General features: G+C 68.0%; 839 protein-coding genes, 10 tRNA genes, 1 other RNA gene and 8 pseudogenes (2 of these 858 only partly in view). 384 read left to right on the top strand and 474 right to left on the bottom strand.

What is annotated here, in order from left to right:
- Positions 1-675, bottom strand: partial view of a Bug family tripartite tricarboxylate transporter substrate binding protein gene (locus EV675_RS27640; RefSeq protein WP_130361827.1) — the 5' portion only. The gene continues 315 nt to the left of window position 1, outside the view; only the first 675 of its 990 coding nucleotides appear in the window; the start codon lies at positions 673-675; the stop codon falls past the left edge of the window.
- 185 nt (positions 676-860) lie between these two features.
- Between EV675_RS27640 and EV675_RS27635 the strand changes: the two genes are divergently transcribed.
- Positions 861-1,637: a helix-turn-helix domain-containing protein gene (locus EV675_RS27635; RefSeq protein WP_130361826.1), complete on the top strand. Its 777-nt coding sequence runs from the start codon at positions 861-863 to the stop codon at positions 1,635-1,637.
- Between the two features lie 128 nt (positions 1,638-1,765).
- The gene (locus tag EV675_RS27630) at positions 1,766-2,740 is read left to right on the top strand and encodes a fumarylacetoacetate hydrolase family protein (protein WP_242621618.1); all 975 of its coding nucleotides are present in this window, start codon (positions 1,766-1,768) and stop codon (positions 2,738-2,740) included.
- A gap of 5 nt (positions 2,741-2,745) precedes the next feature.
- Here the strand turns inward: EV675_RS27630 and EV675_RS27625 are convergent, their stop codons facing one another.
- The 6 genes from EV675_RS27625 to EV675_RS27600 form a co-directional block, all read right to left on the bottom strand.
- Positions 2,746-3,165: a cupin domain-containing protein gene (locus EV675_RS27625; protein WP_130361825.1), complete on the bottom strand. Its 420-nt coding sequence runs from the start codon at positions 3,163-3,165 to the stop codon at positions 2,746-2,748.
- Between the two features lie 114 nt (positions 3,166-3,279).
- The gene (locus tag EV675_RS27620; protein WP_130361824.1) at positions 3,280-4,101 is read right to left on the bottom strand and encodes an IclR family transcriptional regulator domain-containing protein; all 822 of its coding nucleotides are present in this window, start codon (positions 4,099-4,101) and stop codon (positions 3,280-3,282) included.
- A gap of 99 nt (positions 4,102-4,200) precedes the next feature.
- Positions 4,201-4,965, bottom strand: a complete 765-nt coding sequence (locus EV675_RS27615; RefSeq protein WP_130361823.1) for an enoyl-CoA hydratase/isomerase family protein — start codon at positions 4,963-4,965, stop codon at positions 4,201-4,203.
- A 26-nt stretch (positions 4,966-4,991) separates the two neighbouring features.
- On the bottom strand, positions 4,992-5,963 hold the full coding sequence (locus tag EV675_RS27610; protein WP_165404800.1) for a Bug family tripartite tricarboxylate transporter substrate binding protein: 972 nt from the start codon (positions 5,961-5,963) through the stop codon (positions 4,992-4,994).
- A 21-nt stretch (positions 5,964-5,984) separates the two neighbouring features.
- On the bottom strand, positions 5,985-6,896 hold the full coding sequence (locus EV675_RS27605; RefSeq protein WP_130361821.1) for an SMP-30/gluconolactonase/LRE family protein: 912 nt from the start codon (positions 6,894-6,896) through the stop codon (positions 5,985-5,987).
- A gap of 164 nt (positions 6,897-7,060) precedes the next feature.
- Positions 7,061-7,780 carry a class II aldolase/adducin family protein gene (locus tag EV675_RS27600; protein ID WP_130361820.1) on the bottom strand — a complete coding sequence of 240 codons (720 nt, stop codon included), beginning with the start codon at positions 7,778-7,780 and terminating at the stop codon, positions 7,061-7,063.
- A gap of 152 nt (positions 7,781-7,932) precedes the next feature.
- Here EV675_RS27600 and EV675_RS27595 point away from each other — a divergent pair, with 152 nt between their 5' ends.
- Positions 7,933-8,904: a Bug family tripartite tricarboxylate transporter substrate binding protein gene (locus EV675_RS27595; protein WP_165404799.1), complete on the top strand. Its 972-nt coding sequence runs from the start codon at positions 7,933-7,935 to the stop codon at positions 8,902-8,904.
- Positions 8,905-8,919: 15 nt separating this feature from the next.
- Here EV675_RS27595 and EV675_RS27590 read toward each other — a convergent pair whose 3' ends face one another.
- The gene (locus EV675_RS27590; RefSeq protein ID WP_130361818.1) at positions 8,920-9,846 is read right to left on the bottom strand and encodes a LysR family transcriptional regulator; all 927 of its coding nucleotides are present in this window, start codon (positions 9,844-9,846) and stop codon (positions 8,920-8,922) included.
- Positions 9,847-9,860: 14 nt separating this feature from the next.
- Positions 9,861-10,763: a LysR family transcriptional regulator gene (locus EV675_RS27585; RefSeq protein ID WP_130361817.1), complete on the bottom strand. Its 903-nt coding sequence runs from the start codon at positions 10,761-10,763 to the stop codon at positions 9,861-9,863.
- 118 nt (positions 10,764-10,881) lie between these two features.
- Here EV675_RS27585 and EV675_RS27580 point away from each other — a divergent pair, with 118 nt between their 5' ends.
- Together EV675_RS27580 and ycaC are read left to right on the top strand one after the other, a co-directional pair.
- Positions 10,882-11,745: a pirin family protein gene (locus tag EV675_RS27580; RefSeq protein ID WP_130361816.1), complete on the top strand. Its 864-nt coding sequence runs from the start codon at positions 10,882-10,884 to the stop codon at positions 11,743-11,745.
- A gap of 71 nt (positions 11,746-11,816) precedes the next feature.
- Entirely contained in the window at positions 11,817-12,443 is a 627-nt protein-coding gene (ycaC, locus tag EV675_RS27575) for an isochorismate family cysteine hydrolase YcaC (RefSeq protein ID WP_130361815.1), read from the top strand.
- Between the two features lie 36 nt (positions 12,444-12,479).
- On the opposite strand, the gene EV675_RS27570 is transcribed toward ycaC, so the two are convergent.
- The 10 genes from EV675_RS27570 to EV675_RS27525 form a co-directional block, all read right to left on the bottom strand.
- Positions 12,480-14,135 carry a tannase/feruloyl esterase family alpha/beta hydrolase gene (locus tag EV675_RS27570; RefSeq protein WP_130361814.1) on the bottom strand — a complete coding sequence of 552 codons (1,656 nt, stop codon included), beginning with the start codon at positions 14,133-14,135 and terminating at the stop codon, positions 12,480-12,482.
- A 175-nt stretch (positions 14,136-14,310) separates the two neighbouring features.
- A complete protein-coding gene (locus EV675_RS27565; protein WP_130361813.1) occupies positions 14,311-14,547 on the bottom strand; it encodes a hypothetical protein in 237 nt (78 codons plus the stop codon).
- 43 nt (positions 14,548-14,590) lie between these two features.
- Positions 14,591-15,106 (bottom strand): YbjN domain-containing protein, encoded by a 516-nt coding sequence (locus EV675_RS27560; RefSeq protein ID WP_130361812.1) that lies wholly within the window; start codon positions 15,104-15,106, stop codon positions 14,591-14,593.
- 25 nt (positions 15,107-15,131) lie between these two features.
- A complete protein-coding gene (locus EV675_RS27555; protein WP_130361811.1) occupies positions 15,132-16,064 on the bottom strand; it encodes a peptidylprolyl isomerase in 933 nt (310 codons plus the stop codon).
- A 135-nt stretch (positions 16,065-16,199) separates the two neighbouring features.
- A complete protein-coding gene (locus tag EV675_RS27550; protein WP_130361810.1) occupies positions 16,200-16,895 on the bottom strand; it encodes a hypothetical protein in 696 nt (231 codons plus the stop codon).
- Between the two features lie 10 nt (positions 16,896-16,905).
- A complete protein-coding gene (locus EV675_RS27545; RefSeq protein WP_130361809.1) occupies positions 16,906-18,741 on the bottom strand; it encodes a putative porin in 1,836 nt (611 codons plus the stop codon).
- Between the two features lie 50 nt (positions 18,742-18,791).
- Positions 18,792-19,508: an energy transducer TonB family protein gene (locus tag EV675_RS27540; RefSeq protein WP_242621617.1), complete on the bottom strand. Its 717-nt coding sequence runs from the start codon at positions 19,506-19,508 to the stop codon at positions 18,792-18,794.
- A 10-nt stretch (positions 19,509-19,518) separates the two neighbouring features.
- A complete protein-coding gene (locus EV675_RS27535; protein WP_124690101.1) occupies positions 19,519-19,929 on the bottom strand; it encodes an ExbD/TolR family protein in 411 nt (136 codons plus the stop codon).
- Positions 19,930-19,943: 14 nt separating this feature from the next.
- Complete coding sequence (locus EV675_RS27530) at positions 19,944-21,743, bottom strand: DUF2341 domain-containing protein (RefSeq protein WP_130361808.1); 1,800 nt, start codon at positions 21,741-21,743, stop codon at positions 19,944-19,946.
- 55 nt (positions 21,744-21,798) lie between these two features.
- Positions 21,799-23,430: a ShlB/FhaC/HecB family hemolysin secretion/activation protein gene (locus EV675_RS27525; protein ID WP_130361807.1), complete on the bottom strand. Its 1,632-nt coding sequence runs from the start codon at positions 23,428-23,430 to the stop codon at positions 21,799-21,801.
- 236 nt (positions 23,431-23,666) lie between these two features.
- Here EV675_RS27525 and EV675_RS27520 point away from each other — a divergent pair, with 236 nt between their 5' ends.
- Positions 23,667-24,032 carry a hypothetical protein gene (locus tag EV675_RS27520; RefSeq protein ID WP_130361806.1) on the top strand — a complete coding sequence of 122 codons (366 nt, stop codon included), beginning with the start codon at positions 23,667-23,669 and terminating at the stop codon, positions 24,030-24,032.
- A 63-nt stretch (positions 24,033-24,095) separates the two neighbouring features.
- Here EV675_RS27520 and EV675_RS27515 read toward each other — a convergent pair whose 3' ends face one another.
- From EV675_RS27515 to pssA, 9 genes are all read right to left on the bottom strand, one after another.
- Positions 24,096-37,556: a filamentous hemagglutinin family protein gene (locus EV675_RS27515; protein ID WP_130361805.1), complete on the bottom strand. Its 13,461-nt coding sequence runs from the start codon at positions 37,554-37,556 to the stop codon at positions 24,096-24,098.
- A gap of 209 nt (positions 37,557-37,765) precedes the next feature.
- Complete coding sequence (locus tag EV675_RS27510; protein WP_242621616.1) at positions 37,766-38,722, bottom strand: FecR family protein; 957 nt, start codon at positions 38,720-38,722, stop codon at positions 37,766-37,768.
- 57 nt (positions 38,723-38,779) lie between these two features.
- Entirely contained in the window at positions 38,780-39,388 is a 609-nt protein-coding gene (locus EV675_RS27505; protein WP_130361804.1) for an RNA polymerase sigma factor, read from the bottom strand.
- Complete coding sequence (locus tag EV675_RS27500; RefSeq protein WP_130361803.1) at positions 39,385-40,029, bottom strand: STN domain-containing protein; 645 nt, start codon at positions 40,027-40,029, stop codon at positions 39,385-39,387. Before EV675_RS27500 ends, EV675_RS27505 begins: the two co-directional genes overlap by 4 nt.
- A gap of 398 nt (positions 40,030-40,427) precedes the next feature.
- Positions 40,428-40,928 carry a YbaB/EbfC family DNA-binding protein gene (locus EV675_RS27495; RefSeq protein WP_242621615.1) on the bottom strand — a complete coding sequence of 167 codons (501 nt, stop codon included), beginning with the start codon at positions 40,926-40,928 and terminating at the stop codon, positions 40,428-40,430.
- 33 nt (positions 40,929-40,961) lie between these two features.
- Entirely contained in the window at positions 40,962-41,159 is a 198-nt protein-coding gene (locus tag EV675_RS27490) for a hypothetical protein (protein WP_130361802.1), read from the bottom strand.
- A gap of 159 nt (positions 41,160-41,318) precedes the next feature.
- Positions 41,319-41,849 (bottom strand): GNAT family N-acetyltransferase, encoded by a 531-nt coding sequence (locus EV675_RS27485; protein ID WP_130361801.1) that lies wholly within the window; start codon positions 41,847-41,849, stop codon positions 41,319-41,321.
- Positions 41,849-43,390: a 2-isopropylmalate synthase gene (locus EV675_RS27480; RefSeq protein ID WP_130361800.1), complete on the bottom strand. Its 1,542-nt coding sequence runs from the start codon at positions 43,388-43,390 to the stop codon at positions 41,849-41,851. The genes EV675_RS27485 and EV675_RS27480 overlap by 1 nt, the downstream gene beginning before the upstream one ends.
- A 103-nt stretch (positions 43,391-43,493) precedes the next feature.
- Complete coding sequence (gene pssA / locus EV675_RS27475) at positions 43,494-44,279, bottom strand: CDP-diacylglycerol--serine O-phosphatidyltransferase (RefSeq protein ID WP_165404798.1); 786 nt, start codon at positions 44,277-44,279, stop codon at positions 43,494-43,496.
- Between the two features lie 311 nt (positions 44,280-44,590).
- Between pssA and EV675_RS27470 the strand changes: the two genes are divergently transcribed.
- A complete protein-coding gene (locus EV675_RS27470; RefSeq protein WP_130361798.1) occupies positions 44,591-45,505 on the top strand; it encodes an alpha/beta hydrolase in 915 nt (304 codons plus the stop codon).
- A 4-nt stretch (positions 45,506-45,509) separates the two neighbouring features.
- Positions 45,510-46,478, top strand: coding sequence for a Bug family tripartite tricarboxylate transporter substrate binding protein (locus EV675_RS27465; protein ID WP_130361797.1), 969 nt, complete (start codon positions 45,510-45,512; stop codon positions 46,476-46,478).
- Positions 46,479-46,493: 15 nt separating this feature from the next.
- Here EV675_RS27465 and EV675_RS27460 read toward each other — a convergent pair whose 3' ends face one another.
- The 10 genes from EV675_RS27460 to EV675_RS27415 all read right to left on the bottom strand — a co-directional run bounded on the left by EV675_RS27460 (position 46,494) and on the right by EV675_RS27415 (position 56,445).
- Positions 46,494-47,327 (bottom strand): NAD(P)H-binding protein, encoded by an 834-nt coding sequence (locus EV675_RS27460; RefSeq protein ID WP_130361796.1) that lies wholly within the window; start codon positions 47,325-47,327, stop codon positions 46,494-46,496.
- Positions 47,328-47,334: 7 nt separating this feature from the next.
- Positions 47,335-48,870: an FAD-dependent monooxygenase gene (locus tag EV675_RS27455; RefSeq protein ID WP_165404797.1), complete on the bottom strand. Its 1,536-nt coding sequence runs from the start codon at positions 48,868-48,870 to the stop codon at positions 47,335-47,337.
- Positions 48,871-48,915: 45 nt separating this feature from the next.
- The gene (locus EV675_RS27450; RefSeq protein WP_165404796.1) at positions 48,916-49,749 is read right to left on the bottom strand and encodes an ABC transporter permease; all 834 of its coding nucleotides are present in this window, start codon (positions 49,747-49,749) and stop codon (positions 48,916-48,918) included.
- On the bottom strand, positions 49,742-50,569 hold the full coding sequence (locus EV675_RS27445) for an ABC transporter permease (RefSeq protein WP_130361793.1): 828 nt from the start codon (positions 50,567-50,569) through the stop codon (positions 49,742-49,744). Before EV675_RS27445 ends, EV675_RS27450 begins: the two co-directional genes overlap by 8 nt.
- A complete protein-coding gene (locus EV675_RS27440; protein ID WP_242621614.1) occupies positions 50,566-51,336 on the bottom strand; it encodes an ABC transporter ATP-binding protein in 771 nt (256 codons plus the stop codon). The genes EV675_RS27445 and EV675_RS27440 overlap by 4 nt, the downstream gene beginning before the upstream one ends.
- 157 nt (positions 51,337-51,493) lie before the next feature.
- On the bottom strand, positions 51,494-52,543 hold the full coding sequence (locus EV675_RS27435) for an ABC transporter substrate-binding protein (protein WP_130361791.1): 1,050 nt from the start codon (positions 52,541-52,543) through the stop codon (positions 51,494-51,496).
- A gap of 220 nt (positions 52,544-52,763) precedes the next feature.
- Entirely contained in the window at positions 52,764-53,978 is a 1,215-nt protein-coding gene (locus EV675_RS27430) for a MarR family transcriptional regulator (protein WP_130361790.1), read from the bottom strand.
- A 67-nt stretch (positions 53,979-54,045) separates the two neighbouring features.
- Positions 54,046-55,020 carry a Bug family tripartite tricarboxylate transporter substrate binding protein gene (locus tag EV675_RS27425; RefSeq protein WP_130361789.1) on the bottom strand — a complete coding sequence of 325 codons (975 nt, stop codon included), beginning with the start codon at positions 55,018-55,020 and terminating at the stop codon, positions 54,046-54,048.
- A 34-nt stretch (positions 55,021-55,054) separates the two neighbouring features.
- Complete coding sequence (locus tag EV675_RS27420; protein WP_130361788.1) at positions 55,055-55,846, bottom strand: alpha/beta fold hydrolase; 792 nt, start codon at positions 55,844-55,846, stop codon at positions 55,055-55,057.
- Complete coding sequence (locus EV675_RS27415; RefSeq protein WP_130361787.1) at positions 55,843-56,445, bottom strand: amino acid synthesis family protein; 603 nt, start codon at positions 56,443-56,445, stop codon at positions 55,843-55,845. Before EV675_RS27415 ends, EV675_RS27420 begins: the two co-directional genes overlap by 4 nt.
- A gap of 106 nt (positions 56,446-56,551) precedes the next feature.
- Here EV675_RS27415 and EV675_RS27410 point away from each other — a divergent pair, with 106 nt between their 5' ends.
- Positions 56,552-57,460, top strand: coding sequence for a LysR family transcriptional regulator (locus tag EV675_RS27410; RefSeq protein ID WP_242621613.1), 909 nt, complete (start codon positions 56,552-56,554; stop codon positions 57,458-57,460).
- A gap of 139 nt (positions 57,461-57,599) precedes the next feature.
- On the opposite strand, the gene ilvC is transcribed toward EV675_RS27410, so the two are convergent.
- The 3 genes from ilvC to EV675_RS27395 form a co-directional block, all read right to left on the bottom strand.
- Entirely contained in the window at positions 57,600-58,616 is a 1,017-nt protein-coding gene (gene ilvC, locus EV675_RS27405; protein WP_130361785.1) for a ketol-acid reductoisomerase, read from the bottom strand.
- 185 nt (positions 58,617-58,801) lie between these two features.
- Entirely contained in the window at positions 58,802-59,293 is a 492-nt protein-coding gene (gene ilvN / locus EV675_RS27400) for an acetolactate synthase small subunit (RefSeq protein WP_087841377.1), read from the bottom strand.
- A 9-nt stretch (positions 59,294-59,302) separates the two neighbouring features.
- Positions 59,303-61,024 (bottom strand): acetolactate synthase 3 catalytic subunit, encoded by a 1,722-nt coding sequence (locus tag EV675_RS27395; RefSeq protein WP_130361784.1) that lies wholly within the window; start codon positions 61,022-61,024, stop codon positions 59,303-59,305.
- A 458-nt stretch (positions 61,025-61,482) separates the two neighbouring features.
- Here EV675_RS27395 and EV675_RS27390 point away from each other — a divergent pair, with 458 nt between their 5' ends.
- From EV675_RS27390 to EV675_RS27370, 5 genes are all read left to right on the top strand, one after another.
- On the top strand, positions 61,483-61,920 hold the full coding sequence (locus EV675_RS27390; protein ID WP_130361783.1) for an RDD family protein: 438 nt from the start codon (positions 61,483-61,485) through the stop codon (positions 61,918-61,920).
- Between the two features lie 236 nt (positions 61,921-62,156).
- Entirely contained in the window at positions 62,157-64,409 is a 2,253-nt protein-coding gene (locus EV675_RS27385) for a TonB-dependent receptor (protein ID WP_165404795.1), read from the top strand.
- A gap of 305 nt (positions 64,410-64,714) precedes the next feature.
- Positions 64,715-65,476, top strand: a complete 762-nt coding sequence (locus tag EV675_RS27380; protein ID WP_130361970.1) for a tetratricopeptide repeat protein — start codon at positions 64,715-64,717, stop codon at positions 65,474-65,476.
- On the top strand, positions 65,473-66,396 hold the full coding sequence (locus EV675_RS30140) for an esterase/lipase family protein (protein ID WP_130361782.1): 924 nt from the start codon (positions 65,473-65,475) through the stop codon (positions 66,394-66,396). The genes EV675_RS27380 and EV675_RS30140 overlap by 4 nt, the downstream gene beginning before the upstream one ends.
- 77 nt (positions 66,397-66,473) lie before the next feature.
- Entirely contained in the window at positions 66,474-67,361 is an 888-nt protein-coding gene (locus EV675_RS27370; protein WP_242621612.1) for a UDP-2,3-diacylglucosamine diphosphatase, read from the top strand.
- A 19-nt stretch (positions 67,362-67,380) separates the two neighbouring features.
- Here EV675_RS27370 and EV675_RS27365 read toward each other — a convergent pair whose 3' ends face one another.
- Complete coding sequence (locus tag EV675_RS27365) at positions 67,381-67,599, bottom strand: hypothetical protein (RefSeq protein ID WP_130361780.1); 219 nt, start codon at positions 67,597-67,599, stop codon at positions 67,381-67,383.
- A gap of 186 nt (positions 67,600-67,785) precedes the next feature.
- Between EV675_RS27365 and EV675_RS27360 the strand changes: the two are divergent.
- From EV675_RS27360 to EV675_RS27350, 3 genes and pseudogenes are all read left to right on the top strand, one after another.
- Positions 67,786-68,013: pseudogene (locus EV675_RS27360) on the top strand (FeoA family protein); the annotation flags it as partial.
- Positions 68,014-68,034: 21 nt separating this feature from the next.
- Positions 68,035-69,882 (top strand): ferrous iron transport protein B, encoded by a 1,848-nt coding sequence (gene feoB / locus EV675_RS27355; RefSeq protein WP_130361779.1) that lies wholly within the window; start codon positions 68,035-68,037, stop codon positions 69,880-69,882.
- A 16-nt stretch (positions 69,883-69,898) separates the two neighbouring features.
- The gene (locus tag EV675_RS27350) at positions 69,899-70,177 is read left to right on the top strand and encodes a DUF6587 family protein (RefSeq protein WP_130361778.1); all 279 of its coding nucleotides are present in this window, start codon (positions 69,899-69,901) and stop codon (positions 70,175-70,177) included.
- Between the two features lie 20 nt (positions 70,178-70,197).
- Here EV675_RS27350 and EV675_RS27345 read toward each other — a convergent pair whose 3' ends face one another.
- From EV675_RS27345 to EV675_RS27315, 7 genes are all read right to left on the bottom strand, one after another.
- Positions 70,198-70,650 (bottom strand): MaoC family dehydratase, encoded by a 453-nt coding sequence (locus EV675_RS27345; RefSeq protein WP_130361777.1) that lies wholly within the window; start codon positions 70,648-70,650, stop codon positions 70,198-70,200.
- Between the two features lie 43 nt (positions 70,651-70,693).
- Positions 70,694-71,494 (bottom strand): enoyl-CoA hydratase/isomerase family protein, encoded by an 801-nt coding sequence (locus tag EV675_RS27340; RefSeq protein ID WP_130361776.1) that lies wholly within the window; start codon positions 71,492-71,494, stop codon positions 70,694-70,696.
- A gap of 20 nt (positions 71,495-71,514) precedes the next feature.
- Complete coding sequence (locus tag EV675_RS27335) at positions 71,515-72,300, bottom strand: enoyl-CoA hydratase-related protein (protein ID WP_130361775.1); 786 nt, start codon at positions 72,298-72,300, stop codon at positions 71,515-71,517.
- An 8-nt stretch (positions 72,301-72,308) separates the two neighbouring features.
- Positions 72,309-73,583: a benzoyl-CoA 2,3-epoxidase subunit BoxA gene (gene boxA / locus EV675_RS27330; RefSeq protein ID WP_130361774.1), complete on the bottom strand. Its 1,275-nt coding sequence runs from the start codon at positions 73,581-73,583 to the stop codon at positions 72,309-72,311.
- A gap of 13 nt (positions 73,584-73,596) precedes the next feature.
- Positions 73,597-75,024: a benzoyl-CoA 2,3-epoxidase subunit BoxB gene (gene boxB / locus EV675_RS27325; protein ID WP_130361773.1), complete on the bottom strand. Its 1,428-nt coding sequence runs from the start codon at positions 75,022-75,024 to the stop codon at positions 73,597-73,599.
- A 33-nt stretch (positions 75,025-75,057) separates the two neighbouring features.
- Complete coding sequence (gene boxC / locus EV675_RS27320) at positions 75,058-76,737, bottom strand: 2,3-epoxybenzoyl-CoA dihydrolase (RefSeq protein ID WP_130361772.1); 1,680 nt, start codon at positions 76,735-76,737, stop codon at positions 75,058-75,060.
- Between the two features lie 309 nt (positions 76,738-77,046).
- Positions 77,047-77,976, bottom strand: coding sequence for a helix-turn-helix transcriptional regulator (locus EV675_RS27315; RefSeq protein ID WP_130361771.1), 930 nt, complete (start codon positions 77,974-77,976; stop codon positions 77,047-77,049).
- Positions 77,977-78,147: 171 nt separating this feature from the next.
- Here EV675_RS27315 and EV675_RS27310 point away from each other — a divergent pair, with 171 nt between their 5' ends.
- The 9 genes from EV675_RS27310 to EV675_RS27270 all read left to right on the top strand — a co-directional run bounded on the left by EV675_RS27310 (position 78,148) and on the right by EV675_RS27270 (position 87,693).
- Positions 78,148-78,612, top strand: coding sequence for a 4-hydroxylaminobenzoate lyase (locus tag EV675_RS27310; RefSeq protein WP_130361770.1), 465 nt, complete (start codon positions 78,148-78,150; stop codon positions 78,610-78,612).
- A complete protein-coding gene (locus EV675_RS27305; protein WP_130361769.1) occupies positions 78,609-80,189 on the top strand; it encodes a 3,4-dehydroadipyl-CoA semialdehyde dehydrogenase in 1,581 nt (526 codons plus the stop codon). The genes EV675_RS27310 and EV675_RS27305 overlap by 4 nt, the downstream gene beginning before the upstream one ends.
- Positions 80,190-80,268: 79 nt before the next feature.
- Positions 80,269-81,858 carry a benzoate-CoA ligase family protein gene (locus tag EV675_RS27300; RefSeq protein WP_242621611.1) on the top strand — a complete coding sequence of 530 codons (1,590 nt, stop codon included), beginning with the start codon at positions 80,269-80,271 and terminating at the stop codon, positions 81,856-81,858.
- Positions 81,855-82,706 (top strand): alpha/beta fold hydrolase, encoded by an 852-nt coding sequence (locus EV675_RS27295; protein ID WP_423213249.1) that lies wholly within the window; start codon positions 81,855-81,857, stop codon positions 82,704-82,706. Before EV675_RS27300 ends, EV675_RS27295 begins: the two co-directional genes overlap by 4 nt.
- 118 nt (positions 82,707-82,824) lie before the next feature.
- Complete coding sequence (locus EV675_RS27290) at positions 82,825-84,006, top strand: ABC transporter substrate-binding protein (protein ID WP_130361767.1); 1,182 nt, start codon at positions 82,825-82,827, stop codon at positions 84,004-84,006.
- 267 nt (positions 84,007-84,273) lie between these two features.
- Positions 84,274-85,143 (top strand): branched-chain amino acid ABC transporter permease, encoded by an 870-nt coding sequence (locus tag EV675_RS27285; protein WP_130361766.1) that lies wholly within the window; start codon positions 84,274-84,276, stop codon positions 85,141-85,143.
- A 21-nt stretch (positions 85,144-85,164) separates the two neighbouring features.
- Entirely contained in the window at positions 85,165-86,211 is a 1,047-nt protein-coding gene (locus tag EV675_RS27280; protein ID WP_130361765.1) for a branched-chain amino acid ABC transporter permease, read from the top strand.
- Positions 86,208-86,954 carry an ABC transporter ATP-binding protein gene (locus EV675_RS27275; protein ID WP_130361764.1) on the top strand — a complete coding sequence of 249 codons (747 nt, stop codon included), beginning with the start codon at positions 86,208-86,210 and terminating at the stop codon, positions 86,952-86,954. The genes EV675_RS27280 and EV675_RS27275 overlap by 4 nt, the downstream gene beginning before the upstream one ends.
- Before the next feature lie 28 nt (positions 86,955-86,982).
- Positions 86,983-87,693 carry an ABC transporter ATP-binding protein gene (locus EV675_RS27270; protein ID WP_130361763.1) on the top strand — a complete coding sequence of 237 codons (711 nt, stop codon included), beginning with the start codon at positions 86,983-86,985 and terminating at the stop codon, positions 87,691-87,693.
- A 4-nt stretch (positions 87,694-87,697) separates the two neighbouring features.
- Here the strand turns inward: EV675_RS27270 and pncB are convergent, their stop codons facing one another.
- Together pncB and panB are read right to left on the bottom strand one after the other, a co-directional pair.
- The gene (gene pncB, locus EV675_RS27265; protein ID WP_130361762.1) at positions 87,698-88,897 is read right to left on the bottom strand and encodes a nicotinate phosphoribosyltransferase; all 1,200 of its coding nucleotides are present in this window, start codon (positions 88,895-88,897) and stop codon (positions 87,698-87,700) included.
- Between the two features lie 2 nt (positions 88,898-88,899).
- Positions 88,900-89,751, bottom strand: a complete 852-nt coding sequence (panB, locus tag EV675_RS27260; protein ID WP_130361761.1) for a 3-methyl-2-oxobutanoate hydroxymethyltransferase — start codon at positions 89,749-89,751, stop codon at positions 88,900-88,902.
- Positions 89,752-89,940: 189 nt separating this feature from the next.
- Between panB and fdxA the strand changes: the two genes are divergently transcribed.
- The 6 genes from fdxA (at position 89,941) to EV675_RS27230 (ending at position 94,346) form a co-directional block, all read left to right on the top strand.
- Entirely contained in the window at positions 89,941-90,264 is a 324-nt protein-coding gene (gene fdxA, locus EV675_RS27255; RefSeq protein ID WP_130361760.1) for a ferredoxin FdxA, read from the top strand.
- Positions 90,265-90,441: 177 nt separating this feature from the next.
- Complete coding sequence (locus EV675_RS27250; RefSeq protein WP_130361759.1) at positions 90,442-91,251, top strand: ferredoxin--NADP reductase; 810 nt, start codon at positions 90,442-90,444, stop codon at positions 91,249-91,251.
- A gap of 96 nt (positions 91,252-91,347) precedes the next feature.
- Positions 91,348-92,601, top strand: coding sequence for a polyhydroxyalkanoate depolymerase (locus tag EV675_RS27245; RefSeq protein ID WP_130361758.1), 1,254 nt, complete (start codon positions 91,348-91,350; stop codon positions 92,599-92,601).
- A gap of 13 nt (positions 92,602-92,614) precedes the next feature.
- Entirely contained in the window at positions 92,615-93,265 is a 651-nt protein-coding gene (rsxB, locus tag EV675_RS27240; RefSeq protein ID WP_242621610.1) for an electron transport complex subunit RsxB, read from the top strand.
- Positions 93,266-93,306: 41 nt separating this feature from the next.
- A complete protein-coding gene (nth, locus tag EV675_RS27235; RefSeq protein ID WP_130361756.1) occupies positions 93,307-93,948 on the top strand; it encodes an endonuclease III in 642 nt (213 codons plus the stop codon).
- A 107-nt stretch (positions 93,949-94,055) separates the two neighbouring features.
- Positions 94,056-94,346: a MatE family transporter gene (locus EV675_RS27230; RefSeq protein ID WP_130361755.1), complete on the top strand. Its 291-nt coding sequence runs from the start codon at positions 94,056-94,058 to the stop codon at positions 94,344-94,346.
- Positions 94,347-94,368: 22 nt separating this feature from the next.
- On the opposite strand, the gene EV675_RS27225 is transcribed toward EV675_RS27230, so the two are convergent.
- The 4 genes from EV675_RS27225 to EV675_RS27215 are packed head-to-tail and all read right to left on the bottom strand — an operon-like array spanning position 94,369 to position 97,021.
- Positions 94,369-94,986 carry a hypothetical protein gene (locus tag EV675_RS27225; protein ID WP_242621609.1) on the bottom strand — a complete coding sequence of 206 codons (618 nt, stop codon included), beginning with the start codon at positions 94,984-94,986 and terminating at the stop codon, positions 94,369-94,371.
- Positions 94,987-95,040: 54 nt separating this feature from the next.
- Complete coding sequence (locus EV675_RS30225) at positions 95,041-95,214, bottom strand: hypothetical protein (protein WP_161567855.1); 174 nt, start codon at positions 95,212-95,214, stop codon at positions 95,041-95,043.
- A gap of 49 nt (positions 95,215-95,263) precedes the next feature.
- On the bottom strand, positions 95,264-96,649 hold the full coding sequence (locus EV675_RS27220) for a sigma-54-dependent transcriptional regulator (RefSeq protein WP_130361754.1): 1,386 nt from the start codon (positions 96,647-96,649) through the stop codon (positions 95,264-95,266).
- A 51-nt stretch (positions 96,650-96,700) separates the two neighbouring features.
- Positions 96,701-97,021, bottom strand: a complete 321-nt coding sequence (locus EV675_RS27215; RefSeq protein ID WP_130361753.1) for an ElaB/YgaM/YqjD family protein — start codon at positions 97,019-97,021, stop codon at positions 96,701-96,703.
- 302 nt (positions 97,022-97,323) lie between these two features.
- Here EV675_RS27215 and EV675_RS27210 point away from each other — a divergent pair, with 302 nt between their 5' ends.
- Positions 97,324-98,385, top strand: coding sequence for a sigma-54 interaction domain-containing protein (locus EV675_RS27210; RefSeq protein WP_130361752.1), 1,062 nt, complete (start codon positions 97,324-97,326; stop codon positions 98,383-98,385).
- A gap of 62 nt (positions 98,386-98,447) precedes the next feature.
- Here EV675_RS27210 and EV675_RS27205 read toward each other — a convergent pair whose 3' ends face one another.
- Positions 98,448-99,839 (bottom strand): phospholipase D-like domain-containing protein, encoded by a 1,392-nt coding sequence (locus EV675_RS27205; RefSeq protein WP_130361751.1) that lies wholly within the window; start codon positions 99,837-99,839, stop codon positions 98,448-98,450.
- A gap of 219 nt (positions 99,840-100,058) precedes the next feature.
- Between EV675_RS27205 and EV675_RS27200 the strand changes: the two genes are divergently transcribed.
- Both EV675_RS27200 and EV675_RS27195 read left to right on the top strand, forming a co-directional pair.
- Positions 100,059-101,501 (top strand): RNA polymerase factor sigma-54, encoded by a 1,443-nt coding sequence (locus tag EV675_RS27200; RefSeq protein WP_278044784.1) that lies wholly within the window; start codon positions 100,059-100,061, stop codon positions 101,499-101,501.
- Positions 101,502-101,550: 49 nt separating this feature from the next.
- On the top strand, positions 101,551-103,506 hold the full coding sequence (locus EV675_RS27195) for an AsmA family protein (RefSeq protein ID WP_130361750.1): 1,956 nt from the start codon (positions 101,551-101,553) through the stop codon (positions 103,504-103,506).
- Positions 103,507-103,521: 15 nt separating this feature from the next.
- Here the strand turns inward: EV675_RS27195 and EV675_RS27190 are convergent, their stop codons facing one another.
- Genes EV675_RS27190 through egtD form a run of 3 tightly spaced genes read right to left on the bottom strand, consistent with a single transcriptional unit; the run spans position 103,522 to position 106,050 of the window.
- Positions 103,522-103,752 carry a hypothetical protein gene (locus tag EV675_RS27190; protein ID WP_130361749.1) on the bottom strand — a complete coding sequence of 77 codons (231 nt, stop codon included), beginning with the start codon at positions 103,750-103,752 and terminating at the stop codon, positions 103,522-103,524.
- 10 nt (positions 103,753-103,762) lie between these two features.
- Positions 103,763-105,034, bottom strand: coding sequence for an ergothioneine biosynthesis protein EgtB (gene egtB, locus EV675_RS27185; protein WP_130361748.1), 1,272 nt, complete (start codon positions 105,032-105,034; stop codon positions 103,763-103,765).
- Positions 105,031-106,050, bottom strand: coding sequence for an L-histidine N(alpha)-methyltransferase (gene egtD / locus EV675_RS27180; RefSeq protein WP_242621608.1), 1,020 nt, complete (start codon positions 106,048-106,050; stop codon positions 105,031-105,033). Before egtD ends, egtB begins: the two co-directional genes overlap by 4 nt.
- 294 nt (positions 106,051-106,344) lie before the next feature.
- Between egtD and EV675_RS27175 the strand changes: the two genes are divergently transcribed.
- The 9 genes from EV675_RS27175 to EV675_RS27135 all read left to right on the top strand — a co-directional run bounded on the left by EV675_RS27175 (position 106,345) and on the right by EV675_RS27135 (position 115,271).
- The gene (locus EV675_RS27175) at positions 106,345-106,956 is read left to right on the top strand and encodes an NAD(P)-dependent oxidoreductase (protein ID WP_130361747.1); all 612 of its coding nucleotides are present in this window, start codon (positions 106,345-106,347) and stop codon (positions 106,954-106,956) included.
- A 138-nt stretch (positions 106,957-107,094) separates the two neighbouring features.
- Positions 107,095-107,403 carry a hypothetical protein gene (locus EV675_RS27170; RefSeq protein WP_130361746.1) on the top strand — a complete coding sequence of 103 codons (309 nt, stop codon included), beginning with the start codon at positions 107,095-107,097 and terminating at the stop codon, positions 107,401-107,403.
- Positions 107,404-107,670: 267 nt separating this feature from the next.
- Positions 107,671-109,281, top strand: coding sequence for a thiol reductant ABC exporter subunit CydD (cydD, locus tag EV675_RS27165; protein ID WP_423213248.1), 1,611 nt, complete (start codon positions 107,671-107,673; stop codon positions 109,279-109,281).
- The gene (locus EV675_RS27160) at positions 109,278-110,963 is read left to right on the top strand and encodes an amino acid ABC transporter ATP-binding/permease protein (protein WP_130361744.1); all 1,686 of its coding nucleotides are present in this window, start codon (positions 109,278-109,280) and stop codon (positions 110,961-110,963) included. The genes cydD and EV675_RS27160 overlap by 4 nt, the downstream gene beginning before the upstream one ends.
- Positions 110,964-110,979: 16 nt before the next feature.
- Positions 110,980-112,569, top strand: coding sequence for a cytochrome ubiquinol oxidase subunit I (locus tag EV675_RS27155; protein ID WP_130361743.1), 1,590 nt, complete (start codon positions 110,980-110,982; stop codon positions 112,567-112,569).
- A 3-nt stretch (positions 112,570-112,572) separates the two neighbouring features.
- Entirely contained in the window at positions 112,573-113,727 is a 1,155-nt protein-coding gene (gene cydB, locus EV675_RS27150; protein ID WP_130361742.1) for a cytochrome d ubiquinol oxidase subunit II, read from the top strand.
- A 20-nt stretch (positions 113,728-113,747) separates the two neighbouring features.
- On the top strand, positions 113,748-113,843 hold the full coding sequence (cydX, locus tag EV675_RS27145) for a cytochrome bd-I oxidase subunit CydX (RefSeq protein ID WP_087841421.1): 96 nt from the start codon (positions 113,748-113,750) through the stop codon (positions 113,841-113,843).
- Between the two features lie 27 nt (positions 113,844-113,870).
- Entirely contained in the window at positions 113,871-114,473 is a 603-nt protein-coding gene (locus tag EV675_RS27140; RefSeq protein WP_130361741.1) for a class I SAM-dependent methyltransferase, read from the top strand.
- A 78-nt stretch (positions 114,474-114,551) separates the two neighbouring features.
- Positions 114,552-115,271 carry a GntR family transcriptional regulator gene (locus tag EV675_RS27135; protein ID WP_165404793.1) on the top strand — a complete coding sequence of 240 codons (720 nt, stop codon included), beginning with the start codon at positions 114,552-114,554 and terminating at the stop codon, positions 115,269-115,271.
- Here EV675_RS27135 and EV675_RS27130 read toward each other — a convergent pair.
- Genes EV675_RS27130 through EV675_RS27095 form a run of 8 tightly spaced genes read right to left on the bottom strand, consistent with a single transcriptional unit; the run spans position 115,253 to position 123,247 of the window.
- On the bottom strand, positions 115,253-116,407 hold the full coding sequence (locus EV675_RS27130; RefSeq protein ID WP_130361739.1) for an iron-containing alcohol dehydrogenase: 1,155 nt from the start codon (positions 116,405-116,407) through the stop codon (positions 115,253-115,255). The two genes, EV675_RS27135 and EV675_RS27130, sit on opposite strands and share 19 nt — an antisense overlap.
- 19 nt (positions 116,408-116,426) lie before the next feature.
- Positions 116,427-117,290: an isocitrate lyase/PEP mutase family protein gene (locus EV675_RS27125; protein ID WP_130361738.1), complete on the bottom strand. Its 864-nt coding sequence runs from the start codon at positions 117,288-117,290 to the stop codon at positions 116,427-116,429.
- A 34-nt stretch (positions 117,291-117,324) separates the two neighbouring features.
- Positions 117,325-117,930, bottom strand: coding sequence for a 3-isopropylmalate dehydratase small subunit (leuD, locus tag EV675_RS27120; RefSeq protein WP_130361737.1), 606 nt, complete (start codon positions 117,928-117,930; stop codon positions 117,325-117,327).
- A complete protein-coding gene (leuC, locus tag EV675_RS27115; RefSeq protein ID WP_130361736.1) occupies positions 117,927-119,330 on the bottom strand; it encodes a 3-isopropylmalate dehydratase large subunit in 1,404 nt (467 codons plus the stop codon). The genes leuD (EV675_RS27120) and leuC (EV675_RS27115) overlap by 4 nt, the downstream gene beginning before the upstream one ends.
- Positions 119,327-120,649 (bottom strand): histidinol dehydrogenase, encoded by a 1,323-nt coding sequence (hisD, locus tag EV675_RS27110; protein WP_130361735.1) that lies wholly within the window; start codon positions 120,647-120,649, stop codon positions 119,327-119,329. The genes leuC (EV675_RS27115) and hisD overlap by 4 nt, the downstream gene beginning before the upstream one ends.
- Before the next feature lie 18 nt (positions 120,650-120,667).
- A complete protein-coding gene (locus EV675_RS27105) occupies positions 120,668-121,408 on the bottom strand; it encodes a maleate cis-trans isomerase family protein (RefSeq protein ID WP_130361734.1) in 741 nt (246 codons plus the stop codon).
- Positions 121,409-121,418: 10 nt separating this feature from the next.
- Positions 121,419-122,033, bottom strand: coding sequence for an isochorismatase family protein (locus EV675_RS27100; protein ID WP_130361733.1), 615 nt, complete (start codon positions 122,031-122,033; stop codon positions 121,419-121,421).
- 17 nt (positions 122,034-122,050) lie between these two features.
- Positions 122,051-123,247, bottom strand: coding sequence for an FAD-dependent oxidoreductase (locus EV675_RS27095; protein ID WP_130361732.1), 1,197 nt, complete (start codon positions 123,245-123,247; stop codon positions 122,051-122,053).
- 286 nt (positions 123,248-123,533) lie between these two features.
- Here EV675_RS27095 and EV675_RS27090 point away from each other — a divergent pair, with 286 nt between their 5' ends.
- The 4 genes from EV675_RS27090 to EV675_RS27075 all read left to right on the top strand — a co-directional run bounded on the left by EV675_RS27090 (position 123,534) and on the right by EV675_RS27075 (position 127,172).
- Positions 123,534-124,508, top strand: a complete 975-nt coding sequence (locus EV675_RS27090) for a Bug family tripartite tricarboxylate transporter substrate binding protein (protein WP_130361731.1) — start codon at positions 123,534-123,536, stop codon at positions 124,506-124,508.
- 101 nt (positions 124,509-124,609) lie between these two features.
- Positions 124,610-125,590, top strand: coding sequence for a Bug family tripartite tricarboxylate transporter substrate binding protein (locus EV675_RS27085; RefSeq protein WP_130361730.1), 981 nt, complete (start codon positions 124,610-124,612; stop codon positions 125,588-125,590).
- 175 nt (positions 125,591-125,765) lie between these two features.
- Positions 125,766-125,975, top strand: a complete 210-nt coding sequence (locus tag EV675_RS27080) for a hypothetical protein (RefSeq protein ID WP_130361729.1) — start codon at positions 125,766-125,768, stop codon at positions 125,973-125,975.
- Between the two features lie 60 nt (positions 125,976-126,035).
- A complete protein-coding gene (locus EV675_RS27075) occupies positions 126,036-127,172 on the top strand; it encodes a PepSY-associated TM helix domain-containing protein (protein WP_130361728.1) in 1,137 nt (378 codons plus the stop codon).
- Between the two features lie 45 nt (positions 127,173-127,217).
- On the opposite strand, the gene icd is transcribed toward EV675_RS27075, so the two are convergent.
- On the bottom strand, positions 127,218-128,477 hold the full coding sequence (gene icd / locus EV675_RS27070; protein WP_130361727.1) for an NADP-dependent isocitrate dehydrogenase: 1,260 nt from the start codon (positions 128,475-128,477) through the stop codon (positions 127,218-127,220).
- A gap of 136 nt (positions 128,478-128,613) precedes the next feature.
- On the opposite strand from icd, the gene EV675_RS27065 reads away from it, so the two are divergent.
- The gene (locus tag EV675_RS27065; RefSeq protein ID WP_130361965.1) at positions 128,614-129,033 is read left to right on the top strand and encodes a DUF1841 family protein; all 420 of its coding nucleotides are present in this window, start codon (positions 128,614-128,616) and stop codon (positions 129,031-129,033) included.
- Between the two features lie 227 nt (positions 129,034-129,260).
- Here EV675_RS27065 and EV675_RS27060 read toward each other — a convergent pair whose 3' ends face one another.
- Both EV675_RS27060 and EV675_RS27055 read right to left on the bottom strand, forming a co-directional pair.
- Positions 129,261-129,629: a c-type cytochrome gene (locus EV675_RS27060; protein ID WP_130361726.1), complete on the bottom strand. Its 369-nt coding sequence runs from the start codon at positions 129,627-129,629 to the stop codon at positions 129,261-129,263.
- Positions 129,630-129,640: 11 nt separating this feature from the next.
- Positions 129,641-130,000: a c-type cytochrome gene (locus EV675_RS27055; protein WP_130361725.1), complete on the bottom strand. Its 360-nt coding sequence runs from the start codon at positions 129,998-130,000 to the stop codon at positions 129,641-129,643.
- 289 nt (positions 130,001-130,289) lie between these two features.
- On the opposite strand from EV675_RS27055, the gene EV675_RS27050 reads away from it, so the two are divergent.
- From EV675_RS27050 to EV675_RS27040, 3 genes are all read left to right on the top strand, one after another.
- Positions 130,290-131,153, top strand: coding sequence for an AAA family ATPase (locus EV675_RS27050; protein WP_130361724.1), 864 nt, complete (start codon positions 130,290-130,292; stop codon positions 131,151-131,153).
- A 117-nt stretch (positions 131,154-131,270) separates the two neighbouring features.
- Positions 131,271-132,443, top strand: a complete 1,173-nt coding sequence (locus EV675_RS27045; protein WP_130361723.1) for a vWA domain-containing protein — start codon at positions 131,271-131,273, stop codon at positions 132,441-132,443.
- Between the two features lie 76 nt (positions 132,444-132,519).
- Positions 132,520-135,303, top strand: a complete 2,784-nt coding sequence (locus tag EV675_RS27040) for a M16 family metallopeptidase (protein ID WP_130361722.1) — start codon at positions 132,520-132,522, stop codon at positions 135,301-135,303.
- On the opposite strand, the gene EV675_RS27035 is transcribed toward EV675_RS27040, so the two are convergent.
- From EV675_RS27035 to EV675_RS27015, 5 genes are all read right to left on the bottom strand, one after another.
- The gene (locus EV675_RS27035; RefSeq protein ID WP_130361721.1) at positions 135,293-135,886 is read right to left on the bottom strand and encodes a DUF2889 domain-containing protein; all 594 of its coding nucleotides are present in this window, start codon (positions 135,884-135,886) and stop codon (positions 135,293-135,295) included. The two genes, EV675_RS27040 and EV675_RS27035, sit on opposite strands and share 11 nt — an antisense overlap.
- Before the next feature lie 90 nt (positions 135,887-135,976).
- Positions 135,977-137,488: a tripartite tricarboxylate transporter permease gene (locus EV675_RS27030; protein WP_130361720.1), complete on the bottom strand. Its 1,512-nt coding sequence runs from the start codon at positions 137,486-137,488 to the stop codon at positions 135,977-135,979.
- Positions 137,489-137,498: 10 nt separating this feature from the next.
- Entirely contained in the window at positions 137,499-137,957 is a 459-nt protein-coding gene (locus EV675_RS27025; protein WP_130361719.1) for a tripartite tricarboxylate transporter TctB family protein, read from the bottom strand.
- Between the two features lie 55 nt (positions 137,958-138,012).
- Positions 138,013-139,017, bottom strand: a complete 1,005-nt coding sequence (locus tag EV675_RS27020; protein WP_130361718.1) for a Bug family tripartite tricarboxylate transporter substrate binding protein — start codon at positions 139,015-139,017, stop codon at positions 138,013-138,015.
- 17 nt (positions 139,018-139,034) lie between these two features.
- Complete coding sequence (locus EV675_RS27015; RefSeq protein WP_130361717.1) at positions 139,035-140,612, bottom strand: rhodanese-like domain-containing protein; 1,578 nt, start codon at positions 140,610-140,612, stop codon at positions 139,035-139,037.
- A gap of 165 nt (positions 140,613-140,777) precedes the next feature.
- Between EV675_RS27015 and EV675_RS27010 the strand changes: the two genes are divergently transcribed.
- Entirely contained in the window at positions 140,778-141,656 is an 879-nt protein-coding gene (locus EV675_RS27010; protein WP_130361716.1) for a LysR substrate-binding domain-containing protein, read from the top strand.
- On the opposite strand, the gene EV675_RS27005 is transcribed toward EV675_RS27010, so the two are convergent.
- Positions 141,653-142,573 (bottom strand): LysR family transcriptional regulator, encoded by a 921-nt coding sequence (locus EV675_RS27005; protein WP_130361715.1) that lies wholly within the window; start codon positions 142,571-142,573, stop codon positions 141,653-141,655. The two genes, EV675_RS27010 and EV675_RS27005, sit on opposite strands and share 4 nt — an antisense overlap.
- A 145-nt stretch (positions 142,574-142,718) precedes the next feature.
- On the opposite strand from EV675_RS27005, the gene EV675_RS27000 reads away from it, so the two are divergent.
- From EV675_RS27000 to EV675_RS26990, 3 genes are all read left to right on the top strand, one after another.
- Positions 142,719-143,510 carry a class II aldolase/adducin family protein gene (locus EV675_RS27000; protein WP_130361714.1) on the top strand — a complete coding sequence of 264 codons (792 nt, stop codon included), beginning with the start codon at positions 142,719-142,721 and terminating at the stop codon, positions 143,508-143,510.
- A 70-nt stretch (positions 143,511-143,580) separates the two neighbouring features.
- Positions 143,581-144,552, top strand: coding sequence for a Bug family tripartite tricarboxylate transporter substrate binding protein (locus EV675_RS26995; RefSeq protein WP_165404792.1), 972 nt, complete (start codon positions 143,581-143,583; stop codon positions 144,550-144,552).
- 4 nt (positions 144,553-144,556) lie between these two features.
- Positions 144,557-145,522: a D-2-hydroxyacid dehydrogenase gene (locus tag EV675_RS26990; protein WP_130361710.1), complete on the top strand. Its 966-nt coding sequence runs from the start codon at positions 144,557-144,559 to the stop codon at positions 145,520-145,522.
- 30 nt (positions 145,523-145,552) lie between these two features.
- On the opposite strand, the gene dnaJ is transcribed toward EV675_RS26990, so the two are convergent.
- The 6 genes from dnaJ to hrcA form a co-directional block, all read right to left on the bottom strand.
- Complete coding sequence (gene dnaJ / locus EV675_RS26985; protein WP_130361708.1) at positions 145,553-146,674, bottom strand: molecular chaperone DnaJ; 1,122 nt, start codon at positions 146,672-146,674, stop codon at positions 145,553-145,555.
- Between the two features lie 203 nt (positions 146,675-146,877).
- Entirely contained in the window at positions 146,878-148,821 is a 1,944-nt protein-coding gene (gene dnaK / locus EV675_RS26980) for a molecular chaperone DnaK (RefSeq protein ID WP_130361706.1), read from the bottom strand.
- A 105-nt stretch (positions 148,822-148,926) separates the two neighbouring features.
- Positions 148,927-149,493, bottom strand: coding sequence for a nucleotide exchange factor GrpE (grpE, locus tag EV675_RS26975; RefSeq protein ID WP_130361704.1), 567 nt, complete (start codon positions 149,491-149,493; stop codon positions 148,927-148,929).
- Positions 149,494-149,835: 342 nt separating this feature from the next.
- Positions 149,836-150,216, bottom strand: a complete 381-nt coding sequence (locus tag EV675_RS26970) for an RNA-binding S4 domain-containing protein (RefSeq protein WP_130361702.1) — start codon at positions 150,214-150,216, stop codon at positions 149,836-149,838.
- A 4-nt stretch (positions 150,217-150,220) separates the two neighbouring features.
- Positions 150,221-151,330, bottom strand: a complete 1,110-nt coding sequence (gene hemH, locus EV675_RS26965; RefSeq protein WP_130361700.1) for a ferrochelatase — start codon at positions 151,328-151,330, stop codon at positions 150,221-150,223.
- Between the two features lie 83 nt (positions 151,331-151,413).
- On the bottom strand, positions 151,414-152,418 hold the full coding sequence (gene hrcA / locus EV675_RS26960; protein WP_130361699.1) for a heat-inducible transcriptional repressor HrcA: 1,005 nt from the start codon (positions 152,416-152,418) through the stop codon (positions 151,414-151,416).
- 224 nt (positions 152,419-152,642) lie between these two features.
- Here hrcA and EV675_RS26955 point away from each other — a divergent pair, with 224 nt between their 5' ends.
- Positions 152,643-153,539 carry an NAD kinase gene (locus EV675_RS26955; RefSeq protein WP_130361697.1) on the top strand — a complete coding sequence of 299 codons (897 nt, stop codon included), beginning with the start codon at positions 152,643-152,645 and terminating at the stop codon, positions 153,537-153,539.
- Positions 153,540-153,572: 33 nt separating this feature from the next.
- Positions 153,573-155,216: a DNA repair protein RecN gene (recN, locus tag EV675_RS26950; RefSeq protein ID WP_130361695.1), complete on the top strand. Its 1,644-nt coding sequence runs from the start codon at positions 153,573-153,575 to the stop codon at positions 155,214-155,216.
- 28 nt (positions 155,217-155,244) lie between these two features.
- Here recN and fur read toward each other — a convergent pair whose 3' ends face one another.
- A complete protein-coding gene (fur, locus tag EV675_RS26945; RefSeq protein ID WP_087841463.1) occupies positions 155,245-155,664 on the bottom strand; it encodes a ferric iron uptake transcriptional regulator in 420 nt (139 codons plus the stop codon).
- A gap of 275 nt (positions 155,665-155,939) precedes the next feature.
- Between fur and EV675_RS26940 the strand changes: the two genes are divergently transcribed.
- Positions 155,940-156,551 carry an outer membrane protein assembly factor BamE gene (locus tag EV675_RS26940; RefSeq protein ID WP_423213247.1) on the top strand — a complete coding sequence of 204 codons (612 nt, stop codon included), beginning with the start codon at positions 155,940-155,942 and terminating at the stop codon, positions 156,549-156,551.
- 5 nt (positions 156,552-156,556) lie between these two features.
- Complete coding sequence (gene dapB / locus EV675_RS26935; protein ID WP_130361693.1) at positions 156,557-157,366, top strand: 4-hydroxy-tetrahydrodipicolinate reductase; 810 nt, start codon at positions 156,557-156,559, stop codon at positions 157,364-157,366.
- A gap of 127 nt (positions 157,367-157,493) precedes the next feature.
- On the opposite strand, the gene EV675_RS26930 is transcribed toward dapB, so the two are convergent.
- Positions 157,494-158,150: a CheB methylesterase domain-containing protein gene (locus EV675_RS26930; protein WP_130361691.1), complete on the bottom strand. Its 657-nt coding sequence runs from the start codon at positions 158,148-158,150 to the stop codon at positions 157,494-157,496.
- Positions 158,151-158,158: 8 nt separating this feature from the next.
- Positions 158,159-159,037, bottom strand: coding sequence for a CheR family methyltransferase (locus EV675_RS26925; RefSeq protein WP_341273605.1), 879 nt, complete (start codon positions 159,035-159,037; stop codon positions 158,159-158,161).
- 74 nt (positions 159,038-159,111) lie between these two features.
- Between EV675_RS26925 and EV675_RS26920 the strand changes: the two genes are divergently transcribed.
- Positions 159,112-160,734, top strand: a complete 1,623-nt coding sequence (locus EV675_RS26920) for a hybrid sensor histidine kinase/response regulator (protein ID WP_130361689.1) — start codon at positions 159,112-159,114, stop codon at positions 160,732-160,734.
- The gene (locus tag EV675_RS26915) at positions 160,731-161,363 is read left to right on the top strand and encodes a response regulator (RefSeq protein WP_130361687.1); all 633 of its coding nucleotides are present in this window, start codon (positions 160,731-160,733) and stop codon (positions 161,361-161,363) included. Before EV675_RS26920 ends, EV675_RS26915 begins: the two co-directional genes overlap by 4 nt.
- A gap of 240 nt (positions 161,364-161,603) precedes the next feature.
- Here the strand turns inward: EV675_RS26915 and EV675_RS26910 are convergent, their stop codons facing one another.
- From EV675_RS26910 to flgB, 12 genes are all read right to left on the bottom strand, one after another.
- Positions 161,604-162,512: an ATP-binding response regulator gene (locus EV675_RS26910; protein ID WP_130361685.1), complete on the bottom strand. Its 909-nt coding sequence runs from the start codon at positions 162,510-162,512 to the stop codon at positions 161,604-161,606.
- Between the two features lie 70 nt (positions 162,513-162,582).
- Positions 162,583-163,797 (bottom strand): flagellar hook-associated protein FlgL, encoded by a 1,215-nt coding sequence (gene flgL, locus EV675_RS26905; protein ID WP_130361683.1) that lies wholly within the window; start codon positions 163,795-163,797, stop codon positions 162,583-162,585.
- Between the two features lie 20 nt (positions 163,798-163,817).
- Complete coding sequence (gene flgK, locus EV675_RS26900) at positions 163,818-165,719, bottom strand: flagellar hook-associated protein FlgK (RefSeq protein WP_130361681.1); 1,902 nt, start codon at positions 165,717-165,719, stop codon at positions 163,818-163,820.
- Positions 165,720-165,845: 126 nt separating this feature from the next.
- Complete coding sequence (flgJ, locus tag EV675_RS26895) at positions 165,846-166,928, bottom strand: flagellar assembly peptidoglycan hydrolase FlgJ (protein WP_130361679.1); 1,083 nt, start codon at positions 166,926-166,928, stop codon at positions 165,846-165,848.
- Positions 166,928-168,049, bottom strand: a complete 1,122-nt coding sequence (locus EV675_RS26890) for a flagellar basal body P-ring protein FlgI (RefSeq protein ID WP_130361677.1) — start codon at positions 168,047-168,049, stop codon at positions 166,928-166,930. Before EV675_RS26890 ends, flgJ begins: the two co-directional genes overlap by 1 nt.
- An 11-nt stretch (positions 168,050-168,060) precedes the next feature.
- A complete protein-coding gene (locus tag EV675_RS26885) occupies positions 168,061-168,765 on the bottom strand; it encodes a flagellar basal body L-ring protein FlgH (protein ID WP_130361675.1) in 705 nt (234 codons plus the stop codon).
- A gap of 11 nt (positions 168,766-168,776) precedes the next feature.
- On the bottom strand, positions 168,777-169,559 hold the full coding sequence (gene flgG, locus EV675_RS26880; protein ID WP_130361673.1) for a flagellar basal-body rod protein FlgG: 783 nt from the start codon (positions 169,557-169,559) through the stop codon (positions 168,777-168,779).
- A gap of 70 nt (positions 169,560-169,629) precedes the next feature.
- Positions 169,630-170,373: a flagellar basal-body rod protein FlgF gene (flgF, locus tag EV675_RS26875; RefSeq protein ID WP_130361671.1), complete on the bottom strand. Its 744-nt coding sequence runs from the start codon at positions 170,371-170,373 to the stop codon at positions 169,630-169,632.
- On the bottom strand, positions 170,373-171,632 hold the full coding sequence (gene flgE, locus EV675_RS26870) for a flagellar hook protein FlgE (protein ID WP_130361669.1): 1,260 nt from the start codon (positions 171,630-171,632) through the stop codon (positions 170,373-170,375). Before flgE ends, flgF begins: the two co-directional genes overlap by 1 nt.
- A gap of 58 nt (positions 171,633-171,690) precedes the next feature.
- Positions 171,691-172,350, bottom strand: a complete 660-nt coding sequence (locus EV675_RS26865) for a flagellar hook assembly protein FlgD (protein WP_130361667.1) — start codon at positions 172,348-172,350, stop codon at positions 171,691-171,693.
- A gap of 52 nt (positions 172,351-172,402) precedes the next feature.
- Complete coding sequence (flgC, locus tag EV675_RS26860; RefSeq protein ID WP_130361665.1) at positions 172,403-172,813, bottom strand: flagellar basal body rod protein FlgC; 411 nt, start codon at positions 172,811-172,813, stop codon at positions 172,403-172,405.
- Positions 172,814-172,829: 16 nt separating this feature from the next.
- Positions 172,830-173,249 (bottom strand): flagellar basal body rod protein FlgB, encoded by a 420-nt coding sequence (gene flgB, locus EV675_RS26855; RefSeq protein ID WP_130361663.1) that lies wholly within the window; start codon positions 173,247-173,249, stop codon positions 172,830-172,832.
- Between the two features lie 178 nt (positions 173,250-173,427).
- Between flgB and flgA the strand changes: the two genes are divergently transcribed.
- The 3 genes from flgA to EV675_RS26840 all read left to right on the top strand — a co-directional run bounded on the left by flgA (position 173,428) and on the right by EV675_RS26840 (position 174,949).
- Entirely contained in the window at positions 173,428-174,147 is a 720-nt protein-coding gene (gene flgA / locus EV675_RS26850; protein WP_130361661.1) for a flagellar basal body P-ring formation chaperone FlgA, read from the top strand.
- 158 nt (positions 174,148-174,305) lie between these two features.
- Entirely contained in the window at positions 174,306-174,596 is a 291-nt protein-coding gene (flgM, locus tag EV675_RS26845) for a flagellar biosynthesis anti-sigma factor FlgM (protein ID WP_165404791.1), read from the top strand.
- Positions 174,593-174,949 carry a hypothetical protein gene (locus tag EV675_RS26840; protein WP_130361659.1) on the top strand — a complete coding sequence of 119 codons (357 nt, stop codon included), beginning with the start codon at positions 174,593-174,595 and terminating at the stop codon, positions 174,947-174,949. The genes flgM and EV675_RS26840 overlap by 4 nt, the downstream gene beginning before the upstream one ends.
- 19 nt (positions 174,950-174,968) lie before the next feature.
- Here the strand turns inward: EV675_RS26840 and EV675_RS26835 are convergent, their stop codons facing one another.
- The 12 genes from EV675_RS26835 to flhD all read right to left on the bottom strand — a co-directional run bounded on the left by EV675_RS26835 (position 174,969) and on the right by flhD (position 187,791).
- The gene (locus EV675_RS26835) at positions 174,969-175,691 is read right to left on the bottom strand and encodes an RNA polymerase sigma factor FliA (protein ID WP_130361657.1); all 723 of its coding nucleotides are present in this window, start codon (positions 175,689-175,691) and stop codon (positions 174,969-174,971) included.
- A gap of 48 nt (positions 175,692-175,739) precedes the next feature.
- The gene (gene flhF / locus EV675_RS26830; RefSeq protein WP_130361655.1) at positions 175,740-177,374 is read right to left on the bottom strand and encodes a flagellar biosynthesis GTPase FlhF; all 1,635 of its coding nucleotides are present in this window, start codon (positions 177,372-177,374) and stop codon (positions 175,740-175,742) included.
- Between the two features lie 37 nt (positions 177,375-177,411).
- Positions 177,412-179,499: a flagellar biosynthesis protein FlhA gene (gene flhA, locus EV675_RS26825; protein ID WP_130361653.1), complete on the bottom strand. Its 2,088-nt coding sequence runs from the start codon at positions 179,497-179,499 to the stop codon at positions 177,412-177,414.
- On the bottom strand, positions 179,496-180,665 hold the full coding sequence (flhB, locus tag EV675_RS26820) for a flagellar biosynthesis protein FlhB (protein ID WP_130361651.1): 1,170 nt from the start codon (positions 180,663-180,665) through the stop codon (positions 179,496-179,498). Before flhB ends, flhA begins: the two co-directional genes overlap by 4 nt.
- Positions 180,666-180,857: 192 nt before the next feature.
- Positions 180,858-182,684, bottom strand: coding sequence for a chemotaxis protein CheA (locus tag EV675_RS26815; RefSeq protein WP_130361649.1), 1,827 nt, complete (start codon positions 182,682-182,684; stop codon positions 180,858-180,860).
- A 12-nt stretch (positions 182,685-182,696) separates the two neighbouring features.
- A complete protein-coding gene (locus tag EV675_RS26810) occupies positions 182,697-183,449 on the bottom strand; it encodes a protein phosphatase CheZ (protein ID WP_130361647.1) in 753 nt (250 codons plus the stop codon).
- On the bottom strand, positions 183,450-183,845 hold the full coding sequence (gene cheY / locus EV675_RS26805; RefSeq protein ID WP_087841488.1) for a chemotaxis response regulator CheY: 396 nt from the start codon (positions 183,843-183,845) through the stop codon (positions 183,450-183,452). It lies immediately after the preceding gene.
- Positions 183,835-184,797 (bottom strand): chemotaxis protein, encoded by a 963-nt coding sequence (locus EV675_RS26800; protein WP_130361645.1) that lies wholly within the window; start codon positions 184,795-184,797, stop codon positions 183,835-183,837. Before EV675_RS26800 ends, cheY begins: the two co-directional genes overlap by 11 nt.
- 39 nt (positions 184,798-184,836) lie before the next feature.
- Entirely contained in the window at positions 184,837-185,745 is a 909-nt protein-coding gene (gene motB, locus EV675_RS26795) for a flagellar motor protein MotB (protein WP_130361644.1), read from the bottom strand.
- Between the two features lie 23 nt (positions 185,746-185,768).
- Entirely contained in the window at positions 185,769-186,629 is an 861-nt protein-coding gene (motA, locus tag EV675_RS26790) for a flagellar motor stator protein MotA (RefSeq protein WP_130361642.1), read from the bottom strand.
- A 253-nt stretch (positions 186,630-186,882) separates the two neighbouring features.
- A complete protein-coding gene (gene flhC / locus EV675_RS26785) occupies positions 186,883-187,440 on the bottom strand; it encodes a flagellar transcriptional regulator FlhC (protein WP_130361640.1) in 558 nt (185 codons plus the stop codon).
- Positions 187,441-187,476: 36 nt separating this feature from the next.
- Complete coding sequence (flhD, locus tag EV675_RS26780; protein WP_130361961.1) at positions 187,477-187,791, bottom strand: flagellar transcriptional regulator FlhD; 315 nt, start codon at positions 187,789-187,791, stop codon at positions 187,477-187,479.
- Between the two features lie 286 nt (positions 187,792-188,077).
- Here flhD and EV675_RS26775 point away from each other — a divergent pair, with 286 nt between their 5' ends.
- The 8 genes from EV675_RS26775 to EV675_RS26740 all read left to right on the top strand — a co-directional run bounded on the left by EV675_RS26775 (position 188,078) and on the right by EV675_RS26740 (position 195,510).
- The gene (locus EV675_RS26775; protein ID WP_130361638.1) at positions 188,078-189,238 is read left to right on the top strand and encodes a sensor histidine kinase; all 1,161 of its coding nucleotides are present in this window, start codon (positions 188,078-188,080) and stop codon (positions 189,236-189,238) included.
- A gap of 257 nt (positions 189,239-189,495) precedes the next feature.
- On the top strand, positions 189,496-190,911 hold the full coding sequence (locus tag EV675_RS26770) for a flagellin N-terminal helical domain-containing protein (protein ID WP_130361636.1): 1,416 nt from the start codon (positions 189,496-189,498) through the stop codon (positions 190,909-190,911).
- Positions 190,912-191,149: 238 nt separating this feature from the next.
- Entirely contained in the window at positions 191,150-191,512 is a 363-nt protein-coding gene (locus tag EV675_RS26765; RefSeq protein WP_130361634.1) for a flagellar protein FlaG, read from the top strand.
- 33 nt (positions 191,513-191,545) lie between these two features.
- Entirely contained in the window at positions 191,546-193,006 is a 1,461-nt protein-coding gene (gene fliD / locus EV675_RS26760) for a flagellar filament capping protein FliD (protein WP_130361632.1), read from the top strand.
- Positions 193,007-193,139: 133 nt separating this feature from the next.
- The gene (gene fliS, locus EV675_RS26755; RefSeq protein WP_165404790.1) at positions 193,140-193,547 is read left to right on the top strand and encodes a flagellar export chaperone FliS; all 408 of its coding nucleotides are present in this window, start codon (positions 193,140-193,142) and stop codon (positions 193,545-193,547) included.
- Positions 193,548-193,570: 23 nt separating this feature from the next.
- A complete protein-coding gene (locus EV675_RS26750; protein WP_165404789.1) occupies positions 193,571-193,891 on the top strand; it encodes a flagellar protein FliT in 321 nt (106 codons plus the stop codon).
- Positions 193,892-193,903: 12 nt separating this feature from the next.
- Positions 193,904-195,181, top strand: coding sequence for a flagellar hook-length control protein FliK (locus tag EV675_RS26745; protein WP_130361626.1), 1,278 nt, complete (start codon positions 193,904-193,906; stop codon positions 195,179-195,181).
- Complete coding sequence (locus EV675_RS26740) at positions 195,178-195,510, top strand: EscU/YscU/HrcU family type III secretion system export apparatus switch protein (protein WP_130361624.1); 333 nt, start codon at positions 195,178-195,180, stop codon at positions 195,508-195,510. The genes EV675_RS26745 and EV675_RS26740 overlap by 4 nt, the downstream gene beginning before the upstream one ends.
- 14 nt (positions 195,511-195,524) lie before the next feature.
- Here EV675_RS26740 and fliE read toward each other — a convergent pair whose 3' ends face one another.
- A complete protein-coding gene (gene fliE / locus EV675_RS26735; protein WP_130361622.1) occupies positions 195,525-195,878 on the bottom strand; it encodes a flagellar hook-basal body complex protein FliE in 354 nt (117 codons plus the stop codon).
- 200 nt (positions 195,879-196,078) lie between these two features.
- On the opposite strand from fliE, the gene fliF reads away from it, so the two are divergent.
- The 13 genes from fliF to fliR all read left to right on the top strand — a co-directional run bounded on the left by fliF (position 196,079) and on the right by fliR (position 207,082).
- Positions 196,079-197,731, top strand: coding sequence for a flagellar basal-body MS-ring/collar protein FliF (gene fliF, locus EV675_RS26730; protein WP_130361620.1), 1,653 nt, complete (start codon positions 196,079-196,081; stop codon positions 197,729-197,731).
- A gap of 153 nt (positions 197,732-197,884) precedes the next feature.
- Entirely contained in the window at positions 197,885-198,901 is a 1,017-nt protein-coding gene (gene fliG, locus EV675_RS26725; RefSeq protein WP_242621607.1) for a flagellar motor switch protein FliG, read from the top strand.
- The gene (locus tag EV675_RS30135; RefSeq protein WP_130361618.1) at positions 198,894-199,694 is read left to right on the top strand and encodes a flagellar assembly protein FliH; all 801 of its coding nucleotides are present in this window, start codon (positions 198,894-198,896) and stop codon (positions 199,692-199,694) included. Before fliG ends, EV675_RS30135 begins: the two co-directional genes overlap by 8 nt.
- Entirely contained in the window at positions 199,687-201,108 is a 1,422-nt protein-coding gene (gene fliI, locus EV675_RS26715) for a flagellar protein export ATPase FliI (protein ID WP_423213246.1), read from the top strand. The genes EV675_RS30135 and fliI overlap by 8 nt, the downstream gene beginning before the upstream one ends.
- A gap of 19 nt (positions 201,109-201,127) precedes the next feature.
- Positions 201,128-201,583, top strand: coding sequence for a flagellar export protein FliJ (gene fliJ, locus EV675_RS26710; RefSeq protein WP_130361614.1), 456 nt, complete (start codon positions 201,128-201,130; stop codon positions 201,581-201,583).
- Positions 201,580-202,740 (top strand): flagellar hook-length control protein FliK, encoded by a 1,161-nt coding sequence (locus EV675_RS26705; protein ID WP_130361612.1) that lies wholly within the window; start codon positions 201,580-201,582, stop codon positions 202,738-202,740. The genes fliJ and EV675_RS26705 overlap by 4 nt, the downstream gene beginning before the upstream one ends.
- A gap of 137 nt (positions 202,741-202,877) precedes the next feature.
- Positions 202,878-203,417 (top strand): flagellar basal body-associated FliL family protein, encoded by a 540-nt coding sequence (locus tag EV675_RS26700; protein WP_165404788.1) that lies wholly within the window; start codon positions 202,878-202,880, stop codon positions 203,415-203,417.
- Between the two features lie 59 nt (positions 203,418-203,476).
- A complete protein-coding gene (fliM, locus tag EV675_RS26695; RefSeq protein ID WP_130361608.1) occupies positions 203,477-204,487 on the top strand; it encodes a flagellar motor switch protein FliM in 1,011 nt (336 codons plus the stop codon).
- Positions 204,471-204,893 carry a flagellar motor switch protein FliN gene (gene fliN / locus EV675_RS26690; RefSeq protein WP_207222058.1) on the top strand — a complete coding sequence of 141 codons (423 nt, stop codon included), beginning with the start codon at positions 204,471-204,473 and terminating at the stop codon, positions 204,891-204,893. Before fliM ends, fliN begins: the two co-directional genes overlap by 17 nt.
- Positions 204,894-204,901: 8 nt before the next feature.
- Positions 204,902-205,237 (top strand): flagellar biosynthetic protein FliO, encoded by a 336-nt coding sequence (gene fliO / locus EV675_RS26685; protein ID WP_130361604.1) that lies wholly within the window; start codon positions 204,902-204,904, stop codon positions 205,235-205,237.
- Positions 205,234-205,980 carry a flagellar type III secretion system pore protein FliP gene (fliP, locus tag EV675_RS26680; RefSeq protein ID WP_130361602.1) on the top strand — a complete coding sequence of 249 codons (747 nt, stop codon included), beginning with the start codon at positions 205,234-205,236 and terminating at the stop codon, positions 205,978-205,980. Before fliO ends, fliP begins: the two co-directional genes overlap by 4 nt.
- A 43-nt stretch (positions 205,981-206,023) precedes the next feature.
- The gene (gene fliQ / locus EV675_RS26675) at positions 206,024-206,296 is read left to right on the top strand and encodes a flagellar biosynthesis protein FliQ (RefSeq protein ID WP_130361600.1); all 273 of its coding nucleotides are present in this window, start codon (positions 206,024-206,026) and stop codon (positions 206,294-206,296) included.
- Between the two features lie 12 nt (positions 206,297-206,308).
- Positions 206,309-207,082 (top strand): flagellar biosynthetic protein FliR, encoded by a 774-nt coding sequence (gene fliR, locus EV675_RS26670; protein WP_130361598.1) that lies wholly within the window; start codon positions 206,309-206,311, stop codon positions 207,080-207,082.
- A gap of 21 nt (positions 207,083-207,103) precedes the next feature.
- On the opposite strand, the gene EV675_RS30320 is transcribed toward fliR, so the two are convergent.
- The 6 genes and pseudogenes from EV675_RS30320 to EV675_RS26640 form a co-directional block, all read right to left on the bottom strand.
- Entirely contained in the window at positions 207,104-208,618 is a 1,515-nt protein-coding gene (locus EV675_RS30320; RefSeq protein ID WP_130361596.1) for a sensor histidine kinase, read from the bottom strand.
- Positions 208,602-209,279: a response regulator gene (locus EV675_RS26660; protein WP_130361594.1), complete on the bottom strand. Its 678-nt coding sequence runs from the start codon at positions 209,277-209,279 to the stop codon at positions 208,602-208,604. Before EV675_RS26660 ends, EV675_RS30320 begins: the two co-directional genes overlap by 17 nt.
- 96 nt (positions 209,280-209,375) lie before the next feature.
- The gene (locus EV675_RS26655) at positions 209,376-209,810 is read right to left on the bottom strand and encodes an ExbD/TolR family protein (protein ID WP_130361592.1); all 435 of its coding nucleotides are present in this window, start codon (positions 209,808-209,810) and stop codon (positions 209,376-209,378) included.
- A gap of 15 nt (positions 209,811-209,825) precedes the next feature.
- Positions 209,826-210,548, bottom strand: a pseudogene (locus tag EV675_RS26650) (MotA/TolQ/ExbB proton channel family protein); the annotation flags it as partial.
- A gap of 10 nt (positions 210,549-210,558) precedes the next feature.
- Complete coding sequence (locus tag EV675_RS26645) at positions 210,559-211,308, bottom strand: energy transducer TonB (protein ID WP_130361588.1); 750 nt, start codon at positions 211,306-211,308, stop codon at positions 210,559-210,561.
- 124 nt (positions 211,309-211,432) lie between these two features.
- On the bottom strand, positions 211,433-212,281 hold the full coding sequence (locus EV675_RS26640) for a universal stress protein (protein ID WP_130361586.1): 849 nt from the start codon (positions 212,279-212,281) through the stop codon (positions 211,433-211,435).
- A 441-nt stretch (positions 212,282-212,722) separates the two neighbouring features.
- Between EV675_RS26640 and EV675_RS26635 the strand changes: the two genes are divergently transcribed.
- A complete protein-coding gene (locus EV675_RS26635) occupies positions 212,723-212,983 on the top strand; it encodes a hypothetical protein (RefSeq protein ID WP_130361584.1) in 261 nt (86 codons plus the stop codon).
- 58 nt (positions 212,984-213,041) lie between these two features.
- Here EV675_RS26635 and EV675_RS26630 read toward each other — a convergent pair.
- The 4 genes from EV675_RS26630 to EV675_RS26615 all read right to left on the bottom strand — a co-directional run bounded on the left by EV675_RS26630 (position 213,042) and on the right by EV675_RS26615 (position 215,277).
- Positions 213,042-213,117 (bottom strand) — tRNA-Thr (locus tag EV675_RS26630).
- A 76-nt stretch (positions 213,118-213,193) separates the two neighbouring features.
- Positions 213,194-213,838: a maleylacetoacetate isomerase gene (maiA, locus tag EV675_RS26625; RefSeq protein WP_130361582.1), complete on the bottom strand. Its 645-nt coding sequence runs from the start codon at positions 213,836-213,838 to the stop codon at positions 213,194-213,196.
- A gap of 15 nt (positions 213,839-213,853) precedes the next feature.
- On the bottom strand, positions 213,854-214,804 hold the full coding sequence (gene ispH / locus EV675_RS26620; RefSeq protein WP_130361580.1) for a 4-hydroxy-3-methylbut-2-enyl diphosphate reductase: 951 nt from the start codon (positions 214,802-214,804) through the stop codon (positions 213,854-213,856).
- Positions 214,804-215,277, bottom strand: a complete 474-nt coding sequence (locus EV675_RS26615; protein ID WP_130361578.1) for an FKBP-type peptidyl-prolyl cis-trans isomerase — start codon at positions 215,275-215,277, stop codon at positions 214,804-214,806. Before EV675_RS26615 ends, ispH begins: the two co-directional genes overlap by 1 nt.
- Before the next feature lie 58 nt (positions 215,278-215,335).
- Between EV675_RS26615 and radC the strand changes: the two genes are divergently transcribed.
- Positions 215,336-216,028, top strand: a complete 693-nt coding sequence (gene radC, locus EV675_RS26610; RefSeq protein ID WP_130361576.1) for a RadC family protein — start codon at positions 215,336-215,338, stop codon at positions 216,026-216,028.
- Between the two features lie 3 nt (positions 216,029-216,031).
- Here radC and EV675_RS26605 read toward each other — a convergent pair whose 3' ends face one another.
- From EV675_RS26605 to EV675_RS26575, 7 genes are all read right to left on the bottom strand, one after another.
- Positions 216,032-217,051, bottom strand: coding sequence for an SMP-30/gluconolactonase/LRE family protein (locus EV675_RS26605; protein WP_130361574.1), 1,020 nt, complete (start codon positions 217,049-217,051; stop codon positions 216,032-216,034).
- An 8-nt stretch (positions 217,052-217,059) separates the two neighbouring features.
- Positions 217,060-218,022 carry a 3,5-dioxohexanoate:acetyl-CoA acetone transferase gene (kce, locus tag EV675_RS26600; protein WP_130361572.1) on the bottom strand — a complete coding sequence of 321 codons (963 nt, stop codon included), beginning with the start codon at positions 218,020-218,022 and terminating at the stop codon, positions 217,060-217,062.
- A gap of 13 nt (positions 218,023-218,035) precedes the next feature.
- Positions 218,036-218,812: a cyclase family protein gene (locus EV675_RS26595; RefSeq protein WP_130361570.1), complete on the bottom strand. Its 777-nt coding sequence runs from the start codon at positions 218,810-218,812 to the stop codon at positions 218,036-218,038.
- 15 nt (positions 218,813-218,827) lie between these two features.
- Positions 218,828-220,147, bottom strand: coding sequence for a TRAP transporter large permease (locus EV675_RS26590; RefSeq protein WP_242621606.1), 1,320 nt, complete (start codon positions 220,145-220,147; stop codon positions 218,828-218,830).
- A complete protein-coding gene (locus tag EV675_RS26585; RefSeq protein WP_130361568.1) occupies positions 220,144-220,716 on the bottom strand; it encodes a TRAP transporter small permease subunit in 573 nt (190 codons plus the stop codon). The genes EV675_RS26590 and EV675_RS26585 overlap by 4 nt, the downstream gene beginning before the upstream one ends.
- 20 nt (positions 220,717-220,736) lie before the next feature.
- Positions 220,737-221,792: a C4-dicarboxylate TRAP transporter substrate-binding protein gene (locus tag EV675_RS26580; RefSeq protein ID WP_130361566.1), complete on the bottom strand. Its 1,056-nt coding sequence runs from the start codon at positions 221,790-221,792 to the stop codon at positions 220,737-220,739.
- Between the two features lie 71 nt (positions 221,793-221,863).
- A complete protein-coding gene (locus tag EV675_RS26575; protein WP_130361564.1) occupies positions 221,864-222,562 on the bottom strand; it encodes a TetR/AcrR family transcriptional regulator in 699 nt (232 codons plus the stop codon).
- Positions 222,563-223,015: 453 nt separating this feature from the next.
- Here EV675_RS26575 and rpmB point away from each other — a divergent pair, with 453 nt between their 5' ends.
- Together rpmB and rpmG are read left to right on the top strand one after the other, a co-directional pair.
- Entirely contained in the window at positions 223,016-223,252 is a 237-nt protein-coding gene (gene rpmB, locus EV675_RS26570) for a 50S ribosomal protein L28 (protein ID WP_124690268.1), read from the top strand.
- A 24-nt stretch (positions 223,253-223,276) separates the two neighbouring features.
- Positions 223,277-223,447, top strand: coding sequence for a 50S ribosomal protein L33 (gene rpmG, locus EV675_RS26565; protein WP_087839581.1), 171 nt, complete (start codon positions 223,277-223,279; stop codon positions 223,445-223,447).
- Positions 223,448-223,535: 88 nt separating this feature from the next.
- On the opposite strand, the gene EV675_RS26560 is transcribed toward rpmG, so the two are convergent.
- From EV675_RS26560 to EV675_RS26540, 5 genes are read right to left on the bottom strand one after another with little or no spacing between them, the layout of a single operon-like run.
- Positions 223,536-224,351, bottom strand: a complete 816-nt coding sequence (locus EV675_RS26560) for an HpcH/HpaI aldolase/citrate lyase family protein (protein ID WP_130361562.1) — start codon at positions 224,349-224,351, stop codon at positions 223,536-223,538.
- Positions 224,348-225,559, bottom strand: a complete 1,212-nt coding sequence (locus EV675_RS26555; protein ID WP_130361560.1) for a CaiB/BaiF CoA transferase family protein — start codon at positions 225,557-225,559, stop codon at positions 224,348-224,350. The genes EV675_RS26560 and EV675_RS26555 overlap by 4 nt, the downstream gene beginning before the upstream one ends.
- Positions 225,556-226,941: an MmgE/PrpD family protein gene (locus EV675_RS26550; protein WP_130361558.1), complete on the bottom strand. Its 1,386-nt coding sequence runs from the start codon at positions 226,939-226,941 to the stop codon at positions 225,556-225,558. Before EV675_RS26550 ends, EV675_RS26555 begins: the two co-directional genes overlap by 4 nt.
- Before the next feature lie 9 nt (positions 226,942-226,950).
- The gene (locus EV675_RS26545) at positions 226,951-228,099 is read right to left on the bottom strand and encodes an acyl-CoA dehydrogenase family protein (RefSeq protein WP_130361556.1); all 1,149 of its coding nucleotides are present in this window, start codon (positions 228,097-228,099) and stop codon (positions 226,951-226,953) included.
- A gap of 51 nt (positions 228,100-228,150) precedes the next feature.
- Complete coding sequence (locus EV675_RS26540) at positions 228,151-228,993, bottom strand: HTD2 family dehydratase (protein ID WP_130361554.1); 843 nt, start codon at positions 228,991-228,993, stop codon at positions 228,151-228,153.
- A gap of 139 nt (positions 228,994-229,132) precedes the next feature.
- On the opposite strand from EV675_RS26540, the gene EV675_RS26535 reads away from it, so the two are divergent.
- Positions 229,133-230,041: a LysR family transcriptional regulator gene (locus EV675_RS26535; RefSeq protein WP_130361552.1), complete on the top strand. Its 909-nt coding sequence runs from the start codon at positions 229,133-229,135 to the stop codon at positions 230,039-230,041.
- 44 nt (positions 230,042-230,085) lie between these two features.
- Here EV675_RS26535 and EV675_RS26530 read toward each other — a convergent pair whose 3' ends face one another.
- Positions 230,086-232,227: a methyl-accepting chemotaxis protein gene (locus EV675_RS26530; RefSeq protein ID WP_207222056.1), complete on the bottom strand. Its 2,142-nt coding sequence runs from the start codon at positions 232,225-232,227 to the stop codon at positions 230,086-230,088.
- Positions 232,228-232,513: 286 nt separating this feature from the next.
- Here EV675_RS26530 and EV675_RS26525 point away from each other — a divergent pair, with 286 nt between their 5' ends.
- On the top strand, positions 232,514-233,944 hold the full coding sequence (locus EV675_RS26525; protein WP_130361550.1) for a DHA2 family efflux MFS transporter permease subunit: 1,431 nt from the start codon (positions 232,514-232,516) through the stop codon (positions 233,942-233,944).
- A gap of 66 nt (positions 233,945-234,010) precedes the next feature.
- Here EV675_RS26525 and EV675_RS26520 read toward each other — a convergent pair whose 3' ends face one another.
- The 7 genes from EV675_RS26520 to EV675_RS26490 all read right to left on the bottom strand — a co-directional run bounded on the left by EV675_RS26520 (position 234,011) and on the right by EV675_RS26490 (position 241,747).
- Positions 234,011-235,210, bottom strand: coding sequence for a DesA family fatty acid desaturase (locus EV675_RS26520; protein WP_130361548.1), 1,200 nt, complete (start codon positions 235,208-235,210; stop codon positions 234,011-234,013).
- Positions 235,211-235,480: 270 nt separating this feature from the next.
- On the bottom strand, positions 235,481-237,001 hold the full coding sequence (locus tag EV675_RS26515; protein WP_130361546.1) for an RsmB/NOP family class I SAM-dependent RNA methyltransferase: 1,521 nt from the start codon (positions 236,999-237,001) through the stop codon (positions 235,481-235,483).
- Positions 236,998-237,615, bottom strand: coding sequence for a phosphoribosylglycinamide formyltransferase (gene purN, locus EV675_RS26510; protein WP_242621605.1), 618 nt, complete (start codon positions 237,613-237,615; stop codon positions 236,998-237,000). The genes EV675_RS26515 and purN overlap by 4 nt, the downstream gene beginning before the upstream one ends.
- 68 nt (positions 237,616-237,683) lie before the next feature.
- Complete coding sequence (locus EV675_RS30340) at positions 237,684-237,938, bottom strand: hypothetical protein (RefSeq protein WP_479724761.1); 255 nt, start codon at positions 237,936-237,938, stop codon at positions 237,684-237,686.
- A gap of 6 nt (positions 237,939-237,944) precedes the next feature.
- A complete protein-coding gene (locus tag EV675_RS26500) occupies positions 237,945-239,318 on the bottom strand; it encodes an MmgE/PrpD family protein (protein WP_165404787.1) in 1,374 nt (457 codons plus the stop codon).
- Between the two features lie 13 nt (positions 239,319-239,331).
- Complete coding sequence (locus EV675_RS26495; protein WP_130361540.1) at positions 239,332-240,726, bottom strand: MmgE/PrpD family protein; 1,395 nt, start codon at positions 240,724-240,726, stop codon at positions 239,332-239,334.
- 43 nt (positions 240,727-240,769) lie between these two features.
- Positions 240,770-241,747 (bottom strand): Bug family tripartite tricarboxylate transporter substrate binding protein, encoded by a 978-nt coding sequence (locus tag EV675_RS26490; RefSeq protein WP_165404786.1) that lies wholly within the window; start codon positions 241,745-241,747, stop codon positions 240,770-240,772.
- Between the two features lie 182 nt (positions 241,748-241,929).
- On the opposite strand from EV675_RS26490, the gene EV675_RS26485 reads away from it, so the two are divergent.
- The 8 genes from EV675_RS26485 (at position 241,930) to EV675_RS26450 (ending at position 250,472) form a co-directional block, all read left to right on the top strand.
- Positions 241,930-242,880, top strand: coding sequence for a GntR family transcriptional regulator (locus tag EV675_RS26485; RefSeq protein ID WP_130361536.1), 951 nt, complete (start codon positions 241,930-241,932; stop codon positions 242,878-242,880).
- Positions 242,881-242,914: 34 nt separating this feature from the next.
- A complete protein-coding gene (locus EV675_RS26480) occupies positions 242,915-243,943 on the top strand; it encodes a bifunctional riboflavin kinase/FAD synthetase (RefSeq protein WP_242621603.1) in 1,029 nt (342 codons plus the stop codon).
- A 195-nt stretch (positions 243,944-244,138) separates the two neighbouring features.
- Entirely contained in the window at positions 244,139-246,955 is a 2,817-nt protein-coding gene (gene ileS / locus EV675_RS26475) for an isoleucine--tRNA ligase (RefSeq protein ID WP_130361534.1), read from the top strand.
- Entirely contained in the window at positions 246,955-247,461 is a 507-nt protein-coding gene (gene lspA, locus EV675_RS26470) for a signal peptidase II (protein ID WP_130361532.1), read from the top strand. The genes ileS and lspA overlap by 1 nt, the downstream gene beginning before the upstream one ends.
- 69 nt (positions 247,462-247,530) lie before the next feature.
- Complete coding sequence (gene coaBC / locus EV675_RS26465) at positions 247,531-248,721, top strand: bifunctional phosphopantothenoylcysteine decarboxylase/phosphopantothenate--cysteine ligase CoaBC (RefSeq protein ID WP_130361530.1); 1,191 nt, start codon at positions 247,531-247,533, stop codon at positions 248,719-248,721.
- A gap of 20 nt (positions 248,722-248,741) precedes the next feature.
- On the top strand, positions 248,742-249,299 hold the full coding sequence (locus EV675_RS26460; RefSeq protein ID WP_130361528.1) for a hypothetical protein: 558 nt from the start codon (positions 248,742-248,744) through the stop codon (positions 249,297-249,299).
- A complete protein-coding gene (gene dut / locus EV675_RS26455; RefSeq protein ID WP_124690302.1) occupies positions 249,296-249,745 on the top strand; it encodes a dUTP diphosphatase in 450 nt (149 codons plus the stop codon). The genes EV675_RS26460 and dut overlap by 4 nt, the downstream gene beginning before the upstream one ends.
- Positions 249,746-249,755: 10 nt before the next feature.
- Complete coding sequence (locus EV675_RS26450) at positions 249,756-250,472, top strand: GntR family transcriptional regulator (RefSeq protein ID WP_130361526.1); 717 nt, start codon at positions 249,756-249,758, stop codon at positions 250,470-250,472.
- Between the two features lie 13 nt (positions 250,473-250,485).
- Here the strand turns inward: EV675_RS26450 and EV675_RS26445 are convergent, their stop codons facing one another.
- The 6 genes from EV675_RS26445 to EV675_RS26420 all read right to left on the bottom strand — a co-directional run bounded on the left by EV675_RS26445 (position 250,486) and on the right by EV675_RS26420 (position 256,422).
- Positions 250,486-251,232: an SDR family NAD(P)-dependent oxidoreductase gene (locus EV675_RS26445; protein WP_130361524.1), complete on the bottom strand. Its 747-nt coding sequence runs from the start codon at positions 251,230-251,232 to the stop codon at positions 250,486-250,488.
- Between the two features lie 4 nt (positions 251,233-251,236).
- Complete coding sequence (locus EV675_RS26440; protein WP_130361522.1) at positions 251,237-252,211, bottom strand: Bug family tripartite tricarboxylate transporter substrate binding protein; 975 nt, start codon at positions 252,209-252,211, stop codon at positions 251,237-251,239.
- 80 nt (positions 252,212-252,291) lie between these two features.
- Positions 252,292-253,713 carry an MmgE/PrpD family protein gene (locus tag EV675_RS26435; RefSeq protein WP_130361520.1) on the bottom strand — a complete coding sequence of 474 codons (1,422 nt, stop codon included), beginning with the start codon at positions 253,711-253,713 and terminating at the stop codon, positions 252,292-252,294.
- A gap of 33 nt (positions 253,714-253,746) precedes the next feature.
- A complete protein-coding gene (locus EV675_RS26430) occupies positions 253,747-254,586 on the bottom strand; it encodes a fumarylacetoacetate hydrolase family protein (protein ID WP_130361518.1) in 840 nt (279 codons plus the stop codon).
- A gap of 19 nt (positions 254,587-254,605) precedes the next feature.
- Positions 254,606-255,088 carry an aromatic-ring-hydroxylating dioxygenase subunit beta gene (locus tag EV675_RS26425; protein ID WP_165404785.1) on the bottom strand — a complete coding sequence of 161 codons (483 nt, stop codon included), beginning with the start codon at positions 255,086-255,088 and terminating at the stop codon, positions 254,606-254,608.
- A 26-nt stretch (positions 255,089-255,114) separates the two neighbouring features.
- Entirely contained in the window at positions 255,115-256,422 is a 1,308-nt protein-coding gene (locus EV675_RS26420; RefSeq protein ID WP_130361514.1) for an aromatic ring-hydroxylating oxygenase subunit alpha, read from the bottom strand.
- A 131-nt stretch (positions 256,423-256,553) separates the two neighbouring features.
- On the opposite strand from EV675_RS26420, the gene EV675_RS26415 reads away from it, so the two are divergent.
- Positions 256,554-257,342 (top strand): HpcH/HpaI aldolase family protein, encoded by a 789-nt coding sequence (locus tag EV675_RS26415; protein WP_165404784.1) that lies wholly within the window; start codon positions 256,554-256,556, stop codon positions 257,340-257,342.
- A 108-nt stretch (positions 257,343-257,450) separates the two neighbouring features.
- A complete protein-coding gene (locus EV675_RS26410) occupies positions 257,451-258,050 on the top strand; it encodes a DUF2239 family protein (protein WP_130361510.1) in 600 nt (199 codons plus the stop codon).
- On the opposite strand, the gene EV675_RS26405 is transcribed toward EV675_RS26410, so the two are convergent.
- The 19 genes from EV675_RS26405 to clpS all read right to left on the bottom strand — a co-directional run bounded on the left by EV675_RS26405 (position 258,037) and on the right by clpS (position 281,525).
- The gene (locus EV675_RS26405) at positions 258,037-258,258 is read right to left on the bottom strand and encodes an acyl-CoA carboxylase biotin carboxyl carrier protein subunit (RefSeq protein WP_130361508.1); all 222 of its coding nucleotides are present in this window, start codon (positions 258,256-258,258) and stop codon (positions 258,037-258,039) included. The genes EV675_RS26410 and EV675_RS26405 overlap by 14 nt on opposite strands.
- A gap of 30 nt (positions 258,259-258,288) precedes the next feature.
- Positions 258,289-259,662: an acetyl-CoA carboxylase biotin carboxylase subunit gene (locus EV675_RS26400; RefSeq protein ID WP_130361506.1), complete on the bottom strand. Its 1,374-nt coding sequence runs from the start codon at positions 259,660-259,662 to the stop codon at positions 258,289-258,291.
- Positions 259,663-259,674: 12 nt separating this feature from the next.
- Entirely contained in the window at positions 259,675-260,913 is a 1,239-nt protein-coding gene (locus tag EV675_RS26395) for a CaiB/BaiF CoA transferase family protein (protein ID WP_130361504.1), read from the bottom strand.
- On the bottom strand, positions 260,910-261,932 hold the full coding sequence (locus tag EV675_RS26390; protein ID WP_165404783.1) for a tripartite tricarboxylate transporter substrate binding protein: 1,023 nt from the start codon (positions 261,930-261,932) through the stop codon (positions 260,910-260,912). The genes EV675_RS26395 and EV675_RS26390 overlap by 4 nt, the downstream gene beginning before the upstream one ends.
- A gap of 25 nt (positions 261,933-261,957) precedes the next feature.
- The gene (locus EV675_RS26385) at positions 261,958-262,728 is read right to left on the bottom strand and encodes a GntR family transcriptional regulator (protein WP_165404782.1); all 771 of its coding nucleotides are present in this window, start codon (positions 262,726-262,728) and stop codon (positions 261,958-261,960) included.
- Complete coding sequence (locus tag EV675_RS26380) at positions 262,725-264,290, bottom strand: acyl-CoA carboxylase subunit beta (protein WP_130361498.1); 1,566 nt, start codon at positions 264,288-264,290, stop codon at positions 262,725-262,727. The genes EV675_RS26385 and EV675_RS26380 overlap by 4 nt, the downstream gene beginning before the upstream one ends.
- Positions 264,291-264,409: 119 nt before the next feature.
- Complete coding sequence (locus tag EV675_RS26375; RefSeq protein ID WP_130361496.1) at positions 264,410-265,579, bottom strand: ABC transporter substrate-binding protein; 1,170 nt, start codon at positions 265,577-265,579, stop codon at positions 264,410-264,412.
- A gap of 104 nt (positions 265,580-265,683) precedes the next feature.
- Positions 265,684-266,904 (bottom strand): TolC family protein, encoded by a 1,221-nt coding sequence (locus EV675_RS26370; RefSeq protein ID WP_130361494.1) that lies wholly within the window; start codon positions 266,902-266,904, stop codon positions 265,684-265,686.
- On the bottom strand, positions 266,897-270,016 hold the full coding sequence (locus EV675_RS26365) for an efflux RND transporter permease subunit (RefSeq protein WP_130361492.1): 3,120 nt from the start codon (positions 270,014-270,016) through the stop codon (positions 266,897-266,899). The genes EV675_RS26370 and EV675_RS26365 overlap by 8 nt, the downstream gene beginning before the upstream one ends.
- A 9-nt stretch (positions 270,017-270,025) precedes the next feature.
- A complete protein-coding gene (locus EV675_RS26360) occupies positions 270,026-271,138 on the bottom strand; it encodes an efflux RND transporter periplasmic adaptor subunit (RefSeq protein ID WP_130361490.1) in 1,113 nt (370 codons plus the stop codon).
- 122 nt (positions 271,139-271,260) lie between these two features.
- Positions 271,261-272,685, bottom strand: coding sequence for a sensor histidine kinase (locus EV675_RS26355; protein WP_242621602.1), 1,425 nt, complete (start codon positions 272,683-272,685; stop codon positions 271,261-271,263).
- Positions 272,682-273,365, bottom strand: a complete 684-nt coding sequence (locus EV675_RS26350) for a response regulator transcription factor (RefSeq protein WP_130361488.1) — start codon at positions 273,363-273,365, stop codon at positions 272,682-272,684. The genes EV675_RS26355 and EV675_RS26350 overlap by 4 nt, the downstream gene beginning before the upstream one ends.
- A gap of 98 nt (positions 273,366-273,463) precedes the next feature.
- Positions 273,464-274,234 carry an ectoine/hydroxyectoine ABC transporter ATP-binding protein EhuA gene (gene ehuA / locus EV675_RS26345; protein WP_130361486.1) on the bottom strand — a complete coding sequence of 257 codons (771 nt, stop codon included), beginning with the start codon at positions 274,232-274,234 and terminating at the stop codon, positions 273,464-273,466.
- Between the two features lie 10 nt (positions 274,235-274,244).
- Positions 274,245-274,931 carry an ectoine/hydroxyectoine ABC transporter permease subunit EhuD gene (ehuD, locus tag EV675_RS26340; protein WP_130361484.1) on the bottom strand — a complete coding sequence of 229 codons (687 nt, stop codon included), beginning with the start codon at positions 274,929-274,931 and terminating at the stop codon, positions 274,245-274,247.
- Positions 274,928-275,581, bottom strand: coding sequence for an ectoine/hydroxyectoine ABC transporter permease subunit EhuC (gene ehuC / locus EV675_RS26335; RefSeq protein WP_130361482.1), 654 nt, complete (start codon positions 275,579-275,581; stop codon positions 274,928-274,930). Before ehuC ends, ehuD begins: the two co-directional genes overlap by 4 nt.
- Positions 275,578-276,492, bottom strand: coding sequence for an ectoine/hydroxyectoine ABC transporter substrate-binding protein EhuB (ehuB, locus tag EV675_RS26330; RefSeq protein WP_130361480.1), 915 nt, complete (start codon positions 276,490-276,492; stop codon positions 275,578-275,580). The genes ehuC and ehuB overlap by 4 nt, the downstream gene beginning before the upstream one ends.
- Positions 276,493-276,700: 208 nt before the next feature.
- Positions 276,701-278,329, bottom strand: a complete 1,629-nt coding sequence (locus tag EV675_RS26325; protein ID WP_130361478.1) for a DEAD/DEAH box helicase — start codon at positions 278,327-278,329, stop codon at positions 276,701-276,703.
- A 587-nt stretch (positions 278,330-278,916) separates the two neighbouring features.
- The gene (gene clpA, locus EV675_RS26320) at positions 278,917-281,208 is read right to left on the bottom strand and encodes an ATP-dependent Clp protease ATP-binding subunit ClpA (RefSeq protein ID WP_130361476.1); all 2,292 of its coding nucleotides are present in this window, start codon (positions 281,206-281,208) and stop codon (positions 278,917-278,919) included.
- Positions 281,205-281,525, bottom strand: coding sequence for an ATP-dependent Clp protease adapter ClpS (gene clpS, locus EV675_RS26315; RefSeq protein ID WP_124690329.1), 321 nt, complete (start codon positions 281,523-281,525; stop codon positions 281,205-281,207). Before clpS ends, clpA begins: the two co-directional genes overlap by 4 nt.
- Positions 281,526-281,772: 247 nt before the next feature.
- Between clpS and EV675_RS26310 the strand changes: the two genes are divergently transcribed.
- From EV675_RS26310 to EV675_RS26290, 5 genes are all read left to right on the top strand, one after another.
- A complete protein-coding gene (locus EV675_RS26310; RefSeq protein WP_124690330.1) occupies positions 281,773-282,006 on the top strand; it encodes a cold-shock protein in 234 nt (77 codons plus the stop codon).
- Positions 282,007-282,208: 202 nt separating this feature from the next.
- Positions 282,209-282,673, top strand: coding sequence for a DUF192 domain-containing protein (locus EV675_RS26305; protein ID WP_130361474.1), 465 nt, complete (start codon positions 282,209-282,211; stop codon positions 282,671-282,673).
- Between the two features lie 190 nt (positions 282,674-282,863).
- Positions 282,864-283,739: an intradiol ring-cleavage dioxygenase gene (locus tag EV675_RS26300; protein ID WP_130361472.1), complete on the top strand. Its 876-nt coding sequence runs from the start codon at positions 282,864-282,866 to the stop codon at positions 283,737-283,739.
- A gap of 20 nt (positions 283,740-283,759) precedes the next feature.
- A complete protein-coding gene (locus EV675_RS26295; RefSeq protein WP_130361470.1) occupies positions 283,760-284,356 on the top strand; it encodes a nuclear transport factor 2 family protein in 597 nt (198 codons plus the stop codon).
- Positions 284,357-284,430: 74 nt separating this feature from the next.
- Entirely contained in the window at positions 284,431-285,408 is a 978-nt protein-coding gene (locus EV675_RS26290; protein ID WP_130361468.1) for a Bug family tripartite tricarboxylate transporter substrate binding protein, read from the top strand.
- Positions 285,409-285,460: 52 nt separating this feature from the next.
- On the opposite strand, the gene EV675_RS26285 is transcribed toward EV675_RS26290, so the two are convergent.
- Positions 285,461-286,048 carry a malonic semialdehyde reductase gene (locus EV675_RS26285; protein WP_130361466.1) on the bottom strand — a complete coding sequence of 196 codons (588 nt, stop codon included), beginning with the start codon at positions 286,046-286,048 and terminating at the stop codon, positions 285,461-285,463.
- Between the two features lie 131 nt (positions 286,049-286,179).
- Between EV675_RS26285 and EV675_RS26280 the strand changes: the two genes are divergently transcribed.
- Together EV675_RS26280 and EV675_RS26275 are read left to right on the top strand one after the other, a co-directional pair.
- Positions 286,180-287,094 (top strand): LysR family transcriptional regulator, encoded by a 915-nt coding sequence (locus tag EV675_RS26280; protein ID WP_130361464.1) that lies wholly within the window; start codon positions 286,180-286,182, stop codon positions 287,092-287,094.
- Between the two features lie 128 nt (positions 287,095-287,222).
- On the top strand, positions 287,223-288,050 hold the full coding sequence (locus EV675_RS26275) for a dioxygenase family protein (RefSeq protein WP_207222055.1): 828 nt from the start codon (positions 287,223-287,225) through the stop codon (positions 288,048-288,050).
- A gap of 74 nt (positions 288,051-288,124) precedes the next feature.
- On the opposite strand, the gene pcaF is transcribed toward EV675_RS26275, so the two are convergent.
- The 9 genes from pcaF to xseA all read right to left on the bottom strand — a co-directional run bounded on the left by pcaF (position 288,125) and on the right by xseA (position 303,111).
- The gene (gene pcaF / locus EV675_RS26270; protein ID WP_130361462.1) at positions 288,125-289,330 is read right to left on the bottom strand and encodes a 3-oxoadipyl-CoA thiolase; all 1,206 of its coding nucleotides are present in this window, start codon (positions 289,328-289,330) and stop codon (positions 288,125-288,127) included.
- Between the two features lie 30 nt (positions 289,331-289,360).
- Positions 289,361-290,440: a maleylacetate reductase gene (locus EV675_RS26265; RefSeq protein ID WP_130361460.1), complete on the bottom strand. Its 1,080-nt coding sequence runs from the start codon at positions 290,438-290,440 to the stop codon at positions 289,361-289,363.
- Between the two features lie 4 nt (positions 290,441-290,444).
- The gene (locus tag EV675_RS26260) at positions 290,445-291,083 is read right to left on the bottom strand and encodes a 3-oxoacid CoA-transferase subunit B (protein ID WP_130361458.1); all 639 of its coding nucleotides are present in this window, start codon (positions 291,081-291,083) and stop codon (positions 290,445-290,447) included.
- 11 nt (positions 291,084-291,094) lie between these two features.
- Positions 291,095-291,784: a 3-oxoacid CoA-transferase subunit A gene (locus EV675_RS26255; protein ID WP_130361456.1), complete on the bottom strand. Its 690-nt coding sequence runs from the start codon at positions 291,782-291,784 to the stop codon at positions 291,095-291,097.
- A gap of 137 nt (positions 291,785-291,921) precedes the next feature.
- Positions 291,922-294,294, bottom strand: a complete 2,373-nt coding sequence (gene pbpC / locus EV675_RS26250; protein WP_130361954.1) for a penicillin-binding protein 1C — start codon at positions 294,292-294,294, stop codon at positions 291,922-291,924.
- Positions 294,291-299,420: an alpha-2-macroglobulin family protein gene (locus EV675_RS26245; RefSeq protein ID WP_130361454.1), complete on the bottom strand. Its 5,130-nt coding sequence runs from the start codon at positions 299,418-299,420 to the stop codon at positions 294,291-294,293. Before EV675_RS26245 ends, pbpC begins: the two co-directional genes overlap by 4 nt.
- A gap of 90 nt (positions 299,421-299,510) precedes the next feature.
- Positions 299,511-300,929, bottom strand: coding sequence for a chloride channel protein (locus EV675_RS26240; RefSeq protein ID WP_130361452.1), 1,419 nt, complete (start codon positions 300,927-300,929; stop codon positions 299,511-299,513).
- Between the two features lie 91 nt (positions 300,930-301,020).
- Positions 301,021-301,596, bottom strand: coding sequence for a superoxide dismutase (locus tag EV675_RS26235; protein WP_130361450.1), 576 nt, complete (start codon positions 301,594-301,596; stop codon positions 301,021-301,023).
- Between the two features lie 147 nt (positions 301,597-301,743).
- Positions 301,744-303,111 (bottom strand): exodeoxyribonuclease VII large subunit, encoded by a 1,368-nt coding sequence (xseA, locus tag EV675_RS26230; protein WP_130361448.1) that lies wholly within the window; start codon positions 303,109-303,111, stop codon positions 301,744-301,746.
- 291 nt (positions 303,112-303,402) lie between these two features.
- Here xseA and EV675_RS26225 point away from each other — a divergent pair, with 291 nt between their 5' ends.
- The 7 genes from EV675_RS26225 to EV675_RS26195 all read left to right on the top strand — a co-directional run bounded on the left by EV675_RS26225 (position 303,403) and on the right by EV675_RS26195 (position 309,577).
- Positions 303,403-304,002 (top strand): MotA/TolQ/ExbB proton channel family protein, encoded by a 600-nt coding sequence (locus EV675_RS26225; RefSeq protein WP_130361446.1) that lies wholly within the window; start codon positions 303,403-303,405, stop codon positions 304,000-304,002.
- 19 nt (positions 304,003-304,021) lie between these two features.
- Positions 304,022-304,450, top strand: a complete 429-nt coding sequence (locus EV675_RS26220) for an ExbD/TolR family protein (protein WP_130361444.1) — start codon at positions 304,022-304,024, stop codon at positions 304,448-304,450.
- Entirely contained in the window at positions 304,447-305,490 is a 1,044-nt protein-coding gene (lpxK, locus tag EV675_RS26215; RefSeq protein WP_130361442.1) for a tetraacyldisaccharide 4'-kinase, read from the top strand. Before EV675_RS26220 ends, lpxK begins: the two co-directional genes overlap by 4 nt.
- Positions 305,471-305,674: a Trm112 family protein gene (locus EV675_RS26210; protein WP_130361440.1), complete on the top strand. Its 204-nt coding sequence runs from the start codon at positions 305,471-305,473 to the stop codon at positions 305,672-305,674. Before lpxK ends, EV675_RS26210 begins: the two co-directional genes overlap by 20 nt.
- Positions 305,667-306,443, top strand: coding sequence for a 3-deoxy-manno-octulosonate cytidylyltransferase (gene kdsB, locus EV675_RS26205; protein WP_130361438.1), 777 nt, complete (start codon positions 305,667-305,669; stop codon positions 306,441-306,443). Before EV675_RS26210 ends, kdsB begins: the two co-directional genes overlap by 8 nt.
- Before the next feature lie 223 nt (positions 306,444-306,666).
- The gene (gene adk / locus EV675_RS26200; RefSeq protein ID WP_130361436.1) at positions 306,667-307,320 is read left to right on the top strand and encodes an adenylate kinase; all 654 of its coding nucleotides are present in this window, start codon (positions 306,667-306,669) and stop codon (positions 307,318-307,320) included.
- 181 nt (positions 307,321-307,501) lie between these two features.
- Positions 307,502-309,577 (top strand): sodium-translocating pyrophosphatase, encoded by a 2,076-nt coding sequence (locus EV675_RS26195; protein WP_130361434.1) that lies wholly within the window; start codon positions 307,502-307,504, stop codon positions 309,575-309,577.
- Positions 309,578-309,608: 31 nt separating this feature from the next.
- On the opposite strand, the gene EV675_RS26190 is transcribed toward EV675_RS26195, so the two are convergent.
- The 5 genes from EV675_RS26190 to murJ all read right to left on the bottom strand — a co-directional run bounded on the left by EV675_RS26190 (position 309,609) and on the right by murJ (position 315,330).
- Positions 309,609-310,517: a fumarylacetoacetate hydrolase family protein gene (locus EV675_RS26190; RefSeq protein ID WP_130361432.1), complete on the bottom strand. Its 909-nt coding sequence runs from the start codon at positions 310,515-310,517 to the stop codon at positions 309,609-309,611.
- 19 nt (positions 310,518-310,536) lie between these two features.
- On the bottom strand, positions 310,537-311,706 hold the full coding sequence (locus tag EV675_RS26185) for an enolase C-terminal domain-like protein (RefSeq protein ID WP_130361430.1): 1,170 nt from the start codon (positions 311,704-311,706) through the stop codon (positions 310,537-310,539).
- Positions 311,706-312,686: a Bug family tripartite tricarboxylate transporter substrate binding protein gene (locus tag EV675_RS26180; RefSeq protein WP_130361428.1), complete on the bottom strand. Its 981-nt coding sequence runs from the start codon at positions 312,684-312,686 to the stop codon at positions 311,706-311,708. Before EV675_RS26180 ends, EV675_RS26185 begins: the two co-directional genes overlap by 1 nt.
- 121 nt (positions 312,687-312,807) lie before the next feature.
- On the bottom strand, positions 312,808-313,731 hold the full coding sequence (locus EV675_RS26175) for an AraC family transcriptional regulator (protein WP_130361426.1): 924 nt from the start codon (positions 313,729-313,731) through the stop codon (positions 312,808-312,810).
- A 30-nt stretch (positions 313,732-313,761) separates the two neighbouring features.
- Entirely contained in the window at positions 313,762-315,330 is a 1,569-nt protein-coding gene (gene murJ, locus EV675_RS26170) for a murein biosynthesis integral membrane protein MurJ (RefSeq protein WP_130361424.1), read from the bottom strand.
- 188 nt (positions 315,331-315,518) lie between these two features.
- On the opposite strand from murJ, the gene rpsT reads away from it, so the two are divergent.
- A complete protein-coding gene (rpsT, locus tag EV675_RS26165; RefSeq protein ID WP_087780818.1) occupies positions 315,519-315,782 on the top strand; it encodes a 30S ribosomal protein S20 in 264 nt (87 codons plus the stop codon).
- Between the two features lie 137 nt (positions 315,783-315,919).
- On the opposite strand, the gene EV675_RS26160 is transcribed toward rpsT, so the two are convergent.
- The gene (locus EV675_RS26160; protein ID WP_130361422.1) at positions 315,920-316,243 is read right to left on the bottom strand and encodes a DUF3579 domain-containing protein; all 324 of its coding nucleotides are present in this window, start codon (positions 316,241-316,243) and stop codon (positions 315,920-315,922) included.
- Positions 316,244-316,697: 454 nt separating this feature from the next.
- On the opposite strand from EV675_RS26160, the gene argF reads away from it, so the two are divergent.
- The 3 genes from argF (at position 316,698) to EV675_RS26145 (ending at position 319,882) form a co-directional block, all read left to right on the top strand.
- On the top strand, positions 316,698-317,648 hold the full coding sequence (gene argF / locus EV675_RS26155) for an ornithine carbamoyltransferase (protein ID WP_130361420.1): 951 nt from the start codon (positions 316,698-316,700) through the stop codon (positions 317,646-317,648).
- 164 nt (positions 317,649-317,812) lie between these two features.
- Positions 317,813-319,039 (top strand): argininosuccinate synthase, encoded by a 1,227-nt coding sequence (locus EV675_RS26150; protein WP_130361418.1) that lies wholly within the window; start codon positions 317,813-317,815, stop codon positions 319,037-319,039.
- A gap of 99 nt (positions 319,040-319,138) precedes the next feature.
- Positions 319,139-319,882, top strand: a complete 744-nt coding sequence (locus EV675_RS26145; RefSeq protein WP_130361416.1) for a glutamine amidotransferase — start codon at positions 319,139-319,141, stop codon at positions 319,880-319,882.
- On the opposite strand, the gene murB is transcribed toward EV675_RS26145, so the two are convergent.
- Positions 319,879-320,934, bottom strand: coding sequence for a UDP-N-acetylmuramate dehydrogenase (gene murB / locus EV675_RS26140; protein WP_423213245.1), 1,056 nt, complete (start codon positions 320,932-320,934; stop codon positions 319,879-319,881). The genes EV675_RS26145 and murB overlap by 4 nt on opposite strands.
- A gap of 129 nt (positions 320,935-321,063) precedes the next feature.
- On the opposite strand from murB, the gene EV675_RS26135 reads away from it, so the two are divergent.
- Positions 321,064-321,549, top strand: coding sequence for a YajQ family cyclic di-GMP-binding protein (locus EV675_RS26135; RefSeq protein ID WP_124690365.1), 486 nt, complete (start codon positions 321,064-321,066; stop codon positions 321,547-321,549).
- A gap of 42 nt (positions 321,550-321,591) precedes the next feature.
- On the opposite strand, the gene EV675_RS26130 is transcribed toward EV675_RS26135, so the two are convergent.
- From EV675_RS26130 to EV675_RS26115, 4 genes are all read right to left on the bottom strand, one after another.
- Positions 321,592-321,810: a helix-turn-helix domain-containing protein gene (locus EV675_RS26130; RefSeq protein WP_233146180.1), complete on the bottom strand. Its 219-nt coding sequence runs from the start codon at positions 321,808-321,810 to the stop codon at positions 321,592-321,594.
- A 235-nt stretch (positions 321,811-322,045) separates the two neighbouring features.
- Positions 322,046-323,932 carry a 1-deoxy-D-xylulose-5-phosphate synthase gene (gene dxs / locus EV675_RS26125; protein WP_130361412.1) on the bottom strand — a complete coding sequence of 629 codons (1,887 nt, stop codon included), beginning with the start codon at positions 323,930-323,932 and terminating at the stop codon, positions 322,046-322,048.
- 16 nt (positions 323,933-323,948) lie between these two features.
- Positions 323,949-324,821, bottom strand: a complete 873-nt coding sequence (locus tag EV675_RS26120) for a polyprenyl synthetase family protein (protein ID WP_423213253.1) — start codon at positions 324,819-324,821, stop codon at positions 323,949-323,951.
- A gap of 37 nt (positions 324,822-324,858) precedes the next feature.
- Positions 324,859-325,113 (bottom strand): exodeoxyribonuclease VII small subunit, encoded by a 255-nt coding sequence (locus EV675_RS26115; RefSeq protein WP_124692427.1) that lies wholly within the window; start codon positions 325,111-325,113, stop codon positions 324,859-324,861.
- Positions 325,114-325,388: 275 nt separating this feature from the next.
- Here EV675_RS26115 and EV675_RS26110 point away from each other — a divergent pair, with 275 nt between their 5' ends.
- The 3 genes from EV675_RS26110 (at position 325,389) to EV675_RS26100 (ending at position 327,345) form a co-directional block, all read left to right on the top strand.
- Complete coding sequence (locus tag EV675_RS26110) at positions 325,389-326,555, top strand: aromatic ring-hydroxylating oxygenase subunit alpha (protein WP_130361408.1); 1,167 nt, start codon at positions 325,389-325,391, stop codon at positions 326,553-326,555.
- Between the two features lie 279 nt (positions 326,556-326,834).
- Positions 326,835-326,996, top strand: a complete 162-nt coding sequence (locus EV675_RS26105; RefSeq protein WP_087780828.1) for a DUF1328 domain-containing protein — start codon at positions 326,835-326,837, stop codon at positions 326,994-326,996.
- Between the two features lie 22 nt (positions 326,997-327,018).
- The gene (locus tag EV675_RS26100; RefSeq protein ID WP_130361406.1) at positions 327,019-327,345 is read left to right on the top strand and encodes a BON domain-containing protein; all 327 of its coding nucleotides are present in this window, start codon (positions 327,019-327,021) and stop codon (positions 327,343-327,345) included.
- A gap of 383 nt (positions 327,346-327,728) precedes the next feature.
- Here EV675_RS26100 and htpX read toward each other — a convergent pair whose 3' ends face one another.
- Positions 327,729-328,610: a protease HtpX gene (gene htpX, locus EV675_RS26095; protein ID WP_130361404.1), complete on the bottom strand. Its 882-nt coding sequence runs from the start codon at positions 328,608-328,610 to the stop codon at positions 327,729-327,731.
- Positions 328,611-328,887: 277 nt separating this feature from the next.
- On the opposite strand from htpX, the gene EV675_RS26090 reads away from it, so the two are divergent.
- The 5 genes from EV675_RS26090 (at position 328,888) to EV675_RS26070 (ending at position 334,691) form a co-directional block, all read left to right on the top strand.
- Positions 328,888-329,724, top strand: a complete 837-nt coding sequence (locus EV675_RS26090) for a DMT family transporter (protein ID WP_423213244.1) — start codon at positions 328,888-328,890, stop codon at positions 329,722-329,724.
- 83 nt (positions 329,725-329,807) lie between these two features.
- Entirely contained in the window at positions 329,808-330,809 is a 1,002-nt protein-coding gene (locus EV675_RS26085; RefSeq protein WP_130361400.1) for an LLM class flavin-dependent oxidoreductase, read from the top strand.
- A 36-nt stretch (positions 330,810-330,845) separates the two neighbouring features.
- Positions 330,846-331,628: a 3-hydroxybutyrate dehydrogenase gene (locus EV675_RS26080; protein ID WP_130361398.1), complete on the top strand. Its 783-nt coding sequence runs from the start codon at positions 330,846-330,848 to the stop codon at positions 331,626-331,628.
- A 205-nt stretch (positions 331,629-331,833) separates the two neighbouring features.
- A complete protein-coding gene (locus EV675_RS26075) occupies positions 331,834-333,003 on the top strand; it encodes a patatin-like phospholipase family protein (protein WP_130361396.1) in 1,170 nt (389 codons plus the stop codon).
- Between the two features lie 5 nt (positions 333,004-333,008).
- The gene (locus EV675_RS26070; protein WP_130361394.1) at positions 333,009-334,691 is read left to right on the top strand and encodes a Na/Pi cotransporter family protein; all 1,683 of its coding nucleotides are present in this window, start codon (positions 333,009-333,011) and stop codon (positions 334,689-334,691) included.
- A gap of 3 nt (positions 334,692-334,694) precedes the next feature.
- Here EV675_RS26070 and EV675_RS26065 read toward each other — a convergent pair whose 3' ends face one another.
- From EV675_RS26065 to EV675_RS26050, 4 genes are all read right to left on the bottom strand, one after another.
- Positions 334,695-335,552 carry a ZIP family metal transporter gene (locus EV675_RS26065; protein WP_130361392.1) on the bottom strand — a complete coding sequence of 286 codons (858 nt, stop codon included), beginning with the start codon at positions 335,550-335,552 and terminating at the stop codon, positions 334,695-334,697.
- A gap of 55 nt (positions 335,553-335,607) precedes the next feature.
- The gene (locus EV675_RS26060) at positions 335,608-336,156 is read right to left on the bottom strand and encodes a PIN domain-containing protein (protein ID WP_130361953.1); all 549 of its coding nucleotides are present in this window, start codon (positions 336,154-336,156) and stop codon (positions 335,608-335,610) included.
- Positions 336,157-336,230: 74 nt separating this feature from the next.
- Positions 336,231-337,106, bottom strand: a complete 876-nt coding sequence (locus EV675_RS26055) for a dienelactone hydrolase family protein (protein WP_130361390.1) — start codon at positions 337,104-337,106, stop codon at positions 336,231-336,233.
- 41 nt (positions 337,107-337,147) lie between these two features.
- Positions 337,148-338,140 (bottom strand): GGDEF domain-containing protein, encoded by a 993-nt coding sequence (locus EV675_RS26050; protein ID WP_130361388.1) that lies wholly within the window; start codon positions 338,138-338,140, stop codon positions 337,148-337,150.
- A 77-nt stretch (positions 338,141-338,217) separates the two neighbouring features.
- Here EV675_RS26050 and EV675_RS26045 point away from each other — a divergent pair, with 77 nt between their 5' ends.
- The 3 genes from EV675_RS26045 to EV675_RS26035 all read left to right on the top strand — a co-directional run bounded on the left by EV675_RS26045 (position 338,218) and on the right by EV675_RS26035 (position 339,752).
- The gene (locus tag EV675_RS26045; protein WP_207222054.1) at positions 338,218-338,658 is read left to right on the top strand and encodes a hypothetical protein; all 441 of its coding nucleotides are present in this window, start codon (positions 338,218-338,220) and stop codon (positions 338,656-338,658) included.
- Positions 338,659-338,722: 64 nt separating this feature from the next.
- Complete coding sequence (locus EV675_RS26040) at positions 338,723-339,193, top strand: hypothetical protein (protein WP_130361386.1); 471 nt, start codon at positions 338,723-338,725, stop codon at positions 339,191-339,193.
- 55 nt (positions 339,194-339,248) lie between these two features.
- The gene (locus EV675_RS26035; protein ID WP_130361384.1) at positions 339,249-339,752 is read left to right on the top strand and encodes a DUF6496 domain-containing protein; all 504 of its coding nucleotides are present in this window, start codon (positions 339,249-339,251) and stop codon (positions 339,750-339,752) included.
- Between the two features lie 5 nt (positions 339,753-339,757).
- Here the strand turns inward: EV675_RS26035 and EV675_RS26030 are convergent, their stop codons facing one another.
- Positions 339,758-340,072 carry a hypothetical protein gene (locus tag EV675_RS26030; protein ID WP_124690381.1) on the bottom strand — a complete coding sequence of 105 codons (315 nt, stop codon included), beginning with the start codon at positions 340,070-340,072 and terminating at the stop codon, positions 339,758-339,760.
- Positions 340,073-340,269: 197 nt separating this feature from the next.
- Between EV675_RS26030 and EV675_RS26025 the strand changes: the two genes are divergently transcribed.
- Positions 340,270-340,506 (top strand): hypothetical protein, encoded by a 237-nt coding sequence (locus tag EV675_RS26025; protein ID WP_087839677.1) that lies wholly within the window; start codon positions 340,270-340,272, stop codon positions 340,504-340,506.
- Positions 340,507-340,527: 21 nt separating this feature from the next.
- Here EV675_RS26025 and EV675_RS26020 read toward each other — a convergent pair whose 3' ends face one another.
- Entirely contained in the window at positions 340,528-341,019 is a 492-nt protein-coding gene (locus tag EV675_RS26020; RefSeq protein WP_130361382.1) for a CinA family protein, read from the bottom strand.
- 240 nt (positions 341,020-341,259) lie between these two features.
- Here EV675_RS26020 and EV675_RS30255 point away from each other — a divergent pair, with 240 nt between their 5' ends.
- Positions 341,260-341,514: a KGG domain-containing protein gene (locus EV675_RS30255; protein ID WP_124690384.1), complete on the top strand. Its 255-nt coding sequence runs from the start codon at positions 341,260-341,262 to the stop codon at positions 341,512-341,514.
- A 60-nt stretch (positions 341,515-341,574) separates the two neighbouring features.
- Here EV675_RS30255 and EV675_RS26010 read toward each other — a convergent pair whose 3' ends face one another.
- A complete protein-coding gene (locus tag EV675_RS26010) occupies positions 341,575-342,006 on the bottom strand; it encodes a CBS domain-containing protein (protein ID WP_130361380.1) in 432 nt (143 codons plus the stop codon).
- 158 nt (positions 342,007-342,164) lie between these two features.
- Between EV675_RS26010 and EV675_RS26005 the strand changes: the two genes are divergently transcribed.
- Together EV675_RS26005 and EV675_RS26000 are read left to right on the top strand one after the other, a co-directional pair.
- A complete protein-coding gene (locus EV675_RS26005; protein ID WP_130361378.1) occupies positions 342,165-342,452 on the top strand; it encodes a hypothetical protein in 288 nt (95 codons plus the stop codon).
- Positions 342,453-342,538: 86 nt separating this feature from the next.
- Positions 342,539-342,614 (top strand) — tRNA-His (locus tag EV675_RS26000).
- A 158-nt stretch (positions 342,615-342,772) separates the two neighbouring features.
- On the opposite strand, the gene EV675_RS25995 is transcribed toward EV675_RS26000, so the two are convergent.
- The 3 genes from EV675_RS25995 to EV675_RS25985 form a co-directional block, all read right to left on the bottom strand.
- On the bottom strand, positions 342,773-342,976 hold the full coding sequence (locus EV675_RS25995) for a cold-shock protein (RefSeq protein WP_124690387.1): 204 nt from the start codon (positions 342,974-342,976) through the stop codon (positions 342,773-342,775).
- Positions 342,977-343,577: 601 nt separating this feature from the next.
- A complete protein-coding gene (locus EV675_RS25990) occupies positions 343,578-343,763 on the bottom strand; it encodes a hypothetical protein (RefSeq protein ID WP_130361376.1) in 186 nt (61 codons plus the stop codon).
- 119 nt (positions 343,764-343,882) lie between these two features.
- Positions 343,883-344,143 (bottom strand): hypothetical protein, encoded by a 261-nt coding sequence (locus EV675_RS25985; RefSeq protein WP_130361374.1) that lies wholly within the window; start codon positions 344,141-344,143, stop codon positions 343,883-343,885.
- Positions 344,144-344,302: 159 nt separating this feature from the next.
- On the opposite strand from EV675_RS25985, the gene EV675_RS25980 reads away from it, so the two are divergent.
- Entirely contained in the window at positions 344,303-345,838 is a 1,536-nt protein-coding gene (locus EV675_RS25980; RefSeq protein WP_130361372.1) for an alpha-amylase family glycosyl hydrolase, read from the top strand.
- A gap of 3 nt (positions 345,839-345,841) precedes the next feature.
- Positions 345,842-347,464: an alpha-amylase family protein gene (locus EV675_RS25975; RefSeq protein WP_130361370.1), complete on the top strand. Its 1,623-nt coding sequence runs from the start codon at positions 345,842-345,844 to the stop codon at positions 347,462-347,464.
- 7 nt (positions 347,465-347,471) lie between these two features.
- Here EV675_RS25975 and EV675_RS25970 read toward each other — a convergent pair whose 3' ends face one another.
- Both EV675_RS25970 and EV675_RS25965 read right to left on the bottom strand, forming a co-directional pair.
- Positions 347,472-347,951, bottom strand: a complete 480-nt coding sequence (locus EV675_RS25970) for a DUF421 domain-containing protein (protein WP_130361368.1) — start codon at positions 347,949-347,951, stop codon at positions 347,472-347,474.
- An 83-nt stretch (positions 347,952-348,034) separates the two neighbouring features.
- Positions 348,035-348,111: transfer RNA gene (locus EV675_RS25965), tRNA-Arg, on the bottom strand.
- 134 nt (positions 348,112-348,245) lie between these two features.
- On the opposite strand from EV675_RS25965, the gene EV675_RS25960 reads away from it, so the two are divergent.
- Genes EV675_RS25960 through EV675_RS25940 form a run of 5 tightly spaced genes read left to right on the top strand, consistent with a single transcriptional unit; the run spans position 348,246 to position 352,843 of the window.
- Entirely contained in the window at positions 348,246-349,019 is a 774-nt protein-coding gene (locus EV675_RS25960; RefSeq protein WP_165404781.1) for an ABC transporter ATP-binding protein, read from the top strand.
- Entirely contained in the window at positions 349,016-349,729 is a 714-nt protein-coding gene (locus EV675_RS25955; protein WP_130361366.1) for an ABC transporter ATP-binding protein, read from the top strand. The genes EV675_RS25960 and EV675_RS25955 overlap by 4 nt, the downstream gene beginning before the upstream one ends.
- A 23-nt stretch (positions 349,730-349,752) precedes the next feature.
- A complete protein-coding gene (locus EV675_RS25950; protein ID WP_130361364.1) occupies positions 349,753-350,976 on the top strand; it encodes an ABC transporter substrate-binding protein in 1,224 nt (407 codons plus the stop codon).
- Positions 350,973-351,857 carry a branched-chain amino acid ABC transporter permease gene (locus tag EV675_RS25945; protein ID WP_130361950.1) on the top strand — a complete coding sequence of 295 codons (885 nt, stop codon included), beginning with the start codon at positions 350,973-350,975 and terminating at the stop codon, positions 351,855-351,857. Before EV675_RS25950 ends, EV675_RS25945 begins: the two co-directional genes overlap by 4 nt.
- On the top strand, positions 351,854-352,843 hold the full coding sequence (locus EV675_RS25940; RefSeq protein ID WP_130361362.1) for a branched-chain amino acid ABC transporter permease: 990 nt from the start codon (positions 351,854-351,856) through the stop codon (positions 352,841-352,843). Before EV675_RS25945 ends, EV675_RS25940 begins: the two co-directional genes overlap by 4 nt.
- 3 nt (positions 352,844-352,846) lie before the next feature.
- Here EV675_RS25940 and EV675_RS25935 read toward each other — a convergent pair whose 3' ends face one another.
- Positions 352,847-353,893, bottom strand: coding sequence for a DNA topoisomerase IB (locus EV675_RS25935; protein ID WP_130361360.1), 1,047 nt, complete (start codon positions 353,891-353,893; stop codon positions 352,847-352,849).
- A 193-nt stretch (positions 353,894-354,086) separates the two neighbouring features.
- On the opposite strand from EV675_RS25935, the gene EV675_RS25930 reads away from it, so the two are divergent.
- Positions 354,087-355,025 (top strand): SMP-30/gluconolactonase/LRE family protein, encoded by a 939-nt coding sequence (locus EV675_RS25930; protein WP_130361358.1) that lies wholly within the window; start codon positions 354,087-354,089, stop codon positions 355,023-355,025.
- Here EV675_RS25930 and EV675_RS25925 read toward each other — a convergent pair.
- Positions 355,022-355,906 (bottom strand): DMT family transporter, encoded by an 885-nt coding sequence (locus EV675_RS25925; protein WP_207222053.1) that lies wholly within the window; start codon positions 355,904-355,906, stop codon positions 355,022-355,024. The genes EV675_RS25930 and EV675_RS25925 overlap by 4 nt on opposite strands.
- Before the next feature lie 6 nt (positions 355,907-355,912).
- On the bottom strand, positions 355,913-357,418 hold the full coding sequence (locus tag EV675_RS25920) for an aldehyde dehydrogenase family protein (protein WP_130361356.1): 1,506 nt from the start codon (positions 357,416-357,418) through the stop codon (positions 355,913-355,915).
- A gap of 221 nt (positions 357,419-357,639) precedes the next feature.
- Here EV675_RS25920 and EV675_RS25915 point away from each other — a divergent pair.
- Positions 357,640-357,716, top strand: a tRNA-Pro gene (locus tag EV675_RS25915).
- Positions 357,717-357,871: 155 nt separating this feature from the next.
- Here EV675_RS25915 and EV675_RS25910 read toward each other — a convergent pair.
- The 7 genes and pseudogenes from EV675_RS25910 to metE (EV675_RS25880) form a co-directional block, all read right to left on the bottom strand.
- Positions 357,872-358,762 (bottom strand): LysR family transcriptional regulator, encoded by an 891-nt coding sequence (locus EV675_RS25910; RefSeq protein WP_130361948.1) that lies wholly within the window; start codon positions 358,760-358,762, stop codon positions 357,872-357,874.
- A gap of 150 nt (positions 358,763-358,912) precedes the next feature.
- The gene (locus EV675_RS25905) at positions 358,913-359,377 is read right to left on the bottom strand and encodes a nuclear transport factor 2 family protein (protein ID WP_130361354.1); all 465 of its coding nucleotides are present in this window, start codon (positions 359,375-359,377) and stop codon (positions 358,913-358,915) included.
- 46 nt (positions 359,378-359,423) lie between these two features.
- Positions 359,424-361,493, bottom strand: a complete 2,070-nt coding sequence (locus EV675_RS25900) for an FAD-binding oxidoreductase (protein ID WP_130361352.1) — start codon at positions 361,491-361,493, stop codon at positions 359,424-359,426.
- Between the two features lie 58 nt (positions 361,494-361,551).
- Positions 361,552-362,169 carry a glutathione S-transferase family protein gene (locus EV675_RS25895; RefSeq protein WP_130361350.1) on the bottom strand — a complete coding sequence of 206 codons (618 nt, stop codon included), beginning with the start codon at positions 362,167-362,169 and terminating at the stop codon, positions 361,552-361,554.
- A gap of 146 nt (positions 362,170-362,315) precedes the next feature.
- A pseudogene (locus EV675_RS30115) lies at positions 362,316-362,414 on the bottom strand (LysR family transcriptional regulator); the annotation flags it as partial.
- Between the two features lie 37 nt (positions 362,415-362,451).
- The gene (locus EV675_RS25885; RefSeq protein ID WP_130361947.1) at positions 362,452-363,567 is read right to left on the bottom strand and encodes a 5-methyltetrahydropteroyltriglutamate--homocysteine S-methyltransferase; all 1,116 of its coding nucleotides are present in this window, start codon (positions 363,565-363,567) and stop codon (positions 362,452-362,454) included.
- Between the two features lie 7 nt (positions 363,568-363,574).
- A complete protein-coding gene (metE, locus tag EV675_RS25880) occupies positions 363,575-365,869 on the bottom strand; it encodes a 5-methyltetrahydropteroyltriglutamate--homocysteine S-methyltransferase (protein ID WP_130361348.1) in 2,295 nt (764 codons plus the stop codon).
- 135 nt (positions 365,870-366,004) lie between these two features.
- Here metE (EV675_RS25880) and EV675_RS25875 point away from each other — a divergent pair, with 135 nt between their 5' ends.
- Both EV675_RS25875 and EV675_RS25870 read left to right on the top strand, forming a co-directional pair.
- Complete coding sequence (locus EV675_RS25875) at positions 366,005-366,913, top strand: LysR family transcriptional regulator (RefSeq protein WP_130361346.1); 909 nt, start codon at positions 366,005-366,007, stop codon at positions 366,911-366,913.
- Positions 366,914-366,980: 67 nt separating this feature from the next.
- Positions 366,981-368,924, top strand: coding sequence for a clostripain-related cysteine peptidase (locus tag EV675_RS25870; RefSeq protein ID WP_165404780.1), 1,944 nt, complete (start codon positions 366,981-366,983; stop codon positions 368,922-368,924).
- A 14-nt stretch (positions 368,925-368,938) separates the two neighbouring features.
- Here EV675_RS25870 and pstB read toward each other — a convergent pair whose 3' ends face one another.
- The 4 genes from pstB to pstS all read right to left on the bottom strand — a co-directional run bounded on the left by pstB (position 368,939) and on the right by pstS (position 372,783).
- Positions 368,939-369,715: a phosphate ABC transporter ATP-binding protein PstB gene (gene pstB / locus EV675_RS25865; RefSeq protein ID WP_124690425.1), complete on the bottom strand. Its 777-nt coding sequence runs from the start codon at positions 369,713-369,715 to the stop codon at positions 368,939-368,941.
- Positions 369,716-369,739: 24 nt separating this feature from the next.
- Positions 369,740-370,597, bottom strand: coding sequence for a phosphate ABC transporter permease PstA (gene pstA, locus EV675_RS25860; protein ID WP_242621601.1), 858 nt, complete (start codon positions 370,595-370,597; stop codon positions 369,740-369,742).
- Positions 370,598-370,606: 9 nt separating this feature from the next.
- Positions 370,607-371,632, bottom strand: a complete 1,026-nt coding sequence (pstC, locus tag EV675_RS25855) for a phosphate ABC transporter permease subunit PstC (protein WP_130361342.1) — start codon at positions 371,630-371,632, stop codon at positions 370,607-370,609.
- Between the two features lie 110 nt (positions 371,633-371,742).
- Positions 371,743-372,783: a phosphate ABC transporter substrate-binding protein PstS gene (gene pstS, locus EV675_RS25850; protein WP_130361340.1), complete on the bottom strand. Its 1,041-nt coding sequence runs from the start codon at positions 372,781-372,783 to the stop codon at positions 371,743-371,745.
- A gap of 143 nt (positions 372,784-372,926) precedes the next feature.
- On the opposite strand from pstS, the gene EV675_RS25845 reads away from it, so the two are divergent.
- The 5 genes from EV675_RS25845 (at position 372,927) to EV675_RS25825 (ending at position 379,409) form a co-directional block, all read left to right on the top strand.
- Positions 372,927-373,799 (top strand): helix-turn-helix transcriptional regulator, encoded by an 873-nt coding sequence (locus EV675_RS25845; protein ID WP_130361338.1) that lies wholly within the window; start codon positions 372,927-372,929, stop codon positions 373,797-373,799.
- Positions 373,800-373,993: 194 nt separating this feature from the next.
- On the top strand, positions 373,994-376,048 hold the full coding sequence (locus EV675_RS25840) for a TonB-dependent siderophore receptor (protein ID WP_130361945.1): 2,055 nt from the start codon (positions 373,994-373,996) through the stop codon (positions 376,046-376,048).
- A gap of 1 nt (position 376,049) precedes the next feature.
- Positions 376,050-377,729, top strand: a complete 1,680-nt coding sequence (locus EV675_RS25835; protein WP_130361336.1) for a PepSY domain-containing protein — start codon at positions 376,050-376,052, stop codon at positions 377,727-377,729.
- Positions 377,726-378,166 (top strand): cupin domain-containing protein, encoded by a 441-nt coding sequence (locus tag EV675_RS25830; RefSeq protein WP_130361334.1) that lies wholly within the window; start codon positions 377,726-377,728, stop codon positions 378,164-378,166. Before EV675_RS25835 ends, EV675_RS25830 begins: the two co-directional genes overlap by 4 nt.
- Before the next feature lie 61 nt (positions 378,167-378,227).
- On the top strand, positions 378,228-379,409 hold the full coding sequence (locus EV675_RS25825; protein WP_423213252.1) for a RhtX/FptX family siderophore transporter: 1,182 nt from the start codon (positions 378,228-378,230) through the stop codon (positions 379,407-379,409).
- On the opposite strand, the gene ppk1 is transcribed toward EV675_RS25825, so the two are convergent.
- Entirely contained in the window at positions 379,406-381,499 is a 2,094-nt protein-coding gene (gene ppk1, locus EV675_RS25820; RefSeq protein WP_130361330.1) for a polyphosphate kinase 1, read from the bottom strand. The genes EV675_RS25825 and ppk1 overlap by 4 nt on opposite strands.
- 136 nt (positions 381,500-381,635) lie before the next feature.
- Here ppk1 and ppx point away from each other — a divergent pair, with 136 nt between their 5' ends.
- Positions 381,636-383,126, top strand: coding sequence for an exopolyphosphatase (gene ppx, locus EV675_RS25815; protein WP_130361328.1), 1,491 nt, complete (start codon positions 381,636-381,638; stop codon positions 383,124-383,126).
- A gap of 140 nt (positions 383,127-383,266) precedes the next feature.
- Here the strand turns inward: ppx and EV675_RS25810 are convergent, their stop codons facing one another.
- From EV675_RS25810 to EV675_RS25785, 6 genes are all read right to left on the bottom strand, one after another.
- Positions 383,267-384,070: a GNAT family N-acetyltransferase gene (locus EV675_RS25810; RefSeq protein WP_130361326.1), complete on the bottom strand. Its 804-nt coding sequence runs from the start codon at positions 384,068-384,070 to the stop codon at positions 383,267-383,269.
- A 448-nt stretch (positions 384,071-384,518) separates the two neighbouring features.
- Entirely contained in the window at positions 384,519-384,971 is a 453-nt protein-coding gene (locus tag EV675_RS25805) for a SixA phosphatase family protein (RefSeq protein ID WP_130361944.1), read from the bottom strand.
- A gap of 88 nt (positions 384,972-385,059) precedes the next feature.
- Entirely contained in the window at positions 385,060-386,400 is a 1,341-nt protein-coding gene (gene glmM, locus EV675_RS25800; RefSeq protein ID WP_130361324.1) for a phosphoglucosamine mutase, read from the bottom strand.
- Between the two features lie 52 nt (positions 386,401-386,452).
- Complete coding sequence (folP, locus tag EV675_RS25795; RefSeq protein WP_130361322.1) at positions 386,453-387,319, bottom strand: dihydropteroate synthase; 867 nt, start codon at positions 387,317-387,319, stop codon at positions 386,453-386,455.
- A gap of 150 nt (positions 387,320-387,469) precedes the next feature.
- On the bottom strand, positions 387,470-389,356 hold the full coding sequence (gene ftsH / locus EV675_RS25790; RefSeq protein ID WP_130361320.1) for an ATP-dependent zinc metalloprotease FtsH: 1,887 nt from the start codon (positions 389,354-389,356) through the stop codon (positions 387,470-387,472).
- Positions 389,357-389,434: 78 nt separating this feature from the next.
- Positions 389,435-390,085 (bottom strand): RlmE family RNA methyltransferase, encoded by a 651-nt coding sequence (locus EV675_RS25785; RefSeq protein WP_124690438.1) that lies wholly within the window; start codon positions 390,083-390,085, stop codon positions 389,435-389,437.
- Between the two features lie 144 nt (positions 390,086-390,229).
- Here EV675_RS25785 and EV675_RS25780 point away from each other — a divergent pair, with 144 nt between their 5' ends.
- Positions 390,230-390,979, top strand: a complete 750-nt coding sequence (locus EV675_RS25780; protein WP_130361318.1) for a YhbY family RNA-binding protein — start codon at positions 390,230-390,232, stop codon at positions 390,977-390,979.
- Here EV675_RS25780 and EV675_RS25775 read toward each other — a convergent pair.
- The 4 genes from EV675_RS25775 to carA all read right to left on the bottom strand — a co-directional run bounded on the left by EV675_RS25775 (position 390,928) and on the right by carA (position 396,713).
- A complete protein-coding gene (locus EV675_RS25775; protein ID WP_242621634.1) occupies positions 390,928-391,353 on the bottom strand; it encodes a DUF4149 domain-containing protein in 426 nt (141 codons plus the stop codon). The genes EV675_RS25780 and EV675_RS25775 overlap by 52 nt on opposite strands.
- 230 nt (positions 391,354-391,583) lie before the next feature.
- Entirely contained in the window at positions 391,584-392,060 is a 477-nt protein-coding gene (gene greA / locus EV675_RS25770) for a transcription elongation factor GreA (RefSeq protein WP_130361314.1), read from the bottom strand.
- 256 nt (positions 392,061-392,316) lie between these two features.
- Positions 392,317-395,553 (bottom strand): carbamoyl-phosphate synthase large subunit, encoded by a 3,237-nt coding sequence (gene carB / locus EV675_RS25765; protein WP_130361312.1) that lies wholly within the window; start codon positions 395,551-395,553, stop codon positions 392,317-392,319.
- An 8-nt stretch (positions 395,554-395,561) separates the two neighbouring features.
- Positions 395,562-396,713 (bottom strand): glutamine-hydrolyzing carbamoyl-phosphate synthase small subunit, encoded by a 1,152-nt coding sequence (gene carA, locus EV675_RS25760; protein ID WP_130361310.1) that lies wholly within the window; start codon positions 396,711-396,713, stop codon positions 395,562-395,564.
- Between the two features lie 347 nt (positions 396,714-397,060).
- Between carA and tal the strand changes: the two genes are divergently transcribed.
- The 12 genes from tal (at position 397,061) to EV675_RS25705 (ending at position 411,361) form a co-directional block, all read left to right on the top strand.
- Positions 397,061-398,005: a transaldolase gene (gene tal / locus EV675_RS25755; RefSeq protein ID WP_130361308.1), complete on the top strand. Its 945-nt coding sequence runs from the start codon at positions 397,061-397,063 to the stop codon at positions 398,003-398,005.
- A gap of 128 nt (positions 398,006-398,133) precedes the next feature.
- Positions 398,134-399,522, top strand: coding sequence for a GumC family protein (locus EV675_RS25750; protein WP_165404779.1), 1,389 nt, complete (start codon positions 398,134-398,136; stop codon positions 399,520-399,522).
- The gene (locus EV675_RS25745) at positions 399,519-400,421 is read left to right on the top strand and encodes a polysaccharide biosynthesis tyrosine autokinase (protein WP_130361304.1); all 903 of its coding nucleotides are present in this window, start codon (positions 399,519-399,521) and stop codon (positions 400,419-400,421) included. Before EV675_RS25750 ends, EV675_RS25745 begins: the two co-directional genes overlap by 4 nt.
- 1 nt (position 400,422) lies before the next feature.
- Positions 400,423-401,715 (top strand): O-antigen ligase family protein, encoded by a 1,293-nt coding sequence (locus tag EV675_RS25740; RefSeq protein WP_130361302.1) that lies wholly within the window; start codon positions 400,423-400,425, stop codon positions 401,713-401,715.
- Entirely contained in the window at positions 401,715-404,057 is a 2,343-nt protein-coding gene (locus EV675_RS29800; RefSeq protein ID WP_165404778.1) for an alpha-amylase family protein, read from the top strand. Before EV675_RS25740 ends, EV675_RS29800 begins: the two co-directional genes overlap by 1 nt.
- Positions 404,054-405,097, top strand: coding sequence for an acyltransferase family protein (locus EV675_RS29795; RefSeq protein WP_165404777.1), 1,044 nt, complete (start codon positions 404,054-404,056; stop codon positions 405,095-405,097). Before EV675_RS29800 ends, EV675_RS29795 begins: the two co-directional genes overlap by 4 nt.
- Positions 405,090-406,013 carry a glycosyltransferase family 2 protein gene (locus EV675_RS25730; RefSeq protein ID WP_130361298.1) on the top strand — a complete coding sequence of 308 codons (924 nt, stop codon included), beginning with the start codon at positions 405,090-405,092 and terminating at the stop codon, positions 406,011-406,013. Before EV675_RS29795 ends, EV675_RS25730 begins: the two co-directional genes overlap by 8 nt.
- A gap of 10 nt (positions 406,014-406,023) precedes the next feature.
- On the top strand, positions 406,024-407,205 hold the full coding sequence (locus tag EV675_RS25725; RefSeq protein ID WP_242621600.1) for a glycosyltransferase family 2 protein: 1,182 nt from the start codon (positions 406,024-406,026) through the stop codon (positions 407,203-407,205).
- Positions 407,202-408,488 (top strand): lipopolysaccharide biosynthesis protein, encoded by a 1,287-nt coding sequence (locus EV675_RS25720; protein ID WP_207222052.1) that lies wholly within the window; start codon positions 407,202-407,204, stop codon positions 408,486-408,488. Before EV675_RS25725 ends, EV675_RS25720 begins: the two co-directional genes overlap by 4 nt.
- Positions 408,485-409,252: a polysaccharide deacetylase family protein gene (locus EV675_RS25715; RefSeq protein WP_341273603.1), complete on the top strand. Its 768-nt coding sequence runs from the start codon at positions 408,485-408,487 to the stop codon at positions 409,250-409,252. The genes EV675_RS25720 and EV675_RS25715 overlap by 4 nt, the downstream gene beginning before the upstream one ends.
- Positions 409,245-410,318, top strand: a complete 1,074-nt coding sequence (locus tag EV675_RS25710; protein ID WP_130361296.1) for an acyltransferase family protein — start codon at positions 409,245-409,247, stop codon at positions 410,316-410,318. The genes EV675_RS25715 and EV675_RS25710 overlap by 8 nt, the downstream gene beginning before the upstream one ends.
- 2 nt (positions 410,319-410,320) lie before the next feature.
- Positions 410,321-411,361 (top strand): acyltransferase family protein, encoded by a 1,041-nt coding sequence (locus EV675_RS25705; protein WP_130361294.1) that lies wholly within the window; start codon positions 410,321-410,323, stop codon positions 411,359-411,361.
- Here the strand turns inward: EV675_RS25705 and EV675_RS25700 are convergent.
- From EV675_RS25700 to EV675_RS25680, 5 genes are read right to left on the bottom strand one after another with little or no spacing between them, the layout of a single operon-like run.
- Entirely contained in the window at positions 411,348-412,361 is a 1,014-nt protein-coding gene (locus EV675_RS25700) for a capsular biosynthesis protein (protein ID WP_130361293.1), read from the bottom strand. The two genes, EV675_RS25705 and EV675_RS25700, sit on opposite strands and share 14 nt — an antisense overlap.
- Before the next feature lies 1 nt (position 412,362).
- Complete coding sequence (locus EV675_RS25695) at positions 412,363-413,331, bottom strand: NAD-dependent epimerase/dehydratase family protein (protein WP_130361291.1); 969 nt, start codon at positions 413,329-413,331, stop codon at positions 412,363-412,365.
- Positions 413,328-415,013 (bottom strand): FAD-dependent oxidoreductase, encoded by a 1,686-nt coding sequence (locus tag EV675_RS25690; RefSeq protein WP_130361289.1) that lies wholly within the window; start codon positions 415,011-415,013, stop codon positions 413,328-413,330. The genes EV675_RS25695 and EV675_RS25690 overlap by 4 nt, the downstream gene beginning before the upstream one ends.
- Before the next feature lie 25 nt (positions 415,014-415,038).
- Positions 415,039-416,511 (bottom strand): hypothetical protein, encoded by a 1,473-nt coding sequence (locus tag EV675_RS25685; RefSeq protein ID WP_130361287.1) that lies wholly within the window; start codon positions 416,509-416,511, stop codon positions 415,039-415,041.
- Positions 416,512-416,522: 11 nt separating this feature from the next.
- Entirely contained in the window at positions 416,523-417,404 is an 882-nt protein-coding gene (locus EV675_RS25680; RefSeq protein WP_165404776.1) for an SLBB domain-containing protein, read from the bottom strand.
- Between the two features lie 217 nt (positions 417,405-417,621).
- Between EV675_RS25680 and EV675_RS25675 the strand changes: the two genes are divergently transcribed.
- From EV675_RS25675 to EV675_RS25665, 3 genes are read left to right on the top strand one after another with little or no spacing between them, the layout of a single operon-like run.
- The gene (locus tag EV675_RS25675; protein WP_130361283.1) at positions 417,622-418,410 is read left to right on the top strand and encodes a WecB/TagA/CpsF family glycosyltransferase; all 789 of its coding nucleotides are present in this window, start codon (positions 417,622-417,624) and stop codon (positions 418,408-418,410) included.
- 11 nt (positions 418,411-418,421) lie between these two features.
- Positions 418,422-419,813, top strand: a complete 1,392-nt coding sequence (locus EV675_RS25670) for an undecaprenyl-phosphate glucose phosphotransferase (RefSeq protein WP_242621599.1) — start codon at positions 418,422-418,424, stop codon at positions 419,811-419,813.
- Between the two features lie 12 nt (positions 419,814-419,825).
- Positions 419,826-420,038, top strand: coding sequence for a SlyX family protein (locus tag EV675_RS25665; RefSeq protein WP_130361281.1), 213 nt, complete (start codon positions 419,826-419,828; stop codon positions 420,036-420,038).
- A gap of 15 nt (positions 420,039-420,053) precedes the next feature.
- Here the strand turns inward: EV675_RS25665 and recR are convergent, their stop codons facing one another.
- Genes recR through dnaX form a run of 3 tightly spaced genes read right to left on the bottom strand, consistent with a single transcriptional unit; the run spans position 420,054 to position 423,012 of the window.
- Positions 420,054-420,665 (bottom strand): recombination mediator RecR, encoded by a 612-nt coding sequence (recR, locus tag EV675_RS25660; protein WP_130361279.1) that lies wholly within the window; start codon positions 420,663-420,665, stop codon positions 420,054-420,056.
- Between the two features lie 11 nt (positions 420,666-420,676).
- On the bottom strand, positions 420,677-421,003 hold the full coding sequence (locus EV675_RS25655) for a YbaB/EbfC family nucleoid-associated protein (RefSeq protein WP_124690463.1): 327 nt from the start codon (positions 421,001-421,003) through the stop codon (positions 420,677-420,679).
- On the bottom strand, positions 421,000-423,012 hold the full coding sequence (gene dnaX / locus EV675_RS25650) for a DNA polymerase III subunit gamma/tau (protein WP_130361277.1): 2,013 nt from the start codon (positions 423,010-423,012) through the stop codon (positions 421,000-421,002). The genes EV675_RS25655 and dnaX overlap by 4 nt, the downstream gene beginning before the upstream one ends.
- Before the next feature lie 274 nt (positions 423,013-423,286).
- On the opposite strand from dnaX, the gene ffs reads away from it, so the two are divergent.
- The 6 genes from ffs to EV675_RS25620 all read left to right on the top strand — a co-directional run bounded on the left by ffs (position 423,287) and on the right by EV675_RS25620 (position 429,610).
- Positions 423,287-423,384: signal recognition particle sRNA small type (ffs, locus tag EV675_RS25645), an RNA gene on the top strand.
- Between the two features lie 321 nt (positions 423,385-423,705).
- Positions 423,706-424,032 carry a thioredoxin TrxA gene (trxA, locus tag EV675_RS25640; RefSeq protein WP_087840746.1) on the top strand — a complete coding sequence of 109 codons (327 nt, stop codon included), beginning with the start codon at positions 423,706-423,708 and terminating at the stop codon, positions 424,030-424,032.
- Between the two features lie 195 nt (positions 424,033-424,227).
- Positions 424,228-425,484: a transcription termination factor Rho gene (rho, locus tag EV675_RS25635; protein WP_087840747.1), complete on the top strand. Its 1,257-nt coding sequence runs from the start codon at positions 424,228-424,230 to the stop codon at positions 425,482-425,484.
- 411 nt (positions 425,485-425,895) lie between these two features.
- Positions 425,896-426,162 (top strand): type B 50S ribosomal protein L31, encoded by a 267-nt coding sequence (locus tag EV675_RS25630; protein WP_124690467.1) that lies wholly within the window; start codon positions 425,896-425,898, stop codon positions 426,160-426,162.
- A 218-nt stretch (positions 426,163-426,380) separates the two neighbouring features.
- Entirely contained in the window at positions 426,381-428,183 is a 1,803-nt protein-coding gene (locus EV675_RS25625) for an ArnT family glycosyltransferase (protein ID WP_130361275.1), read from the top strand.
- A complete protein-coding gene (locus EV675_RS25620; protein WP_130361273.1) occupies positions 428,180-429,610 on the top strand; it encodes an MATE family efflux transporter in 1,431 nt (476 codons plus the stop codon). Before EV675_RS25625 ends, EV675_RS25620 begins: the two co-directional genes overlap by 4 nt.
- On the opposite strand, the gene orn is transcribed toward EV675_RS25620, so the two are convergent.
- A complete protein-coding gene (orn, locus tag EV675_RS25615) occupies positions 429,607-430,152 on the bottom strand; it encodes an oligoribonuclease (protein ID WP_130361271.1) in 546 nt (181 codons plus the stop codon). The genes EV675_RS25620 and orn overlap by 4 nt on opposite strands.
- A 187-nt stretch (positions 430,153-430,339) precedes the next feature.
- On the opposite strand from orn, the gene EV675_RS25610 reads away from it, so the two are divergent.
- The 4 genes from EV675_RS25610 to EV675_RS25595 all read left to right on the top strand — a co-directional run bounded on the left by EV675_RS25610 (position 430,340) and on the right by EV675_RS25595 (position 433,773).
- Positions 430,340-431,602 carry a M48 family metallopeptidase gene (locus tag EV675_RS25610; RefSeq protein WP_130361940.1) on the top strand — a complete coding sequence of 421 codons (1,263 nt, stop codon included), beginning with the start codon at positions 430,340-430,342 and terminating at the stop codon, positions 431,600-431,602.
- Positions 431,599-431,943: a 4a-hydroxytetrahydrobiopterin dehydratase gene (locus EV675_RS25605; RefSeq protein WP_130361269.1), complete on the top strand. Its 345-nt coding sequence runs from the start codon at positions 431,599-431,601 to the stop codon at positions 431,941-431,943. The genes EV675_RS25610 and EV675_RS25605 overlap by 4 nt, the downstream gene beginning before the upstream one ends.
- Entirely contained in the window at positions 431,940-432,869 is a 930-nt protein-coding gene (rsgA, locus tag EV675_RS25600; RefSeq protein WP_130361267.1) for a ribosome small subunit-dependent GTPase A, read from the top strand. Before EV675_RS25605 ends, rsgA begins: the two co-directional genes overlap by 4 nt.
- 109 nt (positions 432,870-432,978) lie before the next feature.
- A complete protein-coding gene (locus tag EV675_RS25595; protein ID WP_165404774.1) occupies positions 432,979-433,773 on the top strand; it encodes an EAL domain-containing protein in 795 nt (264 codons plus the stop codon).
- A 4-nt stretch (positions 433,774-433,777) separates the two neighbouring features.
- Here EV675_RS25595 and EV675_RS25590 read toward each other — a convergent pair whose 3' ends face one another.
- The 8 genes from EV675_RS25590 to EV675_RS25560 all read right to left on the bottom strand — a co-directional run bounded on the left by EV675_RS25590 (position 433,778) and on the right by EV675_RS25560 (position 441,363).
- Complete coding sequence (locus EV675_RS25590; protein WP_130361263.1) at positions 433,778-434,338, bottom strand: ferritin-like domain-containing protein; 561 nt, start codon at positions 434,336-434,338, stop codon at positions 433,778-433,780.
- 68 nt (positions 434,339-434,406) lie between these two features.
- Entirely contained in the window at positions 434,407-436,482 is a 2,076-nt protein-coding gene (locus EV675_RS25585) for a TonB-dependent receptor domain-containing protein (protein ID WP_130361261.1), read from the bottom strand.
- A 155-nt stretch (positions 436,483-436,637) separates the two neighbouring features.
- Positions 436,638-436,802, bottom strand: coding sequence for a hypothetical protein (locus EV675_RS29790; protein WP_165404773.1), 165 nt, complete (start codon positions 436,800-436,802; stop codon positions 436,638-436,640).
- A gap of 16 nt (positions 436,803-436,818) precedes the next feature.
- Entirely contained in the window at positions 436,819-437,976 is a 1,158-nt protein-coding gene (locus tag EV675_RS25580) for a YeeE/YedE thiosulfate transporter family protein (protein ID WP_130361259.1), read from the bottom strand.
- Positions 437,977-437,997: 21 nt separating this feature from the next.
- A complete protein-coding gene (locus tag EV675_RS25575) occupies positions 437,998-438,948 on the bottom strand; it encodes a sulfurtransferase (protein ID WP_130361257.1) in 951 nt (316 codons plus the stop codon).
- A gap of 207 nt (positions 438,949-439,155) precedes the next feature.
- A complete protein-coding gene (locus EV675_RS25570) occupies positions 439,156-439,935 on the bottom strand; it encodes a 2-keto-4-pentenoate hydratase (protein ID WP_130361255.1) in 780 nt (259 codons plus the stop codon).
- Positions 439,932-440,753 carry a 2-keto-4-pentenoate hydratase gene (locus tag EV675_RS25565; protein ID WP_124690479.1) on the bottom strand — a complete coding sequence of 274 codons (822 nt, stop codon included), beginning with the start codon at positions 440,751-440,753 and terminating at the stop codon, positions 439,932-439,934. The genes EV675_RS25570 and EV675_RS25565 overlap by 4 nt, the downstream gene beginning before the upstream one ends.
- 103 nt (positions 440,754-440,856) lie before the next feature.
- Positions 440,857-441,363: a MarR family winged helix-turn-helix transcriptional regulator gene (locus EV675_RS25560; protein WP_130361253.1), complete on the bottom strand. Its 507-nt coding sequence runs from the start codon at positions 441,361-441,363 to the stop codon at positions 440,857-440,859.
- Between the two features lie 189 nt (positions 441,364-441,552).
- Between EV675_RS25560 and EV675_RS25555 the strand changes: the two genes are divergently transcribed.
- From EV675_RS25555 to EV675_RS25525, 7 genes are all read left to right on the top strand, one after another.
- Complete coding sequence (locus EV675_RS25555; protein WP_124690481.1) at positions 441,553-443,010, top strand: 2-hydroxymuconic semialdehyde dehydrogenase; 1,458 nt, start codon at positions 441,553-441,555, stop codon at positions 443,008-443,010.
- Between the two features lie 49 nt (positions 443,011-443,059).
- Positions 443,060-444,028, top strand: a complete 969-nt coding sequence (locus EV675_RS25550; RefSeq protein WP_130361251.1) for a LysR substrate-binding domain-containing protein — start codon at positions 443,060-443,062, stop codon at positions 444,026-444,028.
- A 188-nt stretch (positions 444,029-444,216) separates the two neighbouring features.
- Positions 444,217-444,753: a 3-hydroxyanthranilate 3,4-dioxygenase gene (locus EV675_RS25545; RefSeq protein WP_130361248.1), complete on the top strand. Its 537-nt coding sequence runs from the start codon at positions 444,217-444,219 to the stop codon at positions 444,751-444,753.
- Positions 444,750-445,646 carry an MBL fold metallo-hydrolase gene (locus tag EV675_RS25540; protein WP_130361246.1) on the top strand — a complete coding sequence of 299 codons (897 nt, stop codon included), beginning with the start codon at positions 444,750-444,752 and terminating at the stop codon, positions 445,644-445,646. The genes EV675_RS25545 and EV675_RS25540 overlap by 4 nt, the downstream gene beginning before the upstream one ends.
- A gap of 29 nt (positions 445,647-445,675) precedes the next feature.
- Positions 445,676-446,851, top strand: a complete 1,176-nt coding sequence (locus tag EV675_RS25535) for an ABC transporter substrate-binding protein (protein ID WP_130361244.1) — start codon at positions 445,676-445,678, stop codon at positions 446,849-446,851.
- A gap of 91 nt (positions 446,852-446,942) precedes the next feature.
- Entirely contained in the window at positions 446,943-448,109 is a 1,167-nt protein-coding gene (locus tag EV675_RS25530) for an ABC transporter substrate-binding protein (protein ID WP_130361242.1), read from the top strand.
- Positions 448,110-448,196: 87 nt separating this feature from the next.
- On the top strand, positions 448,197-449,141 hold the full coding sequence (locus EV675_RS25525) for a glycosyltransferase family 9 protein (protein ID WP_242621598.1): 945 nt from the start codon (positions 448,197-448,199) through the stop codon (positions 449,139-449,141).
- Here EV675_RS25525 and msbA read toward each other — a convergent pair.
- Positions 449,125-450,792: a lipid A export permease/ATP-binding protein MsbA gene (msbA, locus tag EV675_RS25520; protein WP_242621632.1), complete on the bottom strand. Its 1,668-nt coding sequence runs from the start codon at positions 450,790-450,792 to the stop codon at positions 449,125-449,127. The two genes, EV675_RS25525 and msbA, sit on opposite strands and share 17 nt — an antisense overlap.
- Positions 450,793-451,005: 213 nt before the next feature.
- Here msbA and EV675_RS25515 point away from each other — a divergent pair, with 213 nt between their 5' ends.
- The 4 genes from EV675_RS25515 to EV675_RS25500 are packed head-to-tail and all read left to right on the top strand — an operon-like array spanning position 451,006 to position 455,493.
- Positions 451,006-451,965, top strand: coding sequence for a glycosyltransferase family 9 protein (locus EV675_RS25515; protein WP_130361240.1), 960 nt, complete (start codon positions 451,006-451,008; stop codon positions 451,963-451,965).
- A gap of 5 nt (positions 451,966-451,970) precedes the next feature.
- Positions 451,971-453,119: a putative lipopolysaccharide heptosyltransferase III gene (rfaQ, locus tag EV675_RS25510; RefSeq protein WP_165404772.1), complete on the top strand. Its 1,149-nt coding sequence runs from the start codon at positions 451,971-451,973 to the stop codon at positions 453,117-453,119.
- Entirely contained in the window at positions 453,116-454,192 is a 1,077-nt protein-coding gene (locus EV675_RS25505; RefSeq protein WP_130361236.1) for a glycosyltransferase family 4 protein, read from the top strand. The genes rfaQ and EV675_RS25505 overlap by 4 nt, the downstream gene beginning before the upstream one ends.
- A complete protein-coding gene (locus EV675_RS25500; RefSeq protein ID WP_130361234.1) occupies positions 454,189-455,493 on the top strand; it encodes an O-antigen ligase family protein in 1,305 nt (434 codons plus the stop codon). The genes EV675_RS25505 and EV675_RS25500 overlap by 4 nt, the downstream gene beginning before the upstream one ends.
- A 3-nt stretch (positions 455,494-455,496) precedes the next feature.
- On the opposite strand, the gene dnaE is transcribed toward EV675_RS25500, so the two are convergent.
- The 4 genes from dnaE to EV675_RS25480 form a co-directional block, all read right to left on the bottom strand.
- Positions 455,497-458,988, bottom strand: a complete 3,492-nt coding sequence (gene dnaE, locus EV675_RS25495) for a DNA polymerase III subunit alpha (protein WP_130361232.1) — start codon at positions 458,986-458,988, stop codon at positions 455,497-455,499.
- A 69-nt stretch (positions 458,989-459,057) separates the two neighbouring features.
- Positions 459,058-460,029 carry a Bug family tripartite tricarboxylate transporter substrate binding protein gene (locus EV675_RS25490; protein WP_130361230.1) on the bottom strand — a complete coding sequence of 324 codons (972 nt, stop codon included), beginning with the start codon at positions 460,027-460,029 and terminating at the stop codon, positions 459,058-459,060.
- Between the two features lie 19 nt (positions 460,030-460,048).
- Positions 460,049-461,029: an alpha/beta hydrolase gene (locus EV675_RS25485; protein WP_130361228.1), complete on the bottom strand. Its 981-nt coding sequence runs from the start codon at positions 461,027-461,029 to the stop codon at positions 460,049-460,051.
- The gene (locus EV675_RS25480; protein WP_130361226.1) at positions 461,016-461,342 is read right to left on the bottom strand and encodes a hypothetical protein; all 327 of its coding nucleotides are present in this window, start codon (positions 461,340-461,342) and stop codon (positions 461,016-461,018) included. Before EV675_RS25480 ends, EV675_RS25485 begins: the two co-directional genes overlap by 14 nt.
- Before the next feature lie 84 nt (positions 461,343-461,426).
- Here EV675_RS25480 and EV675_RS25475 point away from each other — a divergent pair, with 84 nt between their 5' ends.
- Entirely contained in the window at positions 461,427-462,341 is a 915-nt protein-coding gene (locus EV675_RS25475) for a LysR family transcriptional regulator (protein WP_165404771.1), read from the top strand.
- Positions 462,342-462,354: 13 nt separating this feature from the next.
- On the opposite strand, the gene EV675_RS25470 is transcribed toward EV675_RS25475, so the two are convergent.
- Positions 462,355-462,819, bottom strand: a complete 465-nt coding sequence (locus EV675_RS25470; RefSeq protein ID WP_165404770.1) for a MarR family winged helix-turn-helix transcriptional regulator — start codon at positions 462,817-462,819, stop codon at positions 462,355-462,357.
- A 129-nt stretch (positions 462,820-462,948) separates the two neighbouring features.
- On the opposite strand from EV675_RS25470, the gene EV675_RS25465 reads away from it, so the two are divergent.
- Positions 462,949-464,103, top strand: a complete 1,155-nt coding sequence (locus EV675_RS25465; protein ID WP_242621597.1) for a M20 aminoacylase family protein — start codon at positions 462,949-462,951, stop codon at positions 464,101-464,103.
- Positions 464,104-464,130: 27 nt separating this feature from the next.
- Positions 464,131-465,108: a Bug family tripartite tricarboxylate transporter substrate binding protein gene (locus EV675_RS25460; protein WP_242621596.1), complete on the top strand. Its 978-nt coding sequence runs from the start codon at positions 464,131-464,133 to the stop codon at positions 465,106-465,108.
- 83 nt (positions 465,109-465,191) lie between these two features.
- Here the strand turns inward: EV675_RS25460 and EV675_RS25455 are convergent, their stop codons facing one another.
- The 10 genes from EV675_RS25455 to EV675_RS25410 all read right to left on the bottom strand — a co-directional run bounded on the left by EV675_RS25455 (position 465,192) and on the right by EV675_RS25410 (position 474,304).
- Complete coding sequence (locus EV675_RS25455) at positions 465,192-465,971, bottom strand: SDR family NAD(P)-dependent oxidoreductase (protein ID WP_130361220.1); 780 nt, start codon at positions 465,969-465,971, stop codon at positions 465,192-465,194.
- A 28-nt stretch (positions 465,972-465,999) separates the two neighbouring features.
- Positions 466,000-466,695, bottom strand: coding sequence for an ABC transporter ATP-binding protein (locus EV675_RS25450; RefSeq protein ID WP_130361218.1), 696 nt, complete (start codon positions 466,693-466,695; stop codon positions 466,000-466,002).
- A 15-nt stretch (positions 466,696-466,710) separates the two neighbouring features.
- On the bottom strand, positions 466,711-467,466 hold the full coding sequence (locus tag EV675_RS25445; RefSeq protein WP_130361216.1) for an ABC transporter ATP-binding protein: 756 nt from the start codon (positions 467,464-467,466) through the stop codon (positions 466,711-466,713).
- Positions 467,463-468,473 (bottom strand): branched-chain amino acid ABC transporter permease, encoded by a 1,011-nt coding sequence (locus EV675_RS25440; RefSeq protein WP_130361214.1) that lies wholly within the window; start codon positions 468,471-468,473, stop codon positions 467,463-467,465. Before EV675_RS25440 ends, EV675_RS25445 begins: the two co-directional genes overlap by 4 nt.
- A 122-nt stretch (positions 468,474-468,595) precedes the next feature.
- Complete coding sequence (locus EV675_RS25435; protein ID WP_130361212.1) at positions 468,596-469,510, bottom strand: branched-chain amino acid ABC transporter permease; 915 nt, start codon at positions 469,508-469,510, stop codon at positions 468,596-468,598.
- Between the two features lie 366 nt (positions 469,511-469,876).
- A complete protein-coding gene (locus tag EV675_RS25430; protein ID WP_130361937.1) occupies positions 469,877-471,037 on the bottom strand; it encodes an ABC transporter substrate-binding protein in 1,161 nt (386 codons plus the stop codon).
- A 38-nt stretch (positions 471,038-471,075) separates the two neighbouring features.
- Positions 471,076-471,267, bottom strand: coding sequence for a 2-hydroxymuconate tautomerase (locus EV675_RS25425; RefSeq protein ID WP_087840781.1), 192 nt, complete (start codon positions 471,265-471,267; stop codon positions 471,076-471,078).
- Positions 471,268-471,277: 10 nt separating this feature from the next.
- A complete protein-coding gene (locus tag EV675_RS25420; protein ID WP_130361210.1) occupies positions 471,278-472,732 on the bottom strand; it encodes a 2-hydroxymuconic semialdehyde dehydrogenase in 1,455 nt (484 codons plus the stop codon).
- 10 nt (positions 472,733-472,742) lie between these two features.
- Positions 472,743-473,444, bottom strand: coding sequence for a class II aldolase/adducin family protein (locus EV675_RS25415; RefSeq protein ID WP_207222051.1), 702 nt, complete (start codon positions 473,442-473,444; stop codon positions 472,743-472,745).
- Positions 473,441-474,304, bottom strand: coding sequence for a VOC family protein (locus EV675_RS25410; RefSeq protein WP_087840783.1), 864 nt, complete (start codon positions 474,302-474,304; stop codon positions 473,441-473,443). Before EV675_RS25410 ends, EV675_RS25415 begins: the two co-directional genes overlap by 4 nt.
- Positions 474,305-474,508: 204 nt before the next feature.
- Between EV675_RS25410 and EV675_RS25405 the strand changes: the two genes are divergently transcribed.
- Positions 474,509-475,240, top strand: a complete 732-nt coding sequence (locus EV675_RS25405; protein WP_242621595.1) for a GntR family transcriptional regulator — start codon at positions 474,509-474,511, stop codon at positions 475,238-475,240.
- Positions 475,241-475,638: 398 nt separating this feature from the next.
- Here the strand turns inward: EV675_RS25405 and EV675_RS25400 are convergent, their stop codons facing one another.
- The 12 genes from EV675_RS25400 to EV675_RS25345 form a co-directional block, all read right to left on the bottom strand.
- Positions 475,639-476,595, bottom strand: coding sequence for a PDR/VanB family oxidoreductase (locus tag EV675_RS25400; protein ID WP_130361208.1), 957 nt, complete (start codon positions 476,593-476,595; stop codon positions 475,639-475,641).
- 20 nt (positions 476,596-476,615) lie between these two features.
- A complete protein-coding gene (locus EV675_RS25395) occupies positions 476,616-477,035 on the bottom strand; it encodes a RidA family protein (protein WP_242621594.1) in 420 nt (139 codons plus the stop codon).
- Positions 477,032-478,051 carry an aromatic ring-hydroxylating oxygenase subunit alpha gene (locus tag EV675_RS25390; RefSeq protein ID WP_130361206.1) on the bottom strand — a complete coding sequence of 340 codons (1,020 nt, stop codon included), beginning with the start codon at positions 478,049-478,051 and terminating at the stop codon, positions 477,032-477,034. The genes EV675_RS25395 and EV675_RS25390 overlap by 4 nt, the downstream gene beginning before the upstream one ends.
- A gap of 10 nt (positions 478,052-478,061) precedes the next feature.
- Positions 478,062-478,289, bottom strand: a complete 228-nt coding sequence (locus EV675_RS25385) for a recombinase-like helix-turn-helix domain-containing protein (RefSeq protein ID WP_130361934.1) — start codon at positions 478,287-478,289, stop codon at positions 478,062-478,064.
- On the bottom strand, positions 478,289-478,591 hold the full coding sequence (locus EV675_RS25380; RefSeq protein WP_423213243.1) for a hypothetical protein: 303 nt from the start codon (positions 478,589-478,591) through the stop codon (positions 478,289-478,291). Before EV675_RS25380 ends, EV675_RS25385 begins: the two co-directional genes overlap by 1 nt.
- Before the next feature lie 30 nt (positions 478,592-478,621).
- Positions 478,622-479,581, bottom strand: a complete 960-nt coding sequence (locus tag EV675_RS25375) for a VOC family protein (protein ID WP_130361202.1) — start codon at positions 479,579-479,581, stop codon at positions 478,622-478,624.
- A gap of 14 nt (positions 479,582-479,595) precedes the next feature.
- Positions 479,596-481,074: an aldehyde dehydrogenase gene (locus EV675_RS25370; RefSeq protein ID WP_423213242.1), complete on the bottom strand. Its 1,479-nt coding sequence runs from the start codon at positions 481,072-481,074 to the stop codon at positions 479,596-479,598.
- Between the two features lie 3 nt (positions 481,075-481,077).
- Complete coding sequence (locus EV675_RS25365) at positions 481,078-482,757, bottom strand: thiamine pyrophosphate-binding protein (RefSeq protein WP_130361200.1); 1,680 nt, start codon at positions 482,755-482,757, stop codon at positions 481,078-481,080.
- On the bottom strand, positions 482,750-483,547 hold the full coding sequence (locus EV675_RS25360; RefSeq protein WP_130361198.1) for an SDR family oxidoreductase: 798 nt from the start codon (positions 483,545-483,547) through the stop codon (positions 482,750-482,752). Before EV675_RS25360 ends, EV675_RS25365 begins: the two co-directional genes overlap by 8 nt.
- Positions 483,547-484,389, bottom strand: a complete 843-nt coding sequence (locus EV675_RS25355) for an IclR family transcriptional regulator (protein WP_130361196.1) — start codon at positions 484,387-484,389, stop codon at positions 483,547-483,549. The genes EV675_RS25360 and EV675_RS25355 overlap by 1 nt, the downstream gene beginning before the upstream one ends.
- A gap of 147 nt (positions 484,390-484,536) precedes the next feature.
- Positions 484,537-484,854, bottom strand: coding sequence for a chaperone modulator CbpM (locus EV675_RS25350; protein ID WP_130361194.1), 318 nt, complete (start codon positions 484,852-484,854; stop codon positions 484,537-484,539).
- A 2-nt stretch (positions 484,855-484,856) separates the two neighbouring features.
- Entirely contained in the window at positions 484,857-485,786 is a 930-nt protein-coding gene (locus EV675_RS25345) for a DnaJ C-terminal domain-containing protein (protein ID WP_130361192.1), read from the bottom strand.
- Positions 485,787-485,993: 207 nt separating this feature from the next.
- On the opposite strand from EV675_RS25345, the gene gluQRS reads away from it, so the two are divergent.
- Positions 485,994-486,884, top strand: coding sequence for a tRNA glutamyl-Q(34) synthetase GluQRS (gluQRS, locus tag EV675_RS25340; RefSeq protein WP_130361190.1), 891 nt, complete (start codon positions 485,994-485,996; stop codon positions 486,882-486,884).
- A gap of 42 nt (positions 486,885-486,926) precedes the next feature.
- Here the strand turns inward: gluQRS and EV675_RS25335 are convergent, their stop codons facing one another.
- Positions 486,927-488,342 carry a DEAD/DEAH box helicase gene (locus EV675_RS25335; RefSeq protein WP_130361188.1) on the bottom strand — a complete coding sequence of 472 codons (1,416 nt, stop codon included), beginning with the start codon at positions 488,340-488,342 and terminating at the stop codon, positions 486,927-486,929.
- A gap of 182 nt (positions 488,343-488,524) precedes the next feature.
- Here EV675_RS25335 and EV675_RS25330 point away from each other — a divergent pair, with 182 nt between their 5' ends.
- Positions 488,525-489,259, top strand: a complete 735-nt coding sequence (locus tag EV675_RS25330) for a glycosyltransferase family 2 protein (RefSeq protein WP_130361186.1) — start codon at positions 488,525-488,527, stop codon at positions 489,257-489,259.
- Positions 489,260-489,284: 25 nt separating this feature from the next.
- A complete protein-coding gene (gene dinB, locus EV675_RS25325; protein ID WP_130361184.1) occupies positions 489,285-490,358 on the top strand; it encodes a DNA polymerase IV in 1,074 nt (357 codons plus the stop codon).
- Here the strand turns inward: dinB and EV675_RS25320 are convergent.
- The 10 genes from EV675_RS25320 to sugE all read right to left on the bottom strand — a co-directional run bounded on the left by EV675_RS25320 (position 490,328) and on the right by sugE (position 498,415).
- On the bottom strand, positions 490,328-490,534 hold the full coding sequence (locus tag EV675_RS25320) for a heavy-metal-associated domain-containing protein (protein ID WP_130361182.1): 207 nt from the start codon (positions 490,532-490,534) through the stop codon (positions 490,328-490,330). The two genes, dinB and EV675_RS25320, sit on opposite strands and share 31 nt — an antisense overlap.
- 56 nt (positions 490,535-490,590) lie before the next feature.
- Complete coding sequence (locus tag EV675_RS25315) at positions 490,591-491,817, bottom strand: TIGR03862 family flavoprotein (RefSeq protein ID WP_278044780.1); 1,227 nt, start codon at positions 491,815-491,817, stop codon at positions 490,591-490,593.
- Positions 491,814-492,644: an IclR family transcriptional regulator gene (locus tag EV675_RS25310; protein WP_130361180.1), complete on the bottom strand. Its 831-nt coding sequence runs from the start codon at positions 492,642-492,644 to the stop codon at positions 491,814-491,816. The genes EV675_RS25315 and EV675_RS25310 overlap by 4 nt, the downstream gene beginning before the upstream one ends.
- An 81-nt stretch (positions 492,645-492,725) precedes the next feature.
- Positions 492,726-493,499 (bottom strand): SDR family oxidoreductase, encoded by a 774-nt coding sequence (locus tag EV675_RS25305; protein ID WP_130361179.1) that lies wholly within the window; start codon positions 493,497-493,499, stop codon positions 492,726-492,728.
- Positions 493,500-493,517: 18 nt separating this feature from the next.
- Positions 493,518-494,366: an ABC transporter permease gene (locus EV675_RS25300; RefSeq protein WP_130361177.1), complete on the bottom strand. Its 849-nt coding sequence runs from the start codon at positions 494,364-494,366 to the stop codon at positions 493,518-493,520.
- Entirely contained in the window at positions 494,366-495,361 is a 996-nt protein-coding gene (locus EV675_RS25295; RefSeq protein ID WP_130361175.1) for an ABC transporter substrate-binding protein, read from the bottom strand. Before EV675_RS25295 ends, EV675_RS25300 begins: the two co-directional genes overlap by 1 nt.
- Positions 495,362-495,425: 64 nt before the next feature.
- Positions 495,426-496,211: an ABC transporter ATP-binding protein gene (locus EV675_RS25290; RefSeq protein WP_130361173.1), complete on the bottom strand. Its 786-nt coding sequence runs from the start codon at positions 496,209-496,211 to the stop codon at positions 495,426-495,428.
- A gap of 371 nt (positions 496,212-496,582) precedes the next feature.
- Positions 496,583-497,128 carry a GTP cyclohydrolase I FolE gene (gene folE / locus EV675_RS25285; protein WP_124690531.1) on the bottom strand — a complete coding sequence of 182 codons (546 nt, stop codon included), beginning with the start codon at positions 497,126-497,128 and terminating at the stop codon, positions 496,583-496,585.
- 149 nt (positions 497,129-497,277) lie between these two features.
- Positions 497,278-498,084, bottom strand: a complete 807-nt coding sequence (gene murI, locus EV675_RS25280) for a glutamate racemase (RefSeq protein ID WP_130361171.1) — start codon at positions 498,082-498,084, stop codon at positions 497,278-497,280.
- Positions 498,085-498,100: 16 nt separating this feature from the next.
- A complete protein-coding gene (gene sugE, locus EV675_RS25275; RefSeq protein ID WP_130361169.1) occupies positions 498,101-498,415 on the bottom strand; it encodes a quaternary ammonium compound efflux SMR transporter SugE in 315 nt (104 codons plus the stop codon).
- 319 nt (positions 498,416-498,734) lie between these two features.
- Here sugE and gdhA point away from each other — a divergent pair, with 319 nt between their 5' ends.
- Positions 498,735-500,078 carry an NADP-specific glutamate dehydrogenase gene (gene gdhA / locus EV675_RS25270; protein WP_207222050.1) on the top strand — a complete coding sequence of 448 codons (1,344 nt, stop codon included), beginning with the start codon at positions 498,735-498,737 and terminating at the stop codon, positions 500,076-500,078.
- A gap of 271 nt (positions 500,079-500,349) precedes the next feature.
- Here gdhA and EV675_RS25265 read toward each other — a convergent pair whose 3' ends face one another.
- Complete coding sequence (locus EV675_RS25265) at positions 500,350-501,480, bottom strand: AI-2E family transporter (protein ID WP_130361165.1); 1,131 nt, start codon at positions 501,478-501,480, stop codon at positions 500,350-500,352.
- 122 nt (positions 501,481-501,602) lie between these two features.
- On the opposite strand from EV675_RS25265, the gene EV675_RS25260 reads away from it, so the two are divergent.
- The 4 genes from EV675_RS25260 to EV675_RS25245 all read left to right on the top strand — a co-directional run bounded on the left by EV675_RS25260 (position 501,603) and on the right by EV675_RS25245 (position 506,170).
- Positions 501,603-502,601, top strand: a complete 999-nt coding sequence (locus tag EV675_RS25260; RefSeq protein WP_130361163.1) for an Lnb N-terminal periplasmic domain-containing protein — start codon at positions 501,603-501,605, stop codon at positions 502,599-502,601.
- A gap of 103 nt (positions 502,602-502,704) precedes the next feature.
- Positions 502,705-503,685, top strand: coding sequence for a tripartite tricarboxylate transporter substrate binding protein (locus EV675_RS25255; protein WP_130361161.1), 981 nt, complete (start codon positions 502,705-502,707; stop codon positions 503,683-503,685).
- 4 nt (positions 503,686-503,689) lie between these two features.
- Positions 503,690-505,093, top strand: a complete 1,404-nt coding sequence (locus tag EV675_RS25250) for an MmgE/PrpD family protein (RefSeq protein WP_130361159.1) — start codon at positions 503,690-503,692, stop codon at positions 505,091-505,093.
- A gap of 3 nt (positions 505,094-505,096) precedes the next feature.
- A complete protein-coding gene (locus tag EV675_RS25245; protein ID WP_130361157.1) occupies positions 505,097-506,170 on the top strand; it encodes a mandelate racemase/muconate lactonizing enzyme family protein in 1,074 nt (357 codons plus the stop codon).
- Here the strand turns inward: EV675_RS25245 and fusA are convergent.
- On the bottom strand, positions 506,167-508,278 hold the full coding sequence (gene fusA / locus EV675_RS25240) for an elongation factor G (protein WP_130361155.1): 2,112 nt from the start codon (positions 508,276-508,278) through the stop codon (positions 506,167-506,169). The two genes, EV675_RS25245 and fusA, sit on opposite strands and share 4 nt — an antisense overlap.
- A 219-nt stretch (positions 508,279-508,497) precedes the next feature.
- On the opposite strand from fusA, the gene prpF reads away from it, so the two are divergent.
- From prpF to EV675_RS25220, 4 genes are all read left to right on the top strand, one after another.
- Positions 508,498-509,664, top strand: coding sequence for a 2-methylaconitate cis-trans isomerase PrpF (gene prpF, locus EV675_RS25235; protein WP_130361153.1), 1,167 nt, complete (start codon positions 508,498-508,500; stop codon positions 509,662-509,664).
- 91 nt (positions 509,665-509,755) lie between these two features.
- The gene (locus tag EV675_RS25230; protein ID WP_130361151.1) at positions 509,756-510,709 is read left to right on the top strand and encodes a Bug family tripartite tricarboxylate transporter substrate binding protein; all 954 of its coding nucleotides are present in this window, start codon (positions 509,756-509,758) and stop codon (positions 510,707-510,709) included.
- 61 nt (positions 510,710-510,770) lie between these two features.
- Positions 510,771-511,253: a tripartite tricarboxylate transporter TctB family protein gene (locus tag EV675_RS25225; RefSeq protein ID WP_130361149.1), complete on the top strand. Its 483-nt coding sequence runs from the start codon at positions 510,771-510,773 to the stop codon at positions 511,251-511,253.
- A gap of 3 nt (positions 511,254-511,256) precedes the next feature.
- Positions 511,257-512,744 (top strand): tripartite tricarboxylate transporter permease, encoded by a 1,488-nt coding sequence (locus EV675_RS25220; protein WP_130361147.1) that lies wholly within the window; start codon positions 511,257-511,259, stop codon positions 512,742-512,744.
- A gap of 45 nt (positions 512,745-512,789) precedes the next feature.
- Here the strand turns inward: EV675_RS25220 and EV675_RS25215 are convergent, their stop codons facing one another.
- A complete protein-coding gene (locus tag EV675_RS25215) occupies positions 512,790-513,527 on the bottom strand; it encodes a DUF2238 domain-containing protein (RefSeq protein WP_165404769.1) in 738 nt (245 codons plus the stop codon).
- 162 nt (positions 513,528-513,689) lie between these two features.
- Between EV675_RS25215 and EV675_RS25210 the strand changes: the two genes are divergently transcribed.
- The 3 genes from EV675_RS25210 (at position 513,690) to EV675_RS25200 (ending at position 516,588) form a co-directional block, all read left to right on the top strand.
- Complete coding sequence (locus EV675_RS25210; protein ID WP_165404768.1) at positions 513,690-514,433, top strand: SRPBCC family protein; 744 nt, start codon at positions 513,690-513,692, stop codon at positions 514,431-514,433.
- A gap of 234 nt (positions 514,434-514,667) precedes the next feature.
- Complete coding sequence (locus tag EV675_RS25205) at positions 514,668-515,675, top strand: Bug family tripartite tricarboxylate transporter substrate binding protein (RefSeq protein WP_242621593.1); 1,008 nt, start codon at positions 514,668-514,670, stop codon at positions 515,673-515,675.
- Positions 515,676-515,724: 49 nt separating this feature from the next.
- A complete protein-coding gene (locus EV675_RS25200; RefSeq protein ID WP_130361143.1) occupies positions 515,725-516,588 on the top strand; it encodes an alpha/beta hydrolase in 864 nt (287 codons plus the stop codon).
- A gap of 1 nt (position 516,589) precedes the next feature.
- On the opposite strand, the gene EV675_RS25195 is transcribed toward EV675_RS25200, so the two are convergent.
- Genes EV675_RS25195 through EV675_RS25185 form a run of 3 tightly spaced genes read right to left on the bottom strand, consistent with a single transcriptional unit; the run spans position 516,590 to position 517,961 of the window.
- The gene (locus tag EV675_RS25195; protein WP_130361141.1) at positions 516,590-516,850 is read right to left on the bottom strand and encodes a hypothetical protein; all 261 of its coding nucleotides are present in this window, start codon (positions 516,848-516,850) and stop codon (positions 516,590-516,592) included.
- The gene (locus tag EV675_RS25190; protein WP_130361139.1) at positions 516,847-517,374 is read right to left on the bottom strand and encodes a chromate transporter; all 528 of its coding nucleotides are present in this window, start codon (positions 517,372-517,374) and stop codon (positions 516,847-516,849) included. Before EV675_RS25190 ends, EV675_RS25195 begins: the two co-directional genes overlap by 4 nt.
- Positions 517,371-517,961, bottom strand: coding sequence for a chromate transporter (locus tag EV675_RS25185; protein WP_130361137.1), 591 nt, complete (start codon positions 517,959-517,961; stop codon positions 517,371-517,373). Before EV675_RS25185 ends, EV675_RS25190 begins: the two co-directional genes overlap by 4 nt.
- A 144-nt stretch (positions 517,962-518,105) precedes the next feature.
- Here EV675_RS25185 and bla point away from each other — a divergent pair, with 144 nt between their 5' ends.
- From bla to EV675_RS25170, 3 genes are all read left to right on the top strand, one after another.
- Positions 518,106-519,020 (top strand): class A beta-lactamase, encoded by a 915-nt coding sequence (bla, locus tag EV675_RS25180; RefSeq protein WP_242621592.1) that lies wholly within the window; start codon positions 518,106-518,108, stop codon positions 519,018-519,020.
- An 81-nt stretch (positions 519,021-519,101) separates the two neighbouring features.
- Positions 519,102-520,070 carry a Bug family tripartite tricarboxylate transporter substrate binding protein gene (locus tag EV675_RS25175; protein ID WP_130361135.1) on the top strand — a complete coding sequence of 323 codons (969 nt, stop codon included), beginning with the start codon at positions 519,102-519,104 and terminating at the stop codon, positions 520,068-520,070.
- Between the two features lie 24 nt (positions 520,071-520,094).
- Positions 520,095-521,180, top strand: coding sequence for an ABC transporter substrate-binding protein (locus tag EV675_RS25170; protein WP_087840827.1), 1,086 nt, complete (start codon positions 520,095-520,097; stop codon positions 521,178-521,180).
- An 8-nt stretch (positions 521,181-521,188) separates the two neighbouring features.
- On the opposite strand, the gene EV675_RS25165 is transcribed toward EV675_RS25170, so the two are convergent.
- From EV675_RS25165 to EV675_RS25140, 6 genes are read right to left on the bottom strand one after another with little or no spacing between them, the layout of a single operon-like run.
- Positions 521,189-522,169, bottom strand: a complete 981-nt coding sequence (locus EV675_RS25165; protein ID WP_087840828.1) for a ketopantoate reductase family protein — start codon at positions 522,167-522,169, stop codon at positions 521,189-521,191.
- A 22-nt stretch (positions 522,170-522,191) separates the two neighbouring features.
- Complete coding sequence (locus EV675_RS25160; protein WP_130361133.1) at positions 522,192-523,709, bottom strand: tripartite tricarboxylate transporter permease; 1,518 nt, start codon at positions 523,707-523,709, stop codon at positions 522,192-522,194.
- Positions 523,710-523,721: 12 nt separating this feature from the next.
- Entirely contained in the window at positions 523,722-524,186 is a 465-nt protein-coding gene (locus EV675_RS25155; RefSeq protein ID WP_165404767.1) for a tripartite tricarboxylate transporter TctB family protein, read from the bottom strand.
- 51 nt (positions 524,187-524,237) lie between these two features.
- Complete coding sequence (locus EV675_RS25150) at positions 524,238-525,263, bottom strand: alpha-hydroxy acid oxidase (protein WP_130361129.1); 1,026 nt, start codon at positions 525,261-525,263, stop codon at positions 524,238-524,240.
- A gap of 10 nt (positions 525,264-525,273) precedes the next feature.
- Entirely contained in the window at positions 525,274-526,245 is a 972-nt protein-coding gene (locus EV675_RS25145; RefSeq protein ID WP_087840832.1) for a Bug family tripartite tricarboxylate transporter substrate binding protein, read from the bottom strand.
- Positions 526,246-526,278: 33 nt separating this feature from the next.
- Positions 526,279-527,085: a TauD/TfdA dioxygenase family protein gene (locus tag EV675_RS25140; protein ID WP_087840833.1), complete on the bottom strand. Its 807-nt coding sequence runs from the start codon at positions 527,083-527,085 to the stop codon at positions 526,279-526,281.
- A 235-nt stretch (positions 527,086-527,320) separates the two neighbouring features.
- Between EV675_RS25140 and EV675_RS25135 the strand changes: the two genes are divergently transcribed.
- The 6 genes and pseudogenes from EV675_RS25135 to EV675_RS30110 form a co-directional block, all read left to right on the top strand.
- Positions 527,321-528,724 (top strand): MFS transporter, encoded by a 1,404-nt coding sequence (locus EV675_RS25135; protein ID WP_130361127.1) that lies wholly within the window; start codon positions 527,321-527,323, stop codon positions 528,722-528,724.
- 55 nt (positions 528,725-528,779) lie between these two features.
- On the top strand, positions 528,780-529,532 hold the full coding sequence (locus EV675_RS25130; protein ID WP_130361125.1) for a GntR family transcriptional regulator: 753 nt from the start codon (positions 528,780-528,782) through the stop codon (positions 529,530-529,532).
- A gap of 28 nt (positions 529,533-529,560) precedes the next feature.
- The gene (locus tag EV675_RS25125; RefSeq protein ID WP_130361123.1) at positions 529,561-530,553 is read left to right on the top strand and encodes a Bug family tripartite tricarboxylate transporter substrate binding protein; all 993 of its coding nucleotides are present in this window, start codon (positions 529,561-529,563) and stop codon (positions 530,551-530,553) included.
- Positions 530,554-530,580: 27 nt separating this feature from the next.
- The gene (locus EV675_RS25120; RefSeq protein ID WP_130361121.1) at positions 530,581-531,282 is read left to right on the top strand and encodes a DUF1028 domain-containing protein; all 702 of its coding nucleotides are present in this window, start codon (positions 530,581-530,583) and stop codon (positions 531,280-531,282) included.
- A 118-nt stretch (positions 531,283-531,400) separates the two neighbouring features.
- Positions 531,401-533,314 (top strand): putative bifunctional diguanylate cyclase/phosphodiesterase, encoded by a 1,914-nt coding sequence (locus EV675_RS25115; protein ID WP_130361119.1) that lies wholly within the window; start codon positions 531,401-531,403, stop codon positions 533,312-533,314.
- A 1-nt stretch (position 533,315) separates the two neighbouring features.
- A pseudogene (locus EV675_RS30110) lies at positions 533,316-533,426 on the top strand (DUF4287 domain-containing protein); the annotation flags it as partial.
- Positions 533,427-533,855: 429 nt separating this feature from the next.
- Here the strand turns inward: EV675_RS30110 and EV675_RS25105 are convergent.
- A complete protein-coding gene (locus EV675_RS25105) occupies positions 533,856-534,152 on the bottom strand; it encodes a BrnA antitoxin family protein (protein ID WP_165404766.1) in 297 nt (98 codons plus the stop codon).
- A gap of 159 nt (positions 534,153-534,311) precedes the next feature.
- Between EV675_RS25105 and EV675_RS25100 the strand changes: the two are divergent.
- Positions 534,312-534,541, top strand: a pseudogene (locus EV675_RS25100) (tyrosine-type recombinase/integrase); the annotation flags it as partial.
- 16 nt (positions 534,542-534,557) lie between these two features.
- Here the strand turns inward: EV675_RS25100 and EV675_RS25095 are convergent.
- From EV675_RS25095 to prpB, 4 genes are all read right to left on the bottom strand, one after another.
- Positions 534,558-534,636 (bottom strand) — tRNA-Ile (locus tag EV675_RS25095).
- A gap of 46 nt (positions 534,637-534,682) precedes the next feature.
- Positions 534,683-536,134, bottom strand: coding sequence for a bifunctional 2-methylcitrate dehydratase/aconitate hydratase (locus EV675_RS25090; protein WP_130361115.1), 1,452 nt, complete (start codon positions 536,132-536,134; stop codon positions 534,683-534,685).
- Positions 536,135-536,273: 139 nt separating this feature from the next.
- Entirely contained in the window at positions 536,274-537,449 is a 1,176-nt protein-coding gene (prpC, locus tag EV675_RS25085) for a bifunctional 2-methylcitrate synthase/citrate synthase (RefSeq protein ID WP_130361113.1), read from the bottom strand.
- 157 nt (positions 537,450-537,606) lie between these two features.
- Positions 537,607-538,512 (bottom strand): methylisocitrate lyase, encoded by a 906-nt coding sequence (prpB, locus tag EV675_RS25080; protein ID WP_130361111.1) that lies wholly within the window; start codon positions 538,510-538,512, stop codon positions 537,607-537,609.
- 210 nt (positions 538,513-538,722) lie between these two features.
- Here prpB and prpR (EV675_RS25075) point away from each other — a divergent pair, with 210 nt between their 5' ends.
- The gene (gene prpR, locus EV675_RS25075; protein ID WP_130361109.1) at positions 538,723-540,702 is read left to right on the top strand and encodes a propionate catabolism operon regulatory protein PrpR; all 1,980 of its coding nucleotides are present in this window, start codon (positions 538,723-538,725) and stop codon (positions 540,700-540,702) included.
- On the opposite strand, the gene EV675_RS25070 is transcribed toward prpR (EV675_RS25075), so the two are convergent.
- Positions 540,699-541,892, bottom strand: coding sequence for an acyl-CoA dehydrogenase (locus EV675_RS25070; RefSeq protein WP_130361107.1), 1,194 nt, complete (start codon positions 541,890-541,892; stop codon positions 540,699-540,701). The two genes, prpR (EV675_RS25075) and EV675_RS25070, sit on opposite strands and share 4 nt — an antisense overlap.
- A gap of 167 nt (positions 541,893-542,059) precedes the next feature.
- Here EV675_RS25070 and EV675_RS25065 point away from each other — a divergent pair, with 167 nt between their 5' ends.
- Positions 542,060-543,007: a LysR family transcriptional regulator gene (locus EV675_RS25065; protein WP_130361105.1), complete on the top strand. Its 948-nt coding sequence runs from the start codon at positions 542,060-542,062 to the stop codon at positions 543,005-543,007.
- Here EV675_RS25065 and EV675_RS25060 read toward each other — a convergent pair.
- The 13 genes from EV675_RS25060 to rpsU all read right to left on the bottom strand — a co-directional run bounded on the left by EV675_RS25060 (position 542,997) and on the right by rpsU (position 557,705).
- Positions 542,997-543,689 (bottom strand): TetR/AcrR family transcriptional regulator, encoded by a 693-nt coding sequence (locus EV675_RS25060; RefSeq protein ID WP_165404765.1) that lies wholly within the window; start codon positions 543,687-543,689, stop codon positions 542,997-542,999. The genes EV675_RS25065 and EV675_RS25060 overlap by 11 nt on opposite strands.
- Before the next feature lie 37 nt (positions 543,690-543,726).
- A complete protein-coding gene (locus tag EV675_RS25055) occupies positions 543,727-544,635 on the bottom strand; it encodes an acetamidase/formamidase family protein (RefSeq protein WP_207222048.1) in 909 nt (302 codons plus the stop codon).
- A gap of 41 nt (positions 544,636-544,676) precedes the next feature.
- Entirely contained in the window at positions 544,677-545,672 is a 996-nt protein-coding gene (locus EV675_RS25050) for an ABC transporter ATP-binding protein (protein ID WP_130361099.1), read from the bottom strand.
- Positions 545,669-546,682, bottom strand: coding sequence for an ABC transporter ATP-binding protein (locus tag EV675_RS25045; RefSeq protein ID WP_130361097.1), 1,014 nt, complete (start codon positions 546,680-546,682; stop codon positions 545,669-545,671). Before EV675_RS25045 ends, EV675_RS25050 begins: the two co-directional genes overlap by 4 nt.
- Positions 546,675-547,529 carry an ABC transporter permease gene (locus tag EV675_RS25040; RefSeq protein WP_423213251.1) on the bottom strand — a complete coding sequence of 285 codons (855 nt, stop codon included), beginning with the start codon at positions 547,527-547,529 and terminating at the stop codon, positions 546,675-546,677. Before EV675_RS25040 ends, EV675_RS25045 begins: the two co-directional genes overlap by 8 nt.
- 65 nt (positions 547,530-547,594) lie before the next feature.
- Entirely contained in the window at positions 547,595-548,536 is a 942-nt protein-coding gene (locus tag EV675_RS25035; RefSeq protein WP_130361095.1) for an ABC transporter permease, read from the bottom strand.
- Positions 548,530-549,909 carry an amidase gene (locus tag EV675_RS25030; protein ID WP_207222047.1) on the bottom strand — a complete coding sequence of 460 codons (1,380 nt, stop codon included), beginning with the start codon at positions 549,907-549,909 and terminating at the stop codon, positions 548,530-548,532. Before EV675_RS25030 ends, EV675_RS25035 begins: the two co-directional genes overlap by 7 nt.
- Before the next feature lie 31 nt (positions 549,910-549,940).
- Positions 549,941-550,480 carry a cupin domain-containing protein gene (locus EV675_RS25025; protein ID WP_207222046.1) on the bottom strand — a complete coding sequence of 180 codons (540 nt, stop codon included), beginning with the start codon at positions 550,478-550,480 and terminating at the stop codon, positions 549,941-549,943.
- Between the two features lie 35 nt (positions 550,481-550,515).
- A complete protein-coding gene (locus EV675_RS25020; RefSeq protein WP_130361091.1) occupies positions 550,516-552,093 on the bottom strand; it encodes an ABC transporter substrate-binding protein in 1,578 nt (525 codons plus the stop codon).
- Between the two features lie 168 nt (positions 552,094-552,261).
- A complete protein-coding gene (gene rpoD / locus EV675_RS25015) occupies positions 552,262-554,619 on the bottom strand; it encodes an RNA polymerase sigma factor RpoD (RefSeq protein WP_242621591.1) in 2,358 nt (785 codons plus the stop codon).
- 190 nt (positions 554,620-554,809) lie between these two features.
- Positions 554,810-556,825, bottom strand: coding sequence for a DNA primase (gene dnaG / locus EV675_RS25010; protein ID WP_130361089.1), 2,016 nt, complete (start codon positions 556,823-556,825; stop codon positions 554,810-554,812).
- Between the two features lie 37 nt (positions 556,826-556,862).
- Positions 556,863-557,324, bottom strand: coding sequence for a GatB/YqeY domain-containing protein (locus EV675_RS25005; protein WP_130361087.1), 462 nt, complete (start codon positions 557,322-557,324; stop codon positions 556,863-556,865).
- A 168-nt stretch (positions 557,325-557,492) separates the two neighbouring features.
- Positions 557,493-557,705 carry a 30S ribosomal protein S21 gene (gene rpsU, locus EV675_RS25000; protein WP_087782307.1) on the bottom strand — a complete coding sequence of 71 codons (213 nt, stop codon included), beginning with the start codon at positions 557,703-557,705 and terminating at the stop codon, positions 557,493-557,495.
- 147 nt (positions 557,706-557,852) lie between these two features.
- Here rpsU and tsaD point away from each other — a divergent pair, with 147 nt between their 5' ends.
- Positions 557,853-558,872 (top strand): tRNA (adenosine(37)-N6)-threonylcarbamoyltransferase complex transferase subunit TsaD, encoded by a 1,020-nt coding sequence (gene tsaD / locus EV675_RS24995; protein ID WP_130361085.1) that lies wholly within the window; start codon positions 557,853-557,855, stop codon positions 558,870-558,872.
- 108 nt (positions 558,873-558,980) lie between these two features.
- Here tsaD and plsY read toward each other — a convergent pair whose 3' ends face one another.
- The 4 genes from plsY to EV675_RS24975 form a co-directional block, all read right to left on the bottom strand.
- Positions 558,981-559,613: a glycerol-3-phosphate 1-O-acyltransferase PlsY gene (plsY, locus tag EV675_RS24990; protein WP_130361083.1), complete on the bottom strand. Its 633-nt coding sequence runs from the start codon at positions 559,611-559,613 to the stop codon at positions 558,981-558,983.
- A 126-nt stretch (positions 559,614-559,739) separates the two neighbouring features.
- Complete coding sequence (ybaK, locus tag EV675_RS24985; protein ID WP_130361081.1) at positions 559,740-560,225, bottom strand: Cys-tRNA(Pro) deacylase; 486 nt, start codon at positions 560,223-560,225, stop codon at positions 559,740-559,742.
- A gap of 19 nt (positions 560,226-560,244) precedes the next feature.
- Positions 560,245-561,189 (bottom strand): site-specific tyrosine recombinase XerD, encoded by a 945-nt coding sequence (gene xerD / locus EV675_RS24980; protein ID WP_130361079.1) that lies wholly within the window; start codon positions 561,187-561,189, stop codon positions 560,245-560,247.
- Positions 561,186-561,902 (bottom strand): TetR/AcrR family transcriptional regulator, encoded by a 717-nt coding sequence (locus tag EV675_RS24975; protein WP_165404764.1) that lies wholly within the window; start codon positions 561,900-561,902, stop codon positions 561,186-561,188. The genes xerD and EV675_RS24975 overlap by 4 nt, the downstream gene beginning before the upstream one ends.
- A 91-nt stretch (positions 561,903-561,993) precedes the next feature.
- Between EV675_RS24975 and EV675_RS24970 the strand changes: the two genes are divergently transcribed.
- The gene (locus EV675_RS24970; RefSeq protein ID WP_207222045.1) at positions 561,994-562,473 is read left to right on the top strand and encodes a DUF2214 family protein; all 480 of its coding nucleotides are present in this window, start codon (positions 561,994-561,996) and stop codon (positions 562,471-562,473) included.
- A 351-nt stretch (positions 562,474-562,824) separates the two neighbouring features.
- On the opposite strand, the gene EV675_RS24965 is transcribed toward EV675_RS24970, so the two are convergent.
- Both EV675_RS24965 and queG read right to left on the bottom strand, forming a co-directional pair.
- Positions 562,825-563,814, bottom strand: coding sequence for a tripartite tricarboxylate transporter substrate binding protein BugE (locus EV675_RS24965; RefSeq protein ID WP_130361073.1), 990 nt, complete (start codon positions 563,812-563,814; stop codon positions 562,825-562,827).
- A gap of 169 nt (positions 563,815-563,983) precedes the next feature.
- Positions 563,984-565,099, bottom strand: coding sequence for a tRNA epoxyqueuosine(34) reductase QueG (gene queG, locus EV675_RS24960; RefSeq protein WP_130361071.1), 1,116 nt, complete (start codon positions 565,097-565,099; stop codon positions 563,984-563,986).
- A 22-nt stretch (positions 565,100-565,121) separates the two neighbouring features.
- Between queG and tsaE the strand changes: the two genes are divergently transcribed.
- The gene (tsaE, locus tag EV675_RS24955; RefSeq protein ID WP_242621590.1) at positions 565,122-565,622 is read left to right on the top strand and encodes a tRNA (adenosine(37)-N6)-threonylcarbamoyltransferase complex ATPase subunit type 1 TsaE; all 501 of its coding nucleotides are present in this window, start codon (positions 565,122-565,124) and stop codon (positions 565,620-565,622) included.
- A complete protein-coding gene (locus tag EV675_RS24950; protein ID WP_130361069.1) occupies positions 565,586-567,019 on the top strand; it encodes an N-acetylmuramoyl-L-alanine amidase in 1,434 nt (477 codons plus the stop codon). The genes tsaE and EV675_RS24950 overlap by 37 nt, the downstream gene beginning before the upstream one ends.
- A 214-nt stretch (positions 567,020-567,233) precedes the next feature.
- Here EV675_RS24950 and EV675_RS24945 read toward each other — a convergent pair whose 3' ends face one another.
- Positions 567,234-567,884, bottom strand: a complete 651-nt coding sequence (locus EV675_RS24945) for a VTT domain-containing protein (protein WP_130361067.1) — start codon at positions 567,882-567,884, stop codon at positions 567,234-567,236.
- 123 nt (positions 567,885-568,007) lie between these two features.
- Between EV675_RS24945 and mutL the strand changes: the two genes are divergently transcribed.
- The 3 genes from mutL (at position 568,008) to hisC (ending at position 572,088) form a co-directional block, all read left to right on the top strand.
- Positions 568,008-569,921 (top strand): DNA mismatch repair endonuclease MutL, encoded by a 1,914-nt coding sequence (mutL, locus tag EV675_RS24940; RefSeq protein ID WP_130361065.1) that lies wholly within the window; start codon positions 568,008-568,010, stop codon positions 569,919-569,921.
- A 13-nt stretch (positions 569,922-569,934) separates the two neighbouring features.
- Positions 569,935-570,909, top strand: a complete 975-nt coding sequence (gene miaA, locus EV675_RS24935; RefSeq protein WP_130361063.1) for a tRNA (adenosine(37)-N6)-dimethylallyltransferase MiaA — start codon at positions 569,935-569,937, stop codon at positions 570,907-570,909.
- A 114-nt stretch (positions 570,910-571,023) separates the two neighbouring features.
- Positions 571,024-572,088, top strand: a complete 1,065-nt coding sequence (gene hisC / locus EV675_RS24930; protein WP_130361061.1) for a histidinol-phosphate transaminase — start codon at positions 571,024-571,026, stop codon at positions 572,086-572,088.
- A gap of 186 nt (positions 572,089-572,274) precedes the next feature.
- Here the strand turns inward: hisC and purM are convergent, their stop codons facing one another.
- A complete protein-coding gene (gene purM, locus EV675_RS24925) occupies positions 572,275-573,324 on the bottom strand; it encodes a phosphoribosylformylglycinamidine cyclo-ligase (protein WP_130361059.1) in 1,050 nt (349 codons plus the stop codon).
- 247 nt (positions 573,325-573,571) lie between these two features.
- Here purM and hda point away from each other — a divergent pair, with 247 nt between their 5' ends.
- The 6 genes from hda (at position 573,572) to EV675_RS24895 (ending at position 579,874) form a co-directional block, all read left to right on the top strand.
- Complete coding sequence (gene hda / locus EV675_RS24920; RefSeq protein ID WP_130361057.1) at positions 573,572-574,294, top strand: DnaA regulatory inactivator Hda; 723 nt, start codon at positions 573,572-573,574, stop codon at positions 574,292-574,294.
- The gene (locus tag EV675_RS24915) at positions 574,291-574,983 is read left to right on the top strand and encodes an HAD family hydrolase (protein WP_130361055.1); all 693 of its coding nucleotides are present in this window, start codon (positions 574,291-574,293) and stop codon (positions 574,981-574,983) included. The genes hda and EV675_RS24915 overlap by 4 nt, the downstream gene beginning before the upstream one ends.
- A complete protein-coding gene (gene pcnB, locus EV675_RS24910; RefSeq protein ID WP_130361053.1) occupies positions 574,980-576,383 on the top strand; it encodes a polynucleotide adenylyltransferase PcnB in 1,404 nt (467 codons plus the stop codon). Before EV675_RS24915 ends, pcnB begins: the two co-directional genes overlap by 4 nt.
- Positions 576,380-576,868 carry a 2-amino-4-hydroxy-6-hydroxymethyldihydropteridine diphosphokinase gene (folK, locus tag EV675_RS24905; RefSeq protein ID WP_130361051.1) on the top strand — a complete coding sequence of 163 codons (489 nt, stop codon included), beginning with the start codon at positions 576,380-576,382 and terminating at the stop codon, positions 576,866-576,868. Before pcnB ends, folK begins: the two co-directional genes overlap by 4 nt.
- Positions 576,869-577,037: 169 nt before the next feature.
- Positions 577,038-579,188: a copper-transporting P-type ATPase gene (locus EV675_RS24900; protein WP_130361049.1), complete on the top strand. Its 2,151-nt coding sequence runs from the start codon at positions 577,038-577,040 to the stop codon at positions 579,186-579,188.
- 68 nt (positions 579,189-579,256) lie between these two features.
- Positions 579,257-579,874 (top strand): LON peptidase substrate-binding domain-containing protein, encoded by a 618-nt coding sequence (locus EV675_RS24895; protein ID WP_130361047.1) that lies wholly within the window; start codon positions 579,257-579,259, stop codon positions 579,872-579,874.
- Between the two features lie 3 nt (positions 579,875-579,877).
- Here EV675_RS24895 and EV675_RS24890 read toward each other — a convergent pair whose 3' ends face one another.
- From EV675_RS24890 to EV675_RS24860, 7 genes are all read right to left on the bottom strand, one after another.
- Entirely contained in the window at positions 579,878-580,495 is a 618-nt protein-coding gene (locus tag EV675_RS24890) for a GNAT family N-acetyltransferase (protein ID WP_130361045.1), read from the bottom strand.
- Positions 580,496-580,590: 95 nt separating this feature from the next.
- Positions 580,591-581,553: a D-2-hydroxyacid dehydrogenase family protein gene (locus EV675_RS24885; protein WP_130361043.1), complete on the bottom strand. Its 963-nt coding sequence runs from the start codon at positions 581,551-581,553 to the stop codon at positions 580,591-580,593.
- Complete coding sequence (locus EV675_RS24880; RefSeq protein WP_130361041.1) at positions 581,550-582,914, bottom strand: CapA family protein; 1,365 nt, start codon at positions 582,912-582,914, stop codon at positions 581,550-581,552. The genes EV675_RS24885 and EV675_RS24880 overlap by 4 nt, the downstream gene beginning before the upstream one ends.
- A gap of 12 nt (positions 582,915-582,926) precedes the next feature.
- Entirely contained in the window at positions 582,927-583,976 is a 1,050-nt protein-coding gene (locus tag EV675_RS24875) for a TauD/TfdA family dioxygenase (protein WP_130361039.1), read from the bottom strand.
- A 26-nt stretch (positions 583,977-584,002) separates the two neighbouring features.
- Positions 584,003-584,971 carry a Bug family tripartite tricarboxylate transporter substrate binding protein gene (locus tag EV675_RS24870; RefSeq protein ID WP_130361037.1) on the bottom strand — a complete coding sequence of 323 codons (969 nt, stop codon included), beginning with the start codon at positions 584,969-584,971 and terminating at the stop codon, positions 584,003-584,005.
- Positions 584,972-585,030: 59 nt separating this feature from the next.
- The gene (locus tag EV675_RS24865) at positions 585,031-586,104 is read right to left on the bottom strand and encodes an aminopeptidase P family N-terminal domain-containing protein (RefSeq protein ID WP_130361035.1); all 1,074 of its coding nucleotides are present in this window, start codon (positions 586,102-586,104) and stop codon (positions 585,031-585,033) included.
- A 26-nt stretch (positions 586,105-586,130) separates the two neighbouring features.
- The gene (locus EV675_RS24860) at positions 586,131-587,240 is read right to left on the bottom strand and encodes a M24 family metallopeptidase (protein WP_130361033.1); all 1,110 of its coding nucleotides are present in this window, start codon (positions 587,238-587,240) and stop codon (positions 586,131-586,133) included.
- Positions 587,241-587,402: 162 nt separating this feature from the next.
- Here EV675_RS24860 and EV675_RS24855 point away from each other — a divergent pair.
- Positions 587,403-588,290: pseudogene (locus EV675_RS24855) on the top strand (LysR family transcriptional regulator); the annotation flags it as partial.
- A gap of 40 nt (positions 588,291-588,330) precedes the next feature.
- Here the strand turns inward: EV675_RS24855 and EV675_RS30105 are convergent.
- From EV675_RS30105 to EV675_RS24810, 9 genes are all read right to left on the bottom strand, one after another.
- A complete protein-coding gene (locus EV675_RS30105; RefSeq protein ID WP_130361029.1) occupies positions 588,331-588,876 on the bottom strand; it encodes a DNA-deoxyinosine glycosylase in 546 nt (181 codons plus the stop codon).
- A complete protein-coding gene (locus EV675_RS24845; RefSeq protein WP_130361027.1) occupies positions 588,837-589,652 on the bottom strand; it encodes a class I SAM-dependent methyltransferase in 816 nt (271 codons plus the stop codon). The genes EV675_RS30105 and EV675_RS24845 overlap by 40 nt, the downstream gene beginning before the upstream one ends.
- Positions 589,649-591,553: a molecular chaperone HtpG gene (gene htpG / locus EV675_RS24840; RefSeq protein ID WP_130361025.1), complete on the bottom strand. Its 1,905-nt coding sequence runs from the start codon at positions 591,551-591,553 to the stop codon at positions 589,649-589,651. Before htpG ends, EV675_RS24845 begins: the two co-directional genes overlap by 4 nt.
- A gap of 376 nt (positions 591,554-591,929) precedes the next feature.
- Positions 591,930-592,505, bottom strand: a complete 576-nt coding sequence (locus tag EV675_RS24835) for an HNH endonuclease (RefSeq protein ID WP_423213241.1) — start codon at positions 592,503-592,505, stop codon at positions 591,930-591,932.
- A 235-nt stretch (positions 592,506-592,740) separates the two neighbouring features.
- Positions 592,741-593,829 carry an MBL fold metallo-hydrolase gene (locus tag EV675_RS24830; RefSeq protein WP_130361020.1) on the bottom strand — a complete coding sequence of 363 codons (1,089 nt, stop codon included), beginning with the start codon at positions 593,827-593,829 and terminating at the stop codon, positions 592,741-592,743.
- Between the two features lie 4 nt (positions 593,830-593,833).
- Entirely contained in the window at positions 593,834-596,143 is a 2,310-nt protein-coding gene (gene parC, locus EV675_RS24825; RefSeq protein ID WP_130361018.1) for a DNA topoisomerase IV subunit A, read from the bottom strand.
- A complete protein-coding gene (gene parE / locus EV675_RS24820; protein ID WP_242621588.1) occupies positions 596,143-598,101 on the bottom strand; it encodes a DNA topoisomerase IV subunit B in 1,959 nt (652 codons plus the stop codon). The genes parC and parE overlap by 1 nt, the downstream gene beginning before the upstream one ends.
- Positions 598,102-598,413: 312 nt before the next feature.
- Complete coding sequence (locus EV675_RS24815; protein WP_130361016.1) at positions 598,414-599,619, bottom strand: MFS transporter; 1,206 nt, start codon at positions 599,617-599,619, stop codon at positions 598,414-598,416.
- Positions 599,620-599,701: 82 nt separating this feature from the next.
- Positions 599,702-600,415, bottom strand: coding sequence for a GntR family transcriptional regulator (locus EV675_RS24810; protein WP_130361014.1), 714 nt, complete (start codon positions 600,413-600,415; stop codon positions 599,702-599,704).
- Positions 600,416-600,629: 214 nt separating this feature from the next.
- Here EV675_RS24810 and EV675_RS24805 point away from each other — a divergent pair, with 214 nt between their 5' ends.
- Together EV675_RS24805 and EV675_RS24800 are read left to right on the top strand one after the other, a co-directional pair.
- On the top strand, positions 600,630-601,538 hold the full coding sequence (locus tag EV675_RS24805) for a dihydrodipicolinate synthase family protein (RefSeq protein ID WP_130361012.1): 909 nt from the start codon (positions 600,630-600,632) through the stop codon (positions 601,536-601,538).
- A 60-nt stretch (positions 601,539-601,598) separates the two neighbouring features.
- On the top strand, positions 601,599-602,552 hold the full coding sequence (locus tag EV675_RS24800) for a tripartite tricarboxylate transporter substrate binding protein (protein ID WP_130361010.1): 954 nt from the start codon (positions 601,599-601,601) through the stop codon (positions 602,550-602,552).
- A 45-nt stretch (positions 602,553-602,597) separates the two neighbouring features.
- Here EV675_RS24800 and EV675_RS24795 read toward each other — a convergent pair whose 3' ends face one another.
- The 4 genes from EV675_RS24795 to EV675_RS24780 all read right to left on the bottom strand — a co-directional run bounded on the left by EV675_RS24795 (position 602,598) and on the right by EV675_RS24780 (position 606,681).
- The gene (locus EV675_RS24795) at positions 602,598-603,572 is read right to left on the bottom strand and encodes a Bug family tripartite tricarboxylate transporter substrate binding protein (RefSeq protein ID WP_130361008.1); all 975 of its coding nucleotides are present in this window, start codon (positions 603,570-603,572) and stop codon (positions 602,598-602,600) included.
- Between the two features lie 66 nt (positions 603,573-603,638).
- Positions 603,639-604,547, bottom strand: coding sequence for an HpcH/HpaI aldolase/citrate lyase family protein (locus tag EV675_RS24790; RefSeq protein WP_130361006.1), 909 nt, complete (start codon positions 604,545-604,547; stop codon positions 603,639-603,641).
- A 5-nt stretch (positions 604,548-604,552) separates the two neighbouring features.
- Positions 604,553-605,800 carry a CaiB/BaiF CoA transferase family protein gene (locus tag EV675_RS24785; protein ID WP_242621587.1) on the bottom strand — a complete coding sequence of 416 codons (1,248 nt, stop codon included), beginning with the start codon at positions 605,798-605,800 and terminating at the stop codon, positions 604,553-604,555.
- On the bottom strand, positions 605,797-606,681 hold the full coding sequence (locus EV675_RS24780) for an HTD2 family dehydratase (RefSeq protein WP_165404763.1): 885 nt from the start codon (positions 606,679-606,681) through the stop codon (positions 605,797-605,799). Before EV675_RS24780 ends, EV675_RS24785 begins: the two co-directional genes overlap by 4 nt.
- Positions 606,682-606,801: 120 nt before the next feature.
- On the opposite strand from EV675_RS24780, the gene EV675_RS24775 reads away from it, so the two are divergent.
- The 4 genes from EV675_RS24775 to EV675_RS24760 all read left to right on the top strand — a co-directional run bounded on the left by EV675_RS24775 (position 606,802) and on the right by EV675_RS24760 (position 610,643).
- A complete protein-coding gene (locus tag EV675_RS24775) occupies positions 606,802-607,737 on the top strand; it encodes a LysR substrate-binding domain-containing protein (RefSeq protein ID WP_130361002.1) in 936 nt (311 codons plus the stop codon).
- Between the two features lie 132 nt (positions 607,738-607,869).
- Positions 607,870-608,700, top strand: coding sequence for an IclR family transcriptional regulator (locus EV675_RS24770; RefSeq protein ID WP_130361000.1), 831 nt, complete (start codon positions 607,870-607,872; stop codon positions 608,698-608,700).
- Between the two features lie 43 nt (positions 608,701-608,743).
- Positions 608,744-609,733: a tripartite tricarboxylate transporter substrate binding protein gene (locus tag EV675_RS24765; protein ID WP_130360998.1), complete on the top strand. Its 990-nt coding sequence runs from the start codon at positions 608,744-608,746 to the stop codon at positions 609,731-609,733.
- Positions 609,734-609,758: 25 nt separating this feature from the next.
- Positions 609,759-610,643, top strand: a complete 885-nt coding sequence (locus EV675_RS24760) for a TauD/TfdA dioxygenase family protein (RefSeq protein ID WP_130360996.1) — start codon at positions 609,759-609,761, stop codon at positions 610,641-610,643.
- 11 nt (positions 610,644-610,654) lie between these two features.
- On the opposite strand, the gene EV675_RS24755 is transcribed toward EV675_RS24760, so the two are convergent.
- Genes EV675_RS24755 through EV675_RS24745 form a run of 3 tightly spaced genes read right to left on the bottom strand, consistent with a single transcriptional unit; the run spans position 610,655 to position 613,176 of the window.
- Positions 610,655-611,068 carry a cupin domain-containing protein gene (locus EV675_RS24755; protein WP_242621586.1) on the bottom strand — a complete coding sequence of 138 codons (414 nt, stop codon included), beginning with the start codon at positions 611,066-611,068 and terminating at the stop codon, positions 610,655-610,657.
- Between the two features lie 16 nt (positions 611,069-611,084).
- Complete coding sequence (locus EV675_RS24750; protein ID WP_130360992.1) at positions 611,085-612,056, bottom strand: Bug family tripartite tricarboxylate transporter substrate binding protein; 972 nt, start codon at positions 612,054-612,056, stop codon at positions 611,085-611,087.
- Positions 612,057-612,111: 55 nt separating this feature from the next.
- Positions 612,112-613,176, bottom strand: coding sequence for an Ldh family oxidoreductase (locus EV675_RS24745; RefSeq protein ID WP_130360990.1), 1,065 nt, complete (start codon positions 613,174-613,176; stop codon positions 612,112-612,114).
- Positions 613,177-613,290: 114 nt separating this feature from the next.
- Here EV675_RS24745 and EV675_RS24740 point away from each other — a divergent pair, with 114 nt between their 5' ends.
- On the top strand, positions 613,291-614,241 hold the full coding sequence (locus EV675_RS24740) for a LysR family transcriptional regulator (protein WP_130360988.1): 951 nt from the start codon (positions 613,291-613,293) through the stop codon (positions 614,239-614,241).
- Positions 614,242-614,274: 33 nt separating this feature from the next.
- Here EV675_RS24740 and EV675_RS24735 read toward each other — a convergent pair.
- A tRNA-Arg gene (locus tag EV675_RS24735) sits at positions 614,275-614,349 on the bottom strand.
- Between the two features lie 126 nt (positions 614,350-614,475).
- Between EV675_RS24735 and EV675_RS24730 the strand changes: the two genes are divergently transcribed.
- Positions 614,476-615,885 carry an amino acid permease gene (locus EV675_RS24730; RefSeq protein ID WP_130360986.1) on the top strand — a complete coding sequence of 470 codons (1,410 nt, stop codon included), beginning with the start codon at positions 614,476-614,478 and terminating at the stop codon, positions 615,883-615,885.
- Here EV675_RS24730 and EV675_RS24725 read toward each other — a convergent pair.
- A complete protein-coding gene (locus EV675_RS24725; RefSeq protein ID WP_130360984.1) occupies positions 615,872-618,178 on the bottom strand; it encodes a molybdopterin guanine dinucleotide-containing S/N-oxide reductase in 2,307 nt (768 codons plus the stop codon). The two genes, EV675_RS24730 and EV675_RS24725, sit on opposite strands and share 14 nt — an antisense overlap.
- Positions 618,179-618,194: 16 nt before the next feature.
- Positions 618,195-618,653, bottom strand: a complete 459-nt coding sequence (locus EV675_RS24720) for an Lrp/AsnC family transcriptional regulator (RefSeq protein WP_087781515.1) — start codon at positions 618,651-618,653, stop codon at positions 618,195-618,197.
- Between the two features lie 182 nt (positions 618,654-618,835).
- Between EV675_RS24720 and metC the strand changes: the two genes are divergently transcribed.
- The 7 genes from metC (at position 618,836) to EV675_RS24685 (ending at position 628,639) form a co-directional block, all read left to right on the top strand.
- Positions 618,836-620,035 (top strand): cystathionine beta-lyase, encoded by a 1,200-nt coding sequence (gene metC / locus EV675_RS24715; protein ID WP_130360982.1) that lies wholly within the window; start codon positions 618,836-618,838, stop codon positions 620,033-620,035.
- Positions 620,036-620,156: 121 nt separating this feature from the next.
- On the top strand, positions 620,157-621,092 hold the full coding sequence (locus EV675_RS24710; protein WP_130360980.1) for a 4-hydroxy-tetrahydrodipicolinate synthase family protein: 936 nt from the start codon (positions 620,157-620,159) through the stop codon (positions 621,090-621,092).
- 16 nt (positions 621,093-621,108) lie between these two features.
- A complete protein-coding gene (locus EV675_RS24705) occupies positions 621,109-621,888 on the top strand; it encodes an SDR family oxidoreductase (protein ID WP_130360978.1) in 780 nt (259 codons plus the stop codon).
- A gap of 196 nt (positions 621,889-622,084) precedes the next feature.
- Positions 622,085-623,089 (top strand): Bug family tripartite tricarboxylate transporter substrate binding protein, encoded by a 1,005-nt coding sequence (locus tag EV675_RS24700; protein ID WP_130360976.1) that lies wholly within the window; start codon positions 622,085-622,087, stop codon positions 623,087-623,089.
- Between the two features lie 12 nt (positions 623,090-623,101).
- On the top strand, positions 623,102-624,361 hold the full coding sequence (locus tag EV675_RS24695) for a D-amino acid dehydrogenase (RefSeq protein WP_130360974.1): 1,260 nt from the start codon (positions 623,102-623,104) through the stop codon (positions 624,359-624,361).
- Between the two features lie 86 nt (positions 624,362-624,447).
- Positions 624,448-626,622 carry a glycogen debranching protein GlgX gene (glgX, locus tag EV675_RS24690; RefSeq protein ID WP_130360972.1) on the top strand — a complete coding sequence of 725 codons (2,175 nt, stop codon included), beginning with the start codon at positions 624,448-624,450 and terminating at the stop codon, positions 626,620-626,622.
- A gap of 109 nt (positions 626,623-626,731) precedes the next feature.
- Positions 626,732-628,639: a sensor histidine kinase gene (locus tag EV675_RS24685; RefSeq protein WP_130360970.1), complete on the top strand. Its 1,908-nt coding sequence runs from the start codon at positions 626,732-626,734 to the stop codon at positions 628,637-628,639.
- A 60-nt stretch (positions 628,640-628,699) separates the two neighbouring features.
- Here the strand turns inward: EV675_RS24685 and EV675_RS24680 are convergent, their stop codons facing one another.
- The 4 genes from EV675_RS24680 to EV675_RS24665 are packed head-to-tail and all read right to left on the bottom strand — an operon-like array spanning position 628,700 to position 632,328.
- Positions 628,700-629,302: a 2-hydroxychromene-2-carboxylate isomerase gene (locus tag EV675_RS24680; protein ID WP_130360968.1), complete on the bottom strand. Its 603-nt coding sequence runs from the start codon at positions 629,300-629,302 to the stop codon at positions 628,700-628,702.
- A 31-nt stretch (positions 629,303-629,333) separates the two neighbouring features.
- Positions 629,334-630,299, bottom strand: coding sequence for a tripartite tricarboxylate transporter substrate-binding protein (locus tag EV675_RS24675; protein ID WP_130360966.1), 966 nt, complete (start codon positions 630,297-630,299; stop codon positions 629,334-629,336).
- Between the two features lie 28 nt (positions 630,300-630,327).
- Positions 630,328-631,593, bottom strand: coding sequence for a CaiB/BaiF CoA transferase family protein (locus EV675_RS24670; RefSeq protein ID WP_130360964.1), 1,266 nt, complete (start codon positions 631,591-631,593; stop codon positions 630,328-630,330).
- Positions 631,594-631,617: 24 nt separating this feature from the next.
- Entirely contained in the window at positions 631,618-632,328 is a 711-nt protein-coding gene (locus EV675_RS24665; RefSeq protein WP_130360962.1) for a glutathione S-transferase family protein, read from the bottom strand.
- 144 nt (positions 632,329-632,472) lie between these two features.
- Between EV675_RS24665 and EV675_RS24660 the strand changes: the two genes are divergently transcribed.
- Positions 632,473-633,450 carry a LysR substrate-binding domain-containing protein gene (locus EV675_RS24660; RefSeq protein WP_165404762.1) on the top strand — a complete coding sequence of 326 codons (978 nt, stop codon included), beginning with the start codon at positions 632,473-632,475 and terminating at the stop codon, positions 633,448-633,450.
- A gap of 91 nt (positions 633,451-633,541) precedes the next feature.
- Positions 633,542-634,801 carry a CaiB/BaiF CoA transferase family protein gene (locus tag EV675_RS24655; protein WP_165404761.1) on the top strand — a complete coding sequence of 420 codons (1,260 nt, stop codon included), beginning with the start codon at positions 633,542-633,544 and terminating at the stop codon, positions 634,799-634,801.
- 49 nt (positions 634,802-634,850) lie between these two features.
- On the opposite strand, the gene ppa is transcribed toward EV675_RS24655, so the two are convergent.
- The 5 genes from ppa to hemC all read right to left on the bottom strand — a co-directional run bounded on the left by ppa (position 634,851) and on the right by hemC (position 639,683).
- A complete protein-coding gene (gene ppa / locus EV675_RS24650) occupies positions 634,851-635,387 on the bottom strand; it encodes an inorganic diphosphatase (protein ID WP_087836923.1) in 537 nt (178 codons plus the stop codon).
- 70 nt (positions 635,388-635,457) lie between these two features.
- The gene (locus EV675_RS24645; protein WP_130360956.1) at positions 635,458-636,753 is read right to left on the bottom strand and encodes a heme biosynthesis HemY N-terminal domain-containing protein; all 1,296 of its coding nucleotides are present in this window, start codon (positions 636,751-636,753) and stop codon (positions 635,458-635,460) included.
- A gap of 3 nt (positions 636,754-636,756) precedes the next feature.
- Positions 636,757-637,917, bottom strand: coding sequence for a uroporphyrinogen-III C-methyltransferase (locus EV675_RS24640; protein ID WP_130360954.1), 1,161 nt, complete (start codon positions 637,915-637,917; stop codon positions 636,757-636,759).
- Complete coding sequence (locus tag EV675_RS24635; RefSeq protein ID WP_130360952.1) at positions 637,914-638,753, bottom strand: uroporphyrinogen-III synthase; 840 nt, start codon at positions 638,751-638,753, stop codon at positions 637,914-637,916. The genes EV675_RS24640 and EV675_RS24635 overlap by 4 nt, the downstream gene beginning before the upstream one ends.
- A gap of 6 nt (positions 638,754-638,759) precedes the next feature.
- Positions 638,760-639,683: a hydroxymethylbilane synthase gene (gene hemC, locus EV675_RS24630; protein WP_423213240.1), complete on the bottom strand. Its 924-nt coding sequence runs from the start codon at positions 639,681-639,683 to the stop codon at positions 638,760-638,762.
- Between the two features lie 199 nt (positions 639,684-639,882).
- Between hemC and ppc the strand changes: the two genes are divergently transcribed.
- The 4 genes from ppc (at position 639,883) to EV675_RS24610 (ending at position 645,969) form a co-directional block, all read left to right on the top strand.
- Positions 639,883-642,726: a phosphoenolpyruvate carboxylase gene (gene ppc, locus EV675_RS24625; protein WP_165404760.1), complete on the top strand. Its 2,844-nt coding sequence runs from the start codon at positions 639,883-639,885 to the stop codon at positions 642,724-642,726.
- 219 nt (positions 642,727-642,945) lie between these two features.
- The gene (locus tag EV675_RS24620; protein ID WP_130360946.1) at positions 642,946-644,085 is read left to right on the top strand and encodes an FAD-dependent monooxygenase; all 1,140 of its coding nucleotides are present in this window, start codon (positions 642,946-642,948) and stop codon (positions 644,083-644,085) included.
- A gap of 28 nt (positions 644,086-644,113) precedes the next feature.
- Positions 644,114-645,079: a tripartite tricarboxylate transporter substrate binding protein gene (locus tag EV675_RS24615; protein WP_130360944.1), complete on the top strand. Its 966-nt coding sequence runs from the start codon at positions 644,114-644,116 to the stop codon at positions 645,077-645,079.
- 50 nt (positions 645,080-645,129) lie between these two features.
- Complete coding sequence (locus EV675_RS24610) at positions 645,130-645,969, top strand: IclR family transcriptional regulator (protein ID WP_130360942.1); 840 nt, start codon at positions 645,130-645,132, stop codon at positions 645,967-645,969.
- A 194-nt stretch (positions 645,970-646,163) separates the two neighbouring features.
- On the opposite strand, the gene EV675_RS24605 is transcribed toward EV675_RS24610, so the two are convergent.
- Positions 646,164-647,327, bottom strand: a complete 1,164-nt coding sequence (locus EV675_RS24605) for an MFS transporter (protein WP_130361922.1) — start codon at positions 647,325-647,327, stop codon at positions 646,164-646,166.
- Positions 647,328-647,474: 147 nt separating this feature from the next.
- On the opposite strand from EV675_RS24605, the gene EV675_RS24600 reads away from it, so the two are divergent.
- On the top strand, positions 647,475-648,377 hold the full coding sequence (locus EV675_RS24600) for a LysR family transcriptional regulator (protein WP_130360940.1): 903 nt from the start codon (positions 647,475-647,477) through the stop codon (positions 648,375-648,377).
- Between the two features lie 70 nt (positions 648,378-648,447).
- On the opposite strand, the gene EV675_RS24595 is transcribed toward EV675_RS24600, so the two are convergent.
- From EV675_RS24595 to metE (EV675_RS24575), 5 genes are all read right to left on the bottom strand, one after another.
- Entirely contained in the window at positions 648,448-649,179 is a 732-nt protein-coding gene (locus tag EV675_RS24595; protein WP_130360938.1) for a TerC family protein, read from the bottom strand.
- A gap of 198 nt (positions 649,180-649,377) precedes the next feature.
- Complete coding sequence (locus EV675_RS24590; protein ID WP_130360936.1) at positions 649,378-650,082, bottom strand: TerC family protein; 705 nt, start codon at positions 650,080-650,082, stop codon at positions 649,378-649,380.
- Positions 650,083-650,141: 59 nt separating this feature from the next.
- Positions 650,142-651,023, bottom strand: a complete 882-nt coding sequence (sucD, locus tag EV675_RS24585; RefSeq protein WP_124690652.1) for a succinate--CoA ligase subunit alpha — start codon at positions 651,021-651,023, stop codon at positions 650,142-650,144.
- Positions 651,024-651,061: 38 nt separating this feature from the next.
- Positions 651,062-652,222 (bottom strand): ADP-forming succinate--CoA ligase subunit beta, encoded by a 1,161-nt coding sequence (sucC, locus tag EV675_RS24580; protein WP_130360934.1) that lies wholly within the window; start codon positions 652,220-652,222, stop codon positions 651,062-651,064.
- Positions 652,223-652,532: 310 nt separating this feature from the next.
- Entirely contained in the window at positions 652,533-654,851 is a 2,319-nt protein-coding gene (gene metE / locus EV675_RS24575) for a 5-methyltetrahydropteroyltriglutamate--homocysteine S-methyltransferase (protein WP_130360932.1), read from the bottom strand.
- A 117-nt stretch (positions 654,852-654,968) separates the two neighbouring features.
- Here metE (EV675_RS24575) and EV675_RS24570 point away from each other — a divergent pair, with 117 nt between their 5' ends.
- On the top strand, positions 654,969-655,913 hold the full coding sequence (locus EV675_RS24570; protein ID WP_130360930.1) for a LysR family transcriptional regulator: 945 nt from the start codon (positions 654,969-654,971) through the stop codon (positions 655,911-655,913).
- A 1-nt stretch (position 655,914) separates the two neighbouring features.
- On the opposite strand, the gene EV675_RS24565 is transcribed toward EV675_RS24570, so the two are convergent.
- From EV675_RS24565 to EV675_RS24530, 8 genes are all read right to left on the bottom strand, one after another.
- The gene (locus EV675_RS24565) at positions 655,915-657,540 is read right to left on the bottom strand and encodes a M30 family zinc metallopeptidase (RefSeq protein WP_165404759.1); all 1,626 of its coding nucleotides are present in this window, start codon (positions 657,538-657,540) and stop codon (positions 655,915-655,917) included.
- Positions 657,541-657,588: 48 nt separating this feature from the next.
- Positions 657,589-657,891, bottom strand: coding sequence for a hypothetical protein (locus EV675_RS24560; protein WP_130360926.1), 303 nt, complete (start codon positions 657,889-657,891; stop codon positions 657,589-657,591).
- A gap of 56 nt (positions 657,892-657,947) precedes the next feature.
- The gene (gene recX / locus EV675_RS24555; RefSeq protein WP_130360924.1) at positions 657,948-658,430 is read right to left on the bottom strand and encodes a recombination regulator RecX; all 483 of its coding nucleotides are present in this window, start codon (positions 658,428-658,430) and stop codon (positions 657,948-657,950) included.
- The gene (gene recA / locus EV675_RS24550; RefSeq protein WP_124690659.1) at positions 658,417-659,496 is read right to left on the bottom strand and encodes a recombinase RecA; all 1,080 of its coding nucleotides are present in this window, start codon (positions 659,494-659,496) and stop codon (positions 658,417-658,419) included. Before recA ends, recX begins: the two co-directional genes overlap by 14 nt.
- 129 nt (positions 659,497-659,625) lie before the next feature.
- The gene (locus EV675_RS24545) at positions 659,626-660,666 is read right to left on the bottom strand and encodes a hotdog family protein (RefSeq protein ID WP_130360922.1); all 1,041 of its coding nucleotides are present in this window, start codon (positions 660,664-660,666) and stop codon (positions 659,626-659,628) included.
- Positions 660,659-661,546, bottom strand: a complete 888-nt coding sequence (locus EV675_RS24540) for an HpcH/HpaI aldolase/citrate lyase family protein (RefSeq protein ID WP_165404758.1) — start codon at positions 661,544-661,546, stop codon at positions 660,659-660,661. Before EV675_RS24540 ends, EV675_RS24545 begins: the two co-directional genes overlap by 8 nt.
- 40 nt (positions 661,547-661,586) lie before the next feature.
- Positions 661,587-662,324, bottom strand: coding sequence for a GntR family transcriptional regulator (locus EV675_RS24535; RefSeq protein ID WP_130360918.1), 738 nt, complete (start codon positions 662,322-662,324; stop codon positions 661,587-661,589).
- Between the two features lie 11 nt (positions 662,325-662,335).
- Positions 662,336-663,529: a CaiB/BaiF CoA transferase family protein gene (locus EV675_RS24530; protein WP_130360916.1), complete on the bottom strand. Its 1,194-nt coding sequence runs from the start codon at positions 663,527-663,529 to the stop codon at positions 662,336-662,338.
- Positions 663,530-663,642: 113 nt separating this feature from the next.
- Here EV675_RS24530 and EV675_RS24525 point away from each other — a divergent pair, with 113 nt between their 5' ends.
- From EV675_RS24525 to EV675_RS24515, 3 genes are all read left to right on the top strand, one after another.
- The gene (locus EV675_RS24525; protein WP_130360914.1) at positions 663,643-664,620 is read left to right on the top strand and encodes a Bug family tripartite tricarboxylate transporter substrate binding protein; all 978 of its coding nucleotides are present in this window, start codon (positions 663,643-663,645) and stop codon (positions 664,618-664,620) included.
- 73 nt (positions 664,621-664,693) lie between these two features.
- The gene (locus EV675_RS24520; protein WP_130360912.1) at positions 664,694-665,383 is read left to right on the top strand and encodes a response regulator transcription factor; all 690 of its coding nucleotides are present in this window, start codon (positions 664,694-664,696) and stop codon (positions 665,381-665,383) included.
- A 15-nt stretch (positions 665,384-665,398) separates the two neighbouring features.
- Positions 665,399-666,841: a sensor histidine kinase gene (locus EV675_RS24515; protein WP_242621585.1), complete on the top strand. Its 1,443-nt coding sequence runs from the start codon at positions 665,399-665,401 to the stop codon at positions 666,839-666,841.
- Positions 666,842-666,854: 13 nt separating this feature from the next.
- Here the strand turns inward: EV675_RS24515 and EV675_RS24510 are convergent, their stop codons facing one another.
- The 3 genes from EV675_RS24510 to EV675_RS24500 are packed head-to-tail and all read right to left on the bottom strand — an operon-like array spanning position 666,855 to position 669,972.
- Positions 666,855-667,958 carry an aromatic ring-hydroxylating oxygenase subunit alpha gene (locus EV675_RS24510; RefSeq protein ID WP_130360909.1) on the bottom strand — a complete coding sequence of 368 codons (1,104 nt, stop codon included), beginning with the start codon at positions 667,956-667,958 and terminating at the stop codon, positions 666,855-666,857.
- Between the two features lie 34 nt (positions 667,959-667,992).
- Positions 667,993-668,970 (bottom strand): PDR/VanB family oxidoreductase, encoded by a 978-nt coding sequence (locus EV675_RS24505; RefSeq protein WP_130360907.1) that lies wholly within the window; start codon positions 668,968-668,970, stop codon positions 667,993-667,995.
- A gap of 21 nt (positions 668,971-668,991) precedes the next feature.
- Complete coding sequence (locus tag EV675_RS24500) at positions 668,992-669,972, bottom strand: Bug family tripartite tricarboxylate transporter substrate binding protein (protein ID WP_165404757.1); 981 nt, start codon at positions 669,970-669,972, stop codon at positions 668,992-668,994.
- 128 nt (positions 669,973-670,100) lie between these two features.
- On the opposite strand from EV675_RS24500, the gene EV675_RS24495 reads away from it, so the two are divergent.
- The 9 genes from EV675_RS24495 to EV675_RS24455 all read left to right on the top strand — a co-directional run bounded on the left by EV675_RS24495 (position 670,101) and on the right by EV675_RS24455 (position 678,295).
- Complete coding sequence (locus tag EV675_RS24495; protein ID WP_130360903.1) at positions 670,101-671,012, top strand: LysR family transcriptional regulator; 912 nt, start codon at positions 670,101-670,103, stop codon at positions 671,010-671,012.
- A gap of 149 nt (positions 671,013-671,161) precedes the next feature.
- Entirely contained in the window at positions 671,162-672,838 is a 1,677-nt protein-coding gene (locus EV675_RS24490) for an MFS transporter (protein WP_130360901.1), read from the top strand.
- 174 nt (positions 672,839-673,012) lie between these two features.
- Positions 673,013-673,774 (top strand): ABC transporter ATP-binding protein, encoded by a 762-nt coding sequence (locus EV675_RS24485; protein ID WP_130360899.1) that lies wholly within the window; start codon positions 673,013-673,015, stop codon positions 673,772-673,774.
- A gap of 14 nt (positions 673,775-673,788) precedes the next feature.
- Complete coding sequence (locus EV675_RS24480; protein WP_130360897.1) at positions 673,789-674,691, top strand: HlyD family secretion protein; 903 nt, start codon at positions 673,789-673,791, stop codon at positions 674,689-674,691.
- 9 nt (positions 674,692-674,700) lie between these two features.
- Positions 674,701-675,456: an MtnX-like HAD-IB family phosphatase gene (locus tag EV675_RS24475; protein ID WP_130360895.1), complete on the top strand. Its 756-nt coding sequence runs from the start codon at positions 674,701-674,703 to the stop codon at positions 675,454-675,456.
- A gap of 26 nt (positions 675,457-675,482) precedes the next feature.
- Entirely contained in the window at positions 675,483-676,325 is an 843-nt protein-coding gene (locus tag EV675_RS24470; protein WP_130360893.1) for an alpha/beta hydrolase, read from the top strand.
- On the top strand, positions 676,322-676,678 hold the full coding sequence (locus tag EV675_RS24465) for an EamA family transporter (protein WP_087837323.1): 357 nt from the start codon (positions 676,322-676,324) through the stop codon (positions 676,676-676,678). Before EV675_RS24470 ends, EV675_RS24465 begins: the two co-directional genes overlap by 4 nt.
- Complete coding sequence (locus EV675_RS24460) at positions 676,678-677,088, top strand: DMT family transporter (RefSeq protein WP_130360891.1); 411 nt, start codon at positions 676,678-676,680, stop codon at positions 677,086-677,088. The genes EV675_RS24465 and EV675_RS24460 overlap by 1 nt, the downstream gene beginning before the upstream one ends.
- Positions 677,075-678,295 (top strand): DegT/DnrJ/EryC1/StrS family aminotransferase, encoded by a 1,221-nt coding sequence (locus EV675_RS24455; protein ID WP_130360889.1) that lies wholly within the window; start codon positions 677,075-677,077, stop codon positions 678,293-678,295. Before EV675_RS24460 ends, EV675_RS24455 begins: the two co-directional genes overlap by 14 nt.
- Before the next feature lie 25 nt (positions 678,296-678,320).
- On the opposite strand, the gene EV675_RS24450 is transcribed toward EV675_RS24455, so the two are convergent.
- On the bottom strand, positions 678,321-678,788 hold the full coding sequence (locus EV675_RS24450) for a cyanophycin metabolism-associated DUF1854 family protein (protein ID WP_130360887.1): 468 nt from the start codon (positions 678,786-678,788) through the stop codon (positions 678,321-678,323).
- Positions 678,785-681,061: a cyanophycin metabolism-associated ABC transporter gene (locus tag EV675_RS24445; protein WP_130360885.1), complete on the bottom strand. Its 2,277-nt coding sequence runs from the start codon at positions 681,059-681,061 to the stop codon at positions 678,785-678,787. Before EV675_RS24445 ends, EV675_RS24450 begins: the two co-directional genes overlap by 4 nt.
- Positions 681,062-681,429: 368 nt before the next feature.
- Between EV675_RS24445 and EV675_RS24440 the strand changes: the two are divergent.
- Positions 681,430-683,565 (top strand): annotated as a pseudogene (locus tag EV675_RS24440) (cyanophycin synthetase); the annotation flags it as partial.
- Between the two features lie 64 nt (positions 683,566-683,629).
- On the top strand, positions 683,630-686,251 hold the full coding sequence (gene cphA / locus EV675_RS24435; RefSeq protein WP_130360881.1) for a cyanophycin synthetase: 2,622 nt from the start codon (positions 683,630-683,632) through the stop codon (positions 686,249-686,251).
- On the opposite strand, the gene EV675_RS24430 is transcribed toward cphA, so the two are convergent.
- The 3 genes from EV675_RS24430 to EV675_RS24420 form a co-directional block, all read right to left on the bottom strand.
- Complete coding sequence (locus EV675_RS24430) at positions 686,205-687,101, bottom strand: arginase family protein (protein ID WP_130360879.1); 897 nt, start codon at positions 687,099-687,101, stop codon at positions 686,205-686,207. The genes cphA and EV675_RS24430 overlap by 47 nt on opposite strands.
- Positions 687,077-688,036 carry a GNAT family N-acetyltransferase gene (locus tag EV675_RS24425; RefSeq protein WP_130360877.1) on the bottom strand — a complete coding sequence of 320 codons (960 nt, stop codon included), beginning with the start codon at positions 688,034-688,036 and terminating at the stop codon, positions 687,077-687,079. Before EV675_RS24425 ends, EV675_RS24430 begins: the two co-directional genes overlap by 25 nt.
- 136 nt (positions 688,037-688,172) lie before the next feature.
- Positions 688,173-689,549: an aspartate aminotransferase family protein gene (locus EV675_RS24420; protein ID WP_124690684.1), complete on the bottom strand. Its 1,377-nt coding sequence runs from the start codon at positions 689,547-689,549 to the stop codon at positions 688,173-688,175.
- 490 nt (positions 689,550-690,039) lie between these two features.
- On the opposite strand from EV675_RS24420, the gene EV675_RS24415 reads away from it, so the two are divergent.
- Both EV675_RS24415 and EV675_RS24410 read left to right on the top strand, forming a co-directional pair.
- Positions 690,040-691,395, top strand: a complete 1,356-nt coding sequence (locus EV675_RS24415) for a TolC family protein (RefSeq protein WP_165404756.1) — start codon at positions 690,040-690,042, stop codon at positions 691,393-691,395.
- 1 nt (position 691,396) lies between these two features.
- Positions 691,397-692,521 carry an ABC transporter permease gene (locus tag EV675_RS24410; protein WP_130360873.1) on the top strand — a complete coding sequence of 375 codons (1,125 nt, stop codon included), beginning with the start codon at positions 691,397-691,399 and terminating at the stop codon, positions 692,519-692,521.
- An 18-nt stretch (positions 692,522-692,539) separates the two neighbouring features.
- Here EV675_RS24410 and EV675_RS24405 read toward each other — a convergent pair whose 3' ends face one another.
- From EV675_RS24405 to EV675_RS24390, 4 genes are all read right to left on the bottom strand, one after another.
- On the bottom strand, positions 692,540-693,400 hold the full coding sequence (locus tag EV675_RS24405) for a spermidine synthase (RefSeq protein WP_242621583.1): 861 nt from the start codon (positions 693,398-693,400) through the stop codon (positions 692,540-692,542).
- A 36-nt stretch (positions 693,401-693,436) separates the two neighbouring features.
- On the bottom strand, positions 693,437-693,865 hold the full coding sequence (locus tag EV675_RS24400; protein ID WP_130360871.1) for an RcnB family protein: 429 nt from the start codon (positions 693,863-693,865) through the stop codon (positions 693,437-693,439).
- A gap of 233 nt (positions 693,866-694,098) precedes the next feature.
- Positions 694,099-695,100, bottom strand: a complete 1,002-nt coding sequence (locus EV675_RS24395; protein WP_165404755.1) for an aromatic ring-hydroxylating oxygenase subunit alpha — start codon at positions 695,098-695,100, stop codon at positions 694,099-694,101.
- Between the two features lie 34 nt (positions 695,101-695,134).
- Entirely contained in the window at positions 695,135-696,298 is a 1,164-nt protein-coding gene (locus tag EV675_RS24390) for an ABC transporter substrate-binding protein (RefSeq protein ID WP_130360867.1), read from the bottom strand.
- A 143-nt stretch (positions 696,299-696,441) separates the two neighbouring features.
- On the opposite strand from EV675_RS24390, the gene EV675_RS24385 reads away from it, so the two are divergent.
- The 5 genes from EV675_RS24385 (at position 696,442) to EV675_RS24365 (ending at position 700,900) form a co-directional block, all read left to right on the top strand.
- A complete protein-coding gene (locus EV675_RS24385; RefSeq protein WP_130360865.1) occupies positions 696,442-697,356 on the top strand; it encodes a LysR family transcriptional regulator in 915 nt (304 codons plus the stop codon).
- An 80-nt stretch (positions 697,357-697,436) separates the two neighbouring features.
- Positions 697,437-697,898 (top strand): MarR family winged helix-turn-helix transcriptional regulator, encoded by a 462-nt coding sequence (locus EV675_RS24380; RefSeq protein ID WP_130360863.1) that lies wholly within the window; start codon positions 697,437-697,439, stop codon positions 697,896-697,898.
- 156 nt (positions 697,899-698,054) lie between these two features.
- Complete coding sequence (locus tag EV675_RS24375) at positions 698,055-698,480, top strand: organic hydroperoxide resistance protein (protein WP_130360861.1); 426 nt, start codon at positions 698,055-698,057, stop codon at positions 698,478-698,480.
- 89 nt (positions 698,481-698,569) lie between these two features.
- Positions 698,570-700,375, top strand: coding sequence for an alkaline phosphatase D family protein (locus EV675_RS24370; RefSeq protein WP_130360859.1), 1,806 nt, complete (start codon positions 698,570-698,572; stop codon positions 700,373-700,375).
- A gap of 141 nt (positions 700,376-700,516) precedes the next feature.
- Positions 700,517-700,900, top strand: coding sequence for a WYL domain-containing protein (locus tag EV675_RS24365; RefSeq protein WP_130360857.1), 384 nt, complete (start codon positions 700,517-700,519; stop codon positions 700,898-700,900).
- Positions 700,901-700,921: 21 nt separating this feature from the next.
- On the opposite strand, the gene EV675_RS24360 is transcribed toward EV675_RS24365, so the two are convergent.
- Positions 700,922-703,165, bottom strand: coding sequence for a sulfatase-like hydrolase/transferase (locus EV675_RS24360; protein WP_130360855.1), 2,244 nt, complete (start codon positions 703,163-703,165; stop codon positions 700,922-700,924).
- 195 nt (positions 703,166-703,360) lie between these two features.
- Here EV675_RS24360 and EV675_RS24355 point away from each other — a divergent pair, with 195 nt between their 5' ends.
- Together EV675_RS24355 and EV675_RS24350 are read left to right on the top strand one after the other, a co-directional pair.
- The gene (locus EV675_RS24355; protein WP_130360853.1) at positions 703,361-704,029 is read left to right on the top strand and encodes a response regulator; all 669 of its coding nucleotides are present in this window, start codon (positions 703,361-703,363) and stop codon (positions 704,027-704,029) included.
- The gene (locus tag EV675_RS24350) at positions 704,029-705,867 is read left to right on the top strand and encodes a sensor histidine kinase (RefSeq protein WP_130360851.1); all 1,839 of its coding nucleotides are present in this window, start codon (positions 704,029-704,031) and stop codon (positions 705,865-705,867) included. The genes EV675_RS24355 and EV675_RS24350 overlap by 1 nt, the downstream gene beginning before the upstream one ends.
- Before the next feature lie 64 nt (positions 705,868-705,931).
- On the opposite strand, the gene EV675_RS24345 is transcribed toward EV675_RS24350, so the two are convergent.
- Positions 705,932-706,008 (bottom strand) — tRNA-Met (locus EV675_RS24345).
- Between the two features lie 390 nt (positions 706,009-706,398).
- Here EV675_RS24345 and miaB point away from each other — a divergent pair.
- The 11 genes from miaB (at position 706,399) to gloA (ending at position 717,687) form a co-directional block, all read left to right on the top strand.
- Positions 706,399-707,766: a tRNA (N6-isopentenyl adenosine(37)-C2)-methylthiotransferase MiaB gene (miaB, locus tag EV675_RS24340; RefSeq protein ID WP_242621582.1), complete on the top strand. Its 1,368-nt coding sequence runs from the start codon at positions 706,399-706,401 to the stop codon at positions 707,764-707,766.
- Entirely contained in the window at positions 707,763-708,782 is a 1,020-nt protein-coding gene (locus EV675_RS24335) for a PhoH family protein (protein WP_130360847.1), read from the top strand. The genes miaB and EV675_RS24335 overlap by 4 nt, the downstream gene beginning before the upstream one ends.
- A complete protein-coding gene (gene ybeY / locus EV675_RS24330) occupies positions 708,754-709,257 on the top strand; it encodes an rRNA maturation RNase YbeY (RefSeq protein WP_130360845.1) in 504 nt (167 codons plus the stop codon). The genes EV675_RS24335 and ybeY overlap by 29 nt, the downstream gene beginning before the upstream one ends.
- Positions 709,258-709,285: 28 nt before the next feature.
- The gene (locus EV675_RS24325) at positions 709,286-710,182 is read left to right on the top strand and encodes an HlyC/CorC family transporter (protein ID WP_130360843.1); all 897 of its coding nucleotides are present in this window, start codon (positions 709,286-709,288) and stop codon (positions 710,180-710,182) included.
- Positions 710,183-710,196: 14 nt separating this feature from the next.
- On the top strand, positions 710,197-711,825 hold the full coding sequence (gene lnt, locus EV675_RS24320) for an apolipoprotein N-acyltransferase (protein WP_130361919.1): 1,629 nt from the start codon (positions 710,197-710,199) through the stop codon (positions 711,823-711,825).
- A gap of 110 nt (positions 711,826-711,935) precedes the next feature.
- A complete protein-coding gene (glyQ, locus tag EV675_RS24315; RefSeq protein WP_130360841.1) occupies positions 711,936-712,835 on the top strand; it encodes a glycine--tRNA ligase subunit alpha in 900 nt (299 codons plus the stop codon).
- The gene (gene glyS, locus EV675_RS24310; RefSeq protein WP_130360839.1) at positions 712,836-714,968 is read left to right on the top strand and encodes a glycine--tRNA ligase subunit beta; all 2,133 of its coding nucleotides are present in this window, start codon (positions 712,836-712,838) and stop codon (positions 714,966-714,968) included. It abuts the gene before it with no gap.
- A gap of 1 nt (position 714,969) precedes the next feature.
- Positions 714,970-715,545, top strand: a complete 576-nt coding sequence (gene gmhB / locus EV675_RS24305; RefSeq protein ID WP_130360837.1) for a D-glycero-beta-D-manno-heptose 1,7-bisphosphate 7-phosphatase — start codon at positions 714,970-714,972, stop codon at positions 715,543-715,545.
- Positions 715,545-716,297, top strand: coding sequence for a lysophospholipid acyltransferase family protein (locus tag EV675_RS24300; RefSeq protein ID WP_130360835.1), 753 nt, complete (start codon positions 715,545-715,547; stop codon positions 716,295-716,297). The genes gmhB and EV675_RS24300 overlap by 1 nt, the downstream gene beginning before the upstream one ends.
- A 5-nt stretch (positions 716,298-716,302) precedes the next feature.
- Complete coding sequence (locus EV675_RS24295) at positions 716,303-717,238, top strand: M48 family metallopeptidase (protein WP_130360833.1); 936 nt, start codon at positions 716,303-716,305, stop codon at positions 717,236-717,238.
- Between the two features lie 53 nt (positions 717,239-717,291).
- Positions 717,292-717,687, top strand: a complete 396-nt coding sequence (gene gloA, locus EV675_RS24290) for a lactoylglutathione lyase (RefSeq protein ID WP_130360831.1) — start codon at positions 717,292-717,294, stop codon at positions 717,685-717,687.
- Between the two features lie 21 nt (positions 717,688-717,708).
- Here gloA and EV675_RS24285 read toward each other — a convergent pair whose 3' ends face one another.
- Positions 717,709-718,878, bottom strand: a complete 1,170-nt coding sequence (locus EV675_RS24285) for an FAD-dependent oxidoreductase (RefSeq protein ID WP_130360829.1) — start codon at positions 718,876-718,878, stop codon at positions 717,709-717,711.
- Between the two features lie 128 nt (positions 718,879-719,006).
- Between EV675_RS24285 and EV675_RS24280 the strand changes: the two genes are divergently transcribed.
- Together EV675_RS24280 and EV675_RS24275 are read left to right on the top strand one after the other, a co-directional pair.
- Positions 719,007-719,948, top strand: coding sequence for an AraC family transcriptional regulator (locus EV675_RS24280; protein WP_130360827.1), 942 nt, complete (start codon positions 719,007-719,009; stop codon positions 719,946-719,948).
- A gap of 126 nt (positions 719,949-720,074) precedes the next feature.
- The gene (locus tag EV675_RS24275) at positions 720,075-721,304 is read left to right on the top strand and encodes a nucleoside recognition domain-containing protein (protein ID WP_130360825.1); all 1,230 of its coding nucleotides are present in this window, start codon (positions 720,075-720,077) and stop codon (positions 721,302-721,304) included.
- Here EV675_RS24275 and EV675_RS24270 read toward each other — a convergent pair.
- Complete coding sequence (locus EV675_RS24270) at positions 721,286-722,212, bottom strand: LysR substrate-binding domain-containing protein (protein WP_130360823.1); 927 nt, start codon at positions 722,210-722,212, stop codon at positions 721,286-721,288. The genes EV675_RS24275 and EV675_RS24270 overlap by 19 nt on opposite strands.
- Positions 722,213-722,341: 129 nt before the next feature.
- On the opposite strand from EV675_RS24270, the gene EV675_RS24265 reads away from it, so the two are divergent.
- Together EV675_RS24265 and EV675_RS24260 are read left to right on the top strand one after the other, a co-directional pair.
- The gene (locus EV675_RS24265) at positions 722,342-723,202 is read left to right on the top strand and encodes a polysaccharide deacetylase family protein (protein WP_165404754.1); all 861 of its coding nucleotides are present in this window, start codon (positions 722,342-722,344) and stop codon (positions 723,200-723,202) included.
- A gap of 54 nt (positions 723,203-723,256) precedes the next feature.
- A complete protein-coding gene (locus tag EV675_RS24260; RefSeq protein WP_130360819.1) occupies positions 723,257-724,225 on the top strand; it encodes a Bug family tripartite tricarboxylate transporter substrate binding protein in 969 nt (322 codons plus the stop codon).
- A gap of 27 nt (positions 724,226-724,252) precedes the next feature.
- Here EV675_RS24260 and rsmA read toward each other — a convergent pair whose 3' ends face one another.
- From rsmA to EV675_RS24240, 4 genes are all read right to left on the bottom strand, one after another.
- Positions 724,253-725,032, bottom strand: coding sequence for a 16S rRNA (adenine(1518)-N(6)/adenine(1519)-N(6))-dimethyltransferase RsmA (gene rsmA, locus EV675_RS24255; RefSeq protein ID WP_130360817.1), 780 nt, complete (start codon positions 725,030-725,032; stop codon positions 724,253-724,255).
- Positions 725,029-726,030: a 4-hydroxythreonine-4-phosphate dehydrogenase PdxA gene (pdxA, locus tag EV675_RS24250; protein WP_130360815.1), complete on the bottom strand. Its 1,002-nt coding sequence runs from the start codon at positions 726,028-726,030 to the stop codon at positions 725,029-725,031. The genes rsmA and pdxA overlap by 4 nt, the downstream gene beginning before the upstream one ends.
- Positions 726,031-726,174: 144 nt before the next feature.
- On the bottom strand, positions 726,175-727,641 hold the full coding sequence (locus tag EV675_RS24245; RefSeq protein ID WP_165404753.1) for a peptidylprolyl isomerase: 1,467 nt from the start codon (positions 727,639-727,641) through the stop codon (positions 726,175-726,177).
- Between the two features lie 23 nt (positions 727,642-727,664).
- Positions 727,665-729,941 (bottom strand): LPS-assembly protein LptD, encoded by a 2,277-nt coding sequence (locus tag EV675_RS24240; RefSeq protein WP_130360811.1) that lies wholly within the window; start codon positions 729,939-729,941, stop codon positions 727,665-727,667.
- Between the two features lie 168 nt (positions 729,942-730,109).
- Between EV675_RS24240 and EV675_RS24235 the strand changes: the two genes are divergently transcribed.
- From EV675_RS24235 to EV675_RS24150, 19 genes are all read left to right on the top strand, one after another.
- Positions 730,110-731,189, top strand: a complete 1,080-nt coding sequence (locus EV675_RS24235; RefSeq protein ID WP_130360809.1) for an aminoglycoside phosphotransferase family protein — start codon at positions 730,110-730,112, stop codon at positions 731,187-731,189.
- Positions 731,189-731,866, top strand: a complete 678-nt coding sequence (gene murU / locus EV675_RS24230) for an N-acetylmuramate alpha-1-phosphate uridylyltransferase MurU (protein WP_130360807.1) — start codon at positions 731,189-731,191, stop codon at positions 731,864-731,866. The genes EV675_RS24235 and murU overlap by 1 nt, the downstream gene beginning before the upstream one ends.
- Before the next feature lie 33 nt (positions 731,867-731,899).
- Positions 731,900-733,249 carry an aminopeptidase P N-terminal domain-containing protein gene (locus EV675_RS24225; protein WP_130360805.1) on the top strand — a complete coding sequence of 450 codons (1,350 nt, stop codon included), beginning with the start codon at positions 731,900-731,902 and terminating at the stop codon, positions 733,247-733,249.
- A 7-nt stretch (positions 733,250-733,256) separates the two neighbouring features.
- Entirely contained in the window at positions 733,257-734,432 is a 1,176-nt protein-coding gene (locus EV675_RS24220; protein ID WP_130360803.1) for a UbiH/UbiF/VisC/COQ6 family ubiquinone biosynthesis hydroxylase, read from the top strand.
- A gap of 100 nt (positions 734,433-734,532) precedes the next feature.
- Positions 734,533-735,534, top strand: a complete 1,002-nt coding sequence (gene dusB, locus EV675_RS24215) for a tRNA dihydrouridine synthase DusB (RefSeq protein ID WP_130360801.1) — start codon at positions 734,533-734,535, stop codon at positions 735,532-735,534.
- Positions 735,535-735,557: 23 nt separating this feature from the next.
- Positions 735,558-735,794 carry a helix-turn-helix domain-containing protein gene (locus tag EV675_RS24210; RefSeq protein WP_087781600.1) on the top strand — a complete coding sequence of 79 codons (237 nt, stop codon included), beginning with the start codon at positions 735,558-735,560 and terminating at the stop codon, positions 735,792-735,794.
- Between the two features lie 61 nt (positions 735,795-735,855).
- Entirely contained in the window at positions 735,856-737,442 is a 1,587-nt protein-coding gene (gene purH / locus EV675_RS24205; protein WP_130360799.1) for a bifunctional phosphoribosylaminoimidazolecarboxamide formyltransferase/IMP cyclohydrolase, read from the top strand.
- A 102-nt stretch (positions 737,443-737,544) separates the two neighbouring features.
- Positions 737,545-738,093: a crossover junction endodeoxyribonuclease RuvC gene (gene ruvC / locus EV675_RS24200; RefSeq protein ID WP_130360797.1), complete on the top strand. Its 549-nt coding sequence runs from the start codon at positions 737,545-737,547 to the stop codon at positions 738,091-738,093.
- 30 nt (positions 738,094-738,123) lie between these two features.
- Positions 738,124-738,699 (top strand): Holliday junction branch migration protein RuvA, encoded by a 576-nt coding sequence (gene ruvA / locus EV675_RS24195; RefSeq protein WP_130360795.1) that lies wholly within the window; start codon positions 738,124-738,126, stop codon positions 738,697-738,699.
- A gap of 16 nt (positions 738,700-738,715) precedes the next feature.
- On the top strand, positions 738,716-739,363 hold the full coding sequence (locus EV675_RS24190) for a glutathione S-transferase family protein (protein ID WP_130360793.1): 648 nt from the start codon (positions 738,716-738,718) through the stop codon (positions 739,361-739,363).
- Between the two features lie 69 nt (positions 739,364-739,432).
- The gene (gene ruvB / locus EV675_RS24185; protein WP_130360791.1) at positions 739,433-740,503 is read left to right on the top strand and encodes a Holliday junction branch migration DNA helicase RuvB; all 1,071 of its coding nucleotides are present in this window, start codon (positions 739,433-739,435) and stop codon (positions 740,501-740,503) included.
- A 526-nt stretch (positions 740,504-741,029) separates the two neighbouring features.
- The gene (ybgC, locus tag EV675_RS29880; RefSeq protein ID WP_242621581.1) at positions 741,030-741,467 is read left to right on the top strand and encodes a tol-pal system-associated acyl-CoA thioesterase; all 438 of its coding nucleotides are present in this window, start codon (positions 741,030-741,032) and stop codon (positions 741,465-741,467) included.
- A gap of 51 nt (positions 741,468-741,518) precedes the next feature.
- Positions 741,519-742,196, top strand: coding sequence for a protein TolQ (gene tolQ, locus EV675_RS29875; RefSeq protein ID WP_124690732.1), 678 nt, complete (start codon positions 741,519-741,521; stop codon positions 742,194-742,196).
- Positions 742,196-742,642, top strand: coding sequence for a protein TolR (gene tolR, locus EV675_RS24175; protein ID WP_165404752.1), 447 nt, complete (start codon positions 742,196-742,198; stop codon positions 742,640-742,642). The genes tolQ and tolR overlap by 1 nt, the downstream gene beginning before the upstream one ends.
- A gap of 6 nt (positions 742,643-742,648) precedes the next feature.
- Positions 742,649-743,611 (top strand): cell envelope integrity protein TolA, encoded by a 963-nt coding sequence (tolA, locus tag EV675_RS24170; protein ID WP_130360789.1) that lies wholly within the window; start codon positions 742,649-742,651, stop codon positions 743,609-743,611.
- A complete protein-coding gene (gene tolB, locus EV675_RS24165) occupies positions 743,611-744,972 on the top strand; it encodes a Tol-Pal system beta propeller repeat protein TolB (RefSeq protein ID WP_130360787.1) in 1,362 nt (453 codons plus the stop codon). Before tolA ends, tolB begins: the two co-directional genes overlap by 1 nt.
- A 156-nt stretch (positions 744,973-745,128) precedes the next feature.
- A complete protein-coding gene (locus tag EV675_RS24160; protein ID WP_130360785.1) occupies positions 745,129-745,665 on the top strand; it encodes an OmpA family protein in 537 nt (178 codons plus the stop codon).
- Between the two features lie 12 nt (positions 745,666-745,677).
- Positions 745,678-746,451 (top strand): tol-pal system protein YbgF, encoded by a 774-nt coding sequence (ybgF, locus tag EV675_RS24155; protein ID WP_130360783.1) that lies wholly within the window; start codon positions 745,678-745,680, stop codon positions 746,449-746,451.
- 134 nt (positions 746,452-746,585) lie between these two features.
- Positions 746,586-746,662: transfer RNA gene (locus tag EV675_RS24150), tRNA-Lys, on the top strand.
- 80 nt (positions 746,663-746,742) lie between these two features.
- On the opposite strand, the gene EV675_RS24145 is transcribed toward EV675_RS24150, so the two are convergent.
- The 3 genes from EV675_RS24145 to EV675_RS24135 all read right to left on the bottom strand — a co-directional run bounded on the left by EV675_RS24145 (position 746,743) and on the right by EV675_RS24135 (position 749,674).
- Positions 746,743-747,033, bottom strand: a complete 291-nt coding sequence (locus EV675_RS24145; RefSeq protein ID WP_130360781.1) for a hypothetical protein — start codon at positions 747,031-747,033, stop codon at positions 746,743-746,745.
- Positions 747,034-747,288: 255 nt separating this feature from the next.
- On the bottom strand, positions 747,289-748,245 hold the full coding sequence (locus EV675_RS24140; protein ID WP_242621626.1) for a Bug family tripartite tricarboxylate transporter substrate binding protein: 957 nt from the start codon (positions 748,243-748,245) through the stop codon (positions 747,289-747,291).
- 184 nt (positions 748,246-748,429) lie between these two features.
- Positions 748,430-749,674: a LysR family transcriptional regulator gene (locus EV675_RS24135; RefSeq protein ID WP_165404751.1), complete on the bottom strand. Its 1,245-nt coding sequence runs from the start codon at positions 749,672-749,674 to the stop codon at positions 748,430-748,432.
- A 144-nt stretch (positions 749,675-749,818) separates the two neighbouring features.
- On the opposite strand from EV675_RS24135, the gene EV675_RS24130 reads away from it, so the two are divergent.
- Both EV675_RS24130 and EV675_RS24125 read left to right on the top strand, forming a co-directional pair.
- Positions 749,819-750,244, top strand: coding sequence for an OsmC family protein (locus EV675_RS24130; protein WP_130360775.1), 426 nt, complete (start codon positions 749,819-749,821; stop codon positions 750,242-750,244).
- 162 nt (positions 750,245-750,406) lie between these two features.
- Positions 750,407-752,155 (top strand): sensor domain-containing protein, encoded by a 1,749-nt coding sequence (locus tag EV675_RS24125; protein ID WP_165404750.1) that lies wholly within the window; start codon positions 750,407-750,409, stop codon positions 752,153-752,155.
- 9 nt (positions 752,156-752,164) lie between these two features.
- Here EV675_RS24125 and EV675_RS24120 read toward each other — a convergent pair whose 3' ends face one another.
- The 4 genes from EV675_RS24120 to EV675_RS24105 all read right to left on the bottom strand — a co-directional run bounded on the left by EV675_RS24120 (position 752,165) and on the right by EV675_RS24105 (position 756,324).
- Positions 752,165-753,034, bottom strand: a complete 870-nt coding sequence (locus EV675_RS24120) for a proteasome-type protease (protein WP_130360771.1) — start codon at positions 753,032-753,034, stop codon at positions 752,165-752,167.
- Between the two features lie 88 nt (positions 753,035-753,122).
- Positions 753,123-753,914: a transglutaminase family protein gene (locus EV675_RS24115; protein WP_130360769.1), complete on the bottom strand. Its 792-nt coding sequence runs from the start codon at positions 753,912-753,914 to the stop codon at positions 753,123-753,125.
- A gap of 11 nt (positions 753,915-753,925) precedes the next feature.
- Positions 753,926-754,879 carry an alpha-E domain-containing protein gene (locus tag EV675_RS24110; RefSeq protein ID WP_130360767.1) on the bottom strand — a complete coding sequence of 318 codons (954 nt, stop codon included), beginning with the start codon at positions 754,877-754,879 and terminating at the stop codon, positions 753,926-753,928.
- Complete coding sequence (locus EV675_RS24105; protein WP_130360765.1) at positions 754,873-756,324, bottom strand: circularly permuted type 2 ATP-grasp protein; 1,452 nt, start codon at positions 756,322-756,324, stop codon at positions 754,873-754,875. The genes EV675_RS24110 and EV675_RS24105 overlap by 7 nt, the downstream gene beginning before the upstream one ends.
- 332 nt (positions 756,325-756,656) lie before the next feature.
- On the opposite strand from EV675_RS24105, the gene gtdA reads away from it, so the two are divergent.
- Genes gtdA through maiA (EV675_RS24090) form a run of 3 tightly spaced genes read left to right on the top strand, consistent with a single transcriptional unit; the run spans position 756,657 to position 759,100 of the window.
- Positions 756,657-757,709: a gentisate 1,2-dioxygenase gene (gene gtdA / locus EV675_RS24100; RefSeq protein WP_130360763.1), complete on the top strand. Its 1,053-nt coding sequence runs from the start codon at positions 756,657-756,659 to the stop codon at positions 757,707-757,709.
- A gap of 37 nt (positions 757,710-757,746) precedes the next feature.
- On the top strand, positions 757,747-758,445 hold the full coding sequence (locus EV675_RS24095; protein WP_130360761.1) for a fumarylacetoacetate hydrolase family protein: 699 nt from the start codon (positions 757,747-757,749) through the stop codon (positions 758,443-758,445).
- A gap of 16 nt (positions 758,446-758,461) precedes the next feature.
- Positions 758,462-759,100, top strand: coding sequence for a maleylacetoacetate isomerase (gene maiA, locus EV675_RS24090; RefSeq protein WP_130360759.1), 639 nt, complete (start codon positions 758,462-758,464; stop codon positions 759,098-759,100).
- Between the two features lie 306 nt (positions 759,101-759,406).
- Here the strand turns inward: maiA (EV675_RS24090) and aptA are convergent, their stop codons facing one another.
- Positions 759,407-760,729, bottom strand: a complete 1,323-nt coding sequence (aptA, locus tag EV675_RS24085; protein WP_130360757.1) for an omega-aminotransferase AptA — start codon at positions 760,727-760,729, stop codon at positions 759,407-759,409.
- A 63-nt stretch (positions 760,730-760,792) separates the two neighbouring features.
- On the opposite strand from aptA, the gene EV675_RS24080 reads away from it, so the two are divergent.
- Positions 760,793-761,473, top strand: coding sequence for a Fe2+-dependent dioxygenase (locus tag EV675_RS24080; RefSeq protein WP_130360755.1), 681 nt, complete (start codon positions 760,793-760,795; stop codon positions 761,471-761,473).
- Positions 761,474-761,493: 20 nt separating this feature from the next.
- Complete coding sequence (locus EV675_RS24075; RefSeq protein ID WP_130360753.1) at positions 761,494-762,609, top strand: alpha-hydroxy acid oxidase; 1,116 nt, start codon at positions 761,494-761,496, stop codon at positions 762,607-762,609.
- 6 nt (positions 762,610-762,615) lie between these two features.
- On the opposite strand, the gene EV675_RS24070 is transcribed toward EV675_RS24075, so the two are convergent.
- The 10 genes from EV675_RS24070 to EV675_RS24025 all read right to left on the bottom strand — a co-directional run bounded on the left by EV675_RS24070 (position 762,616) and on the right by EV675_RS24025 (position 771,841).
- A complete protein-coding gene (locus EV675_RS24070) occupies positions 762,616-763,596 on the bottom strand; it encodes a tripartite tricarboxylate transporter substrate binding protein (protein WP_130360751.1) in 981 nt (326 codons plus the stop codon).
- A 208-nt stretch (positions 763,597-763,804) separates the two neighbouring features.
- Positions 763,805-765,007, bottom strand: a complete 1,203-nt coding sequence (fdhA, locus tag EV675_RS24065; RefSeq protein WP_130360749.1) for a formaldehyde dehydrogenase, glutathione-independent — start codon at positions 765,005-765,007, stop codon at positions 763,805-763,807.
- Between the two features lie 64 nt (positions 765,008-765,071).
- Positions 765,072-765,797 (bottom strand): alpha/beta fold hydrolase, encoded by a 726-nt coding sequence (locus tag EV675_RS24060; RefSeq protein ID WP_130361917.1) that lies wholly within the window; start codon positions 765,795-765,797, stop codon positions 765,072-765,074.
- A gap of 5 nt (positions 765,798-765,802) precedes the next feature.
- Complete coding sequence (locus tag EV675_RS24055) at positions 765,803-766,516, bottom strand: ABC transporter ATP-binding protein (protein ID WP_130360747.1); 714 nt, start codon at positions 766,514-766,516, stop codon at positions 765,803-765,805.
- Positions 766,509-767,267 carry an ABC transporter ATP-binding protein gene (locus tag EV675_RS24050; RefSeq protein WP_130360745.1) on the bottom strand — a complete coding sequence of 253 codons (759 nt, stop codon included), beginning with the start codon at positions 767,265-767,267 and terminating at the stop codon, positions 766,509-766,511. The genes EV675_RS24055 and EV675_RS24050 overlap by 8 nt, the downstream gene beginning before the upstream one ends.
- Positions 767,264-768,250 carry a branched-chain amino acid ABC transporter permease gene (locus EV675_RS24045; RefSeq protein WP_130360743.1) on the bottom strand — a complete coding sequence of 329 codons (987 nt, stop codon included), beginning with the start codon at positions 768,248-768,250 and terminating at the stop codon, positions 767,264-767,266. Before EV675_RS24045 ends, EV675_RS24050 begins: the two co-directional genes overlap by 4 nt.
- 2 nt (positions 768,251-768,252) lie before the next feature.
- Complete coding sequence (locus EV675_RS24040) at positions 768,253-769,122, bottom strand: branched-chain amino acid ABC transporter permease (RefSeq protein WP_130360741.1); 870 nt, start codon at positions 769,120-769,122, stop codon at positions 768,253-768,255.
- 63 nt (positions 769,123-769,185) lie between these two features.
- Positions 769,186-770,367 (bottom strand): ABC transporter substrate-binding protein, encoded by a 1,182-nt coding sequence (locus tag EV675_RS24035; RefSeq protein WP_130360739.1) that lies wholly within the window; start codon positions 770,365-770,367, stop codon positions 769,186-769,188.
- A 219-nt stretch (positions 770,368-770,586) separates the two neighbouring features.
- Positions 770,587-770,946 carry a protocatechuate 3,4-dioxygenase gene (locus EV675_RS24030; protein ID WP_130360737.1) on the bottom strand — a complete coding sequence of 120 codons (360 nt, stop codon included), beginning with the start codon at positions 770,944-770,946 and terminating at the stop codon, positions 770,587-770,589.
- Between the two features lie 10 nt (positions 770,947-770,956).
- A complete protein-coding gene (locus EV675_RS24025; RefSeq protein ID WP_087837751.1) occupies positions 770,957-771,841 on the bottom strand; it encodes a gallate dioxygenase in 885 nt (294 codons plus the stop codon).
- Positions 771,842-772,064: 223 nt separating this feature from the next.
- Between EV675_RS24025 and EV675_RS24020 the strand changes: the two genes are divergently transcribed.
- A complete protein-coding gene (locus EV675_RS24020) occupies positions 772,065-772,793 on the top strand; it encodes a GntR family transcriptional regulator (protein ID WP_130360735.1) in 729 nt (242 codons plus the stop codon).
- A 15-nt stretch (positions 772,794-772,808) separates the two neighbouring features.
- On the opposite strand, the gene EV675_RS24015 is transcribed toward EV675_RS24020, so the two are convergent.
- The gene (locus tag EV675_RS24015; RefSeq protein WP_130360733.1) at positions 772,809-773,915 is read right to left on the bottom strand and encodes an acyltransferase family protein; all 1,107 of its coding nucleotides are present in this window, start codon (positions 773,913-773,915) and stop codon (positions 772,809-772,811) included.
- A gap of 174 nt (positions 773,916-774,089) precedes the next feature.
- Here EV675_RS24015 and EV675_RS24010 point away from each other — a divergent pair, with 174 nt between their 5' ends.
- The 3 genes from EV675_RS24010 to EV675_RS24000 all read left to right on the top strand — a co-directional run bounded on the left by EV675_RS24010 (position 774,090) and on the right by EV675_RS24000 (position 777,425).
- Positions 774,090-774,857, top strand: a complete 768-nt coding sequence (locus EV675_RS24010) for an SDR family oxidoreductase (protein ID WP_130360731.1) — start codon at positions 774,090-774,092, stop codon at positions 774,855-774,857.
- A gap of 86 nt (positions 774,858-774,943) precedes the next feature.
- Positions 774,944-776,524, top strand: coding sequence for an alpha/beta fold hydrolase (locus tag EV675_RS24005; protein ID WP_130360729.1), 1,581 nt, complete (start codon positions 774,944-774,946; stop codon positions 776,522-776,524).
- A 193-nt stretch (positions 776,525-776,717) separates the two neighbouring features.
- Positions 776,718-777,425: a TerC family protein gene (locus EV675_RS24000; protein ID WP_130360727.1), complete on the top strand. Its 708-nt coding sequence runs from the start codon at positions 776,718-776,720 to the stop codon at positions 777,423-777,425.
- 31 nt (positions 777,426-777,456) lie between these two features.
- On the opposite strand, the gene EV675_RS23995 is transcribed toward EV675_RS24000, so the two are convergent.
- Entirely contained in the window at positions 777,457-778,368 is a 912-nt protein-coding gene (locus EV675_RS23995) for a bifunctional GNAT family N-acetyltransferase/nucleoside diphosphate kinase regulator (RefSeq protein WP_130360725.1), read from the bottom strand.
- 133 nt (positions 778,369-778,501) lie between these two features.
- A tRNA-Lys gene (locus EV675_RS23990) sits at positions 778,502-778,577 on the bottom strand.
- 107 nt (positions 778,578-778,684) lie between these two features.
- Between EV675_RS23990 and EV675_RS23985 the strand changes: the two genes are divergently transcribed.
- The 3 genes from EV675_RS23985 (at position 778,685) to EV675_RS23975 (ending at position 781,797) form a co-directional block, all read left to right on the top strand.
- Positions 778,685-780,976 (top strand): mechanosensitive ion channel domain-containing protein, encoded by a 2,292-nt coding sequence (locus EV675_RS23985; RefSeq protein ID WP_130360723.1) that lies wholly within the window; start codon positions 778,685-778,687, stop codon positions 780,974-780,976.
- 55 nt (positions 780,977-781,031) lie between these two features.
- Positions 781,032-781,259: a hypothetical protein gene (locus EV675_RS23980; protein WP_130360721.1), complete on the top strand. Its 228-nt coding sequence runs from the start codon at positions 781,032-781,034 to the stop codon at positions 781,257-781,259.
- A gap of 88 nt (positions 781,260-781,347) precedes the next feature.
- Positions 781,348-781,797 carry a ferritin-like domain-containing protein gene (locus EV675_RS23975; RefSeq protein WP_130360719.1) on the top strand — a complete coding sequence of 150 codons (450 nt, stop codon included), beginning with the start codon at positions 781,348-781,350 and terminating at the stop codon, positions 781,795-781,797.
- A 35-nt stretch (positions 781,798-781,832) separates the two neighbouring features.
- On the opposite strand, the gene EV675_RS23970 is transcribed toward EV675_RS23975, so the two are convergent.
- Together EV675_RS23970 and EV675_RS23965 are read right to left on the bottom strand one after the other, a co-directional pair.
- Positions 781,833-783,821 (bottom strand): hybrid sensor histidine kinase/response regulator, encoded by a 1,989-nt coding sequence (locus tag EV675_RS23970; RefSeq protein WP_165404749.1) that lies wholly within the window; start codon positions 783,819-783,821, stop codon positions 781,833-781,835.
- A gap of 53 nt (positions 783,822-783,874) precedes the next feature.
- Positions 783,875-784,069, bottom strand: a complete 195-nt coding sequence (locus tag EV675_RS23965) for a DUF1328 domain-containing protein (RefSeq protein WP_130360715.1) — start codon at positions 784,067-784,069, stop codon at positions 783,875-783,877.
- A gap of 270 nt (positions 784,070-784,339) precedes the next feature.
- Here EV675_RS23965 and EV675_RS23960 point away from each other — a divergent pair, with 270 nt between their 5' ends.
- Positions 784,340-785,779: a M20/M25/M40 family metallo-hydrolase gene (locus EV675_RS23960; protein ID WP_130360713.1), complete on the top strand. Its 1,440-nt coding sequence runs from the start codon at positions 784,340-784,342 to the stop codon at positions 785,777-785,779.
- On the opposite strand, the gene EV675_RS23955 is transcribed toward EV675_RS23960, so the two are convergent.
- The gene (locus tag EV675_RS23955; RefSeq protein WP_130360711.1) at positions 785,776-786,984 is read right to left on the bottom strand and encodes an MFS transporter; all 1,209 of its coding nucleotides are present in this window, start codon (positions 786,982-786,984) and stop codon (positions 785,776-785,778) included. The genes EV675_RS23960 and EV675_RS23955 overlap by 4 nt on opposite strands.
- Positions 786,974-788,440 carry a polyphosphate:AMP phosphotransferase gene (gene pap / locus EV675_RS23950; protein WP_130360709.1) on the bottom strand — a complete coding sequence of 489 codons (1,467 nt, stop codon included), beginning with the start codon at positions 788,438-788,440 and terminating at the stop codon, positions 786,974-786,976. Before pap ends, EV675_RS23955 begins: the two co-directional genes overlap by 11 nt.
- Positions 788,441-788,577: 137 nt before the next feature.
- Here pap and fumC point away from each other — a divergent pair, with 137 nt between their 5' ends.
- Positions 788,578-789,957, top strand: a complete 1,380-nt coding sequence (fumC, locus tag EV675_RS23945; RefSeq protein ID WP_130360707.1) for a class II fumarate hydratase — start codon at positions 788,578-788,580, stop codon at positions 789,955-789,957.
- 295 nt (positions 789,958-790,252) lie between these two features.
- Here the strand turns inward: fumC and EV675_RS23940 are convergent, their stop codons facing one another.
- The 3 genes from EV675_RS23940 to EV675_RS23930 form a co-directional block, all read right to left on the bottom strand.
- Entirely contained in the window at positions 790,253-791,653 is a 1,401-nt protein-coding gene (locus EV675_RS23940; RefSeq protein ID WP_341273606.1) for a DHA2 family efflux MFS transporter permease subunit, read from the bottom strand.
- 38 nt (positions 791,654-791,691) lie between these two features.
- Positions 791,692-792,129, bottom strand: a complete 438-nt coding sequence (locus EV675_RS23935) for a MarR family winged helix-turn-helix transcriptional regulator (RefSeq protein ID WP_130360703.1) — start codon at positions 792,127-792,129, stop codon at positions 791,692-791,694.
- Between the two features lie 116 nt (positions 792,130-792,245).
- Positions 792,246-793,034, bottom strand: coding sequence for an SDR family NAD(P)-dependent oxidoreductase (locus tag EV675_RS23930; RefSeq protein WP_242621580.1), 789 nt, complete (start codon positions 793,032-793,034; stop codon positions 792,246-792,248).
- An 86-nt stretch (positions 793,035-793,120) separates the two neighbouring features.
- Between EV675_RS23930 and EV675_RS23925 the strand changes: the two genes are divergently transcribed.
- Complete coding sequence (locus EV675_RS23925; protein WP_130360701.1) at positions 793,121-793,486, top strand: DOPA 4,5-dioxygenase family protein; 366 nt, start codon at positions 793,121-793,123, stop codon at positions 793,484-793,486.
- A 6-nt stretch (positions 793,487-793,492) separates the two neighbouring features.
- Here EV675_RS23925 and EV675_RS23920 read toward each other — a convergent pair whose 3' ends face one another.
- A complete protein-coding gene (locus EV675_RS23920; protein WP_130360699.1) occupies positions 793,493-794,503 on the bottom strand; it encodes an LLM class flavin-dependent oxidoreductase in 1,011 nt (336 codons plus the stop codon).
- A gap of 151 nt (positions 794,504-794,654) precedes the next feature.
- Between EV675_RS23920 and EV675_RS23915 the strand changes: the two genes are divergently transcribed.
- A complete protein-coding gene (locus tag EV675_RS23915) occupies positions 794,655-795,632 on the top strand; it encodes a Bug family tripartite tricarboxylate transporter substrate binding protein (protein WP_165404748.1) in 978 nt (325 codons plus the stop codon).
- A gap of 1 nt (position 795,633) precedes the next feature.
- Positions 795,634-796,605: pseudogene (locus EV675_RS30100) on the top strand (NAD/NADP octopine/nopaline dehydrogenase family protein); the annotation flags it as partial.
- 11 nt (positions 796,606-796,616) lie between these two features.
- Here the strand turns inward: EV675_RS30100 and EV675_RS23905 are convergent.
- A complete protein-coding gene (locus tag EV675_RS23905) occupies positions 796,617-797,630 on the bottom strand; it encodes a LysR family transcriptional regulator (protein WP_130360693.1) in 1,014 nt (337 codons plus the stop codon).
- 65 nt (positions 797,631-797,695) lie between these two features.
- Here EV675_RS23905 and EV675_RS23900 point away from each other — a divergent pair, with 65 nt between their 5' ends.
- The 3 genes from EV675_RS23900 to EV675_RS23890 all read left to right on the top strand — a co-directional run bounded on the left by EV675_RS23900 (position 797,696) and on the right by EV675_RS23890 (position 800,939).
- Complete coding sequence (locus EV675_RS23900) at positions 797,696-798,673, top strand: asparaginase (protein ID WP_130360691.1); 978 nt, start codon at positions 797,696-797,698, stop codon at positions 798,671-798,673.
- A gap of 165 nt (positions 798,674-798,838) precedes the next feature.
- Positions 798,839-799,822, top strand: a complete 984-nt coding sequence (locus EV675_RS23895) for a tripartite tricarboxylate transporter substrate binding protein (protein ID WP_130360689.1) — start codon at positions 798,839-798,841, stop codon at positions 799,820-799,822.
- A gap of 10 nt (positions 799,823-799,832) precedes the next feature.
- Positions 799,833-800,939: a mandelate racemase/muconate lactonizing enzyme family protein gene (locus tag EV675_RS23890; protein ID WP_130360687.1), complete on the top strand. Its 1,107-nt coding sequence runs from the start codon at positions 799,833-799,835 to the stop codon at positions 800,937-800,939.
- Here EV675_RS23890 and EV675_RS23885 read toward each other — a convergent pair.
- Entirely contained in the window at positions 800,836-801,795 is a 960-nt protein-coding gene (locus EV675_RS23885; RefSeq protein WP_207222041.1) for a LysR substrate-binding domain-containing protein, read from the bottom strand. The genes EV675_RS23890 and EV675_RS23885 overlap by 104 nt on opposite strands.
- A 132-nt stretch (positions 801,796-801,927) precedes the next feature.
- Here EV675_RS23885 and EV675_RS23880 point away from each other — a divergent pair, with 132 nt between their 5' ends.
- The 5 genes from EV675_RS23880 to EV675_RS23860 are packed head-to-tail and all read left to right on the top strand — an operon-like array spanning position 801,928 to position 806,611.
- Positions 801,928-803,136, top strand: coding sequence for an FAD-dependent oxidoreductase (locus EV675_RS23880; RefSeq protein ID WP_130360683.1), 1,209 nt, complete (start codon positions 801,928-801,930; stop codon positions 803,134-803,136).
- A gap of 49 nt (positions 803,137-803,185) precedes the next feature.
- The gene (locus EV675_RS23875) at positions 803,186-804,148 is read left to right on the top strand and encodes a Bug family tripartite tricarboxylate transporter substrate binding protein (protein WP_130360681.1); all 963 of its coding nucleotides are present in this window, start codon (positions 803,186-803,188) and stop codon (positions 804,146-804,148) included.
- A gap of 4 nt (positions 804,149-804,152) precedes the next feature.
- Complete coding sequence (locus tag EV675_RS23870) at positions 804,153-804,833, top strand: DUF2848 domain-containing protein (protein WP_130360679.1); 681 nt, start codon at positions 804,153-804,155, stop codon at positions 804,831-804,833.
- 25 nt (positions 804,834-804,858) lie between these two features.
- Positions 804,859-805,245 (top strand): cupin domain-containing protein, encoded by a 387-nt coding sequence (locus tag EV675_RS23865; protein WP_124690786.1) that lies wholly within the window; start codon positions 804,859-804,861, stop codon positions 805,243-805,245.
- Between the two features lie 13 nt (positions 805,246-805,258).
- Positions 805,259-806,611, top strand: a complete 1,353-nt coding sequence (locus EV675_RS23860; RefSeq protein WP_130360677.1) for an amidase — start codon at positions 805,259-805,261, stop codon at positions 806,609-806,611.
- A gap of 12 nt (positions 806,612-806,623) precedes the next feature.
- On the opposite strand, the gene EV675_RS23855 is transcribed toward EV675_RS23860, so the two are convergent.
- The 3 genes from EV675_RS23855 to EV675_RS23845 are packed head-to-tail and all read right to left on the bottom strand — an operon-like array spanning position 806,624 to position 809,410.
- Complete coding sequence (locus EV675_RS23855) at positions 806,624-807,784, bottom strand: mandelate racemase/muconate lactonizing enzyme family protein (protein ID WP_130360675.1); 1,161 nt, start codon at positions 807,782-807,784, stop codon at positions 806,624-806,626.
- A complete protein-coding gene (locus EV675_RS23850; protein WP_130360673.1) occupies positions 807,781-808,407 on the bottom strand; it encodes a DUF4286 family protein in 627 nt (208 codons plus the stop codon). The genes EV675_RS23855 and EV675_RS23850 overlap by 4 nt, the downstream gene beginning before the upstream one ends.
- 34 nt (positions 808,408-808,441) lie before the next feature.
- Positions 808,442-809,410, bottom strand: a complete 969-nt coding sequence (locus tag EV675_RS23845) for a Bug family tripartite tricarboxylate transporter substrate binding protein (protein ID WP_165404747.1) — start codon at positions 809,408-809,410, stop codon at positions 808,442-808,444.
- Between the two features lie 138 nt (positions 809,411-809,548).
- Here EV675_RS23845 and EV675_RS23840 point away from each other — a divergent pair, with 138 nt between their 5' ends.
- On the top strand, positions 809,549-810,475 hold the full coding sequence (locus tag EV675_RS23840; RefSeq protein WP_130360669.1) for a LysR family transcriptional regulator: 927 nt from the start codon (positions 809,549-809,551) through the stop codon (positions 810,473-810,475).
- Between the two features lie 9 nt (positions 810,476-810,484).
- On the opposite strand, the gene EV675_RS23835 is transcribed toward EV675_RS23840, so the two are convergent.
- The gene (locus EV675_RS23835) at positions 810,485-811,234 is read right to left on the bottom strand and encodes an enoyl-CoA hydratase/isomerase family protein (RefSeq protein ID WP_130360667.1); all 750 of its coding nucleotides are present in this window, start codon (positions 811,232-811,234) and stop codon (positions 810,485-810,487) included.
- A 133-nt stretch (positions 811,235-811,367) separates the two neighbouring features.
- On the opposite strand from EV675_RS23835, the gene EV675_RS23830 reads away from it, so the two are divergent.
- Together EV675_RS23830 and EV675_RS23825 are read left to right on the top strand one after the other, a co-directional pair.
- Complete coding sequence (locus EV675_RS23830) at positions 811,368-812,396, top strand: alcohol dehydrogenase catalytic domain-containing protein (RefSeq protein WP_130360665.1); 1,029 nt, start codon at positions 811,368-811,370, stop codon at positions 812,394-812,396.
- Positions 812,393-813,886: a class I adenylate-forming enzyme family protein gene (locus EV675_RS23825; RefSeq protein ID WP_130360663.1), complete on the top strand. Its 1,494-nt coding sequence runs from the start codon at positions 812,393-812,395 to the stop codon at positions 813,884-813,886. Before EV675_RS23830 ends, EV675_RS23825 begins: the two co-directional genes overlap by 4 nt.
- A 15-nt stretch (positions 813,887-813,901) precedes the next feature.
- Here the strand turns inward: EV675_RS23825 and EV675_RS23820 are convergent, their stop codons facing one another.
- Positions 813,902-814,873 (bottom strand): Bug family tripartite tricarboxylate transporter substrate binding protein, encoded by a 972-nt coding sequence (locus EV675_RS23820; RefSeq protein WP_130360661.1) that lies wholly within the window; start codon positions 814,871-814,873, stop codon positions 813,902-813,904.
- A 183-nt stretch (positions 814,874-815,056) separates the two neighbouring features.
- On the opposite strand from EV675_RS23820, the gene EV675_RS23815 reads away from it, so the two are divergent.
- The 5 genes from EV675_RS23815 (at position 815,057) to EV675_RS29785 (ending at position 820,670) form a co-directional block, all read left to right on the top strand.
- Positions 815,057-815,761, top strand: a complete 705-nt coding sequence (locus EV675_RS23815; RefSeq protein ID WP_165404746.1) for an IclR family transcriptional regulator — start codon at positions 815,057-815,059, stop codon at positions 815,759-815,761.
- Between the two features lie 53 nt (positions 815,762-815,814).
- Positions 815,815-816,567, top strand: coding sequence for a TSUP family transporter (locus EV675_RS23810; RefSeq protein WP_130360657.1), 753 nt, complete (start codon positions 815,815-815,817; stop codon positions 816,565-816,567).
- Between the two features lie 153 nt (positions 816,568-816,720).
- Positions 816,721-817,473, top strand: coding sequence for a hypothetical protein (locus EV675_RS23805; RefSeq protein WP_130360655.1), 753 nt, complete (start codon positions 816,721-816,723; stop codon positions 817,471-817,473).
- A 78-nt stretch (positions 817,474-817,551) separates the two neighbouring features.
- Positions 817,552-820,497 (top strand): EAL domain-containing protein, encoded by a 2,946-nt coding sequence (locus tag EV675_RS23800; RefSeq protein ID WP_130360653.1) that lies wholly within the window; start codon positions 817,552-817,554, stop codon positions 820,495-820,497.
- 17 nt (positions 820,498-820,514) lie between these two features.
- Positions 820,515-820,670, top strand: a complete 156-nt coding sequence (locus EV675_RS29785) for a hypothetical protein (RefSeq protein ID WP_165404745.1) — start codon at positions 820,515-820,517, stop codon at positions 820,668-820,670.
- Here the strand turns inward: EV675_RS29785 and prpR (EV675_RS23795) are convergent.
- Positions 820,660-822,606 carry a propionate catabolism operon regulatory protein PrpR gene (gene prpR, locus EV675_RS23795; RefSeq protein ID WP_130360651.1) on the bottom strand — a complete coding sequence of 649 codons (1,947 nt, stop codon included), beginning with the start codon at positions 822,604-822,606 and terminating at the stop codon, positions 820,660-820,662. The two genes, EV675_RS29785 and prpR (EV675_RS23795), sit on opposite strands and share 11 nt — an antisense overlap.
- Positions 822,607-822,751: 145 nt before the next feature.
- On the opposite strand from prpR (EV675_RS23795), the gene EV675_RS23790 reads away from it, so the two are divergent.
- The 6 genes from EV675_RS23790 to EV675_RS23765 all read left to right on the top strand — a co-directional run bounded on the left by EV675_RS23790 (position 822,752) and on the right by EV675_RS23765 (position 829,821).
- The gene (locus EV675_RS23790; RefSeq protein WP_130360649.1) at positions 822,752-823,897 is read left to right on the top strand and encodes a 2-methylaconitate cis-trans isomerase PrpF family protein; all 1,146 of its coding nucleotides are present in this window, start codon (positions 822,752-822,754) and stop codon (positions 823,895-823,897) included.
- 198 nt (positions 823,898-824,095) lie between these two features.
- A complete protein-coding gene (locus tag EV675_RS23785; RefSeq protein ID WP_130360647.1) occupies positions 824,096-825,106 on the top strand; it encodes a Bug family tripartite tricarboxylate transporter substrate binding protein in 1,011 nt (336 codons plus the stop codon).
- Between the two features lie 2 nt (positions 825,107-825,108).
- On the top strand, positions 825,109-826,200 hold the full coding sequence (locus EV675_RS23780; protein WP_130360645.1) for a 4-oxalomesaconate tautomerase: 1,092 nt from the start codon (positions 825,109-825,111) through the stop codon (positions 826,198-826,200).
- A gap of 191 nt (positions 826,201-826,391) precedes the next feature.
- Entirely contained in the window at positions 826,392-827,054 is a 663-nt protein-coding gene (locus tag EV675_RS23775) for a LuxR C-terminal-related transcriptional regulator (RefSeq protein ID WP_130360643.1), read from the top strand.
- Positions 826,967-828,883, top strand: a complete 1,917-nt coding sequence (locus tag EV675_RS23770; RefSeq protein WP_130360641.1) for a sensor histidine kinase — start codon at positions 826,967-826,969, stop codon at positions 828,881-828,883. The genes EV675_RS23775 and EV675_RS23770 overlap by 88 nt, the downstream gene beginning before the upstream one ends.
- 263 nt (positions 828,884-829,146) lie before the next feature.
- Complete coding sequence (locus EV675_RS23765; protein ID WP_130360639.1) at positions 829,147-829,821, top strand: ankyrin repeat domain-containing protein; 675 nt, start codon at positions 829,147-829,149, stop codon at positions 829,819-829,821.
- An 8-nt stretch (positions 829,822-829,829) separates the two neighbouring features.
- On the opposite strand, the gene EV675_RS23760 is transcribed toward EV675_RS23765, so the two are convergent.
- On the bottom strand, positions 829,830-830,828 hold the full coding sequence (locus EV675_RS23760; protein ID WP_130360637.1) for a LysR substrate-binding domain-containing protein: 999 nt from the start codon (positions 830,826-830,828) through the stop codon (positions 829,830-829,832).
- Positions 830,829-830,961: 133 nt separating this feature from the next.
- Between EV675_RS23760 and EV675_RS23755 the strand changes: the two genes are divergently transcribed.
- A complete protein-coding gene (locus tag EV675_RS23755) occupies positions 830,962-833,253 on the top strand; it encodes an NADP-dependent malic enzyme (protein ID WP_130360635.1) in 2,292 nt (763 codons plus the stop codon).
- Between the two features lie 25 nt (positions 833,254-833,278).
- Here the strand turns inward: EV675_RS23755 and EV675_RS23750 are convergent, their stop codons facing one another.
- Positions 833,279-834,493 carry an MFS transporter gene (locus EV675_RS23750; RefSeq protein WP_130360633.1) on the bottom strand — a complete coding sequence of 405 codons (1,215 nt, stop codon included), beginning with the start codon at positions 834,491-834,493 and terminating at the stop codon, positions 833,279-833,281.
- A gap of 99 nt (positions 834,494-834,592) precedes the next feature.
- Here EV675_RS23750 and EV675_RS23745 point away from each other — a divergent pair, with 99 nt between their 5' ends.
- Both EV675_RS23745 and EV675_RS23740 read left to right on the top strand, forming a co-directional pair.
- Positions 834,593-835,561 (top strand): AraC family transcriptional regulator, encoded by a 969-nt coding sequence (locus EV675_RS23745; protein WP_130360631.1) that lies wholly within the window; start codon positions 834,593-834,595, stop codon positions 835,559-835,561.
- A 231-nt stretch (positions 835,562-835,792) separates the two neighbouring features.
- Positions 835,793-838,288, top strand: coding sequence for a penicillin acylase family protein (locus EV675_RS23740; RefSeq protein ID WP_130360629.1), 2,496 nt, complete (start codon positions 835,793-835,795; stop codon positions 838,286-838,288).
- Positions 838,289-838,294: 6 nt separating this feature from the next.
- Here the strand turns inward: EV675_RS23740 and EV675_RS23735 are convergent, their stop codons facing one another.
- The 4 genes from EV675_RS23735 to EV675_RS23720 form a co-directional block, all read right to left on the bottom strand.
- On the bottom strand, positions 838,295-839,899 hold the full coding sequence (locus EV675_RS23735) for an MFS transporter (protein ID WP_130360627.1): 1,605 nt from the start codon (positions 839,897-839,899) through the stop codon (positions 838,295-838,297).
- Positions 839,900-839,911: 12 nt separating this feature from the next.
- On the bottom strand, positions 839,912-841,798 hold the full coding sequence (locus EV675_RS23730; protein WP_130360625.1) for an amidohydrolase: 1,887 nt from the start codon (positions 841,796-841,798) through the stop codon (positions 839,912-839,914).
- A 70-nt stretch (positions 841,799-841,868) separates the two neighbouring features.
- A complete protein-coding gene (locus EV675_RS23725; protein ID WP_130360623.1) occupies positions 841,869-842,549 on the bottom strand; it encodes a hydrolase in 681 nt (226 codons plus the stop codon).
- Between the two features lie 36 nt (positions 842,550-842,585).
- Positions 842,586-843,287: a pirin family protein gene (locus tag EV675_RS23720; protein WP_130360621.1), complete on the bottom strand. Its 702-nt coding sequence runs from the start codon at positions 843,285-843,287 to the stop codon at positions 842,586-842,588.
- A 130-nt stretch (positions 843,288-843,417) separates the two neighbouring features.
- On the opposite strand from EV675_RS23720, the gene EV675_RS23715 reads away from it, so the two are divergent.
- The 3 genes from EV675_RS23715 (at position 843,418) to EV675_RS23705 (ending at position 845,994) form a co-directional block, all read left to right on the top strand.
- Positions 843,418-844,338: a LysR family transcriptional regulator gene (locus EV675_RS23715; protein ID WP_130360619.1), complete on the top strand. Its 921-nt coding sequence runs from the start codon at positions 843,418-843,420 to the stop codon at positions 844,336-844,338.
- Between the two features lie 100 nt (positions 844,339-844,438).
- A complete protein-coding gene (locus EV675_RS23710; RefSeq protein ID WP_130360617.1) occupies positions 844,439-845,335 on the top strand; it encodes a hypothetical protein in 897 nt (298 codons plus the stop codon).
- 101 nt (positions 845,336-845,436) lie between these two features.
- Complete coding sequence (locus EV675_RS23705) at positions 845,437-845,994, top strand: hypothetical protein (protein WP_242621579.1); 558 nt, start codon at positions 845,437-845,439, stop codon at positions 845,992-845,994.
- Positions 845,995-846,012: 18 nt separating this feature from the next.
- Here EV675_RS23705 and EV675_RS23700 read toward each other — a convergent pair whose 3' ends face one another.
- The gene (locus EV675_RS23700) at positions 846,013-846,759 is read right to left on the bottom strand and encodes a hypothetical protein (RefSeq protein ID WP_130360615.1); all 747 of its coding nucleotides are present in this window, start codon (positions 846,757-846,759) and stop codon (positions 846,013-846,015) included.
- Between the two features lie 186 nt (positions 846,760-846,945).
- Here EV675_RS23700 and EV675_RS23695 point away from each other — a divergent pair, with 186 nt between their 5' ends.
- Positions 846,946-847,251: a hypothetical protein gene (locus EV675_RS23695; protein ID WP_130360614.1), complete on the top strand. Its 306-nt coding sequence runs from the start codon at positions 846,946-846,948 to the stop codon at positions 847,249-847,251.
- A 33-nt stretch (positions 847,252-847,284) separates the two neighbouring features.
- Here the strand turns inward: EV675_RS23695 and EV675_RS23690 are convergent, their stop codons facing one another.
- The 3 genes from EV675_RS23690 to EV675_RS23680 form a co-directional block, all read right to left on the bottom strand.
- Positions 847,285-847,971, bottom strand: a complete 687-nt coding sequence (locus EV675_RS23690) for a cohesin domain-containing protein (protein WP_130360612.1) — start codon at positions 847,969-847,971, stop codon at positions 847,285-847,287.
- A gap of 1 nt (position 847,972) precedes the next feature.
- Positions 847,973-850,282 (bottom strand): PKD domain-containing protein, encoded by a 2,310-nt coding sequence (locus EV675_RS23685; RefSeq protein WP_130360610.1) that lies wholly within the window; start codon positions 850,280-850,282, stop codon positions 847,973-847,975.
- A gap of 323 nt (positions 850,283-850,605) precedes the next feature.
- Complete coding sequence (locus EV675_RS23680; RefSeq protein ID WP_130360608.1) at positions 850,606-851,430, bottom strand: IclR family transcriptional regulator domain-containing protein; 825 nt, start codon at positions 851,428-851,430, stop codon at positions 850,606-850,608.
- A gap of 134 nt (positions 851,431-851,564) precedes the next feature.
- On the opposite strand from EV675_RS23680, the gene EV675_RS23675 reads away from it, so the two are divergent.
- The 3 genes from EV675_RS23675 (at position 851,565) to EV675_RS23665 (ending at position 854,935) form a co-directional block, all read left to right on the top strand.
- Entirely contained in the window at positions 851,565-852,980 is a 1,416-nt protein-coding gene (locus EV675_RS23675; protein ID WP_130360606.1) for a phenylacetate--CoA ligase family protein, read from the top strand.
- Positions 852,977-853,837, top strand: a complete 861-nt coding sequence (locus EV675_RS23670) for an amidohydrolase family protein (protein WP_130360604.1) — start codon at positions 852,977-852,979, stop codon at positions 853,835-853,837. Before EV675_RS23675 ends, EV675_RS23670 begins: the two co-directional genes overlap by 4 nt.
- Before the next feature lie 102 nt (positions 853,838-853,939).
- Positions 853,940-854,935 carry a Bug family tripartite tricarboxylate transporter substrate binding protein gene (locus EV675_RS23665; protein ID WP_242621578.1) on the top strand — a complete coding sequence of 332 codons (996 nt, stop codon included), beginning with the start codon at positions 853,940-853,942 and terminating at the stop codon, positions 854,933-854,935.
- 90 nt (positions 854,936-855,025) lie between these two features.
- Here the strand turns inward: EV675_RS23665 and EV675_RS23660 are convergent, their stop codons facing one another.
- The 9 genes from EV675_RS23660 to EV675_RS23620 form a co-directional block, all read right to left on the bottom strand.
- The gene (locus tag EV675_RS23660) at positions 855,026-855,685 is read right to left on the bottom strand and encodes an FABP family protein (RefSeq protein WP_130360602.1); all 660 of its coding nucleotides are present in this window, start codon (positions 855,683-855,685) and stop codon (positions 855,026-855,028) included.
- A gap of 93 nt (positions 855,686-855,778) precedes the next feature.
- Positions 855,779-856,318 carry a 3-isopropylmalate dehydratase small subunit gene (locus EV675_RS23655; protein WP_130360600.1) on the bottom strand — a complete coding sequence of 180 codons (540 nt, stop codon included), beginning with the start codon at positions 856,316-856,318 and terminating at the stop codon, positions 855,779-855,781.
- Positions 856,319-856,346: 28 nt separating this feature from the next.
- Positions 856,347-857,618, bottom strand: a complete 1,272-nt coding sequence (locus EV675_RS23650; RefSeq protein WP_165404744.1) for a 3-isopropylmalate dehydratase large subunit — start codon at positions 857,616-857,618, stop codon at positions 856,347-856,349.
- A gap of 17 nt (positions 857,619-857,635) precedes the next feature.
- Positions 857,636-858,367, bottom strand: a complete 732-nt coding sequence (locus EV675_RS23645; RefSeq protein ID WP_130360596.1) for an HpcH/HpaI aldolase family protein — start codon at positions 858,365-858,367, stop codon at positions 857,636-857,638.
- 16 nt (positions 858,368-858,383) lie between these two features.
- Positions 858,384-859,367, bottom strand: a complete 984-nt coding sequence (locus EV675_RS23640; RefSeq protein ID WP_165404743.1) for a Bug family tripartite tricarboxylate transporter substrate binding protein — start codon at positions 859,365-859,367, stop codon at positions 858,384-858,386.
- A 138-nt stretch (positions 859,368-859,505) separates the two neighbouring features.
- Positions 859,506-860,486 (bottom strand): LacI family DNA-binding transcriptional regulator, encoded by a 981-nt coding sequence (locus EV675_RS23635; RefSeq protein ID WP_165404742.1) that lies wholly within the window; start codon positions 860,484-860,486, stop codon positions 859,506-859,508.
- Positions 860,487-860,642: 156 nt separating this feature from the next.
- Complete coding sequence (locus EV675_RS23630; protein ID WP_130360590.1) at positions 860,643-861,623, bottom strand: Bug family tripartite tricarboxylate transporter substrate binding protein; 981 nt, start codon at positions 861,621-861,623, stop codon at positions 860,643-860,645.
- Positions 861,624-861,687: 64 nt separating this feature from the next.
- On the bottom strand, positions 861,688-862,827 hold the full coding sequence (locus EV675_RS23625) for an acyl-CoA dehydrogenase family protein (protein ID WP_130360588.1): 1,140 nt from the start codon (positions 862,825-862,827) through the stop codon (positions 861,688-861,690).
- A gap of 31 nt (positions 862,828-862,858) precedes the next feature.
- The gene (locus EV675_RS23620) at positions 862,859-863,305 is read right to left on the bottom strand and encodes a MaoC/PaaZ C-terminal domain-containing protein (RefSeq protein ID WP_130360586.1); all 447 of its coding nucleotides are present in this window, start codon (positions 863,303-863,305) and stop codon (positions 862,859-862,861) included.
- Positions 863,306-863,536: 231 nt separating this feature from the next.
- On the opposite strand from EV675_RS23620, the gene EV675_RS23615 reads away from it, so the two are divergent.
- A complete protein-coding gene (locus EV675_RS23615) occupies positions 863,537-864,346 on the top strand; it encodes an IclR family transcriptional regulator (RefSeq protein WP_130360584.1) in 810 nt (269 codons plus the stop codon).
- Positions 864,346-865,149, top strand: coding sequence for an IclR family transcriptional regulator (locus EV675_RS23610; protein WP_130360582.1), 804 nt, complete (start codon positions 864,346-864,348; stop codon positions 865,147-865,149). Before EV675_RS23615 ends, EV675_RS23610 begins: the two co-directional genes overlap by 1 nt.
- A gap of 10 nt (positions 865,150-865,159) precedes the next feature.
- On the opposite strand, the gene EV675_RS23605 is transcribed toward EV675_RS23610, so the two are convergent.
- Positions 865,160-866,113 (bottom strand): alpha/beta hydrolase, encoded by a 954-nt coding sequence (locus tag EV675_RS23605; RefSeq protein ID WP_130360580.1) that lies wholly within the window; start codon positions 866,111-866,113, stop codon positions 865,160-865,162.
- A 123-nt stretch (positions 866,114-866,236) separates the two neighbouring features.
- Here EV675_RS23605 and EV675_RS29780 point away from each other — a divergent pair, with 123 nt between their 5' ends.
- The 4 genes from EV675_RS29780 to EV675_RS29775 are packed head-to-tail and all read left to right on the top strand — an operon-like array spanning position 866,237 to position 869,905.
- Positions 866,237-866,665, top strand: a complete 429-nt coding sequence (locus tag EV675_RS29780; RefSeq protein WP_165404740.1) for a VOC family protein — start codon at positions 866,237-866,239, stop codon at positions 866,663-866,665.
- A gap of 10 nt (positions 866,666-866,675) precedes the next feature.
- A complete protein-coding gene (locus tag EV675_RS23595; RefSeq protein WP_124690834.1) occupies positions 866,676-867,227 on the top strand; it encodes a cupin domain-containing protein in 552 nt (183 codons plus the stop codon).
- A 30-nt stretch (positions 867,228-867,257) separates the two neighbouring features.
- Entirely contained in the window at positions 867,258-868,871 is a 1,614-nt protein-coding gene (locus EV675_RS23590) for a rhodanese-like domain-containing protein (protein WP_130360576.1), read from the top strand.
- Positions 868,872-868,912: 41 nt separating this feature from the next.
- A complete protein-coding gene (locus tag EV675_RS29775) occupies positions 868,913-869,905 on the top strand; it encodes a Bug family tripartite tricarboxylate transporter substrate binding protein (protein WP_165404739.1) in 993 nt (330 codons plus the stop codon).
- A 24-nt stretch (positions 869,906-869,929) separates the two neighbouring features.
- On the opposite strand, the gene EV675_RS23580 is transcribed toward EV675_RS29775, so the two are convergent.
- Both EV675_RS23580 and EV675_RS23575 read right to left on the bottom strand, forming a co-directional pair.
- Positions 869,930-870,673, bottom strand: a complete 744-nt coding sequence (locus tag EV675_RS23580) for an IclR family transcriptional regulator (protein WP_130360574.1) — start codon at positions 870,671-870,673, stop codon at positions 869,930-869,932.
- A 103-nt stretch (positions 870,674-870,776) separates the two neighbouring features.
- Positions 870,777-872,432: a YncE family protein gene (locus EV675_RS23575; RefSeq protein ID WP_130360572.1), complete on the bottom strand. Its 1,656-nt coding sequence runs from the start codon at positions 872,430-872,432 to the stop codon at positions 870,777-870,779.
- Between the two features lie 441 nt (positions 872,433-872,873).
- Between EV675_RS23575 and EV675_RS23570 the strand changes: the two genes are divergently transcribed.
- The 3 genes from EV675_RS23570 (at position 872,874) to EV675_RS23560 (ending at position 875,726) form a co-directional block, all read left to right on the top strand.
- The gene (locus EV675_RS23570; RefSeq protein WP_130360570.1) at positions 872,874-873,854 is read left to right on the top strand and encodes a tripartite tricarboxylate transporter substrate-binding protein; all 981 of its coding nucleotides are present in this window, start codon (positions 872,874-872,876) and stop codon (positions 873,852-873,854) included.
- A gap of 14 nt (positions 873,855-873,868) precedes the next feature.
- A complete protein-coding gene (locus EV675_RS23565; RefSeq protein ID WP_130360568.1) occupies positions 873,869-874,228 on the top strand; it encodes a cupredoxin domain-containing protein in 360 nt (119 codons plus the stop codon).
- Between the two features lie 61 nt (positions 874,229-874,289).
- Positions 874,290-875,726: a hypothetical protein gene (locus tag EV675_RS23560; RefSeq protein WP_130360566.1), complete on the top strand. Its 1,437-nt coding sequence runs from the start codon at positions 874,290-874,292 to the stop codon at positions 875,724-875,726.
- A gap of 9 nt (positions 875,727-875,735) precedes the next feature.
- On the opposite strand, the gene EV675_RS23555 is transcribed toward EV675_RS23560, so the two are convergent.
- Together EV675_RS23555 and EV675_RS23550 are read right to left on the bottom strand one after the other, a co-directional pair.
- Positions 875,736-876,215 (bottom strand): Cif family virulence factor, encoded by a 480-nt coding sequence (locus tag EV675_RS23555; protein WP_130360564.1) that lies wholly within the window; start codon positions 876,213-876,215, stop codon positions 875,736-875,738.
- A 4-nt stretch (positions 876,216-876,219) separates the two neighbouring features.
- On the bottom strand, positions 876,220-876,690 hold the full coding sequence (locus tag EV675_RS23550; protein ID WP_130360562.1) for a hypothetical protein: 471 nt from the start codon (positions 876,688-876,690) through the stop codon (positions 876,220-876,222).
- A gap of 269 nt (positions 876,691-876,959) precedes the next feature.
- Here EV675_RS23550 and EV675_RS23545 point away from each other — a divergent pair, with 269 nt between their 5' ends.
- The 3 genes from EV675_RS23545 to EV675_RS23535 all read left to right on the top strand — a co-directional run bounded on the left by EV675_RS23545 (position 876,960) and on the right by EV675_RS23535 (position 880,753).
- Positions 876,960-877,547 (top strand): hypothetical protein, encoded by a 588-nt coding sequence (locus tag EV675_RS23545; RefSeq protein WP_130360560.1) that lies wholly within the window; start codon positions 876,960-876,962, stop codon positions 877,545-877,547.
- A 58-nt stretch (positions 877,548-877,605) separates the two neighbouring features.
- On the top strand, positions 877,606-879,714 hold the full coding sequence (locus tag EV675_RS23540; RefSeq protein WP_130360558.1) for an LVIVD repeat-containing protein: 2,109 nt from the start codon (positions 877,606-877,608) through the stop codon (positions 879,712-879,714).
- A gap of 142 nt (positions 879,715-879,856) precedes the next feature.
- A complete protein-coding gene (locus EV675_RS23535; protein WP_130360556.1) occupies positions 879,857-880,753 on the top strand; it encodes a LysR family transcriptional regulator in 897 nt (298 codons plus the stop codon).
- A gap of 43 nt (positions 880,754-880,796) precedes the next feature.
- On the opposite strand, the gene EV675_RS23530 is transcribed toward EV675_RS23535, so the two are convergent.
- The 7 genes from EV675_RS23530 to EV675_RS23500 all read right to left on the bottom strand — a co-directional run bounded on the left by EV675_RS23530 (position 880,797) and on the right by EV675_RS23500 (position 887,190).
- Entirely contained in the window at positions 880,797-881,666 is an 870-nt protein-coding gene (locus EV675_RS23530; protein ID WP_130360554.1) for an alpha/beta fold hydrolase, read from the bottom strand.
- Between the two features lie 242 nt (positions 881,667-881,908).
- Positions 881,909-881,982, bottom strand: a tRNA-Gly gene (locus EV675_RS23525).
- 145 nt (positions 881,983-882,127) lie between these two features.
- Entirely contained in the window at positions 882,128-883,150 is a 1,023-nt protein-coding gene (locus EV675_RS23520) for an alpha/beta fold hydrolase (protein WP_130360552.1), read from the bottom strand.
- Entirely contained in the window at positions 883,147-884,214 is a 1,068-nt protein-coding gene (locus EV675_RS23515; RefSeq protein ID WP_130360550.1) for a 2,5-dihydroxypyridine 5,6-dioxygenase NicX family protein, read from the bottom strand. Before EV675_RS23515 ends, EV675_RS23520 begins: the two co-directional genes overlap by 4 nt.
- On the bottom strand, positions 884,201-884,866 hold the full coding sequence (locus EV675_RS23510; RefSeq protein ID WP_130360548.1) for an isochorismatase family protein: 666 nt from the start codon (positions 884,864-884,866) through the stop codon (positions 884,201-884,203). The genes EV675_RS23515 and EV675_RS23510 overlap by 14 nt, the downstream gene beginning before the upstream one ends.
- Positions 884,859-886,106 (bottom strand): FAD-dependent monooxygenase, encoded by a 1,248-nt coding sequence (locus tag EV675_RS23505; protein ID WP_130360546.1) that lies wholly within the window; start codon positions 886,104-886,106, stop codon positions 884,859-884,861. The genes EV675_RS23510 and EV675_RS23505 overlap by 8 nt, the downstream gene beginning before the upstream one ends.
- Before the next feature lie 64 nt (positions 886,107-886,170).
- Positions 886,171-887,190 (bottom strand): Bug family tripartite tricarboxylate transporter substrate binding protein, encoded by a 1,020-nt coding sequence (locus tag EV675_RS23500; RefSeq protein ID WP_130360544.1) that lies wholly within the window; start codon positions 887,188-887,190, stop codon positions 886,171-886,173.
- 115 nt (positions 887,191-887,305) lie between these two features.
- Here EV675_RS23500 and EV675_RS23495 point away from each other — a divergent pair, with 115 nt between their 5' ends.
- The 3 genes from EV675_RS23495 (at position 887,306) to EV675_RS23485 (ending at position 890,942) form a co-directional block, all read left to right on the top strand.
- A complete protein-coding gene (locus EV675_RS23495) occupies positions 887,306-888,217 on the top strand; it encodes a LysR family transcriptional regulator (protein WP_165404738.1) in 912 nt (303 codons plus the stop codon).
- A 34-nt stretch (positions 888,218-888,251) separates the two neighbouring features.
- Entirely contained in the window at positions 888,252-889,169 is a 918-nt protein-coding gene (gene rarD, locus EV675_RS23490) for an EamA family transporter RarD (protein WP_130360540.1), read from the top strand.
- 141 nt (positions 889,170-889,310) lie between these two features.
- Positions 889,311-890,942, top strand: coding sequence for a tannase/feruloyl esterase family alpha/beta hydrolase (locus EV675_RS23485; protein WP_130360538.1), 1,632 nt, complete (start codon positions 889,311-889,313; stop codon positions 890,940-890,942).
- 32 nt (positions 890,943-890,974) lie between these two features.
- On the opposite strand, the gene EV675_RS23480 is transcribed toward EV675_RS23485, so the two are convergent.
- The 6 genes from EV675_RS23480 to EV675_RS23455 all read right to left on the bottom strand — a co-directional run bounded on the left by EV675_RS23480 (position 890,975) and on the right by EV675_RS23455 (position 898,147).
- Positions 890,975-892,282, bottom strand: a complete 1,308-nt coding sequence (locus tag EV675_RS23480) for a purine-cytosine permease family protein (RefSeq protein WP_130360536.1) — start codon at positions 892,280-892,282, stop codon at positions 890,975-890,977.
- A 116-nt stretch (positions 892,283-892,398) separates the two neighbouring features.
- Positions 892,399-893,331, bottom strand: coding sequence for an electron transfer flavoprotein subunit alpha/FixB family protein (locus EV675_RS23475; protein ID WP_130360534.1), 933 nt, complete (start codon positions 893,329-893,331; stop codon positions 892,399-892,401).
- Between the two features lie 11 nt (positions 893,332-893,342).
- Positions 893,343-894,092, bottom strand: coding sequence for an electron transfer flavoprotein subunit beta/FixA family protein (locus tag EV675_RS23470; RefSeq protein WP_130360532.1), 750 nt, complete (start codon positions 894,090-894,092; stop codon positions 893,343-893,345).
- Complete coding sequence (gene hglS / locus EV675_RS23465) at positions 894,089-895,450, bottom strand: 2-oxoadipate dioxygenase/decarboxylase HglS (protein WP_130360530.1); 1,362 nt, start codon at positions 895,448-895,450, stop codon at positions 894,089-894,091. The genes EV675_RS23470 and hglS overlap by 4 nt, the downstream gene beginning before the upstream one ends.
- A 3-nt stretch (positions 895,451-895,453) precedes the next feature.
- Complete coding sequence (gene tcuA, locus EV675_RS23460; RefSeq protein ID WP_130360528.1) at positions 895,454-896,941, bottom strand: FAD-dependent tricarballylate dehydrogenase TcuA; 1,488 nt, start codon at positions 896,939-896,941, stop codon at positions 895,454-895,456.
- 33 nt (positions 896,942-896,974) lie between these two features.
- The gene (locus EV675_RS23455) at positions 896,975-898,147 is read right to left on the bottom strand and encodes an amidohydrolase family protein (RefSeq protein WP_130360526.1); all 1,173 of its coding nucleotides are present in this window, start codon (positions 898,145-898,147) and stop codon (positions 896,975-896,977) included.
- Between the two features lie 226 nt (positions 898,148-898,373).
- Here EV675_RS23455 and EV675_RS23450 point away from each other — a divergent pair, with 226 nt between their 5' ends.
- Together EV675_RS23450 and EV675_RS23445 are read left to right on the top strand one after the other, a co-directional pair.
- Positions 898,374-899,549 carry an amidohydrolase family protein gene (locus tag EV675_RS23450; protein ID WP_165404737.1) on the top strand — a complete coding sequence of 392 codons (1,176 nt, stop codon included), beginning with the start codon at positions 898,374-898,376 and terminating at the stop codon, positions 899,547-899,549.
- Between the two features lie 8 nt (positions 899,550-899,557).
- Positions 899,558-900,922 carry an MmgE/PrpD family protein gene (locus EV675_RS23445; RefSeq protein WP_130360522.1) on the top strand — a complete coding sequence of 455 codons (1,365 nt, stop codon included), beginning with the start codon at positions 899,558-899,560 and terminating at the stop codon, positions 900,920-900,922.
- On the opposite strand, the gene EV675_RS23440 is transcribed toward EV675_RS23445, so the two are convergent.
- The 10 genes from EV675_RS23440 to EV675_RS23395 form a co-directional block, all read right to left on the bottom strand.
- Positions 900,914-901,675, bottom strand: coding sequence for an IclR family transcriptional regulator (locus tag EV675_RS23440; protein ID WP_130360520.1), 762 nt, complete (start codon positions 901,673-901,675; stop codon positions 900,914-900,916). The two genes, EV675_RS23445 and EV675_RS23440, sit on opposite strands and share 9 nt — an antisense overlap.
- 89 nt (positions 901,676-901,764) lie before the next feature.
- The gene (locus EV675_RS23435) at positions 901,765-903,126 is read right to left on the bottom strand and encodes an MmgE/PrpD family protein (RefSeq protein ID WP_165404736.1); all 1,362 of its coding nucleotides are present in this window, start codon (positions 903,124-903,126) and stop codon (positions 901,765-901,767) included.
- Positions 903,123-903,758 carry a 3-isopropylmalate dehydratase small subunit gene (leuD, locus tag EV675_RS23430; protein WP_130360516.1) on the bottom strand — a complete coding sequence of 212 codons (636 nt, stop codon included), beginning with the start codon at positions 903,756-903,758 and terminating at the stop codon, positions 903,123-903,125. The genes EV675_RS23435 and leuD (EV675_RS23430) overlap by 4 nt, the downstream gene beginning before the upstream one ends.
- Before the next feature lie 10 nt (positions 903,759-903,768).
- The gene (gene leuC, locus EV675_RS23425; RefSeq protein ID WP_130360514.1) at positions 903,769-905,196 is read right to left on the bottom strand and encodes a 3-isopropylmalate dehydratase large subunit; all 1,428 of its coding nucleotides are present in this window, start codon (positions 905,194-905,196) and stop codon (positions 903,769-903,771) included.
- Between the two features lie 23 nt (positions 905,197-905,219).
- Entirely contained in the window at positions 905,220-906,200 is a 981-nt protein-coding gene (locus tag EV675_RS23420; RefSeq protein ID WP_165404735.1) for a Bug family tripartite tricarboxylate transporter substrate binding protein, read from the bottom strand.
- 39 nt (positions 906,201-906,239) lie between these two features.
- On the bottom strand, positions 906,240-907,007 hold the full coding sequence (locus EV675_RS23415) for an SDR family NAD(P)-dependent oxidoreductase (protein ID WP_130360510.1): 768 nt from the start codon (positions 907,005-907,007) through the stop codon (positions 906,240-906,242).
- Complete coding sequence (locus EV675_RS23410; protein ID WP_130360508.1) at positions 907,004-907,975, bottom strand: Bug family tripartite tricarboxylate transporter substrate binding protein; 972 nt, start codon at positions 907,973-907,975, stop codon at positions 907,004-907,006. The genes EV675_RS23415 and EV675_RS23410 overlap by 4 nt, the downstream gene beginning before the upstream one ends.
- On the bottom strand, positions 907,972-909,339 hold the full coding sequence (locus tag EV675_RS23405; protein ID WP_130360506.1) for an MmgE/PrpD family protein: 1,368 nt from the start codon (positions 909,337-909,339) through the stop codon (positions 907,972-907,974). The genes EV675_RS23410 and EV675_RS23405 overlap by 4 nt, the downstream gene beginning before the upstream one ends.
- Positions 909,340-909,370: 31 nt before the next feature.
- On the bottom strand, positions 909,371-910,759 hold the full coding sequence (locus EV675_RS23400) for an MmgE/PrpD family protein (RefSeq protein WP_130360504.1): 1,389 nt from the start codon (positions 910,757-910,759) through the stop codon (positions 909,371-909,373).
- An 18-nt stretch (positions 910,760-910,777) separates the two neighbouring features.
- Positions 910,778-912,379: a rhodanese-like domain-containing protein gene (locus EV675_RS23395; protein WP_130360502.1), complete on the bottom strand. Its 1,602-nt coding sequence runs from the start codon at positions 912,377-912,379 to the stop codon at positions 910,778-910,780.
- Positions 912,380-912,612: 233 nt separating this feature from the next.
- Between EV675_RS23395 and EV675_RS23390 the strand changes: the two genes are divergently transcribed.
- Complete coding sequence (locus tag EV675_RS23390; protein ID WP_165404734.1) at positions 912,613-913,578, top strand: tripartite tricarboxylate transporter substrate binding protein; 966 nt, start codon at positions 912,613-912,615, stop codon at positions 913,576-913,578.
- A 17-nt stretch (positions 913,579-913,595) separates the two neighbouring features.
- Here the strand turns inward: EV675_RS23390 and EV675_RS23385 are convergent, their stop codons facing one another.
- Together EV675_RS23385 and EV675_RS23380 are read right to left on the bottom strand one after the other, a co-directional pair.
- Positions 913,596-914,999, bottom strand: coding sequence for an FAD-binding oxidoreductase (locus tag EV675_RS23385; protein ID WP_130360498.1), 1,404 nt, complete (start codon positions 914,997-914,999; stop codon positions 913,596-913,598).
- 19 nt (positions 915,000-915,018) lie between these two features.
- Positions 915,019-915,705: the 3' portion of an ABC transporter permease gene (locus EV675_RS23380; protein WP_130360496.1), read on the bottom strand. The gene runs 78 nt beyond the window's last position; 687 of the gene's 765 nt are visible here — the last part of the coding sequence; its start codon lies off the right edge, out of view — the gene reads right to left on this strand; its stop codon occupies positions 915,019-915,021.

Below are 915,705 nucleotides of genomic sequence, written 5' to 3'. Positions count from 1 at the left end.
CAGCTTGCCGGCGCGCACGTGCGGCAGCAGCAGCGAGCTGCCGCCCGCGAACAATTGGGTCTCGCCCTGCAGCAGCGAGGTCACCGCCGGGCCGCCGCCCTTGTACGGCACGTGCAGCAGGTCGATGCCGACCGTGCTCGCCAGCGAGGCCAGGGCCAGGTGGTTGATGCTGCCTATGCCGCCCGAACCGTAGGTGATCTTGCCGGGATTCGCCCGCGCATGCGCGATCAGGTCCGACAGGCTGCGGAACGGCGACGAGGCGGGCACGGCAATCGCGGTGGTCGCATAGACCAGCATGCACACCGGCTCGAAGGAGGCCACCGGGTCGAACGGCAGTTGCTTGTACAGCGCGCCGGCCATCGCGTGCGTGGACACGCCGCCCATCTCCAGCGTGTAGCCGTCGGCGGGCGCGCGCGCGACGGCCGCCGCGCCTATCGTTCCGCCCGCCCCGGGAAGATTCTCGACCACGACGGGCTGGCCCGTGGACGGAAAGAGCTGCTTGCCCACCAGGCGCGCGAGGATGTCGGTGGTGCCGCCCGCCGCGAACGACGAAATCAGCCGCACCGGACGGCCCGGATAACCGGAGGCCGCGCCGGTGGCGGCGGCAACCGGGCGCAGCATCGAGCCGGCGGCAAGCGCCAGCATGGCGCGTCGGGATAAGGTGCAAGTCCCCATCGGGTCTCCTTCATTCTTCATGGTCGCGCCCCTCTGGGGGGGTCGCCGGGGCGCAGTATAGGAGCGCCCCCGGCCGCCGGCGCCACTCCGCGCGCGTGCATTCCGTGCCACGGAACGGGGCGATTCCAGGAAGCGCCGGCCCGGCGCTATGATCGGGGCGCCAGCACACGGAGGAAACGGCAGGCATGTCCGAAACCAACGCGATCGGGCCGGTAGTCCGGGCGCTGAACATCCTGCGGGCGCTGAACCACCAGCCGCAGAGTTCGCTCCAGTCCCTGCACCAGGCCACCGGACTGCCCAAGTCCACCATCCATCGCCTGCTGGCCACGCTCAAGAGCGAGGGCTACGTGCGCGCCGACGTGGTCAAGGGCACGTACACGCTGACCGAAAAGGTGCTGTGCCTGAGCGAAGGTTTTTCCGAACCCGAACTGGTGGTGGAAGTCGGCGCGCCCATCGTGCTCAAGCGCACGCGCGCCACGGGCCTGCCGCTGGCCCTGGGCACCCTGGACCGCGGCCACATCGTCGTGCGCTACAGCTCCATGCCCTACAGTCCCATCGGCTCCGAGCACACCACCGTCGGCCATGTCCACGATCTCGTGCATTCCGGCATGGGGCAGGCCTACCTGGCCTATTGCAGCCAGGCCGAGCGCGACCGGCTGCTGCAATGGATGCAGGCCTCGCTGCCCGACCCCGGCCTGTGGCCACCGCTGGAACAGGACATCCAGCATCAACTGGCGATCACCCGCCGGCGCGGCTATGGCCTGCGCAAGGGCCAGGGCCGCGGCTCCAGCACCACGCTGGCGGTGCCGCTGGCCCACGGCGAGCGCGTACTGGGCGTGCTGTCGCTGACCACCTTCGGCGCGCTGTTGACCCCGGAGCGCCTGCGCGAATGCGTGGGCCACCTGGACCGGACGCGCCAGGAAATCTGCGCCGCCGTGGGCGCGCGGCTGGCACAAGGCTGACGCGTTCCGTGTCACGGAAAGAAGCGGCGGCACGGTACCGGGCCGCCGCCGCGCGGACTTAAGCTGTCGTGCCGCGAGGCGGCCCGTGCGCCGCCCCGCTCCCACTCTCGTCAGGACTGGAGCCTCGCTTGAAACTCGCCAGCTACGCCACCTTCGACCGGCCCGACACCGCGCGCGTCGGATTCGTGATCTCCGACTCCGAACTGGTCGATGCCGAAACCGCATGCCGCCAATTCGCCCCCGACTTCCAGGGCCCCCTGGACATGCACCGGCTGATCGAAGCCGGCCCCGATTTCTGGGAACAACTCCGGCAGGTGCATGCCGCGCTGGACCAGGCCGGGCTGCCGCGCCTGCCCATGGACACGGTCCGCTTCCTTCCCGCCGTGCCGCGTCCCTCGAAGCTGTGCTGCCTGGCCCTGAACAACAGCGCCAACACCGACCGCATCGTCAAGGGCCCCAAGCACCCGGCGGTCTTCACCAAACCCTGGTCGGCGCTGGTCGGCCACGGCGAACCGATACGCCTGAAGCCCCACTACGGCCGCGTGCACCCGGAGCCCGAACTGGCGATCGTGATCGGCAAGCTGGCGCGCGACATCGACGCGGCCGACGCCTATGACCACGTCTTCGGCTACACCATCCACAACGACCTGACCTCGCCCACCATGCGCGACGAAGACAGCTTCCACTACCGCGCCATCCACCCGGCGCTGGAAGGCGAAGGCATCCGCTACGTCGAAAGCCATGTCTCGTACAGCGGCCGCTACAAGGGTTCGGACACGTTCTCCCCGCTGGGCCCGTGGATCGTCACCCGCGACGAGATCCCCAACCCGCACGCGCTGGACATCTCGTGCCACGTCCGCGAAGAACAGTACGCCAGCGACAACACGGCGAACCTCTTCCACAAGCTGCCCGAGGTCCTGGCCTTCGTCTCCAGCTACATGACGCTGGTGCCGGGCGACGTGGTGTCGATGGGCACGGCGCTGGCCTCGGGCGGCAAACCCGGCCGGGCGGTCCAGAACGCCGACCTGAACAAGATCGGCGGCCCCGTCAGCGTCACCGTGGCGGGGATAGGCAAGCTCAGCAATCCGGTGCAGGCGGGCTGACGCCCCTATTGCTGCGACAGCGGCAAGCCGCGGCTGCCGGCATAGAACACGATCAGCACCACGCCCTGGTCGCCGGTCACGCCGCGGTGGTATTCGCCCACCATTTCCGGCAGGACGTCGCCCTGCCTGAGCAGGCGCGTCTCGCCCGTTTCCTTTTTTTCGACCGTCAGTTCGCCCGACAGGACATAGGCCGCGTTCGGGATGGGATGGGTATGCCAGGGCAGCGCGCTGTGGGCGGGAATCGTGATCCGGAGCACGGTCAGCATCGGCGCGCCCGACGGGTAGGCCACGTAGGGGCGGCCGTCCCACGACGCGCCGCTCTCCATCAGCTTCTCGACCTGCACGCCGGGCGACTCCGCCGCCAGGCCCGCCCCCCCGGCCAGCGCCAATACCAGCGCGGCCAGTCCCCCCACGATCCGTTTCATGGCGAAGTCCCCTTGTCTTGTCTATTGTGCGGCGGCCCATGTGCCGTCCGGATCGCACGATACCATCGACGGCGGCGCCGGCGTAGCGCCGCGTGAACGCACCCGACTACCGGCTCAGAATCTCGGATCGCTCATCACGGAGTGGATCAGCGACGGGCTGCGTTCCAGCGCGAGGCTGATCTGGCGCGCCGTATCGCGCAGCCGCGGCAGGCGGGTCTTCACCAGTTCGTCCATGTCGACCCGCGCGATGTTGCTGGAACAGTTGACGGCGGCCACCGTGCGGCCGTTTCCATCCTTGACCGGCACCGCCACCGCCAGCACGCCGTACTCGAACTGGTCCTGGATCTGGGCATAGCCCCGCTCGCGCGTGGCATCCAGCGCCCGCGAGATCGCCTCGGGATCGCTATAGGTCTTGGACGTATAGGTGGGAAACGGTCCCGCCCGCAGGTATTCGCGCAGCGTCGGCTCACTCAGGCTTGCCAGCAGCACGTGGCCCAGCGACGTCGCGTAGGCCGGCGAACGGTAGCCCACGCCGGCGCGAAAGCCCTTGGTTTCCTTGCTCGGCGCGTGGGCGACATAAACCACGTCGCTCCCGTCCAGGACGGCCAGGGACGCCGAATCATGAAAAGCTTCGACGAGGTCCTGGAGAAAAGGCTGCGCCACCTGCCGCAGGTTCATCGACATCAGGAACGCGGACCCCAGGGCCAGGACCTTGGGCCGCAGGAGGAACCGACGCCCGTTCATGCCGACGAACCCCAACTCCTTCAACGTAAGCAGACAGCGGCGCGCCGTGGCCGGCGCCATGCCGGTCACGGCCGCGACCTCGCTCAGGTTCATTTCCGGGCGCTCCGCCGTGAATGCCTGGATCACCTCCAGCCCGCGGGCCAGCGCGGCGACGAAATCGCCCGAGTCCTTGATGGTCTTGCTGTCGTTCATGGGGATTGCATCGATCCGGGACACTGCACCGCGCGGATTTTACCCGGTGCGGATCGGCAGCTCCCGGCTCCGCCACTGTCCTTGCCATGAACTCCGCGGTCAGGCCACCGGCTCCTTCATCCTGGCCAGCCCCTCGAGCGCAAGGCCGTATCCCAGCACGTCATGCAGGCGCGCCTTGAGCTCCTGGTTCAGGCACACGCGGGTATAACGCCGCACCAGCCGGGGCTGCTTCAGCAGTTCGGCGGCAAGCTCCCGCGCCCGGGGCATCAGGCCAGCGGCCGGCAGCACCTCGTTCACCAGGCCCATCTCCAGCGCCTGCCGCGCGTCGATCTCCTGCCCGGTCAACAGGAAATAGTGGCCCCGCGCCCGTCCCATCAGCAGCGGCATGATCAGATGCATGCCGTCGCCCGGCACCATGCCTCCCCGGAAGTGAGCAGTGTCCTGGATCGTGGCGGTGTCGGATGCCAGCACGATGTCGCCCAGCAGCGGGATCTCGGCATGGCGCACGGCCGGTCCGTTGATGATGCTGATCACGGGCACGTCGATGTCGAGCAGGTTGATGAGCAGGTGCCGGCCTTCCCAATAGATCGGATCGTAGATGGTCGGCGTCATCGAGTTGCGATTGACGTGCCCCCCCGGCGCCACGGGCGGACCGCTGAAGGCATCGCCCGTTCCCGTCATGATCACGACCTCGTTCTCGCGGTCGCGCCCCACGTCCAGGAAAGCCTGCTCGAACTCCCGGTGCGATTGCAGGTTCCATTGAAGGGGTCCGCCCTGGTGGTGGAAATGCATCTCCAGCACGCCGGCCTCGCGGACCATTCTGATGGTCTCGAATTTGTTTGCGTAGTCGTTGAAATGGCTCACGGTTCATTCCTGCTGGTGAAAAGGCATCACAGCTTGATGCCGGCGGACTGGATGGACTGGCGCCAGCGTTCGGTATCGCCGCGCATGAGATCGCCGAACTCGGCCCGGCTGTCGCCTCCCGGTGTCAGCGCCTGGGGTAGAAGCACTTCCTCCACGAAATGCCGGTCGCCCAGCACGGCCCGCACGTCGGCGTGGATCTTGTCCAGGATATCGGCCGGCGTCCCGGCGCGGCCCGCCAGGCCAAACCAGACGTTGACGGCAAAGCCCGGCACCCCCGCCTCGGCAACGGTGGGCAGGTCCGGGCGCAGGGAGACGCGCTGCTGCGTGGCCACCGCGAGAATGCGGACCGTTCCGGCCTTCTCCTGCTGCTGGAATGCGCCCAGCGTGCCGATGTAGAGACCGATCTGCCCGCCTATCATGTCGGTGGTGACCTGTGCGGTTCCCTTGTAGGGAACGTGCAGCATGCGCGTCCCGCTAAGCTGCTGGAACTCTTCCATCGCAACGTGCGGATAGGATCCGGGGCCGAGCGATCCATACGGCGTATTCGGATGCGCCTTCAGGTAGGCCACCAGTTCCTTCACGTTGTGCACGGGCAGCTTGCTCGAAACGACCAGGATGGGGACCTGTCGCGCGACCACGGTGATGGGCGCGAAGTCCTTCAACGGGTCGTACGCCATGTCCGCATGCAGCGAAGGCAGGATGACGAACGGCGCGCTGTCCGACAACACCAGGGTATAGCCGTCGGACGGCGCCTTGGCGACCGCGGCCGCGCCTATCATGCCGGAGGCGCCGCCGCGGTTCTCGACGATCACGGGCTGGCCCCACCGGGTGCTCAGTTGCGAGGCGATGCTGCGCGCGACGGTGTCCGTGGCTCCGCCCGGCGTATAGGGCACGACGATGCGCACCGGCCGATCGGGGTAGCCCGGTGCGGCATGCGCGCCGGCCGCGCCGGCCAGCAGCGCGGCGCATGCCAGGCCGCGAACGATGGAAGTCTTCACGATGTCTCCTCCTTGGTGTCTTTATCCCAGGAACTCGGGCTCCGGCAATCCCTGCACGCCGGGCCTGACCGCCAGCACGTTGCCGGCCAGTGGTTGCTGCGCCAGCTCCTTTTCCTGCATGCGGCGCCTGGCGGTGGTGATGTAGAGGACGTCGAGGTCGGGACCGCCGAAACACAGGCTCGATACTCGGCGCACCGGCAGGTTGATGACCGTGTCGATGCGGCCGCGCGGGTCGTAGCGCGTCACGCACCAGCCATCCATGTTGGCGCTCCAGAAGCAGCCGTCGGCATCCACGGTGGAGCCATCGCAGATGCCCCGCCCCAGCGGAACGTCGGCGAAATGGCGGCGATTGTGGATGGTCCCGTCCACCGCGTCGTAGTCGAAGACATCGATCCGGCAGCTGAACGAATCGGTCATGTACATGAGGCGGTTGTCGGGGCTGAACGAGATGCCGTTGATGGCGGTGATGCCCTCCATGATCAGCGTCGTGCGCAGATCGGGATCGAGCCTGAACAGCCGTCCTCGCGGCGTATAGGCGGCAGCCTCGACCGTGCCTGACCAGAAGCGGCCATGCCGGTCGACCTTGCCATCGTTGAAGCGGTTGCCCGGACGCTCGGCGTCGGGCCGCGCGATCTCGGACAAGGCGCCGGTCTCGGGCGAAAAGAAATAGAAGCCCGAACGCATTCCCACGACCAGCCCTCCCTGCGCCCGCAGGCCGATGCTGCCGACCTCCTCGTGCATCTTCCAGCTCTGCTTGTCGCCGCTGGCGGGGTCCAGCCGGTGGATGAACTGCCCGATGCCGTCCACCCACCAGAGTTTCTGGTGCCGATGGTCCCAGACGATGGACTCGCCCAGGACGTCCTGCCCCGCGTCGGCGATCTCGACGACGGACCCGACCATGTCGATCGGCCGCGTTGTGCTGCGAACTGTCATGCCCCTTCCTTTTTTTCGCTAGACGAATTTTTTTTCGATTAACGAATAAATGGTGCGCGCGTCGGAAAAGGAAGTCAAGAAAAAAGGGGGAAGTCGTCCGCGGCGGGACAAAGGAGAAATCAGGAAGAAGCCGCCGCGCACGGGCGGCTTACCCGGCAAGCAGGTCAGGCGTCGATGTCGACTTCCTCGCACCACAGATCCCAGCACCGCTTGAGCTGGCCGCGGTTGGTCTCGGTGGCGAGGTCGGACTCGGTCTCGGACAGGTAGCGCACGCGGTCCGACACCCGCATCGCCCCCAGTTGCATGCCCGCGTTGACCTCGGCGTAGACCGCCCGGTAGATGGCTTCCTCCAGGCTGGTTCCCACCATGGTCGATCCATGGCCCACCATCAGCACCGCGCTGGCGGGCCCCAGGGTGTCGGCCAGGTGACGGCCCAGGTCGTGGTCGCGTATCAGCATGTCGGTCTCGCGGCCGGTGGCCTCGCGGATGTCGAACTTCGCGGTGCGCGTCAGGAACCCGGCCATGTGGAACATGGGTTTGACGGATACGTCGGTGGCGGCGATGGTGATCATGGCCGCCGAGTGGCTGTGGACCACGGCCTGGACGTCGGGGCGGGTGCGGTAGATCTCGCCGTGGATGAAGCGCTCCAGGTACAGGCGCCGGGTATCGCCACCCACCGGATTCGATTCCTCGTCCAGTTCGACGATGTCCGCTTCCTTGACGAGATTGGGCGCCCGGTTGCACGAGATCAGGTAGTGGCCCGCGATTTCGGGGTGCCGGCAACTGACGTGTCCGAAGCCGTCGACGATGCCTTTCAGGTAAAGGATGCGGTTGGCCCGCGCCAGGTTGCGGCGCGCCTCCAGCACGATTTCTTTCATGAGCATGCTCCCCGTTTTCCGCTCGTTGTATCGATTCCGTATTGTGCACCGGAAGATTGCATCAATTTTCTTGATCTTCGACATCAATCTGGCTGACCGACTTGACGGCTGGCCTGTGAAATACTCGGGTCCAAGAAGAGAACATCCGGAGGATACCCGTGACCCCTACTCCCCCCGCACGCGGGCTGGCCCTGATCGGCGGCGGCCTGGCGCTTTCGTTCGCCCTGGCCGCCACCGCGGCCGACTGGCCCACCCGGCCCATCACCTTCGTCGTGCCCTCGTCGCCCGGCGGCGGCACCGACATCTACGCCCGGCTGCTGGCCGAAGGCGTGGGCAAGGAGCTCAAGCAGACCGTCGTGGTCGAGAACAAGCCCGGCGCCAGCGGCAACATCGGCGCGGCGGCGGCCGCTCGCGCCACGCCCGACGGCTACACCTTCCTGGTCTCGGCCACGCCGGCGATCGCGGTCAACCCCTATCTGTACAAGAACCTGCCCTACGACGCCGAGAAAGACCTCGCGCCGGTGGCCCGCGGCGTGGACGCGCCCCTGGTCTACGTCGTGCCGCCCGGCTCGCGCTTCAAGACACTGGACGACCTGCTGGCCGCGGGCAAGAGCGAACCCGGCAAGCTGGCGTTCGGATCGGCCGGCCACGGCTCGCCCACCTTCCTGGGCGTGAAGGTCATGGAAGAGAAGACCGGCGCCGCGTTCACGCACGTGCCGTACAAGGGCATGGCGCCGACCATGCAGGACTTCCTGGGCGGACGCCTGGACTTCCTGCAGTCGGACGTCGCCTCGGTGCTTCCCCACATCAAGTCCGGCAAGGCCGTCCCGCTCGCCATCAGCAGCAAGTCGCCACTGTTCCCCAAGGTGCCGGTCTGGACCGACAAGGGCCTGCCCGACGTGCCGCAGTCCTTCAGCGTGATGGCGCCCGCGGGCACGCCCGACGCCGTCATCCAGAAAATGAGCCAGACCGTGGTCAAGGCCATGCAGGAGCCGTCGGTCAAGCAACGCCTGATCGAACAGGGCTACCTCCCGGTCTCGGACACGCCCGCCAGGTTCAGCCAGCAGTTGAAGGCCGAACGCGCGATGTGGAAGTCGCTGATCGAGCGCAACCACATCACGGTCGAATAAGCCCGTGGCCGGCGCTCAGCCCTGCGCGACGCGGGCGAGCGCCTTCCTCAGCCAGGTCGCGCCGGCATCCTTCCTGTGCCGGGAATGCCAGTGCTGGTGGACCACGTAGCTGGGCGACTCGAACGGCAGGTCCACCGCCATCAGCGGCGCGAAGCGCATCAGCGCGCGGCTCAGCCGGGCCGGCACGACGGCCACCAGATCGCTGTCGGCCAGCATGTGCTCGATGCCGGCGAAACTCGATTGTTCCAGGCGGATGTTGGGACGCGCGCCCAGCTTCTCGGCCGCATGATCTTCCCAGCGCTGCCGGTTGCGGCCGCGGCTGGCCACCGACAGGTGCGGCAGCCGCAGGAAATCGTCGACCGGCATACCGGCCCGCAGCGCCGGATGGCCGGCCCGCCCCAGGCAGACGTAGTGCTCGCGGTACAGCCGCTGCCGGATGACCGACTTGCCCATGGTAGGCACGTGTCCCAGCACCAGGTCCAGCGTGCCGGACTCCAGGTGCCACGGCGTCTCGGCCGTGATCTCGATCTGTTCCAGGCTGACGCCGGGCGCTTCGCCCGCCAGCAGCGAACGCACGCCCGGCATCAGCACATAGACGCCGATTTCGCTCATCGCCACCCGGAAGTGGCGGGTCGCCACGGCGGGGTCGAAGGCATCGCCCTCCAGCGCGCTGGCCTGGAGCAGTTGCTGGGCCTGCTTGAGTCCCGGGTAAATCGACTCGGCCTTGATGGTCGGGATCATGCCGACGGCGCTGCGCACGAACAGATCGTCCCCGTAGATCTCGCGCAGCCGGGCCAGCGCCATGCTGACGGTGGAAGGATTCATCCCCAGGCGCGCGGCCACGCGCGCGATGCTGGTGACCTCGTACAGAGCGGTGAATATGCTGATCTGGCGGTAGTCGGGAAAACTCCTGGCGTCCGCGCCCTTGCGATCATCGTCCATGGCCAGAGGGTGCCTCAATCTTCGTCCAGTTCCGCGAACCGGTCGGCCAGATGGTCGACCAGGGCCCGCACGGCGGGCAGCAGCCCGCGCCGCGATGCGAACACCGCATGGATGATCTCGCGCGGAGGCGCCCAGCCGGGGATGACGTGGACCAGTTCGCCGCTGACCAGTTCGTCGCGCACCATCATCGCCGGCAGCTGCACCACGCCCGCGCCCGCCACGGCGGCCGCGCGCAGCGCCGGCATGCCGCGCGTGATCAGCCGGGGATGATGGCGCACGGCGGCATGCGCGCCATCGGGCCCGATCAGGTTCCAGACATATTCCTGCTGCGGCACGCCCAGCGCCAGGCTGGGCAGGTCCGCCAGGTCGGCGGGCGCGCGCGGGGTGCCGTTCCTGAGCAGTTCCGGACAGGCCACGAGATATTGACCGCGATTCGCCAGCACACGCATGACCAGCCCGCTGTCCTCCAGCGGCGGCGGCCGCACGCGCAAGGCGATGTCCATGCCCTCTCCCACCACGTCCACCCGCCGGTTGGTTTCCTCCAGGTGGACTTCCACGCGGGGATAAGCGACCATGAAGCCGGCCACCATCTCGGCCACCCGCGCATCCAGCAGCGCCACCGGACACGCTAGGCGCACGATGCCGCGCGGCTCGGCATGCATCACCGCGATGGCGTCGTCGGCGGCCTCGGCCTCCACCAGCATGGCCTTGCAATGACCGTAGTAGGTCTGGCCGATCTCCGTCACCGCGAAGCGCCGCGTCGAGCGCTGGATGAGCCGGACCCCCAGGCGTTCCTCCAGCAGCGCGATGCGGCGGCTGAGCTTGGACTTGGGTATGCCCAGGGCGCGACCGGCCGGGGCGAAGCCGCCATGGTCCACCACCTGCACGTAGTAATAAAGGTCGTTGAGGTCCTGCATGACCATCGTTCCTTAAATAGAACGCTCCATGCGAATTCTGCCATCTACCGGGAATTTCGTCCCGTCCATATGATGTCTCCATCGACCGTTACCACGGTTCCCCTTCCAGGAGATCGGCATGAAGAAGATCCTCGGCGTCTATAGCGCTCCCCGGCCCCATTGGGTGGGCGACGGCTTTCCCGTGCGCTCGCTGTTCGGTTATGACGGCCTGGGCCGCCATCTCAGCCCCTTCCTGCTGCTGGACCATGCCGCGCCGACACCGTTTCCGCCCGCGGCTCGTCCGCGCGGCGTGGGCCGCCACCCGCACCGTGGGTTCGAGACCGTCACCGTCGTCTACCAGGGCGAGGTCGAGCATCGCGACTCCACCGGCGCCGGCGGCCTGATCGGCCCGGGCGACGTGCAGTGGATGACCGCGGCCGGCGGGATCCTGCACGAGGAATTCCACTCGCGCGCCTTCACCGAGCGCGGCGGCACCATAGAAATGGTGCAGTTGTGGGTGAACCTGCCCGCGCAGGACAAGATGGGCGAACCGGGCTACCAGACCCTGCTCGATGCGCAGATTCCCTCGGTCGAGCTGCCCGACGGCGCCGGCCGCGTGCGGGTGATCGCCGGGGAATACGGCGGCGGCAAGGGCCCGGCCCGGACCCATACGCCCATCGACATGTGGGACATCCGCCTGGCGCAGGGCGGCCACGCCCGCTTCGACGGCACGTCCGGCCACACGCTGGCGCTGGTCGTGCTGCGCGGAACGGTGTTGGTGAACGGCGAAACGCTGGCGCGCGAAGGACAACTCGTGCATTTCGAGCGCGACGGCACCGGTGTCACGCTGGAGGCCAACAATGACGCCGTCCTGCTGTGGCTGGCGGGCGAGCCCATCGACGAGCCGGTCGTGGGCTACGGTCCCTTCGTCATGAACACGCAGGCCGAGATCCAGCAAGCCATCGACGACTACAACGCCGGCCGCTTCGAACGGGCCGCCTGACCTTCCCCCGGAGGAAGCCCTTCCCGCTTCCCCGGGGATTCACGCAGTCCCATCCGACCAGGAGCATGACCATGAGCAAGCCCTACATCCGCCTCGACAAGAACGATGCCGCCGTATTGCTGGTGGACCACCAGACCGGCCTCTTGTCGCTGGTCCGCGACATCGATCCCGACAAGTTCAAGAACAACGTCCTGGCGCTGGCCGACATGGCCGAGTATTTCAAGCTGCCCACCATCCTGACCACCAGCTTCGAGAACGGCCCCAACGGCCCGCTGGTTCCCGAACTGAAGGCCCAGTTTCCCGACGCGCCCTACATCGCGCGCCCGGGCAACATCAACGCCTGGGACAACGAAGACTTCGTCAAGGCCGTCAAGGCCACGGGCAAGAAACAGCTCATCATCGCCGGCGTGGTCACCGAAGTGTGCGTGGCCTTCCCCGCCCTGTCGGCCATCGAGGAAGGTTTCGAGGTCTTCGTCATCTCCGACGCGTCGGGCACCTTCAACCCGCTCACCCGCGATGCCGCGTGGGACCGCATGTCGCGCGCCGGCGTGCAACTGATGACCTGGTTCGGCGCCGCCTGCGAACTGCACCGCGACTGGCGCAACGACGTGGAAGGGCTGGCCGCCTTGTTCTCCAACCACATCCCCGACTACCGCAACCTGATCACGAGCTACGACACGCTGACGGCGTCGAAGTAAGCGGATGGGCCGGGACACCCCGGCCCATCCCCCTTGCTACTCCGTCACGCACGCGAAGCTGGCCGCATCGCCGACCGGGCCTTCGCCCTTGTACTTCGGCCATCCCGGGAACCGGCACATCGGCCGCGTCCTGGCCGCGCCCGGATTGGCATCGATGGCGGTCAGCACGCCCGGCGCGGTGCCCTGCTCCACCCAGCCCGTCAGCGCTCCCAGCGCATCGTAGGTCGCGTTGAAAGGCCCGAAGCCATGGCCAAGCCCCGGCACCACGTAGAAACGCGCGAACCCATCGACCGTGGACTGGCCCTTGCCCGCCACCAGCTTGTTCCAATAGACGATGGAGTTGTGCGGCGTGATGAAATCATCGGCGGTGCCGTGGATCATGATCAGCTTGCCACCCTTCGCGATGAACGGTGCCAGGTCGATGTCGGACACGTCCATGATGCCGCCCACCTCCTTGATGCGCGTCTCGTAGGTCTTGGGATCGAGCGTCATGGGATCGAAGTTGACGTCGCGGGTGATGATGTACTTGGTCGTGGCCGCGCCGACCGAATACAGCAGCGCCTCCTTGCCCGACAGAGGATTGGCCGGCTGGGGAACGGTGCCATAGGATGACACGTTGAACAGCGCGCCTTCCAGTATCGGCCAGCGTTCGAACTGCGTCATGCCGGCGATTTCCACGCCCGGCTTGTAGGGCGAAGCAATTGTCTCCACGCCCGCTATCTGCGCATCGGACAGGCAGGTATCGCCCGTGTCCCCACCGCCCGCGCAGCGCAGCGTGGCACGCACGCCGGCGATGCCGAACGCCGCGTCGCAGCCGGCCACGTTGCTGATGACGCCGTCCTTCACGCCATCCAGCGGATCGCAGGCGGCGTAGACCGCGTCGGTCAGAAGCTTGACCTTGGCCGCGTTCATCCAGTTGGCGCCGCCGTTGCCGTACATGGCCCGCCCCGCGTTCAGGGAACCCAGGTGCAGCATGGTCACGTTGTAGGCCGGATAGTTCGACACCACGCCATCGTAGTCGCCTGGGTAGCGCGCCGCGGCGTCCAGCGCCTCGTGCCCGCCCTGCGAGGCGCCGATGAAATAGAAGCGCTCGGGCGCGGCGCCGTAGCGGACCTTGATCAGCGCCATCGCCACGTCGTGCGTCTTCTTGATGGACAACTGGCCGAAGTTCATCAGGGATTCGGCGTTCAGCGCGAACGAGGCGTCGAAGCCGGCGCTGGATTTGTGGCCGCCGTCGCTGCCCAGGGTCACGTAGCCCTGCGCCAGCGGCGCCTTGGAATCGGCCGGTTGCAGCGGATACTTGCCCAAGCCCGTCACCAGCGAGCCGTTGAACGCCCCGCCGCCCAGTTGCAGGGCGCGCTTATTCCAGGCCGTGGGAAGGTTCACCTGGAACTCCAGGTTGGGCGCGGCCGGATCGACCGGCATGACGATGCCGCGCACGGCGCAGTATTCGCCGTTGGCATTGCCCTCGGCATCGGCCTTGACCAGCGTGGCAGACTGCACCACGGCGCCCGAGGTCGGCTTGCCGATCTCGGACCTGGCGATCATCCTGCCGTTCAGGTCGCTGCACGACTGGGCGGCGGATAGCCCCGGTCCGGGGTCGGATGGGGTGGGCGCGGGGTCGTCGCTGCCGCCGCAGGCCGCCAGGGCGGCGAGGACGACAGCGGACAGCGGAACGTGAAGAATCTTCATGGATCTCCTCCGGGTGCGGGTTTCTTATCGTTCTCGCGCACCCTCCGGCCCGGACACGAGCCATGGCGCGCGTCCGGCAAAGATGCCTCATGTGATTAACAAAGTAAACAATCAAGTCACCTTACTTTGTATCAAGACCCGATTCGGGGAAGCGGGCTCGAGCGACCCGCTCCCGCTACTTCTTATCCGCCTGTCTGTAGGCGCGGCGAGCCGCCTGAATCTCCGCACCCGAAATCCCCAGCTCCGCCATGGACTCCACCAGCATGCGCAGCAGCCGTTCGCGCTGCCGGATGCGGACAGTCTCCACGCGGCGCGTCCGCTCGAGCTGGCGCGAGGTCGCGTTCAATCGCCGCTGGATGGCTTCCTGCACGGCGCCTTCGGCGTCATGGTGGACATCGACCGTCTCCTGCATGTGCTTCTCCCGTGTCACCAAGCAATCCGGCGGCGATGCGGCGTCAAGCCGCCGCGGCGGCCGGCTCGCTCTGGGCCGGCTGGCCTGCCTCGACCTGCTGCCCCTCTTCGGCGCGGAAATTGCGCAGGTAGAGGAAGAACTGCCCCATCATCTGCGTCCAGATCTGCGCCGCGACGACCAGGTGATTGGGCGACACGCCGCCGGCCGCCACCACGTCCATCTCCAGCACGACGAAATCGCCATGCTGGGAGACACGCGCGAAACGCTTGGTGCGGTGCCATTCGGTCAGCAGGCCGGCCGGCAGTTCGCCGCCCTGTACCCGCAGCGGGCAACTGAAGGTGAAATCGGCGTACTGGTCCTTGGCCTGGGCATTGCCCCAGAGCACCTGGAAACCGACGCCATGGCTGGCGCTGTGCAGGCGGACCACGCCATCCTGTTCGATCGGGGTCACGGCGCAGCCGGCGGCCTTGATGGCTTCGGCCACCTGATCGGCGCCGACGAAAGTCAGCACCTGGGCTGCGGCGTTTTCCACGGCGGCTTGGTTGTCGTTCTTGCTCATGTTCTGTCCTGATGATGAATGATGTTCAGTTGGCCTTGCTCATCGCGGCATCCAGCGCCGCGCTGTCGATCTTGACCGAGCCGGCCGGTGCCAGCCTGGCCATGTAGGCCTCGATCAACTCCTGCTTGCGCTGCTGCCGCAGCACCTGCTGCAGGCGCGGCTTGACCTCGTCCAGCGTCGCGGTGCGCGGTGCCTGCGATTCGAGCAGCTTGAGCACGTGTATGCCCGCCTGGGACTGGACGGGATCGCTCACCTGGCCGGGCTGCAGCCGGGAAACGGGCTCGCGCACCTCGGGCAGCAACTGCGCCAGGGGCAGGGTTCCAACGTCGCCGCCGCGCGCCGCCGAGCGCTCGTCCTGCGAATGCTTGCGCGCCATCTCGGCGAAATCGCCGCCGCGGGCCTGGGCCAGCAGCTCCTGCGCCTGCGCGCGGGCCTTGGCGACGGCCGCGCCGTCGTTGGCCGGCGCCGCCAGGAAAATCTGGGCCACGTGATAAGTGGCGGGAAGCTGGAAGCTCTCCTTGGCGCCCTCGTAGGCCGCGCGCATGTCGGCTTCCGAGGGATAGCCTTCGGGAAGCTGCGCCACTGAATCCAGGTACGAGGTGGCGACGATGCGATCCGTGACCTCGCGTACCGCCGCGTCCACGCGCGCCTTGATTTCGGCGCGCTTTTCCCAGCCCTTGCCCTGGGCTTCCTTGAGCAGCGCCTCGCTGGCCAGGCGTTGGCGCAGCCAGTTCTCCAGGCCGGCGCGATTGCCCTTGATGGCATCGCGCTCGGCGTCGGGCATGCCCCGCAGGAGTTGCTCGACCTCCTGCTGCTTGATCGAGACGCTGCCTACGCTGGCGACCGAAACGCCGCTGTCCGCGGCGTAAACCGGGGCTGCGACGCCCAGCCAGGCGGCGAGCAGGCCCGCAAGGACGGCCGGCATGGAATGCGTGGAGGGATTCTGTTTGAGCTTCATGACTTCAACTTCCTTTTCTGATCGTGACTGCTACCCGGTGATGACAGTGCCGCGGTGGCCGCTGTGGCGCCTATTGCAACCAAGCAATGTGACAAAACCACCTCGGCCGACGTCGAGCCCCGCATCACGCCCCGGCTACTGGGCCGCGGCGGACGCCGTGCCACGGGCATCGAACCGCCCTTCGTACAGCTTGTCGCCGAACTGCTGGGCCGCCTCGTCCAGCCTGACCCGCGCGGCGCCCGCGAACGGCTGGCGCGCGGACAGCACGGTGCCGACATCCATGGTTTCGTAGGCATGGAGGATCTCCTTGCCCACGGCATACAGCTGGGCGTTCTTCGCCTCGCACTGGCCGATGGCGGTGCGCTGCGTCGACGTCTCGGAGGCCAGCCGCTGCCGCTCGGCCTCCGACGCCCTGGCCATCTTCAGCAGTTCGTCGTAGGCGTTGCGGTACTGGGCAACCTGGGCGCCCGCCTTCTCCAGGGCAGCCTCGGCCTGTTCCTTGAGCTGCACGCTGTCGTCGCGGGCCTTCTTCCGCGACTCGCGTTCAGCCGCCAGTTGAGCCTTGACGCGCGACAGCTCCTCCTTCATCGCCGCCAGTTCGTCTGCCTTGGCCGGCGCCGCGGCGGGCCCCTGGCCGGCCTTGAGCGCCGCCAGTTCGTTCTGCGCCTGCTGGAGCTGGGAGGTCGTGATGCGCAGTTGGGCGCGCAGCCTCTCCTCCATGCTCTGTGCCTGCTGGGCCTGGACGCCGCCGACGGCGGCGAGCAGCAGCACCGCCGCGCAGGCGGCACGGCGCGCTGCGGCCGCCGACGGCACTATGGATGCGAAATGCACGTCGTTCTCCTTAGAAGCGGGCGTTGAACTCAACCTGCAGCATGTCGACGGAGAACGGCGTGCCGTAGACTTCCTTGGTCGACATCCAGCGGCCGGTGAACCAGGTGTTCTTGTCGATGGCGTACGAACCGCCCACGTAGTAGCCCTTGGCGTTCGTTCCCCCCAGATGGAAGGACGAATCGTTGTAGGCGTCGGGCAGGGCATCGGGCTCGATGCGCTTGTAGCCGGCCAGCAGGTTCCAGTCGCCCCGCGCCACGGGCGCGGGCTTACCGAACGTGACCTGCATCATGTAGGCGTTGGCGCCGCTCTTGAAGTCCGAACGACCGGTGCCGCCCGTGCCGCCGAAGTTGTTGACGATGCCGCCGCCCGAGCGGGTCCACATTTCGTCGGCGTCATAGGCCAGGTTGCGGATGTAGTTCGCGTCCAGCCTGAGTCCGTAGCCGCCGGCGACCTTGGTATCCCAGCGGAAATTCAGATCCAGCAGCTGGAACTTGGACGCCAGCCCGACGTACTGCGGCATCTTCGTGTTGGCGGGATCCAGCGGGTCGAGCGAGATATTGCGCAACAGCATCAGCGTGTTGCCCTTCTGCATGAAGGCGGGACGCGACCAGTCGGTGCTGCAATGGTCGGCGCCTGCATACAGAGCGCAAGGCTGCGACACCTTGCCGCTGATATTGCGGAAGTCGTAGTACGCCACCGCACCGCGCAGGCGGTTGTCCTCGTTCACCTTCCAGTTCGAGCCGATCTGCGCGCCGATCAGCCACTTGTTGTGGCTGCGCGCCTTGTCCTGGCTGGTGCCCGGGAAACTGTCCGACGAATACTCGAGCGGGATCAGGCCCAGGCTGCCGAACAGCGACACATCCGGATTCGCCGCGAACGGCCGCTCGGCCTTCACGGCCAGACCGTCGAAATTCAGGTCCGACGAGAACAGGGTGTCGGAAGAAAAGAAGGGATTGCCGAAACGGCCGCCCACCACGGTCAGCCAGTCGAGGGGCTTGTGCGCCAGATAGGCCTGGTCGAGCCAGACATTCTTCTTGCCCAGGCCGCCGCCCAGCGTCTGGGTGGTCGACACCGGGCTTTCGTCGCTGCCGGTGGCCAGTCTGACGCCCACTTCGGTGCGGTCCGAGAGGTCGGCATAGATGCCCAGCCGGGCGCGGGCGCGGAATACGTTCTTGCGGTTCTCGCGGGTGTTGATGGTGTTGGGCAGCGACAGATTGGTGTTGCCGTTGACGTCATAGCCGCTGCCACGGTTGATCGCGGCCCAGTCCACCTCGATGTTGCTGTTGCCGTCCGAGTAGAAGCGCGATTCGTTGCGCACGCGCATGTCGCCCTCGATGCGGATGCGCTTGGTCCACTGGGGCGTCTCGTTGGGAGCCGCCCAGCCCTCGGATTTGGCCTGGGCCATGACCTGGCCCTTGATCTCGTCGCGGATCTGGTCGCGCACGGTCTCTGGAATGTACGGGACGCGTACGTCGCCCGCTTCTGGGCGCAGCGCACCGCCGGCAGCGCCGGCCGTGGCGGCAGCGGCGGCGGTGGCCGCCTGGCGCTGCGCCTGCTGCGCGGCGAGCGCCTCGGTCTGGGCCTGCGCCAGCAGCGCCTCGCCCACGTCCTTGGTCAGGGCACCGCTCTGGATCAGGCCGCGGATCAGGCGCACCATCGCGCTTTCATTGGGCGCCGCGCTCTGCGCCTGGGCCGGAACGGCTCCCAGCAGCCCGACGATCGAGGCGACGGCGGCGGCGATGGCTCGGAGGCCGGGGCGGCTGCAGGCCGCTTGCGCGGCCGGCCGCCGCGCCCGGGTATGGCTGCCGCGGGTCGCGCGGCGATCGGATGCTGTCGATTGATTCATGAGCGAATTCACGGAATGGGGTGGAAACGGATAAAGCTGCTGCGGCGTGTTCATGACGGACGCTGCCCCTTGATGGTCAGCCGCATCGGATAGCGCATCGAGGCGGGGGGACGTTCATCGATCGCATCCGCGTCCCGCACCGCCGCCAGCACGGTCTTGTCGACTTCGGCGTCGCCGGTGCTCTGCACCAGTTGGGCCTTCGCCACGCGGCCGTCCGCGGTCAGCCAGAGATCGATGCGGATGTCCTGGAACGCCAGTTGACGGGTCCTCGCATCGCGCGCCAGCAGCCGCTGCAAGGCGCTCGAGTAGTACGAGGCATACGAGGAATTGCCCATTCCCCCGCGCCCCGCTCCCGAGGATCCGCCCCCGCGGCCGGCGGCCACGCCGAAGGCGTCCGAACCGGCCTGGGCGGCGCCATCGATGGTGACGGGATCGCCCAGGTCCTGCGACGGGCTAGGCGGCGCATCTTCCGGCGGCGCATCCAGCGGTTCGATAGGCGTGGGCTCGGGCTCGACGACTTCCGGCTTGATCTCGGGTTCAGGCTCGGGCAGTTTCTCCGGCTCGGGTGGCGGCGGAGGCGGCGGGGGCAGCATCAGCATCGGGGTTGCCGCCACCTCGCGCTTGGTACTGGCGGTATCCGCAAGCAGATACCACAGCAACCCGGCAAGAATGGCCGCCACGCCCAGCCCGATGACGAGCCCGCCCCAGCGCCGCCACAGGCGGCTGCCTGGCGAGGCCTGGCGGGCGACGGGATCACGACTGATCACATTGCTCTCCTCAGGCCGGCTTGCCCGTCACCAGGCCGACCTGGTTGAGCTCGATCCGGCGCAACAGGTCGAGCACCTCGACCACTTTCGCGTACTGGACCGAAGCGTCGCCGCGGACGATCACCGGAAAGTCCGGCGACAGCGCCTTTTCCGTGCGCAACCGCTCTTCCAGTTCGGGCAGCGTGACCGGATAGGCATCCAGGAACACCTGGCCGGCGTTGTCGATGGTGATGGCCTTGGTCTTGGGTTTTTCCAGGGGGACCGAGGCGCTCGCCTTGGGCAGGTCCACGCGGATGCCGGGGATGCTGGCGTTGCTGGTCAGGATGAAGATGACCAGCACCACCAGCAGCACGTCGACGAAGGGCGTGATGTTGATGCCGTTGGCACGCTTCTTGGTGCCGAACTTGGCTGCGGTTGCCATGATCGCCCGCTCCGTCAAGCGCGCTGCAAGGCCGGGCGGACCTGGCGGCCCGCGCCCTGCTCTTCGGCCAGGCGCGTGGCGAACTCGTCCACGAACACGGCCATGTCGGCGCCGATGGCGTCCGAGCGCGAGGCCAGCCAGTTGTAGCCGAACAGCGCGGGGATCGCGACGCCCAGGCCGGCCGCGGTACACAACAGCGCAGCCGCCATGCCCGGCGCCACGGAGTTGATGTCGACCGCACCGGCCATGGCCGCGACCACGAACACCAGCATGATCCCGATCACGGTGCCGAACAGGCCCACGTAAGGCGCGCCTTCGATGGTGGTCGAGAGCCAGTTCATGCGCTTGGCCATGCGTTCGTTCTCGCGCACCATCACGCCGTCCATCGCGGCGCGGATGGCGCCGATGGTGGCATCCGACACCGCGTTGATGTCGTAGCCCCGTTCCTGGCGGCGGCGCATTTCCTCGATCGCCACTTCATACAGGCGCCACAGCGACGAATCCTGCTTGACCTCCTGCGGCACGCGATTGCTGCTGGCCAAGGCATCGAGCGGCGCGCCGGCCGACTCGCGGAAGAAGGCCATGAACGAGCCGTTGGCGCGCGACATGGCGCCGTAGCTGCGGCCCTTGCCGATCATGATGGCCCACGAGACCAGCATCATCAGGCCCAGGATGGCCACGACCACCCAGGCATCCAGCGGCATGGCGGCCAGGATGAAGCCGAAGTGGCTCTTGCCGGCCTGCTGCTCATCGGCGCCGAAGGCGGTCAGGCGCGAATCGGCACCTTGCGAGATCGCGTCGGCCAGGATCAGCGCGTCGGGACGGCCGACCTTGGACAGGCGCAACTCATCGATGGCGCCGGTGAACGCAGCCAGCGCCGGGGCGGAAGCCGCCTGGCCCGGCGTGGCGGGGCGAGCGATGTCGCCGCCGACCGCTGCGGAAGTGTTGAAGGCGGGCAGGCTGACGGCCACGGCCGCGGCCTGGCGGCCGGCGACGAACAGCGCGACGTTGCCGGCATCGGATTTGACGGCGATATGCGACCACTGGCCGGCCTGGATCGGCTGGCCGGGGGCGCTGCGCTGGCCATTGACCTGCACGAACGGCACGCCCTGGTTCACGCCCACGACGAACTCGCTGGCGCCGTCGCGGCGGACGTAAAGAGCCTGCTCGGCGCCGAGCTGGTCGGGACGCACCCAGGCGGAGAACGTGAAGGACGCGCCGGCCTGCAGCGACAGCGACGGCGAAGCGGGCAGCATCAGCGGCGCAACGCCTAGCTGGGCACCCTTGCCGATGACGGTGCCGTCGACGCTGACCACGGCGGTCTGCGCATGGTTGCCGTAGGCAGTGGTATCGCGCGCCGGCACATTGGCCTCGGCGAAGTGGTAGACCAGCGTGTAGTCCGGATCGAAAGTCAGCTGACCGTTGGCCGAGGCGGGTGCCTTGGGATTGCCGTAGTACATCCACAGCTGCTGCGCGGCGCCGGCCGAGACGTTGGGCACGTCGACCCAGATCAGCGCGATGCCCAGCAGGGGATCGAACTGCTCGATCTGGTGATTGAGCACGGTCTTGTCGTCGCCCGCGACGAAGCGCAGGTCGGAGCCGTTCTCGCCCACGCCTTCGAAGCTGAAGTTGCCGGTATGCAGGCGCACCAGCACGGGCGTGCGGCCGGCCTCGCCGCCCAGGGCGGCGCCCTGCGGCGTGGCGTCGATGGTGATGGGCTTGCGGTAGGCCCAGTCGGGCTGCCACCAGGCCTGCGCCAGGCCGGGCAGGACCGCGCTCAGCATCGTGAGCGCGAGAAGCAGAATGCGTCGCATGGAAAACTCTCCGAAATCTTTTCTGAAAGACATGAATGGAAGCGAGTGGCGATGATCAATAACTGGCGTTGATACTGAAGGTCACGCGCGGATCGTGCTTTTCCGTGCGGGGGCCGTCCCTGAGCGGATAGCCGAAGTCCAGCCGGCCCGATACGCGCTGGCCGATGCGGAAACTGGTTCCGACGCCCACCGAGGCCAGCGTGAAGCGCGACTGCTGCTCCGGCAGCGGATCCTGCAGGCGAAGCTGGGCGGCATCCAGGAACGCGTACGCGCGCCAGTTCTCGACCCAGGTTCCGGCCCACTGCAGGGGTTTGGTGCGCCACTCGACCGAACCGACCAGGCCGTAGTCGCCGGTGGATTCGGCCGACATGTAGCCGCGCACCGAGTTCATGCCGCCGGCGGCGATCTGCTCGCCCGATACCAGCGGCGAATCGGTCATCTGTCCGGCCAGCCTGAATCCCAGTTGGGATTCGCCGGCGAAGTTGTAGGTCGCGTTGACGTCGGCCTTCAGCGCCATGAATGCGGGCTTGGCCTTGTAGCGCTTGTAGTTGAATTCTTGCCAATTGCTGCCGTAGCCGAACAGGCTGCGGGTGCCGGTCACGAACGACATGCCCAGCGCGTACTGGCCCCGCTCGGTCTGGCGAAAGCCCGAATAAGACAGCGTGATCGGCGCGTACTTGAGCGGTACTTCGTCGCCGGTGGCGCCCAGGCGCAGTTGTTCCTTGTTGCTCTTGAAGTCGATGCCGGCGCTGAAGGCGTGCCACCAGTCGCCGGTGTTGGGAACGGTGTAGGTGGCCTTCAGCCCGATGGCATGTCCCTTGCCGAGCACCGAGGTGCCGCCCACGGTGGAGACGTTGCTATCCGAGACGTAGCCCGAAGCCTCGACGCTCCAGTTCGTACCGCGCAGCGGCGCGATGTACGAACCGGACCACACCTTGGTCTGGTCCAGGTCCTGCGGCGCGCCGAAGAAACTCAGCGACGCGCTATGCCCCATCTGCCACAGGTTGTCGTGGCCGATGGAGGCGGTGGCCCGCAACGATTTGGTATCCGGACTGCGGTCGTTGTTCAGGCCCGCGCTGGCGCGCCACGGACTGTTGTCCTCCACCTTCAGGTCCACGTCCATGGTCCCGGGCAGCTTGCCCTGCCGGACCAGGGGCATCACCTGCCGGCGGCCGGCCCGGTTCAACTCGGTCAGTTGGGCTTGTGCCTTGTTGAAATCGGGGACCTGGCCTTCCGTCAGCGCCGACACCTGGTCCCGCACCTCGAGCGGCGACGAATACTCGGCCCCCACCACCCGGACACGCCCCACCTTGGTCTCGGACACCTGCAGGTAGACGATGCCGCCCACGACCTGCTGTTCCGGCAGATCGACGTAGACGGACTGGTAGCCCTTGGCCTGGTAGGCGGACAACAACGCGTCGCGCGCGCCTTCCATGTCCTTGAGCGTACGGCCCGGTCCGAGGAAAGGCGTCACCGCCTTCTCGATGGATCGCACGTCCAGCACCGTATTGCCTCGCACGATGTACTCGTTGATGTCCACGTGGCGTTCCGCCCCGCTCGATGCGCCGGCCGGCGGCGCCGCTCCCGGCTCCTGGGCCAGCGTCATGCCATGCGCCCCCAGCGAGAGCGCCGCCACGCAAAGGGCCCGCCATGCCGCCGACGGCCCGTTCTTTCTCAGCTCATGCATGTGTCGAATTCGTTTCTCAAGTAGTAGCCTTCGCGGCATCCCCTCCCGGCGTCATGCCGGAAGCGGCACAGGGTCCGGGTCGTTCCTTTGCTTAGACGGACGGGGCGGCCCCGGACTGTCGTTTGTCATGAAAAGTTCACGAAAAAGATCGGCGCCCGGCAGCCTCCCGCGAACGACGCGGCGGCGAGGTAGAGGGAATCGATACCGGGTGCTAGGCTGGCGGCAAGGAGAACGCCATGAACCTGAACCGCACGCTGAACCTGTCCCTCGCCGCCCTCGCCTGCGCCCTCGCGGCGAGCGCCGCCGCGGCGGCCGCGCCCGACAAGGCCGAGCCATCCTGCTTCGATGTCGAGGTCAACGGCCAGCGCGCGCCTTCCTATGGATGCCTGACGCAGAAGCTGCAGCCCAAGCCCGCGCCGGGAAAGATGGAGGGCGGCCCCGGGCTCGCCTCCGAAGCCATCGTCCAGCGCGCCTCCAACCAACTGGGCCTGTTCAACCGCGCGGCCATGGCCAACCGGATGGGCAACACCTTCGGCACCTCGGTCTATCCGCAACGACCGCCCACCCCGCAATACGGCAGCCCGATCTTCGGCGCGCCCTGATACAAAAACGGCGCGCGGTCCGGAAAACCCGACCCGCGCGCCGCCCGGACACGGCGGTCTCGCTTACAAACCCAGCCGCGCCCGCTCCCGCGCCGTCAGCGCCGACGCATCCACCACCTTCACCAACCCCTCCGGCCGATAAGCCGAAGGTTCCACGGCACGCGGCGCCGCCGGTTCCTGCGACGCAGGCGCGGTCTCGTTGCCGAATCCCAGCACCCGCACGGTAAAGACCGATGGCAAGGCCTGGCGCGACGCCGCCCGCTCGCGCTGCATCACGTCCTGCGCCGCCGTTGCCGCCTGCGAAGCCGCCGCGCTGGCATTGCTCAGCGCCGCCACGTTCACCGCCGCCACGACCGGAATCCCCACCGCCTTGCCCTGCACCTGGATGTTCTCCGCGTTCACCACGCGCAGCGCCGCCAGGTTCACGTTGCCCGACACCCGGATCCCCGCTTCGCCCGCGTCGATCGTTCCCAAGGGCGCGATCAGGTCGATGTCGCCGGGAGGCACCTCCGGGATCGGGTTCAGCGTGGCGATGCCGGCGCCCGTGCTCGGCGCCTGCGGCGACAAGGTGACGTTGCCGACGCTGTCGTACGTGCGCCGCGAGGGCGTATAGACCACTGTCGTCTTGGAGCCCCTGCCGGCATTGATGTCGCCAGCGGCCGACCAACCCAGAATATTGCCGCCGAAGGTGGTGAAGACGCGGCTCTGCCCCATCAGGATGCTGCCGAGAGCGTAAATATTGATGTCGCCCTCTCCCTGCGTCATCACGCCCGAGCCCGGGCCCGGGTTGAAGCCGCCGTCGATGCCGACCAGCGTGCGCCCCCCCGGCGCCAAGATGCTGATGTCGCCGCCGAAGTTGGTATGGATGCCGGCATCGAGCACGTCGTAGAACGAAACGTTGTAGCCGGGGCTGCCCAGCGCCTCCCACTGCGCCTTGGTGATGTAGGTCGTGCCCGGCGTCGGACGCGCCTGGCCGACGGGGTTGTTTACATAGTCGGCGTTGTAGTAGAGCGCGCTGCTGAACATGGTCAGGTCGCCTTCGTACGTCAGTGCCCTGCCCTGCGCGTCCTGCTCGGGAAACAAGGTCGCGATGGCTTCACGGCCGCGCAGGTAGCTGCCGAAGCGCTTGCCGTCGGCATCGTTGTACTCGCGGCCGGACTCGCGCAACTCGGCATAATAGACATTGCGCAAGTAGGCGTGCCGCTGCTCCGGCGGCAGTGCATCGAAGAAGGCGCGCGCGTCTGTAGTCGCGGCATCGAAATGCAGGCCCAGGCCATTGGCGCCGCCGAAGCGGTCGCTCAGCCAGTTCACCAGGTGCAACTGGCTTTGCTGCTGGAACTCGCGCGCCAGCGAACGGTTGCTGGCGGTACGGCCCTGGGCCACCGCGGCGGCGCGCGCCGCATCCAGCTGCGTCTGCTGCTGCGCCAGGAAGTCTTGCGCGCCGGCCTCGTCGCCGGTGTAGCCGAACTCGCTTTGCAGCCATTGCGCGAGCGTAAGCTTGCCGCTGTAGACGATCAAGGCCTTGCCTGGCTGGTCAGCGAAGGGCCGTCCCGGATCGGCCTGGTTGGCCGGGTCCAGATAACGCCTGGCAAAGGCATCCCAGTACGCACCCTCGCCCATTCCCGCCGACACCGAGATACTGGCGCCGCCGCTGCGGCCGCCCGATGACTCGACACCGCCGAGCGGCCCCAGGCTCTTGATCTCGCCCTTGTTGCCCAGATAGACGTGGCGGCCGGCCGATACATCGAGCAGGCCCGGGCCGAGAATGTAGAAACTGCTGTTGCGCAGATCGCGGCCGGCTTGCACCACCGATATCTCGTCGACATAGGCATGAGCGATCAGGTTGCCGCGGGTCGAGGCGGTCGAGTCCAGGCGCCCTGCCGTGGGATCCTTCTGGCCCAGCGGCGTACCGGAATCCGCAATGTCGCGGCCGGCGCGTATCGCCACCGGACCCGACGCCTCGTAGCGCGACCCTGCCGAACCCGCCGGATAGCCCAGCAACACTTCCTGACCGACGCGCAGGCCGACGATATCGCCTTGCACCGCGTAATAGCGCGCCGGCTCCCGTCCCACGGCCGCCCCGGCGACGGTTGCCGTGCCGCCAAAGGTAAACAACGCGGCAGTATTCATGCGTCCCAAGTTTTGGCTCGCCAACCAATCGTGGTACAGCGCAGCTTCGGCCGACGCGTTGTGGACCAGTAGCGGATCGGTGCCGTACTGGCCGCCACCGGTTTGGGCCAGCATGCCGACAAAACCGGGACGAAACGGGCTGGCCATCCCCGACGGGTCGGCCGTAGAAGTCGAGAACACATAGCCTGCGCCATGAATCGAATCCTGCGCCAGCAGTTGAAGTTCGCCCTTGCCGGTGGCATCGACGAACTGTGCGCCGACCGGCGAAGGCGCCAGCACAGTGCCGTAGGCGTAGCGCATGATTCCGGTGGAAAAATGGCGCGCGCTGCTGGCGCTGGCGCCGTAGTACAGGCTGCCATTGGCGGCGGCCGCTCGCAGGACGGACGGGTAGAAAGAGCCGTCGCCGTTGGCCGACTGGTTGCGGCCCTTGCCGCCTCCGCGCACGTTTTCGTTGATATCCCTTTCGTCCCAGGTCGTGACGGGAGTCAGGTTGCCGCCTGCGCTGAACAGATCGATGGCGGTAGCCGGCGTCCACAGCGAGAACCAGGTCCAGCCGTTACCGGCGTAATCCGCGCCCTGGTAGGTGAAAGGGGTTGCATTGAGCAGCAGGGTCCGGCCGGGGTCGGCCGTACCGCCCAACACCAGATCGCCGCGCGTCTCGATGCGGACAGCGGAATCGCCCAACACCAGGATAGGCCCGCCGGTGGCTTGGCCGCCCCCGGCCGCGTACACGTCGCCCCGGCGGGAATCCATCTGATCCCGCCCGCCATAGCCGAGCTTCACTCCGCCGATGGCGCCGGCATCGATCATCGTGGCGCCGCGCAGATTGACGAAGGTACTGTTCAGGTCGTGCTCGTTGACCCGCAGTTCCGGATTCGGATTCAAGGTACCGCCCAGGCGCAGCGAGAGGTCGCCGCCGCCCGTCTGCACCAGTTCGCCGCTCGGCGTGATGCGACCGGTACTGGCCACGGCCAGATGCAGACCCTGGCTGCGCGGAGTATGGCGCGTCTCGTTCCAGGTCGCCTGAAGGCCGCGCGCATCGATCATGCCGGCATCGCCGCCGGCCTCCACGACCAGATTGCCGCCACCGAGCGTGCCGATGCCGGTGAAGCCCACCAGGAAAGGGGCATTGCCGAATAGCCTCGTACCGTAAGGATCGGTCTGGCCGGTGGCGCCACCCGCGACATAAGTGCCGAAGTTGATCCACCACGCCGTCGGCACCGCGTCGGCGCCCGCCTCGACGCTACCGGTACCCTGCCGCCACAGCCAGTTGCCAACCGCCGCGGTCGCGATCTGCTGGCGCGTGTTGTAGAAGGTATAGGCGTCAACGTCGCTGCGGTTCTCGTTGTTGCCGACCAGGTCGCCCTTGAGATCGCCGCCGGCACGCAACAACACATTACCGCCCTGCTCCGGGTACCAGGCCGCGTACAGGCTGTCGGCGCCGCCATCGACCAGCGCTTCGAAAATCGCCCCTTCGGGACGCAGCACCGTACCGTCGGTCAAACGGCCGCGCGCCTGGTTATAGCCGCTGCCCGGCGGCGCCGAGGAGGTGCCCGCCGTGTAGACGCCGTAGAGCGAGGTCATTTCGACATTCCCGCCGGAAACCAGGTCCAGGTCGCCGGTGCCGGTGCGCAACGCGCTGAACAATTGCTGCCGCGCCAGCTTGGGCACGAACTCCAGGTCCGGCGGCGTCCCGGCATCTACGACATGGACCACTTCACCATAGCCCCAGTCGTTGAGTTCGGTAACGCTCTCGGAAATGATCCAGTTGTCCTTGAGGTTCTGCACGTCGCTTGGGGTGATCGCCTGGCCTGGCGTCAGCACGATGCCGTACCACGCCGCGAGATCCGCGAAGAAGGCCTCGGCTTCTGGCGACGTGGCGGCCCCGTACGTGGCCGGCGTACCGGTGCCGGGAATCGGCGTGAGCACGTGTCCCATGCCGAAATGCGTGTCGGACAGGAGCAAGCGCGCCATGCTGTCCGGCAATGTCAGGCGTGCGTCGGCCGCCGTCGTGTCGGCGCCGGCCACCAGCCGGATGTCCCACGATTGCGAACCGGCCTCCAGCATCGGCGCCAGCGCCAAGGTGCGACCCTGGGTGCCGTCGGCCCCCTTGGGACGCAGGTCCACCATCTCCACGCCGCCCGGCAGCACCACGTCGGTTTCCGACGGCACGATGGCACCCTTGGCCAGCGCCAGCGGCCGGGCCAGCTTCATTGCCACCGGCAGCACAGCGCCCTTGGGCCATATCGTGGCTCCGATCTGCGCCTGCGCCGGCAGGCGGAAACCCGCGGCCAGCTGCATGCCGGCGTCCAGCGTCACCGGCGCTTGCAGTACGGTACCGGCCGCGTGCACCACGTTGCCCTGGCCATCGAGCACCGCCGCCCCCAGCACCGTGCCGGCCGGCAGCGTCAGGCTCTGCGCCAGCGGCATGGCGGCGGGCAGGAGCGTGCCGGCCGGCAAGGTCAGGCTCGATACCGGCAGGTCATAGTTCAGCGTGCGGCCACCGGCGAACTGGGTGCCGGCGTCCAGCGTCGCCATACCGCCGTGCGGGATGACGAGATCCCCGCCGAAAGGCATGCGTCCCGCGGGCAGCACCCAGCCATTGTCGTCTGCCGTCACCCCCAGCTTGCTCGTGTCGAAACCGTCGGTGATGCTGCCGAAGATCGCCAGGTCGCCCTGGGCGCGCAGCACCAGCGCGCCGGCTTCGCCAGAACCATGGACGGACGTCTTCTGCGTGCGCGGATTGACGCTGGCGTAGCGGTGGCCGGACAGGTCGATATCGCCGTCCACGTGCAGGTTGCCGTCGGGATTGACCGCCGCGTTGCTGACGATCTCCACGCCGGGACGCAGGCGGAACTCGCCGGCATGGGCGCGCAGGCCTGCAAGCTTGCCGTTCATCAGCGCGCTGTTGGCCAGCGCGTTGTCGATGAAGGCGAGGCTGTCGGCGTGCTTGCCGTCCAGGTAGGCCTGGTCGATGGTCTGGTAGCTTCGGCCGTCCACCGTGGTCTCGGTGCCGGCGGCCCCGTCGTCATAGGTGTGGAAGGCATTGACGGCGACGGACTTGGCGCCGGCGATCACGATGGCGCCGCTCGCGTCGATGTCGACGTCGTTGCCCCTGGCGCCGCCCAGGCGTGGGGCGTTCAACGCCACCGTGCCGTAATTCGCGCTCGCGCCGGCCACGCCCAGGTCCATGCGTACGCCATCGGCCAGCACCAGTCGGCCGCTGCCCGAGTCGATCTCGATGACGGCGCGGTTGGGCGCGTCGATCGCCTGCCCGTAGCTGTCCTTGCGCAGCACGCTTGCGCTGGCGTCCAGCACGGCGCTGCCAGCCAGCGTGACGCCGCGATTGGCGGCCAGGCGGATGCTGCCGGCCTGCTCGCCGCTGGCGTCGACCCGGCCCGTTACCGTCAGGCTGCCGTTATCGACCGAGACGTTGATCTCGCGGGCCTTGAGTTCGTCGCCGATGACCAGGTCGCCTTGTCTCAGCTGGAAGCTGCGGCCGCCGAAGACTTCGCCCTGGGTCAATCGTTCGTTCAGGCCGGCAAAATCCGCGATGCGCTGCGCGCGCACGTCGATGTAGCCTGCCGCGAACGGGACCCGGGTGCCACCCGCATCGTAGTGGCCGGCGCTGCCGCCCAGGACAGCGCCAGCGAGATCGGCCGTCCCTTCCAACGCCAGGACGGTCAGCTTGCCGGCACGATTGTTTTCGGCGGCCAGGTCTATCGTCGATCCGGCATGCTGGACGACGCTGCCTTGTCCGCTCGACAGTGTCACGTCGCCGCCCCAGCTGTATTTGCTGACGTCGAAGAAGTCGATCTGGCGGCCGGCCAGGTCCAGCTGCGCGCCTTCCGCCAGCGTCACGTCGCCCTGCGCCGACAGCTTGAGCTTGCCACTGGGCAGCAGCACCGCGGTGTCCAGCACGAGATGCGAGCCAGCGTCCAGCGCAAGCTCGGCGCCCAGGGCATCGGCCAAGGTGGCGTTGTCTGCCAGCGGCGCGGCGGCGCCTGCCGGGGCCGCGACCGTGATGGCGCCACCTGCCTTGATCCGGTTCACCGAACCGGCTTGGCCGGTCAGCAGCGGCGTGTTGAGGTTCAGGTCGCCGCCGCTGTAGGTCCATGCCTTGGCCGTGTCGTCCCAGGCGCCCCGGGATTGGTATACCGCCAGCGCGCCCTTGTGGTTGGCCGTGATGCGTTCGGCCGCGTTGAGATCCACGCTGGCAAAACCCAGCGCCAGGCGTTCGTGCGTGCCTACGGTATCGGGCTGGCTTCGGGGGCCGTAGCCGAACTCGATGACGTCCGCATCGATGACCAGTTTTCCGCTGCCGGTGCCGGCGCCGCCGGCGATGACATTGCCCGCCGGCGTGGTCGCGCCGTTCCAGACCAGGGTGCCGGTTTCGATGCGGGCGACGTCGCCCGCGCTGCCGTGGCCGTAGATGGCCGGCGTGCCCAGCACCAGCCGCTCCAGCGCCGACTTGCCGGTGGCCGGGTCGATGGTGCTCAGATCCACGCTGCCGTAGAAATTGACCGAATCGCCGGCGGTCAGAACGAGGTTTTCCAAGGCCGGCGCGCCGGTGCTGGTATCGCCCCGCAGCAGGCGGTCGAGCACGCCCTGGTTCAGCGTCAGGCCCGAGGGCAGAATCCCTACGGCCCCGGCCTGTGCCAGCGCGTCGGCGCTGCCGACGTTGATGCCGCCCATGGCCAGCACCAGGTTGCGGGTGCCATAGCGCACCGACTCGCCCAGCTCGAAGGACTTATTGGTGGCGGCGGTGATCGTGCCTTCCGAGTACAGCGCCGTTTCGCCGACGCAGCTCGCCCCCGCGGCGCAGGTGCCGACGTGCAGATAGCCCGCGCCGAGTACACCGGAAACGTCATCGGCAGTAGGCGAGGTCACGTCCAGCCAGCCGTTGGTCACCGCCAAGACCCCGGCCTGGCCCGGCATCAGCACATAACCGTCGTTCGAATCCCAGGGCGCCTTGCCCCGCCCCAACGTATTGATGCCCGCGCCCTGCTCGATGGTCAGGCCTTTGTTCTTGTCGTTGACCACCAGGAAGACCGATGCCGCTTCCAGCACGGCGCCCTGGCGCAGGATGAGCTCGCCGGTCGAGCCGTTGCCCAGGCCGACCTGCCAGGAATTCTGGGTCGACGAACCGCTGTCGTTCTGCACGGCGAACGTGGACACCGGCGAACCGCCGATGCTGATGCCGGCGGCGCCCAGGCCATTGAGCGTGCTGGCGTAGACCGAAGTGCCGTCGAAGCCTTCGGTGGGCGCAGCGCCATCGGCAAGGATCTCGATACGTCTGCCGTTCAGCGCCACGGTGCCGCCACGCCCGCCCGCGGCCGGGGTGAAGTCCGCCGAGCCGGCGGCGATATCCAGGCGGCTGCCCGGCGACAGGCCCAATTGCCGTGCATCGCGCTCCAGTTGCGGCCGGGGGGCGCCGTCGCGCGCTGCCCATTCCAGGCCGAACTGCGCGTAGCTGGTCTCGTTGTACTGCGCATAGCTGCGCAAGGTATCGGCCGGCGTCAGCACGGCCTGCGTGGTTTGCACATCGGCGATGCCGGTGTGCGCAATGCCCAGGCGCGCGGCCGTGGCGTAAGAGCCGTTGCGCATGGCGGTGCCGCTGCCGAAGGCTGCCTGGCTCGAAGCCAGTCCGTTCAATTCCACGCGAAAGGCACCCGGCAGCAGCGCATAGGTGGACGGCAACAGAGTATAGGTGCCCGCCGCCAGGCCCGGTACGCCGTCGCCCACCGTGATCTGGCGGCCTATCATCGGATCGCCCGCGCCCTTCTCGGCCGCGATCGGCACCACGGCGGGCTGCGCGCCAGGAACGATGGCGTAGACCGGATTGGTCGACAGTCCCGGCAGCACGAAGCCGTCGCCCGCCATCTGCACCAGCGGATGCAGGCGCGCATCGGTGGAACCTCCGCGCCCGGTCAGAAAGCCCGCTCCCTTCAGTTCGCCACCGCCGGACAAATCGATCCGCGCACCGTCCCGGACTTCGATGCTGTCCGCCGTCAGTTGCACATTGCCCAGGCCGCCGCCCAGCCCGGAGAACCAGGCTTCCACGCCGGCATAGTTGTAGGCCAGGCCGTCGACCGTGCCGCCGTAGGGCATGACCAGCCCTGCGGCGCTGACGGACGTCACACTGCCCGGGCGCAGCACGATCCTTCCCGGTTCCTGGTGATTCCCCGCGGCAACGCCAAGGTCCAGCATGCCCAGCGGCGCGCGAACCACGCCGCCCTGGTCGATGTTGGCCGACCGCAGGCGTAAGGTACCGAAGGCCGAGTACGGCGCCGGCGGCGCCGCGCCATCGCCGCTGCGCTCGATGCGCAGGCTGCGCCCGGGATCGTAGGTGATCTGATAGGTTCCCCACTGGTCGAAAATCCCTTTGCGTCCCGCGACCACGTCGACCACCGAGCCGGTGGCCGGATAGATCTGGCTGCCGGCCAGAACCAGGTCGCCTTCGGTCGTCAGGGAAGTACGGTCGCCGACCGTATGCTTGAGGAAGCGCAGATCGTCCTGGCTGCGCAGCTCCACCTGCTCGAAGCCGTGACGCGCAACCAGCGCCTTGCCGCTCTGCACCGAATAGCCATAGGCGCCGAACCGCACCCCGTTGATCACGTCCAGCACGCCGGCCTCCACGCGCAGCCGCGTGTCGTCCTGCAACGCAACCATGCCGCCTTGGTAGGAAGTGGGATCGTTCAGGAACGGTACGGTGTATTTGTCCCTGCCCAGGCGGGAAGTGCCCGCCAGGCGCACGTAAGGCGCAGCCAGGTTCACGCTGGCACCGACCGGCGCTCCCTCCGCCAGAACGATCGCGCGCGATGCCAGATGCAGGCTCTGACCCAGCGCAAGATCCACGCCATCGTCCAGGGAAAGCACGCCGTTGACCAGCATGGACAGGTTGCCGAAGCCACCCGCCTCGACGCGATCCGCGCCGAGACGGCCGTGGCCGTAAACCAGTCCCGGATCGGCCTGGCCCGGGCGCAGCCCGGCCTCCAGGCTCTCGGGCGCCTGCTCCTTCACCAATTGCAGTTCGCGATGCACCAGCACGCGATCGGCCGGATTGCCCGCATCCCGGTAGGCAGGCGCTTCCAGCGCCAGGGACAGCGTACCGCCAGCGGCGCCCGCGCCCCCCGCCGCGGCTTGCATATCGCCGTCGAGATACAGGCCGTTGAAGCTGGCCAGATGGATCACGCCGCCGCCGGAAGCCAGCAGGGTCTCGCCCAGCCCCGGCAGGTCCAGCTTCGCCGCGGCGCCCGAGGCGTCCAGGCGCGCGCCGGGCCGGATGACGATGAAATTGTCGATGGCATCGGCCTGGGTGGCGTAGGCCTGGTACTTGCCGCCGATTTCTATCCTGCCCCCGTCCAGCACCACGCCGTAACGGCGCCCCTGCGCATCCACCGCGGTCCGGGCAAGGCCCGCCACGTCGAGCACGGCCTTGCTCCCTATCCACACCGAACCGTCGTGGCCCGTCAGGTGGCCGACATCCTCGGTGCCAAACCCCAGGCCAGACACGCCGATGCGGCCGCCGGCGGCGCGCAGTTCGCCGTCGATATTGATCTGGCCGTTGCCCTTCAGGACGATGCTGCGTCCCGGATCGACTTCGATGCGAGCGCCCTCGCCAATGGCGAGGGTGGGTCTCTCGCCCCCTTCGACCATGCTGCGCGCGTTCCCCGCGGCCAGCACGAGATCCGCGCCACCGCGCTGCGTCAGTCGCCCCTTGCCGGCGTCCTCGGCGAACAACGGCGCAAGCCGCTGCTCCAGCGCCTCTTGCGGATCGGCGCCCGTGGCCACGCCGCGCGCCACGGAAAGATCGGCGTGCAGGATCGGCATCGTCGCGCGCAGATCGGCGCCTTCGGCCACGGCCAGGCCATCGCCGCCCGTTACCTCGTAACGCGAGAACCCCTGTTGGAAGCGCGCGGCGTCCAGATGCAGCAAAGACCCGACCGCCACCGCCTGCGGCAGGGACGAGCCCGCGCGGATCGTGGTGCCCGCGGCATAAGTCACCTCGCTGGCGGCGATGGTGCCGGCCTTGATCACGCCGGGAGTTGGCGCGATCGGGATGCCGTTCGGCAGGATGGCGGCATCCACGACATAGTCGATGGGAAAATTAACCGGACTCACCACCGACGTGATGACCGTGCCCGCCGGCAGCGTCGGCGGCGTGCTCCAGCTATAGCCGTCGACCGTCAGGAACTGGCCGTTGGAAAGCGTCACGCTGTAGCTGACGTTCTGGTTGGCCGCCTTCGGCAGCGTCCAGGCCGCGCCCAGCGTGACCCAGCTTGCCGGGTTGCCGGCAACGATCTGCGGCGCCCCGCCGATCGCCTCGCCCGGATTGGCGTGCGTGCGGACATAGTGATAATCCACCGGCAGCACCGCGCCTTCGGCGACGGTGAAGGCCTCGTCGGTAATCAGATCGACCAGCGAAGTCTCGCCCGCCTTCAGGACCCCGTCGCTGCCTGCGACCTGTCCGCCGACGACCACGGCATTGCCGGTTTGCAGGGTCAGCGTGCCGCCTCCCTTGACGCCGTGGCCGCGCAGCTCGCCTTCCAGCACGAGCCTGCCCTTGGCTCCTGCGGCCGCCGAGTAGGCGTCGGCAACCAGCGCGATGTCGCCGCCCTTGCCGCCGCGCAGGCTGTCGTCGGCCATGAGCGCCGCGCCCGACGAAACGTCGAGCAGCGCGCCCTCGCCCACCCGCACGTCGCCGCTGCTGCGCACGTCGATGCGGCCGCCGTTGACGAACGGCAGGCCGCCGATGCCGGCGCCGTCCTGCGGCAGATTGCTCCACAAACCGCGTGCGTCCAGCGTCACGCCATCGCCGATGGAAACGCGCGCCACGTAGCCCGCCGGCACGGCCGTCGTCAGCGGAAGCCGCTGCCAGCCCGTGCTGGCACTGACGTACCGGTCGACCATGTTGCCCAGGACAATGGCGCCACCGCGCGCCGTCAGGCCGGCATTGACATCGACCTGCGTCGCATGCAGGGCGATTTCTCCGCCCGGCGCGATCGCCACCGATGCGCCCACCTCGATGCCGCCCTTGGCGTAGACCCGCAGTCCGCCCAGTTCCAGCGCGTTGAGCCAGGCCGCCTCTAGCGCGATGTCGCCGCCCGTGCCGCCTATCTTGACCGAGTCGACCACCGCGCCCGGACTGTGGCGCAGGTCGCCGCTGCCGGCGTCGTAGACTGGCGTCCAGGTACCGATGACCAGCTCGCCGTTGCGCGCGGCGGCCGTCTGCGCCTGCCGGTAGCCGTCCAGGCCCGCCTCGCGCGCGCGTTGCTGCCGCTCGCCTTGATAAGTGCTGGTTTCGACGTCGCCCTGTAGCGTCGCCGCAGCCGTCGCCACCACCAGTCGGCCGCCGTCGCGGCCCACCGTATAGCCATTCTCCAGACGCCTCAGCGGCGCGATGATCGGGTTGTAGAAACTCTCTTTCGCCGTATCGCCCCAACGCGAGGCATCGGTCTCGAAACCCCGGTACAAGCCGGCATACAACAGGTCTCCCGGCGCCGTCGAGGCGTTGTACAGGCTGCCGTCCGAACCCTTGAGCCAGGTCTGGGCCACATAGCCTGTCTGCACGTCCAGCGCGCCGCCCGACAGATTGATCAGCGAACCCTGGCGCGTCAGCAGATTGCCGCCACTGAATTGCACGGTGCCGCCCTGCGCCGACCATTCGCCTATGCCGTGGCCGGTGATGCCAAGATAGCCGCCGACCTCCAGCAGGCCCCCCGCCGTGTACCAACGGTCCGTTTCGTAGCCGTTGGTGCCGGCCGGCACCAGGACCAGGTCGCGGCGATCGAGCCAGATATCGCTGTTGCGCAGCTTGTCGCCGTCGCGGTTGACCGAGGCGTCGCGCTGCTCGAAGCCCTGCACGTTGACCAGGACATTGTTCGCCTCCATCGCGATGCGCACGCCGACGTAACCGGAGACGTCGATCGCGGCGCCGTCCTTGACCTCGCTGGTGCCCGCGGCATCGACGTAGACCTGGCCGCTGGTGGCCAGGGTCAGGCTATCGCCTTCGAAGCGTACGTCGCCGCTGCTGGCGACCTGCACCAGCGACTGGTCGCGCCGGTGGGCGATGCCGTCGCCCGCCTTGTCGCTGTCCTGGACCAAGGTCTCGCGCTGCACGTCCAGCGCCGTCGAAGCGCTTGCATCGAGCACGATGGCGGTAACGCCACCCTCTTCCAGCCCGACCTGCGCGGTGTCGCCTCCGCTCGCCGTCAGGTGGATGGTGCCGCGCGTGTGCACCGAGGTCGTCGCCACCGCGACGCCACCCTGGCGCACGTCGTGGCCGGCCAGCGTGATGTCGCCGGTGGATGCCTGGATCAGGCCGGTGTTGCTCGCCAGGCCGCTGGCGCCACCGTCCAGGTGCCGCGTGCCGACCACGTTGCCGCGCGTGGTCGAGTTCTGGTTCGCATCGGTGCCCATGCCCTTCCTGATCACGAAGGCATCGCCGGCCGATAGAACCACCTGGCCGCCATCGGTCGTGATCTGGCCCGCGTTGTGCACCTCGCCGCCCAGAAGCAGCACATAGCCGCCGCCCTCGGTCACCGTCTGCGGAACGTGCGTGGCGATCCGCGCCCCCCGCTCCACCACCACCTGCCCCGTCGCCGCCCCATGGCTGTTGCCGCTAGCCGTCGTTTCCAGGTCATTGGCGAAGCTCGGGATGTACCCGCTGCCCTGCGCCTCGCTGTACAGCCCCTTCTTGAACTGGCTGTCGGTCATCCCCGCCGCGGCCGCCGCCAGGTTGCGCACGTTCACCTGGCTCGACCCGCTGAACACGATCCCGTTGCGGTTCACGATCATCACCGTTCCGGGCGCTTCGATCCGCCCCTGGATCTGGCTCGGACGCGCCTGCGGATCGTTCACCCGGTTCAACACCGACCAGCTCGCCTGCTGGTCGAACGCCACCGTCGTGTTCTTGCCGACGTTGAACGTCTCCCAGTTCAGGATCGCCTTGTCCGCCGTCTGTTCGATCGTGACCTTGGTCTGGCCGCCCGACACCGTCTGCACCGGATCCTTCGCATTGAGCCAGCCCGCCGTCAGGCTGTTGGCATCGACCTTCAGGCCGCCCTCGCCCAAACCATCGGGTACCGACGACCCACTCGCCTGCGCCGCCTCCCGCGCCGCCTTCTGCAGCGCCTGCTGCGCCGCGATCGCCTGCGCCGCCAGGTTCAGGTTGTTGATCGAGGTCTGCAGCTTCTGCCGCGCCGCCGCCGACTGCTGCTCGGGAGCCGTCAGCGACGAGGCCGGCAAGCCATTGGGCAAGCGCCCCGTCGCCGCCGCCGTGCCCTGCGCCGCTCCCTTGGCTGCGAACCATGCCGGACTGAACGCATGCTGCGCATGCGCCGGATCGGCGAATGCTCCCGTCAGTGCCAGCGCCGCGATCGCCGCCGCCATCGGCGTACGCCGCCATGCGGCACAACGCGCGGATCGGATTGAGAACGTCACACGGGACGAAGCGACAGGCTGGACGGGCACGGACATATCGGGTCGGATCCTAGACAGATGAATCAGCTCGGGCGCGCAAGCCGCGCACCCCTATGTCCGTATAGACGCCACCCGAAAAAAAGATGGAACAGAAACCCGCATGAATTTTTAGTGACAGGTCACCCCAGCATCACGACATTCGCCACGCGGCGGACGTGGGCGGCATAGAGCTGCTGGATGAGGGCGATGGCCTGGTCGGTATCCTGGATGGTGAAGCGGCCGCTGATGCGCTGGCGGGCCAGTTCGTCGCTCATCAGGATCACGCGGCCACTGCGATAGCGATTGATCTCGGCCACCGCATCGGTCAGCGGCGTATCGTGGAAGACGATGTATCCCTGGCGCCATCCCGACGGCACGGCCTGCCCGCCGTCCATGGCGGCAAGCGTCCGGCCGGCACCGTACGAAGCCGACTCGCCAGCGTTCAGGGTCAGGACGCCGTGGGCGTGGCGCACCTCGGCCCGGCCCTCGGTGCACAACACCCGGGTTTCCTCATGGGCCAGATGCCTGACCTCCACGCATCCCGCCGCGAGCTGGATACGGCCCGAGCCGGCCTGGATCTCGAGCGCGGCCTGGCCATCGCTGCGGATCTCGGCTTCGCCGGCGATCAGCTCGACCCGCAGGGGATCGGCCTGCCGCACCGAGACGCTGGTCTGGGTATTCAACAGCAGCTGTATGTGCGCGCTCAGGGCCACGCTGCGCTGCTCGCCCACGGCCGTGCGATAGTCCGCCCCCATCTCGGACCACGAAGGCCACAGGCCCAGAGGGGGATTCACCATGCCCACCACGCCCGCGGCCGCGGCGACTGTGGCGCCGACGAACCATCGGCGGCCCGGCGAGGCTGGCCGCGCGATCCGCGCCGCCGGGATCCGGCACCGGACCGTCTGCAGGACGTCGCCCATTTCGCGCCATTCCGCACTCGCCCGCCGCCACATCTGCGCATGCATGGCGCTTTGCGCGCACCAGCGGCGCAGGGCCTCGGCATCGGCGGTGGTCGGACGGCCGACGGCCAGCCGCCGCGCCCAGGCACGCGCCTGCTGCAACACGACGTCGACGCCGTCCGCGCCGGGATCGTTCATAGGGCCTCCTGCCGTCATGCCGTGGAGCCTGGTGTCCATGTTCGTTTTTCCTTCTTCTTATAGACGTTTGGAGACACGGATATGCGCACGCTTTTCTGCGAGATCTGACAATTTGTTGCCATCTCTGCCGCAACGGCCCGAAGCAGCCCCCACCTTTTCCTCCGCCGCCTCCATATGTCGCGCGCAGAATTCGTGCGCCGCCTGCAGCTCCCGGCTGATCAGCCGCGTAGATACCCCCCAGCGCTGGGCCAGCTCCTTCAGCGTCAGGCCATCGATCCGCGCGGCGTACAGTATGTCGCGCTGCCTGGCCGGCAAGGCGGCCAGCGCATCGGCCGCGCGCCCCAGATCGAAGCGGGCCTGCGCCACGCGCGGCGGACCGGGCGCGGGGTCCGCCAGTTCGTACAGGTCGGCCACTTCGTCGGCGCTCAGGTAACGCTGCGTGCCGCGCAGCTTGTCGATCGCGGCATTGACGGCGGTATGCAGCAGGTAGGCCTGGGGATGCCTGACCTCGTTCAAACCCTCCCGATCCGCCAGTTGTACATAGGCATCGTGCAGCGCATCGCTCGCCAGCTCCGCCGACCCCAGGCGCCTGACCAGCTGCGCCTTGAGCGTTTCGTAGCGTTCGGCAAAAAGCCGCTTCAGTTCGGCCAGGCCGCCGCTGGTCATGATGCGCAGGCCTTCAGGCGACCGGCCTGCTGCGTCACCAGCAGCACGATCGGCTGGTCCAGCGCCGGCGGCGGCTCGATTTCCAGCCGCGCCCCTTCCAGGCTGGCTTCGATGCGGGGCTCGAGTTCGGCATGCCCCTGGGCCGCGGCCTTGACCCGCCGCAGTTCGCCGGAGCCGCTGACGTAGGCACTGATGGCCAACCGGTACCGGCCGATCGACAGGCCGGCGTCGGCGCAAAGAATGCTGGTGGCCACGCGCTGCACCCGGCCGTAGAAAGCGGCATGAAGCGCGGCCCCATCTCTCCCCCTCGCCTCGGTTGACGTCGGTGGCTCGACCGGCACGATCACGAACGCCCCGGTCGAGGCGAACCTGGCCTGCATCCCGGTTCCCTGCAACAAGGCGGTCAAGGCGGCGTCGGGATCCAGGCTTCCATCGATGGCCGTCGACCGCAAGTGCGCAACCTGGCCGGCATCGTAAAGCACCGACCGCCCGGACGCCCGGCTATAGGCCTGCAACGCATCGTGCAAAGGCTGGCTGTCGATGACGAACGTGCTGGCGTCTCGTCCGGCTGTCGGCGCCGCAGCGGCGGGATTGACGAAGCCGCAGCAGAACGGCCCCAGGATCCAGGCAAGCAACATCATGCGCACACGGACGTGCAGGCGACGGGCTGACAGGCAGGCAACGGCTGGCAGGACATTCCACCCCAAACGCGGAAGTTCTTCAGGGGCCGCACGGCTGGACCGGACATGCGGCAAGGCCGCCGCATCGTAGCCGGCAGGCGTGACAACGGGATTACATCCGTTTCACCGCGCCGGCAGCTCCAGCGCCACGAATATCCTCGCTCCCCTGCGCTGCACCAGCAGCGCTGGCCGCCCCGTCCGCGTCCGTCACCGCTTCGGCCACTGCCGGGCCATAGGTCTTGACCAGCGCAGAGAAATCGGCGGCTGGCAGCCAGGTCGCTGTCGGCATGCCGGCACACGCCGACAGCGCCAGGACGGCGGCCAGCAGCGGTCCGGCAAGGCGAAGGCCGTCCCGCAGGCTAGCTCTTGGCCACAAAGCCCAGTTCCAGTTGCAGCACCATGGGCTGGCGCATGTCCTGCGGAGGCGGCTCGGACAACGGCTGCGCGGTCAGCAACGCGCGCAGGTCCTCATCCGCCTGGGGTTGACCGAGCGATGCGAACTCGAGCCGTTCGACCTTGCCTGCGCCATCCACCCAGACGCGCACGATGAGCGGCGGTGGCGGCGCGACTGGTCCTTCCTGCAGCATGCGTTCCTGCATCCAGGCATGCAGCCGCTGGACCGTCTCGCTGTCGGGATCGCTCAGCCAGGCCTGGAACTGGTTGCCGGTCATCTGCACGTAGCTGATCCAATGCTGCGGCACGGGCTGCGCGGGAACCTGGGCGGCGGCGGGATTGCCCGCCGCCGTGGACAACCCCACACCCAGGGCGCCGGCGGCGCGGACGATGCGCTGCCATGCGCGGGTGAACGGGCCGTCGCGCTGGGGCTGGGTGGATCGGGTCGAGGATGAAGTCTGTGCCATGGTTGAACATCGCGGAAAGATGAAGAAGCGGCATCAGCCGCACAGGATCCCGACGGCCAGCGTAGCGGCACGGACGGCCGGCGACTGGTTCGGAGCAGGCTGCGGCAGATCACTCTGGGAAAAGGAAACACCGTCGCCGCGCAGCACCGCGCTGCCGCTGGTTCCCGGCTTGACCCCCGAGACCAGCGCGGTGCATGCCGCCAAGGATGCCGCGCGATGGCGAGCCGCCATGCCCACGCGCCCCCGTCGTTGAAAAGTCAGCCGCACAAAGTGCCTCTGGGTGATTGCCGGAAGATGTCGGTCGTTCCGTTCCTTGCATCAAGACGGAAATCGGCCGGCAAAACCACCGGTTGTCACAAAAAATTCACGCGGCGCAGGGGGAGCGAAAGATCAGCGTTCCGCGCTCAGCAGGCGGCGCATGTAGCAGGCATCGGAGCCATAACCGTCGAGCAGGCCGGCATCCGTCGCTACCGGCTCGAACCCCAGCGCGACCCAGTAGGACCTGGCCGGCCCCAGCGATACCAGCGTCGCGCAGGCCAGACCGGACGTCCGCGCACAACGCAGGCCGGCGCTGACCAGGGCACGGCCCACGCCCTGGCCGGCGGCGGCGGGCGCCACCGCGCAATCGTGCACGAACCAGCTATGCGCCCCCGCGGGCAGGGCCCGCAGCGGGACATTGAGCTGCGGCGGCTCGCCCAGCGTCCAGGGATAGGACACCAGGTAGCCCAGCAGCCCGCCGTCGCCGCGCGCGATCCAGCAGGTGCGCGGCGACAGTTCGATGCGGTTCAGGAAAAAGCCCGCATCCTCGAGCAGATCGAGGCCGGCATAGGCCTGGGCCTGCACCACCAGCACGGCATCGACGTCGGCCGGCTGCATCGCCTCCACGGCGAAGCCGGCCGGCAAACGGGGAGAGACTGGCATCAGATCCCCTGCGCGTGCACCTTCTCCACAGGCGATTGCAGCTTGTTCAGCGCCGACAGATAGGCCTTGGCCGCCGCCACGACGATGTCGGGATCGGTGCCCACGCCATTGACGATGCGGCCGGAGCGGGACAGCCGCATGGTGACTTCGCCCTGCGACTCGGTGCCGGTGGTGATGGCGTTGACCGAAAACAGCAGCAGCTCGGCATCGCTGCGGACATGGCTTTCGATGGCGTGCACCGTGGCATCCACGGGCCCGTTGCCCTGCCCCTCGGCCACCACCTCCTTGCCGTTCTCCGAAAACACCACGCGGGCGTGCGGCCGTTCGCCCGTCTCGGAGCGCTGCGCCAGCGCGACGAACCGGTACGCGCCCTCGCCGGCCTCGCCCTGCTCGCCCGAGACCAGCGCGTGGATGTCTTCGTCGAAGATCTCGGACTTGCGGTCGGCCAGGTCCTTGAAGCGCGCGAAGGCCTCGTTCACCGCCTGCTCGGAATCGAGCTCGATGCCGAGTTCCTGCAAGCGCTGCTTGAACGCGTTGCGTCCCGACAGCTTGCCCAGCACGATCTTGTTGGCCGCCCAGCCGACGTCCTCGGCGCGCATGATCTCGTAGGTCTGGCGCGCCTTGAGCACGCCGTCCTGGTGGATGCCCGAGGCGTGCGCGAAGGCATTGGCGCCGACGATGGCCTTGTTCGGCTGCACGACGAAGCCCGTGATGCCCGACACCAGCCGCGAGGCCGGCATGATCTGCGTCGTGTCGATGCCCACGTCCAGGCCGAAGTAGTCCTTGCGGGTCTTCACCGCCATCACCACTTCTTCCAGCGAACAGTTGCCGGCACGCTCGCCCAGGGCGTTGATGGTGCACTCCACCTGGCGGGCGCCGCCTATCTTGATGCCGGCCAGCGAGTTGGCCACGGCCAGGCCCAGGTCGTCGTGGCAGTGGACCGACCAGACCGCCTTGTCGGAATTGGGAATGCGCTCGCGCAGGTTACGGATGAATTCGCCATATTGCTCGGGCACCGCGTAGCCGACGGTGTCGGCGACGTTGATGGTGGTGGCGCCTTCGGCGATCACCGCCTCCAGCACCCGGCACAGGAAATCCGGATCCGAGCGGCTGCCGTCCTCGGGCGAGAACTCGATGTTGTCCGTGTACTGGCGCGCGAAGCGCACCGCCAGCCGGGCCTGCTCGAAGACCTGGTCGGGCGTCATGCGCAGCTTCTTCTCCATGTGGAGCGCGCTGGTCGCGATGAAGGTGTGGATGCGCGCGCTGTTGGCGCCGCGCAGCGCCTCGCCCGCCCGCGAGATGTCGCGGTCGTTGGCGCGCGCCAGCGAACAGACGGTGGAATCCTTGATGGCCAGCGCGATGGCGCGGACCGATTCGAAATCGCCATTGCTGGCCGCGGCGAACCCCGCCTCGATGATGTCCACGCGCAGCTTCTCGAGCTGCTTGGCGATGCGGACCTTTTCCTCGTGCGTCATCGAGGCGCCGGGACTCTGCTCGCCGTCGCGCAGCGTGGTATCGAAAACGATCAGTTTGTCGCTCATGACTATCTCTCCTTCCAAGAGGGGATTTTACCCCCCCACAAAAAAGCGGCCCTGCTTCTCAAGCCGGGCCGCCTTTTTCCGCTTTTTTCCTCGGGAACGCCTGTCAGGACATGGAGGAAGGCCTTCTGCTCTTTTTCCATTTCATGCCCCACAGCACGTAGCCGGACAGGCCGTAGATCACGAACAGCGCGAACAGCACGATGGGAGGGTCGCTGGAGATGAAGACGAAAGCCAGCACGACCAGCAGGATGGTCCAGAACGGCACGCTGCGCCCCAGCGCGAAGGACTTGCCGCTGAAGAACGGCGCGTTCGACACCATGCTGACGCCCGCATAGACGGTCAGGCCGAAGGCCACCCAGGGCATCCACAGTTCGCGGATGGGCAGCTTGTTGTCGACCGCCAGCCAGACGAATCCCGCCACCAGCGCGGCGGCCGCGGGGCTGGGGAGCCCCTGGAAGAAGCGCTTGTCCACCACGCCGACGTTGATGTTGAAACGGGCCAGCCGCAATGCCGCGCCGGCCACGTAGATGAAGGCCGCCAGCCAGCCCCACCGCCCCAGGCCGGTCAGGATCCATTCATACATGACCAGGGCCGGCGCGACGCCGAACGAGGTCATGTCGGACAGCGAGTCGTACTGTTCGCCGAACGCCGATTGGGTATTGGTCAGGCGCGCGACGCGACCGTCCATGCCGTCGAGCACCATCGCGACGAAGATGGCGATGGCCGCCGCCTCGAAGCGGTCGTTCATGGCCTGCACGATGGCGTAGAAGCCGGCGAACAGGGCCGCCGTCGTGAATGCGTTGGGCAGCAGGTAGATGCCGCGGTGGCGATGCTCCAGATCTTTCACGACTGGGCTCCGCCGGAAGAGAGATGGTCGAGGTGCACCCACGTTGCAATGCCCCCCATGGGATAAGGAGAAAGAGTGGTTTTGAGCATGAGGTGAAGGTTAACCGATGCCGTGCCGGCAGGCCAATTTCCCGGAGCCGCCGCCGGAAGCGTGTGCCAAGACCAATTTCGACGAAAAAGCCCAAATGGTACATTTTCATCGCTCATTTCATAGACACATTGAAACTCCGTTTAATCCTGGATATCCCTGATTCTTCAGGCCATTTTCCGATTCCCTTTCTATTGACTTGCAAAACGCCGCGCTGCTAGATTGGTACAAAAATCAAAACCATAAATGTACCAATTGGAGACAGCATGCCCCACGTCGAATGGCAAGGCGGTACCGAGCACTGGACCACCAAGGGCGACATCCGCCTGTTCCTCTGGCAGAAACCGGCCGCCACGGACGTGCCGTTCGCCGGCACCATCCTTTTCGTACACGGTTCGTCCATGGCTTCGCAGCCCACCTTCGACCTGTCGGTTCCCGGCAGGCCGGACTCCTCCGTCATGGACTGGTTCGCCCGGCGGGGCTTCGACACCTGGTGCATGGACAACGAAGGCTACGGCCGTTCCGACAAGCACCGCCCGATCAATTTCGACATCGCCAACGGCGCCGACGACCTCGCCGCGGGATCGCAATACATCCTGGCGCACAACGGCGGCAGGCCGCTGTTCGTGTACGGCATCTCGTCGGGCGCGCTGAAGGCGGCGCTGTTCGCGCAGCGGCATCCCGAACGCGTCGCCCGCATCGCGCTCGATGCCTTCGTCTGGACCGGCGAAGGCAGCCCCACGCTTAAGGAGCGCGCCAAGAAGCTGCCCGAGTTCCTGGCCAGGACGCGCCGCCCCATCGATCGCGCCTTCGTCCACAGCATCTTCAACCGCGACCACCCAGGCACCGCCGACGACGCCACCGTCGAGGCCTTCGCCGACGCCATCCTGACCCTGGACGACTCCATGCCCACGGGCACCTACGTGGACATGTGCTCGAAACTGCCGCTGATCGACCCGCGGCGCCTGCGGGTACCGACCCTGGTCATGCGCGGCGAGTACGACGGCATCGCCAGCTTCGACGACCTGATGCGCTTCTTCGAACAGTTGCCCAACATGGACAAGCAGTTCACCGTCATGTCGGGCATCTCCCACGCCAGCTTCCAGCAGAAGAACTACCTGCGCGTCTATCACATCCTGCACGCTTTCCTCACGCTCCCTGAAGCCCGATACGGAGGTTGACTCCATGAAGCGCATCCACGGCATGGCATGGGCAGCGCCGCTGCTCGCATTTTCGCTGCACGCAGGGGCCGCCGAGACCTACCCGGAACGTCCGGTCAAGGTCATCGTTCCCTTCGAGCCCGGCGGTTTCACCGATGTCGTGGCGCGCGTCGTCACTCAACAGCTCAGCAGCGCGCTGGGCCAGTCCTTCATCGTCGAGAACAAGCCCGGCGCGGGGTCGACCATAGGCACGGACTTCGTGGCCAAGGCGGCTCCCGACGGCTACACCCTCGAGATCGTTTCGACCAACCACGTCACCAGCCACCGGCTGTACAAGAACCTGGATTACGACCCGATCAAGAGCTTCACGCCGATCGCCAAGCTGGCCGACAGCCCGTACGTGCTTTTCGTCAATACCAAGCTGCCTGTCCAATCGGTGCAGGAACTCATCGCGCTGTCCAGGTCGAACGGTGCCCACATCCGATACGCCTCATCCGGCAACGGCAGTACGCAGCACCTGATGGGGGCGCTGTTCCTGGCCAAGTCCGGGGCCAGGCTCGAACACGTTCCCTATCGCGGCAGCGGCGGCGCCATGAAGGACCTGGCGGCGGGTTTCGTGGAAACCAGCTTCGCCGCCGTGTCCAACGGGCTGCCGCACGTCAAGAGCGGCAAGATCAAAGCGCTGGGCGTCACCAGCACGCGCCGCAACGCCCAGTTGCCGGACGTGCCCAGCCTGGCGGAGGCTGGCGTCCCGGACTACGACGCGGTGGTATGGCTGGCGCTGCTGGGGCCGGCGGGGATGCCCAGGAACATCGTCTCGCGCCTGAACGAGGCGGTGCGCGCCGGACTGTCCAAGCCCGAGGCGCGCGAAGCCCTGGCCGGCGCGGGCGTGGACGTCGCGGTGTCCACGCCGGAGGAATTGGCGCAATACATGGCGCAGGAGAACACCATGTGGGGCGACGTCATCCGCGGCCTGGAGATACGGATCGATTGACGGCGCGGCTCGGGGCTAGGTGAACGCCGCCGCGTGGTCGCGCGCCCACTGCGCGAACGAGCGGGCCGGCCGGCCCGTCACCCGTTCGACCGCATCGGTGACCGCGGGCGCGGTCGCCACCGACTTCAGCGCATAGTCCAACAGGCGCTCGGCGACCTCGACCGGCGTGCCGGGCGGCCGCGCGGCCAGCGCCTGTTCGCGCGTCAGGGCCTCGAAGCGCAGCGGCTTGCCGATGGCGTCGGCAATCGCCTGGACCTGACCCGCCTGGGTGATCACGGCGGGGCCCGTCAGCGCATAGGCATGGCCCTCGTGGGCAGCATCGAGCAACGCCGCCACCGCCACCGCGGCCACGTCGTCCTCGTGGATGGGGTTGCGCTGCGCGTCGGGATACGCCGCTCGCACGACGCCTTCGCGGCGGATGGACCCGGCCCAGGCGCAGGCATTGGCAGCGAAGCTGTCCGGCCGCAGGAAGGTCCACCGCAGGCTCGCCTCGCGCACCGCAGCCTCGGCGGCGGCATGGCGCGCCGCGATCGGATTGATGCGCGGGTCGGCCTTCTGGGTGGCGGCCGAGGACAGCAGCACGACCCGCCGCACCCCGGCCTCGCGGGCCACTCGCGCGACCGACCGGGTGCCGGAGGCAGGCGTGAACAGGAACAGGCGGTCCACGCCCTTGAACGCCTGCTCCAGCCCTTCGGGCGCGGACAGGTCGCCCGCGCAGATTTCCACACCGGCGGGAAACCCAGCGACCGAGGGATCCCGCGCCAGGGCGCGCACGCGCTCGCCGGCCTGGACCAGGCGTCGCACCACGCACGCGCCGACGTTGCCGGTCGCGCCGGTTACCAGGATCATGGCGCGCTCAGCGGCACAGGACGGTACGCAGCGCGCGGCCGATGCCCGCGTTGTCCGCGCCGCGCCAGGCCACGACGCCGTCCGGACGCACCAGTACGGTCTGTCGCTCGCCCGCATGCAGCGGCACGGTGGACTTGACCGGATAGGCCTTCAGTTCGATGCCCAGTTCGCCAGCTGCCGCCCGGGCCGCCTCGGCTCCTCCCTGCACGGCCGTGAAGACCATGAACCACGGTCCCAGTAAATGACGCGGAGAGACCTTCCCGCCGTCAACGCCCTCCAGTTCGACATAAGGAACGCGCGCGCCCGGACGCCCCGAAGCCTGCGCGGGATGCTCGAAGCGCTGGTCCTCCGCCCCCGGTTCGGGTACCAGCGCGCCGTTGGGCGGGCAGACGTAGCCGAACAACAGCGTGGCATGGTCCAGCGGCGCGCCGATGCGTTCGGCCAGCGTATCGATGCGGCGGCGCTCGGCCAGGTTGGCGACCTGCCAGTTGCAGACCTCTTCCGCGTAGGGCTGGCGTTCGATCTCGTAGCTGTCCAGCAACGCGGGGCCGGCCTTGCCCTGGATGACCGCGGCCAGCTTCCAGCCCAGGTAGTAACCGTCCTGCACGGCGGTGTTGCCGCCCTGCCCGCCGGTGGGCGGCATCACGTGCGCGGCATCGCCGGTCAGCAGCACGCGGCCGGCGCGGAAGCGGTCGGCGATGCGGTGGCCGTAGTCGTAGCTGACGGTGCCGATGATCTCGAAATCCAGATCGGGAAGGCCGGTCATGATCTTGATGATCTCGCGCATGCCGGCCTCGTCGCGCCCGGGATCCGCGGACATGTTGGCGACCCATTCGTCCTTGTAGTCGGTGCTGACCAGCACGCCGGCGCCATCGGGCAGCGCGGGATTTTGCAGATAGTGGATAACCATGGCGTTGTCGCCGGCCCACTGGGCCAGGTCGGCCTTGAAGCGCACGGCGGTGACCGACTTGATGGCGCCCAGGCCGTGCGTGCCTATGCCCAGCCAGCCGGCGATGCTGCCGCGTATGCCGTCCGAGGCGATCACGTACCTGGCGCGCACCGCATAGGTCCGTTCGGCATCGAGATCGCACAGCGCCAGCTCCACGCCCTCGCCGTCCTGGGCCAGCGATTCGCAGCGGGTCTTGAAGCGCACCTGCGCCCCCAGTTCCAGCGCGCGGCGCAGCAGCGCCTCTTCGGCGCGCGCCTGGCTGGCCATGCCCGGGCGTTCAGGCGAAAACATGGAGAAGTCGGGACGATGCGCGACGTGGTCGTAGAGCACCTTGCCGGTCAGGCTTTCCGACACCACCGAGGTGATCGCCGGCTTGCCCGGCGGCATGGCCTTGTGGATGGCCTCGGCCAGCCCGGCCGTACGCAGCGCCTCCATGGTGACCGGGTTGGCGCCGCGCGCCTTCGGCAGGACGGAAGTTCCTTCGCGGCGCTCGACCACCAGCGCCTTGACGCCGTTCATGCCGAGGAAGACCGCGCTGGAGAGACCGGCCAGGCCGGCGCCGACGATCACGACGTCGATGTGTTCTGTACTCACGATGGACTCTTTTGAAAGGATGGGACGTGAAGAAAATGGTGACGATCAGAGAGAGGCGCCCTTCTCCCAGAACACCACGCGGCCGCGCAGCTTGACGATGATCCGGTCGCTGACGAATCCGATCGCGCCCAGCGTGGCGACCACCGCGAACGCCGACGCGGTATCGAAATACGAGGCCGAGCGCGCGATCAGGTAGCCCAGCCCCTGCGAATCGCCGATGAACTCGGTCACCGTCATCACGATCAGCATGATCGGCACCGCCACGCGCAGGCCGGTGAACACGAAGGGCAGCGCGCTGGGCACGATCACGTCGGCCAGCAGCCGCCAGCGACCGGCGCCGGTATTGCGCGCCAGCCACTCCATCTTCGGCGCGACGGCGCGGGCGCCGGCGTAGCAGTGCACGAAGATCGGAAAGAAGCACTCCAGCGCCACCTGGGCGATGCGCGAGCCCGCGCCCAGTCCCAGCAGCAGGATGATGACCGGGTACAGCGCCAGCTTGGGCACCGGGTAGCCGAAGGTGACGAACGGCCCCAGCGCGGCATCCACCACCCAGCTGCGCGCGGCCACGAAGCCCAGCAGGCCGGCCACCAGGAACGAGATCGCCAGCCCGGCGAAGCCGCGCGTCAGCGTGATGGCGGCGTGCTCAAGCAGTTCGCCGTCCTCCAGTAGCTGCATGAAACTCTGGCCGATGACCTCCAGGCCCGGCGTCAGGCGCGTGCCGTTGATCGTCGCGTAGAGCTGCCAGGCGCCCAGCACCGCGGCCAGGCCCAGCACCTTGAGCACGGGACTCGAGAGCAGGATCGCCGACACGCGGCTTGCAAACGCCCCCGGTACGGCTCCGGCAGCCGGGCGTGCCGCGCGGATGTCGATATCAGCCATGGCCGCCCCCTCCCGCATGGCGGCCACCGCCCAGGGCACGCGCCACCAGTTGCAGCACGGCGTTCGAGGCCACGCCGCACAGCGCGACCGCGACGATGCCCGCATACATGGCGCCGTACTCGCCGTCGCGGTACGCCGCCATCAGGCCCGCGCCCAGGCCGTTGGAATGCCCGACCACCTCGGTGGCGACCATCAGGACGAAGGAGATCATCAGGCTGATGCGCACGCCCACCAGCGCGCGCGGCATGGCCGCGGGCACCACCACCTGGAAGAAGGTGCGCAGCTTCGAGGCGCCGACGTTGCGCGCCACCCAGAGCAGCCGGGCGTTGATGCCCAGCGCGCCGTTCATCGCGTTCAGGTAGGACGGATAGAAGGCGCTGATGGCGATCACGAGGATGCGCGACGTGTCGGTAAAACCCAGCAGCACCGCGATGGCCGGAAACAGCGCGATCTTGGGAATGGGATGGGTGAACGACTGGGTGAGGTCGAACAGATCGCGGAACACCCGCGAGACGCCGGCCAGCAGGCCAAGCATGACGCCGATGGCGCTGCCGATGAAAAAACCGCTCAGGGCGCGGTAGAGGCTCGGCCCGGTCTGCGCGGCAAGGTCGCCGCTGCGGGCCAGTTCGAAGAACGCCTTGGCGATCTCGATAGGCCCGTAGATGTACGCGGGCAGGACGCCCGCCATCGCCAGCGCTTCCCACGCAGCCAGGACGAATACCGTGAACAGGCTCGATATCAGCCAGGTCTGTTCGCGCGAGCCCCCCAGGACGGATTGCCTGCGCATCAACTGCGCGGCCATGCTGCCCGACGTGCTCATCGTCCGGCCTCCGCCATCGCGGGCGCACTCCTGGCCGACTCGCGGCGCAGCACATCCCACAGATGCGAGCGGTATTCGAGGATGCGCGGATCGGACTTGGTTTCCGACGAACGCGGGCGCTCCAGCTCGATGGCGCGGTCCTCGACCACGCGGCCGGGCGAGGCTCCCATCACGACCACCCGGTCGCCCAGGAAAATGGCCTCGTTGATGTCGTGCGTGATGAAGACCACCGTCAGGCCCGAAGCCTGCCACAGCCGGGTCAGCTCTTCCTGCATGACCTCGCGCGTCTGCGCGTCGAGCGCGCCGAAAGGTTCGTCCATCAGCAGCACGCTGGGCTCCATCGCCAGCGTCCGGGCCAGCGCCGCGCGCTGGCGCATGCCCCCGGACAGTTCGCCGGGATAGGCGTTGCCGAAGCGCGCCAGGCCGACCCTGGCCAACAGTTCGTCGGCCCGCGCATGCGCCTGGCGCCTGGGCGTGCCGGCCACCAGCAGCGGCCAGGCCACGTTGGCCCGCACCGTGCGCCACGGGAACAGCATGGCCTCCTGGAAGACCATGCCGCGATCACGGCCAGGACCGGTAATGGGCCGGCCCTCGATCTCGACGCTGCCCTCGGTCGGAAACTCGAAGCCCCCCAGCATGTGCAGCAAGGTCGTCTTGCCGCAGCCGCTGGGGCCCAATATGGTCAGGAACTCGCCCTTGCGGACGGCCAGGTCCACCGCGCTCAGCGCGTTGACGACGTGCTTGCCGCGACGAAACGTCTTCGTCACCCTTTTGACTTCTAACAAGAGAACTCCTCGACACGAAAACCCCCGCATGCCCCCGAATCCGACCCAGGGCACAGCGGATCTGGCTTTGCCAGTCCGCCAGTGCCGCCCCCTTCGAGGGGGCCCGCGCAGCGGGTAGGGGGTGGGTCTACCTGGGGGCCTATTGCTTCATCAATGAATAACCCGGCATCACCAACTTGGCGGCGGGCTGAACCATGGCCGGCGGCAGGAAGCGGGAGGTCGCCATGTCCTTCATCGTGGCGTCGAACTCGGCCAGCGAAACCGAGCCGTCGGGACTGCGTCCGCCGTCGGCACCGGCCTTGGCCGAAAACGGCGTCACGTACTTGGCGGCGATCAGCTTCGGATAGGCCGCGTCCGGGTTGGCCGACCAGTTGGCCAGGGCCTGCTGGTAATCCTTGCGCCATGCGCAATAGGCCTGGGGATGAGCCTTGATGAACTTGGGCGAGAAGAAGATCAGCAGGCTGGGCTGGCTGGCGCCGCCGGTGGCCTGGAACGGCGTCATGATGGTTTCCACGCCGCCCGTGGACTTCGCCTTGAACAGGAACTGGCGGGCCAGCCAGGCCACGTCGATCTGGCCGTTGCGCAGGGCCTGCTCCTGCGCGGGCGGCGGCAGCGACACGAACGAGACGTCATTCGGCTTCATGCCGGCGCGCCGCAGCGCGCTCTTGACCCAGTATTCACTGATGGTATTCGGCCCGTAGTAGCCGACCTTCTTGCCCTTGAAATCCTTGATGTCGCGGATGCCGCCGCTGGACAGCGATGCGAACGCGCCTTCGTTGTCGGCCTCGTTGACCTGGACCAGCGAGGCGACCGCCCGCGCGTCGATGCCCACGTGCACCGCCGTCACCAGCGAGGGAAAGCTGATCGTGCCGGCGTCGATCTGACCGGCCTGGAAGGCCGTCATGCGGTCCGTGGACGTGAACTCCGTGACCTGCATGGTGTAGAACTTGCCGTTGCCGGGATAACTGGCCTGGTCCGCCCACAGCAGCGCCAACGGCTCCTCGCCGCCGCCGGTCGTGCCGTAGCGGATGGCGACCGGCGAGGACTTGGCCACGGACAGGTCCACCGCCGCGCAGGCGTCGCCTTCGGCGGCGAGCGCGGGCAACGCACCGGCCGACAGCGCCAGGATCAACGCTCCTCGCGCGGCGGTGATCGATAAAGGAAAAGCACCAAGGGATAAAGCCGGCATCGCAGGGCTCCTGGATCGAATGGAACGCAACAGGAGGCATTCTGCGATTTTTTATTTGATATAGTCAAACATAAAAGCGCTGGAGTTTTCCCTAACAGCACCTGCGGCCAGCCCTATGAATTCCGTTATTTCCCTTTAAATCAAGGACTTTACGAAACACAGCAAACCCTTAAGCCCCCCCACAATTAAATGAATAAGTCACACTTCAAGGGATGAACCGCTAGTCCACCAGCTGTCGGGCCCGGGCAATGAAGCCATCCAGGCGGGCATAGACGACGGCAAGCTCGCTTTCCGGCAAGTCCCCGACCACATGCCGATTGCGGGCCGCCGCCGCGTCCGCCAGGCGCCGGCGCATCTCCTCGCCTTCCCCGGTCAGCGTCAGCACGGTCTCTCGGCTGTCTTCCTCGCTGCGCCGGCGTTCGACGAATCCGCGCTCGACCAACCCGGACACCGTCCGGCTCATCTGCCCGGCATCCAGCATCGCGTGGTAGGCCAGCTCGCCAATGGAGACCGGCTCGAACGCCCCCAGCAGCGTGACCGCCAGCCATTCGACCTGCGAAAGCCCGTACTCCGCCTTGGCGAACTGCACCGCGCTGCGGGTCAGCACCCGGCTGAGCGCATTGACGCGCGGCGCCAGCAGACCGAAGCGATGGAACGAAAACTCCTTGAGATGGGACACGCCGCGGCCGCCGGTCGCCGGCTCAGCTCCGGACGCCTCGGCGCGCAGCCACAGGAACTCGCGCACCTCGTCGGGGGTCGGCCGACGCCCCGCCAGCGTGGGCAGCAGCCTTTCGTAATAACGCAGGCGGACCGCATGATCCCGGCGCGCCCCACCCTGAGCCGCCACCAGGCTGCGCCCGGCGAAACGCCCGAAGCGCCGCATCTCGCGCACCAGGAATTCCGCGATCCGCAGCAACTCGGGCTCATGGACCGCGTCGAAACCGGCAAACCGCAGCTCCGCGGCCCTGCGCGCTCCCCGCCCGCGCCGCTGCGCGCCTTCGCCGCCCAGCACCCGTGCCCGCTGGGCCTCGGAAAAATCCTCGAATGCGGACTCGAACACTTCCCACATTTCGAGCACCGATAGTACGAAACGGGCATCGTCCGGCGATGCCGACGAGGACACCGGACTGTACAGCCCGCCCATCTCCAGATCAGCGGCCCAGTGGTTGCCGGTGGCGAACCCCCGGCATACGGCATCCACCCGCTCCGCCGGCGCACCCAGGTGGCGGAACAGGTCGCCCATGAAGGCCATCAGGGTCTTCTCGCCGTCGCTGAAACGGGGACCGCCGGCAGACGCGCCCGCCAGGCCGCGCTCGATCAGCGCCCGGACCGCCTGCGCCCGCGATGCGCCCGCCATGTGCGCGTCGCGCCAGGCGTCGATGGCGGCCTCGGACGACTCGTCCAGGCGCATTTCGAATCGTTCGGTCTTGGCCATGCCGACTACCTCCGTAATTTGTACGGCATTCTACCGTATTTCTTACGGTAGCCGGCCCGACCGGAGCTCAGGCGGCGTCGATGCGCACCTTGCCCGACCGCACGAGCTCGGACACAGCCTTGACCTCGGCCAGCAGGCTTTTTTCAAGGTCCGCGGGCGCGCCGCCCACGGGAATGAAACCCTGCTCGATCAGTTTGCCGCGTACCTCCGCATCGGTCAGCGCTTGGTTGATCGCCCGGTTCAGGCCGCCTATCGCCGCCGCCGCGGTACCCGCCGCGACATACGTGCCGAAGGCGATCTCGGCCACGAAGTCCGGGATACCCGCCTCGGCCACGGTAGGCACGTCGGGCAGGCGATCCATCCGGTCGGCGCTGGTCACCGCCAGCGCGCGCAGGCGGCCGGACTTCACGTGCTGCTCGGCCGCCGCCACCGTCGCGAACACCAGCTGGATCTGGCCGCCCAGCAGGTCGGTCATCATGGGCCCCGTGCCGCGATACGGCACGTGCAGGATGTCGATGCCGGCCTGGGAACGGAAACGCTCCGTCGCCAGGTGCTGCGGCGTGGCGTTGCCGGGCGAACCGAAGGTCAGCGTGCCGGGCCTGCTCTTGGCCAACTGCACGAACTCGCCCAGCGTCTTCGCCGGCACGCCGGGATTGACCGCGACGAGATAAGGCGAACGCGCGATCATGCACACCGGCGAGAGCTCCGCGCCGATCTGCGACAGTGGGCGGCTGTAGTAGCGCACGGACGGCACCAGCCCCGAGAACAGCAGCGTATTGCCGTCGCGGTCGGACTTGGCCACGTACTCGGCGCCGACGATGCCACTGGCCCCGGGCTTGTTCTCGACCACGACCGGGCGCCCCAGCAGTTTTTCCAGCCGGTAGCCGATGGCCCGCCCTAGCACGTCCGTGCCGCCTCCGGGCGGGAACGGCACCACCACGTGCAGCGGGACGTTGCCGCCCGCGCCTTGCGCGTGCCCCTTCCCCAGGTAGGCCGAGGACGCCAGCGCGGCCATCGCGCCCAGCATGTGTCTGCGTTGCATGTCTTGTCTCCTTGCTTGGTATGGTGCGGGCCGCTCAGGCAGCCCGGCGCGTACCGCCGGGCCCCAGGAAGTCCCTGAGCGCCGCCGCGGCAGCCGTCACGCCCTCGACGGGCAACATGTGCTTCTGTCCCGGCACGATCCGCAGCGCGGCATGTGGAATGGACCGTGCCAATTCCTCGGCCATGCGGGGCGTGGACCCGGTGTCCTGGTCACCCGTCAATACCAGGACCGGACAGCGGATCTGCGGCGCCGCCTCGGGCAGAACGCCATCCACGCCGGCGAAGATGCGATACGCCGCCAGGAAATCCTCGCGCCGGTTGGCCAGCAGACGCCGCCGGATCGCGTCGACACGATTCGGCTCCGCCTCGATGAAGGCACGCGAGAACCAGCGTTCGACGGATGCCTGCGCGCCCGCCAGCGCGTCCCCGCCTTCGGCCTGCGCCAACCGCGTCCGCACCGCGTGGCGCTCGGCCTCGGTGCGGCGAAACACGGTGCTCATCAGCACCAGCTTCCCCACGTCGCCGGGATGGCGGGCGGCGAAACGTCCCGCCACCAGCCCGCCCATCGAATATCCCACCACGCAGGGCCGGCGCAAGCCCTCCGCGCGCAACACCTCGCCTAATTGCGCCACGTACCGGTCCAGATCGATCTCGCCGGCCAGCAAAGGCGTGTCGCCGTGCCCCAGCATGTCATAGCGGATCAGCTCGAACTCGCCGCCCAGCGCCTGGACCAGCTCATCCCACATGCCCAGGTCCAGGCCCACGCCGTGGATCAGCACGACGGACGCGCCCGAACCGCTGCGGACCACGCGGGCCGGCCAGGTCACGAAGCCTCCTTCCCGGCCGCATCCAGCCCCATCTCGCGCATGTCCTGGTAACGGTCGCCGATCCGGTGATGCGGCCGGCCACCCACGCTGGCGCCCAGCGCGACGACGACCTCGTCCGCCGCCGGCGCGTCGGCGATGGTCGCCTGTACCGTCAGGTAATGAGACCGCATCCCCTCATCGTTCTTGTGCATCATCGGCACGACGATGGGACACCCCATCGCGCCGCGCGAGTTGGTGAAGCTCAGGTAACTCGTGCCGCCCACCGCGTTCCGGTACTTGTTCCCGAACCGCAGCGTATGGATCAGCGCCGAGGCGTGCTCGACCTCGCCATCGGCGCCGACCACGGCGGCCTTGCCATAGCCTTCCACGCGATCGCCGGATCCCGTGTGCTTCAGGATTTCCCCGACCAGCAGATCGCCCAGCGGAGGCGCGATGCGCAGGATCTCCGGCCGCAGGTCCTCGGTGAATGGCTCTCCCGCCCACGGATTCTTCAGGACCGCGGCGCTCAGCACCATCAGCAGGGGCCGTCCGGCCTGCCTGCCCCCTTCCACCCGCGTTTCCTCGACGTACGAAACGACCTTGCGCACTTCCAGCGTCATGCGACCTCCTTCTTGTCCTGGGGGACATGGTCGCCACGGCTCCAGATTTTGCCAAGCCAAATTTGTGGAAATAAAATTCGGAAAACCTAAATTTCCGGGACCCGGCGTGGACCCCTTCAAAATCCAGCACCTGCGGCAGTTCGTGGCCGCGATCGACAGCGGCAGTTTCCTGGCGGCGGCCCAGGCCACCTTCCGCTCCCAGGCCGCTGTCTCCGCCGCCATGGACGATCTCCAGCGCCAGGTGGGCGCTCCCCTGTTCGAACCGGGCAAGCGGGCCCGCCCCACGCCGCTCGGCTGGAGCCTGCTGCCCCTGTTCCGCGAACTGCTGGCGATACACGACCGCGTCCGGCTGGAAGCCAACGAACTGGCTCAGGCGCGCCACGGCTCGGTGTCGCTGGCGGTCATGCCCTCGCTGGCGGACGAATGGCTGCCCGACATCCTGGACCGCTATACCCGCCAGTTCCCCCAGGTCCGGCTGCGCGCCATCGACATGCCCTCGCAGGCCGTGCGCCAACTGGTCCTGAGTGGCGAAGTCGACATCGGCATCGCCGGCCTCCTGGCCGACGAACCCCGGCTGGATTTCCTGCCCATCGCGCGCGATGAATTCGGCATCATCTGCCCGCCTTCGCATCGCCTGGCCGGACGGCGCAAGCCCGTGGACTGGAACGAACTCCAGGGCGAACGCCTGATCGCCAACGCCACCTTCGAAGCCCTGCGCCACCCCGACATCCCGCCCTGGGTAGCCGCGCCCGACATGACCGTCACCAACCGGACCTCGCTCATCGCCAGCGTCCGCTCGGGCCTGGGCATCACCATCCTCCCCACCCTTGCCCGCCCGGCACGCCGCCACAAACTGGCCTTCGTCCGCCTGCACCGCCCGGTCATCGCCCGCACCGTCGGCCTGGTCACCCGCCCCGGCCAAAGCCTCTCCCCCGCCGCCCGCCACATGCACGACCTGCTGGTCGACCTGATGCGCGAACTAGCCACCGACAAAGGCGGCCAACTGCTCCCCTGACCGGCAAACTGAACGCCCCAAAAGAAAAAGCCCCCACGAACATCCGTGGAGGCTCCAAACCCAGGGCACAGTGGATCCGGCTCCGCCGGTCCACCAGTGCCGCCCCCTGGGGGGCGCGCGTCAGCGCGTAGGGGGGGTTCTAGTTCTTGCTCTGATCGACCAGCTTGTTCTTGCGGATCCAGGGCATCATGTCGCGCAGCTTGCCGCCAACCACCTCGATGTCGTGCTCGGCGTTCAAGCGACGGCGCGACTTCAGCGTCGGGGCGCCGGCCATGTTCTCCAGCAGGAAGCTCTTGGCATATTCGCCGGTCTGGATGTCCTTCAGGACGGCGCGCATGGCGTTCTTGGTGTCCTCGTTCACGATGCGCGGACCGGTGACGTATTCGCCGTATTCCGCGTTGTTCGAGATCGAGTAGTTCATGTTCGCGATGCCGCCTTCGTAGATCAGGTCGACGATCAGCTTGAGCTCGTGCAGGCACTCGAAGTAGGCCATCTCGGGCGCGTAGCCGGCTTCCACCAGCGTCTCGAAGCCGGCCTTGATCAATTCGACGGTACCGCCGCACAGCACGGCTTGCTCGCCGAACAGGTCGGTTTCGGTTTCTTCGCGGAAGTTGGTCTCGATGATGCCGGCACGGCCGCCGCCGTTGGCCATGGCATACGACAGGGCGATGTCGCGGGCGGCGCCGGACTTGTCCTGGTGCACGGCCACCAGGTGGGGCACGCCGCCGCCCTGGGTGTACGTGCCGCGCACGGTATGGCCGGGGGCCTTGGGAGCGACCATGATGACGTCGATGTCTTCACGGGGCACGACGGCGCCGTAGTGGACGTTGAAGCCGTGGGCGAAGGCCAGCACGGCGCCCTTCTTCATGTTGGGGCCGACGTTCTCGGCGTAGACCTTGGCGATGTTCTCGTCGGGCAGCAGGATCATGACGACGTCGGCGTCCTTCACCGCGTCGTTCACTTCCTTGACCGTCAGGCCGGCATTGGCAGCCTTGTCCCACGAAGCGCCGCCCTTGCGCAGGCCGACCACGACCTTGACGCCGGAGTCGTTCAGGTTCTGGGCATGGGCATGGCCTTGCGAACCGTAGCCGATGATGGCGACGGTCTTGCCCTTGATCAGCGACAGATCACAATCTTTATCGTAGAAAACCTTCATGGATGCTCTCCAAGATTCAATTCAGAATCAGTTCAAATTCAATCAAAACACTTACCACCCCCACCTCAGCCCCTCGGGTGCCCCCGAGAGACCAAGGGCACAGCGGATCCGGCTCTGCCGGTCCGCCAGTGCCGCCCCCTGGGGGGCGCGCGTCAGCGCGTAGGGGGGGACTACAAATCAGGGGGTTAAATCTTCAATACCCGCTCGCCACGGCCCACGCCGCAGCTGCCGGTGCGCACCGTTTCAAGAATGCTGGCACGATCCAGCGCCTCGATGAAGGCGTCCAGCTTTCCCTTGTCGCCGGTCAATTCGACGGTGTAGCTCTTGTCGGTCACGTCGACGATATGGCCGCGGAAAATATCGACCATCCGCTTCATTTCCTCGCGTTCCTTGCCCACCGCGCGAACCTTGATCAGCATCAGTTCGCGTTCGATGTGCGGCGCCTCGGTCAGGTCCACCACCTTGACCACCTCGACCAGGCGGTTCAGGTGCTTGGTGATCTGCTCGATGACGTCGTCGGAGCCCGAGGTGACGATGGTCATGCGCGAAAGCGTGGCATCCTCGGTGGGGGCGACGGTCAGGGTCTCGATGTTGTAGCCGCGGGCCGAGAAAAGTCCGACCACCCGGGAAAGTGCGCCGGCTTCGTTCTCCAGGAGCACGGATATGGCATGTCTCATGTGCGCTCCTTAAAGGTCTTCGGAACCGAGCAGCATCTCGGTCAGGCCCTTGCCGGCCTTCACCATGGGCCACACGTTTTCCGTGCGGTCCGTGATGATGTCCAGGAACACCAGGCGTTTCTTGTGCGTGGTGAAGGCTTCGCGCAGCGCGCCCTCGACGTCGCGCGGGCTTTCGATGCGCATGCCGACGTGGCCGTAGGCCTCGACCAGCTTGACGAAGTCAGGCAGCGAGTCCATGTACGACTCGGCATAGCGCGAACCGTAGTCGATCTGCTGCCACTGGCGCACCATGCCCAGGTACCGGTTGTTCAGGCACAGGATCTTGGGGCTGAGATGGTACTGCTGGCAGGTCGACAGCTCCTGGATGTTCATCTGGATCGAGCCTTCGCCGGTGATGACGGCGATGTCGGCATCCGGATGCAGCATCTGCACGCCCATGGCGTACGGCAGGCCCACGCCCATCGTGCCCAGGCCACCGGAATTGACCCAGCGGCGCGGCTTGTTGAAGCGGTAGTACTGCGCGGCCCACATCTGGTGCTGGCCCACGTCCGAGGTCACGAAGGCTTCGCCGCGGGTGATCTCGCACAGCTTCTCGATCACGAACTGCGGCTTGATGACTTCGCTGGAGGACTTGTACTTCAGGCACTCGCGCTCGCGCCAGGCGCCGATCTGCTTCCACCATCCGGCGATCTGCTCGGGATTGCGCCTGGTTTCCTTGAGCGAGGCCTCGACCTGCGCCAGGAAGTCCAGCAGCACGTCCTTGACGTCGCCAACGATGGGCACGTCGACCTTCACGCGCTTGGAGATCGAAGACGGATCGATGTCGATGTGGACGATCTTGCGGGCGTTCTGCGCGAAATGCTTGGGATTGCCGATGACGCGGTCGTCGAAGCGGGCGCCGATGGCCACCAGCACGTCGCAGTGCTGCATCGCCATGTTGGCTTCGTAGGTGCCGTGCATGCCGGGCATGCCCACGAAGCGGCGGTCGTCCGCCGGGAACGCGCCCAGGCCCATCAGCGTGTTGGTGCAGGGCATGTCCAGCATCTGCACGAGCTTGGTCAGCTCGGGCGCGGCGTCGGACAGGATCACGCCGCCGCCGGTGTAGATCATGGGGCGCTCGGCCTGCAGCAGCAGCTGGACCGCCTTCTTGATCTGGCCCTGGTGTCCCTTCACGACGGGCGAGTAGGAACGCATCTTGATCTCGCCCGTGGGCGGGGTGTATTTCCCGCGAGCGATCGTGATGTCCTTGGGAATGTCGACCAGCACGGGGCCGGGACGGCCGGTGCGGGCGATGTAGAAGGCCTTGCGGATGACGTCCGCGAGGTCCTTGACGTCCTTGACCAGGAAGTTGTGCTTGACGCACGGCCGGGTGATGCCGACCGTGTCGGCTTCCTGGAAGGCATCCTGGCCGATGGCCGAGGTGGGCACCTGGCCGGTCAGCACCACCATGGGAATCGAGTCCATGTAGGCAGTGGCGATGCCGGTGACCGCGTTGGTCACGCCGGGACCGCTGGTGACCAGCGCCACGCCGACGCGGTTGGAGACGCGCGAATACGCGTCCGCGGCGTGCACGGCTGCCTGCTCGTGACGCACCAGGATGTGCTTGAATCTGTCTTGCTTGAAGATCTCGTCGTAGATGTACAAGACCGAGCCGCCCGGATAGCCGAACACATGTTCGACCCCTTCGTCGGCCAGGGCGCGCACGACGATCTCTGCGCCTGTGAGTTCCATTGGATTTTCGTCCATTCAAGTTCGCGCTGACGCCCCGGGCGGTACTGCCATCGGCAGGGAAACCAAACCTGCGCGGGCACCGGCAACATGCGGCGACGCTTCACGGTTCACGGAACCGTTCCACTCGCCCACCTTGCCGACCTCGCGCACGTTCACCGGAACGAGCACTGAAGGTTGAAACGGAAGGCCGGGACCGGACTGCCTTCGCCCTGAAGCAAAGGCCGCCACGACGCTTTTGGCGCGGGCCAGGCTTGGTTGACTGCACTGCATGGCGCGCAGGGGTGCCTGGCGCCAGATGAAGCTCTCTGCCGTTGGCTTTTGTAACGCTTTCGGCGAGCCCGCTAGGCTATCAGGAATGTTGCGGTGCGGTCAAGGCTCACCGCAGCGACTGGGACTTTCCCCCGGGTCGCCGCCGCGGGCGGGCGAAGCCGGCCGCGCTCGGGTTATCGTAGCGCCCCATGAACGACACCCCTTCCGCCTCCCCCGCCCCCCAGGCCGCGCCGGGCCGCTGGCGCCGGTTCGCCTGCATGATGTACGAAGCCATCCTGCTGTTCGGGGTGGTGTTCGTGGCCGACTACCTGTTCGACACCCTGACCCAGAGCCGGCACGCGCTCATGCTGCGGCACGAGCGCCAGGCGTGGCTGTTCTGCGTCATCGGCGTCTATTTCGTGCTCTGCTGGCGGCTGGGCGGACAGACCCTGCCGATGAAGACCTGGCACATCCGCCTGATCGACGCCGACGGCGGCCGCCCGCCGGTCTGGAAGGCCGTGCTGCGCTACGTCCTTGCCTGGCCCTTCACGCTGACCGGGCTGGGTTTCGTCTGGACCTTCTTCGACCGCGACCGCCAGTTCCCGCACGACCGCATCGTCGGCACCCGCCTCGTCTCCACCCGTTGACCCATCCCTCACCAGGCGCCGCAAATCCGGCGCCTGATGTTGCATTTTTCCCGAAATCCCCTGCCGGCCAGTCGATGTTCAGCTTTCTGTAAGCCGACGACGCCTATCTTCCCTGGTCATCGAAGAATGCGAATCATTCTTCGTTAGAGTTTCATCTCATTTCATCGAGGGTGGGGGCCAGGCACCCCGCCCCGCATTCATTACGGGCCTCGCGCCCAGCTTTGGGGGATTTCACGGTGACACCTACGAACCAGTTCAGATTCAATACCTTGGCGGCCGCCATCAGCGCGCTCACGTTCGTGCCGGCCGTCCAGGCCCAGACGCAGAACACCACCTCGGCCGACGCGCCCCGCACCAGCGGCCAGCTCGCGCCCATCACGGTGCGCGGCGAAGCCGAATCGGCGTACAAGGCCGACCAATCGGCCTCGCAGAAATTCACCGCGCCGCTGCTGGACACGCCCAAGAGCGTCACCGTCATCCCCCAGGAAATCATCGAGAACACGGCGTCCACCACCCTGACCGAAGCGCTGCGCCTGACACCCGGCATATCGTTCGGGGCCGGCGAAGGCGGCAACCCGCTGGGCGACCGGCCTTTCATCCGTGGCTACGACGCGCAATCGAGCACGTACGTCGACGGCATGCGCGATATCGGCGCCGTGACGCGTGAAGTCTTCAACCTCGAACAGATCGAAGTCATCAAGGGCCCGGACGGCGCCTACGGCGGCCGCGGCGGCGCGGGCGGCAGCATCAACCTGATCACCAAGACGCCCAAGGCCGAGAAGTTCACCAATGCGACGCTGGGCCTGGGCACGGACAACTACAAGCGCGCCACGGTCGACGGCAACTGGCTGCTGGGCGACAACATGGCCTTCCGCCTGAACGCGATGGCGCACGATGCCGACGTGGCGGGCCGCAACGGCGTGGACGTGTCCCGCTGGGGTATCGCCCCCTCGTTCACCTGGGGCCTGAATACGCCCACCCGCGTCACCCTCAGCTATTCGCACATCCAGACCGACGATACGCCGGACTCCGGCATCCCGTTCATGTACGGCAACAAGGTTCCGGCCGGCGTGACGGCGATCCGCCCCGTCACCGTCAACATGGACAATTTCTACGGCCTGAAAAGCGACTTCTACAAGACCCGCTCGGACGTCGCCACCGCCCGCGTCGAGCACGACATCAGCAGCAACCTCACGGTGCGCAATACGCTGCGCTACACGTCCGTGGACCAGCGCTATGTGTGGACCAACCCCGATGACAGCCAGGGCAACGTGAACGACGGCCGCGTCTGGCGCAACGCGAAATCCCGCACCGGAGGCGTGCACACCATCGCCAACCAGACCGAACTGTTCGGCAAGGCCAACCTGGGCGGCTACGAGCACAGCTTCAACACCGGCATCGAGATCTCGCGCGAGAAATCGGATACCGGTTCGTACACCGTGGCACGCACGCTGCCCGGCGGCACCGGCGCCACGACTTGCGCGGCAGGCGTCGGCGCGCCGTCCGGCTACAACTGCACCGACCTCTACAACCCCAATCCCAACGATCCGTGGAACGGCTCGACGGTCGAAGGCGAGCGCAACAACCACTTCAAGGCCACCACCTTCTCGGTCTACGGCTTCGACACCATCAAGCTGAGCGAGAAGTGGCTGACCAACCTCGGCGCGCGCGTGGACAACTACAAGACCGGCCTGGTCAGCCCGACCGCCGACGTGGGCCGCAGCGACACGCTGTTCAACTACCAGCTCGGCCTGATCTACAAGCCGGCCAGGAACGGCAGCGTCTACGTGTCGTACGGCACGTCGTCGACGCCTGCGAACTCCACCCTGGGCCAGGGCTCGGAATCCCAGGGCATCGTCCCGGGGCGTGGCGGCGTGGGCGTCAACGCCAAGGACATGGCTCCGGAAAAGAACCGTTCGCTGGAAGTCGGCACCAAGTGGAACGTGCTGGACAACCGCCTGGCGCTGTCCGGGGCGATCTTCCGTATCGACACCACGAACGCCCGCGTAACCCAGCCCGACGGCACCTACGCCATGGCCGGCAACCGCCGCATCAACGGCTTCGAAGTCGGCGCCTCGGGCAGCATCACCAAGGCCTGGCAAGTGTTCGGCGGCTACACGTTCCTGGACAGCGAAGTCCGCGACCTGGGCCGTGACACCGCGGCCGCCAGCGGCCAGGCGTTCCCCAACACGCCCAAGCACACGGCCACGCTGTGGACCACGTATGCCATCAACAGCGACTTCTCGATCGGCGGCGGCGTGTTCATCTCCAGCAAGCAGTACGGTTCGAACGCGGCGGTGCGCCGTTACATCCCCGGCTACACCCGCTTCGACGCGATGGCGGCCTATCGGATCAACCGCAACGTCAGCCTGCAGTTGAACCTGATGAACCTGACCGACAAGCGCTACTTCACCACGACCTACTCGACGCACTACGCGTCGGTCGGCGCCGGCCGCGCCGCGATCCTGAACCTCAATCTGAAGTATTGAAGGGAAGCCCCCCCTACGCGCTTCGCGCGCCCCCTCAAGGGGGCGGCACTGGCGGACCGGCAAAGCCGGATCCGCTGTGCCCTGGGGGACTACCGGACTGGCGGGGGGCGGCGATTCTGCGTGTCCTGGTTGGCCTGTGGGAGGTGCCTTGCGTAAGCAAGGCGCCTCTTTTCTTTTCCGCCCTACCCCGCTCCATGCGGGCCACGCTTCGCGATGCCGCAGGCCGTGCCCCCGGGACGCGGCCGTGTTTAGAACCCAAGTTCTTGATGCACAATTCCATGAGTCCCATCAACACCCTAAAAACCATGGAGCCCATCTCCCGACAGCAATTGAACGCCGCCACCGCCGACGACCTGGCCGAGATCCTGCGCGGCCCGCGCGAGCGCGCCGCGGCGTGGGTACGGGCCGCGGCCGAGGGGGGCGTCGTCGAGGCCCAGGCAGTGTTCGGACAGATGCTGCTGGACGGCCAGGGCCTGCCCGTCGACCGGGAACAGGCCGTGTACTGGTTCAAGCGCGCCGCCGACGCCAACCACGCCATGGCCATGAACATGCTCGGCCAATGCCACCACCACGGCTGGGGCGTGCCGGCCAACCTCGTGCTGGCGACCTACTGGTACCGGCTGGCCGCGCAACAGGGGCTGGACTGGGGCATGTACAACTACGCCACCGCCCTGGCCCTGGGCGAAGGCGTCGCCGCCGACCGGCCGCAGGCGCTGGCCTGGTTCGAAAAGGCCGCGGCCCTGGGCCATGCGAAATCGATCAACATCATCGGCGGCTTCCATGAGGACGGCTGGGAAGTCCCGGTCGACAAACAGCAGGCCTTCGAACACTACCGCCGCGCGGCCCAGGGCGGCGACTTCCGCGGGCAGTTCAACTATGCGCGCCTCTTGATCGAGCGCGGCGACGTCGATGCCGCGCTGCCCTGGCTCGACCGCCTGCCCGAGACCGCCACCCCGGCCTTCCTGGCCAAGGCCCGGGCCTTCCTGGAACAGGCAGCCGATGCGCGCGTGCGCGCCAAGGCCGCCGAACTGGCCGCACCCCCCGCCACGCGAGGTCCCGCCGCATGATGGCTTGGGCCATGCGCGGGTTCACGCTCGGCGTGGCGCTCCTGGTGGCGCTGACCTCCTGGGCCCTGTCGGCCTGGCTGCCCTGGCCCGGCGCATTGCTGGCAGCGCTCTTGCTGGCCGTCGTCATCCACGCGGCGGTCGTCGCCCTGGGCTTCGCGCTGGCCAGGCTGCTGACCGACCGCGGCGGCCCCGCCGGCCCGCCCGGCTGGCTGGCCGCCATGCCCAAGGAAATCTACCTTTCCCTGCGCAACATGTACCTCGACATCCCGTGGCGGCACCGCTGGCCCATACGCATGCCGGCCCGCGCGCGGGGCGCCGTGCTGCTGGTGCACGGCTACGGCTGCAACCGTGGCATCTGGCGCGACTTCGACACCTGGCTGGCCGCGCGGGGCTGGATCGTCGCCGCGCTGGATCTGGAGCCCCCTCGGGCCGACATAGACGGGTTCGGCGCGCAGGTGGCCGCCGAGGCCGCCGCCCTGGCGCTGCGCACGGGCCACCCGCGCGTGACCGTGATCGCCCACAGCATGGGCGGCCTGGCGACGCGGGCCGCGCTGCGCATGGCGCCCGGGGCGCCCATCGGCCACGTCATCACGCTGGGCACGCCGCACCGGGGCACCTGGCACGCGCGCTTCGGCCGTGGGGAATGCGCGGCCCAGATGCTGCCCGACAGCCCCTGGCTGTGCGACTTGCAGACCGCCGAGACCCCGGCCGTGGCCAGCCGGTGCATCTGCATCGCCTCGCACCACGACAACATCGTCTGCCCCGTCGATCGCGCCCTGCTGCCGGGCGCCGCGGCCAGCCTCGTGGTCGCCCGCGTGGGGCACATGGCCCTGGCGCACGACGCCGGCGTGCGGGCCTTCATCGAAGAACGCCTGGCGGCCCTGCACGCCCCGGAAGCGGTGGAAAGCGACGCGGCCTGACAACGGTCCGGCACCGTCACAAACACGTCATCGCGCCATGTTTCCATTCATTCCATGGAAACATCCTCCCGGCCAGCGTGACGACATCGCTCCCCACTCAATGGCGCACCATCTGGATCTCGGATCTGCATCTGGGAACCTCTGGCTGCAACGCCAGCCACCTGCTGGACTTCCTCAAGCACAACGAGGCCGAGACCCTTTACCTCGTCGGCGACATCATCGACGGCTGGCAACTACGCAAGAGCTGGACCTGGCCCCAGGCCCACAACGACGTGGTGCAGAAGGTGTTGCGCAAGGCGCGCAAGGGCACGCGCGTCGTCTTCATTCCGGGCAACCACGATGAGTTCGCCCGCCAGTTCATCGGCTACGCCTTCGGCGACATCCAGGTCCAGGAAGACGCGGTCCACGTCACGGCCGACGGCAAGCGCCTGTGGGTCACCCACGGCGACCAGTTCGACGGCGTGATCCAGCACAGCAAGTGGCTGGCCCACCTGGGCGATACGCTGTACACCTTCGCGCTCTGGCTGAACCTGCACTTCAACCGGATACGCCGCCGCATGGGGCTGCATTACTGGTCGCTGTCGCAGTACCTGAAGCACAAGGTGAAGAACGCGGTGTCCTTCATCACCAACTTCGAGGAAGTGCTGGTCAACGAGGCCAGGCGCCAGGGTTACGACGGCGTCGTGTGCGGCCACATCCACAAGCCGGAAATCCGGCACGTGGATGGGGTGTTGTATTGCAATGACGGGGACTGGGTGGAAAGCCTGTCGGCCCTGGTCGAGGACGAGCATGGGCAGTTGCAACTGGTGTACTGGACCCACCTGACCGACGCGGGCGAACCGGCGGCGGTCAAGTCCAAGCGGCGCCGGCCGCTGGAACTGCCCGCCCTGCCCTCGGCGCTGGCGCCCCGGCCGGCCCCCCAGCCGGCCCGCGAAAGCTCGCGGACCGAAACGGCCGACGTCTGATCCGCCCGGGGCGGGAGGATCAGCGCCGGCGTCCCAGCACGATCACCGCGGCGCCGACCACGATGGCGGCCACGCCGGCCCAGGTGGGAATGGGAACGGTCTTGCGCGTATCGGCCGTGGCTTCGACCGGCCCGACCTTGAGCAGCGTTTCCTCGGACGTATACGAAAAACTCTTGTATCCCAGCGCGACCGCGCCCAGCACGATCAGCAGCAGGCCGACGATGACGGATGCCTTCATATCTCCCCCTTCGGTGATGTGACGGCATCAAGATAACCGATGCCCGGCCCCCACGGTGGAGCGGCTAGCAATTCCTTACCTCTGGCACTGCCCTTGTCGATATGGCGGCTATTCGCCCCGCATCGGTGCAAAACTTTTATAATTAGTAATCGTTTTCATTTTCTTCTACCGAACGAGCCCATGGCTATCCGCCTCTCCGAGCTACCTTACGGCCATGACGCCGCCGTCAACGCCGTCGAAGACGCCGCCCCGGCGGACCCCATCGCCGTCCGCCTGCGCGACCTCGGATTCGTGGCGGGCGAACACGTGCGCATCGTGGCGCGCGGCCCCATCGGAGCCGACCCCCTGCTGATACAGATCGGTTTCACCCGCTTCGCCCTGCGCCGCTCCGAAGCCGCGCGGGTCCTGGTCGAACCGCTCGCTACCTGAATCCCGATGTCCACCACTACCTTGTCCAATCTGCGCGTTGCCCTGGTGGGCAACCCGAACTGCGGAAAGACCGCCCTGTTCAACCTGCTGACGGGCAGCCGCCAGAAGGTGGCCAACTATGCCGGCGTCACCGTCGAGCGCAAGGAGGGCCGGCTGGTCACGCCCTCGGGCCTGCAGGTCAGCGTGCTGGACCTTCCCGGCGCCTACAGCCTGCACGCCACGAGCCCGGACGAAGCCATCACCCGCGACGTCTGCATGGGCAACTTCGCCGGCGAACGCCGGCCGGACCTGCTGGTGGCCGTGGTGGACGCGACCAACCTGCGCCTGCACCTGCACTTCGTGCTGGAACTGCAGCGGCTGGGGCTGCCCATGGTCCTGGCGCTCAACATGGTGGACGCCGCCGCCAGGCGCGGCATCCGGATCGATCGCGACAAGCTCCAGCAGGCGCTGGGCATTCCCATCGTGGAAACCGTCGCGATCAAGCGCGACGGCGCGGCGCAGCTCCTGGCGCGCATCGACGGCGACATGCCCGCCGCGCCGCCGGCGCTGCCGGCCGATGCCGACCTGCACCAGGCGGTCAACGGGCTGCTGCGCGAGGCCGTGTCCATGCCGCGGCGCACCGCCGCCATCGACGACGCCATCGACCGCTGGGTCCTGCACCCCGTGCTGGGACTCGTCACGCTGGCCGTCGTCATGTTCCTGATGTTCCAGGCCGTGTTCTCGTGGGCCGAGCCGCTCATGGACCTGATCGAGACCTCGGTCTCGTCCCTGGGCGCCTGGGTGGGCGCAACGCTGCCCGAAGGCATGCTCAACAGCCTGCTGGTCGACGGCATCATCGCCGGCGCCGGCAGCGTGCTGGTGTTCCTGCCGCAGATCCTGTTCCTGTTCTTCTTCATCCTGCTGCTGGAAGAATCGGGCTACCTGCCGCGCGCCGCCTTCCTGCTGGACCGCATGATGGTGGGCGCCGGCCTGACCGGGCGCTCGTTCATCCCGCTGCTGTCGAGCTTCGCCTGCGCGATTCCCGGCATCATGGCCACGCGTACCATCCAGGATCCGCGCGACCGGCTGGCCACCATCCTGGTCGCGCCGCTGATGACCTGCTCGGCGCGCCTGCCCGTCTACACGCTGCTGATCGGCGCCTTCATTCCCAGCCGGACGGTGCTGGGCATCTTCAACCTGCAGGGCGTCACGCTGTTCGCGCTGTACGTGGCCGGGATCGTCAGCGCGCTGGCGGTATCCTGGGTCATGAAGCTGCTGCGCCGGGATACGACCGAACATTCGCTGCTGCTGGAACTGCCCTCCTACCGCATCCCCAACCTGCGCGACGTGGCCACCGGCCTGGTCGAGCGGGCACGCATCTTCCTGGCGCGCGTGGGCGGCATCATCATGGCGCTGACCGTGCTGATCTGGTTCCTGTCCAGCTTCCCCGGCCCGCCCGAGGGGGCCACCGGGCCGGCCATCGAGTACAGCTTCGCCGGCCGCATCGGGGAAGCCCTGCAGACCGTGTTCGCCCCCATCGGCTTCAACTGGCAGATCTCCATCGCGCTGATCCCCGGCCTGGCCGCGCGCGAAGTCGCAGTGGGCGCGCTGGCCACGGTGTACGCGCTGTCGGCCGCCGACGACGAGGCGGCCTCGACCATGCTGACGCCGCTGATCGCCGCCCAATGGCCGCTGGCGACCGCGTTCTCGCTGCTGGCCTGGTTCATCTTCGCGCCGCAGTGCCTGTCGACGCTGGCCGTGATCCGGCGCGAAACGAATTCCTGGAAGGTGGTCGCGCTGACCGCGGGCTACCTGTTCGGGCTGGCTTACATCGCATCCTTCATCACCTACCAGGTGACGAGGATGCTGACCTGACACCCGGGAGGCTTGCATGAGCGCCTATTCCCTGTTCGAGTTCACCCTGGTGGCCCTGATCGTGGCCGCCTGCGCCATCCGGGCCTTCGGCCGGTTCGCGCCCAAGACCCGCATGCGCATGCAATCCTGGCTGGCGCGCCGCATGGATCGCCCGGGCCAGGCCGCCTGGCTGCGAACGCTGGGCAGGAAACTGGGCGCCGCCGCGCCCGACGCGGGATGCGGCAGCGGCTGCGGGACGTGCGGAACCTGCGGTCCCGGCGAAACCAAGACCGTCCAGGTCCACGCAAGAAAATAGAACGGCAACGGGGCTGGCCGTCAGCTCCGCGCGGCCTCGGGCGTCAGGTCGAACAGGCTCGTGGCCGTCAATTCCAGGACCTCTTTCCCGTCCTGGTTCAGCAGGTGCCAGCGCCAGCGCAGCACGCCCAGCTCGGGCCGGCTACGCGAGGTCCGTACCTCCAGCACCTCGGCGCGCAAACGCAATTCGTCTCCCGACATGACCGGATGGGGCCAGCGCACCTGCTCCACGCCTGGCGACGCGAACGACTCGGAGTCGTGCAGCACCGCCCTGACGGCCAGTTCCATCGCGATGCCGCAGGTCTGCCATCCACTGGCGATCAGCGCGCCGAACCGCCCCTGGCCCGCGGCCTTGCCGTCCACGTGGAACCACTGCGGATCGTAGCTGCGCGCGAAGGCCAGCATCTCCGCTTCTTCGATCCGCCGGGGGCCGGCCTCGATGATCATGCCCGGGTGGAAATCGGCAAACCTCATTGCGTCGTTCTCCTTGTTGTTGACGCCCTGCTCCAGCCGCCGCTCATGCGCCGAAACGCGGCGGACGCTTCTCGGCCAAGGCCGCCAACCCTTCGCGCGCATCGGCCCCCGCGAACCCCATGATCTCCATCGCCAGGGAATGCTCGAAGGCCGGCCAGGCGGCGCGCAGCCAGTGGTTCAGGCTGCGCTTGGTCCAGGCCAGCGCGGTCGGGCTGCCCGCCGCGAGCTGCCCGGCGATGCCCCGCGCCGTGGGCAGCAGTTCGGCATCGTCCACGCACAGGCTGACCAGCCCGATGCGCTCGGCCGCCTCGCCGTCCAGGGGCGCGCAGGTCAGCAGATGGTACTTGGCCTTGGCCATGCCGCAAAGCAGCGGCCAGACGATGGCCGCATGGTCGCCCGCGGCCACGCCCAGCTTGGTATGGCCATCGATCAGCTTGGCCTTCCTGGCCGCGACCGACACGTCGGCCAGCAGGGCCAGCACCGCGCCCGCCCCCACCGCCGCGCCATTGATGGCGGACACCACCGGCAGGTCGCAGTCGATCATGCCCTGGACGATGTCGCGCGCTTCGCGCATGACGCGCAGCCGGTCGCCCTCGCGCTCCAGCATGCCCTGCACCAGGTCCATGTGGCCGCCGGCGCAGAAGCCCTTGCCCTCGCTGCGCACCAGGACACAGCGCACGCCCGGTTCGCGCGCCAGGCGCGGCCAGATGACGGCGAGTTCGGCATGGCCGTCGGCGCCCAGCGCCGGCATGCCGCCCGCCGGACCCAGCACGAGTTCGGCCACGCCATCGTCGCCGAGGTCGACGCGGAAATCCCGGGTATCCACCGGTAGGGAACGAGTCATCGCGGCTCTCCTGCGCAGGACTATTGACGGATCCAGGCCGCGGGCCGCTTGGCCAGAAAGGCGGCGAAGCCCTCGCGCGCCTCGTCGGTGCCGCGCACACGGCTGATCGTGCGGGCGGTCAACTCGCGCACTTCGGCAGTGACGGGGCCGGCTTCCAGCAGCCCGAACAGGGCCTTGATCTCGGCCAGCGCCTGCGGACCGTTGGCCAGCAATTCGGCCGCGATCGCCTCGACCGCGGCATCCAGGTCGGCGACGTCGACCACCTGCTGCACCATACCCATCTGCAGCGCCGCCTGCGCATCGATGCGCGAGGCGGTCAGCGCCAGGCGCAGCGCATGGCGCTTGCCCACGGCATTGACCAGATAGGGACTGATGACGGCGGGCAGGATGCCGAAGCGGGCCTCGCTGGCGGCGAACCGGGCATCGCTGCTGGCCACGGCCATGTCGCACGCGCAGGCCAGCCCCACCCCGCCGCCCAGCGCCACGCCGTGGACGCGGGCGATCGTCGGTTTGGGACAGGACGCGATGGCATCGAGCATGGCGGCGAAACGCCGCGCGTCCTCCAGGTTCCATTCCACGCTGGCCTGGCTGGCGCGCTGCATCCATTGCAGGTCCGCGCCCGCGCTGAAGGCCTTGCCCTCCCCCGAAAGCACGATCACCCGCGCGGCCTCGTCCCGGCCCAACTCGGCGAAGACCGTGGCCAGTTCTTCGATCATCCGTTCGTCGAAGGCGTTGAAGACCTCGGGCCGCGCCATGCGCACGTCGACCACGCCCGATTCGGTTCTGGTTATACGCAATGTTTCCATAGCGGCCATCAATAGGTTTCCAGGTGCAGGCGGCCTTCGCGCTTGAGCGAGCCCGAGATGGCCTCCCAGTTCAGTCCGGCCTGCAAGGCCACGTCGCGCAAGGCGATGACCACGCCCTCTTCCATGCTCTTGAGCCCGCAGACATAGAAGTGCGTATTGGCATCCTGCAACAACCCGGCCAGGTCGGCGGCGCGCTCGCGCATCAGGTCCTGGACATAGCGCTTGGGCGCGCCCGGCGCGCGCGAGAACGCCAGATTGATGTCGATGAAGTCCTTGGGAAGGCTCATCAGGGGACCGAAGTAAGGCAGCTCTTCCTTGGTGCGGGCGCCGAAGAACAGCATCAGCTTGCCGCTTTCGAACCGCCCCTTGCCGCGCAGCCGGCGCCGCCATTCGGTCATCGCCCGCATGGGCGCGCTGCCCGTTCCGGTACAGATCATGACGATGTGCGAGCGCGGATGATTGGGCATCAGGAACGAGGCGCCGAAGGGCCCGATGACCTGGACCTTGTCTCCGACCTTCAGGTCGCACACATAGTTCGAACAGAGGCCCTGCACCGGATTGCCCTGGTGGTCCGCCGTCACGCGCTTGACCGTCAACGAGACGTTGTTGTAGCCGGGCCGCTCGCCGTTGCGGGGGCTGGCGATGGAGTACTGGCGCGCATGGTGGGCCTTGCCCTGGGCATCGGCCCCGGGCGGCACGATGCCGATGGACTGGCCTTCCAGCACCGGAAATGGCAGCGAGCCGAAATCCAGCACGATGTGATGGGTCTCGTTCTGCGTGCCCGGCTCGTTGACGCGCACGTTGCCGACCACGGTAGCCGCGATCGGATTGCGCGGGCCATACAGGTTGGTATAGGCATGGGCGGCCGACCACGGCGGCGTGGTGGCGCCATAGGCGCCCGAATTGAACGCCGCCTCGTCGGCGCCGGAGGCGGCCGGCTGCGGCGCCGCGTCCTGGACGGCCTCTTCCTCGACCGCTTCGGCGCCCGCCGCCGCCAACTGGTCGGGGGTCAGTTCCCCGGGAAGCTCATCCCAGGTGAACTGGTCCTCGATGCTGTAGGCGGCGGATTTGGGAACGGAACGCCAGTTGTCGATCGCCCCCGTGGGGCAAGGCGGCACACAGGCCATGCAACCGTTGCACACGTCGGCCCGCACGACGTAGTTGTTGTCGTCGTGCGTGATGGCGTCGACGGGGCACGTCGCTTCGCAGGTGTTGCAGCGTATGCAGATTTCCGGGTCGATCAGGTGCTGCTTGATGACGACCGTCTGGACTGGCGTATCCATGATGAGGGCTTGCTCAGTTGAACCGGATGTACTCGAAATCCACCGGCTGGCGATTGATGCCCATGACCGGAGGCGCGATCCAGTTGGCGAACTTGCCGGGCTCGACCACGCGCCCCATCAGCGAGGCGACGAAGGCGCGATCTTCCGGCGTGGCCAGCCACTGGTCCTTCCTGGCGTCCCATTCGGCCTGCGACACGACCTGCCCCTCGGGCGAGATGCGCACACCCGACAGCGAACCGATCTGGCGGTTGAAGGCCTTGTGCGGCACGGTCAGCCGCACGGGCAGGCCGGCCTTCTCGATCACCTTGTTCCAGCGTCCCACGCCCGCCATCGAGTCCTTGATGTAGTCGTCGCGCAGGACTTCGTTCAAGCCGTTCAGCATGGGAACGTCCTTCTCGACCAGCTTGCCGTCGCGCACTTCCAGCACCTTGTAGTTCTCGTTGCGCAGCTTGTGGTCGTCGGTGCGCTTGCCTTCCTCGTAGCGCCCCTTCAGGCCGGAACTGTAGAAGGCCGCGGCGTTGGACGACTCGTCGGCGCCGAACAGGTCGATCGTCACGCTGTAGTGGAAATTCAGGTAGCGCTGGATGGTGCCGAAGTCGATCACGCCGGCCGCGCGGATGCGGGCGGGGTCATCGGTCTTGAGCTGGTTCATGACCTCGCAGGTGCGCTGGATCACGCGCGAGACGCCCGACTCGCCCACGAACATGTGGTGCGCTTCCTCGGTCAGCATGAACTTGGTCGTGCGGGCCAGCGGATCGAAGCCCGACTCGGCCAGCGCGCTGAGCTGGAACTTGCCGTCGCGGTCGGTGAAATACGTGAACATGAAGAAGGACAGCCAGTCCGGGGTGCGCTCGTTGAAGGCGCCCAGGATGCGGGGATTGTCCTGGTCGCCCGAGCGGCGGTCCAGCAGCGCCTCGGCCTCCTCGCGGCCGTCGCGGCCGAAGTAGCGGTGCAGCAGGTAGACCATGGCCCACAGGTGGCGGCCTTCCTCGACGTTGACCTGGAACAGGTTGCGCAGGTCGTACATGGACGGCGCGGTCAGGCCCAGGTGACGCTGCTGCTCGACCGAGGCCGGCTCGGTGTCGCCCTGCGTGACGATGATGCGGCGCAGGTTGGCGCGATGCTCGCCCGGCACGTCCTGCCACGCGGCCTCGCCCATGTGGTCGCCGAAGTGGATCTTGCGCTCCTTCTCGGCCGGGTTCAGGAAGATGCCCCAGCGGTAGTCCGGCATCTTCACGTGGCCGAACTGGGCCCACCCCTGCGGATCGACGCTGATGGCGGTGCGCAGGTAGACGTCGTAGTTCGTGCTTCCTTCCGGCCCCACGTCGCCCCACCAGCTCAGGAAGTTCGGCTGCCATTGCTCCAGCGCGCGCTGCAGCGTGCGGTCCTCCGACAGATTGACGTTGTTGGGAATCTTCTCGCTGTAGTTGATGCTGGACATGTCTCGACTCCGTTGGTCCGGACTGCGGGATGGTTACACTCGGTTCAGATCGAAGGCCGCTTTCTCGCCCTTGCCGTACACCTTCAGGGCACCCTTTTCCCCCACCGCGTTCGGCCGGTTGAAGATCCAGTTCTGCCATGCGCTCAGGCGGCCGAAGATCCGGGTTTCCATGGTTTCCTGGCTGGCGAAGCGCAGGTTGGCCTCCAGCCCGGTCAGCGCGTCCGGCGACATGGCGGCGCGCTCTTCGATGGCGATGCGGATCTCGTCGGCCCAGTCGATGTCGTCCGGCGCCGCGGTCACCAGGCCCAGGGCATGGGCGGCGTCCGCGTCCAGCGCCTGGCCGATCCGGGCACGCGCGGCGGCGAGCGGTTCGGCCTCTTCGTAGAACCGGCGGGCCAGGCGCGACTGGCCGTTGACCATCGGGTAAGTACCGAAATTCAGTTCCGACAGCGTCAGCTTCGGCGCGCGTCCGGGCTCGTCGGGCAGCGCCAGCATGTAGGCGCGGTCGGCGGCGAAGGCCAGTTCGGCCAGCGTGCCGGCAAAGCACGAGTCCGGCTCGATCAGCGCGAACAGCGAACGCGACGAGACGTCCAGCCGCGCCAGCGTGCGGCGCAGAAGGCCCGTGACCTCGCGCACGAACCAGTGGCCGGCGTGGCGCCGCAGGGTGGCATCGCAGGCCAGCACCCCGGCGGCATCGCCCTGGGTCTTGAGCAGCCAGGTGCCGATGTCCAGTTCGTTGGTGCGCATATGCAGGATGGCGTCATCCAGTTCGCGCGCCATCGCCATCGGCCACCATGCCGTGCCGGCCGCCACGATGCCGTCCACGTCCTCGGGCTGCGCGGTATCCGGCGCCTTCACGGTGAACACGGCGCTGCGGTTGGCGCGATCGATCCGCACGTCCACGTAGCGGTAGCGCAGCGCGTCGGCCTCTTCGGCGCGCTCGACGCGGACCAGGGCCACGCCCTGGGCGCCGGCCGGCCGGTCGCTCGCCTCGGCCAGGCGCTGCGCGCGCTCCTGCACCACTTGGGCGAACTGCGAGGGCTTGGGCGCACAGTCGACCAGCCGCCAGTCCACCGCGCGCTGGCCGCGCACGCCTTCGCTGGTCGTGCAGAAAATGTCCGCCAGATCATGGCGCACGTGGCGCTTGTCGGTAACGCGGGTCAGGCCGCCAGTGCCGGGCAGCACACCCAGCAGCGGCACCTCGGGCAGCGACACCGACGAGGACTTGTCGTCGATCAGCACCAGATCGTCGCAGGCCAGCGCCAGTTCATAGCCGCCGCCGGCGCAGGCGCCATTGATGGCGGCCAGGAACTTCAGCCCGGAATGGCGGCTGGAGTCCTCGATGCCGTTGCGGGTCTCGTTGGTGAACTTGCAGAAATTCACCTTCCAGGCATGGGTCGACAGCCCCAGCATGAAGATGTTGGCGCCGGAACAGAAGATCCGGTCCTTCAGGCTGGTGACCACCACCGTGCGCACTTCGGGATGCTCGAAGCGGATGCGGTTCAGGGCATCGTGCAGTTCGATGTCCACGCCCAGGTCATAGGAATTGAGCTTGAGCCGATACCCCGGCCGCAGCCCGCCATCCTCGGCGATATCCAGACCCAGCGTCGCCACCGGCCCCTCGAAACTCAGCTTCCAATGCCGGTATCGGGACGGATCCGTACGGTAGTCCACCTTTCCGGGAGCCTGATCGGCCTGAACGACATTGCTCATGACATCTCCTCGACGTTTATGCATCTTAGTGCATCAACTAGCAGTTGAATGAAAGATAGTTCATGCACCCAAGCGCGTCAAGCCTCCGCCAACTAGGATCAACCCTGACGAATCAGAACCCAAACCTCCCAAAATCCAGCCCCCGGCCCCAGGAAACCGCGGATCCGGCTCCGCCGGTCCGCCGGTTTCGCCCCTACGGGGCCCGGCGCCGGGCCGCCCCAAGGCGGGCCCCGGCCCCCTCGGGGGGCTGCCGCGTAGCGGCTGGGGGCTCACCACGCCGGGCGCGCGTCAGCGCGTAGGGGGGCCCTCCTACATACTCCAGTCCACCATCCCGGCCGCGTTGCGCACCAGCGAACGCAGGCCGGCGAACGCCTCTTCCAGCGAATGCCCGCTGGTGTTGTAGCGGGCGTCGGCCTTGGCATAGAACGCGGCCCGGCCAGCCAGGATGCGCTTGAGATCGTCCATGGCCTCGCGGCTGCCCGACATGGGGCGGAAGTCGCCCTGGGCCACGACCCGGCGCATGTGATCTTCGGGGTCGGCCTGCAGCCAGACCGTATAGCAATGCGACAACAGCAGGTTGAAGGTCGAGACGTCCGACACCAGGCCGCCCGGCGTGGCGATGACGACCTCGGGATGGATCTGCACCGTTTCCTCCAGCGCCCGCCGCTCGTAGCGGCGGTAAGCGTTGGCGCCGTACAGGGAATGGATCTCGACGATGCTGCAGCCGGCCACCTTTTCGATTTCCCGACTCAGTTCGATGAAGGTATAGCCCAGGTCATCGGCCAGCATCCGGCCCAGCGTGGACTTGCCCGCCCCCCGCAGCCCGACCAGGGCGATGCGGGACAGGCGGGAATGATTGTTCTCGCGCGAGCCGAACATTTCCGTCAACGTATTGCGGGCGCGATGCAGATCGGCCTCGGACCGCCCTTCGAGCAGCTCGCGGATCAGCAGCCATTCCGGACTGGTGGTGGTGACGTCGCCCAGGATCTCGGCCAGCGAGCACTGCAGCGCCTGGGAAACCTGCAGCAGGATCAGGATGGAGGCATTGCCCGTCCCCAGCTCCAGGTTGGCAAGATGCCGCTCCGAAATTCCGGCGGCCGAGGCCGTGGCCTTGCGGGTCAAGCCCCGGCGGGCCCGCAACGTCCGTATTCGTTCCCCCAGCGTCACCAGAAAAGGTTCCTTGGCCGGCGCGTCGTTGGCCGCGGCCTGCCCCGCTTCGGAAACCGCCTCTTCTTTCATCGGACCTCACCCGCAAGATGGTGCGCACCCCTGGGATTTACCCGCAGGATGCAGATTCTTTTTGACACGACCCAAGCAGGCCGCGTATTGTCTCGACACACAGACATGCACGATACTTCATGATCAAGCGTGTGGCGACATGAAGCCCAGTATGCCTGAGGAGACGAGTTCATGCGCGATTCATTTGAATCCCTGGTAAAGACGATAACGCAGTCCATAGCCGGACGCCCCGTGGACGCCGCGCTCGAGGACTACCTCAACCGCCGCCACGGCCCGGATTCGGACTGGTTCCGCGACATGACCCGCGCCTGTGAAGCCGGCGTGGACGAGGGCTGGCTGTGCAACCGCGAAGCCGGCGGCGTGCGCTACGGACGCGTGGTCAAGCCCGGCCCCGACTCCGCCGGCTTCTCGGTGGACGTGGTCGACATGACCGACCTGGCCGGCCCGCACCACGTCCATCCCAACGGCGAAATCGACATGGTCATGCCCCGGACGGCCGGCGCCCGCTTCGACGGCACGCCGGCGGGCTGGAAGGTCTACCCGCCCCGAAGCGCCCATCGCCCCACCGTCGCGGGCGGCCGCGCGCTGGTCCTGTACCTGCTGCCCGACGGCGCCATCGAGTTCACCAAACCATGACCGAACTGCTCCCCAACCATCTGGCGGGCCGCTGGCAAACCGGCGGCGGCCCCGGCACGCCGCTCCTCGATCCCGTGCTGGGCACGGAGCTGGTCCGCGTATCGAACGCGGGGCTGGACCTGGAGGCTGGCTATGCCTATGCCCGCGACGAAGGCGGCCCGGCGCTGCGCGCGCTGACCTACGCGCAGCGCGCCGGCCTGCTGTCGGCGATCGTGGACGTGCTCAAGGCCAACCGCGACCGCTATTTCGACATCGCGCTGGCCAACTCCGGCACCACGAAGCAGGACTCCGCGGTCGACATCGACGGCGCCATCTTCACGCTGGGCCAGTACGCCCGCTGGGGCGCGTCGCTGGGCGCCGCGCGCTGGCTGCCGGACGGCGAAACCGTCCCCCTGGCCAAGGACGGCGCATTCCTCAGCCGCCACGTGCAGGTACCGACGCGCGGCCTTGCCCTGTTCATCAACGCCTTCAATTTCCCCGCCTGGGGATTGTGGGAAAAAGCCGCCCCCGCGCTGCTCTCGGGCGTCCCGGTGGTGGCCAAGCCGGCCACCGCCACCGCGTGGCTGACGCTGGCGATGGTCGCCGACGTGATCGCCGCGGGCATCCTGCCGGCAGGCGCCCTGTCCGTCGTCTGCGGCAGCGCGCAAGGATTGTTGTCGCCCCTGCGGCCCTTCGACGTGGTGTCGTTCACCGGCTCGGCCGATACCGCCGCGGCCATCCGCTCGCACGACGCCGTCGTGCGCCGCTCGGTGCGCGTCAATATCGAGGCCGACAGCCTCAACAGCGCCCTGCTACTGCCCGATGCGCAGCCCGGCTCCGAAGCCTTCGACCTGCTGGTGCGCGAAGTGGTGCGCGAAATGACGGTCAAGTCGGGGCAGAAATGCACGGCCATCCGGCGCATATTCGTGCCCGCGTCCTGCTACGCGGCGGCCGGCGAGGCCATCGCCGCGAAGCTGTCCCGCATCACCGTGGGCAATCCGCGCAACGAAACGGTCCGCATGGGCGCGCTGGCCAGCCGCCAGCAATGGGAAAGCGTGCAGGCCGGCACCGCTGCCCTGCGCCGCCACGCCGACGTGCTGCACGACGGCTCGGCGGTCCCGCTGGTGGATGCCGATCCGTCCGTGGCGGCCTGTATCGGCCCCACGCTGCTGGGTGCCGCCCGCCGCGAGGCCGCCTGCATCGTGCACGACACCGAGGTATTCGGTCCGGTGGCCACGCTGCTGCCCTATGAAGGCCTGCCCGACGCGCTGGACCAGATACGCCTGGGACAGGGATCGCTGGTGGCCTCGCTCTACACCGCCGACGCCGCGCTGGCCGCCGATGCCGCCCTGGCGCTGGCCGACAGCCACGGACGCCTGCACGTCGTCACGCCCGAAACCGCCGCCGTCCATACGGGCCACGGCAACGTCATGCCCATGTCGCTGCACGGCGGCCCGGGCAGGGCCGGCGGGGGCGAGGAACTGGGCGGCCTGCGGGCGCTGGGCTTCTACCATCGCCGTGCGGCCATCCAGGCCGCCGGCGCCGTGACGGATAGCCTGGACGGCGCCGCGCCGCAGCGGAGCGCCCCGGGACATTGACACAGGACACCGCCGGCGCCAGGCCCGACCAGAGGCCGCCGGCGGTTTCGCGCCTTACCGCATGAACGAGGAGACCATCATGCATGCCGATCGCTCCGCCCCGCCGCCGGAATTCAATTTCGCCGGCCACCTGCTGGCCATCAATGCCGAACGCGCCGCCAAGACAGCGTACATCGACGATCGCGGCGCGCTGACCTACGGCGCGCTGGACGAGAAAGTACGCCGTGCCGCCAACGCCCTGCTGGGACTGGGCATCCGGCCCGAGGACCGCGTCCTGCTGCTGATGAACGACTGCACCGACTGGCCCGTCACCTTCCTGGGCGCGCTGTATGCGGGCATCGTGCCGGTGGCGGTCAACACGCTGCTGACGCCCGCGGACTACGCCTACATGCTGGAACACAGCCGCGCCCGCGCCGCGCTGGTCTCGCGCGCCCTGCTGCCCAAGCTTTCGGCCGCGCTCGGCGCGTGCCGGCACGGCGTGCGCCACGTCGTCGTCTCGCGCGACGGCTCGGATGCCGAGGTGGGTGGGACGCTGGACTTCGACGACTGGCTGGCCGGGCACGAACCGCTTGCCACCTCCGCGCCCACGCTGGCCGACGAACCCGCGTTCTGGCTGTATTCGTCCGGCTCCACCGGCAAGCCCAAGGGCACGGTGCACACCCACGGCAACCCCTACTGGACGGCTGAACTTTACGCCAAGCCCGTGCTGGGCATGCGCGAGGACGACATCGTGTTCTCGGCCGCCAAGCTGTTCTTCGCCTACGGCCTGGGCAATGCCCTGACCTTTCCGCTCAGCGTGGGCGCCTCGGTGGTCCTGATGGCCGAACGCCCCACGCCCGAGGCCTGTTTCGAGCGCCTGACCCGGCTGCGGCCGACCATCTTCTGCGGCGCGCCCACCGGCTATGCCGGCATGCTGGCCAGCGCCGCGCTGCCGCCGCGCGCCCAGGTCGCCCTGCGCCTGTGCTCGTCGGCCGGCGAGGCCCTGCCCCAGGACATAGGCGAACGCTTCACCTCGCATTTCGGCTGCGAGATCATCGACGGCATCGGCTCGACCGAGATGCTGCACATCTTCATTTCCAACCGGGCGGGCGACGTGCGCTACGGCACCACCGGCAAGCCGGTCGAGGGCTACGAGGTGGAACTGCGCGGCGAGGATGGCAAGCCGGTGGCCGCCGGCGAGATCGGCGACCTGTACATACGCGGCCCCAGCTCGGCGCTGATGTACTGGAACAACCGCGAGAAAAGCCGCGAAACCTTCCTGGGCGCCTGGACCAAAAGCGGCGACAAATACAGCTGCGACGCCGACGGCTACTACACCTACGCGGGCCGCAGCGACGATATGCTCAAGGTCAGCGGCCAGTACGTCTCGCCCTTCGAGGTCGAAGCCACCCTGGTGCAGCACCCGGCCGTGCTGGAAGCCGCCGTCATCGGCGTGGCCGATGCCGAAGGCCTGACCAAGACCAAGGCCTACGTGGTGCTCAAGCCCGGCCAGCAGGCCAGCGATGCGCTGGCGGCCGACCTGAAGGCATTCGTGAAGTCGCGCCTGGCGCCGCACAAGTATCCCCGCCAGATCGAATTCGTCGGCGACCTGCCCAAGACCGCCACCGGCAAGATCCAGCGCTTCCGCCTGCGCGAGCAGGAGGCCGCGTCGCAGGGAGCCCACGCATGAATTCGCGCGCGCCCCTGAATACCGCCCCACCCGGCATGGCCGAGGGACTGCCCGTGCGCTTCGCCGACGTCTCGTGGGACAGCATGCGGCACGACATCGAGTACGTGCTCGTTGCTCCCCAGCGCACCCGGCAGCCCCTGCTCGTGTTCCTGCACGAAGGCCTGGGATCGGTCACGATGTGGAAGGACTTCCCCTACGCGCTGTGCGAAGCCGCCGGCTGCCGCGGCCTGGTCCTGTCGCGCTGGGGCTATGGCCAGTCCAGCCCCCGCCCCGGACACGAGAAATGGCCGGTCGACTTCATGCACCGCCAGGCGCGCGATTTCCTGCCGGCCTTCTTCGAGGCGATCGGCCACGACACCCGGGCCGATCCGCCCTGGCTGTACGGCCACAGCGACGGCGGGTCGATCGCGCTGCTGCACGCGGCGGCCTGCCCCGGCCGCGTGGGCGGGCTGATCGTGGCCGCGCCCCACCTGTTCGTCGAGCCCGTCACGCTGGCCAGCATCCAGCAGGCGCGCGACGGCTACGTCACGACCGACCTGCGCAGCAAACTGGCGCGCTACCACGCCGACCCGGATTCGGCCTTCTGGGGCTGGAACGACGTCTGGCTGAACCCGGAATTCAAGCACTGGAACATCCAGGCGCTGCTGTCCGCCATACGCTGTCCGGTACTGGCGGTGCAGGGCCACGACGACGAGTACGGCTCCATGGCGCAGATAGACGGCATCGCCCAGGAGGTTCCCCAAGCCGAGCTGCTCAAGCTGGACGACTGCGGCCACTCGCCGCATCGCGACCAACCGGCCCGGCTGATCGAGGCAAGCGTGGCGTTCATGCGGCGCCACCGCACGTAGCACCCTGTCCGGCTTGCCGGACGCCCACGACGATGCGCATCCGCATGGCGCATCGGATTTTTCCACCAAGAACAGGGCCGCCGACCCCGCAGCATGGCCGCCCACCAGGAGACTCGCGATGAACGCTTCCAAACGCAAATTCACCGTCCTCGCCGCTGCCTTGATGGCCGCGTCGTGCCTGACGGTGCCCGCCGGCGCCCAGGCTCCCGCCAAGGTCAAGGTCGGCCTGATGCTGCCCTACACCGGGACCTACTCGGCCCTGGGCACCGCCATCGAGAACGGCTTCCGGCTGTACGTGCAGGAACAGGGCGGCAAGCTGGCCGGACGCGAGATCGAGTACTTCAAGGTGGACGACGAATCCGACCCGGCCAAGGGCTCGGACAACGCCAACAAGCTGGTCAAGCGCGACCAGGTCGACGTGCTGGTGGGCACCGTACATTCCGGCGTCGCGATGGCCATGGCCAAGGTCGCCAAGGACAACAAGACGCTGCTCATCATCCCCAATGCCGGCGCCGACGACGTCACGGGGCCGCTGTGCGCGCCCAACATCTTCCGCTCGTCGTTCAGCAACTGGCAGCCGGCCTACGCCATGGGGCTGGTCGCCGCCACCCAGCTCAAGCACAAGACCGCCGTCACCCTGAGCTGGAAGTACGCGGCGGGCGACGAGTCCACCAACGGCTTCAAGGAAGGCTTCGAATCCAAGGGCGGCAAGGTCGTCAAGCAATTGAACCTGCCCTTCCCCAACGTCGAGTTCCAGGCGCTGCTGACCGAGATCGCCGCACTCAAGCCGGACGCGGTCTATGTGTTCTTCGCGGGCGGCGGCGCGGTCAAGTTCGTCAAGGACTACGCGGCGGCGGGCTTGAAAGACAAGATTCCGCTGTACGGCGCCGGCTTCCTGACCGACGGCACGCTGGAGGCGCAGGGCGCCGCGGCCGACGGCCTGCTGACCACGCTGCACTACGCCGACGGCCTGACCCTGCCCAAGGACAAGGCCTTCCGCGCCGACTACGCCAAGACCTACAAGCTGCAGCCCGACGTCTATGCCGTACAGGGCTATGACGCCGCCCAGCTGCTGGCTGCCGGCCTGAAGGCCGCGGGCGGCGACATCAGCAAGCGCGACGCCGTCGTCAAGGGCATGGAACAGGCCAAGATCGACAGCCCGCGCGGCCCGTTCACGATGTCCAAGGCCCACAACCCGATTCAGGACATCTACCTGCGCAAGGTCGAGAACAAGACCAACCAACTAGTGAGCGTGGCGGTGAAGGCACTGGCCGATCCCGCCCGGGGCTGCAGGATGTAGCCCCCCCCTACGCGCTGACGCGCGCCCCCCAGGGGGCGATGCGGGTGGACCGGCAAAGCCGGATCCACCGCATCCTGGGTCTAGTACCGCTGTCTTGGGTTGTGGCGCTGGTGCTTCGCTGGCTGCCAGCGGTAGCATCAGCACAGCAACCAAGATACTTTTGCTAGACCCAGGAAACCGCGGATCTGGCTTTGCCAGTCCGCCAGTTTCGCCCCCTTGAGGGGGCGCCCGAAGGGCGTAGGGGGTGGGTTCTATACGGAGTGTGGGATGGATTTGACGACGTTTCTTATTCAGTGCCTGAACAGCGTGCAGTATGGGTTGCTGCTGTTCCTGATCGCCAGCGGGCTGACGCTGATCTTCGGGATCATGGGCGTGATCAACCTGGCGCATGGCAGTTTCTACATGATCGGCGCCTACATGGCGTTCTCGCTGTCGTCGCTGACCGGCAATTTCGTGCTGGCGCTGGTACTGGGCGTGGTGCTGGCGGTGGCGTTCGGGTATGTGCTGGAGTGGTGTTTCTTCAGTTTCCTGTATGAACGGGAACACCTGCAGCAGGTATTGATGACCTACGGGCTGATCCTGGTGTTCGAGGAAATGCGCAGCATCCTGGTGGGCGACGACGTCCATGGGGTGCCGGTGCCGGCCTGGCTGGAAGGCGGCATCGCCATCGGCAACGACATGACCTATCCGGTCTACCGGCTGTTCATCTCGGGCGTGTGCGTGCTGCTGGCCGTGGCGATGTACGTCGCGCTCAAGAAGACCCGGCTCGGCATGATGGTGCGCGCCGGGGCGACCAACCGCGAGATGGTGCAGTCGCTGGGCATCAACATCTCGCTGCTGTATCGCATCGTCTTCGCCGTGGGCGTGGCCATCGCGGTGCTGGCCGGCATGATCGCGGCGCCGGTGTCCTCGGTGTATCCGGGCATGGGCGGATCGGTGCTGATCATCTGTTTCGTGGTGGTGGTCATCGGCGGCATCGGCTCGATCAAGGGCGCGCTGGTCGCCTCGCTGCTGATCGGCTTCGTCGACACCTTCGGCAAGGTGTTCTGGCAACAGGCCGCCGGCGCGCTGATCTACGTGCTGATGGCCGCCATCCTGCTGTGGAAGCCCGAAGGCCTCTTCAAACAGGGCACTTGATTCCCCCTATTGGAACGTGGAATGAAAGCTTCTTCCCTTATTGCTTGGATCGTGGCGCTGGCGGTGCTGGCCTTGCTGCCGGTGCTGCCCGAGCCGATCGGCACGCCGTTCCACGTCGAGCTTGGCGCCAAGGTGCTGATCATGGCGATCTTCGCGCTGAGCCTGCAGTTGCTGGTGGGCTACACGGGGCTGGTCAGCCTGGGGCACGCGGCCTATTTCGGCGCGGCGGCGTACGCGGTGGCGATGTTCACGCCGCGCTACGAGGCCGGCAACGGCTGGCTGCTGCTGGTGGCGGCGGTGGGCTGCGCGGCCTTGCTGGCACTGGCGATCGGCCTCCTGGTGATGCGCACGCGCGGCATCTATTTCATCATGGTCACGCTGGCCTTCGGCCAACTGGTGTACTTCGTGTTCCACGACGTCGAGGCCTTCGGCGGCAGCGACGGAACCTACATCTACAACAAGCCGGCCTTCACACTGGCCGGCCGCAGCCTGGTCGACCTGGACCAGGCGCCGCAGTTCTACTGGTTCACGCTGGCGGGGCTGGCGCTGACGCTGGCCATGCTGGGCCTGGTGCTGCGTTCGCGCCTGGGCCACGCGCTGGTGGGCATCAAGCACAACGAACCGCGCATGCGGGCGGCCGGCTACAACACCCTTGCCTACAAGCTGGCCAGCTTCACCCTGGGCGGCGCGCTGGCGGGACTGGCGGGCTTCCTCTATGCCACGCAGCACGGCTACGTCAATCCGGAGCTGGTGTCCTGGCACCAGTCCGGCAACGCGCTGCTGATGATCATCCTGGGCGGGCTGGGCAGCCTGGCGGGCGCGGTGGTCGGCGCCTTCGCCTTCGTCCTGCTGGCCGAGTGGTTCCAGGATCTGACCAAGCACTGGCAGTTGCTGATGGGCGGCTTCATCATCCTGGCCGTCGCCTGGATGCCGCAGGGCCTGGCGGGCGGCTTCTCGCGCCTGCGCCTGCCGCGCCGCGGCCGCCCGCGGCCACTGACGCCGCCGGCCACGGCCGCCCGCGACGACACCTCCCCCACTCCCTCCCCGGCCACGGAACAGACGACATGACGGCAGTGCTCCAAGCCCAGGGCCTGAGCCGCCACTTCGGCGCGCTCAGGGCCATCGACAACGTTTCGCTGTCGCTCGCCCCCGACCGCATCCATGCCGTGATCGGCACCAACGGCGCGGGCAAGTCGACCCTCATCCACCTGCTGTCCGGCGAACTGCCGCCCACGGCCGGCCACGTCCGCCTGCATGGCCGCGACATCACCGGCTGGTCGCAGCCCCGCCGCGCGCAGGCCGGCATAGGCCGCAGCTACCAGCGCAACACCATCTTCCTGCCGCTGACGGTGCGCGAGAACTGCCGGCTGGCCGCGCAGGCGCGCACACAGCGCCCCTGGCAGTTCTGGCAATCCGCCCAGGGTTGCCGCGCCAGCGGCGAACGCGCCGACGAAGTCATGGAACGGGCGGGCCTGACCGCGGTGGCGGACATGACCGCCGCCAGCCTGTCGCACGGCCAGAAGCGCCAGCTGGAAGTGGCGATGTGCCTGGCGACCTCGCCCACCGTGCTGCTGCTGGACGAACCGCTGGCCGGCATGGGCGCGGAGGAATCCGAACGCATGCTGGAACTGCTGCGCCGGCTGCGGCAGGGCCATGCCATCCTGCTGGTCGAACACGACATGGACGCGGTGTTCGCGGTGGCGGACGACATCACCGTGATGGTCAACGGCAGTCCCATCGCCAGCGGCCTGCCGGCCGACGTGCGCAACAACCCGGACGTCCAGGAAGCCTACCTGGGCTCGGCCCACTGACCCCGGCGCCCGGAGAAAAGGAAGATAGATGGAAGCGCTCATCGACGCCAGCCAGGTGCACGCCTGGTACGGCAGCAGCCATATCCTGCACGGGGTGGATTTCCGCCTGGGACGCGGGGAAACCGTCGGACTGCTGGGACGCAACGGCATGGGGAAATCCACCCTGATCCGCACCCTGCTGGGCCACGTCAGACAACGCGACGGACGCATCTCGATAGGCGGGCGCGACCTGTCGCGCGGCAAACCCTACGAAGCCGCCAAGGCCGGCATCGCCTACGTGCCCGAGGGCCGGGGCATCTTCCCCAACCTGACCGTGAAGGAAAACCTGGTGATGGCGGCGCGGCGCGGCATCGACGGCCAGTCCGACTGGACACTGGAACGCGTGCTGGCCACCTTTCCCCGGCTGACCGAACGCATGGGCAACCTGGGCTGGCAGCTCTCGGGCGGCGAACAGCAGATGCTGTCCATCGGCCGCGCGCTGATGACCAACCCCAGCGCCGTCATCCTGGATGAAGCCACCGAAGGCCTGGCGCCGCTGATCGTGGCGGAGATCTGGCGGGTGATCGGCGACATCCGGCGCAGCGGCCTGGCCACCCTGGTGGTGGACCGCAACTACCGGATGGTCATGGCCAATTCCGACCGGCTGGTCGTGATGGAGAAAGGCCGCATGGTGCTGGAAGGCCAGGCCGGGGATCTCGCCCACCGGCCCGAGGCGCTCAGCCGCTACCTGGGGGTCTAGGCCCTCAGTCGTCGGCGGTCTCGCCCACCTGCTCGGGCGGGATCTCGAACACCTGCCGCAAATACGCCAGGTAGGCCTTGTCCTCGCACATGGTCTTCTCGGGCGTGTCGGACACCTTGGCCACCGGCTGGCCGTTGCACTTGACCATCTTCATGACCACCTGCAAGGGCTGGTAGCTCAGGTCGTTGGTCAGGTTGGTGCCGATGCCGAAGGCGGTGATACAGCGCCCCGCGAAATGCTTGGCCAGGCTGATCGCCAGCGGAAAGGTCAGGCCGTCCGAGAACACCAGTATCTTGGTGCGCGGGTCCACCCGGTTCTGCTTGTAGTGCTCCAGCAGGCGCTCGCCCCAGGTGAAGGGATCGCCCGAATCGTGCCGCGCGCCGTCGAACAGCTTGCAGAAATACATATCGAAGTCGCGCAGGAAGGCGCTCATGCCGTAGACGTCGGACAGCGCGATGCCCAGGTCGCCGCGGTATTCGCGCGCCCAGACCTCGAAGCCATAGATCTGCGAGTCGCGCAGGCGCGGCCCCAGGCCCTGGCAGGCCTGCAGGTATTCGTGCGCCATGGTGCCCAGCGGCGTCAGCCCGTGCTTCATCGCGAAGTACACGTTGCTGGTGCCCGAGAAGTTCTCCCGCATCTGGTCTTTCAGCGTGATGATGACTTCCTCGTGCCAGGCCTTGGAGAAACGGCGGCGGGTGCCATAGTCGGCGATGTGGAAGTCGCGCAGGGCGGGATCGCCGCGCACCAGTTCCACCTTGCTCATCAAACGCTGGCGGCCCTCGGCATAGGCCGGCACCAGGTGGTTGTTGCGGAAATAGACCTCGTTGACGATGGCCAGCACGGGGATCTCGAACAGGATGGTGTGGAGCCAGGGCCCCTGCACCGTGATGTCGAGTTCTCCGGGGGACTGCGACTTGGACACCGAGATGCAGCGCCTGGGCAGATGGAACAGCCGCAGGAAGTCGACGAAGTCGCTCTTGATGAAGCGCAGGCCGCCGAGGTAGTCCAGTTCCTCCTGGGTGAAGCGCAATTCGCACAGCGCATCGATTTCTTCGCGGATCTCGTCCACATAGGGATGCAAGTCTATCCCCGGGGTCCGGCACTTGTACTTGTACTCGACCTGCGCCGCCGGGAACTGATGCAGGACGACCTGCATCATCGTGAACTTGTAGAGGTCGGTATCCAGCAAAGACGTGATGATCATGGCTACGAACCGCTCTGGTTGCCGTAGGGGGTGCCGATGTTGCCGGCGGCCATGCCGTAGACGTGCTCCACGCCGGGGAAGGCGCCGGTCTCGACTTCCTGGGCATAGCGCCGGAAGGCCTGCAGGACCGCATCGCCGCCGGCGGGCGCCCCGACCATGTAGTTCTTGACGAACTTGGCGGGCGTGGCCGTCAGGCCCAGCATGTCGTGCAGGACCAGCACCTGGCCCGAGCACGCCACCGAGGCGCCGATGCCGATGGTGATCAGTTGCACCGCTTCGCACACCTGGCGGGCGACGGGATCGGGAACGGCCTCGATCACCATCATGGCGGCGCCGGCCGCCTCGACCGCGCGGGCATCGGCCACGATGCGGCGCGCCTCGGCGTCTTCCTTGCCCTGCACGCGATAGCCGCCCAGCGCATGCACGTGGGACGGCAGCAGACCGATGTGGCCGCAGACGGGAATGCCGCTGCGGGTCAGCAGTTCGATGGTGGGCGCCAGCTCGGCCCCGCCCTCGATCTTGACCATCTGCGCGCCCGCCTGCATCAGCGTCACGGCGTTGCGCAGGGCCTGCTGGGGACTTTCCTGGTAAGTGCCGAAGGGCATGTCGGCCAACAGGAAGGGGCGGCGGGTGCCGCGCGCCACGCAGGAGACGTGGTAGGCGATGTCCTGCAACAGCACGGGCAGCGTCGAATCCCTGCCCTGCACGAGCATGCCCAGCGTATCGCCCACCAGAATGCAATCGACCTGCGCATCCTCCATGACCTTGGCGAAACCGGCGTCGTAGCACGTCAGCATGGAAATCTTCCGCCCCGCGGCAAGCTTCTTGCGCAGGACGTTCAGGGTGGATCGCATCGTACGGTCTCCAGGGATGCCTGTTGTGTAACCGAAGAAAATAGCACAAGAGAGGACTTGCCCCCGCCCAGGACCGCCCTACCGCCCACTCCCATGGCCCTTCAAGGGGAATGGACAGCCGAACCGCGCGAGTCCGGTAAAATCACAGGCTGACCTGAACTTTTATCCAGCATCGTCCTGGAGCCGCCTATGACTCACGTCGTCACCGAGAACTGCATCAAGTGCAAATACACCGATTGCGTGGATGTCTGCCCGGTCGACTGCTTTCGCGAAGGCCCGAATTTCCTGGTGATCGACCCTGACGAGTGCATCGACTGCGCCGTCTGTATCCCCGAATGCCCGGCCAATGCCATCCTGGCCGAGGAAGACGTCCCCGCCAACCAGATGCATTTCATCCAGATCAACGCCGACCTGTCGCAAAGCTGGCCCAGCATCACCCGCACCAAGCCGCCCCTGCCCGACGCCGACGAGTGGAAGGACAAGGAAGGCAAGCTGGATCTGCTGGAAAAGTAACCCCCCCTACGCGCTACGCGCGCCCCCCCAGGGGGGCGGCACTGGCGGACCGGCAAAGCCGGATCCGCTGTGCCCTGGGGTACAACCAGGCTGGCGAAGCGCCGCGTTTCTTTGGCCCGTGGTCCGCAAGCCGTTGCGGGTACTCCTGCCAGCCGACGCTCAGGAATTGATGTATCGATGTCTGAAAAGAAGTACACCGTCGAGACGGTTACCTGGGTCAAGACCTGGGTGCCGCACAAGCTCTTCTCGTTCCGCACGACGCGTTCGCCCGGCTTTCGGTTCGTGCCGGGGCAGTTCGCGCGGCTGGGCGTCGAGCGGCCGGACCCGGATGCCGAGGACGGGTCGGGGCGCCGCATCGTCTGGCGGGCGTATTCGATCGTGTCGGCGCCCTACGACGATTTCCTGGAGTTCTTCTCCATCGTCGTGCCCGACGGCGAGTTCACCAGCGCGCTCGAGCACCTGCGCGAGGGCGACAAGCTCTATGTCGACAAGACCAATTTCGGTTTCCTGACCACGGCCGCCTTCCCCAGCGGCAAGGATCTGTGGATGCTGGCCTCGGGCACCGGCCTCGCTCCGTTCGTCTCCGTCCTGCAGGACCTGGAGGTCTGGGAGACCTACGACCACCTGATCGTGGTCCACAGCGTGCGCACGGCCGAGGAACTGGTCTACCGGGACACCATAGAAGGATTGCGCGAGCACGAGGTCTTCGGCGAATTCTGCCGGGAACAGCCGGGCAAGCTGATCTACCTGCCCTCGGTCACGCGCGAGCGGGTCGAGGGCGCCCTGGATGCCCGCATCACGACGCTCATCGCCAGCGGCGAACTGGAGCGCCGGGCCGGCGTCACGCTGGATCCGTCGCGTTCGCGCATCATGTTATGCGGCAACCCCGAAATGGTGTCTGATTTGCGCAAATTGCTGGCGGATCGCGGTTTCGGGGCCTCCCGCCGGGGTAAACCAGGCAATCTGGCCGTGGAAAACTATTGGTGACACCGAGCTGCGCGGCCGGCGCGACACACCGATTGTGCAATGCAATATAATCGGTTGACTGGTGAATCGATTGCCCACCCGTGGTCTGGAGCAAGGATGCTGTATCAACTGCATGAATGGCAGCGCGCCCTGTTGACGCCTTTTGCCCACTTCGCCGACGCCTCGGCGCAGCTGTTCTCGAACCCCTATAGCCCGCTTGCCTACACCCCGCTGTCGCGGCGGCTGGCGGCCGGCTACGAGCTGCTGTACCGGCTGGGCAAGGACTACGAAAAACCGGCCTGGGACCTGCCGACCACCACGCTCGACGGCGCCGAGGCCACCGTCACGGAACAGATCGCGGCCGCCCGGCCCTTCTGTAACCTGGTGCATTTCGTGCGCACCCCGGTGGCGCCGCGCAAGACCGCGGCGCGCCGCAAGCCCGACCCCACCGTGCTGCTGGTGGCGCCGCTGTCCGGCCACCATGCCACGCTGCTGCGCGACACCGTGCGCGCGCTGCTGCCCGAGCACGACGTCTACGTCACCGACTGGATCGACGCCCGCATGGTGCCGCAGTCGGCCGGCCCCTTCCACCTGGCCGACTACGTCGACTACATCCGTGACTTCATCCGCCAGCTGGGCCCTGACGTCCACGTGATCTCGGTGTGCCAGCCCACGGTGCCGGTGCTGGCCGCGGTCTCGCTGATGGCCTCGGACAACGACCCCAAGCTGCCGCGCAGCATGATCATGATGGGCGGCCCCATCGACCCGCGCAAATCACCCACGCAGGTCAACAACCTGGCCAAGACCAAACCCTACTCCTGGTTCGAGAACACCCTGATCCACCGCGTGCCGCCGCGCTTCCCCGGCTCGGGCCGCAAGGTCTACCCCGGCTTCCTGCAGCACGCCGGCTTCGTCAGCATGAACCCCGACCGTCACCTGAAGTCGCACTACGACTTCTACCTGGACCTGGTGCGCGGCGACGATGACGATGCCGAGGCGCATCGCCGCTTCTACGACGAATACAACGCGGTCCTGGACATGCCCGCCGAATACTACCTGGACACCATACGCACGGTGTTCCAGGATTTCGAACTGCCGCGCGGCGTCTGGAAGGTGAACGGCCAACTGGTCAAGCCCGCGGACATCCGGTCGGTGGCGCTGTTCACGATCGAAGGCGAGCTGGACGACATCTCGGGCTCGGGGCAGACCGAAGCCGCGCAGGATCTGTGCAGCGGCATCCCGGCGAACCGCAAGCGCCATTTCACCGCCCCGCGCTGCGGACACTACGGCATTTTTTCGGGACGGCGCTGGCGCGAGGTCATCTGTCCCCAGATCGCCGAGTTCATCCGCCAGCACCAGGACGCGGCTTGACGGGACGCCAGCCGTGAACCGGATCGACCTGGTCGATGCGCAACTGCCGCAGACCCAGTGCACCAAGTGCGGCTATGACGGCTGCCGGCCCTACGCCCAGGCGCTGGTCGACGACGAGGTGCCGATCAACCGCTGCCCCCCGGGCGGCGACGTCGGCATCGCCCGGCTGGCCACGGTGCTGGGCAAACCCGTCCTGCCCCTGGACGAGACACGCGGCCTGCATGTTCCCCTGCACGTGGCCCGTATCGACGAGCAGCACTGCATAGGCTGCACGCTGTGCATCCAGGCCTGCCCCGTGGATGCCATCGTGGGCGCCAACAAGGCCATGCACACCGTGCTGGCGGCCCTGTGCACGGGCTGCGACCTGTGCGTGGCGCCCTGTCCCGTCGATTGCATCAGCATGGAACCCGTCCAGCCGGCGCGCGCCTGGACCGACGACGATGCCGCCGCGGCCCGCTCGCGCCACCAGCGGCGCGCCACGCGCCTGGCCCGCGAAAGCCGCGAGGACCAGGAACGCCTGCGCGCGCGATCGGCCGTGCGGGAGCAGGACTCCCCGGCGCTGCCGGCCACGGCCACGGTCGCGGGCGCCGACGATGCCGCCGAACGCAAGCGTGCCATACTAGAGGCCGCCCTCGCCCGGGCTCGCTCGCGGCGCGCGCACTGACCCCGTCCCGTCATCACAACAACGGCCCGAGCCGTGTCCGCATGAACGCCGCCAAACGACTAGCGATCTTCGAGCGCCTGCGCGCCGCCAATCCCGCCCCCCAGACCGAACTCGAATACGGGTCGACCTTCCAGTTGCTGATCGCCGTCCTGCTGTCGGCGCAGGCCACCGACAAGTCGGTCAACCTGGCCACGCGCCGCTTCTTTCCCGAGCACGGCACGCCCGAGCGGCTGCTGGCACTGGGCGAGGAAGGACTCAGCCACTACATACGCACCATCGGCCTGTACAAGACCAAGGCCAAGAACGCGATCGCCACCTGTCGCATCCTGCTGGAACAGTACGGCGGCGAGGTGCCGGCCGACCGCGAGGCGCTGGAAGCCCTGCCGGGCGTGGGCCGCAAGACCGCCAACGTGGTGCTCAACACCGCGTTCCGGCAGGTGGCCATGGCGGTCGACACGCACATCTTCCGCGTCGCCAACCGCACCGGCATCGCGCCGGGCAAGACCGTCCGCCAGGTCGAGGACAAGCTGCTCAAGGTCGTGCCCAAGGAGTTCCTGCTGGACGCCCACCACTGGCTGATCCTGCATGGCCGCTACATCTGCGTGGCGCGCAAGCCCAAGTGCCCGCAGTGCGGCATCGCCGACCTGTGCGAGTACAAGGACAAGACGCCCGCCGCCGCCTAGCGCGGCCGGGACCTGCCGCCGGGTACGCGGTTTGCGTGCTGCGGACTTGAGCGGGGATGCCGCACGGCGCGACAATTCCCCTGCCAGGCTTGTGAAAGGAGCACGCCATGTCCAACATTACCTTGTCAGGCACGGACGAAAGCCTGCCTGAAGACAGCGGCAAGAGCGGCAAGCTCGGACCCAGCGATACCTCGGATTCCGGCAGCGACTTGGCCGGCCTGCCCGAGGACGAAGCCGGCACCGATTCGGGCAAGACGGGAGAACGGCTTTCCGTCGACCCCGACGAGGAAGAACGCACCGGCGCCGACGTGCTGCCGGACGAGGTGGTGGACGAGGAACGCCTGGCCCGCTCGCACCCCGGCGACGACGAGGACGACGCCACCCGCGCCCGCCGCTGAATCGCCCGGGTGCGGCGACGGCTCAGTGCTGCATGGCGCGGGACTCCCGCGCATCCATCGCATCCGACGGCCGGGCTTGCACCTTGTCGCTCAGGACAGGCGGCGCCACGGGGTCGAAATCCACCCAGTCGCCCTCGCGCCACCGGCCCTCGGCCTTTTCCACGTCCTTGCCGCCGCAGTCCCTGAGCACCAGGGCTGCGGCGGATTCGGTCGCGACGGTAACGTGGACGGCGGTCAGCACGCCGGCCCGCCGCATCCCCGTGCTGTGGCCGGCCCGATAGGCGCGCGTCGCGCTGCGGGTGGCCACCAGCGCGCCCCCCAGCGAACCGATGTAGGCGCCGACACCCACCGCGATGACCAGGGCCAGCACGGATCCGGCGGCATACAGCCAGACGATGGAACCGATCACGGCTCCCGCCAGGCCCAGCAAGGCGGCACCGGCTATCGCGCCGTGCTTGGTCTTGCGCGACCCGGGGTCGGCGGCCTGGTCGCCGCCCAGGGGATAGCGGTCATGCTGGCCGGCGGGGTTGACGAAGAAGATGGAGACGTCCTCCTGGGCGAAGCCGGCGGCGAACAGCTTGCGGCCGGCTTCCTCGGCCTCGGGAAAGGAGTCGAAACGGGCAGCGACGATGAGCGACACGGCAATCTCCTCGAATCACGAACGAGGTATTGCCAGCATGTAGCGTGCCGCGCCTCACTCGCCCGGCGGCGTGGGGGGCGGAGGCGGCAGTTCCGGGTCGATGGGATCGGGCTGCTGGGCCGGCGGGACCGGCGGATCCCCCACCGGCTGGTTGGGCGGATCGCCCACCGGCGGCGGGTCCTTGACGGGGGGATCGGGGGGAACCGAGTGCGCGTACAACCGGGACATGTCAGGGCTCCATGGCATTTTGCGCCTTTCGCGATAGCAGCAGGCGCGCTCAGGAAACCGGCACGTCCTGCATGTCCGCCTCGCGGGCGTTGTCTGCGGCGTAATCCTCCAGCCGGTTGTAGAGCGTCTTCAGGCTGATGCCCAACACTTCGGCCGCGTGCTTCTTGACGCCCCCGCAGTGCTGCAGGGTGGCGAAGATCAGCCGCCTGTCGGCCTCAGCAAGCGACGTACCCACGGGAATCGTGACGATGGGCTCGCTTTCCGCCTTGCCGGCCGGCGCCAGCTGGATGGGCGCCGCCACCGTGTCGATCAGGCCGCCGTCGGTCATGATGAAGGCACGGTGCACGTAGTTCTTCAGTTCCCGCACGTTGCCGGGCCAGGCATGCGAGGCCATGTCGGCCAGCATGGCGGGCGAGAAGGCCTTGGCCGACTTGTGGGTCTCGTTCAAGAGGTCGAGGAAGCTCTGGGCCAGGAGCTCGACGTCCTTGGACCGCTCCCGCAGCGGCGGCAGATGGATGGGGAAGACATTCAGGCGGTGGTACAGATCCTCGCGCAGCTTGCCCTCGGCCACCGCTTCCTGGGGATTGCGGTTGGTGGCGGCGATGATGCGGACGTCGCACTCGGTTTCCTGGTTGGTGCCGACGCGCATGAACAAGCCGGTCTCGAGCACGCGCAGCAGCTTGACCTGGAGCTCGATCGGCATCTCGGTGATCTCGTCCAGGAACAGCGTGCCGCCGTGCGAACGCTCGAAATAGCCCTTGTGCTGGCGCTCGGCGCCGGTAAAGCTGCCGCGCTCGTGCCCGAACATCTCGCTTTCGATCAGGTTCGGCGAAATGGCGCCGCAGTTCACCGCCAGGAAGGGCCGCTTGCGCCTCAGGCTCAGGTCGTGCAGCGTCTGCGCCGCCAGCTCCTTGCCGGTGCCGCTTTCGCCGATCAGCAGCACGGTGGCTTCGGTGGGCGCGACCTTGCCGATCTGGTCGTACAGGTCCTGCATGGCGGGCGAGCCGCCCAGCATGCGGCCGAAGCGGCCGAAGCGGCGCAGTTCGCCGCGCAGCGAACCGATTTCGGCCTTCAGGTCGCCCGCCCGCGGGATGCGGTCCAGGATGGCCTTGAGCCGCTGCATGTTGATCGGCTTGATGAGATAGTCGGCCGCGCCCAGGCGCAGGGCGTCCACCGCGCTTTCGACGCTGGCGTGCCCGGTGATCAGGATGACCTCGACGGGGATGGACGGATCCAGTTCCTTGAACAGGTCCATGCCGCTGCCGTCCGGCAGCTTCAGGTCGGTCAGGACGACGTCGGGACTCTGGCGCACGATCTGAATGCGGGCCTCCCGGAGGTCTCCCGCAACGGCGGTGGTGAACCCCTCGGCGCCGACGATTTCCGCCAGGGCTGCCCGGGTGTTCGGCTCGTCGTCCACGATCAGGACATGCGGCATGCAGTGTGGCTCCTCGATGCGATGATGATCGGAATGGCCGGACGAAGGCGGTTAGCGTCTGGGCGCGAGCAGGCCGATGACCACGCCCACCGCGATGGCGATGCCCACCGCCCGCCACGGATTGTCGTGCACGTAGGCATCGGTCTGGGCCGACGCCTGCCGGTAGGACTCGGCGGCGCCGCGGCGCACGTCGTGGTACAGGTCCTGGGCGCGATCCAGCTGGTCGCGCAGCCGCGCCCGCGCCGTGTCCAGTTCGTGCCCCGCCTGGCCCGCCGTGCTCCGCAGAAGCGCCTCGGCATCCTCGACCAGGCCCCGGACCTGCCCGATGGCGCCTTCCACGTCACGCAGTCCCGCAACCCGATGCTTGCCCATAGCTGCTCCTTGTTGATGTGCCGATCAAGGCAATTACGAAGAAAATGGCCGGCAGTCGCAACATTGCTTACTCCTTGTATAGACTGCCTCCCCCCTGGCCCAAGTGCAAGCAATAGGTAAGAATTACATGAAAACTTGTAAATTCCCCTGACCAGCGCGCGGGGCCTGCCACAGCCCGTTACCATCCCCCCGGCGGCCGGCTTCCGGCATGCGGGGCACCCTGCTTAGAATGAAGCTCCCGCCCCGCCTTGGGCACTCCCGCCCTCGGCCCACCCTGGAGATCCATGCGGAAGGAACAGGCAATGCGCCCTGACGAAGCCTTGGCACCGATAGTGGAAACCGATGCGCCCGACACGGCCGGCGGCCACGCGGCGCCGCTCGCGGCCGAACCCGTTTGCCCGGCTCTCCCGCCCCAGTACTACGGGCTGCTGTATGGCAGTTCCGGGCCCATGCGCGAGTTGTACCAGCAGATCGAAAAGGTGGCCCCCACCGCGCTGACGGTGCTGATCGTGGGCGAAAGCGGCACCGGCAAGGAACTGGTCGCGCGCACGCTGCACGAGAAGAGCCCGCGCGGCGGCGGCCCCTTCATCCCGGTCAACTGTGGCGCCATCCCCGGGACGCTGATCGAGGGCGAACTGTTCGGGCACGAAAAAGGCAGCTTCACCGGCGCCATCCAACAGCACGTGGGGTATTTCGAGCGCGCCGCCGGCGGCACCATTTTCCTGGACGAGATCACGGAAATGGCCCCGGAGATGCAGATCAAGCTGCTGCGCGTGCTCGAGACCTCCACCTTCCACCGCGTCGGGGGGACGGAACAGCTCTCCACCGACGTCCGGGTCATTGCCGCGACCAACCGCGATCCCCAGATGGCGGTCCAGGAAGGACGCTTCCGGGAAGACCTGTTGTACCGGCTGGCGGTGTTCCCGCTCCGGGTTCCGCCCCTGCGCGAACGGCCCGCCGACATCGATCTGCTGGCGCAGCGTTTCCTGGACCAGCTCAACGCGACCGAGAAGACCCGCAAGCGCTTCGCGCGGGGCACCCTGGACGGCCTGCGACAGTACCACTGGCCGGGCAACGTGCGGGAACTGAAGAACGCCGTGCACCGGGCATTCATCCTGGCCGACGACGAGGTCGAAGTGCAGAGCCCCGAGCCCGCGCCGCGCAACCGCCGGGTGGTCCGGCGCGAGGGCAGCCTGGAACTGGCGGTGGGCATCCCGCTGCCGGACGCCCAGCGCGAACTCATCCTCGCGACGCTGTCGCACTTCGGCGGCGACAAGCGGCAGACCGCCAGCACGCTGGGCATCAGCCTGAAGACGCTCTACAACCGGCTGGACGCCTACAAGCACGGCGGCGGCGACGCCTAGGACCTGTTCGCGCTAAAAGGAGCTCGCACAGGCCGGAAACAGGCCCTAGCGTCCGGCCGCCGCTACAGCCAGCGCTCCAGCAGGCGCGACATGAATTCCTTTAGCCTGTCCGACAGCGGCCGCTTCTTCCACTGTTCGAGCGCGACCGGGACGGACGCCTGCCGGTCGCGCTCGAACAGGGCCTCCATCTGGGAACCGAAATCGGCCCCCAGGATCACGGCATTGATCTCGTGGTTCAAGGTGAAGCTGCGCCAATCGAGATTGCTGGAGCCGGCCGTGGACCAGACGCCGTCCACCACGGCGGTCTTGGCGTGCAGCAGCACGTCCTTGCGTTCGTAGATCTTCACGCCGGCTTCGAGCAGTTCCTCGTAGTGGGAACGGCCGGCATGCAGCACGATCGAGAAATCGCTGAACCCCGGCAACAGCAGCGTCACGTCCACCCCGCGGCGGGCGGCGTCGGCCAGTGCCGCGATGAAGCCCGGATCGGGCACGAAGTAGGCCATGGTGATGTGCACCGACCGCTGCGAGCTGTTGATGGCCGACAGCAGCGTCAGGTAGATGGCATGGTTGTCGGTCGAACCGGGGCGGTTGACCAGGATGCGCACCACGTGCGGCCCGCGCTTGGGCTGTTGCGGCAGAAAATCGATATCGCCCAGCGGCGGCCCGCCCTGGCTGCGCCAGCCTTCCAGGAACACGCGCTCGACGTCGGGCACGGCGGGACCGCGGATGCTGATGTGCGTGTCCCGCCAGGGCGCGTCCTGCCGGCCCTCGGCCTCGTGGGCCCGGGCCGAACCTGCCACCGGACGGGACGCGTAGACGTCGCTCAGGTTGATCCCGCCGACGAAGGCGACCTCGCCATCCACCACCAGGATCTTGCGGTGGCTGCGCTCGTTGATGGACCAGTTGCCCCGGCTCTTGAGCGGATTGACGGGATTGAAGAAGACCACCTGGACACCCGCCTGCCGCATGCGGTCGAACAGATCGGGCGGCACGGACAAGGTGCCGATGTCGTCCACCATGACGGCCACGGCGACGCCTTGCGCGCGCTTGGCGATCAGCATCTCGGCCACGAGATTGCCGATCCGGTCGTCCTCGAAGATGTAGCTTTCCAGATGGATGAAGCGGCGCGCGGCGCCGATGGCTTCCTCCATCGCTCGATAAGTGCTGGGACCGTCGCCGAACAGCCGCACTTCGTTGCCGACGACCAGCGGCGCATCGGTCACCGCCTCCTCGACCTGCAGGTGCCGCGCCAGGAAATCGCCCGCCTGGCCCCGGGCGTCCAGTTGCTGGATGACGCGGCGGCTCTCGCGGTAGGTCAGCAGACCGGTTTCGCTGGAGATGCGGACCTTGCGCCGCGGCTCGGCGCCGCTGGCCGGATCGGGAAGCGGGTTGGCGCAGCGGCACAGCAGCACCGCGCACAGGCCGTACAGAAGAACGCGCAGGAAACTTCGCATGTTTTTCTCATTCTGTTACGAGACAGACCCGTTGCGTCGAACATAGCCCCTGTCCAGCCGGCGTTTGCACCGGTAAAACTTACCGAAGCGGCAAGAGCTGCACGCTATTTTCCACTGTCCCGCGCATCATGCCTACGGCTTCGCATTGGCACGAAGCTTGCACGTAGGGGGATTGCGACATTCAACGGCCGGCGGTCCGGCCAAGCATGGGAGACGGCATTGGTTCAAGCTACTTACGACATGCGCGTGCGGCAGCAACTGTCCTTGACGCCCAGGCTCCAGCAGTCCGTCAAGCTATTGCAGATGTCCGCGCTCGAGTTCACACAGGAGCTGCAGCAAGCCATCGCGAACAACCCCTTCCTGGAGGAAGACGACCAGGACGCCTCGGCCGCGGCACAGGCCGGCGAATCGATTCTTCCGGTGGACCGCAATGCCGCCAGCCCGGACGAGGCCGACGGCACACCCGAGCCTCCTCCTCCCGCGTTCGACCCGGAGCCCTACGGCGGCAGTTACGCCGGCACCCGGACCCGCGACGACGATGGCGAGGACCGGCCCGACATCGGGCAATGGACGCACAGTTCCATGGGGCTGCACGACTACCTCCACCAGCAGTTGTGCGGCTACCGGCTGGGAGACCGCGACCGGCTGCTGGCCGAGATCATCATCGAGGCGCTGGACGAGGACGGCTACCTGCGCCAGGACTTCGACGACCTGGCAGCCACGCTGTCCGTGCAGCCCGCGCCCACGCACGACGAATGGATGGTCGCGCTGACGCTGGTCCAGCACCTGGACTCGCCGGGGCTGGCCGCCCGCAGCCTGGGAGAATGCCTGCACCTGCAACTGGCGGCGCAGCGCGAAGCCACCCCCGGGCGCGCGCTGGCAATGGCAATCGCCGACCGCTACCTGGACCTGATGGCGCGCCGCGAGACGGCGGAGCTGCGCCGCCGGCTGGGCTGCAACGACGAGGAATTGGCGGTGGCCTGCCGGCTGATACGCAGCCTGACGCCACGGCCGGGGTTCGCCTTCTCGGAAGAAGGCACCGATCACATCGTGCCCGACGTGATCGTGCGCAAGATCCGCAACAAGTGGGTGATCTCCACCAACCCGGCGGTCATGCCCAAGGCCCGCCTGCACCAGGCCTACGCCAACCTGTTCCGCAAGGCGCGCTGCGACGACCGCGCGCCGCTGGCGCAGGAACTGCAGGAGGCGCGCTGGCTGATACGCAACGTCGAGCAGCGCTTCACCACCATCCAGCGCGTGGCCGAGGCCATCGTCGCGCACCAGCGCACCTTCTTCGACTACGGCGAGATCGCGCTCAAGCCGCTGGTGCTGCGCAAGGTGGCCGAGGAACTGGATCTGCACGAGTCCACGGTCTCGCGCGCGACGAACAACAAGTACATGGCCACGCCGCGCGGCGTGTTCGAGTTCAAGCATTTCTTCTCGCGCGAACTGGCCACCGAAACGGGCGGACGGTGTTCCGCCGCGGCCGTGCGCGCCCTGATCCGCGACATGATCGCCGCCGAGAACCGGCGCGACCCCCTGTCCGATGTCTCGCTGACCCGGATGCTGGCCGAACAGGGCGTGGTGGTAGCGCGCCGCACCGTCACCAAGTACCGCGACCTGATGAAGCTGCCGCCCGCGGAATTGCGCAAACAGCCCTGAGCCATTAAAACGCGGGGATGGGGCATTGCCCTTCCCGCGGAATCTGTCGATGCGAACAAAAAGAATTCTTGCCGCCGTCGTTGGAATCATCGTCCTTCTGGTTGCCGCCGCGCTGCTGACCGACTGGCGCTTCCTGCGGGGGCCGGTGGAACGGCTGGCCACCGAGAAGCTCGGACGGCAGGTGGTGCTCGAGGACTTCCGGATGCGGCTGCGGCCCGTCACCCGCATCCGGCTGCACGGACTGGCCGTGGACAACATTCCCGACGCCAGGCCCGAACGCATGCTGGAAGCCGAATCCATCGAGGTCCACGTCCGGCTGCTGCCCCTGCTGCGGCGGGCCGTCGTGCTGGACCTGCTGTCGGTGGACGGCGCCCAGGCGCACCTGGCCCGCGATGCCTCGGGCGCCAACAACTGGACCCTGGCCACGCAGGACGACGGCGGACCGCCCCCCGACGTGGTGCTGCGCGCGCTGTCCTTGAACCGCGTGAAGGTGAACTACGACGACCGCGTGCTGAAGGCCGATGCGCACCTGCAGGCCGACAGCATGGAGACGCCCGCCTCGGGGCCGGCCTACGGCATGAAGCTGGAATTCGGCGGCCGCTACCATGACGCCGCGTTCGGCGGCGTGGCGCGCACCGGCGGCATCCTGGCGCTGCGCGATTCGGGCACGCCCTTCCCCTTCTTCATCGACGCCAAGGGCGGCCCCACCCGCATCCGGGCCGAAGGCCTGGTGGGCGATCCGTTCGGCGACGCCACGGTGGACGTGGCGCTGGACATCGCCGGGCCCACCCTCTCCACGCTGTATCCGTACATCAACCTGCCCCTGCCCACCACCCCGCCCTACCGCATCAAGGGCCGCCTGAAGCGTGCCGGCATGAACTTCGACCTGTCGGGCATGGCTGGCACGATAGGCTCGACCGACATCTCCGGCGATGCCAGCTACGAGATGCGCGGCGACAAGCCCATGCTGCGTGCCAGGCTCAAGAGCCGCGTGCTGGACATGAAGGATCTGGGGCCGCTGATCGGCGTACGCGACGATGCGCCTGCGCAGAAGACGCAGGCCGCGCCGCGGCCCGCGGTCGACCGCCGCATCCTGCCCGATGCCGAATTCAGGCTGGAGCGGCTCAACGCCATCGATGCCGACGTCACGCTGGACGCGGGCGACGTGCGCGTGCGCGGTCCCTGGGCCTTCGACGACTTCTCCGCCCACCTCATCCTGCACGACGGCGTGCTCAAGCTGGTGCCGCTGAACTTCGGCTACGCGGGCGGCGAACTGCGCTCGGACATCACGCTGGACGCGCGCCAGCCGGTGATACGCACCGATGCCCGTATCGGCGTGCAGCGGGCGCGCCTGAACCGGCTGTTCCCCGACGTGAAACTGATGCAGAAAAGCGAGGGCACGCTGGGCGCCGACGTAAAGCTCAAGACGGCGGGCAATTCGATACGAGCCATGCTGGGGCGTGCCGACGGCACGGTGGGCATGGCCGTGACCGGCGGCGAAATCTCCAACCTGCTGGTCGAGGCCATCGGCCTGGACGCCTCCCAGGCGCTGGGCTTCCTGATCGGCGGGGACAAGGAAACACGGCTGCGCTGCGCGGTCGCCACCTTCGGGGTCAAGGACGGCATCGCCACCTCGCAGGCCCTGGTCATCGACACCGACGACACCCGCATCGACGGCCACGGCACCATAGACCTGCGCAACGAGCGCCTGGCGCTGCGCTTCGAACCCCGCCCCAAGGACAAGAGCATCCTCGTGGCGCGCTCGCCCATCGACATCGTCGGCACCTTCGGCGCGCCCGACTTCAAGATCGACAAGGCCTCGCTGTTCGCGCGCGCCGGCGCCTCCGTTGCACTGGCCTTCATCAATCCCCTGGCCGCTCTGATCCCGCTGATCGAAACCGGCCCGGGCACCGATGCCGACTGCCAGGGGCTGTTGTCGAACCTGCGCGAGGCGCGCCGCAACGCCGACGCGCCCGCCCCCAAAGGCAAGGGCAAGGCGCGCTGAGCGCGAGCGGGCGGATCAGTCCTCGTTGCGCGGCACGCTGGGCTCGCGCCGGCCGCCGCTGGAACGAAGATCGGTATCTTCCTGGCCCGACTGCACATCCTCGTAAGCCTGCTCGATCACCTTGCGCGGCGCGCTTTCCTGGCTGTCGTGCGATTCATCGTGCTCGTGGGGCAGCCGCGGCTCGCCCCTCCCCAGGTCGTCCTGGGTGCGGGTGCGCTCCGGCCGCCGCTTCTCGGGTTCCTTCATGCGAGGCTCCTCAGCGCGCCAGCCTCAGGCCGGCATACTGCCAGCGCGAACCCGGCGCGAAGAAATTGCGGTAGGTGTGGCGGATGTGGCTGCGCGGCGTGGCGCAGGACCCGCCCCGCAGCACCATCTGGTTGATCATGAATTTGCCGTTGTATTCCCCCACCGCGCCCGCGGCCGGGCGAAACCCCGGATACGGCAGGTAAGCGCTCTGCGTCCATTCCCAGACACCGCCCAGGAAACCGGGTGCGTCCGCGCGCAGCCGCGCCGGGTGCAGCAGCCCGGACTCGGCGAAATCCCCGTCGGCCGGCAGGCTGGCGCCCTCGGCCATGGCCTGCGCGGCGGCACGCTCCCATTCCTGCTCGGTCGGCAGCCGGGCGCCCGCCCAGCGGGCATAGGCATCGGCCTCGTAGTAGCTCAGGTGGCAGACGGGCTCGGCCGGATCCATGGGCAGCGGGCCGGCCGCCGTATGGCACGCCCATCGCCCGTCGTCCCGCATCCAGTACAGCGGCATGTCCCAACCGCCTCGCACGCGCGCATCCCAGCCGTCGGACAGCCACAGGTCCGGCCGGCCATAGCCGCCGTCCTCGATGAAAGCCAGGTACTCCGCATTCGAAACCGGGCGCTGCGCCAGCTCGAACGCCTCCACCCAGACGCGATGCCGGGGCGCCTCGTTGTCGAAGGCGAAACCGTCGCCCGCATGCCCCAGGTCCGCCAGCCCCGCGTCGTAGCGTCGGAACGCCGCCGGCCCGGGATCCGCCATCGCTTCCCCGGCCGGAGCCGGACGCCACCCGGGCAACAAGGGGTTGTGCCAGAAGTGATGCTTCAGGTCGGTCGCGATCAGTTCCTGGTGCTGCTGCTCGTGGTGCAGGCCCAGTTCGACCAGCGCCAGCGCCTGCGGCGGCGCGGCATCGTCCATCCATTCGAGCAGGCGTTCCAGCACCGACTGCTGGTAGGCCATGACCCGGTCCAGCGACGGACGCGAGAGCAGTCCCCGCTGCCCGCGCGGATGGCGCTCGCCCACGCCCACGTAGTAGGAGTTGAACAGCTCGCGGAAGGCCGGATCGAAGGGCCGGAACCCCGGCTGCCACGGCTCGAGCACGAAGGTCTCGAAGAACCATGCGACATGGCCGACGTGCCACTTGACCGGACTGGCCTCGGGCATGGACTGCAACATGCAGTCCTCGGGCGTCAGCCCGTCCAGCAGCGCCAGCGTGGCCGCGCGCACGCCCGCCGCCCGGCGGGCCAGCAACTCGGGAACGAACACATCGTCGCGCGCGTTCATCGCTGCGCCAGGAAAACGCCGAACCACGAACGCGGATCGGTCCACATGTCGCGTACCGAGAAACCCGCCCGCGCCAGCATGGCGTCGAACTGAGCCGGCGTGTACTTGTACGAATGCTCGGTCACGATGTCCTCGCCGGCCTCGAAGACCCGCTCCGACGATCCCCAGCGCACGCGCTGCCGCTGCCTGGCCCGCAACCGCATCTCGATACGGCCGTGGCCGTCGTCGAAACGCGACTCGTGATCGAATTCGGCGGGCTGGAAATCGCTGCCCAGCACACGGTTGCACACACGCAGCACGTTACGGTTGAATGCCGCCGTCACCCCCAGGTCATCGGCATAGGCGCGCTCCATCACGCGCCTGTCCTTGCGCAGATCGGCGCTGATCAGCAGGCTGCCGCGCGGGCCGGCCTGCCTGCCGATCGCGGCCATCAGCGCGACGGCCCGCTCGGGATCGAAGTTGCCGATGGACGATCCGGGGTAGAAGAACACCGGCGGATGTTCCTGGATGTCGGCCAGATGCCGGCTCAGATCCAGGTCCGCCGAAAAATCCGCTTCCACCGCCACGCAGTCGACCTGGGGAAACTTGCGCCCCAGCGCGGCCACTTCGTGCCGCAGGCAATCGGCGGCGATGTCCACGCCCAGGTACCGACAGGCGTCAACGTGGGCAAGCCAGGCGCGCGACTTCGCGCAATCCCCGCAGCCCAGATCGACCCATTGGAGGCGGCGCGGCAGGGCTCGGGCGATGGCGCCGCGATGGGCCTCGAAGATCGCCCGCTCGGTGCGCGTCGGGTAGTACTCCTCGAGTTCGCAAATGGCGTTGAACAGCACGCATCCCTGCGCGTCGTAAAGGAATTTCGGATCGATGTGGGCCTGGGCGGCCCGCAGGCCGGCAGCCAGTTCCGCCGCGCGATTGTCGAGCGGCGCGGTATCGGCGCGCCGCCCGGGGGACGGTGCGCCTTCCATCGAAAAGGCGGTGTCGTTCCCGGCCATCCTGTGCGCGGGACCTCGAAGCATGGTGGTCAATATGGGCTCCTTGGGACAGCGGCAGAGCGTCCTCCCCCCGGCCGTAGCAAGCGCGATGCCTGACCATGGCCGTCGGACATGGCCCCAATCTATACGCTCGTCGCTTCCCGGGGAACAGGAATGGATGTAACCCTTGCCTACGGCGCTGCAAAAGGGGCGGGATTCGACCGTAAACCGAAACAAACTATGGCGGCCACCCCAGTTTTTCCCTCATGGGCCAGCCACTAAGCTGATGACTGTCGGGACGGAACGCTTCCGTCCTCCCCCAATCATCGAGGAATTTCCATGAATATCGCCATCATCGGCGCCACCGGCAATGTCGGCAGCCGCCTCGTCAACGAAGCCCTGGCCCGCGGCCACCACGTCACCGCCATCGCCCGCCACGCCTCCAGGCTGGCCGCGCGCCCCGGACTGGACACGCTGGACATCGACCTGGCCGACGGCGCGAAGCTGGCCGGGGCCCTGCGCGGCAAGGACGCCGCCATCAGCAGCGTCCGCTTCGCCACGTCGCCCCTTGCCGCCGTCCTCGGCCCCGTCAGGCAGGCCGGCCTGCGGCGGCTGCTGGTGGTGGGCGGCGCGGGCAGCCTGGAAGTGGCCCCGGGCGCCGCCCTGGTGGACACGCCCACGTTCCCGGCCGAGTACAAGCCCGAGGCGCTGGCCGGCCGTGACTGGCTGAACGCCCTGCGCACGGAAAAGGATCTGGACTGGACCTTCCTGTCGCCTTCGGCGCTGTTCGTGCCGGGCGAGCGCACGGGCACGTTCCGCCTGGGCGGCGATACGCTGCTGACCGCGGCGGACGGCCGCAGCTGGATTTCCATGGAAGACTTCGCCATCGCGATGCTGGACGAAGTGGAAAAACCCGCGCATACGGGCCGGCGCTTCACCGTGGGCTACTGAGCGCGTCGCGGCCGGGCAACGCGTAACGTGATGCCTCTCCCAGGGGCGTTACATGTGGCGACGATTGCAACAACCCGCACAAACCGCCGGCCGGGAATCGCCCCTACAGTGAGGCCATCGCAGTCTCGGAGAATATGCATGAAACGGCTGGCAATGGCAGGGCTGCTGGGCGCGGCCCTCTTGGCCATCAGCGCGACGGCCCAGGCCCGCGTGAGCGTGTCCATAGGCATCGGCATACCCGGTGTCATCTATGGTCCGCCTCCCGTGTACATGGCCCCCGCGCCGGTGTATGTGCCGCCCCCCGTCATGGTGGTGCCGGGGCCGGTCGGCTACGTGCCCTATGATCCGTATTGGCGCGAACGCCGATGGGAACAGGAACGCCGCTGGGAGCGTCAGCAGCGCTACCGGGAAGAGCGCTACTACCGGCGCCACGGCTACCGCGACTGAACGACGGCCCCTTCCACGGGGCCGTTTCTTTTGCCGGCGACCATATCCGGGGGCGCGACCGAATGTCGCGAGTTGCGGCAGATCATTGTCATCTCCGGCCGAGCACTGATACCTTAGGCGTAGCCCCCAACGTACAACGGGAGTACGCCCCTGTCCCGCCCCGCCTCCGCGCGCTCCGGCGACGCGCTCCGCCCTTCCCCCGGCGACTGGCTGCAACTGGCCGGATCGCTGACGTGGCTGGTCCAGGCCGGCATCCTGGCCTCGGCGGTGCAGCGCATGGCGGCGGATCCCGGCGACGTGGCCGCTGGCCTGCTGGCCGCCGCCTGCTTCCTGCTCGCCGGCGTCCTGCGCGCGGCGTGCGATGCGTGGGGCGCGCGACTGAGCTTCCAGGTCGCGCGGCGCCGCCTGTCGGCACTGCGCGCCGCCGCCGTCGACGCGCTGGCGGACGGCTCCCCGCTGGACAAGCGGCGCCCCGCCGCGGGCCAGGCGGCCAGCGTCCTGGCCGAACAGGCCGATGCGGCGCAGCCCTATCTGGCCCGCTATCCCGCCATCCAGTTGAAGATGCTGGTCATGCCGCTGGCCATCCTGGCGGCCGTCGCGCCGCTGTCATGGATCGCGGCGCTGGTCCTGCTGGCCTCGGCCCCGCTGATCCCGGTTTTCATGGCGCTGGTGGGCTGGCGCGCCCAGCGCGCCAGCCAGGCCCACCTGGCGGAAATGGGCACGCTGAACGCCTTCCTGCTCGATCGACTGCGCGGACTGGCCACGCTGCGGGCGCTGGATGCCGTGGACGCCACCACCGGACGACTGGCATATGTTGCACAAACACTGCGTACGCGTACCATGGCGGTACTGCGCATCGCCTTCCTGTCCTCGGCGGTGCTGGAATTGTTTTCCGCCATCGGGGTCGCCATGGTCGCGGTCTACGTAGGATTCCACCTGCTGGGCACCCTGCCCTTCGGCACCTGGGGCGGTCCTCTCACCCTGGGCCAGGGGCTCTTCGTCCTGCTGCTGGCGCCCAGCTTCTTCGAGCCGCTGCGCGACCTCTCCACGGCCTGGCACGACCGGGCCGCGGGCCGGGCGGCGCTGGAGGCGCTGCGCGCGCTGTCCTCGGCGCCATCGAAGCTGGTGGGCGGCGCCGCACCCTTCCCGCCCGCCAGCGGCGCGCCCGCCCGCCGCCCGCCGCCCGCCGTCGAACTCGTCCAGCTACGCTTCGCCCACGCCGAAGCGGCGTCTCCGGTCGTCGACGGCATCGACCTGCGCGTGGCGCCCGGCGAACGGGTGGCCATCATGGGGCCGAGCGGCTCGGGCAAGTCGACGCTGCTGGCGCTGATCGCCGGCCTGGTGCCCGCCCGGTCCGGCGCCGTCGTCATCGACGGCGTGGCGCTGGATGACCACAGCGCGCCGCGCCTGCGCGCGCGCATGGCCTGGATAGGGCAGAAGCCGCACGTATTCGCCGGCACGCTGGGCGCCAATGTCGCCCTGGGCCGCCCGGACGTGGATGCCCGGGCCGTGGGCCGAGCCCTGGAGGCCGCGACCCTGGAACAACTGGCGGGACGCGAAGCAGGACGGCCGCTGGGCGAATCCGGCACCGGCCTGTCCGGCGGCGAATGCCTGCGCCTGGCGATGGCCAGGGCGGCCGCGGCGCCCGGCACCGACCTGTGGCTGGCCGACGAACCCACCGCGCATCTGGACGCAGCCACGGCCCGGGAACTCACCCGCCGGCTGCTGGCCCAGTCCGCGGGCAGGACCCTGATCGTCGCCACGCACGACCCCGAACTGGCCTCGCGCATGGACCGCGTGATCGACCTTGCCGCGCCGCGCGCGGCGCCGGCCGATACGGAAACGGTCCCGCTGGCGGCCGTGGGCGCGGCCTCATGAAAGCCTCCATCCACGCCGTGCTGCGGCTCTTCTTCGCCGACCGGCGCCGCCTGCTGTGGGGCGGCGTCGCGCTGGCCGCGCTGACGGTCTTCGCCGGCATGGGGCTGCTGGGCCTGTCCGGCTGGTTCATCACCGCCACCGCGCTGGCCGGGCTGGCCGCCGGCACCGCCCTTGCCTTCGACGTGTTCACGCCCGGCGCCGGCATACGGTTGCTGGCCCTGGTCCGCACCGCCGCCCGCTACGGCGAGCGGGTCGTCACCCACGACGCGGCGCTCGCGGTCATCGCCGCGCTGCGTCCCCGGCTGTTCGCGGGCTGGGCCCGGCCCGAGGCCGCGCGCCGGCTGCTGGCGCGGCCGGCCCGGCTGCTGTTCCGGCTGACCGCCGACGCCGACGCCCTGGACGTGCTGTACCTGCGCCTGCTGGTACCCGCCGGGGCCGCCTGTGCCGCCATCGCCCTGGTCGGCGTCATGCTGGGCGCGATCAGCCTGCCGCTGGGCCTGGGCATGGCCGGGTGGCTGCTGGCCACGGGCGCCGGCATCCTGGCCTGGACCGCGCGCCGCAGCCGCCGCGCCGCCTGTCGCCGCGCGTATGCGATCGAAGCCCTGCGCGCGCAGGCCATCGACCTGGTCTCGGGCCAGACCGAACTCGCCATGGCCGGCCGGCTGGCGGCGCAATGCCGGATACTGGCGCGGACCGAGCACCGGCTGGCCACCGCCGACGACGCCATCAACCGCGCCGACGCGCAAGGCGGTTTCCTGCAGGCCGTGGCGGGCACCGTGGCCCTGGCCGCCACGCTGGCCGCCTGTGTCCTGCTGGTGGCCGGCTCTGCCATCGGCGCGCCGGTGGCGGCGCTGGCCCTGCTGCTCGTGCTGGCCAGCGCCGAGCCGCTGACGCCGCTGCGGCGGGGAACCCTGGAGCTGGGCCGCACCCTCCTGGCCGTCCGCCGCCTGGCGCCACGGCTGGAGGCGCCGGAGTCGGGCCCGGCCCCCGCCGCCTCGGGCGACATCCTGCTCGAACATGCCAGCCTGCACCATGGCGACCGGCCCGGCCTGCATGCCCACGCGGCCCTGGAAGGCATCACCCTGGCGATCCGGCCCGGCGAACGCGTGGCCGTTGTCGGCCCCAGCGGCGCCGGCAAATCGACCCTGCTGGCGCTGGTGGCGGGCGAACGGCTGCCGTCCACCGGACGGGTCCTGGCCCCCGCCTCCTGTCTGCTGACCCAACGTACCGAACTGTTCCAGGACAGCGTGCGCGACAACCTGCGCCTGGCCCGCATCGATGCCGGCGATGACGCCTTGTGGGCCGCGCTGCGGGCCGCGGGCCTGGAGCAGACCATCGCCGCCCTGCCCGCCGGGCTGGACACGCGCCTGGGCGAAGGCGGCCTGGGCCTGTCCGCCGGCCAGGCCCGCAGGCTCGCGCTGGCGCGGCTGTTCCTGCGACCCACGCAATTGTGGCTGCTGGACGAACCGACGGAAGGACTGGACGCGCCGACCGCGCGCGACGTGGTCGCCCGGCTGGCCGGGCAGGCCCACGGCCGGACCCTGCTCATCGCCACCCACATCCGGCGGGAAGCCGCCCTGGCGGACCGCATCGTCGTGCTGGCCGCCGGCACCGTGGCCGCCGACCTGCGCCGCGGCACCCCCGCCTTCGAACATCGACTTCACACCCTGCGCCCGGACTGAGGAGGAAGCTGGCACCATGGACCTCGACATCGTTTCACTCTCGCGCCTGCAGTTCGCACTGACGGCGCTCTACCACTTCCTTTTCGTCCCGCTCACGCTGGGCCTGTCGGTCGTCATCGCCATCATGGAGACGGTCTACGTCATGACCGGGCGCAAGATCTGGCGCCAGATGACCAAGTTCTGGGGCACGCTGTTCGGCATCAATTTCGTGCTGGGCGTGGCCACCGGCCTGGTAATGGAGTTCCAGTTCGGCATGAACTGGAGCTACTACAGCCACTACGTGGGCGACATCTTCGGCGCGCCGCTGGCGCTGGAAGGCCTGATGGCCTTCTTCCTGGAGGCGACCTTCGTCGGCCTGTTCTTCTTCGGCTGGAACAAGCTGTCGCGCGTCGGACACCTGGTGGCGACCTGGTGCGTGGCGCTGGGCTCGAACTTCTCGGCGCTGTGGATCCTGATCGCCAACGGGTGGATGCAGAACCCCGTGGGCTCGGCCTTCAACCCCGAGACCATGCGCATGGAAGTCACCGATTTCTTCGCCGTGCTGACGAACCCGGTGGCGCAGGCCAAGTTCGTGCACACGGTATCGGCCGGCTACGTAACCGCATCGGTGTTCGTGCTGGGCGTGTCGGCCTGGTACCTGCTCAAGGGCCGGCACATCGACGTGGCCAAGCGCTCGATGACGGTGGCCGCCTCGTTCGGGCTGGCCTCGGCGCTGTCGGTGGTGGTGCTGGGCGACGAAAGCGGCTACCTGTCGACCGAGCACCAGAAGATGAAGCTGGCCGCCATCGAAGGCATGTGGGAAACCGAGCCCGCGCCCGCGCCCTTCACCATCGTCGGCATTCCCGACCAGCAGGCGCGCGAGACCCACTACGCCGTCCGCGTCCCGGCCGTCATGGGCCTGATCGGCACGCGCTCGCTCACCACCGAGATCCCCGGCATCACCACGCTGGTCGACCACGCGCGCGAGCGCATAGGCAGCGGCATCGTCGCCTTCGACGCCTTGCAGCGCATCCGCGCGGCGGGCAGCTCCGCCGCCATCGCGCCGGCCGACCGCGAGGCCTTCGAACAGCATGGCGCCGATCTGGGCTATGCCCTGCTGCTCAAGCGCTACCTGGACGACCCGCGCCAGGCCACGCCGCAGCAGATCGACCAGGCCGCCTGGGACACCGTGCCCATGGTCCTGCCGCTGTTCTGGTCGTTCCGCATCATGGTCGGCCTGGGCTTCTTCTTCATCCTGCTGACGGCGACGTTCTTCATCCTGTCGGCCCGCCGCCGGCTCGATGCGCACCGCTGGCTGCTGAAAGTGGCGGTGTTCGCCATCCCCCTGCCCTGGATCGCGGCCGAGATGGGCTGGATCGTCGCCGAGTTCGGCCGCCAGCCGTGGGTGATCGAGGGCGTGCTGCCCACCGCCGCGGCCGTCTCCGACCTGGGCGCGGGCACGGTGCTGATGACCATACTGGGCTTCACCGCACTCTACACCGTGCTGTTCATCGTCGAGATGGGCCTGATGCTGCGCGCCATCCGCAAGGGCGTGGAGCCCGACCCCGACCCGGAAGTGCGGCTCGTGGCCCCGCACCTGTCCCAACGCCTGACCGCCCAGGAGTAATCCATGATTCTGCACACACTCATCGACTACGACGTGCTGCGCCTGATCTGGTGGGCGCTGCTGGGCGTCCTGCTGATCGCCTTCGCGCTGACCGACGGCTTCGACCTGGGCACGGGCATGCTGCTGCCCTTCGTCGGCCGCACCGACGTCGAACGGCGCGTGGTCATCAACACCATCGGTCCGGTGTGGGAAGGCAACCAGGTCTGGCTGATCCTGGGCGGCGGCGCGATCTTCGCCGCCTGGCCGCCGCTGTACGCGGTGTCCTTCTCCAGCTTCTACCTGGCGATGTTCGCCATCCTGTTCGCGCTGATCCTGCGGCCGGTGGGCTTCAAGTACCGCAGCAAGCGCGAAAGCACGCGCTGGCGCACGGCCTGGGACTGGGCGCTGTTCGTCGGTGGCCTGGTGCCCTCGCTGATCCTGGGCGTGGCGGTGGGCAACGTGCTGCTGGGCGTGCCGTTCCGGCTCGACGGCGACCTGCGCATCTTCTACGACGGGACCTTCTTCGGACTGCTGTCCCCCTTCGCGCTGCTGTGCGGCCTGGTGTCGGTCACGATGCTGGCCACGCAGGGCGCGTGCTGGCTGGTCCTGAAGACGCGCGGCGACGTGGCCGAGCGCGCCCGCAGCTACGGCAGCGCGGCGGCGTTCCTGACCCTGCTGCTGTTCGCGCTGGGCGGCATCGCGCTGTGGGCCTGGGTGGACGGCTATCGCGTCACCAGCGCCATCGACACGCTGGGCCCGTCCAATCCGCTGCGCAAGACCGCCGAGATCGCCGCGGGCGCCTGGTTCGACAACTACGCGGCCCACCCGTGGCTGATGCTGGCGCCGGCCGCCGGCCTGGCCGGCTCGGCGCTGGCCCTGCTGCTGCTGCGGCTGCGCAGCGAGATCGGCGCGCTGCTGGCCAGCTCGCTGGCCATACTGGGCATCATCCTGTCCGTGGGGGTCTCGATCTTCCCGTTCCTGCTGCCCTCGTCCGCCGACCCGCGAGCCAGCCTGACGGTCTGGGATGCCTCGTCCAGCCACCTGACGCTGTTCATCATGCTGGTCGCATCGGGAATCTTCATCCCGCTCATCGTCGCCTACACGTCCTGGGTCTACCGGGTCCTGTGGGGCAAGGTCGACGAGGCGGCCGTGAAGGACCCCGGCAATCACGCCTACTGACGCACCTGGGAGAAACAAGCATGTGGTACTTTTCCTGGATACTGGGTTTGGGCCTGGCGGCGACCTTCGCCGTCCTGAACGCCATGTGGTACGAACTGAGGGAACAAGACGAGTAAGTCCCCCTATCGGAGATATCGAGCAGTATGAAGACCTGGGATCAACGCTTTTCCGAACCTGGCTACAAGTACGGAACCGCGCCCAACCGCTTCCTGGCCGAGCAGGAGCCACGCCTGCCGGCCGGTAGCCGGGTGCTGCTGCCCGGCGACGGCGAAGGCCGCAACAGCGTGTGGCTGGCAGAGCGCGGGCACCAGGTGCTGGCGGTCGACAATTCGCAGGTCGGGCTGGACAAGGCACTGGCCCTGGCCGCGAACCGCGGCGTCACCATCACCACGCTGAACGCGGACCTGGCGGCCTGGGCGCCGCCTCCCGCCACCTGTGCCGCGGTCGTCCTGATCTACGTCCACCTGCCCGGCAGCTTCCGCGCCGACGCCCACCGGCGCCTGGCGGGCGCGCTGGCGCCCGGCGGCTGGCTGGTCCTGGAGTCCTTCCATCCGCGCCAGTTGGGCTACCAGAGCGGCGGCCCGCGCGACGTCGACATGTTGAGCGACCTCGCCACGATACGCGCGGACTTCGCCGGCCTGCTCGAGGAAGTACAGGGCTGGGAAGGCGAGGTGGAACTGGACGAAGGGGAAGGACACCGCGGGCCGGCCTTCGTCACGCGCTACGTGGGCCGGCGCGCGACCTAGCCAGGCGGCATATCCGCTATAGTTGTCGCACCAAGCTTGGCTGCCGCGCGTATGCCCCCTACTTCGAAAACTTCGTCCGTGCCGACGCTCTCGTCCGATACGTACTCGCTGTCCTCCGACTTGACCACGCGGGCCTCGTCCGTCCAACAAGCCTACGCGTACGTGCGGGACGGCATCATCTCCGGCAGGTTTCCCGAAGGCGCGCGCATCACGGAGAAAGAAGTCTCGGAAGCGCTGGGATTGTCGCGCACGCCGGTGCGCGAAGGGCTCAGGCTGCTGGTGGCCGATGGCCTGCTGATCCTGCGCGCCAATGCGGGCGCCACCGTACGGACCTGGACCACCCAGGAGATCCGGGATCTCTACGCGGTGCGCATCCTGATCGAATCGGAACTGGCCGCCCTGGCCGCGACCCGCATGAGCCCGGCCACGCTGGCCGAACTGCACGAGATCCAGGACGAGATGGAATCACGCGGCCCGGACATCAGTGCCTCCAACCTGGATCGCATCGCCCCGCTGAACCGGAACTTCCACGCGCGCATCTCCGAATCCGCCGGCAACGCGCGGCTGCTGGCCATGCGCACCAAGGGCGTGGACATCAAGATCATTCTGCTGACGCGGCGCAGCTACGACCGCGCCCGCCTTGCGCGCACCTTCCAGCATCATCGGGAACTGATCGATGCCTTTACCTCACGCGACCCGGAATGGGCGCGCGCGGTCATGCACGGCCATTTGAGGTCGGCCCAGTTCGCGCTGCTCGAACGCTCCTCGCCCCCTACGGATCAGAACGCTGCTCGGTAAATGGCCAGGGCGTCGGCTTCCGACACCGGCCGTGGATTGTTGACCAGCAGCCGCTGCTGCTGCATGGCATCGCGCGCGAGCATGGCAAGGTCAACCCGCGCCACGCCGACTTCCCGCAAACGGCGAGGAATGCCCGTCGCACGCACCAGCTCTTCCATATGATGGATGAAGCCGTCGGCCGCCCCATCATCGGCACCCGCGCCCTCTCCCAGCGTCACGCGCGCCAGTTGCGCGTACATCGGCCGCGCGGCGGGAAGATTGAAGCGCAGCACGTGATTCAGAACCAGGGCATTCGATAATCCGTGCGGCACGTGGAAATGCCCACCCAGGGGATAGGCCAATGCATGCACCGCCGCGACAGGTGCGTTAGAGAATGCCTGCCCGGCCAACATGGCGCCGAGCAGCATGGCCTCGCGCGCGCCGAGATTCGAGGGCTCGCGGCAGGCAAGCAGCAGATGCTTCGACAGCAACTTCAGGGCGCGCGTGGCCAGCATGTCGGACAGCGGATTCTTCAATCGCGCCGACGTATAGGCCTCGATCGCATGCACCATGGCGTCTATGCCCGTCGCCGCCGTCGCGGCGATGGGCAGCGCCACCGTCAGCTCGGCATCCAGGATGGCCAGGTCCGCCATCAGCATCGGCGAAACGACTCCGCTCTTGCTGGTCTCGCCCGTCGTCACGATCGAGATCGCCGTCACTTCGGAACCCGTGCCCGCCGTGGTGGGCATCAGGACCAACGGCAGGCGCGGACCGGCCACCTTTCCTATGCCATACATCTCGGCCAGGGGCTGGGTCGAGCCGCAAAGCACAGCGATGAGCTTGGCCACGTCCATCGACGATCCACCGCCCAGGCCCAGCACGACCTGCGCCCTGGCTTCGCGGGCACGATCAGCCGCTTTCGCCACCACATGATCGGGCGGGTCCGCCACCACGTCGTCGATGACGGTGACCTCCCAGCCCTGGTCCCGCAAATCGGCCAGCGCGGGCGCCAGCAAACCGCTGGCGTGCAGAAAGCGGTCCGTGACCAGGCACAGGCGCACGGCGGTATGACGGGCCCGCAGCAACCGCCCCAGGCGACGCGCAGCGCCGCGTTCCACGATCAATTGCGGTACGGTGGAAAACTCGAACCTGTCCACGTTCGGACTCCCGACGGCGTCAGCGCGCCCAGCGCCTCTCGAAATCCCACACTTCCTTGAAGCCGATCAGTTCGCAGAACTCCCTGAAATCGGCCATGGGGATGTCGGGCGACAGGCTGGTGCCCGTCTCCTTGAGGTGACGCAGCGCCTTTTCCATCGCAGCGGCCGCGACCAGGCTGGTCATGGCCGGAAAGATCGCGAGCGAGAAGCCGATTTCCTTGAGCACGTGGGCCGGCAGGATCGGGGTCTTGCCGCCGTCGGCCATGTTGGCGATCATGGGCAGGTCGAAGGCTTGGCAAACGCGGCGCATTTCCTCTTCGCTCTGGGGGGCCTCGAAGAACAGGATATCGGCGCCGGCTCTTGCATAGGCTTCCATGCGGCGCATGGCGGCGTCCACCCCCAGGCTGGCGCGCGCATCGGTGCGGGCGATGATGAGGAAGTTCTCCTTGTCTTGCCGGGCATCGCAGGCGACCTTGATCTTGTCGACCATGTCCTCGATCGGCACGCAACGCTTGTTGGGCGTGTGGCCGCATTTTTTGGGAAACTCCTGGTCTTCCAGCTGGATGGCGGTGACGCCGGCTTCTTCGTAGCCGCGCACGGTGTGGTGCACATTGAGCAGGCCGCCATAGCCGGTGTCCGCGTCGGCGATCAATGCCGCCGAGGTGGTGCGCGCGATGGTTCGCATGCGGTCCACCATCTGGGTATAGGTGGCGATGCCGGCGTCCGGCAGGCCCAGGTTGGAGGCCGTGAGCCAATAGCCCGACCCGTAGACGATGTCGAAGCCGACCTTGGCAGTCATGATGGTGGCGATCATGTCCTGCACGCCCGGGATGACGATGAATTCGCCGCTGGAGAGTTTTTGTCTGAGAATCGGGTTGGCCATGCGGGTTCCACTAAGCGAAGAAAAAGAATTGAATTCAGTCCATGGACGCCAGCCAGGGCTGGTCGCGCTGGATGCGGGCTTCGTGGGCACGCAGCGCCGCGTCATGGCGCAAGGTGCGGTCCACCTCGTCCTCGGCGGAAAGCAGTTGTTCCGCATGGCCGTCGGCCAGTGCGATCGGGATCGCGCCGCCATCCGGGAGCGTCAGGCTACGCTGCGCCACCCGCAGGTGCAGGATGGGCTCGGTCAGCCCCGCCAACGCGCGCACCAGGCGCTGGTGGTCGGCCGGCGTCACCGTGGCGGGCAGCAGACCGTTCTTGACGCAGTTGTTGCGGAAGATGTCACCGAAGGAAAGCGCCACCACCGCCTGTACGCCATAGTCCGCCAGCGCCCAGACCGCATGTTCGCGCGACGATCCGCAGCCGAAGTTGGAAAGCGCTACCAGCACGCGGGGCGGCGCGGCCTGCTCCATGAAGGCCACCTCGGGCCGGCCTTCGGCCCGCCAGTCGGCGAACAGGTGCGCCCCCAGCCCCGTGCGGTGCACCGCGCGCAGGAAGCGGCCGGGAAACAGGGCATCCGTATCGATGTCGTCGCGCGCCAACAGGACGGCACGGCCATGGACTTCTGCTGTGACGGCTTTCATGCCAGGTACTCCCGAGGATCGGCCAGGCGGCCCCGGAGGGCTGATGCCGCGACCGCGGCGGGGCTCATCAGGTGAGTGCGCCCCCCCTGCCCCTGCCGGTTCTCGAAATTGCGGTTGGAGGTGGACGCGCAGCGCTGGCCCGGCATCAGGCTGTCGCCGTTCATGCCTATGCACATGGAACAGCCCGACTCGCGCCACTCGAATCCCGCGTCGACGAAAACCTGCGCCAGGCCTTCGGCCTCGGCCGCGCGCTTGACACTGGTCGAGCCCGGCACCACCAGCGCGCGCACGCCTGCGGCGACGCGGCGGCCGCGCGCCACCTGCGCAGCGGCGCGCAGGTCTTCCAGGCGACCGTTGGTGCACGAGCCGATGAAGGCCACGTCGATGGGCACCGAAGCGAGCGGCTGGCCGTGCTCAAGGCCCATATAGGCCAGGCTTTCCCGCAAGCGGTCGAGATCGGCGCCGTCCCTGGGCGCGGCACCGTCGCCCACGCGGCCCGAGAACGGGGCGCTGTCGGCCGGCCTGGTACCCCAGGTCACGAGCGGCGTGACCGCATTCGCGTCGAACTCGACATAACGGTCGTAGTCAGCCGTGTCATCGGTGCGCAGCGCGGCCCAGGCCTGCGCCGCCTGCTCGAAATGTTCGCGCGCCGCGCCCTGGACCCGCTCGCGCAGATAAGCCAGCGTAGTGGCATCTGGTGCGACCAGGCCGAAACGCGACCCGGCCTCGATGGTCATATTGCACAGCGTGAGCCGCGCCTCCATCGACAGCGCCCGCACCAGCGGTCCCAGGTATTCGATGCCATGGCCATTTCCGCCGCTGGTGCCGATGTGATGGATCAGGGCCAATGCCAGATCCTTGGCATAGACCCCCGCCGACAATTGCCCCGTCATCGAGACGCCCATCGTTTCCGGCTTGCGCATCCATAGGCTCTGGGTGCTCATGACATGGCCCACTTCCGAGGTGCCTATACCCCATGCTACCGCGCCCAGCGCGCCCAGCGTGGCGCTGTGCGAATCGCCGCAGACCACGGTGCTGCCCGGCAACACGTAGCCGAGCTCCGGTGCGATCACGTGCACGATGCCTTGCAGCGGATGGTCGAGGTCGAACAGGCGCATGCCCGTGCTCCGGGTATTGCGCCGCAGCGTGGCGATCTGCTCCCGGCTTTCCGCATTGGGAATGTTCGACAGCCGGTCGGCCGTGGTGGGCACGTTGTGATCCTGCACCGCGATGTGCCGCCGCGGCGAGCGCAGCGCGTGGCCGCCCTCGGCCATGCCTGCGAAGGCTTGCGGGCTGGACACCTCCTGCACCAGGTGCCGGTCGATGTAGATCAGGTCTTCGCCGGAATCATTGCGGGCGACCGTGTGTTCTGCCCAGATCTTGTCGAATAGAGTGGTCATGGCTGCGAGGCCGGCACGGGCTCGTACCACGGCAGTTCCGGCCGGTTGCCATAGCGGCGCACACGGATGTTGGCCTGCTCGCCATGTCCGGCGAAATTCTCCATGTGGCACAGGCGCGAGCAATATTCGCCGATCTCGGCGCTGGCCGCATCGGTCGTCACGCGCTGGAAGGTGCAGGTCTTCAGGAACTTGCCGACCCACAGGCCGCCGGTGTAACGCGCCGCCTTGTTGGTGGGCAGCGTGTGGTTGGTGCCGATCACCTTGTCGCCGAAGGCGACATTGGTGCGCGGCCCCAGGAACAGCGCGCCATAGTTGGTCATGTTTTGCAGGAACCAGTCCGGATCGCGGGTCATCACCTGCACGTGCTCCGAGGCCAGCTCATCCGCCTTCTGCAGCATTTCTTCCCGCGTATCGCAGACGATGACCTCGCCGAACTCCACCCACGAACGCGCCGCGACTTCGGCGGTAGGCAGGCGCTCGAGCTGCCGTTCCACTTCGGCCATGGTGGCGCGCGCCAGCGCTTCGCTGTCGGTCAGCAGCACGGCCGGCGAGGTCGGTCCATGTTCTGCCTGTCCAAGCAGGTCGACCGCGCAGATTTCGCCGTCCACCGAGTCGTCCGCGATGACCAGGGTTTCGGTGGGGCCGGCGAACAGGTCGATGCCCACGCGGCCGAACAGTTGGCGCTTGGCTTCCGCCACGAACATGTTGCCCGGGCCGACCAGCATGTCCACCGGCGCGATGGATGACGTGCCGACCGCCATCGCCACCACGGCCTGCACGCCGCCCAGCACCAGGATCTCGTCCGCGCCCGCCATATGCATGGCGGCGACGATGGCCGGATGCGGCTCGCCATGGAACGGTGGCGCGGTCGCCACCACCCGCTTCACGCCCGCCACCTTCGCTGTCAACACGCTCATGTGCGCCGATGCCAGCAGCGGATACTTGCCGCCGGGGATGTAGCAGCCGACCGCGTTGAGCGGAATGTGGCGGTGCCCCAGAAATACGCCGGGACGGGTTTCGACCTCCACGTCCAGCATGGATTCGCGCTGGATCCGGGCGAAGTTGCGCACTTGCGTTTGAGCGAAGCGGATATCGTCCAGCTCGCCGGACGACAGGCTCTTCATCGCCCGCTCGATGGCCGGCTGCGACAGGCGGAAGTCCTGCGGATCCCAGTTGTCGAATTTCTTGCTGTATGCGCGAACGGCTTCATCGCCGCGCGCTTCGATGTCGCGGATGATGCCCTCGACGGTATTGCGGACGGCGGCGTCGTCGTTGGCACGGGCCTGGACGTCACGGCCGCGCTTGAGATAGCGAATCATGAAATCTCCTGGCCTTGCTCAGTAATGCGACAACAAACGTCCCAGGCCCTGGACCTTGTCCTGGATGCCGCACTGGCGCAGCGCGTGCCAGTACGTGGCGGTATTGATCGCGATGATGGGCTTGTCCAGAAAGAGCTCGGCAGCGGCGGCCAGCCGGACCATGGACAGGTTGGTGCCGAGCTGCACGATGGCGTCGACGTCATCGCCATTGAGCTCGTTGATCGCGTCGCGGCACATCTGATCGGTGGTATGCGCGATCTGGACCGGGCTCGGACGGCGCAGGCAGATGTCGCGCACGACCGTGAAGCCGCAATCCTCGAAAAACTGCCGCGCCTCCGCGTTCGCCACGGGGTAGTAGGGAGAAAGAAAGGCAATCCTGCGCGCGCCGTAGGCATTCAACGCTGCCTCCAACGCGAACGAACCGCAGCTCACCTCCACCCCCACGTGTTCACGCATCTTATCCAGATACGCCTGCGCTCCTTTCTTGCCTCCCCAGAACATCACCGCCGACATGCCCATGATCAGATATTGCATCTCGCAGGTCTTGAGCACACTGGCCGCTTGCATGGTGTTGCCCGAGATCGACTCCATCATGTGCACGAAGCTTTCGTCGCTGTCGACCTTGAAGTCGGGAATCTCGATGCGGCTGTAGTGGTTGGTGACGCCCACCGGACGCATGTCGTCGAAATCCGGTTGCACGATGGTATTGGTCGACGGCCCAATCACGCCGAACTTCATCCGATAACCCAGGTGATCCATGGCTTGCTCCTCAAGAAAAAAGTGAAATCAGCTCGTCGCGATCCATAACGTCCGCATACTTCTGTCCCATGTCGAACAGGCTGGCCCGGTGCGGGCCCACCGCGCGGTCGCCCACGCAATCGGCCACCACCACGGTCAGGAAGTTGTGCTGCATGGCATCGAGCGCCGTGGCGCGCACGCAGCCGCTGGTGGTGCAGCCAACCACCACGGCGGTATCGACGCCCTTGCCGCGCAGCCAGTCGGCCAGGCCTGTCGCGAAAAAAGCCGAGGCGCCTTGCTTGCGCACGATGTATTCGCCGGAGATTGGCGCGAGCCCTGGGACGATCTGCGAACAATCGGCTGTTTCGGTGAACCGGGTCAGGCTCGGCGTCTTGCGGCAGAAGACGTTGTGGTCGCTGCCGTCCTCCGCATACACCATCCGCGCATGCGCCACTGGCCAGTTGCGCTCACGAAAGGCATGCAACAGGCCCTGCGTACGTTGCGCCGCCTCGCTAACGTGCGCGCCTCCGAGCAGCGCCGGATCGACGAAACCGTTGATGAAATCGACCAGCACCAGCCCGCACTGGCGTCCCACGCCGCTTTCGTGCCCCAGGCCCTGACGCTGGTAGATATCCAGCTCATCCATGTCATTCCCCCTTTGGGTCATGCAATTTCCGCCGCGCGCTCCAGCGCGTCGAACATCGAGGTCTTGCGGATATAGTCCAGCGACGCTGCCGGGTCGGTCGCGGTCGCGCGCAGCTCGTCGTGAATACGGGTGCGCGCGGTCTCGTCGCGCTCTTCGATCATCTTCTTGTTGCGCGCGGTGTTGGCGTTGATGTATTCGATCGCGACGGTGCGGCGCTGGCGCTCGTACAAATCGAGCAGTTCGATGGGCGCGCGCCCGGCCAGGACCTCGATCAGCTTGCCGGTCAGGTTGAAAGCGTCGTGCACGCCGCCATTCATGCCCATGCCGCCCAGCGGATTGTTGATGTGCGCGGCATCTCCCGCCAGCAGTACCCGTCCCTTGCGGAACTGCGCGGCCACGCGCTGGTGCACCTTGTACAGCGTGCGGTGGACGATCTGGTAGGGCTGCGGCTGGGGCAACAGGCCTTGCAGGCGTCGCTCGATGACGGCATCCGAGAGGACCTGCTCGTCGGACTCATGCTCGGGCGTGGGAAACAGCACGCGCCACAGCGATGGCACCTTGAGCAGCACGCACCATTCCTCCGGATCCGAGATGTAGTTCACCAGCGACAAGTTCTCGAAGTGCTGCTCGAACGGGAACTGCGTCGACACCACCAGGAAACGCTCGGGATAGGTGTAGCCCTCGAAATCGATACCGACGCTGTTGCGCACCGAGCTCCAGGCGCCGTCCGCGCCGATGAGAAAGTCGCCGCGGGCGGTCTCGGTGCCATCGGCCGTGCGCAATTGCACCGTAACGCCGCCTTCGTCCTGCCGCACCGACTCGACCGCGCAGCCGAACCGCACCCTGGCATTCGGATAGCTGGCCAGCTTCCTGACCAGTTCATCGTTGAGCTTCCATTGCTCACATTGCAACCGGAACGGGTACTTGGTGCTGCCGGTCAGCCGCGACAGATCGAACTCGGCGATCAATCCCTTGCGGCGATCACGCTGCTGGGTGTAGCGCGCCTTCAGGCCGGCCTCGACCAGGGGGTCGGCAATGCCATAGCGATCGAGCATATCGAGGGTGGGCGGATGAAAGGTCGAGGCGCGCAGGTCTTCCATCACGCTGGCATTGCGCTCGAACAACTCGACTTCGATCCCGGCATCGGCCAGCACCATGGCACTGACCAGGCCCACCGGGCCAGCCCCGGCCACCAGCACTCTAGCTTTGGACATCCTTTTTCTCACTTTGTACACAATCTTGGAAAAATTATGATCCAAAGGAAAGCACTAGTCCAGCCTTCAGTTCCTCTTATAACTTCCCCCTCCATGCACCAATGAAGCGCAAAGCCTCATAAACAAACGCCAAAATGGTGAATCCACGAATTTCATCAGGGTTTTCACCAGAACAATGAACCAATCGACAAAATAAGTATTAGGATTTGATTGTGTACAAAACAAGACATCCTCAGGATGCCGACGCGGCGGTTGCCGCCCTCTCGAACACAACCGAGGAACCACCATGCTTCGACCTCTTCTAGCCTCTTTGCACATCGTGGCCGCCGCCGCGATCCTTCCCGCAACGGCCAACGCGCAGCCCTACCCCAGCAAACCGGTCCGGATCATCGTTCCGGCTGCGGCCGGAGGCACTTCGGACATCGTTGCTCGGCTGCTTGCGATGAAGCTGCAAGAGTCCATGGGCAAGCCCTTCATCGTGGAATACAAGGCCGGCGCCGGCACCAACCTCGGCAGCGACTACGTGGCCAAGGCGGCACCGGACGGCTACACGCTGCTGCTCAATGGCATCTCGATGGCAACCAGCCAGGTGTTGTATCCGGACCTGCCGTATAACCCGCTGAAAGACCTGACGCCGATCATCGAAGCCGCGGCCATGTCCAACGTGATCACGGTCAACCCCCAGCTACCAGTCCACAGCCTGAAGGAACTGATAGCACTGGCAAAGAAGAACCCCGGCAAGTACAACTACGGCTCGCCCGGTTTCGGCAGCTCCGCCAGCCTGTCCGGCCAACTGCTCGAAATGAAGACAGGCGCCAAGCTGACGCACGTGGCCTACCAAGGCAACGCCCAGGCAACGAACGATCACCTGGCAGGATTGCTGGAAGTCGGCTTCGTCAACCTGCCCGTGGCCTTGCCGTTCGTGAAATCCGGCAAGCTGAGACCGCTGGCGGTCACGTCCGCGACCCGTTCGTCGCTGCTGCCCGATGTACCCACGGTGGCCGAGGCACTGAGCATCGACTATGAACTCACAGGCTGGTTCGGCCTGCTGGCCCCGGCCGGCACGCCCAACGACATCATCGCCACGCTGCACAAGGCTTCGGCCCAGGCACTGGCAGATCCTTCCTCGCGCGAGACGATCGTGAAGGCGGGCGCCGAGGTGGTTGGCGGATCGAGCGCAGACTTCGCGCGCACACTGCGCGCGGACACCGAGCGCCTGACGGAATTGGTGAAGCAATCAGGCGCATCCGCCAACAAATAAACCGCCCCGAGAAAACAGGATGCTCGAGCAGGGAACCGTGACCTGCCTCGCGCCGGGCATCCAACGGTGGACCGGCGGACAACGCCAGGAGAATACGTACCATGCGTAATACACGACTCAAGGCCTGCTGCTTCGCACTCATGGTCGCCATGTCTGGCGGCGCCCACGCGGCCCAACCGGAGAATGCCTACCCCACCCGACCGATCAGGATGATCATCGGCGGCGCAGCGGGGGGATCCTCGGACGTCTTTGCGCGCGCCATCGGCGACCACATGGCGTCGACACTCGGACAACCCATCATCGTCGAGTACAAGCCTGGAGCCGGCACGAACATCGGCACCGAATACGTCGTGCGCGCCAAGCCGGACGGCTACACCATCCTCATCAACGGCTTGCCCATCGTGGCCAACCCCCACCTTTTCCCGGACCTGGGCTTCAATCCCGCGACCGACCTGGTTCCGATCTCGGGGGTCGCCAAGATGACCAACGTCATCACGGTCAACGCATCGGTGCCGGTCAAATCGCTGCCCGAGCTGGTGGCCGAAGCCAGGAAATCGCCGGACCGGTTCGTGTACGGCTCGCCCGGCGAAGGCACCTCCAGCCACATCGCGGGCGAAATGCTGTCGGCCCGGACCGGCGCCCGATTCACCCACACCCCCTATCGCGGCAACGCCCAGGCCATGACCGACCTCCTGGGCGGCACGCTGCAGATGGGATTCGTCAACACCCCCGTGGCGGCCCCGTTCCTCAAGGAGGGCCGCCTGCGCGCGCTGGCTGTCACATCCAGGACCCGATCGCCGCTACTGCCCGACGTGCCGACCGTGGCCGAAGCGCTGAACCTGCCCGACTTCGACTTCAACGGCTGGTTTGGCCTGTTCGCGCCCAAGGGCACCCCGCCCGCGGTCATCGCCCGCCTCGAACAAGCCGTCGGCAAGGCGCTGGCCGATCCCAAGGTGGACAGGATCTTCATCGATGCCGGCGCCAGCGCCATGGACCCCGGCGCGGCCAGCTTCGCCAGATTCCTCACTGAGGAACGGAACAAGATCGATCCGCTGCTGGACAAGCGCGACAAGAACAAGTAACCGCCCGTCCGGCCGGAGGGCCATCCCCACACCGCCCTCCCACCCCGCTTCGCCCCTCCCGCCCCATCCCGGCGAAGCCTCCCCGCCCGGATTGCAATTGCGCCCCATCTGCGCGGTTTATTTTTTAAATAAAAATCATTATTATTCTTCTTTTTCCGGTTTCCATGGAGGACCGATGTCGACCCTGACACTCCGCATCTGGGCCTGGCCGCTCGCGCTTGGCATCCTCACCATCACCGGACTGCTCAGCGCCCTCGTGTCCGATACCTGGGGCGACGCTTGGTCCTGGGTCGGCCTGGGCGCGCCAGTCGCTGTCATGCTCTGGTTCGGATTGCGCCGCCATCCCGTCCGGGCTCGCGTCCATGGATCGCACCACCGCTCATGAACGTCCCGCCCCGCTTCGCCGACGCCAGCGGCGCCATAACCTCCACGAAGGACTGACCGCATGTCCACCCGCTCGCTCAAGACCTGGGCCTGGCTGCACAAATGGAGCAGCCTGGTCTGCACGGTGTTCATGCTGCTGCTGTGCCTGACTGGGCTGCCGCTGATCTTCCACCACGAAATCGGCCACCTGCTGGGCACCGAGGTCGAAGCGCCCGCCATGCAGAACGACGGCGCCCGGGTCAGCCTGGACCGCGTCCTGGAAGTCGCGCATGCGCGCTACCCCGAACGAGTCATCCAGTTCGCCTCGCAAGACGAGGATGACGAGCGCATCTGGTTCGTCACACTTACCCCCACGCCCGCCCCTACCGACGACTTCCGTTCCGTGGCAGTGGATGCGCGCACCGGCGAGATCCTGGCCGAGCCGCGCTTCGACGAAGGCTTCATGTATGTGATGCTCAAGCTGCACGTCGACCTGTTCGCTGGCCTGGCCGGCAAGCTGTTCCTGGGTTTCATGGGCCTGCTGCTGCTCATCGCCATTATCAGCGGCACCGTCCTGTACGGCCCCTTCACGAAAAAGCTGGACTTCGGCGAGATCCGCCGCCATCGCACCAAGCGCGTGAAATGGCTGGACCTGCACAATCTGCTGGGCATCGTGACTCTGGTCTGGGCCTTCGTCGTCGGCGGCACGGGCATGATAAACACCTGGGCCGACCTGATGATCAAGTATTGGCAATACGACCAGCTCAGCACCCTGCTCGCGCCCTACCAGGGCCAGCCCCTGACGCCAGCAGCCGAGCGGGCCTCGCTGCAGCGGTCCATGGAAGCCGCCAAGGCTGCCGCGCCCGGCACCCGCCTGTCGTTCATCGCCTTCCCCGGCACGGCGTTCTCCAGCCCCCACCACAACACCTTCTTCCTGGCCGGCAACGAACCACTCACCTCCAAGCTGCTGCAGCCGGTGCTGGTCGACGCCAAGACCGCCGAGGTCACCGCGACGCCCAGGCTGCCCTGGTACCTGACGGCGCTCCTGGTCTCGCAGCCCTTGCACTTCGGCGACTACGGCGGACTGCCCATGCAGATCATCTGGGCCCTGCTGGACATCGCGACCATCATCGTGCTTGGCAGCGGCCTGTACCTCTGGCTCAGGAAACGGCAACCCGCCACAACGGCACGGCGCAAGCAGGCCACGGTGTCGGCGTAATCCGCCCACCCGCGGAGCGCGACACGATGGTCGCGGGCTCGTCGCCTACATGTTGGCGATGACCGATTCCCCGAATCCCGAGCACGACACCTGGGTCGCGCCTTCCATCTGCCGCGCGAAATCGTAGGTCACGCGCTTGGATTCGATGGTGCGCTCCATGGCCGGCAGGATCAGGTCGGCCGCCTCGTGCCAGCCCATGTGCTGCAGCATCATGCGACCCGACAGGATCTCGGAGCTTGGATTGACGTAATCCTTGCCGGCGTACTTGGCGGACGTACCGTGGGTGGCCTCGAACACGGCCACCGAATCGCTCATGTTGGCGCCCGGGGCGATGCCGGCGCCTCCGACCTGGGCGGCCAGCGCCGACGACAGATAATCGCCGTTCAGGTTGGGCGTGGCGATCACGTCGAACTCGACAGGACGCAGCAGCATGGTCTGCGAGAACGCGTCGATCAGGCAGTCCTTGATCAGGATGTCCCGGCCGGTGCGCGGATTGCGGATGCGGCAGAACGGCCCCGCGTCGATGGTCTCGGCGGCGAATTCGCGGCGGGCGATCTCGTACCCCCAGTCGCGGAACGCGCCTTCGGTGTACTTCATGATGTTGCCCTTGTGCACCAGCGTGACCGAGCGGCGGTCATGGTCCAGGGCGTACTGGATGGCCTTGCGCACCAGGCGCTCGGTGCCCTCGCGCGATACCGGCTTGATGCCGATGCCGGAGGTGGCCGGGAAGCGCAGGTGCTTGGCGCCGAGCTTTTCCTCCAGCACCGTGATCAGTTCCACCGCCTCGGGCGAACCCGCGGCGTATTCGATCCCGGCGTAGATGTCCTCGGAGTTCTCGCGGAAGATGACCATGTTGGTCTTCTCGGGCTGCTTGAGCGGCGACGGCACGCCGCGCAGGTACTGGATGGGCCGCAGGCAGACGTACAGGTCCAGCGCCTGCCGCATCATCACGTTCAGCGACCGGAAGCCGCCCCCCGGCGGCGTGCCCAGCGGGCCCTTGATCGCGACGACGAACTCGCGCAACGCCGCCACGGTCTCGTCCGGCAGCCAGACGCCTTCGCCATATAGCGTGGTCGCCTTGCGCCCGGCGTAGATTTCCATCCAGTGGATGCGGCGGGCCTCGCCATAGGCCTTGGCCACGGCCGCGTCGATCACCTTGAGCGCCACCGGCGTGATGTCGCGCCCGGTACCGTCGCCCTCGATATATGCGACGACGGGCTGGTCGGGCACGTTGAGGGAGAAATCGGCGTTGACGGTGATGCGGCTGCCCTGGGCGGGCACCTGGATATGCTTGTAGGAAGACATGCGACGTTTCCGAACGATCGTTGAAGCAAGCCGCGTCGCGGCCCTGGCACATTCGGTGGATTATCCCGTATTCGGCCCGGCGGCGCACGCGGGCGGCGACGGGACAGCCCGGCGCGGCGGGTACAATCTCCGGATGATGTTCAACCCTACCCGAGACCAGGTCCGCCAGTTCTTCGCCGAGACCTGGCGCAAGCATCGCGCCGGCGAAGTCCTGACGCCGCTGGAAGCGACCGCGCTGGACTGGATCCTGGAACACCCCGAATACCACGGCGACCTCGAAAACCCCGAGGCCGCCCAGGCCGACTACAGCGTCGAGGCCGGCCGCACCAACCCCTTCCTGCACCTGTCCATGCACCTGGCGATCGCCGAGCAGCTGTCGATCGACCACCCCCCCGGCATCCGCGACGCCTACCAACGGCTCGCCCAGCGCAAGGGCGCCCACGACGCCGCGCACGAAATCATGGAATGCCTGGGCCGCGTCGTATGGGAAGCGCAGCGCCTGGGCACGCCGCTCGATACCGATGCCTACATCGACCTGATCAAAAAACGGGTGTAAGTCCCCAACGGAAAAACCCGACCCAACGCAAAAACGCGGCGCTCCGCACCGAGAGATCCTACGCAGACCTGGAATACTGTGGATCCGGCTCCGCCGGTCCACCCGCATCGCCCCTCGGGAGCCGGCGCCGGGCCGCCCCAAGGCGGGTCCCGGCCCCTTGGGGGCTGCCGCATAGCGGCTGGGGCCCCACTATTCTGGGCGCGCGTCAGCGCGTAGGGGGGACCCTACTACTTCCGTACAGCCAGGTTGCCCGGCAGGCTGGATAGGTAGGCCGCCACATCCTCGATGTCCTTGTCGGACAACTGGACGGCGAAAGCGCCCATGATGGGATTCTTGCGGATGTTGGCCGACGGCGCGGCGTTGGACTGGCCGCGGCGATAGGCCTTGAGCGCATGCGCGAGGTAGTCGGGATGCTGGCCCGCCAGCTGGGGATAGCTGGGATCGATGGAGGTCTTGGCATCGGCCCCGTGGCACGACGCACAGTTGATGCGATCGAATACCGCTTTGCCCGCGGCGATGTCGCCGGCGGCCTGGGCGGCCGACAGCGAGAGCAAGGCGCTGCCGACGAGGAAGGAAAGGCGCAGGGTGGTCTTCATGGTCGGACGGCTCACTTCAGGCTGGAGTAATAGGCGGCCAGATCGGCGATGTCCTGCTCGGACAGGCTCTTGGCGATGCCAACCATGGAAGGATGCGTCCGGGCGCCGCTGGCGTATTCCTTCAGCGCCGCCTCGATGTACTTGGCGTTCTGCCCAGCAATCATCGGCACGTGATAGACCTCGGGAAAGCTGGACTTGTAGCCCGGAATGCCATGGCAGCCTATGCACATGGAATTCTTGTCACGGGCGGCATCGGCATTGCCCGTGACGGTGGCCGGCGGGGCGGATTGGGCCGCGGCCGAGCCGACGACCGCACAGGCGGCCAGGGCGGCCAATACGGGCAGCGCCCGCTTCGTTATGCTCAACTTCATTAGAACGCTCTATCAGAATCAAGAGAAATCCCGATACCGGGCGGCGAAACGACTGAGCGGCAACGCCCGGCCCCCACAGGCCAACGAAGCGTCTCCGTTTTATCCCATCGGGAAACCGTATTGTTGTACTGAAGTCCGGTTTCCGTCTTTATTTAACCCCTAATGATACATCAGGAAGCGCCTTCGCCCGCCGCCCGCTTGCATGGACGGGCGCCGGCGCCCCCTGCCCGTCCGGACTTTTCTTATACTGGGTGCTTCGCCCCTGCGGGGCCCTACCGCCAGCCCGACCATGCCCCAGTCCGTCTCGCCGTCCGCCGCCCGCTTCCAGGGCACCGACACCTACGTCGCCACCGACGACCTGACGCTTGCCGTCAATGCCGCGCTCACGCTGGAGCGCCCACTGCTGATCAAGGGCGAACCCGGCACCGGCAAGACCATGCTGGCAGAGGAAGTGGCCCGGGCGCTGGGGCGGCCGCTGCTGCAATGGCACATCAAGTCCACCACCAAGGCGCACCAGGGACTGTACGAGTACGACGCGGTCTCGCGCCTGCGCGATTCGCAGTTGGGCGACGAGAAGGTGCGCGACATCACGAACTACATCGTGCGCGGGGTGCTGTGGCAGGCCTTCGCCTCGCCCGAGCCGGTGGTGCTGCTGATCGACGAGATCGACAAGGCCGACATCGAATTCCCCAACGACCTGCTGCGCGAGCTGGACCGCATGGAATTCCACGTGTACGAGACGCGGGAAACCGTGCGCGCCGTGCACCGGCCGCTGGTCATCATCACCTCCAACAACGAGAAGGACCTGCCCGACGCCTTCCTGCGGCGCTGCTTCTTCCACTACATCCGGTTTCCCGAGAAGGAGACCATGGAGCGCATCGTCGGGGTCCACTACCCCGGCCTGAAGAAGGAACTGCTGTCGGCGGCGCTGGACAGCTTCTTCCAGCTGCGCGAAACCCCGGGCCTGAAAAAGAAACCGTCCACGTCCGAGCTGCTGGACTGGCTCAAGGTCCTGCTGGCCGAAGACATCCCGCCTGAAGCCCTGAAAAGCAACGACCGCGAAGCCGCCGTACCCCCGCTGCACGGCGCGCTGCTGAAAAACGAACAAGACGTCCACCTGTTCGAACGCCTCGTCCTCATGGCCAGAAGATGAACCCACCCCCTACGCGCTTCGCGCGCCCCCTCAAGGGGGCGGCACTGGCGGACCGGCAAAGCCGGATCCGCTGTGCCCTGGATGGAAAGACACCGGCCTGGCGTCAAACATACAACCATGCTCATTGATTTCTTCTATCACCTGCGCAAGCACCAGTTGCCGGTCTCGATCAACGAGTACCTGACGCTGCTGGAGGCGCTGTCGCGCCGGGTGATCGCGCCTTCGGTGGACGAGTTCTATCTGCTGGCCCGGATGACGCTGGTGAAGGACGAGAGCCAGTTCGACCGCTACGACCGGGCTTTCGCCAGCTACTACAAGGGCATCGAGGCGGCCTTTCCGCCCGGCAAGGAGATCCCGGCCGAATGGCTGGTGCGGCGCTTCATGCGCGAGCTGTCGCCCGAGGACAAGGCCGCGATCGAGAAACTGGGCTGGGACAAGCTGATGGAACTGTTCCGCCAGCGGCTGGAGGAACAGAAGGAACGCCACGAGGGCGGCAGCAAGTGGATAGGCACGGGCGGCACCTCGCCTTTCGGCAGCGGCGGCTACCACCCCGAGGGCATCCGCATCGGCCAGGACAGCGCCGGCAACCACAGCGCGGTCAAGGCCTGGGACATGCGCAGCTTCCGCGACTACGACGACCAGGTGGAGCTGGGCACGCGCAACATCAAGGTGGCCCTGCGGCGGCTGCGCCGCTTCGCCCGCGAAGGCGCCGACCTGGAACTGGACCTGGACGACACGATACGCAGCACCGCGCGCAACGCGGGGCACCTGGACATCCGCATGGTGCCCGAGCGGCACAACACGGTGAAGGTGCTGATGATGCTGGACGTGGGCGGCACGATGGACAGCCACATCCAGCGGATCGAGGAATTGTTCTCGGCCGCGCGCAGCGAGTTCAAGCACCTGGAAGTCTATTATTTCCACAACTGCCTGTACGACTGGGTCTGGCAAAGCAATCGCCGCCGCCACGCCGAGCGCGCCCACACCTGGGACGTGCTGCGCAAGTACAACCCGGACTGGCGCCTGATCTTCGTCGGCGACGCCACCATGAGCCCCTACGAGATCCTGCAGCCGGGCGGTTCGGTGGAATACCACAACACCGAGGCCGGCGCGGTCTGGCTGCAGCGCATGGCCGCGGCCTTTCCCCGTTTCGCCTGGCTCAATCCCGAGCCGGAGGGCCTGTGGCCCTACCGCCAATCCACCGACATCATCCGGAAACTGATGCAGGGCCGCATGTATCCGGTCACGCTGAACGGCCTGGAACAGGCCATGCGGCTGCTGTCCAAGTAATACCCCGGGCCGCGCGGCGGGAACGTTGTCGCGGCCCGGCACTCCAATCCACTTCCTGAACGGTTCGAGTCCGCCCATGCCATCATCGCTCACCGCCAACCGCTCCGGTCTCCTGGGCCGGGCCTTCGCCTGCGTGGCCCTGTCCGCGGCCACCCTGCTGCCGCCGGCCACCCATGCCGCCCAGGCCCAGACGCAGGTAGCCGTCCCTGCCGGCGTGCAGAAGCTCACCTCGGTCGAAGGCATCAACGAATACCGGCTGAACAACGGCTTGCGCATCCTGCTTGCGCCCGACCAGTCCAAGCCGACCACCACCGTCAACATGACCTATCTCGTGGGCTCCCGCCAGGAGAACTACGGCGAGACCGGCATGGCGCACCTGCTGGAACACATGCTGTTCAAGGGCACGCCCACGATGCGCAACGCGCTGGCCGAGTTCTCGCGCCGCGGCCTGCAGGCCAACGGCAGCACCTGGACCGACCGCACGAACTATTTCGCCAGCTTCGCCGCCAACGAGGCCAACCTGGACTGGTACCTGGGCTGGCAGGCCGACGCCATGGTCAACTCGCTGATCGCGCGCAAGGACCTGGACTCGGAAATGACCGTGGTGCGCAACGAGATGGAAAGCGGCGAGAACAACCCGTTCCGCGTGCTGATGAGCAAGATGATGGCCACGGCCTACCAGTGGCACAACTACGGCAAGACCACCATAGGCGCGCGCTCGGACGTCGAGAACGTCGACATCGGCCGCCTGCAGGCCTTCTACCGCACTTACTACCAGCCGGACAACGCCGTGCTGATCGTCTCGGGCCAGTTCGACGAGGCCAAGACGCTGGCGGTCATCGCCCGCACCTTCGGCAAGATTCCCAAGCCCAAGCGCACCCTGCCGCGCCTGTACACCGAGGAACCGGTCCAGGACGGCGAGCGTAGCGTCACGCTGCGCCGCGCCGGCGGTTCGCCCATGGTCGCCGCCATGTACCACACGCCGCAGGGCGGCGCGGCCGATTCCGCTGCCATGGAAATGCTGGCCAGCATCCTGGGCGACGCGCCCTCGGGCCGGTTGTACAAGTCGCTGGTGGAAACCAAGCTGGCCGCCTCCACCTTCGGCTTCACCTTCGGCATGTACGATCCGGGCATGATCATGATGGGCGCCCAGCTGCAGCCCGGCGCCAGTCTGGATGCCGCGCGCGACAAGATGCTGGAGACCATCGAGTCCATCAAGGCGCAGCCGATCACCAGCGAAGAGCTGGAGCGCGCGCGCACCCGCTGGCTCAAGGACTGGGACATGGCCTACAGCGATCCGCAGAAGGTGGGCGTGTCGCTGTCCGAAAGCATTGCCCAGGGCGACTGGCGCCTGTTCTTCGTGACCCGCGACCGCGTCCGCGACCTGAAGCTGGCCGACGTGCAGCGCGTGGCGGAAAGCTACCTGCTGCAATCGAACCGCACGCTGGGCACCTACATCCCGACCGACGGCCCCCAGCGCGCGCCCGCGCCGCAGCCCCTGGACCTGCAGGCCGAGTTGAAGGGCTACAAGGGCGACACCGACTTCGTGCAGGCCGAGGCCTTCGACGCCACGCCGGCCAACATCGACGCTCGCACCCAGCGCAAGACGCTGGATCTGCCCAACGGGCCGGTCAAGCTGGCGCTGCTGCCCAAGTCGACCCGCGGCCACCTGGTCAACGCCCGCCTGGTGGTGCAGTTCGGCGATGCCGAGACGCTGCGCGGCCAGCGCGAGGTCTCGCGCGCCGTGGGCGCCCTGCTCGACAACGGCACCGCCACGATGACGCGCCAGCAGATCGAGGACCGCTTCGATGCCCTGCGGGCGGACGTCGGCTTCGGCGGCAGCGGCACCAGCGCGGTGGTCGACATCTCGACCACCCGCGACAACCTGCCCGCCACGCTGGAACTGGTGCTGGACGTGCTGCGCAACGCCAGCTTCCCCGAGGACCAGCTGGACGAATACCGCCGCCGCGGCCTGGCCTCGGTGCAAAGCGCCCGCCAGGAGCCCACGGCGGTCGCGCAGCAGACCCTGGCTCGGCACGACAATCCGTGGCCGGCCGACGACCTGCGCTACACCCCGAGCTTCGACGAACAGGAAGCCGCCTACAAGGCGCTGACGCGCGACGCGCTGGTGCAGTTCCATGACCGCTTCTACGGCGCGGGCCGCGTACGGCTGGCCGCCGTGGGCGACTTCGACCCCGCCGCGGTCGAGCAGTCCCTGAGCAAGGGCCTGCAAGGCTGGAAGCAGGCGCCGACCTATACCCGCGTGGACGACCCGTACCATGCGGTGCCGGCCAAGCGTTTCGACGTCTCGCTGCCCGACAAGGCCAACGCCTTCTACCTGTCGACCCTGCCGATCAAGCTGCAGGACACCGATGCGGACTATCCGGCGGCCATGCTGGCGAACTACCTGCTGGGCAGTTCCGAGACCTCGCGGCTGTGGATGCGGGTGCGCGAACGCGAAGGCCTGTCGTACAACGTGCGCAGCCAGCTGTCGGCCTCGTCCTACGAGCCCTCGGGCCAGTGGACGCTGTACGCCATCTACGCGCCCAGCAACCGGGCGCGGCTGGAGACGGCCATCAAGGAGGAATCCGAGCGCGTGCTGCGCGAGGGCTTCACCGCGGCGGAGGTCAAGGACGGCATCGATTCGCTGATGAACCTGCGCCACCTGGCCCGCGCGCAGGACCGGCGGCTGGTGGGAGCCTGGTCGGACTACCTGGACCTGGACCGCACCTTCGCCTTCGCGGCCGAATCCGACCGCAAGCTCAAAGCGCTGACCGCCGAACAGGTCAACGCGGCGCTGCGCAAGTACTTCAAGCCCGAAGACTTCAGCACCGCGGTGGCGGGGACGTTCAAACCGTAGTCCGCGTACCCTCGGGAGGCCCGTCGCCGTCGGGCCTCCCGGCCGCATGCCGCGGCCACAGCATTTTCACCACTTCCCGATCGCGGCCGTAGGCGAAACAGGAATCGATCTTCTCCCGCGCCCGCTCCTCGCCCATCAGCAGGGGCGTGTCGCGCTGCAATCCGCGTATGCCCTGCAAGGCCGTGGTGGCCATCGGCACCAGCATTTCCATCAAGTGGGTACAGCTGGCCGCGCCTCGCAACCGGTCCTTGACCATGGCCGTCCAGCCCCGGGCGATGCGCTCGCCGACCAGCACGCGCAGCGTGTCCGTGGCTTCCTTGCATAGCGGCCAGGGCGTCGAATCCGACGCCGCCACGATGTCCCGGATCACATACGCGTCGTCCACCGTCAGGCGTATCCACAGGTCGTGGAGCGCTTCTCCCGCGGGCAGCGGGTCGTCCGAACTCATGAGTTGGAAGGGAAAGGGCTTGCGGTCGACCAGCCGGGCTTCCACGTCGTACAGACCGTCTTCGCGGGCGTAGGTCTGCATGTCGATGACGCGGTGATGGACGGAGCGGCGGGCGGAGGGTTCCGGTAGAGGCATGATGGCAGGCTTCCTGGCTGGCGCCCAGCCATTGTAGAGGCACCGGCCCGCGCGATCGAATCGGCGGGCCCCGCCTCCATGCCAGCAACGCTAGGCTTGCGCCTCGGCCAGCACCACGGCCCGCTTGCGCCGGATGGCCGGCGCAAGCGCCAGCACGATCAGCAGCGCCGTGGCGATCAGCAGCCCCAGCGAGATGGGCCGCGTGACGAACACCGAGAAATCGCCGCGCGCCACCATGAGCGTGCGCCGGAAGCTCGTTTCCATCATCGGCCCCAGCACGAAGCCCAGCAGCAGCGGTACCGGCGAGATCGACAGCTTGCCGAACAGGTAGCCGGCCACGCCGAAGCCGGCGATCAGGAACACGTCCGCCACCGAGTTCTGGATCGAATAGACGCCAACGCAGCAGAACACCAGGATGGCCGGATACAGCAGGCGGTACGGCACCTTGAGCAGGCGCACCCACAGCCCGATCAGCGGCAGGTTCAGGACCACCAGGATCAGGTTGCCGATCCACATCGAGGCGATCAGTCCCCAGAACAGCGCGGGGTGGCTGGTCATGACCTGCGGCCCCGGCTGGATGTTGTGGATGGTCATCGCGCCCAGCATCAGCGCCATGACGGCGCTGCCGGGAACGCCCAGCGTCAGCAGCGGGATGAAGTTGGTCTGCGCGGCGGCGTTGTTGGCGGCCTCGGGCGCGGCGACGCCTTCGATGGCGCCATGCCCCATTTGCGCCGACCGCGCCGACAGCTTCTTCTCCAGCGTGTAGGCCGAGAAGGCGGAGATGGTCACGCCCGCGCCCGGCAGGATGCCGAGCGCCGACCCAAGCGCGGTGCCCCGGACGATGGAAGGCGCCATCCGCCGGACATCCTCCCGGGTGGGCATCAGGCTGGCGATGGGCGCCACGGCCGTCGTCCCGGTGGTCTTCTGCATCTCCAGGTTCGCCACGATCTCGGCCACGCCGAACAGGCCCATGGCCAGGCAGGTGAACTCGATGCCTTCCATCAGCTGTGGAATCTCGAAGGCCAGCCGCACCGTGCCGCTGTTCACGTCGGTCCCGACCAGACCGAGGATGATGCCGATGGCGATCATGCCCAGCGACACGTCCAGCGACTCGGAAGACAGCGCCACCGCGCCGACCAACCCCAGCAGCATGAGCGAGAAATACTCCGCCGGCCCGAACTTGAACGCCATCTCGGCCAGCGGCGCGGCGAACGCGGCCAGCAGCAGCACGCCGACGCAGCCGGCGAAGAAGGACGCGATGGCGGCGGTGGCGAGGGCCGGTCCCGCCCTGCCCTGCGTGGCCATGGCGTGGCCGTCTATCAGCGTGACGGCCGACGACGACTCGCCCGGCAGCTTCACCAGGATCGCGGTGGTCGACCCGCCGTATTGCGCGCCGTAGTAGATGCTGGCGAGCATGATGAGCGCCGACGTGGGCGGCAGCGCGTAGGTGATGGGCAGCAGCATCGCGATGGTCGGCACCGGCCCCAGGCCCGGCAGGACGCCGATCAGGGTGCCCAGCAGGCAGCCCGTGAAGGCATAGGCGAGGTTCTGCCATGAAAGCGCGGTGGCGAAGCCCAGCGCCAGATGGTCCAGCAATTCCATTCAGCGCTCCTCAGTCCAGGAAAGCGGGCCACAGGCTGAACGGCAACCCCAGCCCGTAGACGAACGCGCCGACGATCAGCGCCACCATCACGGCCGCGTTGGCCAGCGCGCCGCGCCACGTGAATTCATGGCTGGCGCGACTGGCGACGACGACCAGCGTGGCGATCGCCAGCACCAGTCCCAGGGGCTTGAGCATGACGCCGAACAGCACCACCGACCCGGTCATCCAGGACAGCGACTTGAAGTCCCAGCGCTCCAGCTTTTCCCGCGGCGCCCGCGCCGCGTACGCCCGCACGGTGATGGACAGGCCCAGAGCCGCAAGCAGGAGCCCCAGCCAGAACGGGAAATAGCCGGGCCCGATGCGCGCGGGCGTGCCCATGGGATAGCCCGAGGCGAGCAGCGCCGTACCGGCCCCGAGCAATAGATACAGCAGGCCCGTGGCCAGCCTTTTTTCACTACGCGGATACATGGTCCCCTCTTGGTCTTGTCGGTCGGTGCCGCGGGCACGATGGCCCGCGCCCCGGTTACTGCAGGGTGATGCGCGCGTCCTTGATGACCTTGGAATAGCGCTCCAGGTCCTGGCGCAGCGACTTGTCGAACTCGGCCGGCGTGCCGCCCGCGACGCCGTATCCCATGCTCTCGACCTGTGCCTTGATGTCGGGCTGGCGCAGGATCTCCATCACGTCGCGGTTGATCTTCTCGACCACGGCCGCAGGCGTCCTGGCCGGCGCCAGGATGCCCTGCCAGGACTCGACGTCGAAGCCGGGCACGCCGGATTCCGCCACGGTGGGCACGTCGGGCAGCGCGGCGGAACGGTAGGAGGTCGTGACGGCCAGCGGCACGAGACGTCCGGCCTTGATGAACTCGGTGACGGCTGCCATGGTGATCATGGTGGCGTCGATGTGCCCGCCCATGACGTCGACCGCGGCCGGACCGCCCCCGGGATAGGGAATGTAGTTGACGTCGATGCCGGTCTGCGCCTGGATCATCTCGTGCGCGATGTGGGCGATGCCGCCGCTGGTCGGCAGGCCCACCGTCACCTGGCCCGGAGACTTCTTCGCCAGCGCCAGGTATTGCTGGAAGGTCTTGACGCCCAGCGTGGGCCGGACCACCAGGATCTGCGGATTGGCGATGGCGCGCACCACGCCGGAAAAATCCTTGAGCGTATAGGGCGGCTTCTTGAGCAGCGCGGTGTTCAGCACCACGGCGTCGCTGTGCAGCAGCAGGGTATAGCCATCGGGCGCCGCCTTGGCCACCTGCGCCGCCCCGATCGAACCGCCGGCCCCGGTGACGTTCTCCACCACCACGGCCTGGCCCCACTTGGCATTCAATTTTTCCGCCAGCAGGCGGGCGATCTTGTCGGTGCTGCCGCCGGCCGATACCGGCACCACCATCCGGACCGTCTTGGCCGGGAACGCGCCCGCATCGGCCGCCTGCCCGGGGCCCGCCCAGGCCGCGGCCAACGCGGCGGCCAGAACCAGGCCGGACGTCGACGCCCTGTCACCCCGCTTCGTGTTCTTGGTCTTCATGCTTTCCTCCTCAGGTTTCATGGCGAGATGCGATATGCGCCCCGCTCTCTTGCGTCGAGTTGTCCGATCAGGCCCGTTTCCCAGGCGAGATAGCGCCGGGCGGCCTCCTTGTTGCCGTCGTGCCTGTCGTGGACGAAAAACAGAAAATCGATGCAGTCCGCATCGGCCGGCGTATCGGGCGTGGCCTCGATGGCCAGCCCCGCCTCCCGCCACCGCGCGACGGGCGCGACCAGCACGCGCGCGCCGGCGCGGATCTCGTCCGGCAGCTCGCTCGCGGCCAGCGCGGCCAATTCGGCGCTGGTCGCCACGAACACCAGCCCGCCCGCCTGCGCCTGGCCCGCCATGCGCGGCCGGATGGCCCAGCGCGCGCCCGCGATGTGCGCCTGGCGATAAGCCATGCTGGCGCGGACGTCCAGGATCTGCACCGCGCCCGCGGCCATCAGGCCGGCCAGTTCCGCGGGCTCGATCACCGGCAGGCCGGGCACGGCGGTGGCCGGCACCGGCGCCGGCAGCTCCGCGCGCGCCCGGGCCCATTCCTCCGCGGGCAGCACGTGGATCTCACGCCCCATCTGGGCCAGCCAGCTCGCCACCACCCGGGCGCGGATGCCGTCGTCGTCCGCCACCACCAGGCGGGCGCCCTTGACTCCCACGTACAGGTCCGTGCCCTGCAGGAGCTGTCCGCCCGGCGCGTGCTGCGCGCCGGGCAGCGTGCCGGCGGCGAACTCCTCGCCCGTGCGCACGTCCAGCAGGAAGGTGGTGCGGTCCTCCTGGCGCATCCAGCCGGCCAGCGTCGCCGCGTCGACGTCGCCGACGCCGTGCCGGCCGGCAAGTTCGCGTGCCTTGTCGCGTCGCGCCTGCAAGGCCGGCGCCGCCGCGTCCACCTGCGGATAGCGCCGGTCGTTGCCGTGCTCCAGCGCCAGGTCGTTCAGGTACCAGCCCTGCGTGCCGTTCTCCAGCGCGTAGACGGGATTCGGGATGCCGATGTTGATCAAGGTCTGCGCGCCGATGATGCTGCGAGTGCGGCCGGCGCAATTGACCACCACGGGCGTGGCGTCGTCCGGCACCAGCGCGTGGATGCGCAGCGCCAGCTCGCCGTTGGGGCAGCAGACCGCGCCCGGGATGTTCATCTTGCGGAACTCGTCCACCGGGCGGCCGTCCAGGACCACCACCGCCTCCCCCCGTGCCTGCATGGCGGCCAGTTCCTGCGCCTGGAGACGGGGCGTGTGATACGCATGCTCGACCAGTTCGCCGAAGGTCTTGGACGGCAGGTGCACGCCCTGGAACATCCCGTAGCCCTCCGCCTTCCAGGCTGCCACGCCGCCCCGCAGCACGTGCACCTGGCCGTAGCCCAGCGCTTCGAGCCGCGCGGCCGCGCGTTCGGCCACGCCATCGCCCTCGTCCAGCAGCACGACGGACACGCGCTTGCGCGGCACCAGGCGCTCGGCGTCCAGCTCCAGCCTGCTGTAGGGGACAGACACGACGAAGAAGGGATGCTCTTCGCCGTACTGCCCATGCTCTCGCACGTCCAGGAAGGCGATCTCGCCGCCTTCGTCCAGCCATTGTTTCGCTTGCCCTGCGGTGATGGTTTTGCTCATGGGAGGTATCTGTGGATGAAGCCGGTCGCCATCGCTTCCGGCCTGGAGTGACATCGATAAAACTATCGTGGAAACTTATAATTTCATTGGCCGATCCACAGTCTATGTAGCGGAACCTCCCAGCACAATTTAGAAATCGACCCCTAAAATATAAGAATCTCTTATATGAAGAATTTCGACCTGACACAGTTGCGCACCCTGGTGGCGATCGCGGAGCACGAGACCTACGTCGCGGCCGCCGAAAAGACGCACCGCACGCAGGCCGCGCTGACCCAGCAGATGCAACGCCTGGAAGCCCAGGCGGGCGTGCCGCTGTTCGAGAAGGCGGGACGCTACAGGCGCCTGACGGCGCACGGGCGCCGGCTGCTGGATTACGCCAAGCACATGATCGCCATCAACGACGAGGCCTGGCGGGCGCTGAAGGACCGCGAGCTGACGGGCTCGCTGCGCGTGGGCTCGCCGCAGGACGTGGCGGACAGCATCCTGCCGCCGCTGCTGGCGAACATCGCGCGCCTCTCCCCCAGGCTGCAGATGGAAATCCACGTGGGGCGCAGCCCGTTCCTGATGGAGTCGCTGCGCGTGGGCGAACTGGACCTGACGGTATCGACGCGCGAGGACCCGGCGCTGGAAGGCATGGTGCTGCGCACCTCGCCCACGGTCTGGTTGTGCGCGGCGGACTACGTCTTCGAACCCGGCAAGCCGGTGCCGCTGATCATCGCGGACGAACACAGCCTGTATCGCCGCATCGCGCTGACCGCGCTCGATTCGGCGCGGATGTCGTGGCGCACGGCCTACCTCGCGCCGCACATGATAGGGATCAAGGCGGCGATACGGGCCGGCCTGGGCGTCACCGCCCGTTCGGTGGAACTGCTGGGGCCCGACATGCGCGTGCTGGGCGAAAAGGACGGCCTGCCCCGGCTGCCCGACGTGAGCTACTACCTGTGGATGCGTCCGGATTCGCTGAACCCGGTGCTGCGCCAGGTCTACGACGGATTGAAGTCGACCTTGCGGCCGCTGGACCTGCGCGGCGGAAGCGGTGCCTAAAGAATGTCCATGCCCGCGAGTTCGTCGCGGGCGATTTCCACGAAGGCTTCGGCGGCGGGCGACAGGCTTCGTCCCCGTTTGTGCACCAGCGAAAAATCCATGGGTACCCGCGGGCCGACCAGCCGGCAGCGCGTCAGATTCTCGTAGTGCATGCGCCCCGCCAGCGCCGATGCCCAGATCGACACGCCCAGCCCGCTGGCCGCCATCCAGAATGCCGATGACAGGAAGTTGACCTCGTGCACGACGTTGAGCGCGATGCCGGCGCTGGCCGCGGCCGCCTCCATCCGGCCGCGCATGCCATAGGCCAGCCCCTGCCGCACGGCGATGACCGGCTCCTTCGCGAGTTCACGCCAACGCACCTGGCGGCGGCCCGCCAATGGATGGTCGGTCGCGCATACCAGGCACAGGTGGTCGCGCAGCAGCAGCCGGGACACCAGCAAGGCGTCCTCGCGCTCCGGTGTGCCGATGCCGAAATCCACGGGCTCGGACGATACCCTGGCCAGGAACTGGTCCGGCGCGCAATCGTCCAGCACCAGTTGCACGCCAGGATAGGCATCGCGAAAACGCCGCACCACGCCCGGCATCAGGACACTGCCCACGGTGGCGGTGACGGCCACGTGGACGCGGCCGATGCGGCGGTCGCCCAGGTCTTCCATCCGCGTACCGAGCCACGCCACGTCGCCCAGTATGCGCTCGGCCCTCTCGACGATTTCCTGGGCGGCCTGGGTCGGCACCAGCGACCGTGAGGTGCGGTCGAACAGCCGCAGGTTCAACGTGGACTCCATCTGCCTGAGCATGGTGCTGACGGCCGACTCGGTCACGGAAAGGCGGCTTGCGGCGGTCGCCAGCTTGCCGAGGCGGTAGACGGCGACGAAAGCCCGCAGTTGCCGCAGGCTCAACTGGGTCTCGATGCTCATTCAGATTTTTCTCAAGTTTCGAACAGAATGTTTTGATTGGCTTTGGCGTGGCCGGGCGATTCAATGTACGCAGGGCGGCGCCGCGAAACACTCTACCCCAAGCGCGCCCCATGCGCCTCACCATATTGAACACGCTCAGGAATTCATGCAGACCGATCCTTCCGCCTCTTCCCGTCCCGCATCGCGCACCGAAGAATGGCAGATGCGCGTGGACCTGGCCGCCTGTTACCGGCTCCATGCCCACTACGGGTGGACCGATCTCATCTACACGCACATCTCGGCGCGCGTGCCGGGTGCCGAGGAACATTTTCTGCTCAACCCCTTCGGGCTGATGTTCGATGAAGTCTGCGCTTCCAATCTCGTCAAGATCGACATCGACGGCAACGTCGTGGAACCCACGCAGCACCCCATCCATCGCGCCGGGTTCGTCATCCACAGCGCCGTCCACGCCGCGCGTCCGGATGCGCGCTGCGTCATCCATGCCCATACCCGGGCCGGCATGGCCGTATCGGCGATGAAGTGCGGGCTTCTGCCGCTGACCCAGCACGCCATGCTGTTCCACGGCAAAGTCGCCTACCACGACAGCGAGGGGCTGGCCAACCAGCTATCCGAACGCGAACGCCTGACCGCCGACCTGGGCGACAAGCCGGTCATGATATTGCGCAACCACGGCACGCTGGTGGCAGGAGCAAGCATCGGCCAGGCCTTCGCGATGATGTGGCACCTGGAAATGGCGATGCAGGCCCAGGTCGATGCGCTGGCCAGCGGCCAGGAACTGACCCTTCCCGACTCCGCCCTGGCCGACAGGATTTCCTCGGCCGGCTTCCGGCCTCCCGGCACGCTGCGCTCGGACGGCACCGTCAGCCCCCTGGGCAATCTCGAATGGCCCGCGCTTCTGCGCATGCTGGACCGCAAGGATCCGTCCTATCGCACTTGACCCGCCACCGGCGCAAGCCGGCCCCATGACAAGACGCAGCGCGGCAAGAGCCGCGCGCAAGGAGACAGGCATGTTCCATCGTTGCCGCAATCTGTTCGCCGGCATGGCCGCCGCGCTGGCCCTGGCGGCCGGACCCGCCCACGCGTATCCCGACAAGCCGATACGCATCATCATTCCCTACGCACCGGGAGGCGGCGCCGATGGCTTGTCGCGCCTGCTCGCCCAGCGCCTGGAAAAGACCCTGGGCCAGGCCGTGCTGGTGGAGTCGCGCGCCGGCGGCAACACCGTGATTGCCGCGCAGGCGGTCGCGCGGGCCGCCCCCGACGGCTACACGCTGCTGATGACCGGCGGGTCGACCATGTCCCTGATCCCGCTTACCAGCAAGCAGGTACCCTACGACGTCCGCGCCGACTTCGCCCCCATCGGCATGCTGTCCAAGGGACCGTACCTGCTGTGCGTATCGGCTGAACTCGGCGCCAATACGCTGGACGAGGTGCTCGCGATGGCGCGGGCCAGGCCTGGCGCGCTGTCGTACGCCTCCAATGCCATCGGCGGCTCCGCCCATCTCGGCATGGAACTGCTCGCCCAGCGGGCCGACGTGAAGCTCAACCACGTGCCCTACAAGGGCTTCGCGCCCGCCATCGCCGACGTGGTGTCGGGGCGCACGCCGCTGGCCATGCTGGACCAGGCCGCGTTGGGCGGATTCGGCAAGTCGGGCCGCATCAAGGTGCTGGCCGCCACGTCGCAGCAGCGTTCCAGCATGTATCCGGACGTGCCCACCCTGGCTGAACTGGGCTTCCCCGGCTATGAGCTGGAAACCTGGTTCGCGCTCTACGCCCCGGCGCGCACGCCGAACGCGATCATCGAAAAACTCGGCGGCGAGATCCGGACATGGCTCGCCACGCCGGAAGCCAGGCAGGCGCTGGCCGCGCTCGGCCAGGAAGCCGCGCCGTCCACCGCCGACGCCGTACGCGCCCGCATCGAAAGCGAACAGCGGTCCTACGGGCCGCTGATCTCGGCAGCCAAGATCAGCACGGACTGACACCATGCGGGCGACCTCGGCACTTGGGAAAGATTTCCGGCTGCTCATCGTCAATGCCGATGGCGAGCACTATGCGCGGGAGCTGGCGCGCAGCCTGCCCGATCTGGCTTTCGACTGGATCCGCCCGGACCAGCCGCTGACGGACTCGGCGCGGCAGGCCACCGCGCTGGCGTGTTTCGCGAGTGCGTTGAACAATGGCCTGCTGCGTGCCCTGCCCCGGCTGGAGTGGCTTCAGGCCTTGTCCTCCGGGGTCGATGGCATCGCCGACCACACCGACCTGCCGCCGGACGTGGCGTTGACGTCGGCGCACGGCATCCACGGCCCCGCGGTCTCGGAAATGGCGTTGACGATGATGCTCGCGCTGGCGCGCGATCTGCCCGCCATCCTGGCGGACCAGCGCGCACGCCATTGGCGGCGCCGACGCCAGCCGCTGCTGCACGGCAAGACGCTTGCCGTGCTGGGGACGGGCATGATCGCCAGCGAACTGGCAAGCAAATGCCAAGCACTGGGCATGCGTACGCTGGCGGTCTCGTCCAGCCCCCGGCCGGTGGCGGGCTTCGATCAGGTGCATGCGCGCGGCATGCTGCGCGACGTGGCCGCGCAGGCGGATTTCCTGGTGCTGCTGGCTCCCCTGACGCCATCGACCCAGGGGCTGGTGGATGCCGCCGTGCTGGCGGCGATGAAACCCGGCGCCTACCTCGTCAACCTGGCGCGCGCGGGTCTGTGCGATACCACGGCGCTGGTGGACGCCTTGCACGGCGACAGGCTGGCCGGCGCCGCCCTGGACGTGTTCGAACGCGAACCCTTGCCTGAAGACGACCCGCTGTGGTCGGTGCCGAAGCTGCTGATCACGCCGCACATAGGCGGCGAATCGGATCGTTATGCCGATCAGGTGCTGCCGCTGGTCGCCCACAACGTGCGGGCGTGGGCCAGCGGCGACCGGGCCGGCCTGCGCAACCGGGTGCGGTAAGGCACCCGATGCGCGGCGCCCGATCCGGTATCAGCTGAAGAACTCCTTCACCCGATCCGTCCACGACTTGCTCTGCGGCGAATGCTTGTCGCCGCCTTCGCTCAGCGAGGCCTCGAAGTCGCGCAGCATCTGTTTCTGCCTGTCGTTCAGGCGCACCGGGGTCTCGAGCACGACGTGGCAATAGAGGTCGCCCGGGTAGCTGGAGCGCACGCCTCGTATGCCCTTGCCGCGCAGGCGGAAGACCTTGCCCGACTGCGTGCCTTCGGGGATGCTGATCTCGCCGCGGCCGCCCAGCGTCGGCACTTCCAGGTCGCCGCCCAGCGCCGCCGTGGTGAAGGGAATGGTCAGTTCGCAGTGCAGGTCGTCGCCGTCGCGCTGGAAGATGCCGTGCTGCTTGATGTGGATCTCGACGTACAGGTCGCCGGAGGGGCCGCCGTTGACGCCGGGTTCGCCATTGCCGGACGAGCGGATGCGCATGCCGTCGTCGATGCCGGCGGGAATCTTGACCTGCAGGGTCTTGTTGCGGCGGACCTTGCCGACGCCGTCGCAGGCCGAGCAGGGCTCGGGGATGACCTTGCCGGTGCCGTGGCAGGTCGGGCAGGTCTGCTGGACGCTGAAGAAGCCCTGCTGCATGCGCACCGCGCCGGTGCCGCCGCAGGTGTGGCAGGTCTTGGGCTGGGTGCCGGGCTTGGCGCCGGAGCCGTGGCAGGTGTCGCAGTTGTCCCAGCTGGGAACGCGGATCTCGGTGTCGAAGCCGGTGGCGGCCTGCTCCAGCGTGATCTCCATGCTGTATTTCAGGTCGGCGCCGCGGTACATCTGGGCGCCGCCGCGCTGGCGGCCACCGCCGAAGATCTCGCCGAAGATGTCGCCGAACGCGTCGGCGAAGCCCCCCGCCCCGCCGCCCATGCCGCCCGCGGCCGCCGCGTCGACGCCGGCATGGCCGTAGCGGTCGTAGGCGTCGCGTTTCTCGGCTTCGCAGAGGATCTCGTAGGCGTACTTGACCTCTTTGAACTTCTCTTCCGCTTCCTTGGAGTCGGGGTTGCGGTCGGGGTGGTACTTCATGGCCAGCTTGCGGTAGGCCTTCTTGATTTCTTCCTCGGTGGCGGTGCGGGCAACGCCAAGGACTTCGTACAGATCGCGTTTGGTGGACATGGTTCTTTCTTCGGTGGCCTGTTTTCAGGGGGCCTAATATCTCTGGTGAATAGCGGTCGTGTGCTATTGACGGGTTTGGGTAGGCCCCCTCGCTTTGTGGAGCAGCCAGGGGGCCTACCCAAACCCTGCACCGGTGCCTGCGCCTGTGCAGTCAAGACGAAAACCGGAGCGGCCCACGTTGTAGGCCGCTCCGCGGGTACTGCTTACTTATCGTCGCGCTTGACTTCCTTGAAGTCGGCGTCAACCACGTTGTCGTCGGCCTTGGCGCCGCCGGCGTCACCGCCGGGGGCCGCACCCGCCGCGCCGGCGGCCTGGGCCTGGGCCTGCATGTCGGCGTACATCTTTTCGCCGAGCTTCTGCGAAGCCTTGGACAGGGCCTCGACCTTGGCGTCGATGGTTTCCTTGTCGCCTTCCTTCAGGACGTCCTCGAGGTCCTTGATGGCGGCCTCGATGGATTCCTTCTCGGACGCCTCGAGCTTGTCGCCGTACTCTTCCAGCGACTTGCGGGTGGCGTGCACCAGGGCGTCGGCCTGGTTGCGCGACTGCGCCAGCTCGGCCACGCGCTTGTCCTCGTCGGCGTTGGCCTCGGCGTCACGGACCATGCGTTCGACTTCGGCCTCGGTCAGGCCGGAGTTGGCCTTGATCGTGATCTTGTTTTCCTTGCCGGTGCCCTTGTCCTTGGCCGACACGTGCAGGATGCCGTTGGCGTCGATGTCGAAGGTGACCTCGATCTGCGGCGTGCCGCGCGGCGAAGGCGGGATGCCTTCGAGGTTGAATTCGCCCAGGCCCTTGTTGCCCGCGGCGATCTCACGCTCGCCCTGGAACACCTTGATGGTCACGGCCGGCTGGTTGTCGTCGGCGGTGGAGAACACCTGCGAGAACTTGGTCGGGATGGTGGTGTTCTTCTTGATCATCTTGGTCATGACGCCGCCCAGGGTCTCGATACCCAGGGACAGGGGAGTCACGTCCAGCAGCAGCACGTCCTTGCGGTCGCCCGACAGCACGGAGCCCTGGATGGCGGCGCCGGCGGCGACGGCCTCGTCCGGGTTCACGTCCTTGCGCGGATCCTTGCCGAAGAATTCCTTGACCTTCTCCTGCACCTTGGGCATGCGCGTCATGCCGCCGACCAGGATCACGTCGTCGATGTCCGAGACCTTGACGCCGGCATCCTTGATGGCGATGCGGCAGGGCTCGATCGTGCGGCTGATCAGGTCTTCGACCAGCGCTTCCAGCTTGGCGCGGGTGATCTTCAGGTTCAGGTGCTTGGGACCGGAGGCATCGGCCGTGATGTACGGCAGGTTGATCTCGGTCTGGGTGGCCGACGACAGTTCGATCTTGGCCTTTTCAGCGGCTTCCTTCAGGCGCTGCAGGGCCAGGACGTCCTTGGACAGGTCCACGCCCTGTTCCTTCTTGAACTCGCCGATGATGTAGTTGATCAGCACCTGGTCGAAGTCCTCGCCGCCCAGGAAGGTGTCGCCGTTGGTGGACAGCACCTCGAACTGCTTCTCGCCATCGACGTCGGCGATCTCGATGATGGACACGTCGAACGTGCCGCCGCCCAGGTCATATACGGCGATCTTGCGGTCGCCCTTTTCCGACTTGTCCAGGCCGAACGCCAGCGCGGCCGCGGTGGGCTCGTTGATGATGCGCTTGACGTCCAGGCCGGCGATGCGGCCGGCGTCCTTGGTGGCCTGGCGCTGGCTGTCGTTGAAGTAGGCCGGCACCGTGATCACGGCTTCGGTCACTTCCTCGCCCAGGTAGTCCTCGGCGGTCTTCTTCATCTTGCGCAGCACTTCGGCCGACACCTGCGGAGGCGCCAGCTTCTTGTCGCGCACCTGAACCCAGGCGTCGCCGTTGTCGGCCTTGACGATGGCATAGGGCATCAGGTCGATGTCCTTCTGCACCGCCTTTTCGTCGAACTTGCGGCCGATCAGGCGCTTGACGGCGTACAGGGTGTTCTTGGGGTTGGTGACCGCCTGGCGCTTGGCCGGCGCACCGACCAGGATCTCGCCGTCTTCCATGTAGGCGACGATCGAGGGGGTGGTGCGGGCGCCTTCGGCGTTTTCGATGATCTTGACCTGCGGGCCTTCCATCACTGCGACGCAGCTATTGGTAGTGCCCAGGTCGATGCCTATGATTTTGCCCATAATCCTTGTTCCTGAAAGAAATCAGAAAAATTCGCTTGATCAATAAATAGGTAGGAATTTCGTTATTTCAATGCCTGCGATAGCTTCTTTCGATCGCGGCGGGCCCTATTTGGCGGCCGCGACCGTTACCAGTGCCGGACGCAGTACTCGATCGACGATCATGTAACCCTTCTGCAGGGTCTGCAGGACCGTGTTGGCCGGCTCGTCCGACGGAACCGACGCAATGGCCTGGTGGTGGTGCGGATTGAATTTGTCGCCCGGAACCGGGGCGATCTCGACCAGTTTGTTGCGCTCGAAGGCGCCGACCAGTTGCTTGAGGGTGACGTCCACGCCTTCGCGCAGGCTGTCTATGGACTGGTTTTCCTGGGCCAGGGCGGCCTCCAGGCTGTCTTTCACCGGCAACAGGTTTTCCGCGAATGCCTCGATACCGAATTTCTGCGCCTTGGAGACTTCCTCCTGGGCGCGCCGGCGGACATTGTCCGCTTCGGCGCGGGCGCGCAGCATGGCATCGTAATTGTCCTTGGCCTCGGCCTGGGCCGCGGCCAGCTGGGCCTGCAGCGCGACGATGGGATCCTCGCTGCCCGCGGCCTCGGGCGTTTCCGCCGCCGGGTTCGGGTTCACGTTTTCGGGATCCAGATTGGGTTGGTCGCCAGGCTTGTGCTCAGCCGACATTGGTGCCTCCATGAAAAACCAAAATAAATCAGCGACTTGCTTGAACTCTATCTGCGAAATGGGGACTAAATCCGCGCTTTCAAGTATATCTCCCCCCCTACGCGCTGACGCGCGCCCCCCAGGGGGCGAAACCGGCGGACCGGCAAAGCCGGATCCGCGGTTTCCTGGGTCTAGGGAAACGATCTTGGACTGAAGCACGGTTGCTATCGCTGGCTGCCCGCGGTAGCAACCGTGCCACGACCCAAGATGGTCCCACTAGACCCAGGATGCGGTGGATCCGGCTTTGCCGGTCCACCCGCATCGCCCCCTGGGGGGGCGCGCGTCAGCGCGTAGGGGGGGTCCTCAATTGGGGGTCCTCAATCTGTCAATATTGCGGCGGTCTTGCTTGGTGGGGCGGCCTTTCAGGTTTGCGGCGGGGTCGGCGTTCTGGCGGCGCAGTTCGATGGCTTCCAGGCGGCGTTTGAGGCCTTGCTGGGTTTCGTCGTACAGGGTGCGCGCGAAAACGGCGGGGCCGCGCTGGGAAGACAGGGCGCGGACCAGGACCTCCCACTCCTGCTCGCCGGCGCGGATCAGCAGGATGTCGCCGGGGCGCACGGCGCGCGAAGGCTTGACCCGTTCGCCGGACACCTTCACCTGCCCTGCCTCGACCGCCTCCCGGGCCAACGTGCGGGTCTTGTAGAAGCGCGCCGCCCAGAGCCACTTATCGATACGTAGTTCTTCCATCCCGTTACTGGTCCGTGGCCGGCGTCGTGTCGTTTTTGCGTTGCAACAAGACGGCTGCGTGCGCCGCGTCGGCCGGCTGGCGGGCCACGGGGCGGGTGATCCAGCCTTGCATGTGGCGCTCGGCCAGGTTGGCCAGGGCCTTCATCCAGGCGGCGGAATCGTTCAGCGCGTCGATATAGCGTAGCTGCCGGCCCCCCGCCAGCAGGAATGCTTCCTTGCCCTGTACCGCGATCTCTTCCAGGGTTTCGATGCAGTCGGCGACGAAACCGGGGCAGAACACGTCCACGTCGGACACGCCGCTTTTGGCCAGTTCCTTGAGCCTGGGCTCAGTATACGGCTGGAGCCATTCGGCCGCGCCGAAGCGGCTCTGGAAGGTCACCTCGACCTGCTCGGCGTACAGGCTCAGCCGCTCGGCCAGCAGGCGGCCGGTTTCCAGGCATTGCTGGTGATACGGATCCCCCAGCGCGATGGAACGCTTGGGCAGGCCATGGAAGCTCAGCACCAGTTTCCGGCCCCGGCCCTTGTCGCGCCAGAAATCCAGGATGCGGACGGCCATCGCCTCGATATAGCCCGGGTCGGCGTGGAAATCGCGCACGTACCGGATCTCGGGCACGTTGCGCAGCCGCGCCAGGCAGGCGCCCACGGCGTCGGATACCGCGGCGGTCGTGCTGGCCGCGTACTGCGGATAGAGCGGCAGGACCAGGATGCGCTCGCAGCCGTTCTCGCGCAACGCGGCGATGCCCGCCTCGAGCGACGGATTGCCATAGCGCATGGCCAGCGCCACTTCCACGCCCAGCCCGCGGTCGGACAGTTCGCGCGACAGCCCCTCGGCCTGGCGGCGGCTCCAGGCCAGGAGCGGGGAGCCCTCGGACGTCCACACCGAGGCGTAGCGCGCCGCCGCGTCGCGGGGACGCAGCGTCAGGACCAGGCCATACAGGATGGGCAGCCAGACCAGGCGGGGAATCTCGACCACGCGGGGATCGGACAGGAACTCGGCCAGGTAGCGCCGCACGGCGGAGGCGGTGGGCGCGTCGGGCGTACCCAGGTTGACCAGCAGCAGGCCGGTGCGGGTGGGATGATGGGAGGACGGCGACGGCTCGGGAAGGAAGCGCATGCGTGGCGTTTTCCGGACTCAGGAATGACAGGGGAAACGGCGGCGGGCGGGAGGGCCGTCCGCCGCTGCCGGCGGACGCCGGCTCAATGGTGGCTCAGCGCGTTCGACAGCAGCCGCGCGGTGATGTCGACGATGGGAATCACCCGCTCGTACGACATCCGGGTGGGACCGATCACGCCCAGGGTCCCGACGACCTTGCCGTCCACCCCGTAGGGCGCCGTGATGACGCTGACCTCTTCCACCGGCACCAGCTGCGAGTCGCCGCCGATGTAGATCTGGACGCCATGCGCCCGGCTGGACACGTCCAGCAACTGCATCAGGTCGGTCTTCTTCTCGAACAGTTCGAACATCCGGCGCAGCTTGTCCATGTCGGCCGTGATGTCCGAGACGCCCAGCAGGTTCAATTCGCCCGAGATGACGACGCTGTCGTCCTCGGTGGCGGCCTCGGCGCTGGCGTCCACCGCCAGTTCCATCAGCCTGGAGATGTCCTGGCGCAACTGGCTGAGTTCCTGCTGGAGGATCTGGCGGACGTCTTCGAACGACTTGCCGCTGAAATGCTGGTTGAAGAAATTGGCCGCCTCGGTCAGTTCGGCCGAGGAATAGTCGCGCTGGACCATCAGCATGCGGTTCTGCACGTCGCCTTCGGGCGTCACGATGATCAGCAGCACCCGCGTGTCGGACAGCCGGATGAATTCGATCTGCCGGAACATCTGGCTGCGCTTGGGCGACATCACTACGCCGGCGAACTGGGTCAGCTTGGACAGCAGCGAGGCCGCGGCCGCGATGACGCGCTGGGGTTCCGCCGAAGGCAGCAGGGTCTGGATGTGGCTGGCCTCGGACACTTCGTAGGGCTGCACCGTCAGCAGGGAATCGACGAACATCCGGTAGCCCCGGGGAGTGGGGACGCGGCCGGCGGAAGTGTGGGGACTGTGGATCAGGCCATGGTCCTCGAGATCGGCCATGACGTTGCGTATCGTGGCCGGCGACAGGTCGAAGACCTTGGAGAGCGTGCGCGAACCGACAGGTTGTCCGTCTGTGATGTAACGCTCGATGAGAGCTTTCAACAATGTACGTGCGCGATCGTCCATAGCCAATTGTACCCCCCCTACGCGCTACGCGCGCCCCCCCAGGGGGGCGGCACTGGCGGACCGGCGGAGCCGGATCCGCGGTGCCCTGGCAACTACCGGGCTGCCAGGGGCCGGAGTTCTTTAGAGGAACGGCGTTCAAGGTGGGTGAACGGATTGGGTGTTGGGAATGGCAAAAAGGACCACATGGGGCCCCGTTGGGAGGTCTCCCCTCATATAATGCCTGCATGCATTTTCCCATCGTCGCCCTCGTCGGCAAATACCACGATACCGGCATCGCCGCGCCGTTGCGCGCGGTCGCGCAGATGCTGCGCGATGCCGGGCGCGAGGTCGTGTTCGAGAAGGACACCGCCACCAATATCGGCGTCCTGGACTACCCCGCGGCCACCGTCGAGGAGATCGGGCAGCGCGCGTCGCTGGCCATCGTCATGGGGGGCGACGGCACGATGCTTGGGGTGGCGCGGCAACTGGCGCCCTGGGACGTGCCCGTGGTGGGCATCAACCACGGCCGGCTGGGATTCATCACCGACGTCCCCATCGAAGACGCCTGCACCGCCATCGCCGGCATCCTCGACGGCCAGTTCGAGTCGGAAACCCGCACCCTGCTGTCCTGCAGCGTCATCCGGGGCGAGACCACGCTGGTATCGGCGCTGGCGCTGAACGACGTGGTGCTGAGCCGCGCCGGCCTGGGCGGCATGCTGGAAGTCACCGTGCAGGTGGACGGGCTGTACATGTCCAAGCAGCGCGCCGACGGCCTGATCATCGCCACGCCCACGGGGTCGACGGCCTATGCGCTGTCGGCCAACGGCCCCATCCTGCACCCGTCGCTGCGCGGGCTGGTGCTGGTGCCGGTGGCGCCGCAGGCGCTGTCCAACCGGCCGATCGCCATCCCGGACGACTGCACGATAGAAATCACCCTCACCCGCTCTCCCGGCGGCCGCGACGAAAGCGCCAGCGTGCACTTCGACATGCAGAGCTGGTCGTCGCTGCAGGAAGGCGACCGCGTCCTGGTGAAACGCGCCGAACATACCATCCGCTTCCTTCACCCGGCCGGATACAGTTATTTTTCCACCCTGCGGCGCAAGCTGCACTGGAATCAGATTTCCGGCACCGCGATCGACTAGCCTTTCCCCGCCCCTTTCACCGGCTCCATTCGTATGCTGCGCGCCCTGCACATCAACGATTTCGTGATCGTCGACCAGACCGAGGTCGAATTCGGCCCAGGCTTCACCGTCTTTTCCGGTGAAACGGGCGCCGGCAAGTCGATCCTGATCGACGCGCTGGCCCTGGCCCTGGGCGAACGCGCCGATGCCTCGGTGCTGCGGGAAGGCGCCAGCCGGGCCGAGGTCAGCGCGGTGTTCGACGTGCCACCGGCGCTGCTTGACTGGCTGGCCGAGCGCGAACTGGACACCGACAGCCTGGTACTGCGACGGGTCATCGACGCCCAGGGGCGCAGCCGCGGCTACATCAATGGCGTGCCCGCCACCCTGACCCAGCTGCGCGAACTGGGCGAACACCTGGTCGACATCCATGGCCAGCATGCGCACCAGAGCCTGCTCAAGACCGACTCCCAGCGCGACATGCTGGACGACCATGGCGATCACGGCGCGCTGCGGCGCGACGTGGCGCAGGCGTGGAAGGCCTGGCGCGAACTGGCGCGCAAGCTCGAGGCGGTGGAGCGCGACGCCGCTTCGCTGCAGCAGGAGCGCGAGCGCCTGCAATGGCAGGCCGACGAACTCGACCGGCTGGCGCTGAAGGACGGCGAATGGGACCATCTCCAGGCCGAACATGGCAGGCTGGCCCATGCCCAGTCGCTCATAGACGGCGCCAGCCAGACCATCGCCGCCCTGGAAGAGGACGATGACGCCGCCCATGCCCGCCTGGCCGCCGCCGCCCAGCGCATCGGCCAGCTGGCCGCGCACGACGCGGCGCTGGCACCGGTGTCCGAGGCGCTGGAATCGGCCCGCATCGCGCTGCAGGAAGCCGTCTCCGACCTGAACAGCTACCTGGGGCGCCTGGAACTCGATCCGCAGCGCCTGGGCGAAGTCGAAGGCCGCCTGCAGGCGGTATTCGACACCGCGCGCAAATTCCGCCTGCAACCCGAGGAACTGGTCGAACGCCACGCCATGCTGCTGGCGCAACTGGAAACCCTGAAGGAAGCCGAGGACGTCCAGGCCCTGCGCGCCAAGGTCGAGGCCGCCAAGACGGCCTACGACACCGCCGCCGGCAAGCTCGGCCGGGCCCGCAAGAAGGCGGCGGGCTCGCTGTCCAAGGCGGTGACCCAGGCCATGCAGACGCTGGCCATGGGCGGCGGGCGCTTCGAGGTCGCGGTCGAGCCGGCCGACCCCGGGGTCCACGGGTCCGAGGCCATCGAGTTCCGCGTCGCCGGCCACGCCGGCACCACGCCCCGCCCGCTGGCCAAGGTGGCTTCCGGGGGCGAACTGGCGCGGATCTCGCTGGCCCTGTCGGTCATCGCCAGCCGCGCCGCGCGGGTCCCGACCCTGATCTTCGACGAGGTCGACACGGGCATAGGCGGCGCGGTGGCCGAGGTCGTCGGCCGGCTGCTGCGCGAACTAGGAAGCCTGCATCAAGTATTGTGCGTCACCCACCTGCCCCAGGTGGCCGCCTGCGGCAACACGCACCTGCGGGTCGACAAGCGCCAGGAGAAAGGCGCGGCGATCTCCACGGTCAATCAGCTGGACAGGGGGGGACGGGTGGACGAGATCGCCCGGATGCTGGGCGGCATAGAGATCACCGCCACGACGCGCAAGCATGCGCGGGAAATGATAGGCAACAACTGAGGCGGGCCGCCGGCCCGCCCCTGCGGCCTCAGCGGCTCTTGGCGCAGTTCTGGCAGATGCCGTACAGCGACAGCGCGTGCCCGGTCAGCACGAAATTGTGGTCCTTGGCGATCTTCTGCTGGCGTTTCTCGATTTCCGCGTCGAAGAACTCCTCGACCTTGCCACAATTGGTGCAGACCAGGTGGTCGTGGTGGTCGCCCTCGTTCAGCTCGAACACGGCCTTGCCGCTGTCGAACTGGCTGCGGACCAGCAGCCCGGCCTGCTCGAACTGCGTCAGCACGCGATAGACGGTGGCCAGCCCGATCTCGACGCTTTCGCCGATCAGGGCCCGGTAGACGTCCTCGGCGCTCATGTGGCGCACTTCGGCCTTGCGAAAGACATCCAGGATCTTGAGCCGGGGGAAGGTCGCTTTCAGGCCTATACTTTTGAGTTCGCTTTGATCTGTCATGATGGTCCTTTCTGAAAGCGGTTTCGTGTGTCGGATCCCGCGAAACGGCAGGATCCGGCGTGGGTGCTGGATCTTCAGGCCCAGTCGGCCGTCGGGCGCGCTGCGCCCGCAAGGCGCGGCCCCGGCATGGCAGGCGGCGAAACGGCACGCCCCGGTGCACCCGTTGCCCGTCCCGCGGCAGCCGCCCGGCAGTGCCGGGAAAACTCCGGAAAAGCCCAGGCAATCCCCGAGGGCTTTATGATAACGGTTTCCCCAATCAAGACGAGTGCGGATCTGTGCCAAACGCTCTGATTTCCTTCATCCACGGCCACGCCGGCACCCTGCGGCGGCTGGCCCCGGCCGCGCTGCTGGGCCTGGCGGCATGCAGCTCGGTCAACAACTACGTCCCGAACTTCGTCAAGCCCTACCGGGCCGACGTCCAGCAGGGCAACTGGCTGACCCAGGAACAAGTGGAACTGCTGCGCCCCGGCATGACCCGCGAACAGGTGCGTTTCGCCCTGGGCAGCCCCACCCTGACCAGCATTTTCCATTCGGACCGCTGGGACTATCCGTACCTGTTCACGCCCGGCCACGGGCAGACCGAGGAACGGCGGTTCACCGTCTATTTCGCCAACGACCGGCTCGAGCGCTGGACCGGCGATGAACAGCCCGCCCGCCAGCCGTTCCAGCAGAAGGACACGCGCAAGGCCCTGGGCGCCGCCACGCAACCGGCCCAGCAGGCCCCGAACGCGGCGCCGTTGACGGTCGATGGCAATGCCTCCTCCCCCAGCCTGGATCCCGGCTCGGCCCCCGCCGTCGCCACGCCCGTCGCGCCGGTCGCTCCTCCCGCCACGGCGCCCTCGGGCGACGAGGCCCCCGCTCAACCCGCCACGAATACCAAGGAATGACCTCGATGCGTATCGCCATTGCCGGGGCGACCGGCCGCATGGGCCACATGCTGATCGAAGCCGTGCTCGCCGCCCCCGACCTGGAACTCGCCGTCGCGCTGGACCGCGCCGGCAGCCCCGCCATCGGCCACGATGCCGCCGAATTCCTGGGCAAGCAAAGCAAGGTCATGATCACCGACGATCTCGACGCCCTTGCGCAGGCCGACTGCCTGATCGACTTCACCCGCCCCGAAGCCACGCTGGCCCACCTGGAAGCCTGCCGGCGCCACGGCGTCAAGCTGGTGATCGGCACCACCGGCTTCGACGAGGCCGGCAAGGCCGCGATCGCGGCGGCCGCCGACAAGGTGGGCGTGGTCTTCGCCCCCAACATGAGCGTGGGCGTGAACGTCACCCTCAAGCTACTGGACATCGCCGCCCGCATCCTGAAGGAAGACTATGACGTGGAAGTGTTCGAGGTCCACCACAAGCACAAGGTGGATGCGCCCTCGGGCACCGCGCTGAAAATGGGCGAGACCGTGGCGCAGGCCTGGGGCAAGCCGCTGTCCGAGGTGGCCGAATGGGCCCGCCACGGCGACACCGGCGCCCGCAAGCACGGCACCATCGGCTTTTCCTCGGCCCGCGGCGGCGACGTGGTGGGCGACCACACCGTCTTCTTCTGCGGCCCGGGCGAGCGCATCGAAGTTACCCATCGGTCGAACAGCCGCGTCAACTACGCCGAAGGCAGCCTGCGCGCCGCCCGCTACCTGGCGGACAAGCCGGCCGGGTTGTATGACATGCAGGATGTGCTGAATCTGAGACCCGCCCCTACGCGCTGAAGGGAAGGCTCACCCCCTACGCCCTTCGGGCGCCCCCTCAAGGGGGCGGCGCTGGCGGACCGGCAAAGCCGGATCCGCGGCGCCCTGGCAACTGCTGGAACGGCCTCGTATGGGGCCGTTCTGTTTTTCAGGGGCCGTTGATGGCCTTGTTTTTGGCTTCTACGGCGATGATCAGGCGTTGGGCCATCTGGGGGAGCGGGACGATTTCGTGGACGGCGCCCAGGGCGATGGCTTCGCGGGGCATGCCGAAGACCACGCTCGATGCCTCGTCCTGGGCGAGGTTGTAGGCGCCTGCCTCGCGCAGCGCCAGCATGGCCCGCGCGCCGTCCTTGCCCATGCCGGTCAACATGATGGCCACGGTGCCTGCCCCGGCCGCGCGGGCGGCCGACAGGAACAGGACCTCGACCGAGGGACGGTGGCGGTTGACCGGTTCGCCCTCGGACAATTGCGCGTGGTAGCCCAGCAGCGGCAGCGGCCGCACCGACAGGTGGGCGTGGCCGGGGGCCACGTAGACGTGCCCCGGGTACAGCCGTTCGTTGTGCTCCGCTTCCTTCACGTGCAGCGGCGTGTGCTTGTCCAGGCGCTCGGCGAAGCTGCGCGTGAAGCCGGGCGGCATGTGCTGGGTGATGACGATGGGCGGCAGGTCGGCGGGCAGCGCCTCCAGCAGTTCGCGCAGCGCCTCGGTGCCGCCGGTGGACGCGCCGATGGCGACCAGCAGCCTGCGGTCGTACCGGGATGGCGGGGACGCGCGGCCGTCGGCGGGCCGGGATTGCTCGTCGTTCATGGATACGCTCAGCCCGGCTGCCTGGCGTAGACGGTGCGCCCCTGGAGCACGAAGCGCTGCTGCCCCTGGGAAAAACTCTCGGAATGGCCGACGAACAGCAGGGCCCCGGGCGGCATCAGCCCGGCCATGCGCTCGACGACCCGCAATTGCGTGGGCCGGTCGAAGTAGATCAGGACGTTGCGGCAGAACACCGCGTCGAGCGGCCCGCGCACCGGCCAGGCGGGGTCCAGCAGGTTCAACTGGCGGAAGTTCACCAGCGCCCTCAGTTCGGGCCGCACGCCGTACCGGCCTTCGGCCTCCTCGACGAAATAGCGGCGCGCCTGTTGGTCGGGCACCTTGGCCAACTGGTCGCGCCGGTACACGGCCTGCCGGGCCGTGGCCAGCACGTGGGTGTCCAGGTCGCTCGCCAGGATGCGCACCGGCGGCGCCAGGGTGCCGAACACCTCGGCGGCCGTGATGGCCAGGGTCCAAGCCTCTTCGCCCGTGGAAGCGGCGGCGCACCAGAGTTGCAGGGTCTGGCCCGGACGCTCGGCCGCCAGCCGCTTCAGGTGGGCGGCCAGGATCTGGAAATGGTGGTTCTCGCGGTAGAAATACGTCAGATTGGTGGTCAGCGCGTTGACGAAGTATTCCCATTCGGGCGCGCCGGCGCGCAGCCCCTCCAGGTAGGCGCTGAAGGACGGCCGGCCCGTGGCGCGCAGCCGCCGGGCCAGCCGGCTGTAGACCATGCTGCGCTTGGCGTCCGACAGCGAAATGCCGGTGTGCTGCCGCAACAAGGTCCGTATCCGGTCGAAATCCTGGCCGCTGAAGGCGAATTCGGTCCCGACGAGGGGGTCGGCCGTGCCCGGCATCGCGTCGGTCATGGCCAGGAGGCTGGTTCTGGATGTCACGCTCGGCCCTAAAGGAAAAGCCCCCACGCTATCATTGATGGGATTATCGGCAACAGTCACTGATTCATTAAGCAATGTTCAATCGCGGCCCCGTCTCCGTGCAGAACGCCAGCCCCGCATCGGCCGGGCTGCCTCGCTTCATGACGACGGCGCCCGGCCAGGCTTCGGCCGGACTGGGCGCCGACGCGCGCGAGGCTGCCCAGCTCGCCATCCTCTTCATCGAGGATTCGCTGGCCGATTTCACGTTGATGCGCGCCGTGCTGGTCGACGCGGGGCTGAATGTCACCGCCCAATGCGTCGACACGGAAGCCACCATGCGGCAGGCCCTGGCCGAACGCACGTGGGACGCCATCATCAGCGATCACTCCCTGCCCACCTTCAGCGGCCTGCGCGCGCTGAAGGTGGCCAAGGAAGTGGGTTTCCGCGGCCCCTTCCTGATCGTGTCGGGCGCCATCGGCGAAGAAACCGCGGTCGAGGCGATGCGGGCCGGCGCCGACGACTACGTGATGAAGAACAACATGCGCCGGCTCCCCCCCGCGCTGGAACGCGGCCTGCGCGAAGTGCAGACCCGCGACCAGCGGCAGCGGGCCGAGACGGCGCTGGCCTCGGCCCACGACCAGTTGAACGCCGTCTTCTCGGCCACGCCGGTCGCGCTGTTCGCCATCTCGCGCGAACGCACCGTCACCATGTGGAGCCCGGCCTGCGAAGACCTGACCGGACTGGGTTCGGCCGACACGCTGTCCCGTTCATTCGCCCTGCCCTCGCAGCCCGACACCTGGAAGCTGCTGACGCTGATCGCGCCCGCGCTGGACGGCACCGAAGTACGCGGCCTGCCGTTCAGCATAGAAACCAAGGGGGAAAACCGCGAACTGCTGGTGTCGGCCAGCCCGCTCAGCGGCTCTCCGCCTTCGGGCTGCGTGGTCGCGCTGTCCGACGTCACCCACCTGGCCCACGCGCAGGCCGAACTCAGCCGCTCCGAAAGCCAGTTGCGCGAACTCTCCCGCCACACCGAGCGCTTGCGGGAAAACGAACGGGCCGAACTCGCGCGCGAGATCCACGACGACCTGGGCGCCCTGGTCACGCGGATACGCGCCGACCTCGCGCTGGCCCGCCGCCGTTCCCGCGAAAAGGAAACGGCGCAACTGCTGGACGAAGCCGAACAGATGGTCGCCTCGCTGGGCGAGGCCATTTCCCGCATCGCCCGTGCCATGCGGCCGCCGGTGCTCGATTTCGGCATCGTCGCCGCGATCGAGTGGCAGGCGCGCGATTTCGCGCAGCACACGGGCATCACCGTCAACGTCCATACCAACCAGGACGACCTCGCGCTCGAACTGGAACAATCCATCGCCGTCTTCCGCATCTTCCAGGAAGCGCTGACCAACGTGTTCAAGCACGCGCAAGCCACGCGCGTGGACGTCGACCTCTTCGCCGACGACAGCACGCTCAGCCTGGAAGTCCGCGACAACGGCATCGGCCTGTCGTCCGATGCACTGCGCAAGCGCACCTCGTTCGGCCTGCGCGGCATGATGGAACGCGTCCACGGCCTGGGCGGCTGGATGGACATAGGCGGCTCGCCCCAGACGGGCACGCCGCCTTTCCGAGGAACCACACTCATGATTTCGATACCGTTGAATCCCCCCACCCTGTCCCTGCCGGGAGGCAAATCCCCCCACCACGAACCGGAGGATCAGGAATGATCCGTCTGGTGCTCGCCGACGATCACGCCATCGTGCGCTCGGGCCTGCGGCAGATCGCGCAGGCCGAGGAAGGCATCTCGGTGGTGGGAGAAGCGGCCGACTGCGGCGACCTGCTCGACGTGCTGCGCAAGACCGAGGCCGACGTCGTACTGATGGACATTTCCATGCCCGGCAAGAACGGGCTGGAAGGACTCAAGCAGGTGCGCGAGCGCTGGCCGCGCATCGCCGTGCTCATGCTCAGCATGTATCCCGAGGACCAATACGCGGTGCGCAGCGTCAAGGCCGGCGCCGCCGGCTACCTGCACAAGAACTCCCCGCCCGAAACCGTGATCGCGGCCATCCGGACCGTCGCGCGCGGCAAGAAATACATTACCCCCGAACTGGCCGAACAACTGGCCAGCCATCTGAGCCAGGGCGACGAACGCCCACCGCACGAACTGCTGTCCGACCGTGAATACCAGACCATGGTGATGATCGCCTCGGGCCGCACCCTGACCCAGATCGCCGAGGAAATCTCGCTATCGCCCAAGACCGTGTCGGTCTACCGCGCGCGCCTGCTCGAGAAGATGAAGCTCAAGAACAACGCCGAGCTGACCCACTACGCGCTGAAGCACAAACTGGTCGAGTAGAAGCGGAGCCCACCCCCTACGCCCTTCGGGCGCCCCCTCAAGGGGGCGATGCGGGTGGACCGGCGGAGCCGGATCCACCGCATCCTGGGTCTAGTGCCCGCTTCTTGGGTTGCGGCACCTGTGCTTCGCTGGCTGCCAGCGATAGCAACCGTGCTTCAGTCCAAGACTGTTTCCCTAGACCCAGGAAACCGCGGATCTGGCTCCGCCAGTCCGCCGGTTTCGCCCCCTGGGGGGCGCCCGTCAGGGCGTAGGGGGGGTCTCTATACTGCCGATGGCCTCCCGGCCGTTGTCGGTGTAGGTCAGGTCCTTGAAGGTCAGGGCGCGGGCCATGGCGATGCCTCGGCCGTGCATGTCGAAGGCGCGGTCGGGGGAGATTTCCAGGTAGGATCGCCAATCGAAGCCGGGACCCTGGTCCTTGACGCGGAAGCGGATGCGGTCGGGTTCGCGTTCGAAACTGACGCTGGCGATGCGGTCACGATACGGGGCCAGGGACAGCCGCCGCTGGATTTCCGCGGCCCATCGGCCTTCCATGCTCAGGCGCCCTTTGTCCACGAAGCCGACTTCCAGGTTGCCGTGCTCGACCGCGTTGACCATCAGCTCGGCCAGGCCGATCACCGCCACTTCGGGCGCGGGGCACAGCTTGGCCAGGAAGAACGCCAATTGACGGGCCTCGGCCAGGGATACGAAGCCGAAGTTGGCCTGCCGCATGTGGGCGAACACATCGTGCACGTCCGACAGGCGGCGGCGCAGGCCCTTCTGCCGCGCGCGGAATTCGATGGCCGCGCTGACGACCGCGATCAGCATGTCGTGTTCGTACGGCTTGGTCAGGTAGTAATAGGCGCCCCGGTGTATGCCCTCGAGCACGTCGGCCGGGCGCGAGGCGGCGGTCTGCATGATGACCGGAATGTCGGCCAGGCGGCGGTCCGCGCGTATCCGGGTCAGCAGTTCGATGCCGTCCAGCCCCGGCATCATCCGGTCGAGCACGATCAGGTCAAAGTCAGCGCCTGCTTCCTGCAACACGTCCCAGGCCTGGATACCGTCCTGCACGCACCGGAGCCGATAGCGTGGATCGGACAGGTGCTCGGAAATGATTTCCAGGTTGAGCGGCTCGTCGTCGACGACGAGGATGTTGAACGGTTCCTGCGACATGAAACATCCGGTGGGCCAGGTAAACGCGCCGGCGGCACCCTCGCATCCGTCCGCCGCCGGAACCGTCCTGTTACAGGTAGTTGAATATCGACATCCGGGCGATCTGCGTATAGGTCTGCTGCGCGGCCTGCACAGTGTACGTGCGTTTGGCCAGCTCGCCGGTCAATTCCGTCATGGTTTCCAGGTCCGACCCCACTACCCGCGAGAGCTCGCCGGTGATCTGTTCGCCGCGGGTTTCGCCCGCCGTGGTGGCCGCCTCGACCTCGGTCAGGCGGCTGCCGATGGACGAGCGCGCCTCGAGCAGCCGGTTCAGCGCCGAGTTCAGGTTCAGGTTGGCCTCGTACAGCGCGTTGGCGCGCGAAACGGACTCGGTCTCGGACGCGGGCTGCCCCAGGGCGGCGATGGCCTGGTCCAGCGTATCGAACACGCTTTGCGAGCGCGACGGGCCGAAACTCAGCTTGTCGCCTTCGGCGGGGCGGCCGCTGAAACCGATCTGCACGCCGGCGATGTCTATCGTCTGGCCGTCCTCGCCCAGGGTGCCGGTGCCGACCTCGGCCCCGTCCCTGTCCGAAACGGTATAGGCGCCGTCGGCGCCGAACTCGATGGTATACGGACCGTAGGCCGCCGCGGCCGACCAGGCCTGGCGGTCGGTGACCGTGCTGGAGGTAAGCGTGGCGCTGCCGGTGTTGCCGCTGGCGGCGCCGGCATCCAGTCCGTTGCGGCCAGTGGGGATGTCGCCGAACAGGTAGTTGCCGCTGAAACTGACGTCGATCACGCGGTTGGGCCCGATCTGGCTTTGGCGCACGCCGGCGTCGCCCTGGTAGACCACGCCGGAGGCGTTGCGCACGAAGGGCTGGCTGTCGCGCTTGTAGCCGGCGAAGACGTAGTTGCCGTTCTCGTCCTGGGTATTGGCCACGCTCATCAACTGATCGCGCAGCCCCTTGAGGTCGGCCAGGATGGATTGCCGGTTTTCCTCGTTCAACCCGCCCCCGCCCGCCTGCACGATGCGGGTCAGCGCCAGTTGCAGGGTGTTGCCGGCTTCCACCAGATAGTTCTCGGTGCCTTCGAGCAGGCCCTTGGCGTCCGCCTGGTTCTTCAGCATCTGTTCGTTGGCCTTGAGCGTGGCATCCAGCGCCACTTCGCGGCCGGCCGCGACCGGGTCGTCGGACGGGCTGAGCAGCTTGCGCTGGGCGGACAGCTGCTGCGAGACCTGCAGCAGCGCGCTCTGCTGGCTGTTGATGGCACGGATGCTGTTGTCGTAGAACTGGTTGGTGCTGACTCTCATGGCGGTCCGTAGGCGTATCGTTAATGGATGGCGGCGAGCAACTGGTCGAACAGCTCGGAAGACATGCCGAGCACCTTGCCGGCGGCCGCATAGGCCTGCTGGTAGCGCAGCAGGTTGGCCCCCTCTTCGTCCAGGTTCACGCCCGACAGCGACTGTTCGCTGGCCACCGCCTGGTCGAAAGCCGTCTGCTGCGCGGCCTTGCTGATGTTCAGCGAGGCTGCGCGCGTGCCGACCTGGGAAATGAGTCCCGCATAGGCATCGGTCAGCGTGCTGCCCCCGGCGATCCGGGTGGTCCCCAGTCCGGCCATGGCCAGAGCGTTGCGGTTGTCCCCCGCGGGAGCGCCTGGATCGGCCTTGACGGTGATGGTGTCCCCGGCGGCGGGGATGCCGGCCAGGTCGAAGGCCCAGCCGTTGTACGAAATGGCCTGCTGCGGCGGCTGCAAGGAGCCCGTCGACAGCACGGTGCCGTCCTCGCCCAGCAACTCGTAACCGGTGGCGGACGTGAAGCGGACGGTGACCGACGTCCCGTAGTCGGGGCTGGCCGACTCGGCCGAACGCAGCCGCGACGCCTGGGCCGTACCGGTGTTGGTGCCCGCCGTCTCCAGGCCCATGGGCGCGGCGGCGGCCAGCTTGCCAGGGTCGCCCAGCATCACTTCGACGCCGGCCGCGGCCTGGCTGGCGACTTTGATCGTGAACGTGTCGCCGTCTGCCAGGTCGCCGTCAGCCAGACCGATGGTCAGGCCGTCGACATTCTGCGGCAGGGACGAGAACGGCCCAAGCTCGGTACCGTCATCCAGGCGGGTCAGCACATATTCGCTGCCCACCCGCGTCAGCTGGTAATCGCTGCCGGTCAGCGAGCGCGTGTCGGCAATGCCCACCGCCAGCCGCGCATCGCCGGTGTTGCCCCGCTGGCCCACGGCCACGGGGTTGCCGATGCGGAACAGGGCCTGGCCCGGCTGCCCGTTGCTGTCCAGGCCGAATTGCTGCTGCTGGTTGTAGGCCGCCGCCATGGCGATGGCCAGGCGCCCCAGTTCGGACTGGGCCTGGGCCAGTTCGTTGTCACGGAATTGCAGCAGCGCGCCCAGCTGGCCGCCATCGATGTCGCTCTGGTTGAGCTGCATGGCATGGCTGCCGACGGTCAGCGACAGGCTGGTGCCGGTGGGCGAATTCGGGTCGCGGGTGTCGATCTTCAACTGCGAGGCCACCTGCTCCAGGACCAGCGGCTGGCCGTTGGCCAGGTAGACGTTGATGCTCGTGCCCTGGGTGCTGGTGGTGATGCCCGTCAGCTTGCCCAGTTCGCGAACCAGCACGTCGCGCTGGTCCAGCAGGGCGTTGGGCGCCTGCCCCTGGCTGGTGCCATAGGCGTCGCCGATCTTGGCGTTGTAGGCGGCAATGCTCTGCACCAGCTGGTTGATCTGCCCCACCGTGGCGCTGGCCTGGTTGTCGATGCCCTGGCTCAGGGTGGACAGGTCTTCGCTGACGGCGCGAAAGCGCGCCGCCGTCGACTGCGCCGCCGCCAGCGCGGCCTGCCGCGACGCGGTCTGGGCGGGATTCTGGCTGAAGCCGCCGATGGCGGTGTACAGCGCGTTCAGGCTCTGGTTGATGCCGGTATCCACCGAACCGAGGCGGTTGATCAGGCCGCTCATCTGGTCCGAATAGGTGGAAAGATAGCTGAGCGTCGATGCCGACTGGCTGGCCTGGCTGGACAGGAAGTCGCTGTAGGCGCGCTGGACCGTGACGACGTCCACGCCCTGCCCGAAATAGCCGGCGCCGCTGAAATTCGACAAGGCCGACTGCAGCACCACCTGCTGGCGCGAATACCCGGGCGTCCCCTGGTTGGAGATGTTGTTGGCGGTGACGGCCAGCCCGGCCTGGGCGGCGCGCAATCCGGTCAATGCGATGTTGGCGATGTTCGTGGTCATGGTTTCATGCGGACTGCCTGGCGTGCGCGGCGGCGCCTTGCACGGCTGATGTCTTTCTTAACGGACGCCGGCGCCCAAGCTTGAGCATGCCGGCGGCCTTACGCCCGGGCCGGAGCAAATCTGCCGCTAGACGACGACCTGCATGGCCCGCCGGATGGTGCTGCCCAGCTTTTCGGCGTACCTGGGGTCGGTCGCGTAGCCTGCCCGCTGCAGGCCCTGGGCGAACTGCTCGGCGTTGCCGGCCGATTGCAGCACCTTGGCATAACGGGGATTCGACGCCAGCAGGCGCGCGTAGTCCTCGAACGCCTGTTCGTAGGAGTCGTAGGCGCGGAACTCGGCGGTCACGCGCTCCGGCGCGCCGTTGCGATATTCGGTCGTGCGGGTGCGCACGGTGCGGCCGTCCCAGCCCGTCGCCTTGATCCCGAACAGGTTGTGGCTGGCTTCGCCCTGGGCGCCGCGGATCTCGCGCCGTCCCCAGCCCGACTCCAGGGCGGCCTGGCCCAGGATGTAGGCGGCCGGGATGCCCGTCGCGGCCTCCGCGCGCCGGGCCGCGGGCAGGAACTTGCCCAGGAACTCGGCGCGGACTTCTTCGGCGGATGCGGGCGCGGTACGCGCCTCGGCCGCGGGTTTGCTGGCCGCCGCGGGCGGCGCGTAGGCCGGCTGGGTGCCGAACCGGCCGTTCTGGATGCGGCGCGGCGGGGCCGCCCCTCCCGCCAGCGCCGCGGCGTCCATGCCGCCTATCATGCCGCTGGTGGCCGTCGAGGGCGTGCCGATGGTCCGGCCGCGCGCCAGCTCCAGCGTGGACATGGACAGCGGCAGCCCGGCACGGCGCAGGGACTCCGGCGACATCGTACTGCGGGTCAGCTGCTTCTCCAGCATGTCGGCCAGCCCCAGGCCGCTGCGCGCCGGCGCGGGGCCGCTGCCCGCATCCTGAACGCCGGCCAGCTTCTGCGCCATCTGCTGATCCAGCATCCCCCGCCAGGTCTGCGAGGCGGGGCTGTTCAGCGCCTGGGCCAGCGGGCCGTCGCCCGCCAGCGACGTCTGCCGCATCTGCGACAGCAGCATCTGGGCGAACTGCGCCTCGAACTGGCGGGCGGCCTGCCTGACGGTTCCCGCCTGGTCGCGCCGCGCCTGCAGCTTCAGGTCTTCCAGCGAACGGGCATCGATCGCCATGCCGCCCCGCTGCATCGCGCTGTCCATCTTGGTCATCAGATGATCTCCAGTTCGGCGGTCAACGCACCCGCGGTCTTGAGCGCCTGCAGGATGGAGATGAGGTCCTGCGGCGTGGCGCCGAGCAGGTTCAGCGCCTTGACCACCTCCGCCAGCTGGGCGCCGCCATCCAGGTGCACGATGGCGCCGCCGCCCTGCCTGATCTCGATGTCGGCGCGCTCGGTCACCACCGTCTGCCCGCCCGAGAAGGGCGCCGGCTGGCTGACCACCGGCGCCGCGCTGACCGTGACGCTCAGGTTGCCGTGCGCGACGGCCACCGGCGCCAGGCGCACGCTCTGGTTCATCACGACCGAGCCGGTGCGCGCATTGATGACCACCCGCGCCGGCGCGCGGCTGCCCACGACCTCCAGGTCCTCGATCTGCGCCATGAAGGCGACCCGGGCATCCGGGGACGAGGGCGCGCGCAGTTCGATCACGCGGCCGTCGAGCGCGGTCGCCGTGCCGGGGCCGATACGGCGGTTGATGGTCTCGACCATCGAACGCGCCGTCGAGAAATCGGCGGTGGTCAGCTCCAGCCTCAGCGCGCCATCGTCGGAAAACGGCGTCGGCACGTCCCGCTCCACCGTGGCGCCGGCCGGGATGCGGCCCGCGCTCAGGTGGTTGATCTGCGCGCGGCTGCCTGCCGCCGAGGCGCCCGCGCCCCCCACCGACACGCTGCCCTGCGCCATCGCATAGACCTGCCCGTCCAGCCCCTTGAGCGGCGTCAGCAGCAGCGTGCCGCCCCGCAGGGACTTGGCGTTGCCCATGGAGCTGACCGTCACGTCGACCTGCTGGCCCGGCTGCGAGAACGGCGGCAGCATGGTGGTCACCATCACCGCCGCCACGTTCTTGAGCTGGAGCCGCGTGCCGGGCGGCACGTTGATGCCCAGGTTGGACAGCATGGACATCAGCGACTGGGTCGTGAACGGCGTTTGCGTGGTCTGGTCGCCCGTGCCGTCCAGGCCCACGACCAGGCCGTAGCCCACCAGCTGGTTGTTGCGCACGCCCTGGACGTTGGCCAGGTCCTTGACCCGGGCGGCCTGGGCCGCCGGCGCGAGCAGCGCGCACAGCATCGCCACGGCCAGACGCAGGCAGGCGGCGAGGAACGGATGATGGTTCATGGTGCGCGCGCTCAGAACGGCAGGAACGAATAGAAGAAGCGCGACAGCCAGCCCACGGTCTGGGCCTCGTCGATCGCGCCCTGCCCCCGGTATTCGATGCGCGCGTCGGCGACCTGGGTCGAGCTGACCGAGTTGCCGCCGACGATGTGAGTCGGGTTGACCACGCCCGAGAAACGCACGCGCTCGGTCTCGCGGTTGGTGCCGATCTGCTTTTCGCCCGAGACGCGCATGTTGCCGTTGGCCAGCACCTCGACCACGGTCACGGTGATCGTGCCCGACAGGATGTTGCTGGCGCCGGTCTCGCCGCGGGCGTTGAAGCGGTTCTCGCTCTCGCCCTGCACGCCCAAGCCGCGCAGGATGCCGGAACCGGGCAGCTTGTTGATGGACGGGATCCCCACCGAGGCCGAGGCCGACCGCTGCGCCGACGTATTGTTGCGCTGGGACGAATTGATGTGTTCTTCCAGACGCACGACCAGTGTGTCGCCGATGTTGCGCGCCCGCACGTCCTCGAACAGCGGACGATAGCCGGGCGCGGCGCCGAATATGCCGCCGGTGGGCCGGCGGTTCGCGTTGTAGGCCACGGGATCCACCGGCCGGGCCGTGGTCGGTCCGTCGATGTCGACCTTGGGCGCGGCGCAGGCCGCCAGCCCCGCCAGGATCGTCATCCCGGCGATGGCCCTGGCGCCACGGACACGCGGCCTGAACGCTTGCTTCATCCCGGCCTTCCTCAGAGCTGCGAGATGCGCTGGAGCATCTGGTCGGCCGTGGTGATGGCGCGCGAGTTGATTTCGTACGCGCGCTGGGTCTGGATCATGCCGACCAGTTCCTCGACCACGTTGACGTTGGATGCCTCGACGTAGCCCTGGTTGATCAGCCCTGCCCCGTTCAAGCCGGGCACGTTGACCACGGGCACGCCCGAGGCGGCGGTCTCGCCGAACAGGTTCTGGCCCAGCGGCTGCAGGCCCGGCGGATTGATGAAGGTCGCCAGCTGCAGCTGGCCCAGCTGGACCGGCTGGGTCTGGCCCGCCACCGTCGCCGTCACCACGCCGTCCTGGCCGATGGCGACTTCCTTGACGCCTTCCGGTACCACGATGCCCGGATCGATGACCAGGCCGTTGTTGGTCACGAGCTGCCCCTGGCTGTCGATCTGGAAGCTGCCGTCGCGCGTATAGGCCAGCGTGCCGTCGGGCAATTGCACCTGGAAAAAGCCGGCGCCGTTGACCGACAGGTCGAAGCTGCTGCTGGTCTGCTGCAGGGCGCCCTGCGAATAGTTGCGAACCGTGGCCACGGGCCGCGAGCCCGTTCCCAGCGTAAGCCCCGCGGGTACCTGGTTTTGCTGCGTGGTCTGCGTGCCGGCCGGCCGCATGGTCTGGTAGAGCAGGTCCTCGAACACCGCGCGCGAACGCTTGTAGCCATTGGTGCTGACGTTGGCGAGGTTGTTCGAGATGACGTCCAGCTGGGTCTGCTGCGCATCCAGGCCGGTCTTCGCGATCCAGAGAGAACGCATCATGATGCTTGATCCTTATCGCGGCATGCGCCGCACTACGCAAGATTCCATCGCCGCGGGCCCGGGCCCGCGGTCAAGTCATGCTCAATATCTGGGTGGCCGACCGCTGGTTCTGGTCGGTGTTCTGCATGAGCTGTATCTGCACGTCGTAGTGACGCGCCGCGGCGATCATGCCCACCATGGTTTCCACGGCGTTCACGTTGCTGCCCTCGAGCATGCCGCCCGCCACGCGCACCCCGTCGGCCGCCGGCGCGATGCCGCCCTGGCGCAGGCGGAAAAGGCCGTCCGCGCCGCGCGCCAGCGTGTTCCCCGGCGGGTTCACCAGCTTGAGGTTGGCGATCTGCGCGGCCTGTACCCGGTCGACCTCGGGCACGGAGGAAATCGAACCGTCGGTATTGACCTGCACCTTGGTGTCGGGCGGAATCAGGATGGGCTCGCCGTTCGGGTCCAGCACCGGGCGCCCGGCCACGTCGACCAGCATGCCGTCCGCCGTGGTCTGGAAGCCGCCGGCGCGGGTGTAGGCCTCGCCGCCGTCCGCGCCACGCACGGCGAACCAGCCCTCGCCCTGGATCGCGACGTCCAGGTCGCGCCCGGTCGCCATCATCGCGCCGGCCGACATATCGGCGCCCGGCGTCGACTCGACCGCATAGGCGCGCGTGCGCAGGCCGGGACCGCCGACCACGGGCGCGGTACGCTGGGCCACGATCTCGGCGCGGAACCCGGGCGTCAGCGCGTTCGCCAGATTGTTGGTCTGCACGTCCTGGCGCCGCATCAGTTCGCGGGCGCCGGTCGCGGCAATGTAAAGGGCTCTGTCCATCAGCGCATGTTGACCAGGGTCTGCATCAGCGAGTCCTGCGTCTTGATCGTTTGCGCGTTGGCCTGGTAGACCCGCTGGGCGGTGATCATGTTCACCAGTTCGCCGGTCAGGTCGACGTTGGCATCTTCCAGCGCGCCCGAGGTCACGGTGCCGAAGTTGCTCGAACCCGGCACGCCGATGCGCGGACCGCCCGACAGGATCGTTTCCAGGAAGTTGTTGCTGCCCGCCGACACCAGCCCCTGCGGATTGACGAAGGACACCAGCGTGATCTGGCCCTGCGCCCGCGACTGCTGGTTGGAGTAGTTGGCCTTCAGGATGCCGTTCTCGTCGATCGTGAAGCTGGTCAGGCGGCCCGAGGTGTAGCCGTCCTGGCGCTGCAACTCGTTGCTGAACGCCTGGCCGGTCTGCGACGTGGACGCCATGTTGTAGTTGATGGTCAGCCCGGTCGCGCCCGTGCCCAGCGTCGCGGCATCGACGTCGATCTGGAATACGCCGTTGTTCGATGCGGCCAGGTCGATCTTGCCCGACGCGTCGAACACCAGCGGAGCGCCGTCCGGGGTCCCGTCGCCGTCGGTATCGGGGTTGGTCACCTTGCCGTTCAGCGCGGTATAGACCTCCCACTGGCCCGGTGCGCGCTTCACGTAGAACGTGGAAAGAGTGTGCGTGTTGCCCAACGAGTCGTAGACCGCGATGGAGGTGGCGTGGGTATAGGTATTGGAGTCGTCGGGGCTGAAGGGATGGGCGGTGCGATCGATCGCGTCGGTCCGGGAATCGAGCACCGCGCCCTGCGTCACCTCGGAGGTGCCGCGCGCCTCGATGGAGCTGACCGTGAGCCGTAGGGGCTGCGGCTGGGCGGTATTGATGTTGCCGTTCGCGTCGGCGACATAGCCCGTCAGGCGCAGGCCGTTGGCGTTGACCACATAGCCGTTGGCATCCAGATGGAACTGGCCGTTGCGCGAATAGACGATGGATCCGGCGTTGTCCATGCGGAAGAAGCCTTCTCCCGAGATGGCGACGTCGAACGGATTGGACGTGACCGAGATGGCGCCCTGGGTGAACATCTGCGTGACGGAATTGAGCTTGGTGCCGATACCGATGTTGTTGGAATAGGTGCCGAGCACCGTCGACGCGTAGACGTCGGCGAATTCGGCCCGCGCGGCCTTGAAGCCCACGGTGTTGGCGTTGGCGACGTTGTTGCCGATCACGTCGAGGTTCTTGCCGGCGGCGTTCAGGCCGCTCAATGCCTGTTGGAAGCTCATCGCAGGGTTCCTTGCACTATCTGTTTCGGTATCCGGGAAATCGGGGCGGGACGAGGCGCTACCAGACCTGGTAGACGTCGGACAGGTTCACGAGGTTGCCCTTGGCGTCGACCACCGTGGTCGAGCCCGAGGACGGCCGCACCGAGGTGATCTGGGTCACGGTCAGCGGCGGGGCCGCGCCCACCTTGGTGCCCTCTCCGACCTGCACTTCGAACTTGTAGTCGCCGTCGGGCAGCGTGTCGCCCTTCGCGTTCTTGCCGTCCCAGGTGAAGGTATGCACGCCGGCCTCGACGTCGGTCAGCTTCCTGCGCGCGATCTCGACACCGTCCGCGTTCTTGACCACCAGTTCGGCGCTTTCGACCGGGATGCTGAGCACATAGCCCCCCTCGGCCTTGCCGTCGGCCAGGGTGAGTCCGTCGCCCGACAACATGACCTTGCGGCCGATCAGCGACGCCGCCTGGGTGGCCTGCAGGCTGCCCATGCTGTAGCCCAGCCACTGCATGGTCGTGTTGAGCTGGCTGATGCCCGTGACGGTGCTGATCTGGGCGAGCTGCGAGGTCAGCTCGGCGTTGTCGAGCGGATTGAGCGGGTCCTGGTTGCGCATCTGCGCGGTCAGCATGGTCAGGAAGCGGTTGGACAGCTCCTCCGCGGATGACGCGGCCAGGGAACTGCCCGAGGCATTGGTGCCGGTATTGCTGTTGACGTTGGAAACGGCCATGCGGATTCCTTGCGAATGGGCGCCCGTTTCCGGGGCGGCCCGGCGTCTGGGCCTAGGTGCCCAGGGTCAGGGTCTTCTGCATCAAGGTCTTGGCGGTATTCATGACCTCGACGTTGGTCTGGTAGGCGCGCGAGGCGGCGATCATGTCGACCATTTCATCGACGACCTCGACGTTGGGCATGCTGATGTAGCCCTCGGCATCGGCCATGGGGTGCTTCGGATCGTAGATGCGCTTGGGCGGCGCGGGATCGGTCAGCACTTCGCGCACGCGCACGCCGTTGCCGCCGGCCACCGCTCCCGGCACGAGGTAGGACTCGAACACCACCTTGCGGCCGCGGTAGACCTGGCCGTCCGGCCCGCTCACGCTCTCGGCGTTGGCCAGATTGCTGGCCACCGCGCTCAGGCGCTGGCTGTTGGCGGTCAGCGCCGAACCGGCGATCTCGAATGCCTTGCTCATGGACATGGGGGTGCAGCCTCGTTCAGTTGTTCTGGATCGCGCGCTGGAGCGTCTGTATCTGCCCGTTCAGCATGCGCAGCGCGGCGTCGTAGCGCAGCGCGTTGTCGGCGAACCGCGTGCGCTCGAGGTCCGGATCGACGGTATTGCCGTCGATCGAGGCCTGCGCGGGCGTGCCGTACTTCAACGCCACCGGCAGGCCGTCCCCGGCGTCGCCCCGCAGATGCCGGGCATCCGTGGCCGACATCCGCAGCGGCGCCTGCGCGGCATCCGCAGCGGGCGTGCCCGTGGCGGCCCGCAGCGCGGCGCCGAAGTCGAAGTCCCGCGACTTGTAGTTGGGCGTCTCGGCATTGGCCAGGTTGGCCGCCAGGACTTCCTGGCGGCGGGCGCGCAGCTCCAGGGCTTGCGCGTTGAACATCAGTTCGTCGCCTATGCGGCTGATCACATGACCTCCTGTACTTGCGTGCGGGCGCCGGGCCTTTTCGCAGGCCTTGCCATTATTCGGATTCCCTGCCACGAACAAAGGCGGAGTAGGACCTCTTTTTCATCCTTGTTTTCACCTTCCTGGCGCCGGGGGCGCGATAGAGTGTCTCGTCCCCCGAGAACTCCAGGAAACCCGCTCCATGAAACGGTCCGGCCGCGCGACCGCCGCGACGCTCCTGCTGGCCGCCCTGGCACAACTGCCCGCCTGGGCGGATGCGCCCGCCGCCTCGCCGTCCAACGCCGACCTGCTCGAACGCGGCCGGCAATTGCTGGAAGCGCGCGCCGCCGCGGCGGCCGCCACGTTGGGCGGACGCGTGGACATCCACATCCAGGAGCAGGCCGCCGAACGCATCGCGCAGGCTCCCTGCGCACCCCAGGTTTTCCTGCCCGCCGGCGGCAGGCCCACCGGCAGGACCTCCATCGGCCTGCGCTGCGCGCACCAGCCCTGGCAGATCCGCATTCCGGCCGAGGTGGCGCTGCTCGTGGCCGTGCCCGTGCCCAGCCGCCCCCTGCCCGCGGGGACCGTGCTGCGCGAAAGCGACTGGTCGCTGGCCGAGGTCAACGTGGCCGCCTGGCCCCGGGGGGTCGCCACCGATCCGCGCCAGCTCGAAGGCTCGACCGTCACGCGGCCGCTCAAGGCGGGCGAACCCATCCCGCCCTCCGCCGTGCAGTCGCGCGCCCACCTGGGGTCGGGCGATCCCGTGCAGGTGGTGCTGAACGGCGCGGGATTCGTCATCAAGGCCACCGGCCGGATGCTGCACCCGGCCAGCCCGGGCCAGACGGCGCGCGTCCAGCTCGACTCGGGCCGCACGGTGGCGGGCATCCTGCGCGAAGACCGGGAAATCGAGGTCAACCTCTAGGATCGGCCGGCCGGATCGCCGCGCAGCACTTACATCCTGTAGCGCAATGGGCCCGCGCCGGGCGCGCCGATGCTAAAGTTCGGCACGCAGGCGCCGATAATTGCCTCATCTGCCGGGGTTGGCGCGACCACTCCACAGGGCAGCAAGATGGAGTCAACGTGAAGATCACGCAAAAGGGTCCCGATTCAATCAAGGTTTCCCGCCCCGCCCAGGGTGCGGAAGCCCGCCCCGCGACGCCCGCCCCGGCGCCCGCGGGCGGATCGGAACTCAGCCAGGTCCAGCTGTCGGCGCTGGCCACCAGCCAGTTGTCGGCGGGCGAAGCCCCCTTCAATGCCGAGAATGTCGAGCGCATCAAGCAGGCCATCCGCAACGGCGAATTCACCGTGAACGCCGAGGTCGTGGCCGACCGCCTGCTGGAAATCGAAAGCGGCCTGGCGCGCCAGTCATGACGCTCGAGGAATTTTCCCAGATCGTCGAACGCTGCAGCGCCGCCGGCAAGGCGCTGGCGCAGGCCGTTGCCTGCTCCGACACCCAGCGCATCGACGCCGCCACCCAGGACCTGAGCCTGCGCGTGCTGGACGTGCAGCGCGCGATCCCGGACGCCCTGCCCGGCCTGCAAGCGGCCCGGCCGGAAGTGCGGCAGGCCTGGCGCGAACGCCTGGCCGAAGCGGCGCATCCGCTGAAGATCGGCGTGGAACTGTCCACGCTCAATACGGTATCGGCCTCGGCCCGCTACGCGGCGCTGGCCCGCATCAGCGGCGCCGATCTGTCCTACTCCGCCTCCGGCCAGCTGTCGCGCTGAGCCGGCAGCGCGCCGGCGGCTAGCGCCCCCACTCCTTCAGGCGCGTGCGCAGGCGCGACACCGCCTGCGTATGCAACTGGCAAATCCGGGACTCAGTCACGCCCAGCACAGCGGCGATCTCCTTGAAGTTCATGTCCTGCTCGTAGTACATGCCCATCACCAGCTTCTCGCGCTCGGGCAGGCGCTCGATGCCATTGACCACGGCCTCGCGGAAACGGCGATCCGACAGCCTGGCCTGGGGGTCGCCCGCGCCATCGGCCGGCATGTGACGGTCCAGGTAGTCGTCGGCATCCTCGCTGCTGTCCAGGTCCTCGTAATGGAACAGTTGCACGCCCCGCGCATCGGCCAGCATCTGCTGGTACTCGCCCAGCTCCACCTCGAGTTCGGCCGCCATCTCGGCGTCGGAGGGAGAGCGGCCCAGCCTCTGCTCGCTGCGGTGCATGGCCGCCTCGATCTTGCGCTGGACCTGGCGGACGCTGCGCGGCAGCCAGTCGCCCCGCCGCAGTTCGTCCAGCATCGCACCGCGTATGCGCTGGGTGGCATAGGTCTCGAACTGCGCGCCCAACCCTTCCTCGAAGCGGCCGAGCGCATCCAGCAGGCCCAGCATGCCGGCCTGGATCAAGTCCTCGATCTGCACGCTGGCGGGCAGCCGCGCCACCATGTGGTGGGCCATGCGGCGCACCATGGGCACGTACTGTTCGACGTTCGTCTCGCGCGCCAGGGTTCCTTCACGCGTATACATTCATCTCTCGCGGGGAAAATTCGGGGCGGAAATACATGGGCCCCATGGTCAGGCCTGCGCCGGCTGCGACGGCGCGGGCTCCGCCGGCGGCACCGCGGCCTCGCACGCCCAGTCGAGCTCTTCGGCCTCCAGCGCGAACACCGGCGCATTGCGCACGCGCAGCGCCCGGTGCACCAGCAGCCGCGCATTGGCGACGTGGATGTCCTCGGGCACGCGCTGGCCATTGGTCATGTAGTGCAGCGGCACGCGATGGCGGATGGCCGCGTCCAGCACGCCGCCCAGGCGCACGGCCTCGTCCAGCTTGGACACCACCATGCCCGCCAGCCCGCCGGCCGAGTAGCCGTTCACGATGTCCTCGGCCTGCTCGGCGTGCGAACCGCCCGGCACCACCAGCAACCGCTTGACGCCTTCGCCGGAAATGGCCTGCAGGTGGCGCGCCATCTGTGTATCGCGCTGGCTCACGCCCGCCGTGTCGATCAGCACCAGCTTGCGGTCCGACATGCTGGCCAGCAGGACGTCGAGGTCGCTCGCACCCTTCGCGGCGTAGACCTCCACGCCGAGGATGCGGCCGAAGGTATGGAGCTGGTCGACCGCGCCGATGCGATTCTGGTCGGTCGAGATCAGTCCCAGCGCGCCGGCGCCGTACCTGACCACGCAATGGGCCGCGATCTTGGCGGTGGTGGTCGTCTTGCCCACGCCGGTGGGACCGACGATGGCATAGCGCCCGCCTTGCGCGACGATGCTGGCCTCGGCCTCGACGCAGGCCAGATTGCGGACCAGCACCTCGGCCAGCCACCGGTCGACCTCGTCCACCCCCTGCGTGGCCGGCAGGCGCGAGGCGACGCTGCGCGCCAGCTCCGGCGTGAAACCGCAATCGACCATGCGCCGCCACAGTTCGCGGCGCAGCGGGTGGCGCTGGGTGCTGTCGCGCCAGGCCATCGCGTCCATCTGATGCGCCAGCCAGTCGCGCATCGAACGCATCTCGCTGACGATGGGATCTGCCACCCGGCTCGCCAGCTCGGCGCGGTCCTGCTCGTCCAGCCGGGCCGTCACCGTCGGGGGGGCCGTCGGCTTGGCGGGCGCTGCCGGCCCGGCGGGCTTGGCCGGACGCTCGGCGGCCCCGCCCGCGCGCGGCGCCGCGCGCTTGTCCGCAGGCGGGCGGCTTGCGCCCAGGCGCAGCACGGGCTTGTCCGCGCCGCCGTCGGCGGCGGCCACCGCCATGGCGTGCGCCGGATCGGCATAGTCGCCGCCCGCGCGCACCAGATGCGAAATCTGGCCTTCCTGCAAACGCGGCCACTCGGCGCGCGGCGGCTCCGATGCCGCGGCTTCCGGCGGCACCTGGGCGGCCGGCGCCGCGCGCTCGGCCGTCTCGTCATGCAGCGCCAGCACGCGGGCCGCCGGCGACAGACGCACGGATTCGTCTTCCATGTCGTCCCACAGGGCCGGCCGGACCGCCGGCGCGTCCGGCGGAACGTCGGCGGACGGCGGGGAGGCGACGGCCGCATGGGCCACTTCGCCCACGACCTCGTCGGCCGCGGGCATGTCCTGCGCGCGGATGCCGACCACCTCGACCCCGGCCGTGGTGCGCCGGGTCGACACGATCATGGCATCGGCACCCAGCGCCTCGCGCATCATGCGCAGGCAATCCCGCGTGGAGGCAGCGATGAATTTGCGGAACTTCATGAGGCGGGCACCTGGAGGCTAGAAGGAATGGACATGCTCAACGCCCTCCCAGCGTCAACGCGACGCGGATCAGGCGGGACTCGGGAATCTCGGAATGCGCCAGCACCTTCAGGCGCGGCACGGAACGGCGGAAGAAGCGCGCCAGCGCCAAGCGCAGGCGGTCGGGCACGAGCAGCGCGGCGGGCTTGCCCACGGCATCCATCTTTTCGACCGCGGCGGCGGCTTCGCTCAGCAGGCGCTCGGCCAGGCCGGGTTCGATGGCGCCGATCTCGCCCGCCTTGGAGCTGATGGTCTGGAGTATGCGTTCCAGCTCGGGATCCAGCGCCAGCACGTCGACTTCGCCGTTGGCCCCGAAGATGCCCTGGGTGATGGCGCGCCCCAGCGCGACCCGCACGGCCCCCACCAGCTCGACGGGGTCCTGGGTATGGACGGCGTGCTCGGACAACGTCTCGACGATGGTGCCGAAGTCGCGGATGTGCACCCCTTCGTCCAGCAGGGATTGCAGGACCCGCTGCAGCGTGGCCATCGAGATCAGCTTGGGCACCAGGTCTTCCAGCAGCTTGGGCGTGCCGCGCGTGAAGTGGTCGCACAGCGCCTGCAGCTCGGCGCGGCCCAGCAGGTCCGCGGCATGGTTGTGCAGGAGATGGGAGAGATGGGTGGCGATGACGGTGCCGATGTCCACCACGGTATAGCCGGCCGCCTGCGCGGCCTCGCGCGCGGTGGCCTCGATCCACAGCGCCGGCAGCCCGAACGCCGGATCCCGCGTGGGCGAACCTGGGATCTCGCGCGTCACGCGGCCAGGGTTGATGGCCAGGAAACCGCCGGTCTGCACCTCGCCCTCGCCTATCGCCACGCCCTTGAGCGTGATGCGGTAGCCGCCGGGACGCAGTTCGAGGTTGTCGCGGATGTGCACCGCCGCCGGCAGGAAGCCGACGTCCTGGGCGAACTTCTTGCGCAGGGCCTTGATGCGTTTGAGCAGATCGCCGTCGCCGGTCTTGTCCACCAGCGGGATCAGCCGGTAGCCGACCTCCAGCCCCACCGTATCGACCTGGGTGACGTCGTCCCAGCTGGCCTCCTGCGCCTCGGCCGGCTCGTCCGCCACGGGCGGCGCGGCCGCCGTCTCGGCCTGGCGCCTGCGCAGCCGCGCCATGTGCCAGGACAACCCGCCCAGGCCCGCCGCCAGGGTCAGGAACGCCAGGTTCGGCATGCCCGGCACCAGGCCCAGCATGCCGATGATCGCGGCCGACAGGGCGATCGCCTGCGGCGTGCCGAGCAACTGCTTGCCCACCTCGGTGCCGATGTCCTCGCCCTCGCCCACCCGGGAGACGATCAGGCCGGCGGCGATGGACACCAGCAGCGCCGGCACCTGCGCGACCAGGCCATCGCCGATGGACAGCAGCACGTAGGCCCGTCCGGCTTCCGCGAAGCTCAGGTCGTGCTGGCCCACGCCGATCAGGAGTCCGCCGATGATGTTCACGAACAGGATCAGGATGCCGGCGATGGCGTCCCCGCGCACGAACTTCGAGGCGCCGTCCATCGCGCCGTAGAAATCGGCTTCCTGCGCCACGTCGGTACGGCGCTTGCGGGCGGTGGCCTCGTCGATCAGCCCGGCGTTCAGGTCGGCGTCGATCGCCATCTGCTTGCCCGGCATGGCGTCCAGCGTGAAGCGGGCCGAGACCTCCGCGATGCGGCCCGCGCCCTTGGTGACCACGACGAAGTTGATGATGACCAGCACCAGGAACACGACCACGCCCACGGCGAAGTTGCCGCCCACCAGGAACTGCCCGAAGGCCTCGATCACCTTGCCCGCGGCGTCCGGGCCGCTGTGGCCGTGCAGCAGCACCACGCGCGTGGACGCCACGTTCAGCGACAGGCGCAGCAGCGTGGTGACCAGGATCACGCTGGGAAAGACCGCGAAATCCAGCGGCCGCTTGGTGTAGGTGGCCACCATCAGCACCAGCAGCGAGATCGCGATGTTGAAGGTGAACAGCAGGTCCAGCATCAGGGGCGGCAGGGGCAGCAGCATCATGCCCAGCACGAGCAGGATGAAGGCCGGCATGCCCAGCTCGCGCAGCTGCGCCGAGTTGAACTCCAGCCCTCCCAGCTTGAGGCTGCGGCCGCTCATGCCCGGCCTCCGCGGCGCAGCGGCGCGTCATCCAGCGGATCCCAGCCCGCGGGGATCTCGACCGGCTGCAGCTCGGGCGGCGGCCCGGACACATAGTCCCGCAGTTGATAGACGTGGGCCAGCACCTGGGCCACGGCCCGGTACAGCGCCACCGGGACTTCCTGGTCGATGTCGGCGTGGCGGTACAGGGCCCGTGCCAGCCTGGGGCTCTCCAGCACGGCCACCTTGTGCTGTCCGGCCAGTTCGCGGATCCGGGCGGCGACCGCGTCCGTGCCCTTGGCCACCACGCGCGGCGCCCCCATCCGCTTGTCGTCGTACTTCAGCGCGACCGCGTAGTGGGTCGGGTTGGTCACCACCACGTCGGCCGTGGGCACCGACTGCATCATGCGCGAGCGGGCCCGGTCGCGCTGCAACTGGCGGATGCGCCCCTTCACATGGGGATCGCCCTCGGTTTCCTTGTTCTCCTGCTTGGCTTCCTCGAAGGTCATGCGCAGGTTCTTGTGATGGTTCCACCATTGCAGCGGCACGTCGGCCGCCGCGATCACGAACAGCGCGCCGGCCAGTACCAACGCATGGTTGGACAGCATCCCGCCCAGTTCGGCCAGGGCCTGCGGCGGCGACGGCAGGACCAGCGCCAGCCAGCCCTGGGTACCGTGCCAGACCAACAGGCCGGCGACGCCGCCCAGTACCAGGACCTTGAGGATGGATTTGCCCAGTTCGCCCAGCCCGGCCAGGGAAAAGATGCGGCCGAAGCCCTTGAGCGGCGACAGCCGGCTGAAATCGGGGCCCAGCGCCTTGCCCGACAACACCAGCCCGCCCAGCCCGATCGAACCCAGGATGCCCGCGGCCATGCCGGCGGCCAGGATCGGGGAGATCGCCAGCAGCGCATCGGCCAGGGCTTCGTTCAGCGACTTGAGCAGCATGGCGTCGTCGCGCGTGGTGGCGGCCGTGCCCGCCGCCGTGGCGAAGGCGGTCTTCATCCAGGTCATCGCGCGGTCGGCGATGCCCGCCCCCGCCAGGGCCAGCGCCGCCACGCAGGCGAAGGTCGCCACGGCGCCCGACAGGTCGCGCGAGCGCGCGACGCGCCCTTCCTCGCGGGCCTGGTCCAGCCGCCGCTGGGATGGCGCCAGGGTTTTTTCCTGGCCGCTTTCCTGGTTATCTGCCACGGTATTCCGGATATCGACGAACACCGGCGCGCTATCCACGCTCCGGCGACCTTACGCCGGCCAGGCGAACGCTCGCCGCCCCAGCCATGTAGGCGTATGGATTATCGCGAAGGCCTGCCCGGACAAAGCCCGAAACAGACACCGGAAAGAGCCGCTACTCCCGCCCGGGGCGGGCCTGCCGGCGCCTGGGGGTCAGAACACCCCTTCCAGCAGTTGTTTCATCTCCAGGACCAGCACCAGCGTACCGTCGCCGGACAGGGTGGCACCGGCCACGCCCTTGGGATGGATGCCCTCCAGCGGCTTGATCATGACCTCGTCCTGGCCGATGAAGCCGTCCACGCCCAGGACCAGCTGGCGTTCGCCGTAGGCCAGGACGACGGCCAGCGACGGCGGTTCCTCGCGCTGGCGTCCGAGCAGGACGGCCAGGTCGATGACGGGCAGTATCTCGCCGCGTATGGTCAGGGCCTGGTTGCTGCCCACCGTGTGCATTTCCTCCTGGCGCAGCGGGATGATCTCGCGCACCACGGACAGCGGAATGGCGTAGGGCTGGTCCACCAGCTTGAGCATCAGCACGGGCAGGATGGCCAGGGTCAGCGGCAGCGAGATCACGATGTGCGACCCCATGCCCGGCGCGGACTGGATGTCGATCTGCCCCTTGAGCTTCTCGATGTTGGTCTTGACCACGTCCATGCCGACGCCGCGCCCCGACAGGTCGCTGACTTCGCTGCGGGTGGAGAACCCAGGCAGGAAGATCAGTTGCAGGCAATGGGCGTTGTCCAGCACGGCGGCGTCTTCCGCGCTGATGACGCCCTTCTCGATGGCCTTGCGGCGGATGACGTCGGGGTCCATGCCGCGGCCGTCGTCCGACACTTCGATCACGATGGAGTCGCCCGTCTGTCGGGCCGACAGATGCACCGTGCCGCGCGCGGGCTTGCCGACCGAGCGGCGCTCGACCATGGTCTCGATGCCATGATCGACGGCGTTGCGGATCAGGTGCACCAGCGGATCGTTCAGTTCGTCCAGGATGGTCTTGTCGACCTCGGTCTCGCCGCCGGTGATGTTCAGTTCCACGTCCTTGCCCAATTGTCGGGCCAGGTCGCGCGCCAGGCGGGAGTATTTCTGGAACACCCGGCCGACCGGCTGCATGCGCGCCATCATGACGGCCGACTGCAGGTCGGAAACCAGCGTATCCAGCTGGCTGAAGACCGCGTCCAGCGTCTCGGCCGCCGCGTCGTCCCGGCGGCTGGCGCCCAGGAGCGCGTCGCGCAGGCAGGACAGGCGGTTCTTGGTCAGGCCGATCTCGCCCGACAGGTTCAGGATCTGGTCGAAGCGCGCCGTATCCACGCGTATCGTCGCGTCCTTGGCCACGGCCTGCGCGCCGCCCACGGGGGCCAGCATCTCGGGACGATAGGGCCGCGACGATGTGGGCGCGCCCGCTTCCTGGACCGGCGCCGCCTCGGCCTTCATCCCGGGCGGATCGCCGAACGCGGCGCGGTAGTAGCCCAGCCAGTCCGGCTCGCCGTCCGCCCGCGCGCCGGGCGCCGCGGCATGGGCCAGCACGTGCGAGGCCTCGGCCGCGGCGGCGGCCGGCAGGGAATCCGCCCGCAGCGCGCTGGTGTCGACCGCCTCGCCCTTGGCGGCGGCCTCCAGCGCGAGCAACAACCCGGCGGGCGCCGCCTCGGGCATCGCGCCGCGCTCCATTTCCGAGAACATGCGCCGTACTTCGCCGGTCGCCGCCAGGATCACGTCCATGATTTCCGGCGTGATGCGCAGCGAACCGCCGCGCAGCAGGTCCAGCAGGTTCTCGCCCCGATGGCACAGCTCCACCAGCGGCGTCGCCTCGAGGAACCCGGCTCCGCCCTTGACCGTATGGAAGCCGCGGAACACCTGATTGAGCAGGCCGGCGTCGTCGGGACGCTGTTCCAGTTCGACCAGGCCGATATCGACGTCGTCGAGCAGGTCTGAGGCCTCGGTCAGGAAGTCGGCAAGCAGGTCCTGCATGTCGGAGAAGGCTGACACTCGTTTACTCGCTCAAAAGCCCAGGCTTTCCAGCAGATCGTCGACCTGCGCCTGGTTGGCCACCACGTCGTCGCGGCTGGAGGCATCGATGACGGGACCGTTCATCCATTCGCTCTGCGCGGCATTGCGCTTGTCCGGCGGCGTGCTCTCGATCAGCAGCTTGACCAGTTCGTCCTCGAAGTCCTGGGCGAGCTTGAGCACTTTCTGGATGACCTGGCCGGTCAGGTCATGGAAATCCTGGGCCATCATGATGTCGGTCAGCAGCGCCTGGGTGGCGCGCGCGTCTTCCTGCGTGCGGTCCAGGAACGCGCTGGTGTCGGCCGCCACCTGCTTGAAGTCGTCGACGCTCAGCCGGCGCTCGTACAGTTCGCGCCACTGCCCGCTCAGGCGCACGCTTTCGCGCTCCACGCCATCCTGGATCTCCTGCCCCTTCTCGACGTTGGACAGGGCGCGCTCGGCGGCCTGGCCGGTCAGCCGGGCGATGTAGTCCAGGCGCTGGCGCGTGTCGGGCAGAGAATGGACGGCCTGCTCCACCTTCTGGTGGTAGCCCAGCTCGCGCAGGGCGTCGTGCAGTTGCCGGGTCAGCATGCCGACCCGCTGGTAGAACTCCGGCGACTGCTCGGACGCCGCCCCGACCCCGCTCTCGGTGGCCTGCACGGCCGGGGCCGCGTCGGCCGCCGGTTCGGCATCGAGCCGGGCCAGGGTTTCGGACGAAATCTGGTCGAACAACGCTTCGAGGTCTTCGGTATCGCCGGTATGGGCCATTTACGTGCTCCCGCTCATTTTCTGCACGATCTTGGTCAGCTTCTCTTCCAGCGTGGCCTTGGTGAAGGGCTTGACGATGTAGCCGTTCGCCCCGATCTGGGCCGCCAGCACGATGTCTTCCTTCTTGGCCTCGGCGGTCACCAGCAGAACGGGCAGCTTCTTGAGCTGGTCGTCGGCGCGGATCTCGCGCAGCAGCTCGAAGCCGTTCATGTTCGGCATGTTGATGTCGCTGACCACGAAATTGAACAGGCCGCTGCGCAGCTTGCTCAATGCGATCTGGCCGTCCTCGGCCTCGTCGGCGTTGTTGTAGCCGAGTTCCTTCAAGAGATTGCGGACGATGCGCCGCATCGTCGAAAAATCGTCGACGATAAGGAACTTCAAATCGTCAGGCTTCATTTGCTCCCTTTCTGGCCTTGATGTGTGTGAGTTGAGCGGCGATCATACTAGCCAGTTCGGAGGGGTGGAATTTTGCAACGTAGGCATCGACGCCCACCTGCTGTCCGAGCTTCTTGTTGGCCACCGACGACAGCGACGAATGCATCACGACGGGAATCTTCGCGAAGCGGGGATCCGACTTGATGTGGCGGGTCAGCACGTAGCCGTCCATCTCGGGCATCTCGGCGTCGACCAGGATCATCCCCAGCATCAGGTCCAGCGGCAGCTTCTCGGCCTCGGCCCGGGCCGCGATGCCCTTGAGCTTGTCCCAGGCATCCGCGCCGTTGGTGGCGTGCTGGTGCGGCAGCCCCATGCGGTCCAGCACTTCCGTGATCTTCTTGCGCGCCAGCGAGGAATCGTCGGCGAAGAACACGTTCGCCTTGATGTCGGCGTCGACCTGCTGGATCTCGGACGGGATCTTGTCCTCGCCGATGACCGAGGCCAGGATCTGCTCGACGTCCAGGATGGACACCAGCTTGCCGTCGGCCAGTTCGGTCAGCGCCGTCATGAACGAGGTGTTGTTCGAGGGCATGGACTGCGGCGACTTGACCTTGTCCCAGTCGATGCGCACGATGCGGTCCACGTCGGCCACCAGGAAGGCCTGCGTATGGCTGGAGAATTCGGTGATCAGCAGCTTGGTGCGGGGCGCGTCGATCTGCATGTTGATGGTGGTGGCCAGGTCGATGACGGGCAGGATCGCGCCGCGCAGCGAAATGATGCCCTCCACCCCGCGCGGCACGTTCGGCGTCCGGGTGATCGGAATCGTCTCGCAGACCTCGCGCACCTTGAACACGTTGATGCCGAAAACCTCGCTGCCGCCCAGCGAGAACAGCAGCAGCTCCATCTTGTTGGAACCGGCCAGCCGGGCCTTCTCGTCCACCATTTCCATCAACCGATTGTCACCGGCACCCATAGCATCCTCCATACCGGCCGGTCCAAGCCGGCCCAGTGATCATTGCGATTCGAGAGCGGACACCCGCAGCGGCGTCCTGTCGTTCAAGCTGCCGGGAATGGCAGGTACATCGACATAAACGCCGCCTTTCTTGAGAAATTCCTCGCTGCGCTTGTTCAGCACCACGATGCTGATGCGCCGGTTCTCGGCCGCCTTCACGTCGGCGCGGTTCAACGGCACGGAATCCGACAGCCCCACCACGCGCAGCGCCTTGCCCTCCTGCATGCCGGCGCTGATCATCTCGCGCCGCGCGGCATTGGCGCGGTCGGCGGACAGCTCCCAGTTGCTGTAGCCGCCATTGCCGCCGGCATAGGGCGCCGAATCCGTGTGGCCGGAAATCGAAATCTTGTTCTCGACCCCGTTCAACACGCCGACCAGCTCGTCCAGGATGACGCGGCTGTAGTCCTTCAGCGCGGTCTTGCCGGTATCGAACATGGGCCGGTTCTTCTCGTCCACGATCTGGATCCGCAGCCCTTCGTCGGTGAAGTCCAGCAGGATCTGGTCCTTGAACTGCGTCAGCGTGGGCTGCGTGAAGATCAGGCTCTCGAGTTCGGATTTCAGGCCTTCGAGCTTGCGGCGCTCACGGGCTTCCTGCTCCTCGTCGCTGGCGCGGCGCTGGGGCGTGATGCGGGGGCTCACGTGCTGGCCGCCCGTCAGCACGCTGACCGGATCGCCCGCCACGCTGCCCGACGTCACCGCCACGCGCAGCGGCGTGCGGAAGTATTCGGAAATGCCTTCCAGGTCCGCCTGGGCCGATGTCGTCAGCAGCCACATCAGCAGGAAGAAAGCCATCATGGCAGTGACGAAGTCGGCATAGGCGATCTTCCACATGCCGGCGCCATGGGGCTTGCCGGCCCGTTTGCGGGACCGCCTGATGATGATCGGCGCTGCGCCGTCCTTGCCTGCCATGATCGCGACTCCCTACCGTGCCGTCACGCGGCGGACTTGCCCCGCACCGTGTCTTCCAGCTCGCCGAACGTGGGACGCTCGGTCGAGAACAGCACCTTGCGGCCGAACTCCACGGCCAGCGCGGGCGCATAGCCGTTCAGGCTCGCCAGCAGGGCGACCTTGATGCATTCGAGCTGCTTGCTGCTTTCGCTTACCTTCTGCTCCAGCACCGAGGCCAGGGGCCCGACGATGCCGTAGGCAAGCAGGATGCCGACGAAGGTGCCGACCAGCGCCGCCCCGATCTTGGCGCCCAGCACGGCCGGCGGCTCGCCCACCGACCCCATCACGTTGACCACGCCCATGACCGCGGCGACGATACCGAAGGCCGGCAGCCCGTCGGCGATGCGCTGGATGGCGTGCGCCGGCACGCTGGCCTCCTGGTGATGGGTATCGATTTCCTGGTCCATCAGGGCTTCCAGCTCCAGCGGATTCAGGTTGCCGCTGACCATCAGCCGCAGGTAGTCGGTCACGAACTCGACCAGGTGTTCGTCGGCCACCAGCGCGGGGTATTTCTGGAACAGCGGGCTGTTGTGCGGTTCCTCGACGTCGGCTTCGATGGACATCAGGCCCTCGCGCCGCACGCGGTTCAGGATTTCGTACAGCAGCGCCAGCAGGTCGAGGTAGCGCTGCTTCGTGAAGCGCGAACCGTGCAGCGTGGTCGGCAGCGCCCGCAGCGTCGCCCGCACCACCTTGCTGGAGTTGCCGCACACGAACGCGCCGAAGGCCGCGCCGGCGATGATGATCAGCTCGAACGGCTGGAACAGCGCACCCAGCGAGCCGCCATGCATGGCATAGCCACCCAGCACGGACGCCCCAACGATGATGTAGCCGATGATGACAAGCATGTAGATGTCCCCCCCTACGCGCTTCGCGCGCCCCCCAGGGGGCGATGCGGGTGGACCGGCGGAGCCGGATCCACCGCATCCTGGGTCTGGGCAAAGGGCCTCGATGCGGAACATCGGGGGCCTTGCCGGGCCAGGAGCCTGGGGAACGACGTGCGTGGGGCAATCGGGCTTCGTTGGCACATTGCGCGAAGCCATGAACGGGTTTTCGACCGGCAAAAACAAAACTTGAGAGCGGAAGCTCTCGCGACTGGCATCAGCGGGGCGCCGCCTTGGCGACTTCCGCCGCGTTGGCCGTGCGCCGGGTCTTGCCGGCGCGGGACGGCATGTGGCAAAGCCCGCAAACGTACTGGTGGGCCAGCTCGAAGGTATGGGTGACGAATTCGCCGCCGCAACTGGTGCAGGCCGTCATGCCCAGCATGCCGGCGTCGAAGAACCGCGTCAGGCGCCAGGCCCGCGTGATCGACAGGACCTCGGGCAGGCCCAGCTGTCCGATCTGTTCCCGGTACAGGCGGTAGGCGCGGATCAGCGCCTCGACCGCCGTCGCGTCGTCCAGGCCCACCTGATGGCGGTGGATGTTCATGAACAGCGAGGCATGGATATTGGGCTGCCAGGTCATGAACCAGTCGGTGGAGAACGGCAGCATGCCCTTGGGCGGCGACTTCCCACGGATCTCGCGATACAGGCGCAACAGGCGCTCGCGCGACAGCTGCACCTCCGCCTCGAGCACCTGAAGCCGGGCATCGAGGCGGATCAATTCGGAAGCGATCTCGATCTGGCGCGCCTCGGACAGGACGCTCTTAGCGCGGACCATGTCGCCCCCGGATACTGCTGCAGGCCATGGCGCGGCTCAGGAGGCGGCCATCGCGGCGGTGCGTCCGGCCATCAGGATGGCGGCATGGATACGGGGGGAAACATCGTCGCGCTTGGGCGAGGACAGCAGGTTCCAGACCAGCGAATCGTCGAAGCGGAAGCGGGCGAGCAGCATGCTCGAGCCGGCGATCTTCAGCAACTGGGCCGTGGTCAGCGACGAAAGGATGTCGGCCACCTCGCTGGTGATGCCCAGGCGGTAGAGCGCCTCGCTGCGGTCGACGCGCAGCATCTGCTGGGCCAGCATCAGGTAGGTCAGGTTGGCATCGCGGATCTCTTCGCCCAGCCGGGACATGGGGGAAGATTCGGCCTGGGGAGCCGACACATCCACATCGACCACGTCGCAAACTTGAGTCATCGCGATTCCTTTCAGGGTAATCCCGCAGCCGGGATGTAAAAACAGCGCACCCCGAGCCAGTCTTTTTTTCTGGCGCAGGGACCAATTCAATATGTAAATTATTGGACACTTGTTACCAAAATGGCATCGGAAGCCCGCTGGATTTCGCGTCTGCTTAGGTAAACTCCGCGTGTAAGAATTTTTCTTACAAATTCTGTATCACTTGTTTCATTTAATCACGCAAATGCGAAATGCGATTCCACCAATCCATCAGGCAACGAGTCTGGCCGAAAACGACCATGCCCTGCTGGAGGCCGCGCTGGAATCGCTCCCCGTCGCCACCTGGGTCGTGGATCGGGACGGCCGGTACCGGTACGTCTCCCAGGCCTACGCCGACATGCTCGGCATCCCCCGGGCGGCGGACTGCCTGGGCAAGGCAATGGAAGAACTCATGCCCGCCTCGATCGCGCGCGTCCACGCGCTGCGCCACCGGCAATTGCTCGAGTCCCGCGCACGCAAGCGCTTCGAGCAGATCTGGACGGTAAACGGCGAGCCGCGCTGGTTCGAGATCCAGATGAGCTGCCTGTGCAACGACGAGGGCGAATCGGTCGCCGTCTCCGGCTACGCCCAGGACATCACGCAGCACATGGAACAGCAGGAGGCGGCGCGCCGCATCCAGAACGAACTCGAAAAGCGGGTGGCCCAGCGCACCCACCTGCTGAGCGTGATCAACGAGGAACTGGAAGCCTTCTCGTACTCCGTCTCCCACGACCTGCGCGCGCCGCTGCGGCAGATCGCGGGCTTCGCCGGGCTGCTCGAACGCGGGCTGGCCGGCCAGGCGGACGAGGCCGACTCCAAGCACCTGCGGCACATCGTGGACAACGCGCAGCGCATGGAGGACCTGATCGGCGACCTGCTGCAGCTCGCCCGCATCAACCAGAGCAGCCTGCTCAAGGCCAAGGTGGACCTGGCCGCCCTCGCGCGCGAGGTCCTGGCCAACCTGCGCCGCAGCCAGCCCGACCGCCAGGTCGAGGAAGAACTTCCCGCCTCGGCCCTGGCCGAATGCGATGCCGGACTGATGCGCATCGTGCTGGACAATCTGCTGGGCAACGCCTGGAAATTCACCGGCGGACGCGCCGAGGCGCACATCCGGTTCGGCAGCCTGCTGCGCGGCAGCAGCACCATCTATTTCGTGCGCGACAACGGCGCCGGCTTCGATGCGCAGAACGCCGAACGCATGTTCGGCGCCTTCCAGCGCTTCCATCGCGCCAGCGACTTTCCCGGCACGGGCATCGGCCTGGCCACCGTCCGCCGCATCATCAATCGCCACGGCGGACAGATCTGGGCCGAAAGCGCGCCCGGACAAGGCGCGACCTTCTACTTCACGCTGGAAACGCCGGCCTGAAGCCCGCCCCGGCGGCACCCAGAATCGGACCGACGCGGCGAAACTTTAGCGGTATTTTTTTCCATCCCGCCGCCTTCCCTTCCTAAAGTTTTCAAACCCCCGCCCCGTTAATTGCCTCAACGCGGCCACGCCGGCACTGCATGCAGCCTGCGATGGCCCTGGCGCAATTGCGGAAGGACCTCCAGCCGCGGATGCATCGTCGGGCCCCCAGGGCCCCTCCTGAAACACCATATGACTCACCCTCACGGAGATCAGTCATGGCACAAGTCATCAACACCAACATCGCTTCGCTGAACGCGCAGCGCAACCTGAACAGCTCGCAGAGCGCCGTCAACACCGCCCTGCAGCGCCTGTCGACCGGCCTGCGCATCAACAGCGCCAAGGACGACGCCGCCGGCCTGGCCATTTCCGAGCGCATGAGCACGCAGATCAACGGCCTGAACCAGGCCGTGCGCAACGCCAACGACGGCATCTCGCTGGCGCAGACCGCCGAAGGCGCGCTGAGCCAGATCGGCACCAACCTGCAGCGCATCCGCACGCTGGCCGTGCAGTCGTCCAACTCGACCAACTCGGCCGATGACCGCGCCTCGCTGCAGAAGGAAGTGGCCGAGCTGACCGCCGAAATCGACCGCGTCGCCCGCGACACCGACTTCAACGGCACCAAGCTGCTGGACGGCTCGTTCGCCGCCCAGAAGTTCCAGGTCGGCGCCAATGCCGGCCAGACCATCACCATCAGCAACATCGCCGACGCCAGGGCCTCGACGCTGGGCCAGTACAACGGCTTCAACGCGACCGACCTGTCGATCGGCACCGCCAGCGACACCGCCGCGGCGCAGACCGTCACCTTCGGCTCGGCCGGCACGTTCGACCTGGGCAGCATCGCCAACGACGCCAAGGCCATCGCCAACGCGCTGAACACCCAGGGCATCGCCGGCCTGAACGTCACCGCGAACGCCACGGAAGCCGTCGGCACGTCGACCGTCACGACCACGACCGCCGGCACCGCCAGCTTCACGCTGAACGGCCTGACGATCAACCTGACCGCCACCACCAACGCCGCGACCAACCGCGAAAACGCCCTGACCGCGATCAACGCGCAATCGGCCACCACCGGCGTGCGCGCCGTCGACACCGGCTCGGGCCTGAAGCTCGAAGCCGCCGACGGCCGCAACATCACGATCGGCGCCCTGACGCTGGGCACCGCCGTCGGCTCCACGCTGGCCGACTTCGGCCTGGACGCCGCCGGCACCACGGGCGCTTCGCTGAACGTCTCGTACAAGGCCCCCACGGGCGTGACCGGCTCGATCAGCAGCACCGGCGCCTTCGCCCTGACCGGCACCATCACCCAGACGGGCACCGCGCTGAACGCCATCGACATCTCGACCGTCGCCGGCGCCTCCAACGCCCTGTCCGCCCTGGACGCCGCCCTGTCCACCGTCAGCGACGCGCGCGCCTCGCTGGGTGCGATCCAGAACCGCTTCACCTCGGTCGTCTCCAGCCTGGAAACCACCTCGGAGAACCTGTCCTCGTCGCGCAGCCGCATCCAGGACGCCGACTTCGCCTCGGAAACCGCCGCGCTCACCCGCGGCCAGATCCTGCAGCAGGCCGGCACCGCGATGCTGGCGCAAGCCAACTCGCTGCCCAACAACGTGCTGACGCTGCTCCGCGGCTAAGCATTGCGGCATTTCCGCCGGATCCCCTCCGGCGCATCGTCCCCACCCCGCCTTGCGCCGGGGTGGGGACTTTTTTTGCCGCCGGGCCGCCCCAAGGCAAAAAAGCACCCCCTTGGGGGCAGCGCCGCCGCGTAGCGGCAAGCGTGGGGGCATTTTTTGCCAGGCCTTCCTGCTCAAGTTTCCCCTCCCTGGCCCGTTAATCCACGTATTGCCCCACCCCTACCGCCACGGAACCTTCATGAGCATCAACGCCATCGACACCGCCGCCGACCTGCGCAGCCTGCCGGCCGCCGCCGCGTCGGCCGCCCGGCCCATCGCGCCCGCTGGCTCGACCAACCTGCTCGATCCGTCGTTGCCGGCGACGGCCCAGGTGCCTGACGTCGGGGAGCTGCGGGCCGCGGTCGACGCATTCAACCGCTTCGTCCCGCTGGCGGCCCACAACCTGACGTTCAGCATCGATGACGACAGCGGCAAGGTCGTGGTCAAGGTGGTCGACGGCGACACCCAGGACGTGATCCGGCAGATCCCGTCCGAGGAAGCGCTGGCGCTCAGCCGCTCGCTGGACCAGATCAAGGGCGCCCTGTTCAGCCGCAAGGCCTGAACCCGCCCGCCAACCCGATACCAGGAATACTCCATGGCTAGCGTAGGATCCGCCCTTGGCGTGGGCTCCGGCCTCGAACTGTCCACCCTGCTGACCAACCTGATGGCGGCCGAGAAGGTGCCGCTCACCAAGCTGCAGGCCCAGGCCACCTCGGCCCAGACCAAGATCTCGGCCCTGGGCCAGCTCAAGAGCTCGCTGTCTTCGCTGCTGACGGCCGCCGCGGGCCTGACGCCGGAAAAATTCACCGGCCTGGTCGGCAGCTCGTCGGACTCGTCGGTCGCCTTCATCACGGCCGACAACAAGGCCGGCAAGATCAGCCACAAGCTCGACGTCACCTCGCTGGCCCAGGCCGAGAAAGCCGTCAGCGGCGCGCTGGCCAGCGATGCGCAATTGAACACCGGCACCCTGACCTTCACGCTGGGCAAGGTCGAGAACGGCAGCTTCGTTGCCGGCGAGGCCGAAGCCAAGTCCGTCGTCATCGACGCCAGCAACAACACGATGTCCGGGCTGCGGGACGCCATCAACAAGGCGGAAATGGGCGTCACGGCCTCGCTGGTCACCGACGGCACGGGGTCGCGGCTGGTGCTCACGTCCACCACCACCGGCGCGGCCAACGCCTTTCAGGTCACCAGCGCGGATTCGGGTACCGGCGGCACCCGCTCGCTGGACTTCTTCGACTATGACCCGGCCACCGCTCCGTCCTATTCCAGCGGCGGTTCGCCCACCGGCATGAGCCGGCTGCAGGCCGGCGCCGACGCGCAGTTCAAACTGGACGGCATGGAAGTCACCAGCGCCACCAATACCGTTACCTCGGTGCTCGACGGCGTCACGATCACGCTGCAGAAATCCGGCACCACGACCATCGCCACCAACCCGTCGCCCAGCGGCGGCGCGGCGGCACTGCAATCGCTGGTCACCGCGTACAACGCCTTCCTGAACGTGGCCTCGGCGCTGTCGGCCAACGCGCCCAGCGACACCCGGGGCAAGGCCGGCGCCACCGGGCCGCTGGCGGGCGATGGCCTGGTGCGCGACCTGACCGCGCGCATGCGCAATGAGGTCTTCTCGCCCATGCAGGGCGCCACCGGCCCTTATACGACGCTGGCCTCCCTGGGCGTGGGCTTCGACCAGGACGGCGCACTGACGCTGGACACCGACAAGTTCAACAAGGCCATGGCCGCCGATCCGGGCGCCGTATCCAGGCTGTTCACGCCCCAGCCTTTCGGCGAAGGCTCGCAAAGCCTGGTCGAGCGCTTCACCGCCCAACTATCGCCCTATACCGACAGCAAGGGCGTGATCGACAGCCGCACCGACGGCCTCAAGAGCACGATCAAGACGCTGGAGACCCAGCAGACCCAGATGAGCAATCGCCTGGAAGAGATCGAGGCGCGCTATCGCCGGCAGTTCACGGCGCTCGATTCGATGCTGACCCAGCTCAACAACACCGGCAGCTTCCTGACCCAGCAGATCGAGGCGCTGAAGAACCTCAACAAGTAACGCGACCGGCGCGCAAGGGGGAACTCCGCGGTTTTGCCGCGCCAATTCCCGCTTTAGGTCCATCGCGCCAGGCCGTTAAATCCGTCAGGGCTGCCGTGCACGCGGCAAGCCGCTACGCGTTCAGGAGTCGCACGTGTCGGGATTCGGAAATTTCGGGGCCAGGGCCTATGTCAGCGTCGGGGTGGAGACCGGGGTGTCCAGCTCCAGTCCGCATGCGCTGATCCTGATGCTGTACGACGGCGCGCTGGAATCGCTGCGCAAAGCCATCGGCTGCATCGAAGCCAACGACCCCCTGGGCAAGACCCGGGCGCTCAGCCGCGCCACGCGCATCCTCGATGAAGGACTGCGCGCCAGCCTGGACCACAAGGCTGGCGGCGACCTGGCCAATCAGCTGAACGCCTTGTACGACTACATGCTGCGGCGCACGATGCAGGCCGGCATCGACAACGATCCCGCCCCCATCATGGAAAGCGTTCGCCTGCTCGATGGGCTGCGCGAAGCCTGGGCGTCGATCCAGGCCGACAGCCAGGTTGCCGCCTGATGATGGCGGGCGAGGATACCGGCATGGCGCCCGACCCGGCGCTGTTGCCCGCGCTCTATGGACAGTTGGCCGAGATCAGCCGCACGATGCTGGCCGCGGCGCAACGGGGCGACTGGGATGCCGTCACGGCCAGCGAATCGGCCTGCGCCGAGCTCGTGGGACAATTGCGCCGCCGCCCCATCGAGACCTGCCCGCCTGCCGAGCGCGAAACCTGCATGCAACTGATACGCGAAATCCTTGCCAACGACGCCGCCACGCGCAACATTGCCGAACCGTGGATGCGGGAGCTGGAACAGATACTGCGGCCCCGGCGTCACGCCTTCGGCGCGCAGATGTACCGCTGAAGGGGCTGGCGCTTGGTAGCGGATACCCGCCAGACGCAGCCGGTCAGCGGCGTCTCCCCCACCCAAAGCTGGGAGCGCTATCGCGAGGATGCCCGCGAGGCGGTGCTGGCGCGGCTCTTGAACGTGTCCGGCGGCAACGCCGCGGGCGGCGCGCGCCCGCCCGGCGCGACGGGACTGCCGCACGGGCTGGTGCGGGCGACCGTACTCCAGGCCAACAGCGACACCGAAGCACTGGTCAACATCGCCGGCAAGCCCTACCTGATCAATACCCGCCAGGCACTGAGCCCGGGCGTAACCGTGGTGCTGCGGCTGCTGGACGACCGCACCTTCCTGCACGGCCAGGACGGCGGCCGCATCGGCGGCCCGCGCTCGCCGGGCGAAGGCGGCGGCCGCGGACAAGGGCCTCTTGCGCTCGCCACCGCCGATACCGAATCGGTCTCCCCGGACCAGGCCACGCGCGCCGTGCGCGGCGTCTCGCCGGTTCCCATGCCATCGCTGGCCGAGCTCAAGCTCGAGACCGGCGACACCAAGGTGATGCTGAGCGGCTCGGCCCGCCTGCTGCTCGCGCTGGTCGACGAGACGGGCGGCACGCAGCGCAGCGTGCCCCTGGACGCCCTGCGCATTCCGGCCGGCACGCCGCCGGACGAAGCCGCGCGCCAGATCCGGCAGGCAGTACAGCAATCCGGCCTGTTCTACGAAGCCCACCTGCAGGAGTGGCGCGAGGGGCGCCTGCCCATCGAGGCGCTGCGCGCCGAACCGCAGGCAGCGCTCTCGCCCGCGCCCCAGGCGCGCGACCAGGCTCCCCCGACCGGCTCCCCGGCACCCTCGGCCGACCCCGCCACGCCCGAACAAAACGCGGCCAAGGGCCTGCAGGCGGCCCTGGCCGCCATCCCGCCCGACGTGCGGCAGGTCGTGCACGACCAGATCGCCGCGCTGGCCAGCGGCCGCCTGTTCCTGCAGGGCGCCTGGGCGGAACAGCCCTTCACCCTGGAAATCCAGCCTGACGAAGGCAAGGGTGCCGACGCCGAACTGCCGCGAACCTGGCGCGTCCGCATCTCGATCCAGACACGCCACCTGGGCACCATGCAGGTGGACGTCGCGCTGGACGGCACCGACACCCGCATCGCCATCCAGCCCGACACCCGGACACTGCGCGGCCAGCGCCTGCGCGACCTGCAAGCCCGCCTGACCGCCGGCGGCCTGGACCTGCAACAGGCGCTCGATGGCCAGGGCCTGCGCATGTCCGACCTCAAGATCGCCACGGCGTCCCGCTCGCCGGCCCGCACATGACCCAGGTCCCCGCCGATCCGGCCGCCGACGACCCGCTCGATCCCAAGCGCATCCAGGCGGTGGCGCTGCGCTACGAAAAGGAACGCAAGACTCCCATCGTGGTGGCCAAGGGCAGCGGCGCGATCGCCGAGGAAATCCTGCGCCGCGCCAAGGAAGCCGGCGTGTTCGTGCACAGTTCGCGCGAACTGATCGATCTGCTGATGAAGGTGGACGTGGACGCCCGCATCCCGCCCTCGCTGTACGTGGCGGTGGCGGAGGTGCTGGCGTGGGTGTACAGGCAGGACGAGGAAGCCGGCGCCGCCGCGGGCGCCGATCCTGACGGACGCTAGGGGCCGGTTCCCGCTCAGACCTGCATGTTCATGACTTCGTTGTAGGCCGCGATCACGCGATTGCGCGCCTGCGCCAGCATCTGGAACGACAGGCTGGCCTTGTTCATGGCGATCATCGTGGTTTCCAGGCCGACTTCGGGATCGCCCTGCTGGTAGGCCTTCTGGACGGCGCTGGCCTCGGACTGGGCACGCTGCACGCCCTGGATCGCATCGACCAGCACGTTGGCGAACGAGGCCGGGGCCGCGCCGGCGGCCGCGCCACCACCCATCAGGGCATCGGGCCGCGACAGCATCTGCGCCGCGCGCGCCATGCCGGTCGAGCCGGCCTGCCCGGCCGAAGCGGCGATCACGTCCTGGATGCGGTCCATATGCGGTTTCCCATGGGCGATTCTGTGGAGCCTGGGATAGTAGCCGCGGCGGGAAGGAAGCAGACCGGGAAGTACCGGGGCAAAACCCGTCTATTCCTTCCTTCGTTGTGACATTCTGCATCAAATAATACAAGCCCTGGGAAATGGGACGCTCCGGCGCCCCTTCTTCTTGTTTGGTATTCAACGCCCCGCTTCACTACATGGCCGACGACACGCAGAACCAACCCGCCGCCGGGGCATCACGCGGTAACAAGCTCCTGCAGGCGTTCGGCAGGCTGCCCACGCGCCACCGGCTTGCCCTGTTGATCGGCATCCCCATGCTCATGGCCGTCGTGGTCGCCGCGCTGCTGTGGAGCCGCGACCCGGAGTACCGCGTCCTGTTCAGCGGCCTGTCCGACCAGGACGGCGGGACCATCGTCGCCGCGTTGCAACAGCAGAAAATCCCCTACCGGATCGCCGACGGTGGCAGCGTCATCCTGGTGCCGCCCGGCCAGGTCCACGAAGTGCGGCTGCGCCTGGCCTCGCAGGGGCTGCCCCGCGCCGGCAACGTCGGCTTCGAGCTGATGGACAACAGCCGCCTGGGCCTCACCCAGTTCCAGGAACAGGTGAACTACCAGCGCGCGCTGGAAGGCGAACTGGCCCGCTCCATCCAGAGCCTGGGCACCGTCAAGAGCGCGCGGGTCCACCTGGCCATTCCCAAGCCCAGCATCTTCATGCGCGAGCAGAACCGCCCCACCGCGTCGGTGCTGGTGCAGATGCTGCCCGGCCGGGTGCTGGAACGCGGCCAGGTCGCCGGCATCGTCCACCTGGTTTCCTCCTCCGTTCCCGAACTGGCGCCCGGCGCGGTCAGCGTGGTGGACCAGACCGGCACCCTGCTGTCGGCCAACGACACCGATCCGAACGGCCTGGATGCCACCCAGCTCGAATACCTGCGCACGCTGGAGCGCCAGTACACCCGCCGCATCTCCGAGCTGATCTCGCCCATCGTCGGCGCCCAGAACCTGCGCGCGCAGGTCGCCATCGACCTGGATTTCAGCCGGCACGAGCAGACCGACGAGATCTATCGCCCCAACGGCGCCTCGCCCGACCAGGCCGCCATCCGCAGCCGGCAAAGCTCGGAATCGCGCGAGCCGGCGCTGGGCATGGACGGCGGCGTGCCGGGCACGCTCAGCAACACGCCGCCCGGGGTCGCCATCGCCCCCACCACCGGCGGCGCCGCCACCAACCCGCCCGCGCCGGGCACGCAGGCCCAGCCCCCCGCGCAGAACGTGAAGCGGGCGGACACCACCAACTACGAGCTCGACAAGACCGTGCGCTACGTGCGCGAGCCCGTGGGCCGCATCAAGCGCCTGTCCGCCGCCGTGGTGGTCAACCACCGCACCAGCGTGGTCAAGGGCCAGCCGGTCAGCACACCGCTCGGCGATGCCGAACTGGCGCAGATCAAGGCGCTGGTCAACGAGGCCGTCGGCTTCGATGCGCAGCGCCGCGACTCGGTATCGGTCATCAGCATCCCGTTCAACGAAGCCGCCGCCGAAGCCGCCGCCGAGCCGGCGTTCTGGCAGCAGCCGGAGTTCGTCAACCTGGCACGCGACATAGGCGTGGCGCTGGTCCTTGCGCTGGCGGTGCTGTACCTGATCATCGGCGTGATCCGCCCCGCCATCAAGCAACTGACCGCGCCCCCGCCGCCGCCCGAGCCGGCCTTTACGGCCGCCAGCCCCGCGATGATGGCCGAGGCCCCTGCCGAAGCCGTCGAGGAACAGCCGGAAGACCCGCTGGAAAAGGTCCGCCGCTTCGCCCGGGAGAACCCGCAGGTCGTGGCCACGGTGATCCGACAGTGGGTGAACGATGTATAGCCCCCCCCTACGCGCTTCGCGCGCCCCCCAGGGGGCGATGCGGGTGGACCGGCGGAGCCGGATCCACCGCATCCTGGGTCTAGTACCCGTTTCTTGGATTGTTGCGTCGGTGCTGTCGCTGGCTGCCGGCGGGTACGACGAAGTGGTAAGCCGATGATGAACGTAGTCAATGCCGAACCCGACCAGGGGGTGGCCGATGGGGCCATCCTGTTGTTGTCGCTGGGAGAGGAAGAGGCGGCCGAGGTGCTGAAGTATCTGTCGCCGCGCGAGGTGCAGAAGCTGGGTACGGCGATGGCCGGGATGCAGGGGATCGCGCGCGAGGCCATGGACCAGGTGATCCAGCGCTTCGAGACGGACATCGGCGCGCACACGGGGCTCGGGGCCGATGCCGATGCCTATCTGCGCAGCGTGCTGACCAAGGCGCTGGGCGCGGACAAGGCGGGATTCCTGCTGGACCGCATTCTGCACACCGGCGACACCTCGGGCATCGAGAGCCTGAAGTGGATGGACCCGGCCAGCGTGGCCGAGCTGATCCGCCATGAGCACCCCCAGATCATCGCCTCGATCCTGGTGCACCTGGAGGCCGACCAGTCGGCCGCGGTGATCAACTACCTGACCGAGCGCGTGCGTGCCGACGTGCTGTTGCGCATCGCCACGCTGGACGGCATCCAGCCGGCCGCGCTGCGCGAGCTGAACGACGTGCTGCTGAAGATGCTCTCGGGCAACGAGCAGATCAAGCGCCGCAAGCTGGGCGGAGTCAAGACCGCGGCCGACATCCTCAACTACGTGGGCTCGTCGTCCGAGCACCAGATCCTGTCCATCGTCAAGCAGGTCGACACGGAACTGGCGCAGCGCATCATCGACGAGATGTTCACCTTCGAAAACCTGATCGACGCCGACGACCGCGGCATGCAGCTGCTGCTGCGCGAGGTCACGCCCGACTCGCTCATCCTCGCGCTCAAGGGCGCCAGCACCGAGCTGCGCGCCAAGGTGTTCCGCTGCATGCCGGCCCGCGCCGCGCAGCAGCTGCGCGAGGACCTGGATGTGCGCGGTCCGGTCAAGATCTCCGAGGTCGAGGCGCAGCAGAAGGAAATACTGAAGGTCGCGCGCCGGCTGACCGAGTCCGGCGACCTGGCCATCAACGGCATGGGCGAGGAACAGTATGTCTGAGCCGCTGCCGGGCGCCCGCCGCATCCTGCGCGCCGACGAAGGCCGCCACCTGCCCGTCTGGCGCCTGGACACCTTCGGCGAAGCATCCATGCAGGGCGAGACCCGGCGCCGGCCACAAACGCCGGAAGAAAAGCGCGCGATCGAAACGGCGCTGGCCGCCGCCCGGCAGGAGGCCGACCGCCGCGCCCGCGAGGAAACCGTGCGGCGCGAAACCGCGACGCCCGCCCCCGCCGCGGCCGAAGCGGCGCCGCTTCCCGCCGATCCGGTACCGGCCGTCGACCCGGCCGAGGTCGAGCGCATCAAGACGGCGGCCTTCGACGAAGGCTATGCGGCGGGCTACGACCACGGCAGCGCCGCGGCCCGGCGCGAGGCCGAGCAATTGCAGACGATGGCGCGCGCCGCCTCCGACGTGTTCGACCGCTTCGAGACCGGCCTGGCTCCCCGACTGCTGGAGCTGGCGGCCGAGATCGCGCGCCAGGTCATCCAGCGCGAATTGGCCCTGGACAACAACGTGATCCTGGCGGTGGTGCGCGACGCCTTCAACCAGCTCATCGGCGGAGAAACCGGCAAGCAACTGCTGCTGCACCCGTCCGACGTGCAACTGGTGCGCGCCCACCTGGGCGAGGAACTCGAACTGGGGCAGTGGAAGATCGTCGAGGATGCCGGCGTCCAGGCCGGCGGCTGCCGGATATCCACCCAGCAGTCCGATATCGACGCGACCCTGGGTACGCGCTGGAAGCGCACCCTGGCCACGCTGGGCCAGGACAGCCCCTGGAGCGACGAGCGTGCATGACGCCACCGCCAGCCTGGCCCGTTTCGTCGAAGGCTGCACCGCCCGCGTGCGCACGGCGGCGCCCGTGGCCGCGTCGGGCCGCCTGACGCGCGTGGCCGGCCTGGTCATGGAGGCCGTGGGCCTGAAGCTGCCGGTGGGCAGCACCTGCCGGATCATGCAGGCGCACGACCGCGCCGCCGAGGCCGAGGTGGTGGGCTTCAACGGCGAACGGCTGTTCCTGATGCCATCCAGCGAACTACATGGACTGACGGCGGGATCGCTGGTCATGCCGCTCGAGCCGCAGCGTCCGGCCCCCGCCTACCCACCGGCCGACGAAGCCGCCGGACAGAGCCTCCCAACCGAGGAAATCACCAAGCACCTGCCCGTCGGCGACGCACTGCTGGGGCGCGTGGTGGACGGCGCCGGGCGCCCGCTCGACCGGCTGGGCCCGATCACCTCCGCCCAGCGCGCACCGCTGGCCGCGCGGCCGGTCAATCCCATCGAGCGCCAACCCATCGAACGCCCCCTGGACGTGGGCGTGCGCGCCATCAACGCCATGCTGACGGTAGGGCGCGGACAGCGCATGGGCCTGTTCGCCGGCTCGGGCGTCGGCAAGAGCGTGCTGCTGGGCATGATGGCACGCTACACCGAGGCCGACGTGACCGTGGTGGGCCTGATCGGCGAACGCGGCCGCGAGGTCAAGGAATTCATCGACCACATTCTCGGCCCGGAAGGACTGGCGCGGTCGGTCGTGGTGGCGGCGCCCGCCGACGCCGCGCCGCTGATGCGCCTGCAGGGCGCGGCCTACGCCACGGTACTGGCCGAGCATTTCCGCGATCAGGGCAAGAACGTGCTGCTGATCATGGATTCGCTCACGCGCTACGCGATGGCGCAGCGGGAGATCGCGCTGGCCATCGGCGAGCCGCCCGCCACCAAGGGCTATCCGCCATCGGTGTTCGCCAAGCTGCCCGCGCTGGTCGAACGCGCGGGCAACGGCACGCACGGCGCCGGCTCGATCACCGCGTTCTACACGGTACTGACCGAAGGCGACGACCAGCAGGACCCGATCGCCGATTCGGCCCGCGCCATCCTGGACGGCCACATCGTACTCAACCGGGCGCTGGCCGACACCGGCCACTACCCCGCCATCGACATCGAACAATCGATCTCGCGGGCCATGCACAACATCGTCGATGCCCAACAGCAACGTCACGCGCGCACGCTGAAAAAGTTGTTCTCCCGCTATCAGCGCTCGCGCGATCTGATCCAGGTGGGCGCCTACGTGCCGGGCACCGACGCCGAACTCGACCAGGCCATCGCGGCGCACGCCACCATCGGCAATTTCCTGCAGCAGGACATGCAAGACCGTGCGCCCTATGCCGACAGCCTGACCCTGATGACCGCCATCGCCGAACATTTCGGCGCCGGCACCTGATCCGCCCCAAAGGTCCGCCATGACGTCCACCACCACGCTCGCCACGCTGATCGAACTTGCGGAAGGCCGCAAGAACAAGGCCGCCCAGGAGTTCGCCCAGGCCGCCGCGGCACACTCGCGCGCCCGCGAGCGCCTGGTGCTGATCGAGAACTACCGGTCGGATTACGAGTCGCGCATGCGCAACCAGACCGGCATCGGCCTGGACGGCACGCTGGTCGGCAACTACGCCCGCTTCATCCAGCAACTGAGCGAGGCCGTCGAACAGCAGTCGCAGGAGGTCGAACGCTGCGCGGGCCACATGCACTCGACCCGAGCGGCGTTCTTCGACGAGGAACGCAAGCTCAAGTCCCTGGAGATCCTGGCCCAGCGGGAAACCCAGCGCCAGCAATCGACCGAGGCCAGGCGCATGCAGAAGCAGATCGACGAATTCGCCAGCCGCCGGCATTTCGGCACCCCAACGGGATACGCGGTATGACCGCGCTTCCCGTCTCGTTCGCCCAGCCCCCGGCCGCGCCCCCGCCCGCTCCGGCCGGATCCGGCGACGGCGCGCCGGCCGACCTGCCCTTCGAGGACATGCTCGCGGCGGCGTCGCAAGTGCCGGAACCCGCCAGGACGGACACTCCGGCACAGACCGAAGCGGCGGATACCGATACCCCCAGCGGCCAGGACGACGCCGCCCCCACCATCGCGCCGGACCTGCCCTGGCTGTCGCAGTGGGCCGGCTACCTCGCGCCGCCCGCCATGGCGCCCGTGGTCGCGGCCCTTGCGCCGGAAGGCGCCGCCGATGCCATCAATGCCGTCAGTGCCGGCGATGCCCCGGCCCCGGCAGCCGTGCCGGCATCCGCGACGCAGGCCGATCCCGCCGCCCTGCCCTCCGCCGTGGCCGAACAGGATGCCGTCGCCCTGGCGACGAACCCGGCTGCCGGCGTGACCGCGCGCCCCGCCGCTGCGGCGCCCGCCGCCGGCACGGCCCCGGAGGCCGCCGGCCGGCGCGTGGATCGGACAGCTTCCGTACCTCGCGCCCAGCCACTGGCGTCCTCCCAGCCTGCCGCCGTGGAACCCGCCGCCTCCAAGGCATCCGATCCCGTCGCGGTGCTGCAGGCGTCCGCCACGGTGCCGGTCAACACCCCGCCGTCCCATCACACGCCGGCGCCATCGGTGCGCGGCGAACTGCCCACCGTGCCGGGCGCCCCGGTGCAACTGCACACCGGCGCCTTGCAGGACCGCATCGACACGGCCTTGCGCTGGATGGCCGCGGGTCCCCTGCAAACCGCGCAGCTGCGTGTCGATCCCGAGGCGCTGGGGCCCATCACGATCCACCTGCGGCTGGACGGCGACGCCGCCAGCGTGGTGTTCGGCAGCAACCACGAATCGACGCGCCAGGCGCTGGAGAACTCGCTGGCCGGCCTGAAGGACGTGTTGGCCGCCAACGGGCTGAGCCTGGGCCAGGCCTCGGTCGGCAGCGAACAGCAGAGCGGTTTCCTGGCCGCCCGGCAGTTCGCCGGACGCGAGGCACCGGCAAACCGCGCGCCGGCCGCCGGCGGCGACGCCACCAGCCTTGCCGCGAGCCCGGCCGCTCCCGCCGTGCGCGGCACCTCGACGGGCAACGGCATGGTCGACCTGTACGCATGAGGCCGCCGCGGGCCGGCCCGGCCGGCCAACCGCGGGATTTCCCCTGCTGTTCCACCGATCGTTGCCGATCCGCGTCTGGATAATGCAGTCTCGGGGCAGTTCGCTGCCCTTTCCCACCGACTCCGGAGATGTTGTTCATGGCCGAGGCCATAGTCCCTGTGAAACGTACCCGCACCTGGCTGTTCGTGCTGGGCGGACTCGTACTGCTGGTCGTGATCGCGGCCATGGCCGCGCTGCTGCTCGTCCACAACAAGCAATTGGCCAACTTCGAGACCTACAGCTATCCCGGATTGCAGGAAGACGACGACCCGACCCAACCCAGGCCCCCCGCGGCGCCTGCCCCCACCGCGTCCGCGAACCCGGGCAAGCGCGTCTTCACGCCGCTGGACCTGTTCACGGCCAACCTGGCCGAGCGCGACAACGACCGCTTCGCGCAGGTGGGAATCGTGATCGAGGTGGGAGACGCCAAGGCGGGCGCCGCCTTGAACGCGGTCGTTCCTCCCATCCGCAGCGACATCCTGCTGCTGCTGAGTTCCAAGACCGCCGACGAACTGCTCAGCCTGAAGGGCAAGCAGGCCCTGGCCACGCAGGTCGTCGACATCGCCCGGAAATACATTGCGCCGGAATTCCGTTCCAATGTTTACGCCGCGCATTTCTCCAGTTTCGTGATCCAGTAGGTCTCGTTGCGCCGTGACGCCGATGACGCCTTCCCACGACGCCGCCCGGAGCGCCCACGATGGCCGGTGAATTCCTGTCGCAAGACGAAGTCGACGCCCTGTTGCGGGGCGTCACGGGCGAGCACGACGAGCTGCCCAAGGAAGAAGAGCCGGCCGGCATACGTCCCTACAACCTGGCCAAGCAGGAGCGCATCGTGCGCGGCCGCATGCCGTCGCTCGAGATCATCCACGATCGCTTCGGCCGCCTGTTGCGCGTGGGGCTGTTCAACTTCCTGCGGCGCAACCCCGAGATCTCGGTCGGCCCGGTGCGGCTGGTCAAGTACAGCGAGTTCCTGCGCAACATCGTCGTCCCGACCAACCTGAACATCGTCTCGCTCAAGCCCCTGCGGGGCAATGCCCTGTTCATCTTCGAGCCGCGGCTGGTTTTCTCGGTCATCGACAACCTGTTCGGCGGCGACGGCCGCTATCACACCCGGGTCGAGGGACGCGACTTCACCGCCACCGAGCAGCGCATCATCCAGCGCATGCTGGCGGTGGTGCTGGACGAATACGCCAAGGCGTGGGCCGCCGTCCACCCCATGCACTTCGAATACCAGCGCGCCGAAATGCACACGCAGTTCGCCAACATCGCCACGCCGTCCGAGATCGTCGTCTGCTCGACGTTCTCGATCGAATTCGGCTCGTCCGGCGGCGACCTGCACATCTGTTTTCCGTACGCGTCGGTCGAGCCCATCCGCGATGCGCTGTACAGCCCCGTCCAGGGCGACCAGATGGAACCCGACAAGCGCTGGCTGCGCATGCTCTCCAAGCAGATCCAGCTGGCCGACGTCGAGATGGTGGTCAACCTGGCCCAGAGCGAACTGGTGTTGCGCGACCTGCTGAACATGCAGAAGGGCGACGTCATCCCGATCGACATCGCCCCCACGCTGCCCGCCTATGTGGACGGCGTGCCCATATTCGACTGCAAGATCGGCGTCAGCAACGGGCAGTACGCGATCCGCATCGGCAAGGTGCTGGCCACCCTGCAATCGGAAAACCAGTTAGGAGATGAGAATGGAAGCGGATCCTGAACACCTGCCCGAGCCGCCCGGCGCCACGGCCGACGACGACTGGGCCGCGGCGCTGGCCGAACAGTCGCAGGCCGGCGCGGCCGCGCGCCCCGCCGACGAACTGTTCGAGCAGTTCACCCCCGGCGAGGAAACGTCCAGGACGGTCAACGACATCGAGATCATCATGGACATCCCGGTCACCTTGACCGTGGAGCTGGGCCGCACCCGCATCCCCATCAAGCAGATCCTGCAACTGGCGCAGGGATCGGTGGTGGAACTCGACGGCCTGGCAGGCGAGCCCATGGACGTGATGGTCAACGGCTGCCTGATCGCCCAGGGCGAGGTGGTCGTGGTCAACGACAAATTCGGTATCCGGCTGACCGACATCGTCACGCCGTCCGAGCGGCTGCGCCGCCTCAACCGCTAGCCGCCCCGATGATTTCCCCCGGTTCCACCCTGCAGACCGTGCTGGCGCTGGCCGCCGTGCTGGCGCTGATCATGGCCTGCGCCTGGCTGCTGCGGCGCGTGCAGCGGCCCCAGGCCGGCGGCGCCAACCCGCTGCGGCTGCGCGGCCAGTTGATGGTCGGGCCGCGCGAACGCGTGGTCCTGGTCGAAGTGGCCGGCCAATGGATCGTTGCCGGCGTCTCGGCCGGCAGCGTCCGGCCGCTGGCCGTGCTGCCGCGCCCCGACGACGCGCCCCCGGCGGAATCCGCCGCGGCCGCCCCGCTGCCCGACTTTCGCACGCTCCTGGCCCGCTTCGGCAAGCAATGATGCGCGCGCCTCTGGTTTCCATCGCCCTGCTTTTGCTGCTGGCCGCCGGCGGCGTCCATGCGCAGGAAGCCGGCATCCCGGCCCTGACCAGCAGCCCCGGCCCGGGCGGCGGCACCACCTGGTCGCTGTCGCTGCAGACGCTGCTGGTGCTGTCGGCGCTGAGCTTCCTGCCCGCCGTATTGCTGATGATGACCAGCTTCACGCGCATCATCATCGTGCTCTCGCTGCTGCGCAGCGCGCTGGGCCTGCAGGGCTCGCCGCCCAACATGGTGCTGATCGGGCTGGCGCTGTTCATGACCCTGTTCATCATGACGCCCACGTTCGACAAGGTCTATACCGAGGCCTACCAGCCCTTCGACAGCAAGCAGATCGATTTCCGGGAAGCCGTGGACAAGGCCCAGGCGCCGATGAAGGATTTCATGCTCAGGCAGACCCGCGAGTCCGATCTGGCGCTGTTCATGCGCCTGGCCGGCACGCCGCCGGTATCCGAGGCGGCCCAGCTGCCGCTGCGCGTGGTGGTGCCCGCCTTCGTGACCAGCGAGCTGAAGACGGCGTTCCAGATCGGCTTCATGGTCTTCCTGCCCTTTCTGGTCATCGACCTGGTCGTATCCAGCGTGCTGATGTCCATGGGCATGATGATGCTGTCGCCGGTGCTTATCTCGCTGCCGTTCAAGCTCATGCTGTTCGTCCTGGCCGACGGCTGGAACCTGCTGATCGGCAGCCTGGTGGCCAGCTTCCGATGAACCTCCTTGCGCCGCGTTGCGCGCGCCTGACCAAGGGCCTCTCATGAACAGTACCGCCGGCATCCTGACCCTGGCGCAAGAGGCGGTGCAGATCGCCATCTACCTTGCCGCCCCGCTGCTGTTGTCGGCCCTGGTCGTGGGCCTGGTCATCAGCGTGCTGCAGGCCGCGACCCAGATCAACGAAATGACCCTGTCCTTCGTGCCCAAGCTGGTCGCCATCTTCGCCGCCGCACTGATCGCGGGCCCGTGGATGCTGTCGATGATGACCGACTACATCCGGCGGCTGTTCGAGAACATTCCCTTCATGCTCGGCTGAGCTGCGCCGTCCGTGCTCAGCTTCACCGACGCCGACATCCACGCCGCGATCGCGGCGCTGCTGTGGCCGTTCGTGCGCACCCTGGCGCTGGTGCAGACCGCGCCGATATTCGGACATCGCGCCGTACCCCAGCGGGTCAAGGTCGGCCTGGCGCTCCTGATCTCCGTCCTGGTCGCCCCTGCGGTGCCCGCCGCGCCGGTGGACGCGTTCTCCGGCACCGGCCTGCTGCTGCTCCTGCAGCAGATCATCGTGGGCGCGGCCATGGGCTTCGGCCTGCGCGCGGTCTTCGCCGCCTTCGAACTGGCGGGCGACCTGGTGGGATTGCAGATGGGCCTGGGCTTCGCGTCCTTCCTGGACCCGCAGCGCGGCGCGCCTTCGCCGCTGCTGGCCAACTTCCTGATGCTGTCGGCCATGCTTGCCTTCCTGGCCACCGACGGCCACCTGACGCTGCTGCTGACCCTGGGCGACAGCTTCCGCATCATTCCCGTTACGCCGCATCCGCTGGACAACCTGGACTGGATGCGGCTGGCCAACCTGGGCACCATCGTCTTCGCGGGCGGGCTGCAGATCGCGCTGCCGGTGCTGGCCGCGGTCCTGTCCATCAACATCGCGCTGGGCTTCGTCTCGCGCAGCGCGCCCCAGCTCAACATCTTCAACCTGGGTTTCGCGGTCACACTACTGGCGGGACTGCTGCTGCTGTGGCTGACCTTCAGCGTGCTGGCCGGCCCCATGGAACGCATCGTGGGCATCGCGGTGCCCTACTTCAAGACAGCCGTCATCCGCTGACGGCAACGGCCCTGTCCAGGCCTACCAGTCCGGCTGCCGAGGCTCGCTGCGCACCCGGCTCAGATGGGCGCCGATGCGCGGCCCGGGAAACACCAGGCTGATGCGGGTGCCCGCAAACTCGGGGCGGCTGCGCAGGTCCCAGTGCGCGCCGTGCGCCTCGGCGATCTCCTTGACGATGGCCAGCCCCAGCCCCGAGCCCCCTGCCTGGGAATTCTTCGCCCGGTAGAAGGCATCGAAGACCCGCGCCCTGTCCTCGGCCGCGATGCCGGGTCCGTCGTCCTCCACGACCAGGCTGGGCGGCGAATCGTTCACCCGCAGCACGATCTCGCCCGGCCCGCCGTGATAGCGGATGGCGTTGTCGATCAGGTTGCCCAGCAGTTGGTCGAGCAGCACCGCGTCGCCGTCGACCCAGACCGCTTCGTCGGGCGCGATCAACACGATCTCGACCTGCGCATGGCGCGCCGCCGGCACCCAGCGCGCGCCGCACTCGCGCGTCAATTCGGTCAGGTCGATGCGAGCAAAGGTATCGCGCGGACGCACGTTGGCGTCGATGCGCGCCAGCACCAGCAATTGCTCGCCGACCCGGATCATGCGGTCGGCGGCGGCCTTGATCCGTTCGGCGCGCTGGCGCACGTCGTCCGGCACCGGACGGGCCAGCATCAGTTCGGACTCCAGCTTGAGCCCGCTGAGCGGCGTGCGCAGCTGGTGCGCCGCATGGCCGATGAAGCGGCGCTGCGCGGCCACCGCCTCGTCCAGCCGGCCCAGCAGCGAATTCGTCTTGGCGATGAGCGGCGTCAGTTCGCTCGGCACGTCATCGCCGCCTATGGGCTGCAGGTCGTCGATGCTGCGGCTCTCGATCTCGTCCGACAGCTTGCTGACCGACTCCAGCCCCGAACGCACGGCGGTGACGATGACAAAGCCCAGCAGCGCGATCAGCAGCAACTGGCCCGCCACCAGCACCGACAGGATCTCCTCGATGAAACGGCTGCGGGTGTTCAGGGTCTCGGCCATCGCCACTTCGACCAGGTAGTCGTCGACGCTGAAGTCCAGCGCCACCGCGCGCACCGGCAGGCCTTCCACGAGCGAATCGTAGATCGTCGGCACGGCCTTGTTGATGCGGTCGAGCAGCGCGAGCGGCTCGACCTCGTCGTCCGCGGCGCTGTCCGGATCGTCCACCATCGGCGGCGAAGGCAGGACAGCCGTTCCCGCGATGATCTCGCCGTCGACGCTGATGCGGAAATAGGTCCGCTCGTCGGGATCGGTGGTCAGGAAACGGGTGGTGTTCCAGGCCGGGTCGAGTTGCGGCCCCTGGGGAGTCATGACGACCTGGCGCGCCAGCGCGCGGGTGGTGTCGATCAGCGCGCGGTCGTGGGATTGGGTATTGAGCTTGCGGGTCAGGACATAGGTGATGATGCTGTCCATCGTGGCCAGCAGCAGCACGGCGGGCAACAGCCGCACCAGCAGGTGCCAGGCCAGCGAGCGCCGGTGCAGGACCCGGGTCTGCGGAGCGGGCCGGGTCTCATTGCGCGACGGCATCGGACTCCAGCAGGTAGCCGAACCCGCGTACCGTCTGGATGCTGACCCCCGCCTTCTCGAGCCGCTTGCGCAGGCGGTAGACGTAGACCTCGACGGCGTTTTCGCTGAAATCGGCATCCCAGGCCGACAGCGAATTGACGATCTGCCGCTTGGTCACGACGCGGCCGGCACGCGCCATCAGCATCTCGAGCACGGACAGCTCGCGCACCGACAGCGCGACGCGTTCGCCGCTGACCCGCAGTTCGCGCCCTATCGTATCGAAACTCAGGGCGCCGACTTCCATGATCGGATTGACCTGGCCCGCGCGCCGCCGTATCTGGGCGCGCACCCGCGCCGCCAGCTCGGGCAGCTCGAAGGGCTTGGTGACGTAGTCGTCGGCGCCGGCATCCAGCCCCGCGACCCGGTCTTCCAGCGCGTCGCGCGCGGTCAGGATCAGGACCGGCACCGGATTTTCGTTGGCCCGCAGCCGCCGCAGCACCGTCAGGCCGTCTTCGCCCGGCAGGTTCAGGTCGAGCAGCACCAGGTCGTAGCCCTGGCTGGACAGCGCGGCCGAGGCGCGCTCGCCGCTGGAAACGAGATCGACGGCGTAGCCCTGGTCGCCCAGGAACTCGGCCAGGGCGCCCCCCAGGGTAGCGTCGTCTTCGATGACCAATACACGCATATGACAAAGCGCCGGCGAACCGGCGCAGCGAGAAAGGGGAAAGCCGCTAGGGTAAACCCAGGCGCCGCCGAAAGCTAGGGCCTGTTTCCCATTCCCCTACTTGGCCGCCGGCGGCGGCTCCGGCGTGCTGACGAAGCCGATGCGCTTCATGCCCGAGCGGGACGCGTCGGCCATGACCTGCGCCAGGATCTCGTAGCGGGTGTTCTTGTCCGCGCGCAGCTGCAGCTCGGGCTGCGGCGTGTCCTTGGACACGCTGGCGAAGCGGGCGGGAAGATCCTCCAGCGTCACCTCGGCGTCGTTCCAGAACACCTTGCCGCTGGCGTCGATCGCCAGGTCGATCTTGGCCGGGTCGGAATCGACCGGCGCCGAGGTCGCCTGCGGCACGTCGATGCGCACCGCATGGGACAGCAGCGGCGCCGTGATGATGAAGATGACCAGCAGCACCAGCATCACGTCGATGAGCGGCACCATGTTGATCTCGGATTGCGGCGCGCCCGCGCCGCGACCGCTGTTGAAACTGCCGAAAGCCATGGAAGACTCCTAGTCTTATTCGCCCGCCTTGGCCTTCAGCGCGCGCACGTTGCCGTCCGTGACGATCTGCTGGCCGGTGGTCAGGAACGCGAACAGGTCGTGGGCAAAGGCGTCCAGGCGCGCCAGCAGCACACGGTTGCTGCGCGTGAAGAAGTTGTAGGCCAGGACCGCGGGAATGGCGACCGCCAGGCCCAGCCCGGTCATGATCAGCGCCTCGCCCACCGGGCCGGCGATGCGGTCGATGGTGGCCGCGCCGCCCTGGCCGATGGAGACCAGCGCGTGGTAGACGCCCCACACCGTGCCGAACAGGCCGACGAAGGGGGCGGTCGAGCCCACCGATGCCAGCAGCGTCAGGCCGTTCTCGAGCTTGGCGGTTTCCTCGTCGATGACCTTGCGCATGGTGCGCGTGACGAAATCGGACTGCGAACCCGCCTCTTCCAGCTTGGCCGCGCCGAACTTCGCGTGATGCACGCGGGCGTACAGGGCGTGGCTGGTCAGGTGCGAGAACGGATCGTTGGCGCCGTGCGTGGTGATCTCGCGGTCCACGGCCTCGAGCGAGGTCGCGTTCCAGAAATGCTGCAGGAAGGTCTCGCCCTGCCGCCGCGAACGCATGTTCGCAATGGCCTTGACGACGATCAGGTACCAGGTCGCGAGCGACATCAGTACCAGGATGAAGAACAGCGCCTTGCCCAGACCGTCGGTCTGAGAGACGAAGTGCGCAAAGCCCAGGCTCGGGGTCTCGGTCATGTCAGTTCCTGAGAGTGAAATCGAACGGCACGATGGCGATCGCGGCGATCGCCATGCCGTTTTCGGTATACGGTTTGAAGCGGCCGCGCCGGGCGGCGTCCAGCGCCGCCTCGTCCAGCCGGTTGAATCCCGAGGACTTCTCCAGCGTCGCCTTGTCCACCAGCCCCCGGGTATTGATCAGCAGCCGCACCAGTACCTTGCCTTCCTCGCCCAGGCGCTTGGAGGTGCGCGGGTACTCCGGCATGGGCGGCGCCCCGAGGTACTCGATGCGGCCGACCAGCTTGGGCTCGTTGGAAACCGGCGCCTGCGGCGCGGCCGTACGGTCGGACGGCTCGGGCTTGCCGCTGGGCGGCTGCGACGTGGCCGGCGCGGGCGCGGGAGCGGGCGCCGGTTCCGGAGCGGGCTGCGACAAGGCGGTTTCGGAAGGGGGCGCCGGTTCGGGCGGCGGAGGAGCCGGCTTGGGGGGCGGCGGCTTGGGAACGGGCTTGGGGGTGGGTTTGGGAGGAACGGGTTTGGGTTCGGGCTTCGGGGCGGGAGGCGTGGGTGCGGGCGGCGCGGCGGCCACCTGGACCTGGGGCGCGATCTCGACGAACCGGACCTCGACCGTCTCGACCGGCTTGGCGACCTGCGGCTCGGATCTGGCCACCAGTATCGCGCCGACCACCGCCACATGCAGAAGCACCACCGCGGCGCCAGCGCCGACGCGCAGCCCGACGGGGGCCGGCGTATTCCAATGCAAGGTGGCACTCATTCGAATGAATCGCGTAGCTGACCGTGAAGATCGCTACGATATCACAAATGCGACTTATTCGCAGTTAGGTAACAACAACGAACAACGGCATGCCGGAACCAGGATCCCGGCATGCCACCCGGTTTCAGCGCTCCATCGTCCGCACGATCAGGGCATCGCAAGGCGTCAGGTAGATGAGCCGTTCCGCGACGCTGCCGATCGCGGTCCGCAGCAGCCCCGTCAGCCCATGCGTACCCACCACCAGCAGATCGGCCGGATGGCTGCGCACATAGCCCGGCACCACGCCTTCGGGCAGGCCGTGCTCCAGAACCAGCCGCGTGCCCGCCTGCCCCGCCCGGGACAGATTGTTGGCGATGAAGCCGTCGGCCAGGCGTTCGGCCGCGCGCCGCGCCGCCTCGACCTCCGCCAAGTCCGGATCGGCCTTCAGCGTGGGATAGGCGTGGAACAGCGTCATTTGCGCGCCGGGAAAGAACGCCCGCGCCGCGTTCATCGCCTGCCTGGCCCCCTCGGAGAAATCCGTGGCAGCGACGATGTGCTGGTAGGTACGATGCGGACGCTTCTTCACGATCAGGATGGGCAGCGACGACTCGCGCGCCAGCTTCTCGACCGTGGACCCGAGCAGCACCCGGCCCAGCGTCTCGTCGCGGGCCACGCCGGTCACGATCAGGTCGCATTGCCGGCCGCGGGCGGTGCGCTGGATCACCTCGACGGGATTGCCGGTCTCCAGCACCAGCTCCATCGGCACGTCCGCCTCGCCCACGATGTCCCGCAGGGCGCGCTCGGCCGTCTCCCTGTCCGCTTCGCGATTGCCGCGCGCCATCAGCCGCTCGACCAGCGGCGACTCCTCGATGACGTGAAGCACGACGAGCTTGCAACGCCTCTGGCGGGCGATCTCGAGCGCGCGGTCCAGGGCCCGGTCGCCGCGGGCGCTCAAATCGGTGGCAAGCAAGATGCTGCAAGTATCGGTACCCATGCTGGCATTCCATCATTGTTGGGGGAGAACCCATCGTGCCATGAAGCCGCCGGCGCAGGCCGGACGCGGTCGGCCGGGGCTTGACCTGGATCAACCCGAGGGCACGCCCACCGGCCGCGGCACGGTCCATTCAGGAGTCTGGAGAAGGAACCGGCCCTGAAATGAAACTCACGGTAACAAAATGTGGATATTATCCATCCTCACTCGAAATTCGGAATTTGAGAGGCAAATGGATCTTCTTTTCACGGCTTTGCTTGTCCTCATATGTGCTATATGCGTCACATTGGGCGTCCGGCACCGGCGCCGGGCGCGGCGCCTGGCGGAAATCGCACGGCGCGGAGGCATGCTTTGCCCGCGATGCCGGCGCTATGTGTCCCCCGGTTCCCTGGCCTGCCGACACTGCCTGACGCCCGCGCAGCCGGATGCATCCCGGCAGCGGACATGAGGCGCCCGCCCGGCGCCGACCGGATCGCGCCCGGATCCGGCGACTCCCCATCCCGGCGGGACGACCCGCTCCAGGACGTCTGGTCGGGCTGGACGGACGAGACGATGCCCGCCCTGTTCGCACATCTGTATCTGTTCCGCCTGGCCGCCCACATGGTCCTGTCGCCGGCGCAGCTTCGCGCCATCGCGGACAGGATGGGGCAATTGGCCCGCGACTTGCGGACCATGGACGAGGACGGCGAGGAATCTTCGCCGTGAAAGATGAAATGCAGGCGGCAAAGAAAAAGGGACAGCCCACGGGGCTGTCCCTTTTTGATGGTGCCGGCAATAGGAGTCGAACCTACGACCTTCGCATTACGAATGCGCTGCTCTACCAACTGAGCTATGCCGGCGTAACCTTGGCCAAAGCCCCTTAAGGCTTCAAGCTAGCCCGCTATTCTAGCAAAACTTTGCGCGCATATTCAAATCCTATTCCGCATCCGGCTGCGCGTCGGGGTGGGCTGCCTGGAATGCGGGCAGCGCGGCGCAATGATCGGCGATCCTCACCACCGTCGGCATTCCATCGAGGTTCGCCTTCAGGCGGCGGGCGTTGTAGACCTGCGGCACCAGGCACAGGTCGGCCAGCGTCGGCTGGTCGCCGTGGCAGCACAGTCCCGTCGCGGGCGAGCCGGCCAGCATGCGCTCGAGCGCGACCAGGCCGCCCTCCACCCAATGCCGGTACCATTCGTCGCGCCCCTGCTGGTCGATGCCCAAAGGGTTCTTCAGGTACTTCAGCACACGCAGGTTGTTCAGCGGATGGATGTCGCAGGCGATGTTCAACGCCAGCGCCCGCACGCGGGCGCGCTCGGCCGGCGTGGCCGGCAGCAGCGCCGGCTCGGGGCGCGTCTCTTCCAGGTATTCGATGATGGCCAGCGACTGGGTCAGCACGTGGCCGTCGTCCTCGAGCACCGGCACCAGGGCATCCGGACTCAGGCGGCGAAAGTCCGGCTGCAGTTGCTGGCCGCCGTCCTTGAGCAGGTGCACCGCGAGGTAGTCGTACGACAGCCCCTTCAGGCCCAGCGCGATGCGCACGCGATAAGCGGCGGAACTGCGGAAATAGCTGTAGAGACGCATAAAGGCTCCGTAGGACTACAGGCGGACGTTCCTGGACAGGCCCTTGGGCAGCGGGAAGGCGATGCCTTCCTCGGCGCCGGCCAGGGTGCGTACCGAGGCCGCTCCCAGTTCCTTCAGGCGGGCGATGACCTGCTGCACCAGCACATCGGGTGCCGAAGCACCCGCCGTGACGCCCACGCGCCGGCGCCCTTCCAGCCATGCCGGGTCGATGTCGCCCGCGCCGTCGATCAGATAGGCAGCCACGCCCTTGCGCTCGGCCACCTCGCGCAGGCGGTTGGAATTGGAGCTGTTGACGCTGCCCACCACCAGCACCAGGTCGCATTCGGGCGCCATGACCTTGACCGCGTCCTGGCGGTTCTGCGTGGCATAGCAGATATCGCTTTTCTTGGGCTCGGCGATGTTCGGAAACCGGGCCTTGAGCGCCGCCGCGACCTGCGCCGCGTCGTCCACCGACAGCGTAGTCTGGGTCACGTAGGCCAGCCTGTCCGGATCGGCCACGGCCAGCGCGGCCACATCCTCGACCGTCTCGACCAGGTACATGCCCGCTTCGGACTGCCCCAGCGTGCCCTCGACCTCGGGGTGCCCCTTGTGGCCGATCATGACGATCTCGTTGCCGGCGGCGCGCATCTTGGCCACCTCGACGTGGACCTTGGTCACCAGGGGACAGGTGGCGTCGTACACCTGCAGGCCGCGCTGCTCGGCCTCGTGGCGCACCGCCTTGGACACGCCGTGGGCCGAAAACACCACCGTCGAACCGGCCGGCGCCTCGTCCAGTTCCTGGATGAAGATGGCGCCCTTGGCGCGCAGGTCCTCGACCACATAGCGGTTGTGGACGATCTCGTGCCGCACGTAGATGGGCGCGCCGTAGATCTGCAAGGCGCGCTCGACGATCTCGATGGCCCGGTCGACCCCGGCGCAGAAGCCGCGCGGCTGGGCCAGGACCACTTCCATGGGCGCCTGCGCCATCACATCACTCCGAGTATGGACACATCCACCTTCAGCGCCGAACCGGCCAGCGGATGATTGAAATCGAACAGCGCGTAGTCGTCGCCCTGCTCCTTGAACACGCCCGAATACCGGCCGCCGTTGGGCGCGGCGAACTCGACCAGGTCGCCGGGCTCGAAGGTCTCGTCGCCCGCGTGCTCGCGCAGCATCGCCAGGGTCACGCGCTGGATCAGCTCGGGATTGCGGTCGCCGTAGGCCTGCGCGGGAGCGAGGGTGAAACTGAAGCTCTCGCCTTCGCCGTGGCCGACCAGCGCCGCCTCCATGCCCGGCGCCCACTGGCCCAGGCCCAGTTGCAGCGTGGCCGGGCGGCCGGTGAATGTATCGACGAAAACGCCGCCCGCGCCCTCGCCCGAGGCCAGCGAAATGCGGTAGTGCAGGGTTACGTAGGAGTCCTCACGGACAACGAGGGGCGTGGAGGGGGAAGATGCAGCCAAAGTGTGTCACCGTGTCGATGCTGTGCGCCAAAGAACCGATTTTACCCGTCCCGCCGCCATGCCGACCGCCCTTCCCACTCTCCAGGCCTCCCTGCCCCCCGAAGAACGCCCCCGCGAGCGCCTGCTGCGCCACGGCCCCACGGTGCTGACCGACGCCGAACTGCTGGCCGTGCTGCTGCGCACCGGCACGCACGGCTGCAACGCGCTCGAACTGGGCCGGCGCCTGCTGGCGCGATTCGGCGGCCTGCGCGGCCTGTTCGGCGCCTCGCGCGACGAACTGCGGGGCATGCCCGGCCTGGGGGAAGTCAAGGCCGCGCAACTGCAGGCCATCCTGGAACTCGCCCGGCGCGAGCTGGCCGAGGAAATCCACCGCGGCGACGCGCTTTCCCGCCCCGACCACGTGCGCCGCTACTGCGCCGCCACCCTGGCCCACCGCCGCATCGAATGCTGCATGGCGCTGTATCTGGACGCGCGCAACTGCCTCATCACCAGCGAAATCCTGTCCCAGGGCACCCTGTCCCAGGCCACCATCTACCCGCGCGAGATCGTCCGCGCCGCGCTGCGCCACCACGCCGCCTCGGTCATCCTGGCCCACAACCACCCATCGGGCAACGCCGAACCCAGCCAGGCCGACGAACACCTCACCCGCCACGTCCGCGCCGCGCTCGCGCTGGTCGACGTGCGCCTGCTCGATCACATCATCGTGGCGGGCGGGCAGACGACGTCGCTGGCGGAACGCGGGGTGATGTAGGCACTACCAGTGCGCCATGGGCAGCCCCGCCACGGGCGCACGGAAGTACGGAATCCGCTCCCCCCGCAGGCTGCCGATGTAAACCGTCCGCAGGTCCGCCCCCCCGAACGTCACGCTCGCGAACCACGGCGCGATCTTCCCGCCGCAGGCCAGCATCATCTCCGGCGTCGCCTCGCTCCGCTCGAACGCCGCCATCAACGCCTTCCCCGCGGCGCTGCCGCCATCGTCGTCCAGCACGATCCGCAGCTCCCCTTCCGGCGTGATCGCGAAGATCCGGTCCGTCATCACGTGCGTACCCCACAGGTTGCCGTGGGCATCGAACGCGATGCCGTCGATGAACGCGCCATGGTCGGCGGGGCCGAACACCTCGCGGCCCGACAGGCTGCCGTCCGGCGCCACCCGCAGGCGCGAGACGCGCCGCGCGCAGGTCTCGGCCACGTACAGCCACTCCTCGCGGGCGTCGAGCCGAATCTCGTTGGTGAAGTGGAAACCATCGGCCACGATGCGCAGCCGGCCGTGCTCGTACAGCGCGACGTAGCCGTCGGCCACCTTGGGATCCATGGCCTGCATCCAGTTCGTGATGCGGGTGGAAATGGTCAGCCACAGCCGGTCGCGGCTGTCGCGCAGCACGAAGTTGACCTTGCCGATGGGCTGGCCGTCCACGGTGTCGGCCAGCACGCGGCTGCGACCCTCGCGCGTCATCAGCTCCAGCCGGTCGGTGCCGAAATTGGAGATGACGATATCGCCGTTGCGCGCGAAGGCCAGGCCGTTGGGCAGCGTGCCCGCGACGAAGCGGGTGGCGTCGTCGGCGGCCTGGCGAAAATGCGTGTCGGCCTGCTGCGCGACCAGCCGCTGGCTGCCGTCGGGCCGGATGTGGACCACGCCGCCGCGCGCATCGGCGGCCCACAGCGAACCGTCGCGCTCGGCCAGGATGCATTCGGGGCGTTGCAGCCCCTGCCCCGCATAGGCGATGGCGGCCGGATCGACGACGAAGCCGTCCAGCGGATTGAAAGCGCCCGCCATGGCCGCGCTCAGAACCCGACCCGGTCCGCGCCCTTGAGCGCCAGCATGGCGCGGGCCTCGTCCGGCGTCGCGATCTCGTGCCCCATTTCCTCCAGGATGCGGCGCACCTTGGCGACCTGGTCGGCGTTCGACGCCGCCAGTTGGCCCTTGCCGATGTACAGGCTGTCCTCCAGCCCGACCCGCACGCTGCCGCCCAGCAAGGCAGCCTGGGTGGCGAAGTTCATCTGGTGGCGGCCGGCGGCCAGCACCGACCAGCGGTAGTCGTTGCCGAACAGCCGGTCGGCCGTGCGCTTCATGAACATCAGGTTATCCAGTTCGGCGCCGATGCCGCCCAGGATGCCGAAGATCATCTGGATGAAGAACGGCGGCTTGAGCAGCCCGCGGTCGACGAAGTGCGCGACGTTGTACAGGTGGCCGACGTCGTAGCACTCGTGCTCGAAGCGGGTGCCGTGCTCTTCGCCCAGCATCTTCAGGATGCGTTCGATGTCGCGGAAGGTGTTGCGGAAGATGAAGTCGTCGGTGTTGCGCAGGTAGCTCTCTTCCCAATCGAACTTCCACTGCTTGTAGCGATCGGCCATGGGGTAGATGCCGAAGTTCATCGAGCCCATGTTGAGCGAACACATCTCGGGTCTGGCCAGCAGCGGCGCGGCCAGGCGCTGCTCCACGGTCATGTTCAGGCCGCCGCCGGTGGTGACGTTGATGACGGCGTCGGTGGCTTCCTTGATCTTCGGCAGGAATTGCATGAACACCGCCGGATCGGGCGTGGGCCGGCCGTCCTTGGGATCGCGCGCGTGCAGGTGCAGGATGGCCGCGCCGGCCTGGGCCGCGGCGATGGACTGCTCGGCGATGTCCTCGGGGCGGTAGGGCAGCGCCTCGGACATGGTGGGCGTATGGATGCCGCCCGTGACCGCGCAGGTAATGATGATCTTGGGCGCGGCTTTCTTGGCGGGCTTGGCTTGGGTGTCGTTCATCACGGGCTCCGGTTCAGTCTTCGAAGATGGCCACGGCGCGGGTGAAACCGGCCGAGGCGCCACGGATCTTGTAGGGAAAGCACGAGACGGTGAATCCGTGCGGCGGCAGGCTTTCCAGGTTGCCGAGCTTTTCCAGGTGGCAATAGGCGCGGGCCATGCCGGCGCGGTGGCCTTCCCAGATCATGGCCGGATCCGGGCTCTCGGCGAAGCGCTTGGCCGTGTGCACGAAGGGCGCGTCCCAGCTCCAGCCGTCGGTGCCGGTCACGCGCACGCCGCGCTCGGTCAGGTACAGCGTGGCCTCCATGCCCATGCCGCAGCCGGCCGACACGTAGTCGGGCTGGCCGTAGCGCGCCCCGGCCGCCGTGTTCACCAGCACGATGTCGTAGGGTTCGAGCACGTGGCCGATGCGGGCCAGTTCGGCCTCGACTTCCTCGGGCGTGACCACGTGGCCGTCGGGCAGGTGGCGGAAATCCAGCTTCACGCCGCGGCTGAAGCACCACTCCAGCGGAACCTCGTCGATGGTGATGGCACGCTCGCCGCCATCCATGGTCGAGTGGAAGTGGTACGGCGCATCCAGGTGCGTGCCGTTGTGGGTCGAGACGTTCAGCCGCTCGATGGCCCATCCCTCGCCGCCCGGCAGGTCGGCCACGTCCAGCCCGGGAAAGAAGGACGCCATGTCGGCGGCGGTCGAACGATGGTCGAGATAGGCGATCTGCGGCAGGTGGCCGGGCGGATCGGAAGCAATGCGGTCGTCCAGGGCGACGGAAAGATCGACGAAACGTCGAGGCATGATGGGCTCCTTCGTTCAGCGTCCGAGCAGGCCGGTGGCCAGCCACGGAAATACCAGGATCAGGGCGAGCACCGCCAGCATGATGGCGGCGAACGGCAGGGCGCCGTGGAAGATCTCGCCCAGTTTCAACGTACGGTCGGGCGAGGTCCCCTTGATGACGTATACGGACAGCCCGAACGGCGGCGTCAGCAGGCCGACCTCGACGGCGATCACGGTGACGATGCCGAACCAGATGGGATCGATGCCGAAGGCCTTCATGATCGGATAGAACAGCGGCACCACGATCAAGAGGATGGACGAGCTGTCCAGGATGGTCCCCATCGCGACGATCAGCAGCACGTAGGCGATGATGATGCCCCAGTAGCCGATGTCGCTGGCCGCCAGCGCCGCGCTCAGGAACTCCGGCAGGCCGCTCAGCGACAGCATGCGCGAATACATGCTGGCCGCGATGATCAGGAAGCAGATGGCGGCGGTGACCTGGCCGGTGTCGGTCAATACCCGCCAGATGCGGCCGGGCGGCAGCGCGCGCCGGAACAGGCCGATCACGATCGCGCCCAGCGCGCCCACGGCCCCGGCTTCGGTGGGCGTGAAGAATCCGCCGTAGATGCCGCCCAGCACGAGGCCGATCAAAAGCACGATGGGCAGCGCCTTGCGCCCCATCGCGGCGGCGGACAGCGGCACGACGTCCTCGGAAATGCTGGAACCGGCGAAATCCGGGCGATTGCGGGCCAGCCAGTAGACGCCCAGGCCGAAGGCGATCGCCAGCACGATGCCCGGCACCACGCCGGCCAGGAACAGGTCCCCCACCGACTGCTCGGTCAGGATGCCGTACAGGATGAGCAGCAGGCTGGGCGGGATCAGCATGCCCAGCACCGAGCTGCCCGCCACGATGCCGTAGGCGAAGCGCTTGGTGTAGCCGTGCCGCAGCATCTCGGGCACGGCCACGCGCGTGAACACCGCCGCCGAGGCGATCGAGATGCCGGTGATGGCGGCGAAGATGGCGTTGGCGCCCACGGTGGCGATGCCCAGGCCGCCCTTGATGCGGCCCAGCATGCGGTTGGCGACGTCGAACGCGTCCCGCCCGATGTCGGCCTGCGACACGACGAAGCCCATCAGCACGAACAGCGGCACCACGCCGAAGATGTAGGAATCGATGGACTCGGTGGCGGCCAGGGCGAGCATGCGGCCGGTGATCAGGAAGCTGCCCTTGATCGCCAGCACGCCCAGGAAGGAACACACGGCCAGCGCGATGGCGACGTGCATGCCGGCGTAGATCAGCCCCACCATCCCGAACAGCGCCAGCGCGCCGATGACCAGATCGCTCATGATGGTCATGCCCCCGCCTGCACGGCCCGGCCGTGCGTCGTCGCGGCCGCGCACAGCGCGCGCACCGCCCTGGCCAGGAACTGCAGGCCCAGCGCCGCCGTCCCCACCAGCATGATCAGCCGCACCGGCCAGATCGGCGCGGTGAAATCGCCGATCGCGCCGACGAACAGATCGCGCGACCAGGCCCGCTCGAACAGCGGCGCGAGACCGTTGAACAGCACCGCGCAGAACGCGGCGCCGATCAGGCAGTACAGAGCCTCCAGCCCGGCCCGCCCGCGCGGCGGCAGCTTGTCCAGCAGCACCTCCGCCCGCGTCAGCCCGCCCAGCCGCAGCGAATGGGCGACCTGCAGGAAGACGATGGCGACGATGGACATGCTGACCATCTCGGGCACTCCCGAGATGGGATGGCCGAAGAAGGCGCGGCCGACGATGTCGGAGTTGATGGCGACCATCACGCCCACGATCAGCAGCGTGCCGATCGCGTTCAGGACCGCGGTGCAGGCATCCAGGACGCGCAGCAGCGGGTGGGTGGACGGCGGGAGGAAATCTCCCTCGCCGGCGGTGGGGACTTCAGACATGGATGACCTCGCCGCCCGGTTCAGTTCCGATCCCAGTCGCGCACCGGCTTGGCGCCGGCGGCCCGTACTTCCTTCATGTAGGCGTCCAGCACCTCCTTGGCCGGCAGCTTTTTCTTCTGCAACTCGGCGATCCAGCTCTTGGTCGGGTCCTCCAGCGCCTTGGCGTAGGCGCTCCGCAGGCTGGCCGATTCCGCATTGAGCTTGCCGCCCTTGGCGACCAGTTCGTCCAGCGCGGCGCGGGTGGCCTTGCGAAGGTCGTCGGTATAGGCCTTCTCGAACGCGTCGGCGCCCGCCTTCAAGGCCTTCTTCAAGGCTTCCGGCTGGGCGTCGTACCAGTCCTTGTTGGCCGCGATGCCGCCCGAGTACTGGGCGCCGTAGCCGATCTGGGTGATGTAGGGCGCGACCTCCTGGATCTTGGCCGGCAGGGCCGCGGTGGCGAAGGTGACCACGCCGTCGTAGAGACCGGTCTGCAGCGAGTTGTAGTACTCGGTCAGGTTGCCCGCGACGCCCACCGCGCCCGTGCCCTTCATCCAGTTGATCGACGTGCCCGGCGTGCCGATCTTGCGGCCCTTCAGATCGTCCAGGCTCTTGACCGGAAATTTCGTGAACAACAGGTAGTCGTCCAGCCCGAAGCCGCCGCCGATGTAGACGACGTCGTTCGCCTCCCAGGCCTTCATCATCGCCGGGATCTTGCGCTGCACGTCCTGCACCGCCCGGGTCACCAGGCCGGGATCGTCCGAGACGAAGGGCGTGTAGTAGGTGACGTTCTGCAGCGGCAGCTTGGCCGGCTCGAAGATCGTGGGCACCAGCGCGATGTCGGCCACGCCGTCCTGCGCCGCTTCCAGTTCCTCGCCCACCTTGGCCAGCGCGCCGCCGTACTGCTGCTTCCACTCGAGCCTGATGTCCGAACCTTCCAGCGCCTTGTTCACCGCCGGCACGAAGGACTCCTGCAGGTGCTTGACCCAGCGGAACACCGGCGGATGGCCGTTGACCAGCGTCACGGTGATGGTCTTGGCCTGTACCGCCATCGTGGCGGTGGCCAGCAAAGCCGCCAATGCGGCCGGCAGAATACGCATGCATGTCTCCTTGTCAGGGGGCCGGGCTCGTGGCGGCCCGGTTCTCTCGGTCGGGGCAGGACCCCGGGGAATCAGCCGGCTCCGGAACCGGAACGCGGGGGAAAGACGGGAGGACGGCCCGTGCCGCCGGCGGCGCGATCGGCCGCCAGCGCCTCGATGCCGGCGCTGATGAAAGGCACCAGGCGGGCCATGACGGCGTCGACGTCGCTGTCGTCGCAGGCGCCATCGGACAGGCGCCCCGCCCGGCCGGTGGCGGCCATCATGGTCATGCCCACGCCGATGGCGAACATGTAGGACCACACCGCGTCGTCCTGCCGCAACGGAGGCAGGACGCGGCGGAAGGCGTCGATGAAGCGGCGGGCGATCGCGTCGTAGTGGGCGCCGATCAGCGTGCGCGAGCGTTCGTCGTCGGCATTGGCGGTGGCGGCCAGCACGCGCGAGAACAGGTTGCCCGCGGGCCCCTCGTGGCCGAACTCCACGGTGGGCCGGAACAGGGCCTCGAGCAGGTCGCCCAGCGTGGGCCGCCCCTGCCCGTCCGGCCCGAACAACCGGTCCAGCGCGGCCGCGCGCACGGCGTTGATGGCGTCGGAGCGGCGCGCGAACATGGCCTCGTACAGCTTTTCCTTGGTGCCGAAGTGATAGTGCAGCAGCGCTTGGGCCACGCCGGCCTCGTTGGCGATCTGCCGCATGCTGGTGCCATCGAAGCCATGGGCGGCGAATACCCCTTCGGCGGCGTCGAGGATGGCGGTTCGGGCATTCTGGTCGGTCAAGGCGCGCTTCCTGGTAGGGATGCGCTAGCCTAGGCCCTGACTGATCGATCAGTCAACATAGGGTTAGCGAGGAGCCTGAGCGCGTCCCCGGTTGCCGGGTGTCGTAGAATCCCGGGGGCGGGCTCCGTGGGAAAACAAGCTGCGCCACAAACAACGGCTTGAAAAAACGCCGGCTTTCGTGCTATTCTTGCGAGCTTTACGGCGTTACCCTTGGTCCGCGAGAAAACTCGCCCCGGGAAATAGACGTTTCGAACCTGGTAAAACCCGGCTCGGGATGTTTGCAGCGCACGTTCTCAACGCATTCTGGCCATGCGCCGGGGTACCTTGAGAACCCGTGCGAACCGGGTCGGCATCCATCCTGCCAAGCCGCGCCAGAACTTCGGGGCACAGTCCGGCATAGCCGGCCCCCGGATCCGTCTCCCGAATTCACGAAATAGCAGAAGAGGTGTCGCCATGGCACGAGTATGTCAAGTAACCGGTAAGGGTCCGATCACGGGCAACAACGTTTCCCACGCCAACAACAAGACCAAGCGTCGCTTCCTGCCGAACCTGCAATCCCGCAGGTTCTGGGTCGAAAGCGAAAACCGCTGGGTCCGTCTGCGCGTCAGCACGAACGCCCTGCGCACCATCGACAAGAACGGCATCGAAGCCGTCCTGGCCGATCTGCGCGCTCGCGGCGAAGCCGTTTAACCACCGGATCCACAGGAGCACACCATGGCCGCCAAGGGTATTCGCGAAAAGATCAAGCTCGAGTCCACCGCCGGAACCGGGCATTTCTACACCACGACCAAGAACAAGCGCACCACCCCGGAAAAGATGCTGATCAAGAAGTTCGATCCGGTCGCGCGCAAGCACGTGGACTACAAGGAAACCAAGCTGAAGTAATCGGCTCGGTTCGCGCCGGCCCTGCCGGCGCCCAGGAAAAAACCCCGCTCAGGCGGGGTTTTTCTTTGCCCGCAGCGAACGCCCGCCGCTATGGCTCGCCCGCGGCCTCCATCGTCCGCCGGGCCCGTGCCAGCACCGGCGCGTCGACCATCTTTCCATCCAGCCGGAACGCCCCCCGCTGCCCTGCCGCCGCCAGGACAACGCGGCGAGCCCCCGCCAGTTCCGCTTCCGAAGGACTGAAGGCCTCGTTGATGGCGGCGACCTGCCTGGGGTGCACGCACAGCATGCCGCCCATGCCGGCGCCGCGTGCCCGCGCGGCTTCGGCGCGCAGGCCGTCGGTGTCGTCCAGTTGCGGATGCACGCCATCGAGCGGCGCGGGCAGGTCCGCGGCGCGCGCATGGAGCAGCATGCGATGCCGGACATCGTCCAGGACCGCGCGGCCAGCCACCGACACCGGATCCAGATCGAGATCCAGCGCGAAATCCAGGCTGCCGAACACCAGGCGCCCCACTCCCGGCGCACCGGCAATGGCCTCCAGCGCCAGCACGCCGCGCGCGCTTTCGATCAGCGGCCACACGGGCCGTGCGGCGGCTGCCGCGCGGGCCACGTCCGCCGCCGATTCCGCCTTGGGCAGCATCACCGCGGCCACCGCCGGGCTGGCGGCGCACAGCGCGATGTCCTCGTCGAACCAGGCTGTCCGGACCGCATTGATGCGCACCACCACCGCCCCGTCCGCGCAACCCCGCAGGGATGCCGCCACGGCCGCGCGCGCGGCATCCTTGGCGCCGGGCTCGACCGCGTCCTCCAGGTCCACGATGACGGCATCCGCGCCGCTGGCCAGCGCCTTGGGCAGCCGTTCGGGCCGGTCTCCCGGCACGAACAGGGCCGATCGCACGCGCGTCATGCGCCCACCGCCCCGGCGGCGCGCAAGGCCTGGACGTCGGCTTCGCCGTAGCCGAGTTCGGCCAGGATGGCCGCCGTGTGGGCGCCCAGCGCCGGCACGGGGTCCATGCGGGCGCCGTAGGCGCCGCCCGTGCCCGGTGGCAGCAGCGCGGGCAACGCGCCGGCGGGACTGTCGACGCGAGTCCAGCGCTGGCGGGCCGCCAATTGCGGGTGGGCCCAGACGCCGGCCATGTCGTTGACGCGCGCGTTGGCGATCTGGGCCTCGTCCAGCGCCGCCATGACCTGTCCGGTGGTCATGCCGGCGAAGACCTCCACGATGATGTCGCGCAGCGCGGCCCGGTTTTCGGTGCGCCGCGAGTTTGCGTCGAAACGGGGATCTCCGGCCAGTTCGGGCCGCGCCAGCACGCGCTCGCAGAACACGCGCCATTCGCGTTCGTTCTGCAGGCCGAGCATCACGGTGCCGCCATCGCCGGCGGGAAACGGACCGTAGGGATAGATGGTCGCGTGCGCGGCGCCCGAGCGCGGCGGCGGGGGCGCGCCGTCGAACGCGTAGTACATGGGGTAGCCCATCCACTCGACCATGCTTTCGAGCATGGAGACGTCGATGCGGCTGCCCTTGCCCGTCGTGGCCCGCAGCAGCAGCGCGGCCAGGATGTTGGAATAGGCGTACATGCCGGCGGCGATGTCGGCCACCGAGGCGCCGGCCTTGGACGGCTCGTCGGGCGTGCCCGTGACCGACAGGAAGCCGCCCTCGCTTTGTATCAGCAGGTCGTAGGCTTTCTTGTCCCGGTACGGGCCGCTGTCGCCATAGCCCGAAATGTCGCAGACGATCAGCCTGGGATGCCGCGCGTGCAGCGCCTCGAACGACAACCCCAGCCTGTCGGCCGCGCCGGGCGCCAGGTTCTGCACCAGCACGTCGACGTGCGGCAGCAGCCGCTCCAGCACCTCGCGCGCGCCCGCCTGCTTCAGATCCAGCGCCAGGCTTTCCTTCGAACGGTTGGTCCAGACGAAGTGGGACGACAGCCCTCGGACGCGTTCGTCGTAGCCGCGTGCGAAGTCGCCGGTCCCGGGACGCTCGATCTTGATCACGCGCGCGCCCAGGTCGGCCAGTTGCCGCGTGCAGAACGGCGCCGCGATGGCGTGCTCCAGGCTCAGCACGGTGACGCCGTCCAGCGGCCGCGGTGCGGTGGATGAAAGAAATGCGCTCATGCGGCCTCCGGCACAAAATCGGACAGGTCGCGCGCGTGCCGCAGGTTCCACAGACGGGGGATCCAGGCATCGATCTGCGCCGGCGTCGCGGCGCCGGAGAAGGCCGCCAGGCGCCGCAGCTTGGTTTCCAGCTCGGGACGCGACAAGGTGTTGTCCGGATCGCCCTTGGGACTATCGATGGCGGCCGCCAGGCGCCGGCCGTCGCGCGTCTCGACCTCGACCCGGCCCAGCCAGCGGGCGGGATAGGCGCGGTCGACCTCGTCGTCCAGCACCATGGTCGTGCGCCGGCGGATGTCCGCCACCGCCGGATCGGTCAGCGCATGGTCGCGGAATTCCTCCAGGCCGGCGCGGCCATGGACCGCGATCAGGCCCAGCACCGCCCCCATCGAGAACTTCGCCTGGTGCACGGTGCTGGGTTCGTCCACGTTGCCCAACACGTCGATGGCGGCGCGGTGCACCCGGGCGCGGATCGAAGCAATGTCGCCGTGGGCGATGCCTTCGGTACGCATCAGGTGCAACAGCGCATCGGCGGCCGGATGGGTGTGGCGGCACGAGGCGTGGAACTTGAATGATGTTTCCAGCGTGGCCCAGCGCTGGCCCAGGCGATCGCCCAGCCGACCCGGATCCGCGTCCGAGGACATGCCCGCCGCCATGCCCTGCCGGCCTTCGAGCACGCCGTTCGCGCCGGTCAGGCCATCCTGTGCCAGATAGGCGGCCAGGAGCCCATTCGCGGCCGCCTGCCCGGTATGGAGCTGCTTGGAATCGGCGGCCTCGCGCAGGAACTCCCACAGGCCCGAGGCCTGGGTTCCGGCCGACCCCAGCGTGTGCGCCAGCGTCCGCGCATCCTGCCCCAGCAGCTTGGCCACGCCCGCCGCGGCCGCCAGCGTGCCCACGGTGCCGGTCGTATGGAAGATGCGGTAATGCGACCGTCCCAGGAATTCGCCGATGCGCACGCCGGCCTCGTAGCCCGCCACCGCGGCCAGCAGCAGTTCGCTACCCGACTTGCCCAGGTCCTGCGCCGCGGCGAAGACGGCGGGAAACACCACGGTGGCCGGATGCAGCACCGAACTGTTGTGCAGGTCGTCCTGCTCGACCAGGTGCGAGGCCGCGCCGTTGACCAGGGCGGCGAAATGCGCCGACGTGGTGCGCCGGTTGGTCAGGATCGCGCAGCGCCCTTGCGCCGGCCCCATCGCGGCGGCATAGCGCTCGAACAGCGGCACCGGATGTCCGCCCTTCCCGGCCAGGGCCGACGCCACCCAGTCCAGGAACAGGTCTTCGGTCCGGTCCACCAATGGCGCTGGCAGGTCCTCGAAACGCAGCGCCGCCAGGAATTCGCACAGGGCGCCGGTGGCGCCGTTCCGCGCCAGGCTGGTCTTGTCCATGGAAACGCCTCAGAAGGAACGCGGCAGCCCAAGCAGATGCTCGGCCACGTAGGAAAGGATGAGGTTGGTCGAGATCGGCGCCACCTGATAGAGGCGCGTCTCGCGGAACTTGCGCTCGACGTCGTACTCGCAGGCGAAGCCGAAGCCACCGTGCGTCTGCAGGCACACGTTGGCCGCTTCCCAGGAAGCCTTGGCGGCCAGGTACTTGGCCATGTTGGCGCTGGCGCCCGCGTGCACGCCGCCGTCGTATTCGCGGCAGGCGCGCCAGCGCATCAGGTCCGCGGCCTCGACCTCGATGTGGGCCTCGGCGATGGGAAACTGCACGCCCTGGTTCTGCCCGATCGGACGGCCGAACACCTGCCGTTCGCCGGCGTAGCTGCGCGCACGCTCGATGAACCAGCGGCCGTCGCCGATGCATTCGGCGGCGATCAGCGTGCGCTCGGCGTTCAGCCCGTCCAGGATGTAGCGAAAGCCCTTGCCTTCCTCGCCGATCAGGCTGTCGACGGGCAGTTCCAGGTTGTCGAAGAACAGTTCGTTGGTCTCGTGGTTGACCATGTTGGCGATGGGACGCACCTCCATGCCGTGGCCGATCGCTTCGCGCAGGTCGACCAGGAAGATGGACATGCCCTCGGTTTTCCTGGCGACCTCGGCCAGGGGCGTGGTGCGGGCCAGCAGAATCATCAGATCGGAGTGCTGCACGCGCGAGATCCAGACCTTCTGCCCGTTGACCACATAGCGGTCGCCGCGCCGCACGGCGGTGGTCTTGATCCGGGTGGTGTCGGTGCCGGTGGTCGGCTCGGTCACCCCCATGGATTGCAGGCGCAGTTCGCCGCTGGCCAGGCGCGGCAGGAAATGATCCTTCTGCGCCTGCGACCCGTGGCGCACCAGCGTGAACAGGTTGTACATCTGTCCGTGCACCGTGCCCGAGTTGCCGCCGCAGCGGTTCACTTCCTCCAGGATCACCGAGGCCTCGGACAGCCCCAGGCCCGATCCGCCGTACTCGGCGGGGATCATCGCTCCCAGCCATCCGGCCTCGGTCAGCGCGCGCACGAACGCCTCGGGAAAGCCCCTGGCCTCGTCCACCCCGCGCCAGTAGGCCGCGTCATAGTGGGCGCACAGGGCGCGCACGCCCTGGCGGATGTCGTCGTACTCTTCCATGCCGTCTCCGATGGACAGGCGGCCTTCGCGCTCGCGCGCGGGCCGCGGTTGTTATCTCTGCACGCAGCGCAGTTCGCCACGCTGGATCGCGCCCTGCGCGTTGCCGGCCCATACCTGGGCCACGCCCGCGCCCGTCATCCGTCCCGCCGCCTCGAAGGGCGTGGGCGCGATCAGTGGCCGCACGCCCCGGTACGAGAAATGCGTCGGCCGCAGCGACGGGTGGGCGCGCACGAAGGCCCCCACCAGCAGCGTCGCGATCAGGGGGCCGTGCACCACCAGGCCGGCGTAGCCTTCCTCGGCGGTGGCATAGGGCCAGTCGTAGTGGATGCGGTGGCCGTTGAAGGTGACCGCCGAATACCGGAACAGCATGGTGGACGTAGGCACGACGGTTTCCGACCAGCCGGCCGGCGGCAAAGGCTCCGGGTCGGCCGTACGCGGAGGGGACGGTTCGCGGTAGACGATGTCCTGTTCTTCGCGCACGGCGACGCGGCCAAGCTGCCGATATTCGTGCTGTACGGTCACGAACAGCAGGGCGCCGGTGCGGCCGGCTTTTTCTTCCACCGACAGGATGGTCGAGGTACGGCGTGCGTCCTCGCCCACCACCAGCGGCTGGATGAACGCCAGCCTGCCGCCGGCCCACATGCGCTGCCGGCCTTCGGCCGGCGGCAGAAAGCCGCCGCGGGCAGGATGGCCATCGACGCCCAGCCCGCCGGCCTCGACAGGTTCCTGGAAATACGCCCAATGCCACAGTTCCGGCAGCTCGGCGCCCGGAGGCGGTACCGGCTGCCCCAGCGTGGCGCCGATGCGCCGGGCCAGGCCGTGGCTGATCTGGTCCGTCGAAGTTTCGGTGCGCCCTGCCCAATCTCCGGGCTCGGCGGGGGTCTCCCTGGTCACTGACGAGTCTCCTGTTCCTGCGTTGCAGGTCGCCAGCATGCGCGCGTCGCAGCCTTCTGTAAATTTGCGTTTTTTCGACCCCGTCTTCGAAAATACCGAAGACTCGCCGTAGAATGGGATCTTTCCGCCAAGCGCCGCCATGCACTTCGATCTGGCCGACCTGCGCCTTTTCATCCACGTTGCCGAAGGCCCCAGCCTGACCCAGGGCGCCCGCCGCGCCCATTTGTCGCTGGCGGCGGCCAGTACCCGCATCAAGACACTGGAAACCCAGCTGGAAGCGCGGCTTTTGTACCGCAACAGCCGCGGCGTGGAATTGACGCCGGCCGGCATCAGACTGCTGGAGCACGCCCGCGCGGTCATGCGCCAGGTCGATTTCCTGAAAAGCGAGTTCTCCGACGGCGGCGCCGGCTCGACCGGCCACATCCGCATCTACGCCAACACCACGGCGGTGACCGAGTTCATGCCAGAGATCCTGGCCCGCTTCCTGGCCGACCGGCCGGGCGTCACGGTCGATCTGCAGGAAAAGCTGACGCGGGACATCATCCGGGGCGTCATGGACGGCTCCACCGACCTGGGGATCACGGCCGGCCCCATCGTCGCTCCGGGCTTGCAGCGCTTGCACTTCAGCACCGACCGCCTGGCCCTGGCGGTACCGGTAGGCCACCCCCTGGCCGGGCGCAGGCAGGTGACGCTGGACGACACGCTGCAATTCCCCCACGTCAGCCTGCACGAGGGCAGCACCATGCTGAACTTCCTGCGCGAACAGGTGGAGAACCGCGGAACGACACTGGCATTGCGCATCCAGGTGTCCGGCTTCGAGGCCGTCTGCCGCATGGTGGAAGCGGGCGTGGGCATCGGCGTCCTTCCGGAATCGGCGGCTCGGCGGCACCAGCGGACCATGCGGCTGGAGATCGTCACGCTGGACGAACCGTGGGCGATACGCGAACGCGACATGCTGGTGCGCAAGCTGGAAGCCCTGCCCGCCTGCGTGCGTGCGCTGGTCGACGCCGTGCGCAGCCACGCCGCCACCCGGGCAGGGTCACGCTAGAAGGCGCCCCGCGCGGGAACCCGGCGCGCCGCGGCCTGCCGGCGTCACGCCGTCACTTTGAAAGCTCCCATCACTTTGTGCAGCTTGGCGGTCGAAAAACGCGTCTGTTCGGTCGAATGTCCCGCTTCTTCGATGGCCTGGCGCATGGCCTGCGCGGCCAGCCTCATGCGGTCGATCTGCTGGCCGCTCAACTGCGCCCTGTCGGCGATCTGGCCGATGGTGTCGAACATCCTGTCCATGACCCCGTCCATCTCGCCGCGGTCGGCAGCCGTTCCGGCGGCCAGGCGAAAGCCCTCCTCCATCTGCTCCAGTCCCGACTCCATCATCCGCACCGACTCCTTGGCTTCCTGCTGCACCTTGCTGATCATCGCGTCGATCTCGGCCGTCGCCTTGGCCGTGCCGTCTGCCAGCTTGCGCACCTCGTCGGCCACCACGGCAAAGCCACGGCCCGCCTCGCCCGCGCGAGCCGCCTCGATGGCGGCATTGAGCGACAGCAGATTGGTCTGGCGGGCGATGGCGGCGATCATGGTCACCACCCGGCCGATCTCGGTCGTACTGCTGTCGAGCTGCGCGATGCGGTCGGCCGACGCCCCCACCGACTCGCGGATCAGCCCCATGCGTGCCTGCAGGATATCGAACTGCTGCGCCGCCCGGGCACGTTCGACGCTGGCCACTTCCTGCATCGAACGTGCGTTCTGCGTCGCGGCGTCGATTTCCGCGCGCTGCTGCCCCAGCGATTCCAGCATGGCCTGCGTCGCCGCCACCATCTCGCGCGACGCCGCCGCGCTGCTGCGGCTTTTCTGCTGCAGGAACTCGTTGGAACGGCTGATTTCGTCGGTCGTGCTGACCACCCGGCCGATCGTATGGTCGAGGACGTCTATGAAGCTGTTGACCCACTTGGCCACCGTGGTGGTCTCGTCGACGCGGCCGTCCGGCACGGGCAAGCGCTGGCTGAGGTTGCCGCCCCCCTCGGCAATGGCGCGAATGACCGCGGTCGTGCCGCGGATGCGTTCGGACACCGGCCGGATGCCGTACCGATGAAAGACAACGGTGGCCGCCATCGCCCAGGCCGTCGCCGCCGCAACCGACCACATCGCCGGCAGCCGCGCACCGGCAAACTCCAGCGCCAGCACCACGGCCACCGTCGACATCATGGCCAGGCCATGCAGGCGCATCAGGCCGAATCCGATACTGCGATAGCGATAGACCTCTTCCAGATCGCCCTCGCACATCATGCCCCAGGTATCGGGCGAGCCCGCCAGCGTGAACGTCACGCCCTTGCCTATGACGGGCACATGCCGGTAGTCCGAATAGCCGGGATAGGTGACGAAGAGATTTTCACGGTTGCGTATGGTTTCGCGCACGCCCGGGTGCAGCTGTCCGGTCGCGGGGTCGGTGAACAACAACTCCAGCTCGGTGTGCTCGCGCACGCTGACCACGCCGAACGGCGTGCGCACGCCCTGCTTGAGATTGTCGCCATGGGAAAAGGTGGAATCCTCGAAGCGCGACCGCGAGAGCGCCGTACCCGGCCTGACCGCCGGATCGAAGCGCGATTCGACCATGAAGACGTAGTTGTCGCCGGACTCGCGAAAGACGTGCCCGGCTTCGCGCTGGATGAGATCGCCCAGCACGTCGTTCGGAACGCGGCCGCACAGGGAGCCCACGGCCACCCCGTTCTTCACGACGGGCTGGTAGAACATCAGCGTGACGGCATCATGGAAACGCGACGTGGACGGAGGAAGCGCCGCCGTGACGGGATCGATGTACGGGCCGTGCAGAAAAGGCTGCCGCAATCCGGCGGCAACGGCCTGCGGCGACAGATCCGCCGCGCCGATGCGCGAAGGCGCGGTCGAGGCCAGCAGCCGGCCATGGGCATCGATGACGAACAGCTCGGAAAAATCGGCGGCCATGGCCTGCCTTTCCGCCAGCCACCCCGGCGGCACTGACGGAAACCCGTGCACCAGTTGCCCGGCGGCGGCATCGAGCTGCGCCCACAAGTGGTCGGCCCAATTCTTCAGAATGGCGACACGTGTCTGCGCAATGCCTTCGAACCCCGCCTCGGTCGCCGCATAGCGGTCGCGATTGAGCCATGTGGACCATCCCATGGCGATCTTGCCCGTCTTGCCCCACCACGGCAGCCAGGATCGTTCGCTGCGGCTCAATGACATCCGTTCACTTTTCAGCATGATGGTTCTTCTCCTGGCTATGAAATGGGCAAGGGCCGGCGAGTGCGTCCACCCTCTCCCGTTGCGCACCACGCCAGGGCTCGCCGCCTCTCGATGAGGCGCACGCGCCTGGGACGCGTGCGTGGGAACAGGGTCGATGGACTCTCTGGTGCACTAGCAAGCGGCGGACCAGCGCCGCCCTGCCCGCGAAGGACTAAAATCGCCGGCTTGCGCGGCAGGAGCCGCGCCGCTGTTCCGCCGGCCCGCCGCGCGGGTACCCCACCCCTCACACAGAGACCACGGCTTCATGGGTCATGCCTCGTCCCGCCAGGGCAGCTACCGGATCATCGCGCTGATCGTCGCCAGCGCGTTCTTCATGGAGCAACTGGACTCCACCATCATCTCGACCGCGCTGCCTGCCATGGCGCAGTCGCTGGGCACCGCCCCGGTCCGCATGAACTTCGCCATGACCGCCTACCTGCTGAGCCTGGCGGCCTTCATTCCCATCAGCGGCAAGATCGCCGACCGCTTCGGCACGCGCAACACCTTCCGCGGCGCGATCATGCTGTTCGTCGTCAGCTCCGTGCTGTGCGGCCTGGCGCAGAACCTGCCGTGGCTGATCGGCGCTCGGCTGCTGCAAGGCGCCAGCGGCGCGATGATGGTGCCGGTGGGCCGGCTGGTGCTGCTGCGCACGGTGGAGAAATCCCAGTTGGTCTCGGCCATGTCCTGGGTGCTGTTTCCCGCGATGATCGGCCCCGCCGTCGGCCCCCTGATCGGCGGCTTCCTGACCACCTACCTGTCCTGGCACTGGATCTTCTTCATCAACGTGCCCATCGGGCTGGCCGGCATCGCGCTCGCCACCACCTACATCCCCGACATCCGCAGCGACGCGCCGCCCTCGTCGTTCGACTACGCGGGCTTCGTCCTGGCGGCCGCCACGCTGGCCTGCCTGATCGTCGGGCTGGAAGGACTGGGCCACGGCGGCCTGTCCCCGGCCGCGCTGCTCCTGCTGGCCGCCGCGGCGGCCTGCGCGCTGGCCTATGCCTGGCACAGCCGCCGGCATGCCGACCCGGTGCTGGACTTCAGCCTGATGCGCATCCCCACCTTTCGCGTGGCGATGCGCGGCGGCTTCCTGTATCGGGTGGCCTACGGCTCCTTTCCCTTTCTGATGCCGCTGATGCTGCAACTGGGCTTCGGCCTGTCGGCCGCCGAGAGCGGCGCCATCACCTTCGCCGGCGCCGTCGGCGGCCTGGTGATGAAGGCGATCTCGGTGCGCTTCCTGCGGGCCTTCGGCTACCGGAAGGTGATGATCTGGAACGGCCTGCTGTCGGCGATGCTGTTGGGCCTGTGCGGCGCGTTCCGGCCGGAGTGGCCGCTGGCGGCAATCTACCTGCTGCTGCTCCTGGGCGGCCTGGCGCGTTCGCTGCAGTTCAATGCCTACGGCACCATCGTCTACGCCGACGTGCCGCCACCCCGCATGAGCGCGGCCACCAGCCTGGCCAGCACCAACCAGCAGATGACGGCGGCCCTGGGCATCGGCCTGGCCGCGCTGGTGCTGGACACCTCCATGCATGCGCTGGGCCATGCGGCCGTGCAATTGACGGACTTCACCGTGGGCTTTGCCGCCATGGGCCTTCTGGGCGTGCTGGCCGTTACCCAATGCCGCGAACTGCCGGCCAACGCCGGCGCCGAGCTGAGCGGCCACGTGCGGAAAAACGGCAAGCCGGCCAGGGGTTGAGCCTCACGGTCCCACCAAAGAAAAAAGGAGCCGTGGCTCCTTTTTTCTTTTTGTCCGACCGGCCGCTCAGGTCGCGTAGCTGCGCAGCCTGGCCGAGAACTCTTCCAGCCGCGCGATGCCGCTTTGCTGAGCGCGGTTGCACCAGTCCTGCAGGTCGCGCAGCAGTTGCTCGCTGGAGGCGCTGGAGCGTTCCCAGATGGCGGCCAGTTCGCGCCGCATCTCGACCAGGATGGCCAGCGAACGATGGTCCGCCAGCAAAGTGTTCAGCGCGGAGCGGTGCGAATCGGTCAGCGACTCGTCGTCGGCACGGTGCAAGAGGGCCTTGGAGCGCCGCAGCAGCTTCCACTGCAGGTGCGACTCCTTGGCGGCCTTCAAGCGGGCGATCTCGTCGCGGCAGGCATGCTTGAGCAGGTCGGCATAGCGCGCCATGATCTCGTAGCGGTGCGTGATGACGGCCTGCAAGGTTTCCAGGTCGACCGGCTTGCCGTGCGCCAGCCGCACCTTGGGCGCGACCTTCTTGACCTTGGCCAGGCGCAGAATCTCCAGGGCCCGGATATAGCCCCAGCCGATGTCGAACTCGTACCACTTGGTGGAGAAGCGAGCCGACGACGCGTAGGCGTGGTGGTTGTTATGCAGTTCCTCGCCGCCGATGACGATGCCCCACGGGAAGACGTTGCGGCTGGCATCCGGGCTGGCGTAATTGCGATAGCCCCAGAAATGGCCGATGCCGTTGACCACGCCGGCTGCCCAGAAGGGGATCCAGATCATCTGCACCGCCCAGACGGTCAGGCCGATCGCGCCGAACAGCGCGACGTCGATCACCATCATCAGGCCCACGCCCTGCCAGCCGAAACGCGAATAGATGTTGCGCTCGACCCAGTCGTTGGGCGTGCCGTGGCCGAACTTCTCCAGCGTCTCGCGGTTGGTCGCCTCGTCGCGATACAGCTCGGCGCCCTGGAAGAACACCTTGCCGATGCCGTACACCATGGGCGAATGGGGATCCCCTTCACGCTCGCAGCGGGCGTGGTGCTTACGGTGGATCGCCACCCATTCCTTGGTGACCATGCCGGTGGTCAGCCACAGCCAGAAACGGAAGAAATGCGCGATGGCCGGATGCAGGTCCAGGCCGCGGTGCGCCTGGCTGCGGTGCAGGTAGATCGTGACGCCGAGAATGGTGATATGGGTGACTACCAGGGTGAAGGCGACGATCTGCCACCACGACGCGCCAAGCAGACCATCGGACAAAAACGAAAGCACAAAATCCATATCACCTCACAGGCAGGCCGGCGGCAGTGCCGGCGCGGGAGGCGCCTTGCGCCTCGAAGAAACAGAACCCATCGATCCTGGCCGCCGGTAGAGTCGGCGGGACCAAGGTCTTAGAAACCGGACGACGGTGGCGGTTCCCCAGGGGAAACCCGCGACCGGATGGCGGAAAAACCGGAATCCGGCCCTCTGCCATGCGCTCGACACGATAACGCGAATCTTGGGGCGGGACGACCCTTTTCAAAGAGGGGGATAACCCTAACCATAACAGGGTTATCGATCCCCTTCCCCAAGGTTCCCGGCCGATCCGGCCGCCTCGTCCCGGGCGGGCTCCTCGTCCGGGGCCTCGACTTCATCGTCCAAGCCGGCCGCCTGCGCATCCGGTTCGGGCAATTCGGCCTCGGCCGCGGCAACCTGGGCTACGGCCGGACCGTGGCGCCGTTGAAACACCGCGGCAAAGAAACCATCGGTCCCGTGCACGTCGGGCCGCAGCTTCAGATAAGGGCCGGGCAGCGACAGCGCACCGGCGCGATCGGCCAGCAATTCGGGGGCCGGCAGCAGTTCGAACTCGGGATGGGCCGCCAGGAAAGCCTCGACCTGCCCTTCGTTCTCGACCCGCAGGATGCTGCAGGTCGCATAGACCAGGCGGCCGCCAGGCGCCACGCAGCGCGCCGCCGACGCCAGGATGCTGCGCTGGAGCGCGCACAGGTCGGACACGCTTTCGGGATTCTGGCGCCATTTCAGGTCGGGATTGCGCCGCAGCGTCCCGGTCCCGCTGCACGGCGCGTCCACCAGCACCCGGTGCGCCTTGCGCGCCAGGCGCTTGACGCGGGCGTCGTTCTCGTTGGCGATCACCACCGGCACGACGTTGGACAGGCCGCTGCGCGCCAGGCGGGGCTTGAAACGCGCCAGCCGCGTGTGCGAGACGTCCAGGGCGTACAGCCGCCCGGTCGAACGCATCAGCGCTCCCAGCAGCAGGGTCTTGCCGCCGGCGCCGGCGCAGAAATCGATCACCATTTCCCCGCGCCGGGGCGCGACCAGCAACGCGAGCAACTGGCTGCCTTCGTCCTGGACCTCGATGCTGCCGTCCTCGAAGCGCCCCCACCGGGTCAGCGCCGGCCGGCCCTGCAGCCGGATGCCGAACGGCGAATACGGCGTCGGCTCGGCCATCTCGGAAGCCACGCCCGCCCGCAATTCGGCCAGGATGGTTTCGCGGTCGGCCTTCATCGGGTTGACGCGGATGTCCAGCGGCGCGGCGCGATTGAGCGCGGCCAGCAGGCTGTCGCTGTCCGGTTCGATGGCCAGCGCCTCGGACAGCCAGTCGGGAATGCTCAGGCGGATCTCGCGCGGCAGCGCCGCCTGGTCGATGGCGGACACGCGGCGCAGCCAGTCCGCTTCATCGGCGTCCAGGACAGGCAGTATCCCTTCCCGGCCCAGCGTGGACGCCAGGCCCAGGATAGCCAGGCGGCGCGTGGCGGCACCCCGGCCTCCCTCGGCCACGTGGCGGTAGCGCCGCAGGTGGCGCAGCACGTCGTAGACCGCTTCGGCCACCGTGCCGCGATCGCGCCCGCCCAGCTTGGGGTGGTCGCGGAACCAGCGGGACAGCACCTGGTCGGCCGGGCCGGACCACTGCAGGATCTCGCCCAGCGCGGAGCGCACCTGCTCGATGCGCTGCGCGACGGGATTGGCGCCCGCCGGGGCGGGGCGCCGCGCGCCGGGCCGGGCCTGCTGGCCGCCGGGACGCCGCGCGCCCTGCGCCGGCCGGGATGAAGAACCGGAACGTTCGGATGTCATGCCTCGTCTCCCCGCGAAACTGCCGACGCCAGGCCGAACGCGCGGTCGGCCACGCCGTCCACCGTGACCTTGCCGTCTTCCAGCGCCACCCGACCGTGCGCCAGCCAGGACGCCACGGCCGGATAGACCACGTGTTCCATGGACAGCACGCGCTCGGCCAGGGCGTCTTCTGTATCCCCCGCGCGCACCGGCACCACGCCCTGGGCGATCATGGGCCCATGATCCAGCACCGGCGTGACGAAATGCACGGTGCAGCCGTGGACCGGCACCCCTGCCTCCAGGGCCTGCCGGTGGGTGGCCAGGCCGGGAAACAGCGGCAGCAGCGACGGATGGATGTTGACCAGCCTGCCGGCATAATGCCGCACGAAATCGTCGGTGAGAATGCGCATGAAACCGGCCAGCAACACGTAGTCGGGTTCGAAGGCGTCGATCTCGCGCGCCAGCGCGGCGTCGAACGAGGGTCGGTCGGGATGGTCGCGATGGGGCACCACCCGTGTGGGGATGCCCAGCCCGGCGGCCCATTCGAGGCCGGAGGCCTGTTCGCGGTTGGCGATCACGGCGGCCACCTCGGCGGGCCAGCCTTGGTCGCGGCAGGCCTGCGTGATGGATTGCATGTTACTGCCGCGGCCGGAAATCAGGATGACGAAACGGCACCGGCGGGCCGGGGAAAAATGAGAGGCTTTCACCGGCGGATTGTATCATCGGGTCCGGCAGCGGCCGATCGCCTCTGAACCCGGCCGCAGGTCGCTCCCCGGAGAAAATAGCCATGCTGCACGAACTTCGCGTCTACCGCTGTATACCCGGCCGCCATGCGGATGTCGGCCGACGCTTCGAGCGATCCTGAATGGCTGGCGGCCAAGGCCGAGAGCGAAAAGAACGGCCCGATCGTCGCCTCCATGTCCAACCAGATCCTGGTGCCGACGGCGTTTTCCGCCATGCGCGGTTACGGCGCCAGCACACCGACGTCCTTCGCCTGCGGCAAGTCCCGTACCTGGTCGATCAACCGATCGGCCCCGGACTCCGTATAGCGCCGCGCCAGTTCGGCACGAACACGCATCACGTGGTCCTCTTGTGAATAGGGCCGCGACACCGAACCTTTCGGTGCCGCGACAAAACGGCTCACGCGCCGGCCGTCGCGCAAGGCCAAGGTCAGCCTCGCCCCGACCGATTCGGCGGTGCTGGCGCGCTCGGCCTCGTCGTCGATCATGCACTCGACCTTGGCGGCCAGCGCCATCACCACGGGATCTTCCAGGCCGGCCTCGAAATCGTCGACGTTCAGCGCATACACCTCGCTGCGGATCTGCTTGCGGATCGCCAGCGCCACGCTGAAGGGGGCGCTCATCTGCGCGCCTTGCAGGCTGGCGGGTGCGTTGCTGGTCAGCCTGCCCTGGATGACGCGCGGAATGCCCAGCGTGACAGCCTCGATGTCGCCGGCCGCCACATCGTGCTCGCGGCACAGGTCCACCGCCGCTTCGACCGCAGCCAGCACGCGGGCGCTGCATGCGTGCGGCTTGATCGATACCTCGGTCATCCGATAGAAAGAGCCGAGCCGGTCGTACAGCGGCGCGAAGTCGACTTGATCGGCATACGCGCGGGCAAAACCATCCTGCCCCTCCAGGATGTCCACCGGCCCCGAAAAACCCGCCTCGGCCAGCAAGGCGGCGTGCACGCCGGAGCGCGCTGCCTGGGCGGCATGGATGCGCTTGACCGTCGACCCCGAGTGGAAGAACTGCACCAGCCCGCCGCTGAACGACGCCGCCAACCCCATCGTCTGGGCGATGCGGCGCGCATCGCCGGGGAACAGCAAGGCCGCCGCCGCGACCGCGGAGCCGAATACGCCACAAGTGGCCGTGCTCTGGAAGCCTCGCTTGAAATGGCTGGGCTGGATGCACAGCGCGATGCGGATCATCGCCTCGTAGCCCGCGGCCACCGCCGCCAGCACCCGCTCGCCCGCCAGCCCTCGGCTCTGGCCGATGGCCAGAGCCGCCGAAAAGACGATGCAACCCGGGTGCAGCATCGCACCGACGTGGGTATCGTCGGCATCGATGCTGCCGGCATAGACCGTGTTCAGGAAAGCCGCGCTGGCTGGGTCCGTGCGCCCGTCGGAAAACAACAACGGCGCCGCGCCCGGGCCACCCGTCTGCATGACGTAATCGCGCGCCCACCGGCTCCAGGACATGCGCTCGCCCAACGAGGCGACACGCAGGTAATCGAGCACGAACTCGAACAGGGCCGACTGCGACGACGCCGGCAGGCGTTCGTAGGTCAGCGCGGCGGCGAATGATGCCAGTTCCAAGGTCGGGGTCGGATTTTCCATGCTTGCTCCGGATTCATCCACGCAACGAGAACAACGGCGCCACCGACGCCAGCCGCTCGGGATGGCGGGCCTGTTCCAGCCAGGCATCGACCGGGCCGGCGCCAAAGCGCGGCGCGGCGATGGCGGCAAACCGCTGCACGACTTCGTCGGCCGTGATGGGATTGCGCGGACAACCCTTCGGGTGTTCGACGAATTGCTCGACCCGGCTGCCGTCCTTCATCGTGATGGTGACGCGCGCCGGCACCGCCTCGGCCGTCGTCAATGCCTCGACCCTGGCATCGACCACGCATCGGGTACGGGCCGACAGGTCGCGGATGGCGGGGTCGTCCAGATATTGCTCGAAATCGTCGACCGACAGCGTCAACGGGCCTTCGCGCCCAGGCGCCAGCGCCACGGCCATCGCGGCGGCGAACGGCGTGCTCAGTTGCGCCTGCTGGTAGTCGACCGGCCGGTTGGCTGCCAGCTTGCTCATCATCGCGCCATGCACGCCCAGCTCCATCGAGGCCACCTGTTCGATCCGCACGCCGGCGCGCGCCAGCATCGCCGCGCCTTCGATCGCCGCCTGCATGCGCACGCTGCCGGCATGCGGCTTGAGCGAGACCCATTCCGTGGGGAAATGCCGGCCGAGGTCCTTGACCGCCGTGGACGGATCGAAGCGGTCGGAAAAAGCCCGTCCGAACCCCTGGCTGCCCTCGATGGCGTCGCGCGGACCGGTCAGTCCGGCCCGTGCCAGCAGCGCGGCCTCGATGCCGTTGGCGGCCGCCTTGCCGGCATGGAAGCGCTTGATGTCGGACCCCGACACGAAGAACTGCGACAGACCGCAGGCGAAGGTGGCGGCGATGCCCAGCGCATCGCGCAGGCGCTCGGCCGGCAACCGGAACAGGCGCGCGCAGGCGACGGCGGCGCCCAGCGCGCCGCAGGTGGGCGTGCCCTGGAAGCCGCGCAGCGAATGCTCGGGCTGGATCGACATGCCGACGCGGATGGCCACCTCGTAGCCGGCCAGCACCGCGGTCAGCAGCTCGCGGCCACTGGCGCCGGCGATCTCGGCGGCGGCCAGCGCCGCCGGCCAGATGCATACGCCGGGATGGATGATGGCGGCGACGTGGGAGTCGTCCCAGTCCAGCCCGCCGGCGGCCGTGCCGTTGATGAAGGCGGCGCGGCCGGCCTCGATGCGCCGGCCCGCGTACAACAGGCTGGCGCAGTCGGCGCCGGTGGCCGAACCGAAGGACTGCCCGACGGCGCGCGTCCAGGGCTTGTCGCTGCCCACCGCGGCCGCGCGGAACATATCGATCATCAGCACCGGCATGATGGCCTGGACGTGCGGCGGCACCGTCTCCCAGTCGAGCGCGGCGGCGAAGCGCGCCAGTTCGTCGGTAACGGCGATGGACGAGGATTGGGCTGGGTTCATGGCAAGGACTTCTGGCAGCAGGAGGGGAAGAAGGCTCGGAACGTCATTCGGGCGTGATCCCGGCGGCCTTGACCACCTGGCCCCAGCGATCGTAGTCGGCGCGCAGGTAGGCCGTCAGGTCGGCCGGCGTGCCGCTCAGCAGGTCCACCCCTTCCGCGTTGAAACGCTTGATGGCCTCGGGGCTGGTCAGGATCTTGGTCGCCGCGGCATTGAGCTTGTCGACAATTTCCTTGGGCAGGCCGGCCGGCCCCCACAGGCCCCACCACTGGTTGGCCTCGAAGCCCGGCAGGCCGGACTCGGCGATGGTCGGCAGCCCCGGCGCCAGCGGCGTCGGCTTCAGGCTGGTGATGGCCAGGCCGCGCAGCTTGCCCGACTTGACCATCGGCGCCACGCTGGCGTAGTTGGAAAACAGCACCGAGACCTGGCCCGCGGCGGTGTCGGCCACGGCCGGCGCCGCGCCCTTGTACGGCACGTGCAGCATCTTCACGCCCGCCTGCTGCATGAACATCTCGCCCATCAGGTGGCTAAGCGTGCCGACGCCGTTCGAGCCGAACGCGATCTTGCCCGGCGCGGCCTTGGCGGCGGCGATGACATCGCCGACCGTCTTGTAGGGCAGCGTGGCCGTCACCACCAGTTCGTTCGTGGCGTAGCCGACCAGCGAGATGGGCGTGAAACTGGTGAACGGATCGTATGGACGCTTGGCCGTCAGGTGCGGGTTGATCGACATCGTGCTGGACGATGTCAGCAGCAGGGTGTAGCCGTCGGGATTGGCCCGGGCCACATAGCTGGTGCCGATGGCGCCGCCGGCGCCCGCGCGGTTGTCGACGATGAAGGTCGCATCCAGCTCCTTGCCCAGTTCCTGGGCCATCAGGCGGATCACGACGTCGGCCGCGCCTCCCGGCGGGAACGGCGTCACCAGGCTGACAGGCCTGCTCGGGTAGGACTGCGCCTGGGCCGAAGCCCCGGCGCTCAGCGCGGCCGCGACGAACAGGGCCCGGATCGTACGTTGGATGGGTTTCATGGTGTGTCTCCTCATTTTTTCTGCCCCATGATTGCATATTTATGCATATAAATGCAATTAATGGATAGTCAGGGAAGAACGGAGTGACTGCGGAAAACCGCTAACATCGTGTCTGCGTGCTGGTTTCGCGGCGCGCAGCCTCTGCTTTTCCCCGACACGCTGATAGCCCCCCACTCCGGAACATGTCGACCGCCCAACGTCCGCGCAGCGAATCCCGCAAAGCCGTCGTCCCTGAACTGGCAGGCCGTATCCTCGCCCACGCCAACGCCCAGGCACTGCCTGCCGGTACCCACCTCACGGCCCAGTCGCTGGGAGACCATTTCGGCGTATCGCGCTGGACCGTCAGCCAGGCCCTGCAACTGCTGGCCGACAAGGGAGTACTGCGGCACGAGGCCAATCGCGGCTATTTCCTTTCCGATGCCGAACTGGCGGCGCCCGAACAACTGGGCCTGAGCACCCAGCCGGAACTGACCCGGGTCTACTTCCAGATCGCCGAAGACCGACTGCGTGGCCAGCTCAAGGACCACGTCACCGAGACCTACCTGCGCCAGACCTACCGCCTCACGCACCGGCAGCTGAGCGAGCTGCTGCGCAAGATCTCGCGCGAAGGCTGGGCGGAACGGCGCATCGGCTACGGCTGGACCTTCTCGCCCATCCTGCGCACACCCGAGGCGCTGGAGCAGACCTACAGCCTGCGGCTGGCGATCGAACCGGCCAGCCTGCTGGAACCGAGCTTTCACCTGAGCCCCGAGGCAGCCGCCCGGCTGCGCGAAGTGGAAGGCCAGATCCTGGCCGGCGGCGCCGACACCATGACCGCCGACGAGTTGTACGAACACGCGGTGAAATTCCACGAAACCCTGGCCGAAGCCTCGCAGAACCCGTTCTTCAGCGACGTGCTGCGACGGGTCAACAGGGTGCGCCGCCTCCTGGTATACCGCGCCATGGTCGACCGCCAGCGCTATTACCGCCAGGCGCGGGAGCACCTGCACATCCTCGATCTGGTCGAGGCCGGCCGCAACCGCGAGGCGGCCGACGCCATGCGCGACCACTTGCAGGGCGTGGTGGTCAACCTGCGCGGCACGCGGCCCGACGGCGACGCGCCTATAATCAGGAACCTGCCCCCGGGCAGCTAGAATTCGACTTCCCAGCTTCCGCTTTGCCACCGGCTTGAATCCGTCCGTCCCGCCCCTCCCGCCGTCCGCCCTGCGCATTTTCCGGGGCCTGCCGCCGCCTTCGCTGCGCCGCCCGTGCGCGCTGGCGATCGGCAATTTCGACGGCGTGCACCGCGGCCACCAGGCCATCCTGGCCCGCGTGCGCGAAGCTGCCCAGGCCAGGGGGCTCGTGCCGACGGTCATGACCTTCGAGCCCCATCCCCGCGAATTCTTCGCCGAACTGCACCAGCGCCCCGAACTGGCGCCCACCCGCATCGCCGGCTTGCGCGACGAACTGTGCGCGCTGGCCCGCTACGGCATGCAGCACGTGGTGGTGGAACGCTTCAATGAACGCCTGGCCTCGATGCCGGCCCAGGCCTTCATCGACCGGCTGCTGATCGAGGGCCTGCACGTGAAGTGGCTGCTGGTGGGCGACGACTTCCGCTTCGGCGCCCACCGCACCGGCGACATCGCCCTGCTGCGCGCCAGCGCAGCGCGCCACGGCTTCGAGGTCGAATCCATGGAGTCGGTCACCGACCAGGGCCAGCGCATTTCCAGTTCCGCCATCCGCACGGCGCTGGCGGTCGGCGACCTGGACCGCGCCGCCGAGCTGCTGGGCCACCCCTACAGCGTCAGCGGCCACGTCATCCACGGCCAGAAACTGGGCCGCACGCTGGGCTTTCCCACGCTGAACCTGCGCGTCTCGCGCCGCTGCCCGGCCCTGTCCGGCATCTTCGTGGTGCAGGTGCACGGACTGGCCCCCCAACCCTTGCCCGGCGTGGCCAGCCTGGGGGTGCGCCCCACGGTCGACGACAGCGGCCGGGTCCTGCTGGAAGTCCACGTGTTCGATTTCAGCGGCAACGCTTACGGTAAACTCGTACAGGTGGAATTCCTGAAAAAGCTGCGCGACGAAGAAAAATTCGTCGATCTGCCGACTCTGAAAGCGGCGATCGAGGACGACGCGCGCCAGGCCCGGGCCTATTTCGCGTCCAGCCACCTGGGCCAGGCCGATCTGGCCACTTCCGCGACCGATCGAATTAGTTAGGCCCCCCCCTACGCGCTGACGCGCGCCCCCCAGGGGGCGATGCGGGTGGACCGGCGGAGCCGGATCCACCGCATCCTGGAAACTGCCTTGGCTGGCGAAGAATTGAGTTCTTCCCGCCTTCCGTGGCCTACGATATTTGAATGTGAAGCTTGCCTGCCCCGCGGACGGGGCCGATGTGCAAAATCCTGTTTTTCCATGGACTACAAGAAAACTCTCAACCTTCCCGACACTCCGTTCCCCATGCGCGGCGATCTCGCCAAGCGCGAGCCCGGCTGGGTCGCGGCCTGGGAAGAGAAGCACCTGTACCAGGCCATCCGCGCGGCCAGCGCCGGACGGCCGCGTTTCGTGCTGCATGACGGTCCGCCCTACGCCAACGGCGACATCCACCTGGGGCACGCGGTCAACAAGATCCTGAAGGACATCATCGTCAAGAGCCGCACGCTGGCCGGCTTCGATGCGCCCTACGTGCCGGGCTGGGACTGCCACGGCATGCCCATCGAGATCCAGATCGAAAAGAAATACGGCAAGGGGCTGCCGGTGGCCGAGGTACAGGCCAAGGCGCGCGCCTACGCCACCGAGCAGATCGACCGGCAGCGCAAGGACTTCAAGCGCCTGGGCGTGCTGGGCGACTGGGACCACCCCTACCTGACCATGAACCCCCGCAACGAGGCCGACGAGCTGCGCGCGCTGGGCACCATCCTGGAAAAAGGCTTCGTCTTCCGCGGCCTCAAGCCCGTGAACTGGTGTTTCGACTGCGGCTCGGCGCTGGCCGAGGCCGAGGTCGAGTACGCCGATCGCACCGACCCCGCCATCGACGTGGCCTTCCCCTTCGCCGATCGCGCGGCGCTGGCCAAGGCCTTCGGGCTGCCCTCGATCGACGAGGAAGGCGCCGTCGTCATCTGGACCACCACGCCGTGGACCATCCCCTCCAACCAGGCGCTGAACGTCCACCCCGAGATCGACTACGCGCTGGTGCGCGTGAAGACGCCGCAGGCCTGGGGCACGCTGCTGATCCTCGCCCGCGAGCGCGTCGAGACCTGCCTGCAGGCCTGGGACCTGGAAGGCGAGATCGTCGCCACCTGCAAGGGCCTGGCGCTGGACCACATCGCCTTCCACCATCCGCTGGCCCGCAAGGATCCGGGCTACGACCGGCTCTCGCCCGTCTACCTGGGCGACTACGTGACCCTGGACACCGGTACCGGCATCGTGCACTCGGCGCCGGCCTACGGCATCGAGGACTTCATCTCCTGCAAGGGCAACGGCATGCCGGACGCTGACATCATCAGCCCGGTGATGGGCGATGGCCGCTATGCCTCGACGCTGCCGCTGTTCGGCGGCCTGACCATCTGGGACGCCAACCCGAAGATCGTCGCCGCGCTGGAGGAAGCCGGCACGCTGCTCAAGGTCGAGAAGCTGCGCCACAGCTACATGCACTGCTGGCGCCACAAGACCCCCATCATCTACCGCGCGACCAGCCAATGGTTCGCCGGCATGGACATCCTGCCCGCCGAAGGCGGCGGCACGCTGCGCGAACGCGCGCTGGAGGGCATAGAAGCGACCCGCTTTTACCCTTCCTGGGGCAAGGCGCGGCTGCACGCCATGATCGCCAACCGGCCCGACTGGACGCTGTCGCGCCAGCGCCAATGGGGCGTACCCATGGCCTTCTTCGTGCACAAGGAAACCGGCGAGCTGCACCCCCGCACGCCCGAACTGCTCGAACAGGTCGCGCAGCGCATCGAACAGGGCGGCATCGAAGCCTGGCAATCGCTGGACCCGCGCGAACTGCTGGGCGACGAGGCCGGCCTGTACGAGAAGAACCGCGACACGCTGGACGTCTGGTTCGACTCCGGCACGACCCACCAGACCGTGCTGCGCGGCTCGCATGCTGCCGACGGCGCCTGGCCCGCCGACCTGTACCTGGAAGGCTCGGACCAGCACCGCGGCTGGTTCCACTCGTCGCTGCTGACCAGTTGCATGCTGAACGGCACGCCACCCTACAAGGCCCTGCTCACCCACGGCTTCACCGTGGACGGACAGGGCCGCAAGATGAGCAAGTCGCTCGGCAACACGCTGGCGCCGCAGAAAATCTCCGACACGCTGGGCGCCGAGATCCTGCGCCTGTGGATCGCCAGCACCGACTACTCGGGCGAACTGTCGATCTCGGACGAGATCCTCAAGCGCGTGGTGGAATCGTATCGCCGCATCCGCAACACGCTGCGCTTCCTGCTGGCCAACCTGAGCGACTTCGACATCGCCACCCAGGCCGTGCCCGACGCCCGGATGTTCGAGATCGACCGCTACGCGCTGGCCATGACGGCCCGCCTGCAGGAAGAGATCACGGCGCTGTACGACCGCTATGAATTCCACCCGGCCACGGCGCGGCTGCAGACCTTCTGCTCCGAGGACCTGGGCGCGTTCTACCTCGACATCCTGAAGGACCGCCTCTACACCACCGCCCCCGGCAGCGTGGCCCGGCGGTCGGCGCAGACCGCGCTCTGGCACGTCACGCAGGCGCTGCTCAAGCTGATGGCGCCCATCCTCTCGTTCACCGCCGAGGAAGCCTGGGCGCTGGTCAAGCAGGGGTCGCTCACCATCTTCACGGAAACCTTCCATGCCGTGCCGGCCCAGCCGGACGCCGGAGCCCTGCTCGAGAAATGGGGCCGCCTGCGCCACCTGCGCGGAGAAGTCACCAGGAAGCTGGAGGAAGTCCGCGCGGCGGGCGGCATCGGCTCCTCGCTGCAGGCCGAGATCGACATCCACGCGCCGGCCTCCGACTACGCGCTGCTTGCCAGCCTGGGCGAAGACCTGCGCTTCGTGCTGATCGTCTCGCGCGTGGGCCTGCATGCCGCCGAGGGCGACCTGCGGATCGACGTCGCCCCGTCCGGCCACAAGAAGTGCGAGCGCTGCTGGCACTGGCGCGAGGACGTGGGCGTCGATCCCGAGCAGCCCGAGATCTGCGGCCGCTGCGTCGCCAATCTCGAGGGCACGGGCGAACCGCGCGAGTTCGCCTGATGGGCGCGCCCGCCCCGCGTTCCCGGCTGGCCGCCTGGCTGGCCATCGCCGCGCTCATCATCGTCGCCGACCAGGTCACCAAGGTCGCGGTGGACAAGCTGTTCGCCTACGGCGAGCGGCTGCCGCTGCTGCCGGTGCTGGACTTCACCCTGCTGTACAACCGCGGCGCGGCCTTCAGCTTCCTGGCCGGCGCCGACGGCTGGCAGCGCTGGTTCTTCACCATCCTGGCGCTGGGCGTGTCCGGCTTCATCGTCTGGATGCTGTCGCGCCATGGCCACCAGCGGTTGTTCTCGTGGGCGCTGACCCTGATCCTGGGCGGCGCCCTGGGCAACGTGATCGACCGCTTCATCCACGGCCACGTCATCGATTTCGTGCTGGTGCACTACGGCGACTGGTTCTTCCCCGCGTTCAACCTGGCCGATTCGGCCATCACGGTCGGCGCGGTGCTGCTGATCGTCGACGAAATCCGCAAGCCACGCAGCGGCGACACCCCTCCCGCGACCTGAGGCGCAGGGGCCGTGGCCCCTGGGCACGGGGTCTATAATCCCCTGATCCAACCTCTCCCCACCCCGCCCATGTCCGACCTCGCCAACAAGCGCCTCGTCCTCGGTATGACCGGCGGCATCGCCTGCTACAAGATCTGCGAGCTGGTGCGGCGCCTGACCGAGCGCGGCGCGACGGTGGACGTGGTCATGACCGAGGCCGCGACGCACTTCGTCACGCCGGTCACGATGCAGGCGCTGTCGGGCCGGCCGGTCTACGTGGACCAGTGGGATGCGCGCATGCCCAACAACATGGCGCACATCAACCTGACGCGGGGGGCGGACGCGGTCCTGATCGCGCCCGCCAGCACCGACTTCCTGGCCAAGCTGGCGCACGGCATGGCCGACGACCTGCTGACCACGCTATGCGTGGCCCGCGCCTGCCCGCTGCTGGTGGTGCCGGCGATGAACCGCGAGATGTGGGCCAATCCGGCCACCCAGCGCAACGCCGCGCAGCTGCGCGCGGACGGCGTCACGCTGCTGGGCCCGGCCGAAGGCGACCAGGCCTGCGGCGAGGTCGGTTCCGGCCGCATGCTGGAACCGCACGAAATCCTCGAAGACCTGATTGCCCACTTCCAGCCCAAGGTGCTGGCCGGCAGGCGGGTGCTGATCACGGCCGGCCCCACCTCCGAGCCCATCGACCCGGTGCGGGTCTTGACCAACGTGTCCTCGGGAAAGATGGGCTATGCCATCGCGCGCGCGGCGCGCGAGGCCGGCGCCGAGGTCACGCTGGTGTCCGGCCCCACCGCGCTGGCCGCGCCGCGCGGGGTGCGCCGGGTCGACGTGATGACCGCGCGCGACATGCTCGATGCCGTGATGGCGGGCGTGCCGGATGCCGACATCTTCGTGGCCGTCGCGGCGGTGGCGGACTGGCGGGTCAAGGAAGTCAGCGCCCGCAAGCTGAAGAAAACCGACGGCGCGCCGCCGGCGCTTGAATTCGTGCAGAACCCCGACATCCTGGGCACGGTGGCGGCCCTGCCGCGCCCGCCCTATTGCGTGGGCTTCGCCGCCGAGACCGAGGACCTGGCCTGCCACGCCACCGAGAAGCGCGCGCGCAAGCGCGTGCCGCTGCTGGTGGGCAACCTGGCCCAGGAAGTGCTGGGCCGCGACGACACCACCCTGGTACTGTACGACGATGCCGGCGAACATCCGCTGGCCCGCCTGTCCAAGCTCGCGGCCGCGCGACAGCTGGTGGCAGAAATCGGCCGGCGCGCCGGCTCGTGAACGATCCGAGGAGGACCGTCATGCCCTTCGACGCGGAACCCCCAAACGGCGACTACGCCGCCTATATCGACAAGATGGTCAACCGCGGCGCCGGCACGCCGGGTGAACAAGGCCTGCTCAAGACCGGCACGGGCGGCTTCCGCTCGGCGCTGCGGCTGCCGGGCTCGCAAAAGGACACGCGCAGCCCGGGCCAGCAATACACCGCCGGCACCGGCATCCCGTCCGCCCCCACCGCACCGTCGTCCCCCTCGGCCAACATGCCGGCCGGCGTCAGCGAGCCGGCCTCGCGCGCCACGCTGGCGGCCCAGGGCAACAGCGCGGTCAAGGGCACCATCCAGATCCTCCTGGGCGTGCTGTTCGGCGTACTGACCGTCAGCAGCATCGGCGCGGCGCTGATGGACCACGATCCGCTCGAACCCTTCAACATCGTCCGCACCATCATCCTGTTCGTCGTCGCGCGCTCGCTGTTCCGGCGCGGACGCCAGACGCTGCGTGGCGCGCAGGGCATCCCGGGCACGATGCTGCCACCCTTCGTGCCGCCCAACCGCAATCAACGTTCATCCCATCGCAACGCATGAAATCCGTAGACCTGAAGATCCTCGACGCGCGCATGCGCGACTACCTGCCCGCCTACGCCACCCCGGGCTCCGCCGGCCTGGACCTGCGCGCCTGCCTGGAAGCCCCGCAAACCATCCAGCCCGGCCAGACCGTGCTGGTGCCCACGGGCCTGGCCATCCACATCGCCGACCCCGGCTACGCCGCAATGATCCTGCCGCGCTCGGGCCTGGGCCACAAACACGGCATCGTGCTGGGCAACCTGGTGGGGCTGATCGATTCCGACTACCAGGGCCAGTTGATGGTGTCGACTTGGAACCGTGGGCAGGAAGCCTTCGTGCTCCAGCCCATGGAGCGCCTGGCCCAGATGATCATCGTGCCGGTGGCCCAGGTCAGCTTCAACGTGGTCGACGATTTCACGGAATCCGACCGCGGCGCGGGCGGGTTCGGAAGCACCGGCAAGCATTGATCGCGCGTCCATGGCGAAGACCGACAGCGAGGGCGCCGAGACCGATCTCGAAGCGGTGCGCATCTACGAGGCGCTGCGCAAACGCATTTTCCAGGGCGAGTTCCAGCCCGGCCATGAGCTGAACCAGGTCCATATTTCGCAGAAATATGGCGTCAGCCGCACGCCGGTGCGCGAAGCGCTGCGCATGCTCCAGGCCGACGGGCTGGCCGAGGCACGCTTCAAGTACCGGATGACGGTCACGCAACTCACGGCCGAGGAAGTCGACCAGATCTACGGACTGTGGATCGCCTGCCAGGCCATCGCCACCCAGGTTTCCATGGGGCGCCTGAGCCGGACCGAACTGGCCGCCTGCAAGAAGGTCGTGGACAGGATGTCGCGCCAGGACGACGAGCAGTCCAGCCACTGGCGCGACCTGCACCTGGATTTCCACCGCCGCCTGAACCGGCCCGCGGGCCGGATGTACATCGACAAGATGGACGAATACTGGCATCGGACCGAACGCGCGCGCTACTCGCTCGAACAGACATCGCCGTCGCTCTTCGCCGACGACCTGGGCGACCATGCGGGGCTGCTGCACGCCTACGAAACCGAAGACCTCCAGGCTGCGCAGCGTATCCAGACCCTGCAGCTCGTGCGCTCGGCCACGGCCTCGATCAAGCTGATCGACCCGGATTACGCACCGGTCTTCATGCAGAACGCGGTGGCGATCCTGCGCGTGCGCCTGTAGTCCCGGGCGGCGCTCAATCCATGAAGCGCCCGCCGGACATGTTCAGCGTTTCCCCCGTGATGTAGCCGGACAGACGCGAGGCCAGGAACAAGGCGGCCGCGGCGGCCTCTTGCGAGCGCCCCACGCGTCCGACGGGGATGCCCTTGAGTACGTGCTCAAGGTCTTCCCCGGTCTTGGTCACCTGGACGTCGAACAGCGCGGTGGCGATGGCATTGACCGTCACGCCCTGCGGCGCCAGTTCGGCCGCCAGCGAACGGCTGAACGCGATCAGGCCGCCCTTGGCCGCGGCATAGGGACTGACGCCCGGATGCGCGCCGGTCTTGCCCGACATCGAGCAGAACGACAGCAGGCGCCCGAAGCCGCGCCGCGCCATGCGGGCGGCGGCTTCGCGCAGCAACAGCACGGGCAGGACCAGTTCGTCGCGCGCGACCTGGGCGTACAGTACCGGATCGATGTCCAGCGCCTTGCCCACCGAGACCGGCGGCGACACGAAGATCAAGGCATCGAGCGGACCATGGGCGTCTTCCACCCGATCCAGGAAATCGCGGATGGCGGCCGGATCCGCATCGGCGGGCACGCGGTCGCCGGGCCTGTCCGCGCCGCCGCTTCCCGGCGCCAGGTAACCGGCATGGACCCGTGCCCCATGCGCCTCGAAGCCGTCGACCACCGCCGGCCCCACCCCGCCCTCCGCCCCCACCACGAGCACCGACATGCCGGTGACGTCGATCACCGTGGGAAACTGCTGAGCCCCTGCCTGCATCGCCTTACTCCTCCGCCTTGATGTGGTATTGCGCGATGACCTCGCCATAGCGCCGGAACTCCTTGCCGACGAACTCCCGCATCTCGGCGGTCGTGGACGGCCGCATCGTCAGGCCGAACTTGTCGAGCTGGCCGCGTACGGGCTCGTTACTGACGATCGTGTGGATGTCGCGGTACAGCTTCTCGGCGATCGGCGCGGGAACCCCGGTCGGCAGCATGAAGCCGTACCAGGCCTCGGTCGAGAAGTCCTTCACGCCCAGTTCGGCGAAGGAAGGGATCTCGGGCGCGTGGGAGTTGCGCTGCTCGGCCCCCACGCCCAGCGCCTTCAACTGGCCCGAGGCCAGATAGGGCTTGACGGTGTGGGTGGCGATGAAGAAGGCCTCGACCTGGCCGCCGATCAGGTCCGTCACGGCCGGGGCCGTGCCCTTGTACGGCACGTGCAGGAACTCCGTTCCCGTCTTCTGCTGCAATTGGGCGATGAAGATGTGCGAAGGCGAGCCTATGCCGGCGCTGGCGAACGCCACCTTGCCGCGGTTGGCCTTGGCGTAGTCCAGGAACTCCGTCAGCGTGTTGAAACGCGACTTGCCCGACACCACCAGCGTCATGTCGCCATAGCCGGCGATGACCAGCGGCTGCAGGTCGCGCATGGGCACGAAAGTATCGGACTTCATGAGGTGGGCGGTTACCGAAATGTTGCTGCCCATGACGCCGACGGTATAGCCGTCGGGCTGCGACTGGGCCAGGACCTGGGCCCCCACGTGGCCCGACGCCCCCAGGCGGTTCTCGACCACGACCGGGACCTTCCAGGCCTTGGTCAATTCTTCTCCGACCAGGCGGGCCAGGCGGTCAGGCCCCGTGCCCTGCGAAAAGGGCACGATGAACCGCACGGCCTTGCTGGGGAAGTCGTCGGCCAGTGCCGGGTATGAACTCGCGGCACAGCACAGGGCAAGCAGGAATTTCCAGACTGAACGGGTAAGCATGGCAAGGACCTCTCATAGAAGCTCTACACGGCACATCCACCGGCAGGCACGGCCTGCGCGGCATCCACAGGCGATGGCTTTCAGGCCATCGTCTCGTCCACCAGACTCCGCATGTCGACGCAGGCATCGAGATCCGCCACGGCGGCGATCAAGGCCTCGGCCCGCGCGGCCCGGCCCGTGCCCAGGTTCTCCTTGAATTTCTCGACCAGGGTGTCGAACGAGATCGGCACGCCGGCCGACCCGGGCGCGGCCTCGCGGCCACCGCTTTGGCGATTGCCGGCCTCGTCCTCGATCACCACTTCCGACAACAGGTTGGACGGCGAGGCCGACTCGGCCTGGACCACCTCGATGCGGCCGTCCAGCAGCCGGCGCAGTTCAGGCGATTCGCGCAGCGGCGCCTCGAAGCTGGCGGGACGGATGCCGCCCTGCACCAGGGCGGCCGCGACGATGTAAGGCAGGGAATGATCGGCGGCCTCGCGCGTGCGCGGCGCGAACGGATCGACGCGGATCTCGTACAGGTGGCGATACACCCCGGGATCGGCATGTACCGTCACCCTGGCGATCGCCTCCGGCGAGCGGCCCGCGTCCTGCCAGGCGGCACGCGCTCGCAGGGCCGACTGGATGGCGCTCTGTCCGCGCGATCCGACCGGCCAGCGCTTGAAGCTGCCGCGGGCGATGCCTTCGAAGCGCTCGATGCCCTGCAGGCGCCGCACGGCCTGCGCGGCCTCGTCGGTGGTGGCCTGCAGCTTGGCCAGATAGCCGAACTTCCCCTCGAAGGGACGTACCACGCCCTCCACGCCGCACCTGGCCAGATGGCAGGCGTAGATCGAATGCCGGACGCCGTCACCGCCGTTGAAGCGCTTCCACATGGTCAGCTCGCCATGCGCGTCGAATTCGGAGGACTCCGCTTCCAGCGACGGATAGTTCGCGTTCACGGTGATCGAGAAGGCCTGCCGGAACTGCGCATGATCGAGTCCCAGCATGTCGCCGATCGCGGCCGTGGCGCCCAGCGCGGTCAGACAGGGATAGTCCCAGCCGGCCCGGTCGGGATCGAAGTAGTCGCTCATGGCCACGATCATCTCGTAGCCCAGGCACAGGGCCCGCGCCACCTCCAGGCCACTCGCGCCGGCCGACTCCGCCACCGCGATCACGCCGGTCAGGATGTCGCTGGGATGCGCGCCGCCCAGGCGGCCAAGATAGAAATCGTTGAAATCGTAGGCGCGCAGCGGCGGGCTGTTGAGCAGGGCGGCATGTTCGATGCCCACGCGTTCGCCGGATCCCCACAGTCTGGCCCCGCCTTCGGACAACGGAAAGCAGGCGGCGAACCTGCGCGCGCGCTGGGCGGCCCGGTGGTCCAGCGCGCCCAGCACCACGCCGAACGAGTCCAGCACGACCTTCCTGACGGCGTCGCGGCAGGCGGCATCGATCTCGAAGCCGCGGGAGCGGATGCAGAACGCGGCCAGGTGATCAAGAAACGCATCGTTGGGAGAAACAGCGTGCATGCGGGATTCCTGTGGAGAAACGGTTGGGAGGGATCAGCGGGTGATGCGGTACTTCTGCGTACCCAGGCCGGCGATGCCCAGTTCGACCAGCTCGCCGCCTCGCAGGTAGCGCGGCGGCTTCATGCCCAGGCCGACGCCCGCCGGCGTGCCGGTAATGACGAGATCGCCCGGCTCCAGGGTCATGCATTGGCTCAGGTAGCTGACGATGGCCGGACACTTGAAGATCATCTGGCGGGTGTTGCTCTGCTGCACCCGCTCGCCGTCCACCGAGAGCCAGATGTCGAGCGCGTGCACGTCGGCGATCTCGTCATGGGTCACGAGATAGGGACCGATGGGGCAGAAACGGTCGAAGCTCTTGCCCTTGTCCCACTGGCCGCCGCGATCGAGCTGGAAGGCCCGGTCAGACAGGTCGTTCGCCAGCACGTAGCCGAAAATGCTGCCGGCCGCATCCAGCTCGGACACGTCGCGGCAAGGTTTGCCGATGACGATGCCCAGCTCGACTTCCCAATCCATCTTCTCGGCCTTCGCCGGCTTGGGCACGTCGTCGTACGGTCCGGACAGCGTCGACGGCGCCTTCATGAACACGACGGGCTCGGCCGGAATCGCCATGCCGGACTCCCTGGCATGGTCCACGTAGTTCAAGCCGATGGCGATGATCTTGCCCGGCCGTGCCAGCGGCGCCCCCAGGCGCGGTGTTCCGTCGACCCGGGGCAGGCGCCCGGCGTCGACCGCGCCCAGGCTGTCCTGCAGGCCGCGCGCCATGGCCCGGGCATCGATGTCCCGCAAGAGGCCCGACAAATCCCTCAACCCGCCCTGCCCGTCCAGCATGCCCGGCCGCTCGCACCCTTGCGCGCCGTACCTGACCAGCTTCATGTGCCGTACTCCCTGTGTATCAATAGATGAAGGCGAGATTGCCTTGCCAGCCCGCACGGTCGAGCAGATGGATGCGTTTCTCGTGAATCCGGAATCCCCCGTCGCGATGGCGCAGCAGATAGTCGACGCGGGCCGCGATGGCGTTCTTCTCTCCCAGGCCGACCTGGGTCCAGTCGCCGCCGCGCGTCTCGTGGATCAACTGGCTGCTCGACACGGACCAGAGGTCGCCGCGTTCGTCGGCCGCCACGTTGGAGACGAAGTGCAGCGTGCGCGACGGCGGCTGCTGGGCCGGAAACCAGTGGTTGACCAGGTGATACACGCGCTCCTCGCGGGCCATCCTGTCGTCGTTGACGATGGCCGCCTGCCGCCCCGGCCGCGCCTCGTCCACCAGGGGCACGATGTAGAAGCCGTCGTCGTCGAACAGGTTCAGCCAATCGTCGAACTTCCTGTCGTCCAGCAGCCGCGCCTCGCGATAAATGAACTGGGTGATGTCCTGCAACATTGCGCTTTCCATACTCGATTCCCGCCTCAAGCGTGCTTCGATGCCTGCCGCATCAGTTTTTCCCAGGCCCGCCACAGGGCGCGCTGGGGCGCTTCGCTGGACGGCAGGCCGCGGTAGTCGCCGCTGCCGGTCCTCTCGTCGCTGTCCATGCCGCGGTCGAACAGCAGCCACTCCACGCTGCTGGCGCGCAGGCCCTGCGTCACGCGAGCGAATATCTCGGTGTCGTCGGTCATGCCGAAACCCGACGGCCCATAGAACCGCTCCTGGCTGCGCAGCATGCCGGCGTTGAAGGCATCAGGCGCGCCCTCGATCTCGTACGGATAGATCAGCACCTCGGTCTCATCGACCGAGATAGGACGCCAGACCCGGATCTGCTGATGGATCATGCCCATGCTGGGAAATACCGTGGAGGTCGCCTTCGAGGTGATGCCCGCGAACGCCGCTTCGCCATGCGTGTCCAGCAGCCCGCGATACATGCGTCCGAATTCGCCATCGAGCAGGTAGCCCGGATCGGCCGCCGGCACCCGCGCGAAGCCATGCCCTTGCCGGCAGGACCAGGTCTCGCCGCGAAAGCGCTGCTCCCTCATCTCGCGCGAACTGCGTCCCTTGTGCACGCCGAAGTCGCCGGTGCTGTCGCCGTACTTGGCCTGCAGCTTCACGAAGGCGCCATGGGTATGCATGAAGTGATAGGCGTCGACGATGTTCTCGGTCTGCAGCTTCCAGTTGCCCTTGTATCGACAGACGTAGGGCTTGGAAGCGATGGCGATGCGGCCCACCGGCGAGAGATCGAGCTTGGCGTCGATGACGGCCTTGAGCTCGCCCAGGTAGGACACGAGCGGCTCGATGCCGGCGTCGAGCGACACGAACAGCAGACCGCGGTAGCTTTCCAGGCGCGGCACGCGCACCAGGCCTTCGGGCTCGATGAAGTTGGCGCCGTAGCCGCCCGGGTCGCCGCGCTCGGACACCAGGCGCGTCCGGCCCGCGAGGTCGAAGATCCAGCCGTGGTACGGACACCGCATTTCCTGCACGACACCCTGCGGCTCGCGCAACAGCGCCGCGCCGCGATGCATGCAGCGGTTGAAGAAGGCGCCGATCTTTCCTTCCTTGTCGCGGATCACGACGATGGGCTGGCGCCCGGCATGGGCCGTCTTGAAACTGCCGGCCGACGCAAACTCGGTCTCGTGTCCGACGTAGATCCAGGTCCGCTCGAAGATGTGCTTCATCTCCAGTTCGAAGACGTCTTCGTCCGTATACGCCTCGGTGCGGACCAGGAATTGCTGCCCGGGTATCTCGCGGACGTAGTCCCCAACATCGATCTCTGGTGTCCTGCTCATGCTTGCCTTTGACACTATCTCTGTCGTGAAAAAGTGGATACACTTTTAGTCTGTTGGCAGCCGGAATCTTTGTCAATCACTTTTCGTTCGAATCCACGCTCATGCGTGAAAACCCCCAACGGGAGGCAGTCATGTCCAAAGTCCTACGCCTGGCGATCGCCGAAAAGCGAGCCGTTTTCGGCGGATGGTGTGCTCTACCTTGCGCCTTCGGCGCGGAACTCCTGGCCGCGGGAGGACTGGACTACGTCTGCGTGGACCAGCAGCACGGCCTGATCGACTATGCCGACGTCACGCCCATGTTCACCGCCATCGAACGCGCCGGCGGCATCCCCGTGACGCGGGTGCCCGCCTCGACCGACTGGATGATCGCCAAGGCGCTGGACGCCGGTGCGCAGGCCGTGATCGTGCCGATGTGCGAGACGCCCGAGCAGGCGGCCGCCGCGGTCGCGGCCTGCCGCTACCCACCCACCGGCATCCGCTCCTACGGCCCCATCCGTTCGGCGCTGGTGCGGCAGGCGCGCGATACGGCCACGCTGGGCGACGAGCCCATGTGCTTCGTGATGATCGAAAGCCGCCGGGGACTGGACAACCTGGAAGCCATCGCCGCCACGCCGGGCCTGGACGGCATCTATGTCGGTCCCGCCGACCTTGCGCTGGGCCTGGGGCTGGAGCCCGACCTGGACAAGCCGGAGAAGGAACATGCCGACGCGGTCGCGGCCATTCTGGACGCCTGCCGCCGCCACGGGCGCGTGGCCGGCATCCAATGCTCGGGAGGCGCCTCGGGGCGCCGCTATGCCGACCAGGGATTCGGCTTCGTCACCATCGCCAAGGACAGCGCGCTGCTCCAGGCGGGCACGCGGCAGGAACTGGCGCGTGCCCGCGGCGACACGGCCAATCCCGCGGCATCGGGCTACACGTGAAGCAGTCGTTGCGGATCGCCGACATATCAATAAATTTACCCGGGTGTTATTGCAAATATATTTTTACCCGGGTAAATTAATACCACATCCTTTCTTGTGGTGAATGCCATGTCTGCCCTTACCTGCACCGCCTTCGACGGCCATCGCCTGCTGGCCAGCGGCCCGCTGCGCGACGTCGCGCTGGCCGTGCGGCGCGCCGCGCGCGCGCCGGACCACGCGTCGATTCTCATCTTCGACGACGCGACCGGAAAACCCTTCGACATCGACACGCGCGGTTCCGAGCGCGAAGTCCTGGCGCGCCTGCCCCCGACACCGCCCGCGGCCTGCGACGACGCCGTGGCCGCCGAAGAGCCCTCGGCGCCCCGGGGCAAGGGGCGGCCCAGGCTGGGCGTGGTCGCGCGCGAAGTCACGCTGCTGCCGCGCCACTGGGAATGGCTCAACGGCCAGCCCGGCGGCGCGTCGGTGGCGCTGCGCAAGCTGGTGGAGGAAGCCCGCCGCGCCCACGCTGGCCAGGAAGGCCAACGGCGCGCGCGCGACGCGGCCTACCATTTCATGTCCGCCATGGCAGGCGACCTGCCCGGTTTCGAAGAGGCCGCCCGCGCGCTGTTCGCGGGCGACGGCGAACGCTACGCGGCGCTGCTGCGCGACTGGCCGGCCGACGTGCGCGATTACGCGCTGCGTCTGGCGACGCAGACTACCCCTCGATGACGGCCACGACCTGGCCTTCCTCGACCGGGTCGCCTTCGCCCACGCGCAGCTCCAGTACCGTCCCGGCGGCGGGCGCCGGGATGGGAATTTCCATCTTCATGGACTCCACGATCAAGAGCGCCGCCTCCGCCTCCACGGCCGCCCCGACGGATACCTCCACCTTCCACACGGTGCCGGTGATCTCCGATTGCACTTCGATACGCGCCATGGCGCCCTCCCTTGTCTATGCCCGTCGGCCTTACGCGGCGTTCGCCGCGGCAGCCGTCTTCATGTCCCGCACGACCTCGGCCGCCAGGCCCGTGTCGATGTCCGCGTTGACGAACCGTTCGTTGCGCAGCAGCGCGAGCACGAACGGAATGTTGGTCTTGACCCCTTCGACCACCGTGGCGCGCAGGGCCTCTTCCAGCGCGGCCAGCGCCCGCGGGCGATCCTCGGCATGCACGATGAGCTTGGCGATCATGGGGTCGTAGTACGGCGTGACGCGGCTGCCCTGCGCATAGCCGGTCTCCACCCGTATGCCGGGGCCGGACGGCCACTCCAGCCTGGCCAGCGGCCCCGGCGAAGGCAGGAAACGCAGCGGATCCTCGGCATAGATGCGCGCCTCGATCGCATGGCCGTTCAGGCCGATCGAGGACGGCAGCACGGCATCCAGCCGCTCGCCCCAGGCCAGCCGCACCTGGGCCTGCACGAGGTCGATGCCGGTGACCGCTTCGGTCACCGCGTGCTCGACCTGCAGCCGCGTGTTCATCTCCAGGAAGTTGAAGCCGCCCGCGCCGTCGTACAAGGTCTCGACCGTGCCGATCACGTCGTAGCGCATGTCGGCCAGGATGCGGGTGACGCGATCGGCCGCGGCATCCAGCGCCGCGCGCGGCAGGCCGGGCGCCGACGCTTCTTCCACCACCTTCTGGTGGCGCCGCTGGACCGAACACTCGCGCTCGTACAGATGCCGCACGTTGCCGTGCCGGTCGGCCAGCACCTGGAACTCGATGTGCCGCGGCCGCTCGACCAGCCGCTCCAGGTAGAGATCGGCGCAGCCGAAGCTGCGCTGGGACAGCGAACGCGCCTGCGCGACGGCGGCCAGCAGTTGCGCGTCGTCGTGCGCGGCCAGCATCCCTATGCCGCCTCCGCCGCCGGCGGGCTTGACCAGTACCGGATAGCCGATGCGCCGCGCGGCCGCAAGGCTCGCCTCGTCATCATCGTCCAGCAGCCCCGAGCTGGGCCCCAGCGGCATGCCGCGCGCGGCCATCAGGTCGCGGGCCCGGGTCTTGTGTCCCATGGCCTCGATCCAGTCCGCTCCCGGCCCGATGAAGCCCGCTCCCTGCGCGGCCACGCGGCGCGCGAAGCCGGCGTTCTCGGCCAGGAACCCATAGCCGGGATGCAGGCCATCGGCCCTCGTCTCGGCCAGCACGGCAAGCAGCGCATCCTGGTTCAGATAACTGGCGCGTGCATCGGCCGGACCGATCGCGCGGGTCTCGTCGGCCCAAGCCAGGTAAGGCAGATCCCGGTCCGCCTCGGAATACACGGCAACGGTCCGGATGCCGAGCTGCTTGAGGGCGCGCAGCACGCGGGCCGCGACCGCGCCGCGGTTGGCCACCAGCACCTTATCGAACATGGCGCTCGCTCCTCATGCCGGCTCTGCGGGTTCGCCGCAGGCCACGATGCCGCGCTCGACCAGGGCGTCGATCTCGCGCGGCGACAGTTGCAGTTCGTCGGCCAGCACCTGCCGCGTATCCTGGCCCAGGTCCGGGCCGGTGTGCATGATCTGTCCGGGAGTGTCGCTCAGCCTGGGCACGATGCCGGGATGGTGCAGCGAGCCCAGTTCGGGATGCGGAATTTCCGGCAGCATGCCGCGCGCGGCGAACTGCGGATCCTCGAAGATGTCGGCCATCGTATAGACCCGCGACACCGGCACTTCCGCCTCGAGCAGCATGCGCTCGATCTCGCTGCCGTCGTGCTGCAGCGTCCATTCGCTGACCACGCTGTTGCAGTAGGGGATGTTCGATCCGCGCGCGCGGATCGAACTCATGCGCGGGTCCTCGATCAGGTCCGGCCGGCCCATGACCGCGATCAGCCGCTCGAAGGTGGGGTTGCTGTTGGCCGCGATCAGCACATAGCCGCCGTCGCGGGTGGGATACAGGCTGTTGGGCGCCATGTTGGGCAGGTTGGGCCCTACCCGCTTGGGAATCAGATTCAGAGTCTTGAACGCGGGCACGTAGACTTCCATCTGCGTGAACGCCGTCTCGTACAGCGCCACGTCCACCACCTGCCCCTTGCCCGTGCGGGTCCGGTTCAGCAGCGCCGACACCGTGCCGAACGCGGCATAGACCGCCGACAGATAATCGGTCGTGGCCACCGCCACGCGCGCCGGCGGCCGGTCGGGATCGCCGGTCAGGTGGCGCACGCCGGCCATGGCCTCGCAGATCGCGCCATAGCCGGGCCGCATCCGGTAGGGCCCGGTCTGGCCGTAGCCGCTGATGCGCACCATGACCAGGCCCGGGTTCTCGCGCGACAAGTCCTCGTAGCCCAGCCCCAGCCGCTCCATCACGCCGGGCCGGTAGTTCTCGACCAGCACGTCGGTCTTGGCCGCCAGCCGGCGCACCAGGTCCCGGCCCTCGTCGGTCTTCAGGTCGATCACCATCGCGCGCTTGTTGCGCAGGGCCGTGGCGGCGTACAGCGACACGTCGCCCACGTGCTTGCCCATGTTGCGCAGCGGATCGCCGCTGGGCGGTTCGATCTTGATGACGTCCGCGCCGAAGTCCGCCAGGATGCGTCCGCACGCGGGACCGGCGACCGTGGAGCAGATCTCGATCGCCTTGTAGCCGCTCAGCGGGCCGGTATGCCCGGTCAGCCTGGCATTGCTCATTTACCCGCCCCCAGCAGGCCCAGCTTGGCGACGATCTCGCGCATGCCCTGGTACTCCTCTTCGTAGAACCGCGCCGCGTCGCGGTGCCCCATGAAATTGGGCCGGCTCTGGTTGGTCTCGGCCAGTTGCTCCCACATCGGCGACTGGCTCATGCGCCGGCACATGTCTTCCCAGAACTGGATCTGGTCCTCGGAGATGCCCTTGGCGGCGACGATGCCCATGGCCGAGCTGAAGGTCGAATCGATGCCCTGCTCCTTCCACGTCGGCACGTCGGCGAACTGGCCGCCCAGCCGCTGACCGGCGCTGACCGCGAGCACGCGGATCTTGCCGGCCTTCTTCAGCGCGATGACGTTGGGCGTGGTCGCGGCCACCACGTCCAGATGGCCGCCCACCAGCGCCACCATGGACTCGGCCGAAGACTTGAACGGCGCCACCACCAGCTTGCGCACGTCCACGCCCGCCGCGCCCAGCGCCTTGGCCGTGCCGATGTGGATATGGTTGCCGATGCTGGTGGCCACGCCTATGCGCTGGCTGGCGGGATCCTTGCGCAGCCGCTCGGCCAGGTCGGCCGCGGACTGTATGGGCGACTCGGTGCGCACCGCCGCCACCACGAACTCGTCCTGAATCACGGCGATGGGGGTCAGGTCCCGATGGGGCAGGATATCCAGGTTGCCCGTCAGGTAGCTCGAGATGTAGCCATGGGAATTGATCGACAGGTAGTGCGGATCGGCCCGCCTCTGCAGCAGCACCTCGAAGGCGATCTTGCCGTTCGCGCCCGGCTTGTTGGTGACCAGGAAGGTCTTGCCGCCCGGCACGTGGCTCTCGTCGTAGAACTGCTTCATCGCGCGGCCGGTCTGGTCCAGCGCGCCGCCCGGCCCGGCCGGCACGACGAACTCCACGTTCTGGTCCGGCCGCCAGGCCGCCCACGCGGGCCGTGCCGCCGCACCCAGCAGCAATCCTCCCATGCCCGTCCCCAGCGCGACGATGGCGCGGCGGCGGCCCTGATAGATAGTCTCCATGCTTCCCTCCTGACGGGAATGTGTTCTACGCTGGCACTTCGGTCTCCAACAGACGGCGGATCTCCCGCCAGTTCTCTTCCAGGCGACTGGCGAAAAACTGTTCGGCGGCGTCGGCATCGCCGCGCCGGATGGCATCGATGGCGCCGCGCCACAGGACGATGGAACGGCGGCGCCGCTCCGGGGACTTCAGCCCCAGGCCGGTGTAACGCAGCATCTGCATGGACAGCGAGGCGATCAGCGGAAACAGGCGTTCATTGCCGCACAACGCCGCGCACAGCAGGGTCATCTGGGCCGCGGTCTCGCCGTAGCGGCGCGCGGCGGCCGGATCGTCGGTCGTCTCGCGCAGGGTGGCGAAGCCGATCTCCAGCAGTTCCAGCAAGCGTTCGGGACGGTGCCCGGCCGCCAGGCGTCCGACCAGCCGCACCAGGCTGGCGCGGACCTCGAACAGGTCCTTGATTTCCTTTTGCGCCAGGAAGGTGGCCCGGGCACCCCGCCTGGCGTGGATGCGCACCACGCCCTCGCGCTCGAGCAGGCGCATGGCCTCGCGCACCGGGCTGCGGCTGACGCCGAACTGCTGGCCGATCTCCTGTTCGCGTATCCATTCGCCCGGGGCGATGGCGTGCGAGATGATGCGGTCACCGACGCTGGCCGCGATCTGCTCGGGCAGCGTCAGCGTATTGGACGGCCCGGCGAACACCCACCAGAACGCGATGGGCGTGCCGCGGTCCTCCTCGAAGGCCTGCAGGAACGCCGCGGCGCGGCTGGTGTCCGGCGGCGCCGGCCGGGCCTGAGTCACGGGCGCACTCCCGCGCGCAGCTTGGGCCCCAGCGTGGTCCGCAGCCGGCCCTGCGCGGCGTCGATGAACTGACACAGGTAAGGCCGCGTCTCGCGCGGGTCGATCAGATCCTCCACCGCGAAGGCCTCGGCGGTGCGGAACGGCGAGGACAGCGCCCGCAACTCGGCCTCGATCTCGGCTTCGCGCGCGGCCGGATCGGCGGCGCCCTGAATGTCGGCGCGGTAGGCCGCCTTGACCCCTCCTTCGATGGGCAGCGAGCCCCAGCTGGCGGACGGCCAGGCGATCTTGAAATTCAACCCGGAACGGTCGATCACGCTGCCGCCCGCGACGCCGAAGCACTTGCGCACCAGCACCGTGTAGATCGGCACCGTGGCCTGCGCCAGCACGTAGCGCTGCTGGATGCCGAAGCGCATGATCGCCTCGGATTCGGACTCGACGCCGATCAAGAGGCCCGGCACGTCGACGAAGAAGATCAGCGGAATGTTGAAGGCATCGCACAGGTCGATGAAATGCGTCTGCTTGCGCGCCGCCTTCACGTCGACGATGCCGCCGAACATGGGGTTGTTCGCCACCACGCCCACGACCTTGCCGTTCATGCGCGCCAGCATCGTGATGACGGCCCGGCCGAAGCCCGGCTGGATCTCGAACTCCGACCCGCGGTCCACGACCATGCCCACCAGCTTCTTCATGTTGTAGGCCTGGCGCTCGGAACGGGGCACGATGTCGACCAGCGCGTCCTCGCAGCGGTCCACGGGATCGCCCGACATCAGCACGGGCGGCAGTTCCCAGGCGTTCTGCGGCATGTACGACAGGAAGCGCCGGATCTGCGCCAGGCAGGTCTCCTCGTCCGGCGCCACATTGTCTATGGTCCCGGCGGTGTCGGCGGCGATCTTGGCCCCGCCCAGGTCGTTCTTGTGCAGCTTGACGCCGAAGGCGCGCTCGACCACCGGCGGGCCGGCCGCGAATATCTGGCTGCTGTCGCGCACCATGACGGTCCAGTGGGCCAGCATGGCGCGCCCCGCCGGGCCGCCCGCCACCGTGCCCATGACCGCGCTCACCACGGGCACCATGCCCATCAGCGAGGCCGATCGCTCGAAACCGTCCTGGCCATAGCCCGGCGTGACCGAATAGCCCTTGCGCTTGACGGTGTTGACGGTGCCGCCGGTGCCATCGATCAGGTTGACCAGCGGAATGCGGTAGTGGAAGGCCAGATCCTCGACGAAGCCGCCCTGCCCGCCCTTGCGGCGGTCGCTGCCGAAGCCGGTGCCGGCGCGAATGGTGTAGTCCTCGCCCCCCACCGCCACGGGCCGGTCGGAGATGCGCCCCAGGCCCATGACATAGGGCGCGGGCTCGAAGCCGGCCAGCCTGCCTTCCGCGTAGACCGCCCGCCCCGCCAACTGCCCCACCTCCTGGAACGAACCGGCATCCAGCAGCTTGTCGATGCGCTCGCGCACCGTCAACTTGCCGGCCGCGTGCTGGCGCGCCACCGACGCCTCGCCGCCGCATGCCCGCGCCAGTTCCCGCCTGCGCCGGATCTCGTCCGCTTCCGCCCGCCAGCTCATGCCGTCTCCTCGGATCGGTGAATTTCAGCTCACTATAATTGCCTGCTTTATTATTGTCGACAATTTTATTGCGCAAGAAAAAAGGGGGCGAACTCGCTGTCCGCCCCCTTGTGCCGCGCCTACTTGCTCTTGCCTTCTCCCTCGTAGGCGAACTTGCCGTCGCGCACGATGCCCATGACGCGCGAGCGCTCGTCGAAGCCCTGGTGGTCGCTGGCCGAGATGTTCAGCACGCCGTTGGGCACGGTCAGGTTGGAGGTCGACTCGAGCGCGTCGCGCAGCGCCGCACGGAACGCCGGCGTGCCGGGCTTGGCGCCCTTCTTCAACGCGCGCCCCACGGCGTCGTCCAGCAGCATCCAGGCGCCCCAGGCGTCGCCCGCGAACTGGGTGACCGAGCCGGCGCCGAACTTGGCCTCGTACCGGTCAACGAACTCGGTGGCCACCTTCTTGACCGGATGCGAAGCAGGCAGGCCGTGCGCCACCACGCCGGGGCCGGTCGGGAACAGCGTGCCTTCCACCGCCTTGCCGCCCAGGCGCAGGAACTCGGGCGTGGCGATGCCGTGGGTCTGGTAGAGCTTGCCCCGGTAGCCGCGGTCCACCAGCGTTTTCTGCGGCAGCAGCGCCGGCGTGGACGAGGCGGCCACCAGGATGGCATCGGGCTTGGCCACCATCAGCTTGAGCACCTGCCCGGTCACCGAGGTGTCGGTACGGTTGTAGCGTTCGTTGGCGACGACCTTGATGCCGGCCTTCAGTGCCAGCGGCGAGAACTCGTTCCACCAGCTCTCGCCGTAGGAATCGTTGAAGCCGATGAAGCCGACCGTCTTCACGCCGGCGCGGGCCATGTGCCCGACGATGGCGCTGGCCATGAGCGAATCGTTCTGCGGCATCTTGAACGCCCATTTGCGCTTGGCGTCGGCATGGGGCTCGATGATGGAGGCGTTGGCCGCCAGGGCCACCATGGGCGTCTTGCTTTCGGCGATCACGTCCAGCACCGCCAGCGCGGCCGGCGTGGTGTTGGGGCCGACCAGGACGTCGATGCGCTGCTCGGACGTGAGCTTGCGCACGTTGGTGACGGTATTGGTGGGGTCGGATGCGTCGTCCAGGATGATGTAAGTGGCCTTCTGCCCGCCCAGCGTGGGCGGCCACATCATGACCACGTTCTTGGAGGGGATGCCGATCGCCGCCGCCGGGCCGGTGGTGGCGAGGTCGATGCCGACGGTGATGTCCGCTCGCGCGGCCGATGCCAGCGCCAGCCCGGCCAGCAGGAAGCCGCGCAATGACCATGATTTCATTTGAACCCCCGGAATGAGAACCGGCCGGAAAAAACCCACGCGGTGGGGCCGGCCATGTCCGCTAGTTTACGCCGCCGGGGGCCGGCGGGCGGGTCATTCCCGGGTCATTCGAGCAGGTCCGCCCCCAGTTCCCCCGAGGCGATGCGCACGTCCACCTCGGCCTGCATCACGGCCTCGAGCAGGTCCAGGTAGGTGTTCTTCTTCTCGGCCACGGCCTGGATCGCATCGACCAGGTCGAGGATGCTGCCCCGGCCCAGCGTGTAGGAATCCTGCGCCATCTGCCGCAGGCGCGGAATCATGGACAGGCCTTCCTTCTCGAAGCGGTCGGCCAGTTGCTGGCGGCGGCCGAGCTGTTCGGTGGCGCGGCGCAGCTCGCTTTCCGCGGCCACGACGATGGCGCGGCTGCGCAGGCGCATGCCGTCGGCCTCGGCGGCGGCGCGCGCGATGGGGCCCTGGTTGCGGTCGAACAGCGGAATGGCCACCGACACGCCGTACTCGGTGCTGCGGCCTTCGCTGTTGTTCAGCCGGCCGACCATGAAGGTGGGCGTGGGATAGGCCTGGCGCCGTTCGGCCTCCAGCTGCTTCTCGGCGTAGGCCTGCTGGGCCAGGGCCGCGCGCACCGAGGGCAGGCGGTTCTGCGCCTGCGGCCAGATGGCGTCGAAGTTCAGGGCGGTCCAGTGCGAGACGATGGAACCGGCCGCGCGCGGCCGCCACGCCGGCGCGCCGACGCTGGCCGCCACCCGGGCCGATGCCTGCAGCGTCTCGGCCTGGGCCTGGGCCAGCTGCGCGTCCAGCGAGGCGCGCTCCACCTCGAGCCGGGTCAGGTCGTAGCGGCTGCGGGCACCCGCCTGCACCTGGCCCTGCACGATGCGGAAGGCGCCTTCCAGGTCGTCCTTGGCGTCCAGCCAGCGCTTCTCGCGCTCCTGCGACACCAACAGCGACATGAAGTCCCGCGCCGCGTCCTGCAAGGCCTGGGCATAGACCAGGCGCAGTTGCGCCCGGGCCGCGTCGACCCCGCTCCGGGCGCTTTCGATGCGGGCGCCGCGCTGGCCGAAGATGGGAATGTCCTGCGAGATGGTGGTTTCCTTCTCGCCCCGCTTGTGGGTATAGCCCACGCTGGGGTTGGAGAAGGTCTGGGCCGTCATCAGGTCGGCCTCGGCCATCGCCACCTGCGTGCGCTCGGCCTGCAGCGCGGGGCTGGAGGTCTTGACCAGTTCCAGCAACTGGGGCAGCGACACCTCGGTGCCCAGCGCCGGGGGAAGATCGGCGGCCCGCGCCGCCGGCAGGCACAGCGCGACCAGCAGGATACCTAGATACTTACGCATGATCGTTGTCCAAAGTTGCCGCGTCGCGCTCCTCGGCGGTCAGCATGCGCCTGGGTCCCAGCCAGGCATACAGCACGGGCAGGACGAACAGCGCCACCAGCGGCAGTACCGCCATGCCCCCCACCACCACGGAGGCGAACGGACGCTGGGTCTCGCTGCCCACGCCGGTGGACAAGGCCATGGGCAAGAGGCCGATCAGGCCCAGCAGCGCCACCATCAGGATGGAGCGCATGCGCTCGGCGGCCCCCTCGATCAGCGCGGGCACCAGCGCCACGCCTTCGCGCCGCAGGTTCTCGACCGCGCTCAGGACCAGCAGGCCGGCCAGCGCCACCTGCCCCAGCAGGGCGATGAAGCCGATGGCCGCGCTGATGGACAGGTCGATGCCGGTCAGGTGCAGCGCGACGATGCCGCCTATCATCGCGAACGGCGCGGTCAGCAGGATGATGGATGCGCTGCGGGCGCTGCCCAGCGCGCTGAACAGCAGCACGAATACCACCAGCAGCGACAGCGGCACGACGATCTTCAGGCGGGCCGAGGCGCGCTGCTGGTTCTCCCACTGGCCGCCCCACTGGGCGATGTAACCCTCGGGCATCTTCACGTCCTTCTTGAAGGCGGCGATGGCCTCTTTCACGACCGAGCCCATGTCGCGCCCCTGGACGTTGAACTTCAGCGCCATGTAGCGGGCGTTGCCCTCGCGGAAGATCGAGGAATTGCCCACCTTGAAGCTGATGCTGGCCAGGGCGTGCAGCGGCACGTAGGTGCCGTCGGGCGCCGAGACCTGGATCTCGCGTATGCGCGCCTCGTCCATCCGGTCCACGTAGGGCAGGCGCACCCGCACGGGCACGCTGCGCTCGCCTTCCCAGGCGGTGGTGACCACCTTGCCGGCCAGCGCGGTCTCGACCGCGGTGTCGGCTACTTCCATGGAAATGCCATAGCGGGCCAGCGCGTCGCGGTTGAACTCGATGTGCAGCTGCGGTGCCGGCGCGTCGCGGTACAGGTCCAGGTCGACCACGCCGTCGATATGGCTGACGGCCTCCTTGGTCTGCTGCAGGATGCCCCGCATGGTCTCGATCTCGGTGCCGAACACCTTCAGCACCACGTGGCCGCGCGCGCCCGAGGTCGATTCCTCGACGCTGTCGCGGATGGGCTGGGCGAAGTTGAACTGCACGCCCGGGATGTCGGCCAGCGACTGGCGCATCTGGGCCACCAGTTCGTCCTTGGTCAGGTCCTTGCGCCACTGCGCGCGTTCCTTCAGGCGCACCAGCACCTTGGCGACGTTGATGGTCTCGTTGTCGGTGCCGTCCTCCGGCCGTCCCTGCTCGCTGGTGACGGAAATGGCCTCGGGCACTTCCTTGAGCCGCGTGCGGATGGTGCGCAGCAGTTCCTGCCCCTTCTCCAGCGAGATCGATGGCGGCATCTGCACCAGCACGTAGGCATCGCCTTCATCCAGCTCGGGCAGGAATTCGGTGCCCAGGTGCGAGCCGGCATACAAGGCCAGCAGCAGCGCCACGATGGCCACGGCGAACACGTTGCGCCGGTTGCGGCCGCTTTCCAGCACGCGCGCGATACAGCGGGAGTAAGCGTGGTGCATGCGCAGGAACACCGCCGGCTCGGGCGCCACCACGTCCTTCGGACGCAGCAGCAGCGCGCACAGCGCGGGCACCAGCGTCAGCGCGAACACCAGCGCGCCGACCAGCGCGAAGGTGTAGGTCATGGCCAACGGACGGAAGATGCGGCCCTCGATGCTTTCCAGCGAAAACACCGGGATCAGCGCCGCGATCACGATGGCCATCGCGAACAGCGTCGGCTTGGCCACCGACATGGCGGCCTCGATGATCAGCTCGAACATGTCGCGGCGCGAAGCGGGTTTTCGCAGCCTGGCCTTGTGGATGATGGCCTCGGTCAGCACCACCGCGCCGTCGACGATGATGCCGAAGTCGATCGCGCCCATGGAGATGAGGTTGGCCGGCATGCCCAGGAAATAGAGGCCGATGAACGCCACCAACAGCGACAAGGGAATGACTACCGCGACGATGAGCGAACCGCGCAGGCTGCGCAGGAACAGCCACAGCACGCCCACGATCAGCGTCGCGCCGAACAGCAGGTTGTGATAGACCGTGTGCAGCGTGTGGCCGACCAGGTGCGAACGGTCGTAGCTGGGTTCGATGCGCATGCCCGCGGGCAGCATGTGGGCGTTGATTTCGTCCACCTTGGCGTGCACCTGGTCCAGCACCTTGCTGGGATTCTCGTCGCGCTTGAGCAGCACGATGCCTTCGACGATGTCGTCCTCGTCGTTCATCCCCACCGAACCCTGGCGCGGCGTATACGACTGCACCACGCGGGCCACGTCCTTGACGCGGACCGGCGTGTTGTTGTGCACGTCCAGCACGATGGTCTCGATGTCGCGCGGCGTGCGCAACAGGCCGATGCCACGGATGATCAGCGACTGCTCGCCGCGGCGCAGCAGGCCGCCACCCACGTTCTGGTTGGACTTCGAGACGGCCTCGACCACCTGGTCCAGCGTCAGGTTGTGCGCCATCAGCTTGGCCGGATCCACCTCGATGTGGAATTCCTTGACGAAGCCGCCCATGCTGACCACGTCGGCCACGCCCTGGATCTGCTTGAGGACCCGGGCCACGGTCCATTCCTGCTCGGAACGCAGCTGGGCCAGCGTATGGCGATCGCTGTTGAGCCGGTAATAGAAGATCTTGCCCAGCGGCGTGTTGTCGGGCGCCATCTCGGGCGTGACGCCGTCGGGCAGGTCGGCCGACGGCAGCCGCTGGGTGACCTGCACCCGCGCATCGAAGCTCTTGGTCTTGTCGTCGAAGACCATGGTGATCATCGACAGCCCGAAATAGCTCTCGGACCGCAGCGACACCAGCCCGGGGGTGCCGTTCAGGGCCCGTTCGAGCGGGAACGTCACCTGCCGCTCGACCTCTTCCGGCGCCAGGCCGGGCGCGAGCGAGATGACGCCCACCTGGACGTTGGTGACGTCGGGATAGGCCTCGATGGCGGTGTTCAGGAAGGCGTAGACGCCGTAGATGGCGACGATCAGCGTCGCGGTCAACGCCACCAGGCGGCGGTGGACCACCAGCGCGATAAGTGAACGCATGGCGGATCCTTACAGCAGTTGGTTGGCGGCGCCGTCGAGCAGCAAGCCGCCCTTGGTGACCACCTTGTCGCCCGGCTGGATGCCCGACAACACGGGGATGTAGCCGTTGGACGGCTGGCCCAGCGACACGGTACGCGCCTCGAACACGTTGTCCGAGACCTGGATGAACACGATGGAGCGCTGGCCGTCCTTGATCAGCACCGAGGTGACCGGCACCGACAACCCCTCGGCGGCGCGGCTCTGGATGCCGGCCCGTGCCAGCATGCCGGCCCGCAGATTGGGATTGGAGTCGTCCAGCGTGATGAAGACCTGCCCGCGGCGGGTCTGGGCATTCAGGGCCGAACCCACGCGCGTGACCTTGCCCGTCAGGGGCCGGTCGAGCGATGCCACCACGACCTGCACCGGCGCCCCCTGGGCAATCGTGCTGAGGTCGCTTTCGAATACGTCGGCGTTGATCCACAGCGCGGTCGGGTCGCCCACGGTGAACAGCGATCCGGAATCGGGGCCCACCGACGCGCCGGGCGTGGTGTTGCGGTTGATGACCACGCCTGCGCGCGGCGCGCGCAGCAGCAGCGTGTCGCTGCCGCCGCCGCCCAGGAAGCTGGCCGCCCGCGACGCCACGTCGGCGTTGTGCCGGGCTTCCTGCAGCTTGGCCTCGGCCACCAGCAGCTCGGCCTCGATGCCTATGCCCTTCTCCATCATCAACTGCTGGCGCCTGGCTTCGGCCTGCGCCACCCGCAGTTCGACCTGCGCATTGGCATAGTCGGCGCGCACGCGCGAGGCGTCCGGGCTGGACAGCGTCGCCAGCGGCGTCCCGGCCTTGACCACGTCGCCCACCTGAGCCTGGACCTGGAGGATGCGGCCAGACGCCGGCGCCACCACCTCGGCCACCTGTTCCTCGCGGAACGCCACCCGGGCCGGGGCCCAGACCACGTGCACCGCGCCCTGGGTCCCCATTTCCTGGATTTCCATGTATTTGAGCGAAGCGGGCTTGACACGGACCTGGCCGGGCGCCAGCGGCGCGGCATTTTCGGTGGGGGCCGGCGGAACTTCCTGCTTGTCCGAGCATGCCGCCAGGGCAAGCAGACAGGTGACAGCGACAAAACGGGCAAAACGCGGCATGGGAACCCTTTGACGATTTTACGGCTCGGATCGGTCGTCGACGCTTCCCACGGCACAACGCACCCGAAATCCGGATCGCGTGATGTTAGCGACCGGCAAGCCGGGAAAGCATGGCCGAAACATTACCGTTTTGTCATGTTCCCCAGCCGGGGCAGCGTGATCCGGGCCACCAGTCCCGGAGCGGCATCGTCCAGGTCCAGCGACGCATTGTGGAGGCTGGCGATGGCCGTCACGCTGGCCAACCCGAGGCCATAGCCCGGCACGCGGCGATTCAGCCGAAAGAACCGGGTCCCCACCTTGGAACGCTCGATGGCCTGGATGCCCGGCCCATTGTCCTGCACCACCAGGGAAACCGTGTCGCTGCCTCGCCGCGTGCTGACCGTGACGCGGGCGGGACTGCCGGCATACTTGATCGCGTTGTCCAGCAGGTTGGCCACCGCGCTGGCCAGCAGGTCGCGGTCGCCCGCCGCCATGACGTCCTCGTCCATGCGCACGCGCAGCTCCACGCCCTTTTCCTCGGCCACCGGCTCGTACAACTCCACCACGTCGGCCACGATGTCATTCAGGGATACCGATTGGAAAGCCTGGCGCCGCGCGCCCGACTCCGCCTCGGCGATCTGCAGCAGCTTGTCGAAGACGATGGTGAGTTCCTCGATTTCGCGAATGGCGAAAGCCGTGGCCTGGGCCACCTGCGCCGGATCCGTGCCCGGACGGCTGGCCACCTCCAGCTTGGCGCGGATGCGCGACAGCGGCGTGCGCAGGTTGTGGGCGATGGTGTTGGAGACGTGCCGCACGCCGTCCATCAGGATCTCGATCCGGTCCAGCATCAGGTTGATGTCGTGGCTCAGGCGCGCGAACTCGTCGTCCTTGCCGGACACCGGAATGCGCTGCGTCAGGTCGCCGGCCTCGATCTGGGCGGCGGTGCGGCGGATCGCGCCGACCCGGCTCTCGAGCTGGTCGCGGAACACGATGGCGCCGATGATGGCCAGCAGCACCGAGACCACCGCTGCCGCCATCAACGCGTTGCCCACCAGTTGCTCGAGGTCCTTCTGGTCGCGCATGTCACGGCCGACCAGCAGGACGGAGCCGTCGGCCAGCAGTTCGGTGCGGAACCGGCTGTAGGAAATGCGCCCGTCCCGCAGCACCTGCTTTTCCACGATGCCGAAGGTGGGCTTGAGCAAATCGCGCGAAACGGCAATGTTGCCCGCCATCTTCTTGCCGGCGGCGGTGGCCAGCAGGTAGACCTCGGTGTCGGAGTTGACGCCGTCGGTCAAGGTCTCGGTGATGTCGTCGGCCAGCCGCTCCAGCCCGTAGGCCTCGAAATGGCTGGTCATCCGGTGGCTGGCCGACACCAGTTGCCGGTCGATGCGGTTCTGCAGCACGCCGATGGTCTGCACGTACAGCACCGACAGCAGCACCATCATGAACAGCACCACCGACACGCCATAGCCCAGCGCGAGCCGGAACGCGACCGACTGCCACAGGCGCCCGACGAAGGCCAGCGGTCCGGTCTGGCGACCGGGATAGTCGTCGTAGGCCGTGCTCAACGCGGCGCCGCCGAAATCATGTACCCCACCCCGCGCACGGTATGGATCAGGGGGGGCGCGAAGCCGTTGTCGATCTTGTTGCGCAGGCGGCTGATCTGCACGTCGATCACGTTGGTCTGCGGATCGAAGCGATAGTCCCAGACCGCCTCCAGCAGCATGGTGCGGGTCACGACCTGTTCCTGGTTCAACAACAGGTAGACCAGCAGGCGAAACTCGCGCGGCTGCAGCGTGATGGTCTTGCCGTCGCGCTCGACGGTGCGCTTGGTCAGATCGGCCCGCAGGTTGGCGATGCGCAGTTCGCGCACGTCGTCGCGCGCGCTGGCCCGGCGGTAGAGGGCCTCGACCCGGGCCGCCAGCTCGGAAAACGCGAACGGCTTGGTCAGGTAGTCGTCGCAGCCGCCGCGCAGCCCCCTGACGCGCTCGTCCAGCCCCGCCAGCGCGCTCAGGATCAGCACGGGCGTGGTCTTGCCTATGCCCCGCAGCGTGGTCAGGATGGACAGACCGTCCACGTCGTTGGGCAGCATGCGGTCCAGAATGATGACGTCCCAGGCCTCGGTCATGGCGCGATTGAGCCCGTCGGCGCTGTCACGGCAGGCCGCCACCTCGTGGCCGGCCTCCTTCAGGCCGTTGCAGATGTAGCGCGAAGTATCGACTTCGTCTTCGATGACCAGGCAACGCATGGCAGCTGACTATTCCAGATTGACAAGGATGCGGCCCGCATGAGCGGCGCCGGGCTCCCATAGTCTACCCTTCGTTGCCCCGGCCGGGGCCTGCAGTCTCAGGCCTCGATGACCGCCTCCAGGAACTGGCGCGTCCGCGCCTCGGCCGGCTGGCCGAACACCTGGGCGGACGGACCGTCCTCGACGATGCGGCCGCCTTCGAAGAACAGCGTCCGATCGGAACTGCACTCGGCGAACTTCATCTGGTGCGTCACGATGATCATCGTCATGGTGCGCCGCGCGGACAATTCCCGCATGATCTCCAGCACCCCGCCCACCAGTTCCGGGTCCAGCGCCGAGGTCACCTCGTCGAACAGCATGACCTCGGGCCGCATGGCCAGCGCGCGGGCGATGCCCACGCGCTGCTTCTGCCCCCCGGAAAGCTTGCCCGGATACTGGTCCAGCTTGTCCCCCAGCCCCACCATGTCCAGGTATTCGCGCGCCCGCTGCTCGGCCTCTTCCCGGCCCAGCCCCAGCACGTGCCGCGGCGCCTCGGCCACGTTGCGCAGCGCCGTCATGTGGGGAAACAGATTGAAGTGCTGGAACACCATGCCTATCCGGCCCCGCACCCTGCGCAGGTGGGCGGCGCGGGCCGGGACCTCCCGGCCGCCCCGCTGCTCGGTCCACATGGACTCGCCGTCGATCAGCACGCGGCCGGCATCGGGCCGCTCCAGCGTCATCAGCAGGCGCAGCAGGGTGGACTTGCCCGATCCGGACGGGCCGATCAGCGCGACCGTCTGGCCGGCCGGAATGTGCAGATCGATGCCGCGCAGCACCTCGACGTCGCCGTAGCGCTTGCTGATATTCTCCAACGTGACACTGGCGCTCATGCGTCCTCCTTCATGTCGTCGCCCCGGCCCGGCGCAGCCGCGCGCCCAGGCGCCTGACGCCCCAGGCCGCCGCCAGGCTCAGCGCCAGGAAAATCAGCCCCACCAGCGTGAGCGGCTCGGTATAACGGAACGTGGCCGAACCGGCGATCTTGCTGGCCTGGAGCAGTTCCACCACGGTAATGGCCGACAACAGCGGCGTGTCCTTGAACATGGCGACGAAGTAATTGCCCAGCGCCGGCACGATGGGCGGGATCGCCTGCGGCAGGATGACGTCCCGCAGCGTCCGCCAGCGCCCCAGGTTGAGCGCCAGCGCCGCCTCCCGCTGGCCGCGCGGCACGCTGTCCAGGCCGGCCCGGTACACCTCGGCGCAATAGGCGGCGTAATGCACCCCCAGCCCCAGCACGCCGGTGGTCAGCGGCGAGAACCGCACCCCCGTGACCGGCAGCACGTAGAACAGGAAGAACAGCTGCATCAGCAGCGGCGTGCTGCGCACGAACTCGATGACCAGCGCCGCGCCCCAGGCCAGGGGCCGTACCGGCGCCCGCCGCATCAGCGCCAGCACCAGCCCCAGCGTCACGGCCAGCACCATGCCCAGCAGCGTGGCCTGCACGGTGATCGCCAGGCCGTCCAGCAAGGTGGGCAGCACGGCGCGGGCGTAGGCCCAGTCGAACAAGGGCTGGCTGGCGGAAGCGGTCATGCCCGCTCCCGGTGGCGCGCGGCGCGCCGTTCCAGCAGCCGCATGCCGCCGTTCAGCACCTGGGCGGCGGCGAAGTACATCAGCAGCGCGATGCTGAACACCTCCACGGTGCGGAAGGTTTCGCTGCGCAGCAGTTGCGCGCTGAAGGTCAGGTCGGTGATGGTGATCAGCGACACCAGCGCCGTGTTCTTGAGCAGTTCGATCAGCAGGTTGCCCGCCGGCGGCAGCATCAGCGGCACGGCCTGGGGCACCAGGATGCGCCACAGCGTGGCCAGCGGCGTCATGTTCAGCGCGACCGCGGCCTCGGCCTGCCCCCTGGGCACGTTTGCGATCGCGCCGCGCACGACTTCCGCCCCGTAGGCGCCGGTGTGCAGGCCCAGCACCAGGATGCCTGCCCAGACCGCCGGCAGCCGCAGGCCCAGCAGCGGCAGCACGTAATACACCCAGAACAGCTGCACCAGCGCCGAGGTCCCGCGGAACACCTCCACGTAGCACGCCGCCGGCCACGACAGATAGGGCCGCCGCGACATGCGCCCCAGGCCGGCCAGCAGCGCCGCCGGCACGGCCAGCACCGCAGCGCCGGCCGTAAGCTGCAAGGTGACCCACAGGCCGCGCAGCAGCGGCGGCAACAGCTCCTGGAGGTCGATCATGACGGATCGGCGACCGGGGCGGGCGCCTGTCCGCACAATTGCGCCGCGCTGACATCGCCCGGCAGCTCGGCCCCGGTAAAGCCGAAAGGTTCGACCAGGCGCTGGTGCGCCGGCGTCCCGATGAATTGCGCCAGTTCGCGGTCGAAGGCCTCGCGCAGCGCCACGTCGCCCTTGCGGAAGCCGAACGCGCCGTATCCCCGCACCGCCTCGCCGTTCTCGGTGGGCTGGACGAAACGGGCGACCTTGTCGATCTGCCAGTCCGGTACCTTGGTCAATACATAGTTCAGGGTCAGGGCCGTTGCGGCATAGACATCCGCCCGCCCCGCCACCACGCCCTCGACCGCGCTGACCACGTCGGGAAACACCACGACCTGTGACGGCGGCACGCCCGCGCGCGCGGCATAGTCGTTCTGCACCGCCCCGACCACCACGCCCACGCGGGCCGCCGGATCGGCCGCCACGTCCGCATAGCCATGCAGTTCGCGGGGACTGTCCGTACGCTGGAGAAATCCGTCGCCCACGCCGTAGGTGGGATTGGAGAAGGCGATCTGATGGCACCGGTCGGGCAGCACGTACATGCCGGCGGCGATCATGTCGAAACGGCCGGCCAGGAGGCCCGGGATCAGCGCGCCGAACTCGGTCAGCACGCCCTCGACCTCGCCCACGCCCAGCCGCCCCAGGATCACGCGGGCGATCTCCGGGGCTTCGCCGGTCAACCTGCCCGCCCGGCTGTCCATGTAGGCGAACGGCGCTTCGTTCGCGTAGCCGATGCGCAGCCTGCCGGCCTGGACGGCGCGCTGCAGGCTGTCGGGCTGGGCCACGGCCCCGGTGGCGGCGTCGGCCGCTTCCGCCGGCGGCGCGATACCCGCCAACCCTACCGCCGTGCATATCGCAAGAAGAAAACGAATCATGAGCTGCCCGGGTAATGCCAAGGCAAATCATATCGCTTAATAATATTTCAGTTCAAATTAATTGAAGGCGAACGATTGAGGCGAGGATCGCTGGCGCGGACGTGAAAACGCCCCCGAGCGCGGTTTGGACCGCAGGTCGGGGGCGTCGGACCAGAGGGCGCGGGTGGCGCCCCCTGGATGCGGCGGCTGACCGCCGCGCGGGATGCCGTCAGGCGGCGCGGCGACGGGAGTCGAAGCGGCGCACGGGCGCGTCGCGGCGATCGCCTTCCGGACGGGCCGCACGGGGGCGGTCGGCCCAGGCCTGGGCCGGACGCTCGCGGCGATCGCCTTCGGGACGGCCGCCCTGGGGACGATCGCCCCAGGTGCGCTCGCCCTGCGGACGGTCGCCACGCGGCCGGGCGGCGTAGCCCTGGCCTTCGGGCGACCGCTCGCGGCGGTCGTCCTGGAAGCGCGGCTCGTACCGGCGCTCGCCGTAGCCCTGGCGTTCGCCCTGGGACGGCTCGCCGTGGCGGCGTTCGCCGCGCGGACGGTCGCCGAAAGCCGGACGCTCGTCGCGGTTGCGGTCGAAATGGCCGCGGCCTTCGTACTGCCGCTGGCCGCCTTCACGGTTCTGGTAGCCGCCACGGCCGCCCTGGCGCCAGCCCGGCTTGCCGCCGGGGCCGCCGCGGCGGGGACGGTCGGAACCGGGCCGCGGCGCGCGCTGCGGCTCCAGCCCGGGAATCACCTGGACCGGGATGCTCTGGTCCGTATAGCGCTCGATGGTGCGGATCTTGTGGCGCTCGCCATGCGCGGCCAGCGTGAACGCCAGGCCGTCGCGGCCCGCACGGCCGGTACGGCCGATGCGGTGCACGTAGTCCTCGGCCTGCATGGGCAGGTCGAAGTTGACGACGTGGCTGATGCCTTGCACGTCGATACCCCGCGCCGCCACGTCGGTGGCGACCAGGATCTGCACCCGGCCGCGCTGCATGTTGCCCAACGTACGGGTACGCTGGCGCTGGTTCATGTCGCCGTGCAGGGCTTCGGCGGCGAAGCCCTGGTCGGCCAGCGTGTCGGCCAGGTCGTCGGCCGCGCGCTTGGTCGAGGTGAAGACGATGGCCTGCTGGATGCTGGCGTCGCGCAGCAGGTGGTCCAGCAGGCGCATCTTGTGCTCCATGTCGTCCGCGTACAGCAGCGACTGGGTGATGTTGGCGTGCTTTTCCTTCTGGCTGGCGATCTCGATGCGCTGGGGATCGCGCATCATCTTGGCGGCCATGCGGGCCACCGAGCCGTCCAGCGTGGCCGAGAACAGCAGCGTCTGCCGGGTGGCGGGCGTGCGCGCCACAATGGCTTCGATGTCGTCGATGAAACCCATGTCCAGCATGCGGTCGGCCTCGTCCAGCACCAGCACCTCGACTTCGGACAGGTTCACCTTGCCGGACTGGACATGGTCCAGCAGGCGGCCCGGGGTCGCGACCAGCACGTCGACGCGGCGCGACAGCGCCTTCAACTGGGCGCCATAGGGCATGCCGCCCACGACCGTGGCCGTGCGCAGCCAGCCCAGCGCCTTGCCGTAGGTACGGGTGGCGTCCGAGACCTGCTGGGCCAGTTCGCGCGTGGGGGTCAGCACCAGTACGCGCACGCCGGGCGTGCGCAGCGGGGAGGCCTCGACCTGCTTGTTCAGCGCCGGCAGCATGAAGGCGGCGGTCTTGCCGCTGCCGGTCTGGGACGACACCATCAGGTCGTGCCCTTGCAGCGCCAGCGGGATCGCCCGGGCCTGGACCGGCGTGGGCTCGGCGAAGCCGGCTTCGGTCAGCGCACCGACGATGGCGGGGGCAAGACCGAGTTCAGTGAAAGACATATTCATTCCTTACGTTACGTATGGCGCAACGCAAGCCTTCCCTCGCGGGACGTTCCCCGGACGCGCAAAAACGCGGCCATGGCACCGCCCACGGGGGTGCCGGATTCATCGAGCCTGGAAAGCTGGCGCTACGCTGCGGAGACGGACACGGCCGCTCCGGACGGATCATCGGCGCCGACCGATATCACCGTGCGCGCAACGCAAAGGGAAAAACGAGGTCAGAGACGATGCAGTTTTCGGTCAACCCATCTGGTTACCGATCGTCTGCATGAAGGCCACGCCGGTGTCCGACAGGACGGTGACGTGATTTGTGCAGTACAGCAATAATACCCCAGATTTACCCTAATAGATACCCCCACCCTCCGCAAAACCACACACCCCACAAAAAATGCCCCCACGCTTGCCGCTACGCGGCGGCGCTGCCCCCCGAGGGGGCGCTTTTTTGCCTTGGAGCGGCCCGGCGGCAAAAAAACAGGCCGCCAACAACCGTCGACGGCCCAGACCTAGACCCAGGGCACAGCAGATCCGGCTCCGCCGGTCCGCCAGTGCCGCCCCCCGGGGGGCGCGCGAAGCGCGTACGGGGGGGCCTAATCAGCCAGTTCCACCTCCGGCTGCGGCGCCGCCTTCGGCGGCGTGTCGTCGAAGTTGAGCTTGATCTCGTCGTCGACCATGTCCACGGTCACCCTGCCTCCGCTGACCAGCTTGCCGAACAGCAGTTCGTCGGCCAGCGCGCGGCGGATGGTGTCCTGGATCAGGCGCTGCATGGGACGCGCGCCCATCAGCGGATCGAAGCCCTTCTTGCCCAGGTAGGCGCGCAGGGCATCGGTGAAGATGACCTCGACGCGCTTCTCGTGCAGTTGCTCTTCCAGCTGCATCAGGAACTTGTCGACCACGCGCAGGATGATCTCTTCGTTCAGGGCCTTGAACGAAATGGTCGAATCCAGGCGGTTGCGGAACTCGGGCGTGAACATGCGCTTGATTTCCGCCATCTCGTCGCCCTGCTCGCGCGCGCCGGAGAAACCGATCACGTTCTTCTGCAGGGTTTCGGCGCCGGCGTTGGTCGTCATGATGATGATGACGTTGCGGAAATCCGCCTTGCGGCCGTTGTTGTCCGTCAGCGTTCCGTGATCCATCACCTGCAGGAGGATGTTGAAGACCTCGGGGTGAGCCTTCTCGATCTCGTCCAGCAGCAGCACGCAGTGCGGCTTCTTGGTGATGGCCTCGGTCAAGAGGCCGCCCTGGTCGAAGCCCACGTATCCCGGCGGCGCGCCGATCAGGCGCGACACGGCGTGGCGCTCCATGTACTCGGACATGTCGAAGCGCAGCAGCTCGATGCCCAGGATGAAGGCCAGCTGTTTGGCCACTTCCGTCTTGCCGACGCCCGTGGGGCCGGAGAACAGGAAGGCGCCGATGGGCTTGTCGGGCTTGCCCAGCCCCGAGCGCGCCATCTTGATGGACGCGGACAGCGCATCGATGGCGGCATCCTGGCCGAACACCACGGCCTTCAGGTCGCGCTCGAGCGTGGCCAGCTTGCTGCGGTCGTCGCTGGAGACGGACTGCGGCGGGATCCGGGCGATCTTGGACACGATGTCCTCGATCTCGGCCTTGCCGATGACCTTCTTCTGCCGCGACTTGGGCAGGATGCGCTGGGCCGCGCCGGCCTCGTCGATGACGTCGATGGCCTTGTCGGGCAGGTGGCGGTCGTTGATGAACTTGGCCGACAGTTCGGCCGCCGCCGACAGCGCCGCCGACGAATACTTGACGCTGTGGTGGTCCTCGAACCGCTGCTTGAGGCCGCGCAGGATCTGCACGGTCTGCTCCACGCTGGGTTCGTTGACGTCGATCTTCTGGAAGCGCCGCGACAGCGCGTGATCCTTCTCGAAGATGCCGCGGTATTCGGTGTACGTGGTGGCGCCTATGCACTTCAACTGGCCCGAGGACAGGGCCGGCTTGAGCAGGTTAGAGGCGTCCAGCGTACCGCCCGACGCCGCGCCGGCGCCGATGAGCGTGTGGATCTCGTCGATGAACAGCACCGCCTTGGGGCTTTCCTTGAGCTGCTTGAGCACCGCCTTCAGGCGCTGCTCGAAGTCGCCGCGGTACTTGGTGCCCGCCAGCAGCGCGCCCATGTCCAGCGAATAGACGCAGGCGTCGGCCAGCACGTCGGGCACGGCGCCTTCGGTGATGCGCCAGGCCAGGCCCTCGGCGATGGCGGTCTTGCCCACGCCGGCCTCGCCCACCAGCAGCGGATTGTTCTTGCGGCGGCGGCACAGCACCTGGATGACCCGCTCGACCTCGCTGTCGCGGCCGATCAGGGGATCGATCTTGCCGGCCTTGGCGGCCACGTTCAGGTTCTGGGTGTACTGGTCCAGCGGCGACTGCTTAGCCTCGGCCTCGGCTTCCGCCTCGGGTTCCTTGGGCGTGCTGGAGGCTTCCAGCTGCGGCTGCTTGGTGATGCCGTGGGACATGAAGTTGACCACGTCCAGGCGGGTGATGCCCTGCTGGTGCAGGTAGTAGACCGCGTGGGAGTCCTTTTCGCCGAAGATGGCGACCAGCACGTTCGAGCCGGCCACTTCCTTCTTACCGTTGCCCGTGGACTGCACGTGCATGATCGCGCGCTGGATGACGCGCTGGAAACCCAGCGTGGGCTGGGTATCGGCCTCTTCCGTGCCCGGGATCACGGGCGTGTTGTCGTTGACGAAATTGCGCAGGTTGCGGCGCAGGTCGTCCAGGTTGGCGGCGCAAGCGCGCAGCACCTCGGCCGCCGACGGATTGTCGAGCAGCGAGAGCAGCAGGTGCTCTACCGTGATGAATTCGTGCCGAGCCTGACGGGCCTCGACGAACGCCATGTGAAGGCTAACTTCCAATTCTTGAGAAATCACGCTTCCTCCATGATGCACTGAAGCGGATGCTGGTTCTGCCGAGAGAAACGGCTTACCTGGTCGATCTTGGTCCTGGCGATGTCCCGCGGATAGACTCCGCAGACGCCGCGACCCTCGTGATGCACCTTGAGCATGATCTGGGTGGCCTGCTCGCGCCCCTTGCTGAAAAATTTCTCCAATACCAGCACAACGAACTCCATCGGCGTGAAATCATCGTTCAACAACACCACCGTGAACATTGGAGGTGGTTTGGTCTTCGACGGTTCCCGCTCAAGCAGCGTTGTCTGATCCGGTTGAGAATCGAACCCGGTGCCCATGCGCCTATTCTATCCACTTGAAAGTGCCCCGCAAGCCGTCAGCATACTCCTATATGCCCGGGCCATCCCGAGCTTGACGCAGCGTGACATCTTTCCCATTATTTGATGTCCGGGGCCTGATTTATCAAGCCCCGGCAGTAGCAAACCCACCAAAACTCGCACCTGCGAAGCGCGCAATCGTCTGCCTACGGCACCGGGGGAGCTCGCCTCGCATATGTTGTAACCGACTACAAGAAGGCATTACGTCATGTCCAGCGATATCAACGAAGGCAAGAGGGGTAGCGGCACCGTCAAATGGTTCAATGACGCCAAGGGCTTCGGGTTCATCACGCCCGACGATGGCGGCGACGACCTGTTCGCCCATTTCTCCTCCATCCAGATGAACGGCTTCAAGACCCTGAAAGAAGGCCAGAAGGTCACCTTCGAGGCCGCCCAGGGTCCCAAGGGCAAGCAGGCGCTGAACATCAGCGAAGCGGCCTGATCCGCGGCCCCGCCGCCTGAACCGCCCGCCGGCCCGCCAGAACCTTCCGCTCCGGCGGGCCCTGCATTCCGCCTCCAGCGCCGGCCCGACGCGCCTTTAACCTTGCCGTGGGCCAGGTCATGCTACCCTCGCCGGGAGCCTTCCCGCGGCGGCCCTGCCCCGCGGCGGTCCACCTGTACCCTTTTCGCTCCCTGCCGACGTCATGACCCGCATCCGCTCCCTCCTGCCGCGCCTGGCTGCCGGCGCAGGCGCCTGCCTTACCGCCGCCCTCCTGGCCCCGGCCGCCTCGGCCCAGCCCACGCTGCCCGTGCAAACGCTGCGGGCCGGCATGCACCTCATCCACGCCGAAGTCGCCAGCACGCCGCCCACTCGCGAGCGCGGGCTGATGTTCCGCGAAAAGCTGGGCCCCAACCAGGGCATGCTCTTCATTTTCGAGATGCCCGGCACCCAGTGCATGTGGATGCGCAATACGCTGATCCCGCTGTCGGTGGCCTTCATCGCCGATGACGGCACCATCGCCAACATTGAAGACATGGCGCCCAGGACGGAAGACAGCCACTGCGCGGCCCAGCCCGTGCGCTACGCGCTGGAAATGGAACGCGGCTGGTTCGCCAAACGCGGATTGAAGGCGGGCTCGCGCCTCGAAGGCATTCCCGGCGCCCGCTGAATCGCCGGCCACCTCTCCTTCCCCCCTTCTCCCGCGGCGCCTCTCCCGGCGCCACGTCACGCCAGCCTTGCGCCTGGCGTAAAACTCTTTTCCGATTTTTCCATTTCAATCGCTCCCGGCCGCGTCTACAGTAGCCGGCCTGAGCACGCCCACGGCCGGCGGAAGACACAAGCATCCAGGAGACCATGCCTTGCGCAATCTGAACGAAGACACCATCACCCAGGCCGTCCTGGCCCGGCACGCCCAGGCGCCCGACGCCCGCCTCAAGGAGATCATGACCAGCCTCGTGCAACACCTGCACGAATTCGCCCGCGAGGTGAAGCTGACGGAAGCGGAATGGGCCGCCGGCATCGAATTCCTGACCGCCACCGGGCACATCACCGACGACAAGCGCCAGGAGTTCATCCTGCTGTCCGACACGCTGGGCCTGTCGACGCTGGTGACGGCGATGAACCACCGCAAGCCGCCCGCCTGTACGGAAGCGACGGTCTTCGGCCCCTTCTTCGTCGAAGGCGCGCCCGAGTACGCGCTGGGCGAGGACATCGCCAACGGCGCCAAGGGCGATCCGTGCTTCGTGCGCGGCACCGTCCGGGGCGTGGACGGCGCGCCGGTGGGCGGCGCCGAAATGGAAGTCTGGCAGGCGGACGCCGAAGGCTTCTACGACGTGCAGAACCCCGACGACCCCACGCACCGGGGCCGGGGACGCATCCACTCGGCGCCCGACGGCAGCTTCCATTTCCGCTCCATCCTGGCCGAAGCCTATCCGATTCCCCACGACGGCCCGGTCGGCCGCATGCTGGCCGCGCTGGGCCGCCACCCGTGGCGGCCGGCCCACCTGCATTTCATGATACGGGCCGAGGGCTACGAAACACTGGTCACCCACGTGTTCCGCGACGGCGACCAATACCTGGATTCCGACGCGGTGTTCGGCGTGCGTTCGTCGCTGATCGCGCAATGGGTGCGGCACGAGCCCGGCCCCACGCCCGACGGCGGCACCAGCGCACGGCCCTTCTACACCCTGGACTTCGACTTCGTGCTGAACCCGGCATCCGGATCCGCCCCCTGATTTCCCTGACTGGAGGAGACATGTACGACCAAGAAAAACTCGCGATACGCGAACTGGTGGAGAACTGGGCGCTGTGGCGCGACGCGGGCGACTGGGAGCGCTTCGCCACCGTCTGGCACGAGGACGGCCGCATGAACGCCACCTGGTGCCAGGCGTCGGCCACCGAGTTCATCCGGCAGAGCCGGGAAGGCATGGAGCGCGGCGTCAACATCCTGCACTTCCTGGGCGGCACGACCATCGACCGCGAGGGCGACCGTGCCGTCGTCCAGACCAAGATGACCATTTCCCAGCGCGCCACCGTGGACGGCGTGCTGTGCGACGTGGTGTGCACCGGCCGCTTCTACGATTTCCTGGAGAAGCGCGGCGGCCGCTGGGGCATGGTCGAACGCCAGCCCATCTACGAAAAGGACAGGATGGACCCGGTGGACCCGGCCGCCCGCCCGGAACTGGATGCGGCGCTGCTGGCCCGCTTCCCCGAAGGCTATCGCCACCTGGCCTATCTGCAGGTCAAGATAGGCATGGACGTCAAGACCACCATGCCCGGCCTGCATGGCCAGGAAGTCCAGGCGCTGTACGCTCGCGGCAAGGCCTGGCTGGCGGGATCCGCGCGGCCCTGACGCCTCGCGGGCAAGCTTGCCGCCGCCCCTGCGGCGGCGGCAAACCACAATAAGAAGCACACAGGAGACTATCCATGTTCCATACCGACCCGAAACGGCCGGGCGCGCTGCTGTGCGCGCTCGCCATGACCCTGGCCCTGCCCGCGGCCGCCCAGGACTGGCCCAGCCGGCCCGTGCGCATGGTGGTGGGCTTCGCGCCCGGCGGCGGCACCGACATCATCGCCCGGATGGTGGCCCAGCCGCTGGCGGAAATCCTGGGCCAGCCCATCGTGGTGGAGAACAAGCCCGGCGCCGGCGGCACCCTGGCCGCGGGCACGGTGGCGCGCGCCGCCCCGGACGGCCACACGGTATTCGTCATGAACAACGGCCACGCGGTCTCGGCGGCCATCTACCGCAAACTGCCCTTCGATTCGGTCAAGGATTTCGCGCCGGTGTCCATGCTGTGCGCCCAGCCCCTGGTAGTGGCGGCCGGCAAGAGCTTCCCGGCCACCGACATCGCCGGCCTGGTGAAGCTGGCCAGGGCGCAGCCCGGCAAGCTGAACTACGCCAGCGTCGGCATCGGCAGCACCCAGCACTTCGCCGGCGAGCTGCTGCGCCAGGTCAGCGGCATCGACATCGTCCACGTCCCCTACAAGGGCACGCCGAACGCGGTCGCCGCCGTGCTGAGCGGCGAGGTGGAACTGCTGGTGGACGTGGCCTCGCCGCTGCTGGGGCACATACGCGCGGGGGAGCTCAAGCCCCTTGCGGTGACTTCGCCGCGGCGCTATGAAGGCCTGCCCCAGACGCCCACGGCGCTGGAATCGGGCGTGGCGGGCTATGACGTGACGACCTGGTATGGGCTGGCCTTCCCTGCCGGCACGCCCGCCGCCATCGTCGACAAGATGAACCAGGCGGTGCGCCGGGCGCTGGCCGACGAGAACTTCCGCAGGCAGGCGCTGGCGGCGGCCTGCCTGCCGGATGCCTCCACGCCTCAGGCGATGACCAGCCACGTCGGCGCCGAGATCGAGCGGTGGCGCACGGTCATGCAGAAGGCCGGCATCGAACAGCAATAGGCGCGATCCCGACGCCATCGGTCCCGGCTGCCGCCGGGACCGGACGGTGCGATCAAAGCAGCGTGGCGACCTGCTCGAAGGACAGGCGCGGCTGGCGGTCGAACAGCTTGGACGTGTCGCCGTAGCCCAGCGAGCAGATGAAGTTGGCGGTCAGGCGGCCGTCGGGGAAGAACTCGGCATTGACCTTGGCGATGTCGAAGCCGCTCATCGGGCCGCAATCCAGGCCGATGGCGCGGGCGGCGATGATGAAGTAGGCGCCCTGCAGCGTGCCGTTGCGGGCGGCGGTGGCGGCGGCCAGCGCCGCATTGCCCTCGAACATCTCCTTGGCGCCCTCGCGGAACCAGATCTGCGGCATGAACTCGTAGAAGCGCGTGTCGGTGGCGATGATGGCCGTGACCGGCGCGGCCTTGACCTTGTCCACGTTGCCCGGGCTGAGCGCGGGCACGAGCCTTTCCTTCGCTTGCTGCGTGCGCAGGAACACCACGCGCATCGGCTGGCAGTTCATCGAGGTCGGCCCCATTTTCGCAATGTCGTAGACTTGCTTGAGCTGCTCGTCGGACACGGGCTTGTCCAGCCAGCCGTTCTGCGTGCGGGCGGACGTGAACAACTGGTCCAGGGCTTCCTGCGAAATGATGGCCATGAAGAGCTCCGATTGGGCGCAATAGTCGTAAGGTTCGGCATTATAAGTGCGCAGGCCGGACGAAAAACACCGGTATAGCCCCGGCAAACGGAAATCACTTTTGCAATTCTGCTAATAATCGAGGGAGAAGCATGGACCGCTGGCGCGAACTGGAGCTGTTCGTCCACATCGCGGAACTCGGCAGCCTGACGCGCGCAGCCGAAGCCGCCGGCCTGTCGACCGCCGCCGCGAGCCGGCACCTGGCTACGCTGGAACAACGCCTGTCGGCCCGGCTGGTCGAACGCAACACCCGGCGCCTGTACCTGACCGAGGTCGGACAGGAGTTCTACCGGCGCAGCAAGAACATCCTGGGCGAGATGCAGGAGGCCGAGTCCGCCGTCAACGCCACGGTCCTGAACCCCGTGGGCGACCTGCGCGTCACCTCGTCGCTGTCATTCGCGATGCGCCATATCGCGCCGCTGCTGCCCGAGTACAACCGCCGCTTTCCCAACGTGAACGTCCACGTGATCACCGCCAACCGCTACTACGACCTGATCGACAACGGCATCGATCTGGCGGTACGCACGCGCGAATATGAATCCGACTCCAACCTGACCATCCGGCGGCTGGCCGAGACACGGCGCATCCTGGCCGCCTCGCCCGGCTACCTGCACCGCCACGGCACGCCGCGCACCATCGACGAGTTGGCCAGCCACCGGCTGCTGCTCTACACCTACTCCAACCGCTACGACGAACTGCGCTTCTCGCGCGCGGGCGAAGTCCGCGTGCTGCCGGTGAAGGGCGTGCTGGAAGCCAACGACGGCCAGGTGCTGTGCACCGCCGCGCGCGAAGGACTGGGCATCCTGGTCCAGCCCAAGTACATCATCTACGACGACATCGTGGCCGGACGGCTGGTACCGGTGCTGGACGACTGGGACCTGCCGCGCCTGACCATCAACCTGGCCTACCCGCACCGGCAGTACCTGCCGGCCAAGACACGCACGTTCATCGACTTCATGGTGGAACACTTCCGCAAGATGGACTTCGACCGCAAGTGGGCCAACTAGGGCCGGTTGCGTCTGCTTGCGAAACGCTCATGCCGCGGGCCGGCGCGCCGAAGTACCATAGCTGCGCCGCCGCGTGCGGCCTGCGCCCCTCCCCTACGCCCGCCACGGCGACCCGCGATGGACGACACATGACAGAACCGCAACCGGCGCCTGCCCCCACCGAACTGGAACGCGACCTGCTCCGGATGGCCCGCCTGCCGGCCCGCCGCCTCGCGCTGACCCGCATGCTGGGCGCGGGCGCCGCGGCGCTTGGCCTGCCGGGCCTGGCGCGCGCCGGCGATGCCGCGCCCCCGGGCGCCTGCATCGCCCTGCCCGAGGAAACCGCCGGCCCCTACCCGGCCAACGGCGGCGGCCCGGCCAGCAGCTCAGCCAACGTCCTGGCTTCGTCCGGCGTCGTACGCAGCGACCTGCGCGGCAGCTTCGGCGGCCCCACCGGCACGGCCCAGGGCGTACCGCTGCAATTGACGATCAGGCTGGTCGACGCCAGCGCCGGCTGCGCGCCGCTGCCCGGCCGGGCGGTCTATCTGTGGCATTGCACGCGCGACGGCGGCTATTCGCTGTACACCCGCGAACTGCGCGACGAGAACTTCCTGCGCGGCGTGCAGGTGGCCGACGCCCACGGCGAGGTCAGCTTCCAGACCATCTTCCCGGGCTGCTACCCCGGCCGCTATCCGCACCTGCACCTGGAGGTCTACCCCACCGCGGACGGCGCCCCGCGCCATGACCGCAAATACCTGACGTCCCAGCTGGCGCTGCCGCAGGACGCCTGCGGCGCGGTCTACGGCGAGGTCCGCGGCTACGAGTCCAGCCTGCATGCCTACGCGCGCATCAGCCTCGCGAAGGACGGAATCTTCAGCGACAACTCGCCGGCCGAAATCGCCGCGCAGACCGTCTCGATGAAAGGCAGTCCGGAGCAGGGCTACGTCGGCCGCGTGACCGTGGGCATGCTGGGCTGAAACGACGATGCCCCGGGGCTCGCGCCACGGGGCATCGATACCGGGCGCCGCCCGGGCGGCGCCGGTGCCCGGGATCAGACCCGTTCGAGAATGACGGCGATGCCCTGGCCCACGCCGATGCACATCGTGCACAGCGCGTAGCGGCCGCCGGTGCGGTGCAGTTGATTGACCGCCGTCGTGGCCAGCCGGGCGCCGCTGGCGCCCAGCGGATGGCCCAGCGCAATCGCGCCGCCGTTGGGATTAACGCGCGCATCGTCGTCGGCCAGGCCGAGGTCGCGCAACACCGCCAGGCCTTGCGCGGCGAAGGCTTCGTTCAGCTCGATCACGTCGATCTGGTCCAGGCTCAGGCCTGTCAGCGCCAGCACTTTGCGGGTGGCGGGGGCCGGGCCCATGCCCATGATGCGGGGCGGCACGCCGGCGGTGGCCATGCCCACCACGCGGGCGCGCGGCGTCAGGCCGTGGCGGCCCGCCTCGGCCTCGCTGGCCAGCAGCAGCGCGCAGGCGCCGTCGTTCACGCCCGAGGCATTGCCGGCGGTAACCGTGCCGTCGGGGCGGACCACGCCCTTCAGGCGGCCCAGCGCTTCCATGCTGGTCTCGCGCGGATGCTCGTCCTTGGTCACGACGACCGGGTCGCCCTTGCGTTGGGGAATCGTGACGGGGGTGATCTCGGCGTCGAAGACACCGGACTTCTGGGCCGCGGCGGCCTTGGCCTGGCTGGCCAGCGCCATGCGGTCCTGGGCCTCGCGCTCGATCTTGTAGTCGGTGGCGACGTTCTCGGCCGTCTCGGGCATGGAATCCACGCCGTACATCTGTTTCATCAGCTTGTTGACGAAGCGCCAGCCGATGGTGGTGTCATAGATCTGCGCGTTGCGCGAGAACGCCGTCTCGGCCTTGCCCATCACGAACGGGGCGCGGCTCATGCTCTCGACGCCGCCGGCCAGCATCAGGCCGGCCTCGCCCGACTTGATCGCGCGCGCGGCGGTGCCGACCGCGTCCAGGCCCGAGCCGCACAAGCGGTTGACGGTCGACCCCGGCAGTTCCAGCGGCAGGCCGGCCAGCAGCGAGGCCATGTGGGCGACGTTGCGGTTGTCCTCGCCGGCCTGGTTGGCGCAGCCGAAGATGATGTCGGTGACGGCGGCCCAGTCCAGGCGGGGGTTGCGTTCCATCAGGGCCTTGAGCGGGATCGCCGCGAGGTCGTCGGTGCGCACCGATGCCAGGGCGCCGCCGTAGCGGCCGATGGGGGTACGGATCGCGTCGCAGATGAAGGCGTGTGTAGTCATGTTCTGTCTCGAATGGGGGATAAAGCTGTTCTAGGGGTTGCGACTGACGTTGGTGACCGGGCGTACACCCGCCCAGGCGTTCTGCAATAGCGCGCGGATGGCCGAGCGCTCGATGGGACGCGGGTTCCAATAGGGATTGGACACCGCGATGTCGGCGGCACGATCCAGATCGGCCTCCGGCATGCCGAGATCCCGCAGGGCAACGGGGGCGCCGTTGTCGCGGGCAAGGTCGTGGAGCCCCGCCGCCGCGTCCTGGGTACCGATGGCGCGCGCGATGCGCGCCATGGCGTCCGGCACGGCCGGGGCGTTGTAGGCCATCGCATGCGGCAGCACGATGGTATGGCATTCGGCGTGCGGCAGGTTGAAGCTGCCGCCCAGCGTGTGGCAAAGCTTGTGGTGCAGGGCCATGCCGACGTTGCCCAGCACGGTGCCGCACAGCCAGGCGCCATACAGCGCCTGCGAGCGGGCCTCGATGTCGCCGGCCTGGCGCACGATGCCCGGCAGCGCGCGGGCGATGGCCGCCAGCCCTTGCTCGGCCATCAGCGACATGATGGGGTTGCTGTCCTGAGCGTACAGGCCCTCGGCGGCATGCGCCATGGCATTCATCGCGCTGGTGACCGACAGCCCCACCGGCAGTCCCGTCGACAGCTCGGGATCGTAGATCACGGTACGCGGCAGCACGCGCGCGTCCTTGCCCGTCTTTTTCAAACCGCCTTCGGTGATGCCGTAGATCGGCGTCATCTCGGAGCCGGCGTAGGTGGTGGGAATGGCCAGGATGGGCAGCCCGGACTCGAGCGCGATGGCCTTGCCCAGCCCCACCGTGGAGCCGCCGCCGATGGCGACGGCGCAGTCGGCGTCCAGCCGGCGCGCCTCGTCGCGCGCCTGGCGGGCGGCCTCGATGGGCACGTGCATGACCGCCCCGTCGAAGATGCCCGCCGCCTTCGCCCCCAGCAAGGCCGCAACGCGTTCGGCCAACTTGCGCTGGCCCGGCGTGGACAGCACCAGCGCCCGTTGCGCGCCCAGCAGCCCGATCTCCCGCTCCAGGTGCCGCAGGGCGCCCGCGCCGAACACCACGCGGGCGGCGTTGGCGTTGTAGACGAAGGCGTCCATGGGATCAGCCCTTGCGCAGCGGCACGCCGCACAGGCGCTGCAGTTCGTCGAACGACAGCCCGTCGACCACGTCGCTCGCGTAGACCCCTTCCTTGGTGATGTCGAACACGGCCAGGTCGGAATAGACGCGGCTGACGCAGCCGACGCCGGTCAGCGGATACGAGCAGCTTTCCACCAGCTTGCTGGAACCCGTCTTGGTCAGCAGGTCCATCATCACGAACACCTGCTTGGCGCCGATGGCCAGGTCCATCGCGCCGCCCACGGCGGGGATGGCGTCCGGCGCGCCGGTGTGCCAGTTCGCCAGGTCGCCCTTGACCGACACCTGGAAGGCCCCCAGCACGCAGATGTCCAGGTGGCCGCCGCGCATCATCGCGAAGGAATCGGCATGATGGAAATAGGCGGCGCCGGGCAGCGCGGTAACGGGCTGCTTGCCGGCGTTGATCAGGTCCCAGTCCTCGTGGCCCTTCTCGGGCGCGGGACCCATGCCCAGCAGGCCGTTCTCGGTATGCAGCAGGACCTCGCGATCGGCCGGCAGGTGGTTGGCCACCAGGGTGGGCAGGCCGATGCCCAGGTTCACGTAGGCGCCCTCGGGAATGTCGCGCGCCACGCGCTGGGCCATCTGGTCTCGATTCATCTTGTTCATGTGCGTGTTCCTCAGGCGGCCTGTTGGGCGCTGGCTTGGGCCCCGACGGCCACCACGCGCTTGACGAAAATGCCGGGCGTCACGACCGCCTCCGGATCGAGCTCGCCCAGTTCGACGGTTTCGTGCACCTGGGCGATGGCCATCCTGGCCGCGGTCGCCATGATGGGCCCGAAGTTGCGCGCGGTCTTGCGATAGGTCAGGTTGCCCCAGCGATCGCCCTTGTAGGCCGAGATCAGCGCCACGTCGCCGTGGATGGGGTATTCCAGCACGTAGTCGCGGCCGTTGATGTGCCGCGTCTCCTTGCCTTCGGCCAGCAGCGTGCCGAAACCGGTGGGCGTGTAGAAGGCGCCCACGCCCGCGCCGGCGGCGCGGATGCGCTCGGCCAGGTTGCCCTGGGGCACGAGTTCGAGTTCGATCTTCTTGGCGCGATAGAGCTCGTCGAACACGTAGGAGTCGGTCTGGCGCGGGAACGAGCAGATCACCTTGCGCACGCGCCCGGTCTGCAGCAGCGCCGCCAGGCCCGTGTAGCCGTTGCCGGCGTTGTTGTTCACCACCACGAGATCCTTGGCGCCCTGCTCGATCAGCCCGTCGATCAGCGCGTTGGGCAGGCCGGCCGTGCCGAACCCGCCTACCAATATGGTGGAGCCGTCCTTGACGCCGGCCAGCGCTTCGGCCACCGAAGCCACGATTTTGTTGATCATGTATGTCTCCGCACGATGCCTGGCGTCCGGGGGGACGCAGGTGGCGTACCTGATTGCAAAACGGAAAAGTTCTATACGCGAACTATTGTTCGAATATTAAACATCGATTATGCACGAGGGGCAAGAGGCCAGAGTCATCATAAGCCTCCCGCGCCGTCATTCCGAGCCTGTCCCGGCAGCCCGCGCACGGTGACGCGCACACTGTCGTAGCGGCCGCCCTCGTCCATGACGGTGACGGTATGCGCGCCGTTACGGGTGAAACGCAGCGAGACCGGACTGGCGCCATCGGTACGGCGGACCGGCTTGCCATCCAGCATCCACCACAGCGCGCCGTCGCCTCCCAGCACCCGCAGTTGCACGTCGATCCGGTCGCGCCCCGGCACCGGACGCAGGATCGCGCCCGTATCCAGGCCTTCGAGCCGCACGCCGGCGCCCGCGTGCGCGGCCGCCGCACATGCGGGATGCCAGCGCGCCGTCCCGGCTCCCGGCAGCATCCCCGCCTCCGCCCACGGCTGCAAGGCCAGCGGCCAGCGCGCGACCTGCCTGGGCGTGCCCGGCACGCGGCAGCCCGGGTCCGTGCGCATCCCCGAGCGGGGATCGAGCCAGATCGTCTCCACCAGCCCCCCCTGCGTTCCGCGATCGGGCAGCGTGGGCGGCACCGCGTCGTCCAGCGACCAGGCCTGGCGGCGTTGCAGGCACATGCCTTCGGGCGTGCTGTCGGCCCGCAGCCCCAGCGGCCAGCAGACGGACTGCGGGCGCACCGATGCGGGCGGCACGCGGGGAACGGGCGAGGCCGCCGGCAGCGCCGCCACCAGGTCCTGCAGCAGCGGCGCGGCGACGTTGGCGCCGAAGAATCCGGGATTGGGCGTGCCGTCGGGCCGGCCCACCCAGACACCCAGCGTCCAGGCATCGGTCACGCCCACGGCCCAGGCATCGCGAAAGCCGAAGCTCGTGCCGGTCTTCCAGGCCAGCCCCCGGCCGCCGGCATAGAACGGCCGGTCGGGCCGGCCGCCGCTCTCCAGGATGTCGCGCACGATGAAGGCCGCGCCCTCGCTCATGATGCGGGACTCGACGCGCGGCTCGTCGGCGGTCAGCCGCACGCGGCCGGCCATGCCGCCGCGGGCCAGCGCGCGATAGGCCCCCACCAGCTCTTCCAGCGTGGTGCCGGCCCCGCCCAGGATCAGGCTCAGGTTCGGGGCCGCGCCCGCCGGGATGCGCAGGCGCAGGCCGCCCGCGCGCAGCGCCGACGCGAAGCGCGCCGGGCCGATGCGATCGAGCAGGTCGACCGCGGGCACGTTGAGCGAACGCTGCAAGGCCTCGGACACGCTGACCGCACCCGAAAAGGACGCCTGGAAATTGCCCGGCCGGTAGCCGCCGAAGGTCTGCGGCGCATCGACCAGCAGGCTCTCGGAATGGATCATGCCCTCGTCCAGCGCCATCGCGTACAGGAAGGGCTTGAGCGTGGAACCCGGCGAGCGCACGCCTCGGACCATGTCCACATGCGCCGCCCGGCGGGCGTCGGAGAAATCGGCCGACCCCGCGTAGACGCGCGCCTCCAGGCTGTCGTTGTCCATCACCAGCACGGCCATGGACACCTTGGGCGGCAGCGTGTCCACACGGTCGAGCAACATGTCCTCGACGATGGACTGCCATTCGGCATCCAGGGTCGATCGGACCACGCGGCGGGAAGCGGCGGCCCCCTGCTGCGACCGCTGCCGCAGGCGTTCGGCGGCCAGCGGCGCCAGCCAGTGACCGCGCAGCGGCTGTGCGATCACGCGTTCGATGCGCGCATCCTCGGCCACCTCGGCGCTCCAGCGGCCGCGTTCGACCAGGCGGGCGAGCACCTTGTCGCGCGCGGCCCGGGCCGCCTCGGGCGCACGGTCGGGGCGCAGCCGGGACGGGGCCTGCGGCAACGCCGTCAGCAGCGCGGCCTCGGCATGGCTCAACTGGCGCGACGGTTTGCCCAGATAGGCGCGGCTGGCCATCTCCACGCCTTCCACGATGCCGCCCATGGGGGCGTGGTTCAGATACAGGGTCAGGATGTCGCGCTTGGACAGATGCCATTCCAGTTGCGCCGCCCGCGCCATCTGGCGCAGCTTGGCGCCCATGCTGCGCGGCGCGCCGCGCAGCGCCGGATCGATCATGCGCGCCACCTGCATGGTCAGGGTCGAACCGCCCGAGACGATGCGGCCCGAGCTCGCCCACTGCCAGGCGGCGCGCGCCATGGCGTAGGGATTGATGCCCCAGTGCCAGTGGAACCAGCGGTCCTCGTAGGTCAGCAGCGCCTGAAGATAGAGCGGGGACACATCCTCGGGCGAGACGGGGTAGCGCCAGATGCCGTCCTCGCTCGGATACGCGCGCAAGGGGCTGCCGTCGGCCGACGTGACCACCAGGCCGCCATCGGCCGGCCGGAAGGCCTGGGCCGGCAGCGGATGCGTCCGGTCCGCCACCCACAGCGCCCCCAGCCCGATGGCACCCGCCGCCGCCGCGGCGACCCAGCGCCGCCTCAGCGCGCGCCTCCGCGCGGGTCGTTGACCACCAACGGACCGGAAGACGCGCCCACCGCCCGGATCTCGGGACGGTACATGTCCTCGACCACCGGCGCCGGCACGACGAAGCGGCCCGGCGTGACCACCCGCACGCGGTAGAACACGGTGACCGGACCCTGTATGCCCACGGCCGCGACATAGCGGTCGTCGCGATACTCGCGATGCTTGATGCGCGTATCGTTCAGCGCCTCGGACACCTGCACGCCGCCGACCTTCCAGTCCGCCATGTCCGGCCCCTGGCTGAGGTTCATGTTCTCGACCTCGAACCCCGCCGGCACCCGGTCCACCACCAGCGCATCCTCGATGCGGCGGCTCGAGGCGACGTCCAGCTTGACGATCAGCATCTCGCCGGTCTGCAGCGGGCGCCCGTTCCAGGGCCGCCCGTCCGACTCGTACCAGCTGCGCGCGATCGTGACGCCCGAGGCGCTCGGCGCCTCGGCCTGGCGCGGGTAGCCCTGCACGTCCACCTCGACGAACAGCGGGTCGGCCTGCGTGTTGACGATGTCCACGCCGCCGGCCAACTGCGCCGCCGTGAAGCTGCGCGCCTCGGTGTCGCGCGAACTGAGCTGCTGCTCGCCCTGGGCCGTGCGCAGCGTCGCCGTCCATTGCGCCCCGGCCACGCCGCCCGCCGCCCGCGCGGCCAGGAACAGCGCCAGCTGCTCCTGGGTGGACAGGTAGCTGCGGCTGCCCAGGCGGCCGGCCACGTCGCCCAGCAGGGTCTCTCGCCGCGGATGGTCGATCTGGTGCTGCATCATCAGCGCATAGGACATCGCGTAGTCGCGCAGCGCCGAGCCGTAGTCGCCCAGCCACTCGCCGTAGCCGCCGTAGCGATTGGCGTCGATGCCGTAGCCGCGCGCCATCGCCTCGTCGAAGGCCGCGCGCGCGCGCGTCTCGTCGCCCATCAGTTTCAGGGCGATGCCCAGGTGCACCAGGGGCAGCGGCGAGCGCGAGCGGTCGCGATAGTTGTCGTACAGCACCCGCAGCGTGGACAGCGGCGCCTTCTGCTCGCGCGCCAGCACGTAGGCCGCGTTGGCCAGCTCGGCGAAGCGGCGGTGGCTGTCGCGCAGCAGGTTGTAGTCGTTGTCGCGCAGCCGCTGGCCGGAGCCGGCGGCAAGCTGGGCCAGCAGGTTCTGCGGCAGGCTGGGGAAGTTGGCGGACGATTGCTGCAACTGGGCCAGCAGCCAGTCGGAGGCGCGGCGCGACACCAGGTCGGGCACGTTGAAGCCGGCCGTGCGCGCATCCTGCAGGAAGCTGGCCACATAGGCCGACAGCCAGATCTCCTGGGCGCCGTCGCCCCACAGGGCGAAGCCGCCGCCGGCCTTCTGCATGCCGGCGATGCGGCCGACCGCGCCTTCGATCATGCGTTCGCGCTCGGCCCGCGTGCGTGGCGTCAGCCCCCAGGCGCGCGCCTCGTCCTCGCCGATGAACACGTGCGGATAGGCCGCGCTGGCGGTCTGCTCCAGGCACCCATAGGGATAGTCCAGCAGCCCCTGCACCAGGCGCTTCACGTTGAACGGCGGCTTGTTGGAAATCGCCACGCTGGCGCTGGCCGAATCCGGATACAGTTTGGCGATCCAGCTGGACTCCAGTTTCAGGCTCTCGCCCTGCCCCAGCCTGACGCGGCGCACGTCGCGCGTCGCCGCGACCGGCGGCTGGACCTGCAACAGCGACTCGCGCACGATGCGGATCGGATTCGCGCCGCCCTGGCCGTCGACCGTCAGCCGCAGCCGGCCCAGCCCGTAGGCGCCCGTGGCTTCGGCCACGAAGCGCAGGGTGGCGCGCTGCTGGTTGGCCAGGTTCACGCTTTGCGAACCGCCCCGTATCCGCACGGGGTCCAGGCCTTCCAGGTTCACCGTCAGCGTCTGCGGCGCGCCGCTCAGGTTGGTCACGTCCAGAGCGATCGCGGCCTCGTCGCCCGGGCTGATGAAGCGCGGCGTCGACAGTTCGGCCACCACCGGCGCGGCCACCACCATCTCGGCCTGCGCGTTGCCGAAGCGATCGGGCGTGAAGGCCGAGGCCATCAGGCGCAGCGTGCCGTTGAAATCGGGCAGGTCGAGCGGAATCTGCGCCTCGCCCTGCTCGTCCAGCCGCACCGGGCCGCTGAACAGGTCCACCAGCCGCACCTTCACCGGCATGCTGCGGGTATCGCGCATCGCGGCGTCCCCGCCCCATTTCAGCTTGCCCTGCGTACCCTCCATCTTCTCGATCAGCTTGCCGTACAGGTCCAGCAGCTCCGGCGCGTAGCGATGCTTGCCGAAGAAGAAGTCGAAGGGATCGGGCGTGGCGTAGCGCGTGATGTTCAGGATGCCCACGTCGACCGCGGACAGCGTCACGTACGCCTGCTGGCCCTGCCCCGCGTTGCCCACCTTGACCTTCACGGTGGTCCGTTTCTCGGGCAGCACCTTGGGCGGGGCGGCCAGTTCCACCGCCAGCCTGCGGTCGTCGCGGGACAGCGGCAGATAGACCAGGCCCAGCGCGCGCGCCGGCGTGACGCGATCGCCCTGGCTGCCGGGCCGGAACACGGTGACCGACACGTACAGGTCGTGGCGGCTCCAGTCCTTGCCGATGGGAATCTCGACCGTGGACCCCGAAGCCTTCACGCTGGTGCGCTGGCTCCACAGCATGGTGCCGCCCTCGACCGCGATCAGCGCCTCGCCGTCGTGGGGCGGCGTGATCGACAGCTTGACCGTCTCGCCCTCGCGCACCGGCGCGTGGTCCAGCTTGAGCTGCACCCGGTCCGGCCGGTTGCCCATTTCCTCGGCATCCTGCGCGCCCCAGCCCGCATAGAAGCGGTAGCGCAGCGTGTCGCCGCTTTCCGGATCGCTCAGCTCCAGCCGGTAGCGGCCCCACTTGACCGGCACGCCGAACTTCACGCGATCGGGCAGCGCCAGCACGCGCGACTCGACCAGTTCCTCGGTCTCGGTGAATCCGCTGTTCCAGCCGCGCTGGTCGTCGAAGCGCCAGTAGTACACCCGCTCCTCGCGGTACACGCGCAACTGCGCCTGCTTGAGCGGTACGACCTTGCCCTGCGGACCCGCGCGCACCGCCTCGAACTCGGCCATCGTCCCTTCGCGCGCGACATCGCGGTCGAACAGCGGACGCACGCCGATCAAGGCCGGCGCCGGCCAGACGCTGCGCTCGATGGAACGCACGACGGGACGGCCGCCCGACTCCAGCAGGCTGAAGCTGGCTTTCACCTTCATGGGCGAGGCGGTGCCGGACACGTCCACCGGCACGGCAACCGCCGCCGCGCCCTTGTCGTCCAGCGTGGTTTCGTCCAGATCGCGCCGCTGCTTGCGGTCGTCGTCGGCGAAATCGCCGAACAGGAAGCCCGGCCATTGCTGCGGCAGCGCATAGCGGTCGCGGTCGATGGATACCGTGCCCAGCAGCCGGTTGCCGGCCGCGGGCGCGCCGTACAGGTAGTCGCCCTGCACCTTCACGTTCAGGGGCCGGCCGGCCTCCAGCACGCCTTCGCGCGATTTCAGGTCCAGCTTCATGCGCTCGGGCAGGAACTCTTCCACCTGGAACTTCCACGAGGCATCGGCCGAGCGGGCCGCCGGGTCCAGGCGCGTCTCCAGCAGCCAGGTACCCGTCTGCGCGTCGGCCGGCAGCTCGATGGCCTGGCGGACATAGCCCGGCACCTGCGCATCGGGCCGCCACAAGGCGGTGCGCACGGTACGGCCGTCGGGCCGCTTCAGCGTGGCCGTGACCGGCGCGGCCTGCACCGCCCGTCCGTCGGCGTCCCGCGCCAGCACGGAAACGTCGAAGCGCTCGCCCGGCCGGTAGAGATCGCGGCCGGCATAGACGAACAGCTTGTTGTCGCGGGACGGATAGCCGCCCACGTCGAATTCGGACAAATCCAGCGCCGGCTCGGCCAGCGCCACCACCGACAGTTCCGCCCCCCGGCGCGCCATCAGGATGCGCGCGGCCTCGAAGCTGCCGGCGAACACGGCGCGCCCCTGCCCATCGGCCTTGGCGCGCCCCAGCGACTTCGCGTTCGCGTCCAGCAGCTCGAACTCGACGTCGTCCATCGCCTTGCCGCTCTTGAGCGAGGTCGCGAACGCGTCGAGCTGGCCGGCGTAGCGCCGCGTGTGCAGGCCGATGTCGCTGACGTAGAAATAGGTGACCTGGTATTCGTCGCGGAAACGGCCGGGCTGGCTCATCACGGCGACGTAGATGCCGGGGTCCTTCAGTTCCTTGATGCCCTCGACCGGCAGGAAGGTGACGTGGCGGCGATTGGCCTTGTCGTCGGTCAGGAAGCGGCCGGCGTAGACGCTGCGCGTCACGTCCTTCAGGCGATCCAGGTCCCAGCTTCCCACCGTGCCCTTCAGGCTGCGGTTGCCGCTGTAGCGCCACTCGTCGTCTTCGTCGTCATTGGCCTCCTCGGCATCCGGATCGGTCTTGGCGACGGGCCGGCGCACGCCCAGCACCTGCTCGAAGAACCGGGGGAACTGCGCCGGGTCGATGCGCAGGAACTGGACGTCGACCTCGGGCGTATTGACCGTGACCACCGGCAGCCCGCCGTTCTGGCCCGCGGGCAGCACCACGCCGCGGCTGGCGAAATAGAAGGACGGCGGCATGGCCTCGCTGGCCACTTCGCAGCCGAAGGCCTCTGGCAGCGCCTGCCCGCCCGCGCCCTTGACGGACTCGGGCACCGCGATCGCATAGCGGCGGTTCGGCTGGATGTAGGGGAAGTAGGCGACGCGCGGGTTGTCGCCCAGCGACCAGTCGCCCGCCACCGGCTTGCCTTCCGGCAGGGCCTGGCCGGGCTGCGGCTTGCCCAGGGTCTTGGCCGCCTCGTCATCGCCGGAAGCGGCGCCCAGGTCCACCACCTGCAGCAGCTTGCCCAGCGACTGGCGGCGATCGAGCGGCTGCGAGAACGTCACGGCCAGCGCCAGCGACTCGTCGAACAGGCGCGTCCGGCATTCGAGCAACGTGAAGGGATCGGCACTGCCGACCAGCTCGGAAGCGGGCGGCTCGCCCCCTCCGCCGCCGGACTGCTTGCCCGCCCACCATGCGCCGCCCACCGCCGCGGCCAGCAATACCACGCCCGCGGCCCAGGCGGCCGCCTTTTTCCTGTCTGCCATGAAATCCCCCGGACACGCCTTCGTGCGTGCTTTCCGTAGCGCTATTAGAGGGTGAGAGCCCGCCTATTGTGAAGCATGGACTTCACAAAATTACATTTGGGCACCACTTGGCGGCGCGGCGCTTGCCGGGCCGGCGGATGGCCGATGATGAGGGTGCATGACTTCCTTGTGAAAGCGCAGCGCCATCGCGTGGTAGAACGGCCGCGGGCAGAACTGCCGGGACACCAGCGACGCGATCAGCGTGGCCATCAGCAGGTGGAACATCAGGTCCTGGCTGCGCGTCATCTCCATGACGATCACGCTGGCCGTGATGGGCGCCTGGGTGGCCGCCGCCAGGAAAGCCGCCATCGACACCAGCGCCAGCGTGCGCGGATCGGCGGCGGGTCCGGCCAGTTGCACGATGTGTTCGCCCATGCCGGCGCCTATGGCCAGGGACGGCGTGAAGATGCCGCCGGGAATGCCGCACACGTACGAGGCCACGGTCGCCACCCACTTGGCGATCCCGAACCAGGCGCTCTCGACGGGATGGCCGTTCAGCAGGGCGGCGGTCTGTTCATAGCCGGTACCGTAGGTCGCGCCTCCCGTCAGGCAGCCCAGCACCGCCACGACCAGGCCGCACAGGAAGGCCACCCGCACCGGATGGCGCTGCAGCCAGGGACGCCAGCGCGCGGGGGCCAGCCCCGTCACGCCGCGCACCATCGTGGCGGCGAACAGGCCGCCCACGGCGCCGTTCAGCACGCCGCTGGCCAGGGTCCAGCCCCACGATCCCTGGACGAACCCGGCCGCCGCCGCGGCATGGAAGTAGGGATTGTTGCCGGCGATGGCCAGCGCGATGAAACCCGACGCCAACACGCCGGACAACGCCAGGCGGTTCCAGCGCACGGCGGCGCCCCGCCCCAGTTCCTCGATGGCGAACACCACGCCGGCCAGCGGCGTGTTGAATGCCGCGGCCAGGCCGCCGGCGGCGCCTGCGGCGATCAATTCGTTCGCCCGGAACTCCAGCTTGACGCCTATCCGCTCCTGCCAGAACCGGCCCCAGGCCAGCATGGCCGCCGCGCCCACCTGCACCGAGGGCCCTTCGCGCCCCACCGAAGCGCCGGCCAGCAGCGCCGCCGCGGTCAGTGGAATCTTCCAGAGCGCCTGCCGCAGCGACACCAGCCCCGAGGAGGCGATGGGCGCCGGGATGGCGGTGGCCGCGATGACCTGGGGAATGCCGCTGCCCCGCGCCATCGGCGCGAGCCGCAAGGTCAGCCAGCGCAGGCCCGCCATCGCCAGCGGGATGACCGCCAGCGCGGCCCACGGCGCGGCCGAGGTCCAGTGGCGATTCCACTCCAGCGCGATCTCGGCCAGCCAGGCGAACGCCAGCGACAGCAAGGCCACCACCGCCGCCCCGCACAGGACGAGCGCGTAGCGGAAGGTCTTGCGCGATACCCGCAGGACTTGCCGTCCCTTGCGCCGCACGGTGATGGAGGCCTGGTCGCGCCAGGGCACTGAGCGTCGAGCTTTCATGTAAAAACAATGAAAAACGCGCGCTGTGCATTCAAGCCTGAGCTTGCGACAGCGCGCGTCATGCGGCGGCCCCGCGGGGCCGCGGCGGGAATCAGCCCAGGTTCTTGGCCACGAATTCCCAGTTCACGATGCCCCAGAAGCTCTCGAGGTACTTCGGACGGGCATTGCGGTAGTCGATGTAGTAGGCGTGTTCCCAAACGTCACAGGTCAGCAGCGGCACGTCGCCGGTGGTGAGCGGGTTGCCCGCCGCGCCGGTGTTGACGATGTCGATCGAACCGTCGGCCTTCTTGACCAGCCAGGTCCAGCCCGAACCGAAGTTGGCGGCGGCCTGCTTGTTGAAGGTGTCCTTGAACGCGTCGAAGCTGCCCCACTTGGCATTGATGGCGTCGGCCAGCTTGCCGGCGGGCGGCGTGCTCTTGGGCGTCAGGCAGTTCCAGTAGAAGGAGTGGTTCCAGTGCTGGGCGGCGTTGTTGTAGATGCCGCCGGACGACTTCTTGACGATGTCCTCGAGCGAGGCGTTCTCGAATTCGGTGCCCTTGATGAGGTTGTTCAGATTGGTGACGTAGGTCTGGTGGTGCTTGCCGTGGTGGTACTCCAGCGTTTCCTTGGAGATGGTGGGGGCCAAGGCGTCCTGGGGATACGGCAATTGCGGAAGAGTATGTTCCATCTGAGCTCCTGCTTATGGTTGGGAGGTTTGCGGGGGCATTTTATCGGCAAGTATGCCGCTTGGCCCGGAAGTCCCCGCGTTACGCAAGGTTAACGCGCCGGGGCGACGCAGTCATGTCAGCCCTGGCGGCCGCGCGGATTCGGGCCGTCACACCAACCCGCGGTCGGCTTCGACCGCCGTCACCGAGGCCTGGGCCGCGCCCTCGGCGAAGCAAAGGTCGATCCGGGCGCCGGCCTGCAAGCTGCGTGCCTGACGCACGATGCCGCCCTGCTCGTCGCGCACGATGGCATAGCCGCGCGCCAGCGTCTGCTCGGGCCCGAGCGCGCGCAGGTGCGCGGCATGCGAGGCCAGTTGTTGTTGCAGCCGGGCGAGCCGGTACGACTGGCACTGCCGCACGCGCCGCGCCAGGTCGTCCACGCGCGCCGACAGCCGCGTGGGATCGGGCAACTGGGCGATCAGCCGCTGTCGCAACAGGCCGACCTCGGCCTCGCGGTCGCGCTGGGCGCCGGCCCACGCCGCCTCCAGCCCGCGCACCAGCGCGGCCAGCCGCTCCTGCTGCCGCGCCAGGCGTTCGCGCGGAGAGATCAGTTGCGCCGCCGCGCGGTCGAGCCGCTGCCCGGCCTGCTCGACACGGCGCCGCTGCGCCCGCCGCAGGTCCTGCGCCGCCTGGCGCAGGCGCGCCAGCCACTGCTCGCGCGGCAGGCCCGCCAACTCGGCGGCCGCCGTGGGCGTGGGCGCCCGCAGGTCGGCGGCGAAATCGGCGATGGTGAAGTCGGTCTCGTGGCCGACGCCGCTGATGACCGGAATCGCGCTGGCGACGATGGCCCGCGCCAGTCCTTCATGGTTGAACGCCCACAGGTCCTCGATGCTGCCGCCGCCCCGCACCAGCAGCAGGGTATCGACCTCGGCGCGCCGGTTCGCCAGCACGATGGCCTGCGCCAGCCTGGGGCCGGCCTCGTCCCCCTGGACCGGCGCCGGGTAGATCACCACCCTGGCGTGCGGCACCCGCCGCGCCAGCGCCGTCAGCACGTCGCGCAGCGCCGCCGCCTGCAGCGACGTGACGATGCCCAGCGCGCGCGGCACGGCCGCCGGCGTGCGCTTGCGGGCCGGATCGAACAAGCCTTCGGCCGACAGTTTTTCCTTCAGCCGCAGGAAGGCTTCGAACAGGTCGCCCTGGCCGGCCCGGCGCATGGCCTCGACCTGCAACTGGTAGTCGCCGCGCGGTTCGTACAGCGACACCCGGGCGCGGACCTCGATGCGGTCGCCTTCCCTGGGCGTGAAGCCCACCAGCATGGCGCGCCCGCGAAACATCACGCCGCGCGCGGCGGCGCCGCCGTCCTTGAGCGTGAAATACCAATGGCCGGAAGCCGCCGCGGTGAAGTTCGACACCTCGCCCCGCACCCATACCAGCGGAATGTTGCGCTCCAACAAGCCCGCCACCGCGCGGTTTAGCTGGGAGATAGTCAGTATCCCCCGCGAAAAATCGTCATGTGCGGACGCAAAACCAGAATTCATGAGGGTTTCCAGGCAAGAAGCTTTCCACAGGCTTGAAAACTATGGTTGTCAAGTAATTTCTCTGTCACAGACGGTGTAATTTTCTTATAAGCCATTGATTTGATTGATTTTTTGGCTTCACCAGCCACTGAATCAAAAGCGGGCATCCTAGCAAGAACCGCATATTTCGTGGCCCCGGGCCAAGTTACACACATAATTATCCACAGATTCTGTGGATACTTTCCGGATGGCGACTTGCCCTCGTCCGCCCACGCCCGTACATTCTCGCCTTCATCGAAAAGGAGAGGTTTCTTGCTCGCCATCGTCCGCGAGGCCGGCTGGCCCATCTGGCCGCTGATCGCCACTTCGTTCATCGCGCTGACGCTCATCGTCGAACGCCTGCTTGCCCTGCGCCGTAGCAGGATCGCCCCGCCCAGGTTGCTGGAAGACGTCCTGGCCCTGGTGCAGAAACGGCGCGTCACTCCCGAAATCGTGGCCCGACTGGAAGCCGATTCGCCGCTGGGCCGCATCCTGGCCACCGGGCTGCGCAACGCCCACCGCTCGCGCCCCGCGCTCAAGGATGCGCTCGAGCAATCGGGCGAGACCGTCGCGCACAACCTGAACCGCTACGTCGGCGCGATCGGCACCATCGCGGCGGTGGCGCCGCTGATGGGCCTGTTCGGCACCGTGGTCGGCATGATCGAGATCTTCGGCTCGTACGCGCCGGCCGGCAGCGACCCCGCGCAACTGGCGCACGGCATCTCGGTGGCACTGTACAACACGGGGCTGGGCATCTTCATCGCCATTCCCGCCATGATCTTCTACCGCTATTTCCGCGCCCGCATCAACGACAGCCTGCACGACCTGGAACGGGCCGCCACCCGCCTGGCCGACAGCCTGCAAGCCGAGTGATGCCGCCCGGCGCCCAGCCATGAACTTCCGCCGCCACCTCGAGACCGACGAACCCGACATCAACCTGATCCCGCTGATCGACGTCCTGCTGGTCATCCTGATCTTCCTGGCCGCCAGCACGTCCTTTTCGCGCTTCAGCCAGTTGTCCGTGCGCCTGCCCGACGCCACCGCCCAGTCCGCCGAAGCGGCCACGGGCCTGACCGTCACGGTCGCGGCCGACGGCCGCTACGCGCTCAACGGCAAGGCGCTGCCCGTCGCCGACGCCGACCAGTTGTCCGAGGCGCTGCGCAAGGCGGCGGCCGGGCGCGACGACCCCTCGCTGGTGATCGACGCGGACGCCGCAGCCACCCACCAGGCCGTGGTGCGGGCCATGGAGGCGGCGGGACGGGCCGGCATCTCGCGCATAGGATTCACCACGCAGGCCGCGCCCGCGGGATCGGGCAGATGAAGCCCGGCCCCGCCCTGCGCACCGTGCTGCAACGCCAGTGGCAGACGGGCGGATGGCTGTCGTGGCTGCTTGCTCCCCTGTCCCTGCTGGCCGCCCTGGCCGTCGCCGCCAAGCGCCTCGCCTACCGCGCGGGCTGGCGGCGGACCGAGCGCGTGGGCGTGCCGGTGGTCGTGGTCGGCAACGTCTATGTCGGCGGCACCGGCAAGACCCCCTTCATCGTGGCCGCGGCTCGCGCCCTGCGGGCACGCGGCCATCGTCCCGGCGTGATCAGCCGCGGCTACGGCGTGCGGGTCGGCCCCGCCGCCCGCGTGGGCTGCGGCCGGCTGGACCCCGCGGACTTCGGCGACGAACCGGCCCTGATCGCGCACCAGGCCGACGTCCCGGTGGCGGTCCATCCCCGCCGCGCCGACGCCGCCCGCGCGCTGCTGGCGGCGCATCCCCACGTGGACGTGATCCTGTCCGACGACGGCCTGCAGCACCTGGCGCTGGCCCGCGACGTGGAAATCGTGGTGCAGGACGAACGCGGCGTCGGCAACGGCCGGCTGCTGCCCGCCGGCCCGCTGCGCGAGCCGGCCTCGCGCCTGCGCGGCGTGGACGCGATCGTCACCAATCGCAGCGGCGGCGGGTCCGGCGCCGTGCCCTCCGCTCCGGCCGGCGTGCGCGCGGTGGACATGGATCTCGTCATCGACGGCGCCTGGCGCCTGGCCGACGGCAAGCGCCTGCCACTGGCGGAGCTGGGCTCGATGCCCCGCATCGCCGCCGTGGCGGGCATCGGCAACCCCGAGCGCTTCTTCGCCACGCTGCGCCGCGCCGGCATCCGGCTGGACACCACGCTGGGCCTGCCCGACCACTACGATTACGCCCACCCACCGTTCGCCGCGATCGAGGCCGATATCATCCTCGTCACCGACAAGGACGCCGTAAAATGTCCGGCGGTGGACGACCCGCGCGTGTGGGCCGTCACGGTTTCGGCGCATTTGTCCGACCCCGCGTTCTTCGATTGGCTGGAAACCCGACTCCATGGACATACGCCTGCTTGACATCCTGGTCTGCCCGCTCTGCAAGGGCCAGCTGCGCCACGACCGCGCCGCGCACCTGCTGGGCTGCCGCACCGACCGCCTGAGCTTTCCCATCCGCGACGGCATTCCGGTCATGCTCGAATCCGAGGCCCAGCCGTGGCAGGACGAGACCGAGGCCCCGGCCGCCGAGACGCCCCATGCCTGATCCGGCCGACTTCACCGCCATCATCCCGGCGCGCGCCGCTTCCACGCGCCTGCCCGGCAAGATGCTGGCGGACATCGGCGGCGTCCCCATGATCGTCCGCGTCGCGCGGCAGGCGCGGGCCAGCGGCGCATCGCGCATCCTGGTGGCGACCGACGACGCCGCCATCCGCGACGCGGTCCGCGCCCACGGCTTCGACAGCCTGATGACCCGCGCCGACCACCCGACCGGCACCGACCGGCTGGCCGAGGCCTGCGACGCGCTCGAACTCGACGACACGCAGATCGTGGTCAACATCCAGGGCGACGAACCCCTGATCGACCCGGCGCTGGTCGCCCACGTGGCCCAGACGCTGGACCGCCACAGCGCGGCCGCCATCGCCACCGCGGCGCATCCCATCGACACCGCCGACGAACTGTTCAACCCCAACTTCGTGAAGGTCGTCTGCGGCGCCGACGGCCATGCCCTGTATTTCTCGCGCGCGCCCATCCCCTGGGCCCGCGATGCGCTGGCCGGCGGCGAGCGCGTGTTCGCGCCCGGCCTGCCCGCCCTGCGCCACATCGGGCTCTACGCCTACCGCGTCGGCTTCCTGCGCCGCTTTCCCACGCTGCCCCAGGGCCGCCTGGAACGCTGGGAGTCGCTCGAGCAGTTGCGCGCGCTCGAGCACGGCTACGCCATCCAGGTCCACGTCACGCCGCAGGCCCCCGCGCCCGGCGTCGACACGGCCGCCGATCTCGAATTCGTGCGGCGGCTGGTGGAAGCCCAAGGCTGATTTGACCGGCGCCGCGCGCTTGAGGTAAGTTTGGGGGACTCGTGCCTGAAACACGCGGCCATAGGGGGGTCGGCATACCGACATCGACCGCATGCCGCAGCGCATCGGCTTTCATCACCATCCCGGCGACACGTTCGCGGCCTGGACCCTGATGGGCCGGGCCAGCGGTGTGTGCGCCGGTAACGCCGCAGGCCAAGAACACCAACTCAATCAGGAAGCATCAATGCGTCTAATCTTGCTCGGAGCGCCCGGCGCCGGCAAAGGCACCCAGGCCGCGTTCCTCAAGGACCGCTACGGCATTCCCCAGATTTCCACCGGCGACATGCTGCGGGCCGCGGTCAAGGCCGGCACGCCCCTGGGCATCGAAGCCAAGAAAGTCATGGACGTCGGCGGACTCGTCTCCGACGACATCATCATCGGCCTCGTCCAGGACAGGCTGAAGGAAGCGGACTGCGCCAACGGCTACCTGTTCGACGGATTCCCCCGCACGATTCCCCAGGCCGAGGCGCTGCGCTCGGCCGGCGTGTCGCTGGACTTCGTGGTCGAAGTGGACGTACCCGAGGAAGAGATCATCGAACGCATGAGCGGCCGCCGCGTGCACCTGGCCAGCGGCCGCACCTACCACCTGCGCTTCAATCCGCCCAAGAACGCCGGCGTCGACGACGTCACGGGCGAGCCGCTCGTCCAGCGCGACGACGACAAGGAAGAGACCGTGCGCAAGCGTCTCGAGGTCTATCGCCAGCAGACCCGGCCGCTGGTCGACTATTACTCGCAGTGGGCCGCCGAAGGCGATGCGAAGGCGCCCCGCTACCGCAAGATCTCCGGTGTAGGCTCCGTCGACGAGATCAAGACCCGCCTGTTCGATGCGTTGAGGTAGCCCCCCCTACGCGCTTACGCGCGCCCCCCAGGGGGCGAAACCTGCGGACTGGCGGAGCCAGATCCGCGGTTTCCTCGGTCTGGGTGAGGTTGGGGTTGGGTCGGGTGCGGTAACTGCTTCACTGTTTTTGTTTGCTCGGTAGTTTTTGAAACTTTCGTAGTTGAACAAAAGGAGGAGTTGCATGGCAACCGGTCTGTCATTCGCGCTCGTATGCGGCCTTCTGGCCGTCGCGTTCGGCGCGATTTCCACCTTCTGGATACTCAAGCAAGAAAGCGGGAACACCCGCATGGTGGAAATCGCGACGGCCGTGCAGCAGGGCGCTCAAGCCTATCTCGCCCGTCAGTACACGACCATCGCCATCGTCGGCGTGGTGCTGTTCATCGTCATCGGCCTCGTGCCCGGCCTGGGCTGGCCGTGCGCGCTGGGCTTCGCAGTGGGCGCCGTGCTTTCCGGCGCCGCGGGCTTCATAGGCATGAACGTCTCGGTGCGCGCCAACGTGCGTACCGCCCAGGCTGCCACGCGGGGCTTGAACGAAGCGCTGACCGTCGCTTTCCGCGGCGGCGCCATCACCGGCATGCTGGTGGTGGGCCTGGGGCTGACCGGCATTACCGTGCTGCTGTGGGTACTGCTGGGCACCAACCTGTCGGGCGCCGACGGCGCCGGACTGCACGAACAATTGCAGCCGCTGATCGGCCTGGCCTTCGGCTCCTCGCTGATTTCCATCTTCGCCCGGCTGGGCGGCGGCATCTTCACCAAGGGCGCCGACGTGGGCGCCGACCTGGTGGGCAAGGTCGAGGCCGGCATCCCCGAAGACGATCCGCGCAACCCCGCGGTCATCGCCGACAACGTCGGCGACAACGTGGGCGACTGCGCGGGCATGGCGGCGGACCTGTTCGAGACCTATGCCGTCACCATCGTCGCCACCATGCTGCTGGGGTCGCTGGTGATCGAGGTGGCGCCGCTGCAGGCGGTCATCTACCCGCTGGTCCTGGGCGGCTTCTCCATCATCGCATCCATCCTGGGCTGCATGGCGGTCAAGGCCAGCCCCGGCAAGCGCATCATGAGCGCGCTGTACCGCGGCCTCGCGGTGGCGGGCATCCTGGCGCTGGTGGCGTTCTACCCGCTGACGGCCTGGGTCTTCGCCGGCACCCCGCTGGACGACGGCAACAGCCTGGGCCGGCTCTACGGCTGCACGGTGGTGGGCCTGGTGCTGACCGGCCTGATCGTCTGGATCACCGAGTACTACACGGGCACCGAATACAAGCCGGTGCGCTACGTGGCGCAGGCCTCGACCACCGGACACGGCACCAACATCATCGCCGGCCTGGCGGTCTCGATGAAGTCCACCGCCGCGCCCGTGATCCTGGTCTGCCTGGCGATCTACGCCGCCTACACGCTGGCGGGCCTGTACGGCATCGCCGTCGCGGCCACCGCCATGCTGTCCATGGCGGGCATCATCGTCGCGCTGGACGCCTACGGCCCCATCACCGACAACGCCGGCGGCATCGCCGAAATGGCGCAGATGCCCGAATCGGTGCGCAACATCACCGATCCGCTGGACGCGGTGGGCAACACCACCAAGGCGGTCACCAAGGGCTATGCCATCGGCTCGGCCGGCCTGGCCGCGCTGGTGCTGTTCGCCGACTTCACCCACGCGCTCGACCACCTCGGCAAGAACGTCGACTTCTCGCTGGCCGAACCGGCCGTCATCATCGGCCTGTTCGTGGGCGGCCTCATCCCCTTCCTGTTCGCGGCGATGGCCATGGAGGCCGTGGGCCGCGCCGCGGGATCGGTGGTGGTCGAGGTCCGGCGCCAGTTCACCGAGATCCCCGGCATCATGGAAGGCACCGCCAAGCCCGAGTACGGCAAGGCCGTGGACATGCTGACCAAGGCGGCCATCAAGGAAATGATGGTGCCCTCGGCGCTGCCCGTGGTGGTGCCCATCGTGCTGGCCGTGATCATCGGCCTGCTGATGGGCGGCGAAGCGGCGCGCATGGCGGTGGGCGGCATGCTGATGGGCGCCATCGTGACCGGGCTGTTCGTCGCCATCTCCATGTGCACGGGCGGCGGCGCCTGGGACAACGCCAAGAAATACATCGAGGAAGGCCACCACGGCGGCAAGGGCTCCGAGGCCCACAAGGCCGCCGTTACCGGCGACACCGTGGGCGACCCCTACAAGGACACGGCCGGCCCCGCGGTGAACCCCCTGATCAAGATCGTCAACATCGTCGCACTGCTGCTGGTGCCGCTGCTCTAGCGGCCGGGCGCGGTGGCGGGTTCCGGGCCGCTCAGGACCGGACCGCCGCCAGCACCGTATTGCGCAGGCTTCCCACCTTCTCGATCTCGCACTCGACGACATCGCCCGGCCGCAGATAGCGGCCGTCGGCCACCCCGCAGCCCGCGGGCGTGCCGGTGGCGATGACGTCGCCCGGCCGCAGCGTCATCGCGCGCGAAATGTGCGCGACCAGCGCCGGGATCTTGAAGATCATCTGCTCGGTGGACGCATCCTGCCTGGTCTCGCCATTGACCCGACACGTGATGCGCAGCGGATACGGCCGGGGAATGTCCCGCGCCAGCGCGATGGCCGGCCCCAGCGGGCAGGAACGGTCCAGGCTCTTGCCCTGTATCCAGTTCTGGCCATAGCGGCCGGTCAGGGTGGGCGCCGCCTCGTTGGCCTGCAACTCGCGGTAGCTTACGTCGTTGCAGACGGTATAGCCCGCCACGTGGTCGTAGGCGTCCGCTTCGGCGATGTCGCGCCCTTCCCGGCCGATCACGACCGCCAGTTCCGCCTCGTAGTCCATCTTGCGCGAGAAATCGTGGCCGCCGATGGGGTCGCCGGGTGCCACCGCCGTGCCGGGCAGCTTGGTGAAGAAGAACGGCTGCTCGGGCGGCGTCAGCTTGCCCTCGGCGCCATGGTCGAAATAGTTGACGACGTGCGCGAGGATCTTCGATCCCGCTTCGATGGGCGCGAGCAGGCGCACCGAATCCAGCGCAACGACGGGACCGGACGCGGCCAGGCCGGCGGCCGCGTCGCGGGCCATGTCGCCCGCCGCCAGGAACAGCCGCAGGTCGTGGAACAGCGGCGCCATCCATTCGCGGCCCGCCGCGTGGGCGGCCAGCGCCAGGTCGACCACGCGATCGCCCTCGACCGCGCACACGTGCGCTCCGGCCACGGTGGCCATGCGTCCTATCTTCATCTTCACTCCTCGCTTGGTGTCAGAATCCCGCCATGTCCTTCATCACGGCGTACAGGCCGGGCTGGCGCTCGAAGCCTATGCCCGGCGACTGCGGCAGAGTGGCCTGCCCGTCGGCGATAGCGACCTCCTGGCCGAAGCCGCTGAAGATGCCGAACGTGTCCGGATAGGACTCGCATCCCCCCAGCCCCAGGCCGCCGACCAGGTGCAGGCACATCAGGTTGCCGCCGTGCGGATACATCGCGGAACGGGCGAAACCGTGCCGGCCGGCAACCGCCAGCACGTTCAGGTACTCGGTGATGCCGAAGGACAGCGGAGGATCGAGCTGGATGATGTCCCGGTCCGGACGAAAGCCCGCGTAGGACAGGAAGTGGTCCAGTTCCTTGCCGCAGGCCATGTTCTCGCCGGTGGCCAGGGGCCCCGCGTAGGCGCGGGCCAGGTCGGCATAGATGCCGTACTCCAGGAAATCGCAGGGCTCTTCGAACCAGCGCAGGCCGTAGGGCGCGATGGCCCGGGCATAGTCCAGCGCGGTATCGCGGCCGAACGCGCAGCTCGCATCCACGGCCAGGGCCCGGCCGTCGCCCATCTCGCTCAGCACGGCCTCGATGCGCCGGCAGTCCTCGGCCACCGACAGGCCGCCTATCTTCATCTTCACCATCCGGTAGCCGGCGTCGCGGTACCGGATCATCTCGTCCTTCAGGTCGCGCGCGGTCTGGCCCGGAAAATACCAGCCGCCGCCGACATACACCGGCGCGTGCGTGCGCGCCCGGCCGCCGCCATGGCGCTCGGCCAGCACGGCATGCAGCGGCTTGCCTTCGACCTTGGCCACCAGGTCCCACACGGCCACGTCCACCGTGCCCATGGGAATGGCGCGCTCGGCGTAGCCGCCGCGCCGCTCCCGCCGCTGCCCGCAGGCCAGGATCGCCGCGGGATCGAAATTCCGTCCCGAGGCGTCCAGCAGACTGTCGGGATCGGCGCCCAGGATGCGCGGCGCGATCCGGTCGCGGATCTGTTCGCCGCAGGCATAACGGCCGAAGGAGTTGAACGCGAACCCCACCAGCGGCCGTCCGTCGCGGATCACGTCCGACACCACGGCCACCACCGTGGCGGTCATCTGGCTGAAGTCGGAGCGGGCATTGGACAGGCGCGATTCCAGCGCGACCGTGCGTTCGAGGATCTTGACGATACGCATCAGTTCACCGTCGCGCCGGAAGCCTTCACCGCGGCGGCGAACTTGGCCATTTGCTCGCGCACGAAATCCACGCTGCGCGGATACGGCACGAGCGTGCGTTCGAACGAGCTCTCGGCCAGCTTGGCCTGCATGTCCGGGCCAGCCATGGCCTGCCCGATGGCGGCCACCAGCTTGTCGTGCACGGCGGCGGGCAGGCCCTTGGGCGCGGCCACCACCCACAGGGACACGGCATCGACGCCCGGATAGCCCGCCTCGGCGAAGGATGGCGTGTCGGGGAACAGCGGCGAGCGCTTGTCGCCGGTCACCGCGATCGGCGCCAGCACGCCGCTCTTGACCTGCTGCACGACCAGCGCCGGCAGGTTGAACATCATGTCGACCTGCCCGCCCAGCAGATCGGCGATCGCCGGCCCCGCCCCCTTGTAGGGCACGTGCAGCAGCTTGATGCCCGCGGCGGTCTTGAAGGTCTCGCCATGCAGGTGGACGACCGTGCCGGCGCCGGCGGACGCGAAGCTGAGCTGATCGGGCCGGGCCTTGGCCTCGGCCACGAGCTCCTGCACCGTGCGCGCCTTGAGGCGCTTGCTGTTGACCACCAGCACGCCGGTCGCGGTGGCGACCACCGACAGGAAATCGAAGTCCTTCAGGCTGTCGTACGGCAGGTTGGCGTACAGGCTGGGATTGATGGCGAAGGCGGTGTCCAGGAGACCGATGGTGTAGCCATCCGGCTGCGCCCGCGCCACCGTGGCCGTGCCTATCGTGCTGCCGGCGCCGCCCTGGTTCTCGACGAAGACCTGCTGGCCCAGCGCGGCGCCCAGCCGCTGCGCCAGTTGGCGGCCCAGCAGGTCGGTGCTGCCGCCCACCACATAGGGCACCACCATGCGGACCGCGCGAGACGGATAATCCGCATCGGCCGCGGTGGCGGCCCCCATCGCGCATGCCCACAGGCATGCGGCAAGTCCCAGCCGGCGTAACGGTCGATACATGGCGCCCTCCCTTTTCCGGTGGCGCGGACGGCGTGCCCCCGCACGTCCCGCGCATGCAGAAAAGTATAGGAAGCGCGGCCGCCGCCGGCCATGGACGGGATTGGCGACTATTTGGACAAAATCAGGACGCCTGCCAGGCCTCGGCCGGGTTCTCCCGGCCCGCGGCCTGGCCGCGATAGGCGCTGGGCGTCACGCCGCGCAACTGGCGGAAACGCCGGGCGAAATACGCCTCGTCGGGAAAGCCCACGCTGGCCGCGATCTCGGCGATCGGGCGCGACGATCCCGCCAGCATCCGGCACGCAAGGTCCATGCGCTGGTCGGCCAGGATCTCGGTGAAGGTCCGGCCGGTCTCCCGCTTGAGCAGGTGCGCCAGGTAGTGGGTCGACAGATAGGCGGCGGCCGCCGCGTCCGCCAGCGTGATGGGCTCGGCCAGGTGCTCGCGCATGAAGCGGCTCACGCGCGCCAGCGATGCCCGGCGGCTGCCCTGCAGCATCGAGGTCCGGGCCAGGGCCTGGAGATCGTCCTGATGCCGGCGGCACACCAGGCCGATCAGGCGGAACAGGTCGGCGCGGATGAACTCGGCGGCGTAGAAGCCGCCCCGGCCGTGCTCGGCCTGCATGCGCAGGCACAGGCGGCGCACCTCATCCAACTCGTCGGCGCCCAGCTCGAAATCCAGGTGCTCCTGGTACAGGAAAGGCGCGAGCTCGGGCATCTCGTCGATAGAGACGTCCTCCAGTTCCAGCAGGTCGATACGCGACTCCGGCCGCAGGAAATCGCGGCGGAAATTGATGACGAAGAACTCCGCCGGTTCGACGTGCCGGATGCAGTGCACGCGCAGCGGCATGATGAAACTGAGCGTGCCCGGCAGGATGGGCCGTACCGTCGCGCCCAGCACATGCTCGGTGCGGCCGGCCAGGTTCACATAGATCTGGAAATATTCGTGCTTGTGCAGCGGCGGCTGCCCGACCGAGGTGGCCTGATCGCGTATCCAGAACGCGGTGTGCGGAAGGAACTCGCTGGTGCGGTTGATGGGCGCGTCAGGCATCGCATCGGTGCTCCGGGTTGTCGGCGCTTCCTATTCTCTGGGCGGCGCCGTGCGGCGCCGGAAATCGCGCGGCCGGAAACCCAGCACGAACAGCACGCCGAAATAGACCACGGCGGCGCCGCCTATCACGCCCAGCAGCAGCGCCACCCGCAGCCAGGCGTGGGCCTGCAGGCCCAGCCAGTCCACGCGCTGATCGGCCAGCCACAGCGCCAGGCCCATGGCCGCCAGCGCCGCCGCCAACCTTGCCAGGAAGCCGCCCCAACCGGCCGCCGGCCGATAGACGCCGCGGCGGCGCAACCCGGTCAGCAGGGCCAGCGCGTTGATGCAGGCCCCCAGGCCGATGGACAGCGCCAGCCCGGCATGATGCAGCCACGGCACGAACACCAGGTTCAGGCACTGCGTGGCCACCAGCACCACCAGCGCGATCTTGACCGGCGTGCGGATATCTTGCCTGGCATAGAAGCCGGGCGCCAGGATTTTCACGGACAGGAGCCCGATCAGGCCCACCGCGTAGGCCACCACGGCCATCCGGGTCTGGGCGACGTCGGCGGCGGAGAAGGCGCCGTAGTGGAACAGCGTGCTGACCAGGGCCGTGGACATCAGCGCCATGCCCAGGCAGGCGGGCAGGCCCAGCAGCAGCGTCAGGCGCAGCCCCCAGTCCAGCAGCGCACTGTACTCCTCGGCGTGGCCGGCGGCATGCGCCTGCGACAGGCTGGGCAGCAATACGGTGCTGAGCGCGATGCCCAGCAGCGCGGTCGGAAACTCCATCAGCCGGTCGGCGAAGGACAGCCAGGTGACGCTGCCCGGCGCCAGCCAGGTCGCGATGTTGGTATTGATCAGCAACGACACCTGGGCCACCGAGACCCCCACGATGGCCGGCAGCATCTGCCGCAGGATGCGCCGCACGTAGGGATCCGCCCAGGCCGCGCGCAGCCCAAGCCCGATGCGGGGGCACAGGCCCAGCCGCGCCAGGGCGGCGAACTGCACCGCCAGTTGGGCCACGCCGCCGGCCATCACGCCCACCGCCAGGGCATAGAGCGGCACCTCCAGGTGCGGGGCGAGCCAGAGGCTGGCGGCGATCATGGACAGGTTCAGCAGCACAGGGGTGAAGGCCGGCACGCCGAAATGCCGCCAGGTGTTGAGCACGCCCGAGGCGAAGGCCACCAGCGACATGCACAGGATGTAGGGAAACATGACGCGGGTCATCCAGACCGCCGCCTGGAAATCGGCCGCGCGCTCCGCGCCCCGCAGCCCGCTGCCCATCGCGCTGACCACCCAGGGCGCGGCGATCACGCCCACGGCGGTCACGGCCATCAGCGCGAAGGTCAGCAGCGAGGCCACGTGGTCCAGCAGGCGGCGGGTGTCCTCGGGCGCATGGCGGTTGCGGGCCTCCCCCAGGATGGGCACGAAGGCCTGCGAGAACGCGCCCTCGGCGAACAGCCGGCGCAGCAGGTTGGGAATGCGGAAGGCCACCCAGAACGCGTCGGTCAGGCTGCCGGCGCCGAAGGCCCGGGCGATCAGCACGTCGCGCACGAGGCCGGTGATACGGGACAACAGGGTATAACTACTGATGGTGGCCGCGGCGCGCAGCAAATTCATGGGTGACCTTGTACGCGGGGCGCCGCGCGAGTATGGTTGCCTTGCTCGTGGTTTTGCGGGGACTCGGCCACGAAGCATTTGATTTTACGGCCATTTGGGGCTATAGTCTTTGGCTTTGCGAAGCTCCTGCCGCCGCGTATAGCACATATAGCAAGTCGTGACTTCGCCCTACCAGATACGGAATTTTCATGGCTAATACCGCCCAAGCACGCAAGCGCGCCCGCCAAGCAGTGGTCCGCAACAAGCACAACTCCAGCCTGCGTTCGATGCTGCGCACGTCGATCAAGCGCGTGCGCCAGGCCGTGGAAGCCGGCGACAAGGCCGCCGCCACGGAAGTGCTGCAGAAAGCCACCAGCGTCATCGACCGCGTCGCGGACAAGAAGATCATTCACAAGAACAAGGCCGCTCGCCACAAGAGCCGCCTGGCCGCCGCCGTCAAGGCCCTGGCCTGATCTGATTCCGCTGCGCGGCCCCGGTGCCGCGCGCGAGCAAGATGCCAGCTTGGCAGGATACCCTCCTGCCAAGCTGGCTTTTGTTCGTCCATACATCTCGTAATGCCCCCCACCGGGGCCCCGGCCTGACCGGCCCCTCAGGGCTGACGCGGCTTGCCCGGCGCATCCGGGATCAGGCAGGCCTCGACCGTGCGCAAATCGTTGTCGCGCGCGAAATCGTTCACGAACTGCCAGGCCAGGGGCTCGAGCGCCCGCAGCCGCTCGTCCACCACCACGCACTTGACGCCGTCGATGAAGGTGGGCACGACATAGGGGGAATAGGTGAAGGGGCTGGCCACGCTGCCCTTGGGCCGATAAGGCGACATGACGCCGGCCAGGCGTTCGGCCCAATCGCTGGGGCGGAACTTGCTGCCGCCGGAAGTGATACCCTGGATAATGAACTGCCTGACGCTTTCAGCCATCGTCGTTGTCTGCGGAAGGTGTCCGCGGTGAGGGGTCTCGTGAACCCGATGGATCTTGAGCCCGATCCGTTGCACACAGGCGTTGCATGTGCCGACCGGACCGCCCCGCGCAGCGGCGCGGGACTCGACGCGGGCCAGGCAAGACCCGATAGGGCCCGGCAGGGCTCGCGACGGGCGGGGTTACGCCCCGCCAGAGAAGCTCGGCATTGTAGCTTATCGCCCCACCCGGCCTCCAGCCGCACCCTGAACGGCGCGCAGGCGCGCGACACGATTTCCGCCACCCCACCGACCGCCCACGCCGCCGACGCGATCGCGCACCATCCCGAGGCTCCCGCCGCTTGTAACAATGCCTCGGGTATCATTGATCCTTTCCGCGAAACGAGCCGATGAGTCGATGGCCCGCGGCGCCACGGCGCCGCCCGCCGATTCGGCAACTCTCTGTCAGAGGCGTCGTATGAACGCAACTCCCCAGCAAAACTCGAAGACCACCCCTCCCCTGCGCCATTTCCTCCAGTTCAACGACTTCACGCGCGAGGAAATCGAATACCTGTTCAGCCGCGCGGCGCTGATCAAGCGCAAGTTCAAGAACTACGAGCCGCATTTCACCCTGAGCGACCGCACCCTCGCCATGGTGTTCGAGAAGGCCAGCACCCGCACCCGCGTGTCGTTCGAGGCCGGCATGTACCAGATGGGCGGCTCGGTCATCCACCTGACCACGGGCGACTCCCAGCTCGGCCGCTCCGAACCGGTCGAAGACTCGGCCCAGGTCATCTCCCGGATGGTCGACCTGATCATGATCCGTACCTTCGAACAGACCAAGATCGAGCGCTTCGCGGCCTACTCGCGCGTGCCCATCATCAACGGCCTGACCAACGAATTCCACCCCTGCCAGATCCTGGCCGACATCTTCACCTACATCGAGCACTGCGGCTCGATCCAGGGCAAGACCGTGGCCTGGGTGGGCGACTCCAACAACATGTGCAACACCTGGCTGCAGGCGGCCGAGCTGCTGGACTTCAATCTCCACGTCTCGACCCCGCCCGGCTACGAACTCGAGCCCGAACGCGCCGGCGTCATCGACGCCGAGCGGCTCAAGCAGTTCGCCGACCCCATGGAAGCCTGCAAGGGCGCCCACCTGGTCACCACCGACGTCTGGACCAGCATGGGCTTCGAAGCCGAGAACGAGGAACGCCGCGCCGCCTTCGCCGACTGGTGCGTCGACGGCGACATGATGGCCGTGGCCGACCCCGGCGCGGTCTTCATGCACTGCCTGCCCGCCCACCGTGGCGAGGAAGTCACCGCCGACGTCATCGACGGCCCGCAAAGCGTGGTCTGGGACGAAGCCGAGAACCGCATGCACGTCCAGAAGGCCCTGATGGAATTTCTGCTTCTAGGGCGCCTCTAGGGGGTGATACAATGACCGGTCGCCCTTGTGAGGCCGGGGGGCGATTGCACGATCCCGCGCATATGGCACGGAGCGCCCCTTGGGTGCGCCCCCATATCCGGTGACCTGACCGGCCAGAAAGCTGCACCGCCCAAGCGCGGGCCGTCCATGCCCTGGGAACATCAATGAGCGAAGTAAAGAAGGTCGTACTTGCCTACTCGGGCGGTCTTGACACATCCGTGATCCTGAAATGGCTTCAGGACACGTATCAGTGCGAAATCGTCACCTTCACCGCCGACATCGGCCAGGGTGAAGAACTCGAGCCGGCACGCGCCAAGGCCCTGAAGTTCGGCATCAAGCCGGAACACATCTACATCGACGACTTGCGCGAGGAATTCGTCCGCGACTTCGTCTTCCCGATGTTCCGCGCCAACACCATCTACGAAGGCGAGTACCTGCTGGGCACCTCCATCGCCCGCCCGCTGATCGCCAAGCGCCAGATCGAGATCGCGCGCGCGGTCAAGGCCGACGCCGTCTCCCACGGCGCCACCGGCAAGGGCAACGACCAGGTCCGCTTCGAGCTGGGCTACTACGCGCTGGAGCCGGGCATCAAGGTCGTCGCCCCGTGGCGCGAATGGGACCTGCTCTCGCGCGAGAAGCTGCTGGCCTACGCCGAAAAAGCCGGCATCCCCATCGAGATGAAGCACAAGCAGGGCGGCGCGCCCTACTCGATGGACGCCAACCTGCTGCACATCAGCTACGAAGGCCGCCACCTGGAAGACCCCAAGGCCGAAGCCGAGGAATCCATGTGGCGCTGGACCGTGGCCCCGGAAGCCGCGCCCGACACCCCCGAATATCTGGACGTCGAGTTCGAGCAGGGCGACATCGTCGCCCTGAACGGCAAGCGCATGACGCCCGCCGAAGTGCTGACCGAGCTGAACAAGCTGGGCGGCAAGCACGGCATCGGGCGCCTGGACCTGGTGGAAAACCGCTACGTCGGCATGAAGTCCCGCGGCTGCTACGAAACCCCGGGGGGCACGATCATGCTGCGCGCCCACCGCGCCATCGAATCCATCACGCTGGACCGCGAAGTCGCCCACCTCAAGGACGACCTGATGCCGCGCTACGCCAGCCTGATCTACAACGGCTACTGGTGGAGCCCCGAGCGCAAGGCGCTGCAGGTGCTGATCGACCATACCCAGCAGGCCGTGAACGGATGGGTGCGCCTGAAGCTGTACAAGGGCAACGTCTACACCATCGCCCGCGACTCGAAGAACACGCTGTTCGACCAGACCATCGCGACCTTCGACGACGACGGCGGCGCCTACGACCAGGCGGATGCCGGCGGCTTCATCAAGCTGAACGCCCTGCGCATGCGCATCGCGGAAAACGCCCGTCGCAAGCGCGGATGAGCCAACCGTCCGAACCCGTGCCTACCACCAGCCCGGAGACGGGCTGGCGTTGACCCGCCGTCGGCGGCCCTCGGGCCGCCGATTTGTTTTTCGAGCGCCATGAACGAGAACGCCCAACCGCCCCTGCTCATCATCCAGACCGGGCTCCCGCCCGAACCGGTGTCGAACCGGCACGGCACCTTCAGTTGCATGATCCGCGAAGCGGCCGGGCTGCGCGCCGGGGACATCGAGATCGTGGCCGTGCACCGGGGGGCCGAGCTGCGGCCGCCCTCGAGCTATCGGGCCGCGATCATCACCGGTTCACCCGCCATGGTCACCGACCTGGCCGACTGGAGCGAGCGCACGGCCGGCTGGATACGGCGGGCGGTGGACCTGGGCCTGCCCATCCTGGGCATCTGCTACGGACACCAGTTGCTGGCCCATGCGCTGGGCGGCCGGGTCGATTTTCATCCCCGCGGCCGTGAAGTGGGCACGCAAACCGTCGAACTGCTGCCCGCCGCCGGCGACGCTCCCCTGCTGGCGGGACTGCCCTCGCACTTTCCCGCGCACCTGATCCATCAACAGAGCGTGATGGAGGTGCCGGCCGGCGCCACCGTGCTGGCGCGCTCCGAGCACGACGCGCACCAGATCGTGCAATACGGCGATGGCGTGATCTCCAGCCAGTACCATCCGGAGTTCTGCCCCCGCATCATGGGGACCTACCTGACCCACTTCGGCCCCAGGCTGGGCGAGGAAGGCTTCGACGTCCAGGCGCTGAGCGCCCGCCTGCGGCCGGCACCCGAGGCCCGCGAACTGCTGCTGCGCTTCGTCCGGCAGCACGCCGCCTTGCGGGAAGCGGCCTAGGGATCGATGCCCGGCACCACGACCGGCTCGATCTCCAGCTCCAGACCGTAGCGTTCGCGCACGTCGCGCCGCACCGCCTGCGCCAGCGCCAGCACGTCGCCGGCTTGCGCGCCGCCATGATTGACCAGCACCAGCGCCTGGCGCTCGTGCACACCCACCGGTCCCATGCGGCGCCCCTTCCAGCCGCATTGGTCGATCAGCCAGCCGGCGGCCAGCTTGTAGCCGCCGTCCTCTTGCGGATAGGCCACCAGGCCGGGAAAGCGGGCATGCAGCTGCTCGTATTGCGCGGCCGGCACCACCGGATTCTTGAAAAAACTGCCGGCGTTGCCCAGCACGGCCGGGTCCGGCAGCTTGGCCCGCCGGATCGCGCAAACCGCCTCGTAGACATCGCGCGGGGTGGGCGAGCCTGCCAGGCCCTCGTGCCGCCGCAGATCGGGATAGTCCAGCACGGGTGCCCACCGCCGGGGCAAGCGCAGCCGCACGGCGGCGATGACCCAGCGCCCGGGCTCGCGCTTGAAGATGCTGTCCCGATAGGCGAAGGCGCATTGCGCCGCGTCCATCTCCGTCCAGGCGTCGCGCAGCAGGTCGTAGGCCGTCAGGCCCGCGAAGCGGTCGCGCAGTTCGACACCATAGGCACCTATGTTCTGGACCGGCGCCGCGCCGACGGTGCCGGGAATGAGCGCGAGGTTCTCCAGCCCGCCCCAGCCTTGCCCGACACAATAGGTAACGAAGTCGTGCCAGTTTTCGCCCGCCGCGGCTTCGACCACGCGGGACTCGTCGTCCTCGGCCAACAGCCGGATGCCGCGCAGCGCCATCCGCGCCACCAGGCCGCGCACCCGGGGCGGCAGGACCAGATTGCTTCCGCCGCCCAGCACCAGGAGCCCCGCGTCGCGGGAACGCGCCAGGCCGGCCAGCGCCGGCAGCTCGTCGCGGCTGCGCAGCGTGACGCAGGCCGGCGCCGAACTGACCAGCCCCAGGGTGTTGAGAGACGAAAGATCGCAGGCACCGGGCACGAGGCCCGCGCGAGCGCTGGAATCGGGAGCGACAGCCAATCTGGGCACCAGGCAGGACGAAAGACGAACTAGCGGGGCGGGACGGATTTCCCGCGGCCCCGCCATCTTACTTGACTACAATTCCTCTATTCCAAGACAGGCCGCAAGCCGCACGCAAGGAGCTCATTCATGCCTACATTCGATGTCGTCTGCAAACCCAACCTGGTCGAACTGCGCAATGCCGTCGAGCAGACCAACAAGGAAATCACCACCCGCTTCGACTTCAAGGGTTCGGATGCCCGCGTCGAACAGACCGACAAGGAACTGACGGCCTATGCCGACAGCGACTTCCAGTTGAACCAGGTGCGCGACGTGCTGCTGAACAAGATGACCAAGCGCAGCGTGGACGTGCGCTTCCTGGATCACGGCAAGGTCGAGAAGATGGGCGGCGACAAGGTCAAGCAGGTGCTGACGGTGCGCAATGGCGTGCCGCAGGACGCGGCCAAGAAGATCGTGGCCCTGATCAAGAACAGCAAGATGAAGGTCCAGTCCAGCATCCAGGGCGACACCGTGCGCGTGCAGGGCGCCAAGCGCGACGACCTGCAAAGCGCCATCGCGCTGCTGAAGAAGGACGTGACCGACCTGCCCCTGGGCTTCGAGAACTTCAGGGACTGAGCGGTCCTGCTCGCGGAACGGTCATGGCGGCCCCGCCGGGACTCAGAGCACGGGGCGTTTGAACAGCATGGCGGGGTCGAGTTCGAGCGCCTTGGCCAGCTTCTCGATGTTGTCGACCGAGATGTTGACGCGTGCCCGCTCGACCTGACTGACAAAGGTCCGGTCGAGATGGGCGGCAAACCCGAGCTGCTCCTGCGACATCTTCTGCGCGACCCGGAACGCTCGAACGTTGTAGCCGAGGATCTCGCGCAGCGTCGTCAAGGACGCCGACGGATTGGGGGATCTCAGAGGTGCGGGCATTGACGCATACTCCCCACGACAGCGCGTTATATCTACCGCTTTTACATCACTTTTACTGGACGCGATTGCAACGCTTCGCAAAGCGCTTCAGTAAAAGTAATTCTGCGCCTGTCGTGGTGCGGCACCTACGGGGCTAACCCTCGGTCATGCGTGGCGCGCCCGATACGGAAAGCGGGTGCTTCCCGCATTCGGGGGATCAACTCACCTGATCGGGAAAACGCCCGCGCACGGAAGCTTCGATGCCTGCCGCATCGAGCCCCAGGCCCGCCAGCAAGGCGGCCTGGTCGCCATGATCGATGAAGCGGTCGGGCAGGCCGAGCTGCATCACGGGCACGGTCACGCCGGCCTCGTTCAGCACTTCGCAGACGGCGCTGCCGGCGCCGCCCATGATGCTGCCCTCTTCCACCGTCACCAGCGCCGCGTGCCGCGCCGCCAGGTCGAGGATGAGTTCGCGGTCGATGGGCTTGACGAAGCGCATGTCCGCCACCGTGGCATCCAGCGCCAGGCCCGCCTGCAGTGCAGGAACGGCCAGCGTGCCGAACGCGAGGATCGCGACGCCGGCCTGGCCGCCGGACTGCGCGCGGCCGCTTTCGCGCCGCACGACGCCCTTGCCCAGCGGCACGGTATCGAGATTCGCGGCCGGCGCCGCTCCCCTGCCGGCGCCGCGCGGGTAGCGGACCGTGGCGGGTCCGGGATGCCGATAACAGGTCGACAGCAGCAGCCTGCATTCGGCCTCGTCCGAGGGCGTGGCCACCACCATGTTGGGGATGCAGCGCACGAAGGCGATGTCATAGTTGCCGGCGTGCGTGGCGCCATCGGCGCCCACGAGCCCGGCGCGATCGAGCGCGAAGGTCACGTCCAGATCCTGGAGCGCGACGTCGTGGATCAGTTGATCGTAGCCGCGCTGCAGGAAGGTGGAATAGATGGCCACCACCGGCTTGAGCCCTTCGCAGGCCAGGCCGCCCGCGAAGGTCACCGCGTGCTGCTCGGCGATGCCCACGTCGAAATAGCGCTCGGGAAAGCGCCGCTCGAATTCGACCAGGCCGCTGCCCTCGCGCATGGCGGGCGTGATGCCGATCAGGCGCGTGTCCTCGGCCGCCATGTCGCACAGCCAGTCGCCGAACACCTGGGTGAAGGTCTTCCTGGGCGGCGTGGACGGCTTGCTGATGCCCACCGCGGGATCGAACTTGCCCGGTCCGTGGTACAGGACGGGATCGGCCTCGGCCAGCTTGTATCCCTGCCCCTTGCGGGTGACGACGTGCAGGAAGCGCGGGCCGGACAGCTTGCGCATGTTCTGCAGCGTGGGGATCAGCGAATCGAGATCGTGTCCGTCGATGGGGCCGACATAGTTGAAGCCCAGTTCCTCGAACATCGTGGCGGGCGTGACCATGCCCTTGGCGTGCTCCTCGATGCGGCGCGCCAGCTCGAACACGGGCGGCACGTGCGACAGCACGGCCTTGCCCACGTTGCGCGCGGCGGCGTAGAACTTGCCCGACATCAGTCGCGCGAGGTAGCGGTTCAGCGCACCGACCGGCGGCGAGATCGACATGTCGTTGTCGTTCAGGATCACCAGCAGGTCCACGTCGGGCATGACGCCGCCGTTGTTCAGCGCCTCGAAGGCCATGCCGGCGGACATCGCGCCATCGCCGATCACGGCGATGTGCCTGCGGTCGATGCCGGCGTAGCGGGCCGCCGCCGCCATGCCCAGCGCGGCCGAGATGGAGGTGGACGAATGCGCGGTGCCGAAGGCGTCGTAGTCCGATTCGCTGCGGCGGGGAAAGCCCGAGATGCCGCCCTGCTGCCGCAGCGTGGCCATGCCGGCCCGCCGGCCCGTCAGGATCTTGTGCGGATAGGTCTGGTGCCCCACGTCCCAGACGATACGGTCGTCGGGCGTATCGAAGACGTAGTGCAGCGCCAGGGTCAGTTCGACCGTGCCCAGGTTGGACGACAGGTGGCCGCCGGTGCGGGACACCGACTCCAGCACGAAGGCGCGCAATTCATCGGCCAGCGCCGACAGTTGGCAGCGGTCCAGTTTCTTCAGGTCGGCCGGAGATTCGATGCGGTCGAGCATATCGGTGGGCATGTTTCGGTATCTCCGTTCAGCGGTCGCGCAGCACGATGAAATCGGCCAGCGCGGCCAGGCGCGCACCGCCCGCGCCCAGCGGAGCGATGGCCTCGTGCGCGGCCTGGCGCAGTTGTTCCGCCAGGGTCCGGGCCTCGTCCAGGCCCAGTATGGATACATAGGTGGGCTTGTCGGCGGCCGCGTCCTTGCCGGCCGTCTTGCCCAGGCGCGCCGAGTCGGCCGTGACGTCGAGGATGTCGTCGACCACCTGGAACGCCAGCCCCACGGCCTGCGCATAGCCGTCGAGCGCCGCGCGCTGGACCGAGCTCGCGCCCACCACGATGCCGCCCAGGGCGGCGCCGGCGCGCAGCAGCGCCCCGGTCTTGAGCCGGTGCATGGCTTCGAGTTCATCCCGGTTTAGCGGCTTGCCGACGCTGGCCAGGTCGATGGCCTGGCCACCCGCCATGCCCAGGCTGCCGGCCGCTGTCGACAGTACCTGCACCGCCTGCACGGTCAGGCCGGGGGCAATCGGCATGCCCGCCAGGGCTTCGAAGGCCAGGGCCTGCAGGGCATCGCCCACCAGCAGCGCCGTGGCCTGGCCGAACTCCACGTGCACGGTCGGGCGGCCGCGGCGCAGGACGTCGTCGTCCATGCACGGCATGTCGTCATGCACCAGGGAATAGGCGTGGATCAGTTCGACCGCGGCGGCGGCGGCGTCCAGCGCCACCTCGCTGCCGGCGCCGGATGCTGCGCAGGCCTCGCCCGCGGCATAGGTCAACATGGGGCGCACGCGCTTGCCCCCGCCCAGCACCGCATAGCGCATGGCGCCATGCAGCGTGCGCGGCTCGGTATCCTGGGCGGGCAACAAGCGCGCCAGCGCCTGTTCGGCGCGCACCCCGCACGCCGCCATCCAGGCGGAAAAATCTTCGCGACTGCCAGCCATCAAGTCAGTCCCCGGCCTCTTCGAAGGGACGCAGCAATTCTCCCTCGAGGACCCGGACCTGCTGCTCGGCGCGCGCCAGCCTGTCCTGGCAGACCCGCACGAGGTCGACGCCGCGCCGGTAGGCGGCCAGCGAGGACTCCAGCGGCATGGAGCCGTCCTCCATCATCGCCACCAGCGCCTCGAGCTCGCCCAGCGCGGCCTCGAAGTCCTGAGGCAGGGCCTGCGCGGGGGCGTCGCCCTGCGCATCGGGAACATTCACGGATTTGTCGGCCAATCAAGCCTCCTGGGTCTCGTCACGGCATCGAACCCGGAATTGTACGGGATGCCGGGAGTCCACCCCCGCCGCGTCCGGGGCCGGACCGGGGAGGTGGCGGGGACTTCCACGGCCGTCCGGGGTACAATAGCCGGCTTGATCGGGCAGATCATTTTCTTCGCGCCAGCACCATCTGCGAAGTCCAAACACCGCTCCAGGTCGCGTAAGGGGTGGTTTCGCAGCGAGGGGGACTGGCTTCACAACTCTCGCGGAGGGAAGTCATGACCGATATCGGTCGCGTGGCACACGTGGCGGCGAGCCGAGCGCAGCTCCCAGTCAGTGCCTATTTCGATGAAGCGCGCTTCGCGCGCGAAATGCAAAACATCTTTGGCCAGGCCCCGATGTACGTGGGCCACCAGAAAGGCGTCCCCGAAGTCGGGGACTACCGTACCCTGATACAGGAAAACGACGGCCGGGTGCTGGTGCGCAACCAGGGCGGCGTCGAACTGCTGTCCAACGTCTGCCGTCACCGGCAGGCGCTGATGCTGGGCAAGCACCCGGCCGGCGGCGAACGGCAGGCCGCGCATTGCAGCGGCAACCTGGGCCGCCCGGGCAACATCGTCTGCCCGCTGCACCGCTGGACCTACGACGCCCGCGGCAAGCTGATCGGCGCCCCGCTGTTCAGCGAAACGCCGGGTCTCGACCTGCAGCGCTTCGCGCTGCAGGAATGGAACGGCTCGCTGTTCGAGTCGCCCCGCGCCGGCGGCCGCCAGATCGCCACCGAGCTTGCCGCCCTGGACGGCAGGCCCGAGTTCGATTTCAGCGACTATGTCCTGGACCGGGTGCAGGTGCACCAGTGCAACTACAACTGGAAGACGTTCATCGAGGTCTACCTCGAGGACTACCACGTCGGTCCGTTCCACCCCGGCCTGGGCCGCTTCGTCACCTGCGACGATCTGAGCTGGGAATTCGGCGACTACTACAGCCTGCAGCGGGTGGGCGTGCACAACGCGCTGGCGCACCCCGGCTCGGGCGTCTACCAACGCTGGCACGATGCCCTGCTGGCCTACCGCAATGGCAGCGCGCCGGAATTCGGGGCGATCTGGGTCACGCATTTCCCGACCCACATGATCGAGCTGTATCCGCACACGCTGGTATTGTCGACGCTCTATCCCAAGAGCCCGCAGGAAACGGTCAATATCGTCGAGTTCTATTATCCCGAGGAAATCGTCCATTTCGAACGCGATTTTGTCGAGGCCCAGCAGGCAGCCTATATGGAAACCGCCGTCGAGGACGACGAGATCGCCGAACGCATGGACGCCGGCCGCAAGGCATTAATGCAACGCGGCGCCAACGAGGCCGGGCCCTACCAATCGCCCATGGAAGACGGCATGCAGCACTTCCATGAGTGGTACCGGCAGGCGATGGACGAGCCGGAAAATATGTAAAGACGTAACTTTTGTCTGACTGCCCATCAAAGCGCCCTTCACGGGCGCTTTTCTTTTTTTCAATCGCCGCAAGCCCCTGTCGCTCATGGCGCACTTGAAGGCGATCCCCACCGATCTGTAATAAATACACGGCAATTCGGCGGCATGCGCATCATTACAAATATACACACTGCCGCCTTGTCAACGCAGGGAGCGGCGCGTAGCTTTTAAAACGAAAGCCGGGCCCGGATGCATATAGGCCGGATTTTCGCCATAGCCAAAAAAAGACGGGAGAAAAGCATGCTGCATTATGCAGTCGTATTTTTCGTCATCGCCATCATCGCGGCGGTCCTGGGATTCGGCGGCATTGCCGCCGGTGCCGCGTCGATCGCGAAGATACTGTTCTTCATTTTCATCGTGCTTGCGGTCCTGTCGCTGCTGAGCGGCCTGTTCCGAAAATGATTCACGCCCAAGGAGAAAAATCATGAACGTTCGCACCCTGCTCGTCGCCGGCATCATCGGTACCGCCACGGTCATGGGCGGCTGCACGGCAACCCGCACCCAGCAATCCGCGGGCGAATACGCCAGCGACGCCGCCATCACCGCCAAGGTCAAGGCCGCCCTGGTCTCGGCCAAGGACGTCAGCGCCGTCGACGTCAACGTCGAAACCTTCCGCCGCACCGTCCAGCTCTCCGGCTTCGTCAACTCCCAAGCCGAAGCCGCCCGCGCCGTGGAAGTCGCCCGAGGCGTCGAAGGCGTCCAAAGCGTCCGCAACGACCTCCGGGTGAAGTCGTCCCCCCCTACGCGCTGACGCGCGCCCCCCAGGGGCGGCACTGGCGGACCGGAAGGGAAGCCCAACCCCACGCCCTTCGGGCGCCCCCCTCAAGGGGGCGATGCAGGTGGACCGGCAAAGCCGGATCCACCGCATCCTGGGGTACCAAACGGCTGGCGAGGACTGGCGTTTTTACCAGGTCTGCTGGATAGAAAACAAGAACGGCCTTGCATCGATTGCAAGGCCGTTCTCATTTCATCCATGCCGAAGACGAAGACCTAGGGCACCGCGGATCCGGCTTTGCCGGTCCGCCAGTGCCGCCCCTTGAGGGGGCGCCCGAAGGGCGTGGGGGTGGGCCTCCCTTCCGGTCCACCTGCATCGCCCCCTGGGGGGCGCCCGCAGGGCGTAGGGGGGGACCTCTACTACCCTTTTGCGTTCATCAGGGCGCGGATGCGCTGCTCGATGGGCGGGTGCGAGGCGAACAAGGCGCCGAAGCCCTTGCCGCCGCCGGCGATGCCGGAGGCCTCGAAACTCTTGGGCAGTTCGCCCGGCTCCATGCCGCCCAGGCGGGCCAGCGCGCGGATCATCGGTTCGCGCGAGCCCAGCAGGTAGGCCGAGCCGGCGTCGGCGCGGTATTCGCGCAGGCGCGAGAACCAGGCGACGATGATGGAGGCGACGATGCCGAACACGAGTTCACAGACGATGACGGTGGCGAAATAGCCGATCCCGCCGCCGCGTTCGTTCTTGAGCACCATCCGGTCGACCACGTAGCCGACGACGCGCGCCAGGAACACCACGAAGGTGTTGACCACACCCTGGATCAGGGTCAGCGTGACCATGTCGCCGTTGGCGATGTGGGCCACTTCGTGGCCCAGTACCGCGCTGACTTCTTCCTCGGTCATGCCTCGCAGCAGGCCGGTGGATACCGCGACCAGCGCGTCGTTCTTGAAGGCGCCGGTGGCGAAAGCATTGGGCTCGCCCTCGTAGATGGCGACCTCGGGACGGCCGATGCCGGCGCGGTCGGCCAACTGGTGCACGGTGTCGACCAGCCATTGCTCCTCGGCGCCGTTGGGCGCGTTGGGGTCGATGACCCGGGCGCCGGTGCTCCACTTGGCCATCGGCTTGCTCATCAGGAGCGAGATGATGGAACCGGTGAAACCGACGACGAGCGAGAAGATGGCCAGCGACTGGATGTCCAGGCCGTTCGCGGTCAGAAAACGGTTGACGCCGAGCAGACTCAGCGTCGCCGTCAGGACCAGCATGACGGCGACGTTGGTCGCCAGAAATAGCATGATGCGTTTCATGAGGGCAGGATGCTCCGAAAACCTTTGATGTTTTGTCCGGGGGTGGGTTTTCCCCTCGGCCACCGGGAACCGCCCCGCGCGGCGCCGAATGTGACGGCAACAGGCATCGGGAAGTTCCCTCCGGCCGCCGCAGAACGGCGAGAGGGACGATACCCGTTTCCCGGTTGGGGCTATATGGTAGCCGGGACGATGATTTCAAGGCGAATACTGGGGTTAACCCCAGAAGCTACAATCGAGGCCACCTCATCGCCGCCCGCCCTCCATGCAAGCCCTCTGGATGCTTTTCGCTTCGCTGATGTTCGCGATCATGGCCATGTTCGTGAAATTCGCCTCGGAAGAGGCCAGCCTGGGGCAGATCATCCTGTTCCGGGGGCTGCCCACGGCGGCGGGCATCCTGGCGTGGGCCTGGGCCACCCGGCGCGTCGTGATCCCGCCCACCTGGCGGCTGCACATCATGCGCAACGTCGCCGGCGTGGGGTCGATCTGGCTGTCGTTCTTCGCCATGGGCCGGCTGCCGCTGGCGACCGCGATCACCCTGAACTACACCTCGCCGCTGTTCATCGCCGGCTGGATGATCTGGCGCCAGCACGACCTGACCGACCGGCTGCGCACGCTGGCGGTCGTCATCGGTTTCATCGGCGTGATCGCGATCCTGCGCCCCACCCTGGATCACTCGCAATGGCTGGCGGCGCTGCTGGGCCTGGCCGCCGGCAGCCTGACGGCGATCGCCGTGATGCAGGTGCGCTCGCTGGGCCAGTCCGGCGAACCCGAATGGCGCATCGTGCTGTTCTTCGCGCTGTCGTCCTGCCTGACGGGCGGCGTCGCCACCTCGGTCACCGGCTGGCAGCCGCCCTCGCTCTATGGCTGGTTCACGCTGCTGGGCGTCGGCATCAGCGGGCTGCTGGGGCAGTTCGCGATGACGCGGGCGTTCAGCCGCGGCTCGGCCGCCCTGTCCTCGGTGCTCCAGTACAGCACCATCCCGTTCTCGGTGCTGCTCGGCTTCCTGTTCTGGGACGATCATCCCGACATGCTGGGCTGGGCCGGCATGGTGCTGATAGCGGCGGCGGGCCTGGTCTCGACCTGGCGCACGCTGGCGCTGGCCCGGCGGGCCTGAGCTTCCCCACGCCGGCCATGCTGGGTTGCAGCAAAACGCCGTCGGGTTCACACTTGATGCGTTAACGGCCGTCCCCTCCTCCCATGTCCCCGAAGCTGTCCGTCCTCGACCTGAGCCCCATTCCCGCCGGCTACACGCCCACCGACGCCCTGTCCAACAGCGTGGACCTCGCGCGCCAGGCCGAGGCCGCGGGCTATCATCGCTACTGGCTGGCGGAACACCACAACACCGGCATGCTGGCATGCTCGGCACCCGAACTGCTGATCTGCCGGATCGCCGGCGCCACCACCCGGCTGCGCGTGGGATCGGGCGGCATCATGCTGCCCAATCACAGCCCGCTGAAGGTGGCCGAGACCTTCCGCGTGCTGGAAGCGATGTTCCCGGGCCGGATCGACCTGGGCCTGGGACGCGCGCCCGGCACCGACCCCGTGACCGCCAGCGCGCTGCGCCGCGGCCATGCCGATGCCGACGAATTCCCGCAGCAACTGGCCGATCTGGTCGGCTACCTGAAGGACGTCATGCCGTCCGACCATCCCCATGCGCGGGTGCGCGCCACGCCCGTGGGCGTGCCCTGCCCGCCCATCTGGATACTCGGCTCCAGCCTGTTCGGCGCGCGCGTGGCCGCCGCCAACGGCTTCGGCTTCGCCTACGCCCACCATATCGTGCCCGAGAACGTCCATGCGGCGATGCGGCTCTATCGCGAGGAATTCCGCGCATCGCCGTTCGGCCACGAGCCGCGCGCCATCCTGGCGGTGTCGGCCGTCTGCGCGCCTGCCGCCGACGAAGCCGAGCGCCTGGCCTCCACCGCCGACCTCAGCATGATGCGCACGCGCAGCGGCCGCACCCGCACCCCGCTGCCCAGCGTCGAGGAAGCCCTGGCCTACGTCTACCAGCCCGATGAAGAGGCGCTGCGCCAGTACAACCGCACCCGCATCCACATCGGCACGCCCGAGGCGCTGGCCGGCTCGATCGGCGCGCTGGCCCGGGCCACGCAGGCCGACGAGGTCATGATCAACTCCCAGATCCACAGCCACGAGTACCGGGTCCGCAGCTACCAGTTGCTGGCCTCGGCGCTGCTGGCCTGACCGCTTCCCACCCACGCGCATACCAAGGGATACAACATGCAGCTTCATGGAAAAGTCGCTCTCGTCACCGGCGCGGCCAGCGGCATCGGCAAGGAAATCGCCGACACGCTGGCCGCGGCGGGCGCCGCCGTCGCCATCGCGGACATCAACCTGAAGGCCGCCCAGGCGGTGGTCGACGAACTCAAGCTCAAGGGCTGCCAGGCGATGGCGGTGGACTTCGACGTGACCGACGAAGCGGCGGTCGAGCGCGGCACCCAGCAGGTGGTCGACACGTTCGGCAGCGTGGACATCCTGGTGTCCAACGCCGGCATCCAGGTCGTCAATCCCATCGACCAGTTCGCGTACGCCGACTGGAAGAAGGTCATGGCCATCCACGTGGACGGCGCCTTCCTGACCACCAAGGCGGCCCTCAAGCACATGTACCGCGACGATCGCGGCGGCATCGTGATCTACACGGGGTCGGTGCATTCGCACGAGGCCTCGCCGCTGAAATCGGCCTACGTCACCGCCAAGCACGGCCTGCTCGGCCTGGCCCGCGTGCTGGCCAAGGAAGGCGCCAGGCACAACGTGCGCTCGCACGTGGTCTGCCCCGGCTTCGTGCGCACGCCGCTGGTGGAAAAGCAGATCCCCGAGCAGGCCCGCGAACTCGGCATCCCGGAAGACGAAGTGATCAAGAAGGTCATGCTGGGCAACACCGTGGACGGCGAATTCACCACCCTGCAGGACGTTGCGCAGACCGTGCTGTTCCTGGCCACCTTCCCCACGGCAGCCTTCACCGGACAATCGTTCGTCGTCAGCCACGGCTGGTATATGCACTAGAGATGGGAGCCCCCCCCTACGCGCTTACGCGCGCCCAGCATGGTGAGCCCCCAGCCGCTGCGCGGCAGCCCCCCGAGGGAGCCGGGGCCCGCCTTGGGACGGCCCGGCGCCGGACCCCGTCGGGCGGCACTGGCGGACCGGCGGAGCCGGATCCGCGGTGCCCTGGGTCCGGAGACATCCGCTACGTGCGCCATGGGTGACTGAAATGACTCGTTCCATCCAATCGCGGCGCGGCGAACTCGGCTACGACACCGTCGCGCTCGTCCTGCAGGGCGGCGGCGCGCTGGGCTCCTACCAGGGCGGCGTCTATGAAGGCCTGGCCGAGGCCGGGCTGCATCCGGACTGGATCGCCGGCATTTCGATCGGCGCGATCAACGCCGCCGTCATCGCCGGCAATCCGCCCGAGCGCCGGGTCGAACAATTGCAGCGGTTCTGGGACCACATCTGCCGTCCGCCGCTCTTGCCGCCCACGCCGGTCGACGCGCTGCGCGATGCGCTGGCCCATCTTCCCGGTCCGGCCGGCGCCGCGCTCAGCGCCTGGGAGGCCTGGCGCGCGGTGCTGGAAGGACAGAACGGCTTCTTCGTACCCAGGCAGGTGCCGTCATGGCCCATGCAGCACGACCCCGGCACCGCCAGCGTCTACGACAGCGCGCCGCTCAAGCGCACGCTGGAGGAGTTCGTCGACTTCGACCGGCTCAACAACGGCGGGACCCGCATCTCGGTGGGCGCCGTCAACGTCCGCACCGGCAACTTCGCCTATTTCGACAACACCGCCCGGGTGCTGACGGCGGACCACATCATGGCCTCGGCCGCCTTGCCGCCCGGCTTCGCGCCGGTCGAGATCGACGGCGAATACTACTGGGACGGCGGCGTCGTCTCGAACACGCCGCTCTACCAGATCCTGCAATCGAGTCCGCGCCGCTACTCGCTGGTCTTCCAGGTCGACCTGTGGAGCGCGCACGGCCAGTTGCCCGGCAACCTGAGCGAAGTGCCCATCCGCCAGAAGGACATCCAGTATTCCAGCCGCACGCGCCTGGTGACCGACTACATGCGCGAGGTGCAGGAGTATCGCGGCCTGCTGCGCGAGCTGCTCAAGCACATGCCGGCCGGGCACGGCCGCGAACCGTGGATGAAGCGGGCGCGCGAGCTGGCCAGCGACCGGCGCATCAACGTGCTGCACCTGATCTACCGCGGCGGGAAATGCGAGGCGCCCTACAAGGATTACCAGTTCGGCCGACTGGGCATGGAAGAACGCTGGAGCGGAGGCCTGGCCGACATACGGCGTACACTTGAACACCCGTCCTGGCTCGAGGTACCCAGCGCCGAACATCCGTTCGTCACGCACGACGTGCACCGGCCCCCGGACGGCCGCTGAACGTCATGAACGCCTATCTCACGCTCTTCGATATCGCCGGTTTCGTCGCCCTGCTGCTGTGGGGGGTGCACATGGTGCAGACCGGCATCCAGCGGGCCTTCGGTCCGCGCCTGCGCACCACCCTGGGCGTGGCGCTGGGCAATCGCGTGTATGCATTCTTCGCCGGCCTGGGCGTAACCGCCATCCTGCAAAGCAGCACGGCCACCGGCCTGATCGTGGCGGGCTTCGCCGCCAACGGCCTGGTGGGCCTGGTGCCCGCGCTGGCCGCCATGCTGGGCGCCAACGTCGGCACCACGCTCATCGTCCAGGTGCTGTCGTTCGACATCTCCCGCATCGCGCCCATCCTGGTGCTGGTCGGCGTGGCCATGTTCCGCCGCGGCAACGCCACCCACGTACGCGACCTGGGACGGGTCTTCATCGGCCTGGGCCTGCTGCTGCTGTCGTTGCACCTGCTGCTCGCGCAGCTCGAGCCCTACCGCGACCTGCCCGCCCTGCGCTCGGCGCTGGAGGCCCTGTCGGGCCAGCCCGGGCTGGCGATCCTGCTGGCCGCCGTGCTGGCCTGGGCCGCGCACTCCAGCGTGGCGATCGTGGTCCTGGTCATGTCCTTCTCGGCCCAGGGGCTGCTGCCCGTCGACGTCGCCTTCGCGCTGGTGCTGGGCGCCAACCTGGGGACGGCGATCAACCCGCTGCTGGAAGGCTCCGCCAAGGACGACCCGCAGGCCCGCCGGCTGCCCCTGGGCAACCTGCTGAACCGCGTGGTGGGGGTGCTGATCGGACTGGCCCTGCTGCATCACATCCATCCCTGGATGACGCAGTTGGCGGGCGACAACGCGCGCGCCGTGGCCAACTTCCACACGGTCTTCAACCTGGCGCTGGCGGCCCTCTTCCTGCCGCTGCTGACGCCCTACGCGGCGCTGCTGCGCCGCTGGCTGCCGGCCAACCCCGCCGCCGACCCGGGACAGCCCCTGTACCTGGACAGCGCCGCGCGCGACCTGCCCGTGGTCGCGCTCGGCAACGCGGCGCGGGAGTCGCTGCGCATGGCGGACACCCTGCAGACCATGCTGCATCACTCGCGCCAGGCGCTCGCCACCGGCGATCGCAAGCGCATCGCGGAAGCTCGGCGCCTGGACGACGTGCTCGACCGCCTGAACGGCGCGATCAAGACCTACGTCGCGGGCCTGGACGCCGACGAGATGACGCGCGAAGACCGGCGCCGGGCCGACGAGATCCTGACCTTCATCACCAATCTGGAACATGCGGGCGACGTCGTCGACAAGAACCTGCTGAACGACATCGGCAAGCTGACCAAGCGGGGGCTCGCCTTCTCGCCCGAGGGGCGGCGCGAACTGGACGACATGCACGGGCGGCTGGAAGCGAACCTGCGCCTGGCCGCCTCGCTGTTCGTGACGGCCGACGCCCGCGCCGCGCGGCTGCTGGCGGCCGAGAAGGAAACCTTCCGCGGCATGGAAGGCCAGGCCACGCAGACCCATTTCGAACGCCTGCGCAGCGGCCGGATCGACACCACGGAAACCAGCGCCCTGCACCTGGACGTCCTGCGCGACCTGCGCCGCATCAACAGCCATCTGGTGGCGTCGGCCGCCTATGCCGCGCCGGAGGTGCTGAGCGCGCCCGGCGGCACGCCCCCGATCGCGGCCGGCGCCCCGAAGGCCGCCGGCACGCCGGAATGACGCTCAGCGCGTGGACGCAGAAGGCGGGGAAGCGGGGTCGGAGGAAATGACCGCCTCGACCGCATGTCCGTTCGCCGGTCCATGGGCATGGCGATGGAACACGGAATTGACGGCATAGATCGCCAGCACGCCGGCCGCGATCAGCACGAATTGCGGCAGGCTCTCGCGCACCGTGGTGCGGCGCTGCATCTGCGGCATCAGGTCCGCCACCGCGATGTACAGGAAACTGCTGGCCGCCAGGGTCAGCACGTACGGCACCCACTGCCTGGAACCGGCCAGCAGGTAATATCCCACCAGGCCGCCGGCGATGGCCGTCATGCTGGACAGCACATTGAACAGCAGGGCCTTCTTGCGGGTGAAGCCGGCGTTGACCAAGACGATGAAATCGCCCAGTTCCTGCGGAATCTCGTGCGCGGCGATGGTCAGCGTGGTCAGCAGGCCCAGCATGGGGTCGGCCAGGAAAGCGGCGGCGATGACGATGCCGTCGCAGAAATTGTGCAGCCCGTCCCCCACCAGCACGGCCAGCCCGCCGCGCCCCGCCTCGTGGGCGTCGTGCCCCGGGGGATGCCCGTGGCCGTCGTGCTCGTGGTGATGGTTGTGGCGCAGGATCGCCAGCTTCTCGAGCATGAAGAATCCCAGCAGGCCCGCCAGCAGCAGCGCGAACAGCACGCGCGTGTCGGCCTCGGAATCGAACGCCTCGGGCAGCGTATGGAGCAGCGCCACCGACAGCATGACCCCGACCGAAAAGCTGATCATCTGGTGAAGAAAGCGGGCGAAATACCGGAAGGCCAGCCAGCCGGCAACGACCACCGACAGAACTCCGCTCGCCAGCGTGGCGAGCAGGATGTAAGTTAAGGTCACGGGATGCTCGTGAAACTCAGTTGCAGAAACAGAAGTATACGTAACTTCCGGAGTTTTACGAATCGATGTCGCCGGCCAGCAGCCGCGCCGTGCGGAACAGGCGTTCGCGCTTCAGAATGGCCGCCGGCGATTCCTCGCGGCCCAGGATCCGGGCATAGTCCGGCAGGCGCCGCAGCGCGGCCACGAGACCGGGCCGGTCCTGGTCCACCCAGGCCGCCAGTTGCCGGTCCGGATCCCGCACGGACACGTCCAGGCGGCGCAGCTCCGAACGGTTGAAATCCTTCAGGTTCCAGGTCAGCACGCACACCTCGGGACGCACCGCCGAGGCGCTGCGGGCACGGCTGGCCAGCCCCGCGGCGACCACGTGCCTGTCCTTGGGATCGCTGTAGTGCAGGCCCACTTCGTAGGCGGAGACATCGCCGGCGTCGGCCTCGGGGAAGCGGCGGCCCATGGCCGCCCACTCCGCCTCCAGCAGCGCCGGCGCGACCTCCCAGATGCGGGCCGCGTTGCGCCGCCATTCCACCCCGATGCGCTCGCTCCAGACCGGCCGGAACCAGCCGGACTGGGCCAGATCCAGAAACAGCGGTCGCAGGATGCTGGACATCAGCACGCAGGCATCCAGGACCAGCCACAGCGGCGGGTGGTCCGCCGCCGGCCGGGATATCGGGGGAACCGCGCTCACAGATGCCGCGCGAACCAGTCCCGGGCCAGCCGCCAGCCTTCCTTCGCATCGGCTTCGCGATAGCTTGGCCGGTAGTCTGCGTGGAATCCGTGGGGCGCATCGCGGAACAGCACGAAGCTCGACTCGCGGGCAGCCGGACCGCCCTTGGCCAGGGCGTCCTTCATCGCATTGATGGACGTCAGCGGAATGCCCGCATCCTGGCCGCCATAAAGCCCCAGCACCGGCGCCTTCACCTGCGCGGCCACGTCGACGGGGTTGAGCGGCTGCAAGGCCGTGGGATCGCCGACCAGCTTCCCGTACCAGGCCACGCCGGCCTTGACCGCGGGGTTGTGGGCCGCATACAGCCAGACGATGCGCCCGCCCCAGCAGAAGCCGGTCACGCCCACCCGCGAACGGCTGCCGCCATGGGCCGCGGCCCAGCGCGCGGTGGCGTCGAGATCGGCCAGGACCTGGTCGTCGGGCACCTTGCTGACCACTTCGGCGGCCAGCTTGGCGATCTCGGTGTACTTGGACGGATCGCCCTGGCGCGCGTACAGCTCGGGCGCGACCGCCAGGTAGCCGGCCTTGGCCCAGCGGCGGCAGACGTCGCGGATGTATTCGTGCACACCGAAGATTTCCTGCACCACCAGCACCACCGGCGCGTTCTTCCTGCCGGCCGGCGCCGCCCGGTAGGCGGGGATCTCGCCGTCGCGCACGGGTATCCTGACCTCGCCCGCGACCAGGCCGTTCGTGTCGGTGCGGACCACCGTCTGGGCCATGACAGGCCCCGCGGCCAGCGTGAAGCCGCCGGCCAGCGTGGTGGTAAGAAAGCCGCGCCGGTTCAGGCTGAGGGGCGGCAGGAGACTGTCGAATTCGGTACCCGGGCTATCCATGGAACCCTCCTTGGGGGCACGGCGGTTGACGAAGAAACGCTTCAGCCCGGCGGAGGTTCGACCGTGTTGCGGCCCCGTTCCTTGGCGCGCGCCAGGGCCGCCTGCGCCCTGGAAAGCGTCGCGTCAAAATCCCCTTGTGCCTGGACCACGCCGGCCGACAAGGTGATCTGCGTGCCCAGGCTGCCCCGCAGCGCGAACTGGCGTCCGCCGACGTGCAGGCGCAGGCGTTCGCACATGGCGACCGTCTCCGCCAGCGAAGCCGGAACGAGCGCGGCGAAGCGATCGCCGCCCACCCGCGCCAGCATGTCGAGCGACGGCAGCAGATTCCTTGTCAGATCGGCCAACTGGCGCAGGATAGCATCGCCCGCGGCGCGGCCCAACGCCTGATTCAGGCGGTCGAAACGGTCGATGTCGATCAGCGCCAGGCACAGCGATTCTCCGCCCTGCCCGGCGCGCGCCATCTCGGCGGGATAGGCCGTGGCCATCCACCGGCGGTTGTACAGTCCCGTGACGGCATCGTGGCTGGCCATGAAGTCGATGCCGGCGGCTGTCTCGCGCGGATCGTGGCGCAGGTTGGCGGCCCGCAGCCTGGCGCTGAGCATGTCCAGCGCGTTCAGCGCGATGCGCGGCACGGTCTCCATCACCGCGCGCAGCCGCGTCGCCTCCAGCGCCACCAGCCGCGCGGGCCATTGCACGGCCACGTACACGGTGCCGCCCTCGGGCCCGACCAGCGCATGCTCGCCCAGGCTGTCGCCGGGCACGAAGCGCGCCACCCGCTTCTGCAGGTCGGCGTCGAGGAAAGCGGCCAGTTGCCCCTCGACCAGCACATAGACATGGTGATTGGGCTCGCCCGGCTGCAGCAGGATCGCGCCATGGGCCAGATGGGTGGCGAAGGCGAATGCCCGGACCAGGCCGCGCTGCTCGGCCGTGCAGCCGGCGAACAGCGGCGAGCGGGCCAGGGCGTCCAGGTCCTCGGCGCTCAGGTCGCCGGGCGCGCCGTCGGGGGGGAGATGGGAGGGGATATGGCCGGTCATGCCCCGTTTATCGGCAGCGCCGCGGGCAAATTGAGTTCGCCCTACAGTTCCGCAGGCCCGCGTCCGATAAGGTGTTCATGAGCCCGCGAACCCTTCTTCTCCGTTCTTCCGCCATCCCGCCGGCCCGCCGCACGCTGCGCGCGGGATGCCGCCTGCTGGCCGCATGCGCCCTGCTGGCGGCGGCCGGCTGCGACTACCTGGGGCTGCAACCCGTCTCGCAGATCGAGGCCAGGAAGGATTCCGAAGGGCGCGCCATCGGCAGCGCCTGCCGCCAGGCGGGCCGGGCGTTGGAAGATTGCTACACGTTCAATCCGCACATGTCCAAGGCCGCCATCTTCACCGGCTGGAAGGAAATGAACGACTACATGCTGCAGAACAGCCTGACGGAAGTCCGCCCGGAGGTCGCGCCGGTGCTGCCCGCCGGCCGCGCCCGTACCAACGCCGCGCCCACCGGCACGTCCATGGCCAACCCGCCCGGCAAGCCGGCGGCCCGCGCGACCGTTTACACTACCCCCTGAGGCCGTCCCGACGCGGACGAGCGCCTTCCGGGAAACGCCGCGTTTCCCGCCCACAGGACATCCCATGTATCGCCGCTTGCCGCTTCTCGTCCTTGCGCTGGTCTCCCTGTACGCCTGCTCGAAATCCCCTCCGGACTCCCTCCCTGCCGCCGCGCCGGCGGCCTCGGCCGACGGCCCGCCCCGCTACGACGCCGAACTGGTCTACGTCGACTTCACCGCCCGCGACCCGCGCGCGCTGGAAAAATACCGCCAGGGCCCCTTCATCGTGACGGGACGCCTGCAGAAGGTCCACATCGTCGGTGCCGGCGAACTGCAACTCGATCTGAAGGCGGCCGATCCGGCCCATCCGGTGCGGGTCTGGCTGAAGTCCGACCCCGCCTGCGACGGCGGGCGCGACTGCCCGGAGCAAGTGGCGCTGGATACGCTGCCGCGCGGCTTCAAGGTCTACCTGGAATGCGAGCGCGCCACGCTGCAGGACGGCATGCCCACCGTGGCCGACTGCGTGCTGACCGGGGCGTCCGGACGCGCCAGCTAGGCGCGCCGTAGGCACGGGGGTTGCTGCACCCAGGCTTTCCGCAAGGAGAGCCATCATGCCGGAACGCAAGACCATCGAAAAAGCGAAGCAGGACAAGCGCCAGGGCAAGTCCGCATCGACCCAGGCCGGCGAATTCGTCAAGGAACAGATCCACCACGTGCGCGAAGGCCGGCACGGCGTCCGCTCGACCAAGCAGGCCATCGCCATCGGCCTGTCGGAAGCCCGCCGCTCCGGCGTGGACCTGCCCGCCCCCAAACCGGGCCGCGCCAGCGCGAAGACCCGGGCCAAGGCCGAACAGGACGTGCGCAAGGGCGACGAGGCCCCGCACAAGAAATCCGCCACGCGCTCACGCGCGACCAAGACCGCGCTGAAACGGGAAGGCAAGTCGGGAGCGTCGAAAAGCGCCCTGGCCGCTCATGCCAAGACGGCGGCCAAGCGCCGCAGCGCGGCGGACAGGTCGGCCGCGGCCAGGAAGGCGGCTCGCACCAAGGGCGCGGCCGGACGCTCGGCAGCCGCCAAGAAGGCCGCCCGTACCCGGGCAGCCAACCGGCACGCCTGAGCGGATCAGTGCAGCCGCGCCACCTTGCGGGCGATAACCTCGGCGCATTCGTCGCTGTCCGACGATTGGAACAATCGGTGGACGACGAATTCGGCGCCGGGGTCGACCCCCAGGGCTTCAGCGGCGGCGCGCCGCACTTCGGGGCTGGGGTTGCAGCAATAGACGCCGGCCTTTTCGGCCGCGGCCGCGGGTTCGGCGCCCAGGTTGGTCAGCCACTCACGATCTTCGTTGAGCGCGCACCAACGCGATTCGCCGGCCGGGTCAGTGGCCGCTACGACAAAACACACCAGCTTCTTACGATCAATCACCATTGTTGCCATGAATACGGCCCTCCAGCGTGCGCCCATCGTAGACCAACCGGGCCTCGATGTCAGCGCCACCATACTGGGATATCTACCTATCCCGAGGTTGGCGAAAACCCTTGTTGAAACACCCTGGGCAGGGAACCGTTAACATGCCGGTTGGACTCGATCCGAGCCTTGCAAATTCCCCAGAACAAGCCGTAGAAGGAGCCAACGTGACCGACCCTGAATTCATGAAGGGACAACTCACCGCCTTGCAGAACGTCGTGAGCATGCTGATTTCGGCCCATCCGAACGCCGAACAACTGCGCCAGGTGATGCAGGCCATCGCACAACAGGTGGAGCCCACGCTGAACGAGGCCCACCCCTCGTTCAAGAAAGGCTGGCAGAACGTCATCGCCACCCTGTGCCAGACCGAGGAAACCGGGTCCGACACGACCGGGCAACACTGATGCCGTGGCGGCCGCGCCATCTTAGGCGCGCGCCGCAAGGTCGGCATAATGCGGCAGGCGCTCCAGCGCATGCCGCGCCGCTTGCTCCCGGACGGCATTGCGTCCGCCCGCGTAGCGGCGCGTCTCGCTGTAGACCGTGATTTCTCCGCCCTGCCCGCGGAACACCCACGCATAGCACTGGGTGCCAGCCGCGACACCGTCGCCACCCCCGTCCGCCACGCCCGTATTGGCGATCGCCACATTGGCCCGGCTGCGCGCCAGCGCGCCCCGGCCCATGGCGCGCGCCACATGTTCGCTGGTCAGGTTGTAGTTGCGCAGGATCCGCTCGGGAACGCCCAGGGCATGCCGCTTCGCATCGGGCGAATACACCACGAAGGCGCAATCGAGCAAGGCGCCGGCCCCCTCCACGTCGGCCAGCATCGCCGCGATCAGGCCCGCCGTGCAGGATTCGGCGGTGACCAGCAGCAGCTTGCGCTCACGCATCGCGCGCGTAATCTCTTCCACGGTCCGCATGCGGGTCTCCCGTATTCCGACACCATGCTCCAGCACGCGCCGTACCCGGCGGGCCCCCAGCATGCCTGCGGCGGCCGCATGCATAAATCACCAGGACTGCGTGTAAATCCTGCCCGCCCCCACGACGCCCGGCCGGGCCAGGGCCAGATACCGCCGGACTGCCCAGCCCAAGCAGGCTGGCACGGGGATTGCGACCCCGCGGGCTCGTCAGCAGAACCATTCCCTATCTTGGAGAACTTCATGCCTACGCTTACGAGCCAGAAGCGCCCCCGGGGCTTTGCCGCCATGGATCCGCAGAAACAGCGGGCCATTTCCGCCGAGGGGGGGCGTGCCGCCCACCAGTCGGGTAACGCGCACGAATTCAATTCTGAGGAAGCCCGGGCCGCGGGCGCCCTGAGCCACGCTCACCGCCAGCGCCGCGCGGCGGAGTCGCAGGCCCAGGCCCAGAGCCCTTCCCGCGAGGAAGCGGTGCAGACGAGCCCCGGAAGCTCGTGATCCCCCCGGCCCCGGCCATCCGGCCGGGGCCATCCGGCCGGGGCCCCGCCAGGCATCGGCCTAACGAAACAACTCCCCCGACGCACGCGCGGGCTCCGAAATGCCCGCCAGCGCATCGTCCGTCCCCCCGGCCCGCGTAGCCAGGTCCCCAAGCGAGACGACCCCGACCAGTTCGTTGTTCGTGCCCAGGATGGGCAGGCGGCGTATCTGCTCGTCCCGCATCTTGGCCTTGACCGTCTCGGCATCCTCGTCGGCATAGCACCAGCTCACATGGGGCGTCATGGCCTCCCTCACCCGTGTCGAGACCGGCGCGCCAGCCGCGGTGCAGCGCACCGCGATGTCCCGGTCCGTCACGACGCCCACCAGCCGGCGGCCATCGCAAACGGGAACCGAGCCGATGTCCAGGTCGGCCATCAATTGCGCCGCGCGCTGGACGGGTTCGTCGGCCGACAGGAAGGCGACGTCGCGGGTCATGATTTCTGCGATCTGCATGGTTACTCTCCTGAAAAAAAACGCCGCGAATGCGGCGTATCCAGGGGCGAGCAACCCCCATTCCCGTGGCGGCCACGAGACCCTTGCGCGAGCCTCTTGATTTCGTCATGATTTTCGGCGGATACTGTATATACATACAGTAACGTGTGCGAAAAACCATGTATACCGTCACCCTGCAAGACTATCCCCAACTGCCCGAGGAACTGCGGCTCCAGGCCGAACGCCGCTACGCCCGTACGCTGGAAAAGGCGCTGGGCGGCACCGAAGGCCTCGCCGCCGCCTACAAGGCCTGGAGCTGGGCCGAGGAATCGCTGGACGAGATCTCGGAAGAGGACAGATCGCTGGCGCTGCGCTGGCAGCGCGCGGCCATCAAGGCGGCCCAGGAAGGCTTCGCGGCGCTGGGCGAAACCGACACGGCCTACTTCGAGGTCAGGCTGGAACGCTAGCGGCCGGGCCGATTCGCGTAATCGCCAGAAATTCGCTAGAATAGCGGTCTCGCTTGATCGGGCTTTCCGGTCAGGCGCTGCAAGTGGTGGCTGTAGCTCAGTTGGTAGAGTCCCGGATTGTGATTCCGGTTGTCGTGGGTTCGAGTCCCATCAGCCACCCCACCCCGCATTCAGCACCCGCGCCAGCCAAGGCGCGGCACCGATCCCCAGGCCAGGCGGCCTCCGGGGATTTTTTATTGCCTGCCGCCGGCCGGAGGCCTTCGCCCAAAACAAAACGCCCCTGCATGGCAGGGGCGTTTTGTCAGGCCGGGACGAACGGCTTACAGGATACGGATCTTGGAAGCCTGCGGGCCCTTCGGACCCTGCACGGCCTCAAAGCTCACCTTCTGGTTTTCATACAGCGTCTTGCGGCCTTCAGCCTGGATTTCCGAGAAGTGGGCGAACAAGTCCTTCCCCCCATCATCCGGCATGATGAACCCGTACCCCTTGTCGTCGTTGAACCATTTAACGATGCCTGTCGCCATGATGCATTTCCTTCTTTGAATATGTGCGTACCGCGATAATCACTTAACCGGGATCAAGAACGGGGCGTGCCCAAATGGAAAGCCGACTTGCCGACCCAACCGAGAGAACCCTAGCCTGACACCTCGAAAATGACTATGCGGCGCATCGTGCGCTTAGTCAACTCGTTTTCGTTTCGTTCGGATACAAGCATATTGCCGGGCATGGGGGGGCTTATATGAATTTTTCTTTACCCATATATCCCTGCGTAAATGCGGGGATATGACCCCTGCGCGCCGGATTCCCAGAAATAGCGCGGCACATCGGCAACAAAGTGGACAAAATCAACTAATTTTTCCAGGGTTAACGCGTAGATTTCACGAAATCAATCCCTCAAACCTATCGTTTTCCCGCATGAGGTAAATACCTACAGGAAAAATGTCCCCATCCATTTGCGGCCGAGAAAAATTTACAAGCGCCTCATCCAATAATTACATGCGAGGGCCTTCTCGATTATCCGCGACGTGGCCCGCCGACTGCGGAACAGGAATTGCGGATAAATCAAAGCGGCGTCACGCACCCACCGCCAAGCGGGCATTTGCGCCCTTGCCCGCATCCATATAATCAAGGAGTAGGCTCATGAATCAACAGAAGCAACCGTCCCCCGGCCAGCAGACGCAAGGCGGCCAGCGCCCCCAGAACCCGCAACAAGGCCAGCAGCAAGGCCAGCAGCGCGGTCAGGAACAACAGCAGCAGGAACAGCAGCAACGGCAACAGACCGGCCAGCAGCAAAAACCCGGGCAGCAGCAACAGAAATCCGGCCAGTAAGACACGCTCGGACCAAGCGTTCCGGCAGGCCAGGGTCCATGCCCTGGCCTGCGTCCTGGAAAACGGGGATGGGCAAGCGCCGGACGCATCCGGCCACGGCGCTACTTTCCTTTTTCGAGCTTGTCGATGTAGCGCCTGGCGGCTTTCTCGGCGTAGCGGTGGGCTTCGAACTCGGTGCCGAACACCTGGTCGTCGCCCAGGTGCTGGTCGGGAGGGATGGGGTGGTACTGCGACCCCGGGTCCAGCGATACCGTGGCGGTTCCCTCGAACAGCGACGTCATGCCGTCGCGGGGATGATTGACCGCACGCGCCACGGTGCGTATGTAATAACCCTTGTAGTGCTCTCCTGCGCCTTCCGACATAGAAGTCTCCTGCAGACGGTACACCCATGAGGCAATGCCACGGCGGAGAAAGTTCAACCGCCGTTCCCCGCCTAGCGTACCCACCTGGCTTGCGGATTTCCCTTGGGAATATCACTTGCTGGACCGCCCGCCCCGACAAGAACAAGGCCGGCAATCCGCATGAATGGCACACGCTCGGACGAAGCCTGGTGGAAGAACGCGGTGGTGTACCAGATCTATCCCCGCTCGTTCGCCGACGCCAATGGCGACGGCGTGGGGGATATTCCCGGCATGCTCGCCCACCTGGACCACGTGCGCGACCTGGGCGCCGATACCGTGTGGGTGTCGCCGATATTCCGCTCGCCCATGGCGGACGCGGGCTACGATATCAGCGACCATTGCGACGTCGACCCGCTGTTCGGCACGCTGGACGATGCGCAGCGGCTGATCGACGAGGCCCACGCACGGGGCCTGCGCGTGCTGCTGGACTTCGTGCCCAACCATACGTCCGACCGGCACCCCTGGTTCCTGGATGCGCGCTCGTCCCGGGCCAGCCCACGGCGCGACTGGTATATCTGGCGCGACGAACCCAACGATTGGCGGGCGGCGCTGGGCGCGGGCAGCGCCTGGACCTGGGACGAGCAGACCGGCCAGTACTACCTGCATTTCTTCCTGCCCCAGCAGCCCGATCTGAACTGGCGCAACCCCGAGGTGGTGGAAGCCATGCACGGCGTACTGCGCTTCTGGCTGGATCGCGGCGTCGATGGCTTTCGCATCGACGTGGCCCACTGCATCGGCAAGGACCCGACCTTCTCCGACCATCCGCGCTGCCTGGCCGGCGAACCGCTGGTGGACTTCAACGACCAGCCCTACAGCCACGAGGTACTGCGCGGCATACGCCGGCTGGTGGACAGCTATCCCGGCCAGCGCGTCCTGGTGGGCGAAGTCAACATCCGTTCGACCGCCAGCATCGTCCAGTACTACGGCGCCGGCGACGAACTGCACATGTCGTTCAACTTCCCGCCGCTGGACGCGCCCTGGGATCCGGTCGTCTTCCGCACCTGCATACGCGAGGTCGATGCCCTGCTGCGCCCGGCCGACGCCTGGCCGACCTGGGTGCTGTCCAACCATGACAACGTCCGCCATCGCACCCGCTACGACGGCTCGCTGCGCCGGGCGCGCGCGGCCGCGATCCTGCTGCTGTCGCTGCGCGGCACCCCGTTCCTGTTCCAGGGCGAGGAACTGGGCCTGGAAGATGCCCGCATCGATCCGCGGCGGCAGGTCGATCCGGGCGGACGGGACGGCTGCCGCGCGCCCCTTCCCTGGAAAGAGGCGCCGCCCCATGGCTGGACCGGCGCCACGCCCTGGCTGCCCTTCCCGCCGGATCCGGCGCGGCAGGCGGCTGAACGGCAATGGGCCGACCAGGGCTCCATCCTCCATCTCTATCGGCAGGCGCTGGCGCTGCGCCGGGCCAGTCCCGCGCTCAGGCTGGGCGACTGGGAAGAACTAGAATCCCCGCCCGAGGTCCTGGCCTTTCGCCGCCGCCGGAGCGACGACGTCCGCCTGGTGTGCGTGAACTTCGCCGCGCAGCCGCGGCGCTTCGCGCCACCGGGAAACTGGCGCATCGCGCTGTGCAGCGACGGCCAGGCGCCGGGCACCGCCTTCGGCGGGGAACTGGCCGGCGACCACGCCGTGATGCTCGAACCGGGGGACTGAGACATGGTGCCGCTGTGGTATCGAAACGCCATCATCTATCAGGTCGACCCCAGCCTGTTCCGCGACGCCAACGGCGACGGCCTGGGCGATCTGGCGGGCGTATCGGAAAGGCTGGAATACCTGCGCGGCCTGGGCGTCACCTGCCTGTGGCTGACGCCTTTCTATGCCTCGCCGATGCGCGACGGCGGCTACGACGTCACCGACCATCTGGCGGTCGACCCGCGCTTCGGCGCCCTGCCCGACTTCGTCGCGCTGATGGCCAAGGCCGAAGAACTGGGGCTGCGCGTGATCATCGACCTGGTGGTGCACCACACCTCCGACCGCCACCCCTGGTTCCAGGCCGCCCGCCGCGACCGTACCTCGCGCTACCGCGGCTACTACGTCTGGGCCGACACGCCCGAGCCCACCGACGAGAAACCGATCTTTCCCACCGTCGAGGACAGCGTCTGGACCTGGGACGAACAGGCCGGCCAATACTACAAGCACATTTTCTATTCGCACGAGCCGGACCTCGATCTCGGCAATCCCGAGGTGCGGCACGAAGTCGAACGCATCATGGACTTCTGGCTGCGGCTGGGCGTCTCGGGTTTCCGCGTGGACGCCGCCTCGCACATGATAGACAGCGCGCGCTCCCCCGACCCCACCGACGACGGCTTCTGGCTGCTGGACGACATGCGCCGCTTCGTCTCCCGCCGGCGCGCCGACGCCGTGCTGCTGGGAGAAGTGGACGTGCCTCCCTGCCACTACGTCGACTACTTCGGCAGGGGCGACCGGCTGACCCTGGTGCTCAACTTCTGGCTGAACAACTACCTTTACCTGGCGCTGGCGCGCGGCAAGGCAGAACCTCTGCTGCGGGCGCTGGCCGGACAGCCCGACCCGCCCGAAGGCGCGCAGTACGCGCTATGGCTGCGCAACCACGATGAACTGGACCTGGAGCGCCTGAGCGAGGACGAACGCCGGGAAGTCATGGACTGCTTCGCGCCCGATCCCGAGATGCGCATCTATCACCGCGGTATCCGGCGGCGGCTGCCCCCCATGCTGGGCGGTGACAAGCGGCGGCTGGCGCTGGTGCATGCGCTGCTGTTCTGCCTGCCGGGCACGCCCATCCTGCGCTATGGCGAGGAAATCGGCATGGGCGACGACTTGTCGCTGCCAGAACGGCTGGCGGTGCGCACGGCCATGCAATGGTCGGACGAACCCGGCGCGGGCTTTTCGGCCGCGCGTCCGGGACAACTGGCGGTGCCGCTGATCGACTCGGGGCCCTATGACTACCGGCACGTCAACGTCTACGCGCAATCGCTGGACGAGGACTCGCTGCTGACCCATACCGGCAAGATGATCCGTGCCCGGCTGGGCATGCGCGAGATAGGCGGCGGCCACTGCCGGCCCGCCGCCATCGAATGTCCGCAGGTGCTGGCGCTGCGGCACGAGCTGGACGGCGTGGCGGTGCTGACGCTGGCCAACCTCGGGCCGGAGGACGTGCAGTTCACCCTGCACGACGCCGACTGCCAGCACATGACCGACGTGATGGCCGACGGCCCCTACGACGCGCCCTCGGGCCACCCGGTCCGGCTGCGGCTGCGCGGCTACGGCTATCGCTGGCTGCGGCCGCGCATCGCGCTTTAGCGTGCCGCTATTTCCGCTTGATGACACTGACGTTGCCGTCGGCTTCCAGATACAGCGCTTTCACGTCTTCGATGCACTCGATGCCCTGCTGCCGGTACTTGGCCTCGAGTTCCTCGTCGGTGATCGATTGCCGCCGCATGTTGCCGCGCAGCTTCCTGCCGTTGCGTATCAACATGATCTTTTCCGGATCGACGAAGCGGCGCATCCACGGGAAATGGAAAGCCACGCGATCCAGGGCCATGTTCCAGGCCACCAGCGTACTCACCAACAGCGCCGCATCGCTCACGCTCTTGCCGTCGCCGGCCATGCCGTTCTGGGCCGCATCCGCCACGATCACGATCAGCAGGATGTCCGCGATGCCCATCGAGCCCACGTCGCGCCGGACGACGAAGCGGAACAACAGGAACAGCAGCCAGTACATGACCGTGCCGCGAACCAGGGTTTCCAGCGGCGGAATGGAAAAGGCGAAGATTCCGGACCAGTCCAAGGCGCATCCTCCGTAGCCACGACGGAAAGACGTTTCGCAAGAAGCGGACCTGGCGGGGGAAGGGAAACCAAAGGCGGGCAGGCTGGCGCGGCGGACAGGAATCGAACCCGTAACCCCAGGCTTAGAAGGCCTGTGCTCTATCCAATTGAGCTACCGCCGCCCCGAAGCGCGGAAGTTTACCACCATGCCGGCCGGCGGCCGCCCATCGGTTCCGGGCAAACACCTAGGCCCCCAAGAGAAGGATTTGCGACACAATGCAGCAGGCACATGCGACATAGCCTGATACGGGAAACCATGAGCGACCTCATCCTCGAAACCCGGGACCTCAGCAAGGCCTTCAAGGGATTCGTCGCGGTCAAGGATGTGAACCTGCGCGTGGCGCGCGGCAGCATCCATGCCCTCATCGGGCCCAACGGCGCCGGCAAGACCACCTGCTTCAACCTGCTCACGAAATTCCTGACGCCCACCTCCGGGCGCATCTTCTTCAACGGCACCGACATCACCCGCGAGGCGCCGGCCCAGGTCGCCCGGCGCGGGATCATCCGGTCGTTCCAGATCTCCGCCATCTTCCCGCACCTGACCGCCCTGGAAAACGTCCGCGTCGGACTGCAGCGGCGCGAAGGCGGGACCTTCCGGTTCTGGCGCAGCGTCTCGCTGCTGGACCGCCTGAATCCGCGCGCCATGGAACTGCTGGACGAAGTGGGACTGGCCGGATTCGCCGCCACCCCGGCGGTGCAACTGCCCTACGGACGCAAGCGCGCGCTGGAAATCGCCACCACGCTGGCCATGGAGCCCGAGCTGATGCTGCTGGACGAACCCACGCAGGGCATGGGCCACGAGGACGTGGACCGCGTCACGCAACTGATCAGGAAAGTCGGGGCGGGCCGCACCATCCTGATGGTGGAGCACAACATGAAGGTCGTGTCCTCCATCGCCAGCACCATCACGGTCCTAGCGCGCGGCATGGTGCTGGCCGAAGGCCCCTACGAAGCCGTGTCGCGCAACCCGGAAGTCATGCAGGCCTACATGGGCACGGTGGAAGGCGAGCTCCAGGGAGCCCACGCATGAACGGTCCGGCGCTGCAAATCCGGGACCTGCATGCCTGGTACGGGGAATCGCACATCCTGCACGGCGTGGACCTGGAGGTGGCGCGCGGCGAAGTCGTCACGCTGCTGGGCCGCAACGGCGCGGGCCGCACCACCACGCTGCGCGCCATCCTGGGCCTGACCGGCGCGCGCCGCGGCTCGGTGCGCATAGGCGGCGTGGAATCCATAGGCATGCCCACCCACCGCATCGCCCACCTGGGCGTGGGCTATTGCCCCGAGGAACGCGGCATCTTCGCCTCGCTGTCCTGCGAAGAAAACCTGATGCTGCCCCCTCCCCTGCGCGGCACCGGCGAGCGGGCCATGTCGGTCGAGGAAATCTACGAGATGTTCCCCAACCTGCGCGAACGCCGGCATTCCCCCGGCACGCGGCTGTCCGGCGGCGAACAGCAGATGCTGGCGGTGGCCCGGATACTGCGCACCGGCGCCGACCTCCTGCTGCTGGACGAGATCTCCGAAGGCCTGGCACCCGTCATCGTGCAGGCCCTGGCACGCATGATCCGGGCCCTGAAGGCCCGCAACTACACCATCGTCATGGTGGAACAGAACTTCCGCTTCGCCGCGCCGCTGGCCGACCGCTTCTATGTCATGGAACACGGCCGCGTGATCGAAGCCTTCGCATCGTCGGACCTGGCAGCCAAGCAGGACACCCTGCACGAACTGCTTGGCGTATGAGGAGTACCTCTTAGGAGACCCGCATGAAGAAGCAAGCCCTCGCAGCGGCCATCACGGCCGGTTTGGTTCTGGGATCCACCGCGCCGACGCAGGCGCAGGCGCCGAAGATTTCCGGCGACGTCATCAAGATAGGCTTCATCACCGACGGCTCTAGCGTCTATGCCGACATCGACGGCCCTGCGGGAGCCGACGCCATCCGCATGGCCGTGGCCGATGCCGGCGGCCAGATCAACGGCAAGAAGATCGAGGTCCTGTACGCCGACCACCAGAACAAGCCCGACATCGCCTCGGCCCGCGCCCGAGAATGGATAGACCAGCAGGGGCTGGACCTCCTGATAGGCGGCACCAATTCCTCGACCGCGCTGGCCATGGCCAAGGTCGCCACCGAGAAGAAGATTCCCTACGTCGTCATCGGCGCCGGCTCGTCGCGCCTGACCAACGAAGACTGCTCGCCCTACATCGTCCACTACGCCTACGACACCGTCGCGCTGGCGCGCGGCACCGGGTCGGCCGTGGTGGCGCAAGGCGGCAAGAGCTGGTTCTTCCTGACCGCCGACTACGCCTTCGGCCACTCGCTGGAATCCGATACCAGCGCGGTGGTCAAGGCCGCCGGCGGCACCGTGGTGGGTTCGATCCGACATCCCCTGGCGGCCTCGGACTTCTCGTCCTTCCTGTTGCAGGCCCAGGCATCCAAGGCACAGATACTGGGCATGGCGAACGCGGGGGGCGACTTCATCAACGCCACCAAGGCCGCGGCGGAATTCGGCGTCACCAAGACCATGAAGATCGCCGGCCTGCTGGTGTTCATCAACGACATCCACACGCTGGGGCTGGCCGCCACGCAGGGGCTCTACCTGACCGACGGCTGGTACTGGGACCAGAGCAACCAGTCGCGCGCCTGGGCCGCCAAGTTCGAACAGAAGCTCAAGCGCAAGCCCTCGTCGCTGCAGGCGGCCGACTACTCGGCCGCGTCCTTCTACCTGAAGGCGGTCAAGGCCACGGGCACCGACGATCCCGACACCATCATGAAGTGGTTCAAGTCGAACAAGATCAACGACATGTTCGCCCATGACGGCTACGTGCGGGCGGACGGCCGCATGATCTACGACATGTACCTGTTCCAGGTGAAGACGCCCAAGGAATCCAAGGGCCCCTGGGACTACTACAAGGTGGCGCAGAAGCTGCCCGGCGACAAGGTCTACACCACCCCCGCCGAGTCCAAGTGTCCGTTGCTGAAGAAGTCATGATGATCTTCGGCGTCCCGCTGCAGGCGATGCTCGGGCAGTTGCTGCTCGGGCTCGTCAACGGCTCCTTCTACGCGGTGCTGTCGCTGGGGCTGGCCGTCATCTTCGGCCTGCTCAACGTCATCAACTTCGCGCACGGGGCCTTGTACATGGTCGGCGCCTTCCTGGCCTGGCTGGGCCTGCAATACCTGGGGCTGGGCTACTGGTGGATGCTGGTCCTGGCCCCGCTGGCGGTCGCGCTGCTGGGCATCGTGATCGAACGCACGATGCTGCGCTGGCTGTACAAGCTCGACCACGTGTACAGCCTGCTGCTGACCTTCGGCCTGACGCTGCTGATCGAGGGGCTGTTCCGCAGCTTCTATGGAGTCTCGGGGCAGTCCTATCCGGTGCCTGATCTGCTGCAGGGCGCCACCAACCTGGGCTTCATGATACTGCCCAACTACCGCGCCTGGATCGTGCTGGCGTCGCTGGCGGTGTGCCTGGCGACCTGGTACGTGATCGAACGCACGCGCCTGGGCGCCTACCTGCGCGCGGGCACCGAGAACCCGCGGCTGGTGGAGGCCTTCGGCGTCAACGTCCCGCGCATGGTGACGCTGACCTACGCCTTCGGCGTGGCGCTGGCCGCCTTCGCCGGCGTGCTGGCCGCACCCGTGCAGCAGGTCTCGCCGCTGATGGGCTCGAACCTGATCATCGTCGTCTTCGCCGTGGTGGTCATCGGCGGCATGGGATCCATCATGGGCTCCATCCTGACCGGCCTGGGCCTGGGCGTGATCGAAGGCTTCACCAAGGTGTTCTATCCCGAGGCGTCGAACACCGTCGTCTTCGTGCTGATGGCCCTCGTGCTGCTCGCGCGGCCGGCCGGCCTGTTTGGAAAAGCCACATGAACCGACATCTCGCCGGCTGCCTGGCGCTGGCGCTGGGGCTGGGCGTGCTGCCCTACCTCGGCGTCTATCCCATCTTCGCGATGAAGCTGATGTGCTATGCGCTGTTCGCCTGCGCGTTCAACCTGCTGCTGGGCTACACCGGGCTGCTGTCGTTCGGGCACGCCGCCTTCCTGGGCAGCGCGGCCTACGCCACCGGCTATGCGCTCAAGACCTGGGGGTTGCCCACCGAGCTGGGCATCCTGTTCGGCGTGGCGGTCGCGGCGGCGATCGGGCTGGTCATGGGCGGGCTCGCCATCCGGCGCAGCGGCATCTATTTCGCGATGATCACGCTGGCCGTCGCGCAGATGCTGTACTTCTTCTACCTGCAGGCCCCTTTCACCGGTGGCGAGGACGGCCTGCAGGCCATTCCGCGCGGCACGCTGCTGGGCCACATCGACCTGGGCAACGACATGGCGCTGTACTACGTCGTGCTGGCTGTCTTCCTGTTCGGCGTCTTCCTGGTCTATCGCACCGTGCAATCGCCCTTCGGGCAGGTCCTGAAAGCCATACGCGAGAACGAGGCGCGCGCCACCTCGCTGGGCTACGACGTCAACCGCTACAAGCTGCTGGCCTTCGTGCTGTCCGCCGCGCTGACCGGGCTGGCGGGCGCGACGAAATCGGTGGTGTTCATCTCGGCCACGCTCAGCGACGTGGTCTGGCAGATGTCCGGCCTGGTCATCCTCATGACGCTGGTGGGCGGCATGGGCACCCTGACCGGCCCCATGGTGGGCGCGCTCATCATCGTGCTGGTCGAAAACAAGATAGGCGAATGGGGCACCGCGCTGGCGGACATGACCGGCATCGCGTGGTTCGGCAACCTGGGCGACGCCGTCACCATCGTCACGGGCCTGATCTTCGTCGTCTGCGTGCTGGCCTTCCGGCGCGGCATCGTCGGCGAACTGGGGGCCTGGCTGGAGCGGCGCCGCGCGCGGCCGGCCGGCTCCTAGGGTTCAACCCGGACCGTCCAGGAACGCCAGCAGCCGCCGCTCGGCCGCGCTCAGCCCGCGCGGGCCGGAGGCGGGCCACGTCGCCGGCAGTTCGCCGCGCAGATAGGTATCGACGATGGCCGGGTGGATGTAGCAGGCCCGGCACACCGCCGGCGTATTGGCCAACCGCTGCGCCACCGCCTTCACCACCTCGACCACCGCCTGCCGCGCGGCCGCGCCCTCTTCGCGCGGCATGCCCCGCAGCCACTCCAGCGCCAGCACCGATCCGGCCCAGGTGCGGTAATGCTTGGCCGTGAAATCCCCTCGTCCCGCCTCGCGCAAGTAGGCGTTCACGGCAGTCGAATCGATACCGCGCGGCTGGCCCGCCTCGTCCAGGTAGTGGAACAGGGTCTGGCCGGGTATCTCCATGCAGCGGCGCACCACCCGCGCCACCCTGCGGTCGGCGATGGTGACGTCGTGCTCGATCCCGCTCTTGCCGCGGAAACGCAGCCGCAGCCGCGTGCCCGACAGCGACGCGTGGCGCGGCCGCAGCGTGGTCAGGCCGAACGAGCGGTTCTGCCGGGCATAGGCACGGTTGCCCACCCGCACCAGCGTCGCTTCCAGCAGGCGCACCACCGCGGCCAGGACCTTTTCCTCGCCCAGTCCCGGCGCATCGAGCGCGCGCTGCACCCGGCGCCGGATGCGCGGCAGCGCGCGGCCGAACTGCGCCAGTTGCCCATACTTGTCGGCGTTGCGCACCACCTGCCAGTGCGGATGGTAGCGGTACTGCTTGCGGCCGCGCGCGTCGCGGCCGGTGGCCTGGATGTGCCCCGCGGGATCCGGGCATATCCAGACCTCGCCATAGGCCGGCGGTATGGCCAGCGCATCGATGCGGGCAATCTCCTTCGGGTCGCGGATGCGCGCGCCCCGCTGGTCCACGTACACGAACCGGCCACGGAACAGCTTGCGGCCATACCCCGGGCGGGTGTCGTCCACATAGACCAGTTCGGGCGCGGCGCAGTTGCCGGCCAGCGCGGCCACGGCGGAATCGGAGGCTTGGGTGAAGTCCATGGCGAGGGTCGAGCAGGCTTCGTGCCAGGAGCCCCGCGCGGGCGTTCCCCGGGCACGCCCCCGCCTGGAAATGAAAAATCTACTCGCCCGCGGCGCAGAAGCTGCCATCGCGGCGCACTGGCGGCGCGCGCCGCGATGGCCGACAATCGAAGCGTCCGGGCGCGCCCACCTGCGCCCCGCACCAGGAGGCACCATGTGGCAAGCATCGCAGCGCTATCCCGACCCCGCCGTCCGCGCGTTCGACCCTCGGTTCGAGCAATACCGGCTGCCCTCGGCCGCGGTCGAGCGCCTGGCCAGCGGCTGCCGCTGGAACGAAGGGCCGGTCTGGTTCGGCGACGGCCGCTACCTGCTGTGGAGCGACATCCCCAATGACCGCGTCATGCGCTGGGACGAGATCAGCGGCGCGGTCAGCGTCTTTCGCTCGCCGTCCGGCCATGCCAACGGCATGACCCGCGACCGGCAGGGCCGCCTGGTCACCTGCGAGCACAGCGGCCGCCGGGTGATCCGCACCGAACACGACGGCGCCGTCACCGTGCTGATGGACCGCCACGACGGCAAGCCGCTCAACTCCCCCAACGACGTCGTCGTCAAGTCCGACGGCACGGTCTGGTTCTCCGATCCGCCCTTCGGCATCGCCGGCTACTACCAGGGGCTGCCCGCCAGGCAGGAGTTGCCGTCCAACCTCTACCGGCTCGACCCCGCCACCGGCGTGGCCGAGGTCGTGGCCGGCGACATCGCCAGTCCCAACGGCCTGGCCTTCTCGCCCGACGAATCCGTGCTGTACGTGGTCGAGTCGCGCGCCAAGCCGCGCCGCATCCTGGCCTTCGACGTCGCCGCGGGCGGCGGGAAACTGTCCAACCGGCGCGCGGTGATCGACGCCGGACCGGGCACGCCCGACGGCCTGCGCGTGGACGTGGACGGCAACCTGTGGTGCGGCTGGGGCATGGGCAGCGACGAACTGGACGGCGTACGCGTGTTCGCGCCGGACGGCGAGGCCATCGGCCACATCGCGCTGCCGGAGCGCTGCGCCAATCTGTGCTTCGGCGGCCGGCACCGCAACCGTCTGTTCATGGCCGCCAGCACGTCCATCTACGCCCTGTACGTCAACACGCAGGGCGCGGCCGGCGGCTAGCGCCGGCGGTTCACCAGCACCAGGCCCGACACTACCAGCGCCACGGCCAGCAGGAACATCGGCCCGACCGGCTCATGCAGGATCAGCGCCGCGGCGGCCACGCCGAACAGCGGCGACATCGACGTGCCCGCCTGCAGCGTGCTGGCCGGATACAGCGTCAACAGCCGCAGCCAGAGCAGAAAGGTCGTGGCCGCGATCCACACCGTCTGATAGGTCAGCGCCAGCACCGGCGCCAGGTTCCATCCGCGCACCGACTCGCCGGTGGCCATGCCCGCGCCCAGCCCGATCACCGCCGACATCGCCAGTTGATACAGCAGCACCTTCTCGGGCGGCGCCGTGGCCAGGCGGGTCGCCTTGATGCCCAGCGTCGTCGCGGCCCAGAACACGGCCGCCCCGATGATCATCAGATCGCCCAGCCATGCTTGCGGCGACGTGGCCCCGCGCGGGACGCCCATCACGATGGCGGTTCCGCAGAAGGACAGGCCCAATCCCACCCACTGCGGCCAGCGCAGACGTTCCGACGGAAGCAGCCAGGTCGCCCCCAGCGCCACGAAGAACGGCGCCGTGTACAGAAACAGCGAGGTGCGGCTGGCATCGGTCCATTGCAGGCCCAGGTACAGCAACACGAACTCGCTGGAGAACAGCAGCCCCGAGAACAGGCCCGGCCACAGCGAACCGTCCCGCACGAACAGCTTGCCCCGCCCCGTGGCCAGGCAATAACACAACACCAGCAGCCCGGCCCCGGCCGAGCGTATGCCCATCTGCAGGAAAGGCGGGAAATCGGGCAGCGCGATCTTCACCGCGACCTGCTGCCCGCCCCAGCTCGCGCAAAGCAGCACGAGCATCGCGATGGCGGCGACATCCAGGGAACGTTTGGACACGGCGATCTAGCGATGCTGTTCCTGCGCGGTGGTCGCCACCAGCCGCACGGCGGCCAGATCGGCGCCCGTCAGCACGCCCCCGCGGCCGAGCAGACGGCCGTGTTCCCAATTCGACAAGCCCAGCTCCGGCTTGCCCAGCGCATACTGCCCGTCCACCCATCGCGTAAAGCCATCGCCCACGAACGGCGCATCGATGCGCTGCCGGAAACGCTGGTGCGCCCGCGGATCGCCGGCGATCAGGCTGGCCACGAAACGGGGGCTGTAGCGATTGAACAGCGCCACCGCCTGGTCCACCGACTCCACCACCACCAGCGACAGCTCCGGCGTCTCTTCCCATTCCCACTCCTGCCCCAGCCGCTCCTCGGGCAACGGGCTGGCATAGGGCTCGTCCACGTCGCCCTCGGCGCGCCGCACCAGGATACGGCGTTCGAACAGCTCCGCCGGCACGAAAGACTGCGCCGAAGGCGTGACATGCAGGCGCGGCGCCCCGGTCAGGGCAGCCCCCGCCTCGTCGATGGCGCGCAGAAAGCGCGGCATCAGGTCCGCCACCCGCTCGCGCACGATGCAGCACACGTTCAGCGTATTGCAGACCTTGCGGTCCAGCGAATGACGCACCGCGCGCTCGAAACGCTCGCCGTCCGCACTCGGGTCCGCCACCAGCCAGGCGCCGCCCGTGCCGTGCGCGCTGACCGGCACGCCGGCCTGCCGCGCCACGCTGCTCAATTGCATCACCGCCGTGCCCGATCCGCGCGCCACCGCCAGCGCCAGCCGGCTGTCGCTGAACATCGCCCAGCCCGCCGCGCGGTCCTCGACCTCCACCAGGCTGACCGCTCCCTGCGGCAACCCCGCCGCCTCCAGCGACGGCCGCAGCGCGTGGCGCAGCAGCGCGCTGGCCGTGCCCAGCGCATCGCTGCCTATGCGCAGCACGGCCGTATTGCCGCTGGCCAGCACGCCGCAGGCGTCCACCAGCACGTTCGGCCGGCCCTCGAACACGAAGGCCACCACGCCCAACGGCACCCGCAGCACATCCACCTGCCAGTCGCCATGGTCCACCCGGCCCAGCACCCGATCATCCTGCGCCGCCAGGCCCGGCCAGACCCGCAGCCCTTCGATCATCGCGGCGCGCATCTTGTCCGACACCCTGAGCCGCGTCGTCGAACGGCTCCGCTGCTGCGCGCGCCGCACGTCCTCCTCGTTGGCCGCCACCACCTGCGCCCAGACCTCGTCCCGTTCCAGCGCGCCGGCGAACGTCTCGTAGAACCGGTCCACCGCGCCCGGCTGCACCTGCGCCAGCGCCTCGAAAGCCTCGCGCGCCTCGCCCACCCGGGCGCGGACCACCTCGTCCACCTGCCCCGGAATCCGCAGCAGCGCCCCGCTTTCCTGCACCACCAGCAGCCGGTCGCCCGCCTGGAACGCGCGCGCCAGCTCCGCGTCCACGCGCGTATACCGATTGCCGCCGTAAGGAATCACCATCCCCGGTTCCAGGCGATCCAGGGTCCCTTGTTCGTTCATGAAGCTCTCCTTGGCCATTCTGCCGCCGCGCCCCATCCGACGGATGGACGCGGCCCGGCCGCATGGAAAGATATTACCCCGGCGCACCGGCCATTCCGGGGTGGTGGGCCTTGCTGCTGCCGATCCCGCTGGTCAACCTGGCGGCTTATTGGGTGTTTGCGTTCAAGAAATGGCCGGCGGGGCAGTAAGGGGGTCTGGCATCGGGTACAATGCGGGTCCGTCGGGGCGTAGCGCAGCCTGGTAGCGCATCTGCTTTGGGAGCAGAGGGTCGCGAGTTCGAATCCCGCCGCCCCGACCAATAAAATCAAAGGGTTAGCTTACTTCTGGTGAGCTAGCCCTTTTTCTTTGCTCGGCGTCTGGGACGAAATAGCGCAAGGTCCGAGCCCATGGCGGGGCGCATCGGCGCGACCATGCGCCAGCTGAATCGCCAAGGCCCTTGTCAGGTTTGAATGGTCAGTTAAAGAGCGGATTCTCTCGCAGGCGGGAAACCGCCAAGTCGACGAAAGCTCTCACTTTCGCAGGAGCCTGCCGGCCCTCTGGATACAGCACATGGATAGGTAGCGGAGGCTCTTCAAACTCGCTAAGCACAATCTGCAATGTGCCTTCAAGCAATGCGGGTCCAATCTGATAGAGAAGTACCCTGGTCAAACCCCGGCCCGCTTTGGCAGTTTCAATAGCCGCCTCATTGGTGTTGCATTGCAATGCGGCGTCAATGACGACTCTCTGACCCTCCGCGAAACGCCACTCTGGAGAGGACCACGCACTATTGGACGCAACAATGCGATGATTCTTCAGATCCCCGGGCGTGGCAGGTGCGCCACGGGAATCCAGGTATTCCGGTGATCCGCAGATAACTCGGCGCACTGAACCGACCGGAATAGCGGTGAACCCCGAGTCCGGCAGGTGGCCTATGCGAATAGCGACATCCATACCCTCATCTACGATATTCACGGGACGATCCAGGAAGAAAGTCCTCGCGCGCATGCTTGGGTAGGTATCGAGGTACTCCGTCACGATGGGCAGCACGTACATCTGCCCAAACATGGCGGAGGCCGTGATGGTCAAGGCTCCAGACGGTTCGGCGTAATGGCCCGCCGCGGCCGACTCGGCTTCGGCAATGTCGCTCAGGATTCGACGGCAATCATCCAGGTAACGACTGCCTGCCTCCGTCGTCTTGACGGACCGGGTAGTACGCACAAATAGACGGGCCCCAATCAATTCCTCCAGCGCCGCTATGGTTCGCGTAACCGACGGAGCGCTCATGTGCATGTGACGCGCGGTTTTGGCAAAACTCTCTGTTTCTGCAACCTTTACAAAAATACGCATCGCCAGCCAACGATCCATTCCTTGGTCCTTCCTCTCGTATTGGCGGATCATCATGAGAGTCTCCGGGATTATGCGTCATTTCGGAGCCCTTTTGCAGAGAGCAGCCTTGCTGCGACGATCTTGGCGGATTTGCTCCTCGCGAGCCGATGCAAGCGCTATCGCCCTTGTTCAGAATCCGAAATCACCAAGATTGGGATGATTGTCCGGCCGGCTTCCTAGCGGCCAGCGGAACTTGCGGTCAGCCTCGGCGATCGGATGCTCGTTGATGCTGGCATGGCGCGCCCGCATCAAACCGTCTTCCGCGAACTCCCAGTTCTCGTTGCCATAGGCGCGGAACCATTGACCACTATCGTCGCGGTATTCGTAGGCGTAACGAACGGCGATGCGGTTACCCGTAAATGCCCAGAGTTCCTTGATCAGGCGATAGTCCAGTTCGCGATTCCATTTGCGGGTCAGGAAGGCTTCGGCCTCCCCTCGGCTCGTAACGAATTCAGCGCGATTTCGCCAACGGGTATCTTCGGTGTAAGCCAACGCTACCTTGGCAGGATCGCGGCTGTTCCAGCCATTCTCCGCAAGGCGCACCTTTTCGATCGCGGTCTGTTCGGTAAAAGGGGGAAGGGGCGAACGAGACATGAGGACTCTCCTTGTCGGGTTGAAAAGCACCTGGCTCCGGGAATATTCAGAGTGCCAGCTGGATTCGATTCTCGCTTTCGCCCCGTTGAACTGCCGGAACAGCACAACAAATGAGAATCTCATCCTCGCCGACCTTGGCGGTTGGTTCCTTTACGTAAGTCACCGCACCTTTGATCAATCTGGTTCGGCACGTCCCGCAATTGCCTTCACGGCAACTGTATTCGGGCTCCAATCCGCGCGCCTCAGCAAGCTCCAGGAGCGTGCCGGACTCTGGTGTCCAGCGTGCCTCTTTCAGCGAGTTCGTGAACGCAATCGGCACGGATTTCGTGGCTGGCGACAAGCGGACAGGAATTACCGCATGGGAGGTGCCCGTGCGTTCCAACGACGCCGGTCCGAACGCCTCCGCATGGATTCTCTCATCGGCGACGCCGTAGTTCCGCAGGCCGTCGTAGACAGTCTGCGCGAACGACGGAGGGCCGCAGAGATAGAACTCGCAGTCGCCAAGAGCGAGAAAGCGGCGCAGAAGAGGCATGTCTAGACGACCGGGCGCCTCGTAATCGATACCTTCCTCGGCATCGGCAATATCGCTTAGCACACGGATGACTTTGACCGCGCCTTTTGCGGCGGCAACCAGCTCTGCAATCTCGTCATCAAACGCACGCTCCCGCTTTGAGCGCGCGGCATAAAACAGCGTGGCGGGCCGGATACTTTGTCTGCGCACCCCCTCATGGACAATGTGGCGCAGCATCGCAAGCATGGGCGTTATCCCGACGCCACCTGCCATCAGTACTGCCGGGCGACTCGTCCCCGCATCGAGCGTGAACCCCCCCGCTGGCGCCCGTACTTCGATCATGTCGCCCTCATGCAAGTGGTCGTGCAGGTACTGAGATACCAGGCCTTCGCGCTTGACGCTGATTCGGTAGTAGCCATCAGACGGTGCGGCCGACAATGTGTAGGTGCGAATGACCGGCTTATCCGATCCTGCGAGCTTGATGCGTATGGGCAGATACTGGCCCGCCAAATGCGGCAGAAGTCCCGCTCCATCGTCCGTCGACAAATGAAACGATCGGATCGACTCGCTTTCGTGCACGATTCGGCGCACTTTGAGGGCCCGCCACCGGTTTGCTGATTCTACCGCCCGCAACCGCGCGTCCGCTTGCCGCCAATCGCCCGTCATCAACGAACTCTCGGACCAGCCGCCATCCTGAAATTTCCAGCGCAGCGCCAGGCCACCATTTCTGCGCACGATCTTGTGCGGCCGGAATGTCCAAAGCCGCTCCGCGCCTTGAAATGCCGCGATTTCGGGAGAATCGAGGATGACCTCGGCCTGGCCGGTCATCTGGAGCATGTCGCCCGTCTCGAAATCGACGAATAGAAGTCCCGCCTTGCCGTTGAGCAGGATGTTGCCAAGGGTGGCGAAGAACAGATTGCCGTTGAAGTCCGGGATAGTGAGCGTCCCGTCCCGATCCACACGAACGAAGCCAGTCTTGCCCCCGCGATGAGAAACATCGACTTGACGGCGACCTTCGCGCTCGACGTAGGAAGCGACGAAAAAGGCGTCGGCCTTCTCGATCAGTGTCCGCGTCTCCGGGTCAATCGCAGCAAGCTCTTCGACCTGCACCGCGGCGGGCGTGCCCGGATCGCGGTCGAAAGCGAAGTCGCGAAGTTGTATGTAGCGCGGGCAGTTTCCAAAACTCTGATCGACTTCGACCCGGAACCCCTTATCGACGCGGCTTGAGAGCACACCGTTCATGCGATTGCGGCGGCGCGTGTGCATTTCGATACCCAACAGGCCGACCGGAGCCCCTTCGATCATCCCACGGCCCGCCGGATCCGTAGCATCCGGTCGGGTGGCGATATCGAGCGTCGTTCGCGTCGGCGAAGACATGAAGCCCGGCTTGCCTTCAAGAAAGGTCGCCCAGGCATCTCCCTTCGCGTCCACGCTGCCAAGCACGATAAACGGCAATTGAGCGTAGAAGTCGCGGTGTTGGTCGGGCATGAAATCCCGCACGACACGTTGGCCAACCGCTTCCATTCGTTCAGCCACGCCGACCTTCCCTTGGATGAATTTTTCACCCTCGTGCCAGGTAGGCAACTGAGTAGGTTTCTCGGCCATTCTCGCCTCTCAATTTGGGAGCAGAGCAGCGTCATAAGCGTCCGCTCTCAAGTCGCTATCACGCTTTGGCGGCCAGCCCGGCCGGGGTCAGGACGAAGGGGACAAAACCCGGCAATGCTTCAACGCGGCCGAGGAAACCCTTGACGGCGGTGTACGCCGAGAGATCGACATTCCCCTCCGGCGCGCGGGCGATGTAGCTATAGGCGGCGACATCGGCGATGGTCGGATGATCGGCGGCCAGCCATTCACGAGCGGCCAGGTGGCCCTCGAGTTTGGCGAGCAGCGCATGCGCGCGACCGATTACCTCTTCAGCGTTGTAGCCTGCGCCGAACACCGTGATCAGGCGAGCCGCCGCCGGCCCGTAGGCAATCTCGCCGGCAGCCACCGACAGCCAACGCTGGACGGCAGCCGCGCCACGTGCGTCTTCCGGCAACCAGCCGCTTGGGCCGGACTTTTTTGCGAGATAGACGAGGATGGCGTTCGAGTCCGAGATGACAACGCCGTCGTCATCCAGAACCGGCACTTGGCCGAACGAGTTGAGGGCAAGAAACTCGGGCTTCTTGTGTGCCCCCGACATGAGATCGACTTCGACCAGCTCGGCCTTCAAGCCAAGCAGCGATGCGAAAAGAACCACTCGATGGGAGTGGCCCGACATAGGGTGATGATAGATTTTCATGGTCCAGCTCCTGGGGTGGGTTATCGGAGCGGGACAATTCCCGATCCGGGCCGCCAGTGTGGAGCCGAACGATTTTTAGAGGAATAACCTCTGTGCACACTTCTTTATTGCACAGAACAGAATAATATTTCCTGTCGGGATTTGGATCAGTGGCCCGATCTCTCGCGCAAGGACTCAATGAAGCGTTGAGTCTTCGCGGGGAGCAAGCGTGTCTCCGTCATTGCATGTGCCGGCGGTGGCGTGCCGCCCGCCGGGCGCCAAACCGTGGGGGCAAGCCGTCTCCTACTCTTCGCCCCACACCTCGCGCGCCGTCTCCAGCACCAGCCTGAGCTTGTCCCGCTGGGCCGCCACGGCGATGTCGTTGCCATGCACCGTACTGGCGAAGCCACACTGCGGCGACAGCGCGAGCTGCTCCAGCGGCGCGTGGCGCGCCGCTTCGTCGATGCGGCGCTTCAAATCATCCTTGGACTCCAGTTCCCCGAACTTGGTGCTGACCAGGCCCAGCACCGCGACCTTGCCCTTGGGCAGGAAGCGCAACGGCCGGAAGTCGCCGCTGCGGTCGTCGTCGTATTCCAGGAAGTAGGCGTCGACGTTCATTTCGGCCAGCAAGGCCTCGGCCACTGGCTCGTAACCGCCGCTGGCGGCGAAGGTGCTCTTGAAGTTGCCCCGGCACAGGTGGATGGCCAGGACCATGCCTTCGGGCTTGTAGGCCGCCACCTTGTTGATGAACCGGGCGTAGCGGTGCGGCAGTTCGTCGGGGTCGTCGCCCCGGCCGGTGGCGGCGGCGCGCATGCGGGCGTCGCACAGGTAGGCCAGGTTGGTGTCGTCGAACTGTACGTAGCGGCAGCCGGCCGCCGCCAGCGATTTCAGTTCGTCGCCATAGGCGCGGGCGACGTCGTCGTAGAAGTCGGGCTCGAGCTCGGGATAATGCCGCGTGCTGATGCCGGCGCGGCCGCCGCGAAAATGCAGCATGGTGGGCGACGGGATCGCCACCTTGCCGACGCTGCCGGGTGCCAGCTGGCTGTGCAGGTATTCGAAGTCGGCGCGCTGGATGTCGGCCAGGTGGCGCACCTTGTCGACCACGCTGATGACGGGCGGCGCGAGTTCGGTCTTGCCGTCGGGCCGCTGCACCGCGACCGGCTCGCCGCTGGACACGCCGCCCAGCCGGCGCAGGAAGTCGACGTGGAAATAGGTCCGGCGGAACTCGCCATCGGTAATGCTTTTCAGGCCGACGTCTTCCTGGAATCTGACGATTTCGGCGATGGCGCGGTCTTCGACGCGCCGCAGTTCCTCGGCCGTGATCGCGCCCTGGGCATGGCGTTCGCGCGCCTCGATCAGGTAGGCGGGACGCAGGAAGCTGCCGACGTGGTCGGCGCGGAACGGGGGGTTCAGGGGCATCATGCTCTTACCTCGCTTCGCCGCGCAGCGTGCGGGCGGCGGCCACCATGTTGGTCAGCGCCGGGACGACCTCGGCCCACTGGCGGGTCTTCAGGCCGCAGTCGGGATTGACCCACAGGCGTTCGGCCGGCACGCGCTCGGCCGCCTTGCGCATCAGTTGCACGATGTGCTCCTGGGTCGGGATGTTGGGCGAGTGGATGTCGTAGACGCCCGGCCCGATTTCGTTCGGGTACTTGAAGTCGTCGAACGCATCCAGCAGTTCCATGTCGGAACGCGAGGTCTCGATGGTGATCACGTCCGCGTCCATGTCGGCGATGGCCTGGATGATGTCGTTGAATTCGGAATAACACATGTGGGTGTGGATCTGGGTCTCGTCGCGCACGCCGTTGGCGGTGATGCGGAAGGACTCCACGGCCCAGCCCAGGTATTCGCTCCATTGCGCGCGGCGCAGCGGCAGCCCTTCGCGCAGCGCGGCCTCGTCGATCTGGATCACGCTGATGCCGGCGCGCTCCAGGTCCAGGACTTCGGCGCGGATGGCCAGCGCGAGTTGGCGGCATGAGTCCGCGCGCGGCTGGTCGTCGCGCACGAAGGACCAGTTCAGGATGGTGACCGGTCCGGTCAGCATGCCCTTCATCGGCTTGTCGGTCAGCGACTGGGCGTACTTGATCCACTCGACGGTCATCGCTTGGGGGCGGCTGATGTCGCCGAACAGGATCGGCGGCTTCACGCAGCGGGATCCGTAGGACTGCACCCAGCCGAACTGGCTGAACACGTAGCCCTCGAGCTGTTCGCCGAAATATTCGACCATGTCGTTACGCTCGGCTTCGCCGTGCACCAGCACGTCCAGGCCCAGGGCCTCCTGCTCGCGCACGCTGCGGCCGATCTCGGCCCGCATCGCGGCCTGGTAGCCGGCCTCGTCCAGCGTGCCGGCCTTGTACTGGCTGCGCGCCTGGCGGATCTCGGCGGTCTGCGGAAACGAACCGATGGTGGTGGTCGGGAAGGCCGGCAGCTTCAGCAGCGCGGCCTGCCTGGCGGCCCGCTGGGCGTAGGCGTGCTGGCGGCGCCCCATGTCGGCGGTCAGGCGCGCGACGGCCTCCTTGACGGCCGGGTTATGCACGCGTGGCGACGCGCGCCGTGCCTCGATCGCGTCGCGATTGGCGTACAGCGCCGTCTGCGCGGCAATGCGCCCCTCGCGCAGCGCGACGGCCAGTACCTTCAGTTCGTCCAATTTCTGCAGCGCGAAGGCCAGCCACGGCTTGACCTCGGGATCCAGCTTCCGTTCGCTGTCCAGGTCCACCGGCACGTGCAGCAGCGAGCACGACGGCGCTATCCACAGGCGCTCGCCCAGTTGCGCGGCCACCGGCACCAGCCAGTCCAGCACGCCGTTCAGGTCGGTTTTCCAGATGTTGCGGCCGTTGATCACGCCCAGCGACACCACGCTATCGGCCGGCAGGCCGGCGATCAGCGGCTCGACTTCCGCGCGCGCGTTGACCGCGTCCAGATGCACGCCCTGCACCGGCAGCTCGCACACCAGCGGCAGGTTCTCCTGGAGCTGGCCGAAATACGTGGCCAGCAGCAACTTCGCCGGACCGCCGGCGAACGCGGCATAGGCGGTGCGGAAGGCTTCGCGCCAGGCGGAGGCCAGTTCGGTGACCAGCACCGGCTCGTCGATCTGCACCCATTCGGCCCCCTGGGCGGCCAGCGTCGCCAGCAGTTCGACATAGGCGGGCAAGAGACGCGGCAACAGCGCGAGCTTGTCCGAATCGTCCTTGGCCTTGCCCAGCCACAGGTAGGTGACGGGGCCGATGACGACCGGCTTGGCCTTGATGCCCTGCGCGCGGGCTTCGGCCAGTTGCTCGACGTAGCGCGAGGCGTCCAGCGTGAACGTCGTGTCGGCCGTGAACTCGGGGACGATGTAGTGGTAGTTCGTGTCGAACCACTTCGTCATTTCGCCGGCGGCGACGCCGCCGCAGCAGGCGGCGTGGGCGTCCGCGGATTCGGCAGAGCGGCCGCGCGCGACGCGGAAATAATTGTCCAGCGCATCGCCATGGAAACCCTGCACGCGCGCGGGCAGGTTGCCCAGCGTGAAGCTCATGTCCAGCACCTGGTCATAGAACGCGAAATCGCCCACCGGCGCCAGATCCAGATCCTTCTGGCTGGCCCAGTTCAACTGGCGCAGTTGCGCGCCGAGCGCCTTCAGTTCGTCGCGCGAGGCCTCGCCTTTCCAGTAGCGCTCGAGCCCGAACTTGAGCTCGCGCTTGGCGCCTATGCGCGGGAAACCGAGGTTGTGAGTGGTGACCATGTGACCTGCCATCCGATGAATGAGTACGCGAAACGACGCGGGAAGGCAGTCATGATAGGGACATTAATCAATGAAATAAAATGGCATTATTTCATTTATCCATTATATTTATTCATTCATTGCCGGTAAGGCCCCATGCTCGAACGCATACACCTCGTCATCATCCGGGAAGTCGACCGCCAGGGGTCGCTGACCGCCGCCGCGGGCACGCTGCATCTGACGCAGTCCGCGCTCAGCCACACCGTCAAGAAGATCGAGCAGCAGCTCGGCACGCCCATCTGGGACCGCGAAGGCCGCAGCCTGCGGCTGACCCAGGCCGGCCAGTACCTGCTGTCGCTGGCCGAGCGGCTGCTGCCGCAGTTCGAACACGCCGAGGCGCGCATGAAGCAGTACGCCGCGGGCGAACGCGGTACCCTGCGCATCGGCATGGAGTGCCACCCCTGCTACCAGTGGCTGCTCAAGGTGGTTTCGCCTTATCTGGCGCGCTGGCCCGACGTGGACGTGGACGTCAAGCAGCGCTTCCAGTTCGGCGGCATAGGCGCCCTGTTCGGCTACGACATCGACATACTCGTCACACCCGATCCGCTCAAGCGTCCCGGCCTGCGCTTCGATCCGGTGTTCGACTACGAACAGGTGCTGGTGGTGGCGGAAGACCATCCCTTCGCCGCGCAGCGCTACGTCAAGCCCGAACAGCTCGTGGACGAAACGCTGATCACCTATCCGGTCGAGACCGACCGCCTGGACATCTACAACCAGTTCCTGCGCCCCGCCGGCGTCGCGCCGCGCCGGCACAAGACCATAGAGACGACGGACATCATGCTGCAGATGGTGGCCAGCAACCGCGGCGTGGCGGCCTTGCCGCGCTGGCTGGCCGAGGAATACGCCGACCGCATGCCCGTGGCCAGCGTGAAGCTGGGCAAGGAAGGCATCGCCAAGCAGATATTCCTGGGCACGCGCGAGGCCGACGCGGGCATCGACTACCTGGCCTCGTTCGTGGACTATGCGCGGGCATCGATGGCACAGGCGCCACGCCCGAGACGCTGAGACCTCGCCGATTGCTTTGGATAGTGTTACAAAATGCTTCCAAAACAATCAACAAGAGGATCGTCGCATGCCCACCCCCGATTTCCCGGCTTTCCGCCTCTTCGCGGCCCGCCTGCGATCGACCTTCGCCATCGCGGCGCTGGCCCTGCTCGTCGTCAGTTGCGGGGGATCCGGCAGCCAGCCCGCCGCCAAGGCCGACGTCACCCTGCTCGTCTACATGATGGGCACCAATCTCGAAAGCGAGGACGGCTCGGGCACCAGCAACATCGACGAGATGCGGAGCGTCGCGCCCAGCGACCGGGTCAACGTCGTGCTGGCCACAGGCGCCGCCGACAAGGACGGCTGGCGCACCGTCCAGCGCAAGCGCGTGCGCGGCCAGCAGGTCGACGTGCTGGACGACCTGGGCAACGTGGACATGGGCAGCGCCCAGACCTTGCAGGACTTCGTGTCCTGGGGCATGAAGACCTACCCGGCCGAGCGGACCATGCTGGTTCTATGGGACCACGGCGGCGGCCCTAATCGCGGCATAGGGGCCGATCCCTTCACCCACAATTCCCTGTCGCTGGACGACATACGCGGCGCCATCGCCCCCGCCACGCAGGCCGCCGGACGCAAGCTCGCGCTGGTCGGCTTCGACGCCTGCCTGATGGGCTCGGTCGAGGTCGCCCAGGCGCTGGCCCCCTACGCCGACTACATGATCGGATCGCAGGAACTCGAACCCGGCGCCGGCCAGGACTGGGCCGCGCTGCTGTCGCACCTGACCCGCTCCCCCACCGACAGCACCGCGGCCTTCGGCCGCACCATCGTCGATGCCTTCATCGCCAAGCAGTTGAAGGACGACCCGGCCGCCGAAGCCACGCTGTCGCTGATCGACCTCGGCCGGATAGACGGCGTGGGCGCGGCGCTGGCCGACATCGCCGCCACGCTGAACGGACAACTGGCCGCCGATCCGGTGCAAACCTGGATCGACATCGCCGAGGCGCGCACCCGGGCCTTCATCTTCGGCTCCGTCCTCTTGTCGCCCGGACCGGCGGAGCTGGTCGACCTGCACATGTTCGACTGGGGCAGCCTCAGGCTGGCCGACGGACAGCGGGAGCGGCTGGCTCAGGCCCTGGAACAAGCGGTGGTCCACCAGAAACACACCGCGGCCTTCTCCAATCTCTCGGGCCTGACGTTCTACCTGCCGCAGCGCGTGGCCGAGACCGCGGCCGACACGCGCACCTACACCTCGCTGTCCTTCGTCTCCTCGACCCAGCGTGGCTTCATCCGGCAGCATTCCGACATCGGCCTCGACGACACCCGGCTGCCGCTGCCCACTCTGGGCGTCATCGACTGGCACGACGGCACCCCGCAGGCCCCGACCTCGGTCCAGGCACCGTTGAACGCCGTGGATCGCGCGCTGGTGGCCCAGGATTTCGCCGCGGTCCAGAACGCCGACGGATGGATCACCGCCCTCAAGCCCCTGACGGAAAGCACCGTCGACCGGCTCGTCGATACGTCCTTCATGCAGGGCTGGTTCCAGTTGGACGATACCGGCACACCGGTCTACTTCTCCGCGCTGCCGGATGGCATACGCTTCGCCATCGACTCCCCCGAGAACTTCCTGGTCCCCGTCACCCTGCGCAACGACACCCCCGACGACGATCTTCCCGACGGCGACCCGCGCCGCCTGCAACGAGGCTTGCTGATCGTGTCGGACGCGGCCGAACCCGGCGTGCTGCGCATCACCGGATTCCTGAACGCCCTGGGGAACAACTATTCCGCCGGCGTGGCGCGTCCGCAGGGCCTGCCCGACGAGGCCTCGGTGCAGCCACTCTGGCTGGCCCAGGACGAAAACAATCTCGGCCACTGGGCCGCACCGCAGGCCAGCGCGGCGGTGCCGTTCGTACCGGTCACCCACAACCAGCAGATATCCCGCGGCACTCGCGACCGCCTGCCCTCGGGCGCCCACGCCCGCATGGGCATCGTCGACGTGCGGGGCTGGATCAGCCTGGATACGCTGGTCTACTAGCCGGTGCGCAAGACTCAGCCGAAGCGGCCGGTGATGTAGTCTTCCGTCGCCTTCTTGGTCGGCTTGATGAAGATCTGGTCCGTCACGCCGAACTCGACCAGCTCGCCCAGGTACATGTAGGCGGTGTAGTCCGAACAGCGCGCCGCCTGCTGCATGTTGTGGGTGACGATGACCACCGTGTAGTCGTTCTTCAGTTCGGCGATCAGTTCCTCGATCTTGGCCGTGGAGATCGGATCCAGCGCCGAGCAGGGTTCGTCCAGCAGCAGGACCTCGGGCTTGATCGCGATGCCGCGCGCGATGCACAGGCGCTGCTGCTGCCCCCCCGACAGGCTGTGGCCGCTCTGGTGCAGCTTGTTCTTGGCCTCTTCCCACAGCGCGGCCTTGGTCAGCGCCCATTCCACGCGCTCGTCCATCTCGCCCTTGCTCAGGTTCTCGAACAGACGCACGCCGAAGGCGATGTTGTCGTAGATGCTCATCGGGAACGGCGTGGGCTTCTGGAACACCATACCGACCTTGGCGCGGATCAGCGAGATGTCCATCTTCGAGGTCAGCAGGTTCTCGCCGTCCATGTTGATCTGGCCTTCGGCGCGCTGTTCCGGATAGAGCTCGAACATGCGGTTGAAGGTGCGCAGCAGCGTCGACTTGCCGCAGCCCGACGGGCCGATGAAGGCCGTGACCTGCTTCTCGGGGATCTGCATGCTGACGTTGCGCAGGGCGTGGAATTTCCCGTAGTAGAAGTTCAGGTTCTTGACTTCCAGCTTGGGATTCGAAATGTTGGCGATGTTTTCCATGGCGTGTCCGGTTTGTCGCGGGCGTCAGGCGGCCTGTTTGCGGAACATGATGCGGGCAATGATGTTGATGGCCAGGACCAGCAGCGTGATCAGCGTCGCGCCGGCCCAGGCCAGGCGTTGCCAGTCGGCGAAGGGGCTCATCGCGAACTGGAAGATCGTGACGGGCAGGTTGGCCATGGGGGCGTTCATGTTGAACGACAGGAACTGGTTGTTCAGCGCGGTGAACAGCAGCGGCGCGGTCTCGCCGGCGATGCGGGCCACGGCCAGCAGGATGCCGGTGACGATGCCCGAGCGCGCGGCGCGATAGCACACCATGGTGATCATCTTCCAGTGCGGGCAGCCCAGCGCGATGCAGGCTTCGCGCAGGCTGTTGGGCACCAGCTTGAGCATGTCGTCGGTGGTGCGGACCACGACCGGGATCACGATCACGGCCAGGGCCAGCGTGCCCGCCCAGCCCGAGAAGTGCTGGATGCGCGCGACGAACACGGTGTAGATGAACAGGCCGATCACGATCGACGGCGCCGACAGCAGCACGTCGTTGATGAAGCGCGTGGCCGGGGCCAGCCAGCCGCGCTGGCCGTACTCGGCCAGGTAGGTGCCGGCCAGGATGCCGATGGGGGTGCCGATCAGCGTGCCCATGCCGGCCATCATGACGCTGCCCAGCAGCGCGTTGAGCAGGCCGCCGTTCTGCCCGGGGGGCGGCGTGATCTCGGTGAACAGCGCAGGCGAGATCGCCGCGGCGCCCTTGGACAGCAGGGTCAGGATGATCCAGAACAGCCAGAAGAGGCCGAACACCAGGGCGACCGCCGACAGGGTCAGCATGACCTTGTTGGTCAGCCGGCGGCGGCGGTAGACGGTGTTCTGCATGGTGATGACGGACATCGCGGCTCCTTAGGACCGGGCGCCTTCGCTCTTCGCCAGGCGCAGCAGCAGGAGCTTCGAGCAGGCGAGCACGACGGTGGTGATGAGGAAAAGGATCAGGCCCAGCTCGATCAGCGCCGACAGGTGCACGTCGTCGGAAGCCTCGGCGAATTCGTTGGCCAGGGACGAGGCGATCGAGTTGCCCGGCGCGAACAGCGAGCCGGACAGCCGGTAGGCGTTGCCGATGACGAAGGTGACGGCCATGGTCTCGCCCAGCGCGCGGCCCAGTCCCAGCATGATGCCGCCGACCACGCCGACCTTGGTGAACGGCAGCACCACGCGGGAGACGACCTCCCAGGTGGTCGCGCCCAGCCCGTAGGCCGATTCCTTCAGCATGGCGGGAACGAGCTCGAACACGTCACGCATCACGGCGGTGATGAAGGGAATGATCATCACGGCCAGGATGATGCCGGCGGTGAACACGCCTATGCCGAAGGCCGGACCCTGGAACAGGATGCCGGCGCCCGGGATGTTGCCCAGCGTGGCGATCAGGAAGGGCTGCACGTACTGCTTGAACAGCGGGGCGAAGATGAACAGGCCCCACATGCCGTAGATGATGGAGGGGATCGCCGCCAGCATCTCGATGGCGGTCCCGAGCGGCCGGCGCAGCCAGGTGGGCGACAGCTCGGTCAGGAACAGCGCGATGCCGAACGACACGGGCACCGCGATCAGCAGGGCGATGGCCGAGGTGACCAGCGTGCCGACGATGGGCACCAGCGCGCCGTATTCATTGTTGACCGGATCCCATTCCGAGGACCACAGGAACGAGATGCCGTATTTCTCGAGCGTGATCTGGCTGCCCACGACCAGCGACACCAGGATGGCGGCCAGCAGGCTCAGCACGGCAAAGGCGAAGAACCGGGTCAGGTTCTTGAACAACGCGTCCATGGCCGCGTTACGGTTTTTCTTCATCGGGGGCGTATTCCCGGTAGTAGTCGGCTCGGAGGAAGAATTTCCTCGAATCTCGCCCGAAATGTTATCAAGGACCGCGCTCATGGGAGTTTCCGGAAAGGGAGACAGGTCGACCCCGGGGGCCTGGAGACGCGAAAAACGGGGCGGACGACTCTGCCCGGCCCCGTTTCACGCCACTATGGCACCTCGGCGGATCAGTACAGCGATTTGCCGCTGGCGTCCTTGATGTCGGACTTCCACAGCGAGCGGATCTGCGTCGTCACCGCGTCGGGCAGCGCCACGTAGTCCAGCTCGGAAGCCGATTTCTTGCCGTTCTTGAAGGCCCAGTCGAAGAACTTCAGGACTTCGGCGCCTTGCGTCGGCTTGTCCTGGGCCTTGTGCATCAGGATGAAGGTGGCGCTGGTGATGGGCCAGCTCTTCTCGCCCGGCTCGTTGTTCAGGATCACGCCCATGCCCGGCGCGCTCTTCCAGTCGGCGTTCGCGGCGGCGGCGGCGAAGGCGGCCTCTTCCGGCTGGACGAACTTGCCGTCCTTGTTCTGGACCTGGCCGTGCGACAGCTTATTCTGCTTGGCGTAGGCGTATTCGACGTAGCCGATGGCGCCGGCGAACTGCTTGACGTAGTTGGCGACGCCTTCGTTGCCCTTGCCACCCTGGCCGGCGGGCCACTTGACGGCCTTGCCTTCACCCACGGTCGACTTCCAGTCGGCGGAAACCTTGGACAGGTAGTTGGTCCAGCCGAAGGTCGTGCCCGAACCGTCCGAACGGTGGACGACGATGATGTCGGCGGCGGGCAGGTTCACGCCGGGGTTCAGCTTGGCGATGGCCTCGTCGTTCCACTTCTTGACCTTGCCCAGGTAGATGTCGGCCAACAGCGCGCCGGTGAACTTCAGCTGGCCGGGCTGGATGCCTTGCAGGTTGACGACGGGAACGATGCCGCCGATCACGGCGGGGAACTGGACCAGGCCGTTCTTTTCCAGGTCGGCGCCGCTCATGGGATCATCCGAGGCGCCGAAATCCACGGTCTTGGCGATGATCTGCTTCTGGCCGCCGCCCGAACCGATGGACTGGTAGTTCACGGTGTTGCCCGTGGCGGCCTTGTAATCCGAGGCCCACTTGGCGTAGATGGGGTAAGGGAACGACGCGCCGGCACCGGTGATATCGGCGGCGTGCGCGGACAACGCGGCAACGCCCAGCACGACGCCCACCGAAACTTGCTTGAATACGAGTTTGAACATTTGCAGGTCCTCTGCTTTTGTGGGAGGTAAAGCTCACGACGGCGTCAGATTACGTAGCAAATATGACATGACCATGACAGCACACATGACGGTCATGGAGCGGGCATGTAAAATCAGGAACGATTCTCATTCAATATAAAGCCATGCCCGCTCCGGTGCCCGAACAGTGGCATGTCCCCGCCGTGACCGCCTCGCTGTCCATCAGCGGCGGTATCTTGCGCGCGGATCACGACCAGGCCATTACCGAGCAGAACGAAGCCGGCTTGAAGCTGGTCCTGCTGCTGGGCGGGGAACTGCGTTATTCGATGCAAAAACACCGGCAGGTGGGCCTGAAGGGTCCCGCCGTCCACCTCAGCCTGAGCCGCAGCCCCTTCACGGTCAGCCATGCCTTCCATGCCGCCTCGCCGCTGCGCTACGTGGCCGTGCGCATGCCCGAGCAAGCGCTGCAGGAAGGCCTGGACCTCGACATCGGCCGGCATGCCCGGCAGCGCAACGGCGCCGATGCCCCGTTCTTCCTCGACCGGCAGGCCAACCGGATCCTGCAGGCCCTGGGCCGGCAACTGCTGGCCTGCCCCCTGCGCGGCAACCTGCGCGACCTCTACCTGGCCGGCAAGGCCCTGGAATTGACCGCCACCGTGCTGGCCGGCCTGGAACTCGCGCCCGCCGCCGGGCCGGCCCAGGCCGATGCGCTCATGCTGTCGCCGCGCCAGCTCGACGCGCTGCACGAGGCCCGCGCCCGGCTGCTCGAACGGCTTGCCGAGCCGCCTGGCCTGGCAGCCCTGGGGCGCCAGGTCGGCCTGAACGTCACGACGCTTACGCGGGGGTTCCGGGCCGTGTTCGGCTGCAGCGTCTATCAATTCGTGCGCGACCAGCGCCTCGAGTTCGCCTATCGCATGCTGGCCGCCGGCCAGTGCACCGTGGCCCAGGCCGCCTTCGCCGCCGGCTACAGCGACTCGCACTTCTCCAAGGTTTTCCAGAAACGCTTCGGCATCGCGCCGCGCGGACTGCGCCGCTAGCCGCGGATACCCTCGATCGCCAGAGTGATACCGGCAATCGCCAATTCGCATCCGGCTCCCTCCCTAGAATTTATGAGATTGATTCTCAATTCATAAAAAGGGAGAGGGTCTTCGTGGATACCCGCAAGCCATTTCATTCCCGGCCGGGCGCATGGCGCCCCGGCCTGCCCCGCACCGCCCTGGCCACGGCCATCATGCTGCTGGGCGCGGGGGTCCATGCCCAGTCCGCGCCCGAGCCGCCGGCCAGCACGCTGCCCGCGGTCACCGTCACGGGCGGCGCGGATACGCCGTCGTCGCTGCTCAAGACGTCGCAGTCCGCCAAGGAAACGCCGCAATCGATCACCGTCATCGACCGCGAGCGCATGCAGCAACAGAACCTGCAGACGCTGGAAGAAGTGCTGCAGCAGGCGCCCGGCATCACTGTCCAGCCCTATCAGCAGCTCACCACGGGCTATTACGCCCGGGGCTTCAAGATCGATTCTTTCCAGCAGGACGGCGTGCCCGTGCTCATGGGCCAGACGGCCGGCGCGCCGGAGGACATGGGCATGTACGAACGGGTGGAGATCCTGCGCGGCGCCAATGGCCTGCTCCAGGGCACGGGCAACCCGGCCGCCACCGTCAACCTCGTGCCCAAGCGGGCGCCGCGGCAGTTCGGCGCGCGCGGCGCGCTGACCGCCGGCAGCTGGAACCGCTACCGCGCCGAGGCGGACGTGGGCGGCCCGGTGAACGAGAGCGGCAGCCTGCGCGCCAGGATGGTGGCCAGCCACGAGGACCGCGATTTCTTCTACGACGTGGCCGGCCAGAAATCCACCAACCTGTACGGCACGGCCGAACTCGACCTGGGCCCCGACACCGTGCTTTCCGTGGGCGTCCACCATCAGCGCATCCGTTCGATCACCAACATGGCCGGCGTGCCCTTCTACCGCGACGGCCGCGACATCGGCCTGCCGCGCTCGACCTACCTGGATGTCGCCTGGGACCGCTTCAACTGGGACAACACGCGGCTGTTCGCCGGCCTGGAGCATGCGTTCGCCAATGGCTGGACGGCCAGGCTCAACGTCAACCACCTGAGCGGCGACGCCGACCTGAAATATGCCGGCGCCAATGGCGCGGTCGACCCCGCGACGGGCGCCGGTCCGCGCCTGACGGGCGGCGCCTATGAGTTCGACAACCGCCAGACCAGCGCCGACGGGTATCTGAATGGCCCGTTCACGCTGTTCGGCCGACGGCACGAGGCGCTGATCGGGGTCAACCACCTGCGCACCCGCACCGAGCAGTTCTCGGCCAACTTCCTGACGCCGGTCGGCGTGCCGGTGGACGTCTGGAACTGGGATCCGCACAGCGTGCCCGAACCGGCGGTCGGCTCCTACACGTCGCGCGGACCGACGCGCATGGTCCAGTCTGGCCTCTACGCGATGGGCCGGTTCTCGCTGGCCGACCCCCTCAAGCTGATCCTGGGGGGACGGGTGAGCCGATGGAAACAGGACACCGCTTCGGCCAGTTCGCGCCTGAGCAGCGAGTTCACGCCCTATGGCGGCCTGGTGCTGGACATCTCCCCGCAGTGGGCGCTTTACGCCAGCTACGCGCAGGTCTTCCAGCCCCAGACGCAGACCACGTGGGAGGGCGGCATGCTCGACCCGGTGCAGGGCAGCAACCGCGAGGTCGGCATCAAGGGCGGCCTGCTGGACGGGCGGCTGGACACCAGCGTGGCACTCTTCGACATCCGGCAGCGCAACCGCGCACAGACCGACCCAGCGCATCCGTGCGCGGGCGCCGTCTGCTACTACATCGCCGGCGGCGAGGTCGAGAGCCGCGGGATCGAGGCGGAAGTCAACGGCCGGGTCATGCCGGGGCTGGACCTGTCGCTGGGCTATACCTACAACGCCACGGAGTACCTGAAGGACGCCCAGTCGCAGGGGCAGCCCTTCGCCCGTTTCACGCCCAAGCACATCTTCAGGCTGTGGGCGAACACCGTCCTGCCCGGGAACGACGGCCGCCTTAGCGCGGGCGCGGGCATCCAGGCGCAAAGCGCCTACACCGTGCAGTCCGGCGGCGTGACCCTGCGCCAGGGCGGCTATGCCCTGGCCAGCCTGCGGATCGGCTACCGCATCAACAAGCACATGAGCGCGGCGCTGCACGTCAACAACCTGTTCGACAGGCGCTACTACCAGAGCCTGTCCGGCACCAGCTGGAACAACCGCTACGGCGAACCCCGCAGCGTGGCGCTGACGCTGCGCATGGAGTACTAGGGTGCCGGCCCCGCGCTGGCCCCTGCGCACGGGCCTGGCCGTCCTGGCCGCGCCGGCGGCCGCCATCGGCCTGGCGATCGCCATCGCGCGCCGGGCGCCGCTGGGCGACGCGCTGGACCGGCTGTACGCCGGCATGTTCATCGGCGTGCTGGCGCAGTTGCTGATGCTGGGCGCCTGCCTGTTCCTGGGTGTGCGCACGGCCGTGCCCATGCGGCGCGCCGTGGCCGTCACCCACGCCTGGGCCGGCATGGTCGTGGGCCTCGTGCTGTTCGTGGTCTGCCTGACCGGCATGTTCGCCGTGCTCAAGCAGGAAATCCGCTACTGGGAAATGCCGTCCGGGCGCCAGGCCGCCACCGCGCGCCCCGACCTGGACGCCCTGCTGCATGCGGGCCAGGCCCGATTCGGCGACACCGCTTCCCTGACGATCCAGTTGCCGGACGGCCTGCGGCGCCATGCCATCGTGGCCCCCGCCGGCGGCAGGCCGGCCGCCGGCCAGGCCGCGCTGGCCCTGCGCGCCGGCGACGCCAGCCCCATGCCCGCCACCCATGGCGGCGCGGCGGACCTGCTGGTCACGCTGCACAACACCTTGCACGCGGGCTTTCCGGGGCGGGTGATCGTCAGCCTGTTCGGCTTCGCGCTGGCCTTCCTGGTCGCGGGCGGCGTGGCCAACCATCCCCGCCGGGCCCCCGGACTGCTGCGCCTGCGCATAGGCGCGGACGTCCGGACGCTGGCGCTCGACGCCCACAAGCTGCTGGGGCTCTGGCTCTCGCCGCTCCTGCTGCTGATCGCGGTAACGGGCATTTTCTCGGGCCTGGGCGCGCTGGCCACCGTCAACCTTGCGCCGCACGCCTTCCCCGACGACCCGCGCCGGGCCATGCAGGCGCTGATGGACAACGCGTCCTTCCCCGCGCAGGGGCAGCCCGCCGACATGCCCAGCCTGAACGCCCTGGTCGACCGCCACCGGCAGGCGCATCCCGGCTTCCAGGTGGAAAGCGTCGCCGTCCGGCATTGGGGCGATGCGCAGGCCTACGCCACCCTGCGCGGCCACGGCGCCGGCCAGTTGAGCACCGGCGTGTTCGAGCGCTTCCACTACCGCCTGCGCGACGGCGCGCTGCTGCGCCACGACAGCGCGGCGCAGCGCGGTCCCTGGACCCGGGCCTTCATCGCCATCCAGCCCCTGCACTTCGCGCAATACGGCGGCACGGCCAGCCGTTGGGTGCATGCGGCGGGGGGACTGGCCGCCGCGCTGCTGGCCGCCTCCGGCACCTGGCTCTGGCTGCGGCGGCGGGCCACGCCGGAGCACGCCCGGACCTGGCCGCGGCGGGCAACGCAAGGCGTCTGCCTGGGGCTGACGCTTGCGTGCTGCGCCCTTCTGGCGGCCACCAGCCTGACGCCGGACACCCTGCCGACCCGGCCGGCGCTGCAAGCGTGGGTCTTCTGGGGTGCCTGGCTGGCCTCGGCCGCCGCCTTCGCGTGGCCCGGGGACGGCGGCCGGCGCGCCATGGCCGCGCTGCGATCCGCCGGTGCGCTGCTCTGGCTGGCGGCCCTCGCCAGCCTGGCGCGCCAGTCCGGCCACCCGCTTGCCGCCGAGTGGCCGGCATTGGGCCTGAACCTCCTGCTGATCCTGGCGGGCGCGCTGCTGTGGCGGCTCGCCCGTTTTTCCCCTCGCCATCCATCATGACCCGACACAAACTCCCCGCCCCCACAGGCGACGCCTCGCGCCTGCCCCGGCTCTTCGCGTTGTCCTCCTCGCTGGCCATCCTCCAGGCCGACGCGACGGTCCGGCTGATGCCGTTCCAGCGCGACGGCCTGCCGCGGGCCGGCTGGATCATCGGCATCAAGCCCATCACCGACACCGCCTCGGTCCACGGCAATCACTGGGAACGGCATCCACGCGGCGACGAGATCCTGACGCTGCTGGAAGGATCGCTGCGCGTCGTCCTGGCCGCGGACGCGGGCGACGAACGCGAATTGAAAGTCGCCGCGGGCGAATCCCTCGTCGTTCCGCAAGGATGGTGGCACCGGCTGGAGGTGCGCCAGCCGGGCCTCCTGATGTTCGTCACCCCCGCCACCGACAGCGAGCACCGCCTGCACCGCCCCCATGACCTGGAAACCTGACATGCACTCTCTTTCCCCCACCCGGGCGACACGACGCGGCGCCACGCTGCTGCAATGGCCCATGATCGCCTGCCTGTACGCTTCCCAAGGCATCCCCTTCGGACTCGCGATGGAAGCGCTGCCGGCCATCCTGCGCGGCCAGGGCGCCAGTCTCGGCGCCCTGGCCTATCTGCCGTTGATCAGCCTGCCCTGGGTGCTGAAATGCGGCTGGGCCCCGATCGTGGACAACCACTGGTCGCCGCGCCTGGGGCGTCGGCGCAGCTGGATCCTGCCCATGCAGGCGCTGGTCCTGGCACTGCTGCTGGGCGTCATGGCGATCGGGGTCACGCAGGCCACCCTGCCCTATCTGCTCGCGCTGTCGGTGGCCGCGTCGCTGGCCAGCGCAACGCAGGACATCGCCACCGACGGCCTGGTCGCCGAACGGTTCGACACCCGCTCGCTGGGCACCGCCAACGCGGTCCAGGTCGCCGGCACCATGATCGGTTTTTTCTACGGCGGTCCGGTGTTCCTGATGGCCTACGCGCGCGTCGGCCAGACCGGCGCACTGCTGCTCCTGGCCCTGCCCATCGCGCTCAGCCTGGCGCTGGTCGCGGCCTGGCGCGAACCCGCCCCGCCGTCCGACCGGTGGCCGCGCCCGCAGCGGGCCAGCCTGTGGCGCTTCCTGCGTTCGGGCCGGCACGCCTGGGCGCTGATCGCCGCGGCCTTCCTGTCGGCCGTGACGGTGGTGGCCTGCCATGGGCTGTCCAAGCTGCTGCTGGTCGATGCCGGCTGGGCACTGGACGAGATCGGCCAGGTGGGCATGGCGGGCGGCGCCGTCACCATCGTTCTGGGGTGCGGCGGCGGCGCCTGGCTGGTGTCGCGGCTGGGTACCTGGCCGGTATTCTTCGCCGGCATCGCCTCGGCCGGCATCGCGGCCGCCGTCTGGACCGTGCTGGCCTGGACCTCGCCCGCGCTGCCCGGCCATGCGGTCTGGCTGGCGACGCTGCTGACCAGCTTCGGCGCCGGCAGCGCATCCGTCGCGATGATGACCGCCGCTATGCGCTTCGCCCACGCGCGCGACCAGGCCGGCACCGACATGACGGCCGTGCAGAGCATGCGCGACCTGGGCGAGATGGCCGCGTCCTCGTCGCTGATGGCCCTGGCCGCGCTGGCGGGCTATGGCGGCAGCTTCATCGTGGGTGTCGGGCTGGCGCTGGCCACGCTGGTGCTCACGCCCGCGCTGCTGCGGTCGCGTCGGACCTAGCCGGCGGTTTCGTCGGAACCGCCCAGCGCCTTCATCAGGTGCGCATGGAGATTGAACGGCCGGCGGCGCGACTTCACCCGCCCGTAGTCCCCCGAGGGCTGCTGCTGCCAGGCCAGTTGGTTGTCGCGCAGGGCGAAGGTGAAGGATTCGTCGATCACCCGCTTCTTCAAGGCCGGATCGAAGACGGGGAAAGCGACTTCGACGCGGCGGAAGAAGTTCCGGTCCATCCAGTCGGCCGAGGCCAGGTAGACCACCTCCTGGCCGCCGTTCAGGAAATAGAACACTCGCGAGTGCTCGAGGAAGCGGCCGACGATGGACCGCACGGTGATGTTGTCCGACAGCCCCGGGACCCCGGCGCGCAAGGTGCATACGCCGCGCACCACCAGGTCGATGCGCACGCCCGCGCGGCTGGCCTTGTACAGCTCCTCGATCACCGAGGGCTCGAGCAGCGAATTCATCTTGGCCATGATCCGCGCCGGCTTGCCCGCGCGCGCGTGGCGCGCCTCGCGGCGGACCAGCGCCACCATGGTTTCGTGCAGCGAGAACGGCGCCTGCAGCAGGCATTTCAGATGGCGGCGCGCGCCCAGTCCGGTCAGTTGCGAGAAGATCTGCTCCATGTCCTCGCACATGCGCGCGTCGGCGGTGAACAGGCCGAAATCGGTGTACAGGCGCGCCGTGCTGGGGTGGTAGTTGCCGGTGCCCAGGTGGCCGTAGCGGCGGATGCGGCCGCGTTCGTGGCGCAGCACCAGCGCCATCTTGGCGTGGGTCTTGTGGCCCACCACGCCGTAGACCACGTGCGCGCCCACTTCTTCCAGGCGCGCGGCCCAGTTGATGTTGGTCTGCTCGTCGAAACGGGCCATCAGCTCCACCACCACGGTCACTTCCTTGCCCGACCGCGCGGCCGCCAGCAGCAGGCGCATCAGTTCGGAGTCCTCGCCGGTGCGGTAGATGGTCTGCTTGATGGCGACCACGCTGGGGTCGGCCGCCGCCGCGGTCAGGAAATCGATGACGGGCTGGAACGACTGGTAGGGATGGTGCAGCAGCCGGTCCTGCGCGGCGATGGCCTTGAAGAGTTCGTCGGGCGTCAGGTTGCTGCGGTCGAACGGCGCCGGCAGCGCCGCCCGGAACGGCGGGAACTTCAGTTCCGGCCGGTTGATGCCGTTCACCAGCTGCATCAGCCGCGCCAGGTTGACCGGGCCGTCCACCCGGTAGGCGTCGGCCGGCGTGAGCGAGAACTCCTTGAGCAGGAAGCTCTCGAGTTCCGGCGGACTGGAGTCGGCCAGTTCCAGCCGGACACCGTCGCCGAAGTGCCGCTGGGTCAGTTCCCCTTGCAGGGCCTGGCGCAGGTTGGTGATTTCCTCGTCGTCGACGAACAGGTCGCTGTTGCGCGTCAGGCGCCACTGGTAGCAGCCGTCCACCGTCATGCCGGGGAACAGGTCGCCCACGAAGGCCTGCATGAACGAGGTCAGCATGACGTAGCCGTGCGGGTGGCCGGACAGCTCGGGAGGCATCTGGGTCAGGCGCGGCAAGGCGCGGGGCGCCTGCACGATGGCGATGGCGGCATTGCGGCCGAAGGCGTCGCGGCCCGACAGCTGGACGGCGAAGTTCAGGCTCTTGTTGAACACGCGCGGGAATGGATGCGCCGGATCGAGGCCGATGGGCGTCAGCAGCGGCATGACGTCCAGCCGGAACACCTCGTGCGCCCACGCCCGCTGCGCCGGCGTCCAGCTCTGCGCCATGTGCAGCACGATGCCCTCGGCCTGCAGGCGCGGCAGCACCTCGCGGTTCAGCAAGGCGTACTGGCGTTCGACCAGCGCATGCGCGGCCTCGGACACGCGCTGCACGACCTCGGCCGGGGTGCGGCCGTCCAGCCCGCGCGCGCCGGGATTCTGCCGCACCTGCTCGTGCAGGCTGGCCACGCGGATCTCGAAGAATTCGTCCAGGTTCGAGGCCACGATGCACAGGAAGCGCAGCCTCTCGAGCAAGGGTGTGCGGTCGTCCTCGGCCAGGGCCAGGACCCGTTCGTTGAACTTGAGCAAGGCAAGCTCGCGATTCAGGAACAGGTCTTTGGCAGGCAGTCTGGCAACCATGGGGGATCCGCAAAAATGGAGGGACGAAGCTGAGAGGGTTATTTTTGCGTCAAAATGATGACTACCTTATGACAGTGCAACCATTCTGTCATCGAAGCGCCTTATTCTTGCAGTTCGCCTCCCATCTTTCCATTCCATGAACCAATTGCTCGCCGCCGTCGATCTTGGCTCCAACAGTTTCCGTCTGGTCATCGGCCGCGTGGTCGACGAAGGCGGAACCGTCCAGATCTACCCGGTCGACAGGCTCAAGGAAACCGTGCGGCTGGCGGCGGGCCTGCGGGCCGACAAGACGCTGGACACCTCGACCACCGATTTCGCCCTGCAGGTGCTGCGCCGCTTCGGCGAACGCCTGCGCAGCTTCCATCCGGAACGCGTGCGGGCGGTGGCCACCAACACCTTTCGCGTGGCGCGCAACGTGGCCGAGTTCCTGCCCCTGGCCGAAGAAGCCCTGGGCTTTCCCATCGAGGTCATCGCCGGCCGCGAGGAGGCCCGCCTGATCTTCTCGGGCGTCTCGCATTCGCTGCCGCCCTCGCCGGCCAAGCGGCTGGTGGTGGACATCGGCGGCGGTTCGACCGAGTTCATCGTCGGCCGGCGCTTCGAGCCCGAGCTGATGGAATCGCTGTACATGGGGTGCGTGAGTTTCAGCCGCGCCTATTTTCCCGACGGCATCGTCGACGCCCATACGATGAAGCAGGCAGAAATGGCCGCCCGCCGCGAGATCGAGGTCATCGCCAAGCAGTATCGCAAGGCAGGATGGCAGGAAGCCTACGGCTCGTCGGGAACGAGCAAGGCGCTGGGCGCGATCCTGACCGAATCCGGCTTCTCGGAAGGCGGCATCACCCGGCGCGGCATGGACAAGCTCAAGGACCGGCTGATCAAGGCCGGCACCGTCGAACGCGCGCAACTGGCGGGCATCAAGCCGGACCGTACCTCGGTGCTGCCGGGCGGGCTGGCCATCATGAGCGCGGTCTTCGACGAACTCAACATAGAAGTGATGCGCACGGCCGACGGCGCGCTGCGCGTGGGCGTGCTGTACGACCTGGCCGGCCGCGACGCCTCGCTGGACAAGCGCGACGACACCGTGCGCCAGTTCATGAGCCGCTACAAGGTGGATCGCGCCCAGGCTGCGCGCGTGCGGCAGACGGCGCTGGAGCTGTTCAAGCAGCTGGTGCCCATCCCCGCCGACGAACACCAGGAATTGACCCGAGTGCTGGGCTGGGCCGCCGAACTGCACGAGATCGGCCTGTCCATCGCCCACAACACCTATCACCGGCACTCGGCCTACATCCTGGAACACGCCGACATGCCGGGTTTCTCGCGCCAGGACCAGGCGCTGCTCGCGCTCCTGGCGCTGGGCCACCAGGGCAAGCTGGCCAAGCTCCAGCACCTGGTCACCCACCACGAACAGTGGATCGCCATCCTGTGCCTGCGCCTGGCGGCCATCCTCTACCGGCGGCGCGAGGACATCACCGCGCCGCCCATCAAGGTGTCGGTCAAGGGGTCGTCCGTCATCGTCAAGACGGACGCGGCCTGGATGAGCGCCCATCCGTTGACCGACTTCACGCTGCGCGCCGAGGAATCAGAATGGCGCAAGGTGGGATTCACGTTCGAGCTGCTTGAGCTCTGAACGCAGGCGCCGGGTCAGCCGGCGCAGCACCCTCACCCCGGTGCGGCGCAGCCGCCGCGTCAACCGCAAGCGCCTGCGCCGCGTTCCCGACGGGCGCGGGAATGCCGCCGCCAGGCGGCGGCCAGGCGACGCCGCGGACCTCACGAACGCCTCGAGACCTGGGATTCCAGCCCGAAATGCCGGCGGTAGCGGTCGTCCAGCGCGTCGATGGACAGCAGCATGGGAAAGTCGGCCGTGTTGAAATCGGCATCCCAGGCCGGCTCGCCGCACACGCGGGCGCCCACTTTCAGGTAGCCCTTGATGAGCGGCGGCACGCGGGTCGGCAGGTTGCAGTCCAGGCGCTCGACGGGCAGCCGGTGCAGCGGCTGCACGCACAGGTCGCGGGCCTGCTCGATGTCGGCCGCCACCGAGCGGTACACCCCCGCCGCGGTCGCGCCGTCGTCGCGCAGGCTGACGCTGGCGCAGCCGAACACATAGCGTTTGCCGGTACGGCGCAGGAACTCGGCCAGCCCCGACCACAGCAGCATGATGACGGCGCCGCTGCGGTAGTCTCGATGGGTGCACGAACGGCCGAACTCGACCAGTTCGCTGCGGATGGCCCCCAGCCCGGACAGGTCGAACTCGGACTCGGAATAGTAGCCGCCGGCGTGGCGGGCCTGATCGGGCCCCAGGATGCGGTAGGTCCCCACGACCCGGCCGGTATCCAGTTCACGCACGATGAGATGTTCGCACCAGGCGTCGAACCGGTCCTCGTCGATGCCGTCGATGGCGGTCGGGAAGACGGCCCCCATGTCTTCGGTGAACACCTCGTAACGCAGGCGCTGGGCTTGCCGGACTTCTTCCCAGGAACGCGCCAACCCCACGACCAGGCCGGGGGTCTGGACACCGCCTTGAAGTTCGTCGGCCAGGCCGCGACGCGCTTCGATGCGGGTGAATTCGAGCATATGCACACTCCTTGACAGGTAAGTCGAGTGTCGGTGCTTAGCGTTTCACGTCATTGACAGAATAATGACGGTACCATGAATCAAACAATACCCGTGGGCCGCCGGAAACGCATGCTTACGAAAAGGCCCCCCCCTACGCCCTTCGGGCGCCCCCCAGGGGGCGAAACCGGCGGACCGGCAGGGAAGCCCACCCCCGAGCGGCCTTTGGCCGCTCCCCCTCAAGGGGGCGATGCGGGTGGACCGGCGGAGCCGGATCCACCGCATCCTGGGCCTAGTACCTGCTTCTTGGGGGCGGCACCGGTGCTATCGCTGGCTGCCAGCGGTAGCACCCTTGCTTCAGTCCAAGATACTTCCCCTAGACCCAGGAAACCGCGGATCCGGCTTTGCCGGTCCGCGGGTTTCGCCCCCTCGAGGGGGCGCCCGAAGGGCGTAGGGGGTGGGCTTCCCCCTAGACAAACTCGGGATTGATGACGGCGCGGATCACGACCTGGAAGTCTTCGTCGCGCTGGCGGCGGGCCAGCCACCACAGGCCGCCCTTCTTCAGGCTCCAGGGCAGGTCGTCGCCGGCCAGCAGGGTGCTGGCCACGCGGCCCAGCGTGGGCTGGTGGCCCACGACCAGGACCGAGCGCGGCGACAGGGGCCAGCCGGTGGCGGCCAGTACATGGGCCGGCGAGGCCTCGGGTGCCAATTCGGGCACGACGGTGTAGTCGCAGCCCAGCGCATCGGCGGTCTGGCGCGTGCGCACCGCGGGGCTGGCCATGACCATCAGGTCGGACGGAGCATGGGCCCGGAGCCACGCGGCGACGGCCTCGGCCTGCTTGTGCCCGCGCCGCGTCAGGGCGCGCTGCAGGTCGTTCGGGCCGTCCTCGGCCTCGGCGTGGCGCCAGAGAATCAGGTTCATGGACGATGCTTGCATGGTCATAATCGAAGTTCCCGATTGTGCCCGCGGGGCATGACTGGGGCTTGACAGGGTCGCGGCGCCGCCGAAGCTAGGCCAGGCTGGCGGACAGGAGGGCCAGGCAGTCGTCGACCAGCGCTTCGTCGGCCGCCTCGACCATCAGGCGCAGCTTGGGCTCGGTGCCCGAGGCGCGGATCAGCACCCGCCCCTGCCCATCCAGCCGCCGTTCGACCTCTTCCCTGGCCTGGGCCAGGCCGGCATGCCCGTGCCAGTCCACGCCCGGCGCAAGCGGCACGTTGACCAGCTTCTGAGGATACAGCCGCAGCGGCTCCAGCAACCCGGCCAGCGACTTGCCCTGGCGGCGCATCGCCGCCAGCACCTGGAGCGCGGCCATGGTGCCGTCCCCGGTGGTATGGCGATCCAGGCACAACACATGGCCGGAACTTTCGCCGCCGTACAGCCAGCCCTTCTTGCGCAGCATCGCCAGCACGTAGCGGTCGCCCACGGCGGCCCGCGCGAACGGCACGTCCAGGTCGCGCATCCGGTGTTCGAAGGCAAGATTGGTCATCTGCGTACCGACCACGCCCGCCACCGGCCCGGCCAGCAGGCGATCCGTCACGATGGCATACAGCAACTCGTCGCCGTTGTATCGCCTACCGTCGCCATCGACCATCAGCACGCGGTCGGCATCGCCGTCCAGCGCGATGCCCAGGTCGGCCTTCTGCGCCTGCACCGCCTCGGCCAGCGCGTCCAGGTGGGTGGCGCCGACGCCGTCGTTGATGTTCATCCCGTTGGGCGCGCAGCCTATGCAGCTCACGGTGGCGCCCAGTTCCTCGAACACCGCGGGCGCCACGTGGTAGGCCGCGCCATGGGCGGCGTCGATCACCAGCCGCATGTCGGCCAGGTCGAGGTCGTTGGGGAAACCGCTCTTGCAGAACTCGATGTAGCGGCCCGCCGCGTCCGTCAGGCGCTTGGCGCGGCCCAGTTTGCCGGACGACACGCACCCGACCGGCTCGCCCAGTTCGGCCTCGATGCGCAGTTCGACCTCGTCCGCCAGCTTCATGCCGGTGGCCGAAAAGAACTTGATGCCGTTGTCGAAATAGGGATTGTGCGAAGCGCTGATCACGATGCCGGCCGACAGGCGCAGCGCCCGGGTCAGGTAGGCGATGGCCGGGGTGGGCATGGGCCCGGCCAGGAGGACGTCGATGCCCGCCGCGGACAGCCCCGCCTCGAGCGCCGATTCCAGCATGTAGCCGGAGATGCGCGTGTCCTTCCCGATCAGGACGACCGGCCGCCCCCCGTCGCGATGCTCCGCCGTCAGGACGCGTCCCGCCGCATATCCCAGGCGCAGCGCGAATTCCGCGTTGATGACCTTTGAACCGACCTTGCCCCGAATGCCGTCGGTACCGAAATACTTGCGTCGTCCAACCATCGTGGATGGCCCCCTGCTTGTTGTTCTTGTCCGCGCGAAAAGCGCACGGCCATCATTCGTCCCAGGCCCGTACCGCTTGCCAGACCTTCAGGGCGTCCACCGTGGCCGCGACGTCGTGGACGCGGACGATGGCCGCCCCCCGGTCCACCGCGGCCAGGGCCGCCGCGACGCTGCCGGCCACCCGTTCCCCCACGGGCTTGCCGGTCACCGCCCCGATCATGGTCTTGCGGGACACCCCGATTAGTAGCGGATATCCCAGCGCACCGATAGTGGGCAAACTACGCATGAGCTGGTAATTGTGGGCGGTGGTCTTGCCAAAGCCGAATCCCGGATCCAGGCAGATCCGCTCGCGCTCCACCCCCGCCGCCAGCAGGCGCTGCGCATGCTCGCGCAGGAAAGCGGCCACCTCGCCGACCACGTCGCCGTAGGCCGGCGCCTGCTGCATGGTGCGCGGCTCGCCCTGCATGTGCATCAGGCACAAGCCGCTCGCCCCTCGCGCCACCGCCTCGATCGCGCCCGGCTGCCGGAAACCGTAGATGTCGTTGATCATGTCGGCGCCCGCGTCCAGCACCGCCCGCATCACCGCCGGCTTGAAGGTATCGACCGACAGCGGCACCCCGCACTCCCGCAGCGCCTCGATCAACGGCAGCAACCGGGCCAGTTCGTCCCCCAACGCCACCGGCGCCGCCCCCGGCCGCGTCGACTCGCCGCCGATATCCAGCATGTCGGCCCCTTCCGCGACCAACTGCCGCGCATGCGCGATCCCCGCATCCAGCGCCAGATTCTTCCCTCCATCGGAAAACGAATCCGGCGTGACGTTGATGATCCCCATGACCAGCGGCCGGGAAAACTCAAGAGAAAAACGACCGCACTGAAGCCGAGGCGGCGTATCAGAATGAATTGGCACGGAATCCTGCATGCATGCTTACGCCATAAAACAACAAAGGGCGGCAAAACGCCGCCCTCCACCAGCCGGTTGGTCCCCCAGGGCACAGCGGATCCGGCTCCGCCGGTCCGCCAGTGCCGCCCCCCTGGGGGGGGCGCGCGAAGCGCGTAGGGGGGGGTACCCCTACGCCGGGGCCGTCGCGTTCTGCGCGACGCCGCCGGTGCTGGGCGGCGTGTTGGGCGGCGCGCCGGCCGAATCCGAGGCCTTCGGCGGCCGCGGCGGACGTCCGTCGATGATGTCGTTGATCTGGTCGGCATCGATGGTTTCCCATTCGAGCAGCGCGCGGGTCATGACCTCGACCTTGTCGCGGTTGTCCTCCAGGATCTTGCGCGCCACCGCGTACTGTTCGTCGATGATGCGGCGGATCTCGCCGTCGACCTTCTGCATGGTCGCCTCGGAGACCTGGGTCGTCTTGGTGATGCTGCGGCCCAGGAACACCTCGCCTTCGTTCTCGGCATAGACCATGGGGCCCAGCGAGTCGGTCATGCCGTAGCGGGTGACCATGTCGCGCGCGATCTGGGTCGCCCGCTCGAAGTCGTTCGAGGCGCCGGTGGTCATCTGGTTCATGAAGACCTCTTCGGCGATGCGGCCGCCGAACAACACCGCGATGGTGTTCAGCATGCGGTCCTTGTCCATGCTGTAGCGGTCGCCCTCGGGCAACTGCATGGTCACGCCCAGCGCGCGGCCGCGCGGGATGATCGTGACCTTGTGCACCGGATCGGTCTTGGGCAGCATCTTGGCGACGATGGCGTGGCCGGACTCGTGGTAGGCGGTGTTGCGGCGCTCTTCCTCGGGCATGACGATGGAGCGGCGCTCGGCGCCCATGATGATCTTGTCCTTGGCCTTCTCGAAATCCAGCATGTCCACCGTGCGGCCGTTGCGGCGAGCGGCGAACAGCGCGGCCTCGTTCACCAGGTTGGCCAGGTCGGCGCCGGAGAAGCCCGGCGTGCCGCGGGCCAGGATGGTCGCGTCGACGTCGGACGACACCGGCACCTTGCGCATGTGGACCTTCAGGATCTGCTCGCGGCCGCGGATGTCGGGCAGCGGCACCACGACCTGGCGGTCGAAGCGGCCCGGGCGCAGCAGCGCCGGGTCGAGCACGTCGGGCCGGTTGGTGGCGGCGATCACGATGATGCCCTGGCCGGTCTCGAAGCCGTCCATTTCCACCAGCATCTGGTTCAGGGTCTGCTCGCGCTCGTCGTTGCCGCCGCCCAGGCCGGCGCCGCGCTGGCGGCCGACCGCGTCGATTTCATCGATGAAGATGATGCAGGGGGCATGCTTCTTGGCGTTCTCGAACATGTCGCGCACGCGGGCCGCGCCCACGCCGACGAACATTTCGACGAAATCCGAACCCGAGATGCTGAAGAAAGGCACCTTGGCCTCGCCGGCGATGGCGCGCGCCAGCAGCGTCTTGCCGGTACCCGGCGAGCCCACCATCAGCACGCCGCGCGGAATGCGGCCGCCCAGCTTCTGGAATTTCGAGGGGTCGCGCAGGAAGTCGACCAGTTCCTGGACGTCTTCCTTGGCCTCGTCGCAGCCGGCGACGTCGGCGAAAGTGACCGTGTTGGAGTTCTCGTCCAGCATGCGCGCGCGCGACTTGCCGAAGTTGAACGCGCCGCCGCGCCCGCCGCCCTGCATCTGGCGCATGAAGAATATCCAGACGCCGATCAGCAGCAGCATCGGGAACCACGAAACGAAGATGCTCATGAAGAGCGAGGGCTCTTCCTTGGCCTTGCCCGACACCTGGACGCCGTACTTCATCAGGTCGCTGACCAGCCAGAGATCGCCGGGGGACGTGATGCTGTAGGGACGGCCGTCGGTAGGCGTGACGCTCAGCACATCGCCCTGGATGTCGACTTTCTGGATGCGCCCGGCCTTGGCCTCTTCCATGAACTGGGAGTAGGACACGGTGTCCTGCGGACGGGTGCGGCCCTCGAACTGCTTGAAGACCGTAAACAGGACGAATGCGATCACCATCCAGACCGCGACTTTGGAGAACATATTGTTCAAGGTCGATCTCCTACTTGATTGCCGATCGGTCGACCTGCCGGAAATACCCGGCCCGATCGGACACTAAGTCCGATTCTACTATTGTCGGCCGCCGGGATTCTTCAGCCCCACCCCCACGAGAAAGGTCTCGGAGGATTTGTCCCGCGACGCCTTGGGCTTGCGTTCCACCACCCGGCGGAAAGTCTGCTTGAAGCTCTGCACGATCTGGGAAAAACCGCTGCCGTGAAACGCCTTCACGATCAGCGCCCCGTCGGGCTTGAGATGCTCCTGCGAGAATTCCCGTGCCAGATCGCACACATGCTGGATACGCGCCGAGTCCGCGGCACCGACCCCCGATAGATTGGGGGCCATGTCCGAAATAACAAGGTCCACCGGCTGGCTGCCCAGCAGGGCCTCGAGCTGGCGCAGCACCTCTTCCTCGCGGAAATCGCCCTGGATGAACTCCACCCCGGCCACCGGCTCCATGGGAAGCAGGTCCAGCGCGATGATCCGTCCCCGTATCGTACCCTGCGGACCGGCCAGGCGCTCGCGGGCGACCTGGGACCAGCTGCCGGGCGCCGAACCGAGGTCGATGACCACGTCGCCCGGCCGCATGAGCTTCTCGGTGTCCAGGATCTCGGTCAGCTTGAAGGCGGCCCGGGCCCGGTATCCCTTCTGCTGCGCGAGCTTCACGTAGGGATCGTTGATGTGCTGGTGCAACCAGTTCTTCGAAAACTTGTTCTTGGCCATATCTGCCCGGTCATCCGGGTCGGTATCGATTCAAATCAATGCGGCATCGCCGCGCCATCCGGAGCATACTGCGGTCCAGGGCCCGCTCCCCCGAAACCCAAAGGAGCCATCGCGCCGCCGGCCCGGCTCCCGTACAATCTCGCCATGCCAGTCCTAGACATCAATTCGACACTGCGCAGCGCCCTCCGGGCCGCTGCCCACCCGCTCAAACCGGTCGTCCTAATCGGCGACAAGGGCCTGAGCGAAGCCGTCCTGCAGGAAATCGACCGCAACCTCTCGGCGCACGGCCTGATCAAGGTCCGCGCCGGCGGCGAAGACCGCGCCACGCGGGATGAACTGCTCTACCAGATCTGCGGCGAGCTTTCCTGCGCGCCCGTCCATCACCTGGGCAAGGTCTTCATCCTGTACCGCCCGACCGAGCGCGATCCCGATGCCGCCGGCCTGCTGGGCGCCCGCAAGCCCAAGTCGGACGTGTCCACGCTGGGCACCGGGGCGCGCAAGGCCAACGAAGCCCACCTGCCCAAGAAATTGGCGGTGGCCGGCAAGCCCGCGGCGCCGGCCCGTACCCGCGCGGAACGCCAGGATCGCGCCGAGCGCGGCGACGGCGCCCTGACCGCCCGGGAACGCTACCTGGGCACGGACAAGCGCCAGCGGCCATCCACCCACGAGGAAACCGGTTCGCGCCGGGGCGCCGCGCGCACCACGCCGGCCCGCCGGCCCTCGGGCCTGGGCTCCACGCTGGGCGCGGCCCGCAAGACCGCCTCGGGCAAGCCGGCGGCAAAACGGGCGGGCAGCGCGCTGTCGCTGCGCGCCGGCGCCCGCAGCCGGCCGGCCGAGGGCGGTCAACGCACGACCGCCACCAGCCGCAAACCCAGAACCGCCACCAAGAAGTAAAGCACGCTCGACACCCCGTGCCAGGTCCCGAAATCCGCCCAGGCGGGTACGGCCTGGCCGGCGGCGATCAAGGCCCGCCCGTAGTCCATCACGGGCCGGGTGCCGAAATACCCCAACCCTACTCCCACGGCCATGACCAGCACGGTGCGGCGCCCCGCCGCTCCCAGCGGCAACCCGCGCCCCAACCGGTCCAGCAGCAGCATCGACAACGCCACCACCAGCCCGCCATAGGCCAGCAACCGGAACAACGACCCCGCCGTCGCCGCCGCGCGCATGGGCTCGAGCTGCGAAAACAACAACGGCACCACCAGCAGCCCGATCGTCCAAAGCGCCCCACACCACAGCGCCGCCAACAGCCGCACCACCGTAGCCATCAATCAGCCTCCAGGGCAGACCAACACATTGAATCAGGACAAAAATAGGACAAAAGAACCCCACCCCCTCAAGCCCAGGATGCGGTGGATCCGGCTCCGCCGGTCCGCCCGCATCGCCCCCCGGGGACCCGGCGCCGGGCCGCCCCAAGGCGGGTCCCGGCCCCCTTGGGGGGCTGCCGCGTAGCGGCTGGGGGCCCACCATTCTGGGCGCCCGAAGGGCGTAGGGGGAATCAGATATACCGGACGTCCAAAACCTCGTACTCCCGGATGCCCGACGGCGCCTGCACCTCGGCCACGTCGCCGACCGACTTGCCGATCAGCGCCCGGGCGATGGGGCTGGATACCGAGATCAGGTTGGACCGGATGTCCGCTTCGTCGTCGCCCACCACCTGGTAGGTGACGCGCTCGCTGGACTCCAGGTCCTCGAGGTCGACCGTCGCGCCAAACACGATGCGGCCGTCCGCGTCGAGTTCGACCGGGTCGATGACCTGCGCATTCGACAGCTTGGCCTCGAGTTCCTGGATACGCCCTTCGATGAAGCCCTGCTTTTCCTTGGCGGCATCGTATTCGGCGTTCTCGGACAGGTCTCCCTGGGCGCGGGCATCGGAAATCGCGGTGATCACGGCGGGGCGTTCCACCGTCTTCAATCGATGCAGTTCCTGCTTCAGGCGCTCGGCCCCGCGCAAGGTCAGCGGAATGGCAGCCATGTGTACTTCCTTTACGTCTGTTGGATTTCGCATCCCCGCGAAAGCGCAAGCTGGCGCCCGCCGCGCCGTGGGCGCGGCCAGGAATGGCGAAAGTGAAAAATAAAACCCCGGCTCGATCAGGAACCGGGGCGATCAATAGTGATTGTCCAAAAACTCACGAGAACAAGCAAGCGTCCTTGGGCAAACTTTACCGTTTGAAAACCAAGGGTTAACCCTTGGAATCATAGGCAAGCCGGGCCACCCCGGCCGGCGGCCGTCAGGCCACCGAGCGGTGCAGCTCCTGCAGCGAATAGACCTGCAGGCCGGCGCCCTGGCGCATGTACTGCATGCCCTCGACCGCCGCCCAGGCACCCGCCACCGTCGTGTAGTAGGTGACGCGCGAAGCCAGCGCCGAGGTCCGGATGGCCCGCGAATCGGCGATCGCATTGCGGCGTTCTTCCACGGTATTGATCACCAGCGCGACTTCGCCGTTCTTGACCATGTCGACGATGTTGGGCCGGCCTTCGGTGACCTTGTTGACGACTTTCACCGGGATGCCGGCGGCCTCGATGGCGGCCGCCGTGCCGCGCGTGGCGACCAGCGAGAAGCCCAGGCCGTGCAGGCCGCGCGCGACGGCGATGACCTTGCCCTTGTCCTCGTTCTTGACGCTGATGAAGGCGGTGCCGCTTTCCGGCAGGCGCACGCTGGCCGCGAGCTGCGACTTCACGAAGGCCTCGCCGAAGCTCTCGCCCACGCCCATCACCTCGCCGGTGGACTTCATCTCGGGGCCGAGAATGGTGTCCACGCCCGGGAACTTGACGAAGGGGAACACCGCTTCCTTGACCGAGAAGTACTTGGGCACGATTTCCTCGCCCAGGCCCTGGTCGTCGAGCGAGCGGCCGGCCATCGCGCGGGCGCCGATCTTGGCCAGCGGCAGCGACGTCGCCTTCGAGACGTAGGGCGCGGTACGCGAGGCGCGCGGGTTCACTTCCAGCACGTAGACGGTGCCCTGCTGGATCGCGAACTGCACGTTCATCAGGCCGACCACGTTCAGCGCGCGGGCCATCAGCCCGGTCTGGCGCTTGATCTCCTCGATCAGCTCGGCCGACAGCGAGTACGGCGGCAGGCAGCAGGCGGAATCGCCCGAGTGCACGCCGGCCTGCTCGATGTGTTCCATCACGCCGCCGATGAAGACGCGCTTGCCGTCAGACAGGCAGTCCACGTCGACTTCGATGGCGTCGTTCAGGAAGCGGTCCAGCAGCACGGGCGAGTCATTGCTGACCTTGACCGCTTCGCGCATGTAGCGCTCGAGGTCCTTCTGCTCGTGCACGATCTCCATCGCGCGGCCGCCCAGCACGTAGCTGGGACGCACCACCAGCGGATAGCCGATGTCCTGCGCATGCGCCAGGGCCTCGGCCTCGGTGCGCGCGGTGCGGTTGGGCGGCTGGCGCAGGCCGAGCTTGTGCAACAGCTTCTGGAAGCGCTCGCGGTCCTCGGCGATGTCGATGGATTCCGGGCTGGTGCCGATGATGGGCACGCCGTTGGCTTCCAGCGCCTTGGCCAGCTTCAGCGGAGTCTGGCCACCGTACTGGACGATCATGCCGACCGGCTTTTCCTTGTCGACGATCTCGAGCACGTCCTCCAGCGTGAGCGGCTCGAAATACAGCCGGTCGGAGGTGTCGTAGTCGGTCGAGACGGTTTCCGGGTTGCAATTGACCATGATGGTCTCGAACCCGTCTTCGCGCAGCGCCATCGCGGCATGCACGCAGCAATAGTCGAACTCGATGCCCTGGCCGATGCGGTTCGGTCCGCCGCCCAGCACGACGATCTTCTTCTTGTCGGTGGGATTGGCCTCGCACTCTTCCTCGTAGGTCGAATACATGTAGGCCGTATGCGTGGCGAACTCGGCCGCGCACGTGTCGACGCGCTTGTACACCGGACGCACGTCGTACTGGTGGCGCAGCTTGCGCACCTCGGTCTCGGTGGTATCCAGCAGATAGGCCAGGCGGCGGTCGGAGAAGCCCTTGCGCTTGAGCTTCCAGAAGGTGCCGCGGTCGAGATCGGCCAGCGTCTTCTTCTCGAGCGCCAGCTCGATGTCGACGATTTCCTTGATCTGCGCCAGGAACCACGGGTCGATGTGGGTCAGCTGCTGCACTTCCTCGAGCGAGAAGCCCTGGGCGAAGGCATCGCCCACGAACCAGATGCGCTCGGGACCGGGCTCGCCCAGTTCGACCTCGATGCGCTCGCGGTCGGTGGTCTTCTGGTTCAGGCCGTCCACGCCCACTTCCAGGCCGCGCAGCGCCTTCTGGAACGACTCCTGGAAGGTGCGGCCGATGGCCATCACCTCGCCCACGGACTTCATCTGCGTGGTCAGGTGGGCGTCGGTCTGCGGGAATTTCTCGAACGCGAAACGCGGCACCTTGGTGACCACGTAGTCGATGGTGGGCTCGAACGAAGCGGGCGTCGCGCCGCCGGTGATGTCGTTGCGCAGCTCGTCCAGCGTATAGCCGACCGCCAGCCGGGCCGCCACCTTGGCGATGGGGAAGCCCGTGGCCTTCGAGGCCAGCGCCGACGACCGCGACACGCGCGGGTTCATCTCGATCACGATCATGCGGCCGTTGGCCGGGTTGACCGCGAACTGCACGTTCGAACCGCCGGTGTCCACGCCGATCTCGCGCAGCACCGCGATCGAGGCGTTGCGCATCAGCTGGTATTCCTTGTCGGTCAGCGTCTGCGCCGGGGCGACCGTGATCGAGTCGCCGGTGTGGATGCCCATGGGATCCAGGTTCTCGATGGAGCAGACGATGATGCAGTTGTCGGCCTTGTCGCGCACGACCTCCATCTCGAATTCCTTCCAGCCGACCAGCGATTCCTCGATCAGAAGTTCGCTGGTGGGCGAGGCCTCCAGGCCGCGGCGGCAGATGGTCTCGAATTCCTCGGCGTTGTAGGCGATGCCGCCGCCCGTGCCGCCCAGCGTGAAGCTGGGCCGGATCACGACCGGGAAGCCGCTGGTGCCGGTCTGCTCGGCGATGCGGCGCTGCATGTCCCAGGCTTCGTCCATGGTGTGCGCGACGCCCGACTTGGCCGACTCCAGGCCGATGCTGGTCATCGCGTCCTTGAACTTCTGGCGGTCCTCGGCCTTCTCGATCGCATGGGCGTTGGCGCCGATCAACTCCACGCCGTACCTGGCCAGCACGCCGTGCTTGTCGAGGTCCAGCGCGCAGTTCAGCGCGGTCTGTCCGCCCATGGTGGGCAGCAGCGCGTCGGGGCGCTCTTTCTCGATGATTTTCTCGACGACCTGCCAGGTGATGGGCTCGATGTAGGTGACGTCGGCCGTTTCCGGGTCCGTCATGATCGTGGCCGGGTTGCTGTTGACCAGGATCACCTTGTAGCCCTCGGCCTTCAGCGCCTTGCAGGCCTGCGCGCCCGAGTAGTCGAATTCGCACGCCTGGCCGATGACGATCGGACCGGCGCCGATGATGAGAATGGTTTGGATATCTGTACGCTTGGGCATGACGCGGCTTAACCTTGTTGCTTGCTCTGTTGCATCAGTTGGGTGAACCGATCGAACAGGACGACGATGTCGTGGGGTCCCGGGCTGGCCTCGGGATGGCCTTGGAAGCAGAACGCCGGCCGGTCGGTCAGCTCGAAGCCCTGCAGCGAGCCGTCGAACAGCGACACATGCGTGACGCGCGTATTGGCCGGCAGGGTCTCGGGGTCGACGGCGAAGCCGTGGTTCTGGCTAGTGATGAAGACCCGGCCGGTGGCGACGTCCTTGACCGGATGGTTGGCGCCGTGGTGGCCCAGCTTCATCTTCAGCGTCTTGGCGTTCAGCGCCAGGCCCATGATCTGGTGTCCCAGGCAGATGCCGAACACCGGGATCCGGCGCTCGAAGAAGGCGCGGGTGGCTTCGATGGCGTAGTCGCAGGGCTCGGGATCGCCGGGGCCGTTGGACAGGAACACGCCGTCGGGATTCAGGGCCAGCACCTCGGCCGCCGGGGTCTGCGCCGGCACCAGGGTGACGCGGCAGCCGCGATCCACCAGCAGGCGCAGGATGTTCCACTTCACGCCGAAGTCATAGGCGACGACGTGGAAGCGGCCATCGCCCTTGGGCGCGTGGCCGGCGCCAAGGCGCCAGATGCCCTCGGTCCATTCGCCGGCCTTGTCCACGGACACGACCTTGGCCAGGTCCAGGCCCGACATGCCGGGGAATTCGCGCGCCAGGCGCAGGGCTTCCTGTTCGTCGCCGCCGGCGTACACGCAGCCGTTCTGGGCGCCCTTGTCGCGCAGGATGCGGGTAAGCTTGCGGGTGTCGATGCCGGCGATGCCCACGACGTTCTGCTGGACGAGGTAGTCCGACAGCGAACGCTGCGAGCGGAAATTCGACACGACCAGCGAGTAGTCGCGCACGACCAGGCCCGCCACGTGGACCTTGGCGGCCTCGCGGTCCTCGTCGTTGATGCCGGTATTGCCGATGTGGGGATAGGTGAGCGTTACGATCTGGCGGCTGTAGCTGGGATCGGTAACGATCTCCTGGTACCCTGTGATGGCGGTATTGAACACGACCTCGCCCACTGCATGGCCAGGCGCCCCGATGGACGTGCCACGAAAGATCGTGCCGTCGGCAAGCGCCAGTATTGCGGGGGTAGTCTCGGGAAAGAGAGACGGCAACAAGAGAGAATCTCCGAATGGAGTCCTCCTCCCGAGGGTACGCCAACAGGCGCCGCAAGGTGTCGGGCGGCACAACCCGGTCAGCCATTCTTGCGCAGCTTCCTGCGCGGGCCTGGCGCGGTGCCAACTCGCCACTCGCCGCCGCCCTGCGGGCACCGAAAACGGGCACGGGACGGCGAATCGTGTGACGGCACCAGGCCTTCGACGGCTACGGCTGCAAAAGATGACTTTGCAGCACGCGGTTGTACGAATCAGCAGCGGGGATCGGGGTACGCGCTAAGGGGAGGACGTGAAATTTGAACGTCAAACCTTACAATTATAGCTTATAGAACCTGTTATACGGAGGAACCGTGTCCAATCAGCTCGAAGCCCTGCGCCAGCATTCCGCCGTCGTCGCCGACACGGGCGACTTCGAGGCCATGCGGGCGTTCCGTCCCACCGACGCCACGACCAATCCGTCCCTGATCCTGAAGGCGGTGCAGAAGAGCGAATACCGGCCCCTGCTGGACCGGGTGGTGCGGGACCACGCGGGCGCTTCCACGGCCGAGCGGATGGACCGCCTGCTGGTGGCCTTCGGCCAGGACATCCTGGACATCGTGCCGGGCCGGGTCTCCACCGAGGTGGATGCCCGCCTGTCCTTCGACCCCCGTGCCACGGTCGAGCGCGCCCGCGCCATCATGGCGCTGTACGCCGCCGCCGGCATCCCCCGCGAACGGGTGCTGATCAAGATCGCCTCGACCTGGGAAGGCATCCAGGCCGCGCGCGTGCTGCAAAGCGAGGGGGTGCGCTGCAACATGACCCTGCTGTTCTCGCTGGAGCAGGCCATCGCCTGCGCCGAGGCGCGGGTGCAGCTGATCTCGCCCTTCGTGGGCCGCATCTACGACTGGCACAAGAAAAGCCAGGGCACGGCCTGGGACGAGGCGGCCAATGCCGGCAGCGCCGATCCGGGCGTGCAGTCGGTGCGGCGCATCTACGACCACTACAAGCGCGCCGGCGTCCCCACCGAGATCATGGGCGCCAGCTTCCGCAACGCCGGACAGATCCTGGCCCTGGCCGGATGCGACCTGCTGACCATCAGCCCCGAGCTGCTGGGCCAGTTGCAGGCGGCCGAGGGCGGGGTGCCCCGGCAACTGACGCCTCCCGGCAACACCGTGCCGTCCGGGGCGCCGCTGGGCGAGGCCGATTTCCGCTTCGCGCTGAACGAGAACGCGATGGCCAACGACAAGCTGGCCGAGGGCATACGGGCGTTCGTCGCGGACGCGCGCAAGCTGGACGGGTTGCTCGAGGCGGCCTGAACGGACCCGCCCTCAAACAAGGATAAACGCCGGATGCCGTCCCGCGGACTTCGATGGCACAATTCGGCGGCCAGCCGTCTCGCCGGCGCCAGCCGGGCATCCCGGCCTCCTGCCATCCAGGGAAACACTTGACCTTGCCATCCGCCCCTTCTCCTCTCCTGTCCGTCCGGCAGATCGTCGCGATGCTGCGGGCCCGCGCGCCCCTGGTCGCGGCCGTCACCGCCGCCTGCCTGGTGGCGACGGCGGCGATCTCGCTGCTGCAGGCCTCCAAGTGGTCGGCCACGGCCAGCATCTACGTCGATTACCGCGAGAACGACCCCATCGCCGGCCGCAATTTCTCCGCGCTGCTCGACGACAGTTATCTCCAGACCCAGATCGACATGCTCAAGAGCCGGGCCATCGCCGAAAAGGTGGTGGACCAGCTGCACCTGGACGAAAGCGCCGACTTCCGCGAAGCGGCGAGCAAGGTGGGCGAGGCCCGCGCGCGCGACGGCCTGATCACCCGGATCATCAAGAACACCGAAGTCGCCAACAAACGCGGCAGCCGCGTGCTGGAAGTCTCGTACACCGACCGGAACGCGGAATCGGCGCGCATCCACGCGCAGGCGGTGGTCGACGCCTATATCGCCCTGAGCCAGGGGATCGCCAACCAGGCCGCCCGTTCCCGCACCGAGCAATACACCGCGCAGCTCGAGCAACTGCGCGGGCAGGTGGACGCGATCCAGGAAAAGCTCAGCGCCTACCAGCGCGAGACCGGCGTCATCGACCTGCCCAATTCGGAAAGCCTGGAGGAACAGCGGCTGCGGCAGATGCAGGGCGAGCTGGCCGAATACCAGGCCCAGCGCCAGCAGGCCGCGGCGCAGCGCCAGACCACGCAGGCCATGATCAGGAACGGCATGCGTCCCGACGAGATCCCCGAGATCGGCAGCCTGCCGGTCATCAACGCGCTGAAGGACCGCCTGAACGCCGTCAACCAGCGGCTGCTGGAAGTACAGGCCACGCTGGGCGTCAACCACCCCACGGTCAAGAGCCTGCGCCAGGAGCAACAGAACCTGAGCGGCCAGCTGGCCCGCGAATCGCGGGCGGCGGTGGACCGCCAGGCCAGCGACACCTCCCGGGTGGCCTTGCAGGAGGCCTCGCTGCAAAGCGCCATCGAAGAACAGCGCAAGAAGGTCTTCGACCTGATGCAATACCGCGACCGGATGGCGTCGTACCGCCAGCAGCTGGCGGGCGCCCAGCAGGTCTACAACGCCGCCATGCAAAAGTACGACTCGCTGCTGATGGCCAGCAGCATCACCCTGCCCGGCGCGACCGTGCTGCGCCAGGCCGAAGCGCCCAGCGCCCCGTCCAACCCCGGCTTGCTGCGATCCATGGCCCTGGGCGTGCCCGTCGGCCTGATCCTGGGCCTGCTGCTGGCGCTGGCGCTGGAACTGGCGTTGCGCCGCGTCCGCTGCGAGGACGATCTCACGCACGATCTCGGACTGCCCGTGCTCGGCACCATCGGAGCCCAAGCATGACGCCCCCCATTTCCAACGACCACGGCCGCCTGGGTGAGCTGCTCCAGCAGGCCGGCCTGCTGACGCCGGAACAGGTGACGCGCGTCGCCGCGGTCCAGGCCGAACAGGGGCTGCGCTTCGGCGAAGCGGCAATCCGGCTCGGCCTCTTGACCGAGGAACAGATACGGACCGTGCTGGCCCAGCAATTCCGCTACGCGATCTCGGCTTCGCCGCAGTCCGGCGTCTCGCCGATGCTGTCCATCGCCCATGCGCCCTTCGGCCCCGAGGCCGAGGCCATCCGGAAAATCCGCACCCAGCTTTCGCTGCATTTCGGCGACCAGCGCCGGATCGCCTTCGCCGTGGTCAGCCCGGATGACGGCGAAGGCAAGAGCTACCTGGCCGCGAGCCTGGCCATCGCTTTTTCCCAGGCCGGCCTGCGCACGCTCTACATCGACGCCGACATGCGGGGGCCGGACCGCCCCAGCCTGCTGGGCGTGCAACAGGCCACGGGGCTGTCGACCATGCTGGCCGGCCGCGCCGAGGCCGAGGCCAGCCCGCCCCTGCCCGACTTCCCGCTGCTGCAGGTCATCGACCGGGGACCGCGTCCGCCCAACCCCACCGAGATCCTGGGCACCCTGGCCCTGCGGCAACTGATGCACGCACTCGACCAGCGTATCGATGCCTTCGTCGTCGATACGCCTTCGGCGACGCTGTCGGCCGACGCGCAGATCATCGCCGGCCAGGTGGGCGCGTGCGTGCTCGTGGCGCGCCAGCACCGCAGCTCGCTCAAGGCCATGCGCGCAGCCACGGGCCAGCTGCGCAGCGCCGGCGTCGAGATCCTGGGCGCGGTCTACAACGAATACGCGGGCGCCCGCGGGGCTTCGGGATGGAAGCCGGGGCTTCGTTCGCGGAGTGCATGAGTTGGACGGCCCGGCCTCGGCGCGGCGCCTCGATCATTTCCTGATCGGCGCGCTGGTCGCGCTCTGCTTCATCTGCTCGCTGGTGCCGACCACGTTCCAGATGGGCGAACTCGGCCCCGAGGCGGGACACCAGATCGCCGAAGGCTCGCTGCTGCGGCAGATCCAGTTCGGCACCATCTTCCTGACCGCCGGCTGGCTGGCCTACCGGCATCCGGCCGAGGCGCTGGGTATCTTCCGGCGCATGAATCCGTTCCTGATCCTGCTGCTGATCTATTGCGCGGCCTCGATCGCCTGGTCGCCGGCCCCCAACGTCACGATCAAGCGGGTCATCCTGCTGGGCGGACTGCTGCTGACGGGCATCGTCATCTCCCCGCCCATCGCCCGGCCGCGCCAGTTCTCCCACGCCCTGCTGGGCACCCTGTCGGCGCTGGTCGTGGTGTCCGCCTTCGTCGCGGTGGCGCTGCCCCATATCGGCGTCGATCTGTTCCTGGACGGCGCCTGGCGCGGCATCATGTGGCAGAAGAACCTGCTGGGCGCGGTGGCCGGGCTGTGCGTGATGCTGTGGCTGCGCGAATGCATGGAGCGGCGGCTGCCCCTGGGCCGCACGGTGGCGGCCACGCTTTTCAGCCTCTTCGTGCTGTTCATGTCCAAGAGCACGACGTCCATGGTGGTGACGGCGGTCGGCATCGCCATCTATCTCGCGCTGCGCCAGCGCTGGGTGCGGGACAGCCATGCGGGACTGATCGCCTCGCTGGTCGGACTGTCCCTGCTGCTGGCGCTGACCTACGTCTTCTATATCGCGACCGGGCGCCTGCCCACCTGGCAGGACGTGATCGCGCCGATCGCCACGCTGCTCAACAAGAGCCCCGACCTGACCGGCCGCACCGAGATCTGGCGGCTGGTGCTGGTCGCCGCCCGGGAGCACCTGACCTTCGGCATCGGCTACGGCGCCTTCTGGATCGGAGAAGGCGGGCCGGCCCAGTTCATCGCCGACGAGTTCGGCTGGATGCCCTCGCACGGCCACAACGGCTACATCGACCTGCTGAACGAGATCGGCATCGTCGGCCTCGCGCTTTTCATCGGGCTGCTGCTGTGGCACATGGTATCGCTGTTCCTGCTGATGCGCGTGGATCGCGACGAGGCGGCGCTGCATCTGTCCATCCTGGTGCTGATGGTCATCAGCAATTTCTCGGAAAGCCAGTTCCTGCGGGACGTCTCGCTTCAGAACATGGTGCTGATCTTCTCGTCCATCACCGTGTCGGCGCGGCTACAGTTCGCCCGCCGGGGCACATGATGACGGCGCCGCGCCTGGGGGCCTGGGCGGTGGCCGCCAGCCTGTTTGCCCTGGTACCGGCGCCCTCCGCTGGCCGGGAGGCCGCACCGCCGCCCTATCCCTACGCGATCGACGAGGATCGCCTGGGCGGCGCGCCCGACCAGTCCGCCCTGAACCACCCGCTGTCCGGCGCCGACCGCATCGTCGCCCGGCAGGGCCACTTCTATGCCGTCGGCGCCGACGGCATCCCGGGCACGGACGACGACCGCCGGGTCCGCCTGTTCGGCATCAACCTGAGTTTCGGCGCCAACTTCCCGCCGCCCGACCAGGCCCCCGCGCTGGCGCGGCGGCTGCGCAAGCTGGGATTCAACGCGGTCCGCCTGCACCACCTGGACTCGCTGCCGTCCGGCCCCGACGGCACGCCCATCGGCATCCTGACCGCCGGCCCGCACCCGAGCTTCCACGCCGGGGCGGTGGCACGGCTGCGGGCGCTGATCGATGCCCTGACGCGCGAAGGGCTGTACGTGAACCTGAACCTGCACGTGGGCTACCGGTTCCGACCCGCGGTGGATGGCCTGCCGCGCCTGGACGCCGGCCGGGACGCGACTTCGATCGCCTCGCCGCTGCACGTGTACGCCCCCGCCCTGGTGGACCGCCAGGAAACCTATGCGCGCCAGTTGATCCGGCGCCTGGGCCTGAAGAACCACCCCGGCCTGGCCATGGTGGAGATCAACAACGAGGCGTCGCTGCTGTGGTCGTGGACGCGGCGCGGCGCCTGGGCCGAGGCCAGGCAGCGTCACTATGTCCCCGAGCTCGAGCGCCGCTGGCAGGTTTGGCTGGCGGCACGCCACGGGTCGGTCGAGGCCGCGTGCCGCGCGTGGATCCATTGCCCGGGCGTCGCCTGGGCCGGCGCCCTGCCGGCGCCGGAGGACGAGGACGGCCCCGATGGACCGCTGGACCTCGCGGCCCGGCGCATGGACCGGATGCTGCAGCGCCTGGGCGTCGACCGCGCGCGGGGGCACGTCGAAGCCCCCCGCAAGAAGCGCGATTTCGTCCAGTTCCTGGCCGACACCGACGCCGCCTACTTCGTCCGGCTGCGCCGGGCGGTGCACGAGGAAACCGACCCGCGCGTGCCCGTCACCGGCACGCAGATGGCGTTCGGCGGCATCATGAATCTCTTCTCGCAGCGGGACATGGACTACGTGGACGAGCACGTGTACGTCGCCCATCCCATCGCCGGCGGCGCGCAAGACCGGACGGACGACTGGCGCATGACGGCCGCGAGCGCGTCGGGCTCGTCCGAACTGTCCCGCCTGCTGGCGCTGTCGCTGCGGCGCGACGCCGGCAAACCCTTCGTCGTCAGCGAATACAATCAGCCCTATCCCAACCCCGGCGGCTCCGCGATACTCCCCATCATGGCGACCCTCGCTTCGCTGCAGGACTGGGACGGGCTGTTCTTCTTCGACTACGCGGACCAATGGCCGCCGCCGGAGGGGCCGACACGCTTCTCGCTGGCGGCAGACTGGGGCAAGCTGGCCCTGGCCGGACAAAGCGCCCTGCTGTTCCGCTCGGAGTACGTTCGTCCCCTGGCGCGCAGCCTCGATCTTCCCCTGCCCGAATCCGCCGCGCTGGACATCGCGCAGTCGGCCGTGGCCGACGCGCTCGAACGCAGCGTCGAGCGCCGGCTGTCCGTCGTGCCCGCGCATGCGTGGTCGTTCCGCCTGGCGCAGGCGCCGGGCGCCAACGATGCATCCTGGACGCCTCCTCCTTCGGCCGGGCAGGCCACGCCCGACGGGCAGGCGCGCCACGATGCGGCGCAAGGACTCGTCATCGTCGATACGCCCCGGGCCTGGGGCGTGTTCGGCCCGCTGGCCGGCCGCCTGTCCGCGGCGGACCATGCGATTCGGCCGACCGGCCCCGCGGCCCCGGTGTCGCTGCTGCTGACTCCACTGGATGGACACTCCCTGGCCGAGTCCGGCCACATGCTGCTGACCGTGGGCAGCGCCACCGCCGGCAGGCAGCCGGGCTCCCAGCCGCCACGCCCCAAGCGCGTGATTCCCTATCCCGGCAAACCGGGATGGATCACGCTCGAGCCCGATGCGGGCGCGGCCGGCCCGTCGGCGCCACGCGCCACGGCCGGTCCCACCTGGCTTGCCCGCCATCCGCTGGAGTTCGAGATCGCCACGCAGGGCCGTCCGGTCGCCGTCCACCCGCTGGATGGCGCGGGGCGCCGCATGGCGCCCCTGCCCACGGAGGCGTCCGGGGACCAGTCCGTACGCGTGCGCCTGTACGCCACGCCCGAACAATCCAGCCCGTGGTTCGAGATCGTCCGTGGCGTCGCCGGACAGGAGATCCGCCCATGAATTCCCGCGACCTGCGCATCGAGACCTTGCGCGGCCTGGCCTGCATCCTGCTGGTGGCCTACCACGTGATCGGCGACGGCGTGCGCGGCCTGCGCCTGCCGGACGATGCGTGGCTGCGGTGGTTCTCGGACAGCCTGGTGTACCTGCGCATGCCGCTGTTCACCTTTCTGTCCGGCTATGTCTATGCCATGCGCCGGCCCGCCCAGGCCGGCGATTTCGTGCCCTTCTTCCGCGGCAAGGTGCGGCGGCTGCTGCTGCCGCTGCTGATGGTGGGACAGGTCTACCAGTACGTGCAGCGCCACGTCGGCGAGGTCAACGTCGAACACGGCGGCTCGTGGTTCCGGTTCATGTTCTACGCCTACGACCACTTCTGGTTCCTGCAGGCGCTGTTCCTGATCTTCATCGTCATCTACGTCCTGGACGTTTCCGGGGCCGGCCGCAATCGCCGCTGGCTCTGGACCGTCACGCTGCTGGCCTTCCTGATACTGCCGCACATCCGGTTCGCCGCCAATCCGTTCTCGATCAACGGCGCGTTCTACCTGCTGCCCTACTTCCTGCTGGGCGTCGCGCTGCGCCGCACGCCGGGCCTGGACGCGCCCGCCTCGCTGCCGCGCTACTGGCTGCCCTGCGCGGCGGCGGCACTGCTCGCCTGCATCGCCTGGCACCAGGCCAGCCTGGCCGGCTGGAACGTCCCTCACCTGTCGGCCGACGCCCTGTCGGGGCAGTTGTACTCGGCCGTCAGCATCGCCTTCCTGTACTCGCTTGCCTGGCAATGGAAGCCGCTGGTGCGCATAGGCGGCTACTCCTATTCCATCTACCTGTTCCATGTGTTCGGCACCGCCGGCTGCCGCATCCTGCTCACCCACCTGAACGTGCACGAACCGGTGGTGCTGTTCGTCTGCGGCCTGGCCTCCGGCATCCTGCTGCCCATCCTGCTGGAGATCGTGTTCGATCGCTGGGGCATCACCCGGCTGCTGTTCCTGGGCAAGGCCTATGTCCGCGGCGGCTCCGCCCGCCGCACCGGAGTCCAGCATGAATGAGCCGCCCCGCATCGCGGTCTGCATCGCCACCTACCGGCGCGCCGAGCGCCTGGACGCGCTGCTGGGCGATCTGGCCGGCCAGACGCTCGCGCCGGTCCAGGTGGTCGTGGTGGACAACGATCCGGCCGGCAGCGCCCGGGCCGTGGTCGAAGCGCGCCGGGCGACATTTTCGGCGCCCCTGGTCTACGACATCCAGCCGGAAAAGAACATCTCGCTGACCCGCAACCGCTGTGTCGCCCACGCGCGCGCGGACTGGCTGGCCTTCGTGGACGACGACGAACGCGTGGGCGCGGCGTGGCTGCGCACGCTGCACACCGCCGCGCGCGACCATGCCGCCGATGGCGTGCTGGCCCCCGTGGTGCCGGTCGTGCCCGCGGACGCGCCGGCCTGGATACGACGGGGCGGGTTCTACGACGGCCCCCGGATGGCGACGGGTTCGCTGGTGCCCTTGAACGTCATGCGCATCGGCAATGCCTTGATCGCCGCGCGATGGCTGGCCGGCCAGGAGGCGGCGGGGCCGTTCGATCCCTCGTTCGGGCTGACCGGCGGCGAGGATGGCGACCTGCTGATGCGGCTGGTCGGCCAGGGCGCCCGGATCGTCTGGAGCGACGAGGCGGTGGCCACCGAGGACGTGGTGCCGTCCCGCCTGCGCCTGAAATGGATACTGGCGCGCGCCTTGCGCGGCGGCCAGGACTACGCCCGCCACTTCCTGGAAGGCAAGCTCGGCGGCCTCGGGCCCGCGCGCAGGCTGCTGTTCTTCGTGCGCGCGCTGGCGCAGGCGCTGGCCGCGCTGCTGCTTGCCCTGGTCACGCTGCCCGCCGGCCTGCACCGCAGCGCGCACTGGCTCGCGCGCGCCTGCGCGAACGCCGGCAAACTGTCCGTGCTCGCGGGCTGGCATTATCGCGAATACGCCTGAGGATCCATCCGTGGGACTGATCTATTTCCTGCTTTGCCTGGCGGCCGTTCCCGCCACCATCTCCTGCCTCTACCTGGGCCTGATGACGCTGTTGTCGTGGCGCGCTCCCGCGCCGCAGCCGGCATCGCGCTCGCTGCGCTTCGACATCCTGGTCCCCGCCCACAACGAGGCCGCCGTGATCGAACGCACGGTCGCCAGCCTGCGGCAGATCGACTGGCCCGCCGACCGCATGCGCGTGGTCGTGATCGCCGACAACTGCGCCGACGACACCGCGCGGCTGGCCGCCGCCGCGGGCGCCACGGTGATCGAGCGCCGCGACGACACGCTGCGCGGCAAGGGCTATGCGCTGGCCCATGGCATCGCCCACAGCGCCGCCGGCCAGTGGGCGGACGCCATCGCCGTGGTCGACGCCGACACGGTGGTTTCGCCCAATTTCCTGTCGGCCTTCGCCGCGCGCATCGAGCAAGGCGCACAGGCCCTGCAAGCCAACTACGGCGTGCTCAATCCCGACGACTCCTGGCGCACCCGCATCATCACCATCGCCTATGGCGCATTCCACGCGGTCCGCGGCCGTGCCCGGGAACGCCTGCGCGTCTCCTGCGGCCTGCGCGGCAACGGCATGGGCTTCACCCATGCGCTGCTGCGCGACCATCCGTTCCGCTCGGTCTCGCTGACCGAGGACCTGGAACAAGGCATCGTCCTGGGCCTGGAAGGCATCCGCGTCTGGTACGTGGACGAGGCCCACGCCGATGCCGAACTGGTGGCCTCGGGATCGGCCTCGGTCTCGCAGCGCCAGCGCTGGGAAGGCGGCCGCTTCGCGGTGATCCGTATCTACACCGGCAGGCTGCTGCGCGCCGGGCTGGCGCGGCCGGACCGCATCTGCATGGATCTCGCGCTGGACCTGCTGACCCTGCCCATCGGCTACGTCGCGCTGGAAATCGGCGCCCTGCTGGTGCTCGCGCTGCTGGCCGCGCTGGTCACGCCGGCCGCCTGGGCCTGGGTGGGCTGGGCGGTCCTGATGGGCATCATCCTGGGCGCGCACATCCTGCGCGGCTGGCAACTGGGGCCGCTGGGCCCGCGTGCGCTGCTGGACCTGGCGCGCGCGCCGTTCTTCGTGCTGTGGAAACTCCATGCGCTGCTGCGGCGGCGCGGGGAACAGGGCTGGGTCAAGACCCGGCGCGACGGACAATGACGGACTCGCCGTTCTCGTCCCGGCTGGTACGGCTGTTCGGCAGCTCGATCGTCGATCAGGCGCTGTTGTCCGGCGCCAACTTCCTGGTCGGGCTGATCCTGATCCGTTATGCCAGCGAGACCCAGTACGGGTACTACGTGCTGGCCTTCAACGGCATGATGCTCGCCACCACGCTGCAAGGCACCTTCATCTCGACGCCGCTGGTGATACGCCTGCCCGGCCTGGACGCCGACGCGCGCCGGTCGTGGATAGGCGGGCTGTGGCGGGACCAGCGGCGCTGGACCGCGGCCGGCAGCGCCGTGGCGCTGGCCGCCATCGGGCTGGCCTGGGCGGCGGACGCGCTGCAGCCCGACGCCCTGCCCGTCTGCATCGCGGCGGTCGCCCTGCTGGCCGCCGCGACCTACCGGGAATATTTCCGCGGCATCCTGCTCGTCTACCAGCGGCCGCACGCGGTCCTGGCCGCCGACACGGTCTATGTGGCGGGCCTGATCGCCGGGGGCCTCCTGGCCATGCGCCAGCCCGTCGCCGCCACCATCGCGCTGGGCGGCGCCGCGCTGTCCGCGCTGGCGTGCGGCCGGCTGCTGCGCCGCGCGCTGCGCGACGACATGGACGCCGACGCCCCGCCGGGCCGCATGCGCGAGATCGCCCACGTCGGCTTCTGGGCCGCTTCGGGCGGCGTCATCTACTGGCTGTTCAACCAGGGCTACAGCTTCCTGGCCGCGGCCACGCTGGACCTGGCGGCCGTAGCCGCCCTGGCCGCGTCCCGGCTCGTCATGATGCCCGTGAACCTGGTCACGGCCGGCGTGCAGAAGCAGTTGACGCCCGTCGCCTCGGGCTGGCTGCACCAGCTCGGGCCGCGCGCGACCGCACGGCGCCTCGTGCTGTTCTCCGCCATCCTGGGGGCGATGACGCTGATCTACCTGGGCATCGCCTGGCTGCTGCGCGACTGGATCTTCATCGACCTGATGCGCAAGGATTTCGCGCAGCGCGACATCCTGTTCCAGCTCTGGGGCGCCGTGTTCCTGGTCATGTCGCTGCGGGATCCGCTGATGCTCCTGCTGCTGCTGCGGCAGCGGCTGCGCACGCTGACCGCCATCACGCTGGGATCGGCGCTGCTGTCGCTGGCCATCTGCCAGGCGGCGATGCTGCACTGGGGCGCGATCGGAGCCCCCTTCGGCGTGCTGTGCGGCGAGCTGTTCTACATCGCCGCCGTCCTGGCCTGCACGCGCGCCGAGATACGCCGCGCCGAGACGGCGGCCGTTGCACAGGAGGCCTTGCCGTGACCCGGGCCATCCCCATCCTGATGTACCACCAGATCGACGCGCTGCCGCCCGCTGGCATGCCCTTCCGGCACCTGACGGTCGCGCCCGGCGCCTTCGCGGCGCAGATGCGCTGGATGCACAGGCTGGGCTACCGCGGCCTGTCGATGCGGGACCTGCAACCCTATCTGTCGGGCGAACGGCGAGGCCGGGTGTTCGGCATCACCTTCGACGACGGCTATCTGAACGTGCTGCGCCACGCGCTGCCCGTGCTGCGCGAGGTCGGGTTCAGCGCGACTAACTACGTGGTGGCCGGCCGCGTGGGCGGAACCAACGACTGGGACGCCGCCCACCGCATCCCTCAGGTCCCGCTGATGTCCGCCGACCACCTGCGGCAATGGGCCGAGGCGGGCCAGGAGATCGGTTCGCATACGACCGACCACGTGGACCTGCCCCGGCAGGAACCGGAGCAGGCACGGACGCAGATCGCCGGATCCCGGCAGCGGCTGCAGGCCCTGACGGGCCAGCCTGTCGACGCTTTCTGCTTTCCCTACGGACGCTACGACGAACGCCACGTCGAACTGGCGCGCGAGGCCGGCTATCGCAATGCGACCACCATCCAGCGCGGGCTCGCCCGGCCGGGGGACGACGCCTGGCAGCTGCCCCGGATCACGGTGGACGGCACGGCCGGCATCGCGGCCTTCCTGGTGCAGTTGCTGACGCCCTACGAAGACTGGCGTGCGGGCTGGCAACGGTTCAAGCGGGCAAGGACGCGTTCGCATGGCTGAACCGACCGTGCCCCCGACACCGCGCCACGCGCACATCGACGTCGCCAAAGGGATAGGCATCGCGCTGGTGGTCCTCGGCCACGGCTGGTGGCTGTTCGATGCGCGTCCCCGGCTGCTCGACGTCATCACCTCGTTCCACCTGCCCATTTTCCTGTTCCTGTCGGGCGCCCTGCTGCGCCCGGGGCGATCGTGGGCCGAGTTCGCGGCGGGCCGGGCCCAGGCCCTGCTCAAGCCGTATTTCACGGTACTGCTGGCGCTGGCCGTGGCGGCGGTGGCGCTGCGGGGCCAGCGCTTCATCGACCGCGCAGCCGCCATGCTGTACGGCAACGGCGAGACGCTGACCTGGATCCCGATGTGGTTCCTGCCCTACACCTGGCTGGTCATGCTGGCGACCTACTGGCTGATCCAGCGGCGCGCGCTGGCCGGGCACGCAATGGCCCGCGCGGCGCTGCTGCTGGCGCTGGCCTGGGGCGGCGCGCTGGCCGTCCCGCTGGCCTGGAACCTGCCGGTATCGCTGTTCGGCCAGCAGATCATCGTGCGCGGCCTGCCCTTCAGCGTCGACCTGCTGCCCATAGGCTGCTTCTTCATGCTGCTGGGCCACGCCTTGCGCGGCCGCGTGCTGGCCGACACCGGCCGGGCGACGCGCATCGCGTGCTGGGCGGCCCTCCTCGTGTTCCTGGCCTGGCATGCCCTGGTGCCCGCTTCGCTCGACCTGAACCTGCGGCGCTACGACGATCCGCTGCTGTCCACGGTGGCGGCGCTGGTCGGCATCGCCGCCGCGCTGGCCGTGGCCCGCCTCCTGGCCCCGGCCCCCTGGCTGGGTCCGGTGCTCGGCTACCTGGGCAAGGCTTCGCTGTTCATCCTGATCTTCCACCAGCCCGTACAGACCGCGGCCTGGCACGCGCTTCATCCCTCGCTGGGCACCGCTCCCGCGGCCCTGCTGGCCTGGCTGGCGGGCCTGGCGGTGCCCACCCTGCTTTTCGCGGTGGCCGGCCGCGTCGCGCCGCTGCGCGCCCTGCTGCTGCCCGCACCGCGGGCGGCCGGCCCGGACGCAAGAAGGAACTGAACATGGAAATCCGCTCCATCCAGCACTTGCGGGCGCTCGCGGCGCTGATGGTCGTCGTCTTCCACCTGCATCCGCAGTTGGCGCGGATGGGCTACGAGGGCGCCTGGCCCGATTGGCTGTCCAACGGCGTGGACATCTTCTTCGTGATCAGCGGATTCATCATGTGGACCACGACCGCCGGCCGCCCGGTCACCCCCATGGACTTCTACCGCCGGCGCATCGTTCGCATCGTGCCGCTGTATTGGCTGATCACCTCCGTCGTCGTGGCGATCATGCTGGCGGCGCCGCAGCTGCTGCAGACCGCGCGTTTCGACCTGCCCCACGTGCTGGCCTCGTATGCCTTCATCGCCTGGCCGTCGCCGGCGGGCCATGTGGAACCCGTGCTCGTCCCGGGCTGGACGCTGAACTACGAGATGTTCTTCTACCTCCTGTTCGGCCTTGCCCTGCTGCTGCCAGAACGGCGCCGGCTGGCCGCCACGGGCCTCGTGCTGGCGGCGCTCGCGGCGGTGGGCTGGTGGCTGCGGCCGGCCTCGCCCGCGGCGGGCTTCTATACGTCGGACATCATGCTGGAATTCCTGGCCGGCATGATGCTGGGCCGGCTGTACGCCGGCGGCGGATGGCCGGCGCGCAACGCGGCGGGATGGCCGCTGGCGCTGGCCGGTCTCGCGCTCCTGGCCGGGTCGGGCGCCTGGCCCGCCGGCACGTCGCGCCTGTTGCAGGCGGGGCTGCCCTCGATCCTGATCGTGGCCGGGGCCCTGGCGATCGAGCGGACCGGCCGCACGCCGTCGTGGCCGCTGCTGCATCGCGTGGGCGACGCCTCGTATTCGCTGTACCTGATCCACCCGCTGGTGCTGTCCGCCCTGTCGCAGGCCTGGCGCAAGGCCGGACTGGGCGGCACGGCGGCGGGCATGGCGGCCTTCTGCCTGGTCGCGGTTGCCGTCTCCACCCTGGCCGGACTTGCCTGCCACCGGCTGGTCGAACGGCCGCTGGGACAGCGGCTCGCGCGCCGGCGGCTGCCAGCCGTCCGCGCTACGACAGGTTGAGACGGTCCTTCAGCAGCCGCCACAGGCGGCGGGAGCGGCGGTTGGCCTGGCGCTGCACGCTCCAGTCGATCATGCTGTCGTTCATGTCGTAGTCGCCCCGCTGGGCCTCGGGCACGTCGCCCGCCTCCACCGCGGCGATCAGCTCCGGCAGCCGCCGATAGAATTCGTCGCTGCGGTAGGGAGGATGCAGCGACCACATGCCCGGCGCCGTCCCCAGGAAATCCACCCGGTACAGGCCGTGATCGCGCAGCACTTCGCCCAGGATGACCTCGGCCTCGCGCGCGATGGGCGGGTTGCCCAGCAGATGCGACTTGATCCGGCTGGCCAGCACCGGCGGCGTCAACGGCAGGACCCCGACCTTCTCGCGCAGTTTCTGCTGGTCCATCACGAACACGCGGGTGCTGGCATGCTGGAACCGGTAGGCCAGCCCCAGCTCCGGCCGGTCCAGGCGTTCGGCGCCTTCCCCATGGCCGAAGATCCGCCCATCCGCCCTGGGCGGCCCCGGCAGCGGGCTCGCGAGCAGCACGTCGGGATCGCCGTCCAGCAGGCGCACCGCTTCCCCGACCCACTGCCGGCTGGCGCCGCCGAACAGCATGTCGCCGTCAAAGTGAATCACGTACCGCGCCCGCGCCTCCAGCAGGCCGTGGAAATAGGCATAGAACGGTCCGCCGTCCCAGGCCTTGACCGGGATGTCGTCCCGGCCGAAATAGGTGCGGGCCACTTCCCGGCGGGTTTCCGGCCGGTAGTCGACCTCGTGCCAGGACACGCGCGGGTCCTGGGCCCGCAGTTCGTCGACGATGGCGCGCAGGGCCGCCAGGTTCTCGTCGAAGCCGGCGCCGCGATACCGCCCCGCGCGGCTGCGGTGCACGTCGATGGTGACGACGAAGCGGTCGACCATCGGCCCCCACACCCGCAGTTGGTGGGCCAGCAGGTGGCGGGCATGGCGCACGTCCATCGGGTACATGCTGATCTGCACCGCCACGCGGTAGGGATAGGCCACGTCAGTTCCTCGCTTCTTCCGATTGCCCGGACCGGTTCGCCAGGGATTCCGCCAGGCCGGCCTCGAGGGTTGTCCACTGCATGCCGAGCACCTGCTCGGCGCGCCGCACGTCCAGGCGGATGTCCTGCTGCCACAGCCGCAGCAGCGCGGGCGAAATCACGGGCGGCAGGCCGCGCAGGCCGGCCTTGCCGCCGGCAATCTCCAATATTTTCAGGGGTGGCGCCAGCACCTTGCCTTCCAGTTTGAGCCGCCGGGCGGTCAGGCGCCGCACCGGCACCGCGCCCATGGCGCGCGCCAGGCGCATGAAGTAGACGTTCCAACTGGGGGCGCCGGCCATGGCGAGATTGAACGCGCCGTCCGCGCCCCGCCGCAGCATCGCCGCGGTCGCGGCCACGACGTCATCGACGTGGACGAGGTTGCTGCATCCATCGCCGGCCGGCCCCAGGTCGCCCAGGCGGCGGGCGCGCAACAGACGCACGATGCGTTCGGTCCACTGCGGGCTGCCGGCGCCATAGATGCAGCCGGGCCGCAGGATACCTACCTGGGCTGCGTCCGCCAGCAGCGCCTCCGCCTGGATCTTGGCGCCGCCATAGGACTGGGGCGGCAGGCTGGCGAACGGATGGCTCTCGTCCACTTTGCCGACCGCATCGCCGTAGACCGCCATGGAGCTGAAATGCACGATGCGCAGCGGCCGCGAGCGCGAGGCCTGGACCTCGGCCAGCGCGCGCGCCGTGGCCACCATGACGTCGGCGCTGCCCGCCACGCAATTGACCACGGCGTCCACACCGGCCGCGGCCCGGGTCAACGACCCGGTATCCGTGGCCTCGCAGAAGACGGTCTCGATATCGCCGGCCACCGGTTTGCGGCGCGTCGCGGCCACGGGTTCGGCCCAGTCGGAGGCATGCAGCGCGGCGGCCAGCCGGCGGCCGACGTAGCCGCTGGCGCCCAGGATCAGGACACGGGTCTTCATGCGGGACTCCCAGGATCGGCCGGCTCGCCGCCGGCATGCCGGATCTGCAGGTGCCGCGCCAGGCGCAGCGCCAGCGCAACGAGGGTCAGGGTGGGGTTGGCCTGGCTGGACGTCGGGAACACCGCCGCCCCGGCCACGTACAGGTTCCGCACCTCATGGACGCGGCAGTTCCTGTCGACCACGCTGGTGCGCGGATCGTCGCCCATGCGCGCCGTGCCGATGTGGTGGCCGCCGTAGGCGCCGTAGCGCGTCATCTCCCGCTCGACCTCGCCCGGATCGTAATCGAACTCGCCAATGCCCGAATCGCGGACATCGGCCGCCAGCAAGGCCAGGGACTTCTGTACCGTCGCCACGTCCTGGCGCGTGTAGTGCCAGTCGACGTGCAGCCGCCGCATGCCGAGTTCGTCGACGGACGTTCCCAGGGACACCCGGCTCTCCCGATTGGGCTCCTGTTCGGCGTGGAAATCCAGGCTGTAGCGCTGGGTCCGGGGGTAGACGATGATGGAGGGAAACTTGCGGGCGGCCAGGGTCCTGTCGCGCAGCCAGTGCCACAGGAAACCCGCCACCGACGGCGCGCCCCGCAGCACGTTGAAAGCATGCCGCAGCCAGCCCCCCACGGAGACCCGCTCGTCGCCGTGCAGGCGCTTGGCGTATTCGTAGGGCACGAAGGCCCGGGCCAGGAACAGCAGCGACAGGATGGCGGTCCCGTGCGCGGGGTCGGTGATCCGGGGGTGATGCAGCCGGGCCACGAAATTGCCGATGCCCTGCTCGCGCTGCACATCGGGCCGCAGCGCCAGCCGCCGCCGACAGTACGTGCCGTCGTCGGCGACGTCGTAGCCGTGCCAGGCCCGATGGGGCGGCGCCAGCACGAGGCTGCCTATGGTACCGGCCAGGTGGCACATGTAGTAGCGGCCCACCACGTCGTGCGCGTTGCCCACGCCCCGTCCCGTGCGGCCGGGACTGTTCAGCAGCAGCCGGACCACCTCCAGGCCGCCCGCGGCCAGCACCACGCTGTCCGCCGACACGGCGAAAGCCTTGCCGTCCAGCGTCTTGAATTCCACGTGACGGATCGCCTCGCCGGCCTCGTCCAGTTCCAGCCGGGTCACGTTCGCGTGCAGCACGACGCGCAGGTCCGGCGCCGCCCGCAAACGCCCCAGGTAGCGCCCGCCGAAATTCGTGGGACAGCTGAAGCGCTCCAGCGTCTGGGTGGAGAAATGGCTTTCGTCGAAGCCTTCCAGCATGGGCCGGCGCGGCTCCGCGAACGCTTCGGCCATCGTATAGGCATAGTCGCCGGCCTCGCACCAGGCATTGGCCGCCGGATAGTAGGGCGCCAGGTCCTCGGGGCCGAGGGGCCAACCGCTGCCGGCAATGTACGGACGGGCCTCGAAATCGATGGGGTCCAGGGGCATGCAGCGTCCGCCCCAGATCGTCGTCGAGCCGCCCAGTTGGCGCTGGCGGTAGCGGTCGAGCGGACTGTGCAGCGCGGCGTCTTCGACCGTGCCCTCGTACAGGGCCTGTGTGCGCGGCTCGGGTTCCTGGCCGCCTGCCTCCAGCACGACCACGTCCAGGCCGGAGTCGGCCAGCGACAGGGCCATGGCGATGCCGGCCGCGCCGGCCCCCACGATACAGATGTCCGCGTGCAGCCGGGCGTCCTGCGGCAACGCATTGGCGTCGAGCAACATGGTGGGCCTCAGGGGAAGGAAATCGTCATTGGTCGCACAGCCGGGTATCCAGGTAGCGGGGCGCGTCGCACTCCTCGCGCATGTACAGGCGCGACGGCCGCGGCGAGCCATTGTCGTACATCAGAGTCACGCCGGCGCGGACCACCGTGCCGCCGTAGCCCGGATACCCCGCCCCGCTGACGCGCTCGCGCCAGCCGTCCAGGGTCAGCAGGACACGGGGATTCATCTGCCACTCCAGGCGCGGCCCCACGCGCCAGCTCATGGTCTCGGAGGTGCCGCCCGCGCCGATGCGATAGTTCTTCTGCCGTTCGCGCACGACGTTCAGCGACAGCCAGGTCTTCTCGCCGGCCTGCCAACGCATGCTTACCCGGCCTCCGGTCAAGGTGGAATACAGCGTGGAGGGATCTTCCTCGTTGCCGAACGGCCGATGCCACAGGTGGAGGTGGAACGCGGTCTTCACCGAGTAGTCCCAGTAGGCGCGCAGTTCGGCGGTGACGAAATCCACGTTGCGGTCGGTCAGCGTCGAATACCGGCGCTGGCGCCAGCCCGCGTAGCCTTCCAGGGCGGTCCTGGCGCTGTAGTGCCAGATGCTGTTCAGGAAGAACTCGGTGTCGGTGTAGGCCCGGTCCAGTTGCTGGATCTGGAGCGGCGTGCGATCCGGATAACTGCTGCGCACCCGCGAGACGCCGGCCATCACGTAGGAGTTGTCCCGGCCCATGAGGCGGCCGGCCAGCTGTATCTGGCTGTCGTCCCGGTTGTACAGCTGCTGGTTCAGCGCGAACTCGTTGCGCGAGGACGTGCGCGACACGCCCAGGATCGGCAGGGTCAGCGACTCGGTCACGCGCAGGCCGATGTCGGCGTTGAACACCCGCTGCTTGAGCAGGTCGCGCTCGGGCCAGCTGCTGGCCATGTAGCGGTTGAGCCGGACCCGGTCGGAAACCGAGGCGCTGCCCTGGAGCAGGTCTCCCGCGCGCCACTGCAAGGTCGTCCTGAACGCGTGGGGATGGTGGTCGAGCTGGCCCTGGTCCCGGTAGTCGACGTTGCCGAAGGCCGCCGAGGCCAGGAGCCGCGTGCGCTCGGACGCCAGGGGAATGATCGCGGCCGCGCGCACCTCGTCGCCCACGGCCAGGTCGCCGTGCCGCCGGTCCCCCGCCGTGTCCGGCAAGCGATAGGGGTTGCTGACCTGCTGGATCACGCGCGAGATCTGGACCGAGTATTCGATGCCTTCGGGAAAGACCGGCGAACCCGCGCCCAGGCCGCGCCGCGTCGGCGGCGCCTGGCCGGCATCTGCGCGCGCTTCCGGCGCAGGCACCGCCGCCGGGACGGGCGGTTCGGCCGCCTTGGGCGCCACCGCCCCCACGGTCTTGGCGATGACCGCGTCGATCATCGCATCGGCTTCAGGCTGCCCGGCCCCCGCGGGCCGGACGGCGCACAGCGACACGGCCACCGCCAGCGGTATCGCCGACTGCCAGACAGAGGAACGCTGGTGCGCGCGCACGCCCGCTCCGGCTAGAAGAAGCGTTCGTCGACGTAGATGACGTCGCCGGCAGCAACCGGATCGTCGAGGTTGACGCGTTGCTTGCGTTGCTCGCCCGTGCCGGGATCCGGCCGGCTGATGCTGATGCGGCGTTCCGAGGCCCGCTGCGTCAGCCCTCCGGCCAGCGACAGCGCGCGCATCACGTTCAGGCCCCGCTCCATGGGATAGGCGCCCCCCCGCGTGACTTCGCCGTAGATGTAGAAAACCTTGGCCTGCGGCACGTAGACGACGTCGCCGGCCTGCAGCGACAGGTCCTGGACGGGACGGTCGGGCAGGCTCTTGTTGCCTATCAGCAACTCCATCCGGCGCTGGCCGTCCGGGGCCTGGGAGTCCTTGCGCAGGACCACGGCCACGTCGTCGGCGTTGTCCTTCAGGCCGCCGGCCTGGGCCAGCAACTCCAGCAGCGTCAGGCTGCCCTCGATGGGATACCGGCCGGGCTTGGCGACGCTGCCGAGGATGGAGGCCATGCGGCTGCGGACCCGCAGCACTTCGATCGCCACCTGGGGATCGTTCAGGTATCCGCGCTGGCGCAGCCCGTCGGCGATCCGCTTGGCGATGGCCGAGGGCGCCTCGCCCCCGACGGCCATGTCTCCCAGGAAAGGAACCACGATGTGTCCCCGGACGTCCAGCGTGACCTGGGCGGCCAGTTCCGGCTGGCCGTAGACCGTGAGATAAAGCGTGTCGCCCGGCCCCACCGTGGCGACGGCGCCCCCCTCGACTTCGGAGGGAACGATGGTTGCGGGCGCCAGGCGGCCGGGATGAGGCATCTCATCGGCGGCGTAGGCGGCACCAAGCGCCAGCCACGCCACCAGCGCAGCCAGCACCTTGGGCAGACATATGCGTAATTGCCTCAAAACCACTCCATTGAAGTCACGGAAACGCCCGCTAAAATCATCGCGCCGATTATAGAGGGGGATCAGGGACGGACCGCGGGTGCGACATTCTCGCAGAACAGCGTAGCAAAGGAACAGCAAACAACTCCAAGCCGGGAAATAACAGGCGCAATTTTTTGTAGCATTCTGCCGGCATCCCTTCAGCCCCACGCTCACCACGCCCGTCCTCCATTTCGACATGCCTACACACCCTGCCCAGCCCGACATCGTCCGGATGCGGCTTTTCGACCTGGACATCATCGCGGCGACCTTTTCCGAGGCCGTCGCGATCCTGACCGACGCCGTCGCCAGCCGGCGCGGACCGGCGGGCATCGTGTCGACCCCCAACGTCGACCACGTGGTGCGCCTGGACAAGCAGCCCGATCTCCAGCCCATCTACCGCCAGGCCGAGTACCTGTTCGCCGACGGCATGCCCATCGTCTGGGCCAGCCGCCTGCTGGGCCGCCCGCTGCCCGAGCGCGTGACGGGCTCGGACCTGTTCGTGGCGCTGTGCCGGCAGGCGGTCGCGCATGGCTGGAAGATCGTGATCCTGGGCGGCATGCCCGGCGACGGCCCCATGCTGGAAAGCCGGTTCGCCGCCACCTATCCCGGCATCGACGTCACCGTGATGACGCCGTCGATGCGTTTCGATCCGAACGGCGACGAAGGACGCGAAGCCGCGGACCGCATCCGCACCCTGGCGCCCGACCTGGTCTTCGTCTGCCTGGGCATGCCCAAGCAGGAGACCTGGGCCGGCCGCTATGCCCCCACGCTGCCCCACGGGCTGGTGCTGTGCGTGGGCGCGGCCATGGAATTCGCCATCGGCCTGCAGCGGCGCGCCCCGCGGCTGGTCCAGCGGATGGGCATGGAATGGCTGTGGCGCCTGCTCTGCAATCCCGGCAGGCTGTGGCGGCGCTATCTGAAGGAAGACCCCCGGTTCTTCGCCATCTGCTGGCGGGAATATCGCTCCGGCGTCCGCGGACGCTGACAGGAAACCCCATGGCCACCAGCCGCCTTCCCTCCCACCAGCGCATGTTCTACAGCATGGCCGCCATCGGCGCAGCCGTGATCGCGCTGCTCTGCCATGCCGCCACCAGCGTCTATTTCGGGCGCCAGCCCTCGAACGAGGACGGGGCGCTGCTGCTCGTCATCGCGCTGGCCACCGGCATCGCCTATTACCGCTTCGAACAGCTGCTGAGCACGCGGACCATGGCCTTCATGCTGTGGCGCGCCATCCTGACCTGGTCGCAGGTGGTCATGGTGACGCTGCTCGCCTTCATCCTTCTGCCCATCGAGCACCGCAACCTGGGCCGGGAAATCCTGCAGGCCTGGGCCTTCCTGACGCCCGTGGCGCTGCTGCCCGGCCTGGCGCTGATGCGGCTCAGCGCGCAGCACCTGTACGGCGCCAGCCAGTACGTCCGCCGCGCCATCTTCATCATGCCCGGCTTCCAGGCCCAGACCCTGGCCATCCGGCTGCGCCGCTCGCCGGCCATGGGCATCCTGGTGGACGGCTACTTCGACGACACCCCGCGGCCGGAGCCGCTGGACTCCCTGCCCTACCTGGGAAATCTGCCCCAGGCGGTCGAGCACCTGAAGGAACAGAAGTCCAACGTCGCCTTCATCAGCATGACGCTGATGAAGACGCCCTACGCCCAGCCCATCATGAACCAGTTGGGCGACTCGACCTCGGCCATCTACCTGATCCCCGAATCGCCCGCGCTGGGCGATTTCGAGGTCAGCGTCAGCAACATGGCGGGCGTGCCCCTGCTGCGCCTGCACGACACCCAGATCCTGGGCATCGCGCGGGGCATCAAGCGCTGCATGGACCTGCTGTTCGCCGGCCTGATGCTGCTCGCGGCGGGCGTCCCCATGCTGATCATCGCGGCCCTGGTGCGGCTGAGCTCACCCGGCCCCATCCTCTTCCGCCAGACCCGCTACGGCCTGGACGGGGAACCGATACAGGTCATGAAGTTCCGGTCCATGTACACGCACCAGCCGGACCCGGGCAAGATCCACCAGGCCACCCGCGGCGACCCCCGCATCACGCCCGTGGGCCGGATCCTGCGCCGCACGTCGCTGGACGAGCTGCCCCAGTTGTTCAACGTCTTCAACGGCAGCATGAGCCTGGTCGGCCCGCGCCCCCATGCCGCGGAACACAACGAGTTCTACCGGCAGCAGATACGCGGCTACATGCTGCGCCACACGGTCAAGCCGGGCATCACCGGCTGGGCGCAGGTCAACGGCCTGCGCGGCGAAACCGACACCCTGGACAAAATGATGAAGCGGGTGGAGTACGATCGCTACTACATCCAGCACTGGTCGCCCTGGCTGGACATCCGCATTCTTTTCATGACCTTGCGCCTGGTCGTCCACGACAGCAAGGCCTATTGACGACAGCCCCACATGCCCGACACACCCGCCCCCCAGCGACTGATGGAAGTCGAGATCAAGCTCGCCTTCATGGAAGACCTGGTGGAACAACTGAACGAACTGGTCTACCGGCAGCAGCAACAGATCGATGCGCTGGCGCGCGAGCTGGCCCGGGTCCGGGAACAGAGCGCGCAGGGGCCGGCCGCGCCGGCATCGCTGCGCGACGAGATCCCTCCACACTACTGAAACGGCAAAGCGCGCCTACGGCGCGCGGCGGTCCATCAGCGCCCAGGCGATGGTGCCGGCGTCGACGTATTCCAGCTCGCTGCCCGCGGGCACCCCGCGCGCCAGCCGGGTCACGCCCAGCCCTTGCGCGCGCAGCAGCTCGGCCAGGTAGTGGGCGGTGGTCTCGCCTTCGGTCGTGAAATTGGTGGCCAGGATGACTTCCCTGACCTGGCCGTCGGTGGCGCGTGCGAGCAGGCGGTCGAAACCGATCTCGTTCGGCCCCACGCCCTCGAGCGGGGACAGCCGGCCCATCAGGACGAAATACAGCCCGTTGTAGCTGTGGCTGGCCTCGATCATGTTCTGGTCGGCCGGCGTCTCGACCACGCACAGCAGGCTGGCGTCGCGGCGCGGGCTGGCGCAGGTCTCGCAGATCTCGGATTCGGTGAAGGTATTGCAGCGCGCGCAGTGGCGCAGCCGGTCGACCGCGTCGCCCAGGGCCTGGCCCAGCATGCGGGCGCCGTGCGGGTCGTGCTGCAGCAGGTGGTAAGCCATGCGCTGCGCCGACTTGGCGCCCACCCCAGGCAGGCGCTTGAGGGCATCGACCAGCACCGACAGCGGCGCCGGCCCGACGAATCGATCGCCTGCCATTCCCGTTCCGCTCAGAAAGGCAGCTTCATGCCCGGAGGCAGGGGCAGGCCGGCGGTCAGCGCGGACATCTTTTCCTGGCTGGTGGCCTCGGCCTTGCGCAGCGCGTCGTTGAGCGCGGCGGCCACGAGATCCTCCAGCATGTCCTTGTCGTCGGCCAGCAGGCTGGGATCGATGGCGACGCGCTTGACATCGTTGCGGCAGGACATGGTCACCTTGACCAGACCGCCGCCCGAGACGCCCTCGACGAGCATGTCGGCAAGCGCTTCCTGCGCCTTCTTCATGTTTTCCTGCATCTGCTGCGCCTGGCGCATCAGGCCGGCAAGCTGTCCTTTCATCATGGCTGGGTTCCTTGTTTGGATTCGGAAGATACCGGGCGGATCGAGTCGGGTACGATCTGGCCGCCGAAACTGTCTAGCAATTCACGTACGAAGGGGTCGGCCATGATCGCGCGCTCGGCCTCGGCCTGGCGCGCCTGGCGCTCGGACTCGGCCACCGCGAAAGCGGTGGCGTCGCCGGTCTGGCCGATCTCGAAGCGCAGCCGCACGGGCACGCCGAAATGCTGCTCGAGCACGACGCGCAGGCGCTCTACCCCCGCGCCTTCGGCCAGCCCGCGGGTCGCAACCTTCAGCACCACGGTGCCGCCTTCGACGCCCACCCATTCGCTTTGCTGCGCGAGCTGGGCGGCGATGCCCTTGATGGGCAGCCGCGCCGCCAATTCCGGCCACGGCTCGTTCAATGCGATGGGACCGCCGGACGCGCCGGCCATGCCGTCGCCGCCGCGGGCGGGTTCGGCCTGGACCACGGGCGGCGCTGGCACCGCGGGCGCTTCCGGTACCACGGGCGGCGCCTCGTCCCGGTCCGGGCCGGCAGCGGGTCGCGAAGCCGCGGCCTCGTCGTCCCGCAGCCCGGCCTCGGCCTCCGAGTGCCAGGCAGGCGGCCCGTCTTCGTCGGAACCCGCCCCATCCGGGGGCGAGGCCGGTGCCGGTGCCGGCGCGGTCCGCGCCGTGTTGCCGGCCGGCCGGGCAGGCGCCGAGGCCGGCGCGCGCTTGTTGCCGGCCATCGACATGTTGCGGGCTGCGGCCAACGCCTCGGCCGCAGCCGATGCGCGCGCCGGCGCGGGCGCGGGGGCGGGGGCGGCCGGACGCGCGGCCGGCGGCACCGAAGCTGGAGCCGGAGCCGGCATCGACGCGGCCACCGCCGGCGCCGCCTTCAAGGCGGCGGACCGCTGGACCGGCGCGGGGGCCTCCTGGGATGCCGCCTGCGGTTCGGCGGTGAATGCCAGCATGCGCAGGCAGGCCATCACGAAACCGGCGTATTCGTCGGGCGCCAGCGCCAGTTCGGCGCGGCTGTGCACGGCGATGGAATAGAACAGTTGGATCTCGTCGGCGGAGAACTCGCCTGCCAGCCGCTGGATGTCCGCCGCCAGGGGGTCCTCCTCGGACACCGCGCCCGGCACGCGCTGGGCCATGCCCATGCGCGACAGCATCACCGCCAGGTCGGCCAGCGCCCCGGCATACGACAGGCTGCGCGCCGCCAGTTCGTCGGCCACGCCCACCACCCCGGCGCCGTCCGCCGCGCGGACCGCATCCAGCAGGCGCACCAGATGGCGCTGGTCGATCGTGCCCAGCATGCCGCGCACGGCTTCTTCCGACAGGTTGCCGGCGCTGTAGGCGATGGCCTGGTCGGTCAGCGACAGGGCATCCCGCATGGAGCCGCGCGCCGCCTGGCCGATCAGGCGCAGGGCCGGGATCTCGAACGGCAGCTGTTCATCCGCCAGCACATGCTCGAGGTGGCCGACGATGGCCTCCGGCGGCATCTGCTTGAGGTTGAACTGCAGGCAGCGGCTCAGCACCGTGACCGGGATCTTCTGCGGATCGGTGGTGGCCAGGATGAACTTGACGTGGGGCGGCGGCTCTTCCAGAGTCTTGAGCATGGCGTTGAACGCATGCCCGGTCAGCATGTGCACTTCGTCGATCATGTAGACCTTGAAGCGGCCGGAGGTGGGCGAATAGACCGCCTGTTCGAGCAGTTGCGTCATCTCGTCCACGCCCCGGTTCGACGCGGCGTCGAGTTCCAGGTAGTCGACGAAACGGCCGGCATCGATCTCGGTGCACGCCCGGCACTGGCCGCAAGGCGTAGCCGTGATGCCGGTCTCGCAATTGAGCGATTTCGCCAGGATGCGCGACAACGTGGTCTTGCCCACCCCGCGCGTCCCCGTGAACAGCCAGGCATGATGCAGGCGCTGCGTGGAAAGCGCGTGCGTCAGCGCACGCACCACGTGTTCTTGTCCGACCAGCGTATCGAATGAACGCGGCCGCCATTTACGAGCCAGCACCAGATATGTCATAAAAAGTATTGTACCCCCCTACGCCCTTCGGGCGCCCCCCAGGGGGCGGCACTGGCGGACCGGCAAAGCCGGATCCGCGGTGCCCTGGGTCTAGTGCGGTTTTCTTGGTTTGTGCCACCGTTGCTATCGCTGGCAGCCAGCGAAGCACGGGTGCCACAAACCAAGAAAACCGCACTAGACCCAGGATGCGGTGGATCCGGCTTTGCCGGTCCGCCCGCATCGCCCCCCTGGGGGGGCGCGCGTAAGCGCGTAGGGGGGGTGCTATACTGGCATTGGCGGGCCCCTTCGCATGGCGGAGCGGTGAACCTGGTCAGGTCGGGAACGAAGCAGCCATAGCTGTAAACCGTCAGTGCCGAAGTCAGGCTCGCCACCCAATTCCCTTGTCCTGGGCTCTAAAAACCACACTAGCCGGACAGGCTCTTGGAAAAACCGCTTTTTTGCGGTTACCATTGGTTTATCTCGGGCTCTACGCCGACCGATTCCGGCGCCTACCTGCCCCGCTCCCCTCGCGTTTCGCGCTTCTCACGCATCGTCCAGGGGTACTCCCGTCAGGATCCGCGCATATAAAAAAATTCCCCTCAGGGGTCTGGAATCCAAGCACACGCGCCCGCATATATCTAACGAATCACATATCCGTTTACCGCGCACTGCACCCTCTTCCTGCGCTTTGCGCACACCTCCAGAAGGAAAACCATGAGCGACGCGATCAAGCACGTGAGCGACTCCAGCTTCGATGCCGACGTACTTCAAGCCAATGAGCCTGTCCTGGTCGATTACTGGGCAGAATGGTGCGGTCCCTGCAAGATGATCGCCCCCATCCTGGAAGAGGCTGCCTCCCAGTACAAGGGCAAGCTGACGGTCGCCAAGCTGAACGTCGACGACAACAACGCCACGGCCGCCAAGTACGGCATCCGCGGCATTCCGACCCTGATGCTGTTCAAGAACGGCCAGGTCGTGGCCACCAAGGTCGGCGCGCTGTCCAAGTCGCAGCTCACCGCCTTCCTGGACAGCTCGCTGTAAGCAGGTAGCAAGACACGGACCGGCCCAGAGCCGGTCCTTTCCGATCAACCTTTACCACGCCCTCTCCTTGCGCACCGGCGGCGCGCCCCGGCCTCGGGATCCAGCCCTCCGCCCCAAGAGCAACAGACTCTCTGCGCAAAGTCCTCCCACGAGGACGTGTCACCACCAAGAACTCCCCCCGGAGCTTTACCCGAGATGCATCTCAATGAACTGAAGGCGCTGCACGTTTCGCAACTGCTGGAAATGGCCGCCACGCTCGAGATCGAGAACGCCAGCCGCCTGCGCAAGCAGGAACTGATGTTTGCCATCATGAAGCGGCGCGCCAAGCAGGGCGAGCCGATCTTCGGCGATGGCGTGCTGGAAGTGCTGCCCGACGGTTTCGGCTTCCTGCGTTCGCCCGAAACGTCCTACCTCGCCAGCACCGACGACATCTACATATCGCCTTCCCAGATCCGGCGCTTCAACCTGCATACCGGCGACTCCATCGAGGGCGAGGTCCGCACCCCCAAGGACGGCGAACGCTACTTCGCGCTGGTGAAGGTGGACAAGGTCAACGGCCAGGCGCCCGAGACCATGAAGCACCGCATCATGTTCGAGAACCTGACGCCGCTGCACCCGAACAAGCCGCTGCGCCTGGAACGCGACATCAAGAGCGAGGAAAACCTGACCGGCCGGATCATGGACATCTTCGCCCCCATCGGCAAGGGCCAGCGCGGCCTGCTGGTGGCAAGCCCGAAATCGGGCAAGACGGTGATGATGCAGCACATCGCGCACGCCATCACCGCCAATCATCCCGACGTCACGATGATCGTCCTGATGATCGACGAACGTCCGGAAGAAGTGACCGAAATGCAGCGCTCGGTGCGCGGCGAAGTGGTCGCCTCCACCTTCGACGAACCGGCCACCCGCCACGTGCAAGTGGCCGAAATGGTCATCGAAAAGGCCAAGCGCCTGGTCGAACTCAAGCACGACGTCGTCATCCTGCTCGACTCCATCACCCGCCTGGCCCGCGCCTACAACACCGTGGTGCCGGCTTCCGGCAAGGTCCTGACCGGCGGCGTCGACGCCAACGCCCTGCAGCGGCCCAAGCGCTTCTTCGGCGCGGCCCGCAACATCGAGGAAGGCGGCTCGCTCACCATCATCGGCACCGCCCTGATCGAAACGGGCAGCCGCATGGACGACGTGATCTACGAAGAGTTCAAGGGCACCGGCAACAGCGAAGTCCACCTGGAACGCCGCCTGGCCGAGAAGCGCGTCTACCCCGCCATCAACCTGAACAAGTCCGGCACCCGCCGCGAAGAGCTGCTGATCAAGCCGGACGTGCTGCAGAAGGTGTGGGTGCTGCGCAAGTTCATCTTCGACATGGACGAGATCCAGTCCATGGAATTCATCCTGGACAAGATGCGTTCGACGAAGAACAACGCCGAATTCTTCGACATGATGAAAAAGTAGGTCCCCCCCTACGCGCTTACGCGCGCCCAGTATGGTGAGCCCCCAGCCGCTACGCGGCAGCCCCCCAAGGGGGCGGGACCCGCCTTGGGGCGGCCCGGCGCCGGGTCCCGGGGGCGATGCGGGTGGACCGGCGGAGCCGGATCCACCGCATCCTGGCAACTACCGGGCTGGCGGGGGGTGGTTGCTCTGCCAAGCGATGTCTTTGAAGCGCGAAATGCGCCAAAAACATCGCGCTGATTGCACAAATCCGGGAATCCCGCGATAATTCAGGGCTTAGCTCTAGAAATTGGGCACGTTGTCGGACCGGCGCTCCGTCCAGCAAGTCATCACGGAAGCCGCCCCTAAGGAAAAACCGCCCCAAGGCGCAAACCTTCGTCCCGGCTGGCGACCCGCATACTCCCAAGGAAGACCATGAAAGAAGGCATCCACCCCGAATACCGCGACGTCGTGTTCCAGGATCTGCAGACCGGCAACAAGTTCGTTACCCGCTCGACCCTGAACTCGCGTGAAACCATCGAACTCGATGGCAAGACCTACCCGCTGTTCAAGTGCGACGTGACCTCGGAATCGCATCCGTTCTACACCGGCGCGCAAACCCGCATCGTCGAAACCGGCCGCGTCGAGAAGTTCCGCGCCCGTTTCGCCCGCACCACCGGCGCCGGCAAGACGTCCGCCTGATCGCACCGTCCCGCGCCACGAAAAAGGCAGCCTGCGGGCTGCCTTTTTTCTGTGGTCGACCTTTCCCGCGCGCCCGGCCGGGGCTCGCAACGCGGAAATCCGCCCCTTCGCTGCAATTGCTTGCAATCCGGCCTCGCATTCCGCCTTTTTTTGCGTGTCGCGGCCTGCCGGGACACTAGAATCCGTCTTGTCGCCTGTTAGGTAATCCCAGCGGTTCGATGCCCCACCGATTCCCGTCGCCCTTCCATACGTCCATCCTGCCGCCCACCCCCGCGCGGCTGACCGCGCTCGCGGCCACGAAGCTCCCGCGCTGGGGCCTGCTGGCCCTGTGCCTGCTGTACATCGTGACCGGCCTGGTCATGCGCGAGCCCTGGAAAAGCGAGGACGTCATCGGCCTGGCGCAGATGTGGTCCGCCTACGACGGCGGCTGGGCGCAATGGCTGGCGCCCGAGGCGGCCGGCGTGGCGGTGTCGCAGGAAGGACCGCTGGCGACCTGGGTGGGCGCGCTGTGCATGGCCATTTTTTCGCCGCTGCTGGGCCATATCCTGGCCGGGCGCATCCCCAACCTGATCTGGTTCGGCATCGCCAGCACCAGTCTCTGGTACGGCGCCTACCTGCTGGGCCGACGGGCCGAGGCGCAGCCGCTGGCGCTGCCTTTCGGCGGCCAGCCGGAACCGCGCGACTACGGCCGCATGCTGGCCGACGCCGCACTGCTTCTGTTCCTGGCCACCCTGGGCATCCTGTGGCGGTCCCACGAAACGTCCGCCGAACCGGCCGCCCTGGCCTTCCACGCGCTTGCCTTCTATTCGCTCGCCCGCATGCTCGACCACCCGCGCTCCGGCGCGCTGACGCTGGGGCTGGCGCTGGGCGGCGCATTCCTGGCGCGCGGTTTCCCCGCCGTCATGCCGCAACTGCTGGCCGTCGCCGTCCTGGCCGGCACCTGCCCGGCGCTGCGGCCGGCGGCGCGCTGGATCGCCCTGTTCAGCCTGCCGCTCGGCCTGGCGCTGTCGCTGGCCTGGTGGGTCGCCACGGCCCAGCTCCACCCCTACTGGATGAGCGGCTGGTGGCACTGGAACGCCAGCGTGTTCGGCATGCTGACGCCGCGCGGGCTGTCCGACGTGTTGCGCAACATGCCCTGGTTCCTGTGGCCCACCGGGCCGCTGGCGCTGCTGGCGCTGTGGCGGTGGCGCGGCTATCTGCGCTCGCCCCACGTGCAGATCCCGGTGGCCCTGATGCTGGCGGGCCTGGCCATGCTGTTCGCCACCCGCGAGCCGGTCGACGCGGAATACCTGGCGCTGGTCATCCCCTGCGCGATGCTGGCCGCGCTTGCGCTGCCCACGCTGCGGCGGGGCCTGATCAATGCCCTGGACTGGTTCGCCGTCATGGTGTTCTCGGCAACGGCCTGCGTGGTCTGGATGGGATGGATCGCCATCATGACCGGCGTGCCGCCCAAGATCGCCCGCAACATCGCGCGCCAGACCCCGGGTTTCGATGCCGATTTCTCGCTGTTCGCCTTCACCGCCGCGGTCGCCGCCAGCGTGGCCTGGATCGCGCTGATCATCTGGCGCTTCCGCTCGCGCCCCACCGGACTGTGGCGCGGAACGGTATTGTCGGCGGGCGGCGTGGTCGCGTGCTGGCTGCTGATCATGACGCTGTGGCTGCCCTCGATCAACTACAACAAGAGCTACCGCGAAGTCTCGAACGGCATGGCCCACGCGCTGGCCGCCGAGCAGGCGCGCACCGGCAGGCAGGAATGCGTGCGCAGTTCCGGCCTGGGGCTGTCGCAGCGCGCCTCGTTCGCGGTGTTCGACAACCTGCGCTTCGAGCTGTCCGGAGATTGCCCGCTGGTCCTGTTGCAAGGCAGCGCCAGCGTGCTGCGGAACGCGCTCCAGCGCGGCGAATACGCCGGCAGCCGCGTGCTGTGGGAAGGCACCCGCGCGGCGGAATTCCGCCGCGCCCCGCAGTTCCGGGAATACTTCATCCTGTTGCGTCCGGTCCCGGCCGGACGCCCCGTTTCGTGACCGACACCGGGCTCGCGCCGCCTTCCAGCTGGGGCGCGACCCTGCGCCGCATCCTCCAGCAGGGCTGGCCGGTCCTGGTCGGCCAGTGGGCCAGCATGGCTTTCGGCGTGCTCGACACCGCGATGACCGGCCATGCGTCGCCCGTGGCGCTGGCCGCCATGGCGCTGGCTGTGTCCATCTACGTCACCGTGTTCATCGGCCTGACCGGCGTGCTGCACGCGCTGATCCCCATCGCCGCCCAGCACTTCGGCGGCCGCCGGCTGGCCGAGATCGGCCGCGCCTGGGGCCAGGCGGTCTGGCTGTCGCTGGGCCTGTCGGTGGTGGGCGGATTGGCGATGCTGTTTCCGGACACCTGGCTGGCGATGTCCGGCAACGTCGACCCGGCCGTGCGGGACCAGGTGCGCGGCTATCTGGCCATGCTGATCGTCGCCCTGCCCGCCGCGCTGGTCTTCCGCACTGTGTACGCCCTGAACACCGCGGTGTCGCGGCCCAAGGTCGTGATGATGATCAACATCGCGGGCATAGGCTTCAAGGCGCTGTTCAACTGGCTCTTCATCTACGGCAAGTTCGGCCTGCCCGCGCTGGGCGCCGTGGGCGCGGGGCTGTCCACCGCGCTGGTGTTCTGGATCAGCGTGGGCCTGAGCGTCCTCGTCCTGCGACGCGACCCGTTCTACCGGCAATTCGGCCTGCGCATCGGCCGCCCCGACCGCAAGACGCTGGGGGAACTGCTGCGGCTGGGCCTTCCGATGGGCGGCTCCTACCTGATCGAGGTCACGTCGTTCACCTTCATGGCGCTGCTGGTGGCGCGCGAGGGCATCTACGCCACCGGCGGGCACCAGATCATGGCCAACCTGGTCGCGCTGTGCTTCATGATGCCGCTGGCGCTGGGAGTCTCGACCGGCGCACTCACGGCCCAGGCCATCGGCTCGGGAGACCCGCTGCGCGCGCGCCGCACGGGCTCGGCCGGACTGATGGTCGGCACCGCCGGCGCGCTGCTGACGATCGCGGTCGTGATCCTGGCGCGCGGCCCCATCGTCCAGGCCTACACCAGCGATGCCGAGGTCGGCGTCGTGGCGCTGGGCCTGCTGGGCATGCTGGCCTTCTTCCATCTGTTCGATTCATTGCAGTGCATGACCAGCTACCTGCTGCGCGCCTACAAGATGGCGGTCGGGCCCATGCTGATCCAGGCCGGCGCGCTGTGGGGCATCGGCCTGCTGGGAGGATGGTGGCTGGCATTCGGCCCGGGTGCCGGCGCGCTGGGCGGGCTGGTCGCTGTGCTGATGCCCGGCGCGCCCACGGGCGCCGGGACCATGTGGCTGATGGCGACCTTCAGCATGGCGGTCTCGTCGCTCATGCTGCAGTACGTCTACTGGCGGGTGGCCGCCCGGCGGCAGGCCGGCCCCGCGCTGGCGCAGTCCCGGACCTAGACGCGCAGGAAGTGCTCGCGGTAGTACTTGAGCTCGTCGATGGACTCGTAGATGTCGGCCAGCGCCTCGTGCCGGCTTTTCTTCTCGAAGCCCTTGTAGATCTCGGGCTTCCAGCGGCGGCAGAGTTCTTTCAGCGTACTGACGTCCAGGTTGCGGTAGTGGAAGAAGGCCTCGAGCCGGGGCATGTAGCGGACCATGAAACGGCGGTCCTGGCCGATGGTGTTGCCGCACAGGGGCGACTTGCCGGCCGGCACGTACTGGCCCAGGAACGCCAGCAGGGTGTCCTCGGCCTGGGCTTCGGTCAGCGAGGAAGCCTTCACTTTGTCGATCAGCCCGCTGCGGCCGTGGGTGGCCTTGTTCCAGTTGTCCATGCCGTCGAGCAGTTCGTCGGACTGGTGCACGACCAGGACCGGCCCTTCGGCCACCACTTCGAGCTGGGCGTCGGTCACGACCACCGCGACTTCGATGATCCTTTCCTTTTCCGGATCCAGGCCCGTCATTTCCATGTCGAGCCAAACCAGGTGATTTTCGTTCAACGCCATATAATCGGTGCTCCGGAACTATGCATGATCGCGCGCGCGGCGCCATGAGGGCGGCGCGGGCACAAATGGCAATTTTCTCACAGGCTGGCGCCTGCGCTTTCCGGACCCGTGTCGGGATCCGTCGGGGCTTGCGCGTATGCCCCCCTGACTACGAGCCGTCATCGTGTTTACCCTGCTGTTCGTCCTGATGCTGTTGGCCGGCGTCGCCACCCGGCTGTGGCTGTCCACCCGCCAGACCCGCCACGTCGCGCTACATCGCGATCGCGTCCCCGCCGAATTCGCCGACCGCATCGGGGAAGCCAGCCACCGGCGGGCGGCCGACTACACCATCGCCCGCATCCGTTTCGACATCGTCGCGCTGCTGTTCGATACGGCGGTGCTGGTCGGCCTGACGCTGCTGGGCGGGCTCCAGGCCCTGAACGAGCTGGCCGCCTCGCTGGCCTCGTCCGATTTCGTGCGCCAGTTGCTGCTGGTCGCGATGGCCGCCGCCCTGCTCTCGCTGCTGGACCTTCCCTTCACCCTGTGGCGCCAGTTCGTACTGGAAGCCAGGTTCGGGTTCAACCGGATGACCTTGCGGCTGTTCGCTGCCGATACCCTGAAGGGTCTCGCGCTGGCCGTGGTGTTCGGACTGCCGCTGCTGTCGGCCCTGCTGTGGCTCATGGCCGGCGCCGGCACCTACTGGTGGCTGTGGGGCTGGGGCCTGTGGATCGTCTTCAACCTTTCGGTCATGCTGCTGTTTCCCACCGTCATCGCGCCTCTGTTCAACAAGTTCACGCCGCTGGCCGACCAGGCGCTGGCCGAGCGCATCCAGGCGCTGGCGCGCCGCACCGGCTTCGCCCTGAACGGGCTTTTCGTCATGGACGGCTCCAAGCGGTCGGCCCACGGCAACGCCTATTTCACCGGCTTCGGCAAGAGCAAGCGCATCGTCTTTTTCGACACGCTGCTGGCCCGTCTCGCTCCCGAGGAAATCGAGGCCGTGCTGGCGCACGAGCTCGGCCACTTCAAGCACCGGCACATCCTCAAGCGCCTGGCGTTCAGCTTCGGCGTGTCGCTGGTGTTCTTCGCGCTGCTGGGCTGGCTGTCCCGGCAGGTGTGGTTCTACACCGGTCTGGGCACCGTGCCGCTGCTGGACGGACACAACGACGGCCTGGCCCTGATCCTGTTCTTCCTCGTGGCCCCGGTCTTCACCTTCGCCTTCATTCCGCTCGCGAGCTGGTACTCGCGCAAGCACGAGTTCGAGGCCGACCGCTTCGCCAGCCAGCAGACCGATCCGGCGAACCTGGTCTCGGCGCTGGTCAAGCTCTACGACGACAACGCCGCCACCCTTACCCCCGACCCCGTGCATTCGGCCTTCTACGACTCGCACCCGCCCGCCGGCATACGCATCGGCCGGCTGCGGGCCGCCGCGCCGCATGCCGTCCCACTCGACCGCCTCCAGGAAACGGCATGAATCGCGTATTGAGTATCGAACAGCTGCGCTCGGGTCGCTGCGTGCCCATGAAGAACCGGGCGCCGATGAGCTCGGCCCACATCGACGAGCAGATCCATGTCCTGCCCATCTGGGCGCGGCGCGGCGAGGTCCTGGAACGCGACTACGAATTCGCCGACTATGCCCGCGCCATCGCTTTCGTGAACGCCGTCGCCGAAGTCGCCGGCCAGGAGAACCACCACCCCGAGATGCTGGTGGGACGCGGTCGGGTACGCGTGCACTACACCACGCACGAGATAGGCGGCATTTCCATCAACGACTTCATCTGTGCGGCCAAGATCGACGCGCGCTACGAATCATGAAGCCGCCGCGGCGCGCCTCGGGTGCCGGCCTGCAGGGCCGTGTCGTGGCCGCCTTCGGGCGCCACTTCACGGTCGAATGCGATGACGGCGCGACCCGCCAATGCTACCCGCGCGGCAAGAAAGGCACGGCCGCCGTGGGCGACCGGGTCGAGGTCGCGCCCGAGGGGCCGGCCGAAGGCGCCATCCAGTCGGTGCTGCCGCGCCGCAACCTGCTCTACCGCTCGGACGAGATGCGGACCAAGCAGTTCGCCGCCAACGTCGACCAGTTGCTGATCGTCGTGGCCACCGAGCCCGACTTCTCCGACGAACTGGTGGGCCGCGCGCTGGTCGGCGCCTTCAATGCCGACATCTCCCCCATCGTCATCCTGAACAAGGTCGACCGCACGGCCGGCCTCCCCACCGCCCGCCGCAAGCTGGCGCCCATCCAGGCGCTTGGCGTGCCGGTGCTGGAACTCAGCGCCCGCGATACCGCCGCCACGCGGGCCGCGCTGGCGCCCCTGCTGGCCGGCCGGACCAGCCTGCTGCTGGGCCAGAGCGGCATGGGCAAGTCCACGCTGCTCAACGCCCTGGTCCCGGATGCCCTGGCCGCCACCCAGGAACACTCGCAGGCGCTGGGCGCGGGCAAGCACACGACCACCAGCACGCGGCTGTATCACCTGCCCGCCACGCTCGCCGCGGGGGCCGACCTGATCGACTCGCCGGGATTCCAGGCCTTCGGCCTGCAGCACCTGGACGGCGCGCAGATCGTAAAGGGCTTCCCCGAGTTCTCGCCCTACCTGGGCCATTGCCGCTTCTACAACTGCACCCACATCCACGAACCGGGATGCGCCGTGCTGCAAGCCCTGGAGGCCGGCCGGATCGCGCCCCAGCGCCATGCTCTGTACGGCCGCCTGCTGGAGGAACTGCAGCTTGGCCAACGCTATTGAGCCTTCAGAACCGGAAGGAATATCCGATCGGCAAAACAATCGTTTGGCGTTATGGTGATCGGCGGTACGCTCGGGGAAATATCCCTTGCGTCCCCTTCAGGAGCTTTCCGTGGCCTATGCGGCAATCCGGACACTGATAGAAAAACTCTCCAGCCGGCCCGACCTGCATGCGTCGCTGCGCCTGGCGCCCGACGGCACCGTACTGGGCAGGTTCTACGAATTCGAACTGGCCAGCGGCTTCCAGCCGGTGGTCAGGATCGACACGCGAACGGTGGCCGGCTACGACGCCTATGCCCGTTCGCACGCGACCGACGGCGACGTCATCAGCCCCTGGGGCCTGTTTTCGCGGGCGGCCGACGACGCCACCCTGGTGCGGCTGGACCGGCTGTGCCGCCTGGTCCATACGCTGAATTATTTCTCCAAGGCCGCCGCCGAACACCCCCTGTACTTGCGCGTCCACGGCCGGCTGCTGGCCGCCATCACGCATGACCACGGACAGGCGTTCCGCCATATGGTCGAGGCACTGGGCATTCCGCCTTCGCGCATCGTGCTGCAATTGCCGGCCGAGGCCGCGCAGGACGTGCTGCTGGCCGGCATGATCCTGGGCAACTACAAGAAGGCGGGCTTCCTGTCGGGCGTCCACGCCAACAACGTGGGCGAGGCGCAGGCGCTGCTGCACCTGCATGCGCCGGAAGTCATCAAGCTGGACCTGCGCACCGTCGACGATCCCGAGCGCGAATTGCCCCCGCTGCTGGAGACGGCGGCAGGCCTTTCATGCCAGGTGGTGTTCAAGCGCGTCGAGGACGAGGCCAGCCTGGCCCGCCTCGCGGCGCTGGGCGCGCAATACGCCCAGGGCTATCTGTTCGGCCCGCCGTCGGCCTCGCTCGCGCCCCCTGCCGCCTAAGGGGCTAGCCGCGCGCGAGCAGGTCGGACATGTCGTCCGCGTGCTCTTCCTCGACCGCCAGGATCTCTTCCAGCATGCGGCGCGTGGTCGGATCCTTGTCCCCCAGGTAGCGGACCATCGCCCGGTAGCTGTCGATGGCGATGCGCTCGGCCACCAGGTTCTCCTTGATCATGCTCTCGAGCGTGCTGCCCTCGATGTACTGGGAATGGCTGCGTTCCTGCATGCCGTCGGGCGAGAAATCCGGCTCGCCGCCCAGTTGCACGATGCGCTGGGCAATCTGGTCCGCGTGCTGTTGTTCCTGGGTGGCGTGCTCGGCGAACTCGGCCGCGACCGGATCGGCATGGATGCCGCGCGCCATGAAATAGTGGCGCTTGTAGCGCAGTACACAGACGAGTTCCGTGGCCAGGGCCTCGTTCAGCATCTTGAGCACGATGCCGCGATCGGCGCCGTAGTCCTGGGTCACCGCGCCCTCGTCCAGGTTCTTGCGCGCCCGGGCGCGGATGGCCTCCACATCGATGGAAAACTTCTCGGCACTGGGGGCCTGCGGCTTGACTGCCTGCTCCATATCGCTCTCCTTTCTCGAGTGAAACCTTCACCCAGGATAGGCCGCGCCCCCGGTCACCACTGTAACAATCAGAACGTCAGCCTCACACCCATGACGATGTTCCGGCCCATCAGCGGCGCGGCATTCTTGATGAACGACGTGTGCCGGTAGGCGAGCTTGTTCGTCAGGTTGTTGGCCCGGACGTAGATCTGGTAACGGGTCCCGCTCATGCGGCCTTCATAGGCGGCGCCAAGGTTGAGCATCGTGTAGCCGGCCGTCTCGGTCTCGAACTCGGCCACCTTGTCCTGGCGCCCCACGTACGACAGTTCGACGTCGCCGCTCCAGGCCTGCCATCGCGCGTCGAGCCGCGTGCCGACCCGGTAGGCCGGAATGCGCGGAAGATTGCCGCCGCCGTCCAGCTTCGCGCGCACGTAGTCGCCCGTCAGCGAGACGGCGAAGATGCGGTCGATCTGGTGGCGCACCTTGGCCTCCAGCCCGGTGAAGGTGGCATCGTGCTGCGTGTACTCCAGCAGTTGCAGGTTCTGGTAGACGTCCAGCGTGCGGCCATAGATGAAGTTGTCCATCTTGTTGTGGAACACCGAGACCGAGAACGTGGTGGGCCCGGCGAACTTGCGCAGCGTGAGGTCGATGTTGTTGGAGGTTTCCTTCTTCAGGTTGGCGTTGCCGATTTCGTAGGTCGAGGTGGCCAGATGCAGGCCGTTGGCATAGAGCTCCTCGGCGGTAGGCAGGCGGTGCGAGCGCGACGCCGACACCCCCAGCGAATACTGCGGCGCGAACTTCCAGACGGCGCCCGCCGACACCGAGGTGCCGCGATGCCGGGTATCGGGCGCGCCGCCCTGCACGTCGATGCGCTGCCATTCATGCCGCAGCCCGCCCTCGAAGCGCCAGTCGCCCACCGTGTATTCCTCGAGCGCGAACAGGCCGTTGTTGCGCGTCACGGTCGGCTGCACGTAGGCCTCTTCACCCAGCGCGCTGAAGTCGCGGCGCGTCGTCTGCGCGCCGATCACGCCGCGCAGCCCGCCTATGGGCGCGTGCTCCAGTTCCACCCGGCCATCGTGCGCCTTGTTCTTGAACGTGGTGGCGATCGTATCGCCCTCGATCTCGTCGTGCTGGTAGTCGGTGAAACCGGCGCGCACACGCAGCCGGGTAAAGCCGGCGAAGGGATCGCGCAGCTCGCCGCGCACGTCCCAGCGCTGGCTGCGCAGCTTCACGAAAGGCACGCCGTGGCTGTCGCCTTCTTCGCCATGATCGTGATCGTGGCCGTCCTCGTCGCCATGGTCGTGGCCGTCGTCGGGGCAGTGCAGGTGCGTGCCGTGCGCGTGGCAGCCCTCGTAGGCGTGATCATGGCCCGGCAGGCCGTAGCGGTTGCGCTGGCTGGTGTAGGCCAGTCCGATATAGCCGCGGTCGCCCACCCACGACAGGCCCACGCTGCCGGTCTCGGTATGGTTGTACGACCCGTCCACCCGGTTGCCGCCGGCCCAGCCGCGCCCCACCTTGTAGTCGTTGGCATTGCGCTTGAGCCCTTCGGCGTGGAAGACCAGGCCCTTGCCGCCGGTGGTCAGCTCGAACGCGCCCGAGGTCTCGCGCGGACCGGTCGCGCCGCGCAGTTCCACGCTGCCTTCCACGGCGTTCTCGGGCATTTCGGTGGGGATCTTGTTGTCGAGCACGTTGACCACGCCCCCCACCGCTCCGCCGCCGTACAGCAGGGCCGCCGGCCCGCGCAGCACTTCCACGCGCTGGGACAGCATGGGTTCCAGACCCACCGCATGGTCGGGGCTGATGGTGGAGGCGTCCTGGACCTCGGCGCCGTCGGACACGATCTTGACACGCGCGCCGTCCATGCCGCGGATGATCGGGCGGCTGGCACCCGCGCCGAAATGCGATGAGGTGATGCCCGGCTCCTGCTCCAGCGTCTCGCCCAGCGTGGCGGCACGCCGGGTCAACAGGTCGTCCTCGTCCAGCACGGTAACCGGCGCCGCCAGATCCTGTTCGCTGCGCGACAGGGGCGTAGCCGACACGGTGACCGCCTTCAAGGTCTGCGGCGCGGGCACCGCGGGCGTTTCCGCCTGGGCCCAGGCGGCCGCGGGCAGGCCCCAGGAAACACTCATCAATGCCAATACGAGGGGATTCAGCCTTCCCAACATCACGGTTCCTTCTTCATGGATGGCGCAAAAATGCCGCAGGCCGCCGACAAGGCAAATCCTTGCCGGCCGCGAGCGGCATTCTTGCTCAAAACCGAAGTTAGTGCAACTCTATTGCATATGCATGATGGTTGCACATAGAAACCCTGGGACGCGGATCAGAACGCCGAGCAGTGTCCTCCGCTGGGTGCCTGCCCCGAGCCTATGGCCAGGATGGCGGGCTCCTTCCGGTGGTTGACCGGGCTGGCGTGGGTCCAGTCCCAGGCGAAGAAGACGATCAGCACGGCCCAGAACAGCAGGATGGCGGAAGTACGGGTAGTCATGTCCATGTCCTCCCGGTCAAACGCCGAGGCGGCGGCGCAGGCGCACACCGATCAGCGAACCGGCGAACGCCAGCACGACCCAGATCCAGCCATGCAGGCTGCCCGTGGAAATACCGCTGACCATGGCCCCCACGTTGCAGCCGAACGCCAGCCGCGAGCTGTAGCCCAGCAGGAAGCCCGCGACCAGCACGGCCGCCCACTGGCGGCCCGTCAGCGGCTTGCCGCTGGACGGTTTGCGCGCGGCGATCCACAGTGCGCCGGCCATGATGCCGATGTTAGTGATGGAAGTGACGTCCAGGAACACGCTCTGGTCCAGCGTGCGCAGGTTGCCCGCCTGGCCCCAGAAGGCGTTGGCGGCGGGATCGAACACGCCGGCCGCGGTCGCCACCTTGGCCGCCCACAGGCCGAAGCCGTAGACCACGCCCCAGGGCTGGCCGGCCACCACCAGGTTGGCCACCGCCAGCAGGGCCAGGCCGATGCCGGCCAGCAGCAGCTTGCGGTTCCATGGCGAGGACGGCGCGGCCCCGCCGCCCTTGCGGCTCCAGATCCAGGCCGCCAGGCCGAAAACCGCCAAGCCGGCGAAGGTCAGCGCCAACGCGCCGCCCGCGCCCCAGTCGCGCACCAGGCTGACCGGCGCGACGGCACCCAGCGACAGCCAGCCGTGCAGGTGCACGGATCCCAGGAAGCTGCCCAGCGCGAACAGCGGCAGCACGCCCATGTTCAGCGGAATGCCCAGCCCAGCCTTGTACAGCGTGCCCGAGCCACAGCCGTCGGCGATCTGCATCGTGATGCCGAACACGAAGGCGCCGATCAGCAGGCTGACGCTGGGAGGCCCCAGGGCCGCGGCCAGGTCGCCGGGGAAGGTCGCCAGGAGCGGAATGGAAATGGCCGCCGCCACCGCCAACAGCACGATCTGGGCGAACACGCCGCTGGCGTCGCGGGCCTCGATCAGCCGGCGCCAGCCGGTGGTGAAACCGAAGCGCGCGCCGGCCAGCAGGCCGCCCATGCCGATGCCGATGACGAACAGCACCGACTGGCGCACTGTCACGAACCAGGCCAGCGCCAGCACCGCCAGCAGGATGGCGGCGGTCAGCGGCCAGCGCGCCTGGCCAAGCGCGGGAGCGGCGGAGGACGAAACGGCGGGCGCGCCCGCCTGGGAAAGCGTCGTTTGCATCAGGAAGATTCCTCCGCCGCGTTACGAGTTGCCGAACAACTTCTTGAATTTTTCCGAGATCTGGCTGGCCCGGCCCGGCGCATTGTCCATGGGCAAGGCCTGGTCGGCATTGGTCCAGTCGGCCAGGGATTCCGGATACATGCGCACGTTGGGCAGGCCCGCCAGCTCCGACAGCGCGAACCAGTCGGTGGCGGCCCAGTGGCCGGTGTTGCAGAACGCGATGTTGTCGCCGCCCGCGTCCGGGAACTCCCGGGCGGCGATGGCGCGCGCCTCGGCGGCCGAGACGATGCGCGTGCTGCCGGGGGCGAACCAGACGCTGTGCGGGACGTTCGTGGCGCCATGGATGGTGCCGGGCACCGAGGCCGTCGGCGCCTTGACCAGGCCTTCGAAGAAGTTCCTGGGCCGCGCGTCGATCAAGCGGATATCGCCGCCATTCGTGCCCGCCAGCACGTCGGCCTGGGTGGCCTTGATCGCGGTGTTCAGCCTGGGTTCGTAGCGGCTGGGCGCTGGCTGCGCCGGCGCGTCCTGGCTCAGGGGCTGCTGTGCCTGCTGCCAGGCCTGCACGCCGCCGTTCAGGATGGATAACCGGTTCAGGCCCAGGTATTTCAGCGTCCAGTACACGCGCGCAGCGGCGCCGAAATCGGTCACGTCCGCGCCCGAGGACACCACCACGGCATGGCGTTCGGGCGTCAGCCCCAGCTTGCGCACCTGCGCGGCCAGCTTCTCCAGCGGCGGCAGCGTGCCCGGACTGTTGGCCGGACCGCGCCACGAGCCATAGGGGGCGGACAAGGCGCCGGGGATGTGGCCTTGCAGGTAGTCGGCGGGCGGCCGGATGTCGATGACCGTGACCGAGGGCGACGACAACACTGCCTTCAATTCGTCGGGCGACAGGATGGGAGACGGGGCGGCCTGGGCGCCGGCCTGCGCGGCGAAGGCGATCAGCCAGGCGGAAAGAATGGCGAGGATTCTCATGATGATTGCGCGCGGTGCGCAGGGAATGGGCATCCTGAGAATTTTAAGACCTGGCCACGGGTCGGCTCAGACCAAGTCCCCATATTCATATAACACAAAGTTATATTAAATCATGGGGAATATAGCTCCTGGCCATACACCCGCGGGCGCGGGCCAGGGGCATCGGGCAGCCCCTGTCGGGGCCGCCCGGCGGCGGCGGGAACCGCCTCAGGCCGTTACGTGGAAGCCCACGCGGCCGAGATTCTGCATCTCGAGCTCGACCCAGGTACCGGCCACGAGCGCCTCGGCGGCGCTGGCGCCGCCGGCCATGACGATGGAGCCTTCGGGCAGGATCTCGCCCGCCTGCGCCACCAGGCGCGCGGCCGCGACCAGCGAACGCACGGGATGGCCCAGGATGGCGGCGGTGGTGCCGACCTGCTGGGCCTTGCCGTTGCACGACATGATCAGGCCCAGGTTGGAGAAGTCGATGCTGGGCTTGTGCCAGGCCCCCAGCACCACGCCCGACGACGAGGCGTTGTCCGCCACCACGTCTTCCAGCGAGAACTTGAAGGCCTTGTAGCGCGAGTCGATGATCTCGAGCGCGGGCGCGATGGCCTCGACGGCGTCCAGCGCCTCGATCGGCGACACGCTGCCCGACAGCGGCTTGCGCAGCAGGAAGGCGATCTCGGGCTCGACGCGCGGATGCACGCGGGTCGACAGCTTGAGCTCGCCGCCCTCGTCCACGCGCATGTCATGCGTCAGGCGGCCCCAGATCATGTCGTGCACGCCCATCTGGACCATCTTGGCGCGGCTGGTGAAGCCCATCTTCATGCCGATACGGCGATGGCCGCGGTCGACGCGGCGCTGGATCAGCATGCGCTGCACTTCATAGGCCTCGGCCAGCGTGAGCGGGCGGCGCTCGACGAATTGTTCGGCGGCGTGCGGCGTGCTGGCGGCTTCGTCCAGCTCGCGGGCCACTTCGGGTAGGGACAACAGCGGACCGCTCATGCTTGCTCCTTGGCGCCAAACACCGCGCGCACCGAACCCAGTCCGGCGATGCGCGCTTCCAGAATCTCCTCTCCCTGCACCGCGACCATGGGGCCCAGCGCACCGCTCAGCACCACGTCGCCGGCGCGCAGCGGATTGCCGCGCTCGGCCATCTTGCGCGCCAGCCACAGGGCCGCGTTCAGCGGGTGGCCCAGGCAGGCGGCGCCGGCGCCGATCGAGACCTGGTCGCCGTTGCGCTCCATGACCATGCCGCACAGGCGGGCGTCGAAGTCGCCCAGCTTGACCGGCCGGTTGCCCAGTACGAACAGGCCCGACGAGGCGTTGTCGGCGATCGTGTCGACGATGCTGATCTTCCAGTTGGCGATGCGGCTGTCGACGATCTCGATGGCCGGCACGGCATAGGCGACGGCCGAGATCAGCTCGGCCATGGTGGCCATGGGCTGGACCAGATCGCGCTCCATGACGAAGGCGATCTCGGCTTCGACCTTGGGCTGGATCAGGCTGGACAGCGGCACTTCCTCGCCGTCGCATACCGACATGTCGGCGAACAGCATGCCGTAGTCGGGCTGGTCCACGCCCAGTTGCGCCTGCACCGCCTTGGAGGTCAGGCCGATCTTGCGGCCCACCAGCCGGCGGCCCTGCTTGACCCAGTGGTCGGTGTTGGCCTGCTGCACCGCGTACGCGGCATCCAAGTCGCCAGCCGGCAACTGATCGCGGATCGGATCGATCGCGACGCGGCTTTCATGAGCACTGCGCAGGCGCTGCGCAAGCCCGGCGATCGCCTCGGCGGCGACGCCCCCTTGTCCTATCTGCCCCATGGGTAGTCCTGTTTGGAAGTTGAAGAAGAAAAGAGAAAAACACCTTTATGCCGTATACGTACGAATATACGGGAGAAACCTGTGCCTGGACAATGGCGGCCGCTCACGACCCCACCCCCGCCATCAGTTTGAGGCATTTGACGAACAGCGCCCGGTACTCGGGCGGAAGGGCCGCGATGATGGCGTCCTCGACGTCCTTGTCGCGGGGCAGCACGCGCTCGAGCACATCCACGCCCGCCTGCGTGATGGTGACGGCATAGGCGCGCTTGTCGTCGGCCGAGCGCCGGCGCCGCAGGTATCCCTTGCGCACCAGGCGGTTGATCATGTCGGCCAGCGAATTGCGGTCCAGCGCGATGTCCTCGGCCAACTGGTTCTGCGTGGCGCCGGGATGCTTGCAGACGGTGATCAGCAGCGCCTTCTGGCGCGGCGTCAGGTCCTCGTCGTGGAAGGTCTGCATGAACAGCGCCTCGGCCCGGAAATGCGCGCGCCGCAACAGGTGCGACACGACGTCCGTCAGTTCGAACGCCCGCACGGCGTCCGTGCAGGGCACGGTTTCCGGTTCGGGAGACGGCGCGGCGGGCGGGCGCCGCAGGGCGGTAGGTCGATTCATGATGACGGGCCGGAGCGGACCTGAGATCTTAACTGATGTGGCGCGCCCGGCAGCCGGGCCCCCTGGCGATTCTTCGAACCGGTTATGGCTGGCGCCGAAGTTGTTATGCCCCGGGGGGATGGACCGATCGCGCTGGTTTCCACTATATTATGACGTATACGTACTATAACCTCAACGGAACCCAGCACCATGTCGGTCAAAACCCTGCGCAACTTCATCGGCGGCCGCTTCGAAGACGGCATCCGCACCTTCGACAAACTCAACCCCGCCAACGGGGAACTGGTGGCGCGCGTGCACGAAGCCAGCCGCGACCAGGTGAACGCCGCGGTGGCGGCGGCGCGCCAGGCCCTGCCGGCCTGGGCGGCGCTGCCGGTCAACCAGCGCACCGACTACCTGTACGCGCTGGCCGACGGCATCGAACGCCGCTTCGACGACTTCCTGGCGGCCGAGATCGGCGACACCGGCAAGCCCGTGGGCTGGGCCGGCCAGATCGACATCCCGCGCGGCGCGGCCAACTTCCGCGCCTTCGCCGAGATCGCCCGCACGCTGGACATGGAAAGCTTCATGACCGACACCCCGGACGGGCGGCAGGCGCTGAACTATGCCTACCGCAAGCCGCTGGGCGTGGTGGGCGTCATCTCGCCGTGGAACCTGCCGCTGCTGCTGTTCACCTGGAAGGTCGCGCCCGCGCTGGCCTTCGGCAACACCGTGGTGGCCAAGCCTTCCGAGGTCACGCCCTCGACCGCCACCCTGCTGGCCGAAGTGGCGGCCGAGGTCGGCCTGCCCGCCGGCGTGTTCAACGTGGTCCATGGTTTCGGCCCCAACTCGGCCGGTGAATTCATCACCACCCACCCGGACATCGACGGCATCACCTTCACCGGCGAATCGGCCACCGGCAGCACCATCATGAAAGCGGTCGCGCCGGGCGTGAAGCCGGTGTCGTTCGAACTGGGCGGCAAGAACGCCGCGCTGGTGTTCGAGGATGCCGACTTCGACGCGGCCGTGGCCGGCGTGGCCCGCTCGGTCTTCGCCAACTGCGGCCAGGTCTGCCTGTGCACCGAGCGCGTCTACGTGCAGCGGCCGATCTACGACCGCTTCGTCGCCGCCCTGAAGCTGGAAGCCGAGAAGCTGGTGCTGGGCCGTCCCATGGATACCGCCACCACCATGGGTCCGCTGGTGTCGCACGAACACCGCGAGAAGGTGCTGTCCTACCTGCGCCTGGCGGTCGAGGAAGGGGCCACCGTGGTCACCGGCGGCGGCGTGCCGACCTTCGGCGACGAGCGCGACCAGGGCGCCTACATCCAGCCGACCATCTGGACCGGCCTGCCCGAGACCGCCCGCTGCATCAAGGAAGAAGTGTTCGGCCCGGTCTGCCACATCGCTCCCTTCGACACCGAAGAAGAAGCCATCCGGCTGGCCAACGACACCCACTACGGGCTGGCGGCGGCCGTCTGGACCACCAACCTGACCCGCGGCCATCGCGTGGCCCAGGCCATGCAGGTGGGCCTGGCATGGGTGAACTGCTGGTTCCTGCGCGACCTGCGCACGCCCTTCGGCGGCAGCGGCCTGTCGGGCATCGGACGCGAAGGCGGCCGGCACTCGCTGCATTTCTATACCGAGCCGACCAACGTCTGCGTGAAACTGTAAGCGAGTGGGAATGGGCGATAATCGCGGGGGAATGTCCCCTGCGGCCGCCATGTCCAATTTCCGTCTGACTCCCAATGCGCTGGGGCACAAGCTCAAGCTGCATCAATTGCAGATCTTCGAGCGGGTGCTCGAGCGCCGGTCGCTGTCGCGCGCCGCCAATGAACTGAACCTGACGCAGCCCAGCGTCACCAAGGCCATCTACGAACTGGAGAAGTTCGTGGGCGCGCCGCTGTTCGAGCGGTCCAACCGCGGCGTGGCCCCGACCGAACTGGCGCACCTGCTGGGCCGGCGGGTCAAGACGCTGATGGCCGAACTGCGCTACATGACCGACGAGCTCAACGCCGCGCTGACGGGGGAAAGCGGACACGTCATCGTCGGCACCCTGATCGCCGCGTCGGCCAAGTTGCTGCCCGAGGCGATCTCCATGCTGATGCAGGAGCACCCGGGCATCCGCGTCACCGTCTCCGAAGGCCCCTCGTCGCAGCTCTTCCCCGCCCTGGCCACGGGCGACCTCGACATCGTCGTGGGGCGCCTGCCCGAGCGCGACATCGCGCTGGGCTATGCCTATCCGCTCACCCACCACACGCTGTACGAGGAAAAGCTGCACGCCGTCGTCGGCGCCCACCATCCGCTGGCGCGCGCGGAGAACCTGGAGCTGGGCCAGTTGATGGAACTGCCCTGGATCCTGCCGTCCGCCGAATCGCCGCTGCGCTCCGCGGTGGAGCAGACCTTCCACCGCACCGGGCTGGGCATCCCGCCCCGCCACATCGAATCGCTGTCGCTGCTGACCAACCTTGGCATCCTGCTGCGCGGCGAGGCCATCGCCCTGATGCCGCAGGACGCCGCCGCGCAGTTCCTGGACCACGGACTGCTCAAGCTCCTGCCGCTGGCCGAATTCGGCCTGTTCGGGCGCGTGGGCTACTCGGTGCGGGCGAACCGGCAGCTCACGCCCGCCAGCCAGCACCTGATCGAATACCTGCACCGCATCTGCGACACCCGGCGCGCCGCCGCCTCCTGACGCTCCCCTGGGAAGGCTGGGCCCGGATGCGCCATAACCAATGCGCATACCCCGGGCGCCAACTTCTATTTCTCGCCGGGCGCCCGGCTCACATAGACTGCAATTGGCCTACGATAGGCCACGATCGCCTTCTCCCGGCGCGGGAGCCCGCCTCGCGGGCGCAGACCTACCGACCCAACGAGAACACCATGTACAAATACGGTCTTCCGCTCAACTTCCAGAAATGGATCGACGACAATGCCCACCTGCTCAAGCCGCCGGTCGGCAACCAGCAGATCTGGCAGGACTCCGACTTCATCGTCACCGTGGTCGGCGGCCCCAACCACCGCACCGACTACCATGACGATCCGCTGGAGGAATTTTTCTACCAGATCCGCGGCAACGCCTACCTGAAGCTCTGGGTGGAAGGCAAGGAAGAGCGCGTGGACCTGAAGGAAGGCGACATCTTCCTGCTGCCTCCGCACCTGCGCCACTCTCCCCAGCGTCCCGAGACCGGCAGTGCCTGTCTGGTCATCGAACGCCAGCGCCCCGAGGGACTGCTGGACGGCTTCGAGTGGTACTGCCTGCATTGCGGGCACCTGGTACATCGCGTCGAAGTCCAGCTCAAGAGCATCGTGACCGACCTGCCGCCGCTGTTCGAAGCCTTCTACGCCAGCGAAGACAAGCGCCGCTGCCCCTCCTGCGGCACGGTGCATCCCGGCAAGCACGTCCCGGGCACCGCATGACGGCACGGCTCGACTTCGGCGGGGTCGAACTCACCCGCATCGTCGAGGCCGAGGGCCCCTTGCTGCGGCCCGCCGAGATCTTCCCGGACTCGACCCCCGAGGCCATCCAGGCCAATCTGGACTGGCTGGCCCCGCGGTTCTACGACCCGGTGTCCGACCGGCTGGTCATCTCCATCCAATCCTTTCTGCTGAAAAGCCACGGCCGCCTGATCCTGGTGGACACCTGCGTGGGCGACTGCAAGGCGCGGGTGCGCGCCGACTTCGACCAGCAGCACTGGGGCTGGCTGGATCGCCTGGAGGCGACCGGCGTGCGCCCCGAGGACATCGACGTGGTCGTGTCCACCCATCTGCACGTCGACCACGTGGGCTGGCACACGCGGCGGGTGGACGGGGCCTGGGTGCCCACCTTCCCCAACGCGCGCTATCTCTTCACCCACGAGGAATGGGCCTACTGGAAGGAACACGAGGGCCATCCCGGCCTCGTGCGCACCGGCGACTACGTGGGCGACTCGGTCCTGCCCGTGTTCGAGGCCGGCCTGGCCGACCTGGTCGACATGGACCACCGGATCGACGAGGCCATCCGCCTGGTCCCCGCCCCCGGGCATACGCCCGGCCACGTGGCCGTCGAGATCCAGGGCGAGCGCCAGCGCGTCCTGCTGACCGGCGACGCCTTCCACCACCCGCTGCAGTGCTGCTACCCGCAGTGGAGCACGCGCTTCTGCGCCGATCCCGACCATGCCCGCCGCACCCGGCAATCGCTGCTGGAAGCCTGCGCCAACGACGGCACGCTGGTCCTGCCCGCCCACTTCCCCGCCCCCACCGCCGGCCACATCCGCCGCGCGGCGCCGGAAGACGAACACGAATTTCGTTTCGAATTCCAAGAATTACTTTAAACTTAAAACGTAAGTCCAAGGAATCGTCCATGACTTTGCAGCGCCCAGTCCCGGCCCTGGTGGCCAGCCTTTGCCTCGCGTTCGGCGTCACCGCCGCCGCGCACGCCGACATCAAGATCGGCTTCCTGGCCACGATGTCCGGGCCCGGCGGCACGCTGGGCCAGGACCAGTACGACGGTTTCATGCTGGGCGTGGAAGCCGCGGGCGGCAAACTGGGCGGACAGGCGGTCAGGATCATCCAGGAAGACGACCAGCTCAAGCCCGAGGTGGGCCGCCAGGCCGCCAAGAAACTGATCGAGCGCGACCGCGTGCAGATCGTTACCGGGCTGAGCTTCTCGAACGTGCTGATGGCGGTCTATCGCGACATCGTCAACAGCGGCACCTTCCTGCTGGTGAACAATGCCGGCCCCAGCCAGATCGCCGGCCAGATGTGCTCGCCCCTGTATTTTTCCACGTCCTGGCAGAACGACCAGCAGCACGAGGCCATGGGCAAGTACGCCCAGCAGAAGGGCTACAAGCGCGTGGCCCTGATGGCGCCGAACTACCAGGCCGGCCGCGAGGCGCTGACGGGCTTCAAGCGCTACTTCAAGGGCGAAGTCCTGAGCGAGACCTACACCCAGGTCAACCAGCCCGACTACTCGGTGGAAATCACCCAGCTGCGCACCGCCAGCCCCGATGCCGTCTTCATCTTCTATCCCGGCGGCATGGGCGTGAACTTCGTCAAGCAATACCACCAGGCCGGCCTGCTGGGCAAGGTGCCGCTGCTGTCGGGGTCGACGGTGGACGGCACGACCCTGCCGGCGCTGCAGGACCTGGCCCTGGGCGTGATGTCGGGCGGACCGTGGTCGCCCGACCTGCCCAATGCGGCCAACCGCAGCTTCGTCGAACAATTCCGCAAGAAATACGGACGCGTTCCCTCGCACTACGCGGCCTACGGCTACGACTCGGCGCAGGCCCTGAACGCCGCGCTCAAGGCCACCGGTGGCCGCCTGGACGACAAGAAAGCCTTCGAACAGGCAATGGTCAAGGCGAATTTCCCCTCAGTGCGGGGCAACTTCAAATTTAACAATAATCACTTCCCCGTATCGAATTACTACGCATTCGAAGTGGTGCGCGATCCCGCGGGCGGCGTGACGCTGGCCACGCGGGAAACCGTGTTCCCGGACCACCAGGACCCCTACCATGGGGAGTGCAAGCTGAAATAACCGTCCGGCACCGGCGTCGCGCCGCCGACCGCAGTATCCCGGGGGCCGGGCATCCGGCCTCATCCACCCCGCAGGCAAGCCAGGAGTCCGCATGAAAACCGCCAAACTGATAGCCATCGCATCGATACTGCAAGCGGCCTTCGCCGCCCCCTCCTTCGCCGCCGTCAAGATCGGCTTCGTCTCCACGCTGTCCGGTCCGGGTTCGGTGCTGGGGCAGGACCAGTACGACGGCTTCATGCTGGCCGTGGAGCAGGGCCAGGGCAAGCTGGGCGGCGTCGACGTCCAGGTCCTGAAGGAAGACGACCAGATGAAGCCCGAGGTCGGCCTGCAGGTCGTGCGCCAGTTGCTGGAACGCGAGAAGGTGCCCGTCATCACCGGCCTGATCTATTCGAACGTCATGATGGCGGTCCATCGCCCCATCACCAGCGCCGAGGTCTTCCTGGTCGGCTCGAACGCCGGCCCCACGCCGATCACGGGCAAGGGCTGCTCGCCCTACTTCTTCTCCACCTCGTGGAACAACGACCAGTTGCACGAGGCCGGCGGCGAGCTCGCCAACAAGATGGGCATCAAGAAGGTGCACCTGCTGGCGGCCAACTACCAGGCCGGCAAGGACGCCATGGAAGGCTTCAAGCGGACCTTCAAGGGCCAGGTGGTGGGCGAGACCTTCACCCAGGTCAACCAGCCCGACTACTCGGTCGAGATTTCCGCGCTGGCCGCCAACAAGCCCGAGGCCATCTACACGTTCTACCCCGGCAGCATGGGCGTGAACTTCGTCAAGCAGTACCGGCAGGCCGGCATGTTCGACAAGGTGCGCATGCTGTCGACCTCGACCATCGACGGCTCCACCCTGCCCGCCCTGCAGGATGCCGCGCTGGGCGCGGTCACGGCGGCGCCCTACTCGTCCGACCTCGACAACCCGGCCAACAAGAAATTCGCCGACGCCTTCCGCAAGAAGTACAACCGCGAACCTTCGATGTACGCCGCCCAGTCCTACGACGCCGCCAGCCTGATCGCCTCGGCCCTGGCCAAGACCAAGGGCAACGTCTCCGACAAGGCCGCCTTCCGCGCGGCGCTGCGGGAAGCCAGGTTCGACTCCGTGCGCGGCTCCTTCGCGTTCAACACCAACCAGTTCCCGATCGCGCCGTTCTACCGGGTCGACGTGGCCAAGGACGCCAGCGGCAAGCCGGCGTTCGTGACCAAGGGCGTGATCTACGAACACAGCAAGGACTCGTACGCGGGCGAATGCCAGATGAAGTGATGCTGGCCCCCGTGGCATCGCCATGGGTTGCATACAATAGGACCCCGTGGGCCGCCCGGCCCACGGTTTCATCCTAGCCCAGACATCGTGCCGCCCAACAAGGACTCCCTGGCGAAAGTCGCCCTGGTCACCTCTCCCGCCATCGGCGATTCGCTGCTGTCGATGACGGTGGCCCACAACCTGCGCCGGTCCGGATCGGCCGTCACCGTCTTCGGTCCCCATGTTCATGCACTGCGGCGCTGGTTTCCCGGCATCGACATCCAGCCCGGGCTGTCGCCCGACGGCGCCGGCCTCGCGCTGGAAGCCTTCGGCACCGTCATCCAGCTGCACGACCACAGGCCGCTCCCGGACTTCACCGGACTTCACCCCCGCGCCATGGTCCTGGAAGACTTGTGCCGCATGCGCTCGCCCAAGTCCATGGCCACCCGGCTGACCGAGTTCTGCCGGAACGGCCTGGGGCTGGTGGACGCGGAAAAACACAACGGCCTCCAGCCTCCCGCCGGCCTCGCCCATCGACTGCATGCCTCGCGCGTGGTCATCCACCCCGCCGCCAGCACGCCGGACAAGTGCTGGCTGCCCGCGCGTTTCATCGCCCTGGCCAGCCGTCTGCGCGACGAGGGATTCGATCCGCAATTCATCGTCGGCCCCGCGGAACGCCCGCAATGGGAACCCCTGCTGCGCGCGCAAGGGCTGGGGCTGCCGGATCTCGGCGGCCTGGACAACGTCGCCGCCTGGGTATTCGAATCGGGCTGGTTCATCGGCAACGACTCGGGCATCGGCCATCTGGCCTCCAACCTCCATGTCCCGACCCTGTCGCTGTTCATGCGCCAGGGAGGCGCCAGGACCTGGCGACCCGACTGGGGGCCGGGACAGGTGCTGATCGGCAGCGCCGGCATACCCACCGGCCGGCTCAAGGAAAAGCTGTGGAAGTACGTGCTGACGCCTGGCCGGGTCGCCCGGGCCTTCGCGCGCCTGCGGGGCCAGGAAACGGTGCAGGCCGCAGGCCTGCCCGGGATCACGCTGCTTCGCTGAACTGCATCTTGTAGAGCGTCGCGTACAGGCCCTCCGCAGCCAGCAGGTCCGCATGGGAACCCTGTTCGACGATGCGCCCCTGGTCCAGCACGATGATGCGGTCGGCGTTCTGCACCGTGGTCAGCCTGTGGGCGATGACCAGCGTCGTGCGCCCCGCCATCAGGCGCTCCAGCGACGCCTGGACCTGGCGCTCGGATTCGTTGTCCAGGGCCGAGGTGGCCTCGTCCAGGATCAGGATGGGCGCATCCTTGATCAGCGCCCGCGCGATGGCCAGGCGCTGCCGCTGGCCGCCCGACAGCCGGGCGGCGTTCTCGCCCACCTGGCTGTGCATGCCCCGCGGCAGCGAATCGACGAATTCAAGCAGGTTCGCATCGGCCAGCGCCTGGCGGATGGCCGCTTCCGACGGCTCGGTATTCGCGCCGTAGCTCACATTGGCGGCGATGGTGTCGTCGAACAGCACCACATCCTGGCTCACGAGCGAGATCGCGTCGCGCAGGCTGGTCAGCGTCAATTCGTCGATGGGAATGCCGTCCACCCGGATCGATCCCGCCGTGGGCAGCGCGAAGCGGGGCAGCATGGAGACCAGCGTGGTCTTGCCGCTGCCGGACCGCCCGATGAAAGCCACCGTCTGGCCCGGCTCCACCGTGAACGAGATCTGCTCCAGCGTGTCGCGGCCGGCGTCGGGAAAGCGATGGGACACCCGCTCGAACTCGATATGCCCGCGCGCCGGCCTGGGCAGCTGACGCACGCCGTCATCGCGTTCGGGTTCCTCGTCCACCAGCGCGAACACGCTTTCCGCGGACACCAGCATGCGCTGCATGGGGCTGGCGACATTGGCCAGCCGCTTGAGCGGATCGAGCATCTGCAGCATGGCGGTCACGAAAGCGGCGAAGCCGCCCACGGTGATCTGGTTGGCGCCCGACTGCCCGAGCGCGGTCGACACCACGACCGCCAGCGCCACGGCGGCGATGGCCTGGGTGATGGGCGCCGAGGCCGCGCCGGCCACCGTGTTGCGCATCGCGAAGCGCCGCAGCCGGCCGTTGATGTGCAGGAAGCGCTCTTCCTCGTGGGCATAGCCGCTGAACAGCTTGATGACCCGCTGGCCATCGATGGCCTCGCTCACCACCCGGGTCAGCTCGCCGTTCATGGTGATGGTCTCGCGGTTGATGCGGCGGATGCGGCGCGCGATGGCGCGCATGATGAAGGTGGACAGCGGAAAGGCCACCAGCGCGATCAGGGTCAGCTTCCACGACAGGTAGAACAGCACGCAGGCCAGCGAGATCACGATCAGGGTCTCGCGCACCAGCACCGTGATGACCTCGGTGGCCAGCTGCATGACGTTGGTGGCGTCGACCACGAAGCGGTTCAGCAGGACCGACGACCCCATGCGCTTGAAATAGCCGTCGGGCAGGCGCAACAGGCGGTCGAACATCTCGCGCCGCAGGTCCGCCAGCACGTGGTTGGCGGACCAGGCCATGAGATAGTCGCTCAGGAAATTGAACGCGCCGCGCACCAGGAAGATGCCGACGATGGCCAGCGGGATCTTCCATACATAGTCCGGATTCTGGCCGTTGAAGCCGCCGTCGAGCAGCGGCTTCATCAGTATGGCCAGCAGCGGCTGGGAGGCGGCCACGCCGACCAGGAACAACATGCCGAGGGCCAGCGCCTTCCAGTATTTCAGGACACGGCTATAGACGCGGCGCCACAGTTCGGATTTGACGGGTTGGGAGTTCACAAGGTGCTCGTGGTGGGCCCGGCCGCGGGTGGCGCGCGATTCGCGCTACGGCAGGCCCGCCGCTTACAATAGAAAGCTTCCGATTGTACGCGCAGCCGCCACGCCCGACCTGCCTTGTTGACGTCCTCGATGCCTGAAGCCGATCCCGTACACGTCCGGCTGCCCAACTGGGTGGGCGACGCCTGCATGTGCCTGCCCGCGCTGGAAATGATCCGGCATGCCGGGCATCCCCTGGTCCTGCACGGACGCCCCTGGGCGCGCGAACTGCTCGAAGGGCTGTCTCCCGCGGGGTTCGTCCCGCTGGGCAAGGCGTTCGGGCCCAACCTGGCCGCCACCCGGCAGGCGGCGCGCGCGGGCGGCAAGCTCCGCGGCGTGGTCTTTCCCAACTCGCTTTCCAGCGCCGCGCTGTTCCGGCTGGCCGGCATCCTCGCGGCCGGCTATCGCGGCGACGGACGGGCGCTGTTCCTGCGCTGGGCCCTGCCCAAGCCACGGGGGCTCCATGAAGTGGAAATCTTCCACCACCTGGCGCGCGAGACGCTGCGGCGCTGGCATCCGGGCATCGACCTGCCGGCCGCCCCCGGCCCTCGGCTGGAGCTGCCCTTGACGCCCGCGCACCGGGACACGGCCGATCGCGTGCTGGCCGATGCCGGCATCGGCCGCCCCTTCGTTCTGCTGGCCCCGGTCGCGACCGGCCTGCACCACGGGCGGCCCAAGGCGTGGCCCTTGTTCGCCGATCTGTCCCGGGCGCTGGCCGCCCAGGGGGTGGCATGCGTGGTCTGCCCTCCGCCCCACGAAACAGACGCCACCCGCCAGGCTGCCCCGGCGGCGACCGTGCTGCCGCCCCTGGGGCTGGGCGCCTTCGCCGCCCTGACCGCCAGCGCCGCGGCGGTCGTCTGCAACGACTCGGGCACCTCCCACGTCGCCGCGGCGGCCGGCGCGCGCCAGATCACCCTGTTCGGCGTCACGCGCCGGGAACGCACCGGCCCCTGGTCGCCCGAAGCGATCTGCCTGGGCGCCGAAGGCCAATGGCCCGCCCTGCCCGACGTGCTCGACGCGGTACGGCGCCTGGTGTCCTCTTCTTCGACATGAGCCCCATGCCCGCCCGCGCCCCTCGACGAGTGCTGGTCATCGCCCTGCGCTATCTCGGCGACGTCCTGCTCACCACCCCGCTGCCCCATGCGCTGCGCGCACGCTACCCGGACTGCCAGGTCGACATGCTGGTGTTCCGCGGAACCGAGGGCATGCTGGAGAACAACCCGGACGTCCACCAGGTCTTCACCATTGCCGAACGCCCGGCCAAGGGCGAAGTCCGCGCCATGGTCCGCCGGCTCTGGCGCCGCTACGATCTCGCGCTGGTCCCGCAGCCCGGCGACAAGCCCCATCTGTTCGGCCTGACATCGGCGCGGGTACGCGTCGGACTGGTGCCGCCCGAGGCCGGCCATGCCTGGTGGAAGCGGCTGTCGCTGCGCCATCCGCTGGTCATCGACGAGCACATGCACCGCGTGCACGAGAACGAAAGGGTGGCCGCCCTGCTGGACCTTGCGCCCGCGCGCACGCTCGTGCCGCCCACGGCCCACGTCCTGCGCGACGCCTGGGGCGCCCGGCTGGCCGCCCTGGCGCCCGAAGCGCCCCCCTTCGATGCACGCCGGCCCTATGCGGTCATCCACCCCTCTCCGCGCTGGCGCTACAAGCAGTGGCACGCCGAGGGCTGGCGCGGCCTGTTCGCCAGCCTGCACGCGCGCGGCCTGCAACTGGTCCTGAGCGGAGGGCCCGGCGAAACCGAGTCGCAGTATCTCGACAGCCTGCTGGAGGGCCTGGACGAAAACGTCCGGCAGGCCATCGTCCGGGTCCAGGGCCGGCTGAGCCTGGCCGAACTGGCCGACCTGCTGCGCCATGCCACGGTCTACGCCGGCCCCGACACCGCCACCACGCACCTGGCGGCGGCCTGTGGCACGCCCACGCTGGCACTGTTCGGTCCCACCGACCCGCGGCAATGGGGTCCGAGCCCCGCCGCAGGACTGGATCAGCCGTGGTCCAAGGCCGCGCCGCGGCAGATACGCGGCAACGTGCTCATGCTGCAGGAACTGGTCCGCGATTGCGTGCCCTGTCAGCGCGAAGGGTGCGACCGGCATCGCGGCAGCCACAGCGACTGCCTGGACGGGCTCGCGACCGCCACCGTGGTCGCCGCGGCGCAGTCCCTGGTGGACGCCGCCGTGCCGGCCGGGCAGGGAGCCGGCGCATGAAGCTGGCGATCGCCTGCCATCGTTTCGGCTACGGCGGGGGCATGGAGCGCTACGCCATGGACCTAGTCAAGGGCCTGCGCCAGCTCGGCATCCGCCCGGTCGTCTTCGCCCGCAGCTTCGATACGGACATCCCGGAATACGCGTTCATCGAACCGGTGCGTATCGCGGTCCGGGCCCTGCCGGGCAAACTGCGCGATCACTATTTCTCCTGGCGCCTGCGAACGCTGAAGGCCGCCCATGGCGTTGACCTGCTGATCGGCTGCAGCCGCACGGCCGTCTCCGACGTGGCCATCTGCGGCGGCACGCACCTGGGACATCTGGCCCATGCGAACCGGCGGCCCACGCGCTGGGACCGCTGGCAGATCCGGCTCGAACGCGCACACTACGCCCAGGCGCACCTGGTGCTGGCGCATTCGCGCATGATGGCCGACGAACTGCGCCGCTACTACGACGTGCCGCAGGCGCGGATACGCGTACTGTACCCACCGGTGGACGTGGACACATTCAGCCCCGTGGACGCCGCGCGGCGGGCCGAGCTTCGCCGCGAACTGGGCATTCCGGAAGGCACCACCGCCTTCCTGTTTCCCTCCACCGGCCACGAACGCAAGGGCTATCCGATGCTGGAAGCCTGCTTCGGCGCGACCGACCTGCCGGTTTCGCTGCTGGTGGCCGGCCGGCCGGTGGAGCCGCGTTCCCCGAAGATCCGCTACGTCGGCTACCGCCAGGACATCGCCGACTGCTATCGGGCGGCCGACTACACCATCCTGGCCTCGCGCTACGAACCCTTCGGCCTGGTCGGGCCGGAATCCGTGCTGTGCGGCACGCCCACCGTGCTGCCCCGCGGCATAGGCAGCACCGAGGCGCTGTCCGAGGAAGCCTGCCTGGCCTTCGACGTCGATGCGCCGGCATCGCTCGCGGATGCTGTCAGGCGGGCAGAATCGCGGACACGGGAAGGCCGTGCCCGCCTGGCAAGCCCGCTGAGCCATCTCTCCTACGCCCCCGACACCCGCGCCCATGTCGAGGCCCTCCTGGACCTGTCCGCAACCCTGCGCTCTCCTTCCGAGGTTTCATGAGCCGTTCCATGCCCCAGCACGGCGGGCTCCCTGTCCCGCTGCTGTTTCTTTCCGCATTGGCCGTTTCCCTGGTACCCGCCCTCGCGCTGTGGATGCGGGGAAGCGCCAACCAGTTGCTGTTCCTGCTCCTGCTCTTCGCCCTGATCGGCACCGCGTGGCGGGGCCGCCTGGCGCCCCGGGATCGTTTCGTTCCCGTCGTCCGCCGGTACTGGCCGGTCTGGGCCGCGCTGGCTGCGCAGTTTCTCGCCGCCTGTGTCAGCACCGTCGTGGTGGGCCTGCGCGATGCGCGCGTGTTCGACGACCCCAGCGTGCTCGATACCCCGCTGCGCATGGCCCTGTTCGGTCCGCTGCTGTGGCTGCTGCTGAACGTGCCGTCGCGCTGGCTCAGGCAGATCCAATGGGGCTGCGTGGCCGGCGCATTGATCGGTGCCGGCATCCTCCACTACCAGATCGGCCTGTCGCCCGAGGGCCGCCCCGCACAGATCCTGTTCTCCAACCTGCTGCCGTTCAGCAACATCACGCTCCTGCTGGGCCTGTTCTCGCTGCTGACCCTGGGCTGGTCCGATCGCGCCACGGTGCGGGGCCGGATCGGCATCGCGCTGAAGCTGCTGGGCGGCGCGGCGGGCCTGTACGTCGCCTATGCCTCCGGCACGCGCGGCGGCTGGCTGGCGCTGGGGGCCTTCGCGCTGGTGTTCTTCTTCCTGATGTCGGGCAGCGTCTGGCGCAAGCTCCTGGCCATGGCGGCGCTTGCCTGTGCGGTGCTGGCCGTGTACCACGCCAGCGACCTCGTCAACCAGCGCGTGGACGAGGCCTATACGGAGATACAGGAGTATCGCAAGGGCCAGGCCCTCGACTCATCGGTGGGCAACCGCCTGCAGCTCTGGTCCGCGGCGCTGGAAGTGTTCGAGGCCCATCCGCTGGTCGGCGTGAGCCGGCAGGACTACCGCCGCACGATGCGCGAGGCGGCCAGGCAGGGATTGATCACCAAGCACGCCGCCGAGTTCCGGCACTCGCACAACGAGTTCCTGTTCAACCTGGCCACGCTCGGCATCCTGGGCGGGTTGGCGATCGCGGCGGCCTGGCTGGTGCCCGCCTTCTTCTTCGCGCGGGCCACGCGCCGTGGCGGCCGCGATGAAAGAATCGCCGGCACCATGGGCCTGCTGCTGGCGATCGGCTTCCTGGTATTCGGCATGACCGAGGTCATGTTCGCGATGTCGATGGTCGCCGCGTTCTACACCCTGATGATCGCGGCGCTGATGGCCATCGTGATACGCGCCGGCCGGCACGAGCCGGCCGCCTAGGCCCTAGTACTCCAGCCCGACATCGGCCGGCTGCCCCGTCAGCTTGCCCAGCTGCTGGATCAGCACATCCGGCACCCGCACCCGCCAGTCCTCGCTCAGGCGCACCACGCACTTGGCATCGCCCCGGTTGTAGACGATCTCGACCGGCGTACCCGGGAAGCCGTTCTCGGGGTCGGCGCGATGCGGGTTGAGGACTTCGCGCAGGGAATCCGCGTGCGCGTTGCCGTTCAGGCGGATGGACAGCGCCCGGGCCTTGGCCTCGCGCGCCATCTGCAGGTCGAACAGGTCGTCGGCCACGATGCGCATGCCGCCGGAGTATTCATCGTTGCTGACCTTGCCGGAAATGATCAGCAGCTGGTCTTCGCGCAAACGGCTGCGATGGCGCTCGTACAACTCGTTGAACACCGAGATCTCCACCTGCGCGGTACCGTCGTCCAGCACGGCGAACACCATCTTCCCGCGCCGCGTCATCTGCGTGCGCACGGCCGACAGGATGCCCGCCATCCATTGCAGGTCGCGGCTGGGCTGCAGGTTGGACAAGGGGTTGCGCACGAACCGGCGGACCTCGTTGCGGTAGGCGTCGAACAGGTGGCCGCTGAAGTAGAAACCCAGCGCGGTTTTTTCCTGGCCCAGGCGCTCGCGTTCGTCCCAGGGCTCGACGTCGGCCAGGTCGCCCGCCAGGTCGGCGTGGTCGTCTCCGCCGAACAGCGAGACCTGGCTGGCCGCGCGGGCGGCCTGTTCGGCGGCGTCCATGGCCGTGCCCAGGGTGGCCAGCACCGCGGCGCGGTTGGGCGACAGCGTGTCGAAGGCGCCGGCCTTGATCAGCGCTTCGATGGCGCGGCGGTTCACCACGTGGCGGTCGATGCGCCGGCAGAAGTCGAACAGGTCGGTGAACGGCCCCTTCTCGGCCCGCGCGCGCAGGATTTCCTCGACCGCGCTCTGCCCGGTGCCCTTGACCGCGCCCAGCCCGTAGCGGATGGTGCGCGGCGGCTGCCCGCGCGCCGAGTGTTCGTCCAGCACCGGTTCGAAGCGGTAGTTGGACAGGTTGATGTCTGGCGGCAGCACCTTGACCTTGTTGGCCACCGTGTCGGCCCAGAAGATCTGGACCTTGTCGGTGTCGTCCATGTCGGACAACATGGTGGCGGCCATGAACTCGGCCGGATGGTGGGCCTTGAGCCACGCGGTCTGGTAGGCGATCAGCGCGTAGGCGGCGGTGTGCGACTTGTTGAAGCCGTATTCCGCGAACTTCTCCATCAGGTTGAACAGCGTGACCGCGATGTCGGGGTCATAGCCCTTCTTCTCGGCGCCCGACTGGAAGATCTCGCGGTGCTTGGCCATTTCCTCGGGCTTTTTCTTGCCCATGGCCCGGCGCAGCATGTCGGCACCGCCCAGCGTATAGCCGCCGATGATCTGCGAGATCAGCATCACCTGTTCCTGGTAGACGATGACCCCATAGGTGCTCTTGAGCACTGCCTCCAGATCCGAGTGGAAGTATTCGGCCTTGGCGCGGCCGTGCTTGCGGTTGACGAAGTCGTCCACCATGCCGGAGCCCAGCGGCCCCGGCCGGTACAGCGCCAGCACGGCGATGATGTCTTCGAAGTTGCTGGGGCGCAGCTTCTTGAGCAGTTCCTTCATGCCGCGCGATTCCAGCTGGAACACGGCGGTGGTGTTGCCGTCGCTCAGCAGCTTGTAGGAATCCAGATCGTCCAGCGGCAGCGCCATGACGTCGAAGTCGCGCATGCCCTCGTTGAACTCGCGCACATAGCGCACGGCCCAGTCGAGAATGGTCAGGTTGCGCAGGCCCAGGAAGTCGAACTTCACCAGGCCCACGGCCTCGACGTCGTCCTTGTCGAACTGCGACACGGCGATGTGGCTCTGGCCCGGCTGGCAGTACAGCGGGCAGAAATCGGTCAGCTTGCCGGGGGCGATCAGCACCCCCCCGGCGTGCATGCCGATGTTCCGGGTCAGCCCTTCGAGCGGCTGGGCCAGGTCGATCAGCGCGTGCGCTTCCTCGTCGTTGTCGTAGCGTTCCTTGAAGGCGGGCTCTTCGTTCAGCGCGCGTTCCAGGCTCCACGGATCGGCCGGCGAGTGCGGGATGATCTTGGACAGGCCGTCGCAGAACAGGTAGGGCAGGTCCAGCACCCGCCCCGCGTCGCGGATGACCGCCTTCGCGCCCAGAGTACCGAAGGTGGCGATCTGGCTGACCGCGTCGCGTCCGTATTTCTGCTTGACGTACTCGATGACCTTGTCGCGGTTGTCCTGGCAGAAGTCGATGTCGAAGTCGGGCATGGAGACCCGCTCGGGATTCAGGAAGCGCTCGAACAGCAAGTCGTAGCGGATCGGATCGATATCGGTGATGCCCAGGCTGAAGGCCACCAGCGAGCCGGCGCCCGAGCCCCGGCCCGGACCCACGGGCACGCCGTTGTTCTTGCCCCAGTTGATGAAGTCCTGCACGATCAGGAAGTAGCCGGGAAAGCCCATGTCGATGATGGTCTGGCATTCCTTGTCCAGCCGCTGGTCGTATTCCTCCTGGTGCGCGGCGCGCTCCTTCTCGTCCGGGAAGAGCTGCGCCATGCGGCGGGCCAGGCCCTCCCTGGACAGTTGCACCAGGTACTCGGCCAGCGTCACGCCCTCGGGCGTGGGGAAGTTGGGCAGCTTGGGATTGCCCAGCTCCAATGTCAGGTTGCAGCGCGTGGCGATCGCCACCGTATTGGCCAGGGCCGAGGGCACGTCGGCGAAGCGCTCGGCCATTTCCTGCGAGGACAGCAGGTACTGCTCTTCGGTGTACAGCCGCTGGCGCCGCGGGTTGGCCAGAATCTCGCCCTCGGCGATGCAGACGCGGGCCTCGTGGGCGCGGAAATCCTCGCGCTCGATGAACTGCACCGGGTGGGTGGCGACCACCGGCGCGCCGCACTCGGCCGCCAGCCGCATCGCGGCCTGCACGTAGGTCTCGTCGCCTTCGCGCCCGGCGCGCTGCAATTCGACGTAATAACCGCCCGGGAACACCTTCAGCCAGTGGCGCGCGAACGCCAGCGCGGCGTCCTGGTTGCCGGCCTCGAGCGCCTGGCCCACGTCGCCCTGGCGCCCGCCGGACAGGGCGATCAGCCCCGCGCCGTAGGTCTCGAGCCATTCGGGCCGGATCTCGCCGCGGCCGCGGTGCTGGTTGGTCAGGAAGGCCTGCGTGAGCAGTTCGCACAGGTTCAGGTAGCCGGCGCGGTCGCGCACCAGCAGCAGCATGCGATAGGGCTTGTCGCGGTCGGCGTCGTTGGTGACCCAGACGTCGCAGCCAGCGATGGCCTTGATGCCCTTGCCCCGCGCCGCCTTGTAGAACTTGATCAACCCGAACAGGTTGGACAGGTCGGTCAGCGCGATCGCCGGCTGTTCCAGCGCGACGACTTTCTTGACCAGGTCGGAGATGCGGACGATGCCGTCCGACACCGAGAACTCGGAGTGGACGCGCAGATGGACGAAGGGGGGGGTGGGCGACTGGGACATGCCGGCATTTTAGCCTCTCGACGCCGGGTCCGTGCTACCCCCCGGCACCGCTTTCCCCCGGGGGCTGCCCTATTCCTTCTCGATGCCCGCGGCCTGGATGACCCGGCTCCATTTTTCCAGTTCGGCACGGCCGAAAACGGCCAGTTCAGCCGGGGTGCTGTAGGACATTTCCAGCCCCAGGCCGACCAGGCGCTCGCGCACGGCCGGATCGCGCGTGGTCTTCTCCAGCGCCTGGCTGAGCCGCTCGATCACCGGCGCGGGCGTACCCGCCGGCACGTACAGCGCATACCAGGCCAGCAGTTCGAACCCGGGATACTGCTCGGCGATGGGCGGCACCTCGGGCAGGAGCGGCCACGGCTTGGCGGAACTGATGCCCAGCGCGCGGACCTTGCCGGCCTTGACCTGCTGGGTGCCGGTCACGATGTCGGTGAACATGGCCGACACGTGGCCGGCCATGACGTCGTTCAACCCCAGCGGGATGCTCTTGTAGGGCACGTGCAGCATCTGGATGCCGGCGGCCGTCGTCAGCATCGCGCCCGGCACCAGGGTGCCCGCGCTGCCCGACGCGTAGGACAGCTTGCCGGGCTGGGCCTTGGCCAGCTTGACCAGATCGGCCAGGGTCTTGACCGGCAGCGCGGGATTGGCGACCAGCAAGGCCGGCGTGTAGGCCACGCGCCCCACCGGCGCGAAGTCCTTGACGGGATCGTAGCCCGGCTTCTTCATCAGCGCGGGATTGGCCGCCTGGGTGGTCTGCGTGGTGAAGAACAGGGTGTAGCCGTCGGCCGCGGCGCGCGCCGCGGCCTGGGCCGCGATGGCGCCCTGCGCGCCGGCGCGGTTCTCGATCACCAGCGGCTGGCCCAGTTCGCGCGACAGCGCCTCGCCGACGATGCGGGCGGTGGTGTCCACGCCGCTGCCCGGCCCGAACGGCACCAGCACGGTCACCGGACGATGGGGATAGGAATCGGCCGCCACGGCGCCCGCGGCGCCGAATGCGGCCAGGGAAGCCAGGGCGTATGCGCCCATGCGTATGCTCTTGTTCATGCTGTCTCCGGTTTCTGGTTCAAGGATGTTGCAGGCCGAGCGCGTCGAGCCAATGCAGCACCCGCTCGGCGATGAGATCGCTGTTGCGGTCCATCATCAGGAAATGGGAATTGCCGCGCATGCCGCCGGCGGGCAGGTCCAGCACCTCGACCGGCGCGCCCCGCTCCGCCAGCGCGGCCGCATGCGCATCCACCGTGGCGCGGTAGCGGCGCCAGACGGGGTGATCGTCGATATGGTCCCCCCAGGCCAGCAGGTGCGGCTGGGTCCCCGCCTGTCCGGCGGCCGGCGCCCCCGAAGGCTCCAGCGCCACGACGGCGCGTACGGTCTCGGGCCGCTCCTGGGCCGCCAGCAGCGCGAACCCGCCGCCCTGGCTGTGTCCGACCACGATGCAGGGCCCCACCTTGTCCAGCAGCGCGCGATAGGCGGCGCTGGTGATGGTCTCGTGGCCGGCCCAGCGCGGCACCCACTGGCGCGCGAACTGGTCGAAGGCCTCGACCGGGAACTGCTGCCCGGGATGGGCCCGGCGCGCGGCCGGGTCGGTGCGGTAGCCATCGGCCGGCCCCATGCGGAACATGTCCCAGGCCTCGTCCAGCGTGCGGAACAGCGGCGCCTCGGCATACAGGTCCGGATAGCGCGCCCAGGCCGCGCGGCCGCGCTCCACGGCGTCGGATACGCAGACGTCGTATCCCGCCCGCAGGAAGCGCCACAGCCAACCCGGACGCCCGTCGGGAGTCGTCTCCCAGTTCGCGCCCGTCATGCCGCCGCCATGCCAGAGCAGCACCGGCAGTGCATGCCGGGGGCGTGCCAGCCGGTAGGCCTGCACGTACATCTGGCCGACGACGTGGTCGCCGTTGGGATCCACCGGCCGGGCCGCCGCGCCCTGCGCCAGGCGCCTGGTCTCGACCGGCAGGCCGCTCAGCGTGCGCACCGCGCCGCCGACGTGGAAGCTGTCGATGGCGCGCAGGCAGATTTCGTCGGGCGCGGATTCAATTGCGGGCATGAAGAAAATCCTGGTCCTCGGAAAAGCAGCGGATGCGCGGCACGGCGCCGAAACAGGAACCCAGGGCGCCTTCCATGGCGTCCATGAAGTTCGCGACGACCTGGGCGCCGCGGCGCTCGTTGCGGCGGAACTGGACCTCGAGGTAGACGGGGTAGCCGCGCGGGATGGCGTGCGCCGCCACCACCATCAGTTGCACCTGGGTGGCCTGAGCACCCAGCAGGTCCACGCAGGCGCGCTCGGTGGCGATGGCCAGCGCGGCCAGCGGCGCGTCGGCCAATAAAGGGCTGTAAACGAAAGCTTTGATGACGGGCATGGCGATCACGGTCAAGTCGTGACGGCCATGATGCCGGCGTCGAATAATGAAATCCAGTGCAAATTATTGCGATATTATTGCGTCATGCGCACCAATTGCGATCTTCCCGATCTCCAGGCCTTCTGCGCCCTCGTGCGCTGCGGCGGCTTCAACAAGACCGCCGACATGCTCGCGCTCTCGCCCTCCGCGCTGAGCCGGCGCATCAGCAAGCTGGAGGAAGCCCTGGGGGGCCGCCTGGTCGAACGCACCACGCGCACCATGGTGCTGACGCCGCTGGGCCAGGCCCTGCACGAACGCCTGGCGCCGCTGCTGGACAGCCTGGACGACTGCCTGGCCGGCGCGGCGCGCGTGGCGCGCGGCGAAGGCGGCCAGTTGACCGTGGCCTGCATCACCACCGTGGCGTATTCCTTGTTCCCGGCCGCCCTGTCGCGCCTGCGGCAGCGCCATCCGGACGTGCGCGTGGACCTGCGCGACGACACCGGGGCGCGCGTGCGCGATGCCGTGCTGCGGCGCGAGGCCGAGTTCGGCATCACCGTCATGTGGGAAGACGAGCCCGAGCTGGCCAGCCAATTGCTGCGCGACGATCCCTATGTGCTGGCATGCGCGCCCGGCCACCCGATGGCGGCGCGCGGCCAGGCCGCCTGGGCCGATCTGGCGGGACAACGGGTGCTGGCCCTGCGCCGCAGCAGCGCCAACCGCCAGCAGATCGACGCCGCGCTGGCCATGGCGGGCGTGCCCGCGCCCTGGTTCGACGAAGTGGAACACCTGTCGTCCATGATCGGCTTCCTGGAGCACGGCGGCTGGATGGCGGTGTTGCCCCGCCTGGCGCTGGCGGCAACGACCCGCGTCGCGACCATCCCCCTGACCGGACCGACCATCGCGCGGCGCATCTGCCTGGTGCGGCGGCGCGACGCGACGCTGAGCCGGCCCGCGCGCGCCCTGTGGGACGAACTGGCGCGCAGCATCGCCGACGCCCCGGCCGACGACTCCTCCGGCTGACCGGCCGGAACGCTCAGGCGGCTTCCCCCGCGCCGCCGTCGCGCGCGGCCCGCAGCGATTGCATGAGCTTGTCCAGCAGCGCATCGAGCTGGCGCAGTTCCTGTTCACTGAAATCGCCGAACATCACCTCGCGCTCGTGGCCGCCGCCGATGCGGTCCGCCTGCTCGCGCACGCGGCGGCCGCGGGCAGTCAGGGTCAGTTCGAACGCCCGCGCGTCGCGCGTGCTGATGCTGCGCTCGGCCAGGCCCAGCTCGATCAGCCGCGACACGACCTTGGACAGCACGGTCTTTTCGATGAAGGTGGCGGCCTGCAGGGCCGACACGCTGATGCCCGGCGCATCGCCGATCTGGCGCAGCACCCGCAGGTCGCGCACCACCAGCCCGAGTTCCTTGCGATACAGCTCGTTGACCTGCCGCACCGCCTCGCTCTTGATGAGGTCGAGCTTGTAGGTGAAATAGGTCTCGAGTTTCTTGGTCACGGCGGTCTCGTGCGGGCGGCGGGGCATCGCGGCATTGTATGCCGCGCGCCATCGGCGGGGTAAATACTGAGTGCAATTTTCAATAGTTGAAATAGCATCCTATTTTTTGATTCACATGGCAGGATGGCAATGAAAATCGAGGTCTCGGACACGCACGCCCAGGACATGACCACATGGCGGCGCACGCTGCACCGCAACCCGGAACTCGGCTTCGAGGAACACGAAACGGCGGCCTTCGTTGCCGAACGGCTGCGCGAATGGGGCATCGAAACCCATACCGGCATAGGCGGCACCGGCGTGGTCGGCGTCATCCAGGGCGCGCTGGGCCCCGGCCGCAACGTCGGCCTGCGCGCCGACATGGATGCCCTGCCCATGCAGGAGCAGACCGGCCTGCCCTACCAGTCCACCAAGCCCAATCTATTCCATGGCTGCGGCCACGACGGCCATACCGCCATCCTGCTGGGCGTCGCGCGCCACTACGCCTCGCGGCGGGAATTCCGCGGCACGCTGCACCTGATTTTCCAGCCTGCCGAAGAAACCCTGCGCGGCGGTTCGTCCATGATCCAGGACGGGCTGTTCGAGCGCTTCCCATGCGACGAGGTCTACGGCCTGCACAACCACCCGCCGCTCGAACCCGGCCGCGTGGGCGTGCGCAACGGCGCCATCCTGTCGGCCTGCGACCTGTTTCGCATCCGCATCCATGGCGTCGGCGGCCATGCCGCCAGCCCGCACCGCACGGTGGATCCGGTGGTGGTCGGCAGCGCGCTGGTGCAGTCGCTGCAAACCATCGTCAGCCGCTCGGTGGATCCGTTGCAGACCGCGGTGGTCAGCATCTGCCAGTTCCATGCCGGCACCGCCATCAACGTCATCGCCGGCGAGGCCGTGCTGGAAGGCACGGTGCGCACGCTGGACCACGGCGTGCAGGCCGAGATCCTCAGGCGCCTGAAGGAGATCTGCGCCGGCGCCGAGCAGGCGCACCGCTGCCGCATCGAGTTCGAGCACCTGCAGACCTCGCCCGCCACGATCAATGCGCCGGAGCAGGTCCAGGTCGTACGTGATGCCGCCCGCGCCATCGTCGGCGATGCCGGCCTGGAACCCGACATCGCCCCGCTGATGGCCTCCGAGGATTTCGCCTACATGCTGCAGGAAAAACCCGGCTGCTACTTCTTCCTGGGCAACGGCGGCCACATGTGCCACCACCCCAGGTTCGACTTCAACGACAGCGTGCTGCCCGTCGGCATGTCGGTCATGGTCGAGATCGCGCGCCGCCGTCTGACGGCCTGACCCCATCCCCCCCGCAAGGACACCGCCATGCACGCACCCCGCTACCTTGCCGCCCCCGCCCTGGGGCTGCTCATGCTTGCCGCCGCGCCGGCCCAGGCCCAGACCGCCTATCCCGCGCGCCCCATCCACCTGATCGTCAACGGCGCGCCGGGCAGCCTGCCCGACCTGTTCGCCCGCCCCATCGCCGAGAAGATGCGAACGTCCCTGGGCCAGGCCGTGGTCATCGACAACCGCCCCGGCGCGGGCGGCCTGCTCGCCATGACCAACCTGAAGAACGGCGCCGCCGACGGCTACACGCTGGCGGTGGTCACCAACGCGCATGCCGTCTGGAACCAGTACCTGTTCAGCAAGCTGCCCTACGATCCGCTGGCCGACCTCCAGGCCGTCGGCCCCATCGCCGTGATCCCCATGGTGCTGACCGCCAGCCCCGCCCTGCCCGCGGGCTCGCTCAAGGAACTGGTCTCGCTGGCCAAGGCCAAGCCCGGCGCGCTGAACTATGCGTCCTCCAGCACCGGCTCGCCGCCCCACGTGTTATTCGAGATGTTCAAGCTGCAGACCGGCGCCGACATCCTGCACGTACCGTTCAAGTCCGGCCCCGATGCGCTCAACTCCACGATCGGCGACAGGACCCAGCTCTACCTGGCCGGCTCGGCCCTGATCGAGCCGCAGGTCAAGGATGGCCGGCTCAAGGCGCTGGCCGTGAACACCCGGGAACGCCTGCCCAGTCTGCCCAACGTCCCCACCTTCGCCGAACAGGGCTACCCGGGCCTGGAAGACACCGTGTGGCTGGGGATCGTGGCCCGGACCGGCGTGCCGGCCGACATCGTCCAGAAGCTGAACCGCGAGATCGCCAGGGCGGTCCAGGCCGAAGACATGAAGAAGCTCTTTGATGCGCACGGCTCGGTGGTCTACACATCCAGCCCGGAAGAATTCGCCGCCCGGATCAAGGCCGACCACGCGCTGTGGGGGCCCGTGATCAGGAAGGCGAACATCTCGCTCGACTGACACGCAGCCGGAAAACCCGGCGCTGAAATACAAAGGCCTCGGCGGCGCATGCCCCGAGGCCTTTGTCGATCACCGCGCGGCGGTCACTCCTGGGGCATGCCCGGGACTTCCACCGTGTAGTTCAGCGCCAGCCGGCCGCCATCGACGAACACCGTCTGCCCGGTCACGTAGCTGGCGTCTTCGCTGGCCAGGAACACCGCGGCGCCCGCCACTTCTTCCGGCCGTCCCAGCCGCGTCATCGGGATGCGCGACAGCACCGTGTGCAGCGCCTTGGGATTGTCGGTGATGGTGGACATGATGTCGGTGTCGATGCTGCCCGGCCCCAGCGCGTTGACGCGCACGCCGTGCGGCGCCATCGCCAGCGCCATGGCCTTGGTCATCTGCCGCACCGCGCCCTTGCTGGCGCCGTAGGCCAGTTGGTTGGACATCGCCAGTTCGGCCGTCATCGACGACAGCGTAATGATGCTGCCGCCGCGTCCGCCGCGCACCATGGCCTTGGCCGCGGCCTGGGCCACGAGGAAGGTCCCGCGGACGTTGACGTTCATCACGAAATCGAGGTCCTCGAGCGTGACGTCCAGGAACTCGGCGGCGCGGATCACGCCGGCATTGCACACGCAGATGTCCAGCCCGCCGAACTCGCGCTCGCACAAGTCCACCATCGCAGCCACCTGGGCCGGATCGGTGACGTCGCCGCGCAGGGCGCGCGCCGGGCCCGCCATGGCCGCCAGGGCCTCGGTTTCGACCTTCTCGGCGCGGTCCACCAGCACCACGTTGGCGCCCTCCTGGCTGTACCGCTTCGCGATCGCCAGTCCGATACCGCCCGCGGCACCGGTCACCAGCGCCGTCTTGTCCTTCAACCTCATCGATCCTTCCTATGCAAAAAAGCCAAGCCTAGACACCGACATACTGGGCGATCAACTCGGGGCGGTCCGACAACTCCGGCGACGTGCCTCGCCACACCGTCACGCCCTTGTCCAGGATGAAGTTGCGGTCGGACAAGCGCAGCAAGGCCTTGGTGTTCTTGTCCACCACGATCATGGTCAGGCCCTCCTGCTTGAGGCGGGCCAGCACGCTCCAGATCTCGGCGCGCACGATGGGGGCCAGGCCTTCGGTGGCCTCGTCCAGCACCAGCAGGCGGGGATTGGTCATCAGCGCGCGGCCGATGGCCAGCATCTGCTGCTCGCCGCCGGACAATTGCGTGCCGAGGTTGGCGCGGCGCTCTTTCAGGCGGGGGAACAGGCCGTAGATCTTCTCCAGCGTCCATGCCGAGGCGTCCGTGCGCTTGGAGGTGGCGATCAGGTTTTCCTCGACGGTCAGCGTGGGGAAGATCTGGCGCCCTTCGGGCACCAGCGACAGCCCCAGGCGGCCGACACGGTACGGCGCCATGCCGTTCAGCGCCTGCCCGTCGAAGGTGATGCTGCCGGCCGCCGGCTTGAGCAGGCCGAACAGGCAGTTGATCACTGTCGTGCGCCCCATGCCGTTGCGGCCGATCAGCCCCACGACCTCGCCGCGCTTGACCTCCATGTCGATGTCGAACAGCGCCTGGCACGAACCGTACTTGGCCGCCAGTCCTTGTATGGAAAGCATGCGTGAACTCCTGCCTCAGGCGTCGGCGTCGTCGCCCAGATAGGCGCGGCGCACTTCGGGGTGGTTGCGGATTTCCTCGATCGAACCGGTCGCGACGATCTTGCCGTAGACCAGCACGCTGATGCGGTCGGCCAGCGAAAAGACGGCGTTCATGTCGTGCTCGATCAGCAGGATGGTGTAGCGGCCCTTCAGGGAACGCAGCAGCTCGATGGCTGCGGCGCCTTCGGCCGCGCTCATGCCGGCCATGGGTTCGTCCAGCAGCAGGATGCGCGGATCCGCCGCCAGCGCCATCGCGACCTCGAGCTGGCGCCGCTGGCCATAGGCCAGGTTGGACACCACGGTGTCGGCCACGTCGGACAGGTGGCACTGCGCGATAATGGCGCGCGCCTTCTCCATGACTTCCCCGTAGGACGACATGGGCTTCCAGACGGCCCAGCGCACGCCTTTCTTGCGCAACGCCGCCAGACACACGTTCTCGACCACCGTGAAGGCATCGAAGATGGACGTGATCTGGTAGGAGCGCAGCAGGCCCATGCCCACGCGCTGCTGCACCGGCGTGCCGCTGACCTCTTCACCGCCCAGCACGATGCTGCCCTCGTCCGAGCGCAGTTCACCGGTCAACAGGTTGATCAGCGTGGTCTTGCCGGCGCCGTTGGGGCCGATGATGGCGTGCAGCTCGCCCGGTTCGATCTCCAGCGTCACGCCGTCGGTGGCGCGCAGGCCGCCGAAGCGCTTGACCAGGTCCTGGGTACGCAGTCCGATGGCGTTCATTGCGATTCTCCCGCGGAAGCGGCGGCAACCTTGGGTGCCGCGGCAGGCGCCGCGGACGGCGCCGGGGCGGGTTCTTCGCGCCGGCGTATCAGCCATGCGAAGCCGTTCTTGCTCACCAGGGCGATCACGACGATGACCGGCCCCATGATCAGCATCCAGTGCTGGGTCAGGCCCTTGAAGAATTCTTCCATCACGAGAAAGGCGATCGCGCCCACGATGGGACCGGTGATCGTGCCCAGGCCGCCGATGACCAGCATGACGATCAGCTCGCCCGACACCGGCCACGACATGTAGCTGGGCGAGGCGAAGGCCGTCAGGTTGGCCAGCAGCAGGCCCGCCAGGCCGGTCAATACGCCGGACATGACGTAGGCGGCCAGTTGCACGCGGAAGACCGAGTAGCCGAACGCATTGACGCGGCGCGGATTGATGTGGGTGGCCTGCAGCACCATCCCGAACGGCGACTTCTTGAGCCGCGCCAGGAATATCGTGACCGCCAGCAACACGGCCCAGGCCGCCCAGTAGACCTCGGTGCTGCCCGACAGCTCGAACAGTCCGAAGTTGCTCGGCTCGTTGATGTTCAGGCCGTCGTCGCCGCCGAAGGTGGTCATGCTGACCATCAGGAAGTAGAACATCTGGGCGAAGGCCAGCGTGATCATGATGAAGCCGATGCCCGAGGTACGCAGGCATACCGTGCCGACCACCAGGCCCACCAGCGCGCACACCGCCACTGCCGTCAGCAGCTGCAGCCAGCCGTCGCTGATGCCGTAGTAGCTGAGTATGCCCACGGCATAGCAGCCCAGGCCGATGAACATGGCATGGCCGAAGCTGACCAGACCGGCGAAGCCCAGCACGAGGTTCAGCGCGCAGGCGGCCAGCGCATAGACCAGCACGCGCGCGAAGAACGTCACGTAGAACGGCTCACCCATCGCCTGCGCGACGAACGGCACGGCCGCCAGGAGTATGAACAGGACCGGAATCATCCAGGCCCCGAATTTGACGCGATTCATATCGTCTACCTTGCAGGAATATCAGTTACTGCTGCCAGATCCAGGACGCCGCGGATCCGGCTCCGCCGGTCCGCCAGTGCCGCCCCCTGGGGGGCGCGCGTAAGCGCGTAGGGGGGGAACCACTACCTCTTAGTCAAGATGCCGTTGGGCCGGAACGCCAGCACCAGCGCCATCAGCACATAGATCAGCATGGAGGCCATGGCCGGGCCGACGGCATTGGCCGAGGCCGGCTGCATGAACGAGCCGAGCATGTGCGGGATGTAGGCGCGTCCCAGCGTGTCGATCACGGCGATGATCATCGCCGCCACCAGCGCGCCGCGGATGGAGCCGATGCCACCCACCACGATGACCACCAGCGCCAGGATCAGGACCGGCTCGCCCATGCCGGACTGCACCGACAGGATGGGGCCCGCCAGCGCGCCCGCCAGGCCCGCCAGGCCGGCGCCGAGCATGAACAGCAGCTTCTTGAGCAGGTCGATGTTCACGCCCAGCACGCTGACCATGGGCGAATTGCTGGCGCCGGCGCGGATCAGCATGCCGAAGCGCGTCTTCTGGATCAGGTACCAGGCGCCCAGCGCAACCGCCACGCCGACCGCGATGATCAGGATCCGGTAGAGGGGATATTGCGACCCGAACAGCGTCACCGCGCCGTCCAGCGCGGACGGAATGGCCGCGTAGTAAGGGCGGTTGCCGAAGATGACGATGGCCAGTTCGTTGAAGAACATCATCAGGCCGAAGGTCGCGAGCACCTGGTACAGGTGATCGTGCCGGTACAGCGGCCGGGCGACCAGATGTTCCAGCAGCAGCCCCACCAGCCCGGCGGCAATGATCGCCGCGGCGATGGCAAAGATGAACGACCCGCTCGCGTTATAGCTGGCCGCCCCGATGAACGCGCCGACCATGTACAGCGAGCCGTGCGCGAGATTGATGAAATTCATGATGCCGAAGATCAGGGTCAACCCTGACGACAGCAGGAACAACAGCACGCCGAGCTGCACACCATTGAGCAACTGCGACAAAAACAGCGAACTATTCATTGACAGACTTCCGTGTCAAAACCCGGGTCTTCCCCGCATACCCGGCTCTTTCGTTCCCAGTGCCTACGCACTCCCCGATCCCGTGGCGGCGATCGCCAACCGAGCATACCGGCGCTCGCGCCCCTCATCCATCGGTGCCACCCCTGAAAGGGAAGCCCACCCCCTACCCGCTTACGCGGGCCCCCTCAAGGGGGCGGCGCTGGCGGACCGGCAAAGCCGGATCCGCGGCGCCCTGGATCAGGGCAAATAACCGATGCTCCGAACCAAGACGCCCCCCCCCAAGACCCAGGATGCGGTGGATCCGGCTCCGCCGGTCCACCCGCATCGCCCCCTGGGGGGCGCGCGTAAGCGCGTAGGGGGGATCTTCTACATCTTGCACTCAGCAGCGTAGGCGTCCTTGTGGTCCGTCAGGACCTGCGACAGCTGCTTGTAGCCCACGCCGTCGCCGTTCTTGACGATCTCGTAGGCGTAGTAGTGCTGGATGGGCATGTTGTTGGTGTTGAAGGCGAACTTGCCGCGGGCCGTGGGGAACTTGGAGCCGGCTTCCTTGACGGCGGCCGCGAAGGCCTTCTTGTTCGACACCTTGCCGCCCAGCTTGGTGATGGCCGCATCCAGCAGGTAGGCGGCGTCATAGGCGGCCACCGCGTACTCGGTGGGAGGACGCTTGTACTTGGCCTCGTAGCCCGCCACGAATTTCTTGTTCTGCGGGTTGTCGAGCACCGGCGCCCACGGCGTACCGTAGATCGAACCGACCGCCTGCTGCTTGAGCGCGGCCAGCGAGTTGGAATCGATCAGGCTCTCGGACAGGAACGGCAGCTTGCCCATCAGGCCGGCCTGGTTCAACTGGCGCACGAAGTTCACGCCCACGCCGCCGGGATAGAACACGAACAGGGCATCCGGCTTGGCGCTCTGGACAGCGGCGATCTCGGCCGCGTAGTCGAGCTGGCCCAGCGGGGTGTAGACCTCGTTCTGGATCGTGCCGCCGTAGAAGCGCTTGAAGCCGGCCAGCTTGTCCTTGCCTGCCTGGTAGTTCGACGTCATCAGGTAGACGTTCTTGTAGCCCTGTTCCTTGGCGTACTTGCCCATGGCTTCGGACATGCCGTCGTTCTGCCAGCCCATCACGAACAGGTTGGCCATGCAGCCCTTGCCGGCGATCGGGGCCGGACCGGCGTTGGTCGACAGCGCGACCACGCCCGAATCCTTGATGCGGCGGGTCTCGGCCATCAGCACGTTGGAGAAGCCCAGCCCCACGATGGCGTCGACCTTGTCGCGCTCGATGAACTTCTGGACGATCTGCGCGCCCACGTCCGGCTTGAGCTGGTCATCCTCGCGCAGCACGGTGACGGGCTGGCCGCCCAGCTTGCCGCCCAGTTGCTCGACGGCCAGCATGAAGCCGTCGTACTGGTCCTGGCCCAGCGCGGCCATGGGGCCCGACAGCACGCCCGAAAAACCGACCTTGACCTCGGCATGCGCGGCGCCGGCGGCCATCAGGGCCGCCGCGATCAGGACGGCGGTTTGTTTCTTCATCATCGACTATGTCTCCTTCGTCGGGAAATGGCGGGAAATCAGCGCCCCAGCGCCTTGGCGGTCTTGCCGCCGATCCCGAAATTCGTCTTGGGCACTTCGACCAGCACCACGCGCACGGACTCGCGGGGAGCGCCGATGGCGCGGTGCGTGGCTTCGGTCAGTTCCTCGATCAGGGCCGCACGCTGTTCGTCGGTGCGGCCCTCCATCATTTGCACCTGGATGAGGGGCATGGCGCGCTCCTTACAGTTTCACGCAGACGTTGCGCAGTTCGGTGTAGAACTCCAGCGAGTGCACTCCGCCCTCGCGGCCGATGCCCGATTGCTTGGCGCCGCCGAAGGACGTGCGCAGGTCGCGCAGGAACCAGGAGTTCACCCAGCAGATGCCGACGTTCAGCGCCTTGCCCAGGCGGTGGGCGGTGCCCACGTTCTGCGTCCACACCGTGGCGGCCAGGCCGTAGGGCGTGTCGTTGGCCATCTTGATGACCTCTTCCTCGGTATCGAAGGGCGTGATGTGGCAGCAGGGTCCGAAGATCTCTTCGCGGATCACGGCCGCGGTCTGGGGCAGGCCGGTCCAGATCGTGGGTTGTACCCAGGCGCCCTCGGCCATCTTGCCGGGCATGTCGGGCACGCCGCCGCCGGTCACGATGGTGGCGCCTTCCTCGCGGGCCTTGGCGTAGTAGCTCAGGACCTTCTCGCGATGCACCTGCGAAACCAGCGGACCGAAGTTGGTGGCGTGGTCGTGCGGGTCGCCCAGCTTGAACGCTTCGGCCTTGGCCTTGAGCGCGGCGACGAACTTCTCGAAGATGGGGCGCTGCACGTAGACGCGCTCCGTGCCCAGGCACACCTGGCCGCTGTTCTCGAAGGACGAGCGGGCGATGCCGGCCACGGCCTTGTCGAAATCGGCGTCGGCGAAGACGATGCCGGGATTCTTGCCGCCCAGCTCGAACGACACCGGACGCACGCCCTTGGCGGCGGCCTGCATGATGGCCTCGCCGGTGCGGGTCTCGCCGGTGAAGGTGATACCGTCGACATCGGGATGGCGGGTCAGGAATTCGCCGGCCGAATCCGGGCCGAAGCCGTGGACCACGTTGTAGACGCCGGGCGGCACGCCCACTTCGTTCATGACCTCGCCCAGCAGCGTGGCGGTGGCGGGCGTCTCTTCCGAAGGCTTGACCACGACGGTGTTGCCGCAGGCCAGCGCCGGACCGACCTTCCAGGTCATCAGCAGCAGCGGCAGGTTCCACGGGCAGACCACGCCGATCACGCCGCGCGGCACGCGCACCGCGTAGTTCAGCGCAAAGCCGTTGTCGGGGGTTTCCATGTCGAAGCTTTCGCCCGGCACGTTGCGGATCAGGTCGGCGAAGACCTTGAAGTTGGCGGCGCCGCGCGGGATGTCCACGTGGCTGGCCAGCACGTGCGGCTTGCCGGTGTCGGCCATCTCGGCCGCCAGGAAGTCGTCGAAGCGGCGGTTGATGCCGTCGGCGATGGCATGCAGCATCTCCACGCGCTGCTGCACCTTCATCGTCGCCCACGGACCGGACAGCGCCGCCCGGGCCGCGCGCACGGCGGCATCGACCTCGGCCTGGCCGGCTTCATGCACCGGGCCGATCAGGCTGTTGTCGACGGGATTGCGGTTCTCGAAGGTCTTGCCGGTGGCGACCCACTGGCCATTGATGAAATTCTTGAATTCGTTCATGGATATACCTTTAGATGACATCGGCAAATTCGGGATCCCCGTCGCACAGGTATTCCCACATGCGTTCGAAGATGCGGCCGGCGCCGGTCGCGCGGCGGGCGGCCTCGTCCGGCGACAGCGTCGGACCGTCGGCCAGGCCCGCCGCGCGCAGTTGCAGCTCGATGCGCGCGGCGTCCTCGAGGTACCAGTTCAGCACCACGGCCTGCTCGATGCTGGCTGCGGCCACCACCGCGCCATTGCCGCGCATGACCACGGCCGCGGCGGCGCCCAGCTTCGCGGCCACGCCGGCGGCCTGCTCGTCGGTGCGGATCAGTTGGGGGTCGTCCCAGAGCGGCACGGCGGGCGAGAAATACGACCCCATGCCATGGCGCGGCGCCGGCGTCACGCGCGCGGACGACAGCGTCATCACGTCGCGCGGCATGCTGCGGATCACCGCCCCGACCTCGGGACGCAGGCGATAGATGTGCTGGTGGATGCGGACTTCGCCCAGCACGCCCTCGGGCAGTTCGCCGTTCACCGGCACCACGGTGCCGGCTTCATGCGGGCCGATCATGCCCATGGGCTTGGCGGCGCAGACCAGGAAACGGTCGGCGTCCAGCCGCAGGCTGCAATGCCCGTAGGCGTGGACGAGATTGGCGCGCGCCAGGGCGCGCGCGGCCGCCCGCACCAGGCTCTGCTGCCGGGCGGTCGGTGCGTGGTCGTGCTGGCTCAAGTCTTGAACTCCGGAATATCGGGTTTGGATCCCCACATGCAGAACGACGACGGGATGGCCGGGAAGGTGCGGGGACGGTAGGTCTTCTCGTCCTCTTCCGTGATCAGGCGCACGCCCGTCGAGTATTCGTAGATCATGCCGTCCGGTCCCTCGAAATACAGGAACATCGCGCCCGAGGTCGGATGGCGGCCGGGACCGAAGCGGATGGGAATGCGCTTCTCCAGCAGGATGTAGTAGGCCCGCATCACGTCGTCGATGCTCTCGACCTGATGGTTGATGTGCTGCACGCCCGGGTAGCTGGACGGGAACAGCGCGATCTTGTGATGCACTTCGTCGATGCGCAGCAGGGGCGCTTCGCCGATGCGGTCGCTGACCTTGGCGCTGAGCAACTGGGTCCAGAAGGCTTCGTCGCGGCGGGGATTCAGAGTGCGCAGGCCGATGTGGCTGAAGCCCGTGATGCCCGCGTCGCGCGACGGGAAATAGCGGCGGCCGCTGTGGTGCGGCGCATGGACCAGGTCGACGCTGTTGCCCGACGGATCCTTGAAATTGATGAAGTCGCGCACATGGCGCTTCTCGGCTTCCTCGACGCTGCCGCGGGTGGCCGCGTAGCCGGACTGCTCCAGCAGCACCATGGCCTGGTCCAGTTCCTCGGGCGTGTCGACCTCGAAGGCCGAGGTGTGGTCGCGCGGGTCGCCTTCGAAGTAGCAGAGCGTGTGGTCGCGGCTGTCGGACTTCAGGTAGACCGCCTTGCCGACGCGACGGGCCACTTCCAGGCCCAGGACTTCGGTCGCGTAGCGCACCGAGCCTTCCAGGTCGGGCGTGCCCAGCCGCACGTAGCGGATGTCGTGTAGATGAATCACCGGTGTCTCCAGCTGGGGGCGAGGGAGGCCCCTGCCCTTTCGTAGACGGACACGATACGCCACAAAATATCGGTTGGAAATATTTTTATCGAGATTTTATGGATTTCCCTAATACCCGGGGATTTCGTCGAGAATCGACTAGAATCTAGCCATCGCTCATGAGAGGGGGCACCCAGCCGCCCGAGACGCATGCCCGGAATCCCATTGGAACTACCGCCCCTGGCCCACGCCGCCGCCCCCACCACGCTTGTGGGCACGGCCTATGCCGCCCTGCGGCGCGACATCATCGAAGGCAAGCTTGCGCCCGGCTCGCGCCTGCGCGTGGAGCACCTGAAGGATTCCTATGGGGTCGGCGCCGGCACGCTGCGCGAGGCGCTGTCGCTGCTGGTGTCGGACGCGCTGGTGGTGTCCCACGGCCAGCGCGGCTTCCACGTCACGCCCATCTCGATGGAAGACTTCCTGGACATCACCCGCAATCGCATCCTGCTGGAATGCGAGGCCCTGCGGCAGGCCATCCAGGCCGGCGACGACGTCTGGGAAAGCCGCATCATCGCCGCCTTCCACCGCCTGAGCCGGGCTGAGGAACGGCTGGCCACCAATCCCGTCAACCGCTTCGACGAATGGGAAGACCGCAACCGCGAGTTCCACCAGGCGCTGATCAGCGCCTGTACGTCGCGCTGGATGCACCACTTCCTGGGCATCCTGTACCAGCAGGCCGAGCGCTACCGGCGGCTGGTCGTCACCCGCAAGCCGATTCCGCGCGACGTGCACGACGAACACCGGAACATCCTGGAGGCCTCGCTGGCCCGGGATGGCGAGCGCGCCGGCCAGTTGCTGTCCGAGCACATCAGCACGACCTACGAGGCGGTCAAGCACCTGCCGGCGGACCTGTTCACGAACGTCACGCCCATCGCCGACGGCGCGGCGGCGCCGTAGGGCGCCGCCCGGGGACTTTGCCCTCCCCCGTATTACGCCTGCCTATCAAACGGACATAAAAAAGGCGGTGCCCAAAGACACCGCCCGACTCCCGCCCCCTCTCGGACCCAGGATGCGGGTGGATCCGGCTCCGCCGGTCGGGGAAACCCACCCCCAAGCGGCCTTCGGCCGCTCCCCCTCAAGGGGCGGCACTAGCGGACCGGCAAAGCCGGATCCGCGGCGCCCTGGGTCTAGTACCCGTTTCTTGGTACGCCACACCGTTGCTACCGCTGGCAGCCAGCGATAGCAACCGTGCTACGACCGAAGATGGTCCCACTAGACCCAGGATGCGGTGGATCCGGCTCCGCCGGTCCGCCCGCATCGCCCCCTGGGGGGCGCGCGTCAGCGCGTAGGGGGGGTCAAATATCCAACACCAGCTTGGCGCCCTTGCAACCCGACACGCAGACCATCATGGTCTTGTTCGACTCGCGTTCGCGCTCGGTCAGCACCGAATCCCGATGGTCGGGCGTGCCTTCCAGCACGGCGGTCTCGCACGCGCCGCACACGCCTTCGCGGCAGCTGTAGTCGGCATCGATGCCCGCTTCCAGCAGCGCGTCAAGCAGCGCCATGCCGGCCGGCACGTCGATGGTCTTGCCCGACTTGGCCAGTTCGACCTGGTAGCTGCCTTCCTGTGCGGCCGTGACTTCGCCGGCGGCGGCGAAGCGCTCGATGTGCACGTTCTGGTAGCCCAGTTCCTTGCAGGCCGCCTCGAAGGCATCCAGCATGGGCGTCGGCCCACAGCAGTAGAAATGCGTGTCGGCCGGATGGCCGGCCAGCAGCTCGCGCAGATTGGGCGGACAACCCGCTTCATCGTCGAAGCGCGTGGTGACCTGGCCGCCCGAGGCCACCAGTTCGTCGACGAAGGCCGCTTCGGTCTTCGTGCGGGCGCAGTAGAGCAGTTCCACCGGATTGGCAATCGCGCGCAACCGGTTGTACATGCAGAAGATGGGCGTCACGCCGATGCCGCCGGCCAGCAGCACCGACTTGGCCGCCGACTCGTCCAGCTCGAAGTTGTTGCGCGGCGGCGCGATCTTGATGGTCGAGCCCACCCGCAGCTGTTCGTGCACGAAGCGCGAACCGCCGCGGCTGTTACGGTCGTTCAGCACGCCCACCACGTAGCGATGCCGCTCTTCCGGCGAGTTGAACAGCGAATAGCTGCGCACCAGGCCGTTGGGCAGATGCAGGTCGATGTGCGAGCCCGCGGCGAAGGCAGGCAGTTCCTCGCCCGTGGGCGAGCGGAACTCCACGCTGATGATGCCCTGCGCTTCGAGGCGGATGGTGTGAACCAGTACCGTAAGGAGTGAGCTGCTGTTCATGAAAGGGTCGAAAAAAACGGTTATGCGTCGGCACGCAGGGCGATGTCGAGCCGCGCGAACGCATCGATCTCCACGGTCAGACCGGGAAAAACGAGGCCGCGCACCTCGACCAACGTGGAACACGGATAAGGCGACTGGAAGAACTCCTTGCGGGCCCTTCCGACTTCGTCCTTGTCCTGGATGTTCGTCACGTAAATCACCAGTTTATAAATATTTTGCACCCCTCCGCCAGCGGCCTCGACCAAAGCTCGGATTTTGCCTAGCACAATCAGGGTTTGTTCGTAGGTGCCGAGGGGCGACGCGGCCGTCGATTCGGGGTTGGCCGTCATGCCCGACATGGCGATTTCATTGCCCAGGACCAGGCAATTGGACCACGTGGCGGTCTCGCGCTCGGGCACCGAGGGCGCGATGACGCGGCGCGCCGCCGCGTCGCGGCTCACGCCGTCTTCCCTTTCAGTTGCTCGAACTGCTCGGTCGCCAGGTTGCGCAGGTGGCGGCGCAGGCGGACCAGGCCGATGTCGTGCTGGTACAGGTTTTCGCGCTGGTTGGCGTCGGGTTCCATGACTTCCAGCACTTCGCGGTCCTGCTCCAGCACCGCCCAGTGGCGCGCTTCCAGCCGGTTGCGGTACAGGAACTGCCATGCGTGGCGCTGCCAGCCCGAGACCTTGCGGCAGCGCCAGTGGAACACGGCGGCCAGGTTCTCGGAGATGGGGGTGTAGGTGCCGACGATGGCGAAGCTGCCGCCGGGACCGCCGGTGGACGGATACGGGATCTCGAGCCGCAGCCAGTGCAGGCCGGTGTTGGCCCACTCGGTCCAGTCGAAGTTCACGCCGCGCTGGCCCTTCTTTTCGAACACGAAGCCGTGCTCGGTGTCGCGCACGCCGAACTCGGCCACCGAGGAACCCTCGGCCATCGAGTGCGACTGCTTGTGCAGGTAGGTCCCGTGCATCGGGTCCATGACGTTGTCGATGACGTAGCGGTAGTCGCCGCGCCATTCGGTGTAGCACAGGAAGGCGGCGTACTCGTCCGAGACCAGTTCTTCGGGCAGCGTGAAGTCGGGCGCCTGGTCCACGTTGGTGGCCGAGTTGTACAGGAACACCGCGCCGTTGCGCTCGACCACGTGGAAGGAACGCGCGGCGCGCTTGCCTTCCAGGCTGCAGCCGGGGCTGCCCGGCACGTTGGTCACCACGCCGTCGGCGCGCACCTGCACGCCGTGGTAGCCGCAGGCGATGCGGTCGCCCAGCAGGATGCCGCGCGACAGCGGCGCGCCGCGGTGCGGGCAATGGTCTTCCAGCGCGTACAGCTTGCCGGCCTCGTCGCGCCAGAACACCAGCTTCATGCCCAGGCGACGCAGCGACACGGGCTTGTCGGCGATGAAGTTGGACGGACAGATCGCGTACCAGGTGTCTTTCAGGCCGTTCGCGAGCAGGGTGTCGGGGCTATCGATCTTGATCATGGCGGACTCCTCAGGCGGTCTCGGCCAGGCGGGCCAGTTCGGATTGCAGCAGGTCCTCGGTCCAGGGCACGCCGTTGGGCGCCGGAGGACCGGCGTGGTTCAGGTACTCGACGATGGGCGCGAGCTCATGCTTGCCCGCCGCGAAGGCGCGCTCGAGCGAATCGCCCAGCAGGCTTTCCCACTCGGTGGGCGGACGGCGCCGTGCCTGATGCGGGTCCAGATAGCGGTCTTGTTGCATCATTTACCTCCGTTGCGTACGCGTTCGCGGATGCGTTCGCGAACGGGAACAAAGTCATAAGTGGGATAGCACTCGGTGCGGAACACACCCCAGGCCGAGCGCTCGAGTTCGACATTGACCGTGGCCAGCAGATGCGGCGGCACCTCGAGCGTCACGATCTGCCCCAGCCCCATCGCCACGGTCCAGGACACGATCCTCACGCCCTCGGGTGGGAACCGCTCCCACCAGTCGGCTTCCTTCAACTTCGTCTGGACCGCGTCCAGATTGTTCGACTGATCGTGCTTGAGCAGCACGGTCAACATCACATTCGCCGGCTCGGCCATACGTCGCCCCTACTTCTTCTCGGTAAGAAACTTGCCGTCGGGCGCCTTGGCGTTCTTCTGGCGGCGGGTATTGCCGTCCAGGCCGCCATCGATCGCCCATTCGGCGAACACCGTCGGGCCGGGCTCGAAATCGCGGGCTTCCCACTCGGCATCCAGGTAGTCGTCGTCGGCGTAGTACTCGATCAGGCCGCCGCCGGGGAAGTTGAAGTACCAGAAATAGGCCGACGAGATCGGGTGCCGGCCCGGGCCGAGCTGCGTGCTCCAGCCGTCGCGGGCCATCGCCATGCCGCCGCCGAACACCTCGTGGATGTCGCGCACGGCGAACGCCACGTGATTCAGGCCGGCGCGCGGCTGCGGCGGCTGCAGCAGGAACAGGTCGTGATGGCCGCCCTCGGGCGCGCAGCGCAGGAAGGCGCCCTTGCCCGGATAGCGGTCGGAGGCCACGAAACCGAAGTTCTCGGTATAGAACTGCTCGCAGGCCTTCACATCCTTCACGAAGAACACCACATGCCCGACTTCGATAGGGGTGGCGCGCTCGTAGATCGGGCTGCGCTGGTTGCGGCGGGCCTTGGTGCCCCAGGTGTTCATGCCCGGGCTGTCGAGATCGATGTCGATCTTGCGGGTGGTCTGGAAACGCACGGCCAGGCCGTTGGGATCGGTACAACCGACCCGTCCGCCTTCGTTCACGTAGCCCGGCTTGTCCTTCAGGCGAGTGGCGAAACGCTCCAGCACTTCGTCGCTGGACACGCCCCACACCACTTCACGCAGCGTCGGGCCCTCCTCGATCGCCGGCGGCAGGCCCGGGAAATCGGTGGTCTTCACGATCACCCGGCACTTGTTCATCGACTCGAACACCAGCGACTTGTCGGTTTCCTCGGCAAGCGTCAGGCCCCAGTCGGACAGGAACTGCTTGCAGGCGGCCAGATCGTCGGCCCCGTAGGTGATTTCGTCTATACCCAATACGTCCATTTGGCTCTCCTACCTCAATTTGCCCAGGGCAACGGGGTTTCGTTCATGCCCCAGTACATGCCTTTCTGTTCCATGTACTGCAGGATGCCGAGTCGGCCCTTCTCGCGGCCCAGGCCGCTGTCGCGCCAGCCGCCGAACGGCGTGGAGATCGAGAAGAACTTGTAGGTGTTGATCCACACCGTACCGGCCTGCACGGCGCGGCCGACGCGCCAGGCGCGCTTGTAGTCGCGGGTCCAGATGCCGGCCGCCAGCGCGTACACGCTGTCGTTGGCCTGCTCGATCAGGTTCTCTTCGTTGTCGAAGGGCATCGCCACCAGCACCGGCCCGAAGATTTCTTCCTGGCTGATGCGCGCCTGGTTGTTCAGGCCTTCGATGATGGTGGGGCGATAGAAATAGCCCTTGTCGTAGATGCCGCCTTCCGGACGCTGGCCGCCGGTGCGGATGCGGCCGCCTTCGGACACGCCCAGCTCGACGTAGCGCTCGATCGATTCGCGGTGGCGGCCGGTGATGAGCGGGCCCATCTGGGTGCGTTCGTCGGCAGGGTCGCCCACGCGCAGCGCGGCGGCGCGCTGGGTCAGCCGGTCCAGGAACTGCTCATAGATCGACGAGGCGACGAACAGGCGCGAACCGGCGATGCAGGACTCGCCCGACGAACTGAAGATGCCGTACAGCACGCCGTTGACGGCGTGGTCCAGGTCGGCGTCCTCGAACACCATGGTGGGCGACTTGCCGCCCAGCTCCAGCGACACCGGCATCATCTTGTCGGCGGCGATGTGGGCGATGTGCCGGCCGGTGGCCGTGCCGCCGGTGAAGGACACGCGCTTGACCAGCGGATGCTTGGTGATGGCGTCGCCGATGACCGAACCCTTGCCGGGCAGCACGCTGACGATGCCCTTGGGCACGCCGGCTTCCTCGCAGATGGCGGCCAGGTCCAGCGCCATCAGCGGCGTGACCTCGGCGGGCTTGACCACGAGGGCGTTGCCGGCGGCCAGCGCCGGGGCCATCTTCTGGGCCTCGCTGGCGATGGGCGAGTTCCACGGGGTGATGGCGGCCACCACGCCCATGGGGTCGTACACGCTCATGGACAGGTAGTCGCCGCGCGACGGGGTGATCACTTCCTCGAGCGTCTCGCAGGCGGCGGCGAAGAACTGGAAGGTGCCGGCCGCGCTGGCCACCAGCGCGCGCGTCTCGCTGATGGGCTTGCCGTTGTCCAGGCGCTGGCGCTGGGCCAGGTCCTCGGCGCGCTCGCGGATCAGTTGCGCGATCCGGTACAGCACGGCGGCGCGCTCATGCGGCTTGCGCTGGGCCCAGCCGCTGGTGCGAAAGGCCCGGTGCGCGCCCTGGATCGCCTCTTCGACGTCGTCCAGGCTGGCTGCGTTCAGATAGGCCACGGGCTCGCCTGTGGCCGGATAGAGCGTGGCGTAGCGTTCGCCGCCGCCCTCGCGCCAGACGCCGGCGACGCAGATGGGAAGGTTCTTGTCGGAGATCAGCATGGTTCAGGCTCCCGCCTTGTCGGTCGCGGCCTTGACCGGGGGACCCGCGAACTTGGTGTTGAAGCCGCCGACCGACAGCATGTCGATCTCGACGATGAACGGCCCCTTAGCGGCCAACCCCTGCCTGAGCGCGCCTTCCAGCTCGTCCAGGTTGCTGACGCGGGCATGGCCCAGGCCCATGGACTGGGTCAGCAGCGCGTAGTCCGGCGTGTGCAGCTGCACGTAGTGCTTGCGTCCGCCGTAGACCGCGTCCTGGATGTTCTTGATGACGCCGTACGACTGGTCGTTCATCAGGACGATCAGCATGTCGGCCTGCTCCTGCACGGCCGTCGCCAGCTCGCCCAGGTTCAGGATGAAGCCGCCGTCGCCGGCCAGCGTGAAGGTCTTCTTGCCCGAGCCGCTCACGGCCGCGCCCACCGCGGCGCCCACGCCCATGGCCAGGCCCAGCCCGATGCCGCCGCCCAGGGCGTGCACCCCTGCCTTGGAATCATGCAGGCAAGGCAGGCGGTTGCCCCAGATGCTGTTGGACAGCGTGACGTCGCGCACCCAGTTGAAGGACTCGCCCACCACCGATTGCAGGGTATCGATCAGCCGGGTGTACGGGCCGACGTCGTCGCGCAGCTTGGCCATCGCTCCTTGCCTGGCTGACTGGATGTCGTCCAGGAACTTGGGATCGACCGACATCTTGCCTTCCAGGCGATCGGCCAAGCCCTTGAGCGCCAGGGTGGCATCGCCGTTGACGAAGAAATCGGTGGTGTACGCGCGGCCGTCCGCCTGCGAATCGGCGTCGATGCGATAGCGGGTGGCGGGCAGCTTGATCGCGTACTTCAGCGTCTCGTTGCTGCGCAGGCGCGAGCCGACCACCAGTAGCGCGTCCACGGTCTGGTACAGGTTTTCGACCGGCTTGGCGACCGTGAACGAGCCCAGGCAGGCCGGGTCGTTTTCCGGGATCACGCCGCGGCCCTGCGTGCTGGTGATCACGCCGAAGCCCAGCTTGACCAGGCGGCGGACCTGCTCGCCGGCCTGGCGGGCGCCGCCGCCCAGCCACAGCAGCGGGCGCCTGGCCTGGGCCAGGCGGCTGGCCAGCTCGTCCAGCGCGGCCTCGGACGGCACCAGCGCCGCCACGGGCAGCGGGTTCAGGTCGGCGGGTTCGTCGATCAGGGCGGCCTGCACGTCGATGGGGATCTCGATGCTGACCGGACCGGTGGGGGCCGTCATGGCGATCTGCACGGCGCGCTTGACGATGCCGATGGCGGTCTCGGGCGTGCGGATGCGGAAGGCGGCCTTGGACACGGCCTTCAGCATGTCGAGCTGGTGGTTGGCTTCGTGGATGAAACCCAGGTTCTGGTCCAGGTAGGGGCTGTCGATCTGGCCGGTCAGGTGCAGCAGCGGCGTGCCGGCGGTAATGGCCTCGACCATCGAGCCGGCGGCGTTGCCGGCGGCCGTGCCGGTGCTGGTCACGGTCACGCCCAGGCCGCCGGTGGTGCGGGCATAGGCATCGGCCATGTTGGTCGCGCCGGCTTCGCCGCGGGCCATGACGAAGCGGATGTTGCCGCGTTCGCCGAAGGCATCGAGGATGGGCATGTTGTGGATCGAGATGACCCCGAATGCCGCCTTGACGCCGCAGTTCTCCAGGAACTGCGCAATGGCTGCGCCGACGGTGATACGGTTGACATTAGGCATGACGGCAAACCCCTCCGGAAATATCGATATGGCTGCCCGTCGTGTAGGAAGACAAGGGCGTGGCAAGGAAGAAAATGGCCCGCGCGGGCTCTTCGGGACGGCCGAGGCGGCCCAGCGGAATCTGTTTCTCGGCGGCGATGCGGCCCGTCCATTGCTCCCAGGTCAGCGCGCGGTCCTTGCGCTCCTCGTAGCGGCGGCGCCATTGGCCCGACTCCACCAGGCCCAGCAGGATGCCGTTCACGCGGATCTTCTTGGGGGCCAGTTCGAAGGCCAGCGAGCGCACCAGGTTGTGGATGCCGGCGCGCGCGGCCGAAGTGGCCACCATGTGCGGTTCGGGCTGGATGGCCAGCAGCGAGTTCACGCACACGATCGCGGCATCCTCGTTCTGCTCGAGCTGCGGGATGAAGGCGCGGGTCGGGTTGATGACCGAGAAGAACTTCAGTTGGACTTCGTCCAGCCAGGCCGAGTTCTCGGTGCTGGCGAACGTGGACACGCGGCCCTGGCCGGCGTTGTTGACCAGGATGGACGCCGTGCCCAGCTCGCGCTGCACCTGGGCGGCGAAGGCCTCGACCTGCTCGGGCACCAGCACGTCGCAGCGGGCGGCGAGGATGCGGGCGCCGGGAAAGCGGGCCAAGAGGCTGTCCCTGGCCTCGTTGAGCTTGTCTTCGTTGCGGCCGCAGAAGGCGACCGCCGCGCCGGCTTCCAGCAGCAAGCCGACCGTCGCGAGACCGATGCCCGAGGTTCCCCCCGTGACGACGGCGACTTTCCCGTCAAGCTTATACATAGTCATTAGGCAACCATTCCGTTCAGTTTTTCATCGAGACCGTAGGCGGCATCCTGCCCACGGTAGTTGAGCAAAGAAGAAAGTTCGGCGGCGCTTTCGCAGACGCTGCCGGCCAGGCGCTCCAGGCGGCCGGCCTCCAGCGGCACGGCGGGCATCGCCACGCCCAGCGCGGCGGCGATGGCGCCGCCCTGTTCGCGCACCGGCGCAGCCAGGGTCGAGATGCCCGATTCGAAGAAACCTTCGTGCAGCAGGTAGGGCCGCCGGCGATCCTCCACCAGCAGCGCGTGCAACTGCTCCACCGAACGCGGCGTGAACGCGTTGACGACGGGCAGCGAGCCCTGCGGATACAGTTCGCGCAACTCGTCCAGCGACATGTCGGCCATCAGCACCCGGCCCAGCACCGTGGCGTGGGCGGGCAGGCGCGTGCCGACGTTCACCGAACTGGCGAGCGGCGTGTTGGCGGCGGCCTTGGCGACGTAGACGATGTCAGCGCCGTCGCGCACCACCAGGTGACAGGAAAGATTGAACTCGTTGCGCACCCGCTCCAGCAGGGGCGCGCCCAACTGTGTCAGTTCGAGCGAGGCGAGGTATTCGAAGCCCAGGCGCAGCACGGCCATGCCCAGGGAGTAGTCGCGGCCGTTGTCCGCGCGATGCACGAAGCCCATGCGCTCGAGCGTGGCCAGCAGCCGGAACACGGTGGTGCGGGGCACGCCCAGCCGGCGTGCCAGTTCGGGCGCGTTCATGGCGCCCTGCGCCTGGCCGACCTCGCACAGCACGCGCAGGCCTCGCTCCAGGCCCGGAACGACGTACTTGTCCTGCGAGTTTTCCTGAGGGAGTAGCGGGTTCACGGCGCGCGCCAGGGTTCGTTCGAGCAGCTAAGGGGATGGGCACGGATGTCGTTTCAAATATGAACTGACAATCCATACACGGAACAGAACGAAATATAGCCGCTCCGCCTTCCCATCGACACTAGGGTAAACCCGAAATCGTGGCGTTCAGCGGCCCTCGGCGTCCAGGCCCAGCACGCGCAGCCGCGCGCGCAGCCGCCGTATTTCGTTGCTCATGTCGAGGATCAGGGCCGCCGCATCCAGGCTGGCGTCGAAATCGCGCTGCAGGTCGCGCGCCGCCAGCGCCTGCCGCAGCGCGGCGCTGTCGAAGCACCAGTCGGCCGGACGGCCGCTTGCCTCGATGATGCCGACCCGTACCAGTTGCAGCACCCAGGCCTCTTCCGCGCCGCAGGCCCGGGCCAGCTCCCCGGTGCTGAGCGGCTGTTCCTTGCCCACCAATGTGGCGGTGACGGCAACCGTCTTCATCGTCAGTCTCCCAGGTTCCGGCGCGGGTCGAAGGGCACTTCCTGCGCCAGGTGTCTATAGGCCGCCTTCGCCTTCTCGGTGTCGGCGGGCGGCCAGGCGATCTCCAGCACCAGATAGAAATCGCCCGCCGGGTCTCCCGGAATGCCCTTGCCCTTCAGGCGCAGCTTGCGGCCATTGCGCGAATTCGCCGGCACGTTGACCTCGACCGGCCCGTGCGGCGTGGGTGCCCGCACCGTGGCGCCCAGCGCGGCCTCCCAGGGGGCCACCGGCAGGTCCATGTACAGGTCGCGGCCCTCGACCCGATAGCGCGGGTGGGGTTTGATCCGGACTTCGAGGTAGAGGTCGCCGTTCTCGCCGCCGCCCAGGCCCGGCATGCCCTGTCCCGCCAGGCGGATGAACTGCCCTTCGCGGATCCCGGCCGGGATGCGCACGCTCAGCGTGCGGGTTTGCAGCCGCGGCTGCCCGTGCTCGTCGTGGCCGATGGAGCGCAGCGAGATGTCGCGGGTGGCGCCGTGCAGGGCGTCGTCCAGGTCGATCTCGATGGCGGCGTGGTGGTCCTCGCCCCGGGCGCGCATCTGCGCGCCGCCCGGACGATGGCGGGCGCCGAACAGCGACGAGAAGAACTCGCTGAACGCCGCGTCGTCGTTGGGGCTGGCCCCGCGGAACTCGAACCCGCTGTCCCAGTCGGGCGGCGGGCGGAAATCGCCGCCGGGCGAGACGCCGGCCGCCAGGTTGTCGTAGGCGGCTCGTTTCTCGGGATCCTTCAGCACCTGGTAGGCCTCGTTGACGTCGCGCATGCGCTGCTCGGCGTCGGCCTCTTTGCTGACGTCCGGATGGTACTTGCGGGCCAGCTTGCGGTAGGCATGCCGGATGTCGTCGTCCGACGCCCCCTGCTCGACGCCCAAAGTAGCGTAGTAGTCCTTGAACTCCATAGCCGCGGTCTCGCAAAGTAAAGTGCCGCCCCTGCCGGGGGTTACTGTCTTATATGTGGGACACGCCGACCGATTTCAATCGCCCGGGGGCGAAGGAGGACCTTCGTCCGCTTCCAGTCTATCAGGGCGGGCCGTACCGCAGAACCTCGGCGATTTGTGCCGTATCCTTCGAGGACCTCATTCGAACTCAAGGAACGACGCCCTGCCATGCACGCGCCAACGGACTACGTCGGCCGCTTCGCCCCCAGCCCCACCGGCCCCCTGCACCAGGGCTCGCTGGTGGCCGCGCTGGCCAGCCATCTGGACGCCCGCGCCCACGGCGGGCGCTGGCTGGTGCGGGTCGAGGACCTGGACGCGCCGCGGGTCGTGGAAGGCGCCGACCGCGTCATCCTCGATCAGTTGCGGGCGCTGGGCCTGCACTGGGACGGCGAAGTCCTCTACCAATCCTCGCGCCACCAGGCCTACCGCGAGGCCTTCGATAGGCTGCGGCGCCACGGCCTGGTCTATGCGTGCGGCTGCACGCGCAAGGAAATCGCCGATTCCATCCTGAACGCGCGCGGCTACCTGCCGGCCGGCGAACTGCCCTATCCGGGCACCTGCCGCGACGGGCTGCACGGCAAGCCTGCGCGCGCCTGGCGGCTGCGCGTGCCGCCGGGCACCGTGCGCATCGACGACCGGTGGATGGGGGTGATCGACCAGGACGTATCGCACGAGGTGGGCGACTTCGTGCTTTTCCGCGCGGACGGGATGTGGGCCTACCAGTTGGCGGTGGTCGTGGACGATGCCGAACAGGGCATCACCGACGTCGTGCGCGGCCAGGACCTGCTCGGCTCCACGCCCAGGCAGAAAGTCCTGCAGACGCTGCTGGCACTACCGATTCCCCGGCGGATGCACGTCCCGGTGGTGGTCAATGCCGACGGACAGAAACTGTCCAAGCAGACCGGCGCGGCCGCGATCGACACGCGGCAGCCGCTGGCGGCCTTGCAGGCCGCTTGGCGCCACCTGCAATTCGAGCCGCTGCCGGCGGCGGACGTCGCCGCCTTCCTGGCCGAGGCGACGGACCGCTGGGCGCGGCGATGGGAAATACGTCGGGGATGAGGCCGGGGCGCGGCAAACGCCCCGACTGCGGCGCAAGGAAGCTCAGTCCTTCTTGCCGCCGCCCAGCAACACGGCCAGCGGACGCTTGGCGGACGTGCGGGGCGGTACGGGAGGCGCCTCGGTGCGGGCCGGCTCGGCGCCGGTCGCGGGCACGTAGGGACGGAAGAAGAAATCGTCGACGGGCTTGGCCGGCAGCTCGTAGCGGTGGCGCTCGCCGCGCTCTCCACGTTCGCCGCGTGCGCCATGGCTGCGGACCGGCCGTTCGCGTTCGCCGCGCGACGATGCCAGCAGCGACGCCGGCAGGTCCAGCTGGCCGCGCGGGATCTCGCGCTTGATCAGCTTCTCGACGTCGAGCAGGAAGCGCTCTTCCTCGGGCGCGAACAGCGCGATAGCCTCGCCCGTCGCGCCGGCACGGCCGGTGCGTCCGATGCGGTGCACGTAGTCCTCGGCGTTGTAGGGCAGGTCGTAGTTGATCACGCAGGGCACGCCGGCCACGTCCAGGCCGCGGGCCGCGACGTCGGTCGCCACCAGCACTTCCAGCTCGCCGGCCTTGAAGGCCTCGAGCGCCTTCATGCGATCGGCCTGGGTCTTGTCGCCGTGGATGGATTCGGCGCGCACGCCGTCGCGCTCCAGTTGCCGCGCCAGGCGGGCGGTGCCGATCTTGGTGTTCGAGAACACGATGACCTGCTTCAGGCCGCGCGACTTGACCAGGTGCACGACCGCGGCGCGCTTGGCGTCGCCGCTCAGCTTGTAGGCGATCTGGCTGACGGTGTCGGCCGTGGCGTTGCGCGCCGCGACCTCGATCTCGACCGGCTGCGTCAGGTACGAGCGCGCCAGCTTGCGGATCTCGTTGCTGAAGGTGGCCGAGAACAGCAGGGTCTGGCGCTGCTGCGGCAGCAGCCGGATGATGCGCTCGAGATCCGGCAGGAAGCCCATGTCGAGCATCCGGTCGGCCTCGTCCAGCACCAGCATGCCGACCTGGCCCAGGTTGATGGTCTTCTGTTCGACGTGGTCGAGCAGGCGCCCCGGCGTCGCGATCAGCACCTCGCAGCCGCGCCGCACTTCTTCCTTCTGGGGGCCGATGTCGACCCCGCCGAAGACCACGGCCGCGCGCAGGGGCGTGAACTGGCTGTAGCGCTTGACGTTGTCGGCCACCTGGTCGGCCAATTCGCGCGTGGGCGTGAGGATCAGCGCGCGGACGGGATGCCGTGCCGGCGATGCGCTGTTATTGGCCAAGGGCATGAGCCGATGGAGGATGGGGAGGGTGAAAGCCGCGGTCTTTCCGGTTCCGGTTTGCGCTGCGCCCATTACGTCGCGGCCGCTGGTGACGACCGGGATTGCTTGCGCCTGGATAGGCGTCGGAATGGTGTACCCGGTGGCGACGACCGCCTTGAGTATGTCGGGGTGCAGGCCGAAATCGGCAAAAGAACTGGGCCCTGATGCCGCTGTATCTGTCATGGTGGGGGACCACCAATGCCGCAACACGATGATGCGTATCAATAGTCCAGAAAAATCAAAGACTTAGATTTTACCTCAAAAGCCAGCCTGTCAACCAGAAGGAAAAACCGGCGGCGAACCGGACCGCGTCCCCCGGCCACCATGCTGTAATGGCGGCATCGCCACCCTGCTCCGCATGCGCCATGCGCCTGTCCGTCATCATCATTGCCCGCAACGAGGCCCGCAACCTGGCCGACTGCCTGGAATCGGTCCGCTTCGCCGACGAGATCGTCGTGGTCGATTCGGGCAGCACCGACGAGACGGTGGACATCGCGCGCCGGCATGGCGCCCGGGTCGAGATCACCCCCGACTGGCCCGGCTTCGGCCCGCAGAAGAACCGCGCGCTGGCCCTGGCCACCGGCGACTGGGTGCTGTCGCTGGATGCCGACGAACGGGTGACGCCGGAACTGGCCGCCGCGATCGCCGACGTCCTGCGCGCCCCGCGCCACGATGCCTACGACATGCCGCGGCTGTCCAGTTTCTGCGGCCGCTTCATCCGGCACAGCGGCTGGTGGCCCGACCGGGTGCTGCGCCTGTTCCGGCGCGGCACGGCCCGATTCAGCGACGACCTGGTGCACGAAAAGGTGGTCGCCGACGGCGAGGCGGGTCACCTGGCGCCGCATCTGCTGCACTACACCTACCCCGACCTGGACAGCGCCATCGCCAAGATGAACCGCTATTCCAGCGACAGCGCGCAGGCCCTGCACGCGCGCGGCCGGCGCGCCGGCGTGGGCGCCGCCATCGGGCACGGCGCCTGGACCTTCGTGCGGCTGTACGTCTTCAAGCGCGGCTTCCTGGACGGCCGCCACGGGTTCCTGCTCGCGGCCACCGCGGCCGCCGGCAGCTTCTATCGCTACGCGAAGCTCAGCCTGAAATAGGCGCGGGCAACCGGCGAATGCGGCCATGCGCAAGATCATCCACTGCGATTGCGACTGCTTCTACGCATCGATAGAAATGCGCGACGACCCCAGCCTGCGCGGCCGGCCGCTGGCCGTGGGCGGGCGGCCCGAGACCCGGGGCGTGGTGGCCACCTGCAACTACGAGGCCCGCAAATTCGGCGTGCATTCGGCGATGTCGTCGGCGCGCGCGGTGCGGCTGTGCCCGGACCTACTCATCATTCCGCCCAGGATGGAGATGTACCGCGTGGCCTCGGCGCAGATCATGGATATCTACCGCGACTACACCGAACTGGTCGAGCCGCTGTCGCTGGACGAGGCCTACCTGGACGTGACCGGCAGCGACCGGCTGCAGGGCAGCGCCACGCGGATCGCCGGCGAGATCCGGCAGCGCGTGGCCCAGGCCGTCGGCATCACCGTCTCGGCGGGCGTGGCGCCCAGCAAGTTCGTGGCCAAGATCGCCAGCGACTGGAACAAGCCCGACGGCCTGTTCGTGGTGCGCCCGCAGGACGTGGACGCCTTCGTGGCGGCCCTGCCCGTCTCCAAGCTGCACGGCGTGGGCAAGGTGACCGGCGCGCGGCTCAAGGCGCTGGGCGTGGAGACCTGCGCCGACCTGCGGACATGGGAACACGACCGGCTGCGCGACGAATTCGGGGTGTTCGGCGAACGCCTGCACGACCTGTGCCGCGGCATCGACCACCGCGAGGTCTCGCCCACCCGCGAACGCAAGTCGGTCAGCGTGGAGCAGACCTTCGTCACCGACCTGCACACGCTGGAGGCGTGCCAGGACCTGCTGCGCGAGATGCTGGACCAGCTCGACGCGCGCGTACGGCGCGCCGACGCCCAGAACCACATCCAGAAGCTGTTCGTGAAACTGCGCTTCTCGGACTTCAACCGCACCACCGCCGAAGGCGTGGGCGCGGCGCTGGACGAGGAACAATTCCGCATCCTGCTGGCCACGGCCTTCCGCCGCAACCCGCGCGCCGTGAGGCTGATGGGACTGGGCGTGCGCCTGGGCGCCCCCGGCGGACAACTCGCGCTGTTCGGCGATCAGACGGTTTCTGAACCCGACACCGTGTAGCCGGCCTCTTCGATCAGCCTGGCGATGCGCGCGGCATCGCCGGCCTCGTCGACGCGTACCTTGCCGGCGCCCAGGTCGACTTCGACGTGGGCCTGGGGATAAGCGGCCTGCACGGCCTGGGTGACGGACTTGACGCAGTGTCCGCAGCTCATTCCCTGCACCTGGAATTCAAACATGGCATGACTCCTTTCGTAATGGTGTAGCCAGTATTTCCCTTCCCACGATGGCAAGGTCAAGCGCCGTTGCGCCGCGCCAACCAACGGGCGGCGCCCTGCCCCGACCAGCGGCCGCCGGCCAGGCAGGCCGTCAGCAGATAGCCGCCGGTGGGCGCCTCCCAATCCAGCATCTCGCCGGCGCAGAAGACGCCGGGCAGCGCGCGCAGCATGCCGTGTTCGTCCATGGCGTCGAACGCCACGCCGCCGGCGGTGCTGATGGCCTCGGCCAGGGGCCGCGGCGCGCGCAGCGTCAAGGGCAGCGACTTCACCCAGGCGGCCAGCCGGGCAGGATCCTGGAAGTCGGCGGCCGGCACGATCTCGCGCAACAGGCCCGCCTTCGCGCCGTCCACTTTGATGCGCGCGCGCAGATGGTTGGCCATGGACTTGCTGCCGCGCGGCCACGCCAGTTCCTCGGCCACGCGCTCGATGCCCAGCCCGGGCGCCAGGTCGAGCCGCAGCTCGGCGCGGCCGTGGCGGGCGATGCCCTCGCGCAGGCGGGCCGAAGCGGCATAGATCAGACTGCCCTCGACACCGTAGCCCGACACGACGAACTCGCCGCCGCGGCGCCACTCGCCCCGCTCGTCGGACAGGGCGAGCGTGACCGCGCGTACCGGCTGTCCCGCGTAGCGCTCGCGAAAGTGCGGACTCCAGTCGATCTCGAAACCGCAATTGGCCGGCGCCAGCGGCTCGATGCGTATGCCGCGCCCGGCCAGCCACGGCACCCAGGCCGCGTCCGAGCCCAGCCGCGGCCAGCTCGCGCCGCCCAGGGCCAGCACCACCGCGTCGTGGCGACGGACCGTTCGGCCGGCCGGCGTATCGAAGGCCAGCGCGCCGCCCGCCTCCCACCCCAGCCACCGATGCCGCATGTGCAGGCGCACTCCCCGCCCCCGCAGCCGGTGCAGCCACGCGCGCAGCAGCGGCGCGGCCTTCATTTCCTTGGGAAAGACCCGGCCCGAGGATCCGACGAAGGTGTCGATGCCCAGGCCATGCACCCATTCGCGCACGGCCTCGGCGCCGAACGCCTCGAGCATGGGCGCCAGCGCCCCGGCGCGATCGCCGTAGCGGGCCAGGAAGGCGGCCGCCGGTTCGGAATGGGTGATGTTCAGACCACCTATGCCGGCCAGCAGGAACTTGCGGCCGGCCGACGGCATGGCGTCGTAGACGTCCACCGCGATGCCGGCTTCGGCCAGGACCTCGGCGGCCATCAGGCCCGCGGGTCCGGCCCCCACCACCGCAACGCTCACAGATTGACGACCCGGCCCATGGCCTGCATCTTCTCGGGCGAATAATTCAGGAGACGCGACAACTCCATGGCGGTACTGCGCACCCGGCCGACCAGGTCGTCGATGCGCTCGGGCTCGAAGCGCGACGAGGGTATCGTGGCGCCCAGCGCGGCCACGATGCGGCCGGTGGCGTCGCGCACCGGCGCGGCGATGGTCGAGACCCGCGCCTCGAAGAAGGCTTCCTGCAGAACGTAGCCGCGTTCGCGATCCTTCTGCACCAGCTCGTACAGGTCCATCACGGTCGTGGGCGTGCTGGACGAATAGCTTGCCAGGTGTTCCTCGGGAAACAGCTCGCGCAGCTCGTCCAGCGTGAGGTCCTCCAGCAGCACGCGGCCCAGCACCGTGGCGTGCGCGGGCAGCCGCGTGCCGACGTGGACCGAGCTGGTGAATGGCGTGGGCGCCGACGACTTGGCGACATAGACGATGGAGCGGCCGTCGCGCACGACCAGGTTGCACGAGAACCCAATCTCGCCCCGCAGGCGCTCCAGCAAGGGCGCGCCCAGTTCGGTCAGCTCGAGCGAGGCCAGGTATTCGAAACCCAGCCGCAGCACGGCCAGCCCCAGCCGGTAGTCATGTCCGCCTTCGGCGCGCTGGACGAACCCCATGGACTCCAGCGTCATCAACAGCCGGAAGACGGTGGAACGCGGCAGGCTGAGGCGGCGCGCCAGTTCGGGCGCCGACAGCTTGCGGTCGAGGTGGCTGAATTGTCCCAACAACAGCAGGCCGCGCTCCAGCGCCGGGACGAGATACTTGTCCTGCGCGACCTCCGAGATGTTCCCTTTGCTCATGGTGTGACCGACTGTCTGATGGCTTGCGGACGGAATGATACCGGTCCCGGCAGGCGGTGCCGGCCACGCCGCCCGCTTTTTTCAATTCATCACGAATCCGCCGTTGACCGGAAGGAGCTGGCCGGTGACGAAGCGCGCGAGGTCCGACAGCGCGAACAGCACCGATCCGCTCACGTCCTCGGGCACCTGTTCGCGGTGGATCGCGCGCTGGTCATGGTAGAGCCGGTGCCGCGCTTCGGGCACGTACTCCGTCGCCTCGACCAGGGTCAGCCCCGGGGCGATGGCATTGACGGTGATGTTGTCGGCGCCGAACTCGCGCGCCAGCGACCGCGTCATCGCCGTGACCGCGCCCTTGCTGGCGACGTAGGCCATCAGGTTGGGCGCGCCCCACAGCGCCGTGTCCGACGCCAGGTTGACGATGGCGCCCCGGCCCGACGCCTTCAGCGCCGCGTGGCAGGCCACGGACATCAGCCAGGTGCCGCGCACGTTGACCTGCATGACCTTGTCCCACACCTCGACCTCGAGCTGGTGCGCCGTGCGCCCCCCCGAGTTGGTGATGGCGGCGTTGTTCACCAGCCCGTCCAGCCCGCCCAGCAGTTCGACGGCGCGCGCCGCGCATTGCTCGACCGAGGCCTTGTCGCCCAGGTCGACTTCGATGCCATGCACCGGAAAGCCCCGCGCCTGCAGCGACTCGACCGCCTGCTTCAGCGTGTCGGCCAGGATGTCGGCCATGGCCACCTGCGCGCCGGCCTGGCACAGCGCCACCGCGAACTCGTAGCCCAGCCCGCGCGCCGCGCCCGTCACCAGGATGCGGCGGCCCCGCAGGAGATTACCGATAGTGCTTGAATCCAACATTGCTCCCATTACCCGCGCTCAGACCGTGGTGGTGGCCGCGCGCGGCAGATAGTGAAGTACGCGCTTCTCGGCCCAGACGACGCCCGCGTAGGCGACGATGCCGATCAGCGTAAGCACCGCGATCGTGACGAACACGGCCGAAGTGTTGCCCTGCCCCTCGCCGTCGACCAGCAGGAAGCCCAGGCCCAGGTTGCCCCCGACCAGTTCGCCCACGGTCACGCCGATGACGGCCAGCGTCGAGGCGATGCGCAGGCCCGAGAACAGCGCCGGCAGGGCCGACGGGAACTCGACCAGGCGGAAGATCTGCCAGCGGCTGGCGTTGAGCGTGCGGACCAGGTTGACCATGTCCGGATCCACGGTGCGCACCGCCGACAGTACATTGATCATGACCGGGAAGAACACGATCAGGATGGCGACCAGGATCTTGGGATAGATGGTGTAGCCCAGCCACATCACGAACAGCGGCGCGAAGGCCACCTTGGGGGCGATCTGCAGCGCCAGGATGTACGGCGACAGGATGGACTCGGTGGTGGGCGACAGGCCCAGCACCACGCCCACCACCAGGCCCAGCAAGGCGCCCAGGATGAAGCCGACGATCACCTCGAAAGCTGTGATGCCGCTGTGCATGAGCAGTTCGCTGTTCTGCCACATGTGGCCGAATTCCTGGACCACGCGGCTGAAGCGGGGCAGGATGAACTCCGGCATCTTGAGCAGGCCGGGCCCCCATTCCCAGGCGGCCAGGAACACCACCAGGACCAGCAGGCTGCCGGCCGCCGTGGCGACCTTGCCGGACAGGAACGGACGGCCCGCCGGCTTGCTGGCGCCCGCTTCGACGGGCGCGGTTTCGTTGGATACGGATACAGACATTACCGCTCAACTCCGACGAACTGGTTCGTATAAAGATCGGTCAAGGGCGCGGCCTTGGACACGATGCCTTCCGACACGTAGAACTTCTGCACCTCCGCCAGGCGGGCGGTGTCCATCTGGCCCAGCACCTTCTGGTCGGCGTACACGTACTTGTTGTACAGGCGCAGGATGCGCTCGAGCTTCTCTTCCTTGCCCTTGAAGGCCGGCGCGGCCTGGGCGTAGGTGGCGGCGGCGCTCTTGGGATCCTTCATCACGTCCTGCATGCCGCGCAGGGTCGCGCGCACCAGGCGCTTGATCAGGTCCGGATTCTTCTTGATCGTCTCGTCCGAGGCGATGATGGCCTGCGCCATGCTGTTGAACGGCTTGTCGATCTTCAGGTAATCGACGTTGCCGTTGGTGGCCTCGTCGGCATCGACCAGCCAGTCGGGCGTGGCGGCCATGCCCTCGGACTTGCCGGCGGCGAACAACTGCCAGACGCCGGCCGGGCCCGCGGCCTGGATGGACACGTCGTTCTTGCTCAGGTTGTACTTCTTCAACGTGCCCAGCAGCGCGTAATAGGTCGTGTCGCTGTACGAGATCACGGTCAGGGTCTTGCCCTTGAGGTCGGACACCGACTTGATCGGGCCGTCCTTCTTGACCGCCAGCGCCGACAGCGAGCCGGCGCCCAGCACCGCCACGGCCTTCACCGGCACGCCGTTGGCGCGGACGATGATGGGCGTATCGCCGATGGCGCCGCCGATCACGGCATTGCCGGCGCCGATCTGCTTGGCCACGTCGACGCCGCCCTTGCCCAGCACGAAATTGACCTTGATGTTCTCGTCGGCGTAGTAGCCGCGCTGCTGCGCGATCATCCATGGGGCGAAGGCCGGCAGCGTGGGCGGCGCGGGCAGCAGATAGTTCACTTCCTCGGGCGCGGCGTGGACGGCGAAGGGCGAGGCGACAGCCACGGCGACGGCGGCCAGTTTGAAGCTGAACGAGACCAGAGCTTTTTTCATAGGGCTTCCTGTGAAGAATGGGCGCCCACGGGCGCAACGTGCGTGATCGGGAGAATTGGACGGCTCAGTGCAGTTCGGCGGTTTCCTTGCCGACCTTCAGCAACTCCATCAGGCGTCCCTGCAAGGGGCCGATTTCCGGCAGCTTGCGCCGCTCCAGCGGGTTGTCGCGCATGGGCAGGTCGACGATGATTTCCTCGATGATGGTGCCGGGGCGCTCGCTCATGACCAGCAGGCGGTCGGACAGCGCGATGGCCTCCACCAGGTCGTGGGTGATGAACAGCGCCGTCTTGCGCTTCTCGTACACCATCTTGGCCAGGTCCTGCTGCAGCACCATCTTGGTCTGCGCATCCAGCGCCGAGAACGGTTCGTCCAGCAGCAGCACCTGCGGGTCCACGGCCAGCGTGCGGGCCAGCGCGGCGCGCTGGCGCATGCCGCCCGACAACTGGTAGGGATAGTGTTCCTCGAAGCCCTTCAGGTGGCACTTGGCCAGCAGCTCGTCGGCGATCACCTTACGCTCGCGGGCGGGAGCGCCGTCGATCTCCAGGCCCAGCTCGACGTTGGCGCGGATGGTGCGCCACGGCATCAGCAAGTCCTTCTGCAGCATGAACGCCACCTTGCGCACGGGCTTGGTGACGCGCTCGCCGCCCACGTAGACCTCGCCCTCGCTGGGCAGATAGAGGCCGGCGCCCATGTTCAGCAGCGTGCTCTTGCCGCAGCCCGACGGGCCGATGATGGACACCACCTCGCCGCTGCGTATGCTGAGGTTGACGTCGGTGACGGCCGTACGGGGCTGTCCCGTCTGGCGGTCCATGAAGCGCTTGCCAACCTTGCGGAACTCGATTTCATTCATGTTGCGGGCCTGTAGGAACCGAAGCCTCGATCCGGCGACGAACGGAAGCGGAACCGCTCCATCCCCGTGGTTGCGGGGGGCCGGGCACTGCGATAGTGTTATTCGATCGCTGGGCCGGCATCGTTCGTCGTCTTAAATACGAAACCTCATCTCATATACGGAACAGTGGCAAAAATATAGCGCCTCGATTTTGGGGGCGCGACTGGGGTAAACCACTACCGAAGGCTTAGCAAACACCGGGCCAGGGGCAAAACCACTCCCTGCGCGAGGCGCGGCGCGCCATGGCGGCGCGGCATCGCACCATCCACGGGCAGCAAAAAGAAAATCCGCACCCGGCTGGTGCGGAAGCCGGAGTGGCGCGGCCGCGCTGGCTAGCGGATCAGTTCGAGGAACTCGGCCCGGGTCGAGGGATTCTCACGGAACGCGCCCAGCATGACGGAACTGACCATGGACGAGTTCTGCTTCTCGACCCCGCGCATCATCATGCACATGTGCTGGGCCTCGATGACCACCGCCACGCCCAGGGCATCGGTCACTTCCTGGACCGCCTCGGCGATCTGCAGACAGAGGTTTTCCTGGATCTGCAGGCGGCGGGCGTACATGTCGACGATGCGCGCTACCTTGGACAGGCCGAGCACCTTGCCGTTGGGCAGGTAGGCCACGTGGGCCTTGCCGATGAAAGGCAGCAGGTGGTGTTCGCACAGGGAATACAGCTCGATGTTCTTGACCAGCACCATTTCGTTGGTGTCGGACGAGAACAGGGCGCCGTTGACGATCTCGTCCAGGTTCTGCGTGTATCCCTGGCACAGGTATTTCATGGCCTTGGCGGCGCGCTTGGGCGTATCGCGCAGCCCCTCCCGGCCAGGGTCCTCGCCGAGCTGTTCGAGTATGGAGGTGTAGTTCTGTTCGAGCGACATGAAGGCTCCCGAGGTGTCCGTGGAAACGGCGGCGCTGGACCGGCCGGGCGCGGCGCGAAGGCCCGCGGAAGGCGTGAGGATACCCCATCGCCCCGGGCCGGGCCGGAAAGGCCCTACCCCGCTCGCGAATCCGGGCCGGCGTTCCGCGCTCAGCGATATTCCCGAGGCAGGCGCGCCACCGCGGTCTCCTGCCCGGTCAGGCGCGCGATGCGCCGCGCGGCCTCGGCCGGATCGCCGCTGGTCATGAAAGTGACGCCGCCCTCGCCCGTCTCGCGCGCCAGTCCGCGGGCCAGCAACTGCCGCTGCAATTGACGGGCGAAAGGCACGCCGGTCTCCAGCACCGCCACGTCCGGCCCCACGTGGCGCCGGATCGGATCGATCAGGAAGGGAAAATGCGTGCAGCCCAGCACCAGCACGTCGGCGCCGCGCTCGACCAGCTCCGCCAGCGGCTCGGCCACCAGACGGTCCTGGTCGGGCGTCCAGCCTTCCTCGGCCAGCGACACCCAACCGGGGCAAGGCTTGAGCAGTACTTCCACGTCCGGCGCCTCGCGCCGGACCAGCGCATGGAAGCGGTCGCTGAGCAGGGTGCCCGTGGTGGCCAGCACGCCGATCACGCCGGAACGCGTCAGCCGGGCCGCCGGCTTGACGGCGGGTTCGATGCCGACGATAGGCAGGTCCGGATAGCGTTCGCGCAGGGCCTCCACCGCGACCGCCGTGGCCGTGTTGCAGGGAATGGCCACCGCCTTGGCCCGGTGCGACAGGAAGAATTCGGCCAGGCGCAGGGCGCGCGAGACGATGTAGGCCGGCGTTTTCTCTCCATACGGCAAATGGCCGCTATCGGCCACGTACAGCAGGTCTTCGTGCGGCAAGGCCTGCCGGATGGCGCTCAGCACGCTGATGCCGCCCACGCCGGAGTCGAAAATACCTAGGGGTCCGTCGTGGGCGGCGGTGGTCATGGAATGGAAATGCGCGCTAGGAAGCCAGTTTCAGCCCTATGATACCCGCCAGTATCAGCCCCAGGCTGATCAGGCGCGCCGGGCTGGCGGCCTCGCCGAACAACAGGATGCCCAGCGCCGCGGTACCCACCGCGCCCACGCCCACCCAGATGGCGTAGGCGGTGCCTACCGGCAGCGTGCGCATCGCCACGCCCAACAGCGCCATGCTGACGACGATGGCGGCGATGGTGCCCACCGAAGGCCACAATCGCGTGAATCCGTGGGTGTATTTCAAGCCGATCGCCCAACCGACCTCCATCAGTCCGGCAATGATCAAAAGGGTCCAAGCCATGGTTTTTTCCTGATTGCGGGGCCGTCCCCATTCGTCATGTCCAGCGGGGTCGTCCCCGCCTCGTTCCGTCCCTATTTAAACACCCGAAAACACCCGACCGCCACGCTCCGTCCCTTTTTAAAGATCGCACTAAATAAGTGCATAAAGTCGTGGGTTACCGACATGATGACGGAAAAACGCGATTACAATGCCGCGTTTTTTCGGTGTAACGCACCACATCAGAGCAATTGCCGCACGCATAAGGTGCAGCCCTCGACGCCGCTCCCAGCGGATTGCGGCAGGACGACCCCAAGCGCCCGGACATTCAACGGAGCCGATATTGAAACACGCCAGCCTAGACAGCTTTCTCTCGCAGGTCGCCCTGCGCGATCCTCATCAGCCGGAGTTCCTGCAAGCCGTCAAGGAGGTCATGACCAGCCTCTGGCCCTTCCTGCAGAAGCACCCGCGCTACGCCGAGCATGGCTTGCTGGAGCGGCTGGTGGAATCCGAGCGCATCATCCAGTTCCGCGTCAGCTGGGTCGATGACCGCGGCCAGACCCAGGTCAACCGCGGCTTCCGCATCCAGCACAACTCGGCCATCGGCCCCTTCAAGGGCGGCATGCGGCTGCACCCGTCGGTCAACCTGTCCATCCTGCGCTTCCTGGCGTTCGAACAGACCTTCAAGAACTCGCTCACCACCCTGCCCATGGGCGGGGGCAAGGGCGGCTCCGACTTCGACCCGAAGGGCAAGAGCGACGGCGAGGTCATGCGCTTCTGCCAGGCCCTGATGCTGGAGCTTTACCGCCACCTCGGCCCCGACACCGACGTGCCGGCCGGCGACATCGGCGTGGGCGCCCGCGAAGTGGGTTTCATGGCCGGCATGATGAAGAAGCTGTCCAACAGCGCCGCGGCGGTGTTCACGGGCAAGGGCCTGGCCTTCGGCGGCAGCCTGATGCGCCCCGAGGCCACCGGCTACGGCACCATCTATTTCGCCGAACAGATGCTGTATCGCAAGAACCAGAGCTTCGACGGCAAGTCCGTGTCGATTTCCGGCTCGGGCAACGTCGCGCAGTACGCCGCCGAGAAGGCGCTGGACCTGGGCGCGAAGGTCGTGAGCCTGTCCGACTCCGACGGCACCCTGTACGTGAAGGACGGCATCAGCGTCGACATGCTCAAGGAGATCATGGATCTCAAGAACGTCCAGCGCGGCCGCCTGGCCGACTTCGCCGCGCGCAACAAGCTGTCGTTCGAGGCCGGCAAGCGCCCCTGGCACATCCCGGTCGACATCGCCCTGCCCTGCGCCACCCAGAACGAACTGGACCACAAGGACGCCGAGACCCTGGTCCGCAACGGCGTGCTGTGCGTGGCCGAAGGCGCGAACATGCCGTCGACGCTGGAAGCCGTGGACGTCTTCACCCATGCGGGCACCCTGTATGCCCCCGGCAAGGCCAGCAACGCCGGCGGCGTGGCCGTGTCGGGCCTGGAAATGGCGCAGAACTCGCAGCGCCTGTCGTGGCACCATGCCGAAGTCGACGAACGCCTGCGCGCCATCATGAAGGACATCCACGAAAACTGCGTACGCCACGGCAGCCGCGCCGACGGCTCCATCAACTACGTCGACGGCGCGAACATCGCCGGCTTCGTGAAAGTCGCCGACGCGATGATGGCGCAAGGCATTTGTTGACCCCCCCTACGCGCTGACGGGCGCCCAGTCTGGTGAGCCCCCAGCCGCTACGCGGCAGCCCCCCAAGGGGGCCGGGACCCGCCTTGGGGCGGCCCGGCGCCGGGTCCCGGGGGCGATGCGCGAGGACCGGCGGAGCCGGATCCACCGCATCCTGGGTCTAGTACCGTGATATTGGTTCGAAGCAGAGGTGCTGCCGCTGGCTGCCGGCAGTTGGAAATGAAGAAAAAATGGCCTCGCTTTTTTTTGAAGCGAGGCCATTTTTTTGCTCCCCCTACCCAGGGCGCCGCGGATCCGGCTTCGCCGGTCCGCCAGCGCCGCCCCCTGGGGGGCGCCCGTAAGGGCGTCGGGGGGGGCTTTCCTCTCGCAGCCATTCGCGCCAGATGGCGACCAGGAGGGCCATCAGGACGGGCCCGACGAACAGGCCGACCAGGCCCATGGTTTGTACGCCGCCCACCAGGCCGATGAAGGTGGGCAGGAAGGGGAGCTTGACGGGGCCGCCCACCAGGCGGGGGCGCAGGGTCTTGTCGACGATGAAGAGTTCCAGCGTGCCCCAGGCGAACAGGCCGATGCCGGCGATGAGCTTGCCCGAGCCGATCAGGTACAGCGAGACCAGCGTGAAGGCCAGCGGGGCGCCCCCGGGCACCAGGGCCATGAAGCCGGTGATCAGGCCCAGCAGGGCCGGCGACGGGACGCCCGCGATCCAGTAGGCGGTGCCCAGCACCACGGCCTCGCCGATGGCGATCAGGCCCATGCCGGTCACGGTCGCGCTGATGGTGGCCGGCACCACGCGCGAGAGGCGGGTCCAGCGCACCGGCAGCACGCGTTCGCCCACGGTGTCGAGCTGGCCGACCATGCGTTCGCCGTCCTTGTAGACGAAGAACAGGATGATCAGCATGAACACCACCGTCAGCGCCAGATGGAAGACGTTGCCCGTGGAGGACAGCACGACTCGGTAGATGTTGCCCAGGTGTTCGCCGCTGATCAGTTGCACCCAGGCGCCCAGCGCGTGCGGCCGCGACAGGTGTTCCTCCCAATATCCCGCCAGGCGCTCGCCCACCAGCGGCAGCCCGGTCACCCAGTGCGGGACGGCCAGGCCCTCGCGGTTGGCTTCGAGCAGCCAGCGGACGAGATTGCTGGCCTCCTGGATGGCATAAGACAGGGCGTAGGCGAAGGGCACGATCAGCCCGACCACGATGACCAGCAGCGCGCCGGAGGCCGCCAGCGCCGTGCGGCCGCCGCAGAACCGGACCCAGTGCCGGTACAGGGGCCAGCTGGCCAGGCCGATGATCAGCGCGGCCAGGCCGGGAACGAGGAACCCGCTGAAGAAATAGGCGCCGGCCAGCAGCATCAGGATCAGCAGCCAGCGGGCCACGAGGCGGGCGGAGAAGACAGGAAGCGTCATGAATGGTCGCGAGCGTTGAGCCGAGGAACGTCGCCGACAACTGTACCAGCTAGCAAGCGCATTGCGGGGCGCCTTCGCAAGGGGGCTGCCGCATCGTCGCCGGCGATGGTATGTTCGGGCCCATGCGAACCTTTCTACTGTCGGCGCTGGCCGTCCTGGTTTTCCTGCCCACCACCCTGTGGGCCGCCTTCGCCCTGCGCTATCAGGTGCCCGGCCCGCTGCCCGTCAAGATCGCGGCGGCCGTGGCCGCCGCGATCTTCGGCCTGGGCATGCTGTGGCTGACGCTGGCGGGGCGGCCCGCCTGGGGCGCGGGCCTGTACGTCGTGGGCTTCGGCCTGCTGCTGGCCTGGTGGCACGGCATCGCGCCGTCGAACGACCGGGTCTGGGCCGACGACGTCGCGCAGATGACCACGGGCCAGGTCGAGGGCCACATGGTCACGCTGCGCAACGTGCGCAACTTCGACTGGCGCGGCCCGGCCGACTACACCCCGCGCTGGGAGACGCGCAGCTACGACCTGACCAGACTGGCCAGCGTGGACCTGATCCTGTCCTACTGGACCATCGAGGCCATCGCCCACACACTGGTGTCGTTCGGCTTCGAGGACGGCCGGCATCTGGTGTTCTCGGTCGAGATCCGCAAGGAGCGGCACGAAAAGTTCTCGTCCATCGGCGGCTTCTTCAAGGAATTCGAGACCAGCGTCGTGGCGGCGGACGAACGCGACATCGTCCGGGTGCGCACCAACATCCGCGGGGAAGACGATTACCTGTACCGCGTGTCCATGCCGCGCGAGGCCATGATGTCGCTGTTCCTGGCCTACGTGGACGAGGCCAACAAGCTCGTGTCCACGCCGCGCTTCTACCACACCATCACGGCCAACTGCACGACCATCGTCTACCACATGATGACGCGGATCATTCCCGGCCTGCCCATGGACTACCGGCTGGTTCTGGCCGGCTATCTGCCGGGCTATATCTACGACGTGCGCGGGCTGGACACCTCGCACCCGCTGGCGGAACTGAAGCGGCTGGGCCGCATCACGCAGCGGGCGCGGGACGCCGATGCCGATCCGGATTTCTCCCAAGCCATACGGCGCGGCGTACCGGGCATCGCGGAGCGGTAGCCCGCACCTATTTCCGGACTTTTCGCCCAGCGAAACAACGCTGTGATGTAATCCTCGTACCCGGTGCCACGCTTCAAGAGCACGAACAAAAACGAGGAGACCCATGGCGTTGACCTATCGCATCCGCGCGCTCTGCCTGGTATTTGCCGGCCTTTACTGCGCACCCGGCGCCCATGCCGAAGATATCCGGTACCCCGCCAAGCCGATCAAGCTGGTCGTTCCCTACGCGCCTGGCGGCCCCACCGATCTGGTGGGGCGCTCCCTGGCGGCAGCGCTTGCGCGGCAGCTCGGCCAGCCTGTCGTGGTCGAGAACAAGGCCGGCGCCGGCGGCGTCATCGGCGCCGGCTCGGTCGTGAACGCCGCACCGGACGGCTATACCCTGCTGTTGGGCCTGCAGGGCCCGATCACCATCAATCCAGCGCTGACCAAGGTACCCTACGATCCGTTCCGCGATCTGATCGCGGTACGGATGATCGCCACCGCTCCGATGATATTGATGGCCAGCAAGAAATCGGGCATCGGGACGCTGGGCGAAATCTCCGCCCGCGCGAAAGCCGGCTCCGCCGGCCTGAACATCGGCTCCTCGGGCACGGGTACGCTTCCTCATGTCGCGGCGGAACTCATCAAGCACGAGACCGGCGCGAATCTGGTCCATATACCGTACAAGGGTGCGGGCCCCGCGCTGATCGATCTTCACGCCGGGCACATCGATCTGCTGTTCTCCGATCTCCAGGTGGGACTTCCCTACGTCCAGTCCGGCCAGGCGACGGCGCTTGCCGTCACGTCGCCTCAACGTTCGCCCATGCTGCCCAACGTACCGACGCTGGCCGAGAGCGGACTCGGCAAGGTGAAGCTGGCCGGGTGGTACGGCATCTTCGCGCCGCGGGGCACCTCGGCGGCGGTCCTGTCCGCGCTGGACCGGGCCGTGGACGGCGTATTCCGGGACGCGGCCTTCAAGCAGACCCTGGAGAACCAGGGCTCGACGCCGAGCGCGCTGGGCGGGGCGAAGTTCGTCGAATTCCTGCGCGCCGAATACGGCCAGTGGTCGCGGCTGGGCCGATCCATCACCATCAAAATGGACTAGGGCCATGCATGGAATGAGCGAACGGCTCGCGGACTGGGCCACGAACCTGTCATGGACCGACATTCCCCGCGACGTCAAGGATCTCGCCCGGCTGCAGATCCTCGATGCGGTCGGCGTCATGCTCGCGGCCAGGCCGCTCGAACCCGTCCATGCCGCGGTCCGCGCCATGGCGCGGACCGACGCCGGCTCGCAGGCCAGGAGCCTGGGCTTCGATCAATCGCTGTCGCTCTCGGGCGCCGCGTTCGTCAACGGCGTCATGTCTTCGCTGCTGGAATTCGACGATACGCACATCGAGTCTTTCGTCCATCCCACCGTGGCGCCCTTCTCGATCGCCCTTCCCTACTGCCAGTCGTCGCACCTGTCCGGGGCCCGCCTGATGCAGGCGGTGATCATCGGCAGCGAGCTCAGTTGCCGGCTCGGCCTGGTGTCCCCCATGCGCCTTCATGGCGTGGGTATACATCCGACCGCGATCATGGGGGCATTCGGCGCCGTCTACGCGCTCGCTTGGCTGGAACATCTCGATTGCCGGCAGCTCGTCGATGCCATCGGCCATTGCGCCAGCATGTGCGGCGGCCTGATGGCGTCATGGGAAGACGGCGCATCGACCAAGACGCTCCACGTCGGGATGGCGGCGAGCCAGGCCGTGCGCGCGGTCGCGCTGGGCCGGGAGGGGATCAGCGGTCCGCGCCTGGTGTTCGAAGGACGCTTCGGCTGGTTCCAGACGCACGTCCAGAAAGCCGAGCCGTCGGCCTTCCGCTACGTCCAGGCGACAGACGAGCTCGGCGGCCGGTGGGAGCTGCTCAACGTGGCCTCCAAGCCCTACCCCAGCGCGTTCACCATTCATCCCTATGTCGACGCGGTACTCGCCCTGAAGGCGGCGCATGCGATAGCGCCCGCCGACATTGCCGAGATCCGCTGCCGGATCGCTCCCAGCTCCGTGGCGACGCTTTGCGAACCGGCGGCCGAGAAGCTGCGGCCGTTGACCTCCTGGCATGGCCGCATCAGCTTGCAGCACTCGCTGGCCGAGGCCCTGGTGCGCGGCGGCATGGACAAGCACGCCTATAGTCCCGAGGCGCTAGCGGACCCGGTCATCAACGCCCTGGCCGACAAGGTGGCGTACGAAGCCCATGCCTCCCAAAGCGCCGACCCGAAGAAGGCCGGCGCCCACGTCCGCATCCGGCTGAACGACGGCTCCTGTCTCGAGCACGTCATCGAGAGTGTGCGCGGCACGCGCGCCAACCCCATCTCGCAAGAAGACTACATCCGGAAATTCCGCTCGAATGCCGACGGGGTCATCGCCCCCGGCAGAATCGACGAGGCCATCGACCGCCTGATGCGGCTGGATGCGATCGATGACGTCGCCGCGGTGTTCGACGCCCTCGCGACGCCAACCGTACATTCCGAGTAAGCCATGCACGTCGTCCACGTATCCGTCATACCCTGCCCCCAGCGCATGCGCGACGCCTCCTGGAAGTTCGCCCGGGCTTCGGTGCCGTCGATAGAGGGTTATCTGCTGGCACTGACCGACGACGCCGGCACGACCGGACTGGGCTATGCCCATGCCATTCCTGCCATCACCACCCACGGCGAAGGCGTGCGGACCGCGCTCGAACTGCTGGCGCCCGTGGTAACGGGTAGGCGGCTGGACGAGATCGCGGCGATCATGAGCGACGTCGATCGCAAACTGGCATTCCAGTACAGCGCCAAGGCCGCCATCGACATGGCGCTGCACGACCTGCTGGCCAGGCGCCTGGGAGTGCCGATCAGCGCCCTGCTCGGCGGACAGGTCCGTGCCGAGCTGCCGCTGTCCCGCATTCTTTCCATCAAACCGCCTTCGGAGATGGCGGCCAACGCCGCCGCACTGGCGGCGGGCGGATACCGGCAACTCAAGCTCAAGCTGTCCGGCGAGACCGAACTCGACATCGCTCGCGTCGCCGCCGTCCGTGGAGCAGTCGGGCCCGAGGTCGTACTGACGCTGGATCCCAACCAGTCATACCACGCCAAGCAGATGATGGCCGCGTTCGCGCGCATGGAGCGGTACGACATCGCGCTGATCGAACAGCCTGTTCCGGCCCATGACTGGGCGGGCCTCTCGCTGCTCGCGCGCAGCCTGCCCACGGCCATCGAAGCCGACGAAAGCGCCGTCACCGTCCAGGACATCCACAGGCTCGTCGCCGACCGGGTCGTCGACGCGGTCAACCTCAAGGTCACCAAACTGGGCGGCTTTCGCCACTTCATGGAAGCGGTCCACATCTGCGAAGCCGGCGGCGTGATATGCCGCGTGGGCGCCGCGTTCGGCCCGGCGCTCATGCAGGCCATGAACGCCCAGGCCGCCAGCACGATCGCCGCCCTGCCCTACGCCTGCGAACTGTCCGAACACGAACAATTGCTGGACGACCCCTGCACGGGCCTGAGCGTCGCAAACGGCATCCTGACGCTTCCCGGCACGCCGGGCTGCGGCGTGGGGCTCGCCGCCCGGCCCTAGCCTCCCTGCTTGCGGGCGCCGATCACCGCCTCGGCCACCTGGCGCGGCACCTCGGCGTAGTGCTTGAACTCCATGGTGTACGTGGCGCGCCCCTGCGTGAGCGAACGCAGCGTGGTGGAGTAGCCGAACATCTCGGCCAGCGGCACCTCGGCGCGCACCAGCTTGCCGCCACCGCCGGCGATGTCCTCCATGCCCTGCACCATGCCCCGCCGCGACGACAGGTCGCCCATCACGTTGCCCATGAAGTCCTCGGGCGTCTCGACCTCGACGCTCATCATGGGTTCGAGCAGCACCGGATTCGCACGCCTCATGGCTTCCTTGAAGGCCATCGAGCCGGCCATGCGGAACGCGTTCTCGTTCGAGTCCACGTCGTGGTACGAACCGAAGGTCAGCGTGACTTTCACGTCCACCACCGGATAGCCCGCCAGCACGCCCGAGCCCAGCGTGTCCTGGATGCCCTTGTCGACCGCGGGGATGAACTCGCGCGGCACCACGCCGCCCTTGATGGCGTCGACGAACGCATAGCCCGAACCGGCCGGCTGCGGCTCCAGCGAGATCACCACGTGGCCGTACTGGCCCCGTCCGCCGGACTGCTTGATGAACTTGCCCTCGACGTCGCGCACCGCCGAGCGCACCGTTTCCCGGTAGGCGACCTGCGGCTTGCCCACCGTGGCCTCGACGCCGAACTCGCGCTTCATGCGGTCGACCAGGATCTCCAGGTGCAGCTCGCCCATGCCGGAGATGATGGTCTGGCCCGACTCCTCGTCGGTGCGCACGCGGAAGGACGGGTCCTCCTGCGCCAGGCGGTTCAGCGCCATGCCCATCTTTTCCTGGTCGACCTGGGTCTTGGGCTCGACCGCCTGCGAGATGACCGGCTCGGGGAACACCATCCGTTCCAGGATGATGGGATGATCCGGCTCGCACAGCGTGTCGCCGGTGGTGGCTTCCTTCAGCCCCACGGCGGCCGCGATGTCGCCCGCGTAGACCTCCTTGATCTCGCGGCGCTCGTTGGCGTGCATCTGCACGATGCGGCCCAGCCGCTCGCGCTTGCCCTTGAGCGGATTGAATACCGTGTCGCCCGAGCGCACGATGCCCGAATACACCCGGAAGAAGATCAGCTGGCCGACGAAGGGGTCGGTCATGATCTTGAAGGCCAGCGCCGAGAACGGCTCGTCGTCCGAGGGATGGCGCTCGATCTCGCCGTCGTGCAGGTCCACGCCCTTGATGGCGGGCACGTCCACCGGCGACGGCAGGTAGTCGATGACGGCATCGAGCATGGCCTGCACGCCCTTGTTCTTGAACGCGCTGCCGCACAGCATGGGCACGATTTCGCCCGCCACGGTGCGCTTGCGCAGCCCGCGCCGGATCTCGTCCTCGGTCAGCGTGTCGCCGTTCAGGTACTTGTCCATCAGCTCGTCGTCGGCCTCGGCCGCCTCGGCCACCATCTTGTCGTGCCACTCGACGGCCGTGGCCTGCAGCCCGGCCGGGATGTCCCGGTACTCGAAGCGCACGCCCTGGCTGGCCTCGTCCCAGATGATGGCCTTCATCTTGACCAGATCGACCACGCCCTCGAAATGGTCTTCGGCGCCCACCGGGATCTGGATGGGGACGGCCCGCCCCTTCAGGCGGTCGACGATCTGCCGCTGCACGCGGAAGAAGTCCGCGCCGACACGGTCCATCTTGTTGACGAAGGCCATGCGCGGCACATGGTATTTGTTGGCCTGGCGCCAGACGGTCTCGGACTGCGGCTGCACGCCGCCGACCGAGTCGTAGACCATGACGGCGCCGTCCAGCACCCGCATGGAGCGCTCGACCTCAATGGTGAAGTCCACGTGCCCCGGGGTGTCGATGATGTTGATCCGATGCTCGGGGTAGTTGCCGGCCATCCCCTTCCAGAACGCCGTGGTGGCGGCGGAGGTGATGGTGATGCCGCGCTCCTGTTCCTGCTCCATCCAGTCCATGGTGGCATTGCCGTCATGGACTTCCCCGATCTTGTGATTGACCCCGGTGTAGAACAGGATGCGCTCGGTCGTCGTGGTCTTGCCGGCGTCGATATGCGCGCTGATGCCGATGTTCCGGTAGCGCTCGATGGGGGTCTTGCGGGTCATGGCTATCTCGTCGAAAGGTTGATGGAACGAAACGCGAGCCGCGCCGGTTCCGGGTAGGAAACGGCGAAGGAGCTAGTTTGCACCGATTCCGGCCGGGCCGGGAAGGACTGCGCGCCACATCCCTGCCGGCAGCCCGGGCATTCCCGCGCGCCTCGTAGTAACCTCGCAGATATGGGCGCGTTTCCTGAAAACAATCCGAAACCGGCAATTCGATCCGCCATGACCGCCACCGACAGACAGCGTGCCATTCCCGCCCTCTACATGCGCGGGGGCACCAGCAAGGGCGTGTTCTTCCTGCCTGCCGACCTTCCCTCCGACCCCGCCGCCCGCGACCGCGTCCTGATGCGCGTGGTCGGCAGCCCCGATCCCTACGAGAAGCAGATCGACGGCATGGGCGGCGCCACCTCCAGCACCAGCAAGGTGGTCATCGTGGGCTCCGCCACCCGCCCCGACTGCGACGTCGACTACTGGTTCGGCCAGGTCGCCATCGGCCAGCCGGTCATCGACTGGAGCGGCAACTGCGGCAACCTCAGCGCCGCCGTCGGCCCCTTCGCCATCCACCGCGGACTGGTGCGGCCCGATGGCGACGGCATCGCCGTGGTCCGCATCTGGCAGGCCAACCTGGGCAAGCGCATCATCGCCCACGTGCCGGTGCGGGGCGGCCAGGTCCAGGAGCTGGGCGACTTCGAACTGGATGGCGTGACCTTTCCGGCGGCCGAAGTGCGGCTGGAATTCCTGGACCCCGGCGGCGGCGACGGCCCCGAAGGCGCGATGTTCCCCACCGGCCACGCGGCCGACGTGTTGACCATTCCGGCAGTGGGGGAAATCCGGGCGACGCTGGTCAATGCCGGCAATCCCACCGTTTTCGTGGCCGCCTCGTCCCTTGGGCTGGCTGGCACCGAACTGCAGCCCGACATCAACGGCAACGCCGGACTGCTGGCGCGGGTCGAGGCCATCCGCGCCCATGCCGCCGTGGCCATGGGGCTGGCGCCCGATGCCGCCCATGCCACCACGCACCGCCAGCACACGCCCAAGCTTGCCTTCGCCGCCCCCGCCGCTGCCTATACGGCCTCCAGCGGCCGCGCCATCGGCGCCGGCGACATCGACCTGAACGTGCGCATTTTCTCCATGGGCAAGCTGCACCACGCCATGACGGGCACCGGCGCGGTGGCGATCGCGGCCACCGCCGCCGTGCCCGGCACGGTGCTGGCCGACGTGCTGGGCGGCCCCCGCGGCGAACTGCGCTTCGGCCACCCGTCGGGCACGTTGAAAGTGGGCGCCCAGGCACGCAGCCAGGACGGACGCTGGAGCGTCGCGCGGGTGGCCATGAGCCGCACGGCCCGCAGGCTCATGGACGGCGTGGTGCTGGTGCCGCCGTGGGAATGACTTCCCGCCCGCGCGGGTTTGGGCGGATACTGTATTCGTCGCGGAGCGGCCCCTTGCCGTTCCCGTATTCCACCGCAGCAAGGAGACATGCATGAAGTTCGTCAAGAAAACGGTTGCAGCCCTCGCCATCGCCGTCGTGCCGCTGGCCGGCATCGCGGCCCCCGCCAAGGTCATGGCCCCCGGCGGCCCGGGCGGCGGCTATGACGGCGCCGCGCGCGTGCCGTTGCAGGTCATGCAGCAGACCGGCATCTTCACCGACGGTTTCCAGGTCACCAACAAGGGCGGCGCGGGCGGCACCATCGGCCTGGCCGAGTTCGTGCGCACCGGCAAGGGCGACGACAACGCCATCATGTCCATGGGCGCGATCCTGGTCGGCGCCATCATCACCAACAAGTCCCCCATCACGCTGGACCAGACCGTGCCGCTGGTGCGGCTGACCGACGACGCCGGCGCGATCGTGGTGGCGCCCAACTCGCCCATCAAGACCATCGCCGACGCGGTCCAGGCGATGAAAGCCAACCCCGGCGGCACCGCCGTGGCCGGCGGTTCGATAGGCGGCACCGACCACGTCACCGCCGCCCTGCTCGCCAAGGCGGCCAAGTTCGACCCGACCAAGGTCAACTACCTGCCCTACACCAGCGGCGCCGAAGTCGTCACCTCGCTGGCCAGCGGGCAGGCCAAGATCGGCATCTCGGGCCTGTCCGAGCTGAAGACCTTCGCCGACCAGGGCCGCATCCGCATCATCGCCGTCTCCTCCGAAAAACGCCTGCCCGGCATCGACGCGCCCACGCTCAAGGAAAGCGGCTACGACGTCGTCATCGGCAACTGGCGCGGCATCATCGGCGCGCCCGGCATGAGCAAGGCCGGCCGCGACATGTGGCTGCAGCGCTATGCCAAGCTGCACGCCTCGGCCGAGTGGAAGAAGGCGCTGGCCGATCGCGGCTGGGACGACGCCTATCTGGCCGGCGACGACTTCGCCGCCTTCCTGACCAAGGAAAAGGCGCGCCAGGCCGAGGTGCTCAAGGACGTCGGACTGGTCAAGTAAGGTCCAAGCCCACACGAGAAGGCACCGGGCGCCGCCGCCGGCGCCCATCGGAGACGACACGATGACAACCCCGCAAAGGCGCCCGTGGTGGCTGGGCCTGGCCGTCATGATCATAGGCGCGGTCTGGCTCTATGAAGGCGGCACCCTGCCCCAGATCGGCGGCTATGCCGCGCTGGGCCCGGGCTTCTTCGTCAGCGCCATCGGCGCGGCGCTGATCGTCCTGGGCATCCTGCTGCTGGTGCAGATCGCCCGCGGCGAGACCTTCTCGCCCCAGGAAGTGGAGAACGCCGAGGCCGATACCGGCGCTTCGCGCCCGGCCCTGCTCTGGGCCGCCGCCGGCGCCGCGCTACCCCTGCTGACCATGCAGCCGCTCGGCTTTCCCCTGACCGCCATGGGGTCCTTCGCCCTGGTCACCCGCGCCTTCGGCTCGCGGCGCGTGGTGTTCGACTGCGCCATCGGCCTCGCGCTGGGCGTGATCTGCTGGCTCGGCTTCTCCCGACTGGGCGTCAGCCTGGGCGAGGCCTTTCCTCCGGCGGGGTGGTGATCCATGGATACCTTCAACGCCCTGCTGTCCGGATTCGGCGTCGCGCTGCAGCCCATGAACCTGTTCTGGGCCTTCCTCGGCTCGGTGCTGGGAACCGCCATCGGCGTGCTGCCCGGCATCGGCCCGGCGCTGACCATCGCGCTGCTGCTGCCGGTCACCGTGCAGATCGCCCCCACCGCCGCCTTCATCATGTTCGCCGGCGTGCTGTACGGCGCCATGTACGGCGGCTCGACCACCTCCATCCTGCTCAACGCGCCGGGCGAAAGCGGCTCCATGATGACCGCGCTCGAAGGCAACAAGATGGCCCGCTCCGGCCGCGGCGCCGCCGCGCTGGCCACCGCCGCCATCGGCTCTTTCGTGGCCGGCACCATCGCCACGCTGGCCCTGAGCTTCGTGGCGCCGGCCATCGCCGAGCTGGCCTTCGTGTTCGGCCCGGCCGACTACTTCGCCCTCATGGTGCTGTCCTTCACCTCCGTCTCGGTGGTGCTGGGCACCTCGCGCGTGCGCGGCTTCATCGCGCTGTTCCTGGGCCTGGCCATGGGCGTGGTGGGCATCGACGGCCAGACCGGGCAGGCCCGCCTGGCCTTCGGCTCGGCCGACCTGCTCGACGGCATCGAACTGACGGTGGTGCTCGTGTCGCTGTTCGCGGTGGGCGAGATCCTGTATGTCGCCAGCCGCTACAGCAAGGCCCCGCCGCGCATCAACCCGCTGTCGGGCGGCACCTGGATGACGCGCCAGGACTGGAAGCGATCCTGGAAGCCCTGGGTGCGCGGCACCGCGCTGGGTTTCCCCATCGGCGCGCTGCCCACCGGCGGCACCGAGATCCCCACCTTCCTGTCCTATACGATCGAACGCAAGCTCTGCAAGCACCCCGAGGAATTCGGCAAGGGCGCGATCGAGGGCGTGGCCGGCCCCGAAGCCGCCAACAACGCCGCCGCGGCCGGCGTGCTGGTACCCCTGCTGACCCTGGGCCTGCCGACCTCGGCCACGGCGGCGGTGTTGCTGGCCGCCTTCCAGAGCTACGGCCTGCAGCCCGGCCCCTTCCTCTTCACCAACAGCGGCGACCTGGTCTGGGGCCTGATCGCCTCGCTCTACATCGGCAACCTGATGCTGCTGGTGCTGAACCTGCCGCTGGTGGGCCTGTGGGTGCGCCTGCTGCTGATTCCCCGGCCCTACCTGTACGCCGGCATCCTGATCTTCGCAATGGTGGGCATCTGGGGCGTGGCCACGTCCTGGTCCGACCTGGCGCTGATGTTCGGCATCGGGCTGATGGGCTACGTCATGCGGGTGTACGACTTCCCCATCGCGCCGGTGCTGATCGGACTGATCCTCGGGCCCATGGCGGAAACCCAGCTGCGGCGCGCCCTGGCCGTGGGCGAGGGCAATCCGCTGATCCTGGTATCGACGCCCACCTCGGCCACGCTGCTCGCCCTGGCCGCGGCCGCGCTGGTGCTGCCCCTGCTGCTGCGCAGGCTCAAGCGCGAAGCCTGAACCGGCTCCACCGCCGCGGGCTCCGGCCCGCGGCGCCGGCCGCCGCTAGTCCTGCGCCTGCCGCACCATGCGGGCGATTTCCTCCTCGCCATAGGGACGCGGGTCCTTGACCCGCAGGCTGTCCGACCACTCCCGCGAAAAATCCCGCTGCAGCCAGCGATTCACGGCGGCCGTGGCGATCATCGCCACCACGGCCCCGCAGGCGGCCAGGGCCATGTCCTTGTGCGCGTCCCAGACATCGCCCTGGGTGCCCAGGTAGGCCACGCCCAGGTCGCCGCCGAAGACCTCGGCCGCCACCCACTCGAACAGCTCGAACATGGCGGAGGTCGCCAGGGTGAACTCCAGCGGCAGGAAATAGCCCCAGAATCCCCGGGCATCGGCCACCCGCAGGAAGACCTCGCGTATCGGATAGGCCAGCAGCAGCCCGTACGAGAAATGCACCACGCGGTCGAAATTGTTGCGCTCCCAGCCCCACAGGCTGTTGAAACTGCGGCCGGCCAGCACCTGCCACCATGCGTCGTAGGGCACTTTGGCGTAGGTATAGTGAGCGCCTATCGCGTGCAGGCACAGGAAGACGAAGATCAAGGTGTACGACAGGCGCGAAAACCGGAAATGCCGCCAGCTGGCGGCCAGCCCGACGCAGAATCCGATCACCAGCACGTTCTCCAGCGCCCAGTCCGAACGGTCGAGCGGGTCGATGGCCAGCGCCACCCAGACCACCGCGAACGCCAGCGCCAGCCACGCCACGTAGCGCCGGTAGCCCGTGCCCATGCCTGTCTCCATCGTGCCTCCTGCGGTCATGCGGAACAGCCAGTCTACGCCACCGGCACGCGTTCCCTTTTACCGACATGGCGCGGCAACTTTTACACGCCATCCGGCATTTCCGCCGGATGGCGCGACGGCACGCCGCTTGCTGCGCCTTCCGCCCCTGCCATGGAGAGCCGCATGGACGACCGGACGAGCCTGCCCCCCGCCCCATCCTTCTCCCCCGCTGCCGGCCGGGATCCGGAACGCAATCTGGGATCCGCCGAACGGCTGGGCTCAGCGGCCGGCGGATCGCTGCTTCTGCTCTGGGGCCTGCGCCGCGGAGGGCTGGCCGGCGACCTAGCCAGCGCCGTGGCCGCCGGCCTGCTATGGCGCGCCGCCACGGGCAATTGCCCCGTCAAGCGGGCAGTCTCGGCTTCGCCGCTGGAGCGGCGCATCGCCCATGAACAGGGCTGGCTGTCCGCCGCGGCGGCAACCCATGCCATCGTCATCGACCGGCCGCGCCAGGAAATCTACCGCTTCTGGCGAGACTTCTCGAACCTGCCGCGCTTCATGCGCCACATCGTATCCATCGACGTCATCAACGACCGCCGGTCGCGATGGACCGTGAAGGCGCCGCTGGGCAGGCTGGTCGAATGGATTGCCCACGTGGTCGAGGACGTGCCGGGCGAACGCATCGCCTGGGAAGCCGAGGCCACCGCCGACATTCCCAACCACGGCCGAGTCGAATTCCACGATGCGCCCGACGGAGCGGGCACAGTGGTGACTGCGACGATCGCCTACCAGCCGCCCCTGGGCCAAGCGGGCCGGCTCCTGGCGCGCCTGTCGCGCGAGAACCCCGCCCGGCAGATGGCCGAGGACCTGCGCGAGCTCAAGCGTTACCTGGAGGCGGGCGCGGCGGCGGTGCCCCCTTCCCCGGTCTGATCAGCGGACCGGAAACGGGTCCGCGCGTTTCATCGCCGTTTCACCCCTGGCATGTTGCGCACGCCCAACCTATCGCTTTCCCTGGAAGATACAAAGGCGGGATCCGCGCCGCGGACGGCTGCGGTATAACCTCGCCACGCATGCACGCGCATGCGCCGCCGGCCGGTCCCCCGGCTGGGCCACGAGCCCCGTCCCCGCCTGTCGGCCACTCTCCTTTCTACGCAGATGGTCATCATGATGTTCAAGCAACTCCAATCCGGCAGGCGCGCCACGCTCGCGCTGTCTGCCGCGCTGGCGACCGCCGGCGCGCTCTCCACGCCCTTTTCCGCGATGGCGGCCGACTATCCGGCCAAGCCCATCACCATCGTCGTCGCCTACGGCGCCGGCGGCGACACCGACGCCATGGCCCGCCTGTTCGGCGAAAAGCTGACGCAGCGCCTGGGCCAGCCCGTGATCGTCGAGAACCGCGCCGGCGCGAGCGGCATCATCGGCAGCAACTACGTCGCGCGCGCCAAGCCGGACGGCTACACGCTGCTGCTGGCTCCCAGCACCTTCTCGATGGCCACCCACGTGGTCAGGACCAATTCGGCCGACACCTACAACCCCGCCCGCGACTTCTCGCCCATCACCCAGACCGCCTCCCAGCCCCTGCTGCTGGTGGCCGGCCAGGCCTCGGGCTACACCTCGGTCGCCCAGGTCCTGAAGGACGCCAAGGCGGGCAAGGCCCTGACCTACGCCAGCCCCGGCTCGGGCTCGCCCATGCACATCCTGGGCGAACTCTTCAACCAGGCCGCCGGCGTCAAGATCACCCACGTCCCCTACAAGGGCGTGGCGCCCGCCGTCAACGACCTGCTGGGCGGACACGTGGCGCTGAGCTGGATGACCTACGGCCCGGTCGAGCCCTACCTTGCGTCGGGCAAGATCCACATCCTGGCCAACGGCGCGGCCGAACGCACCCCGCTCGCCCCGGACGCGCCGTCGATGGCCGAACTGGGATACAAGAACATCGACATCGCCGCCTGGCAGGGCCTGTACGCGCCCAAGGGCACGCCGGCCGAGGTCGTGCGCACGCTGAACGGGCACATGGCCGAAATCCTGAAAATGCCCGACGTGGTGGCCAAGATGCGCGTCTTCGGCGCCTTCGCCAAGGCCAGCACGCCCGAGGCCCTGGGCAAGCTGACCGCCGACGAATACGCGTTCTTCGGCAAGGTCGTCAAGGAATTCGGCATCCAGGCCGATTGACCGGCTTGCCCGCCCGATGCGGGAACCTCCGGCGGGTCCGGCGCTCGGAATGAGCATGTGGATCCGCCGCCTTGCCGCCCTCGCCTGCGTGCTCGCGCTTGCCAGCGCGGGCTATGTCGCGCTCGACCGCTGGCAGCGCGGCATGATCTTCTCGGTCGAACTGGGCGAACGCTCGTGGTGGCGCGACCCGCCGGCCGGCACCCAGGTCTATGACCTGCCCCTGCCCGGCGGCGACACCCTGCGCGCCTGGTACTGGCGGCATCCGGATCCCGGCGCCCCCACGGTGCTGTATCTGCACGGCTCGCGCTGGAACCTGAACGGCAGCGCGTTCCGCATGGAGCATTGGGCGGGGCTGGGCTATTCGATGCTCGCCATCGACTATCGCGGCTTCGGTGCCTCGTCGCCCCGCCTGCCGTCCCAGGCGAGCGTCAGGCAGGACGCCCAGGCAGCCCTGCGCGAACTGGCCCGGCTCCAGCCCGATCCCGCCCGCCGTTTCGTCTACGGCCACAGCCTGGGCGGCGCCATCGCGATCGACCTGATGGCCCGCCTCGACCCGCCGATACCGGTGGCCGGCCTGATCGTCGAAGCGACCTTCACCAGTATCCGCGACATGATCGCCACCACGCGCTGGGCCGGCATTCCCGGCTTCGGCCTGCTGGTCACGCAGCCCTTCGATTCGCGCGACGCCATCGGCAAGCTGCGCACGCCGCTCCTGCTGCTGCACGGGACCGGGGACCGGGTCGTCCCGCCCGCCATGAGCGACGCGCTGCTGGCGGCGGCACGGCAATCGCCGCACAAGCGACTGGTCTGGCTGGAAGGCGCCTCGCACTCCGGTGCCAGCCGCAGCGGCGCCGCCTACGACGACGCCGTGCGCGGCTTCATCCGCTCGGTCCGGCGGGCTTATCCGGGCTGATTCATTCCAGCTCGACCGGGGCCTGGAACTGCCGTTCCAGGAACGCCACCGCCCCCGCCCGGGCTTGCTCCGCGGAAGCGAAGACTTCGCTGTCCCGCATCAGCGGAAAACCCAGCACCCGCACCTGGAACCGATAGCCGTCCTCGCCCGGCGAAGTATCGATCTCGAAATTGCGTTCATTGACCCAGCCTCTTGCCTGCAACGTCCAGTCTTCCACCTTCGACTCCTTGTTGGCGGCATCCGCCGCCTTCATCCATGTCAACCCAGCGCCACCAGGAACACCAGGGCACCTATTCCCAGCATCAGGAACGGACTGAGCCTCGTGTACATCAGCGTCAGCGTCGAGGCGGCCGCCACGCCCCAGGCCCAGGCGCCGCCCTCGGCGGCGCGCAGCACGGTGCACGAAGCAGCCAGAACCATGCCCGCCGCCACCGGCACCAGGCCCGCCTCGATCGCGCGTATGCACCGCGTGCCCTTGAACCGGGTCCACAGATGCGCCAGGGCGTACACCAGCAGCGAACTCGGAATGAAGATCGCGGCCGACGCCACCAGCGCGCCCGCCAGCCCCGCCGCCTGCCAGCCCACCAGCGTCACCAGCAGCGCGCCGGGACCGGGAATGATGCGCGACAGGGCATACAGGTCCATGAACTGCGGATTCGTCACCCAACCATAGACGTCCACCGACTGGCGGTGGATGTCGGCCACGATGCTCTGCCCGCCGCCCACCGTCAGGAAGGACAGCGGCGCGAAGACCAGGACCACTTCCAGCAGTTGCGCGAACCTCATGCCTGCCCGCCCGCGCGCAGGCGCAGATAGGCCAGCCCGATGGACAGCGGCGCCATCGCGCCGACCACCCACAGCAGGGGCAGCCTCAGGAGGAAGATCGCCACGAAGGTGACGACCATCACGGCCAGGGCGGGCACGCCCCGCGCGGCCCGGCGCGCCGCCCGCAGCCCCGTCTGCAGCGACAGCCCCACGGCCGCGGCCGCCACGCCGGCCAGCGCCAGGTGCACCGAGTCGGACTTCGCCATCGTCGCGAACGCGGCCACCACGACCAGCGCCAGCACCATGGCGGGCACCACCAGCCCCAGCGCGCCGGCCAGCGCGCCCACGCCGCCCCGCAGCCGGAAACCCACCCAGATCGCCAGGTTGACCACGTTGACGCCCGGAAAGGCCTGGGCCAGCGCGAGGCCGCTCAGGAACTCGGCCTCCGACAGCCAGTTCCGGCGCTGCACGAACTCCCGCAGCATCCAGCCGCTCAGCCCGCCGCCGAAGCTGGTCAAGCCGATCTTGGTGAAGGCAAGGAAGATCTGGAGCACGGAAGGAGGCGGGGAACCACTGTCGGCGGAAACGGGCGGCAAGGTCTGGGGCATGGCGGGCCTATCGCGGGAAGTACCGTCATATTACGAATCCGGGTTGTCGAATAGCTTAACGCCCCGGGCCGGCTCGCCGCCGGGGCTAGAATACGGCCCCGCGTGCCGCGCGGGCAGCCATTCCCTGCCTAGGAGGAAACGTCCTTGACCACACGCCGCTCGTTCCATGCCCTCGTCCTTTCCAGCCTCGCCTGCGGCGCACGCGGCGCCTGGGCCGGCCAGCCGGCGGGCACCCTGCCGGTCGCGGCGCGCAACGCCGCCCTGGACGAGCTGGCGCGCCTGGAGCGGCTGATCGACGGGCGGCTGGGCGTGTGCATCGTCGATACCGCCTCCGGCGAGGAACTGGGCCGCCGCGCCGACGAACGCTTCCAGATGCTCAGCACCTTCAAGCTGCTGGCCGCCGGATTCGTGCTGGCCCGGCATGACCGGGGCGAAGATTCGCTGGACCGGCGGATCCGCTACACCCGGCAGGACCTGGTCAATTGGTCGCCCGTGACCGGGAAACACGTGGGCGATCGCGGCATGACCCTGGCCGAACTCTGCCATGCCACCATGACCACCAGCGACAACACCGCCGCCAATCTCATCCTGCGCAGCTTCGGCGGCCCGGAGGCGCTGACGCGTTTCATCCGGGGCCTGGGCGACGGCGTCACGCGCTGCGACCGCTACGAACCCGAGCTGAACGTGCCCCATGCCACCGGCATGCTCGACACCACCACGCCCCACGCCATCACGCGCACGCTGGGCAGGTTGACGGTGGGCGAGGCCCTGTCGCCCGCGTCGCGCGAACGGCTGCAGGCATGGCTGGTCGGCAATACGACGGGCGACAAGCGGCTGCGCGCGGGCATACCGGCCGGCTGGCGCATCGGCGAGAAGACCGGCACCTACTCCAAGGTGGGCGCCAACGACATCGGGCTCGCCTGGCCGCCCGCACGGCCCGCGATCCTGATGTCGGTCTACGTCGCCAGCACGCGGGTATCGGACGAGGTCAAGGACCAGGTCATCGCCAAGGTGGCGGAACTGGCGGGGCGGCTCTACGGCCGGCCGGAAAACAGATAAGCTAACTCGAATTCATTGGTTCCCCGCCCAGGGGGTGCATGCCTATAGTGGCGCCCTTCCCACGCCACGCTTTTCTTCATCATGCATCTCCCGCGGCTCATCCCGCTGCTCGTCCCGTTCGCCGGCCTGATCGCGCCGGCAGCCGGACACGCGCAAACCTATCCCTCGAAACCCATACAGATCGTCGTCCCGGCGGCGCCGGGCGGTAGTCCCGACATTCTCGCGCGCCTGCTCGCGCCGTCCCTGGCCGCGCAACTGGGCCAGCCCATCACCATCGAGAACCGGCCCGGCGGCGCGGGCAACATCGCCTCGCAACACGTGGCGCGCGCCGCGCCGGACGGCTACACGCTGCTGTTGGCCACCGACATCATCTCGATCAACCAGTCGCTGTTCACCAAACTGCCGTTCGATGCGCGCACCAGTTTCGCGCCCATCGTCCACGCCATCTCTTCGCCCCAGGTCTTCGCGGTGAACCCGGCCGTACCCGCGCGTAGCGTGCAGGAATTCCTGAAACTGGCGAAGGCCGCGCCAGGCAAGTATTCGCTTGCCTCGCCCGCCATCGGCACCACCGGCCAGTTGGGCGTGCTGCTGCAAAGCCAGGCCGCCATCGAAGTCAAGCCGGTGGTCTACCGCAGCGCCCAGCCCGCGCTGACCGACGTGCTGGGCGCCCACGCCGACGGCATCATCGTCACCATCGCGCCCGCCCTGCCCTTCATCCGCGAAGGCCGGCTACGCGCGCTGGCCGTCTCCACCGCCAGGCGTTCGGCCGCCCTGCCCGACGTGCCCACCTTCGCCGAACAGGGCCTGCCCGATTTCGTCTTCGACTCGTGGCAGGGTTTCGTGGCGCCGGCAGGCACCAGCCCCGAGATCATCGACCGGCTCAACCGCGCCTTCAATGCCGTCCTGCGGGAACCAGAGATCCGCAGGCAATTGCAGGCCCAGGCCTTCGATCCGGCCGGCGGCTCTCCCGATGCGCTGCGCAAGGTGATCGACGACGGAATCGTCAACTGGGGCAAGGTCATCCGGGCTCACGACATCCGCGTCGAGTAACGCACCGCCGACAGGAGCAAGAACATGCCCAGCCCGGACATCTCCCGTATCGACCGCCTGTGGTACACCCGCTGCCCGGTGCCCAGCGCCTCGGGCATCGCCATCCACCACGGCTGGATCGATGCCGAATTCGCGCCGGACGGCATCGCCGTCTCGTCGCTGCGCGCCTCGCCCAGCCGGGCCGTGCGCGAATCGCATTTCAACCACCGCCAGGCCAACTCCTTCCGCCAGGGCGGCAACGCGCCACCCATCTGGTCGCGCTCGGAAGGCCAGGACGTCGTGGTCGTCGGCCTGACCTGGCTGCCCCAGTACCAGGCCATCCTGGCCCTGCCCGGCGCCGGCATCCGCGATGTCCGCGACCTGAAGGGCAAGCGCCTGGCGCTGCCGCGGCGGGTGAATGAAAAGATCGATTTCTGGCGCGCCTCGGCGCTGCAAGGCTATCTGCAGTCTCTGGCCGCGGCGGGCCTGGGCGCCGACGATGTCAGTTTCATCGATCTGCCGGTCGAGGCGCCGTACATAGGCGACCAGGCCGCCTCATCGTCCGGCCCGCTGTTCGACGCGCGCCAGACCGCCAGCCAGTCGCGGGCCGAGGCCTTGGCGCTGATCCGCGGCCAGGCCGATGCCCTGTACGTCTACGGCGCGCACGGTCCCGCCCTGCGCGAATTCCTCGGCGCCGACATCGTGGTCGACATCGGCCACCACGCCGACCGGCGGGTCGCCATCAACAACGGCACGCCCAACGTGCTGTCGGTCAGCGGCGAACTGGTACGCACCCGTCCTGACCTGGTGGCGCGCTACCTCGCCCAGGTCCTGCGCGCCGCGCAGTGGGCGCGCGAGCACCGCGCCGAAGCGGCCGGCATCATCGCGCGCGAAGTGTCCGTGGTCGAGGAGTGGGTGCCGGCGGCGTTCGACGCCAGCCTGTATGAAAACCTCGAACCCAGCCTGGCCCCGGACCTGATCGAGGCACTGTCGATCCGCAAGGATTTTCTCCATCGCCACGGATTCATCCGCCACGATTTTTCCGTGGACGACTGGATCGATCCGGCGCCGCTCGCCCAGGCACGCGAACTGCTGCGCCGGACCGAACCGCTGGCGGCCGCCGGGCGTTGAGGCCTTCGTCATCCGTGCGCGGCGGGTGACCGCGCGTGCGCGCGGTGCGCCAGCAGGGCCAGCATCACGTCCAGCATGGGCGTGTCCACGCCGGCCGACCGGGCCAGGTCCTGGACCGCGAATAGCTGGGCGTCCAACTCCAGCGGACGTCCGGCCAGCAGGTCCTGCAACATGGAGGGCGGATGCGGGTTCGATCCCGTGGCCGCCACCTGCCCCTCCAGGTCGAACGCCATGGCGACGCCATGGCGGGCCGCCACCGCGCACGCCTCCCGGGCCAGGCGGGCATACAGTTCGCGCGTGGCGGGATCCGCAAACAGGGCCGACGATGGCGAGTGGGTCAGGCTGGACAGCAGCGAACTGGGAACGTTGAGCAGGAGCTTGCCCCAGATCTCCCGGCCGATGTCCCCGGTGGCCGCCGCGCCCGGCAGCCCGCGCCGCATCAGCGCCACCACCTGCTCCAGCCGCGGCGACAGCGCGCCGCCGGGCTCGCCCACCACGAAACTGCTGGCGCGCGAATTGTTGCGCACCACGCCGGGCGCGACGACCTCGTTGGGCGAACGGATCACGCAGCCCAGCGTCCGCGCCAGGCCCAGTTCGCGCGCCAGCGTGCCGTCGGGATCGAGCCTGGACGCGGAGGGAGCACCGCCGCGCAGGTTCGCCAGGTACCACCACGGAATGCCGTTCACCGCGAAGACCACGGGCGTATCGGGTCCCAGCAGGGCCCGCATCGATGACGCGGCCGGCGGCAGACCGTGGGCCTTGAGCGTGGAGATGACCAGATCCTGCGGCCCCAGGTCGGCGGGACGGTCGCTGGCCGCCACGCGCACGGTGAACTCGCCGTCGTGGCCGATGAGCCTCAGGCCGTCGCGGCGTATGGCCGCCAGGTGCTCGCCGCGGGCGACGACCGACACGTCGACGCCCGCCCGGGCGAGATGAGCCGCCATGTATCCGCCCACCGCCCCGGCGCCGAAGATGCAAACCTTGTTCATGATGAAAAAGTATCCAGAGAATCTATGCCTCGGCCTCGACGAAGACCTGCCGCCGCCTGGCCTTGATGAACGACAGGCTCATCAGCGCAAGCGTGCCCGCGCAGATGGCCAGGAACGTCGCCGACAGCGGGCGCTGGACGAACACCGACCAGTCGCCGCCCGACAGCGTCAACGACCTGCGCAGGTATTCTTCCATGTCGCCGCCCAGGATGAAACCCAGCATGAGCGGCGCACCCTCGAACTGCAGCCTGCGCGCGGCATAGCCGAAGAAAATGAAGAAGGCCAGCAACAGGACCGCGAACGCGCTGTTCGAGATGCAATAGACGCCTATCGTGCAGAACAGCACGATGGCGGGAAACAGCCATTTGTACGGCACCGTCAGCAGCCGTATCCAGATGCCGATCAGCGGGTAGTTCAGGATCAGCAGCATGAAATTGCCGATCCACATCGACGCCACCAGCGCCCAGAACAGGTCGGCGTTGCGGGTGAGTATCTGCGGCCCGGCCTGGATGTCATGAATGGACAGGGCGGCGATCATCAGCGCCATGACGGGGCCAGACGGAATGCCCAGCGTCAGCATGGGAATGAAATTCGTCTGCGCCCCGGCGTTGTTGGCGGACTCCGGCCCCGCCAGCCCGCGCAGGTTGCCCTTGCCGAAATCGGGTTCGCCCGGCTTGGGGCCGAGTTTTTTCTCGACCGTGTAGGACGCGAAGGACGCCAGCACCGCGCCGCCGCCGGGCAGCACGCCGAACAGCGTGCCGATGGCCGATCCGCGGAAAATGGCGGGCATGGCGGCCTTCATGTCCTCCCGAGAGATCCTGAGCCGGGAAACCCGCTGCGGCGCGACATGCCGGGAGGGATCGGCATTGTGCAGGTTCCAGATGATTTCGCCGAAGCCGAACCAGGCCATCGCGACGATGGCGAACTCCAGTCCATCCTCGAGATCCAGCAAGCCGAACGTGAAGCGGGTCTCGCCCGAGGTGACGTCGCTGCCCACCATGCCGAACAGCAGGCCCAGCACCGTCATCGCCAGGGCCTTGAGCATGTCGCCCGAAGACAGCGCGATGGCGCCGATCAGGCCCAGGCACATGAGCGCAAAATATTCGGGCGCCCCGAAGTGGAAGGCCACTTTGGCCAGTTGCGGCGAGAAAGCCGCCAGGATCAACGTGCCCACGCAGCCGGCAAAGAACGATCCGACGGCCGCCAGCGCCAGCGCCGTTCCGGCCTTGCCCTGGCGCGTCATCTCGTAGCCGTCCAGCGTCGTGACCAGCGACGACGACTCGCCGGGAAGCTTGATCAGGATGGCGGTGGTCGAACCGCCGTACTGCGCGCCGTAGTAGATGCCCGCCATCATGATGAGTCCGGGAATCGGATCGAGCGCGTAGGTGGCCGGCAGCAGCATGGCGACGGTGGCCACGGGCCCCAGCCCCGGCAGCACGCCCACCAGCGTGCCCAGCAGGCACCCTACCAACGCGTACATCAGATTGGAGGCGGAAAGGGCCAGCGAAAAACCGGTGGCGATGTTGTGCAGCAGGTCCATGGATAGTCCGGTTCAGTACGACCACGGCCACAGCGGGATGGCCAGGCCGAACAAAGCGACGAAAATCACCAGCGAGATCGCGGTCAGCAGCGCCGAGAGCAGCAGATTCTCCCGGAACGACAGTTGCTGATTGGCAAGCCCCGTGATGAACACGAGCACGAACATGGCGGGCACCAGCCCGGCGCCCCGGAATCCCGATGACCCGCCGCCCCCCAGCAGCACCGCGAACACGACCAGGCCGCCGATGATGCAGGCCAGCGGCCGCACCGGCCACCGGCCGATGGCGGCCGCCTCCCGCCGCCCCCGGAACTCGCGCACGGCGATGGCCGTGCCCAGGACCGCCAGCAGCACGCCCAGGATCATCGGGAAGTAGCCCGACCCCGGCTCCAGCGAATCGCCGATGCCGTAGCCGATCGACAAATGAACGGCCCCCGCCCCCACGAGGACCAGAAACACCGCTGCATAGACTCTTTCCACTCGACTGCCTTGAAAGGTGATGGCTGGATCGCCGCGCGCCGCCCGGCCGCGTCAGCGCTTGAGGACCCTCAGGCCCCGCAGGTCCGCCAGCGTGGGCGTGCCCAGCAGGGCCATATTGGTGAGGATCTGCCGCCGCAGCGCGGACAGATAGGCCGCCAGGCCGGTTTCGCCGTCCAGGGCATAGGCGTACAGACAGGCGCGCCCCAGGGCCACCACGTCCGCTCCCAGCGCCAGCGCCTTGAGCACGTCGTTGCCGGTCTCGAAGCCCCCGTCCACGACCAGCGTCGCGCTGCCGTCCAGCGCCCGCGCGATCGGGCCGAGCAGGGCCAGCGTACCGGCGCCCTGGTCGAACTGCCGGCCCCCGTGGTTCGAGACATAGACGCCCGCCACGCCCAGGTCGCGGGCGCGAACGGCATCGTCGGGATCCTGGATGCCCTTGATGAAGAACGGAATGCCGGGATGGGCGGCGATCAGTCGCCGCAGCGCGGTCCAATCGAAGGAGCGGCGATGCGCGCTGGTGTCGCGTACGCTGCGCAGCGCGGCATGATTACCGGTTTCCACATCGGCGGGGCGGACCGGGAACACCGGCGCGTCCACCGTGACGATCAGGCCCGAGTACCCCCGGTCGACGGCGGCCGCGCATTGCTCGTCCAGCCAGTCCTGGTTGCCGTCCACGTAAAGCTGGAACAAACCGCAGGCCCGCGGCGGCACCCGCAGCGCACCCGCGTCGGGCAGGGCCGAGCCGAGCGCATAGGCGATGCCCGCCGACTCGGCCGCCCGCTGTGCGCCCGCCGCGCCCTGCTCATGCACCAGGTGGAGCGACCCCACCGGCGCCAACATGACCGGCAGCAACAGTTCGCGGCCCAGCAAAGAGGCCGAGCACGCGATGTCCGTCACATCCACCAGCACGCGGGGAACCAGCGCCACGGCATCCAACGCGTCGCGATTGCGGCGCAATGCCGCGCCGGTCTCCGCGCCTCCCGACAGATAGGCCCAAAGTTCGGCGGGCAGCGTCCGGCGCGCGCGCTCGGCGCGATCCTCGGTGAAGCTGCGATCCGGTGCGGGGTCCCCGTTCACGTCCGCGCACTCACTTCGTGCCGTGCGTCCGGTAGAAGGTTTTCCAGAAGTCGATGTCCTCCTGGGTCTTCTTCGTCGCGTAGGCCGGGCCGGCGGTCAACAGGACTCCGCCGGAGTTGCGCACGAAGGCGGCCACCGGACCGGCATCGTGGATGGTGCCGGCCGCCTTGACCAGCGCATCCTTGACCGGCGCGGGCAGACCCTTGGGCGCGAAGATGCCGAACCACGACGAACCGACCGGCGCGAGATCGGGATAGCCGGCCTCGACGATGGTCGGCACGTCGGGATAGATCTCGCTGCGCTGGTCCGACACGATCGCGATGGGCCGCAGGGTCTTGCCTTCGACATAAGGCTTGATGAAGGCCGACGTGAGATAGCCAGAGGCCAGTTCACCCGACATCACGGCCAGGGCCTGCGCGCCGCCGCCCTTGTAGGGCACGTGGACCAGCTTGATGCCGGCGCTCTTCTCCAGCGTCTGGCCGATGATGTGGGCCGAGGTGTTGGGCCCCACGCTGCCGTAGGACAGCTTGCCGGGATGGCGCTTGGCGTACTCGACGTAGTCCTTGAGCGTCGTGATCGGACTGTCGGGCTTGACATAGAGCAGGAAGGCTTGCGACGTGATGGCGGTGATCGCCTCCAGTTCGGCGAAGGTATCGAACCGCCCCTGCGCGGTCTCTTGCGTCAGGCCGGACGTCACGACCAGCGTATAGCCGTCGGCCGGCGCGCGCGCCGCGTACTTGCCGCCGATCACCCCGCCCGCGCCCGGCTTGACCTCGACGATGACGGACTTGCCCAATACCTTCTCGAGTTCGGTGGCGTACAGCCGTCCCAATTGTTCGGTGATGCCGCCCTGGTAGGGGATGACCAGCGTGACGGGCTTGGACGGATAGTCCTGCGCCAGGCCGGGCAGGGGCAGCGCGCCGGCCGCGACGCCGGCCGTGGCGGCGGCAAGCAGCCGGCGCCGTGCGATGTTGGTATTCATGTGAAGAACCTCTGATGCATCCCGGATGGGGATCTAGTCGATGTCGAAATAGGCTTCGGGCTGGGAACCGGCGATGGTCACGCGGTTCAGGTAGCGCGGATAGTCGCCGTAGTCATGCACGGCGTAGTGCGTCGTACAGCGGTTGTCCCAGATGATCGCGTCGCCCGCCGACCACCGGTGCCGGTAGCTGAACGCCGGCTGGCCGTTGTAGCGGCGCAGCCAGTCCAGCAGCAGCGCGCTCTCTTCCCTGCCTATCCCTTCCAGGTGCTCGGCATGGGCGCTCAGGTAGAACACCGGCCGGCCGCTGACCGGATGCCGGATCACCAGCGGATGCGCGAAGCCGGGCAGGTCGTCGCGGCTCGCGCCGGTGCGCACCTTGACCTGTCCGCGGTTGTAGTGCACCGCGCGGATCCGCTTGATGAGCCGTTTCACGCCCTCCGGCAAGTACTCGTAGACCAGGTACTGGTTGCACCACATCGTGTCGCCCCCGAGCGGCGGCAGATCGATCGCCGTCAGGAACGACAGGTATGGAGGAAACTGATCGTAGGTGCTGTCGGCGTGCCAGCGCTCGGAAATGGCGAGCGCCTTGCCGTTGTTCTTGATGGGAATCGCATGGCGATGCCCGTCGATGGGCTTGAGGAAGGAACCCAGCCAATGTTCGCCGAAGCGTCCGGCGAAATCCTCCAGGCCGCCGGCGTCCAGGAACTGGCCGGGCAGATGGATCACGCAATGCTCGGCGATGAGGGATTTCAGCCGTTCGACGTCGGACGGCGTCGCCTCGGACGCCTTGAAATCGGTAATGCGCACGCCTACGGTCGGCGTCAGGGCCTGGACTTCCATGAATCTGTCTGTCGTCGTTGCGAAGACCGGCAAGCTTAGTCAGCTTGTCCGTTGAAGCGAACAAATAAGATCGACTATCGACATGCGTTTTTCGCACCGGCCCGGCATGCCCGGAAGCGGATAAGGTCATGCGCAATCCTTCGTTCGCCGCGACCTGCGCCGCGTGCATCATGCGGGCTCCCCATGTCGTTTGCCGCGATGCCCGGCCCCGGGCGCCGCACGAGGCCTCATCCGCGTGTCCGCACCAGACTCCCCCTCCTTCCCCGCGCCGGCGGACGACGGCCTGCGCATGCCGCGGCGCGCCGTGGCGGTCGGCGCCATCACCCTTGCCGCCATCCTGAGCGTGCTGGACGGCAGCATGCTCAACGTCGCGCTGCCCTTGATCTCCGCCGAGACCGGCATGTCTCCCGCGGCATCCGTCTGGCTGCTCAACGCCTACCAGCTCACCATCGTGGCCAGCCTGCTGCCGCTTGCCGCGGCGGGAGAACGCGTGGGCTATGCCCGCGTCTTCCGGCTGGGACTGCTGCTGTTCACGCTCAGCGCGCTGGCCTGTGCCTTCGCGCCCGATGCCCGGACGCTGGTGTCGGCCCGCATCGTCCAGGGCCTGGGCTCGGGATGCATCATGAGCAGTGCCGCGGCGCTGCTGCGCGCCGCCTACCCCGCACGCCTCTTCGCCACCGGCCTGGGCATCAACACCATGGCCGTGACGCTGGCCGCCGCCGCGGGCCCCGCCCTGTCGTCCGCCATCCTCGCCGTCGCGCATTGGCGCTGGCTGTTCTCGATCGCCCTGCCCGCCGGCACCCTCGCCTGGTTCTGCGCCTTCGCCCTGCCCGCGACGCCTCGCCGCCCGACCCGGCTCGACCTGCCCAGCATGGCCCTGAACGTCGCGGCCCTGAGCCTGACCGTCATCGGCCTGGACCGGCTGGGCGCCCACCCCGCCACGGGCCTGGCCGTCCTGCTCGCGGCGGCGGCCGCCTGGCAGGCCTGGATACGCCGGGATGCCCGCCGCTCCCGCCCCCTGCTGCCGCTGGACCTGTTCGCCATCGTCCGCTTCCGCCTGTCCATCTTCACGTCCCTGCTGATGTTCGCGACGCAGATGGCCAGCCTGATCGCGCTGCCCTTCCATTTCCACGGCGACCGGGGCCTGACCCTGCCGCAGGCGGCGCTGCTGCTGACCGCATGGCCCATCGGCGCCACCGTCACCACCTTCTTCGCCAGCCGCCTGCTCGCGCGCTTCGGCGCGGCCACGCTGTGCGCCACGGCCGCCATCGTCATGGTGGCCGGCCTGTCGTGGATACTGCTGGCCCCGGACCACCTCTTCCTGCTGCTGGCGCCGGGCCTGGCGCTGGGCGGCATCGCCGTCGGCCTGTTCCAGGCGCCGAACACGCACGACATGCTGTCCAGCCCGCCGCGCGACCGGGTCGGCGCGGCCGGCGGCATGCAGGCCATCGCCCGCGTGGGCGGCCAGTCGCTCGGCGCCACGCTGGCGGGCATCGGCCTGGCGCAATCCGACCGCATCGGGCCGACCCTGGCGATCGCGTTCGCGATGGGATTGGCGCTGATGGTGCTGGCGGTGAACCTGCGGCGGCGGCGCTTACTGCCGGCCATGGAACGGACCGGGACGATGGCCCGCCCTTGACATCATGATGTCATGCCGTCATGATCACTACACATCATGACGGCATGACCTACGCATGAACCTTCCCAATCCGCTGCTTGCCGAAGGCGGCGCACCGCTGTACCGGCAGGTGGCCGAGCACCTCATCCAGCGCATCGCCAGCGGCCAGCTCGCCCCCGGAGACGCCCTGCCGCCGGAAGACAGCCTGTGCCGCGAGTTCGGCGTCAGCCGCATCACCGTCCGCAAGGCTGTCGAGGAACTGCTGGCCCGCCACCTGATCGTCCGCCGCCGCGGCGTCGGCACCTTCGTCAACGATCCGCGCCGGGCCACCAAGGACGTCACCCTGGTCGGCGTGATCGACGAGGTCCTGCCGCGCAACCAGGTCAGCGTCGTGGACGAGGCCTGGATGCCCCTGCCGGCCAGGCTGCGCGAACTGTTCGGCCTGGGCACGCAGAAATGGAAATGCGTGCGCGCGGTCAATCACGTGGCGCCTGGCGAACCGCTGGACTACGCTCATTTCTACTTCGCCGACCATGTGGCCGACGGCATAGGCGCCGCCGAAGTGGCCGGCCCGCTGCCGCCGGTCAAATACCTCCAGACCCGGCTGAACGTCCGCATCGACCACGCCGACCAGCTCGTCGAACCCCTGGCGGCCACCAGCGAGATCGCCGCCCGCCTGGGCATCCCACGGAACACGCCGGTGCTGCGCGCCACCCGCATCTACTACGACGCGCAGAACCGGCCGGTGGAGATCGTCGATGCGGTCTATCACCCCGAACGCTACCGATACACGGCCACCCTCTACCCCAAGGCGGGAGCCGGCAACTGATTCCTCGTCGTCTTTCCAAGGACACGCCATGCGCTCGAGCAGATGGAACGGCAAGTTGTCGAAGTGGTCACGCTACCTGTTGCTGGGGGTAGCCATAGCAAGCAGCCAGGCGGCCGCGCAGGACTATCCGGCGCGCCCGGTCAAACTGGTCAGCCCCTGGGCGCCCGGCGGCGCCAACGACATCTTCTGCCGGGCGCTGGCGCAGAAGCTGACCGAATCGCTGGGCCAGCCCGTGGTCGTGGAAAACCGCCCCGGCGCGGCCGGCACCATAGGCTCGGACTACGTGGCCAAGGCGCCGGCCGACGGCTACACCCTGGTCATGGGCAGCTCGCCCACCCACTCCATCGCGCCCGGCCTGTATCCCCGCCTGCCCTACGACCCCATGCGCGACTTCGCCCCCGTCACGCTGGCGGCCGTGGTGCCCAACATCCTCGTGGTCCACCCCTCGCTGCCGATCCGGTCGGTGCCCGAGCTGATCGACTACGCCAAGGCCCATCTCCGACAGCTGAACTTCTCGTCCACCGGCAACGGTTCCTCGCAGCACCTGTTCGGCGAACTTTTCAAATACCTGGCCCACGTCGACATCGTCCACGTTCCCTACAAGGGCACGGGCCCGGCGCTGAACGATCTCTTGTCCGGCCAGGTGCAGATGGCCTTCGAGAACCCGCCCGCCCTGCTGCCCCACATCCAGGCCGGCCGCCTGCGCGCGCTGGCGGTGGCGGGCACCAAGCGGTCGGCGTCGCTGCCCGACCTGCCCACGGTGGCCGAGGCGGGCCTGCCCGGCTACGACGTGGCCGTCTGGTTCGGCATCTTCGCGCCGGCCGGCACGCCCAGGCCCATCGTCGAACGGCTGCACAAGGACATCGCCGCGGCGCTTGCCTCGCCCGACATCAAGACGCGCATGGACGGCTTCGGCGCCGAGATCATCGGCGCCGGCCCCGGACAGTTCGATGCCTACCTGCGCGCCGAGATCCCCAAGTGGGCCGCCATCATCAAGGCGGCCAACGTCAAGGTCGACTAGCCACCACCCCGCCCCAAGGAGGTATCCATGACGTTTTCCGTGATCGCCCGCTGCCCGCGCACGGGCATGTTCGGCATCGCCATCGCCACGCGTCCCATGGCCATCGGCGCCAAGTGCCCGTTCCTGCGGCCCGGCACAGGGGGGCTGGTCGTACAGGCCAACGGCGACCCCCGCCTGGGGCCGCTGGGCCTGTCGCTGCTGGAACAGGGTTATTCCGCCCGCAAGGTGCTGAACGACATCATCGAAAGCGACGGGGAAGACAACATCGCCTGGCGGCAGATCGCCGTCATCGACAAGGACGGCCGGACCGCCGCCGTGACCGGCAAGGACAACGAGGACTGGAAAGGGCACATCGCCAAACAGGACTATGTCGTGCTGGGCAACCGCCTGACCAGCGAACGCACGCTTACCGCCATGTCCGAGGCCTTCGAGCGGCACACCGATCTGGAACTGGCCGACCGCCTGGTGCGCGTGCTGGAAGCGGCGCGCGACGCCGGCGGCCAGGTGGCCGGCCAGCACTCCGCCGCGCTGCTGGTGCACAACAGGAAATCCTATGCCTGGGTGGACCTGCGGGTGGACGAACACGACGAACCCATCGGCGAGCTGCGCCGCCTTTACGGCCTGTATGTGCCCCTGATTCCGTACTACGACCGGCGGCCGGCCAACCCCAGCATGTCCCGGGACGATGTATGGAGAAAGGAAACCGGCATCCAGGGAGGACCAAGATAAGGGTTCCTGACAATACCCTTCCACCACGTCAAGGATCGATCATGCGATTACACTTTTGAAGCCAGACCGTAATCCGCCGCGCCGGGGGTGAGGAGTCGCACCTTCCGCGCGGGAACGTATGAACACCCTGTTCCCCCTCCTTTTGTCCGCCTTGACTCCGATCGCGCTGACTTCGGTCTATGTCGCGCTCAGGGCGTGGCTGCCCGGCGGCAGGCAGGGGAATCTCCACATGTCGGTGCTGTTCGGCGCCGCGATGTGGCTGGCCATGATGTCCTCGGTCCACCACGGACAGCACACCATCGCCGACATGCGGGGCGCCATCCTGGTGCTGGCCTACCTGTTCGGCGGCCCCCTGCCCGCGGTCGTCGCCCTGGCCATCGGCGCCGTCACCCGCTTCTGGATAGGCGGCCCCGTGGCGCCCATAGGCGTGGCCGTCCTGGCCACCATCTTCCTGGGCATCGTCTTCCTGGCGCGCTGGCGCGGCCTGGTGCCCGAGTCCGGCGCGGTCTCGGCGCGCGCCCTCGCCACGATGGGCGCCTGGGCCTCGCTGAACCAGATCGCCGCGCTGTGGCTGGCCCAGGTGCACGGATCGCTGCTGATCGTCATGCCGCTTTCCCAGTTCTGCGTGACCATGATCGCGGGAGGCATGCTCATCCTCATTCAGCAGAAGACCAACCTGGGCCGCAAACTCAACGAACAGCAGGACCTGGTCAGGACGCTGCTGGTCCGGGATCGCGCCTCCGGCCTCCTGAACCGGGCCGGCTTCTGGCTCGAACTGGATGCCGCGCTTCGAAAACTCGCCGGCTCCGACGACAAGATCGTCGTGCTGCTGATATCCATCCGCAGGCTGCGCAACGTCAGCGTGACGCTGGGACCGCGCCTGTCCGAGTCCCTGCTGACCGAGGCGGCCCGCCGGCTCGAGGCCGTGGTGAAGAACCCCACCCTGGCGCGCTTCGACGACGGCACCTTCGGCCTGTTCGTCATGGCCGATCCCCTGGACGAGACCGTCGCGCTGGTCGACGACGTCTTCGCCGCCTTTCGCCGCCCCTTCCACTCCCATGGCCGCGACCTGCACCTGAGCCTGAACATCGGCATCAGCTCGTCCTCGGGCGACCACGATGCCCTCGAAACCCTCATCGCGCACGGCAACCAGGCCCTGGCGCGCTCCATCACGCTGGGAGAAAACCGGCTGCAGGTCTACGACGAAAACACCGTCGTACAAGCCGTCCGCCCCATGAAACTGGAGGTGGAACTGCGGCGCGCGGTCGAGACCGGCAACGAATTCCTCCTGCAATACCAGCCCAAGGTCCACCTGGACACCGGCAAGCTCCACGGCGTCGAGGCCCTATGCCGCTGGCATTCACCCGCCCTCGGCAAGGTGGCTCCCGACGAATTCATTCCCGTGGCAGAAACCTCGGGCCTGATCGTCCCGCTGGGGGAATGGGTGCTCCAGGAAACCTGTCGCCAACTCGTCGCGTGGCGCCGGCATGGCTTCACTCCGCCGGTAACGTCCGTCAACCTGTCCGCCAAACAGCTGCTCGACAGCGAATTTCCCGAGCGGGCATTGCGCTGCGTGCTGGGCCACGGCCTGAGCCCGTCGCAGATCGAATTCGAGCTGACGGAATCTTCCGTGATGACGGATCCGAGCCTGTCCATCAACGTACTCAATCGCATCAAGGCCCTGGGCTTCCCGCTGTCCCTGGACGATTTCGGCAGCGGCGCCTCGAACATCGGCCACCTGAAATCCCTGCCCTTCGACTGCATCAAGATCGACAAGAGCGTCATCGACGACCTGGGCACCAGCAATGACGCGGAAATCGTCTGCCGGGCGATCTACGGACTGGGGTGCGCGATGCATCTGGAGATGGTGGCCGAAGGCATCGAAACCGAGGCCCAGCGCAACCAGTTGCGGGAGATCGGGTTTACCTTGGGACAGGGGTTTTATTTTTCGCCTGCGCTGAGCGCGGATGAGCTGGCCGCGGGGTGGTTGGCGCGAGACTACAGGAGCCAGGACGCGGAATCGGCCCTATAAGCTCAAGAAGGCCGGTCCGCTCAAGTACATGGAGCTGGTGGCGCATTTGAAGTCGGAACATCAACTGGGTCACGGGCATGCCAATGCGCTGGTGGCACGGTATCTGGCATAGCCCGCCCTGAGCGGGCTTTCGCACATTCAACGTATGAAAATGTGCGAGGAAAACCATGTCAGGAAAAGCGGAACGGCGCGCCGCTCGCGCCAGGCTGCTGCGAAAGCGGGCCTATTGGTGGGGTCACAAACTGACCGGAGAAGCTGAGCGGAGCAAGGTCATCGATACCCCAACGCCATGTAGCTGCTGGATGTGCGGGAATCCTCGCCGCCACTCGGGAACGCGCACGGTACAGGAACGTCGATGGCTCCAAGACCTATGAAAGATGGACGGATTTTTGACGGCTCCTGATGGCACCGAAGTAGCGTTGGGGGCCTGTCAGTAATGGCGGGTCTTTTTTACCTGAAAAGAAAAAGCCCGCCGTCGTGAGACAGGCGGGCTTTGTCTGGCCGCAACGCTTGCGAGCTTGGCGAAAAATGCCACGTTTTTTTACGTCTTTTGCACAAGGTCCCGTGCCCGGTGATCCCGGAGCCAGTCCCGCAGCGCGTCATTCATCCTAGACTGCCAACCTGGCCCGCTGGATTTGAACGCGTCCACGACCTCCTGGTCGTAGCGGACAGTGAGCTGGACTTTCGCTTGGGCCGCGCGCGGGCGCCCAACTTTCCGCAGTTGCTTGAACTCCTGTGCGCCCAGCTCGTAGGCGTCAGGGTCCGCGGCGATGCCGGCGTTGATCGCCGCATCCTCTTCTGGGGTGGGCATGATGAGCCCTTTCTTAAGCTTCGGCATAAGCCTTCACCTCCCTGGAGTTCGCCATAATCGTGCCGGATATCAGGTTTCGACATCACTTCGGGCCAATCGATCCGAGCAGCCCGGCCGCATCCAGCACCTCGGTAATCGCTTGCATGGCCCGGGGCTCCATCCCCGGCCAGCCCGACCAGGTTCGAGGACTTCCACATTCACGACCTGCGGCACACCTGGGCGAGTTGGCACGTTCAGCGCGGCACGCCGCTCATGGTGCTCAAAGAGCTGGGCGGCTGGGAATGGATCGAGATGGTGCAGAAGTACGCGCACCTGCCACTTCGCACCTCGCCGCGCACGCGGAAAATGTCGAATTTTGGTCAAGCGGCATCGCGCAAAAAGAAACGCCACCTATCACGGTGGCGCTAAATGCTTGATACCTGAGTAATTCTTTGGTGGGCCCCCTGGGAGTCGAACCCAGCACCAACGGATTATGAGTCCGCTGCTCTAACCAGGCATGAGCTAGAGGCCCGAGGGCGCAATTCTACACCGACTCGCGCCCCCGGGCCCGGCCCCGGTCAGATCACGTACAGATCCACGTACTCATGCACCGGCATGGCCTCCAGCACCTGCTGGTCCAGCGACACGCCCAGGATGGTGTCCTGCTGCTTGGTCGGGAAGCGGCGGGCCAGGTTGGTCCGGAACTTGGCTTCCAGCAGCGGGATGCCGTCCTTGCGGCGGCGCTTGTGGCCGATGGGGTATTCGCAGACGATTTCCTTGAGCTTCTTGCCGTCCTTGAATTCCACGGTCAGCGCGTTGGCGATGGAGCGCTTCTCGGGGTCGTGGTAGTCCTTGGTGAAGGCGGGATCTTCGACGCAGACGATCTTGTCGCGCAACTGGTCGATGCGCGGGTCCCTGGCGATCTCGTCCTCGTAGTCGCCGGCGGTCAGCCGGCCGAACAGGATGGGCACGGCCACCATGTACTGGATGCAGTGGTCGCGGTCGGCGGGGTTGTCCAGCGGGCCCTTCTTGTCGATGATGCGGATGCAGGCTTCGTGGGTGCGGATGGTGATCTTCTTGATGTCGTCCGCGCTGCGGCCCTGCTTCTGCAACTGCTTGTGGATGTCCATCGCGCATTCGACGGCGGTCTGCGAGTGGAACTCGGCCGGGAAGGAGATCTTGAACAGCACGTTCTCCATCACGTAGCTGCCGTAGGGGCGCTGGAACTTGAAGGGCTGGCCCTTGAACAGGACGTCGTAGAAGCCCCAGGTCTTGGCGCTCAGCACCGAGGGATAGCCCATTTCGCCGGTGCGGGCGATCAGCGCCAGGCGCACGGCGCGGCTGGTGGCGTCGCCGGCGGCCCAGCTCTTGCGCGAGCCGGTGTTGGGCGCGTGGCGATAGGTGCGCAGGCTCTGGCCGTCGACCCAGGCCAGCGACACGGCGTTGATCAGTTCATCGCGGGTCAGGCCCATCATCTGGCCGACCACGGCGGTGGAGGCGACCTTGACCAGCACCACGTGGTCCAGGCCGACGCGGTTGAAGGAGTTCTCCAGCGCGATGCAGCCCTGGATTTCGTGGGCCTTGATCATGGCGGTCAGGACGTCGCGCATGGTCAGCGGTTTCTTGCCCGCGGCAACGGCCTGGCGCGACAGCCAGTCGGCCGTGGCCAGGATGCCGCCCAGGTTGTCCGAGGGATGGCCCCATTCGGCGGCCAGCCAGGTGTCGTTGAAGTCCAGCCAGCGGATGATGGTGCCGATGTTGAAGGCCGCCTGCACGGGATCGAGCTGGAACTGGGTGCCGGGCACCTTGGCGCCGTTGGGCACGACGGTGCCGGGAACGATGGGTCCGAGCAGCTTGGTGCAGGCCGGGTATTCCAGCGCCTCCAGGCCGCAGCCCAGGGTGTCGATCAGGCAGTTGCGGGCGGTCTCGTAGGCCAGCTTGCTGGTGATGCGTTTTTTCAGGACGTAGTCGACGATGTCGACCAGGACCTGGTCGGGCTTCGGACGAACGGTAGAGATAGCGGAAGACATGGGGCTCCCCCCTACGCGCTTCGCGCGCCCCCCAGGGGGCGGCACTGGCGGACCGGCGGAGCCGGATCCACTGTGCCCTGGGTCGGACGGCTTGGCACGAACTGGGTTTGGTTGATGAAAGGTGGTTGTTCGATACTGCTTACTTGCGCTTGGCCAGCGGCACGAACTTGCGGTCTTCAGGGCCGGTGTAGTTGGCGCTGGGGCGGATGATCTTGTTGTCGATGCGTTGTTCGATGATGTGGGCCGACCAGCCGGCGGTGCGGGCGATCACGAACAACGGGGTGAACATGGCGGTGGGAACACCCATCTCGTGGTAGCTGACGGCGCTGAACCAGTCGAGATTGGGGAACATCTTCTTGACGTTCCACATCACCGACTCCAGGCGCTCGGCGATCTCGTACAGCCGCATGTTGCCGGACTCCTTGGACAGGCGGTGCGACACGCCCTTGATGACCTGGTTGCGCGGGTCGGACACGGTGTAGACGGGGTGGCCGAAGCCGATCACCACTTCCTTGTTCTCGACGCGGCGGCGGATGTCGGCCTCGGCCTCGTCGGGCGTCTCGTAGCGGCTCTGGACTTCGAAGGCGACTTCGTTGGCGCCGCCATGCTTGGGTCCGCGCAGCGCGCCGATGGCGCCGGTCAGGGCCGAGTACATGTCCGAGCCGGTGCCGGCGATGACGCGGGCGGTGAACGTGGAGGCGTTGAACTCGTGTTCGGCGTACAGGTTCAGCGAGGTGTGCATGGCCCGCACCCACGAGGCGGGCGCCGGCTTGCCGTGCAGCAGGTGCAGGAAGTGCCCGCCTATGCTGTCGTCGTCGGTATCGACGTCGATGCGCTCGCCGCGGTGGCTGTAGTGGTACCAGTACAGCAGCATCGATCCCAGCGAGGCCATCAGCCGGTCGGCGATGTCGCGCGCGCCGGGCAGGTTGTGGTCGTCCTTCTCGGGCAGCACGCAGCCCAGGGCGGACACGCCGGTGCGCATCACGTCCATGGGGTGGCTGGCCGCGGGCAGCCATTCCAGCGCCGCCTTCACGTTGGCGGGCAGCCCGCGCAGCGCCTTCAGCTTGGTCTTGTAGGCCGCCAGCTCGTTGCGGTTGGGCAGCTTGCCGTGCACCAGCAGATAGGCGATCTCCTCGAACTCGCACTCATCGGCGATATCCAGAATGTCGTAGCCGCGATAGTGCAGGTCGTTGCCGCTGCGGCCCACCGTGCACAAGGCGGTATTGCCCGCCATCACGCCCGACAGGGCCACCGACTTCTTCGGCTTCGGCCCCGCGGCCGGCTGGTCCTTCTGATTCGATACCGTTGCGCTCATCGTCTCACTCGCTCCATTTGGCAGTTACTACGCAACCCAAGACACAAGAAATTCGCTAGACCCAGGGCGCCGCGGATCCGGCTTTGCCGGTCCGCCAGCGCCGCCCCCTTGAGGGGGAGCGGCCAAAGGCCGCCAGGGGGTGGGCTTCCCTCGCGCGTCAGCGCGTAGGGGGGGACCCCTTTTTGAACAACGCATCCAAATGCTGTTCGAACGCGTGATAGCCAATGCGATCGTACAACTCCTCTCGCGTCTGCATCATGTCGATCACGTTCTTCTGGTGCCCGTCGCGGCGGATGGCCGTGTAGACGGTTTCCGCGGCCTTGTTCATGGCGCGGAAGGCGGACAGCGGGTACAGCACCATGGACACGTCGGCGCTGCGCAGTTCTTCCACCGTGAACAGCGGCGTCTGTCCGAACTCGGTGATGTTGGCCAGCACCGGCACCTTCACGGCGTCGACGAACTTGCGGTAGGTGGGCAGGTCGTAGGCGGCCTCGGCGAAGATACCGTCGGCGCCCGCTTCCACGCAGGCCTGGGCGCGCTCGATGGCGGCGTCCAGCCCTTCCACCGCGATGGCGTCGGTGCGCGCCACCAGGAAGAAGTCGGGATCGGTCTTGGCATCGGCCGCCGCCTTGACGCGGTCCACCATTTCCGAGGCCGACACGATTTCCTTGCCCGGACGGTGGCCGCAGCGCTTGGCGCCGACCTGGTCCTCGATGTGGCAGGCGGCGGCGCCGGCCTTGATCAGGCTCTTGACCGAGCGCGCGATGTTGAAGGCCGACGGGCCGAAGCCGGTGTCGATGTCCACCATCAGCGGCAGGTCGCACACGTCGGTGATGCGGCGCACGTCGATCAGCACGTCGTCCAGCGTGTTGATGCCCAGATCGGGCATGCCCAGCGAGCCGGCGGCCACGCCGCCGCCCGACACGTAGACGGCGCGAAAGCCCGCGCGCTTGGCCAGCAGGGCGTGGTTGGCGTTGATGGCGCCGATGATCTGCAGGGGGTGTTCTTCGCGCAGCGCCTGGCGGAAGCGGGCGCCGGGCGAGGCGGGTCGTGAGGAGGTCATGGCGATGACTCGGACTAGGGGAAAACTCAGCTTACTGCAAAGACCGTGCCATGCGTGGGCCGGCGCCGCCCTTCCCCCCGCCAGGCCGCGTGGGCGCGGGCTTCCCCCGTGATGGCGCGCGGCATTCCCGTCCTTGCCGCCGAACTCCGAGCGCCAGATTCATTTCATATTTGAAATCTATATAATCAAATCTGCAATCAGGACCTTGCCATGGACCTTCCAGCCGCCCTTGCCTCCCGCCCTCACTCCCGGCCCGTCATCTGGACCATGGGCATCAGCCGCGTGTCCCGCGCTTTCGCCGAACTGGCCCCCGGCTACGCCGCGCAGGCCGATTTCCGCATCGTCGACGAAGGCTTCGAGACGGCGGCCCGCTCGATCAACGAAGCCGCGCGCCAGGGTCTGGTCGACGCGGTGGTCGCGGGCGGCTCGAACGGCGCCTACCTGCGCCAGCACGTGGACGTGCCCGTCATCCTGATCAAGGTCACGGGCTTCGACGTCATGCACGCCCTGACCACGGCCAGGCAGTTGTCGAGCCGGCTGGCCCTGGTCACCCACGCCTCCACCTTTCCCGAGGCCGAAGCCTTCAAGCAGGCCTTCGGGCTGGACTTCCCCAGCCACAGCTACGTCACGACCGAGGACGCCGCCGCGCAGGTCAAGGCGCTCAAGCGCGCCGGGCTGGAGGTCATCGTCGGCCCCGGGCTGGTCTCGGACCTGGCCGAACAACAGGGCCTGGCGGGCGTCTTCCTCTATTCCACCAATTCGATCCGGGTCGCGCTGGAAGACGCCATCGAGGCGGCCCGGCTCGCCCGCATCGAGCAGCGCCGCCGCGAATACCTGAACACCGTGTTGTCCCACCTGAACGAGGGCGTGGCCGCGGTGGACGCCGAAGGCCGCATCCAGTCCCTCAATCCGCCCATGGAGCGCCTGCTGGGCCTGCGGCGCGAGCAGGCCATCGGCCAGCCGCTGGAGGAAGCCGCCCCGGCGATCTCGCTCGACGGCCCCCTGCGCCATGGCCAGAAGGAACTGGAGACCATCCAGAAGGTGCGCGACAAGGTGCTGATCCTGAACCGCATCCCCATCCTGAGCGGCGGCGAACTGCTGGGCGCGGTGGTCACGGCGCAGGACGCCCAGGCCATCCAGCGGGTGGACCGCAACCTGCGCACCGGCGCGCCGGCGCGGCCGTCCGGCACGCGCTACGACCTGGACGACCTGCTGGGCAGCTCGGGCCCCATGCAGCGGGTGCGCGAGCTGGCCAGGCTGTACGCCGGCGTCAGTTCCACGGTGCTGATCGAGGGCGAGAGCGGCACCGGCAAGGAAGTGCTGGCGCAGGGCATGCACCGCGCCAGCCCCCGCCGCGACTTTCCCTTCGTTGCCATCAACTGCGCCGCCTTCCCCGAGCCTCTGCTGGAAAGCGAACTGTTCGGCTACGAGGAAGGCGCCTTCACCGGCGCCCGCAAGGGCGGCAAGACCGGCCTGTTCGAGGCCGCCCACAACGGCACCCTGTTCCTGGACGAGATCGGCGACATGCCGCTGGCGCTGCAGGTGCGCCTGCTGCGCGTACTGCAGGAACGGCAGGTGCTGCCGGTGGGCGCGCTGGAACCGGTGGCCGTCAACGTGCGGGTGGTCGCCGCCACCCACCGCGACCTGCAGACCATGGTGCGTGCCGGCGAGTTCCGGCAGGACCTGTTCTACCGCCTGAACATCCTGCGCATCGCCATGCCGCCGCTGCGCGAACGCGAAGGCGACATCGACGAACTGGCCGAGGAACTCTACGCCCGCGCGCAGCGGCGGCTGGGCATGGCGCGGCCCGTGCGCCTGCCGGCCTTCGTGCGGTCGCTGTGCGCCAACTACGCCTGGCCCGGCAACCTGCGCGAGATGGAGAACGTGCTGGAACGGGTGGCCGTGTCGCATGCGGGCCGCAAGATCGGCCGCAAGGAACTGGAGCTGGAACTGGAAATCACCGTGCCCGAGCTGTACGGCGGCACGGACAAAACCGCGCCCGCCGATCCGGGCGGGACCGCCTTCGCGTCGCTGGACGAGATCGCCCGGGCCAGCCAGGCGGCGCACGCTCGCCGCGTGCTGGACGCCTGCCACGGCGACCGCGCGGCGGCGTGCCGGATACTGGGCATCAGCCCCGCCACGCTGTGGCGCAAGCTGAAAGAGGCGCCGCCCGGCGCCCCGTATGCCTAGCAGAACGCCTGGATGCCCGTCTGGGCGCGGCCCAGGATCAGCGCATGGATGTCGTGCGTGCCTTCGTAGGTGTTGACCACCTCGAGGTTGACGACGTGGCGGATCACGCCGAACTCGTCGGAAATCCCGTTGCCGCCCAGCATGTCACGCGCGACGCGGGCGATGTCCAGCGACTTGCCGCAGGAGTTGCGCTTCATGATGGAGGTGATCTCCACCGCCGCCGTTCCGGCATCCTTCATCCGGCCCAGTTGCAGGCAGCCTTGCAGGCCCAGCGTGATCTCGGTCTGCATGTCGGCCAGCTTCTTCTGCACCAGCTGGTTGGCGGCCAGCGGGCGGCCGAACTGCTTGCGGTCCAGCACGTACTGGCGGGCGGTGTGCCAGCAGTACTCGGCCGCGCCCAGCGCGCCCCAGGCGATGCCGTAGCGGGCCGAGTTCAGGCAGGTGAACGGGCCCTTCAGGCCGGCCACGTTGGGCATGTAATTCTCTTCCGGCACGAACACCTCGTCCATGACGATCTCGCCGGTAATGGACGTACGCAGGCCGACCTTGCCGTGGATGGCCGGCGCCGACAGCCCCTTCCAGCCCTTCTCCAGGATGAAGCCGCGGATGTTGTCCTTGCCGTCCTCGTCCTTGAGCTTGGCCCAGACCACGAACACATCGGCGATGGGCGAGTTGGTAATCCACATCTTGGCCCCGCTCAGGCGGTAGCCGCCGTCCACCTTGGTGGCGCGGGTGACCATGGAGCCGGGATCCGAACCGTGGTTGGGCTCGGTCAGGCCGAAGCAGCCGATCAGCTCGCCGGTGGCCAGTTTGGGCAGGTATTTCTGCTTTTGCGCCTCGGTACCGAATTCATGGATGGGGACCATGACCAGCGAGGACTGCACGCTCATCATCGACCGGTAGCCGGAATCCACCCGCTCGACCTCGCGCGCGATCAAGCCGTAGCTGACGTAGTTCAGGCCTGGACCACCGTACTGCTCGGGAATCGTGGGCCCCAACAGGCCCAGCTCGCCCATCTCGCGGAAGATGGCGGCATCGGTGCGCTCGTTGCGGAACGACTCCAGCACGCGCGGCATCAGCTTGTCCTGGCAGTATGCCGCCGCCGCTTCCCTGACCATGCGCTCGTCGTCGCTCAGCTGCTGGTCGAGCAGCAGGGGGTCGGCCCAGTTGAATTGTGCAGGCTTGTGCATAAGATTCATGTCTCGCAAGTAATTGGGAAACAGGAGAATTCGTGTCCTCCCGGCGAATTTCCTGCAAGATATACGGATTCGGCCGCTGCGCCAAACGAGTTCTTTTCACTTATCTGTGCGCTTTTCGCACTTGGTAAAGTAGAACCTTCCGACCCCGGGCCCTTCTCATGCGCCGCAAACTGCCCAGCACCGCCGCCCTGGCCGCCTTCGAGGCGGCCGCGCGCCACCAGAGCTTCACCAAGGCCGCAGCCGAACTGGCCCTGACCCAAAGCGCCGTCTGCCGCCAGATCGCCGGCCTGGAGTCCTTCCTGGGCCTGAAGCTGTTCCGCCGCACCCGGCGCGGCGTCACCCTGACCCAGGCCGGCCAGACCTACGGCGAAACCGTGGCGCGCCGCCTGGACGAGGTCGAACGCGACACCCTGGACCTGATGGCCCGGCGCGGCGAAGGCGGCGTACTGGAACTGGCCTCCGTGCCCACCTTCGCCACCCGCTGGCTGCTGCCGCGCCTGGCCGACTTCGAACGCCAGGCCCCCAACATCGTCCTGAACATCACCCCGCAAAGCCGGCCCTTCCTGTTCGAGGGCACTCCCTTCGACGCCGCCATCTACGCCGGCGACGGGCCCTGGCCGGGCACCGAAGCGGTCTTCCTGATGCCCGAGAAACTGGTGCCCGTGTGTTCCCCCAGGCTGCTGGGCGTGCGCAAGCGCATCATGCCCGGGCAGTTCTCGGCCTATCGGCTGCTGCAGCAAAGCACCCGCCCCTACGCCTGGCGGCAGTGGTTCGCCGCGCAGAACGTCAGCCATCCGCACGACCTGGGCGGCCCGCGCTATGAACTGTTCTCGATGCTGGTGGAAGCGGCCGTGCACGGCCAGGGCATCGCCCTCGTGCCGCGGTTGATCGTGGAGCAGGAACTCGCCTCGGGCCGCCTGATCGTCGCCTGCGAACGCGAATCGGTGCGGGACAAGAACTACTACCTGGTCTTGCCCGAGTGGAAGGCCGACCACGAACCCCTGCACCTGTTCAGGCAGTGGCTGGCGGCACAGGCGGCCCAGTACCGGGCCCAGCACGGGCTGGAAGGAGAAACACCCGCACCGCCCAAGCGCGTCACGCGGTAATGGCGGCCATCACGAAATCGACGACGTGCGCGCGGCGCTCGTCCAGCGCGGCATCGTCCGACAAGTCGGTACCCAGCACCGCCGACAGCGTGTGGCAATTGGAAATACTGAAAAAGCACAAGGCGTTGATGCTGATGTAGACCTGGCGCGCATCCAGCCCGGGCCGGAACAGCCCCGCCTCGGCCCCCGCCTTCAACAGCATGCCGATACGATGGATCATGGGATCGTAAATGGACTTCAGGCGTTCCGATTTGCGGATGATCCTGCCCTTGTTCACGTTCTCGCCGCTGAGCAGATTGACGAAATCCCGGTTGTGGCGAACGTGGTCGAACGTGAACAGGACGAAGTCCCGCAGCGCGGCGCGCGGGTCGGCGGCGTTCAGTTCCAGCTTGGGGTCGTTGGAGCGGAATGCCGTGTACGCCGCCTCGAGCACCGCCAGATAGGCATTTTCCTTCGAGCCGAAATGATGGGACAGGATCTGCTTGCTGACGCCGGCGCGGGTGCAGATCTTCTCGACGCTCGCGGCGTGGTACCCGCTATGGGAAAACTCCCGGTAAGCCGCGTCCAGCAGGTTCTGCCGTGTGCGTTCCGGATCGCGGGCACCGTTCGAGCGGCTCGGACGCCTCGTGGCCGAAATGAAGAAGGCCGGCTTGTCTTTCTTGTCGGTACTGCGAACTGTCAATTTGACGCTTCCTGAAAAAAAGTGGAGCAGGCCCCGGTCAGTCCAGTATTTCCCGGCGGAGCATCCCGTGCACGCCCTTCTCTCCGTTCACCGCCTGCGTCACGTGGAAGTCGACGGCAAGCGAACACAGCTGATAGGCATGGGCGCGCGCAAGACCGGTTCGCGCACGGATGAAGTCGATCATCTCGCGCAGCGCTTGCTTCAGGGCCTGATCGAGACTCTCATGGAACCCCATGCTGATGTAATGCGTCGGCGTTTCCGCGCGGGGAAAGCGCAGCACGGGATCGGCGGCGCCGCCCCCTTTGTGGACGGCCAGCGTGAACTCGCCGTCCAGGCAGGTCTCGAGCGCGGTGACGCATACCTCGCCGTCTCCCTGCAACGCGTGGCCGTCTCCCGCGGAAAAAAGCGCGCCGGGGACGTGGACGGGAAGAAACAGCGTGCTTCCGGCCACCAGTTCCTTGTTGTCCATGTTGCCGCCATGGACGCGCGGCTCTTTCGAAGAAATGCAGGCATATGAAGGTGGCGGCGCAACGCCCATGACACCGAAGAAAGGAGCGACCGGCAGCGTCATGCCCCATGCGAGGCGCGCGCGGCGGGTCTCACGATCGATGGGGATCGTGGCCACCGTCAGGTCGGGGAAATCCTCTGGCAGCGCCCCCGCCAACGGGCGGATGTAGTTATACCCCCAATCGGAGCCCAGCTCCACCGCATCTATCCTGACCTCCAGCATGTCCCCCGGCTCCGCGCCCGCGATGCCGATCGGACCGGTCAGGATGTGCGGCGCCAGCATGGGCAGGTTCGCCTCGGCTATGCGCCTCAGCGCCGCGGGCACGGTCATTCCCGATCCGGGTTGCGGAAACAGCGAGGCCTTGCCGGACACGGTCTCCATCCTGACCGTATCGCCGGATTCGACGATCAGGATGGGCTCGAAGCCGGCGTCGAACATGCCGACCCGGACATTCTCGGGCGAGGCGGGAACATGGTGGATCATCGCGCGGGTTCTCCGTTCACATCGTTCAAGTGGCAGGCCGACGCATGGCCGTCCCCATGGGACACCAGCAGCGGTTCTTCGACCTTGCAGCGGTCCATCGCGGACGGGCATCTGGCATGGAAGCGGCAACCCGGCGGAGGGTTCACGGGACTGGGAACGTCGCCGGCCAGAATGATGCGCCGGCTCCCGGCTCCGTGGGCCTTCATCGACGGCACCGACGACAGCAAGGCCTTCGTATAGGGATGCCGGGTCTGGCAGAACACTTCCTGGCGCGTCCCGATCTCCACGATCTTGCCCAGGTACATCACCGCCACGCGATGCGTCATGTGGGCGACGATGCCGAGATCGTGGCTGATGAACAGCAGCGCCAGCCCAAGTTCCCGCTGCAAATCCTGCAGCAGGTTGATGATCTGGGCCTTGACCGACACGTCCAACGCGGACACGGCCTCGTCGCACACGATCAGCTCCGGCTCGGCCGACAGGGCCCGGGCGATGCCGATGCGCTGGCGCTGCCCCCCGCTGAACTCGTGCGGCCACCGGCCGATGGCGTCGCGCGGCAATCCGACCTGGTCCAGGACGTCTCCAACCTTGCGATCGATCTGCGCCCTGGAGAGGTCCGACCGGAAATTGCGCAAGGGCTCGGCCACGATGTCCCGGACCTTCATCCTGGGGTTCAGCGACGAGAAAGGATCCTGGAACACCACCTGCAATTTCTTGCGAACGGGACGAAAGGCCTCGGACGACAACCGGTCTATCCTCATCCCGCCCAGCTCGATGCTGCCGTCCGTGATGGGGAACAAGCCCAGGATGGACCGCCCGACCGAGGACTTGCCGCAGCCGCTCTCGCCGACGAGCGACAGGGTCTCGCCATGCCCGATGCTGAACGACACGTCGTCCACGGCCCGGAGCTGCCGGGGGCTCGCGCCGGGGAAACGAGACCCGATCGCGTAGTATTTCTTCAAGCCGGTGACCTTCAACAGCGGTGCGTTCATGAACCTGCCCCCTCTTGCACCTCGACCCGGTGGCAAGCCACGCGATGCCCCGGCGACTTGACCTGCAAGGCCGGGACCACCGCCCGGCATGCATCCACGGCCAAGGCGCATCGCCCCGCGAACGCACAGCCGTCGATGCGCTCCTTGATGCCGGGCACGGTGCCCGGTATTTCCGCCAGCCGTCCACCGCCCGCGCTGGAGTCCAGCGTGGGCACGGCGCCCAGCAGGCCCCGCGTATAGGGATGCAGCGGATCGCGAAACACCTGCGCGACGGGCGCCTCCTCGACCACCCGTCCCGCATACATCACCAGCACGCGCTGCGCCACTTCCCATACCACCCCGAGATCGTGCGTGATGAGCACCACGGCCGCGCCGGTCCGGCGCGTCAGGTCCTTCACCAGGTCGAGGATCTGCGCCTGAATCGTCACGTCCAGGGCGGTCGTCGGCTCGTCGGCGATCAGGAGCCGCGGCTCGCACGCCAGGGCCATCGCGATCATGACCCGCTGGCACATGCCGCCCGAGAGTTCATGGGGGTATTGCCGGACGCGGCGCCGCGGCTCGGGGATGCCGACCAACTCCAGCATCGCCACCGCCCTGTCCTGCGCCGCCCTGCCGCGCAGTCCCGCATGCAGCGCCAGGGCTTCGCCGATCTGCTGGCCTACCGTCAGCACGGGATTCAGGCTGGACATGGGGTCCTGGAAGATCATGCTGAGGACATTCCCGCGGATGCTCCGCATGTCCTCCTCCGTCAGCGCCATCAGGTCCCGGCCCAGCAACCGGACCTTGCCTGCCACGCGCGTCGTGCGGGCGGGCAGCAGCCGCATGATGGACATGGCGGTCACCGACTTGCCGCTGCCGCTTTCTCCCACGATGGCCACGGTTTCTCCCTCGGCCACCTGGAAGCTGATGCCGTTCACGGCGCGGCCGATGCCGTCGCGCGCGAGAAACTGCGTCTGCAGGTCCTCGACGTCCAGCAGGGGGGCGGCGGAAACGCTCGCGTCCTCATACATGTTCGTTCATCCTCGGGTCCAGGAGATCCCTGACGCCATCGCCCAGCATGTTCATCGCCAGCACGGCCACGCTGAGAAACAAGGCGGGAAAGAAGACGATGTACGGCTTGACCTGCCAGATGCTCCGGCCTTCGGCCATGATGTTCCCCCATGACGGGATGTTGGATGGCGTGCCGGCGCCCAGGAACGACAGCGCGGCTTCGATCAGGATGGCGCTGGCGCAGATGAAGGTTGCCTGCACGATCAGCGGCCCCATGACGTTGGGCAGGATGTGCCGGACCATGATCGTCGGCGCCCGGGTTCCCGAGGCGATGGCGGCCTCGACGAAGGGCTGCTCCCGCAGCGAGATCACGATCCCGCGCACCACCCTCGCGACGCGGGGAATCTCTGTCACCGTAATGGCGAAGATCACGTTGCCGATGCTGGCCCGCGTCAGGGCCATCAGCGCGATCGCCAGCAGGATGGGCGGAATCGACATCATGCCGTCCATCACCCGCATCACGATGTTGTCCGCCCACCGGACGTAGCCGGAGACCACGCCGACCGCCAGGCCGATCAGACAAGAGAGCAGCGCCACCGAAAAGCCGACGACCAGGGATACCCGGGCGCCGAACAGCACGCGCGAATACAGGTCCCGGCCCAGGATGTCGGTCCCGAACCAGAAGCGCGCCGAGGGCTCCAGCTTGCGCAACGCCGGCGCCACCGCAGCCGGGTCCCGGGTCGCCAGCCAGGGGGCGAAGACTGCGACCAGGATCATCAACAGGAGCAGCAGGCCGCCGACCACCATGGTCGGATGACGACGGACGAATCCGACGACCCCGCCGGCGGGACGCGTCTCGGGAAACAGGTCCGGCAGCGGCCGGGCCGCCGGCGGAGCAAGCTCCGCGGCAAGCGTCGTGGTTACATGGGCATTCACAGCCGTACCCTCGGATCGATCAGGATATAGACGAGGTCGATCAGTAGATTGACCATCACGTAGGTGAACGAGAACAGCAGCACCACGCCCTGGATGACGGGGTAGTCGCGGCGCAGGATGGCATCGGCGGTGAGCCGGCCCAGGCCGGGAATGGCGAACACGCTTTCGGTCACGACCGCGCCGCTGACCAACAATGCCATGCCGATGCCGATGACGGTAACGATGGGCAGGGCGGCATTCTTCAACGCGTGGACGTAGAGGATGCGAACCCGGCCCACGCCCTTGGCGCGCGCGGTGCGGATGTAGCCCTGTTGCAGGACATCCAGCAGCGCGGCACGCGTCGTGCGCGCGATGATGGCGATATAGACGCCGCTGAGCGCGAACGAAGGCAGCAGCACACTGCGCAGCCACGGCCCCAGCCCCTCCGAGAATGCCCGGTATCCCTGCACCGGCAGGATTCCCATCTGCAGCCCGAACACGTAGGCCAGCACATAGCCCAGGACGAACACCGGCACGGAGAATCCGAACACGGCTCCCATCATGACCAGGCGATCGACCCAGGAGTCCGCCTTGGCCGCCGCGGCGATCCCCAGCGGCACGCCGACGCTGGTCGCGATGACCAGGGTCACGGCCATCAGGGAGATGGTCGGCTCCATGCGCTCTAGCAGCAACGTGCCCACCGGCAGATTGGTGAAGATCGACGTCCCCAGCGCCCCATGCAGAACCTGCCAGACCCAGGTGGCGAAGCGGATGGGAAACGGTTCGTCCAGGCCCAGGGAGACCCGGATACGATCCAGTTCCTCCTGGGTGGCGTGGTCGCCGGCGATGAGCAATGCCGGATCGCCGGGCGCCAGGTACATCAGGCTGAACACCAGCAGCGCGACCACGCCCATGACAGGCAGGGTCGACAGAATCCGGCGGATGATGAAACCTAGCATGGCGCATCCTCCGGGCTCGCGATGCGTCCCGACAGGCCCAGGTCCTGCTCCAGCGCCTGGGACAGCATGAAGAGACGCTGTTCGGCGTCCCAAGGCCCCACAAGTTGCAGCCCCACGGGCAGCCCCGCCCCGGTGAACCCCACCGGTGTAGAAAGCGCGGGATGGCCCGTCAGGTTGAACGGATGCAGCGCCGCCGCCCAGTGCGGATAGGCCCCCGGATACCCCGGATCGATGGCGTCCAGGCGAGGCGCCGCGACGGTCGTCGTCGGCATGGCCAGCACGTCGAAACGTTCAAAAACTGCCTGCACCGACCGGAAAAGCGCGGTACGCCGGTCGCAGGCAGCCAGGAACTCGATGGCCGACCAGCCGCGGCCCTGTGCGATACCCGCGCGCAGCGTGGGCGTCGTCCTGTCCGGCGCGGCATCGAAAAGGGCCCCATACCGCCCAGCGCGATGCGTGCTGGCCAGCGTCGCATACAGGGGATAAAGGCCATCGAAGCAGGCCTCGCGCAGCCCCTCGACACACGCCCCGCGATCCGTAAGACGGGACACCGCGGCCGACGTGATCCGCAACACCTCCGGATCGGTTCGATATTCGCCGAAGTGCTCGATCCAGCCTATGCGCAGGCCACGGATCTCGCCGGACCACGCGGGCGGCGCACCCCTGGTCGAGAACGGATCGGCGGCGGACGGCCCCTGCATCACCGACAGCAACAGCGCCGCGTCCTGCGTGGTCCGTGCCATCGGTCCGATGTAGGCGAAATTCCCGAAGCCGTCGGCCACCGCCTCGATCGGCACGCGTCCCAGGGTCGGTTTCATGCCGACCACGCCATTCCAGGCCGACGGACAACGAATGGATCCTCCGCCGTCGGTGGCGATCGCCAGCGGCCCCATGCCCGCGGCCAGGGCCGCTCCGGCCCCGCCGCTCGACCCCCCGGGCGTATGGTCCAGGTTCCAGGGGTTGCGCGTCACCCCGGTCGCCAGGCTTTCGGTCACCATCTTGTGCGCGAATTCGGGCAAGGTCGTCTTGCCGACCAGGATCGCGCCCGCGGCGCGCACCCGCTCGACCGCCACGGCGTCCTTCGCCGGGATGACCGGCGCCGCGGCGATGGATCCGTTGCCCAGCGGCACGCCGGCCACCGCGACATTGTCCTTGACCGTCACGGGCACCCCGTGCAGCGGACCGAGCGCCTCGCCCGCCATCACCCGTCGCTCGGCCGCGCGGGCCGCCCTTTCCGCCTCTTCCCGCAAGACCAGCGCGAACGCGTTGACCCGCGGATTGGCCCGATCGATGCGATCGAGCACCGCGCCGACGGCCTCGACCGGCGAAACCTGGCGCGCGGCGACAAGAGCCGCCAGACGCGTCGCGGACAATCCACAAAGTTCGTCCTGTCGCATGGCCGGCTCAGCCTCCCTCGCTCACGGAACGGGTCGTGATCTTGCCCCGCTCGTCCAGGCCGAAGCCTTTCCGGCGCGCCGCATCCATCACCTCGTCTATCCACTCTACGTTGCCCGGGTCGTCGCCGCCGATGATGACCAGCAGCAGCGCCTGGCCGGGACTCTCGTTGCGGAACCCGCGCAGCACGCCGACCGGAAGCGAGATAACGTCATACTGGTCCAGAAAAATCTCGTGCTCGCCATGGTCTCCCCATTGCACCGAGAACCGGCCGTTCAGGGGCATGAACACCTCCACGGTCCGATGCTTGTGGAGCGCGCTGCCTTTCCCCGCATCGACCCGGACGATGGACAGATGAAACCCCTCGACATCCGTGATGGGCGGAACGATGGCGCCATCCTCAGCCACGCCCTGGCCGATGATGCTCAGTAGCTCGCGCTGGAACTCGGGCCTGGCCGCGTCGATCAGCGGCATGGCGCTGGCCTGGAGCTCGCTGAAGACCGCCACCCTCTTTCGCATTTCCTCCGGACTTACCTGACGACTCTGCATGGACTTCTCCTAGGGAATGATCCTTCCGGACGCGTTCACCGCTTCTCGACGTTCCAATAGGGCTGGACGTATGCGGGCAGCAGGCCGGTGACATTGGGCCGATAGGCGCTGACGACATCCCACTGCCCCACCGGCACGTAGGGCAGGAATTGCCACATGTGCTCTTGCAGGGCTTCGAACGCCTGCTGCTGCTCGGCGGGGGTCAATGCCCGCAGAACACGCTGGCGCAGGCGCTCGCCGGCCTCATCGCAGGGAAAACCGGGCCAGTTGTGCCCGCCGCAGGACATGTCGAGCGCGGCGTTCGTCAGCGGGTGAAACCAGATGCTGCCGGTGGCGTTGTACGGAAACAGGTGATAGCCGCCCTTGCCCGGAGGCTGGCCCTTGGCCCGGATGCGTTGCAGGAGCGTGGGAAGATCGGTCACCTGGAGATCGACCTTGACTCCCGCTTCCTTCAGGCGCTGGGCCAGCACTTGCGCGACGGCCATGTTCGGGCCGGCCGGAAGGCTCAACAGCACGATGGTCTCGCCCTTGTACCCCGCCTCGGCCAGCAGGCTCCTGGCCCGTTGCACGTTCTGCTTGAGGAACGGCTTGGATCCCGCTTCCGTACCAAAGGCGGTGCCGCAGACACTGAACGAATGGCATGGCTTCCAGTCCGCGTCCCCCGCCACGGCGGGCATGATTTCATCCTGGTCGATCAGCAGCGCCAGCGCCTGGCGCGCCCTGACGTCGTTGAACGGCGGAAGCTGGAAATTGGGCCGCACGAACTCGACGAAGGGCAGCCCATTGGGACTGAGCTTGAGCCCCCGCTGCCTCAGGAACGCGATCTGGTCCGGGTCCGCCTCGGCCCACAGGTCGGCCTCGCCCGCCGCCAGGGCGTTCGACGCTGTCGTCGCGTCCGGCATGATGATCCAGCGGACCTGATCGACCTTGACGACCCGCCCCCCCGCCAGGCCATCGGCCGGCTCACCGCGGGACAGGTAGTCGGCATTGCGCGCGAATACCACCCGGCTGCCTTCCACCCGCTCGGCATCGACGAACTTGAACGGCCCCGAACCGACCACGGGAAGCGGCATCGGCGTGTTGTAGGGGCGCGCCGCGTCCTTCTCCCGCATGATGCCCGGAATGGGCGAACCCGCTCCGGCCAGCAGGAACTCCACGAACCCGAAGGGTTCCTTCAAGACCAGCCGGAAGTCGCGGTCGCCGACGGACGCCAGGGACGACAGCCGCGACTTGAGCTGCGCCCCGATGGCCGTGTTGTCGGCCCAGCGCCTCACCGAGGCCACCACGTCGCGCGCGGTCACCGGCGATCCGTCGTGGAACTTCAGGTTGGGGCGCAGCGTGTAGTCCCGCGTCAGGCCGTCGCTGCTGACGGTGTACTTCTCCACCATCATCGGCTTCGCGACCAGCTTGCCATCGAGCGCGAACAGCGTGTCGAAAACCATTTGCGAATAGACACGCGACACCCTGTTGCTACCCTGGGTGGGATCCAGCTCGGTCACGTCGCCGCTGATGACACGCAGTACTTTCCGCCCCTCCTGCGCGGGCACATCCCGCATCCCGACAGCGAGCATCGAGAAGCAGATCACGATCGCAAACAGTCTTTCGAGTTTCATGGCAACGCACTCCGCTTTGGCTTGAAACACCCCTTGGATACGCGTCAATGATACGCACAATTTTCCACGAGTCAACCATCCGGTTGGTTGATAATGGAAGAAAAAAAATCCCTGCCGGCGCTCACGCGCGGGCAGGGATTCCCTTTGGCAGACCGTGCTACAGGGTTTTTACTGACCTTCCAGGAAGCTCTTGAGCTTGTCGGCCCGGCTCGGGTGACGCAGCTTGCGCAGCGCCTTGGCTTCTATCTGACGAATACGCTCGCGCGTCACGTCAAACTGCTTGCCCACTTCTTCCAGGGTCTGGTCGGTGCTCATCTCGATACCGAACCGCATGCGCAGCACCTTGGCCTCGCGCGGCGTCAGCGAATCCAGCACTTCCTTGACGACGTTGCGCATCGAACCATGCAGCGCCGCATCCGAGGGCGCCAGCGTGGCGGTGTCCTCGATGAAATCGCCCAGATGCGAATCGTCGTCGTCGCCGATGGGGGTCTCCATCGAGATCGGCTCCTTGGCGATCTTCAGGATCTTGCGGATCTTGTCCTCCGGCATGTCCATCTTCTGCGCCAGGGTGGCGGGATCCGGCTCGGCGCCGGTTTCCTGCAGGATCTGGCGGCTGATCCGGTTCATCTTGTTGATCGTCTCGATCATGTGCACCGGAATGCGGATGGTGCGCGCCTGATCGGCGATCGAACGGGTGATGGCCTGCCGGATCCACCACGTGGCGTAGGTCGAGAACTTGTAGCCGCGACGGTATTCGAACTTGTCCACCGCCTTCATCAGGCCGATGTTGCCTTCCTGGATCAGGTCCAGGAACTGCAGGCCGCGGTTCGTGTACTTCTTGGCGATCGAGATCACCAGGCGCAGGTTGGCCTCGGTCATCTCGCGCTTGGCCTTGCGGGCCTTGGCCTCGCCGGTGGCCATCTGCTTGTTGACGTCCTTGAGGTCCTTCAGCGGCAGCACCACGCGGGCCTGCAGGTCGATCAGCTTCTGCTGCAGTTCCTGGATGGCCGGGATCTGGCGCGACAGCGTCTCGGAATAATCGTGGGCGGCGTTGACTTCCCCAAGCACCCATTCCAGGTTGGTTTCATGCCCGGGGAAGGCCTTGATGAAGTGCGTGCGCGGCATGCCGGCACGGTCCACACAGATCTGCATGATCGCGCGTTCGAGCTTGCGGACTTCCTCGACCTGCGCGCGCAGCGTGTCGGCCAGGCGCTCGACCATCTTCGCGGTGAAGCGGATGCCCATCATCTCTTCCAGGATGGTTTCCTGGGCGGTGACGTAGGCCTCCGACTTGTAGCCTTCGCGCTCGTAGGCCTGGCGCATCTTGTCGAACCAGCGCTTGACGCTGTCGAACTTCTCCAGCGACTTCACGCGCAGCTCTTCGACCTGCTTGCTGCTCATGCCGCCGGCGGGGGCGTCGTCGCCCTCTTCGTCGTCATCGTCGGACGACGAGGTGACGCCCGACCCGGCATATTCCTCGCCGTCGTTGGGATCGATCAGGCCGTCGACGATCTCGTCGATCTGGATCTCGGACGCGCGGACGCGGTCGGCGTTCTCCAGGATCTCGTTGATCGTGGTCGGGCAGGCGGAGATCGCCATCACCATGTGCTTGAGACCGTCCTCGATCCGCTTGGCGATCTCGATTTCCCCTTCGCGGGTCAATAGCTCGACCGAACCCATCTCGCGCATGTACATGCGCACGGGGTCGGTGGTGCGGCCGAAGTCGGAGTCGACCGTGGACAGCGCGGCTTCCGCCTCTTCCTCGGCGTCGTCGTCGGACGAGGCGACCGGGGCGTTCTCGTTCAGCAGCAGGGTCTCGGCATCGGGCGCCTGGTCGTAGACCGAGATGCCCATGTCGTTGAAGGTGCTGATGATGCCGTCGATGGCCTCGGCGTCGACCAGGTCGTCGGGCAGATGATCGTTGATCTCGCCATAGGTCAGGTAGCCGCGGTCCTTGCCGAGCTTGATCAGCAGCTTGAGGCGGTTGCGGCGGGCCTCGTATTCCTCGGGCGTCACCGGTCCGCGGGCGATCAGGTCCTTGGGGTCGGCCTTGCCGCGCTTGCCCCGGCCCTTGGGGATCTTGATCTCGGGGATAGGCTCGGCATCACCGTCGTTATCGCCCCCGTCATCGAAATCCCCGCCGGAAGACTCGGCCTGCTTGGCGTCCTTGGGCGGACGGCCCGGCCGGCGGCCCGCCGGCTTGGCCAGCAGCTCGGCCAGCTTTTTCTCGGCGTTCTTCTTGTCGGCGGCGGTCGCGGTCTTGGCCGCCGTCTTGGTGGCCTTCTTGGCCGCCTTGGCGGCGGGCTTGGCCTTCTCGGCGAGTTCGGCCGCCACGGCGTCGAAATCGGCATCGGCCGCCTGGGCCTGCGGGTCCAACAGCTTGGTGCGGGCCCTGCCAGCCGACTTGACCGTCACCTTGACGCCGCTGGCGGCCGCCGTCTTGGACGCAGCCTTCTCCTTGGCCTTGTCTTGCCCTTCGGCTTTGGATTTGTTCACAGTCAGCGTCTTGCCTGTCGTTTTCGCCATGGTCGGTCAACCACTCCTAATATTTCATCCGGCGGCTGGATTGCCCCAGCCCCCAATCCGCGGGTCGGCACGTGTGCGCCGATCTCGGCTCCCGCGCATCCGGTAACGGCCCCTGGCAAAGATCGCGCCAAGCAAAATCCATACCAGAAAACGGGAAAAAATTCTCCCGATCTAACCTACGGTAAACCCTCTATTCTACCACTCTCGGCTTCTTCAACTCTAGAATTCTTTCGGTCAGGGCGAGGTAGCGCGCCTTGTCCTGCGCATCTTTCAGGCCCGAAGCGGCCAGCTGCTGCTGCTCGGCAACGGCGGCGTGCAAGGCCACCATGCGCAGCGCGTCATGCAATTCCGCGTCGGGATCCGGCAGCTCTTCTTCATAGATGGTGGCCGTCGACGCCATCACAAGAGTCTGCGACAACGCGCTGCCCTCGGCAGCCTGCAACAGCGCGCCCGCGTGCTGGGCGCCCGTTTCGCGCACCAGCGCCAGCAGCGCCTTGACCGATTCGTATCCCTGGTTGGCCTCCAGCAAATGTTCGGCATCTTCGCCCATGTGCCGGACCAGGCCGGGATGCGTCAGCAGCAGCTGAAGCAATCGCCCCGCTATCGGGGTCACCCTGGCCCGCGGGCCCGTGTAGCCCTGCGGCCGCTCGTCGCCGTAGCGACCGTCGCGGTCCCGGAAGCGCCCGCTCTTGAAGCGCCCCGGCCGGAACCCGCCGCCCCCGGCCGGCCCGGCGGGCCGCTCGTGAAAATCCGGGGCGGGTTCGTAGAAATGGTCGTCAGGCGGTTCATGGTCGGGCACCCAATCGGGGGCTTCGGCACTGCCCTGCACACCATTATTAGACTCTGAGCGCCCCGGCACCGGGGAAGTTCCCCGCATTTGGGCCGGCGTCTGCACCAGCGGTCCGCTGGGCACGTCCTGCAACGGGACCAACTGGCCCAGCTCTTCCGTGGTCAGGCGGGTCAACTGCGCCAGTTCCCGCTGCACCTGCATGCGCAGCGCGCCGGCCGGCATGGCCTGCAGCAGCGGTTTCGCGTCGTGCACGCAGCGCGCCCTGCCCTCGGCCTCGTCCATCTGGTGCCGCTCGGCCAGTTCGCCCAGCATGAACTGGGACAGGGGCATCGCCTCGCGCAGGGCCTTGCGGAAGCGCTCGGCGCCGAATTCGCGCACGTACGAGTCGGGATCGTGCTCGTCCGGCAGGAAAAGAAAGCGGATCGAAATATCGTCGCGCAGGAGCGGCAGGCAGGCCTCGAGCGCCCTCCAGGCGGCCTTGCGCCCGGCCTTGTCGCCGTCGAAGCTGAAAATCACGCTGTCGCTGGCCCGCAGCAGCTTCTGCACGTGCACGGGCGTGGTCGCCGTACCCAGCGTGGCCACGCCGCACTCGATGCCGAGCTGCGCCAGCGCCACGACGTCCATGTAGCCCTCGACCACCACCACCATGCCCTCCTTGCGGATGGCCTGGCGCGCCTCCCAGAGCCCGTACAGCTCGGATCCCTTCGAGAAGATGGGGGTTTCGGGCGAGTTGAGGTATTTGGGCTCGCCCTTGCCGATGATGCGGCCACCGAAGCCTATGAGATGGCCCCGGGCATTCCGGATGGGAAAGGTGACACGCTCGCGGAACCGGTCGTAGCGTCGCCCATCTTCGCTCAGGATGACCAGCCCGGCCTCGACCAGCAGCGGATCGTCGTAGTTGGACAGGACCGCGGACAGGCCCTGGCGTTCGCCGCCGGCCCAGCCCAGCCCGAAACGGGCGGCGATCTCGCCGGACACGCCGCGCCCCTTCAGGTAGGCCACGGCGGCGCCCGCGCCGCGCAACTGCTGCCGGTACCAGGTATTGGCGGTCTCCAGCACCTGGCTGTGGCGCGACACCATGGCTTCGCGCTGCTGGCGCGCGGCCCGCTGGCGGGGGCTGCGCTCTTCCTCGGGCACCGACATGCCCACCATGCCGGCCAGCGACCGCACCGCTTCGGGAAAGCCGGCGCCGGTGTGCTCCATCAGGAAGCGGATGGCCGTGCCATGGGCGCCGCAACCGAAGCAGTGATAGAACTGCTTGGTGGGGCTGACCGTGAACGATGGCGACTTTTCGCCGTGGAAGGGACACAATCCCAGCAGGTTGGCACCCGCCTTGCGCAACTGCACGTGCTGGCCCACGACATCGACGATGTCGACCCGGGCCAGCAGATCCTGGATGAATGACTCGGGGATCATGCGCGCGGCGCGAAAGGAAAACGCACGGCCTGCCGCTTCAACCCAGGCGGGCCTTGATCAGCTTGGACACTTCGGCCATGTCCGCGCGGCCGGCCAGCCTGGGCTTGACCAGCCCCATCACCTTGCCCATGGCGGCGCCGCCGGTGACGCCCTGTGCCGAGACCTCGGCCACGGCGGCCGCGACGACAGCCTCGACCTCTTCCTGGGGAGCTGCCTGCGGCAGGAATTCCTGCAGGATCGCCATTTCCGCGCGCTCCTGATCGGCCGACTCGGTCCGGCCAGCCTGCTCGAACGAAGCGATCGACTCGCGGCGCTGCTTCACCTGCTTCTCGACGATGGCGACGATGTCGGCATCCGCCAGCTCGCGACGCTCGTCGACTTCCTTTTGCTTGACCGCGGCCGACAGCAGCCGCAGGGTCCCGAGACGCTCGGTCGCCTTGGCGCGCATCGCGCTCTTGATTTCATCGGACAGGCGGGCTTTGAGGGTATCTGCGCTCATGGAGGGATTCCGCGGTAAGAGAGAAGCCGGGCGCCACGGTGGGCACAAGCCAGGACAGAGAATAACGGCAAAAACGCCAAAAGCCGCCCGGCTAGTGCCGTAGCGGCTCTGACAACAACTTTGCGAAACTACCGGAAAGCTTACGTCGCGCCAAGGGCGCGGCAGCAATCAGTACAGGCGCTTGGGCAGCTGCTGGCTGCGGATGCGCTTGTAGTGGCGCTTGACTGCGGCGGCATGCTTGCGCTTGCGCTCGGCCGTGGGCTTTTCGTAAAACTCGCGCGAGCGCAGTTCGGTCAGCAAGCCAGTCTTTTCAATGGTGCGCTTGAAACGACGCAGGGCGACCTCAAACGGCTCATTTTCTTTAACGCGAATTGTCGGCATGTAACGATTGCCTCGGGGTTGCTAGGGGTTGATCAAGCCTGCCAATATAGCAGATCCTTTTCCATATTGCCAACCCTTCCGCAGCCTCGGTGCTACACTGCCGCTAGGGTTAACTCTGATCATAATCGCGCCCGCGCGCATTTTTCAATGATTGTCCTCGGCTTCGAAAGCTCCTGCGACGAAACCGGCGTCGCCGTCGTCAGCGCCGAACGCGGCCTGCTCGCCCACGCCCTGTACTCGCAGGTCGAGATGCACCAGGCCTACGGCGGCGTGGTGCCGGAGCTGGCCTCCCGCGATCACGTGCGGCGGGTGCTGCCGCTGACGCAGCAGGCCCTGAACGGCGCCGGCCTGACCCTGGACGACGTGGATGCCGTCACCTACACCGCCGGACCGGGCCTGGCCGGCGCCCTGCTGGTGGGCGCCAGCGTGGCGCAAGCCATCGCCTGGGCCCGCGACCTGCCCTCCATCGCCATCCATCACCTTGAAGGGCACCTGCTGTCGCCGCTGCTGGCGACGCCCCGGCCCGAGTTTCCCTTCGTCGCCTTGCTGGTCTCCGGCGGCCACACCCAGCTCATGCGGGTGGACGGCGTGGGCCGCTACGAACTGCTGGGCGAGACCCTGGACGACGCCGCCGGCGAGGCCTTCGACAAGACCGCCAAGCTGCTGGGCCTGGGCTATCCCGGCGGACCGGCGCTGTCCCGGCTGGCCGAATCCGGCCGCGCCGACCGCTTCGACCTGCCCCGCCCGAAACTGCACAGCCCCGACCTGGATTTCAGCTTCAGCGGCCTGAAGACCGCCGTGCTGACCCGCATGAAAACCCTGGACGCCGACGACGCGCAGGCCCGCGCCGATCTGGCGGCGGCCACGCAGGATGCCATCGTCTCGGTGCTGGTCGCCAAGGCCGCCAAGGCCCTCGAGGCCACCGGCCTGAAGCGCCTGGTCGTCGCCGGCGGCGTGGGCGCCAACCGCCTGCTGCGCGAACGCCTGGCCACCCACCTCGCGCGCCTGCGCGCCCAGGCCTACTTCCCGCCGCTGGAACTGTGCACCGACAACGGCGCCATGATCGCCTTCGCCGGCGCCCTGCGCCTGCAAGCCGGCCTGGCCAACCCCAGCGAGCGCCACATGGGCTTCACGGTCCAACCCCGGTGGCCACTAGACGCTGCCTAGCGGGCAGCCACGAAGCACCGCCCCCTACCCAAGATAACGGTACTAGACCCAGGATGCGGTGGATCCGGCTCCGCCGGTCCACCCGCATCGCCCCCTGGGGGGCCCGCGTCAGCGGGTAGGGGGGGGACTCTTCTTCCCGAGCTTGCTTTCCTTGCCGGCCATCAGCTTGGAGATATTCTGCCGATGGCGGTAGAGCAGCATCAGCGCCATCAGACCGATGGCGGTGCCGATGCGGGAATCGGCGGTCCAGGCCACGCCGTGGCCGAACACGTAGTAGATGGGCGCGAAAATGGCCGCGACGATGGCGGCCAGCGACGAATAGCGGAAGAACAGCGCCACGATCAGCCAGGTCGCCAGCGTGGCCACGCCCAGCCAGGGTTGCAGGCCCAGCAGCACGCCCAGCGCGGTCGCCACGCCCTTGCCGCCCTTGAACCGGAAGAACACCGGGTACAGGTGGCCCAGGAATACCGCCAGCGCCACCACCGCGATCGTGGTTTCGCCAAAGCCCAGCCGATACGCATAGACCTGGGCCAGCCACACCGCCACCCAGCCCTTGAAGGCATCGCCGACCAGCGTCAGGATCGCGGCGGCCTTGCTGCCCGAGCGCAGCACGTTGGTGGCGCCCGGATTCCCGGAACCGTAGCTGCGCGGATCGTCGAGCCCCATCACCCGGCTCACGACCACGGCGAACGAGATGGAACCGATCAGATAGGCGATGACGGCGGCGGCGACGGTGATCATGAATGGGAAACCCTTGGGCCTATGTGGCCACGTCACGGTGACGATGGCATGACAGGCGGCGATTCTACCGGTTGGACAAGACACTGTCCTGCTGCAAGCGCACGAAAGCCGCCGCGGCCCGGCTCGTCACAACGCGGCGGCCACCGGCACGGCCTTCAACAGGCGAACGAGTTCCTTGGGGTCGATGCCGACGAGGTAGCCTCGGCGGCCGCCGTTGATGAGGATGCGCGGCATGTCGAGCACGCTGCCCTCCACGTACACCGGCATGGCCTTGCGGGTCCCGAAGGGCGAGGTGCCGCCCACCTGGTAGCCCGAATGCCGCTGGGCCACCTCGGGTTTGCAGGGCGCCACCTTCTTGGCGCCGATCTGCCGAGCCAGGTTCTTGGTCGACACTTCCTTGTCCCCGTGCATCAGGATGACCAGCGGCCGGGCGGCCTCGTCCTCCATGATCAGGGTCTTGACCACGGCATGCTCGTCCTCGCCCAGTTGACGCGCCGATTCCGAGGTGCCGCCGTGCTCGACGTAGTCGTAGGCATGTTCGGTGAAGGCGACGCCATGCCTGCGCAGGAATTGCGTGGCGGGGGTTTCCGAAACGTGTCTGGCTTTGCTCATGATGAGATGAAGGGCGGCCTCAGCCTCGCGGGTGGTGCCGCGCGTGCAGCAGTTTAAGGCGCTCGCGCGCGATGTGCGTATAGATCTGCGTGGTGGAGATGTCGGCATGCCCCAGCAGCATCTGCACCACTCTCAGGTCGGCGCCATGATTGAGCAGGTGCGTGGCGAAGGCGTGCCGCAGCACGTGCGGCGACAGGGCCGCGCGTATGCCGGCCCGCAGCGCGTACTTCTTGACGATGAGCCAGAAGCTCTGCCGGGTCATGGCGGTGGCGCGGGCGGTCACGAACAGCGCGTCGCTGACCTTGCCTCCCAGCAGCGCGGGACGCGACGCTTCCAGGTAGCGCGTGATCCAGTGCGCGGCCTCCGCGCCCAGCGGCACGAGCCTGTCCTTGCCTCCCTTGCCCATGACCACGCGCACCACGCCCTCGTTCAAGCCGACGTCCAGGGACTTCAGGTCGACGAGTTCGGATACGCGCAGGCCCGTGGCGTAAAGCGTTTCCAGCATGGCGCGGTCGCGCAGCCCCAGATCGGTGTCGAGATCCGGCGCGCCCAGCAGGGCCTCGACCTGGGCCTCGGACAGCGTCTTGGGCAGGCGGGGCGGCTGCTTGGCGGCACGCAGCGTCAGGCAGGGATCGGCCTGCACGCGATGCAGGCGCAGTGCCCATTGGAAATAGCGGCGCAGCGTTGCCAGCCGCCGGTTGGCCGTGGTGGCCTTGCTCTGGTGATGGACCGCCGCGAACCACGCCTCGATGTCATGCGCCTGGGCGCGGTCCAGGGCCGAGGCGCGCTTCTCTTTCAGCCAGGCGTCGAAGGCCGACAAGTCCTGGCGATAGGCGCGCAGGGTGTTGTCGGACAGCCCGTCCTCCAGCCACATGGCTTCGAGGAAGGTCGCGACGCCGGGATCATCGCCCGGCCGCACCACGCCCCGCCTGGACCTGGTCCGGCCGTCCCGCGCGGCGTTCATGCCGCGCGCCCCCGGCCGCGCCGCCGCGGGCCGGCGCCGGGCGGCGCGAGCAGGGCCACCTCCAGGACCGCCAGCACCTCGTCGCCGGTCCGGGAAGCGAACGCGGGCACCGACTGCCGGCCGCGCCAGCCGTCCAGCCGGCCTTCGAGCAGCAGGGTCGCGAACCCATGGACCGCCGACCAGGCCAGCAACAGCCGGCGCTCGAAGTCCTGGCCCTGCCCGTCCAGCCCTCGTTCGGCCAGCGCGCCGGCCAGCGTGGTGGACAGGTGCCCGGCGGCCTCGCTGCCCGCCTGTTCCAGTCCGGCATCTCCCGGCGACAGGCGGTCGTAGCGGAACATCAGCTGGAACTGGGCGCGATGGCCGATGGCGAAATCGATATAGGCCAGCCCCACGGCCCGCAACTGGGCCTGCGGCGAAGCGGCCGCCTTGTCGCGATAGGCCTGCATCATGGCCGACAACTGCCGGAAGCCCGCGGCGGCGAACGCCGTCAGCAAGCCGGTGGCGTCGCCGAAGTGATGCGCGGGCGCCGCATGGGAGACCCCGGCTCGGCGCGCGCATTCGCGCAGCGTGAAGCCTTCGAGGCCGCGCTCGTCAAGCAGGGATTGCGCCGCGTCGAGCAACGCCTGGCGCAGGTCGCCATGGTGATAGGAGCCCGTCTGGCGGGCAACGGTGCGACGGGGGCGCTTGCCGCCCGGGGGAAGATCAGCTCGCATGCCCCATCTTCGCAAAGAAATCTTTACGCCGTCAAATTGACGGATGGCATGCCGGGATTTTTTCTTGACAGTGTAAACATCGAACGTTATCGTGGCACTTTCCAATCTAGACAGCGTCAAGACCATGATCGCCGATTTCATTCTCGCGTGGATGCACCACCTCTGCTTCCTGGGCATGGCCGCGGCACTGGCCATGCAATGGACGCTCCTGGGCCCGTCGCGCCCCGCCATTCCCCTGGCCCTGCTGGGCAAGACCGACGCCTGGTACGGCAGCCTGGCCATGCTGATTCTGGCCATCGGCGCAGCCCGCGTCGCCTGGGGCCCCAAGGGCGCGGCCTTCTACCTGGACAACCCCGTCTTCTGGGCCAAGATCGCGGTCTTCCTGGCCGTGGGCGCCATCTCGGCCCTGCCCACCATCAACTACCTGCGCTGGCGCCAGCAAGCCCGCCACAACGCGGACTTCCAGCCAGCCGCCGACGACGTGAACAAGGTCCGCAAGGCCATCCGCCTCCAATTCCTGGGCTGGCTCGCCCTCCCCATCCTGGCCGCCGCCATGGCTCGGGGGGTTTAGCCCCCCCCCTACGCGCTTCGCGCGCCCGGCATGGTGAGCCCCCAGCCGCTACGCGGCAGCCCCCCGAGGGGGCGGGGACCCGCCTTGGGGCGGCCCGGCGCCGGGTCCCCAGGGGGGCGGCACCTATAACCATACAAACCGGATCCGCTATGCCCTGGGTCTGGGACGACCGCGAATACGGGAACGGCCTTGCATCATCAGATACAAGGCCGTTCTCATTTGTGCTGACAAGAGGCAAGAACGCCTGTCCTCCGCCAGCCTGTTGGTACCCCAGGATGCGGTGGATCCGGCTTTGCCGGTCCACCCGCATCGCCCCCTGGGGGGCGCGCGTCAGCGCGTAGGGGGGATCTTCTACTCCAGTTTGATGTTCTGCTTCTTCACCACGTCCTTCGCCTTGTTCAGTTCCTTCTCGATCTCGGTGCGGAACTCGGCGGGCGTATTGCCGACGGCGGCGGCGCCCTGCTTGGCCAGGGTGTCCTTCACCTGCGGATCGGACAGCACCTTCACCGCGGCGTCGCGCAGCTTGTTGATGATGTCGTTGGGCGTACCGGCGGGCGCCAGCAGGCCATACCAGGCCGGATCGTTCATCAGCGGCAGGCCCAGCTCCTTGAACGTGGGCACGTCGGGCAGGCCGTCCACCCGCTTGTCCCACGCGACCGCCAGCGCCTTGAGCTTGCCGGCCTGGATGTTGGGCATGGACGAAGGCAGGTTGTCGAACAGCATCTGCACCTGGCCACCGACCACGTCGGCGATGGCCGGCCCCGAACCGCGATAGGGAATGTGGACGATCTTGGCGCCCGTACCCAGTTGGAAAAGTTCACCCAGGAAGTGGTTGATGCTGCAAGTGCCCGAGGTGGCGAACGAGAACTTGCCGGGTTCTTTCTTGGCCAGTTCCAGGAAGGACTTGAAGTCGTTGGCCGGGACCTTGGGGTTGACGGCCAGCACGTTGGCCGTATGGGCGAAGTTGGTGACCGGCTGGAAGTCCTTGAGCGGGTCGTAGCCCAGCTTGGGGTTGCACGCGGGGTTGATGGCCATCGTCGAGACGGTGGCGATGCTCAGGGTGTAGCCGTCCGGCGCGGCGCGCGCGGCTTCGCCGGCGCCGATGGCCCCGCCGCCGCCGCCGCGGTTCTCGATCACGAAGGGCTGGCCCAGTTCGCGGCCCATGCGCTCGCCCACGAGCCGGGCGATGATGTCGGTCGAGCCGCCGGGCGCAAACGGCACGATGACGCGTACGGGTTTGTTGGGATAGGACGACTGGGCGGCGGCCGTGCCGGGCACGGCGAGCATGGTGGCGGAAACGGTCAGCCCCGCCAGCGAAGCGGCGATTCTTGCTGCTTTCATGCGTACTCCTCTTGTGGATGGTCCTTCACGGAATCGGCCCGTGCCGCAACGATGCGAAGGCGTCTGCGCGCCGGTCTCGATGCTGCGCGTTTCTAGTGCTGTCTTGACCTCATGGGCTCAAGTGGGCCTGGCCAAAAGAATAGCAAACAGGTTTGACACGCTGTGCATGTCACACCTCTCGTTTTCCCCGACTCTGGCGCTCCAGCGCCCAGCGCACGTGCTCCCGGACCAGTTCGGCGGGATGGTCGGCCCGCGCGCGCAGCGCGGCGCGCGCTTCGTCCGAGGGCGGCGCGTTGCCCAGCGCCACCGCCAGGTTCCTCAGCCACCGCTCGTAGCCGATGCGGCGGATCGCGCTGCCCTGGGTACGCTCGTCGAAATCCCGCTCGCTCCAGGCGAACAGGTCGAGCAGCGACGCCGCGTCCAGCCCGTGGCGCGGCGCGAAATCCCCCTCGGCGCTGGCGCGCGCGTACTTGTTCCAGGGGCAGGCAGTCTGGCAGTCGTCGCAGCCGTATACGCGCGTGCCGATGGCCGGCCGCAGCGCCTCGGGTATGCTGCCCTTGAGTTCGATGGTCAGGTAGGAGATGCAGCGCCGGGCGTCCACCACGTAGGGCGCCACGATGGCGCCGGTCGGACAGGCGTCGATGCAGCGGCGGCACTGCCCGCAATGCGGTGTCTCCAGGCTGTCGGCCGGCAGCGGCAGGTCGGTCAGGATCTCGCCCAGGAAGAACCAGCTCCCGTCGCGCGACAGCAACAACGTATGCTTGCCGCGCCAGCCCAGTCCGGCCTTGCGCGCCAGCTCCACTTCCATGACCGGGGCCGAATCGGTGAAGACGCGGTAGCCGAAGGGGCCGGCATGCTCGGCGATGCGGTCCGCCAGCCGCTGCAGGCGCTGGCGCAGGACCTTGTGGTAGTCCCGGCCCAGGGCATAGGCGGCCACGACCGCCCGGTCGCCCGCCTCCAGGGCCTGGCGCTGGCGCGCCGCCAGCGCGGGCCCGTCCAGCGGAGCGTAGTCCATGCGCACCATGATGGCTGAGCGGGCCCCCGAGACCAATTGGGCCGGGTCCTGCCGTAGCGGCAGGTGGCGCTCCATATAATCCATCTCGCCATGCATGCCCTCGGCCACCCAGGCGGCCAGCCGCTGGCCCGCCTCGTCCAGGTCGAGGTCGGCGAATCCCACCGCGGAAAAACCCAGCTCCCGGCCCCAGCCGCGTATGGTCTCGGCCAGCGCGGCCAGGTCGGGGCCGTCCTGGGTGGAAACGGGGGCAAACGGGGGCGACGCTGACATACTGTCATGGTAGCCCATGCCCATGAACCCTGCCCTTCATCCCGCCATGCCCGACTCCCGCCACGCCCATCTGCCCGACGAATCCGCCACCGAGGCCCTGGCCGCCCGGATGGCTCCGCTGGTCGCCAGCGGGGGCCGCATCCACCTCCACGGCGACCTCGGCGCCGGCAAAACCAGCTTCGCCCGGGCACTGTTGCGTGGAGTCGGCGTTACAGGTCGAATCAAAAGTCCGACGTTCACGCTAGTTGAACCTTACAAAGTTTCGAACTTATACTGCTATCACTTTGATTTTTATCGTTTTACCGATCCACGCGAGTGGCTCGACGCCGGATTCCGGGACGCCCTGCGCGATGACGCCCTCGTGCTCATCGAATGGGCGGAACGCGCAGGCGGTGCGCTTCCGGTCCCGGACCTGGACATCGCGCTGTCTTATGAAGGCGCAGGACGCGGGGTGACGCTGGACGCCCACACCGCAAAAGGGCAGGCATGGCTGAACACACTTTTTCCCGACGCGACGGTCTAGAACCCGATCCCGACCTTCCGGCCGGCACACCGGCCCTGTCCTACGCCCAGGCCCAGGGGGTGCTCGCGCCCCGCGGCATCTCCCGCCGCCGGCTGGTGGCCGGCCTGGCTGCCACCCTGGTGGTACCCCTGATCCCGACGGCAACCCGGGCCGCCGAACTGGTCGCGGTGCGCCTGTGGCCCGCCCCGGACTACACCCGGCTCACGCTGGAGCTGGACGCCGAACTCAAGACCGAGCATTTCGTGCTGGACAATCCGGACCGCGTGGTCCTGGATATCGAAGGCGTGGAAATGAATGCCGCGCTACGCGACCTGGTGTCCAAGGTCCGGCCGGACGACCCCTACATCGCCAGCGTGCGCGTCGGACAGAACCGTCCCAACGTGGTGCGGCTGGTGCTGGACCTGAAGCAGGAAACCATCCCCCAGGTCTTCAGCCTCAAGCCCGTGGGCGAATACAAACACCGCCTGGTGCTCGACCTGTATCCCAAGGCGGCCCAGGACCCGCTGCTCGCGCTGGCGAACAAGGGCGGCGACGACCCCATGGCGCAGATCCTGGAGAACCTGCAGTCCGAGCGCGACGCCATCCCGGCGCCCGGCACCGGCGCAGGCGCCAACGGCGCGCCCATTCCGGAAGCGGCGCCCCAGGCGCCATCCATCCGGCGCCGGTCCGATCCGGCTCCGCAGGTCGCGCGCATGATCACCGTGGCGCTGGATCCCGGCCATGGCGGCGAGGATCCGGGCGCCATCGGCCGGGGCGGCACGCGGGAAAAGGATGTCGTGCTGCGCATCGCGCGCGGTCTCAAGGCCATGATCGACCAGCAGCCCAACATGCGCGCCATGCTGACCCGCGACGGCGACTACTTCGTGCCGCTGCACGTACGGGTGGCGAAAGCGCGGCGGGTGCAGGCCGACCTGTTCGTGTCGGTGCATGCCGACGCCTGGATCAAGCCGGATGCGCGCGGTTCGTCGGTGTTCGCGCTGTCCGAGAGCGGGGCCAGCAGCAGCGCGGCGCGCTGGCTGGCGGCCAAGGAAAACGCCTCCGACCTGATCGGTGGCGTCAACATCGGTTCGCACGACAAGCAGATCGCCCGGGTGCTGCTGGACCTGTCGACCACGGCCCAGATCAACGATTCGCTCAAGCTCGGCCGCGCGGTGCTGGACGAACTGTCCAACATCAACCGCCTGCACAAGCCGCGGGTCGAGCAGGCCGGCTTCGCGGTGCTGAAGGCTCCCGACATCCCGTCCATCCTGGTCGAGACCGCCTTCATCAGCAACCCGGAAGAGGAAAAGCGCCTGTCGGACGTGTCCTACCAGAGCAGCATGGCGACCGCCATCATGCAGGGCATCCAGCGCTATTTCGCGAAGAACCCGCCGCTGTCGAAGAACAAACTGACGTAGGGGTCCCCCCCTACGCGCTTCGCGCGCCCCCCAGGGGGCGATGCGAGTGGACCGGCGGAGCCGGATCCACCGCATCCTGAGTCTAGTGGGGTTGTCTTGGTGCGGAGCACCGCATGCTTGCCTTGATCCTGGGCGCCGCGGATCCGGCTTTGCCGGTCCGCCAGCGCCGCCCCCTTGAGGGGGCGCCCGAAGGGCGTAGGGGGTGGGCTTCCCCTCAGCGCGTAGGGGGGGGCGACTTCAACCCGCCTATCAACTTCCATAGGCCGCCCAGTACGACCGGGACGATGGCGGCGGCCAGGCCTATCAGGACGATGGTGTTCAGGTGTTCGCGCACCAGGGGCAGGTTGCCGAAGAAGTAGCCGGCCAGGACGAGCAGCAACACCCACAGCAGCGCGCCGATGATGTTGAAGAACTGGAAGCGGGCGACGGTCATGTAGCCGACGCCGGCGACGAAGGGGGCGAAGGTCCGGACCACGGGCAGGAAGCGGGCAATGATCAGGGTCTTGCCGCCGTGTTTCTCGTAGAAGGCGTGGGTCTTGATCAGGGCCGCGCGGTCCAGGAAGCGGATGTTCTGCGAGAAGACGCGGGGGCCGATGTAACGGCCCACGTAGTAGTTGACGGTGTTGCCCGAGACCGCCGCGATCAGCAGCAGCACGATCAGCAGCCCGGGGTGCATGCTGCCGGTGGCGGCGAAGGCGCCGGCGATGAACAGCAGCGAATCGCCCGGCAGGAAGGGCAGAACGACCAGGCCGGTCTCGGCGAAGACGATCAGGAACAGGATGAGGTAGATCCAGGCGCCATATTGCGCGACCCATACGCCCAGGGTCTGGTCGATATGGATCAACATCTGCAGGAATTCGAGCATGGGAAGCCGGAGATAGGGGACGAGGAAAAAGGCGAGCGGGCACTATAGCCGACGCAGGCGTTTCCGCGCATGTCAAAGCATGACAGGATCCCCGCGCCCGGGAGGGGCCACTATAATCCGGCCATGTCCGAACGTCGCCCCATCGCCCAGCTTCCCGACCTCCTGATCAGCCAGATCGCGGCGGGTGAAGTCATCGAGCGCCCTGCCTCGGTCCTCAAGGAATTGATGGAGAACGCCATCGACGCCGGCGCGCGCGCGGTCGACGTGCGGCTCGAGGGCGGCGGCATCCGGCGGATCGCCGTCAGCGACGACGGCGGCGGCATTCCTCCCGACGAACTGCCGCTGGCCGTCGCCCGCCACGCCACCAGCAAGATCCGCTCGCTGAACGAACTCGAATCGGTGGCCTCGATGGGGTTCCGCGGCGAGGCCCTGGCTTCGATCGCCTCCGTCGCCCGGCTGACCCTGATTTCGCGCACGGCCAGCGCCGACCATGCCTGGCAATGGGAAGACGGCCAGGTCTCCCCCGCCTCCGGCCCCCCGGGCACCACGGTGGACGTGCGCCAGTTGTTCGACCTGGTGCCGGCCCGGCGCAAGTTCCTGAAATCGGAAGCCACGGAATTCGGCCATTGCGTGGAGGCCTTCCAGCGCATCGCGCTCGCGCACTGCCACATCGCCTTCCGCCTGTTCCACCACGACCGCGCCTATCAGCAGCACCTGCCCGCCGACCCGGTGCGCCGCATCCATGACGTGCTGGGCGCGGAATTCGGCCAGGGTGGCCTGCCGGTGCAGGCCGACGCCGGCGCGATCCGCCTGCACGGCGTCGTCTCGCGCCCCACCGCCTCGCGCGCCCGCGCCGACCGCCAGTACCTGTACGTCAACGGCCGCTTCGTGCGCGACCGCACGGTCAGCCACGCCATGCGCGCCTCCTATGCCGACGTGCTGCACGGCGACCGGCAGCCGGCCTACGTGCTGTTCCTGGACCTGGACCCGGCGGCGGTCGACGTCAACGTGCACCCGGCCAAGCACGAGGTGCGCTTCCGCGAAAGCGGCGCGGTGCACCGCTTCGTGACGCAGATCGTCGGCCAGACCCTGGCCCATGCCGCGGGCGCGGCGCCCGGCATGGACCCGGCCGCCGACGCGCCGCCGTCCGAGGCGGTCCTGGCGGGCGGCGTGCCGGCTCCGGGCCGCGCCGACGGCCTGGACGCCTCGCCCATGCCCTCTCCGTCCGAGCCGGGCTTCGCGCGCTCCGTGGCGCCCGCACTGGCCTCGTCCTCGCAACTGCCGTTCCGGCTGCAGGACGCCCCGCCCGCCTATCGGCCCGAACTGGGCGCGCGCATCCTGGCCCTGCACGAACCCCTGGCGCCCGCGCCCTCGCCCGCCGTCCTACCCAGCGCCGCGGGCATGGCCCAGGCCTTGGCCGGTGGCCGTCCCCGCCCGCTGCCGGACGGCACCGAACTGCCGCTCGGCATGGCGATCGCCCAGCTGCACGGCATCTACGTGCTGGCCCAGAACGCGCACGGGCTGGTCGTGATCGACATGCACGCGGCCCACGAACGCATCGTGTACGAACAGCTCAAGAACGCGCTGGACGCGCGCGAAATGCCGCGCCAGAACCTGCTGGTGCCGGTCGTGTTCCGGGCCTCGGAAAGCGACGTCGCGCTGGTCGAGGAACAGCAGGAAGCCCTGTCCGACCTCGGCTTCGAGCTGCGGCCGGCCGGGCCTGCCTCGGTCGCGGTACGCGCCGTGCCCGCGCCGCTGGCCCAGGCCGACATCGAGACCCTGGCGCGCGAAGTGCTGCGCGACTTCGCCGAGGTGGGCGCATCGCGCCTGCTGACCGAGCAGCGCAACGAACTGCTGGCGACCATGGCCTGCCATGGCGCGGTGCGCGCCAACCGCCGGCTCAACCATGACGAGATGAACGGCCTGCTGCGGCAGATGGAGGCGACCGAACGCGCCGACCAGTGCAACCACGGCCGTCCGACCTGGGTGCAGCTCAGCGTGGGCGATCTCGACCGCCTGTTCCTGCGTGGGCGCTGAGTCCGCACCGAAGATGGCCGACCGCGGCTCCCCTCCCATCCTGTGCCTGATGGGCCCCACCGCCGCCGGCAAGAGCGCGGCCACGCTGGCGCTGGCCGACCGCTGGCCGCTCGAGATCGTCAACGTCGATTCCGCCACCATCTATCGCGGCATGGACATCGGCACGGCCAAGCCCGGCCGGGAGGAACGCCGGCGCGTGCCGCAGCACCTGCTGGACATCCGCGATCCGGCCGAGAGTTTCTCGGCCGGCCAGTTCCGCGCCGAGACCCTGCGCCTGATCGCCGACATCCGCGGCCGGGGCCGCATTCCGCTGCTGGCGGGCGGCACCATGATGTATTTCAAGGCGCTGCGCGAGGGCCTGGACAACCTGCCGCAGGCGGACGCCGTCTTGCGCGCACAGTTGAACGCGCGCGCCGCCGACGTCGGCTGGCCGGCCATGCACGCCGAACTGGCGCGCCTCGATCCGGTCACCGCCGCGCGGCTCTCGCCCAACGACAGCCAGCGCATCCAGCGCGCGCTGGAGATCCACGCGCTGACAGGCCAACCCATGTCGGCCCTGTTGACCGGCCAGGCCGCGCCCGCCGACGCGGGGCTGCGCTACGTCAATCTCAGTCTGGAGCCGTCCGAGCGCGCAGGCCTGCACGCCCGCATCGAACAGCGCTTCGACGCCATGCTGGAAGCGGGCCTGGTGGACGAAGTGCGTCGCCTGCGCGCGCGCGGCGACCTGAGCCCCGACCTGCCGTCCATACGCTGCGTGGGCTACCGCCAGGCCTGGAGCTATCTGGCCGGGGAAGTCCACGGCGCCGAGATGCGCGGCCAGGCGATCGCCGCCACCCGGCAACTGGCCAAGCGCCAGATCACCTGGCTGCGCGCCCTGCCCGACCGGCTGGCGGTGGACTGCCTGGCGCCGGACAGCACGGCGCGCGTGATCGACGCGGCGGCCGCGACGCTGGACGCATCCCTGGAAGCGGCCGGCGATCCGCGCTGACGGCGCGCCCGCGCCACGCCCGGCCGGCCGCGGCGTGCGCCGGGACGCCGGCCCTGCTATGCTGGATGCGTGCGCGGTCCGTTGCCGCGCTTTGCGCTTTCGAAGACCAGATTCATGAACAGGTACTGGAGCCGCGTCGCTCAGCAACTGACGCCCTATGTCCCCGGCGAACAACCGCAGATAGACGGACTCGTCAAACTCAACACGAACGAGAACCCGTATCCGCCCTCGCCGCGTGCCCTGGAAGCCATACGCCAGGCCACCAACGAGACGCTGCGGCGCTATCCCGATCCCGACGCCAACGTGTTCAAGGCCGCGGTGGCCCGCTTCCACGGCGTGCAGGCCGACCAGGTCTTCGTCGGCAACAGTTCGGACGAGGTGCTGGCCCACGTGTTCATCGGCCTGCTCAAGCACGACCTGCCACTGCTGTTCCCGGACGTCACCTACAGCTTCTACCCGGTCTACTGCGGCCTGTACGGCATCGACTACCGCACCGTGCCGCTGGCCGACGACCTGTCCCTGCGCGTGCAGGACTACGGCCAGCCGAACGGCGGGATCATCTTCCCCAATCCCAACGCCCCCACCGGCCGCCTGCTGCCCCTGGAGGACATCGAGGCGCTGCTGAAGGCGAATCCGGATTCGGTCGTGGTGGTGGATGAAGCCTACGTCGATTTCGGCGGCACGTCGGCCGTCCCGCTGGTGGCGGCCCACCCCAACCTGCTGGTGGTGCAGACGCTGTCCAAGGCGCGCTCGCTGGCGGGCCTGCGGGTCGGCTATGCCATCGGCCAGCCGCACCTGGTCGAAGGGCTGGAACGGGTCAAGAGCAGCTTCAATTCCTATCCGCTCGACCGCCTGGCCCTGGCCGGCGCGACGGCGGCCATGGAAGACACCGCCTATTTCGACCGTACCCGCCAGGCCGTCATCGCCTCGCGCGTGCGCTTGACCGCCAGGCTGGAAGAACTGGGTTTCGAGGTGCTGCCGTCGGCCGCCAACTTCGTCTTTGCGCGCCACCCCGGCCACGATGGCGCGGCCCTGCTGCAGGCGCTGCGCGACCGCAAGGTGCTGGTGCGGCATTTCAAGCAGCCGCGCATCGACCAGTACCTGCGCATCACGGTCGGCACCGATGCCGAATGCGATGCGCTGCTGGGTGCATTGAGGGATATCCCCCCTACGCGCTGACGCGCGCCCCCCAGGGGGCCGACGGCGGTGGACCGGCAGAGCCGGATCCACCGTGTCGTGGTCTGTGTCGTCGTTCTCGGTGCGGAGCACCGCATGCTTGCTTTGATCCTGGGCGCCGCGGATCCGGCTTTGCCGGTCCGCCAGGGTCGCCCCTTGAGGGGCCCGCGTCAGCGGGTAGGGGTGGGCTTACACCACTTCGGTTTGGGCGGTGCCGGGTTGTTGGTCGACGATTTCGCCCAGGCGGTAGACGGTTTCGCCTTGGTCGCGCAGCGTTGCGGCCACGGCGTCGGCCTGGTCGGCCGAGACCACCACCACCATGCCGATGCCGCAATTGAAAACGCGGTGCATCTCGGTGTCGGCCACCTGGCCTTCGCGTTGCAGCCACGTGAACAGTTCGGGCATCTTCCACGCATCGCGGTGCAGGCGCGCGGCCAGGCCGGGGCGCAGGATGCGCGGTACGTTGTCCAGCAGGCCGCCGCCGGTGATGTGGGCCAGGCCCTTGATCTCGTGCTTGGCGATGGCCGCCAGCACCTGCTTGACGTAGATGCGCGTGGGCGCCATGACGACGTCGCGCAGCGGCTGGCCGTGGAAGTCCTGGTCCGGCGTGGCGCCGGCGCGTTCGATGATCTTGCGCACCAGCGAATAGCCGTTGGAGTGCGCGCCGCTCGAGGCCAGGCCCAGCACGGCATCACCGGGCTGGATGCGGCTGCCGTCGATGGCCTGCGACTTCTCGACCGCGCCGACGGCGAAGCCCGCCAGGTCGTATTCGCCGTCGGGATACATGCCGGGCATCTCGGCGGTTTCGCCGCCGATCAGCGCGCAGCCGGCCAGCTCGCAGCCCTTGGCGATGCCGCCGACGACCGTGGCGGCCGTGTCCACCGACAGGCGGCCGCAGGCGAAGTAGTCCAGGAAGAACAGCGGCTCGGCGCCCTGCACCAGGATGTCGTTCACGCTCATGGCCACCAGGTCGATGCCCACGGTGTCGTGCTTGTTCCACGAGAACGCCAGGCGCAGCTTGGTGCCCACGCCGTCGGTGCCCGACACCAGCACGGGCTCGCGGTACTTCTTGGGCACCTCGAACAGGGCCCCGAATCCGCCAATGCCGGCCAGCACTCCTTCGCGCATGGTGCGCTTGGCGAGGGGCTTGATGCGCTCGACCAGGGCATCGCCCGCGTCGATGTCGACGCCCGCGTCGCGGTAGGTTAGAGAGGAAGCGCTGGGTTGTTGTGCGGACATGGGATGGACCGAAAAGTGGATGGGCGCGGGCTTTCGCGGCAAAAAAACCAGCCGGGACCGCCTGAAAGCTATAATTTTACGATGATTGGTATTCCCATGCAGCGGACAGGGATTTACATCGGGTCAATTCCCGGTGGCACCCGCCGCGCCCCGCGTTCCTTTTCTGCCTGCGCAGCCTTGCCCGGCCCGACCTGTCGCCACCCAACGCCATGATCGTCCGACGCTGCGGGTCTCTTAGCCGCACCCCATGAAGCAGTTGCTACTCGACGTTCTTGCCGCGCCGGCTCCGTCCCTGGAAAACTATGTCGCGGGCCCCAATACCGAGGCCCTGGCGAGCCTGCGCGCGCTGGCGCCGGGCCGGGCCGTCTACCTCTGGGGCCCCGCCGGCTGCGGCCGCACCCACCTGCTGCGCGCCCTGTCCGACCGGCCGGGCGCGATCTACCTGGACAGCCACAGCCCCGTGTCGGCCTACCGCCGCACCGCCCAGCCCGAGGAATCCGACGTCCGCCCCGCGCTGATCGCCATCGACGACCTGCACCTGCTGGACGAACCCCGGCTGGCCTGCGTGTTCTCGCTGTACAACCGCTGGCGCGAAACCTCGGCCACCGACATCGCCCTGTCGCTGATCGTGGCCGGCGAACGCGCTCCGGGCCAGCTCGAGATCCGCGAGGACCTGCGCACCCGCCTGGGCTGGGACCTGGTCTTCCGGCTGGAAGTGCTGTCCGATGCCGAAAAGACCGACGCCCTGATCCGCCAGGCCGCCAGCCGCGGGCTGCAGCTCGCGCCCGAGGTGGTGAACTGGATTCTTACCCATTACGAGCGGGACATGCGCCAGCTGGCAGCCCTGCTCGACGCCCTGGACCGCTATTCGCTGGCGGCCAAGCGCCCGATCACGCTGCCGCTGTTGCGCGCCATGCTGGCCGAACAGCCCCAACCGTCCTCCATTCAGTCGTATTCTTCGTTGTCATGACCCCCACCCAAGCGCCGCCTGCCCGCCTCGCCCTGTTCGACCTGGACCATACCCTGCTGCCGCTCGACAGCGACTACCGGTGGGCCGATTTCCTCGCCCGCGCCGGCCACGTCGGCGACCCCGCCGCCGCCTGCGCCCGGAACGAGGAGCTGATGCGGCGCTACGACGAGGGCAAGCTGACCGCGATGGAATCGGCCGAGTTCATGCTGGGCCTGCTGGCCCGCAACACCCCCTACGACCTGGCCCGCTGGCACGAGGACTTCATGGCCGAGGTGATCCGCCCGGCCATCTCCGGGCAGGCCGTCGCACTGGTGCGCGAACACCTGGAGGCGGGCGACCTGTGCGCCATCGCCACCTCGACCAACACCTTCGTGACCGCGCCCATCGCGCGCGCCTTCGGCATTCCCGTGCTGCTGGGCACCGAGCCGGAATACACCGCCGGCCGCTACACCGGCCGCATTCAGGGCATCCCGTGCTTCCGCGAAGGCAAGGTGGTGCGCGTCAACCAGTGGCTGGCCGGCCACGGCTGGCAGTTGTCGGATTTCCGCCAGTCTTTCTTCTATAGCGACTCGATGAACGACGTCCCGCTGCTCGAAGCGGTGACCGACCCGGTCGCCGCCAACCCATCCGCCGCGCTGCGCGAACTGGCGCGCGAACGGGGCTGGCGCATCACGGACCTGTTCGCATGATCAAGAAGCTCATCAGCAAGCTGTTCACCCCCCGCGCGGCGCGCCCCATCCTGAGCGTCAAGCGGCATGCGCCCCTGCGCGTGCCCCAGGCCAAGCACGGCATCGACCGCCGGCTGGTCTCGCGCCATGCGATCAAGGTCTGCGACGTGCTGCACGAGAACGGCTTCGAGGCCTACATCGTCGGCGGCGCCGTACGCGACCTGATCGTGGGCGCCCAGCCCAAGGATTTCGACGTGGCCACCAACGCCACGCCGGAACAGATACAGCCGCTGTTCCGCCGCGCCCGCATCATCGGCCGCCGCTTCCGCCTGGTGCACGTGGTGTTCGGCCAGGAGATCATCGAGACCTCCACCTTCCGCGCCTCGGGCTCGGACGAACAGACCACCGACGAGCACGGCCGCATCCTGCGCGACAACGTCTTCGGTACGCTGGAGGAAGACGCCGCCCGGCGGGACTTCACGCTGAACGCGCTGTACTACGACCCGGCCACCGAGATCGTCATCGACTACCACGACGGCGTGGCCGACCTGAAGAAGAAGACCGTCAGCATCATCGGCGACGCCTCCAAGCGCTATCGCGAGGATCCGGTCCGCATGCTGCGCGGCATGCGCTTCGCCGCCAAGCTGGACTTCACCATCGCGCCGGCCACGCTCGCGCCCATCCGCGAGATGGCCCACCTGATCGAGAACGTGCCCGCCTCGCGGCTGTTCGACGAGATGCTGAAGATGCTGACCTGCGGCCACGCGCTGGACTGCCTGCGCCGGCTGCGCGCCGAGGGCCTGCACAAGGGCCTGTTGCCGCTGCTGGACGTGGTGCTGGAACAGCCTGGGGGCGAGCGCTTCGTGAAGCTGGCTCTGGAGCGCACCGACGTGCGCGTGCGCAGCGGCAAGTCGGTCAGCCCCAGCTTCCTGTTCGCCGCGCTGCTGTGGCAGCAGGTCAACCACCGCTGGCAGCAGTACCGCGCCGACGGCGAGCCTGCCATGCCCGCCCTGGGCATGGCCGTGGATTCCGTGCTGGACGACCAGACCGAGAAGCTCGCCATCCAGCGCCGCTTCGTGTCCGACATGCGCGAGATCTGGTTCATGCAGCCGCGCTTCGAACGGCGCCAGAGCAAGGGCGCCTGGCGCATGCTGGAACAGCCGCGCTTTCGCGCCGCCTGCGACTTCCTGCAATTGCGCGCCGCCGCCGGCGAGGTCGACAGCGCCCTGGCGCAATGGTGGATGGACCTGGCCGACGCCAGCGACGCGGCGCGTGCCGAAATGCTGGAAGACCTGGCCCGCCAGCCGCGCGCGGCCGGCGAAGCGGCGGCCCCCCGCAAGCGCCGCCGGCGCAGCGGCCGTTCGCGCCAGGGCGGCCCCGCCGAGGGCGGCCCGGAAGGCGGCACCCCGGTAGCGGGATGAACGCCCCCGGCTGGCGGATGGCCTGGGTGGGATTGGGCGCCAACCTGGGCGATCCGGCCGCCACCCTGCGCGAGGCGCTGGCCGCGCTGGCCGCCCATCCCCAGGTACGGCAGGACGCGCTCTCGCGCTTCTACCGCACCGGGCCGATCGACTCCAGCGGCCCGGACTACGTCAACGCCGTCGTGCGCGTGCGCACCACGCTGTCCCCCTTGGCGCTGCTGGACCTGCTGCAGGACATCGAACGGCGCCACGGCCGCGAACGCCCCTATCGCAACGCCCCCCGCACGCTGGACCTGGACCTGCTGGCGTACGACGGCCAGCGCCTGGACACGCCCCGGCTGACCCTGCCCCACCCCCGCATGCACCAGCGCGCCTTCGTGCTGCGCCCCCTGTCAGACATCGATCCCGGCATGACGCTGCCCCAGGGGCCGGTGGACGAACTGCTGCGCGCCTGCGCGGACCAGGCGGTGTTTCCGCTGGACTAGAGGCGGTCGTTGCGCTGGGCCAGGTCGTGTTGACGCCAACGAATGAAGATTGCATGCATATTCGCAGGTGCTCAATGCGATCCTGTACTCGGATCACGCACAAAATACTTGACATTCCCATAGTGTCAAGGCGGAGCATCAAGCCTTGATCTGGCGCGAGGGGAACAGCATGAATCCGCATCACCATGACCATCATCAGTCTGGAGAACGGAGTGATGCGTCGGCTGGCACCATTTACACCTGCCCCATGCACCCCGAGGTGCGGCAGGACCACCCCGGCAATTGCCCCAAGTGCGGCATGACGCTGGAGCCGATCATTCCGCTGGCCGAGGAAGACAACAGCGAGCTGATCGATTTTCAGCGCCGCTTTTGGTGGACGCTGCCCCTCACTCTGATCGTGACCGTCCTGGCCATGCTCGGCCATCGTCTGGGCTGGTTCGCCATGGCCACCCAGACCTGGGTCGAATTCGTGCTGTCGCTGCCCGTGGTGCTGTGGACAGGCTGGCCCTTCTTCGTGCGGGGCTGGCAATCGATCGTCCACCGCAGCCCGAACATGTGGACCTTGATCGCCCTGGGCTCGGGCGCCGCCTTCGTCTACAGCGTGGTCGCCACGGTGGCGCCGGGCGCTTTCCCCGACTCGTTCATGTCCATGGGCCGCGTGGCCGTGTACTTCGAGGCAGCGGTGGTCATCATTTCCCTGACCATGATGGGCCAACTTATCGAGTTGAAGGCACGCTCCCAGACCTCGGCGGCCATCAAGTCCCTGCTGGACCTGGCGCCAAAGACTGCGCGGCGCATCAACGCGGACGGCAGCGAAGAGGATGTGCCGCTCAATCATGTTCATGTCGGCGACCTGCTGCGTGTGCGCCCTGGCGAGAAAATTCCGGTCGATGGCATCGTTACCGAAGGCAGCAGCGCGGTCGATGAATCCATGCTGACCGGCGAACCGGTGCCGGTGACCAAGCGTGCCGGTGCCCCGTTGATCGGGGCCACGCTGAACACCAGCGGCGCGCTGATCATGCGGTCCGAAAAAATCGGCGCGGCCACCATGCTGTCGCAGATCGTGCAGATGGTCGCCTCGGCCCAGCGCTCCAAGGCTCCCATGCAGCGCATGGCCGACGTGGTGGCGGGCAAGTTCGTCGTGGCGGTGGTGCTGATCGCCATCGCTACCTTTCTGGCCTGGGGCCTGTTCGGGCCGGAGCCCAGCTGGGTGTTCGGGCTGATCAATGCCGTGGCGGTGCTGATCATCGCCTGTCCCTGTGCTCTGGGCCTGGCCACCCCCATGTCGGTGATGGTGGCCACCGGGCGCGCCGCCACGCAGGGAGTGCTGTTCCGCGATGCCGGTGCCATCGAGAAGATGCGCGAGGTGGACACCCTCATCGTGGACAAGACCGGCACACTGACGGAAGGCAGACCCGCGTTCGACACCGCCGTTGCGGCGCCCGGCTTCACGCCCGATGAGGTTCTGAGGCTGGCGGCCAGTCTGGACCAGGGCAGCGAACACCCGCTGGCAGATGCGATTGTCAGCGCAGCGCGAGCCAGGGGCCTGCCGCTGGCCAAACCGGCCGATTTCGAATCGGGCAGCGGCATCGGCGTGCGCGGCACGGTCGAGGGACGGCGGCTGGCATTGGGCAACACGGCCTTGATGGAGCAGGAAAGCGTGGCGGTTTCGTCCCTGCGGGCTGACGCAGAGCGTCTGCGCGGTGAAGGCGCCAGCATCATGCACCTGGCTGTCGACGGACGGTTCGCGGGCATTCTGGCGGTGACCGACCCCATCAAAGCCAGCACGCCCGGCGCCATCCGAACCCTGCACGCCAGCGGTCTGCGCATCGTGATGGCGACTGGAGACGGTCTCACCACCGCCAAGGCCGTAGCGGCCAAGCTGGGTATCGATGAAGTGCATGGCGAGGTCAAGCCCGCCGACAAGCTGGCGCTGGTGGCGCGGCTGCAGCAGGAAGGCCATGTGGTTGCCATGGCGGGAGACGGCATCAATGACGCTCCCGCGCTGGCAAAGTCCGACGTCGGGGTCGCCATGGGCACGGGCACTGACGTGGCAATGAACAGCGGCCAGATCACGCTGATCAAGGGCGACCTGCGCGGCATCGCGGCGTCGCGCGAGGTCTCCATCGATACGGTGCGCAATATGCGGCAGAACCTGATGTTTGCCTTCGTCTACAACGGTATTGGCGTACCGATTGCCGCCGGGGTTCTGTATCCGTTCACTGGCTGGCTCCTGTCGCCAATGATTGCGGCACTGGCGATGAGTCTGAGCTCGGCTTCGGTGATCTTCAATGCGCTGCGGCTGCGTGGCACGAAATAAGCGGCCTGCGCTGCATTCCTGGTAGAAGCGCTATCCTGGAGGCTCGGGCAACCAACCGCCTACCCGCCATGAACACGACCCCGCTCTTTCCGCTCAGCCGGGCGCTGTATCCCGAGGGCATGCTGCACTTGCGCATCTTCGAGATCCGCTACCTCGACATGATCAAGCAGTGCATCGCCGATCAGGCTCCGTTCGGCGTCGTGCCGCTCCTGGCCGGCCACGAGGTCCGCACGCCCGAAGGCAGGGAAGTCCTGGCCGACTTCGGCACCATGGCGAAGATAGAGCAGTGGGATGCGCCCATGCCGGGCCTGCTGCAACTGCGCTGCGTGGGGACGACGCGCTTTCGCCTGGTGTCGAGCGAACAGCGCAAGTACGGTCTCTGGGTCGGGCAGGTCGAACCGCTGGCCGACGATCCGGTGGTCCCCATCCCGGATGCCCTGCAACCGGCGGCCAACACGCTGGGCCGCCTGATCGCCGACATCCAGCAGCACCAGGGCCCCCGCGCGGACCTGCCCATCGCGCCGCCCTTCCGCCTGGACGAATGCGCATGGGTGGCGAACCGCTGGGCGGAAATGCTGCCGCTGCTGCCGCCGCAGCAGCGGCACCTGCTGGCCGACGACGATCCGGAAAGCCGCCTGGGCCAGATCCAGGACATCCTGAAACGGCGCAAGCTGCTGGTCGAATAGCCTCTAGCCCTCCGCCACTTCCATGGCGGGCTCGAGGCCCCGCCGGCGCATCGCGGCTTCGAGGCCGGCGCGCACCCGCGGCCATTCCTCGTCGACGATGCTGTACATGGCCGAATGCCGCCTGCGCCCGTCGGGCATGATGCGATCGTTGCGCAGGATGCCTTCCAGCCGGGCGCCCAGCCGTTCGATGGCGCGGCGGGACTGCTGGTTCAGCTCATCGGTCTGTAACTGCACGCGCTGGCAGCCCAGCCCCTCGAACGCGTGGCGCAGCATCAGGTACTTGGCCTCGGTGTTGACGAAGGTCCGCTGCCACGAACCGCCTATCCAGGTATAGCCGATCTCGCGCTTGCGATGCGCGGGCTCGATGCGGCAATAGCGGGTCGAGCCGACCACCCGGCCATCCTCGCGCAGCGTGGTGGCGAAGGGCATGGACTCGCCCATGTCGCGGGCGCGCAGCGCGGCTTCGATGTAGGCCTCGGCCGCGGCCGGCTCGGCGGGAATCTGGGTGTAGAGGGTGCGCCACGCGTCCTGGTCCCGCGCCGCCGCCACCAGCGCCGCGGCATCCTCGCGCGCCAGGGGCCGCAACACGACCAGGTTGCCGATCAATGAGTACTGCGACATCGCCCTGCCCGCCTTTGCATGAACCGTGGACCTCGCATTGTAGACAGGGTGCCTGACCGGCGTTCAGTGGAACCTCCGTCGCCAGCCCTTGCCGGTCACTCCTCTCGGACCCCGACGGGGGCGCCCGCCAGGTAGGCCCGCACGCCCGCCACGCTGGCCTGATAGAAACCCGCGATCGTCTCGCGCGTGGCGTAGCCCAGGTGCGGCGTCAGCACCACGTTGTCCAGCCGGGTCAGCGGATGGCCGGCCGGCAGCGGTTCGGTCTCGAAGACGTCCAGCCCCGCGCCGCCCAGCCGGCCCTGCGCCAGCGCCTCGACCAGCGCCGCCTCGTCCACGATGGGTCCCCGGGCGGTGTTGATCAGCAGCGCATCGCGCTTCATCAGCGCCAGTTCCCGCCCGCCGACCAGATGGCGCGACCGTTCGCTCAGGACCACATGGATGCTGAGCACGTCCGACTGCGCGAACAACTCGTCCTTGTCGACGCGCCGGACCTGGAAGGCGGCCGCCGCCTCGTCGGTCAGGTTGGGACTCCAGGCCACGACCCGCATGCCGAAGGCCTGGCCGATGGCGGCCATGCGCTGGCCTACCCGCCCCAGTCCCAGCAGCCCCAGGGTCTTGCCGTCCAGCAGCATGCCGGCGGTACGCTGCCAGGCTCCCTCGCGCACGCCGCGGTCCTCGTAGGCGATGTGGCGGGCGGTGGCCAGTATCAGTCCCCAGGCCAGTTCGGGCGTCGCGTTGGACCCCTGGACGGCCGAGGACACATGGGACACGACGACGCCCCGCTCGGTCGCCGCCCGCAGGTCCAGCGTGCGATGCGCCTTGCCCGTCACGGTCATGAACTCGAGGTTGGGCAAGCGCTCCAGCAACGCGCGCGGCATGGGCGTGCGTTCACGCAGGTGGCAGAGGATGTGATACGGCTCGAGCACCTCGGCCGCCTCGTCCGGCACCGCCAGCTTGCGGTCGATCACGTCGATCCGGCACTGCCCTTCCAGCACCGACCAGTCGGCCGAGCGCAACGCCAGGCGCAGGTAATCGTCCAGGATGGCCAGGCGCTTCATGGCAGGCGCAGGACGCCGACGTCCCCCTCGATGTCCAGGCGCGTGCCGAAGGGGCGGGACAGCCGGGCGACGCGCGCCAGGATGCGATGCGCGTCCTCGCCCCGGGCCAGCATGGGGCGGCCGCGCTGGCCTCGCGGCCGCCCGAATCCCATGTCGATCGGATACAGGCTGACCGCGGCCAGCTTGCCCGCCTCGAACTGGCACGTGGCCAGGCAGCCTTCCCAGAACTCGCGCGTGGCCGGAAAGCCCCGGCTGTCGTTGCCGGTGCGCGCGTCCAGGAACTCGGAAGGCGTGGCGGCTGCGTCCAGCCCGAAGCGGCCGTAGGCCTCGGCGGGAAAGGCGTTGATGGTCTCGTTCTGGAAAATGAAGTTGCCCAGGCTGTGGAAGATGGGCGCGCCCCGGTAGACCTCGACGCCCATGGTCAGGTGCGGGCCATGCCCCGCCACCACGTGGGCGCCGGCGTCCACGGCCGCGCGGGCGAACTCGATGGCGAACTGCGCGGACTCCTCCAGCTCCACGTCGGTGGGCGCGGTGCGCTTGCCCGCACTGCCGAACTCGTGGCAATGGAAAGAAAAAATCACCCAGTCCGCCTGTTTGCGCGCCTCGCGGATGAAGCGCAGGTTGGCTTCGGCATCCTTGGCGTCGACCTTGGTCGATACGGCGAAGCCCTTGCCGCGGCGGAACTTCGCGCCCAGCAGGGCCACGCTGTCGTCGTCATTGCTGGGCACCTCGTGCGGCGCATAGAACTGCGAGCGGTGCCGCACCTGCTCCTGCGCCATGCCCAGCTCATCGCTGATGCGCCGCAGCGCCGCCAGCGATTCGTCGTCCACCGTATAGGACGTGGCGAACCCCAGGGGATTGATGCCAGGGCGGCCGGCGCTGTCGGAGCGCGCGTCGGCCGCGCGGTTCCAGGGCCGATAGAACGACGTGGCCGAGACCAGGCCGACGCGGCCCGCGTTCGTTTCCAGGTAGCCCGGCCGGCGTGCCTCGGCCAGCGTACGGCCCGCGCCGGAGTACGGAATGCCGGCGCGGTCCAGGTGCGCCAGGCTGGCCAGCACCCCCGACACGCCGTAGTCGGTGGCATGGTTGTTGGCGATGGACACGATGTCCAGGCCCATCCACTTCAGCTCTTCCAGCAAGGCCGGCGCGGTGCTCATGGGCGTGCCCTGCGTGAAGTTGGGCACGCCTTCGCCGGACTCGCGCACGGTGGTCTCCAGGTTGCCGAAGCTGGCATCGGCGTCCCGCAGCAGATCGACCAGCGCCAGATAGTCGTCTTCGGCGTAAGGCTTCAAGGCCCTGGACAACATCATGTCGCCGACCAACGCCAGCTTGATACGGCCCCGCTCAGCTTCGTACAACATAGGCCCTCCGCCTTACTCGATGCTGCCGACGGTTTCGTAGATCAGCTTGCCCGTGCGCGACGGAAAGCCCCCCCGCACCGCGCCCGCGCGCTGGTCGCGGTAGATGGTGGCCAGGGCCGGGCTCAGGGCGCGGCTGTTGGGCACCGACAGCCACATGCGCAACAGGTGGCGCTTTTTCTCCGGTTCCTCGAAGTCCTCGAACGCGGTGCGCGAATGCAGCATCATGTGGTTGTTCAGGAATTGCAGGTCGCCCGGCTGGAACATCATCGAGAAATGGAAATCGGTGCTGCCCGACAGGCTGTCGAGGAAATCCAGCGCCTCTTCCTGGATCGGCGTCAGGCGCGGCACGTCGGGAAAGCGCTGCGCGGAACGGATATGCGTGCGCACGTAGCGGCACGAAAACTTGCCTTCATGCATCGAAAACACGGGCTGCTGGTAGTACGGCAGTTGCCCGGGTTCTTCCTGCCCCTGCCAGCTCCAGTGGAACGGCTGGTACAACACGTCGAGCAGGTCGGGACGCTGCTTCAGGATCTCGTTGTGGATGGCCTGCGAACTGGCGATCATGCTCAGGCCGCCGCTGCGCGCGGTACGCAGCACGAACAGCGCCACCACGTCGCAGGAATCGGTGTGGTAGGTCAGCTTCTGGTTCGAGGTATAGCCGCGGCCCTGCGGGCTGTTGATGTCGATGCCCAGGTTGCGCACGTCGCCCAGGATGTCGCCTTTGGCGCTTTGCGAGACGGCCGTGCCCATGTGCTGGCCGATGCCCCAGTAGATGATGCGCAGGTCGTCCTTGCCGTAGCGCTCGGCCTGGATGCCTCGCAGCAGTTGCAGGCCCAGGCCGTTCTCGATCTGCTCGCGGGTGTGGTCTATCACCTTCGACACCGTCGGCAGCGGGAAGTCCTCGCGCGTCATGGTCGAGATGAGCTTGCCCTGCTTGCGCACGTTGCGCAGCGCGGCATCGATCTCGTCGATCTCGGCCTGGGTGAACTCGTAGACCCAGGCCTTGCTGTCCTTGATTTCGGGGCCGCGCCAGGTGGCCGGTCCGGTGAGGGCTGCACGCATGAAAAAATCTCCTGAAAGAACCGGGCTCAGTCGATGCTGATGCCGGTCGAATGGATCACCTTGCCCCAGCGGGCCACTTCTTCCTTGATGAACCGGTCGGCCTCGGCCGGACTGCTGGCGATCAGGTCGCGCGCATCCAGGCCCTTGATGTCCTTGCCGGCGCCGTTGACCATCAGTTCCTCGCGTATCGCCGCCGAAACCTTGGCGACGATGTCGGCCGGCGTGCCCGGCGGCGCCACCATGCCGGTCCACGACACCGAGATGAATCCGGGCATGGTTTCGTTCAGCGTGGGCACGTCGGGCAAGGCCGGGTGGCGCTTCTCGCTGCCGATGGCCAGCACGCGCAGCTTGCCTTCGCGGATCTGCGGCAAGGCGGTGGCCAGGCCCTGGAACATCACCTCCACCTGGCCGGCGATCAGGTCGGCATAGGCCGGCGGGCCGCCCTTGTAGGGGATGTGGACCATGTCGATGCCGGCCATCATCTTCAGCAGTTCGCCCGCCAGATGCGGCGTGGAACCGGTGCCGCCCGAGGCGAAGTTGAGCTTGCCGGGATGGGCCTTGGCATAGGCGATCAGTTCCTTCAGCGACTTCGCCGGTACCTTGGGATTGACCAGCAGCACGTTCGGGTTGGCGGCGATGATGGACACCGGCACGAAACGGTTCGGGTCGTAGGCGAGCTTCTTGTAGAAGCTCTGGTTGATCGCGATCGCCGTGGGCGGCGACACCAGGAAGGTGTAGCCGTCGGGCTCGGCGCGGTAGACCGCCTCGCCGCCGATGTTGCCGTTGGCGCCGGCGCGGTTCTCCACCACCACCGGTTGGCCCCATTTCTTCTGTATCCCCTCGCCGGCCAGGCGCGCCAGGGTATCGGCCGCGCCGCCGGCGGGCACCGGCACGACCACCTTGATCACCCGCTCCGGATAGCCGGCCGCCATCGCGGCACAGGGCAGGGCCAGCGATGCGGCCGCCAGCAGCCGCCGCACGATGTGCTTGGACATGGTGTTGTCTCCTTGTATGTCGGCGCGTCCATGCGCCGCGTTCGTCTGGGTGCCGCGCGTCAACCGCGCAGCACCTGTCCGCGCTGCCCGCCGCCGCCCAGCGTCAGGGGTGCGCTCCGGTACCAGTGGCCGCCCTCCAGCGCGGCATGGGCGGAGAACACCGCCAGGCTGCCGGGCGGCAGGGGCACGAATTCCTGTTCATCGGTGCGCGCCAGGCTCAGGGGCTGCACGCCCGTACATGACTCCAGCGTCCAGCGCGCCGCGCCGGCCGGCGCGGCGGGCAGCCCGTCGGCGCCGCGACCGGCCAGGCGCGACAGGCTGTCGTCGAACCAGGCCCGGGCCGCTTCCCAGCCCTCGGGCGGCGCGCCGCGAGCGTGGCTGCCGCCCAGGCGGATCCAATGGCCCTTGTAGGCCACCGATAGTTCCAGGGCATAGGCCGCGCCCAGCGCGAACTCCCCTTCCAGCCGGCCCAGCGCGCCGCCGCGCGACAGGTCGGGCGCGACGCGATAAAGCACTTCTTCGGCGCCGGCGGCGCGGGCACTGGCCTCGATGGCGGCCGCCAGGACCGAGGTGTCCGGGACATCGTCCGGCACCCCGGCCACGGCGCGTCGGGCGATGCCCAGCGCGCGGCCGGCCAGCGCCAGCTCTTCCTTGCCGCAAGGCTGGCGGATGGCGGCGAACATGGGCGCGGCATCGACGATGGCCGCGGCTCCCCAGGCCTTCATCAGCGGCAGCGCCACCGCCGCCGGCAGGCTGTCCAGGCCGACTACGCCCAGGCGCGCGCCGGGCTGCACGCCCTTGCCGGCCAGCATGTCGAGCACACCCTGGGCAAGCCGGGGCGCGGACACGACCTCGCCCAGATGCGAGACTTCGCGTATCCAGCCGTGCACGCGCGGCGTGAGCGACGCCAGCAGGACCGGGGCCTCGTCCGGCAGCACCAGCAGCATGGCCTCGCTCCAGTACGGTGTGAAATTGGTCAACCAGTGCACGGCGGCCGGCTCGGCGAACGAGGTGTAGGCCAGCACTGCCGCCAGGCCCTCCCGCTTCATGCCGGCCCGCAGGCGCGCAACGCGCTCGTCCAGCACCGAGGCCGGCAGTTCTTCCCGCGACCAGCTCATGAGTCCGCGACGCATAAACGTATCCTTCCGTGTATACCGAATCAGGCCAGGCCGGCCGGGGCGCTGCGCAGCTCGCGCGGCGTGCGGGTCAGCACCCTGCAGCCGTCGGCGGTCACGCGCACGGTGTCGCCCAGCACGATGTAGCCGGCCACCGGGTGGTAGGTGTTGGGATGGACGACCAGGGTCATGTCGGGCTCCAGCACCAGGTCGACGTCCTCCAGCACGTGCGGGCCGTCGACGTAGAGCCCCATGCCGTGGCCGCGCACGCGGGTGTACTTGGAGGTCACGTATTCGCCCAGGCCATGGCGGCGGAAGATGTCGTTCTGCGCGCGCGCCACGTCGCCGTGGGTATTGCCCGGCTTCACCGCGGCGATGCCGGCCTCCAGCGCGTCCAGGTACACCCGGTAGGCATCGAGCTGTTCGCGCGTGGGCGTGCCCAGTACCAGCGTGCGGCAGATCTGCGCGTAGTACCCGTCCAGGCAGGGCGTGAGTTCGGTCGTGACCAGGTCGCCCGCGGCCAGTTGGCGCTCGCCCGGCGGACGCATGGTGCGGACTTCCTTGCCGCCCGATCCCATGATCATGAAATTCTCCGGACAGCCCTGGGTCCGCAGCCAGGCTTCCAGTTCGCCCACCAGCTCGAATTCGCGCTTGCCCACCTGGGCTGCCGCGCGAAAGACCTCGTAGCCTTCGTCGGCCAGGCGCACCGCCTGCTCGACCCGGTCGGCTTCGGCAGCGCTCTTGCGCACCATCAGGCCGTCCAGCATGGCGGTGGCCGCTTGCATGCCCGCGCCCGCGGCGCTGCGCGCCAGCAGCGCAGGCGTCGAATGCGCGGGCGCGAGGCCGGTGCGTCCGGGCCGGGCGGCATCCAGGGCCTGCCGTGCGCGCGCCAGCAGGTCGGCGCTCCACTCCACCTTCATGCCGGGCTGCTCGGCCGCGATGCGCTCGGCCTCGGCCGGGGTCTCGACCATCAGCCAGGCATCGTCGGCGGTGACGAAGGCCACGGCCTGGCCTTCCATGGGCGTCACGTCCAGCGCGTAGCGCAGATAGTCGCTGCGCCAGGCATTGCCCGTCACCACCAACAGGTCCAGGCCGGCCTGTTCCATGGCGGTCCGCAGGCGGACGCCCCGCTCTTGCCTGAGTTGCGCACTCATTGCTGTCTCTCCCACCGGCCGGGCAGCGGCGGCCCGGCCTTTCGCGTTCTGGCGCCCGCACGCGGCGGGCTCTCGTCATGGGCGACAGAATACGTAGGCTAGCTATAGACAACAAATACAATTTTCTCTACCAGCTATCGGAAATATTGATATGCTGGCACCATGAACCTGCGCACGCTCAAACGCTTCCTGGCCATCGCCGAACTCGGCAGCATCAACAAGGCCGCCATTCACCTGAACGTCTCGCAGCCTTCGCTGACGAAAGACCTGCAAGACCTGGAAGAAGCCCTGGGGGTGGAACTGTTCACCCGCAACGCGCGCGGCGTAAGCCTCACGTCGTTTGGCGAAACCATCTATACCCGCGCCAAGCTGGTCGACGCCGAGTTCCGAAAACTGGAAAGCGAAGCGCGCGCGCTGCGCGACGTCTCGACGGGCGAGGTCAACGTGGGCGTGGTGCCTGGCCTGCTGCAGAACCAGATTCTGCCCAAGGCCACCTTGAACCTGACGCAGCGCGCGCGGCGGCTGACGGTGAACTACCGGTTCGGCCATCGCAGCAGCATGCTGGGCCCGCTGCTGCGCGGCGACCTGGACTTCGTCATCGTCGGCATCGAGGACGACGAATACGCCGACGAACTGGTGTCCGAACCGCTCTTCCCCGACCGCACCGCCCTGTTCGTGCGCGCCGACCATCCGATCCTGGAAACCTTCGACGGCACCGGCGCCCACTTGGCGGACTACCCCTGGCTGGTGCTGTCGGAATGCTCGCAGCTGGAAGTCATGCTCAGACAGATGATGCGCGCGCAGGGCACGCCCTTCGCCAACAGCGTGATCCGCACCGATTCCTTCTATTTCTTCCGCTCGACGCTGGTGGCGAGCGATTGCATCGGCCTGGCCCGCTACGACTCCGCGCGCCTGGAGAAACACACCGGGAACATCGTGGAACTGCCGCTCCAGCCGGCGGTGGGCAAGAAGCTGCTGAGCACGCACATGATAGGCGTCGCCTACCGGCGCGACACCATGCTGTCGACCGCCAGCAAGGCCCTGATCCAGGAGATCCGCCACCTGACGGACGACCTGTTGCAGCAGGAGATCACGACCGACATGCGAACAGGGGCCGCCATTGCTCCAGCTTCTGCTCGAAGCTATACATCGCGGCCGCCGGCGACGAAGAAGCCAGCCGGAACACGCGGTAGCCGTAGTCGGCCAGGTGATGGCCCAGCTTCCAGGACAGGCCGCCGTTGAAACCTATGCATTCGAGCCGGGGCGCGTGTACCTTCAGGTAGGCGGCAAGCGGATTGACCTCGGCTTCGGTCACGGCGGCATCCAGGCTGCCCTGGCGGCGGCAACTGGCGACCACGTCCCAGATGCCCACGCGATGCCGGACGGCGACGCGCAGGCGCTCTTCGTAGGGCATCAGATGCAGTGCCTCGACCTCCAGGCAGGCGCCCAGCAGGCGCCAGAACTGGTTGCGCGGATGGGCGTAGTACTGGCCCACGTCCAGCGAAGCCACGCCCGGGAAACTGCCCAGCAGCAGCACCCTGGCGTCGGGCGCCAGGACCGGCGGAAAACCGCTGAGCTGGGGCGGCGCCGCGGCGCTCACAACCGCCCCAGCTCCGGCGCCAGCGAGCGCGCCCATTTGCGCGCAGGCAGGCCGTAGCGGTTCTCGACCTCGTCGGCGCGCGCCAGCAGCACCTGCGCGTCGATCCGCAAGGCCGGACCGGCCAGGGCGATCGCCACCCGGTTGCCTTCCTCGATTTCCGGCAACTCGACCACCCGCCCCTCGAACGCTTCATCGAGGTTGCGGCGATTGTGTTCGTAGCTGTCGTGGGCGCCGAACAGGTTGACCGTCACGATGCCGGCCTGGCTGGCGTTGGCGCTGACCACCCGCCGGCAGCCGCGATAGAACTCGACGGAATCGCGCACCGGGCCGCGCGCGGCATGGTCGTACAAGTCCACCATCAAGGCGCGGCAGCTGCCGCGGTTGGCGATGTCCTCTACCCAGGCGCCCGCGTCGTCATGGGTCACCATGAAGCGCTCGTTGTCGGCGGGCAGGCGGAAATAGGCGCGGCAGGCGGCGGTCACGCTGGGATTCCATTCCACCGCATGCACCGGGCTGTCGGTATGCTTCAGGCAGAAGCGGGTCAAGGACCCCGCGCCCAGCCCCAGCGTGCCGATGGCCTGCTCGCCGCCGGCCTGCGGCGGATCGAGGAACAGCAGCCACGCCATCATCTGGCGCGTGTATTCCAGCTCCAGCGCGAAGGGGCTGCGTATCCGCATCGCGCCCTGGATCCACGGGCTGCCGAAATGCAGGTAGCGAACGCCCTGCTCTTCCGAGAACGTCGGCTCGTCGAGCTCGCTGGGACCGGCGGCCCGCCGCCGCTCCGGCCCGGACCGCTGCGCCCCGCGGCTCAAGAGGCCTGGCTCAGCAACAGGCTGTTCATGCTGCGCACGAACGCGGCCGGATCCTCCAGCGACGCGCCCTCGGCCAGCAGGGCCTGGTCCAGCAGCAGCCGGGCCCACTGGCCGAAATCGGCGTCGCCGGCCTGCCGCACGCGGGCGATCAGCGGATGTCCCGGATTGATCTCCAGGATGGGCCGCGACTCGGGCGCCGCCTGCCCGGCCGCCTTGAGCAGGCGTTGCAGGTGCTGGCTCATGTCCTGCTGGTCCACCACCACGCAGGCGGGGGAATCGACCAGGCGGAAGGTCACGCGCACGTCCTTGACCGCCTCTCCCAGCGCGGCCTTCAAACGCTCGACCACCGGCTTGAGCTCTTCCGACACCTCGTCCTGCTGCTTCTTCTCTTCCTCGTCGGCCAGCGCGCCCAGGTCCAGGCCGCCCTTGGCGATGGAGGTCAGCGGCTTGCCGTCGAACTCGTTGACGAAGGACAGCATCCATTCATCGACGCGATCGGTCAGCAGCAGGACCTCGATGCCCTTCTTGCGGAAGATCTCCAGGTGCGGGCTGCTGCTGGCCGCGGCGAAGGTCTCGGCCGTGACGTAGTAGATCTTGTCCTGGCCTTCCTTCATGCGGGACACGTAGTCGGCCAGCGACACCGTCTGCGCGGGGGTGCCGTCCTGCGTGGACGCGAAGCGCAGCAGCTTCAGGATGCGCTCCAGGTTGGCCGCATCCTCGCCCACGCCTTCCTTGAGCACCTGGCCGAACTCGGTCCAGAACGTCGCGTAGTCGTCCTTGCGGTTCTCGGCCAGGTCTTCCAGCAGGCTCAGCACGCGCTTGGCGCTGCCTTCGCGGATGGCGCGCACGTCGCGGCTTTCCTGCAGGATCTCTCGCGATACGTTCAGCGGCAGGTCGGCCGAATCGATGACGCCGCGCACGAAGCGCAGATAGCCGGGCAGCAGTTGCTCGGCGTCGTCCATGATGAAGACGCGCTTCACGTACAGCTTGACTCCGTGCTTCTTGTTGCGGTCCCACATGTCGAACGGCGCGCGCCGGGGCACGTACAACAGCTGCGTGTATTCGCTGCGGCCTTCGACCCGGTTGTGGCTCCAGGCCAGCGGCTCCTCGAAGTCGTGCGCCACGTGCTTGTAGAACTCGGCGTACTGCTCGTCGGTGATCTCGGACTTGCTGCGCGTCCACAGGGCGCTGGCCTGGTTGACGGTTTCTTCCTCGTCGCGGGTGACCTGCTCGGATTTCTCGGCGTCCCATTCCTCTTTCTTCATCAGGATGGGAACGGAGATGTGGTCCGAATAGCGGCGCAGGATGTCGCGCAGCTTCCACGACGACAGGAAGTCGTCCTCATCCTCGCGCAGCGTCAGGATGATATCCGTGCCGCGCCCGGCCTTCTCGGCCGCCGAGATCGTGAACTCGCCGTCGCCGGCCGATTCCCAGCGTATCGCCTGGTCCGCCGGCAGGCCCGCGCGGCGGCTGACGACGGTGACTTTCTGCGCGACGATGAACGACGAATAGAAGCCCACGCCGAACTGGCCGATCAGTTGCGCGTCCTTCTGCTTGTCGCCGGTCAGTTGCTGGAAGAACTCGCGCGTGCCCGAGCGGGCGATGGTGCCCAGGTTGGCAATGGCCTCGTCCCGCGTCATGCCTATGCCGTTGTCGGAAATCGTGATGGTCCGCGCGGTCTTGTCGAAGCCCACGCGTATGGCCGTCTCGCCGTCGCCTTCCAGCAGTTCCGGCCGGTCGATGGCCTCGAAACGCAGCTTGTCGCAGGCATCGGACGCATTGGAGACCAGCTCGCGCAGGAAAATTTCCTTGTTGCTGTACAGCGAGTGGATCATCAGGTGCAGCAACTGCTTGACTTCGGTCTGGAAGCCCAGGGTTTCGGAGGTGTTGGTCTGACTCATGGCAATAACAAGGCCCATCCCGGCGCGCATGGTTAAAGCGCGCCAAGCATGGCGGTTGACGAAAGGAAGTTGTCCGGCTGAAGCAAAAAGCTCACGCGGCCTAGATAAGGCCGCGCGCATCTTTTTCAAGCATAACAGCCCCACCCAGACCCAGGATGCGGTGGATCCGGCTCCGCCGGTCCACCCGCACCGCCCCCTTGAGGGGGCGCCCGAAGGGCGTGGGGGAGGGCTTCCCTTCCGGTCCACCCGCATCGCCCCCCGGGACCCGGCGCCGGGCCGCCCCAAGGCGGGTCCTGGCCCCCTTGGGGGGCTGCCGCGTAGCGGCTGGGGGCCCACCATTCTGGGCGCCCGAAGGGCGTAGGGGGTGGGCTTCCCCTCAGCGCGTAGGGGGGGGCCCCAACCTACTTGTAATAGGTACGCCGGCCAGCAGGAATTCCATCTGGTCGGCCAGGATGCGGCGATTGCGCAGGATCATGCCTTCCCAGCGGTTGGGCCTATAGGGCAGGTAGAGCAGCGGCATGCCGGCCTGCTCGGGGGTGCGGTTGCCCTTGCGCTGGTTGCACGAGCGGCAGGCGGTGACCACGTTTTCCCAGGTGTTGGCGCCGCCGCGGGATTCGGGGCGGACGTGCTCGATGGTCAGTTCGAACTCGGGGAAACAGCCGCCGCAGTAGGCGCAGACATGCATGTCGCGCGAGAACAGGCGCTCGCGGCTGATGCTGATGGAGGCCGAGCGATCGCCGCGGAACTCGCGGCCGCGCACGGCGATGATGCTGGCGGTGCTGACGGTGGAGACGAGCCCGGTCAGCCGGTTCGTGCCCCCGCGATAGGTGACGGTGGTGTCGCCCAGTTCCCACGCCACCCTGCCCGACACGTGCAGGCAGATGGCTTTTTCGATGTCGACCCAATGCACCGGCGTGCCGGCGACATCGAGCGCGAGAACCAGATGAGCCACAGTTTTCTCCTGAATGGATTGCCTATCGCTATCTTTCACTGGGTTTTTATACAGCGCCTCAATGACCAAATCAAGACAAATGCCGATTCCGCACAACATTCATCCGCCAACATCGCGCAAGAGCCCGGTACTTCCGCACCGAGACAAACCATGCAGACCCAGGATGCGGCGGATCTGGCTCCGCCAGTCCGCCCGCATCGCCCCCTGGGGGGCGCGCGTAAGCGCGTAGGGGGGGTCAATTCTCTGGAGCGCGGATCAGCCAGCGGCCGTCGCGCCAGACCCGGCTCTCGCCATGGCGCATCACGAAGAACTCGTCGGACGGGACGCCTGCGTAGCGGCGGGCCCGCGCCAGGTCGCGGGGCGGCTGGTCCAGGGCCTCGTCGGCCAGCTCGAAGGTACCCCAATGGATGGCCACGGAGGTCCTGGCGTCCAGATCCCGGTGAGCCTGCACGGCCTCGGTGGGATTCATGTGGTGGCCGCGCATGAACCAGCGCGGCGCATAGGCGCCTATCGGCAGCGCGGCCAGGTCGAAGGGCCCCATGCGCTCGCCTATGGTGGCGATGTCCTTGGAATAGCCGAAGTCGCCGCCGAACAGGAAATTGAACGCGGGCTCGCGCGTCCGGACCGCCCAGGCGCCCCATAGCGACACGTTCCGGTCGAAGGGCGTGCGGGCGCTCCAGTGCTGCACCGGCAGCAGCGTCAGGATGGCATCGCCCACCATCGTCTGGCCCCACCAGTCCAGCGGCCGCAGGTCGGTGACCTCGGGCACGTTCCGGCGGAACCAGACGTCCACGCCCAGGGGCACCATGAAGACGGGCGGGCCGCCGGGCTGGGCCGCCAGCGCCTTGACCGATTCGAAATCCAGGTGGTCGTAGTGGTTGTGCGAGATCACCACGGCATCGATGTGCGGCAGGTCCGCCAGCGCGATGCCGGGGGGCTGGTGACGCCTGGGCCCCATGAATCCGAAGGGCGAGGCGCGCTCGGAGAACACCGGATCGGTCAACAGATTGAACTGGCCCAGTTGCACCAGCAGGGTGGAATGTCCGACCCAGCTGACCCGCACGTCTGGCGAAGGCTCCTTCAGCCACGCGGTGTCCGCCACGACCGGAGCCAGGGACTCGGTCGGGGGCGGCGGCAGGCCCTGCGCCCACCGGTCGAACTGCCAGCGCCAGAAATCCAGCGTGCCTGGCTGGGCATACGAGTACAGGTTGCGGAACCCGTGCGGCGTATGGTGCGGCTGGCTGGAATCGTAGTACGGGTTGACGGGGGAGCACCCCGCCACCGCGCACGCCGCCAGGACCGCCGCCGCCCCCCGCCGCATCATGGCGCTACAGCACCGGCGACAGCACGGGCTGCTTGGGCTTGGCATCCAGCAGCCGGCCCTTGCGGGCCCGCTTGCCGACGTAGACCGCGAGCCCGCCGGCGGACAGGATCTCTTCGTGCGGCTTGTTGCGGTAGATGCCCGTGATCCGCAGCCCCGCCGGCCCGACCGGCACCACCTGGGCCAGGGTGTCCTTGGGATCGATGTCCATCAGCGCCGTGCCGCGGCCGCCCGACGACAGGGCCTTGACCTCGGCCAGGCCGAACACCAGGAAGCGGCCCTTGTCGGTCAGCAGCGCGAGCGAGTCGGCGCTGTCGAACACCGGCACGGGGCGCAGCGGGCTGTCGCCTTCGTCCAGCGTCATGAACTGCTTGCCGCCGCGCTGGCGCGTGGCCATGTCGCCAAGGCGCGTGACGAAGCCGACGCCGCGCTCGGTGGCCAGCAGCCAGCGGCTCTCGGGCGCCGCCGCGATCATGTGCAGGATGCGTGACCCGGTTTCCAGGTCGATCAGCGTGGTCACCGGCACGCCGTCGCCGCGCGCCGAGGGCAGCGCGCTGACGGCCACCGAGTAGACGCGGCCGTTGCTGCCGAGCGCGATCAGCGTATCGGTGGTCCGGCATTCGAACGCGCCGTAGAGCGCATCGCCCGCCTTGAACGTGAACAGGCTGGCATCGTGGCCGTGGCCCTGGCGGGCGCGCAGCCAGCCCTTCTGCGACACGATCACGGTAACCGGCTCGTCGATGACCTTGGCCTCGATGGTGGCGCGCTCGGCCGCCTCGATCAGCGTGCGGCGGTCGTCGCCGTACTGCTTGGCGTCGGCTTCGATCTCCTTGACGATCAGGCGCTTGAGCGAGGCCGGATTGGCCAGCAGTTCCTCGAGCTTGCCCTGCTCTTCCTGCAGGTTCTTGAGCTCCTGCTCGATCTTGAAACCTTCCAGGCGCGCCAGTTGCCGCAGGCGCATCTCCAGGATGTCCTCGGCCTGGCGTTCGGTCAGGTTGAAGGCCTGCATCAGCGCGGGCCGCGGTTCATCCGACTCGCGGATGACCTTGATCACGGCATCCACGTTCAGGTAGACCACCATGCGCCCTTCCAGCACATGGATGCGGTCCAGCACCTTGTCCAGGCGATGGCGCGAGCGGCGCGTGACGGTCTGGGTACGGAAGGCCAGCCACTCGTCCAGGATCTCGCGCATCGATTTCTGGCGCGGCCGTCCGTCGTTGCCCACCGCCACCAGGTTGATGGGCGCGCTGCTTTCCATGGACGTATGGGCCAGCAGCGTGTTGACGAATTCGTCGCGGTCCACGCGCGAGGTCTTGGGCTCGAACACCAGCCGCACCGCCGCGTCCTTGCCCGACTCGTCGCGCACCGCGTCGAGCAGGCCGAGCAGGGCCGCCTTGGTCTGCTGCTGTTCGTTCGAGAGGCTCTTCTTGCCCGCCTTCACCTTGGGGTTGGTGAGTTCCTCGATCTCCTCCAGCACCTTCTGGCCGGAAGTCGAGGGCGGCAGTTCGGTAACCACCAGTTGCCACTGGCCGCGGGCCATTTCCTCGAATTTCCAGCGCGCGCGGACCTTGATCGAGCCACGGCCGGAACTGAGGATCTGGGCGATCTCGGACCGCGGCGTGATGATCTGGCCGCCGCCGGGATAATCGGGCCCGGGCAGCAGGCCGTACAGCTCGTCGTCGGCGATCCTGGGATTCTTCAGCAGCGCCACCGCGGCCTGCGCCACTTCGCGCAGGTTGTGCGGCGGGATCTCGGTGGCCATGCCCACCGCGATGCCCGAGGCGCCGTTCAGCAGCACCACGGGCAGGCGCGCGGGCAACTGCCTGGGCTCCTGGTACGACCCGTCGTAGTTGGGAATGAAGTCGACCGTGCCTTCGTCCAGTTCGTCCAGCAGCAGCCGGGCGATGGGCGTCAGGCGCGCCTCGGTGTAGCGCATGGCCGCGGCGCCGTCGCCGTCGCGCGAGCCGAAGTTGCCCTGTCCGTCGATGAGCGGATAGCGCAGCGAGAACGACTGCGCCATGCGCACCAGCGCGTCATAGGCGGCCTGGTCGCCGTGGGGATGGTACTTGCCCAGCACGTCGCCCACCACGCGGGCCGACTTCACCGGCTTGGCGTTGGAACCCAGCCCCATGGCCTGCATCGCGTACAGGATGCGCCGCTGCACGGGCTTCTGGCCGTCGCTGACGTCGGGCAGCGCCCGGCCCTTGACCACCGATACCGCGTAATCCAGATAAGCCTGCTCCGCATAGCGCGCCAGCGTGATCGCGGCATCGCCGCCCGGCCGCTCGAACAGGCCGGGTTGTTGTTCGTCCGTCATCAAATATCCACCTCGGCGAGGTCGCCTTTCTCTTCCAGCCACGAGCGCCGCTGCGCGGCCTCACCCTTGCCCATCAGCATGTCGAACATGCGCGTGGTCTCGTCCGCGCCGAGTTCGCCGTAGGTGACCGGCAGCAGGCGGCGGGTGTCGGGGTTCATCGTGGTTTCCCAAAGCTGCTCGGGGCTCATTTCGCCCAGGCCCTTGAAACGGCTGATGCTCCAGGACCCTTCGCGCACGCCTTCCTTGCGCAGCTTGTCCTCGACCGCGGTCAGCTCGCCCTGGTCCAGGCAATAGAGCTTGCGCGGCGGGCGCTTGCCCTGGGCCGGCACGTCCACGCGGAACAGCGGCGGGCGCGCCACGTACACGTTCCCGGCCTCGACCAGCTTGGGGAAATGCCGCAGGAACAGCGTCAATAGCAGCACCTGGATGTGCGATCCGTCCACGTCCGCGTCGGACAGGATGCAGACGCGTCCATAGCGCAGGCCCGACAGGTCGGGATCGTCGTTCGCACCGTGGGGGTCGACGCCGATCGCCACCGCGATGTCGTGGATCTCGTTGTTGGCGAACAGGCGGTCGCGCTCGACCTCCCAGGCGTTGAGCACCTTGCCGCGCAGCGGCAGGATGGCCTGGAACTCCTTGTCGCGCCCCATCTTGGCCGAGCCGCCGGCCGAGTCGCCCTCGACCAGGAAGACCTCGGTGCGGGTGGCGTCGCTGCTCTCGCAATCGGTCAGCTTGCCGGGCAGCACCGCCACGCCTGAGCTCTTGCGCTTCTCGACCTTCTGCGTGGCCCGCACGCGCGACTGCGCCTGGCGGATGACCAGCTCGGCCAGTTTCTTGCCGTATTCGACGTGGGAGTTCAGCCACAGCTCGAGCGCGGGCTTCGAGAAGCCGCCCACCAGGCGCACCGCGTCGCGGCTGTTCAGGCGTTCCTTGATCTGGCCCTGGAACTGCGGATCGAGCACCTTGGCCGACAGCACGAAGCTGGCGCGCGCGAACACGTCCTCGGGCAACAGCTTGACGCCCTTGGGGCTGAGGTTGTGCAGTTCGACGAAACCCTTGACGGCGTTGAACAGGCCGTCGCGCAGCCCGGCCTCGTGCGTGCCGCCGGCCGGCGTCGGGATCAGGTTGACGTAGGACTCGCGCACGACGTTGCCGTCCTCGGTCCAGGCCACCACCCACTGCGCGCCCTCGCCCTCGGCAAAGTTCTCGTTGTCGCCGCCGGCGTACTGCTCGCCCTCGAACAGGGGGATGAGCAGTTCGGCGCCGGCCAGCGCCTCGGTCAGGTAGCCGCGCAGGCCCTGCTCGTACAGCCAGGTCTGGGTCTCGCCGGTTTTCTCGACCCGCAGCGTGACCTTCACGCCGGGCAGCAGCACGGCCTTGCTGCGCAGGAGGCGCGACAGCTCGCCCATGGGGATGGCGCCGCTGTCGAAATACTTGGGGTCCGGCCAGCAGCGCACGCGCGTGCCGCTTTTCTTGCGCGTGGGATCGGCGACCTGCGCCAGCTCCTCGACCACGTCGCCGTGCTGGAACACCAGCCGGTGGGCCGCGCCGTCGCGCCAGACCGTGACCTCCATGCGCGAGGACAGCGCGTTGGTGACCGAGACGCCGACGCCGTGCAGGCCGCCGGAGAACGAATAGGCGCCGCCGCCCTGTTTGTCGAACTTGCCGCCCGCGTGCAGGCGGGTGAAGACCAGCTCGACGACAGGCGCGTTTTCCTCGGGATGCAGGCCGACGGGAATGCCGCGGCCTTCGTCCTCGACGGTCACGCTGCCGTCGGTGTGCAGGGTGACCTGCAGATGTTTGCCGTAGCCGGCCAGCGCCTCGTCGGCGCCGTTGTCGATCACCTCCTGCACGACGTGCAGGGGGTTTTCGGTTCGGGTGTACATGCCCGGGCGCTGCTTGACGGGCTCCAGCCCCTTCAGCACCCGGATGGAAGCTTCGTTGTAGCGAGTGGCCAAGTTATCCCCAGCGACTGTGGAAAATGAAGGGTATTTTACGGATGGAGGGCCTAACCATGCGGGTCGGACTGGCACGCCCATTTTTTGGGCACCCATTCCTTCCCCGGCGGGCGGCGTTCAAAAGCCGCACAGGGCCATGAGCCCTTCCCATCCGACGACGAGTTGCGGGCGCAAATAGCCCACGAAGGCTACCGCAAGCACGGCGCCAAGCAAAGCGCAGGCAAGGACTGTCCGCCAGGCGCGCCCGCGCCCCCCGGGTTGCTCCTGCCTGCTGGAATCGGCCATGGACATCGCTCCTGTTTCCGGCGGAACTCATGCCGGCACCAATGCGCGCTCGCGCACGGGCATGCACAGCGCCGCGGCGGCCAGGCCCAGCGCGACCGAGATCCACCAGACCGCATCGTAGCTGCCGGTGGCGACATACAGCTTGCCGCCCAGCCAGACGCCCACGAAACTGCCGATCTGATGGCCGAAGAATACGATGCCCGTCAGCGTCGAGGCATAGCGCATGCCGTAGATTTGTCCCACCAGCGCGGTGGTCAGCGGCACGGTTCCCAGCCAGACCAGGCCGATCAGGGCCGAGAAGGCATACAGCACCGCCGGCGTCAGCGGCAAGAGGATCAGCAGCATGATCGCCGCCGAGCGCGTCGCGTACAGCAGCGCCAACAGGTGCTTCTTGCTGTGGCGGCCGCCCATGCGGCCGGCCCAGTACGAACCGAACACGTTGAACAGGCCGATGAGCGCGATGGCCAGCGCGCCATCCGAGGCTTTCAGGCCGCCGTCCACCACGAAGGCGGGCAGGTGCAGCGTGATGAAGGCCGTGTGGAAGCCGCAGACCGCGTAGCTCCAGAACAGGAAGTGGTAGGAGCCGTGCCCCATGGCCTGCCGCACCGCGGCGCCCAGCGACTGGGAGCCGGCTGCGTGCGCCGGCTTGCCCGTCAGGCGCGACGCCAGCGGCAGCGCCAGCAGCATCAGCGCCGACAGCGCCCACAGCGCGCCGGTCCAGTCGAAATGATCGATCAGCAGTTGCCCGGCGGGCACGACCACGAACTGCCCCATGGATCCGCCCGCGCTGGCGATGCCCATCGCGGTGCTGCGGCCCTCGGGCGGCACGGCGCGCGCCACCACCGGCAGCAGCACGGCAAACGTGGTGCCGGCCTGTCCCAGCCCGACCAGCACCCCGCCGCACAGGTACAGCATGGCCTCGGACCCCGCATAGCGCGTGCCGACCAGGCCCAGCGCGCACAGCAGCGCGGATGCGACGATGGTCCGGCCCGAGCCCCACTTGTCGGCCACCGACCCCATCAGGATGGCCGAGACGCCCCACACCAGGTTCTGGATGGCGAAGGCGAGCGAGAACACGTCGCGTCCCCAGCCATGGACCAGCCCCATGGGCTGCATGAACAGGCCGAAGGTCGCGCGCACGCCCATCGCGAACAGCAGCACGAGCGACGCGCAGACGACGATGTTTCCTGAGCGGGACGACGGGATCGAAGAAGAAAGAGGCTGCGACGGCATGAAAGACAGGATCGTGGAAAACCGTGGCGCCGGTGCGTGCGCGACCGGCCACGGCCTGCGCATTGTAGTCGCACCGCTCCCGCTACGCCGGATCGCGGCCCGGCGCCTGGTCCAGCAGGCGTTCGACGATGGCCAGGATCTGTTCCGCGGCGTCGCCGATGTGGCGTTCCAGCACCGATCGGGCCTCGTCGGCCTGCCGGCCGCGGCACAGCGAGATCAGCGCCATGTGTTCCTGGTGCGCCTGCTGCCGGATCGGGGCGTTGACCACCTGGAAGCGGAAATAGCGCTCGGACTTCTCGTGCAGGCCGCGCACGATGGCCAGCGCGGCCGGCCGCTGGGCCGCCCGGTACAGCCCTTCGTGCAATTGCCAGTTCAACTGGCCCCATTGGTCGGGCCCCGCCGTGTCCATCCGCGCCACGCATTGCTCGGCCAGTGCCAGTTCCTCTTCCGAGATCCGCGTGGCCGCCTCGTGGACCAGCCAGGGCTCCAGGCGCAGGCGGATGTCGAACAATTCCTCGACCTCGGCGCGCGACAGCATGGAGACGAAGGCCCCACGGTGGGGAATGGCATCCACCAGCCCTTCGGCGCTGAGCTGCCGGATGGCCTCGCGCACCGGGATCCGGCTCACGCCCAGTTCGTCGGCCAACGACTCCTGGCGCAGGGGCGAACCGGGCGGGATCGCGCCCGCCAGGATGCGGTCGCGCAGCGCCTCGGCCACCAGTTCGGACGTGGTCCGGCGCACCAGCCGGTTGCCGGTGGACGCGGGGGAAGACGGAGAAAGATCGTTTCTGGGCATGGCGAAGGAAAAATGGCGGGGTCCAGGTAAACCCCGACAGACGCGCGACGGACTTGGGACTTTAATAGCAGTATATTGGATCCACTATCCAACAGCCACCGGCGGCCACCCGCCAAGCTGACGACGGCCTCCCTGGCCGTTTTTCATGGACTTTTAAATTGGATCCAATATAAAGTAATCAATATCCTTACTGCAGATTTCAAGGAGCACCTGCATGACGATCCGATGGCAAGGCGTGTTTCCCGCCGTCACGACCAAGCTCAAACCCGACTGCTCGCTGGACGCCGGCGCCATCCGCGCCGGCCTGGAACGCCTGATCGCCCGTGGCGTAAACGGCGTGCTGATGATGGGCATGGTGGGCGAAAACGCCCAGTTGTCGCCCCAGGAAAAGCAGGAAGTGCTGCGCATCGCGCTGGACACCGTGAAGGGCCGCGTGCCGGTGCTGTCCGGCGTGGCCGAGACCAGTACCGAGCGGGCCGCGGCCTTCGCCCGCGACGCGCATGCGCTGGGCGTGGACGGCCTGATGGTGTTCCCCGGCCTGACCTACAAGTCGGACGACGACGAGACGGTGGCCTTCTACCGCGCGGTGGCGCAGGCCTCGCCCCTGCCCATCCTGCTCTACAACAATCCCCGCGGCTACGGCGTGGACCTCACGCCCGACGTGGTGGCCCGCCTGCTGGAAGAGCCGAGCATCGTCGCGCTCAAGGAAGAGTCCTACGACACCACGCGCGTCACCGATCTCATCACCCGCTTCGGCGACCGCCTGGCGGTGGTGTGCGGCGTCGACGACCTGGTGGTCGAGAGCGCCGCGCTGGGCGTCCGGTGCTGGGTATCGGGCATGGCCAACGCGGTGCCGCGCGAATCGGTGGACTTGCTGGCGCTGGCCGCCGCCGGCGACTTCGACAAGGCGCGCGAACTGTATCGCGTGCTGACGCCGCTGTATCACCTGGATACGGTGGCCAAGCTGGTGCAGCACATCAAGCTGGCCGAACACCTGATCGACGGCACCGCGGAAACCGTCAAGCCGCCCCGGCTCCCGTTGTCGGGCGCCGAACGGGAACGCACCATCGCCATCGTCCGCGAGACCCAGGCCGGCCTGCGCCGGCTGGGATACGACTACTGATCCCCGCCCCCTCGGCGCCAGGCGCCACCGGGGGCTTTCCCACAGCAGAAGGACCGCACCATGAACCTCGCCCGCCTGCTTTGCGCCTCGCTCGCCAGCCTGTCCGCGCTGGCTTCGTCCTGGGCCGCCGGCTATCCGGCCAAGCCCGTGGAACTCGTCGTCGCCTACCAGCCCGGCGGCGGCAGCGACAACACCGCCCGCGCCATCGCCGACGCGGTGCGCCCCATCTTTCCGCAGACCGTCTACGTGGTCAACAAACCCGGGGCCAGCGGCTCGATCGGCTGGTCCTACGTGGCCACCGGCCCGGCCGACGGCTACCGGCTGGTCCTCATGACGCCGGAGATGCTGGTCGTGCCGCTGATGGGCATAGGCAAGACCACCGTGGACGAGTTCCAGCCCATCGCCCGCTTCACCGACGATCCGTCGTCGATCACGGTGCGCGCCGACGCGCCCTGGCGCACCATCCAGGAATTCCTGGCCCATGCCAAGGCCAACCCGGGCCGCGTCGCGATCTCGAACGCCGGCAACGGCACGGTGCCGCACATGGCGGCCGCGGCGCTGGGCGAATCGGCGGGCATCGCGTTCACGCACGTGCCCTACCAGGGGTCGGCGCCCGCCATCATGGGCCTGCTGTCGGGCGACGTGCAGGCCACCACGGTGGCCTATGCCGAACTGCGCCAGCACGTGGAGGCCGGCAAGCTGCGCACGCTGGCGGTGATGTCCGAGAAACGGATCGAGACGCTGGGCCAGGTTCCGACCTTCAAGGAACTGGGCCACGACCTGCTGTTCAGCGTCTGGCGCGGCGTGGGAGTTCCCAGGGGCACCCCTGCCGAGGCGGTGGAGAAATGGCGCGCGGCGGCCCGGACCCTGTCGCAGTCGACCGAGTTCCAGACCACCATGCGCAAGCAGAACCTGACACCCGCCTACGCCGACCTGGCCGAGTTCTCGTCCGACGTGGCCCGGCAGGGCCAGGCCTTCAAGACCCTGGTACCCAAGCTCAACCTCAAGCAGTAGCGCAAGGCCGGCGGCCCGCGGGAACGTCCGGGCCGCCGCGGGCCGTCAATCGATGATGATGTTGGCCTTCTGGATGACCGGCCGCCAGAGCTGGATCTGGTCCTTGATGTACTGGGCGAATTCCTCGGGCGTGTTGTACATCGGCTCCAGCCCTTCCTTGCGGAACTGCTCCAGGGTCTCCGGATTCTTCAGCGCCGCCACGATCTCCTTGTTCAGGCGGTCGACGATGGGCTTGGGCGTGCCGGCGATCGTCAGCAGACCGTACCACTGGCTGGCCTCGAAGCCTTCGAGGCCCTTGGTTTCGCTGATGGTCGGCACGTCGGGCAGTTGCGGCAGGCGCTTGGCGGTGGCCACCGCGATGGGGCGCAGGCGGCCGGCCTGGAAGAACGGCGAGAGCGGCGGATAGCCGGTCAGCACCAGCGAGGTCACGCCGCCGACCAGGTCGTTCAGCGCGGGCGCCGTGCCCTTGTACGGCACGTGCTGGATCTGGATGTTGGCCTTGAGCTTGAAGTATTCGGTGGCCAGGTGGGCCGCGCTGCCGTTGCCGCCCGAGGCGTAGTCGTAGCCGTTGGGCTTGGCGCGCACGGCCTTGATCAGCTCGTCCACCGTGCGCACGTCCAGCTTGGCCGGATTGACCGCCAGCACGTTGGGCACGCCGGCCACCAGCGAGATCGGGGCGAAGTCCTTGACCGGATCGTAGGGCAGGCGGCGATACAGCGTGGCGTTGGCGCCGAAGGTGCCGATGGCGCCCATGATCAGCGTGTAACCGTCGGCCGGCTGCGACTTGGCGTATTGCGTGCCCACGATGCCGCCCGCGCCGGGCTTGTTCTCGACGACGATGGGCTGGCCCAGCGCCGCGCCCAGCTGCTTGCTCATGACGCGCGCGATGATGTCGGTGCTGCCGCCCGGCGTGAACGGAACGACCAGGGTGATGGGCCGGGACGGATAGTTGTCGGCCGCGTGCAGCGGAGCGGCGAAAGCGGCGCAGACGATGGCCGAGGTAAGGACTTGCTTGAACATGACGATGGGTCTCCTGTGTGTATTGATATGTGGGCGGCGGGCCCTGGAGCCCGCCGCCCCGTGGCCTCAGGGACGGGCGCCCCGGGCCTCGATGCGCCGCTGGCGCGCGATCAGCCTTCGGGCCCGTTCGATGACCGGAATGTCGATCATCCTGCCGTCCAGCTGGAACGACGCGCGGCCTTCGGCCTGCGCCTGCTCCGCCGCCTCGATGACGCGCACGGCATGCGCCACGTCATCGGGCCGCGGCCCGTACTCCTCGTTGACGATGGCGACCTGCCCCGGATGCACGCAGCTCGCGCCGTCGAAACCGAACTGGCGCGAGCGCCTGACCATGGCCCGGAACCGGTCCCAGTCGGAAAAGTCGGCCACCGTGCCGATGTAGCCCAGCGGCATGACGCCGGCGGCGCGCGCCGCCAGGATCATGCGCTGCTTGGGCATCAGCAGCGCCTCGTCGGTGGGCTCGAAGCCGCCGTTCAGGGCGAAGTCCTCGCCGCCTATGTTGATGGCCGCCACGCGCGGCGAGGCGCGGGCGATGTCGGTCATCTGCTCGAACGCCTCGGGCGTCTCGATCATGACCAGGAAGCGGGTATGCCCCATGGCCAGGCCGCGGTCGGCCTCCAGTTCGGTCACCAGTTCGTCCAGCAGCCGCACGTGCGACGGGCCGTCCGCCTTGGTGATGGCGATCCCGTCCACGTCCGCGCCCACGCTGGCCTCGACGTCGCGCACGCACAGGCCGAGCGGACGGTTCACGCGCACCAGCACGTCCGCCCCGCCACGCCGCACCTGCGCGGCGGCGGCCGCGACGGCCTCGCGCGCGGCGGCCTTCTCGGAAACCGGCACGCTGTCCTCGAGGTCCAGCATGATCGCGTCCGCGCCGCGGGTGTGCGCCTTCTCGATGAAGCGCGGCACGTTCGCCGGCACGTACAGCAGCGACCGCCAGACCGGCAGCTCGCGCTGCTTCGCTCGTTCCGCCATGCTCGTCATCGTGTCGCCTCCCGGGCCGCGGCATGGTCCACCGTCGCGCCGCTGGCCACCATGGCCTGGATGTCCTCGTCGCCCAGTCCGGCGTCGCGCAACAGTTCGATGCTGTGTTCGCCGATATGCGGCGCGGGCCACTTGAGCGCCGGCTCGTAGGTCGAGAAGCGGACCGGGTTGCGCAGGTTGGTGATCGTGCCTTCGGTGGGATGCTCGATCTTCTGGAACAGCCCGGTGTCGGCCAGGTGCGGATCGTCCAGCACCGAGTCCAGCGTATGCAGCGGCATCGCGGGAATGTCGGCGGCTTCCAGGACCTCCAGCCATTCGGCCGTGGTCCGCGTCGCGAACACCTCGTTGCGGATGCGGAACATCTCGCCGATGTTCTCGAAACGGGCGCGCTTCTCGGCGAAGCGCGGGTCGGTCCGCAGTTCGGGCCGGCCCATCGCGTCGAACATCGCGAAGACCTGGGCGTCGGTGTTGGCGGTCACGCAAAGATAACCGTCGGCGGTGCGCACGGGCCGCGAATTGGGGTCCAGCAGGCGCGAGTCGCCGGTGGCGCCCAGCGGCGGATCGAAGGTCTTCAGGAACATGTGCTCGGCCAGCACGAAGGCGGTCATGCTCTCGAACATGGGCACCTCCACCACCTGGGGACCGCCGTGCCGCAGCCGCTGCACCACCGCCATCAGGATGCTGTTGGCCACCATCACGCCGACGGTGCGGTCGGCGATGACCATGGGCACGAAGCGCGGCTGGCCGTCGCCGCCGTTGTTGATCGCCGCCAGGCCCGAAGCGCCCTGGATGATGGAATCGTAGGCCGGCTTGTCGCGATAGCGCCCTTCCTGGCCGAAGCCCACCACGCTGCAATAGATCAGATCGGGCTTGAGCCGGATCAGGTCCTCGGCCGACAAGCCCAGGCGCGCCGCCGCCGGCGGCCGCATGTTGTGCACCACCACGTCGGCCGACGCGATCAGTTTCTTCAGGGCATCGAGCGCGCCGGGCTTCTTCAGGTCCAGCGCCAGGCTCTTCTTGTTGCGGTTCAGATGCAGGTACTTCGCGGCCATGCCGGGCGTGGGAGAACGCCCGCCTATCCAGCGCGCCAGATCGCCCGAGGGATGCTCGATCTTGATGACTTCGGCGCCGAAGTCCGCCAGGAACTGTGTCGCGTAGGGGCCCACCACCACCTGCGTCAGGTCGACGATACGCAGGCCTTCCAGCGGCGCGCGCCCGGCCTGTTGCGATGCGGATGCCATCATGCCGCCTCCTTCATGGCCGAGCCTTGCAGCGTGGTCTTGCCCGCCTCGGTCACGACGCGGAACTCGATCGCGCCGGGCTCCGCGCCCGCGCGGCTCTCGATGCGGAAGGGCATGCCCTCGAACAGCGGCGAGGTGTTGCGGGTGGTCAGGCGCGACAGGCGCGCGCCGCCCCAGGCCTCGTGCAGGTGTTCAGCGGCGCACAACGCGCCCAGGCCGCCGTTGACCACCAGGCCGGGATAGCCTTCGACCTCGGTGGCATAGGGCTGGTCGTAGTGGATACGGTGGCCGTTGAAGCACAGCGCGCTGTAGCGGAAGATCATCACGGCATCGGCCACGATGGTGTCGGACCGGTGCCGGGCCTCGAAAGCGGGCGCGGCGGGCTTGGCCGCGCCGCCATCCTTGGCCAGCGTGCTGTCGCGATAGACGACGTCCTGCTCCTCGATCACCACGGCGCCGGCGGCGTTGCTGACGACGTGGCGCACGGTCACGAACACCAGCGGCCCCGAGCTGCCCTGCTTGGGCGTGACCGAGGCGATGGTGGACACCCGCTCCAGCTCGTCGCCGATGCGGATGGGCGCGACGAACTGGATGCGCTTGCCGGCGAACATGCGCTTGGGCAACGGCACGGGCGGCAGGAAGTCGCCCAGCGCCGGATGGCCGTCGCGGCCGAGCTGGGAACGCGGCACGACGCGCGGGAAAAGCACGCTGTACCACATCTGCGGGAATTCGGCGCCCCGGGCGAACGCGGCGCCGCGCGAGGACTCGATGGTGGCCGACAGGCGTTCGGCCAGTTGGGGGGTGACGACGTCGGCGTTCGTCTCGCTGCGGCCCACCCAGGCTTGCAACGCGTCGAGGGCCGCGGGCGTGGTGTCGGAGGTCACGGTGCTGTCTCGCTGGAGTTCTCTTGTACGGAGCCCATCGTAGACCTGCCTTTCGTTTCCGAGAAATGATAAATTGCGGATGTCTATTCCATTTTGGAAACGTATTCCTGGAATACCCCGATGAAACTCCAGCAAGTGCGCGCGTTCTGCGCCGTCGTCGACCATGACATGAGCGTGTCGCGGGCGGCGCGCGCCCTGCACACCACCCAGTCGGCAGTCAGCAAGCAGATCGGCCAGCTTGAGGACAGTCTGGGCGTGGCGCTGCTGATCCGCGCCAAGAGCCGCATCCTGGGGCTGACCGACGTGGGCCGGCAGGTGCTGCAATGCATGCGCGGCATCCTGGCGGCGACCGAGGACATCTCGCTGATCGTGGCCGACCACCGGCGCGAGGCCGGCGGCAGGCTGGCCATCGCCACCACGCACACGCATGCGCGCTATGCGCTGCAGGACATCGTGCCCGGATTCACGCGCCGCCATCCGGGCGTGGGCCTGCACCTGGTGCAGGCGACGCCGTCCGAGATCGCCGACCTGGTCGCCACCGGCGAGGTCGATCTCGGCCTGTCCACGGCGCCGCAGATCCTGCCGCCTTCGCTGGCCACCATCCCCTGCTACAAGCTCAAGCATGTGCTGATCGGCGAGCGCGGCCATCCCGTGTTCGAGGCTTCGCCGTTGACGCTGGAGGCCATCGCCCGCCACCCGCTCATCACCTACAGCGAACAGCACGCCATCGGCCGACGGGTGAACGAGGCCTTCGCCGCCGCCGGCCTGTCGCCCAAGATCGCCATGCGCGGCACCGACGTGGAAATCATGAAAAGCTACGCCGCCACCGGCGTGGGCCTGGCCGTCATCCCGCTGATCGCCTATTCCCGCACGCGCGACCGCAAGCTCGACGCGCGCCCGGTGGACCATCTTTTCCCGACCAGCATCGTCTACGCGCTGGCGCGGCGGGGCGCGTACTGGCCGCGCCACCTGTACGAGTTCGTCGGCAAGCTGGCGCCGGACCTGACGCCCGCCGCGATCGAGGAAGCGCTGCTGAGCACCGAGCCGCCGGCCTGAGGGACGACTCCGCATCCAAAAGCGGAAAAATGAAAATGGTTTTTGGAAATGGTTGTCTTCACGAAGCGGCGATCCTAGAGTGATTTCCGACGGCGGCCATCCCGGGCCGCCCATCCGGAACCCGCTCACGCCATGCGCCGCCGCACCAAGCCGCCAGCCAATGTCACCGCCCTGGAACGCGGCTTCGCCGTGCTCGACTGCTTCGCCCGCGCCCCGGGACCGCTGGGCAACGGCGACATCGCCGAGGCCACCGGCATTCCCCGCCCCACCGCCTACCGGCTGATCTCCACGCTGGTCGCGCTGGGCCAGTTGCGTCCCTGTCCGGACTCCGACAAGTACGAGTTGGCCGCCGGCGTGGTGCGCCTGGCGCAATCCTTCCTGGGCGCGCTCGATGCGCGCCGCCTGGCGCGGCCGCATCTCGTGGCGCTGGCCGAAGCCTGTGGCGCTTCGGCCTTCCTGGGCCTGCGCGACGGCACCGACATCCTGGTGGTCGAGGCGGCCCGCGCCCGGTCGGCAGTGGCTTTCCTGGGCGCCGACGTCGGCACCCGCATGTCGCTGGCGAGTTCCGCGCTGGGACGGGCCTGGCTGTCCGGCGTGGATCCGCTGACCTGCGCCACCGTGGGCGCCGACACGCTGGCCGCCGGCAGCACCGTGACCGCCTCGCGCCTGGACGCCGCGCTGCGCAAGGCGCGCCGGCTGGGCTACGCGGCATCGCAGGGCGAATGGCACGCGCAGATCAATGCCGTCGCCACGCCGGTGCGGGCGCCCAGCGGCGAGGTGTTCGCGATCAACTGCGGCGGCCCCTCGTTCCTGATCACGCCCGACAAACTGCACGACCTCGTCATCCCCCGGCTGCTGCGCGCGGCGGCCGATTTCGCCGACGAGATCGGCGGCATCTGCGGTACGGCGCTGACCGCCGCGCCGCCCGCGCCACGCAAACGGATGGCCGCCTCGTCCGCATAAGGCCATCCGCCCATCCCCCACCAGAAAAAACAAGGAGACACGCATGCCCGACTTTCCTCCCCGCCCCGGGCGGCGCAGCGCGCTGGCCGCGCTGCTCGCCGCCGCGGCCGCGCCCCGCCTCTCGGCCGCCCAGGGCGAAGCCTGGCCCGACCGCCCCGTCAAGCTCATCGTGCCATTCGCGCCGGGCGGCCCCACCGACACGATCGCCCGCATGCTGGCCGAAAAGATGCAGGCCGCCTGGCAGCAGCCGGTCGTGGTCGACTACAAGCCGGGCGGCGGCACCATCACCGGCACCAACACGGTCGCCAGGGCGCCCGCCGACGGCTACACGCTGGGCATGGCCATCAGCGCGCTGATGATCAACCCCAGCATGCAGCCCTCGCTGCCCTACGACACGCGCAAGGACCTGGCCGCCGTCTCGCAGGTCGCGCTGACGCACTTCGGCCTGTTCGCGCATCCCTCGCTGCCGGTCGACACCGTGCCCGAGCTGATCGCCTATGCGCGCAAGAATCCGGGCAAGCTGAGCTACGCCACGCCCGGCGTGGGCACGGGCACGCACCTGGCCGGCGAGCTGCTGGCCCACATGGCGGGCATCGAGCTGGTGCACGTGCCGTACAAGGGCAGCAGCCCGGCGCAGCAGGACGTGGTGGGCGGACGCGTGCCGCTGCTGTTCGACGTGATGTTCTCGGCCATGCCCTACGTCGAGGACAAGCGGCTCAAGCTGATCGCGCTGGCCAGCCCCAAACGGGCCGCGAGCCACCCCGACATCCCCCTGATCGCCGAGACCGTGCCGGGATTCTCGGCCATGAGCACCATAGGCATCGTCGAGCCGGCGGGGGTGCCCGCCGACCTGCGGCGGCGCGTGGGCGCGGACATCGGACGCATCGTGAAGGCGCCCGACCTGGCCGCGCGCATGCAGCAATTGGGCATGGAGCCCGTGGGCTCGACGCCCGAGCAATACGCCGCGCTGATCGACGCCGAGATCGACAAATGGGCCAAGGTGGTCAAGACCGCCGGCATCAGGATCGAATGAACCCCGACAAGGAGAGACTCGCACCATGGCACTTTCACTCACGCCCCTGACCCCCGGCTTCGTCGCCGAAGCCTCGGGACTGGACCTGGCCCGGCCGCTGGACGCGGCCGCCGTCCGCGCCGTCGAACAGGCGATGGACGACTACGCCGTGCTGGTGTTCCGCGACCAGCCGCTGGACCAGGACCAGCAGATCCGCTTCGCCCAAGGCTTCGGCCCGCTGGACCTGGGCCTGCGCAAGGTCAAGGGCGGCGCCCACCGCTTCGACCATGCGGAACTGGCCGACATCTCGAACGTCACCGTCGACGGCTCGGTCGCCGGCCGCGACCACGCCAAGATCGTCGGCAACATCGCCAACCAGCTCTGGCACAGCGACAGCTCGTTCCAGCGCCCGCGGGCCAAGTATTCGATGCTGTCGGCGGTGGTGGTCCCGCAGGACGGCGGCCAGACGGAGTTCGCCGACCTGCGCGCGGCCTACGATCATCTGCCTGACGGCATGAAGGCCGCCATCGGCGATCTCCAGGCCGTGCACTACGCCCTGCACTCGCGCTTCCTGCTGGGCGACACCGAGTACACCCAGGCCCAGCGCGACGCCCTGCCCGCCGTGCGCTGGCCGCTGGTGCAGACCGACCCACGGTCGGGCCGCAAGATCCTGTTCGTCGGCATCCACGCCTGCGAAGTCGTGGGCATGACCGTGGCCGAGGGCCGCATGCTGCTGCTCGACCTGCTCGAACACGCGACCCAGCGCGAATTCGTCTACCGCCACCACTGGCGCGTGGGCGACCTGGTCATGTGGGACAACACCGCCACCCTGCACCGGGGACGGCGCTTCGACTTCGCGCAGCGGCGCGAGTTGCGGCGCGCGACCACCGAGGAAGTGCAGTTGTCGGCCGAGGCGCGCGCCGCGGCCTGATCCCACCCGCGCTACCTGCCGTGCTCGGCCGCGATCGGCCGGGTCTCGCCGGTTTCCACCAGGCTGCGGGTGGCGTCCGGCGAGCCGTAGATCCACAGGATCTTCATCGGCCGCGTCGCCGACAGGTTGCGGAAGCGATGCGGCACGCCTGGCGGAATGTAGGTAGCGTCGTGCGCCTTGAGGGGATGCGATTCGCCGTCGATGTCGAGCATGGCCTCGCCCTCGATCAGCACGACGCTTTCCTCGCAGTTGTGGAAATGGAAGGGAATCTGCGCGCCCGCCGCGAATTCGGTGTAGCCCGTCAGGAAGCCCTGGGCGCCGGCCTGGCGGCCGACCAGCGGCGTGGTGCGCGCGCCGCCGCCCCGGTCGTGGACGGGCAGCTCGGCCGCCTTGAGCAGGACGGCCCGGGAGGGCGTGACGTTCATCATGGGCTCCTTGACCTTAGTTGGACTGGATGTTGCCGTCGCGGATCAGTTGCTGGTACAGGTCGAAGTTGCCGCGCGTGGCGGCCCCGAATTCGTCGGGACCGATGCCGCGCAGCGTCATGCCCAGCGGCGCCAGTTGCGCCTTGACGTCGGCCGCGGCCAGCGCCTTCACCACGCTCTGGTGCAGGCGGTCGACGATGGGCCGGGGCGTGCCGTGCGGCGCGACGATCGTGGCCCACGAATCGAAGAAGAATCCCGGCAGGCCGGAGGTGTCCACCGTCGGCACCCCGGGGAACTGCGCCAGCGGCTCCTTCGTCGAGACCGCGAGCAGCTTCACCTTGCCGCCCTGGATCAGCCCCGCCACCGTTCCCAGCCCCTGGAATCCCGCCTGCACTTCCTTTCCCGCCACCGCGACGGCGCCCGGCGTGGCGCCCTTGTAGGGCACGTGCACGATGTCCAGGCCGGCTTTCCTGGCGAACAGTGCCATCGCGATGTGCTGCGGACTGCCGTTGCCGCCCGAGCTGTAGTTGATGCGGCCGGGATTGGCGCGCGCATCGGCGATGAAATCGGCCGCCGTCCTGTAGGGGGAATCGGCCGGCACCACCAGCCCCCATTCGACCGTCGCCACCAGCGAGACCGGATCGAAGTCCTTCAGGGGATGCCACGGCATGTTGGGATAGATGTGCGGAATCATGGTGAGGATGCTGTCGTTGAAGCCCCCCAGCGTGTAGCCGTCGGGCGCGGCCTTGGCCACCTTGTCCGCGCCGATCAGCCCCGACGAGCCGGGAATGTTCTCGACCACGAAGGGCTGGCCCAGGTCCTCGGACATCTTCTGGACCACGATCCGGACCGCCTTGTCCACCGCGGAGCCCGCAGCCAGCGGGATCACCATGCGGACGGGCTTGGCGGGATAGGCGTCGGCCGCCCGCGCGGGGGTGCCCGCGCAGACCAGCAACGCCATGCCCACGCTTGCGATGATGGACTTCATGTCTGTCTCCTCCCCCGTCTATGCGGGTGGTGTCTGGGAACGAATCTGCGGTCGGCTAGGCCAGGGGCGGGATCTCCAGTTCCCTGGCCAGCTGGTCCAGTTCGGCCGCCACGCCGCGGGAGACGGGAATGCCCGTTTCCCGGTAGCGCTGGCGGCGCGCGTGGCTTTGTTCGCCGGGTATCCAGATGCGATCGGTGCCGGGCATGCGGGCGCTGCCGCGCAAGTCTCCCACCAGCCGGTCGACCGCCTCCTTGAAGCCCCCGACCGGCCCGAAGGCGGCCAGGTTCAGGACCAGCATGGCCTGTCCGGTATTGGTCGGCGTGACATGGTCCTTGTTGAAATCGACGACGTCCCGCCCCATCGCGGCGCCGTTCAGCGTACCGGCCAGCAGGCCCACGATCAGGGCCAGGCCGTAGCCCTTGTGGCCGCCTATGGGCATCAGGAAACCCTCGTCCGAACGCGTGGGGTCGAGCAGCGGCCGGCCCTCGCGGTCGATCATCCAGCCTTCGGGCATCATCTCGCCGCGCTTGGCCTTGGCCTTGACCTTGCCATAGGCCGCGACCGTGGTCGCCATGTCCAGCACCACCGGCGGCTCGTCGCCCGCCGGCACGCCGACCGAGATGGGATTGGTCGACAGCAGCATGTCGGTACCGCCCCAGGGCGGCAGGTGATTGGCGTTGCCCACCGCGAAATAGATGCCGACCATGTCGTGCCGCAGCGGCATGGCCGAATACAGCGAAGCCGGGCCGGCATGATTGCTGCGGCGCGTGCCCACCCAGGCCGCGCCCTGGGTCCTGGCCTTATCGATCGCGAGCTCGGTCGCGCGCGACACCACCAGATGCCCCATGCCGTTGTCGCCGTCCACGATGGCCATGCCCGGCATGTCGGCCACCACCCGGATGTCGGGCCGCACGTTGATACCGCCCGACCGGATCCGCCGTATGTACTGGGGCAGCCGGATGATGCCATGGCCGTCCGAGCCCTGCAGGTCGGCCTGGGCCATCAGCCCGGCCACAGTAGCGGCATCGGCCTCGGGCAGCCCCGCGCGCCGCAGCGCCGCGGCGATGAATCGCTCCAGTTTTTCCAGGGAAACCGATATCGAATTGTTATCTACACCCATGTCCGTCCATGCCACAGCGCGTTGACGGCCAATGCTAGAGAGCGTCGGGGTAGAAATCCAATACAGAACTCGCTCCAAGCCATATCATCTTGATATGGAATCTTCGGGTTAGCCATGAATCTGCGCACCTTGCGGTACTTCGTCGCCATCGTCGATGCCGGCAGCCTGAGCGCGGCCGCCCAGGCCGTCTCCATCGCCCAGCCCGCGCTCAGCCGCCAGCTCCGCGAGCTGGAACGGGAAATGGGCCAGCCCCTGCTGATACGGGGCGCGCGCGGCGTGCGGCTGACGGCCGCCGGGCTGACACTGTACGAATCCGCGCAGCGCATGCTGGCCGAGGCGGCCCGGCTGCGCCGGCAGATGACGCAGCGCCCGGCCAGCGCCGCCACCACGGTCACCATAGGCATCTCGCCCACCCTGGCCGCGGTGCTGGTGCCGGGCCTGTTCGAGCAATCGCGGCGGGGCCTGGACGGCATCCGCCTCAAGATGCGCGAGGCCTTCACGCCCTCGCTGCTGGAATGGGTGGAACGCGGCGTGGTGGACATGGCCGTGGTCACCAACCCCAGCCCGGGCGGCTCGCTGGCCCTGCAGCCGCTGCTGGGCGAACCCTTCGCGCTGATCGCCAACGCCGCGCTGGGCCTGGGGCCCGTCATCCCGGCCACGCAACTGCATCGCATGCCGCTCCTGATGACGTCCCTGCACCGCGACATCGTGGACCGGCAATTGATGCCGCTGGGCGTGGACCTGCGGCTGGAGGCGGAGATCGATTCGGTCGACGCCATCCGGGAACTGGTCTGCCGGGGCCGCTGGGCCACCATCATGCCGATCTCGGTCTTCAAGGACCTGGTCGCGGCGGGCCGGGTGACCGGCTCGGAAATCACCGGCGTGCAACTGAACCGCATGCTGGTGCTGGCGCGCCGCATCGAGCGGGACAGCCCGGCGGCCTACGACGCGGTGCAGGACCTGCTGCACGCCGAATTCGCCCGGCTCAACCGCGCCAATGTGTTCGGCATATCGAACCTGGGCGAGCCATCGGGCTGGCCGGATGCCATGCAGGCTGGGAAATGACGGGGGCAGAAACGGGAAGGGGAAGGCGGCGGGTGGCGTCCCCACCAGGAATCGAACCTGGATCTGATTCTTAGGAGGAACCTGTTCTATCCATTGAACTACAGGGACGCAAGCCCGCTACTGTAACAGCAGAAAGGCCCCCCGGACAAGAATCGCCTCGCCCGGACACCTGTGTGAGAATGCGGGCAAGGGACCGGGCGAGAACGCGCCGACACCACATCCAGCGGGGTGCCCATGGACCTGTTCCGCGTCAAGAGCATAGACAGCATGATGGCGCAGCGCCAGACGGCCGGCCTGCGCAAGAACCTGTCCACCTTCGATCTCGTGATGCTGGGCGTGGGCGCGGTCGTCGGCTCGGGCATCTTCATCCTGACCGGCGCCGGCAGCCTGATCGCCGGCCCGGCGTTGTCGCTGTCCTTCGTCCTGGCGGCCATCGCCTGCTTTTTCTCGGCGCTGTCCTATGCCGAGTTCTCGTCCTCGCTGCCGGTATCGGGCTCGGTCTACACCTATGTCTACGCCACCCTGGGCGAACTGCCGGCCTGGCTGATCGGCTGGATACTGATACTGGAGTTCGGCCTGGCGGCCTCGGCCGTCGCGGCCGGCTGGTCCGGCTACCTGCAATCGCTGATCGCCGGCTTCGGCCTGCACCTGCCCGAAGCGCTGCGCGCCGCGCCGGGCGCGGTGTCCGGCAGCGCCTCGCTGTTCAACCTGCCCGCCTTCCTGGTCCTGGCCGCCATCACCGCCCTGCTCTCGCTCGGCATCCGCCAGTCCAAGCGCGTCAACAACGCGATGGTGGTGATCAAGATCCTGGTGGTGGTGCTGTTCATCGCCGCCGGCGCCACCCACGTGCGGCCCGAGAACTGGACACCCTTCATGCCCTACGGCATGAGCGGCGTCTACGCCGGCGCGGCCCTGATGTTCTATGCGTTCATCGGCTTCGACGCAGTGGCGTCCTCGGCCGAGGAAGTCAGGGATCCGCAGCGCTCGCTGCCGCGCGGCATCCTGGGCTCGCTGCTGATCTGCACCGTGCTGTACGTGCTCGTGACCCTGGTCATGACCGGCATCGTGCCCTACCAGGACTTCAGCGCCAACTCCGACCACCCCGTGTCGCTGGCCCTGCAGCGTACGGGGCAGCTGGGCCTGGCCGGCGTGGTGGACCTGGGCGCGATCCTGGGCATGACCACGGTCATCCTCGTCATGAGCTACGGCCTGACGCGCATCCTCTACGCCATGGCCCGCGACGGCCTGCTGCCGCAACGGCTGGCCACCCTGCACCCGCGCCACGCGACGCCCTTCACGCTGACGTGGACCGTCGGACTGGCCTTCGCGCTGATCGCCGGACTCATCCCACTGGCCGTGCTGGCCGAGCTTATCAACATCGGCACGCTGACCGCCTTCGCGCTGATCTCGCTGGCGGTCATCGTCCTGCGCCGCACCCAACCGGACCTGCGGCGCGGTTTCCGCTGCCCCGGCGTTCCCTATGTCCCGCTCGCGGCCGTGGCCTGCTGCGTGTTCCTGATCGCGCACCTGGACCGGGTCACCTGGCTGGCCTTCGGCATATGGGTGCTGGCGGGCCTCGCGGTGTATTTCCTGTATTCGCGCCGCAAGGCCGTGTTGGCCGGCGAACCGGTCACGCAGCGCTGATCGCCGGCACCTCGAACGCCTCGACCCGCGGCGCCTCGCCTTCCCACCTGCCAATCTCCACCAGCGCCGACAGCGCGCTGGGCGCCTGGGCCAGGCGCGAGGTACCCGCGTCCAGCGTCAGCACATTGGGATTGCCGTGGCGCTCCAGCGCCGCGTCCAGGGGGTCGAACCAGGCGCCGGTGGACATGATGGCCACGCCGGGCATCACGCCATCCTGCACCGATACCGCCGCGATGCAGGCACCGCGATCGTTGTAGACCTTGACCAGGTCGCCGTCGTGGATCCCGCGCGCCGCCGCGTCCTCGGCCGCCATGCGTACGCGCTCGCGCCCGTGCAGCTTGTTGGCGGTGGACACGACGCCGGCGTCCAGCTGCGAGTGCAGCTTGTCGCCCGGCTGCGAGGTGACCAGGTGCAGCGGGAAGCGCGCGGCCAGGTCCGCGCCCAGCCATTCGGCCGGCGGCACCCAGGCCGGATGGGGCGGGCAGTCGTCGTAGCCGAAGCCGGCGATGCGCTCGGAATAGATCTCGATGCGGCCCGACGGCGTCTTGAGCGGATGGGCGGCGGGGTCGCGGCGGAAGTCCTCGAACAGCACGAACTCGCGCGCCGGCTCCGGCAGCTCCAGGTGGCCCGCGCGCCAGAAGTCCTCGAAGCCGGGCGCCTCGAACCCCGACTCGCGCCATCCCGCGGCCATGCCGTCATAGATGTGGCGTATCCACTGGAACTCGTCGCGGCCGCCGGTGAAGGCCTGCTCGTAACCGCCCATGGCCGCCAGCTCGCGGTAGATGTCGAAGTCGTTGCGGCTTTGCGCATGCGGCGCCAGCGCCTGGTGCATGGCCAGCACGAAGCGGTCGCGCGAGGAACCGCCGATGTCGTTGCGCTCGAGCGTGGTGGTGGCCGGCAGCACGATGTCGGCGCGGCGCGCGGTGGGCGTCCACCAGCTGTCGTGCACGACGATGGTCTGGGGCTTGCTCCAGGCGCGCACCAGGCGGTTCAGGTCCTGGTGGTGATGGAAGGGATTGCCGCCCGCCCAGTAGATCATCTGGATGTCGGGATAGACGTCGCTGCGGCCGTTGAACTCGAAGGGCTGGCCCGGCTGCAGCAGCATGTCGGCGATGCGGGCCACGGGTATCGAGCGCCCGATGGGGTTCGCGCCCGAGGACATCTCGGGCGAGGCGGCGGCCGGCCGCGGATTGCCCACGCCGTTCATCGAGCCATGGCCGAAGGCGAAGCCGCCGCCGGGCAGGCCGATCTGCCCCAGCGCCGAAGCCAGCGCGATGGCCGCCCAATAGGGTTGCTCGCCGCGATGGGCCCGCTGCAGGGACCAGGTGCAGGTCAGCATGGTGCGCGTGTCGGCCGCGCGACGCGCCAGGGCGCGGATGTCGGCCGCCGGCACGCCGCACAGTTCCTGTGCCCATTCGGGGCTCTTGGCCTGGCCGTCGGCCTTGCCCAGGACGTAGTCGGCGAAACGATCGAAGCCGGCGCAGTGGGTCTGCACGAAGTCGGCGGCGTGCCGGTCCTCGGTCAGCAGCACGTGGACCATGGCCAGCATCAACGCGGCGTCCGTGTTCGGGCGGATGGGAATCCAGCGCGCATCGATGCCTTCCGGCACGTCGCCCCGGGTGGGGCTGACGACCACGAATTCGACGCCCGCTTCGCGGGCGCGCGCCAGCCAGCGCGGCGTGGAATGTTCGCCGGCGCCGCCCGAGGTGATCTGGGTATTGCGCAGCGGTATGCCGCCGAAGGCCACGAACAACCGGGTATGCGCGGCCACGCTGTTCCAGTCGGTGACGCGCCCGGTCACCGGCGAATAGGTGCCGATGACGTGCGGCAGCAGGAATTGCGCCGCGCCCCAGCTGTAGTTGCCGGCCTGGTTGACGCAGCCGCCGCCCGCGTTCAGGAAACGGTGGGTCTGCGTGCGCGCATGGTGCAGGCGGCCGGCCGAGGACCAGCCGTAGGATCCGCCGAAGATCGAGGCGTCGCCATGCGTGGTCCGCACGCGCGCCAGTTCTTCGGCCACCAGTTTCAGGGCCACGTCCCATTCCACTTCCACGAACCGGTCGCTGCCGCGCGCGCCGCGATCGGCGCGCTCGCGGTCGCGCAGCCAGCCTTCGCGCACGGCGGGGCGGGCGATGCGCAGGGGCGAGTGGACCATGCCGGGCATGGATTGCAGGATGGGCGACGGGGCCGGGTCGAGCGCGAACGGCTCGCAGGCCTGCAGGCGGCCGTCGGCGACGACCGCGGTGAAGGCGCCCCAGTGGGACAGGGACGGAAAGCGTTTGACATCTACGGCCATGGCGGTCTCGGCAGGATCAAGCGTAGTCCAACGGCAGCGCCGTCGTGTATTTCAGTTCTTCCATCGCGAAACTCGAACTGACGTCGAAGAGTTCCACGACCTGTATGAGTTTCTTGTACACCATGTCGAAGCCCTGGATGTCAGGAACCACGACCTTGAGCAGGTAATCGATCTCGCCGCTCATGCGGTAGAACTCGACCACCTCGGGCATGTCGCGCACCCCGGCGGCGAATTTCTGCAGCCACTGCAGGTCGTGGTGGTTGGTCTTGACGGCCACGAACACGGTCACTCCCACGCCCAGCTTGCGGTTGTCGAGCAGGCACACCTGCTTGCGGATCACCCCCTCCTGCGTCAGGCGCTGGATGCGTTTCCAGCACGCGGTGGGGGACAGGCTGACCCGCTCGGCGATCTCGTTGACCGAGAGCGTGGCGTCTTCCTGGAGGATAGAAAGAATATTGCTGTCTTTTTTATCCATGGGGAATCAATCACTATTCTAGATATTGAATGATAAATAATTTTCCCATTTTTTGACAAACCAGTGTCAATAAGGAAAAAAATTTAATCCCCTTCCCGCCTACACTTTCTCCATGCCCGACCGTATCGCGGATGGGTCCGGCGCCACCGGCGCCGTCTGTGTATTCGAGGACAACCGCAGCAATGAAAGAGAAGACCAGGCTGGTTACCGCCGGCAGACACCCCGAGCGTTTCGCCGGGCTCGTTAACACCCCGATCTTCCGCGGATCGACCATTCTTCACGGGTCGATGGCCGAATGGGAAGAAAAGAAGAAGCGTCGCGCCGCCGACGAGCCGGGCGCCACCACCTACGGCCGCTTCGGCACGCCCACCCATCACGCGCTGGAAGAAGCCATCGCCGAACTGGAAGGCGGCTACCGTTCGCAGGTGTTCCCGTCGGGGCTGGCCGCCTGCGCCACCGCGCTGACCGCGCTGCTGGCCGCCGGCGACCACGTGCTGCTGACCGACAGCGCCTATTCGCCCACCCGCACCTTCCTGACCCGCGTGCTGGGACGCTTCGGCGTGGAAGTCACCATCTACGATCCGACCTCGGGCGGCGGCATCGAAGCCAGCATGCGGCCCAACACCCGCGTGGTCTACGTCGAGTCGCCCGGGTCCGAGACCTTCGAGATCCAGGACATTCCCGCCATCGCGGCCGTGGCCCATCGCCACGGCGCCAAGGTGGTCATGGACAACACCTGGGGCACGCCGCTGTTCTTCAAGCCCTTCGAGCACGGCGTGGACGTCTCCATCCAGGCCGCGACCAAGTACATCGTCGGCCATTCCGACGCCATGCTGGGCATCGTCACCTGCACCGAGGAGACCTGGCCGCTGATCAAGCGCACCACCCAGGACCTGGGCCAGACCGCCGGACCCGACGACGTCTATCTCGCGCTGCGCGGCCTGCGTACCATGAACGTGCGCCTGCAGCAGCACTGGAAGTCGGGCGTCGAGGTGGCGTCGTGGCTGGAGACCCGGCCCGAGGTGGAAAAGGTGCTGCACCCCGCGCTGCCCAGCCATCCCGGCCACGCGCTGTGGAAACGCGACTTCCTGGGTGCCGCCGGACTGTTCGCGGTGGTGCTCAAGCCCGCTTCGCCGGCCGCGGTGGAAGCCTTCATCGACAGCCTGCAGTTGTTCGGCATCGGCGTGTCGTGGGGCGGCTACGAAAGCCTGGTCATTCCCTTCAACCCGTCGGGCGACCGCGTCACCGCCAAGTGGCCCTACACCGGCCAGGCGCTGCGGCTGCACGTCGGCCTGGAGGATCCGGCCGACCTGATCGCCGACCTGGAAGGCGGCTTCGCCGCGCTGGCCGAGATCGAGGTGTGCACCCCCCTACGCGCTTAGGCGCGCCCCCCAGGGGGCGGCGCTGGCGGACCGGCAAAGCCGGATCCGCGGCGCCCATGAGGGAAAAGCGGAAAACCTCCGCAAGGTATCATGTAACAGTTAATCAATCGGTGGAATCGCCATGGCTAAGATGAAAATCGAAGGGTCGTTCGTCGCCCTGATCACTCCTTTCAATCAAGACGGCAGCGTCGATTTCGAAGGCTTCCGCACCCTGCTCAAGTTCCATGAGGACAACGGCACCTCCGCCGTGCTGATCATGGGCTCGACGGGCGAGGTCTCGATGCTGTCGCAGCAGGAGCGCCAGCAGATCATCGCCGAGACGGCCAAGATGAAGAACGGCAAGATGAAGTTCTTCTACGGCTGCACCGGCAACAACACCGACACCACCATCGACTACCTGCGCTTCGCCCACGCCAACGGCGCGGACGGCGCCATCCTGGCCGCGCCGGCCTACATCTGCGGTCCCGAGTCCGACATCGAGGACTACTTCCTGGAAGTGGCCGACGCCACCGACCTGCCGCTGGGCATCTACAACAACCCGCCGCGCGTGAAGACCGACCTGCACTGGGACAACCTGCTGCGCATCTTCAAGCACCCCAACTACGTCGTGCACAAGGAATCGACCACCCGCGTGGGCCAGGTCGCGCAGGTGCTGCGCGCCCGCCCCGACGTGGCCGTGATGTGCTGCGACTCGCCCAACCTGGGCCTGGTCGTCCCGACCATGAGCCTGGGCGGCCACGGCACCGCCAACATGACCGGCAACATCGCCCCGGCCGAGATTGCCACGATCTCCAAGCCCTGGAGGACGCCGGAAGTGTCCGAGAGCTTCCGCGACATGTACCTGCACATGCTTCCCATGCTGCACTTCTCGTACTCGGCCATCAACCCGGTGGCGATCAAGTCGCTGATGAAGGCCGTGGGCCTGCCCGCCGGCGACCTGCGCAAGCCGCTCAAGGGCCTGGCCCCCGAGGCGCTGCAGAAGGGCCTGCGCGTGGTGCGCGAGCTCGAACTGGACAAGAAATACGGCTGGAGCTCGCCCGAGCTGAAGTCGGCCTGACGGACGGACGCGACTCATGGACCTCGGCATCCAAGGCAGGAGCGCGCTGGTATTCGGCGGCAGCCGCGGCATGGGGCGCGCCTGCGCGCTCCAGCTGTCGCAGGAAGGCGTGCTCGTGACCATCGCGGCGCGCACCCAGGCCACGCTGGAGAAGGCGGCGGCGGAGATCACGGCGCAGACCGGCACGCCGGTGCGCTACGTGGTCGCCAACATCACGACCGAAGCGGGACGCGACGCGGCGCTGGCCGCCTGTCCCGCGCCGGACATCCTGGTCAACAATGCCGACGGTCCCGAGCCTGGCGATTTCCGCAAATGGACGCTGGACGACTGGCACCAGGCGCTGGACTCGATGATGCTGGGCCCGATCGAGATGATCCGCCGCACGGTGGACGGCATGGTCGAGCGCAAGTTCGGCCGTATCGTCAACATCGTGTCGCGCAGCGTGAAGACGCCGCAGATCGAACTGGGCCTGTCCAACGGCGCGCGCTCGGGCCTGGTGGGCTTCGTGGCGGGACTGGCGCGCCAGACGGTGCGCCACAACGTCACGATCAACAACCTGCTGCCGGGCGTGTTCGCCACCGACGCCCAGCGCCGCCACATCGAAGGCATGCTGGAGGACACCGGCAAGACCTTCGACCAACTTTGGGAAGAGCGCGGCAGCAACAACCCCGCCGGCCGCTACGGGCGCGCCGAGGAACTGGGCGCGCTGTGCGCCTTCGTATGCTCGGCGCATACGGGCTACATCACGGGCCAGAGCCTGCTGATCGACGGCGGCGGCTACCCGGGCACGTTCTGACGGACACCCGGACGACGATCCGGGAATAAGAAGGAAAACAGGAGAACAACAAGGCGTCCGTGCCGTCCCGCACGCGGAACGGCCCAGGACGCGCGGGTTCCGGCCCGACCCGACAGGGGAAGGCCGGAGCATTTTCTAATAACCGCAAAATATATAGAAAACGGAGACAATTCTGTTTTTCGAATATGGGGAAATCATGAACCGCACGACCCGCCGCACTTTCCTGCACACCTCCCTGGCCGTTGCCGGCCTGGCCGGCGCCGCAGCCCTGACCAGCCCCGCCCATGCGCAGGGCGACTATCCGTCCCGCACGATCACCATCGTCGTCCCGCACGCCCCCGGCGGCGCGGTCGACAATACGGCCCGCCTGTTCGCCGACAAACTCAAGGACGAGCTCAAGCAGTCGATCGTGGTCGAGAACCGCGCCGGCGCCTCGGGCATGATCGGCGCCGCCTATGTCGCGCGCGCCGAACCGGACGGCTACACGCTGTACTTCAACGCCTCCATCCACTCCATCAATCCGCTGCTGTACAAGAAGGACATCAAGTTCGACGCGGTCAAGGACTTCGCCCCTGTCAGCATGCTGGCCCAGGGCGCGCTGATCTTCAGCGTGCATCCCCAGGTCCCTGCCCAGAACGTCCAGGAATTCGTCTCCGTCCTGAAGGCCAACCCCACCAAGTACACCTTCGCGACCAGCGGCTTCGGTTCGGCCGGCCACCTGAGTTCCGCGCTGTTCCTGCATGACACCCACCTGACCGGCGACATCCCCATCGTGCTGTACAAGGGCGCCGCGCCGGCGCTGCAGGATCTGGTGGGCGGCCAGGTGTCGGCCATGATGGACCCGATGCTCTCGTCGCTGCCGCACGTGAAAGCCGGCAAGCTGCGCGCCCTGGCCGTGACCGGCCGCGAACGCAGCCCGCTGCTGCCCGACGTGCCAACCATGCGCGAAGCCGGCTTCAAGGACTTCGAGTTCTACTCGTGGTACGGCCTGTGGGCGCCCGCCAAGGTGCCGGCCCCCATCCTGAAGAAGCTGGACGCCGCCGCGGCCAAGATCATGGCCTCGACCGAGATGAAGGCACGCCTGTCGTCGCTGGGCTTCGAATCGGCCTACAAGAACTCGGCCGACTTCGCCAAGTACATCGATTCGGAAATGGCGCGCTACCAGAAGATCATCGACGCGGCCAAGATCACGGTCGAATAAGCGGCAAGGTTCATGAAAGTACTCGTGCTGGGCGCCGGCGTGGTCGGCGTCGCGACCGCCTACTACCTGTGGAAGGACGGTCACGAAGTCACCGTAGTCGAGCGCCAGCCCGGCCCCGGCCGGGAAACCAGCTACGGCAACGCGGGCGGATTGTGTCCCAGCTTCGCCGGCCCCTGGGCCGCGCCGGGCATGATCGCCAAGGTGCTGAAGCTGTCGGTCCAGCGCGACTCCCCCATCCGGTTCTCGCCGCTGCCCGAGCCCCGCAAGGTGGCCTGGGTGCTGCAATGGATGCGCAACTGCAATGCCGAGCGCTTCCGCGTCAACAAGCTGCGCATGCAGCGCGTGGCGCACTACAGCCTGCAATGCCTGCGCGAGATCGCCAGCGGCGAGGACCTGCCGTCGTTCGACTTCCATGAAGGCGGCACGCTGCAGATCTTCCGCACCCCCGCCGAACTCGACCTGGGCCGCCTGTCGGCCAAGGCCCTCGAGGAATACGGCGTGCCCTGGCGCATCCTGGACCCGGCCGACATCAGCGCGCTGGAGCCGGCCATGGCGCACAGCCGCGCCACGGTGGCGGGCGCCCTGCACATGCCCGCCGACGCCTCGGGCGACAGCTACAAGTTCTCGCAGGGGCTGGCCGCGTTCCTGCAGCTGCGCGGCGTCGATTTCCGCTATGGCGTACGCATCGATGCGCTGGAGCGCGAAGGCGACGCCATCGGCGCCGTCCGCACGTCGCAGGGCCCGCTGCGCGCCGATGCCTATGTGGTCGCGCTAGGCAGCCACGCGCCGTTCCTGGTGCGGCCGCTGGGCCTGAACCTGCCGGTCTATCCGCTCAAGGGCTATTCCATCACCGTGCCCGTATCCGACCCTGACGCGGTCCCGCGCATGGCGGTCATGGACGAGCACAACAAGATCATGATCTCGCGCCTGGGCAACCGCATACGCGCCGCCGGCATGGCCGAGCTGACCGGATACGGGCTGGACCTGAACCCGGCGCGCCGGAAACTGCTGGTCGACGTCGTGGGCGAACTGTTCCCGCGGGGACTGGACTGGGGCCAGGTGGAATTCTGGGCCGGCCTGCGGCCCATGACGCCGGACGGTCCGCCCATCCTGGGCCGCACGCGCTGGAACAACCTGTTCCTGAACAGCGGCCACGGCTCGAACGGCTGGACGCAATCCTGCGGAACGTCCCGTATCGTGGCGGACATCGTGGCCGGCCGGCAACCCGCCATCGACCTGGACGGACTGACGGCGGAACGCTTCCACGCCTAGGGCCGCTTACTTCTTTTACCTCGCGTAGGACACTTGGGCGCCCGCCTGTTGCATGCTATGGCCCGGCTCGTAGCGGAAGCAACAGCATGGCGAATGGACTCTATCGACTTGCCGAAGGCCATCCCTATCCCCTGGGCGCGACCTGGGACGGACGGGGCACCAATTTCGCGTTGTTCTCGGCCCACGCCACCAAGGTGGAACTGTGCCTGTTCGACGCGCGGGGCCGCGAGACCGACCGGATAGAACTGCCCGAATTCACCGACGAGATCTGGCACGGCTACCTGCACGGCCTGCAACCGGGGACGCTGTACGGCTACCGCGTTCACGGCCCCTATGTCCCCGACGAGGGACATCGCTTCAATCCCAACAAGCTGCTGCTGGACCCCTACGCCAAGGCGCACGCGGGGCAGTTGAAGTGGTCGCCGGAAGTGTTCGGCTACCGCATGGGCGATCCGGACGCGGACCTGTCCTTCGACGAACGCGACAGCGCGCCCTTCGTCCCCAAATGCATCGTGGTCGATTCGGCCTCGGGCAGCCGACCCGAACGGCTGCTCGTGCCCTGGGACCAGACCGTCGTGTACGAAATGCACGCGGCGAGCTACACCCGGCTGCATCCGGACGTGCCACGCGAGTTGCGCGGAACCCTGGCCGGGCTGCAAAACCCGGAGGTCATCGCCTACCTGCGGGGCCTGGGCGTGACCTCGGTGGAACTGCTGCCGGTGCATACCTTCGTCAACGACGACCACCTGCTCGAGAAGGGGCTGACCAACTACTGGGGCTACAACACGCTGGGCTTCTTCGCGCCCGATCCGCGCTATTTCGCCGGCGAGGCCGTGCGGGAATTCAAGGGCCTGGTGGACCGCTTCCACGATGCCGGCCTGGAAGTCCTCATGGACGTGGTCTACAACCATACGGCCGAGGGCAACGAACTGGGCCCGACGCTGTCCTTCAAGGGTATCGACAACGCCTCGTACTACCGCCTGCTGTCCGAGCACGCCCGCTACTACATCAACGACACGGGCACCGGCAACACCCTGAACCTGAGCCATCCACGCACGCTGCAGATGGTGACGGACAGCCTGCGCTACTGGGTCACGGAAATGAAGGTGGATGGCTTCCGCTTCGACCTGGCCACCATACTGGGACGCGAGGACCATGGCTTCGACGAAGGCGGCGGCTTTCTCGACAGTTGCCGCCAGGATCCCATCCTGTCCAGCGTCAAGCTCATCGCCGAGCCCTGGGACTGCGGGCCGGGCGGCTACCAGGTCGGCGGCTTCCCTCCGGGCTGGGCCGAATGGAACGACCGCTTCCGCGATACCGTGCGCGGCTTCTGGAAGGGCGACGCGGGCACGGCCGCCGACTTCGCCACCCGCATTACCGCCTCGGGCGACCGCTTCAACCGGCGCGGACGCAAGCCCTGGGCCAGCGTGAACTTCATCACCGCGCACGACGGATTCACGCTGAACGACCTGGTGTCCTACAACGACAAGCACAACGAGGCCAACGGCGAGGACAACCGCGACGGGCATTCGGACAACCGCTCGTGGAACTGCGGCGCCGAGGGCCCCACCGACGATCCGGGCATCCAGGCGCTGCGCGAGCGCCAGAAGCGCAACATGCTGGCGACCCTGCTGCTGTCGCAGGGCACGCCCATGATGCTGGCTGGCGACGAGTTCGGCCGCACCCAGCGGGGCAACAACAACGCCTATTGCCAGGACAACGAGATCAGTTGGGTGGACTGGGAAGGCATCGGCGACGACGGCCGCGCGCTGCAGGAGTTCGTGCGCAAGCTCCTGTACCTGCGCCGGCGCCTGCCGGTACTGCGACGCAACCGCTTCCTGACTGGCGAATACAACGAGGTCCTGGACGTCACCGACGTACGCTGGCTCTCGCCCTCGGCCACGCCGCTGACCGGCGAACAATGGGCCGATGAATCCATGCGCTGCTTCGGCATGCTGATCGACGGCCGCGCCCAGGCCTCGGGCATCAAGCGCCCGGCCTCGGACGCAACGCTGCTGCTGGTGTTCAACGCCCATCACGATACGGTCAACTTCACGCTGCCGGACGTGCCCGGCCCCGATGTCTGGACCTGTCTGCTGGACACCAACATGCCCGTGCGCGAAGACCTGCCGGTGTTCAACGCGGGAGACGTCTACCAGGTCACCACCCATTCGCTGCTGCTGTTCGCGCTCGAGGCCAAGGGCGCTGCGGCGCGCGTGCTGGCCAATATCGAGACCCGCCTGACCGACCCGGCGGAATGATCCAATTGGTTCTTGCCACGCACCGATGATTCCCAGTCCGGGGGGAAGCCGGTACAATCCGGCGCGGCTGCCACAAGTAACCCTTTATTTCAATTGATACCAAGTTCCAATGTCGGCTGACCGAGCAAGCGCCCAGGCAGGCGACGCCGGAGCCGCTGCCCCCGCCCAAGTCCGCCTTCCCGTCCGTGGACGGGGCCTGATATACGGATGCTCCGCGCTGGCCCTGCTGGCCTGCGCGGTCACCGGCGGCCTGCAATGGCCCATCGCCCTGCCGTTGATCTCCACGCTGGTCGCCGGCGTCATCGTGCTACCCCTGCGCGAATCGACGCTGCTGTCGGCGGCCTCGGTGGTCTTCACCTCGCTGCTGGATTTCTGGAACTGGATGATCGGTCCGCTGCCGCTGGTCTGGCGTCTGCCCGACGTCCCGGTCGCGCCGCTGTTCGCCGTGACCACGCTGCTGTCCGTCGCCGTGGTTCACCTCTGCCTGTCGGCATCGCAGGCGGCGGGCCAGCGGCTGGCTGCGCGAGCGGCCCTCGACCGCCCCGCGCGGCCGGCCACGCACATGGAGCCGCTGCTGGACCGCCTGCCGCACGCCATGGCGATCGCCGGCGCCGACGGCGCGCTGGCCTATGCCAACGGCCCCTACCTGGCCCTGATCGACAAGCCCGCCGACGTCGCGCTGGGGCGCACCATGCGCGAGCTGTGGCCGCGCCGCGCGGCCTCGCTGTGCGCGCCCCACCTGGAACAGGCCGCCCAGGGCAAGGCCGCGAGTTTCCGGCTGCCCTTCACCACGCCCGACAACGTCAAGCGCGAATTCGACGTCTTCCTCTCGCCCCACGCCGATACGGACGGGGGCACCCAGGCCACGCTGATGATGCTGGTGGACGTGACCGACGCGGTACGCGCCAAGCATGGCCTGATCGAACGCGAATCGATGTACAAGGCCGTCATCGAGCATGCTCCCATCGGCATCCTGACCCAGGTCGACGGCCTGCTGATCTATGCCAACCCCGCGGCGCTGCTCATGCTGTCGGCGGACTGGTCGGGCCGCGCCATCGGACGGCCGTTCTCGGACTTCATCGTCGACAAGGACCGCGAGAAGGTCCGCCGGCGCATCGAGGAACTCGCCCAGGCCCCGGGCTTCGCCGAGTTCAGGCCCTATCGGCTGGTGGCGCTGGACGGCCAGAAGCGCGACGTCGAGCTGGCCGCGATCAGCGTCACCCGGGACGGCAGACAGCGGGTCGAATTGTTCTGCGTCGACGTCACGGAACACCGGCTGGCCGAGGACAAGATCCGGCAGTTGAACGAAACCCTGGAGCTGCGCGTGGCCGAGCGCACGGCCGAGCTGGAAGCCTTCACCAGTTCGGTCAGCCACGATCTGCGTGCCCCGGCCCGCCAGATCATGTCCGCCGCCGACATCATGCTGCGCAAGACCGGCCAGCCGGGCGGCGACATCAAGCCCATGTTGTCGGCGCTGCTGACCACCGCGGAGCGCATGAACCGCACCATCGACGCCCTGCTGGAACTATCGCGGCTGGGGCGCGCCGGCATCGTGCCCTCGCTGTGGCCGCTGGGCACCATGGTGCAGGAAATCCAGTCGGAACTGGCCGCCAGCGTGGGCGACCGGTCGGTCACGTGGCGCATCGACGCGCTGCCGCGCGTGTTCGCCGATCCTCACCTGATCCGGCTGGTCATGGTCAACCTGCTGGACAACGCGGTCAAGTTCACCCGCTATACCCCGAACGCGCGAATAGAAGTCTGGGCCGACGAATACGAACAGACCATCGCCATCAACGTGCGCGACAACGGCGCCGGCTTCGACATGCGCCAGGCGGGCAAGCTCTTCACCATGTTCAGCCGGCTGCATTCGAACCGGGATTTCGACGGCACCGGCGTGGGGCTGGCGCATTGCCGCCGCATCGTCGAACGCCACGGGGGACGCATCGTCGCTCATGGCGAGCCCGGGAAAGGGGCCACCCTGCGCTTCACCCTGCCCCACGAATCGCATTCCGCGTAAACCGCGGCGCGGGGGCGCCCGGCCCTCTGTATCTGCCACCCTTGCCTACAGCGCGCTCGCTCAGGCCGCGCGGACCTGCCGGCGCCGCAGTTCATCCTCGACGAACTCCATCCGGTCCTTGCCCCAGAACAACTCGTCGCCCACGATGATCATCGGTACGCCGAACACGTCGCGCGCGATGCCTTCGTTGGTGCTGCGGGCCAGTTCCTCGCCGATCTCGTCCGAGGCGCTCAGGCGCTCGAACTCGTCCGGATCCGCTCCCAGCGCCTGGGCGATGGGACGCAGGCCGGCGTACTCGGCGATGCCGGCATCGCCCTGCTCCCAGTAGCGCTCCATGACCCGCTCGACGAACTCCAGCTCCTTGCCTTGGCGACGCATGGCCAGCGACCCGCGCAGTGCGCGGCTGGACTTGATCGGGAACTCGCGCGGCATCTGGAATGGCAGGCCGTACTTCTCGGCCCAGCGCATCAGGTCGCGCTTGCGATTGCGCAGCTTCGCCTTGGGCTCCTTCATCAGCTCGTAGTCGTTGCTGCGGAACACGTAGCCCAGATTGAATGGGTGCAGCACCAGTTCGGCGCCGTAGCGCGCCAGCAATGGCTTGATCAGCTTGATGGCGAAATAGGTGTTGGTGCTGCCCACGTCCCAATACATCTCGATCTTCATGCGTCTTGCTCCAGAAAAATCCGCGTCCGTGCTATTGCACCAGTCCCTGCGACTGCTGGATGAGCGGCGTCCACGTGGCAACCTGGCTCCTGAGCTTGCGCTCCAGCGCGGCGGGCGTCGCCCGCTCCGGCCCCACGGGCATGGCTCCCAGCTTCTTCATGCTGTCGACGAAGGCCGGATCCGACTGGGCCGCCTGCAAGGCGCGCTGCAGCCTGCCGATCACGGCCGGCGGCGTCGCCCGCGGCGCGTAGAGACCGTGCCAGACGGTCACCTCGAAACCGGGCAGCCCCTGCTCGCTCAGCGTCGGCAGTTCCGGCAGCGAAGGCAGGCGGACCGCCGTGGTGCTGCCGTAGGCCTGCACGCGGTTCGTCAGAATGGGTTGCTGGGTGGTCGTGATCTGGTCGCACAGCAGATCGACCTGGCCGCCCTGCAGGTCGGTCATGGCCGGCGCGGCGCCCTTGTACGGGACGGTCGTCAAGGCCACCTTCAGGCGCGTCATCAGCATCAGGCCGCATAGATGGGACGCGGTGCCGATGCCGGCATTGCTGAGGTTGATGCGCGAGCCCTGGCTCTTCAGGTAGGCCGAGAGCTCCTGGAAACTCCTGGCCGGCAGGTCCTTCTTGCCGACCAGGGTCATGGGCACGTCGACCACTTCGCCTACATAACCGAAGTCCCGCACCGGATCGAACTTGATCTCCGGGGACAGGGCCTTCACGGTGGACATGCCGATGTTGTGGATCATGAGCGTGTAGCCGTCGGGCGCGGCGCGCAGCAGCGCCTCCGCGCCGACGATGCCACCCGAGCTGGGCCGGTTGTCCACCACCACCGTCTGCCCCAGGTTGGCGCCCATGGCCAGCGCCAGGTGCCGCGCGACCACGTCCGTCGGGCCGCCGGCCGAGAACGGCACGATCACCGTGACCGGCCGCGCCGGAAAATCCTGCGCCGATACCGGCCCGGCCGCCACGGCCAATGCCGCCGCAAACATGAATGTCCGCATGATGCCTCCTCCTTGGATGGATGACTCGTCAGGCCGTCCCGCGTCTGCCGCGCGCGATCAGCCTGTCCTGTACCAGGACCTCCTGCGCGTAGAGCGCCTCGATGTCCTCGGGCCCCAGCCCGAGCACCTCGCTCAACACGTCTTCGTTGTGCTCGCCCAGGGCATCGGCGCGCAGCTCGCGCGCGGGCTCCCAGGCGGAAAACCGGACGGGGAGTCCGGGGATGTCGAAATCCCCCAGCACCTCGTCATGGACGCGCCGCACGGTGCCGCGCTCGCGCAGGTGCGGATGCGCCATCGCCTCGTTCAGGCTCAGGACGGGCGCGCAGGGAATACGGTGCGCCTCCAGCGCCGCGATGGCTGCCTCGCTGGAATCGAAGCGCGCCAGCCACCCTTCCAGCAGGGTCTTGAGCGCCGCGTTGTTGTCGCGCCGCAGGGCCGCCGTGGCAAAGCGCGGATCGGCCATCAGCTCGGACATGTCCAGGGCGCGGACCAGCGCCTCCCATTGGTGGGGCAGTGTGGCCAGCGCGATATAGCGGCCATCGCCGCAGCGGAACAATCCGGTCGGACCGCCGTCGGGATGCTGCGAGCCGGTGCGGCGCGGCGTGTAGCCGGGACGCAGCGACACGCGCGGCAGCGCCACCTCGTGCATCTGGAAATAGGTATCCAGCAGCGAGGCCTCGACGTGCTGGCCTTCGCCTGTGCGTTCGCGATGCAGCAGCGCGTAGCCCACGGCCATCGCGGCGGTCAGGCCAGTGGCCGTGTCGCCCACGGCCATCGTGATCATCGCCGGATCGCCATCCGGCTCGCCGATCAGGTCCGTGACCCCGGCATAGGCCTGGGCAACGTAGTCGTAGCCGGGCTTGCGGCTCAACGGCCCGTGCTGGCCGGCCAGCGAGATCGAGCACATGACCAACCCCGGATTCGCTTCCCGCAACGCTTCATAGGACAGCCCCGCGCGCTCCATGACTCCCGGACTGAAGTTCTCGACCAGCACGTCGCAGCGCGCGGCCAGCGCCTTGATCAGCGCCACGCCGCGCGGATGCTTCATGTCCACCGCCAGGCTGCGCTTGGAATGGTTGTGCTGGAAGTAATAGGTGCTGCGGCTGGAATTCTTGTGCAGCGGGTCGCGCGAACGCAGCCCGCCTATGCGGGTGCGGTCGCCGAAGGGCGCGAGTTCGAGCTTGATGACGTCGGCGCCGAGTTCGGCCATGATGCGCGAGCACGTCGGCCCGGCCACGATCTGCGTCATATCCAGGACGCGGTATCCCTTGAGCATGGGCAAGGCGGCGGACATGGGACTCCTTCGGTGTGGCGGTTGTCAGGCTTGGCGCGCGCCGAGCCGGGCGCCGCCGAACAGGTTGTTCCAACGCTCGCCCTGGGGCGGGGCGCCGCTGCGGTCCACCTTCGCGGCCAGCACCGCGAGTCCGCGCTGCACGGCCGGGCGGGCGCGGACCGCCGCGTACCAGCGCTTCAGGTTGGGCCAGGCATCGATGTCCTGGCCCTGCCACTTGTAGGGCCGCAGCCAGGGATAGGTGGCGATGTCGGCCAGCGTGTAGGCATCGCCGGCCAGATATTCGGCCTCGCCCAGGCGGCGGTCGATCACGCCGTAGAGGCGATGCGCCTCGCTGGTGTAGCGCTCCACCGCGTAGGGAATGGTCTCGGGCGCGTACTTGCGGAAGTGATGCGCCTGGCCCAGCATCGGGCCGACGCCGCCCATCTGGAACATCAGCCACTGCACGGTGGCGTAGCGTCCGACCGGATCCGCGGGCAGCAGGGGGCTGGCCAACTTCTCGGCCAGGTACATCATGATCGCGCCCGATTCGAACATGGCCAGCGGCCGCCCGCCCGGGCCGTCATGGTCGACGATGGCGGGCACCTTGTTGTTGGGACTGATGGCCAGAAAGGCGGGATCGAACTGCTCGCCCTTGCCGATGTGCACCGGCATCACGCGATAGGGTTGCTCCAGTTCCTCCAGCAGGATCGAGACCTTGTAGGCGTTCGGGGTGGTCCAGAAATAGAGGTCGATCATGATGTCCGTGCCCTTGCGCGGCTTAGCCGGGGATGGGAAGCCATGGTAGGGACATCGATGCATCGGGAATAATAGGACATTGCGATCCCGGTATATGCGGAACCTATGGTCTACAGTGTTCCGCCGCGAGCACGAGAGAAGAACATGGAGCTGAGACAGTTGCGGTACTTCGTCCGCATCGTCGAACTGGGCAGCGTGTCCCGCGCGGCCAAGGACCTCTACGTCGCGCAGCCGGCCCTCAGCGCGCAAATGGCGAACCTGGAATCCGAACTGGGCGTGCGGCTGCTGGCGCGCAGCGTGCGCGGGGTCACGCCCACCGCCGGCGGCAAGACCCTGTACCTGCACGCCCAGGCCGTGCTGCGGCAGGTCGATCGCCTGCGCCGCGACGTCGCCCATGCCGGCGCCCTGCCCGGCGGCCCGGTGTCGGTGGGCATGCCCACCAGCGCCGCGAACGTGCTGGCCGGCCCGCTCATCGCCGCCGTGCAGCAGCGCTACCCCGACATCCAGCTCAGCCTGGTCGAAAGCCTGAGCGGCCACCTGCGCGAACTGGTGGGCAACGGCCGCCTGGAGATGTCCCTGCTGTTCGAGCCGGCTCCGCCGCCGGGCGCGGCCGCGCGCGAGGGCGGCGACCTGCCCCACATCCACCGGGTCCCGCTGGTCGAGGAAGAACTGTTTCTGCTGTCAGCCACGCCCGCCCCGAGTGCCCGCGGCGGCCGCGTCAGACTGGAGGACGCCGCGGCGATGCGGCTGGTGCTGCCCGGACGCGCCAACATCACGCGCCAGCTCATCGACCAGGTCTTCGCCGCGCGCGGGCTGGCCCCCCAGGTCATGGCCGAACTCGATTCGCTGTCCACCATCCAGGCCATCGTCGAACGCGGCCAGGCGGCCACCATCCTGTCGCTGTCCTCGCTGGTAGGCGAAGGCGCGCGCGACCGGCTGTCGGCGCTGTCGGTGGGCGATCCGCCCATCCTGCGGCGGCTCTCGCTGTGCAGCCCGGACATCGTCGCCATGGGCTCCGCCGCGGAAAGCGTGGCCGCGCTGGTCCCCGAGCTGGTACGGGACATCGTCGCGGCGGGCGGCTGGCCCGGCGCGACGATGCTGGCTGCCACGGAGGGTCCATAACTGCGGGATATGTCCCCCGCGCAAAGTCCTATGACGTCGGCATCGCCGGTTCTGCTTAGACTGCCCGCCAAGCCACCGAATGAACCTGAGCATGCAGAAAATATTATCCGGGACGATCGTATTGGACCTGACCCGCTTCTTCTCAGGCCCGCAGGCCACCCTGTTCCTTGCCGGCATGGGCGCGCAGGTCGTGAAGATCGACGATCCCGCCACAGGCGACCCCACCGCGTTCTCGCCCCCCTACGCCGGCCCCGGCGGCGTATCCTTCCAGCGGACCTCGGACGCGGACATGGGGCTGGCCTACCTGAAACGCGCGCGCGGCAAGCAATCGGTCATGCTGGACCTGAAATCGGACGCGGGCCGCGAGGTCTTCCTGCGCATGGCAGCCGGCGCCGACGTCGTGATCGACAACTTCAGCGCGGGCGTGGCGGACCGGCTGGGGGTAGGCTATGACGCGCTGGCGGCGGTCAACCCCGGCATCGTCTATTGCTCGTTGACGGGATACGGCTCGACCGGTTCCGATCGGCACCTGAAGGCCTACGACCTGATGGTGCAGGCGGCGGTAGGCCTGATGAGCGTGACCGGCGAAGCCGGCGGCCCCCCGGTCAAGACCGGCTCGCCGCTGTCCGACGCCATCGCCGGCGTGTTCGCCGCGTCCGGCATCCTGGCCGCCCTGCTGCACCGCCAGCGCACGGGATGCGGCCAGGCGGTGGACATTTCGATGGCCGACTGCCTGTTCTCGTTGATGTTCGACGAACCCTTCGACTGCTACGAGCAGCTGGGCCTGCCCCAGCGTCAAGGCAGCCGCATCATGCGGTTCTCGCCCTTCAACGTCTATCGCTCGCGCGATGGCTGGGTAGTGCTGGGCGCGGCCACCGCCGCCGACTGGACCGCGCTGCTGGGCGCGATGGACCGGCGGGACCTGGCCGACGATACGCGGATGAACGACCTGGGCTGGCGCATCGCGCACAACGCGCAGATCGACGCCATCGTGTCGGCCTGGACCGAGGCCCGCGGCACCGGAGACATCGTGAACGCGCTGCACGCGGCCAAGGTGCCGTGCAGTCCGGTCCGCGGCATCGACGAGGTCATGCAGTGGCGGCAACTGCGCGAGCGCGGCATGGTGGTCCCGGTGCACAACCCCATGACCGGCACCGACATGGGCGCCAGCGCGCCCGGCTTCCCGATCAAGTTCAGCGACAGCCAGGCCGGCTACGACACGCCCGCGCCGGTGCCCGGGGCCCACACGCAGGAAATCCTGGAAACGCTGGCCGGGCTGTCGCCCCAGCGCATCGAGGAACTGGCGGCGCGCGGGGTTGTACGGCGCGCGCAGTCATCTCCTTCCCAATGAAAAAAGACCTCCCGCCGGGAGGTCTCTTCGTAGCGGCGCGGCCCTCGCCTTACTTGCCGGCCCGCTGATAGCGCTCGATGCTGCCGACGATCTCCTGGCGGGCGGCTTCCGGGCCGTCCCAGCCCTTCACCTTGACCCACTTGCCCTTCTCCAGATCCTTGTAGTGCTCGAAGAAATGCTGGATGCGCAGCAGGTACTCGGGCTGCAGGTCTTCCGGCTTCTGCCAGTGGCGGTAGATGGGCAGGACCTTGTCCACGGGCACGGCCAGCAGCTTGGCGTCGCCGCCCGCTTCGTCGTCCATGTTCAGGATGCCGATGGGGCGGCAGCGCACGACGGCGCCGACGGTGACCGGATGGGGAGTGATGACCAGCACGTCGACGGGGTCGCCGTCGTCGGACAGGGTCTGCGGCACATAGCCGTAATTGCACGGGTAGTGCATGGCGGTCATCATGAAGCGATCGACGAACAAGGCTCCGGTTTCCTTGTCGACTTCGTACTTGATCGGATCCGCGTTCATCGGGATCTCAATGATGACGTTGAATTCTTCCGGCGCCTTTTTGCCGGGACCGACTCGATCGAGATTCATAACTGCCTGGAAGGTTGGTAAAAACAGGTGGACCGGCCCGGGGCCGGCACGACATCGAAAAAAACCGCCGCTAGAGGCCGGCCGCGCGATCGGGCGCCACGTCCTCTTCGCTCTCGAACTGCGGACGCGCGGCGGCGGGGCCGAACAGAACGGCTTCGTCGGCCTTCAGGACCGGCAGGCCGATCACCGCCTCGGTCGCCAGGCGCCAGTGGCGCACGGCCTCGACGGCGCGGTCGGTGCGATCGTACAGGCTGGCCAGCAGCGCATGCGTGCGCGGGTCGTCGCGCTCGCTCAGGCTGCGTTCGAGATATCGCTGCGCCGGGCCCCACAGGCGGCCGCACAGGCACAGCGTGCCCAGGGCCTGCAGCAGGTCGGGATCATTGGGGTGCTGGCGCAGCCAGCTCTCGGCCTTCTCCAGCCGCGGGGGTATGTGTTCGGGACTGCAACGGGCATAGGCCTGCAGCAGGAGCGGGCTGAGCTGGGCGTCGAGCGCGGTCTCGAGGATGCGGCGGGTGCGCGCCTCGTCGCCATCGGCCTCGAACACCGCGGCGCCGGCCTGCGCCACTTCGGGCAGGATGCGCTCGTCGTCTTTCAGGTCTTTCCAGATGGCGCGCCGCGTGGCGGCATCGCTGGCCGACCGCAGCAACTCGGCCGCGGCGGTGGCGATCATGCGCGTGGCGGCGGCCGGATGCAGGGCATTGCGCTTGGACAGCGTGCGCGCCAGCTTCAGGACCTCGGCCCAATGTCCCAGGTCGCGATGGGCGCGCAGGGTGAGCCGCAGCGAATGCATGTGCTTGGGACCGCCGTCGTGCAGCTGCGACAGCAGCGCCAGCGCTTCCTCGGGCCGCTGCTGGTCGAGCAGCATGTCGGCCTCGACCAGGACGACGGCGGGCTTGAGTCCGGCATCGGCGTCGGCGGCCTCGCGGGCCTGCGCCAGCAGCAGGTCGCGGCGGGCGAATTCCTGCATGGCATGCGCGGCCCGCGCGGCCGACAGGTTGGCCAGGACACGGCGCGAGGGTACGTCGGTCTGTCCGGCCACGCTGCTCATGTCGGCCTCGGCCTTGGCATAGCGGCCCTCCAGCAGATTGATCCAGCCGCGCTCGAGCAGCTCCTGCTGCTGGGTCAGCGCGCGGCGCGCACGCCAGCGGCGCACCCGCACGGGCAGGTCCAGGGTCCAGGAGATGGCGCGCAGCGCGGCGTACAGCACCGCGAACAGCGCGACCAGGATCAGCGCGGCCAGGCTGGCGGACAGCTCGACCCGGTAGGGCGGCAGCAGCAGCGCGACGTTGCCGGAGTGATAACGCAGCCCGACGGCCAGCCCGACGGCGGCCACCAGCAGCAACAGGGTCCAGAACCAGGTGCGCATGCCTTACCTCTGCGCGCCGGAAACGGCATTGCGAGGCAGCACCGAGCGCACCGCGGCCAGGCTGTCGTTCAGGTTCGGCAGCTCGATGGAGATGTCGGTCTCGCGAATCTGCCGCAGCAGCGTCTGGGCATTGCGCGTAGCCGGCGCATTGGCGTCGAAGTAGGCGGGCAGGGCCTGGCCGACCGCGTCCAGGTCGGCGCGCCAGGCATGCTCCTGCCTGGACAGCAGGGCCAGGCGGGCATTGAGCAGCCTGAGCTTGAGGTTCTCGCGCACCATGGCGCCCTGCTCGGGGGACACCAGCAGGGCGTCGGGCTTGTCGATGCGACGGATGCGGATCAGGTCGCGCATGTCGCCCAGGAAGCCGTTGCGCAGCGGTTCCCACCACGCGATGGCCCGCTTCCACCAGGGCGCATCGGCCGCCGGCGCCTGCACGGCTTGGGCGGCGGCCGGCGCGGCCTGGCCGTCGGCTTCGTGGGCCGGCTGCACGCCGGCCAGCAGCGGCAGGCGGTCGAGCAGTCCGATCAACTGGTCGATCTTGACCACCAGGCCGGACACGTCCACCGACGGCAGTCCGCGCAGCCGTTCGAGATCCTGCGCGATGGCGCGGCGCACGGCGGTGAACTGCGGCCGGTCGGCGCGCGCCAGCCGGGCGTCGGCCACCTGCAGCGCGGCGATGGAGTTCTGCACGTTGCCGGCCAGTTGCAGTTGCTGGGCGGCGATGGACAGGGCCTGTTCGACTTCGATCAGCGTCCATTCGTCCTCGCCGCGCGACAGCTCCTGGTAGAGCTGTTCCAGCGCGGCCTGCTGGCTTTGCGATTCCAGCACCTTGGATTCGAGCACGGCCAGCTTGTCGGTGTTGCCCTGGGAGATGGACAGGGCCTGGCGGGCGCGGGCCTGGGCATCGCGCGAGAAGGAGTCGATCTCGTTGAAGCGGCGCGCCGATTCGCGGCCGATGGCATCGACCAGCTGCTGCTGGCGCCACAGCGCGGCCGCCAGCACCACGATCACGATCAGCGCGAAGGCGAGCACCGTTCCCAGCCAGGGGAAGGACCGGCTGGACGTCCGGCCCTTGGGGGCACGGCCGGCGCGCTCGGTTGCGGAACGGGTATCGTTGGGCGCAGGACCCTGCGCGGATGCGGGAGATGCGTTCTCGGATGCAGTCATGACACCGATTCTATCGCGGCCAGGATGTCCTCATCCCGGGGCGCGCAAGTTTGTAACATTGGCGGGTGGTCGCGAGCGGGCAATGCTTCGGCGATCACCGTTATTAGATGCCGGGCGATCCGTGGATGGGTTGCAACGAGACGACAATCGGCCCACCAGTCCAGCAATCCCAGGCGGGCAAGCTGCCCGCGCACCGCGTCCACGCCCTCGGCGCTGGTCAGCAGCCAGGCGGTGGGCGTGCCCGCGCGGGCCAGTTCGCGCAAGCCGTCGGCCTGGGGCGGCGTCCAGGCCTCGGGGACCCGCCGGTAGGCGCGGTGCAGGGTGACGCTGGCGCCGGCCTCGCGCAGCCGGCCGGCCAGCCAGTCGCGGCCGGTGCCCTGCTCGCCCCGGCCCCCACGCACGATCAGTACCCGCGATGGCAGCGGCGCGGCCGACAGGACCGCCCACAACGCTTCGGAGTCGAAATGCGGACTGTCTGACGCGGGCTGCAGCAGCCGCGGTCCGCCACCGAAGGCCGGGTGCTCGCGCAATGCCCGCGCGCTGGCGGGTCCGACGACCGCGGCGGCCGTGGCGGCGGGCCATGTCCAGTCCGGACCGGCGGAATCGCGCCATTTGTCCAGGAACATCCGGACGGCGTTGCCGCTGACGAAGACGACCAGTTCAAACGCCGCGGGATCGGGGGCCGGGCCGGCCTCGGGGGTCAACCGCAACGCCGGCAGATCCAGCGCCCGCCACCCCCGCGCAGCCAGCGCCCGCGCCAGGCCGTCGTTCTGCCCGCCGGGGCGGGTCAGGATGGCGGCACGCCCGGACAATGGCGCGGAGGACCGGGCCGGCATCGCGGCTCAGCCCAGCGCAGCGAGGATGTCGGCCGCGCCGGCCGCCAGGAGTTCTTCGGCCACGGCCAGGCCCAGTGCCTCGGCGTCCCGCGCGGCGCCGGTCCGCTCGGCGCGGACGATGCGCGCGCCGTCGGGTGTCGCGACCAGCGCTCTCAGGCGCAGCGACTCGCCCTGCGCCTGCGCGTAGGCGGCCAGCGGCACCTGACAGGAGCCGCCCAGGCGCCGCGACACGGCGCGCTCGGCCAGGGCCTCGGCGGTGGTGGCGGCATGGGCCAGCGGCGCGAGCACGGCGCGCAGGTCTTCGCGATCGGCGCGGATCTCGATACCCAGGGCGCCCTGCCCGGCGGCCGGCAGGCTGTCTTCGGGCGCCAATAGAGTCCTGATGCGGTCGCCCAGGCCCAGCCTGCGCAAGCCCGCGGCCGCGAGCACGATGGCGTCGTATTCGCCGCGATCGAGCTTGGCCAGCCGGGTCTGCAGATTGCCGCGCAGCGGCCGTACCTGCAGGTGCGGATGGCGGGCCCGGATCTGCGACTCGCGGCGCAGGCTGGAGGTGCCGATGACCGCGCCGGCGGGCATGTCGGCCAGCTCCGCGTAGCGCGCCGACACCAGGGCGTCGCGCGGATCCTCGCGTTCCATGATGGTGGACAGCGCGAACTCCGGCGCCAGGTCCACCGGCACGTCCTTGAGCGAATGCACGGCCAGGTCGGCCCGGCCGTCCTGCAGGGCGGTTTCCAGTTCCTTGACGAACAGGCCCTTGCCGCCGACCTTGGACAGCGTGCGGTCCAGGATGCGGTCGCCGCGGGTGGTCATGCCCAGCAGTTCGACCGAGCACTGCGGGTACAGCGCGCGCAGCCGCGCCTGGACATGTTCGGCCTGCCAGAGCGCCAGCTGGCTTTCGCGCGTGGCGATGATCAAACGATCGTTTTTCAAAATGCGGGGATCTCGATTGCGGTGCGGACAGGCTTCCGCTCTCGCGGCGCCCCCCTTCGGGATTATAGAAGTATTCGATATGGGCTCTTTTTTCATGGCATGCTTTCGAGGTGCCCGTACTGTTACCGTGTTTCTTGCCCCGGGCCGTCTCCAAGGCATTTGCAGCAGCCGACTCCAACGACAACTCGCGCGACGCTCCATGACCCCATCGCTTCAAGACCCCGACCTACCTCTTCGCAACGACATCCGACTGCTGGGCCGCCTCCTGGGCGACGTGATCCGCGCCAGCGAAGGCGCGGGCGTCTTCGACACCATCGAGACCGTGCGCCGCACGGCGGTGCGCTTTCGCCGCGACGGCAACGCCACCGACGGCCGCGCGCTGGAAAAACGCCTGAAGCTGCTGGCGGCCGACGAGACCAACTCCGTGGTCCGGGCCTTCACCTACTACCTGCACCTGGCCAACATCGCCGAGGACCGCGACCAGAACCGGCGCCGCCGCGCCACCCTGCTGCAGCAGGACGCCCCCGCGCGCGGCAGCCTGCAGGACGCCGTGGCCCGGCTGCGGGCGGCCGGCATCGGCAACGCGCGCATGCGCCAGTTGCTGGACGAAACGCTGATCTCTCCGGTCCTGACGGCCCACCCCACCGAGGTACAGCGCAAGAGCACGCTGGACGTGCACAAGGAAATCGCCCACCTGCTGCAGGAACGCGACGACCCGCGCACCACGGACGAATCCTTCGAACAGACCCTGGCGCTGCTGGGCCGCATCACCACGCTGTGGCAGACGCGCATGTTGCGCAACTCCCGGCTGACCGTGGCCGACGAGATCGAGAATGCGCTGTCCTACTACCGCAGCACCTTCCTGTCCGTCATCCCGCAGCTGTACGGCCATCTTTCGCGCCTGCTGGGCCGCGAGCCGGCCGATCCGTTCGGCCCCCACCCCACGCCGCTCAAGTCCTTCCTGCGCATGGGCAGCTGGATAGGCGGCGACCGCGACGGCAACCCCAACGTCGATGCCGAGACGCTGAACCTGGCGCTGCTGCGCCAGAGCACCACGGCCTTCGAGTACTACCTGGACGAAACCCACGCGCTGGGCGCCGAGCTGTCCCTGAGCGCGCTGCTGACGCCGGCCTCGCACGCGCTGACCGCGCTGGCCGAACAAGGCGGCGATCTTTCCGAGCATCGCCGCGACGAGCCCTACCGGCGCGCCCTGGTCGGCATCTACGCCCGCCTGGCGGCATCGGCGCGCGCGCTGACCGGCCGCGACCTGGCCCGCCGCGAAGCCCCGCCCGCCCAGCCCTATGCCGAGCCTGCCGAATTCGCCGCCGACCTGGCGGTGATCGCCGATTCGCTCAACGGCCACCACGCCTCGCCCATCGCCCGGCTGCGCCTGTCGGCGCTGCGCCAGGCGGTGGACGTGTTCGGCTTTCACCTGGCCACGATCGACCTGCGCCAGAGCTCCGACGTGCATGAACGCACGGTGGCCGAGCTGTTCGCGCGCGCCGGCGTCGAAGCCGACTACGCCAGCCTGGACGAGGCCGCCCGCATCGAACTGTTGCGGCGCGAGCTGAAGGAAGTCCGCCCGCTGGTCTCGCCCTGGCTGCGCTACAGCGAGGAGACGACGCGCGAGCTGGAAATCTTCCGGGCCGCCGCCAGCGCCCGCCAGCGCCTGGGCGCGCAAGCCGTGCACCACGCCATCGTGTCGCACACGGAAACGGTCAGCGACCTGCTGGAAGTGCTGGTGCTGCAACAGGAAACCGGCCTGATCGCGCCGGGCGGCGGCTCCACCGGCGGCCACGTTCCCGCCGACGGCGAAGGGCTGATGGTGGTGCCGCTGTTCGAGACCATTCCCGACCTGGCCAACGGCCCCGCCATCATGGCGCAGTTCCTCGACCTGCCCGAGGTCAAGGCGCGCGTGCGCCATGCCCAGCGCGGCGTGCAGGAAGTCATGCTGGGCTATTCCGACAGCAACAAGGACGGCGGTTTCCTGACGTCGAACTGGTCGCTGTACCAGGCCGAGCGCGCGCTGGTCGAGGTCTTTCGCGCCCGCAAGGTCAGGCTGCGCCTGTTCCACGGCCGCGGCGGCACCGTGGGCCGGGGCGGCGGCTCGAGCTTCGACGCCATCCTGGCCCAGCCGCCGGGCACCGTGGCCGGCCAGATCCGGCTGACCGAACAGGGCGAAGTCATCCAGAGCAAATACAAGGACGCCGACATCGGCCGCTGGCATCTCGAACTGCTGACCGCGGCCACGCTGGAGGCCAGCCTGGCCGACCACACCGAAAGCGCCTCGGCCGAGGACGCGCTGTTCGCCAGCTACGGACAGACCATGGACCGTCTGTCGGCCACCGCCATGCGCAGCTACCGGGCCCTGGTCTACGAGACGCCGGGGTTCGCCGACTACTTCTTCGCCTCGACGCCGATCTCCGAGATCGCCGGCCTGAACATCGGTTCGCGCCCGGCCTCGCGCAAGTCCACCGGACGCATCGAGGACCTGCGCGCCATTCCCTGGGGCTTCTCGTGGGGCCAGTGCCGGCTGCTGCTGCCGGGCTGGTACGGCATGGGCGCGGCCATCGACGACTACCTGCGCCACGGCGAAGGCACCCGGCGCGAGCGCGTCGAACACCTGCAGGCCATGGCGCGCGACTGGCCGTTCTTCCGCACGCTGCTGTCCAACATGGAAATGGTGCTGGCCAAGACCGACCTGGTCATCGCCTCGCGCTACGCCCAGCTGGTGCCGGACACCGCGCTGCGCAAGCGCATCTTCGGCGCGATCAGCGACGAATGGAAGCGCACCATGAGCGCGCTGAAGCTGATCACCGGCCAACGCCAGCTGCTGGCCGACAACCCTTCGCTGGCGCGCTCGATCCGCGACCGCATCGCCTACATCGATCCGCTCAACCACGTGCAGATCGAACTGATCCGCCGCTACCGCGCCACCCGCGGCAAGGCGGGCCGCGCCAAGGCGGATCCGGCCGGCCGGACCCAGAACGGCATCCACCTGACCATCAACGGCATCGCCGCCGGCCTGCGCAACACCGGCTGACCCCCGGCGGCCGGGCGGACCCCCACCCCGGTCCGCCTCCTTCCCATGCCGGCCAGGGTCCCCTGGCCGGCCGCCTCCTTCCCCTCGTTCCCGACGTGCCGCCGCCTGCCCGGCGCACGCGTTCGTCCTCGACCTCGTGGCATCCCCTATTGCTTCCCTTTGCCCTCAAGTTTTATATTCGAAAACAGTTTTCTTATACGAAACAATCAGGATGGAAGCATGACGGAAGTCGACATCGCGATCATCGGGGCGGGCATAGGCGGCATGGCCGCCGCCATCGCCCTGCATCGCGCGGGATACAAGGTGGGCGTCTACGAACAGGCGCCCCGGTTCGGCCGCGTGGGCGCGGGCATCAACCTGACGCCCAACGCGGTGAAGGTGCTGGACGGGCTGGGCGTGGGCGCGGTGCTGCGCGCCACCGCCTACGAACCCACCTGCCGGGTCAGCCGGCTGTGGGACAGCGGCCAGGAAACCTCGCGGCTGGAATTGCACGCCCAGGGCGAACGGCGCTACGGCGCGCCGCAGCTCACCATCCACCGGGCCGACCTGCTGTCGGCGCTGGAAACAGCTCTGCCCGCCGGCTCGGTCCGCCTGGGCGCCAAGGTGGCCTGCGTCGGCCAGGACGAGCGCCACGCCTGGCTGGACCTGGCCGATGGATCGCGGGTGGCGGCGCGTGCCGTGGTCGGCTGCGACGGCATCCATTCGGTGGTGCGCGAGGCCATCGCCGGCCCCGAAGCCCCCCGCTTCACGGGCAAGGTCGCGTTCCGCTCCATCGTGCCCACCGCCCCGCTCGCCCGCTACGACCTGACCCCCACCACCAAGTGGTGGGGGCCGGATGCCTCCAGCCAGATCTTCACCTTCCTGATCGACCGCGGCCAGCGCGAGCTGTTCGTGTTCGCCACGGTGCCCGAGACCGAATGGACCCACGAGTCCTGGTCCATCCAGGGACACAAGGACGAACTGCTGCGCGCGTACGCGGGCTTTCACGAGGAAGCGCTCGCCATCCTGGAAGGCTGCGACGTCGTCCTCAAGACCGCGCTCTATGCGCGCGACCCCATGGCGCGCTGGACCCATGGCCGCGTCACCCTGCTGGGCGACGCCTGCCACGCCATGCTGCCCTTCATGGCCCAGGGCGCCGCCATGGGCCTGGAGGACGCCGCGGTGCTGAGCCGCTGCCTGGGCGAGGCCGGGGACGACGTGCCCGCCGCCCTGCTGCGCTACGAACAGGCCCGGCTGGAACGCGCCAGCCGCATCCAGCGCGGTTCGCTGCAGAACGACTGGCTGCGCTCGGACACGAACGCCGACTGGGTCTATGGCTACGACGCCTGGACCGAACCCCTGCCCGCGCGGGCGCACTGAACCCTTCCCTTTCCAGCGGAGTCCTTCCATGCAAAGACGACATTTCCTCGGCACCATGATCGCGGCGGCGGGCGCCGGCGCGGCCCCGGCCACGCGCGCCCAGCCCGGCTTTCCCTCGCGCCCCATCCGCATGCTGGTCGGCTTCGCGCCCGGCGGCGCCACCGACGTGGCGTTCCGCGTCCTGGCGCAGAACGCGGCCGCCATCCTGAAACAGCCCGTCGTGGTCGAGAACAAGCCGGGTGCCGGGATGGTGATTCCCGCCCAGATGATGCAGGCCACCGCGCCCGACGGCTACACCATCGCGCAGATCGCGGTATCGGTGTTCCGCACGCCCTATCTGGTCAAGACCGCCTGGGATCCGCTCAAGGACCTGAAATACATCATCGGCCTGGCGGCCTACCCCTTCGGCCTCGTGGTGCCGGCCTCCTCGCCCATCAGGACGGTGGCGGACTACATCGCCTACGCCAAGGCCAATCCCGGCACCATGACCTACGGCACGCCGGGCACGCTGTCCTCGCCCCACCTGACCATGGAAGACCTGGCCTTCCAGGCCGGCGTGAAGTTCAACCACGTGCCCTACAAGGGCGGCGCCGAGGCGCTGGCCGCGCTGCTGGGCGGCCACATCATGTCGCTCGCCGACGGCCCCAGTTGGGCGCAGTACGTCGAGTCGGGGCAATTGCGCCTGCTCGCCACCGGCGGCGAAACCCGCAGCGCGCGCTTCTCGGCGGCGCCCACGCTCAAGGAACTCGGCTACGACATCGTGCAGAACGCCCCCTTCGGGCTGGCGGCCCCGCGCGACACCGATCCGGGCGTGGTCCGCATCCTGCACGACGCCTTCAAGCAGTCCATGGAGATGGACAACTACCGCGCCGCGCTCAAGCAGTACGATCTCGAGCCCGCCTACCTGAGCAGCGAGCAGTTCACCCGCTTCGCCGCGGACACCATGCAGAAGGAAAAGCTGTTGATCGACCGGATAGGGCTGCGCAGACTATAAAATGACCGGGCGCAAGGCGCTTCGCCTTGCGCCCCGTCCTATCCGCCCCTATGACCGAACCCCAGCTGCCGGCCACCGACGACGGCGACGACACGCCCGACAACGCTTCCGCTCCTCGCAAGGATCCCTACTGGGTCGACGCGCTTGCCCAGGGCCTGTCCGTGCTCGAAGCCTTCGATTGCGAACAGCCCTCGCTGACCTTGACCGAACTCGCGCAGCGCCTGGGCTGGAGCCGCAGCAAGCCTTACCGCTTCGTGCATACGCTGGAGAAGCTGGGTTTCCTGGAACGCGAGGAAGTCGGCCGGCGCTACCGCCTGACCGCGCATGCGATGAAGCTCGGCTTCGCCTATCTGAACCGCCTGCCGCTGGTCGAACTGGCGCAGCCGATCATGAACCGGCTGCGCACCGAGGTCGGCGCTTCCGTGCACATGGCCATCCTGGACCGCGACGAGCTGGTCTACGTGGCGCAGGCCCGCATCCCGCTGCCGACCTCGATCGACATCCACGTCGGTTCGCGCATGCCGCCGCACTCGTCCTCGATCGGACGGATCCTGCTGGCCTACAAGCCCCGGGCGGACATCGCCCGCATCCTGGACGGCGCGCCCATACCCGCCCTGACCGAAAAATCCACGGTGGACCCCGCAGCCTTCCGCGCGCTGCTGGATACCGCGCGCGAACGCGGCTACGTCTACAACGACGAGGAATTCCACCGCGGCGTGCGTTCGATCGCCGCGCCGGTCCTGAACGCCCAGGGAGAAGTGGTGGCGGGACTGAACGCGACCTCGATGATCTACACCTTTACCGACGAGGTCGTGGCCGGGACCGTGATCCCCGCCGTCGTGCGGGCGGCGCGGGAGTTGTCGCAGGCACTGGGCTACCGCGAACGGTAGCCCCGGGATTCAACGCAGGTAGGACACCGCGACCGCGATCGCCACGCCGACGGCGCCGATCAGCACCAGCATCTGCATCAGCGTCAACCCTTTCTGCAAGCTCTTCATTCCATCCTCTGGCGCCTGCCCCGCAGGCACGGCAATAAGAAACACAGGGGCCATAGGTTAGCCTGTTTCAGGCGGGAATTCCTGCCTTACCCGCACACCGGCGCCCTGCGCCGGCCGGCACGGCCCAGCCAGACCAGCGCGAGGCCGCCGGCGGCCAGCGTCGCGCCCGCCACCGGTACCGCGGCATAGCCCAGCCCCTGGCCGATGACCACGCTACCCAGGGCCGCGCCCAGCGCGTTGCCCAGATTGAAGGCGCCGACATTGACGGACGAAGCCAGCCCGGGCGCCTGGGCCGCCGCCTGCATGACGCGCATCTGCACCGGCGGCACGATGCCGAAGGCGGCCGCGCCCCACACCACGAGACCGATGGCCGCGCCGGCATGAGACGTCAGGACCAGCGGCAGAACGGCCATGATGATGGCGAGCGCGGCCAGGATGATCGTGGTCGCGCCGTCGACCGACCAATCCGCCAGGCGGCCGCCCAGGGTATTGCCCAGCGTGAAACCGACGCCGATCAGCACCAGCGCGAACGCCACGAAGCCGGGGCTGGCATGCGTGATGTCGGCCAGCACGGGCGCCACGTAGGTGTAAAGCGCGAACATCGCGCCCGCGCCCAGCACGGTGGTGCCCATGGCCAGCAGGACCTCGGGACGCGTGAGCACGGCCAGTTCGCGGCGCACATCCGGCCGCGTGCCGGGCTCGCCCTTGGGCAGGGCCAGCCACAGCGCGGCGATGGTGACGAGGCCCAGCGCGGCGGTTCCGCCGAAGGCAACGCGCCATCCCACCTGCTGTCCGATCCAGGTCGCCGCCGGCACGCCGCCGATATTGGCCACGGTCAGCCCCATGAACATCGCCGCAATCGCGCTGGCCTGTTTTTCCCTGGGCACGACGCTGGCCGCCACCACCGCCCCGATGCCGAAGAAGGCGCCGTGGTTGAGGCTGGTGACGAGGCGAGACAGGAGCAGGGTCGCGTAGCCCGGCGCGAACGCCGACAGCAGATTGCCGGCGGTGAAGATCAGCATCAGCAGCATCAGCGCGGCACGCTTGCCGAAGCGGCTGAACAGCAGCGTCATCACCGGCGCGCCGACCATGACGCCGACGGCGTAGGCCGACACCAACATGCCGGCGGTGGGTATGTCGACCCGCACCCCATCGGCGATCACGGGCAGCAGGCCCATGGGGGTGAACTCGGTCGTGCCGATGGCGAACGCGCCTATGGCCAGCGCGAACAGGGCGGCGGTGGACTTCACCGGAGCCACACCGGGCTTGGAGTCGTTGAGAGCGGGAGACATGACGGCCATCCTGGAACGGTTTTCTGTGGATGGAGCCAGTGTGCGGGGTTTATATTTGCGGATTAAGCCCTATATCGGCCAATCTCATTTGACTTAACTTCAACAATGAAGACCACGCTGGACGAATTGCAGGCCTTCGTGGCTGTCGTGGACATGGGCTCGATCACGGCGGCCTCGGAGGTGCTCGGACTGACCATCTCCGCCACCAGCCGCAGCCTGGGCCGGCTGGAGGAAAAGCTCCAGACCACCTTGCTGCGCCGCACCACCCGGCGGCTGGAACTGACCGAGGAAGGCTCGACCTTCCTGCAGCATGCGCGCGCCATCCTGGCCTCTGTCGACGAGGCCGAGGAGCAGATGGCGGCCCGGCGCCTGCATCCGGCCGGACGGCTGCGGGTCGATGCATCCACGCCGTTCATGCTGCACGTCCTCGTGCCGCTGCTGGACGGTTTTCGTACCCGCTACCCCAAGGTGGAACTGGAACTGAACTCGAACGAAGGCATCGTGGATCTCATCGAGAAACGCACCGACGTGGCCTTCCGCATCGGCGCCTTGAAGGACTCCACCCTGCACGCGCGCCCCGTGGGCACCAGCCGCCTGCGCGTGCTCGCCAGTCCCGCCTACCTGGAGCGCCATGGTTCGCCGGCCGATCCGGGTCGACTCGGGCACCACACCCTGCTGGGCTTCACCCAGCCCGAGACCTTGAACGACTGGCCGCTGCGCGACGCCGACGGAGACATCCTGCGCATCCGGCCCACGATCGCCTCGTCCAGCGGAGAAACGCTGCGGCAGATGGCCCTGGCGGGCCTGGGCATCGTCTGCCTGTCGGATTTCATGACGGGCGACGATCGCCGTCAGGCGCGGCTGGTGCCCCTGTTTCCCGGGCAGACGCTGGACATGCGCCAGGCGATCAACGCGGTCTACTACCGGAATACCGCCCTGGCCTCGCGCATCACGGCCTTCGTCGACCATGTCGTCGACGCGCTGGGCAAGCGGCCCTTCGACGAATGACGCCCCACAAGCGACAACGCCCTGCCGAAGCAGGGCGTGCCGTGCCGGGCCTCGCGGCCCCGCGCTCCGATCAGGCCTGGCTGGCCGGCTGCTGCGCCCTCTTGCGGCGGGCCAACCACATCCCCACCCCGACGACGATCAGCGCGCCCAGGATTTCCGCGGCATAGGTGATCTGCGTGTTGTAGGCCGCCAGCGAGCTGGGCTGGATCACATGGGACTGGACCGCGACGTCGGTCGCCAGCATGCCGCCGGCGATCCACCCCAGCAGCGCGCCGCCCAGCGTCACCACGACGGGGAAGCGGTCGATCAGCTTCAGGACCAGGGTGCTGCCCCAGATGATGATGGGCACGCTGACCAGCAGGCCGAAGATGACCAGGCCGATCTGGTGGGACTCGTCCGCCTGCTGGGCCGCGCCGGCAATGGCGATGACGTTGTCCAGGCTCATGACGAAGTCGGCCACGATGATGGTCTTGATCGCGCCCAGCAGCGTGGCGCCGCCCTCGATGTTGTCGTGCGACTCATCCTCGGGCACCAGCAGCTTGATGCCGATCCAGAACAGCAGCACGCCGCCCACGATCTTCAGGAACGGGATCTGCAGCATCGTGACCGCGAAGGCGATCAGCACGACGCGCAGCACGATGGCGCCCGCCGTCCCCCACAGAATGCCCTGCATCCGCCGCTTGGCGGGCAGGTTGCGGCAGGCCAGCGCGATGACCACCGCGTTGTCCCCGCCCAGCAGGATGTCGATCAGGATGATTTGAAATACTGCCGCCCAGCTGAGCGTCTGGAAAAATTCAAGCACGTGTAGCTCCCTAAGCCAGATCCGGACGAGCGAATCTTCCTGTACGGAAGATAGGTTCTTCCTTGTTTTTCGAATTCACCACGCCTTATGGGAAGGTATTTCCAGGCACCCGCATGCCCGGAAACACCCCCGCGAAGACGAGACCGGCCTGGCACACGAATGCCAAGCCGACTTACCACGACTATGCGTTGCCGGCCCTCAAGCAGGCTGGTCGCCGGAGCGGCGCCGCGACATCAGCACCTTGCCCACCACCAGCACGATGACGGCTCCGATCACGCCGGCGGCGATCTCGGCGCCATGATGGCTCAGCCCCATGGACGCCTCGACGGCCTCGGTGTGCAGCGCGGGATCGTTGACGAACAGCTCGCCGGCGATGAACCCCAGCAGGGCGGCACCCAGCCAGACGATGAGCGGGAAGCGTTCGATGACTTTCAGCAGCAGCGTGCTGCCGAAGATCACCAGCGGGATGCTGATGGCCAGGCCCAGGACCAGGAGCACGGTATTGCCCATGGCGGCAGCCGCCACGGCGATCACGTTGTCCAGGCTCATGACCAGGTCGGCGATCAGGATGGTGCGGATGGCGGCCATCAGGCCGTCCTTGGCCAGCTTGCCTTCGTCCTCTTCACCTTCCGGCAGCAACAGAGAAATACCGATGTACAGCAACAGCAGCGAGCCGATCAGTTTCAACCAGGGCAGCTGCAGCAACTGGGCCGCAACCAGCGTCAGGATGATACGCATCACGATGGCGGCCGCAGAGCCGATCACGATTGCTTTCTTTTGTTGATGGGCCGGCAGCGAACGAGCCGCCAGCGCGATGACCACCGCGTTGTCCCCCGACAACAGGATGTTCACCCAGATGATTTGAATGAGAGCCAGTACAAAGGCGGCTGAGCCAAATTCCACGCTTTTCTCCTGAAATGGCGACGGGCGCGATAGTCAATCGCGCCCGTCTCTCTTTTTACTTACAGCACGGACTTGAGCAGCTTGCCCATCTCGGACGGGTTCTTGGTCGTTTTGATGCCGCAAGCTTCCATGATCTCCAGCTTGGCTTCGGCCGTGTCGGCGCCGCCCGAGATCAGCGCGCCGGCGTGGCCCATGCGCTTGCCGGCCGGAGCCGTCACGCCCGCGATGAAACCGACCACCGGCTTCTTCATGTTGTCCTTGGCCCACTGGGCGGCGTTCACTTCGTCCGGGCCGCCGATTTCGCCGATCATGATGACGGCGTCGGTGTCGGGATCGTCATTGAACATCTTCAGCACGTCGATGTGCTTGAGGCCGTTGATGGGATCGCCACCGATGCCGACGGCGCTCGACTGGCCCAGGCCCAATTCCGTGACCTGGCCCACGGCTTCATACGTCAGCGTGCCCGAGCGGCTGACGATGCCGATGCGGCCCTTGCGGTGGATGTGGCCGGGCATGATGCCGATCTTGATTTCGTCGGGGGTGATCAGGCCGGGGCAGTTGGGTCCGAGCAGCAGCGTGCGCTTGTTTTCGGCGCGCATGCGGTTGCGGACTTCCAGCATGTCGCGGACGGGAATGCCCTCGGTGATGCAGATGGCCAGATCCAGGTCGGCCTCGACGGCTTCCCAGATGGCGGCGGCGGCGCCCGCGGGCGGCACGTAGATGACCGACACGTTGGCGCCGGTGGCGGCCTTGGCTTCGGAAACGTTGGCGTAGATGGGCACGCCTTCGAAGTCCTCGCCGGCCTTCTTGGGGTTCACGCCGGCCACGAAGCAGTTCTTGCCGTTGGCGTACTCGCGGCACATGCGGGTGTGGAATTGCCCGGTCTTGCCGGTGATCCCCTGCGTGATGACCTTGGTATCTTTGTTGATCAGAATCGACATTTCGAGTCCTTAATATCCTGTGCTGTGCGCTCGTGCGCTTACTTGGCCGCGGCCACGACCTTGGTGGCGGCTTCGGCCATGGTGTCGGCGCTGATGATGGGCAGACCGGAATCGGCCAGCATCTTCTTGCCGAGCTCCTCGTTGGTACCCTTCATGCGCACGACCAGCGGCACGCTCAGGCTGACGGCCTTGCACGCGGCGATCACGCCTTCGGCGATGACGTCGCAGCGCATGATGCCGCCGAAAATGTTCACCAGGATGGCCTTCAGGCCGGGGTTCTTCAGCATGATCTTGAAGGCTTCGGTCACCTTCTCGGCCGTGGCGCCACCGCCGACGTCCAGGAAGTTGGCCGGCTCGCCGCCGAACAGCTTGATGGTGTCCATGGTGGCCATGGCCAGGCCGGCGCCGTTCACCAGGCAGCCGATGTTGCCGTCGAGCTGGATGTAGGCCAGGCCGAACTGGCTGGCTTCGATTTCGGCGGGGTCTTCTTCATCGGTGTCGCGGTAGGCCACGATCTCGGGGTGGCGGAACAGCGCGTTCGAATCGAAGTTGAACTTGGCGTCCAGGGCGATGATCTTGCCCGAGCCGGTGACGATCAGGGGGTTGATCTCGGCCAGGTCGGCGTCGGTCTCGACGTAGCAGGTGTACAGCTTCTGGATCTGATCGGCCGCATCGGCGATCGAACCTTCGGGAACGCCGATGCCGCGGGCCAGTTGCGAGGCTTCGTCGGTGGTCAGGCCCTTGGCGGGGTCGACGAACACCTTCAGGATCTTCTCGGGGGTGGCGTGGGCGACCTCTTCGATCTCCATGCCGCCTTCGCTCGAGGCCATCACGCAGACGCGCTGCGAGCTGCGGTCGGTCACGATGCCGACGTACAGTTCCTTCTTGATGTCGGCGCCTTCCTCGATCAGCAGGCGGCGGACCTTCTGGCCTTCCGGGCCGGTCTGGTGCGTGATCAGCTGCATGCCCAGGATCTGGCCGGCCAGCGTGCGCACTTCCTCGATGGAACGGCCGAGCTTGACGCCGCCGCCCTTGCCGCGGCCGCCCGCATGGATCTGGGCCTTGACGACCCACACCGGGCCGCCCAGTTGTTCAGCAGCCTTGACGGCCTCGTCCACCGAGAACACGGGGATGCCGCGCGGAACGGTGACGCCAAATTTATTCAGAAGCTCTTTGCCCTGATACTCGTGGATTTTCATGCGGAGCCTTCGCTGTCGGGTAGACGTTGAATGATCGGTTGGAAAAGACCAGCGCCATGACGGGTCATGCGCCTGGATACGGATGGGGATAGCCCAGGCGTAGCCGCGGCCGGGCAAACAAAAGCCCACGGACCTGTGCTCTGGACGAGCAAAGTCGCGGGCTGTCGCATAGCGAGGCGATTGGCGGTTACGGGCATGCGCTAAGGTGCCGATTGCATCGGGGGCGCCGGCGGGTTCCGGGCGCGGCCGGGAGGCAATGGGCGGGCGATAAAACCCAGAGAGTATAGCACCCCCGCCCGCGGGCCCTTCCCTATGCCGCGGCGGGGCGGCCCTGCCGGAGCACCCGCGCCGCCGCCACCATTTTCAGCAGCGCCGCCTCGGCCTCGGGCCAGGCCCGGGTCTTCAGGCCGCAGTCGGGATTGACCCACAGGCGCCCGCCGGGCAGGCGCGCGGCCGCCCGGCGAACCAGCCCGACCATCCCTTCGACCTCGGGCACGTTGGGCGAATGGATGTCGTACACGCCCGGACCGATGTCGTTCGGGTAGCGGAAATCCTCGAAGGCCCCGAGCAGTTCCATGTTCGAGCGCGAGGTCTCGATGGTGATGACGTCCGCGTCCATCGCCGCGATGGATTCGATGATGTCGTTGAACTCGGAATAGCACATGTGGGTATGGATCTGGGTGTCGTCGCGCACGCCGGTCGTGCAGAGCCGGAAGCTGTCGACCGCCCAGCCCAGGTAGCCGGCCCACTGCGCCCGCCGTAGAGGCAACCCTTCGCGCAAGGCCGGCTCGTCGATCTGGATCACGCCTATGCCGGCCGCCTCCAGGTCCAGCGCCTCGCCGCGCAGCGCCAGCGCCAGTTGCCGGCAGGTGGTGCTGCGCGGCTGGTCGTCGCGCACGAAAGACCATTGAAGCAGCGTCACCGGCCCCGTCAGCATGCCCTTCACGGGCCGATCGGTCAGCGACTGGGCGTACGCCGTCCAACCGACCGTCATGGGCACCGGACGCGCGATGTCGCCGAACAGGACGGGCGGCTTCACGCAGCGCGAGCCGTAGCTCTGCACCCAGCCGTTCTGCGTGAAGGCGAAGCCCGCCAGCAGTTCGCCGAAGTACTCGACCATGTCGTTGCGCTCGGCCTCGCCGTGCACCAGCACGTCCAGCCCCACCCGCTCCTGGAAGGCGATGCTGTCGGCGATCTCCTTGCGGATGGCCTTTTCGTAGGCGGCGTCGCCCAGCGATCCGGCCCGCCAGTCGCGGCGCAGCGCCCGGATCTCCGGGGTCTGGGGGAACGAACCGATGGTGGTGGTGGGAAACGCCGGCAGCCGCAGCCGCGCCTGCTGGGCGGCGCTGCGCTGCGCGAAGGGCGGACGGCCACGAGCCAGTCCGCCGGCCTCGCGCAGCGCGCTCTGGACCGCCGGCAGGTGGATGCGCCGCGACTCGGCGCGCGTGCGCAGCGCGCGGCGCTGCACGGCCAGCGCATCGGCCACCCCGGCCACACTGTCCGCGGCCTCGCCCAGTTCGAGGGCCCGGGCCAGCAGCGACAACTCGTCCAGCTTCTGGCGGGCGAAGCTCAGCCAGCTCTTGAGTTCGTCATCCAGCTGGTCCTCGGCAGACAGGTCCACCGGCACATGCAGCAGGGAGCACGACGGCGCCAGCCACAGACGCTCGCCCAGCGTGGCGGCATACGGAGCCAGCCGCGCACGCCAGGCGTCCAGGTCGGCGCGCCAGACGTTGCGGCCGTCGATCACGCCGGCCGACAACACCTGGCCGGGCCGCAGCCCGCCGGCCACGGCCGCCAGTTGCTCCGGCGCGCGCGCCAGGTCGACGTGCAGCCCGGCCACGGGCAACGCCCGGACCACCGGCAGGTTGTCGTCCAGCGCGCCGAAATACGTGGCCAGCAAGATGGACACCGGCGCGCCGGCCAGCCGCTCGTACACCGCGGCGAAGGCCTCGCGCCAGGCGGCGGGCAGATCCAGCGCCAGGATGGGCTCGTCGATCTGCACCCAGCGCGCGCCCAGGCCGGCCAGCCGCGCCAGCACTTCTTCATAGACGGGCAACAGGGCCGCCAGCAGCGCCAGCTTGCCCGCATCGCCCGCGCCCCGGTAGGCCTCGCCCTTGCCCAGCCACAGCCAGGTCAGCGGACCGGGAATGACGGGTTTGGCCGCATGGCCCAGCGCCTGCGCCTCGCCCACTTGTTCGAACAAGGTGTCGCGGGCGATGCGGAACTGCTGCCCCGGGTGCAGTTCCGGCACGAGATAGTGGTAGTTCGTATCGAACCACTTGGTCATCTCGCAGGCCGCGGCCGGGCCGCCGCCCGGCGCGCTGCCCCGGGCCATCCGGAACACGGTGTCCAGCGCCACGGGAGCGCCGGCGGCCTGGCCGAAGCGCACGGGAACCGCGCCCAGCGTGGCGGACCACTCCAGCATGTGGTCATACCAGGCGAAGTCGCCCACCGGCACCAGCTCGGCCCCGGACGCAGCCTGGACGGCCCAGTGCCGGGCGCGCAGCTCGCGTCCCGCCTGCTCCAGGGCTTCCTGCGTGGACAGCCCGGCCCAATAGCTTTCCAGGGCGCGCTTGAGTTCGCGGCGCACGCCGATGCGGGGAAAGCCCAGGTTGTGCAAAGTAGCCATGTCCGTGTCGCGTCCGACTCTATCCGATGAAACACGGCATTGTGCAAGGCGGAATGCTTGAATCAAAATCAAGTTCTACATAGCTATTATGAATTTTTTTCAAGCTATGATGGCGACATGATAGACATCCGCCACCTCGAGACGCTGGTCGCCATACGCGAAGGCGGCAGCCTGGTCGAAGCGTCCGAGCGCCTGCACGTCACGCAGTCGGCGCTGTCGCACCAGTTGCGCGACCTGGAAGAACGCCTGGGCACGCAGTTGCTCAACCGGCGCACGCGCCCGCTGCGCTTCACCACCGCCGGCCTGCGCGTGCTGGCCCTGGCCGACGACGTCCTGCCTCGCATGCGCGCCGCCGAGCGGGAACTGGGACGCCTGGCGGCGGGACGCACCGGCCGCCTGCACCTGGCCATCGAATGCCATTCGTGCTTCCAATGGCTGATGCCGGCGCTGGACGTGTTCCGCGAACAATGGCCCGAGGTCGTCCTGGACCTGTCCGCGGCCTTTTCCTTCGCGCCGCTGCCGGCGCTGGTGCGCGGCGACCTGGACCTGGTGATCACGTCCGACCCCATCCGCCTGGACGCGGTCCGCTACGTGCCGCTGTTCCGCTACGAGCTGGTGCTGGCGGTGGCGCGCAACAGCCCGCTGGCGGCGTTCAAGACCCTGGAGGCGGCGCAACTGGCGCAGCAGACGCTGATCACCTACCCCGTCGAACGCGACAGGCTGGACATCTTCACCGCCTTCCTGGACCCCGCCGACGTGGAGCCCGCGGACATCCGCACCACCGAGCTCACGCCCATGATCATCCAGCTCGTGGCCAGCGGCCGCGGCGTGACGGCCATCCCCAACTGGGCGTTGACCGAATATCTGGACCAAGGTCTGCTGCATGCCTGCCGCCTGGGCGCGGAAGGCGTCTGGCGCACGCTGTACGCGGGCGTGCGGGTCGAGGACGGAGACGCGCCCTACATCCTGAATTTCCTGGACATCGCGCGCGAACTGACCTTCCGGAACCTGACCGGCATCCGGACGCCCCGCGCCGAACGCCAGGCGGTCCCCGGGCCCTGAGCTACTGGACGACGACGGTCAGGGCCGAACCCGCCGGCACCGCCACGGTTTCCGAGTACGACGCGCCCGATGGCCGGCGCACCACCGGGAAATGGCCCGAGGCCTTGAGCGTGGACGGCGAACTGGACGGCAGCGTGCGCAGCGAGGCGTAATCGGGGCCGTTGATGGCGGGCAGATCGTAACCGCCCTGCGCGCGGCGCGGATAGCCGAACCCGGCCGGCGACGACGCGGGCAGCAGCGCCAGCGCCGCGCCCCAATCGCGCAAGGCCGGGCGCGCGCCCGCGCCGCCCGCCTGCCTGACTGCCTGGTCGAGCAGCGTGAACGAATCGGTGGACGAGGTGCCGCGCAGCAGGCTGCGATAGAAATCCGTGCCGTATTGCCGCAGCAGGTAGCCGCCGTAGTTCGCGGCGATGGGATACGAGAAGCAGTTGGAGGACACGCTGGCGTCCCAGCCGCGGATGTAATCGCAGTTCTGGCTTTGATGAAGCCAGTTGCCGTAGTCCCCATCCCGCAACGGGTTGAAGCCCGGCACCACCCGGCCCGAGGCCAGGTCCTCCATCATCAGTGCCGTGGTCTCTTCCAGCCAGACCGCGAAGCGGTTGTCCGGACTCACGCCCGTGCGCGCCGCGCGCTGGTAGAAATTGACCATGTGGGTCATCTCGTGCGCCAGCGTGGTATAGCCGGTGTTCCGGCCGGCCTGGCCGCCCAGGTACATGGTCTCGGTGTCCAGGAACAGCACCACCGCTTCGTTGCTGAGCCCCTCGTAGCTCTTCAGGAAGGCATTGGCGCTGAAGAAATAGCCGATCACGCCCCAGGCCTTGCCATCGGGCGTGATGTTGGACATCACGATGTGCAGGTCCTGGTCGGGGCCGATGTAGCCGCTGCCGACGGTGGCGCCCCAGGGCGCGCCCGCGAGATCGGTCACGATGGGATAGACCGAATCCTGGTTCGACGAGAACCGGCTCTTCAGGCTGTCCAGCAGGGCCTCGCTCACCTTCGCGGGGGACCGCTCGCCGTCCTGCACCCAGATGTTCAGCCAGCGCCCGTCGGCAGCGGCCCAGCGGCGGGCCAGCGTGGCCTGGAACCGCGTACCGCCGCTGTCCTGCCATTCCCGCACATCGCCTTCGACGGCGGCGCGCACCGCCGCGGCGGGCCCTTGCCGCGCCGAGACCTGCGGCTGGGACGCGCGATCGACCGGCGGCTGGTAGTCGCGGATGTGCGCGGGGATCTGGTTGACGCCCGGCAGGTGATCCGGATCGGATGGAGCCTCTATTTTCGACGCGGTGGCGGGCCGGTCCGCGACGGACGTGCTGACCGAGGCCATGCCGGCATCGCGGTCGGATACGTTGCTGAAGACCAGGGTGACGGTGCGGCCGCTGACGCCATTGAGGGTGATCGGCACGGACGTGCCCGAACTCGAACCGCTATTGTCGTAGCGCCAGATGCCCACGCCGCTGCCGCGGTAGGTCTGGGCGTCGGAAGCGCCGCATTGCGCGCCGCTGCACGCCACCGACAACACGCCCGATCCGGAAACCTCGCCGCCCCCGCCGCCGCCACAGGAGGCCAGCAGCGTCGCCAACGAGATCCCGGCCAGAGTCCGGATGGTACCCACGGTATCGCGATTCATCTTGCCCCCGCAGAAGAAGCTTTTGCGCAACATACCATGGCACACAGGCTAGCGGATGGACTGCACCTGCAACTGGGCAGGCATCCCGCCGCCCGCCTCGCCGGCGGGACGAGCCACCGTGCCGGTGACCGTGACGGTGCGGGATTGCAGGTCCTGCATCTGCTGCCGGGTCAGGCCGCGCAGGTCCCATTGCCGGTCGCCCGACTCGAGCACGGCCACGACGAAGGGCTCGTTGCCCTTGAGCACGATGCGTCCTTCCAGCGTGATCACGTCGCCCGCCTGGGGAGCGGGCTGGGCGCAGGCCCACAGGCTGGACACACTCAGGCACAGTGCCAACAACAATGCGCGCATGGCGGCCTCGCGGCGAAAACGGATGCGGAAAGTGTACGAGGGTTCGGGGAAGCGGCCTAGTCTTGGTCCAGGTCGTCGAGATCGACGCCTCGCAACACCTGCCTGATGGTGGCTTGGCCGAAACCCCGGGACATCAGGAAACGCACCTGCTTGGCGCGCTGGCCGGCATCGGCGGGCAAGGTGCCGAAACGCTTGCGCCATACCTCGCGCGCCCGGGCCAGCTCGGTGGTTTCGAGCGTGTCCCGCAGTTCGGCGATCTGCGTGTCCGCCACGCCATGCTGACGCAACTCATGCATGATGCGCAGGGTGCCCTGCTTGGCGGCCAGCCGGTGCACCACGCTCTGGGCATAGCGCTGGGTGGACAGCCAGCCTTCCTTCTCCAGGCTGTCGAGCACGGCGCGAACTTCGTCCTCTTCCCCGAAACGGGCAAGCTTGCGGCCCAGCTCCAGGCGGCTGTGTTCGCGCCGGGACAGATAGCCCACCGCCCGGGCCTTCAGCGAAGGTCCGGAGGCGGGCTTGCCGTCGTCACTCGTCTTCAAGCTCGGCTTCGGTCACTTTGCCGGCGCCGGCGACCCGGGCGGCCACGCCCAGGCTGTCGCGCACGCGGTTCTCGATCTCGATGGCCATTTCCACGCGTTCCTTCAGGAACTCGCGGGCGTTGTCCTTGCCCTGACCGATGCGTTCGCCGTTATAGCTGAACCACGAACCGGACTTCTCGACGATGCCTGCCTGCACGCCCAGGTCCAGGATCTCGCCTTCGCGCGAGATGCCGGCGCCGTACATGATGTCGAACTCCGCGCTCTTGAACGGCGGTGACACCTTGTTCTTGACGACCTTGACGCGGGTCTCGTTGCCGATGACCTCGTCGCCCTTCTTGATGGAGCCGGTGCGGCGGATGTCGAGGCGGACCGAGGCGTAGAACTTCAGCGCGTTGCCGCCGGTGGTGGTTTCCGGGTTGCCGAACATGACGCCGATCTTCATCCGGATCTGGTTGATGAAGATGACCATGCAGTTGGTGCGCTTGATCGAGGCGGTCAGCTTGCGCAGCGCCTGGCTCATCAGGCGGGCCTGCAGGCCGGGCAGCGAATCGCCCATCTCGCCTTCGATTTCGGCCTTGGGCACCAGCGCCGCGACCGAGTCGATGACGATCAGGTCGACCGCGCCCGAGCGCACCAGCGCGTCGGTGATTTCCAGCGCCTGTTCGCCGGTGTCGGGCTGCGAGATCAGCAGATCGGTCAGGTTCACGCCCAGCTTGGAGGCGTACTGGACGTCCAGCGCATGCTCGGCGTCGATGAAGGCGCAGGCGCCGCCCAGCTTCTGCATTTCGGCCACGACCTGCAGCGTGAGCGTGGTCTTGCCGGACGATTCCGGGCCATAGATCTCGATGACCCGGCCGCGCGGCAGGCCGCCCACGCCCAGGGCGATGTCCAGGCCGAGCGAACCGGTGGAGACGACCTGGATGTCGTGCTCGACCTCGTTGTCGCCGTAGCGCATGACCGAGCCCTTGCCGAACTGCTTTTCGATCTGGGACAGCGCGGCGGCCAGGGCCTTGGTCTTTTCGTTCTGGGCAGCGGCTGCGGCCTTGGAAGCTTTGGTGTCGTCCATTCTGGGATCCTTGGGTTGATGGGCGAATTATGGCACTGCCCGATACTGTATAAAAAAACAGTATGGGACTGCAAGCTCCCAGGCCAAATTAACAACGGAAATTTCGAAACAGGAGCGCATGCCCGCCGTTCAGTACCCCGCCCTGGCATAAGGATTGGCCCCCCGCCGGTACACCATCAGCGCGCGCCGGTAGCGATTGACCATCTCCCCCCGCTGGTTGCGCGCCTCGGTCAGCACCGTCACCACGCCCTGGTCGGGCCGCGAACCGGACAGCCGCGTGCCTTCGACCATGGAGCGCGCCTCCAGCGTGTCCCCCGGCATCAGGTCGGCGCCGAACTCCACGTCGGTCCACCCCAGATTGACGGTGACCCGGCCGAAGGTGCGCGTGGACAGCGCCACGGCCACGCCTATGCCCCAGGTCTGCGGCACGACCGGCGCGGCCAGCCCCAGCGCCTGCGCGAAGGCATGGTCGTGGCTTTGCGGCTGCCACTCCATGGCGCGCAGCGCGTGCAGCGTGGCTTCCTCGGCCAGCAGGGTCTTGCGGGGGCTGTGGACGAAGGTTTCCCCCTGCCGCAGGTCCTCGAAGAACAGGCCCGTCTGCTCGACCCAGGCGCCGTCCTCGCGCCGGGCATGCGACAGGAAACGCTCTTCGTCCGAAGCCGAGGCGCCCGCGATCACGTCCGGCCCCGCCGCGCCATGCCACAGCTCGGCCACGTAGCGCAGTTCGGCTACCTGCTCGCCGCGCTGGTTGTAGCCGCGCGTAAGCAGGCTGGCACGGCCCAGATGCGCGTCCACCGGTTCGGTCGCCAAGACTTCGGTCTCGACATACAGGGTATCGCCGCCGAACATGGGGCGGATCAGCGCGATGCTGGACATGGACACGATGCGGCGGCGCCGGCCGAAGGTCTTGGACGTCATGCCGATCAGCCGCTGCAAGGTCAGCGTGCTGACCATCAGGGGCCGCTTCCAGTCGGTCAGTCCGGCATAGCAGTCGTCGTAGTGGACCATGGCGGAATTGATCGAATCCAGGGCCTCGGCCACGTTGTCCTGCTGCGAGAAGGTGATGCCCGGCCGATGGACGAAACGCTGGCCGGCGGACAGGTGTTCGAAGCCCAGGCCGAAACGTTCGGCGTACAGGTCGTCGCCCAGGCGGTAGTAGGCGCTATGCATGTCGGTCTCCAACGGTGGATGGGGTCGGGGCGGCGGCACGCCGCAGGATGCGCAGGGCGCTCTGGTAGACGGGCTCGTCCACCATGGTCGCCCCCACCGCGCAGGCGCGGCGGCCGGCGCGTTCGTACGCGGCGGCAACCTCGCCGGCCCACGCCAGCCGGCGCGGGTCGGGCGCGAAGGCCTGGACGACGATGGGCCACTGGCGCGGATGGATGGCGAGCTTGCCGTGGAAGCCCATGGCGCGCGCCCGCTCGCAATCGACGCGCAGCCCGGCGTCGTCGTCGATGGCGATGTGCGGCACGTCCAGCATGGGCACGCCGCTGCCGGCGGTCTCGAACATCAGGCGGCCGCGCACGTAGGCCAGCGCGTCCCAGGCGTTGTCCGCCCCGGTCTCGGCGCTGAAGTCGGCGGCGCCGAAGGCCATGGCCGCCAGCCACGGCCCGGCGCCGGCGATGCCGGCCGCGCGGCGCACGCCCTGCGCCGACTCCACCAGCGCCATCAGCCGCAGCGCGGGGTTGGCCGCGGCCGCGTGCGTGTGGACCATGCGCAGTTCGGAAGCGTCCTCGGCCTTGGGAACGGCCACGAAGTCCAGGGTGGGCAAGGCGCCGGCATGGGCCAGCGCGTACAGGTCCTCCAGACCCGCGGGCGTCTGCGGGGAAGAAACCCGCAAGGCCACCACGGGCGCCCCCGGGCCGGCCGGCGGCAGCGCCGCCAGCCAGGCCAGCGCGTCGCGCCGGGCGGCAGCCTTGTCGGCCGGCGGCACGGCGTCCTCGAGATCGATGATGACGCCCGGCGCGCCGCCGCGCAGCGCCTTGTCGTAGCGGTCGGGCCGGTTGCCGGGGCAGAACAGGAAGGTGGAAGGAACGACGGGGTGGGTCACGCGGGCTCTCCGGGACGAGGTCGCGGCCCGCGCGATCGGATCAGCCGATCGGCTCGCGCCGCATCACGGTACTGAACAGGTGCCGCCCTTCGGGGAAGAGCCCCACCGAGGCGACGATCAGGTCTTTCTTGGTGCCGTAGTACCAGGTGCGCGTGCGCAGGGTGGGCGTACTGAAGCGGGTCTGCAGCAAATCGGCCTGGGCCCGGGTCAGCCGGACGGCATCGATCTCCTGGCGGATTTCGCACACCCGGTCGCCGCGCCGCTCGGCCAGCCATTCGGCCACCGAGGCCCGGTAGCCGTCCAGCTGTTCGAGCGCGTCCGCGTACAGCGGCGGAATGTGGTGTTCGCTGTAGACGACCGGCGGCGCGCCCTCGGCCTGGCGCAGGCCGGTCACCCTGACGAAGCGCTGGCCGGCGGGCAGCCGCAGCGCGCGGGCCGAGCCCTCGTCGCCGTCGACCTCGCGGATGTTCAGGGTATGGAAGCGAAAGCCGCGGGTGAAGCGCAGGATGTCGTCCACCGTGTTGCCCACGTGCACGAAGTTGCCCGAGGGTTGCGTCGACTCCACGCGGGTCCCGATGCCGGGCCGGCGGCTGACCAGCCCCTGCACTTCCAGTTCGCGCAAGGCCCCCCGCACGGTGATGCGGCTGACGTTGAACTGCTGCCCCAGTTCGTTCTCGGTCGGCAGCAGGGTGCCGGGCGGATATTCGCCGTCGCGGATCCGCCGGATCAGGGTCTGGGCCAACAGCTTGTACTGCGAACCGGCACTGCGCTGGAACATGGGGCGACACGTCAGAGAACACCAAGGGTCCTTAGTCTACCTTGCTCCTCTTCGTCGATCCCGATGCCGGCCAGCAGCTCGCGGGTATCGGCGCCCATGGCCGGCGCGGGCCCGACGGCCACCGCCGGCCGGGACGTGCGCAGCGGGCTGTCGAGCACCCGCAGCGCGCCGCCGCCCGCCAGGTCGACCTGGCGGATGCGGCCTTCGGCCAGGGGCGCGTCCAGCGCCTGCCCCACGGACCACACGGGCGCGGCGGGCACCGTGCCGGCGAAGTGCCGCATCCACTCGGCCGTGGTGCGGACCGACAGTGCCTCGTCCAGCAGTCCGGTCAGTTCCTCACGATGCCGGCCGCGGGCGGCGAAATCGACGAAGCGCGCATCCGCGATCCATTCCGGCCGCCCGACCCGCTCGCACAGGTTGCGCCAGAATTTTTCCTTGTTGCACATCAGGTAGATCCAGCCGTCGCCGGTGCGATAGAGCTGGCACGGCGTGAGCGAGGGATGCCCGGACCGGGGCTGGCGGTCGGTCTCGGCGGCGCCGTTCAGGTACCACGCCGCCACGTAGTTGAGATTGAACAGCGCGACGTCGTACAGGCTGGTGTCCACGTCGCATCCCCTGCCGCTGCGCGCGGCCTCCAGCATGCCGCTGAGCAGCCCCACGGACATCATCACGCCGGTCATGTAGTCGACCAGCGACAGGCCCATGCGCGACGGCGCCGTGTCCGGTTCGCCGGTCAGCGAGAAATAGCCCGCCTCGGCCTGCATCAGGTAGTCGTAGCCCGGCCAGGCCGCGCGCTCGCCGGTCCGGCCATAGGCCGATATGTGGGCACAGACCACCGCCGGGTTGACGTCCTTCAGGTCCTCGTAGGTCAGGCCGAGCTTGCCCGCGACGTCGCCGCGCAGGTTGTCGACGACGCCGTGGGCCGTGGCGGCCAGCTTGCGGAACACCGCCCGCCCCTCGGGATGGGCGAGGTTCAGCGTGATGCTTTTCTTGCCCTGGTTCAGGCTCTGGAAGAACAGGCTTTGCGCGCCGTCGGGCAGGTCCGCGAGGAAATGCGGCCCGACCAGCCGCGACACGTCCCCCCCCTGCGCGGCCTGCTCGACCTTGATGATTTCGGCCCCCAGCGCGGCCAGCAACTGGGTGCCGAAAGGCGCCGCGCCGTACTGTTCGACGGCAAGAATGCGGAACCCGTGAAGTAGCGACATGAAGCTCCCCGGACGATGTGGGAAAAGGACATCTTGAGTTTGTTATAACAATATATCAAAATTCGGAAACAGAAAAGCCAACCGATGGCACTATTCCCGAGGAGACCCTTCCCATGAACAAACTGCTTTTGCTGCTCTGCCTGGCCGTAGGCCTGGCCAGCCAACCCGCCCTTGCCGACCAGGCGTTCCCCAGCAAGCGGGTACGCGTGATCATTCCCTTCCCGCCCGGACAGGGGTCGGACATCCTCGCGCGCGCCATCGGCGACAAGCTGGCGCAAAGATGGGGGCAGCCGGTGGTGGTGGAGAACCGCGCCGGCGCCAACGGCTCCATCGCGCTGCAGGAAGTGGCGCGGGCCGAGGGCGACGGGTACACCCTGCTGGTCACCTCCAACTCCCCCGTCGTGATCAATCCCAACCTGTACAAGCACCTGCCCTACGACGTGGGGCGCGACTTCCAGCCCGTCGCGCTGCTGGCCGGCACCGACATGCTCATGGTGGTGAACGCGCAGTTCCCGGCCACCACGCTGTCCGAGGTCATCGCCCAGTTGAAGGCCAATCCCGGCAAATTCAGCTACGGCTCGCCCGGCACGGGCTCCACCAGCCATCTCAGCATGGAAGTCTTCAAGCAGCTGGCGGGCGTGGACCTCGTCCACGTGCCCTACAAAGGCAGCCCGCCGGCGTTCACGGACCTGATCGGCGGTTCGATCAAGCTGATGATCGACGCCCTGCCCAGCGCCATGCCCCAGGTGAAATCGGGCCGGGTCCGGGCGATCGCGATCACCAGCAGCGACACGCCTTCCACCATCATGCCGGACGTGCCGCTGGCCTCCCGCTCGGGCCTGACCGGGCTGCCGGGACGCGCCTGGTACGGCATGTTCGCGCCCAAGGCCACGCCTCCCGCCACCATGGCGCGCATCGTCGCCGACGTGCGGGCCGTGCTGCAAAACCCCGAGATCGTGGCCAAGCTGCCCCAGCTCGGCCTGGAGGCCGTCGAACCCATGACGCCCCAGGAGTTCGGCCGCTTCGTGGACAAGGAAACCGCCTACTGGGCCGACGCGACGCGCCGCACGGGGATGTATCAGATCGAATAGTGACGGGGACGCGCGCCTGGGGGACAATGCGTCGGGGCACCTCGATGCATCACCCCGAAGCTACAATCCCCCCATGCGTATCCTCATCGCCGAAGACGACAACATCCTTGCCGACGGCCTGTCCCGCTCCCTGCGCCAGAACGGCTACGCCGTCGATGCCGTCCACGACGGACTCGAGGCGGACTCCGCGCTGGCGGCGCAACCCTTCGACCTGCTGATCCTGGACATCGGCCTGCCCCGGCTGTCGGGCACCGAGGTCCTGCGCCGGCTGCGGTCGCGCAATTCGCACATGCCGGTGCTGATCCTGACCGCCGCCGACAGCGTGGAGCAGCGCGTCAAGGGGCTGGACCTGGGCGCCGACGACTACATGGCCAAGCCCTTCGCGCTGTCCGAGCTCGAGGCGCGGGTCCGCGCGCTGACGCGGCGCGGCGCGGGTGGCGGCCCGGCGGTGCTGCGCCACGGCCGCCTGGCATTCGACCAGGTCGGCCGGGTGGTGACCATCGACGAGCAGATCGTCGAATTGTCGGCGCGCGAAGTCAGCCTGCTGGAAGTCCTGCTGTCGCGCAGCGGCCGCATGGTCAGCAAGAAGCAGCTGGTGGACCACCTGTGCGAATGGGGCGAGGAAGTCAGCACCAATGCCATCGAGGTCTACGTGCACCGGCTGCGCAAGAAGCTGGAGCCGGGCGGCGTCAAGATCGCCACCGTGCGCGGGCTGGGATACTGCCTGGAACGCGAGCCCGGCGCCCAGCACGGCGCGGCCTGATCCGGCTCCGGGAGCATGGACGACCATCCCAAGGGGCCGCAGCCCATCCCCGCCGTCGAACGGCCGGCGCGCTCGCTGTTCGGCGAGATCCTGGACTGGATGCTGGTCCCGCTGTTCCTGCTGTGGCCGATCAGCGTCGCCATCACCTACGTGGTCGCGCAGTCCATCTCGGTCGCGCCCTACGACCGCAGCCTGGCCAACAACGTGCTGGCCCTGGCCCAGCAGATCAAGGACGTCAACGGCCGGGCCCGGCTGCAGTTGCCGGTCTCGGCGCGCGAGATGCTGCGCGCCGACGAGACCGACAGCGTGTTCTACCTGGTGCTGGGCAGCCGCGGCGAATACCTGGGCGGCGACCGGGAACTGCCGCTGCCGTCGCTCGAGCGCCCCCTGCCCGGCATCGTCCAGTACCGCGACGACGTGATGCGCGGCTTCGCGGTGCGCGTGGCCTACACCTGGGTGTCGCTGCCCACGATCCCGGGCGCGCAGCCGGCGCTGGTGCAGGTGGCCGAGACGCTGGAGAAGCGCTCGCAGCTGGCCAATGAGATCATCAAGGGCGTGGTGCTGCCGCAATTCGTCGTGCTGCCGCTGGCCGTGGTGCTGGTGTGGTTCGGCCTGTCGCGCGGCATCGCCCCGCTGGGCCGGCTGCAGGAGCGGCTGCGCGCGCGGCGGCCGGACGACCTGTCGCCCATCGACGACCGCGAGGTGCCGCAGGAGATCGCGCCGCTGGTCGGCGCGATGAACGAGCTGCTGCAGCGCCTGTCGGCCAACGTCGATGCGCAGAAGCGCTTCGTCGCCGACGCGGCGCACCAGTTGAAGACCCCGCTTGCCGGCCTACGCACGCAGGCCGAGCTGGCGCTGCGCAATGCCAGCCCGGAAGACATGGAGGCCAGCCTCAGGCACCTGGTCTCGGGCGCCGAACGGGCCACGCGCCTGGTGAACCAGTTGCTGGCGCTGGCGCGCGCCGAGGACAAGGGCAGCCCCGTGGACGTCTCCGCCCGCGTCGACCTGCTGGCCATCGCCAGCGACCAGACGCAGAACTGGGTGCACGAGGCGATGGAACGCGGGATAGACCTGGGCCTGGAAGGCCCGGAAACGCCGGTCCTGGTGGCCGGCAATGCCCTGCTGCTGGCCGAGCTGGTCAACAACCTGATCGACAACGCGCTACGCTACACCCCGGGCGGCGGCACGGTCACCGTGCGCGTGGCCGCGACCGCCGCGGGCGCGACGCTGGACATCGAGGACTCCGGCCCGGGCATCCCGCCCGAGGAACGCGAGCTGGTGTTCGACCGCTTCTACCGGATCCTGGGGTCCCACGCCGAAGGCAGCGGCCTGGGCCTGGCCATCGTGCGCGAGATCGCCCAGCGGCACGGCGCCGCCCTGGCGATTTCCGACAATCCGCAGGACACCGCCGCCGGCATGCCCGGCACGCGCATCAGCGTGAGCTTTCCGCCGGCCTGACGCCTCCGGCCGGTCAGAAGTCCAGCCCGGCCTCGCGCGCCGCCATGTCATGCAGCGCGCGGCGCATCAGCAGCCCCGGCTTGTCGGGCGCGAAGTTCAGGTCGAACTGCGGCTCGGCGTCGCGCGTCACCACGTCCAGTATCCACTCCAGCGCATCCACGTCCTCGAGGTAGGCCTTGGACGAGGCCTCGTGCAGATAGGCGTCGGCGGCCGGATCGCCCAGGTTGGAATCGCGGCTGTTGAACCACCAGTAGTGGATGCTGCCGTTGGTCTCGGGCGTGAAGGCGTGGGTGATGTTGAAGCGATAGGTGCGCGGCGCGCCGCCGGCATCGTGGTTGTCGACGATGCGGGCGAAGGCGACGTGCAGGCCGGGCGAGGCGAAACGCGCTTCCGAATAGCGGTCCACCGGCTTGCCGGTCAGGCCGGTGGGCACGCCGTAGACGTCGGGCGGCGGCGAGTTCTTCAGCGCGCGGTCGATGATGACCACGTCGCCTTCCTGGCGCACGTCCAGCTTGCTGCGCGCGTACTCCGGCGTGCCGATGGCGCCCGGATGCAGGAACGGGAAGTGGGTCTGGTCCAGCAGGTTCTCGTGCATGGACACGTAGTCGGCCTTCATGTGGAAGGCCCCGCCCACGCTCTTCCACGCCGGGCTGGCCAGCCAGCTCGTGTCCGGGATCAGGGCCGGATCGGCATGGTCCGGATCGCCCATCCAGATCCACACCAGCGGCGCCCGCTCGACGATGGGAAAGCTGCGCACCTGCGCATTGGTGGGGACCAGCGGCATGGCCGGCATCTTCACGCAGCGGCCCGACGGATCGAAGCGCATGCCGTGGTAGCCGCACATCAGTTCATCGCCGTCCAGGCGGCCCTTGGCCAGCGGAAAGGAACGGTGCGGACAGCGGTTGCGCACCGCCACCGGCTCGCCGGCCTGCGTGCGGTACAGGGCGACGTCCACGCCCAGGAAGCGCCGGCTGCTCAGTGCGCGGGTGATCTCGCCGGACAGCCCCGCCACGTACCAGCAGTTGCGCACCAGCGGCGTGGCGTGGTCGGCGAAGCCGCCGGGTTCGAAGGAAAAATCGGCCCGCAGTTCGGGCATGGGGTCGGCGATGCGGTTCATGATGGCACGCTCCTGCAGGAATGGCTCGGAATGGTCAGGCGTCCAGCACCAGGCGCGTGCCGCGGATGCGCGACACGCAGATGCACAAGGTCTGGCCCGCGGCACGCTCTTCTGCGCTCAGATAGCGATCGCGATGATCGATGGGGCCGTCGGCCGAGACGACGGGCAGCGGGCACAGGCCGCATTCACCGCGCGCGCAGTCCCACAGCACGGGCACGTCGGCCAGGCGCAGCGCATCCAGGATGCTGGCGTCGGGACCGACCCGCACGGTCCTGCCCGATCGGCGCAGCTCGACCTCGAAGGCCGTTTCGTCGCCCGTGGGTCCGGCGGCGAACACTTCGCTGCGCACGCGACCGGGGTCCCATCCCAGCGCGGCGCCGGCGTCGTGGGTGGCGGCGATCATGGGCGCGGGACCGCACACGTACACGCGCGTCCCGTCGGGCTGCGACGCCAGCAGGCCGCGCAGGTCCAGCACGCCGGCCGCGTCGCTGTAGTGGAAACGGACGCGGTCGCCGGCCACCGCTTCCAGCATGTCGCGATAGGCCATGGCGGCCGGATCGCGTCCGGCGTACACGACGCGGTAGCGACAGCCCCGTCGGGCCAGGCTGCGCGCCATGGACACGATGGGCGTCACGCCTATGCCGCCGGCGATGAGCAGGGTGCAGGCATCGCGCCGGTCCAGCGGAAAATCGTTGACCGGCGCGGCGACGCGCAGGCGCGTGCCCGGCGCGAAGGTATCGTGAATGAAGGCCGAGCCGCGCGCCCGGTCCTCTCTTTGCACGGCGATGCGATAGACGTGCCGCGGATCGTCCCGCCCGGCCAGTCCGCCTATCAGCGAATAGTGCCGGACGATGGGCCCCCGGTCGCGCGACGCCATGTGCAGCGCCACGTGCGCTCCGGGCTCGTAGCGCGGCAGCGGCCGGCCGTCGGCCGAGGCCAACAGGTATTCCTTGATGCGCGGCGTCAGCGGCCGGACGCCGGCCACCACGACCTCGATGTGCTTGCTTGCCACGATGGTTTCCTCTCTGCGGCGTCAATCCAGGCGGATGTCGGCGCCCTTGATGATCGGCCCCCACTTGGCGATTTCCTCGTCCACCAGCCGCGCCATGTCGCGCGGGGGCATGGCGTAGGCCTCGTAGGTGAAGGTGGCCAGCTTCTCCTTGACGTCGGGCGCCTTCAGCGCGGCGGCGATGCCTTCGTTCAGCCGCTGCACGATCCCGGCGGGCGTACCCCTGGGCACGAACAGGCCGTTCCAGCCGCCCACCTCGAAGTTGGCCGGACCGCCGGCCTGCGCCACGGTGGGCACGTCGGCGTAGCCCGGCAGGCGCTGCGGCGCCGCCACGGCCAGGAAGCGCACCTTGCCGGACTGGTACACGGGCCCGGCCGACACCGGCGATCCCAGCGTCCAGTTCACATCGCCCACGGCCACCGACTGGAACAACTGGGCCGACTCCTTGTAGGGCACGTGCATCATGCTCGTGCCGGTGGCCGCCTCCAGCAGCAGCCCGCCCAGGTGCGCCGGACTGGCCACGCCCCAGGAGCCGTACGAGACGCCGCCGGGCCTTGCCTTGGCCGCGGCGATCAGGTCGCCCATCGTCCGCCATGGCGAACCGGCGGGAACCACGACGAAGAAGTAGTTGCGGACCAGCGGCGTAACCGGATCGAAATCCTTGCGCACGTCGTAGGGCAGCCTGGCGAACAGGTAGGGCTGGGTGCCGACATGGTAGCTGTCCATGTGGACCAGCGTGTAGCCGTCGGGCGCGGCGCGCCGGCCGGCCTCGAAGGCGAGGAAGCCGCTGGCGCCGGGCCGGTTCTCCACGATCACCTGCTGCCCCAGCGCGGCGGTCAGCTTCTCGGCGACGATGCGCAGCAGCACGTCGGGCCCCTGGCCCACCGCGAACGGCGTCACGATCTTGACCGGCCGGGCCGGATAGCCCGGCGCGGCGGCGACGGCGGCGGTCGATGCCGCGGCCAGGGCGACGGCCAGCATGCGCGCGATCGGCGATTTGGACATGTCTTGTCTCCTCTTCGTGGATACGGTGGGACGTCGCTTGCGGCCCATTGTGGGAATGGATTTTATTGAGGAATAATGGAGAATATTTGTTCAAAAAATAGCTATCAGTAAGCTCGATAAGGAATAAATTGGACGCCATCACGCAATTGCGCACCTTCACCACGGTCGTCGCCTGCGGCGGCTTTTCCGAGGCGGCCCGGCAGATGGACGTGGTGCCCTCGGTGGTGGCCAAGCGCATCCGCCAGCTGGAAGCCACCGTGGGCGCGCGGCTGTTCGACCGCACCACCCGCACGGTGCGCCTGACCGAAGCGGGCGAGAAACTGCACGCCCGCGCCGGCGTGCTGGTGGCCAGCTTCGAGGACCTGGTGCAAAGCGTGGAGCGGGACGCCTCCAAACTGGTGGGCCATCTGCGGGTGGCCACGCCAACCACGCTGACCACGGTCAGGCTGGGGCCGCTCTTCAATGCCTTCCTGCGGCGGCACGACGGCATCACGATGGAGATCTCGCTGGTCGATCACTCCACCAACCCCGCCGAGCGGGACTACGACCTGGCCATCAGCGGCCGGCCGGCCAGCTACGAGGGCGTGGTCGAAATCCCGCTGTGCCCGGTGGACACCGTGCTGTGCGCCGCGCCCGGCTATCTCGCCCGCCACGGCCGGCCCCGCCACCCCCAGGCCCTGACCGAACACGCCTGCCTGGTCTTCAAGCCATCCGGCCGCGCCTGGCATTTCCGCAGCGCCCGCGGCGGCATCAGCCTGGACATCCCGCCCCGCCTGGTGGCCGACGACAACCTCACGCTGCGGGACGCCGCCCTGTCGGAACTGGGCATCGCCGCCCTGCCCGCCTACGTCGCCCGCCCGGCGCTGCAGGCCGGCACGCTGGAGACGGTACTGGACGATTTCCCGCTGCAGGAAACCTGGTTCAAGGCCTACGTCCCGCGGCGCAAGCAGCACGTCGCCCGCGTCGCCGCGCTGGTCGACTGGCTGGTCGGGCACTTGCGGCCGGAGACCGCGGAGCCCGCTCATATCACCGAATCGTGAAAATTCAGCTGTCAGTCAGCAACTTGTCAGTGCCGCGTCAGTAACTGTTTCTACTCTGGTTTCAAGCCCGAGGCTCCCGTGGCTGAGGGCCAGTCTGCCGTTCCAACTATTACTCCTTTACAGCAGGCCCACCCAGGAGACATTCCTTCATGAGCACCACCGTCAGCAGTTCAGGGGCGCCGACTCCGGCCGCGCGTCCCATGACCAAGGAAGAGCGGCGCGTGATCTTCGCCTCGTCGCTAGGCACGGTATTCGAGTGGTACGACTTCTATCTTTACGGCTCGCTGGCCGCCATCATCGCCAGGCAGTTCTTCTCGGGGGTCAACGACACGGCGGCCTTCATCTTCGCGCTGCTGGCATTCGCGGCGGGCTTCGCGGTCCGGCCGTTCGGGGCTCTGGTGTTCGGCCGGCTGGGCGACCTGGTCGGGCGCAAGTACACCTTCCTGATCACCATCCTGATCATGGGCCTGTCGACCTTCATCGTCGGGATACTGCCCTCGTACGCGTCCATCGGCATCGCGGCGCCCGTCATCCTCATCGTCCTGCGGCTGGCGCAAGGCCTGGCGCTGGGCGGCGAGTACGGCGGCGCGGCCACCTACGTCGCCGAGCACGCCCCCCATGGTAAGCGCGGCGCCTACACCGCCTGGATCCAGACCACGGCCACCCTGGGCCTGTTCCTGTCCCTGCTGGTGATCCTGGGCGTGCGCAACGCCACCGGCGAGGAAGCGTTCGCCGCCTGGGGATGGCGCATCCCGTTCCTGGTCTCCATCTTCCTGCTGGCGATTTCGGTCTGGATCCGGCTCAAGCTGAACGAGTCGCCCGCCTTCCAGCGCATGAAGGCCGAGGGCAAGCAATCGAAAGCGCCGCTGACCGAATCCTTCGGCCAGTGGAGCAACCTGAAGGTGGTCCTGCTGGCGCTGCTGGGCCTGACCGCCGGCCAGGCCGTGGTCTGGTACACGGGTCAGTTCTATTCGCTGTTCTTCCTGACCCAGACCCTGAAGGTGGACGCCACCACGGCCAACATCCTGATCGCCCTGGCCCTGCTGATCGGCACGCCCTTCTTCCTGATCTTCGGCTCGCTGTCGGACAAGATAGGCCGCAAGCCCATCATCATGGCCGGCTGCCTGATCGCCGCCGTCGCCTACTTCCCGCTGTTCAAGGCCATCACGCACTACGCCAACCCGGCGCTGGAAGCGGCGCAGGCCAAGGCGCCGGTGGTGGTCGTGGCCGATCCCAAGACCTGCTCGTTCCAGTTCAACCCCGTGGGCACAGCCAAGTTCGTCAGCTCCTGCGACCAGGCCAAGTCCTTCCTGGCGTCGAACTCGGTCAACTACAGCAACGAGGCGGCTCCTCCGGGATCCGTGGCCAAGATCAAGGTCGGCGACACCACGATCGAGTCCTTCGAGGGCGCGGGCCTGCCGGCGGCGGAGTTCAAGACCCGCGGCGACGAACTCAAGGCCCGCCTGACGACGGAGATCCGCAACCACGGCTATCCGGCCAAGGCCGATCCGGCCCAGGTCAACAAGCCCATGCTGGTGCTGCTGCTGACGCTGCTGGTGATCCTGGTGACCATGGTCTACGGCCCGATCGCGGCCATGCTGGTGGAAATGTTCCCCACCCGCATCCGCTATACCTCGATGAGCCTGCCCTACCACATCGGCAACGGCTGGTTCGGCGGCTTCCTGCCCACCACCGCCTTCGCCATCGTGGCGGCCACCGGTAACATTTACAACGGACTGTGGTACCCCATCATCGTCGCCGTGATGAGCCTGGTGATCGGCACCCTGTTCATCAAGGAAACCAAGGACAACCGCCTGGAGGATTGAGCCTTGCAAGGGCGCGGCCACGCCGCGCCCTGCACCGATGCGCGGTTGCAACAATCTCCCCCGGGACGGACCGCGCCAAGGCTTCCCACGATCGCAAGTCTTGGGTTATCGTAACAAGCGTTACAATCCCGGCGTTGCCGGGTTTTGTTTTTTCAGCCAGTTGGAGACCTTGCCATGCGGGCGACCGAGCCCCAGGCCACAGGCCGCACATCGGGGAATCCCCCTGGTAGCACACCGAGTCTCGTCGCCGAGTCGCTCAGCAAATCCTTTCTATCCGGTAATGTTCGCGAGCGCATTTTGCGAGATTTGTCGGTTAGCATCATGCCCGGCGAACTGACATTGATTTCTGGGCCGTCGGGCTGCGGCAAAAGCACCCTGTTGGCCATACTCAGCGGCATGCTGCGTCCGGATGCCGGCATGGTGCGCGCCCTGGGCCAGGATCTTGGCCTGCTTCAGCTTCAAGAGCTTGAACGTTTCCGGCTGATGCATACCGGCTTCGTCTTCCAAGGCTTCAACCTCTTTCCCGCGCTGACGGCTGTCGAACAGGTCGTCCTGCCCCTGCGCTACGTGGGCCTGTCCAAGCCGCGGGCCGAGGAACAGGCCTGGGCCGCCCTCGAGGAAGTGGGCATGAGCGGGCGCGCCCGCCAGCGGCCGTCGGGCCTGTCGGGCGGCGAACAGCAGCGCGTGGCCATCGCCCGCGCGCTCGCCAAGGAACCCGAACTGCTCTTTGCCGACGAGCCGACCAGCGCGCTGGACGCCGGCAACGGCATGAAAGTCATCGACATCCTGCACCGCATCGCCAAGCGCCACGGCGCCACGGTGTTGTGCGTCAGCCATGATCCGCGCCTGATCAGCCATGCCGACCGCGTCCTGACCATGGAAGATGGACGCATCCTGGACGACAGGCGCACCGGTGCGCTGGTCGCCGAAACCTAGGAACTCTCGAGCTCGTGCCTAAGCTTTTCACTACCTTTCGCCTTGGAATCCTGGCCGTACTGACAGGCGGCGTGCTGCTGGCGTCGTGTTCCCGCCAGCAACAGGCGGAAGCCCCGGCGGCCGACCAGCCGCCCTACGCCGCCGTCGCGCGCGGGCGCATCGATGTCGAAGGCGGCCTGGTGCGCGTGGGCGCGGCCGTGGACGGCACCGTTGCCCGGGTGGCGGTGCGCGACGGCGACCAGGTCAAGAAGGGCCAGGCGCTGATCGAGTTCAATCCGGCGGCGGCGCAGCTGGCGGTCGATGCGGCCGATGCCGAATTGCGCCAGACGCAGGCTCAGGAACGCGTGCTGCGCAGCCGCCTGCCCGGGCTGAAGCAGCGCGCCCAGCGGCTGGCCGAGGCCGCCGCCGGCGGCGCCATCGATGGCCAGGCAGCCGACGACGCGCGCAACGCCGTGGCCCAGGCCGAGGCAGAGGCCACGGCGGCCCAGGCGGCGGTGGACGTCGCGCGCCAGAAATTGCGCGCCGCGCAATGGACGCTGGAGCGCCAGCAGGTCCGCGCGCCCGTGGATGGCGAGATCGTCGGCCTGGAGGTGCAGGTCGGCAACGCGGTCACCGCCCAGACCGAAATGCTGCGCCTGCTGCCCAAGCGGCGCCTGATCGTCCGCGCCGAGGTGAACGAAGCCTACGTCGCGGCGCTGAAAACCGGCATGCAGGCAGAGATCGTGGAAGAGTCCGCCCCCGGCGGCACCCCCATCCCGGCACGCCTGGAACGCATCGGCAGCGTGTTCCAGGTCATGTCGCCCGGCGACGACCCGCAGGAGCGGATCAGCCGCCGCGGCGTCGAAAGCCTGCTGTCGATCGAAAACCCCGAAAAGCTGCGTGTCGGCCAGCGCGTGCTGGTCCGCTTCCTTCCCTAAAGGCTTGCCATGTTGCTCAGTCAGTACGCCGCCGATGAACAACCCGGATCCGAATGGATCGTGTTGTGCGACTTCGACGGCACCATTTCCAAGCAGGATGTCACCGATACCCTGCTTGAACATTTCGGCCGGCCGGGCTGGCAGGAGCTGGAAGACGCCTGGGAACGCGGAGAAATCGGCTCGCGCGAGTGCATGGCCAAGCAGATCGCGCTGCTGGACGCCAGCAAGGAAGAACTGGACGCCCTGGTGGCGAACATCGAGATCGATCCGGCCTTCCCCGAATTCGTGGCGCAGGCGCGCCGCCTCGGCACGCCGGTGCACATCGTCAGCGACGGCCTGGCCGGCGTGATCGCGGCCATCATGGAACGCCACGGCCTGGCGGACCTGCCCGTGGTGGCCAACCGCTTCGAACAGGCCGGGCCGCGCAGCTGGCAACTGACCTTCCCCTACGCCGACGCCGCCTGCCGCAAGGCCAGCGGCACCTGCAAGTGCTCGTACGGTTCGGGCGTGCGCGGCCTGCACGAGAAGATCCTGTACGTGGGCGACGGCGCCTCGGACTTCTGCGTGTCGGGCACGGTCGACTTCGTGCTGGCCAAGCACCGCCTGATCGACTACTGCCGCGAACACGGCCTGGTACACATTCCCATCGCCGGCTTCGACCAGGCCCGCAATGCGCTCGACTTCATCCTGAAAGGCCAGTTGCACGCCATCGCGCAACCCCCGCGCGGCTTCACCATCGCGCCGGCGGCAGCCAGCACCGCCTGAACCCCCGGCGGTCCATTTTTCACCTCATGATCAAATCCGCGGATTTCTATTTCGAAGGCGGCCGCGCGGGCGTGCTGCTCATTCATGGCCTGACCGGCACCCCCAATGAAATGCGTACCGTCGGCAAGGGCCTGCACCGGGCCGGCTTCACGGTCTACGGCATGCAGCTGGCGGGCCACTGCGGCGACGTCGACGACCTCGTCCGCACCGGCTGGAAGGATTGGTACGCCAGCGTGCTGGAGGGCGTCGACCGCCTGCGCCGCGACGTCGACCACTGCTTCGTCGCCGGCCTGTCGATGGGCGCGGTGCTGGCCCTGAAGGCCGCGGCCGACCGGCCCGACGACATCGCCGGCGTCGGCGTCTACGGCGCCACCTTCCGCTACGATGGCTGGAACATTCCCTGGTACTGGCGCCTGTCGTTCCTGCTGCCCTGGTTCAAGCGCCTGAACCTGTTCCAGGACAAGACCTTCGACGAAGAACCGCCCTACGGCCTGAAGGACGAACGGCTGCGCGCCGCGGTGTCCTCCAGCATGCTGGGCGGCGACAGCGCCGACGCCGGCCTGCCCGGCAACCCCTGGCCCTCCCTGGCCGAGCTCATCGACCTGTCGGCCACGGTGCGGCGCCAGTTGCGCCAGGTGCGCGCGCCCTGCCTGGTCATGCACGCCGCCGAGGACGACATGGCCAGCGTCGGCAACGCCCATCTGGTCATGGAGCGCGTCGGCGGGCCCGCCAAGCTGGTGCTGCTGCACGACAGCTATCACATGATCACGGTGGACCGCGAACGCCGCGAAGTCATACGCGAATCGGCCGAGTTCTTCTCCGACATCGCCGCGCAGCGCGAAGGCGCCGCGCCGCAGGCGGCGCGATGACGCCGCTCGTCGCCCTGCTCTGGACGCTGAACGTGCTGGTCGACACCGGCGGCCAGCTGGCGTTCAAGGCGGCCGCCACCACGCCTGCCGAAGGCAGCGGCCTGCGTTACTGGCGCGAGCTGGCGCGGCGCCCCTGGATCTGGATAGGCATCGCCTGCTATATCCTGGAGTTCGTCGTCTGGCTGGCCTTCCTGTCGCTTGTGCCGCTGTCCGAGGGCGTGCTGCTGGGCTCGATCAACATCGTCGCCATCATGATCGCCGGCCGCTTCCTGTTCAACGAACACCTGACGCCGCTGCGGGTGGCCGGCATCGCGCTGATCGCCGCCGGCGTGGCGGTCGTGGGGATACCGTGATGCGCCGCTTCTATCTGATCGGCTTCGGCCTGCTGATGGCCTTCGACACGCTGGCGCAGATCAGCTTCAAGTACGCCGCCAACCATGCGATGCCGCTGGCGGCCGACCTCGACTGGCTCATGCGGGTATTCGGCCAGCCGTGGATCTACGGCGCTTTCGTCGGCTACATCGGCGCCTTCTTCACCTGGATGTCGCTGCTCAAGCGCGCGCCCATCGGCCCGGCCTTCGCCGCCTCCCATCTCGAAGTCGTGACCGTGATGCTGGTGTCGGTCTGGCTGTTCGACGAACACATCACCGCCAACCAGATGCTGGGCGCGCTGCTGATCATCGGCGGCATCGTCTGCCTGGCCTTCGGCGAGGCCAGCGAATCGCGGCGCCTCCACCCGGAGTCCGGCCGTGCCGACGCCTAGGCTCGCGGCCGGCGCCCACGGGCGCGACATCCCGCCCACGGCGGGCCTGCCGCTGCGCTGGAACGACCTCCTGCCCGGCGGCCCGGCGGACCTGGAGGCGCACGTCGCGTCCTGGCTGGACGTCCCGGCCCTGCAACTGGAATGCTCCGGCACCTCCAGCCTGGTCGTCTCCCTGCTGACGCTGGCCCGGCGCAGCCCGCGCAAGACCGTCATCCTGCCCGCCTACACCTGCCCGCTGGTCGCGCTGGCGGTCCACCATTGCGGACTGCGCCTGAAGCTGTGCGATCTGGCCCCCGGGCACTTCGACCTGGACCCGGCCGCGCTCGAGGCGGCCTGCGACGACGATACGCTGGCCATCGTGGTCACCCACCTGGCCGGCCGCGTGGCCGACACCGGCGCCGCGCTGCGCTGCGCGGCCCGCTGCGGCGCGGCCGTCATCGAAGACGCGGCACAGGCGCTGGGCGCCCGCCGCAACGGGCGCAGCGTGGGCCAGGACGGCGACATCGGCTTCTTCAGCCTGGCCGCGGGCAAGGGCCTTAGCATCTACGAAGGCGGCCTGCTGCTGGCGCGCGATCCCGCGCTGCGCGACGAATTGCGCGCCACCAGCGCGCGCACCGTCGGCAGCCGCCCGGGATGGGAGGCGCGCCGCAGCCTGGAACTGCTGGCCTACGCGCTGCTGTACGGACCGCGCGGCATGCGCCTGGCCTACGGCAACCCACAGCGCGCGGCCTTGCGCGCCGGCGATCCCGTCCGGGCCGCCGGCGACGATTTCTCGCTCGACATTCCCATCCACCGGGTCGGCCGCTGGCGCCGCGGCGTAGGCGCGCGGGCGGCCCGCCGCCTGCCGGCGTTCCTGGGCGACGCCCGGGAACGCGCCCGGCGGCGCCTGGAGCGGCTGCAAGACCTGCCCGGGGTACGCGTCATGCAGGACACCGCCGGCGGTGACGGTGTCTGGCCATTCTTCATGCTGCTGCTGCCTGACGCGCAAACGCGGCAGCGGGCGCTGGACCGGCTGTGGGGCGCGGGACTGGGCGTGGGCCCGCTATTCGTGCACACCCTGCCCGACTACGAGTACCTGCGCCCCATCGTCGCCGATGCGCCGGTGCCCCACGCCCGCGATTTCGCTGCGCGCGCGCTGTCGATCACCAACAGCCACTGGCTGGACGACGAGCGGTTCGAGGCGATCTGCCGGGTCCTGGCGTCCTGACGCGCCCCGGAGGGCGCGCCGGACCTCAAAGAAAGCGGTCCAGGATGCGGCGGCTGGCGCGGTCCAGGCGTTCCAGGTCGCGTATCAGGAAGTGGATGCCGTGGCCGTCCGAAATCAGGAGCTTGGACTGGGAAATGCGCCGGATGTCCTGTTCGCTCTTGAGCCATAGCCGGGCTTCGCCGCGGTTGGTCCGGACGGTCCAGGTCGTGGGCGTGACGTAGCTCGCCACCTGCACGATGCGCTGGATCTCGGGCATGAATTCGCGGTGGCCGAGTTCTTCGCGGACCAGTTCCCGCGCCTCGGGCGGCAGGTCCGCCAGCCGGGAGATCCAGGCCACTTCGTGTCCGCCCGGGCCGACCAGCGAGATGTCCTCGGATTCGGTATCGATGGGGAAGGCGCGCACGGGCGTCACTTCCTCGGCCGGCCCGCCGTCGGCGGGCGTGCAGATCAGCCGGCCGTAGGCGTTGCGGCTCAGCGTATAGGGGAAGCTCATGCCTGCTCCTCGTCGTCGCCGTCCCAGGTGCTGTCGCTGCCGGGAGGATCGAGCTGCCGGGTCTGCGCCTGGTGCAGGCGATAGTAGGCGCCGCCCTTGGCGATCAGGTCTTCGTGGCGGCCCTGCTCGACGATGCGGCCGCGGTCCAGCACCACCAGCCGGTCGGCCCGTCGCAGGGTGCTGAGCCGGTGCGCCACGGCGATGGTGGTGCGCCCCCGCACCAGGTTGTCGAGCGCCTTCTGGATCTCTTGTTCGGTCGAGGTGTCGACCGAGGACGTGGCCTCGTCCAGGATCAGGATGCGCGGGTCGATCAGCAGCGCGCGGGCGATGGAAATGCGCTGGCGCTCGCCGCCCGACAGGGCCTGGCCGCGCTCGCCCACCAGCGAATCGTAGCCGTGCGGCAGGCGCAGGATGAACTCGTGCGCATGGGCCGCGCGCGCGGCGGCCACGATTTCCTCGCGCGTGGCCTCGGGCTTGCCGTAGGCGATGTTCTCGGCCACCGTCCCGAAGAACAGGAAGGGCTCTTGCAGCACCACGCCGATGTTGCGCCGGTACCCGGGAATGGACAGCGCGCGGATGTCGACGCCATCCACCTTGATCGATCCCTGCGCCACGTCGTAGAAGCGGCAGATCAGGTTGACCAGCGTGCTCTTGCCCGAGCCGCTGTGCCCCACCAGGCCGATCATCTCGCCCGGCTGGATGTCCAGGTCTATGCCGCGCAGCACGGCGCGCGTGCCGTAGCGGAAGGTGGCCTCGCGGATCTGGATGCGGCCCTCCACCCGGCCCAGGGGAACCGGATGGGCCGGCTCGGGCACGCTGGAGACGCGGTCCAGGATGTCGAAGATGCGCTTGGCGCCCGCCGCCGCCTTCTGCGTGACCGAGACGATGCGGCTCATGGAGTCCAGCCGCAGGTAGAAACGGCTGATGTAGGCCAGGAACGCCGCCAGCACGCCCACCGAGATGTGGTGGTTGGCGATCTGCCAGATGCCGAATATCCAGACCACCAGCAGGCCGACCTCGGTCAGCAGGATGACCGTGGGCGAGAACATCGACCACGTGGTGTTGACCTTGTCGTTGACCGCGAGGTTGTGGTTGTTGGCCTCTCGGAAGCGCGCCACCTCGCGCTTTTCCTGGGCGAAGGCCTTGACCACCCGGATGCCCGGAATGGTGTCGGCCAGCACGTTGGTGATCTCGGCCCAGTTGCGGTCCACCTTTTCGAACCCGTGACGCAGTTTGTCGCGCACGAGGTGGATCAGCCAGGCGATGAAGGGCAGCGGCAGCAGCGTGACCAGCGCCAGCCACGGGTCGATGGAAACCAGGATGCCGGCCGTCATCAGGATCATCAGGACATCGGTGGCGAAGTCCAGCAGGTGCAGCGACAGGAAGACGCAGATGCGGTCGGTCTCGTTGCCGATGCGCGCCATGAGGTCGCCCGTGCGCTTGCCGCCGAAGTATTCCAGCGACAGTTGCTGCAGGTGTTCATAGGCGCTGGTGCGCAGGTCGGCGCCGATGCGCTCGCTGACCCAGGCCAGGATGTAGGTGCGCGACCAGCCCAGCACCCAGGCCACCAGCGCCGCGCCCAGCAGCCCGGACAGGTAGAGCGCGGCCAGGTCGTAGTCGATGGGCTTGCCGTTCTGGAACGGGATCAGCACGTCGTCCATCAGCGGCATGGTCAGGTAGGGCGGAACCAGCGTCGCGGCGGTGGACAGGACCGTCAGGATGAAGCCCAGCAGCAGCCTGCCGCGATAAGGGCGGGCGAAACGGCGCAGCCGCAGCAGCGCCCAGCCCCGCTTCTCGACCGGCGCTTCGGCCTCGCAGGCCGGGCAGTCCTGCTCGCCTTCCGGCAGCGGCGCATGGCAGCGCGGGCAGGCCGGCGCCAGGCGGGCCGCCACGCCGCCCTGCGCCAGCGCGGCCAGTTGGCGCTCGAACTGGTCGGCCAGTCGGACCGCGCCGGCGTGGTGGGCCATGGTCGTGCGCCACAGCGCCAGCCGCGCCCGGGCATCCACCAGCTCGACCGCGACGACGCCGGCGTGGTCGGACAGCGCCAGCCGCATTCCCTCGCCCAGCGGCCAGTCGCGCCATCCCGGCGCGTCGGCCGAGGCCGCCAGCAGCCGGGTCTCGGTCAGCACCAGCGCGCCCCGGGCATAGCGCAGTTCCGTATCGAGATCGAGCTCCAGCCAGGCGCAGACGGTTTCGCCTTCGGCCAGCGGCGGAGCGGCCTGGCCACGCCAGGCATCGGGCAGGGAGGACAACGGATGAGACGCGGCAGTCATCGGCGGGCAGTGCCCCAAATAAGCAACATAGTATTTGTAACTATTTCTAATTCATGGAAATATGTCAGCCTCACGTAAGTATTATAGTTCCCACCACTTCCGTTGTTCGAGAAACCGATGCGTTGTAGCGTCGCATCTAGGGGATTCCCTAAACCGTGTATTCCATCTTGCCTGCCAGGCAAGGGGGCAATACATTTCCGCTCATCTACGATTGTCATCGGATTGACTCGAGTACGCCCCGAGAGCGTACACCCAGCTCGCATCGTGCCACCCGGACTCTCGTCCCAACTTCTCAGCCTGTCCGCGCCGCCTGCACGCCCCGGTTTCCCGTTCCGCGCCGTGCGCCCCGCCCCAGACCCATTTTCGTCATGAAACGCAAACACATTGAATTCCTCGATGTGCTGTCCCTGCGCGGACCCAGCATGTGGACTTATCCGCCCGTCCTCGAGGCCTGGGTGGACATCGGGGAACTCGAGGACTTCCCGTCCAACCTGATTCCGGGCTTCTACGAACGGCTGGAGGCCTGGCTGCCGACGCTGATCGAGCACCGGTGCAGCTACGACGAACGCGGCGGCTTCCTGCGCCGCGTTCGCGAGGGCACCTGGCCGGGCCACATCCTGGAACACGTCACGCTGGAACTGCAGAACCTGGCCGGGCTGCCGGGCGGCTTCGGCAAGGCGCGCGAGACGTCCACGCGCGGCGTCTACCGCGTGATCGTCAGCGCCTACCAGGAAGAGGTCACGCGCGCCGCGCTCCACACCGCGCGCGACCTCGTCATGGCCGCCATCGAAGACCGGCCCTACGACGTGCCCGCGGCCATCGAGGCCCTGCGCGACCTCGTCAACGAACACTGGCTGGGCCCCAGCACCGCCAGCATCGTGCAGGCCGCCGAGGACCGCCGCATTCCCTACATCCGCCTCAACCAGGGCAACCTGGTGCAGTTCGGCTACGGCGCCGCGCAGCACCGCATCTGGACCGCCGAGACCGACCGCACCAGCGCCGTGGCGGAAGGCATCGCCTGCGACAAGGACCTGACCAAGAGCCTGCTGCAGGCCTGCGGCGTGCCCGTGCCCCAGGGCCGCGCGGTGGAAAGCAAGGAAGACGCGTGGGAAGCCGCGCAGGAAATCGGCCTGCCGGTGGTGGTCAAGCCCAGCGACGGTAACCATGGCCGCGGCGTGTTCCTGGACCTGCGCACGCGCGAGGCCATCGAGACCGCGTTCGGCGTGGCCAGCGGCGAAGGCAGCGGCGTGATCGTCGAGCGCTGCGTGCCCGGCAACGAACACCGCCTGCTGGTGGTGGGCGACCGGATGGTGGCGGCGGCGCGCGGCAAGACCGCCTCGGTCATCGGCGACGGCCGCTCGACGATCCAGCAGCTGATCGGCAGCCAGCTCAACTCGGACCCGCGCCGCGGCAACACCGAGGAGCATCCGCTGAACCTGGTCGCGCTGGACTCCGCCGCCCGCATCGAACTCGAACGCCAGGGCTATGACGGCGACTCCATCCCGCCCGCCGGCGAGGAAGTCCTGATCCAGCGCAACGGCAACGTCGCCTTCGACGTGACCGACGAGGTCCACCCCTCGGTCGCGGCGCACGTACGGCTCGCCGCGCGCATCGTCGGCCTGGACATCGCCGGCGTGGACCTGGTGGTCGAGGACATTTCGCGGCCGCTCGAGGAACAGGGCGGCGCCATCGTCGAGGTCAATGCCGGCCCCGGCCTGCTGATGCACCTGAAACCCGCCGACGGCAAGCCCCGCCCCGTGGGCCGCGCCATCGTCGATCATCTGTTCCCCAACGGCGGCGAAGGCCGCATCCCGCTGGTGGGCGTGTCCGGCAGCCACGGCATGACCGGCGTGGTCCACCTGGTCGGCCAATTCCTGCGGCTGTCGGGCCGCCGCGTCGCCACGGCGTCCAGCCAGGGCCTGTACTTCGACCACCGGCAGGTCGATCGCGCCCCCGCGGACTGGAACGCCGTGCAGCGCGCGCTGATGAACCCCATGATGGAAGCGGCCGCGATCGAGACCGGCGCCCGCGCCATCCTGACGCAGGGCCTGGCCTACGACCGCTGCCAGGTCGGCGTCGTGACCGACCTCGATCCCGCGCAGACGCACCCCGACCTGTCCATCGTGGAACCGCAGCAGATCTTCAACGTGCTGCGCACCCAGGTCGACGTCGTGCTGCCCAGCGGCTGCGCCGTGCTCAATGCCGCCGACGAACTGGTCGCCGACATGGCCCGGCTGTGCGACGGCGACGTCATGTTCTTCGCGCGCGACGGCAAGCTGCCGCGCATCGCCGAACACCGGGCCGCCGGCAAGCGCGCGGTCTTCGTACGCGACGGCGCCATCGTGCTGGCCCATGGCGCGAACGAAACCCTCTTGGCTCCCCTCGTGTCCGTGCCCTGCCTGGCCGGACAGCCGGGCCTGCCGATCGAAAGCGTCCTGGCCGCCGTGGCCGCGGGCTGGGCGCTGGACCTGCCGCAGGATTGCATCCGCGCCGGGATCGAAACCCACGGCATGCCGGCCCCCGCGGCCGCCACGGCCTGAAGCCTGGGAAACGCACAGGAAACCCATCATGGAAGTCTCACGTATCCGTGCGCTGCGCGGCCCCAATCTGTGGAGCCGGCGCACCGCGCTCGAGGCGATCGTCTCGTGCACCGAAGCCGAGCGCGCCATCGCCGGCATCCCCGGCTTCGAGGCGCGCCTGCGCGCCCGCTTTCCCGCCATCGGCCTGTTGCAGCCGGCGGGCCAGGAGCGCTCCGTCTCCATGGCCCGCGCCCTCGGCCTGGCCACGCTGGGACTGCAATCCCAGGCCGGCTGCCCGGTCACCTTCGTGCGCACCGTCCCCACGCTGGAGGCCGGCATCTATCAGGTCGTGGTCGAGTACACCGAGGAAGAAGTCGGCAGGCTGGCTCTGAAGTTCGCGCTCGAACTGTGCCGGGCCGCCGAGCATGACACGCCCTTCGACCTCGACGCCGCGCTGGCGCAGCTGCGCGACCTGGACGAGGACGTCCGCATCGGCCCCAGCACCGGCTCCATCGTGCAGGCGGGGGTCCAGCGCGGCATTCCGTTCCGCCGCCTGACGCAGGGCAGCCTGATCCAGTTCGGCTGGGGCAAGAAACAGCGGCGCATCCAGGCGGCCGAGATGGACCGCAGCAGCGCCATCGCCGAAGCCATCGCCCAGGACAAGGAACTGACCAAGACCCTGCTGCATGCCGCCGGCGTCCCGGTTCCTGAAGGCCGTCCGGTCGAGGATGCGGAGGACGCCTGGGCGGCGGCGCAGGAGATCGGCGCGCCCGTGGTGGTCAAGCCGCGCGACGGCAACCAGGGCAAGGGCGTAGCGGTCAACATCTCGACGCGCGAACAGGTCCTGGCGGCCTATGCCGTGGCCGAGAAGTACGGGTCGGCCGTCCTGGTCGAACGCTACATCCCCGGCCACGACTTCCGCCTGCTGGTGGTCGGCAGCACCCTGGTCGCGGCCTCGCGGCGCGATCCGCCGCAGGTGTTCGGCGACGCGGTGCATACCATCCGCGAACTGGTGGACGAAGTGAACAAGGACCCCCGCCGCGGCGAGGGCCATGCCACCAGCCTGACCAAGATCCGCCTGGACGACATCGCCATCGCGACCCTGGCCAAGGCGGGCTACACGCCCGACTCCATCCCGCCCAAGGGCGCGCTGGTCATCCTGCGCAACAACGCCAACCTGAGCACCGGCGGTACCGCCACCGACGTCACCGACGAAGTCCACCCCGAGTTCGCCGCCCACGCCATCGCGGCCGCGCGCACGGTGGGCCTGGACATCTGCGGCGTGGACATCGTGGCCGGCACCGTCATCAAGCCGCTGGAAAGCCAGGGCGGCGCCATCGTCGAAGTCAACGCCGCCCCCGGCCTGCGCATGCATCTCGCGCCCTCGTACGGCAAGCCGCGTGCGGTGGGCGAAGCCGTCATCGCCGACATGTTCGCGCCCGAGGACGACGGCCGCATCCCCGTGGTCGCGGTGGCCGGCACCAACGGCAAGACCACGACCGTGCGCCTGATCGCCCACCTGCAAGGCGTCAACGGGCATCTGGTCGGCATGACCAATTCCGACGGCGTCTACATCGGCCAGCAGCGCATCGACGTGGGCGACTGCAGCGGACCGCGCAGCGCGCGCAACGTGCTGCTGCACCCCGACGTCGACGCGGCCGTGTTCGAGACGGCGCGCGGCGGCATCCTGCGCGAGGGCCTGGGCTTCGACCGCTGCGACGTGGCGGTGGTGACCAACATCGGCATGGGCGACCATCTGGGCCTGAATTTCATCAGCACGGTCGAGGACCTCGCGGTGGTCAAGCGGGTGATTGTCGAGAACGTGGCGCCCACCGGCACCGCGGTGCTCAATGCCACCGACCCCAACGTCGCCAACATGGCCGACAGCTGCCCCGGCTCGGTGATCTTCTTCTCGAACGATCGCCAGCACACGCTGATCACCACCCAGCGCGCCAAGAACCAGCGCGTGGTCTATCGCGACGGCCAGGCCATCGTCGCGGCGCGCGGCGCCGAGGAACAGCGCATCGCGCTGGCCGACATTCCCCTGACCTACGACGGCGCGATCGACTTCCAGGTCGAGAACGCGATGGCGGCCATCGCCGCCGCCTGGGCCCTGGGCCTGGACTGGCAGGTCATCCGCCGCGGCCTGGCCAGCTTCGTGAACGACGCCCAGACCGCGCCCGGCCGCTTCAACCGCTTCGAATTCCGCGGCGCCACGATCTTCGCCGACTATGGCCACAACCCCGACGCCATCCAGGCGCTGGTGCGCGCGATCGAGCGCATGCCCGCCAAGCGGCGTTCGGTGGTCATCAGCGGAGCGGGCGACCGCCGCGACGTGGACATCTGCCGCCAGACCGAAATCCTGGGCACCGCCTTCGACCAGGTCGTGCTGTACGAAGACCAGTGCCAGCGCGGCCGCGAGGACGGCGAGGTGCTCGCGCTGCTGCGCCAGGGACTGGCGGGCGCGACCCGTGCGCAGGACGTGCGGGAGATCCGGGGCGAGTTCCTGGCCATCGACACGGCCATGGATGAACTCGGGGCGGGCGACCTGTGCCTGATCCTGGTGGATCAGGTGGAGGAAGCGCTGGCCCACATCGAGCAGCGCATCGCCGCCGATTGCGCGATCAGTGCGGCGATGCGGCAGCCAGCAGGGCAATCAGTCGCGCATTGAGCGCATGCTGCTGGGCCTGCCAGCGGGCCAGGAGTTCCGCCGAAGGCGCCTCCTGGCCGTCGGCGGCGCTCAGCCACCGTTTCCACCAGGCGCGGTACTCGTACAGCGAGACCTCGCCCGTGATGTCGCTGCCGATCACGCGGCCCGACAGCGCCCCGATCGCCCGGGCCACGTGCTCCTCGCGCAGGATGCCCTGGTCCCAGTTGGTGCGGGCCACGTCGGGGTGGAACACATCCTTGTCGATCGAGACGTAGGTGGGTTCGGACGAGGCCCCCAGCACGGGCAGCACCGCCTCCATCAGCGCATCCGGGCCGCCGAAGCTGCGCACCGCGCCGCCCAGGCCCAGCAGCCGGGCCCAGCCGGCATCCACGTTCATGCACCAGTAGCTGAGCTTGCCGCCCGCCAGCGGACGCAGATAGTTTTCCCAGCTGTGCGACCAGCCCACGTCGCCTGACGTGATGCCGATCACGTGCACGTGCGACACGAAGGGCAGCGCGGCCACCCTGCGCACCCACGACCCGCAGTGGATCCCGAACAGATAGCGCATGTTGTCCGGATGATTGTCGAACACCACCACGCGGAAAGGCCCGCGCGCGCGCATGCGCTCGATCAGGGGCCAGCTCAGGTGGTGGAAGTCGCCGCTGCCCATCAGCACCGTGCCATGCTGCGCCGGGATGGTTCCATCCAACTCGCGCCGCAGCGCGCGGAACGTGGCCAGCGAGCAGCCGAAGCGCACGGATTCCTGCCAGGACTGCAGCGGCAGCACCGTGGCGCCTTCCACCTTGCCGCAGGCATCGTCGAAATCGAGCACCAGCGGAACGGCATTCACGGCTTGTCGCCCTCGCTCCATGTGCGGTCGCCCTCGAAACGCCCGGCGAAGCGCTTGAGCACGGCCCGCAGCAAGGGATTGCGGATGTAGACCGCATGCCGCGTGAACGTGAACGACGCGCCCAGGTAGGACTTCACCTCGGGATCGGTCCAGCCGGCGATGTAGTGGCGCAAGCCGCGCTCCAGCGCGTATTCGAGATTGACCATCCAACTGACGAAATACAGGTTGTTGTCGCGCGCGTCGGGATACTGGAAGCCGATGTACTTGTCGACCAGGTTGCCGTCGCACTCGAAACAGATGTTGTAGCCGATCATCCGGCCTTCGCGGCGGTACACGAAAATGATCCCGCCGCTGTCGCCGTCCTGTAGCACCCGCTGGAAGAAGTCTTCGGTCAGCAGGTCGAAATGCATCTCGCTCTGGTCGTAGACGTTCCGGTACAGCGCGTAGAACTCGCGCAGCACCTCGGGCCGCGCGAACCGGGCATCGCCGGCCATGACCCGCTCGATGTCCAGCCCCGCGCGCGAGCGCAGCTTGCGGCGGATGTTCTTGCGCCGCGAATAGGACACCCTTTCCAGATAGGCATCCAGGCTGGCGAAATCGACGGGCACATAGGCCAGCGCCTGGCCTTCCACCAGCACGAAGCCTTCGGCCTGGCAGGCCTGCGCCAATGCCGCCGCGCAGTCGTTTTCCTCGGCGCTCAGCAGCGGCGAATCCTGCGGCAGGTCCTTGACGATCAGGAACGGCTGCTGGCCGCCGTACTCGGCCTTCAACTGCGCGGCCAGGCGCGCGGGATCCGTGCCCGCGGCCAGCAGCGCGTATTCCGAGACGGTCGTACCGACGAACGCGGTGCGCGGCTGCAGCAGGCCCTTCCAGAAGCGAAAACCCGGCAGGCGCCGCACCAGGCGCTTGGCGCCGTCGTCGGCCGTAGTCAGCAGGTCGAACCGGGCACGGAACATCGGGCCGCCGCTGGCGGTCACCCACGCAGAAAAGCCTTGGGGCGGGCAAGCCAGGAAATGGCCTACCAGCCCCTCGGGTTCCAACCTGTTCAGGTACGGCCGCAGGAAGTCCGGGGTCGCCCCCGGACCGGCAACCTCAACCGCCGTTCTTTGCACGAGTCAGCAACTGGTCGAGCAGTTCCAGTCCCTGGTCGATCTCTTCCGGCGTGATGTGCAGCGAAGGCGCGAACGTGATGACGTTCTTGTAGTAGCCGCCGACGTCCAGGACCAGGCCCATCTTCTTGCCCTTGTAGTCCAGGTCGCCGGACAGGCCGATGTCGACCATCCGGTCCAGCAGCGCCTTGTTGGGCGTGAAGCCGTCCTCGGTGCAGATCTCGGCGCGCAGGGCCAGGCCCAGGCCGTCGACGTCGCCGATCTCGCGATGGCGCTTCTGCAGGTCCTTCAGGCCTTCCAGGAAGTGCTTGCCGCTGGCCATCACCATGGCCTCGTAGTCGACCTCGGCCAGCATCTTCATCGTTTCCAGGCCGATGGCGGTGCCGAGCGGATTGGACGCGAAGGTGGAGTGGGTCGATCCCGGCGGGAACACGGTGGGGTTGATGAGTTCTTCGCGCGCCCACAGGCCGGCCAGCGGATTCAGGCCGTTCGTGAGCGCCTTGCCGAAGACCAGCACGTCGGGCTTGACGCCGAAGTGCTCGATGGCCCAGAGCTTGCCGGTACGATAGAAACCCATCTGGATTTCATCGACCACCAGCAGGATGCCGTACTGGTCCAGCACCTTCTTCAGGCCCTTGAAGAAATCGGGCGGGGGCACGACGTAGCCGCCGGTACCCTGGATGGCCTCGACGTAGAACGCGGCGTATTCGGCCTGCCCCACCTTCGGATCCCAGACGCCGTTGTATTCGGTCTCGAACAGGCGGGCGAAACCGGCCACGCAATGTTCGCTGTATTCCTCGGGCGTCATGCCGCGCGGACGGCGGAACGGATACGGGAACGGCACGAAGTGGGCACGCTCGCCGAAGTGGCCGTAGCGGCGGCGGTAGCGGTAGCTGGAGGTGATGGCCGAGGCGCCCAGGGTCCGGCCGTGGTAGCCGCCCTCGAAGGCGAACATCAGGCTCTTGCCTTCCGTGGCGTTGCGCACCAGCTTGAGCGAATCCTCGACGGATTGCGAGCCGCCCACGTTGAAGTGCACGCGGCCCTTGTAGCCGAACTTGCGCTCGGCGTCCTGCGCGATGACCTTGGACAGTTCGATCTTGGTCGGGTGCAGGTACTGGCTGGCGACCTGGGGCAGCACGTCCAGCTGCTTCTTGAGCACGTTGTTCAGGCGCTGGTTGCCATAGCCGAAGTTGACGGCCGAGTACCACATCTGCAGGTCCAGGTACGGCGTGCCCTGGGCATCGTACATGTAGCTGCCTTCGCAGCGATCGAAGATCTTCGGCGGGTTGACGTAATGGACGGTATCACCGAACGAGCAATATTGCGCTTCGTCGGCAAGCAGTTGGGATTCGGAGCTCATTAAGGGAAACCTCGGGGAGATCAGTTGCGGCCGCGGGTCTTGGGGGCTGGGCGCCCACCGCTTATCGTTCTAGGAAAGCACACGGGAAGTCCCCGGCGACCTTCCCGACCCTCCGCCGTTGCGCAGTATCGCAGAAAAGCCGTGAACTGCCATCGTCGACACGGCCGGTGGGCTGCGCCTGTTGCAAGAGGCGCATAGGGTAAACGGCCATGGTGGACATTTCCATTACCATTCAGTTAGGCATTCCCGCGGCAAAATTATAGCCTGCCCAGTGCTCGCCGATATCGCCCCGCTCGCGCCAGATGCCCAACAGACAGTAAGATCACGCCTGTCGCGATGGGCCCCTCGACGCCGGGGCTCCTGCCGCCTTACGCCCCACGGATCCTCTGCGCGCCCGGTCATGCCCTTTTCCCGCTTTTCGCAGTCCTTTCCCCTCCGCCCCGGCCTCCGGTGGACACTGGTCCTGGCAGCCGCAGCGCTGACCGGGTGCGTGAGCGTTCCGGCGCCGGACCTGCAAGCGGACGTCCCCCCGCAATGGAACAACGCTTCGCGGGGCGCGGCCGCGCCAGCGCCCGCCGAATGGTGGAAGGCCTACGGCGACCCGCAGCTCGACGGGCTGGTGGAGCAGGCCCTGGCCGGCAACCTGACCATCGCCGAAGCCCATGCCCGCCTGCAGGCCGCGCGCAAGCTGCATGACGCGGCCAACGCACCCTACCTGCCCAACCTGAATTTCCGCACGCGCGATGCCGTCGCCGCCGACGCCAGCAGTTCGTATTTCCAGGCCGGGTTCGATGCCACCTGGGAATTCGGCCTGTTCGGGCGCGGCGAAGGCGCCGAGCGGCAGGCCCGCGCCAGCGTGGACGCGGCCGCCGCCACTTTGCAGGGCGCGCGGGTCAGCGTCGCCGCCGAAGTCGTACGCGCCTGGCGCGAACTGCGCAGCGCCCAGCTCAGGCAGCGCCTGCTGAAGGAAGCGGTCACTCTGCAAGAGCGCCAGGTGGAGCTTGTCTCGTTACGGGAACGCACGCGCCTGGCATCGCGCGTGGACGTCGAACGGACCCAGGCCGCGCTGGAGCAGGCCCGGGCCGCGCTGGCCGACCCCGGCATGGCCGTGCGGCAAAGCGCGCTCAAGCTGGCCGTGCTCCTGGGCCGCCACGAGCCCGATCCGGCCTGGAGCCGCGAACCGGCCCTGGCCGCAAACCCCGCCGTGCCGGCCGCCATCGCCAGCACGCCCGCCGACATGCTGCGCACCCGCCCGGACGTCCAGATGGCCCAGGCCCGCGTGCTGGATGCCGCCGGCGCGCTGGGCATCGCCCGGGCCGATCTCTATCCCCGCCTGGGCATAGGCGGTTCGCTCACGGTGGCCAGCAACTTCGCCAACAACTTCAACCGGCGCAACACGCCCACCTATACCCAGACGATCTTCTCGCTGGGGCCGCTGATCGACATTCCGCTGTTCGACTGGGGCCAGCGGCAGGCCGCCGCGCATGCCCGCAGCGACGAACTCGACGCCGCCCTGCTGGCCTACCGCCAGGCGGTGCTGGAAGGATGGTCCGAAGCCGAGTCCGCGCTGATCGAACTCGACCAGTACCGCCAGCGCCGCGAAGCCGAGGAACGCGCGCTGCAAGCGATCGGCCGGGCCGCCGACCACGCCGGGCGGCTGACGGCCTCGAAACTGTCGAGCGAATTCGACAACGCCGACCTCGCCTCGCGCCGCATCCAGGCCCAACTCGCGCTGTCGGCCACCACGCTGGCGCAGGATCTCGCGTTCATCTCGCTGCACAAGGCCGTGGGCGGCGCCCCGGCCTGGCGCGGCGAAGAACGGTCATCCGCCGCCTCGAGTCACTGACATGCTCGCACGCAAGACTCTCATCCACGAATGGCCGCGCTTCCTGCCCGCGGTGGTGGCGGTGGCCTTCTCCGGCCTGCTGCTCCTGGCCCAGGCCGGCCTGGTGCTGGGCATATTCGGCAACGCGGCGGTCTACATCACCGCGTCGGACGCCGACATCTGGATAGGCTCGCCCGGCACGCAAAGCATCGACCAGGGCCTGCCGCTGAACCCCGACATCGAGATGCCCCTGCGCATGGACCGCGGCATCGCGGCGGTCGAGCCCTTCTACCTGCGTTCGGCCGAATGGCGCAGCCCCGAGGTGCATGGCGGCATGAGCGTGGCCGTGTCGGGCGTGGACGTCCGGCCGGGCGGCATGCTCTTTTCGCGGCTGCTGTCGCCCGATCTGCGCGAGCGCCTGGCCGAGATCGGCACCATCGTCGTGGACCGCGCCGACCTGCACAAGCTGGGCACGCGGCAAGGCGGACAGGCCACGCTCAACGGCCATCCCGTGCGCGTCATCGGCGTCATCAGCGGCCTGCGCGCCCTGGACGGCGCCAACGTGCTGGCCTCGTCCGACACCGCGCGGCTGATCAGCACGCCGGACGAAGGCGACCTGCCGACCTACTTCGTCGCCAAGGCGCGCAATCCGTCGGAAGCCGAGGCGGTGCGCGAACGGATCGCGAACCAGCGCAGCTTCGGCGCCTACGAGGTCTGGAGCAGCAAGGAATTTTCCAAGAAGACGCAGTTGTACTGGCTGCTGCAAACGGGCGCCGGCGCCGGCGTGCTGTTCCTGGCCGGCGTGGTGTTCCTGGCGGGCGCCGCCATCACCAGCCAGACCCTGATCGCCGCCATCGCCGGCTCCATGCGCGCCTACGCCACGCTCAAGGCCATGGGCGTCAGCGCCTCGTCGCTGCGCACGGTGGTGCTCAAGCAGGCGTTCGGCGTGGGCGTGACCGGCACCGCGCTGGCCGCCATCCTGTGCGTCGTGCTGCTGACCATCGCGCGCGGACAGAACGTGCCGGTACGCATGACGCCCATGGTGGCAGCCATATGCGCCATCCTCGTCATGGCGATCGCGCTGATCTCGGGACTGTTCGCGGTCCGCCGGCTGCACCGCGAGGATCCGGCGTCGCTGCTGCGCTGATCGCGCGGCCTTGCCTCGTCAGTCGCGCAGCGGCCGCGCGTCCGGCGGCCAGTCGGGGCGGGTCGAGAACATCGGCAGCAGGCGCGCGGGGTCGATGCCCATGGGCGCCAGGGTGGGTTGCAGCGCGCGGGCCCGCGCCGCCACCTCGTCCTGGCCGGGCAGCGCGCCGGCCGAGGCCAGCACGACCCGATTGGCGCTGCGCAGGTTGTAGAACGGCCCGAACACCTCGGCATAGGTCGCCGATTCGTTGGCGTACGAGCCGCTGGAGGCGAACGTGTTCGCCGCGAGCACGCCATCGGACCGCAGGATGGATCGCACCTCGCGGATGAATTCCACAGTGGACAGATGCCGGGGGATATAGGTCTCGTCGAAGGCATCGAGCATGACGATGTCGTAGCGGTCGCCGCGCCGGGCGGCCGCCTGCACGAAAGCGCGCCCGTCGGCCACTTCCACCCGCATGGCCGGCCCCGTCCGGAAACCGAAGTAGCGTTCGGCCACGCGGGCCACCGCGGGGTCGATCTCGACCACGTCGATGCGGGCCTGGGGCACGACCCTGGCCAGCGCCATGGGCAGGCTGCCGCCGCCCAGGCCGATCACCAGGATGCGGCGCGGATCGGGGCGCAGGTACAGCGAGGCCATCATCATCCGGGTGTAGTCGAACAGCAGTTCCTCGGGCCGCGCCGGCAACTGGCAGGTCTGGCGCCCGGGCGCCTGCACGCTGCCGAACTTCATGCAGCGCTCGCCCCGGGACTCGTAGACGACGATGTCCTCGAAAGCCGATTTCTCAGTGTGGAGGATGGTCTGCGCCGACAGCGGCGTCGCCGCCGCCAGCGCCAGGACCGCCGCGCGCGCCGCCAGGCGCGTATGCCGCATGGACATGGAATCCCGCTCCAATGTCCTTGCGGACAGGGGTGGTCAGTTGTTGAGGATGATGCTGGCGATCACGCCGGAAGCGATCGCGACCAGCAGGTACTCGGACCCCATCCGCACCCACTGGTAGCCCGGCTGCGGCCGATAGAGCCGATGGGAGTGCCAGTCGTTCACGACATAATAACCGCCGCGATGGTAGTTGGGCAGGCGGTCGCCTCGCGCCCAGCGGTGCGGCGGAGGCGGCGCCCAGCCGCGATGGACGACGCGCGGCGCGTCGCGGTAGCCGTCGCGATAGCCATGGCGATAATCGCGGTCGCGGCGGCGATCGTCCCAACGGCGGTGGTCGCCCCGGTCATGCTTGTCGTAGTGCCCGTGACCGTGGCCACGCTCCCAGCGGTCTCCCTTGGCCTGGGCCGCAGTGCCCAGGGCGAGGCCGGCACAGGCCATCGCAATCACCAGCGTTTTCTTGATCATGATGTCGGTTCCTTCTGTTCCGACGCCGCCTGTGCCGCCCCCCTGCAAGGAGAGCCTGCACACTTGGCTTTCGGCAAGCTGACTGTACACCGCGGCAATATTGATACATTGCTACATACGTAATCAAACGTATGTCCAGGCCGGCCTGCGGCCGGAATCCCCAGACGCGACGCGGGCGGGGCGATGTTGCAATCAGCCGGACGAACCGTTCCTGGGGCGCGACACCGCGGCGCTCAGGCCGCCGGGCCGCCCTCCTGCGCGAGCAACTGCTTCAGGACCCGGCGGATGCGGATCGAGCCCGTGTCGGTGGCCAGCAGCACCGGCTGGGCGTCGAACAGGTCGGCGGTTCCCAGCAGCCGCTGCTGCGCCTCGATGACGGGCTTGTCCTCCTCGACGAAGACGCGCGTCATCAGCGCATGCCGCAGCCGGGTCATGTCCTCGTCGTCCTGCCGGTATTCGCGCGTCAGCCAATACCAATAGTGGGACGACGTGCGCGTCTCGGGCGTGACGATGTGGGCGTTGAAGGTCCGCAGCCCCTGCTCCGGCGGCGCGCCCATGGGCGTGACACTGATGTCCAGCTTGAGCAGTCCGGCCGGATACCAGGTCACGCGATTGACGAAGTCCACGGGCACGCCGGGTTGCGGCAGGAAACGGTCGTAGACCGGCGGCGCGGGCTGCCCCTGGCTGCGCAACTCGATGACCACCTCGGTGCCCTGCTCGGACACGACGGGACGATTCTCGACGAAGGCCCCGCCGCCCAGCGTGGTCGCGTGCAGGTACTCGACATGGCTGAGATCGGCGACGTTGTCGACGATCAATTGGTAATGACAGGCGGACGGCATGGCGCCACGCGACTGCGCCGTGGCGGGCACGCGCGCCATGTGGCCCAGATCGGGCACGCGGGCGGTGTCGGCGGCGTCCGGCGTGCCCATCCAGATCCACAGCACGCCGTCGCGCTCGGCCATCGGGAAGGCCGGCACGCTGGCCTTGGCCGGGATGGCGCCGTGCGGGTTCTCCACGCAGCGCCCGTGGGCATCGAAGCGCAGGCCGTGATAGATGCAGCGCAGCGTGTCGCCCGCCAGCGTACCGCGGCTGAGCGGCGCCACGCGGTGCGGGCAGCGGTCCAGCAGGGCGACGGGTGCGCCGTCCTGCCGGCGAAACAGCACGACCGGCTGCTCCAGGAAAGTGCGCGACAACAGCGCCCCGGCGGGGAGCTCCTCGCTCCAGCCCGCCATGTACCAACAATTCCTCAGGAACTCCATGCCATCCTCACGACATGCGGCATTGCGCGTGGAAACTGTCCTTGGCGTCGGACAAGGGCTTGGACACGGTCTTCAGGCTGACCCGCCCCTGGGCATCGCGCGCGGCCACGAACATGTAGAAATCCTGGATCGGATAGTTGTTGGTGTTGAAGCGGAAGTTGCCGCGCACCGACTTGAAATCGGCCGCGCGCAAGGCCTTGCCCAGGGCCTGCTTGTCGTCCACCTTGCCGCCGGTGGCCTTCAGCGCCGAGCCGATCAGCCGGGCGGAGTCGTAGGACTGCGCCGCGTACTCGGACGGAATGCGGCCGTACTTCGCCTCGAAGGCCGCGACGAACTGCCGGTTCTCGGCGTTGGGCAGGTCCGGCCCCCAGTTGCTGCTGTTGAACACGCCCAGCGCGGCTTCCTTGAGAGCGGGCAGATTGGTGCCGTCGGCCGCCGCATTGGTCAGCAGCGGGATCTTGCCCAGCAAGCCCGCCTGCCCGTAGGCCCGGACGAAGGCCACGCCGTTGGCGCCCGGGTAGAACGCATAGACGGCGTCCGGCCGCGCGGCCGCGATGCGGGTGATCTCGGCCGAGAAATCCAGCTGGGCCAGCGGGGTGTAGATCTCGTCGGCCAGCGGCTGGCCGTAGTTGCGCTTGAAACCGGCCACGAAATCCTTGCCGGCCTGGTAGTTGGGCGCGAGCGCGATCACGCGCGCATAGCCCTGCTGCCTGGCATAGGTGCCGCTGGCCTCGGCGAACTGGTCGTTCTGCTTGGCCGCCGAAAAGAAGAAAGGCGAGCAGGCGGACCCGGCCGTGGGCGACGGCCCGGCGTTGCCCGACACCATGAATACCTGCGCCGCGGCGAACTTGCGGGTCACCGCCATCGCCACGTTCGAGAAGGTCATGCCGGCCACCAGCGCCACTTTCTCGCGTTCGATCAATTCGTCGGCGATCTGCGTGGCGACCTCGGGCTTGAGCTGGCTGTCCCGGCGCACGATGGCCACGGGAATGCCGCCCAGCTTGCCTCCTTCCTGTTCCACCGCCAGCATGAAGCCGTCGTACATGTCCTGGCCCAGCATCGCCTGCGGACCGGACAGCTCTCCCATGAAACCGATCCTGACCTGGGCCTGCGCCCCCGAAGCCAGGCATGCCCAGGCCAGCGCCGCGGCCAGCGGATATCTTGCTTGCATGCATCGTCTCCTGTCGGCGCCTGGCGCCTCGTTCTTGGATGGCCCCAAGCCGGGGCTCAGCCAGCAATCTACCGGCACCGACAGAATTTCAATAGCAAATATTTTCAATATCGACTATTTGATTTTTAGATAATATCCGCCGCATGAAGACCGACCTGAATCTGTTGCGCGTGCTGGTCGCCATCTACGACACCGGCAGCGTCAGCGCCGCCGCCCAGCGCCTCGCCATGAGCCAGCCGGCCGCCAGCGCCGCGCTGTCGCGCCTGCGCGGATCCCTGGGCGACCAGTTGTTCGTGCGGCGCGGATCGCGCATGGAAGCCACGCCGCGCGCGCAGCACATCATCGCCCGCACGCGCGAGGTCATCCAGGTCATCGACCACGAGATCCTGCCCAACCCCGAGTTCTCGCCGGCCCGTTTCGACGGCGAACTGACGCTGTGCATGAGCGAGATCGGCGAGGCGGTCTTCCTGCCCGCCCTCTACCGGCGCATACGCGCCGAGGCGCCCGGCGCGCGGCTGCGCACCATCGGCCTGCTGCCGGCCGAGTTGGAAGGCGCTCTGTATGAAGGCCGCGTCGATTCGGTCCTGGGCTACTTCCCCGACCTGCAATCCCACTTCATCTTCCAGCAGCGGCTGTACTCGCACGACCTCACCTGCCTGGTGCGCCAGGCCCATCCGCTGGCAGGCCCGCGCATGACGCTGGACGAATTCCTGGCCATGGACCACGTGCTGGTGCGCGACGACGGGCGCAGCCAGGAAATGTTCGAGCAGGAACTGGCCGCCCGCGGCATCGAGCGCAAGATCGCGCTGCACACCTCGCACTACATGAGCCTGGGCACGCTGATCAACGACAGCGACCTCATCGTCGTGCTGCCGCGCGCGGTGGCCGCGCTGCACGTGCGCAGCGCCAATGCGCGCATCATCGAACCGCCCTTCCCCATCCGCCGCTACGACCTCAAGCAGTACTGGCACCGGCGCTTCCACGACGACCCCAAGAGCATCTGGCTGCGCACGCTCATCCAGGACGTCCTGGGAGAACCGGTGCCGCCCATGCCGTGACGGCGTCGGACCCGGCATGCGGCCTGCTCTCGCCAATTAAATCGCTTGCGATTTAATTTTTTGCTATTTATACTGCCCGCATGAACACGAAACCCCAGGCCGCCGCCAAGTCCGCGCCGCTGTCGCTGGACAGCCAGCTCTGCTTCGCGCTGTATTCCACCAACCTGGCGATGAACAAGCTCTACCGCCGGTTGCTGGGCAAGCTGGAGCTGACCTATCCCCAGTACCTGGCCATGCTGGTGCTATGGGAACGGGACGGCCTGACGGTTTCCGAGCTGGGCCAGCGGCTGTTCCTGGATTCCGCCACGTTGACGCCCCTGCTCAAGCGGCTCCAGGCCATGGAATTGATCGCCCGCACGCGCGGCAAGGAAGACGAACGCCAGGTGCTCGTCACGCTGACGCCGAAAGGCCGGGCGCTCAAGGCCAAGGCCGCTTCGGTTCCTTCCGCCGTCCTGTGCGCCAGCGCATGCACCCCCGCCCAGCTCGCCGCCACCAAGCAGCAATTGGAGGCCCTGCGGGACAGCCTGTTGAAGAACGGCTGAGTACATGGCAGCCCATACGGAGATCCGCATGACATGTCACGGCATTTATATAGCACACGATTAAATAGCTAAATATACATGTAGCCGTCCGGGGTGGCGGCCGGCTACATCCCCAACCGCCACCATGGCTCTGCGAGCCCTTCCAGGAGTTTCATCATGTCCATCGAAAAAGTCCTCTACGTCGCCCACGCGACGGCCACCGGCGGCCGGGACGGCAAGGCCGCCTCATCCGACAACGCGCTGGACGTGCGCCTGTCCACCCCCAAGGAACTGGGCGGCGCGGGCGGCCCCGGCACCAACCCGGAACAGTTGTTCGCGGCCGGCTACTCGGCGTGCTTCCTGGGCGCGCTGAAGTTCGTCGCCGCCAAGGAGAAGGTCGGCCTGCCGGCGGACACGCAGATCGAAGGCGCGGTGGGCATCGGTCCCATTCCGACCGGTTTCGCGATCGAGGTGGAACTCAGGATCTCCCTGCCGGGCCTGGAGCGCGCCACGGCCGAATCGCTGGTGCAGAAGGCCCACGTCGTGTGCCCGTACTCCAACGCGACCCGCGGCAACATCGACGTCACGCTCACGGTAGTCTGACCCGCCGCGCGGCGGCGCGGATCGTTCACTTCGTTGTCACCCGCGGCGGGTAGCCTGCCCGGCGTCTCCCCCACGCGAACACGACGAACATGACCGATACTCTTGCCCGCCGCCGCTTCCTGCGCGGCGTCGCCTTGAGCGGCGCCGGCGCCGCTTCCTCCCTGGCCCTGGCCGCCTGCGGCGGCGGCGACGATGACCATCCCGTCGACGTCAGCTTCACCCATGGCGTGGCCAGCGGCGATCCGCTGGCCGACCGCGTCGTCATCTGGACCCGCGCCGTCCCGGCCGGCGGCGGCGACGTCGACATCAAGTGGGAAATGGCTACCGACGAAGCCTTCCAGAACATCGCCAAGAGCGGGTCGACCAGCGCCCGCGCCGACCAGGACCACACCGTCAAGGTCGACGTCACCGGCCTCGCGGCGGGCACGTCCTACTGGTACCGCTTCAAGCACGAAGACAAGACCTCCGGCGTCGGCCGCACCCGCACCCTGCCCACCGGCCCGGTCAAGCAGGTCAAGCTGGTGGTCTTCTCCTGTTCCAACTACCCCGCCGGCTATTTCCACGTCTATGCCGAGGCCGCCAGGCGCGGCGACCTGGATGTCGCCGTCCACCTGGGCGACTACATCTACGAATACGGCCGCGACGGTTATGCCTCGGAGCAGGCCCAGGCCATGGGCCGGCCGTCCGAGCCGGCCAACGAAATCGTCTCGCTGGCGGACTACCGCCGCCGCTATGCCCAGTACCGCAGTGATCCCGACCTGCAGGCCGTGCATGCCGCCCTGCCCTTCATCGCCGTCTGGGACGACCACGAGATCGCCAACGACACCTGGGAGAGCGGCGCCGAGAACCACCAGCCCGATACCGAGGGCGACTTCGCGCTGCGCAAGGCAGCCGCGGTGCGCGCCTACCACGAGTGGCTGCCCACGCGTCCGCAGTCGGCCCCCAACGTCATCTACCGCAGCTTCGACTTCGGCAACCTGCTGTCGCTGCACATGCTCGACACACGCGTGCTGGCCCGCGCCAAACAGTTGTCCTATACCAGCTACTTCGGCGCGCTGCTCGGCAGCCCCGATCCCGCCGCCGGGCTCGCGCAGTTCGCCGCCGCGTTCACCGCCGACGTTGCCGCCCCTGGCCGGCAACTGATGGGGCAGGCCCAGACCACCTGGCTGCGCGACCGCATGGCCGCATCGAGCGCGACCTGGCAGGTCCTGGGCCAGCAGGTGCTGATGGCGCCGGTGCACCTGCCCATGCCGGTCCTGCTCGGCCTGCTGGCCTCGACCGGCCAACTGGGCGACGTCGAGATCCCCGCCCAGTTCGCGATGGACCCCGCCGCCTATGCCCGGCTGGTGGCCCGGCAGCAGGCCGGCGATCCGACCCTGACCGCGCAGGAACGCGCCGTCCTGGCCATGCCCTGCATCCCGTACAACCTCGACTCGTGGGACGGCTACTGGGCCGCGCGCGAGACCGTGCTGGGCATGGCGCGCCAGTTGGACAAGAACCTGGTCGTGCTGGCCGGGGATACCCACAACGCCTGGGCCAGCGACCTGCGCGACCAGGACGGCAACGCCGTGGGCGTGGAGTTCGCCGCTTCGTCGGTGACCTCGCCCGGCTTCGAGGAATACCTGGGCGACGGCGTGCCGCCCGCCCAGTTGGCGGCCCTGCTGACCGGCCTGGCCAACCTGTCCACCCTGCCCGCGGGCAGCAAGTGGGCTGGCAGCCTGAAGTACGCCGACACCAGCCTGCGCGGCTACATGGTCCTGACCGTCACGCCCGAACGCATCCGCGCCGACTGGCAATACGTCGACACGGTTCATGCCCGCGGCTACCGCGCCTCGCTCGGCAAGAGTCTCGCCACGCTGCCCGGCGCGGCCCAGCGCAAGCTGGTGGAAATCTGACCGGCAAGGCACCAGGACAGGGTCTCGGACGCGCCGTCATGGTGCGTTCCGACCCGTATTTGTGCATCGCAACATTTTTCTGGCGATCTGGTTTTTCAGGCGCTACCATCAAGGGAATCCATCAGGATTACCCGAACTGCGATGCACAACGAAACCCGCTCCACCCTATTGTCCGCCGCCATTGCCGTCCGGTCCGAACTCCAGTTCCACTACCACGGCGCCACGCGCATCGCCCATCCCCACTGCCTGGGCTCCACCACCGACGGCACGCTGGTCGTGATCGCCTGGCAGCTCGACGGCCGTTCGGGCGATCCCCCTGGCTGGCGCCTTTACAACGCCGACAAGATGAATCGCCTGACCCGCACGGGCCGGCGCTTCGACCCCCTGCCGTCCCCGCCCTACAAGCTGGCCGGGTTGATCAGGACGCCCTACGAATCGCCGTTCGACGAAGACCATCCCTTCGACCTCCCGCCGCTGGCCGGCCAGCAGCGCAAGAGCCGGGGCAGGTGGCTGCGGACGATCTGAGTCCCCAGCCACCCTACACGCTCATCCGGCCACGGTCAGCTTGCACGACTTGCCCAGGTTGGTCTGGATGATGGCGCGATCCGCGGCGTCGGTCTTGCCATCGTGGTTGAAGTCGTACCAGCTGGACTGGGCCACGCCCTCGTGCAGGTTCAACTGGCTGAGCTCGGTCCAGTTGTCCAGGTCCTTCTGGTCGACCACGCCATCGCGATTGCCGTCGCCCGGGCAGTTGAAGGTGTCATAGCCGTAGTTGTAGGCCGCCACCTGGTCCCGCTTGTCCATTTCGGCCTTGAGCGTGGCGTAGGCCTGCTGCGCCTCGCCATCCAGCGCGGCGGTGATGGTGGGCGAGCCCGTGGCGATGGCGCTGCCGCTGCGATCCAGCGTGGGATTGGGAACGGCCATGTCGATCCGGTACAGCTCGTCGGTGTTCTTGTTTTCCACGTACGCCGAGTTGACCGGATTGGCGGTGTCCATCGTGTAGGTCTTGCGATTCAGGCGCACCAGCTTGTAGCGGTCGTCGCGGATCGCCGCCGATATCTCGGGCAGGATCTCGAGCTGGTCGCGGTCGGCCTTGTAGAGCGCCTGGTTGACGCTCCAGCACGAGGCGTAGCCGGCACCGCCATTGGGCACCACCGAGGGATCGTCGTAGCCGGCGCCCCACCAGGTGCCCTGGTTGTCCTCGCACACGCTCTTGGACACGGGAATCTGCGTGCAGCTCGTATTGATCACGCAAGCGCCGTTGCGCCCGCCGTCGGCCTGCTGGTTGTAGCCGCCGATGGTGAAGTTGACGGTGCGCAGGCTGGGCTGGTCGGGGTGGGTCAGGTAGGGCAGGATGGCCACCGAGTCGATCGTGCGCGGGACCGCCGCGTGCGCATCGATGCCGGCCACCTCGCCGAAGAACTGGAACAGGTCCACCATGTTGACCATGTGATCGACCTCGCGGTCGGGCTGCGCGACCTGGGGCCCGGCGATGATGAGCGGATCCCAGACGCCGGTCTGGTAGGCCGTGCCCTTGGCCTGCGAACCGCTGAACGGCAGCTTGACCGCCGAGCCCAGCGTGCCGTTGTCGCCGACGATAACGATCACCGTATTGGCGGCCTTCGGGTCGTACTGCAACTGGCCGTCGTCGCCCCGGCGCGCCAGCCCGGTTTCCACCAGCAGGCGGCCGAACTCGGTGTCCAGGGCCTCGGTCATCTGGTCCTGGATAAGGCGGCCGGTCAGCGTGCCGTTGCAGTCCCAGCCGTCGGCCACGGCGTTGCCGCTGGCCGGCACCAGGCTGCGAGGCGGCTGCTGCCAGGGCGTATGGGCCGCGCTGTAGCTGACGGTGGCCATCCACGGCCGCGACGACGGACGCGACTTGATCCAGTCGATGGCGGCATCGGTTTCGATGCGCGTGCGATAGCCGCGCGAACGCGGATCGCTCAGCGGGACCTCGGTGACCTTGCCGCCGTCGATGATCACCAGCGGCGAGACGTAGTAGGCGTTCTCGCGTTCGAAATTCAGCGTGGCCGGCGCCTTGCCGCAACTCTGGTCGGGCACGAAGATGCCCCCCGCGGACAGGCATTGCAGGCCAGCCGCGTCCTGCAGGGGCGAAGTGCGGCTGACCGTCGTGCAGCTGTTGTCGGCCTGGTAGCAGGCCCCCGTGTCCGCGCCGCCGGCGGCCTTGCCCGGCACGAAGCCGCAGGCATAGGTCTTCTCGGCCGCGATGCCGCCCGCGGTCGAGTCGATCGAGCCGGGCAGCCCGCCGATCCAGCCATAGAAGTGGTCCCAGCCCAGCACGCTGGGCGTGGCGTTGCCGGCCTCGTTGTTCTCGGGGCCGGCCAGGTGGAACTTGCCGAACATCGCGCTTTCGTAGTTCGCCCGCTTGAGCAGCTTGGGCACCGTCACCTCGTACGGCGACACCTGCGAATTGGCGAGATCGTTGGGCCCGATGGCCTGATAGATGCGGGTGCGGGTCGGGTAGCGGCCCAGGAAAAAGGCGGCCCGGCCCGGCGAGCACTCCGGCATCGACCAGGTATTGCGGAAGCGCACGCCGGCCGAGGCGACCGCGCCGATGTTGGGCATGCTGGGCGCGGTGGCGCCGCCGTAGCCGAAGGCGGCCATCTGGTCGATGCCCACGTCGTCCATCACCACGAACAGGATATTCGGTGGATTCGTGGTGGGCCCTTCGGCCTGGCCGTCCCCGCCGGACGACCCGCCGCCGCAGGCGGCCAGCCCCGTGACGGCCGCGGCGCCCACCGCCGCCAGGCGCTGGATATGTGTTTTCATTGGTATTCCCCCTGGGCTCGCGCAGCCGATCGCCCGCGATGGGCGCATCTTAGTCATGCCTGGGGCGTCGGTTGAATACCATGTACATGGTATGGTCGGCCCGACGCCCTCTGCGATACTTGCTGAATCGAGAAATGCGCACTCGCCATGGGCCGATGGGACGGCCGCGGCAGGAGTGCGGCCAGGAGATCTGCAATGACGACGGGTCCGCTCAGGATTCTGCTGACCGAAGACGATGGGCCCATACGCGAGCGCCTCGCCCGCATCATCGGCGAATGGCCCGAAGCGGACCTGTGCGCGGCTTGCGCCAACCTCGAGGAAACCCTGATCGCCATCGGGGCCAACGAGATCGATCTCCTGATCACCGACATCAACCTGCCGGACGGCAGCGGCATCGACGCCATCCGTTTCCTGGCCAAGCGGCAGCCCAAGGCCGAGGCCATGGTCATTTCCATCCTGGCGGACGAGCGCTCCGTCCTCGACGCGATCGAGGCGGGCGCCGCCGGCTACCTGCTCAAGGATGCCGACTCCATCGACCTGCTCGACGCGATCCGGGACGTCATGGCCGGCCGCTCGCCCATTTCCTCGCGCATCGCCCGGGTCCTGGTCCGCCGCCTGGCCGAGCAGGGCCAGGTGGCCAGCGACGCGGAGAAAACCGCGGACAAGCCCTCCCTGACCGAACGCGAGATGGACATCCTGTGGGGCATCGCCAAGGGCTTCACCTATGGCGAGCTGGCCGACAAGCTGGCCATTTCCCGGCAGACCGTCCCGGTCCACATCCGCAACATCTACCGCAAGCTGCAAGCCACCAACCGTTCCGAGGCCGTCTTCGAGGCATCGAGACTCGGGCTCATCAAGCTGTGATGGGGACACGCGCGCGCTGCTCGTACGATCGGGGAAAACTGGTCGCCTGGATTCTCCTGGTCACCCTTACGGTCGCGATCGGCGCCCTCCCCCACCTCGTGGATACGTCTCCGCCGCAGGGCGCCCTGGCAATCACCGAAGCCCGCTTCATCCAGGAAGGGGAAAGTCCGGAACAGGCGGTTTCCCTGCCGCACCACTGGATGCCCGAGGCGCTCTACGAACTGACGACCGGCAGCTATCGCCTGTCCTTCCACGTCGCGGACGTGCCCGGCGAATCCATGTTCCTGTTCATCCCCGCCGTGCGCCATCGCGTCGAGGCCTGGGTGAACGGCCGCAGGGCCGACGCGGCGCCGAACACCGTCTGGTCGGCGCCCACCAGCGGCTATTCCTTCCTGGCGCGGATTCCCGATGGCGCGATCCAGCCAGGCGACAACGAAATCCTGCTGCGGCAGACCCGCAAGATCGGCTGGCTGCCGGGCCGGCTTTCCCAGGTCAGCGTGGGAACGGCCGCCGCGGTCATGCCGGCTTACCAGTTGTCGAACTTCCTGATCGAGGAAGTCCGCGCCATGACCTTCGCCCTGCACATCGCCCTGACGATAGGCATTGCCAGCATCTGGACCGCCCGCCGGCACGACCCCGTCTTCGGATGGCTGGCCGCGATGTCGGTCACCAGCATCCTGATCGTCGTTACCCAATCGCCGCATGCCGCGCTGGGCACCCTGGAGCAATTCCAGTCCATCTCGCTCGTGTCCGCCGTCGGCCTGATGGCGATCGGCATGGCCCTGGCGATCGTGGGGCGGCGGCGCCCCAGGCAATTGCTGCCGGCCGTCATCGCCGTTCCCGCGTTCCTCCTGATCCTGGGGCAGACCGGACTGGTTCCCTTTCCGGTGATCGGATTCATGAGCGCCTGCGTCACGCTGACCGCCTACGTCGTCGCCGCCGGCATCCTGGCGCATCAGTTCGCGCAGAGCAGGAACCGGGATGCCGCCATCATGGCGGTGCCCTGCGTGCTGACCGTCTGGTTCGGGGCACACGACGTCCTCGTGGTGACCGGACGCTACGACGATCCTTTCCTGCTCGCGTCGTACGCCCGCACCTTGATGCTGCTGGCCATCATGGTCATCCTGATGGGCCGGCTGGCCCGCAGCCTCAACGGCCTGGACCGCGCCAACGATACGCTCCGGCAGAAACTGGCGGCGCGGGAAGCGGAGCTGGGGCTGCTGCACGAAAAGGAAAAGATCCACGCCAGCCAGATGGTGCGCGAACAGGAACGCCAGCGCCTGATGCGGGACCTGCACGACGGAATGAGCGGCCACCTCGTCGCCATCATCGCGCTTTCCGAACGCAACCCGGAAGGCGGCCAGGCCATCGAACGCGCGGCCCGGGCGGCGCTCGACGACCTGCGGCTGGTGGTCCATTCCCTGGACCTGGGCGACGGCGACCTGGGCGTGGCCCTGGCGGCCTTCCGCGAACGGCTCGAACCGCAATTGCGGCGCCTGGGCATCGAATTCCACTGGTCCACCGAGAAACTGCCAGCGGTCACCGGCGTCACGCCCCAGAACGCCCTGTCCGTGCTGCGCATCCTGCAGGAAGCCGTCACCAACGCTATCCGGCACGGGCCCGCGCGCCGCCTGGCTATCGAAGGCAGGACGACCGGGGACGGAATGGCGGCGCTATCGGTGTTCAACGATGGCGGCCGGCCGCTCCAGGCCGGCGCGGGGAACGGGCTGCGCAACATGCGCCGCCGGGCTCGGGAGCTTGGCGGGCGTGTGGAGTTCACGCTGGGGGAGGATGGCGCGAGGCTGTTGCTGGTGCTTCCGGCGCGGTTGCCGGAGTAAGGGTATGGCTGCCATCGGCCGCTGAAAACAAAACGGCCCGCATCGCTGCGGGCCGCATGAATTCTGGTGGCGCATCCCTGATTCGAACAGGGGACCTGCGGATTATGATTCCGTCGCTCTAACCGGCTGAGCTAATGCGCCAAAAAAAACCAAGACCGCGATTATATACAGTCGGGAAACAGGACGCAAATGGACGTCAGGCCCAGGCCAACACCCCGGAATCACCAAAAAAATGGCCCGACAGTAAACTGTCGGGCCAATAGGGAGCACACAATGCCGCGCCTCAATATGCTCGCGGGGGAAGCGCGGTATCGGTGTCGGACAACAACCCTGCCAGGCGCTGGGGATCTGCGGATTCCGCCGGCGCCCTTAGCGGCAAAGCAATCATCTGAGGCTCCAGTCTAGACCGGGGGGACTGACAGAGACCTGAACACGGTGCCCACGTGGCGTCCGGCCAACCCCGCCCCCTCTGTTAAAATGTCCTGTTCCGCCTTTCTGCCCCCGGGCTATAACCCCGTCACGGCAATCGACATGAGCAATCCCACTCCCCGCAAGCTGTACATCCGCACCTTCGGCTGCCAGATGAACGAGTACGACTCGGACAAGATGGTGGACGTCCTGAACGCCGACCAGCCGCTGGAAATCACCGACCGTCCCGAAGACGCGGACATCATCCTGTTCAACACCTGTTCGGTGCGCGAGAAGGCGCAGGAAAAAGTCTTCTCCGACCTTGGCCGCGCCAAGATGCTCAAGCGCGAGAAGCCCGACCTGGTCATAGGCGTGGGCGGCTGCGTGGCGAGCCAGGAAGGCGATGCCATCGTGGCGCGCGCGCCCTACGTCGACGTGGTGTTCGGTCCGCAGACGCTGCACCGGCTGCCCGAGCTGATCGCCAGGCGGCGCGCTTCGGGCGTCTCGCAGGTGGACATCAGCTTCCCCGAGATCGAGAAGTTCGACCATCTGCCGCCGGCCCGGGTGGATGGCGCCACGGCCTTCGTATCGATCATGGAAGGCTGCAGCAAGTATTGCAGCTTCTGCGTCGTGCCTTATACCCGCGGCGAGGAAGTCTCGCGCCCGTTCGAGGACGTGCTGACCGAGATCGCCGACCTGGCGGACCAGGGCGTCAAGGAAGTGACGCTGCTGGGGCAGAACGTCAACGCCTACCGCGGCAGGATGGGCGATACGGCCGAGATCGCCGATTTCGCGCTGCTGCTGGAATACGTGCACGACACCCCCGGCATCGAGCGCATCCGCTACACGACCTCGCATCCCAAGGAAATGACGCCGCGGCTGATCGAGGCCTACGCGCGGCTGCCCAAGCTGGTGTCCTTCCTGCACCTGCCGGTGCAGGCGGGCAGCGACCGCGTGCTGGCGGCGATGAAGCGCGGCTATACGGCGCTGGAGTTCAAGTCCATCGTGCGCAAGCTGCGCGCCGCCCGGCCCGGCCTGTCGCTGTCGTCGGACTTCATCGTGGGGTTCCCCGGCGAAACCGAAGAGGATTTCGAAAAGACCATGCGGCTGATCGACGAAGTCGGCTTCGACACGTCGTTCTCGTTCGTCTATTCGCGCCGCCCCGGCACGCCGGCGGCCGACCTGGCCGACGATACGCCGCAGGCCGTCAAGCTGGCGCGCCTGCAGCGCCTGCAGGCGCTGATCAACGACCAGGCCGCGGCCATCAGCCAGAGCATGGTCGGCACCACGCAGCGGGTCATCGTCGAAGGCCCGTCGCGCAAGGATCCCAACGAACTGATGGGCCGTACCGAGAACAACCGCATCGTGAATTTCCCCGCGCCCGCGCGGCTGGTCGGCCAGTTGGCCGACATCCGCATCACCACGGCGCTGTCGCACACGCTGCGCGGCGAAGTCGTGACGCGCGAGACGGCCGGGGAGGTGTCCGCATGACGGCCGCCTCCCGCGCTTCCCACCGCCGCGCCGCGCCGGTCGTCGTCTCGCTGGGCGACGACAACGCCCGGCTGTCGAATCTTTGCGGCCCGCTGGACGAGAACCTGCGCCAGCTGGCCGCCGCCTACGGCGTCGAGTTGGCGCGCCGCGGCCACCGCATCACGCTGGAAGGCGAACGCGCCGACGCCGCCTCGGCGGCGCTGCAATACCTGTACGAACACGCGGACCAGCCGCTGTCGGTGGATCAACTGCAATTGAACCTGGTCGAGCTGGGCGCGATGACCGCCGCCCACGACACCGACGAGGACACGCCGCCGCAGGGCGCCCCGGGCGAGAGCGAAGTGGTGCTGCGCCTGCCGCGCCGGCAGGACCTGCGCGGGCGCACGCCGCGCCAGCGCGACTATCTGCGCAACATCCTGACGCACGACATCTCGTTCGGCATGGGCCCGGCCGGCACCGGCAAGACCTACCTGGCCGTGGCCTGCGCCGTCGACGCGCTGGAACGCGAGTCGGTGCGCCGCATCGTGTTGACGCGGCCGGCGGTCGAGGCGGGCGAGCGGCTGGGCTTCCTGCCGGGCGACCTGACGCAGAAGGTCGACCCCTACCTGCGCCCGCTGTACGACGCGCTGTACGACCTGATCGGCTTCGAACGCGTGACCAAGCTGTTCGAGAAACAGACGATAGAGATCGCGCCGCTGGCCTACATGCGCGGACGCACGTTGAACCATGCCTTCGTGATCCTGGACGAGGCGCAGAACACCACGCCCGAGCAGATGAAGATGTTCCTGACCCGCATCGGCTTCGGCAGCAAGGCGGTCATCACCGGCGACCCGTCGCAGGTGGACCTGCCCAAGGGCCAGCGCAGCGGCCTGCTGGACGCCTCGCAGGTGCTGTCGTCGGTGCAGGGCCTGTCGTTCACCCAGTTCACCAGCGGCGACGTCGTGCGGCACCCGCTGGTGGCGCGCATCGTCGACGCCTACGAGAAACATGGCCAGCAGCAAGCCCCGGGCCGCTAGCGCGCCTGCCGCCGCGCCGGCGCTGTCCCTGGCCATTCAGTACGGGCAGGAAGAGGCCCGGCTGCCGCGCTGGCGGCTGCGGCGCTGGGTGGCCCAGGCGCTGCGGGCGCCGGAACTGGCCGACGTGGCGGGGGTCGCCCTGACGCTGCGGCTGGTGGGCGCCGCCGAGGGCCGGCGGCTGAACCGCGATTTCCGCCAGCGCGACTACGCCACCAACGTGCTGACCTTCGAGTACGGCGCGGATCCGGCCGGCGTGGTGGGCGGCGACATCGTGCTGTGCCTGCCGGTCCTGGTTTCCGAGGCACGGGCGCAGAAAAAGCCGTTTTTGCATCACGCCGCCCACCTGGTGGTCCACGGCGTGCTGCATTCCCTGGGCTACGACCACCTGAACGACCGCGACGCGCGGCGCATGGAGGCCCTGGAGACCCGTATCCTGGCCGAGATGGCAATACCCGACCCGTATCGAGTATCCTAAACTTTTGCAACACTTGTCCTATTGGACGATGTCAGACACCTCCCCTAGTCCGGCGTACGCCTCGCGTACGCCCAAAAACCCACCCAGAACCTTCTTCGAACGGCTTTCGGCGCTGATCCACCGCGAACCGGAAGACCGCGAGGACCTCAAGGCCGTGCTCGAGGCCGCCTACAGCCGCGACCTGCTCGACGCCGAGGCGTTGTCCATGATCGAGGGCGTGCTGGCGGTGTCCGAGCTCACGGCGGGCGACATCATGATCCCGCGCTCGCGCATGGACATGCTGGAAGTCTCGCAGCCCATCGACGTGCAGCTGCCCGCCATCATCGAGACCGCCCATTCGCGCTTCCCGGTGTTCGAGGACAGCCGCGACAACGTCATCGGCATCCTGCTGGCCAAGGACCTGCTGCGCTACATGATCGACCGCGAACTCGACCTGCGCACGCTGCTGCGGCCGGCGGTCTTCATTCCCGAATCCAAGCGCCTGAACGTGCTGCTGCGCGAATTCCGCAGCAACCGCAACCACATCGCCATCGTGGTCGACGAGCACGGCGGCACCGCCGGCCTGATCACCATCGAGGACGTGCTGGAACAGATCGTGGGCGAGATCGAAGACGAATTCGACGACGCCGCGGTCGAGCAATCCATCTTCCCCGACGGCAAGAACCGCTGGCGGGTCATGGCGCTGACCAACATCCGCCGCTTCAACGAAACCTTCGGTTCGTCGCTGGACGACGACGAATACGACACCGTGGGCGGCTGGATGGCCGGCATCCTGGGCCGCATCCCTCGGCGCGGCGACCGCATCGAACGCGACGACCTGCGCATAGACGTGATCCGCGCCGATGCCCGCCGCGCGCTCTGGCTGCGCGTCTCCCGCCTGAGTGCCGGCGCCGCGCCGGCCGCCGTGCTTCCCAACCAAGGCTGAGCCCGCCCGTGCCCATGCCCTACACCGCGCTGGCCGCAGCGCTGATCCTCGGCATGCTGCAGGGGCTGGCCTTCGCGCCCACCCCGTTTCCCGCCTGGTTCCTGCCGGTGCTGCAGTTGTCCGCCTTCGGCGGCATGAGCTGGCTGACCTGGCGCGCCACGAGCCTGCGGGGCGCCATCTGGATCGGCGCGGCCTTCGGCGGCGGCACCTTCCTGGTCGGCGTGTCGTGGATCTACATCAGCCTGCACGTCTACGCTTTCATGGCGGCGCCGCTGGCGGCGCTGGGCGTGGGCCTGCTGGCCGCCTACCTGTCGCTGTATCCCGCGCTGGCCGCCGGCGTGGCGTGGTGGCTGTCGCAGCGGCCCACCACCGCGGACGGCCCGGCCCGGCTCGCCTCGCCGCTGACCTGCGTGCTGGCGATGGCGGCGGCCTGGACCGGCTCGGAATGGCTGCGCGGCGTCCTGTTCACCGGCTTTCCCTGGCTCAACATCGGCTACGCCCACGTTGACGGGCCGCTGCAAGGCTGGGCGCCGCTGCTGGGCGTCTACGGCGTGGCCTTCGCCGCCGCGCTGACAGCCTCGGGACTGGTCTGGGCGGCCAGTGCCGTGGCCGAACGCGGCACCGCCGGCGTCGCGGCCGCGCTGCGCCCGGGCTGGCGCGCGCCCGCGGGAGCACTGGGCGCGCTGGCCGTCGGCATGGCGGGCGCCGCCTGGAACTGGGTGCAACCCTACGGCTCGCCGCTGACCGTCCGGCTGGTGCAGGCCAATATCCCGCTTTCCGACAAGTTCGACCCGACGCAGATCTGGCAGGGGATGGACCTTCACCGCGACCTGGCCGAGGCGCCCCGGGCCGACGGCAAGCCCATCGCCCTCACGCTGCTGCCCGAGACCGCCGTGCCGGTATTCCAGGACCAGCTCAGCGCCGCGGCCTGGAAGGAATGGGTAGACAGCGCCGCGCTGCGCGGCGGCACGTTCGCGCTGGGCGTGGCCATGCGCGACATCCATCCCGACCGCGACTACTACTACAACAGCGTCATCTCGCTCGATGGCCGCAGTTCGCCGGAACAACTGGTGGCCGGCCGCGTCGCGCACCGCTACGACAAACGCCACCTCGTCCCCTTCGGCGAATTCGTGCCGCCCGGCTTCCGCTGGTTCGTGGACGAGATGGTCATGCCGCTGGGCGACTTCGACCGGGGCCGCGAACGGCAGAAACCGTTCGACATCGGCGGCCAGTACATCGCGATGAACATCTGCTACGAGGACGTGTTCGGCGAGGAACTGCTGCCCGCGGTCCGGCCCGGCCCGGCCGATCCGGGCGCCACCATCCTCGCCAACGTCAGCAACCTGGCCTGGTTCGGCAATTCGCTGGCGCTGCCCCAGCACCTGCAGATGTCGCGCATGCGGGTGCGCGAGACCGGGCGCCCCATGCTGCGGGCCACCAATACCGGCATGACGGCGGTGGTGGACGAACGGGCGCAGGTGGTGGGCGAGCTGGCGCCGCACACCGCCGGCGCGCTGGACGCGGCGGTGCAGGGCACCACGGGGCTCACGCCCTACGCCCGCACCGGCAACGTGCCCGTCCTGTTCATCGTCGCGGCCCTGCTGGCGGTGCTGGGCTGGCTGCGGATCCGCCGCGTGGACTGATACGCCGCAGCGCCCCAAGGCGCCATCCGTCCGTATTTCGCCCGGGCCAGTTAAAATCCAGGGTTTGGCCGTGCCGCAAGGCCGCCCGCGGCCGCATCTACTCCAACACCATGCTGACATTTCAACAAATCATTCTCCGACTCCAGGAATACTGGAGCCAGCAAGGCTGCGCCCTCCTGCAGTCCTACGACATGGAAGTCGGTGCCGGCACGTCGCACACCGCCACGTTCCTGCGGGCGCTCGGCCCCGAGCCCTGGCGCGCGGCCTACGTGCAGCCCTCGCGCCGCCCCAAGGACGGCCGCTACGGCGAAAACCCCAACCGCCTGCAGCACTACTACCAGTACCAGGTGGTGCTCAAGCCCTCGCCCCCCGACATCCTCGACCTGTACATCGGCTCGCTGCAGGCGCTGGGCATCGATCCCCAGGAGCACGACATCCGCTTCGTCGAGGACGACTGGGAAAACCCCACGCTGGGCGCCTGGGGCCTGGGCTGGGAGGTCTGGCTCAACGGCATGGAAGTGACGCAGTTCACCTATTTCCAGCAGGTCGGCGGCATCGACTGCAAGCCCATCATGGGCGAGATCACCTACGGCCTGGAACGCCTGGCCATGTACCTGCAAGGCGTGGAAAGCGTCTACGACCTGGTGTGGACCGAGGCGCCGGACGGCACGCGCGTCACCTACGGCGACGTCTACCACCAGAACGAAGTCGAGCAGTCCACCTACAACTTCGAGCATTCGTCGGCCGAGACCCTGTTCCGCCATTTCAACGACTACGAGGCCCAGGCCAAGCGTCTGGTGGAAGTGCCGCTGGCGCTGCCGGCCTACGAAATGGTGCTCAAGGCGGCCCATACCTTCAACATGCTCGATGCCCGGGGCGCGATCAGCGTCACCGAACGCGCCGCCTACATCGGCCGCATCCGCAACCTGTCGCGCGCCATCGCGCAGGCGTACTACGACTCACGAGAACGACTGGGCTTTCCCATGCTTGCACGCAAGGAGGCCGCGTAAATGCCGGCCGCTCAACCCCTCCTGCTGGAACTGTTCACCGAGGAACTCCCGCCCAAGGCGCTGAACCGTCTGGGCCAGGCCTTCGCCGAAGGCATCGCCGCCGGCCTGAAGAACCGGGGCCTGCTGGCCGACGGCAGCGCCACCACCGCCTACGCCACGCCGCGGCGGCTGGCCGTGCGCCTGTCGGCCGTGCTGCCGCAAGGGGCCGACAGCGAGTTCTCCGAAAAGCTCATGCCCGTGAGCGTGGGACTGGACGCCAACGGCCAGCCCACGCCCGCGCTGCAAAAGAAACTCGCGGCCAAGGGCCTGGAAGGCGTCGACGTCGCCGGGCTCGCGCGCGAGTCGGACGGCAAGAACGAACAACTGGTCTACCGCGGCATCGCCAAGGGCGCGGCGCTGGCGCCCGCCCTGCAGGCGGCGCTGGAAGACACGCTGGGCAAGCTGCCGATCCCCAAGGTCATGAGCTATCAACTGGCCGACGGCGTCACCACCGTTCGCTTCGTGCGCCCCGCGCACGGCCTGGTCGCGCTGCACGGCGACGCGGTGGTCGACATCACCGCGCTCGGCCTGCGCGCCGGCCGCAGCACGCGCGGCCATCGCTTCCAGTCGCAGGCGGCGATCGAGCTGCCCTCGGCCGATGCCTATGAAGCGCTGCTGCACGAGCCGGGCCGCGTGATCGCCTCGTTCGACCAGCGCCGCGCCGCCATCGAGCGCCAGTTGCGCGACCAGGCCGCGCGCCTGCAAGCGTCGCTGGGCGACGAGGCCGACGTGGCCTCGCTGCTGGACGAGGTATGCGCGCTGGTCGAGTACCCCACGGTCTACGTGGGCGAGTTCGAATCCGAATTCCTGGCCGTGCCCCAGGAATGCCTGATCCTGACGATGCGGCTGAACCAGAAGTATTTCCCGCTGTTCGACGCCGCCACCGGCAAGCTGACGCACCGCTTCCTGATCGTCAGCAACATGGCCCTGGCCAATCCGTCCAACATCGTCGAAGGCAACCAGCGGGTGGTCCGGCCGCGCCTGGCCGACGCGCGCTTCTTCTTCGAGACCGACAAGAAGGTGCCGCTGGCCGGCCGGGTCGAACAGCTCGGCACCATCGTCTATCACAACAAGCTCGGCACCCAGCTCGAACGCGCGCAGCGCGTGCGCGCGCTGGCGCGCTGGGTGGCGGGCGCGATCGGCGCCGATCCCGAGCACGCCGACCGCGCCGCGATGCTGGCCAAGGCCGACCTCGTCACCGGCATGGTGGGCGAGTTCCCGGAACTGCAGGGCGTCATGGGCGCCTACTACGCGGCGGCCGACGGCGAAGCCGCCGACGTGGTCGAGGCCATCCGCCAGCAATACCGCATCCGCCTGGACCAGCCCGTCGACGCCGACGGCGCCACGGCCGCCGCGCTGTTCGTGGCCGAACGTGCCGAAACGCTGCTGGGCATCTGGAGCATCGGCCTGGTACCCACCGGCGACAAGGACCCCTACGGCCTGCGCCGCGCGGCGCTGGGGCTGATCAGCGCGTTCGAGCAGCTCGACGCGGGTGGGCGTCTGTCCGCCGATGGCGCCGGGCTCACGCTGGACGGCCTGCTGGCGCGGGCGGCGGAAACCTTCGCCACGCCGCCCACGACGGCCCAGATCGACGAGGTCCGCGCCTTCGTGTTCGAGCGCTACCGCAACCAGTTGGCCGGCCAGTTCGACCGCGCCGCGGTCGATGCCGTGGTCGCCGTGGCGCCGCCCCTGGCGCAGGTGCCGGCGCGGGTGCGCGCGGTGGTCGCCTTCTCGGCGCTGCCCGAGGCGGCCGCGCTGGCGGCCGCCAACAAGCGCATCGGCAACCTGCTCAAGAAGGTCGAAGGCGAACCCGGCGCGGTCGACCGGGCCCTGCTCAAGGAGCCGGCCGAGCAGGCGCTGGCGCAAGCCGTGCAAACGCTGCGGCCGCAGGCAGAAGGCAAGTTCGCGCAGGGCGACTTCGCCGGCGCCCTGACGGTGCTGTCGCAGGCCCGCGAACCGGTGGACGCCTTCTTCGCCGACGTCATGGTCATGGCCGAGGATCCCGCCGTGCGGGCCAACCGCCTGGCGCTGCTGGCCGAACTGCACCGCACGATGAACCACGTGGCAGATCTGTCCCGTTTGGCAACCGCCTGATATGCCCACCACTCCTGCCCGCCCCAAGCTGGTGGTCCTGGACCGCGACGGCGTCATCAACCAGGACAGCCCCGACTTCGTCAAGTCGCCGGACGAGTGGATCCCGCTGCCCGGCGCGCTCGAGGCCATCGCCCGGATCAACCAGGCCGGCTATCGCGTCGTGGTCGCCACCAACCAGTCGGGCCTGGGCCGCGGCCTGTTCGACGCGGCCACGCTGAACGCCATCCACGCCAAGCTGCGGGCGGCACTGGCCAAGCATGGCGGCGCCATCGACGCCATCTTCATCTGCCCGCACGCGCCGGACGAAGGCTGCGACTGCCGCAAGCCGCTGCCCGGCCTGTATCGCGAGATCGCCCGGCGCTTCGAGTCCGATCTGCACGGCGTACCCTCGGTGGGCGACTCGGCCCGCGACCTGGAAGCCGCCGCGGCTGCAGGCTGCACGCCCTGGCTGGTGCTGACCGGCAACGGGCCCAAGACCCTCGCCAAGGGCCAGCTGCCGCCCGGAACGGTGGTCTGGAACGATCTGGGCGAAGTCGCCGACGCGCTCGAAACCGCCGCCCAGGCCGAGGAGCACTGATGCGCTGGCTTCGCTCGCTGCTGTTCTCGATCTTCTTCGTCGTCACGGTCGTCCCCTACGCCATCGCCTGCGTGCTGTGGCTGCCGCTGCCCCTGCGGTGGCGCTACCGGCTCACGATAGGCTGGCCGCGCCTGATGATCTGGGGCGGCCGCTGGATCGTCGGCATGCGCTGGCGCGTCAAGGGCTGGGACAATCTTCCCGACCAGCCGGCCATCCTGCTGCCCAAGCACCAGTCGACCTGGGAAACCATGTTCCTGCCCGCCTGGATGCCGCGCGAAGTCTGCTACGTGTACAAGCGCGAGCTGAACTGGGTACCGTTCTTCGGCTGGGGCCTGGCGGGACTGCGCATGATCGCCATCGACCGCAAGAAAGGCAGCGACGCCTTCGAGCAGGTCGTGGCGCAGGGCCGCGAACGCCTGGCCGCGGGCCGCTGGATGGTGATGTTCCCGGAAGGCACCCGCATCGCCCCGGGCAGGAAGGGCAAGTACAAGAGCGGCGGCGCGCGCCTGGCCGCGCGCACCGGCGCGCTGGTCGTGCCCATCGCCCACAACGCGGGCGAATGCTGGCCGCGCAGGGCCTTCGTCAAGCGGCCGGGCCTGATCACCGTTTCCATCGGCCCGCCGATCGACCCGCAAGGCCTGACCGCCGACGAGATCAACCGCCGGGTCGAGGACTGGATCGAGGCCGAGATGCGCCAGCTCAACCCCGAGCGCTATCCGGACACCCGGGGCGCCGAACGCGCCGCCGGCTAGCGTCCATGGCCACACGTCCCGCTTCCGACACCGGCACGCCCCCGGCTCCGCGGCGGGAGACCGGTTCCCATTCCGCGCAGCTCGACCTGTTCGCCGAGCCGCCCCAGGCCGTGGCCGTTCCGGCGGCACCGCCGCCCGTCGTCCGCGCGCCCGCCGCGCCGCCGCCCTCCGCCCCCGCCATCCAGCTGCCGCCCGGGGCCCGCTGGCACGAGGTGGTGGCCGAGGGGCAGCGGATACGCTTCGTCCTGCAACGGTCGCGCCGCCGCACCATCGGCTTCCTGATCGGCGACGACGGCCTGCGGGTAACCGCGCCGCGCTGGGTCGGCCTGGCCGAGATCGATGGCGCCGTCCGCGAAAAGGCGCGCTGGATCCTGTCCAAGCTCCACGAGTGGCAGTTGCGCCGGGAACGCCTGGCGCTGAACCAGACGCGCTGGGAGGACGGCGGCGACCTGCCCTACCTGGGCCGCCGTATCGTCATGCGCCTGGACGCGCAGCGCGACACGGCCCTGGCCACCACCGACCTCGACGCGCCCGCCGATGGCGACGTGCTCTGGCTGGGCCTGCCGCCCGACGCGACGGCGGCCCGCATCCGCGACACCGTCCAGGCCTGGCTGCAAGGCCGCGCCCGCGTCCTGTTCGACGTCCGCCTGCACGACTTCCTGGCCCGCACCGGCCTGACCATCAACCGCTGGCGGCTGTCGTCGGCCGCCACGCGCTGGGGGTCGTGCACCAGCGAAGGCAACATCCTGCTGAACTGGCGCCTGATCCATTTCCCGGTCGGCATCATCGACTACGTCATCGCACACGAACTGGCGCACCTGCGGGAAATGAACCACGGCCCGGGCTTCTGGGCCGAAGTCGGCCAATTGATGCCCGGCTTCGAGGACGCCCGCGACGCCTTGCGGCGCCACGATCCGGGCAGCCTGCCGCGGTTCGACTAGCCTGTTTACACTAGGGGCCCGGATTCCCCTTCCCACGATTAGCGAGGTAACCCATGCGACTACTCCACACCATGCTCCGCGTCGGCGACATGCAGCGCTCGATCGACTTCTACACCAAGGTGCTGGGCATGCGCCTGCTGCGCAGCAAGGACTATCCCGACGGCAAGTTCACGCTGGCCTTCGTGGGCTACGAAGACGAGAAGGACGGCACCGTGCTCGAACTCACGCACAACTGGGGCGTGGACAAGTACGACCTGGGCACCGGCTACGGCCACATCGCGGTGGCGGTCGACGACGCCTATGCCGCCTGTGACCGCGTACGCGAACTGGGCGGCAAGGTCACGCGCGAGGCCGGCCCCATGAAGCACGGCACCACGGTCATCGCCTTCGTCGAAGACCCGGACGGCTACAAGATCGAGTTCATCCAGGCCAATACCCACAAGGACTGACGCCCGGGCGCGCGGCGGCCGCTACCGGCCCGCCGGGCGCAGGCGCTCCAGTTCGGCGAAGAAAGCATCGACCTTCGCCTGCCCTTCCCGCCGCAACGCCTGGTCGCGGCGCGCGCATCCCTCGGCGTCCTCCAGCGCGCCGGCCTGCCCCACCTGCCGCGAGACGTCCTGCACCAGCCGGCACATGGGGTGGCGACGCCGGCCGAACGCCAGCAAGGCCTGTTCCAGCGCCCCTTCCGACGCCAACTCCTCGGCCAGCACCACCGCGTCCTCGAGCGCCATCGCGCCGCCCTGCCCCATGAAGGGAGTCGACGCATGGGCGGCGTCGCCGATCAGCAACACCCGCCCGCGGTGCCAGGGCAACGGGGCGATCACCTCCTCCACGCCGGTGTAGAGCACTTCGGCGCCTTCGCCCAGTTGATCCAGGAAGGGCGCCGCCGGGCCCCTGAACTCGGCGAAGCGCTCGCGCATCAGCGCCGGCCACCCGGCGCGCTCGTACCAGGCATCCCGGGGTTCGAGCATCACGCCGAACAGATAGAGCTTCTCGTCGCTGATGGGCATGATGCCCAGGCGCTTGCCCGTGCCCATCATCATGATCTTGGCGTCGAGATCCCGCGGGCGGTCGTGCACGCTGCGCCAGACGCCGAAACCCGAATAGCTCGGCACGAGCTCGGGAAATGCCTCGGCCCGGACCTGGGAGCGGATGCCATCGGCGCCGATGAGCAGGTCGCAGGCGGCTTGCGTGCCGTCGGACAGGGCCACGCGCATCGGTCCGTCGTCCTGGCCGGGCGGCAGGCGCGCCACCGTCGTGCCCAGCTTGAGCTCGATGCCCAGTTCCTCGATGCGCGCTGCCAGGATGCGATGCAGCTCGGCGCGCTTGATGCCCAGGATGGCGGGCAGCCCGTCCAGGCAGGGATAGACCGTTTCGACGATGAACGCGCCGTCCGGGCCGAAATAGCGGTTGCGCCCGCCCGGCACGGCGAATCCGGCCTGGAGGATCGGCGCAAGCACGCCGATCTCCCGCAGCGCCCGCAGGCCGTTGCTGTAGATGAACAGGCCCGAGCTCTGGAACCGCCAGGCCCGCTGTTTTTCCACCAGGGTCACGCGCATGCCCTGCTGCGCGAGCGCGATCGCCGCCGAACAGCCGGCGATGCCGGCGCCGACGATCAGGGCGTGGTCGATTCGAGGCATGATAATCTCCGTGTCGATGCCGTAAGTGTCGGCGCAGCCCGCACCCGCCTCAACCCTCGGGACGCCGGATCCGGACACCAGGCGTCCGGAAATCCGCCACGCGGCCCCGCCCAGACCTCCGACCCCGCATGCACGCCTCCGGTGACCTCCTCAGCCGCCTGCTGGCCCACTGGCGATCCGATCGTGCGGTGACGGCCCGCTTCGCACTGTCGGCGCCCTGGGCCCTGCGGTCGGACGGCGTGGAAGGCGCGCTGATCAGGATGGCGACCGGCACCCCTTACTGGATCGCCATCGGCCAGGACATGCCGCAGCGGATCGAGGCCGGCGACATCCTGATGCTGCCCCACGGCGACGCCCACACCATCTCGTCCGCGCCGGGGCTGCCCGCGCGTCCGTTCCAGCCGCTGATCGCCACGCACCAGGTCGGCGCCCACGGCGAACGCCCCATCGTGTTCTCGCACGGCGGCGACGGACCGGCCACCGGCATGTTCTCGCTCCACCTGTGGATGCCGGACAGCGGCCCCGGCACGCTGGTCGACACGCTGCCCCGGCTGATCGTGATCCGCCAGCGCGACACGGCGGTGACCGCCGCGCTGGCGCAGACGATGGCCTCGCTGGTCGACCAATCGTTGCTGCAGCCGCCGGGCTGGCAATTGGCGACGGCGCGCATGGCTGACCTGCTGCTGGTGCACATCCTGGGCGAACACCTGCGGTCGTCGGCCGAACAGCGCGCCGGCATGCTGCGCGGCATGGCGGACCAGGGCATCGCGCGCGCCATGCTGGGCATCCACGAGCATCCGGAGCGCCCCTGGACCGTCGCCGCGCTGGCCTCGGCCTGCCATCTCTCGCGCACCGTGTTCAGCGAACGTTTCCGGCATCTGGTCGGCATGACGCCCATGCAATACCTGGCCTCGTACCGCATGGCCGTCGCCGCCGAAAAACTCAAGGACCCGGCCCTGACGCTGGACCAGATCGCCGCCGCCGTCGGCTACGAATCGGACAAGGCCTTCGCCCGCGCCTTCCGGCGCTGGAACGGCATGACGCCGGCGGCCTACGCCCGACGACGCTGACCGGGCGCCAGGCCAGGGCCTGTTCACACTAAAAGGAGGCTCCTTTTAGTGTGAACAGGCCCTAATCGCTACAATCAGCGGACTGCCGGGCCCGCCGGGCCGGCGCCTTCCCCACTCCTGTCGCGCATGCTGAACAAACTCTGGCTGGGATTTTTCATCGCCGCGGCGGCCGCCGCCCTGGCGCGCTGGGGCATCGCCCACGACCCGTCGGTCTTCCAGGCCATGGTCGCCTCGCTGTTCGCGATGGCCAAGCTGTCGGTGGAAGTCATGGTGCTGCTGTTCGGCACCATCGCGCTCTGGCTGGGTTTTCTGAAGATCGCCGAACAGGCCGGACTGGTCGACGCGCTGGCGCGGATCCTGGGGCCGCTGTTCGCGCGGCTCATGCCCGAGGTGCCGCGGGGCCATCCGGCCATCGGCCTGATCACGCTGAACTTCGCCGCCAACGTGCTGGGCCTGGACAACGCCGCCACGCCCATCGGCCTGCGGGCGATGAAATCGCTGCAGACGCTCAACCCCAGCACGACCACGGCCAGCAACGCGCAGATCCTGTTCCTGGTGCTCAACGCCTCGTCGCTGACGCTGCTGCCGGTCACCATCTTCATGTACCGCGCGCAGCAGGGCGCAGCCGACCCCACCCTGGTCTTTCTGCCCATCCTGCTGGCCACCAGCGCCTCGACGCTGGCCGGCTTCCTATGCGTGGCCGCGGTGCAGCGCCTGCGGGTCTGGGATCCGGTAGTGCTGGCCTGGGTCGGCGGCACCGCGCTGCTGCTGGGAGGCTTCATGGCCTTCCTGTCCACGCTGTCGGTGGCGGCGCTGGGCGCGCTGTCCTCGCTGCTGGGCAACCTGACGCTGTTCGCGCTGATCCTGTTCTTCCTGGTCGTGGCCGCGATCCGCAAGGTCCCCGTCTACGAGAGCTTCATCGAAGGCGCCAAGGACGGCTTCGACGTGGCCAAGGGGCTGCTGCCCTATCTGGTCGCCATGCTGTGCGCGATCGGCGTGCTGCGGGCCTCGGGCGCGCTGGATTTCGTGCTGGACGGCCTGCGCCTGGCGATCCAGTGGCTGGGTTTCGATACCCGCTTCGTGGACGCGCTGCCGACCGCGCTGGTCAAGCCCTTCTCGGGCAGCGCGGCGCGCGCGCTGATGATAGAGACCATGCAGAACCACGGCGTGGACAGTTTCCCCGCGCTGCTGTCGGCCACCATACAGGGCAGCACGGAAACCACCTTCTATGTGGTGGCCGTGTACTTCGGCGCGGTCGGCATCCAGCGCACCCGGCACGCCGTGGGTTGCGCGCTGCTGGCCGACCTGGCCGGCGTGCTGGCCGCCATAGGCGTGTGCTACTGGTTCTTCGGCTGATCGATCGGCCGCGCGCCCTTGGCTCGCGCGAAGGCCCGCAGCGAATCGAGCATCAGCGCCAGCATATGCGCCGCCGCCGGCGACAATGACCGGCCCGCGCCGTGCAGCACGCCGACACGGCGCTCGATGCGCGGCGCCGTCAACGGCACGAACGCCAGGTCATGTTCCACCGCCGGCCGCGCCAGCGTCGGCAGCACGGTAATGCCCAGGCCCGCCTTCACGGCGGCGATCAGCGACGTGCGATTCTTGATGACCAGGTGCGGCCGCTGCAACAGCGCCGCGATGCGATGTTCGCGCAGCGCGTGGAAGGTGGTGTTCTCGATGATGGGTTCGCCTTCCAGGATCCGCCAGGGCACCGACCGGCCGCGTCCCGCGATGGGGTGGTCGTGGCGGCAGACGACGCCGAACGTGTCCTGGGCCACGGGTATGCAACGCAGGCCCGCGAGGTCCCCGCCCACCCCGGCAATGCCGAGCTGCGCCTCGCCGCTGGCCACCATGGGGCCGACCTGGGGCGAGGACACGTCGGCGATCTTCAGGCTGACGCCGGGATAGTCCACGGCGAAGCGCCTCAGCATGAGCGGCAGCCATTCCTCCGCCAGCGACGGCATGACGGCCAGGGCGATCGACCCCTGTTCGCCCGCGGCCAGCAGGCCGACTTCGTTGCGCACCCGGTCGTGCAGGGCTACCAGCTCGCGCAGCAGCGGCAGCACGGATTCGCCCAGGGGCGTCAGGCGGGCCTGGTGCCCGTGCTCGAACAGGTTGCCGCCTATCTGGGCTTCGAGATTCTGCATGGCCAGCGTGACCGCGGCCTGGGTGCGATGGGTGTCCTCGGCCGCGGCCCGCAGGCTTTGCCGCGTGGCGGCGATGACGAACTGGCGAAGCTGGGGGATCTTGAACGCCTCAGGCATGAAAGAAAGGCCTATTCTCAACAATTCTTAATTTTAATTAAAAAAGTTAAAATTGTTAAAAGTCCGGGAAGCGGGGATAGTGGACGGCAACACCACGGCCAGACCGTGGGAACGTCAACCGGAGACTTCATGTCCACTCCCGCATCCCTGTGGCCGGGCGGCGCGCGCATCGTCGTGGCGCTGACCTTCCTGGTCGAAAGCTGGTCCGAGGGCAAGGCCCCGCCCTACTCGCCCATGACGAGTCCTCCCAAGCCCGGCGCGAAGGACCTGGCCGGCATCACCTGGTCGGAATATGGCGCGCGGGCCGGCGCCTACCGGCTGATGCGGCTGGCGCGCGATCGCGGGCTGCCCGCCACGTTCTGCGTCAACGCGCGGGTGGCCGAACTGTTTCCCGAGGTCATCCACACCATCGTCGGCCAGGGTTTCGAGCTGGCCGGCCACAACTACGCGCAGGACGAAGTGCTGCCCGGCCTGGACGAGGCGGAGGAACGCGCCCTGATCCGCAAGAGCCTGGACATCCTGCAGCGCACCTCCGGCGTGCGGCCCCAAGGCTGGCTGAGCTCCACCATCGCGACCACCGAACGGACCGCGGACCTGCTGGCCGAGGAAGGCATGCTCTGGCACGGCGACTACAACTACCTGGACCTGCCGTGCCAGATCCAGACCCGGCACGGCGGCATGGTCGCCATCCCGCACAGCGATTTCGCCGACAACCGGGTACTGCGCGCCGCCCCGCGCGATTTCTTCCAGTGCTACCGCGATACCTTCGATTTCCTGTATCGCAAGGAACCCAACGCGTTCATCAACATCACCGTGCACGGCCACTTCGGCGGACGGCCGTTGATCAGCGCGATGCTGGACGAGGTGCTGGGCTACATCGCCTCCCATCCCGGCGTCTGGTTCCCCCGTCATGACGAACTGGCCCACTGGGTCAACGAACACCGCATCGGCTTCCTTCCCTATTCCGAGCGCTTCCCGCCGAAAGCCTGACACGGCGACGGCCGCCCCTCGCGCGGCCGCGACCACCAACACCAAGGAGACACCATGAACCCCATGAGGCGGGCGCTGGCCGCCCTGTGCCTGATGCCCTTGCCGGCACTGGCCGGAACCTATCCCGACCGCCCCGTCCGGGTGGTCGTGCCCTTCGCGGTAGGCGGCGCCGCGGACACGGTCGCGCGGTCCGTGGCCCAGAAACTGGGCGAGGCGCTGGGGCAGACCTTCATCGTCGACAATCGCGCCGGCGGCAACAGCATGATCGGTTCCGAACAGGTGGCGCGGGCCGCCCCGGACGGCTACACGCTGCTGATGCAACTCGGGCCGCCCCACAATACGCTGCCGTTCTTCTCGCGCAACGTACCCTACGACCCGGTCAAGGATTTCACGCCGGTGGCGATGATAGGCACGGCGCCGCAAGCCATGGTGGTCAACGCCAGGCTGCCCGTGAAGGACCTGAAGGAATTCCTGGCCTACGCCAAGGCGCGGCCCGGCAAGCTCTCGTACGGCACGTCGGGCGTCGGATCGTCCCAGCAACTGGGCGGCGAACTGCTCAAGGCCACGACCGGCATAGACATGATCCACGTGCCCTACAAGGGCGGCGCGCCGGCGCTCAACGACGTGGTGGGCGGACAGGTGCCGGTCGGCATCCTGGTCCTGTCCAACGTCCTGCCCCACGTGAAGGCGGGCAAGCTGCGCCTGCTGGGCGTGCTGCAGGCCGAACGGGCCAAGGCCGCGCCCGACGTGCCCACGCTGGCCCAGGCCGGCCTGACGGGTTTCGCCGTGCCCGACACCTGGGTGGGGCTGCTCGGCCCCGCGGGCATGCCGCCCGCCGTAGTCGAGAAATTGCGTGGCGGCATCGAAAAGGCCCTGGCTTCGCCCGACCTGCAGGAACGCCTGGAGACCGCGGGCTTCGAGGTCGAGGCGCATCCTTCGCCGGAGAAATTCGCGGCGCTGCTGGCCGGCAGCGTGGACACCTACCGGGGCATCGTCGCCAAGGCGGGCATCCAGCCAGAATGACGCGCCCGCCGCTGCATGCCGGCGCGGTCAGGCCACGCCGGCTTCGTGCAGCACGTCGGCCATGGCGATGAACTGCGCCACCGACAGTTCCTCGGCGCGCGCGGTCTCGGGTATCCCCAGTTGCTGCCAGGGTACCAGCGCCGCCCAGTCGCCCAGGCCCCGCCGCAGCATCTTGCGGCGCTGGGCGAACGCCCGGGCCACGGTGGCCGACAGGGCTTCCTCGCTGCGCGCGCGCGGCCGGTCGGCCGGAAGCGGAATCATGCGCACGACGGCGGAAACCACGCGCGGCGGCGGATCGAAGGCCTCGGGCGGCACGTCGAACAGCTTCTCCATGTCGTAGCGCGACTGCAGCATGACCGACAGACGTCCATAGTCGGCATCGCCCGGCCGGGCCACCATGCGATCGATGACTTCCCGCTGCAACATGAAATGCTGGTCGCGCACCTGGTCGGCGTAGGCCATCAGGTGGAACAGCAGCGGGCTGGAAATGTTGTAGGGCAGGTTGCCCACCACGCGCAGCGCCTGGCCGAACGGCGCGAAATCCACGGTCAGCACGTCGGCCTCGGTCACCTGCAGGCGCTCGGGCGCATACTGCCCGCGCAGGCGTGCGGCCAGGTCGCGGTCGATCTCGACGACCTTCAGGCAATCGAGCTTGTCCAGCAGCGGCCGGGTCAGCGCCGACAGGCCGGGGCCGATCTCCACCACGTTGTCGGACCGGCGCGGATTCACCGCGCGGACAATGGAATCGGTGATACTTTCGTCGACCAGGAAGTGCTGGCCGAAGCGCTTGCGCGCCTGATGTTTCATGCGGAAACTCCGGAGCCGGCATCCGCCTGGGTGCCGGTTCGTATCATCTGGAGGGCCGTGACGATGGCCTCCTGCAAACTGCCGGGATCGGCCTTGCCCGTTCCTGCCAGGTCCAGCGCGGTGCCGTGGTCCACCGAGGTCCGCACATAGGGCAGGCCCAGGGTGATGTTGACGCCGTGCCCGAAACTCGCGTGCTTGAGCACGGGCAGGCCCTGGTCATGGAACATGGCCAGCGCCGCGTCGAACTGCGCGACGTGCGCGGGCACGAACAGCGTGTCGGCGGGCAGCGGCCCGCGCGCATCGATGCCGGCGGCGCGGGCCCGCGCGATGGCCGGTTCGATGACCTCGATTTCTTCCCGCCCCAGATGGCCGCCTTCGCCCGCGTGCGGATTCAGGCCGCACACGGCGATGCGCGGGTGCGCCAACCCGAAGCGCCGGCGCAGGTCGGCATCCAGGATGCGCAGCACCCGGTCCAGGGTCTGCGCCGTAACGGCATCGGGAACCGCCCGCAGCGGCAGGTGCGTGGTCGCCAGCGCCACCCGCAGCCCGCCGCCGGCCAGCATCATGACGACCTTGTCGACGCCCGCCCGTTCCTGCAGATATTCGGTATGCCCCGAGAAGGCCACGCCGGCATCGTTGATCACGCCCTTGTGGACCGGCGCGGTGACGATGGCCTGCGCCCGCCCATCGGCCACCATGGCGATGGCGGCATCCAGCGTGTCCAGCACATAGCGTCCATTGGCCACGTCCAGCCGGCCAGGTTCGGACGGCACGCGCAGCGGCACGTGGTGCACCCCCACCCCCGCCAACGCCGCGGCATCCTGCCCGCCGCGCCGCACGAGCAGATCGCGATCGCCCACCAGCACCAGCTCCACATCCGCCGGCACCCGCCCCGCCGCGCGCTCGCCCGCGAACCACGCCGCCGCCGCGACCGACAACTCAGGCCCGATCCCCGCCGGTTCGCCGGTCGTCAAGACCATCCTGCGCATCGCACTCATCTCACTCATCCGCCAGCCGAACGACCAACCTCAAAAAACAAAAACGGCGCTCAAAACGCCGCCCTCCGCCAGCCACGTTGTACCCCAGGGCACCGCGGATCCGGCTCCGCCGGTCCGCCAGTGCCGCCCCCTGGGGGGCGCCCGTCAGGGCGTAGGGGGGGGATTCAACCTCATTTCGACATAGGCCTTGTCCCGCAACTGCCGCGCCCAGTCTTCATACGCCTGATCCAGCTTGCGCTGGAACAGCGTCTGGCGTGCCTCGGCGCGCTGCCGCTCGCGGCCGACGTCCTGCGTGCGGCGTTCGACGACCTGGATCAGGTGCCAGCCGAACGGCGACTGCACGGGCTCGCTGACCTGGCCGGGCTGCAGCGCATCCATGGCACGCTCGAACTCCGGCACGGTTTCCTGGGGCGACAGCCAACCCAGGTCGCCGCCCTGCGGCGCCGAGGCGTCGTTGGAATACTGCCGGGCCATGTCGGCGAAGCTCGACCCGCCCTGCACGATGCGCTGGCGGATGTTGGCCAGGCGCTCGCGCGCCTGTTCGGCGGTCAGCACCTCGGTGGGCCGGATCAGGATGTGGCGGGCATGCGTCTGCCGCACGGGCATCGCGCCGGGGCTGCCGCTGGGGCCGGAGGACTTGCGCTCGACCACCTTGATGATGTGAAAACCGTTGCCGCTCTGGATGATCTCGCTGATGCCGCCCGTGCTCAGTTGCGCCACGGCGTCGACGAACATCGATGGCCAGCGGTCGGCGGGACGGGTGCCGAGGTCGCCGCCGCGCAGGGCTTCCTCGCCATCCGAGGACGAAGCGGCCAACTGGGCGAAATCTGCGCCGCCGCGCGCCTGCTGGAGCAGGGTCTCGGCCTTGCGGCGCAGGCGCGCCACCATGTCGGAAGAACTGCCTTCGGGCACGCGCACCAGGATCTGGGACAGCGTCAGCTCGGAAGGCGCGGCTTCATGCTGCTCGGACAGGTAGGCATCGATCTCGGGTTCGGATATCTGGATCTGGCTGTCGACGGCACGCTCGCGCAAGCGCAGCAGCGTGATTTCCTGCCTCAGGTCATCGCGGTAGACCGAGAACGGCAGGCCGTCGCGTTCGATCTGGTCGCGCATCTGCGAGACCGACACGTTGTTCTGCTGGGCAATCCGGCTGATGGCGCGGTCGAGCTGCAAATCGTCGATGCGGATGCCGGTCTGCGCGGCTTCCTGCAACTGGGTCTTCTCGACGACCATGCGCTCGAGCACCTGCTTCTCCAGCGTGGCCGCGTCCGGCGGCGCGATCTGCTGGCGCGCCAGCGTGGCCTGGGCGGCGTGCACGCGGGCATCGAGCTCGCGGCGGGTGATGACGTCGGTGTTGACCACGGCGACGATGTTGTCGCCCAACTGAATGCGCGAACCGCTGGTGCTGCGCGGCGCCTGCGCGGGCGGGACGGCCGGGGCCACGGGAGCCTGGCTGGCGGGCGGCGCGGACTGCGGTCCGAGCAGCGTCGGGCCGTTGCCGCCCGGCGAGCCGCCGAGGTCGCCTGGCATGCGCAGCCCCTGGGCCGCCGCCGACCCGCCCGCCAAAGCGGCCAGGCAGCAAAGGGCGACGCCGTGGGCCGCTTTCGTCATTCTGGGCAATACCTTGGAAACCATCATTCGTACCTTTCGAACACCGTCCCTTTCTCAGGCGGCGGGTTGATTACCTGATAACCCGGGATGCTCCGGCGCAGCGTCGTCATCGGGCTTGCCCCGATGCCGCCGAATCCGGTCAGCTCGAGCTGGAAGAACATCGCGGTCGTGGCGTTGTCCTTGGCCACCGCGTAGCGCTGGCCGACCAGGCGGAAAGCCCAGCAGCACCCGCCGTTGTATTCGATCCCGGCCACCGCCTCGGCGATCCGGTTCTCGAACAGCGAATAGTTGATGCGCCCGATGCCGAACCAGCGGGGAGCCAGCGGCCACTGGAAGGCGATGTCGATCAACTCCTGCCCCGGCACGCTGACCGTCTCCCGCTTGTAGCGGTAGGCCAGCGATATCGTGCTGAGGCGCTGCGGACTCCAGCGCGCACCGATCGTGGACCGGGTCACGCGCTCGATCTTGGGATTGTATTGCACCGTCGTCTCGCCGCTGAGCGTGGACGTCAGCGCGCCATAGACCGACACCAGGAAGTCGGAACGGCCGTCGGAGCTGGGCTGCTCGCCCGGCAGCGTGACGCGCTGGTCGCTGAAGTACAGCCGCTGGGCTCCCATGATGCGCGCGCGTTCCACGCCGGTCTTGGGATCGAGCCAGCGCGTGGTCAGCGCCGCGGTCAGCTGGTTGGCCTCGGCGATGCGGTCCCAGCCGGAATAGAGGTTCTCGGAGAAGATCTGCGCGAAGTTGAAGTCCGCCAGCGCCGTGTCGTAGATGGGCAGGTTCGACTGGTTGCGGTACGGCACGCGCAGGTAGTACAGGCGGGGTTCCAGCGTCTGGCGAGCCTCCCTGCCGAGCAGCGTGCTGTCGCGCTCGAAAATCAGGCCCGTGTCCAGCGATACGATGGGCACGGTGCGGTTCGCGGTGTAGGACGCCGCGCCCTGGTAGGAATCGGTGTTGTAGCGGGTGGAATGGATGCCGACCTTGGGAATGAAGAAACCGCCCGGCCGGATGATGGGATACGACACCGACGGATAGGCGTAGGCGCGCGAACCGTTCACCAGCGTATTGCTGCGGAAGCGCGTGGCGTCCGCGTCCATCCGCACGTCGAAGCCGTTCCAGTCGTAGCGCTGGCCGGTCAGGTGCAGTTGCGGCTCGCGGCCGTAGGGCGGCAGGATGGGCGCCAGCGGATCCTGCAGCGTCTGGTAGCTGATCACGCGGCCGTAGGCTTCCCAATACCCCTGCTGCCAGTTCATCGAGAACGAGCGCTCCAGCGTGGCGGTCGAGGCCAGCCCCGTGCCCAGCACGGACAGGTCGCGGAAATACGCGTCGTCCGACGCCTTGGAAACGTTCCAGTTGAAACCCAGGTTGGGCGTCAGTTGCTGCCGGTGCTGCGAACTGAGCAGATAGCGGTCGCGCTGCGCGACCCGATCGTCGGGCAGGTAGCTCAGCCGCGTCACCCCGCTGAACGAAGGCTCCAGGTAGCGGAACTCGCCCGACAGTTGCAGCCCGCGGCGGGTCATGAACTTGGGCGTCAACGTGGCGTCGCGGTTGGGCGCGATGTTGAAGTAGTACGGGATGGAGAATTCCGGACCGCTCTTGCTGGTCAGGCCGAACGTGGGCGACAGGAAACCCGACTTGCGCTCGTTGTTCAGCGGGAAGGAAATGACCGGCGAAGCCAGGATGGGAACGTTCTTGAAATAGAGCACCCCGCCGTAGCCCACCCCGGTGCCGGCGTCGTAGTCGAAGTCGGCGCGCCGGGCGCGCAGCTCCCAGTCGGGCGTCTCGCACGCGCATCCCGAATAGCGCACCCGGTCGGCTCGGACCCGGTTCTGTCCCAGCATGCGGATGCGCTCGGCCGAGCCGCTGCCGCCGTTGAGCCCGAAGAAGAACCGGGCGTTGTCGATCTCGCCCGTGCCGCTGCTCATGTTGAGCTTGAGCCTCGGCCCCGTCAGCAGGTTGCCCTCGCGGAACAGCCGCACGTTGCCCAGCGCCTCCAGTTCGTCCTCGACCTGGTCGTACTCGATGGTGTCGCCCTTCAGGATGGTGTCCTGGCGCCGCACCTGCGCGCTGCCCTCCAGCCGGAGCTTGTCCTGGTCCTCGGCCGTGAGCTTGTCGGCCTGCATGAACACCGGCAGCTGGTCGGGATCATAGGTGTGCTCGCGCAGGCCCGGCGACAGGCGCAGGCCAGGGCCGGATACCGACCCGGCGCCGGCCTGGGACTCGGACGGACCGTCTTGCGCATAGGCCAGCGGCGCTACCGCAAATGCTGCAAACAGGCTGAACCACCGGATCAATCGCACGGGCCTCGAGGAATGGAAAAAACGGAAAGTCGAAGAATACGCGAGCCGACGGCCGCGCGCGGTAAAAAAAGATAGCGGCCCGCGGCTTTCGGCGGAGGGCGCCGGGCCCCGCCGAAAAGGGGGCCGGGTTCATTCCGGGAACCGATATCGGTCGGTATTATAGGAGGCATGAATGCCATTCCCGATCAAGCCGCCGGCCAGGCCGGCGCCGACCCCAGGCGAACCCAGGTCGCCGCCTGGCTGTCCAGCCTTCCCCAGCAGCTCCAGCTCGCCCCGTCCACCCTCCAGCCGGCCTCCAGCGACGCCAGCTTCCGGCGGTATTTCCGGGTCGCCATGGGCCCTGGCACCGCCGTCGTGATGGACGCTCCGCCCGACAAGGAGGACTGCCGCCCCTTCCTGCACGTGGCCGGGCTGCTGCACGGGGCCGGCGTGCACGTGCCGCGCGTGCTGGCTCAGGACCTGGGCCAGGGCTTCCTGCTGCTGTCGGACCTGGGGCGCAGCACCTACGTCGATTACCTGCGGGGCACGCCCACTCCGCACGACACCCATCGCATCTACATGGACGCGCTGGCGGCCCTGGTGAAGTTGCAACAAAGCGCAACCACCGGCCTGGTGCGCTATGACAAAGCCCGCCTGGCGACCGAGCTCGAGCTGTTTCCGGACTGGTACGCCGCGCGCTACCGCGGCCAGCCCCTGGACGCGGCCGACCGCACCGCGCTCGACGCCGTGTTCGAGACGCTGATCGACGCCAACCTGGCCCAGCCCTTCGTGCTGGTGCACCGCGACTACCACTCGCCCAACCTGATGCTGACCGACCTGCCGGCGGGCGGACCGGACTACGGCCCCAATCCCGGCGTCATCGACTTCCAGGATGCCGTGATCGGCCCCATCACCTACGACCTCGCCTCGGTGCTGACCGACGCCCGCACCACCTGGGACGAGCCGCAGCAGCTCGACTGGGGCATCCGCTACTGGGAGATGGCGCGCCAGGCCGGCCTGCCGGTGGCGGCCGACTTCGCCGACTTCCATCGCGCCTACGAATGGATGGGCCTGCAGCGCAACCTGCGCATCCTGGGCGTCTTCGCCCGCCTGGCCCACCGCGACGGCAAGCTCGGCTACCTGGACCATATGCCGCGCGTGAACGCTTACGTCCGGCAGGTGGCCGGCCGCTACCTGGCCTTCAAGCCGCTGATGAAGCTGCTGGACAAGCTCGACGGCCAGACGCCGGCCACCGGATACACCTTCTGATGCGCGCCATGATCCTGGCGGCCGGGCGCGGCGAACGCATGCGCCCGCTGACCGACACCGTGCCCAAGCCGCTGCTGCCGGCGGGCGGCAAACCGCTTATCGTCTGGCACATCGAGCGGCTGGCTGGGGCGGGGATGCGCGACATCGTCGTCAACCATGCCTGGCTGGGCGCACGCATCGAGGAAGCGCTGGGCGACGGCTCGCGCTGGGGCGTGCGCCTGCGCCATTCGGCCGAGCCCACGGCGCTGGAGACGGCCGGCGGCATCCGCCAGGCCCTGCCGCTGCTGGGCGACGAACCCTTCCTGGTAATCAACGGCGACATCTGGACCGACTGGGATCCCGCCCTGGCCCGGGCCGCCGCCGACGACCTGTCGCGGCAGGACCGCCAGGCCTGGCTGGTGCTGGTCGACAACCCTGTCCACCACCCCGCGGGCGATTTCCGCCTGGCGTCATCCGGCCTGGTCCAGGACGGCGAGCCCCGGCTGACCTTTGCCGGCATCGGCGTCTACCAGCCCGCGCTGTTCGCCGGCCTGCCGGCGGGCGAACCCGCCAGGCTGGCGCCCCTGCTGCGCGCCGCCATGGCCCGCGACCAGGTCGGCGGCATGCATCACGGCGGCCGCTGGACCGACGTGGGCACGCCGCAGCGCCTGGCCGAACTCGACGCCAGCCTACAATAGACCCTGGTCATTCCCGCGCACGGATCCATCGCCATGAGCATTCCCGCCCCGGACCCCGCCCCCTTCGCCGCGCGCCGCCGGCGCGTGCTGGACACCATGCATGCCCGCGGCGGCGGCATCGCGATCCTGCCCACCTCGCGCGAACTCGTCCGCAACCGCGACGCCGAGTTCCCGTTCCGCTTCGACAGCGACTTCTTCTACCTGACCGGTTTTCCCGAACCCGAGGCCTGGCTGGTCCTGGTCGCCGGCGCCGAAGACCGCAGCATCCTGTTCTGCCGCAGCAAGAATCTGGAACGCGAGATCTGGGACGGCTACCGGGTCGGCCCCGACGCAGCCGCCGAGCAGTTCGGTTTCGACCGCGCGCTGCCGGTCGAGGCGCTGGCCGACGAGCTGCCCAAGCTCATCGCCGACCAGCCGGCACTGTTCGTGCCCATGGGCAGCGACCGCCTGTTCGACACCCACCTGCGCGGCTGGCTGGACCGCGTGCGCGCCATGGGCAGGTCCGGCGCCACCGCGCCGGCCAGCAGCTACGACCTGCGGGCCATCCTGGCCGAAATGCGCCTGGTCAAGGACGCCTTCGAGATCGAGACCATGCGCCGCGCCGGCGCCATCTCGGCGGGCGCCCACGTGCGGGCCATGCGGACGTCGCGGCCGGGCCTGCACGAATATGAGATCGAAGCCGAACTGCTGCACGAATTCCGCCGCCACGGCTCGCAGGCCGTGGCCTACAACTCCATCGTCGCCACCGGCCACAACGCCTGCGTGCTGCACTACCGCGCCGGGGATGCCGAACTGAAGGACGGCGACCTGCTGCTGATCGACGCCGGCTGCGAGCTGGACGGCTACGCCTCGGACATCACCCGCACCTTCCCCGTCAACGGCCGCTTCAGCGGTCCGCAGCGCGCGCTGTACGACCTGGTGCAGGAAGCGCAGAACGCCGCCGCCGCCCGGACCCGCCCCGGCGCGCGCTGGAACGAAGGCCACGACGCAGCGGTCCGCGTGCTGGCGCAGGGCATGATAGACGAGGGCCTGCTGACGGGCACGCTGGACGGCGTGCTGGAGTCCCAGCAGTACGCCCGCTTCTACATGCACCGCACCGGCCACTGGCTGGGCATGGACGTCCACGACGTGGGCGACTACCGCGAGCCGGGGGCGGCGGCATCCGCGGACGCGCCTCGTCCGTGGCGCGAACTGCGGCCCGGCATGGTGCTCACCATCGAACCCGGCATCTACGTGCGCCCCGCGGCCGACGTGCCCGAGCGGTTCTGGGACATCGGCATCCGCATCGAGGACGACGCCGTCGTGACCGAGTCCGGCTGCGAGCTGATCACCCGCGGCGTGCCCGTTGCCGCCGACGAGATCGAAGCCCTGATGCGGGGCTGACGCGGGCATGCACGCGGACGTCACCATCCTGGGCGGCGGCCCCGTCGGGGCCACGCTGGCGCTGTTCCTGGCCCGCGCGACCGCCCGGCCCGAGCGCATCGTGCTGTGCCGGCCCCGGCGCCCCGCCGTCGCCGCCAGCGCGGCGTCCGATCCGCGCTCGATGGCGCTCAACCATGGCAGCCGGGTGCTGCTGGCGTCGCTGGGCGCGTGGCCGGACGGCGGCGCCGACATCCTGCACGTCCACGTCTCGCAGAAGGGCCGCCTGGGCCGCACCCATATCTCGCACACCGACTTCGGCGTGCCGGCGCTGGGCACCGTCGTGCCCTATCCGGCCATCGTCGAGGCCCTGGACGCCGCGCTGGCGCTGTCGGGCATCACCGTCCGCGCGGGCGAGCCCGCCGCCATCCTGCGGCAGGAGGGCGACGCCGCCGTGGTGGGACAGGACAAACAGGAATGGACTACCCGGACCTGCGTCCACGCCGAAGGCGGCACCTTCGACCACCAGGCCCGCAACGAACTGCACCGCGACTACGGCCAACATGCCGTGCTGGCCATCGTGCGCGCCAGCCGCCCGCGCCCGGGCTGGGCCTGGGAACGCTTCACCGCCGAGGGGCCCCTGGCCCTGCTCCCCTACCCCGCCGGTCCGGCCCACGATTCCGGCCGCTATGCGCTGGTCTGGTGCTGCCGCCCCGGCCACGCCGAGCGCCTGGCGGCCCTGGACGACGGCGCCTTCGCCCACGCCCTGGGCCAGACCTTCGGCACCCGTCTGGGCAGTTTCGCCGCCGCCGGTCCGCGCCACCGCTACCCGCTGGGCATCAACCTGCGCCGCCACGTCGTCGACGGCAATACCGTCGCCATCGGCAACGCCGCCCAGACCCTGCACCCGGTGGCCGGCCAGGGCATGAATCTGGGCCTGCGCGACGCCGCGCGGCTGGCCGAAAGCCTCGCCCCCCTGCTGCGCGATCCGTCGGCCGGCGCCGCCCCGCTGCTGGCGGCCTACGCCCGCGCCCGCGGGGCCGACCGCTGGCTGACCAGCGGCCTGACCGATTTCATGCCGCGCGTCTTCACGACCGGCCTGGCGCCCGTCGAACATGCCTGCGGCCTGGCCCTGCTGGGCCTGGACATGTCGCGCACGCTGCGCGGACCGCTGGCGCGACAATTGATGGAGGGGCTTCGGGCCTGATCGCCGCGGCGCCCCGACAGCGGTACAATCCCCGCCTTCCTCGGACATTTTTGCCCACGCGCCGCATCCCCCCTGTATGGGGCTGACGGCGCATTCAGTCATGCGCATCGGCCCCTACGACCTTCCGAACAACGTTTTCGTCGCTCCCATGGCGGGCGTGACGGATCGTCCGTTCCGCCAGCTGTGCAAGCGGCTGGGCGCCGGCCATGCCGTGTCCGAGATGGCCGCCAGCAACCCCCGGCTGTGGAACAGCGTCAAGACCTCGCGCCGCCTGGACCACGAAGGCGAAAGCGATCCCATCGCCGTGCAGATCGCCGGCAGCGACCCTGACCTGATGGCGCAGGCCGCCGTCTTCAACGTCGGCAAGGGCGCCCGCATCATCGACATCAACATGGGCTGTCCGGCCAAGAAGGTCTGCAACGTGGCCGCCGGCTCGGCCCTGTTGCGCGACGAGGACCTGGTCGCGCGCATCCTGGAGGCCGTCGTCCGCGCCTGCGAGCCGCTGGGCGTGCCCGTCACGCTCAAGACGCGCACCGGCTGGTGCCGGGCCGACCGCAACGTGCCGCGGGTGGCGCGGCGCGCGCAGGACATCGGCATCGCGGCCCTGGCCCTGCACGGCCGCACCCGCGAGGACCTGTACATGGGCGAGGCGGAATACGAGACCATCGCCGCGGTCAAGGCCGAACTCGCCATTCCCGTCATCGCCAACGGCGACATCGATACGCCCGAGAAGGCGCGACGCGTGCTGGATGCCACCGGCGCCGACGCCGTCATGATCGGCCGGGCGGCCCAGGGCCGGCCGTGGCTGTTCCGGGAAATCGACCATTACCTGCGCACCGGAACCCGCCTGCCCGCTCCCACGCAGGCGGAGATGCGCGAACTGCTGCTGCAGCACCTCGACGACCACTACCGTTTCTACGGCGAATACACGGGCGTGCGGACCGCGCGCAAGCATATCGGCTGGTATCTGGGCTCGCTGCCGGGAGGGCCGCAGTTCTGTGCGCAGCTGAATTTGATAGAAAACACGCGCGACCAATGGCAGGCGGTGGCCGACTGGTTCGATCGCCCGATCGACACGCCAGCCTCGCGGCTGGCCGCCTAGGCCGCGCATCAAGGAAACAACCAATGAAAGAACATACGCTTGAAGAGTGCGTACGCCACACCCTGGACCGCTACTTCAAGGATCTCGAAGGCGAGACGACCAGCGGCATCTGGGACATGGTGCTGACGGCCGTCGAGCGTCCCATGCTGGAGGTCGTGCTGGAGAAGGCCGACCGCAACCAGTCGCGCGCCGCCGAGATGCTGGGCATCAACCGCAACACCCTGCGCAAGAAGCTCGACCACTATCAGATCAAGGTCTAACCCGGCCCCTTCATCCCCATTGTCCCGTGCCGGCCCTGGCACGCCATTCTGCCCCACACCCATGAAAATCGAACGCGCGCTTCTTTCCGTTTCCGACAAATCCGGCATCGTCGACTTCGCCAGGGCCTTGCACGACCGCGGCGTGCAACTGCTGTCCACCGGCGGCACGGCCAAGCTGCTGGCCCAGGCCGGCCTGCCCGTGCAGGAAGTTTCCGACTACACCGGCTTTCCCGAGATGATGGACGGCCGCGTCAAGACGCTGCATCCGAAGATTCACGGCGGCCTGCTGGCCCGCCGCGACGCCCAGGCCCACCTGGACGCCATCGCCAGCCACGGCATCGGCCGCATCGACCTGCTGGTGGTGAACCTCTATCCCTTCCGCGAGACCGTCGCCAAGCCCGGCTGCACCTTCGCCGACGCCGTCGAGAACATCGACATCGGCGGACCGGCCATGCTGCGCGCGGCGGCCAAGAACCACGGCACCGAGGCCGGCGGCGTCACGGTCGTCATCGATCCGGCCGACTACGCCCAGGTGCTCAAGGAAATGGACGCCACCGGCGCGACCTCCTACGCCCTGCGCCTGAACCTGGCCAAGAAGGTGTTCGCCCATACCGCCTCGTACGACGGCGCGATCGCCAATTACCTGACCAGCCTGACCGACGCGCCGGCCCAGGAGGCCGTGCCCGCGCGCGAGGCCTATCCCGAGATCCTGAGCTTCCAGGCCGCCAAGAGCCAGGCCATGCGCTACGGCGAGAACCCGCACCAGTCCGCCGCCTTCTATCGCGACACCGCGCCGGCCGCCGGCCTGCTGGCCAACTACCGCCAGTTGCAGGGCAAGGAACTGTCCTACAACAACATCGCCGACGCCGATGCCGCCTGGGAATGCGTGCGCACCTTCGATGCGCCGGCCTGCGTCATCGTCAAGCACGCCAATCCGTGCGGCGTGGCGGTCTCGACCGACGCGCTCCATGCCTACCAGCAGGCGTTCAAGACCGACCCCACCTCCGCCTTCGGCGGCATCATCGCCTTCAACCGTCCCGTGGACGCGGCCACCGCGCAGGCGGTCAGCAAGCAGTTCGTCGAAGTGCTGCTGGCCCCCGCCTACGAGGCCGGCGCGCTGGAGATCTTCGCCGCCAAGCAGAACGTGCGGCTGCTCGAGATCCCCATGGGCGACGGCGTGAACGCCTTCGACCTCAAGCGCGTGGGCGGCGGCTGGCTGGTGCAGCAGCCCGATTCGTTCAACGTCGCGCGCGACCAGCTCAAGGTCGTCACCAGGATCGCGCCCACCGCGGCCCAGATGGACGACCTGCTGTTCGCCTGGAAGGTGGCCAAGTTCGTCAAGTCCAACGCCATCGTGTTCGTGGGCGGCGGCATGACGCTGGGCGTGGGCGCCGGCCAGATGAGCCGCGTCGACTCGGCCCGCATCGCCTCGATCAAGGCCGAGAACGCCGGCCTGTCGCTCCAGGGTTCGGCCGTGGCCTCCGACGCCTTCTTCCCGTTCCGCGACGGCCTGGACGTGGTGGTGGACGCGGGCGCGAGCTGCGTCATCCAGCCCGGCGGCAGCATGCGGGACGCGGAGGTCATCGCGGCGGCCGACGAACGCGGCATCGCGATGGTGCTCACGGGCACCCGCCACTTCCGGCACTGATGAGCCCCCCCCTACGCGCTGACGCGCCCCCCCCGGGGGGCGGCGCTGGCGGACCGGCAAAGCCGGATCCGCGGCGCCCTGGATATGGGGAAGGCTGACGTCATGCGTATTCTTGGGGTGGACCCCGGCCTGCGGCGTACGGGTTTCGGCGTGATCGAATCGGATGGTCCGCGGCTGCGCTATGTCGCCAGCGGGACCATCGTGGTGCCCGCCGACGATGACCTGTCCGCGCGGCTCAAGATCATCCTGGACAACCTGCGGCAGGTCGTGCGCGATACCGCGCCCGATTTCGCCGCCGTCGAGAAGGTGTTCGTCAACACCAACCCCGCCTCGACGCTGCTGCTGGGCCAGGCGCGCGGCGCCGCGCTGTGCGCGCTGGCCGACACCGGGCTGCTGGTGCACGAATACACCGCGCTGCAGATCAAGAAATCGGTGGTGGGGACCGGGCGGGCCGCCAAGACCCAGGTACAGTCCATGGTGCAGCACCTGCTGTCGCTGGACGGCGCCCCCGCGGCCGATGCCGCCGACGCGCTGGCCTGCGCCATCTGCCATGCGCACATCTCTCCCATGGCCGATCGCCTGCGGGAGCATGGCAGCCACCCCGCCTTCGCCCGCCGCGGCACCCGGCTGCGGGCCGGAAGATTAGTATGACGCGCGACGACAAGTCGCCAAGGTGAATTCATGATCGGACGCCTGACCGGAACGCTGGTCGAAAAACAACCGCCCACCGTCTGCCTGGACGTGAACGGCGTGGGCTATGAACTGGACGTGCCGATGAGCACGCTGTATTCCCTGCCCGAACTCGGCGCCCGGGTGACGCTGCTCACCCACCTGGCCATACGCGAGGATGCCCACGTGCTGTACGGCTTCGGCACCGCGGCCGAGCGCGTCACCTTCCGCGAACTCATCAAGGTCAGCGGCGTGGGCGCCAGGATCGCGCTGGCCGTGCTGTCGGGCATGACGGTGGCCGAGCTGTCGCAGGCCGTCACCCTGCAGGAGGCCGGCCGCCTGACCCGCGTGCCCGGCATAGGCAAGAAAACGGCCGAACGATTGCTGCTGGAACTCAAGGGCAAGCTGGGCGCCGATCTTGGCGCCGCGGCCGGCCACGTGGTGGCCGACGGCCAGACCGACATCCTCAACGCCCTCGTGGCGCTGGGCTATTCCGAACGCGAGGCCGTGGCCTCGGTGAAGAACCTGCCGGCCGGCGTGGGCGTATCGGAAGGCATCAAGCTCGCGCTCAAGGCGCTGGCACGCTAGGGCCGACGGAGGCCGCATGCTCCGGATCTGGGGACGGCGCAGTTCGTTCAATGTGCAGAAGGTGCTCTGGTTCGCGGGCGAACTGGGTCTGGCCTACGAACACATCCCCGCCGGCGGCGACCACGGCGTGGTCGACACGCCGGAATTCCGCGCCCTGAACCCCCATGGCAGGGTGCCCGTCATCGACGACGACGGCACCGTCGTCTGGGAGTCCCACACCATCCTGCGCTACCTGGCGGCCCGCCACGGCGCCCCCGGTTTCTGGCCGGCCGACCCGGCCGTCCGCTCGCAGGCCGAGCGCTGGATGGACTGGGCGCACACCTCGCTGCAGCCCGCCTTCCTGACCGGCGTGTTCTGGGGCTACTACCGGACACCCGAACCCCTGCGCGATCTCGATCGCATCCGCGCCCGCATCGAGGAATGCGCCGGCTATTTCCGCCTGCTCGATGCGCGGCTGGCGAACCAGCCTTTCCTGGGCGGCGAGCGGTTGACCCTGGCCGACATCCCCGCCGGCACCGCGCTGTACCGCTATTTCGAACTGGACATCGCGCGGCCCGACGTGCCCCACGTCCAGGCCTGGTACCAGCGGCTGCGGCAGCGTCCGTCCTATCGCGAACACGTCATGGTGCCCTTCGACGAACTGTACGGGCGGCTGGACTACTGAGCCGGCGCCCTGGCCACGGCCCGGCGCGGAACGGGCTAACATACCGGCAGTTCAAGGCAGAATACCCCCATGGCGATCCAGCCCGACAAGCTTTCCATCCGAGACGACGCCCCCGACATGCGGGTGATCTCTCCGCGCGCCTCGTCTCCCAACGAAGAGGCCATCGAACGCGCGCTGCGCCCCAAGGCGCTCGACGAATACGTCGGCCAGCGCCGCATCCGCGAACAGCTCGAGATCTTCATCGCCGCCGCGCGCAATCGCCAGGAATCGCTGGACCACGTCCTGCTGTTCGGCCCGCCGGGCCTGGGCAAGACCACGCTGGCCCACATCGTCGCGCGCGAGATGGGCGTCCAGTTGCGCCAGACCTCGGGCCCGGTGCTGGAGCGGCCGGGCGACCTCGCGGCGCTGCTGACCAACCTGGAACGCAACGACGTCCTCTTCATCGACGAGATCCACCGCCTGTCGCCGGTGGTCGAGGAAATCCTGTATCCCGCGCTGGAAGACTTCCAGATCGACATCCTGATCGGCGAAGGCCCCGCCGCCCGCAGCGTCAAGCTCGACCTGCAACCCTTCACGCTGGTGGGCGCCACCACCCGCGCGGGCATGCTGACCAACCCGCTGCGCGACCGCTTCGGCATCATCGCGCGCCTGGAGTTCTATACCGCCGACGAGCTGTCCTCCATCGTGACCCGCAGCGCCGGCCTGCTCAACGCCGCCATCGCCGAGGACGGCGCCCGCGAGATCGCGCGCCGTTCGCGCGGCACGCCCCGCATCGCCAACCGGCTGCTGCGCCGGGTGCGCGACTACGCCGAGGTCAAGGCGGGCGGCCGCATCACCGGCGAAGTCGCCCACGCCGCCCTGGCCATGCTGGACGTCGATCCGGCCGGCCTGGACATCATGGACCGCAAGCTGCTGGAAGCCATCGTCTACAAGTTCGACGGCGGCCCCGTGGGCCTGGATAGCCTGTCCGCCGCCATCGGCGAGGAACGCGACACCATCGAGGACGTGATCGAACCCTACCTGATCCAGCACGGCTACGTCCAACGCACCCCGCGCGGCCGCATCGCCACCCAGGGCACCTACCGCCACCTGGGCCTGACCCCGCCCGCGCAAACCGGTGGCGATCTATTCTCCAGTTGAGGCAAGCCGTCCTCGGGCGAAGTGTCTCGCTTTGCTACGCCCCTGGATCAAGAGACGATCTCCCCAGCCCCAGGAAACAGCGGATCCGGCTCCGCCGGTCCGCCCCCTGGGGGCGCGCGCAAGCGCGTAGGGGGGACAAAAACAAAACCCGTGCCTGGGCATCCCCCAGGTCACGGGCTCTACTGTGCAGGGCACAGTTGACATCAAGTCGGACGAGATCATGAACGGCGCTGATGACGCGGCCATGACAGCGCGAAGCGGAATCGTCCAACCATGAAAATAAAAGGGTGGAAGCGTCGATAACCCGGACGGCGCCACCCACGCACCCGAAGCCGCACAGGCTTGCAATCAACGCTTCCTGGCGTCTGACGGCCCTGGCGCGCTAAAGTTTCCCGCTTTACAAGCCGTCACATTTGGCACAATGCCCGGATGGCGGCCGGATGCCCCGGGCCGGCGGGTTGTTTACAATTTCGCCCCGGGGCCTCACCGGCCCCAAGATCGCTCGACTCGTCCAAGGTTCCGCCTCGTGCTCCAACCCGCCAGTGCAGATTTCCGGTTTCCGATCCGGGTCTACTACGAAGATACCGACGCCGGCGGCGTGGTCTACTACGCCAACTACCTGAAGTTCTTCGAACGCGCCCGCACCGAATGGCTACGCGCGCTGGGCGTCGAGCAGCGCGCGCTGGCGGACCGGACCGGCTGCATCTTCGTCGTGCGCGGCATCGATACCCAGTACCGGCGGCCGGCCGCCCTGGACGACAGCCTGACGATACGCAGCCAGGTGTCCCGCCTGGGCAAGGCTTCCATCGATTTCCTGCAGTTTTGCGAACGCGGCGATGAACTGCTCGCGACCGGCAAGGTCCAGGTAGGATGCGTCGATCGCGCGACGCTGCGTCCGCGCGCGCTGCCGCCCGACCTCGTCCGGGCGCTCGCGCCGCTCGCGGCGGAACCCGCTACCGATTAATCCCGACATCAACCCTTCAGGCCCCCTCTTTCGCCCCCCAAAGGACTCTGCATGAACGTCAACCAGGACATGTCCATCCTGTCCCTGATCACCCAGGCAAGCTTTACCGTCCAGTGCGTGATGGCCATCCTTGCCATCGTTTCGCTGATGTCCTGGACCTACATCTTCCGCAAGCACTTCGCCATCAAGCGCGCCAAGCAGCAGACCGAGCGCTTCGAGGCCGACTTCTGGTCCGGGGGCGACCTGAACATGCTGCACCAGGCGGTCACCACCCGGCGCGGCGAACAAGGCGCGCTGGCGCGCATCTTCGAGGCCGGCATGGCCGAATTCGTCAAGGGCCGCCAAAGCAAGCTGAGCGACGTCAACACGCTGCTGGACGGCTCCCGCCGCGCGATGCGCGCCGCCTACCAGCGCGAGATGGATTCGCTCGAGTCCCATCTCGCCTTCCTGGCCTCCACCGGCTCGGTCAGCCCCTACGTCGGCCTGTTCGGCACGGTCTGGGGCATCATGCACGCCTTCCGCGGCCTGGCCAACGTCGAACAGGCCACCCTGGCCAGCGTCGCGCCCGGCATCGCCGAAGCGCTGGTGGCCACGGCCATCGGCCTGTTCGCCGCCATTCCCGCGGTGGTCGCCTACAACCGGTTCTCGCACGACATCGACCGGCTGTCCATCCGCTTCGACAGCTTCATCGACGAGTTCCTGAACATCCTGCAACGACAGGTGCGCTGATGCCCTCGACCCGCTCCAGCAACCGCGGCGGCCGAGGTGGGCGCCGCTCCATGAACGAGATCAACGTCGTCCCGTATATCGACGTCATGCTGGTCCTGCTGGTGATCTTCATGGTCACCGCGCCCATGATGTCGCCGGGCCTGATCGACCTGCCCACGGTCGGCAAGGCCTCGCAGGTGCCGGTCAAGCCGCTCGAGATCATCCTGGCGGCCGACGGCAACGTCACCATCCGCGACCGCGAACGCGGCGACAGCACGCCGCACGCCGTCCCGCGCAACGACCTCGCCCGCCTCGCGCGCGAACGCCAGTCCGAACACCCCGACCAGCCTGTCGTCATCTCCGCCGACCGCAAGGCCCAGTACGAGTCCGTGCTGAAGGTCATGGACGACCTGCAGCGCCAGGGCGTCAAGCGGGTCGGCCTGCTGGTCAAGCAACAAGGCTCCTGATTGCCCATGGCGCCCAACGACCGATCCAACCGACCTCTCCGACGACCGCCGGAACCCGGCAAATGGAAATCCTTCGGCCTGGCGGTGCTGATGCACCTGCTGCTGGCCGCCGCCCTGATCTTCAGCCTGGACTGGAACCGGCGCTCGCCGGGTCCGGTCCAGGCCGAACTGTGGACGGCGCTGCCCGCGCCCAACCAGCCCGAGCCGCCCACCCCCACGCCCGAACCGGAACCCGAGCCGGTCAAGCCTCCCCCGCCGCCGCCTCCGCCGCCCGAACCCAAGGTGACGCAGGAGAAGCCCGACATCGCCATCGAGCAGGAAAAGAAGCGCCGCGAGGCTGAACGGCGCGAGGCCGAGGAGCGCGAGGCCGAGCGCAAGCGCGAACTGCAGAAGCTGGAAGAAAAGAAACTGGCCGACAAGCGCGCGCAAGAAAAGAAGGAAGCCGAACAACGCGAGGCCGACAAGAAGAAGGCCGACCAGTTGGCCGCCGACAAGGCCGCGGCCGAAAAGAAAGCCGCGGCCGACAAAGCCGCCGCCGACAAGAAGGCTGCGGCCGACAAGAAGGCCCAGGCCGAGCGCGACCGCAAGCTGCGCGAGGCCTTCCGCAACGACACCGCGCGCGCGGCCGGCCTGGAAGGCGGACGCGAGGGCGGCACCGCCAGCCGCAACCAGGCGGGCGGCGGCGGGGGCGATCCCGGCTATGCGGACCTGGTGCGCGCTTGCATCAAACCCGGAGTCATTTATAGTGCAAGTGGCAGTTCCTCCGACGGGAACCCCACGGCCGTGTTCCGGGTCCAGTTGCTACCCACCGGGGAACAGGCGGGCGCGCCGCGCCTCGTCCGCTCTTCGGGTTCACCGGCTTTCGATCGCGCGGTCGAGACCGGTATCCGGCGTTGCGACCCCTTCCCGCGGCCGTCTTCCGGCCGATACGAGTCCAACATAGAAGTTCAATATCGGATGTTCGACTGATGACATTTGCAAATCCCGCTTTCCCCCCCTCGTCCGCCCTGTCCGGCAGCGCTCGCCTGCGTGACCTCGGCAACCGGCTAGGACGGCGGCTCCTGCAATGCGCCGCGGCGCTGGCCGCGGCGGCTTTCGCCCTGGGCTCCGCTCCGGCCCGCGCCCAGCTCACCGTCCAGATCTCGGGCGCCGGCGCCAATCAGTACCCGGTGGCCATCGCCAACTTCGAATCGGCCGACCCGCAGGGCAAGGCGATCGCGGAAATCATCCGCGCCGACCTGAACCGCACCGGCCTGTTCCGCATCATCGATGCCGGCGACACCCCGCTGTCGGACTCGGCCGTCATCGGCTTCGCCGCCTGGAAGACCCGCGGCGCCGACGCGCTGGCCGTGGGCAGCGTGCAACGCACCGGCGACGGCCGCTACGACGTGCGCTATCGCCTGGTCGATACGGTCAAGCAGGCCCAGATCGACGGCGTGGCCTTCGCCTCGGGCGCGAACGAAATGCGCCGCACCGCGCACCAGATCGCCGACCGCATCTACGAGAAGCTGACCGGTGATCGTGGCATTTTCGCAACACGCATCGCCTACGTGCTCAAGCGCGACAACATCTACGAACTGCAGATCGCTGACGCCGACGGGCAGAACGCCCAGACCGCGCTGCGCTCGCGCGAACCCATCATCTCGCCCGCCTGGTCGCCCGACGGCACCCGCCTGGCCTACGTGAGCTTCGAATCGCGCAAACCTGTTGTGTATGTGCACACTATCACCACGGGTCAACGGATACCGGTTGCCAATTTCAAAGGTAACAACAGCGCTCCGGCCTGGGCGCCCGACGGTAACCGCCTGGCGGTCGTTTTGACCCGTGACGGCCTGTCCCAGCTGTACATGCTGAACGCCGACGGCTCGGGCCTGCGCCGGCTGACGCAGTCTCCCGGCATCGACACGGAACCCACTTTCACGCCCGACGGCCGCGGCATTCTCTTCACCAGCGACCGCGGCGGCAGCCCGCAGATCTACCGGCTGAACGTGGACAACAATCAAGTCGAGCGCGTCACGTTCAAAGGGACTTACAATATTTCTCCCCAGTTGTCGCCTGATGGCAAAACCTTGCTGTACGTCACCCGCCGCGCCGGCTTCCAGATAGCTTCCCTAGACCTCGCCACCGGTAATGAGCTCGTCCTCACCAACGGCGGCCGGGACGAATCCCCCAGCTTTGCCCCCAACGGAAAGATGATTCTTTATGCAACATCGCAGTCCGGCCGCGGTGTGCTGGCTGCGGTTTCGAGCGACGGTCGCGTTACCCAGACTCTGTCGGTGCTCAACGGTGATGTACGCGAACCCACCTGGGGGCCTTTCCTGAACAATTGATTATCTGAAACAGGCCCCGCTGTCGCGGCCTCGCATCGTTGTCACGTCTTGCAACCTTGCGTGCCGTGGGGCTCATGTGACACTTTAGGATCACGTTTCGGTCTGGTCATCGTCTTTTCCAACCCACTATCGTCCCTCGGAACCCAAGGAAAAATCATGTCTACTCGTGCATTCAAAATGTTCGTCGTGGCGAGCGTTGTCGCGGTAGTCTCGGCTTGCAGCAGCCCCGTCAAGCTCGATGAGAGCAGCAACGTCCCGGTCGAAGACCGCTCCGGCCAGAACACCGGCGCCAACACCAGCGGCGTCGCCCGCGTCGACACCACCCAGCAAGGCCTGGATCCCTTGAACGATCCCAAGGGCGTGCTGGCCCAGCGCTCGGTGTACTTCGACTTCGACAGCTACGCCGTCAAGGACCAGTACCGTCCCATCGTCGAGAACCACGCGCGCTTCCTGAACAACAACCGCAACCGCAAGGTCGTGATCGAGGGCAACACCGACGACGTCGGCAGCAGCGAGTACAACCTGGCCCTGGGCCAGCGCCGCTCCGAAGCCGTGCGCCGCATGATGGTGCTGCTGGGCGTGCGCGACGACCAGGTCGAAGCCATCAGCTTCGGCAAGGAAAAGCTCAAGTCCACCGGCACGGATGAAGCCTCGCGCGCCGAGAACCGCCGCGCCGACATCGCCTACCGCTAAGGATCCGCCCTCATGACGCTCCGCACTTCCCGCCTCCGGCTGCTGGCCGCCACCGCCTGCATCGGCGCCAGCTTGACGGGTTTCTCGGCCCACGCGGCCCTGTTCTCCGACGACGAGGCGCGCCAGGCCATCATCGACCTGCGCAAGGAAGTGCGCGAGCGCTCCGATCAGCAAGGCCGCAAGCTGGCCGACGACCTGGCCCAGAGCCAGCGCAGCCAGTTGCAGCTTGCCTCGCAGATCGAGCAGTTGCAGCAGGAAATCGCCCGCCTGCGCGGTCAGATCGAAATCCTGACCAAGCAGGTGGCCGACACCCAGCAGGCCCAGAAGGACATCTACCTGGACCTCGACACGCGCCTCAAGCGCCTCGAACCCCAGACGGCCTCGATAGACGGCCAGCAGGCCACCGTGGGCGCCGACGAAAAGCGCGCCTATGACGCCGCCATCGACCTGTTCCGCAACGGCAACTACGCCGACGCCATCCCCGCCCTGTCGAACTTCGTCCGCCAGTACCCCCAGAGCCCGTACGCACCAGCCGCGCAGTTCTACGTCGGCAGCAGCCACTACGCGCTCAAGGACTACAAGGCGGCCATCACGCAGCAGCAGGCGCTGGTCAAGAACTTCCCCACCAACGTCCGCGCGCCCGACGCGCTGCTGGTCATCGCCGGCAGCCAGGTCGAACTGAACGACCGGCGCGGTGCGCGTACCACGCTCGAACGCATCGTGCGCGACTATCCGGGCGTGCCCGCCGCGCAGACCGCGAAGGATCGTCTTGAACTGCTGAAGTGACGCGGCGCGCGCTCAAAAGCCAAAGAGCCGGATATACCGGCCCTTTTCATTTGACAAAGCGTCTTCAGGTTGCCATAATTTTGGGCTTCGGGTCGCAAGCTCAGTTGATCGAGCGGCGAATTCCGTGAGTACGTGGGGTGGTAACTCAGTTGGTTAGAGTATCTGACTTTTAATCAGAGAGTCGAGGGTTCGAGTCCCTCCCACCCTACCAACCATCTTCCGATGGTTGCAGCAAAAGGCCTCCCAAGCGGAGGCTTTTTTGCGTCGGCCCACCGACGCGCCAGCTACCCGCTACTCGTTCGTGACCGCCTTCGGATGCAGCCGCAGCGTCGCCTGCGAACTCCCTGCCTGCGCCGCATACGGGCGCATGGCCCGCACGTCGGTCACGTTCTCGATACCTTCTTCCTTGACCCGCTTCAGGAAGCTGACCCGCTCGCGGTAGTACTCCGCGTACATGATCGCATCGCGCACCCGCTGCTCGGCGCGGTACAGCGCCAGCCGCGCCTCGTTCAGCGCCTTCTCCGCTTCTCTTTCCGGGGTCGGGGCGTGACTCAGTACCCACCTGCGAAGCCACTCGAGCATCATGCCCTCCATTTGAAGTGAGGTTGGGCAAAGCTTAATCCATGGCCTTCGCTGCCAGCCGATTTTCGCGAATGTTTTACCTTCTCAGATGTAACGCTTTCCACCGAAGCCCGGGCAGACTGCCGGCCCGGGCCGATCTATCGCGGCTCCCGCGTCATCGGGTGACAGCGGCATGACGGCAGGCGTATCGGCAACGCAACAAGGGCCCGACGCGAACACGCCGGGCCCTTGGTCCAATCGCTGCGGAAAGAACGATCAATCCACCTTGACGCCGCCCTTCTCGATCACCGGCCGCCAGCGGGCGATCTCGGCGTTGATCAGTTTGGCAAAGACCTCGGGCGGATTGGGCGTGGCCTCGGCGCCTTCGCTGGCCAGGCGTTGCTCGATCTCGGGCGACGACAAAGACTGGTTGATCTGCTTGTTCAGCTTGGCCACCACTTCGCGCGGCGTACCCGCCGGCGCGACCACGCCATACCACTGATCCGCCTCGAAGCCCGGATAGCCGCTCTCGGCCACGGTGGGCACCTCGGGCAGCATCTTGACGCGCTGGGGCGAGGACACCGCGATCGGCCTCAACTGGCCGGCCTTGATCTGCGCGATCACCGCGGGCACGCCGGTGAACATGAGCTTGATGTGGCCGGCGACGAGATCGTTGACCGCCGGTGCGGTGCCCTTGTAGGGCACGTGCTGCATGCTCGCCCCGCTTTGCAGCTTGAGATATTCGGTGGCGATATGGGCGGCGCTGCCGTTGCCGCCGGATCCATAGTTGATCGCGTCGGGATGGGCCTTGGCATAGGCGACCAGCTCCTGCAGGTTCTTCGCCCGGACCGAGGGATGCACCACCAGCACGTTGGGCACGCGCGCCACCCAGGCCACGGCGGCGAAGGCCTTGATCGGGTCGTAGGGCAGCTTGGCGTACAGCGACGGCGTCACGGCCAAGGTGCCGATATGTCCCATCAACAATGTGTAGCCGTCGGCCGGGGCCTTGGCGACCTTGTCCGCGCCTATGCTGCCGCCGGCGCCCGGCACGTTCTCGACCACCACGGCCTGGCCCCAGGCCTGGTTCAACTGCTGGCCAATGGTGCGTCCCAGGATGTCGGTGGAGCCGCCCGGCGTAAAGGGCACCACCAGCCGCAGCGGCCGGTTCGGATAATTGCCGGCGGCATCCTGCGCGTGGACCGCGCCGGCGGCCGCCAGGCCGGCAATCATCATGCAAATCGTTGCGTGCAAGCTATTCGCCATACCGTGTTCCCCCTTGTCTTGTCATCATGTCCGGCGATCGCGCAGCGCGTCAGCGGTGGCGCGTCGACGAAGATCTTCCTTGCCGGGCAGTATACGAACTGTGCCGATGCCGATGCGGGCCCAGCCTTGCGTGTTGGGGATCCTGCGTTGCGTTCTACTTATTCCCAGGCGTATCGACAGCCTCGGCCGCGGCCCGGCGCAATGCCTCCATGACCGCCAGGCAGGCCGAGGACGCCAAGGCGTCGCGCCGCTGGGTGATGCCTATGCCGCGCTCGGTTCCACCCAGGGGGCCGCTTGCGTGGACCAGGAGGCCGGCCTCCACTTCCGCCCGGACCTGCAGCGGGGAAACAAGCGCCACGTGGTTGCCGGACAGCAGCACCGACCGCACCACCGCCGTGCTGTGCGCCTGGATGGAAACACCGGGCATCGGAATGCCCGCCTGGACGAACAAGCGGTCGAATACCCGCTGCGCCGGCGTACCGGGCAAGGGCCCCACCCAGGGATAGGCCGCCATCTGGCGCAGCGAAGGACGCCGGCGATGCGCCAGCAGCGGATGGCCGGCACGCACGACCGCGACGAAGCGGTCGACGAACAACACCTCTTCGACGAAGTCGGCGGCAAGAGTGGCACCACGCAGGGGGCCGACGATGAAGTCGATATCCGCGGCGCGCAGCATTTCGGTCAGCGCCTCGTAGGTACCGCCCTTGATGGCCAGCGACAGGTCGGATTCCGCGCCGATCGCTAACGCGGCCGCGCGAGGCACCAGCACGTCGCCGGTCATGGGCAACGAGCCGATCGATACGCGCCGCCCCCCCAGGCCGCGCCAGCGCGCCAATTCCTCGTGGCCGATCCGGATCTCGGCGACCGCCCGGCGCCCGTGCAACAGGAGCCAGCGCCCCGACTCGTTGAGCCGCGTGCCCACCCGCGTCCGCTCGAACAGCGGGAGTTTCGCCAGGTGTTCGAGCCGCCTCAGGGCCTGGTGCAACGCGGACTGGGAAATGCCCAGCGCCTCTGCCGCCGCGCCTTCGGTGGCATGTTCGGCACGCAAGGCCAGCGCCGCCAGCGAGGTATCGCCGACCAGCCGTGGCAGCGCCATCACCGATGCCGGCGCGCCGCGCAACCGCAGTCCGTCCGCGGCCGCGCGCAGCAAGGCCGTCGCCCGCGCCACCCGCAGCGCCAGGATCTCGCCGGCCGCGGTGGCGGCCATGCCGCGCGCACCGCGGTCGAACAGCCGTATGCCGAGCCGGGCCTCCGCCTCCTGGATCGCGCGGGTCACGGAAGAGGCCGACTGGTGCAGCATCGAGGCGGCCCGGGTCACGCCCCCGGCCTCGGCCACCGCCGCCACCGCGCGCAGCACCCGCAGCGGCACGGGCGCGCCGTTTTCTTCGTTCTGCGTCATGTCCGTCCGTGTCCCGTGGCACCGCCTGGATTGTACGGGCCCCTCCCCCCCGGGGAAGGGCGTTACAGCCGCTTGCGATTCCTTCCCGGCCCGCGGCGGCGGCCCGGCGTTAAGCTGGATGGCTCTGTCAACCAGGAGGCGTTCATGAAGAAATCGGCTTCGGCCGTCTGGAAAGGCGGCATCAAGGATGGCAAGGGCACGCTCAGCACCGAGAGCGGCGTGCTGTCGCAAACGCCCTACAGCTTCCATACCCGCTTCGAGGGCGGCAAGGGCACCAATCCCGAGGAACTGATCGGCGCGGCCCACGCCGGCTGCTTCTCGATGGCCCTGTCCGCCGAGCTGGGCAAGGCGGGCATGACGGCGGAAAGCATAGCGACCACGGCCACGGTCACGCTGGACAAGGTGGGCGATGGCTTCTCGATCACGGCGGTCCACCTGGACGTGGAGGCCGCCATTCCCGGCGCCGCCCAGGCCGCCTTCGAGGCAGCCGCCAACGCGGCCAAGGCGGGCTGCCCGGTGTCCAAGCTGCTGAACGCGCAGATCACGATGGATGCCCGGCTGAAAGCCTGAGGCCGCGCCGGCCTGCCCGGAACGCGCCACTCCGGGAGATCCCTGAAAAAGCGTGGCGCCGCGCCATCATCGCCTGCCGCGCCCTGGCCGCTTGTGATTCAATAGATGCCGTGCCGGCGGGACCGGCACGGCAGAATGTCCTGGTCGTGGAGGAATGAGACCGTGCACAACGATGCGGGCGCCACGACGGCGTGGTCCGCCCAGCAATTGACCGCCACCGCCTATCAACTGGCGATGCAGTCGGCTCCCTGCGGCATATTCATGTGCGATGCGCATGGCGTGTTCACCATGGTGAATCCCGCCTACGAGCGCATCACGGGCTATTCCGCCGGCCAGTTGATCGGCAAGCTGCGTTTCGACGCCCTTCACGACCCGTCCGAACTGGCGCTGCGCCAGGGCGAGCTGGCTTCGCCGCCGGTGCGCGACATCGTCGGCCTGCATCCCGATTCCGAAATGATCGCCAGCCAGGGCACGGAAGCCGACTGGACCTACATGCGCCGCAACGGCGCCCGCGTCACCGTCACGCTGGCCCTGAGCCGGCTGACCCAGGCCGACGGCCAGACCGCCGGCTACGTGGGAACGGTCTTCGACAATTCCCGCCGCCCGCGCAATGGCCTGCAGCTCTGGCACCTGCTGCACCACGATCCCCTGACGGGCCTGCCCAACCAGGAACTGCTGGAAGAACGCCTGGGGCTGGCGCTGGAACGGGCGAAAGCCAGCAGCGATCCGGTCCTGCTGGTGCTGCTGGAACTGGACAACCTGCGCAAGCTGCGCGACACCCTCGGCCATGCCGCCGCCGACACTGCCATCAAGCAGGTGGCGGCTCGCCTGAAGCGTCTGTGCGGCGACGAACACGTGCTCGGGCTGATGCGCGGATCGCTGTTCGTCATGATCTCCACCGGCCGCAACACGCTGTCGGCCGAACGCGAGGCCGCGTTGATGGCCGAGGTCTCCCGTCCCATCCCCTTCGCGTCGGCGACCCTGCACGTCAGCGCCAGCATCGGGGTCAGTTCCCATCCCACCGCCGGCAACGACGCCCGGGCGCTGCTGCAGCGGGCCCTGCTGGCCCTGCATGCCGCCAGCCGCAGCGGCGGCGGAACCGCCCGCCATTTCGACTTCGGCATGCAGACGCAATCGGCGCGCCGCAACCATCTCGAAACCCTGCTGCGCGAAGCGGTGGAAACGCGCCAGTTCTCGCTGGCCTACCAGCCTCAGGTCGATCTGCGCTCCGGCCACATCACCCGCGCCGAAACCCTGCTGCGCTGGCAGCATCCGCGGCTTGGCGCCGTGGGCCCCGCCGAATTCGTCCCCATGGCGGAAGACCTGGGCCTGATGGACGAACTGGGGGCATGGGTAATCGATAGCGCCTGCCAGCAGGCGGTGCGCCTGCATGCCAAGTTCGGCCAGTCGCCGTGCATGGCCATCAACATTTCTCCCACCCAGTTGCGCGACCGCAAGCTGTACGGCGTGGTCGCCTCCGCCCTGGAACGCTGGCACCTGCCGCCGGGCTGCCTCGAACTGGAGATCACCGAAGGGCTGCTGCTGGACAACACCCGCCAGGTCTCGGATACGCTGCAAAGCCTGCGCAAGCTGGGCGTGGCCATCGCCATCGACGACTTCGGCACCGGCTATTCCAGCTTCGCCTACCTGGCGCGCTTCCCGGTCAACCGCATCAAGATCGACCGTTCGCTGGTGCGGGCGATTTCGTCCGTCAAGAACGGCGACGCCATCATCAGCGCCATCATAGGCATGGCCCACGCGCTGGGCATCAAGGTCACCGCCGAAGGCGTGGAGACCGCCGCCCACGCCCGGCGGCTGGGCGAACTGGGCTGCGACGAAGCGCAGGGATTCTGGTTCTCGCGGCCGCTTACCGCCCAGGCGCTGGAGAACGCGCTGACGCCCATCGGTTAGGGCCGGTTCCTAATCCGGCTCGGCCTGCCCGCCCTGCGCCTGCGCCAGGGTCTGCGCCGAGGCGGGCTCGTGCACCGACTTGTAGGGGCCGTGCCCCGCCGCCAGCGGCGGTTCGGAACGCATCGGCGACTTGCCCAGGGGCAGCGCCGAGACCGGCGCCCATTGTGGATCGGGGATCTCGGCGAACACCTGCCGGAGCCGCTCCCCCCACGACGAATGGATCATCCTGAAGTAGTCGTTGTCGTGGTCGATCAGCGCGAACTTGGTCACGCGCAGGCTGTCCTTCTCGTACACCAGCAAGTCCAGCGGCAGGCCGACCGACACATTGGAACGCAGCGTGGAGTCCATCGAGATCAGCGCGCATTTGGCCGCCTCGTCCAGCGGCATGGACGGCGTCAGCACCCGGTCCAGGATGGGCTTGCCGTACTTGGCCTCGCCGATCTGGAAGTACGGGCTCATGGTCGAGGCCTCGATGAAATTGCCGGCCGCGTAGATCTGGAACAGCCGCATGGGCTGCCCGGCGATCTGGCCACCCAGCACGAAGCTGCAATTGAACTCGATATTGAAATCGCCCAGCGCGCTGCCGTGCATGCGGTGGACTTCGCGCACCGCCCGCCCCACCAGGCAGGCCGCCTCGAACATGTTGGGCACGTTCCATGGCGTGGGCAGTTCCGGATCGGACGGCTCGGACAGGAGCTGCACGACCGACTGGGTCAATGCCAGATTGCCGGCGGTCAGCAGCACCAAGACGCGCTCGCCGGGTTGCTCGAACACGGTCATCTTGCGGAAGGTGCTGACGTGGTCCACGCCCGCGTTGGTGCGCGTGTCCGCCAGGAACACCAGCCCCTGGTCCACGCGCGTCGCCACACAATAGGTCATACCGGCATCACGTTGGTCGGAATATACAGCGATTCTAGCGCCGGCGGCCGGCCGGCGCATGGATGGGCAGGCCCTGGCCGGACTCGGGCTATTGCTCCGCCCCCACCCTGACATCGACCGCCATCGCCTCCCCGCCGCCGCCCACGCGCATGCCACGGACCGGCGCGGCGCGGTCGTAGTCGGCGCCGACCGCGATACGGCAATAAGGACCGGAAGCATAGCGGCCGTGGGTCACATCCACGGATACCCAGCCGCCATCCAGCCAGACGTCGGCCCAGGCATGGCTGGCCGCATGCGGAACGTCGCCCGGATCGATGTAGCCGCTGACATAGCGGGCAGGTACGCCCTGGGCGCGGCAGCAGGCGATGAACAGGTGGGCATGGTCCTGGCAGACCCCCTGCCCGAGCGCCAGCGCCTCGGCCGCGGTGCTGGTCACCTGAGTGATTCCGGACCGGTAGGCGACGCGCTCCTGGATATGCCCTGCCAGCTCGAGCAAGGCCGCCGGCCGGTCCAGCGCCCCGCAGCCGCGGGCCAGGTCGCCCACGGCGGCATCGGCCTCGGTCAGGCGCGTCGCGCAGGTGAAATGCTCGAGCGGGATGCGTCCCGGCCCTTCCTCCAGCCGGCCGTCGCGCAGCGTCGTCGTCTCGACCTCGCCGCGCACGACGAATCGCATCTCCGACAGGGGCCGCGTCATGACCAGCATCCGGACCGCATTGCCGTAGGCGTCCGTGGCCGCGTCGAGCTTGCCGGGTGCGTGCAGATCCCAATGGACGACGACCTGCGCCGGGCCGGACCCCGGCACCAGCCGCAATTGCTGGATGGAATAGTGCACCGGCGCATCGTAGCGATAGGTGGTCTCGTGGTGGATGAACAGACGCATGGGACACCCCGTCAGGCGGTCAAGGGCAGGAGGAAGGCCGAACTGATCCTGTTGCCCAGGATCGCGATCCGCCCCAGGAACTCGGTCAGGTACTGGTGCAGGCCGCGCGCCAGGATGGGCCGTATCTCGGCATACAGCAATTCGGCGCGCAGCTTGCCGGCCTCGCGCTCGCAGTCGCGGGAGTTGTCGGTCCTGAGCATGGCGAGGTTTTCGCACACATGTTCGAGCGATGCGAGCAGCGACCGCGGCATGGATGGATTCAGGATGAGCAATTCGGCCACACGCTCGGGGACCAGTACGTCGCGATAGACCTGGCGATAGATCTCCAGCCCCGACACGGAACTCAGAATGGAGGTCCAGTAATAGAAGTCGTCGAGCTGGGCCCCGGCGAACGCGCGCGAACCCCGCGAGCCGTCGGCGAAGCGCACGTCCAGGATGCGCGCGGTATTGTCTGCGCGCTCCAGGAACGTTCCCAGCTGGGTGAAATAGAAGGCCTCGTCCTTGAGCGCCGTCCCCAGCGTCACGCCGCGCGACAGATGCGACCGCAACTTGACCCACTCGAACACCGAATCCGGGTCCACCGCCAGCATGCCTTCGTCGATCTGACGATTGAAGTCCAGCCAGGTGTGGTTGATGGTTTCCCACGACTCGGTCGTCAGCGCGCCCCGCACCGCGCGCGCATTCTCGCGGGCGGCGCGCAGGCACGACAGGATGCTGGAAGGATTGCCGGGATCGGCCACCATGAAGCGCAGCACGTTGTCCGCCGTCACCGCGTCGTAGCGGCCGGCGAAGATCTCGTCCAGCTCGGAGATCGCCAACACGGCCCGTTGGCTGCGCAGGGCGCTTTCGTCGGTCTGCGGCAGCAGCAGCGCTTTCATGGTCACGTCCAGCATGCGGACGGTATTTTCGGCCCGCTCCATGTAGCGGGCCATCCAGAACAGATGATCGGCGGTGCGGCTCAGCATGCGACATTCTCCTCGGCGGCGCCTTCGGCGGAATCGAGCACCCAGGTGTCCTTGGTTCCCCCGCCTTGCGAGGAATTCACGACCAGCGACCCCTCTCGCAGCGCGACCCGGGTCAGTCCGCCGGCCACCATGGCGACATTGCGGCCCGACAACACGAACGGCCGCAAGTCGATATGGCGCGGCGCGACGCCCTGCTCGACGAAGGTCGGACACGTCGACAGCGCCAGGGTGGGCTGGGCGATGTAGCCGTGCGGCCTGGCCAGCAGGCGGGCGCGGAAGGCCTCGATCTCGGCGCGGCTGGCCGTCGGGCCCACCAGCATCCCGTAGCCGCCCGCGCCGTGCACCTCCTTGACCACCAGTTCCGGCAGGTGCGCGAGCACGTGCGAGAGCTCGTCCGGCTTGCGGCATTGCCAGGTCGGCACGTTCTGCAGGATGGGTTCTTCCGACAGGTAGAAGGCGATCATGTCGGGCACGAAGGGATAGATGGACTTGTCGTCGGCCACGCCCGTGCCGATGGCATTGGCCAGCGTGACCCGCCCCACGCGGTACACCGACAGCAGCCCCGGCACCCCCAGCGCCGAATCGGCGCGGAAGGCGAGCGGATCCAGGAAGTCGTCATCCAGCCGGCGATAGATCACGTCCACGCGCTGCGGCCCGCGCGTGGTGCGCATGAACACGGTATTGTCGGCCACGAAGAGGTCGCTGCCCTGCACCAGTTCCACGCCCATCTGCTGGGCCAGGAAAGCATGCTCGAAGTAGGCCGAGTTGTAGATGCCCGGCGTCAGCACGACGACAGTGGGATCGTCCACGCCCATGGGCGCCACCGAACGCAGGTTCTCCAGCAGCAGGTCCGGGTAGTGGGCCACCGGCGCGATCCGGTTCTGCACGAACAACTCCGGAAAGAGCCGCATCATCATCTTGCGGTTCTCCAGCATGTAGGACACGCCCGACGGCACCCGCAGGTTGTCCTCCAGCACGTGGAACGTGCCGCCGCTGTCCCCCCCGGCCTTGACGATGTCCACCCCCGCCACATGCGCGTAGATGTCGCGCGGCACGTCCACGTCCTGCATCTCGGGACGGTACTGGGCATTGGTGTAGACCTGCTCCGCGGGCACCACGCCGGCGCGCACGATGTGGCGCTCGTGGTAGACATCGTGGATGAACATGTTCAGCGCCCGCACCCGCTGCGCCATGCCCCGCTGCAGCAGTTCCCATTCGTCGGACGGGATGATGCGCGGGATCAGGTCGAACGGTATCAGGCGCTCCACATCGCCGGCATCGCCTCCCAGCGCGAAGGTGATGCCGACCCGCCTGAACACCAGGTCGGCCTCGGCGCGCTTCCTGGCCAGGTTGTCGCCGCTCTGGCGGTCCAGCCAGGCGCAGAACCGCTTGTAGTGCCGGCGCACGGCACCGGTCTCGAACTGCATTTCGTCGTAGGACAGCATGGGCACCTTCGTTCCTGGCAGCATCCGTCCTTGCTCAAGCAAGGGCCGTACCGGGCGCCGATGCACGCTCATCGTGCACGCGGGAATGGCCATCGGTGGCTGCGCCGCGCACCAGGTCCGGGCCCCAGGTGCGCCATCCCGGGGCGCCAGGCGGACACCGGAATGGTGCTCTTCGCCGGCCAGGGCGGCTGGCCCTGACACAGCAAGACATATTCTTATTGATATGGTTGATAAGATAATTTCATATCGTTTTGCATACCTCGACGCATACAATGGCCGAAACCACGGTTGCGGGGGCACTCCGCGCCGTCCCGCCTGACACGGAGACATCCATGCTCGACAAGACCGCTCCCGATGCCGCGCGCCGCGACTACTACGACCGCATCGCGCAGAAGAACCTGAGCCCGCTGTGGGAATCCCTGCACACCCTCGTTCCGCCCCAGCCGCAGCCGCAGTGCGTGCCGGCGATCTGGAAATACGAGAAACTGCGCGCCGACGTCATGGAATCGGGCTCCATCATCAGCGCCGAGGAAGCCGTGCGCCGGGTCCTGATCCTGGAGAACCCCGGCCTGAAGGGCCAGTCGGCCATCACCCAGACGCTGTACGCGGGCCTGCAACTGATCCTGCCCGGCGAGATCGCCCCCAGCCACCGCCACACCCAGTCCGCGCTGCGCTTCATCGTCGAAGGCAAGGGCGCCTACACGGCCGTCAACGGCGAGCGCACCACCATGCATCCCGGCGATTTCATCATCACGCCGTCCTGGACCTGGCACGACCACGGCAACCCCACCGAAGCCGAAGGCGGCGAGCCGGTGGTGTGGCTCGACGGCCTGGACATCCCGCTGCTGCGTTCGCTGGACGCCGGCTTCGCCGAAAACTATCCCGAGGCCTCGCAGCCCGTCATGCGCCCCGAGGGCGACAGCTTCGCCCGCTACGGCTACAACATGGCGCCGGTGCGCCACACCTTCAGCGGCACCTCCTCGCCCATCTTCAACTATCCCTACGAACGCTCGCGCGAGGCCCTCGACCAGTTGGCGCGCCGCGGCGAACTCGACCCCTGGGACGGCGTCAAGCTGCGCTACGTGAACCCGGCCACCGGCGGCTACCCCATGCCCACCATGGCGACCTTCATGCAATGGCTGCCGGCCGGCTTCCAGGGCAAGACCTACCGCACCTCGGACTCCACGGTGTTCAGCGTGGTCGAAGGCCAGGGCAGCGTGCGCATCGGCGACGAAGTCTTCCAGTTCGGCCCGCGCGACGTGTTCTCGGTCCCGCCCTGGAAGCCGGTGCAACTGGCCGCGCTCGAAGACGCGGTGCTCTTCAGCTATTCTGATCGTCCGGTGCAGGCCGCGCTGGGGCTGCTGCGCGAAGAGCGCATCGCCTGATCCCTTTTCCCATCCTTCCCCCAAAGGTTACCCGCCCATGTCGTACGTCTTCCAACCCGAAGCGATCACCACGCTGCCCGTCGCCGGCAGCAACGAACAATTCCCCGTGCGCCGCGTCTACTGCGTCGGCCGCAACTACGCCGCCCACGCGCGTGAAATGGGCTTCGACCCCGACCGCGAGCCGCCGTTCTTCTTCTGCAAGCCGGCCGACGCCGTGGTGGCCGTGCCCTACGGCACGACCCTGGACCTGCCCTACCCGTCCGAGACTTCGAACTTCCACTACGAGATCGAACTGGTCGCCGCCATCGGCAAGTCCGGCTCCAACATCCCGGTCGAACAGGCGCTGAGCCACGTCTGGGGCTACGCCGTCGGCCTGGACATGACCCGCCGCGACCTGCAGATCAAGATGCGCGAAGTCGGCCGCCCCTGGGAACTCGGCAAGGCCTTCGACCAGAGCGCGCCCACCGCGCCGCTGCACAAGGCCGCCGACGTCGGCGACATGGACAAGGCCGAGCTGTGGCTCAAGGTCAACGGCCAGGACAAGCAGCGCAGCGATACTTCCAAGCTGATCTGGTCGATCGCGGAAACGGTGGCCTACCTGTCCAAGTACTTCCGCCTTGAACCGGGCGACCTGATTTTCACGGGCACCCCCGAAGGCGTGGGCCCCGTGGTCAAGGGCGATCTGATGGAAGGCGGCGTGGCCGGCCTGGGCGAACTGAAGGTCCGCGTGGTCTGAGGCCGGACGAGCCGACATGGAACTCTATAGCTTCTTCAACAGCTCGACCTCGTACCGGGTCCGCATCGCGCTGGCGCTCAAGGGCCTGGCCTACGAGTACCACGGCGTCAACATCCGCAAGCTGGAGCACCGCGCGGCGGATTACGTGGCCAGGAACCCCTCGGCCAACGTCCCGCTGCTGGTCGACGGCGAGGTGCAACTGGGGCAGTCGCTGGCCATCCTCGACTACCTCGACGCCACCTACCCCGAGCCGCGCCTGATCCCGCAGGACAAGATGCAGCGCGCCCGCGTGCTCGAGGTCGCGCTGGCCATCGCCTGCGACATTCATCCGGTCAACAACCTGCGCATCCTGAAGTACCTCACCGACGTCATCGGCGTGACCGAGGAACAGAAGAAGGCCTGGTACGACCACTGGATCCAGGACGGCCTGGCCGCGGTCGAACGCCTGCTCCAGGCGCACGGCTCCGGCCCGTACTGCTTCGGCGACGCCCCCACGCTGGCCGACTGCTGCCTGGTCCCCCAGGTCGGCAACGCCCAGCGCATGGGCTGCGATACCTCGGCCTACCCGCGGGTGATGGCGGTGTACGAGCACTGCCAGCGGCAGCCGGCCTTCCAGCAGGCCGTGCCGGCCAAACAGCCGGACTATAGTAGCTAATAGCCCCCCCCCTACGCCCTGACGGGCGCCCCCCAGGGGGCGATGCGGGTGGACCGACAAAGCCGGATCCACCGCATCCTGGGTCTAGTGCCTTTATCTTGGGTTGGGGCACCTGTGCTTCGCTGGCTGCCAGCGGTAGCAACGGTGTGGCGTACCAAGAAACGGGTACTAGGCCCAGGGCGCCGCGGATCCGGCTTTGCCGGTCCGCCAGTGCCGCCCCCTTGAGGGGGAGCGGCCAAAGGCCGCTTGGGGGTGTGCTTCCCTGACCGGCGGAGCCGGATCCACCGCATCCTGGGTCGTGGGGCGCTACCGCACGGAGTCGAGCGCCGTCTTCACCACGGAGAACAGCACGCCTATCTGCTCTTCGTCGATGATGAGCGGCGGCGAGAACGCCAGGATGTCTCCCGTGAATCGGACCAGCACTCCCGCCTTCAGGCAGGCCAGGAACGCCTCGTAGGCGCGCGCCCCGGGCTGTCCCGCGCGCGGTTCCAGTTCGATCGCCGCCGCCATCCCGATGTTGCGGATGTCCTTCACGTGCGGCGCTGCCCGCAGGCCGTGCACGGCCGACTCGAACACCGGCTCCAGTCTTGCCGCCCGCGCGAACAGCCCTTCCTTCTCGTACAGGTCCAGCGTGGCCAGCGCGGCGGCGGCCGCGGCGGGATGTCCCGAATAGGTGTAGCCGTGGAAAAGCTCGATCGCGTTGTCCGGCCCCGCCGCCATGATCGTGTCGTGGATCTCCCGCGACACCGCCACCGCGCCCATGGGGATGGCGGCATTGTTGACGCCCTTGGCCATCGTCAGCAGATCCGGCGTCACCCCGAAGCGCTGCGCCGCGGTGGCCGCGCCCAGCCGGCCGAAGGCGGTGATCACTTCGTCGAAGATCAGCGGTATGCCGTGGCGCGTGCACAGTTCGCGCAGGCGTTCCAGGTAGCCGACCGGCGGCACGATCACGCCCGCCGAGCCGGCCATGGGCTCGACGATGACCCCCGCCACCGTGGAAGGATCGTGCAAGGCCAGCAGCCGTTCCAGGTCGTCGGCCAGATGCGCGCCCCAGGCCGGCTGCCCGCGCGTGAACGCCGCTTCGGCGATGTTCAGCGTGGCCGGCAGGTGGTCCACGCCCGGCATCAGGTTGCCCGCATAGGCCTTGCGGTTGGCGCCGATACCGCCCACCGACAAGCCGCCGAATCCCACGCCGTGATAGCCCCGCTCGCGACCGATGAAACGCATGCGCTGGCCTTCTCCGCGCGCGCGATGGTAGGCCAGCACGATCTTGAGCGCGGTGTCGACCGACTCGGATCCCGAGTTCGTGAAGAAGATGCGGTCCAGGCCCGCCGGCATCAGCGCGGCCAGCCGCCGCGCCGCCTCGAAGGCCAGCGGATGCCCCATCTGGAAGGGCGGCGCATAGTCCAGCGCGCGCATCTGCGCGTGCACGGCCTGGATGATTTCCTCGCGCCCATGCCCCGCGTTGCAGCACCACAGCCCGGCCGTGCCGTCCAGGATCCGGTGGCCGTCGGCATCGGCGTAGTACATGCCCTTGGCCGACACCAGCAGCCGGGGCGCGGCCTTGAACTGGCGGTTGGCGGTGAAGGGCATCCAGAGGGATTGCAGATCGGGCATCTCGGCGGACATGCGGGGCTCCTGGGTGGGCGGCAAGGGTAAACTTGCCGGGATACCCCACGAGGATACTCCGTCATGATGCTGACCCTTCCCGACGTGCTGACGGCCGAGCAGGTGGCGCGCTGCCGCCAGGCGCTGGCGGGCGCCGCCTGGGTCGATGGCCGCGCCACGGCCGGGCACATGGCGGTCCACGCCAAGCACAACCGGCAACTGGCCCATGATGATCCGCTGGGCGCGCAACTGGGCAACCAGATCCTGGACGCGCTGGGCGCCAACCCGCTGTTCATTTCCGCCACGCTGCCGCTGAAGGTACTGCCGCCGGCCTTCAACCGCTACGAAGGCGGCGGCAACTACGGCAGCCACATCGACAACGCCATCCGCAGCCTGCCCGGCAGCGCCCACCGCGTGCGCACCGACATCTCGGCCACCCTGTTCCTGACGCCGCCGGAAGACTACGACGGCGGCGAACTCGTGGTCGAGGACACTTACGGCGCCCACCGCGTCAAGCTGCCCGCCGGCCACCTCGTGATCTATCCCGGCACCAGCCTGCACCGGGTCACCCCCGTGACCCGCGGCGCCCGCGTCTCGGCCTTCTTCTGGGTGCAGAGCCTGGTGCGCGACGAGACGCAGCGCGAAACGCTGTACCGCATGGACACGGCCATCCAGCAGTTGTCCCGCGAAGTCCCGGGCAGCGACGCCGTGGTCCAGCTGACCGGCATCTATCACAACCTGCTGCGGCAATGGTCGCAGACCTGAGCGGGCGCCCCGGAGCCGACATGCCCCTGCCCCCCCTGACGCAGATTCCCCCGCAGATCGCCGCCGTGGCCGACTACGAGGACTACGCGCGGGAGCGCATGAGCGACGCCGCCTGGGCCTACCTGTCGGGCGGCGCGGCCGACGAACACACGCTGCGCGCCAACCTCGAGGCCTATGCGCGCCTACGCATACAGCCGCGCGTGCTGCGCGACCTGACGGGCGGCGGCACCGGACTCGACCTGCTGGGCACACCGCTGCCTTTCCCCATCCTGCTCGCCCCGGTGGCCTACCAGAAACTGGCGCATCCGCAGGGCGAACTGGCCAGCGTGCTGGCGGCATCCGCCATGAAGACGGTCATGGTGGCCAGCACGCAGGCCAGCGTCGGGCTCGAGGACATGGCGCGCGCGGCCGAGGCGCCGCTGTGGTTCCAGCTGTATTTCCAGCGCGAGCGCGACGACACCCTGCGGCTGGTCCGGCGCGCCGAGGCCGCCGGCTATCGCGCGCTGGTGGTCACGGTGGACGCGCCCGTCAATGGCGTGCGCAACGGCGAACAACGGCACGGCTTCCGGCTGCCGGCGGACGTCGAGGCCGTCAACCTGCGTGGCATGCGTCCCATGGCGGGCGCGGTGGCGCGGGCCGGGGAAAGCGCCATCTTCGGCAGCGGAGCGCTGGACGGGGCGCCGTCCTGGGACGACATTGCCTGGCTGCGCTCGGCCACCCGGCTGCCCGTGGCGCTCAAGGGCATCCTGGCGCCGGCCGATGCGCGGCTGGCGATCGAGGCCGGCGCCGCCGCCATCGTCGTGTCCAATCACGGCGGGCGCGGCCTGGACACCCTGCCCGCCACGCTGGAGGCCCTGCCCTGGGTGGTGGCCGAAGTGGCTGGCCGCCTGCCCGTCCTGATGGATGGCGGCATCCGGCGCGGCACCGACGTCTTCAAGGCGCTGGCGCTGGGCGCCACCGCCGTCATGGTCGGCCGGGGCTACCTGCATGGCTTGGCGGCGGCCGGCGCCGTGGGCGTCATCCACGTGCTGCACATGCTGCGCACCGAGTTCGAGATCGCGATGGCCCTGGCGGGCTGCCGCACGCTGCGGGACATCGACCGCAACGCGCTCTGGCCCCACCCGGCCATCCCCTAGCACGCCTTACATCGGCTCGATGCCTGCCGCCTTCACGAGCTGGGCGTTCGACTCGATTTCATCCTTGATGTAGGCGTCGAACTTCTCGGGCGTCAGCACAAAGGCATCGGCGCCCACCGCGGCGAAGCGCGTCTTGACCTCTTCCGTGGCCAGCGCCTTGGCGACCTCGGCCTGCAGCTTGTTGACGATGGGGCGCGGCGTCTTGGACGGCACCATCATGCCTATCCAGAAGTTGAACTCGGACCCCGGCACGCCCGCTTCCGCCGTGGTCGGCACCTCGGGCAGGATACTGGAGCGGCGCGGCGATCCGACCGCCAGCGGCACCAGATGGCCTTCCTTGATCTGGCCGATGACCGGCGCCACGGGCGAGAAGTAGTAGTCGACCCGACCGCTGATGACTTCGGACACGGCCTCGGGCGAACCCTTGAAGGGAATGTGCGTGGCGTCGATCTTGGCCTGCAGCCGGAAACGTTCGGCGTTCAGGTGCGTGGCGCTGCCGGTGCCGGATGACGCGTAGTTGAGGCTGCCCGGGCGGCTGCGCGCGGCCGACAGCAACTGCGACAGCGACTTGATGTTCTTGGACGGCGCGATCACCAGCACGTTGGGCAGCGTCGAGATCGGCGTCACGCCCGCGAAGTCCTTCACCGTATCGAACGGCAGCTTGGCGAAGGTGGACGGATTGACCGTATGCGACGAGGAATGGATCAGGATCGTGTAGCCGTCGGGCGCGGCCTGGGCGACCTGGGCCGCGCCTATGGTGCCGCCGGCCCCGGCGCGGTTCTCGACCACCACCGTCTGGCCCAGGCTGGCGCCGAGCTTGTCGGAGATGGCGCGGGCGATGATGTCGGTCGTGCTGCCCGCCGTGAACGGCACGATCACGCGGATGGGCTTGGTGGGGTAGGCGGCATCCTGGGCGCCGGCCGGCGCGTGGGCCAGGGCGATCAGGCACGATACCGGAGCGAGTGCTGCGGCGCGGACGAAGTTCATGGTTGTCTCCTGGTGCGGTGTCTTTATACGCATGCAACCGGTGCGGCGCGGAGACCGAACCTTGTCATCCGCGCTTAATTCACGTTTTGGTGAATTGCAGGAGAATAATGAAACACGGCGCCCCCAACGTCAATCGTTGGCGGGCGCCGTGGGCCTCGGTACATTCCCTAGGATGGCGCAGCGGGCACGAGGCCCGCTTCCAGGATGGTCAGGCCGCCTTCGGCAACTGCCCGTGCGGATCGATGACGAATTTCTTGGGCACGCCGGCATCGAATTCGGCATAGCCCTTGGGCGCCTCGTCCAGCGTGATGACTTCCACGCCCACGACCTCGGCGATCTTGATGCGGTCCCACAGGATGGCCTGCATCAGCGCGCGGTTGTACTTCATCACCGGCGTCTGGCCCGTGAAGAAGCTGTGCGACTTGGCCCAGCCCAGGCCCAGGCGGATGCTGAGCGAGCCATGCTGGGCGGCCTTGTCCACGCCGCCGGGATCGTCCGTCACGTACAGGCCGGGAATGCCGATCTTGCCGGCGGCACGCGTGACTTCCATCAGCGAATTGAGCACGGTGGCCGGCGCCTCGTGGCGGGCGCCCTCGTGTCCATGGCCGCGGGCCTCGAAGCCCACCGCGTCGACCGCGCTGTCCACTTCGGGCACGCCCAGGATCTGGGCGATCTGGTCACCCAGCGGGGCATCCTTCGACAGGTCCACGGTTTCGAAGCCCACCTTGCGCGCATGCACCAGCCGCGCGGGATTCACGTCGCCCACGATGACCACCGCCGCGCCCAGCAGGCGGGCCGAGGCGGCCGCCGCCAGGCCCACCGGTCCGGCGCCGGCCACGTACACGGTGCTGCCCGGCCCCACGCCCGCCGTGACCGCCCCGTGATAGCCGGTGGGCAGGATGTCCGACAGGCAGGTCAGGTCGCGGATCTTGGCCAGGGCCTGGTCGCGGTCGGGGAATTTCAGCAGGTTGAAGTCGGCGTACGGCACCATGACGTACTCGGCCTGCCCGCCTATCCAGCCGCCCATGTCCACGTAGCCGTAGGCGCCGCCGGCGCGCGAAGGATTCACGTTCAGGCAGACGCCGGTCTGCTGTTCCTTGCACAGCCGGCAGCGGCCGCACGCCACGTTGAACGGCACCGAGACGATGTCGCCCTTCTTCAGGGTCTCGACGTCGCGTCCGGCCTCGAGCACCTCGCCGGTGATCTCGTGGCCCAGCACCAGCCCCGCCGGCGCGGTGGTCCGGCCGCGCACCATGTGCTGGTCCGAACCGCAGATGTTGGTGGAAAGCACCTTGAGGATGACGCCATGCTCGATGGACTTGCCGGCCGGACTCACCAGTTCGGGGAAGGCGATGCCTTGCACCTCGACCTTGCCGGGACCTACGTAGACGACACCGCGATTGGACGACATGTGAGTCTCCTCAGTGATGACTTCGCGCCGCGGACCGCGAGGCCCCGCGCGAAGAGTTGCGAAATCAGTGGCGGGCCTCCGCCCGCAGCCATTGCGCCAGCGCTTCGTTGACCGCGCCGGGTTGCTCCATCGTGGTCATGTGGCCGGCATCCTCGATGGCGACCAGCGTCGCGCCCGGGATCGCGGCGGCCAGGGTTTCGTGGCGCGACAGGGGGCTCCAGGTGTCCTGCCGGCCGCACAGCACCAGCGTCGGGCAGGCGATGCCGGCCAGTTGGCCCGAGGCGTCGGGCCGGTTCAACAGGGCATGGATCTGCGCCTCGAACACCTCGGGGGTGCGGCGTTCGATCATGTCGAGCACGGCTTCGAACACCGGCCCGTCCAGCCGGTCGGGGTGCACCATGCCGCGCGCCCAGACCCGCCCCATCTCGCGCATGCCCTGTTCGCGCGCGGTCTTGAGCAGCGCCAGCCGTCCGGCGCGCTCGGATTCGCCCGCCACGCCCTTGGCCAGACCCTGGTAGCCGGTGTCCATCAGCGCCAGGCGCAGCACGCGCTCGGGCGCGAGGCGCGTGACCTCCATGGCGACGCGGCCCCCCATGGAATGGCCGGCCAGGTTGAAGCGGTCGGCCGGCGCGTGTTGCAGCACATGCTCGGCCATGGCCGTGAGCGTATCCAGCGTACCGTAGTCCGGCACCTGGCACTCGCGTTGCGCGCCGAAGCGCGTGCGCTGGTCCTCCCAGACGGCGGCATCGCACAGCAGGCCCGGCAGCAGCACCAGGGGCGGATTCGACAGACTGCTCATTGCACTTCCTCCAAACCTATCAAGGACGCCAGCCGCTCCGGATCGCCGCGCAGATCGGGGCTGGCGCCCTGCCAGACGATGCGTCCCCGGTCCAGCACCACGGCGCGCTCGGTCAGGTCCAGCGCCAGTTCCGCATGCTGCTCGACCAGCACGATGGACAGCGCCCCGCCCTCGCGCAGCTTGCCGAACGCATCGACCAGGGCATCGACGATCACCGGTGCCAGCCCCTCGAAGGGTTCGTCCAGCAACAGCACCCTGGGGTTCCCGATCAGCGCGCGGCCGATCGCAAGCATCTGCTGCTCGCCGCCCGACAACTGGTAGCCCAGGTTGCGCCGCCGCTGCGCCAACCGTGGAAACAATTCGTACACCCGCTCCAGGCTCCAGGTCCCCGCCGTGGCGGCCACGGTCAGGTTCTCCTGCACGGTCAGCGACGGGAATATCTCCCGCTCCTGCGGCACCAGGCCCAGGCCCTTGCGCGCGCGCACGTGCGCCGGCCAGGCGGCGATGTCCTGGCCCGCGTAGCGCACGCTGCCGCCGTGCACGGTGTTCAGCCCCAGCAGGGTGGTCAGCAGCGTGGTCTTGCCCACGCCGTTGCGGCCCAGCAGCGCCAGCGCCTCGCCGGCGTCCACGTGCAGCGATACGTCTTCCAGCACCACGGTCTCGCCATAGCCCGCGCTCAGGTCGCGCAGTTCCAGTACCCGCTCAGTCATGATGCCCCCGCTTTCCCAGGTAGACGTCGCGCACGCGCGGATCCGTCCGGACCTCGTCCACGCCGCCCTCGAGCAGCACCGCTCCCTCGACCAGCACGGTGATGCGCCGCGCGAAGCGGAACACCAGGCTCATGTCGTGTTCGATCACCAGCACGGCCACGTCCCGCGGCAGGCGCTCGAGCAGTTCGAACAGGCGCTTGCCCTCGGTCGACGGCACGCCGGCCACCGGCTCGTCCAGCAGCAGCACCCGCGGCTTGAGCGCCAGGGCCAGCGCGATCTCGATCTGGCGGCGCTGGCCGTAGGCCAGCTCGCTCACCCGCCTGCCCGCCAGGTCGAGCAGCCCGAGTTCGCGCAGGCACTCCACGGCTTCCTCGACGAACGCCGGACGCGCCGGCAACGGGCGCCCGATGCGGCCGTCCAGGCCGCGATGCGCGGACAGCGCCAGGCCGATGTTCTCGGCAACGGTCAGGTGGTTGAACAGCGAATTGATCTGGAAGGTACGCGCCAGCCCGAGCTTGACGCGCTGCTCGGCCGGCATGGCGGTGACGTCCCGCCCTTCCAGCAGGACCTTGCCGGCATTGGGCCGGATCACGCCGGTGATCTGGTGCACCAGCGTGCTCTTGCCCGCGCCGTTGGGGCCGATCAGCGCGTGCCGGGCACCCGCTTCCAGCGTCAGGTTGACGTCGCGGGTCACGCTCAGCGCACCGTACTGCTTGCACAGGCCCACGAGTTGCAGCGGAGCGGCGCTCATTGCGTGCCCTCCCTGCTCGTCCACCGCGCCAGGCAGCCCGACAACCCGGTGGGCGCGAAGCGCACGACGACGATCAGCAGCACGCCCAGGGCCGCCAGCCAGTTGGTCGGGTCCAGCGCCGCCGCGCGGTCGGCCAGCAGCATGAAGACGATGGCCCCCAGGAAGGCACCGTACAGCCGGCCCGTGCCGCCCAGCGCCAGCATGACCAGCACGTTGGCCGACATGGTGAAGCCCAGGCTGTCCAGCCCGACGATGTTGTTGACTTGCGCCGACAGCGCTCCCGCGGCGCCGCCTAGCGCGGCCGAGATGGCATACAGCGTCAGCAGGCGCCGGCGCACCGGCACTCCCAGCAGCGCCATGCGCGTGGGGTTCTCGCGCACGCCTTGCGCCGTCAGGCCCAGCGGCGAGCTGACCAGGAACTTGCAGAAGGCGTAGACCAGCACCAGCACCGCCAGCGCGTACCAGTAGGCGGTGCGGCCTTCGATGTCGAACTGGAACAGGCCCAGCACCGGGGCGACCGAATAGCCGGTCAGGCCGTCGTCGCCCATGGTGAGCGGCTTGGCCACGTTGGCCAGCTCCAGCAGCAGCGTCGCGCAGACCAGGGTCAGCATGATCTGGGTCAGGCCCGCGGTGCGCAGCACGGCCAGGCCGGACAGCAAGCCCACGACGGCGGCCGCCGCCATGCCCACGAACAGGCCCGAGATCGGCTCGGGCGACACGTGCATGGCGTACAGGCCGGCGGCATAGGCGCCGGTGCCGAAGAAGGCCGCGTGGCCCAGGGTCTCGATGCCGCCGTACCCCTGCGCGATGTCCAGCGACAGCGCGAACACGATCATGATCAGCACGGCGGTGGCCAGGGCCAGGTACAGGTCGGCCAGGAAGAAGGTCGCGACCGCCGCGCCCAGCAGCACCAGGTCCAGCAGGTTGTAGCGATGACGCGAGAACGCGCGCGCGACGGATGAGTTCGGGGAAGGTGTCGTCATGATCAGTTCGCCACGAGGCCACGGGGGCGCACCAGCAGGATCGCCAGCACCGCCAGGTAGATCACGAAAGCGCCCAGCGCGGGCAGGTAGTAGCGGCCCAATGTGTCGATCAGGCCCAGCAGCAGGGCCGCGTACAGCGAGCCGCGCAGGCTGCCCAGGCCGCCCACGGCCACCACGATCAGCACGATGACCAGATACTTCAGGCCATAGTAGGGCTCGAGCGGCAGCATGGGGCTGCCCAGCGCGCCGCCCAGCGCCGCCAGCCCACAGCCGATGGCGAACGTGACCGAGAACACCGCCGGCACGTTGATGCCCACGCAGCGCGCCATGCGCTGGTTGTCGACCGCGGCGCGCAGGCGCGCGCCGAAAGCCGTGCGTTCGATACCCAGCCACAGCGCGAGCGCGACGGCGGCGCTGGCCACGATCAGGAAGGCGCGATAGACCGACAGGTTGAGCGGCCCCACGCTGAAGTTGCCCTGCAGCGAAGATGGTAGCGGCAGGGATTGCAGCTGCGTGCCGGCCAGGTTCTTGACGATGGCCGTGATGACGAAGGTCAGGCCGATGGTCATCAGCAACTGGCCCAGTCCGTGGGTGCCGTAGACCCAGCGGTACAGCGTGCGTTCCAGCAGCGCGCCGATGGCCATCGTGGCCAGGACCGCCAGCGGCACGGCCAGGAAGAAATGCACGCCCGCGCGCTGGATGAACCAGAGCGCGATGTAGCCCCCGATCATGGCGAAGGCCGAATGGGTCAGGTTGACCACGCGCATCACGCCCAGCGTGATGGTCAGGCCGACCGAGATCAGGAACAGCATCATGCCGTAGGCGATACCGTCCACGGCAAGGCTGAGGAAAGTGGAAAGCGTCGAAGTCATGCGTCATCCGGCGCGAGGAAGAAGGGAAGCGGACGCGGCGCCTGGCCGCGTCCGCGCGGGACATTACTTGTTGATTTCGTGCCAGGGGTCTTTCACGGCCGGATAGGTATGGAACACCTTGTTGCCGAGCTTGCCGTCGATCTTCTCGACCTTGCGCATATAGACGTTCTGGACGATCTCGCGGGTGCGCGGGTCGATGCTGACCGGACCGCGCGGGCTGTCCCACTTGTAGTCCTTGATCGCGGCCATGGCCTTGTCGCCGTCCTTCACGCCGTTGGTGGCGCCCACCATCCGCTCGATCAGCCGCATGCCGTCGTAGGCCGCCACCGATGCGACGCTGGGTAGTTCGTCCTTGCCGTACTTGGCCTTGTAGGCGGTCACGAATTCCTTGTTCAGGGGCGTGTCCAGGTAGGGCGAGTAGTGCAGCGCGGAGGTCAGGCCCAGCGCGGCGTCGCCGATGGGAGCGATGTCCTCTTCCTGGGCCTCGTTGGTCACCAGCAGCGTGATGCCGGCCTTGTCCAGTTCCCGTTCCTTGAAGCTGCGGATCATGCCCGCCGACATGGGGCCCACCGGCATGAACATGAACACCGCCTGCGGCTTGAGGTCGCGCACGCGCTGCAGGTAGCTGGAGAAATCGGTGGTGCCCATGGGCACCTTGATCTCGCCCACCACCTTGCCGCCCAGCTTGGCGAAGGTCTTGCCGAAGGCTTCCAGCGCGTCGTGGCCGGGCGCGTAGTCGGCCGCCAGGACCACGGCGTTCTTCATGCCCTGGTCATAGGCCCACTGCACCAGCGGGATGCTGACCGTCCATTGCGTGAAGCCGGCTCGCACATAGTATTGCGACTTGTCGGTCACACTGGACGTGCCCGAGTTCAGGATGACGTAGGGCGTCTTGGTCTGGTTGATGACATCGACCGCGCCCAGCACCGTGGGCGTGAAAACGCCGCCGATCAGGTACTGCACCTTGTCGCGCACCACCAGTTCCTGCGACAGCTGGCGCGCGCGCTGGGGGTTGGAGCCGGCTTCGTCGCGCGACAGCACCGTGATGGTGTGCTCGCCGAACTTGCCGCCGCGCTGGGCCAGGTACAGGTCGACGCCGCGCTGATACTCCCGGCCCCACCAGGTGTAGGCGCCCGAGAACTGGCTCAGCAGCCCGACCTTGATCTCCGCCGCGGCGGCCTCTCCCGCCGCCGCCACGGCCGCGGCCGCGCACAGCAGCCCCGCCACGCGTTTCGCGATTCGCATAGTCTCTCTCCTTGGCGCGCTGCGCCTATCGTCGGTGGTGTTGCGATGTAATGGTGTAGCTAAGGCACAGTGGATCCGGCTCCGCTGGTCCGCCAGTGCCGCCCCCACGGGACCCGGCGCCGGGCCGCCCCAAGGCGGGTCCCGGCCCCCTCGGGGGGCTGCCGCGTAGCGGCTGGGGGCTCACCATGCTGGGCGCGCGAAGCGCGTACGGGGGGTCTTCTACCTAGCGTCCGGGACCAGCCGTGTCTTCATGAATTCCTCGAAGCTCTCGCCGCGCATGATGGCGTAGATCTCGAGATTGGTTTTCTTGACGACCCGGCCGAACTTCTCGAGCACGAAGAAGTTGACGCCGTGCTGCACGAGGCCCAGCCAGTCGCGCGCGCGCACCAGGGCCTTTTCCTCTTCCGTCAGCCCGGCCGCGTCCATCGTGCCTTCCTCGTCGGCGACGAAGCGCGCGCGCCAGTCGGCGCCTATCATGTTCCAGAAGAAGCGGTTGATCTTCAGCGTGCGGTTGCTGACGCGCAGGTCGAACGCGTAGGTGCCCGGGATCTGCTCGATGCCTTCGAGTTGCGGATTCATCGGATGCTCCTCAGGCCACGGCCGCGGCGGCCGGACCGGTCTGCCGGGCGATGGGCTCGCCTTCCTCGTACAGCACCACGGTCATCGCAGTGGTGGTGGCCAGGTAGTAGTTCTGGTGCAGCTTGCGCAGCGGGCCGGTGCCCAGCGCGCCGCGCATGGACAGCCACATGATCTGCTCCACGCTCTCGGCGCCGCCCAGGCGTACGTAGTCGGCGTGTTTCATCCGCATCAAGGCTTCGGGATCTTCTTCCAGCAGGCGCAGGAACTCCATGTCCCACTCGGTATTGTTGAAGCCGGTGCGCTCGCCATGGACCTGGTGGGACAGGCCGCCGGTGCCCACCACCACCACCTTCAGGTCCTCGGGATAGGATTCCACCGCGCGGCGCACGGCCTGCCCCAGGCGATAGCAGCGGCGCGCCGTGGGCAGCGGATATTGCAGCACGTTGATCGCGACGGGCACCACGGTGCCCGGCCAGTCGGGCTGGTGCGGCCAGAGCAGCGGCAGCGGCGACGCACAGCCGTGGTCGATGGGCTTGTCCTGGAAGACGGTGATGTCGAACTCGTCGTTCACCAAGGACTCGGCGATGTGGGCCTGGAAATCGACGTTGCCACGGATGGCGGGCAGGTTGCGCAGGCCCGCGCCCTCGTCGGCGATGGGAAAGCGTTCGCCCACCCCCAGCGCGAACGTGGGATACATGTCGAAGAAAAAGGTCGTGCAGTGGTCGTTGTAGAAGAACACCAGCACGTCGGCCTGCTTCTCGGCCAGCCAGGCAGCCACCGGCTTGTAGCCGTCGAACAGCGGCGCCCAGGCCGGATCGTTCTGCTTGCCCTTGTCGTAGGCGACGCCTATGGTCGGCACGTGCGAGCTGCCGATGCCGCCGATGATTCTTGCCATGATGCGTACTCCGTCTTTAGGAAGCCGGCGCGGCCGCATCGCCATGCGCCACCGACCTTTTTATGCGTAGCGGAGATTATATGGGATCCCAAAATAAAGCAATTAGGGGTTTTTTCGAGGCTCGATGCCCGTTTGGGATCCAATACGGGATCCCAAACGGGTCTTATACTTGCATCCACCTCGTCAACCGCGGGGCGGCCGCATCATCACTCAGGGAGCACGCATGCAGCAGACCACGACCATGCTGCATATTCGTGAAATGATCCTCCGGGGCGAACTCGCGCCGGGAGAACGCGTCCGGGAAGCCGACCTGGCCGAACGGCTGGGCACCTCGCGTACGCCCGTGCGCCAGGCCCTGCCCGCGCTCGCCCAGGAAGGCCTGCTGGTACCGTCCGGCGCCCGCGGCTTCGCGGTGCGCGCCTTTTCCGCCCGCGAAAGCACGGAGGCCCTGCACGTGCGCGCCGCGCTGGAGGGGCTGGCGGCGCGCGCGCTGGCCACCAGCGGCGCCAGCGCGGAACTGCTGGCCGAACTCAAGGACTGCCTGGCCCAGGGCGACCGCATCTTCACCGAGCGCAGGCTGTCGGACGACGACGAGATCCGCTACGCGGAAATGAACGCGCGCTTCCATACGCTGATCCTGGAAGGCGCCGACATGCCCCTGCTGGCCAGCCTGGTCAGCCGCTGCAACATCGTGCCGTTCACCGACCCGCTCACGCTGGCGTTCGACACGCAGAGCCGGGACATGATGTTCAACTTTCTGTTCTACGCTCATCGGCAGCATCACGCCATCGTCACCGCCATAGAAAGCGGGCAGGCCGACCGCGCCGAAAACCTGTTCCGCGAGCACGCCTACACCCAGGTCCAGAGCCAGGGCGCGGATTTCGAGAAGGAAGCGGGACTGACCTCGGCCGCCGGGGCCCGGCACAAACACCGGGGCCCGAGGCTGGTCTAGGACGCCGGCCGGCGCCTAGACCTGGGAGTAGACCGCCAGCGCGCCGCCCACTGCAAAGAGCCCCATGACGGCGCGCCGCACGATCGGGTCCAGCGTGCGGCACTCCACCAGTCGGTGGAAGGCGGCACCGCCGGCCACGCTGACGAACACCGCCAGCCCCATGCCGAGCGCATTGGCCGCGGCCTGTTCCGGAAAAAAATGGAACACCAGGGCGCTGACCACCAGGCACAGCGGGAAATGCACCAGGAACACCGAATAGGAGATGCGCGCGAGCCGGCTCAGGAATCCCGGCACCGCCACCGTCTCCAGCCAGCCCGCCTGGCGGGCCGCCCCCAGCAGCAGCATGATGGCCGCCGCCACCACGATGCGTTCACGGAAATCGGTGACCAGTGCCGCGGCCACCACCCCGGCCATGGCCAGCAGCCACAGGCCGCCTTTGGGCCGGCCGGTCAGCCAGTAGGCGCAACACCCCAGGCCGTAGTAAGCGAAGAAATACAGCGCGGTCTCGTCCCAATAGGGATTGCGGTTGAAGACGAACAGCGACGCCAGCGTCAGGCCGCCTATGGCCGCGGCGCCCAGCCATCCCCAGGTCGGGCGACGCACGCTGATCCAGCGCGACAGCCCCAGCAACAAGGCCATGACGCTGAACAGCTGGAAATCGATGCCCACGTACCAGACGCCCGCCGACAGCGACTCCTGGCGCAAGAGGCCGTTGCTCAGCAGCACGTGGGCCGCCAGTTGCGGCGCCGTGGGCGTATCCGGGATCGAGTCGTGCTCCATCCAGGCCCGCGCCAGCGCGGCGCAGGCCATGGCCAGCACCAGCGCCGCCATGAAGGGCACGGCCAGCCGGAAATACCGCCGCTTGATCGCGGCCAGGGGCTGCTCCACCCGCGACACGCCCGCCGGGGCGAAGGCGCGCGCGGCCAGGAATCCCGACACCACGAAGAACGCCATGACGGCCATCCTGCCGTAGTGCATCAGCGCATCCAGGACGCGCGGCATGAGCGGGTGGGCGATCTCGGACATGGGGCCGTAGAAGGCCAGGTGATGGAGCACGATGGCCAGGCAGGCGACAGCCTTGATCGCATCGATCAGCGGCATGCGGGAGGTAGGGGAGGACATGGCCTATGGGAGTGGCGAACCGGCGTTCGACGCGACGCTTGTGTTCGGGGTGGCGCGTATCTTAGCGCCGGGCGCCCGCTCCGGCGCGGCGAAACGGCTTTTTTACAACACCCTTCGGCATGGGCGGCACGCCGCTTGCGTCTGCCCTGGTCCGCCTACGACCAGGGAGCCGACATGAAACTCCGGGACAAGATCGCCTGGGTGACCGGCGCGGACAGCGGCATCGGCCAGGCCGTGGCCGCGACGTTCGCCCGCGAAGGCGCCGATGTGCTGGTTCACTATCACCGGGATGAAGAGGGGGCACGCGCCACGGCCTCGCAGGTGCGGGCCGCCGGGCGGCGCGCCGAGATCCTGCAGGCGGACTTCTCCGGTCCCGCCCAGACGCTGGCCTTCTTCGAACAGGCCTTCGGAAAGATGGGGGGCCTGCATGTGCTCGTGAACAACGCCGGCGCGGGAGCCTCGCGCCAGGATTCGCTGGAAATCCCGCCCGACGAATTCTCGTGGATGCTGAACATCAATCTCGTATCGCCCTGGCTGCTGTGCCAGGCGGCGGCCCGCCATATGCTGTCCGCCGGCGGCGGCGCCATCATAAATATTACGTCGGTGCATGAAGAAATTTCGCTGCCCGGCAGCGCGGCCTACGACGCGTCCAAAGCGGGATTGCGGTCGGTCACGCGGACGCTGGCGCTCGAGCTGGCCTCGCGCGGCATACGCATCAACAACGTCGCCCCCGGCATGATCGCCACGCCCATGACGCAGGATCGCCTGGAAGACCCCGCGCAGGCACGCGAGTCGGCCTCGCAGATCCCGCAGGGGCGGCCGGGCCAGCCGCAGGAAGTGGCCAACGTGGTACTGTTCCTGGCCTCGGACGACGCCAGCTACGTGACGGGCAGCAGCTACTTCGTCGACGGCGGCCTGATGCGCAACCTGGGCGGCACCTGATCCGGGCCCTAGCCAAGCCCCGCCCCAACTGGCAAGATCGGATCGCCGCGGGGGCGGCAGGCGTTCCAGGCATGGGGGCAGGGACAATGGCAAGGACAAGAACGAGGCACGGGGGCCGGCAGGCCCACCCCTGGACGGCGGCCGCGGTCGCCGCCCTTCTTTTGACCGGCTGCGGCGGCGGCTCGGACGACGGCGATCCGGCCACGCGCAAGAACCTGGCCGCCACCACCGTGGCCGTCTCCGCGCCCGACTGGCGGGCTTGCGAAACAGTCTTTCCGGACGGCACCGTGCCGTCCCTGGTCGACGGCGAACGCTACGACTGCGCCGTGGTCCGGGTCCCGCTCGACTACGCGGACCCCAAGGGCAAGACCCTGGACCTGGCCCTGCGCCGCCGGCCGGCCGACGATGCACGGAACAGGATAGGCTCGCTCGTCATCGAACCCGGCGGACCGGGCGGCTCCGGCGTCGGCGCCGTCCCGGATTTCGCCGGCAAGCTGTCGGCGCAAGTGCGGCAACGCTTCGACATCGTCGGCTTCGATCCGCGCGGCGTCGGCCACACCCGCCCCACCGGCTCTCTGCCGGACGCGCCCGCCTTGCGCTGCGGCGGCGCGCTGGCGACATACTTCGCCCACGACCTGGGCGACACCAGCGCCGCCGGCGCCAAGGCGCTCGACGCGGCCGCGGCCTCCTACGCCCGCACCTGCCGCGACGACCCGGTCTTCCCCCTGATGGGCACGATGAACGTCGTCCGCGACGTGGAAGTGCTGCGCCGCGCGATGGGCGACGCCAGGCTGACCTATCTGGGCGTGTCCTACGGCACCGAGGTCGGGATCGTCTACGCCGACCTCTATCCTTCGCACATCCGCGCGATGATCATCGACGGCGTCGTCAATCCCGCCCAATCCGGGACCACGATACTGGTGAACCAGGCCGTCTCCTGGAACCGCGGACTGGAGCGATTCTTCTCCTGGTGCGCCGACAACGCCGAGCAATGTCCGATCCGCGACCAGGCCGAGGGGCAGTTCAGGGAAATGTTGGCCCGGGCGCATGCTGCCCCGGTGCGGATGGATTACAAGGGCACGCCCATACCACTATCGACCGGCTGGCTGACACTGGTCTCCGTGCTGGGCATCTACGAACCGGCGGCCTACCCGTCCCTGGCGGCCGCCATCGGCTCCGCGGCGCAGGCACCGGCGGACTGGGATCCCATGCGGGAGAAAGCTTCCGGACTGGCGAACAGCGAATCGCTCGGCCCGGCGGTCTGGACGACGTGCATGGACCAGCCCCTGCCGCAGGGCGCGGCGTTCGAGGATATCGTGGCACAGGCCGCCGCCGCGGCGCCGCTGACCGGCGCGGTGCAGGCCAACATCAACCGGCCCTGCGCCCACCTGCCCGTGGCGCCCGATCCCGTGCCCACCAACTACCGCGCGCAGGGATCGCCCCCCATCATGGTGTGGGGCACGACCGGCGACCCCGCCACCCCGTTCCAGAGCTCCAGGGACGTCGTGGCGCAGCTCGCGAACGCATCGCTGTTCGTCTTCGAAGCGGACCAGCACGTGGCCATGGGAGGAGGTCCGGGCAGGAAGGCCTGCGTGGTCGACGTGCAGTCGGACTACCTGCTGACCGCCACGCTGGTACCGCAGAAGAACGCCTGCAAGGGAGATTGATCTCACTTCCGGGTACGACGGGCACAAGCCGGCCCCTGCCGCTCGTCCCCGGCAAGAGTGACCATTCCAATAGTACTATTATTAGAACGTTTCCCGCGCTTCCTGCCTAGAATGGCTGGCAATCCATCCCGCGCGAACGGACATCCCGGTCGCCTCGATGCGTCGTCCACGTTCTTTCAAGGGGGCCAGGGTCATGCTCGAACTCATCGAGACGCTTCATTGGGGCGCCGTCTTCCAGATCATCCTGATCGACATCCTGCTGGGAGGCGACAACGCCATCGTCATCGCCCTGGCCTGCCGCAACCTGCCTCCACGGCAAAGACTCAAGGGCATCCTGTGGGGTACCGGCGGCGCCATCCTGCTTCGCGTCCTGCTGATCGCCTTCGCGCTGGCGCTGCTGAGCCTGCCCTTCCTGAAGATCGTGGGCTGTGCGCTGTTGATGTGGATAGGCATCAAGCTATTGGCCCAGGACCAGGACGCGCACGGCGACATCGACGGCGGCACGTCCGTCTTCGGCGCCATCCGGACCATCGTCATCGCCGACTTCGCCATGAGCCTGGACAATGTCATCGCCATCGCCGGCGCGGCCGAAAGCGCGCACCTGGGACATCAGCTTTACTACGTGATATTCGGCCTTTGTGTCAGCGTGCCCATCATCGTCTGGGGCAGCACGCTGGTGCTCAAGCTGATAGATCATTTCCCCGTGATCGTCACGCTGGGCGCGGGCATGCTGGGATGGATAGCCGGCGGCATGCTGACCAGCGACACCTTCGTCCTCGAACACCTGGGCGAACCGGGCCCCATGGTCGAACTGGCGGTGGAGATCGTCGCCGCGCTGTCTGTCATCGCCGTGGGCAAATGGCTGGTCGTGCACCGGCGGCATCAACCGTCCATCGGCTAGCGCGATGGGCGGTGCGACGCGGCGTGCGAACCTACAGGTGGAAATCCCCCGCGGCTTCCGGTTGGTACAGCACTTTCTCGATGCAGATGCGGCGGGTCCGGTCCGAGATTCGCCAGTCGATGGCATCGCCCTCCTGGTAGCCCAGGATCGCGGCGCCGAAGTCGGAGCAAACCGACAGTTTCCCGGCGCTGCCATCGGCGTCCTGAGGATAGACCAGGGAGACTTCCACTTCCTGGTCGCCCAGATGCAGCAAGGCCCGGGAGTTCATCGTGACGACATTGCGCCCGACCTGCCGCGGATCGACGACGATGGCGCGCTCGATCTCGTGTTCGAGGTCGACGACGGCCGGGCCCTCTTCGAGGGCGATCAGGCTGCTGAGCCGGGCCTTGTCGATTTCGGTGATGTAGATGTCGGTGGAATCACCCACGGCGTTTTCGCGCAGCAGCCGCAGATAGCGCTCGGACGTCATGGCAAACGACTTGATAGTGGGCGTTTCGTTTTCAAGCAGGAAGCCGCAGCGCAGGAAGGCCTTCAGCGAGCGCGCGTTGTCCGGATGGACCTTGGCGATGAGCTTCTCGGCCCGCATGTCGAGGAAGGCGAGCTTCATGCCTTCGTGGATGGCGCTGGCGCCGAGCTTGCGGCCCCAGTTGTCGCGGTTTCCGATAACCAGGACGATCTCGCAGTCCGGGCCCGTCTTGACGAGACGCACGAACCCCACCGGCACGTCATGCCGGTCGTAGGCCATGAAGAACCGGCCGCCCTGGTTGAACAGATGGGTCAGGATCGGCAACTGGACCCGGCCGACGACCTGTTCGATGAACCGGGAGACATGACGCGAATCGCTCAGATAGCGGATGACGCGCTCGTCCTCCAGCCAGTCCATCAGAGTGAGTGCGTCTGCCCGAGTGATCTCTGGACACAGCGAAATGAAAGGCTTGCTCATCGTCTTCACCACATGTGGTTGCGAGAATGAAAGCCCTTCATGGCCACGGCCATGACGGTTCTTTCGAAGAAATTCGCCAAAGAAAAACGCCCTAGGTCGCCGGGGCGCCTAAGGCGTTGTTCTTGCTGAATTCTGGTGGGCTGTGAGTGGCTCGAACACTCGACCTACGGATTAAGAGTCCGCTGCTCTACCAACTGAGCTAACAGCCCTGCAAAGAAGAAAGATTATAGCGGTTTTTTTGATTTCGCTGCAACTCCCCTCCAGACCGCCCGCATCGCTGGGTAGAATCGCCCTATCCCCCCTTCCGGCCGACCCCATGCAGACACGACGCCCACGCCCCTGGACCGCCCTCGCCCTGCTGTGCCTGGCCCTCTGGATGCCGCGGCCGGCCGACGCCGCCGCCCCCGAAGCCGTGACGCCCACCCAGGCGCGCCAGGTCCTGGACCTGCTGCGCGACGATACCCGTCGGGCCGAACTGGAACAGACGCTGAGCGTCATCGCCGAGGCCGCGGAACAACAGGCCGCTCCCCCGGCCGCCGAATCCGCCGCTCCCGACACGCCTGTCGCGCTGGAGAAGGACGGGCTGGTCGCCCAGGCCTTCACGCAGGTGGGCAAGTGGGTGGACTCGGCGCTGGGCGAGCTGCGGCTGACAGGCGCCACGCTGTTGTCGCTGCGGTCGGCGGGCGCCTGGTGGCAGTATTACCTGGGCACGCCGGAGGCCCGCGCGGCCACCTTCCAGGGCCTGGGCACGATTCTGTTGATCCTGGCCGTGGCCCTGGGCGTGGAAGCCGGGATCGGGCGTCTGCTGCGCCGGCCCCGCGCCTTGCTGCTGGCCTACGCGGAACGCCGCCACATCCCGGACACGGTCCCGCCCTCCGCGCCGGACGCCGACACGGAAACTCCCGCCGAACCGGACCAGCACCTGCGCATCATGCGCCGGCTGCCCGCCGCGCTGGCGCATGCCGTCCTGGCCCTGGTGCCGCTGGCCGGCTTCCTGGTGGTGGCGACGGTATCGATGACGCTGTTCGGCGCGCCGACTGCGGGTTTCTATCCCTTCATCCTGCCGCTGATCGGCGCCTATCTCGCCATGCGCCTGACCATGACCGCGCTGCGCCTGCTGACCGCGCCGTCCGCGGCCTGCCTGCGCCTGTCCCGCCTGGGCGACGAATCGGCGCGCTATCTGGACACGTGGCTGCGGCGCGTGGTGGCGGTCGGCGCCTTCGGCGTGGCCGCGACCGAGATCGCCTATCTGCTGGGGGCCGGCGACGACGCGCGCAACGCGCTGTCCAAGCTGGTGGGACTGGCGGTGCATGCGATGCTGATCATCATGGTGGTCCAGCGGCGGCGCCAGGTCTCGCGCTGGATACGCGGGCAGGAACACGAGGGGCTGCGGGCGGTGCTGGCCAATGTCTGGGCCCCCACCGCCATCGCGGTCATCGCGGGGCTCTGGGTGGTGTGGGCGCTGGGCACGGCCAGCGGACTGTCGCAGTTGCTGCACTACGTCTGGCGCACGGCGCTGGTCATGCTGGCGGCCACCGTGCTCAGCATGATCCTGCTGGGGGCGCTGGACCGCGCCTTCTACAGCGACGCTCCCGCCGCGGGCGACGGCCAGCCTGGCAGGCGCCCCTACCAGACGCTGGCGCAGCGCGTGGTGATGATCCTGGTCTTCGCTGCCACGGCGATCGCGCTGCTGGAGGTCTGGGGCGTGCGCGCGCTGGACTGGTTCGAGACCGGCACGGTGGGCCGCAGGCTGGTCTCGGCCACCGCCACCATCGCGGTGTCCTGCATCCTGGCGCTGGTCGCCTGGGAAGCCGCCAACCTGTCGATCAACCGGCGCATGGAGCGCTGGACCCGGGCCGGCGATCTCGCCCGCGCGACGCGGCTGCGCACGCTGGTCCCCATCCTGCGCACGACGCTGTTCATCGTGATCGCGCTGATCGTGTTGTTCACGGCGCTCAACGAACTGGGCATCAACATCGCGCCGCTGCTGGCCGGCGCCAGCATCATCGGCGTGGCCATCGGCTTCGGTTCGCAGAAGCTGGTGCAGGATTTCATCACGGGCATCTTTCTGCTGATGGAGAACGCGATGCAGGTAGGCGACTCGGTGACGCTGGCGGGCGTGTCGGGCACGGTGGAATATCTGTCCATACGAACGGTCCGGCTGCGCGCCGGCGACGGCTCGCTGCACGTGGTGCCGTTCAGCGCCGTGGGCACGGTATCGAACAGCAACCGCGGCATCGGTAACGCCTCGGTGCGGGTCAGCGTCAGCGCCGATTCGGACCTGGACGAGGTCATGGCCGCGATCCGCAACGTGGGCGCGGAAATGCGCAACGATCCCGACCTGGGTCCGCTGATGCTGGCCGACCTGGAGCTCTGGGGCGTGGACCAGGTGGACGGCGCGTCGGTCACGCTGGCCGGGCAGATCCGCACGCTGGATCGCGGCAAGGCCGCGGTGCAGCGCGGCTTCAACCAGCGCATCTATCGCCGTTTCAAGCAGTCGGGAATACAGTTTGCAAATCCGCAGGCCAGTTTCGTCCGCCGCCTGGATGGCGACGGACCGCCGGCCCCGGCGCCGCAACCGTCGGCGGGCGGCGCCACGGGGGCGTAAGGCCCGGGCACGACTCTTGCCGACTCGACCACGCGACAATTTGCGGGAGCATGGCATGAAGACTGAACCCAAGAACCGTTCGGAGAAAGATCCGAAGGACAAGGCCAAACAGTCCGACGAAGGACTGCCTACCTACCAGGAACTGCTGGACGATTCGCTGGAGGACACCTTCCCGGCCAGCGATCCGATCTCGCCCGGGGCCGCGGCCCATGCCGAAAAGGAAGTCCGTACCGGCAAGGACGACAAGGACTGGAAGCTCAAGCCCACTCATCCCAAGAAATAGCGGATCGTCCGGCGGGTCCGTTTCCTGCTGGAAGTCCCGGACCGGGCCCGATGCGGCCCGGTCCGATCGGACTACCCAGGAGACGAAGATGGCCCGAGATGTGACGACAGTACTGAACGACTTGGTCGAGACCTGCAAGGACGGCGAGTACGGCTTTCGGCAAGCTGCCCAGGACGCCCACGATCCCGAGTTGAAGACGCTTTTCTCCCGGCGCGCGGGCGACTGCTCGACGGCCGCGGCCCAGTTGCAAGAGCAGGTATCGGCGCTGGGCGACGAGCCGGAAGAAGGGGGCACCGCGGCCGGCGCGCTGCACCGCGGCTGGCTGGGACTGAAATCGGCGGTGGCGGGAAGAACGGATCTCGCCATCCTGGAGGAATGCGAACGCGGCGAGGATGTGGCCAAGGGCCGCTACCAGGCGGCCCTGCGCGAGGAACTGCCGCCGCAGCTCCTGTCTCTCATTCAGCTGCAATACGAAGGTGTCGTGCGCAACCACGACCAGGTGAAGGAACTGCGCGACCGCATGCGCGCACACGCCTAGCCCCGGCGGGCGGCCCACGGGCCGCCTTCCTCCCGCTAGGGCCGTTCCAGGGAAGCGGTCCGCGCCAGGTTCTGTATCAATCCCACCAATTGGGGAAACTCCACCGGCTTGGCGAGGTAAACCTGGAAGCCCGCGGCCAACGCGCCGATGCGATCCTCGCACCGGCTGGCCGAACTCAGCGCGACCGCGGGAGTGGGCAGCGGAAAACGCTCCGGTGCCCCACGCTCGAGTTCGCGGATGCGGGCCAGCGTATCGCTGCCGTCCATGCCGGGCAGGGTCATGTCGCTGACGATGACATGAGGCAATTCGCCCGCGCCCGCGCGGCGCAAATGCTCCAGCGCCAAGGCGCCCGATTCGCACGCGACCACCGCACCTCCGGCCTGTTGCAAGGATTCGGCCAGGGCGCCGCGCGCCTCGGCGTGCCCTTCGACCAGCAGGATGCGCACATCGCTCAGGGTACCGGCCGGCACGGCCGCCGCCTCGGGCCGCGCGACCGGCGTGGATGCCTGGCCTTCGCCGGCCAGCGGCAGGTAGATCGAGAACACCGCGCCTTGGCCGTCGCCCGCGCTCTGGGCGGCTACCCTGCCGCCCTGGAGTTCGGCCAGGTGCCGCACCAGCGTCAGCCCCAGTCCCAGGCCATCGGGGCGACGGGCGCGAAAGGCGTCGAGCTGGCGGAAGGGGTCGAACAGATAGGGCATGACGTCGGCAGCGATGCCCTTGCCGGTATCGCCGACGGCGATCCGCGCCTCGTCCTGCGCCGCCTCGATCCGCACCGAGACCTGGCTGTCGGGCTGGCTGAACTTGATGGCGTTGCCCAGCAGGTGTCCCACCATCTGTTCGATGCGCTCGGCACTGCCCCAGACGCGGACGTCGCCGGGCGGCAGTTCGGCCCGCAGGCTCACCTTGCGTTCGGCGGCCTTCGGGGCGGCGCGTGCGATCGCGCGTTCGACGATGGGGGCCAGCGCCTCCATCGCCATCGAGAGCTGGAGCCGTCCCGTCATGGCATGCGTGGCGTCGAGCAATTCGTCGATCAGCCGAACCTGCTGCTGCACGCCGGTCCTGATGCCCGCCAGGGCCCGCGCGACCGTGGGCACGCCGGCGTCGACCCGGCTCTCCAGCACGTGGGCCCAACTCTGGATGCCGTTGAGCGGGGATCTCAATTCGTGGGACACCATGGACAGGAACTGGTCGCGTATCCCGATGGCGGTTTCCGCCTGGGTCCGCGCCGCCTGTTCGCGCAGCAGCAGCGTGTCCTGCTCCACCTGGACCCGCACCCAGGCGCTGACGTCGAAGGTGGACGCCACCGCGCGCCGGCCCTCGCCGTCGGCCACCACGCGAACGCGGAAGTGGCGCGTGGAGGATCCGGTATCGATACGGTAGTCGAAGCTCTGCGGCGCCCTCGCGGCCAAGGTATCGGCCACCGCCTGTTCGTATGCCGCCGCGATGTAGGGCGCCACGCCCAGCTCCCGCGCGGTCTTGCCGGCGAAGACGGCGGGTTCGATGCCGAACAGTTCCCCGGCGGCGCGGTTCGCGTACAGGTACCGCAAGGAAGAGTCGTAGGCGACGACGGCATGGGGCAGCAGGTCCAGCAATTGCCGTCCGTCGGGCTCGTCGTCGGCGGGCAGACGTGCCGCCGCGGACTCGCGCAAGGGCAGGCAGGTGCCGCTGAAGCCCACGAACTGCTGGTTGGCCTGCAGGCTGGGATGTGCCTGCGTATGCGCATCCACCTGCCGTCCGCCGACCGTGGCCAGACCGTGCACCACCTCGAACGGAGCGGCATCGGCAGCCCCCTTGACGACGGCGGCGCGAACCCGGTCGCGCTGGTCGGCAGGCACGCAGGCCAGCCAGCCCCAGCCCAGGGCCTGCTCGGCGGGCTGCCCCGTCAGGCGGGTCCAGGCCGGATTCACATACAGCCACTCCCCTGTCGCCGAGGCGGACCAAAGCACGCCGGGAGCATGCTCGGCCAACCTGCGATAGGAGGAATCGGACGGCGCGGCCGCCTGCGAAACGCGTCTTGCAACCATGTTCAACCGCGAAAAAAGAGCTGCGTGTTCATCGGCTTCCTTGTCCTGCGCGATCAGCGGGACCATTCCCCCTCGTAGCCCTCTTCCCCGTCCTCGGGCGTCCGGATGAAGAAGGTGGCGAGAAAGGCCCCCAGCGAAACCAGGAACAGGACGACGGCGATATTCGCGGCACTGGCCGCGAAGTCGCTGAATCCCGCGACGGCAACCAGCAAGGGAATCACGAAAAAGATAGTAGCCCAGCGCAACATGGTTCTTCTCCTTGGCTTTCCCCGTAAAACTCGTCCCGCTGATGGCGGGCTCTGTCCTGACGACGCGGTGGCGTCGTGCTGGATGACGAGCACATTCCATACCATGCCCGCCTTGCCCTTTGAAAAGGCTGTTGCACTGGGTAAGCGTGGAGGTTCTTATAAGATTTGCATGGTCCCCTGCCCGGTCTCAGGTAAGAATTACATGTAAATCTTGCAAGCTGCCTTCTCCGGCGACAAGTTCTACACTGGAGCCTGATCCGGGAGCCCCTGATGGACCTGTCCGACCTTGCCGCGGTGCTGGCGCGCCGCTATGACGACGAACTGATTCCCCTGTTGGCCGACTACGTGCGCATCCCCGCCAAGTCGCCCATGTTCGATGCCAGTTGGGCCGAGCACGGTCATCTGGCCGCGGTCGTGGACGCGGCCGCGAAGTGGGCGCGCGCTCAGCCCGTCACCGGGCTGAAGGTAGAGATCGTCGCCATCCCGGGCCGCACGCCCTGCCTGTATTTCGAGGCGCCCGCCACCCAGGGCCTGGGCGGCGACCGCACCGTACTGTTCTACGGCCACCTGGACAAGCAGCCCGAGATGACCGGCTGGCGCCAGGACCTGGGTCCGTGGACGCCGAAGATCGAGGACGGCAAGCTGTACGGGCGCGGCAGCGCGGACGACGGCTATGCCATCTACGCCGCCCTGGCGGCGCTGGCCGCGATGGACGCGCAGGGCATCCCCCGTCCCCGCTGCGTGGGGCTGATCGAGACTTGCGAGGAAAGCGGCAGCTACGACCTGCCGGCCTACCTGGACCTGCTCGCCCCGCGCATCGGGCCGCCCACGCTGGTCGTGGGGCTGGACTCGGGCTGCGGCAACTACGAGCAATTGTGGGTGACCACCTCGCTGCGCGGACTGACCGGCGGCGTGCTGACGGTGGAAATCCTGGACGAAGGCGTCCATTCGGGCATGGCCAGCGGCCTGGTGCCGTCCTCGTTCCGGATCGCGCGCCAGTTGCTCAACCGGATCGACGACCCGGCCACCGGGCGCGTGCTGCTGCCGGAACTCCACGCCGGCATCCCGGACGAACGCCTGGCCCAGGCCCGCACGGCCGGCGCCATCCTGGGCGACCAGGTGTGGAAGCAATTTCCCTGGGTGGGATGCTCGCACGGCGCCGACGCTCATGCCCACTCCCAGCCCACCACCACCGACCCGGTCGAAGGCATCCTGAACCGTACCTGGCGGCCGGCCCTGTCCGTGACCGGTGCGGCCGGCCTGCCGTCCATCGACGCCGCCGGCAACGTGCTGCGCCCCAAGACCTCGCTCAAGCTCAGCATGCGCCTGCCGCCCACGGTGGACGCCGAACGCGCCACGCATGCGATGAAAGCCGCGCTGGAGCAGGACCCTCCCTACCAGGCCCGGGTCAGGTTCGAAAGCGAGGGCGGCGCCGGCGGCTGGAACGCCCCGCCGACCGCCCGCTGGCTCGAACGCGCGCTGGACGCGGCGTCGCAATCGACGTTCGGGCAGGGCACGGCGTGGATAGGCGAAGGCGGCACCATTCCCTTCATGGGCATGCTGGGCGAGAAATTCCCCGAGGCCCAGTTTCTGATCACCGGCGTGCTGGGCCCCCGCTCCAATGCCCACGGGCCCAACGAGTTCCTGCACATTCCCTACGTGAAGAAGCTGACCGCGGCGGTGGCCCACGTCATCGCGCAGGTTCGCTAGCTCCGCGCGCGCAGCAGCCAGGTGGCGCAGAACAGCGCGGGAATCACCAGCAGCCCGTATGCCCAGGCATAGCCGGGCTGGCCGGCCTGGCCCGCCAGCGACGCCACGTAGCTGAACAAGGGCTGGCCCGCCAGCACGCCGAAATAGGTGAACAGCAGGGTCCCGCCCGTGGCCGCGCCGGCCTGTCCCGCCGGCGCGCGCCGGGCGACCTCGGCCAGGAACACGCCGTTCCAGCCTATGGCCGAAGCGCCGAACACCGCCGCGACGGCGGCCACCAGTATCCACGGCGTGGCAGGCTGCAGGAAGGCGGTGGCGACGCAGCTTGCCGCCATCGTCAGGGCCAGCCCGCCCAGGACCTTGCGCGGCGGCGCCCAGCGGTCGGCCACGATGCCCCACAGGATCCGCCCGGCCACGCCCGCGACCTGCGACAAGGACAGGATGACGCCCGCCGCGATCAGCGTCCATCCCAGCGACAGGTTCAGGTAGGTCACCAGGTAGGCCGTGATCGCCAGCTGGATGAAGGAGAACAGCAGCGAGCACACGGCCATGAGGCGCAGCGCGGGCGTGCGCCAGACCAGTCCGACCGGCCGCGCCAGGTCCTGCCAGCGCCACGGGGCGGCGGGCTCGCCCGGCACGTCCAGGCTGCGCCGCACGCTTTGCGCGACCAGCATGCACAACAGGCAGGCCACCGCGCAAACCCCCAGCGCCCAGCGCCAGCCCAGTACGTGCTCGATCTGCGGACTGGCCAGCGCCGCCAGCACCCCGCCCAGCGGCACGCCGGTCTGCTTGATCGAGAACACCAGCGACATGCGATGGGCGGGCGTGCTGCGCATCAACAGGTAGGAACTGGAAGGCGTGATGGGACCGTACCCGGCACCGATGACCAGGGCGCCGACGGCGGCAAGCGCGGGACCGCCGCTGCACAGCAGCCCCATGCCCAGGCCGCACAGCAGCAGGGCCGCCTGGCTGCAGCGCACCGCCCCCAGGCGGGTGACCAGGGTGCCGCCGATCACGCTGGTGAACATCGCGCCCAGGTAGACCAGGGCCATGTAGAAACCGATGGCGCTGGAAGGCAGGCCGAGTTCGCGCGTGGCCACCGGAGCGACCACCGCCGGCGCGATGGTCGCGGCCGAGGCCAGCGACTGGATGGCGAGCGTGACGGCCAGCACCCACGCTGTGGAAGGCTGGCGTGGATCAGGCTTCATCCATGGCCTTCACGATGTGTTCCAGGACCTTGACCCGCGCGGTGCGCTTGTCGTCGTCAGCCACCACGATCCAGGGCGCGTGGGCGGTATCCGTGCGCGCGATCATCTCGCGCGCGGCCGACATGTAGTCGTCCCACTTGCGCCGGTTGCGCCAGTCGTCCGGCGTGAGCTTGAAGCTCTTGAACGGAGAATCGCGGCGCTCCTTGAAGCGACGCAACTGTTCCTCGCGCGAGACCGACAGCCAGAACTTCAGCACCACCGCGCCACCCCGGCGCAACTGGTCCTCGAAGTCGTTGATCTCGTCGTAGGCGCGCCGCCAGGTGGCGGGCGGGATCAGCGATTCGACCCGCTCGACCAGCACCCGGCCATACCACGAGCGGTCGAAGATGCAGACCCGGCCATGCAGCGGCAGGTGCCGCCAGAACCGCCACAGGTACGGATGGGCCAGCTCGTCGTCGCTGGGCGCGGAAATCGGCACGATGTCGAAGTTGCGCACGTCCAGCGCGTGCGAGACGCGCCGGATCGCGCCGCCCTTGCCGGCGGCATCCACACCCTCGAACACCAGTACCAGCGAGCGTTTGCGAAAGCGCTTGGCGCGGACCTGCTCCGCCAGGCGGGCCTGCCAGCCGGCCAACTGCCTTTCATAGTCGACCTCGTCCAGCTTGCCGCCGCCCGGCGCGGGCTCCAGCATCGCCCCGGACCGGTCGCCATGGCGCACGACCTGCAGCGGCGGCCGGCGCGGCGCGCGCGGCAGCGGCCCGCGCATCGCCTGCAACACGGCCGAGGCCGTTTCGACGGCGCGCAGCCGTGCATCGGCACCGGGCACCACCTGCCACGGCGTATAGGCCGCGTCGGTGGCGCCCAGCACGATTTCGCCGGCCGCGCGCAGCCGGCCGAATTTCTTGCGCACCTTCAGGTCGGCCTCGGACACCCGCCAGGCCGTCGCAGGATCGGCCAGTTGCGCATCGATGCGGGCCACCTGCGCGTCGCGCGACAGGTGGTACCAGAGCTTGAGCATCCGCACCCGCTCGCTGGCCAGCATGGCCTCGAAACGCAGGATCTCGGCGGCCATCGCCGCGATGCGGTCCATGTCCGGCTTCTTGCGCGCCGCCTCCTTGAAAAGGGGCGCATACCAGGAACCGAAGACGATGCCCGTCTGCCCCAGCGCGGGCAATGCGTTCCAGTAGCGCCACATGGCCGGCCGCTGGGCCTCGTCCACGCTCGGCTCGCCGAAGGCCAGGGTGCGGATGTGGCGCGGGTCCATCCACTCGTTCAGCAGATTGATGGCGGACCCCTTGCCCGCGCCGTCGACCCCCGCCACCACGATCAGCACGGCGCGGTCGCGCTGCTTCAGAAGTTCGTACTGCTGCTGGAGCAGTTCCGTCCGAAGCACGAGCTCGCGCCGCTCGTACTCCCGCTCGTCCATGGACGGGTCCCGCTCGGCTCGTTCGAACACGAAAAGCTCCCTGGTTCTTGCATCGCTCATCCTTTACCACAGTCGCTTGCAGGGACACAAGCCGATGCGCGCAAGGCTTCTGCTAACCTGGAATCATCCAGGCCCGCAGGCCGGGCCGGGCAGGCAAGGAGATGGACATGCAAACCCGTGTTGAAAAGGACACCTTCGGTCCGATCGACGTTCCCGCCGATCATTTGTGGGGCGCCCAGACCCAGCGATCGCTGCAGTTCTTCGCGATCTCGCACGAGCAGATGCCCGCGCCTCTGATCACGGCCCTGGCCCAGGTCAAGCGCGCCGCCGCCCGCGTCAACGCCGAACTGGGCCTGCTCGACGCCCGCACCGCCCATGCCATCGAGGCGGCGGCCGACGAGATCATCGCCGGCCGCTGGCCGGACGAGTTCCCCCTGAGCGTCTGGCAGACCGGCTCCGGCACGCAGACCAACATGAACGTCAACGAGGTGCTGGCCAACCGCGCCTCGGAACTCCTGGGCGGCGAGCGGGGCGAAGCGCGGCTGGTCCATCCCAACGACCACGTCAACCGCGGCCAGTCGTCCAACGACGTCTTCCCCACGGCCATGCACGTGGCGGCAGCCTTGCAGATCCATGCCCGCCTGCTGCCTGCGCTGGCGCGCCTGCGCAAGACGCTGGGCGACAAGGCCCGGGCCTATGCCGACATCGTCAAGATCGGCCGCACCCATCTGCAGGATGCCACGCCCCTGACCCTGGGGCAGGAACTGTCCGGCCACGAAGCCCAGCTCCTGCTGGCCGAGGAACAGATCCGCCACGCCCAGCGCAGCCTGCTGCAACTGGCCATAGGCGGCACCGCCGTCGGCACCGGCCTGAACACCCATCCGGAGTTCGGCGCGAAGGTCGCCGCCGAGCTGGCCCGGGAAACCGGCCTGCCCTTCGAGTCCGCGCCCAACAAGTTCCAGGCGCTGGCCTCGCACGAGGGCCTGTTGTTCTCCCACGGCGCCTTGAAGACCCTGGCCGCCGGCCTGATCAAGCTGGCCAACGACGTGCGCTGGCTCGCCAGCGGCCCGCGCTCGGGACTGGGCGAGATCAGCATCCCCGAGAACGAGCCCGGCAGCTCCATCATGCCCGGCAAGGTCAACCCGACCCAGTCCGAGGCCCTGACCATGCTCGGCGCGCAGGTCCTGGGCAACGACGTCGCCATCAACATCGGCGGCGCCAGCGGCAACTTCGAGCTGAACGTCTTCAAGCCCATGCTGATCCACAACTTCCTGCAATCGGTGCGCCTGCTGGCCGACGGCATGGAAAGCTTCGAGAAGAACTGCGTGGCGGGCCTGGAACCCAACCGCGACCGGATCGCCGAACTGGTGGAACGCTCCCTCATGCTGGTCACCGCCCTCAATCCCCACATCGGCTACGACAAGGCCGCCCAGATCGCCAAGAAGGCGCACAAGGAAAACCTGTCGCTACGCGAATCCGCGCTGGCCCTGGGCTATGTGACGAACGAGCAGTTCGACGCGTGGGTCATCCCGAAAAACATGGTGTAGGGGGGGGGAAGCCCCCCTACGCGCTTCGCGCGCAAGGAAAGCCCACCCCCTACCCGCTTCCGCGGGCCCCCTCAAGGGGGCGATGCGGGTGGACCGGCGGAGCCGGATCCACCGCATCCTGGGTCTAGTACCCGTTTCTTGGGTTGCGGCACCGGTACTATCGCTGGTTGCCAGCGATAGCAACCGTGCTTCAGTCCAAGACACTTTCTCTAGACCCAGGAAACCGCGGATCTGGCTCCGCCAGTCCGCCGGTTTCGCCCCCTGGGGGGCGCGCGTCAGCGCGTAGGGGGGGGAGCTATTTTTTTCCGCTGACGGCGGAACCGGCGTTGGCGGAAAGACGGCTGAAGAAGATCACGGACATCATCATCGTGATGCCGATGACGAGGAAGCCGGGAATCACGTCGTAGGCGTCGAGCGTGGTGGCGCCGCGCGTGGCCATGCTGACCTTCAGCGCGAAAGCGGCCACGGCCACGCCCAGGCTGATGGCCAGTTGCTGGACCGCGCTGGCCATGCCCGTGGCCCGCCCCATCTGCTCGGGGCCGATGTCGGCATAGGCCAGCGAGTTGACGCCGGTCAGTTGCAGCGACCGGAAGAACCCGCCCAGCAGCAGCACGATGATGATGACGGCATGCGGCGTGACCGGGGTGAACAGCACGCAGCCGATGATGGACGCCCCGGTCAGGAAGGCGTTGACCACGAGGGTGCGGCGGAAGCCGAAGCGCTTGATGATGGGGCTGGCGCTCATCTTCATGATCAGCGCGCCCAGCGCGCCGGCGAAGGTCAGCATCCCCGCAGCGAAGGGGCCCATGCCGAACGCCACCTGCAACTGCATGGCCAGCAGGAAGGGTACGGCGCCGACCGCGAGCCGGCAGAGGTTCCCGCCCAGCAGCGCGATGGAGAAGGTAGGGATCTTCAGCAGGCGGAAATCCAGGATGGGGTGCGGCGAACGCTCCGCGTGCTTGACGTACAGCAGTCCGCATACGCCGCCCAAGACCAGCAGCCCCAGCACCATGGGCGTGGACAGCACGCCGTGGCCCACGGCCTCGAAGCAGAACACCAGCGTGCCCAGGCAGACGGCGGTCAGCAGGAAGCCGATGATGTCCAGCGGCTGCGGCTGGCCCGCCTCGGTATCGTGGATGTAGCGCAGCGCCAGGATCACGCCCAGCACGCCGATGGGCAGGTTCATGAAGAAGATCCAGCGCCACGAGCCGTACTCGACCAGGAAGCCCCCCACGGCGGGCCCGAAGATGGGCCCCAGCAAGGCCGGCATGCTGAGGAAGGACATGGCGCGCACCAGCTCCGACTTGGACACCGTGCGCAGCAGCACGATGCGCCCCACCGGGACCATCATCGCGCCCGCGAACCCTTGCAGCATCCGTCCGGCCACCATCTGGCCCAGGGTCTGCGACAGCCCGCACAGCGTGGAACTGATGGTGAACAGCACGATGGCCGAGGCGAATACCTGGCGCGCGCCGAACCGATCGGCGGCCCAGCCGCAGATGGGCACGAACACGGCGGCGCTGAGCAGGTAGGCGGTAATCGCGACGTTGAGCCGGACCGGATCCTCGCCGAAGGAATGCGCCATCGCCGGCAGGGCCGTGGCGATGACGGTGGAATCCAGCATCTGCATGAACAGCGCGCAGCCGACGATGAGCGGCACGACCATGGGGCCGAGCCGCTGCGTGACGCGGGTCATGAACGGGGAGTGATCGTTGGTGGACAAGGCCATGGCTTTCACTCCCCGAGATGCTGCAGGGCCCGGGCCGCGCGGCCAAGCGCCTCGCGGTCGTCCGGGTCGAGCTTGGCGATGCGCCCCGCCAGCCAGTCGGTGCGGCGCTTGCGCACCTCGGCCACCAGCCTGCGCCCCTCCGGGGTCACGGCCAGTCCGACGCGGCGCTTGTCCGTATGCAGGGTCTGGTCGCGCTGGATGTAGCCGGCGGCCTCGAGCTGCTTGACGTGGCTGCTCATGCTGGCGGCGCGCATGTTCTCGCGATTGGCGAGATCGTTGACGCCGATACCGGGTTCCTTGTCGATGGTCGACAGCAGCATGACCATGAGCGGCGAAACGCCGAAGGCCTGTGTCTCGCGCCGCAGCAGCCTGTTCAGCCGAAGGATGGCCGGCCGCAATTGGGCGGCCAGGTCGATCGATTCGTTACCGGTGAGGTCCAGCATGGTCCTGGCGGGCACGCGCGCGGGCGCCGCGCCCAATAAGTTAGTTAGATGAACTAACTATATAGACGCGGGACGGGAATTGCAAGTCCCGCCACGGGCCGGAACCCGTGTCGTCGTCACATCACGGACGAAGCGCCGCCGTCCAGGTTGACGCTGGAACCGGTCACGTAGCTGGCCGCTCCGGACGCCAGGAAAACGATGACGTTGGCGGCTTCCTCGGCCTCGCCCACCCGGCCCAGGGGGATGTCCTGCGCGAATTCGCGGTACAGGTCGTCGGCGTCGCGGCCCTTGGTGGCGGCGGCCCGCTCGTGCTGCCCGGCCTTGATCTTGCCGATGCAGACGGCATTCACCAGGATGTTGTCGGCCGCGAATTCGCGCGACAACGCCTTGGTCAGGGCCAGCCCCGCCGCGCGCGACACCGAGGTGGGCATGGACGTGGCGGCGGGCTGCTTGCCGCCTATGGTGGAGATATTGACGATACGGCCGCCCCCTTGTTTCTTCATGTGTTGGACGGCCAGGCGCGAACAGCGGATAGCCCCGTACAGCTTCAATTCGAGATCGGCATCCCAGTCGGCGTCGCTGACCTTCAGGAACGGGCCGCGCATCGAGGTGCCGGCATTGTTGACCAGGATGTCGATGCGGCCGAAGTGGCCCGCGACGGCCGTGAAAAACCGTTCGATTTCCTCGGGCCTGGAGATGTCCGTCGCCAGCCCGAAGACATCGCCGCCCTTGGCGCGCAACAGCTCCACGGTGGCCGCGAGCTTGTCGGCGCTGCGCGCGCAGATCGCCACCCGGGCGCCCTCTTCCACGAACTTCAGCGCGGCCGCCAGGCCTATGCCGGCCGTCGCGCCCGTCACCACCGCCACTTTTCCTTTCAATCCCAGATCCACTTGTCGCTCCGTCACATAGAATCCATACAGGGCGCAGCCCGCGCCGCGCCTTCTTCTTTCGTTCACCACCGCGGTCCGCACCGCCATCCAGGCCAGAAGCCATGCAGGCAGACTCCTACGACACCGGCATCATTCGCGCATTCCATGCCCATGTCTACTACGACCCCGCCGCCACCCGCGACGTGGCCGCTATCGTGCGCGAGGAAGCCGTCGCGCGCTTTCCCCTGCGCGCCGGCCGCTGGCACGACGTGCCCGTCGGCCCGCATACGCAGGCGATGTATCAGTTGCTGTTCGACCCCGGCGTCTTCGCCACGCTCGTGCCCTGGCTCATGCTGAACCGGCGCGGCCTGGACGTGCTGGTGCATCCCGACACCGGCCTTCCCCGCCGCGATCACCTGGTCCACGGGTTCTGGCTGGGCAAGGCGCTGCCGCTGAAGGCCGAGCGTCTACCCGAACGGGACGAGTGAGCTCCCTCACGCCGCGTTTTCCAGCCACCCCAGCCGCGCGCCGGCGGCGGCGGTGATCTCGAACGAACGCAGGCGCGCGGCGTGGTCGTAGACCTGCGCGGTCACCATCAGCTCGTCGGCCCCGTGGCGGCGCGCGAATTCGTCCAGCCCGGTCTCAACGTCTTCCGGCGTGCCCACCACCGCGCAGGACAGCGAACGCTCGATGTGCGCCTTCTCGGGACCGCTCCAGATTTCCTCGATGTTGTCGACCGGCGCATTGAGCTTGCCGGGCGTGCCCCGGATCAGGTTGACGAATTGCAGTTGCAGCGAGGTGAACAGGCGGCGCGCCTCGTCCCGGGTGTCGGCGGCGAACACGTTGATGCCCAGCATGACATAGGGCCGCCGCAAGGCCGCGGAGGGCTGGAAGCGCGTGCGATACAGGTCCAGCGCCGCCGTCAGGTAGCCCGGGGCGAAGTGCGAGGCGAAGGCGAAGGGCAGCCCCATCTGCGCCGCCAGCTGCGCGCTGAACAGGCTGGACCCCAACAGCCACAGCGGCACGTCCAGTCCGCCTCCCGGCACGGCCTGCACCGGCTGCCCCGGGCTGGGCGCCTGGAAATAGTGCTGCAGTTCGGCCACGTCCTGGGGGAAGCGGTCGGCGGTATCGCCCTGCCCCCGGCGCAGCGCGCGGGCGGTGGCCTGGTCCGAACCGGGCGCGCGGCCCAGGCCGAGGTCGATGCGGCCCGGATACAGCGAAGCCAGCGTGCCGAACTGTTCGGCGATGACCAGCGGCGCGTGGTTGGGCAGCATGACGCCGCCAGCGCCCACCCGCATGTGCGTCGTGCCGGCGGCCACGTGGGCAATCACGAGGGCCGTGGCGGCGCTGGCGATGCCCGGCATGTTGTGGTGCTCGGCCAGCCAGTAGCGGCGATAGCCCCAGCGCTCGGCGTGCTGCGCCAGGTCGAGGGTGTTGCGAAAGGCGTCGGCGGCGGTGCCGCCGGCGCAGATGGGTGACAGATCCAATACGGACAGTGCGGTCATTCTGCTCTCGTGCAAGGGTTGCGCCCACCGGGGAAGCGGGCGATGGCCACGCTGCGTTAACCCTGGGTTGACGAGGCTTGAAAAGACGTCGCTCGTCAGGCGGGAAGGCGCTCAATACACTCATCGTACCCTTCACCCCGGACTCCCTTCGATGAAAACCTTACCCGCCATAAGCCTATGGACCGCGCTGGCCGTCGCCTTTGTCCCGGCCGCCCACGCGCAATCCGGCGCTTATCCCTCCCGTCCCGTCAAGATGGTGGTCGGGTGGTCGCCCGGCGGCGCCACCGACCTGCTGGCCCGCATGGTTTCCACGGAACTGAGCCAGCAGCTCGGCCAGCAGGTGGTGGTGGACAACCGCCCCGGCGCCAACGGCACCATCGGCCACGCCCAGGTGGCGGCCGCCCCGGCCGACGGCTACACGCTGATCCTGGCCACCAACAGCACCTACGCCATCGCCGAGCACCTGTACAAGTCGCTGTCCTACCGGCACGAGCGCGACCTCGCCCCGGTCTCGCTGCTGGCCTCGAGCCCGCTCATCCTGGCGGTGCGCCCCACGCTGGAAGCCACCGGCGTGAAGGACCTGCTGGCGCTGGCCCGCAAGCAGCCCGGCCGCCTGAACGTCGCCTCGGGCGGCAACGGCTCGACCAGCCATCTGGCGGCCGAACTGTTCATGAGCCTGACCGGCATTTCCATGACGCACGTGCCCTACAAGGGCGGCGGCCCGGCCAACAACGCGGTGGCCGCGGGAGAAGTCGACGCGGCCTTCCTGGACCTGGGCGTGGCCCTGCCCTTCGCCGCCGCCGGCCGCCTGAAGGCCATCGCCGTGACGGGCACCTCCCGCTCGCCGCTGCTGCCGGACGTTCCCACCGTCGGCGAATCCGGCGTGCCCAGCTTCGAGTCGACCACCAACTTCGCGCTGTTCGCGCCGGCCGGTACGCCGCGCCCGATCATCGACCGCCTGCACCAGGCCGTGCACAAGGTCCTGTCCGGCAACGACCTGCGCGACAAGCTGCGCCGCCAGGGCGTGGAAATCGTCGACAGCTCGCCCGACGAACTGCGCCGCGCTGCGGCCGCGGAAAGCGCCAAGTGGGCCCGCATCATCCGCGAACGCCACATTTCCCTGGACTAGGATGGCATCGCATTCCCAACCCGCGCTCGACGTCGCAGTCGTCGGCGCCGGGCCCATCGGCTGCGCCACCGCGGCCTATCTGCTTCGTCACGGACACCGTCCCTTCCTGTGGTCTCCCACCGCCGCCCGGCTCCAGCGCCACGGCGGCATGGCGCGCATCGCCTGCGCCGGCGCCCTGGACGGCGACGTGGAGATCGAACTGCTGGCCGCGCCGGAGCGTCTGGCCGGATTCGACACCGTCATCGTCTGCCTGCCGGGCAACGCCTATGCCGACGTGCTGGGACGGCTGGCGCCGCTGTGGCGCGACGGCCAGACCGTCATCGTCAGCGGCGCGCTCAGCCTGGCGCCGCTCTGGCTGCGCGAGCGCGCGGCGCGGCGCGGCTGCGAGCTGCATGCCGCGGGCTGGGCCACGACACCCACGACCGCGCACTTCCTGCCCGACGGCCGGCTGCACGCGAATCCGCTGCGCCATCGCATCGACATGGCCTCGACCGGCGCGGGCGACCGCATCCTGGCGCTGTGCGCCACCCTGCTGGGCGAGCGCTTCGTCGACGCCGGCGACCTGCTGGCGCCGACGCTGGCCAACATCAATCCCATCGCCCACGCCGCCGAGGTGATCCCCAACCTGACCCGCATGGACCGGGGCGAGGACTGGCCGCTGTTCGGCTGCTTCACGCCGGTGGTCGGCCGCCTGGCCGCGGGCCTGGACCGGGAACGCCTGGCCACCGCCGCGGCGCTGGGCTTTGCCCTGCCCACGCTGGCCGAGCACTACAGCCGCTCCTACCACATCGAGGCCGGGCCGCTGCACGAAATGGCCGCCGCCATCCAGGCGCGCGGCATGGGCCCCTCGGGCCCCGCCCGCCTGGACCACCGCTACGTGCTGGAGGACGCGCCCTTCGGCCTGGTGTTCCAGGAAGCGCTGGCCCGGGCGGCGGGAGTGGAATCGCCGCTGCTGTCAGCCTGCATCGACCTCCTGGAAGCCGCCTACGCGCGCGACTTCCGCGCCGAGAACTTCCTGGTGGACGAACTGGGACTGGCTTCGGGCGGCGTGGCTGCGCTGCGCAGCCGCTGCGCCGCCTCGCGCAGCGCAGCCACGCCGCCGCGATGAGCGCCGCTGAAGCGATAGACCATCGCGATGGGGACCGGCGCGGGCAGGTCCTCCATGTCGATCTCCACCAGGGTCCCGCGCCGCAGGCGGTCCTCGATCACGCAGCGCGCCGCCAGCGTCACGCCCAGCGACTGTTCGGCCAGCTGCAGGTTGGTGATGGCGTTGGTCGATTCGATGCGGGGCGCGATGGGCGCCAGGCCGTGCTGCAGCATGACCTGCTCCACCATCATGCGGGCATTGGTCGGCCGCGGCGGCAGTATCCAGGCCTCGTCGCGCAGCGACCGCCACGCGTGGCGCCGGCGGCGGTCCGCGGCCAGCGGATGCGCCGGCGCGCACACCACCGTCCATTCCTCGGTCCCTATCTGTTCGATCACGAAGCCGTCGGGCCTCAGCCCGCCAAGCTCGGACGGCGTGTTCATCGTGACCAGCACGTCCAGGTCGCCGGCCTCCAGCTTCTGGCACATGTCGGCCAGGCGGCCCTCGACGATGCGCACGGGCGGCAGGCCGCCGCGAGCCGCCAGGTCGCGCAGCAGCCGGGGCACCAGCGTCCAGGCGATGAAGGGCGGCGCGCCCAGCCGTATCCCCTGGTCGGCGGGCATGCCGTGCGCGGCCAGTTCGTCCGCCAGTTGGGCCACCTCGCCCAGCAGCACCCGCGCGCGCTGAACGATCAGGTCGCCGGCGGCGGTCGTGACCACGCCCCGCGGCAGGCGGTGGAAGATGGCCGTGCCGAACAGCGTCTCCACCTCGCGCAGCCCCTTGCTGACCGCCGCGGTGCTCAGGTGCAGCCGCTGGCCCGCCGCCCGCATGTTGCCGGCGTCGGCCAGGGTACTGATGAGTTCGAGCTGGCGCATCCTGAGCGCGGCCAGCAGGCGGTGTGTCGCATCGTGCATACGGATCGTCCTGACAGGCGGGCGCGGCGCCGCGCCCCCACGCGAGCATACCCCGCGGAGGCCGCATGACGCGCCGGATACCCGCCGTGCGCATCCTGGCCACCGGCGGCACCATCGCCGGCGCCGCGCCGTCGCCGCGCGACACCAGCGGCTACCAGGCCGGCGCCCTGCCGGTCGATGCGCTGCTGGCCGCCCTTCCCCCGATGGACGACGTGCGCGTCGATGCACGCCAGTTGTTCTCGCTGGACAGCAAGGACGCCCTGCCCGGGTTCTGGCAGGCGCTGGCACGCGAAGCCGCGCTCGCGCTGACGGATCCCGCGGTCGATGGCGTGGTGCTGACCCACGGCACCGACACCATGGAAGAAACGGCGTGGTTCCTGCATCTGACGCTGGCGCCGGCCAAGCCGCTGGTCATCACCGGTGCCATGCGCCCGGCCACCGCGACATCCGCCGACGGCCCCATGAACCTGCTGCAGGCCGTCCAGGTGGCGGCCTGCCCACACGCGGCGCGGCAGGGAGTGATCGCCGTCCTCAACGGCCAGATCCATCACGCCCGCCATCTGCGCAAGGCGCACACGCATCGCGTGGACGCCTTCGACAGCGGCGAGGCCGGGCCCGTGGGTTTCGTCCAGGACGGCTACGCCGGCTGGCTCTCGCCTCCCCGCCGGACCACGCCCCGCTTCGCGCCGGAAACGCCGCTCGCGCCGGTGGACATCCTGTTCGACTATCCCGGCATTTCCGCCGCGATGGTCGATGCGGCCCTGCGCGGCGGGGCGCGCGGGCTGGTCTGGGCGGGCTACGGCAACGGCTCGGTCAGCGGCCGCATCGAACCGCTTCTGCGCGAGGCGCATGGCCGGGGCCTGGCGATCGTGCGCGCCAGCCGCACCGGGGCCGGCCGGGTCGGGGTCCCCGACCCCGGCGGCTTCCCCCAGGCCGCCGGCCTGGACCCGTACAAGGCCCGCATCGCGCTGATGCTGGCGCTGGGCGCCGGCACGCCACCGGCGGCCCTGCAGGCGCTGTTCGACACCCTGTCCTACGAATGAACGATGCGAGCGGGGGCGCCCGGGGTTTTCCCCAGCGCCTCTTCGTTGAAAATGGCAACTTGTTACGGTATAGTTGATAAAATCCATAGTTGATTTAAGCAACAATATGGCTTTCCCCCGGCAAGGACGGCAAGTCCCCCGGACAGCCGTCATCGAGGAGACAGCATGAAGACCCGTTTCGCCCTTCAACTGGGAGCCGTCGCGGCTGCCTTGGCGACAACGCTGCCCGCGTGGGCGCAAAGCGAATCCGCGGCCAACTACCCCTCGCGGCCGATCCGCATCATCGTTCCCTACACGCCCGGCGCGATCAACGACGTGCTGGCGCGCCGCATCGCGCAGCAACTGTCCGAAGCGCTCAAGCAGTCGGTCGTGGTCGAGAACAAACCCGGCGGCGGCACCGTCATCGGCACCGAATACGTCGCGCGCGCCGAACCCGACGGCTACACCCTGCTGCAGACTGCGGCCTCCCATTCGATCAATCCCAGCCTGGTCGCCAAGCTGCCCTACGACTCGATCAAGAGCTTCAGCTTCATCACCCTGGTGGGAACCTCGCCCTACGTGATGACCGCCACGCCCAGCCTGCCCGCCAACACGGTCCCCGAGCTGATCGCGCTGGCCAAGTCGCAGCCGGGCAAGATCTCGTACGCGTCGACCGGCAACGGCGGCAGCGCCCACCTGATGGGCGAACTGCTCAAGGACATGGCCCACGTCGACCTGATGCACATCCCCTACAAGGGCCTGGCCCAGGGCCTGAACGACGTCGCCAGCGGACAGGTGCAATTGACGTTCAGCACCTACACGGGCGCGATGGCCTACCTGCAGCCCGGCCGCGTGAAGGCGATTGCCGTCACGGGCAAGGAACGCATGTCGGTGCTGCCCAACGTGCCCACCATCGCCGAGACCCTGCCCGGCTACGATGCCTCGGGCTGGTGGGGCTACGTCGCGCCGGCCGGCACGCCCAAGCCCATCGTCGACAAGCTGAACCGCGAGTTGAACAAGATCGTGCAGTCGCCCGAGTTCAAGGAGCACTTCAAGTCCCAGGGCGTCGAGATGCTGGGTACCACGCCGGAGGAATTCCGGACCCACGTCGAGCGCGAGATGGAGACCTGGCGCAAGCTGATCAAGAAAGCCAACATCACGATGGGCTGACCTTCCCGCCATGAAGATCGCCCGCTGGTCGCTGGATTTCTACCGCCTGGCCTACCGCCGCCAGGTGGTCTGGGCCAATGCGATCGAAGACGCGGGCGTCTACGCCCTGCTGCGCGTCGAGTCGGACGACGGCCTGGCCGGCATGGCCGAAGGCACGGTCAAGGCGACCTGGTCCGGCGTGTCGCCGGCCTCGCTTGCCGCGGCCTTCCGGGACCTGGTGATGCCTGCGGCCGCCGGCCTGGACGTCTCCGATCCGGCCACGCTGCGCCAGGCGCTGGCCCCCTTGCCGGAAAACCGCCTGGCCAAGGGCATGCTGGAAACCGCGTGCTGGATGCTGCGCGCCGCCCGCGCCCGGCAGCCGCTATGGCAATTCTGGGGCGGCACGCCCGAGGTCGAAGTGACCTGGACCGTGACCCGCCAGCCCCCGGAAGTCATGGCGCGCGATGCCGCCGGCGCGGCCGAGCGCCACGGCATACGCGCGTTCAAGATCAAGGGCGGACAAGGCATGGACGTCGACCGGCGGGCGCTGCGCGCCATACGCCGGGCGGTGGGCGACGACGCCGTCTTCAACGTGGACGCCAACTCGGCCTATGCGCCGGACGAAGCCGCGGGCTACCTGCGCCTGCTCGAGGACGAAGGGGTCGTGACCGCCGAAGACCCCTGCCCGCTGAGGCCGGACGCCCACTTCGAGGCCTTGCAGCGCGGCACCTCTCTGCCTATTCTGGTGGACAGCCCCTGCGCCACCGCCGCCGACGCGGCGCTGTTCCTGGAACGGGGCGCACGCTCGCTCAGCGCCAAGCCCGGACGCATAGGCATGACCGAAACGCTGGCCATCGGCGCGCTCGCACGCAAGTACGGCGCCCGGGTCGCCACCGGCATCTATGCGGAAAGCGCGCTGGGGACGCTGATCAATCTGCAGCAGGCCGCGGCCGTGCCCGCCGACGACTGCGCCTTCGCCGCGGAGCAGACCTTCTTCCTGACGCTGGCCGAGCAGATCGTGCCCGCCGAGCCGGTCATCCGGCGCGGCCGCGTGGCGCTGCCACCCTCGCCCTGCCTGGACGACTGGATAGACCGCGAGCGGCTGGAGCGGCATCGCCTGCCCGTGTCCGTTTCCTGAGGGATTCGGTCTGCGCCTGCAGCCAGGCGCGAAAAACCGCCAGCGCCGGATCGCCGGCATTTTCCACCGGATAGGCGAAGTAATAGGCGCCTTCGCTGCGCACGGCCAGATCCGACAGCACCTTGAGCTTGCCCGACCGCAACTGGTCGCCGATCAGGAAACGCGGGAGCAGCGCCACGCCCAGGCCGGCGCAGGCGGCGCTGATCAACATGGACTGGATTTCGAAGCGCGGCCCCCGCATGACGTTGACGTCGGACAGCCCCGCCGCCGCGCACCAATGGCGCCAGGCTTCGGGACGCGTCATCAGGTGCAGCAGCCGGCAACCCACGATGTCACGCGGACCGGGCGCGGCGGCGTCCCGCAGCAAGGCCGGACTGCCCACCGGCAGCAGCACCTCGTCGAACAGGTGATCGACGCCGGCGCCGGGCCAGTCGGGCGCGCCGAAATACAGGGCGCCGTCCAGCGCGCTTTCGCTGAAGAAGAAACGCGTGCTGCGCGCGCTGACGTGCACGGTGGCGCCGGGCTGGCCGTCGTAGAACGAGGCCAGCCTGGGTACCAGCCACTGCGACCCGACGGTGGGCAGCGCGGCGATCTCGAGCACCACGCCGCCGCCTTCATGCCCCATGACCTCCTGCGTGTCGCGTTCGATGCGTTCTATGGTCTGCATCACCCGCTCGCCGTACATGGCGCCGGCGCGCGTCAAGGAAATGCGCTTCTTGATGCGGTGGAACAGCCGCACGCCCAGTTGTTCCTCCAACAGCGAGATCTGGCGCGACACGGCGCTTTCGGTCAACGCCAGCTCGGCCGCCGCGCGGGTAATGCTGAGGTGGCGGGCGGCCGCCTCGAAAGCGGTCAAGGCACCGATGCTAGGCAGCCTGCGTCGCATTGGATCATTCCAAAAACTCAAGATGTGTCCAGAATAAATCGTTTGTCGGACCGCGGACAAGACTCCTAGGATGTGTCCCGTTCCTCCACATCCCTGCAAGCCATGACCGCAAACAACGAACGAGTCCTGATCGCCGGCGCCGGCCCGGTGGGCCTGGTGGCCGCCAACGTGCTGGCGGATGCCGGCATACCCGTGACGGTGTTCGAAGCCGAGGCCAGCCTGCCCCAGACCTTGCGCGCCTCCACCTTCCAGCCGTCGACGCTGGACCTGCTTGCCCGCCTCGATATTTCGAAATTACTCATCAACATGGGCCTGGTGGCCCCGCGCATGCAATACCGCGATCGCCAGGGCTGGGTGGCCGAGTTCAACTTCGGCGCCATCGGCGGCGAGACCGCCCATCCCTACCGCCTCCAGTGCGAGCAGTTCAAGCTGAACGGCCTCCTGGTCGACCGCCTGGCGCGCATTCCGCATGCCGAGGTCCGCTTCGACGCGCGCGTGACGAACGCGCAGCAGGACGCGGACGGCGTGACGCTTACGGTCCGGCGCGCGGACGGCGCCGAGACGACGGAACGCGGTACCTGGCTGATCGGCGCCGACGGCGGCCGCAGCGTGGTGCGCGACCTGGTGGGCGTGGTGCTGGAAGGCTTCACCTGGACCGAACGTTTCCTGGTCGCCAGCACACCCTTCGATTTCGCCGATGTCATCCCCGGCCTGGCCGAGGTCAGCTACTTCGCGGACCCCGAGCAATGGTTCTTCCTCTTGCGCGTGCCGGGCCTATGGCGCGTGATGCTGCCGGTGGGCGCCGACGAAACCGACGCCGACATCCTGTCCGACGCCAGCATCCAGCGCCGTCTGCAATGCGTGCACCCGAACCCGGCCGGCTACACCATCGAGCACCGCACCATCTACTCCGTGCACCAGCGCGTGGCGCCGCGCTACCGGGTGGGCCGGGCCTTCCTGGCGGGCGACGCTGCCCATTTGAACAATCCGCTGGGCGGCATGGGCATGAACGGTGGCATACATGATGCTTTCAACCTGGCCGACAAGCTTGCCCGGGTCTGCCTGGGGCAGGCCGACGACGCCCTGCTGGACCGGTACGAGGCGGAACGCCGGCCCGTGGCGCTCGACTACGTGAACAAGATCACCATCGCCAACAAGAACAACCTGGAGACGCGGGACGAAGCGCGGCAGAAGACCTGGCGCGAAGAGATGACCCGCACGGCCGGCGACGGGCGGCTGGCCAGGGAATACCTGTTGAAGGTGTCCATGATCAGCAGCCTGCGGCGACCGGAGATGCACCAGGGAGCCTGACCCGCGGTCTGCGCTCCCCTTCCCTACCATCCTCCATCGGGAGTTCAGCATGTTCAGCAAATTCGCACTAGGTACCATACTCGCGCTGGCGTCGGCCACGGCCTGGGCCGATCCGTATCCCAGCCGCCCCATCACCATCGTGACGCCGTTTCCGCCGGGCAGCACCAGCGACATCATTCCCCGCCTGCTGGCGCCCCACGTCTCGAAGGCCCTGGGCGCCACGGTCGTCGTCGAGAACCGCGCCGGCGCCAACGGCTCGCTGGGCGCCGCGAAAGTGGCGACCTCGCCCGCCGACGGCTATACGCTGCTGATGGCCACGACGGGCGTGCTGGCCATCAACCCCTGGGTGTACAGCAAGCTCGCGTATGCGCCGGCCAAGGACTTCGATCCGGTCATCAACGCCGCGTCCACCCCCAACCTGCTGGTGGCTCATCCCGGCATCGCGGCGTCCAACCTGAAGGAACTGGTGGAGCTGGCGCGCAAGCGCCCCGGCGAGCTGACCTTCGCGTCGGCCGGCAACGGCAGCACCAGTCACCTGTGCGGCGAATCGCTGAAGGCGGCCACGGGCGTGGATCTGGTGCACGTGCCCTACCAGGGACCGGCCCCGGCCATGCAGGACGTATTGAGCGGCCGCGTCAGCCTGATGTGCGACAACCTGTCGAACGTCCTCCAGTACGTCAAGAGCGGCCGCCTGAAGGCCATCGCGCTGACCGGCAAGGAGCGCAGTCCGCAGGCGCCGGACATCCCCACCTCGGCCGAGGCCGGCTACCCCGACGTGCAGGCCGGCAACTGGTACAGCTTCGTCGCACCCGCGGGCACGCCGCGCCCCATCGTCGACCGGCTGAACGCCGAGTTCGCCAAGGCCTTGCGCGACCCCGCCGTCACGACCCGGCTGGAATCGCTGGGGCTGACGATCATCGCCGACAAGCCCGACGAGTTCCGCGCCTTCATCGCGCAGGAATCGGCCCACTGGCAGAAGGTGGTCAAGGCCGCCAACGCGCGACTGGACTGAGACCATGCTCCTGAACTTCATCACCGGCGCGGGCAAGGTCTCGCGCGACACCGCCATCTCGCACGCCGTCATCGCAGGCTGGACCGGCCGCGACCGCGAGGCCATGGAAAAACACATCGCCGAACTGGAGGCCCTGGGCGTCCCGCGTCCGGCGGCCACGCCCATGTACTACCGCGTCGCCGCCGCGCGCCTGACCACTCGCGACCGCATCGAGGTCAGCGGCACAGACTCCAGCGGCGAGGTCGAATTCGTCATGCTGCGCGCGGGCGGGCAGTTGTGGGTGGGCATAGGCTCGGACCACACCGACCGCAAGGTCGAAACCATGGGCGTGGCGATCTCCAAGCAGTTGTGCGAGAAACCCATAGGCGCCGACTGGTGGTTGTTCGACGACGTGGCCGCGCACTGGGACCGGCTGCTGCTGCGCGCCGTCATCGAGGAAGACGGCCAGCGCGTGACCTACCAGGAAGGCCCGGTGACGGCCATGCGCCATCCGCTCGAGCTGATCGCCGGCTACGCCGACGGCGGTGGCGCCCTGCCCGAAGGCGGCGCGATGTTCTGCGGCACGCTGCCCGCGCACGGCGGCATCCGCCACTCGCCCCGCTTCGACTTCGAACTGCACGACCCCGTGCTGGACCGCACGCTGCGCCACGGCTATCGCGCCGAGACGCTGCCCGTGGCCGGCTGATTCCCCTACCTCCCTGGAGCACCCTATGCCCGTGAACAAGCTGCATGACGAATTCCACACATTGGACATGGAGAACGGCTGGCAATTGCCCGAAGGCTACGATCCCGCCTCCGGCGCCCGCGAGAAGATCCTGGCCGGCGCGCTGGACGTCCTGAACAAGCGGGGCAGCCGCACCCGCCTCCTGCGCTTTCCGCCCGGCCTGCACACGCGGGAGGCCATCGTCCACGATCATTGGGAAGAAGTCTTCCTGGTCTCCGGCGATCTGACGGTGGGCAACGACGCCGACGGCAACGGCGGCACGCCCTTCTCCGGCTACACCTACGCGGTGCGCCCGCCCGGCGCCTGGCACGGTCCGTTCAAATCGAACGGCGGCTGTCTCCTCCTCGAAATACACTATTACGATCCTGCCTGAACGAGACCCCGCGATGCCGCCCCTGATGTCCCTGGAACACCTGAGCGCCGAACTGGACGCCGGCCGCCTGACCAGCCGCGAGTTGGTGGAAGCCTGCCTGGCGCGCATCGCCGATCCGTCCGGCCAGGGCGCGCGCGTCTATGTCGCGGTGGACGCCGACGGCGCGCGGCGCGCCGCCGACGCGGTCGATGCGGCGCGCGCGCGGGGGGAGCGCACCCGGCGCCTGGCCGGCATCCCCATCTCGATCAAGGACTTGTTCGACATCGAAGGCCAGGTCACGACGGCGGGCTCGCGCGTGCTGGCCGATGCCCCGCCCGCCGCGCGCGACGCCGTGGCGGTCGCCCGCCTGCGCGAGGCCGGCTTCGTCGTCATGGGCCGCACGAACATGACGGAGTTCGCCTATTCGGGGCTGGGGCTCAATCCCCACTACGGCACGCCGCTCAATCCCTACGACCGCCAGACCGGCCGGATCCCCGGCGGCTCGTCCTCGGGCGCGGCGGTCTCGGTCACCGACGGCATGGCGGCCGTGGGCCTGGGCACCGATACCGGCGGGTCGTGCCGCATTCCGGCCGCGCTGACGGGCCTGACCGGCTTCAAGCCCACCGCGGCCCGCGTGCCCGCCACGGGCGCCTTTCCGCTGTCGACCACGCTGGACAGCATAGGCGGCATCGGCCATACCGTGAATTGCTGCGCCCTTGTCGACGCCATCCTGTCCGGCGAGCCGGTCTACCCGGACGAACACGCGCCCCTGGCCGGCCTGCGCGTCGGCGTGCCGCAGACCCTGGCGCTGGACGGCATGGACGGCGACGTTGGCAAGGCGTTCCAGGCCGCGCTGCAACGGCTGTCGCAAGCCGGCGCGGCCATCGTGGAGGCACCCTTCGCGGAATTCTCCGAACTGGCGGCCATCAACGCCAAGGGCGGTTACACCGCCGCCGAATCCTATCCGCTGCACCGGGACATGATGGCCCGCCATGGCGGCCTGTACGACCCGCGCGTCAAGGTGCGCATCGAGAAAGGCGCGCAGATGACCGTCCAGGACATCGCCGGGCTGCACGCACGCCGCGCCGACTGGATACGGCGCACGAATCGTCACTTCGAGACGCTGGACGTGATCGCCTGTCCCACGGTGCCCGTCATCGCGCCAACGGTGCGGGAACTGGCCGACGACGAGGCCTATGGCCGCGCCAACCTGTTGGTGCTGCGCAATCCGACCTTCATCAATTTCCTGGACGGGTGCGCCATCTCGCTGCCCTGCCACGAACCGGGCGCGGCGCCGGTCGGACTCATGCTGGCCGCCCCGGGCGGCCAGGACCGCCGCCTGCTGGCGGCGGCGCGCGCCGTCGAGGCCCTGCTCGCGGCGCGCTGAATCCGCTGCCTCCTACTTGCGGCGCGCGAACTCCAGGTACTCGGGGTCGAAGCTCATGCCCCAGCCCGGCGCGGTCGGCAGCGTGTAGTAGCCATCGACGAACGGCCGTTCCGGCTGATTGGCGATCAGCTTGTAGAAGAACGGATCGCGCCAGGGCAGCATGACTTCGGCATAGCGGCCATTGACCACGCCCGCCGACATCATCAGGCCGATCTGCGGCTCCAGGTGCTGCATGACCGAGACGTTGAAGGCCGAAGCCAGCATCGCCACGCGCCGCCATTCGGTCGGACCGCCGCCCCAGCTCGCGTCGAAGTTGCAGATGTCGATGGCGCCGGCCACCAGCAGATCGCGGCAGCCGAAGCGCGACAGTTCGCTCTGCCCCGCCGCCACCGGCACGCCACCCACCGTCCGCACCACCGCCATGTCGGCGCGGTCGTTGTCCCAGCGGCAAGGTTCCTCGAACCAGGCCAGGTTCAGGTCGCGGGTCCGGCGCACGAATTCCAGCGCCTCTTCGCGGCTCCAGCCCTGGTTGGCGTCGCAGGCCAGCACGAAGCCGTCGCCGCCGGCCCGGCGCACGGTCTGGGCGCGCAGGGCATCTTCGGCGGGCGTCTTGCCGCCCAGCTTGAGTTTCAGGCCGTGGATGCCGAAGGCCTTCAGCTCGGCCACTTCGTCGGCCAGGGCCTCCAGGTCGCCGCTCTGGCGATAGTATCCGCCCAGCGCGACCACCGGCACGCGCTCGCGCGCGCCGCCCCACAAGAGGTGCAGCGGCAGGCCGGCCAGCTTGCCCACGGCATCGTGCAGCGCGCTGTCCACGCAGGCCTGGGCCCGCAGCGCCACCCGGCGGTCGCGCAGGAAAGGCTCGGTCGCGCGCCGCGTGGCGGCCCAGGCGTCGTCGATGGCGGCGACGCGGCGGCCCTTGAGCAGAGGTTCCAGTTCGTCGTGGATCAGGCGGATGATGGCCGGCTGCAGTTCGTCGTCGTTGCCGTTGAAGCACTCGCCCACCACGCCGGTATCGGTGTGCACGCGCGTGACGATGGTGCAGCGGTGGGTCAGCTTCAGGGTCGAGCCCGTGGCCGGCCGCTCCAGCTCCACCTTCAGCGGAATGGTCTCGATGCGGGTGATGCGCGCGTCCACCAGGGCGGGCGCGCCGTCTTGTCGGATTGCGGAAGTCATATCGCTCCTTGGCCGGGTTCGAGTGCGTAGATCCGTTCGCACATGACCCGGCGGGTATTCTGGAAATGCGGACGCACGCGGCTGCTCCAGTCGGTCGCGCGCACGGCCAGCCAGGCGGGATCCTGCTGGATGGCGGGCGTGGTCAGGTCATAACAGGCCAGCGACCGCTGGCTGCCATCGGTATTGTCCGCCACCAGCCGGCGCGCGCGCACGTTGCCCGTCACGGCGGCCAGGCCGGGCAGGTGTTCCTGCCCGTACCAGTTCGACAGGTCCTCGGCCACTTCCGGGCGCACGTCGGTCTCGACCACGTAGTGGTGCGTGGCCGGCTGGCCCTGCGAAACACCGGGCAGGTCCTGCACCGGCGACAGGATCAGGACGTCCGGTGCCTGGCCTGGCAGCAGCCTGCCGGCGCGCCCGGCGATGTCGCCGGCCAGCTCCACGCCGCCTGGCCGCGGGGACCAGAAGTACAGATACAGATGGGAACCGTCCAGCGCGCGGTTGGCGTCCACGCGCTCGAAGCACCCCGGATGGGCGGCCACCACCTCGGCCGCCAGCCGTTCGATGGCCGCCAGCTCGGCGGGCACCGGGGAATACCGCAACAACACCGCGGCGGGTCTACTCATAGATGCATCTTCCAGAAATGGCCTGCCGGGCGCGTCAATCGGCCTGGATGCCGAGCCGCTTGATCAGCTCCGCCCACTTGGTCGTTTCGCCGGCCATGAATTTACCGAAGGGTTCGGGCGACAGATAAGCCACCGACGCGCTCTCGGCCGCCAGGCGCTGGCGCATGTCCGGCTTGGCCAGGATGTCGCCGATGGTCTTGCTCAGCTTGTCGACGACGGCCGGCGGCGTGCCGGCCGGCGCCAGGATGCCCCACCAGTTGTCGCCGTCGTAGCCCGCCAGGCCCGCCTCCTGGACCGTGGGCACCTCGGGCAGCACGGCCTGGCGTTGGGTACCGCTGACGGCCAGCGGCCGCAGGCGGTTGGCCTTGACGTGCGGCAGCGCCTGCAGCACGGTACCGACGGACACCTGGGCATGGCCCGCGGCAACGTCGGTCAGGGCCGCGCCGGCGCCCTTGTAGGGCACGTGCGTCATCGAGATGCCGGCCCGGATCTCGAACAGTTCGCTGACCAGATGCTGCGAACTGCCCACGCCGGACGACACGTAGTTGAGCTTGCCCGGATTGGCCTTGGCATAGGCGATCAGGTCCGACAGCGTCTTCACCGGCAGGCCCGGATAGACCGAAATCAGCAGCGGCGCGGTAGCCAGCCGGGCAATGGGCGCGAAGTCCTTGTTCGGATCGTAGGACAGTTTCTTGTACAGCGTCGAATTCGCCGTGTGCGGGGTCGAGATCAGCAGCAGCGTATAGCCGTCGGGACGGGACTTGGCCACCACCTCGGTGCCGATGGTACCGCCCGCGCCTCCCCGGTTGTCGACGATGAACGGCTGCCCCAGGCTCTTGGACAGTTCCTCGCCGATCAGGCGGCCGACGATGTCATTGCTGCCGCCGGGCGCGAACGGGATCACGATGCGCACGGGACGATCGGGATAGCCCTCGGCGCGCGCGGCACCCAACGTGGAAGCCAGCGCCAGGGCAACGGCCGGGACCAGGAATTTGCGGGACATGTGCATGGGGTCTCCTCGTGCATGCCGCCTTGGCGGCATCCCGCTGGCGGCGTTTCGTCAAGAGGCGGCATTGTGCGCACGTCCGCCATTTTCATCAATAAAATAGCTTCTACATCTGATATCCATAAATCAAATACCATGGACCTGCAGCAGCTGGAATCCTTCGTGCGCGTGGCCGAACTCGGCAGCCTGACCCGCGCCGCGCTGGTGGCTGGCGTCTCCCAGCCCACGCTCAGCCGCCACATCCGCCTGCTCGAACTCGAACTGAAATCCCACCTGCTGGTCCGCACCGGCCGCGGCGTGGAGCTGACCGAATCCGGCAAATGCCTGCTGTCCTACGGCAACGCCATCCTGAAGCTGACGCGGCAGGCCCGCGCCGACATCCAGGCGCTGCGCGAACAGCCCACCGGCAGGCTGACCGTGGGCCTGCCCCCGCGCATCGCGCACGTGCTGACGCCGGAACTGGTCAAGCAGTTCCGCAAGCGCTATCCCGAGGCGTCGATTTCCGTTTCCGAAGGCCTGAGCGTCGCGCTGCGCGAAGACCTGATACTGGGCAAGATCGAGATCGCGCTGCTGTTCGATCCGCCGCCCAGCCCCCGCCTGGAATACCGCAGCCTGTATCGCGAGGACATGGTGCTGTGCGGCCGCCCCAAGCCCGCCTTCCCGCTGCCGGCGCGACTGGCGGCGCGGGAACTGGAGCGTTACCCGGTCCTGGTGCCCAGCATTCCGAACGCCGTGCGCAACGTGATCGAGGCTGGCTGCCGGCCCCACGGCATCAAGCTGAACGTCGTGGCCGAGGTCGACGCCGTGCACACCCTGCTCAAGCTCGCGCTGAGCGGACAGGGCTATGCCATCGTGCCGCGCAGCGCGGCGCCCATCGCCAGCACCGTCGAAGGCGGCCCGTTCCGGATCTCCACCATCGGTTCGCCGCGCATGCGCAACAACCTGGTCCTGGCCACCGCGCGCGAACGGCCGCTGTCGCAGCTCGCGCAGGGAACGGTGGAACTGCTGGCGGCCCAGGACATCGGCGGCCTGCTGGACGCGGGACGGCGCGTGGGCGGATAGGCGGGCCGCCTAGCGGATGCGGCCCGCGCCGGGCTTGTGGGCCACCACGTCGCCGAACTCTTTCGACTCGAGTATGGCCAACCGCGCGTCGTCGATGACGGCGGCATGATCGCGCGCACGGCGACGGCGCTCCAACAGGATCAGACGCTTGGTCTGCGCCACCGCCGCCGCGGAATTCGAGGCGATGCGCCGCGCCAGCGCCATCGCGGCCGCAAGGCTGTCGGACACGACCTCGTCCACCAGCCCGATGCGCAACGCTTCCCGCGGTTCGATCAGCCGGGCCGTCAGCATCAGATCCAGCGCGCGCGGCTCGCCCACCAGCCCCGGCAAGGTGACGGCACTGACACCCGAGAGCATGCCGTGCTGGACCTCGGGAAATCCCAGCTTGCCCGTCTCGGCGGCGATGCGGAAATCGGCATGGATGGCCAGCGTCAGCCCCATGCCTATGGTGAAACCGTGCAGCGCCGCCACCACCGGCTTGTGCAGTTCCACGCCTATGCCGGGAATGGCCTCCATCAGCGTCCGCGTGTCCACCATGGTGCCGGTCGCCTGCATCTCCTTGATGTCCGAACCTGCGCAGAAGGCCTTCTCGCCCGCGCCGCGCAGCACCAGCACCGACACGGCCGGATCCTGGGCCGCGTCGCGCCAGATGCGGCCCAGTTCCCGCTTGGCGGGCACGTCCAGCGCGTTCATGCGCTCCGGACGGTTGATGACGATCTCGTGGATGCCGCCTTCGAGCGGACGATAGTCGATACCCATGCAGGCCTCTTCCCGTGAATGGCGCCGGCGACACGTTGACAGGTGGGTGCCGGCTATGCAAACTATACTTCAAATGTGTAAATAGTAAACATTATGTGCATATTATGCACAATTAACCGTGGACGATTCTCCCATGAAAGCCGTCATCCTTTCCGCCTTCGGCGCACCCGACACCCTGGAAATCCGCGAGGTTCCCACTCCCTCCCCCGCAGCGGGCGAGGTCCTGGTGCAGGTCAAGGCTGCCGGCATCTGCCACCATGACATCCTGCACCGCGCGGGCAAGCTGCCCGGCGCACGCGCCGGCGTCGTCCTGGGCCACGAGACCGCGGGCGAGGTCGTGGCGGTGGGCGACGGCGTGATCACGCACCGCGTGGGCGACCCGGTGGTCATCTACCAGCGCCAGTTCTGCGGCCTGTGCCGCAACTGCCTGCGCGGCCGGCAGGACATGTGCCGCGCGCTGGGCCTGCCGGCCGTCGACACCGTCGGCGGCTACGCCGAATATGTCTGCGTACCCGCGCCCATGGCCATCCCCGTGCCGCGGGGCCTGCCCTGGGAAGCCGCGGCGCTGTCGTGCTGCCCAATCGGCACCAGCCTGCGCGCGCTGCGTACCCTGGCCGGCACCAGCCCCGGCGACACGGTCCTCATCACGGGCGCCAGCGGTGGCCTGGGCATGCACCAGATCCAGATCGTGCGCGCCCTGGGCGCCCGTTCCATCGCGGTCACTTCCAGCCCGGCCAAGGCCGCGCATCTGAAATCGCTTGGAGCCGACGAAGTCATCGTGGCGCCGGACCTGAAGTTCGGCGCCCAGGCCTGGCAGCTCACGGGCAAACAGGGCGTGGACATCGCCATCGATAACCTGGGCCTGTCCCTGCCCGAGACCCTGCGCAGCATGGCGCAGGGCGGCACGGTGGTGGTGCTCGGCAACATCGACGGCCAGGCGGTGGACGTGCTGCCAGGACTGCTGATCGGCCGCAGGATACGCGTCATGGGATCTGGCAGCGGCACGCTGGAGGACATCCGCCAGGCACTGGCGATGCTGGCCTGCGGCCAGATCCGTCCCGTCATCTCCGCCACTCTGCCCTTCAACGAGATCCGCCGCGCGCACGAACTTCTCGACACCAAAGCGGTGGAAGGCCGCGTGATCATGCAGGGCTGGCTATGAACGTCGGTGCCCTGCTTCAACGGTGCGCGCAGCGCTGGCCCGGCCAGCCCGCGATCGTGGACGCGCGCGACGGCAGCGTCCTGGACTTTCCATCGTTCGCCGCGCGCGTGTTCGGACTGGGCCATGCGCTGCGCGCAGACGGGCTCGGGGACGGCGACCGCGTTGCCATCCTTGGGGACAACACGCCCGCTTACCTGCTGTGGGACTACGGCGCGATGTCGGCCGGACTGGTCCGGGTGCCGCTCGACCCGGCGCTCAGCGCCAACGAGCAGGCCGCGCAACTGATCGATGCCCAGGCCGGCATGCTGGCCCATGGCGCCGAATACGGCGAACGCGCGCGCGAGCTGGCCGCTCGCGTGCCCGGCCTGCGTCTGCGTCCACTGGAAACCGACGCGGACAGCCGCGAGGCGCCCGCGGCCACGCCCGCGGCCGACGCCATGGCCTCGCTCAACTACACCGGCGGCAGCACCGGCGCGCCCAAGGCCGTCGTCATCACTCACGGCAGCATCACCTCCGCGCTGCAGAACATCGTCATGGCGCGCGGCCAGCATCCCGGCGACGTCATGCTCAACATGCGGCCGCTATGGCCGATCGCCGCCATCATCGTGCTGGCCCAGCTGGCCGCGGGCGGCGCGGTCGTGCTGGCGGGCCGCTTCGAACCGGCGCGCTTCCTGGAGCTGCTGGCGCGCCACCGCGCCACCTCGACCTCCCTGGTGCCCACCCATCTGGTGCGGCTGCTGAAGGAGACCCGGCCCGCCGACCACGACCTGGGCGCGCTGCGCAGCATGGATGTGGGCGCGGCCGCCATTCCGCCCGACACTTTCCTGGCCGCCATCGAGGCCTTCGGCCCGCGCTTCGGCATCCTGTATGGGCTGACCGAGGCATCGTGGAGCTGCTATCAGCCGCCCGATGTCCTGGCCGCCCCCGAGACCCGGGCGCAGGCCGTGCGCAGCGTGGGCCGGCCGCTGTTCGGCTGCGAGATCCGCATCGAACGCGATGGGGAAACCGCACCGGCGGACACGGAAGGCGAAGTGCTTATACGCGGCGCCCACGTCGCGGCCGGCTACTGGCGGCAGCCGGAACTGACCGCCCGGGTCTTCCGCGACGGCTGGTTCCGCACCGGGGACCTCGGCATCCTGGACGCCTCGGGCGTGCTGCGCATTACCGGCCGCCTGAAGGAAGTGATACGCAGCGGCGGCAAGTCCATACTTCCGGACGAGGTGGAACGCGCGCTGTGCAGCCACCCCGCCGTTGCCGAAGCGGCCGCGGCCGGACTGCCCGACCCCGAGTGGGGCGAGATCGTCGGCGCCGCCGTCGTGCTGCACGCGGGCGCGGCGGCCACGGCCGAGGAGCTGATGGAACACTGCCGCCGGTCGCTATCGGGATTCAAGAAGCCGCGCGTGATCCGCTTCGCCCCGGCCATCCCCAAGTCCCATTACGGCAAGGTCCAGCGGGCCAAGGTGCGGGCCCTGCTCGTGGACGAAGCCTGATCGCGCAGGCCCCCGTCACTGCTCGGCGATATGGGCCAGCTTCACGATCTCGCGCGACTTGGCCGTTTCCTGGTCGATGAAGGCCCGGAAACGGGCACCCGACACCCCCGACGGTTCGAGCCCCTGGCGCTCGAACCAGGCACGCGCGTCGGGCTCGGCCACGAAGCGCTTGACCGCCGCTTCCAACTTGTCCACCACGGGGGCCGGCAGTCCCGCCGGTCCCCACAAGCCATACCAGGTCGAGAAATTGACCTCGGGGTAGCCGGCCTCGGCGAACGTCGGCACGTCGGGAGCCAGCGTGCTGCGCTTGTTCCCGGTAATGGCCAGCGCCTTGAGCTTGCCGGCCTTGACCGGGGGCAGCGATGTCAGCAGCGGATCGATCATGCCGCTGACCTGGCCGCCCATCAGGTCGATCAGCGCCGGTCCCGTGCCCTTGTAGAGCACGGTGGGCACAGCCAGTCCGGCCAGATGCTTGAAGGACTCCACGTCCAGGTGGCCTGCCGCGCCGAAACCGCCCACCGCGAAGCTGAACCGATCGGGCGCGGCCTTGGCCTGGGCCACGAAGTCCTGGACCGATCCGGCCGGTGCGGACGCGGGCGTGACGAACAGGAGCGGCCCCGAGGCGACCAGCGCGAGATGCGTCAGGTCCCGGGCCGGATCGAAGGGTGGCTTGTCCTTCATGATGAGCGGATTGACCACCAGGGTCGAGGCCGTGAACAGCAGCGTATAGCCGTCGGCCGGTGACCTGACCACCGCGTCGGCGCCGATGTTGCCGGAAGCGCCGGCGCGGTTCTCGACCACCACCTTTTGCGAAAACTGCTCGGCGAGGCGGGCCGCGAGGGTACGCGCGACCGCGTCCACCGCGCCGCCGGCCGCGAACGGCACGATCAGCCTGACCGGCCGGGAGGGGTAGCCATCCGCCGCGACGGCCGGAACGGCAGCCAGCGCAAGGAACGACGCAAACCAGGAAGCACGCAGGGACGACATGGCGACAACCTCTCATGATCATTGGTTATGTGCATATTACGCACATTAAGCTTGTAATACGCACTCCGAGATTAGCGATACCATGTCGCGACGTCAACGATTCCCTCGACCGTATCCATGCCCCGCCAGCCTTCCACTTCCGCAGCGCCGCCAGGCAATCGGGTCCAGGTCATCGACCGGGCCATGTTCCTGCTCGATGTGCTGATGCGGATGCCGCGGGGCGCCTCGGCGCTCGAACTGGCCCAGGCCACGGAACTGGACCGCACCACGGTCCATCGCGTGCTGCGTACCCTGGCCTTCTGGGGCATGGTGCAGGCGCGAGAGGGCATCTATGCGCTGGGCCCCAAGTGCCTGGTTCTGGGAACGGCCCAGCACGACCGGCTGGGCATACGGCGGGCCGCCCTGCCGCACGCGATCGAGTTGCAGGAGAAAGGCGTGGGCAGGCGCCGGGCGATCGTCTCGATCTCCGTGCCGGCGCTGGACGAGGTGGTCATCATCGAACGCATCTGGGCCCCATCGGTGCCGCTCAACATCATCACCGACATCGGCACCCACTTTCCGCTGGACGCCAGCGTGAGCGGGCGCGCCATCCTGGCCGCGTGGCCGCGCGAACGGGGCATCGCGCACGTGGGCGAGGAACGCTACGCAGCCGCTTCGGACCGGCTGGAAGCGATACGCGCGGCCCGGGGCCTGTCGTTCGGGCTGAGCGAAATGCGGCCGGGCGTGGGAACGCTCGCCTGCCCGGTGTTCGGCCGTGGCGGCGAAGCAGTGGCGGCGCTGATCGTGGCGGGACTGGCGCTGGAAGAAGAACTGGATCCGGAAGCCCCGCTGGCCCAGCACGCGCTGCGCAGCGCGGCCAGCATCTCGGCCGTGCTGCGCGCGAGCTGAAAGCGCCCGCTTCCCCGGAAAACCGTGCTTTTTCGGGTTAGTATTTCGGGTTCATGACCGTACTGACCTTCCTGCTATTTCTCGCCTGCGTGGGCCTGTCGGCCTACTGCCAGAACCTCACCGGCTTTGCCTTCGCCCTGCTGCTGCTCGGCATGGTCGGCGCCTTCGGACTGATGCCCATTCCCGAGGCGGCCAACGTGGCCAGCGTCCTGAGCCTGGCGAACGCCTGGGCCTACTGGCGCTACAACCGCGTCACCTTCGACTGGACCCTGCTGCGCCCCATCCTGACCAGCAGCCTCGTGGGCGTGCTGGGCGGCGTCGCGCTGCTGGCCTGGCTCAGCACCAACGCGGTCACGACGCTGCGCCTGCTGCTGGGCGTGGCCATCATCGGCTGTGCCATCCTGCTGCTGGTGCAGACCGCTCCCCGCGCCCAGCCCTCGGGCAAGCCGGCGCTATGGTTCTTCGGCGTGCTGTCGGGGCTGCTCGGCGGCCTTTTCTCCACCTCGGGGCCGCCCATGGTCTATCACCTGTACCGGCAGCCCCTGGACCGCAACCTGGTGCGCGAGTGCCTGTTCATGATGTTCGCCGCCAGCGCCGCCCTGCGTCTGGTGCTGGTGGCCGCCAGCGGACATTTCGAATGGAGTTCGCTGCTGCTGGGCATCTGCGCCGTTCCCGTGGTCGCGGGCGTGTCCTGGTGGCAGGCAAGGCATCCGCCCCCGATTTCCCGGCGCGCCGTGGAATGGCTGGTCTGCGGCCTGCTGATGCTGGCCGGCGCCAGCCTGATCTGGGCCAGCCTGGGAGGCTGAAACCAGTTATTGTGCGGTGCACAACAAAAATCGGGCCATAACCCCCTTTTTCCCGACAGTTGTAAGCAACTTCCCGCCGAGACGTGCGAATCTGGTGTTACCGCTGCGATATCCGCAACGGCCATACCGTCTCACTCTTACAAGGAAGTCCAAATGTCTTACGACAATGCTCTGCCCACCCGGTCCGGCCTGCTTTTGCCGCTTTCCGAGCAGACCCCCGAGAACCTGCCCTTCACCATCCGCATCGCCCGGGACGGCGAAGCCATGGAAAAAGCCATCGCCATGCGTCAGTCGGCCTACGGCCGCCACGTGCCGGAAATCGCCCGCAACCTGGGCGAACCGGAACTGCACGACACCGACCCAGGCTCGGTCGTGCTGCTGGCCGAATCCAAGTTCGACGGCGCGCCGCTGGGCACCATGCGCGTCCAGACCAACATGTGCGGCCCCTTGTGGCTGGAACAGTCGGTCACGCTGCCCGATTGGCTCTCGGGCTATGCCCTGGCCGAAGCCACCCGTCTGGGCGTCTCCAGCGAGCGCATGGGCCGTGTCGCGAAAACAGCTCTTTTCAAGGCCTATTTCCTTTTTTGCGTGCAAGCGGGCATAGACTGGATGGTCATCGCCGGACGGTCCCCGCTCGATCGCCAGTACGAGGCGCTGATGTTCCGCGAAGTGTTCCCCGGCCAAGGCTTCATGCCGATGCGCCACGCGGGCAACATCCCTCACCGCGTACTGGCTTTCGAAATCGCGACGGCCGAAAAGCGTTGGCGCGAGGCTGGCCACCCTTTGTATCAGTTTGTGTTCAAGACCCATCATCCGGACATTCGCATCGATGGGAATTTGATTAACATTGACGCGCTGCGCAGCGCTTCGCGGGAACGGGAAGACCTCCTTCAACCGCAGGCCTGATCCGGCACGATCAGCGGCCCATCCGGGGGGGCGGGCCGCCCGCGAAACGACAAGCCCCCCCTCCTTCTCAAGGCGAACATGCAGCCCCCTTCGGCGGAACCCTCTACCCGCATAGCCTGGGTTACGGCCAAGATCGACTGGTTCTTAAGCAACTTCTCGTACTACCTCGTACCGGCGGCGATCTTCGTCTTCTCGCTGGTGGCGCTTACGCTGGAACACAGCATCTACGACACCAACGACAACCGCGTCCTGCCCTTCGCCGTGGTCGCCGACAAGACCGGCCAGACCCCTTCCGAAGCGCTGGCCACCCTCGCATCCGCGCCCGCCGTCCGCTTCCACGACACCCGCCTGGCCGAGACGCCGTTCTGGTTCCGCTTTACCGTCCCGCCGTCGAACACGCCGCAAAGCGTGGAACTGCCGTCCCGCCACGCGCAGGAAGTCTCGTGCTGGAACGCTGCCGGCCTGGCGCCCCTGGGCGCGGCCACGCGCGGCGGCACGTCGGGCATCCTGCAGTCGGTGAAGTCGGGTTTCGCGCTGGACCTGGGCGTGCACGCGCGGCCCCTCGACCTGCTGTGCCGCGCCCACTTCTCGGGCCCCGCACGCATCACCGTCGAGGCCTGGCCCAAATCCGAGCTGGCCCTCTCCCACCTCGCCTACCACCACGCCACGGGCGTGCTCGAGGGCGGACTGCTGACCCTGGCGGTGCTCACGCTGATGACGGCGCTGATCAACCGCGACGCCCGCTACCTGCTGTTCGCGATCTGGCTGGTCGGCAACCTGCGCCTGGGCGGCATCACGATGGGATTCGATACCCAGTGGCTGGAACGCACCATTCCCGTCGATTGGATGGCGATGACCCGCAAGCTGACCATCGCCGCCTACTACATCGTCACCTACACGCTGTTCGCCCAGTTCATGCGCACCGAGCTCAGCCGGGTAGGCTACGGCTGGCTGCTGCGCGCCGGCTCGCGCGCCGGCCTGGTACTGCTGGTCCTGGCCGTCTTCCTGAGTTTCGCCGCCTTCCTGCCCGCCATGTGGGTGGTGGCCTCGTTCGGCATCTTCGTCGTCATCTTCTTCCTGGCCCGCATCGTCATCGTCACGCGCTCGCGCATCGCGCTCTGGTACGCGGCGGCACTGGGTATCGTGTTGTTCTCCACCTTCTCCGAGGTCATCGCCGCGGCCTTCGACTTCAAGGCCCTGGTCGGCGCGCTCAACAGCGTCACCGCCGCGCTGGCGTCCAGCCTCGTGGCCGCCTTCGCGTTCGCCGAGCAGATACGCGTGGAACGGGTCGAACGCGAACATGCCGAGGCCGAACTGCAACGCGCCTACGAAGTGACGCCCGTGGGCCTGTTCACGCTGGAACCCGACGGCCGGTTCGTGCGCGCCAACACCGCCATGCAGGAAAAGCTGGGCCTGGAGGGCCGACCGCTGCACGAACTGCGCTGGCAGAATTACTTCGAACCCGGCGCGCTGGCACGGCTCAAGGACATCGCCGACCGCGGCGGCGAAGCGGAAATCCAGGCCCAGCCCATAGGCGGCATGGAACCGCGCTGGTACCTGGCCAAGGCCACGCTGGCCCATACCCGCATCGAAGGCTCGCTGCAGGACATTACCGAGCGGCGCAAGGCCACCGAGCGGCTGCGCTTTCTCGCCAACAACGACACCCTGACCGGCGCGCTCAACCGCCGTGGCATCGAGCACATCCTCGAGGCGTCGTTGAAACAATTCGACCCGGCCCACCCGATCGCCCTGGCCTACCTGGACCTCGACCGCTTCAAGCTGATCAACGACCTGTATGGCCACCAGACCGGCGACGAGGTACTCAAGCAAGTATGCCAGCGGGTCAAGTGGTCGCTGGGGGAAGACCACCACGTCGGCCGCATCGGCGGCGACGAGTTCATCCTGGTGCTGCGCGACACCGCCATGCTGCCGGCCACGGACCTGTGCCGCCGCATCATCAGCGACATCTGCGACATGCCCTTCCAGCTGCGCCGGCGTTCGTTCCAGGTCAAGGTCTCCATCGGCCTGATCGAGATCACGCCCGAGATGCGCGTCCAGGATGCCGTCTCGGCGGCCGACCGCGCCTGTCGCGAGGCCAAGAAGGGCAAGCACGGCCACCTGGTCATCTACAAGGAAAACGCGCCGGCCTTCCAGGAGCGCGCCGAGGAACTGCGGCTGATCGAAGAACTGGGCAGCACCTTCACGCCCACCGGCCTGTCGCTGGTCATGCAGCCCATCATGTCGCTGCGCGCGCCCGAGGCCTCGCTGGACTTCGAAGTGCTGATCCGCATGCAGGACTCGTCCGGCGCGATGGTGCCCGCCGGCAAGATCATCGCGGCGGCCGAGGCCAATGGCACCATCGGCGAACTGGACAAATGGGTGCTGACCTCGACGCTGGTATGGCTGACCGAGAACCTGCCGCGCCTGCCCAACACCCGCTTCGTCTGCGTCAACCTCAGCGGCGCGTCGCTGAACGACGAGGCCTTCATCGAGGACACCTTCCGCATCCTGTCGCGCTTCGGTCCGGTGGTGAAATACCTGTGCATGGAGATCACCGAAAGCGTGGCCCTGCACGACATCGCCAACTCCCGCCGCTTCATCGATCGGCTCAAGTCCTGCGGCGCCAAGATCGCGCTCGACGACTTCGGCGCGGGCTACACATCGTTCTCGTACCTGAAGGAATTCGCCGCCGACGCGCTCAAGATCGATGGCGGGTTCATCAAGCGCATGCACGAGCATCCGGCCAACTACGCCATCGTCGAGGCCATCGTCGAGCTGGCGCGCAACCTCGGCATGCGCAGCATCGCCGAATGGGTGGAAGACTATCCCACGGTGGAAGCGCTGGCGGAGCTGGGCGTAGACTATGTACAGGGCTGGGCCATCGCCAAGCCCATGGCGCCCGACGAAATCCTGCGCGCCAGTTCTGCCGCGAGCTTCATCACCGACGAACAGGTCCGGGCCTTCGTCGCCGGCGGCTCCCAGCCAGGAGCCTCGGACGGCATGTCCGCCTGGGGCCTGCATTGACGCGGACTGGAAACCCTATGCTTCGATTCCTGCTCAAGACGACCGGGCCGCTGCTGGCGGCCTTCTGCGTGGCCTGCACGCCCGCACCCCGGTCCCCCTCCGGCTCCGCGCAAAGCGGCAACGGCATCAGCGTCTACGGCACGATAGACGCCGGCGTGGTCGTCAACCGCTAGCCTGCTCCCGGGCTTGCGCCGCCTTGATCTTGCGCCACAGCGTGGTGCGGCTGACGCCCAGCCGCCGCGCGGCCTCCTGGTGATTGCCCGCGCATTCGGCCAGCACGGCGCGGGCGTGGGCGGCCTCCTGGCTGGCACGCACCGCCGACAGGCTGCGCGCCGCGGGCGCCTGTCGCCGGGCCGGCGCATCGGCCAGCATGGCCCGCACCTCGCGGCGCGACAGCGGCCGCCCCTCGGTCAGGCAGGCCATGGTCAGGCGTTCCGACACGTTCTCCAGTTCCCTGACGTTGCCCCGCCATGCGCCTTCCTTCAGCACGGGCAACGCCGCCTCCAGCATGGGCGCCACGGCTTCCTGCAATCCCGCGCGCCCCAGCGCCGCCGGCAGCAGCAGCCGGGCCAGCGCCTCGATGTCCTCGGGCCGGTCGCGCAGCGGCGGCACCACCACCTGCAGGATGTTCAGGCGGTAGTAAAGATCCTCGCGGAAAACGCCCGCCCTGACCATGGCCAGCAGGTCGCGATGGGTGGCGGCCACGATGCGCACGTCGACCGGGATGGTGTCGACGCTGCCCACCCGCGTGATCTCCTTCTCCTGCAAGGCGCGCAACAGCCGCGTCTGTAGCGGCAGCGGCATTTCGCCGATCTCGTCCAGGAACAGCGTGCCCTCGTTGGCGGACTCGAACAGGCCGGGCTTGCCCTGCCGGCGCGCGCCCGTGAAGGCGCCCTCGTCATAGCCGAACAGCTCGCTTTCCAGCAGGGTCTCGGTGAAGGCGCCGCAGTTGATGGCGATGAAGGGATGCCGGCGCCGCCGGCTGGCGTTGTGCAGGCCCTGGGCCAGCAGTTCCTTGCCCGTGCCGCTTTCGCCGTGGATCAGCACGGCCGCGTCGCTGTGCTCGGCGAAGACCCGGCACTGCGCGATCACCTGGCGCATGGCGGCGGACTCGGCCACCACATCGTCCAGCCGGTAGCGGGCCACGCGCGAGCGCCGGTGCGTATGCGCCCGCAGCTTGCTGACGGCACGCTCCAGTTCGCTGGACCCGTGCAGCGTGAAGATGGCGCCGGTCTGCATGCCCTCGTCCAGCAGCGGCACGCGATCGACGACGACCGACTTGCCGCCCATCTCCTGCACGGTGCCGATCTCGCTCGCCCCGCGGGTCATGACCTGCCCCGGCTCCAGGTCCGGCAGCACCTGGCGCAGCGGCTGGCCCAGGGCCTCGCGCACGCGGCGGCCGGTCAGCTTGTCTACCGAGGGATTGGCGGCGACGATGCGGCCGGCCATGTCCACGGCGATGACGCCGTCGTTCAGGTGATAGAGCACCGAATCGAGCTGCGTGCGGCGCGACTTCTCGGCCTTCTGCGCGGCGGCGATCTCGATCGCGTCGTCGAAGGCGGCGCGCACGGAATCCAGCGAATAGACCAGGATGCCCGTCAAGCCGGCTTCATCGGCCAGGTTGGCGATCAGGCCGGGGCCGACCACCACCTCGACGCCGGCCGCCGCCAGTTCCTGGATGCAGTGCCGGGCATCCTCGGCGGTCTGGTAGGCGCGGATCTGCATGGGCAAGGAGAACAGCGTCGCGAAACGGTTCAACGCCGGCGGCACGCGCCGGTGCATGACCATGGCGATGCGGTCGGAGAACTGCCGCGCCTTGCAGATCGCGGCCATCAGATCGAAGCCGCCCACCTTGACGAAGGCCACGGGAATGCTGACGTTCTGGCGCAGGTAGGCGCCGTGGGCGCCCGCCGCGACGATGACGTCGCAGGCCCGCTTTTCGCTGCGTCGGGCGATCTCGGCGATCGCGTCGTCGAAACCCTTGTCGATGATCTCGATGGCGGCCCGGTCCGCGAGTTCGGGGCTGACGGTGCGAAAGACCTCGGTCAGCCGGTGCGCGCTGATGGCCCAGATCAGGGGCCGGCGGTCATCGGATGCGGCGATGCTCATGTTCACTCCTTTTCAATATTGAAACACAAACACAAGAATCGGTGAAACACGCCACCGCCGTTGCCGCGCCGCGCCGGGCTCCGGCATCGCGCGACCCCGCTGGCATGGGCCTTGCAACGGGCAGCCATCCCATTCGGAGACTTCGATGCCCCAAGCAGCCTATCCAGCCGTCTATATGCGCGGCGGCACCAGCCGCGCCCTGGTCTTCCACGACCGCGACCTGCCCGCCGACCGCGATGCGCGCGACCAGGTCTTCCTGGCCACGCTGGGCAGCCCGGATCCCGGCAAGCGGCAACTGGACGGCCTGGGCGGCGGCATCTCGTCGCTGTCGAAGATCGCCGTGGTGGGCGCGCCCACGCGCGGCGACGCCGACGTGGACTACACCTTCGGGCAGGTCGCGATCGACGCGCCGCTGGTCCAGTACCGGGGCAACTGCGGCAACATCTCGTCGGCCATCGGCCCCTACGCCGTGGACGAGGGGCTGGTGCGGACATCGGGCGACCGCGCCTCGGTCCGCATCCACAACACCAACACCGGCAAGATCATCGTGGCCGACTTCGCGCTCAGCGACGGCCGCGCCGCGGTCGCCGGCGATTTCGTGCTGCCCGGCGTGGCGGGCACCGGCTCGCCCATCCGGCTGTCCTTCCTGGACCCGGGCGGCGCCACGACCGGCAAGCTGTTCCCCACCGGCGCCGCGCGCGACACCGTGACGATCCCCGGCGTGGGGACGATCGAGGTCTCGTGCATCGACGTCTCGAACCCGACGGTCTTCGCGCGCGCCGCCGACTTCGGCCTGGCCGGCATCGAATCGGCGGCGCAGATCGATGCGCGGCCGGATCTGGTCCGGCAATGCGAGGAACTGCGCGTGGCCGCCGCCGTCCTGATGGGGCTCGCCACCGAGGACGAGGCGCGCACGCGCCTGCGCAACCTGCCGCTGGTCTGCCTGCTGTCGCCGCCCGCCGACGTGGTTCTGCCTTCGGGCGCTTCGCTTCGAGCCCGGGACGTGGACATCACCGCCCGCATGTTCTCGGCCGGCCAGCCGCACCGGGCAACGCCGCTGACGGGCGCGATGTGCCTGGCCGCCTGCGTGCGCCTGCCCGGCACCCTGGGCGCCGAACTGGGCCGCGCCCCCGCGGACGGCGGCGACATCGTCATCGGCCACGCCTCGGGTTCTCTGCCCGTGGGCGCCGCCGTCAGCGGCGGACAGCAGCCGCGCGTCGACAGCACGACCGTCACGCGCACCGCGCGCCGGCTGATGCGGGGCGAGGTCTACGCGCCCACCGGGCGGTGACGGCGCTTCGGCGAAACGCGTTACATTATTGAAACAACGAATCTTCCGAGGCGCGTTGCCACGCCCCCTGGCCGCGCCCAGAAATTCCATACGAATCAAAAACTTAGCTCTGGACACCCTCTCAGTTGCCACCCATGGCACGCGCCTTGCTCGGCAGTTCTTCCATCCAGACACAAGAACCGTCCCCGGAGACCCTGTATGACGTACCCTCTCACGCCTCGCGCCGGCTCGGCGTTCAAGGCCTTCCGCCGCACCCTGCTGTCCGCGCTGCTGGGCACGCTGGCCGCCACCTCGTGGCAGGCCGCGCAGGCGGCCGACTATCCGACCAAGCCCATCAAGCTGATCGTGCCCTTCGCTCCCGGCGGCGGCAACGACGCCATCGCCCGCACCCTGGGCCGACGCCTGGGCGACGCGCTGGGCCAGCCGGTGGTGATCGAAAACCGCGCCGGCGCCGGCGGCAAGCTGGGCGTGGAAGCCGGCGTGAAGGCCGATCCCGACGGCTACACGCTCACGCTGATCTCCAACAGCTACTCGGTCAATCCCAGCCTCTATCCGATCAAGTTCGACCCGATCAAGGACATCACACCCATCGGCATGATCGCGCGCGGCCCGCTCCTGATCGCGGTGCCGACCACCCTGCCGGTCAACAGTCTGGCCGACCTGATCCAGCTCGCCAAGACCAGGAAAGGCGGCCTGACCTACGCCTCGTCCGGCCAGGGCGGCATCTCCCACCTGGCCACGGAACTGTTCCAGCGTACCGCCGGGATCGAGATGACCCACGTGCCCTACCGCGGCACGGCCCCGGCCCTGACCGACACCGTGGCGGGCCAGACCGACCTCTTCTTCAGCACCGCCGGCGCGGCCTTTCCCTACATGAAGAGCGGCCGGCTGAAGGTCGTGGCCGAGACGCTGCCCAAGCGCATCCAGGCCGAGCCTTCCATCCCCACGGTGGCCGAGGCCGGCGTGCCGGGCTATGAAGTGATCGTCTGGTATGGGCTGATCGCCCCCAAGGGCCTGCCCGCCGACATCCAGCAGCGGCTGAACAAGGAAATGAACGTCGCGCTGGCGCTGCCGGAAACCGTGGAACAACTCAAGGCCAACGGCGAGGAGCCCGCCATCGGCAAGCCCGAACAGTTGATGGCGCAGATCCAGAAAGAACTGGCGGTATGGAAGCGTGTCGTGACCGACGCCAAGATCCAGGTGGAATGATCATGCAGACGAAGATACCGTGCGTCATGATGCGGGGCGGAACCTCGCGCGGACCTTTCTTTCTTGCCTCGGACCTTCCGTCCGATCCGGCGCGGCGCGACGAAGTGCTGCTGGCCGCCATGGGATCGCCCCATTCCTACCAGGTGGACGGCATCGGCGGCGCCACGCCCTTCACCAGCAAGGTCGCCATCATCAGCCCCTCGCAGCGCCCGGGCATAGACGTCGATTATCTGTTCGCCCAGGTCCTGGTGAACGAGCGCCTGGTCGACACGCGCCCGAACTGCGGCAACATCCTGGGCGCGGTCGGCCCCTACGCCATCGACGCCGGACTGGTGCCGGCGCAGGGCGACGAGACGACCGTGCGCATCTTCAATGTCAACACGCAGGCCGAAGTCCACGCCATCGTGCAGACACCGGGCGGCTCGGTGACCTACTCGGGCGATGCGGCGATCGACGGCGTGCCCGGCACCGCCGCGCCCGTCAAGCTGAATTTCCGCAGCGCCATCGGCTCCATCACCGGCAAGCTGCTGCCCACCGGCCGGCCGCTGGACGTGATCGACGGCATCGAAGTCAGCTGCGTGGACGTCGCCATGCCCATGGTGCTGTTCTCGGCCACCCAACTGGGCAAGACCGGCCATGAAAGCGCCGAGGAGCTCGATGCCGACACCGCGCTGATCGCCAGGATGGAAGCCATCCGGCGCAAGGCGGGCGAATTGATGGGGCTGGGCGACGTCAGCGCATCGGTCGTGCCCAAGATCGGGCTGCTGGCCGAACCGCAGCACGGCGGCACGATCTCGTCGCGCTACTTCGTGCCCTACTCCTGCCACCGCGCGCACGCCGTCACCGGCGCCTTGTGCGTGGCCTCGGCCTGCGCCGTTCCCGGCACCATCGCGTCCCGGCTCTCCGGCCTGGACAGCGTACCGCCGCAGGGCGTGGTGCGCATCGAGCATCCGTCGGGCACGATATCCATCGACCTCGACGTGGACCTGGTCAGCGCCACGCCCACCATCCGGCGCGCGGCGGTGATCCGCACGGCCCGGCGGCTGTTCGAGGGCAGCGTGCTGATTCCGTCCGAGGTCTGGCAGGAAGCCTGATCCCCAGCCCGTCCATGCATGGCCGCGCCGGCAGATTCCATCGGGACCTGCCGGCGCGGCCGTTTTGCATCAAGCAATACCTCATTCTCGGCATTTGCAACACACAAACATTGTGTTACAATTGGCGGCGTCAGCCCGCGAGGTTCGGCCGACGGCAAGCCCGGCCGCGCGCGCTCCGCTTCGCCTCCCTCATGACCGACCTCTCTCTTTCCGCTCCCGTCCTCGTCGTCGACGATGAACCGCTGGTCCGCCAGCGGATTCTGCGCCTCCTGGCCGACCTCGGCTATTCCCCGAGTGCGCTGGTCGCCTGCGCCACGCTGGCCGAAGCCCGCTTCCACCTCGACAGCGGTGCCCGCTTCCCGTTCGCGCTGATCGACCTGGGGCTGCCAGATGGCAGCGGTCTGGAGCTGATAGAAATCCTGCACGCGCGCGATGCCCAGGCGGGCATCCTGGTGATCTCGACCTGCACCACCGAGGACGTGATTCTCGCCGCGCTGAAACTGGGCGCCAGCGGCTACGTCCTGAAAGAACGGGACGACCAGGAAATCGCGATGTCCGTGCGCAGCGCGCTGCGAGGCGGCGCGCCCATCGACCCGTTCGTCGCCCGGCGCCTGCTGACGCTGCTTCCCCCGCCCGCATCGCCGGCCCCGGCACCGGCCGAAGCGCCGCTGAGCAAGCGCGAGCGGGAAATCCTCGAACTGGTCGCCCAGGGCCACACCAATCGCGAAATCGCCGAGCAGTTGTTCGTCTCCCCCCATACCGCCGCATGCCACATCAAGAACATCTATCGGAAGCTGGCGGTCACGTCCCGCACGCGCGCCATCCACGAAGCGCGCTCGCTTGGCTTGCTGTAGTCCTGGCGCTCTGGCTTGGCCTGGCGCACACGGTCCGCGCGGACGCCTGCCGTCCGGCGATCTCCTCCATCAGCGCCGCCCGCGCGAACGAAGCCCCGGACACGCCGCCCACCACGGGCTGGGAGGCCGTCACCCTGCCCGACATCTGGTCGACGCGCTGGCCCGGCCACGACGGCACGGTCTGGTATCGCGTCCAATGGACGCACTGCCCCGGCCAACCCGTGGCCGCCTTCCTCGAATACCTGTCGATGGCCGGCGCGGGAAGCGTCAACGACGATCCGCTCTGGGCGGACGACAGCCTGGCCGAACCCCTGTCGCGCGGCTGGAACATGCCGCGCTATTCCCTGCTGCCGCCTTCGGCGCTGCATGCCGGCACCAACACCTTGTGGTTCAAGGCGGTGGGCTACGACCTCTACAGCTCCGGGTTGGGTGGGGTGCACATCGGCCCGCCCGACGAAATCCGTCCGCTCTACGAACGGGAATGGCTGCTGCGGCGCGTCTTCCCGCAGGTCAACCTGATCATTTCCATCACGCTGGGCTGCTTCTTCCTGGTGGTCTGGCTCCTGCGGCGCAACGAGCAGGCCTATGGGTGGTATGCGCTGACATCGCTGGCCTGGCTGCTGTTCGGCCTGAATTCGGTCGTCGCGACGCCCTGGCCGTTCGCCACCACGCACGGCTGGTCCACCTGGATCACCCTCATCTTCACCATCTATTGCAGCGCGTTCTCGATGTTCGCCTGGCGCTTCGGCGACCAGCGCTTCCCCCGCCTGGAAAAGGCGCTCTGGATCACCACGGGCGCGGTGTGCGCGGCGCTGCTGGCGCTGGGGCCGGTTCAGCCCAAGATCGTGTTCTATCTCGTGGCGGTGGGCTATGCCGGCGTGTTCGTCGGAACCTGCGTGCAGTTCCAGCTGCACGCCCTGCGCACGCGCCGCCCCGAGCACCTGTTCCTGGCCGCCTGCATGCTGAGCTTCCTGGTGGCCGTCACGCACGACATGCTGGCGTTCCTGCGCATCATCGACGACGTGCATGGCTATACGGCCGCCACCGCCCCGCTGATGATGATAGGCATGGCCCTGGTCCTGGCCTGGAGCTTCACCACCACCCTCGGGCGCGTGGAGCGGTTCAACCGCGAGCTGGCCGAACACGTCGACCAGGCCCGCCGGGAACTCACTCTTACCCTGGGCCGGCAGCACGAGCTGGAAGTGGCCAATGCCCGGTTGAGCGAACGGCTGCAGATATCCCACGACCTGCACGACGGCCTGGGCAGCTCCCTGGTGCGGTCCATCGTCATGGCGGAAAAGGGCGACGCCGCGCTGCCGCCGCAGCACTACGTGTCGGTCCTGAAAAGCCTGAGGGACGACCTGCGGCAGGTCCTGGACCAGAGTTTCGGGGCGGTCCCGGCAACGGTGGCCTCGCCCGCCGACTGGATCGCGCCGCTGCGCCGCCGCTTCGGCGAGCTGTTCGATGAGCAGGGAGTCCGATGCGCCTGGAAGATCGCCCCGGCCTGGCCCTCGAAACCGGAAACGGCCCATCTGCTCGCCTTGACCCGCTTCCTGGAGGAAGCCTTGACCAATGTAATCAAGCACAGCCGCGCAGGCGCGATCGCCGTGACCCTGACTGACGCCGGCCACGGCGCGCTGGCGTTGAGCGTCGAGGACGACGGCACGGGATTCGACGTCGCGCTGGCCGACCGCTCCATGGCAGGCATCGGACTGCGCAGCATGCGGGCCCGCATCGCCCGCCTTGGCGGACGGCTGGAGATCGAGTCGGACGCGAGCGGCACGCGCCTGCGCGCCCGCCTGCCTGCGATTACTCATTTCTCGGGATAGCCGCCGGCCCCGCCCCATCCTCTAATTGCTGATCCGGCACGCGGCCGGACAGCCCTGAGGATTCCCCATGCTTTTTCGTCCTTGCCCGTGCCAAGCACGCAAATCGCGCCGGCCTCGGCGCTTCTGGATGCGGCTCTTCCCGGGACGACGGCTTTTCCGATGCCAGGGCTGCAACGCGACGCTGTTCATCCCGCCGCTGCAACTGCTGGACCGGGACATCTCGGCTTAACATCACGTCTCCACCTTTCCAGGGAGACTCGCGCATGCTGTGCAAGCGCCTATCCATCCGCCTCGGGGTCGCGGCGACCCTGCTCGCCTCGCTGTCGGCGCCCGTGAACGGCGCCGGCCCGGACGGCCGGCTGCGCGCCGCCGCCGAACGGGGCACGGCCGCCGAGGTGCGCGCCCTGATCGGCCAGGGGGCGGACCTCGAGGCGCGCGATGCCGCGGGCGCCACGCCGCTGCTGATCGCCACCCACCGCAACAACGTGGACGCGGCCCGCGCCCTGATCGAAGCGGGCGCCGACGTCAACGCCAAGGACAGCATCAACGACAGCCCCTATCTGTACGCGGGCGCGCGCGGACACAACGAGATCCTCCAGTTGACGCTGGCGCACGGCGCCGACCTGAAGAGCACCAATCGCTACGGCGGCACGGCGCTGATCCCGGCCGCCGAACGCGGCCACGTCGAGACGGTCCGCACGCTGATCAAGGCGGGCGTGGACGTGAACCACGTCAACAACCTGCACTGGACCGCGCTGCTCGAAGCCATCATCCTGGGTACGGGCGGCGCCCGCCACACCGACATCGTGCGCCTGCTGGTGGACGCGCATGCCGACGTGAATCTGGCCGACGGCAACGGCATCACGCCGCTGCAACACGCCCGCCAGCGCGGCTTCACCGCCATCGAACGCATCCTGCTCCAGGCCGGCGCACGCTAGCGCGCCGGTCAGAACTCGGTCTGCCGGCCCGGATCCGGCGCGTCCCGCCGCATGCCGCCGGAAACCTGGCGCACGGCCTCCAGAAAGCGCCGGTGCGATTCGTTCTCGCCGCTATCCCCGCGCACGATGGCCGCGATGGGCGGCAGGTTCCAGGCGATGGAATACGGAACGATGGCCACGCCCACCACGTGCACCAGTTCTTCGGCGATGTCGGCCGGCAGCAGCGAGACCGCGCGCTCGGATGCGGCAATGATCTCGCCGATGAGCTTGGCCGAGTAGCCTTCGGTAATTGGCACGGGCGGCGTGACGCCCGCCTGGATGAACAGGCCGGCGACCTGCTCGCGCAGCGCGGTGTGCGGCTCGCCCAGGACCCAGTCGAGTTCGGCCAGCCGGGGCCATGAAAGCGGCGTGCGGCTCAATTGCGCCGCCAGGCGCCGGTTGCTGATCAGCCGGGCCTGCTGCCGATACAGGGGTTCGAACGCCAGGCCCTGCAGGTCCAGCATGGGGCTCGCCCGCGCGATGACCACGTCCAGCGCATGATCGCGCAGCGCGCGCAGCAGGCTCTCGCTGGTGCCGTCGTGGATGCGCACGGCCAGCCGCCGGGGACCCGCCTGCACGGCGCAGACGGCCTCGGCCACCAGCCGTCCGGACACGAAGGGCGTCACCCCCACGTGCAGGCGGGCGGCCAGGCCCGCGCTGGAAGCCTCCATGTCGCGTACCAGGTGCCCCAGGTCCTGCAGCATGGCCCGCGCCCGGCCCGCCACGACCCGCCCGATGTCGGTGGGCGCCATGCCGCGCGCCGTGCGGACGAACAGCGGCGCACCGAACATGGATTCCAGTTCCGACAAGGCATTGGTCACCGCCGGCTGGCTGGTCGCCATCAGTTCGGCCACCCGCGTCAGGGAACCGAGCCGGTGGACCTGCACGATCAGTTGCAGGTGACGCATCTTCAGCCGGGAAACCAGCCGGCGGACGACATCATCGGAGGGAAACACGGAATCCGGCATGCCTGGAATCGTCAAGATATCAGCAAAATATTATGAATACATCCGTAATCAGAATATTTCAATGATAACCGCCACCTAGAATGGCTGGATCTTGATGCAACCCTATGCCCCTGGGGCACGGAAGGACAGGAAGATGAGCACCACGATTCGCCAGGCCGCCCTCGATTACCACGAATTCCCCGTTCCGGGAAAAGTGTCGATCTACCCGACCAAGCCGCTGGTCACGCAGCGCGACCTTGCCCTGGCCTATACGCCGGGCGTCGCCGCCGCCTGCGAGGAAATCGTCGCCGACCCGGCCAATGCCTTCCGCTACACCGCTCGCGGCAATCTGGTGGGGGTGATCTCCAACGGCACCGCCGTGCTGGGCCTGGGCAACATCGGCCCGCTGGCGTCCAAACCGGTCATGGAAGGCAAGGCCGTACTGTTCAAGAAATTCGCCGGCATCGACGTGTTCGACATCGAGATCGACGAGACCGACCCGGACAAGCTGGTGGACATCATCGCCTCGCTGGGCCCGACCTTCGGCGGCATCAATCTCGAGGACATCAAGGCGCCCGAGTGCTTCGCCGTCGAACGCAGGCTGCGCGAGCGCATGACGATCCCGGTCTTCCACGACGACCAGCACGGCACCGCCATTACCGTCAGCGCCGCATTCATCAACGGCCTGAAGGTGGTCGGCAAGGACATCGCCCAGGTCAAGGTCGTGACCTCCGGCGCCGGCGCCGCCGCCCTGGCCTGCCTGGAACTGATGATGGACCTGGGCCTGCCGCGCGAGAACATCTGGGTCACCGACATCGAAGGCGTGGTGTACGAGGGACGCACGGTGCTGATGGACGAACAGAAGGCCGCCTTCGCGCAGAAGACCTCGGCCCGCGCGCTGGCCGAGGTCATCGCCGGCGCGGACGTATTCCTGGGGCTGTCGGCCGGCGGCGTGCTCAAGCCCGACATGGTGGCGGCCATGGCCCCCCGGCCGCTGATCCTGGCGCTGGCCAACCCCACGCCCGAGATCCTGCCCGACGCGGCCCACGCCGTGCGCGACGACGTCGTCATGGCCACCGGGCGCTCGGATTTCCCCAACCAGGTCAACAACGTGCTGTGCTTTCCCTACATCTTCCGGGGCGCGCTGGACGTGGGCGCCTCCACGATCACGCGCGAGATGGAAAAGGCCGCGGTCTACGCCATCGCCGGCCTGGCCGAGGAAGAACAGAACGAGGTGGTGGCCGCCGCCTACGGCACCTATGACCTGCGCTTCGGTCCCGACTACCTGATCCCCAAGCCCTTCGATCCGCGCCTGATCGTGCGTATCGCACCCGCGGTGGCCGCCGCCGCGATGGCCAGCGGCGTGGCGACCCGTCCGCTGGCGGACCTGGACGCGTATGCCGAGCAGTTGCAGCAGTTCGTCTATCGCTCCGGCGCCTTCATGAAGCCGCTGTTCGCCAACGCCAAACGCTTCGTGCGCGACGGCGGCAAGGCGCGCATCGTGTTCACCGAAGGCGAGGACGAGCGCGTGCTGCTGGCCGTGCAGGTGATCGTGGACGAAGGCCTGGCCAAGCCCATCCTGGTCGGCCGCCCGGCAGTGCTGCTCGCGCGCATCGAGAAGTTCGGACTGCGCCTGCGCCTGGGCCAGGACGTCGAGGTGACCAATCCCGAGTTCGACGAACGCTTCCACCAGTACTGGACGACCTATTGGGAAAAGATGTGCCGCCGCGGCATCACCAAGGAGATGGCGCGCGTGGAGATGCGCCGCCGCATGACGCTGATCGGCGCCATGATGGTCCACCTGGGCGATGCCGACGGCATGATCTGCGGCACCGTCGGCGCCTACCACGACCACCTGCGTTTCGTCGACGAGGTCATCGGCCGGCGGCCCGGGCACGGCGTCTATGCGGCGATGAACATCCTGCTGCTGAACGAACGGACCATCGCGCTGGTGGACACGCACGTCAACGACGATCCCAGCGCCGAGCAGATCGCCGAATACACGCAGGCGGCGGCCGAGGCCATGCGGCGGCTGGACCTGGCGCCCAAGACCGCGCTGCTGTCGCGCTCGAACTTCGGCTCGGGCAGTTCGGCCTCGGGCGGCAAGATGCGCCGCGCGCTGGACCTGCTGCGCGAACAGGCGCCGGACCTGGAGGTGGACGGCGAGATGCACGGCGACTGCGCGCTGGACGAGGCCCTGCGGCTGCGCATCCTGCCGTCCTCCACGCTCAAGGGCGAAGCCAACCTGCTGGTCTGCCCCAACGTGGACGCGGGCAACATCGCCTACAACCTGCTCAAGACCGCCGCCGGCGGCAACGTGGCCGTGGGGCCCTTCCTGCTGGGCGTGAACGCGCCGGTGCACATCCTGACCTCCAGCGCGACGGTCCGCCGCATCATCAACATGACCGCCCTCGCGGTGCTCGGGGCCAACGCCGGCCTGGGCTAGGGTAGCGGCCGCGGCCTGGCGCCCCTTATCGGGCCAGAGGCGCGGCGGCCGGCGCCGGCCGCCGCCAGAACCCCCTGAACACCACCAGCGCCGCTCCCAGCAGCAACACCGCGCTGGCCGCGAAGACGCCGTGCGCGCCCCCGGCGTCGAACACCACGCCGCCGGCGGCCGCGCCCACGGTAATGGCCAGTTGCACGGCCGCCACGATCAGTCCGCCCCCGCTCTCGGCTTCGTCGGGCACCACCCGCGTCAACCAGGACGACCAGGCCACCGGCACCGCGCCGAAGGCCATGCCCCACAGCGCGACCAGCAGGGCCGCGACCCAGGGCAGCGTCTCCATGCCGGCCAGGACCAGGCCGATGCCGCCCATCGCCAGCGGCATCAGCAGCAGCGTCATGCGCAGGCTGCGCTGCAGCAGCAGGCCCGAAAGCGACGTGCCGACGAAATTGGCTACGCCGAACCCCAGCAGCATGGCCGACAGGCCGTTGACGTCCACGCCGGGCACGCCCTCCAGGAACGGCCGCAGATAGGTGAAGAAGGCGAAGTGTCCGGTGAAGACCATGATGCAGGCCCCCATGCCCAGCGCCACGCCCGGCCGCCGCAGTACGTCGACCAGCGTGCCCAGGCGCGTGGAACCCGCGGGCGCCATGCGCGGCAAGGTCAGGGCCTGCCATATCAACGCCGCCACGCCCAGCGACGTGGCCAGCAGGAAGACATTGCGCCATCCGAACAGATGGCCGAAATAGCTGCCCAGCGGCGCCGCCGCGATCGTCGCGACCGACACGCCGCCGAAGATCAGGGACAACGCGCGCGGCACCATGGCGTCGGGCACGAGCCGCATCGCCGTCGCGGCCGACATCGTCCAGAACCCGCCGATGGCGATGCCCAGCAGCACCCGCCCCAACAGGATGACGGCCAGGCTGGGCGCGAAGGCGACCAGCAGGTTCGAGGCGATCAGCAGCACGGAAAACGCCATCAACACCCACCTGCGGTCGATGCCGCGCGTTGCCGCCGCGATCAGGAGGCTGGTGACCAGCGCGACCGCGGAGGTCGCCGTCACCGCCTGCCCCGCCAGGCCCTCTGTCACGCCCAGGCTGGAGGCCATCGGCGTCAGCAGGCTGGCGGGCAGGAACTCGGCCGTGACCAGGCCGAACACGCCCAGCGCCAGCCCGAACACCGCGCCCCAGGCGGGCCGGTCCGGCGCGGCGGCCAGGCGGCCGGGAGAAATGCATTCACTCATGACGACTTCCAGGATTGACGAAAGCCGCAGCGTATCGGCCACGCAACAGGACTGTCTATGACGTAGAATCCTTTTTTATTGATCTATCGTCCGGAAATCATGGATGTAGCCGATCTGGAACCCGTCCCCGACTTCGATCCCGCCAGCGAACTGCTGCTCGGCATGCGGCTGGTCGGCGTCCAGTACCGGCGGATCGAACTGGCGCCCCCCTGCGGCGTGCGTTTCGGCCAGGCTCCGGGGCGCGCGCAGTTCCACTTCGTCGGCCGGGGCCCGTTGCTGCTGCGCACCGCGAGCGGAGCCCTGCACCGGCTCGACGCCGGCGATGCCGTACTGCTGCCGCATGGCGGGATGCACGAACTGCTGTCCTCGGCCGGGACACCCAGCCGGGACATCGCGGCCTTCGAATCGGTCGACATCTGCGAACAGGTCTGCGCGGTCAAGCCGGCCGCCTGTCCGGCCGGCGGCCCGCTGGTCTTCAGCGGCTGCATGGAGTTCCACCTGGGCGGCATGCAGATGCTCGTGGCCTCGATGCCCGAGGTCATGCTGGTCGGCACCCTGCTCGACCGCTACCCCGAGATCCGGCCCATGCTCGATGCCATGGAGCGCGAGGCGCGGGCGCGGCGCGCCGGTTTCGCCGGCATCCTCGCGCGGCTGGCCGACGTGGTGTCCGCCTTCATCGTGCGCGGCTGGGTCGAATGCGGATGCGGCGACGCCACCGGCTGGGTCCAGGCCCTGCGCGACCCCCGCCTGGGCAAGGTCATCGTCGCGCTGCACCGCGATCCGGGCCGCCCATGGACGGTCGCGGAACTGGCGGCGCAGATGGGCAGTTCGCGCTCGGTCTTCGCCGAACGCTTCCTGGCCGTGACCGGCATGACGCCGCTGCGCTACCTGACCGAACTGCGCATGCAGCTTGCCGTGCAGTGGATAGAGCGGGAACGCCAGCCCATCGAAACGGTGGCCTACCGCCTGGGCTACGGTTCGCTGGCCGCCTTCAGCCGGGCCTTCAAGCGCGTGGTCGGCCAGCCGCCCGGCGCCTTGCGCGGCAGGCCGCTGGCCGTTCATACCTAGAAACCGGCGCCCGCCGTTCCGGCGGCCCGCCAGCCCGCGACCCCGCTTTATGCGGAATTCCGGAAAGCGGCGCCGCCCGCTCCTTCCCGTCGAAGGAGAAATCCCCATGCCAATCAATGCCTTAGGACTGGCCGGCACGGCCCTGTCCGCTGGGAACGTCGCCTGCTAACGCTCCATCGTGCTCCGGCTCGCAATGCGCGGCACATATCTATCCCTACACAGGAGACATCGATGGACCACGCATGGAGACGAACCGCCACGGCCTGTTCGGTCAGCGCCGCGCTGCTCTTGGCCGCTTGCGGCGGAGGAGACGACGATCCGGCACCGCCGCCCGGCGGCGGCAACACGCTTCCCGGCCTGAAGGAAAGCGTCGAGATCATCCGCGACAAATACGGCGTATCGCACATCTACGCCAAGAACCAGGAAGACATGTTCTACGCGCAGGGCTACAACGCGGCGCGCGACCGGCTGTGGCAACTGGACCAATGGCGGCGCCAGGGCGAAGGCAGGATGGCCGAACAGTTCGGACCGCGCTTCGTCGAGGCCGACCGGGCGGCCCGGATGTTCCTGTACCGGGGCGACCTGGAGAAGGAATACGCCAGCTACCATCCGCAAAGCCAGGCCATCATTTCCTCGTTCGTGGCCGGCATCAACGCCTATATCGACCAGGTGAAGGCCGATCCGTCCAGGCTGCCCCTGGAATTCCGGCTCACAGGCACGGAACCGGGCCACTGGCGTCCGGAAACGGTGCTGGTGCGCAAGTACGGCATCACCCGCAACATCGGCTCCGAAGTCGATCTCGCGCGCAACGTCACGGCAATGGGCGCGAAGAAGGTACAGGAACTCAGCCTGTTCGAACCGCCCATCGACTTGCAGGTGCCCGGCGGCGTGGACCTGTCGCAGATCGATGGCTCGATCATGAACGCCTACAACCTCGGCCATGCCGCCGCGCGCTTCCAGGCCAGCGACTTCCCCGGCAGTCCGCTGGGCGCGAAGGCCCGCGACACGCTGGCCAAGGCCTTGTCGGGGCCCGACGAGACACCCGCCGCCAGCAGCGCGGCCGAGGGCATGGCTCGCGCCAACGCGCGCCGCATTGCCCGCTACGAGAGCAACAACTGGACGATCTCGGGCGCACGCACCGCGTCGGGCAGACCCATCCTGTCCAACGATCCGCACCGGGCCCTGTCCATGCCCTCGCTGCGCTATATGGTGCACCTGAACTCGCCCGGCTGGAACGTCATCGGCGCGGGCGAGCCGGCGCTGCCCGGCGTGTCCATCGGCCACAACGACCGCATCGCCTTCGGCCTGACCATCTTCTCGTTCGGCGACGAAGAGGACCTGTACGTCTACGAGACCAATCCCGCCAACCGCGACGAATACCGCTACCAGGGCAAGTGGGAAAAAATGCGCCTGGTCGAGGAAACGATCAAGGTACGGGGCCAGGCCGACGTGAAGGCGACGATCAAGTTCACCCGCCACGGCCCCGTGCTGCACGAGGACGCGGCCCGAGGCAAGGCCTACGCCATGCGCGCGGCCTACCTGGAGTTTCCCGGCACCGCCGCCTACCTCGCCAGCCTGCGCCTGAACCAGGCGCGCAACTGGGACGAATTCACCGCCGGCATGGCCCGCCACTACACCCCCGGCGAGAACATGGTGTATGCCGACGTGGAGGGCAACATCGGCTGGTTCGGCGGCGCGCTCGCTCCCATCCGGCCCAAGGCCGGATGGTCGGGCCTGCTGCCGGTCCCGGGCGACGGCAGCCACGAATGGGACGGCATCCTGCCGGGCGCGTCGCTGCCGCGCGTGCTGAACCCGGCCAAGGGGTTCTACGCCACGGCCAACGAATACAACGTGCCGGACGACTACGCGTACAAGGACATGTCGGCGCGCGAATGGTCGGATCCCAACCGGGTGCAGCGCATCGGCGAGGTCCTGGGCAGCGCGCGCGGCCTGACCGTGCAGGACACGGTCAAGCTGCAGTACGACGACCTGTCCATCCCGGCGCGCGACCTGATGGGCCTGGCTTCCAGCCTGTCCTCGCCCGAGGCCGAGGTGGCCGACGCGCTGCAGCGGCTCAAGGCATGGAACCACCGCATGTCCGCCGACTCGGCGGCCGCCACCATCTATGAGTTCTGGCAGTACGTCATCGTCGCCAAGGTCTCGGACCTGTACGTGCCGGCCGCCAGCCGCGCCACGTTCGGCGACCTGGACAAGCGGCTGGTGATGAACAGGCTCAGGGAACCCGATGCGGCCTTCGGCGCCGACCCGGTCCGGGGCCGCGACGCGCTGCTGGTCGATGCGCTGAAAGAGGGACTCGCCAATCTGAAGGAGGTGTTGGGCAACGATCCCGCCAAGTGGAAGTGGGGCGACCTGTTCCACATCAAGTTCGACCACCAGCTGGCGGCGCTGCTGCCGGCCGACCAGCGCGCCGCGCTGGGGACCGAGCGCTATCCGATGGGCGGCAACATCGAGACGGTTTACCTGGGCGCCTATGGCGCCGACTTCCGCAAGATCCACGGCGCGTCCTACCGGCAGGCCATCGACGTCGGCAACTGGGACAACTCGCTGGCCATGAACGTGCCGGGCCAGTCATCCGACCCTTCCAGCCCCTACTACAAGAACCTGCTGCCGCTGTGGGTCAAGGGGGAACTCTTCCCCATGGCCTTCAGCCGGCAAAAGGTCGAAAGCCTGAAGGCGGACAGCGTCACGCTGCAACCGGCGCGTTGAGCCGGATCAGGCAGCCGTCCGGCTATGAACCGCCAGGAGATGGCGCACCTGGGGCCGTTCCGGCCCCAGGTGGAAGCGCAGGATCTCCTCCTGGACATCGGCATCGGCTTTCGAGACCCGCTTGTGCTGGCGCAGGTGCTCCGCCCAGGACTCCACCTGGAACCACTCCAGCATGAGCCCCGGCTCGGCCGCATCCTCGGTCACTCCCCAGGCATAGGCGCCATCGCGGCGCCGTTCGGCCGACAGGCGCTCCAGCACGCGCAGGAAGGCCACGCGATCCTTGGGGTCGATCCGGTATTCGACCAGGATCAGCACCGGTCCCCGGTCATTCTCCACCGCCGCCGCCGTCAGGGGTTCGGGCCAATGGTTCGAGGGCACGAGGTCGGCCTCGCCCTTGGGCAGCTTGAGCACGTGGGACACCGCGCCCACGATCACCAATCCCGCGGCCCCGGCCAGCAGGGCGGCGGGCACTCCCACCCATTCGGCCACCGCGCCCCAGGCCAGGCTGCCCGCGGTCATCGCGCCGTTGAACACGGTCAGGTAGACGGCCAGTGACCGGCCGCGCACCCAGTTCGGCAGGATGGCCTGCGCCGTGCCGTTCAATGTGGTCAGCGCGGTGATCCACGCCGCCCCCAGCACCAGCAGGCCCACCACCGCCAACCACTGCGGCGGCGCGAAGGACAGGCCGGCCATGACGGCCGCCGTCACCAGCGCGGCGGCCAGCAAAAGGCCATCGGCGTCCAGCTTGTCGCGCAGCTTGGGCATGACCACGGCACCGCCTATCGCGCCCAGGCCCACGGCACCCAGCAGAATGCCGTAGAACCCCGCCCCGCCTCCCAGCAGCCCGCGCGCCACCAGCGGCAGCAGGGCCCAGACCGAACTGGCCAGCGCAAAGAAGCAGAACGCGCGCACCAGCACGACGTGCAGTTCGCGGCTGGCCCGCGCATAGCGCAACCCCGCCCGGAACGCGCCCAGGAACTGCTCCGACAACTCGTCGCGCGGGGTGGGCGGCCGGCGCCACCACAGCAGCGCGGCGATCACGAAGGCATAGCTGATGACGTCCACGCCATAGGTGACCGCGCCGCCCAGGCTCGCCAGGATCAAGCCGCCCAGCGCGGGACCGATGGCGCGCGCGATATTGATGCCCAGCGAATTCAGGGCCACGCCGTTCTTGATGTCCTTCCTGTCCACCAGCTCGGGCACGATGGCCTGCCAGGTAGGCCCCATCAGCGCGGCCCCGATGCCGCCCAGGAAGGTCAGCGCGACCAGCGAACCGATGGTCTGCATGCCCCAGGCCGTAAGCAGCATCAGGCTGACGCTGACGCAGGCCAGCAGTACCTGGATCGCGATCAGGAATTTGCGCCGGTCCAGGATGTCGGACAGCACGCCGGCCGGAATGGCCAGGAGGAAGATGGGCAGCGTGGCGGCGGCCTGCACCATGGCGACCGCCGTGGGCGAGGACGACAGGTCCGTCATCAGCCAGGAGCTGGCCACGTCGCGGATGAAGCTGCCGGTATTGCCGATGATCGTCGCGCCCCACAGCACGGCGAACAGCTTCTGCTTCAGCGGCCCGAAGCCGCCCTGGGAAGTGCTCTTGACCGCTACGCTCACGTCGCTTTCTCCTCAGACCGCCCAGCAGGAGCAGCCCAGCGCCCCGAAGAAACCCCGGACATCGGACACGGGCAGCCTGGACGCCCAGGCCCGGGCATGCTCGTGCCCATGCAGGCCGCAGGCTTGCGCGCAGCCGCACGCGGCCACCCGGCGGTAGCCCAGCGAATGGCGGCCCGCGCCCTCGGGCTCGCCCCAGGCGGCATAGCCGCCGAACAGGCGGGCCGGCGACCAGTCCGGCATGGGCGGCGGCAGCGGGTTCTCGTCCAGGCCGGCGAAACCGCCCGCGCCGTAGACGATACGGCCGCCCACCATGGTCAGCTCCGAGGTCAGGAAAGAAATCTCGTCCTCGGCGCAAGCGAAGAAATCCTTGTCGGGCACGATCAGGTCGGCCAACTGCCCCGGCGCGATGCTGCCCCGCCGCCCTTCCTCGTTCGAGAACCAGGCCACCTTCTCGGTCCACATGCGCAGCGCCGTCTCGCGATCCAGGCAATTGCGCCGCGGATACAGCGACAGCCCGCCCACCGTCTTGCCGGTGATCATCCAGGCCAGCGACACCCAGGGGTTGTAGGACGCCACGCGCGTGGCGTCGGTGCCCGCCGATACCTTCACGCCCTTCTCCAGCATGCGGGCGATGGGCGGCGTGGCCTCGGCCGCGGCGGCGCCGTAGCGTTCGACGAAATACTCGCCCTGGTAGGCCATGCGATGCTGCACGGCAATCCCCCCGCCCAGCGCGGCGATACGGTCGATGGAGCGATCGGAAATGGTCTCGGCATGGTCGAAGAACCAGTTCAGGCCCTTCAACGGGATCTCGCGGTCGACCTTCTCGAACACGTCCAGCGCACGCGAAATGGTCTCGTCGTAGGTAGCGTGCAGGCGCCAGGGCCAGCGGTTCTGCGCCAGGATGCGCACCACCTCTTCCAGGTCGCCTTCCATCTGCGGCGGCATCTCGGGGCGGGGTTGGCGGAAGTCCTCGAAATCGGCGGCCGAGAACACCAGCATCTCGCCCGCGCCGTTGTGGCGGAAGTAGTCGTCGCCCTGCTTGTACCGCACGCTGGAGGTCCAGTTCAGGAAATCCTCCTTCTCGTGCTTGGGCTTCTGCGTGAACAGGTTGTAGGCCAGGCGCACCGTCAACTGGCCGTCATCGGCCAGTTTCCGGACCACCGCGTAGTCGTCGGGGTAGTTCTGGAATCCGCCGCCGGCGTCGATCACGCCCGTCACTCCCAGCCGGTTCAGCTCGCGCATGAAATGCCGCGTGGAGTTGACCTGATAGTCGAACGGCAACGTGGGGCCCTTGGCCAGCGTGGCGTACAGGATCTGCGCGTTCGGCGTGGCCAGCAGCAGCCCCGTGGGATTGCCCTGGGCGTCGCGCGTGATCTCTCCGCCCGGCGGCTCGGGCGTGTCCTTGGTATAGCCCACCGCGCGCAGCGCCGCGCCGTTGAGCAGCGCGCGGTCATACAGGTGCAGCAGGAAGACCGGCGTGTCGGGCGCCGCCGCGTTGATCTCGGCGATGGTCGGCAGGCGTTTCTCGGCGAACTGGTGCTCGGTGAAACCGCCCACCACCCGCACCCACTGCGGAGGCGGCGTGATCGCGACCTGCCGGCGCAGCATGTCCATCGCGTCGGCCAGCGAGCGCACGCCGTCCCAGCGCAGCTCCATGTTGAAGTTGAGCCCGCCGCGTATCACGTGGGTATGGTTGTCGATCAATCCTGGCAGCACGCCGCGGCCGCCCAGGTCGATGACGCGGGTCGCCGGCCCGGCCAGGGCCATGACCTCGCGGTCGTCGCCCACGGCCAGGAAGCGCCCGTCCTTGACGGCGGCCGCGGTAGCCGACGGGTTCGCCCGGTCCAGCGTGGTGATGCGGCCGTGCCGCAGGATAAGGTCGGCGGTGGAAGCGCTCATGACTGCTCCTCGCTGGATCGAATGGTTGCGCGGGCTGGCCGCGGCCGGTAACCGGCACGCGCGCGGAGGTTTACCTGGCCGGGTTGGGGCCGATCCGCTCGCCGTGCTGGACGCGCTCCGCGCCATTGTGCACGTGGGTGATGGCATAGTCGATGCCCATGCCGTAGGCCCCCGAGTGTTCCTTGACGATGCCGGTCACGGCGTCATAGGTTTCCTTGCGAGCCCAATCGCGCTGCCATTCCAGCATGACCTGCTGCCAGGTCACCGGCACCGCGCCCGCCTGCACCATGCGGTCCATCGCGTACTTGTGCGCATCCAGGGACGTGCCGCCCGAGGCATCGGCCACCATGTAGATCTCGTAGCCGCCCTCCTTCATCGCGCACAGCGCGAAGGTGGTGTTGCAGACCTCCGTCCAGAGCCCCGACACGACGATCTTCTTGCGGCCACTGGCGGCCAGCGCGTCGCGCACGTTCTGGTCGTCCCAGGAGTTCATCGAAGTGCGTTCGAGAATCCTGTTCTGCGGAAACACCGCCAGCAGCTCGGGATAGGTGTTGCCCGAGAAGCTGTCGGTTTCCACCGTGGTGATGGTGGTCGGGATATCGAACACCCTGGCCGCCTTGGCCAGCGCCACGACATTGTTCTTCAGGACCTGGCGGTCGATCGACTGCACGCCGAAGGCCATCTGCGGCTGCTGGTCGATGAAGATGATCTGGCTGTTCTGCGGGGTCAGGACGTCGAGATAGTGGGACATGGCGGTTCTCCGTTGGGGAAACGATCAGCAAATGTGTCAGCCGGCCACGTCCACGAGGACGAGTTCGGCATCTTCGATCGCGGTCAGGCGTATCACGTCCTCGTCCCGGATCGCGGCGCCGTCCCGCGCCTGCAACTCCACGCCGTTGACGTCCACGCGGCCGGTGGCCGGCACCAGGTAGCCGTAGCGGCCGGCTCCCAGGCGGTACTCCGCGGTCTCGCCCGCCTTCAGCGTGGCGCCGGAAACCCGCGCATCGGCGCGAATGGGCAGGGCATCCTCGTCCCCCTGCATACCGCTGGCCAGCGCGACGAACTGGCCCGAGCGGTCGCCCTTGGGAAACGGCTTGGCGCCCCAGGACGGCTGGCCGCCCCGGCTGTCCGGGAAGATCCAGATCTGGAAGATGCGCGTCACGCCCGGCTCCAGGTTGTATTCCGAGTGCCGGATGCCCGAGCCCGCGCTCATGACCTGGACGTCGCCCGCCTCGGTGCGGCCACGGCTGCCCAGGTTGTCCTGGTGAGTGATGGCGCCTTCCCGGACATAGGTAATGATTTCCATGTCGGCATGGGGATGCGGCGGGAAGCCGGTGCCCGGGGCGATGGTGTCATCGTTCCAGACCCGCAGCGCGCCCCAGTTCATGCGGGCCGGGTCGGCGTAGCCGGCGAACGAGAAATGGTGCTTGGCATCGAGCCACCCGTGGTTAGCTCCACCCAGGCTTTCGTAGGGACGACGTTCGATCATGATGTTCTCCGCTTTCGCTTGCTTCGATGAGAGAACTATAGAAACTCTTCGAGACCATTGAAATAGAATTAATTGAAAAGCATACTTTCCATTTCTTATATCTAACCCGATACGTGCCGGACACGAATCCATGAGCCGACTCCCCGACCTGGAAGCCTGGGCCATCTTCGCCAAGGTGGCCGAAACCGGTTCGTTCGCCCGGGCGGCGGCCGAACTGTCGCTGTCCCAGGCCACCGTCTCCAAGGCGGTCTCGCGCCTGGAAGGACGGATGAAGACCGTGCTGTTCCATCGCACCTCGCGCCGGATTTCCCTGACCGAAAGCGGGCTGGCCGCGCTGGAGCGCGCCTCGCGCATCCTGGAGGAAGGCGAGGCCGTCGAAGCGGAAGTGACCGAGCAGTCCAGCAACCCGCGCGGACCGATACGGATGACGGCCCCGATGTCCTTCGGCATCTCGCATGTGGCGCCGGTGCTGCCGGCGTTCATGGCGCGCTACCCCGAGGTCACGCTGGACGTCCATTTCAGCGACGAACAGGTCGACCTGATCGAAAAGCGCTTTGACCTGGCGCTGCGCATTTCCACGCTGGCCGACTCCAGCCTGCTGGTGCGCCGGCTGTGCACCGTGCGCATCCTGCTGGTGGGTTCCCCCGCCTACTTCGAACAGCATGGCCGGCCCCGGCACCCGCGCGAGCTCGCCGGCCACCGCGCGCTGCAGTATGCGTACGCGCGCGGCGGATCGAGCTGGCGATTCCGCCATGCGCGCCATGGCGAATTCACCCAGGCCATGCCCACGCCGCTGCGGGTGAACAATGCCGAGGCGCTGGCGCCCGCCTTGCGCGCGGGCGCCGGACTGGCCTTGCAGCCCGAATTCCTGGCCTGGCAGGACCTGCAGTCCGGCGCGCTGGAAACGGCCATGGACGACTGGCAGGTCGACCCCATCGCCCTGCACCTCGTCACGCCGCCGGGACGCGGCAGGCCCGCGCGCGTGCAGGCGCTGATGGAGTACCTGACCGCGCACTTCGTCGGCGAACCGTGGGCGCGGGCGCTCGACTGACCCGGCCTGCCGTATCATCGACCGATGCGGCCGACACATGCCTGACACACGCGCCGACGATCATTCCCGCGGGCGCGAGGTCCCTACAATGGAGAAAAGCATGGCATGGCTGAAGATCGCGGCGCTGGGCGCGGCGTGGGCAATGGTCGGAGCGGCGCAGGCCGACGTCCCGACGTCGCGGGAATACAAGGTGCTGCTCAAGCCCGCGCTGTTCGCGGACCATCCCAAGAACGCGTCCAACGCGTACCTGGCCGACTTGAAGGCGGCGCTGGTCTCCGCCGGCTTCGACCGCAGCGTCGACGGCAGCTTCGCCAAGGACAAGGAGCGCACCGTGCGCTTCTACGACTCGCCGGGCAGCTGCCAGTTGCGCGCCCAGTCCTATTCCTTCCGCGAACGCGTGAGCGACAAGCGCGAATCGACGCTGAAGTTCCGCTCGACCTCCCAGTCCGCGGCCGCGGGCGTCACCATCACCGGCAGCGAATCGGGCGCCGATTCCAAGTTCGAGATGGACAAGACCGCCTCGGCCACGGCCTATTCCCGTTCGACCAAGCAGAATTTCTCGAACGGCAAGAACCTGAACAAGATGAAGGACGTCACGGACCTCTATCCCGTTGCGACCGGACTCGGCATCGTGCGGGACGATCCGCTCGTCGTCGTAGGCGGCCTGTCGATCTGGGAAAAGACCTACGATGGTCCGGACAGTGACCTCGGCCAGCAGGGGGCCGATTTCACCGTCTCGCTCTGGTACCTGAACGAGAACGACAGCACGCCCGTCGTAGCCGAAGCCTCGTTCACGGTCGAGGCCAGCGGCGGCGACTTCACGAACAAGGTCACCCAACGTTCCGAACTCATCTTCAACACCATGACCCAGATGAGCTCCTGGACGGCCCCGGCCGCCATCCCGAAGACGAACTGGGTCTACCAGTACGACCCGTCGTTCTGCTCGACCAGCCAGGGCGTGTCGACGGAAGCATCGGCCTTGGCGCAGCCGTTCTGATCGCGGGCGCCCCGGCGCTGACCGGGGCGCCGCGGGTTTGCTCACACTGAAATCTTTAGTTACATTCACTCCCTCACATAAAAGCCCCGGGGGAGTTGCAGATGTTCATTCGTTCAGCCATGGCCGCGGCCTGCATCGGCACATTGGGCGCATGCGCGTCGATCACCAGCGACAGCATGCAGACCCTGCGGGTCGAGACACTCGACAAGGACGGCAAAAGCGTCGCGGGCGCGGCCTGCACACTGTCCAACGACCGTGGCGTCTTCAATGCCACGACCCCGGCCACGGTATCGGTCAGGAAGTCGTCGGAAGACCTCTCCATCGACTGCAAGAAGGACGGCGAGCCGGCGGTAGCCACCGGCAGGCTGATCTCTCGCGCCGGCGCCGGCATGTTCGGCAACATCATCATCGGCGGTGGCATCGGCGCCATCATCGACCACAGCAAGGGCGTGGCCTACAACTACCCCGACTGGGTACAACTGATCTTCGGCGAGCCTCAGGTCTTCGACCGGATGCATCGCGAGGACGGCAAGCCGACGCCAAACCTCGCGGCCGTCGAGAAAGCCAAGAACGGTCCCGCGGGCGCCGCCGAGGTTGCGCGGAACGATGCCCCGGCTGCGGCGGCTACGGCAAGCCCCGCCGGCCAGTCCGGCAACTGAGGCGACGGCTTCGCCCGCTCAGCGCCCGCGCGGACAGGTCATCGACGCCCGGTTGTCGCCGTTGAACACCAGATCGAGCTGCGGCACGCCGGTCTGCTTCACCGCATAGCGTCCGGTCGCGTTGGACAGCGGTCCGGTGAAGCTGACGCGTCCATCCTTCAGTTGATAACTGCCAGCCTTGGCGCCCACCGCATACTGGCCGCTCTTCTGTACCACGACGTCGGTGTACGCGTAGTTCAACTGGCCGGCATCGAAGGTGTAGCAGGTGTACTTGCCCGGCGCGATGTCGGTGGCCGGCGCGGACGATGGTGGCCGCGGCTGGGCCGGTGCGGGAGCGGGAGCCGGAGTCTGGACCTGCGCCGCGGTTTGCCGCCATCCGCGGCGCAGGTCGTCCAATGACTTGACGATGACCGGCGTCTGCCTGTCCAGCGTATCCAGTGTCGCGGCCGGGCATGCCCCCCGGGCGAAGCCCTTCTGGCCGGCGATGCCGGCGATGCGGGCCGATTCGTCGCGCATCGCCTGCTCGTACGCGCGCCGCAGCTTGTCACGCTGGGGCGCGGACAGGCCGGCCCCGCCTATCAATCCATCCAGCGCCCGGACGACCGGGGCGGCATCCCGCTTGCAGAAGTCCAGCGCCGCGTGGACCTGCGCGGCCTGCGTATTGGCGCTTTCGAGCATGCTCAATGGGTCTGGCTCCGCCGCCAGGCTGGTTCCGGCAACGGCCAGGCCACAGGCTAGCGGGAGGATGCGAGCAAAGGCGTTCACGGGAAGTCTCCACAGTTCTTGTCGGCATATGGCCGGCAAGTCCGTACATCGATCTTCCATGCTCCCCCGCACGGTCGGGACTTCCAGCCGCGGCCAAGCGTACCATCACCGCGCAAGGAACCGAAGCGGGAAACCGCAAGGGACTGGTAGACTCCCTCATCCTCCGGTCTTCCCAGGAGCCGTTCCATGCGCCAGGCCATCTTCGCCGGGGTGCTCGTCCTCATCGTGCTTGCCGCTTGGGCCAGGCAGCGGGGATGGATCGCGCTGCCCGACAGCTTCATGCAGGCTCTCCTGCTGTGCCTGCCGCTGGCGTTTCTTCCTCTTTACCTGCAAGGGCTGCGCGAGGGGGAACTCGTCATCCCGCCGCGCACCATCCGGCGCCGGGAAACGCCCCTGCTTTTCTGGTTCGTGGCGGTGTTCCAGGCCGTCATCGCGCTGGCACTGCTGGCGTACCTGGCCGTCCAGTTGCTGGACAGCCTGACGGCTGGATGAGCCGGCCGAACGCCGGCCCGAATCTCCTTTGTCCTACTCTCGCGGCACTGTGGCGGCCGGTATCCGGACCTCCACGGGCTGCGCCTGGCCCGACCCACTGGGAACCTGCAGCGTCACCGTACCGCCGGCCGGCCGCATCCTCCTTGCCCGCTCCACCAGGTCGGGGCTCGAAGACTTCCCGGCCAGCCCAGCCAACCGGGGCGTCGGCGAGGCCACCGCCTCAACGAAGGTCACGTCCCCGTCGTAGCTCTTGACGCCCGGTGGAATGGCCGTCGCATCCGGCATCAGGATCTCGGTCGCCTTGGCCGTGAGCGTGGTCGTGGCCCGCGCCGGACCCAGCACCTTGAAGCGGATGTTGCCCAGCGGCACGGTGCCGATGGGCTGCGTGAGCGACGTGCCGTTGACCATCACGATGTGCAGGACGTTGCCGTCCTTGCGCCATTGAACCGCCGGCGTGACGCGGCCGGCCGCGACGGGATCGATGGCCAGGATCTCCAGCGCCGCCGGATCGTAGGTAACCGTGGCATGGGCCGCCCCTACCGCCTGGGTGCCGGAGAACACGGCCACTTGTATGGTGCCTTCGGCGCCGGTCACGGCCGTCACCGAAGGATCGACGAAGAAGACATCGCCGACGAACTGGGCATGCGCGGTGCCACTCATGGCTGCCGCCAGCGGCAGACCGGCCAACAGGGACCGGAGGATGAACGAACGAATACGCATGTCATTGCACCTCGATGATGAATCGCTTGGTCACGCCCGGGGTCAGGTCGCTGCCGGACAGGGAATCCCCGCCCACCACCCTCGCATTACTGCTGAACGTGATGAAATAGGTGCCGACTCCGTCCGGCGCGGCCAGGCCGCGCATCAGCACTTCGGTCTGCCCCCCCGGGATCGGCACCGAAGCGGAAACGCTGCGCACCGGCGCACTGCTGGTCAGTACCGTCTGGCCGGCGACGATGACCTCGAAGATGTCGTCCAGCGCTGAACCGTTGTCTCCCATGGTGATCAGGACGTCCGACGTGCTGCACCCGACGATCTCGGTCGCCTTGCCCAATCCGTCGCACATCGGCCACGACGCCTCCAGCGTGGCCGTACCGACCGACGTGGGCGACGCGCTCGGGCAGTTGTAGTTCGCCGTCCCGTCCGAGTTGAAGCTGTAGCTGCCCTTGTCCGCGCTCAACGGCATCAGGACGCGATTCGCCGGCATCGTGGCCCGGCCCGCCGGCACCACCGCGCAGCGGTTGGTCACGAAACTCTCGATTGCGCCCATTACGCCGGCGGCGTCCAGCGCATTGCCGGCGGCATCGGCCAGGCCATCCAGCAGCTTCACGTAGAGATCCTCCGCATACTTCGCGAAGAAATCCGCCAGCGTGCGAGCCGCCGTATTGCTGCGCAGGATGCCCGCGACCACGCGCTTGCCGATGATCTGCTTGACCAGGTACCCCGCCCCCTGGCTGGCACCCATGCCGCACAGATGCTGCAGTCCGATGAAAGCCACTTCCGGCTTGACCAGCGCCGACTCGCCCGGCTTCAGGCTGAGGGGGCTCACGGTCAGGTACAGCTTGGGATCGATGGGCTTGACGATCTCGCCCAAGGTGGACGCCACCGACAGCGTCGCGCTGATCGGCACGCAGAACTTCACGAACGCGGCCACGGCACCGATCTCGATGGCGGGACCGTCGGCGGGAATGACCGCGCCGGCGATGAAGATGGTGGCGGTGACCGCGCTGCAAGCCGCGCTGGCGATCGACGAGGCCTCGCCCAGCATGTCGGCGGTCTTCTTCAGCCGGCAAAGCTCGGGCAGCACGAAATCGCAGATCTGGTCCGGCGAGACGGCGGCCGCCATGGGACCGGCGGCGGCATTCGCAGACACCTTGCCCAGCACCTCCTGGCTCTCGGCCTGGAATTCGCGCATGCCGTTGGCCAGCAGCGCTTTCTGGAACACCTTGGCCAGCGTGTCGCCATTGGGTCCGGCCAGCACGCGCTCGAGCTCCAGCCTGGCGTTGCCGAAGGCGCTGCGGCCGGCGGCCGCGACCTTGCGCAGTTGCTCGGCGTCCTGCGCGCTCAGGCCGCTCGGCTCGGCCACGATGGCATCGTGCTGCGCCTGCATCAGGCGATCGATCCGATCGAAGAAAGCGCGAACGTCCTGGGCCGCAGGCACCGCCGGCTGGAGCGGCGCCAGCAAGTCCAGCGCCAGGGTCTCGCTGGCCGCGCCGTTGACCGACACGACGACCTGCGCCTTGGCGTTGCGTGCCAGGCCGGCCGGAACGAGGAACGACGCGTAGCCCGGCAGCATGCGGAATACCTGGGGCGAGGCGACGCCGTCCACCTTGATGGCCACCTGGGCTTCCGGATTCAGCAGCGCCGGCGACACCATCGCTACCACCGCCCCGGGATAGGCCTGGGTGCTCAGGAGCGCGGACGGCAGTTCCTGGCCCGCGGCGGCCGCCTGCATGGCCAGCGCGACGTCGGCTTCATCGACCGTACCGTCCAGGTTGATGTCGGCACGCGCCACCTGGAGCTCATCCAGCGTGTTCAAGCCCCCGACGTACTGCCCCAGGCGCATGGCGTCGACCAGGCCGGGCTTCGCGTTGCCGGCGATGTTGCCGATCTTCGAGGGAATGCCGAACTCGGCGTACGGCGAATTGCCGGCATCCACCACCACGACTGCGGCGCTGCCTTCGGCCACGGACTGGCCGCCCGAGATGGCCTGCACGGTAGCCGTTACCGGGCCCGCCTTGCCGAAGGAAGCCGAGACGCGCTGTCCCGTGGCTCGCTGTCCATCGCTGAACGTCCAGCGGTATTGGTCGATCTTCGTGCCGTCCGTCACGGCGGACACGCTGAAGTCGACGGACTTGCCCACGGAGGCCGTGCTGCGCGCCGCCTGCGCTTCGATGACGGCTTTCGTGCTTGCCGCCGGCGGCTCCTGTGGCTTGGCCCCGTCCCCGCCGCACGCGGCCAGCGTCAGGACAAGCGCCCCCGTCAACGCAGCCAGCAGATGGCGTGCGCTCCCGCTTAATGAACCCTGCATCGGAATTCCCCCATGGATGATGCGTTTTTTTGCGGCGAAGTTTGGCAACACCGGGAGGGAATCGCAACGAAATACGACGTCTTCTTGGAAACAGGAATGATTCAAAAGCTACAAAAAGTAGCGGGCGCTCACATCCAATACAGGCGCGTAAATTTATGACAGTTCATGAAAGAGCCCCGGGCGATCTAGCGATGGCGGCAACAATCGCGATCCTGCCACGGTCTCGACGGAAAGCGGATTTGCAACCGTTTCCAATCCAGCCCATGCAGGGGCGGCCATGCACCAGGCCCGCAACGTCCTGGCGTGCACCAGCGCACCCTCAGTCAGGCCGGCAAGGCTGACGCGATGTCGGCCGCTGCCCGCTTCAATGCGGGCAGGTAATCCCGCGCCAGCGCGGCACCCTTGCCGGGCGCGTCGCGCAAGCTCAGGCTCAGCGCCGCGCACATCGCTCCCTGGCGATCCCGTACCGGCATCGCTATGGAATACAGGCCCGGCTCCAGTTGATGCGCCACGATGGCATAGCCATCCGCGACAGCCTGCCTGACGGCGGACTTCAACTCCTGCGGATCGACCACCGTGTGCGGCGTGAGCTGCTCGAGCGGTACGCTGGCCAGGTAGACGTCCAACTCTTCTTCCGGCAGCGCTCCCAGCAGAACGCGGCCAATGGCCGTGCAATAGGCAGGTAGGCGCGTACCGACGGAGCGCACCAGACTCTGGGTCGAATTGCCGAACGCATAGGCCAGATACGCCACCGAATCGCGATCCAGCACACCGATCGCGCAGGCACAGCCCGTTTCCTGCGCCACGCTGTCGGCCACGCGCTGGCCATAACGCCACCAGGGTACCGACGCCAGGTAGGCATAGCCGAGTTCCAACGTCTGGGGACGCAGCCAGTAGTACTTGCCATCGGACTCGACGTAGCCCAACGCTCCCAGGGTGAGCAGGAACCGGCGCGCCGCGGCCCGCGTCAGGCCCACGGCCTGCGCCACCTCGGAGAGCGTGCGCGACGGATGCCTTTCGTTGAATGCCCGTATCACCGCGAGGCCGCGTTCAAGCGACAGCACGTACTCCGACTTGGGGAAATCGAAGGAAACCCCCGTTCGGGTTGCCAGGGGCAGCGGGCGCGGCAATTCAGGTTTGATGGACATGACAGCGGCGATCTCTTGACCTTGATTCTGAGCGAATTGTATAGTTCCGACCAGTTCGTTTATCGATACATTCGTTCGATAAACGAACAACAAAGCAAGAAGAGCCTTTCGTCAACCCCCGCCCTGCGACCCCCATGAATGCACCCGCGCCGACAGTTCCTCGCTATTACGAATCGCTCGACTTCCCGGAACTATGGAAGGAATTTCCCACGGCGTCCGAATACCAGGACGGCGTCGCACGCATGCCAGCCGCAGAACTCCGGGCATTGCAGGAACGCCGCTTCCTCGCCCAGGTGCAGCGCGCATGGCAGATCCCGTTCTATCAACGTCATTGGAGCCAAGCCGGGCTCAAGCCGCAGCACATCCAGTCCCTAAGTGATCTTGCAGCCATTCCGCCGTTTTCGGTGCACGACCTACGTGATGCCCTCGCGCGCAACCCGCCCTGGGGCGACTTCATGGGCATCGATCCGGACCGCGACCCGCCCATGCCGTTGGTCATGCAGACCAGCGGAGGCACCACGGGCCTACCTCGCCCCATGCTGTACTCGCCCCGCGATCGCGAGGTCATGAACATCTTGACCGGCCGCCGGCTCCATATGCAGGGAGTGCGGCCCTACGATCTTGTCCAGGTGATGCTGTCGCTGGGTTTATCGAACGGAGGTTTTCTTGCCAGGGAAGGCATTTGGAAATACACCGGCGCCGTCCCGGTCATGACCGGGACCGGCGCCGTCACGCCCACTCGGCGGCAGATCGAGATCATGCAAACCTGGAAAACCACGCAGCTCGTCGCATTCCCGGCGTACCTGCGCCATATCGGGCTGCTGCTGCGCGACGAACTGCACATCGACCCGCGCTCGCTCGGCATCAAGGGATTGATCGTCCACCTGGGCGTGGACGATCGCGAGGAACTCGAAGCCTTGTGGGGCGCGCCGGTCTACGACACCTACGGAACCAACGAATGCGGCTCGTTGGCCGCCGACTGCAGCGAGCGCACCGGCATGCACATCTTTGAGGATGCGTTCGTTCTCGAGATCGCCGATCCCGACACGCTGCGGCCCGTAGCCGACGGCGAGCGCGGCGTGATTCTTCAGACCACGCTGTTCAAGCATTTCGCACCGCTGATCCGGTTCAACTCCAACGACATCTCATCCATCGTCCCGGGCCACTGCCCGTGCGGCGGCACACACCGACGCCTGTCCTGCATCTTCGGCCGAGCGGACAACATGGTGAAACTGCGCGGCACCAACGTCTTTCCCGAAGCCATAGGCGCGCTGGTGGCCGAGCATCCCTCCTCCAACGGCGAATACCTGTGCATCGTCGACCAGGATGCCACTGGCCGCGACCACATGACCGTGCTGGTGGAAACGGACCTGGGCGGGCGCGAAAGAGAGACCATGGCGGCCCAGCTCGCCGATCGCTTCAAGGAAGCGCTGGGCGTCAAGCTTGCCGTCACGACCGTGGCGCCTGGCGAACTGGATGCCCGGACAGGCCTGTCAAGCGCATCGAAAGTACGCCGACTGATCGACAACCGTCCGAAGGACAAACGATGAACATCTTCGACTGCCATTCTCACTGGGCCACCGACAAGGGCTACCTGTTCCGCACCGAGGACGAACGCGCCCAGCAGGAAAAAATCTGGCGCACGCCGTTCAAGCTGTTCACCGAGGACGAACAGGCACGGTATTTCCGCGACAACAACGCGCGCGTGATCCTCGACATATCGTGGATCAAGGAATTGCCACTGGCCGAAATGACGCCCTATCACGACTATGTACTCGATGTGCAGCAGCGCCATCGCGATGTCATGTTCGGCCAATGGATGCAGTTCGATCCCCGCCGCCACGGCCCCGCGGCAATCGAGGAGTTCCACCGATGCCTGGCACGCGGCGCAGGCTTCGTGGGGCTGTGTGTGAACGGCCAGGTTACCGGCACCCCCGCCGACGACCCCGCCTGGGAACCGTTCTACCGGGCCTCCATCGACGTCGGCGCACCGGTCATGATCCTGTGCGGTCTGACAGGAATCGGGCAAGGCTTGCCCGGCGGCAAGGGCATTGTCCTGGAGGACGGCCATCCACGCTACATCGATCGGGTCGCGGCGCGCCACCCGGATCTGAAGATCCTCGCAGCCCGGCCGGCGTGGCCGTGGCAGGACGACCTGCTGGCCATCATGCTGCACAAGCCCAATGTTCATTACGAGCTGCACGGCTGGGGGCCGCGGCAATTCACCCCCACGCTGAAAAAAGAAATCCGCGGCCGCATGCAGGACCGGATCATGTTCGGCTGCGACTTTCCCGTCCTCCGCTACGAAAAAGTAATCGCCGACTGGCAGGCCGAAGGCTATCCCGAGGCCGTCCTGCAGAAAGTCTTGCACGACAATGCCGCGCGCTATTTCGGCGCGGCGAGCTGACACGCCCCTGTTCCCCAGGCGCCGCCGGGCCGGGCAGTCAGCGACGCGCCGCGCGACGGCGAGCATCGCTTCAAGAAAGCATTAAAGATAATCGGAGACATGATGACAACTCGTGCAATGGCCGCCCACGCCTCGGGCCTGTTATTGACTCTGGCCGGACTGACTCTCCACGGTGCCGCGCAAGCCCAGGATGAAGCCAGGACGTTTCCCGAAAAAAGCGTACGCTGGGTCATTCCGTTCCCGGCCGGAGGGGCCACCGACGTCGTGGCCCGGATGGTGGCGCAGAAGCTGACCGACCAATGGGGCCAACCCGTGGTCGTGGAAAACCGGGCTGGCGCGACAGGATCCATCGGTTCCCAGTACGTCGCCGCGGCGGCGGCGGATGGCTACACCCTACTGATGGGCACCGCTTCCACCCACGCGGTGGCGCCGGCCGTCAATGCCAACCTGCCCTACAAGAACCTGGCCGACTTCACGCCCATCACCCTGGTAGCGACGTTTCCCAACCTGCTCGTCGTTCACCCGTCACTACCGGTACACAGCGTCGCGGACCTGATCGCGCTGCTGAAGGCGCACCCCGATCGCTACAACTTCGCCAGCACGGGCACGGGCGGTTCGGTACACATGGCAGGCGAGCTCTTCAAACTGAAGACCAGCACGCGCATGACCCATGTCCCCTACAAAGGAAGCAGCGAGGCCCTGGCCGACCTGCTGTCCGGGCGGGTGCAAGTGGAATTCGATAACATGACCACGGTGTGGCCCCTTGCCCAGAAGGGACGGTTGCGGGCACTGGGGGTCACGAGCCTGAAGCGGACTCCGCTGGCTCCGGATCTGCCGGCCATCGCCGAGACCGTTCCCGATTTCGATGCGCCCTCGTGGGTCGGCATCTTCGCTCCGGCCCGCACGCCGGCGGCCATCGTCCAGAAGATCGCGGCCTCGGTCTCCCAAGTCATGCAACAACCTGACGTCATCAAGAAACTGCACGAACTCGGGGCAACGCCAGTCACCGACTCGCCCGCTGCTTTTGCGGCCTTCGTCGAGCACGACACGGAACGATGGCGCGACGTGGCAGCCAAGGCGGGTATTCGCCTGGAATAGGCGGCCGAGTCCGCTGGGGAGGCTACCCCCGGTGTGTGTTGCGGTCTTTCACGGTGTTCTGGCAATACCCCCTGCCATCGGCTTTTCCTCTCACGACGCCTCGGCCAGCCCTCGCTTGGCAGCCGCCTGCGCCGTGGGATTCGGCGTGGGCTCGCCGATCTTGCGCAGCGTGTTCCGGTCGGTGTGGTGGAAGGGCTCGGCCTGCCCGGGGATGATCAGTATCGTGTCCTGCTCGTAGGACCAGGTCCCGTCGTCGTTGATCGTGACCGTGATGGTGTAGCTCTCGGTCTTGAACGCATATTCCAGGAAGGGATTCGACACGATCCCGTTCGTCAGCGAACCGCGCACGGCCTGGAGGCTGAAACGCTTCGCATCGGCGCTGGCCTGGCCCACGGCCATCGCCGTCTGCCCGCGCGGAATCGACAGCGTCTGCATCACCGCGCCCGTCGCGGGCTCCCACAGCCAGTAGCCGACCTGGTCGTGGAAGGTCTCGACGTCGTCCGGCTTGACGATGCGGGTGTGATAGCGCAGCCCGTAGAACAATTGCGGACCGTTGGTCTGCGCATCGATGGGCTGCAGCTCCATGTGCTCGATGAAGGCCTGCTTCTCGGGGCCATCGGCCTTGGGATTGATGTCGAGCCCGCGCGCACCCGTCCAGATGCCGGCCATGCCGGTCAGCGGTCCTAGGTTGGCGAGCGTGTGGACATCGGGTTCCGGCTCGGTGTAGATGTCCTTGGGATAATTTTCCATGGTAGGTCCGGCAACAACGCTTAGTGACGAAGAAGCCGGATTTATGCAAGCGGCCCGGATGGATGTCAAGAAAAATCCCTTCCGGGCGCAGCCCTACGCCACCGCCCTCGCCTGCTCTTCCATCCACCATTGCCTCAGCATTTCCGTCGCACCTCCCTTGGCGACGATCTTCCTGAGCTCCTCCGGCAAGGGAGGATAGTCGCGGACGAGACCGCTCGTCAGGTTCTCGAATCTTCCGGTATCGAAGTTCACCCGCAGCCGGTCGCCATCGGCGGCCAGGGCGGAAACGCCCGCGGAATCGGCCATGAACATCAGCCCGACACTGATCGCGCCGCGAAAACTCAGATAGGGCATGGACTCGCACACAACGCCGACGCCCAGCGAACGCAGCGCGATATAGCCCTGCACGTGAGCCTTGCCCTTGCCGAAATTGCGGCCGGCCAGAACGATGTCGCCCGGTTCCACGCTGGTCCGGAAAGCGGGGCGGTCCTCTTCCAGGACGTGGCTCTTGAGCACGTCGGGGTCGAATACCTTGTCCGTCACGTACTGCTGGGGCATCAGATATCCGTCATGCCGGACATCATCCCCGAACTTGTGGCAACGCCCCTCGTACAGCCAGGTTTCACTGATCATTTCCCACTCCTTGCATGTCGATCGGCGGTCATGCCGCCGCCAGTCTGCGCGCATCCGCGATCTCGCCGCGCAGCGACGAGGCCGCAACGGTGGCCGGGCTGGCCAGGTAGACCTGCGCGTCTCGGGGCCCCATCCGGCCCGGGGCATTGGTGGCCGCGGTGGAGATCGACACCTCGCCCGGCCCGAGGGGGCCGACCTTGCCACCCGAGCAGACGCCGCAGCCCGGCTGCAGGATGATCGCCCCCGTCCTCTGGATGCTCGAGATGAGTCCCTCGTCCGCGGCACGGCGCGCCGTCTCGACCGAGCCCGGCGCGACATACAGGCGCGTCCCCGACGCAATCCGCTTGCCGCGGATCAGCGACTCGGCAATGACCAGATCCTCGTAGGTGCCGGATCCGCAGGAACCGATGAACGCGTGATGCACGTGAACGCCCGTCACTTCGCTCACGTCCACGGCGCGGTCGGGACTGCCGGGCAAAGCCACCTGGGGTTCGAGTTCGCTCAGGTCGAAGACTTCGTCTGCCTCGTAGCGGGCATCCTCGTCGCTGCAAAGAGCGGCCAGGTCCAGATCGCCGTCGAGCGGGATCGACCCGCTCAACCGCCCGGACGGCGGGATGAACAAAGTGGCCACGCCTATCTCGGTCGGCGAATTGCACAGCGCGACGCGGTTCGAGAAATCCATGTCGTGGACAGCTCCCGCCAGTTCGATGACGCGATAGCTGTATTTGCCGCCGAACAGCCTTCCATCCACCATGTCTCGCGATATCCGATAGCCGACGTCCCGGCCATAGACGCCGGCCTTCAACTGTCCGGTGAAGACGATGCGCACCGTCGGCGGGACGGTGAACCAGGTCGTTCCGCGCGCGATGACAGTAGCGATCTCGGTCCCCATTCGTAGCGCAACGGCCCCGATCGCACCGAAGTTGGTGCAATGCATGTCGTTGGCGAAGATGAACATGCCGGGTCGGACCAGGCCTTGCTCCATGGGAAAGATGTGCCCATGGCCGCCCGCTCCGATGTCATAGAATTTATCGATCTTCCACGCCTTGACGGCCTCGCGGATCTTCATGCCCTTTTGCGCCGCCTTGGGCGTCGTGTACACCACGTCGTGATCCGTCACGATCACCACCCGCGAGGGATCCCACAGTTTGTCGATGCCGATGTCGTCCAGCTCTTCCTTGGTCGAACCCACCTGCCCGTCATGCATGAACATCAGGTCGGGGATCGGATAGACCACATCTCCCGGCTTGACGGCCGGCACGCCGGCCGCCCGCGCGACAATCTTTTCAAACGCTGTCATTCCCATGGTCCACCTCTCTAACTCGCCTGGCCGATCGTGTGCTGCCACAGGCACCGTGTGCCCTCTGTCACGATTTCCTTGGAACTCACATCCTCGATGAAGTCCTCCCGCATCCTCTTGCCGGCGGCATGGACGATGTCGAAGGCCTTCGCGCGAGCCTTCAGGACCTCAGGATGCTTCGCCTGCCCCGGATAGCCCAGGCCTTGCGAGAAATCGTTCATCCCGATGTAGAAAAAATCGACGGCATCGAGGTTGACCATGCTGGGCAGATTTTCCAGTCCCTCGCGGTCCTCGATCATCAGGCACACCACCATGTTCTCGTTGCACCGACGGTAGAAACCGGTCCGGTCCCCCTTGTCCATCGCATAGTCGACGCCTCGGGCGCTTCCGAACGAACGATCGCCCATCGGGCCGAAATAGGCAGCGCGCACCACCTGTTCCGCCTGCTCCAGCGTCGAGATATGCGGCGCCACGATTCCCTGCACGCCGCGGTCGATGAACTGCTGGATGGTGCTGGAACGAATGTCCGGCACCCGCGCCAACGTCGTCATGCCACAAAGATCGGCCGCGCGGCAGGTTTCTTCGATTTCCCGAAGGGAAAACGCGCCGTGCTCACCGTCGATCTGGATGAAATCCAGGCCAAGCTTGCCGACGATCTCCACGGTTTGCGGGGATGGCCAGCTCAGGATGGCGCCATAACTCTTCCGGCCATCCTTCATGGCGGCCTTGACCCTGTTAGGGAAATACATGTTCACCTCGTGGTGTCTAGTGTGAATTCCTGAGCCCGATCGAGTCGATAACGCCCGACCACTTGGCGGCCTCGTCGTCCATGAAGGACTTGAACTGCTCCGCCGTCGAACCCACGGCCAGGGTGCTGCTGGTCCGCAAGTAGTCGACTACGCTTTTCTCAGCCAGCGCTTTCGAAAAATCGGCCTGTATCTTCCGAACGATGCCGGCCGGAAGTCCTGGCGGCGCGACCACGCCGGACCAACCTTCCACATACATGCCCTTCAGCCCCGATTCGTCCAGGGTCGGGACGTCGGAGAACGCATCGATTCGCTGCCTGCCTCCCACGGCGATCAGGCGCACGTTTCCGGAACGGATCGTCGCCATGGCCCCGGGCAACGGCATGAACATGAAATCGGTGGTTCCGCTGGCGACATCCAGCAGGGCCGGGCTATCGCCCTTGTTGGGGATGTGATAGAGCTTTACGCCCGCCCGGCTGGCAAACAGTTCGGCCGCGAGATGCCCCACATTGCCTACGCCAGCCGAGCTGTAATTGACGCCCTGCGGCTTGTTCTTGATATAGGCAATCAGTTCCGGGACGGTCTTTACAGGCAGTTTTCCGTTGACGACCAGTGCGAACGGAATACTGGTCATCTGAGTGACCGGCGTGAAGTCCTTCAGCGGGTCGAACGGTATTTCCTTGTATATGAACTGATTGACCGTCATGTTGCCGGGCGCGGCATAACCGATGGTGTAGCCATCGGGGGGAGCCTGCTGGACAGCCGACATGCCGATGATGCCGTTTGCCCCCGCCTTGTTCTCCACCACGACCGGCTGCTTCCAGATCGCCGCCAGGGCGGCCGCGATCTGCCTGGCGGACCCATCTGCCGACGACCCGGGAGCCTGGGCAACAATGAATCTCACCTGTCGGTTCGGCCACTCGCCGGCTTGGGCCATACACGGCCCCCCCGCCAGCCATGCCATCAACGCGAGCGCCCCCATCCCGATCCGACTGGTCTTCATTTCTCCTCCTTTATGGTATCGATACCATCGCCGATCAAAAAACAACCGCTGCAGGCGATGGCGCATGCGAAATCGCCCGCAACTCTGCGGTGGCTGGTCATGGTATCGATACCATATCACGCCATGCGTCCCGAACGACTAGGAAGTTTCCCGTATGCGGAGTTCAAACCCAACGTCCACATGGCCAGAAGGCGAACCGCCCCCGATCCGCGCGAGCGCGACGCGGGCGGCCTCCCGGCCTATCGCGTAGCGGGGGATGCGCAGGGCGGTGATGGCGGGAGCCAGCATGGCGCCCATCTCCGTATCCTCGAAAGCCACGATGGCAATGCGCCCGGGAATGGGGACCCGCATCTTCTGGCATTCGAGATGCGCGCCCAGAGCCATGTTGCCGCCGAAGAACACGGCCGCGTCCACCTGTGGACGGGCATCGATCAGATCGCGCAGCACGACGGCGCCAGACGCCACATCGCCGTCGGTCGCTATTTCGAGATCCGGACCGGAACGCAGTCCCGCATCGTTCACCGCGGCCCGATAGGCCTTGATCCGCGTTTGCGTGCGCTCGTTATGCGGCGACCGCGCATAGACGCAGGCGATGTTCTCGTACCCGCGATCGATGAGATGCCTGGTCAAGGTGTAGGCGGCGTCGAAGTTCGAAAAGCCCACGGCAGTATCGAGCGGCTGCTCGCACAGGTCGCCCGTTTCGATGACCGGTATTCCCGAAGCGCGTATGAGGTCGATGCACTCGGCGGTATGCACGGTGTTGTGGAGGAGCAGCGCACGAGGCCGCTGAGACAGGAACGCCCGAACGATGGCCTCTTCCCCTTCAAGAGTTTCGCCGGATGTTCCCAGCATGAGGTGATAGCCCAGGGGCGAGAGGAAATCGCTGACCCCTTGCACCATCGCGGTCAGAAACAGGTGGTTGATGCTGGGAATGACCGCCGCGATCAATTGGGTCTTCTGGGACTTCAGACTGCCGGCAGGCCCGTTGGGCACGTAACCCAGCTGTTTGATGACACGATGGATCTTGTCCAGGGTCTCGGGAGCAACGGAAGAAGGATGGCTCAACGCCCGGGATACCGTGATGGGCGCCACGTTGGCCAGGCGGGCGACGTCCACCATTCGTACTCTGTCATTTGCCGTTTTTTTCATTCGGATTGCTTGCACTGAAATCGTGAGAACCGGCCGGCAGCATTCCCCATGAAGCCGGCGGCCCAACCTGACGATTGTGATGCAAGGAACCGGAATAGTCGATCCGCCCGTGACTGCTTTCGTTCGTCACTGCTGCTCGATGCCGGCCGCCTTGACCAGCTTCGTCCACCGGGTGATTTCCACCTTCTGGAACTCCGCCAGTTCCTGGCGGGTTCCCGGAATCGGCTTCCAGGCGTTGTCGCCGAAGTACTTGGCGGCCTCCTGCGATTGCATGATGGGCACGATAAGCGCGTTGAGCTTGTCGGCGATATCGTTCGGGGTGCCCTTGGGCGCGAACACCGCCAGCCAGCCGCTGGCCTCGTAGCCGGGGACGCCCTGCTCCGCGATCGTCGGGATGTCTTCGTAGCCCGGCATGCGCGTAGGCGTGGACACGCCCAGGGCCTTGAGCTTGCCGGCGCGCACGTGCGGCATCACCGCCGGCGCGTCGCCGAACACGATGTCGATCTGCCCGCCCATCACATCCGTGACGGCCAGCGGCAGCGTCTTGTACGGCACGTGCAGGATGTCGATGCCGGCCAGTTCCTTGAGCACTTCGCCGCCGGCCCTGGACGAGGAGTTGCCGGAGCCGAAGGTCAGCTTGCCGGGATTTTTCCTGGCCGCCGCGATCAGTTCCTGCACGTTGTGGTACGGCGCGCCGGGCGCCACCGTCAGCACCACGCCGCCCACGATCATCGCGGTAATCGGCACGAAATCCGCCACGGGGTCGTAGGGCAGCTTCTTGAACAGCGCGAGGTTCGCCGCATGCGTCGTATTCGTGCCGATGACGATGGTGTACCCGTCCGCGGGTTGGCGCAGGACGTGCTGCAAGGCGATGAACCCGCTGGCGCCGGGCTTGTTGTCGACGATGACCGGCTGCCTGGTGATCTCGGTGATGTGTTTGCCGAGGAAGCGGGCAGCCAGGTCGGTCGTCGTGCCGGCGCCGAACGGCACGACGATGGTGATGGGCTTGCCGGGAAAGCCTCCCGCCTGGGCCCGGACCTGCGGCGAGGCGGCCAGCGCCAGCGATCCTCCCAGCAACAGGGCTTGCAGTGTATGGATTTTTCTCATGTCATGTCTCCTTTGATGGCCTTGCACATCCAGCGGATGAATGCCGGGGTCGCCTCGCCCGCGATCACATGCGCATCGCCTTGGCGATGATGCTTCGCTGAATCTGCGAGGTCCCTCCGCCTATGGTCGATTGCATGCCCTCGCGGAAATAGCGCTCCATGTCGGACTCGGGCAGCATGCTGTGCCCACCCAGGATCTGCATGCCCTGGCGCGTCACCGTCTGCAGGGTCTCGGACGCCATGAGCTTGGCCATGCTGACTTCGCGCGAGCAGGGCAGGCCCCGCGAGGCCATGTCGGCGGCGCGATACACCATCAGGCGCGACGCATCGACCGCGGTCTGCATGTCGGCCAGCATGTGGCGTATCACCTGGAAGTCGTAGATCGGCTGGTCGAATTGGATGCGCTCGTGCGCATAGCGCAGGGCGTCGCTGACGGCCTGCTGCGCGTTGCCGACGTAGGCGGCGGACACGGCTATCCGTTCCAGCTCCAGATGGTCGGTGATGATGCGCCAGCCGTCGCCCGGCTCGCCCATCATGTTGGCATCGGGTACCCATGCATCGTCGACGAAGATCTCGGTGGTGCCCGTGGCGCGGCGCGCCATCGTCGGTAGTCGCCGGATGTCCAGGCCCTTCGTGTCGTTGGGCACCAGCAGCACCGACAGGCCTTTGTGCTTCTTCGCCTCCTTGTCGGTGCGCACCAGCATCGCGATCACGACGTTCCGGGCCGCCGCGCCGGAACACCACAGCTTCTGGCCCCGGATCACCCAGCCCTGGTCGCGCGGCTCGGCCCGCGTGCGCGTCGACGCCGCGTCGGAGCCGGCCTGGGGCTCGGAAATCGAGATCGAGAAACGCAACTCACCCCGCATGAACGCGGGCAGGTAGCGCTCTTTCTGCTCCGGCGTGCCGAACTTGACGATGTTCATCCCGGTGAACGTCGCGACCATGAAAGCGGTCGCGAAATCGAAGCCATAGCGCGCCAGGCCCTCGCACATCAGCGCGTAGTCGAAGATCGTGCCGCCGTCGCCGCCCTGGTCCTCGGGTATCAAGAGGCGCAGCCAGCCCAGCTTGGCCACCTTTTCATAGGCTTCATAGGGATAGGCGCGGTCGATGTCGCACTGGCGCACATACTCGCGGCCGATCTCCTGCTCCATCACGCGCGCAACGGTATCGCGCCACAACGTCTGCTCTTCGTTCAGGAAATCCATGTCGTTCTCTTTGGAGGAAGGTAGGGAATGGTCATTGGGCCGGCAGGCGCTGGCGGCGTACCAGCAGGCTGAACTCGCAACTCAGCACGGTCTCGTCACGCTGGTTGACCGCGACCAGCTTCGTGGTCGCGATGCCGTGCCGGTCGCCCTTGGCGCGCAGGTCGATGATTTCGCTTTCCGCATGCAGGGTGTCGCCGATGAACGTGGGCTTGAGAAAACGCAGCCTGTCCACGCCGTAGAAGGCCTCGACGACGCTCGAATCGAAGCCGAGCAGCGCGTTCACGACCACGAACACCAGCCCCCCCTGCACGACGCGCTGGCCGTAGAGCGACCGCTTGGAGAATTCCGCGTCCGCGTGGATGGCCAGCCAGTTGCCGGTCAGGCCGCAGAAATTGACGACGTCGGTCTCGGTCATGGTGCGGCCGCCGGAACGGCGGCGCTGGCCCAGGGATAGTTCGTCGAAAGGCTGGGTGATCATCGAATCCGGACCTCCATGCGGGAATGGGGGAAAGGGGAATGGCCGAATTCTAGATTCTTATTTCGTTTTTAAAAGTCTAATTCCATTTTAATTATGTAGAATGACAAGCCGACCCGCCCGAAAAAGAAGCAAATTTCACATTGCCGCGGCGCGGCCAGTCGATGCGAAGTCATTGATATTGCTTGGAAATTCACCAAGCCCGTTTCTTTCCATCACATCGAATTCCATTCCATGGACGACACGTTAGGGACTTTCCCTAGGACTACGACGCCCCGCGATGAGATCCGGGTCCTGGCACGCGGACTGACCTTGCTGAAGGCGTTCTGCCCGCGCAACGCCGCCCGCTCGAACGGAGAGCTGGCGCAGATGACCGCCCTGCCTAAGGCCACCGTGTCGCGCCTGACCGCGACCCTGACCCGCCTGGGCTACCTCGAATACCTGGACGAGTCGGCCCGATACCGCTTGGCTCACGCCGCGCTCGCGCTGGGTTTCGGCGCCTTGTCCACGCAGGACATCCGCATGCGGGCCCGCGAGCACATGCAGCGCTTCGCGGATGACAACGACCTGGTGGTCGTGCTGGCCGTGCGCGAAGGCAACGTGATGGTCTGCCACGAGGTCTGCCGTGGCCGGGGCGCGCTCACCATCCGTGTCGCCGCGGGCTCGCGGCTGAAGCTGCCGCGCTCGGCCATGGGCCGTGCCTGGATGGCCTCTCTTGCCCCCTCCCGACGCGCCGCCGTCCTGCGCGAACTGGAACTGGCCTTCCCCCATGACCCGCTGCATCCGGCGCTGGACGAGGCAGCGGCCGAAATCGCCCGGTCCCGGTTCTGCGTCACGGTCGGCTCGCTGGAACCCGACGTCAACAGCGTCGCGACCCTCATCGACGTGGCGCAATCCCCCGGCGCATACGTGCTCGGCTGCTCGGTGCCGGCCTTTCGCTACCCCCGCGAGCGCTGCGTCGCGGAGATCGGCCCGCTGCTGCTCGGCTTGCGCGACCGGATCGAAGCCGGCCCGGAAACGGCCGGCACCGCGGGAGGCTCCTGATGCGCAAACGCACCCAGGCACTGGAGGCCACCGACGGCGACGAGGGCAATCACGGCATCGACTCCCTGCGGCGGGGCATGGAAGTCCTGCGCTGCTTCCAGCCGGGCGAAAATGCGCTGACCGTTGCCGAGATCGCCCGCCGGCTGGATCTGCCGCGAACGACCGCGCGCCGGCTGTTGAACACGCTGGCCGCGCATGACTTCCTGTCCGGCGTCCCGGACCGCGATGCCTTCCGCCTGCACGTCGCCAGCTTCGTCCTGGGCCAGGCGGTGCTGTCGGGCTCGGAACTGGTACGCAGCGCGACGCCAGTGCTGCAATGGCTGGCCAACCGGCACGCCCTGCATTGCCTGCTGTGCGTGCGCGATCGCGGCGACATGCTGGTGCTCGCGCACCAGGCCGGCGCCGGTACGGCGCATTGCCCCCTCGGGGCCGGGACGCGGCTGCCCATCGCCCGCACCGCGCCGGGCCATGCCTGGCTGTGGACCCAGCCCGTCGCCACGCAGGGAGAATGGCTGACGCCGATGCGGGCGTCGGCCAACCCGGCCGAACACACACACGCCGCGGCCATCTACCAGGCCTTCCACGACCTCGTGCAAGGCGGCGCCTGCGCCTCGTTCGGCACGTGGCGGTCCGGCGTGGGCTTCATCGCCGCTCCCGTCGCGCTGGCCGGCGGCGACAGCGCGGTGATCGCCGGCGTACACACCTGCGCCGCGCCGCAAGAGCGAAGCCGCATCGAGCGCGAATGCACGCCGGCCTTGCTGCAGGCGGCCGGCACGATACGCCGGGAGATCAGGCGGGTGTGAATCGTCCTCCTCAAGCACCATTCCTGATGAAGTCCAGCAAGGCCATCCCGAAGTCCGCATCGGCGGTGTTCAGGTGCGCGATGATGGACGTGTGGTTGTGCCCGGCCAGCCACATGAAACGTGGCGACCGGCGCCGGTGGGCGCTCAGGGCGTGATAGAGCTCCGCGTTGTGCACGTCGATCAGCGGGTTCTCGTACTGGGCCACCGCGAGCATGACCGGTAGCCTGGCCAGGCCCTGGGTGGCATAGGTGACCGGCGAACCCTCCTCCATGCGCCGGGCGTCGACACCGTAGTAGGCCTCGACGCGCCGGGCGTTGGGATTCTCGGCGCCAGCTTCGGCTCGCACCCGCCCCGACACCAGGATGAGCCCTGCCAGGCCGCTCCGGCCCCGCGGATGGAAGCGGCTGTCGCCAGCGTAGTGGCCGGCGTGGGTTCCTCCCGCCGAATGCCCCATCAGGAATATCCGGTCGGGATCCCCGCCCCACTGCGCGACATGCCTGCGCACCCAGGCCACCGCGGCGGCGATGTCCTGCGTCGCGCTCGGGAAAGGATGTTCCGGGGCAAGGCGGAACTCCACGTTCACGCCCACGACGCCATGGCGCGCCATGAACCACAACACGTTGGCGTAGATCTCGGGCGTGCGATTCTTTTCCCCGTCCACGAACGCCCCGCCGTGCACGAACATCAGGACGGGGCGAGCCTTGCGGGTGCCCGTTCCTTCAGGCCAAGGCGGCACATGGACGTCGAGCCGGTTGCGCTCGTGCGGACCGTAGGACAGGTCCATCTCGCGCGTGCCTACCTTAGGCGCGGCGGCATGCAGCACGTCGTAGGCCTCGATCATGCGCCGGGTGTGGTCCTTGATGTCGCGGCCCCAGACGGGCCCGAGCTCGCGCATCAACGCGCGCACGCTGTCGGGAACCGCGGGCGCATCGGCGGAAGTAGCCGGTGGTCGATGGAACGTCATGCGTCTTCTCCATGGGTTTTTTCGTGCTTGACCCGGATCGGATCAGCCAATTATTATTTTAGAACAGTCGGTCCAATATTTGGAATGTACAAAGTGCGGGGCCGGCGGATGCACTCGGTACACATGACAAGGCACATCCCCACCATGGCTCAACCCCTGCTTGGCAAGCTCCGCCACATCTCCCTTTCGGTGAAGGACATCGAGGAAACCGCGCGCTTCTACGAACAGGCATTCGGCATGTTTCGTGTGCGCCAGTCCAGCGTCGCCGTCATGATGTCCGACGGCGTGGTCAGCCTGGCCATCATCAGCTCGACCAAGAATCCCAACGCCGAGGAACGCGAAGGCCTTCATCACATGGGATTCCTGATCGGCGAAATGGAAGACGCCGCGGAGCGGGTGCTTGGCGCCGGCGCCGAATACCACGGCCAGATCAACGGCGTGGGCAAGGGTCCGGCCACCGAGCGCAAGTACCGCGATCCGAACGGCGTCGTGTTCGACATCGTCACGCGCGAGCACGCCGAGCGCGTGTGGTGCCTGCCGCAGATCGTGTAAGGAGCGATCCATGTCGAATCATCCATACACCCTCGAGCAGTTCTGCGAGAACACCCGCGCCACCCTGCGCCAGGACCCTGGCCGCGCCGGCCAGGAGCGCGTCTGCGCCGACTTCGAACGGCTGCTGCAATCGCCGGCATTCGTCGACAAGTACTGCGGGCCGGAGCTCGAACGCAAGCTGTACCGCGTCCACACCGACCCCGAGCTCGGCTTCGAAGTGCTGGTCCACCTGAACAAGGCGGCGCGCAAATCCCCGCCCCACGATCACGGAGAATCCTGGGCGATCTATGGCCAGGTCACCCGCTGGGTGGACATCACCAACTACCGGCGCAACGACGACGGCCGGCAACCCGGCCACGCCGACCTAACGCTGACCGAGTCCTTCCGGCTGGAACCCGGGCAGGCCCGGTTGTTTCCCCAGGGGGCCATCCACGCGATCGACTACCCCGACCAGGCCGTGTTCGCGCGCGTCACCGGCCGCGACCTGGACGCCTTCCATCGCGACATGTTCGATCTCGAGGCGGGAACGGTCACCCGCATGACCCCGCAGCGAGCCAGCTGACGTGGAACCCCGCACCCTGGAACAACCGACATGAACACGCCTGGACAGGAACGGATCGTGACACCCGCCGAATTGCGGGAGCGCCTGCGACGCGACGGGGAACTCGCGCTGGTCGACGTCCGCGAAGAGCTGCCCTTCTCGCGCGCGCACCTGCTGCAGGCCCGCTGCATTGCGCTGTCGCGGCTGGAAGTCCTGATGCCGCAGCGCGTTCCCCGGCGATCGACGCCCATCGTGCTGTGCGCCGACTCGGCGCTGAACGAACGGGCGCGCGGGCGGCTGGCCCGCCTCGGCTATACGGACGTGTCCGCCCTGGAAGGCGGGCTCGAGGGCTGGGTCCAGGCCGGCCTGCCGGTCTTCAGCGGCGTCAACGTCCCCAGCAAGGCCTTCGGCGAGTTCGTCGAGCATGCCTATCGCACGCCGTCCATAGACGCCAAGGAACTACAGGATCTGCTCGACGCCCATGCCGACGTGCAGGTGTTCGACTCGCGCCCCTACGACGACTACACCGCCGAGACCATCCCCACGTCCACCAGCGCGCCGGGCGCGGAACTGGCGTTCCGCGTTCCCGAAGCCGTCGCGCACGACGACACGCTGGTAGTGGTCAACTGCGCCGGCCGCACCCGCAGCATCCTGGGCGCACAGTCCATCATCAACGCCGGCCTGCCGCAGCGCGTCGTCGCCTTGCGCAACGGCACGATGGGATGGCGCCTGGCGGGGCTGGCGGTGGAAACCGGGGCGGAACGCCGCCTGGCCGCGCCTTCGCGCGAAGCCGCGCAAGCCTCGCGAGCGGCCGCGCAGCGCTTCGCCGATGCCGCCGGCGTGCGCGAGGCCGACCTGTCCATGCTCCGCCAATGGCTGGACGAACGCGAGGCGCGCACGCTCTACGCGCTGGACGTGCGCACCCCCGACGAGACGGCGCGGGATCCGCTGCCCGGCACGCTGTCCGCTCCGGGCGGCCAACTGGTACAGGCGACCGATCTGTATGTCGGCACCCTGCAGTCGCGCATTCTCCTGCTCGACCCCGAGCACACGCGGGCGCTGATGACGGGAGCCTGGCTGCGGTGCATGGGTTGGCGCGACGTCTACGTGGCGCCGCCGCACCGGGTCCGCGACATGGCCGCCCTGCTGGCGACGCGGCCGGCGCCGCTGCCGACGCCTGCCCGCCCGGGGCTGGACGTCGCCGAAGCCCAGGCCTACATGCAGGCCATGGACGTGACGGTACTGGACCTGTCCTGGAGCCGCCAGTACAAGCGCCGCCACGTGTCGGGCGCCGTCTTCGCCTCGCGCAGCCACCTGGGCACGGCCCTGGATGCCCATGCCGGCAGCGCCGGCTACCTGCTGACCTGCGAAGATGGCCGCGTCTCGGGTTTCGCCCTGGCCGAGGCGCAGGCCCTGACCAGCAAGCCCGTCCACTACCTGGCGGGCGGGATCGCGGCCTGGTCCGCGGCGGGCCTGCCGTTGACCGGCGACGGACAACGCTGGTCGGTGGAACCCGAAGACGTCTGGCTGCGCCCCTTCGAAAGGCCGACGCAGACCCGCCAAGCCATGGACGAATACCTGTCGTGGGAAGTCGACCTGCTGGAACAGGCCCGCCTGGACGGCAGCCTGAACTTCCAGGCCTATGCCCCGCAGCGGCCCACCTGAGGCCGCGCACCGTTCGCAACGATAAAAACCGGAGACATCTCATGACACAGCAACGACCCGGCAAGCCCGCTCTTGCCCTGGTGACGCTCGCGCTAGCCTGCGCCGGCCTGCCCGCCGCGCACGCGGCGGACGCCACCTGGAAACCGGCCAAGCCCATCAAGCTCATCGTCGCCTATCCCGCGGGCGGCCCGGTCGACCAGATGGCGCGCGCCTTCTCCAACGAAATGGCGAACGAACTCGGCCAGCCCGTCATCGTCGACAACCGCGGCGGCGCCAGCGGCTCGCTGGGCGCCAACTTCGTCCGCCGCGCCGAACCCGACGGCTACACGATCAGCCTGATCATGGACGCCCACACCATCGTGCCCAGCCTGATCAAGGACGCCGGCTATCGTCCGCTGGAGGACTTCACCCCCATCGGCCTGGTCACGCGCGCGCCGATGGCCATCGGCGTCAACGCGCAGCGGCCCTACAAGACCTTCCGCGACGTAGCCGAAGCCGCCCGGGCGAAACCCCGAAGCGCCAGCTATGGCGTCTCGCAGGGCACGCTGGGTAGCCTGGTCATGCTGCAACTCCAGCGCCTGGGCAATTTCGAACTGCTCAACGTGCCCTACAAGGGCGCCGCGCCCGCGCTGCAGGATGCGCTGGGCGGACAGATAGACATGGTGGTCGGCTTTCCCAGCAAGGTCATGCCCTACATCCAGAGCAAGCAGATGCGCGCGCTGGCCGTCACCTCGAAGGAACGCTCGAAAGACCTTCCCGACGTTCCCACGCTGGGCGAACAGGGCTTCGGCGAGATCGACTGGTCGGGCTGGATGGGGCTGGCGGGGCCCGCCGGCATGCCGCCGGCCATCGTCCAGCGCTACAGCAGCGTCCTGAAGAAGGTATTGTCGGAACCCGCCGTGATCGAACGCTTCAATGCCGCGGGCATGCCGGTGGCCTTCAGCGATCCGCCCGCCTTCGCGAAATTCATGGCGTCCGAGACCGCCTACTGGAACAAGGTCATCGTGGACGGCAAGCTGGCCGCGTCCAACTGACCCTGCGGGGAAGGGCTTTCCCGTTCAGCCGGGAAAGCCCAGCGTTGCCGAGATCGCCTGCGCGTGCTCCTGCAGCAAGGCGATGATCCGCTTGGGCGGCGCCTTGGCCAATCGCACGGCCAGGCCCGTCACGCCTATCGCCGCCACGCACTCGCCACCGGCATCGCGAATGGGCACGGAAATACCCATCACCCCCTCGGCCCACTCTTCGTTGTTGACCGCATAGCCGTCGCGCCGGACCTTCGCCATGATCTTCTCCAGCGCGGCCCGCGTCGTCGGCGTGTTGGGGCCGAAGCTCGGATAAGGCTCGGCCAGCGCATCCAGCTCGGACCCGGACGAAAACGCCAGCAGCACCTTGCCCGACGCCGTCGCGTGCATGGGCGCCTGCCCGCCCGTCTTCGCGTTGACGCGGATGCGGTGGGTACCCTCGACGACGTCCAGATACACGATGCTGTCACGGTCCAGGGCAGCCAGGTACGAGGTCTCGCCCAGTTCGTCGCGCAAGGCCATCAGGGCCGGCCGGGCCAACGCCGCCACGTTGTAGCGCTCGCGGATGCTGCTGCCCAGCGTCCAGGTCTTGAGCGTGGGCATGTAGCTCGCATCGGGCATCTGGCACACATACCCCAGATGCATCAGCGTGTTGAGCAGGCGATGGACATTGCTTTTCTGCAGCTCGGTCTCGCGGGTCAGTTCGGACAGGCTCACCGGCCCGTCGTGCTGGCACAGGCGCTCGAACACCTGGAAGGCTTTGATGACTGTTTTATCCATTCGCGGTCTAGTGTTTCATGTAGCGCTGGCAGGCGCGGCCAATAATAGCAAACGCGCCTCGCGATACTGCCCTGTCGCCGCGGTGACAGGGCCAGCCTGCGGTTCACTCCAGCAATGGGTCTTGGACGAGAGTTACGGAGCCATAGCGTCTGATCGCGAGCTGACCACGCGGACCGGGAACAAGCTTCCAGTTCGAGATATCGGCGGTCATACCTAGGCTCAGCCTTCCAGTCCGCGTATAAGGATCCGAGAAGAAATTCAATTTATTGACACCGGATCCGCCGCCATTCTGCACGCAGACTATACGAGGTATGTTTCCGACAAAACTGCATATGCTGCTTGCCGGCAACGTCGCCTGCAATGCCAGATCGGCAGCGCTCAAGACCACCTCCCCGGCAAGCAACATGCCGTTCCTTTCCTGAGGTATCGAGGGCAAAGCTACTGGCACCTGGACAACGCTTTCCAGTTCCAAACCGTCGGTCCGGACGCCAATCCTGTAGATTTGCTCCAGACTGCCTGCGTATGCGTCCAGACCCCACACCCGGGTCCCTGCCGGATCGAATGCGACGACATTACCACCGTCATATGCCGGTAATGCACGGGGCTGGAGAACCCCATTGCGAATCAGCACCACGCCCGCATGCCCCGGCGACACTTCTGGGGCCGTAAGCGATACGACGACAACCGACGAGTCAATCGGAGAAACGCTGATCGTCTCGGCGTTCGTCTGAAAGGAGAAGGCGTAAACCGGGAGTTTGACTCGGTCGATGAGCGTCATCTCCGGCAACGAGAATCGCGCGACTTCACCGGATCCATTCAACCCGACATACAAGACATCTCCTGACGCGGAGACCGCCAAGGCCCCGGGATCAGAGCCGACTACGGGAGAATATCCAACCGAGCCGGTCTGCGCACTGATGATGGCGAGCCGATTTCCTACGGCGGAAACCCACGCGGGCACCGATGCGTAATACACATTCCCGATACGGTCATAGACGAGGTCGTTATGAGACACGGAGATATCGGTAACGGACACGGCGTCCCGCACGATTTCTCCGTCGGTATCGAAGATGACGGCGTTGCCGCCCACCACCGCGCTCTGCAGGGTCAAGGTATGGGGAGCCACCTTCCACTCTCCTGTCTCCCGCTTCGCGGAACGCTCCATGTAGACCGGTCCGACACCGGCCGCCAGATAAACCTCTTCCTGCGCAACAACGGTGTGTGCAGGCTTCACGCCACCAGTCAGTTGGACGGTTGCCGTGGCCGTCGACGAATAGTGCGCGGTATTCACCGTCCGCCCCATAACAGTACGACCTTTAAAGCCCTTGAAGACCTGCTCGAAGCTGAATCGATAGAAGTCGGATTTCCCGTCTCCGTCCAGATCTACGCCGGCATTGCCTTGCCGGACTATGCGCCGCACGCCATCGACGGGATAGAAAGGTACCGGATACTCGATCAGGGACGGCAGGACTCGATACAACTCGGGCAAGTCATCCTTGGCACCAGCCGGATCATGGACAACCACTCCATCGGCACTTAGGGAGTAGGTCAGTTGCGAGACCAGCCCAGCCACGGAATCCGTCTCTTCAAGATCTCGCTTGCCATCCGCCGCCGCATTGGTGACCCGGCGTGTCAGCGTGCTTCCTTCTGAGCTGGAAAATACCCAGGAATCTCCCGCATTCAACGGAAAATAGTCCCGGCCACCCAGGTCCAGCCGTGGACCCGTGGGATTGCTGTCCTCACTCAGGGTAGGCAGCAAGGCAGGATCCTCTCCTTCATTCGGCGTCCCGGGCGACTCTCCGCCTGGATTGGTCGTTCCACCACCGCCATCACCGCTACCAGCACCATCACCGCCAGCCTCTGCTCCGGGCGGAGTTGATCCTCCCCCTTCGCCACCACCGCAAGAAACCAGGACCAAAGCGCCAAGCACGAGCCACACCCGCAGCGACCGCCGCCATGTCATCTTCATTTTCCCCCCAGGGATTTGTTTAGGTATATACGTCTTTGTCGCATATTGACACAACTTTTCCCCAGGTGGTGAGGCCGTAGCACGTTGGCGACACCATTAGGCGCCCTGATTTCCACGCTTAGGCCGGCCTAACCTGGCGTTCACCCGAAGTGAACGAATTAACGATTGCGCGTCTTCTGCACCGCTCACGCCCTCGATAGGATCGCCCTTTCACATTCTGCGAGACGACCGATGAAGCGTCTGTCCATGATCGCGATGGCCATGGCGGCCACCGCCGCACTTCCCGCCTGGGCCGAATATCCCGAGAAACCGATAACGCTCGTCGTGCCGTTCGCCGCCGGCGGGCCGACCGACAAGGTGGCACGCGACTTCGCGGAAGCGCTGCGCAAGCAGTTGGGCAACATCGTGGTCCTCGTCGACAACGCCGGCGGCGCCGGCGGCACGATCGGGGCCGCCAAGGCGGCGCGCGCCCCCAACGATGGCTACACGCTGCTGCTGCACCACGTCAGCCTGGCCACCTCGCCCGCGCTGTACAGCAAGCTGCCCTACAAGACCCTCGAGGATTTCGAGTACCTGGGCATGGTCAATGAAGTGCCGATGACCGTCATCAGCACGAAGAAACTGCCCGCCAACAACTTTACCGAACTGCGCAAGTGGCTGGACGGCCATCGAGGCAAGATCAACCTCGCCAACGCCGGTGTCGGCTCCGCCTCGCACCTGTGCGGACTCATGCTCCAGGATGCGCTCAAGGTCGAGATGCAGCCCATTTCGTACAAGGGCACCGCGCCGGCGATGACCGATCTCATCAGCGGCCAGGTCGATCTGATGTGCGACCAGACCACCAACACCACCGCTCAGATCGAGGCCGGCATGGTCAAGGCGTTCGCGGTGACGACCCAGCAACGGTTGAAGACGCCGGCGCTGGCCGCGCTGCCCACCCTGGATGAAAGCGGGCTGAAGGGCTTTAACGTCACGATCTGGCACGGTCTCTTCGCCCCCAAGGGCACGCCCAAGGCGATCACCGACAGGCTCAACTCGGCGCTGAAGCTTGCCCTGAAAGACCCCGTCTTCGTGAAAAGCCAGGAAGGGCTGGGCGCGGTCATCATCAACGACGCCCGGGTCAATGGCCCCGAACAGAAGCAATTCGTCGAGGCCGAAATAGAGAAATGGGGCGCGGTCATCAAGGCCGCCGGCCAACAGTACGTGCAATGAACACGGAGGCTGCCATGACGGACCTTGCGCGCCGGCGGCTGATCGCATGGGTGGCGGTGGCGGCGTTCGGCGGCACCGCCGCCGTCGCTGCCGCAGCTTCCACGCAATCCTTTTCCATCTCGATCGTTGGCGGCCGCGTCAAGGGCGACGAGACGCTGAAGGTGCGCAAGGGCGACCAGGTCCGGGTCAGCCTGACCAGCGAGCGGCCGATGATGCTGCACCTGCATGGTTACGAGATCGAGATCAAGGTCGAACCGCCGGCGCCGGCGCTGCTGGCATTCAAGGCCGATCTGGCGGGCCGCTTTCCGGTGCACGTGCATACCCATGGGGCTGGCAATCATCGTGCCGTGCTATTCATCGAAGTCCATCCATAGCGGCGCGGCGCCGAGCAGATCCCTATCGCGAGGGTTGAGCGGGGCATTTCCGGTTCTGGCCATGGCAGCCGCCACGCCCGAAGCGCATGCGCACGGATTCGGGCAGCGCTTCGATCTGCCGCTGCCCCTGTGGCTGTGGCTGACCGGGGCCGGCGCGACCATCGTGCTCACCTTCGCGGCGCTGGCGCTGTTCGCGCGCCAACGCGACTTCGGCGCAGCCTTCCTTCGAAGCACCGATCTGCTGCGGTTCTCCCTGCTGCGCCGCGTGGCCCATCCGCTCGCTGCCGTACTGCGCACCGTCAGTTGCGCACTGTTCCTGCTGACCCTGGCCACCGGCTTCTACGGCAATGCCGACGCGTATGCGAACCTCTCCGTCACCATGGTCTGGGTGCTGTGGTGGGTGGGCATGGCCTTCTTCTGCGCGCTGATCGGCGATCTGTGGGAGATCGTCAACCCGCTGCCAACGCTGTATCGCGCGGCCGTGCGCGTGATCGGCCGCCGGGAATCGCTGGGCTGGACTTACCCGGCGCGATGGGCCGCGTGGCCGGCGGTCGTCTTGTTCTTCGCCTTCGCCTGGGCCGAACTGATCTGGCAGGACAAGGACGTGCCGGGCGCCATCGCCACCGCCCTGCTGGCGTATTCGGTGCTGGGCTGGATAGGCATGCTGCTGTTCGGTGTGGAGGCCTGGCGCCGCCAGGCCGACGCATTCGCGATGGTGTTCCGGGTGCTGGGCCGCTTTGCGCCTCTGGAAATATGCGGTTCGACACCGACCGAACCCGCGTGCCTGCGCCTGCGCCCCTACGCCGCCGGGCTGCTGACGAAGGAGCCGGTGTCCAATTCCGTGGCGGCCTTCGTACTGCTGATGCTGGCAACCGTTACCTTCGACGGCTTCCACGAGACGCCCCTGATGGATCGCATCGGAACCGCCGCGCAGATGTCGCGCCCCGTGGCCGAGACACTGTTCACGCTTTCCTCCGTGACGGCGCTGGATGAGACACAGTGGCTGAACACCTTGCTGCTGTTGCTGTTCCCGATCGCCTTCGTGCTGATTTTTCGCGGGGTCAGTGCATGGATGTTGCGCCTGGCCGGCGAAACGGCCCGCGCCGCCCGTGCCCAGGCGGACCTGAACGCAATGGTCTGGAGCCTGGTGCCGATCGCCGTGGCCTACCACCTGGCGCACTACGCGTCGCTGCTGCTGACCACCGGCCAGTTCATCATCCCTCTCGCGTCGGATCCGTTCGGCTGGGGCTGGAATCTGTTCGGCACGCGCGGGCGCGCCGTCGACCTGGGCATCCTCGGTCCGGCCGTCTACTGGTACGTTGCGGTCACGCTGATCGTCGTCGGCCATGTGCTGGCGGTCATCGTCGCGCACGTCGAAGCGGCGCGGCGTTTCGCCAGCCACCGCGCGGCGATGATCAGCCAGTTGCCGATGCTCGCGCTAATGGTGGCCTATACCAGCCTGAGCCTGTGGATCATGGCCCAGCCCATCGTGGGCTGATATCCGATATCAGGGCGCGGGGCGCTGCTGCTGCGCCTGCGCCCAGGACTGGAAGTCGCTTTTATCGCTCGACCAATGCAGGTGGACGATGCGGAAGCTGTCGCCGACACGCCGCACGATCGCCGTCTCCAGCGTGACCTGGTCGATTTCCCTGCCGTTGGGCAGCTTGCCCGTGACGCGGTAAGTGCTCAGCACCCAGCGTTCGTTGCCGCTGCCGCCCAGACGCCTGGCCTGCAACTTCCAATCGGAAACGGCGGCCATGTCGATGTCGCTCGGCAGATGGCTCAACGCGTAGGCTTCGACCGTCGCGTCCATGGTGCCGAACTCGAATACGACCAGCCCGCGGTCCAGGTGCGAAAGCGCCGCTCCCGTATCCTTGCGCTTGAGGGCGGCATGGAAGCCGTCGACCGCATCGGCGGGAAGTTTCCCGCTTTGCGCCCACGCCGAGCCGGCCAGAGCCAGGCCCGTGGCCACGAGCAGCGGACGCATCCGTTCAGGCCACACGCTGCTTGCCCCTGTCGTCGCCAAGCGAGGTCGCCGGCGGATTGGGGTCCAGCTCTTCGACGACGAACAGGTCACCCGGGGCCATTCCCTCCAGCGAACCATCCTTGCTGCGCACGGTGATCGCATCCGCGGTATTGCTCTGGACCCAGTAGACGTTCCCGAAACGCGCGCCTTTCAACACGGTCAACCGCCAGCCGCGCAGTGCATTGGGTACGGGCGGCACCGCTTTCGGGCCAAGCGGCTGGAGACGCAGCGTGTAGATCCGGCCCGCCTTGTTGGCTGAACCAAGACCGGTCACCTTGCCGGGAAAGCGGCGCAGTACAGGATCGACGATCGGGTCGTGCCCGGCTAACAGCATGCCGCCGCGCCATGCGGGGTCGGCCGAGGCATCCAGCGCCAACAGCAAGGCGCCAGCCATCAACGAGGCCCGAGCACCGCTGGAGATCCATTTCAGCAACATCGTCGTCCCCGTCCTTTGCTTGAAGGCTCGCAGTATCAACCAGCGCCGCGGGCGCGGGCAAGAGGGGCGGGGCCAGCCGCCGATCAGGGTTCGCGTGTGGAGAAAATACCGGCTGCACGTGGGAGAGCAAGCATCCACGCGGGTTTTCGATGAGTACCTCGGGCACGGGGTCTCGGTGGCGGTGCCGGTCCGTTCACCTATGCCGAACGAGTTAACCGCCGGTTGTCTTCCGGCGTACCGGGGCCGCGACTATAACCGGGGCCACGGCCATGGCTCACACGACTTCGGTGATCCGCATCGATGAATTTGAACAACATGACATGCACTCTTCCCTGACAGAGAGAAAACCCTGGCCGTGGTGGCTCCTGGCCACGATCGTTGCCGTACTGGCGGGGATGTGGTGGCAGCCATGGCGCGACGATCCGACCGAGCCGGCGGCCGCCTTGCTCCCGGACTCCGCTCCGATGTGCGCTCCCGATACGGCTGAATCCGCTGCACCGATCCGGGCCTCGACTTCCTCGCCTGCGCCGGCGTTCAAGCTGGAGGGCACGGTCGTCGGCGGCTCGAGCAGTTTCGCGATGGTGCGGCACACAACCGATTCGCGGCTGTTGCAGCTTCGCGTGGGCGACCGCGTCGAAGATCTCGTCGTTACCGGAATCGAAACCGACCGGGTCGTGCTGACTGGCATGGGGGGACCTGTCGTGATCGAAACCTGGCCCCAGGCAGCCGCGGCCCCGGCCGATGCCGAACCGCTCCCGCCGGCCGGCGCCGCCGCTGCGCCTCCCCTGCTTCCCATCGAGCAACTCCCCGAGGCGTACAGAGGACCCGCGCCCGGGAACGAAGTCGAAGGGCATTGACCCGAATACTCCCCGCTCCGCTTACCCACAACCACTCTGAAACGAGAGGAGACACCCCGTGAAAACGCATATAGGCCTATCGATGGTCGCCCTGGCCACGGCTGCGTTGATCGCCGCCTGCGGCAGCGACGACAGCCCGGTGCCCGGCACGGACACACCCGTCGCCGGCGACCCCATCCCGGCCAAGAAGATCGACTACTGCGAGCCAGGCCCCGGCGACCAGCCCGAGACCGGCATCCGTGGCGGAATCCCCGCGGCCGATCGCGGCCCCGCCAGGAACGAGGTGACCTTCAAGGGCTTCTGGTGCGGCGCGCGCAAAGTCGCCCAGCACAAGCTGTTCGATCGCGGCGCCTTCGGCGACCTGCAGTTGAAGGACCGCTGCGCCTACGCTTCCCGGCGCGATGGCGCCAAGGATGCACTGGGCCAACCGATTACCGACCAGAAACAGTACGTCGGCACCATCGTCTTCGACATGAAGACCCCGACGAAGATGGCGGTCACACCCGACGACGACCAGGTCGGCCACGCGTCCTTCGACCCGGCCGGCCCGAACCCGTACGGAAAAATCCTGCGCACGCCCGCGATGATCCGCGCCTACTCGGCGCTCGAACTCCAGGGCAACATCATGATCGGCGCCTACAAGGACAACGGTCCCACCGTGGACGGGAAGGTCACCAACCCGCTGGACGTCTACGACGTCAGCGACTGCCTGCACCCCGTTCCGCTCAGCACCACCTACAACACGCCCCAAGGCAACCACGACGGCTGGCTCACGCCCGACGGCAAGACCTACTACGGCATCCCGTTCAGCGGCGATCCGATCATCGGCCGCGGCAACGTCGACAACGGCAACAAGAACCAGGTCGTTCCCGAGGCCGTCAATCGCATCGACATGCATGTGACCGACCTCTCGGACCCCAGGAAACCGAAGTCCCTGCTGAACTGGAACCGCCTGGACCTGCCCCAGGCAGTCCAGGACAATCTTGACTGGAAGATCCTGAACACGACCCACTTCCACGACGTCAGCACCAATAACGATGGAACGCGCGTCTACATGGCGCTATATGGCGGCACCAACTCCCTGGGTGGAGGCAACAAGACCGCCATCGAGGCAAGAACCCAACGCTGCGGCAACGGCCTGCTCATCATGGACTCGAGCGACATCGTCAAGCGTGTGCCCAACCCGAAGTTGAAGTACATCAGCTTCGTCTCGTGGTGCGACGACAAGCAGATGATCGACCCCGACTTCGGCAACGGCGAAACGGCATCGGCCCATGCGACCGAATGGGTGCGCCACGTCAACGGCAAGGAATACATCGTTTCGACCGAAGAGTCGGGCGGCGGCCTGGGCGGCACACCTTCGGGAATCTGCGCGCACCAATCCTACGCCCGCATGATCGACATCTCGGACGAGAAGAACCCGCAAGTCGTCGGCACCTACAAGTCCGACGCCAACAAGCCCGAGAACTGCGAGAAGAACCTGGCCGAAGATACCTGGGCAGGCATGACGCACTATCTCGGCTTTGACGACCGTAGCAACATGCGCCTGGCGGTCTATGCGAGCGCCTACGGCGGCATGCGCTTCGTGGACTGGAAGGACCCCACCCATCCCATCGAAGTCGCCTACTACATCAAGGAGCGCAACACCAGCGACCAGATGGATTTCACCCGCCCCGACCCGCGCTACGACACCGAGAACTGCCTGTACTACACGGGATGGAACCAAGGCGGCCTGGTATCGGTGGAGTTGACCAACCCCGAATACAACCCATGCATGAGCCGCCGCGCGAGCGTCAAGGGAAAAGTGGCTTCGGCGAAGGGCAGCCTGGACGTCTCGGTGGAGGCCAGCCGCAACGGCAACGGCGCCCCTGCCGTGGCTAGCATGACCCTCAAGGGACAGGGTCATGACGCCCAGCTGACCTCGGTGACGCGACTCGGCTCGGCGATCGATGCCAGCGGCGACATCACCGCAACCAGGAATTCGGTGCAGATCGACGGCAACGGCACTTTCGACGGCAAGCCGGCGACGTTCCGGGTCCTGGTGCAGGACAACGGCAACAACACCGGCATCGTCTCCTTCGCCTGCACGTCGGGATGCGACTTCTCGACCAGCGGCTACATGGACGGCAGCGGTGGCAACAAGCTCGTGGTAAGCCAGAAGAACTGACGAACGCCGGCAGCGGCTCGCCGTTCGAAACGATCGACAAGCCGCTGCCCCGGGCCGCATTCGGGGGCGGCTGTCCCAGGCGCTATAGAATACATACAAAGCAAGAAAATCAAAAAAATACAATGGGGAGGCAAGAACCACAGTGCGCGAAGCTCATCTGCGCGATTTGATAGCGGTTGTCGAGACAGGTAGCGTTCGATCCGCTGCCCGGACACTCGGCCTCGCACAAGCCGCCGTCAGCAAGAATCTCACCGCTCTCGAGAAATCGTTGGGCGTGCCCCTGCTGATCCGCTCCGCCCGAGGTGTCGAACCCACCGAGATCGGCCGCATGGTGCTGCGCCGCGCGCGCGTCATCGATGCCGAGCTACGCAATCTGCACGAGGAAATCGAACAGTTCAGCGGCGAACACCACAGCCAGGTCAAGATCGGCCTTTCGGCGACCGCCGAGGCGATGCTGTTATCCGAAGCCGTGGCTCGCTTTCGCGAACACAGGCCGAACACGCAAATCAGTGTGTACGGCGGCCGCTCGTCTTCCACGATCGCGGCGCTGCGCGAAGCCAGGATCGACTTCGCGGTCAGCCCGCTGCCGGCCGACCAGAGCATCACCGACCTGCATACCGAACGCTTGTGCAGTTCGGACCTGGGCGTCATCGTGCGCGCCGATCACCCAGCCGCCGACGCCCGCGACCTGGCCAGCCTCGTGCCCTACGGCTGGCTGTACAGCGTGCAGCAGGCCGGCGGACCGATGATCGTCTCGCTGATGCGCAAGCAGGGCCTGCCCGACCCCACGCTGGTGGCGCACTGCAATTCGGCGAGCGCGCTGGTCGACATGCTGCTCCAGAGCGACTATGTCGCGATCAACAGCCTGGCGGCGCTGGAGCCCCTGCGACAGCGGGGATTGCTGAAGTTCCTGCCCATCGAGCTCGATCTGCCGCTGGCCGTGCAGTACCTGATCACGCCGACGATGCGGCCGCTGACGGCAGTAGCCGCGGCGCTCGCGGCAGAATTCCGGCGCGCCTCGCGCAGGCTGAGGCGGTGAAGCGCTTTACCCGAGGCGTTTGGCCCCGCGCGGTATCGGCCGATCAGGCCGCATGCACCCGTTGCAGGAACACCCGCATCAGCGCGGCTACTTCATCCAGATGCGTTTCCAGCAACCAATGGCCGCCGTCCAGCAGGTGGAGTTCGGCATCCGGCAAGTCGCGCAGATAGGCACGGGCGGAGGCTTCAGGCATGTAGTGGTCCTGCGGCCCCCAGACAATCAATGTGGGCGGCCTGTGGTCCGCCAGGTATCGCCGGTGCCGTGAGAACCACGATCGGTTCTGTTTCAGGCCGGCGATCAAGTCGATGGCAACCTCCTTGCGGCGTGGCGTCATCAGGGACCAATGCAGTTTCCATAAGTCCGGGGAAATCCGGTCGGCGATGTCCGGCCGGACATGGTTCAGAAACTCTTCCTGAAAACTCGCTTCGGTGATGCTGCTGCCGATGGCCCGGCGCATTTCGGCTGGCGGCAGCGCCCAGGTGGCTTCGATGTCCGCGTATTTGGGGCCCAGGGCGTCCTCGTAGGGAACATCGCCATTCTGGATGATCAGCGCTGTCACCCTATGCGGCGCCCGGATCGCCAGCCGCGCGCCGATCGGCGAGCCGAAATCGTGAAGGTAGAGCGCAAAGCGGTCCAGGCCCATCGCCAGGACGAAACGGTCCAGGAAGGCCGCATAGCCATCGAAGCTGTAATCGAAATCGTCCGGCGTAGCGCTGTAGCCTGCGCCGGGATAATCGGGCGCGACCAGCCGCCAGCGATCCGCCAGGCGAGGCATCAGGTTGCGGAATTCGTAGGAAGAGCAGGGGTAGCCGTGCGGCAGCAGAATGGCCGGCGCGTCCGGCGGGCCCGCCAAGCGGTAGAAGGTATCGATATTGTCGACGCGGATGCGGCGATGCTGGACAGGCGCGGCCATGTGAGGCTCCTCAGACGGCAGGGCAAGAGGTATCTGCTAGATGGCGGTCGCTCGTCAGCAATCGCGGTGCCCGCATGGTCCGCGCCGGGGGCGGTCCCGATGCCGTTCTGCGGCAAATGCGTCGAACTTGGGGTGTCAGGGAGGGATTTTTCCCTGCGCAATCAGCGTAAGGAAAAACATTCTTTGAACTTCGGTCACCTGGAATTATTTTCCAAGGCGACGAATTGAGCGTGGAGCGTAACTGGAGCGGGTGAAGGGAATCGAACCCTCGTATGAAGCTTGGGAAGCTGCCGTTCTACCATTGAACTACACCCGCCTTGGATGCCCGGGCTGAACGCCTGGACGGAAGGCACTGCCGCCAAGCGGCAGGAACGCAATTCTAAGCCCGTTTTCGAAGGCCGGCAAATGCCCTCGGAGATGCCGCCAGGGCCGGGAAAAACCCGGCTCCTTCGACAAGCGGATCAGCCGCTCCTGCGCAGCAGCTCCCTCAACGCCCCATCAACGACCGCGACGTCGGCCGGATCCGAGCCCGGCGATCCCGCCCGGTGTCCCCAGGCAGACTCGATCACCCGCAGTTCGGCATCGGGCATGTGTTCGACCGCCGCCGCACTGTCCTCCGGCGGGAAGTACATATCGGTGCGGCTGGGCATCACGATGGCGGGACATGCGATGGCGCGCAGCGCGGCCTTCCAGTCGCCCAGGAACGCCGGATCGTCACTCAAGTCGGCCCGCTGCCAGGTGCTCATCATGCTGAGCAGGTCATTGGCATCGCGCCCGATGAAGTTGCCCGCCCACCGGCGGGCGACATAGTCGTCCACGGAGGCGGCCTGCTCCAGATGGAGGCCGCGGCGATAGAACTCCGGCGACATGGCCCAGGCGGCATAGGCATGGCCGAGCGCGCGAAGGCCCGCCATGGGCGGTTCGGCATAGTCCCCGCCGCGCCATCCCTGGTCCGCCTTCAGCGCCGCGGCGAGACTGGCCAGGAATACCTGGTTGTGCGGCGTGGTCCGGGCCGACCCGCACAAGGCCAGCATGCCCCGGACCTCCGACGGATACGAAGCAGCCCATTGGAACGCCGCCTGGGCACCCATCGAGCGGCCGACCACCAGCCGCAACGTGCCGATGCCGAACCGCTCCCGCAGCAGCCTGCGTTGCAGGCGGACGTTGTCGAGCACGTGGATGGCCGGAAAGCGCGGGCCGTCGTGAGGCGATGGAGTATTGCTGGGCGAACTGGACAGTCCGTTGCCCAGCAGATTGACGCAAACGATGAAATAGCGTGACGGATCCAGCGCCCTTCCCGGGCCGATCAGCCAGGTATTGTTGTGGTGCGTGGACCCGAACCACGTGGGAAAGAGGATGGCGTTGTCCCTCGCGGGCGACAGGCTTCCATGCGTGGCGAACGCAAGCACGGGACGTTCGAGCACATCGCCACCGTGCAGGCGGGTGGGCGGAAATTCGTGGCGCTGGCAGTCCAATGGGGTCATTGCGAACCCGCTCCCTCGACGGCCTGGTCCGGCGCGACGACATCGCCATCGATCAACATGGGCTGGCCGTCCAGCCAAAGCGAACAACGCGCCATCGGAATGTCGACGTGGCAGGCGCTGCGGTTGCCTCCCCCCGCTTCGGCATTCGGGCCGGTCGAGAACAGGAAATTACCGTAGTAGGCGCGCGCGTCCATGCCGAGCGACTGCGCCTTGTCGCGCATGCCCAGTCCGGTCCAGCGCGCCCTGGGCTGCAGCCCCCAACCGACATGCGAGACGGCGTATGCGCCGGGGTCGCGGTAGGACGCCAGGTGCCGCTTCAGATAATCCGCCTCGAAGCCGCCGGCGATATCGACGATGAATCCCGCCTCGATCCGCAGCCGGATGGGAGCACTCTCGACATAGCGCTTGAACGGAAACAGCATGTCGCCCACGTCGATGACGACCTGGCCCTCGGCACTGCCCTCGTTGGGCCAGGTGGACAGGAATCCGCTGGGCCAGTGGTCCCAGTGCCCCGCCACATCGGCATAGCCGTATTCGGGCAAGGTCGGGAACTGGCCGATACCCAGCCGCAGGTCGGTACCGGCACCGGACCTCACATGCATGCTGCGGGCCGCAGCCAGCGCGGCGTTGGCGGCCATCACCCGCCGCTTGTCGTCGCGGGTCGGCACCATCCTGGCCAGCACCTCCGGCGGTTCGACCACCATCAGCATCCGTGTGCCGCCCGCCAGCAGTTCGACCTGCTCGGGCGAATGCAGCAGCCCCAGCAGATCGATGATCAGCCCCGCCTGCTTCAAGGCGCCCAGCGCCCAGGGGTTGCCGGAAAGCGGCGTCGTGCCGACGGCGGCCGTACGGTCGTCGGCACCGTGCTGCCACGGAGGAACCGGAGGCAGCTCGACCCGGAAGGGCCTGGCGCCCAGGGACACCGCCGCCCGCATCGCGGCATCGACGTTCTGGAGATGGCTGGACTCGCCGGTCAATACGATGACGCCTTCGTCCCGCCGGAGCTCGCACAACGCCAGCACTTCCCGCCACATCTGGCCGCGATACTCGTCACCGACGGACATGATCCGTTCCCATGGGCGTCGTCTCGGCCTGTGCGAACCGGGAAGCCATCCCGGCTGCTTGCTGGAAGGTGATCACGTCCGCGTATTTCTTGCCCAGGTCGAACAGACTGGCCTCATGGGCGCTCAGCGATCGATCCCCCACGCAATCGGCAACCACCATCGGACGCAGGCCGTGGCACATCGCGTCCAGCGTGCTGGCACGCACGCAGCCGCTGGTCGTGCACCCCGCGATGAACAGCGTGTCCACCCGCCGGGCAAACAGCATGCCGGCCAGGTCGGTGCCGAAGAAGGCCGACGGCAGCCGTTTGCGCACGATGATCTCTCCGTCCCGCGGCGTCAGCTCGGGCACGAAATCGCTTTGCGGATTGTCCTCGGTCAGGCTCAGCAGCCGCGGCACCTTCAGGCAGTGCACGTTGGCATCGCTGCCGTCGCTGGCGTAGACGATCCGGGTATGCGCGATCGGCCACCGATGCGCGCGGGCCAATGCCAGCAGTTCGGTGGTCGCCGCGATCGCCGCGCCGATGTTGCCGCCGCCGAACGCCGCCGGATCGTTGAATCCCACAGTGAAATCGACCACGAGCAGCGCCGGCGACACGCCCGGCCCCATCGTCTGTCCGAAATGCTGGGTGTCGAAAATGGCGGTGTCATGCATGGCGCTCTCCCACGGCCATGGCCGGCTCGCCCAGATCGACGCCGGCCGCGTCGTAGTCGAAAATCCAGTCGTAGCGGGCCTGCACCTGCTGCGATGCCCACTCGCGCTCGATGTACCGGGGCCCCTCGACGGGATCGGCAAGCACGCGATTGTGGAAGCGCCCCACGTTCTGCGCGGAACCATCGACGACCGCATAGCAGCGGTCGCGGCGCAGCCTTTCGTAGCGCGCCAGCGCCGCATCCACCGTGCCGGGCTCGGCCTCGATGCAACGAGCCAGCACGACGCCGTCCTCGAGGGCCATGACCGCCCCCTGCGCGAGAAACGGAAACATCGCATGGCAGGCATCGCCCAGCAAGGTGATGCGCCCGGCCGTCCACGCTTCCAGACGGGGACGGCGCACCATGCCCCACTTGAACGGCGCGTCCATCGAGGCGATCAGCGCGTGGACATCGTCGTGCCAGCCCGAGAAATCGCGCGCGCATTCCTCTACCGTCGCTTGTGTCGTCCAGGACTCGGCCACCCAGGGCTTGCCCTCGAGATAGCCGACGAAATTCATCAACTCGCCCCGGCGCAGCGGGTAGTGGATGATATGGCCGCCGGGCCCCACCCAGTTGGTGCCGACCGGCCGCCGCAGCCGTTCCGGCACCCGCTCCATCGGAATCACGCCGCGCCAGGCGATCATGTCGGCATAGCTGGCCTGTTCGGTGCCGAATGCCCGCGTGCGCACGGTCGAATGAATGCCGTCCGCGCCGACCAGCGCCCGGCCCCGCACGGTACTGCCGTCGGCCAGCGTCAGCGTCACGCCGTCCTCATCCTGCAGGAAATCGACGCAGCGGCTGTTCAGGCGGATGGCATCGGGCCGCAGCTCGCGCACGGCGTCGAGCAGCGCGTTGTGCAGATCGACCCGGTAGGCCGTGAAGTACGGAAAGCCGAAACGCTTGACCGCCTGGTCTCCCAGGTCGAAAGGCTTCCAGGTCTGACCGGTGCTCCACAGCCGGATCTCCTTGCCCTCGGTCTTGCACGAACTGGCGCGGACAGCCTCCAGAACGCCCAGGTCGTGCAGCGCACGCGAACCGTTCGGACTGATCTGCACCCCCGCCCCCACTTCCCTGAGTTGCGGCGCCTGCTCGAGCACGATCACGTCGATACCGCGCCTGAGCAGGGCCAGTGCGGCGGCCAGGCCGCCGATGCCGCCGCCGGCGATCAGGATCGGCGCCGCCTCGTTCCCGGGGTGTTTCATTGATTCTCCTGCATCATGCAGCCGGGGCCTCCTGGGCTCCGGCCTGGGTTGTGGGCGGACCGGATCACTCGCTGGTCAGCCCGAGCTTCTTGATCAGCGAGGTCCACTTGGCGGCTTCCTTGCCTATGGTGTCGGCGAACGCCTCGGGGCTCGAACCGAGCACTTCGAAACCCGCCGACTGCAACTGCCCACGGACCTCGGGGTCTTTCAACGCGCTTTCCAGCGTGGCGGCGATCTTGCTCACGACCGGAGCGGGCGTACCGGCGGGGGCCAGCAACCCGAACCAGCTATAGGCGTCGAAAGGCTGCCCGAGCTGCTCGGAAATGGTGGGCACGTTGGGCAACAGCGGACTGCGCGCCACGCCCGTCACGCCGAATGCCCGCAGCGTGCCGGCCTGCACGCTTGGCGCCAGCGCGGGCACGGCATCGAACACCAGGTCGATCTGCTTGCCCAGTACATCGGCGACAGCCTGGGCGCCGCTCTTGTAGCCGATGTGCAGCAGGTCGACGCCGAAGGTGGCCTTGAACGATTCGCCGGCCAGGTGCGTGGACGATCCCGCGCCGGCCGACCCGAACGTCAGCTTGCCTGGTCGCGCCTTGGCCAAGGCCACCAACTCGGTCAGATTGCGCGCAGGCAGGTCGGGCCGTCCGACGAACAGATGCGGAGCGCGTACAACCTGGGCAATCGGCGCAAAGGACTTGACCGGGTCATAGCCGAGCTTGGGATACAGGCCTGGCCCCATCGCGAGACTGCTGGTGCCTCCCCACAGCAGGGTGTAACCGTCGGGAGCGGCCCGCACCACGGCCATGGGACCGACGGTGCCGCCGCCTCCCGCCTTGTTGTCCACGACCACGGACTGGCCCAGCTTTGCGCCGAGCGCGCGGGCAATGATGCGGGCGCTGGAGTCGGTGGGGCCGCCGGGGCCGAACGGGACGACCAGCGTGATCGTCCGATCGGGATAGGACTGCGCATGCGCCCCGGCACACCCCATGGCGAACGCCGCGGCCAGCGCGACGCGCTTCAAGACGACCCGGCGGTTGAAACGCGAAACAGTTCCAGCACAAGCGGAATGCGAAGCAGCCATCTTTCTCTCCGGAAACGGGACCAGGACAAGGAGCGGGTACACCCATCCGCGCATCTTGGGAGAATTCTCAGGCAGCAACAAGCTACAATATCAATCGAATTACCAAGTAATTCTTATGAATATATCGACCCGCCAATTGCTGGCCTTCGTCCACTCCGCGCAGCTCGGCAGCTTCACCAAGGCCGCCGAGCGTCTGCACATCACGCCGGCGGGCCTGAGCTTCTGCATCCGCGAACTCGAAGCGCAACTGGACAGCCGGCTGTTCGACCGCACCACCCGCTCGGTCACCCTGACCGAAGCTGGCGCCAGGTTGCTCCCCACCGCCCAGCGGGTGGTGCAGGATCTGCAAGTGGCGGTATCCGAAGTCCATGAAGTCGAGACACGAGTGCGGCAGGCCCTGCGCCTGGGCGCCACGCCGCTGGTCTGCAACAAGCTCATTCCACGGGCCTTCGCTGCGTTCCGCCGCAACTACCCCCATGTCACCCTGCGGGTGCTGGAACTACAGCGCGATGCAATCCAGGACCTGGTGGCCAGCGGCGAACTCGACATCGGTTTCGGCATTTTCTTGAAAGGGGCAACGGGCATCGAACGCACCCGGATGTTCTCGTCGCGGCTGTATCTCGTCAGCGCAGCCGACGGGAAGCAGCGCGGCAATCCGCTGCGCCGTATCGGGCAGACGCGTTGGGACCAGTTGGGCGGCACCCCGCTGATCGGCCTGCAGCCGAGTAACGCGGTACAGCAATTGATCGCCCGGCACCTGCCCGACGGCGCCAACGACAACGCCGGCAATACGTCCGTCAATCACATAGAAACGCAGATCGCCCTGGCCGAGATCGGTGTGGGCGCCGCGATCATTCCGGCATTTGCGCTCACCGCGTGCCGCCACTACAAGGTCGTCGTCCAGGAGCTCGTCGATCCGGCGGTGGACGTTGATTTCTTTCGCATCGTACGCAAAGGCGCCGTCCGTACCGGCATCGCCGACGACTTCACCCGGATGATGGTGTCCGCCGTCAACGATCTGCGCTGAATCGGTCCTGGCCATCTTCCGAACCCCCACCCCAATGACCGCCCCGCCTTCCCTCAACACCTCCACCGGCGTCCTGCTCAACGTCGCCTCCTCGGCGCTGTTCGCGCTGATGTCCGCCTACACCACCTTGCTGCGCCCCCTGGACGGCGCGGCCATCTACGGCTGGCGCATGCTGCTGACCGTCCCGGCGCTGACGCTCCTGGTCCTGGCCATGGGGCGTTGGCACGAGATCCGCCAGCTTGCCGCGCGGTTGCGCCGCGAGCGGTTCTTCTGGGCGCAGCGCGTGCTGTCGGCCACCCTGCTCGGCGCCCAGCTCTGGCTGTTCATGTGGGCGCCCGTCAACGGCCACGGGCTCGACGTGTCGCTGGGTTATTTCCTGCTGCCTATCGCGATGGTCGCGCTGGGCCGGCTCGCGTTCAAGGAACGCATCAGCCGGATGCAGCTGCTGGCCGGCGGACTGGCGCTCGTGAGCATCGCCTATCAGTTGGCGATCGTCCGCACCGTATCCTGGCCCGCGCTGCTGGTGTGCCTGGGCTATCCCGGCTATTTCTGGCTGCGCCGCGCCACCCATACCAATACCCTGGGTTCGCTGTGGCTGGACATGACGCTGGGCCTGCCCGTCAGTGTGTTCTTCGTCCTGCAGGGCGGCTACGCGCTGCCTGCCGATGCCCCGCCCAGCCTGCCGTGGCTGATCCTCGGCCTGGGGATCATCAGCGCCTCGGCGCTGGGGTTGCAGGCGCTATCGGCGCCGAAGCTGAACGTGACGCTGTTCGGCCTGCTGATCTATGTGGAACCGGTCCTGCTGGTGGTCGTCGCCGCGGGGGTGCTGGGCGAATCGATTCCTTTCTCGCAGTGGCCCACCTACCTGGCGATCTGGGTGGCTGTGCTGGTCCTGGTGGCCGAGGGGGCGTTCACCATGGCACGTCATCGTTCGCCGTCCCGATTATCCTGAACAATCGATAAATTCATGTAAATTTTCGAATTCCCAAATGAAATCTCCCGGCTTAGAGTGCGGCGGACAAGAAGGCTGCGCCCACCCTCGCCACGCGCACAAGATCGACAACGAGCGCGGCGCCACACCAAAGGAGAAATCATGGGATATCCACTTCCCGCACGCACCGCATTGCCTGTCGCGCTTGTCCTGGCCGCGTCGCTCGCGGCCTGCGGCGGCGGCGACGGAGGCGGTGACGGCAGCGGCGGGACCCCGCCGCCCGTCTCCCCGGAACCCGTCGCCCGCGCCTGCCAGCCGGAAAGCTTCGCCGACGTGCGGATCCCCTCGGCGAGCATCACGGCGGTATCGTCCGTTCCCGCCGGCACCTATCGCCCCGCCGACAGTCGCCAGGACCTGAACGACGTCCCCGCGTTCTGCCGCATCGACGCCGTGGCCATGCCCACGGCCAGCTCGCGTATCAACTTCCAGCTCTGGGTGCCCGAAGGAACATCCTGGAACGGCAAGCTGGTCACGACCGGCAACGGCGGCTACAGCCCGGCGCTGAGCTACGGCGACATGGCCTACGCCATGCGGCAGGGCTATGCCGTCCTGGGCGGCGATACCGGCCACCAGACGGAGGACATGCTGTGGGGCGTCGGCAATGCCGAGAAAATCATCGACTGGGGCTCCCGGTCGGTCAATGCGATCACGGTCGCCGGCAAGCAGCTGCTGACCGAGCTGCGCGGTACGCCGGCCAACCGGGCCTACTACCTGGGATGTTCCACGGGCGGCCATCAGGGGTTCGCGGAGGCGCAGCGCTATCCCGAGGATTTCGACGGCATCATCGCCGGCGCTCCGGGCAATAACCGCACCGCCCTGAACATCGAATTCATGTGGCGTTTCCGCTCCAACCGTCCCGCCAACGACAACCTCACGCAGTTCCTGACGACGGCCAAGCTCCGGCTCATCACGGACCGCGCCGTCGCGGCCTGCGACACGCTGGATGGCGTGGCGGACGGCGTCATCGACGATCCCCGCGCCTGTACCGCGGACAAGTTCGACGTCGCCAGCCTGCTGTGCACCGCGGGCGATGCCGCGGACTGCCTCACACCCGACCAGCTTGGCGCCGCGCGGAACATCTATCAGGGTCCGCGCAATCCCCGCACGAAGGCCCAGCTCTATCCCGGCTGGCCCGTGGGCAGCGAATCGGGCTGGTCAGGCTACATGGGGTCGACCGAGCCGGTACGGGCCGATTTCTGGCGCTACTGGGTTTTCGACGATCCGCAGTGGAACTGGTGGACATTCGATTTCGACCGCGACGTTTCTTATGCGTATGCGAAGATCGCGCCACTGGTCGACCAGACCAGCGCCGACCTGTCGGCGTTCAAGGCGAGGGGTGGCAAGCTGATGGTCTATCACGGCTGGAGCGATCCGGTGGTCAGTGCCTACGACAGCATCGGCTACTACGATCGCGTACTCGCCGCGCAAGGATCCCGGACAGCGCTCGACGAGTTCTACCGGCTATTCCTGGTTCCCGGCATGGGCCACTGCAGCGGCGGCCCCGGCGCGACCACCTTGCGCGCCGACGCCGATACCGCGCCGGATCCGAGCCGCGACATTCTTGCCATCATGGACCGGTGGGTGGAACAAGGCACTCCGCCGGACGACTTCGTCGCATCAAGGGTGGCGGCAGGATCGGTACAAAGAACCCGTCCGCTGTGCGCCTATCCCGCACAGGCGGCCTACCGGGGAACGGGCGACCCGGATGATGCGGCGAACTACATCTGCCGCTGAAGCCGGCAGAGAGCGGCGGCCATCGGAAGCGGTCAGGCGGGAACGGGCTCCGCCTGCTCCCGCCGCCGCATGAACACCACGGCCAGCCCGAAACTCAGCGCCAGCGTGGGCAAGGCCGAGCCGAGCGCCGTGGTCGCCAGCGGCAGCAGGTGATAGCAGGCAACGCCAGCAGCCCAGATCAGCACGGCCTTGATCCGTACCGCGGGCGCCTGGCGCAGCAGCCGGTTGGCGTCGGCGCCCAGGCCCAGGGTGCCGAGCATGACGCCGAACAGCGGGACGAAGCAGGAACTGAGCAGCAGCAGGAACGGCTCCAGGCTGTGCATGGGCAGCACCATGGCCAGCAGGCAGCAGGCCGTGGCGATCAGCAGCCCCCAGCGGCGGATGCTCCAGCGCGGAACGATGCTGTGCGCCGACACGGAAGCCGAATAGGTGTCGCCGTAGGCGTTGTCGACTTCGTCGATCAGCACCAGGGACAAGGCGATCAGGCCGCCCTGGGCCTGCAGCAGGGCCATGATCAGGTCCTGGCTCGGCAGGGTCAGCGCGACCAGCACGCCCAGGCCGTAGCACCAGATGTTGGCCACGGCATAGCCGGTCCAGGCGCCCGTGAACGCCGAACGGCCGCTCTTGCCGTGGCGCGCGTAGTCGGCCACCAGAGGCAGCCAGCTGATGGGCATGGCGATCACCAGGTCCAAGGCCGACAGCGCGCCCATGCCGCCCGAGCCGCTCCGGTTCCACAAGGCCGCCAGGCCCTGGCTCTGCGCCATGGAAAGGAATTGCCAGCTCAGCCACAGCAGCGAGAGCACGACCAGCGGCAGCGCCACGCGCGAGACGATGCGGCGCACCAGGCGCACCATGGAGCCGCCGATGAGCAGCAGGATCACGGCGCCCCAGAGCAGCGTGGCCAGGTAGGGCCAGTAATCGGCGGTCATGGCGCCGCCATGGCGGCCCACGGCGACCGTGGCATCGCGCATCACCACCAGCTCGAAAGCGCCCCAGCCCAGCAGTTGCACGATGTTCAGGACGATGGGCAGGCGCGCGAAGCTGCGCCCGTAGACCGCCACCATCAGCCCGGCGCTGGACAGGCCGCTGCGGCAGCCGATCCACGCGACCCAGCCCAGCAGGCCGGCGCCCACCACGGACCCCAGCACGATGGCCAGCAAGGCTTGCGGGGGGCTCAGGGCCGGCAGCAGATACGAGCCCATCTGCATGACCAGCAGCCCGACCCCCAGGTTGAACCAGAGGGAAGCGTGGTCGTGCCATTGGAAGACACGCAGTTCGCCGGGTACGGCGGCAAGCGCTTCGTTGCCACTGCCGGCGGTGGAGGGTGAGGCGTCAATCATGAATGTTCGCTCGAATCCAGGCCATTTTTCCGGCCATGATAGCGAACAAGCCGCTTTCCCCCTACCTGCGCCTGCGCACAGTGTTCGGGGCAGGCAACTTCTCCTTCCGACAGGCGCTACAGCCGCGCCAGCAGTTCCGGGACCGCCTCGAACAGGTCCGCCTCCAGCCCATAGTCGGCAACGCCGAAGATCGGCGCCTCGCCATCCTTGTTGATCGCCACGATCACCTTGGAATCCTTCATGCCGGCCAGATGCTGGATGGCGCCCGAGATGCCCGTGGCGATATAGAGCTGCGGCGCCACGACCTTGCCGGTCTGCCCGACCTGCACGTCGTGCGGGGCATAGCCCGCATCGACGGCGGCGCGGCTGGCGCCGATCGCCGCGCCCAGCTTGTCGGCCAGCGGACCGATGACCTCCCGGAACCGGTCGGCGCTGCCCAACCCGCGGCCGCCCGACACCACGATTTTCGCGGCGGTCAGGTCGGGACGGCCGCTGCTGCTGATCTCGCGTCCGGCGAAACGGCTCTTGCCGTGGCCGGACACTACCGGTATGGATTCGATCGGCGCGTCCCCGCCCGTCTCCGCCACCGGATCGAAACCCGTGGCGCGCACGGTGATCACCTTGACGGGATCGCCGCTCTGCACCAGGGCCAGCGCGTTGCCGGCATAGATGGGCCGCTCGAAGGTGTCCGCGCCTTCCACGCGGACGATGTCGCTGATCTGGGAGACGTCGAGCTTCGCCGCGACGCGCGGCGCGACGCTCTTGCCTGCGGCGTTCGCAGGAAAAAGGATGTGGCTGTAGCCGCCGGCCGCGGCAAGCACCTGGGCCGCGACGTTCTCGGCCAGGCCATCGGCCAGGCAAGGTGCCTCGGCATGCAGCACCCGGGCGACGCCGGCGATCCGGGATGCGGCCCGGGCGGCTGCGTCCGCCCCGCTGCCGGCGACCAGTACGTGGACCTCGCCGCCGCAAGCGGCGGCGGCCGCGATGGTACTGAGCGTGGCGGATTCGATGGAAACGTTGTCGTGCCCGGCAACGACGAGTGCGGCCATGCGACTCTCCCTCAAAGGACCTTGGCTTCGTTGCGCAACCGGTCGACCAGCGTCGCCACGTCGGGCACCCTGGCGGACGCCGTGCGCGGACGCGGCTCGGTGACGCGGATCGTGCGCAGGCGCGATCCGGCCTGGACCCCGAGATCGTCGGGCTTGACGACCTCGATGGTCTTCTTCCTGGCCTTCATGACGTTGGGCAAGGTGACGAAACGCGGCGCATTCAGCCTCAGATCGACGGTGACGACGGCGGGCAGGGACAGCACGACGGTCTCCACGCCCTTGTCGACCTCGCGGGTGACCACCGCCTCGCCGTCCCGCAGCTCGATCCGGCCCGCGAAGGTCGCCTGCGGCAGATCCGCCAGCGCCGCCAGCATCTGGCCCGTCTGGTTCGCGTCGTCGTCGATGGCCTGCTTGCCCAGCAGCATGAGCCGCGGCTGCTCCCGGTCGGCCAGCGCCTTGAGCACCTTGGCCACGGCCAGGGGCTGCAGCGCTTCGTCGGTCTCGACCAGGATGCCCCGGTCGGCGCCCATGGCCATGGCGGTGCGCAAGGTCTCCTGGCACGCGGCGACGCCGCAGGAGACGGCCACGACCTCGGTGGCGACACCCTTTTCCTTCAGCCGGACGGCTTCCTCGACGGCGATCTCGTCGAAGGGATTCATGCTCATCCTCGCGTTGGCGATGTCCACGCCGGAGCCGTCCGCCTTGACGCGGACCTTCACGTTGTAGTCCACCACCCGCTTGACCGCGACCAGTATTTTCATTGCCTCACCTTTGCGCGAAGCGCGTCGAGCGAACGGGTTTGCGCCGCTTCGTACAGCGCGATCTCGTCCAGCACCGATGCCCCCAGGGCCTGCTCGAATGCCGCTTGAGCGGCGTTGCCGGCATAGCTGCGAGGTCCTGCGTCCCCCAGGTTGGACTGGAAGATGCCGGCGGCGCTCACGGGCAGGAAGTCTTCATAGACAATGGGATCGGCGCGGACCAGGCCGCGTTCGATCTGCGTCTCCAGGGAAAGGCCCTCGGCGGCAGCGCCCCGGCTGCCCCGGCCGGTGCGCGCATAGCGGAAGAAAGCCAGCCCCTCGCGTCGCAGCGTGGACAGATCGTCGGGGAAGTCCTTGAACGCGCCGGCCAGCCGGCCGGCGTAATCCTGGCCAGACGCGCCCCGCCGGGCGCGCGCCAGCAACGCGTCGTAGCGTGCGCGCCCCTTGCGGGTCAGTGCCACCCCGCGCTGCTCGATCTCGCCGAAGCGGGCGGTATGCGTGCCCGGTGCCCGGACGTCCTCGCCGGCGAAGGCAATGCGCTCCTCCAGTGCCTTGAAACTCGTCTGCCTGAGCAGAAGCGCCACCTTGCGCGGCGGCGGCCCTTCGATCACCGTCTTGGCGGCGATGCCTCGCGCCGGCATTGCCGCCTGCACGGCATCGATGTCCAGCGTGCGCGGCGTCAGGTGATTGATGTGAGGCCCCTTGAAGCAGACGACGTCGGCGACCAGGCGGTGGGCGTCGTGCAGCCTGGCGTAGGTCGACTTGTCCACCGTGGCCGCGCTGTGCCAACGAAAGGTCTGCAGAGCCTCGGCCACCAGTTCGTCGGCCTGGGCACCGGCCAGCCCGCCCTGCCCTTCCGCCCGCTCGACCAAGGCCAGCAGGCGGGGAGTGAAGATCCGGCGCCGTTCCAGGATTTCCGCCGCGGTCTTGCGCAGGCCCGCATCCCCGATCAGGTCCAGGCGCAATAGCGACGTGAAGACCCGGAACGGATTGCGCGCCAGCGACTTCTCGTCCACCGGGCGGAAGGCGGTGGCATGCACGGGCACGCCCGCGACCGAAAGATCGTAGTAGCCGACAGGCTGCATGCCCATGACGGCGAAGATGCGCCGCATCGTTGCAAGCTCCCCGGCGGAGCCGAGACGGATCGCGCCATGGCGCTCGACCCCCAGGCGTTCCAGTTCCCCGGCACGCGCCAGGTGCTCGCGCAGCGCCGGATCGCGTTGCAGCGCGGCGGCATTGACGTCCGCGACCAGGTCGAGCAGCGCGCCGTACTGCGGTACCTCGCGCCTGTACATTTCCGACATGCGGCGGGAGAACCGGGCGCGGATCTCGTCGCCGTCGGCGAAACCGGTCGTTTCCATGGCCTAGCGCGAACGCACGTATTCCGCGGCGGCATCGCCCGCGACCCGCCCGAAGACGGAGCCCGAGATCAAGCCGCTGCCGCCGGGGTAGTTCGAATAGAAGAGTCCCCCCACCATTTCGCCCGCCGTATAGAGGCCCGGGATGACGCGCGCGTCGACGTCCTCCACTTCGGCGCGGGCATTGATCTTGAGCCCGCCGAAGGTGAACGTGATGCCGGTGGTAACCGGGTAGGCCTCGAACGGGCCCTCGTCGATGGTGTTGGCCCAGTTCGACTTGTTCAACGCCAGGCCTTCCGTGCAGCGCCCGTCCTTGCTGTTGGGATCGAACGCCCGGTCGGTACGGACCGCCGCGTTGTACTCCCGTATGGTGGCCAGGAACTGCTGCGGATTGACCCCTTCCAGGCTCTCGGCCAAACCTTCCAGCGTATCGGCGCGCACCTTGGTCACGCTGCGCAGCCGGTACTCGTCGCGCAACAGATGCAGCACCTTGCCGTCGAAGACCTGGTAAGCCAGTTGCTTGGGTTGGCGCGCCAGCGCCAGCCCGCACTCCACATAGGTGTACATGCGGAAGTCGTAGCCCTCGTCGAAGAAGCGCTTGCCTTCGGCATTGACCAACACGCCGAACGGATAGCTGTGCTTCTGGAAGGCATCGCCGAACTTGAGATCGCCATAGTTCGGCGCGTTCAGGTCGCCCGCGACCACGTGGCAGCCCGACCAGTTGCCGACCGGCAGCGCGCCGGCGTCGATCGCCATGCGCAGTCCGTCGCCGGTGTTGAAGCGCGATCCGCGCACCTTGGCCAGATCCCAGCCCGGCCCCAGGTAGCGGGCGCGCCATTCCGCGTTGGCCTCGAAGCCGCCGCAGGCCAGGATCACCGCGTGGCTTTCGATATCCCGGGTCTTGCCGTCGATGCGCGCCCGGACGCCGTGAACACCGCTGTCGTCGGCCAGCAGGGAAAGCGCGCGGGCGTTGTAGCGCACGTCTATGCCACGGTCGGCGACCAGCTTGTAGAGCGAGTCGACCAGGCCCGCGCCGCCCCCCACCACCTCCACCACCACCCCGCCGGAGAACTTGAAGCGGCCATCCACCTTGTAGGCCTGCTTGCCGTACTTGGGCACGTAGCGCAGCCCGAGCGAGCGCAGCCAGCACACGGTGTCGAAGCTGCGCCTGACCAGGACCTCGGCCAGGTCGGGATCGCTGCGGAAATCGGTGACGCGGAAAAGATCGTCGAAGAAATCGTCCTCGGTATAGGCGCCGAAGTCGGTGTTCTGCTTTTCGTCCTCGGTCAGGTCGGGCACGACCTTCAGCAGGTCGTCCACCCCCTTGAAGGCAAAACGCATCGAACCTTCGGTGAAGCGGCTGTTGCCACCCCGTTCGTCTTCGGGTGCCCGTTCGAGCACCATTACCGAGACGCCGTGCGCGCGTGCCGCCAGCGCCGCGCACAAGGCGGCGTTGCCGCCGCCCACGACCAGCACATCAGTATGGATAGCCATCCTCGCTCCCTGGCTGATAGGTATGTGCGCCGTTCAGGCCGGCAGCATGCTGAGGGCCGAACCGCTGCGGATGATGTCCTTGTCTTCCTCGGAAATGCCGGGGTGGTCGTGCAGAAGCTGCACGTCCTTGTACTTCATGCGGCCGCCCGGGTCGTCGTGCGGATAGTCGGTGGCGAACAGGAACTGCGAAGCCCCCAGGAACGCGATGGAGTCCGGCAGTTCCGGCTCTTCCGTCTCGATGGTGAAGAACAGGTTCTTCCTGAAGTAGTAGCTGGCCGGTTCCTTGTTGCGGCTTTCGTATTCCTCGACCGAGGTGATGCGCTTGCCGGCCGACAGGCGTTCGGCGCCAGGCTTGACGCGGCGATGGAAACGGGCCTGCGCGTCCTCGTCCTCGTAGTTGAGCGGCGGCTTCACGTAGGCGGCGTCGAAGCGCTCCACCAGCGGCCTGATGAAGGCCGAGCCGGCTTCCGTGAACACCACTTTCAGGTTGGGGTAGTCGTCGAACAGTCCGCTCGTGCATAGCGACATCAAGCTGAGCTGGCCCTCGGCCGGCGACGCCACATCCAGCCCGTCGCGCTGGAATATGTTGAGGTTGCTGATGCGATGGCCGTGCTGGATGTTGTGCAGCACGATGGGCATGCCCAGCGCCTCGGCCCGCTGGAAAAAAGGCCACAGCTCGCGCCGGCTGCCCAGCGTTTCCGAGAACTGGTGCTCGCGCACGGGGAACACCTTGTCGACCGCGACCGACTGGAAGCCATTCCTGCGGGCCCATTCCATCTCGGCGATGGCGCCATCCACGTCCTGCAGCGCGACCAGCGCGGAGCCGATCAGGCGGCCCGGGTACTTCTGCAGCAGATTGAGGATGGACAGGTTGTAGGAATGCGCCATCTGGCCGGCAAGCTCGGGATCCAGCGTGTAGTTGAAATAGATAGCCGAGAACTGCGGCAGCAGCAGTTGTTTCTCGATGCCCAGCTTGTCGTATTCCTCCAGGCGGTATTCCACGTCGGTCAGGCCGGTGTGCCTGCCGCCGGCGCCGGGTGGCGGGAGCGGCGTCGAGCCCTTGACGATGTAGTTGCCCGGGAAACTCCAGTTCACGAGAATGCCCGCGCTGTCGAACTCGAATCTCGGCCGCAGGTCGGCGGTCTTGCCGGTGACATGGTCGTAGATGTCGCGCGGAAGGATGTGGGTGTCCATGTCGATGATCATGTGCGGGCCCGCTAGGTGTGAGTGTGGGGGGAGGAACGGCCGTGGCGATACGGCTTATTGGCTGGGTAATTTACGGACAAGCGACAGGGCTGTCAATAAATTTGGAAAGCTGTTCTATTATTTGGAAAAACGGTATTGCAGCCCCAAGACTCGCGGAGTAGTCTGTTTCCAGCGCGTTTCGGCCAAGCGAGACGTTGCCCGAACAACGACTGGACGAGCCCCCGCCATGATCATCGATGCCGACACCCACTTCCTGCCTCCCGACGTCTACGATTACCTCGGACCGGAGTTCGAGGCGCTCCGCCCGCGCCTGGCCTGGGACGATGCGGGACTGTTGGTAGACGTCCGGTTCCCGGGGGAACCGCCACGCGTCCCGGGGGCCACGCCCCTGCCTCCGCCGGGCACCGGTTCGCGCTACCGCGGCACCTACTACATCGAGGAACGCCTGGCCGATTACGACAAGCTGGGCATCGAAAAGCAGTTCCTGTTCCCCCAGCTCACGGCGACGGTGTTCTCCTACCTGGTCGAACCCCGCCTCGCCACGGCCATGGCGCACTCCTGGAACCTGTCCATCCTGAAGCTGCTCAAGCGCTATCCCGACCGCCTCATCGGCGGCGCGCTGGTCGCGCTGCAGGACGTGGATGGCGCCATCGCCGAGATGGAATGGGCCGCCGCGAACGGCTTTCGCGCCGTGATCATGGACAAGGTCTTTCCCGTACATGAACATTGCTATTCCGACCCGCTGGGCAACCATCGCGAACTGTGGCCCTTCTTCAAGCGGGCCGAGGCGCTGGGCATGCCCTTGTTCCTGCACAATATCCAGCACGGCCACCGCATCACCAATCTGCTGAACTACCAGTTCAACGGACTGGACGTGCTGGCGCCGCAGGAAGGCCAGATGAGCCTGGTCTCGCTCGTCACCAGCGGACTGCTGGACGATTTCCCGGACCTGAAGTTTGTCTTCACCGAGGCCGGCGTGGGTTTCATCAAGCCTCTCGTCTCGCACCTGGATTCCGTCTTCAACAACGAGATCGTTGACTACGAGTCCGAAGATGCCGCGCCGCGCTTCAACTATCGCAAGCTGGAGGGCGGCAAGCGCATCGTCTCCGTCGATGACTACAAGCCCAAGAACAGGCAGGCGCCCAGCCACTATTTCAAGAAGAACCTGTTCTTCACCATCGAGACCGAGGAGGCGGAACTGCCCGAGGCCATCAACCTCTTCGGTGCCTCGCAGTTCCTGTTCGCCACCGACTACCCCCACGACGACCCCGGCGGCCGCATGAAATACAAGGACGTCCAGCTCCTGGCCGCCAATCCGCACATCTCGGAAGCCGACAAGGCGCTGATCCGTTCCGGCAATGCCGAGCGCCTGCTGGCACCCGTCCTGCCCGCGACCGCCTGAGCGCCGCCATGTCGCCCGACACGCTTACGGCCCGGCTCGCCTCCCATGTCATCGACACCCCCTGGGACGCACTGCCGCCGGCGGCCGTCCTGGCCGCCAAGCACATGGCGCTCGACACCCTGGCCGTGGCCTGGGCCGGCACCTGCGCGCCCGGCATCCCGCCCGTGCGCGAAGCGATCATCGACGAAGGCGGCAAGCCGCAAAGCGCCGTCTGGGCAACCCACGCGAAGATTCCCGCCCGCTCTGCCGCGTTCCTGAACAGCGCCGCGGCCGCGGCGCTGGACTTCGACGGCATGCGGGCCTCCGAACGCGGCAGCGTGCATTCGGACAGCGTGGTGCTGCCGGCCGCGCTGGCGGTGGCCGAGCAGCACGGCGCCACCGGCCGCGAACTGGTGGCGGCGCTGGTTCTGGGCAACGACATCGTCACCCGCCTGGGCGCCGCTTCCGCGCTGCCGCACCGGGGGTGGTACCAGACGTCGATCTACGGGATCATGGGCGCCGCCGCGGCCGCGGCCCGCCTGATGAAGCTCGACGCCGAACAGACCATGCACGCGTTCGGCATCGCGGTGAACCAGGCCTGCTCGACGCAGTTGCCCAATATCGAACGCAGCCTCGTCAAGCGCTACTCGTCGGCCTTCGCCGCGCAGGGCGGCGTGCTGGCCGCTCTGTTGGCCGCGCGGGGGATCACCGCCGCGCGTCAGGCATTCGAAGGCCGGTTCGGGTTCTACGAGCTATACCAGCCGGGAGAGCCCGATCGGCTGCTGGAGGGCCTTGGGGTGTCCTATCCGCACGTGGAAACCGGCGTCAAGCGCTTCCCGAGCTGCGCCTGCAACCACACCGCCATCGAGGCGGCGCTGCACCTGTCGCGGGAACAGCCGGTCCCGCCATCCGAAATCGCGGAACTCGAGGTGACCATCTCGCCCTATGTCCATCGCCTGGTGGGAGCGCCGTTCGATCCGTCCAGCGATCCGCAGGTGGCGGCGCAATTCAGCGTCCAGTACTCGGTCGCCGCGGCCATGTTGCGCGGGCGCTTCGGCGTGGGCGACATCGAACCCGAGGCCGTGCTCGACCCGGCCGCGCTGGAACTGGCGCGCCGGGTGGCCGTCCACGTCGACGAGGCCTGGGGCAACAGCCGCGCCGCCACGGTGGTGGTCCGCACGCGCGCCGGCCAGCGGCGCGAACGCCACGTCGCCCACATTCCGGGGTCCCGGGAAGCACCATTGGCCGAGGCCGACCGCCGCGAGAAGGCGCTCGACTGCCTGCGGGCAGGCATACGCCCGCTCGGTGCCGAGCAGGCACAACGCCTGGTGGGCCGGGTATTGGGACTGGACGGCCTGGCGGATGCCGGCGAGCTGTTGAAGGACCTAGCCTAAGACTTGCAGGGCCGGGTGATAGCCCAGTTCTCGCGAGATCCGGACCGACACCTGCCTGAGTTCTTCGCCGAAGCGGACCAGCTTGGTGCGCGGCGTGCGTTCCTTCAGCGCGGAGATGCCGATGGCCGCCACGCCCTCGCGAAAGGCCGTATGGACGGGCGCGGAAGCCCCACACACACCTTCGTGCCATTCGCCATCGTTCGTGGCGTACCCTTTCTTGCGCACTTCGTCGAGCACCTTGCGCAGGTCGGCCTCCTTGGTCACCGTGCGCGGGGTGTATTTTTCGAGCGGCGCCGCGAGGTATTCGTCGGCCAGCGTCTGGTTGTACGCCAGGAGCACCTTGCCCGACGCGCTGCAATGCAGTGGCGCCGCGCTGCCGATGGAGGCGTAGGTGCGTATGGGATGCTTGCTGGCGATCACGTCCAGATAGACGACGGCGCCGCTGCTCATCGACGCCAGATAGACCTGTTCGCCCGTGGCTTCGCTCAGGCGCCGCAGATGGGGCTTGGCGATCTGGACGAAGTCCAGCCGGCTGAGCAGCATGCTGCCCAGTTCCCAGATCTTGAGCGTCGGGAAATACTCGCCGCTTTCCAGCTGCTGCACGTAGCCGGTCTCGACCAGCGTGGTCAGGATACGGTGCGCGTTGCTCTTGGTGATGTCGAGTTTGGCGGCAAGCGCGCTGACCCCGATGGATTTTTCGATGCGGCACATGTGTTCGAATGCGCGCAGGGTCTTGGCGGCGGTCTTGTCCAAAGCGATACGACGTCGAGGGTTGAACGTGAACCGACTATATCATGGGGGTCATCTTGAAGAACGTGATTTCATATATTGGAATCATGAAATCATCGCAGCAGTTCCACCGCCGAGCGGCAGTGCTCCAGCGTATTCAGCTTGTCGAAAAGCGCGCGGGCATCCAGCTGCAGGCCGGACCATAGCGCGCAATCCTCGAATTTCGTCCACAGCGCATCGGCCGAGAGCGGCGCCTGGGGGTCGCCGCGCGCATGGCGCACGTGCTCGCTCTCGATCACCTCTCCGGCGGTTGTCTCGACGCGCACCAGGTCGTACGGCGCATAGCCTGACGTGCCGGACATTTCCTCGGCTTCGATCTCTATGGACACGCGCGGCACCAGGCGCTGGATCGGCTCGCTCAGCACGAACTCGTCGACCAGGTCGCGCAGCCCCACCCTGCCCGCCACCAGCGCGCAGGCCAGGGCGAACTCGATACTGAACTTGGCGTCGATGGCGGTGCGTGGCCGATGATTCTTCAGGATCACCGAATGCGACGGACTGAACCGCACGGTGATCGCCTTGACGGCCTCGGCGTCCAGGCCACGATCGCGGACGAGCCCGAGCATGGCATCGATCGCGCGATGCGCCCGGTAGCAGACCGGGTACTGCTTGATCGCCAGTCCCTGCTCGGTCAGGCGCCAGCGTGCGGGTGGCAGCGACGGCGCGCGCTCGCGGTCGACGTCGCCGGCGGGCGACAGCGCGCCCAGATATCCTTGTTCATGCTCGATCGCGTTCGGCGCGGCCGTCAACCCGGCGGCGGCGAAACGCGCGGCGAGCAGGCCGCAGGCCGCCGCCTTGCCCGCGTGCATGGGCTTGGTCATGAAGCCCAGGTTCGCCATCACGCCGCTGGCCTGCGAGGCGGCAATGCCCAGGGCGTGTGCGGCTTCCTGCGCCGTCGCGCCGCGCAGGGCCGCGCAGGCCGCCGCCGCCCCCACGGCGCCGAAGACGCCGGTCGGATGCCAGCCCTTGCGCTGATAGTTGCCACTGTCGCGGGAGATCAGCTCGCCCCAGGTCTCGAACCCGGCCGCATAGGCCCGCAACATATCGCGCCCGCTCGCGCCCACCGCCTCGGCTTCGGCCAGGATGGCCGGCACCAGGACCGCGCTGGGGTGGCTGCCCTTGAGCGCCACGTCGTCGTAGTCCAGCACGTGGGCAGCGGTACCGTTCACCCAGGCCGCGACGTGGGCCGGTGCCCGCGCCGGACCGAAGCAGATCGACGAACCGCCTCCGGCGGTGTCGGGCGCGAACCCGCTTCGTACCGCCGCGACGGCGGGCTCCGCCGATCCGGCCAGCATCACGCCCACGCAATCTGCGATGCCCTGCTTGGCGATGGCCACGGCCGTCCCGGGAATATCCTCGTACCGGAGGTTCGCGACGAAATCGCCCAGCGCGGCGGTCAGCGGCGCACGTGTCACGACGTGAGCTCCGCCAGTTCCTTGCCGGTCAGCCAGGGCGTCTCGGCCTCGAGCTTGCGCTCGAGTGCATCGCGCATCCCGGCGAACTCGCCCGTGGCCGCGATGTCGTCGATGCCGCCCAGCATACGTTCCTTGCGGGCCGGTTCGATCTCGAAGCGGTATTGCCTGCCCGCCGGATCGGTCACCGTCTGGCTGGGCAGGTCGATGGTGATCTCGGCCCCGGGCGCGGCCGCCAATTGTTCCAGTAGCCCGCGCACATCGTCCTCGGGCAGCACGACGGGCAGCAGCCCGTTCTGGTAGGAATTGCTGGCGTAGAACGGCCCGAAGCTCGGCGCGATCACGGCGCGGATGCCGAAATCGACCACCGCGTAGACCGCCCCTTCACGCGTGGAGCCGCAGCCGAAGTTCGGCCCCGAGACGATGATGCGCGCCTGGGTGTAAGGCTCGCGATCGAGCAGGAAGTCGCCCCTGAGCTTGCCTGCCGCATCGTAGCGGTCGTTGTAGAACAGGAAGCTGCGGTAGCCCACCGTCAGGGGCTTGCGCAGGAAGCGCTGCGGAATCAGCATGTCGGTATCGACGTCGGCGCGGTCCAGCGGCGCCGCGATGGCGGTCAGGCGGGTAAACGGCTCCATGCGGGATCTCCTAGCCCAGGTTGCGAACGTCGGTCAGCCTGCCGGTAACGGCGGCTGCCGCCGCCATCGCCGGGCTCATCAGGTGCGTACGCACGCCGCGGCCCTGCCGATTCTCGTAGTTGCGCGGAGACGTCGACGCGCAGCGCTCGCCCGGCAGCGCGAAGTCGCCGTTCGACCCGACGCACATCGAACATGCCGAATCGCGCCATTCGAAGCCGGCTTCCTTGAAGATGCGGTCCAGCCCCGCCGCCTCGGCACGACGCTTCACGTCGGTGGAACCCGGCGACACCATGGCGGGCACGACCGCGTGCCGGCCCTTCAGGATCTCGGCCGCCGCGGCCAGATCCTCGAAGCGGGCGTTGGTACACGAACCGATGAAGACGCGGTCGACCGCCACGTCGGTCAGCCGCATGCCCGGCTCCAGCTGCATGTAGGCCAGCGCGCGCTCGTAGTGGCCGCGCTGCTTCTCGCTGGCCGCTTCGTCCGGATGCGGCACCCGCGCGCTGATGGGCAACGCATGCTCGGGCAGGTTGCCCCAGGTGACCATGGGCTCGATGCGCGAGGTATCCAGGGAGATTTCCTGGTCGAAATGCGCGCCGGGTTCGGTCGGCAGCCCGCGCCAGAACGCCAGCGCCCGCTCCCAGTATTCCGCCGGGGGCGCGTACTGGCGTCCCTTCAGGTAGGCGAAGGTGGTCTCGTCGGGCGACACCATGCCCGCGCGCGCCCCCATTTCAATCGACATGTTGCAGATCGTCATGCGCTCGTCCATCGTCATCGCGCCGATGGCCGGCCCCGCGTACTCGATGACGTGGCCTGTCCCTCCGGACAGCCCCACCTTGCCGACCACCGCCAGGATCACGTCCTTGGCCGCCACGCCGCGGGGCAGGCTTCCCTCCACCGTAACCCGCATCGTCTTCGGCTTGCGGAACCAGAGCGACTGCGTCGCCAGGATGTGCTTGATCTCGGACGCCCCCACGCCGAAGGCCAGCGCCCCGAACGCGCCTATGCTGGTCGTGTGCGAATCCGCCGCCGTCGTGATCATGCCCGGCTGCACCAGGGCCAGCTCGGCGGCGACGACGTGCATGATGCCCTGGCGCGCATCGGTCATGCCGATCAGCGGCACGCCGAAATCGCGGGCGTTCTGTTCGAGCTGTTCGATCATCCTCCGGATGTCCGGATCCTGGATGGCCACCACGCCCGCTTCGCGATGCTTCGTGGGCGCGTAGTGGTCCGCGATCGCGAACTGCTTGAGCGGGCGGTGGACCTTGCGGTTCTCCAGCCGCAGGCCGTCGAAGGCGTAGAACGGCCCTTCATGCACGAAGTTGCGGTCTATGTAGATCAGCGACTCGCCGCCCTCGCGCTCGGCGATGACGTGGCGGGTCCATATCTTCTCGAACATGCTGCGCGGGCGCTGCGCCGCGCGCGTGGCGTCAACCATGGAATGCTCCTTGCAACGGGCGCTCAATCGCCCCGGATACCGGTTTCCCGGATGATCTTTCCCCACTTGTCGGTCTCGCTCGCGACGAAGCGCCGGAATTCGTCCGCCGGCATCACCGACGGCTCCGCGCCCGCGCTCTTCAATTGCTCGACGAACTTGTCCGATTTGCCGACCGCCAGCAGCGCCTGTTCGAGCTTGTCGCGGATATCCTTGGGCGTCTTGGCGGCCACCATGAAGCCGTACCAGGACCCCGCGTCGTAACCCGGCACGCCGGCCTCGGCGATGGTCGGCAGGTCGGGCAGCATGGGCGTACGCTGGGCGCCGCTGGTGGCCAGCGCGCGCAGCTTGCTGTTCGCACCGCCGTTGATGAACGGCAGCAGCGCCGGGATGGGACCGATGGTCATGTCGACCTGTCCCGAGCTGAGATCGGCGATGGAAGGCGCATTGCCCTTGTAGGGGATATGCAGGATGTCGGTGCCGGTCATGCTCTTGAACAATTCCGTCGACAGATGGGTGGAACCGCCCGGGCCGCCCGAGGCATAGCTCAGCTTGCCAGGCTTGGCCTTGGCCAGGGCGACCAGCTCCTTCACGTTCTTCGCCGGCAGGTTGGCGTTGACCACCAGCACGTTCTGCGTCGTCGCCAGCAGGGCGACGGGCGCGAAGTCCTTCACCGTGTCGAACTTCAGCTTCGAATACATCGTGGGCAGATAGGCGAACGACGAATTCACCAGCAGCAGCGTGTAACCGTCGGGCGACGACGCGGCGACCATTTCGTTCGCGATCAGCCCGCCCGCGCCCGGGCGATTCTCCACCACCACCTGCTGGCCCAGTTTGGCGCCCAGCCCTTCGGCCGCCACCCGCGCCACGAGATCGGCGGCGCCACCCGGCTGGTAGCCGACGATGACGCGAAGCGGGCGGGTCGGAAAACCGTCCGCCGCCGCCGAACCGGCGGTGATGCACAGACACCCGGCCGCGAGCCGGGCAATGCCTCGAATGCTCTTCATCTCGTCTCCTTTTCGCGCCTGGTCCATGCGCTTTTCTGGCTATACGGTGGCGGTTCCTCCGCCATCCACGGGTAAGGTGATGCCGGTAATGAAGGCAGCCGCCGGGCTGGCCAGGAACAGCACCGCATCGGCGACGTCCCGGGGCTCGCCCAGGCGCCCCACGGGCGGCAGCTTCTTCGAGGCGGCCGAGCCGACCAGGGCATTGCCCTGGACGATTTCCTGGTGGCGCGGGGTATCGATGGGTCCGGGCGCGATGGCATTGATCCGCACACCGCGCGGCCCGTAGATATCGGCCACGCCCTTGGTCAGGACATTCACCGCGGCGTTCGCGCAGCAGCCGGGCAGATGCGCCGGCGTCGGCTGGCGGCCGCCGCGGCCGCTGATGTTGACGATGGCGCCGGCGCCGCGCCCGGCCATCCCCGGCAGGACGGCGCGCATGGTCCGCATGTAGCCCAACAGCTTGGCCTGCAGCACCGTGTCCCAGTCCTCGTCGTCCAGTTCGAGGAAATCGCCGAAGACCGGCGCGGCGCTGCAATTGACGAGCAGGTCGATGCGGCCGCACCGATCTTCGATTTCGCGCGCGGCAGCGTCGACCTGACCACCCGACGCCAGGTCCAGCGCGATCGCGCCCCGCGACCAGGTTCCATCCGCACTCCGGACGGGCCAGCGCCCTTCCACGCTGCGGGACGACACGACCACCCGGGCCCCGGCTTCGGCCAGCGCGCCGGCAATCGTCTGCCCCAGGGACCCGGCGCCGCCGACCACCCAGGCGACGGCATCCTGCATGGGCCGGTTCGACGTGCTCATTCCGCCACCACGCCGGCCGTCTTGATCACCTTGCCCCACTTGACGGCATCGGTCTTGATCAGCGCGGCGAACTGCTCGGGCGTGTCCGGCGCGGCATCCAGGCCGAGTTCCGTCAGACGCTTGCGGATGGCGGCGTCCTGCAGCGTCTGCACCAGCGCCGCGTGAAGCTTGTCGATCACCGCGCGCGGCGTGGCGGCCGGGGCCAGCATCCCGTACCAGGTATTGATCTCGAAGCCGGGCAGTCCCGACTCGCTGGCGGTGGGCAGGTCGGGAAACAAGGGATGGCGCTCTTCGGAACAGACCGCCAGCGCACTCAGCTTGCCCGACTGGATGTAGGGCACCGCGGCCGGAATGGTCTGGAACACCAGTTGTGTTTCGCCCGCCAACACGGAGTTGAGCGCCTGGCCGCCGCTTTTGTAGGGCACGTGCGTCATCTTCACGCCCGCCATCGTCTCGAACAGGACGGCGGAGATGTGGTTGAAGCTGCCGATGCCCGCGCTGGCGTAGTTCACCTGGCCCGGCCGGGCCTTCAGGTAATCGATCAGTTCCCTGACCGATTTCGCCTTGATCGACGAATGCACCACCAGCAGGTTGGCGCTGGTGACCAGGCGCGCGATAGGCGCGAAATCGGCGATCGGGTCGAACGGGAGCTTGGCGTAGATGGCGCCGTTCATCGACTGCGTGCCCATGGAGCCAAGGAACAGCGTGTAGCCGTCCGGATCGGCGCGCGCGACGTTCGCCGCCGCGATGTTGCCCCCGGCGCCGGGCCGGTTGTCGATGATGATGGGCTGTCCCAGCCGGGTGCCGAGCTGTTCGCCCAGCACGCGTCCCAGGATGTCGACGGTGCCGCCCGGCGCGAACGGGATCACGATGCGTATCGGCTTGGACGGATAGGCATCCGCCGACCAGGCCGGCCCCGCGGCCACCGCCAGCGCGATGGCCACCACTCCCTGCAATCCGTGTTTCATGGTCTCTCCTCCACCCCTATGGCCAAAACCGACCAAAGCTCCTCAAGCGTCTCGCTGGCGTCCAGGCGCCACAGCATCTCGAGCGCGCGGCGGGCGCTTGCCTCGTCCATATGACGGCCGGCCAGGCGAAGAAACTTCTCCTCGACCTCGGCATCGTCCATGGGATTGGCGGCATGGCCGCGGGGATAATCGACCGTCGCGACGTGGCGTGTGCCGCCATGCGTCACGATCTCCAGGCGACAGGGGACGAAGGCCGGAAAGCGCGCGCTCAGGTCCGGGTCTTCCTCGACCGTCAATCTGGCCGCCAGCGCGTGGATGCGCTCGTCCGCCAGCCGCTCGGGCTCGAAGACTGCGTCGCTGAAATCGCCGTCGATCAGGGCCGCCGAGATCATGTAGGGCAGGCTGTGATCGGCGGTCTCGCGCGTGGTGGGCCGCCACTTCTCGGGCTCGTGGCCGACCTCGCTCCAGGCGAAATGGTAGGTGTGCAGAGTGATCCGCGCGATGTCGGCATGGGGCACCTGGCGCGCCAGTTCGAGCGCCGCCGTGATCGGCGATTGCGCATGGAATTCGGCCAGGAAGCGCTTGAGGTGCGCCTGGCCGATGCGAAAGTCCGCGCCGCGCGCGGCCAGATCAGGCAGCTCGAAGCTGCCGACCAGTTCGCGCAAGCCGTGCGCGCCTTCTATGGCCCGTTCCGGGCCGGTCAGCCCCTCGCGCGCGAGCAGGGCCGCGAACAATCCGTTGCGCGCCGCATTGCCGGCCGCGCAGCCCTTCCATTCGGACAAGGCCCCGCGGCGGGTGGCTTCCAGCGCGAGGTTGGGGGTCACGGCCAGCGTGATCGCCTGCGCGGTCCGCGCCGCGTCCAGGCCCATGACGTTGCAGGCGCCGGCGGCACCGGCTACCGCCGTATAGAAGACGTGGTCGAGACCGCGCTCGCGCATGTTGACCGCGCGAAACAGGGCCGCGTACACCTCATAGGCCGCCACGATGGCCGTGATGGTGGCGCGGCCGTCGGCGCGGACTTCCTGGGCAACGGCCAGTACCGCCGCCATGACGTCGCTCGGGTGGCCGCCACCGCCGGGAAAGGTGTCGTTCCCGTCCAGGTAGCGGATCATGACGCCGTTGGCGAAAGCCGCCAGCTCGGGCAGCGTGCGCCCGGCCGTTCCCAGCACCGGGGCGCCGTCCGGCAATTCCACGCGAGCGGCCAGCTTGCGCGCGATACGCGAAGGCGGTGCGTCGAACGCGGCCACGCCGCAGCCCAGCGCATCGATGAGACGGCGCTTGCACTCGTGCGCCACGCTCGCGTCCAGATGCTCGAAGCGCAGTCCGGCGGCGAAATCCGCCAGGCGGGAAATGCTGGTGTCCATCGATTCTTGTCCTGGCTATGGTCCTGGGGTGTCACGACACGCCGGCGAAGAACGCCGACATGTCGTCGACGTCCTCGATGCGGCGAACGCGCTCGATCAGCGTCTTCCTCGCGGCGGGCGTCAAGGCGTCGCCGCCGTAGCCGAAGCAGGCATCGATCTTCGCGGCCAACTCCTCGCCGCTGGGCGGCGCTTCCGCGCTCCACGGGAACTCGCGCACCGTCCGCGACAGCCTGCCGTGCCGGGTCTGCATGGAGACCGTGGCGGGCGCGCGGGCGCTTTTGTTGTCCTCGTCGACCACGACCGCTATGCGTTCCGTGATGGCGCGGATCGCCGGGTCCAGCACCGCGGCCTCCTGGATGTCGTCGATGGCGACGCGGCGGCGCAGCAGCGCGCTGGCCAGCGCGTAGCGAACGCTGAACTGCGCCGTCACCTGCGGGTTGCCCGAGGGGTCGAACGGCGCCCCGACCAACCGGTGCATCAACGGCGAATGCACGACCTCGATCGCGCTGACGTCCTCCGGTTTCAGGTCGTGCTCCCGGATCAGGGCGAACGCGGCGTCGAGCGCGGCATGGCTGCAGGCGCAGGTCGGGTACTTCTTGAGATTGGTCTGCTCCAGCGCGAAGGACAGGCCCAGGCCATCGAGCACCTTGAGCGGGTTGCCTTCCTGGTACAGCTGGAACAAGCCAAACCGGCCTTCGAAGGCCTCGCGCGGCGCGGTCACGCCGCGCGAGGCCAGCAGGGCCGAGAACACCCCGGCCCGCGCCGCGAAAGCCGATTGCAGCCGCTTGGTCAGGGCCTGCTCGATATTGGCCTGCTGGGTGCCCGCGGCCTGGCTCAGCGCGATACCGAAGGCATGGGCGACGGCCGCCTCGTCCAGCCTCAGCAGGCGGGCGGCCGCGGCCGTCGCGCCGAACACGCCGTAGATCGAGGTGGTGAACCAGCCCCGGTGCTGCCCGGTGATCGAGCCGCCCAGCCGCGAGGCCAGATCGGCGCCCAACGCGTAGGCGACCAGGAATTCCCGGCCGCTCGCGCGCTGGCGTTCGGCCACCGCCAGGGCCGCCGGCAGCACACAGACATCCGCGTGGACGGTGTTCACCGCGTCGTAATCGAGCGCCGCGCCGAACAGGCTGTTCAGGAACGCCGCCGAGGCGGCGGGCAGCTTGCCGCCATAGCCCCATACCGTGGCCTCGGCCGTCCCGCCATCGGCCGCAACCAACCCATGCGCCTCGGGCGCGCCCGGCGCATCTCGACCCGCCCAGGCACAGGCCAGGGTATCCAGCATCAATCGCCTGGACGCCTCGACGGTGGTGGGCGGCAGCGCGGCATGGCGCAGCCCGGCGACGTGCGCGGCAATGCGCTGCGACACCGAGCGCGCGTCGGCGCCCGCCTCGTTTTGCACGATTGCGGAGTTCTGGCTCATGCGGATTCCTTTGCGGTCCTATTCAGCGGTGGGATAGCGGCGAAACCCGGCATCGTCGTCGCGTCCGATCTGCGTCATCAGATCGACTTCCCAGGTCAGGTAGTCCTTCATCGCCTGGTCACGGTTCCCGGTGCGGTCATGCACCTTTACCCAGACGTCGTCCGTGTCGTCGGTCAGCCGCGTCTCGCCCTCTTCCATGGGATGGCCCGCCGCGCGCCAGGCCTGGGTGCCGCCCGCCAGCACGCGGACGTCGCCACCCGTGATGGCGGCGATTTCAGGCGCGGCCAGCGTGGCCAGGACGCCGTCGGCCGAGGTCACGACGATGCAGTCACCCGCGGGCAGCCGGGCAAGGTTGCGTGCGAGGTTGGCGCGGATGCCGTGCCAGGCCCCTGGAATGTGGCCTTCCCGATAACGCGGCTTGGAGTCGAGGTCGAGGACGCTCGCCCCTTCGATGCACAACGCCGCGAGCGCCTGGGGGGAAATCCTCTCGCAATGGACGTCGTCCAGTCCCAGGACCTCGGCCGCCGGCGGTTCGCTCACCCATTCGCCGTACGCCAGGGCATCGCTCAGGACGTAGACTTCGTCCCAGCCCATCTGCATCAGCCACGAGGCGGTCATCGTCGCGCGCACGCCGTGGTCGTCGATCAGCACCAGGCGGGCATTGCGCACCGCCACATAGGTATCGGTGGTCTGCACGAGCTGGCCGCCGGGCGCCGAGACGCTGCCCCGCAGGTGGCGGCTCGCGTATTCTTCCGGACTGCGCACGTCGAGCAGGTAGACGGTGCGCGTGCCGGCTTCGCGCCGGAACGCGTCCAGGCCGGCGGCGTCCAGGAAGCGGACGCCGAAGCGCCGGGCGACGCGCCGCGCCGATTCCCGCGCCTTGCGCAAGCCCGGTTCGGTCGGCGGCGGCGCCGTCCTGTCCTTGCCGTTGTCCACCGGAAAACCGGCCAGGTGCCATCCCATCGTGCCGTTCTTCAGTGCGACCACGCGGTTGGGAATGCCGGCGTTGCGCAGCGACTGCGCACCGATGATGCTGCGCGTGCGCCCGCCGCAGTTCACGATCACCAGTGTGGAATCCGACTTCACCAGATCATGAATGCGATAGGCCAGTTCCGCGCCCGGACAGTCGATGGCGCCGGGAATGCTGACCTTGCGGTATTCGGCCAGCGGCCGGCTGTCGAGGATGACCATGTCGTCGCCGCAGTCGATGCGCGCCTTGACGTCGGCGGCTTCCATGCGGGGAGTTTCGTCATGCAGCTCGACGTACTCGCCGAAGGCCTTGCTGGGCACATTCACGCCCGTATACACCTCGTACCCGGCATCGATCCACGCTTGCAGGCCGCCTTCGAGCACCGAGACATCGCCGTAGCCGTGCCTGGCAAGCGTGGCCGCCGCGCGTTCGGACAGGCCCTCGCCACCGTCGGTCACCACGATGCGCGTCGAACGGCGCGGCACCAGCACGGGCACGCGGATCTCGAGCTGGGACAACGGCACCGGGGCGGCCAGGAACATATGCCCCTTGGCGAACACGCCTTCTTCCCGGACATCGAGCAACGCGATTTCGCCGCCGTCGTGGAGCATGCGCTTCAGGGTTGCCGCATCGACGACGCCTTGAATCATGGACCGCTCCTCGTGAAGGCGGGGAATACCCTCGGGCGCGATGCTCGTGGAGCGATCAGGCACCCTCTGGCTGCGTAATGTACGGTTCAACTCCCGCGCATGTCAATTTTTTAGAAAAGCGTTCCAATATTTGGAAATAATGATTGCGCCGCGAAGTTTCCGAAAGTAGCCTAGGCGACGCGATGCCTCGACACTCCATACGACGATCCATAATCCAATCCAAGGGGATAACCATGAAAGCGATTGCCGTCGTAGCTGCCGTACTGGGATTTGCCGCCGCCGTCCCCGCCTGTGCGGCGGGCTATCCGGACAAGCCGATAAAGATGCTCGTCGGCTTTCTGCCCGGAGGAGGCACCGACGTCACCGCCCGCCTGCTGGCGACCAAGCTGTCCGAGAAACTCGGGCAGTCCGTCATCGTCGAGAACCGGCCCGGAGCGGGCGGGATGATCGCGACGGCCGCGGTCGCGCGTTCGGCGCCCGACGGCTACACCATGCTGATGGCATCGGCCGCCGATGCCGCGCAGCATCTGATGCACAAGGATCTGTCGTACGACCTGTTGAAGGATTTCGCGCCGGTCTCGCTGGTCGTCACCGTGCCGTTCGCGCTCGCCGCCAAGCCGACCCTGCCTGTCAATGACGTGGCCGAGCTGGTCGAGCTGGCACGCGCCCACCCCGGCGAACTGCGCTACGCGTCGTCCGGCATGGGCAGCGCGGCGCACCTGTCGAATGAGTTGTTCAACACCATGGCCAAGGTCCGCATCGTGCACATTCCGTACAAGGGTGTCGCGGAAGGGGTCACGGCGGTCGCGTCCAACCAGATCGACATGGTGTTCGCCAGCTTCCCGTCAGTCATGGCGCTGGCCGCCGCCAGGAAGGTGAAGCTGCTGGCGGTCAGCACGCCCTACCGCACCGCCGTGATGCCCGACCTGCCTACCGTGGCGGAATCCGGCCTGCCGGGATACGCGCGCTACGGCTGGTACGGGGTCGTGATGCCCAGGAACGTCCCGTCCGACGTCGTCGACCGCATGAACGCCGCCATCGTCTCGGTGGTCGGCGCGCCGGACGTCCGGGAGGCGTTCATCAAGCAGGGACTGGAGCCCAAGAGCACGACGCGCCAGGAGTTCGCGGGTTTCCTGAAAGACGAAGTCGAACAGGCGACGGAACTGGCCCGCGCGTCGGGACTGGAGGCCGCCCGCTAAGGCACGCGGGCGCGCGGCTAGTCGCTCCCCGCGATCACCTTGCCGGGATTCATGATCCCCAGCGGATCCACCGCGGCCTTGATCGTGCGCATCAGCGCGATCTCGGCAGCGGAGCGGCAATAGTGCAGGAACGGCCGCTTGTGCAAGCCGACGCCATGCTCGGCGGCGATGGAACCACCCCGCGCCTGTACGCAACCGTAGACCATTTCCTCGATCTCGCGCACCGGCAGCGGCCGGTCGTCCACCTGCACGATGAAGTGGACGTTGCCGTCGCCGGCATGGCCGAAGGCAATGTTGCGCAGGGACGGCCAACGCGCGCGCAGCTGCGCGCGGCAGGTCTCGACGAAGTCGCCGATCTGTCCGGTGGGCACGCTGATGTCGAACCCCACGCGTGGTCCGAGCGCGGGCAGGAAGTCGCTGCCGGATTCGCGCAGTTCCCAGAAGGCCTGGGTGTCGCGCAACGATTGCGCCAGCGCGGCGTCCTCGACCAATCCTTCTTCGACGGCCGCCTCGATCAGGGCGGTGAACTGGTCGGCGTCCTTCTCCGGTTCGAAGCCCGAGGACTCGACCAGCAGGTAGAGCCCGTGGCCCGTGGCCAAGGGTGCCGCGCCGCGTCCCTGGCGGGCAGCGTGTGCCAGCGCCAGCTCGTAGAACTCGGGCCACATCAGTTCGAACGCCGACAGCGCCGGGCCCAGCCGCGTGCGCGCCAGGCGCAGCAGGCGGCTGGCGGCGGCATAATCGGCCAGCGCGCACAGCGCGGTGTTCTGGCTGGCAGGCCGGGGCGCCAGGCGCAGCACCAGGCGGGTGATGACACCCAGCGTACCCTCGCTGCCGATGAAGAGCTGCTTCAGATCGAAGCCGGCATTGTTCTTCTGCATCCGATTCAGCGAGGACACGACGGTGCCGTCGGGCAGCACCGCCTCCAGCCCCAGGACCAGGTCGCGCATCATGCCGTAGCGCAGCACCCGGTTGCCGCCGGCGTTGGTCGCGGCGTTGCCGCCTATGCTGCAGGAACCGCGCGCGCCGATGTCCAGCGGGAACATCCAGCCGGCCGCGTCGGCCGCCTCCTGCACGCGCTGTAGGGGCGTGCCCGCCAGCACGGTCAGGGTGCCGGCCTCGGCATCGGTTTCCTCGATGCCCTGCATGCGCTGCAATGACACCAGCACGCCGCCGCGCACCGGCGTGGCGCCGCCGGACAGCCCCGTCAAGCCGCCCTGCGGCACGACGGGCACGCGCAGCCGGGAACAGCAGGCCAGCAGGCGCGAGACCTCGTCGGTGGTGCGGGGCAGGACCAGGGCCAGGGGCTCGTCGCCGGGCCCGGCCGCCACCACCCAGTCACGCAGATGGCGCTCGGGGATGTCGGCCGCGGCGCGGACCACGTCGTCGCCCAGCGCCGCCCGCAGTTCGTCCAGCGCCCACATCAGTGACGACGTCCGGACATCAGATGGCGACCTTGTTGGCGGACTCGTGCCAGGGAATCATCACCTTGCGCAGCGAACCGACGGCGAAATACAGCGAGAACCCGATGGCCGCCAGCAGCAGCACCACCGCGAACAGCGTGTCGACCTCGAGCTCCTGCAGCTTGATGGTGGCCAGGTAGCCCAGGCCGCGCGTGCCGGCCACGAACTCGCCCACCACCGCGCCGATGATGGCCAGCACGATGGCCATTTCCATCCCGGTCAGGATGTAGGGCAGCGAGCTGGGAATGACCAGCAGGCGAAAGCGCCGGGACTGCCTGGAGCGGCCCACGGTGAACACCTCGGACAGCCCGCGGTCCACCGACTTCGCGCCCAGGTAGCTATTGGCGAACACGGGGAAGAAGGCCAGCACCGCCGAGACGATGATCTTGGACTCCAGCCCGAAGCCGAACCACAGGATGAACAGCGGGATCAGCGCAACCTTGGGCGTGACCTGCAGGGCGATCACGAAGGGCTTGAACACGGTGTCGAGGATGGCGACGCGGCCCAGGAGCTGTCCGATGATGGTGCCGAACACGATGGCGAACAGGAAGCCGCCGAGGCACTCGGTCAGCGTGATGCCGAGGTGGTAGTAGGTGTCGGTGGAACCGAGCAGCCGGAACAGGGCCACCACCACCAGCTCGGGCGCCGGCAGCACCAGCGGCGAGAC

Source organism: Pigmentiphaga kullae, from assembly GCF_004216695.1.
Lineage (GTDB): Bacteria > Pseudomonadota > Gammaproteobacteria > Burkholderiales > Burkholderiaceae_B > Pigmentiphaga > Pigmentiphaga kullae.
The sequence above is the reverse complement of the archived record's forward strand: the minus strand, read 5'-3'. Positions and strand labels throughout refer to the sequence as shown.

Coding starts and splice junctions, on each gene's coding strand:
- EV675_RS27635 (WP_130361826.1), top strand. CDS start 861: ATGTCCGAAACCAACGCGATCGGGCCGGTAGTCCGGGCGCTGAACATC.
- EV675_RS27625 (WP_130361825.1), bottom strand. CDS start 3,165: ATGAAACGGATCGTGGGGGGACTGGCCGCGCTGGTATTGGCGCTGGCC.
- EV675_RS27620 (WP_130361824.1), bottom strand. CDS start 4,101: ATGAACGACAGCAAGACCATCAAGGACTCGGGCGATTTCGTCGCCGCG.
- EV675_RS27605 (WP_130361821.1), bottom strand. CDS start 6,896: ATGACAGTTCGCAGCACAACGCGGCCGATCGACATGGTCGGGTCCGTC.
- EV675_RS27600 (WP_130361820.1), bottom strand. CDS start 7,780: ATGCTCATGAAAGAAATCGTGCTGGAGGCGCGCCGCAACCTGGCGCGG.
- EV675_RS27590 (WP_130361818.1), bottom strand. CDS start 9,846: ATGGACGATGATCGCAAGGGCGCGGACGCCAGGAGTTTTCCCGACTAC.
- EV675_RS27585 (WP_130361817.1), bottom strand. CDS start 10,763: ATGCAGGACCTCAACGACCTTTATTACTACGTGCAGGTGGTGGACCAT.
- EV675_RS27580 (WP_130361816.1), top strand. CDS start 10,882: ATGAAGAAGATCCTCGGCGTCTATAGCGCTCCCCGGCCCCATTGGGTG.
- ycaC (WP_130361815.1), top strand. CDS start 11,817: ATGAGCAAGCCCTACATCCGCCTCGACAAGAACGATGCCGCCGTATTG.
- EV675_RS27570 (WP_130361814.1), bottom strand. CDS start 14,135: ATGAAGATTCTTCACGTTCCGCTGTCCGCTGTCGTCCTCGCCGCCCTG.
- EV675_RS27565 (WP_130361813.1), bottom strand. CDS start 14,547: ATGCAGGAGACGGTCGATGTCCACCATGACGCCGAAGGCGCCGTGCAG.
- EV675_RS27560 (WP_130361812.1), bottom strand. CDS start 15,106: ATGAGCAAGAACGACAACCAAGCCGCCGTGGAAAACGCCGCAGCCCAG.
- EV675_RS27555 (WP_130361811.1), bottom strand. CDS start 16,064: ATGAAGCTCAAACAGAATCCCTCCACGCATTCCATGCCGGCCGTCCTT.
- EV675_RS27545 (WP_130361809.1), bottom strand. CDS start 18,741: ATGAATCAATCGACAGCATCCGATCGCCGCGCGACCCGCGGCAGCCAT.
- EV675_RS27535 (WP_124690101.1), bottom strand. CDS start 19,929: ATGGCAACCGCAGCCAAGTTCGGCACCAAGAAGCGTGCCAACGGCATC.
- EV675_RS27530 (WP_130361808.1), bottom strand. CDS start 21,743: ATGCGACGCATTCTGCTTCTCGCGCTCACGATGCTGAGCGCGGTCCTG.
- EV675_RS27525 (WP_130361807.1), bottom strand. CDS start 23,430: ATGCATGAGCTGAGAAAGAACGGGCCGTCGGCGGCATGGCGGGCCCTT.
- EV675_RS27520 (WP_130361806.1), top strand. CDS start 23,667: ATGAACCTGAACCGCACGCTGAACCTGTCCCTCGCCGCCCTCGCCTGC.
- EV675_RS27515 (WP_130361805.1), bottom strand. CDS start 37,556: ATGGCGGCGGCGATCGCGGCGCTGGCACTGACGGGAGCATTCGCCGAT.
- EV675_RS27510 (WP_242621616.1), bottom strand. CDS start 38,722: ATGAACGATCCCGGCGCGGACGGCGTCGACGTCGTGTTGCAGCAGGCG.
- EV675_RS27505 (WP_130361804.1), bottom strand. CDS start 39,388: ATGACCAGCGGCGGCCTGGCCGAACTGAAGCGGCTTTTTGCCGAACGC.
- EV675_RS27500 (WP_130361803.1), bottom strand. CDS start 40,029: ATGATGTTGCTTGCCTGGATCCTGGGGCCGTTCTGCTGCGGCTTCGTC.
- EV675_RS27495 (WP_242621615.1), bottom strand. CDS start 40,928: ATGGCACAGACTTCATCCTCGACCCGATCCACCCAGCCCCAGCGCGAC.
- EV675_RS27490 (WP_130361802.1), bottom strand. CDS start 41,159: ATGGCGGCTCGCCATCGCGCGGCATCCTTGGCGGCATGCACCGCGCTG.
- EV675_RS27485 (WP_130361801.1), bottom strand. CDS start 41,849: ATGCCAGTCTCTCCCCGTTTGCCGGCCGGCTTCGCCGTGGAGGCGATG.
- EV675_RS27480 (WP_130361800.1), bottom strand. CDS start 43,390: ATGAGCGACAAACTGATCGTTTTCGATACCACGCTGCGCGACGGCGAG.
- EV675_RS27470 (WP_130361798.1), top strand. CDS start 44,591: ATGCCCCACGTCGAATGGCAAGGCGGTACCGAGCACTGGACCACCAAG.
- EV675_RS27465 (WP_130361797.1), top strand. CDS start 45,510: ATGAAGCGCATCCACGGCATGGCATGGGCAGCGCCGCTGCTCGCATTT.
- EV675_RS27460 (WP_130361796.1), bottom strand. CDS start 47,327: ATGATCCTGGTAACCGGCGCGACCGGCAACGTCGGCGCGTGCGTGGTG.
- EV675_RS27450 (WP_165404796.1), bottom strand. CDS start 49,749: ATGGCTGATATCGACATCCGCGCGGCACGCCCGGCTGCCGGAGCCGTA.
- EV675_RS27445 (WP_130361793.1), bottom strand. CDS start 50,569: ATGAGCACGTCGGGCAGCATGGCCGCGCAGTTGATGCGCAGGCAATCC.
- EV675_RS27435 (WP_130361791.1), bottom strand. CDS start 52,543: ATGCCGGCTTTATCCCTTGGTGCTTTTCCTTTATCGATCACCGCCGCG.
- EV675_RS27430 (WP_130361790.1), bottom strand. CDS start 53,978: ATGGCCAAGACCGAACGATTCGAAATGCGCCTGGACGAGTCGTCCGAG.
- EV675_RS27425 (WP_130361789.1), bottom strand. CDS start 55,020: ATGCAACGCAGACACATGCTGGGCGCGATGGCCGCGCTGGCGTCCTCG.
- EV675_RS27415 (WP_130361787.1), bottom strand. CDS start 56,445: ATGACGCTGGAAGTGCGCAAGGTCGTTTCGTACGTCGAGGAAACGCGG.
- ilvC (WP_130361785.1), bottom strand. CDS start 58,616: ATGAAGGTTTTCTACGATAAAGATTGTGATCTGTCGCTGATCAAGGGC.
- ilvN (WP_087841377.1), bottom strand. CDS start 59,293: ATGAGACATGCCATATCCGTGCTCCTGGAGAACGAAGCCGGCGCACTT.
- EV675_RS27395 (WP_130361784.1), bottom strand. CDS start 61,024: ATGGAACTCACAGGCGCAGAGATCGTCGTGCGCGCCCTGGCCGACGAA.
- EV675_RS27390 (WP_130361783.1), top strand. CDS start 61,483: ATGAACGACACCCCTTCCGCCTCCCCCGCCCCCCAGGCCGCGCCGGGC.
- EV675_RS27380 (WP_130361970.1), top strand. CDS start 64,715: ATGGAGCCCATCTCCCGACAGCAATTGAACGCCGCCACCGCCGACGAC.
- EV675_RS30140 (WP_130361782.1), top strand. CDS start 65,473: ATGATGGCTTGGGCCATGCGCGGGTTCACGCTCGGCGTGGCGCTCCTG.
- EV675_RS27365 (WP_130361780.1), bottom strand. CDS start 67,599: ATGAAGGCATCCGTCATCGTCGGCCTGCTGCTGATCGTGCTGGGCGCG.
- feoB (WP_130361779.1), top strand. CDS start 68,035: ATGTCCACCACTACCTTGTCCAATCTGCGCGTTGCCCTGGTGGGCAAC.
- EV675_RS27350 (WP_130361778.1), top strand. CDS start 69,899: ATGAGCGCCTATTCCCTGTTCGAGTTCACCCTGGTGGCCCTGATCGTG.
- EV675_RS27345 (WP_130361777.1), bottom strand. CDS start 70,650: ATGAGGTTTGCCGATTTCCACCCGGGCATGATCATCGAGGCCGGCCCC.
- EV675_RS27340 (WP_130361776.1), bottom strand. CDS start 71,494: ATGACTCGTTCCCTACCGGTGGATACCCGGGATTTCCGCGTCGACCTC.
- EV675_RS27335 (WP_130361775.1), bottom strand. CDS start 72,300: ATGGAAACATTGCGTATAACCAGAACCGAATCGGGCGTGGTCGACGTG.
- boxA (WP_130361774.1), bottom strand. CDS start 73,583: ATGGATACGCCAGTCCAGACGGTCGTCATCAAGCAGCACCTGATCGAC.
- boxB (WP_130361773.1), bottom strand. CDS start 75,024: ATGTCCAGCATCAACTACAGCGAGAAGATTCCCAACAACGTCAATCTG.
- boxC (WP_130361772.1), bottom strand. CDS start 76,737: ATGAGCAATGTCGTTCAGGCCGATCAGGCTCCCGGAAAGGTGGACTAC.
- EV675_RS27315 (WP_130361771.1), bottom strand. CDS start 77,976: ATGAAAGAAGAGGCGGTTTCCGAAGCGGGGCAGGCCGCGGCCAACGAC.
- EV675_RS27310 (WP_130361770.1), top strand. CDS start 78,148: ATGCGCGATTCATTTGAATCCCTGGTAAAGACGATAACGCAGTCCATA.
- EV675_RS27305 (WP_130361769.1), top strand. CDS start 78,609: ATGACCGAACTGCTCCCCAACCATCTGGCGGGCCGCTGGCAAACCGGC.
- EV675_RS27300 (WP_242621611.1), top strand. CDS start 80,269: ATGCATGCCGATCGCTCCGCCCCGCCGCCGGAATTCAATTTCGCCGGC.
- EV675_RS27295 (WP_423213249.1), top strand. CDS start 81,855: ATGAATTCGCGCGCGCCCCTGAATACCGCCCCACCCGGCATGGCCGAG.
- EV675_RS27290 (WP_130361767.1), top strand. CDS start 82,825: ATGAACGCTTCCAAACGCAAATTCACCGTCCTCGCCGCTGCCTTGATG.
- EV675_RS27285 (WP_130361766.1), top strand. CDS start 84,274: ATGGATTTGACGACGTTTCTTATTCAGTGCCTGAACAGCGTGCAGTAT.
- EV675_RS27280 (WP_130361765.1), top strand. CDS start 85,165: ATGAAAGCTTCTTCCCTTATTGCTTGGATCGTGGCGCTGGCGGTGCTG.
- EV675_RS27275 (WP_130361764.1), top strand. CDS start 86,208: ATGACGGCAGTGCTCCAAGCCCAGGGCCTGAGCCGCCACTTCGGCGCG.
- EV675_RS27270 (WP_130361763.1), top strand. CDS start 86,983: ATGGAAGCGCTCATCGACGCCAGCCAGGTGCACGCCTGGTACGGCAGC.
- pncB (WP_130361762.1), bottom strand. CDS start 88,897: ATGATCATCACGTCTTTGCTGGATACCGACCTCTACAAGTTCACGATG.
- panB (WP_130361761.1), bottom strand. CDS start 89,751: ATGCGATCCACCCTGAACGTCCTGCGCAAGAAGCTTGCCGCGGGGCGG.
- fdxA (WP_130361760.1), top strand. CDS start 89,941: ATGACTCACGTCGTCACCGAGAACTGCATCAAGTGCAAATACACCGAT.
- EV675_RS27250 (WP_130361759.1), top strand. CDS start 90,442: ATGTCTGAAAAGAAGTACACCGTCGAGACGGTTACCTGGGTCAAGACC.
- EV675_RS27245 (WP_130361758.1), top strand. CDS start 91,348: ATGCTGTATCAACTGCATGAATGGCAGCGCGCCCTGTTGACGCCTTTT.
- nth (WP_130361756.1), top strand. CDS start 93,307: ATGAACGCCGCCAAACGACTAGCGATCTTCGAGCGCCTGCGCGCCGCC.
- EV675_RS27230 (WP_130361755.1), top strand. CDS start 94,056: ATGTCCAACATTACCTTGTCAGGCACGGACGAAAGCCTGCCTGAAGAC.
- EV675_RS30225 (WP_161567855.1), bottom strand. CDS start 95,214: ATGTCCCGGTTGTACGCGCACTCGGTTCCCCCCGATCCCCCCGTCAAG.
- EV675_RS27220 (WP_130361754.1), bottom strand. CDS start 96,649: ATGCCGCATGTCCTGATCGTGGACGACGAGCCGAACACCCGGGCAGCC.
- EV675_RS27215 (WP_130361753.1), bottom strand. CDS start 97,021: ATGGGCAAGCATCGGGTTGCGGGACTGCGTGACGTGGAAGGCGCCATC.
- EV675_RS27210 (WP_130361752.1), top strand. CDS start 97,324: ATGCGCCCTGACGAAGCCTTGGCACCGATAGTGGAAACCGATGCGCCC.
- EV675_RS27205 (WP_130361751.1), bottom strand. CDS start 99,839: ATGCGAAGTTTCCTGCGCGTTCTTCTGTACGGCCTGTGCGCGGTGCTG.
- EV675_RS27195 (WP_130361750.1), top strand. CDS start 101,551: ATGCGAACAAAAAGAATTCTTGCCGCCGTCGTTGGAATCATCGTCCTT.
- EV675_RS27190 (WP_130361749.1), bottom strand. CDS start 103,752: ATGAAGGAACCCGAGAAGCGGCGGCCGGAGCGCACCCGCACCCAGGAC.
- egtB (WP_130361748.1), bottom strand. CDS start 105,034: ATGAACGCGCGCGACGATGTGTTCGTTCCCGAGTTGCTGGCCCGCCGG.
- egtD (WP_242621608.1), bottom strand. CDS start 106,050: ATGCTTCGAGGTCCCGCGCACAGGATGGCCGGGAACGACACCGCCTTT.
- EV675_RS27175 (WP_130361747.1), top strand. CDS start 106,345: ATGAATATCGCCATCATCGGCGCCACCGGCAATGTCGGCAGCCGCCTC.
- EV675_RS27170 (WP_130361746.1), top strand. CDS start 107,095: ATGAAACGGCTGGCAATGGCAGGGCTGCTGGGCGCGGCCCTCTTGGCC.
- EV675_RS27160 (WP_130361744.1), top strand. CDS start 109,278: ATGAAAGCCTCCATCCACGCCGTGCTGCGGCTCTTCTTCGCCGACCGG.
- EV675_RS27155 (WP_130361743.1), top strand. CDS start 110,980: ATGGACCTCGACATCGTTTCACTCTCGCGCCTGCAGTTCGCACTGACG.
- cydB (WP_130361742.1), top strand. CDS start 112,573: ATGATTCTGCACACACTCATCGACTACGACGTGCTGCGCCTGATCTGG.
- cydX (WP_087841421.1), top strand. CDS start 113,748: ATGTGGTACTTTTCCTGGATACTGGGTTTGGGCCTGGCGGCGACCTTC.
- EV675_RS27140 (WP_130361741.1), top strand. CDS start 113,871: ATGAAGACCTGGGATCAACGCTTTTCCGAACCTGGCTACAAGTACGGA.
- EV675_RS27125 (WP_130361738.1), bottom strand. CDS start 117,290: ATGGCCAACCCGATTCTCAGACAAAAACTCTCCAGCGGCGAATTCATC.
- leuD (WP_130361737.1), bottom strand. CDS start 117,930: ATGAAAGCCGTCACAGCAGAAGTCCATGGCCGTGCCGTCCTGTTGGCG.
- leuC (WP_130361736.1), bottom strand. CDS start 119,330: ATGACCACTCTATTCGACAAGATCTGGGCAGAACACACGGTCGCCCGC.
- hisD (WP_130361735.1), bottom strand. CDS start 120,649: ATGATTCGCTATCTCAAGCGCGGCCGTGACGTCCAGGCCCGTGCCAAC.
- EV675_RS27105 (WP_130361734.1), bottom strand. CDS start 121,408: ATGGATCACCTGGGTTATCGGATGAAGTTCGGCGTGATTGGGCCGTCG.
- EV675_RS27100 (WP_130361733.1), bottom strand. CDS start 122,033: ATGGATGAGCTGGATATCTACCAGCGTCAGGGCCTGGGGCACGAAAGC.
- EV675_RS27095 (WP_130361732.1), bottom strand. CDS start 123,247: ATGTCCAAAGCTAGAGTGCTGGTGGCCGGGGCTGGCCCGGTGGGCCTG.
- EV675_RS27090 (WP_130361731.1), top strand. CDS start 123,534: ATGCTTCGACCTCTTCTAGCCTCTTTGCACATCGTGGCCGCCGCCGCG.
- EV675_RS27085 (WP_130361730.1), top strand. CDS start 124,610: ATGCGTAATACACGACTCAAGGCCTGCTGCTTCGCACTCATGGTCGCC.
- EV675_RS27080 (WP_130361729.1), top strand. CDS start 125,766: ATGTCGACCCTGACACTCCGCATCTGGGCCTGGCCGCTCGCGCTTGGC.
- EV675_RS27075 (WP_130361728.1), top strand. CDS start 126,036: ATGTCCACCCGCTCGCTCAAGACCTGGGCCTGGCTGCACAAATGGAGC.
- icd (WP_130361727.1), bottom strand. CDS start 128,477: ATGTCTTCCTACAAGCATATCCAGGTGCCCGCCCAGGGCAGCCGCATC.
- EV675_RS27065 (WP_130361965.1), top strand. CDS start 128,614: ATGTTCAACCCTACCCGAGACCAGGTCCGCCAGTTCTTCGCCGAGACC.
- EV675_RS27060 (WP_130361726.1), bottom strand. CDS start 129,629: ATGAAGACCACCCTGCGCCTTTCCTTCCTCGTCGGCAGCGCCTTGCTC.
- EV675_RS27055 (WP_130361725.1), bottom strand. CDS start 130,000: ATGAAGTTGAGCATAACGAAGCGGGCGCTGCCCGTATTGGCCGCCCTG.
- EV675_RS27050 (WP_130361724.1), top strand. CDS start 130,290: ATGCCCCAGTCCGTCTCGCCGTCCGCCGCCCGCTTCCAGGGCACCGAC.
- EV675_RS27045 (WP_130361723.1), top strand. CDS start 131,271: ATGCTCATTGATTTCTTCTATCACCTGCGCAAGCACCAGTTGCCGGTC.
- EV675_RS27040 (WP_130361722.1), top strand. CDS start 132,520: ATGCCATCATCGCTCACCGCCAACCGCTCCGGTCTCCTGGGCCGGGCC.
- EV675_RS27035 (WP_130361721.1), bottom strand. CDS start 135,886: ATGCCTCTACCGGAACCCTCCGCCCGCCGCTCCGTCCATCACCGCGTC.
- EV675_RS27030 (WP_130361720.1), bottom strand. CDS start 137,488: ATGGAATTGCTGGACCATCTGGCGCTGGGCTTCGCCACCGCGCTTTCA.
- EV675_RS27025 (WP_130361719.1), bottom strand. CDS start 137,957: ATGTATCCGCGTAGTGAAAAAAGGCTGGCCACGGGCCTGCTGTATCTA.
- EV675_RS27020 (WP_130361718.1), bottom strand. CDS start 139,017: ATGAAGACCAAGAACACGAAGCGGGGTGACAGGGCGTCGACGTCCGGC.
- EV675_RS27015 (WP_130361717.1), bottom strand. CDS start 140,612: ATGAGCAAAACCATCACCGCAGGGCAAGCGAAACAATGGCTGGACGAA.
- EV675_RS27010 (WP_130361716.1), top strand. CDS start 140,778: ATGAAGAATTTCGACCTGACACAGTTGCGCACCCTGGTGGCGATCGCG.
- EV675_RS27005 (WP_130361715.1), bottom strand. CDS start 142,573: ATGAGCATCGAGACCCAGTTGAGCCTGCGGCAACTGCGGGCTTTCGTC.
- EV675_RS27000 (WP_130361714.1), top strand. CDS start 142,719: ATGCAGACCGATCCTTCCGCCTCTTCCCGTCCCGCATCGCGCACCGAA.
- EV675_RS26995 (WP_165404792.1), top strand. CDS start 143,581: ATGTTCCATCGTTGCCGCAATCTGTTCGCCGGCATGGCCGCCGCGCTG.
- EV675_RS26990 (WP_130361710.1), top strand. CDS start 144,557: ATGCGGGCGACCTCGGCACTTGGGAAAGATTTCCGGCTGCTCATCGTC.
- dnaJ (WP_130361708.1), bottom strand. CDS start 146,674: ATGTCCACCAAACGCGATCTGTACGAAGTCCTTGGCGTTGCCCGCACC.
- dnaK (WP_130361706.1), bottom strand. CDS start 148,821: ATGGGCAAAATCATAGGCATCGACCTGGGCACTACCAATAGCTGCGTC.
- grpE (WP_130361704.1), bottom strand. CDS start 149,493: ATGTCGGCTGAGCACAAGCCTGGCGACCAACCCAATCTGGATCCCGAA.
- EV675_RS26970 (WP_130361702.1), bottom strand. CDS start 150,216: ATGGAAGAACTACGTATCGATAAGTGGCTCTGGGCGGCGCGCTTCTAC.
- hemH (WP_130361700.1), bottom strand. CDS start 151,330: ATGCGCTTCCTTCCCGAGCCGTCGCCGTCCTCCCATCATCCCACCCGC.
- hrcA (WP_130361699.1), bottom strand. CDS start 152,418: ATGGACGATCGCGCACGTACATTGTTGAAAGCTCTCATCGAGCGTTAC.
- EV675_RS26955 (WP_130361697.1), top strand. CDS start 152,643: ATGCATTTTCCCATCGTCGCCCTCGTCGGCAAATACCACGATACCGGC.
- recN (WP_130361695.1), top strand. CDS start 153,573: ATGCTGCGCGCCCTGCACATCAACGATTTCGTGATCGTCGACCAGACC.
- fur (WP_087841463.1), bottom strand. CDS start 155,664: ATGACAGATCAAAGCGAACTCAAAAGTATAGGCCTGAAAGCGACCTTC.
- dapB (WP_130361693.1), top strand. CDS start 156,557: ATGCGTATCGCCATTGCCGGGGCGACCGGCCGCATGGGCCACATGCTG.
- EV675_RS26930 (WP_130361691.1), bottom strand. CDS start 158,150: ATGAACGACGAGCAATCCCGGCCCGCCGACGGCCGCGCGTCCCCGCCA.
- EV675_RS26920 (WP_130361689.1), top strand. CDS start 159,112: ATGTTCAATCGCGGCCCCGTCTCCGTGCAGAACGCCAGCCCCGCATCG.
- EV675_RS26915 (WP_130361687.1), top strand. CDS start 160,731: ATGATCCGTCTGGTGCTCGCCGACGATCACGCCATCGTGCGCTCGGGC.
- EV675_RS26910 (WP_130361685.1), bottom strand. CDS start 162,512: ATGTCGCAGGAACCGTTCAACATCCTCGTCGTCGACGACGAGCCGCTC.
- flgL (WP_130361683.1), bottom strand. CDS start 163,797: ATGAGAGTCAGCACCAACCAGTTCTACGACAACAGCATCCGTGCCATC.
- flgK (WP_130361681.1), bottom strand. CDS start 165,719: ATGACCACGAACATCGCCAACATCGCATTGACCGGATTGCGCGCCGCC.
- flgJ (WP_130361679.1), bottom strand. CDS start 166,928: ATGACCAAGATGGACAGCGCGATGCAGCGGGGCGGCATGGCGATCGAT.
- EV675_RS26890 (WP_130361677.1), bottom strand. CDS start 168,049: ATGAACCATCATCCGTTCCTCGCCGCCTGCCTGCGTCTGGCCGTGGCG.
- EV675_RS26885 (WP_130361675.1), bottom strand. CDS start 168,765: ATGAAGCAAGCGTTCAGGCCGCGTGTCCGTGGCGCCAGGGCCATCGCC.
- flgG (WP_130361673.1), bottom strand. CDS start 169,559: ATGATGCGTTCTCTCTGGATCGCGAAGACCGGCCTGGATGCGCAGCAG.
- flgF (WP_130361671.1), bottom strand. CDS start 170,373: ATGGACAGAGCCCTTTACATTGCCGCGACCGGCGCCCGCGAACTGATG.
- flgE (WP_130361669.1), bottom strand. CDS start 171,632: ATGAGCTTCCAACAGGCATTGAGCGGCCTGAACGCCGCCGGCAAGAAC.
- EV675_RS26865 (WP_130361667.1), bottom strand. CDS start 172,350: ATGGCCGTTTCCAACGTCAACAGCAATACCGGCACCAATGCCTCGGGC.
- flgC (WP_130361665.1), bottom strand. CDS start 172,813: ATGTCCATGAGCAAGGCATTCGAGATCGCCGGTTCGGCGCTGACCGCC.
- flgA (WP_130361661.1), top strand. CDS start 173,428: ATGAAACGGTCCGGCCGCGCGACCGCCGCGACGCTCCTGCTGGCCGCC.
- EV675_RS26840 (WP_130361659.1), top strand. CDS start 174,593: ATGACGCTCGAGGAATTTTCCCAGATCGTCGAACGCTGCAGCGCCGCC.
- EV675_RS26835 (WP_130361657.1), bottom strand. CDS start 175,691: ATGTATACGCGTGAAGGAACCCTGGCGCGCGAGACGAACGTCGAACAG.
- flhF (WP_130361655.1), bottom strand. CDS start 177,374: ATGAAGTTCCGCAAATTCATCGCTGCCTCCACGCGGGATTGCCTGCGC.
- flhA (WP_130361653.1), bottom strand. CDS start 179,499: ATGAGCGGCCGCAGCCTCAAGCTGGGAGGGCTGGAGTTCAACTCGGCG.
- EV675_RS26810 (WP_130361647.1), bottom strand. CDS start 183,449: ATGGCCCATACCGGCGATACCGAAGACCTCGAAGCGTTGTTCGACCAG.
- cheY (WP_087841488.1), bottom strand. CDS start 183,845: ATGAAGCCTGACGATTTGAAGTTCCTTATCGTCGACGATTTTTCGACG.
- EV675_RS26800 (WP_130361645.1), bottom strand. CDS start 184,797: ATGGGTGCCGGTGACAATCGGTTGATGGAAATGGTGGACGAGAAGGCC.
- motB (WP_130361644.1), bottom strand. CDS start 185,745: ATGGCAGGCAAGGACGGCGCAGCGCCGATCATCATCAGGCGGTCCCGC.
- motA (WP_130361642.1), bottom strand. CDS start 186,629: ATGCTTGTCATCATCGGCTACATCATCGTTGGGGCGTCCGTGCTGGGT.
- flhC (WP_130361640.1), bottom strand. CDS start 187,440: ATGGTCCGCGCTAAGAGCGTCCTGTCCGAGGCGCGCCAGATCGAGATC.
- flhD (WP_130361961.1), bottom strand. CDS start 187,791: ATGTCCCGGCTGGGCGAAGAGATCCGCGATGCCAACCTGACCTACCTG.
- EV675_RS26775 (WP_130361638.1), top strand. CDS start 188,078: ATGCGAAATGCGATTCCACCAATCCATCAGGCAACGAGTCTGGCCGAA.
- EV675_RS26770 (WP_130361636.1), top strand. CDS start 189,496: ATGGCACAAGTCATCAACACCAACATCGCTTCGCTGAACGCGCAGCGC.
- EV675_RS26765 (WP_130361634.1), top strand. CDS start 191,150: ATGAGCATCAACGCCATCGACACCGCCGCCGACCTGCGCAGCCTGCCG.
- fliD (WP_130361632.1), top strand. CDS start 191,546: ATGGCTAGCGTAGGATCCGCCCTTGGCGTGGGCTCCGGCCTCGAACTG.
- EV675_RS26750 (WP_165404789.1), top strand. CDS start 193,571: ATGGCGCCCGACCCGGCGCTGTTGCCCGCGCTCTATGGACAGTTGGCC.
- EV675_RS26740 (WP_130361624.1), top strand. CDS start 195,178: ATGACCCAGGTCCCCGCCGATCCGGCCGCCGACGACCCGCTCGATCCC.
- fliE (WP_130361622.1), bottom strand. CDS start 195,878: ATGGACCGCATCCAGGACGTGATCGCCGCTTCGGCCGGGCAGGCCGGC.
- fliF (WP_130361620.1), top strand. CDS start 196,079: ATGGCCGACGACACGCAGAACCAACCCGCCGCCGGGGCATCACGCGGT.
- fliG (WP_242621607.1), top strand. CDS start 197,885: ATGATGAACGTAGTCAATGCCGAACCCGACCAGGGGGTGGCCGATGGG.
- EV675_RS30135 (WP_130361618.1), top strand. CDS start 198,894: ATGTCTGAGCCGCTGCCGGGCGCCCGCCGCATCCTGCGCGCCGACGAA.
- fliJ (WP_130361614.1), top strand. CDS start 201,128: ATGACGTCCACCACCACGCTCGCCACGCTGATCGAACTTGCGGAAGGC.
- EV675_RS26705 (WP_130361612.1), top strand. CDS start 201,580: ATGACCGCGCTTCCCGTCTCGTTCGCCCAGCCCCCGGCCGCGCCCCCG.
- EV675_RS26700 (WP_165404788.1), top strand. CDS start 202,878: ATGGCCGAGGCCATAGTCCCTGTGAAACGTACCCGCACCTGGCTGTTC.
- fliM (WP_130361608.1), top strand. CDS start 203,477: ATGGCCGGTGAATTCCTGTCGCAAGACGAAGTCGACGCCCTGTTGCGG.
- fliN (WP_207222058.1), top strand. CDS start 204,471: ATGGAAGCGGATCCTGAACACCTGCCCGAGCCGCCCGGCGCCACGGCC.
- fliO (WP_130361604.1), top strand. CDS start 204,902: ATGATTTCCCCCGGTTCCACCCTGCAGACCGTGCTGGCGCTGGCCGCC.
- fliP (WP_130361602.1), top strand. CDS start 205,234: ATGATGCGCGCGCCTCTGGTTTCCATCGCCCTGCTTTTGCTGCTGGCC.
- fliQ (WP_130361600.1), top strand. CDS start 206,024: ATGAACAGTACCGCCGGCATCCTGACCCTGGCGCAAGAGGCGGTGCAG.
- EV675_RS30320 (WP_130361596.1), bottom strand. CDS start 208,618: ATGCCGTCGCGCAATGAGACCCGGCCCGCTCCGCAGACCCGGGTCCTG.
- EV675_RS26660 (WP_130361594.1), bottom strand. CDS start 209,279: ATGCGTGTATTGGTCATCGAAGACGACGCTACCCTGGGGGGCGCCCTG.
- EV675_RS26655 (WP_130361592.1), bottom strand. CDS start 209,810: ATGGCTTTCGGCAGTTTCAACAGCGGTCGCGGCGCGGGCGCGCCGCAA.
- EV675_RS26645 (WP_130361588.1), bottom strand. CDS start 211,308: ATGAGTGCCACCTTGCATTGGAATACGCCGGCCCCCGTCGGGCTGCGC.
- EV675_RS26640 (WP_130361586.1), bottom strand. CDS start 212,281: ATGGGTACCGATACTTGCAGCATCTTGCTTGCCACCGATTTGAGCGCC.
- EV675_RS26635 (WP_130361584.1), top strand. CDS start 212,723: ATGAGGCGCCCGCCCGGCGCCGACCGGATCGCGCCCGGATCCGGCGAC.
- maiA (WP_130361582.1), bottom strand. CDS start 213,838: ATGCGTCTCTACAGCTATTTCCGCAGTTCCGCCGCTTATCGCGTGCGC.
- ispH (WP_130361580.1), bottom strand. CDS start 214,804: ATGGCGCAGGCGCCCATGGAAGTGGTCCTGGCCCAGCCGCGCGGCTTC.
- radC (WP_130361576.1), top strand. CDS start 215,336: ATGCCGACCGCCCTTCCCACTCTCCAGGCCTCCCTGCCCCCCGAAGAA.
- EV675_RS26605 (WP_130361574.1), bottom strand. CDS start 217,051: ATGGCGGGCGCTTTCAATCCGCTGGACGGCTTCGTCGTCGATCCGGCC.
- kce (WP_130361572.1), bottom strand. CDS start 218,022: ATGAACGACACCCAAGCCAAGCCCGCCAAGAAAGCCGCGCCCAAGATC.
- EV675_RS26595 (WP_130361570.1), bottom strand. CDS start 218,812: ATGCCTCGACGTTTCGTCGATCTTTCCGTCGCCCTGGACGACCGCATT.
- EV675_RS26590 (WP_242621606.1), bottom strand. CDS start 220,147: ATGACCATCATGAGCGATCTGGTCATCGGCGCGCTGGCGCTGTTCGGG.
- EV675_RS26585 (WP_130361568.1), bottom strand. CDS start 220,716: ATGTCTGAAGTCCCCACCGCCGGCGAGGGAGATTTCCTCCCGCCGTCC.
- EV675_RS26580 (WP_130361566.1), bottom strand. CDS start 221,792: ATGCGTATTCTGCCGGCCGCATTGGCGGCTTTGCTGGCCACCGCCACG.
- rpmB (WP_124690268.1), top strand. CDS start 223,016: ATGGCACGAGTATGTCAAGTAACCGGTAAGGGTCCGATCACGGGCAAC.
- rpmG (WP_087839581.1), top strand. CDS start 223,277: ATGGCCGCCAAGGGTATTCGCGAAAAGATCAAGCTCGAGTCCACCGCC.
- EV675_RS26560 (WP_130361562.1), bottom strand. CDS start 224,351: ATGACGCGCGTGCGATCGGCCCTGTTCGTGCCGGGAGACCGGCCCGAA.
- EV675_RS26555 (WP_130361560.1), bottom strand. CDS start 225,559: ATGAGCGCATTTCTTTCATCCACCGCACCGCGGCCGCTGGACGGCGTC.
- EV675_RS26550 (WP_130361558.1), bottom strand. CDS start 226,941: ATGGACAAGACCAGCCTGGCGCGGAACGGCGCCACCGGCGCCCTGTGC.
- EV675_RS26545 (WP_130361556.1), bottom strand. CDS start 228,099: ATGGAAGAGTACGACGACATCCGCCAGGGCGTGCGCGCCCTGTGCGCC.
- EV675_RS26535 (WP_130361552.1), top strand. CDS start 229,133: ATGCACTTCGATCTGGCCGACCTGCGCCTTTTCATCCACGTTGCCGAA.
- EV675_RS26530 (WP_207222056.1), bottom strand. CDS start 232,227: ATGCTGAAAAGTGAACGGATGTCATTGAGCCGCAGCGAACGATCCTGG.
- EV675_RS26525 (WP_130361550.1), top strand. CDS start 232,514: ATGGGTCATGCCTCGTCCCGCCAGGGCAGCTACCGGATCATCGCGCTG.
- EV675_RS26520 (WP_130361548.1), bottom strand. CDS start 235,210: ATGGATTTTGTGCTTTCGTTTTTGTCCGATGGTCTGCTTGGCGCGTCG.
- EV675_RS26515 (WP_130361546.1), bottom strand. CDS start 237,001: ATGACATCCGAACGTTCCGGTTCTTCATCCCGGCCGGCGCAGGGCGCG.
- purN (WP_242621605.1), bottom strand. CDS start 237,615: ATGCAATCCATCACGCAGGCCTGCCGCGACCAAGGCTGGCCCGCCGAG.
- EV675_RS30340 (WP_479724761.1), bottom strand. CDS start 237,938: ATGGCGGAAAACGCCGTCGGCACCAGGATCTGGTTGGACATGGAGGCG.
- EV675_RS26500 (WP_165404787.1), bottom strand. CDS start 239,318: ATGGAAAATCCGACCCCGACCTTGGAACTGGCATCATTCGCCGCCGCG.
- EV675_RS26495 (WP_130361540.1), bottom strand. CDS start 240,726: ATGAACCCAGCCCAATCCTCGTCCATCGCCGTTACCGACGAACTGGCG.
- EV675_RS26490 (WP_165404786.1), bottom strand. CDS start 241,747: ATGAAACCCATCCAACGTACGATCCGGGCCCTGTTCGTCGCGGCCGCG.
- EV675_RS26485 (WP_130361536.1), top strand. CDS start 241,930: ATGTCGACCGCCCAACGTCCGCGCAGCGAATCCCGCAAAGCCGTCGTC.
- ileS (WP_130361534.1), top strand. CDS start 244,139: ATGGACTACAAGAAAACTCTCAACCTTCCCGACACTCCGTTCCCCATG.
- lspA (WP_130361532.1), top strand. CDS start 246,955: ATGGGCGCGCCCGCCCCGCGTTCCCGGCTGGCCGCCTGGCTGGCCATC.
- coaBC (WP_130361530.1), top strand. CDS start 247,531: ATGTCCGACCTCGCCAACAAGCGCCTCGTCCTCGGTATGACCGGCGGC.
- EV675_RS26460 (WP_130361528.1), top strand. CDS start 248,742: ATGCCCTTCGACGCGGAACCCCCAAACGGCGACTACGCCGCCTATATC.
- dut (WP_124690302.1), top strand. CDS start 249,296: ATGAAATCCGTAGACCTGAAGATCCTCGACGCGCGCATGCGCGACTAC.
- EV675_RS26450 (WP_130361526.1), top strand. CDS start 249,756: ATGGCGAAGACCGACAGCGAGGGCGCCGAGACCGATCTCGAAGCGGTG.
- EV675_RS26445 (WP_130361524.1), bottom strand. CDS start 251,232: ATGCAGGCAGGGGCTCAGCAGTTTCCCACGGTGATCGACGTCACCGGC.
- EV675_RS26440 (WP_130361522.1), bottom strand. CDS start 252,211: ATGCTTACCCGTTCAGTCTGGAAATTCCTGCTTGCCCTGTGCTGTGCC.
- EV675_RS26435 (WP_130361520.1), bottom strand. CDS start 253,713: ATGCACGCTGTTTCTCCCAACGATGCGTTTCTTGATCACCTGGCCGCG.
- EV675_RS26430 (WP_130361518.1), bottom strand. CDS start 254,586: ATGAAGCTGGTCAGGTACGGCGCGCAAGGGTGCGAGCGGCCGGGCATG.
- EV675_RS26425 (WP_165404785.1), bottom strand. CDS start 255,088: ATGTTGCAGGACATCACCCAGTTCATTTATCGCGAGGCGCGGCTGCTG.
- EV675_RS26420 (WP_130361514.1), bottom strand. CDS start 256,422: ATGAGCAGGACACCAGAGATCGATGTTGGGGACTACGTCCGCGAGATA.
- EV675_RS26415 (WP_165404784.1), top strand. CDS start 256,554: ATGTCCAAAGTCCTACGCCTGGCGATCGCCGAAAAGCGAGCCGTTTTC.
- EV675_RS26410 (WP_130361510.1), top strand. CDS start 257,451: ATGTCTGCCCTTACCTGCACCGCCTTCGACGGCCATCGCCTGCTGGCC.
- EV675_RS26405 (WP_130361508.1), bottom strand. CDS start 258,258: ATGGCGCGTATCGAAGTGCAATCGGAGATCACCGGCACCGTGTGGAAG.
- EV675_RS26400 (WP_130361506.1), bottom strand. CDS start 259,662: ATGTTCGATAAGGTGCTGGTGGCCAACCGCGGCGCGGTCGCGGCCCGC.
- EV675_RS26395 (WP_130361504.1), bottom strand. CDS start 260,913: ATGAGCAATGCCAGGCTGACCGGGCATACCGGCCCGCTGAGCGGCTAC.
- EV675_RS26390 (WP_165404783.1), bottom strand. CDS start 261,932: ATGGAGACTATCTATCAGGGCCGCCGCCGCGCCATCGTCGCGCTGGGG.
- EV675_RS26380 (WP_130361498.1), bottom strand. CDS start 264,290: ATGAGCTGGCGGGCGGAAGCGGACGAGATCCGGCGCAGGCGGGAACTG.
- EV675_RS26375 (WP_130361496.1), bottom strand. CDS start 265,579: ATGAAATCATGGTCATTGCGCGGCTTCCTGCTGGCCGGGCTGGCGCTG.
- EV675_RS26370 (WP_130361494.1), bottom strand. CDS start 266,904: ATGCGTAAGTATCTAGGTATCCTGCTGGTCGCGCTGTGCCTGCCGGCG.
- EV675_RS26365 (WP_130361492.1), bottom strand. CDS start 270,016: ATGCGTTCACTTATCGCGCTGGTGGTCCACCGCCGCCTGGTGGCGTTG.
- EV675_RS26360 (WP_130361490.1), bottom strand. CDS start 271,138: ATGCCGCGTTTTGCCCGTTTTGTCGCTGTCACCTGTCTGCTTGCCCTG.
- EV675_RS26350 (WP_130361488.1), bottom strand. CDS start 273,365: ATGCGTTGCCTGGTCATCGAAGACGAAGTCGATACTTCGCGCTACATC.
- ehuA (WP_130361486.1), bottom strand. CDS start 274,234: ATGAGCGCCAGTGTCACGTTGGAGAATATCAGCAAGCGCTACGGCGAC.
- ehuD (WP_130361484.1), bottom strand. CDS start 274,931: ATGACCGCTTCCGCCAGCCAGCCCTTGTTCGACTGGGCCTACGCCCGC.
- ehuC (WP_130361482.1), bottom strand. CDS start 275,581: ATGATCGACCTCCAGGAGCTGTTGCCGCCGCTGCTGCGCGGCCTGTGG.
- ehuB (WP_130361480.1), bottom strand. CDS start 276,492: ATGATTCGTTTTCTTCTTGCGATATGCACGGCGGTAGGGTTGGCGGGT.
- EV675_RS26325 (WP_130361478.1), bottom strand. CDS start 278,329: ATGTCTTTCACTGAACTCGGTCTTGCCCCCGCCATCGTCGGTGCGCTG.
- clpS (WP_124690329.1), bottom strand. CDS start 281,525: ATGGGCACCGGGTTCGATTCTCAACCGGATCAGACAACGCTGCTTGAG.
- EV675_RS26310 (WP_124690330.1), top strand. CDS start 281,773: ATGTCCAGCGATATCAACGAAGGCAAGAGGGGTAGCGGCACCGTCAAA.
- EV675_RS26305 (WP_130361474.1), top strand. CDS start 282,209: ATGACCCGCATCCGCTCCCTCCTGCCGCGCCTGGCTGCCGGCGCAGGC.
- EV675_RS26295 (WP_130361470.1), top strand. CDS start 283,760: ATGTACGACCAAGAAAAACTCGCGATACGCGAACTGGTGGAGAACTGG.
- EV675_RS26290 (WP_130361468.1), top strand. CDS start 284,431: ATGTTCCATACCGACCCGAAACGGCCGGGCGCGCTGCTGTGCGCGCTC.
- EV675_RS26285 (WP_130361466.1), bottom strand. CDS start 286,048: ATGGCCATCATTTCGCAGGAAGCCCTGGACCAGTTGTTCACGTCCGCC.
- EV675_RS26280 (WP_130361464.1), top strand. CDS start 286,180: ATGGACCGCTGGCGCGAACTGGAGCTGTTCGTCCACATCGCGGAACTC.
- EV675_RS26275 (WP_207222055.1), top strand. CDS start 287,223: ATGACAGAACCGCAACCGGCGCCTGCCCCCACCGAACTGGAACGCGAC.
- pcaF (WP_130361462.1), bottom strand. CDS start 289,330: ATGACTACACACGCCTTCATCTGCGACGCGATCCGTACCCCCATCGGC.
- EV675_RS26265 (WP_130361460.1), bottom strand. CDS start 290,440: ATGGACGCCTTCGTCTACAACGCCAACGCCGCCCGCGTGGTGTTCGGC.
- EV675_RS26260 (WP_130361458.1), bottom strand. CDS start 291,083: ATGAACAAGATGAATCGAGACCAGATGGCCCAGCGCGTGGCGCGCGAC.
- EV675_RS26255 (WP_130361456.1), bottom strand. CDS start 291,784: ATGATCAACAAAATCGTGGCTTCGGTGGCCGAAGCGCTGGCCGGCGTC.
- EV675_RS26245 (WP_130361454.1), bottom strand. CDS start 299,420: ATGGCAGACAGGAAAAAGGCGGCCGCCTGGGCCGCGGGCGTGGTATTG.
- EV675_RS26240 (WP_130361452.1), bottom strand. CDS start 300,929: ATGAAAGCTCGACGCTCAGTGCCCTGGCGCGACCAGGCCTCCATCACC.
- EV675_RS26235 (WP_130361450.1), bottom strand. CDS start 301,596: ATGGAACATACTCTTCCGCAATTGCCGTATCCCCAGGACGCCTTGGCC.
- xseA (WP_130361448.1), bottom strand. CDS start 303,111: ATGAATTCTGGTTTTGCGTCCGCACATGACGATTTTTCGCGGGGGATA.
- EV675_RS26220 (WP_130361444.1), top strand. CDS start 304,022: ATGAACTTCCGCCGCCACCTCGAGACCGACGAACCCGACATCAACCTG.
- lpxK (WP_130361442.1), top strand. CDS start 304,447: ATGAAGCCCGGCCCCGCCCTGCGCACCGTGCTGCAACGCCAGTGGCAG.
- EV675_RS26210 (WP_130361440.1), top strand. CDS start 305,471: ATGGACATACGCCTGCTTGACATCCTGGTCTGCCCGCTCTGCAAGGGC.
- kdsB (WP_130361438.1), top strand. CDS start 305,667: ATGCCTGATCCGGCCGACTTCACCGCCATCATCCCGGCGCGCGCCGCT.
- adk (WP_130361436.1), top strand. CDS start 306,667: ATGCGTCTAATCTTGCTCGGAGCGCCCGGCGCCGGCAAAGGCACCCAG.
- EV675_RS26195 (WP_130361434.1), top strand. CDS start 307,502: ATGGCAACCGGTCTGTCATTCGCGCTCGTATGCGGCCTTCTGGCCGTC.
- EV675_RS26190 (WP_130361432.1), bottom strand. CDS start 310,517: ATGAAGATAGGACGCATGGCCACCGTGGCCGGAGCGCACGTGTGCGCG.
- EV675_RS26185 (WP_130361430.1), bottom strand. CDS start 311,706: ATGCGTATCGTCAAGATCCTCGAACGCACGGTCGCGCTGGAATCGCGC.
- EV675_RS26180 (WP_130361428.1), bottom strand. CDS start 312,686: ATGTATCGACCGTTACGCCGGCTGGGACTTGCCGCATGCCTGTGGGCA.
- EV675_RS26175 (WP_130361426.1), bottom strand. CDS start 313,731: ATGCCTGACGCGCCCATCAACCGCACCAGCGAGTTCCTTCCGCACACC.
- murJ (WP_130361424.1), bottom strand. CDS start 315,330: ATGAATTTGCTGCGCGCCGCGGCCACCATCAGTAGTTATACCCTGTTG.
- rpsT (WP_087780818.1), top strand. CDS start 315,519: ATGGCTAATACCGCCCAAGCACGCAAGCGCGCCCGCCAAGCAGTGGTC.
- EV675_RS26160 (WP_130361422.1), bottom strand. CDS start 316,243: ATGGCTGAAAGCGTCAGGCAGTTCATTATCCAGGGTATCACTTCCGGC.
- argF (WP_130361420.1), top strand. CDS start 316,698: ATGAACGCAACTCCCCAGCAAAACTCGAAGACCACCCCTCCCCTGCGC.
- EV675_RS26150 (WP_130361418.1), top strand. CDS start 317,813: ATGAGCGAAGTAAAGAAGGTCGTACTTGCCTACTCGGGCGGTCTTGAC.
- EV675_RS26145 (WP_130361416.1), top strand. CDS start 319,139: ATGAACGAGAACGCCCAACCGCCCCTGCTCATCATCCAGACCGGGCTC.
- EV675_RS26135 (WP_124690365.1), top strand. CDS start 321,064: ATGCCTACATTCGATGTCGTCTGCAAACCCAACCTGGTCGAACTGCGC.
- dxs (WP_130361412.1), bottom strand. CDS start 323,932: ATGCCCACCGATATGCTCGACCGCATCGAATCTCCGGCCGACCTGAAG.
- EV675_RS26120 (WP_423213253.1), bottom strand. CDS start 324,821: ATGGCGGCGTGCGGGGTGCGCGCCGAACAGGCGCTGGCGCGCTTGTTG.
- EV675_RS26110 (WP_130361408.1), top strand. CDS start 325,389: ATGACCGATATCGGTCGCGTGGCACACGTGGCGGCGAGCCGAGCGCAG.
- EV675_RS26105 (WP_087780828.1), top strand. CDS start 326,835: ATGCTGCATTATGCAGTCGTATTTTTCGTCATCGCCATCATCGCGGCG.
- EV675_RS26100 (WP_130361406.1), top strand. CDS start 327,019: ATGAACGTTCGCACCCTGCTCGTCGCCGGCATCATCGGTACCGCCACG.
- htpX (WP_130361404.1), bottom strand. CDS start 328,610: ATGAAACGCATCATGCTATTTCTGGCGACCAACGTCGCCGTCATGCTG.
- EV675_RS26090 (WP_423213244.1), top strand. CDS start 328,888: ATGCTTTTCGCTTCGCTGATGTTCGCGATCATGGCCATGTTCGTGAAA.
- EV675_RS26085 (WP_130361400.1), top strand. CDS start 329,808: ATGTCCCCGAAGCTGTCCGTCCTCGACCTGAGCCCCATTCCCGCCGGC.
- EV675_RS26080 (WP_130361398.1), top strand. CDS start 330,846: ATGCAGCTTCATGGAAAAGTCGCTCTCGTCACCGGCGCGGCCAGCGGC.
- EV675_RS26075 (WP_130361396.1), top strand. CDS start 331,834: ATGACTCGTTCCATCCAATCGCGGCGCGGCGAACTCGGCTACGACACC.
- EV675_RS26070 (WP_130361394.1), top strand. CDS start 333,009: ATGAACGCCTATCTCACGCTCTTCGATATCGCCGGTTTCGTCGCCCTG.
- EV675_RS26060 (WP_130361953.1), bottom strand. CDS start 336,156: ATGTCCAGCATCCTGCGACCGCTGTTTCTGGATCTGGCCCAGTCCGGC.
- EV675_RS26055 (WP_130361390.1), bottom strand. CDS start 337,106: ATGGATAGCCCGGGTACCGAATTCGACAGTCTCCTGCCGCCCCTCAGC.
- EV675_RS26050 (WP_130361388.1), bottom strand. CDS start 338,140: ATGACCGGCCATATCCCCTCCCATCTCCCCCCCGACGGCGCGCCCGGC.
- EV675_RS26045 (WP_207222054.1), top strand. CDS start 338,218: ATGAGCCCGCGAACCCTTCTTCTCCGTTCTTCCGCCATCCCGCCGGCC.
- EV675_RS26040 (WP_130361386.1), top strand. CDS start 338,723: ATGTATCGCCGCTTGCCGCTTCTCGTCCTTGCGCTGGTCTCCCTGTAC.
- EV675_RS26035 (WP_130361384.1), top strand. CDS start 339,249: ATGCCGGAACGCAAGACCATCGAAAAAGCGAAGCAGGACAAGCGCCAG.
- EV675_RS26030 (WP_124690381.1), bottom strand. CDS start 340,072: ATGGCAACAATGGTGATTGATCGTAAGAAGCTGGTGTGTTTTGTCGTA.
- EV675_RS26020 (WP_130361382.1), bottom strand. CDS start 341,019: ATGCGGACCGTGGAAGAGATTACGCGCGCGATGCGTGAGCGCAAGCTG.
- EV675_RS30255 (WP_124690384.1), top strand. CDS start 341,260: ATGCCTACGCTTACGAGCCAGAAGCGCCCCCGGGGCTTTGCCGCCATG.
- EV675_RS26010 (WP_130361380.1), bottom strand. CDS start 342,006: ATGCAGATCGCAGAAATCATGACCCGCGACGTCGCCTTCCTGTCGGCC.
- EV675_RS26005 (WP_130361378.1), top strand. CDS start 342,165: ATGTATACCGTCACCCTGCAAGACTATCCCCAACTGCCCGAGGAACTG.
- EV675_RS25995 (WP_124690387.1), bottom strand. CDS start 342,976: ATGGCGACAGGCATCGTTAAATGGTTCAACGACGACAAGGGGTACGGG.
- EV675_RS25985 (WP_130361374.1), bottom strand. CDS start 344,143: ATGTCGGAAGGCGCAGGAGAGCACTACAAGGGTTATTACATACGCACC.
- EV675_RS25980 (WP_130361372.1), top strand. CDS start 344,303: ATGAATGGCACACGCTCGGACGAAGCCTGGTGGAAGAACGCGGTGGTG.
- EV675_RS25975 (WP_130361370.1), top strand. CDS start 345,842: ATGGTGCCGCTGTGGTATCGAAACGCCATCATCTATCAGGTCGACCCC.
- EV675_RS25960 (WP_165404781.1), top strand. CDS start 348,246: ATGAGCGACCTCATCCTCGAAACCCGGGACCTCAGCAAGGCCTTCAAG.
- EV675_RS25955 (WP_130361366.1), top strand. CDS start 349,016: ATGAACGGTCCGGCGCTGCAAATCCGGGACCTGCATGCCTGGTACGGG.
- EV675_RS25950 (WP_130361364.1), top strand. CDS start 349,753: ATGAAGAAGCAAGCCCTCGCAGCGGCCATCACGGCCGGTTTGGTTCTG.
- EV675_RS25945 (WP_130361950.1), top strand. CDS start 350,973: ATGATGATCTTCGGCGTCCCGCTGCAGGCGATGCTCGGGCAGTTGCTG.
- EV675_RS25940 (WP_130361362.1), top strand. CDS start 351,854: ATGAACCGACATCTCGCCGGCTGCCTGGCGCTGGCGCTGGGGCTGGGC.
- EV675_RS25935 (WP_130361360.1), bottom strand. CDS start 353,893: ATGGACTTCACCCAAGCCTCCGATTCCGCCGTGGCCGCGCTGGCCGGC.
- EV675_RS25930 (WP_130361358.1), top strand. CDS start 354,087: ATGTGGCAAGCATCGCAGCGCTATCCCGACCCCGCCGTCCGCGCGTTC.
- EV675_RS25920 (WP_130361356.1), bottom strand. CDS start 357,418: ATGAACGAACAAGGGACCCTGGATCGCCTGGAACCGGGGATGGTGATT.
- EV675_RS25910 (WP_130361948.1), bottom strand. CDS start 358,762: ATGGATCGTTGGCTGGCGATGCGTATTTTTGTAAAGGTTGCAGAAACA.
- EV675_RS25905 (WP_130361354.1), bottom strand. CDS start 359,377: ATGTCTCGTTCGCCCCTTCCCCCTTTTACCGAACAGACCGCGATCGAA.
- EV675_RS25900 (WP_130361352.1), bottom strand. CDS start 361,493: ATGGCCGAGAAACCTACTCAGTTGCCTACCTGGCACGAGGGTGAAAAA.
- EV675_RS25895 (WP_130361350.1), bottom strand. CDS start 362,169: ATGAAAATCTATCATCACCCTATGTCGGGCCACTCCCATCGAGTGGTT.
- EV675_RS25885 (WP_130361947.1), bottom strand. CDS start 363,567: ATGCCCCTGAACCCCCCGTTCCGCGCCGACCACGTCGGCAGCTTCCTG.
- metE (WP_130361348.1), bottom strand. CDS start 365,869: ATGGTCACCACTCACAACCTCGGTTTCCCGCGCATAGGCGCCAAGCGC.
- EV675_RS25875 (WP_130361346.1), top strand. CDS start 366,005: ATGCTCGAACGCATACACCTCGTCATCATCCGGGAAGTCGACCGCCAG.
- EV675_RS25870 (WP_165404780.1), top strand. CDS start 366,981: ATGCCCACCCCCGATTTCCCGGCTTTCCGCCTCTTCGCGGCCCGCCTG.
- pstB (WP_124690425.1), bottom strand. CDS start 369,715: ATGGAAAACATCGCCAACATTTCGAATCCCAAGCTGGAAGTCAAGAAC.
- pstA (WP_242621601.1), bottom strand. CDS start 370,597: ATGTCCGTCATCACCATGCAGAACACCGTCTACCGCCGCCGCCGGCTG.
- pstC (WP_130361342.1), bottom strand. CDS start 371,632: ATGAGCGCGGTCCTTGATAACATTTCGGGCGAGATTCGAGGAAATTCT.
- pstS (WP_130361340.1), bottom strand. CDS start 372,783: ATGTTCAAACTCGTATTCAAGCAAGTTTCGGTGGGCGTCGTGCTGGGC.
- EV675_RS25845 (WP_130361338.1), top strand. CDS start 372,927: ATGCCCGCTCCGGTGCCCGAACAGTGGCATGTCCCCGCCGTGACCGCC.
- EV675_RS25840 (WP_130361945.1), top strand. CDS start 373,994: ATGCTGCTGGGCGCGGGGGTCCATGCCCAGTCCGCGCCCGAGCCGCCG.
- EV675_RS25830 (WP_130361334.1), top strand. CDS start 377,726: ATGACCCGACACAAACTCCCCGCCCCCACAGGCGACGCCTCGCGCCTG.
- EV675_RS25825 (WP_423213252.1), top strand. CDS start 378,228: ATGATCGCCTGCCTGTACGCTTCCCAAGGCATCCCCTTCGGACTCGCG.
- ppk1 (WP_130361330.1), bottom strand. CDS start 381,499: ATGGTTGCCAGACTGCCTGCCAAAGACCTGTTCCTGAATCGCGAGCTT.
- ppx (WP_130361328.1), top strand. CDS start 381,636: ATGAACCAATTGCTCGCCGCCGTCGATCTTGGCTCCAACAGTTTCCGT.
- EV675_RS25810 (WP_130361326.1), bottom strand. CDS start 384,070: ATGCTCGAATTCACCCGCATCGAAGCGCGTCGCGGCCTGGCCGACGAA.
- EV675_RS25805 (WP_130361944.1), bottom strand. CDS start 384,971: ATGAACCTGATTCTCTGGCGCCACGCCGAGGCCGAGGACGGCCCGAAC.
- glmM (WP_130361324.1), bottom strand. CDS start 386,400: ATGGTTGGACGACGCAAGTATTTCGGTACCGACGGCATTCGGGGCAAG.
- folP (WP_130361322.1), bottom strand. CDS start 387,319: ATGCAGGATTCCGTGCCAATTCATTCTGATACGCCGCCTCGGCTTCAG.
- EV675_RS25785 (WP_124690438.1), bottom strand. CDS start 390,085: ATGGCCAAGAACAAGTTTTCGAAGAACTGGTTGCACCAGCACATCAAC.
- EV675_RS25780 (WP_130361318.1), top strand. CDS start 390,230: ATGCCAGTCCTAGACATCAATTCGACACTGCGCAGCGCCCTCCGGGCC.
- EV675_RS25775 (WP_242621634.1), bottom strand. CDS start 391,353: ATGGCTACGGTGGTGCGGCTGTTGGCGGCGCTGTGGTGTGGGGCGCTT.
- greA (WP_130361314.1), bottom strand. CDS start 392,060: ATGGCTGCCATTCCGCTGACCTTGCGCGGGGCCGAGCGCCTGAAGCAG.
- carB (WP_130361312.1), bottom strand. CDS start 395,553: ATGCCCAAGCGTACAGATATCCAAACCATTCTCATCATCGGCGCCGGT.
- EV675_RS25745 (WP_130361304.1), top strand. CDS start 399,519: ATGACGCCCCCCATTTCCAACGACCACGGCCGCCTGGGTGAGCTGCTC.
- EV675_RS29800 (WP_165404778.1), top strand. CDS start 401,715: ATGACGGCGCCGCGCCTGGGGGCCTGGGCGGTGGCCGCCAGCCTGTTT.
- EV675_RS29795 (WP_165404777.1), top strand. CDS start 404,054: ATGAATTCCCGCGACCTGCGCATCGAGACCTTGCGCGGCCTGGCCTGC.
- EV675_RS25730 (WP_130361298.1), top strand. CDS start 405,090: ATGAATGAGCCGCCCCGCATCGCGGTCTGCATCGCCACCTACCGGCGC.
- EV675_RS25720 (WP_207222052.1), top strand. CDS start 407,202: ATGACGGACTCGCCGTTCTCGTCCCGGCTGGTACGGCTGTTCGGCAGC.
- EV675_RS25710 (WP_130361296.1), top strand. CDS start 409,245: ATGGCTGAACCGACCGTGCCCCCGACACCGCGCCACGCGCACATCGAC.
- EV675_RS25705 (WP_130361294.1), top strand. CDS start 410,321: ATGGAAATCCGCTCCATCCAGCACTTGCGGGCGCTCGCGGCGCTGATG.
- EV675_RS25695 (WP_130361291.1), bottom strand. CDS start 413,331: ATGAAGACCCGTGTCCTGATCCTGGGCGCCAGCGGCTACGTCGGCCGC.
- EV675_RS25690 (WP_130361289.1), bottom strand. CDS start 415,013: ATGTTGCTCGACGCCAATGCGTTGCCGCAGGACGCCCGGCTGCACGCG.
- EV675_RS25675 (WP_130361283.1), top strand. CDS start 417,622: ATGCCTACACACCCTGCCCAGCCCGACATCGTCCGGATGCGGCTTTTC.
- EV675_RS25670 (WP_242621599.1), top strand. CDS start 418,422: ATGGCCACCAGCCGCCTTCCCTCCCACCAGCGCATGTTCTACAGCATG.
- EV675_RS25665 (WP_130361281.1), top strand. CDS start 419,826: ATGCCCGACACACCCGCCCCCCAGCGACTGATGGAAGTCGAGATCAAG.
- recR (WP_130361279.1), bottom strand. CDS start 420,665: ATGGCAGGCGATCGATTCGTCGGGCCGGCGCCGCTGTCGGTGCTGGTC.
- EV675_RS25655 (WP_124690463.1), bottom strand. CDS start 421,003: ATGATGAAAGGACAGCTTGCCGGCCTGATGCGCCAGGCGCAGCAGATG.
- dnaX (WP_130361277.1), bottom strand. CDS start 423,012: ATGACATATCTGGTGCTGGCTCGTAAATGGCGGCCGCGTTCATTCGAT.
- trxA (WP_087840746.1), top strand. CDS start 423,706: ATGAGCGACGCGATCAAGCACGTGAGCGACTCCAGCTTCGATGCCGAC.
- rho (WP_087840747.1), top strand. CDS start 424,228: ATGCATCTCAATGAACTGAAGGCGCTGCACGTTTCGCAACTGCTGGAA.
- EV675_RS25630 (WP_124690467.1), top strand. CDS start 425,896: ATGAAAGAAGGCATCCACCCCGAATACCGCGACGTCGTGTTCCAGGAT.
- EV675_RS25625 (WP_130361275.1), top strand. CDS start 426,381: ATGCCCCACCGATTCCCGTCGCCCTTCCATACGTCCATCCTGCCGCCC.
- orn (WP_130361271.1), bottom strand. CDS start 430,152: ATGGCGTTGAACGAAAATCACCTGGTTTGGCTCGACATGGAAATGACG.
- EV675_RS25610 (WP_130361940.1), top strand. CDS start 430,340: ATGCTGTTGGCCGGCGTCGCCACCCGGCTGTGGCTGTCCACCCGCCAG.
- EV675_RS25605 (WP_130361269.1), top strand. CDS start 431,599: ATGAATCGCGTATTGAGTATCGAACAGCTGCGCTCGGGTCGCTGCGTG.
- rsgA (WP_130361267.1), top strand. CDS start 431,940: ATGAAGCCGCCGCGGCGCGCCTCGGGTGCCGGCCTGCAGGGCCGTGTC.
- EV675_RS25590 (WP_130361263.1), bottom strand. CDS start 434,338: ATGGAGCAGGCAGTCAAGCCGCAGGCCCCCAGTGCCGAGAAGTTTTCC.
- EV675_RS25585 (WP_130361261.1), bottom strand. CDS start 436,482: ATGTTGGGAAGGCTGAATCCCCTCGTATTGGCATTGATGAGTGTTTCC.
- EV675_RS29790 (WP_165404773.1), bottom strand. CDS start 436,802: ATGACTACCCGTACTTCCGCCATCCTGCTGTTCTGGGCCGTGCTGATC.
- EV675_RS25580 (WP_130361259.1), bottom strand. CDS start 437,976: ATGCAAACGACGCTTTCCCAGGCGGGCGCGCCCGCCGTTTCGTCCTCC.
- EV675_RS25575 (WP_130361257.1), bottom strand. CDS start 438,948: ATGAGAATCCTCGCCATTCTTTCCGCCTGGCTGATCGCCTTCGCCGCG.
- EV675_RS25570 (WP_130361255.1), bottom strand. CDS start 439,935: ATGAGCGGTCCGCTGTTGTCCCTACCCGAAGTGGCCCGCGAGCTGGAC.
- EV675_RS25565 (WP_124690479.1), bottom strand. CDS start 440,753: ATGGGGCAGATAGGACAAGGGGGCGTCGCCGCCGAGGCGATCGCCGGG.
- EV675_RS25560 (WP_130361253.1), bottom strand. CDS start 441,363: ATGAATCGACCTACCGCCCTGCGGCGCCCGCCCGCCGCGCCGTCTCCC.
- EV675_RS25555 (WP_124690481.1), top strand. CDS start 441,553: ATGTCGGTCAAAACCCTGCGCAACTTCATCGGCGGCCGCTTCGAAGAC.
- EV675_RS25550 (WP_130361251.1), top strand. CDS start 443,060: ATGTCCAATTTCCGTCTGACTCCCAATGCGCTGGGGCACAAGCTCAAG.
- EV675_RS25545 (WP_130361248.1), top strand. CDS start 444,217: ATGTACAAATACGGTCTTCCGCTCAACTTCCAGAAATGGATCGACGAC.
- EV675_RS25540 (WP_130361246.1), top strand. CDS start 444,750: ATGACGGCACGGCTCGACTTCGGCGGGGTCGAACTCACCCGCATCGTC.
- EV675_RS25535 (WP_130361244.1), top strand. CDS start 445,676: ATGACTTTGCAGCGCCCAGTCCCGGCCCTGGTGGCCAGCCTTTGCCTC.
- EV675_RS25530 (WP_130361242.1), top strand. CDS start 446,943: ATGAAAACCGCCAAACTGATAGCCATCGCATCGATACTGCAAGCGGCC.
- msbA (WP_242621632.1), bottom strand. CDS start 450,792: ATGTTGTTCCTGGTCGGCGTGGCCGCCTCCCAGCCGCTGCTGGCCATA.
- EV675_RS25515 (WP_130361240.1), top strand. CDS start 451,006: ATGCCTGAAGCCGATCCCGTACACGTCCGGCTGCCCAACTGGGTGGGC.
- rfaQ (WP_165404772.1), top strand. CDS start 451,971: ATGCCCGCCCGCGCCCCTCGACGAGTGCTGGTCATCGCCCTGCGCTAT.
- EV675_RS25505 (WP_130361236.1), top strand. CDS start 453,116: ATGAAGCTGGCGATCGCCTGCCATCGTTTCGGCTACGGCGGGGGCATG.
- EV675_RS25500 (WP_130361234.1), top strand. CDS start 454,189: ATGAGCCGTTCCATGCCCCAGCACGGCGGGCTCCCTGTCCCGCTGCTG.
- dnaE (WP_130361232.1), bottom strand. CDS start 458,988: ATGTCCCAGTCGCCCACCCCCCCCTTCGTCCATCTGCGCGTCCACTCC.
- EV675_RS25490 (WP_130361230.1), bottom strand. CDS start 460,029: ATGAACAAGAGCATACGCATGGGCGCATACGCCCTGGCTTCCCTGGCC.
- EV675_RS25485 (WP_130361228.1), bottom strand. CDS start 461,029: ATGCCCGCAATTGAATCCGCGCCCGACGAAATCTGCCTGCGCGCCATC.
- EV675_RS25480 (WP_130361226.1), bottom strand. CDS start 461,342: ATGCCCGTCATCAAAGCTTTCGTTTACAGCCCTTTATTGGCCGACGCG.
- EV675_RS25475 (WP_165404771.1), top strand. CDS start 461,427: ATGCGCACCAATTGCGATCTTCCCGATCTCCAGGCCTTCTGCGCCCTC.
- EV675_RS25465 (WP_242621597.1), top strand. CDS start 462,949: ATGAAAATCGAGGTCTCGGACACGCACGCCCAGGACATGACCACATGG.
- EV675_RS25460 (WP_242621596.1), top strand. CDS start 464,131: ATGCACGCACCCCGCTACCTTGCCGCCCCCGCCCTGGGGCTGCTCATG.
- EV675_RS25455 (WP_130361220.1), bottom strand. CDS start 465,971: ATGAGGTTGAAGGACAAGACGGCGCTGGTGACCGGTGCCGCGGGCGGT.
- EV675_RS25450 (WP_130361218.1), bottom strand. CDS start 466,695: ATGCTTTCCATACAAGGACTGGCGGCCAAGTACGGTTCGTGCCAGGCG.
- EV675_RS25445 (WP_130361216.1), bottom strand. CDS start 467,466: ATGAACGCCATCGGACTGCGTACCCAGGACCTGGTCAAGCGCTTCGGC.
- EV675_RS25440 (WP_130361214.1), bottom strand. CDS start 468,473: ATGAATCGCGTCAAATTCGGGGCCTGGATGATTCCGGTCCTGTTCATA.
- EV675_RS25435 (WP_130361212.1), bottom strand. CDS start 469,510: ATGAATAGTTCGCTGTTTTTGTCGCAGTTGCTCAATGGTGTGCAGCTC.
- EV675_RS25430 (WP_130361937.1), bottom strand. CDS start 471,037: ATGAAGAAACAAACCGCCGTCCTGATCGCGGCGGCCCTGATGGCCGCC.
- EV675_RS25425 (WP_087840781.1), bottom strand. CDS start 471,267: ATGCCCCTCATCCAGGTGCAAATGATGGAGGGCCGCACCGACGAACAG.
- EV675_RS25420 (WP_130361210.1), bottom strand. CDS start 472,732: ATGAACGAATTCAAGAATTTCATCAATGGCCAGTGGGTCGCCACCGGC.
- EV675_RS25400 (WP_130361208.1), bottom strand. CDS start 476,595: ATGAACAGCAGCTCACTCCTTACGGTACTGGTTCACACCATCCGCCTC.
- EV675_RS25390 (WP_130361206.1), bottom strand. CDS start 478,051: ATGATCAAGATCGATAGCCCCGACACCCTGCTCGCGAACGGCCTGAAA.
- EV675_RS25385 (WP_130361934.1), bottom strand. CDS start 478,289: ATGCAACAAGACCGCTATCTGGACCCGCATCAGGCACGGCGCCGTCCG.
- EV675_RS25380 (WP_423213243.1), bottom strand. CDS start 478,591: ATGTTGACCGTGCTGCTCAAGCACGATCAGTCGAACAATCTGGACGCG.
- EV675_RS25375 (WP_130361202.1), bottom strand. CDS start 479,581: ATGGACGTATTGGGTATAGACGAAATCACCTACGGGGCCGACGATCTG.
- EV675_RS25370 (WP_423213242.1), bottom strand. CDS start 481,074: ATGCTGATCTCCGACAAGAACCTTCCCATCTGCGTCGCCGGCGTCTGG.
- EV675_RS25365 (WP_130361200.1), bottom strand. CDS start 482,757: ATGCCTAATGTCAACCGTATCACCGTCGGCGCAGCCATTGCGCAGTTC.
- EV675_RS25360 (WP_130361198.1), bottom strand. CDS start 483,547: ATGACTATGTATAAGCTTGACGGGAAAGTCGCCGTCGTCACGGGGGGA.
- EV675_RS25350 (WP_130361194.1), bottom strand. CDS start 484,854: ATGAAGACGGTTGCCGTCACCGCCACATTGGTGGGCAAGGAACAGCCG.
- EV675_RS25345 (WP_130361192.1), bottom strand. CDS start 485,786: ATGGAGTTCAAGGACTACTACGCTACTTTGGGCGTCGAGCAGGGGGCG.
- gluQRS (WP_130361190.1), top strand. CDS start 485,994: ATGCACGCGCCAACGGACTACGTCGGCCGCTTCGCCCCCAGCCCCACC.
- EV675_RS25335 (WP_130361188.1), bottom strand. CDS start 488,342: ATGACAGATACAGCGGCATCAGGGCCCAGTTCTTTTGCCGATTTCGGC.
- EV675_RS25330 (WP_130361186.1), top strand. CDS start 488,525: ATGCGCCTGTCCGTCATCATCATTGCCCGCAACGAGGCCCGCAACCTG.
- dinB (WP_130361184.1), top strand. CDS start 489,285: ATGCGCAAGATCATCCACTGCGATTGCGACTGCTTCTACGCATCGATA.
- EV675_RS25320 (WP_130361182.1), bottom strand. CDS start 490,534: ATGTTTGAATTCCAGGTGCAGGGAATGAGCTGCGGACACTGCGTCAAG.
- EV675_RS25310 (WP_130361180.1), bottom strand. CDS start 492,644: ATGAGCAAAGGGAACATCTCGGAGGTCGCGCAGGACAAGTATCTCGTC.
- EV675_RS25305 (WP_130361179.1), bottom strand. CDS start 493,499: ATGTTGGATTCAAGCACTATCGGTAATCTCCTGCGGGGCCGCCGCATC.
- EV675_RS25300 (WP_130361177.1), bottom strand. CDS start 494,366: ATGTCTGTATCCGTATCCAACGAAACCGCGCCCGTCGAAGCGGGCGCC.
- EV675_RS25295 (WP_130361175.1), bottom strand. CDS start 495,361: ATGAAAAAAGCTCTGGTCTCGTTCAGCTTCAAACTGGCCGCCGTCGCC.
- EV675_RS25290 (WP_130361173.1), bottom strand. CDS start 496,211: ATGAATGAAATCGAGTTCCGCAAGGTTGGCAAGCGCTTCATGGACCGC.
- folE (WP_124690531.1), bottom strand. CDS start 497,128: ATGTCGCTCGAACAGAACTACACCTCCATACTCGAACAGCTCGGCGAG.
- murI (WP_130361171.1), bottom strand. CDS start 498,084: ATGACCACCGCCGCCCACGACGGACCCCTAGGTATTTTCGACTCCGGC.
- sugE (WP_130361169.1), bottom strand. CDS start 498,415: ATGGCTTGGACCCTTTTGATCATTGCCGGACTGATGGAGGTCGGTTGG.
- EV675_RS25265 (WP_130361165.1), bottom strand. CDS start 501,480: ATGACGCTTCCTGTCTTCTCCGCCCGCCTCGTGGCCCGCTGGCTGCTG.
- EV675_RS25260 (WP_130361163.1), top strand. CDS start 501,603: ATGCGAACCTTTCTACTGTCGGCGCTGGCCGTCCTGGTTTTCCTGCCC.
- EV675_RS25255 (WP_130361161.1), top strand. CDS start 502,705: ATGGCGTTGACCTATCGCATCCGCGCGCTCTGCCTGGTATTTGCCGGC.
- EV675_RS25250 (WP_130361159.1), top strand. CDS start 503,690: ATGCATGGAATGAGCGAACGGCTCGCGGACTGGGCCACGAACCTGTCA.
- EV675_RS25245 (WP_130361157.1), top strand. CDS start 505,097: ATGCACGTCGTCCACGTATCCGTCATACCCTGCCCCCAGCGCATGCGC.
- fusA (WP_130361155.1), bottom strand. CDS start 508,278: ATGACCCGCAAGACCCCCATCGAGCGCTACCGGAACATCGGCATCAGC.
- prpF (WP_130361153.1), top strand. CDS start 508,498: ATGACCGCCACCGACAGACAGCGTGCCATTCCCGCCCTCTACATGCGC.
- EV675_RS25230 (WP_130361151.1), top strand. CDS start 509,756: ATGAAGTTCGTCAAGAAAACGGTTGCAGCCCTCGCCATCGCCGTCGTG.
- EV675_RS25225 (WP_130361149.1), top strand. CDS start 510,771: ATGACAACCCCGCAAAGGCGCCCGTGGTGGCTGGGCCTGGCCGTCATG.
- EV675_RS25220 (WP_130361147.1), top strand. CDS start 511,257: ATGGATACCTTCAACGCCCTGCTGTCCGGATTCGGCGTCGCGCTGCAG.
- EV675_RS25215 (WP_165404769.1), bottom strand. CDS start 513,527: ATGGAGACAGGCATGGGCACGGGCTACCGGCGCTACGTGGCGTGGCTG.
- EV675_RS25210 (WP_165404768.1), top strand. CDS start 513,690: ATGGACGACCGGACGAGCCTGCCCCCCGCCCCATCCTTCTCCCCCGCT.
- EV675_RS25205 (WP_242621593.1), top strand. CDS start 514,668: ATGATGTTCAAGCAACTCCAATCCGGCAGGCGCGCCACGCTCGCGCTG.
- EV675_RS25200 (WP_130361143.1), top strand. CDS start 515,725: ATGAGCATGTGGATCCGCCGCCTTGCCGCCCTCGCCTGCGTGCTCGCG.
- EV675_RS25190 (WP_130361139.1), bottom strand. CDS start 517,374: ATGAGGTTCGCGCAACTGCTGGAAGTGGTCCTGGTCTTCGCGCCGCTG.
- EV675_RS25185 (WP_130361137.1), bottom strand. CDS start 517,961: ATGCCCCAGACCTTGCCGCCCGTTTCCGCCGACAGTGGTTCCCCGCCT.
- EV675_RS25175 (WP_130361135.1), top strand. CDS start 519,102: ATGCATCTCCCGCGGCTCATCCCGCTGCTCGTCCCGTTCGCCGGCCTG.
- EV675_RS25170 (WP_087840827.1), top strand. CDS start 520,095: ATGCCCAGCCCGGACATCTCCCGTATCGACCGCCTGTGGTACACCCGC.
- EV675_RS25165 (WP_087840828.1), bottom strand. CDS start 522,169: ATGAACAAGGTTTGCATCTTCGGCGCCGGGGCGGTGGGCGGATACATG.
- EV675_RS25160 (WP_130361133.1), bottom strand. CDS start 523,709: ATGGACCTGCTGCACAACATCGCCACCGGTTTTTCGCTGGCCCTTTCC.
- EV675_RS25145 (WP_087840832.1), bottom strand. CDS start 526,245: ATGAATACCAACATCGCACGGCGCCGGCTGCTTGCCGCCGCCACGGCC.
- EV675_RS25140 (WP_087840833.1), bottom strand. CDS start 527,085: ATGGAAGTCCAGGCCCTGACGCCGACCGTAGGCGTGCGCATTACCGAT.
- EV675_RS25130 (WP_130361125.1), top strand. CDS start 528,780: ATGAACCTTCCCAATCCGCTGCTTGCCGAAGGCGGCGCACCGCTGTAC.
- EV675_RS25125 (WP_130361123.1), top strand. CDS start 529,561: ATGCGCTCGAGCAGATGGAACGGCAAGTTGTCGAAGTGGTCACGCTAC.
- EV675_RS25120 (WP_130361121.1), top strand. CDS start 530,581: ATGACGTTTTCCGTGATCGCCCGCTGCCCGCGCACGGGCATGTTCGGC.
- EV675_RS25115 (WP_130361119.1), top strand. CDS start 531,401: ATGAACACCCTGTTCCCCCTCCTTTTGTCCGCCTTGACTCCGATCGCG.
- EV675_RS25105 (WP_165404766.1), bottom strand. CDS start 534,152: ATGCCGAAGCTTAAGAAAGGGCTCATCATGCCCACCCCAGAAGAGGAT.
- EV675_RS25090 (WP_130361115.1), bottom strand. CDS start 536,134: ATGTCTTCCGCTATCTCTACCGTTCGTCCGAAGCCCGACCAGGTCCTG.
- prpC (WP_130361113.1), bottom strand. CDS start 537,449: ATGAGCGCAACGGTATCGAATCAGAAGGACCAGCCGGCCGCGGGGCCG.
- prpB (WP_130361111.1), bottom strand. CDS start 538,512: ATGACCTCCTCACGACCCGCCTCGCCCGGCGCCCGCTTCCGCCAGGCG.
- prpR (WP_130361109.1), top strand. CDS start 538,723: ATGGACCTTCCAGCCGCCCTTGCCTCCCGCCCTCACTCCCGGCCCGTC.
- EV675_RS25070 (WP_130361107.1), bottom strand. CDS start 541,892: ATGCACAAGCCTGCACAATTCAACTGGGCCGACCCCCTGCTGCTCGAC.
- EV675_RS25065 (WP_130361105.1), top strand. CDS start 542,060: ATGCGCCGCAAACTGCCCAGCACCGCCGCCCTGGCCGCCTTCGAGGCG.
- EV675_RS25055 (WP_207222048.1), bottom strand. CDS start 544,635: ATGTTCGACGCCGGCTTCGAGCCCATCCTGATCGTCGAATCCGGCGAT.
- EV675_RS25050 (WP_130361099.1), bottom strand. CDS start 545,672: ATGAACGCACCGCTGTTGAAGGTCACCGGCTTGAAGAAATACTACGCG.
- EV675_RS25045 (WP_130361097.1), bottom strand. CDS start 546,682: ATGTATGAGGACGCGAGCGTTTCCGCCGCCCCCCTGCTGGACGTCGAG.
- EV675_RS25035 (WP_130361095.1), bottom strand. CDS start 548,536: ATGCTAGGTTTCATCATCCGCCGGATTCTGTCGACCCTGCCTGTCATG.
- EV675_RS25025 (WP_207222046.1), bottom strand. CDS start 550,480: ATGCAGAGTCGTCAGGTAAGTCCGGAGGAAATGCGAAAGAGGGTGGCG.
- EV675_RS25020 (WP_130361091.1), bottom strand. CDS start 552,093: ATGAAACTCGAAAGACTGTTTGCGATCGTGATCTGCTTCTCGATGCTC.
- rpoD (WP_242621591.1), bottom strand. CDS start 554,619: ATGGCGAAAACGACAGGCAAGACGCTGACTGTGAACAAATCCAAAGCC.
- dnaG (WP_130361089.1), bottom strand. CDS start 556,825: ATGATCCCCGAGTCATTCATCCAGGATCTGCTGGCCCGGGTCGACATC.
- EV675_RS25005 (WP_130361087.1), bottom strand. CDS start 557,324: ATGAGCGCAGATACCCTCAAAGCCCGCCTGTCCGATGAAATCAAGAGC.
- rpsU (WP_087782307.1), bottom strand. CDS start 557,705: ATGCCGACAATTCGCGTTAAAGAAAATGAGCCGTTTGAGGTCGCCCTG.
- tsaD (WP_130361085.1), top strand. CDS start 557,853: ATGATTGTCCTCGGCTTCGAAAGCTCCTGCGACGAAACCGGCGTCGCC.
- plsY (WP_130361083.1), bottom strand. CDS start 559,613: ATGATCACCGTCGCCGCCGCCGTCATCGCCTATCTGATCGGTTCCATC.
- ybaK (WP_130361081.1), bottom strand. CDS start 560,225: ATGAGCAAAGCCAGACACGTTTCGGAAACCCCCGCCACGCAATTCCTG.
- xerD (WP_130361079.1), bottom strand. CDS start 561,189: ATGAACGCCGCGCGGGACGGCCGGACCAGGTCCAGGCGGGGCGTGGTG.
- EV675_RS24975 (WP_165404764.1), bottom strand. CDS start 561,902: ATGCGAGCTGATCTTCCCCCGGGCGGCAAGCGCCCCCGTCGCACCGTT.
- EV675_RS24965 (WP_130361073.1), bottom strand. CDS start 563,814: ATGAAAGCAGCAAGAATCGCCGCTTCGCTGGCGGGGCTGACCGTTTCC.
- queG (WP_130361071.1), bottom strand. CDS start 565,099: ATGTCAGCGTCGCCCCCGTTTGCCCCCGTTTCCACCCAGGACGGCCCC.
- tsaE (WP_242621590.1), top strand. CDS start 565,122: ATGAACCCTGCCCTTCATCCCGCCATGCCCGACTCCCGCCACGCCCAT.
- EV675_RS24950 (WP_130361069.1), top strand. CDS start 565,586: ATGGCTGAACACACTTTTTCCCGACGCGACGGTCTAGAACCCGATCCC.
- EV675_RS24945 (WP_130361067.1), bottom strand. CDS start 567,884: ATGCTCGAATTCCTGCAGATGTTGATCCATATCGACCAGACCCTGGGC.
- mutL (WP_130361065.1), top strand. CDS start 568,008: ATGTCCGAACGTCGCCCCATCGCCCAGCTTCCCGACCTCCTGATCAGC.
- miaA (WP_130361063.1), top strand. CDS start 569,935: ATGGCCGACCGCGGCTCCCCTCCCATCCTGTGCCTGATGGGCCCCACC.
- hisC (WP_130361061.1), top strand. CDS start 571,024: ATGAACAGGTACTGGAGCCGCGTCGCTCAGCAACTGACGCCCTATGTC.
- purM (WP_130361059.1), bottom strand. CDS start 573,324: ATGTCCGCACAACAACCCAGCGCTTCCTCTCTAACCTACCGCGACGCG.
- hda (WP_130361057.1), top strand. CDS start 573,572: ATGAAGCAGTTGCTACTCGACGTTCTTGCCGCGCCGGCTCCGTCCCTG.
- EV675_RS24915 (WP_130361055.1), top strand. CDS start 574,291: ATGACCCCCACCCAAGCGCCGCCTGCCCGCCTCGCCCTGTTCGACCTG.
- pcnB (WP_130361053.1), top strand. CDS start 574,980: ATGATCAAGAAGCTCATCAGCAAGCTGTTCACCCCCCGCGCGGCGCGC.
- folK (WP_130361051.1), top strand. CDS start 576,380: ATGAACGCCCCCGGCTGGCGGATGGCCTGGGTGGGATTGGGCGCCAAC.
- EV675_RS24900 (WP_130361049.1), top strand. CDS start 577,038: ATGAATCCGCATCACCATGACCATCATCAGTCTGGAGAACGGAGTGAT.
- EV675_RS24895 (WP_130361047.1), top strand. CDS start 579,257: ATGAACACGACCCCGCTCTTTCCGCTCAGCCGGGCGCTGTATCCCGAG.
- EV675_RS24890 (WP_130361045.1), bottom strand. CDS start 580,495: ATGTCGCAGTACTCATTGATCGGCAACCTGGTCGTGTTGCGGCCCCTG.
- EV675_RS24885 (WP_130361043.1), bottom strand. CDS start 581,553: ATGAAGCGCCTGGCCATCCTGGACGATTACCTGCGCCTGGCGTTGCGC.
- EV675_RS24880 (WP_130361041.1), bottom strand. CDS start 582,914: ATGTTGTACGAAGCTGAGCGGGGCCGTATCAAGCTGGCGTTGGTCGGC.
- EV675_RS24875 (WP_130361039.1), bottom strand. CDS start 583,976: ATGCGTGCAGCCCTCACCGGACCGGCCACCTGGCGCGGCCCCGAAATC.
- EV675_RS24870 (WP_130361037.1), bottom strand. CDS start 584,971: ATGTCCAAGCACATCGTGCGGCGGCTGCTGGCGGCCGCATCGCTGGCC.
- EV675_RS24865 (WP_130361035.1), bottom strand. CDS start 586,104: ATGCGTCGCGGACTCATGAGCTGGTCGCGGGAAGAACTGCCGGCCTCG.
- EV675_RS24860 (WP_130361033.1), bottom strand. CDS start 587,240: ATGAGTGCGCAACTCAGGCAAGAGCGGGGCGTCCGCCTGCGGACCGCC.
- EV675_RS30105 (WP_130361029.1), bottom strand. CDS start 588,876: ATGGGCGCGCTCGCTGGCGCCGGAGCTGGGGCGGTTGTGAGCGCCGCG.
- htpG (WP_130361025.1), bottom strand. CDS start 591,553: ATGAGTCAGACCAACACCTCCGAAACCCTGGGCTTCCAGACCGAAGTC.
- EV675_RS24830 (WP_130361020.1), bottom strand. CDS start 593,829: ATGATGCGGCGGGGGGCGGCGGCGGTCCTGGCGGCGTGCGCGGTGGCG.
- parC (WP_130361018.1), bottom strand. CDS start 596,143: ATGACGGACGAACAACAACCCGGCCTGTTCGAGCGGCCGGGCGGCGAT.
- EV675_RS24815 (WP_130361016.1), bottom strand. CDS start 599,619: ATGCCGTCGCAGCCTCTTTCTTCTTCGATCCCGTCGTCCCGCTCAGGA.
- EV675_RS24810 (WP_130361014.1), bottom strand. CDS start 600,415: ATGCCCAGAAACGATCTTTCTCCGTCTTCCCCCGCGTCCACCGGCAAC.
- EV675_RS24805 (WP_130361012.1), top strand. CDS start 600,630: ATGACGATCCGATGGCAAGGCGTGTTTCCCGCCGTCACGACCAAGCTC.
- EV675_RS24800 (WP_130361010.1), top strand. CDS start 601,599: ATGAACCTCGCCCGCCTGCTTTGCGCCTCGCTCGCCAGCCTGTCCGCG.
- EV675_RS24795 (WP_130361008.1), bottom strand. CDS start 603,572: ATGTTCAAGCAAGTCCTTACCTCGGCCATCGTCTGCGCCGCTTTCGCC.
- EV675_RS24790 (WP_130361006.1), bottom strand. CDS start 604,547: ATGGCGGAACGAGCGAAGCAGCGCGAGCTGCCGGTCTGGCGGTCGCTG.
- EV675_RS24785 (WP_242621587.1), bottom strand. CDS start 605,800: ATGATGGCATCCGCATCGCAACAGGCCGGGCGCGCGCCGCTGGAAGGC.
- EV675_RS24775 (WP_130361002.1), top strand. CDS start 606,802: ATGAAACTCCAGCAAGTGCGCGCGTTCTGCGCCGTCGTCGACCATGAC.
- EV675_RS24770 (WP_130361000.1), top strand. CDS start 607,870: ATGCGCCGCCGCACCAAGCCGCCAGCCAATGTCACCGCCCTGGAACGC.
- EV675_RS24765 (WP_130360998.1), top strand. CDS start 608,744: ATGCCCGACTTTCCTCCCCGCCCCGGGCGGCGCAGCGCGCTGGCCGCG.
- EV675_RS24760 (WP_130360996.1), top strand. CDS start 609,759: ATGGCACTTTCACTCACGCCCCTGACCCCCGGCTTCGTCGCCGAAGCC.
- EV675_RS24755 (WP_242621586.1), bottom strand. CDS start 611,068: ATGAACGTCACGCCCTCCCGGGCCGTCCTGCTCAAGGCGGCCGAGCTG.
- EV675_RS24750 (WP_130360992.1), bottom strand. CDS start 612,056: ATGAAGTCCATCATCGCAAGCGTGGGCATGGCGTTGCTGGTCTGCGCG.
- EV675_RS24745 (WP_130360990.1), bottom strand. CDS start 613,176: ATGGGTGTAGATAACAATTCGATATCGGTTTCCCTGGAAAAACTGGAG.
- EV675_RS24740 (WP_130360988.1), top strand. CDS start 613,291: ATGAATCTGCGCACCTTGCGGTACTTCGTCGCCATCGTCGATGCCGGC.
- EV675_RS24730 (WP_130360986.1), top strand. CDS start 614,476: ATGGACCTGTTCCGCGTCAAGAGCATAGACAGCATGATGGCGCAGCGC.
- EV675_RS24725 (WP_130360984.1), bottom strand. CDS start 618,178: ATGGCCGTAGATGTCAAACGCTTTCCGTCCCTGTCCCACTGGGGCGCC.
- EV675_RS24720 (WP_087781515.1), bottom strand. CDS start 618,653: ATGGATAAAAAAGACAGCAATATTCTTTCTATCCTCCAGGAAGACGCC.
- metC (WP_130360982.1), top strand. CDS start 618,836: ATGAAAGAGAAGACCAGGCTGGTTACCGCCGGCAGACACCCCGAGCGT.
- EV675_RS24710 (WP_130360980.1), top strand. CDS start 620,157: ATGGCTAAGATGAAAATCGAAGGGTCGTTCGTCGCCCTGATCACTCCT.
- EV675_RS24705 (WP_130360978.1), top strand. CDS start 621,109: ATGGACCTCGGCATCCAAGGCAGGAGCGCGCTGGTATTCGGCGGCAGC.
- EV675_RS24700 (WP_130360976.1), top strand. CDS start 622,085: ATGAACCGCACGACCCGCCGCACTTTCCTGCACACCTCCCTGGCCGTT.
- EV675_RS24695 (WP_130360974.1), top strand. CDS start 623,102: ATGAAAGTACTCGTGCTGGGCGCCGGCGTGGTCGGCGTCGCGACCGCC.
- glgX (WP_130360972.1), top strand. CDS start 624,448: ATGGCGAATGGACTCTATCGACTTGCCGAAGGCCATCCCTATCCCCTG.
- EV675_RS24685 (WP_130360970.1), top strand. CDS start 626,732: ATGTCGGCTGACCGAGCAAGCGCCCAGGCAGGCGACGCCGGAGCCGCT.
- EV675_RS24680 (WP_130360968.1), bottom strand. CDS start 629,302: ATGAAGATCGAGATGTATTGGGACGTGGGCAGCACCAACACCTATTTC.
- EV675_RS24675 (WP_130360966.1), bottom strand. CDS start 630,299: ATGCGGACATTCATGTTTGCGGCGGCATTGGCCGTGGCGGCCGGGCCG.
- EV675_RS24670 (WP_130360964.1), bottom strand. CDS start 631,593: ATGTCCGCCGCCTTGCCCATGCTCAAGGGATACCGCGTCCTGGATATG.
- EV675_RS24665 (WP_130360962.1), bottom strand. CDS start 632,328: ATGATCGACCTCTATTTCTGGACCACCCCGAACGCCTACAAGGTCTCG.
- EV675_RS24660 (WP_165404762.1), top strand. CDS start 632,473: ATGGAGCTGAGACAGTTGCGGTACTTCGTCCGCATCGTCGAACTGGGC.
- EV675_RS24655 (WP_165404761.1), top strand. CDS start 633,542: ATGCAGAAAATATTATCCGGGACGATCGTATTGGACCTGACCCGCTTC.
- ppa (WP_087836923.1), bottom strand. CDS start 635,387: ATGAATCTCGATCGAGTCGGTCCCGGCAAAAAGGCGCCGGAAGAATTC.
- EV675_RS24645 (WP_130360956.1), bottom strand. CDS start 636,753: ATGCGCACCTGGTTCTGGACCCTGTTGCTGCTGGTGGCCGCCGTCGGG.
- EV675_RS24640 (WP_130360954.1), bottom strand. CDS start 637,917: ATGACTGCATCCGAGAACGCATCTCCCGCATCCGCGCAGGGTCCTGCG.
- EV675_RS24635 (WP_130360952.1), bottom strand. CDS start 638,753: ATGCCGGCCCGGTCCTCCGCGCCATTGTCCGGGCGTGCCGCCATCCTG.
- ppc (WP_165404760.1), top strand. CDS start 639,883: ATGACCCCATCGCTTCAAGACCCCGACCTACCTCTTCGCAACGACATC.
- EV675_RS24620 (WP_130360946.1), top strand. CDS start 642,946: ATGACGGAAGTCGACATCGCGATCATCGGGGCGGGCATAGGCGGCATG.
- EV675_RS24615 (WP_130360944.1), top strand. CDS start 644,114: ATGCAAAGACGACATTTCCTCGGCACCATGATCGCGGCGGCGGGCGCC.
- EV675_RS24610 (WP_130360942.1), top strand. CDS start 645,130: ATGACCGAACCCCAGCTGCCGGCCACCGACGACGGCGACGACACGCCC.
- EV675_RS24600 (WP_130360940.1), top strand. CDS start 647,475: ATGAAGACCACGCTGGACGAATTGCAGGCCTTCGTGGCTGTCGTGGAC.
- sucD (WP_124690652.1), bottom strand. CDS start 651,023: ATGTCGATTCTGATCAACAAAGATACCAAGGTCATCACGCAGGGGATC.
- sucC (WP_130360934.1), bottom strand. CDS start 652,222: ATGAAAATCCACGAGTATCAGGGCAAAGAGCTTCTGAATAAATTTGGC.
- metE (WP_130360932.1), bottom strand. CDS start 654,851: ATGGCTACTTTGCACAACCTGGGCTTTCCCCGCATCGGCGTGCGCCGC.
- EV675_RS24570 (WP_130360930.1), top strand. CDS start 654,969: ATGATAGACATCCGCCACCTCGAGACGCTGGTCGCCATACGCGAAGGC.
- EV675_RS24565 (WP_165404759.1), bottom strand. CDS start 657,540: ATGAATCGCGATACCGTGGGTACCATCCGGACTCTGGCCGGGATCTCG.
- EV675_RS24560 (WP_130360926.1), bottom strand. CDS start 657,891: ATGCGCGCATTGTTGTTGGCACTGTGCCTGAGTGTGTCCAGCCTGTGG.
- recA (WP_124690659.1), bottom strand. CDS start 659,496: ATGGACGACACCAAAGCTTCCAAGGCCGCAGCCGCTGCCCAGAACGAA.
- EV675_RS24545 (WP_130360922.1), bottom strand. CDS start 660,666: ATGCATAGCGCCTACTACCGCCTGGGCGACGACCTGTACGCCGAACGT.
- EV675_RS24535 (WP_130360918.1), bottom strand. CDS start 662,324: ATGTTCCAGCGCAGTGCCGGTTCGCAGTACAAGCTGTTGGCCCAGACC.
- EV675_RS24530 (WP_130360916.1), bottom strand. CDS start 663,529: ATGTCGCTACTTCACGGGTTCCGCATTCTTGCCGTCGAACAGTACGGC.
- EV675_RS24525 (WP_130360914.1), top strand. CDS start 663,643: ATGAACAAACTGCTTTTGCTGCTCTGCCTGGCCGTAGGCCTGGCCAGC.
- EV675_RS24520 (WP_130360912.1), top strand. CDS start 664,694: ATGCGTATCCTCATCGCCGAAGACGACAACATCCTTGCCGACGGCCTG.
- EV675_RS24515 (WP_242621585.1), top strand. CDS start 665,399: ATGGACGACCATCCCAAGGGGCCGCAGCCCATCCCCGCCGTCGAACGG.
- EV675_RS24510 (WP_130360909.1), bottom strand. CDS start 667,958: ATGAACCGCATCGCCGACCCCATGCCCGAACTGCGGGCCGATTTTTCC.
- EV675_RS24500 (WP_165404757.1), bottom strand. CDS start 669,972: ATGTCCAAATCGCCGATCGCGCGCATGCTGGCCGTCGCCCTGGCCGCG.
- EV675_RS24490 (WP_130360901.1), top strand. CDS start 671,162: ATGAGCACCACCGTCAGCAGTTCAGGGGCGCCGACTCCGGCCGCGCGT.
- EV675_RS24485 (WP_130360899.1), top strand. CDS start 673,013: ATGCGGGCGACCGAGCCCCAGGCCACAGGCCGCACATCGGGGAATCCC.
- EV675_RS24475 (WP_130360895.1), top strand. CDS start 674,701: ATGTTGCTCAGTCAGTACGCCGCCGATGAACAACCCGGATCCGAATGG.
- EV675_RS24470 (WP_130360893.1), top strand. CDS start 675,483: ATGATCAAATCCGCGGATTTCTATTTCGAAGGCGGCCGCGCGGGCGTG.
- EV675_RS24465 (WP_087837323.1), top strand. CDS start 676,322: ATGACGCCGCTCGTCGCCCTGCTCTGGACGCTGAACGTGCTGGTCGAC.
- EV675_RS24460 (WP_130360891.1), top strand. CDS start 676,678: ATGCGCCGCTTCTATCTGATCGGCTTCGGCCTGCTGATGGCCTTCGAC.
- EV675_RS24450 (WP_130360887.1), bottom strand. CDS start 678,788: ATGAGCTTCCCCTATACGCTGAGCCGCAACGCCTACGGCCGGCTGATC.
- EV675_RS24445 (WP_130360885.1), bottom strand. CDS start 681,061: ATGACTGCCGCGTCTCATCCGTTGTCCTCCCTGCCCGATGCCTGGCGT.
- cphA (WP_130360881.1), top strand. CDS start 683,630: ATGGAAGTCTCACGTATCCGTGCGCTGCGCGGCCCCAATCTGTGGAGC.
- EV675_RS24430 (WP_130360879.1), bottom strand. CDS start 687,101: ATGGAGCGAGGGCGACAAGCCGTGAATGCCGTTCCGCTGGTGCTCGAT.
- EV675_RS24425 (WP_130360877.1), bottom strand. CDS start 688,036: ATGTTCCGTGCCCGGTTCGACCTGCTGACTACGGCCGACGACGGCGCC.
- EV675_RS24420 (WP_124690684.1), bottom strand. CDS start 689,549: ATGAGCTCCGAATCCCAACTGCTTGCCGACGAAGCGCAATATTGCTCG.
- EV675_RS24410 (WP_130360873.1), top strand. CDS start 691,397: ATGCTCGCACGCAAGACTCTCATCCACGAATGGCCGCGCTTCCTGCCC.
- EV675_RS24405 (WP_242621583.1), bottom strand. CDS start 693,400: ATGTCCATGCGGCATACGCGCCTGGCGGCGCGCGCGGCGGTCCTGGCG.
- EV675_RS24400 (WP_130360871.1), bottom strand. CDS start 693,865: ATGATCAAGAAAACGCTGGTGATTGCGATGGCCTGTGCCGGCCTCGCC.
- EV675_RS24395 (WP_165404755.1), bottom strand. CDS start 695,100: ATGGCGGGCTGGAGCGAGGAGCTCCCCGCCGGGGCGCTGTTGTCGCGC.
- EV675_RS24390 (WP_130360867.1), bottom strand. CDS start 696,298: ATGCAAGCAAGATATCCGCTGGCCGCGGCGCTGGCCTGGGCATGCCTG.
- EV675_RS24385 (WP_130360865.1), top strand. CDS start 696,442: ATGAAGACCGACCTGAATCTGTTGCGCGTGCTGGTCGCCATCTACGAC.
- EV675_RS24380 (WP_130360863.1), top strand. CDS start 697,437: ATGAACACGAAACCCCAGGCCGCCGCCAAGTCCGCGCCGCTGTCGCTG.
- EV675_RS24375 (WP_130360861.1), top strand. CDS start 698,055: ATGTCCATCGAAAAAGTCCTCTACGTCGCCCACGCGACGGCCACCGGC.
- EV675_RS24370 (WP_130360859.1), top strand. CDS start 698,570: ATGACCGATACTCTTGCCCGCCGCCGCTTCCTGCGCGGCGTCGCCTTG.
- EV675_RS24365 (WP_130360857.1), top strand. CDS start 700,517: ATGCACAACGAAACCCGCTCCACCCTATTGTCCGCCGCCATTGCCGTC.
- EV675_RS24360 (WP_130360855.1), bottom strand. CDS start 703,165: ATGAAAACACATATCCAGCGCCTGGCGGCGGTGGGCGCCGCGGCCGTC.
- EV675_RS24355 (WP_130360853.1), top strand. CDS start 703,361: ATGACGACGGGTCCGCTCAGGATTCTGCTGACCGAAGACGATGGGCCC.
- EV675_RS24350 (WP_130360851.1), top strand. CDS start 704,029: ATGGGGACACGCGCGCGCTGCTCGTACGATCGGGGAAAACTGGTCGCC.
- miaB (WP_242621582.1), top strand. CDS start 706,399: ATGAGCAATCCCACTCCCCGCAAGCTGTACATCCGCACCTTCGGCTGC.
- EV675_RS24335 (WP_130360847.1), top strand. CDS start 707,763: ATGACGGCCGCCTCCCGCGCTTCCCACCGCCGCGCCGCGCCGGTCGTC.
- ybeY (WP_130360845.1), top strand. CDS start 708,754: ATGGCCAGCAGCAAGCCCCGGGCCGCTAGCGCGCCTGCCGCCGCGCCG.
- EV675_RS24325 (WP_130360843.1), top strand. CDS start 709,286: ATGTCAGACACCTCCCCTAGTCCGGCGTACGCCTCGCGTACGCCCAAA.
- lnt (WP_130361919.1), top strand. CDS start 710,197: ATGCCCTACACCGCGCTGGCCGCAGCGCTGATCCTCGGCATGCTGCAG.
- glyQ (WP_130360841.1), top strand. CDS start 711,936: ATGCTGACATTTCAACAAATCATTCTCCGACTCCAGGAATACTGGAGC.
- glyS (WP_130360839.1), top strand. CDS start 712,836: ATGCCGGCCGCTCAACCCCTCCTGCTGGAACTGTTCACCGAGGAACTC.
- gmhB (WP_130360837.1), top strand. CDS start 714,970: ATGCCCACCACTCCTGCCCGCCCCAAGCTGGTGGTCCTGGACCGCGAC.
- EV675_RS24300 (WP_130360835.1), top strand. CDS start 715,545: ATGCGCTGGCTTCGCTCGCTGCTGTTCTCGATCTTCTTCGTCGTCACG.
- EV675_RS24295 (WP_130360833.1), top strand. CDS start 716,303: ATGGCCACACGTCCCGCTTCCGACACCGGCACGCCCCCGGCTCCGCGG.
- gloA (WP_130360831.1), top strand. CDS start 717,292: ATGCGACTACTCCACACCATGCTCCGCGTCGGCGACATGCAGCGCTCG.
- EV675_RS24285 (WP_130360829.1), bottom strand. CDS start 718,878: ATGCCTCGAATCGACCACGCCCTGATCGTCGGCGCCGGCATCGCCGGC.
- EV675_RS24280 (WP_130360827.1), top strand. CDS start 719,007: ATGCACGCCTCCGGTGACCTCCTCAGCCGCCTGCTGGCCCACTGGCGA.
- EV675_RS24275 (WP_130360825.1), top strand. CDS start 720,075: ATGCTGAACAAACTCTGGCTGGGATTTTTCATCGCCGCGGCGGCCGCC.
- EV675_RS24270 (WP_130360823.1), bottom strand. CDS start 722,212: ATGCCTGAGGCGTTCAAGATCCCCCAGCTTCGCCAGTTCGTCATCGCC.
- EV675_RS24265 (WP_165404754.1), top strand. CDS start 722,342: ATGTCCACTCCCGCATCCCTGTGGCCGGGCGGCGCGCGCATCGTCGTG.
- EV675_RS24260 (WP_130360819.1), top strand. CDS start 723,257: ATGAACCCCATGAGGCGGGCGCTGGCCGCCCTGTGCCTGATGCCCTTG.
- rsmA (WP_130360817.1), bottom strand. CDS start 725,032: ATGAAACATCAGGCGCGCAAGCGCTTCGGCCAGCACTTCCTGGTCGAC.
- pdxA (WP_130360815.1), bottom strand. CDS start 726,030: ATGAGTGCGATGCGCAGGATGGTCTTGACGACCGGCGAACCGGCGGGG.
- EV675_RS24245 (WP_165404753.1), bottom strand. CDS start 727,641: ATGACGAAAGCGGCCCACGGCGTCGCCCTTTGCTGCCTGGCCGCTTTG.
- EV675_RS24235 (WP_130360809.1), top strand. CDS start 730,110: ATGAATGCCATTCCCGATCAAGCCGCCGGCCAGGCCGGCGCCGACCCC.
- murU (WP_130360807.1), top strand. CDS start 731,189: ATGCGCGCCATGATCCTGGCGGCCGGGCGCGGCGAACGCATGCGCCCG.
- EV675_RS24225 (WP_130360805.1), top strand. CDS start 731,900: ATGAGCATTCCCGCCCCGGACCCCGCCCCCTTCGCCGCGCGCCGCCGG.
- EV675_RS24220 (WP_130360803.1), top strand. CDS start 733,257: ATGCACGCGGACGTCACCATCCTGGGCGGCGGCCCCGTCGGGGCCACG.
- dusB (WP_130360801.1), top strand. CDS start 734,533: ATGCGCATCGGCCCCTACGACCTTCCGAACAACGTTTTCGTCGCTCCC.
- EV675_RS24210 (WP_087781600.1), top strand. CDS start 735,558: ATGAAAGAACATACGCTTGAAGAGTGCGTACGCCACACCCTGGACCGC.
- purH (WP_130360799.1), top strand. CDS start 735,856: ATGAAAATCGAACGCGCGCTTCTTTCCGTTTCCGACAAATCCGGCATC.
- ruvC (WP_130360797.1), top strand. CDS start 737,545: ATGCGTATTCTTGGGGTGGACCCCGGCCTGCGGCGTACGGGTTTCGGC.
- ruvA (WP_130360795.1), top strand. CDS start 738,124: ATGATCGGACGCCTGACCGGAACGCTGGTCGAAAAACAACCGCCCACC.
- EV675_RS24190 (WP_130360793.1), top strand. CDS start 738,716: ATGCTCCGGATCTGGGGACGGCGCAGTTCGTTCAATGTGCAGAAGGTG.
- ruvB (WP_130360791.1), top strand. CDS start 739,433: ATGGCGATCCAGCCCGACAAGCTTTCCATCCGAGACGACGCCCCCGAC.
- tolQ (WP_124690732.1), top strand. CDS start 741,519: ATGAACGTCAACCAGGACATGTCCATCCTGTCCCTGATCACCCAGGCA.
- tolR (WP_165404752.1), top strand. CDS start 742,196: ATGCCCTCGACCCGCTCCAGCAACCGCGGCGGCCGAGGTGGGCGCCGC.
- tolA (WP_130360789.1), top strand. CDS start 742,649: ATGGCGCCCAACGACCGATCCAACCGACCTCTCCGACGACCGCCGGAA.
- tolB (WP_130360787.1), top strand. CDS start 743,611: ATGACATTTGCAAATCCCGCTTTCCCCCCCTCGTCCGCCCTGTCCGGC.
- EV675_RS24160 (WP_130360785.1), top strand. CDS start 745,129: ATGTCTACTCGTGCATTCAAAATGTTCGTCGTGGCGAGCGTTGTCGCG.
- ybgF (WP_130360783.1), top strand. CDS start 745,678: ATGACGCTCCGCACTTCCCGCCTCCGGCTGCTGGCCGCCACCGCCTGC.
- EV675_RS24145 (WP_130360781.1), bottom strand. CDS start 747,033: ATGCTCGAGTGGCTTCGCAGGTGGGTACTGAGTCACGCCCCGACCCCG.
- EV675_RS24140 (WP_242621626.1), bottom strand. CDS start 748,245: ATGATGATTGCCGGCCTGGCGGCCGCCGGCGCGGTCCACGCGCAGGAT.
- EV675_RS24135 (WP_165404751.1), bottom strand. CDS start 749,674: ATGACGCAGAACGAAGAAAACGGCGCGCCCGTGCCGCTGCGGGTGCTG.
- EV675_RS24130 (WP_130360775.1), top strand. CDS start 749,819: ATGAAGAAATCGGCTTCGGCCGTCTGGAAAGGCGGCATCAAGGATGGC.
- EV675_RS24120 (WP_130360771.1), bottom strand. CDS start 753,034: ATGACCTATTGTGTGGCGACGCGCGTGGACCAGGGGCTGGTGTTCCTG.
- EV675_RS24115 (WP_130360769.1), bottom strand. CDS start 753,914: ATGCGTCTGTTCATCCACCACGAGACCACCTATCGCTACGATGCGCCG.
- EV675_RS24110 (WP_130360767.1), bottom strand. CDS start 754,879: ATGCTGAGCCGCACCGCCGATCATCTGTTCTGGATGGCCCGCTACATG.
- EV675_RS24105 (WP_130360765.1), bottom strand. CDS start 756,324: ATGCTGTCCTACGACGAAATGCAGTTCGAGACCGGTGCCGTGCGCCGG.
- gtdA (WP_130360763.1), top strand. CDS start 756,657: ATGCTCGACAAGACCGCTCCCGATGCCGCGCGCCGCGACTACTACGAC.
- EV675_RS24095 (WP_130360761.1), top strand. CDS start 757,747: ATGTCGTACGTCTTCCAACCCGAAGCGATCACCACGCTGCCCGTCGCC.
- maiA (WP_130360759.1), top strand. CDS start 758,462: ATGGAACTCTATAGCTTCTTCAACAGCTCGACCTCGTACCGGGTCCGC.
- aptA (WP_130360757.1), bottom strand. CDS start 760,729: ATGTCCGCCGAGATGCCCGATCTGCAATCCCTCTGGATGCCCTTCACC.
- EV675_RS24080 (WP_130360755.1), top strand. CDS start 760,793: ATGATGCTGACCCTTCCCGACGTGCTGACGGCCGAGCAGGTGGCGCGC.
- EV675_RS24075 (WP_130360753.1), top strand. CDS start 761,494: ATGCCCCTGCCCCCCCTGACGCAGATTCCCCCGCAGATCGCCGCCGTG.
- EV675_RS24070 (WP_130360751.1), bottom strand. CDS start 763,596: ATGAACTTCGTCCGCGCCGCAGCACTCGCTCCGGTATCGTGCCTGATC.
- fdhA (WP_130360749.1), bottom strand. CDS start 765,007: ATGTCGTCCAATCGCGGTGTCGTCTACGTAGGTCCCGGCAAGGTCGAG.
- EV675_RS24055 (WP_130360747.1), bottom strand. CDS start 766,516: ATGACTGAGCGGGTACTGGAACTGCGCGACCTGAGCGCGGGCTATGGC.
- EV675_RS24050 (WP_130360745.1), bottom strand. CDS start 767,267: ATGAGCGCCGCTCCGCTGCAACTCGTGGGCCTGTGCAAGCAGTACGGT.
- EV675_RS24045 (WP_130360743.1), bottom strand. CDS start 768,250: ATGACGACACCTTCCCCGAACTCATCCGTCGCGCGCGCGTTCTCGCGT.
- EV675_RS24040 (WP_130360741.1), bottom strand. CDS start 769,122: ATGACTTCGACGCTTTCCACTTTCCTCAGCCTTGCCGTGGACGGTATC.
- EV675_RS24035 (WP_130360739.1), bottom strand. CDS start 770,367: ATGCGAATCGCGAAACGCGTGGCGGGGCTGCTGTGCGCGGCCGCGGCC.
- EV675_RS24030 (WP_130360737.1), bottom strand. CDS start 770,946: ATGAATCCGCAACTCGAAGGCATCGAGCAGATCCCGGGCACCTACGCG.
- EV675_RS24025 (WP_087837751.1), bottom strand. CDS start 771,841: ATGGCAAGAATCATCGGCGGCATCGGCAGCTCGCACGTGCCGACCATA.
- EV675_RS24020 (WP_130360735.1), top strand. CDS start 772,065: ATGCAGCAGACCACGACCATGCTGCATATTCGTGAAATGATCCTCCGG.
- EV675_RS24015 (WP_130360733.1), bottom strand. CDS start 773,915: ATGTCCTCCCCTACCTCCCGCATGCCGCTGATCGATGCGATCAAGGCT.
- EV675_RS24010 (WP_130360731.1), top strand. CDS start 774,090: ATGAAACTCCGGGACAAGATCGCCTGGGTGACCGGCGCGGACAGCGGC.
- EV675_RS24005 (WP_130360729.1), top strand. CDS start 774,944: ATGGCAAGGACAAGAACGAGGCACGGGGGCCGGCAGGCCCACCCCTGG.
- EV675_RS24000 (WP_130360727.1), top strand. CDS start 776,718: ATGCTCGAACTCATCGAGACGCTTCATTGGGGCGCCGTCTTCCAGATC.
- EV675_RS23995 (WP_130360725.1), bottom strand. CDS start 778,368: ATGAGCAAGCCTTTCATTTCGCTGTGTCCAGAGATCACTCGGGCAGAC.
- EV675_RS23985 (WP_130360723.1), top strand. CDS start 778,685: ATGCAGACACGACGCCCACGCCCCTGGACCGCCCTCGCCCTGCTGTGC.
- EV675_RS23980 (WP_130360721.1), top strand. CDS start 781,032: ATGAAGACTGAACCCAAGAACCGTTCGGAGAAAGATCCGAAGGACAAG.
- EV675_RS23975 (WP_130360719.1), top strand. CDS start 781,348: ATGGCCCGAGATGTGACGACAGTACTGAACGACTTGGTCGAGACCTGC.
- EV675_RS23970 (WP_165404749.1), bottom strand. CDS start 783,821: ATGGTTGCAAGACGCGTTTCGCAGGCGGCCGCGCCGTCCGATTCCTCC.
- EV675_RS23965 (WP_130360715.1), bottom strand. CDS start 784,069: ATGTTGCGCTGGGCTACTATCTTTTTCGTGATTCCCTTGCTGGTTGCC.
- EV675_RS23960 (WP_130360713.1), top strand. CDS start 784,340: ATGGACCTGTCCGACCTTGCCGCGGTGCTGGCGCGCCGCTATGACGAC.
- EV675_RS23955 (WP_130360711.1), bottom strand. CDS start 786,984: ATGAAGCCTGATCCACGCCAGCCTTCCACAGCGTGGGTGCTGGCCGTC.
- fumC (WP_130360707.1), top strand. CDS start 788,578: ATGCAAACCCGTGTTGAAAAGGACACCTTCGGTCCGATCGACGTTCCC.
- EV675_RS23940 (WP_341273606.1), bottom strand. CDS start 791,653: ATGACCCGCGTCACGCAGCGGCTCGGCCCCATGGTCGTGCCGCTCATC.
- EV675_RS23935 (WP_130360703.1), bottom strand. CDS start 792,129: ATGCTGGACCTCACCGGTAACGAATCGATCGACCTGGCCGCCCAATTG.
- EV675_RS23925 (WP_130360701.1), top strand. CDS start 793,121: ATGCAGGCAGACTCCTACGACACCGGCATCATTCGCGCATTCCATGCC.
- EV675_RS23920 (WP_130360699.1), bottom strand. CDS start 794,503: ATGACCGCACTGTCCGTATTGGATCTGTCACCCATCTGCGCCGGCGGC.
- EV675_RS23915 (WP_165404748.1), top strand. CDS start 794,655: ATGAAAACCTTACCCGCCATAAGCCTATGGACCGCGCTGGCCGTCGCC.
- EV675_RS23905 (WP_130360693.1), bottom strand. CDS start 797,630: ATGCACGATGCGACACACCGCCTGCTGGCCGCGCTCAGGATGCGCCAG.
- EV675_RS23900 (WP_130360691.1), top strand. CDS start 797,696: ATGACGCGCCGGATACCCGCCGTGCGCATCCTGGCCACCGGCGGCACC.
- EV675_RS23895 (WP_130360689.1), top strand. CDS start 798,839: ATGAAGACCCGTTTCGCCCTTCAACTGGGAGCCGTCGCGGCTGCCTTG.
- EV675_RS23890 (WP_130360687.1), top strand. CDS start 799,833: ATGAAGATCGCCCGCTGGTCGCTGGATTTCTACCGCCTGGCCTACCGC.
- EV675_RS23880 (WP_130360683.1), top strand. CDS start 801,928: ATGACCGCAAACAACGAACGAGTCCTGATCGCCGGCGCCGGCCCGGTG.
- EV675_RS23875 (WP_130360681.1), top strand. CDS start 803,186: ATGTTCAGCAAATTCGCACTAGGTACCATACTCGCGCTGGCGTCGGCC.
- EV675_RS23870 (WP_130360679.1), top strand. CDS start 804,153: ATGCTCCTGAACTTCATCACCGGCGCGGGCAAGGTCTCGCGCGACACC.
- EV675_RS23865 (WP_124690786.1), top strand. CDS start 804,859: ATGCCCGTGAACAAGCTGCATGACGAATTCCACACATTGGACATGGAG.
- EV675_RS23860 (WP_130360677.1), top strand. CDS start 805,259: ATGCCGCCCCTGATGTCCCTGGAACACCTGAGCGCCGAACTGGACGCC.
- EV675_RS23855 (WP_130360675.1), bottom strand. CDS start 807,784: ATGACTTCCGCAATCCGACAAGACGGCGCGCCCGCCCTGGTGGACGCG.
- EV675_RS23850 (WP_130360673.1), bottom strand. CDS start 808,407: ATGAGTAGACCCGCCGCGGTGTTGTTGCGGTATTCCCCGGTGCCCGCC.
- EV675_RS23845 (WP_165404747.1), bottom strand. CDS start 809,410: ATGTCCCGCAAATTCCTGGTCCCGGCCGTTGCCCTGGCGCTGGCTTCC.
- EV675_RS23840 (WP_130360669.1), top strand. CDS start 809,549: ATGGACCTGCAGCAGCTGGAATCCTTCGTGCGCGTGGCCGAACTCGGC.
- EV675_RS23835 (WP_130360667.1), bottom strand. CDS start 811,234: ATGGGTATCGACTATCGTCCGCTCGAAGGCGGCATCCACGAGATCGTC.
- EV675_RS23830 (WP_130360665.1), top strand. CDS start 811,368: ATGAAAGCCGTCATCCTTTCCGCCTTCGGCGCACCCGACACCCTGGAA.
- EV675_RS23825 (WP_130360663.1), top strand. CDS start 812,393: ATGAACGTCGGTGCCCTGCTTCAACGGTGCGCGCAGCGCTGGCCCGGC.
- EV675_RS23820 (WP_130360661.1), bottom strand. CDS start 814,873: ATGTCGTCCCTGCGTGCTTCCTGGTTTGCGTCGTTCCTTGCGCTGGCT.
- EV675_RS23815 (WP_165404746.1), top strand. CDS start 815,057: ATGTTCCTGCTCGATGTGCTGATGCGGATGCCGCGGGGCGCCTCGGCG.
- EV675_RS23810 (WP_130360657.1), top strand. CDS start 815,815: ATGACCGTACTGACCTTCCTGCTATTTCTCGCCTGCGTGGGCCTGTCG.
- EV675_RS23805 (WP_130360655.1), top strand. CDS start 816,721: ATGTCTTACGACAATGCTCTGCCCACCCGGTCCGGCCTGCTTTTGCCG.
- EV675_RS23800 (WP_130360653.1), top strand. CDS start 817,552: ATGCAGCCCCCTTCGGCGGAACCCTCTACCCGCATAGCCTGGGTTACG.
- EV675_RS29785 (WP_165404745.1), top strand. CDS start 820,515: ATGCTTCGATTCCTGCTCAAGACGACCGGGCCGCTGCTGGCGGCCTTC.
- prpR (WP_130360651.1), bottom strand. CDS start 822,606: ATGAGCATCGCCGCATCCGATGACCGCCGGCCCCTGATCTGGGCCATC.
- EV675_RS23790 (WP_130360649.1), top strand. CDS start 822,752: ATGCCCCAAGCAGCCTATCCAGCCGTCTATATGCGCGGCGGCACCAGC.
- EV675_RS23785 (WP_130360647.1), top strand. CDS start 824,096: ATGACGTACCCTCTCACGCCTCGCGCCGGCTCGGCGTTCAAGGCCTTC.
- EV675_RS23780 (WP_130360645.1), top strand. CDS start 825,109: ATGCAGACGAAGATACCGTGCGTCATGATGCGGGGCGGAACCTCGCGC.
- EV675_RS23775 (WP_130360643.1), top strand. CDS start 826,392: ATGACCGACCTCTCTCTTTCCGCTCCCGTCCTCGTCGTCGACGATGAA.
- EV675_RS23770 (WP_130360641.1), top strand. CDS start 826,967: ATGCCACATCAAGAACATCTATCGGAAGCTGGCGGTCACGTCCCGCAC.
- EV675_RS23765 (WP_130360639.1), top strand. CDS start 829,147: ATGCTGTGCAAGCGCCTATCCATCCGCCTCGGGGTCGCGGCGACCCTG.
- EV675_RS23760 (WP_130360637.1), bottom strand. CDS start 830,828: ATGCCGGATTCCGTGTTTCCCTCCGATGATGTCGTCCGCCGGCTGGTT.
- EV675_RS23755 (WP_130360635.1), top strand. CDS start 830,962: ATGAGCACCACGATTCGCCAGGCCGCCCTCGATTACCACGAATTCCCC.
- EV675_RS23750 (WP_130360633.1), bottom strand. CDS start 834,493: ATGAGTGAATGCATTTCTCCCGGCCGCCTGGCCGCCGCGCCGGACCGG.
- EV675_RS23745 (WP_130360631.1), top strand. CDS start 834,593: ATGGATGTAGCCGATCTGGAACCCGTCCCCGACTTCGATCCCGCCAGC.
- EV675_RS23740 (WP_130360629.1), top strand. CDS start 835,793: ATGGACCACGCATGGAGACGAACCGCCACGGCCTGTTCGGTCAGCGCC.
- EV675_RS23730 (WP_130360625.1), bottom strand. CDS start 841,798: ATGAGCGCTTCCACCGCCGACCTTATCCTGCGGCACGGCCGCATCACC.
- EV675_RS23725 (WP_130360623.1), bottom strand. CDS start 842,549: ATGTCCCACTATCTCGACGTCCTGACCCCGCAGAACAGCCAGATCATC.
- EV675_RS23720 (WP_130360621.1), bottom strand. CDS start 843,287: ATGATCGAACGTCGTCCCTACGAAAGCCTGGGTGGAGCTAACCACGGG.
- EV675_RS23715 (WP_130360619.1), top strand. CDS start 843,418: ATGAGCCGACTCCCCGACCTGGAAGCCTGGGCCATCTTCGCCAAGGTG.
- EV675_RS23710 (WP_130360617.1), top strand. CDS start 844,439: ATGGCATGGCTGAAGATCGCGGCGCTGGGCGCGGCGTGGGCAATGGTC.
- EV675_RS23705 (WP_242621579.1), top strand. CDS start 845,437: ATGTTCATTCGTTCAGCCATGGCCGCGGCCTGCATCGGCACATTGGGC.
- EV675_RS23695 (WP_130360614.1), top strand. CDS start 846,946: ATGCGCCAGGCCATCTTCGCCGGGGTGCTCGTCCTCATCGTGCTTGCC.
- EV675_RS23690 (WP_130360612.1), bottom strand. CDS start 847,971: ATGCGTATTCGTTCGTTCATCCTCCGGTCCCTGTTGGCCGGTCTGCCG.
- EV675_RS23685 (WP_130360610.1), bottom strand. CDS start 850,282: ATGCAGGGTTCATTAAGCGGGAGCGCACGCCATCTGCTGGCTGCGTTG.
- EV675_RS23680 (WP_130360608.1), bottom strand. CDS start 851,430: ATGTCCATCAAACCTGAATTGCCGCGCCCGCTGCCCCTGGCAACCCGA.
- EV675_RS23675 (WP_130360606.1), top strand. CDS start 851,565: ATGAATGCACCCGCGCCGACAGTTCCTCGCTATTACGAATCGCTCGAC.
- EV675_RS23670 (WP_130360604.1), top strand. CDS start 852,977: ATGAACATCTTCGACTGCCATTCTCACTGGGCCACCGACAAGGGCTAC.
- EV675_RS23665 (WP_242621578.1), top strand. CDS start 853,940: ATGACAACTCGTGCAATGGCCGCCCACGCCTCGGGCCTGTTATTGACT.
- EV675_RS23660 (WP_130360602.1), bottom strand. CDS start 855,685: ATGGAAAATTATCCCAAGGACATCTACACCGAGCCGGAACCCGATGTC.
- EV675_RS23655 (WP_130360600.1), bottom strand. CDS start 856,318: ATGATCAGTGAAACCTGGCTGTACGAGGGGCGTTGCCACAAGTTCGGG.
- EV675_RS23650 (WP_165404744.1), bottom strand. CDS start 857,618: ATGACAGCGTTTGAAAAGATTGTCGCGCGGGCGGCCGGCGTGCCGGCC.
- EV675_RS23645 (WP_130360596.1), bottom strand. CDS start 858,367: ATGTATTTCCCTAACAGGGTCAAGGCCGCCATGAAGGATGGCCGGAAG.
- EV675_RS23640 (WP_165404743.1), bottom strand. CDS start 859,367: ATGAAGACCAGTCGGATCGGGATGGGGGCGCTCGCGTTGATGGCATGG.
- EV675_RS23635 (WP_165404742.1), bottom strand. CDS start 860,486: ATGGTGGACGTCGCCCGCCTGGCCAACGTGGCGCCCATCACGGTATCC.
- EV675_RS23630 (WP_130360590.1), bottom strand. CDS start 861,623: ATGAGAAAAATCCATACACTGCAAGCCCTGTTGCTGGGAGGATCGCTG.
- EV675_RS23625 (WP_130360588.1), bottom strand. CDS start 862,827: ATGGATTTCCTGAACGAAGAGCAGACGTTGTGGCGCGATACCGTTGCG.
- EV675_RS23620 (WP_130360586.1), bottom strand. CDS start 863,305: ATGATCACCCAGCCTTTCGACGAACTATCCCTGGGCCAGCGCCGCCGT.
- EV675_RS23615 (WP_130360584.1), top strand. CDS start 863,537: ATGGACGACACGTTAGGGACTTTCCCTAGGACTACGACGCCCCGCGAT.
- EV675_RS23610 (WP_130360582.1), top strand. CDS start 864,346: ATGCGCAAACGCACCCAGGCACTGGAGGCCACCGACGGCGACGAGGGC.
- EV675_RS23605 (WP_130360580.1), bottom strand. CDS start 866,113: ATGACGTTCCATCGACCACCGGCTACTTCCGCCGATGCGCCCGCGGTT.
- EV675_RS29780 (WP_165404740.1), top strand. CDS start 866,237: ATGACAAGGCACATCCCCACCATGGCTCAACCCCTGCTTGGCAAGCTC.
- EV675_RS23595 (WP_124690834.1), top strand. CDS start 866,676: ATGTCGAATCATCCATACACCCTCGAGCAGTTCTGCGAGAACACCCGC.
- EV675_RS23590 (WP_130360576.1), top strand. CDS start 867,258: ATGAACACGCCTGGACAGGAACGGATCGTGACACCCGCCGAATTGCGG.
- EV675_RS29775 (WP_165404739.1), top strand. CDS start 868,913: ATGACACAGCAACGACCCGGCAAGCCCGCTCTTGCCCTGGTGACGCTC.
- EV675_RS23580 (WP_130360574.1), bottom strand. CDS start 870,673: ATGGATAAAACAGTCATCAAAGCCTTCCAGGTGTTCGAGCGCCTGTGC.
- EV675_RS23570 (WP_130360570.1), top strand. CDS start 872,874: ATGAAGCGTCTGTCCATGATCGCGATGGCCATGGCGGCCACCGCCGCA.
- EV675_RS23565 (WP_130360568.1), top strand. CDS start 873,869: ATGACGGACCTTGCGCGCCGGCGGCTGATCGCATGGGTGGCGGTGGCG.
- EV675_RS23560 (WP_130360566.1), top strand. CDS start 874,290: ATGGCAGCCGCCACGCCCGAAGCGCATGCGCACGGATTCGGGCAGCGC.
- EV675_RS23555 (WP_130360564.1), bottom strand. CDS start 876,215: ATGCGTCCGCTGCTCGTGGCCACGGGCCTGGCTCTGGCCGGCTCGGCG.
- EV675_RS23550 (WP_130360562.1), bottom strand. CDS start 876,690: ATGTTGCTGAAATGGATCTCCAGCGGTGCTCGGGCCTCGTTGATGGCT.
- EV675_RS23545 (WP_130360560.1), top strand. CDS start 876,960: ATGGCTCACACGACTTCGGTGATCCGCATCGATGAATTTGAACAACAT.
- EV675_RS23530 (WP_130360554.1), bottom strand. CDS start 881,666: ATGGCCGCGCCTGTCCAGCATCGCCGCATCCGCGTCGACAATATCGAT.
- EV675_RS23520 (WP_130360552.1), bottom strand. CDS start 883,150: ATGACCCCATTGGACTGCCAGCGCCACGAATTTCCGCCCACCCGCCTG.
- EV675_RS23515 (WP_130360550.1), bottom strand. CDS start 884,214: ATGTCCGTCGGTGACGAGTATCGCGGCCAGATGTGGCGGGAAGTGCTG.
- EV675_RS23510 (WP_130360548.1), bottom strand. CDS start 884,866: ATGCATGACACCGCCATTTTCGACACCCAGCATTTCGGACAGACGATG.
- EV675_RS23505 (WP_130360546.1), bottom strand. CDS start 886,106: ATGAAACACCCCGGGAACGAGGCGGCGCCGATCCTGATCGCCGGCGGC.
- EV675_RS23500 (WP_130360544.1), bottom strand. CDS start 887,190: ATGGCTGCTTCGCATTCCGCTTGTGCTGGAACTGTTTCGCGTTTCAAC.
- EV675_RS23495 (WP_165404738.1), top strand. CDS start 887,306: ATGAATATATCGACCCGCCAATTGCTGGCCTTCGTCCACTCCGCGCAG.
- rarD (WP_130360540.1), top strand. CDS start 888,252: ATGACCGCCCCGCCTTCCCTCAACACCTCCACCGGCGTCCTGCTCAAC.
- EV675_RS23485 (WP_130360538.1), top strand. CDS start 889,311: ATGGGATATCCACTTCCCGCACGCACCGCATTGCCTGTCGCGCTTGTC.
- EV675_RS23480 (WP_130360536.1), bottom strand. CDS start 892,282: ATGATTGACGCCTCACCCTCCACCGCCGGCAGTGGCAACGAAGCGCTT.
- EV675_RS23475 (WP_130360534.1), bottom strand. CDS start 893,331: ATGGCCGCACTCGTCGTTGCCGGGCACGACAACGTTTCCATCGAATCC.
- EV675_RS23470 (WP_130360532.1), bottom strand. CDS start 894,092: ATGAAAATACTGGTCGCGGTCAAGCGGGTGGTGGACTACAACGTGAAG.
- hglS (WP_130360530.1), bottom strand. CDS start 895,450: ATGGAAACGACCGGTTTCGCCGACGGCGACGAGATCCGCGCCCGGTTC.
- tcuA (WP_130360528.1), bottom strand. CDS start 896,941: ATGGCTATCCATACTGATGTGCTGGTCGTGGGCGGCGGCAACGCCGCC.
- EV675_RS23455 (WP_130360526.1), bottom strand. CDS start 898,147: ATGATCATCGACATGGACACCCACATCCTTCCGCGCGACATCTACGAC.
- EV675_RS23450 (WP_165404737.1), top strand. CDS start 898,374: ATGATCATCGATGCCGACACCCACTTCCTGCCTCCCGACGTCTACGAT.
- EV675_RS23445 (WP_130360522.1), top strand. CDS start 899,558: ATGTCGCCCGACACGCTTACGGCCCGGCTCGCCTCCCATGTCATCGAC.
- leuD (WP_130360516.1), bottom strand. CDS start 903,758: ATGGAGCCGTTTACCCGCCTGACCGCCATCGCGGCGCCGCTGGACCGC.
- leuC (WP_130360514.1), bottom strand. CDS start 905,196: ATGGTTGACGCCACGCGCGCGGCGCAGCGCCCGCGCAGCATGTTCGAG.
- EV675_RS23420 (WP_165404735.1), bottom strand. CDS start 906,200: ATGAAGAGCATTCGAGGCATTGCCCGGCTCGCGGCCGGGTGTCTGTGC.
- EV675_RS23415 (WP_130360510.1), bottom strand. CDS start 907,007: ATGAGCACGTCGAACCGGCCCATGCAGGATGCCGTCGCCTGGGTGGTC.
- EV675_RS23410 (WP_130360508.1), bottom strand. CDS start 907,975: ATGAAACACGGATTGCAGGGAGTGGTGGCCATCGCGCTGGCGGTGGCC.
- EV675_RS23405 (WP_130360506.1), bottom strand. CDS start 909,339: ATGGACACCAGCATTTCCCGCCTGGCGGATTTCGCCGCCGGACTGCGC.
- EV675_RS23400 (WP_130360504.1), bottom strand. CDS start 910,759: ATGAGCCAGAACTCCGCAATCGTGCAAAACGAGGCGGGCGCCGACGCG.
- EV675_RS23395 (WP_130360502.1), bottom strand. CDS start 912,379: ATGATTCAAGGCGTCGTCGATGCGGCAACCCTGAAGCGCATGCTCCAC.
- EV675_RS23390 (WP_165404734.1), top strand. CDS start 912,613: ATGAAAGCGATTGCCGTCGTAGCTGCCGTACTGGGATTTGCCGCCGCC.
- EV675_RS23385 (WP_130360498.1), bottom strand. CDS start 914,999: ATGTGGGCGCTGGACGAACTGCGGGCGGCGCTGGGCGACGACGTGGTC.